The 906,573-nt window shown below is 71.6% G+C and carries 826 protein-coding genes, 6 tRNA genes, 6 pseudogenes and 2 riboswitches (1 of these 840 running past the window's edge); of the genes and pseudogenes, 478 read left to right on the top strand and 360 right to left on the bottom strand.

Annotated features, from left to right (window positions below; all coding sequences use genetic code 11):
• The first annotated feature begins 107 nt into the window (after positions 1-107).
• Complete coding sequence (locus tag ACQEVZ_RS21615) at positions 108-734, top strand: MBL fold metallo-hydrolase (protein ID WP_360568482.1); 627 nt, start codon at positions 108-110, stop codon at positions 732-734.
• A 12-nt stretch (positions 735-746) separates the two neighbouring features.
• On the opposite strand, the gene ACQEVZ_RS21610 is transcribed toward ACQEVZ_RS21615, so the two are convergent.
• On the bottom strand, positions 747-1,316 hold the full coding sequence (locus ACQEVZ_RS21610; RefSeq protein ID WP_433369245.1) for a 3'-5' exonuclease: 570 nt from the start codon (positions 1,314-1,316) through the stop codon (positions 747-749).
• Positions 1,317-1,338: 22 nt separating this feature from the next.
• Here ACQEVZ_RS21610 and ACQEVZ_RS21605 point away from each other — a divergent pair, with 22 nt between their 5' ends.
• The 3 genes from ACQEVZ_RS21605 to ACQEVZ_RS21595 all read left to right on the top strand — a co-directional run bounded on the left by ACQEVZ_RS21605 (position 1,339) and on the right by ACQEVZ_RS21595 (position 3,897).
• Positions 1,339-2,133 carry a TolC family protein gene (locus ACQEVZ_RS21605; protein ID WP_433369242.1) on the top strand — a complete coding sequence of 265 codons (795 nt, stop codon included), beginning with the start codon at positions 1,339-1,341 and terminating at the stop codon, positions 2,131-2,133.
• 70 nt (positions 2,134-2,203) lie between these two features.
• Positions 2,204-2,953, top strand: a complete 750-nt coding sequence (locus ACQEVZ_RS21600) for an SCO6745 family protein (protein ID WP_360568486.1) — start codon at positions 2,204-2,206, stop codon at positions 2,951-2,953.
• On the top strand, positions 2,950-3,897 hold the full coding sequence (locus tag ACQEVZ_RS21595; RefSeq protein ID WP_433369239.1) for a GNAT family N-acetyltransferase: 948 nt from the start codon (positions 2,950-2,952) through the stop codon (positions 3,895-3,897). The genes ACQEVZ_RS21600 and ACQEVZ_RS21595 overlap by 4 nt, the downstream gene beginning before the upstream one ends.
• Before the next feature lie 6 nt (positions 3,898-3,903).
• On the opposite strand, the gene ACQEVZ_RS21590 is transcribed toward ACQEVZ_RS21595, so the two are convergent.
• Complete coding sequence (locus ACQEVZ_RS21590; protein ID WP_344503816.1) at positions 3,904-4,359, bottom strand: gamma-glutamylcyclotransferase family protein; 456 nt, start codon at positions 4,357-4,359, stop codon at positions 3,904-3,906.
• A gap of 107 nt (positions 4,360-4,466) precedes the next feature.
• On the opposite strand from ACQEVZ_RS21590, the gene ACQEVZ_RS21585 reads away from it, so the two are divergent.
• Positions 4,467-5,927 (top strand): NAD(P)H-quinone dehydrogenase, encoded by a 1,461-nt coding sequence (locus ACQEVZ_RS21585; RefSeq protein ID WP_433369236.1) that lies wholly within the window; start codon positions 4,467-4,469, stop codon positions 5,925-5,927.
• A 70-nt stretch (positions 5,928-5,997) separates the two neighbouring features.
• On the opposite strand, the gene ACQEVZ_RS21580 is transcribed toward ACQEVZ_RS21585, so the two are convergent.
• Both ACQEVZ_RS21580 and ACQEVZ_RS21575 read right to left on the bottom strand, forming a co-directional pair.
• Positions 5,998-6,513 (bottom strand): 2'-5' RNA ligase family protein, encoded by a 516-nt coding sequence (locus ACQEVZ_RS21580; RefSeq protein WP_433369233.1) that lies wholly within the window; start codon positions 6,511-6,513, stop codon positions 5,998-6,000.
• Positions 6,513-7,328 (bottom strand): Fpg/Nei family DNA glycosylase, encoded by an 816-nt coding sequence (locus tag ACQEVZ_RS21575; RefSeq protein WP_433369231.1) that lies wholly within the window; start codon positions 7,326-7,328, stop codon positions 6,513-6,515. The genes ACQEVZ_RS21580 and ACQEVZ_RS21575 overlap by 1 nt, the downstream gene beginning before the upstream one ends.
• 198 nt (positions 7,329-7,526) lie before the next feature.
• On the opposite strand from ACQEVZ_RS21575, the gene thrS reads away from it, so the two are divergent.
• From thrS to ACQEVZ_RS21550, 5 genes are read left to right on the top strand one after another with little or no spacing between them, the layout of a single operon-like run.
• Positions 7,527-8,723 (top strand): threonine--tRNA ligase, encoded by a 1,197-nt coding sequence (gene thrS, locus ACQEVZ_RS21570; RefSeq protein WP_433369228.1) that lies wholly within the window; start codon positions 7,527-7,529, stop codon positions 8,721-8,723.
• Between the two features lie 47 nt (positions 8,724-8,770).
• Positions 8,771-9,553, top strand: a complete 783-nt coding sequence (locus tag ACQEVZ_RS21565; protein ID WP_433369225.1) for a DUF3152 domain-containing protein — start codon at positions 8,771-8,773, stop codon at positions 9,551-9,553.
• Positions 9,554-9,586: 33 nt separating this feature from the next.
• The gene (locus ACQEVZ_RS21560) at positions 9,587-10,096 is read left to right on the top strand and encodes a SigE family RNA polymerase sigma factor (protein WP_433369222.1); all 510 of its coding nucleotides are present in this window, start codon (positions 9,587-9,589) and stop codon (positions 10,094-10,096) included.
• On the top strand, positions 10,093-11,055 hold the full coding sequence (locus ACQEVZ_RS21555; protein WP_433369220.1) for a hypothetical protein: 963 nt from the start codon (positions 10,093-10,095) through the stop codon (positions 11,053-11,055). Before ACQEVZ_RS21560 ends, ACQEVZ_RS21555 begins: the two co-directional genes overlap by 4 nt.
• 57 nt (positions 11,056-11,112) lie before the next feature.
• On the top strand, positions 11,113-11,454 hold the full coding sequence (locus tag ACQEVZ_RS21550) for a heavy metal-binding domain-containing protein (RefSeq protein WP_344503807.1): 342 nt from the start codon (positions 11,113-11,115) through the stop codon (positions 11,452-11,454).
• Positions 11,455-12,327: 873 nt separating this feature from the next.
• Here the strand turns inward: ACQEVZ_RS21550 and ACQEVZ_RS21545 are convergent.
• Positions 12,328-14,079 (bottom strand): acetyl/propionyl/methylcrotonyl-CoA carboxylase subunit alpha, encoded by a 1,752-nt coding sequence (locus tag ACQEVZ_RS21545; protein WP_433369217.1) that lies wholly within the window; start codon positions 14,077-14,079, stop codon positions 12,328-12,330.
• Positions 14,080-14,203: 124 nt separating this feature from the next.
• Between ACQEVZ_RS21545 and ACQEVZ_RS21540 the strand changes: the two genes are divergently transcribed.
• From ACQEVZ_RS21540 to ACQEVZ_RS21525, 4 genes are all read left to right on the top strand, one after another.
• Positions 14,204-14,818: a PadR family transcriptional regulator gene (locus ACQEVZ_RS21540; protein ID WP_433369214.1), complete on the top strand. Its 615-nt coding sequence runs from the start codon at positions 14,204-14,206 to the stop codon at positions 14,816-14,818.
• Between the two features lie 84 nt (positions 14,819-14,902).
• Entirely contained in the window at positions 14,903-15,862 is a 960-nt protein-coding gene (locus tag ACQEVZ_RS21535) for an ATP-binding cassette domain-containing protein (protein WP_344503804.1), read from the top strand.
• Between the two features lie 6 nt (positions 15,863-15,868).
• Positions 15,869-16,624 carry an ABC transporter permease gene (locus tag ACQEVZ_RS21530; protein WP_344503803.1) on the top strand — a complete coding sequence of 252 codons (756 nt, stop codon included), beginning with the start codon at positions 15,869-15,871 and terminating at the stop codon, positions 16,622-16,624.
• Positions 16,625-16,702: 78 nt separating this feature from the next.
• Positions 16,703-17,905: an MFS transporter gene (locus ACQEVZ_RS21525; protein ID WP_433369209.1), complete on the top strand. Its 1,203-nt coding sequence runs from the start codon at positions 16,703-16,705 to the stop codon at positions 17,903-17,905.
• On the opposite strand, the gene ACQEVZ_RS21520 is transcribed toward ACQEVZ_RS21525, so the two are convergent.
• Positions 17,883-18,542 (bottom strand): O-methyltransferase, encoded by a 660-nt coding sequence (locus tag ACQEVZ_RS21520; RefSeq protein WP_344503801.1) that lies wholly within the window; start codon positions 18,540-18,542, stop codon positions 17,883-17,885. The genes ACQEVZ_RS21525 and ACQEVZ_RS21520 overlap by 23 nt on opposite strands.
• Positions 18,539-19,153, bottom strand: coding sequence for a Maf family protein (locus tag ACQEVZ_RS21515; RefSeq protein WP_433369205.1), 615 nt, complete (start codon positions 19,151-19,153; stop codon positions 18,539-18,541). Before ACQEVZ_RS21515 ends, ACQEVZ_RS21520 begins: the two co-directional genes overlap by 4 nt.
• A gap of 27 nt (positions 19,154-19,180) precedes the next feature.
• On the opposite strand from ACQEVZ_RS21515, the gene mscL (ACQEVZ_RS21510) reads away from it, so the two are divergent.
• Positions 19,181-19,987: a large conductance mechanosensitive channel protein MscL gene (mscL, locus tag ACQEVZ_RS21510; protein ID WP_433369202.1), complete on the top strand. Its 807-nt coding sequence runs from the start codon at positions 19,181-19,183 to the stop codon at positions 19,985-19,987.
• Here mscL (ACQEVZ_RS21510) and ACQEVZ_RS21505 read toward each other — a convergent pair.
• Entirely contained in the window at positions 19,896-20,111 is a 216-nt protein-coding gene (locus ACQEVZ_RS21505; RefSeq protein WP_344503798.1) for an acyl-CoA carboxylase subunit epsilon, read from the bottom strand. The genes mscL (ACQEVZ_RS21510) and ACQEVZ_RS21505 overlap by 92 nt on opposite strands.
• A 93-nt stretch (positions 20,112-20,204) precedes the next feature.
• On the opposite strand from ACQEVZ_RS21505, the gene ACQEVZ_RS21500 reads away from it, so the two are divergent.
• Positions 20,205-22,364: a prealbumin-like fold domain-containing protein gene (locus ACQEVZ_RS21500; protein ID WP_433369199.1), complete on the top strand. Its 2,160-nt coding sequence runs from the start codon at positions 20,205-20,207 to the stop codon at positions 22,362-22,364.
• A gap of 65 nt (positions 22,365-22,429) precedes the next feature.
• On the top strand, positions 22,430-24,304 hold the full coding sequence (locus ACQEVZ_RS21495; RefSeq protein WP_433369196.1) for a protein kinase domain-containing protein: 1,875 nt from the start codon (positions 22,430-22,432) through the stop codon (positions 24,302-24,304).
• Position 24,305: 1 nt separating this feature from the next.
• On the opposite strand, the gene ACQEVZ_RS21490 is transcribed toward ACQEVZ_RS21495, so the two are convergent.
• A complete protein-coding gene (locus tag ACQEVZ_RS21490; protein ID WP_425552262.1) occupies positions 24,306-25,901 on the bottom strand; it encodes an acyl-CoA carboxylase subunit beta in 1,596 nt (531 codons plus the stop codon).
• On the opposite strand from ACQEVZ_RS21490, the gene ACQEVZ_RS21485 reads away from it, so the two are divergent.
• Entirely contained in the window at positions 25,885-26,748 is an 864-nt protein-coding gene (locus ACQEVZ_RS21485; protein WP_433369192.1) for a biotin--[acetyl-CoA-carboxylase] ligase, read from the top strand. The two genes, ACQEVZ_RS21490 and ACQEVZ_RS21485, sit on opposite strands and share 17 nt — an antisense overlap.
• Before the next feature lie 66 nt (positions 26,749-26,814).
• A complete protein-coding gene (locus ACQEVZ_RS21480) occupies positions 26,815-27,363 on the top strand; it encodes a PH domain-containing protein (protein ID WP_344503794.1) in 549 nt (182 codons plus the stop codon).
• A gap of 19 nt (positions 27,364-27,382) precedes the next feature.
• On the opposite strand, the gene ACQEVZ_RS21475 is transcribed toward ACQEVZ_RS21480, so the two are convergent.
• Both ACQEVZ_RS21475 and ACQEVZ_RS21470 read right to left on the bottom strand, forming a co-directional pair.
• Positions 27,383-27,940 (bottom strand): GtrA family protein, encoded by a 558-nt coding sequence (locus ACQEVZ_RS21475; protein ID WP_433369188.1) that lies wholly within the window; start codon positions 27,938-27,940, stop codon positions 27,383-27,385.
• Positions 27,941-28,130: 190 nt separating this feature from the next.
• A complete protein-coding gene (locus ACQEVZ_RS21470) occupies positions 28,131-28,616 on the bottom strand; it encodes a GtrA family protein (protein ID WP_433369185.1) in 486 nt (161 codons plus the stop codon).
• Positions 28,617-28,903: 287 nt separating this feature from the next.
• Between ACQEVZ_RS21470 and ACQEVZ_RS21465 the strand changes: the two genes are divergently transcribed.
• Together ACQEVZ_RS21465 and ACQEVZ_RS21460 are read left to right on the top strand one after the other, a co-directional pair.
• Complete coding sequence (locus tag ACQEVZ_RS21465; protein ID WP_354899172.1) at positions 28,904-30,730, top strand: phosphoenolpyruvate carboxykinase (GTP); 1,827 nt, start codon at positions 28,904-28,906, stop codon at positions 30,728-30,730.
• Between the two features lie 118 nt (positions 30,731-30,848).
• The gene (locus ACQEVZ_RS21460; protein WP_344503790.1) at positions 30,849-31,619 is read left to right on the top strand and encodes an isoprenyl transferase; all 771 of its coding nucleotides are present in this window, start codon (positions 30,849-30,851) and stop codon (positions 31,617-31,619) included.
• Positions 31,620-32,520: 901 nt separating this feature from the next.
• Here the strand turns inward: ACQEVZ_RS21460 and otsB are convergent.
• A complete protein-coding gene (otsB, locus tag ACQEVZ_RS21455) occupies positions 32,521-33,321 on the bottom strand; it encodes a trehalose-phosphatase (RefSeq protein WP_344503788.1) in 801 nt (266 codons plus the stop codon).
• Between the two features lie 239 nt (positions 33,322-33,560).
• Between otsB and ACQEVZ_RS21450 the strand changes: the two genes are divergently transcribed.
• The 8 genes from ACQEVZ_RS21450 (at position 33,561) to ACQEVZ_RS21415 (ending at position 42,850) form a co-directional block, all read left to right on the top strand.
• Positions 33,561-35,021, top strand: a complete 1,461-nt coding sequence (locus tag ACQEVZ_RS21450; protein WP_433369181.1) for a PhoH family protein — start codon at positions 33,561-33,563, stop codon at positions 35,019-35,021.
• 229 nt (positions 35,022-35,250) lie between these two features.
• On the top strand, positions 35,251-35,901 hold the full coding sequence (locus tag ACQEVZ_RS21445; protein ID WP_433369178.1) for a lytic transglycosylase domain-containing protein: 651 nt from the start codon (positions 35,251-35,253) through the stop codon (positions 35,899-35,901).
• A 3-nt stretch (positions 35,902-35,904) separates the two neighbouring features.
• Positions 35,905-36,588: a lytic transglycosylase domain-containing protein gene (locus tag ACQEVZ_RS21440; RefSeq protein WP_344503786.1), complete on the top strand. Its 684-nt coding sequence runs from the start codon at positions 35,905-35,907 to the stop codon at positions 36,586-36,588.
• A 26-nt stretch (positions 36,589-36,614) separates the two neighbouring features.
• A complete protein-coding gene (locus tag ACQEVZ_RS21435) occupies positions 36,615-37,265 on the top strand; it encodes a rhomboid family intramembrane serine protease (protein WP_344503785.1) in 651 nt (216 codons plus the stop codon).
• Positions 37,266-37,362: 97 nt separating this feature from the next.
• Positions 37,363-38,331 (top strand): NAD(P)/FAD-dependent oxidoreductase, encoded by a 969-nt coding sequence (locus ACQEVZ_RS21430; RefSeq protein WP_433369173.1) that lies wholly within the window; start codon positions 37,363-37,365, stop codon positions 38,329-38,331.
• Between the two features lie 45 nt (positions 38,332-38,376).
• Positions 38,377-40,917, top strand: coding sequence for a PAS domain S-box protein (locus ACQEVZ_RS21425; RefSeq protein WP_433369170.1), 2,541 nt, complete (start codon positions 38,377-38,379; stop codon positions 40,915-40,917).
• Positions 40,914-41,342 (top strand): response regulator, encoded by a 429-nt coding sequence (locus tag ACQEVZ_RS21420; RefSeq protein ID WP_344503782.1) that lies wholly within the window; start codon positions 40,914-40,916, stop codon positions 41,340-41,342. The genes ACQEVZ_RS21425 and ACQEVZ_RS21420 overlap by 4 nt, the downstream gene beginning before the upstream one ends.
• Positions 41,339-42,850 (top strand): ATP-binding protein, encoded by a 1,512-nt coding sequence (locus tag ACQEVZ_RS21415; protein ID WP_433369167.1) that lies wholly within the window; start codon positions 41,339-41,341, stop codon positions 42,848-42,850. Before ACQEVZ_RS21420 ends, ACQEVZ_RS21415 begins: the two co-directional genes overlap by 4 nt.
• Before the next feature lie 23 nt (positions 42,851-42,873).
• Here ACQEVZ_RS21415 and ACQEVZ_RS21410 read toward each other — a convergent pair whose 3' ends face one another.
• Positions 42,874-43,560, bottom strand: a complete 687-nt coding sequence (locus tag ACQEVZ_RS21410; RefSeq protein ID WP_433369164.1) for a TetR/AcrR family transcriptional regulator — start codon at positions 43,558-43,560, stop codon at positions 42,874-42,876.
• Positions 43,561-43,671: 111 nt separating this feature from the next.
• Here ACQEVZ_RS21410 and ACQEVZ_RS21405 point away from each other — a divergent pair, with 111 nt between their 5' ends.
• Positions 43,672-44,577 carry an NAD-dependent epimerase gene (locus tag ACQEVZ_RS21405; protein ID WP_344503779.1) on the top strand — a complete coding sequence of 302 codons (906 nt, stop codon included), beginning with the start codon at positions 43,672-43,674 and terminating at the stop codon, positions 44,575-44,577.
• Here the strand turns inward: ACQEVZ_RS21405 and glpX are convergent.
• Positions 44,560-45,600, bottom strand: coding sequence for a class II fructose-bisphosphatase (gene glpX, locus ACQEVZ_RS21400; protein WP_344503778.1), 1,041 nt, complete (start codon positions 45,598-45,600; stop codon positions 44,560-44,562). The genes ACQEVZ_RS21405 and glpX overlap by 18 nt on opposite strands.
• Before the next feature lie 112 nt (positions 45,601-45,712).
• Here glpX and ACQEVZ_RS21395 point away from each other — a divergent pair, with 112 nt between their 5' ends.
• The gene (locus ACQEVZ_RS21395; protein ID WP_433369159.1) at positions 45,713-46,300 is read left to right on the top strand and encodes a DUF4245 family protein; all 588 of its coding nucleotides are present in this window, start codon (positions 45,713-45,715) and stop codon (positions 46,298-46,300) included.
• A 91-nt stretch (positions 46,301-46,391) separates the two neighbouring features.
• Positions 46,392-46,781 carry a hypothetical protein gene (locus tag ACQEVZ_RS21390; RefSeq protein ID WP_344503775.1) on the top strand — a complete coding sequence of 130 codons (390 nt, stop codon included), beginning with the start codon at positions 46,392-46,394 and terminating at the stop codon, positions 46,779-46,781.
• An 877-nt stretch (positions 46,782-47,658) separates the two neighbouring features.
• On the opposite strand, the gene ACQEVZ_RS21385 is transcribed toward ACQEVZ_RS21390, so the two are convergent.
• The 3 genes from ACQEVZ_RS21385 to ACQEVZ_RS21375 are packed head-to-tail and all read right to left on the bottom strand — an operon-like array spanning position 47,659 to position 51,688.
• Positions 47,659-48,651 (bottom strand): 4-hydroxy-3-methylbut-2-enyl diphosphate reductase, encoded by a 993-nt coding sequence (locus ACQEVZ_RS21385; RefSeq protein WP_433369156.1) that lies wholly within the window; start codon positions 48,649-48,651, stop codon positions 47,659-47,661.
• A complete protein-coding gene (locus ACQEVZ_RS21380; RefSeq protein WP_433369153.1) occupies positions 48,648-50,933 on the bottom strand; it encodes an FtsX-like permease family protein in 2,286 nt (761 codons plus the stop codon). Before ACQEVZ_RS21380 ends, ACQEVZ_RS21385 begins: the two co-directional genes overlap by 4 nt.
• 11 nt (positions 50,934-50,944) lie before the next feature.
• Positions 50,945-51,688, bottom strand: a complete 744-nt coding sequence (locus ACQEVZ_RS21375) for an ABC transporter ATP-binding protein (protein WP_344503772.1) — start codon at positions 51,686-51,688, stop codon at positions 50,945-50,947.
• 152 nt (positions 51,689-51,840) lie between these two features.
• Between ACQEVZ_RS21375 and ACQEVZ_RS21370 the strand changes: the two genes are divergently transcribed.
• From ACQEVZ_RS21370 to ACQEVZ_RS21350, 5 genes are read left to right on the top strand one after another with little or no spacing between them, the layout of a single operon-like run.
• Positions 51,841-53,034, top strand: coding sequence for a sensor histidine kinase (locus ACQEVZ_RS21370; protein WP_433369148.1), 1,194 nt, complete (start codon positions 51,841-51,843; stop codon positions 53,032-53,034).
• Positions 53,022-53,663: a response regulator transcription factor gene (locus ACQEVZ_RS21365; protein ID WP_344503770.1), complete on the top strand. Its 642-nt coding sequence runs from the start codon at positions 53,022-53,024 to the stop codon at positions 53,661-53,663. The genes ACQEVZ_RS21370 and ACQEVZ_RS21365 overlap by 13 nt, the downstream gene beginning before the upstream one ends.
• A 9-nt stretch (positions 53,664-53,672) precedes the next feature.
• Positions 53,673-54,914 (top strand): exodeoxyribonuclease VII large subunit, encoded by a 1,242-nt coding sequence (gene xseA / locus ACQEVZ_RS21360; RefSeq protein WP_433369145.1) that lies wholly within the window; start codon positions 53,673-53,675, stop codon positions 54,912-54,914.
• 1 nt (position 54,915) lies between these two features.
• A complete protein-coding gene (locus tag ACQEVZ_RS21355; protein ID WP_433369142.1) occupies positions 54,916-55,662 on the top strand; it encodes a GNAT family N-acetyltransferase in 747 nt (248 codons plus the stop codon).
• Positions 55,659-55,841, top strand: coding sequence for an exodeoxyribonuclease VII small subunit (locus ACQEVZ_RS21350; RefSeq protein ID WP_344503767.1), 183 nt, complete (start codon positions 55,659-55,661; stop codon positions 55,839-55,841). The genes ACQEVZ_RS21355 and ACQEVZ_RS21350 overlap by 4 nt, the downstream gene beginning before the upstream one ends.
• Before the next feature lie 1,952 nt (positions 55,842-57,793).
• Here ACQEVZ_RS21350 and ACQEVZ_RS21345 read toward each other — a convergent pair.
• A pseudogene (locus ACQEVZ_RS21345) lies at positions 57,794-58,930 on the bottom strand (DNA recombination protein RmuC); the annotation flags it as partial.
• Positions 58,931-58,969: 39 nt separating this feature from the next.
• On the opposite strand from ACQEVZ_RS21345, the gene ACQEVZ_RS21340 reads away from it, so the two are divergent.
• Positions 58,970-59,752, top strand: coding sequence for a hypothetical protein (locus tag ACQEVZ_RS21340; protein WP_433369139.1), 783 nt, complete (start codon positions 58,970-58,972; stop codon positions 59,750-59,752).
• 5 nt (positions 59,753-59,757) lie between these two features.
• Here the strand turns inward: ACQEVZ_RS21340 and ACQEVZ_RS21335 are convergent, their stop codons facing one another.
• From ACQEVZ_RS21335 to ACQEVZ_RS21325, 3 genes are all read right to left on the bottom strand, one after another.
• The gene (locus ACQEVZ_RS21335) at positions 59,758-61,674 is read right to left on the bottom strand and encodes a tetratricopeptide repeat protein (protein WP_354899209.1); all 1,917 of its coding nucleotides are present in this window, start codon (positions 61,672-61,674) and stop codon (positions 59,758-59,760) included.
• 143 nt (positions 61,675-61,817) lie between these two features.
• Positions 61,818-62,306, bottom strand: a complete 489-nt coding sequence (locus tag ACQEVZ_RS21330; RefSeq protein ID WP_433369136.1) for a methylated-DNA--[protein]-cysteine S-methyltransferase — start codon at positions 62,304-62,306, stop codon at positions 61,818-61,820.
• Complete coding sequence (locus ACQEVZ_RS21325) at positions 62,306-63,688, bottom strand: AlkA N-terminal domain-containing protein (protein WP_433369133.1); 1,383 nt, start codon at positions 63,686-63,688, stop codon at positions 62,306-62,308. The genes ACQEVZ_RS21330 and ACQEVZ_RS21325 overlap by 1 nt, the downstream gene beginning before the upstream one ends.
• 196 nt (positions 63,689-63,884) lie before the next feature.
• On the opposite strand from ACQEVZ_RS21325, the gene ACQEVZ_RS21320 reads away from it, so the two are divergent.
• Positions 63,885-64,436, top strand: coding sequence for a hypothetical protein (locus tag ACQEVZ_RS21320; protein WP_344503762.1), 552 nt, complete (start codon positions 63,885-63,887; stop codon positions 64,434-64,436).
• Positions 64,437-64,470: 34 nt separating this feature from the next.
• Here the strand turns inward: ACQEVZ_RS21320 and ACQEVZ_RS21315 are convergent, their stop codons facing one another.
• Entirely contained in the window at positions 64,471-65,286 is an 816-nt protein-coding gene (locus ACQEVZ_RS21315; protein ID WP_344503761.1) for an aminoglycoside N(3)-acetyltransferase, read from the bottom strand.
• 34 nt (positions 65,287-65,320) lie between these two features.
• On the opposite strand from ACQEVZ_RS21315, the gene ACQEVZ_RS21310 reads away from it, so the two are divergent.
• From ACQEVZ_RS21310 to ACQEVZ_RS21295, 4 genes are read left to right on the top strand one after another with little or no spacing between them, the layout of a single operon-like run.
• A complete protein-coding gene (locus tag ACQEVZ_RS21310; protein ID WP_433369128.1) occupies positions 65,321-66,151 on the top strand; it encodes a sugar phosphate isomerase/epimerase family protein in 831 nt (276 codons plus the stop codon).
• 50 nt (positions 66,152-66,201) lie between these two features.
• A complete protein-coding gene (locus tag ACQEVZ_RS21305) occupies positions 66,202-67,374 on the top strand; it encodes an endonuclease/exonuclease/phosphatase family protein (protein WP_433369125.1) in 1,173 nt (390 codons plus the stop codon).
• 9 nt (positions 67,375-67,383) lie between these two features.
• Positions 67,384-68,469: a redox-regulated ATPase YchF gene (gene ychF, locus ACQEVZ_RS21300; protein WP_360564628.1), complete on the top strand. Its 1,086-nt coding sequence runs from the start codon at positions 67,384-67,386 to the stop codon at positions 68,467-68,469.
• A gap of 9 nt (positions 68,470-68,478) precedes the next feature.
• Positions 68,479-68,946 (top strand): phage tail protein, encoded by a 468-nt coding sequence (locus ACQEVZ_RS21295; protein ID WP_433369122.1) that lies wholly within the window; start codon positions 68,479-68,481, stop codon positions 68,944-68,946.
• On the opposite strand, the gene ACQEVZ_RS21290 is transcribed toward ACQEVZ_RS21295, so the two are convergent.
• A complete protein-coding gene (locus tag ACQEVZ_RS21290; protein WP_433369120.1) occupies positions 68,943-69,443 on the bottom strand; it encodes a Uma2 family endonuclease in 501 nt (166 codons plus the stop codon). The two genes, ACQEVZ_RS21295 and ACQEVZ_RS21290, sit on opposite strands and share 4 nt — an antisense overlap.
• 24 nt (positions 69,444-69,467) lie before the next feature.
• The gene (locus ACQEVZ_RS21285) at positions 69,468-69,779 is read right to left on the bottom strand and encodes a 4a-hydroxytetrahydrobiopterin dehydratase (protein WP_344503756.1); all 312 of its coding nucleotides are present in this window, start codon (positions 69,777-69,779) and stop codon (positions 69,468-69,470) included.
• A 206-nt stretch (positions 69,780-69,985) separates the two neighbouring features.
• Here ACQEVZ_RS21285 and ACQEVZ_RS21280 point away from each other — a divergent pair, with 206 nt between their 5' ends.
• Together ACQEVZ_RS21280 and ACQEVZ_RS21275 are read left to right on the top strand one after the other, a co-directional pair.
• A complete protein-coding gene (locus ACQEVZ_RS21280; protein WP_344503755.1) occupies positions 69,986-70,384 on the top strand; it encodes a (deoxy)nucleoside triphosphate pyrophosphohydrolase in 399 nt (132 codons plus the stop codon).
• Positions 70,381-70,881, top strand: a complete 501-nt coding sequence (locus tag ACQEVZ_RS21275) for a DUF1990 family protein (RefSeq protein WP_344503754.1) — start codon at positions 70,381-70,383, stop codon at positions 70,879-70,881. Before ACQEVZ_RS21280 ends, ACQEVZ_RS21275 begins: the two co-directional genes overlap by 4 nt.
• A 27-nt stretch (positions 70,882-70,908) precedes the next feature.
• On the opposite strand, the gene ACQEVZ_RS21270 is transcribed toward ACQEVZ_RS21275, so the two are convergent.
• The 6 genes from ACQEVZ_RS21270 to ACQEVZ_RS21245 form a co-directional block, all read right to left on the bottom strand.
• Positions 70,909-71,925, bottom strand: a complete 1,017-nt coding sequence (locus ACQEVZ_RS21270) for a succinate dehydrogenase/fumarate reductase iron-sulfur subunit (RefSeq protein WP_344503752.1) — start codon at positions 71,923-71,925, stop codon at positions 70,909-70,911.
• On the bottom strand, positions 71,925-73,790 hold the full coding sequence (locus ACQEVZ_RS21265; RefSeq protein WP_344503751.1) for a fumarate reductase/succinate dehydrogenase flavoprotein subunit: 1,866 nt from the start codon (positions 73,788-73,790) through the stop codon (positions 71,925-71,927). The genes ACQEVZ_RS21270 and ACQEVZ_RS21265 overlap by 1 nt, the downstream gene beginning before the upstream one ends.
• An 11-nt stretch (positions 73,791-73,801) precedes the next feature.
• Positions 73,802-74,626, bottom strand: coding sequence for a hypothetical protein (locus ACQEVZ_RS21260; protein ID WP_433369113.1), 825 nt, complete (start codon positions 74,624-74,626; stop codon positions 73,802-73,804).
• A gap of 1,585 nt (positions 74,627-76,211) precedes the next feature.
• A complete protein-coding gene (locus tag ACQEVZ_RS21255) occupies positions 76,212-77,582 on the bottom strand; it encodes a TldD/PmbA family protein (protein ID WP_433369110.1) in 1,371 nt (456 codons plus the stop codon).
• 82 nt (positions 77,583-77,664) lie between these two features.
• Complete coding sequence (locus ACQEVZ_RS21250; protein ID WP_433369107.1) at positions 77,665-79,101, bottom strand: TldD/PmbA family protein; 1,437 nt, start codon at positions 79,099-79,101, stop codon at positions 77,665-77,667.
• A gap of 53 nt (positions 79,102-79,154) precedes the next feature.
• Positions 79,155-79,439, bottom strand: a complete 285-nt coding sequence (locus ACQEVZ_RS21245; protein WP_344503747.1) for a 4a-hydroxytetrahydrobiopterin dehydratase — start codon at positions 79,437-79,439, stop codon at positions 79,155-79,157.
• Positions 79,440-79,473: 34 nt separating this feature from the next.
• Between ACQEVZ_RS21245 and ACQEVZ_RS21240 the strand changes: the two genes are divergently transcribed.
• Positions 79,474-80,313 carry a hypothetical protein gene (locus ACQEVZ_RS21240; RefSeq protein ID WP_344503746.1) on the top strand — a complete coding sequence of 280 codons (840 nt, stop codon included), beginning with the start codon at positions 79,474-79,476 and terminating at the stop codon, positions 80,311-80,313.
• On the opposite strand, the gene ACQEVZ_RS21235 is transcribed toward ACQEVZ_RS21240, so the two are convergent.
• Positions 80,291-82,387 carry a prolyl oligopeptidase family serine peptidase gene (locus ACQEVZ_RS21235; RefSeq protein ID WP_433369103.1) on the bottom strand — a complete coding sequence of 699 codons (2,097 nt, stop codon included), beginning with the start codon at positions 82,385-82,387 and terminating at the stop codon, positions 80,291-80,293. The two genes, ACQEVZ_RS21240 and ACQEVZ_RS21235, sit on opposite strands and share 23 nt — an antisense overlap.
• A 144-nt stretch (positions 82,388-82,531) precedes the next feature.
• On the opposite strand from ACQEVZ_RS21235, the gene mshB reads away from it, so the two are divergent.
• Genes mshB through ACQEVZ_RS21220 form a run of 3 tightly spaced genes read left to right on the top strand, consistent with a single transcriptional unit; the run spans position 82,532 to position 84,889 of the window.
• Positions 82,532-83,380: an N-acetyl-1-D-myo-inositol-2-amino-2-deoxy-alpha-D-glucopyranoside deacetylase gene (mshB, locus tag ACQEVZ_RS21230; protein ID WP_433376907.1), complete on the top strand. Its 849-nt coding sequence runs from the start codon at positions 82,532-82,534 to the stop codon at positions 83,378-83,380.
• The gene (locus tag ACQEVZ_RS21225; protein WP_433369100.1) at positions 83,377-84,381 is read left to right on the top strand and encodes a hypothetical protein; all 1,005 of its coding nucleotides are present in this window, start codon (positions 83,377-83,379) and stop codon (positions 84,379-84,381) included. The genes mshB and ACQEVZ_RS21225 overlap by 4 nt, the downstream gene beginning before the upstream one ends.
• 43 nt (positions 84,382-84,424) lie before the next feature.
• Positions 84,425-84,889, top strand: coding sequence for a hypothetical protein (locus ACQEVZ_RS21220; RefSeq protein WP_344503742.1), 465 nt, complete (start codon positions 84,425-84,427; stop codon positions 84,887-84,889).
• A 209-nt stretch (positions 84,890-85,098) separates the two neighbouring features.
• Here the strand turns inward: ACQEVZ_RS21220 and ACQEVZ_RS21215 are convergent, their stop codons facing one another.
• On the bottom strand, positions 85,099-86,046 hold the full coding sequence (locus ACQEVZ_RS21215; protein ID WP_433369096.1) for a GNAT family N-acetyltransferase: 948 nt from the start codon (positions 86,044-86,046) through the stop codon (positions 85,099-85,101).
• A gap of 106 nt (positions 86,047-86,152) precedes the next feature.
• On the opposite strand from ACQEVZ_RS21215, the gene fdxA reads away from it, so the two are divergent.
• Positions 86,153-86,479 (top strand): ferredoxin, encoded by a 327-nt coding sequence (gene fdxA / locus ACQEVZ_RS21210; protein WP_344503740.1) that lies wholly within the window; start codon positions 86,153-86,155, stop codon positions 86,477-86,479.
• Positions 86,476-87,600: a succinyldiaminopimelate transaminase gene (gene dapC, locus ACQEVZ_RS21205; protein ID WP_433376904.1), complete on the top strand. Its 1,125-nt coding sequence runs from the start codon at positions 86,476-86,478 to the stop codon at positions 87,598-87,600. The genes fdxA and dapC overlap by 4 nt, the downstream gene beginning before the upstream one ends.
• 76 nt (positions 87,601-87,676) lie before the next feature.
• Here the strand turns inward: dapC and dapD are convergent, their stop codons facing one another.
• Positions 87,677-88,615, bottom strand: coding sequence for a 2,3,4,5-tetrahydropyridine-2,6-dicarboxylate N-succinyltransferase (dapD, locus tag ACQEVZ_RS21200; RefSeq protein ID WP_344503739.1), 939 nt, complete (start codon positions 88,613-88,615; stop codon positions 87,677-87,679).
• 33 nt (positions 88,616-88,648) lie between these two features.
• Here dapD and dapE point away from each other — a divergent pair, with 33 nt between their 5' ends.
• Entirely contained in the window at positions 88,649-89,716 is a 1,068-nt protein-coding gene (gene dapE, locus ACQEVZ_RS21195) for a succinyl-diaminopimelate desuccinylase (RefSeq protein WP_433369092.1), read from the top strand.
• Positions 89,717-89,742: 26 nt separating this feature from the next.
• Here the strand turns inward: dapE and ACQEVZ_RS21190 are convergent, their stop codons facing one another.
• Entirely contained in the window at positions 89,743-89,877 is a 135-nt protein-coding gene (locus ACQEVZ_RS21190) for a hypothetical protein (protein WP_344503737.1), read from the bottom strand.
• 111 nt (positions 89,878-89,988) lie between these two features.
• Complete coding sequence (locus ACQEVZ_RS21185; RefSeq protein ID WP_433369089.1) at positions 89,989-90,573, bottom strand: DUF3152 domain-containing protein; 585 nt, start codon at positions 90,571-90,573, stop codon at positions 89,989-89,991.
• Here ACQEVZ_RS21185 and ACQEVZ_RS21180 point away from each other — a divergent pair.
• The 11 genes from ACQEVZ_RS21180 (at position 90,566) to nudC (ending at position 105,301) form a co-directional block, all read left to right on the top strand.
• On the top strand, positions 90,566-90,832 hold the full coding sequence (locus ACQEVZ_RS21180; protein ID WP_433369086.1) for a hypothetical protein: 267 nt from the start codon (positions 90,566-90,568) through the stop codon (positions 90,830-90,832). The genes ACQEVZ_RS21185 and ACQEVZ_RS21180 overlap by 8 nt on opposite strands.
• On the top strand, positions 90,829-91,623 hold the full coding sequence (locus ACQEVZ_RS21175) for a TIGR00730 family Rossman fold protein (RefSeq protein WP_344503735.1): 795 nt from the start codon (positions 90,829-90,831) through the stop codon (positions 91,621-91,623). The genes ACQEVZ_RS21180 and ACQEVZ_RS21175 overlap by 4 nt, the downstream gene beginning before the upstream one ends.
• Positions 91,623-92,189: a TIGR00730 family Rossman fold protein gene (locus tag ACQEVZ_RS21170; protein ID WP_433369082.1), complete on the top strand. Its 567-nt coding sequence runs from the start codon at positions 91,623-91,625 to the stop codon at positions 92,187-92,189. The genes ACQEVZ_RS21175 and ACQEVZ_RS21170 overlap by 1 nt, the downstream gene beginning before the upstream one ends.
• Before the next feature lie 48 nt (positions 92,190-92,237).
• Entirely contained in the window at positions 92,238-95,375 is a 3,138-nt protein-coding gene (locus ACQEVZ_RS21165) for an ATP-dependent helicase (protein WP_433376901.1), read from the top strand.
• Positions 95,372-99,085, top strand: coding sequence for a UvrD-helicase domain-containing protein (locus ACQEVZ_RS21160; RefSeq protein WP_433369079.1), 3,714 nt, complete (start codon positions 95,372-95,374; stop codon positions 99,083-99,085). The genes ACQEVZ_RS21165 and ACQEVZ_RS21160 overlap by 4 nt, the downstream gene beginning before the upstream one ends.
• Positions 99,086-99,189: 104 nt before the next feature.
• Complete coding sequence (locus ACQEVZ_RS21155) at positions 99,190-99,351, top strand: hypothetical protein (protein WP_344503732.1); 162 nt, start codon at positions 99,190-99,192, stop codon at positions 99,349-99,351.
• Positions 99,352-99,396: 45 nt separating this feature from the next.
• Positions 99,397-100,368: a hypothetical protein gene (locus ACQEVZ_RS21150; protein WP_433369076.1), complete on the top strand. Its 972-nt coding sequence runs from the start codon at positions 99,397-99,399 to the stop codon at positions 100,366-100,368.
• A gap of 50 nt (positions 100,369-100,418) precedes the next feature.
• The gene (locus ACQEVZ_RS21145; RefSeq protein WP_433369073.1) at positions 100,419-101,606 is read left to right on the top strand and encodes a S8 family serine peptidase; all 1,188 of its coding nucleotides are present in this window, start codon (positions 100,419-100,421) and stop codon (positions 101,604-101,606) included.
• A gap of 89 nt (positions 101,607-101,695) precedes the next feature.
• A complete protein-coding gene (locus ACQEVZ_RS21140; RefSeq protein WP_344504017.1) occupies positions 101,696-102,991 on the top strand; it encodes a M16 family metallopeptidase in 1,296 nt (431 codons plus the stop codon).
• Positions 102,988-104,319: a M16 family metallopeptidase gene (locus ACQEVZ_RS21135; RefSeq protein ID WP_433369070.1), complete on the top strand. Its 1,332-nt coding sequence runs from the start codon at positions 102,988-102,990 to the stop codon at positions 104,317-104,319. The genes ACQEVZ_RS21140 and ACQEVZ_RS21135 overlap by 4 nt, the downstream gene beginning before the upstream one ends.
• A 46-nt stretch (positions 104,320-104,365) precedes the next feature.
• Complete coding sequence (nudC, locus tag ACQEVZ_RS21130) at positions 104,366-105,301, top strand: NAD(+) diphosphatase (protein WP_433369067.1); 936 nt, start codon at positions 104,366-104,368, stop codon at positions 105,299-105,301.
• Here the strand turns inward: nudC and ACQEVZ_RS21125 are convergent.
• A complete protein-coding gene (locus tag ACQEVZ_RS21125) occupies positions 105,276-105,875 on the bottom strand; it encodes a hypothetical protein (RefSeq protein WP_433369064.1) in 600 nt (199 codons plus the stop codon). The genes nudC and ACQEVZ_RS21125 overlap by 26 nt on opposite strands.
• A 58-nt stretch (positions 105,876-105,933) precedes the next feature.
• Positions 105,934-106,179 (bottom strand): mycoredoxin, encoded by a 246-nt coding sequence (locus tag ACQEVZ_RS21120; RefSeq protein WP_344503726.1) that lies wholly within the window; start codon positions 106,177-106,179, stop codon positions 105,934-105,936.
• Between the two features lie 85 nt (positions 106,180-106,264).
• Here ACQEVZ_RS21120 and ACQEVZ_RS21115 point away from each other — a divergent pair, with 85 nt between their 5' ends.
• The 3 genes from ACQEVZ_RS21115 to ACQEVZ_RS21105 all read left to right on the top strand — a co-directional run bounded on the left by ACQEVZ_RS21115 (position 106,265) and on the right by ACQEVZ_RS21105 (position 109,539).
• Entirely contained in the window at positions 106,265-108,385 is a 2,121-nt protein-coding gene (locus ACQEVZ_RS21115; protein ID WP_433369061.1) for an ATP-dependent DNA helicase UvrD2, read from the top strand.
• A gap of 130 nt (positions 108,386-108,515) precedes the next feature.
• The gene (locus tag ACQEVZ_RS21110; RefSeq protein WP_433369058.1) at positions 108,516-109,040 is read left to right on the top strand and encodes a hypothetical protein; all 525 of its coding nucleotides are present in this window, start codon (positions 108,516-108,518) and stop codon (positions 109,038-109,040) included.
• 118 nt (positions 109,041-109,158) lie between these two features.
• A complete protein-coding gene (locus tag ACQEVZ_RS21105; RefSeq protein ID WP_344504016.1) occupies positions 109,159-109,539 on the top strand; it encodes a WhiB family transcriptional regulator in 381 nt (126 codons plus the stop codon).
• Between the two features lie 714 nt (positions 109,540-110,253).
• Here ACQEVZ_RS21105 and ACQEVZ_RS21100 read toward each other — a convergent pair.
• The 3 genes from ACQEVZ_RS21100 to ACQEVZ_RS21090 all read right to left on the bottom strand — a co-directional run bounded on the left by ACQEVZ_RS21100 (position 110,254) and on the right by ACQEVZ_RS21090 (position 113,139).
• Positions 110,254-111,597: an ABC1 kinase family protein gene (locus ACQEVZ_RS21100; protein ID WP_360564677.1), complete on the bottom strand. Its 1,344-nt coding sequence runs from the start codon at positions 111,595-111,597 to the stop codon at positions 110,254-110,256.
• Positions 111,598-111,606: 9 nt separating this feature from the next.
• Complete coding sequence (locus ACQEVZ_RS21095; protein WP_433369054.1) at positions 111,607-112,740, bottom strand: TOMM precursor leader peptide-binding protein; 1,134 nt, start codon at positions 112,738-112,740, stop codon at positions 111,607-111,609.
• Positions 112,741-112,983: 243 nt separating this feature from the next.
• Positions 112,984-113,139 (bottom strand): DUF5679 domain-containing protein, encoded by a 156-nt coding sequence (locus tag ACQEVZ_RS21090; RefSeq protein WP_425516560.1) that lies wholly within the window; start codon positions 113,137-113,139, stop codon positions 112,984-112,986.
• A gap of 368 nt (positions 113,140-113,507) precedes the next feature.
• Between ACQEVZ_RS21090 and ACQEVZ_RS21085 the strand changes: the two genes are divergently transcribed.
• Both ACQEVZ_RS21085 and ACQEVZ_RS21080 read left to right on the top strand, forming a co-directional pair.
• Positions 113,508-114,032, top strand: a complete 525-nt coding sequence (locus tag ACQEVZ_RS21085; RefSeq protein ID WP_344503721.1) for a M48 metallopeptidase family protein — start codon at positions 113,508-113,510, stop codon at positions 114,030-114,032.
• Positions 114,029-114,652: a hypothetical protein gene (locus tag ACQEVZ_RS21080; protein ID WP_433369051.1), complete on the top strand. Its 624-nt coding sequence runs from the start codon at positions 114,029-114,031 to the stop codon at positions 114,650-114,652. Before ACQEVZ_RS21085 ends, ACQEVZ_RS21080 begins: the two co-directional genes overlap by 4 nt.
• Positions 114,653-116,295: 1,643 nt before the next feature.
• Here ACQEVZ_RS21080 and ACQEVZ_RS21075 read toward each other — a convergent pair.
• Entirely contained in the window at positions 116,296-117,669 is a 1,374-nt protein-coding gene (locus ACQEVZ_RS21075; RefSeq protein ID WP_433376897.1) for a zinc-dependent metalloprotease, read from the bottom strand.
• A 128-nt stretch (positions 117,670-117,797) separates the two neighbouring features.
• Here ACQEVZ_RS21075 and ACQEVZ_RS21070 point away from each other — a divergent pair, with 128 nt between their 5' ends.
• From ACQEVZ_RS21070 to ACQEVZ_RS21045, 6 genes are all read left to right on the top strand, one after another.
• Complete coding sequence (locus ACQEVZ_RS21070; protein WP_433369048.1) at positions 117,798-118,823, top strand: YlbL family protein; 1,026 nt, start codon at positions 117,798-117,800, stop codon at positions 118,821-118,823.
• Between the two features lie 61 nt (positions 118,824-118,884).
• Complete coding sequence (locus ACQEVZ_RS21065; protein WP_433369045.1) at positions 118,885-121,854, top strand: UPF0182 family membrane protein; 2,970 nt, start codon at positions 118,885-118,887, stop codon at positions 121,852-121,854.
• A gap of 121 nt (positions 121,855-121,975) precedes the next feature.
• Positions 121,976-122,049: transfer RNA gene (locus tag ACQEVZ_RS21060), tRNA-Met, on the top strand.
• Between the two features lie 286 nt (positions 122,050-122,335).
• Entirely contained in the window at positions 122,336-122,572 is a 237-nt protein-coding gene (locus ACQEVZ_RS21055) for a hypothetical protein (RefSeq protein ID WP_433369042.1), read from the top strand.
• Positions 122,573-122,643: 71 nt separating this feature from the next.
• Entirely contained in the window at positions 122,644-122,883 is a 240-nt protein-coding gene (locus ACQEVZ_RS21050) for a hypothetical protein (protein WP_433369039.1), read from the top strand.
• A gap of 148 nt (positions 122,884-123,031) precedes the next feature.
• Positions 123,032-123,682, top strand: a complete 651-nt coding sequence (locus tag ACQEVZ_RS21045; RefSeq protein WP_433369036.1) for a sporulation protein — start codon at positions 123,032-123,034, stop codon at positions 123,680-123,682.
• A 65-nt stretch (positions 123,683-123,747) separates the two neighbouring features.
• On the opposite strand, the gene ACQEVZ_RS21040 is transcribed toward ACQEVZ_RS21045, so the two are convergent.
• Positions 123,748-127,011, bottom strand: a complete 3,264-nt coding sequence (locus ACQEVZ_RS21040; protein WP_433369033.1) for a GH92 family glycosyl hydrolase — start codon at positions 127,009-127,011, stop codon at positions 123,748-123,750.
• A gap of 239 nt (positions 127,012-127,250) precedes the next feature.
• Positions 127,251-129,896 carry a ricin-type beta-trefoil lectin domain protein gene (locus ACQEVZ_RS21035; protein ID WP_433369030.1) on the bottom strand — a complete coding sequence of 882 codons (2,646 nt, stop codon included), beginning with the start codon at positions 129,894-129,896 and terminating at the stop codon, positions 127,251-127,253.
• A 187-nt stretch (positions 129,897-130,083) separates the two neighbouring features.
• On the opposite strand from ACQEVZ_RS21035, the gene ACQEVZ_RS21030 reads away from it, so the two are divergent.
• Positions 130,084-130,698, top strand: a complete 615-nt coding sequence (locus tag ACQEVZ_RS21030; protein WP_433369027.1) for a DUF1349 domain-containing protein — start codon at positions 130,084-130,086, stop codon at positions 130,696-130,698.
• A 19-nt stretch (positions 130,699-130,717) separates the two neighbouring features.
• Here ACQEVZ_RS21030 and ACQEVZ_RS21025 read toward each other — a convergent pair whose 3' ends face one another.
• Together ACQEVZ_RS21025 and ACQEVZ_RS21020 are read right to left on the bottom strand one after the other, a co-directional pair.
• Complete coding sequence (locus ACQEVZ_RS21025) at positions 130,718-133,273, bottom strand: Hsp70 family protein (protein ID WP_433369024.1); 2,556 nt, start codon at positions 133,271-133,273, stop codon at positions 130,718-130,720.
• 22 nt (positions 133,274-133,295) lie between these two features.
• Complete coding sequence (locus tag ACQEVZ_RS21020) at positions 133,296-133,940, bottom strand: Dps family protein (RefSeq protein ID WP_433369021.1); 645 nt, start codon at positions 133,938-133,940, stop codon at positions 133,296-133,298.
• An 81-nt stretch (positions 133,941-134,021) separates the two neighbouring features.
• Between ACQEVZ_RS21020 and ACQEVZ_RS21015 the strand changes: the two genes are divergently transcribed.
• Positions 134,022-134,888: a hypothetical protein gene (locus ACQEVZ_RS21015; RefSeq protein ID WP_433369018.1), complete on the top strand. Its 867-nt coding sequence runs from the start codon at positions 134,022-134,024 to the stop codon at positions 134,886-134,888.
• A gap of 8 nt (positions 134,889-134,896) precedes the next feature.
• On the opposite strand, the gene ACQEVZ_RS21010 is transcribed toward ACQEVZ_RS21015, so the two are convergent.
• Entirely contained in the window at positions 134,897-137,281 is a 2,385-nt protein-coding gene (locus tag ACQEVZ_RS21010) for a tetratricopeptide repeat protein (protein ID WP_433369015.1), read from the bottom strand.
• Between the two features lie 62 nt (positions 137,282-137,343).
• Between ACQEVZ_RS21010 and ACQEVZ_RS21005 the strand changes: the two genes are divergently transcribed.
• On the top strand, positions 137,344-138,624 hold the full coding sequence (locus tag ACQEVZ_RS21005) for an adenosylmethionine--8-amino-7-oxononanoate transaminase (protein ID WP_433369012.1): 1,281 nt from the start codon (positions 137,344-137,346) through the stop codon (positions 138,622-138,624).
• Here the strand turns inward: ACQEVZ_RS21005 and ACQEVZ_RS21000 are convergent.
• The 8 genes from ACQEVZ_RS21000 to ACQEVZ_RS20965 all read right to left on the bottom strand — a co-directional run bounded on the left by ACQEVZ_RS21000 (position 138,621) and on the right by ACQEVZ_RS20965 (position 148,746).
• Positions 138,621-139,994, bottom strand: a complete 1,374-nt coding sequence (locus ACQEVZ_RS21000; protein ID WP_344503704.1) for a carbohydrate-binding protein — start codon at positions 139,992-139,994, stop codon at positions 138,621-138,623. The genes ACQEVZ_RS21005 and ACQEVZ_RS21000 overlap by 4 nt on opposite strands.
• 132 nt (positions 139,995-140,126) lie before the next feature.
• Positions 140,127-140,858 carry a 3-oxoacyl-ACP reductase FabG gene (fabG, locus tag ACQEVZ_RS20995; protein WP_433369008.1) on the bottom strand — a complete coding sequence of 244 codons (732 nt, stop codon included), beginning with the start codon at positions 140,856-140,858 and terminating at the stop codon, positions 140,127-140,129.
• A gap of 1 nt (position 140,859) precedes the next feature.
• The gene (locus ACQEVZ_RS20990) at positions 140,860-142,020 is read right to left on the bottom strand and encodes a thiolase family protein (protein WP_433369005.1); all 1,161 of its coding nucleotides are present in this window, start codon (positions 142,018-142,020) and stop codon (positions 140,860-140,862) included.
• A 29-nt stretch (positions 142,021-142,049) separates the two neighbouring features.
• Positions 142,050-142,433: a YybH family protein gene (locus ACQEVZ_RS20985; RefSeq protein WP_433369002.1), complete on the bottom strand. Its 384-nt coding sequence runs from the start codon at positions 142,431-142,433 to the stop codon at positions 142,050-142,052.
• On the bottom strand, positions 142,430-143,692 hold the full coding sequence (locus ACQEVZ_RS20980) for an MFS transporter (protein WP_344503700.1): 1,263 nt from the start codon (positions 143,690-143,692) through the stop codon (positions 142,430-142,432). Before ACQEVZ_RS20980 ends, ACQEVZ_RS20985 begins: the two co-directional genes overlap by 4 nt.
• Positions 143,692-144,936: an aminotransferase class I/II-fold pyridoxal phosphate-dependent enzyme gene (locus ACQEVZ_RS20975; RefSeq protein WP_433368998.1), complete on the bottom strand. Its 1,245-nt coding sequence runs from the start codon at positions 144,934-144,936 to the stop codon at positions 143,692-143,694. Before ACQEVZ_RS20975 ends, ACQEVZ_RS20980 begins: the two co-directional genes overlap by 1 nt.
• Positions 144,937-145,090: 154 nt before the next feature.
• Positions 145,091-148,084, bottom strand: a complete 2,994-nt coding sequence (locus ACQEVZ_RS20970) for a putative bifunctional diguanylate cyclase/phosphodiesterase (RefSeq protein WP_433368995.1) — start codon at positions 148,082-148,084, stop codon at positions 145,091-145,093.
• Positions 148,085-148,164: 80 nt separating this feature from the next.
• Entirely contained in the window at positions 148,165-148,746 is a 582-nt protein-coding gene (locus ACQEVZ_RS20965; protein ID WP_433368992.1) for a signal peptidase I, read from the bottom strand.
• 9 nt (positions 148,747-148,755) lie between these two features.
• Here ACQEVZ_RS20965 and ACQEVZ_RS20960 point away from each other — a divergent pair, with 9 nt between their 5' ends.
• Positions 148,756-148,920, top strand: coding sequence for a hypothetical protein (locus tag ACQEVZ_RS20960; RefSeq protein WP_433368989.1), 165 nt, complete (start codon positions 148,756-148,758; stop codon positions 148,918-148,920).
• Between the two features lie 48 nt (positions 148,921-148,968).
• Here the strand turns inward: ACQEVZ_RS20960 and ACQEVZ_RS20955 are convergent, their stop codons facing one another.
• Positions 148,969-149,145 carry a hypothetical protein gene (locus ACQEVZ_RS20955; RefSeq protein ID WP_433368986.1) on the bottom strand — a complete coding sequence of 59 codons (177 nt, stop codon included), beginning with the start codon at positions 149,143-149,145 and terminating at the stop codon, positions 148,969-148,971.
• Between the two features lie 179 nt (positions 149,146-149,324).
• On the opposite strand from ACQEVZ_RS20955, the gene ACQEVZ_RS20950 reads away from it, so the two are divergent.
• Positions 149,325-149,582 carry a hypothetical protein gene (locus ACQEVZ_RS20950; protein WP_433368983.1) on the top strand — a complete coding sequence of 86 codons (258 nt, stop codon included), beginning with the start codon at positions 149,325-149,327 and terminating at the stop codon, positions 149,580-149,582.
• Here the strand turns inward: ACQEVZ_RS20950 and ACQEVZ_RS20945 are convergent.
• Together ACQEVZ_RS20945 and hisN are read right to left on the bottom strand one after the other, a co-directional pair.
• Positions 149,547-150,455, bottom strand: coding sequence for a hypothetical protein (locus tag ACQEVZ_RS20945; RefSeq protein WP_433376895.1), 909 nt, complete (start codon positions 150,453-150,455; stop codon positions 149,547-149,549). The genes ACQEVZ_RS20950 and ACQEVZ_RS20945 overlap by 36 nt on opposite strands.
• An 82-nt stretch (positions 150,456-150,537) precedes the next feature.
• A complete protein-coding gene (gene hisN / locus ACQEVZ_RS20940) occupies positions 150,538-151,356 on the bottom strand; it encodes a histidinol-phosphatase (protein WP_344503695.1) in 819 nt (272 codons plus the stop codon).
• 52 nt (positions 151,357-151,408) lie between these two features.
• Between hisN and ACQEVZ_RS20935 the strand changes: the two genes are divergently transcribed.
• The gene (locus ACQEVZ_RS20935) at positions 151,409-151,951 is read left to right on the top strand and encodes a DUF2087 domain-containing protein (protein WP_433368980.1); all 543 of its coding nucleotides are present in this window, start codon (positions 151,409-151,411) and stop codon (positions 151,949-151,951) included.
• Between the two features lie 13 nt (positions 151,952-151,964).
• Here the strand turns inward: ACQEVZ_RS20935 and rsgA are convergent, their stop codons facing one another.
• Together rsgA and aroA are read right to left on the bottom strand one after the other, a co-directional pair.
• Positions 151,965-153,059: a ribosome small subunit-dependent GTPase A gene (rsgA, locus tag ACQEVZ_RS20930; protein ID WP_433368977.1), complete on the bottom strand. Its 1,095-nt coding sequence runs from the start codon at positions 153,057-153,059 to the stop codon at positions 151,965-151,967.
• Positions 153,011-154,321 (bottom strand): 3-phosphoshikimate 1-carboxyvinyltransferase, encoded by a 1,311-nt coding sequence (gene aroA / locus ACQEVZ_RS20925; RefSeq protein ID WP_433368974.1) that lies wholly within the window; start codon positions 154,319-154,321, stop codon positions 153,011-153,013. Before aroA ends, rsgA begins: the two co-directional genes overlap by 49 nt.
• Positions 154,322-154,397: 76 nt before the next feature.
• Here aroA and ACQEVZ_RS20920 point away from each other — a divergent pair, with 76 nt between their 5' ends.
• The 5 genes and pseudogenes from ACQEVZ_RS20920 to rsrA all read left to right on the top strand — a co-directional run bounded on the left by ACQEVZ_RS20920 (position 154,398) and on the right by rsrA (position 157,774).
• Positions 154,398-155,117 carry an SOS response-associated peptidase gene (locus ACQEVZ_RS20920; RefSeq protein WP_433376892.1) on the top strand — a complete coding sequence of 240 codons (720 nt, stop codon included), beginning with the start codon at positions 154,398-154,400 and terminating at the stop codon, positions 155,115-155,117.
• Positions 155,118-155,284: 167 nt separating this feature from the next.
• Positions 155,285-155,671: pseudogene (locus ACQEVZ_RS20915) on the top strand (WhiB family transcriptional regulator); the annotation flags it as partial.
• A gap of 143 nt (positions 155,672-155,814) precedes the next feature.
• Entirely contained in the window at positions 155,815-156,468 is a 654-nt protein-coding gene (locus tag ACQEVZ_RS20910; protein WP_344503690.1) for an alpha/beta hydrolase family protein, read from the top strand.
• Between the two features lie 191 nt (positions 156,469-156,659).
• Complete coding sequence (locus ACQEVZ_RS20905; RefSeq protein WP_344504013.1) at positions 156,660-157,484, top strand: sigma-70 family RNA polymerase sigma factor; 825 nt, start codon at positions 156,660-156,662, stop codon at positions 157,482-157,484.
• A 5-nt stretch (positions 157,485-157,489) separates the two neighbouring features.
• Positions 157,490-157,774 (top strand): mycothiol system anti-sigma-R factor, encoded by a 285-nt coding sequence (gene rsrA, locus ACQEVZ_RS20900; protein WP_344503689.1) that lies wholly within the window; start codon positions 157,490-157,492, stop codon positions 157,772-157,774.
• Between the two features lie 258 nt (positions 157,775-158,032).
• Here rsrA and ACQEVZ_RS20895 read toward each other — a convergent pair whose 3' ends face one another.
• The 3 genes from ACQEVZ_RS20895 to ACQEVZ_RS20885 all read right to left on the bottom strand — a co-directional run bounded on the left by ACQEVZ_RS20895 (position 158,033) and on the right by ACQEVZ_RS20885 (position 161,502).
• On the bottom strand, positions 158,033-158,203 hold the full coding sequence (locus ACQEVZ_RS20895; RefSeq protein WP_433368969.1) for a hypothetical protein: 171 nt from the start codon (positions 158,201-158,203) through the stop codon (positions 158,033-158,035).
• 396 nt (positions 158,204-158,599) lie between these two features.
• Positions 158,600-160,462, bottom strand: coding sequence for a vWA domain-containing protein (locus tag ACQEVZ_RS20890; RefSeq protein ID WP_433368966.1), 1,863 nt, complete (start codon positions 160,460-160,462; stop codon positions 158,600-158,602).
• Positions 160,459-161,502 carry an AAA family ATPase gene (locus tag ACQEVZ_RS20885; RefSeq protein ID WP_433376888.1) on the bottom strand — a complete coding sequence of 348 codons (1,044 nt, stop codon included), beginning with the start codon at positions 161,500-161,502 and terminating at the stop codon, positions 160,459-160,461. The genes ACQEVZ_RS20890 and ACQEVZ_RS20885 overlap by 4 nt, the downstream gene beginning before the upstream one ends.
• A gap of 109 nt (positions 161,503-161,611) precedes the next feature.
• Between ACQEVZ_RS20885 and ACQEVZ_RS20880 the strand changes: the two genes are divergently transcribed.
• Both ACQEVZ_RS20880 and ACQEVZ_RS20875 read left to right on the top strand, forming a co-directional pair.
• Positions 161,612-161,827, top strand: a complete 216-nt coding sequence (locus ACQEVZ_RS20880; protein WP_344503688.1) for a biotin/lipoyl-binding carrier protein — start codon at positions 161,612-161,614, stop codon at positions 161,825-161,827.
• Positions 161,824-162,336, top strand: coding sequence for a GNAT family N-acetyltransferase (locus ACQEVZ_RS20875; protein WP_344503687.1), 513 nt, complete (start codon positions 161,824-161,826; stop codon positions 162,334-162,336). The genes ACQEVZ_RS20880 and ACQEVZ_RS20875 overlap by 4 nt, the downstream gene beginning before the upstream one ends.
• A gap of 90 nt (positions 162,337-162,426) precedes the next feature.
• Here the strand turns inward: ACQEVZ_RS20875 and ACQEVZ_RS20870 are convergent, their stop codons facing one another.
• Positions 162,427-163,059, bottom strand: a complete 633-nt coding sequence (locus ACQEVZ_RS20870; RefSeq protein ID WP_344503686.1) for a TetR/AcrR family transcriptional regulator — start codon at positions 163,057-163,059, stop codon at positions 162,427-162,429.
• Between the two features lie 99 nt (positions 163,060-163,158).
• On the opposite strand from ACQEVZ_RS20870, the gene ACQEVZ_RS20865 reads away from it, so the two are divergent.
• Together ACQEVZ_RS20865 and ACQEVZ_RS20860 are read left to right on the top strand one after the other, a co-directional pair.
• A complete protein-coding gene (locus ACQEVZ_RS20865) occupies positions 163,159-164,700 on the top strand; it encodes an MDR family MFS transporter (RefSeq protein ID WP_433368961.1) in 1,542 nt (513 codons plus the stop codon).
• Between the two features lie 134 nt (positions 164,701-164,834).
• Entirely contained in the window at positions 164,835-165,863 is a 1,029-nt protein-coding gene (locus ACQEVZ_RS20860; RefSeq protein WP_360560307.1) for an SIS domain-containing protein, read from the top strand.
• Here ACQEVZ_RS20860 and ACQEVZ_RS20855 read toward each other — a convergent pair.
• The gene (locus tag ACQEVZ_RS20855; RefSeq protein ID WP_344503684.1) at positions 165,838-166,278 is read right to left on the bottom strand and encodes a hypothetical protein; all 441 of its coding nucleotides are present in this window, start codon (positions 166,276-166,278) and stop codon (positions 165,838-165,840) included. The two genes, ACQEVZ_RS20860 and ACQEVZ_RS20855, sit on opposite strands and share 26 nt — an antisense overlap.
• A gap of 22 nt (positions 166,279-166,300) precedes the next feature.
• Here ACQEVZ_RS20855 and ACQEVZ_RS20850 point away from each other — a divergent pair, with 22 nt between their 5' ends.
• The 6 genes from ACQEVZ_RS20850 to ACQEVZ_RS20825 all read left to right on the top strand — a co-directional run bounded on the left by ACQEVZ_RS20850 (position 166,301) and on the right by ACQEVZ_RS20825 (position 172,490).
• Positions 166,301-167,800 carry a sensor histidine kinase gene (locus tag ACQEVZ_RS20850; RefSeq protein WP_344503683.1) on the top strand — a complete coding sequence of 500 codons (1,500 nt, stop codon included), beginning with the start codon at positions 166,301-166,303 and terminating at the stop codon, positions 167,798-167,800.
• A gap of 389 nt (positions 167,801-168,189) precedes the next feature.
• Entirely contained in the window at positions 168,190-169,923 is a 1,734-nt protein-coding gene (locus ACQEVZ_RS20845) for a nitrite/sulfite reductase (protein ID WP_433368956.1), read from the top strand.
• Between the two features lie 154 nt (positions 169,924-170,077).
• Complete coding sequence (locus ACQEVZ_RS20840; RefSeq protein ID WP_344503681.1) at positions 170,078-170,788, top strand: phosphoadenylyl-sulfate reductase; 711 nt, start codon at positions 170,078-170,080, stop codon at positions 170,786-170,788.
• 95 nt (positions 170,789-170,883) lie between these two features.
• Entirely contained in the window at positions 170,884-171,606 is a 723-nt protein-coding gene (locus tag ACQEVZ_RS20835) for a sirohydrochlorin chelatase (RefSeq protein WP_433368952.1), read from the top strand.
• Positions 171,607-171,641: 35 nt separating this feature from the next.
• Complete coding sequence (locus ACQEVZ_RS20830) at positions 171,642-172,094, top strand: zf-TFIIB domain-containing protein (protein WP_363405089.1); 453 nt, start codon at positions 171,642-171,644, stop codon at positions 172,092-172,094.
• Between the two features lie 69 nt (positions 172,095-172,163).
• Entirely contained in the window at positions 172,164-172,490 is a 327-nt protein-coding gene (locus ACQEVZ_RS20825) for a zf-TFIIB domain-containing protein (RefSeq protein ID WP_344503678.1), read from the top strand.
• A 148-nt stretch (positions 172,491-172,638) separates the two neighbouring features.
• On the opposite strand, the gene ACQEVZ_RS20820 is transcribed toward ACQEVZ_RS20825, so the two are convergent.
• A complete protein-coding gene (locus ACQEVZ_RS20820) occupies positions 172,639-172,896 on the bottom strand; it encodes a WhiB family transcriptional regulator (RefSeq protein ID WP_033358446.1) in 258 nt (85 codons plus the stop codon).
• Positions 172,897-173,277: 381 nt separating this feature from the next.
• Complete coding sequence (locus tag ACQEVZ_RS20815; RefSeq protein ID WP_344503677.1) at positions 173,278-174,213, bottom strand: diacylglycerol/lipid kinase family protein; 936 nt, start codon at positions 174,211-174,213, stop codon at positions 173,278-173,280.
• 164 nt (positions 174,214-174,377) lie between these two features.
• Here ACQEVZ_RS20815 and ACQEVZ_RS20810 point away from each other — a divergent pair, with 164 nt between their 5' ends.
• Together ACQEVZ_RS20810 and ACQEVZ_RS20805 are read left to right on the top strand one after the other, a co-directional pair.
• Positions 174,378-174,761, top strand: coding sequence for a hypothetical protein (locus ACQEVZ_RS20810; protein WP_344503676.1), 384 nt, complete (start codon positions 174,378-174,380; stop codon positions 174,759-174,761).
• Positions 174,762-174,822: 61 nt separating this feature from the next.
• Positions 174,823-175,563: a FadR/GntR family transcriptional regulator gene (locus ACQEVZ_RS20805; RefSeq protein ID WP_344503675.1), complete on the top strand. Its 741-nt coding sequence runs from the start codon at positions 174,823-174,825 to the stop codon at positions 175,561-175,563.
• A 52-nt stretch (positions 175,564-175,615) separates the two neighbouring features.
• On the opposite strand, the gene ACQEVZ_RS20800 is transcribed toward ACQEVZ_RS20805, so the two are convergent.
• The 3 genes from ACQEVZ_RS20800 to sodN form a co-directional block, all read right to left on the bottom strand.
• Positions 175,616-176,044, bottom strand: a complete 429-nt coding sequence (locus ACQEVZ_RS20800; RefSeq protein ID WP_344503674.1) for an ATP-binding protein — start codon at positions 176,042-176,044, stop codon at positions 175,616-175,618.
• Between the two features lie 25 nt (positions 176,045-176,069).
• Entirely contained in the window at positions 176,070-176,555 is a 486-nt protein-coding gene (locus ACQEVZ_RS20795) for a GNAT family N-acetyltransferase (RefSeq protein ID WP_354900344.1), read from the bottom strand.
• Positions 176,556-176,622: 67 nt separating this feature from the next.
• Positions 176,623-177,027 (bottom strand): superoxide dismutase, Ni, encoded by a 405-nt coding sequence (sodN, locus tag ACQEVZ_RS20790; protein WP_344503672.1) that lies wholly within the window; start codon positions 177,025-177,027, stop codon positions 176,623-176,625.
• A gap of 70 nt (positions 177,028-177,097) precedes the next feature.
• On the opposite strand from sodN, the gene ACQEVZ_RS20785 reads away from it, so the two are divergent.
• The 3 genes from ACQEVZ_RS20785 (at position 177,098) to ACQEVZ_RS20775 (ending at position 179,655) form a co-directional block, all read left to right on the top strand.
• Positions 177,098-177,412: a S24/S26 family peptidase gene (locus ACQEVZ_RS20785; protein WP_344504009.1), complete on the top strand. Its 315-nt coding sequence runs from the start codon at positions 177,098-177,100 to the stop codon at positions 177,410-177,412.
• A gap of 174 nt (positions 177,413-177,586) precedes the next feature.
• Positions 177,587-178,705: an NAD(P)-dependent malic enzyme gene (locus tag ACQEVZ_RS20780; RefSeq protein ID WP_344504008.1), complete on the top strand. Its 1,119-nt coding sequence runs from the start codon at positions 177,587-177,589 to the stop codon at positions 178,703-178,705.
• Positions 178,702-179,655, top strand: a complete 954-nt coding sequence (locus tag ACQEVZ_RS20775) for a zinc-binding dehydrogenase (RefSeq protein ID WP_433376883.1) — start codon at positions 178,702-178,704, stop codon at positions 179,653-179,655. The genes ACQEVZ_RS20780 and ACQEVZ_RS20775 overlap by 4 nt, the downstream gene beginning before the upstream one ends.
• A 428-nt stretch (positions 179,656-180,083) precedes the next feature.
• Here ACQEVZ_RS20775 and ACQEVZ_RS20770 read toward each other — a convergent pair.
• The 3 genes and pseudogenes from ACQEVZ_RS20770 to ACQEVZ_RS20760 form a co-directional block, all read right to left on the bottom strand.
• A pseudogene (locus ACQEVZ_RS20770) lies at positions 180,084-180,939 on the bottom strand (IS5 family transposase).
• A gap of 133 nt (positions 180,940-181,072) precedes the next feature.
• Positions 181,073-181,927: an IS5 family transposase gene (locus ACQEVZ_RS20765; RefSeq protein WP_433368943.1), complete on the bottom strand. Its 855-nt coding sequence runs from the start codon at positions 181,925-181,927 to the stop codon at positions 181,073-181,075.
• A gap of 1,373 nt (positions 181,928-183,300) precedes the next feature.
• Positions 183,301-184,212, bottom strand: a complete 912-nt coding sequence (locus ACQEVZ_RS20760; protein ID WP_433368940.1) for an alpha/beta hydrolase family protein — start codon at positions 184,210-184,212, stop codon at positions 183,301-183,303.
• A 73-nt stretch (positions 184,213-184,285) separates the two neighbouring features.
• Here ACQEVZ_RS20760 and ACQEVZ_RS20755 point away from each other — a divergent pair, with 73 nt between their 5' ends.
• On the top strand, positions 184,286-184,903 hold the full coding sequence (locus tag ACQEVZ_RS20755; RefSeq protein WP_433368937.1) for a Pr6Pr family membrane protein: 618 nt from the start codon (positions 184,286-184,288) through the stop codon (positions 184,901-184,903).
• Here the strand turns inward: ACQEVZ_RS20755 and ACQEVZ_RS20750 are convergent.
• From ACQEVZ_RS20750 to ACQEVZ_RS20725, 6 genes are all read right to left on the bottom strand, one after another.
• The gene (locus ACQEVZ_RS20750) at positions 184,856-186,856 is read right to left on the bottom strand and encodes an FAD-linked oxidase C-terminal domain-containing protein (RefSeq protein ID WP_433368934.1); all 2,001 of its coding nucleotides are present in this window, start codon (positions 186,854-186,856) and stop codon (positions 184,856-184,858) included. The genes ACQEVZ_RS20755 and ACQEVZ_RS20750 overlap by 48 nt on opposite strands.
• A gap of 151 nt (positions 186,857-187,007) precedes the next feature.
• Positions 187,008-188,009 (bottom strand): alpha/beta hydrolase family protein, encoded by a 1,002-nt coding sequence (locus ACQEVZ_RS20745; RefSeq protein ID WP_433368931.1) that lies wholly within the window; start codon positions 188,007-188,009, stop codon positions 187,008-187,010.
• A gap of 285 nt (positions 188,010-188,294) precedes the next feature.
• Complete coding sequence (locus ACQEVZ_RS20740; protein ID WP_344503667.1) at positions 188,295-188,471, bottom strand: DUF6104 family protein; 177 nt, start codon at positions 188,469-188,471, stop codon at positions 188,295-188,297.
• Positions 188,472-188,566: 95 nt separating this feature from the next.
• On the bottom strand, positions 188,567-192,322 hold the full coding sequence (locus ACQEVZ_RS20735) for a multifunctional oxoglutarate decarboxylase/oxoglutarate dehydrogenase thiamine pyrophosphate-binding subunit/dihydrolipoyllysine-residue succinyltransferase subunit (RefSeq protein ID WP_433368927.1): 3,756 nt from the start codon (positions 192,320-192,322) through the stop codon (positions 188,567-188,569).
• Positions 192,323-192,527: 205 nt separating this feature from the next.
• Positions 192,528-193,454, bottom strand: a complete 927-nt coding sequence (locus ACQEVZ_RS20730; protein WP_433368924.1) for an ABC transporter permease subunit — start codon at positions 193,452-193,454, stop codon at positions 192,528-192,530.
• The gene (locus ACQEVZ_RS20725; RefSeq protein WP_344513653.1) at positions 193,451-194,362 is read right to left on the bottom strand and encodes an ABC transporter ATP-binding protein; all 912 of its coding nucleotides are present in this window, start codon (positions 194,360-194,362) and stop codon (positions 193,451-193,453) included. The genes ACQEVZ_RS20730 and ACQEVZ_RS20725 overlap by 4 nt, the downstream gene beginning before the upstream one ends.
• A 132-nt stretch (positions 194,363-194,494) precedes the next feature.
• Between ACQEVZ_RS20725 and ACQEVZ_RS20720 the strand changes: the two genes are divergently transcribed.
• Complete coding sequence (locus tag ACQEVZ_RS20720) at positions 194,495-198,571, top strand: beta strand repeat-containing protein (protein ID WP_433368920.1); 4,077 nt, start codon at positions 194,495-194,497, stop codon at positions 198,569-198,571.
• A 12-nt stretch (positions 198,572-198,583) separates the two neighbouring features.
• Here ACQEVZ_RS20720 and ACQEVZ_RS20715 read toward each other — a convergent pair whose 3' ends face one another.
• The gene (locus ACQEVZ_RS20715; protein WP_360560220.1) at positions 198,584-198,988 is read right to left on the bottom strand and encodes a DUF3052 domain-containing protein; all 405 of its coding nucleotides are present in this window, start codon (positions 198,986-198,988) and stop codon (positions 198,584-198,586) included.
• A 92-nt stretch (positions 198,989-199,080) separates the two neighbouring features.
• Here ACQEVZ_RS20715 and ACQEVZ_RS20710 point away from each other — a divergent pair, with 92 nt between their 5' ends.
• The 7 genes from ACQEVZ_RS20710 to ACQEVZ_RS20680 all read left to right on the top strand — a co-directional run bounded on the left by ACQEVZ_RS20710 (position 199,081) and on the right by ACQEVZ_RS20680 (position 206,217).
• Positions 199,081-199,830: a GNAT family N-acetyltransferase gene (locus ACQEVZ_RS20710; RefSeq protein WP_433368917.1), complete on the top strand. Its 750-nt coding sequence runs from the start codon at positions 199,081-199,083 to the stop codon at positions 199,828-199,830.
• A gap of 5 nt (positions 199,831-199,835) precedes the next feature.
• On the top strand, positions 199,836-200,630 hold the full coding sequence (locus tag ACQEVZ_RS20705) for a lysophospholipid acyltransferase family protein (protein ID WP_354900331.1): 795 nt from the start codon (positions 199,836-199,838) through the stop codon (positions 200,628-200,630).
• A gap of 56 nt (positions 200,631-200,686) precedes the next feature.
• Positions 200,687-201,499 (top strand): DUF4097 family beta strand repeat-containing protein, encoded by an 813-nt coding sequence (locus ACQEVZ_RS20700; protein WP_360560217.1) that lies wholly within the window; start codon positions 200,687-200,689, stop codon positions 201,497-201,499.
• On the top strand, positions 201,499-202,149 hold the full coding sequence (locus ACQEVZ_RS20695; RefSeq protein WP_344513663.1) for a PadR family transcriptional regulator: 651 nt from the start codon (positions 201,499-201,501) through the stop codon (positions 202,147-202,149). The genes ACQEVZ_RS20700 and ACQEVZ_RS20695 overlap by 1 nt, the downstream gene beginning before the upstream one ends.
• An 82-nt stretch (positions 202,150-202,231) precedes the next feature.
• Positions 202,232-202,972 (top strand): response regulator transcription factor, encoded by a 741-nt coding sequence (locus tag ACQEVZ_RS20690; RefSeq protein WP_344513665.1) that lies wholly within the window; start codon positions 202,232-202,234, stop codon positions 202,970-202,972.
• A 9-nt stretch (positions 202,973-202,981) separates the two neighbouring features.
• Positions 202,982-204,445 (top strand): ATP-binding protein, encoded by a 1,464-nt coding sequence (locus ACQEVZ_RS20685; RefSeq protein ID WP_433368912.1) that lies wholly within the window; start codon positions 202,982-202,984, stop codon positions 204,443-204,445.
• Positions 204,442-206,217 carry a trypsin-like peptidase domain-containing protein gene (locus tag ACQEVZ_RS20680; protein ID WP_433368909.1) on the top strand — a complete coding sequence of 592 codons (1,776 nt, stop codon included), beginning with the start codon at positions 204,442-204,444 and terminating at the stop codon, positions 206,215-206,217. The genes ACQEVZ_RS20685 and ACQEVZ_RS20680 overlap by 4 nt, the downstream gene beginning before the upstream one ends.
• 76 nt (positions 206,218-206,293) lie before the next feature.
• Here ACQEVZ_RS20680 and glpK read toward each other — a convergent pair whose 3' ends face one another.
• The gene (gene glpK, locus ACQEVZ_RS20675; protein WP_344513671.1) at positions 206,294-207,766 is read right to left on the bottom strand and encodes a glycerol kinase GlpK; all 1,473 of its coding nucleotides are present in this window, start codon (positions 207,764-207,766) and stop codon (positions 206,294-206,296) included.
• Positions 207,767-207,874: 108 nt separating this feature from the next.
• Here glpK and ACQEVZ_RS20670 point away from each other — a divergent pair, with 108 nt between their 5' ends.
• From ACQEVZ_RS20670 to ACQEVZ_RS20650, 5 genes are all read left to right on the top strand, one after another.
• The gene (locus ACQEVZ_RS20670) at positions 207,875-211,261 is read left to right on the top strand and encodes a cyclic nucleotide-binding protein (RefSeq protein ID WP_433368905.1); all 3,387 of its coding nucleotides are present in this window, start codon (positions 207,875-207,877) and stop codon (positions 211,259-211,261) included.
• A gap of 12 nt (positions 211,262-211,273) precedes the next feature.
• Positions 211,274-211,489, top strand: a complete 216-nt coding sequence (locus tag ACQEVZ_RS20665) for a hypothetical protein (RefSeq protein WP_033358663.1) — start codon at positions 211,274-211,276, stop codon at positions 211,487-211,489.
• 38 nt (positions 211,490-211,527) lie between these two features.
• Positions 211,528-212,838 carry an Os1348 family NHLP clan protein gene (locus ACQEVZ_RS20660; protein ID WP_433368902.1) on the top strand — a complete coding sequence of 437 codons (1,311 nt, stop codon included), beginning with the start codon at positions 211,528-211,530 and terminating at the stop codon, positions 212,836-212,838.
• A gap of 64 nt (positions 212,839-212,902) precedes the next feature.
• Positions 212,903-214,189 carry a CehA/McbA family metallohydrolase gene (locus ACQEVZ_RS20655; RefSeq protein WP_433368899.1) on the top strand — a complete coding sequence of 429 codons (1,287 nt, stop codon included), beginning with the start codon at positions 212,903-212,905 and terminating at the stop codon, positions 214,187-214,189.
• 82 nt (positions 214,190-214,271) lie between these two features.
• A complete protein-coding gene (locus tag ACQEVZ_RS20650; RefSeq protein WP_433368896.1) occupies positions 214,272-214,649 on the top strand; it encodes a hypothetical protein in 378 nt (125 codons plus the stop codon).
• On the opposite strand, the gene ACQEVZ_RS20645 is transcribed toward ACQEVZ_RS20650, so the two are convergent.
• The 3 genes from ACQEVZ_RS20645 to ACQEVZ_RS20635 all read right to left on the bottom strand — a co-directional run bounded on the left by ACQEVZ_RS20645 (position 214,646) and on the right by ACQEVZ_RS20635 (position 219,541).
• Entirely contained in the window at positions 214,646-216,757 is a 2,112-nt protein-coding gene (locus ACQEVZ_RS20645; RefSeq protein ID WP_433368893.1) for a putative bifunctional diguanylate cyclase/phosphodiesterase, read from the bottom strand. The genes ACQEVZ_RS20650 and ACQEVZ_RS20645 overlap by 4 nt on opposite strands.
• A gap of 14 nt (positions 216,758-216,771) precedes the next feature.
• Entirely contained in the window at positions 216,772-217,566 is a 795-nt protein-coding gene (locus ACQEVZ_RS20640) for an SAM-dependent methyltransferase (protein ID WP_433368890.1), read from the bottom strand.
• 124 nt (positions 217,567-217,690) lie between these two features.
• Positions 217,691-219,541 (bottom strand): bifunctional metallophosphatase/5'-nucleotidase, encoded by a 1,851-nt coding sequence (locus ACQEVZ_RS20635; protein WP_433368887.1) that lies wholly within the window; start codon positions 219,539-219,541, stop codon positions 217,691-217,693.
• A 209-nt stretch (positions 219,542-219,750) separates the two neighbouring features.
• Here ACQEVZ_RS20635 and ACQEVZ_RS20630 point away from each other — a divergent pair, with 209 nt between their 5' ends.
• The 3 genes from ACQEVZ_RS20630 to ACQEVZ_RS20620 all read left to right on the top strand — a co-directional run bounded on the left by ACQEVZ_RS20630 (position 219,751) and on the right by ACQEVZ_RS20620 (position 223,108).
• Positions 219,751-220,659: a glycoside hydrolase family 16 protein gene (locus tag ACQEVZ_RS20630; protein WP_344513683.1), complete on the top strand. Its 909-nt coding sequence runs from the start codon at positions 219,751-219,753 to the stop codon at positions 220,657-220,659.
• 125 nt (positions 220,660-220,784) lie between these two features.
• On the top strand, positions 220,785-221,768 hold the full coding sequence (locus ACQEVZ_RS20625; protein WP_433368883.1) for an NAD-dependent epimerase/dehydratase family protein: 984 nt from the start codon (positions 220,785-220,787) through the stop codon (positions 221,766-221,768).
• 416 nt (positions 221,769-222,184) lie between these two features.
• Positions 222,185-223,108: a sigma-70 family RNA polymerase sigma factor gene (locus ACQEVZ_RS20620; protein WP_344513770.1), complete on the top strand. Its 924-nt coding sequence runs from the start codon at positions 222,185-222,187 to the stop codon at positions 223,106-223,108.
• Positions 223,109-223,745: 637 nt separating this feature from the next.
• Here the strand turns inward: ACQEVZ_RS20620 and ACQEVZ_RS20615 are convergent.
• Both ACQEVZ_RS20615 and ACQEVZ_RS20610 read right to left on the bottom strand, forming a co-directional pair.
• A complete protein-coding gene (locus ACQEVZ_RS20615) occupies positions 223,746-224,492 on the bottom strand; it encodes a methyltransferase domain-containing protein (protein ID WP_354900315.1) in 747 nt (248 codons plus the stop codon).
• Between the two features lie 45 nt (positions 224,493-224,537).
• Complete coding sequence (locus ACQEVZ_RS20610; RefSeq protein WP_354900313.1) at positions 224,538-225,521, bottom strand: NlpC/P60 family protein; 984 nt, start codon at positions 225,519-225,521, stop codon at positions 224,538-224,540.
• A gap of 7 nt (positions 225,522-225,528) precedes the next feature.
• A riboswitch (cyclic di-AMP (ydaO/yuaA leader) is annotated at positions 225,529-225,674 on the bottom strand.
• A gap of 291 nt (positions 225,675-225,965) precedes the next feature.
• Here ACQEVZ_RS20610 and ACQEVZ_RS20605 point away from each other — a divergent pair.
• The 7 genes from ACQEVZ_RS20605 to ACQEVZ_RS20575 all read left to right on the top strand — a co-directional run bounded on the left by ACQEVZ_RS20605 (position 225,966) and on the right by ACQEVZ_RS20575 (position 236,537).
• A complete protein-coding gene (locus ACQEVZ_RS20605; protein ID WP_344513691.1) occupies positions 225,966-226,739 on the top strand; it encodes an ABC transporter ATP-binding protein in 774 nt (257 codons plus the stop codon).
• Between the two features lie 16 nt (positions 226,740-226,755).
• A complete protein-coding gene (locus ACQEVZ_RS20600) occupies positions 226,756-227,520 on the top strand; it encodes an ABC transporter ATP-binding protein (protein ID WP_433368878.1) in 765 nt (254 codons plus the stop codon).
• Positions 227,517-229,328 (top strand): AMP-dependent synthetase/ligase, encoded by a 1,812-nt coding sequence (locus ACQEVZ_RS20595; RefSeq protein WP_433368875.1) that lies wholly within the window; start codon positions 227,517-227,519, stop codon positions 229,326-229,328. The genes ACQEVZ_RS20600 and ACQEVZ_RS20595 overlap by 4 nt, the downstream gene beginning before the upstream one ends.
• Positions 229,325-230,212: a branched-chain amino acid ABC transporter permease gene (locus tag ACQEVZ_RS20590; RefSeq protein ID WP_344513697.1), complete on the top strand. Its 888-nt coding sequence runs from the start codon at positions 229,325-229,327 to the stop codon at positions 230,210-230,212. The genes ACQEVZ_RS20595 and ACQEVZ_RS20590 overlap by 4 nt, the downstream gene beginning before the upstream one ends.
• Positions 230,209-231,309, top strand: a complete 1,101-nt coding sequence (locus ACQEVZ_RS20585) for a branched-chain amino acid ABC transporter permease (protein WP_344513699.1) — start codon at positions 230,209-230,211, stop codon at positions 231,307-231,309. Before ACQEVZ_RS20590 ends, ACQEVZ_RS20585 begins: the two co-directional genes overlap by 4 nt.
• Positions 231,310-231,331: 22 nt before the next feature.
• The gene (locus tag ACQEVZ_RS20580) at positions 231,332-232,639 is read left to right on the top strand and encodes an ABC transporter substrate-binding protein (RefSeq protein WP_344513701.1); all 1,308 of its coding nucleotides are present in this window, start codon (positions 231,332-231,334) and stop codon (positions 232,637-232,639) included.
• 211 nt (positions 232,640-232,850) lie between these two features.
• On the top strand, positions 232,851-236,537 hold the full coding sequence (locus tag ACQEVZ_RS20575) for a PQQ-dependent sugar dehydrogenase (RefSeq protein ID WP_433368870.1): 3,687 nt from the start codon (positions 232,851-232,853) through the stop codon (positions 236,535-236,537).
• Here the strand turns inward: ACQEVZ_RS20575 and ACQEVZ_RS20570 are convergent, their stop codons facing one another.
• Together ACQEVZ_RS20570 and ACQEVZ_RS20565 are read right to left on the bottom strand one after the other, a co-directional pair.
• The gene (locus tag ACQEVZ_RS20570; protein ID WP_360560180.1) at positions 236,538-237,374 is read right to left on the bottom strand and encodes a DUF5753 domain-containing protein; all 837 of its coding nucleotides are present in this window, start codon (positions 237,372-237,374) and stop codon (positions 236,538-236,540) included.
• Between the two features lie 76 nt (positions 237,375-237,450).
• Complete coding sequence (locus ACQEVZ_RS20565; RefSeq protein ID WP_433368866.1) at positions 237,451-238,212, bottom strand: hypothetical protein; 762 nt, start codon at positions 238,210-238,212, stop codon at positions 237,451-237,453.
• Positions 238,213-238,476: 264 nt separating this feature from the next.
• Here ACQEVZ_RS20565 and ACQEVZ_RS20560 point away from each other — a divergent pair, with 264 nt between their 5' ends.
• A complete protein-coding gene (locus tag ACQEVZ_RS20560; RefSeq protein WP_433368863.1) occupies positions 238,477-241,149 on the top strand; it encodes a putative bifunctional diguanylate cyclase/phosphodiesterase in 2,673 nt (890 codons plus the stop codon).
• Between the two features lie 863 nt (positions 241,150-242,012).
• On the opposite strand, the gene ACQEVZ_RS20555 is transcribed toward ACQEVZ_RS20560, so the two are convergent.
• Positions 242,013-242,660 carry a hypothetical protein gene (locus tag ACQEVZ_RS20555; protein WP_360560175.1) on the bottom strand — a complete coding sequence of 216 codons (648 nt, stop codon included), beginning with the start codon at positions 242,658-242,660 and terminating at the stop codon, positions 242,013-242,015.
• A 149-nt stretch (positions 242,661-242,809) separates the two neighbouring features.
• Between ACQEVZ_RS20555 and ACQEVZ_RS20550 the strand changes: the two genes are divergently transcribed.
• On the top strand, positions 242,810-243,871 hold the full coding sequence (locus ACQEVZ_RS20550) for an LLM class flavin-dependent oxidoreductase (protein WP_433368859.1): 1,062 nt from the start codon (positions 242,810-242,812) through the stop codon (positions 243,869-243,871).
• Between the two features lie 836 nt (positions 243,872-244,707).
• On the opposite strand, the gene ACQEVZ_RS20545 is transcribed toward ACQEVZ_RS20550, so the two are convergent.
• A complete protein-coding gene (locus ACQEVZ_RS20545) occupies positions 244,708-245,427 on the bottom strand; it encodes a M50 family metallopeptidase (protein ID WP_344513716.1) in 720 nt (239 codons plus the stop codon).
• Between the two features lie 30 nt (positions 245,428-245,457).
• Here ACQEVZ_RS20545 and ACQEVZ_RS20540 point away from each other — a divergent pair, with 30 nt between their 5' ends.
• The 3 genes from ACQEVZ_RS20540 (at position 245,458) to ACQEVZ_RS20530 (ending at position 248,060) form a co-directional block, all read left to right on the top strand.
• Entirely contained in the window at positions 245,458-245,964 is a 507-nt protein-coding gene (locus ACQEVZ_RS20540; RefSeq protein ID WP_433368856.1) for an N-acetyltransferase family protein, read from the top strand.
• 90 nt (positions 245,965-246,054) lie between these two features.
• Complete coding sequence (locus ACQEVZ_RS20535) at positions 246,055-247,644, top strand: serine/threonine-protein kinase (protein WP_433368853.1); 1,590 nt, start codon at positions 246,055-246,057, stop codon at positions 247,642-247,644.
• Between the two features lie 44 nt (positions 247,645-247,688).
• Positions 247,689-248,060 (top strand): DUF1801 domain-containing protein, encoded by a 372-nt coding sequence (locus tag ACQEVZ_RS20530; RefSeq protein ID WP_433368850.1) that lies wholly within the window; start codon positions 247,689-247,691, stop codon positions 248,058-248,060.
• An 892-nt stretch (positions 248,061-248,952) separates the two neighbouring features.
• Here ACQEVZ_RS20530 and ACQEVZ_RS20525 read toward each other — a convergent pair.
• The 3 genes from ACQEVZ_RS20525 to ACQEVZ_RS20515 are packed head-to-tail and all read right to left on the bottom strand — an operon-like array spanning position 248,953 to position 251,709.
• On the bottom strand, positions 248,953-249,705 hold the full coding sequence (locus ACQEVZ_RS20525) for an FAD:protein FMN transferase (RefSeq protein WP_433368847.1): 753 nt from the start codon (positions 249,703-249,705) through the stop codon (positions 248,953-248,955).
• A 3-nt stretch (positions 249,706-249,708) separates the two neighbouring features.
• The gene (locus ACQEVZ_RS20520) at positions 249,709-250,302 is read right to left on the bottom strand and encodes an FMN-binding protein (protein ID WP_433368844.1); all 594 of its coding nucleotides are present in this window, start codon (positions 250,300-250,302) and stop codon (positions 249,709-249,711) included.
• Between the two features lie 24 nt (positions 250,303-250,326).
• The gene (locus ACQEVZ_RS20515) at positions 250,327-251,709 is read right to left on the bottom strand and encodes a ferredoxin reductase family protein (protein ID WP_433368841.1); all 1,383 of its coding nucleotides are present in this window, start codon (positions 251,707-251,709) and stop codon (positions 250,327-250,329) included.
• 144 nt (positions 251,710-251,853) lie between these two features.
• On the opposite strand from ACQEVZ_RS20515, the gene ACQEVZ_RS20510 reads away from it, so the two are divergent.
• Positions 251,854-252,378, top strand: a complete 525-nt coding sequence (locus ACQEVZ_RS20510; RefSeq protein ID WP_344513728.1) for a hypothetical protein — start codon at positions 251,854-251,856, stop codon at positions 252,376-252,378.
• 124 nt (positions 252,379-252,502) lie between these two features.
• On the opposite strand, the gene ACQEVZ_RS20505 is transcribed toward ACQEVZ_RS20510, so the two are convergent.
• The 7 genes from ACQEVZ_RS20505 to ACQEVZ_RS20475 all read right to left on the bottom strand — a co-directional run bounded on the left by ACQEVZ_RS20505 (position 252,503) and on the right by ACQEVZ_RS20475 (position 259,205).
• Positions 252,503-252,979 (bottom strand): GNAT family N-acetyltransferase, encoded by a 477-nt coding sequence (locus ACQEVZ_RS20505; protein ID WP_433368838.1) that lies wholly within the window; start codon positions 252,977-252,979, stop codon positions 252,503-252,505.
• 144 nt (positions 252,980-253,123) lie between these two features.
• Complete coding sequence (locus ACQEVZ_RS20500) at positions 253,124-253,741, bottom strand: DsbA family oxidoreductase (RefSeq protein ID WP_344513732.1); 618 nt, start codon at positions 253,739-253,741, stop codon at positions 253,124-253,126.
• A gap of 55 nt (positions 253,742-253,796) precedes the next feature.
• Positions 253,797-255,005 carry a hypothetical protein gene (locus ACQEVZ_RS20495; RefSeq protein ID WP_433368835.1) on the bottom strand — a complete coding sequence of 403 codons (1,209 nt, stop codon included), beginning with the start codon at positions 255,003-255,005 and terminating at the stop codon, positions 253,797-253,799.
• 14 nt (positions 255,006-255,019) lie between these two features.
• On the bottom strand, positions 255,020-256,546 hold the full coding sequence (locus ACQEVZ_RS20490) for an alkaline phosphatase D family protein (RefSeq protein ID WP_433368832.1): 1,527 nt from the start codon (positions 256,544-256,546) through the stop codon (positions 255,020-255,022).
• 91 nt (positions 256,547-256,637) lie between these two features.
• Positions 256,638-257,567, bottom strand: coding sequence for a helix-turn-helix domain-containing protein (locus ACQEVZ_RS20485; protein WP_433368829.1), 930 nt, complete (start codon positions 257,565-257,567; stop codon positions 256,638-256,640).
• Positions 257,568-257,652: 85 nt separating this feature from the next.
• Positions 257,653-258,096, bottom strand: a complete 444-nt coding sequence (locus ACQEVZ_RS20480; protein WP_433368826.1) for a hypothetical protein — start codon at positions 258,094-258,096, stop codon at positions 257,653-257,655.
• 65 nt (positions 258,097-258,161) lie between these two features.
• Positions 258,162-259,205 carry an NAD(P)H-dependent flavin oxidoreductase gene (locus ACQEVZ_RS20475; protein WP_433368823.1) on the bottom strand — a complete coding sequence of 348 codons (1,044 nt, stop codon included), beginning with the start codon at positions 259,203-259,205 and terminating at the stop codon, positions 258,162-258,164.
• Between the two features lie 152 nt (positions 259,206-259,357).
• On the opposite strand from ACQEVZ_RS20475, the gene ACQEVZ_RS20470 reads away from it, so the two are divergent.
• Positions 259,358-259,558: a hypothetical protein gene (locus ACQEVZ_RS20470; protein ID WP_433368820.1), complete on the top strand. Its 201-nt coding sequence runs from the start codon at positions 259,358-259,360 to the stop codon at positions 259,556-259,558.
• 377 nt (positions 259,559-259,935) lie between these two features.
• Here ACQEVZ_RS20470 and ACQEVZ_RS20465 read toward each other — a convergent pair whose 3' ends face one another.
• Positions 259,936-260,487 carry a hypothetical protein gene (locus ACQEVZ_RS20465; RefSeq protein ID WP_433368817.1) on the bottom strand — a complete coding sequence of 184 codons (552 nt, stop codon included), beginning with the start codon at positions 260,485-260,487 and terminating at the stop codon, positions 259,936-259,938.
• Positions 260,488-260,986: 499 nt separating this feature from the next.
• On the opposite strand from ACQEVZ_RS20465, the gene ACQEVZ_RS20460 reads away from it, so the two are divergent.
• From ACQEVZ_RS20460 to ACQEVZ_RS20445, 4 genes are all read left to right on the top strand, one after another.
• Positions 260,987-261,637 (top strand): hypothetical protein, encoded by a 651-nt coding sequence (locus ACQEVZ_RS20460; protein WP_433368814.1) that lies wholly within the window; start codon positions 260,987-260,989, stop codon positions 261,635-261,637.
• Positions 261,638-262,000: 363 nt separating this feature from the next.
• Positions 262,001-263,125: an ABC-three component system protein gene (locus ACQEVZ_RS20455; protein ID WP_433368811.1), complete on the top strand. Its 1,125-nt coding sequence runs from the start codon at positions 262,001-262,003 to the stop codon at positions 263,123-263,125.
• Positions 263,109-263,591 carry a three component ABC system middle component gene (locus tag ACQEVZ_RS20450; RefSeq protein WP_433368808.1) on the top strand — a complete coding sequence of 161 codons (483 nt, stop codon included), beginning with the start codon at positions 263,109-263,111 and terminating at the stop codon, positions 263,589-263,591. Before ACQEVZ_RS20455 ends, ACQEVZ_RS20450 begins: the two co-directional genes overlap by 17 nt.
• Positions 263,591-265,513: a DUF3732 domain-containing protein gene (locus tag ACQEVZ_RS20445; protein ID WP_433368805.1), complete on the top strand. Its 1,923-nt coding sequence runs from the start codon at positions 263,591-263,593 to the stop codon at positions 265,511-265,513. Before ACQEVZ_RS20450 ends, ACQEVZ_RS20445 begins: the two co-directional genes overlap by 1 nt.
• Positions 265,514-265,607: 94 nt before the next feature.
• Here ACQEVZ_RS20445 and ACQEVZ_RS20440 read toward each other — a convergent pair whose 3' ends face one another.
• From ACQEVZ_RS20440 to ACQEVZ_RS20430, 3 genes are read right to left on the bottom strand one after another with little or no spacing between them, the layout of a single operon-like run.
• A complete protein-coding gene (locus tag ACQEVZ_RS20440) occupies positions 265,608-266,435 on the bottom strand; it encodes a phosphotransferase (protein WP_433368802.1) in 828 nt (275 codons plus the stop codon).
• A complete protein-coding gene (locus ACQEVZ_RS20435; RefSeq protein WP_433368799.1) occupies positions 266,432-267,121 on the bottom strand; it encodes an HAD family hydrolase in 690 nt (229 codons plus the stop codon). The genes ACQEVZ_RS20440 and ACQEVZ_RS20435 overlap by 4 nt, the downstream gene beginning before the upstream one ends.
• Positions 267,118-267,984, bottom strand: coding sequence for a GntR family transcriptional regulator (locus ACQEVZ_RS20430; protein WP_433368796.1), 867 nt, complete (start codon positions 267,982-267,984; stop codon positions 267,118-267,120). Before ACQEVZ_RS20430 ends, ACQEVZ_RS20435 begins: the two co-directional genes overlap by 4 nt.
• 282 nt (positions 267,985-268,266) lie before the next feature.
• On the opposite strand from ACQEVZ_RS20430, the gene ACQEVZ_RS20425 reads away from it, so the two are divergent.
• The 10 genes from ACQEVZ_RS20425 to ACQEVZ_RS20380 all read left to right on the top strand — a co-directional run bounded on the left by ACQEVZ_RS20425 (position 268,267) and on the right by ACQEVZ_RS20380 (position 275,722).
• On the top strand, positions 268,267-268,554 hold the full coding sequence (locus ACQEVZ_RS20425) for a hypothetical protein (RefSeq protein ID WP_433368793.1): 288 nt from the start codon (positions 268,267-268,269) through the stop codon (positions 268,552-268,554).
• A gap of 14 nt (positions 268,555-268,568) precedes the next feature.
• Entirely contained in the window at positions 268,569-269,291 is a 723-nt protein-coding gene (locus ACQEVZ_RS20420) for a GntR family transcriptional regulator (RefSeq protein WP_433368790.1), read from the top strand.
• A gap of 103 nt (positions 269,292-269,394) precedes the next feature.
• Positions 269,395-269,844, top strand: a complete 450-nt coding sequence (locus tag ACQEVZ_RS20415) for a hypothetical protein (RefSeq protein ID WP_433368787.1) — start codon at positions 269,395-269,397, stop codon at positions 269,842-269,844.
• Between the two features lie 88 nt (positions 269,845-269,932).
• Positions 269,933-270,349 (top strand): hypothetical protein, encoded by a 417-nt coding sequence (locus ACQEVZ_RS20410; protein WP_433368784.1) that lies wholly within the window; start codon positions 269,933-269,935, stop codon positions 270,347-270,349.
• Between the two features lie 5 nt (positions 270,350-270,354).
• On the top strand, positions 270,355-271,779 hold the full coding sequence (locus ACQEVZ_RS20405; protein WP_433368781.1) for an FtsK/SpoIIIE domain-containing protein: 1,425 nt from the start codon (positions 270,355-270,357) through the stop codon (positions 271,777-271,779).
• Positions 271,776-272,177: a hypothetical protein gene (locus tag ACQEVZ_RS20400; protein ID WP_433368778.1), complete on the top strand. Its 402-nt coding sequence runs from the start codon at positions 271,776-271,778 to the stop codon at positions 272,175-272,177. The genes ACQEVZ_RS20405 and ACQEVZ_RS20400 overlap by 4 nt, the downstream gene beginning before the upstream one ends.
• A complete protein-coding gene (locus tag ACQEVZ_RS20395; RefSeq protein ID WP_433368775.1) occupies positions 272,174-272,716 on the top strand; it encodes a DUF2637 domain-containing protein in 543 nt (180 codons plus the stop codon). Before ACQEVZ_RS20400 ends, ACQEVZ_RS20395 begins: the two co-directional genes overlap by 4 nt.
• A 44-nt stretch (positions 272,717-272,760) precedes the next feature.
• Positions 272,761-274,407 (top strand): replication initiator, encoded by a 1,647-nt coding sequence (locus tag ACQEVZ_RS20390; protein WP_433376879.1) that lies wholly within the window; start codon positions 272,761-272,763, stop codon positions 274,405-274,407.
• Positions 274,407-274,586 carry a helix-turn-helix domain-containing protein gene (locus tag ACQEVZ_RS20385; RefSeq protein ID WP_433368772.1) on the top strand — a complete coding sequence of 60 codons (180 nt, stop codon included), beginning with the start codon at positions 274,407-274,409 and terminating at the stop codon, positions 274,584-274,586. Before ACQEVZ_RS20390 ends, ACQEVZ_RS20385 begins: the two co-directional genes overlap by 1 nt.
• On the top strand, positions 274,583-275,722 hold the full coding sequence (locus tag ACQEVZ_RS20380; protein ID WP_433368769.1) for a tyrosine-type recombinase/integrase: 1,140 nt from the start codon (positions 274,583-274,585) through the stop codon (positions 275,720-275,722). Before ACQEVZ_RS20385 ends, ACQEVZ_RS20380 begins: the two co-directional genes overlap by 4 nt.
• 42 nt (positions 275,723-275,764) lie before the next feature.
• Here the strand turns inward: ACQEVZ_RS20380 and ACQEVZ_RS20375 are convergent.
• The 5 genes from ACQEVZ_RS20375 to ACQEVZ_RS20355 form a co-directional block, all read right to left on the bottom strand.
• Positions 275,765-275,840 (bottom strand) — tRNA-Arg (locus tag ACQEVZ_RS20375).
• Positions 275,841-276,582: 742 nt separating this feature from the next.
• Positions 276,583-277,365, bottom strand: a complete 783-nt coding sequence (locus ACQEVZ_RS20370; RefSeq protein WP_433376876.1) for a single-stranded DNA-binding protein — start codon at positions 277,363-277,365, stop codon at positions 276,583-276,585.
• Between the two features lie 9 nt (positions 277,366-277,374).
• Complete coding sequence (locus tag ACQEVZ_RS20365) at positions 277,375-277,698, bottom strand: hypothetical protein (protein ID WP_433368766.1); 324 nt, start codon at positions 277,696-277,698, stop codon at positions 277,375-277,377.
• 300 nt (positions 277,699-277,998) lie between these two features.
• Positions 277,999-278,406: a GntR family transcriptional regulator gene (locus tag ACQEVZ_RS20360; protein WP_433368763.1), complete on the bottom strand. Its 408-nt coding sequence runs from the start codon at positions 278,404-278,406 to the stop codon at positions 277,999-278,001.
• 70 nt (positions 278,407-278,476) lie between these two features.
• Positions 278,477-278,710 carry a winged helix-turn-helix domain-containing protein gene (locus tag ACQEVZ_RS20355; RefSeq protein ID WP_433368760.1) on the bottom strand — a complete coding sequence of 78 codons (234 nt, stop codon included), beginning with the start codon at positions 278,708-278,710 and terminating at the stop codon, positions 278,477-278,479.
• 307 nt (positions 278,711-279,017) lie between these two features.
• Between ACQEVZ_RS20355 and ACQEVZ_RS20350 the strand changes: the two genes are divergently transcribed.
• Complete coding sequence (locus ACQEVZ_RS20350; protein ID WP_433368757.1) at positions 279,018-279,314, top strand: hypothetical protein; 297 nt, start codon at positions 279,018-279,020, stop codon at positions 279,312-279,314.
• 49 nt (positions 279,315-279,363) lie between these two features.
• Entirely contained in the window at positions 279,364-279,579 is a 216-nt protein-coding gene (locus tag ACQEVZ_RS20345) for a DUF397 domain-containing protein (RefSeq protein ID WP_433368754.1), read from the top strand.
• 72 nt (positions 279,580-279,651) lie between these two features.
• Here ACQEVZ_RS20345 and ACQEVZ_RS20340 read toward each other — a convergent pair whose 3' ends face one another.
• From ACQEVZ_RS20340 to ACQEVZ_RS20310, 7 genes are all read right to left on the bottom strand, one after another.
• Positions 279,652-280,044 carry a hypothetical protein gene (locus tag ACQEVZ_RS20340; RefSeq protein ID WP_433368751.1) on the bottom strand — a complete coding sequence of 131 codons (393 nt, stop codon included), beginning with the start codon at positions 280,042-280,044 and terminating at the stop codon, positions 279,652-279,654.
• 216 nt (positions 280,045-280,260) lie between these two features.
• Positions 280,261-280,722: a hypothetical protein gene (locus tag ACQEVZ_RS20335; protein WP_433368748.1), complete on the bottom strand. Its 462-nt coding sequence runs from the start codon at positions 280,720-280,722 to the stop codon at positions 280,261-280,263.
• Positions 280,723-280,724: 2 nt separating this feature from the next.
• Positions 280,725-281,660, bottom strand: coding sequence for a hypothetical protein (locus ACQEVZ_RS20330; RefSeq protein WP_433368745.1), 936 nt, complete (start codon positions 281,658-281,660; stop codon positions 280,725-280,727).
• Between the two features lie 10 nt (positions 281,661-281,670).
• Positions 281,671-282,180, bottom strand: a complete 510-nt coding sequence (locus tag ACQEVZ_RS20325; protein WP_433368742.1) for a hypothetical protein — start codon at positions 282,178-282,180, stop codon at positions 281,671-281,673.
• Entirely contained in the window at positions 282,177-285,125 is a 2,949-nt protein-coding gene (locus ACQEVZ_RS20320) for a hypothetical protein (RefSeq protein ID WP_433368739.1), read from the bottom strand. The genes ACQEVZ_RS20325 and ACQEVZ_RS20320 overlap by 4 nt, the downstream gene beginning before the upstream one ends.
• Positions 285,122-286,018 carry a hypothetical protein gene (locus ACQEVZ_RS20315; RefSeq protein ID WP_433368736.1) on the bottom strand — a complete coding sequence of 299 codons (897 nt, stop codon included), beginning with the start codon at positions 286,016-286,018 and terminating at the stop codon, positions 285,122-285,124. Before ACQEVZ_RS20315 ends, ACQEVZ_RS20320 begins: the two co-directional genes overlap by 4 nt.
• A 10-nt stretch (positions 286,019-286,028) precedes the next feature.
• Positions 286,029-288,206 carry a phage tail tape measure protein gene (locus tag ACQEVZ_RS20310; protein ID WP_433368733.1) on the bottom strand — a complete coding sequence of 726 codons (2,178 nt, stop codon included), beginning with the start codon at positions 288,204-288,206 and terminating at the stop codon, positions 286,029-286,031.
• 89 nt (positions 288,207-288,295) lie between these two features.
• Here ACQEVZ_RS20310 and ACQEVZ_RS20305 point away from each other — a divergent pair, with 89 nt between their 5' ends.
• The gene (locus tag ACQEVZ_RS20305) at positions 288,296-288,769 is read left to right on the top strand and encodes a hypothetical protein (RefSeq protein ID WP_433368730.1); all 474 of its coding nucleotides are present in this window, start codon (positions 288,296-288,298) and stop codon (positions 288,767-288,769) included.
• Here ACQEVZ_RS20305 and ACQEVZ_RS20300 read toward each other — a convergent pair.
• The 34 genes from ACQEVZ_RS20300 to ACQEVZ_RS20135 all read right to left on the bottom strand — a co-directional run bounded on the left by ACQEVZ_RS20300 (position 288,763) and on the right by ACQEVZ_RS20135 (position 311,591).
• Entirely contained in the window at positions 288,763-288,930 is a 168-nt protein-coding gene (locus ACQEVZ_RS20300; RefSeq protein ID WP_433368727.1) for a hypothetical protein, read from the bottom strand. The two genes, ACQEVZ_RS20305 and ACQEVZ_RS20300, sit on opposite strands and share 7 nt — an antisense overlap.
• A complete protein-coding gene (locus ACQEVZ_RS20295) occupies positions 288,927-289,526 on the bottom strand; it encodes a DUF7426 family protein (protein WP_433368724.1) in 600 nt (199 codons plus the stop codon). Before ACQEVZ_RS20295 ends, ACQEVZ_RS20300 begins: the two co-directional genes overlap by 4 nt.
• Positions 289,526-290,290: a phage tail tube protein gene (locus ACQEVZ_RS20290; protein ID WP_433368721.1), complete on the bottom strand. Its 765-nt coding sequence runs from the start codon at positions 290,288-290,290 to the stop codon at positions 289,526-289,528. The genes ACQEVZ_RS20295 and ACQEVZ_RS20290 overlap by 1 nt, the downstream gene beginning before the upstream one ends.
• A gap of 13 nt (positions 290,291-290,303) precedes the next feature.
• A complete protein-coding gene (locus tag ACQEVZ_RS20285) occupies positions 290,304-290,744 on the bottom strand; it encodes a minor capsid protein (protein WP_433368718.1) in 441 nt (146 codons plus the stop codon).
• On the bottom strand, positions 290,741-291,082 hold the full coding sequence (locus tag ACQEVZ_RS20280) for a hypothetical protein (RefSeq protein WP_433368715.1): 342 nt from the start codon (positions 291,080-291,082) through the stop codon (positions 290,741-290,743). The genes ACQEVZ_RS20285 and ACQEVZ_RS20280 overlap by 4 nt, the downstream gene beginning before the upstream one ends.
• 3 nt (positions 291,083-291,085) lie before the next feature.
• Positions 291,086-291,430: a hypothetical protein gene (locus ACQEVZ_RS20275; RefSeq protein ID WP_433368712.1), complete on the bottom strand. Its 345-nt coding sequence runs from the start codon at positions 291,428-291,430 to the stop codon at positions 291,086-291,088.
• The gene (locus ACQEVZ_RS20270) at positions 291,427-291,831 is read right to left on the bottom strand and encodes a hypothetical protein (protein WP_433368709.1); all 405 of its coding nucleotides are present in this window, start codon (positions 291,829-291,831) and stop codon (positions 291,427-291,429) included. The genes ACQEVZ_RS20275 and ACQEVZ_RS20270 overlap by 4 nt, the downstream gene beginning before the upstream one ends.
• A 3-nt stretch (positions 291,832-291,834) precedes the next feature.
• Positions 291,835-292,053 carry a hypothetical protein gene (locus ACQEVZ_RS20265; RefSeq protein ID WP_433368706.1) on the bottom strand — a complete coding sequence of 73 codons (219 nt, stop codon included), beginning with the start codon at positions 292,051-292,053 and terminating at the stop codon, positions 291,835-291,837.
• Positions 292,054-292,142: 89 nt separating this feature from the next.
• Positions 292,143-293,081, bottom strand: coding sequence for a major capsid protein (locus ACQEVZ_RS20260; RefSeq protein WP_433368703.1), 939 nt, complete (start codon positions 293,079-293,081; stop codon positions 292,143-292,145).
• A gap of 59 nt (positions 293,082-293,140) precedes the next feature.
• A complete protein-coding gene (locus tag ACQEVZ_RS20255) occupies positions 293,141-293,953 on the bottom strand; it encodes a hypothetical protein (protein WP_433368700.1) in 813 nt (270 codons plus the stop codon).
• Between the two features lie 273 nt (positions 293,954-294,226).
• Positions 294,227-295,438, bottom strand: a complete 1,212-nt coding sequence (locus ACQEVZ_RS20250; RefSeq protein ID WP_433368697.1) for a phage minor capsid protein — start codon at positions 295,436-295,438, stop codon at positions 294,227-294,229.
• Positions 295,439-295,442: 4 nt separating this feature from the next.
• A complete protein-coding gene (locus ACQEVZ_RS20245) occupies positions 295,443-296,993 on the bottom strand; it encodes a phage portal protein (RefSeq protein ID WP_433368694.1) in 1,551 nt (516 codons plus the stop codon).
• A 17-nt stretch (positions 296,994-297,010) separates the two neighbouring features.
• Complete coding sequence (locus ACQEVZ_RS20240) at positions 297,011-298,297, bottom strand: PBSX family phage terminase large subunit (RefSeq protein WP_433368690.1); 1,287 nt, start codon at positions 298,295-298,297, stop codon at positions 297,011-297,013.
• A complete protein-coding gene (locus ACQEVZ_RS20235) occupies positions 298,290-298,835 on the bottom strand; it encodes a helix-turn-helix domain-containing protein (RefSeq protein ID WP_433368687.1) in 546 nt (181 codons plus the stop codon). Before ACQEVZ_RS20235 ends, ACQEVZ_RS20240 begins: the two co-directional genes overlap by 8 nt.
• A gap of 310 nt (positions 298,836-299,145) precedes the next feature.
• Entirely contained in the window at positions 299,146-299,862 is a 717-nt protein-coding gene (locus ACQEVZ_RS20230) for a hypothetical protein (protein WP_433368684.1), read from the bottom strand.
• Positions 299,859-300,029, bottom strand: a complete 171-nt coding sequence (locus ACQEVZ_RS20225) for a hypothetical protein (protein ID WP_433368681.1) — start codon at positions 300,027-300,029, stop codon at positions 299,859-299,861. The genes ACQEVZ_RS20230 and ACQEVZ_RS20225 overlap by 4 nt, the downstream gene beginning before the upstream one ends.
• Positions 300,026-300,313 (bottom strand): hypothetical protein, encoded by a 288-nt coding sequence (locus tag ACQEVZ_RS20220; RefSeq protein WP_433368678.1) that lies wholly within the window; start codon positions 300,311-300,313, stop codon positions 300,026-300,028. Before ACQEVZ_RS20220 ends, ACQEVZ_RS20225 begins: the two co-directional genes overlap by 4 nt.
• Positions 300,310-300,624 carry a hypothetical protein gene (locus ACQEVZ_RS20215; RefSeq protein WP_433368675.1) on the bottom strand — a complete coding sequence of 105 codons (315 nt, stop codon included), beginning with the start codon at positions 300,622-300,624 and terminating at the stop codon, positions 300,310-300,312. Before ACQEVZ_RS20215 ends, ACQEVZ_RS20220 begins: the two co-directional genes overlap by 4 nt.
• Complete coding sequence (locus ACQEVZ_RS20210; protein WP_433368672.1) at positions 300,621-301,973, bottom strand: hypothetical protein; 1,353 nt, start codon at positions 301,971-301,973, stop codon at positions 300,621-300,623. The genes ACQEVZ_RS20215 and ACQEVZ_RS20210 overlap by 4 nt, the downstream gene beginning before the upstream one ends.
• The gene (locus tag ACQEVZ_RS20205; RefSeq protein ID WP_433368669.1) at positions 301,963-302,481 is read right to left on the bottom strand and encodes a hypothetical protein; all 519 of its coding nucleotides are present in this window, start codon (positions 302,479-302,481) and stop codon (positions 301,963-301,965) included. The genes ACQEVZ_RS20210 and ACQEVZ_RS20205 overlap by 11 nt, the downstream gene beginning before the upstream one ends.
• Positions 302,481-302,804: a hypothetical protein gene (locus ACQEVZ_RS20200; protein WP_433368666.1), complete on the bottom strand. Its 324-nt coding sequence runs from the start codon at positions 302,802-302,804 to the stop codon at positions 302,481-302,483. Before ACQEVZ_RS20200 ends, ACQEVZ_RS20205 begins: the two co-directional genes overlap by 1 nt.
• A gap of 292 nt (positions 302,805-303,096) precedes the next feature.
• Complete coding sequence (locus ACQEVZ_RS20195; RefSeq protein ID WP_433368663.1) at positions 303,097-305,232, bottom strand: AAA family ATPase; 2,136 nt, start codon at positions 305,230-305,232, stop codon at positions 303,097-303,099.
• Positions 305,233-305,342: 110 nt separating this feature from the next.
• Positions 305,343-306,053 (bottom strand): hypothetical protein, encoded by a 711-nt coding sequence (locus ACQEVZ_RS20190; protein WP_433368660.1) that lies wholly within the window; start codon positions 306,051-306,053, stop codon positions 305,343-305,345.
• Between the two features lie 53 nt (positions 306,054-306,106).
• Positions 306,107-307,060 (bottom strand): hypothetical protein, encoded by a 954-nt coding sequence (locus ACQEVZ_RS20185; protein WP_433368657.1) that lies wholly within the window; start codon positions 307,058-307,060, stop codon positions 306,107-306,109.
• The gene (locus ACQEVZ_RS20180) at positions 307,057-307,332 is read right to left on the bottom strand and encodes a hypothetical protein (RefSeq protein ID WP_433368654.1); all 276 of its coding nucleotides are present in this window, start codon (positions 307,330-307,332) and stop codon (positions 307,057-307,059) included. The genes ACQEVZ_RS20185 and ACQEVZ_RS20180 overlap by 4 nt, the downstream gene beginning before the upstream one ends.
• 4 nt (positions 307,333-307,336) lie before the next feature.
• A complete protein-coding gene (locus ACQEVZ_RS20175) occupies positions 307,337-307,693 on the bottom strand; it encodes a hypothetical protein (protein WP_433368651.1) in 357 nt (118 codons plus the stop codon).
• Positions 307,694-307,696: 3 nt separating this feature from the next.
• Positions 307,697-309,268, bottom strand: coding sequence for a UvrD-helicase domain-containing protein (locus tag ACQEVZ_RS20170; RefSeq protein ID WP_433368648.1), 1,572 nt, complete (start codon positions 309,266-309,268; stop codon positions 307,697-307,699).
• A complete protein-coding gene (locus tag ACQEVZ_RS20165) occupies positions 309,265-309,870 on the bottom strand; it encodes an Lsr2 family DNA-binding protein (protein WP_433368645.1) in 606 nt (201 codons plus the stop codon). The genes ACQEVZ_RS20170 and ACQEVZ_RS20165 overlap by 4 nt, the downstream gene beginning before the upstream one ends.
• On the bottom strand, positions 309,867-310,010 hold the full coding sequence (locus ACQEVZ_RS20160; RefSeq protein ID WP_433368642.1) for a hypothetical protein: 144 nt from the start codon (positions 310,008-310,010) through the stop codon (positions 309,867-309,869). The genes ACQEVZ_RS20165 and ACQEVZ_RS20160 overlap by 4 nt, the downstream gene beginning before the upstream one ends.
• Entirely contained in the window at positions 310,007-310,396 is a 390-nt protein-coding gene (locus ACQEVZ_RS20155) for a hypothetical protein (protein WP_433368639.1), read from the bottom strand. The genes ACQEVZ_RS20160 and ACQEVZ_RS20155 overlap by 4 nt, the downstream gene beginning before the upstream one ends.
• Positions 310,396-310,875 (bottom strand): hypothetical protein, encoded by a 480-nt coding sequence (locus ACQEVZ_RS20150; protein WP_433368637.1) that lies wholly within the window; start codon positions 310,873-310,875, stop codon positions 310,396-310,398. Before ACQEVZ_RS20150 ends, ACQEVZ_RS20155 begins: the two co-directional genes overlap by 1 nt.
• An 85-nt stretch (positions 310,876-310,960) precedes the next feature.
• Positions 310,961-311,134, bottom strand: coding sequence for a hypothetical protein (locus ACQEVZ_RS20145; RefSeq protein ID WP_433368634.1), 174 nt, complete (start codon positions 311,132-311,134; stop codon positions 310,961-310,963).
• Positions 311,131-311,295 carry a hypothetical protein gene (locus ACQEVZ_RS20140; protein WP_433368631.1) on the bottom strand — a complete coding sequence of 55 codons (165 nt, stop codon included), beginning with the start codon at positions 311,293-311,295 and terminating at the stop codon, positions 311,131-311,133. Before ACQEVZ_RS20140 ends, ACQEVZ_RS20145 begins: the two co-directional genes overlap by 4 nt.
• Positions 311,292-311,591: a hypothetical protein gene (locus ACQEVZ_RS20135; protein ID WP_433368628.1), complete on the bottom strand. Its 300-nt coding sequence runs from the start codon at positions 311,589-311,591 to the stop codon at positions 311,292-311,294. The genes ACQEVZ_RS20140 and ACQEVZ_RS20135 overlap by 4 nt, the downstream gene beginning before the upstream one ends.
• 148 nt (positions 311,592-311,739) lie before the next feature.
• On the opposite strand from ACQEVZ_RS20135, the gene ACQEVZ_RS20130 reads away from it, so the two are divergent.
• Together ACQEVZ_RS20130 and ACQEVZ_RS20125 are read left to right on the top strand one after the other, a co-directional pair.
• Positions 311,740-312,168: a hypothetical protein gene (locus tag ACQEVZ_RS20130; protein WP_433368625.1), complete on the top strand. Its 429-nt coding sequence runs from the start codon at positions 311,740-311,742 to the stop codon at positions 312,166-312,168.
• Positions 312,168-313,619, top strand: a complete 1,452-nt coding sequence (locus ACQEVZ_RS20125) for a recombinase family protein (RefSeq protein ID WP_433368622.1) — start codon at positions 312,168-312,170, stop codon at positions 313,617-313,619. The genes ACQEVZ_RS20130 and ACQEVZ_RS20125 overlap by 1 nt, the downstream gene beginning before the upstream one ends.
• Before the next feature lie 237 nt (positions 313,620-313,856).
• Here the strand turns inward: ACQEVZ_RS20125 and ACQEVZ_RS20120 are convergent, their stop codons facing one another.
• Positions 313,857-314,234, bottom strand: a complete 378-nt coding sequence (locus ACQEVZ_RS20120; RefSeq protein ID WP_433368619.1) for a hypothetical protein — start codon at positions 314,232-314,234, stop codon at positions 313,857-313,859.
• A 281-nt stretch (positions 314,235-314,515) separates the two neighbouring features.
• Here ACQEVZ_RS20120 and ACQEVZ_RS20115 point away from each other — a divergent pair, with 281 nt between their 5' ends.
• The 5 genes and pseudogenes from ACQEVZ_RS20115 (at position 314,516) to ACQEVZ_RS20095 (ending at position 320,783) form a co-directional block, all read left to right on the top strand.
• On the top strand, positions 314,516-315,511 hold the full coding sequence (locus ACQEVZ_RS20115) for a cobalamin biosynthesis protein (RefSeq protein ID WP_433368616.1): 996 nt from the start codon (positions 314,516-314,518) through the stop codon (positions 315,509-315,511).
• Positions 315,512-315,891: 380 nt separating this feature from the next.
• Positions 315,892-317,541: pseudogene (locus tag ACQEVZ_RS20110) on the top strand (cobyric acid synthase); the annotation flags it as partial.
• A 110-nt stretch (positions 317,542-317,651) separates the two neighbouring features.
• Positions 317,652-318,272: a uridine kinase family protein gene (locus ACQEVZ_RS20105; protein WP_433368613.1), complete on the top strand. Its 621-nt coding sequence runs from the start codon at positions 317,652-317,654 to the stop codon at positions 318,270-318,272.
• Positions 318,273-318,347: 75 nt separating this feature from the next.
• Positions 318,348-319,412, top strand: coding sequence for a M48 family metallopeptidase (locus tag ACQEVZ_RS20100; RefSeq protein WP_344513754.1), 1,065 nt, complete (start codon positions 318,348-318,350; stop codon positions 319,410-319,412).
• A 9-nt stretch (positions 319,413-319,421) separates the two neighbouring features.
• A complete protein-coding gene (locus ACQEVZ_RS20095) occupies positions 319,422-320,783 on the top strand; it encodes a dipeptidase (protein ID WP_433368609.1) in 1,362 nt (453 codons plus the stop codon).
• A gap of 453 nt (positions 320,784-321,236) precedes the next feature.
• Here the strand turns inward: ACQEVZ_RS20095 and ACQEVZ_RS20090 are convergent, their stop codons facing one another.
• The 3 genes from ACQEVZ_RS20090 to ACQEVZ_RS20080 are packed head-to-tail and all read right to left on the bottom strand — an operon-like array spanning position 321,237 to position 324,513.
• Complete coding sequence (locus tag ACQEVZ_RS20090) at positions 321,237-321,689, bottom strand: response regulator (RefSeq protein ID WP_203847877.1); 453 nt, start codon at positions 321,687-321,689, stop codon at positions 321,237-321,239.
• The gene (locus tag ACQEVZ_RS20085; RefSeq protein ID WP_433368605.1) at positions 321,686-323,302 is read right to left on the bottom strand and encodes a sensor histidine kinase; all 1,617 of its coding nucleotides are present in this window, start codon (positions 323,300-323,302) and stop codon (positions 321,686-321,688) included. Before ACQEVZ_RS20085 ends, ACQEVZ_RS20090 begins: the two co-directional genes overlap by 4 nt.
• Positions 323,299-324,513, bottom strand: a complete 1,215-nt coding sequence (locus ACQEVZ_RS20080; protein ID WP_344513762.1) for a PP2C family protein-serine/threonine phosphatase — start codon at positions 324,511-324,513, stop codon at positions 323,299-323,301. Before ACQEVZ_RS20080 ends, ACQEVZ_RS20085 begins: the two co-directional genes overlap by 4 nt.
• A 161-nt stretch (positions 324,514-324,674) precedes the next feature.
• On the opposite strand from ACQEVZ_RS20080, the gene ACQEVZ_RS20075 reads away from it, so the two are divergent.
• The 3 genes from ACQEVZ_RS20075 (at position 324,675) to ACQEVZ_RS20065 (ending at position 327,633) form a co-directional block, all read left to right on the top strand.
• Entirely contained in the window at positions 324,675-326,243 is a 1,569-nt protein-coding gene (locus ACQEVZ_RS20075; RefSeq protein ID WP_360560137.1) for a Na+/H+ antiporter, read from the top strand.
• Entirely contained in the window at positions 326,240-326,497 is a 258-nt protein-coding gene (locus tag ACQEVZ_RS20070; RefSeq protein WP_433368602.1) for a UBP-type zinc finger domain-containing protein, read from the top strand. Before ACQEVZ_RS20075 ends, ACQEVZ_RS20070 begins: the two co-directional genes overlap by 4 nt.
• 170 nt (positions 326,498-326,667) lie before the next feature.
• Positions 326,668-327,633, top strand: coding sequence for a DedA family protein (locus ACQEVZ_RS20065; RefSeq protein WP_433368599.1), 966 nt, complete (start codon positions 326,668-326,670; stop codon positions 327,631-327,633).
• An 820-nt stretch (positions 327,634-328,453) separates the two neighbouring features.
• On the opposite strand, the gene ACQEVZ_RS20060 is transcribed toward ACQEVZ_RS20065, so the two are convergent.
• The 7 genes from ACQEVZ_RS20060 to ACQEVZ_RS20030 form a co-directional block, all read right to left on the bottom strand.
• Positions 328,454-329,545, bottom strand: coding sequence for a hypothetical protein (locus ACQEVZ_RS20060; RefSeq protein ID WP_344510448.1), 1,092 nt, complete (start codon positions 329,543-329,545; stop codon positions 328,454-328,456).
• Between the two features lie 577 nt (positions 329,546-330,122).
• Entirely contained in the window at positions 330,123-330,404 is a 282-nt protein-coding gene (locus ACQEVZ_RS20055) for a YiaA/YiaB family inner membrane protein (protein WP_344510446.1), read from the bottom strand.
• A gap of 44 nt (positions 330,405-330,448) precedes the next feature.
• Positions 330,449-331,384, bottom strand: coding sequence for an AAA family ATPase (locus ACQEVZ_RS20050; protein ID WP_344510445.1), 936 nt, complete (start codon positions 331,382-331,384; stop codon positions 330,449-330,451).
• A gap of 111 nt (positions 331,385-331,495) precedes the next feature.
• Positions 331,496-332,365: a HEAT repeat domain-containing protein gene (locus ACQEVZ_RS20045; protein WP_433368594.1), complete on the bottom strand. Its 870-nt coding sequence runs from the start codon at positions 332,363-332,365 to the stop codon at positions 331,496-331,498.
• 43 nt (positions 332,366-332,408) lie between these two features.
• Entirely contained in the window at positions 332,409-332,864 is a 456-nt protein-coding gene (gene yidD, locus ACQEVZ_RS20040; RefSeq protein WP_354900168.1) for a membrane protein insertion efficiency factor YidD, read from the bottom strand.
• Between the two features lie 258 nt (positions 332,865-333,122).
• Entirely contained in the window at positions 333,123-333,524 is a 402-nt protein-coding gene (locus tag ACQEVZ_RS20035) for a hypothetical protein (protein WP_433368591.1), read from the bottom strand.
• 101 nt (positions 333,525-333,625) lie between these two features.
• Positions 333,626-334,402, bottom strand: a complete 777-nt coding sequence (locus ACQEVZ_RS20030; protein WP_433368588.1) for a helix-turn-helix domain-containing protein — start codon at positions 334,400-334,402, stop codon at positions 333,626-333,628.
• A gap of 87 nt (positions 334,403-334,489) precedes the next feature.
• Between ACQEVZ_RS20030 and ACQEVZ_RS20025 the strand changes: the two genes are divergently transcribed.
• Positions 334,490-334,858 (top strand): nuclear transport factor 2 family protein, encoded by a 369-nt coding sequence (locus ACQEVZ_RS20025; RefSeq protein ID WP_363394514.1) that lies wholly within the window; start codon positions 334,490-334,492, stop codon positions 334,856-334,858.
• Here the strand turns inward: ACQEVZ_RS20025 and ACQEVZ_RS20020 are convergent.
• On the bottom strand, positions 334,823-335,521 hold the full coding sequence (locus ACQEVZ_RS20020; RefSeq protein ID WP_433368585.1) for a permease prefix domain 1-containing protein: 699 nt from the start codon (positions 335,519-335,521) through the stop codon (positions 334,823-334,825). The two genes, ACQEVZ_RS20025 and ACQEVZ_RS20020, sit on opposite strands and share 36 nt — an antisense overlap.
• Before the next feature lie 137 nt (positions 335,522-335,658).
• Here ACQEVZ_RS20020 and ACQEVZ_RS20015 point away from each other — a divergent pair, with 137 nt between their 5' ends.
• A complete protein-coding gene (locus tag ACQEVZ_RS20015) occupies positions 335,659-337,122 on the top strand; it encodes a multicopper oxidase family protein (RefSeq protein ID WP_433368582.1) in 1,464 nt (487 codons plus the stop codon).
• A gap of 231 nt (positions 337,123-337,353) precedes the next feature.
• Here ACQEVZ_RS20015 and ACQEVZ_RS20010 read toward each other — a convergent pair whose 3' ends face one another.
• Positions 337,354-338,706 (bottom strand): FAD-dependent monooxygenase, encoded by a 1,353-nt coding sequence (locus ACQEVZ_RS20010; RefSeq protein WP_344510430.1) that lies wholly within the window; start codon positions 338,704-338,706, stop codon positions 337,354-337,356.
• A gap of 604 nt (positions 338,707-339,310) precedes the next feature.
• The gene (locus ACQEVZ_RS20005) at positions 339,311-339,502 is read right to left on the bottom strand and encodes a hypothetical protein (protein WP_433368579.1); all 192 of its coding nucleotides are present in this window, start codon (positions 339,500-339,502) and stop codon (positions 339,311-339,313) included.
• Between ACQEVZ_RS20005 and ACQEVZ_RS20000 the strand changes: the two genes are divergently transcribed.
• From ACQEVZ_RS20000 to ACQEVZ_RS19975, 6 genes are all read left to right on the top strand, one after another.
• Entirely contained in the window at positions 339,477-340,811 is a 1,335-nt protein-coding gene (locus ACQEVZ_RS20000; protein ID WP_433368576.1) for an AbfB domain-containing protein, read from the top strand. The genes ACQEVZ_RS20005 and ACQEVZ_RS20000 overlap by 26 nt on opposite strands.
• 33 nt (positions 340,812-340,844) lie before the next feature.
• Positions 340,845-342,218: an MFS transporter gene (locus ACQEVZ_RS19995; RefSeq protein ID WP_433368573.1), complete on the top strand. Its 1,374-nt coding sequence runs from the start codon at positions 340,845-340,847 to the stop codon at positions 342,216-342,218.
• Positions 342,219-342,255: 37 nt separating this feature from the next.
• Positions 342,256-344,772 carry an aminopeptidase N gene (gene pepN, locus ACQEVZ_RS19990; protein WP_433368570.1) on the top strand — a complete coding sequence of 839 codons (2,517 nt, stop codon included), beginning with the start codon at positions 342,256-342,258 and terminating at the stop codon, positions 344,770-344,772.
• Between the two features lie 32 nt (positions 344,773-344,804).
• On the top strand, positions 344,805-345,161 hold the full coding sequence (locus ACQEVZ_RS19985) for a YciI family protein (protein ID WP_344510467.1): 357 nt from the start codon (positions 344,805-344,807) through the stop codon (positions 345,159-345,161).
• A gap of 15 nt (positions 345,162-345,176) precedes the next feature.
• Positions 345,177-346,403: an RNA polymerase sigma factor gene (locus tag ACQEVZ_RS19980; RefSeq protein WP_433368566.1), complete on the top strand. Its 1,227-nt coding sequence runs from the start codon at positions 345,177-345,179 to the stop codon at positions 346,401-346,403.
• Positions 346,404-346,538: 135 nt separating this feature from the next.
• Positions 346,539-348,134: an IS1634 family transposase gene (locus tag ACQEVZ_RS19975; RefSeq protein ID WP_433368563.1), complete on the top strand. Its 1,596-nt coding sequence runs from the start codon at positions 346,539-346,541 to the stop codon at positions 348,132-348,134.
• 111 nt (positions 348,135-348,245) lie between these two features.
• Here ACQEVZ_RS19975 and ACQEVZ_RS19970 read toward each other — a convergent pair whose 3' ends face one another.
• Genes ACQEVZ_RS19970 through ACQEVZ_RS19945 form a run of 6 tightly spaced genes read right to left on the bottom strand, consistent with a single transcriptional unit; the run spans position 348,246 to position 354,358 of the window.
• The gene (locus ACQEVZ_RS19970) at positions 348,246-349,472 is read right to left on the bottom strand and encodes a glycosyl hydrolase (RefSeq protein ID WP_344510424.1); all 1,227 of its coding nucleotides are present in this window, start codon (positions 349,470-349,472) and stop codon (positions 348,246-348,248) included.
• Between the two features lie 40 nt (positions 349,473-349,512).
• The gene (locus tag ACQEVZ_RS19965) at positions 349,513-350,301 is read right to left on the bottom strand and encodes a carbohydrate ABC transporter permease (RefSeq protein ID WP_433376873.1); all 789 of its coding nucleotides are present in this window, start codon (positions 350,299-350,301) and stop codon (positions 349,513-349,515) included.
• Between the two features lie 23 nt (positions 350,302-350,324).
• Positions 350,325-351,233: a carbohydrate ABC transporter permease gene (locus tag ACQEVZ_RS19960; protein WP_344510422.1), complete on the bottom strand. Its 909-nt coding sequence runs from the start codon at positions 351,231-351,233 to the stop codon at positions 350,325-350,327.
• Positions 351,233-352,663 (bottom strand): N-acetylglucosamine/diacetylchitobiose ABC transporter substrate-binding protein, encoded by a 1,431-nt coding sequence (gene ngcE / locus ACQEVZ_RS19955; protein WP_433368559.1) that lies wholly within the window; start codon positions 352,661-352,663, stop codon positions 351,233-351,235. Before ngcE ends, ACQEVZ_RS19960 begins: the two co-directional genes overlap by 1 nt.
• 16 nt (positions 352,664-352,679) lie before the next feature.
• Positions 352,680-353,402: a sugar isomerase domain-containing protein gene (locus ACQEVZ_RS19950; protein ID WP_425552391.1), complete on the bottom strand. Its 723-nt coding sequence runs from the start codon at positions 353,400-353,402 to the stop codon at positions 352,680-352,682.
• Between the two features lie 29 nt (positions 353,403-353,431).
• The gene (locus ACQEVZ_RS19945) at positions 353,432-354,358 is read right to left on the bottom strand and encodes a MurR/RpiR family transcriptional regulator (protein ID WP_425552388.1); all 927 of its coding nucleotides are present in this window, start codon (positions 354,356-354,358) and stop codon (positions 353,432-353,434) included.
• Between the two features lie 86 nt (positions 354,359-354,444).
• On the opposite strand from ACQEVZ_RS19945, the gene ACQEVZ_RS19940 reads away from it, so the two are divergent.
• Positions 354,445-355,341 carry an N-acetylglucosamine kinase gene (locus tag ACQEVZ_RS19940; RefSeq protein WP_360570555.1) on the top strand — a complete coding sequence of 299 codons (897 nt, stop codon included), beginning with the start codon at positions 354,445-354,447 and terminating at the stop codon, positions 355,339-355,341.
• On the opposite strand, the gene ACQEVZ_RS19935 is transcribed toward ACQEVZ_RS19940, so the two are convergent.
• Genes ACQEVZ_RS19935 through ACQEVZ_RS19920 form a run of 4 tightly spaced genes read right to left on the bottom strand, consistent with a single transcriptional unit; the run spans position 355,305 to position 358,976 of the window.
• Complete coding sequence (locus ACQEVZ_RS19935) at positions 355,305-356,390, bottom strand: winged helix DNA-binding domain-containing protein (RefSeq protein WP_433368555.1); 1,086 nt, start codon at positions 356,388-356,390, stop codon at positions 355,305-355,307. The genes ACQEVZ_RS19940 and ACQEVZ_RS19935 overlap by 37 nt on opposite strands.
• An 11-nt stretch (positions 356,391-356,401) precedes the next feature.
• Positions 356,402-358,414, bottom strand: a complete 2,013-nt coding sequence (locus tag ACQEVZ_RS19930) for a helicase-associated domain-containing protein (RefSeq protein WP_433368552.1) — start codon at positions 358,412-358,414, stop codon at positions 356,402-356,404.
• 11 nt (positions 358,415-358,425) lie between these two features.
• Positions 358,426-358,710, bottom strand: coding sequence for a hypothetical protein (locus ACQEVZ_RS19925; protein ID WP_433368549.1), 285 nt, complete (start codon positions 358,708-358,710; stop codon positions 358,426-358,428).
• Positions 358,707-358,976, bottom strand: coding sequence for a hypothetical protein (locus ACQEVZ_RS19920; protein WP_433368546.1), 270 nt, complete (start codon positions 358,974-358,976; stop codon positions 358,707-358,709). The genes ACQEVZ_RS19925 and ACQEVZ_RS19920 overlap by 4 nt, the downstream gene beginning before the upstream one ends.
• 204 nt (positions 358,977-359,180) lie before the next feature.
• Here ACQEVZ_RS19920 and ACQEVZ_RS19915 point away from each other — a divergent pair, with 204 nt between their 5' ends.
• A complete protein-coding gene (locus ACQEVZ_RS19915; protein WP_433368543.1) occupies positions 359,181-359,825 on the top strand; it encodes an LPXTG cell wall anchor domain-containing protein in 645 nt (214 codons plus the stop codon).
• Positions 359,826-359,883: 58 nt separating this feature from the next.
• Here ACQEVZ_RS19915 and ACQEVZ_RS19910 read toward each other — a convergent pair whose 3' ends face one another.
• From ACQEVZ_RS19910 to ACQEVZ_RS19895, 4 genes are read right to left on the bottom strand one after another with little or no spacing between them, the layout of a single operon-like run.
• Positions 359,884-360,258: a nuclear transport factor 2 family protein gene (locus ACQEVZ_RS19910; protein ID WP_433368541.1), complete on the bottom strand. Its 375-nt coding sequence runs from the start codon at positions 360,256-360,258 to the stop codon at positions 359,884-359,886.
• Between the two features lie 37 nt (positions 360,259-360,295).
• Positions 360,296-362,647, bottom strand: coding sequence for a heavy metal translocating P-type ATPase (locus ACQEVZ_RS19905; protein WP_433368538.1), 2,352 nt, complete (start codon positions 362,645-362,647; stop codon positions 360,296-360,298).
• The gene (locus ACQEVZ_RS19900) at positions 362,634-363,506 is read right to left on the bottom strand and encodes a hypothetical protein (protein ID WP_433368535.1); all 873 of its coding nucleotides are present in this window, start codon (positions 363,504-363,506) and stop codon (positions 362,634-362,636) included. The genes ACQEVZ_RS19905 and ACQEVZ_RS19900 overlap by 14 nt, the downstream gene beginning before the upstream one ends.
• On the bottom strand, positions 363,503-363,718 hold the full coding sequence (locus tag ACQEVZ_RS19895) for a heavy-metal-associated domain-containing protein (protein ID WP_433368532.1): 216 nt from the start codon (positions 363,716-363,718) through the stop codon (positions 363,503-363,505). The genes ACQEVZ_RS19900 and ACQEVZ_RS19895 overlap by 4 nt, the downstream gene beginning before the upstream one ends.
• Positions 363,719-363,809: 91 nt before the next feature.
• Between ACQEVZ_RS19895 and ACQEVZ_RS19890 the strand changes: the two genes are divergently transcribed.
• The 3 genes from ACQEVZ_RS19890 (at position 363,810) to ACQEVZ_RS19880 (ending at position 368,210) form a co-directional block, all read left to right on the top strand.
• Positions 363,810-364,103, top strand: a complete 294-nt coding sequence (locus tag ACQEVZ_RS19890) for a metal-sensitive transcriptional regulator (RefSeq protein ID WP_344510398.1) — start codon at positions 363,810-363,812, stop codon at positions 364,101-364,103.
• 191 nt (positions 364,104-364,294) lie between these two features.
• A complete protein-coding gene (locus ACQEVZ_RS19885; RefSeq protein ID WP_433368528.1) occupies positions 364,295-366,223 on the top strand; it encodes a discoidin domain-containing protein in 1,929 nt (642 codons plus the stop codon).
• 70 nt (positions 366,224-366,293) lie between these two features.
• Positions 366,294-368,210 carry an RICIN domain-containing protein gene (locus tag ACQEVZ_RS19880; protein ID WP_433368525.1) on the top strand — a complete coding sequence of 639 codons (1,917 nt, stop codon included), beginning with the start codon at positions 366,294-366,296 and terminating at the stop codon, positions 368,208-368,210.
• A gap of 53 nt (positions 368,211-368,263) precedes the next feature.
• On the opposite strand, the gene ACQEVZ_RS19875 is transcribed toward ACQEVZ_RS19880, so the two are convergent.
• Both ACQEVZ_RS19875 and ACQEVZ_RS19870 read right to left on the bottom strand, forming a co-directional pair.
• On the bottom strand, positions 368,264-368,908 hold the full coding sequence (locus ACQEVZ_RS19875) for a response regulator transcription factor (protein WP_344510392.1): 645 nt from the start codon (positions 368,906-368,908) through the stop codon (positions 368,264-368,266).
• A 62-nt stretch (positions 368,909-368,970) separates the two neighbouring features.
• Positions 368,971-369,888 carry a sensor histidine kinase gene (locus ACQEVZ_RS19870; RefSeq protein WP_433376870.1) on the bottom strand — a complete coding sequence of 306 codons (918 nt, stop codon included), beginning with the start codon at positions 369,886-369,888 and terminating at the stop codon, positions 368,971-368,973.
• A 198-nt stretch (positions 369,889-370,086) separates the two neighbouring features.
• Between ACQEVZ_RS19870 and ACQEVZ_RS19865 the strand changes: the two genes are divergently transcribed.
• Together ACQEVZ_RS19865 and ACQEVZ_RS19860 are read left to right on the top strand one after the other, a co-directional pair.
• Positions 370,087-370,809 (top strand): ABC transporter ATP-binding protein, encoded by a 723-nt coding sequence (locus ACQEVZ_RS19865; RefSeq protein ID WP_344510390.1) that lies wholly within the window; start codon positions 370,087-370,089, stop codon positions 370,807-370,809.
• A gap of 235 nt (positions 370,810-371,044) precedes the next feature.
• Positions 371,045-373,369 (top strand): ABC transporter permease, encoded by a 2,325-nt coding sequence (locus tag ACQEVZ_RS19860; protein ID WP_433368521.1) that lies wholly within the window; start codon positions 371,045-371,047, stop codon positions 373,367-373,369.
• Between the two features lie 76 nt (positions 373,370-373,445).
• Here the strand turns inward: ACQEVZ_RS19860 and ACQEVZ_RS19855 are convergent, their stop codons facing one another.
• From ACQEVZ_RS19855 to ACQEVZ_RS19845, 3 genes are all read right to left on the bottom strand, one after another.
• Positions 373,446-374,585 (bottom strand): NAD(P)/FAD-dependent oxidoreductase, encoded by a 1,140-nt coding sequence (locus tag ACQEVZ_RS19855; protein WP_433368518.1) that lies wholly within the window; start codon positions 374,583-374,585, stop codon positions 373,446-373,448.
• A gap of 1,034 nt (positions 374,586-375,619) precedes the next feature.
• Positions 375,620-376,492, bottom strand: a complete 873-nt coding sequence (gene sigJ / locus ACQEVZ_RS19850; protein ID WP_344510385.1) for an RNA polymerase sigma factor SigJ — start codon at positions 376,490-376,492, stop codon at positions 375,620-375,622.
• Positions 376,493-376,496: 4 nt separating this feature from the next.
• A complete protein-coding gene (locus tag ACQEVZ_RS19845) occupies positions 376,497-376,859 on the bottom strand; it encodes a VOC family protein (RefSeq protein ID WP_344510384.1) in 363 nt (120 codons plus the stop codon).
• A 113-nt stretch (positions 376,860-376,972) separates the two neighbouring features.
• Here ACQEVZ_RS19845 and ACQEVZ_RS19840 point away from each other — a divergent pair, with 113 nt between their 5' ends.
• Positions 376,973-380,212, top strand: coding sequence for a DUF4132 domain-containing protein (locus ACQEVZ_RS19840; protein ID WP_433368514.1), 3,240 nt, complete (start codon positions 376,973-376,975; stop codon positions 380,210-380,212).
• Between the two features lie 460 nt (positions 380,213-380,672).
• On the top strand, positions 380,673-381,155 hold the full coding sequence (locus tag ACQEVZ_RS19835; protein WP_344510380.1) for an SRPBCC family protein: 483 nt from the start codon (positions 380,673-380,675) through the stop codon (positions 381,153-381,155).
• Here ACQEVZ_RS19835 and ACQEVZ_RS19830 read toward each other — a convergent pair.
• Positions 381,123-383,174 carry a GTP-binding protein gene (locus ACQEVZ_RS19830; protein ID WP_433368510.1) on the bottom strand — a complete coding sequence of 684 codons (2,052 nt, stop codon included), beginning with the start codon at positions 383,172-383,174 and terminating at the stop codon, positions 381,123-381,125. The genes ACQEVZ_RS19835 and ACQEVZ_RS19830 overlap by 33 nt on opposite strands.
• Positions 383,175-383,399: 225 nt before the next feature.
• On the opposite strand from ACQEVZ_RS19830, the gene ACQEVZ_RS19825 reads away from it, so the two are divergent.
• The 4 genes from ACQEVZ_RS19825 to ACQEVZ_RS19810 all read left to right on the top strand — a co-directional run bounded on the left by ACQEVZ_RS19825 (position 383,400) and on the right by ACQEVZ_RS19810 (position 388,001).
• Positions 383,400-384,218 (top strand): MerR family transcriptional regulator, encoded by an 819-nt coding sequence (locus ACQEVZ_RS19825; RefSeq protein ID WP_433368508.1) that lies wholly within the window; start codon positions 383,400-383,402, stop codon positions 384,216-384,218.
• A gap of 18 nt (positions 384,219-384,236) precedes the next feature.
• Complete coding sequence (locus ACQEVZ_RS19820) at positions 384,237-386,294, top strand: TerD family protein (RefSeq protein WP_433368505.1); 2,058 nt, start codon at positions 384,237-384,239, stop codon at positions 386,292-386,294.
• Positions 386,295-386,422: 128 nt separating this feature from the next.
• Positions 386,423-387,556 carry a hypothetical protein gene (locus tag ACQEVZ_RS19815; protein ID WP_433368502.1) on the top strand — a complete coding sequence of 378 codons (1,134 nt, stop codon included), beginning with the start codon at positions 386,423-386,425 and terminating at the stop codon, positions 387,554-387,556.
• A 10-nt stretch (positions 387,557-387,566) separates the two neighbouring features.
• A complete protein-coding gene (locus tag ACQEVZ_RS19810; protein WP_360570511.1) occupies positions 387,567-388,001 on the top strand; it encodes a hypothetical protein in 435 nt (144 codons plus the stop codon).
• Here the strand turns inward: ACQEVZ_RS19810 and ACQEVZ_RS19805 are convergent.
• A complete protein-coding gene (locus tag ACQEVZ_RS19805; RefSeq protein ID WP_433368499.1) occupies positions 387,998-388,582 on the bottom strand; it encodes a hypothetical protein in 585 nt (194 codons plus the stop codon). The genes ACQEVZ_RS19810 and ACQEVZ_RS19805 overlap by 4 nt on opposite strands.
• A gap of 564 nt (positions 388,583-389,146) precedes the next feature.
• Here ACQEVZ_RS19805 and ACQEVZ_RS19800 point away from each other — a divergent pair.
• A complete protein-coding gene (locus ACQEVZ_RS19800; protein WP_433368496.1) occupies positions 389,147-391,450 on the top strand; it encodes a S8 family serine peptidase in 2,304 nt (767 codons plus the stop codon).
• Positions 391,451-391,517: 67 nt separating this feature from the next.
• Here ACQEVZ_RS19800 and ACQEVZ_RS19795 read toward each other — a convergent pair whose 3' ends face one another.
• Positions 391,518-392,291: a hypothetical protein gene (locus ACQEVZ_RS19795; protein WP_344510364.1), complete on the bottom strand. Its 774-nt coding sequence runs from the start codon at positions 392,289-392,291 to the stop codon at positions 391,518-391,520.
• 116 nt (positions 392,292-392,407) lie between these two features.
• Here ACQEVZ_RS19795 and ACQEVZ_RS19790 point away from each other — a divergent pair, with 116 nt between their 5' ends.
• Positions 392,408-392,956, top strand: a complete 549-nt coding sequence (locus tag ACQEVZ_RS19790) for a dihydrofolate reductase family protein (protein ID WP_433368493.1) — start codon at positions 392,408-392,410, stop codon at positions 392,954-392,956.
• Positions 392,957-393,041: 85 nt separating this feature from the next.
• Here ACQEVZ_RS19790 and ACQEVZ_RS19785 read toward each other — a convergent pair whose 3' ends face one another.
• A complete protein-coding gene (locus ACQEVZ_RS19785) occupies positions 393,042-394,049 on the bottom strand; it encodes an RNA polymerase subunit sigma-70 (protein ID WP_433368490.1) in 1,008 nt (335 codons plus the stop codon).
• Between the two features lie 657 nt (positions 394,050-394,706).
• Here ACQEVZ_RS19785 and ACQEVZ_RS19780 point away from each other — a divergent pair.
• Entirely contained in the window at positions 394,707-394,949 is a 243-nt protein-coding gene (locus ACQEVZ_RS19780) for an effector-associated constant component EACC1 (RefSeq protein ID WP_433368487.1), read from the top strand.
• A 55-nt stretch (positions 394,950-395,004) separates the two neighbouring features.
• Here the strand turns inward: ACQEVZ_RS19780 and qcrB are convergent, their stop codons facing one another.
• The 5 genes from qcrB to ACQEVZ_RS19755 form a co-directional block, all read right to left on the bottom strand.
• Positions 395,005-396,630 carry a cytochrome bc1 complex cytochrome b subunit gene (qcrB, locus tag ACQEVZ_RS19775; protein ID WP_433368484.1) on the bottom strand — a complete coding sequence of 542 codons (1,626 nt, stop codon included), beginning with the start codon at positions 396,628-396,630 and terminating at the stop codon, positions 395,005-395,007.
• A gap of 460 nt (positions 396,631-397,090) precedes the next feature.
• Entirely contained in the window at positions 397,091-398,029 is a 939-nt protein-coding gene (locus ACQEVZ_RS19770; RefSeq protein WP_433368481.1) for a hypothetical protein, read from the bottom strand.
• Positions 398,030-398,102: 73 nt separating this feature from the next.
• Positions 398,103-398,174: transfer RNA gene (locus ACQEVZ_RS19765), tRNA-Arg, on the bottom strand.
• 44 nt (positions 398,175-398,218) lie between these two features.
• On the bottom strand, positions 398,219-398,812 hold the full coding sequence (locus ACQEVZ_RS19760; RefSeq protein ID WP_433368478.1) for a DUF305 domain-containing protein: 594 nt from the start codon (positions 398,810-398,812) through the stop codon (positions 398,219-398,221).
• Positions 398,813-398,849: 37 nt separating this feature from the next.
• Positions 398,850-399,791 carry a DUF3105 domain-containing protein gene (locus ACQEVZ_RS19755; RefSeq protein WP_433368475.1) on the bottom strand — a complete coding sequence of 314 codons (942 nt, stop codon included), beginning with the start codon at positions 399,789-399,791 and terminating at the stop codon, positions 398,850-398,852.
• 176 nt (positions 399,792-399,967) lie between these two features.
• Between ACQEVZ_RS19755 and argS the strand changes: the two genes are divergently transcribed.
• The 4 genes from argS to thrC are packed head-to-tail and all read left to right on the top strand — an operon-like array spanning position 399,968 to position 405,350.
• Positions 399,968-401,626, top strand: a complete 1,659-nt coding sequence (gene argS / locus ACQEVZ_RS19750) for an arginine--tRNA ligase (protein ID WP_433368472.1) — start codon at positions 399,968-399,970, stop codon at positions 401,624-401,626.
• A gap of 4 nt (positions 401,627-401,630) precedes the next feature.
• On the top strand, positions 401,631-403,016 hold the full coding sequence (gene lysA, locus ACQEVZ_RS19745; protein ID WP_433368469.1) for a diaminopimelate decarboxylase: 1,386 nt from the start codon (positions 401,631-401,633) through the stop codon (positions 403,014-403,016).
• Positions 403,017-403,024: 8 nt separating this feature from the next.
• Entirely contained in the window at positions 403,025-404,296 is a 1,272-nt protein-coding gene (locus ACQEVZ_RS19740; RefSeq protein WP_344510461.1) for a homoserine dehydrogenase, read from the top strand.
• A gap of 4 nt (positions 404,297-404,300) precedes the next feature.
• The gene (gene thrC, locus ACQEVZ_RS19735; RefSeq protein WP_360560330.1) at positions 404,301-405,350 is read left to right on the top strand and encodes a threonine synthase; all 1,050 of its coding nucleotides are present in this window, start codon (positions 404,301-404,303) and stop codon (positions 405,348-405,350) included.
• A 142-nt stretch (positions 405,351-405,492) separates the two neighbouring features.
• Here thrC and ACQEVZ_RS19730 read toward each other — a convergent pair whose 3' ends face one another.
• From ACQEVZ_RS19730 to ACQEVZ_RS19720, 3 genes are read right to left on the bottom strand one after another with little or no spacing between them, the layout of a single operon-like run.
• The gene (locus tag ACQEVZ_RS19730) at positions 405,493-405,705 is read right to left on the bottom strand and encodes a hypothetical protein (protein ID WP_344510348.1); all 213 of its coding nucleotides are present in this window, start codon (positions 405,703-405,705) and stop codon (positions 405,493-405,495) included.
• 11 nt (positions 405,706-405,716) lie between these two features.
• A complete protein-coding gene (locus ACQEVZ_RS19725; protein WP_363394396.1) occupies positions 405,717-406,550 on the bottom strand; it encodes an SPFH domain-containing protein in 834 nt (277 codons plus the stop codon).
• Positions 406,551-406,580: 30 nt separating this feature from the next.
• Positions 406,581-407,765 carry an MFS transporter gene (locus tag ACQEVZ_RS19720; protein WP_433368464.1) on the bottom strand — a complete coding sequence of 395 codons (1,185 nt, stop codon included), beginning with the start codon at positions 407,763-407,765 and terminating at the stop codon, positions 406,581-406,583.
• 53 nt (positions 407,766-407,818) lie between these two features.
• On the opposite strand from ACQEVZ_RS19720, the gene thrB reads away from it, so the two are divergent.
• From thrB to ACQEVZ_RS19705, 3 genes are all read left to right on the top strand, one after another.
• A complete protein-coding gene (gene thrB / locus ACQEVZ_RS19715) occupies positions 407,819-408,766 on the top strand; it encodes a homoserine kinase (protein ID WP_425552390.1) in 948 nt (315 codons plus the stop codon).
• 291 nt (positions 408,767-409,057) lie between these two features.
• Entirely contained in the window at positions 409,058-411,229 is a 2,172-nt protein-coding gene (rho, locus tag ACQEVZ_RS19710) for a transcription termination factor Rho (protein WP_433368461.1), read from the top strand.
• Positions 411,230-411,290: 61 nt separating this feature from the next.
• A complete protein-coding gene (locus ACQEVZ_RS19705) occupies positions 411,291-411,482 on the top strand; it encodes a DUF2945 domain-containing protein (protein ID WP_433368458.1) in 192 nt (63 codons plus the stop codon).
• Here ACQEVZ_RS19705 and ACQEVZ_RS19700 read toward each other — a convergent pair.
• Both ACQEVZ_RS19700 and ACQEVZ_RS19695 read right to left on the bottom strand, forming a co-directional pair.
• Entirely contained in the window at positions 411,479-412,381 is a 903-nt protein-coding gene (locus ACQEVZ_RS19700) for an AAA family ATPase (RefSeq protein WP_433368455.1), read from the bottom strand. The two genes, ACQEVZ_RS19705 and ACQEVZ_RS19700, sit on opposite strands and share 4 nt — an antisense overlap.
• On the bottom strand, positions 412,381-413,439 hold the full coding sequence (locus ACQEVZ_RS19695) for an RNA ligase (RefSeq protein WP_433368452.1): 1,059 nt from the start codon (positions 413,437-413,439) through the stop codon (positions 412,381-412,383). The genes ACQEVZ_RS19700 and ACQEVZ_RS19695 overlap by 1 nt, the downstream gene beginning before the upstream one ends.
• 231 nt (positions 413,440-413,670) lie before the next feature.
• Here ACQEVZ_RS19695 and rpmE point away from each other — a divergent pair, with 231 nt between their 5' ends.
• The 3 genes from rpmE to ACQEVZ_RS19680 all read left to right on the top strand — a co-directional run bounded on the left by rpmE (position 413,671) and on the right by ACQEVZ_RS19680 (position 415,446).
• The gene (gene rpmE / locus ACQEVZ_RS19690) at positions 413,671-413,892 is read left to right on the top strand and encodes a 50S ribosomal protein L31 (RefSeq protein ID WP_344510332.1); all 222 of its coding nucleotides are present in this window, start codon (positions 413,671-413,673) and stop codon (positions 413,890-413,892) included.
• 112 nt (positions 413,893-414,004) lie between these two features.
• On the top strand, positions 414,005-415,111 hold the full coding sequence (prfA, locus tag ACQEVZ_RS19685) for a peptide chain release factor 1 (RefSeq protein WP_344510460.1): 1,107 nt from the start codon (positions 414,005-414,007) through the stop codon (positions 415,109-415,111).
• Positions 415,112-415,239: 128 nt separating this feature from the next.
• Positions 415,240-415,446: a hypothetical protein gene (locus ACQEVZ_RS19680; RefSeq protein WP_363394384.1), complete on the top strand. Its 207-nt coding sequence runs from the start codon at positions 415,240-415,242 to the stop codon at positions 415,444-415,446.
• Positions 415,447-415,711: 265 nt separating this feature from the next.
• Here the strand turns inward: ACQEVZ_RS19680 and ACQEVZ_RS19675 are convergent, their stop codons facing one another.
• Entirely contained in the window at positions 415,712-417,250 is a 1,539-nt protein-coding gene (locus ACQEVZ_RS19675) for a diguanylate cyclase domain-containing protein (protein ID WP_433368448.1), read from the bottom strand.
• Between the two features lie 55 nt (positions 417,251-417,305).
• On the opposite strand from ACQEVZ_RS19675, the gene prmC reads away from it, so the two are divergent.
• The 3 genes from prmC to ACQEVZ_RS19660 are packed head-to-tail and all read left to right on the top strand — an operon-like array spanning position 417,306 to position 419,397.
• Positions 417,306-418,175 (top strand): peptide chain release factor N(5)-glutamine methyltransferase, encoded by an 870-nt coding sequence (gene prmC, locus ACQEVZ_RS19670; protein WP_433376866.1) that lies wholly within the window; start codon positions 417,306-417,308, stop codon positions 418,173-418,175.
• Between the two features lie 7 nt (positions 418,176-418,182).
• Positions 418,183-418,821, top strand: a complete 639-nt coding sequence (locus tag ACQEVZ_RS19665) for an L-threonylcarbamoyladenylate synthase (protein ID WP_344510456.1) — start codon at positions 418,183-418,185, stop codon at positions 418,819-418,821.
• Between the two features lie 6 nt (positions 418,822-418,827).
• The gene (locus ACQEVZ_RS19660) at positions 418,828-419,397 is read left to right on the top strand and encodes a phosphotyrosine protein phosphatase (protein WP_433368445.1); all 570 of its coding nucleotides are present in this window, start codon (positions 418,828-418,830) and stop codon (positions 419,395-419,397) included.
• Positions 419,398-419,500: 103 nt separating this feature from the next.
• Here ACQEVZ_RS19660 and ACQEVZ_RS19655 read toward each other — a convergent pair whose 3' ends face one another.
• The gene (locus tag ACQEVZ_RS19655) at positions 419,501-420,994 is read right to left on the bottom strand and encodes an SDR family oxidoreductase (protein ID WP_433368442.1); all 1,494 of its coding nucleotides are present in this window, start codon (positions 420,992-420,994) and stop codon (positions 419,501-419,503) included.
• 44 nt (positions 420,995-421,038) lie between these two features.
• Here ACQEVZ_RS19655 and glyA (ACQEVZ_RS19650) point away from each other — a divergent pair, with 44 nt between their 5' ends.
• A complete protein-coding gene (gene glyA, locus ACQEVZ_RS19650; RefSeq protein ID WP_433368439.1) occupies positions 421,039-422,289 on the top strand; it encodes a serine hydroxymethyltransferase in 1,251 nt (416 codons plus the stop codon).
• On the top strand, positions 422,286-422,684 hold the full coding sequence (locus tag ACQEVZ_RS19645) for a hypothetical protein (protein ID WP_344510320.1): 399 nt from the start codon (positions 422,286-422,288) through the stop codon (positions 422,682-422,684). The genes glyA (ACQEVZ_RS19650) and ACQEVZ_RS19645 overlap by 4 nt, the downstream gene beginning before the upstream one ends.
• 8 nt (positions 422,685-422,692) lie before the next feature.
• On the opposite strand, the gene ACQEVZ_RS19640 is transcribed toward ACQEVZ_RS19645, so the two are convergent.
• On the bottom strand, positions 422,693-423,145 hold the full coding sequence (locus tag ACQEVZ_RS19640; protein ID WP_433368436.1) for a hypothetical protein: 453 nt from the start codon (positions 423,143-423,145) through the stop codon (positions 422,693-422,695).
• A 229-nt stretch (positions 423,146-423,374) separates the two neighbouring features.
• Between ACQEVZ_RS19640 and ACQEVZ_RS19635 the strand changes: the two genes are divergently transcribed.
• From ACQEVZ_RS19635 to ACQEVZ_RS19585, 11 genes are all read left to right on the top strand, one after another.
• Positions 423,375-423,590, top strand: coding sequence for an AtpZ/AtpI family protein (locus tag ACQEVZ_RS19635; protein ID WP_344510316.1), 216 nt, complete (start codon positions 423,375-423,377; stop codon positions 423,588-423,590).
• Positions 423,591-423,623: 33 nt separating this feature from the next.
• Positions 423,624-424,397, top strand: coding sequence for a F0F1 ATP synthase subunit A (gene atpB / locus ACQEVZ_RS19630; RefSeq protein WP_344510454.1), 774 nt, complete (start codon positions 423,624-423,626; stop codon positions 424,395-424,397).
• Between the two features lie 91 nt (positions 424,398-424,488).
• Positions 424,489-424,713 (top strand): ATP synthase F0 subunit C, encoded by a 225-nt coding sequence (gene atpE / locus ACQEVZ_RS19625; RefSeq protein WP_344510314.1) that lies wholly within the window; start codon positions 424,489-424,491, stop codon positions 424,711-424,713.
• Between the two features lie 40 nt (positions 424,714-424,753).
• Complete coding sequence (locus tag ACQEVZ_RS19620) at positions 424,754-425,305, top strand: F0F1 ATP synthase subunit B (protein WP_425552387.1); 552 nt, start codon at positions 424,754-424,756, stop codon at positions 425,303-425,305.
• The gene (locus tag ACQEVZ_RS19615; protein WP_433368431.1) at positions 425,305-426,123 is read left to right on the top strand and encodes a F0F1 ATP synthase subunit delta; all 819 of its coding nucleotides are present in this window, start codon (positions 425,305-425,307) and stop codon (positions 426,121-426,123) included. The genes ACQEVZ_RS19620 and ACQEVZ_RS19615 overlap by 1 nt, the downstream gene beginning before the upstream one ends.
• Before the next feature lie 40 nt (positions 426,124-426,163).
• On the top strand, positions 426,164-427,801 hold the full coding sequence (atpA, locus tag ACQEVZ_RS19610; RefSeq protein WP_433368428.1) for a F0F1 ATP synthase subunit alpha: 1,638 nt from the start codon (positions 426,164-426,166) through the stop codon (positions 427,799-427,801).
• A 3-nt stretch (positions 427,802-427,804) separates the two neighbouring features.
• Positions 427,805-428,731: a F0F1 ATP synthase subunit gamma gene (locus ACQEVZ_RS19605; protein WP_344510308.1), complete on the top strand. Its 927-nt coding sequence runs from the start codon at positions 427,805-427,807 to the stop codon at positions 428,729-428,731.
• Complete coding sequence (gene atpD, locus ACQEVZ_RS19600; protein ID WP_433368424.1) at positions 428,731-430,158, top strand: F0F1 ATP synthase subunit beta; 1,428 nt, start codon at positions 428,731-428,733, stop codon at positions 430,156-430,158. Before ACQEVZ_RS19605 ends, atpD begins: the two co-directional genes overlap by 1 nt.
• 255 nt (positions 430,159-430,413) lie before the next feature.
• Positions 430,414-430,698: a F0F1 ATP synthase subunit epsilon gene (locus ACQEVZ_RS19595; protein WP_344510305.1), complete on the top strand. Its 285-nt coding sequence runs from the start codon at positions 430,414-430,416 to the stop codon at positions 430,696-430,698.
• Between the two features lie 16 nt (positions 430,699-430,714).
• Positions 430,715-431,170 (top strand): DUF2550 domain-containing protein, encoded by a 456-nt coding sequence (locus ACQEVZ_RS19590; RefSeq protein WP_344510303.1) that lies wholly within the window; start codon positions 430,715-430,717, stop codon positions 431,168-431,170.
• Positions 431,171-431,260: 90 nt separating this feature from the next.
• On the top strand, positions 431,261-432,817 hold the full coding sequence (locus ACQEVZ_RS19585) for a PQQ-binding-like beta-propeller repeat protein (RefSeq protein WP_433368421.1): 1,557 nt from the start codon (positions 431,261-431,263) through the stop codon (positions 432,815-432,817).
• A gap of 41 nt (positions 432,818-432,858) precedes the next feature.
• Here ACQEVZ_RS19585 and ACQEVZ_RS19580 read toward each other — a convergent pair whose 3' ends face one another.
• Positions 432,859-433,440 carry a cob(I)yrinic acid a,c-diamide adenosyltransferase gene (locus ACQEVZ_RS19580; protein ID WP_433368418.1) on the bottom strand — a complete coding sequence of 194 codons (582 nt, stop codon included), beginning with the start codon at positions 433,438-433,440 and terminating at the stop codon, positions 432,859-432,861.
• Between ACQEVZ_RS19580 and murA the strand changes: the two genes are divergently transcribed.
• The gene (gene murA / locus ACQEVZ_RS19575; RefSeq protein ID WP_425552386.1) at positions 433,439-434,752 is read left to right on the top strand and encodes a UDP-N-acetylglucosamine 1-carboxyvinyltransferase; all 1,314 of its coding nucleotides are present in this window, start codon (positions 433,439-433,441) and stop codon (positions 434,750-434,752) included. The two genes, ACQEVZ_RS19580 and murA, sit on opposite strands and share 2 nt — an antisense overlap.
• A 99-nt stretch (positions 434,753-434,851) precedes the next feature.
• Here the strand turns inward: murA and ACQEVZ_RS19570 are convergent, their stop codons facing one another.
• Positions 434,852-435,163 (bottom strand): hypothetical protein, encoded by a 312-nt coding sequence (locus ACQEVZ_RS19570; protein ID WP_344510296.1) that lies wholly within the window; start codon positions 435,161-435,163, stop codon positions 434,852-434,854.
• Between the two features lie 89 nt (positions 435,164-435,252).
• Here ACQEVZ_RS19570 and ACQEVZ_RS19565 point away from each other — a divergent pair, with 89 nt between their 5' ends.
• A complete protein-coding gene (locus tag ACQEVZ_RS19565; RefSeq protein WP_344510294.1) occupies positions 435,253-436,104 on the top strand; it encodes a 3-hydroxyacyl-CoA dehydrogenase family protein in 852 nt (283 codons plus the stop codon).
• Here the strand turns inward: ACQEVZ_RS19565 and ACQEVZ_RS19560 are convergent.
• Genes ACQEVZ_RS19560 through ACQEVZ_RS19550 form a run of 3 tightly spaced genes read right to left on the bottom strand, consistent with a single transcriptional unit; the run spans position 436,089 to position 440,015 of the window.
• The gene (locus ACQEVZ_RS19560; protein ID WP_433376862.1) at positions 436,089-438,347 is read right to left on the bottom strand and encodes an ATP-binding protein; all 2,259 of its coding nucleotides are present in this window, start codon (positions 438,345-438,347) and stop codon (positions 436,089-436,091) included. The genes ACQEVZ_RS19565 and ACQEVZ_RS19560 overlap by 16 nt on opposite strands.
• 43 nt (positions 438,348-438,390) lie before the next feature.
• Positions 438,391-439,176 carry an ABC transporter permease gene (locus ACQEVZ_RS19555; protein WP_344510292.1) on the bottom strand — a complete coding sequence of 262 codons (786 nt, stop codon included), beginning with the start codon at positions 439,174-439,176 and terminating at the stop codon, positions 438,391-438,393.
• Positions 439,173-440,015: an ABC transporter ATP-binding protein gene (locus tag ACQEVZ_RS19550; RefSeq protein ID WP_344510290.1), complete on the bottom strand. Its 843-nt coding sequence runs from the start codon at positions 440,013-440,015 to the stop codon at positions 439,173-439,175. The genes ACQEVZ_RS19555 and ACQEVZ_RS19550 overlap by 4 nt, the downstream gene beginning before the upstream one ends.
• A 78-nt stretch (positions 440,016-440,093) precedes the next feature.
• On the opposite strand from ACQEVZ_RS19550, the gene ACQEVZ_RS19545 reads away from it, so the two are divergent.
• The gene (locus tag ACQEVZ_RS19545) at positions 440,094-442,109 is read left to right on the top strand and encodes a protein meaA (protein WP_433368412.1); all 2,016 of its coding nucleotides are present in this window, start codon (positions 440,094-440,096) and stop codon (positions 442,107-442,109) included.
• Positions 442,110-442,121: 12 nt separating this feature from the next.
• On the opposite strand, the gene ACQEVZ_RS19540 is transcribed toward ACQEVZ_RS19545, so the two are convergent.
• Positions 442,122-442,751 (bottom strand): DUF4126 domain-containing protein, encoded by a 630-nt coding sequence (locus ACQEVZ_RS19540; RefSeq protein ID WP_344510286.1) that lies wholly within the window; start codon positions 442,749-442,751, stop codon positions 442,122-442,124.
• Positions 442,752-442,816: 65 nt separating this feature from the next.
• Here ACQEVZ_RS19540 and nucS point away from each other — a divergent pair, with 65 nt between their 5' ends.
• Positions 442,817-443,476: an endonuclease NucS gene (gene nucS / locus ACQEVZ_RS19535; RefSeq protein ID WP_344510284.1), complete on the top strand. Its 660-nt coding sequence runs from the start codon at positions 442,817-442,819 to the stop codon at positions 443,474-443,476.
• Between the two features lie 92 nt (positions 443,477-443,568).
• Here the strand turns inward: nucS and ACQEVZ_RS19530 are convergent, their stop codons facing one another.
• Positions 443,569-445,074, bottom strand: coding sequence for an aldehyde dehydrogenase family protein (locus ACQEVZ_RS19530; RefSeq protein ID WP_433368407.1), 1,506 nt, complete (start codon positions 445,072-445,074; stop codon positions 443,569-443,571).
• Between the two features lie 104 nt (positions 445,075-445,178).
• Here ACQEVZ_RS19530 and ACQEVZ_RS19525 point away from each other — a divergent pair, with 104 nt between their 5' ends.
• Positions 445,179-445,982 (top strand): alpha/beta fold hydrolase, encoded by an 804-nt coding sequence (locus ACQEVZ_RS19525; protein WP_433368404.1) that lies wholly within the window; start codon positions 445,179-445,181, stop codon positions 445,980-445,982.
• Between the two features lie 511 nt (positions 445,983-446,493).
• Here the strand turns inward: ACQEVZ_RS19525 and ACQEVZ_RS19520 are convergent.
• The 3 genes from ACQEVZ_RS19520 to ACQEVZ_RS19510 all read right to left on the bottom strand — a co-directional run bounded on the left by ACQEVZ_RS19520 (position 446,494) and on the right by ACQEVZ_RS19510 (position 448,288).
• Positions 446,494-447,195, bottom strand: a complete 702-nt coding sequence (locus ACQEVZ_RS19520) for an SDR family NAD(P)-dependent oxidoreductase (RefSeq protein WP_344510278.1) — start codon at positions 447,193-447,195, stop codon at positions 446,494-446,496.
• 155 nt (positions 447,196-447,350) lie between these two features.
• Positions 447,351-447,851 carry a MarR family winged helix-turn-helix transcriptional regulator gene (locus ACQEVZ_RS19515; RefSeq protein WP_433368400.1) on the bottom strand — a complete coding sequence of 167 codons (501 nt, stop codon included), beginning with the start codon at positions 447,849-447,851 and terminating at the stop codon, positions 447,351-447,353.
• An 80-nt stretch (positions 447,852-447,931) separates the two neighbouring features.
• Entirely contained in the window at positions 447,932-448,288 is a 357-nt protein-coding gene (locus tag ACQEVZ_RS19510) for a DoxX family protein (RefSeq protein ID WP_344510274.1), read from the bottom strand.
• Between the two features lie 133 nt (positions 448,289-448,421).
• Here ACQEVZ_RS19510 and ACQEVZ_RS19505 point away from each other — a divergent pair, with 133 nt between their 5' ends.
• The 7 genes from ACQEVZ_RS19505 to ACQEVZ_RS19475 all read left to right on the top strand — a co-directional run bounded on the left by ACQEVZ_RS19505 (position 448,422) and on the right by ACQEVZ_RS19475 (position 454,283).
• Complete coding sequence (locus ACQEVZ_RS19505) at positions 448,422-448,838, top strand: DUF7144 family membrane protein (RefSeq protein ID WP_354900268.1); 417 nt, start codon at positions 448,422-448,424, stop codon at positions 448,836-448,838.
• Positions 448,839-448,868: 30 nt separating this feature from the next.
• A complete protein-coding gene (locus ACQEVZ_RS19500; RefSeq protein WP_354900270.1) occupies positions 448,869-449,852 on the top strand; it encodes an alpha/beta fold hydrolase in 984 nt (327 codons plus the stop codon).
• A 10-nt stretch (positions 449,853-449,862) separates the two neighbouring features.
• A complete protein-coding gene (locus tag ACQEVZ_RS19495) occupies positions 449,863-450,363 on the top strand; it encodes a DUF456 domain-containing protein (RefSeq protein ID WP_344510268.1) in 501 nt (166 codons plus the stop codon).
• 58 nt (positions 450,364-450,421) lie between these two features.
• Positions 450,422-451,177: a maleylpyruvate isomerase family mycothiol-dependent enzyme gene (locus tag ACQEVZ_RS19490; protein ID WP_433368394.1), complete on the top strand. Its 756-nt coding sequence runs from the start codon at positions 450,422-450,424 to the stop codon at positions 451,175-451,177.
• A 227-nt stretch (positions 451,178-451,404) separates the two neighbouring features.
• Complete coding sequence (locus ACQEVZ_RS19485; RefSeq protein WP_344510264.1) at positions 451,405-453,189, top strand: 3-hydroxyacyl-CoA dehydrogenase family protein; 1,785 nt, start codon at positions 451,405-451,407, stop codon at positions 453,187-453,189.
• A 381-nt stretch (positions 453,190-453,570) separates the two neighbouring features.
• Entirely contained in the window at positions 453,571-453,957 is a 387-nt protein-coding gene (locus ACQEVZ_RS19480; RefSeq protein WP_433368391.1) for a hypothetical protein, read from the top strand.
• Positions 453,951-454,283 (top strand): hypothetical protein, encoded by a 333-nt coding sequence (locus ACQEVZ_RS19475; RefSeq protein WP_344510260.1) that lies wholly within the window; start codon positions 453,951-453,953, stop codon positions 454,281-454,283. Before ACQEVZ_RS19480 ends, ACQEVZ_RS19475 begins: the two co-directional genes overlap by 7 nt.
• Here the strand turns inward: ACQEVZ_RS19475 and ACQEVZ_RS19470 are convergent.
• The 14 genes from ACQEVZ_RS19470 to ACQEVZ_RS19405 form a co-directional block, all read right to left on the bottom strand.
• Positions 454,274-455,263 carry a glycosyltransferase family 2 protein gene (locus tag ACQEVZ_RS19470; protein ID WP_433368388.1) on the bottom strand — a complete coding sequence of 330 codons (990 nt, stop codon included), beginning with the start codon at positions 455,261-455,263 and terminating at the stop codon, positions 454,274-454,276. The two genes, ACQEVZ_RS19475 and ACQEVZ_RS19470, sit on opposite strands and share 10 nt — an antisense overlap.
• Positions 455,260-456,081, bottom strand: coding sequence for a glycosyltransferase (locus ACQEVZ_RS19465; protein ID WP_433368385.1), 822 nt, complete (start codon positions 456,079-456,081; stop codon positions 455,260-455,262). The genes ACQEVZ_RS19470 and ACQEVZ_RS19465 overlap by 4 nt, the downstream gene beginning before the upstream one ends.
• A 15-nt stretch (positions 456,082-456,096) precedes the next feature.
• Entirely contained in the window at positions 456,097-457,581 is a 1,485-nt protein-coding gene (locus ACQEVZ_RS19460) for an O-antigen ligase family protein (RefSeq protein WP_344510254.1), read from the bottom strand.
• Entirely contained in the window at positions 457,578-458,573 is a 996-nt protein-coding gene (locus tag ACQEVZ_RS19455) for a hypothetical protein (RefSeq protein ID WP_433368381.1), read from the bottom strand. Before ACQEVZ_RS19455 ends, ACQEVZ_RS19460 begins: the two co-directional genes overlap by 4 nt.
• A gap of 54 nt (positions 458,574-458,627) precedes the next feature.
• Positions 458,628-459,899 carry a glycosyltransferase family 4 protein gene (locus tag ACQEVZ_RS19450; RefSeq protein ID WP_433368378.1) on the bottom strand — a complete coding sequence of 424 codons (1,272 nt, stop codon included), beginning with the start codon at positions 459,897-459,899 and terminating at the stop codon, positions 458,628-458,630.
• Positions 459,900-459,951: 52 nt separating this feature from the next.
• Positions 459,952-460,818 (bottom strand): sugar transferase, encoded by an 867-nt coding sequence (locus ACQEVZ_RS19445; protein ID WP_344510248.1) that lies wholly within the window; start codon positions 460,816-460,818, stop codon positions 459,952-459,954.
• A 57-nt stretch (positions 460,819-460,875) separates the two neighbouring features.
• Positions 460,876-462,009: a DegT/DnrJ/EryC1/StrS family aminotransferase gene (locus ACQEVZ_RS19440; protein WP_433368374.1), complete on the bottom strand. Its 1,134-nt coding sequence runs from the start codon at positions 462,007-462,009 to the stop codon at positions 460,876-460,878.
• A gap of 22 nt (positions 462,010-462,031) precedes the next feature.
• The gene (locus tag ACQEVZ_RS19435; RefSeq protein ID WP_363394312.1) at positions 462,032-463,039 is read right to left on the bottom strand and encodes a Gfo/Idh/MocA family protein; all 1,008 of its coding nucleotides are present in this window, start codon (positions 463,037-463,039) and stop codon (positions 462,032-462,034) included.
• A 419-nt stretch (positions 463,040-463,458) separates the two neighbouring features.
• Positions 463,459-464,715: a hypothetical protein gene (locus ACQEVZ_RS19430; RefSeq protein ID WP_433368370.1), complete on the bottom strand. Its 1,257-nt coding sequence runs from the start codon at positions 464,713-464,715 to the stop codon at positions 463,459-463,461.
• A 10-nt stretch (positions 464,716-464,725) separates the two neighbouring features.
• Positions 464,726-466,036 carry a glutamate-1-semialdehyde 2,1-aminomutase gene (locus tag ACQEVZ_RS19425; protein ID WP_344510240.1) on the bottom strand — a complete coding sequence of 437 codons (1,311 nt, stop codon included), beginning with the start codon at positions 466,034-466,036 and terminating at the stop codon, positions 464,726-464,728.
• 10 nt (positions 466,037-466,046) lie between these two features.
• Positions 466,047-467,657: a lipopolysaccharide biosynthesis protein gene (locus tag ACQEVZ_RS19420; RefSeq protein ID WP_433368367.1), complete on the bottom strand. Its 1,611-nt coding sequence runs from the start codon at positions 467,655-467,657 to the stop codon at positions 466,047-466,049.
• Positions 467,658-467,665: 8 nt separating this feature from the next.
• Positions 467,666-468,628 (bottom strand): glycosyltransferase family 2 protein, encoded by a 963-nt coding sequence (locus ACQEVZ_RS19415; protein WP_433368364.1) that lies wholly within the window; start codon positions 468,626-468,628, stop codon positions 467,666-467,668.
• Positions 468,629-469,813, bottom strand: a complete 1,185-nt coding sequence (locus ACQEVZ_RS19410) for a class I SAM-dependent methyltransferase (RefSeq protein WP_344510233.1) — start codon at positions 469,811-469,813, stop codon at positions 468,629-468,631. It abuts the gene before it with no gap.
• Between the two features lie 82 nt (positions 469,814-469,895).
• The gene (locus ACQEVZ_RS19405) at positions 469,896-470,924 is read right to left on the bottom strand and encodes an NAD-dependent epimerase/dehydratase family protein (RefSeq protein ID WP_344510231.1); all 1,029 of its coding nucleotides are present in this window, start codon (positions 470,922-470,924) and stop codon (positions 469,896-469,898) included.
• 216 nt (positions 470,925-471,140) lie between these two features.
• Between ACQEVZ_RS19405 and ACQEVZ_RS19400 the strand changes: the two genes are divergently transcribed.
• Genes ACQEVZ_RS19400 through ACQEVZ_RS19390 form a run of 3 tightly spaced genes read left to right on the top strand, consistent with a single transcriptional unit; the run spans position 471,141 to position 473,800 of the window.
• The gene (locus tag ACQEVZ_RS19400; protein ID WP_344510229.1) at positions 471,141-472,373 is read left to right on the top strand and encodes a class I SAM-dependent methyltransferase; all 1,233 of its coding nucleotides are present in this window, start codon (positions 471,141-471,143) and stop codon (positions 472,371-472,373) included.
• 6 nt (positions 472,374-472,379) lie between these two features.
• Positions 472,380-473,174, top strand: coding sequence for a glucose-1-phosphate cytidylyltransferase (locus ACQEVZ_RS19395; RefSeq protein WP_344510227.1), 795 nt, complete (start codon positions 472,380-472,382; stop codon positions 473,172-473,174).
• The gene (locus tag ACQEVZ_RS19390) at positions 473,144-473,800 is read left to right on the top strand and encodes a PIG-L deacetylase family protein (RefSeq protein ID WP_433368358.1); all 657 of its coding nucleotides are present in this window, start codon (positions 473,144-473,146) and stop codon (positions 473,798-473,800) included. Before ACQEVZ_RS19395 ends, ACQEVZ_RS19390 begins: the two co-directional genes overlap by 31 nt.
• A gap of 50 nt (positions 473,801-473,850) precedes the next feature.
• Here the strand turns inward: ACQEVZ_RS19390 and ACQEVZ_RS19385 are convergent, their stop codons facing one another.
• The 5 genes from ACQEVZ_RS19385 to mce form a co-directional block, all read right to left on the bottom strand.
• Positions 473,851-475,137: a hypothetical protein gene (locus ACQEVZ_RS19385; RefSeq protein WP_433368355.1), complete on the bottom strand. Its 1,287-nt coding sequence runs from the start codon at positions 475,135-475,137 to the stop codon at positions 473,851-473,853.
• A 186-nt stretch (positions 475,138-475,323) separates the two neighbouring features.
• Positions 475,324-477,723, bottom strand: a complete 2,400-nt coding sequence (locus ACQEVZ_RS19380) for a hypothetical protein (protein ID WP_433368352.1) — start codon at positions 477,721-477,723, stop codon at positions 475,324-475,326.
• Positions 477,724-477,844: 121 nt separating this feature from the next.
• A complete protein-coding gene (locus ACQEVZ_RS19375) occupies positions 477,845-479,089 on the bottom strand; it encodes a cell division protein DivIVA (RefSeq protein ID WP_344510219.1) in 1,245 nt (414 codons plus the stop codon).
• Between the two features lie 617 nt (positions 479,090-479,706).
• Positions 479,707-481,056 carry a crotonyl-CoA carboxylase/reductase gene (gene ccrA, locus ACQEVZ_RS19370; RefSeq protein WP_344510217.1) on the bottom strand — a complete coding sequence of 450 codons (1,350 nt, stop codon included), beginning with the start codon at positions 481,054-481,056 and terminating at the stop codon, positions 479,707-479,709.
• Positions 481,057-481,214: 158 nt separating this feature from the next.
• On the bottom strand, positions 481,215-481,691 hold the full coding sequence (gene mce, locus ACQEVZ_RS19365) for a methylmalonyl-CoA epimerase (protein ID WP_344510215.1): 477 nt from the start codon (positions 481,689-481,691) through the stop codon (positions 481,215-481,217).
• Between the two features lie 73 nt (positions 481,692-481,764).
• Between mce and ACQEVZ_RS19360 the strand changes: the two genes are divergently transcribed.
• The 12 genes and pseudogenes from ACQEVZ_RS19360 (at position 481,765) to ACQEVZ_RS19305 (ending at position 500,494) form a co-directional block, all read left to right on the top strand.
• Complete coding sequence (locus ACQEVZ_RS19360; protein WP_363394289.1) at positions 481,765-482,952, top strand: acetyl-CoA C-acetyltransferase; 1,188 nt, start codon at positions 481,765-481,767, stop codon at positions 482,950-482,952.
• Between the two features lie 208 nt (positions 482,953-483,160).
• The gene (meaB, locus tag ACQEVZ_RS19355) at positions 483,161-484,138 is read left to right on the top strand and encodes a methylmalonyl Co-A mutase-associated GTPase MeaB (protein ID WP_344510211.1); all 978 of its coding nucleotides are present in this window, start codon (positions 483,161-483,163) and stop codon (positions 484,136-484,138) included.
• A 45-nt stretch (positions 484,139-484,183) separates the two neighbouring features.
• Positions 484,184-487,207 carry an FtsX-like permease family protein gene (locus tag ACQEVZ_RS19350; RefSeq protein WP_433368346.1) on the top strand — a complete coding sequence of 1,008 codons (3,024 nt, stop codon included), beginning with the start codon at positions 484,184-484,186 and terminating at the stop codon, positions 487,205-487,207.
• Positions 487,208-487,292: 85 nt separating this feature from the next.
• The gene (locus ACQEVZ_RS19345; protein WP_433368343.1) at positions 487,293-488,180 is read left to right on the top strand and encodes an ABC transporter ATP-binding protein; all 888 of its coding nucleotides are present in this window, start codon (positions 487,293-487,295) and stop codon (positions 488,178-488,180) included.
• Positions 488,177-488,827, top strand: coding sequence for an ABC transporter ATP-binding protein (locus ACQEVZ_RS19340; RefSeq protein WP_360560435.1), 651 nt, complete (start codon positions 488,177-488,179; stop codon positions 488,825-488,827). Before ACQEVZ_RS19345 ends, ACQEVZ_RS19340 begins: the two co-directional genes overlap by 4 nt.
• 69 nt (positions 488,828-488,896) lie before the next feature.
• The gene (locus tag ACQEVZ_RS19335) at positions 488,897-489,583 is read left to right on the top strand and encodes an Asp23/Gls24 family envelope stress response protein (RefSeq protein ID WP_344510203.1); all 687 of its coding nucleotides are present in this window, start codon (positions 488,897-488,899) and stop codon (positions 489,581-489,583) included.
• Between the two features lie 124 nt (positions 489,584-489,707).
• Positions 489,708-491,381: an acyl-CoA mutase large subunit family protein gene (locus tag ACQEVZ_RS19330; protein ID WP_433368338.1), complete on the top strand. Its 1,674-nt coding sequence runs from the start codon at positions 489,708-489,710 to the stop codon at positions 491,379-491,381.
• 85 nt (positions 491,382-491,466) lie between these two features.
• Positions 491,467-494,433, top strand: coding sequence for an FtsX-like permease family protein (locus ACQEVZ_RS19325; protein ID WP_433368335.1), 2,967 nt, complete (start codon positions 491,467-491,469; stop codon positions 494,431-494,433).
• Between the two features lie 174 nt (positions 494,434-494,607).
• Positions 494,608-497,622 (top strand): FtsX-like permease family protein, encoded by a 3,015-nt coding sequence (locus ACQEVZ_RS19320; RefSeq protein WP_433368332.1) that lies wholly within the window; start codon positions 494,608-494,610, stop codon positions 497,620-497,622.
• An 11-nt stretch (positions 497,623-497,633) separates the two neighbouring features.
• On the top strand, positions 497,634-498,506 hold the full coding sequence (locus tag ACQEVZ_RS19315) for an ABC transporter ATP-binding protein (protein WP_052387520.1): 873 nt from the start codon (positions 497,634-497,636) through the stop codon (positions 498,504-498,506).
• Between the two features lie 4 nt (positions 498,507-498,510).
• The gene (locus ACQEVZ_RS19310; protein ID WP_354888928.1) at positions 498,511-499,392 is read left to right on the top strand and encodes a tetratricopeptide repeat protein; all 882 of its coding nucleotides are present in this window, start codon (positions 498,511-498,513) and stop codon (positions 499,390-499,392) included.
• Between the two features lie 11 nt (positions 499,393-499,403).
• Positions 499,404-500,494, top strand: a pseudogene (locus ACQEVZ_RS19305) (arginase family protein).
• Positions 500,495-501,488: 994 nt separating this feature from the next.
• Here the strand turns inward: ACQEVZ_RS19305 and ACQEVZ_RS19300 are convergent.
• Positions 501,489-503,357 (bottom strand): penicillin-binding transpeptidase domain-containing protein, encoded by a 1,869-nt coding sequence (locus ACQEVZ_RS19300; RefSeq protein WP_433368327.1) that lies wholly within the window; start codon positions 503,355-503,357, stop codon positions 501,489-501,491.
• Positions 503,358-503,561: 204 nt separating this feature from the next.
• Between ACQEVZ_RS19300 and ACQEVZ_RS19295 the strand changes: the two genes are divergently transcribed.
• Together ACQEVZ_RS19295 and ACQEVZ_RS19290 are read left to right on the top strand one after the other, a co-directional pair.
• Complete coding sequence (locus ACQEVZ_RS19295) at positions 503,562-508,421, top strand: NAD-glutamate dehydrogenase (protein WP_433368324.1); 4,860 nt, start codon at positions 503,562-503,564, stop codon at positions 508,419-508,421.
• 128 nt (positions 508,422-508,549) lie between these two features.
• Positions 508,550-509,509 (top strand): type IV toxin-antitoxin system AbiEi family antitoxin domain-containing protein, encoded by a 960-nt coding sequence (locus tag ACQEVZ_RS19290; RefSeq protein WP_433368321.1) that lies wholly within the window; start codon positions 508,550-508,552, stop codon positions 509,507-509,509.
• Positions 509,510-509,565: 56 nt separating this feature from the next.
• On the opposite strand, the gene ACQEVZ_RS19285 is transcribed toward ACQEVZ_RS19290, so the two are convergent.
• Positions 509,566-511,017, bottom strand: a complete 1,452-nt coding sequence (locus ACQEVZ_RS19285; protein ID WP_344510187.1) for a glycoside hydrolase family 3 protein — start codon at positions 511,015-511,017, stop codon at positions 509,566-509,568.
• Positions 511,018-511,193: 176 nt separating this feature from the next.
• Here ACQEVZ_RS19285 and ACQEVZ_RS19280 point away from each other — a divergent pair, with 176 nt between their 5' ends.
• Positions 511,194-512,366: an ROK family transcriptional regulator gene (locus ACQEVZ_RS19280; protein WP_344510185.1), complete on the top strand. Its 1,173-nt coding sequence runs from the start codon at positions 511,194-511,196 to the stop codon at positions 512,364-512,366.
• Between the two features lie 96 nt (positions 512,367-512,462).
• Here the strand turns inward: ACQEVZ_RS19280 and ACQEVZ_RS19275 are convergent, their stop codons facing one another.
• Positions 512,463-513,464 (bottom strand): ABC transporter permease subunit, encoded by a 1,002-nt coding sequence (locus ACQEVZ_RS19275; RefSeq protein WP_344510183.1) that lies wholly within the window; start codon positions 513,462-513,464, stop codon positions 512,463-512,465.
• A complete protein-coding gene (locus ACQEVZ_RS19270) occupies positions 513,461-514,483 on the bottom strand; it encodes an ATP-binding cassette domain-containing protein (RefSeq protein WP_433368314.1) in 1,023 nt (340 codons plus the stop codon). The genes ACQEVZ_RS19275 and ACQEVZ_RS19270 overlap by 4 nt, the downstream gene beginning before the upstream one ends.
• 31 nt (positions 514,484-514,514) lie before the next feature.
• On the opposite strand from ACQEVZ_RS19270, the gene ACQEVZ_RS19265 reads away from it, so the two are divergent.
• From ACQEVZ_RS19265 to ACQEVZ_RS19255, 3 genes are all read left to right on the top strand, one after another.
• The gene (locus ACQEVZ_RS19265; RefSeq protein ID WP_433368311.1) at positions 514,515-515,345 is read left to right on the top strand and encodes an ABC transporter ATP-binding protein; all 831 of its coding nucleotides are present in this window, start codon (positions 514,515-514,517) and stop codon (positions 515,343-515,345) included.
• Positions 515,346-515,460: 115 nt separating this feature from the next.
• A complete protein-coding gene (locus ACQEVZ_RS19260; RefSeq protein ID WP_360568180.1) occupies positions 515,461-516,396 on the top strand; it encodes a transporter substrate-binding domain-containing protein in 936 nt (311 codons plus the stop codon).
• On the top strand, positions 516,378-517,340 hold the full coding sequence (locus tag ACQEVZ_RS19255) for a hypothetical protein (RefSeq protein WP_433368306.1): 963 nt from the start codon (positions 516,378-516,380) through the stop codon (positions 517,338-517,340). The genes ACQEVZ_RS19260 and ACQEVZ_RS19255 overlap by 19 nt, the downstream gene beginning before the upstream one ends.
• 486 nt (positions 517,341-517,826) lie before the next feature.
• On the opposite strand, the gene ACQEVZ_RS19250 is transcribed toward ACQEVZ_RS19255, so the two are convergent.
• Positions 517,827-518,600 (bottom strand): enoyl-CoA hydratase/isomerase family protein, encoded by a 774-nt coding sequence (locus ACQEVZ_RS19250; RefSeq protein WP_433368303.1) that lies wholly within the window; start codon positions 518,598-518,600, stop codon positions 517,827-517,829.
• 62 nt (positions 518,601-518,662) lie between these two features.
• On the opposite strand from ACQEVZ_RS19250, the gene ACQEVZ_RS19245 reads away from it, so the two are divergent.
• From ACQEVZ_RS19245 to ACQEVZ_RS19230, 4 genes are all read left to right on the top strand, one after another.
• The gene (locus ACQEVZ_RS19245; protein WP_344510171.1) at positions 518,663-519,133 is read left to right on the top strand and encodes a DUF6232 family protein; all 471 of its coding nucleotides are present in this window, start codon (positions 518,663-518,665) and stop codon (positions 519,131-519,133) included.
• A 17-nt stretch (positions 519,134-519,150) separates the two neighbouring features.
• Positions 519,151-521,178 (top strand): Hsp70 family protein, encoded by a 2,028-nt coding sequence (locus ACQEVZ_RS19240; RefSeq protein WP_433368299.1) that lies wholly within the window; start codon positions 519,151-519,153, stop codon positions 521,176-521,178.
• A gap of 33 nt (positions 521,179-521,211) precedes the next feature.
• Positions 521,212-523,566 carry an Hsp70 family protein gene (locus tag ACQEVZ_RS19235; protein ID WP_433368296.1) on the top strand — a complete coding sequence of 785 codons (2,355 nt, stop codon included), beginning with the start codon at positions 521,212-521,214 and terminating at the stop codon, positions 523,564-523,566.
• A gap of 64 nt (positions 523,567-523,630) precedes the next feature.
• Positions 523,631-525,253: an acetolactate synthase gene (locus tag ACQEVZ_RS19230; RefSeq protein ID WP_433368293.1), complete on the top strand. Its 1,623-nt coding sequence runs from the start codon at positions 523,631-523,633 to the stop codon at positions 525,251-525,253.
• A 327-nt stretch (positions 525,254-525,580) separates the two neighbouring features.
• Here ACQEVZ_RS19230 and ACQEVZ_RS19225 read toward each other — a convergent pair whose 3' ends face one another.
• Genes ACQEVZ_RS19225 through ACQEVZ_RS19215 form a run of 3 tightly spaced genes read right to left on the bottom strand, consistent with a single transcriptional unit; the run spans position 525,581 to position 529,326 of the window.
• Positions 525,581-526,261: a phosphonatase-like hydrolase gene (locus ACQEVZ_RS19225; RefSeq protein ID WP_344510163.1), complete on the bottom strand. Its 681-nt coding sequence runs from the start codon at positions 526,259-526,261 to the stop codon at positions 525,581-525,583.
• A 51-nt stretch (positions 526,262-526,312) separates the two neighbouring features.
• The gene (locus ACQEVZ_RS19220) at positions 526,313-527,824 is read right to left on the bottom strand and encodes a phospholipase D family protein (RefSeq protein WP_433368290.1); all 1,512 of its coding nucleotides are present in this window, start codon (positions 527,822-527,824) and stop codon (positions 526,313-526,315) included.
• Positions 527,821-529,326, bottom strand: a complete 1,506-nt coding sequence (locus ACQEVZ_RS19215) for a phosphatase PAP2 family protein (RefSeq protein ID WP_433368287.1) — start codon at positions 529,324-529,326, stop codon at positions 527,821-527,823. Before ACQEVZ_RS19215 ends, ACQEVZ_RS19220 begins: the two co-directional genes overlap by 4 nt.
• 36 nt (positions 529,327-529,362) lie before the next feature.
• On the opposite strand from ACQEVZ_RS19215, the gene ACQEVZ_RS19210 reads away from it, so the two are divergent.
• Together ACQEVZ_RS19210 and ACQEVZ_RS19205 are read left to right on the top strand one after the other, a co-directional pair.
• Positions 529,363-530,178 carry a DUF1206 domain-containing protein gene (locus ACQEVZ_RS19210; RefSeq protein ID WP_433368284.1) on the top strand — a complete coding sequence of 272 codons (816 nt, stop codon included), beginning with the start codon at positions 529,363-529,365 and terminating at the stop codon, positions 530,176-530,178.
• An 82-nt stretch (positions 530,179-530,260) separates the two neighbouring features.
• Positions 530,261-531,238 carry a diacylglycerol/lipid kinase family protein gene (locus tag ACQEVZ_RS19205; protein ID WP_433368281.1) on the top strand — a complete coding sequence of 326 codons (978 nt, stop codon included), beginning with the start codon at positions 530,261-530,263 and terminating at the stop codon, positions 531,236-531,238.
• Here ACQEVZ_RS19205 and ACQEVZ_RS19200 read toward each other — a convergent pair.
• Genes ACQEVZ_RS19200 through ACQEVZ_RS19190 form a run of 3 tightly spaced genes read right to left on the bottom strand, consistent with a single transcriptional unit; the run spans position 531,216 to position 532,324 of the window.
• Complete coding sequence (locus ACQEVZ_RS19200) at positions 531,216-531,572, bottom strand: PLD nuclease N-terminal domain-containing protein (RefSeq protein ID WP_344510154.1); 357 nt, start codon at positions 531,570-531,572, stop codon at positions 531,216-531,218. The genes ACQEVZ_RS19205 and ACQEVZ_RS19200 overlap by 23 nt on opposite strands.
• A 27-nt stretch (positions 531,573-531,599) precedes the next feature.
• Positions 531,600-531,902, bottom strand: coding sequence for a DUF202 domain-containing protein (locus ACQEVZ_RS19195; RefSeq protein WP_344510151.1), 303 nt, complete (start codon positions 531,900-531,902; stop codon positions 531,600-531,602).
• 56 nt (positions 531,903-531,958) lie between these two features.
• Positions 531,959-532,324, bottom strand: a complete 366-nt coding sequence (locus ACQEVZ_RS19190; RefSeq protein ID WP_433368277.1) for a YidH family protein — start codon at positions 532,322-532,324, stop codon at positions 531,959-531,961.
• Between the two features lie 50 nt (positions 532,325-532,374).
• Here ACQEVZ_RS19190 and ACQEVZ_RS19185 point away from each other — a divergent pair, with 50 nt between their 5' ends.
• From ACQEVZ_RS19185 to ACQEVZ_RS19175, 3 genes are all read left to right on the top strand, one after another.
• Positions 532,375-534,900 carry an ABC transporter permease gene (locus tag ACQEVZ_RS19185; protein WP_433368274.1) on the top strand — a complete coding sequence of 842 codons (2,526 nt, stop codon included), beginning with the start codon at positions 532,375-532,377 and terminating at the stop codon, positions 534,898-534,900.
• Between the two features lie 415 nt (positions 534,901-535,315).
• Complete coding sequence (locus ACQEVZ_RS19180) at positions 535,316-536,095, top strand: electron transfer flavoprotein subunit beta/FixA family protein (protein ID WP_433368271.1); 780 nt, start codon at positions 535,316-535,318, stop codon at positions 536,093-536,095.
• Positions 536,096-536,109: 14 nt separating this feature from the next.
• Positions 536,110-537,060: an electron transfer flavoprotein subunit alpha/FixB family protein gene (locus tag ACQEVZ_RS19175; protein WP_433368268.1), complete on the top strand. Its 951-nt coding sequence runs from the start codon at positions 536,110-536,112 to the stop codon at positions 537,058-537,060.
• 69 nt (positions 537,061-537,129) lie between these two features.
• Here the strand turns inward: ACQEVZ_RS19175 and ACQEVZ_RS19170 are convergent, their stop codons facing one another.
• Positions 537,130-537,951 carry an anti-sigma factor gene (locus ACQEVZ_RS19170; protein ID WP_433368265.1) on the bottom strand — a complete coding sequence of 274 codons (822 nt, stop codon included), beginning with the start codon at positions 537,949-537,951 and terminating at the stop codon, positions 537,130-537,132.
• Positions 537,905-538,501, bottom strand: a complete 597-nt coding sequence (locus tag ACQEVZ_RS19165; protein WP_344508156.1) for an RNA polymerase sigma factor — start codon at positions 538,499-538,501, stop codon at positions 537,905-537,907. The genes ACQEVZ_RS19170 and ACQEVZ_RS19165 overlap by 47 nt, the downstream gene beginning before the upstream one ends.
• Before the next feature lie 370 nt (positions 538,502-538,871).
• On the opposite strand from ACQEVZ_RS19165, the gene ACQEVZ_RS19160 reads away from it, so the two are divergent.
• The 7 genes from ACQEVZ_RS19160 (at position 538,872) to gatA (ending at position 548,478) form a co-directional block, all read left to right on the top strand.
• Complete coding sequence (locus ACQEVZ_RS19160) at positions 538,872-540,041, top strand: cysteine desulfurase family protein (protein ID WP_433368262.1); 1,170 nt, start codon at positions 538,872-538,874, stop codon at positions 540,039-540,041.
• Positions 540,042-540,054: 13 nt separating this feature from the next.
• Positions 540,055-541,125 (top strand): tRNA 2-thiouridine(34) synthase MnmA, encoded by a 1,071-nt coding sequence (gene mnmA, locus ACQEVZ_RS19155; RefSeq protein ID WP_433368259.1) that lies wholly within the window; start codon positions 540,055-540,057, stop codon positions 541,123-541,125.
• Positions 541,122-542,072 (top strand): methionine synthase, encoded by a 951-nt coding sequence (locus ACQEVZ_RS19150; protein WP_433368256.1) that lies wholly within the window; start codon positions 541,122-541,124, stop codon positions 542,070-542,072. Before mnmA ends, ACQEVZ_RS19150 begins: the two co-directional genes overlap by 4 nt.
• Positions 542,073-542,108: 36 nt before the next feature.
• Positions 542,109-544,220, top strand: a complete 2,112-nt coding sequence (gene ligA / locus ACQEVZ_RS19145) for an NAD-dependent DNA ligase LigA (RefSeq protein WP_433368253.1) — start codon at positions 542,109-542,111, stop codon at positions 544,218-544,220.
• A 219-nt stretch (positions 544,221-544,439) separates the two neighbouring features.
• The gene (locus ACQEVZ_RS19140; protein ID WP_433368250.1) at positions 544,440-546,449 is read left to right on the top strand and encodes a putative bifunctional diguanylate cyclase/phosphodiesterase; all 2,010 of its coding nucleotides are present in this window, start codon (positions 544,440-544,442) and stop codon (positions 546,447-546,449) included.
• 250 nt (positions 546,450-546,699) lie between these two features.
• Positions 546,700-546,999, top strand: a complete 300-nt coding sequence (gatC, locus tag ACQEVZ_RS19135) for an Asp-tRNA(Asn)/Glu-tRNA(Gln) amidotransferase subunit GatC (RefSeq protein WP_344508144.1) — start codon at positions 546,700-546,702, stop codon at positions 546,997-546,999.
• Between the two features lie 3 nt (positions 547,000-547,002).
• Entirely contained in the window at positions 547,003-548,478 is a 1,476-nt protein-coding gene (gatA, locus tag ACQEVZ_RS19130; protein WP_360568222.1) for an Asp-tRNA(Asn)/Glu-tRNA(Gln) amidotransferase subunit GatA, read from the top strand.
• Positions 548,479-548,522: 44 nt separating this feature from the next.
• On the opposite strand, the gene ACQEVZ_RS19125 is transcribed toward gatA, so the two are convergent.
• Positions 548,523-548,699, bottom strand: coding sequence for a DUF4236 domain-containing protein (locus ACQEVZ_RS19125; protein WP_344508140.1), 177 nt, complete (start codon positions 548,697-548,699; stop codon positions 548,523-548,525).
• Between the two features lie 77 nt (positions 548,700-548,776).
• Here ACQEVZ_RS19125 and gatB point away from each other — a divergent pair, with 77 nt between their 5' ends.
• Positions 548,777-550,270 (top strand): Asp-tRNA(Asn)/Glu-tRNA(Gln) amidotransferase subunit GatB, encoded by a 1,494-nt coding sequence (gatB, locus tag ACQEVZ_RS19120; RefSeq protein WP_433368245.1) that lies wholly within the window; start codon positions 548,777-548,779, stop codon positions 550,268-550,270.
• A gap of 248 nt (positions 550,271-550,518) precedes the next feature.
• On the opposite strand, the gene ACQEVZ_RS19115 is transcribed toward gatB, so the two are convergent.
• Together ACQEVZ_RS19115 and ACQEVZ_RS19110 are read right to left on the bottom strand one after the other, a co-directional pair.
• Positions 550,519-552,171, bottom strand: a complete 1,653-nt coding sequence (locus ACQEVZ_RS19115; protein ID WP_344508136.1) for a metallophosphoesterase family protein — start codon at positions 552,169-552,171, stop codon at positions 550,519-550,521.
• On the bottom strand, positions 552,168-553,358 hold the full coding sequence (locus ACQEVZ_RS19110) for a PQQ-dependent sugar dehydrogenase (RefSeq protein WP_425552355.1): 1,191 nt from the start codon (positions 553,356-553,358) through the stop codon (positions 552,168-552,170). The genes ACQEVZ_RS19115 and ACQEVZ_RS19110 overlap by 4 nt, the downstream gene beginning before the upstream one ends.
• 79 nt (positions 553,359-553,437) lie before the next feature.
• Between ACQEVZ_RS19110 and ACQEVZ_RS19105 the strand changes: the two genes are divergently transcribed.
• From ACQEVZ_RS19105 to ACQEVZ_RS19095, 3 genes are read left to right on the top strand one after another with little or no spacing between them, the layout of a single operon-like run.
• Complete coding sequence (locus ACQEVZ_RS19105; protein ID WP_433368240.1) at positions 553,438-553,929, top strand: SigE family RNA polymerase sigma factor; 492 nt, start codon at positions 553,438-553,440, stop codon at positions 553,927-553,929.
• Positions 553,926-555,152 (top strand): hypothetical protein, encoded by a 1,227-nt coding sequence (locus tag ACQEVZ_RS19100; protein ID WP_433368237.1) that lies wholly within the window; start codon positions 553,926-553,928, stop codon positions 555,150-555,152. The genes ACQEVZ_RS19105 and ACQEVZ_RS19100 overlap by 4 nt, the downstream gene beginning before the upstream one ends.
• 16 nt (positions 555,153-555,168) lie before the next feature.
• The gene (locus ACQEVZ_RS19095; RefSeq protein ID WP_433368234.1) at positions 555,169-556,053 is read left to right on the top strand and encodes a 2-hydroxyacid dehydrogenase; all 885 of its coding nucleotides are present in this window, start codon (positions 555,169-555,171) and stop codon (positions 556,051-556,053) included.
• On the opposite strand, the gene ACQEVZ_RS19090 is transcribed toward ACQEVZ_RS19095, so the two are convergent.
• Positions 556,047-556,406, bottom strand: a complete 360-nt coding sequence (locus tag ACQEVZ_RS19090) for a PH domain-containing protein (RefSeq protein ID WP_344508130.1) — start codon at positions 556,404-556,406, stop codon at positions 556,047-556,049. The genes ACQEVZ_RS19095 and ACQEVZ_RS19090 overlap by 7 nt on opposite strands.
• Before the next feature lie 192 nt (positions 556,407-556,598).
• Between ACQEVZ_RS19090 and ACQEVZ_RS19085 the strand changes: the two genes are divergently transcribed.
• Positions 556,599-561,104 (top strand): hypothetical protein, encoded by a 4,506-nt coding sequence (locus tag ACQEVZ_RS19085; protein ID WP_433368230.1) that lies wholly within the window; start codon positions 556,599-556,601, stop codon positions 561,102-561,104.
• 87 nt (positions 561,105-561,191) lie between these two features.
• Here ACQEVZ_RS19085 and glyA (ACQEVZ_RS19080) read toward each other — a convergent pair whose 3' ends face one another.
• Together glyA (ACQEVZ_RS19080) and ilvD are read right to left on the bottom strand one after the other, a co-directional pair.
• Positions 561,192-562,454, bottom strand: a complete 1,263-nt coding sequence (glyA, locus tag ACQEVZ_RS19080) for a serine hydroxymethyltransferase (protein ID WP_344508126.1) — start codon at positions 562,452-562,454, stop codon at positions 561,192-561,194.
• Between the two features lie 23 nt (positions 562,455-562,477).
• A riboswitch (ZMP/ZTP riboswitch) is annotated at positions 562,478-562,566 on the bottom strand.
• Between the two features lie 66 nt (positions 562,567-562,632).
• Entirely contained in the window at positions 562,633-564,477 is a 1,845-nt protein-coding gene (gene ilvD / locus ACQEVZ_RS19075) for a dihydroxy-acid dehydratase (RefSeq protein ID WP_433368226.1), read from the bottom strand.
• Positions 564,478-564,704: 227 nt separating this feature from the next.
• Between ilvD and ACQEVZ_RS19070 the strand changes: the two genes are divergently transcribed.
• The 3 genes from ACQEVZ_RS19070 to ilvC are packed head-to-tail and all read left to right on the top strand — an operon-like array spanning position 564,705 to position 568,140.
• Positions 564,705-566,585, top strand: coding sequence for an acetolactate synthase large subunit (locus tag ACQEVZ_RS19070; RefSeq protein WP_344508122.1), 1,881 nt, complete (start codon positions 564,705-564,707; stop codon positions 566,583-566,585).
• A gap of 1 nt (position 566,586) precedes the next feature.
• Positions 566,587-567,105, top strand: a complete 519-nt coding sequence (ilvN, locus tag ACQEVZ_RS19065) for an acetolactate synthase small subunit (RefSeq protein WP_344508120.1) — start codon at positions 566,587-566,589, stop codon at positions 567,103-567,105.
• Positions 567,106-567,126: 21 nt separating this feature from the next.
• Entirely contained in the window at positions 567,127-568,140 is a 1,014-nt protein-coding gene (gene ilvC, locus ACQEVZ_RS19060) for a ketol-acid reductoisomerase (protein ID WP_344508119.1), read from the top strand.
• Positions 568,141-568,175: 35 nt separating this feature from the next.
• On the opposite strand, the gene ACQEVZ_RS19055 is transcribed toward ilvC, so the two are convergent.
• Positions 568,176-568,553, bottom strand: a complete 378-nt coding sequence (locus ACQEVZ_RS19055) for a TipAS antibiotic-recognition domain-containing protein (protein WP_344508117.1) — start codon at positions 568,551-568,553, stop codon at positions 568,176-568,178.
• A gap of 301 nt (positions 568,554-568,854) precedes the next feature.
• Here ACQEVZ_RS19055 and serA point away from each other — a divergent pair, with 301 nt between their 5' ends.
• From serA to ACQEVZ_RS19040, 3 genes are all read left to right on the top strand, one after another.
• The gene (gene serA / locus ACQEVZ_RS19050; protein ID WP_433368220.1) at positions 568,855-570,465 is read left to right on the top strand and encodes a phosphoglycerate dehydrogenase; all 1,611 of its coding nucleotides are present in this window, start codon (positions 568,855-568,857) and stop codon (positions 570,463-570,465) included.
• Between the two features lie 142 nt (positions 570,466-570,607).
• Positions 570,608-571,636: a 3-isopropylmalate dehydrogenase gene (locus ACQEVZ_RS19045; protein ID WP_344508113.1), complete on the top strand. Its 1,029-nt coding sequence runs from the start codon at positions 570,608-570,610 to the stop codon at positions 571,634-571,636.
• Positions 571,637-571,702: 66 nt separating this feature from the next.
• Entirely contained in the window at positions 571,703-572,800 is a 1,098-nt protein-coding gene (locus tag ACQEVZ_RS19040) for a branched-chain amino acid aminotransferase (RefSeq protein WP_344508111.1), read from the top strand.
• Between the two features lie 72 nt (positions 572,801-572,872).
• On the opposite strand, the gene ACQEVZ_RS19035 is transcribed toward ACQEVZ_RS19040, so the two are convergent.
• Complete coding sequence (locus ACQEVZ_RS19035) at positions 572,873-573,073, bottom strand: hypothetical protein (protein ID WP_344508109.1); 201 nt, start codon at positions 573,071-573,073, stop codon at positions 572,873-572,875.
• A 903-nt stretch (positions 573,074-573,976) separates the two neighbouring features.
• On the bottom strand, positions 573,977-574,507 hold the full coding sequence (locus ACQEVZ_RS19030) for a carboxymuconolactone decarboxylase family protein (RefSeq protein WP_433368215.1): 531 nt from the start codon (positions 574,505-574,507) through the stop codon (positions 573,977-573,979).
• Between the two features lie 371 nt (positions 574,508-574,878).
• Here ACQEVZ_RS19030 and cimA point away from each other — a divergent pair, with 371 nt between their 5' ends.
• Positions 574,879-576,480, top strand: coding sequence for a citramalate synthase (gene cimA / locus ACQEVZ_RS19025; RefSeq protein ID WP_344508105.1), 1,602 nt, complete (start codon positions 574,879-574,881; stop codon positions 576,478-576,480).
• Between the two features lie 37 nt (positions 576,481-576,517).
• Here cimA and ACQEVZ_RS19020 read toward each other — a convergent pair whose 3' ends face one another.
• Complete coding sequence (locus ACQEVZ_RS19020; RefSeq protein WP_344508103.1) at positions 576,518-577,009, bottom strand: hypothetical protein; 492 nt, start codon at positions 577,007-577,009, stop codon at positions 576,518-576,520.
• 135 nt (positions 577,010-577,144) lie between these two features.
• Entirely contained in the window at positions 577,145-578,155 is a 1,011-nt protein-coding gene (locus ACQEVZ_RS19015; RefSeq protein WP_433368211.1) for an endonuclease/exonuclease/phosphatase family protein, read from the bottom strand.
• An 88-nt stretch (positions 578,156-578,243) separates the two neighbouring features.
• Between ACQEVZ_RS19015 and ACQEVZ_RS19010 the strand changes: the two genes are divergently transcribed.
• From ACQEVZ_RS19010 to ACQEVZ_RS18990, 5 genes are all read left to right on the top strand, one after another.
• The gene (locus ACQEVZ_RS19010) at positions 578,244-579,011 is read left to right on the top strand and encodes a prolipoprotein diacylglyceryl transferase (RefSeq protein WP_433368208.1); all 768 of its coding nucleotides are present in this window, start codon (positions 578,244-578,246) and stop codon (positions 579,009-579,011) included.
• An 82-nt stretch (positions 579,012-579,093) separates the two neighbouring features.
• Positions 579,094-579,468 (top strand): hypothetical protein, encoded by a 375-nt coding sequence (locus ACQEVZ_RS19005; protein WP_433368205.1) that lies wholly within the window; start codon positions 579,094-579,096, stop codon positions 579,466-579,468.
• A gap of 85 nt (positions 579,469-579,553) precedes the next feature.
• Positions 579,554-581,110, top strand: a complete 1,557-nt coding sequence (locus ACQEVZ_RS19000; protein WP_433368202.1) for a radical SAM protein — start codon at positions 579,554-579,556, stop codon at positions 581,108-581,110.
• Complete coding sequence (locus tag ACQEVZ_RS18995; RefSeq protein WP_360568255.1) at positions 581,107-581,373, top strand: hypothetical protein; 267 nt, start codon at positions 581,107-581,109, stop codon at positions 581,371-581,373. Before ACQEVZ_RS19000 ends, ACQEVZ_RS18995 begins: the two co-directional genes overlap by 4 nt.
• Before the next feature lie 821 nt (positions 581,374-582,194).
• Entirely contained in the window at positions 582,195-582,536 is a 342-nt protein-coding gene (locus tag ACQEVZ_RS18990; RefSeq protein WP_433368199.1) for a hypothetical protein, read from the top strand.
• Between the two features lie 1,303 nt (positions 582,537-583,839).
• Here ACQEVZ_RS18990 and ACQEVZ_RS18985 read toward each other — a convergent pair.
• Complete coding sequence (locus tag ACQEVZ_RS18985; protein ID WP_433368196.1) at positions 583,840-584,376, bottom strand: class IV adenylate cyclase; 537 nt, start codon at positions 584,374-584,376, stop codon at positions 583,840-583,842.
• A gap of 161 nt (positions 584,377-584,537) precedes the next feature.
• Positions 584,538-585,308, bottom strand: a complete 771-nt coding sequence (locus ACQEVZ_RS18980; RefSeq protein ID WP_433368193.1) for a 3-methyladenine DNA glycosylase — start codon at positions 585,306-585,308, stop codon at positions 584,538-584,540.
• Between the two features lie 30 nt (positions 585,309-585,338).
• Between ACQEVZ_RS18980 and ACQEVZ_RS18975 the strand changes: the two genes are divergently transcribed.
• Positions 585,339-586,691 (top strand): PQQ-dependent sugar dehydrogenase, encoded by a 1,353-nt coding sequence (locus ACQEVZ_RS18975; RefSeq protein ID WP_433368190.1) that lies wholly within the window; start codon positions 585,339-585,341, stop codon positions 586,689-586,691.
• Here ACQEVZ_RS18975 and ACQEVZ_RS18970 read toward each other — a convergent pair.
• A complete protein-coding gene (locus ACQEVZ_RS18970; protein WP_433368187.1) occupies positions 586,675-588,741 on the bottom strand; it encodes a glycogen debranching N-terminal domain-containing protein in 2,067 nt (688 codons plus the stop codon). The genes ACQEVZ_RS18975 and ACQEVZ_RS18970 overlap by 17 nt on opposite strands.
• Before the next feature lie 23 nt (positions 588,742-588,764).
• On the opposite strand from ACQEVZ_RS18970, the gene ACQEVZ_RS18965 reads away from it, so the two are divergent.
• The 3 genes from ACQEVZ_RS18965 to ACQEVZ_RS18955 all read left to right on the top strand — a co-directional run bounded on the left by ACQEVZ_RS18965 (position 588,765) and on the right by ACQEVZ_RS18955 (position 591,261).
• The gene (locus tag ACQEVZ_RS18965) at positions 588,765-589,433 is read left to right on the top strand and encodes a hypothetical protein (RefSeq protein ID WP_354888841.1); all 669 of its coding nucleotides are present in this window, start codon (positions 588,765-588,767) and stop codon (positions 589,431-589,433) included.
• 119 nt (positions 589,434-589,552) lie between these two features.
• On the top strand, positions 589,553-590,458 hold the full coding sequence (locus ACQEVZ_RS18960) for an ATP-binding cassette domain-containing protein (RefSeq protein ID WP_344508071.1): 906 nt from the start codon (positions 589,553-589,555) through the stop codon (positions 590,456-590,458).
• Positions 590,455-591,261, top strand: coding sequence for an ABC transporter permease (locus tag ACQEVZ_RS18955; protein ID WP_433368183.1), 807 nt, complete (start codon positions 590,455-590,457; stop codon positions 591,259-591,261). The genes ACQEVZ_RS18960 and ACQEVZ_RS18955 overlap by 4 nt, the downstream gene beginning before the upstream one ends.
• Before the next feature lie 1,456 nt (positions 591,262-592,717).
• Here the strand turns inward: ACQEVZ_RS18955 and ACQEVZ_RS18950 are convergent.
• The 4 genes from ACQEVZ_RS18950 to ACQEVZ_RS18935 form a co-directional block, all read right to left on the bottom strand.
• Positions 592,718-592,790, bottom strand: a tRNA-Glu gene (locus tag ACQEVZ_RS18950).
• 67 nt (positions 592,791-592,857) lie between these two features.
• A tRNA-Gln gene (locus ACQEVZ_RS18945) sits at positions 592,858-592,929 on the bottom strand.
• Between the two features lie 74 nt (positions 592,930-593,003).
• Positions 593,004-593,792, bottom strand: coding sequence for a fumarylacetoacetate hydrolase family protein (locus tag ACQEVZ_RS18940; RefSeq protein WP_344508050.1), 789 nt, complete (start codon positions 593,790-593,792; stop codon positions 593,004-593,006).
• A gap of 10 nt (positions 593,793-593,802) precedes the next feature.
• Positions 593,803-595,026 (bottom strand): FAD-binding protein, encoded by a 1,224-nt coding sequence (locus ACQEVZ_RS18935; RefSeq protein ID WP_433368179.1) that lies wholly within the window; start codon positions 595,024-595,026, stop codon positions 593,803-593,805.
• A gap of 114 nt (positions 595,027-595,140) precedes the next feature.
• On the opposite strand from ACQEVZ_RS18935, the gene ACQEVZ_RS18930 reads away from it, so the two are divergent.
• Complete coding sequence (locus tag ACQEVZ_RS18930) at positions 595,141-595,692, top strand: hypothetical protein (protein WP_433368176.1); 552 nt, start codon at positions 595,141-595,143, stop codon at positions 595,690-595,692.
• A gap of 12 nt (positions 595,693-595,704) precedes the next feature.
• Here ACQEVZ_RS18930 and ACQEVZ_RS18925 read toward each other — a convergent pair whose 3' ends face one another.
• The 4 genes from ACQEVZ_RS18925 to ACQEVZ_RS18910 form a co-directional block, all read right to left on the bottom strand.
• Positions 595,705-596,082 carry a hypothetical protein gene (locus ACQEVZ_RS18925; protein WP_354888830.1) on the bottom strand — a complete coding sequence of 126 codons (378 nt, stop codon included), beginning with the start codon at positions 596,080-596,082 and terminating at the stop codon, positions 595,705-595,707.
• A gap of 77 nt (positions 596,083-596,159) precedes the next feature.
• On the bottom strand, positions 596,160-596,735 hold the full coding sequence (locus ACQEVZ_RS18920) for a DUF305 domain-containing protein (protein WP_360574088.1): 576 nt from the start codon (positions 596,733-596,735) through the stop codon (positions 596,160-596,162).
• Positions 596,736-596,794: 59 nt separating this feature from the next.
• A complete protein-coding gene (locus ACQEVZ_RS18915) occupies positions 596,795-597,538 on the bottom strand; it encodes a lytic polysaccharide monooxygenase (protein WP_344508040.1) in 744 nt (247 codons plus the stop codon).
• 124 nt (positions 597,539-597,662) lie between these two features.
• Positions 597,663-598,535: a LysR family transcriptional regulator gene (locus tag ACQEVZ_RS18910; protein ID WP_433368171.1), complete on the bottom strand. Its 873-nt coding sequence runs from the start codon at positions 598,533-598,535 to the stop codon at positions 597,663-597,665.
• 70 nt (positions 598,536-598,605) lie between these two features.
• On the opposite strand from ACQEVZ_RS18910, the gene ACQEVZ_RS18905 reads away from it, so the two are divergent.
• Both ACQEVZ_RS18905 and ACQEVZ_RS18900 read left to right on the top strand, forming a co-directional pair.
• Positions 598,606-599,553: an FAD-dependent oxidoreductase gene (locus ACQEVZ_RS18905; protein WP_433368168.1), complete on the top strand. Its 948-nt coding sequence runs from the start codon at positions 598,606-598,608 to the stop codon at positions 599,551-599,553.
• 7 nt (positions 599,554-599,560) lie between these two features.
• Positions 599,561-599,938 (top strand): YccF domain-containing protein, encoded by a 378-nt coding sequence (locus tag ACQEVZ_RS18900; RefSeq protein WP_344508034.1) that lies wholly within the window; start codon positions 599,561-599,563, stop codon positions 599,936-599,938.
• Here the strand turns inward: ACQEVZ_RS18900 and ACQEVZ_RS18895 are convergent.
• From ACQEVZ_RS18895 to ACQEVZ_RS18885, 3 genes are all read right to left on the bottom strand, one after another.
• The gene (locus ACQEVZ_RS18895) at positions 599,935-601,824 is read right to left on the bottom strand and encodes a hypothetical protein (RefSeq protein ID WP_433368165.1); all 1,890 of its coding nucleotides are present in this window, start codon (positions 601,822-601,824) and stop codon (positions 599,935-599,937) included. The genes ACQEVZ_RS18900 and ACQEVZ_RS18895 overlap by 4 nt on opposite strands.
• A 74-nt stretch (positions 601,825-601,898) precedes the next feature.
• Positions 601,899-602,204, bottom strand: a complete 306-nt coding sequence (locus ACQEVZ_RS18890; RefSeq protein WP_344508032.1) for a hypothetical protein — start codon at positions 602,202-602,204, stop codon at positions 601,899-601,901.
• A 64-nt stretch (positions 602,205-602,268) separates the two neighbouring features.
• Positions 602,269-602,955 (bottom strand): IclR family transcriptional regulator, encoded by a 687-nt coding sequence (locus tag ACQEVZ_RS18885; protein WP_033357786.1) that lies wholly within the window; start codon positions 602,953-602,955, stop codon positions 602,269-602,271.
• Between the two features lie 49 nt (positions 602,956-603,004).
• On the opposite strand from ACQEVZ_RS18885, the gene leuC reads away from it, so the two are divergent.
• The 3 genes from leuC (at position 603,005) to ACQEVZ_RS18870 (ending at position 605,797) form a co-directional block, all read left to right on the top strand.
• Positions 603,005-604,417, top strand: coding sequence for a 3-isopropylmalate dehydratase large subunit (leuC, locus tag ACQEVZ_RS18880; protein WP_344508030.1), 1,413 nt, complete (start codon positions 603,005-603,007; stop codon positions 604,415-604,417).
• A 25-nt stretch (positions 604,418-604,442) separates the two neighbouring features.
• A complete protein-coding gene (gene leuD, locus ACQEVZ_RS18875; RefSeq protein ID WP_354888817.1) occupies positions 604,443-605,030 on the top strand; it encodes a 3-isopropylmalate dehydratase small subunit in 588 nt (195 codons plus the stop codon).
• 140 nt (positions 605,031-605,170) lie between these two features.
• The gene (locus ACQEVZ_RS18870) at positions 605,171-605,797 is read left to right on the top strand and encodes an HU family DNA-binding protein (RefSeq protein WP_433368160.1); all 627 of its coding nucleotides are present in this window, start codon (positions 605,171-605,173) and stop codon (positions 605,795-605,797) included.
• A gap of 64 nt (positions 605,798-605,861) precedes the next feature.
• On the opposite strand, the gene ACQEVZ_RS18865 is transcribed toward ACQEVZ_RS18870, so the two are convergent.
• From ACQEVZ_RS18865 to cofC, 5 genes are all read right to left on the bottom strand, one after another.
• Positions 605,862-606,731: an NUDIX hydrolase gene (locus ACQEVZ_RS18865; RefSeq protein WP_344508024.1), complete on the bottom strand. Its 870-nt coding sequence runs from the start codon at positions 606,729-606,731 to the stop codon at positions 605,862-605,864.
• Positions 606,719-608,068, bottom strand: coding sequence for a CHAD domain-containing protein (locus ACQEVZ_RS18860; protein ID WP_354888811.1), 1,350 nt, complete (start codon positions 608,066-608,068; stop codon positions 606,719-606,721). The genes ACQEVZ_RS18865 and ACQEVZ_RS18860 overlap by 13 nt, the downstream gene beginning before the upstream one ends.
• Positions 608,065-610,446 carry an RNA degradosome polyphosphate kinase gene (locus tag ACQEVZ_RS18855; RefSeq protein ID WP_433368156.1) on the bottom strand — a complete coding sequence of 794 codons (2,382 nt, stop codon included), beginning with the start codon at positions 610,444-610,446 and terminating at the stop codon, positions 608,065-608,067. Before ACQEVZ_RS18855 ends, ACQEVZ_RS18860 begins: the two co-directional genes overlap by 4 nt.
• Positions 610,447-610,503: 57 nt before the next feature.
• On the bottom strand, positions 610,504-610,701 hold the full coding sequence (locus tag ACQEVZ_RS18850; RefSeq protein WP_344508022.1) for a cold-shock protein: 198 nt from the start codon (positions 610,699-610,701) through the stop codon (positions 610,504-610,506).
• A gap of 171 nt (positions 610,702-610,872) precedes the next feature.
• Positions 610,873-611,493 (bottom strand): 2-phospho-L-lactate guanylyltransferase, encoded by a 621-nt coding sequence (gene cofC, locus ACQEVZ_RS18845; protein ID WP_433368152.1) that lies wholly within the window; start codon positions 611,491-611,493, stop codon positions 610,873-610,875.
• Between the two features lie 73 nt (positions 611,494-611,566).
• Between cofC and ACQEVZ_RS18840 the strand changes: the two genes are divergently transcribed.
• The 4 genes from ACQEVZ_RS18840 to ACQEVZ_RS18825 all read left to right on the top strand — a co-directional run bounded on the left by ACQEVZ_RS18840 (position 611,567) and on the right by ACQEVZ_RS18825 (position 615,648).
• Positions 611,567-612,274: a lysophospholipid acyltransferase family protein gene (locus ACQEVZ_RS18840; protein WP_433368149.1), complete on the top strand. Its 708-nt coding sequence runs from the start codon at positions 611,567-611,569 to the stop codon at positions 612,272-612,274.
• A gap of 75 nt (positions 612,275-612,349) precedes the next feature.
• The gene (locus ACQEVZ_RS18835) at positions 612,350-613,387 is read left to right on the top strand and encodes an NAD(P)H-dependent glycerol-3-phosphate dehydrogenase (protein WP_360559598.1); all 1,038 of its coding nucleotides are present in this window, start codon (positions 612,350-612,352) and stop codon (positions 613,385-613,387) included.
• A 100-nt stretch (positions 613,388-613,487) separates the two neighbouring features.
• Complete coding sequence (locus ACQEVZ_RS18830; RefSeq protein WP_433376859.1) at positions 613,488-614,597, top strand: cystathionine gamma-lyase; 1,110 nt, start codon at positions 613,488-613,490, stop codon at positions 614,595-614,597.
• Between the two features lie 61 nt (positions 614,598-614,658).
• Entirely contained in the window at positions 614,659-615,648 is a 990-nt protein-coding gene (locus ACQEVZ_RS18825; RefSeq protein ID WP_433368145.1) for a D-alanine--D-alanine ligase, read from the top strand.
• Between the two features lie 26 nt (positions 615,649-615,674).
• Here the strand turns inward: ACQEVZ_RS18825 and ACQEVZ_RS18820 are convergent, their stop codons facing one another.
• On the bottom strand, positions 615,675-616,187 hold the full coding sequence (locus ACQEVZ_RS18820) for a DUF3515 domain-containing protein (RefSeq protein ID WP_433368142.1): 513 nt from the start codon (positions 616,185-616,187) through the stop codon (positions 615,675-615,677).
• Positions 616,188-616,421, bottom strand: coding sequence for an Lrp/AsnC ligand binding domain-containing protein (locus ACQEVZ_RS18815; RefSeq protein ID WP_203846267.1), 234 nt, complete (start codon positions 616,419-616,421; stop codon positions 616,188-616,190).
• 163 nt (positions 616,422-616,584) lie between these two features.
• On the opposite strand from ACQEVZ_RS18815, the gene ACQEVZ_RS18810 reads away from it, so the two are divergent.
• Both ACQEVZ_RS18810 and ACQEVZ_RS18805 read left to right on the top strand, forming a co-directional pair.
• Positions 616,585-617,547, top strand: a complete 963-nt coding sequence (locus ACQEVZ_RS18810; RefSeq protein ID WP_433368138.1) for a thiamine-phosphate kinase — start codon at positions 616,585-616,587, stop codon at positions 617,545-617,547.
• A gap of 28 nt (positions 617,548-617,575) precedes the next feature.
• On the top strand, positions 617,576-618,043 hold the full coding sequence (locus ACQEVZ_RS18805) for a GNAT family N-acetyltransferase (RefSeq protein WP_344508005.1): 468 nt from the start codon (positions 617,576-617,578) through the stop codon (positions 618,041-618,043).
• A gap of 83 nt (positions 618,044-618,126) precedes the next feature.
• On the opposite strand, the gene rpmB is transcribed toward ACQEVZ_RS18805, so the two are convergent.
• A complete protein-coding gene (gene rpmB / locus ACQEVZ_RS18800) occupies positions 618,127-618,318 on the bottom strand; it encodes a 50S ribosomal protein L28 (protein WP_033357799.1) in 192 nt (63 codons plus the stop codon).
• Positions 618,319-618,535: 217 nt separating this feature from the next.
• Here rpmB and ACQEVZ_RS18795 point away from each other — a divergent pair, with 217 nt between their 5' ends.
• Positions 618,536-620,653, top strand: a complete 2,118-nt coding sequence (locus ACQEVZ_RS18795; RefSeq protein WP_433368134.1) for a DAK2 domain-containing protein — start codon at positions 618,536-618,538, stop codon at positions 620,651-620,653.
• A gap of 5 nt (positions 620,654-620,658) precedes the next feature.
• Positions 620,659-622,857, top strand: a complete 2,199-nt coding sequence (gene recG, locus ACQEVZ_RS18790) for an ATP-dependent DNA helicase RecG (protein WP_433368131.1) — start codon at positions 620,659-620,661, stop codon at positions 622,855-622,857.
• 1,125 nt (positions 622,858-623,982) lie between these two features.
• Here the strand turns inward: recG and ACQEVZ_RS18785 are convergent.
• Positions 623,983-624,336, bottom strand: coding sequence for a hypothetical protein (locus tag ACQEVZ_RS18785; RefSeq protein ID WP_433368128.1), 354 nt, complete (start codon positions 624,334-624,336; stop codon positions 623,983-623,985).
• Positions 624,337-624,536: 200 nt separating this feature from the next.
• On the opposite strand from ACQEVZ_RS18785, the gene ACQEVZ_RS18780 reads away from it, so the two are divergent.
• The 10 genes from ACQEVZ_RS18780 (at position 624,537) to mutM (ending at position 631,793) form a co-directional block, all read left to right on the top strand.
• Positions 624,537-624,689 carry a hypothetical protein gene (locus tag ACQEVZ_RS18780; RefSeq protein ID WP_433368125.1) on the top strand — a complete coding sequence of 51 codons (153 nt, stop codon included), beginning with the start codon at positions 624,537-624,539 and terminating at the stop codon, positions 624,687-624,689.
• A gap of 711 nt (positions 624,690-625,400) precedes the next feature.
• Complete coding sequence (gene rsmD, locus ACQEVZ_RS18775; protein WP_344507996.1) at positions 625,401-625,967, top strand: 16S rRNA (guanine(966)-N(2))-methyltransferase RsmD; 567 nt, start codon at positions 625,401-625,403, stop codon at positions 625,965-625,967.
• Positions 625,968-626,024: 57 nt separating this feature from the next.
• Positions 626,025-626,510 carry a pantetheine-phosphate adenylyltransferase gene (coaD, locus tag ACQEVZ_RS18770; RefSeq protein ID WP_344507994.1) on the top strand — a complete coding sequence of 162 codons (486 nt, stop codon included), beginning with the start codon at positions 626,025-626,027 and terminating at the stop codon, positions 626,508-626,510.
• Between the two features lie 88 nt (positions 626,511-626,598).
• The gene (locus tag ACQEVZ_RS18765; protein ID WP_344507992.1) at positions 626,599-627,099 is read left to right on the top strand and encodes a hypothetical protein; all 501 of its coding nucleotides are present in this window, start codon (positions 626,599-626,601) and stop codon (positions 627,097-627,099) included.
• A gap of 82 nt (positions 627,100-627,181) precedes the next feature.
• Positions 627,182-627,745 (top strand): YceD family protein, encoded by a 564-nt coding sequence (locus ACQEVZ_RS18760; RefSeq protein ID WP_360559607.1) that lies wholly within the window; start codon positions 627,182-627,184, stop codon positions 627,743-627,745.
• A 5-nt stretch (positions 627,746-627,750) separates the two neighbouring features.
• Entirely contained in the window at positions 627,751-627,924 is a 174-nt protein-coding gene (rpmF, locus tag ACQEVZ_RS18755; protein ID WP_033357807.1) for a 50S ribosomal protein L32, read from the top strand.
• 13 nt (positions 627,925-627,937) lie between these two features.
• Positions 627,938-628,999 (top strand): phosphate acyltransferase PlsX, encoded by a 1,062-nt coding sequence (locus tag ACQEVZ_RS18750; protein ID WP_433368119.1) that lies wholly within the window; start codon positions 627,938-627,940, stop codon positions 628,997-628,999.
• A gap of 50 nt (positions 629,000-629,049) precedes the next feature.
• Positions 629,050-629,733, top strand: a complete 684-nt coding sequence (rnc, locus tag ACQEVZ_RS18745) for a ribonuclease III (protein ID WP_363394640.1) — start codon at positions 629,050-629,052, stop codon at positions 629,731-629,733.
• The gene (locus ACQEVZ_RS18740; protein WP_433368116.1) at positions 629,717-630,883 is read left to right on the top strand and encodes a mannosyltransferase family protein; all 1,167 of its coding nucleotides are present in this window, start codon (positions 629,717-629,719) and stop codon (positions 630,881-630,883) included. Before rnc ends, ACQEVZ_RS18740 begins: the two co-directional genes overlap by 17 nt.
• A 43-nt stretch (positions 630,884-630,926) precedes the next feature.
• Positions 630,927-631,793: a bifunctional DNA-formamidopyrimidine glycosylase/DNA-(apurinic or apyrimidinic site) lyase gene (gene mutM, locus ACQEVZ_RS18735; protein WP_433376855.1), complete on the top strand. Its 867-nt coding sequence runs from the start codon at positions 630,927-630,929 to the stop codon at positions 631,791-631,793.
• 479 nt (positions 631,794-632,272) lie between these two features.
• Here the strand turns inward: mutM and ACQEVZ_RS18730 are convergent, their stop codons facing one another.
• Both ACQEVZ_RS18730 and ACQEVZ_RS18725 read right to left on the bottom strand, forming a co-directional pair.
• Positions 632,273-633,031 carry a spherulation-specific family 4 protein gene (locus ACQEVZ_RS18730; protein ID WP_433368113.1) on the bottom strand — a complete coding sequence of 253 codons (759 nt, stop codon included), beginning with the start codon at positions 633,029-633,031 and terminating at the stop codon, positions 632,273-632,275.
• Positions 633,032-633,057: 26 nt separating this feature from the next.
• Positions 633,058-633,714 (bottom strand): CAP domain-containing protein, encoded by a 657-nt coding sequence (locus ACQEVZ_RS18725; RefSeq protein WP_433368110.1) that lies wholly within the window; start codon positions 633,712-633,714, stop codon positions 633,058-633,060.
• Between the two features lie 362 nt (positions 633,715-634,076).
• Here ACQEVZ_RS18725 and ACQEVZ_RS18720 point away from each other — a divergent pair, with 362 nt between their 5' ends.
• From ACQEVZ_RS18720 to ACQEVZ_RS18710, 3 genes are all read left to right on the top strand, one after another.
• Positions 634,077-634,271 (top strand): hypothetical protein, encoded by a 195-nt coding sequence (locus ACQEVZ_RS18720; protein ID WP_033357811.1) that lies wholly within the window; start codon positions 634,077-634,079, stop codon positions 634,269-634,271.
• Positions 634,272-634,673: 402 nt separating this feature from the next.
• Positions 634,674-638,246 (top strand): chromosome segregation protein SMC, encoded by a 3,573-nt coding sequence (smc, locus tag ACQEVZ_RS18715; protein ID WP_433368106.1) that lies wholly within the window; start codon positions 634,674-634,676, stop codon positions 638,244-638,246.
• Positions 638,243-638,839, top strand: a complete 597-nt coding sequence (locus tag ACQEVZ_RS18710; RefSeq protein ID WP_433368103.1) for an HAD-IA family hydrolase — start codon at positions 638,243-638,245, stop codon at positions 638,837-638,839. The genes smc and ACQEVZ_RS18710 overlap by 4 nt, the downstream gene beginning before the upstream one ends.
• Here the strand turns inward: ACQEVZ_RS18710 and ACQEVZ_RS18705 are convergent.
• Positions 638,836-639,318 carry a glutathione peroxidase gene (locus ACQEVZ_RS18705; protein WP_354888765.1) on the bottom strand — a complete coding sequence of 161 codons (483 nt, stop codon included), beginning with the start codon at positions 639,316-639,318 and terminating at the stop codon, positions 638,836-638,838. The two genes, ACQEVZ_RS18710 and ACQEVZ_RS18705, sit on opposite strands and share 4 nt — an antisense overlap.
• A gap of 196 nt (positions 639,319-639,514) precedes the next feature.
• On the opposite strand from ACQEVZ_RS18705, the gene ACQEVZ_RS18700 reads away from it, so the two are divergent.
• Genes ACQEVZ_RS18700 through ACQEVZ_RS18680 form a run of 5 tightly spaced genes read left to right on the top strand, consistent with a single transcriptional unit; the run spans position 639,515 to position 646,043 of the window.
• Positions 639,515-640,906: an aldehyde dehydrogenase family protein gene (locus tag ACQEVZ_RS18700; RefSeq protein WP_433368100.1), complete on the top strand. Its 1,392-nt coding sequence runs from the start codon at positions 639,515-639,517 to the stop codon at positions 640,904-640,906.
• Positions 640,903-642,369: a sugar ABC transporter ATP-binding protein gene (locus ACQEVZ_RS18695; protein WP_433368097.1), complete on the top strand. Its 1,467-nt coding sequence runs from the start codon at positions 640,903-640,905 to the stop codon at positions 642,367-642,369. Before ACQEVZ_RS18700 ends, ACQEVZ_RS18695 begins: the two co-directional genes overlap by 4 nt.
• Complete coding sequence (locus ACQEVZ_RS18690; RefSeq protein ID WP_433368094.1) at positions 642,366-643,331, top strand: ABC transporter permease; 966 nt, start codon at positions 642,366-642,368, stop codon at positions 643,329-643,331. The genes ACQEVZ_RS18695 and ACQEVZ_RS18690 overlap by 4 nt, the downstream gene beginning before the upstream one ends.
• Positions 643,328-644,251, top strand: coding sequence for a substrate-binding domain-containing protein (locus ACQEVZ_RS18685; protein WP_344507965.1), 924 nt, complete (start codon positions 643,328-643,330; stop codon positions 644,249-644,251). Before ACQEVZ_RS18690 ends, ACQEVZ_RS18685 begins: the two co-directional genes overlap by 4 nt.
• Before the next feature lie 10 nt (positions 644,252-644,261).
• Complete coding sequence (locus tag ACQEVZ_RS18680; RefSeq protein WP_433368090.1) at positions 644,262-646,043, top strand: discoidin domain-containing protein; 1,782 nt, start codon at positions 644,262-644,264, stop codon at positions 646,041-646,043.
• Positions 646,044-646,074: 31 nt separating this feature from the next.
• On the opposite strand, the gene ACQEVZ_RS18675 is transcribed toward ACQEVZ_RS18680, so the two are convergent.
• On the bottom strand, positions 646,075-647,739 hold the full coding sequence (locus ACQEVZ_RS18675) for an alkaline phosphatase D family protein (protein ID WP_433368087.1): 1,665 nt from the start codon (positions 647,737-647,739) through the stop codon (positions 646,075-646,077).
• A gap of 163 nt (positions 647,740-647,902) precedes the next feature.
• On the opposite strand from ACQEVZ_RS18675, the gene ftsY reads away from it, so the two are divergent.
• The 20 genes from ftsY to ACQEVZ_RS18575 all read left to right on the top strand — a co-directional run bounded on the left by ftsY (position 647,903) and on the right by ACQEVZ_RS18575 (position 665,231).
• A complete protein-coding gene (ftsY, locus tag ACQEVZ_RS18670; RefSeq protein ID WP_433368084.1) occupies positions 647,903-649,132 on the top strand; it encodes a signal recognition particle-docking protein FtsY in 1,230 nt (409 codons plus the stop codon).
• Positions 649,089-649,988, top strand: a complete 900-nt coding sequence (locus tag ACQEVZ_RS18665) for a phosphotransferase enzyme family protein (protein WP_433368081.1) — start codon at positions 649,089-649,091, stop codon at positions 649,986-649,988. Before ftsY ends, ACQEVZ_RS18665 begins: the two co-directional genes overlap by 44 nt.
• Positions 649,989-650,164: 176 nt before the next feature.
• Positions 650,165-651,559 carry an ammonium transporter gene (locus ACQEVZ_RS18660; RefSeq protein ID WP_433368078.1) on the top strand — a complete coding sequence of 465 codons (1,395 nt, stop codon included), beginning with the start codon at positions 650,165-650,167 and terminating at the stop codon, positions 651,557-651,559.
• Between the two features lie 27 nt (positions 651,560-651,586).
• Complete coding sequence (locus ACQEVZ_RS18655; protein WP_033358035.1) at positions 651,587-651,925, top strand: P-II family nitrogen regulator; 339 nt, start codon at positions 651,587-651,589, stop codon at positions 651,923-651,925.
• A gap of 9 nt (positions 651,926-651,934) precedes the next feature.
• Positions 651,935-654,193, top strand: coding sequence for a [protein-PII] uridylyltransferase (locus ACQEVZ_RS18650; protein WP_354888746.1), 2,259 nt, complete (start codon positions 651,935-651,937; stop codon positions 654,191-654,193).
• 47 nt (positions 654,194-654,240) lie between these two features.
• Positions 654,241-655,773 (top strand): signal recognition particle protein, encoded by a 1,533-nt coding sequence (ffh, locus tag ACQEVZ_RS18645; RefSeq protein WP_360559625.1) that lies wholly within the window; start codon positions 654,241-654,243, stop codon positions 655,771-655,773.
• The gene (locus tag ACQEVZ_RS18640; protein ID WP_433368073.1) at positions 655,757-656,851 is read left to right on the top strand and encodes an amidohydrolase family protein; all 1,095 of its coding nucleotides are present in this window, start codon (positions 655,757-655,759) and stop codon (positions 656,849-656,851) included. The genes ffh and ACQEVZ_RS18640 overlap by 17 nt, the downstream gene beginning before the upstream one ends.
• A complete protein-coding gene (locus ACQEVZ_RS18635) occupies positions 656,848-657,498 on the top strand; it encodes a DUF402 domain-containing protein (RefSeq protein ID WP_433368070.1) in 651 nt (216 codons plus the stop codon). Before ACQEVZ_RS18640 ends, ACQEVZ_RS18635 begins: the two co-directional genes overlap by 4 nt.
• Entirely contained in the window at positions 657,495-658,190 is a 696-nt protein-coding gene (locus ACQEVZ_RS18630) for a DUF402 domain-containing protein (protein ID WP_433368067.1), read from the top strand. Before ACQEVZ_RS18635 ends, ACQEVZ_RS18630 begins: the two co-directional genes overlap by 4 nt.
• Before the next feature lie 154 nt (positions 658,191-658,344).
• Positions 658,345-658,815: a 30S ribosomal protein S16 gene (gene rpsP, locus ACQEVZ_RS18625; protein ID WP_360559628.1), complete on the top strand. Its 471-nt coding sequence runs from the start codon at positions 658,345-658,347 to the stop codon at positions 658,813-658,815.
• Positions 658,790-659,047, top strand: coding sequence for an RNA-binding protein (locus ACQEVZ_RS18620; protein WP_033357826.1), 258 nt, complete (start codon positions 658,790-658,792; stop codon positions 659,045-659,047). Before rpsP ends, ACQEVZ_RS18620 begins: the two co-directional genes overlap by 26 nt.
• Before the next feature lie 3 nt (positions 659,048-659,050).
• Complete coding sequence (gene rimM / locus ACQEVZ_RS18615; protein WP_360559629.1) at positions 659,051-659,602, top strand: ribosome maturation factor RimM; 552 nt, start codon at positions 659,051-659,053, stop codon at positions 659,600-659,602.
• Positions 659,599-660,315: a tRNA (guanosine(37)-N1)-methyltransferase TrmD gene (trmD, locus tag ACQEVZ_RS18610; protein ID WP_433368062.1), complete on the top strand. Its 717-nt coding sequence runs from the start codon at positions 659,599-659,601 to the stop codon at positions 660,313-660,315. Before rimM ends, trmD begins: the two co-directional genes overlap by 4 nt.
• A 98-nt stretch (positions 660,316-660,413) precedes the next feature.
• Positions 660,414-660,770 (top strand): 50S ribosomal protein L19, encoded by a 357-nt coding sequence (gene rplS, locus ACQEVZ_RS18605; RefSeq protein ID WP_344507941.1) that lies wholly within the window; start codon positions 660,414-660,416, stop codon positions 660,768-660,770.
• 828 nt (positions 660,771-661,598) lie between these two features.
• Positions 661,599-662,411 carry a signal peptidase I gene (lepB, locus tag ACQEVZ_RS18600; RefSeq protein ID WP_344508182.1) on the top strand — a complete coding sequence of 271 codons (813 nt, stop codon included), beginning with the start codon at positions 661,599-661,601 and terminating at the stop codon, positions 662,409-662,411.
• 21 nt (positions 662,412-662,432) lie between these two features.
• Positions 662,433-663,074, top strand: coding sequence for a signal peptidase I (gene lepB, locus ACQEVZ_RS18595; protein ID WP_344507940.1), 642 nt, complete (start codon positions 662,433-662,435; stop codon positions 663,072-663,074).
• A gap of 19 nt (positions 663,075-663,093) precedes the next feature.
• Entirely contained in the window at positions 663,094-663,555 is a 462-nt protein-coding gene (locus tag ACQEVZ_RS18590; protein WP_433368057.1) for an NUDIX hydrolase, read from the top strand.
• Positions 663,555-664,301 (top strand): ribonuclease HII, encoded by a 747-nt coding sequence (locus ACQEVZ_RS18585; RefSeq protein WP_433368054.1) that lies wholly within the window; start codon positions 663,555-663,557, stop codon positions 664,299-664,301. Before ACQEVZ_RS18590 ends, ACQEVZ_RS18585 begins: the two co-directional genes overlap by 1 nt.
• A complete protein-coding gene (locus tag ACQEVZ_RS18580) occupies positions 664,298-664,618 on the top strand; it encodes a DUF2469 domain-containing protein (protein ID WP_033357832.1) in 321 nt (106 codons plus the stop codon). The genes ACQEVZ_RS18585 and ACQEVZ_RS18580 overlap by 4 nt, the downstream gene beginning before the upstream one ends.
• A 94-nt stretch (positions 664,619-664,712) precedes the next feature.
• A complete protein-coding gene (locus tag ACQEVZ_RS18575) occupies positions 664,713-665,231 on the top strand; it encodes a murein hydrolase activator EnvC family protein (RefSeq protein WP_344507935.1) in 519 nt (172 codons plus the stop codon).
• Here ACQEVZ_RS18575 and ACQEVZ_RS18570 read toward each other — a convergent pair.
• Genes ACQEVZ_RS18570 through ACQEVZ_RS18560 form a run of 3 tightly spaced genes read right to left on the bottom strand, consistent with a single transcriptional unit; the run spans position 665,228 to position 667,800 of the window.
• Positions 665,228-666,418, bottom strand: coding sequence for an aminotransferase class V-fold PLP-dependent enzyme (locus tag ACQEVZ_RS18570; RefSeq protein ID WP_433368049.1), 1,191 nt, complete (start codon positions 666,416-666,418; stop codon positions 665,228-665,230). The two genes, ACQEVZ_RS18575 and ACQEVZ_RS18570, sit on opposite strands and share 4 nt — an antisense overlap.
• 50 nt (positions 666,419-666,468) lie before the next feature.
• Positions 666,469-667,425 (bottom strand): tyrosine recombinase XerC, encoded by a 957-nt coding sequence (locus ACQEVZ_RS18565; RefSeq protein WP_433368046.1) that lies wholly within the window; start codon positions 667,423-667,425, stop codon positions 666,469-666,471.
• Positions 667,426-667,461: 36 nt separating this feature from the next.
• Positions 667,462-667,800 carry a hypothetical protein gene (locus ACQEVZ_RS18560; RefSeq protein WP_344507929.1) on the bottom strand — a complete coding sequence of 113 codons (339 nt, stop codon included), beginning with the start codon at positions 667,798-667,800 and terminating at the stop codon, positions 667,462-667,464.
• 86 nt (positions 667,801-667,886) lie between these two features.
• On the opposite strand from ACQEVZ_RS18560, the gene ACQEVZ_RS18555 reads away from it, so the two are divergent.
• The 4 genes from ACQEVZ_RS18555 to dprA all read left to right on the top strand — a co-directional run bounded on the left by ACQEVZ_RS18555 (position 667,887) and on the right by dprA (position 671,955).
• Positions 667,887-668,792, top strand: coding sequence for a bifunctional helix-turn-helix transcriptional regulator/GNAT family N-acetyltransferase (locus ACQEVZ_RS18555; RefSeq protein ID WP_433368042.1), 906 nt, complete (start codon positions 667,887-667,889; stop codon positions 668,790-668,792).
• An 87-nt stretch (positions 668,793-668,879) separates the two neighbouring features.
• Complete coding sequence (locus ACQEVZ_RS18550; RefSeq protein WP_433368039.1) at positions 668,880-669,239, top strand: YraN family protein; 360 nt, start codon at positions 668,880-668,882, stop codon at positions 669,237-669,239.
• Positions 669,239-670,753: a YifB family Mg chelatase-like AAA ATPase gene (locus tag ACQEVZ_RS18545; RefSeq protein WP_354888715.1), complete on the top strand. Its 1,515-nt coding sequence runs from the start codon at positions 669,239-669,241 to the stop codon at positions 670,751-670,753. The genes ACQEVZ_RS18550 and ACQEVZ_RS18545 overlap by 1 nt, the downstream gene beginning before the upstream one ends.
• A complete protein-coding gene (gene dprA / locus ACQEVZ_RS18540) occupies positions 670,750-671,955 on the top strand; it encodes a DNA-processing protein DprA (RefSeq protein ID WP_433368035.1) in 1,206 nt (401 codons plus the stop codon). Before ACQEVZ_RS18545 ends, dprA begins: the two co-directional genes overlap by 4 nt.
• A gap of 631 nt (positions 671,956-672,586) precedes the next feature.
• Here dprA and ACQEVZ_RS18535 read toward each other — a convergent pair.
• Positions 672,587-673,765 carry a pyridoxal phosphate-dependent aminotransferase gene (locus ACQEVZ_RS18535; protein WP_433368032.1) on the bottom strand — a complete coding sequence of 393 codons (1,179 nt, stop codon included), beginning with the start codon at positions 673,763-673,765 and terminating at the stop codon, positions 672,587-672,589.
• A 114-nt stretch (positions 673,766-673,879) separates the two neighbouring features.
• Between ACQEVZ_RS18535 and ACQEVZ_RS18530 the strand changes: the two genes are divergently transcribed.
• The 8 genes from ACQEVZ_RS18530 to ACQEVZ_RS18495 all read left to right on the top strand — a co-directional run bounded on the left by ACQEVZ_RS18530 (position 673,880) and on the right by ACQEVZ_RS18495 (position 681,708).
• Positions 673,880-674,782, top strand: coding sequence for a hypothetical protein (locus tag ACQEVZ_RS18530; protein WP_433368029.1), 903 nt, complete (start codon positions 673,880-673,882; stop codon positions 674,780-674,782).
• A gap of 574 nt (positions 674,783-675,356) precedes the next feature.
• Entirely contained in the window at positions 675,357-676,181 is an 825-nt protein-coding gene (gene rpsB / locus ACQEVZ_RS18525) for a 30S ribosomal protein S2 (RefSeq protein WP_344507918.1), read from the top strand.
• 37 nt (positions 676,182-676,218) lie between these two features.
• Positions 676,219-677,046: a translation elongation factor Ts gene (tsf, locus tag ACQEVZ_RS18520; RefSeq protein WP_433368024.1), complete on the top strand. Its 828-nt coding sequence runs from the start codon at positions 676,219-676,221 to the stop codon at positions 677,044-677,046.
• Positions 677,047-677,146: 100 nt separating this feature from the next.
• On the top strand, positions 677,147-677,938 hold the full coding sequence (gene pyrH / locus ACQEVZ_RS18515; protein ID WP_344507914.1) for a UMP kinase: 792 nt from the start codon (positions 677,147-677,149) through the stop codon (positions 677,936-677,938).
• Positions 677,935-678,492 carry a ribosome recycling factor gene (frr, locus tag ACQEVZ_RS18510; protein ID WP_344507912.1) on the top strand — a complete coding sequence of 186 codons (558 nt, stop codon included), beginning with the start codon at positions 677,935-677,937 and terminating at the stop codon, positions 678,490-678,492. Before pyrH ends, frr begins: the two co-directional genes overlap by 4 nt.
• A gap of 62 nt (positions 678,493-678,554) precedes the next feature.
• The gene (locus ACQEVZ_RS18505) at positions 678,555-679,418 is read left to right on the top strand and encodes a phosphatidate cytidylyltransferase (RefSeq protein WP_425552351.1); all 864 of its coding nucleotides are present in this window, start codon (positions 678,555-678,557) and stop codon (positions 679,416-679,418) included.
• Positions 679,419-679,477: 59 nt separating this feature from the next.
• Entirely contained in the window at positions 679,478-680,668 is a 1,191-nt protein-coding gene (gene rlmN / locus ACQEVZ_RS18500; RefSeq protein ID WP_344508179.1) for a 23S rRNA (adenine(2503)-C(2))-methyltransferase RlmN, read from the top strand.
• Entirely contained in the window at positions 680,665-681,708 is a 1,044-nt protein-coding gene (locus ACQEVZ_RS18495; protein WP_433368019.1) for a DivIVA domain-containing protein, read from the top strand. Before rlmN ends, ACQEVZ_RS18495 begins: the two co-directional genes overlap by 4 nt.
• Positions 681,709-681,771: 63 nt before the next feature.
• Here ACQEVZ_RS18495 and ACQEVZ_RS18490 read toward each other — a convergent pair whose 3' ends face one another.
• The gene (locus ACQEVZ_RS18490) at positions 681,772-681,990 is read right to left on the bottom strand and encodes a DUF2631 domain-containing protein (RefSeq protein ID WP_433368016.1); all 219 of its coding nucleotides are present in this window, start codon (positions 681,988-681,990) and stop codon (positions 681,772-681,774) included.
• A 132-nt stretch (positions 681,991-682,122) separates the two neighbouring features.
• Here ACQEVZ_RS18490 and ACQEVZ_RS18485 point away from each other — a divergent pair, with 132 nt between their 5' ends.
• Entirely contained in the window at positions 682,123-683,700 is a 1,578-nt protein-coding gene (locus tag ACQEVZ_RS18485; RefSeq protein ID WP_433376850.1) for a Rieske 2Fe-2S domain-containing protein, read from the top strand.
• 20 nt (positions 683,701-683,720) lie between these two features.
• Positions 683,721-684,428 carry a DUF2786 domain-containing protein gene (locus ACQEVZ_RS18480; RefSeq protein ID WP_344507906.1) on the top strand — a complete coding sequence of 236 codons (708 nt, stop codon included), beginning with the start codon at positions 683,721-683,723 and terminating at the stop codon, positions 684,426-684,428.
• Between the two features lie 911 nt (positions 684,429-685,339).
• Here ACQEVZ_RS18480 and ACQEVZ_RS18475 read toward each other — a convergent pair.
• Complete coding sequence (locus tag ACQEVZ_RS18475) at positions 685,340-686,374, bottom strand: YihY/virulence factor BrkB family protein (RefSeq protein WP_433368013.1); 1,035 nt, start codon at positions 686,372-686,374, stop codon at positions 685,340-685,342.
• 217 nt (positions 686,375-686,591) lie between these two features.
• Here ACQEVZ_RS18475 and aspS point away from each other — a divergent pair, with 217 nt between their 5' ends.
• The 6 genes from aspS to ACQEVZ_RS18445 all read left to right on the top strand — a co-directional run bounded on the left by aspS (position 686,592) and on the right by ACQEVZ_RS18445 (position 693,214).
• The gene (gene aspS, locus ACQEVZ_RS18470) at positions 686,592-687,824 is read left to right on the top strand and encodes an aspartate--tRNA(Asn) ligase (protein WP_433368010.1); all 1,233 of its coding nucleotides are present in this window, start codon (positions 686,592-686,594) and stop codon (positions 687,822-687,824) included.
• A 189-nt stretch (positions 687,825-688,013) separates the two neighbouring features.
• Positions 688,014-689,201: a 1-deoxy-D-xylulose-5-phosphate reductoisomerase gene (dxr, locus tag ACQEVZ_RS18465; protein ID WP_433376847.1), complete on the top strand. Its 1,188-nt coding sequence runs from the start codon at positions 688,014-688,016 to the stop codon at positions 689,199-689,201.
• Positions 689,201-690,505, top strand: a complete 1,305-nt coding sequence (locus ACQEVZ_RS18460; RefSeq protein ID WP_433368007.1) for a M50 family metallopeptidase — start codon at positions 689,201-689,203, stop codon at positions 690,503-690,505. The genes dxr and ACQEVZ_RS18460 overlap by 1 nt, the downstream gene beginning before the upstream one ends.
• Before the next feature lie 34 nt (positions 690,506-690,539).
• Positions 690,540-691,706 carry a flavodoxin-dependent (E)-4-hydroxy-3-methylbut-2-enyl-diphosphate synthase gene (gene ispG, locus ACQEVZ_RS18455; protein ID WP_344507898.1) on the top strand — a complete coding sequence of 389 codons (1,167 nt, stop codon included), beginning with the start codon at positions 690,540-690,542 and terminating at the stop codon, positions 691,704-691,706.
• Between the two features lie 70 nt (positions 691,707-691,776).
• On the top strand, positions 691,777-692,616 hold the full coding sequence (locus ACQEVZ_RS18450; RefSeq protein WP_433368003.1) for a GNAT family N-acetyltransferase: 840 nt from the start codon (positions 691,777-691,779) through the stop codon (positions 692,614-692,616).
• 76 nt (positions 692,617-692,692) lie between these two features.
• Positions 692,693-693,214, top strand: a complete 522-nt coding sequence (locus tag ACQEVZ_RS18445; protein WP_344507895.1) for a hypothetical protein — start codon at positions 692,693-692,695, stop codon at positions 693,212-693,214.
• 7 nt (positions 693,215-693,221) lie between these two features.
• Here the strand turns inward: ACQEVZ_RS18445 and ACQEVZ_RS18440 are convergent, their stop codons facing one another.
• Complete coding sequence (locus ACQEVZ_RS18440) at positions 693,222-694,046, bottom strand: helix-turn-helix transcriptional regulator (protein ID WP_433367999.1); 825 nt, start codon at positions 694,044-694,046, stop codon at positions 693,222-693,224.
• Between the two features lie 114 nt (positions 694,047-694,160).
• On the opposite strand from ACQEVZ_RS18440, the gene ACQEVZ_RS18435 reads away from it, so the two are divergent.
• Complete coding sequence (locus ACQEVZ_RS18435) at positions 694,161-694,868, top strand: SDR family oxidoreductase (protein ID WP_344507891.1); 708 nt, start codon at positions 694,161-694,163, stop codon at positions 694,866-694,868.
• Between the two features lie 38 nt (positions 694,869-694,906).
• On the opposite strand, the gene ACQEVZ_RS18430 is transcribed toward ACQEVZ_RS18435, so the two are convergent.
• Positions 694,907-695,365, bottom strand: a complete 459-nt coding sequence (locus ACQEVZ_RS18430) for a LysR substrate-binding domain-containing protein (RefSeq protein WP_433367995.1) — start codon at positions 695,363-695,365, stop codon at positions 694,907-694,909.
• An 8-nt stretch (positions 695,366-695,373) separates the two neighbouring features.
• On the opposite strand from ACQEVZ_RS18430, the gene ACQEVZ_RS18425 reads away from it, so the two are divergent.
• Positions 695,374-695,691 carry a YybH family protein gene (locus ACQEVZ_RS18425; protein ID WP_433376844.1) on the top strand — a complete coding sequence of 106 codons (318 nt, stop codon included), beginning with the start codon at positions 695,374-695,376 and terminating at the stop codon, positions 695,689-695,691.
• A 25-nt stretch (positions 695,692-695,716) separates the two neighbouring features.
• Here ACQEVZ_RS18425 and ACQEVZ_RS18420 read toward each other — a convergent pair whose 3' ends face one another.
• On the bottom strand, positions 695,717-698,140 hold the full coding sequence (locus tag ACQEVZ_RS18420) for a GcvT family protein (protein WP_433367992.1): 2,424 nt from the start codon (positions 698,138-698,140) through the stop codon (positions 695,717-695,719).
• Between the two features lie 199 nt (positions 698,141-698,339).
• Between ACQEVZ_RS18420 and ACQEVZ_RS18415 the strand changes: the two genes are divergently transcribed.
• The 9 genes from ACQEVZ_RS18415 to ACQEVZ_RS18375 all read left to right on the top strand — a co-directional run bounded on the left by ACQEVZ_RS18415 (position 698,340) and on the right by ACQEVZ_RS18375 (position 707,433).
• Positions 698,340-699,263 (top strand): phosphotransferase, encoded by a 924-nt coding sequence (locus tag ACQEVZ_RS18415; RefSeq protein ID WP_344507883.1) that lies wholly within the window; start codon positions 698,340-698,342, stop codon positions 699,261-699,263.
• A gap of 17 nt (positions 699,264-699,280) precedes the next feature.
• Positions 699,281-700,822, top strand: a complete 1,542-nt coding sequence (locus tag ACQEVZ_RS18410; protein ID WP_433367989.1) for an amino acid permease — start codon at positions 699,281-699,283, stop codon at positions 700,820-700,822.
• Between the two features lie 98 nt (positions 700,823-700,920).
• Entirely contained in the window at positions 700,921-701,628 is a 708-nt protein-coding gene (locus tag ACQEVZ_RS18405) for a FadR/GntR family transcriptional regulator (protein WP_433367986.1), read from the top strand.
• Between the two features lie 37 nt (positions 701,629-701,665).
• Positions 701,666-702,997 carry a glutamine synthetase family protein gene (locus ACQEVZ_RS18400; protein WP_433367983.1) on the top strand — a complete coding sequence of 444 codons (1,332 nt, stop codon included), beginning with the start codon at positions 701,666-701,668 and terminating at the stop codon, positions 702,995-702,997.
• A gap of 6 nt (positions 702,998-703,003) precedes the next feature.
• A complete protein-coding gene (locus tag ACQEVZ_RS18395) occupies positions 703,004-704,353 on the top strand; it encodes an aldehyde dehydrogenase family protein (RefSeq protein ID WP_433367980.1) in 1,350 nt (449 codons plus the stop codon).
• Positions 704,354-705,121, top strand: a complete 768-nt coding sequence (locus ACQEVZ_RS18390; protein ID WP_344507873.1) for a 3-oxoacyl-ACP reductase — start codon at positions 704,354-704,356, stop codon at positions 705,119-705,121. It abuts the gene before it with no gap.
• Positions 705,118-705,804 (top strand): gamma-glutamyl-gamma-aminobutyrate hydrolase family protein, encoded by a 687-nt coding sequence (locus tag ACQEVZ_RS18385; protein WP_344507871.1) that lies wholly within the window; start codon positions 705,118-705,120, stop codon positions 705,802-705,804. The genes ACQEVZ_RS18390 and ACQEVZ_RS18385 overlap by 4 nt, the downstream gene beginning before the upstream one ends.
• Before the next feature lie 10 nt (positions 705,805-705,814).
• Positions 705,815-706,708, top strand: a complete 894-nt coding sequence (locus tag ACQEVZ_RS18380) for an LLM class flavin-dependent oxidoreductase (RefSeq protein WP_433367975.1) — start codon at positions 705,815-705,817, stop codon at positions 706,706-706,708.
• A 5-nt stretch (positions 706,709-706,713) separates the two neighbouring features.
• Positions 706,714-707,433: a gamma-glutamyl-gamma-aminobutyrate hydrolase family protein gene (locus ACQEVZ_RS18375; protein ID WP_344507866.1), complete on the top strand. Its 720-nt coding sequence runs from the start codon at positions 706,714-706,716 to the stop codon at positions 707,431-707,433.
• A gap of 10 nt (positions 707,434-707,443) precedes the next feature.
• On the opposite strand, the gene ACQEVZ_RS18370 is transcribed toward ACQEVZ_RS18375, so the two are convergent.
• The gene (locus ACQEVZ_RS18370) at positions 707,444-707,659 is read right to left on the bottom strand and encodes a hypothetical protein (RefSeq protein ID WP_433367971.1); all 216 of its coding nucleotides are present in this window, start codon (positions 707,657-707,659) and stop codon (positions 707,444-707,446) included.
• A gap of 53 nt (positions 707,660-707,712) precedes the next feature.
• Here ACQEVZ_RS18370 and map point away from each other — a divergent pair, with 53 nt between their 5' ends.
• Together map and ACQEVZ_RS18360 are read left to right on the top strand one after the other, a co-directional pair.
• The gene (gene map, locus ACQEVZ_RS18365) at positions 707,713-708,570 is read left to right on the top strand and encodes a type I methionyl aminopeptidase (protein WP_344507862.1); all 858 of its coding nucleotides are present in this window, start codon (positions 707,713-707,715) and stop codon (positions 708,568-708,570) included.
• Positions 708,571-708,649: 79 nt separating this feature from the next.
• A complete protein-coding gene (locus ACQEVZ_RS18360) occupies positions 708,650-709,372 on the top strand; it encodes a VIT1/CCC1 transporter family protein (RefSeq protein ID WP_433367967.1) in 723 nt (240 codons plus the stop codon).
• 270 nt (positions 709,373-709,642) lie between these two features.
• On the opposite strand, the gene ACQEVZ_RS18355 is transcribed toward ACQEVZ_RS18360, so the two are convergent.
• Entirely contained in the window at positions 709,643-710,074 is a 432-nt protein-coding gene (locus ACQEVZ_RS18355) for a ferritin-like domain-containing protein (RefSeq protein WP_344507858.1), read from the bottom strand.
• Complete coding sequence (locus tag ACQEVZ_RS18350; protein ID WP_360559666.1) at positions 710,071-710,535, bottom strand: hypothetical protein; 465 nt, start codon at positions 710,533-710,535, stop codon at positions 710,071-710,073. Before ACQEVZ_RS18350 ends, ACQEVZ_RS18355 begins: the two co-directional genes overlap by 4 nt.
• A 325-nt stretch (positions 710,536-710,860) precedes the next feature.
• Between ACQEVZ_RS18350 and rimP the strand changes: the two genes are divergently transcribed.
• From rimP to dapB, 18 genes are all read left to right on the top strand, one after another.
• Positions 710,861-711,463: a ribosome maturation factor RimP gene (rimP, locus tag ACQEVZ_RS18345; protein WP_433367962.1), complete on the top strand. Its 603-nt coding sequence runs from the start codon at positions 710,861-710,863 to the stop codon at positions 711,461-711,463.
• Positions 711,460-712,518 carry a transcription termination factor NusA gene (gene nusA, locus ACQEVZ_RS18340; RefSeq protein ID WP_344507852.1) on the top strand — a complete coding sequence of 353 codons (1,059 nt, stop codon included), beginning with the start codon at positions 711,460-711,462 and terminating at the stop codon, positions 712,516-712,518. Before rimP ends, nusA begins: the two co-directional genes overlap by 4 nt.
• Before the next feature lie 5 nt (positions 712,519-712,523).
• Positions 712,524-712,820 (top strand): YlxR family protein, encoded by a 297-nt coding sequence (locus ACQEVZ_RS18335; protein ID WP_344507850.1) that lies wholly within the window; start codon positions 712,524-712,526, stop codon positions 712,818-712,820.
• Positions 712,821-712,979: 159 nt separating this feature from the next.
• Complete coding sequence (gene infB / locus ACQEVZ_RS18330) at positions 712,980-716,036, top strand: translation initiation factor IF-2 (RefSeq protein WP_433367957.1); 3,057 nt, start codon at positions 712,980-712,982, stop codon at positions 716,034-716,036.
• An 82-nt stretch (positions 716,037-716,118) separates the two neighbouring features.
• Positions 716,119-716,493 (top strand): hypothetical protein, encoded by a 375-nt coding sequence (locus ACQEVZ_RS18325; protein ID WP_344507846.1) that lies wholly within the window; start codon positions 716,119-716,121, stop codon positions 716,491-716,493.
• 20 nt (positions 716,494-716,513) lie between these two features.
• Positions 716,514-716,810, top strand: a complete 297-nt coding sequence (locus tag ACQEVZ_RS18320) for a DUF503 domain-containing protein (RefSeq protein ID WP_344507844.1) — start codon at positions 716,514-716,516, stop codon at positions 716,808-716,810.
• A 99-nt stretch (positions 716,811-716,909) separates the two neighbouring features.
• Positions 716,910-717,383: a 30S ribosome-binding factor RbfA gene (rbfA, locus tag ACQEVZ_RS18315; RefSeq protein ID WP_433367953.1), complete on the top strand. Its 474-nt coding sequence runs from the start codon at positions 716,910-716,912 to the stop codon at positions 717,381-717,383.
• Positions 717,380-718,414 carry a DHH family phosphoesterase gene (locus tag ACQEVZ_RS18310; RefSeq protein ID WP_433367950.1) on the top strand — a complete coding sequence of 345 codons (1,035 nt, stop codon included), beginning with the start codon at positions 717,380-717,382 and terminating at the stop codon, positions 718,412-718,414. The genes rbfA and ACQEVZ_RS18310 overlap by 4 nt, the downstream gene beginning before the upstream one ends.
• 53 nt (positions 718,415-718,467) lie before the next feature.
• Positions 718,468-718,869, top strand: coding sequence for a hypothetical protein (locus tag ACQEVZ_RS18305; RefSeq protein ID WP_433367947.1), 402 nt, complete (start codon positions 718,468-718,470; stop codon positions 718,867-718,869).
• 43 nt (positions 718,870-718,912) lie between these two features.
• Positions 718,913-719,131: a DUF6186 family protein gene (locus ACQEVZ_RS18300; protein ID WP_433367944.1), complete on the top strand. Its 219-nt coding sequence runs from the start codon at positions 718,913-718,915 to the stop codon at positions 719,129-719,131.
• Positions 719,132-719,680: 549 nt separating this feature from the next.
• Complete coding sequence (locus ACQEVZ_RS18295; RefSeq protein WP_344508173.1) at positions 719,681-720,967, top strand: MATE family efflux transporter; 1,287 nt, start codon at positions 719,681-719,683, stop codon at positions 720,965-720,967.
• A 13-nt stretch (positions 720,968-720,980) separates the two neighbouring features.
• Positions 720,981-721,847: a DUF3626 domain-containing protein gene (locus ACQEVZ_RS18290; RefSeq protein ID WP_433367941.1), complete on the top strand. Its 867-nt coding sequence runs from the start codon at positions 720,981-720,983 to the stop codon at positions 721,845-721,847.
• Between the two features lie 11 nt (positions 721,848-721,858).
• Positions 721,859-722,749 carry a tRNA pseudouridine(55) synthase TruB gene (truB, locus tag ACQEVZ_RS18285; RefSeq protein ID WP_344507833.1) on the top strand — a complete coding sequence of 297 codons (891 nt, stop codon included), beginning with the start codon at positions 721,859-721,861 and terminating at the stop codon, positions 722,747-722,749.
• Between the two features lie 133 nt (positions 722,750-722,882).
• Positions 722,883-723,824 carry a bifunctional riboflavin kinase/FAD synthetase gene (locus ACQEVZ_RS18280; RefSeq protein WP_433367938.1) on the top strand — a complete coding sequence of 314 codons (942 nt, stop codon included), beginning with the start codon at positions 722,883-722,885 and terminating at the stop codon, positions 723,822-723,824.
• A gap of 92 nt (positions 723,825-723,916) precedes the next feature.
• A complete protein-coding gene (gene rpsO / locus ACQEVZ_RS18275; protein WP_344507829.1) occupies positions 723,917-724,186 on the top strand; it encodes a 30S ribosomal protein S15 in 270 nt (89 codons plus the stop codon).
• A 206-nt stretch (positions 724,187-724,392) separates the two neighbouring features.
• A complete protein-coding gene (locus ACQEVZ_RS18270; protein ID WP_433367935.1) occupies positions 724,393-726,831 on the top strand; it encodes a polyribonucleotide nucleotidyltransferase in 2,439 nt (812 codons plus the stop codon).
• 3 nt (positions 726,832-726,834) lie between these two features.
• Positions 726,835-728,148: a M16 family metallopeptidase gene (locus ACQEVZ_RS18265; RefSeq protein ID WP_433367932.1), complete on the top strand. Its 1,314-nt coding sequence runs from the start codon at positions 726,835-726,837 to the stop codon at positions 728,146-728,148.
• 10 nt (positions 728,149-728,158) lie between these two features.
• Positions 728,159-728,896 carry a 4-hydroxy-tetrahydrodipicolinate reductase gene (gene dapB, locus ACQEVZ_RS18260; protein ID WP_433367929.1) on the top strand — a complete coding sequence of 246 codons (738 nt, stop codon included), beginning with the start codon at positions 728,159-728,161 and terminating at the stop codon, positions 728,894-728,896.
• Positions 728,897-728,979: 83 nt separating this feature from the next.
• Here the strand turns inward: dapB and ACQEVZ_RS18255 are convergent, their stop codons facing one another.
• Positions 728,980-729,588, bottom strand: coding sequence for an N-acetyltransferase family protein (locus ACQEVZ_RS18255; protein WP_433367926.1), 609 nt, complete (start codon positions 729,586-729,588; stop codon positions 728,980-728,982).
• Positions 729,589-729,774: 186 nt separating this feature from the next.
• Between ACQEVZ_RS18255 and ACQEVZ_RS18250 the strand changes: the two genes are divergently transcribed.
• From ACQEVZ_RS18250 to ACQEVZ_RS18220, 7 genes are all read left to right on the top strand, one after another.
• The gene (locus tag ACQEVZ_RS18250; RefSeq protein ID WP_360559682.1) at positions 729,775-731,112 is read left to right on the top strand and encodes a glycosyltransferase 87 family protein; all 1,338 of its coding nucleotides are present in this window, start codon (positions 729,775-729,777) and stop codon (positions 731,110-731,112) included.
• A 68-nt stretch (positions 731,113-731,180) separates the two neighbouring features.
• Complete coding sequence (locus tag ACQEVZ_RS18245; RefSeq protein ID WP_360559683.1) at positions 731,181-732,395, top strand: winged helix-turn-helix domain-containing protein; 1,215 nt, start codon at positions 731,181-731,183, stop codon at positions 732,393-732,395.
• Between the two features lie 90 nt (positions 732,396-732,485).
• Positions 732,486-733,073 (top strand): DUF2752 domain-containing protein, encoded by a 588-nt coding sequence (locus ACQEVZ_RS18240; protein ID WP_425552350.1) that lies wholly within the window; start codon positions 732,486-732,488, stop codon positions 733,071-733,073.
• 12 nt (positions 733,074-733,085) lie between these two features.
• A complete protein-coding gene (gene thyX, locus ACQEVZ_RS18235) occupies positions 733,086-733,823 on the top strand; it encodes an FAD-dependent thymidylate synthase (protein ID WP_344507818.1) in 738 nt (245 codons plus the stop codon).
• 36 nt (positions 733,824-733,859) lie between these two features.
• The gene (gene dapA / locus ACQEVZ_RS18230; protein WP_344507815.1) at positions 733,860-734,813 is read left to right on the top strand and encodes a 4-hydroxy-tetrahydrodipicolinate synthase; all 954 of its coding nucleotides are present in this window, start codon (positions 733,860-733,862) and stop codon (positions 734,811-734,813) included.
• The gene (locus tag ACQEVZ_RS18225; RefSeq protein WP_344507813.1) at positions 734,810-736,498 is read left to right on the top strand and encodes a ribonuclease J; all 1,689 of its coding nucleotides are present in this window, start codon (positions 734,810-734,812) and stop codon (positions 736,496-736,498) included. Before dapA ends, ACQEVZ_RS18225 begins: the two co-directional genes overlap by 4 nt.
• A gap of 4 nt (positions 736,499-736,502) precedes the next feature.
• Positions 736,503-736,904, top strand: a complete 402-nt coding sequence (locus tag ACQEVZ_RS18220) for a DUF2784 domain-containing protein (protein ID WP_344507811.1) — start codon at positions 736,503-736,505, stop codon at positions 736,902-736,904.
• Positions 736,905-736,923: 19 nt separating this feature from the next.
• On the opposite strand, the gene ACQEVZ_RS18215 is transcribed toward ACQEVZ_RS18220, so the two are convergent.
• A complete protein-coding gene (locus ACQEVZ_RS18215) occupies positions 736,924-737,157 on the bottom strand; it encodes a hypothetical protein (RefSeq protein ID WP_433367917.1) in 234 nt (77 codons plus the stop codon).
• Positions 737,158-737,170: 13 nt separating this feature from the next.
• Here ACQEVZ_RS18215 and ACQEVZ_RS18210 point away from each other — a divergent pair, with 13 nt between their 5' ends.
• The 11 genes and pseudogenes from ACQEVZ_RS18210 (at position 737,171) to pspM (ending at position 749,214) form a co-directional block, all read left to right on the top strand.
• Positions 737,171-739,558, top strand: a complete 2,388-nt coding sequence (locus ACQEVZ_RS18210) for a DNA translocase FtsK 4TM domain-containing protein (RefSeq protein WP_433367914.1) — start codon at positions 737,171-737,173, stop codon at positions 739,556-739,558.
• Positions 739,559-740,875: 1,317 nt separating this feature from the next.
• Positions 740,876-741,805 (top strand): AEC family transporter, encoded by a 930-nt coding sequence (locus ACQEVZ_RS18205; RefSeq protein ID WP_433367911.1) that lies wholly within the window; start codon positions 740,876-740,878, stop codon positions 741,803-741,805.
• Positions 741,806-741,813: 8 nt separating this feature from the next.
• Entirely contained in the window at positions 741,814-742,425 is a 612-nt protein-coding gene (locus ACQEVZ_RS18200) for a helix-turn-helix transcriptional regulator (RefSeq protein ID WP_433367908.1), read from the top strand.
• A gap of 25 nt (positions 742,426-742,450) precedes the next feature.
• Positions 742,451-742,894 carry a DUF3291 domain-containing protein gene (locus ACQEVZ_RS18195; RefSeq protein WP_433367905.1) on the top strand — a complete coding sequence of 148 codons (444 nt, stop codon included), beginning with the start codon at positions 742,451-742,453 and terminating at the stop codon, positions 742,892-742,894.
• Between the two features lie 28 nt (positions 742,895-742,922).
• Positions 742,923-744,353: a 30S ribosomal protein S12 methylthiotransferase RimO gene (gene rimO / locus ACQEVZ_RS18190; protein WP_344507801.1), complete on the top strand. Its 1,431-nt coding sequence runs from the start codon at positions 742,923-742,925 to the stop codon at positions 744,351-744,353.
• Positions 744,350-744,904 (top strand): annotated as a pseudogene (gene pgsA / locus ACQEVZ_RS18185) (CDP-diacylglycerol--glycerol-3-phosphate 3-phosphatidyltransferase); the annotation flags it as partial. The gene rimO and the pseudogene pgsA, both read left to right, overlap by 4 nt.
• Positions 744,905-745,150: 246 nt before the next feature.
• Positions 745,151-745,636, top strand: coding sequence for a CinA family protein (locus ACQEVZ_RS18180; RefSeq protein WP_433367902.1), 486 nt, complete (start codon positions 745,151-745,153; stop codon positions 745,634-745,636).
• A gap of 100 nt (positions 745,637-745,736) precedes the next feature.
• Complete coding sequence (locus ACQEVZ_RS18175) at positions 745,737-746,213, top strand: helix-turn-helix domain-containing protein (RefSeq protein WP_344507797.1); 477 nt, start codon at positions 745,737-745,739, stop codon at positions 746,211-746,213.
• Positions 746,214-746,619: 406 nt separating this feature from the next.
• Entirely contained in the window at positions 746,620-747,408 is a 789-nt protein-coding gene (locus ACQEVZ_RS18170) for a hypothetical protein (protein WP_433367898.1), read from the top strand.
• A 156-nt stretch (positions 747,409-747,564) separates the two neighbouring features.
• Positions 747,565-748,428 carry a PspA/IM30 family protein gene (locus tag ACQEVZ_RS18165; protein ID WP_344507793.1) on the top strand — a complete coding sequence of 288 codons (864 nt, stop codon included), beginning with the start codon at positions 747,565-747,567 and terminating at the stop codon, positions 748,426-748,428.
• Between the two features lie 33 nt (positions 748,429-748,461).
• Complete coding sequence (gene pspM, locus ACQEVZ_RS18160; protein ID WP_344507791.1) at positions 748,462-749,214, top strand: phage shock envelope stress response protein PspM; 753 nt, start codon at positions 748,462-748,464, stop codon at positions 749,212-749,214.
• Between the two features lie 45 nt (positions 749,215-749,259).
• Here the strand turns inward: pspM and ACQEVZ_RS18155 are convergent, their stop codons facing one another.
• The 4 genes from ACQEVZ_RS18155 to ACQEVZ_RS18140 all read right to left on the bottom strand — a co-directional run bounded on the left by ACQEVZ_RS18155 (position 749,260) and on the right by ACQEVZ_RS18140 (position 752,423).
• Positions 749,260-750,048 (bottom strand): hypothetical protein, encoded by a 789-nt coding sequence (locus ACQEVZ_RS18155; protein ID WP_433367893.1) that lies wholly within the window; start codon positions 750,046-750,048, stop codon positions 749,260-749,262.
• A 76-nt stretch (positions 750,049-750,124) separates the two neighbouring features.
• Positions 750,125-750,610: a carbohydrate-binding protein gene (locus tag ACQEVZ_RS18150; protein ID WP_433367890.1), complete on the bottom strand. Its 486-nt coding sequence runs from the start codon at positions 750,608-750,610 to the stop codon at positions 750,125-750,127.
• A gap of 55 nt (positions 750,611-750,665) precedes the next feature.
• A complete protein-coding gene (locus ACQEVZ_RS18145; protein WP_433367887.1) occupies positions 750,666-751,478 on the bottom strand; it encodes a DNA-formamidopyrimidine glycosylase family protein in 813 nt (270 codons plus the stop codon).
• Between the two features lie 9 nt (positions 751,479-751,487).
• Positions 751,488-752,423 carry an LLM class F420-dependent oxidoreductase gene (locus ACQEVZ_RS18140; RefSeq protein WP_433367884.1) on the bottom strand — a complete coding sequence of 312 codons (936 nt, stop codon included), beginning with the start codon at positions 752,421-752,423 and terminating at the stop codon, positions 751,488-751,490.
• A gap of 18 nt (positions 752,424-752,441) precedes the next feature.
• On the opposite strand from ACQEVZ_RS18140, the gene ACQEVZ_RS18135 reads away from it, so the two are divergent.
• From ACQEVZ_RS18135 to ACQEVZ_RS18120, 4 genes are all read left to right on the top strand, one after another.
• Complete coding sequence (locus ACQEVZ_RS18135) at positions 752,442-753,212, top strand: SAM hydrolase/SAM-dependent halogenase family protein (RefSeq protein ID WP_433367881.1); 771 nt, start codon at positions 752,442-752,444, stop codon at positions 753,210-753,212.
• A 108-nt stretch (positions 753,213-753,320) separates the two neighbouring features.
• Positions 753,321-754,163, top strand: coding sequence for an SAM-dependent methyltransferase (locus tag ACQEVZ_RS18130; RefSeq protein ID WP_433367878.1), 843 nt, complete (start codon positions 753,321-753,323; stop codon positions 754,161-754,163).
• Between the two features lie 70 nt (positions 754,164-754,233).
• Positions 754,234-755,439, top strand: coding sequence for a glycoside hydrolase family 5 protein (locus ACQEVZ_RS18125; RefSeq protein ID WP_433367875.1), 1,206 nt, complete (start codon positions 754,234-754,236; stop codon positions 755,437-755,439).
• Positions 755,440-755,636: 197 nt separating this feature from the next.
• A complete protein-coding gene (locus ACQEVZ_RS18120; protein ID WP_433376841.1) occupies positions 755,637-756,263 on the top strand; it encodes a GNAT family N-acetyltransferase in 627 nt (208 codons plus the stop codon).
• Positions 756,264-756,282: 19 nt separating this feature from the next.
• Here ACQEVZ_RS18120 and ACQEVZ_RS18115 read toward each other — a convergent pair whose 3' ends face one another.
• Together ACQEVZ_RS18115 and ACQEVZ_RS18110 are read right to left on the bottom strand one after the other, a co-directional pair.
• Positions 756,283-756,753, bottom strand: coding sequence for an oxidoreductase (locus ACQEVZ_RS18115; protein WP_344507778.1), 471 nt, complete (start codon positions 756,751-756,753; stop codon positions 756,283-756,285).
• Positions 756,754-756,987: 234 nt separating this feature from the next.
• Positions 756,988-762,108 carry an Lhr family helicase gene (locus ACQEVZ_RS18110; protein WP_433367871.1) on the bottom strand — a complete coding sequence of 1,707 codons (5,121 nt, stop codon included), beginning with the start codon at positions 762,106-762,108 and terminating at the stop codon, positions 756,988-756,990.
• Between the two features lie 130 nt (positions 762,109-762,238).
• Here ACQEVZ_RS18110 and ACQEVZ_RS18105 point away from each other — a divergent pair, with 130 nt between their 5' ends.
• Entirely contained in the window at positions 762,239-762,634 is a 396-nt protein-coding gene (locus tag ACQEVZ_RS18105; protein WP_344507776.1) for a hypothetical protein, read from the top strand.
• A gap of 81 nt (positions 762,635-762,715) precedes the next feature.
• Here ACQEVZ_RS18105 and leuE read toward each other — a convergent pair whose 3' ends face one another.
• Positions 762,716-763,354 (bottom strand): leucine efflux protein LeuE, encoded by a 639-nt coding sequence (leuE, locus tag ACQEVZ_RS18100; protein ID WP_344507775.1) that lies wholly within the window; start codon positions 763,352-763,354, stop codon positions 762,716-762,718.
• Positions 763,354-764,544 (bottom strand): bifunctional pyridoxamine 5'-phosphate oxidase family protein/GNAT family N-acetyltransferase, encoded by a 1,191-nt coding sequence (locus ACQEVZ_RS18095; protein WP_433367867.1) that lies wholly within the window; start codon positions 764,542-764,544, stop codon positions 763,354-763,356. Before ACQEVZ_RS18095 ends, leuE begins: the two co-directional genes overlap by 1 nt.
• 77 nt (positions 764,545-764,621) lie before the next feature.
• On the opposite strand from ACQEVZ_RS18095, the gene ACQEVZ_RS18090 reads away from it, so the two are divergent.
• From ACQEVZ_RS18090 to ACQEVZ_RS18075, 4 genes are all read left to right on the top strand, one after another.
• Positions 764,622-765,944: an aminotransferase class I/II-fold pyridoxal phosphate-dependent enzyme gene (locus ACQEVZ_RS18090; protein ID WP_433367864.1), complete on the top strand. Its 1,323-nt coding sequence runs from the start codon at positions 764,622-764,624 to the stop codon at positions 765,942-765,944.
• A 144-nt stretch (positions 765,945-766,088) separates the two neighbouring features.
• Positions 766,089-766,880 carry a hypothetical protein gene (locus ACQEVZ_RS18085; RefSeq protein WP_433367861.1) on the top strand — a complete coding sequence of 264 codons (792 nt, stop codon included), beginning with the start codon at positions 766,089-766,091 and terminating at the stop codon, positions 766,878-766,880.
• A gap of 233 nt (positions 766,881-767,113) precedes the next feature.
• Positions 767,114-767,845: a hypothetical protein gene (locus ACQEVZ_RS18080; protein WP_433367858.1), complete on the top strand. Its 732-nt coding sequence runs from the start codon at positions 767,114-767,116 to the stop codon at positions 767,843-767,845.
• A 68-nt stretch (positions 767,846-767,913) separates the two neighbouring features.
• On the top strand, positions 767,914-769,056 hold the full coding sequence (locus tag ACQEVZ_RS18075) for an acyl-CoA dehydrogenase family protein (RefSeq protein ID WP_433367855.1): 1,143 nt from the start codon (positions 767,914-767,916) through the stop codon (positions 769,054-769,056).
• Here ACQEVZ_RS18075 and dhaL read toward each other — a convergent pair.
• Together dhaL and dhaK are read right to left on the bottom strand one after the other, a co-directional pair.
• Complete coding sequence (dhaL, locus tag ACQEVZ_RS18070) at positions 769,053-769,868, bottom strand: dihydroxyacetone kinase subunit DhaL (protein WP_433367852.1); 816 nt, start codon at positions 769,866-769,868, stop codon at positions 769,053-769,055. The two genes, ACQEVZ_RS18075 and dhaL, sit on opposite strands and share 4 nt — an antisense overlap.
• A 1-nt stretch (position 769,869) precedes the next feature.
• Entirely contained in the window at positions 769,870-770,859 is a 990-nt protein-coding gene (dhaK, locus tag ACQEVZ_RS18065; protein WP_433367849.1) for a dihydroxyacetone kinase subunit DhaK, read from the bottom strand.
• 64 nt (positions 770,860-770,923) lie between these two features.
• On the opposite strand from dhaK, the gene dhaM reads away from it, so the two are divergent.
• From dhaM to rny, 7 genes are all read left to right on the top strand, one after another.
• The gene (gene dhaM / locus ACQEVZ_RS18060) at positions 770,924-771,295 is read left to right on the top strand and encodes a dihydroxyacetone kinase phosphoryl donor subunit DhaM (RefSeq protein WP_344507760.1); all 372 of its coding nucleotides are present in this window, start codon (positions 770,924-770,926) and stop codon (positions 771,293-771,295) included.
• Complete coding sequence (locus tag ACQEVZ_RS18055) at positions 771,279-771,539, top strand: HPr family phosphocarrier protein (RefSeq protein WP_344507758.1); 261 nt, start codon at positions 771,279-771,281, stop codon at positions 771,537-771,539. The genes dhaM and ACQEVZ_RS18055 overlap by 17 nt, the downstream gene beginning before the upstream one ends.
• 59 nt (positions 771,540-771,598) lie before the next feature.
• On the top strand, positions 771,599-772,822 hold the full coding sequence (locus ACQEVZ_RS18050; RefSeq protein WP_433367844.1) for an MFS transporter: 1,224 nt from the start codon (positions 771,599-771,601) through the stop codon (positions 772,820-772,822).
• Positions 772,823-772,832: 10 nt separating this feature from the next.
• Positions 772,833-773,033: a DUF3046 domain-containing protein gene (locus tag ACQEVZ_RS18045; protein WP_360559711.1), complete on the top strand. Its 201-nt coding sequence runs from the start codon at positions 772,833-772,835 to the stop codon at positions 773,031-773,033.
• A gap of 147 nt (positions 773,034-773,180) precedes the next feature.
• Entirely contained in the window at positions 773,181-774,230 is a 1,050-nt protein-coding gene (gene recA / locus ACQEVZ_RS18040) for a recombinase RecA (RefSeq protein ID WP_344507752.1), read from the top strand.
• Positions 774,231-775,117: 887 nt separating this feature from the next.
• Positions 775,118-775,819 (top strand): regulatory protein RecX, encoded by a 702-nt coding sequence (locus ACQEVZ_RS18035; RefSeq protein ID WP_433376838.1) that lies wholly within the window; start codon positions 775,118-775,120, stop codon positions 775,817-775,819.
• Positions 775,820-776,920: 1,101 nt separating this feature from the next.
• Positions 776,921-778,618, top strand: coding sequence for a ribonuclease Y (rny, locus tag ACQEVZ_RS18030; RefSeq protein ID WP_433376835.1), 1,698 nt, complete (start codon positions 776,921-776,923; stop codon positions 778,616-778,618).
• 152 nt (positions 778,619-778,770) lie between these two features.
• Here rny and ACQEVZ_RS18025 read toward each other — a convergent pair whose 3' ends face one another.
• The 5 genes from ACQEVZ_RS18025 to ACQEVZ_RS18005 form a co-directional block, all read right to left on the bottom strand.
• Positions 778,771-781,863, bottom strand: coding sequence for an ABC transporter substrate-binding protein (locus tag ACQEVZ_RS18025; protein ID WP_433367839.1), 3,093 nt, complete (start codon positions 781,861-781,863; stop codon positions 778,771-778,773).
• A gap of 52 nt (positions 781,864-781,915) precedes the next feature.
• Positions 781,916-782,779, bottom strand: coding sequence for an amino acid ABC transporter permease (locus tag ACQEVZ_RS18020; protein WP_344507747.1), 864 nt, complete (start codon positions 782,777-782,779; stop codon positions 781,916-781,918).
• On the bottom strand, positions 782,776-783,432 hold the full coding sequence (locus tag ACQEVZ_RS18015; RefSeq protein WP_344507745.1) for an amino acid ABC transporter permease: 657 nt from the start codon (positions 783,430-783,432) through the stop codon (positions 782,776-782,778). Before ACQEVZ_RS18015 ends, ACQEVZ_RS18020 begins: the two co-directional genes overlap by 4 nt.
• Before the next feature lie 147 nt (positions 783,433-783,579).
• Positions 783,580-784,539 (bottom strand): glutamate ABC transporter substrate-binding protein, encoded by a 960-nt coding sequence (locus tag ACQEVZ_RS18010; RefSeq protein ID WP_360558440.1) that lies wholly within the window; start codon positions 784,537-784,539, stop codon positions 783,580-783,582.
• 28 nt (positions 784,540-784,567) lie between these two features.
• A complete protein-coding gene (locus ACQEVZ_RS18005) occupies positions 784,568-785,314 on the bottom strand; it encodes an amino acid ABC transporter ATP-binding protein (RefSeq protein ID WP_433367834.1) in 747 nt (248 codons plus the stop codon).
• A gap of 119 nt (positions 785,315-785,433) precedes the next feature.
• Here ACQEVZ_RS18005 and surE point away from each other — a divergent pair, with 119 nt between their 5' ends.
• Positions 785,434-786,216, top strand: coding sequence for a 5'/3'-nucleotidase SurE (gene surE / locus ACQEVZ_RS18000; RefSeq protein WP_433367831.1), 783 nt, complete (start codon positions 785,434-785,436; stop codon positions 786,214-786,216).
• 13 nt (positions 786,217-786,229) lie between these two features.
• Entirely contained in the window at positions 786,230-787,702 is a 1,473-nt protein-coding gene (gene miaB / locus ACQEVZ_RS17995) for a tRNA (N6-isopentenyl adenosine(37)-C2)-methylthiotransferase MiaB (protein WP_344507740.1), read from the top strand.
• 104 nt (positions 787,703-787,806) lie between these two features.
• Here the strand turns inward: miaB and ACQEVZ_RS17990 are convergent, their stop codons facing one another.
• Both ACQEVZ_RS17990 and hflX read right to left on the bottom strand, forming a co-directional pair.
• Positions 787,807-789,363, bottom strand: coding sequence for a hypothetical protein (locus ACQEVZ_RS17990; protein ID WP_433367828.1), 1,557 nt, complete (start codon positions 789,361-789,363; stop codon positions 787,807-787,809).
• A 119-nt stretch (positions 789,364-789,482) separates the two neighbouring features.
• Complete coding sequence (gene hflX / locus ACQEVZ_RS17985) at positions 789,483-790,883, bottom strand: GTPase HflX (protein WP_433367825.1); 1,401 nt, start codon at positions 790,881-790,883, stop codon at positions 789,483-789,485.
• Between the two features lie 122 nt (positions 790,884-791,005).
• Between hflX and ACQEVZ_RS17980 the strand changes: the two genes are divergently transcribed.
• The gene (locus tag ACQEVZ_RS17980; RefSeq protein ID WP_433367822.1) at positions 791,006-792,466 is read left to right on the top strand and encodes an NAD-dependent malic enzyme; all 1,461 of its coding nucleotides are present in this window, start codon (positions 791,006-791,008) and stop codon (positions 792,464-792,466) included.
• Positions 792,467-792,538: 72 nt separating this feature from the next.
• Here the strand turns inward: ACQEVZ_RS17980 and dapF are convergent, their stop codons facing one another.
• From dapF to ACQEVZ_RS17965, 3 genes are read right to left on the bottom strand one after another with little or no spacing between them, the layout of a single operon-like run.
• On the bottom strand, positions 792,539-793,390 hold the full coding sequence (gene dapF, locus ACQEVZ_RS17975) for a diaminopimelate epimerase (RefSeq protein WP_433367819.1): 852 nt from the start codon (positions 793,388-793,390) through the stop codon (positions 792,539-792,541).
• A 4-nt stretch (positions 793,391-793,394) separates the two neighbouring features.
• Positions 793,395-794,306 (bottom strand): tRNA (adenosine(37)-N6)-dimethylallyltransferase MiaA, encoded by a 912-nt coding sequence (gene miaA, locus ACQEVZ_RS17970; protein WP_425552356.1) that lies wholly within the window; start codon positions 794,304-794,306, stop codon positions 793,395-793,397.
• On the bottom strand, positions 794,297-794,929 hold the full coding sequence (locus ACQEVZ_RS17965; RefSeq protein ID WP_344508163.1) for a class III extradiol dioxygenase subunit B-like domain-containing protein: 633 nt from the start codon (positions 794,927-794,929) through the stop codon (positions 794,297-794,299). The genes miaA and ACQEVZ_RS17965 overlap by 10 nt, the downstream gene beginning before the upstream one ends.
• A 233-nt stretch (positions 794,930-795,162) precedes the next feature.
• Here ACQEVZ_RS17965 and ACQEVZ_RS17960 point away from each other — a divergent pair, with 233 nt between their 5' ends.
• Entirely contained in the window at positions 795,163-796,371 is a 1,209-nt protein-coding gene (locus tag ACQEVZ_RS17960) for a DUF349 domain-containing protein (protein WP_344507731.1), read from the top strand.
• Between the two features lie 551 nt (positions 796,372-796,922).
• Here the strand turns inward: ACQEVZ_RS17960 and lexA are convergent.
• Positions 796,923-797,603: a transcriptional repressor LexA gene (lexA, locus tag ACQEVZ_RS17955; RefSeq protein ID WP_344503255.1), complete on the bottom strand. Its 681-nt coding sequence runs from the start codon at positions 797,601-797,603 to the stop codon at positions 796,923-796,925.
• 411 nt (positions 797,604-798,014) lie between these two features.
• Here lexA and ACQEVZ_RS17950 point away from each other — a divergent pair, with 411 nt between their 5' ends.
• The 3 genes from ACQEVZ_RS17950 to ACQEVZ_RS17940 all read left to right on the top strand — a co-directional run bounded on the left by ACQEVZ_RS17950 (position 798,015) and on the right by ACQEVZ_RS17940 (position 802,053).
• A complete protein-coding gene (locus ACQEVZ_RS17950; RefSeq protein ID WP_344503235.1) occupies positions 798,015-798,323 on the top strand; it encodes a LysM peptidoglycan-binding domain-containing protein in 309 nt (102 codons plus the stop codon).
• Positions 798,324-798,589: 266 nt separating this feature from the next.
• Positions 798,590-799,138, top strand: a complete 549-nt coding sequence (gene nrdR, locus ACQEVZ_RS17945; RefSeq protein ID WP_433367814.1) for a transcriptional regulator NrdR — start codon at positions 798,590-798,592, stop codon at positions 799,136-799,138.
• Between the two features lie 65 nt (positions 799,139-799,203).
• Positions 799,204-802,053 carry a vitamin B12-dependent ribonucleotide reductase gene (locus tag ACQEVZ_RS17940; RefSeq protein ID WP_433367811.1) on the top strand — a complete coding sequence of 950 codons (2,850 nt, stop codon included), beginning with the start codon at positions 799,204-799,206 and terminating at the stop codon, positions 802,051-802,053.
• A 54-nt stretch (positions 802,054-802,107) separates the two neighbouring features.
• Here ACQEVZ_RS17940 and ACQEVZ_RS17935 read toward each other — a convergent pair whose 3' ends face one another.
• Complete coding sequence (locus ACQEVZ_RS17935) at positions 802,108-802,998, bottom strand: LysR family transcriptional regulator (RefSeq protein WP_433367808.1); 891 nt, start codon at positions 802,996-802,998, stop codon at positions 802,108-802,110.
• A gap of 82 nt (positions 802,999-803,080) precedes the next feature.
• Between ACQEVZ_RS17935 and ACQEVZ_RS17930 the strand changes: the two genes are divergently transcribed.
• The 4 genes from ACQEVZ_RS17930 to ACQEVZ_RS17915 are packed head-to-tail and all read left to right on the top strand — an operon-like array spanning position 803,081 to position 805,176.
• Positions 803,081-803,863 carry an NAD(P)-dependent oxidoreductase gene (locus ACQEVZ_RS17930; RefSeq protein WP_433367805.1) on the top strand — a complete coding sequence of 261 codons (783 nt, stop codon included), beginning with the start codon at positions 803,081-803,083 and terminating at the stop codon, positions 803,861-803,863.
• Entirely contained in the window at positions 803,863-804,255 is a 393-nt protein-coding gene (locus tag ACQEVZ_RS17925) for a RidA family protein (RefSeq protein ID WP_344503227.1), read from the top strand. Before ACQEVZ_RS17930 ends, ACQEVZ_RS17925 begins: the two co-directional genes overlap by 1 nt.
• Positions 804,256-804,313: 58 nt before the next feature.
• Positions 804,314-804,568, top strand: coding sequence for a hypothetical protein (locus tag ACQEVZ_RS17920; RefSeq protein WP_433367796.1), 255 nt, complete (start codon positions 804,314-804,316; stop codon positions 804,566-804,568).
• 11 nt (positions 804,569-804,579) lie between these two features.
• Positions 804,580-805,176 (top strand): hypothetical protein, encoded by a 597-nt coding sequence (locus ACQEVZ_RS17915; protein ID WP_354888543.1) that lies wholly within the window; start codon positions 804,580-804,582, stop codon positions 805,174-805,176.
• A gap of 41 nt (positions 805,177-805,217) precedes the next feature.
• Here the strand turns inward: ACQEVZ_RS17915 and ACQEVZ_RS17910 are convergent, their stop codons facing one another.
• Positions 805,218-807,101: a hypothetical protein gene (locus tag ACQEVZ_RS17910; protein WP_433367793.1), complete on the bottom strand. Its 1,884-nt coding sequence runs from the start codon at positions 807,099-807,101 to the stop codon at positions 805,218-805,220.
• Positions 807,102-807,146: 45 nt separating this feature from the next.
• Here ACQEVZ_RS17910 and ACQEVZ_RS17905 point away from each other — a divergent pair, with 45 nt between their 5' ends.
• Positions 807,147-808,298 carry an acyltransferase family protein gene (locus ACQEVZ_RS17905; RefSeq protein WP_433367790.1) on the top strand — a complete coding sequence of 384 codons (1,152 nt, stop codon included), beginning with the start codon at positions 807,147-807,149 and terminating at the stop codon, positions 808,296-808,298.
• Between the two features lie 9 nt (positions 808,299-808,307).
• Here the strand turns inward: ACQEVZ_RS17905 and ACQEVZ_RS17900 are convergent, their stop codons facing one another.
• Positions 808,308-809,264: a carbohydrate kinase family protein gene (locus ACQEVZ_RS17900; protein WP_433367787.1), complete on the bottom strand. Its 957-nt coding sequence runs from the start codon at positions 809,262-809,264 to the stop codon at positions 808,308-808,310.
• 349 nt (positions 809,265-809,613) lie between these two features.
• Here ACQEVZ_RS17900 and ACQEVZ_RS17895 point away from each other — a divergent pair, with 349 nt between their 5' ends.
• Positions 809,614-810,666 carry a helix-turn-helix domain-containing protein gene (locus ACQEVZ_RS17895; protein ID WP_433367784.1) on the top strand — a complete coding sequence of 351 codons (1,053 nt, stop codon included), beginning with the start codon at positions 809,614-809,616 and terminating at the stop codon, positions 810,664-810,666.
• A gap of 11 nt (positions 810,667-810,677) precedes the next feature.
• Here the strand turns inward: ACQEVZ_RS17895 and ACQEVZ_RS17890 are convergent, their stop codons facing one another.
• Both ACQEVZ_RS17890 and lhgO read right to left on the bottom strand, forming a co-directional pair.
• On the bottom strand, positions 810,678-811,211 hold the full coding sequence (locus ACQEVZ_RS17890) for a hypothetical protein (RefSeq protein WP_344503222.1): 534 nt from the start codon (positions 811,209-811,211) through the stop codon (positions 810,678-810,680).
• A 17-nt stretch (positions 811,212-811,228) separates the two neighbouring features.
• Positions 811,229-812,410 carry an L-2-hydroxyglutarate oxidase gene (gene lhgO / locus ACQEVZ_RS17885; RefSeq protein WP_433367781.1) on the bottom strand — a complete coding sequence of 394 codons (1,182 nt, stop codon included), beginning with the start codon at positions 812,408-812,410 and terminating at the stop codon, positions 811,229-811,231.
• Between the two features lie 67 nt (positions 812,411-812,477).
• Between lhgO and ACQEVZ_RS17880 the strand changes: the two genes are divergently transcribed.
• Entirely contained in the window at positions 812,478-813,524 is a 1,047-nt protein-coding gene (locus ACQEVZ_RS17880) for a lysylphosphatidylglycerol synthase transmembrane domain-containing protein (protein WP_354888532.1), read from the top strand.
• A 22-nt stretch (positions 813,525-813,546) separates the two neighbouring features.
• Here the strand turns inward: ACQEVZ_RS17880 and ACQEVZ_RS17875 are convergent, their stop codons facing one another.
• Positions 813,547-814,275 (bottom strand): SDR family oxidoreductase, encoded by a 729-nt coding sequence (locus ACQEVZ_RS17875; RefSeq protein WP_433367776.1) that lies wholly within the window; start codon positions 814,273-814,275, stop codon positions 813,547-813,549.
• A gap of 51 nt (positions 814,276-814,326) precedes the next feature.
• Entirely contained in the window at positions 814,327-814,872 is a 546-nt protein-coding gene (locus tag ACQEVZ_RS17870) for a Uma2 family endonuclease (protein WP_433367773.1), read from the bottom strand.
• Positions 814,873-814,997: 125 nt separating this feature from the next.
• Here ACQEVZ_RS17870 and ACQEVZ_RS17865 point away from each other — a divergent pair, with 125 nt between their 5' ends.
• Complete coding sequence (locus ACQEVZ_RS17865; protein WP_354888526.1) at positions 814,998-815,441, top strand: hypothetical protein; 444 nt, start codon at positions 814,998-815,000, stop codon at positions 815,439-815,441.
• On the top strand, positions 815,438-815,863 hold the full coding sequence (locus tag ACQEVZ_RS17860) for a hypothetical protein (protein WP_433367770.1): 426 nt from the start codon (positions 815,438-815,440) through the stop codon (positions 815,861-815,863). Before ACQEVZ_RS17865 ends, ACQEVZ_RS17860 begins: the two co-directional genes overlap by 4 nt.
• Here ACQEVZ_RS17860 and ACQEVZ_RS17855 read toward each other — a convergent pair.
• A complete protein-coding gene (locus tag ACQEVZ_RS17855) occupies positions 815,860-816,207 on the bottom strand; it encodes a winged helix-turn-helix transcriptional regulator (RefSeq protein WP_344503215.1) in 348 nt (115 codons plus the stop codon). The genes ACQEVZ_RS17860 and ACQEVZ_RS17855 overlap by 4 nt on opposite strands.
• On the bottom strand, positions 816,207-816,887 hold the full coding sequence (locus ACQEVZ_RS17850) for a metal-dependent transcriptional regulator (protein ID WP_344503254.1): 681 nt from the start codon (positions 816,885-816,887) through the stop codon (positions 816,207-816,209). Before ACQEVZ_RS17850 ends, ACQEVZ_RS17855 begins: the two co-directional genes overlap by 1 nt.
• Before the next feature lie 203 nt (positions 816,888-817,090).
• Between ACQEVZ_RS17850 and ACQEVZ_RS17845 the strand changes: the two genes are divergently transcribed.
• Positions 817,091-818,251, top strand: a complete 1,161-nt coding sequence (locus ACQEVZ_RS17845) for an acetoin utilization protein AcuC (RefSeq protein WP_433376830.1) — start codon at positions 817,091-817,093, stop codon at positions 818,249-818,251.
• A 166-nt stretch (positions 818,252-818,417) separates the two neighbouring features.
• Here the strand turns inward: ACQEVZ_RS17845 and ACQEVZ_RS17840 are convergent, their stop codons facing one another.
• The gene (locus ACQEVZ_RS17840) at positions 818,418-818,687 is read right to left on the bottom strand and encodes a DivIVA domain-containing protein (RefSeq protein ID WP_344503213.1); all 270 of its coding nucleotides are present in this window, start codon (positions 818,685-818,687) and stop codon (positions 818,418-818,420) included.
• 40 nt (positions 818,688-818,727) lie between these two features.
• Here ACQEVZ_RS17840 and ACQEVZ_RS17835 point away from each other — a divergent pair, with 40 nt between their 5' ends.
• Positions 818,728-821,289 (top strand): GNAT family N-acetyltransferase, encoded by a 2,562-nt coding sequence (locus ACQEVZ_RS17835; RefSeq protein WP_433367765.1) that lies wholly within the window; start codon positions 818,728-818,730, stop codon positions 821,287-821,289.
• A 378-nt stretch (positions 821,290-821,667) separates the two neighbouring features.
• Here the strand turns inward: ACQEVZ_RS17835 and sigB are convergent, their stop codons facing one another.
• The 6 genes from sigB to ACQEVZ_RS17805 form a co-directional block, all read right to left on the bottom strand.
• A complete protein-coding gene (sigB, locus tag ACQEVZ_RS17830; protein ID WP_344503211.1) occupies positions 821,668-822,666 on the bottom strand; it encodes an RNA polymerase sigma factor SigB in 999 nt (332 codons plus the stop codon).
• Positions 822,667-822,777: 111 nt separating this feature from the next.
• Positions 822,778-823,200 carry a D-aminoacyl-tRNA deacylase gene (gene dtd, locus ACQEVZ_RS17825; RefSeq protein ID WP_344503210.1) on the bottom strand — a complete coding sequence of 141 codons (423 nt, stop codon included), beginning with the start codon at positions 823,198-823,200 and terminating at the stop codon, positions 822,778-822,780.
• Positions 823,197-824,660: a DUF7059 domain-containing protein gene (locus ACQEVZ_RS17820; RefSeq protein WP_344503209.1), complete on the bottom strand. Its 1,464-nt coding sequence runs from the start codon at positions 824,658-824,660 to the stop codon at positions 823,197-823,199. Before ACQEVZ_RS17820 ends, dtd begins: the two co-directional genes overlap by 4 nt.
• A gap of 17 nt (positions 824,661-824,677) precedes the next feature.
• Entirely contained in the window at positions 824,678-825,019 is a 342-nt protein-coding gene (locus tag ACQEVZ_RS17815) for a hypothetical protein (RefSeq protein WP_344503208.1), read from the bottom strand.
• 56 nt (positions 825,020-825,075) lie between these two features.
• Positions 825,076-825,522, bottom strand: a complete 447-nt coding sequence (locus tag ACQEVZ_RS17810; RefSeq protein ID WP_344503207.1) for a hypothetical protein — start codon at positions 825,520-825,522, stop codon at positions 825,076-825,078.
• A gap of 43 nt (positions 825,523-825,565) precedes the next feature.
• Positions 825,566-826,027 carry a heme-degrading domain-containing protein gene (locus ACQEVZ_RS17805; RefSeq protein WP_344503206.1) on the bottom strand — a complete coding sequence of 154 codons (462 nt, stop codon included), beginning with the start codon at positions 826,025-826,027 and terminating at the stop codon, positions 825,566-825,568.
• Positions 826,028-826,166: 139 nt separating this feature from the next.
• Between ACQEVZ_RS17805 and ACQEVZ_RS17800 the strand changes: the two genes are divergently transcribed.
• Positions 826,167-826,598: an SRPBCC domain-containing protein gene (locus ACQEVZ_RS17800; RefSeq protein WP_433367758.1), complete on the top strand. Its 432-nt coding sequence runs from the start codon at positions 826,167-826,169 to the stop codon at positions 826,596-826,598.
• Here the strand turns inward: ACQEVZ_RS17800 and ACQEVZ_RS17795 are convergent.
• The 4 genes from ACQEVZ_RS17795 to ACQEVZ_RS17780 all read right to left on the bottom strand — a co-directional run bounded on the left by ACQEVZ_RS17795 (position 826,582) and on the right by ACQEVZ_RS17780 (position 829,837).
• Positions 826,582-828,246, bottom strand: a complete 1,665-nt coding sequence (locus tag ACQEVZ_RS17795) for a glycosyltransferase 87 family protein (protein ID WP_433367755.1) — start codon at positions 828,244-828,246, stop codon at positions 826,582-826,584. The two genes, ACQEVZ_RS17800 and ACQEVZ_RS17795, sit on opposite strands and share 17 nt — an antisense overlap.
• A gap of 165 nt (positions 828,247-828,411) precedes the next feature.
• Positions 828,412-828,759, bottom strand: coding sequence for a type II toxin-antitoxin system PemK/MazF family toxin (locus tag ACQEVZ_RS17790; protein ID WP_433367752.1), 348 nt, complete (start codon positions 828,757-828,759; stop codon positions 828,412-828,414).
• Complete coding sequence (locus tag ACQEVZ_RS17785) at positions 828,756-829,034, bottom strand: hypothetical protein (RefSeq protein ID WP_363402361.1); 279 nt, start codon at positions 829,032-829,034, stop codon at positions 828,756-828,758. Before ACQEVZ_RS17785 ends, ACQEVZ_RS17790 begins: the two co-directional genes overlap by 4 nt.
• Before the next feature lie 143 nt (positions 829,035-829,177).
• On the bottom strand, positions 829,178-829,837 hold the full coding sequence (locus tag ACQEVZ_RS17780; RefSeq protein WP_433367749.1) for a DUF998 domain-containing protein: 660 nt from the start codon (positions 829,835-829,837) through the stop codon (positions 829,178-829,180).
• 106 nt (positions 829,838-829,943) lie between these two features.
• Here ACQEVZ_RS17780 and ACQEVZ_RS17775 point away from each other — a divergent pair, with 106 nt between their 5' ends.
• Genes ACQEVZ_RS17775 through ACQEVZ_RS17760 form a run of 4 tightly spaced genes read left to right on the top strand, consistent with a single transcriptional unit; the run spans position 829,944 to position 831,601 of the window.
• Positions 829,944-830,117, top strand: a complete 174-nt coding sequence (locus tag ACQEVZ_RS17775) for a hypothetical protein (protein ID WP_433367746.1) — start codon at positions 829,944-829,946, stop codon at positions 830,115-830,117.
• Between the two features lie 27 nt (positions 830,118-830,144).
• On the top strand, positions 830,145-830,738 hold the full coding sequence (locus tag ACQEVZ_RS17770; protein ID WP_433367743.1) for an HhH-GPD-type base excision DNA repair protein: 594 nt from the start codon (positions 830,145-830,147) through the stop codon (positions 830,736-830,738).
• Positions 830,739-830,748: 10 nt separating this feature from the next.
• Positions 830,749-831,198, top strand: a complete 450-nt coding sequence (gene mscL / locus ACQEVZ_RS17765) for a large conductance mechanosensitive channel protein MscL (RefSeq protein ID WP_433376828.1) — start codon at positions 830,749-830,751, stop codon at positions 831,196-831,198.
• Between the two features lie 28 nt (positions 831,199-831,226).
• Positions 831,227-831,601 (top strand): DUF3099 domain-containing protein, encoded by a 375-nt coding sequence (locus ACQEVZ_RS17760; protein WP_433367740.1) that lies wholly within the window; start codon positions 831,227-831,229, stop codon positions 831,599-831,601.
• A gap of 80 nt (positions 831,602-831,681) precedes the next feature.
• Here ACQEVZ_RS17760 and ACQEVZ_RS17755 read toward each other — a convergent pair whose 3' ends face one another.
• Positions 831,682-832,575: a carbohydrate kinase family protein gene (locus ACQEVZ_RS17755; protein WP_354888495.1), complete on the bottom strand. Its 894-nt coding sequence runs from the start codon at positions 832,573-832,575 to the stop codon at positions 831,682-831,684.
• Positions 832,572-833,480, bottom strand: coding sequence for a pseudouridine-5'-phosphate glycosidase (locus ACQEVZ_RS17750; RefSeq protein ID WP_425552231.1), 909 nt, complete (start codon positions 833,478-833,480; stop codon positions 832,572-832,574). The genes ACQEVZ_RS17755 and ACQEVZ_RS17750 overlap by 4 nt, the downstream gene beginning before the upstream one ends.
• A 62-nt stretch (positions 833,481-833,542) precedes the next feature.
• On the opposite strand from ACQEVZ_RS17750, the gene ACQEVZ_RS17745 reads away from it, so the two are divergent.
• Positions 833,543-833,821: a DUF3039 domain-containing protein gene (locus ACQEVZ_RS17745; protein ID WP_433367735.1), complete on the top strand. Its 279-nt coding sequence runs from the start codon at positions 833,543-833,545 to the stop codon at positions 833,819-833,821.
• Positions 833,822-833,963: 142 nt separating this feature from the next.
• Positions 833,964-835,676 carry a DEAD/DEAH box helicase gene (locus ACQEVZ_RS17740; RefSeq protein WP_433367732.1) on the top strand — a complete coding sequence of 571 codons (1,713 nt, stop codon included), beginning with the start codon at positions 833,964-833,966 and terminating at the stop codon, positions 835,674-835,676.
• Positions 835,677-836,899: 1,223 nt separating this feature from the next.
• Here ACQEVZ_RS17740 and ACQEVZ_RS17735 read toward each other — a convergent pair.
• Together ACQEVZ_RS17735 and ACQEVZ_RS17730 are read right to left on the bottom strand one after the other, a co-directional pair.
• On the bottom strand, positions 836,900-837,133 hold the full coding sequence (locus ACQEVZ_RS17735; protein ID WP_344503192.1) for a DUF7455 domain-containing protein: 234 nt from the start codon (positions 837,131-837,133) through the stop codon (positions 836,900-836,902).
• A 295-nt stretch (positions 837,134-837,428) separates the two neighbouring features.
• Positions 837,429-839,078 carry an RNA polymerase sigma factor gene (locus ACQEVZ_RS17730; protein ID WP_433367728.1) on the bottom strand — a complete coding sequence of 550 codons (1,650 nt, stop codon included), beginning with the start codon at positions 839,076-839,078 and terminating at the stop codon, positions 837,429-837,431.
• A gap of 251 nt (positions 839,079-839,329) precedes the next feature.
• On the opposite strand from ACQEVZ_RS17730, the gene ACQEVZ_RS17725 reads away from it, so the two are divergent.
• Complete coding sequence (locus ACQEVZ_RS17725; RefSeq protein ID WP_354888490.1) at positions 839,330-840,127, top strand: inositol monophosphatase family protein; 798 nt, start codon at positions 839,330-839,332, stop codon at positions 840,125-840,127.
• A 38-nt stretch (positions 840,128-840,165) separates the two neighbouring features.
• On the opposite strand, the gene ACQEVZ_RS17720 is transcribed toward ACQEVZ_RS17725, so the two are convergent.
• Positions 840,166-840,702 carry a LytR C-terminal domain-containing protein gene (locus ACQEVZ_RS17720; RefSeq protein ID WP_344503189.1) on the bottom strand — a complete coding sequence of 179 codons (537 nt, stop codon included), beginning with the start codon at positions 840,700-840,702 and terminating at the stop codon, positions 840,166-840,168.
• A gap of 357 nt (positions 840,703-841,059) precedes the next feature.
• Here ACQEVZ_RS17720 and ACQEVZ_RS17715 point away from each other — a divergent pair, with 357 nt between their 5' ends.
• Positions 841,060-841,356, top strand: a complete 297-nt coding sequence (locus ACQEVZ_RS17715; protein WP_344503188.1) for a DUF4193 domain-containing protein — start codon at positions 841,060-841,062, stop codon at positions 841,354-841,356.
• Positions 841,357-841,435: 79 nt separating this feature from the next.
• Positions 841,436-842,233, top strand: a complete 798-nt coding sequence (locus ACQEVZ_RS17710; protein ID WP_433367723.1) for a hypothetical protein — start codon at positions 841,436-841,438, stop codon at positions 842,231-842,233.
• On the opposite strand, the gene ACQEVZ_RS17705 is transcribed toward ACQEVZ_RS17710, so the two are convergent.
• Positions 842,220-842,660: a DUF3093 domain-containing protein gene (locus ACQEVZ_RS17705; RefSeq protein WP_344503186.1), complete on the bottom strand. Its 441-nt coding sequence runs from the start codon at positions 842,658-842,660 to the stop codon at positions 842,220-842,222. The two genes, ACQEVZ_RS17710 and ACQEVZ_RS17705, sit on opposite strands and share 14 nt — an antisense overlap.
• Positions 842,661-842,711: 51 nt before the next feature.
• Here ACQEVZ_RS17705 and dut point away from each other — a divergent pair, with 51 nt between their 5' ends.
• The 4 genes from dut to ACQEVZ_RS17685 all read left to right on the top strand — a co-directional run bounded on the left by dut (position 842,712) and on the right by ACQEVZ_RS17685 (position 845,134).
• Positions 842,712-843,173 (top strand): dUTP diphosphatase, encoded by a 462-nt coding sequence (gene dut, locus ACQEVZ_RS17700; protein ID WP_344503185.1) that lies wholly within the window; start codon positions 842,712-842,714, stop codon positions 843,171-843,173.
• Positions 843,170-843,937 carry a DUF3710 domain-containing protein gene (locus tag ACQEVZ_RS17695; RefSeq protein WP_433367718.1) on the top strand — a complete coding sequence of 256 codons (768 nt, stop codon included), beginning with the start codon at positions 843,170-843,172 and terminating at the stop codon, positions 843,935-843,937. Before dut ends, ACQEVZ_RS17695 begins: the two co-directional genes overlap by 4 nt.
• A gap of 63 nt (positions 843,938-844,000) precedes the next feature.
• A complete protein-coding gene (locus ACQEVZ_RS17690) occupies positions 844,001-844,408 on the top strand; it encodes an OB-fold nucleic acid binding domain-containing protein (RefSeq protein WP_344503184.1) in 408 nt (135 codons plus the stop codon).
• A gap of 6 nt (positions 844,409-844,414) precedes the next feature.
• On the top strand, positions 844,415-845,134 hold the full coding sequence (locus ACQEVZ_RS17685) for a DUF3159 domain-containing protein (RefSeq protein WP_354888481.1): 720 nt from the start codon (positions 844,415-844,417) through the stop codon (positions 845,132-845,134).
• Between the two features lie 109 nt (positions 845,135-845,243).
• Here the strand turns inward: ACQEVZ_RS17685 and ACQEVZ_RS17680 are convergent, their stop codons facing one another.
• A complete protein-coding gene (locus ACQEVZ_RS17680; protein ID WP_344503251.1) occupies positions 845,244-845,954 on the bottom strand; it encodes a potassium channel family protein in 711 nt (236 codons plus the stop codon).
• A complete protein-coding gene (locus tag ACQEVZ_RS17675) occupies positions 845,951-846,616 on the bottom strand; it encodes a potassium channel family protein (RefSeq protein ID WP_360558354.1) in 666 nt (221 codons plus the stop codon). The genes ACQEVZ_RS17680 and ACQEVZ_RS17675 overlap by 4 nt, the downstream gene beginning before the upstream one ends.
• A gap of 97 nt (positions 846,617-846,713) precedes the next feature.
• On the opposite strand from ACQEVZ_RS17675, the gene ACQEVZ_RS17670 reads away from it, so the two are divergent.
• Positions 846,714-848,723 carry an APC family permease gene (locus ACQEVZ_RS17670; protein WP_433367713.1) on the top strand — a complete coding sequence of 670 codons (2,010 nt, stop codon included), beginning with the start codon at positions 846,714-846,716 and terminating at the stop codon, positions 848,721-848,723.
• Between the two features lie 8 nt (positions 848,724-848,731).
• Positions 848,732-849,895, top strand: coding sequence for a class I SAM-dependent RNA methyltransferase (locus ACQEVZ_RS17665; RefSeq protein WP_433367710.1), 1,164 nt, complete (start codon positions 848,732-848,734; stop codon positions 849,893-849,895).
• Between the two features lie 7 nt (positions 849,896-849,902).
• Here the strand turns inward: ACQEVZ_RS17665 and ACQEVZ_RS17660 are convergent, their stop codons facing one another.
• Both ACQEVZ_RS17660 and ACQEVZ_RS17655 read right to left on the bottom strand, forming a co-directional pair.
• Positions 849,903-851,444: a TROVE domain-containing protein gene (locus ACQEVZ_RS17660; protein WP_433367707.1), complete on the bottom strand. Its 1,542-nt coding sequence runs from the start codon at positions 851,442-851,444 to the stop codon at positions 849,903-849,905.
• 112 nt (positions 851,445-851,556) lie between these two features.
• Positions 851,557-851,624: transfer RNA gene (locus tag ACQEVZ_RS17655), tRNA-Ser, on the bottom strand.
• Positions 851,625-851,712: 88 nt separating this feature from the next.
• Between ACQEVZ_RS17655 and ACQEVZ_RS17650 the strand changes: the two genes are divergently transcribed.
• The 9 genes from ACQEVZ_RS17650 (at position 851,713) to ACQEVZ_RS17610 (ending at position 863,637) form a co-directional block, all read left to right on the top strand.
• The gene (locus ACQEVZ_RS17650; protein ID WP_433367704.1) at positions 851,713-852,495 is read left to right on the top strand and encodes an RNA ligase family protein; all 783 of its coding nucleotides are present in this window, start codon (positions 851,713-851,715) and stop codon (positions 852,493-852,495) included.
• A gap of 47 nt (positions 852,496-852,542) precedes the next feature.
• A complete protein-coding gene (gene aroD / locus ACQEVZ_RS17645; protein ID WP_433367701.1) occupies positions 852,543-853,268 on the top strand; it encodes a type I 3-dehydroquinate dehydratase in 726 nt (241 codons plus the stop codon).
• Between the two features lie 227 nt (positions 853,269-853,495).
• Positions 853,496-853,765: a hypothetical protein gene (locus tag ACQEVZ_RS17640; protein ID WP_354888463.1), complete on the top strand. Its 270-nt coding sequence runs from the start codon at positions 853,496-853,498 to the stop codon at positions 853,763-853,765.
• 480 nt (positions 853,766-854,245) lie between these two features.
• The gene (locus ACQEVZ_RS17635; RefSeq protein WP_433367697.1) at positions 854,246-855,904 is read left to right on the top strand and encodes a hypothetical protein; all 1,659 of its coding nucleotides are present in this window, start codon (positions 854,246-854,248) and stop codon (positions 855,902-855,904) included.
• 31 nt (positions 855,905-855,935) lie between these two features.
• Positions 855,936-857,186: an ABC transporter substrate-binding protein gene (locus ACQEVZ_RS17630; protein ID WP_433367695.1), complete on the top strand. Its 1,251-nt coding sequence runs from the start codon at positions 855,936-855,938 to the stop codon at positions 857,184-857,186.
• A 105-nt stretch (positions 857,187-857,291) separates the two neighbouring features.
• Positions 857,292-859,244, top strand: a complete 1,953-nt coding sequence (dxs, locus tag ACQEVZ_RS17625) for a 1-deoxy-D-xylulose-5-phosphate synthase (protein WP_433367692.1) — start codon at positions 857,292-857,294, stop codon at positions 859,242-859,244.
• A gap of 185 nt (positions 859,245-859,429) precedes the next feature.
• The gene (locus tag ACQEVZ_RS17620) at positions 859,430-860,842 is read left to right on the top strand and encodes a PQQ-binding-like beta-propeller repeat protein (protein WP_433367689.1); all 1,413 of its coding nucleotides are present in this window, start codon (positions 859,430-859,432) and stop codon (positions 860,840-860,842) included.
• A 31-nt stretch (positions 860,843-860,873) separates the two neighbouring features.
• Positions 860,874-862,247: a PQQ-binding-like beta-propeller repeat protein gene (locus ACQEVZ_RS17615; RefSeq protein WP_433367686.1), complete on the top strand. Its 1,374-nt coding sequence runs from the start codon at positions 860,874-860,876 to the stop codon at positions 862,245-862,247.
• A 133-nt stretch (positions 862,248-862,380) separates the two neighbouring features.
• The gene (locus ACQEVZ_RS17610) at positions 862,381-863,637 is read left to right on the top strand and encodes a hypothetical protein (protein ID WP_433367683.1); all 1,257 of its coding nucleotides are present in this window, start codon (positions 862,381-862,383) and stop codon (positions 863,635-863,637) included.
• A 112-nt stretch (positions 863,638-863,749) separates the two neighbouring features.
• On the opposite strand, the gene ACQEVZ_RS17605 is transcribed toward ACQEVZ_RS17610, so the two are convergent.
• Entirely contained in the window at positions 863,750-865,117 is a 1,368-nt protein-coding gene (locus ACQEVZ_RS17605; RefSeq protein ID WP_433367680.1) for a PQQ-binding-like beta-propeller repeat protein, read from the bottom strand.
• Between the two features lie 182 nt (positions 865,118-865,299).
• Here ACQEVZ_RS17605 and ACQEVZ_RS17600 point away from each other — a divergent pair, with 182 nt between their 5' ends.
• The 3 genes from ACQEVZ_RS17600 (at position 865,300) to ACQEVZ_RS17590 (ending at position 869,004) form a co-directional block, all read left to right on the top strand.
• Positions 865,300-865,965, top strand: a complete 666-nt coding sequence (locus ACQEVZ_RS17600) for a response regulator transcription factor (RefSeq protein WP_344503167.1) — start codon at positions 865,300-865,302, stop codon at positions 865,963-865,965.
• The gene (locus ACQEVZ_RS17595) at positions 865,962-867,164 is read left to right on the top strand and encodes a sensor histidine kinase (protein ID WP_344503166.1); all 1,203 of its coding nucleotides are present in this window, start codon (positions 865,962-865,964) and stop codon (positions 867,162-867,164) included. Before ACQEVZ_RS17600 ends, ACQEVZ_RS17595 begins: the two co-directional genes overlap by 4 nt.
• 82 nt (positions 867,165-867,246) lie before the next feature.
• Positions 867,247-869,004, top strand: coding sequence for a diguanylate cyclase domain-containing protein (locus tag ACQEVZ_RS17590; RefSeq protein WP_433367676.1), 1,758 nt, complete (start codon positions 867,247-867,249; stop codon positions 869,002-869,004).
• A gap of 388 nt (positions 869,005-869,392) precedes the next feature.
• Here ACQEVZ_RS17590 and ACQEVZ_RS17585 read toward each other — a convergent pair whose 3' ends face one another.
• From ACQEVZ_RS17585 to ACQEVZ_RS17570, 4 genes are all read right to left on the bottom strand, one after another.
• Positions 869,393-870,487 (bottom strand): peptidoglycan DD-metalloendopeptidase family protein, encoded by a 1,095-nt coding sequence (locus ACQEVZ_RS17585; RefSeq protein ID WP_433367673.1) that lies wholly within the window; start codon positions 870,485-870,487, stop codon positions 869,393-869,395.
• 123 nt (positions 870,488-870,610) lie between these two features.
• Positions 870,611-872,680 (bottom strand): 3-hydroxyacyl-CoA dehydrogenase NAD-binding domain-containing protein, encoded by a 2,070-nt coding sequence (locus ACQEVZ_RS17580; protein WP_433367670.1) that lies wholly within the window; start codon positions 872,678-872,680, stop codon positions 870,611-870,613.
• Positions 872,677-873,870 carry a thiolase family protein gene (locus ACQEVZ_RS17575; protein ID WP_354888437.1) on the bottom strand — a complete coding sequence of 398 codons (1,194 nt, stop codon included), beginning with the start codon at positions 873,868-873,870 and terminating at the stop codon, positions 872,677-872,679. The genes ACQEVZ_RS17580 and ACQEVZ_RS17575 overlap by 4 nt, the downstream gene beginning before the upstream one ends.
• A gap of 101 nt (positions 873,871-873,971) precedes the next feature.
• Positions 873,972-875,246 (bottom strand): HRDC domain-containing protein, encoded by a 1,275-nt coding sequence (locus tag ACQEVZ_RS17570; protein WP_433367666.1) that lies wholly within the window; start codon positions 875,244-875,246, stop codon positions 873,972-873,974.
• A gap of 472 nt (positions 875,247-875,718) precedes the next feature.
• On the opposite strand from ACQEVZ_RS17570, the gene ACQEVZ_RS17565 reads away from it, so the two are divergent.
• Together ACQEVZ_RS17565 and ACQEVZ_RS17560 are read left to right on the top strand one after the other, a co-directional pair.
• Complete coding sequence (locus ACQEVZ_RS17565) at positions 875,719-876,660, top strand: S1C family serine protease (protein WP_344503158.1); 942 nt, start codon at positions 875,719-875,721, stop codon at positions 876,658-876,660.
• 93 nt (positions 876,661-876,753) lie between these two features.
• A complete protein-coding gene (locus ACQEVZ_RS17560; protein ID WP_354888429.1) occupies positions 876,754-877,572 on the top strand; it encodes a hypothetical protein in 819 nt (272 codons plus the stop codon).
• 42 nt (positions 877,573-877,614) lie between these two features.
• Here the strand turns inward: ACQEVZ_RS17560 and ACQEVZ_RS17555 are convergent, their stop codons facing one another.
• Positions 877,615-878,163 (bottom strand): DUF3000 domain-containing protein, encoded by a 549-nt coding sequence (locus ACQEVZ_RS17555; RefSeq protein WP_344503155.1) that lies wholly within the window; start codon positions 878,161-878,163, stop codon positions 877,615-877,617.
• Positions 878,164-878,244: 81 nt separating this feature from the next.
• Here ACQEVZ_RS17555 and hemE point away from each other — a divergent pair, with 81 nt between their 5' ends.
• Positions 878,245-879,252 (top strand): uroporphyrinogen decarboxylase, encoded by a 1,008-nt coding sequence (gene hemE, locus ACQEVZ_RS17550; RefSeq protein WP_354888426.1) that lies wholly within the window; start codon positions 878,245-878,247, stop codon positions 879,250-879,252.
• Positions 879,253-879,272: 20 nt separating this feature from the next.
• Here the strand turns inward: hemE and ACQEVZ_RS17545 are convergent, their stop codons facing one another.
• Positions 879,273-880,424: a HEAT repeat domain-containing protein gene (locus ACQEVZ_RS17545; RefSeq protein WP_354888423.1), complete on the bottom strand. Its 1,152-nt coding sequence runs from the start codon at positions 880,422-880,424 to the stop codon at positions 879,273-879,275.
• A 126-nt stretch (positions 880,425-880,550) separates the two neighbouring features.
• Complete coding sequence (locus ACQEVZ_RS17540; protein WP_354888420.1) at positions 880,551-881,306, bottom strand: SDR family NAD(P)-dependent oxidoreductase; 756 nt, start codon at positions 881,304-881,306, stop codon at positions 880,551-880,553.
• 58 nt (positions 881,307-881,364) lie between these two features.
• Between ACQEVZ_RS17540 and hemG the strand changes: the two genes are divergently transcribed.
• From hemG to ACQEVZ_RS17520, 4 genes are all read left to right on the top strand, one after another.
• Entirely contained in the window at positions 881,365-882,738 is a 1,374-nt protein-coding gene (gene hemG, locus ACQEVZ_RS17535; protein ID WP_433367659.1) for a protoporphyrinogen oxidase, read from the top strand.
• 4 nt (positions 882,739-882,742) lie between these two features.
• Positions 882,743-883,441 (top strand): hydrogen peroxide-dependent heme synthase, encoded by a 699-nt coding sequence (gene hemQ, locus ACQEVZ_RS17530; RefSeq protein WP_433367656.1) that lies wholly within the window; start codon positions 882,743-882,745, stop codon positions 883,439-883,441.
• 765 nt (positions 883,442-884,206) lie between these two features.
• Positions 884,207-885,310: an ATP-dependent DNA ligase gene (locus ACQEVZ_RS17525; RefSeq protein WP_433376824.1), complete on the top strand. Its 1,104-nt coding sequence runs from the start codon at positions 884,207-884,209 to the stop codon at positions 885,308-885,310.
• Positions 885,307-886,857: an alpha/beta hydrolase gene (locus ACQEVZ_RS17520; RefSeq protein ID WP_433367653.1), complete on the top strand. Its 1,551-nt coding sequence runs from the start codon at positions 885,307-885,309 to the stop codon at positions 886,855-886,857. The genes ACQEVZ_RS17525 and ACQEVZ_RS17520 overlap by 4 nt, the downstream gene beginning before the upstream one ends.
• Here ACQEVZ_RS17520 and ligD read toward each other — a convergent pair whose 3' ends face one another.
• Together ligD and ACQEVZ_RS17510 are read right to left on the bottom strand one after the other, a co-directional pair.
• Positions 886,858-887,874 (bottom strand): non-homologous end-joining DNA ligase, encoded by a 1,017-nt coding sequence (ligD, locus tag ACQEVZ_RS17515; protein ID WP_354888408.1) that lies wholly within the window; start codon positions 887,872-887,874, stop codon positions 886,858-886,860.
• 48 nt (positions 887,875-887,922) lie between these two features.
• A complete protein-coding gene (locus ACQEVZ_RS17510; protein WP_433367649.1) occupies positions 887,923-889,359 on the bottom strand; it encodes a hypothetical protein in 1,437 nt (478 codons plus the stop codon).
• Positions 889,360-889,514: 155 nt separating this feature from the next.
• On the opposite strand from ACQEVZ_RS17510, the gene msrB reads away from it, so the two are divergent.
• Together msrB and ACQEVZ_RS17500 are read left to right on the top strand one after the other, a co-directional pair.
• Positions 889,515-889,925, top strand: coding sequence for a peptide-methionine (R)-S-oxide reductase MsrB (gene msrB, locus ACQEVZ_RS17505; protein WP_344503145.1), 411 nt, complete (start codon positions 889,515-889,517; stop codon positions 889,923-889,925).
• A 28-nt stretch (positions 889,926-889,953) separates the two neighbouring features.
• On the top strand, positions 889,954-890,394 hold the full coding sequence (locus tag ACQEVZ_RS17500; protein WP_433367646.1) for a hypothetical protein: 441 nt from the start codon (positions 889,954-889,956) through the stop codon (positions 890,392-890,394).
• Here ACQEVZ_RS17500 and ACQEVZ_RS17495 read toward each other — a convergent pair.
• On the bottom strand, positions 890,391-891,158 hold the full coding sequence (locus ACQEVZ_RS17495) for an ABC transporter permease (RefSeq protein WP_433367643.1): 768 nt from the start codon (positions 891,156-891,158) through the stop codon (positions 890,391-890,393). The two genes, ACQEVZ_RS17500 and ACQEVZ_RS17495, sit on opposite strands and share 4 nt — an antisense overlap.
• Positions 891,151-892,104, bottom strand: a complete 954-nt coding sequence (locus tag ACQEVZ_RS17490; RefSeq protein ID WP_433367640.1) for an ATP-binding cassette domain-containing protein — start codon at positions 892,102-892,104, stop codon at positions 891,151-891,153. The genes ACQEVZ_RS17495 and ACQEVZ_RS17490 overlap by 8 nt, the downstream gene beginning before the upstream one ends.
• Positions 892,105-892,184: 80 nt before the next feature.
• Between ACQEVZ_RS17490 and ACQEVZ_RS17485 the strand changes: the two genes are divergently transcribed.
• The 8 genes from ACQEVZ_RS17485 to ACQEVZ_RS17450 all read left to right on the top strand — a co-directional run bounded on the left by ACQEVZ_RS17485 (position 892,185) and on the right by ACQEVZ_RS17450 (position 901,252).
• Positions 892,185-892,937, top strand: coding sequence for a TetR/AcrR family transcriptional regulator (locus ACQEVZ_RS17485; RefSeq protein ID WP_433367637.1), 753 nt, complete (start codon positions 892,185-892,187; stop codon positions 892,935-892,937).
• Between the two features lie 154 nt (positions 892,938-893,091).
• Complete coding sequence (locus ACQEVZ_RS17480) at positions 893,092-895,386, top strand: hypothetical protein (protein ID WP_433367634.1); 2,295 nt, start codon at positions 893,092-893,094, stop codon at positions 895,384-895,386.
• An 18-nt stretch (positions 895,387-895,404) separates the two neighbouring features.
• On the top strand, positions 895,405-896,307 hold the full coding sequence (locus tag ACQEVZ_RS17475) for a methyltransferase domain-containing protein (protein ID WP_344503139.1): 903 nt from the start codon (positions 895,405-895,407) through the stop codon (positions 896,305-896,307).
• Positions 896,304-897,833 (top strand): deoxyguanosinetriphosphate triphosphohydrolase family protein, encoded by a 1,530-nt coding sequence (locus tag ACQEVZ_RS17470; RefSeq protein WP_433367631.1) that lies wholly within the window; start codon positions 896,304-896,306, stop codon positions 897,831-897,833. The genes ACQEVZ_RS17475 and ACQEVZ_RS17470 overlap by 4 nt, the downstream gene beginning before the upstream one ends.
• A gap of 5 nt (positions 897,834-897,838) precedes the next feature.
• On the top strand, positions 897,839-898,303 hold the full coding sequence (locus ACQEVZ_RS17465) for an N-acetyltransferase family protein (protein ID WP_433367628.1): 465 nt from the start codon (positions 897,839-897,841) through the stop codon (positions 898,301-898,303).
• Between the two features lie 53 nt (positions 898,304-898,356).
• The gene (locus ACQEVZ_RS17460; RefSeq protein ID WP_433367625.1) at positions 898,357-899,442 is read left to right on the top strand and encodes a hypothetical protein; all 1,086 of its coding nucleotides are present in this window, start codon (positions 898,357-898,359) and stop codon (positions 899,440-899,442) included.
• Positions 899,443-899,450: 8 nt separating this feature from the next.
• Entirely contained in the window at positions 899,451-900,824 is a 1,374-nt protein-coding gene (locus ACQEVZ_RS17455; RefSeq protein ID WP_433367622.1) for an FAD-dependent oxidoreductase, read from the top strand.
• A 2-nt stretch (positions 900,825-900,826) separates the two neighbouring features.
• Positions 900,827-901,252, top strand: a complete 426-nt coding sequence (locus ACQEVZ_RS17450) for a GNAT family N-acetyltransferase (protein WP_433376821.1) — start codon at positions 900,827-900,829, stop codon at positions 901,250-901,252.
• A gap of 552 nt (positions 901,253-901,804) precedes the next feature.
• On the opposite strand, the gene ACQEVZ_RS17445 is transcribed toward ACQEVZ_RS17450, so the two are convergent.
• The 4 genes in view from ACQEVZ_RS17445 to ACQEVZ_RS17430 are tightly spaced (at most 1 nt apart) and all read right to left on the bottom strand, a layout consistent with a single transcriptional unit that may run on beyond the window.
• On the bottom strand, positions 901,805-902,812 hold the full coding sequence (locus ACQEVZ_RS17445) for a DNA-3-methyladenine glycosylase family protein (RefSeq protein WP_433367619.1): 1,008 nt from the start codon (positions 902,810-902,812) through the stop codon (positions 901,805-901,807).
• The gene (locus ACQEVZ_RS17440) at positions 902,809-903,750 is read right to left on the bottom strand and encodes a hypothetical protein (protein ID WP_363402485.1); all 942 of its coding nucleotides are present in this window, start codon (positions 903,748-903,750) and stop codon (positions 902,809-902,811) included. The genes ACQEVZ_RS17445 and ACQEVZ_RS17440 overlap by 4 nt, the downstream gene beginning before the upstream one ends.
• Positions 903,747-906,224 carry an AAA family ATPase gene (locus tag ACQEVZ_RS17435; RefSeq protein WP_433367614.1) on the bottom strand — a complete coding sequence of 826 codons (2,478 nt, stop codon included), beginning with the start codon at positions 906,222-906,224 and terminating at the stop codon, positions 903,747-903,749. Before ACQEVZ_RS17435 ends, ACQEVZ_RS17440 begins: the two co-directional genes overlap by 4 nt.
• Before the next feature lies 1 nt (position 906,225).
• Positions 906,226-906,573 carry the final stretch of a metallophosphoesterase family protein gene (locus ACQEVZ_RS17430; RefSeq protein ID WP_433367611.1) on the bottom strand. Its footprint extends 804 nt past the window's final position, so only the last 348 of its 1,152 coding nucleotides appear in the window; its start codon lies beyond the right edge, outside the window — the gene reads right to left on this strand; it ends in the stop codon at positions 906,226-906,228.

Below are 906,573 nucleotides of genomic sequence, written 5' to 3'. Positions count from 1 at the left end.
TGCACCCTGGGACGCAGCCGGGCGCCGCTCCGGTTCCCGGGCGGACAGTCACGGTTGTGACACAGCGAAGCAACGACAAAGCACGGAGACCGACGGGAGACGGACCGATGCTCATCACCAAGTTCACCCATGCCTGCCTGCGGATCGAGCACGACGGCGGGGTGCTGGTGATCGACCCGGGCGTCTTCACCGAGGCGGAGGCCCTCGACGGCGCCGACGCCGTGCTCATCACCCACGAGCACATGGACCACGTCGACATCGACGCGCTACGGGCCCTGAAGCGGCCCGAGCTGACCGTGCACACCCACGCCGACGTCGAGGCGCAGCTGAGCGACCTCGACGCCGACATCTACGCGGTCGAGCCGGGTGACACGTTCGTCGCGGCCGGGATGACGGTCCGCGCGCACGGCGGGCGGCACGCCGTCATCCACCCCGACATCCCCCGGATCGCCAACATCGGCTTCGTGATCGACACGCCCGACGGCCCGCTGTACCACCCGGGCGACGCGTTCCACGTGCCCGACGAGCGGATCGCGACGCTCTTCGTGCCGGTGTCGGCGCCGTGGCTGAAGCTCGCCGAGGCGATCGACTTCACCCGGGCGGTCGCGCCGGAGCGGGCCTACGCGCTGCACGACAGCCTGCTCGTGGACGCCGGCCAGCAGATGGTCACCGGGCACATGACGAGGCTGTCCGGCACCCGGTACACCAGACTCGAACCCGGCACGTCGATCTAGGGCTTCAGCGCTTCAGGGCTTCCAGACCATGAGGTTGGCGAAGAGCTCCGCCTGCTCGATCGCGTCGTCGAGCGCGTGGTGGGTGTGCCGGCGCTTCGACAGCAGGTGGGCCGGCATGCGGCTCTTCACGGCCGCGCCGATCGGGACGCCCGCGCGGACCGCGTAGAGCGTCTTGATGTCCAGGCAGCCGGAGTGGCCGAAGACGCTGCTGCCGGTGAAGCGCAGCAGGTACCAGTAGAGGAACATCCAGTCGAACACGGCCGGATAGGCCACGATCACCGGCCGCCCCTTGCCTGCCGTGCGGGTCACCCAGTCGCTGAGCTCGCCCATCGCCGCGGCCGGGTCGGCGCCGTCGCGCAGCAGCGCCGCCCGGTCGAGGCCGGACACGGCGAGCGCCTCGGGGACGAAGTCGTCGCTGATCGGGCGCAGCTCCCGGTAGAAGGTCTCGGCGGCCGGGTCCGCGGCCCTGAACTCTCCGTCGGACCGCCCGGCGACGGCCAGGCCGACGCTCACCATCGAGTACGGACCCGGGATCGGGCCGTCGGCCTCGACATCGAGGGAGAAATAGACGTCCGCGCGCATCCGCTGATCCTACGATCGGATGGTGGACGATGCGCTCGCCGCCGCGGTGGCCAGGCTGTACTCGGCGCCGCCGGAGGATTTCGTCGCGATCCGGTCCGAGGAGGTCGCGAAGGCCCGCAAGGCGCGCGACACCCGCCTGGCGAAGGAGATCGGGGCGCTGCGCAAGCCGACCGTCGCCGCGTGGCTGGTCAACCTGCTCGCCCACGAGCGGCCCGACCTGGTCGAGGAGCTGCTGGAGCTGGGCGGGCAGCTCCGCGAGGCCCAGCGTGACCTGCGCGGCGCCGAGCTGCGCGAGCTGTCCACCCGCCGCCGGGCGACCGTCAGCGCCCTCGCCAAGCAGGCCGCGCAGCTCGCCGGCCGCGGCGAAGCGGCCCTGGCCGAGGTGGAGGGCACCCTCGCGGCAGCGCTCGCCGATGCGGCCGCCGCTGCGTCGGTACAGGAGGGACGGCTGACGAAGTCGCTCGAATACACGGGATTCGGGGAGACCCCGCGACCGCAGCTGCGACTGGTCCAGGGCGGCGACGAGCAGCCCGGCCTGAGCACCGTCACCGCGAAACGGTCCACGCCGACGCAGGACGACCGGGAGCAGCGCGCCGAGGCGCGGCGGCGGGAGGAGGAGCGGCGCCGCGCCGAGGAGGAGCACGCCCGGGTCGTCAAGCAGGCCCGCCGCGAGCTGATGACGGCGCTGCAGCAGCTGACCGACGCGGAGACCGCGAAGTCGGAGGCGGAGCGCGCGGTCGCCGCAGCGGAGAAAGCCATCAAATCAGCCGAGAAGCGGGTGAAACTCGCACAGGACGCCCTCGCGGGCCTGTCCTGAACGCGACCCGACGCATCGCCACGAACGAGTGGCTACTCTGTGATCCACCCGAGCGGGCAGAATGAGCCGGGTGACTCCCGAGCAGGCGGCAGCGGCGGCGAAGCAGGCCGTCCTGATGCTGGGCGGCGCCTTCAGCGACGACCCCAAGACCATGCGCCGGGCTCGGCAGATCGGGCTCACCGGCTGGGCGTTCTACGTCGCCGGACGCGGCGGCGCCCTCGGCGACGTGCGGGCCGACACGGTCGCCGCGGCGCTCGGCTTCATCGCGCCCGACGCGGTGCAGGACGGCTGGGACGCGGCCCGCAAGGTCGCCCCGCCCGAGCAGATCGCCGCGGACAACCTCGACGAGTGCTGCCGGTGGGGCCGCGAGCACCTGGAGAGCTTCTACGCGCTGCCGAAGCTGGTCGAGCTCGCCGAGCGGGTCGTCGTCAGCGCCGAGACGGCGGGCATGCCGCTGTTCGCGGCGTGGCGGGCGATGCCGCTGCCCGACGACTCGCCCGGCGCCCGCGCCGCCGTCCTGGCGCACCTGCTGCGCGAGCACCGCGGCGCGGCGCACCTCCTCGCGATCCGCGCCAGCGGGCTGAGCCCCCTGGAGGCGATCATCGCCGGGCCGGAGGGCGAGTCGGGCGCGACGGCGTTCGGCTGGCAGCCGCCGTTCCCGCCGTTCGAGCCGCTGGTGCGCCGCCGCAGCTGGGCCGAGGCCCTCACCGACCGGATCGCCGGCGAGGCGTTCCGCGCGCTCGCACCCACGGAGCGCATCGAACTGGTCAACCTGCTCGACGCGGCGGTGACCACCGTCCGGGAGGCGACACCCGTATGACCGCACTGCCAGGACTCGACGGCTGGACCGTGCGCGGCTGCACGCTGCGCGACGTGCCGGCGATCCTCGCGATCACCCGCGCCGGCGACATCGCCGCGCTCGGCGAGCCGGACTGGTCCGAGGACGAGATCGTGGAGACGCTCACGGCCCCCGCGGAGGACCCCGCGGTCGACACGTGGCTCGCCGCCGGGCCCGACGGCGAGCCGGTCGCCTGGGCCTATGTCGACAACCCGCAGCGCGGCCCGCGCGACAACGTGGAGCTCTACGGCTGGCCCGGCCGCGGTGAGCCCGCCTACGGCCCGCTGCTGGAGCTCGCCCTGGTCCGGGCCGCCGAACGCGCTAGCCGCAACGGCTTCGAGCGGGGTGTGCTGCGCGCCGGGACGCTCGCCTCGGAGACGGCGCTGGTGGCGGTACTGGAGGCGCACGGCTTCTCGTTCGTCAAACGCCACGCGCGCATGACCCGCCCGCTCAGCGGCGACGAGCGGGCTCCCGAAGGGTTCGACATCCGGCCGGTGCACCCCGACGAGCTGCCGCGCTTCCACGAGGTGCTCGAGTCCGCGTTCGCCGACACGCCCGACTTCCAGCCGACGGCCTACGCGGACTGGCGGACGGCGCTCGACAGCCTGCCGTCGATCAGCTGGGACGAGTGGTTCGTGGCCCTCGCCGGCGGCGAGATCGTGGGCGTGCTCCAGTCCGCCGACCAGGCCCTCGAGCGCGGCGAGGGCTGGGTCAAGAACCTGGCCGTGCTGCGCGGGCACCGCAAGACCGGCATCGGCGGCGCGCTGCTGCGCACCGCCTTCGCGGCCTACGCGGCGAAGGGGCGGGCCACCGCCGGGCTCGGCGTCGACCTGACCAACCCGACAGGCGCCTACCACCTCTACACCGGGGTCGGCATGAGGGTGGTCTTCGCCGCGGACGTCTACGAGCGGGCGCTCCTCCTGTAAGCCGGTCTAGGGCATCGCGGTCTTGGTGGGGCGGGCCCGCAGCGCTTCGAGGTAGTCCGCGGGCGCGCCGGCCTTCGCGGCCGCGTTGGCGATCTCCGCGAGATACCACGCGGTCGGCAGGCCGCCCTCGTACCCGTTGAAGACGTACACCCACGCGGTCGCGTCGCCGTCGAGCGTGGCGACCCGCAGGTGCAGCTTCTGGTACGTGCCGGCGAGCTGCCCCTCGACCTCGTCGAGCTGCTTCTCGTCGTTGGGGTGGACGTCGTAGAGCGCGACGAAGACCCGGTCGCCGGGCGACTCGACGATCGTGGTGACCGAGCCCTCCCAGCCGAGGACATCCTCACCGGCGAACGTCAGCCGCCAGCCTTCCAGCCAGCCGGTGCCGATCATCGGCGAATACGGACAGTAGGCCCGCATGCGGGCTGGGTCCAGGTTCGAGCCATACGCGGCGTAATGACGCACGGCGATGACGATAAACCCGCTGGGGTGCGGGAGAGAATACTGCAGAGCGTGTCGGATTCGGATCCACTCGTCGGCGCGTTGCGGCCGTTCGGCTGGGTCGCTGCTCAGTGGCGTATGCCGCCGGGCGACAATGTGCGGCAGGAGTCGGGGAAGGGGTGGCGTTCGTGGGCCGGATCGTGATCATCGGAGGGGGCCCGGCGGGCTACGAGGCGGCCCTGGTCGCCGCGCAGCTCGGCGCCGAGGTCACCGTGATCGAGGCCGAAGGTGCTGGTGGCGCGTGCGTGCTGCACGACTGCGTGCCGTCCAAGACGTTCATCGCCAGCTCCAGCGTGGTCACCGCGCACCTGGACACCGAGGAGTTCGGGGTCATGGGGCCGCCCGGCGACGACGTGCGCGTGGACGGCCCGGCGGTGCACCGGCGGGTCAAGCGGCTGGCCGCGGCGCAGTCCAGCGACATCCACTCGAAGCTCGTCAAGGCCGGTGTCGAGTTCGTCACGGGCACTGCCCGCCTCGGTGAGGACACGCTGGGTCACACCCATGCGGTGCAGATCACACCCACGGGCAGTGACGCTCCGTATGTGATCGCGGCCTCAACGGTACTGCTGGCGTCCGGCGCGACCCCGCGGGTGCTGCCGACCGCGACGCCGGACGGCGAGCGCATCCTCGACTGGCGCCAGGTCTACGACCTGCCCCAGCTGCCCGAGCACCTGATCGTCGTCGGCTCGGGCGTGACCGGCGCGGAGTTCGCGTCGGCGTATCTGGCGATGGGCATCGACGTGACCCTCGTCTCCAGCCGCGACCGGGTCATGCCGCACGAGGACCCCGACGCCGCGATGGCGATCGAGCGGGTGTTCCGCGCCCGGGGCATGACGATCCTCAACAACTCCCGCGCCGCGGCCGCCCGCCGGGTCGACGGCGGCGTCGTGGTCGAGCTCGCCGACGGCCGTTCGGTCGAGGGTTCGCACGTCCTGATGGCGGTCGGCTCGGTGCCGCAGACGGCCGCGCTCGGTCTGACGGAGTACGGCGTCGAGGTCGCTCCCGGCGGCTATGTCACCGTCGACCGGGTCTCCCGCACCAACGTGCCGGGCATCTACGCGGCCGGCGACTGCACCGGGCTGCTGCCCCTGGCCAGCGTCGCCGCCATGCAGGGCCGGATCGCGATGTGGCACGCCCTCGGCGAGGCGGTCGCCCCGCTGAAGCTGCGCACCGTCGCCGCCAACGTGTTCACCGACCCGGAGCTCGCCTCCGTCGGCATCACCCAGTCCGACATCGACAGCGGCCGGGTCCCGGCCCGCTCGGTCATGCTGCCCCTGGCCGGCAACGCCCGGGCCAAGATGGACGGCCTCGACGACGGGTTCGTGAAGATCTTCTGCCGCCCCGCGTCGGGCCTCGTCGTCGGCGGCGTCGTCGTCGCCCCCAAGGCCAGCGAGCTGATCATGCCGATCGCCATGGCGGTGGAGAACCATCTGAGCGTCGACCAGCTCGCCCACACCATCACGATCTACCCGTCGATCTCCGGCTCCGTCGCCGAGGCCGCCCGCCAGCTCATGCTCCACGCCTCGGACTGACCCCGTCTCCCCATGATCCGGAAGACAAATCGTCGCCCTGACGACAACAACTCTTCCGGATCACTCTGGGTCAGGGCAGTTCCCGATAGATGTCGCGGGCGTAGTCGACCACCGCGGCCTTCTTGACGGTGGCCTCGATCGGGAGGACCTCCAGGCAGCGGCGCAGCGCGTCGGTGAGGATCGGGCGGGGCACCCGCATGGAGACGGTGCAGTGCGGGACCCACTCGCCGGGGTCGTACAGGGGCAGCCCCTCGATCCCGGCGCCGGTGAGGTGGCGCCAGACCTCGGCCTGGTGCCGCATCAGGTCCGGGGTCGGCGCCAGGCCCAGGAACACGACCCGCCCGACGAACACCCCGGCGAACTGGAAGTTCAGGCGCAGCGGCGCCGCGACGCGCACCGGCTTGAGCGCCTCGACGACCGCGTCGGGGTCGAGCGCCCGGGCGCTGATCAGCGAAACGTGCGGCCGGTGCTTGCCGTCGTGCGGCGTCCGCAGCGTCTGTACGCCGAGATCCTCCAGCAGGTCCCACAGGACGCGGATGCGGCGGGTCGCGCGCTCGTCGAGGTGCAGCTCCAGGGCGGCGACCATCAGCGGGTCCTCTGGCAGACCCGGCACCAGTACGCGTTGCGGGCGTTGACCTCCGCCGTCTGCACGGGCGTGCCGCAGACGAGGCAGGGCTGGTTCGTCCGGCGGTACACGTAGACCTCGCCGCCGTGCCGGTCGACGCGCGGGGCACGGCCCATCGCCTCGGGCAGGTGGATGCTGTGGACGGTGTCGATGCGGCCGTCCTCGACGCCGGTGCGCATCAGGGTCCGCAGGTCCTGCCAGATCGCGTCCCACCGCGGGCGGGTCAGCCGCCGGCCGGCGACCGTCGGGCGCAGGCCGGCCCGGAAGAGGGCCTCGGTCACGTAGATCAGCCCGGCGCCGGCCACGATCGACTGGTCCATGAGCAGCGCCATGAGCGGCCGGTCCGACTTCTTGATGGCCTTGAACGCCTTGACGCCGCCGTCGTCCTCCTCGGCGAGCGGGTCGGGGCCGAGACGGGCGTGCAGGGCGTCGACCTGGAGGGGGTCGAGCAGCTCGCAGGCCGTCGGGCCGCGCAGGTCGAGCCAGTGCTCGCCGTTCGCCATCCGCAGCCGCACCTCACCGACCGCGGGCGGGGGGTCGCCGTCACCGTCGGTGAACTTGCCGTACAGGCCCAGGTGGACGTGCAGCGTGATGTCGCCCTCGTACTGGTGGAGCAGGTGCTTGCCGTGCGCCGCCGTGTCGAGCAGCACCCGCCCGTCGACCTGGGCGGCGCCGGCGGCGAACCGGCCCTGCGGGCTGCTGACGGCGACGGGCCGGCCCGCGAACAGCTTGCGGTGCCGCTCGGCGAGACGGTGGATGGTGTGACCTTCAGGCACCGCACGTTTATACCCGTCGCGCCCTCCGAACGGCGCGCTATTCTTCCGGGCATGAGTCACAGCGCACTGTTCACGACGACGCCGGGCCTTCCCCGGCGGCGCTGACACTCACCTGTTCTCAGCAAAGCTCCGGGGCGCCCGCGCTCCGGAGCTTTTTCGTGCGCGGCGCCCCCTTGTCGCATCAAGGGAGTCAAGACCATGCAGGACCATCGCAAGCTCGGCCGCGACCTCGAGCTCTTCCACTCCGACCCGCTCGTCGGCGCGGGGCTGCCGCTGTGGCTGCCCGCCGGCGCCGCCGCCCGCCGCGCCGTCGAGGACTACCTCCACGCCCTGGAACGCCGCAACGGCTACCAGCACGTCTACTCGCCGCCCCTGGCCAAGCAGGAGATGTACCTCAGATCGGGGCACCTGCCGCACTTCGCCGACGACATGTTCCCGCCGATGGCGCTCAGCGAGCACGACGCGTTCGTGCTGCGGCCGAGCCTCTGCCCGCACCACGCGGCGGTGTTCGGGGCGCGCGGCCGCTCCTACCGGGAGCTGCCGCTGCGCATCGGTGAGATCGGCGGGCAGTACCGCGCGGAACGCTCCGGCGTCCTCGGCGGGCTGTCGCGCGTGCGGGCGATCTCCCTCAACGACGGGCACGTCTTCTGCGCCGAGGAGCAGGTGCGCGACGAGGTCGTCGAGGCGCTGCGGCTCATGCGGGTGGCGCACGCCGCGCTCGGCTTCGAGCCGTCGTCGTTCCGGCTGTCGCTGCGCGGCGAGGGCGGGAAGTATGTCGATGACCCCGAGATGTGGGCGGCGGCGTCGTCGGTACTGCGGGAAGCGCTGGACATCGCAGGCGTCTCCTACGTGGAGGCACCCGGCGAGGCGGCCTTCTACGGGCCGAAGATCGACGTCCAGCTGGTGGACCACGCCGGGCGGGAGAGCACCCTCGCGACCGTGCAGGTCGACTACTTCCAGCCGGCCCGCTTCGACCTGTCCTACGTGGACGCCGGCGGTGAGCGGCGGCGCCCCGTGATGGTGCACCGCAGCGTGGCGGGCAGCATGGAGCGGCTCTTCGCGCACCTGATCGAGGTGCACGACGGGGCGTTCCCCGCCTGGTTCGCACCGCTGCAGGTCGCCGTCCTCCCCGTCGCCGACGCGCAGGCCGGCGGCGACTTCGTGCGCGCCTGCCGGGCCGCCGACCTGCGGGTCGAGGAGTGGCACGCGGGCAGCCTGGGCGCGCGGATCCGGCAGGCGGCGGCGCGGAAGGTGCCGTTCGTCGCGGTCGTGGGGGAGCGGGAGGCGGCCGGCGGCTCGGTCTCGCTGCGCCCGCGGGACTCCGGGCCGCTGTCGGGGGTGCTGCCGATCGCCGCGGCCGTCGCGAGCCTGTCGGAGGTGTGTGCCGCGCCATAGGCGGGGGTTCATAAACAGTCGGACGGGGGCGGTGCGTCAGTCCCGGTGTGCGGATCTTCCCGACCATCGTGACGCTCGCCCTCGTGGCCGGCTGCTCGTCCACGCCGTCCTTCTCGGCGTCGGCCGCCTCGCCCGCCCCGTCGATCGTGTCCTCGCCACCGTCCCCGCCACCGTCGTCGCCGTCGGCGGCACCGTCGTCGCGGGGACCGGCCACGACCGACGTGCCGGTGATCCGGTTCCCTGTCGACGGCGGCGGCACGTTCGGCTTCGCCACCGCCGGCGGGCGCGCCATCGGGACGAAGGGCAGGCTGCTGACCTACCGGATCGGGGTGGAGCACGGCATCACCGGCGTCGACGCGGCCACGTTCGGCGATGCCGTCGAGCTGATCTTCACCGACCCGCGCAGCTGGCCCGGCACCGGCAACTGGCGGCTGCGCCGGGCCGGGCAGGGCGAGGCGTTCGACTTCACCATCTACCTCGCCACCCCCGCGACCCGCGACGTGCTGTGCGGTGGCGGCTACGACCGGTACACCTCCTGCAGGAACGGCAACACCGTCGTCGTCAACGTGGCCCGCTGGGCCCGCGGCATCCCCGGCTACGGCGCCGACCTCACCGCCTACCGGGCCTACGTCGTCAACCACGAGACCGGCCACCGCCTCGGCCGCGGCCACGAGCTGTGCCCCGGCCCGGCCCGGCCCGCCCCCGTCATGCAGCAGCAGACCCTCGGCCTGCACGGCTGCGTAGCCAACCCGTGGCCGATCGTCGACGGCCGGCCCTACGCCGGGCGCTCCGGGCAGTACGACGACCCAACTCCGTCGGAACAGCCATAAACGCCCGACCCCACCGGCAACGTCAAGGAAGACGTGCAGGACTTCGACGAATTCGTGACGGTGCGCAGCGCGGCGCTGCTCCGGTTCGCGTACCTGCTGACCGGCGACCGGCACCTGGCCGAGGACCTGACCCAGGAGGCGCTCGTCCGGGCGCACCGCCGCTGGCACGCGATCACCGGCGACGAAGGCCCCGAGCCCTACGTCCGCCGGGCGGTCCTGCGGCAGTACCTGTCGTGGCGGCGCCGCCGCGCGAGCACCGAACGGCCGGTCGCCGACCCGCCCGACGGCGCGCCGCCCGGCTCCTCGCCCGACGCGCTCGCCGACCAGGTCGTCGACGCGGACGAGATGTGGACGGCGTTGAACGCGCTGCCCCGCTCCCAGCGCGCCGTCGTCGTCCTGCGGTACTACGAGGATCTCCCCGACGCCGAGATCGCCAGGCTGCTGGGCTGCGCCCAGGCGACCGTCCGCGTCCACGCGTTCCACGCGCTGCACAAGCTCCGGTCAGCACTGACCCCCGTCCCACTCCGCAGAGGCGAGCCATGAACGACCTTTCCCCGCAGCGCGGTGCGGTGAGCGACGTCGAGCAGCGCGTCCGTGACCTGATGCACCGGCACGCCGCCGAGGCCCCGGCCGGGGCGGCGCTGCTCACGGTCGTCCGCGCGGAGAGCCGCCGGCGCGCGCGGCGGACCCGCGTCGTGGTCGGCGCGGTCGTCGCCGTGCTGGCCACCGTCGGGGTCACCGTGCCGCTGCGGCTCGCGGCCGCCCCGGTGGCGGTGGCCGCGCCGTCGGTGCTGGCCTCGTCGTCCGGCCCGCTGACGGTCACGTTCCCGCTCAGCCCGCCACCGTCGGGCACCGATCCCGAGGTACGCCTCGCCGCCGGACTCCCGACGCTCAGCCAGCCCCTGCCGGACGACGCCGCCACCGCCACGCTGACGGTCAGCCCGACCCGCCCACTCGCGACCGGGACCGAGCCGATCATGGTCCGCGGTGTCGTCGGGTACACCGCGGAGTCCGCCGACACGGGGACCTCCCTGATCTGGCAGGAGGCGCCCGGGCAGTGGTTCGAGCTGCGCGCGTCCCCCGCCGTGCCGGTCGACCGGCTCGCCGGGTTCGCCAAGGGCCTCCTGCCGCAGCCGGTGAGCGTGCCGGCGCCGTTCACGTTCGCGCTGGTCCCCGACGGGTACACGGTCGACAACATCAGCCCGGCCGCCGTCACCTTCTGCCCGCCGGACGTCACCGCCGACGAGACCTTCGTCGGCAAGCTCACCGTGATGCTGGGCGTGACCGGCGAGCTGTCCACGGGCCGCGCGGTCGACGTCGCGGGCCGCCCCGGCATCCTGACCGACCCGGTCGAGGGCTTCTTCTCGCTGCAGGTCGACCTCGGCGACGGCCGGCTGCTCGTGATCCAGTCCGCGACGCCCGTACCGCTGCCGGAGCCCGACCTGATCCGCTTCGCGGCGGGTATCACCGTCAACCCCAACGCCACTCCCGGGCAGGGCTGAGGGGGTGGTTCCCAGTAGATCCACCCTAAACCGTACATATGTGCATACGATTCATATGTGCTGGTTGTAACGACTGAGGGTTTACCGGGGTACGAGATCACGACCGTGCTCGGCGAGGTGCTCGGGGTGTGCGCGACGTCGCGGAACCCGTTCGCCGCGGGGCTACGCTCGACCGAGGGCGGCCCGGGCCTCGACATGTCCCAGTTCCTCGTGCAGACCCGTGCGCGCGCCGTCGGCCAGATGGTCCACGTCGCCGAGCAGCGCGGCGCCAACGCCGTCGTCGGCATGCGCTTCGACCACCGCGACTTCACCAACACCTGGGCCGAACTCTGCGCCTACGGCACCGCCGTCGTCGCCGTCCCCCTCCACGCCAGCACAGGCGCCCACGCCGCACCGTAATTCCCCACTGTGCTTCCGCCCAACCGCTGCCGCGGCAGGTCCCGGCGGGGATTCCCACCCGCAGCCCCAATGCGCCGCTCCGCGCCGCACTGCCCGCGCCGAGACGCGAGCCAGGCCAAGCGACGCATCCGCGCCGCATCCGGTGGCCACCCCCAGGCCTACGTCCAGCAGCGCGGCGCCCGTCCCGTGATCCAAGGACGGTCCCGGTCGTGCGGGTGGCCACATCCGTCCGTCGATCATGCCGGTAGTTGATCCGCCGTGTCGGGTCGGTGGCGATGGAGGTTTGGTCCCGGGGCTTGCCGGATTCGCCGGCGCCTCCCGTCGTGATCCAAGGATGGTTCTGGTCGTGCGGGTGGCCGGATCCGTCCTTGGATCATCCGTCGGGGAGGTGCGTCCGTGCGGGGAGTGGTGGTCGGGGCTGCTTGAGTGGACGACCGCGGTGTGCCGCCGCGTCCAGCGGTGCGGTGTTCGCGGTCATGGCCCAGAGGGAGTTGCGGTGTGCCCGATAGTGCGGGAATTCCGGTGATTGATCCGCTTCGTCCGGTCGGCGGTGACGGAGGTTCGCCCTGGGGCTGCCAGGGTTGCCGGCGCCTTCCCCTGATCCAAGGACGGTTCCGGTCGTGCGGGTGACTGGATCCGTCCGTCGATCATGCTGGTGGTGGCCCCAGCGAACAGGGGCTCACCAGGCCAGATCCGCCTTAGAGCTTCCGCCCCGGGGAGATTGGTCATGGGGGCCGCCGAACGGGGCCCGCAGGGCCGGAGGTGGTTGCGGCATTGTCGCGCCGGTGGGGACGCGAGCGCGCCGCCGGAACCGCGGGGCTTGTGTGGCGGTGCCGGGGGTGGAGTGGAGCGGCCGCGTGGTGGTGGAGGCGGCTACTTCAGGGTGGCGATGACGGCGCCGGCGGAGACGACCTCGCCGACGGTGGCTGCGAGGTCGGTGACGACGCCCGACTTGTGGGCGTTGAGGGGTTGCTCCATCTTCATCGCCTCCAGGACGACGATCAGGTCACCCTCGGCGACCGTGTCGCCCTCGGCCACGGCGATCTTCACGATCGTGCCCTGCATGGGGCTGGTGAGGGCGTCGCCGCTCGCGGCGCCCGACTGCTTCTTCGTGCCCGAGCGGCGGCGCGGGGCCGGCGAGCCGGCGGTGGCGACGGCGGGGCCGGTGCCGAAGCCCGCGGGCAGCGACACCTCCAGCCGCTTCCCACCGACCTCCACGACCACCGTCGAGCGCTCCTCGGCGGCGGGCAGGTCGCCGGAGGGGGCGGTGAACGGCGGCACCGTGTTGACCCACTCGGTCTCGATCCAGCGGGTGTGCACCCGGAAGGGAGACTCGGTGAAGGCCTCGTCACGCAGGACGGCGCGGTGGAAGGGCAGGGCGGTGGCCATGCCTTCGACGACCATCTCGTCCAGGGCGCGGCGGGCGCGCTCCAGGGCCTGCTCGCGGGTCTCGCCGGTGATGATGACCTTGGCGAGGAGGGAGTCGAAGTTGCCGCCGATGACGCTGCCGGACTCGATGCCGGTGTCGACGCGGACGCCGGGGCCGGTGGGCAGGCGCAGGGTGGTGACGGTGCCGGGGGCGGGCAGGAAGCCGCGGCCCGGGTCCTCGCCGTTGATGCGGAACTCGATGGAGTGGCCGCGCGGGGCGGGGTCCTCGTCGAAGCGGAGCTTCTCGCCGTCGGCGACCCGGAACTGCTCGCGGACCAGGTCGATGCCGGCGGTCTCCTCGCTGACCGGGTGCTCGACCTGGAGGCGGGTGTTGACCTCGAGGAAGGAGATGGTGCCGTCGTTGCCGACGAGATACTCGACGGTGCCGGCGCCGTGGTAGCCCGCCTCGCGGCAGATCGCCTTCGCCGACTCGTGGATCTGGGCGCGCTGGGCGTCGGTGAGGAACGGCGCGGGCGCCTCCTCGACGAGCTTCTGGTGGCGGCGCTGCAGGGAGCAGTCGCGGGTGCCGACGACGATCACGTTGCCGTGCTGGTCGGCGAGGACCTGGGCCTCGACGTGGCGGGGCTGGTCCAGATAGCGCTCGACGAAGCACTCGCCCCGCCCGAAGGCGGCGACCGCCTCGCGGGTCGCGGACTCGAAGAGCGCCGGGATCTCCTCCAGCGTGCGGGCGACCTTCAGGCCGCGGCCGCCGCCGCCGAAGGCGGCCTTGATGGCGACGGGCAGGCCGTGCTCGCGGGCGAACGCGACGATCTCGTCGGCGTCGCGGGCGGGCTCGGCGGTGCCGGGGACGAGGGGCGCGCCGGCGCGCTGGGCGATGTGCCGGGCGGTGACCTTGTCGCCGAGGTCGCGGATCGCCTGCGGGGTCGGGCCGATCCAGGTCAGCCCGGCGTCGATGACGGCCTGGGCGAAGTCCGCGTTCTCGGACAGGAACCCGTAGCCGGGGTGGACGGCGTCGGCGCCTGCGGTGAGGGCGACCTCGACGACCTTCTCGATGCGCAGGTAGGACGCGCCCGGGGTGTCGCCGCCGAGGGCATAGGCCTCGTCGGCGAGGCGGGTGTGCAGCGCGTCGCGGTCGGAGTCCGCATAGATCGCGACACTGGCCAGACCAGCGTCGCGGCAGGCGCGGATGACGCGGACGGCGATCTCGCCCCGGTTGGCAATCAGAACCTTGCGCACGCTGAACGCTCCCTTGGGTAACCCTCAGCCGCAGTCTAAGCGACCTGTACGACAAGTCCCGCTGCCAACAATGTCATAGTCAAACCGACCCTATTAAGATTATGTCGTGTCTACTACGCGTTTGATGATCATGGGACTGATCTCCTACCTGCAGCCCGTCCACGGTTACGACATCCGCAAGGAGCTGACCAGCTGGAACGTGGAGAGCTGGGCCAATGTCCAGCCGGGATCGATCTATCACGCGTTGCGCAAGCTGGCCGAGGAAGGCCTGCTCGAGCCGGTCGACACCGAGCAGGTGGACGGGCGTCCGGCCCGCACGAGGTACCAGCTGACCAAGGCCGGCGAGGTCGAGTATCAGGCCATGCTGCGCCGGTACTGGTGGGAGTACTCGGAGCCGGTCGACCCCTTCCAGGCCGCCTTCGCCTTCCTGCCGTCGCTGCCGCGCCCCGAGGCGGTCGGCGCGCTGCGGGCCCGGGCACGGCTCCTCAACGACTGGGTTGCAACCTATCGCGACAGCATCGACGAGTGGATCGCCGACAAGCCGCCGCACGTGGGCTGGCAGCTGGAGCTCACGGCGGTGCGCGCCGAGGCGGAGGCCCGCTGGTGCCAGGACGTGGCCGCGCGGGTCGAGGCCGGCGAGGGTGGGCACTTCAACGAGGGTGGGCAGAGCCCCGACGCCTGGCGCGCGGCGATCCGTGAGCAGTTCGGAGACCCGCAGGACGACGAGGACGAGGTTTAAAACGCGATATATAACGCGCTTGACTAGTAGTTTATATCGCGTTAGGTTGACCCGCGTAGCACACAGACGACAGGGGAGACCGTCATGATCGAGACGAAGGGTCTGCGGAAGTCGTACCGCTCACGGGCCGGTCGGGAGACCAAGGTCGTCGAGGCGGTCCGGGGGGTCGACCTCTCCGTCCGGGAGGGGGAGATCTACGGGTTCCTCGGCCCCAACGGCGCGGGCAAGACCACGACGCTGCGGATGCTGGCCACGCTCATCACGCCCGACGGCGGCGAGGCGGTCATCGCCGGCGCCGACCTGCTCAAGCACCCGGGCGAGGTGCGCCGCCGGATCGGTTACGTCGCCCAGGGCGGCAGCACCTGGGACGAGAGCACCGCGCGCGAGGAGCTGGTCCTGCAGGCCCGCTTCTACGGCATCCACAAGGCCGAGGCGCTCGAGCGGGCCGACAAGGCCCTCGCGGCGTTCCAGCTCACCGAGTACGCCGACCGCAAGACCAAGACCTACTCCGGCGGCCAGCGCCGGCGGGTCGACATCGCGCTCGGCATCATCCACGGGCCGAAGGTCGTCTTCCTCGACGAGCCGACCACCGGCCTCGACCCGCAGAGCCGTGCCCACATGTGGGACGAGGTGCGCCGCCTGCGCGCCGAGGGCATGACGGTCTTCATCACCACCCACTACCTCGACGAGGCCGACGCGCTCTGCGACCGGATCGCGATCATGGACCACGGCGAGATCGTCACCGAGGGCACGGTCGACGCGCTCAAGCGCGAGGTCGCCGGCGACGTCGTGACCGTCGGCACCGCCGGAGCATCCGCTGAAACGGCGATCGCGCTGCTCAGGAACCAGGACTACGTCCGCAAGCTCGAAGAACACGCCAAGAACGAGCTCCGGCTGTACGTGGACGAGGGCGCCGTCGCGATCCCGCACATCCTCCGCGTGCTCGACCACGCCGGCGTGCAGCTCACCCAGATGGAGCTGCACCGACCCAGCCTCGACGACGTCTTCCTCACCAAGACCGGCCGTTCACTTCGGGAAAGCTGAGTAGCGATGAAATTCCTCCGCGACACCTGGCTCGTCTTCGCCCGCCAGATGCAGCTCATGCTCCGCCAGCCGGTGTGGCTGATCGTCGGGGTCATCCAGCCGCTCTTCTACCTCCTGCTCTTCGCGCCGCTGCTGAAGCCGGCGCTCGGCGTGAAGACCAACGCCGAGGCGTACGAGCTGTTCGTGCCGGGCCTGCTGGTGCTGCTGGCCATGTTCGGCTCGCTGTTCACCGGCTTCGGGCTGATCGCCGAGCTGCGCGCCGGCGTCATCGAGCGGAGCCGGGTCACCCCGGTCAGCCGCCTGGCGCTGCTGGTCGGCCGCTCGCTGCGCGACGTCGTGTCGCTGCTGTTCCAGGCGGCGCTCATCGTCATCGTCGCGGTCGGGTTCGGCCTGAGCGTCGGCGTCCTGGACGTGCTCGCCGCGTTCGCGCTGATGGCGGTCATCTCGCTGATGCTGTCGGCGTTCTCCTACGCGATCTCGCTGAAGCTGCGCAGCGAGGACGCCCTCGCGCCGCTGCTGAACACGATCTCGCAGCCGCTGCTGCTGACCGCCGGCATCCTGCTGCCGCTCACGTTCGCCCCGGCGTGGCTCAAGCGCGTCGCCGACTGGAACCCGTTCTCGTGGGCCACCGACGGCGTCCGGGCACTCTTCGCCGGCAACCCCGGCGCCGACTCGGTCTGGCAGGCGGGCGTCGTCATCGGCGGCCTGACCCTGATCACCGTGGTCTGGGCCTCCCGCGCCTTCGCCAGGGGCGTCCGTTAGGCCAGTCAACTTTACCGGTAACGACAATCACCGTCACGGCCCCTTCCACCACGGGAGGGGCCGTGACACCGTCAGGCGGTGCCCAATCTCGTCCGCGACCGCCTCACCTGGGTGATCTACGTCCAGCTGTCCCTGTGGTGCTACTTCCTCTACGGGTTCGGGCCGGTCGCCCCGCTGCTGCGCGACGAGCTGCACATCAGCAGGACCCTCGCGAGCCTGCACGGGACCGGGTTCGCCGTCGGCGGCATCGTCGGCGGCGCCGTCATTCCGGCGTTGACCCGCCGGTACGGGCGACACCGCCTCATCTGGGCCGGCCTGACGCTGATCAGCGGCGCCGCCGCGGGCATGTTCGCCGCGCACCACCTGGCGCTGACCCTGACGTTCGCCACCCTCGCGAGCTTCGGCGGGTCGTTGCTGGTCAACGGCATCGTCGCGGCGCTCACCGAGCACCACGGGACCGCCGGGCCGGCCGCGATCAGCGAGGCCAACGCCGCCGCGGCCGCCGTCGGCCTGGTCGCACCGCTGGTCGTCGGGTTCGCCTACGGCACCGGTCTCGGGTGGCGGGCCGGGCTTGTCCTCGTGGTGGTCCCCACCGTCCTGTTGGCGGTGTTCGCCGGTGTACGGGCACCCGAGCCGCTCCAGCACGGCACCGCCGACGGCCGGCGCGCCCGCAGGCTCCCCGCCACCTACTGGCTGGCCGCGACCAGCCTGTTCGCGACCGGTTCGGTGGAGGTCTGCCTGACGCTGTGGGGCAGCGACGTGCTCCGCGACCACGCCCACGTGTCCGCCGGGGTGGCGACGGCGGCCGTGTCGACCATGATCGCCGGGATGGTGACCGGGAGGATCGTCGGCGGGCGGCTGCTGCTGCGGTACCGCCCGACCCGCATGCTCCTGGCAGCGCTCGCCGTGTCCGCCGCCGGGTTCGCGCTGTTCTGGTCGGCGACCGTGCCCTGGCTGGCGATGGCGGGCCTGTTCGGCTGCGGGCTCGGCTGCGGCCTGCACTACCCGCTCGGGATCGGCCTCGCCCTCGCCCACTCCGACGGGCAGCCGGACCTGGCCGCGGCCCGGGCCTCGTTCGCCGTCGGGATCTCCTTCGCGGTGGCGCCGTTCGCGCTGGGCTCGCTCGCCGACCGGGTCGGGCCGCACACCGCGTTCCTGCTCGTGCCGGCGTTCCTGCTGCTGAGCGCCGCGGTGGTGACGCGCCTGGAGAGGCTCACCGGGCGCGCCACCCTCGACACCACGCAGACCGCGGCGCCGGTCAGAGCCGCCGAGCCAGTGTGAGCCCGTCAGCGATCGGGATGAGCACCGACTCGACCCGCTCGTCGGCGAGGACCCGCCGGTTGAACTCGACGATCGCGAGGGTGCCGTGGTCGCCCGGGTCCGGGTCGAGCACGTGCCCGTGGCGCAGCACATTGTCCACCAGGATCAGGCCGCCGGGCCGCGTCCGGGGCACGACCGCCTCCCAGTAACCCAGGTAGCCGGTCTTGTCCGCGTCGATGAAGGTCAGGTCGAGGTGCGGCTCGGCCGGCAGCGCGCCGAGCGTCTCCGCGGCGGGCCCGATCCGCAGCTCGATGCGGTCGTCGAGGCCGCCGCGCCGCCAGTACCGCCGGGCGATCGACGTGAACTCCTCCGACACGTCCAGGCAGGTCAGCCGGCCGCCCTCGGCGAGGCCGCGGGCGATCGCGATCGACGACAGCCCGGTGAACGTGCCGATCTCCAGGGCCTGCCGGGCGCCGCTGATCCGGGTCAGCATCGTCAGCAGCGCCGCCTGCTCCGGCGCGACCTGCATGCCCGCGTCGCGCGGCAGCGCCGCCGCGGTCTCCTCGATCAGGTCGCGGACCAGGTCGTCGGGCTCGCTGCCGTTGGCGACGACATACGCGTGCAGCGCGTCGGTGAGGGCAAGTGTCTGTCTCGTCATGATTCGATCCTGCCCCGCCAGAAGTCGGTGATGCGGACCCCGAGGATCGACATCAGCACCCGCAGCGTCGGCAGCGACAGGCCCACGACGTTGCCGTGGTCGCCCTCGATCCGGTCGACGAACACGCCGCCGAGCCCGTCGATGGTGAACGCGCCGGCCACGTGCAGCGGCTCGCCCGTCGCCACGTACGCGGCGATCTCCTCGTCGTCGGGCTCCGCGAAGTGCACGACGGTGCCGACGGTCTTCGACGTGTTGCTGCCGGACCCGGCGTCGACCAGGCAGTGGCCGGTGTACAGCACGCCGGAGCGGCCGCGCATCGCCTTCCAGCGGGCGACCGCCTCGTCGGCGTCGGCCGGCTTGCCGAGCACGTCGCCGTCGAGCTCGAGCACCGAGTCGCACCCCAGCACCAGGGCGTCGGTGCCCGCCACCCCGGCGGCCTCGGCGACGGCGAGGGCCTTGAGCTCGGCGAGCGTGCCGGCGAGGGCGGCGCCGCCGGGCGCCTCGATCGCGGACTCGTCGACGCCGCTCACGATGACCCGCGGCTCGATTCCGGCGGCCTGCAGCAGCCGGCGGCGGGCGGGGCTGGCAGAGGCGAGGATGAACGTCTTCACGGGACGGACGTTAGTACCATCGCGGCCATGCGGAAGCTCTGGGCTGAGTTCAAGGCGATCGCGATCGGCGGCTCGGTCCTGGACCTGGCGCTCGGCTTCATCATCGGATCGGCCTTCGCCACGCTCGTCCAGTCCTTCGTCACCAACCTGTTCCTGCAGGCGGTCGCCGCCGTGGTCGGCGAGCCCGACTTCCAGCAGCTGAAGATCACGCTGCACCGCACGCCGATCAAGTACGGCGTGTTCCTCAACGACCTGCTGCAGTTCCTGCTGCTGGCGGTCGCCCTGTTCGTGATCATCAAGTTCATGACCTGGATCGGCGTGGAGCGGGGCAGGTCGCTGGACCAGCGGCAGTGCCCGTTCTGCTACGACCGGGTGCCGGCCGCGGCGCTGATCTGCCGCTCGTGCGGCCAGCAGCTGGTCGAGGACCTGCCGACGCTCGCCCAGGCGGAGTTCCTGCAGGACGAGCGCGAGGCCCGCCGCTGGCCGACGCTGCCGGCCCTGCCGCCGATCGTCATCCCGCGCCGGCGCCCGCCGACCGGCCGGCCACCGGCGAGCGAGCCCCCGGTGGACGAGCCCCCGGTGGACGAGCCCCCGGTGGACGAGCCCCCGGTGGACGAGCCCCCGGTGGACGAGCCCCCGGTGGACGAGCCCCCGGTGGACGAGCCCCCGGTGGACGAGCCTCCTGTGAACGAGCCTCCTGTGAACGATCCCACTGCCGGCGGGCCCCCGGCGGGTGGTGGCGCTAGCGCCAGCGGGGACGAGACGCCGGCCGGGCGCTCTGGCGCCAGCGCGACACCGGCGCAGCAGCCACCGCCGCGGCGGCGGGACGGCTGAAGAGCACCCCGACGATCGCCGCGACCTCCTCGGCCGTCGGCGTGCCGCGGACGACCTTGAACAGCGGTTCCTCGGCCACAGGACCTCCCGGAAAGTACGCGAAACGTTGCCGTCCTGCGAGCATACGCATGCATCGGCGGCGCATACTCAAGCGGAACGGGAGTCGATGGCGAGTTTGGGGGGCGCATTGACAAACGTCCCATTCCGGGTCGCATCGATGCTCATCGTCGGCGTGCTCCTCGCGGCACTGCTGCCCGGGGCGCCCGCCCAGGCGCGTGAGGGCGAGCAGCCGGCGTCGGTGTCCGCGTCGCTGCGGTATCAGATCACGTTCGCGGCGCGCTCCTGCGGCTCGTACGACGACGTCATGGCCAACCGGGTCCGCGACGACCGCATCGAGGCGGCGTCCGCCCCCGGCCGCGCCAGCGCGTACAAGGACGGCCAGGCGGTCGATCCGGCCGTCGAGGCGGCCAACGGGGCCGGCTGCACCGCCCTGCCCGGCTGGCATTTCTCGCTGGGGCCCGGGCAGGAGAAGAAGGGCGCGCTGTCGACGGTGACCATGCCGGCGGTCGACTCCGGCGCGACCGCCGCCCAGGTGCCGCTGCTGGACGCGGCCGGCCACAAGACCGACAAGCTCATCGACGGTGCGGTCACCCTGCAGCTGACCCCGGAGCAGGCGAGCGCGTCCTCGCACCGGCAGCTGTGGGTGCAGGGCGGCACGCCGGGCGACCCGCTGCTCGCCGCGGCGCTGCCCGGGTACGGGTTCGGCGTCCTGCGCTGCGGCGCCGACGGCCACGCCGGCGGCAACGTCCAGTGGCTCGGCTTCCCCGCCGGGGCGCGGCACGTGCTCTGCTTCGCGTACTACGTGAAGTCCGCGCAGGCCCCGGCCACGCTCGTGGTGAAGGCCCGCACGACGGCCCCGGCCGGCTACCAGCAGCGGTTCGCGTTCGACGCCTCCGCCGGCTACGCCGCCGACAAGCGGATCTACGCCGACGTGAAGACCGACGCGACCCTGGTGCGCAGCTCCGGCGGCCAGCCCGGCACGGTCGTGTCGCGGACCCCGGCGGGCTGGACGCTCACCGACCTGAGCTGCGGCAAGAGCGGCGCCGGGCGCAGCCTCACCGCCACCGACCTGCCGACGGGCACCGCCACCGTCACGCTCGCCCCCGGTGAGGTCGTCACCTGCACGTTCACCTACACCCCGCCGGCCGCGCCGCCGGGGCTGACGCTGCGGCTGTTCGGCGACGCGCCCGGCGGCGGGTTCAACCTGTCCGTCGCCTCGGGCGGCGGGGCCGACCCGCCGCGCCTGCTGCAGGCCGCGCCGGCCGGTGACGGCTCCGCCACCGTCGCGACCGGCGCCGACCTGAGCACGCTGCTGCCGGGGGCATACCCGGTGACGCTCACCGCCCCGGCCGGCGAGACCGACGCATGGTCGCTGACCGGGGTCGGCTGCGGGGCGACCGAGCTCAAGCCGGAGGGCATGTCCGTCACCGTCATGGTCGCCGCCGGCGCCCCGACCGACTGCGCGCTGCGGGTGACCCGCAAGGGCGGCAGCATCCAGCTGCGGTCGGTGACGGTCGGCGGGATCGGCGCGGCGTCGTTCGTGATCGCGCCGCGCGGCGAGGGCTCGCCCGGCTGGTCCGGGGTGGCGACCACGACCGCGTTCGGCGAGGCCGCGATCGCCCAGGGCCTCCCGGCGGCGCTGCCGCTCGGCGACTACGTGGTGACCCCGCTGCCGCCCCTGGCGACGGTCGAGGGCAGCTGGCGGCTGAGCTCGTTCGCCTGCGACCCGGGCGAGTCGCAGGACGTGCCCAACGTCGGTGCCGACGTCGTGCCGCTCACCGCCGCCGTGCCCGCCGCGAAGTGCACCGCGTCCTACCTGTTCGTCGAGGCGCACCAGCTGCAGGTCACCGTCCGCTTCGCGGGCAGCACCAGCGGCCGCGACGGCCCGATCGTGCTGGACGTGGACTGCACCGACGGCTCGACCGGCCGGGTCGTGCTGCCCGGGGACGACAACAGCGAGGCGTCGCTGCCCACGCCGCTGGGCTTCCTGGACCCGGCGAAGTGCACGGTGCAGCGCCCGGCGACACCCACCGCGGCCGGCGCCGCGGTGGCCGTCGGCGCGACGGTCGATCCCGCGCCGGGCAACGCGCCGCTGCCGATCCCCGGCACCGTCGTCATCGGCGAGGAGACCGGCGCCGACGTCGACCTGTACACGGTGACGGTCACGGTGACCTTCACCGCCGACGACAGGGCACCGACCCAGCAGAAGGTCCTCGACACGTTCCGGGTCCTGCCGGTGGCCCTGATCGGCGCCGGTCTGGTCGGTATCGGCCTCGTCATCCTATTGATCATGGTCTTGCGGTCCCGCACCGACTGAGACGGGTGATCTCGCCCAGGTCCGGGCTGTCTGGAACGTGCGCTCGTTCGGTAGCGTCTGTGGTGATGACGCAGTCCACGTCCCTGATCGCTGAGCGCTATCGATTGATCGAGTCGCTCGGCGCCGGTGGCATGGGCCGGGTGTGGCTCGCCCGCGACGAGATGCTGCGCCGCGACGTCGCGATCAAGGAGGTCATCCCGCCCGAGGGGCTGACCGCCGAGGAGCGCGAGGAGCTGCGGCTGCGCACCCTCCGGGAGGCCCGCGCCGCGGCCCGCCTCAACGACGCGAACGTCGTGCGGATCTACGACGTCGTGCAGACCGAGCAGGCACCGTGGATCGTGATGGAGTACGTGCCGTCGCGGTCACTCCATCAGGTGATCACCGACGACGGGCCGCTGCAGCCGGAGCGGGTGGCGCAGGTCGGGCTCGCCGTGCTCAACGCGCTGAAGGCCGCGCACGCCGCCGGGGTGCTGCACCGTGACGTGAAGCCCGGCAACGTGCTGCTCGCCGACACGGGCCGGGTGGTGCTCACCGACTTCGGCCTCGCGGTCTTCGAGGGCGGCGACGGCGCCGTCACCCGCCCCGGCCTGATCCTCGGGTCCCCGCAGTACATCTCCCCGGAGCGCGCGAGAGAGGGCACCTCCGGACCGGAGTCCGACCTGTGGTCGCTCGGCGCCACGCTCTACGCGGCCGTCGAGGGCCGCTCGCCGTACGCGCGCTCCACGACGTACGCGACGCTGACGGCCCTCGCCACCGAGGACCCCGACCCGCCGACCCGCGCGGGCGTGCTGAAGCCGGTCCTCAACGCGCTGCTGCGCAAGGACCCGAAGGCGCGCGCGGGCGTCGCCGAGACCGAGCGGCTGCTGCAGCGGGCCGCGTCGGGGGAGGGCCGCGCCTGGTCCTGGACCTTGCCCACGCTGCCCCGGCCGCGCCGCTCGCGGGAAGGCCAACCTTCGGGCCTGCGCAGCTCCTCCAGCGGCTCGTCGAGAGGCTCGTCGCACCCGCTCGGCGGGGGGTCGGCGCGGCCGGAGGCGCCGATCAGCTCGCCGCCCGCGGGCCTGGATCAGGACAGCCCGGCGCAGGTCGCGGACGCCACCCCGGCCCGGACCGACTTCCCCGGCAAGGCCCGCGGCAGCGCGCCCGTCGGCGCCGGCCTCTACTCCCGCGGCGGGGTTCCCGCCCCCGAGGTGGTGCCGGTCAGCGACGACGTCGAGACGGTGCCGCCCGGCCGGCACCGCGGCCGCTGGATCGCCGCGGTCCTCGTCGCGCTGGCCCTGCTCGTCGGGGCCGCGATTCTGATCGCCGACTCCGGCGACGACCCGCCGCAGACGCTGCCGACCGGCGCGCAGGCCACCGGGCTGGGGGCAGGGCCCGCCACGTCCGGCGCCGCGGGCCCGGCGTCGGGCAGTCCCACCGCGAGCGCGTCGCCAGACGTCCGCGGCACCTTCGGCGGCACCGTGATGGACCTGCCGGCCGGCTTCCACTGGGAGACCGACGCCAAGTACGGCTGGGCGGTCGCGGTGCCGGACGGCTGGGTGCGCACGGTGAAGAAGCCCAGCTACCCGTCGATGATCTCCTTCGTCGACCCGCTCGACGGCCGGTGGGAGGTGGCGATCGACACGTCCTTCAACCCGCCGAAGGGCGACCCGGTCGCCGACTGGCGCGAGCAGGAGGCGGCGCGGCTCAAGGACGGGCTGTACCCGGGCTACGAGCAGGTCGGGATCGACACGGTCAACTTCCGGGACGGCTGGGCCTGCGCGGACTGGCAGTGGCGGTACACGGCCCCCAGCGGCCGCCTGCACATCTCCAACATGGGCTGCCGGGTCAACCCGGGCCGGGGCCACGCCATCTACTGGCAGACCCCGGACGCGCTGTGGGAAGACTCCGCCACCGTCAACAAGTTCAACATCATCAAGGTGTCGTTCAGGGTGACGGCCTGACCTACAGCGGGATGTTGCCGTGCTTCTTCGGCGGCAGGGTCTCCCGCTTGGTGCGCAGCAGCCGCAGCGCCCGCACGATCTCCACCCGCGTCGCCGACGGCGCGATGACCCCGTCGACGTAGCCGCGCTCCGCCGCCACGTACGGGTTGGCGAGGGTGTCCTCGTACTCCTGGATCAGCTCGGCGCGCAGGCCGGCCGGGTCCTTCGCGTCGCGCAGCTCCTGGCGGTACAGGATGTTGACCGCGCCCTGCGCGCCCATGACCGCGATCTGCGCGGTCGGCCAGGCGAAGTTGAGGTCGGCGCCGAGGTGCTTGGAGCCCATGACGTCGTAGGCGCCGCCGTACGCCTTCCGGGTGATGACCGTGACCTTCGGGACGGTGGCCTCGGCGTAGGCGTAGATGAGCTTCGCGCCGCGCCGGATGATGCCGTCCCACTCCTGGCTGGCGCCCGGCAGGAAGCCCGGCACGTCGACGAACGTGAGGATCGGGATGTTGAACGCGTCGCAGGTCCGCACGAAGCGGGCCGCCTTCTCCGACGCGTCGATGTCCAGGCAGCCGGCGAAGTGCATCGGCTGGTTGGCCACGACGCCGACCGGGTGGCCCTCGACCCGGCCGAAGCCGATCAGGATGTTCTGCGCGAACAGCGGCTGCACCTCGAGGAAGTCCTCGACGACCGACTCGATGACCGTGTGCATGTCGTACGGCTGGTTCGCCGAGTCGGGGATGACGGTGTCCAGCGCCAGGTCGTCCTCGGACACCTCCAGCGACGCCGGCAGCGGCACGACCGGCACGTCGTCCATGTTGTTGGACGGCAGGTAGGACAGCAGGGCCTTCACGTACTCGATCGCGTCGTCCTCGTCGGTGGCGAGGTAGTGCGCGTTGCCGGACTTGGTGTTGTGCGTCCGGGCCCCGCCCAGCTCCTCGAACTCGACGTCCTCGCCGGTCACCGTCTTGATCACGTCGGGGCCGGTGATGAACATGTGCGAGGTCTGGTCGACCATCACGGTGAAGTCGGTGACGGCGGGGGAGTACACCGCGCCGCCCGCGCACGGCCCCATGATCAGTGAGATCTGCGGGATGACACCCGACGCCCGGACGTTGCGGAAGAAGATCTCGCCGTAGAGCCCGAGCGAGACGACACCCTCCTGGATGCGGGCGCCGCCGGAGTCGTTGATCCCGACCACCGGGCAGCCGATCTTCATCGCCAGGTCCATGACCTTCACGATCTTCTCGCCGAAGACCTCGCCGAGGCTGCCGCCGAAGATCGTGAAGTCCTGCGCGAAGACGCAGATCTGCCGCCCGTCGACGGTGCCGTACCCGGTGACGACGCCGTCGCCGTACGGGCGCGACTGCTCCATCCCGAAGTTGGTCGACCGGTGCCTGGCCAGCTCGTCGAGCTCGACGAACGAGCCGGGGTCCAGCAGCAGCTCGATCCGCTCGCGTGCGGTCTTCTTGCCCCTGGCGTGCTGCTTCTCCACGGCCCGGGCCGACCCCGCGTGCACGGCCTCGTCGGTCCGCCGGCCCAGATCGGCGAGCTTCCCCGCGGTCGTGTGGATGTCAGCGCCGACACCAGCCTGCTCAATGGTCACGTTCGGCATCGTAATCGGGCGGCGATACGGTCGACCTGTGAACATTTACACCGACCTGGAGCGCCCCCCGCTGCATGCGGCCGCGCTCCGCCGCGCGTTGGTCGTCCCCGGCGGGCTCTGGACCGACCTGCGCGTGGTCGAGGAGACCGGCTCGACCAACGCCGACGCCGGCGACGCCGCGCGGGCCGGCGCCGCCGAGGGCCTGGTGATCGTCGCCGAGCGGCAGACCGCGGGCCGGGGCCGGCTGGGCCGGCAGTGGCAGTCGCCGCCGCGGGCCGGCCTGGCGCTGAGCATCCTGCTGCGCCCGGTGGTGCCGGTGTCGCGCTGGGGCTGGCTGCCGCTCCTGGCCGGGGTCGCGCTGGCCGAGTCGGTGCGCCGGGTCGCCCGCCTCGACGCCTACCTGAAGTGGCCCAACGACCTGCTGCTGCAGGGCGACCGCAAGACCGCCGGCATCCTCGCCGAGGGGGTCGGCGACGGCGCGGTGGTGGTCGGCATCGGGCTCAACACCACGCTGCGCGAGCACGAGCTGCCCCGCCCCGACGCGACGTCCCTTGCCCTCGCCGGTGCCGTCAGCGCCGACCGCGACCCGCTGCTGCGCGCCCTGTTGCGCGGGTTCGAGGAGGTGTACCGCCAGTGGCAGGCCGGCGACGACTCCGGCATTCGCGAGGCGTACCTCTTCCACTGCGGCACCATCGGCCGGCGGGTCCGGGTCGACCTTCCCGGCGGCGCCACGCTCGACGGCACGGCCACCGGCGTCGACGTCGACGGCCGGCTGCAGGTCACGGACGTGTTCGGGAATGAGCACGCGGTCGCCGCCGGCGACGTGGTGCACGTCCGCGCAGAGACGACCGGGTAGGCCAATATCGCACCGGGTCGGGACGGTCTAGCCTCCACCTCGACATTCATGAACGAGGAGGTTGGCGTGGGGTTCCCGGAAAGCGTCCTGACCAAGGACGAGCAGGTGGTGCTGCACCTGCACCCCCACTGGAAGGCACTGTTCCTGCCGGTGCTCTGGTTCGTCCTCACCGCCGCCGCGGTCGTGGCCATTTCCCTGTTCACGGGGGTGGGCATGATCGGCACGCTGATCGCGGCCGGGGTCGGCCTGGTGATCGTGCTCGTCGTCACCGTGTGGCCGTGGATCAAGTGGAAGACCACGCACTACGTCTTCACCAACGAGCGGGTGATCATGCGCAGCGGCGTGTTCTCGCGCAGCGGCCGGGACATCCCGCTGGGCCGGGTCAACGACGTGTCGTTCTCGCACTCGCTCTTCGAGCGGATGCTCGGCTGCGGCACGCTGACCATCGAGTCGGCCGGTGAGCGGGGTCAGGTGCAGCTCACCGACATCCCGCAGGTGGAGAAGACCCAGAGCATGCTCTACGAGCTGGTCGACGCGGACCGGCAGAAGCACACCTTCGGCGACGACGACCGGCAGGCCCTCGTCGACGAGATCAAGAACGACGCCGCGTCCTGATTGCTGTCCTGATTTCTGGTCAACGGTGGCCGGCGGGCTCATTGAGGGTCAGCTCGCCGGCGCCGTCCTCCTCGGGGTGGCGCGGCACCGGCGCGACGGCCACGTCGGTCAGCGCCACCTCCAGGGCCTCGACCTCGGCCTCCAGTTCGGCGTCCGCGATCACCTGCGGGTCGTCGGAGACCACCGGCGTCTGGAAGACGAACGTCCGGTACGCCCAGAAGCGGAACACCATCGCGATGCCGATGCCGAGCGCGCTGGCGATGTTGAAGGCCAGCCGGTCGGCGCTGTTGGTCTCGCTGAAGCCCAGCCCGTACTTCGCCACCGCGAGGACCGCGCTCTGGATCAGCAGGCCGACGCCGTTGAGCGCGAAGAACAGCGTGTACTCCCGCCGCATGCTCGTGCGGTCGCTGTGACGGTAGGTCCACTGCCGGTTGAGGAAGTAGGACGCCGTCGTGGCGACGACGGCCGCGACGATCTTCGCCTTCAGCGGGCCGATCGACAGCAGCAGGTTGAGCACCGCGAAGTCGATGATCGTGTTGATCCCGCCGACCGCCAGGAACTTGAACAGCTCGGTCACGAGCGAGCGATGCCGCTCGGGGACATACCGGTCGCGAAGGTTGCTGGCAAGGCGCACCGTGCAACCTTACGGCAGGTCGCCAAGCATCGCCCTGGGTACGGCGCAGACTGCGGGGCAGCTCACCCGCATCTTGACCCCTGCGCAACCAGGCTGTTACCTGCCGCCGCGTTCGAACCTCAGTTTATGCCGGTCAGGCCGTCTTTCGGAACACGATCTGCCGATAGCTCCAGAAACGGAACAGCGTCCCGAACGCCATGCCGACCACGTTGGCCGCGATGTTGTCGGCGAGCTTGCCCTCGAACCAGGGCCACACCGAGCCGAGCCCGTAGTGGCTCGCCCACAGGCAGAGCAGGCCGATCAGCAGGCCGACCAGGTTGAACAGGAAGTACAGCGTGTATTCGCGGCGCAGGTTGGTGCGCTCGCGGTCCCGCCAGGTCCAGAACCGGTTGCCGATGAAGGCGACGGTCGCCGCCACCACCGTGGAGATCGTCTTCGCCAGAAGGGTCGGCGTGCCGCCGAAGAGCAGCACGTTGAAGATGGCGACGTCCACCATGAACGCCACGATCCCGACCGTCCCGAACTTGCCCAGCTCGTGGACGAGGTGCTCGAAGCGTGCGAACAGGCCGCGCAGGCCGCCCGGCCGTGGCTCGGACGCCACCGACTGCAGTTCCGTCACGTGGCAGAGGGTACGGCACCGCCGACCTCAGCGGGCGCACCTGCCACAGACCGCACAGTTTGCGCATTGATGCGCGGTTGACGAAAAGTTCACGCGCGATTCTGCGAACGGTCGCGAGATTCTCCGGTCCTTGTGCAAGGTTTCACAAGCTCTCACGCTGCCCGGCCCGGTTGACCGGTTTAGGCTGAGGGAAATCAGTAGAACGCATTCACGGCCGCTCGCAGCATCGCGCGCCGTGCTTTGGCATTTGCGCCTACAGGTCAACGCCGACCACAGGGAGATTCTCGATGTCAGCACCGGTCACGGTCCCGGGTCTCGACCAGGCACCCACCGCCCATTCCAAGCTCCTCGCCTGGGTCCGCGAAGTCGCCGAGCTCACCACCCCTGACCGGGTGGTCTGGTGTGACGGCTCCGAGGGTGAGTGGCGCCGCATCACCGACGAGCTCGTGGACAAGCAGGTCCTGGTGCGGCTGCGGCAGAAGCCCAACTCGTTCTGGGCCCGCACCGACCCGTCGGACGTCGCCCGGGTCGAGGAGCGCACGTTCATCTGCTCCGCGGACGAGGCCGACGCCGGCCCCACGAACAACTGGATGGCGCCCGCGGAGATGAAGCGGGTGATGACGGAGCTGTACGACGGCTCGATGCGCGGCCGCACGATGTACGTGGTGCCGTTCTGCATGGGCCCGCTGACCGCCGAGCGGCCGATGTTCGGCGTCGAGCTGACCGATTCCCCGTACGTCGTCGCCTCCATGCGGATCATGACCCGGATGGGTGCCGACGTGCTCGACCGGATGGGCGCCGACGCGCCATTCGTGCCCTGCCTGCACTCCGTCGGCGCGCCCCTCGCACCCGGCGAGCAGGACGTCGCGTGGCCGTGCAGCGACACCAAGTACATCTCCCACTTCCCGGAGAGCCGGGAGATCTGGAGCTACGGGTCGGGGTACGGCGGCAACTCGCTGCTGGGCAAGAAGTGCTTCTCGCTGCGCATCGCCAGCGTCATGGGCCGCGACGAGGGCTGGCTCGCCGAGCACATGCTCATCCTCAAGCTGACCGGACCGTCCGGCCAGGTGAAGTACGTGGCCGCCGCGTTCCCCAGCGCCTGTGGCAAGACCAACCTGGCGATGCTGGAGCCGACCATCCCCGGATGGAAGGTCGAGACGCTCGGCGACGACATCGCGTGGATGCGCTTCGGTGCAGATGGGCGGCTGTACGCCGTCAATCCCGAGTTCGGCCTGTTCGGTGTCGCTCCCGGCACCGACTGGAAGACCAACCCCAACGCGATGCGGACCCTCGCGAAGGGCAACTCGGTCTTCACCAACGTCGCACTGACCGACGACGGCGACATCTGGTGGGAAGGCATGGGCGAGCCGCCCGCGCACCTCACCGACTGGAAGGGCCGCGACTGGACGCCCGACTCGGACGAGCCGTCGTCGCACCCGAACTCGCGCTTCTGCACGCCGATCGAGCAGTGCCCGATCCTCGCCGACGAGTACGCCGACCCGCGCGGCGTGCCGATCGACGCGATCCTCTTCGGCGGCCGGCGCAAGACCACGATCCCGCTGGTCACCGAGGCCCGCGACTGGGTGCACGGCGTCTACCTCGGCGCGACCCTGTCCAGCGAGACCACCGCGGCGGCCACCGGCAAGGTCGGCGTGGTCCGCCGCGACCCGATGGCCATGCTGCCCTTCATCGGCTACAACGCCGGCGACTACTTCGCCCACTGGATCGAGATGGGCAAGGGCGCCTCCTCCGGCACCGCGCAGTTGCCCAGGATCTTCTACGTCAACTGGTTCCGCCGCGGCGACGACGGCCGCTTCCTGTGGCCCGGCTTCGGCGAGAACGCCCGCGTCCTGAAGTGGGTCGTCGAGCGCATCGAGGGCACCGCTGACGCCGTCGAGACCCCCATCGGCCGGGTGCCGGCGCCCGGCGCGCTCGACGTGGACGGCCTCGACCTCACGGCCGAGGACCTCGCTGCGGCCCTGCGGGTCGACGCCGACGAATGGCGGGCGGAGATCCCTCAGGTGACCGAGTGGTTCGAGCGCTTCGGCGACAAACTCCCCGGGGTGCTCTGGGCCGAGCTCGACGCGCTGAAGGCCCGGCTCGACGCCGCATAGTGGCTGGTCGGCGGCCGGTCAGTCAGCAGATCGGCCGCCCACCCACCCGCCGTTCAGCACTGTCCGGTGCACGGCTGACGGTGTCGCTTTGCCCGGTAGGTCGCTACTCTTCTCGACCGTGGGCCTGCGTGACGTGGTGTATTCGTTGTACGAGAAGCGTCTCGCCCGACGGCTGCACGGCAAACCTCAGCCGCGACACGTCGGGGTGATCGTCGACGGCAACCGGCGCTGGGCGCGCGAGATGGGCTACGTCGATCCCAACGACGGCCATCGCGTCGGCGCCGAGCGGATCAAGGAGCTCCTGCGCTGGTGCGACGGCGCGACCGTCGCGCACGTCACCCTGTGGCTGTTGTCCACCGACAACCTGTCCCGCCCCGCCGCCGAGCTCGACCCGCTGCTGCAGATCATCGAGAACCTGGCCGCCGAGCTCGCCGACGAGGGCAACCCCTGGCAGCTGCGCATGGTCGGCGCGCTGGACCTGCTGCCCACCGCCAGCGCCCAGTCCCTCAAGGCGGCCGAGGAGCGCACCGTCAGCCGCACCGGCGGCGCCCAGGTCAGCCTCGCCGTCGGCTACGGCGGCCGCCGCGAGATCGCCGACGCCGTGCGCTCCCTCCTCCACGAGCACGCCAAGGCGGGCACGTCGATCGAGGAGCTCGCCGAGATCCTCGACGTCGACCACATCTCCGACCACCTCTACACCCGCGGCCTGCCCGACCCCGACCTGGTGATCAGGACCAGCGGCGAGCAGCGCCTGTCAGGCTTCCTGCTCTGGCAGAGCGCCCACTCCGAGTTCTACTTCTGCGACGTCCACTGGCCCAGCTTCCGCCGCGTCGACTTCCTGCGTGCCCTGCGCTCCTACGCCAACCGCCAACGCCGCTACGGCGTCTGAGCCGGCTGTAATTCCCCCCACCGCTGCCGCGGCGGGGCCCGGCAGGGATTCTCACCCGCACCCCGATGCGCCGCTCCGCGACGCACTGCCCGCGCCGAGACGCGAGGCAGGCCAAGCGGCGCATACGCGCCGCATCCGGCGGCCGGCCCCGGCCGATCCATGATCCGGTAAAACTCGTGCACCCAGAGCAACGCAACTTCGTCCAGACCCCGCCAACCACCCGCCCGCCATGACCCCGTGCGATCACGGCCCCCGCCCCGCACTCTTCGGCCTGAACTTCTCGCCCCATGCTCTCTGACCTGCACTTTCTCGGCCTGCGCTCCCTGGCCCGCACTCCCTGACCTGCGCTTCTCGCCCCACGTGCTCTGGCCTGCGCTTCTCGGCCTTGCGCTTCCGGCCCGCGTCTCTTCTTCTCAGTGACGCCCGCTGCCACTTCGACGCTCGGGTCCACCTCTGGACCTATCCCTGCTCGGGCCCACCTCGCCCGGACAGACGTTGGTCAATGCCCCGAAACGCCCCTTTTCGGGATAGACGTTGCGCGATCCACCCGCAATTTGATCTCTGAAATCGAGGCTTATCGCGCAGTGTCGATGGGACAAAGGCCGCAAACCCGGGCATTGATCAACGTCGGTGCCGAGGCGTCTCGTCAGTGTCGAGGCTGCTCGTCGGTGTCGTGTGGCGAAGTGTGCGGCGGTCGGGGCCGACATGATCAGCACGGAAATCATGGGCGAATCTGGCCACGGCTGGCCACCGGATGCGGCGCGTATGCGCCGCTTGCTCTGCCTCGCGTCTCGGCGCGGGCAGTGCGCCGCGGAGCGGCGCACTGGGGTGCGGGTGAGAATCCCCGCCGGGACCCGCCGCGACAACGGTGGGGCGGAAGCACAGCGGGGAATTACAGCATTTACAGCTGGGAGAGCAGGGTGCGGAGGAGGGCGGGGACGTCCTCGGGGGCGTCGACGTGGATGTCGGCGGCTTCGATCAGGGCGTGGCCGCTCTCGGCGTTGGCGACCGCGACCCGCACGCCGACGAAGTCGGGGTCCGCTGCTTCGCGGGCGGTGAGGGCGTCGAAGGCGCGCAGGTCGGCCACGTCGTCGCCGAAGTACCAGGCGCAGCTGTGGCCCTCGGTCTCCTCGCGCAGGACGCTGCCCTTGTCGCGCTGGCCGGGGGGCTTCAGCTCGACGACCATGCGGCCCGCCTGGAGGCGCAGGCCGAGCTCGCCCGCGCGCTCCTTGGCCCACTGCTCGACCTCCGGGGCCAGGTGGGGCGCGTTACGGTAGTGCACGGCCACGGAGAGGCGCTTGTACTCGACCCGGGTGCCCGCTGGCAGCTCCGCCCGGGCGCGGTCGGCCAGGTCGCTCATGACCTGGACGAAAGGGGCCGCTGACGGGTCGGTCTCGACCAGGCCGCCGGGGCGTTGGACCTCCAGCCCGTACAGGCCGAAGACCGCGACATCGGGCAGGTCGGCGAAGCGCTCGCGGAGGAAGCCGGCCGGGCGGGCCGAGACGATGACGACCTTGCCCAGGCGACGGCTGAGCTCGCCGAGGGCCTCGACGATGCCGTCGGCCGGGTGGACCGTCTCGGGATCTTCCTGGATGGGCGCGAGAGTCCCGTCGAAGTCGAAGAAGAAGGCGCAGTGGCCTGCGCGCTCCGCGGTCAGCTGGAGGATGGCCTCGCGCGAGCGTGCAGTGTCAGGGGCCGCCATGTGCCAAGCGTACTGAAGAATTCACGCAGCGGCGTACCTCACAAGGCGGGCAATCAAGGACTCGATCTAGTGGATTTTGCTTGCAGCGGTTAGCGTCTGTGCTGTGGCTTGGGGTTTTCCCGGCCATCCGAGGCCCGGACCGAGCGATCACTGTGAAGCCACGGGGCCAAGCACCCGACCCCGTGCGGGCGTCGGAGGACGCGAGTGCGGGCGGCGAGGTGCCCGTCCCCGGAGATCCCGTGACCGTTCGCCGTAGTCCCTCGGAGTCCACCCCTCCCGCTCCACGCGGCCGCGCCACCAAGGCGCAGCCCGCGGAAGCGCCGCAGGAGGTCGTCAAGCCGGTCCGTCGCACCAGGAAGACGGCCCAGGAAAAAGCCCAGGAGAAAGCCCGGGAGCAGACACCGGACAAGCGCACCTTCGTGCTGGACACGTCCGTGCTGCTGGCCGACCCGGGCGCGTTCCTGCGCTTCGGAGAGCACGACGTGGTCCTGCCCCTGGTCGTCATCTCCGAATTGGAGGGCAAGCGGCACCATCCCGAGCTCGGGTACTTCGCGCGGCGTTCGCTGCGGTTCCTGGACGACCTGCGGGCCAAGCACGGCCGGCTGGACGTCCCGCTGCCGCTGACGGACTCCGGCGGCACCCTGCGGGTCGAGCTGAACCACGCCAACCAGAACGTGCTGCCGGCCGGCTTCCGGGCCGACACGGACGACGCCCGGATTCTCGCGGTCGCGCTCGCGCTCGCCGCCGAGGGCAAGGACGTCCTGCTGGTCACCAAGGACATGCCGCTGCGGGTCAAGGCCGGCTCGGTGGGCCTGGCCGCGGACGAGTACCAGCCGGGTCCGGCGACCAACCAGAGCTGGACGGGCATGGTCGAGCTCGGCATCGCCGAGGACGAGGTGAAGCGGCTCTACGCGGGTGAGGCGATCGACCTCGACGGCGCCGGCGACCTGCCGGTGCACACGGGTCTGGTGCTCACCTCGCAGAACGGCTCGGCGCTCGGGCGGGTCTGTGCCGACAAGTCGGTGCGGCTCGTGCGGGGCGACCGGGAGGCGTTCGGCGTGCGGGGGCGCTCGGCGGAGCAGCGCATCGCGCTGGACCTGCTGCTGGACGAGTCGATCGGCATCGTGTCCATGGGTGGGCGGGCCGGCACCGGCAAGTCCGCGCTCGCGCTCTGCGCGGGCCTGGAGCAGGTCATGGAGCGGCGCAAGCACAAGAAGGTGATCGTCTTCCGGCCGCTGTACGCGGTCGGCGGGCAGGAGCTGGGCTATCTCCCCGGCGACGCCGCCGAGAAGATGTCGCCCTGGGCGCAGGCGGTCTTCGACACGCTCGGCTCGCTGGTGCACGACAACGTGATGGAGGAGGTGGCGGCCCGGGGGATGCTCGAGGTCCTGCCGTTGACCCACATCCGCGGTCGCAGCCTGCACGACGCGTTCGTGATCGTCGACGAGGCCCAGTCGCTCGAACGCGGCGTCCTGCTCACCGTGCTGTCCCGCATCGGCAGCAACTCGCGGGTCGTGCTGACGCACGACGTCGCTCAGCGTGACAACCTGCGGGTCGGCAGGCACGACGGCATCGCCGCGGTGATCGAGGCGCTGAAGGGCCACCCGATCTTCGCGCACGTGACCCTGACCCGTTCGGAGCGGTCGCCGATCGCCGAGGTCGTCACGGACCTGCTGGAGGACCTCCCGTTCGAAAGGTGAGTTGAGCAAAAGAGTCCTAATTGTCACGTGATTAGGATCACATAACATACTGTTTGGGTTCTCACCTGCGAATGCACTAGGCGATGGTGGGGAACGAGCGCATGACGCCAGGCGAACCGGCATCAGGCGCTCACGGTGCGTCATCGGCCCGGAGGGCAGGTCCGCTGCAACGCGTGGACCGCCGTCCGGGCCGTGCGCCGCGTCCTGTCCCCGACGAATGGATACGTTCGTGATCCAGCTGTGGCAGCGGATCGGAAAGATCCGTGCCCTGGCGGCCCTCGCGCTCGTCGCGGCCCTCGCGGGCGGCGTCGTGATCGCCAACTGGGACAGCGGCGAGAAGGCTGAGCCGGTCAACACCGCCGCCAACGCCGCCCTTCCGAAGCCGTCGGAGACGAGCGCCAGCGCCGCGCAGTCGCAGGACCCGCAGAGCAAGGCGCAGGACGCCGCCTCCGCGGCCGCCGCGCAGGCCAAGGCCGCCGAGGACGCCGCGCGCAAGAAGAAGGAAGAAGAGGCGAGCCGGTCCAACACCCGCTCCGCCGGCCCGCCGTCCTACCCGGCCCCCGCCTCGTGCGGCGTCTACTCCGGTCACAGGAACACCGGCTGCACGCTGATGGTCGCCGCCGGCTACGGCCTCGACCAGATGCCGTGCCTGGACAAGCTGTGGACCAAGGAGAGCGGCTGGAACCCCAGCGCGCACAACAACAGCAGCAACGCCCACGGCATCCCGCAGGCCGTCCCCGGCGACAAGATGGCCGCCTACGGCACGAACTGGAAGACCGACGCCGGCATCCAGATCAAGTGGGGGCTGAACTACATCAAGGGCCGGTACAAGACGCCGTGCGGCGCATGGGGTCACAGCCAGAGCACGGGGTGGTACTAGGCCATGGACGTCCTGACGCTGCTGTGGCAGCGGGTCGGCAAGATCCGTGTCCTGGCCACCCTCGCACTGGTCGCGGCCCTCGCGGCGGGTGTCGTGATCGCCAACTGGGACAGCGGTAAGAAGGCCGAGCCGGTCAGTGCCGCCGCCGACGCCACCCTTCCGAAGCCTTCCGACACGAGTGCGAGCGCCAGCGCCGCGCCGACGTCCCAGGAGGCCCAGAGCAAGGCGCAGGACGCCGCCTCCGCGGCCGCCGCGCAGGCCAAGGCCGCCGAGGACGCCGCGCGCAAGAAGAAGGAAGAGGAGGAGACGAGCCGGTCCACCACGCGGACCCTGGGCCCGCCGACCTACTCGATCCCGGCCGCTTGCGACGTGTACAAGGGCAAGAGCGACAACAAGTGGCGCGGCTGCGGGCTCGTGTTCCAGGCCGGCTTCGGGTTCGACCAGATGTCGCCGTGCCTGGAGAAGCTCTGGGACAAGGAAAGCCACTGGACGACGACGGCGCGGAACAAGAGCTCCGGCGCCTATGGCATCGCCCAGGCGCTTCCGCCGTCGAAGATGGGCTCGATCGCGAGCGACTGGTCCTGGAATCCTGAGACCCAGATCAAGTGGGGCCTGGGCTACATCAAGGGCCGCTACAAGACGCCGTGCGCCGCCTGGTCCCACAGTCAGTCCAGCGGCTGGTATTAGCGAGCGAAACCTGTTACCAACGTGGCGTGACCGTCGATGCCACGAGTCCGTCCGACCCCACGCGATTCGGCACGGAGGCGTTCTACGCCTCCGTCGGCCGAGCCTTCGTCGCCATGTGCGCGTTCGTGCCGGTGCTGTTCGCGATCGAGTTCCTCGACCGGCTCACCGGTGAGCGGCTCGACCAGGACGGCGGCATCAAGCCGCACCATCTCGACGGCCTGGACGGCATCATCTTCTCGCCGTTCCTGCACGCCGGCTTCGCCCACGTCCTGGCCAACAGCATCCCGCTGATCCTGCTCGGCACGTTCGTCCTCGCCGCCGGCACCACCCGCTTCCTGCTCACAACCGCCTTCATCGCGATCGTGGCCGGGGTCGGGGTGTGGTTCATCGGTGATCCGGACACCGTCGTGGTCGGGGCCAGCGGCGTCATCTTCGGCTATCTCGGCGTGATCCTGATGCGGGGCGCGGTCGAGCGCAGCTGGTGGCACATCGCCGTCGGTGTCCTCATCGGGCTCCTGTACGGCTGGCAGCTCTTCGGCGTCCTCCCCGGCGAGGAGGGGGTGTCCTGGCAGGGGCACCTGTGCGGGTTCATCGGCGGCCTCGTCGCCGCGGTGATCTTCCGGCGCCGCAAGCCACGCCGCTCCGACGACCCCCTGGCCATCGGCACCGACGCCTGATAGCAAGCCGCGGCGCCGCCTGGCCGTCGAAGCCGGCGCCGCGGCAGGCTGCGGTGTCCTCTGGTCATCGGCACCGGCGCCGCATAGCGTTCCCCGTATGCGGGATGTCGACCTGGCCATCGTCGGCGCGGGACCGGCCGGACTCTTCGGTGCCTATTACGCCGGCTTCCGGGGCCTCAGCGCCGCCCTGATCGACGCGCTGCCGGAGCCCGGCGGCCAGGTCACGGCGATGTACCCCGAAAAGATGATCTTCGACGTCGCGGGGTTCCCCGGCATCCGCGGCCGCGACCTGGTCGCCAACCTCGTCGAGCAGGCCGGGCAGTTCCACCCCCATTACCTGCTCGGCGTGCGGGCCGAGGGCCTCACGTACGACGACGGCCGCCCCGTGCTGACGATGTCCGACGGCACCGTCCTGCGCTGCGGCGCCGTGCTCATCACCGGCGGGCTCGGCAGCTTCACGGCCCGCCCGCTGCCCGCCGCCGACGGGTTCACCGGCGACGGCCTGCTCTTCTTCGTGCCGCACCTGGCCGACCTGGCCGGGCACGACGTCGTCATCGTCGGCGGTGGCGACTCCGCCTTCGACTGGGCCCTCGCGCTGGAGCCGGTCGCCAGGTCGGTGACGCTCGTGCACCGCCGCGAGAAGTTCCGGGCGCACGCCTCGACCGTCGCCCGCGTGCAGGCCCTGCCGATCGAGATCATCGTCAACGCCGAGGTCACCCGGATTCTCGGAGATGCCAGGTGCACGGGCGTCGACGTCGCCGTCCGCGGCGCGGCACCGCGCACCCTCCCCGCCGACTCCGTCGTCGCCGCGCTGGGCTTCACCGCCGACCTCGGCCCCCTCGCCGACTGGGGCCTCGAGCTGGACAAGCGCCACATCAAGGTCGACTCGACCACCGCCACCAACCTGCCGCGGGTGTTCGCCGCCGGCGACATCAGCGAATACCCGGGCAAGGTCCGGCTCATCGCGGTCGGCTTCGGGGAGGCCGCCACCGCCGTCAACAACGCCGCCGTGATCATCGACCCGGCCGCCCACCTCTTCCCGGGGCACTCGTCCGACAACGGGTGAGCAACTTCTCAGTAACCGCAGCGCACCGCCGATCTGCAGAGCGTGGTGGGCGTCCGTCTCCAGGTCCTCGGGGTGGTGCTGCTCGGCCTGCTGGTCTCCGGCGGGGCGGGCCTGCTGATGCACCGCGTCGAGCTGGACAACGCCGGCCAGACCCTCGACCGGCGGGTCGCCGCCGCGCAGGAGGCGGTGGCGTCCACCGCCCAGCGGTACGTCGACGCGGTGCAGCTCGTCGCCGGCGGCCTGGAGGCGCTGCCGAAGATCGACGCCACCTCGTTCACCTCCGCCACCGCCCCGCTCGGCCGGCTCTGGCTGCCCGGCGCCGCGTCCGCCGACTTCGTCGTCGCCGTGCAGCGCTCCGACGTCCAGGCCGCCCAGGACGACTGGCGGGCCCGCGGCGCGGTCGGGCTGACGCTGCGCCCGGCCACCGACGCCGGCCGGCACTACTTCACGGTCCTGCAGCGCAACCTGGCGCAGGACACGAGCGACGGCGTCGGCCAGGACCTCACCACGGCGCCGGAGGCGGCCCGGGCCCTGGAGCGGGCGCTGCGGATCGGGCTGCCGGCGCTCTCCGGCCCGTACCTGCTGCCGCGCGACGCCGACCTGCCGGAGCAGGAGCGGCAGCACTCCGTGGTGCTGCTGCAGCGGGTCGTGGACCAGGTCACCGGCGAGCTGCGCGGGTTCGTCGAGCTGACCGTGCGGATGCAGGCCTTCTTCACCGACACGATGCTCCAGCCGTCCCGCGAGCTGGTGGACGTGACGCTGTCCGCGATCGAGGACAACGCGTGGGTGCCGATGGCCCGCATCTCGCGGCAGCACGTCGGCGGGCCCGACCTGCGCCGCAGCGTCATCGTGCAGGTCGCCGACCAGCAGTGGCGGCTGATGGTCGTCACCGACAGCGAGGCCCTGATGGGCGCCGAGAGCCACCTCGACGCGGGCATGGTGTTCAGCGGGCTCGCGCTCACCGTCGTCACCGCCGTGCTCGTCTACACCCTCGCGACCTCGCGCCGCCGGGCCGAGGACTGGGTCGCCCAGGCCACCGCGGACCTGCGGCACCAGGCGACGCTGCTGTCCGCGGTGATGAACACGATCGGCGACGGCGTGGTGCTCATCGGCCCCGACGGTGCCGCGATGTGGCTCAACCCGAGCGCCCGCGAGCTGCTCGGCGACGACGTCGAGCGGCAACCGCCGGCCGAGTGGGCGCGGCTGCTCGACGCGTACGAGAGCGACGGCGTCACCCCGTTCCGGTTCGAGGACCTGGTGCAGCGCCCCCTCGAGGCGCAGGCCGAGATCATCGTGCGGGGCCGCCGGCTGGACGTGCGGCTCCGGCGGCTGGTCCACCAGGACGGCGACGGCGGCGCGGTCGCCGTGCTGCGCGACGTCACCGACCTGCACGACGCCGACGAGAAGGTGCGCGCCTCCGAGGAGCTGTTGCAGCTGCTGCTGGACGGCGCCCGCGACTACGCGATCTACATGCTGGACCCCGACGGGGCCGTGATGAGCTGGTCCGCCAACGCCGAACGGCTCAAGGGGTACCGCGAGGACGAGGTCATCGGCCGCTCCTACGCGATGTTCTTCACGCCGGAGGAGGCCGCCGAGGGGGTGCCGCAGCACATCCTCGCGCAGGCGGCGGAGTACGGCCGGGTCGAGATCGACGGCCCGCGGGTGCGGCACAACGGCAGCCGCTTCTGGGTGCACGGCACGCTCACGGCGGTGCGCGGCCCCGACGGCTCGATCCGCGGCTTCGTCAAGGTCGGCCAGGACGTCACCGAGCGCAAGACGGCCGAGCGGGCGGTCGAGCGGCTCAACGCGGAGCTGGAGCTGCGCGTCGCGGAGCGCACCGCCGACCTGCGCGAGGCCAACGCGGAGCTGGAGTCCTTCTCGTACAGCGTCTCCCACGACCTCCGGGCGCCGCTGCGGGCCGTGGACGGCTTCGCCAAGATGCTCGCCCTTGATCACGGCGACGCGCTCGACGAGCAGGGCCGCCGGTACCTGTCCCGCATCCGCGCCGGCGCGCAGCAGATGGGCGAGCTGATCGACGGGCTGCTCGCGTTCTCCCGGCTGCAACGGCAGGAGATGGCGAGCCTGCGCGTCCACCTCGACCAGCTCGTCGCCGACGTCTGGGACGAGCTGAGCGTCGAGCGCGGCGACCGCGACATCGTCCTGACCGTGGGGGACCTGCCGGACGCCCAGGGCGACCCGCGGCTGATCCGGCACGTGGTGGCCAACCTGGTCGGCAACGCGGTCAAGTACACCCGCGCCGTCTCCCCGGCCCGGATCGAGGTCGGCCACAAGGTCACCACGGAGGCGGACGCTGCAATGCCGGGCGTCGGGGGCGACGCCGTGTATTACGTGAGGGACAACGGCGCCGGCTTCGACATGCGGTACGCCGACAAGCTGTTCAAGGTCTTCCAGCGGCTGCACCGCGCCGAGGACTACGAGGGCACCGGCATCGGGCTCGCGCTCACCCACCGCATCGTGGTGCGGCACGGCGGCCAGATCTGGGCCGACGCGGCGCCCGGCGAGGGGGCCACCTTCTACTTCACCCTTCCGGCATACGCAGACACGCTGTTGGAGGTGGGCGGATGAAACCGCTGTCGAACAGGGTCCTGCTCGTCGAGGATAATCCCGACGACCTGGAGCTCGCCCGCCTGGCCTTCGAGCGGGGCAGGTTCGCCCGCAACGTCGACGTCGCCCGCGACGGCGCCGAGGCCCTCGACTACCTGTTCGGGCGGGCCGCCGCCGACCCGCCGCAGGTCGTGCTGCTGGACATCAAGCTCCCGCTGGTCGACGGCATCGACGTGCTGCGCCGGGTCAAGGCCGACGCGCGCACCCGCCACATCCCGGTCGTCATGCTCACCTCGTCGGCGCAGGACCGCGACCTGCACGCCTGCTACGAGCTGGGCGCCAACAGCTACATCGTCAAGCCCGTCGACATGGAGCAGTTCCTGTCCGCCGTCAACAGCATCGGCCTGTACTGGCTGGGGCTCAACCTGACCGACCAGCACTCATGAGGATCCTGCTCCTCGAGGACAACCCCGACGACGCCGAGATGCTCGTGTTCGAGCTGCGGCGGGCCGGCTTCGCGCCCACGTGGCGGCGGGTCGAGTCCCGGGCGGAGTTCCAGGCCGCGCTCGACGACCCCGAAGGCCTGCCGCAGGTGATCCTCGCCGACTACTCGCTGCCGCAGTTCAACGCCCTGGAGGCGCTGCACATGCTGCGCGCCGGCGGCTACGACATCCCGGCGATCGTGGTCAGCGGCGCGATGAGCGAGGAGTCGTGCGTGGACGCGCTGCGCCACGGCGCCGTCGACTACCTGCTCAAGGACCGGCTCAGCCGGCTCGGCTCGGCCGTGCAGCACGCCCTGTCGCAGCAGCGGCTCGCCGCCGACCAGCGCCGCGCGGAGGAGACGTTCCGCGCCGCGTTCGACCACGCCCCGGTCGGCATGGCCGTCACCGACCTCGACGGGCACGTGCTGGAGGTCAACCAGGAGCTGGCCCGCATGACCGGGCTGCAGCCCTCGCAGCTGCTGCTGGACATGGTCGCCGAGGAGGACCGGCCGATCGTCGCGGAGAAGATGAAGCGCCTCGTCGCCGGCGAGGCCGAGAAGGTCAGCAAGGAGCTGCGGCTGTGCCGCTCCGACGGCGCGCCCCTGTGGGGGCAGTACTCGGCGTCGCTCATCGGCTCGGGCGGCAGCGCCCGCGGCCGGGGCCATCACGGGGCGCACCACGTGGTGCACCAGATCGCCGACGTCACCGACCGCCGGCGCGCCGAGGAGGCCCTGCAGCGCCAGGCGGCGAAGCTCGCCCGCACCAACAGCGACCTGCAGGAGCTCGACCGGCTCAAGAGCGAGTTCGTCGCGACCGTCTCCCACGAGCTGCGCACGCCGCTGACCAGCATCCGCGGCTACACCGAGATCCTCGCCGACGCGCACGCCAGCTCCCTCGGCGCGACCGAACGCAAGATCGTCGGCATCATCGACCGCAACGGGCGCCGCCTGCTCGACCTCATCGAGGACCTGCTGACCTTCTCCCGCATCGAGTCCGGCACGCTCACGCTCAGCGTCGGGCCGGTGCAGATGCGGCAGATCATCGACGCCGCGTACGAGGCGATCCGGCCCTCCGTCGAGGCGGCCGGCCTCAGCATCACCCTCGACGTCGACGAGCACATCCCGGTCGTGCAGGGCGACGGCGAGCAGATCGAACGCGTCGCGCTCAACCTGCTGACCAACGCGGTCAAGTTCTCCGACGCGGGCGGAGCGATCACGGTGACCGGCCGCGAGCGCGACGGCGAGGTCGTCGTCTGGATCCGTGACACCGGGGTCGGCATCCCCGAGCACGAGCAGAGCATGTTGTTCACCCGCTTCTTCCGTACCGCCGACGCGCAGAAACGGGCGATCAAGGGCAGCGGCCTGGGCCTGGCGATCAGCAAGGCGATCGTCGAGGCGCACGGCGGATGGATCGCGCTGGAGTCCATCGAGGGCAGCGGGACCACCGTCGGCTTCGGCATCCCGACCCCCTAGACCCCCTGGACCCCTGACCTGGATCAGATCCCCACGAACCCGGCCTGCGCCCGCATCTGGTGCTCGAAGAACTCGTCGCGGTGCTCGACGACGTTGTTGAGCTGGCCGAACACCTCGAAGCTGACCAGGCCGAAGAGCGTGACCCAGGCGGACAGGGCGCGGGCCGTCACGGCGTCGGGCACGTCCGGGGCGATCACGGCGCCGGCCCGCCGTACATCCTCCGCGACCGCGTCAGGGACGGGCTCCGGCGGCCCGGGCGGCAGGCGGCGCGCCACCGCGGCGTCCTGGATGATCGTGCCCAGCACGGTGACCGCCCTGGTCGCCGCGGCGACGGTGTCCGTGGGCGCCTGGTATCCGGGCACGGGGCTGCCGTAGATCAGCGCGTACTCGTGCGGGCGCTCCAGCGCCCACCCGCGCACCGCGTCGCAGACCGCCATCCAGCGGCCGGTGAGGTCGTCGCGGCCGACCGTGCGCTCCCGGTCCTCGACGGTCTGCCCGAGGGAGTTGTACGCGTCGAGGATCAGCGCCGTCAGCAGGTCGTCCCGGCTGGCGAAGTACCGGTAGATCGCCGAGGAGACGACGCCGAGGTCGCGGGCCACGGCGCGCAGCGACAGGTTGGCCCCGTCGGTGGCCAGGTGCCGCCGGGCGATCGCCTTGATCTCCTCGGTCATCTCCGCACGGACCCGCGCCCTGATACCTGTCGCCTTCATGCCGTACATAGTCTCATGCTCTTTTGAGAGAGCACTGCTCTTGTTTCGCCCGACGACACGTGCTCTACTGAGAGAGCAGTGCTCTTGAAATCGTCGTCAGGGGAGGCAGTCATGCAGGTCATCGTCGGTGCCGGCGCCGTCGGCTCGATCATCGCGGCGCGGCTCGCGGAGTTCGGTGAGCCCGTCAAGATCGTCAGCCGCTCCGGCGGCGGGCCCGCCCACCCGCTGATCGAGCGGGTCGCCGCGGACGCCGCCGACGCGGCCGCCCTGCGCCGGATCGCCGCCGGCGCCACCGTCATCTACAACTGCGTCAACCCGCTGTACCACGCCTGGACGACCGACTGGCCGCCGATCAACGACGCGCTGATCCGGGCCGCGGCCGCCAACGACGCCGTCCTCGCGATCACCGGCAACCTGTACGGCTACGGGCCCGTCACCGGCCCGATGACCGAGGACACGCCGCTCGCGGCGACGGGTCGCAAGGGTCGCGTCCGGGTGGCGATGTGGCGCGACGCGCTGGGCGCCGGCATCCGTACGTTCGAGGCCCGCGCATCGGACTACATCAGCCCCACCTCGTCGATCATCGAGATGGCGCTGCCGGCGATGCGGGCCGGGACGACCGCGTGGCTGCCCGGCGCCCTGGACGTGCCGCACAGCTACACGTACATCGGCGATGTCGCCGACACGCTCATCTCGCTCGCGACCGACGAGCGGGCATGGGGCAGGGCGTGGCACGTGCCCTCGCCGCCGCCGATGACGGGCCGGTCGCTGCTGGACACCGTGGCCCGCGTCGCCGGCCTGCCCGCCCCGCGCCTGCGCTCCTACCCGGCGGCCGCGGTATGGGCCGCCGGGCTGACCGACAAGTTCGCCAAGGAGTTCCGCGAGGTGCGCCACCAGCACGTCAGGCCGTTCGTCATGGACTCGTCCCGGGTCACCGCGACGTTCGGCCTGACGCACACGCCGGTCGACGAGGCCGTCCGGTCGGTGCTCAGCCTCTCGTCAGCCAGTGCTGGGTAGCGCACCCTCGGGCTCGATCGCCAGCGGCGGCAGGATCCCGTCGAAGTCGACCAGCGAGTAGGCCCGCAGCTTCTCCAGGCGGTGGAACGAGTCGACCACCCGGATCGTGCCCGACCGGGACCGCATCACGATCGACTGCGTCTCCGCCCCACCCCTCCGGTAGCGGACGCCCTTGAGCAGGTCGCCGCTGGTCACCCCGGTCGCGCAGAAGAACATGTTGTCGCCGCTGACCAGGTCGTCGGTGTGCAGCACGCGACCGAGATCGTGGCCGGCGGCGACGGCCTTCTCCCGCTCGGCGTCGTCCTGGGGCCACAGCTTGGCCTGGATCGCGCCACCCATGCACTTCAGGGCCACCGCGGCGACGATGCCCTCGGGCGTGCCGCCGATGCCCATCAGCACGTCGGTCTCCGAACCCTCGCGGGCGGCGCTGATCGCCCCCGCGATGTCCCCGTCGGAGATGAACCGGATCCGGGCCCCGGTCCGCCGCACATCCTGGATCAGCTGCTTGTGCCGGGGCCGGTCCAGGATGCAGACCGTGACCTCGTCCACCCCGGCCCGCTTCACCCGCGCGATGCGCCGCAGGTTCTCCTCGACGCCGGCGTCGATGTTGATCACGTCCGCATAGTCCGGCCCGACCGCCAGCTTCTCCATGTAGAACACGGCGCTCGGGTCGAACATCGCCCCGCGCTCCGCGACGGCCAGCACCGCCACCGCGTTGGGCATCCCCTTGCTCATCAGCGTCGTCCCGTCGACCGGGTCGACCGCCACGTCCACCTCGGGGCCTGTCCCGTCCCCGACCCGCTCGCCGTTGTACAGCATCGGCGCGTTGTCCTTCTCGCCCTCGCCGATCACCACGACGCCCTGCATCGGCACCGAGTTGATCAGCAGGCGCATCGCGTCGACGGCCGCACCGTCGCCGCCGTTCTTGTCCCCCCGTCCGACCCACCGTCCGGCGGCCATGGCCGCGGCCTCCGTGACTCGTACCAGGTCGAGGGCCAGATTCCGATCCATCTCACGACTCATGTGTGTGCTCTCCTCGCGCGGCGTTGCGTGGGCGGGCGGGCCATCCTCAATCGTGTCAGGCCGACGTGTTCCGCGTCGCTAGTGGCCGGGCGGTTGTGGCAACTTCCATCCGATGGTTCACGATGGGGGTGTGGAAACCGCTGCTCCCGCACCCGCTGGCTCCTCGTCGTCGGCTTCTGCCTCGTCGGCCTCTGCTTCTTCGGAGCGCGCCGGTCGCCGTCCGCGCGACATGGCGCTGTCGATGCTGGTCTTGCTGGTGCCGGTCTTCCTGCTGGTCGGCTTCTACCGCTACCTCGGCCACGAGGACCCGCCGGCCGTCGACACCACCGAGGTGTACGGCTCGGTCGAGCGCGCCCGCCAGTTCACCCCGCTGCGCCCCACCGATCTGCCACCGGGCTGGCGGATCGCCTCGGCCACCTACACCGACGGCATCCTGCGCCTGGGCGTGACCGCCCCCTCCGACGGCGCCATGCAGCTCGCCCAGAGCGCCCAGCCAGCCGCCACCCTCATCCCGTCGATCATCGGCCCCGCCGGTTCCGCCGGCGCCCGGGTCTCGATCAACGGCACCGACTGGCAGCGCCACGACGACGCCCGCCCGGGCGAACGCGCCCTCATCCAGTCCACCCCCACCCGCACCGTCATCATCTTCGGCCGCGCCACCGACTCCCAGCTCCAGCGCCTGGCCTCCTCCCTCCGCTGACCGCCGTCCTCCGCTGACGGTCGGCCGTCCGATACCGCAGTGTCGGGCACATGATCGCGGCGGCGCGGGCCCGGGGGATACCGTCCCCGGCATGTTCGGATTCGGCCGGAAACCCGGCGCCAAGGCAGTCAGCGCACGTGGCGAGATCGCTCACGTGGACTTCGGCCTGCAGAGCGTCGACCAGCAGGGCCATACCCGGTCGGCGAGCTACACCGTCCGCGTCCAGGTCTTCCCCGACGGCGCGGCCCCGTTCCTGGCCTCGATCAAGGTCAAGCTCCGCGGCACCGCGGGCCCGATGATCGGCGAGGAGACCTGGGTCCGCTACCAGCCGAACGACAAAGAGCGCATCGACTTCGACCGCGACCAGATCAAGCTCCGCGCCTACGACCGCGTCCGAGCCAACCCCGCCCTCCAACTCGTCGTCGACACCCTCTACACCCACGGCGACCCACCCGTCAGCGTCATCGCCACCGCCCGCTGACCCACCCCCGCGTGATCCGGAAGATCTTGTGTACCCAGGGGTGCGCAAAGTCTTCCGGATCATGAGAACCGAGTGCCAGGCGTCCTCGCGCGGTGGGCGGTCGGCGCTCAGGCGATCACCGGCCCCCTGGTCAGCACGATCTGCCTTGGTCGGCGTTGCGCCAGCTGGGTGGACGTTGTGCGGTGGTCAGCATCCTGGTGATCCGGAAGACCTGTGTACCCAGGACCGCACAAAGTCTTCCGGATCATGAGAACGGAACGGCAAGTCTCCCCGCGCGGTGGGGTAGCCATGGCTCAGGCGATCGCCGACCCCTGCGGTCAGCGTGATCGGCACCCGCTCGGTTCTGCGCCGGCGTCCCCGTGATCCGGAAGAGTTTGTGTACCCAGGGGTGCGCAAGGTCTTCCGGATCACGAAAGCCGAGGGCCGGGCGTCCTCGCGCGGTGGGGCAGGCCTGGCTCAGGCGATCACCGACCCCTGGCCAGCGCGATCTCCCCACTCGGCGTTGTGCCGTCTGGGTGGACGTTGTGCGGTGGTCAGCATCCTGGTGATCCGGAAGATCTTGTGTACCCAGGACCGCGCAAAGTCTTCCGGATCATGAGAAATGCGGACCGCCAGGAGTTGCTGCACGGGTGGAGCGGCCACCGTGCGGAGCGCAGTGCCTACGGGGCGGACGACGTGTTGTGCTGGTCCGGGTTGGGATGCGTCTCGGTCGTGCGGGCTGCCTGGGGTCGCGGTCGACCGTCCGGCCTCGCCGCTGTGCAGCGGCCTCACCTACCTCGACCACGCCCACATGGAGCTGGGTGGTGGTGGCGGGGCGGCGGGGCATCAGCAGCGACGGCGGCAAGCGCCGCGGACGGCGCCGGGTCGGGGGCGGTCGTTACGACAGGGTCTTGGCAACCTCGGCGGCGCGGGCGGTGGCGTTGGCCTTCATGTCGCGCTTGAGCTCCTGGGGCAGGGAGAACACGAGCTTCTCCTGGGCCGTGGTGATCTCGGCGACGTCGGTGAAGTCGCGGGCGGCCAGGAAGTCGAGGACCTCCATGACCAGCTCGTCGGGGACCGAGGCGCCGGAGGTGACGCCGACGGTGGTGGCGCCGGTGAGCCAGTCGTCCTGGATCTCGTGGGCGTAGTCGATGAGGTAGCCCGCGCTGGCGCCCGCGTCGACGGCGACCTCGCGGAGGCGCTGCGAGTTGGACGAGTTCTGGGAGCCGACGACCAGCACCACGTCGCAGTTGGGCGCCATGGCCTTCACGGCGTCCTGCCGGTTGGACGTGGCATAGCAGATGTCGTCGCTGGGCGGGGACATCAGCAGGGGGAGCTTGGTCTTGAGGCGGGCGACCGTCTCCAGGGTCTCGTCGACCGAGAGCGTGGTCTGCGAGAGCCACACCACCTTCGACGGGTCGCGGACGGTGACCTTGTCGACGCCGTCGGGGCCGTCGACGAGCTGGATGTGGGCGGGGGCCTCGCCGGCCGTGCCGATGACCTCTTCGTGCCCCTCGTGACCGATGAGCAGGATGTCGTAGTCCTCGGCGGCGAACCGGCGGGCCTCCTGGTGGACCTTGGTGACCAGCGGGCAGGTCGCGTCGATGGCCTTCAGCGAGCGGGCGGCGGCCTGCTCGTGGACCTCGGGGGCGACGCCGTGGGCGGAGAAGACGACGATGGCGCCCTCGGGCACCTCCTCGTTCTCCTCCACGAAGATCGCGCCCTTCGCCTGCAGCGTGCCGACGACGTGCTTGTTGTGCACGATCTCCTTGCGGACATAGATCGGCGCGCCGTAGAGCTTCAGCGCCTCCTCGACCGTCTGGACCGCACGGTCGACGCCGGCACAGTAGCCGCGGGGCTTGGCGAGCAGAACGCGCTTCGAACCAGTCACCCCGCCATGGTACGTGCCCCCACCGACAACATCCTCCGTCGGAGAAACGGTACAAGCGAGGCAAACGTCGCAAGCAGCGCGCACGCACCCGCCACGGCGGCCAGCGTGGCCCACGGCATGACCAGGGTCACAGGCGCGCCGACCTCCTCCTGCAGCCCGGCCCGCGCCTCGAAGAGGGCCGGCACGGCGACCGCCAGTCCCAGCAGGACGCCGAGCGTGACCGCGAGCAGTGACTCGACGACCACGAAGCGCGCCGTCTGGTCCGTCGTCGCTCCGGTACGGCGCAGCGTCGCCAGCTCCTGCCGCCGCCCGTACGTCGCCATGAGCACGGTGTTGGCCACCGCGAGCCCCGTGTAGCCGACGGAGATGCCGAGCAGCACCGCCAGGAACAGGTTCACCAGGTCGTTCTCGCTCGCGGCCTCCCGCTCGACGTAGGCCCGGGCCGTCATGGCGACGGCGCCCGGCGACGGCACGAACGCGCCCGACAGGTGCACCACCTGCGCCATCGCGGTCGGGTCGTGCCGCCGTACCAGGTCCCGCGGCAGCAGCACCGAGTCGGACAGGCCGGACACGCGCAGCGGCACCACGACCCCATCGGCGAACCGCAGCGCCACCTCCGAACCCACCGGAAACCCCAAAACCGAAGGAACCGAAAAACCCGAAAAATCGGGTACACCAGAAACGGGGATGGACTCACCCGACGGCAGGTAGGCGACGGACGGCAGCTCGGAGCGCCCAGTCTGCGCGGAGACCGCGGCCTCCGACAGGCCCGGAGCGCCGGCGACGCTTGCCGCCACCGATGCGGCCGGGATGGCCCGGGCGTCCTCGATGTCCACCGCCTCCGAGGCGGTCTGGAACGTGCCGACCAGCAGCACCGCGAACCCCACCGCCGCGAGCACCGGCGCCGCCACCGAGGCCAGCCGCCGCGCCGATACGGCCGCCGCGCCCCGGACCAGCACGCCCGTCGCGCCCCGGCCGGCCGGCGTCAGCCGTACCAGCGGAACAACGACGACAGGGGCCAGCAGCGCCGCCGCGACCAGCAGGAACATCGCCGACGCCAGGACGATGGTCGGCTTGTCCTGCGCGGTCGACCCCGGCAGGAGCAGCGCCAGGCCACCGCCGGCCAGGACGCAGAGGCTCCCCAGGGCCCAGCGGGTCTTCGTCATCGGCCGCCGCTCCGCCGCCGCCTCGCGCAGCGCGTCCAGCGGCGACACCCGCCCGGCCCGGCGCGCGGAGAGCCACACCCCGGCCGTGGCCACGACGAGCCCGGCCAGGACGGACACGCCCAGCGCCCACCACGACACGCCGACGGTGAACCCGGCCGGCTCCAGGCCGACGGCCACGAACGGCCCGGCCAGCAGCGGTGCGGCAAGAGCGCCGAGCAGCGCGCCGGGCACCCCGGCGGCGAGCGCGACGAGGACGGTCTCGGTGAGCAGCAGCCGCCGCACCTGCCCGGGGGTGGCGCCGACGGCGCGCAGCAGCCCGAGCTCCCGCCGCCGCGACGTCACGGCGAATGCGCAGGTCGACGACACCACGAACACCGCGACGAACCCGCCGACGAACACGGTGGCGATGATCAGCTGCGCGCCGATCCACCGCGTCCGCGTGTCCTGCTCCGGCTCGACCGCGGACCGCGCGTCGCCGGTGAGCACCGTCCCGGCCGCCCCCGCGTCGAGCCGCACCGAGGCGCCCGGCTCGAAGCGGACGCCGATCACCCGTACACCACCCGCAAGCTCCGACGCGGTGGCCTCGTCGACGTAGAAGCCCTCGCCGTCGAAGACCCCCGTCACCGTCCAGCTCGCGGGTCCGGCGGCGGTCAGGACCGGCAGCGTCGAGCCGACGGGGACACCCGCCGAGGCCGGCACCGCCACCTCGCCGCGATCGGCCGGCGGTTTGCCGTCGCGGATGGTGTACCCGCCGAGCCCCGCCGACGACCAGGCGCGTCCACTGTGGACCGAGTCGCGGGGGTTCCCGGCCGGCTGCCCGCCGACGAGGCGCTGCACGTAGAACGTCCGGAACGGCACCGCCGCCAGCACCCCGGGTGTCGCGCCGAGGTCGGCGACCAGCGAGGACACCTCGTCCGGCGACCACGGGCGGTACACCGGAAAACCGCCCTCGACGGGATCGAACGACGGCGAGGCGACCACCGCGTCCGTGGCCGCGAGCGCGTCGGGGACCCGCGGCTGGGCGGCCGCCCACAGGGCGAGGCTGCCGGAGATGACGGCGACGCCGAGCAGCAGCGCCGCGAACGTGCCGAGGAACCCGGCCCACCTGTGCCGCACGGAGGCCAGCGTCATGACAGCGCCGCCATGCGGGTCGCGATGTGCTCGGCGCCGCGCGGCTCGTGCAGGTCCTCGACGATCACGCCGTCGGCGAGGAAGAGGACCCGGTCGGCGTACGCGGCGGCGAGTGGGTCGTGGGTCACCATGACCACCGTCTGGGCGTGCCGGTCGACGGCGGCCCGCAGCAGCCGCAGCACCTCCCGGGACGCGGTCGCGTCGAGGGCCCCGGTCGGCTCGTCGGCGAACACCACGACCGGCCTGGTGACGAGGGCCCGGGCGATCGCGACCCGCTGCTGCTGCCCGCCGGACAGCTCACCCGGCCGGTGGGTGGCCCGGTCGGCGAGCCCGACCTCGGCGAGCATCGCGTCGACCTGCCCCGGCTCGGCCCGGCGGCCGGCGAGGCGCAGCGGCAGCTCCACGTTCTGCGCCGCGGTCAGCGACGCGACCAGGTTGAACGCCTGGAACACGAAGCCGATCCGGTCGCGCCGCAGCCGCGTGCGGGCCTTCTCCCGCAGCGGCCCGAGCTCCACCCCGTCGACGAGGACGCGGCCGTCGGTGACCTGGTCGAGGCCGGCCGCGCAGTGCAGCAGCGTGGACTTGCCGGAGCCCGAGGGGCCCATCACGGCGGTGAAGCTGGCCGGGGCGAACCCGACGGAGACCCGGTCGAGGGCGGTCACGGCCTGCTCGCCGGCGCCGTACCGGCGGGTGACCGCGTGCAGCTCGACGGCCTGGCGCAGTTGCAATGTCGTCGTCACGCTGTCGAGCCAACCGTTTCGCCGGCCCCGGCACAGTCGCGCTGCGGCGACAGTCGAAGGTAACGCCAGCCATACCGTGCCCGGGCGGCACGGTCGGTAGCGTCACCTGGGTGCCGGTCCGATCCGCGTTGGAGTCGCTGACGCTGCCACCCATGAAGTTCCTGACGTCCTCGTGGCCGTGGCGGTCGCTGCTGTACCTCGGCAGCGGCGGTCTCTTCGGGGTGGTCCTGGGGGCGGCGCTGTTCGGCCTGCTCGCGTTCGGGGTGATCCTCACGCTGTTCGTGGTCGGCATCGCCGGGTTCCTCGCGTTCGCGCTGTCCGGCGTCTTCGTCGCCAAGGTCGAGCGGTGGCGGCTGCGGCTCGTCGACGCCGTCGACCTGCCCGACCTGCACCGTCCCGTCGAGGAGCCGGGGCTGCGCGCGTGGGTGACGACCCGGCTGCGAGAAGGGGTCACCTGGCGCGAGCTGGGGTACACGATCGTGATCTGCGCGATCCTGGGCTGGCTCGACTCGCTCGTCGTCGCGTTCGTGGTGTGGGCGGTCACGGCGCTGCTCTGCGGCCCGCTCTACATCGACGACACCCCGCTGGGGTGGACGCTCATGGGCAGCGTCGCCGGCCTCGCGCTCGCGGTGATCGCGTTGTACCCGGTGACGGCCTGGGCGGGCGCGCGCGCCGCGATCACCCGGTCGATCCTGGGGCCCCGCGCCGAGGACGACCCCCGGCTGGTGGAGCTGACCAGGTCCAGGGCGCGGCTGGTCGACGCGTTCGAGGTCGAGCGCCGCCGCATCGAGCGTGACCTGCACGACGGCGCGCAGCAGCGGCTCGTGGCGCTGAGCATGCAGCTCGGCCTGGCCCGCCTGGAGCTGCCCGACGGTTCGCCCGCCGCGGATCCGGTACGGCGCGCGCACGACCTCGCGAAAGAGGCGCTCGCCGAGCTGCGGGAGCTGATCCGCGGCGTACACCCGAAGATCCTGACCGACCGTGGACTCGCCGCGGCGGTCCGCGAGGTCGCCGACCGCGCCCCGCTGTCCGTCGACGTCGACATCGCCCTGCCCGCCCGGCTGCCGGAGCCGGTCGAGGTGACCGCATACTTCGTCGTCGTCGAGGCCCTCGCCAACGTCGCCAAGCACAGCGGCGCGCGGCGGGCCAGGGTCGTCGCGTCGGTCGTGTTCGACCGCCTCACCGTGCAGATCCGCGACGACGGCCGGGGCGGCGCCGACCCGGCGCGCGGCACCGGACTCGCCGGGCTCGTCGACCGGGTCGCGGCCGTCGGCGGGACCGTCGCGCTCGCCAGCCCGCACGGAGGGCCTACGGTGGTGCACGTGGAGCTTCCGTGCGGGTCGTGATCGCCGAGGACGGGATTCTCATCCGGGAGGGGATCGCCGGCCTGTTGCGGCGGTTCGGCCATGAGGTCGTCGCCGCCGTCGGCACCGCCGACGAGCTGGTCGCCGCGGTCCATGCCGCACCACCCGACCTGGTGGTCACCGACGTGCGGATGCCGCCGGGGTTCACCGACGAGGGGCTGCAGGCGGCGATCGCGCTGCGGGCCACCTTCGCGAACCTGCCGGTGCTGGTGCTCAGCCAGTACGTGGAGCAGACGTACGCGGCCGAGCTGCTGGACTCCGGGCGGAACGGGTACGTCGGGTACCTGCTGAAGGACCGCATCGGGGACGTGGCCGAGTTCGTCGACGCGGTGGACCGGGTCGCGGCCGGGCACACCGTGGTCGACCCGGAGGTGGTGATGCAACTGCTGGGCCGCCGCCGCGACCCGCTGCAGCGGCTCACCCCGCGCGAGCGCGACGTCCTGGCGCTGATGGCCGAGGGGCGGTCCAACGCGGCGGTCGCCCGCACGCTCGTGGTGTCGGAGGCGGCCGTCTCGAAGCACATCAACAGCCTGCTTGCCAAGCTGGACCTGCCCCCCGACGAGGACGACCACCGCCGGGTGCGGGCGGTTCTCGCGTACCTGCGCGGCTAGGGTGTCTCAGTGACTACTGACGCTCCGTCGTCGACCTCCGACTCGCCCTGGCCGGTCCGGGTCGTCTCGCAGAAGATCGGCGCGTGGATCGGCAAGCTCGGCTGGATCTGGGTCGACGGCCAGGTCGCGCAGATCACCAGGCGCCCGGGCACCAACACCGTCTTCCTCACGCTGCGCGACCCGTCGGCGGACCTGAGCCTCACCGTCACCACCAACCGTGACGTCGTCGACCTCGGCGCGCCCGGCCTCAGCGACGGCGCCCGGATCGTCGTGCACGCCAGGCCCGAGTTCTACGCGGCCCGCGGCTCGCTCAGCCTCCGCGCCGACGAGATCCGCCAGGTCGGCCTCGGCGAGCTGCTCGCCCGGCTCGAGCAGCTCAAGAAGCTCCTCGCCGCCGAAGGCCTGTTCGACCGGGCGCGCAAGCGCCGGCTGCCCTTCCTGCCGTCGAAGGTCGGCCTGATCACCGGCCGGGCCAGCGCCGCCGAACGCGACGTCCTCACCAACGCCCGCCGCCGCTGGCCGACCGTCGACTTCCGGGTCATCAACGTCGCCGTGCAGGGGACTTCCGCGGTACCGCAGATCATCGACGCCCTCGCCGTCCTCGACCGGGACGAGACCGTCGAGGTCATCGTCCTCGCCCGCGGCGGCGGCTCCACCGAGGACCTGCTGCCGTTCTCCGACGAGGCGCTGTGCCGGGCCGTGTTCGCGTGCCGGACCCCGGTCGTCTCCGCCGTCGGCCACGAGACCGACGTGCCGCTGGTCGACTTCGTCGCCGACGTGCGCGCCTCCACCCCCACCGACGCGGCCAAGCGCGTCGTGCCCGACCTCGCCGACGAGTTCCGCCTGATCGGCCAGGCCAAGCAGCGCCTGGACCGCGCGATGTCCGGCCTGCTCGACCGCGAGCAGCACCGCCTCGACGCGATCCGCTCCCGCCCCGTCTTCGCCCGCCCGCTCACGATGGTGGAGCACCGCGCGTCGGACGTGACCCAGCTGCGCGGCCGGGCCACCCGCAACCTGAACCACCGCCTCGACCGGGCGTCGACCGAGCTCGAACACACCCTCGCCCGCCTGCGGACCCTCTCCCCGCTGGCGACCCTGGAGCGCGGCTACGCCATCGTCCAGCGCCCGGACGGCGCCGTGGTCCGCGCCGCCGCCGACGTCACCCCAGGCGACGAGGTCCGCGTCCGCGTCGCGTCGTCTTCCTTCACCGCCACCGTCTCCGGAACCGTCTCCGGAGACTCTGAGGGCTGACATGTCGCAACGGATCCAGGACTACCTGCTCGCCAGCGCTTCCGTGGGCCGCGAGGTCGTGCCCGCCGGCCCGTTCACGGTGACCATCAGCCCGCACGACCCCCTCGTGTACATCAACTACGCGATCCCGTCCGCCGGCGCCGACCCGACGCCCGCGGACATCGCCGCGCTGGAGGAGGCCTTCGTCTCCCGGTCGCGGACGCCCCGCCTGGAGTACCTGCCGGGCCTGGCCCCGCTGGTCGAGCCCGCCCTGGTCGCCGCCGGCTTCACCGTCACCGACCGCCTCCCCCTGATGGAGTGCCCGCCCGGCGCCGTCGCCGACCTGCCCCTCCCGCCGGACATCGAGCTCGTCACCCCCGTCACGGACGGCGAGCTGCGCGACCTGCTCACCGCCCAGCACGAGGCCTTCGGCGAACCTCCGCCGAGCGCCGCCCATCTTGAGAAGGCCCGCACCTCCGGCGGCGTCCGCGTGCTGGCCCGCACCCTGTCGGGCGAGCCCGTCGGTGGCGGCGCGGCGGTCGCGGTGAAGGACGGCATCAGCGAGGTGGCCGGCATCGCCGTCCGCCCCGCGTTCGAACGCCGCGGCATCGGCGCCGCCGTCACCGCCCACCTCACCCGCGCCGCCCACGCGGCAGGCGCCACCCTCGTCTTCCTCACCCCCGGCGGCGACGCCCAGGAACGTGTCAACAGCCGCGTCGGCTACCGCCGCACCGACTCGGTGCTCTTCCTGACCAAGGAGTCCAAGTGACCGACCTGTCGTACGAGCAGGCCAGAGCCGAACTCGCCACCGTCGTCGAAAAGCTCGAGTCCGGCGGCACCACCCTCGAGGAATCCCTGGCCCTCTGGGAACGCGGCGAACAACTCGCCACCATCTGCCAACGCTGGCTCGACAACGCCCGCGCCCGCCTCACCACGGACCGCAGCTGAGCTGTAGTCCCCGCTGTAATTCCCGCTGTAATTCCCCCCACCGCTGCCGCGGCGGGGCCCGGCGGGGATTCTCACCCGCACCCCGATGCGCCGCTCCGCGACGCACTGCCCACGCCGAGACGCGAGGCAGGCCAAGCGGCGCTCGCGCGCCGTATCTGGGTGGTCGCCCACCGCGGTGGTCCGGGTGAGCCTCCACCCGCCCGTTGATCGAATGGCAGTTCTGGCCGTGATGGCGACCAGAACTGCAATTCGATCAACGCGGAAGACCGAGATCAGCGTCCGACCAATCGAGCCCACGAGAACTGCACGGGGATCATGAGGCCCTGGTGTCGGTTGGATAGCACCTCGGGTCCGCGATGACCCCGGCGGCAGCCGTAGCCGACGGCGAGGCTGACCTGAGGGCCGCCGGTGTGGCTCTCCGGCCGCTTTGAGGGGTCGGCGCTGGCAGTGGGCATCAGGTCCAGCGCGCCGACAATGCGCAGCCACCAGGGGTCGCTCTCGTCGGCGAGTTCAGCATCGTGGCACGACGGGCCGGCGGCGGGCGTAGGGCGTCGTGCGAGACAGCACTCCGTCGCGCTGGTGCTCCCCAGATGGGTCGGCGGGGACTGCCGCGTCCCATGTGGGTGTTGGTGCCCTCTGGCTGGCGGCCCGGGCGGCAGGTGCGTAGGTCCGGGACGGTCGGTGGCCGGAGTGCCGTGTGGCCTGCGGAAGTCGTGTTGGCTGACAGGTCGCCCGGTCGGTCCAGGTGGAAGGTGTGGTGGGGGCGGATCGTCGGTGGACAGCGGCTGCAGGTGTGTTGGGCGTGATCGTTGCTTTCGGCCACTCCTGCTGACGGCGGCTTGGAGGACGCTCTGTCGCACCGGTGCTGCGCAGGCGGGTGGCAGGGACGGCTGGGCTCATGGGTGGTTGTTGGGTGGCGCGTGTTGTGTGTGCTGCCCGGCAGATCCAGGCGGATCCGGACGGAGGGTGTGGCGGCGCGGGTTGGCGGTGAACAGCAGCTGTGGGGCGTTGGGTGTGCTCGTTGCTCGCGGCAGCTCATGCCGACGACTCGGAGGAACTGTTCGGTCGCATTGGTGTTGGGGAGTGGGCTCAGCGGGGAGTCGCGTCCGTGAATGGGTGGGTTGCGGGTGTTGTCTTTGCTGGCTGGCCGGTGGGTGGGTCCGGGCGGAGGGGGTGTGGTGAGGCGGGCCAGCGGCGACGGCTGGGGCTGATGGGCTGGCGTGGTGGGTTGGTGTCGTGCTGTTGGCTGGCGGGCACGTCGGCTGGCGGGTCCGGGGCGGGAGCGTGGTGGGCCGGGACGGCTGGCCGGAGGCAGTGGCGGTTGGCGGTTGGCGGTTCGAGTTGGAGCAACGCTCTGTCGCAGCGGTGCTGTGCGGGCGGGCCAGCGACGACGGCGGCCGGGCTCATGGGGTGACGTGGTGGGTTGGTGTCGTGCTGTTGGCCAGAGGGCACGTCGGCCGGCGGGTCCGGGGTCGAAACACGGTGGTCCAACGCGGTGGGCCGGGACAGCTGGCCGGTGGCGGTTGGCGGTTCGGGAGGCGATCGGTGGTGGCCGCGGGTGTCCTGGCCTGCTACTGGGGTGGGTCTTCGCGGAGGGCGGCGAGCAGGATCTCGTACTCCGACTCGGGGGGTTGCTGGGGGGCGTGCGGTCGTTCAGGTCTGGCGGGCGTTGCGTGGTTGCTGTGCTGCGGGACGAAGGGCTCCCGGGAGCCGTGGAACGAGCTCGGGTCGGTGGGGCGGGGACCGGCAGAGGCCTGCGAGGGGTGCGGCACCTGCGAGGAGTCCCGCAAGTGTGAGGGGTCCCGCAGCGGCGAGGTGTGCGGCAGCTGCGAAGAGCCCGGCAGTTGTGAGGGGGTAGGCAGGTGCGAGGGGTCTGGCAGCTGTGAGGGCGGCGAGGTGTCCGACGGGTGCGAAGGGGTGGGCTGGTCGGAGGAGCCCGAGAAACCCGAGGAGTCGGAGGAGTCCTGGGGTTGGAGGTGGCGGGGGGTGAGCTCGACCTGGGACGGGGTGGGGAGGGGGTCGGCGCTGATGCCGAGCTCGGCCAGGCGGCGGGCGCTGACCAGGACGCGGGCCTCCAGGGAGCCGACGGCCTTGTTGTAGGAGGAGACGGCGGTGCCGAGGGCGGTGCCGACCTTGGCGAAGTGGTCGCCCATGGTGGTGAGGCGGGCATAGAGCTCGCGGCCGGTGCGGTGGACGGCCAGGGCGTTGTGGGCGAGGGACTCCTGGCGCCACGCATAGGCGATGGTGCGCAGCAGGGCGACGAGGGTGGCCGGGGTGGCGAGGACGACGTTACGGGTGAACGCGTGCTCCAGCAGGGTCGGGTCGTGCTGGAGGGCGGCGTCGAGGAACGTGTCGGCGGGCATGAAGAGGACGACGAACTCGGGGGCGGGCTCGAAGGCGGCCCAGTAGGACTTGGCGGCGAGGGCGTCGACGTGGCCGCGGAGGTGCTTCGCGTGCTGCCGCAGGTGGGCGGTGCGGCCGGCCTCGTCGCGGGCCTCCATGGCGCTGAGATAACCCTCGAACGGGGCCTTGGCGTCGACGACCACCTGGCGGCCGCCGTGCAGGCGGACCACGAGGTCGGGGCGGACGACGCCGCCGTCGGTGGGGGCGGTGACCTGCTCGTCGAAGTCGCAGTGCTCCAGCATGCCGGCGGCCTCGACGATGCGGCGCAGCTGGTGCTCGCCCCAGCGGCCGCGGATCTGCGGCGCGCGCAGGGCGGAGACGAGCTGGCGGGTCTCGGTGCGCAGCTCGCCGGAGACGTCGTGCATGGCGCGGACCTGCTCGCGCAGCGACTCATAGGCGCCGACGCGGTCGCGCTCCAGGTCGGCGACGCGCCGCTCATAGCGCAGCAGGGCGTCGTGCAGCGGGGCGACGGCGTCGGCGACCGCGTCCTGCGTCTGGGCGCGGGCCTCATAGGTGAGGGAGCGCAGCGACGACTCGAGCCGGGCCTCGCCGTCGCGGGTCGCCTGCAGGGTGGCCTCCAGCTTCGCCACATCGACCGCGGCGCGTGACCGCGCGGCGAACCAGCCGAGCGCGGCGCCGGCGGCGAGCCCGATGACGATCAGCACGAGTTCCACGGCTACCAGCATGCACGAGGGGTACGACAGAAAATGGGTACCGTCGAAGTCATGGGAACGTGGATCGTCCTCGCCGTCCTGCTGGTGGCCGCGGTCGCCGCGGTCGCCGCGTTCGTCGCCGCGGGCAACCGGAAGAAGGCGGACGCCCGTGAGGACGCCCTCCGCTGGTATGAGCGGCTCGGCGGCCAGGTCATGAACCTCTCCGGCGACACCCCCGCGGTGCGGCAGGCGCTCGTCGACGCGGGCGAGCGCTACACCGCCGCCGGCGCGCAGCTGGAGCGTTCGACGTCGGTCCGCCAGTACGAGCTGGCCCGCGAAACCGCCCTCGAAGGCCTTGCGTACGTGCGGGCGGCCCGGGTCGCGCTCGGCATCGACCCCGGACCGGACCTGCCGCCGCTCGCGGGCGCCCGCGCGGGGCAGCTCACCAAGGACCGCGAGGTCGACGTGCAGGGGCACCGGTTCCGGGCCGGTCCGCACCCGGGCGACGCCACCCCTTACTACTACCCGGGCGGGCAGGTGGCGGGCCGCGGCGTGCCGGCCGGCTGGTATTCCGAGCCGTGGTGGAAGACGGCCCTGGTCGCGGGCGCGTGGGGCGTCGGGTCGCTGCTGGTGTTCGACGCGCTGTTCAGCCCGGCGTGGGGCGACTCAGGCTATGGCGCGGGCTTCGACGCCGGCTTCGACCAGGGCTACGACGCCGGCGCAGACCAGGGCTACGACAGCGGCGCAGACCAGGGCTACGACGGCGGGGACCAAGGCTACGACGGCGGGGACGCGAGCGACTTCGGAGGCGGGGACGACTTCGGAGGCGGAGATGACCTCGGCGGGGACTTCTGAAAGGCTCAGTACCGGCTTCCCTGAGTGCCCCTGGCCGCCCGCTCCGCGAGCGCCAGATCCGACGCCGCCGCCCGCGCGAACGGGCTGCTCGCCCCCAGCAGCTGCGCATACACCGACTGCGCCGCCCGGTACTCGGTCACGGCCTCGTCCAGCCGCCCCAGGTCGTGCAGCACGCTGGCGAGCCGGTGCCGCGAGACGGCGGTGTCGAGGTGGACCGGCCCGAGCAGGTGCAGCCGGCTGCCGAGCACGGCCCGGTGCTCCTGCTCCGCCTCCTGCAGCCGCCCCGCGTGGTGCAGCGCGGAGGCGAGCAGGCTGCGCGACATGAGCGTGTCGCGGTGCTCCGGCCCGAGCAGCCGCGCCCGCGCCCGCATGACGGTGCTGTGCTCGTCGATCGCCCGGTCGAGCTCGCCCATGTCCTGGTACACCTTGGCGAGGTTGCTCCGGGAGATCAGCGTCTCCTGGTGGTTGCTGCCCAGGACGCGGGTGCGCGCCTCCAGGACCCGCTGGTGCTCGCCCTCGGAGCGGGTCAGGTCGCCGAGCTGGTGGTAGATCGTCGCGAGGTGGCTGCGGCTGGTCAGCGTGTCGGGGTGGTCCTCGCCGAGGATGCGCATCCGCGCGGTGAGCACCTCGTCGCACTCGACGAGCGCCTCGGCCAGGCGGTCCAGGTCGCGCAGCACGGTCGCGTGCTGGTCCCGGGCGGTGAGCGTGTCGGGGTGGTCCCAGCCGAGGGCGTGCGCGCGGGCGTCGACGATCTCCCCGTACGCCTCCTTCGCCTCCTGCAGCTGGCCCCGCCAGTGCAGGTCGGTCGCCCGCTGCCAGGTCGCGGAGTCGTCGTAGACGCGCGGCGCGGGGGAGGGCCGGCGCCGCGGCTCCGGGCTGGGCCATTCAGCGGGGTCCGGCTCAGGCGAGGCCGCCGCATGCGACGGCGTGGCCGCATGGGACGAGGTCGGGGAGTGCTGCGCCGGGATCGACGGCCCGAACACCGGCGCAGCCGTGCCGAACGTGGGCGCCGGCGGCTGCATGACCGGCGGCCGCGGGGGAGCGGGCGGGGGAGCCGGCGCCCGGGTGGGGATCCGCACCGCCTGCTGCGGCTCGAAGATCTCGTCGTCCACGTACGGATCGGGCTCGGGCTCGAACGAGTCGGGCGAGAACCGCTCGGGCACGAACCTGTCCGCGGGGTGCGAGGCCGGCGCGGCCTGCTGCTGCACCACCTCGGGCACCTCGATCGGCGACTCGAGGCCGCGCCGGCGCAGCTCCCGCTTGAGCGAGACGATCGCGTCGGAGATGCCGTCGCTGTGGTCGCCGAGGCGCCACGCGACCGCCATGACGGGCCGGTCCAGCGCGATGCTCAGCTGCCGGACCGAGCTTAGGATCGAGTCGTCGGGCGAGGCGTTGACGATGACGAGCGCCGCCCGGAACGCGGCCGTCTGGCCGACCAGCAGCGCCTGATACGTGCTCTGCATGCGGGCGATGGAGAACCCGGTGCCGGCCCGGATGTCGACGATGATGTGCGACTCGGACATGGCGATCGGCCCGAGGAAGTAGCCGAAGACGGGCTGCAGCTTCTGCCCCTCGCGCCCGGCCGCCTCGTACAGCGCCGCGTTGGCGCCCTCGTGGTAGGCGATCGCCTGCGGGGCGTGACCGCGGATGAGCTGGACGAAGCGGTCGTACGCCCCCTCGGCGTCGCCTTCGAGCTGGGCCTTGCCGGCGGAGGCGACCCGCTCCTCACGGTCCGCGGAGCGGACCACGATCGTGCCGCCGGACAGTCCCGCGAGCCCGACCAGGACGCCGGCCGCCACGAGGGCGGCGGCGCCGGCGGTGCTGCGGAACTGCATCGTGGTGAGCACGCCCAGTGCGACCAGGGCGAGCCCGACGAGCACGACGGTGAATCGGGTCTGGCTACTCCATCGTCCGCCAGTCATCGGCCCTCTTCTAAGCGATCTACGCCCGCAGCAATGGAAAAGATCCGCAGCGTGACGAGAATCTTCCCACGAACGAACCAGTCCACGGTAGATCGCCTACGTGAACCCCGCCATTCACGCAGTTGAGAAGACAAAACTGTCAATTAAGCGACAGAAGCCTCATGATCGAGCAGCCACCGCTTGACCGGCAGGCCCCAGCGGAACCCGCCGAGGGTCCCGTCGGTGCGCAGCACCCGGTGGCACGGCACGAAGAGGGCGGCCGCGTTGCGGGCGCAGGCCTGCGCGGCGGCCCGGATCGCCGGCGGCCGGCCGGAGAGCGCCGCGAACTCGCTGTAGGTCACGGGTGCGCCCGCCGGCACCGTCCGTAGGACGTCCCAGGCGTGGGTGAGGAACTCGCCGCCGGGACGCTGGCGCACCACGACCTCGTCGATCGCATGCACGTCACCGTCCAGGTAGGACCGCGCGGCCTTCTGCGCGTCGCCGACGTCGCCGACCTGCCGCGACGCACCCACCTCGACGAACAGCGACAGCTCCTCGAGCGAAGCGGTGAAGCCGCTGGCCAGCACCGCGCCGTCGCCGTCCACCACGATCGTGAGCGGACCGGCGGGAGTGGCTGAAACGGAGTACAACATCAGAGAATCCTCCAGAGTCGGATGGCGGCGTAGGAACGCCACGGTCGCCAGCGCTCGGCGTGTGCGGCCAGGGACCGGGGGTCGTCGGGCAGGCCGAGGGCCCGCGCGCCGCGCAGCACCCCCAGGTCGGTGGGCAGGAACGCGTCGGGGTCGCCGAGGGCGCGCATCGCCACATAGGAGGCTGTCCAGTCGCCGATGCCGGGGATCTCTTTCAGGCGGGCCACGGTTTCCAGGCGGTCGCCGTCGCCGTCGAGGCTCAGCCCGTCCAGCACCGCGGACGCCAGCGCGCGCAGCGTGCGCCGTCTGGCGGCCGGCATCGGGAAGGCGGTGTCCGGCAGCTCCAGCAGCGCCGCAGGGGTCGCGAACGCCAGCCGGCGCAGCACGGTCCGGGCCGCCGCGACCGAGATCTGCTGCCCGACGATCGCGCGGACGGCGATCTCGAACCCGTCGACGGCGCGGGGCACCCGTACACCCGCCTCCTTCAACACCAGAGGCGCCAGGAGCGGGTCGTCGCCCAGCACGGCGTCCACGGCCGCGGGGTCGGCGTCGAGGTCGAAGAGGCGGCGGCAGCGGGCCACCGCCGGGGCCAGGTCGCGCAGGTCCGTGAGGCGCAGCGTGGCCGCGACGTGCCCTTCCTCGGGGCGCAGCTCCGCGGTGCCGGTGCCGTGCGGCAGGCGGAGGTTTCGCCGGTACGAGTCGCCGACCCGCTCGTCGATGCCCTCGATGGCCCGGTCGCCGAGGAACGACAGCAGCGCCTCGGCGTGCAGCGGCGCCCGGAACGGCAGCCGTACGGACACCACACCCGGATCGAGCGACGGCTGCGTCCGCCGCACGCGCAGGTCCGACGGCGTGCGGCCGTAGATCTCGCGGACGGTGTCGTTGAACTGCCGCACGCTGCCGAACCCGGCCGCGAACGCGATCTCCGCCAGCCCGAGCCGGGTCGTCTCGATCAGCACCCGGGCCGTCTGTGCCCGCTGCGCCCTGGCGAGGGCGAGGGGGCCGGCCCCGACCTCCGCGGTCAGCATCCTGTGCAGGTGCCGTTCGGTGTACCCGAGGCGCCCCGCCAGGCCGGGAACCCCGTCCCGGTCGACGACGCCGTCGGCGATCAGGCGCATCGCCCGGCCGACCACGTCGCCGCGCACGTCCCACTCCGGCGAGCCGGGCGCCGCGTCCGGCCGGCAGCGCAGGCACGCCCGGAAGCCCTCCCGCTGCGCCGCCGCGGCCGTCGGCAGGAAGCGCACGTTCTCCGCCTTCGGCGTGATCGCCGGGCAGGACGGCCGGCAATAGATCTTCGTCGACTTGACCGCGGTCACGAAGACCCCGTCGAACCGCGCGTCGCGGCTGATCGCCGCCCTGCGGCAGGTGTCGAAGTCCAGTTCCATGCCACCTATCCTCCCCCGCAGGTCCGCCGAGCGGCTGGCGGAAATCGGACCTCGGTGTCCGGCCCGGTCGAAGGCGTGTCAGGTTCCGGACCGGCCACTGGCACGTTTGCGGGATTCACCTGCCCCGCGGGTTGTCTAAGTTGATCCCACCACCGAGAAAAACCGACGGCCCCCCAGCCGAGATGGAGATAGCACCATGAGCGACTACGAGACCGACCCGGCCACCGGCGAGCTCGGCGAGGCCGGCGACGCGGGCGCCGCCTACGGCGAGCCGGAGATCATCACGCTCGAGGGCCAGGACGGCGCCACGATCTACGCCGTCGACGTGGACCACGACGGCGACGCCGAGGCCGCCGGGTACGACAAGGACAACGACGGCCAGCTCGAGCAGATCGCGCTCGACACCGACGGCGACGGCACGCTCGAGACCAGGATGGTCGACCTCGACGGCGACGGCTCGTTCGACGCGGTGCTCACCGACACCGACGGCGACGGCCGCATCGACGTCGCGGCGCTGGACGCCAACGGCGACGGCCTCGTCGACCGCGTGGTCGCGGACACCGACGGCGACGGCGTCATCGACACCGACGTCAAGGACGAGAACTTCGACGGCGTCGCCGACTCCGTCTCGCAGGACGCCGACGGCGACGGCGACAGCGACGTGACGGTCACCGACACCGACGGCGACGGCACGTTCGAGACCGTCCGCTACGACGACCCCAGCACCAACCCCCTGGCCCAGGCCTGACGCGTGTCACGCAGGGGTCCGGCCCGCGGTGATCTCAGCCGGACCCCCTGCGTGACAGCCACATCGCGCCGAAGTCGACCAGCGCCCGCTGCCGCATCAGCCGCGCCGTCCCCGACCCGACCGGCCCCACCCGCTCCCCGCCGGTGATCGCGGCGAAGTCCTTGCCGAGCGGCTCGAACAGCGACGTGTCGTCGGCCAGCTCCCGGTACTCGACCCAGCGCCGCTCGCCGTCCACCAGGATCGGCGAACCCTGCCGGAGCCACCGCGACGAGGCGGACGCCGCGCGGTACTCCGAAAGATGCAGCGACGTGTTGTTGTCGTGCCCGACGCCCAGCAGCAGCACCCACGCGTCCGCCTCGTAGAGCCGCGCGAGCGGCGAGCCCTCGCCGAGGCCGTCGTCGAGCGTGTGCCCCTCGGTGATCCGTCCGGCGTCCGGGCCGAGCGCGGCGAACGACACCGTCGGGTGGTCGCTGCGCCGTACACCTGGAAAATGCCGGAAACACTCGGGCACGGCCCCCATGAAGTTGGTCGGGGTGACGCGCGGGTCGAAGGCCGGCGTCTCCGCCCGGATCACCGCCCACCAGGACTGCGGCACCGGTGGGTTGCCCCAGTCGGCCGGCTCGGTCAGCTGCCGCGAGTGCGTCGGCATGACCAGCGTGCCGTCCGGCCCGATCGCCGCCAGCAGCGCCGTCACGACCGCCTGCGCGCCGCCCGCGACCCAGCCGAGCCGCGACAGCGACGTGTGGACGATGACGGTCGCGCCCGCCGGCAGCCCGAGGGTGGCCAGCTGCCCGACCATGCCCCGCACGGTCCCCGGCACGGCCGCCCTGGCGATGGCGTCCTTCTCCACGTCGAACAATCCTAGTGAGTGAATACTGTTCGGCATGGTCGAGTGGGTACTGTCCGGGTTCGGTGACGAGATCGACGACGATCCACGCGTGCAGCTGGCGGTGCTGCGGGCGCTCGGCGCGTCGCACATCGAGGTCCGCAGCGCCTGGGGCGTCAACGTGGCCGACTTCGACGACGAGCTGACCACGCGCCTCGCCGCCGCGCTGGCGGCCGCCGGGGTGGCGGTGTCGGCGGTCGCGTCGCCCATCGGCAAGACCGACGTCTTCGGTGACCCGGACGCCGAGCTGGCGCGGCTGCGGGCCGTCATCACGCTCACCCGGCGCCTGCGGAGCCGGTACGTGCGGCTCTTCTCCTTCTACCGGCCGCCGGGGGTCGCGGTGGAGGCGACCCGCGACACCGTGCTGCGCCGCCTGCGGGCCTTCGCCGACCTCGCCGAGCGCGAGCAGGTCGTGCTCCTGCACGAGAACGAGAAGGACGTCTACGGCGACGTGCCGGCCCGCGTGCTGGACCTGATCGAGTCGGTCGGTTCGCCCGCACTGCGGGTGGCCTGGGACAACGCCAACTTCGTGCAGGTCGGCGTCCGCCCGTTCAGCGACGGCTACGCGATGTTGCGGCCGCATCTGGAGTACCTGCAGGTCAAGGACGCCCGGTCCGCCGACGGCGCGGTGGTGCCCGCCGGCGAGGGCGACGGCGAGCTGCTCCAGACGGTGACGGCGCTGCGCGACGACGGCTGGACCGGCTTCGCGTCGCTCGAGCCGCACCTCGCCGACGGCCCCGACGCGGCGAAGACCGGCCCCGCGGGGTTCGGCCGGGCGGCGCGCGCCTTCGCCGCCCTCACCGCCGCCGCGGGCGTCACGTTGCGCTAGGACAAGTTGGCGACACCGGCACAGCGAGGGCGTTGCTACGGTCCGTGGTCATGCGCTTGGCGACGTACAACGTGGAGAACCTCTTCGCCCGGGCCCGGGCGCTCGACCCGGCCGACCCGGCGAAGGGCCAGCCGGCGCTGTCGGCGTACGAGACGTTCAACCGGATCGCCGCCCACCCCGTCTACTCCGACGAGGACAAGGCCGCGATGCTCGACGCCCTGGAGACGCTGCGGGTCTTCGTGCGCACCCGGGCCGGCCGGCGGGCCAACCCCGACCTGTTCGGCGACGCGTTCGCGGTGCTGCGGGAGAACCGCGGGGACTTCCTCGCCGCGCCCGCCGACGCCGAGCCGCACGTCGTCGCCACCGGCCGGTCGTCCTGGAACGGCTGGGTCGACCTCATCGTCGACCCGGTCGACGAGGTCGCCACCCGGATGACCGCCCGGGTCGTCGCCGACGTGGCCGCCGACGTGCTCTGCGTCGTGGAGGCCGAGAGCCGCCCTTCGCTGGTGAAGTTCAACGACGAGCTGCTCGGCGGCCGGTACGGCCACGCCATGCTCGTCGACGGCAACGACCCCCGCGGCATCGACGTCGGCCTGTTCTGCGTCGACGGCGTCGAGATCGACTGGGTCCGCAGCCACGTCGATGTCCCCGATCCGGGTTCCGACCGGCGCTTGTTCAGCCGTGATTGTCCGGTGTACCGGTTGCTGCTGCCGAGCGGCGAGGTGTTGTACCTGCTGCTCAACCACCTGAAGAGCCAGTCCTTCACCAGCGGCGACCCGGACCCGCTGCGCACGCGCCAGGCGACCGAGGTCCGGGCCATCTACGACCGCCTCCGGGCCGGGGGTGCTTCGTTCGTCGCGGTCGTCGGCGACTTCAACAAGCGCCCCGACCACCCCTCGCTGCGCCCGCTGCTCGGCCCGGAGTCCCCGCTCGTCGACGCCTACTCGCTGCCGGCCTTCTCGCAGCTGTACGACCCGCTGGACCGCGACCACGAGCGGCCCGGCAGCTTCCAGTCGTGCACGATCGGCAACCGCCTGGACTACATCCTGCTGTCGCCCGAGCTCGCGGCGCGGGTCACCGGCGGCGGGGTCTTCCGGCGCGGCCTGTGGGGCACGCCGTCCAACGTGAAACGGCCGCGGCTGTGGGACGCGTACCCCGAGATCACCAGCGCCCGGCACGCCGCGTCCGACCACGGTGCGGTCTGGGTCGAGGTTGACCTGTAGCTTTTACGCGTGGCACTCAGCATCGGGATCGTCGGCCTGCCCAACGTCGGCAAGAGCACCCTGTTCAACGCGCTCACGAAGGGCGACGCGCTCGCCGCGAACTATCCGTTCGCGACCATCGAGCCCAACGTCGGCGTCGTCGGCCTCCCCGACGCCCGGCTCGGCAAGCTCGCCGAGTTGCACGACTCGCAGAAGATCATCCCGGCGCCGGTCTCGTTCGTCGACATCGCCGGCCTCGTGCGCGGCGCCTCGAAGGGCCAGGGCCGCGGCAACGCGTTCCTCGCCAACATCCGCGACGCCTCCGCGATCTGCCAGGTGGTGCGCGCCTTCGCCGACCCCAACGTGGTCCACGTCGACGGCAAGGTCTCCCCGTCCGACGACATCGAGACGATCAACACCGAGCTGATCCTCGCCGACCTCCAGACGATCGAGAAGGCCCTGCCGCGCCTGGAGAAGGAGGCGAAGGTCCAGAAGCAGCGCGCCGGCGCCGCCGCCGCCGCGAAGGCCGCCGCCGAGCTGCTCAACGGCGGCACCACCCTCTACGCGGGCGCCGCGAAGGCCGGCATCGACGTCGCGGAGCTGCAGGAGCTGCACCTGCTCACCGCCAAGCCGTTCCTGTACGTCTTCAACGTCGACGAGACCGGCCTCGCCGACCCCGCCTTCCTGGACGAGCTGCGCGCCCTGGTCGCCCCCGCCGAGGCGATCTTCCTCGACGCGAAGATCGAGTCGGAGCTCACCGACCTGGACGAGGAGGAGGCCCTGGAGCTCCTGGCGTCGATCGGCCAGCCCGAGCCCGGCCTGCACCAGCTCATCCGGGTCGGCTTCCGCACCCTCGGCCTGCAGACCTACCTCACCGCCGGCCCCAAGGAGACCCGCGCCTGGACGGTCCCGATCGGCGCCACCGCCCCCGAGGCCGCCGGAGTCATCCACTCCGACTTCCAGCGCGGCTTCATCAAGGCCGAGGTGGTCAGCTTCGACGACCTGATGACCGCCGGCTCCCAGAACGCCGCCAAGGCCGCCGGCAAGGTCCGCATCGAAGGCAAGGACTACGTCATGCAGGACGGCGACGTCGTCGAGTTCCGCTTCAACGTCTAGGGGCCGTAGGTGTCGTACGTCGTCGATTTCGAGACCGTCTCCACCACCGGCCTGGAGTCCTCACCGGTCGCCGATACCCTCGCCGGCCTGCGCGCCAACGAGGCCCGCTACTTCCGGAACAAGTACGACCACGTGTTCACGGTCGAGCCGGCGTCGGCGGCGCAGGACGCGGTGGCCTACGTGCACCGCATCCTGCGGGAGGAGCGGGACCTCGTCATCGGCTCCCGCCCGCTGGAGGTGTCGGCCTTCGAGGTCGAGGGCGTCCGCTGGACCTACGTCTTCTACGAGTCGGGCCTGTCGGTCAACGTGCTCTACACCCTCGCCGAGGGCGGGAAACGGGCCGTCGGCTTCAAGCTCTCCGACGGCATGGAGGTCCCGTCCGAGCTGGCCGACCGCTTCAAGTTCGCCCGCCAGCGCTCCAAGCTCGCCGGCACCATCCGCGGCTCGTTCTTCGTCATCAAGGGCGACCACGCCTAGGAGAGCATCGTGTACTTCCCGGTGGGTGCGTCGAGTTCGTAAGCATGCACGGCCGGCGCGCAGTGCTCCTCCTCGACCAGCCAATACCGCGCGATGCCGGCCTCGGCATACTTGCGCGGCTTGACCACCCGATTCCAATGTGCGGACTCCGGCGAGACCATCTCGGCGATCAGCAGCACCTCGTCGGGCGTGAAGCACGTGCGGTTCGGGTCGTGGGCCGCCGTCGTGACGAGAAGATCTGGCTCGAAGCGGTTGCGTTGGTCGAGCCGGATGCTTGCCCCGCGCACGACCCTGGCGCCGGGAGGTGTCTGCTCCGTCAGCGCCGACGCTACGGCGGTGACATGCAGTTCGTGCCTGACCGGCTGCGGGAAGCGCCTGAAGACGAAATTGCCGTGCAGCATCTCGGTGTGTGGCGGTAGCTCCGGGATGTTGTCGAGATCGTCCGCATACCAGCCTTCGATACGAGGCGCATGCATCCAGTTGGGAAGGCCGTCCACCTCATCACCATAAGGTGACGATCGTCAGGCGGCGCCGGCGATGATGGTGCGGTAGAGGTCCTCGATGCGGGCCGCGAGGGTCACTTCGCCGGGGGACAGGTCCGTCATGCCTGGGACGCGCAGGCGGATCTGGGTGCGGCCGTCGAGGCGGCGCACGTCGGGGCGCACCTGGAGCGCGTCGGCGACGATCTTCATGCGCTCGGTCAGTGCCGCATGCTGGGAATCGTCCAAATGCAGTGTCCGGCGAATCTCTTCGCCGTCGTGCGTCCAGCCTTGCAATAACCCCAGCGCGTCGCTGAGATAGTCACGGTGCTGTTCGCTTCGCCTTGCCCGCATAACGACCTACCCTCCCGCGGCATCGTTGCCGGCTTGTGGCCGTTTCGAAGCCTGCCCGTCATCAACGGTGTCTGCAAGTCTGCTGGGCGACTGGTGGATCTGTCCACGGCCACATTTCCCTCGTCTGGTGAACAACAGGGCAGAGCCCGCAACCGGAACTTCATTTCGATCTGGCACCCTGGTCACCCGTGCAGACCGAACGGTTGATGCCAAGGATCATCGTCGGCGCCGCGATCATCTCCGATGGTCGCGTCCTGGCCTGTGAGCGCGCCCTGCCGCCCGAAATGGCCGGAAAGTGGGAGTTCCCCGGAGGGAAGGTGGATCCGGGGGAGACCGAGGAGCAGGCGCTCGTCCGGGAATGCCAGGAGGAGCTCGGGGTCGACGTCGAGGTCGGCGCGCGGGTCGGCGCCGACATCACGATGCTCGGCGGCGCCGCGATCCTCAAGGTCTACCTCGCCCGGCTGGTGAACGGGGCGACACCCGTACCACTGGAACACAGCGACCTGCGCTGGCTCTCCGGCGACGAGCTCGACACGGTCCCGTGGCTGCCCGCCGACGCGCCGATCGTGGTGGCGCTGGCGCCGTTGCTACCTTCGACGGCGTGAACGTCACCTACCCCGAGGTCGGCGCGACCCGCGAAGGCCCCCTGCCGCCCGGCTACCACCACGTGCACCGCCGGGTGAGGGTGGGACAAGGCCATGAGGCCTTCGCCGCCGCAGCGGCCGCCCTGGCCCGCTGGCAGCCCCAGCGCGGCGCCGGTCTCCGGCTGCGCAGCGACGAGGACCGGGTCACGCTCGGCGGCCGGTTCTCCACCGGGATCGGGGTCGGGGCGCTGCGGCTCTGGGTGCCGTGCCTGATCGTGTGGATCGTCGACGAGCCGGAGCGGTACGGGTTCGGCTTCGGCACGCTGCCCGGGCACGTCGAGACCGGCGAGGAGTCGTTCCTGCTGAGCGTCGGGCCCGGCGGCGAGGTGTGGTTCGAGATCAAGGCGTTCAGCCGCCCGGCGAAGTGGTGGGTCCGCCTCGGCAACCCCGTGGCGAAGCTGGTCCAGTCGCGGGTCACGGACCGCTACGCGAAGGCCATGCAAAAGGCGCCCCTCTGAGCGAGGGGCGCCTTCAGACAAGCGGATCTAGTGGCCGTCGCCGGAGGGCGGCGACGGGTGCTGGTAGCGCAGCTGCTCCGGCGGCAGCGGGAACACCTGGTCGTCGCCGAACGGCGAGCCGGCCGCCGCCCGGTCCAGGGTGAGCTCCGCGACCACGAGCTTGCCGTCGGCGCCGACCGGCGCCTCCTGCGCCACGGGACCCTCCTGGTGCCAGTTGCTGCTGGTATCGGACACCGGCAGGTCCCCCTTCGCGGTGGTCGTCGTGGCGCGCGCCGGCACGGGCTCGTCCAGCTGGTCACGACGGAAGATCTTGCGTCCGAGCCAGGTCACCGGGTCGTACCTCCGATCGACAACACGTTCCTTCATCGGGATGATCGCATTGTCAGTGATTTTGATGTGCTCGGGGCAGACTTCGGTGCAGCACTTGGTGATGTTGCAGTAGCCCAGACCCTGCTCGGCCTGCGCCATCTCCTTGCGGTCGTCGCGGGCGTCGAGCGGGTGCATGTCCAGCTCGGCGGCCCGGATGAAGAAGCGCGGCCCGGAGAACGCGGGCTTGTTCTCCTCGTGGTCACGGATGACGTGACACACGTTCTGGCACAGGAAGCACTCGATGCACTTGCGGAACTCCTGCGAGCGCTCCACGTCGACCTGCTGCATCCGGTACTCGCCGGGCTCGACGCCGGCCGGCGGGGCGAACGCGGGCAGCTCGCGGGCCTTCTGGTAGTTGAAGTTGACGTTGGTGACGAGGTCGCGGATCACCGGGAACGTCCGCAGCGGCGTCACCGTGACCGTCTCGGTGTCGTCGAACGTCGACATCCGCGTCATGCAGCCCAGCCGCGGCTTGCCGTTGATCTCCATCGAGCAGGAGCCGCACTTGCCGGCCTTGCAGTTCCACCGCACGGCCAGGTCGGGCGTCTGGGTGGCCTGCAGCCGGTGGATGACGTCGAGCACGACCTCACCCTCGTTGACCTCGACCTGGAAGTCCTCCAGCGAGCCGCCGGTGTCGTCGCCGCGCCAGACGCGGAAGTGGCGTTTGGTGCCCATCACAGCTCCTCGTCGGTCATGTACTTGGCGAGCTCGCTCCGGTCGAACAGGCCCTGCAGCTCAGGGCGCATGACCGGCAGCGGCTTGTGCTCCAGCCGGACGTCCTCGCCGTCGAGCGAGCAGACCAGGTTCACCTGGCGCCACTTCGGGTCCATCTTCGGGAAGTCCTCGCGGGTGTGCCCGCCGCGCGACTCGGTGCGCTCCAGCGCCGCCTTCGCGGTGCACTCCGACACGATGAGCATGTTGCGGAGGTCCAGCGCCAGGTGCCAGCCTGGGTTGTACCGGCGGCCGCCGCTCACCCCGACCTTCTTGACGCGCTCCTTGAGCTCCGCCAACCGGGTGATCGACTCCCGCAGCTCGCCGTCGCGCCGGATGATGCCGACGAGGACGCCCATGATCTCCTGCAGGTCGTGGTGCAGCGTGTACGGGTTCTCCCCGGCGTCTGCCCGCGCGAGCGGCGCCAGGGCCGTCTCGACGGCCGCGTCAACCGCGGCGGCGGATGGCTTGCGCCGGCCGATCCGCTCGGCGTGCGCGGCCGCGTGCTCACCGGCCCGCTTGCCGAACACCAGCAGGTCCGACAGCGAGTTGCCGCCGAGCCGGTTGGAGCCGTGCATGCCGCCGGACACCTCGCCGGCGGCGAACAGCCCGGCCACCGCGGCGGCGGTCGTGTCCGCGTCGACCTCGATGCCACCCATCACGTAGTGGCAGGTCGGGCCGACCTCCATCGGCTGCTTCGTGATGTCGACGTCCGCCAGCTCCTTGAACTGGTGGTACATCGACGGCAGCCGCTTACGGACCTGCTCGGCCGGCAGCCGGCTGGCGATGTCGAGCAGCACGCCGCCCGCCTTCGTGCCGCGGCCCGCCTTGACCTCGCTGTTGATCGCCCGGGCGACCTCGTCACGGGGCAGCAGCTCCGGGGGGCGCCGGTTGTTGTCCGGGTCGGAGTACCAGCGGTCGGCCTCCTCCTCGGTGTCCGCGTACTGCTTGCGGAACACGTCCGGCACGTACTCGAACATGAACCGCTTGCCCTCGGTGTTGCGCAGCACGCCACCGTCGCCACGCACCGACTCGGTCACCAGGATGCCCTTGACCGACGGCGGCCAGACCATGCCGGTCGGATGGAACTGCAGGAACTCCATGTTGATCAGCGTCGCGCCGGTACGCAGCGCCAGCGCGTGCCCGTCGCCGGTGTACTCCCAGGAGTTGGAGGTCACCTTGTACGACTTGCCGACGCCACCCGTCGCGAGCACGATCGCCGAGCTCTCGAACAGCACGAACTCGCCCGACTCGCGGTAGTAGCCGAACGCGCCGGACACCGCGCCGTCCTCGACGAACAGCTCCGTGATCGTGCACTCCTGGAAGACCCGGATCCGGGCCTCGTAGTCGCCGTGCTCGGCGAAGTCCTCCTGCTGCAGCGACACGATCTTCTGCTGCAGCGTGCGGATCAGCTCCAGGCCCGTCCGGTCACCGACGTGCGCCAGCCGCGGGTACTCGTGGCCGCCGAAGTTCCGCTGGCTGATCTTGCCGTCCTTGGTGCGGTCGAACAGCGCGCCGTAGGTCTCCAGCTCCCAGATCCGGTCCGGGGCCTCCTTGGCGTGCAGCTCCGCCATCCGGAAGTTGTTGAGGAACTTCCCGCCGCGCATCGTGTCGCGGAAGTGGACCTGCCAGTTGTCCCGCGAGTTGACGTTGCCCATCGCCGCGGCCGCGCCGCCCTCGGCCATGACGGTGTGCGCCTTGCCGAACAGCGACTTGGAGATGATGGCGGTCTTCTTGCCGGCGAGCCGAGCCTCGATCGCCGCCCGCAGCCCGGCGCCGCCGGCGCCGATGACCACGACGTCGTACGTGTGTCGCTCGATGTTCGTCATGGGTTGTGTCCTCAGTTGAAGAACCGGAAGTCGGTGATCCAGCCGGCCGAGACCGCCATCACGTACGCGTCGGCGATGATCACCGAGAACAGCGATGCCCACGCGTACTGCTGGTGCTTGGCGTTCAGCTTCGAGACGAGCCCCCAGGCGCGGTACCGCACCGGGTGCTTCGAGAAGTGCTTGAGCCGCCCGCCGATGATGTTCCGGCACGAGTGGCAGCCCAGCGTGTACGCCCAGATCAGCACCGCGTTGACCGCCAGGATCAGCGTGCCGAGCCCCATGCCGACGCCGCCGTCCTTGCCGTGCCAGGCGATGACCGCGTCGTACGTCAGGACCGAGCCGACCAGGATCGCGGCGTAGAAGAAGTACCGGTGGATGTTCTGGAAGATCAGCGGGAAGCGGGTCTCACCGGAGTAGGTCTTGTGACCGTCCGGGACCGCGCACGCCGGCGGCGACAGCCAGAACGAGCGGTAGTACGCCTTGCGGTAGTAGTAGCAGGTCAGCCGGAACCCGCCGGGCAGCACCAGAATGATCATCGCCGGCGACATCCACGACGGCAGCTGCGGGATCGGCTGGCCGAGGAAGTGGCTCGACCCTTCCACGCAGCTCTGCGTCAGGCAGGGCGAATAGAACGGCGCGAGGTAGTGCTCGGCACCCGCCCAGTAGTAGTCGTTCATGATGGCGCGGACCAGGCCGTAGACCACGAAGGCCCCGAGACCGAGGAACACCAGCAGCGGCTGCAGCCACCACCTGTCCGTCCGCAACGTTTTCTCGCTGATCGCTGCGCGGGGCCCCGCGCCCGAGGCTGACCGAAGCCTGGCCGGCGTGGTCGTCATGGTGGTTGCTCCCTGGACGGGCCGATGTACCGATCTGTGGTCGGTGCACACGTTACGCCGGAACGCATCCGGCCTTGTGATCGCCCTCACCCGCAGGCCTAACCACCGATTTTCCAGCCCGCACCCCGCCACTTACGTGTCCCCGCCCGCCACCTTTCACCCGCCCTTCACCCCTGCGCACCCCAACCCGCTGCAGCAACGCCCCGCCCACCCGGCCCCACCCCTCTGCAACCACATCGTCCCAGCTCAAGGCCCAATCAAGTGGCCGCCCTCACTGAACCTGCCCATGCGCCGCCGCCCCGCCCACCGCCGCCGCGTTCCTGACCGCCCTCATCCAGACACCCACCGAACCGCCCCCTGTCTTCCACCCCTTCCGAGCCGCCGGCACCGCCCACCCGCACCCCGCCGCCAGCAGTGGCATTTTCCACACCGGGCCCACCCGCCCACCAAGATCACCCCGCCGCGCCACCCACCAGCAACGCGCCGCCCCGAGTCACGGCACCGACCGGACCCGTCCTCTCCGTTCTCACTGTTACGTCAGACAGGCCGCGTCCACATCGGAGCCGCACGGGCCGTTCACCTGCGGACGTGGTCGTCGGTCCTGACTCCGCGGCTCGTCTGCAGGCTGCCGGGAGGGTCGGGCGGTTCATGCCGGACCTGCACTGGCGTTCACTGTGGACGTGCCTGCCAGCGGTTCGTCGCTGGGCTCGGCGGCGCGCGGCCCGTCCTGACGCTGCGACCCGCCCGCTGGCCACCGGCACGTCAGACAGGCCGCGTCCACGTCGGAGCCGCACGGGGCGTTCATCCCGGACGCGGTTGCCGGCAGTCCCACGTTGGGCTCGGTGGCGCGAGGATCTTCCCGACTCCGCACGGGTCCGATCGAGTCTGGCCTGCCGAGGCGTCGCGGCGCGTCGAGGGCCATGCAGCGCCCGCCTGGCCGCCGCTTCGAGACATGCCGTTCCCGGGATGAGCTCTGCGGACGTGGTTGCGGGCGGTTCCGCGCTGAGGCTCGGCGGCGTGAGGATCTTCCCGACTCCGAATGGGTCCGATCGAGGCTGGCCTGCCGAGGCGTCGCGGCGCGTCGAGGGCGTGCAGCGCCCGCCTGGCCGCCGCCGCTTCGAGACACGCCGTTCCCCGGGATGCGCCCTGCGGACGTGGTTGCCGGCGGTTCCGCGCTGAGGCTCGGTGGCGTGAGGAACTTCCCGGCTCCGCACGGGACCGATCGACGCCGGTCTGCCTGGCGCTGCGGCGCGTCGAGGGCGTGCAGCGCCCGCCCGGCGCCGCTTCGAGACACGCCGTTCCCCGGGATGCGCCCTGCGGACGTGGTTGCCGGCAGTTCCGCGTTAAGGCTTGGTGGCGCGAGGAACTTCCCGACTCCGCACGGGACCGATCGACGCCGGTCTGCCGGGCGCTGCGGCGCGTCGAGGGCGCGCAGCGCCCCTACGGCCGCCGCCGCTTCGAGGGCATGCCGCGTCCCCAGCCATACGCCCAGCGGCGTTGCGTCCGGGCGGCGTTGCGTCTGACGGCGGCGCGTCCGGGCGGCGGTGCGGAGTCGGGGGTGCGAGGGGTGCGAGGTCTGAGGGCGTCAGCCAGAGGCGCCGCCGGTGTAGTTCCACGAAGCGAGGCGCAGCGCCGGGGCGGACGCGCCCGACTCCGACCAGGCGCCCGGCAGCTCGACGGCGCGTGGGCCGACGCCCAGCACGGCGCCGGGGGCCAGGGCCTGCGGGTAGGACTGGGTGAAGCGGAAGTTGCGCACCGGGGTGGTCACCACGCCGTCCTCGATGAGCCAGACGCCGTTGCGCGTCAGGCCGGTGACGACCAGGGTGCGCGGGTCCAGGACGCGGGTGTAGTGGTTGTCGGTCACCAGGAGGCCGCGCTCCACGCCGGCGACCAGGCCCGCCACGCCCGAGTCGGCGGCCGGGCCGTCGACCTCGACCGGTGCGGGCCCGTCGTGTGCGAGCAGCCGCAGGCTCGAAGGCACCGCGCCGAAGCTGGCGCCGCCCGGGATCGCGTGGCCCGTCGAGGTCGCGCCCGCCTTCGCGGCCGTGCGCCGGTCGTGCACGAGGGCGGTCGACACGCCCGCGTCGACCAGGACGACCCGCTGCCGCGGGGTGCCCTCCACGTCGAACGGCAGCACCGTCGAGTCGGCCGCCGTCGCGTCCTCGACCAGCGTCACCGCGGGGTCGAACTGGGCCGCGCCCAGCTCCAGGAACGACTGGCGGTCCTGCACCATCTTGGCGTTGAAGCCATACATCGCGAGGAACTGCAGCACGTCGGCGACGGCCGTCGGCTCCAGCACCACCTCATACCGCCCCGGCGGCAGCTCCACGGGGTCGACGCCGGCCCTGGCCTTCGCCGCCGCCCTGGCCCCCAGGACCGCGCCGTCGAGGTCGGCGAGGCGCACCGACGCGAGCCGGGCCAGGCCGTCCGACGTCGCGGTCCGCGCGATGCCGTCCATCGCCGCGCCCGTCCTGCCGCCTGTGACGTGCTGGCCGGCGGAGTTGGCGTAGACGACCCGGGTCGACGACGTGCGGCAATACCCCGCCGCCTCCAGCCCGGCCGCCTCGTCGACGAACGCCCGCACCCTCGCCGCCCGGTCGTCCGGCGACGCCGCCGCGGTCGCCTCGTCGACGTTGCCACCGAAGGCGACGGGTGCCGGCGGGGCCAGGCCCGGCCAGGTCGGGTCGGCCGGCGCGAGCCGCATCCCGGCCACCGTGCGCTGGACGAAGTCCTCGATGCCCTCGATGCCCATGACGACCGTGCTGGTCGCCGTCGCGGTCCGCCCGTCGGCGTGCAGCCTGAGCCGCACCTCCGTGGTCTCGTCGGCGACGTTCTGGTGGATGTACGAATTGGCGAACCTGGTCAGCGCCACCGCCGACCGGCCCACCAGCACCTCGGCGTCGATGCCGTCGCCGACCAGCTTCAGGATCCGCTCGGCGAGATCGGTCTCGCTCATGCCGCCACCTCCGCTGCGCTCCGGCGTCGGCCTGAGCCAACCTGCCATGCTGATTCGCGGCCCGAGCCGCTCCGCTGGCCGCTCATCCCCTGACCCCCACCCGCACGTTTTGGAACCGGGCCGCCGAGGCCGGATGGCCCGTGTGCCCGATCTGGCCCGGCTGGCCCTTGCCACAGTTGGGCGTGCCCCACGCCGTCGTCTCCGAGCCCAGCATGTCCATCGAGCCCCAGAACTTCGGCCCGATGCCGGTGTAGGTCGGGTTGCGCAGCATCCGCCCGAGCTTGCCGTCCTTGATCTCCCAGCCGACCTCGCAGCCGAACTGGAAGTTGAGCCGCTTGTCGTCGATCGACCAGGACCGGTTGAGGTCCATCAGCACGCCGTCGGCGGTCTCGGCGATCATCTCCTCGAGGGTGTGCGGCCCGGGGGTCAGCCCGACATTCGTCATGCGCACCATCGGCAGCCGTGCCCAGCCGTCGGCCCGCACGCTGCCCGCATAGTCCAGGCCCGCGACCGCCGCCGACTCCCGGCCGGCCAGGGTGCCCACCCAGATCCCGTCGCGGACCGCGTGCCGCGGCTGCGCCGGCGTCCCCTCGTCGTCATAGCCGAACGAGCCGAGCGCACCCGGGATCGTCGGGTCGATCGTGATGTTCATGAGCTCGGAGCCGTAGCGCAGCCGGCCGAGCTGCGCCAGGTCGAGCCAGCTCGTCCCCGCGAACGCCGCCTCCCACCCCAGGATCCGGTCCAGCTCGATCGCGTGCCCCACCGACTCGTGGATCTGCAACGCCATCTGCTCGCTGCCCAGGACCAGGGTCGTCTCGCCGGCCGGGCACTGCGGCGCCGACAGCAGCGCCCGCGCCTCGTCGGCGATCCGGGCGGCGTGCGCCGTCAGGTCGAGCTCGTCGACCAGCTCCCAGCCCCTCGTCCCATACTGCCCGCGATACGACGGATAGGACCTGCGCTGCGTCTCCCCGTCGCCGATCACCGTCGCGGAGATGCCCGCCCCCGCTTCGCGGATGTGCTGGTCGATGCGGTGCCCCTGCGACGACACGAACCACTTGCGCGTGTCCCAGATCTGATACAGCCCCTCGGCGATGTCGGCGCCGCCCTTGTGCGCCTCCGCCGTCGCGCCCGTCAGCAGGTCGCCCTTCGTCGACAGCGCCACGCCCAGCGGGTCGACCTCACACGCGCTCGCCCACGAGTCGGTGCGGGCCTCGATCTCCACCAGGTCCACGGGCGGCCCGGGCACCGAGGCCGACGCCCGCGCGATCGCCGTGGCCCGCTCACCCGCCCGCCGCGCGGCGTCGCGCCCCAGGTCGGGTAGGGCGAAGAACCCCCAGCTCGACCCGACCAGCGCCCGCACGCCGACGCCGGCGTCCTCGGACTGGCTCAGGTCCTCGATCGCGCCGTTGCGCGCGCTCATCGACTCGGACCGCCGGTGCATCACCCGCGCGTCGGCATACCGAGCCCCGGCCGCGAGGGCCGCTTCAACCGCCGCACTTGCCACGTCGAAGTGGGTCATGGTTGGACACTACCGACCCGCTACGACATTTTTCGGGCCCGGAACGAAAGCGCCTATCCGATCAGGTCGTTGATCTGGCCGGCGAGGGCGATGTCCCTACTGGTCACGCCGCCTTCGCTGTGGGTGACCAGGCGGAAGGTCACCGTCCGCCAACGGATGTCGATGTCGGGGTGGTGGTCGGCCTGCTCGGCCACGTGGGCCACCTCGGCCACCAGCCGGATGCCGTCGAGGAACGTCCCAGCCTTCACCGAGCGTTCGATGCCGGATGTGTCGCCGGCCCAGCCGTTGAGGTGGGCGAGGGCGGTGGTCACCTCGTCGCTGTCGAGAAGCGCGGTCATGCCGGAAACGCTACGCCTGCCGTAGAAAGAGAGCATGTCGATCGCCGGTGTCACCCGCGAATTGCTCGTGCGCTACCTCGACCTCTGGGTGCCGGGGGCGGTGCACTCGCCGCACGGGGCGACGTTCCTGCACGGCTCCGCGACGGAGCTGGACGGTGACATCGCGGAGGCGGCCCTGAGGGCGTGCGCCGAGTTCGGAGACCGGTTGTCCAGAAAGCGGCTGACACTGCTGTACGTCACGGCGGCGAAGGGACTGGAGCAGCGGCTCAGCGCCGTACAACGTGAGCTGCGGACACCGGCTGAGCTGTCGGTGCACGTCATGTCCGGCGACGTGGCGGTGCTGCTGAAGGCGCTCGGCGCGAGGTCCGGCCCGCTGCTGTCCATGATCGAGGGGATCGACCCGGCGGTCGTCGCCGACGCCAGGCCGGCCGAGGTGATCACCGTCGATGTGCCGCGGGACCGGTTGCGGGACTTCGAGCTCACCACCGCGGTGACGCTGGTCGGACCGCAGGCGGAGCGGACGATCGGCTTCGGCACGCGGTCGGCGAAGAGCCTTGAGGCGTTCAAGAACGAGATGTGGGCCCTCGACGAGTACGCCGGCGTCCGGTACCGCGACCCCAATGACCCCGAGGGTCACCTCATGGACATCACCCTCGACCCGAACCCGGGCGCGCTGCGGCGCGAGCTCCTGACCTACCTGCGCGGGGGCGACAGGTCCGTCACCGAGCTGAAGCGGTTCGCCCTCACTGAGACGGTGTACCGCGCCGCCGACGCCGTCAAGGTGGTCACCGCGCTGCTGCAGAGCGGCGCGGTGACCAGGGAACCGAAGGAGGGCCGCCTCGGCGGCGACGTCAGGATACGGATCGCCGGATGAAGTCCAGCTCGATGCGCAGCAGCTTCTCCGCCAGCCCGCCCGCGGCCATGTGCGTCGCGCCGGTCAGCGGGATCATCGAGTGCGGCCGGCCCGCGGCGAGCAGCGCCGCCGACAGGCGCAGCGTGTGCGCGGCGACCACGTTGTCGTCGACGAGGCCGTGCACGAGCAGCATCGGCCGGGCGTCCTCCGGGCGCACGGGCGGCTCGGCGGCCAGCTCGATCAGCGAGTTGTGGCTGTACACCTCCGGCGCGTCCGCGGGCAGCCCCAGGTAACGCTCCGTGTATGCGGTGTCGTACAGCGCCCAGTCGGTGACCGGTGCGCCGACGACCGCGCAGTGGTAGACGTCCGGGCGGCGCAGCACCGCCAGCGCCGACAGCCAGCCGCCGAACGACCAGCCGCGGATCGCGACCCGGTCCAGGTCCAGGTCGGGGTGCTTCTCCGAGAGCGCCTGCAGGGCGTCGGCCTGGTCGGTGAGGATGACGTCGGAGAAGCGCCGGTGGATCGACTTCTCGAACGTCGGCGACACCCCGGGGGTGCCCCGGTTGTCGATCGTGACGACGGCGAACCCGGCGTCGGCCCACCACTGCTTCTCCAGCCAGCGGGCCCGCGCCGCGACGACCTCCTGGTGGCCCGGCCCGCCGTAGATCGCCACGAGGACCGGCAGCTTCCGCCCGGCGACGTGCCCGCGCGGGTAGAGCACGGCGGTGGGCAGCCTCCGGTCGGTGACCCGCTCCAGCACCGGCCTCGGGGCGAAGGGCGGTGTCGCGGCGAGCGACGCGATGGTGCCGATCTCTGCGTCGTCGTGGCGGATGGTGTACTGCCAGCCGGCGTGCTCCAGCGTCTGCGACCCGATCACCACCGTGCGGGCGGCCGCGTGCGCGACGTGCCAGCCCGGCTCGGAGGTGAGCCGCTGCGCCTGCGCGCCGGCGTGCGAGACGGGGACGCGGAACACGTGCTGCTCGCTCGGCTCGCCCTCGCTGGCCTCGACGATGAGGTCGCCGGCGAGACGGCCGGCGACGCGCCGCACGTACAGGTCGGGCGGCGTCAGCAGGCTGCCGTCGGCGAACAGGCAGCGCGCGTCGTAGCCGTCGTGCGCGAGCTCGCCGCCGACGAGGACCCGGCCGTCGGCCAGGTGCTGCGGGGTGCCGGGGACCGGCTCGACCCAGCGCGGGTCGGCGAGCTCGGCGTGCACCTGCGTCTCACCGGTCCGCGGGTCGACCGCGATCACCAGGCCGTGCTGCTGCAGGCGGCGCAGCACCGTGAGCAGCGGGCCGCCCTGCTCGGTCCACGAGGCCTCCACCAGGTACGGGTACGTCTCCCGGTCCCAGTGCACGTCCACCCAGCCGCCGTCCAGGTCCAGCACGTGCAGGGTGACCTTCGCGTTGGTCGCGCCGGCGTGCGGGTACGCCACCGTCGTCGGCGGCTGGTCCGGCTGCGACGGGTCATGCAGGTGCCAGCGCGGCACCCGCGACTCGTCGACCCGGGCGGTCAGGATGCTGCGGCCGTCCGGCGACCACCAGTAGCCCCGGAAGCGGTGGAACTCCTCCGCGCCGATGAACTCCGCGAGGCCCCAGGTCACGCCCTCCTCGCCGGCCAGCACCGCGTCGGTCCCGTCGGGCTCGATCACACGGAGTGCGCCGCCCGTCACGTACGCCACCCGCTGCCCTGCCGGATCCGGTCGCGGATCGACGGCGGGCCCGGCCGTGCGCAGCTCCGTGAGGTCACCGGTCAGCAGGTCCACCCGGAAGAGGCGCCCCCCGAGCGGGAAGACGGCCATCACGCCGGCGCTGTCCATGGCGTACGAGCCGATGCCGCCCGCCGACAGCCGCAGCCGCTCGCGCAGGGCCCGCTCCGCGGGCGGAAGGTCGGCTTCGACGCTCAGGAGGACGGCGGGGTCGGCGAGGAGCCGCTCCGCCCTGTCAGCCACGTCGAACACCCACAGGGCGTCGCGGCTGTCCTCGGGGCCTGACGAGCGCAGGAACACCACCCGCGCCCCGTCCGAGGTCACCGTCACGGCGCGCGGAGCGCCATAGGAGAAGCGTCGGGTGCGCGCGGCCAACTCCGGATAGTCCACCCCGGAATGTTTACCCGAAGCGGCCCGATTGTCATGCTCCACCGGCGCCGCGCCGCGGGGGAAGTGTCATACGCACGTCGTAGAGTTGGCGCTGTGAGTGCTCGGAGCATCCTTTTCGTCCATGCGCACCCCGACGACGAGTCGATGGGGACCGGCGCGACGATGGCCCACTATGCGGCCGCCGGCGCGCACGTCACCCTGATCACCTGCACGCTCGGTGAGGAGGGCGAGATCCACCGGCCCGAGCTCGCCGGGCTCGCCGCGGGTGCGGCCGACCAGCTCGGCGGCTATCGCATCGCGGAGCTGGAGGAGGCGTGCCGCCGGCTCGGGGTCACCGACCACCGGTTCCTCGGCGGCGCCGGGCGCTATCGCGACTCCGGGATGATGGGCACCCCGCAGAACGATCACCCCCGCGCGTTCTGGGGCGCCGACCTCGACGCGGCCGCGACCGAGCTGCTGGAGGTGATCCGCGAGATCCGCCCGCAGGTCGCGGTCACCTATGACCCCAATGGCTTCTATGGCCACCCCGACCACATCCAGGCGCACCGGGTGCTGATGCGGGCCGTCGAGCTGGCCGACGCCGAGGGCATCGCGCCCGCGAAGGTCTACTGGACCGCGGTCCCGCGCAGCGTCCTGGAGGCCGGCATGCGGGAGTTCCGCGACTCGTCGGACAACCCGTTCGCCGACGTGGAGAAGCCCGAGGACCTGCCCTTCGGCACCGCCGACCACGAGATCGCGGCCCGCCTCGACGGGCACGAGTTCGCCGAGGAGAAGACCGCCGCGCTGCGCGCCCACGCGACGCAGATCCCGCCGACGTCGTGGCTGTTCGCGATCGCCGGCAATTTCGGCGCCGAGTTCATGGGCGTGGAGTATTACCAGCTCGCCCGTGGCGTGAAGGGTCCCGGCGTGGGGCCGCACGGCTGGGAAGAGGACCTGTTCGCGGGCCTGGACATCGAGGCGCCCGCCCCGCAGCTGGAGACCGCGGCGTCGTGACGAAGCGGAAGGCGGTGACCGCACCGCGCGCAGGCCAGTCCGGCGCCGCGCGGGCAGACCTGTCCAAGCCGGCGGGCGCCGACGCCACCGCGGCGGGCGCCGACGCCACCGCGGCGGGCGCCAGCGCTGCCGCGGCCGGGAGCGGCCCGGCGGGCGACGGTGCTCCGGCGAAGGGGAGCGGCCCGGCGAGCGACAGCGCTGCTGCGGCGGCGGCCGGGAGCGGCCCGGCGGGGGACGGTCCGGTGGTCGGGGACGGTCCGGCGGTCGGTGGCGGACCCGTGCTCGGCAGGAGTCCGGCAGCGGGTGATGTCAGTGCCGCCGAGGGCGGTCCGGCCGGCGCCACCGCGGGCGAAACGGCGGTTGGTGGTCGACCCGTGCTCCACAAGGGTCCGGCGGCGGGCGATGTCAGTGCTCCCGAGGTCGGTGGGGACGGTCCGGGCGGCGGGGTGGAGCCCTATGCGCCCGGCAGCGGGTTCGCCGTGCCCGGTGGCGAAGAGGCGCCGAAGCCCGAGGTGGCCGGCGGGCCGCTCGACATCGTGATCACGATCGGCGGGCTGGTCGTCGCGGTGCTGCTGGCGGTGGCGCTGGCGGTGTTCGAGGCGTTCCTGGCGCCGTTGCGGGTGTCCGACCTCGGGCTGTCCGGCACCGGGACGAGCAACATGCGGATCCCGCTCGCGCTGGTGCTGGCGCTGGTGACGAATCCGATGCTCGGGTGGTTCGCGTTCACGACGACGGGCCGGCGGTTCGCGGCGTTGCTGCCGGCGGGTGCCTGGTGCGTCGTCTGGATCTTGGCGGCGGGTCGCACCACCGAGGGCGACCTGCTCATCACCAACGACAACTGGGTGGGGCTGCTGACGCTGTTCGCGGGGCCGCTGGCGTTCGCGATCGGCATCTACGTCACGGCGCTGCGGCAGCGGGTCGCGGGCTCAGCGAACTCGAAGGCAACGCCTCTTGCGCCACAGAGCGTGGGAAAGGTAGACACGTTCCCGCACCGTCCGTGACCCTCGGCGGCGCACGGGGAGCGAACATCAGCGGAGGCTTGTGATGAAGGAGCGTTGGCTGCCCGTCGGCCTCATCGCCGGGGGGCTCTTCCTCGTCAACGTCGTCGCGCGGCTGGTCGTGCGGTTCGCCGCCGGCAACGACGACGATAAGCAGGTCACGATCGGCCTGTGGGCGCTGTTCGCGGTCGGTGCCGTGATGATCCCCGTCGCGTTCTGGTACGGGCGCCGCCACCCCATGCTCCGCCTCGTGGCCGACCTGGGCATCGCCGTGGTGTCCGCGTGCGTGCTCGCGGTGCTGGTCGGGCCGTTCGTGTCGGGCGCCACCCCGTTCGGCGACGGCGTCGGGCTCGTCTTCCGTCAGTTCTTCTACTTCGTCGGCCTCTCCGCCATCGGCGCGGTTCTGGGCGTGCTCGCGCTGATGACGCTCGGCTGGGACTACCGGTCGCAGTCGTGGAAGCGGTACATCGACCGCGCCGGCACCAAGCCCCGCCGCATCGTCCGTCGCTAGCCGACCCGCCCTCGCCCTGCCCGTCGATGTGGCCGGCGGCCCGCAAGCCGGCGGCTCTGGTGCCCGTCGCCGGCCGGCTGTGAGGCAGTCGTGGGGAAGGCGCGGCGGCGTGCCCGGCAACTCGCGCAACTTCGCCCGCCCGCCGTCCGGCTCCGCTGCCTGGATCAAGATCGAAGGACGACGGCTTCGATCTGGGACGCCGTGACCAGTCAGCCGGTGGGCAGGACCCGTGTCTGGTAGACGTGGTGCGTGGTGAAGCCGAGCTTCTCGTACAGGGCGACCGCCCCCGTGTTGCGCTGCTCCACCTGCAGGTAGGCGTCGGTGGCGCCGGCTTCCATGGCCCACGCGGTCAGGGTGCCGAGGACGCGCCGGGCGAGGCCCTGGCGCCGGGCGTGTTCGTCGGTGCCGATCAGGGACAGGCCCAGCCAGCGGCCGTCGGGGTCGGCGACGCAGCCCCGGCCGGTGGCCAGCAGGGTGCCGGCGGGGTCGCGCAGCGAGGCGAACCGGACGGCCGCCACGCCGGTGAGGACGCCGCGGGCGGAGGGGGGCAGCGGGCCCTTCCGGCCGGCGACGGCGGTCAGCCACTCGTCCGACGGCGAGGCGTCGAGCGTCACCTGCGGATCGGCGGCGGCCGGCAGGTCGGCGAGGCGGGCGGTCATGAGCAGCGTCAGCGGCATCGGGGTCCAGCCCCGGCGGTCGAGCTCATCGTCGATGCGCTGGAAGAGCGGCAGCGGGACGCTCATCGCCGGCGGGAGGGCGCGCTGCTCGTACCAGCGCGAAACCGCGTCGACGGCATCGGGCAGCGGCAGGTCGGGGTCGCCGACCGGGAGGGCCGAGTTGCCGCGCATGGTCCAGCCGTCGGTGGCGCGCAGGAGCCAGTCGCCGAGCTGGTCGCGCTCGCCCGCGGGCCAGCCGGCCGCGGCGGCGACCTCCAGGGACTCGGTGGGCGTGAGGCGGCGCCGGTCGGGCACGGGCTTGGCCCTGTGGATCTCAGCGATTGGAACGCGGACGGCGCCGGTCCGCCCACGCACTGTGAGATGCGTCTCGGTGATCTCGACGAGTCGGCCCAGAATGTCCGAGTAGAGGGGTCGATCGCCGCGCTGTCCCACGATGCGGCGCACGACGACCCGACTTCCCACATGCTGTGGACCGAGCACGCTGCACCTCCAGAACGGCGGGATACTAGGCTCGTACCGCCGCGGTAGGGATGCGGCGGGGTTCGCCAACCACGTTGGCAGCCTCAGGTGCGAAAGAGGGCGACCCGTGACATACATCATCGCCGAACCTTGCGTGGACCTGCTCGACAAGGCGTGCATCGAGGAGTGCCCTGTCGACTGCATCTACGAGGGCAACCGCATGCTCTACATCCACCCGGATGAGTGCGTCGACTGTGGTGCCTGCGAGCCGGTGTGCCCGGTCGAGGCGATCTTCTACGAGGACGACGTCCCGGAGAAGTGGAAGGACTTCGTCGGCGCGAACTACTCGTTCTTCGACGAGCTGGGCTCGCCCGGTGGCGCGTCGAAGGTCGGGAAGGTCGAGAAGGACGCGACGTTCGTCGCCGGCCTGCCGCCGCAGGAGCACGACCACTGACCGGCATCGTCTCGCACACGGGAAGTCCCGCCGCCCGGCGCTCGCTCGCCGCCGGGCTTCCGGACTTCCCGTGGGACCGCCTGGAGCCGGCGAAGGCCAGAGCCGCAGAGCACCCCGACGGGCTGATCGACCTGTCGATCGGCACGCCCGTCGATCCGGTGCCCGCGGCGATCCGTGCTGCCCTGGCGGCGGCGTCGGACTCGCCCGGCTATCCGCTGACCGCCGGCACCCCGCAGCTGCGGGCCGCGATCCGCGCCTGGGTGACCCAGTGGTGTGCGCCGGCCGGCGACGGCTTCGGCGTGCTGCCGACGATCGGCTCGAAGGAGCTCGTCGCGTGGCTGCCGACACTGCTCGGGCTCGGCCCCGGCGACACCGTGGTCATCCCGCCGGTCTGCTACCCGACGTATGAGGCCGGCGTGCAGCTCACCGGCGCGACCGTGGTGCGGTCCGACTCGCTGATGGCGCTCGGCCCGGCGCGGGTCCGCCTCGTGTGGGTCAACTCGCCGTCCAACCCGACCGGTCGCGTGCTGCCAGCCGCCCACCTGCGCAAGGTCGTCGACTGGGCCCGCGAGCGCGGCGCCGTCGTGGCCAGCGACGAGTGCTACCTGCCGCTGCCGTGGGAGGCCGAGCCGGTCTCGATCCTGTCGGTCTGCGACGGTCGCTTCGACAACGTCCTCGCGGTGCACTCGCTGTCGAAGCGCTCCAACCTGGCCGGGTATCGCGCGGGCTTCGTCGCCGGCGACCCCGCCCTGGTCGACGAGCTGCTCGCCGTCCGCAAGCACGCCGGCATGATCGTCCCCGCCCCGGTCCAGGCGGCGATGGTGGCGGCCCTCGGCGACGAGGCGCACGTCCAGGAGCAGCGCGACCGCTATGCCGGCCGCCGGGCGGCCCTGCGCGAGGCGTTCACCGCGGCGGGGTTCACCGTCGAGCACTCCGAGGCCGGCCTGTACCTGTGGCTGACCCGCGACGAGGACTCCTGGGACACGGTGGCCTGGCTGGCGGAGCGCGGCATCCTGACCGCGCCCGGCGCGTTCTACGGCCCGGAGGGCAGCCGGCACGTCCGGGCCGCCCTGACCGCGACCGACGAGCGCGTCGCCGAAGCGGTGAAGCGCCTGCAGTAAGGCCGAATCCCATGATCCGGTAGAGATGTTGTCGCCAGAGCGGCGATTTCTCTACCGGATCATGGGGAAGCCGGCGTCAGTTGGCGTGCAGTGCGGCGTTCAGCTCGATGCCGCGGCCCGCCCGCTCGCGGACCTCGAGACGGCCCGAGACCGAGTTGCGGATGAACAGCAGGTTGGACATGCCGGACAGCTCGCGCGCCTTCACGACCCGGTCGTCGGGCAGGGTGAGCTTCGAGCCGGCGGTGATGTAGCAGCCCGCCTCGACGACGCAGTCGTCGCCGAGCGAGATGCCGATGCCCGCGTTGGCGCCCAGCAGGCAGCGCTCGCCCAGCCGGATCACCTCTTTGCCGCCACCGGAGAGCGTGCCCATGATCGAGGAGCCGCCGCCGACGTCGGTGCCGTCGCCGACCACGACGCCCGCGGAGATGCGGCCCTCCACCATCGAGGTGCCCAGGGTGCCGGCGTTGAAGTTGACGAAGCCCTCGTGCATGACGGTCGTGCCGGGGGCCAGGTGGGCGCCCAGGCGCACCCGGTCCGCGTCGGCGATGCGGACACCGGACGGTGTGACGTAGTCGACCATGCGCGGGAACTTGTCGATGCCGAAGACGTTGAGCCGGCGCCCCGCGAGACGCTCGGCCAGCCGCAGCTCGTCGACCTGGTCGGGCAGGCACGGGCCGGCGGAGGTCCACGCGACGTTGGCGAGCAGCCCGAACTGCCCGTCGAGGTTGGCCTGGTGCGGCTGGATGAGCCGGTGCGAGAGCAGGTGCAGCCGCAGGTAGGCGTCGGCCGTGGAGGCCGGTGCGTCGCCCAGGGAGCCGATCTCGACCCGGACCACCTCGACGGACAGCGACGGCAGCGGCGCCGCGCCGGTCGGGGCGAGCGCCGGCACCTCGGCCGGAAGCGCGCCGAGGCCGAGGTGACCGGTGGGGAACCAGGCGTCCAGGACCTGACCCGAGGAGGCCACGGTGGCCAGGCCAAGTCCCCAGGCGGGGGAGTCGATGTAGGCGGTCGTCACGTGACCGAACGCTACCGCATCTAGGGTATGGGCATGCTGACGCGTGACGTGCTCGAAGACCCGGTGGCCCTGACCCGAGCCCTCGTCGACATCGAGTCGGTGTCCGGCGACGAGGCGGAGATCGCCGACCAGGTCCAGCACGCACTCGCCGGCACGGGGCTGAAGGTGGAGCGCTTCGGGCACACGATCGTCGCGCGCACCGAGCTGGGCCGGCCGGAGCGCGTCGTGCTCGCCGGGCACCTCGACACGGTCCCGCTCAACGACAACTGGCCGTCGCGCACCGAGGGCGGCCTCATGCACGGCTGCGGCACGTCGGACATGAAGTCGGGCACGGCGATCGCGCTGCACCTCGCGGTCACCGAGCAGGCGCCCCGCCACGACGTCACCTACGTCTTCTACGAGTGCGAGGAGGTCGACTCGGCGCGCAACGGGCTGAAGATCCTCGCCGACAAGCGGCCGGAGCTGCTGACCGACGCGTCGTTCGCGCTGCTGCTGGAGCCGACGCACGGCCTCGTCGAGGCGGGCTGCCAGGGCACGCTGCGGGTCCTCGCCCGCACCACCGGCCGGCGCGCGCACTCGGCCCGGTCCTGGCTCGGCGACAACGCGATCCACAAGGCCGCGCCGATTCTGCGGAGCCTTCAGGTGTACGGGCCGCGCACGGTCGTCATCGACGGCTGTGAGTTCCGCGAGGGGCTGAACGCGGTCCGGATCGGCGGCGGCGTCGCGGGCAACGTGATCCCCGACGAGTGCGTGGTCGAGGTCAACTTCCGGTTCGCGCCCGACCGCTCCGAGGAGCAGGCCGCCGCTCATGTACGGGAGGTGCTCGCCGGCTTCGAGCTGGAGATCGTCGACTCGGCGCCGGGTGCGCTGCCGGGCCTGGACGCGCCGGCGGCCCGGGAGTTCCTCGCCGCGATCGGGCAGCCGCCGCGGGCGAAGCTCGGCTGGACCGACGTGGCCAGGTTCGCGACCCTCGGCGTCCCGGCGCTCAACTACGGCCCCGGCGACCCGAACCTCGCCCACAAGCAGGACGAGCACGTCGAGCTCGACAAGATCGTCGAGGGCGCCGACGTGGTGCGGCGCTGGCTGACGGCAGGCGCATAAGGCCGCGCGGGACGCCGTAACCGGCCTCAGCGCTCGTGCGTTGAGGGATCCGGGGGTTCGACCTGCGGGCCCAGGGCGGCCAGCAGGCGGCGCACCGCGAGCACCTCGCGGATCCGCCGGTTCATCTGCCGCCTGCGACGGTCGTGCTCCGCACGAGTCATGCCGGTCACCCCCTACACCTTGCCGTCCGGTATATCGGGAATGACGCGATGAAACCGGCGAACGTTGCCCTCTGCACCTGATTTCTCACCGATGGCCGACGAACGACCTGATCACCGCGGTGCGGGCGGTCCCGTCACAAACGTCCTGCCGTCCGGGTACGGCCACGGGTTCCGCTCGCATCCCTCGAGACCGAACGTCTGCCGCGCCATCACCGGCGCCGGCGCGCCCTTGCGCGGGCAGACCGCGTGGCCGTTGCCGAGGAAGTGACCGACCTCGTGGTTGACGACCATGTCCCGGTAGTCGCCGAGCACCGGATACCAGGGGACGCCGAGCTGCCACCGCTTCAGGTTGATGATCACGTCGCGCCCGCCGCGGCAGGAGACCTCGCCGCGGGTGCGCACGCCCCGCCTCGCGCACATCGAGTCGGTCGTGGCGGGGGTCGCCAGGTGCACGGTCAGCTCGCTCGGCTGCCCGCCGGGCACCCGCTGGAAGGAGACCCGGCCACCGGCGATCCAGCTTCTCGGATCTCCCAGCGTCGCGTGTACCGCCACCGCGAACTCCTCCGGATCGACCCCTGACCCCTGTTCGGTGGCGACCGTGTACCGCACCAGCCGTCCGGCCCCGCCGGTCGGCTCGCCCGCGACGGCGCTGTAGTCGAACTTCCCGGTGCCGCTCGCCGGGACCGCGGTGACCACCGGCGAGGGCGTCGGCGACGGCTCCGGCGATGGCGATGGCGATGGCGATGGCGATGGCGAACGGGACGGCGAAGGGGACGGTGAGTCCGGGGGAGACGGCTGGGCCGCGATCGTGCCGTCCGGCACCGCCGCCGTGCCCAACCCGTACCAGACCGCGCCGACACCGGCGGTGACCGCGACCGCCAGTGCGACGACCAGTCCCCGCCGCCGCCCCATGGCTGCATTGCATCACGACATCCACGTACGGTGGGGACCATGACCGAGGGTAGGACCAGTCAGCCGCGCGAGCGGCACCGCGGACCGGTGACGCTGCGCCGCGACTCGATTCCGCCGAGCACCGCCGACCAGCGGCTGCTCGACTCGCACCTGCGCGGCGAGTGGAAGACGAAGGACGCGTGGCGGGCGCTGCGGATCCTCAGCGAGTTCGTCGAGGGCTTCGACACCCTCGCCGACCTGCCACCGTCCGTGAGCGTCTTCGGCTCGGCCCGCAGCAAGCCCGACAGCCCCGAATACCGGCTCGGCGAGGAGCTCGGCGCGGCGCTCGCCCGGGCGAACTACGCGGTCATCACCGGCGGCGGCCCCGGCGTCATGGAGGCGGCCAACAAGGGTGCCGCGGACGCCGGCGGGCTGTCGGTGGGCCTGGGCATCGAGCTGCCGTTCGAGCAGGGCCTCAACGAGTGGGTCGACCTCGGCATCGACTTCCGCTACTTCTTCGCCCGCAAGACCATGTTCGTCAAGTACGCGCAGGCGTTCGTCGTGCTGCCCGGCGGCTTCGGCACCCTCGACGAGCTGTTCGAGGCGGTGACGCTCGTGCAGACGAAGAAGGTCACCCGCTTCCCGGTGGTGCTGATGGGCACCAGCTACTGGCAGGGCCTGGTCGACTGGCTCCGCGACACCATGCAGGCCGACGGCAAGATCGGCCCCGAGGACCTGGGCCTGCTGTACCTGACCGACGACGTCGACGAGGCTGTGCAGTACATCGTGGACGCCGGATCCGAGGAGATCGAGGTGGCGTCCGCCCGCCGGACCGCGCGGGAGGCGAGCGGCTGATGGCGGCGATCGGTGTGTTCTGCGCCTCGTCGCAGCGGCTCGACCAGCGCTGGCTCGACCTCGCCCACCAGCTCGGCGTCGAGATCGGGCGGCGCGGCCACGAGCTGGTCTCCGGCGGTGGCTGCGTCGGCATGATGGGTGCCGTCGCCGACGGCACCCGCGACGGCGGCGGCCGCACCTACGGTGTCATCCCCCAGTCCCTCGTGGACCTGGAGGTCGCCGACACGAAGTCCGACGAGCTCGTCGTCACCGACGGCATGGCGTCGCGCAAGACGCTGATGATCGAGAAGGCGGACGCGTTCGTGGTCCTGCCCGGCGGCCTCGGCACCCTCGACGAGCTGTTCGAGGTGTGGACGACCGCCATGCTCGACCTGCACCGCAAGCCGGTGCTGCTGTTCGACGCCGACGGCTTCTACGCCGGCCTGCTCGAGTGGCTGCGCGGCCTCACCACCCAGGAGTTCGTCCGCCCGTCGGCGATGACGATGCTGCTGATCTCCCGGGACGTGCCGGAGTCACTCGACCTGCTGGAGGCGAGCCTCCTCGGAGGAATTGTCGGACGGTCGTGATTGCATAGCGGCGTGACCGCGACCGCTGCCCCCCGCCGTGCCTTCCGTCTGGTGCGGCGCCCCGCTCCGGCGGCGGTCGCGATCGAGGCCGACCCGTGGCAGCGGCTCGTCGTGGAGCACACGGCCGGGCCGCTGCTCGTCGTCGGCGGCCCCGGCACCGGCAAGACGACCACGCTCGTCGAGGCCGTCGCCGCGAGGGTCGCCGAAGGGGTCGAGCCCGACAGGATCCTGGTGCTGACGTTCGGCCGGCGCGGCGCGGTGCGGCTGCGGGACACGATCGAGGCGCGGCTGGGCCGCGCGGCGGGCCTGCGGACCACCGCCGAGCCGATGGTCCGCACGTTCCACGGCTATGCGTTCGGGCTGCTGCGCCGCGCCGCCGTCGAGCGCGGCGAGCCGTCGCCGCGGCTGCTCACCGGCCCCGAGCAGGACCTCGTCATCCGCGAGCTGCTGCAGGACTCGCGGGCGCCGTGGCCCGAGGCGCTGCGCGGCGCGCTCGGCACCCGCGCGTTCGCGACCGAGCTGCGCGACCTGCTGCTGCGCGCCGTCGAGCGCGGCGTCGGCCCGCAGGGGCTGGCCCGGCTCGCGGTCGTGCACCAGCGCCCCGACTGGGCCGCCGCGGCCGCGTTCTTCGAGGAGTATCTGCAGGTCCTCGCCCTGCGTGACGCGGCCGGCCGGGGCGCCGTCGCCTATGACTACGCGGAGCTGGTGCGGGCCGCGGCGGGGCTGCTGGCCGACCAGCCCGACCTCCTCGCCGCCGAGCGGCGCAGGATCGAGTGCGTCTACCTCGACGAGCTGCCCGACACCGACCCCGCCCAGATCGAGCTGCTCGACCTGATCGCCGGCTCGGGCGCGCACCTCGTCGCGTTCGCCGACCCCGACTCCTCGACGTTCGCGTTCCGCGGCGCCGACCCGGGGATCGTCGCCGACTTCCCCGACCGGTTCCGCACCGCCGGCGGGCGGCCCGCGCCGCAGGTGATCCTGCCCGGCTCGCGCCGGCTCGGCGACGGGCTGCTCGCGCCGACCCGGCGGGTCGCGTCGCGGCTGCGCGGTCCGTCCCGGCACCGGCTGCTGGAGGCGTCCCGCCCCGGCGGCACGGTGGAGACCGCGACGTTCGGCTCGGAGACGACGGAGGCGGCGTTCCTGGCGCACCGGCTCCGCGAGGCGCACCTGCTGCGCGGCGTGCCGTGGTCGCGGATGGCGGTCGTGGTGCGCTCCACCGCCCGGCAGCTCGCGCCGCTGCAGCGGGCCCTGCACTCGGCGGGCGTGCCGACCGTCACCGAGGCCGAGGACCTGCCGCTGCACCTGCAGCCGGCGATCGCGCCGCTGCTGCTGCTCCTGCGCTGCGCCCTGGACGCCGACCGGCTCGACGAGGACGCCGCGATCGCGCTGCTGCACTCGCCGCTCGGCGGCGCCGACCCGCTCGCCGAGCGGCGCCTCAGGCAGGGCCTGCGCGCCCTCGCGCTCGCCGCCGGCGACCGCCGCCCGTCCGGGGTCCTGCTCCTGCGGGCGCTGCGCGACCCGGGCGAGCTCGCCGAGGTCGAGCGGCGGTGGGCGGCACCGGCCCGCACCATCGGGCAGCTGCTGCGGGCCGTCCGCGACGCCGCGGCCCGGCCCGGCGCCACCGCCGAGGAGGTGCTGTGGACCGCCTGGCAGGGCAGCGGCCTCGCCGACCGGTGGACGGCGCTGAGCTCCCGCGGCGGCCACCGCGGCGCCGCCGCCGACCGTGACCTCGACGCCGTCGTGTCGCTCTTCGACGCCGCGGCCCGCTTCACCGACCGGCTCCCCGGCGCCGGCATCGCCGTCTTCCTCGACCACGTCGAGGGGCAGGACCTGCCCGCCGACTCGCTCGCCCCGTCCGCCGACCGCGGCGACGCCGTCCGCATCCTGACCGCGCACGCCGCGAAGGGCCTCGAGTGGGACGTCGTCGCCGTCGCCGGCGTGCAGGAGGGCGTCTGGCCCGACCTGCGGCTGCGCGGCAGCGTGCTCGGCTCGGAGCTGCTCGTCGAGGTCCTCGCCGGCCGCACCATGGAGACGATCGGCCGGCTGTCGGCGCTGCTCGACGAGGAGCGCCGCCTCTTCTACGTCGCCGTCAGCAGGGCCCGCGAGCAGGTCCTCGTCACCGCGGTCGCCTCCGGCGACGGCGAGGAGCAGCCGAGCCGCTTCCTGCTGGAGCTGGCCGGTCTCGACCCGGACGCCGACGCCGGCGGCGGCGCCGTGTTCGAGCCGCCCCGCGCGCTGACCCTGCCGACGCTCGTCGCCGAGCTGCGGGTGGCCCTGATCGACCCCGACGCCTCCGCCGGCCGCCGCGCCGCGGCCGCCGCGATCCTCGCCCGGCTCGCCGCCGAAGGGGTGCCCGGCGCCGACCCTGACAGCTGGTGGGGCCTGCCGCCGCTGTCCGACGACCGCCCCCTCGTCGACGCCGGCGAGCCGGTGACCGTCACCCCGTCGACCGTGGAGAGCGTCGACCGGTGCAGCCTGCGCTGGCTCCTGGAGCGGCACGGCGGGAAGCTGGCCCCGTCGCCCGAGCAGTCGATCGGCAACCTCGTGCACGCCGCCGCGATGCTCGCCTCCGACGCCACCGCCGACAGGGCCCAGCTCGTCGCCTATGTCGCCGACCGGTTCGACGCGATCGAGCTCTCCGCGCGCTGGCTCGCCGGCCGCGAGCGCGACCGCGCCGAGACCATGCTCGACAAGCTCATCGGCTGGCTCGCCGGCAACCCGCGCCGCCTCGTCGCGATCGAGCAGGACTTCCTCGTCGAGCTCGCCGACCCCGACGGCCCAGTCGAGATCAAGGGCCGCGTCGACCGGCTCGAGCTCGACGAGCAGGGCCGTCTCGTCGTCGTCGACCTCAAGACCGGCAAGTCCATCCCCGCCAACGCCAACCTCGCCGAGCACCCGCAGCTCGCGGCCTACCAGGCGGCGATCGAGCTGGGCGCCTTCGAGGAGTCCACCGTCTCCGGCGGCGCCTCCCTGGTCCAGCTCGGCGGCGAGACCAATGCCGCCCGCGAGCAGGTCCAGGCCCCGCTCGGCGAGTCCGGCGACCCCAACTGGGCGCAGGCGCTGGTCCGCAAGACCGCCCAGACCATGGCGGCCTCCACCTTCAACGCGGTCGTCAACAACAAGTGCCGCGTCTGCCCGGTCAAGACCTCCTGCCCCGTCTCGGGCAAAGGCCGGCACGTCACATGACCCAGACCGAGCACCAGAGCGCCGGCGGCGGGAAACTCGACCGGCGGGTGAGCTTCCCGCCGGTCGAGCTGGCGAAGCTGCTCCGGCAGCCGGCGCCGACCGCCCAGCAGGCGGCGGTGATCGCGGCGCCGGTGGAGCCGTTGCTCGTCGTGGCGGGCGCCGGGTCGGGCAAGACGGAGACGATGGCGGCGCGGGTGGTGTGGCTCGTCGCCAATGGGCACGTGCGCCCCGAGCAGATCCTGGGGCTCACGTTCACCAGGAAGGCGGCCGGCGAGCTGTCGCACCGGATCCGGCAGCGGCTCGGGCAGCTGGTGCGGCGGCTCGGGCGCGACGACCTGATCGCGGGGGAGCCGACCGTCGCCACCTACCACTCATATGCGGCGCGGGTGGTCCGCGAGCACGGTGTCCGGGCCGGCTTCGAGCCGAGCACGCGGCTGCTCACCGAGGCCGCGTGCTGGCAGCTCGCCGACGCGGTCGTCCGCGGGTATGACGGCGACATGACGGCGGTCGCGTCGGCGCCGTCGACCGTGGTGGACGCGGTGCTGCACCTGGCCGGGGACCTCGCCGAGCACCTGCGGGAGCCGGAGGACGTCGCCGCGTGGACCGGGCGGTTCTTCGCCGAGGTGAGCGGCAAGACCGGCAAGATGGCCAAGCCGGTCCGTGACGTGCTGTCCCGGCAGCAGGCCCGGCTGCAGCTGTTGCCGCTGATCCGGCAGTACCAGGAGAAGAAGGCGCTGCTGGAGGCGATGGACTTCGGCGACCAGCTGTCCAGGGCGGCCCGCGTCGCGCTCGCGCATCCCGAGGTCGGCGCCGTCGAGCGGGACCGTTTCCGGGTGGTGCTGCTCGACGAATACCAGGACACCAGCCACGCGCAGGTGGTGCTGCTGCGGTCGCTGTTCGGCGGCGGCCACCCGGTGACCGCCGTCGGCGACCCCTGCCAGTCGATCTACGGCTGGCGCGGCGCGTCCGCGGGCACCCTGGAGCGGTTCCCGACCGAGTTCCCGACCGTGGCCGGCGACCCCGCCGGCGAGCTGACGCTGACCACCAGCTGGCGCAACCGGCCCGAGATCCTCGACGTCGCCAACACGATCTCCGCGCCGCTGCGGGCGCACGGGGCCCGGGTCGCCGAGCTCGCCCCGGCCGACGTGCTCGCCGAGCCGGCGTCGACCGCGACCGTCCACTGCGCGCTGCTCGACACGTATGCCGGCGAGGCCGCCTGGATCGCCGACCGGGTCGTCGCGTCGTGGCGGCTCGCGGCGAAGGTCGCGCCCGACACGTTCCCGCTCGACATCCCCGTCGACGACCGGCCGACGACGGCGGTGCTGGTCCGCACCCGCGCGCAGATCCCCGCGCTGGAAAACGCGCTGCGCTCCCGCGGCCTGCCGGTCGAGGTCGTCGGGCTCGGCGGCCTGCTCGACACGCCCGAGGTCCGTGACGTCGTCAGCGTCCTGCGGGTCCTCGCCGACCCGGCCGAGGGAGCGGCGCTGCTGCGCATCCTGACCGGCCCGCGGTGGCGGATCGGGCCGCGTGACCTCGTCGCACTGTACCGCCGGGCCCGCGCCATCGCCGCCGCCCGCCGGGCAGGGCCGGAGGACGAGGAGCCGGCCCTCGCCGACCGGCTCGACGAGGCGGTCCTGGTGGAGGCCCTCGACGACCTCGGCGACGCGGCCGCGTATTCGGAGCCCGGGTTTGCCCGCTTCGCGGCGCTCGGCACGGAGCTGCGCCGCCTGCGCCGGCGCCTCGACCAGCCGCTGCCGGACCTCGTCGCCGACATCGAGCGCGCCACCGGCCTCGACGTCGAGGTCGCCGCCCGGCCCGGCGACGCCGGCCTGGCCCGCGGGCACCTCGACGCGTTCAGCAACATCGCGGCCCGCTTCGCCGGCGAGTCGGAGGGCGCGACCCTCGGCGCGTTCCTGGCGTTCCTCGCCGCCGCGGAGAACGAGGAGCGCGGCCTCGCGCCCGGCGAGGTCGAGGTCGTCTCCGGCGCGGTGCAGATCCTGACCGCGCACGCCGCCAAGGGCCTCGAGTGGGACGTGGTGTCGGTCGCCGGTCTCTGCGCCGACGTGTTCCCCGGTCCGAGCAACGCCGGCGACCACTGGCTGCGCGGCCTGGGCGTGCTGCCCTTCCCGCTGCGCGGCGACAGCGGGGGGCTGCCGGTCCTGGACCTGTCAGCGGCCGCCGACATCAAGGGTGTCGTGCGGCGGCTGGAGGCGTTCACCGAGGACTGGCGCCACCACGACGTGCGCGAGGAGCGGCGCCTGGCCTATGTGGCGGTCACCCGCCCCCGCCGGCTGCTGCTGGCCAGCGGCTACTGGTGGGGCGACGGCGTCAAGCGGGCCCGTGGGCCGTCGGTCTTCCTCGACGAGATCCGGGAGCGGTGCGCGTCTGGCGCCGGCATGGTCGACGTCTGGGCCGACGCCCCGGCCCCCGACGCGCAGAACCCGACGGCCGAGCAGGTGCCGAGCGCCAGTTGGCCCGCCGACCCCCTCGGCGCCCGCCGGCCTCTTCTCGAAGCGGCGGCGGCGATGGTACGGGCAGCGACCGCCGCTCTCACCGCGCCACCGTCGCCACCAGCGGAGACGGCCACTGCGGAGGCAGGGGCGTCCTCCGCGGCGGTCGTGACGCTCGCCGCGGAGGACGAGTTGGCTCCCGCGGCGGTCGGGACGGTCGCCGCTGAGGACGAGGTGGCTCCCGCGCCGGTGTCGGTGGCACCGTCCTTCGCGTCGGACGTGGACGACCCGCACCCGGTCGGGACGACCGCTGCGGACGAAGGGGACGTTTCCGCGGCGGTCGGGACGGACGTTGCGGACGGAGGGGACGTTTCCGCGCCGGTCGGGACGGACGTTGCGGATGGAGGGGGCGTTTCCGCGCCGGGCGCGTCGGTCGCGCGGGGTGTCGCGTCGGGTGCGGACGATTTGAGCCCGGCCGTGGCCGGTAAGGGCGTCGGGGAGGCGCCAGTCGTACATACGCCGCAAACGCCAAGAGTGGACTGGCCGGACGAGGTCCTGGCGGACGGGTCGGGGCAGCGCTGGGCGGCGGAGGCGGACCTGTTGCTGGCGGAGCGGGCCCGGATCACGCCGCAGCTCAACGCGCCGGTCGAGGTCGTGCTGCCCGGGCACCTGTCGGTGTCGCAGCTGGTGGCGCTGCGCCGTGACCCGCAGCGGCTGGCCCGGACGCTGCGCAGGCCGCTGCCGTCGCGCCCGGATCCGTACGCGCGCCGGGGCACCGCGTTCCACCACTGGCTGGAGCAGCGGTTCAAGGCGGAGCGGCTGCTCGACCTCGACGAGCTGCCCGGCGCCGCCGACGAGGGCGCCGCGCCCGACGAGGCCCTCGCCGAGCTGCAGGCCAGGTTCCTGGCGGGGGAGTGGGCCGACCGGGTGCCGCTGGACGTGGAGGTGCCGTTCGCCTCCGTCGTCGCCGGCGTGGTGGTCCGCGGGCGGATGGACGCGGTCTACGCGTATCCCGACGGCCGCTTCGACGTCGTGGACTGGAAGACGGGCGCCCAGCCCACCGGCGCCGACGCGACCGCCGCGGCGGTGCAGCTCGCCGCGTACCGGCTGGCCTGGTCGGAGCTGCGCGGCGTGCCGCTGGAGCAGGTCGGCGCCGCGTTCTTCTACGTCCGCGACGGGGTGACGGTCCGCCCGGCCGACCTGCTCGACACCGACGGCCTGCTGGCCTTGATCGCGGCCCTGCCCGCGTCCGGTCTCTAACGAACTGCCGTCAAGCTTCCGACACCTCGCTGTCCACGGAACCTCGGCGTCCTCGAAGCTGTCCAAGGGGCATGCGGACGGGCATGCGAGGGGAAGTGCGCACGATGCAGGCATCGCACACGCGCGAGGTGGCACTGGTGGTCGGGGTGGCGACCGCTGGGGTGCTGACCGCCGCCCTGATCGTCCTCGGTCCGGTCGCCGCCGCCGACACGCCCAGATACCCGCAGGTCACCGACGTGCGCACGCCGGCGCAGCCGCAGCCATAGCCGCTTTTGGCAGACTGGCACCGGGCTGCGACACTTGCTGGTGAGATGACCGAGCAGCATTCACCGTGGGCTCAGCCGGACACGCAGGTCGTGCTGGCGCCCGTCGGGCCGGCGCCGACGATTCAGCGCACGGCCGAGCCGCCGCGCGCGGCGCCGGGTTATCAGTCCGGCCGGGTCTCGGGTCTCGGCGTGCCGCCGATCGTCCCACCCCCGTCGTGGGGCACCGGCGGTGGCGGCGGCGACGACGATGACGACCCGGTCAAGCGCAACAAGCGCATCCTGAAGCTGCTCACCGGCGGCGCGGTCGCGGTCGTCGCGATCGGCCTGGTCGTCGTCCTGGTCTCGCTGATGACCGGCAACGCGACGACCCCCGGCGGCCTCTTCGACCGCCGCGCCGAAGGCCCCAGCGACACCCGCCCCGAGCTGGCCCGCCGCTGCCCGCCGCCGACCATCCCACCCGAGCTCCCACCCGGTGGTGATCCGGCGCCCGCCGGCCCGCGGACCGTCGACGAGGAGTCGGGGATCTCCTACAAGGAGTACGGCGCCCCGTGGGAGCCGTGGGACAACGTCTGGGCCGACCAGGGCGAGCTGAAGGTCACCTACCGGACCGGCCAGCACTTCGTCACCGAGCCCGACTACAACGGCGGCAGCGACTACCACGCCACGATCCTCTCCGGCCACGTCCCGGCCGCGGTCAACGACGGCATGGTCCTGGACCTCAGGTGCGTGGGCGACCAGATCGCCGCCGACGTGCGGATCAGCTTCTACCCCAAGGGCAACCAGCTGGAGCAGATCTCCGCGAAGGACCTCACCCTCGGCGGGCGGCCCGGCCGGCTGATCAAGTTCCGCCTGCACTTCTCCCAGCCGGGCCTGCGCGCGAAGAGTGAGCTGGTCTCGATCGCCCTCGTCGATCTGGGCAAACCCGAGGCCGCCATCCTGTACGTGTCGATTCCCGACACCCACCGCCAGTTCGACTACATCGCCGACGAAGCACCCGAGTCGGTCCGGCCCGTCTAGCGCCGGACGGCCGACTGGCGCCGGTTGCGTCTATAGGTCACGCTGGCGCCGTGAAAAAGGCGGCAGTGGTTGCAGGGGTCGTGCTCGCGCTCGTTCCGGTGAGCCCGGCGCGCGCCGACGGCATCCGTGACGATCAGTGGCACCTGCAGTGGCTGCGGGTGAGCGAAGCCAGCGAGAAGACCCGCGGCGAGGGCGTCACGGTCGCGATCGTGGACAACGGCGTCGACCGCAACCACATCGACCTGACCGCCAGCGTGCTGCCGGCGATCTACACCAACGGCTCGCCCACCCCGCCCGGTGACCCCGACGGGCACGGCACGGCGCTCGCCGGGCTGATCGCGGGGCAGGGGCACGGCGCCAACCGGCAGAACGGGGTGCTCGGCATCGCGCCCGGCGCCGACATCCTGCCGGTGGTCCTCGGCAACCCGGCCACCCCCGACCCGGCCGGCGCCCGCACCGTCACCCCGGACCAGCTGGCCGAGGGGATCGAGCTGGCCACCGTCCGCGGCGCGAAGGTCATCGTCGTCGGCTACTCCGTCGGTGGGAGCGAGCGCCTGCAGCAGGCGGTCCGCGAGGCGCAGGCCGCCGACGCGATCGTCGTCGCCGCCGACGGCAACCGGGCCGGCGAGGCGTTCGAGCCCTACCCGGCCGCGTACGACGGGGTCCTCGCCGCGGTGCCGCTGTCGCGCGCCGGCGACGTGCTCGTCGCGTCGGACAGCGGCCGGAAGCTCGGGTTCGGCGTGCCCGGCGAGGAGATCATGACCACGAACACCGGCGGCGGCTACCGCGTCGACGCCGGGAACATGGCGGCCGGCGAGCTGGCCGCGGTGGTGGCGCTGGTCCGGGCGGCGTACCCGAAGCTGCCCGCCGACGAGATCGTGCACCGCCTGACGGTCACCGCCGTCGACGCCGGCGACAAGGGCGTCGACCCGCAGTTCGGCGTCGGCCGGGTCGACCTGGTGCCCGCGCTGACCAGGACGATCCCGCTCGCGAAGCCGCCGGCGCCGTCGGTCGCGCCGTCCCCGTCGGCCACCGCGTCGGCGCCCTCCGCCGGGCAGCCGGTCGCGGAGCCGCTCCCCGCCCGGTCCCGGGGGCCGCTGGGGTGGCTGCTCAGCCTGCCGCTGGTCGCCTTCATCGGGGTGCTGCTCTGGTACGCGCTGCGGGCCGAGCTCCGCCTCCGGCGCGCCGCCGCCACGGGTGAGCCGGCACCCGCCCGCGACGACGAGGCGATGGTGTGAACGCGACGGAACGGGACGAGTCGGCGGTCGGCGACGGCGGATCGCGCGGGAGGGGATAGATTCGACGGGTGCCTCGTCGTAGTCCCGCTGTGCGGATTCCCGCGTCCAAGTATCCGGTCGAGCGCCTCACCCTCCCCAACGGCCTGCGGGTGGTGCTCACGCCCGACCGGGCCGCGCCCGTCGTCGGCGTAGCGGTCGTCTACGACGTCGGCATCCGGTCGGAGCCGCAGGGTCGCACCGGCTTCGCGCACCTGTTCGAGCACCTGATGTTCCAGGGCTCCGAGAGCCTGGAGAAGCTGGCCCACTTCCGCTACGTGCAGGGCTCGGGCGGCACCTTCAACGGGTCGACCCACTTCGACTACACCGACTACTTCGAGACGCTGCCGTCCAACGCGTTGGAGCGGGCGCTGTTCCTCGAAGCGGACCGGATGCGCTCGCCCCGCCTGACCGAGGAGAACCTGCGCAACCAGGTCGACGTGGTCAAGGAGGAGATCCGGGTCAACGTGCTGAACCGGCCGTATGGCGGTTTCCCGTGGCTGCGGCTGCCCCCGGTCATGTTCGACACGTTCGCCAACGCGCACGACGGCTACGGGTCGTTCGACGACCTGGAGTCCGCGACCGTCGCCGACGCCGCCGACTTCTTCGACCGCTACTACGCGTGCGGCAACGCGGTGCTCGCGGTGTCCGGCGACTTCGACGTGGCGACCGCGACCGCGCTGATCGAGCGGCACTTCGGTGACGTGCCGGCGCGCCCGGCCCCGGCCCGCCCCGACTTCGCCGAGCCCGACCTGACGAGCGAGCGCCGCGACTCGTACGAGGACCGGCTGGCCCCGCTGCCGGCGGTCGCCGCGGCGTGGCGGGTGCCGGACCCGATCAACGATCTCGAGGGGTACCTGCCGTACGTGGTCCTCGCGGAGGTGCTCACCGACGGTGACGCGTCCCGGCTGGTGGAGCGCCTCGTGCTGCGCGACCGGACGGTGACCAGTGTCGGCGGGTATGTCGGCTTCATGGGCGAGCCGTTCGCGGTGCGCGACCCCACCGCGCTCGTCCTGCAGGCGCACCTGCCCCCGGGCGGCGACGTCGACAAGGTGCTGCGCACGGTCGAGGAGGAGTGCCAGCGCATCGCGACCGACGGCCTCGCGCCCGACGAGCTCAGCCGCACCCAGGCCCGCATGGCCACGCACCTGCTGCGCGACACCGACGCGGTGCTCGGCCGGGCGCTGCAGATGGCGGTGCTGGAGCAGCAGCGCGGCGAGCCCGAGCTGCTCAACCAGCTCCACACGCTGATCGGTGGCGTCACCGAGGAGCAGATCATCGCCGCGGCGGCCGAGCTGGTCCCGTCGCGGCGCGCCGCGGTCGAGGTCATTGCCGGAGGAGCCAAGTGACTGCCGAAACCCTGTTCCGCACCGTGCCGGTGCTCGGGCCCAACCGCCCGCTGAAGCTGCCGAAGACCGTCGAGCGGACCCTCGACAACGGGCTGACCGTGATCGCGCTGCGCCGCCCGTCGGTGCCGCTGGTCGAGGTGCGGCTGCGGGTGCCGTTCGCGAAGGCGCACCTGGCCCGCGCCGCGCTGCTGACGCAGACGGTGCTGTCGGGCACGACCGCGATGTCGACCGTCGACATCGCCGCGGAGCTGCAGAAGGTCGGCGGCGGGCTGTCCGCCGGCGCCGACCCCGACCGGCTGCTGATCTCCGGCAACGCCCTCGTCAGCGGGCTGGACCGGCTGCTCGACCTGCTCGCCGAGGTGCTCACCGACGCCAACTACCCGGCGGAGGAGGTCAGCACCGAGCGGGCCCGCCTGGTCGACCGGATCCGGGTCGCGCAGAGCCAGCCGAGCCACCTCGCGCGGGCCGCGCTGCTGAAGCGGATGTATGGCAAGCACCCCTATGCGGTGCAGACCCCGGCGCCGGAGCACGTCGAGGCGGTCACCCCCGGCACGCTGCGCACGCTGCACGCCGAGCGGCTGCACCCGGCCGGCGCGACCCTCGTCATCGTCGGCGACATCGCGCCCGACAAGGCGATCGCCGCCGCCGAGCGGATGCTGGCGAAGTGGGACGGCGCGGGCTCGACCGTGGAACTGCCGCCGACCCCGGAGCTGAAGCCGGGGCCGCTGACGCTCGTCGACCGGCCCGGGTCCGTGCAGTCGTCGCTGCGCCTGGCGCTGCCCGCGGTGACCCGCCGGCACCCCGACCACGCGGCGCTCCAGCTGGCGAACCTCGTCTTCGGCGGCTACTTCTCCTCCCGCTGGGTGGAGAACATCCGCGAGGACAAGGGGTACACGTACGGCCCGCACTCCCTCGTCGAGCACGCCGTCGCCGGGTCGGCGCTGGTCGTCGCCGCCGAGGTCGCGACCGAGGTGACCGGCCCCGCGCTGCTGGAGACGCTGTACGAGCTGGGCCGGCTGGCCAGCATCCCGCCGAAGGAGGACGAGCTGGAGCAGGCCCGCCAGTACGCGCTCGGCACCCTCCAGCTGGGCATGTCGACGCAGGCGGGGCTGGCCGGGCTGGTCTCCACGTATGCCGGCTTCGGGCTGCGGCTGGACTACCTGGCCGAGCACGCCGCCCGGCTCGCCCGCGTCAGCCGCGAGGACGTGGCGGCCGCGGCCGCGCAGTACCTGGCGCCGTCGCGGATCGCGGCGGTCGTCCTCGGCGACGCGGAGAAGATCGAGCAGCCCCTGGCCGCGCTGACGGCGGTCACCCGAGCCGCATCATGAGCTCGCTGCCACGTGCCGCCGGCCCGGGCATGACGGAGGCGGGGGCATGACGGAGCTGGCGGCGCCGGCGTCCGTCGCCGCCCGGCCTGGGCCGCCGCTCGCGAGGGGCGTGCTCGACCGGGCGGCGCATCGCCGTACTGACCCGGAATGGCTGAAGGAGGCCTGGTCGCGGGCCCGTGTGGTGGTCGTCGACGACGGGCACATGCTGGTCCGCGGCGACGACCCGCCCGAGCTCGTGTTCGTGGAGCCGGCCGACGCGCCGCCGGGCGAGCGGTTCTTCCTGGGCGAGGACACCGACGGCACCGTGTATTTCGCGGTCGCCGCCGACGTGACGGCGCTGCCCGGCACCCGGCGGGTGTCGCTGCGTCAGGTGGGCCACGCGCTGCCGGACCTGCCGGCCGGGCTGTTCATCACCGCCGTCGGGCTGGCCAACTGGCACTCACGGCACCCGTACAGCCCCCTCAGCGGCAAGCTGACGGTCCCGGCGCAGGGTGGATGGGTCCGCACCACCGAGGACGGCGGGGAGACGCTGTGGCCGCGGACCGACCCCGCGGTCATCATGCTGGTCCACGACGGGGTCGACGGGCCTGACGGGCGGTGCCTGCTGGGCTGCAACGCGCAGTGGGCGCAGGCCGGCGGGGTCCGGCGCTACTCGACGCTCGCCGGGTTCGTCGAGCCGGGGGAGTCCGCCGAGATGGCGGTCGCCCGCGAGGTGCTCGAGGAGGTCGGCGTCGTCGTCGGCGGCGTCACCTACGTGGCGAGCCAGCCGTGGCCCTTCCCGGGGTCGCTGATGCTGGGCTTCCACGCCACCGCACCCGTCGGGGCACCTGTCGTCGTCGACGAGGAGGAGATCCTCGAGGGGCGATGGTTCACCCGTTCCGAGATCGCCGCGGTGCTGGACGGCAGCTCGCGAGCCTTCGGCCTGCCCTTCCCCGCGTCGATCGCGCACTACCTGATCACGGAGTGGCTCGGCTTCTCCTGAGCGCGTCGCGGTGCCACTGCGCGCACCAGCGGTCGAGGACCCCGGCGGCGTGCGCCGGGGTCACCTCGCGGATGTCGTAGTCGATCCTGTGTGAGCCGAACGCCTGCGTCGGGTGCCAGGCCAGGTCGCGCCACAGCGCCTCCTCCGCCACCTGCCCGGCGGGGTCGACGACCCGGCGCAGCAGCGACAGCGGCGCCTCGGGCGTCGTCTCGCCGTCGAGCCGGACGAAGTACGTGATCAGCGGCCGCGGGGCCACCGGCGGCCCGGCCCGCCACGCCCGCAGCGCGTCGTCGGTCAACCGCGGGCCCGGCTCCGGCTCGGGCGCGCGGTAGTCCTGCCGCACCATGTGCCGCAGCAGGTCCGGCTCGGGGGCGAGCCCGTCGTCGAGGACCTCGGCGACGAACCGCTCCGGCCAGACCCACACGCCGTCGGTGTGCAGCACGCCCTGCCCGCGGCCGATCGTGGCGCCGCCGGACAGGTAACCGGCGATGCGCCGCCGGAGCCCCGGGTCGGCCACCCTCGGCCGCTCGGGCGCCATGACGGCACCCAGTGCGTAGTCGCGAGCCACCCGCATGCCGGCCACCGTAGTGAGCCGGCTGCGCGCTGTGAAGGCCTTGGTGCGGTTTTGTCCGTCAGCCGCTGATCGCGTTGGCCAGCTGTGCCTTCACCTGGACGATGGTCGGGTTGGTCAACGCCGTGCCGTCGTCGAACTTCAGGGTCGGCACGGTCTGGTTGCCGCCGTTGACGCTCTCGACGAACTTCGCCGCCGCCGGGTCCCGCTCGATGTCGACGACCTGGTACTGGATGCCCTCGCGATCCATCTGCGACTTCAAGCGGTGGCAGTAGCCACACCACGTGGTCGAGTACATGGTCAGCATCCGGTTGTCTCCTCGTCGGGATCGCTGTCGGTTCCGGTAGGTACTTTGGCGGAAACGTCATACCCGGCTGGAATGATGCCTACCTGTGGCGGACTCCTCAAACCCACTCGCAGGTCTTGACCCGGAGCAGGCTGCCGTGGTCACTGCCCCGGCCGGCCCGCTGTGCGTCCTCGCGGGCGCCGGCACGGGCAAGACCAGGGCGATCACCCACCGCATCGCCCACCGGGTCCGCTCCGGGCACGTCCGTGCCCAGCACGTCCTCGCCGTCACGTTCACCGCCCGGGCCGCCGCCGAGATGCGCGCCCGCCTCGGCCAGCTCGGCGCCGGCGGCGTCCAGGCCCGCACGTTCCACGCCGCCGCGCTGCGCCAGGTCCGCTATTTCGCCCCGCGGCTCTTCTCCGGCCGCGAGATGCCCGAGCTGCTGGACAGCAAGGCCCGCCTGGTCGGCCTCGCCGCCACCCGCGCGGGCGTCAAGATCGACGGCACCGGCGCCCGCGACCTCGCCAGCGAGATCGAGTGGGCCAAGTCGTCGCTGATCGAGCCCGCCGACTATGCGGTCGCCGCGGGCAAGGCGCTGCGCGAGCCGCCGTTCGACGCGGCCAAGGTCGGCGAGGTCTATGCCGCCTATGAGCGGGTCAAGCGCGCCCACGGCGTGATCGACTTCGAGGACATGATCCGGGCCGCGATCTGGGCCATGGAGGAGCACGAGGACGTCGCGGAGCAGATCCGCTCGCAATACCGGCACTTCGTCGTCGACGAATACCAGGACGTCAACCCGATGCAGCAGCGGCTGCTGGAGTCGTGGCTCGGCGACCGCGAGGACCTCACCGTCGTCGGCGACGCCAGCCAGACGATCTACTCGTTCACCGGCGCCAGCGCGTCCTATCTCGTCGACTTCAAGCGCCGCCACCCCGACGCCACCGTCATCCGGCTCGTCCGTGACTACCGGTCCACCCCGCAGGTCGTCGCCCTGGCCAACTCGGTCATCGGCCAGGCCCGCGGCGAGCTCGCCCGGCTGCGCCTGGAGCTGATCGGGCAGCGCCCGCCGGGCGCCGAGCCGGTCCTGCGCTCGTTCACCGACGAGCCGCAGGAGGCCGCCGCCGTCGCCGCCCGCTGCGGCGAGATCATCGCCTCCGGCACGCCGGCCGAGGAGGTCGCCGTGCTGTTCCGGGTCAACGCGCAGTCCGAGGTCTACCAGGAGGCCCTCGCCGAGGCCGGGGTGCCCTATGTGGTGCACGGCGCCGAGCGGTTCTTCGAGCGCGCCGAGGTCCGCCAGGCGATGATCGCGCTGCGCGCCGCGACCCGGTCGCTCGACCCCGACGCGCCCCTGACCGAGTCGGTCACCAGGGCCCTGGAGGGCGTCGGCTGGCGCGCCGACCAGATCCCTGCCGGCGGGGCCTCCCGCGAGCGGTGGGAGGCGGTGTCGGCGCTCGTCACGCTCGCCGAGAGCATGCCGGCGCTCGGCCTCGAGGCGTTCAACGAGGAGCTCGCCCGCCGCGCAGCCCTGCAGCACGTGCCGACGGTCGCCGGGGTCACGCTGTCGTCGCTGCACTCGGCGAAGGGCCTGGAGTGGGATGCCGTGTTCCTCGTCGGCCTCGCCGAGGGCACGATGCCCGTCATCCACGCCCGCACCCCCGACGCGGTCGAGGAGGAGCGCCGGCTGCTCTATGTCGGCGTCACCCGCGCGCGCCACACCCTCTGGCTGTCCTACGCGGGCGCCCGCACGCCCGGCGGCCGCCCCCGGCGCGCCACCCGCTTCCTGCCGGCGCTGGAGCCGGGGCGCGCGTCCGGTGGCGGCTCCGGCTCCGGTTCGTTCGCGAGGAGCGCGCCGGGGATCGGCAAGAGCGAGGTGGCCGCCCGGGTGAAGCGCGCCGTCGCCGTCTCGTGCCGGGTCTGCGGCGCCGGGCTGCTCAGCGGGCCGGAGCGCAAGCTGGGCCGCTGCGCCGGCTGCCCGTCCGACCGCGACGAGGAGCTGCTGGCCAGGCTGCTCGACTGGCGGGCCCGGCTCGCCGCCGTGCAGAAGGTCCCGGCCTTCGTTGTATTCACGGATGTCACTCTCGCCGCGATCGCTGAGCGCCGTCCGGGCCGCCGCGAGGAGCTCGCCGTCATCGCCGGCATCGGCCCCCGGAAGCTCGGTCTGTACGGCGACGACGTGCTCGCGCTGGTGTCCGGCCGCACCGTCGAGGACCTCGTCGGGAGCGACTGATGTCGATGGGCGGAAAACTGACAAGAAGTTTTCCCGGAAATTCGATTGCCCTACCCTGAAGAGGCGACATAGCCTGCGAACACGAACGCCGGAGCCCCGGCGGCCGAGCCATGACGAGTGTGGAGAGAAGGTGCGACCCGTGAAGCTCTATATCTCAGCCGAGCTGCAGCCGGTGTTGCATGCCCTCTGCGCCCCGTCCCTGGCGTCGGCCTCCGCCCTGTGGCAGGAGTCCGCCGTCAGAGGCTCCTCCGCTTCGGCCTTCCCGGTCCCGACCGTTGCCTTCGCTCCGGCCGCTGCCCCGATCGCGTCCTTCGCGGTCACGGGTGGCGTCGCGGCCCTGGGCGGCGTCTTGGTCCCGGGCGGCGTCGAAGTCCAGGGCAGCAGGGTCTCCGCGACCGGTCTGGGCGGCGTCAAAGTCCAGGGCGTTTCGGTTCTGGGCCGCGAGGCCGGCCGAGGCACCACCGGCACCACCAGCACCATCGAGCGCGACCGCACCGTTGAGCAGATGCCCGCCGTTGGCGTCCAGCTGCTCGACCGGCGGGGAGTCCAGGTTCAGGGGACCAGTGGGCTCACCGCGAACGACAAGCACGACCTGACGGCTCCGAAGCCCAACGGCGGAGTCCGCGGCACACCACCTCGAGGCAGGCCGGCCTAACAGACCGACTTACCGGCTCACCTCGAGGCCGCGGAACCCGACACCGGGATCCGCGGCCTCAGTCATTTGCACCGACGATCACCACCAAACGATCGAGAAACAGAAAGGGGTGACCGGGATGAGCCTGGCCTTGGCATCGCGCGATGTGCGCGTTGAGAGCGCCGACGAGCGTCTCCTTGTCGCTGCTCGGGGCGTGAAGTCCGACCTGCCGTGCCGCACCTTCGACCCGGACCTGTGGTTCGCCGACTCGCCGGCGGAGCTCGAGCTGGCCAAGTCGCTCTGCGTGGAGTGCCCTCTGCGTGTCGAGTGCCTGGCCGGCGCCATCGAGCGCGCCGAGCCCTGGGGTGTCTGGGGTGGCGAGATCTTCGAGCGCGGTGCGGTCGTCCCGCGGAAGCGTCCGCGTGGCCGTCCGCGCAAGGAGGACGTTGCTCGCGACGCCGTCCTGCGGGTCGAGGTCGCAGCTCGCACCGCGGCCGTGGCCGCGAGCGTGGCGGCCTGACATGAGTGCACATCCGTTGCCAGCCAGCCGAGGCCTGCGCGCCGCGCAGCCGACCCGGCTTCAACTCACCGACGTTCGCACCATCTCCCTGAGGAGCTTGACCGTGTCTTTGCAACTACTCCACGAAGCACTCTCCCGAGCCCGAATGCGTCAGCCTCAGGCTGTCCGTCACTCTGAGGCTTCTTCGTCCGCCCGTCAGATCGCGATGCGCGCCCGCCGTGAGCAGGAGCGTCAGCTGAGCCGACACTGATCCGACCGCAACACACAGAGCGGGCCTCCCGGTGCCACCGTGGGGCCCGCTCTGCCTTGCTCTGACCGACCGCCGGCGCCGCCACTCACCGTCGTGGTCGTGGGCGTCGTGATCGATGTCGTCTGGTGGCTGTCCGGGCGGCCAGGGGCGTCCTTCGATCATGGTGGTGGCCGGGTTTCGGTTGAGGATCCGCCTGCGGGTCGGCTGACGTCGCGTTGCTGTCCGCGTGTCGTCGTTGGTTTCGCGACCCAGTGCGCGCCACATCGACCTTCGACCCAGCCCGCGTCGACGCTGGCTTTCGCAACCAGCGCAACGCGGCGGACGTCGTACACCCTCGGCCGTTGATGCGCGATCAGCGCGGCTTGCCTCGGCTGCCCCGGTGCCGGCGTTGCTTTCGGGGCGCCGATCTTCGCCCCGTCGCCGTGATCAAGTGACGGTTCTGGTCGTTCCCGCGGTCACTTGTGCTACTCCGACTTGCGGCGGCGGGTGGTCTTCTTCGGTTCGGCGAAGCCGGGCAGCCAGCGTTCGATGATCTCGCGGTACGGGGCCTCGGCCTCCAGCTGGCACAGCACGCCGATCGAGCCGAGCGTCACCCGGTGCGTGAGCATGTACGAGGGCGGGAGGTTGAGCTGACGGCTCATCGCGTACGCGGGGCTCTTCGGGTTGGCGAGCCGGCCCGCCTCGGCGCGCAGCCACGCGCGGCTGAAGCGGAACCTCGGCTCCGCGACCGGGTCCAGCATCGGCCTGATGTAGCTCAGCACCGCCGCCGCGTCGATCTTCGCGTCGCGCTTCACGAAGCCCTCGTCCTGCAGGCCGGACAGGACCGCCTCGGCGTCGCCGGCGAGGGCGAGGCGGGTCAGGCGGCCGATCACCTCGGGGTGGCCGCCGGGCAGACGGGCCACCGCGCCGAAGTCGAGGACCCCGAGGCGGCCGTCGGGCAGCATGCGGAAGTTGCCGGGGTGCGGGTCGGCGTGCAGCAGCTCAGCCCTGGCGGGGGCGGAGAAGTGCAGCAGTGCCATCCGGGTGCCCGCCGCGTCGCGCTCCTCGACGGTGCCGGACGCGATGATCGTCGACAGTGGCACGCCCTCGATCCACTCGGTGACGAGGACCCGGGGGGACGACGCGAGGACCTGCGGCACGCAGATGTCGGGATCGCCGTCGAACGCCGCCGCGAACGCGCGCTGCGACGCCGCCTCCAGCTCGTAGTCCAGCTCCTCGGTGACCCGGTCGCGGATCTCCTGCACGAGCGGCTTCACGTCGAGCCCCGGCTGGATCGCCTTGAACAGCCCGGCGAACCTGGCCAACTGGTTCAGGTCCGCCCGCAGTGCCTCGCCGGCGCCCGGGTACTGCACCTTCACGGCCACGTCGCGGCCGTCGGCCCACACAGCCTTGTGGACCTGCCCGATGCTGGCCGCGGCGGCCGGCTTGTCGTCGAAGTCCTTGAACAGCTCCCGCCAGTCCTCGCCCAGCGACTCGCGCAGCACGGCGTGGACGCTGGCGGCCGGCAGCGGCGGAGCGGCCTCCTGCAGCTTCGTCAGCGCCGCCCGGTACGGCCCGGCGAGGTCCTCCGGCAGCGCCGCCTCGAACACGGACAGCGCCTGCCCCATCTTCATCGCACCGCCCTTGAGCTGCCCGAGGACGCTGAACAGGTGCTCGGCGGTGCGTCGCTGGACGTCGGCGGACACCACGTCGGCGGCCATACCGGTCACTCGCTTGCCCAGGCCGAGCGCGGCCCGCCCGGCCAGCCCGAGAGGAAGCGACGCCAGTCGTGCGGTGCGGGCGACTGCGCCCCTAGGGATCTCGGTCACACGTCATTCTTACCCGTTCTGCGCTGCACGACGACGGCGACGGCAGTCACAGCGCGGATGGGCCACCCATTCCCGGCGTCTCAGCTCACCGGCGCGGGGGATCTCGACGATCGCCGCCTCGGTCCGCGACGCCGCCCCGTCGAGGAACGCGAGCACCTCGTCGGCGGCGAACGCCACCCCCGCGAGCGCCGTCGCCGACGTGCACGGCTCCCCGTCGCCGGACGGCGCCGTGGCGAGCTGCGCGGCGAGGACCGGCCAGATCGGGTCGCGATCCCGCCGGTGCAGGTCCAGGCAGGCACGGCAGGGGGAGGCGGCAGGTCGTACCAGAGGACCGACGAGCACGGTGCCGAGCCGGACGGTCAGCTCCAGCCGCGCGAGGCTCGCCAGCCGCAGCCCCCGGTCGGCGAGCGCGGGAGGATGGCGGTCACCGACCCGCACCACGAGGTCGACGTGGTCCGTCCGGGCCGCGGCCAGGTCCACCCCTGGCGCGTACCTGGCGACGGCGCCGCCTGTCGCGACCGCCCGTGAAACTCCCACCTCGTCGGCGAGCAGGCCGCCGACCAGGACGTCGCCGATCCCGGTGACGCCGTCGACGACGGGGTCGACGTGCCCGACCCCGCTGGCCGCGAGCAGCGCCGCGAGCGGTGCCAGCAGCGGGCCGTCCCCTGCGATGACGACGCGGGAGGCGTACCGGCGGCGGAGCACCTCGGCGGGCGCGGTCCGTTCGGGTTTTCGCCGCGTGCCCTCTTTGTGCCTCGGTGTCCCGGTCGCGTCGCTGGGTGTCGCGTGGGGCGGCGGGGCCTGCCGGCGCAGGCGCAGGGCGATCGCGGCGGCCTCGACGCTCAGCCGGCGGTGCACCGGCGCCGGCAGGCCGGCCGGGACGAGTGCGTGCGCGGCGACGACCAGGCCCTCGTCGCGCAGCGTCTGTACCAGGCTGAGCACCTCCGCCGAGGTCAGGCCGAGCGCCTCCCCGGCCGCGACGACCGCGGCCTCGGTGTGCGCGCCGTCGAGCAGGTCCAGCACCCGGGCCAGCTCGGGCCGGCGCAGGTGCAGCACGACGGCGCCGGCGGGGTCGGTGCCGAGTTGGACGGTCTGCTTGTCACGCCACAGGCGGCGGAGGTTCGGCAGGAGTGTCGGTCGCATGACCGGGAGACTGCCACCGGCGCAGGCTCCGGCCGGGGTGGTTGTCCACAGGGATATCCACCGCCGGCCGGACTTGTCCACAGCCAGCCGCCGAGTTGTCCACAGGGAAAGGCGCAAACGCTGTAAAGCGCGCGGGCCAACCTTGCTGCTCTAGCGCGACGATCTCGGGGCTCACGCGCCGGGCGGGGGCGGCGAGGAGCCGATGTGTACGGCCCGCCGACGGCGGCCGTGTTTGTTTGCGTCTCAGGCCTTACCGAGGATCCGGTTGACCGTGGTGCCGCAGACCGGGCAGGCACCCTTGGCCATCTTCATGCCCGTCTTCGAGATCGCGATCTCGCCCTCGAAGTCCCGCTTCTCCTTGCACTTGACGCAGTAGCCGTTGTACGTCTCGGCCACGATGCCCTCCTCATCTCGGTCCGGTGCACGCACCGGTGTTGACCAGCTAGGTCGACGTGGTGAGTGTGCCTTGTCGGACACTCGGGGAAAGTGCGGTAAGACGGGACACGCCGAGCGTAATCGGAAGATCTTCCTCTAACCGCACGCTACACACTATGCACAGGCTGGGGATAACTGTGTGGGCAACGGTGTGGGTTGCTGTGGATGAATTGCCGCCAAGTGGCCTCACCAGGCCGACGACCGGTGGAATCTTTCCGGCGAGCCGCCACGAATGGGTGACATACGGGCGCCCTCCACAAGATTGGCCCTTGCGGAGGGATGGCCGTTTCCGGCTAGCGTTCCTCCGTGAGCGGTACCCTGAGGGGGCCGGCATGACACGTAAGCCGGTCATCGAGGTGCGGCGCAGCAAGCGCCGCCGACGTACGGTGTCTGCCTACCGTGATGGTGAGCGGGTCGTCGTGCTGATCCCCGCGCAGTTCTCCCGGGCGGAGGAGCGCGAGTGGGTCGATCGAATGCTGGAGCGCCTGGCCGTCCGCGAGCAGCGGGCCCGGCGCACCGACACTGAGCTGACGGCGCGCGCGCAGCGGCTCGCCACCCGCTACCTGCCTGACCACCCCAACGCCGCCCGCCCGACCAGCGTGCGCTGGGTGCAGAACCAGAACGGGCGCTGGGGCTCGTGCACGCCGGCAGACGGTACCATCCGGATCTCGCACCGAGTTCAGGAGATGCCCGACTGGGTGATCGACTACGTGCTGCTGCACGAGCTGTCACACCTGGTCATCGCCAACCACAGTGCCGCCTTCTGGGCGCTGGTCGGCCGCTACCCGAAGTCCGAACGGGCGCGGGGGTATCTTGAGGGGGTGTCAGCGGCAGCGGGTCTCGGGATCACTGAATGACCGGCCCGCTCTCCTCTCCGGCGGTCCCGGGAGTCTCGGCTGCCGTCATCGTCCTCCTCGTGCCCACCCCGTGGTCGCCACCCGGCGTGGACCCGTCCTCGTGGCGCGCCGCCCTGGCCGAGGACGTCGTCGACCTGATCGCCCCGCTGCCGCTCGTCCAGCCGGCGATCGCCGCGCTGCCCGCCGACCTGCCCCTGGCCTCGAAGATCGCGTGGCCGAGCATGCCGCAGTACGAGCTGCCGACCCTCTCGATCCGCGCCGCCCTCTCCGCCGCCGCAGCCGACGGCCACGAGCGCGCCGTCGTGCTCATGGCCGACGCCCCCGACCTGCCGGCCATGCTGATCGGCAAGATGATCCGTCCCCTGTCGACCCGGACGGTCGCGGTCGCCCCCGCCGCGGGCGGCGGCCTGCTGGGCCTGGCGTGCCGCCTGCCGGTCCCCTCCTGGCTGCCTGACCTGGACCCCGAGACCGCGGACGTCGCGACCGCCCGCCGCCCCGCCCCCGAACCGACGATGGTCGCCGCCGCCCCCGGCTGGCACCGCCTCCGCAACCCCGACGACCTCCGCCACCTGGACCTGGCCCTGGACGGCTGGGACGCCACCCGTTCCCTGCTCTCCTGAACCCCACGCCGACCCCTGACGGCCGATGCGTGAGGTTCGGACTGCGGAGAGTGAGACCGCCCAGATCAATTAGGTGACCTGAGGTACGGTGTGATTGACCGGTCAGCGCCGTTCGAACCTGGTCGCGTAACTCTCTTTGACGAGCGCCGCGGGCACATTCAACGCTTGGCCGCTCCCTTGGGGAAGTCGCTGTCCTCCGGCCCGTCACTGCGGTCGCCCGCCCGATAGGGTCGCCTGCGCGTTGGGGTCGCCCGTCCGCGTTGGGTCGCCCGTCGCCGCGGTCGCGTCGCTGCGGTCGCCGGCGTTCGAGTTGTGCTCCGGTCGCTCGGGTCGTGCTGTTCGCCCCTTCCCGCCGGCCGGCCGCAGGGGCAGACGTCGGTTGCGGGTCTGCCCGCCGCGAGGGACCGGGCGGCATGGTGCGGAAGCTGTTCGGCGCAGCGAGGATCGTCGGCGGCGATGATCCGCGGCTGCGCGACGGATCGGCGGCAGCGAGGACCGCTGCTTGGCCAGCTCGTCGCCCCTCTTTGCCAGCTCGTCGCCCTCGTCGCCCTCGTCGCCCGCCGGCAGCAAGAGGTGGTCGTCTCGGCGCTCCGCCCGCCGGGCAGCAGCAAGGGGTGGTCACCTCGGCGCTCCGCCCGTCGGCAGCGAGAGGTCGCCTCAACGCCCTTGCAGCTGCGGCCGGCAGTAGCCGGCAACAGGAGGCCAGCTGGCCGTGCTTGCCGCTCTCGCCGCGCTGTCGGCAGCAGGGGGATCCGCTGGTCGTCAGGGCCGCCGCGGTGGCATCGCGGTCACGACACCGGCCTGGCGGGTGCCCGGTGGCTACAAGGCAGCGGCCCCGCTCAGACTGACTGCGCTGCGTCCCCCGACGGCTGCGAGGGTCGGGTGACTGCGCTGCGTCCCCCGACGGCTGCGAGGGTCGGGTGACTGCGCTGCGGCCCCGGCGGCTGCGAGGGGGCGCCGGTCGCGAGAGAGCGCTCGGGCCGGGCTGCAGGTCGCGCGCGGAGCGGCGCACCACCCGTCGGGCGGCGAGGGTCGGCCGCCGGCGGCGAGGAACCGTGGGACCCGTCGGGCGGCGAGGGTCGGCCGCCGGCGGCGAGGAACCGTGGGACCCGTCGGGCGGCGAGGGTCGGCCGCCGGTGGCGAGGAACCGTAGGGTCGCGTGGAGCGGCGCGCGGCCCGTCGGGCGTGAGGGTTGGGCGGTGGTGAGGGACCGTGAAGGACGCTCGGGTCGTGCCGGAGGGTGGGAGATCGGCACGCGGGCCTGGCAGCGGCGAAGGATCGGTGGCTGCAAGGGGCGCTCGGGCAAGGGCGCGGGGTGTGGATCGGCACACGGGCCGCCGGCCACGCCACGAAGGCACGCCCTGGCCACGAAGGGCCGCCAGTCATGAAAGCCTGCTGGCCTGGGAAGGGGCGCCGACCTGCGGATGTCCCATGGTTGCGAGGGGTCGCCAGGCAGGAAGGCCCGTCGGGCTGCGAAGGCCAGCTGTCGCGAGAGGCCGCCAGTCATGAAGGCTCGCCGGGTTGTGAGGGGCCGGTAGTTGCGCGGGCCTGGGGTGTGTTCGAGCCGTGGGCGGGGTCGGGAGCGGGAGATCCAGGGACTGTTGCCCGTCTTGGTGGATCTCCCGCGGTCGCCTCGCCTGTGATCAGGGCTTGGGCTCGTCGCCCGGCTCGCTGGGGCCGGGGTCGTTGTCCGGTGGGGTGTTGCCGGCCGCGGGGTCCGAGGTGTCCTTCGACGGCTTCTCGTCGGTGAGGCCGAGGCTGCTGAGGTCGTCGGCGAAGCCGAGGTCGCTCAGGTCCAGCTGGGTCCGGGCGAACAGGTCCGGGTCCGCGAACGCCTCCTCGTCGGGCAGCAGGTCGGGGTGGTCCCAGAGCGCGTCGCGGCCCGCGACGCCGCGGTGCTCGGCCAGGGCTGCCCACAGGGCCGTGGCCTCGCGGAGGCGGCGGGGGCGCAGCTCCAGGCCGACCAGGGCGGCGAACGTCTGCTCGGCCGGGCCGCCGGCGGCGCGGCGGCGGCGGAAGGCCTCGGAGAGGCGGACCACGTCGGGGAGGCGGTCGCCGGCGGCGCGGTCCACGACGTGGCAGACCCAGCCCTCGATGAGGGCGAGCGCGGTCTCCAGCCGGGCGAGCGCGGCGCGCTGCTGCGGCGTGTCCTCGGGGGTGAAGATGCCCTCCAGGACGAGCTCCTGCGGGTCGCTGCCGAGGGTCGAGGGGTCGATGCGGCTCATCGCCTCCTCGATCGCCTCGCGGTCGACGTGGATGCCTGCCGCGTACGCCTCGACGGCTGCGAACACGTGGCCGCGCAGCCACGGGACGTGGCCGAAGAGTCGCTGGTGGGCGGCCTCGCGGAGGGCGACGTACAGGCGCACCTGGTCGTCGGGGATCTCCAGGCCACGCCCGTATTCGGCGATGTTGGCCGGGACGAGCGCGGCCGAGCCGGCGGGTCCGAGGGGCAGGCCGATGTCGCCGGCGGAGAGGACCTCGGCGGCGAGGGAGCCCAGCGCGGTGCCCAACTGGCCGCCCAGCAGGGCGCTGCCGAGCGACGCGACCATCGAGGTCATGGGGCCCATCTGGGCGCGCATCTCCTCGGGGACCAGCTCGGTCATCGCCGACACCATCCTGGCGGCGACGGGGTCGCAGAGCTTGCGCCAGACGGGCAGCGTCGTGTTGAGCCACTCGCCCCGGCTCCACGCGGCGGTGGCGCGCACGCCGGACGGCAGGGCGGACTCGGGGTCGATCCACAGGTCGGCCAGGCGCAGCGCCTCGATGACCGCGGCGCGCTCCGCCGGCGTCACGGAAGGGTCACCGACCGGCTTCGCGGCGTCAGGATCGGCCGTGTTCGCTGGTGGCGTAACCGCGGTGCCGGGCATGGCGAAGCCGACGGGAAACTGGGCGAGGCCGCCGGCGGGTCCGCCGCCGGTGAGGTGGGCCTGCGCCAGCTGGCGTGCCAGATCCCAGTTGACCGGGCCGCCGCCGGGCGTGGCGAACAGTTGCTGCAGCTGGCTGAGGAATTGCTGCATCTGGCGCGGATCGTTGGGATCCGGCACCTCGCCGCCGGGCGGACCGAAGCCGAACGGGATGTCTGCGGGCATGTTCCAAAGGTACTCGCTTCCGATGTCAGAAATCGGAGAGCGCTAGGCTCGCCGCCATGAGACGTCGTGGCGTGACCGTGTTGGTCGGCGCGTTGCTGCTGCTGTTGCTGTCCTGGCAGACGACCGTGTTGAAGGTTCCTTACGTCGAGATGGGCCCCGGACCGACGTACAACACGCTCGGCGCCGGCGACGACGGCAAGCCGATCATCAATGTCAGTGGGGCGACGGTCACGAAGTCGGCCGGGCAGCTGCGGATGACGACGGTGTCGGTGCAGCCGCAGATGACGTTGCTCGAGGCCATGATCGGCTGGTGGCAGAAGGACCGCGCGGTCGTGCCGCGTGAGCTGATCTACCCGCCGAACCGCACGGAGCAGCAGGTCAACGAGGACAACAAGAAGGACTTCCAGGCGTCGCAGTCCTCGGCGGAGACGGTCGCGCTGCGCGAGCTCGGCTATCCGGTCCTGGTCGCCGTCGACGAGGTGTCGGAGGGCTATCCGGCGGTGGGCCAGCTGCAGAAGGGCGACGTGATCACCGCCATCGACGGCACCCCGGTGACGTCCCTGGCGAAGCTCACGGAGCTCATCCGGGCGAAGCCGGCCGGCACGACGCGGCAGGTGGAGTACACCCGCGGCGGCAGCAAGGCGACCGCGAGCATCGCGACGAAGGCCGGCGACGACGGCAACCCGCGACTCGGGGTCGTGGCCAAGACGTCCCAGCCGCACCCGTTCGAGCTGTCGATCCAGCTGGACCGCATCGGCGGGCCGTCGGCCGGGCTGATGTTCACGCTCGGCATCATCGACACGATCAAGGAAGAGGACCTGACCGGCGGGATCGTCATCGCCGGCACGGGCACCATCGACGACGAGGGCAACGTCGGGCCGATCGGCGGCATCCCGCAGAAGCTGGTCGCGGCGAAGGCGGCGAAGGCCAAGGTCTTCCTCACCCCGGCGGCCAACTGCGAGGAGGCCGTCGCCAATGCCCAGCCGGGCCTGCCATTGATCAAGGTCGGCACCGCCGACGAGGCGCTCGCCGCACTTGAGCAGTTGCGGGCCGGTCGTACACCAGCGTTGTGTGGTCCATGACTACGCTGAACGAGTTTCCATACGCGAACGGGCGGAGCCGACCGTGGTAATGCGTAATCCGATGACCAGGGTGAGCCGACGCGGTCGGGTCACGATCGTCGTGCTGGCGATCGTCTTCCTGCTCTTCACCCTCTTCGACCGGATCGTCGGTGCCTGGACCGACTATCTGTGGTTCTCCGAGGTCAAATACACGGGCGTCTTCTCGACCGTACTGACGACCCGCCTGTGGATGTTCGTGATCTTCGGCGTGTCGGTCGGGCTGGTCATCGCCGGCAACCTCTACCTGGCGTACCGGACCCGCCCGCTGCTGCGGCCGCACTCCGCCGAGCAGCACGCGCTGGACCGCTACCGCCTCTTCCTGCTGCCGCACATGACGATCTGGGTCGTCGCGGTCGCCGGGCTGATCGGCCTGTTCTCGGGCCTGTCGGCGCAGGGGCACTGGCAGGACTGGCTGCTGTTCAGCAACAGCACGCCGTTCGGGCAGACCGACAAGCAGTTCGGCGTGGACCTGAGCTTCTACGTCTTCGAATACCCGTTCTGGCGGTACGTGCTGGGCGTCGCCTTCACCGCGGTGGTCTTCTCGCTGCTGGGCGCGCTCGCGCTGCACTACCTGTTCGGCGGGGTGCGGCTGCAGGGCGCCGGCGAGCGCATGACGACCGCGGCACGCGCCCACCTGACCGCGCTGGTCGCCGCGTTCGTGCTGCTCAAGGCCGCCGCGTACTACCTGGACCGGCGCGGCCTGCTGCTGGACAAGTTCCCGACCCAGGACCTGTACGGCGCCGGCTACACCAACATCAACGCGCTGCTGCCGGCGAAGGAGATCCTCGCCTGGATCTCGATCGTCGTGGCGATCGCGATCCTGGTGTTCTCCAACGCGTTCATGCGCAACCTCGTGTGGCCCGGCCTGGCGCTGGGCCTGCTGGCGCTGTCGGCGGTCGCGGTCGGCGGGATCTACCCGGCCGCGGTGCAGTCGTTCACGGTGAAGCCGAGCCAGCTGCAGAAGGAGGCGCAGTACTTCCAGCGCAGCATCGACGCCACGAGGCTGGCGTACGGGCTGAACACGGTCGACGTCAAACCGTACGCGTCGCGGAACCAGGAGCCGCCGACGAACCTACCGTCGTACGACGAGACGGTCGGCAACATCCGCCTGCTCGACCCGACGGTCGTCGGCGAGACGTACACGCAGCAGCAGCAGGTCCGCGGCTTCTACGAGTTCAACCCGAAGCTGGACATCGACCGGTACACGATCAACGGCAAGACCCAGGACTACGTGGTCGGCGTCCGTGAGATCAACTACAACCAGCTGCAGCAGAACAACTGGCAGAACCGGCACTCGGTGTACACGCACGGCTACGGGTTCGTCGCCGCGCCGGCCAACCAGGTCGTCTGCAACGGTCTGCCGTTCTACGTGTCGGGCTTCCTCGGCGAGCAGACCAAGCCGGTCGGCGACCAGGGCCAGCAGTGCGCGTCGCAGCAGGACCTGATCCCGGTGAAGGAGCCGCGGATCTACTACGGCGAGCAGATGGGCGAGGTCTACGCGATCACCGGCCGGGCGCCCGGCACCACCGCCGGCGCCGAGTTCGACCGGCCGACCGCCAACGCCGGCGACCAGTACTCCACCTACGACGGCGCCGGTGGCGTCTCGGTCGGCTCGTACTGGCGGCGGCTGCTCTACGCGGCGGAGTTCCGCGAGACGAACTTCCTGCTCTCGGGCGTGTTCAACGCGAACTCGAAGGTGCTCTACGTGCGTGACCCGGAGGACCGGGTCCGCAAGATCGCGCCGTTCCTGACGCTGGACAGCGACCCGTACCCGGCGGTCGTCGACGGCAGGATCCAGTGGATCGTCGACGGGTACACCACCTCGGCGACGTACCCGTACTCGCAGCGCATCGACTGGAACACCGCGATCCAGGACTCGTCGACCGGCAGCCGGATGTTCCCCGAGCCGCGCCAGGACGTCTCGTACCTGCGCAACTCGGTGAAGGCGACCGTCGACGCGTACAGCGGTGAGGTCACCCTGTATGCGTTCGACGAGAGCGACCCGATCCTGAAGGCGTGGAACAAGGCCTTCGGCAACAAGCTGGTCAAGCCGCGTTCGGCGATCTCGCAGTCGCTGCAGGACCACCTGCGCTACCCGGAGGACCAGTTCAAGGTCCAGCGTGACCTGCTCAGCCGCTTCCACGTCACCACGCCGAACGGGTTCTTCTCCGGCCAGGACTTCTGGGAGGTGCCGAAGAACCCGGCGAACCCGACCGCGGACCAGCCGCCGTACTACATCGTGGCCAAGCTGCCGAACCAGGACAAATCCCGGTTCCAGCTCACGACGGCGCTCGCCCCGCGCAGCCGCGGCAACCTGGCCGCGCTGATGTCGGCGTCGTACGTCGACGGCAAACCGGTGTTCGAGATCCTGGAGCTGCCGCCGGACACGAACATCCAGGGTCCGGCGCAGATGCACAGCACGATGACCGGTATCGGCGACGCCAGACGGGAGCTGACCCAGTTCAGCTCCCAGAACTCCGAGGTCATGTACGGCAACCTGCTCACCCTGCCGGTCGCCGAGGGCATGCTGTACGTCGAGCCGATCTACACGCGGACGAAGAGCGACAAGACGTACCCGACGCTCCAGCGGGTCCTGGTCGCGTACGGCCCGAACTACAAGGCCTACGCCAACAACCTGGCCGACGGCCTAGCCGAGCTGGTGAAACAGGCGACCGGTCAGGCGCCCGTCCCCGGCAGCGGCGACAACGGCGAGCCGACCGTGCCGACGACGGGCAACCAGAGCGGGTCTCCGCAGGTACAGACGGCGATCAACGACATGAACAAGGCGATCGCCGACCTCAAGGCGGCCCAGGTCGCCGGCGACTTCGAGGGGTACGGCCGGGCGCTCAAGGCGCTGCAGGACGCGATCGGCCGCTACGAGGCCGCGGTGAAGGCCGCGACCCCGTCGGCGACCCCGTCGGTGGGGGCGTCACCGAGCGTCTCGGCCGGCGCGAGCCCGTCGGGTTCGGTCTCGCCGGCGCCGTCAGGCTGAGCGACGTCGAGCATCGAGGGGCCGTCGCATTCCGGTGCGGCGGCCCCTCGTGACGCCGGACACGGTCACCCGTAAGCGATTTGGAAGACGCGACAGCCGTGCGCTAACCTGGACAAGCCGACGCGGGGTGGAGCAGCTCGGTAGCTCGCTGGGCTCATAACCCAGAGGTCGCAGGTTCAAATCCTGTCCCCGCTACAACCGCGACGCCCCCTGCTCACGCCGGGGGCGTTTCGCATTGGCGGTCTCCGCATTCCCCGCGCGAGCGGAGCTCGCTCCCCACAGGGGGAGCTTCGCTCCACCCTCGCCCCCTCAAAACCGGCGCGTGAGCGACGGGTTTGCCAGCCTTGGGGTCCGTCGGGGGGATTGCTTGTTCTGCGAACTTCGCCGAATGTCGGTTCCCGACTGATTGCTTACGCCCCCTGCGCCAGCAGAGGGGCGTTTCGTGTGAACGCAGCGACCACCCCCGTCACCCCCGTGCGGGTTGAGGCGGCTGGTGGCTGTGGTTCATGGCCGTCGATCGGACTCCGGCAAGGCGGTGGTCACCTTCCATGCCTACAACCAGACCGACGTGAAGTCGATGACGCGCAACCCGATTGAGGAGAAGAAGAGCGGTGGCGGCGGCACCGGCCCGGCGACGGGACCGTGGTCGGCGAAGACCCAGGACTTCTACTGGACCGAGGTGATCACCTTTCCGGTGGCGCCGAAGACAGAGAAGTAGCCGATCCGTGAAAGGGAGTCGATGAACATCCGGCCATGGGTGGCACCATTGGTGCTCGTGGTGCTGGCCGCGTGCGGCATGGGGCCGTCGGCCAGTACGACCAGCCGATCACGCCGACGCTCAACGGCAGCTGGGGCTGGAAGGTGAAGGACAAGTCCTACGTGACGCTCACGTTCGCGCCGGTGCCTCCCTTCACCAACTCCAGGGTCGAGCGGCTCAGGGTCGCCAACGACGGCGAGAAGATCAGGCTCCTGGCCTACTTCGGTGACTTCGACTCCGGCTACGACTACTCGTTCGAGCGCTGCGCCTGATCTGGGCCTGACCCAGGAGGCGTGTCACGTATGGCCGCCGTCCCGTTCCCGCGGGGCGGCGGCCATGTCGCGTGTGCTGCGAAAACGGGAAACCGTACAGCGGCACGTGTTAGTGTCGACTCCTGCTGTGACGGCGAGGAGCGTCGGAATGTTCGGATCGGCGACGCTCGACGAGCGCGGGGTGCGGCCGGGGACGATGGCCGCCGGGCAGGTGCATCTCGGCGGTGCCCGGGAGGACCTCGCCGTGGACGGGGTGACCGTGACGCTGATGACGGTGGTCAGCGGCGTGGAGGTCGACGTCCTGCGGTGCGACGTGTCGGCGGGGTTCACGCTGGCCGCGGGCCGGAGCCGGGCGATCCCGTTCGGGCAGCCGCTGCCGTGGGAGACGCCGTTCACGCACTTCGCGGGCGAGCACCTGCCGGCCGTGTCGGTGCGGCTGCGGACCACGGTCACCGTCGCGGGGAAGCCTGTCGACGTCGGCGTGACGCCCGTGACGGTGCACCCGACGGGCGGGCAGTGGCTGGTGCTCGACACGCTGCGGCGGCGGGGGTGGACGTTTCCGCGCTGTGAGGTGCGGCAGGGGACGGTGCCCGGGGTCAGGCAGACCGACCCGTTCCTGCAGTGGTTCGAGTGCGAGGGCCCGGACGCGGGCGGCCCGCTGCGGCTGACGTTCGTCGCCAACCCGGTCGGCGTCGACGTCCTGATCGCCGGCGGGGACCATGACGAGCGGTTCGCGGTGCGGCACGACGCCGAGGTGCTCGAAGCGCTCGAGGCTCGCGCCACGGTCCTGAGCGCGTAGCAAAGGCGTACACGCGAAAGGGCGGCCACCGGAGCACCGGTGGCCGCCCGTGTTTCCGGCGTCGCTCAGCCGAGCAGTTCGAGCTCCGCCAACTGGGTCTCCGCGGCCCCGTGGTTGGCCGTGATCTGCAGCCGGTAGCGCGAGAACGACGTGCCGTTGGAGATCACGAACGCTCTGGTCTGCCTGCGGTCGACGAAGTCGATGTTGGTGCGGGTGTCGACCGTCGTCCAGGTGACGCCGTCGTTCGAGCCCTGCAGGACCCAGTTCTTCGGGTCGCGGCCGGGCACGTCGTCGGCGGAGGTCAGCGTGTACTGCTTGACCGTCGCCGACGCGGTGAGCTGGCAGGTGATCGTGGCGGTGGTCGCGAAGGCCAGCCACTTGGTCATCGACGTGTCGTCGACCAGCATCGCGCGGCCCTCGGCGGTGCCGTTCTCCGCGGTCGCGGTGACGGTGCTGCCGGTCGCCTTGTCCTTGAGCTGGACGGGGGCGGCCGTGCCGGTGGTGAGCGAGCCGGGGATGTCCGAGGCGCCGGTGCCCCACGACGACGGGTTCGGGCCCATCACGAAGTTCAGCGTGCCGCCGGCGGTGAGGTCCGCGTGCGTCAGGTAGTTCTTCGTGTAGTTGACGCCGTTGAGGGTGGCGCTCTGGATGTAGCGGTTGGTGTCGCTGACGCCGGGCGCGTTGACCGTGAACGTCCGGCCGTTCTCCAGCGTCATCGTCGTCTTCGGGTGCAGCGGCGCGCCGATCGTGTAGTCGGTCGAGCCCATCCGCGCCGGGTAGAAGCCCATCGCGGAGAACACGTACCACGCCGACATCTCACCGTTGTCCTCGTCGCCGAGGTACCCGTTGCCGGTGCCCGCACCGGAGTTGTAGAGGGTGGTGAGCACCCGCCGGACCTGGTTCTGCGTCTTCGCCGGGGTGCCGGCGTAGTTGTACATGTAGAGCATGTGGTGGATGGGCTCGTTGGAGTGCGCGTACTGGCCCATGTTCGTGTCGTACGCCTCGGACATCTCGTGGATCGTCCCGCCGTAGCAGCCGGGCAGGAAGTCCCGGGACGCGGCGAGCACGGCGTCGATCTTCGCCGACAGCTGGGCCTTGCCGCCGTAGAGGTTGGCCATGCCGTTCGGGTCCTGCGGTGCCGCGGTCGCGTAGTGCCACGGCGCGCCCTCGGTGAACTCGCAGCCCCACTCGTTGGGCTTGAAGTTCGCGTCGGTGGTGCGCCACGCGCCGTTGCTCTGCTTGCCGCGGAAGAACCCGACGGACTGCGAGAACAGGTTGGTGTAGTCGAGGGCCTGGTTGCGGAAGTAGGCGGCGTCCTCGGTGTAGCCGAGCGCCTGCCCCATCTGCGCGATGCCGAAGTTGTTGGTCGCGTCCTCCAGGGTCCACGCCGCCGACTCGCCGAGGACGTCGGTCGCCACGTACCCCTTGAACACCGACGTCTGGATCGCCTTGCGGCCCTTGTTGCCGGCGCCGGAGTAGGTGCTCGCGTTCTTCACCATCGACGCGTACGCCGCCTGGTAGTCGAAGTTGCGGACGCCCTTCATGTAGGCGTCGGCGAACGCCAGGTCCTGGTTGGTGCCGACCATGATGTCGATCGAGCCGGGCCCGGTCCAGCGCGGCGTCCAGCCGAAGTTCTTGTACGCGTTGACGATGCCGTCGAGCATCTCGCCCGTCCGGGTCGGCGTGAGCAGCGCGTACAACGGCCAGACCGCGCGGGACGTGTCCCAGAAGCCGTTGTTCACGTACATCTGGCCGTCGTGGATCGTGTTGTCGTAGGGGCTGTGGTACTTGCGGACCCCGCCGACCATCTCGGAGCGGTTGTTCGGGTACATGAACGAGCGGTACATGTTCGAGTAGAACGTGACCTGGTTGTCGCTGGTCGCGCCCTCGATCCGGACCTTGCCGAGCGTGTTGTCCCAGACCGTCGCGGCCTCTTCGCGGACCGTGTCGAAGCTCTTGCTGCCGACCTCCTGGTTGAGGTTGGCGGTGGCCTGCGCGACGCTCATGAACGAGGTGCCGATCTTCAGGGTCACCTGCTCGTTGGCGGCGGTGGCGAAGCGGACCCAGCTGGTCGCGCCCTGGCCGGTGATGGTGCCCGAGGCGGCGATCGCCTTGTCCGTGGTCGCCGAGATGTACAGCGTCTGGCCGCGGTGGTTGATCGAGCCCTGGATGGTCCGGTTGGCGTTGTTGACGGTGAGCGAGCCGCTGGCGCTGTCGACGGTGTCGAACAGGATCACCGACTCCGCCGCCGACGGGAACGTGAAGCGCATGACGCCGGCATGGTCGGTCGGCGCGATCTCTGCGGTGATCCCGTACGTGTCGAGCCGCGTCTTGTAGTAGTGCGCCTTCGCGACCTCGTTGGCGTGGGTGAATGTCGACTTGCGCGAGTCCGGCGTCGACTTCACCGCGCCGGTCATCGGCATGACCTGCAGCTGCGCGTAGTCACCGATCCACGGGCTCGGCTCGTGGCTGATCGCGAAGCCCTGCACGGTCGTGGCCTTGTACTCGTACAGCCAGCTGTCGTTGTTGCCGTTGGTCACCGGGGTCCAGAAGTTGAAGCCGTTCGGGACCGTCGTGCCGGGGAACGTGTTGCCGCGCGAGTAGCTGAAGCTGGAGTTGGAGCCGCGCCGGGTGTCGACGTAGTCCGACAGCCGGGCCGCGGTGCCACCGTCGGCGCTGATCTGGATGTCGTCGAACCAGCCGCGGAACAGCCCGGTGTTGAGCGGCTGGTCGTAGGCGACCATGATCCGGTCGATCGTCTTGCCGGCCCGGACCGCGCCGATGTTCGACGTGACGTAGTTCCAGGTGTCGAAGGACAGGACCGAGCCGTTGCCCTGGAACGTCGGGTGGACCCGCACACCGTGCTGGTCCACCGCGCCGGAGTCGCGCAGGTTGGTGCCGTCGGTGAACATCAGGTCGACCGCGACGTCGAGGTGCCCGCCGGACTGGGGGTACACCCAGTAGGACAGCGTGCTGGCGGCACCGACCGGGATGTCGACGTCGAAGACCCGGTTGTACGAGAAGGACGTCGTCGCGCTCAGGTCGTTGCCGGAGTACAGCAGCGCGGTCGTCCCGGTGTGGGCCGTTCCGGTGCCCGGGATGCTCTCCATGCCGGTCAGCGCGCAGCAGTAGCCGCCGACGCCGTTGCTGTTCTCGACGCTGTTGGTCCAGGTCGGCTGCGGTTCGCCGGCCTCGAAGCTGGTCGACCAGTCGCCGGCGGCGGCGGCCGCGGGCTCGGTGAACGCGGTGGCGCTGATCAGGCTCGCGGCGAGGGCGGCCGCCGCGAACCAGGCACGTCTGCGGGTGGTGCGGGGGCGGGGGAGTGTCATGCGGCAACCTGCCGTTTCGGTGAGGGTTGTCTCGCCGCTTCCGACATCGTTGTCAGCGCGCGTGCCAGCACCAGCCGTCGACGCTGGGGATGGCGTGCGCACGCCTGGCGGGGCGGCGCTTCTCAAGGGGGCGGGACGTTCACTACGGAGATTCGCGCCGATATCGAGTTTTGTCAACTCTTGACAAATCGCGATGGCGGGGGGCGGCGAACCGCCACCCCCCGCCATATCCACGGTCGTTACTGCTTCAGGAACACCTGCGCGGCGCTGCCGTTGCAGTCCCAGAGCTGGAGCCGGGCGCCGTTGCCGGTGGAGCCGTTCGGCGAGTCCAGGCAGCGGCCCGACTGCGGGTTGCGCAGCGAGCCGTTGGGCTGCGGCACCCACTGCTGGGCCCCGCCGCCGTTGCAGTCCCACAGCTGGATCAGGGTGCCGTTGGCGGTGCCGTTACCGGTCGCGTCCATGCACCGGTTGAGCGTGCGCAGCGCGGTGCCGTCCCACGCCCAGTGCTGGTCCACGGCGTAGGGCTGGCAGCCCCACAGCTGCACGGCGGCGCCGTTGCCACCCGTGTCGTCGGCGGCCACGTCGACGCACTGGCCGCCCGGGCCGTTGACGAACGTGGCGCCGGGGGAGCCGCCGCCCATGCGGAACACCTGCGCGCCGCTGCCGTTGCAGTCCCACAGTTGCAGCCGCGCGCCGTTGGCCGTGGAGCCGCTGGGGGAGTCCAGGCAGCGGCCGGACTGCGGGTTGCGCAGGGAGCCGTTGGTCTGGGGCACCCACTGCTGGGCCCCGCCGCCGTTGCAGTCCCACAGCTGGATCAGGGTGCCGTTGGCGGTGCCGTTGCCCGTCGCGTCCAGGCAGCGGCCCAGCGTCTGCAGCGCGTTTCCGCTCCAGGACCAGTGCTGGTCGATCGCGCTGAGCTGGCAGTCCCACAGCTGCGCCGCGGAGCCATTGCCGCCGGTGTCGTCGGCCGCGACGTCGACGCACTTGCCGCCGGGACCGGTGACCGGCGCCCCGGGCGGCGGGCCGGCGGTGTTGAGCCGCTTCGAGGCCGCGATCATCTGCTGGTTCGCGGCGCGGATGCGGGCCCCGTCGTATTTGAGCACCTGCCGGTCGTAGGTCCAGAAGCCGTTGAACTCGCCCTCGACGTCGAACGGCTGGGTGTAGACCATCCCGGCCAGCCCACGCGAGTAGACCAGGTTGAGCGCCTGGGCCTGGACGGCGACGAACCGGTCGGTGGCCGACGTCCCGTTCGGGTGCGTCTCGTAGGCGAAGTACCCGCCGTTCGGGCTGTACTCGTGCCCGGGGGAGCGCACGCCGAGGCCGCCGTACTCGCCGAGGACCGCCGTGCGGGTGCTGGTCGGCGTCGGGGAGTTGGGCCCGACGTACCAGTGCCAGTCCTGGATGTCGCCGTTGCCGGGGTCGCCCTTCGAGTTGCAGCAGTTGTAGCCGCTGTGCGCGTTGACGAGCCGGGTCGGGTCCTGGTTCTTGACGTTGTTCACCACGCGGGTCGTGTCGGCGAGGTTCCACTCGCCCCAGCCCTCGTTGAACGGCACGTACACGATCACCGCCGGCGACGACCGGTGCTCGTCGACGATCTGCCCGACCTCGGTCTCCCACTGCGCGTGCTGCGCCGCGGTGCCGGGCGCCTCGCCCATGCTCGGCATGTCCTGCCACACCAGCAGCCCGAGCCGGTCCGCGTGGTAGAACCAGCGCTGCGGCTCCACCTTGATGTGCTTGCGGACCATGTTGAAGCCGAGGTCCTTGATCTTCTGCAGGTCGCCGGCGAGCGCCGCGTCGGTCGGGGCCGTGTAGAGCCCGTCGGGCCAGAAGCCCTGGTCGAGCACGCCGGTCTGGAGCACGAACTGCCCGTTCAGCGTGGGCACGAGCTTGCCGTTGACCACGGCCTTGCCGACCTCACGCATGCCGAAGTAGTGCATGGTCTGGTCCACGGTCGCGCCGGCGCCGTTGCGCAGCGAGATCCGGAGGTTGTACAGGAAGGGGTCGTCCGGCGACCACCGCCGCGCGTTGGGCACCGGGACGGTGAAGTCCGTGAAGCCGCCGGTCGCGGTGCCGACCACGGTCGTGCCGTCCATCGCCTCGGCGAGCACCGAGTGCCCGCTGACGTCGCCCCTGGTGAAGACCCGGATCCGCAACGTGTTGTTGGAGATGTTGGGGTACAGGTCGGCACTGAAGATCGACGCCGTCGGCGTCGGCTCCATCCACACCGTCTGCCAGATGCCCGACGACGGCGTGTACATGATGCCGCCCGGGTTGCGCACCTGCTTGCCGCGGGCGATGTTGAGCCCGGGCGTGTCCGACGGGTCGTAGACCCGCACGATCAGCTCGTTGGTGCCCCCGTTGAGCTGCGGCGTGATGTCGAACTCGAAGCGGTCGTAGCCGCCGGTGTGCCCGCCGACCTGCACGCCGTTGACCCACACCGTGGTCTGCCAGTCGACCGCGCCGAAGTGCAGCTGGACGCGCCGCCCGGCCCACCCGGCCGGCACCGTGAACGTGCGGCGGTAGAACAGGTACAGCCGGTTGTCGTTCGCGGGCCGCTTGATCCCGGAGAGCGCCGACTCCACGGGGAACGGGACGTTGACCCGCTCCGGCAGCGTCTGGCCGAAGACGGGGTTGTCGTTGGTGGTCGACTGGCGCAGCTGCCACTCACCGTTGAGGTTGAGCCAGTCCGGACGGGTCATCTGCGGCCGCGGGTACTCCGGCAGCGGCTGGCCGGCGAGCGCCTGGCTCGTCCACGGGGTGGTGAGGGGCGACGGCTGGGCCGGCGCGGCCCCCGCGGGCGGCGCGGCGGACACCGCCGTCCCGAGGCCGAGCACCGCGGCGAGGACTGTGGTGAGCAGCCTCCGCCGGTGACGTGATGCGGACATGAGCGTTCTCCTTGGCGGACGGAGTCCGACACCGCTGGCGGCAGGTATCGGTGGATGCTGAATTCGCATGTTAACGATGTCACACAGAAATCAACAGAACCGCTCAGGAAATAGACTCGATCCAACCCTTTGATCGGAGCCCGAACTAAGGTCCGCGAGGTCGCGGGTCTCGCGTAGCGTGGCGGGGGTGGACGACCTCGCGTTCGACGGTGTGCCGCTGCGCTTCCATGCCTCCGGGCCCCGCACCGCGCCGGCGCCCGTGCCCGTGGCCGGTGGGCTGCGGGTCTCGGGCGGGCCCGGTGCCGACCTGTTCCTGGACCCGGCCGGCGGGTCGAGCCGGCCCGACGCCGAGCGGTTCACCGCCCGCGTCGACGGCGACTTCCAGCTCAGCGCGCACGTCGAGCCGGTCCTGCGGGACACGTTCGACTCCGCGGTGCTGCTCGCCTGGATCGACGACGAGAACTGGTGCAAGATCTGCGCCGAGCTCGACCCCGAGGGCATCCCGCGCGTCGTCACCGTCGTGACCCGCGCCGGCGCCTCCGACGACGCCAACGGCTGGCCCTATGAAGGGTCCGGCATCCACCTGCGGATCAGCCGGATGGGTTCGGTCTTCGCGCTGCACGCCTCCGGCGACGGCGTCACCTGGCAGCTGGCCCGCGTGTTCGCGATGCCACTCGCGCCCGGCGCGCCGGTCGAGGCCGGGCTGCTGGTGCAGTCGCCCCGCGGGCCCGGCACGACGGCCGACTTCTCCGCCGTCAGGTTCGCCCGGACCCGCCTCGCCGACCTGCGCGACGGGTCCTGACCTCCGCGGGCGGACCCGCCTACTTGACGGTCACGTCCAGCTCGGCAACGTCGGTCGGCTTCCGAGCGTCACCCGCGATGTCGACCACGCGCAGCTTGTACGTGCCGGGCACGTACTTGAACTGGAAGCCGAGGTTACGGGCGGGCGCCAGGTTCTCCGAGCCGGACGACATCGCCTCGTTCGGCGCGCTCTTCGGGGCGACCTCGGTGCCGTCGGGCAGGCCGAGCCGGAAGTGCTCCGCGCCCACGTACAGGCTGCTCTTGCCGTTGTAGCGGATGTCGAGCTTGCAGGTGAAGACCCGGTTGTCCTTCAGCGCCTGGCCGTTGTAGTCCAGGAAGCCGCCGCGCACGTCGCAGGTGGTGAACGTGACCTGCAGGTCGTGGATCGTGACCGACTTGTTCTGCAGCACGTTGACCGGCTCGTAGGCGACGACCTCGCCGCCGCCGAGCGGGATCTTGGCCTGGGCCTCCTTGCCGTCGCCGATGAGCAGCGTGCCGGTGCCGATGCTGGCCTTCAGCGGGTCGTACACGGCGAAGGACACGTGGAAGTTGCTCTTCTGGCCGCCGGAGACCTGCGACGTCTCCTTGAACCTGCCCGAGTACTCCTGGCCGTCGATCTGGAACGCCATCCGCACGCCGTAGGACTGCACGGTGTCGTCGCCGAGGTTCTCCATCTGGACCTCGGCGACCAGCGGGTCGTCGTCGGCGTCGGCCTCGTAGGTCATCTTGCCGAAGGTGAGCTTGACCTGGCCGTACCAGACGGCCTTGTTGATGTCGACGGTCTGCTGCTTCGCGCCCGGCTTGGCGTCCTTGGTGCTGGCCGGGCCGGCCCCGGTGGCGCCGCCGCCGGTGCCGCGGTTGCCGTTGCCGGTGCTGACGGTGGGGTTGTCGACGGGCTTGTCGTTGCTCACGGCCCGGTACGTGACGACGCCGCCGATGCCGAGCAGCAGCACGAGCGCGACCGCGATGCCGATGACGAGCCCTGGCCGGGCGCCGCTCGCCGGGCGCGGCGGGGGCGGGCCGAAGGGCGTCGCCCCGGGCGGGCCGCCGGGCGTCGCCGGGCTGCCACCGTGACCGAACTGGGCGGTCGCCGGCGCCTGGCTGCCGAACGCGGCTCCGGCCATGGCACCACCACCGGGCGCGACGAAGCCCTGCTGGCCACCGGGAGGCGCGAAGCCCGGGTGGCCGCCGGGGGCGTTCAGGGGCGGGGCGCTCGCGGGCGGGCCGCTGGACGGCGGGCCGCTCTGCGGGAAGGCGTTCGGCGGGGCCGAGACCGGGGCGCCGGACGCCGGCGGGAGGCCACCGATCCAGGTGGGCGGCGACGAGGGCGACGCGGCCGGCGACATCGGGCCCGTCACGGGCGCGGACACCGGCACGGCGGGTCCGCCGCCCGCGGGCCCGGAGGCGGGCACGGCACCCATCGGCGCACCCATGCCCGGCAGGCGCGGCCCGGTCTGCGGGCCCGAGACGGGCCCCGCGACCGGCCCGGGGCGGCTCGGCATCGCGGCGATCGCGCTGCCCAGGGCCACCACCAGCTCCGGCTGCTCGATGATCGTGGGGGCGACGCCGAGCCGCTGGTGCAGCAGCGTGCTGACCATCGGGATGCGGCTCGACCCGCCGACCAGGAACAGCCCGGCGATCTGGTCGGTGCGCACGCCGGCGCGCTGGAGCGTGTTGGCGGTCAGGTCGACGGTGCGCTGCAGGTAGGGCCGCGACACCTGCTCGAACTCGGCCCGCGTGACGTGCAGGTCGACCTCGAACAGCGGCACGTGCACGCCCGCCGACGAGGTGCGCGACAGCTGCTCCTTGGCGGTGCGCACGTCCTCGCGGAGCAGGAAGCTGCGCCGCCGGGAGATGTCGTCGGTGGGGTCGGTGAGCTGCCGCCACTGCTCGGCGTTGCCCATCGCGAGGCTCTGCCCGACGTCGGCGAGCAGGGCCGCGTCGAGGTCGACGCCGCCGACGTCGGGCAGGCCGTCGCTGGCGAGGACGTCCCAGCCGCCGTCGGGCCGCCGGCGCAGGACGGAGGTGTCGAACGTGCCGCCGCCGAAGTCGTACACCACCAGGACGCCGCCGGGAGCGATCTGCCGCCCCATGACGGTGGTGAAGTAGGCGGCGGCCGCGATCGGCTCGGGCACGAGGATCGGGGCGGGCATGCCGGCGCGCGCGGCGGCGTCGGCCAGGACGGACCGGCGGTGGGTCGCCCAGTTGGCCGGATAGGTGAGCACGGTGCGCACAGGCATGATGCCGAGCACCCGCGACGCCTCGTCGGCGGTGCGCCGCAGGACGGCCGCGAGCAGGTCCGACACCGGATAGTCACGGGGGCCGAGCAGCACCGTGCCGTCGTCGATGCGGCGCTTCGGGTTGGGCTCGAAGCGGCTCGGGTCCAGGCGGGCGCTGCGCTCGGCGTCCTTGCCGGTGAGCAGGTGCCCGTCGACCTCCGCGAACACCGACGACGGCAGCAGGAAGCTCGCGTCGAAGAGCAGGGGCTGGCTGCGACCGTCGGCAGAGGTCAGCGCCGCAACCGTGTGGGTGGTCCCCAGGTCGACGCCCAACTGCGAGTCGGATTGCCTCGTCACGCCGACACGGTATCTCCTTCCATCAACGCCTGGTCCTGGTGGCTTCCTCCGTCCGGACGAGCGGGGTGTCGACGAGGTGCTCGGCCAGGAACCACGCCTGCAGCTCGCCGGTGCGGATCACCTCGGAGACCAGCATGTCGTTGGTGCCGTCGTCGCCCATCGCGCCCGTCTTCGCCGCCGCGTCGTGCGCCTCGGTCAGGATCATCTCGTGCGCCTCGAGCAGGCGCGACAGCATCGCCGGCACCTCCTCGGCCCCGTCCGGCGGCCGCGGCACCCGGGTGAGCTCCGCGACGTGCCGCGGGTCGCCGACCGCGATGCCGCCCAGGGTCTGCACCCGCTCGGCGACCGCGTCGACGAGCTCCAGCTGCTCCCCGGCGTGCTTGTCGAGCAGCAGGTGCAGCTGGTAGAAGGTCGGGCCGCGCATCAGCCAGTGGTGCTTCTTGTAGAGCGCGAACAGGATCTGGGTGTCGGCGAGGATCTGGTTGAGCCGCTCGCAGGAGTACATCCGGGTCTCCGCGGACAGCGCGACCGGGAACTGCCGTACGGTGCCGAACCGCTGGATCTCGGTGCTCTGCTGGTGCAGCCAGGGCTGGCTGCCTTTCTTCTTCGAAGCTGCCTGCGTGCTGGTTTTCGCCGTGGCTGGCGTGGTGGTTTTCGCTGGTGGCATGGTGGCGCTCTGCCCACCGCCGCCGGGGGCAACCTCACCCGAGGGCGGAACCGGAGGGTGGCCCGGTGCGTCAGAGCCGGTATGACACAGCTGCGCGTGCTCGCCGCCACCCTGGCGCTCCCCCTGTTCATGGCCGCCGCCGGCTGCGGCGCCGAACCGGCCGGCGGCGGCACCTCGGCGGGATCGTACGGCGCCGACGACCTCGTCCTGCGCGTCGACGTCTCCGGCGGGCTGGTCCCGGTCGCGATGACCGTCACGGAGGTGCCGACGCTGAGCGTGTATGGCGACGGCCGGGTCGTCACCAACGGGCCCGTGATCGAGATCTATCCGGGCCCCGCCCTGCCGAATGTGCAGCTGCAGCGGATCAGCACCGCCGACGTGGCGAAGCTGGTCGACCGGGCGGTCGACGCGGGCGTGGGCAAGCAGGCCGACTTCGGCATGCCCAACGTCGCCGACGCGCCCACCACGCACATCATGGTCCGCACCGCCGCCGGCGAGCAGGTCAGTGACGTCCCGGCGCTCGGCATCGGCGAGGACGAGCTGTCCGGCTCGCAGCGCGCCGCCCGGGACCGGCTCAAGCGCCTCGTGGAGGCGCTCACCGACCTGCCGTCGACGCTGGGCAAGGGTGCGGTGTCGGAGTCGGCGGCGTATCCGGCGGCGGGCGTCGCGGCCGTCGCCGTCCAGTGGACCGAGGCGGGCGGCGACGAGGGCCTGCAGCCGCAGGCGCCGGTGGCGTGGCCGGGTCCGGCGCTGCCCGGCGAGCCGGTCGCGGACCGGCCGGGGGTGCACTGCGTGAGCGCCACCGACGGGCAGAGCGCCCAGATCCTGGCCGCCGCCGGGAAGGCCAACTCCCGGACCCCGTGGTCGTCGGCCGGCTCGAACTGGCAGGTGACGTTCCGCCCGCTGCTGCCGGGCGAGTCCAGCTGCGCCGACCTGATCCACCGCTGAGCCGGGCGCTAGGCCACCCGGGCGCGGACCTGGTCGGCGTCGGGGTGGCCGAGGTCCTCAAGGATGGTGAGGGCGGCGAGCCAGCAGGCGCGGGCCTCCGCGTCGGCGCCCGCAGCCCGGTGCAGGTCGCCCAGGTGGGTCTGGGTCTCCGACTCGCCGTAGCGGTCGCCGATCTCCCGCCACAGCTGCAGGGCCTGCCGGTAGCACTCGACGGCCGGCTCGTGCTCGCCGAGCTGGTGGTGGATGAAGCCGACGCTGTCCCAGCTGTAGGCCTCGCCGGTCCGGTCCCCGATCCGCTGCTGCAGCTCGAGGGCCTGATGGCAGTGGTCGAGGGCCTCCCGGTGCTCGCCTGACGCGGCGTACAACCAGCCGAGGTTCGCCAGCGCCGAGCCCTGCCCCGCCTGGTCGCCGGTGGCGCGCAGGAGGTCGAGGGAGCGCAGCAGGTGCCCGATCGCGTCGCGGGGGCGGGCCTGCCGGTCGGCGATGAAGCCGAGGTTGCCGTGGACGCGGGCCCGGCCGGCGTCGTCGCCGACCTGCCCGTACCGGTCGAGGGCCAGCTCCAGGTGGGTGGTGGCGGCGTCGTAGTCGCCCATCCGGATGCAGGCCCGCCCGAGCTGGTGGGCGCTGACCGCCTCGCCCGCGGCGTCGCCGGCCCGCCGCGCGGACGCCAAGGCGACCCGCTGCGCGGCGAGCAGGTCCGGCCAGTGACCGCGCCGGTCGAGGTGGTCCACGAGCGTCCACGCGAGCCGCCACGCGTGGCCGTCGTGGCCGGTGGCGGCGGCCTCCCGGACGGCGGCGAGGAGCGTGTGGTGCTCGACGGCGAACCAGGCGAGTGCCTGCGCCTCCGTGCCGGGTGTGGCGGCGGCGGGCAGGCCCGGCAGCGGCGTGCGGTGCGGGTCGAGCAGCAGCGCCGCGGTGTGCGCGGTGTGCAGGGAGTGCTCCAGGAGCCGCACCGTGGCGGCGTCCCGGTCGGCCGGGTCGTCGAGGGTGCCGGACAGCTCGGCGGCGTACGCGCGGAGCAGGTCGTGCGCGACGAACCGGCCGGGCGCGTGCTCGGTGAGCAGGCTCGCGTGGGTGAGCTCGGCGAGGGCCCGCCACGCACCGGCCGGCTCCCCGTGGACCTCGCCGAGCAGTGCGGCCGCGGCGTCCCGGCCCACGTCGGGGCCGGGGGCGAGGGAGAGCCGCCGGAAGAGCGTGGCGGCGGGGGCGCTCAGCCGCTGGTAGGACCAGTCGAACACCGGCCGCACGCCGGCGTCGTGCAGCACCCGCTCGGTCCGCAGCTCGTGCGCGAGGACGCCGAGCGGCAGGTCCGGGTGCGCGGCGGCGCGGGCGGCCACGATCACCAGCGCGAGGGGCAGCCGGGCGCAGGTGGCGGCGATCGCGTCGACGGCGGCGGGCTCGGCCTCGACGCGGGCGGCACCGATCCGGGTGGCGAACAGCCGCCGGGTCTCCCCGGCGGTGAGCAGGTCGAGGGTGACGGGCACGGCGCTGTCGGTGGCGACCAGCCCGGCGAGCTGGTTGCGGCTGGTGACCAGGGCGAGGCTGCCGGAGCCGCCGGGCAGCAGCGGCCGGACCTGCTCCGCGTGGGCGGCGTTGTCGAGCACGACGAGGACCCGGCGGCCGGTCAGGAGGCTGCGGAAGAGCCCGATCCTCGCGTCCAGCTCCGCCGGGACCTGGTCGGGCGCGACGCCGAGGGCGGTGAGGAACGCCCGGAGCGCCTCGTCCGCGGTCACCTCCGCGCCCGCGCCGAACCCCCGCAGGTTCACGTACAGCTGGCCGTCCGGGAACCGCTCGATGACCCGGTGCGCCCAGTGCACCGCGAGCGCGGTCTTGCCGACCCCCGCGGTGCCGATGACGACGACGGTGCCGCCCCCTGGGCCGGCACCAGGAGCCCCGTTGACGGCCGCGTCGAGCCGCGCGATCGCCGCGGCCCGGCCGGTGAAGGCGTCCAGCGCGGCCGGCAGCTGGTGCGGCACGGACGGGTCGGCGGCCTGCGCCGCCGGGCCCGGCTCGTCGGCGCGGGCGTGCTCCTCGACGCGGTCCCGGGCGTCGGTGCGGGTGTGATCCTCGACGCGGTCGCGGGCGTCGGCCCGGGCGTGCTCCTCGACGCGGTCGCGGGCGTCGGCGAGCGCGCCGAGCTCCTCCGGCGCCACGTCGAGCAGCTGGACGAGCTCGTCGAAGCGGTCCGCCGGTGGGACGATCTTGCCGGTCAGGTAGCCGCCGATGCTGCCGTGGGACCAGCCGGTGCGGCCCGCGAGCTCGCGGTAGGTCAGCGGTGGCTCGCCCCGCCGCCGGGCCTGCCGCCGGCGCAGGTGCCGTAAGAGCTCGGCGAGCTCGTCGACGCTCTCGACCCTCGACGCGGTCGCCAGGACCGCCGCGCTGTCGCTGTCCATGATGGAGCGGCAGGATACCAACCCGGCACCAGTCCTCCAGCCGGCGTCGATAGGGTCGCTGCATGCGTGTCGAGGAGCTGCTGGCGTTGGACCGGGCGCACGTCTGGCACCCGTACGGGCCGATGCCCGGGCGGAGCACCCCGCTCGTCGCGGCCTCGGCGGAGGGGGTGCGGATCCGCCTGGCGGAGCCGTTCGAGGGCCACGACGAGCTGGTCGACGGGATGGCGTCGTGGTGGTCGGCGATCCACGGGTACCGGCACCCGGTCCTCGACGCGGCCGCGCTGGGGCAGCTCGGCCGGATGAGCCACGTGATGTTCGGCGGGTTCACGCACGAGCCGGCGGTCTCGCTCGCGGCGCGCCTCGTCGAGCTGACGCCGGAGCCGCTGCGGCACGTGTTCTTCAGCGACTCGGGGTCGGTGTCGGTCGAGGTCGCGGTGAAGATGTGCCTGCAGTACCAGCGTTCGCTGGGCCGCCCCGCGAAGCGCCGGCTGCTGACCTGGCGCGGCGGCTACCACGGCGACACCTTCCACCCGATGTCGGTCTGCGACCCCGACGGCGGGATGCACAGCCTGTGGACGGGGGTGCTGCCGGCGCAGGTGTTCGCGCCGGAGCCGCCGGCGGCGTTCGACCCGGCCTACGCGGCGGCGCTGACCGCGCTCATCCACGAGCACGCGCACGAGCTCGCGGCGGTGATCGTCGAGCCGGTCGTGCAGGGCGCCGGCGGGATGCGCTTCCACGCGCCGGAGTACCTGCGGGTGCTGCGGGACGCGACCCGCGACGCGGACGTCCTGCTGATCTTCGACGAGATCGCGACCGGGTTCGGCCGCACCGGCGCGCTGTTCGCCGCCGACCACGCCGGGGTCTCGCCCGACGTGATGTGCCTGGGCAAGGCGCTCACCGGTGGGTACCTGTCGCTCGCCGCGACCCTGTGCACCGCCGAGGTCGCCGACGGCATCTCGCAGGGGAGCGTGCCGGTCCTGGCGCACGGCCCCACGTTCATGGCCAACCCGCTGGCCTGCGCGGTCGCCGGGGCGTCGGTGGACCTGCTCCTCGGCGGCGACTGGCAGGGCGACGTGAAGCGGATCGAGACGGTGCTCTCCTCCGGTCTGGAGGAGGCCCGCGAGGTGCCGGGTGTCGCCGATGTACGGGTCCTCGGCGGGATCGGTGTCGTCCAGCTCGACCACGAGGTGGACATGGTGGCGGCGACGCGGGCGGCCGCAGCGCACGGGGTGTGGCTGCGGCCGTTCCGCGATCTGATCTACACGATGCCGCCGTACGTGACGACCGCTGCCGATCTGTCGCTCATCGCGGCGGGCGTCGTGGCGGCGGCTGCCGCCGGTTAGCGGCCCTGCAGCGACTTCACGTTGTCGCCGAAGGACCAGCCCTTCGAGCCGTCCCAGTTGATCGACCAGGTCATCAGGCCCTTGAGCTGGGTGTTGTACGCCTGCGACACCAGCGACGGGCTCATGTAGCCGCCACCCGCACCGGTCTGGGCGGGCAGGCCGGGGACCTGCTTGTCGTAGGGCACCCGGATCGTGACGCCCTGGATGGTGAGGCCGCTGTTGAGGCAGTTCGTCTGCACCTGGAAGCCCTGCACGGTGCCGGCCGAGTAGGAGTCACCGGCGCAGCCGTACATGCTGCCGTTGTAGTACTGCATGTTCAGCCACCACAGCCGGCCGTTGTCGACGTACTTCTTGATGATCGGCAGGTACGAGCCCCAGATCGAGCCGTAGGTGACGCTGCCGCCGGTCACGTACGCCGTCTCCGGCGCCATCGTCAGGCCGAAGTTCGACGGCATCTGCGCGAGCACGCCGTCGATGATCCGGATCAGGTTCGCCTGCGACGTCGACAGCGTGTTGATGTTGCCGCTGCCGGTGAGCCCGGTCTCGATGTCGATGTCGATGCCGTCGAAGTTGTAGGTCTTGAGGATCGGCACGATCGTCGCGACGAACCGGTCGGCGACGGTGCTGGAGCTCAGGTCGATGCCGGCCGCCGCACCACCGATCGACATGAGGATCGTCGCGCCGGCGGCCTTCGCCGCGCACATCTCGGCGGGCGTGGACACCTTGACGCCGGCGTCCATGCCGTCCTCCCACAGCACGGTGCCGTCGGACCGGATCACGGGGAACGCGGCGTTGATGACGTTGTACCCGTGCTGCTTGATCCGCGCGTCGGTGATCGGGACCCAGCCCATGCCCGGGTGCACGCCGTTCGAGGCGCCGTCCCAGTTCTCCCAGTAGCCCTGCAGGACCTTCCCGGCGGGCCGCGACTTCACCGCGCAGGTGCTGCCGCCCGGCGACGTCGACGTGGACGGGCTGCTGCTCGGGCTCTTGCTCGCGCTCGGGCTGGTGCTGGGGCTCCGGCTGGCGCTCGGGCTGGTGCTCGGGCTCCTGCTCGCGCTCGGGCTGGTGCTGGGCGTGCCGCCGGTGCACGCGCCGAGGTCCTTCCACAGCGACGGGGTCGACGCCGGGTTCCAGCCCGCACCCACGTACGCGGTGTGCGTGACCAGCGCCTGGTACAGCTTCCCGCCGTAGGTGACCTGCGTGCCGGCCGTGTAGGTGTTGCCCTCCGCCCACGCGGGCGCCGAGCACGCGACGGCGGCGGCGGCGTTGCTGGCGGCCTCCGCCTGGGTGACGGTGGCCATGACCATGCCCGCCACTAGCGTCACCGCCGCGCCGGCAATCAGGGCAAATGTTCGACGTTGCGCTCTCATAGCGAGCCCTCCACATCGATGGGATCGATGGGCAGGGACTGTATCAGTTAAGTTTCTTTCACAAAAGAAGTACCTCTATGTGCGCAGGTCGTAGCGTTGCGCGCTTTAAGGTTCTGTTACGTTACGGGCCGGCTAGCGGGCGCCACCGTTGACGTAGAGGGTCTGGCCGGAGACGTAGGAGGCCTCGTCGCTGGCGAGGAACGCGATCACGGCGGCGACCTCCTCCGGCTGGCCGACCCGGCGCAGCGGGGTGCGGGCGGCGACCTCCTTCTGGTGGTCCTCCGGGGTGCTGCCGACGCGGGAGGCGGTGGCGGCGGTCATCGGCGTGGCGATGTAGCCGGGCGCGACGGCGTTGACGGTGATGTTGTACGGGCCGAGCTCGATCGCCAGGGTCGCGGTGAGGCCCTGGACGCCGGCCTTGGCCGCGGCGTAGTTGACCTGGCCGCGGTTGCCGAGCGCGGAGCGGCTGCTGAGGTTGACGATGCGGCCGGAGCGGGCCGGCACCATGTGCCGCTGTGCGGCGTGGCAGCACAGGAACATGCTGGTCAGGTTGGTGGTGAGGACCGCTTCCCACTCCTCGAACGGCATCTTGAAGAGCAGGTTGTCGCGGGTGATGCCGGCGTTGTTGACGAGGATGTCGAGCGAGCCGAGGTCCTCGACGACGCGGTCGAACGTGCGGTCGACCGCGCCCTGGTCGGTGACGTCGCAGGAGTACGCGGTGCCGACGCCGTCGGGGATGCGGGACGCGTCCAGGTCGAGCAGCGCGACGCGGGCGCCCTGGGCGGCGAGCAGGCGGGCCGTCGCCAGGCCGATGCCCTGCGCGGCCCCGGTCACCAGAGCGATCTTTCCGTTGAATCGCGACATGTCAGTTCTCCACGAGGACGGCGGAACCCTGCCCGACGCCGACGCACATGGCGGCGAGGCCGCGGGTGGCGCCGGTGCGGCGCATGCGGTGCAGCAGGGTGGTCAGGATGCGGGCGCCGGAGCAGCCCAGCGGGTGGCCGAGGGCGATCGCGCCGCCGGACGGGTTGACCAGGTCGGGATCGAGCCCCAGCTGGTCGGTGACGGCGAGCGCCTGCGCGGCGAAGGCTTCGTTGAGCTCGGCGGACTGCACGTCGCCGAGCTTCCAGCCGCTGCGGGCGAGGACCCGGGCGGTGGCGGGGACGGGGCCGATGCCCATCACGTCGGGGTGCACGCCGGCGGAGGCGCCGGCGACGTAGCGGCCGAGCGGCTCCAGGCCGAGCTCGCCCAGCGCCTCCTCGCTGACCAGGAGCAGGCCGGCGGCGCCGTCGTTGAGCGGGGAGGAGTTGCCGGCGGTGACCGTGCCGCCCGCCTTGAAGACCGGCTTCAGGTTGCCGAGCTTGGCGAGGCTGGTGTCGGCCCGGATGCCCTCGTCGGCGGCGACTCCCTCGACGGGGATGATCTCGTCGGCGAAGTGGCCGGCGTCCCGGGCGGCGGCGGCGAGCTGGTGGCTGCGCAGCGCGAACGCGTCCTGCCGGTCGCGGGACACGTCGTAGCGGGCGGCGACCTCCTCGGCCGTCTCGCCCATGCTCAGGACGCCGTGCAGGTCCTTCATGAGCGGGTTGGTGAGGCGCCAGCCGAGGCGGGTGTCGGCGAGGGTCATCGCGTGCGGCAGCGCGTCGTCGGGCCGGGGGAGCACGAACGGCGCCCTGCTCATCGACTCGGACCCGCCGGCGACGACCACGTCGGCCTCCCCGGCGGCGACGGTGCGGGCGGCGACGGTCACCGCCTCCATGCCGGACGCGCACAGCCGGTTGACGGTCGCGCCGGGCACCGACTCGGGCAGCCCGGCGAGCAGCACGGCCATGCGGGCGACGTTGCGGTTGTCCTCGCCGGCCTGGTTGGCCGCACCCCAGTAGACCTCGTCGACGCGGGCGGGGTCGATGCCCTCGACCAGCGTCCGGATCACGGTGGCGGCGAGGTCGTCGGGGCGGACATGGCTGAGGCCGCCGCGCAGCTTCCCGATGGGGGTCCGCCGCGCGGCGGCGAAGTAGACGGCACGCATGCCCATTAAACTAACACTGTTAGTCTGCGTCAGGTAGGTTCGGCACCCTGTACGGCGCGCCACAGCCAGACCCCCGACGCACGCCGGGACAGCAGGCCCGTCACCCGGTAGGGGAACGGGGTGACCGACCCGTCCGGGCGGTGCTCGCTGCCGTCGGCCTCGGCGAGGACGAACGCGCCGCTGGGCACCGAGTGCACCGTCGCCGCGGTGGCCTGCCAGCTGTATGACTCCGGCCGGGCGAAGAGTGTCTCGAGGAGCTTCTCGACCGAGATGCGACCGGTCGCGGACTCGCCGGCCTCGCTGCCCACGTACGTGATGTCGTCGTCGGGGACGAAGCACGCCAGTACCGCGGCGACATCCTGTGAGAGGAACGCCATCCCCAGCCGGTCCACCATCTCGATCGGGTCGCTCATGACGGGCTCACCACCAGTTGTCTGGGCGAGCGCATGCCCGGCAGGAAGAGGAACGCGAAGGTGACGATCGCGCCGAGGACGCCCGCGCCCACGAGGGTGTTCTGCACGCCGATCGCCGAGGCCACGGGGGCGGCCATCGCGTAGGACAGCGGCACGAGGGCGATCGAGATGAACCAGTCGACGCTGGACACCCGGCCGAGCAGCTCCTCCGGCACGAGCTTCTGCTTCGCCGTCGCCCAGGCGATGGTGCCGGCCGCTTCCAGGCCGTTGACCAGGGCGCACGCGATGGCGAGGTGCCAGGAGGCGGTTGCCATGCCGTAGCCCGCGACGGCGAGGGTGGCGAGCGTCCAGGTGATGTAGATGAAGGGCATGTAGCTGCGCGGTACACCACGCTGGCCGACGATCAGGGCCGCCGCGATCGCCCCGATGCCGCCGCTGGCGAGCACCAGGCCGAGGTCGCCGGCGGTGCCGTGCAGCTCGTTCTTCACCACGAACGGCAGCAGGACCTCGGTCGGGCCGATGAAGAGCAGGTAGGCGAAGGTCGCGGCGAGGAAGGTGCCCCATAGCCACACGTTGCCGCGGACGTAGTTCATACCCTCCTTGAACTCCTCCCAGACCGAGCCCGCGGCTTCGTCACCCTGTTCGTTGCGCACCGGCCGCATCAGCCACAGGCAGGTCGCGGAGATCGCGAACGTGACCGCGTCCAACGCGAACGCCAACCCGCTACCCCCGATCGCGATCAGGATGCCGCCGATCGAGGGGCCGGCCATCTGCAGCGCCGCCGGCCGGACGAACTGGTCGAGGGCGTTCGCCTGGACCAGGTCGTCCTCCGGCACCAGCTGCGGCACGATCGAGTCGAAGGCCGGGCCGAAGAAGCCCGAGGCGGCCCCGTAGACCGCCACGAGCCCCACGATGTGCCACACCTGGACCACGCCGGTCAGGCTGAGCACGGTCAGGACGGTGAGCACCGCGCCCCGCACCAGGTCGGTGCACAGCATGATCTTCCGCCGGTCGAACCGGTCGCTGATCACCCCGCCGAACAGCAGCGTGGCGACCTGGGGCAGCGAGAGGGCGAACCCGACGACGGACATCGCCGCGGGCGCGCCGGACAGCGCGTACACCTGCCAGGCCAGGGCGACGAGCAGGATGCCGTCGCCGATCAGCGAGGTGCTCATCCCCGTCCACAGCAGGCGGAACTCCCGCTGCCGGAGGGGGACGAGCAGACCCGGGAGCTGTCGCGGGGCGCGGTGCTTCGCCATCAGGCCGCGTCGCGCAGCTGCTGGCGGTCGGCGAGCTCGGAGAGCACCACGTTGAGCTGGTCCAGCTCCTCGTACGTGTTCGCCGCCGTCACCTGCACGCGGAAGCCGACCTGGTCGCGGGGGACCAGCGGGTAGGCGGCCAGGGTGACGTAGATGCCCCGGTCCCAGAGGAACTGCCCGATCTCCTGGATGTCCTGGCCTTCCGCCAGGGGCAGCTCGATGATGGGCGTGGTGCCGGTGTTCGGCGTGTACAGGCCGAGGGCCCGGACGTGGTCGAGCACATGCATCGTCTTGCGGTAGAGGTCGGCGCGGATCTCGTCGCCGCGCTTCTCGTTGACGTCCAGGCCGGCCATGACGGTGGCGAGCGACGCCGTCGGCGACGGGCCCGAGTACAGGTACGGCGGGGCGGCGACCTTGAGGTGGTTCTTCAGCCACGTCGGCAGCGCCAGGAACGCCATCAGCGACGAGTACGACTTGGAGAAGCCGCCGACCAGCACGATGTTGTCGTAGGTCTCGCCGGCGTACTTGACGATCGCGTTGCCGCGGGAGCCGTAGGGTGAGGTCTCGTCCGGGGTGCGCTCGCCGATGACGCCGAAGCCGTGTGCCTCGTCGACGTAGAGCAGCGCGTCGTTCTCGCGGCAGACCTGCGCGAAGCGGGCCAGGTCGGGGGCGAGGCCGGTCATCGAGTTGACGCCGTCCATCGCGACCAGGCGGGTGACGCCGGCCGGCGCCGCCTTCAGCAGCTCCTCGAGGTGCTCCGGGTCGTTGGCGCGGAAGCGGGTGACGGTCGCGCCGAGGCCCTTGGCGTACATGCAGCCGTCGTAGATCGTCTTGTGCGACTGCGAGTCCAGGAAGATCATGCCCTGGCCGGCGAGGATCGGGATCACCGACATGTGGATGTGGGTGATCGTCGGCAGCAGCAGCGTGTCGGGGGCGCCGAGCAGCTCGGTGAGGCGCTCCTCGATCTCGATGTACGGCTTCGGGTTGCCCAGCAGCCGCGACCAGCTGGGGTGGGTGCCCCAGGTGCGGATGTACGGGTCGACCGCGTCCATGATCTCCGGCTCCAGGTCGAAGCCGAGGTAGTTGCAGGAGGCGAAGTCCGACAGCCAGTGCTGGCCGACCCGGATGCGGCGGCCGCTGATCTCCTCGATCGTGGCGTCGTACATCGGGCTGCTCGTGCGCAGGCGCTCGAGGTCGGCCCACCGCCCGTCACGGCGGATGTAGCTGGCCTTGGTGCTGTGCATCGGGCTGACGGTCATTCGTCCTGCCTTTCGGTTGAAGGGGTGTCGCAATCCATTGCAACGGGCAATTGGTGCGTCATCCGGTCCGGCGCGGTTGCTGTCCGGTTGGGTGACCTGTTGCACTGCGGCGGGGTCGCCGCGCTGGTGAAACGGTGTTTCAGGCCATCGCGGCGAAAGGTGCCGCTTTGGGGATCATGGCGAAGGCGTCCCGCTCGGAGAGCGGCTTCGCGAAGAGGTAGCCCTGGCCGTACGGGCACCCCATGTCGCGCAGGGCGAGCGCCTGCGCGGACTCCTCGACGCCCTCGGCCACGACCGCGAGGTCGAGCGTCTGGGCGAGGGTGACGATGGCGGTGACGACCGCCCGCTGCTGTTTGGACTCCAGCATGTCGTCGATGAACGACTTGTCGATCTTGAGCACGTCGATCGGCATGTGTTGCAGGTACGACAGCGACGAATAGCCGGTGCCGAAGTCGTCGATCGCGAGCCGGACGCCCATCGCCCGCAGCGCGTCGAAGTCGGCCTTGACCTGTTCGTCGTTGCGTAGCAGCAGGCTCTCGGTGATCTCCAGCAGCAGCGTGCCGGGCTCCACGCCCGAGGCCCGCAGCAGCTGCCGGACCTCCTCGACGAAGCCGGGGGTGCGGAACTGCCGGACGGAGACGTTGACGCTGATGTACCGCAATGCGCCCGGCGCCGAGGAGCGCTGCCACCGGCCGACGGTGTTGAGCGCCTGCTGGAGCACCATCCGCCCCATCGGCACGATCAGGCCGCTCTCCTCGGCCACCTCGATGAAGTGGCCGGGCGCGATCATTCCCCTCGTCGGGTGGTTCCACCGGACGAGTGCCTCGAAGCCCAGCGGCGAGCCGGTCTCCAGGTCCACGATCGGCTGGTACTGGAGCACGAACTGCTGCTCCTTGACCGCCTGGTCGAGCGCGGCGCGCAGCTCCAGCCGCTCGAGCACCGCCGTGTGCAGGTCCGACTGGTAGCGCCGCCACTGGCCCTTGCCGGCGCCCTTCGCCACGTACAGGGCGAGGTCGGCCTGGCGCATGAGCTCCTCGGCGGAGCTCGCGTCGACGGTGGTGGACAGCCCGACGCTGGAGATGCCGTTGACGTCCTGGCCGGCGATCTCGAACGGCTCGGCGAGCGCGAGCACGATCCGCTCGGCCGCGAGCTCCAGGTCGGCCATCGAGTCGGTCTCGATCAGCGCGGCGAACTCGTCGCCGCCGAGCCGGGCGACCGTGTCGGTGTCGCGCAGCGCCCCGGTGATCCGCTCGCCGACCGCGATCAGCAGCGCGTCGCCGACGGCGTGCCCCAGCGTGTCGTTGACGATCTTGAAGTCGTCCAGGTCGATGAACAGGACGCCGACCAGGCTCTCGTCGCGCTTGGACCGGGCCACGGACTGCTCCACCCGGTCCTGGAAGAGCACCCGGTTGGCCAGGCCCGTCAGCGAGTCGTGGAACGCCTGGCGGATCAGCTGCTCCTCCAGCTGCCGGCGCTCGGTCACGTCCCGCACCGTGAGCACCAGGCCGCCGACGGTCTGGTCGTCGCGCAGGTCGCGGCAGTCGACCTCGACCATGAGGCCGGCGCCGTCGACGCGCTCCGCGCGCAGGTCCATCTGGTTGTGCGCGTGCATCCCGCCACGGACCTGGGCGAGCAGCTCGGCGAGGCGGGCCCGCTCGTCGGCGGCGACGAACTCCCACAGCTCGTAGCCGGCGAGCCGCTCGTCGCCGAACACGGTGCCGGCGGACGGGCTGCAGTACTGGATCAGGTCGTGCTCGTCGACGATGAGGATCACGTCGGACGTGTTGTGGATCAGGGTCCGGAAGTACGCCTCGCTGCTGCGCCGGTTGACCTCGGCGGTCAGCGTCATGCGCTCCAGGGCCATCGCCGCCTGCGAGGCGAGCACCTCGAACGTGCTCTGCAGCGACTGCAGCGCCTCCGTCGGCGCGCCCACGTACAGCATGCCTTCGATGCCCATCGGGTGGCGCAGCGCCGAGCTGTAGCCGCGCAGCAGCTCCCGGACGTCCGGGTCCAGGCCCGACACGCGGACCAGCCCCGGCTCGTCGACCCGCTCGGCGCGCACCAGCGCGACCGCGTGGGCCACCCCTTCCGGCAGCAGCCGGTCCACGGTGTGCCGCACGGCGGCGAGGGTCTCCGCGGTGTCGGCGGCCGACACCAGCGTGGTCGTCGCCTCGCGGAGCTCCCGCTCGCGGGCCATCGACTGGCGGTGGTTGCCCATGACACCGGCGAGGCGGGTGAGCACCAGCACGAACATGAGGCCGGACATGACGGCGATGACGGCCGCGTCGCGGACCGTGCCGAGGCTCGCCTCGACCAGCAGCACCCCGGGCGCGATCAGCGACGCGGCGCCGAGCAGCGCGATCCGGCGCACGCCGACCTCGCCCGGCCGGGACCGGGCCGGCTCGGTGAGCTCCACCATCGACGGGTGCAGCGCGGCCGCGGCCCACGCCGAGTAGCAGAGCACCCAGCCGAGGTCCGTGGGGCCGCCGACGTGCCAGTCGCCGTTGAGCTGGATCAGGCCGTACACGACGTCGGCGACGAGCAGCCCGGCGGTGCCGGTGCCGAGGATGACGATCGACGGGCTGCGCCGCCCGCCGCCGGTGATCAGGCGGGCGAACACCGCGAGGGTGAGCACGTCGCCGAGGGGGTACGCGATGGAGACCAGCTTCTGCACCAGCGTCAGCTCGGTGCTGCGCACGTACGGGTCGATCAGGAAGATCCACGCCAGCAGGGCGATGCCGATGGTGAGCGTGGCCGCGTCGAGCAGGCTGTCGCGGTCGTTGCGGCCGGTCCTGGACCGGATGAAGCCGAGCAGGCCGCCCGCGACGAGGGGGTACATCGCCAGGTACAGCACGTCGTTGACCGAAGGGAACGGGTTGGTCATCCCGAACACGTCGGTGAGCAGGTTGTAGACGAAGTCGCCGGAGCCGAACGTGAAGAGCGCGGCGGCGAGCAGGTACCACGGCCAGCGGCGCCGGGGGCGGTGCACGGCCACGCCGACGACGACGCCGATGGTGCTGGACAGGCCGATCGCGCCCCACCAGAGCATGTGCTGGCCGGGCCACAGGTAGAACGCCACGGTGAGCAGCGCCATCCAGGCCGCGAACCAGTTGCTGAGCGTGCGTGTCAGCAAGTCCGCCTCCATTCCGCTCGCCGTCGTCAGGAAATTCCCCGCGATTGACCAGATCGGTCGCGCGGGGAAGGTCTGAACAATTACCGGGGTGCGGGTCGGGTCCTCTGAGTTGCCACCCGGGTCGCCCGAACGCCTGACGTCCGGTGCCCTCCGCCCCGCTCCGCCGCGTGCCGGGGGCGTGTGCCGGTCGTCCGGGCCAGCCGGCCGAGGGCGATCAGCGCCGCGAAAGCGCCGAGCACCGGCAGCGTCCGCCCCTCGCGCAGCCACAGTGCCGGCAGGCCCATCTTCGGCACCCGGAGCCGGGCGAGGCCGCGTACGCCGGTCGCCGACACCGCCGGGAGGTCCTCCGTCGAGTTGGCGTCGCCCTTCGTGGTGAGGGTGCCGTCGGCGTTGCGCCGCACGACCCGGTGCACCAGCAGCGTGCCGGGCCGGGCCGGGTCCTCGACCACGACGACCTGCCCCGGCCGGACCCGCTCGGGGGCCACCGGCGCCGACACCACCAGGTCGCCGGGCGCGATCCTGGGTCGCATCGAGCCGGTCAGCACGACCTGGCTGTCCCACCCGAACGCCACCGGCACGAGCGTGGCGAGCAGCATCGCGCCGACGCAGGCCAGCGTTGCGGCGGCGACGCCCCGCACGACGATTCTGAGCAGCTCGAACACAACGTCGTGATGACCCGGCTGGTGCTGCTGCTCGCGCTGCTGGCGCTGGTCGTCCCGGCCGGCGCCGGCGCCGCGTTCACCGCGAGCACGGCCAACACCGGCAACTCCGCCACCGCCGCGGCGACCTTCCCGACCCACCCGGCGGCGGTGACGGGTGACACGCCGTGGGCGTGACACCACGACCGTGGCCGCCGACGCGTCCGGCTCGGCGCACCCCGGCACCTACCAGGCGCCGGTCCAGGGTGCCTCGACCTGGTGGCCGGCCGACGAGAGCGCCGGCACCATGGTCGAGGGCCGCTCCGGCGCCGCGAACCGGGCCGGCCTCGGCGCCGCCGCCGGCTGGGCGACCGGCCGGGACGGGGTCCACTCGGCGATGTCGTTCACCGGCAATGCGGCCACCAGCTATGCCGCCGGTAGCCTGCCGGCCGTGCGCACCGACCAGAGCTTCACGGTGAGGTCCAGCTCGACGGCACCGCGAACGGCGTCGTGGCCGGCACCGCGCCGGGCGTGCGCACCGACACCGCGGTCAGCTTCTCCGTCTGGGCGAACCCGTCGGCCGTCACCCCGAACAGCGCGCCGTGGTCAGCATCAACGGCACCAACGCCGCCGGCGCGCTGCAGGCCGGGCGGCTGTGCACCACGGCGGCCGGCTACGGCGGGGCGTTCAGCGGCGCGGTCGACGACGTGCGGCTCCACGCCCGGGCGCTCAACGCCTCCGACGTGGCGAACCTGTTCGCGAACACCGCCGTCGAGCCGGGCCCGGGAGTCGTGCGAACCCGATCACCGCCGGGCTGCCCGGGGTCATCGACGAGCCGGCGGTGTTTGCGGCACAACTGAGCGACCAGCAGGTCGCCTGGCAGGTTCACGCGAACCACTGAGCACGAGGGTCTTCGCCTCGAGGGTGATCGGGTGGTGGTGCTGCGGCTCGGCGTAGAAGCTGAGCCCGATCACGCTGCCGAGGGTGAGCACGAAGCCGGCCGCCACCAGCCACTCCTTGCCCGGCCACACGCCGTCGCCGAGGAAGAACAGGCCGACCAGGGCGGCGGGCACCGCGCCGGCGGCGTCCATGGCGGCGACCGCGGCGGTGGTCGAGCCGCGCTGCATCGCCAGGCCGAGCAGCAGCTGGCCGACGAGCGAGTGGGCGATCAGCAGGTAGGACAGCGGGTCGGTGAAGAACTGGCCCAGGTTGTCGGCGGAGGCGAGCGGGCGGGACGCGACGGCCGCGGCCCCGAACGCCACCCCGGACAGGGCGCCGAGCGCCACCGAGCCGGGCGCGCCGTGCAGCCGGCCGGCGAAGAAGCCGATGACCGCGATCACCCCGAGCGCGGCGACGAGCCCGGCCACGCCCGCCGTGCCGAGCTGCCGCGACGGGGCGGGCTTCGCGGCCAGCACCAGGGCGGCGAGACCGAACGCGAGCAGCACCAGCAGGGCGAGCTCGGTCCTCGGCAGCCGCCACTTGAGGATGAGGACGCCGAGCAGCGCGGTCACCCCGAGCCCGGCCGCCATCGCCGACTGCACCAGGAACAGCGGCAGGTCCCGGCGGGCGAAGAACGCGAGCGCGAAACCGCCGAACTGGCACGCGACGCCGACGAGGTACGACTTGTGCCGGCCCAGCCGCAGCAGCAGCATCGGGTGGAACCCGTGATGCAGGTCAGTGCGTGCGGCGGCTACGGATTGCAGCAGGTTGGCCACTCCATAGGCAGCGATCATCGCGCCGAGGAAGAGCCAACTCCAAGATGCCACCCGGAGAGGATAGACCCGGTTCGGGGGAGTGGCATGCGGACTATTCGGTTTAGCCCGACAAACCAGACAATCTGGGGTTTCCCAAACGGGTGAGAACGTCCTCGTGAAGGTGACCGTTCGTAGCGATCGCGCTCCCGCCGCCCGGGCCCGGCTCGCCCTGCAGGTCGGTGAACGTGCCGCCGGCCTCGGTCACGATCGGCACCAGCGCCGCGAGGTCCCACAGCGACAGCTCCGGCTCGACCATGATGTCCACGGCGCCCTCGGCCAGCAGCATGTAGCCGTAGAAGTCGCCGTACGCCCGCTGGCGCCACGTCCGGCGGGTCAGGTCGAGGATGGCGTTGAGCCGCCCGGCCTCCTCCCAGCCGCCCAGCGACGAGTAGCAGAAGCTCGCGTCGGCGAGCCGGTCGACACCGCTCACCCGGATCGGCGTCGCCGCGGCCGTGTGTCGTCCGGCATACGCTCCGTGACCGAGCGCGCCCCACCAGCGCCGCCCGAGCGCCGGCGCGGACACCAGCCCGACCACCGGCTGGGCGCCCTCCATCAACGCGATCAGGGTCGCCCAGATCGGTACCCCGCGGACATAGTTCTTCGTGCCGTCGATCGGGTCGATCACCCACTGGCGCGTCCCCGGACCGGCGGCGGCCTCGGTCGCCCCGTACTCCTCGCCGAGGACCCCGTCGCGCGGCCGGGCCCGCTGCAGCGTCGCCCGCAGCGCCTTCTCGACCGCCGTGTCGGCCTCCGTCACGGGCGTCAGATCGGGCTTCGTCGACACGTGCAGATCCTGGGCCCGGAACCGGGGAACGGCGATCGCGTCCGCGGTGTCGGCAAGCAGGTGAGCGAGGGCCAGGTCGTCCGCGTAGCGCGCCATGCGCGGAAACTTAGCCGACGATCGCCACCTTCTGGCAGTACTGTCGCCGTTTGTGACCACCTCGCCGGCCGCCCTGTGTGGCCTCCTTGCCGAAGAGGACCGGCTCCGGGTCTATGCCGCCGTGGTGCTCGGAGCGCCGGGGCTCGCCGCGATCGGGGCGGCGACCGGCCTGCCGGCCCGCGCCGTCGCGGCCGCCGTCGGAAGGCTGCAGCAGGGCGGGCTGCTGACCGGCGGCGATGGTGCCCTGCGCGCCGACGTCGAGGTCTTCAAGGAGTCCGTCCGCGCCCACGCCGCGACCCCGGCCGCGGCGGAGCCCATGGACCCCGACCGCCAGCGCGACCAGATCCTGCGCACGTTCGTCGTCGACGGCCGGCTGACCCAGATGCCCGCCGCCCACGGCAAGCGCCTGGTGGTGCTGGAGCACATCGCGTCGTCGTTCGAGCTGGGCGTGCGCTATCCGGAGCGGGAGGTCAACGCGGTGCTGCGGGCCTGGTTCGACGACCACGCGGCGCTGCGGCGCTACCTCGTCGACAACCAGCTGCTCTCCCGCGCCGACGGCGTCTACTGGCGTACGGGCGGGCCGGTGGCCGTCTAGGCCTCGTCCTTGGCTAGGCCTCGTAGGCCTCGTCCGTCGGCTCGGCGGGTTCCGCGGTGCCTTCCTTGGATGCGAGGAGGCGGCGGAACGAGGCGAGCCGCCTCGGGTCGGCGCCGCCCTCGGCGACCAGCATGTCCAGGCCGCACTCGCCGCCGGCGCCGGTGTGGTCGCAGTTGGGCGCGCACCTGGTCGACGCCTCGACCAGGTCGGGGAACCCGTGCAGCAGACTGTCCGCCGACACGTGCGCCAGGCCGAACGACCGTACGCCCGGCGTGTCGATGATCCAGCCGCCGCTCCTCTTGCTTTCCGGCAGGCGCAGCGCCACGGCGCTGGTGGACGTGTGCCGGCCCTTGCCGACGGCGCTGACCACGCCGACCGCCCGGTCGGTGCCCGGCACGAGCCGGTTGACCAGCGTCGACTTGCCGACGCCCGAGTGGCCGATCATCACCGACACCTTGCCGCTCAGCGCCGCGACGAGGTCGTCGATGGGCTCGCCCGGCCGGCACAGCACATACGGCAGGTCCAGCTCGGAGTAGTAGTCCAGCACCGCCTCCGGGCCCGCCAGGTCCCCCTTGGTGAGGCACAGCAGCGGCTCGATCTCGGCGTCGTACGCGGCGACCAGGCACCGGTCGATGAAGCCCGTCCGCGGCGGCGGGTCGTGCAGCGAGTTGACGATCACGAGCTGCTCGGCGTTGGCGACCACGACGCGCTCGAAGCGCCCCTCGGTCGAGCCCTCCTCGTCGTCGGCGGTGCGCATCAGCACCGACCGGCGGTCGTCGATGCGCACGATCCTCGCGAGGGTGTCGGGCCGCCCGGTCACGTCCCCCACGATCTGGACGTTGTCGCCGACGACCACGCCACGGCGGCCCAGCTCGCGGGCGCGCATGGCGGTCACGACCGCGTCGGTCCCGGCGATGTGGCAGGTGTACCGCCCGCGGTCGACCGCCACGACGAATCCCTCGACCGCGTCGCTGTGCTTCGGCCGGGTGCGCGTGCGGGGTCGCGAGGACCGGCTCGGGCGGACCCGGACGTCATCCTCGTCGTACTCGCGCTTGCGCGTCAGTCTTGTCCTCCAACCGAGCCCGGACCGTGCACCATCGTTGACCATAGCCGGGGGAAGTCCGGCAGTGTCTTCGCGGTGCATGTCACGTCGTCCAGCCGCACCCCGCCGACGGCGAGCCCGACGACGGCGGCGGCCTGCGCGAGGCGGTGGTCGTCCCGCGTGGGGAACGTGCCGCCGCGCAGCGGGCGGGGCCGGATACGCAGGCCGTCGTGGTCCTGGGCGATGTCCGCGCCGAGCCCCGTCAGGCCCTCGACGAGCGCGGCGAGCCGGTCGGTCTCGTGGGCGCCCAGGTGCGCCAGGCCGTGCAGGTGCGACGGGGAGTCCGCGACGGCGGCGAGCGCGGCGAGCACCGGGGCCAGCTCCGCGACGTCGGCCAGGTCGGCGGTGAGACCGCGGACCGTGCCGGTGCCGCGCACGACCAGCCCCTGCCGGGTGACCGCGGGTGAGCCGCCCATCTGGCGCAGCAGGTCCAGCAGCCGGTGGCCGGCCTGGATGCCGGAGCGCGGCCAGCCGGCGACGGTCACGGTGCCGCCGGTGACCAGCGCCGCGGCGAGGAACGGCGCGGCGCCCAGCAGGTCCGGCTCGATGTCCCAGGCGCGGCCGTTGAGCCGGCCGGGCTCGACCACCCACATGTCCGGCCGGCTGTCGTCGATGCCGGCCCCGGCGGCGCGCAGCATCTGCACCGTCATGCGCAGGTGGGGCGCGCGGGGCAGCGGCGGGCCGGCGTGGCGCACGGTGAGACCGCGGTCGAACTCGGGCGCGGCCAGCAGCAGCCCCGACAGCATCTGGCTGGAGGCCGACGCGTCGATCGTCGCCGCGCCGCCGGTGACCCGGCCGATGCCGTGCACCGTCAGCGGCAGCCCGGCGCCGTAGTCGACCCGCGCACCGAGCGTGCGCAGCGCGCCGATCAGGGGCGCCACCGGCCGCGTGCGGCTGCGCTCGTCGCCGTCGAAGGTGACGGCACCGTCGGCGAGCCCGGCGACCGGTGGGAGGAAACGCAGGACCGTGCCTGCGGTGCCGACGTCGATCCGGGCGGGGCCGCGCAACGGGCGGGGGCGCAGCACCCACAGGTTCTCGTCGGAGGTGGACACGTGGCAGCCCATGGCGCGCAGGCCCGCCGCCATCAGCTCGGTGTCGCGGGCCCGCAGGGGACCACGCAGGGTGGTGGCGCCCAGGGACAGCGCGCCGAGGACCAGCGCCCGGGCCGTCATCGACTTCGAGCCGGGGAGCCGGACCGTGGCGGTGACCGGCGCCGAGGCGGTCGGCGCGATCCACGGCAGGGACACGGGGGCGGTCAGGTGAGGCACGCGTACAGTGTGCGGCCCGTGCCGCTGGGTAGCGACTGCTGACAATGCCTCATTCGTCACGGGTACCGTGATGGGCATGTGTGGTCGGTATGCGACATCCCGCAGCAACGTTGACCTGAGCGCGCTGTTCGAGGCCACCGACGAGACGGACGGGCTCGAGCCGGACTACAACGTCGCCCCGACGGACCAGGTCCCGGTGGTGCGCGTCTCCCAGTCCGCCGACGGCCGCGTCCTGAGCAGCGCCCGCTGGGGTCTGGTGCCCCCGTGGGCCGCCGACCTCAAGGTGGGCGCCCGGATGATCAACGCGCGGTCCGAGACGGTCGCGGAGTCGAAGGCGTTCGCGCAGTCGTTCGCGAAGCGGCGCTGCCTCGTGCCCGCCGACGGCTGGTTCGAATGGAAACGCGGGGACGGCAAGGACAAGCAGGCGTATTTCATGACGCTCGGTGACGACGAGCCGTGCGTGTTCGCCGGCATCTGGACGGTGTGGGGGAAAGGTGACGACCGGGTGCTCACCTGCAGCATCATCACCGCGCCCGCCGTGGACGATCTGGCGCTCATTCACGACCGCATGCCGCTGATGCTGCCGCCGTCGCGGTGGGACGAGTGGCTGGCGGCCCCCGTCGATGAGCGGCTGCTGGCCCCGACGCCGTCCGAGCACGTCGCGCGGCTGGAGCTCCGCCCGGTCGGCGCGCGTGTGGGTGACGTACGTAACGATGGCCGTGATTTGCTCGACCGCGTGCCGGCGCCGGCCCTGCGATCGAGTGACGTCGAGCCGATCGATCTGACCATATTTTAGGCTGTACGTCCATTTCCTCCCCGGCAGGTTTTGCCTATCCGCGTGAAAACTCTTGTATTTGCAGGTGTTTGTGCGATAGAACACAGCGCCGGTAGGTCAATGTCGGATGGGGGCATCCCGACGTTTCCCTGCCTTGTGTTCGTTTGACCCACGGGGGAGGTGGGTGTATGACCCGGGCGAGGATGCCACGCCCGCATGAGGTCGCTGCCGCCAAGCGTGATCCGCGTCTGTTGCGCGCGGTGCGCGAGCAACAGGGCGATGATGCCTGGCGGACCCGCGGCGCATGCCAGACAGTTGATCCGGAGACGTTCTTTCCGGCCCCGAGCGAGCCCGCCGACGCTGCCGTCGCGTTGTGCCGCACCTGCGACGTCCAGGGCGCATGCCTGGCCTGGGCGCTGGAGGTCGGCGACTGCCACGGTGTGTGGGGAGCGACCACACCGCGTGAGCGGCGTGCGATGCTCGTCGCATGGCGCAGCGACGCTCCACAACCCGCGTTGACGGGCCAGCCACAGGCAGCCGAGCACCGGATGGGCCCGATGGCATGCCTGCCGTTGGTGCCGATCCAGCGCGTGGGCCGGACCGCGACCGACCGGCGCGATCCGGTCGGCGCCGCCAGCGGCTGACCGACGGGCCGGCCGGCGCCCTTCCAGGCTCCCCGGCCGGCCCTTCTGCTCGCTTACTGGTGGGCTCTTCCGGTGTGCCGGTCGGTCGGCGGAGCAGGTCGCGGGCCAAGCGGTCGCTCGTCGGGCAGGAGGTCGAGACCCCGCACGGGGTCGCGCGCTTCTCGCTCGACGTCCCGGCGGGGTACACGGGGACGCTGCTCGTCCTGGGCCACGGCGCCGGCGGTGACGTCGACGCCGTCGACCTCGTGGCGGTCCGTGCCGCCGTGCTCGATGCCGGGGCGGCCGTCGCCATGGTGACGCAGCCCTACCGGGTCGCCGGCGCCCGCCGCCCACCGGCACCCGCCAGGCAGCTCGACGCCGCCTGGCTCGCCGTCGTCGCGGAGCTGCGCCGCAGGGTGGCGATCGACACCCTCGTCGTCGGCGGCCGGTCCAGCGGCGCCAGGGTCGCCTGCCGCACCGCGGCCGAGGCCGGCGCCGACCGCATCCTGGCGCTCGCCTTCCCGCTGCACCCGCCCGGCAAGCCGGACGTCACCCGCGCGGACGAGCTGCGCACGGGCGTGCCGACCCTCGTGCTCAACGGCGACCGGGACGCCTTCGGCGTGCCTTCGCCGGGCCCGGCGGTCCACGTCGAGGTGCTGCCCGGCGAGACCCACGCGCTGTCGAAGGCCCCCGACCGGCTCGCCGCCATCGCCGTGGCGTTCGTCACCACCGCCGACCCCGCTCGTTGAACAGCGTGTGACCGGTGCAAACCGGACACGCTCTCCACACCGCGGACCGATGTCGTTCCGCAAACTCCCAGGCCCTTCCTGTTCCCGGTGGCCGGCCGGTCCCAATCCAAAAGGCCGGCCGCCGGGGCAGGCGGGTAGGAATTGCGGGGGTGGCGCGGTTGTTACACGGAGCGTGCGACGCTGCCGAGGCGTTGCCTGTGGAGGGAAGTCAACTCGTGGCAACACTTGAGCGCGAGGATCAACGCATCCGCGAGCTGCTGTTCAGCCCGTCGTGGCCGGCGGCGACGGACGCGGAGCCCGATCCGTCCTGGCAACCGATCGCCCGCGAGCGGTTGACGGGCGCCACAAACTCTGAAGTCACTCAGCAACTCGGCGTATCCTCGGCAGGACGGTCGAGGGTTGGAGTCGCACGAGTGGTCAGCAGCGAGAGCGCGGTGCAGCAGCGCATCCGGTTCGAGCACGACGCGTTGCCCTTCATTGATCAGCTGTATGCGGCGGCCCTGCGCATGACGCGCAACCCGGCCGACGCGGAGGACCTCGTCCAGGAGACGTTCCTCAAGGCGTATGCGGCGTTCCACCAGTTCGAGACGGGCACCAACCTCAAGGCCTGGCTCTACCGCATCCTGACCAACACCTACATCAACTCCTACCGTCGCCGTCAGCGCCAGCCCGTCCAGGCGCCCACGGAGGAGATCACCGACTGGCAGCTCGCCGAAGCCGAGTCGCACACGTCCAGCGGGCTGCGCTCCGCCGAGACCGAGGCCCTCGACCGGCTGCCCGACTCCGACGTCAAGGAGGCGCTGCAGTCGCTGCCGGAGGAGTTCCGGCTCGCTGTCTACCTCGCCGACGTCGAGGGCTTCTCCTACAAGGAGATCGCCGACATCATGAACACGCCCATCGGCACTGTGATGTCCCGTCTGCACCGCGGCCGGCGCAACCTCCGCCGTTCGCTCGAGACTTATGCTGCCGACCGGGGTTTCACCCGCACCCCGTCCGCTGAGCCGAGCGAGGTCTGAGTCCGATGAGCTGTGGAGACCCGCACGAGACAGACTGCGGCGCCGTCCTCGCCGAGGTGTATCTCTACCTCGACCTCGAGTGCACCGACGACCGCCGTTCGCTCATCCGCGACCACCTCGACGAGTGCTCGCCCTGCCTGCGCGAGTTCGGCATCGAGCAGGAGGTGAAGGCGCTCGTGGCCCGCTGCTGCGGCTCCGAGCTGGCCCCCGCCGACCTCAAGGACCGCCTCCGCTCCAAGCTTTCCGAACTGGTCGTCAACGCCGAAGCCCGCGAGCTCCGCACCGACTGACCCTCGTCCTCCACAACCCCGTGCGGTTCTGGCAGCCCCGGCCCCCGGAACCGCACGGCTCCCGCCCGCGCCCTTGGTAACCCGCGGGTCAATCACGGTCGTGGCCCTCGTGATCGAAGTCGCGTAGTGGCTGTCCAGGCAGCCAGGGTCGTCCTTCGACCATGGTGGCTGTGGTGCTCGGCCGAGGGGTTCGGCATCCGGGTTGGGCTGTCCTGGTTGCTGTTCGCATGCGGGTCCGCTGATCCGTCCGGCCGCAGGTCAGGCCAGCGCGGAGGGCAGGTTCTTCCTGTCCAACTGGAGGCCGAACGCCAGGTCGCATGGCTGCGGTCCGTGCCGTGGTTCGGTGATGTTCCCCGGCCGCCGTCCGCGCATGATCCAGCGCCGTTCGAGGGCGTAATTCGGTGCTTCGACCCCGTCGTTGGCGTTCACAACCAGTCCACATCGCACCGATCGCCGGCGTCGCGCTCGCCGTCATGGTTCACAACCAGTGCTGTCCCACTCTGATCGCTGAACTCGCGCGTGCGGTCTCGGTAGCCCGCGGGTCGATCGTGGCCGTGGTCGCCGTGATCGAAGTCGCGTGGTGGCTGTCCGGGCGGCCAGGGTCGTCCTTCGATCACGGTGGCTGGGTGCTTGGCCGAGGGGTTCGGCATGCAGGCTGGCTGTCCTGGTTGCTGTCCGCGTGCGGGACTTGGCCTCCGCCGTCGCGGTCTTCTCCGCGGGGCGGTCGGGGTCGTGGTTGGCGTGATCGAAGGCGTGTGGTGGCTGTGCGGGCGGCCAGGGTGTTCTTGGATCACGGCGGGTGCGGGTGGTCGTCGAGTCTGGGGGTCAGCGGAGGCGGAAGACGGGGCCTCGGGGGGTGAAGAGGAGGCGGGTGGTTTCTGGGATGAGGAAGGCGTGCTCGCGGCGTACGCGGACGGGGTCGCAGTAGCCGTCGGTGATGATCAGGATCGGGGCGTCGGCGGGGAAGTCCGGGGCGCGTTCCAGGAGCTTGATGGCGGGCTGCAGGATGGTGCCGCCGCGGCCCTTCACCTTGACCCGGCCGGCGATGTCGGCGACGGGGAGGTAGCCGGCGTCGTACGCGGCCGCGTCGCAGAACACGACGCGGGCGGCCGGCACGTCGCGGGCGGTGGCGTAGGAGGCGATCGCGCCGAGGGCCTTGCCGAGCAGGGTGCGGTCCATCGAGCCGGAGGTGTCGAGCACGACGCCGAACGTGGCGTGGAAGGACTCCTCCTCGGGCCAGAGCCAGCCGGGCCGGGGGATGTGCGGCGTGGAGCTCTGCCGGCGGGAGGCGCGGGCGTAGGAGCGGCGCGGGGCGGGGGAGCGGACGTGCTCGGCGAACCAGTTGGCGAGCTGCGCGTCCCACGGCAGCGGCGGGTGGTCCAGGGCGCGGATCTCCTCGACCAGGCCGGACGGCAGGAGGCCGCGGCCGTTGGACTCGTGGAAGGCCAGGCCGGTCGCGAGGGCGCGGCGGTAGTACTCGTCGAGCTCGGTGCCGCGGTGGGTACGGCGGGCGTCGCTGAGGATGTCGCCCATGCCGCGGCCCCGCAGCGTGCCGAGGCGGCGCAGGCGGCGCAGGTCGGTGGCGATGAGGTCGTACACCTCCTCGGCGCCGGCGTCCTTGAAGCGCGGGTCGTACAGGACGCCTTCGGGCAGGTCGCCGACGGCCATCTCGACGAGCCAGCCGTTGATGACGTAGTCGGTGGCGACGTTCCACAGGTACGGGTCGCGGTGCGCGATCCGGTCGCCGTGGCGCAGGGCGGCGTGCAGCATCTCGTGCGCGATGACGAAGCGGCGCTCCTCCGTGGTGAGCGGCGCGAGGGGGTTGACGTAGATCTCGGCGGCGGACGGGTCGACGGCGGCGACGGTGATCGACAGGTCGCGGGCCACGGCGACGTCGCTGACGATGGTGAAGCCCGCGGCCAGGCCGGCCAGCAGCGGGTACGACGAAACGAACCAGCGCCGGGCGACCTCCCACGCCTCGTCGGTCTTGCGACCCGCGACCGGCCGCAGTGCCCCGGCCTCGTCGACGGCCTCGGCCGCGGCCTGGCCGAGGCCCAGGGCGAAGCGGTCCGGCCACGAGAGCGTGACGGCCGGAAGAGACGCAGCGGAAGAAGTCGGGAGCGATGCGGGCGGCACGAGGTCGGGGCCGGCGCCGCCCGCGGAACAGCCGGACAGGCCGGAAGGAATGCCGGAGATCCGCCAGCGCTCGGCGAGCTGCTCCTCGAAAGCGGTCGGCAGCGGCGGCAGCAGCACCGGAGGGCGGCCGAGCCGCAGCTCCGCCTGGAACCGGGCCACGACAACGCAGCGCGCGACGGCAAGCTCGGTGTCGGGCGGTGAAGCGGCATCCGCCGGCCCGAGGCAGAGGTGGCCGAAGCCGAGGTGCAGCGCGCAGTGCGCGAACACCCAGACCCACTCGTCGGGCTCCAGCGGCGAGTGCTTGTTGGCGATCACCGTGCCGTCGGCGTAGACCCGGGCGTGGCCGCGGTCGCGGATCAGCTGCGTGTCCTCCGCCCACTGCATCCGCAGCGCCCGCGGGTCGTTGCCGGTCGGGTCGCTGGCGAGGGCGCGGAACATGGGGTTGCCGGACACGGCGGACCAGGCGTGCTGGGCCGCCTCCAGCCGCCGGTCGACCTTCCTGGCGCCACGAGCGGCGGCACCACGAGCGGCGGCGCCGCCGGCGGCGCTCATGCCCGGGCGGCGACGAGGCGCGGCAGGTCGCGGGTCACCTCGACCAGGAACCACGCGGGCAGCGCGGGCATCCCGGACTCGTCGGCGGCGATGACGAGCTGCGCGCACTCCAGCGAGATCTCGGCCAGCTCGACCAGCAGGCCCTTGGCCCGCACCGAGAAGCGGCGCACGGACGGCGAGGCGTGCTCGCGGCTGGCCGGCAGGTCCTTCACGAGCCGGGCCCGGAAGGCCTCGGCGAAGAAGTACAGCAGGTCGCGGTCGGTCGGGTCGCGGGGCCAGGACGCGTCGCCGCGGACGATGGCGTCCAGGCTGTAGCGGTGGCGGACGGTCTTGACGTACGCGCAGAACGCCGACGCGTGCGAGGGCGTCAGCGTGCCGGCGGTGAGCACCCGGAGAAGGTCCTCGTCGATGTCCTGGCCGAAGGAGAGCAGCGCGTCGGAGAGCATGTGCCAGGAGCGCGGGGTCGAGAACGGCTCCTCGGTCTTCGGCGGCTTGGACCAGAGGTGGTCGGGCCGCTGGGTGAGGTAGTCGGTCACCCACTCGTGCAGGCCGGCGCCGGCCGCCCACAGCAGCCAGTCGTCGGCGCTCGCCCGCAGGTGTACGTGGATGAGCCGGTTGAGCAGCGCGGACGCCATCGGCCGGGCGAGCGCGTTGTCGGAGGCCCGGTTGCCGGCGCCGATCACGATCGATCCGGCGGGCAGCTCGTAAGAGCCGATCCGCCGGTCGAGGATGAGGGAGTAGAACGCCTTCTGCACCTCGGGCGAGGCGGAGTTGAGCTCGTCGAGGAAGAGGCAGTAGGGCTCGTCGCGGGCGATCGACTCCGGTGGCGCGAAGCGGCTGCGGCCGTCGCGCAGCTCGGGCACCCCGATGAGGTCCTCGGGCGCCAGCTGCGTGCCGATGAGGGTGACGCAGTCCAGCCCGAGGGCCGCCGCGAACTCCTTCACCAGCGAGCTCTTGCCGATGCCGGGCTGACCCCACACGAAGACGGGCCGCACCACCGCGACATGCAGCAGCACGCCGGGCAGTCCCGCCGGGGTCACCGTGATGGTCGATTCCACGGGGCCATGATGCGTTCGCCGTACAGTCGAGCGCGACCGGGTTTCGCGCGGATATGCTGCGGTTCGCAATCCGACGTCAAAGGAGACCGGGATGTCCGACGAGATCCGTGCCGAGATGGTGGCCAACGTCTGGAAGATCACGACTGAGGTCGGTGCCGAGGTCAGCGAGGGCGACACCCTCGTGATCCTGGAGTCGATGAAGATGGAGATCCCCGTCGTCGCCGAGTCGGAGGGCACGGTCAGCCAGATCGCCGTCAACGAGGGCGACGTGGTGCAGGAGGGCGATCTCATCGCCGTGATCGGGTGACGCGGCAGCCGCCGCTGGTCCGGCGGGCGGACCCGGAGGACCACGCCGGCGTCGCGCGGCTGACGGTGGCGGCGTATCGCGCCGACGGCCAGCTCGACGACGAGCACGGCTATGCCGACGTGCTGGCCGACGTGACGACCCGGGCGGCGCACTGCGAGATTCTGGTCGCCGCCGATGGTGATGTACTGCTGGGCGCGGTCGCGTTCGTGCTGCCCGGCACCCGGTATGCGGAGCTGTCGCGCCCGGGCGAGGCCGAGTTCAGGATGCTGGCCGTCGATCCGGCGGCGCAGCGGCGGGGGGTGGCGCGGGCGCTGGTCCGCGCCTGCATCGACCGCGCGACCGTCCTCGGCTGCGGGTCGATGGTGATCTGTACGCGGGACCGCAACAGCGCCGCGCTGGCGCTCTACGACACCTTCGGCTTCGTCCGCGAGCCGGCGCTGGACTGGACGCCGGTCGAGGGCGTCACACTGCTCGGCCTGCGCCTGAAGCTGCCGACCACCGCGACCTGAGCCCCGCGGCGCGGGCCGGCCGCCGCGCAATCACCGCGACCCGGGTCCGGCGGCGCGGGTCGGCGGCTGCCGACCACCGCGACCCGGACGTCACTCGCCGGCGGCCGCCAGGCGCATCAGGTCCTCGGCGACCACCAGGGTCGCCTCGCGGCGGTCCTGGGGGCTGAGGTCGTCGTGCCCGCGGAGCACGAAGTGGCCCGCGTGGATCGTAAAGATGGCCATGGCCCGGCGCAGCTGCTGGACCGTGGACTCCGCCGGGTCCATCAGGAAGCCGAAGACGCGCTCCATCTGACCCTTCATGAGCTTGCCCGCGGGCAGGGTGTTGATGAGCGTCTGGTTGCGCTCGAAGAAGCGGATCACGTGCTCGTGCTTGGCGACGTCGTGCAGCACGAAGTACCGCTGAAGGAACTCGATCCGCGTCGCCTCCGTGCGCGGCTGCGCCTCCGCCCACTCCATCAGCGCGTCGACGGCCGCGATGCGGTGCTCGATGAGGCTGTTGACGATGTCGTCCTTGGTCGGGAAGTGGTAGTAGAGCGCGGCCTTGGTGACGCCGAGCTTCTCCGCGATCTCCCGCAGCGAGGTCTTGTCGTAGCCGTCCTCGATGAACATCTCCAGGGCGACCCGCTGGATGTGCGCGCGCACGTCCTCGGTCTCGGCGTCGTCGGTCCGGATCCGGTTCCGCCCCCGCACGACCCGCGCTGCTGCCTGCTGGTTCTGCTCCATCGGGACCATCCTACGTGAACTGACTTGACGAGCGGCTAGTACGAACTTACCGTACGGCTAGTAAGTCAACTAGCCGGCCGACAAGTAAGGTGTGCCACGATGTCTGACAAGCGCCTCAGGGTCGTCCTGCCAGGACTGCTCATGGCGATGCTCCTGGCGATGCTCGACAACGTGATCGTCGGCACCGCGATGCCCCGCATCGTCGGTGACCTGGGCGGCGTCGACCACCTGTCGTGGGTCGTCACCGCGTATGTCCTCGGCTCGACGGTGTCCACGCCGATCTGGGGCAAGCTCGGCGACCTGTACGGGCGGAAGACGGTCTTCCTGACCTCGATCGTGCTGTTCCTGCTCGGCTCGGTGCTGTGCGGCTTCGCCCAGGACATGCCGCAGCTGATCGGCTTCCGCGCGTTCCAGGGCCTCGGCGCCGGTGGTCTCATGGTCGGCGCGATGGCCGTCCTCGGCGAGCTCGTGTCGCCGCGCGAGCGCGGCAAGTACCAGGGCCAGTTCGCCGCGGTCATGGCGGTCGCGATGGTCGGCGGCCCGCTCGTCGGCGGCTTCATCACCGACCACGCCGACTGGCGCTGGGCGTTCTTCGTCAACCTGCCGCTCGGCGGCGCGGCGCTGGCGCTGCTCGCGTTGAAGCTCGACATGCCGAAGAAGCGCACCGAGCACCGGATCGACTGGCTCGGCGCGGCCCTGCTCTCGGCCGGCGTCACCGCGCTGGTCCTGATCACCACGTGGGGCGGCAACCAGTACGCGTGGGGCTCCGCGCAGATCGCCGGCCTGGCCGCCCTGGCCGTGGTGTCGCTGGCCGCGTTCATGGTCGTCGAGCGGCGCCACCCGGAGCCGATCCTGCCCCTGGCCATCTTCCGCAACCGCAACTTCAGCCTGGTCGCGGGCATCGGCTTCCTGGTCGGGTTCGCCATGTTCGGCGCGATCACGTTCCTGCCGCTGTACCAGCAGATCGTGCAGGGCGCCTCGGCGACCAACTCCGGTCTGCTCCTGCTGCCGATGATGGGCGGCCTGCTGGTGACCTCGCTGGTGGCCGGCCAGATGATCACCAAGACCGGCAAGTACCGGATCTTCCCGGTGATCGGCGGGTTCGTCATGATCGTGGCGATGGTCCTGCTGTCGCGGCTGGACTCGGACACCTCGAAGACCGAGTCGGCGATCTACATGGCCGTCCTCGGCCTGGGTATGGGCTTCCTGATGCAGACCTCGATGCTCATCGCGCAGAACAGCGTGGAGCTCAAGGATCTGGGTGTGGCGAGCAGCACCTCGACGTTCGCCCGCTCGATCGGCGGCGCGTTCGGCGTGGCGGCGTTCGGCGCGATCTTCAACCACCGGCTGCACGACCTGCTCGCGGAGAAGGTCGGCGACCAGGCGGCGGACCAGCTCGCCGGCGGCGGTGGCGGTGGCGCCTCGATCGGCCCGGCGACGCTCGGCCAGCTGCCCGCCGGGGTGCGCACCGCGGTGATCGACGCGATCGCCGGCGCGACGTCCAGCGTCTTCCTCTGGGCGATCGCGGCGACGGTGCTGGTGCCGCTGCTCGCGATCTTCATCCGCGAGGTCGCGCTGCGCGGCGGCCCCGAGGCGCCCACCGAGCAGGCGGAGAGCACGCTGGTTGCGCAGGAAGGCTAGTTTCGCGCACGCTGTGCGCGAAGTTGCTCCGAAAACTGGCGTCTGGTGCGCGAAGCTGCCAAACTTTGAGCAGTAACGCGCATCAGACGCCAGCACATAGAGGAGTAGCCGTGACCGAGCAGCCCGGTGCCGGGATGCAGGCGGACATCGCCGAGCAGCCGGCCGTGTTCGCGAGGCTCGTCGACGAGCAGGCGGGCGCCATCGCCGCCGTCGCCGAGCGGATCGCGCAGTGGCAGCCCCGCAACGTGATCTTCACGGCGCGCGGCACGTCGGACCACGCCGCGCTGTACGCGGCGTACCTCACCGAGATCCGCCTCGGCATCCCCGTCGGCCTCGCCTCGCCGTCGGCGATGACGCTCTACGGCGCCCGCCCCGATCTGCGCGACACGCTCGTCGTCGGCGTCAGCCAGAGCGGCGGCTCGCCCGACCTGCGCGAGGTGCTGCGGGTCGCCGGCGAGCAGGGCGCGCACACCCTGGCCGTCACCAACAACGCCGAGTCGCCCCTGGCCCAGGTCGCCGAGCTGCACGTCGACGTCGTCGCCGGGCACGAGATCGCGGTCGCCGCGACCAAGACCTACACCGCGGAGCTGCTCGCGCTGCTCATGCTGGTCGAGAGCATCAAGGGCGGCGGCACGCTGCCCGCCGAGGAGCTCGCCGCGCTGCGGGAGCTGCCCGGCCACGCGGAGCGCGTCCTCGCCGACGACACCGCCGCCGACCTCGCCGCCCGCTACCGGTTCGCGGACCGGATCGTGACCACGGGCCGCGGCTACGCGTACCCGACGGCGCGCGAGACCGCGCTCAAGCTGATGGAGACGTCCTACGTGGCCGGTCTCGCGTTCTCCGGCGCCGACCTGCTGCACGGCCCCCTCGCGATGGCCGACCCCGACGTGCCGGTCCTCGCCGTCGTCGGCGGCGGCCCCGCCGGCGCGTCGATGCGCGACGTCGTCGGCCGGCTCGGCGAGCGCCGCGCCGACGTGGTCGTCTTCGGCCCGTCGAAGGTCGACGGCGCGGCCGGCTGGGTGCCGACCCCCGAGGTCGACGAGCGCTACGCGCCGCTGCTGGACATCCTGCCGCTGCAGCGCCTCGCCCTGTCCCTCGCCCTGCACCGGGGCGAGAACCCTGACGCGCCGCGCGGCCTCAAGAAGGTGACGGCGACGCTGTAACGGCGACATCGACGACGGCGGGGCGGCCTTCGCGCAGCGCCCGCGTCTCGAACGCCACCGGGGGCCGGTCACCGACCAGGATCTGGTAGGTCGGCCGGCTCCCGGACAGGTTCAGCAGCTCGAACGAGAAATTGCAGCGGTACGCCCCGCCCGTCGCCGCCAGTACGCCGGCCGCCAACGTCGTCACGGCGACCACCTTGCCGTCCTGATCAGCCACCTTCACCGTCGCCCCGGAGGCGACGTCCGGCACCGGGGCGAGGCACGGGGTGCCCGGGACGCCGGTCGCCGCGCCCGCCACGCTCACGTAGCCGTGCAGCTGGAACCCGTCAGGCTTGCTGGTCTCGTCGGCGCGGCCCACCCACCCGCAGCCGCCGAGGGTGAGCACGAGGACAAGGGCAGGTAACAGGCGACGCACGGGCCCACCATAGTCTGTAACGGTGTCGACCCTGCGTGACCTCGTCGAGGAGCACACCTCCCTCGCGCCCGAGGACATCGAGCACCTGCACCGCCTCGCCGGCGACTGGCAGATCGTGTCCGACCTGTCCTTCGCAGACCTGCTCATGTGGGTGCCGATCGCGGACCGCGGTGAGTTCCTGTGCGTCGCGCAGGTGCGGCCGACGACCGCCCCGACCGCCTATCAGGACGACCAGGTCGGCCGGGTCGCCGGCGGACCCGAGGTGGCGCACCTCGCGATCGTCCGGGCGCAGGGCAGGATCTGGCGGGAGGGGGATCCCGTCTGGTACGGCGACATGCCCGCCCGCCACGAGGCGATCCCGGTCCGCCGCCGGGGCGAGACGCAGGTCATCGCCGTCGTCGGCCGGGACACCAACCTCAGCACCGCCCGGACCCCGGCGCAGCTGGAGCTCAACTACCTGACCACCGCCGACGACCTGGCGCAGATGATCGCCGACGGCACGTTCCCGCCGCCGCGGCACCCGGGCGAGACCACCAGCGCCCCGCGCATCGGGGACGGCCTGGTCCGGCTCGACGCGTCCGGCAAGGTCACCTACGCCAGCCCCAACGCGCAGTCGGCGTACCGGCGGCTCGGGCTCGCCGCGCACCTCGTGGGCGAGAGCCTCGCCGAGATCACCGGGCGGCTCTGCGACGACCCTCTCGAGGGCAAGGACGCCACGGACCGGGTCCACTCGGCGCTGCGCGGCGACGCGCCCGCCCGCAAGGAGCTGGAGGCGCGCGGCGCGACCGTGCTCATGCGGGCGCTGCCGCTGATGCCGGCGGGCGTGCCGATCGGGGCGCTCGTCCTGGTCCGCGACATCACCGAGGTCCGCCGCCGCGACCGGCAGCTCATGACGAAGGACGCGACGATCCGGGAGATCCACCACCGGGTCAAGAACAACCTGCAGACCGTCGCCGCGCTGCTGCGGCTGCAGGCCCGCCGGGTCGGGGTCCCGGCCGCCCGGCACGCGCTGGAGGAGTCGGTGCGGAGAGTCGCCTCCATCGCCCTGGTGCACGAGACCCTCTCGATGTCGGCGTCGGACACCGCGGACGAGGCGGTCGAGTTCGACGGGATCGTGGACCGGGTCGCGGCCGCGGCCGTCGAGGTGGCCGCCTCCGACTTCACCGTGGCGCTGCGCCGGGACGGCGACTTCGGCGTGCTGCCCGCGGAGATCGCCACGCCGCTCGTCATGGTCCTCAACGAGCTGCTGCAGAACGCCGTGGAGCACGCGTTCGAGCCGCGTGGTGAGCACGACCCGGAGGTCGTCGTCTCCGTGCACCGCTTCCGCAAGCAGCTGCACGTCACCGTCGCCGACAACGGCCGGGGCCTGCCCGACGGGTTCGACCTGGACAGCAGCGAGCGGCTCGGGCTGCAGATCGTGCGGACGCTCGCGACGGGGGAGCTGCGCGGCACGATCGAGCTGCGCACCCGGGCCGGCGGCGGCACGGAGGCTGTGATGGTCGTCCCGCTGGCGAAACGCTGAAACCTACCGCACTGTGGGACCGTCGGCCATTGCCGGTCGGCGGCCTGCCCATTCCGGTCTATATTTCCTATCGGCTGAGTCTTCTTTGGGTTACGTCCCGGTGACGCGGGTTTGAGACAACCCTCACGCCGACGTGGCGTAAGGACCGGTCGACGTGGAAGACTGCACCCTATGCACGCTGCTTCTCTGCGGCTCGTCAGCCGCCGACACGTCGACTACGGTCGCGTGCGCAGCGCCATGTGTCCGGCTTGCTGAACGCCGCCCGTTAATTCTTTCTTCGGGCGCGCGACTCGCGCCGGATTCTTCATGACATTGACGTCATCCATCGCGCATCTTCCGCGATAGGCCGGCGCAGGCTCGCGTGCTCTCAACCCTGAGAGGACGCCGACATGACGGTGAACACCGTCCCGGCAGACAACGCCGCACCCGCTCCCCGTCCCGCCGCCCGCGGCGCTCGGGCCGGAGCCGGTGGGCGCCCTCGCGGCGAGGGGCAGTGGGCGCTCGGCCACCGGGAGCCGCTCAACCCCAACGAGCGCAGCAAGAAGGACGACAACCCGCTCAACGTCCGGGCCCGCATCGAGTCGATCTACGCGCACCGCGGCTTCGACTCGATCGACCCCGCTGACCTGCGCGGACGGTTCCGCTGGTTCGGGCTGTACACGCAGCGCAAGCCCGGCATCGACGGCGGCCGGACCGCGATCCTCGAGCCCGAGGAGCTCGACGACAAGTACTTCATGCTGCGCATCCGCAGCGACGGCGGCCAGCTGAGCCTCGCCCAGCTGCGCACGATCGCGTCGATCGCCACCCGCTTCGCCCGCGACACCGCCGACATCACCGACCGGCAGAACATCCAGCTGCACTGGATCCGCGTCGAGGACGTCCCGCAGATCTGGCGGGAGCTCGAGGCAGTCGGCCTGTCCACGACCGAGGCCTGCGGCGACACCCCGCGGGTCGTGCTCGGCAGCCCGATCGCCGGCGTCGCGGAGAGCGAGGTGCTCGACCCGACCGAGGCGATCAACGAGATCACCGAGAAGTACGTCGGCGACCCGACGCTGTCCAACCTGCCGCGCAAGTTCAAGACCTCGATCTCGTGGCTGCCGGACACCCCGTACGAGGCGAACGACGTCTCCTTCGTCGGCGTGATCCACCCGGAGCACGGCCCCGGCTTCGACCTCTGGGTCGGCGGCGGCCTGTCGACGAACCCGATGCTGGCGGTGCGCCTCGGCGTGTGGGTGCCGCTGCACGAGGTCGTCGACGCGTGGCACGGCGTCATCCAGATCTTCCGCGACTACGGGTACCGCCGCCTGCGCAGCCGCGCCCGGCTGAAGTTCCTCGTCGCCGACTGGGGCGCGGCGAAGTTCCGCGAGGTGCTGGAGACCGAGTACCTCAAGCGCCCGCTGATCGACGGCCCGTCGCCGGAGCTGCCGGAGAAGCCGATCGACCACATCGGCGTGCACAAGCAGTGGGACGGCAAGTACTTCGTCGGCGCCGCGCCCATCGCGGGCCGCAGCTCCGGCGCCCAGCTCGCCAAGGTCGCCGACCTCGCCGAGCGGTTCGGCAGCGACCGGGTGCGGCTCACCCCGTACCAGAAACTCATCGTCCTCGACATCGCCGAGGCCGACACCGAGGCGGTCGTGCTGGGCCTGCGCGAGGCCGGGCTGGAGGCCCGCCCGTCCACCTGGCGGCGCAGCACGATGGCCTGCACGGGCATCGAGTTCTGCAAGCTGGCGATCGTGGAGACCAAGGCCCGCGCCGCGGAGCTCATCGAGCACCTCGAGGCCAAGGTCGCCGAGCTCGACGCCGACATCTCCATCCACCTCAACGGCTGCCCCAACGCCTGCGCCCGCACGCAGGTGGCCGACATCGGCCTCAAGGGCATGCTCGTGCGCGACGACGCCACCGGCGACATGGTTGAGGGCTTCCAGATCCACCTGGGCGGCGGCCTGGGCATGGCGGCGGGGCAGAACGCCGGCTTCGGGCGCAAGCTCCGCGGCCTGAAGACCACCGCCGCCGACCTGCCCTCGTACGTCGAGCGGGTCGCCAACCACTACCTCGCCGGTCGCGAGTCCGGCGAGTCGTTCGCCCACTGGGTCATGCGGGCTCCGGAGGAGGAACTCCGATGAGCGAGCGAATGGCTCCCTTGTACTGCCCGTACTGCGGGGACGAGGACCTACGGCCACACGAGGACACGCACGGCGCATGGGAGTGCCGCAGCTGCGCGCGGGTCTTCTCACTGAAATTCCTGGGGCTTGCGGCACGAATGTTGGAGGCGAAGCGATGAGCACAGCCGTTGCACGTACCCGAGAAGAGTCCATCGCCCTGGCCAAGGAGGCGTCGGCCCAGCTGGAGGGCAAGACCGCCGACAAGATCGTGGAGTGGGCCGCCGCTGAGTTCGGCGACCGGTTCTGTGTGACCAGCTCGTTCGCCGACGCCGTGCTCGCCCACGTCGTGTCGAAGGTCGTGCCCGGCGTGCCGGTCATCTTCCTCGACACCGGCCTGCACTTCGCCGAGACGCTCCGCGTGCGTGAGGTCGTCCAGCGGACCCTCCCGGTGACGGTCCGCTCGATCCGCCCGCGGCAGACCGTCGCCGAGCAGGACGCCGAGTTCGGGCCGCGGCTCTACGCCCGCGACCCCGACGAGTGCTGCTTCCTGCGCAAGATCGAGCCGCTGGAGCGGGCCCTCGAGGACTACGACGCGTGGGCCGCCGGCCTGCGCCGCGACGAGTCGCCGAGCCGCGCCAACACGCCGATCGTGAGCTTCGAGCAGGCCCGCAGCAAGTTCAAGGTCTCGCCGCTGGCGCAGTGGACGCAGGCCGACGTCGACGCGTACATCTCCCGCTACAACGTCCCGGTGAACGCCCTCATGCGGCAGGGGTACGCCTCCGTCGGCTGCTGGCCGTGCACCCGGCGGACCCCTCCCGGCGGCGACCCGCGCGGCGGGCGCTGGCCGATGTTCGACAAGACCGAGTGCGGTCTCCACACCGGGTGAAGGTTCGTAGTGCGAAGCATGGGGGGTGTGGGGTGGCGCAGCCCCCCTCGGAACCGCCGGCGAAGCCGGGGGAGCTAGTAACAGCTGTCTTACTGGTGGCGCACGGGTCCTCCGACCCGCGGGCGGCGGCTTCGACGAGAGCCCTCGCCCGCGCGGTCGCGGCCCAGCGCCCGGGGCTGGACGTCCGGACGTCGTTCCTCGACCATGCCGGCCCCCGTCCGGACGCTGTACTGCTCGACATGCAGCGGCTCGGTCATCGTTCGGCGGTTGTCGTACCGCTGCTGCTGACCTCGGCGTTTCACGGCCGGATCGACCTGCCGGCGGTCATCGACCGGGCGGTCTCCAGCGGTCTGTCCATGCGGGTGTACGTCACGGACGTGCTCGGACCGGTCGGCGGCGTCGTGCCGCCGCTCCTCGTCGCCGCGCTGCGCCGGCAGCTTCCCGCGGTCGAGGCGGACGGGGTCGTCATGATCGCCGCCGGTACCCGCGACGACCTGGCCAGGCACACCGTCGACCTGACAGCGGCCGAGCTCGGGCGGTCGCTCGGGCTGCCGTGCCGTGCGGCGTTCGCCTCCGGGTCGCCGGTCACCGGCGCGGTCGCGGTGTCGGCGCTGCGTGCCGGCGGCTGCGCGCGGGTGGCGGTCTCCTCGTACTTCCTGGCCCCGGGCAAGCTGCACGAGGCCGCCGTCGCCTCCGCCGTGTCCGCGGGCGCCCTCGAACCGGCCGCGCCGCCCCTCGGTCGCGCGCTCGACCTGGCCCGCCTGGTGGTGGCCAGGATCGGCCGGGTGTCCCCGGAGACCGTGGATCTCGCCGCCTGAAGGTGGCCTTGGAACCCGGCGGCTACCGTGGACGTATGCAGATGACATGCCCGAAGTGCCGCGGCGAGATGCGGCAGTACGAGCGCAGCGGTGTCACCATCGACCAATGCCTGGAGTGCCGGGGGATCTTCCTCGACCGCGGTGAGCTGGAGAAGATCACTGACGCGGAGAACGCCTGGCGTGGGCGTCAGCAGCAGCCGGGCGCCCCCGGTGTCCCGCCCGGCACCCCCGGATTCCCGCCGCCCGGCTCGCCGCAGGCATACCCGCAGCAGCCCGCCTATGGCCAGCAGCCGTACGGTCAGCCGGTGCACGGTCAGCCGGTGCACGGCCAGCCTGGATACGGGCAGCCGGCCTATGGTCAGCCCGCATACGGCCAGCCGCACTACCCGCAGCAGCACGGCCAGCACGGCCACTATGGTCACTATGGGCATCACAAGAAGCGCAAGAAGCACCACCGCGAGAGCTTCTTCGAGGAGCTGTTCGACTAGCCACACCGTCCGGGTCGCCTGCGGAAACGGCTGATCTCGCGCTTGGTGGCCGAGGGCTACCTTGGGGGTATGCAGATGACATGCCCGAAGTGCCGCGGCACGATGCAGCAGTACGAGCGCAGCGGCGTCACCATCGAACAGTGCCTGGAGTGCCGGGGAACGTTCCTGGACCGCGGCGAGCTGGAGCGGCTGATCGACGTCGAGTCCGCCGCCATGCGCAACCAGGGATACCCGCCCGGCTACCCGCCGCCCGGATACGGCCAGCCGCCCTACGGCGCCCCCGGCTACGGCGGTTACGGGCAGCCCGGCTACCCGCCGCCCGGATACGGGCAGCCCTACTACGACGGCCCGAACTTCCCGCCGCCCGGCCCCAACGACCCCCATTATCGTGGGTAGGCAGATTGGTCGTGGCCCGCACGTGAAACGCCCCGGCGCATCGGCCGGGGCGTTTTCGTCTTCGCTGCTGCTCGGGTGTTCGATGCGCTTTAGGCTTGGGTGCGCTTCGGTGCCGGGCTGCGTTTTTATGGTGCTGTTATGGCTCAGGCTATGCGGAGTGAGCGCGGACCCGCAGGCCGCCGCGACGCTTCATCAAACGACGCTCGTCTTCGCTCATTCCGCCCCAGACGCCTGCGTCCTGACCGGAGTCGAGTGCCCACTGCAGGCAGTCGCTGGTCACGGAGCAGCGCTGGCAGACCGCCTTCGCCTGCTCGACCTGCAGCAACGCCGGGCCCGAAGTTCCGATGGGGAAGAACAGCTCCGGGTCCTCGTCGCGGCAGAGGGCATGGTGGCGCCAGTCCGACATGGCGGCAACACTCCTTGTTGTTTTCGCGGATCGTTGTTAGTGATTCCCTATGTGCATCTCGCGTAACGTCTCGGCTAGGCGGAGCCTGAAGATCCGTAACGCGTGTGCGGGCAACGCTCAGTGTTCGTATCGCTTGTGAATGCTTTCACGAACTACCGCGATGTCAAGGGGTCCAAACCAAGAAAATCCAAGTCGGTGAGCAAGCTCACGCACTGTTTGTCCGATTTTATTGCGTTTAGGGACCCTGAATCGCAACAGTCAGTTACCAAGGTAGTACGGTTCGGTCAACGATCGGAGGGGTTTCGGAGATGCGGTCGCGGTGTCTCTGTCGCGACTCTCTGCAACTTTCTCCCCCTTCGGTGGACGACCGCCGGGAGTGACTCAACACACTACGCGTAACGCTCCCGGCACGGACGCGAAATCCAACTTGTCGCACTCTCCGAGGTACTCCCCGTCGACCTGGAAAGCGATCGGTTTGGCGGCGGTGAGCGTGAACCCGGCAAGATCGTGCATCCGCAGCACCTGCTTGCCCTTCAAGTCGGCGCCGCGAACCAGCTGCGCCATCGTCCGGGCCGTGCTCCCGGCCTGCATCTGCAGCAGGCCCAGCACGTCGAGCCCCGTGTCGAACGAGGCACGCGGATTCGGATCCACCGGCCGCTCGCCGATGTATGTCCATGGTGCAGTGTTCTGCACCAACATCCACGTTAGCCCGGACTTGGCAGGTTCGCCCGGGAGCTCGAGCGTGAGCAGCGGCACCCGGCGGTTCGTCGTCACGTATTGCTGCGCGATCGACCGGAAATACAGCCACGGCGTCGACGTCGAACCGCGGTGCCGGGCCTGGTCCACGCGCCGTACAACCTCCGCATCAAGGCCCATACCGGCGCAGAACGTGAAATACCGGTCGTCGGCGCGGCCGAGGCCGACGATCCGCTCCCGCCGGTCCCGCAGCGCCTCAAGAATCGCGCCGGTGCCCTCGGCCCAGTCGCTCGGCAGCCCGAGCGCCCGCGCGAACACGTTCGTGGAGCCACCCGGCACGACCGCGAGCGCCGGGCGCTCCTGCGCGCGCCCCTCGGCCGGGCCGGCGTCGAAGGTCATCAAACCGTTGACCGCCTCGTTGACCGTACCGTCGCCGCCGAGCGTCACGACGAGGTCGAAGCGCTCCCGGGCGGCGTCGCGCGCCAGCTCCACGCCGTGGCCTTTGCGCTGCGTGTATGCCACCTCCAGGTCGACCTGGCTGCGCAGCGCACGCACCAGGATGTCCCGTCCGCGCTCGGTGGTGGTCGTCGCGTTCGGGTTGACGACCAGGAGGGCTCGCATGGGCGGCACTGTACCCGCTCTCCCGCGCGCTAAGGTGAGGTGCACGGGACAGGGCCGACTGAAGGGAATGCCAGGTGAGCGGCCAGCGGAGCGGCTCGGGTCGCGAGCCACGCAATGCAGGGTCGGCTCGGGCTGACGCCGGAGGCGGCGACGCGAGCGGCGCGGTGACGTCGGAGCGGGAGCCGGCGACCCTGCGGTGGGCGGTGCGGCTGCTGTTCGCGGAGGGCGTCGGGCTGGCCCTGCTCACGCTGGTGATCGTCTATCTGGATGTCACCAGCAAGTCGACGTTCCTCGCCACGGCGCTGTCCTTCACCGGCTACCTGGCGCTCATGACCCTGCTGTTCCTGGGGATCGCCGTCGCGCTGCACCGCCGTCAGCGATGGGCCCGCGGCCCGGGGATCGTCACGCAGATGCTGCAGATGCCGATCGGCTGGACGATGCTCACCCACGGCCAGCCCTACATCGGGGCGCCGCTCTTCGCGCTGGGGCTCGCCGGGGCGATCCTGCTGTTCGCCCCGTCGACGCGGATCGCGCTCGGCATCCGCTGAACGTACGACCTGTGGCGTTGCTGGTCCCGCCGATGGCAGGCGTGACTTACGCTCGGTGGTCGTGACGGTCGCACCCGCCTATCAGGTCCTCGCCGACCGGCTCCGCGTGGAGATCATGTCCGGTCAGCTCCTACCCGGTGCCCGGCTGCCGACGGAGCCGCAGCTCTGTGAGCAGTCCGGGCTGAGCCGGTCCACCGTCCGCGAGGCGCTCCGCCTGCTGAGCAGCCAGCACCTGATCGTCACCACCCGCGGCGTCAACGGCGGCAGCTTCGTGGCCGAGCCCGACGCCCGCACGCTCGGCGAGTCCCTCACCGACGGCATCGGGCTGCTGCTGGCCAGCGGCGCGGTCAAGGGCGACGACTTCCTCGAGGTCCGCCGGATGCTCGAGGTCCCCGCCGCCGGCCTCGCCGCCGCCCGCCGCGAGCCGTGCCATCTGCGCGACCTCGAGGCCGCGATGTTCGACCCCGAGACCGCGACCCTCGACGAGCGCATCGCCGCACACTCGGCGTTTCACCTGGCTGTCGCCGCCGCGTCGGGCAACACGCTGCTCTGCCTGATGGTGCGTCCGCTGTACACCGTGAGCGACCGCAAAGCCGCCGCCCACAACGCCCCGTTGCCGATGTGGAGGATCATCGACCGGGATCACCGTGCGCTGCTGGCGGCCATCGGGGATCAGGACATCGAGCTCGCGATGGAGATCGCCCGCGGGCACATCGACCACGTCAGGCCGGCGGAGCTCCCGCCGGAGCACGCCCGCACCCCGGTCCCCGGAGTCGCCGCACTGAAGGAGCGCCCTCTGTAGGCGCCGGTTCCGGTGGCCCGGTCCTACTTCAGGCGGCCCCTTTGGTCCGGGCCTACTTCGGGCGGCGCTTGGTCAGGCGGATCCGCGCCTGGAGGCCGTCGACCGACGCCGACACCTCGTCGGCGAGCGCGCTGAGCACCTGCCACGCGAAGGACTCGCCCCCGGGCAGCCGCTCCGTCGGCGACCCGAGCGGCACCGACGTCTCGACCGTCAGCGCGTCCGCGGTGACCGTGAACCGGCAGGCCAGCTCGACCGTGTCGCCGAGCTGCGGCGTCTCGCTCGCCACCGCGAGCAGCATCGCGCACGCCTCGTCGACGGCGATGCGCAGGTCTTCGATCTCGTCGAGCGTGAACTGCAGGCGTGCCGCGAGACCCGCGGTCGCGGTGCGCAGCACCCCCAGGTAGGCGGGCGACGCCGGCACGGCCAGCAGCACGACGTCGTCGGCGTCGGATCCGGACCTCTTCGAAACGACCTGAGTCACGCGATGAACCCCCTTGCCCGCGACTCTACGACGTCGCCGCACGCGCCGTGGCGGCGAGTGCGTCCCCGGTGAGCCGGTAGGGCAGCCAGTCCGACTTGTGCCGCGCGCCGAGCGCGTCGTAGAAGCCGCGGGCCGGGTTCCAGTCGAGCACCGCCCACTCCAGCCGCGGGTAGCCGGACTCCACACAGATCTGCGCCAGCTTCGCCACCAGGGCCTTCCCGGCTCCGGTGCCGCGGGCGGCCGGCCGCACGTACAGATCCTCCAGATAGATGCCGTGCACGCCCTCCCACGTGGAGTACGTCCGGAACCACAGCGCCATCCCCACCGTCTCGCCGCCGGTGCAGGCGACGTGGCAGAACACCGCCGGCGCCGGGGCGAAGAGCACCGCCCGCAGCTGCTCCTCCGTCAGATGGCACTCCTCGAGGGCCTTCTCGAACTCCGCGAGCTCATACACCATCCCGACGATCGCCGGCACGTCCTCGTCCGTCGCCGCACGAACTTCCACGCTCATCTATGCACCTCGTCCATGAAAAAGCCCTCCACCCCGCCGTGACGGGGTGGAGGGCACCTCTGGCAGGTCAGGCCTGCTTCGTCTCCCAGAAGATCTTCGCGATCTCATCGATCTTCGCCAGCAGCTGCTCGGCGACGGCCGGGTCGGCCGAGCCCTTCGCGCCGGACGCGCCCGCGAGCTTCGTCGCCTCGTTGAAGAGGCCGTGCAGCTGCGGGTACTTCTCGAAGTGCGGCGGCTTGAAGTAGTCGGTCCACAGCACCCACAGGTGGTGCTTGACCAGCTCGGAACGCTGCTCCTTGATCACCAGTGCCCGAGTGCGAAACTCGGGGTCACTGTTGGCCTGGTACTTCTCGCTGATTGCTTTGACGGACTCGGCCTCAATACGGGCCTGCGCCGGGTCGTAGACACCACACGGCAGGTCGCAGTGGGCGCTCACCACGGTGCGCGGGGTGAATAGCCGCGACAGTCGCATCGAACCCTCCAGGGTGATTTGCGATGATCCTCAGTTGCTGACCCTACTCCTGTCCAAACTCGGGGATTTCATGCGGCTACCGTGGTTCACGGCACTGGTGCACGGCCCGTCGATGGCACCGACGTTGCGCCATGGTGATCGGATTTTCGTTCGCCGCGTCGGGACAGCGCGGCCCGGCGACGTCGTCGTCGGGTGTTTCCGCAGCCGGCCAGGCCTCTTGGTGGTGAAGCGCGTGGCCCGGGCGGAGGCCGGCGGATGGTGGCTGACCGGCGACAACCCCTTCGGATCCGATGGTTCCGAGGTGTACGGGCCGGCCGACGTCATCGGACGTGTGACATTTCGCTGGTGGCCACAACCGGTGCGGCTGCGGCGCGGCGCAGCGTAAGGTGATGCGGATACCGGGTCACCCCCGCTGAATCGCATCATGAGCGCTTTCACCACCCATGCGCTTGGCGGAAACACCAGCATTGTCAGACGTGGCAAAGGAGCCCCCGTGTCTGCACCCGTGACCAATCACGCCCTTGAAGGGCCAGTTTTCGACCTCCATCAGGGCGGCAAGATGTCCGTCCAGTCCAGCGTCCCGCTCGCGACCCGTGAAGATCTCGCCCTGGCGTACACGCCGGGCGTCGCCCAGGTCTGCGAGGCCATCGCCGCCGACGAGGCGCTCGTCCACGAGCTGACCTGGGTCGGCCGGGCCGTCGCCGTGGTCACCGACGGCTCTGCGGTGCTCGGACTGGGCAACATCGGCCCGCGCGCCGCGATGCCGGTCATGGAGGGCAAGGCCGTCCTCTTCAAGCAGTTCGGCGGGGTGGACGCGGTGCCGATCTGCCTGGACACCCAGGACCCCGACGAGATCGTCGCGATCGTCACCGCCCTCGCACCGTCGTTCGGCGGCATCAACCTCGAAGACATCTCCGCGCCGCGGTGCTTCGAGATCGAGCGCCGCCTGGAAGCGACCCTGCCGATCCCCGTCTTCCACGACGACCAGCACGGCACCGCGATCGTCGTGCTCGCCGCGCTGCGCAACGCCGCCCGGGTCCTTGGCCGCGAGCTTCACGACCTGCGCATCGTCGTCAGCGGCGCCGGCGCGGCGGGCGTCGCCGTCACCAAGATGCTCATCAGCGGCGGCGCCGACGCCGGCGAGATCGTCGTGCTCGACTCCCGGGGCTGCCTGCACACCGGCCGCACCGACCTGAACCCGGAGAAGTCAGCGCTCGCGGCCCGTACCAACGCCGGCGGCATCACTGGTGACATCGTCAACGCGCTCCGTGGTGCCGACGTCCTCATCGGCGTCTCCGGCGGCACCATCGGCGAGGCGGCGCTGGCCGGCATGTCACCCGGCGGGGCGATCTTCGCCCTCGCGAACCCGACGCCCGAGGTGCACCCGTCGATCGCCGCGCGCTACGCGTCGGTCGTCGCCACCGGCCGCAGCGACTTCCCCAACCAGATCAACAACGTGCTCGCGTTCCCCGGCATCTTCCGCGGCGCCCTGGAAGCCGGCGCGACCCGGATCACCGACGGCATGAAGGTCGCCGCCGCGTCGGCCATCGCCTCGGTGCTGGCCGCGGACGAGCTCTCGCTGGGCACGATCGTGCCCAGCGCCCTGGACCCGCGCGTCGCCCCGGCCGTGGCCGCCGCGGTCGCCGCCGCCGCCCGCGTCGACGGTGTGTTGAGATAACCGTCATGCGTGCAGCTTTCGCGTCCAGTTTCAACGACGCCGACCCCCTCGCCGGCCTCACGGTCGGCGAGGCTCCGGCGCCTGTCCCGGGTGACGGCTGGGCCGTGGTGGACGTGCGCGCCAGCGCGCTCAACCACCACGACCTGTGGTCGCTGCGCGGCGTCGGCCTCCGCCCCGAGCAGCTGCCGATGATCCTCGGCTGCGACGCCGCGGGCATCGGCCCCGACGGTGCCGAGGTCGTCGTGTATCCGGTGGTCTTCACCCCGTCGGGCGAGGTCTCGATCCTCTCGGAGTTCTACCAGGGCACCGTCGCCGAGCAGGTCACCGTCCCCGCGTACAACCTCGTGCCGAAGCCGGCGGAGCTCACCTTCGCGGAGGTGGCCTGCCTGCCCACGGCGTGGCTCACCGCCTACCGGATGCTCACCACCAAGGGCCGCGTGGAGCCAGACCAGGCCGTCCTGGTCCAGGGCGCCGGCGGCGGCGTCGCGACCGCCGCGATCCTGCTGGCCCAGGCCCTGGGCGCCCGCGTCTACGCCACCTCCCGCGACGCCTCGAAACGCGAGCGCGTCGCCGCCCTCGGCGCCACGGCCCTGGACTCCGGCGCCCGCCTCCCCGAACGCGTCGACGTCATCATCGAAACCGTCGGCGAGGCCACCTTCGACCACTCGATGAAGTGCGCCAAACACGGCGCCCGCATCGTCGTCTCCGGCGCCACCAGCGGCCACCTCCCGAAGGTCAACCTCCGCCGCATGTTCGCCCTGCAGCTGGAGATCCTGGGCACCAGCATGGGCACCCCAGAAGAGCTGTCCGCCCTGATGGCCCTCCTCGCCAACACCGGCGTCCGCCCCGTGATCGACTCGATCATTCCCTTCTCCGAAGCCCGCACCGCCTTCGAAAAACTCCACTCCGGCGACGTCTTCGGCAAGATCGTCCTAGACCACACCACCTGACCCTCCCACCCACGCCGCAGCCGTGGGCGTGCCCGGCCCACCCCAGGCACGCCCACCAGCGCCCGCCCGGCCCCCCACCCAGCCCACACCAACCTGGCTGGAGCCCGCCCCTGACCAGCGCCAGACCTGCCCTCGCTGGCCTTTGACCCGGCCGGATCTCGCTGGTCCCAGACCTGGCTGGTGTCAGACCTGACCAGCACTGGACTTGACCCGCTGGACTTGAACTCGCTGGCCTTGACCAGGCCGGATCTCGCGGGGTCTCGGCCCTGGCTGGTGTCAGACCTGACCGGCGCTGGACTTGACCCCGCTGGACTTGATCGGCGCTGGGCTTGACCTCGCTGGATCGACCCGGCCGGATCTCACTGGTCTCGGCCCTGACCGGTGCCAGACCTGACTCGCGTCAGACTTAGAGCGACCGGCAGTAGGTGTCACTTGAGCCTGCGGGTGGTGGGTCGGGCGTCCCAGCGGTAGAGGGTGCGGGCTCGGGTGATGAGTTGACGGATTGTGACGATCGCGGCGGCCAGGTACAGGTAGAAGTCGATGATCCGGGCGTCCCGGTCGGTGCAGCGGCGGATCTTGCCGAACCCGTTCATCCAGGGGTTCGTCCTCTCTACCGCCCAGCGTTTGCCGACCTGGATCGGGGCGGGCACGCCTTTACGGGCGATCTGCGCGTTGAAGCCGAGTTCTTCGAGCAGGTCACGGCTGCGGTTGTTGTCGTAGCCGCGGTCCAGGTGCGCGGTGACCTGTTCGGGCCAGTGGTGCCGGAGTTGGGCGCTGCACGCTTCGAAGGTGTCCCGTAGCAGCGGCGAGTCGTGCCGGTTGGCGGTGGCTGCGGTGACCCCGAGCGGGATGCCGTAGCCGTCGACGCCGGTCGAGCGTTTCATCCCGCCCTTGCCGCGGTCGGCCGGGGACCGGCCGGCCCGGTCCCCGCCGCACGGTGCCTTGGTGATCGCGCCGTCGGCGCTGACATCGGCCAGGTCCAGGCCGATCATGCGGTCGTAGGCGTCCAGGGCCAGTTCATGAAGCTGCTCGCCCAGGCCGGCCTCGGCCCACAGTTGCAGGCGTCGGCGGATCGTACGGTCTGAGCAGTGTTCGGTGGCCACGCGCTCGTAGCCCGAGCCGTGCACCAGCGCGGCGATGACATGCTCGAACACGACCCGGTTCGCCGATCAGGCGCCGGTGACAACCGAGGGGATGCGTTGGGTCGAACCCGGGTTGCTCGGGACACAGCGCGGTGAACTGGACCCAGATCGGTTCGAACAGCGATGATGGCAGGGCAGGCACGGGACTCCGTCGGTCACTGAGCGTAGAGAACTCCGATGATCGATGTCTCGTGCCTGTCTGCTACTTCGGGTGCCTACCTGTCCGAATCTTGGTCCCTACTGCCGGTCGCTCTTAGAGCGACCGGCGATAGGTGTCATTTGAGTCGGCGGGTGGTTGGTCGGGTGTCCCAGCGGTAGAGCGTGCGGGCTCGTTGGATGAGTTGACGGATGGTGACGATCGCGGCGGCCAGGTACAGGTAGAAGTCGACGATCGTGGCGTCGCGGTCGGTGCAGCGGCGGATCTTGCCGAAGCTGTTCATCCATGAGTTCGTGCGCTCGACGACCCAGCGTTTGCCGATCTGGATCGGGGCGGGTATGCCCTTGCGGGCGATCTGCGCGTCGAAGCCGAGTTCGTCGAGCAGGTCACGGCAGCGGTTGTTGTCGTAGCCGCGATCCAGGTGTGCGGTGACCTGCTCAGGCCAGCGGTGGCGCAGTTGGGTGCTGCACGCTTCGAAGGTGTCACGCAGCAACGGCGAGTCGTGCCGGTTGGCGCCGGCGCCGGTCATCCCGAGTGGGATGCCGTAGCCGTCCACGCCGGTCGAGCGTTTCATACCGCCTTTGCCGCGGTCGACCGGGGACCGGCCAGCCCGGTCCCCGCCGCACGGCGCTTTCGTGATGGCGCCGTCGGCGCTGACATCGGTCAGGTCCAGCCCGATCATCCGGTCGTAGGCGTCCAGGGCAAGCTCGTGGACCTGTTCACCGAGACCGGCATCGGCCCACAACCGCAGACGCCGGCGGATCGTCCGGTCCGAGCAGGCATCCGACGCGACACGTTCATAGCCGGACCCGTGCACCAGCGCAGCGATGACGTGCTCGAACACCACCCGGTCCGGGATCCGGCGGCGGTGGCAGCCCAGAGGATGCGACGGGTCGAACTCGGGTTGCTCAGGCCACAGCGCGGCGAACTGGACCCAGACAGGCTCGAACAACGAAGATGGCAGCGCAGGCACGGGACTCCATCGGTCACGAAGCGTAGAGAACTCCGATGATCGATGAACCCGTGCCTGTCCTGCATCCCGGGCCTCAACCCGCCCGAATCCTGACACCTATCGCCGGTCGCTCTTAATCCGCACCGGTCCTGAATCCGCACCGGTCCTGACTCCGCACCGGCCCTGACCCCGCGCTGGACGTGGCCCCGTGACCCGCGCCGGACCTGGCCAGCCGGCCCTGGCCCGCGCTGAACCCAGCCTGCGGCGCAAGCGGTGGCGTCGCGGCGATGGGCGTACGACGGCGTCCCGGCTGGCGTCCCGTGGAACAGGCTGTTGCCGCCGGTGGGTGATCGTGGGCGGGTCGTCTTGGTGGCGCTCGATTGCGGACTCGAGCCAGAGCAGGTGTGCGGTTGCCCGTCTTGGTGCCCGCGGTGAGGCTGCCGGTCGGCGACGTGAGGCTGTGACTTGCGAAGCGACGAGTCGGCCGGCGGATCAGCCCCAGGCAGGCCGCACGGCCGTTGTGCGTTGGTGACGGCGGTGCGGGTGGCCGGCCCGGTCGCGGTGGTGCGGCCGGACGTGCTGCTGATCGGACGGCCCGCGATGGCGATAGCGGTGCGAACGCTTGGTGCGCTGGAATGGTTTGCGATCCTGGCCGGGTCGTCGGGCCACTGGGCACTGACACCACCTCGGGCGGTGGCGGCGTTGCTGCCCTGCCGACGGACCGTGGCCGTGGCGGCGTTGCTCCCCTCTGGGTGAGTTGTGGTGGCGGCGTCGCGCCCGCTTGGACGGGCGGTGGCGGTGTCGTTGCTTCCCTGCGGGTGGGTCGCGGCGGAGGCGTTGCGCCCCCGTGGACGGACTGTGCTGGAGGCGGCGTTGCTGCCCTGCGGACTGACTGTGCTGGCGGCGGTGCGGCAGGCCGCGGGTGAGGTGGGGTATCCGGGCGCGGCGCCGTGCTCATGCTTCTGGGCAGTGCGGTCTCCGGCGCGGGACGGGTTGCCGGGGCGGGAGTCTGAACGGTGGGCCGTGCTGGTGGCGGTGCGGCGCAGCCCGGCGACGGCGACCCAATAGCGGCGGCGCCCGGTGGGGTGGGGTGGGGGCCGGCCAGGACGCGGGCGTTGCGCAGGCGGGTCAGCTTGGTCGCATGGCGGGTGGCCAGGCCGTGCCTGCGGGCCTCGGCGAACTCCGCCTTGGCCCGCTGCCGCTCCTCGCGACGGCGGGTGTGCTCGGCGGCCTGGGCTGCCAGGCGGGCGCGCGAGTCGATCTGGCCGGTGATGCAGCGGCTGGCGTCAGGGGCTTCCAGCGAAAAATATGGTCGTGGCACGGCTTGCCTCCCCCCGAGAGCCGAACTCACCGCCTCGATTCCTATGCTAGCATATGACCATAGCGTCTCAGGATCACAGGCGATCGTCGAAGGAGGGGCCTTGCGGGAGTTGTCGGCGGGCCGTGGGGTCTCCGTAGAGCTCGAGGAGCAGGAACGCCAAGGTCACCGAGCGGACCTCGGCGTAAGAGGTGACGTCCGGGCGGAGATAGGGGTCGTTGTGGTTGCCGCCGGGGACGGTCAGCATCGCCTTCGACCAGGGGACCAACTCGTAAGTGGCCTTGCCGGAGGCGTAGGAGACCAAGGGGTCGGCGTCGCCGTGGACGAAGAGGAGCGAGGCCGGGGTGCCGGTGAAGGCGGTGCCCACGCCCAGGCCGCTGCCGGCCAGGACGACGCCGGCGTGGAGGCGGGCGTCGCGGCTCGCGGTGAAGAGGCCGACGGTGGTGATGGCGCCGGCGGAGTGGCCGGCGGCTGCGAGGCGGGTGTTGTCGATGCGTTTGCCGAGTGGGCCGGCGAGCACCTGGCTCAGCACGAAGCTGGCGTCGGCGGGCTGGTTGAGCACGTCGTAGACGTCCAGGCGGGGGGCGCTGCGGGTCGTGTTGGGATACGCGGGGGCGATCACCGCGAAGCCGGCCGACGCCCATGCGGTGAGCAGCGGTGCGAAGGCCTCGGGGGTGCCGTTGAGGCCGTGGCTGAAGATGACCGCCGGCACGCGGGTGGTGGACGAGGGCATCCAGATGACGGTGCGCAGGACGCGGCCTTCACGGCTGTAGGTCACCTCCTGGCGCGACACGTCGAGCGCGGCCTGCGGCACGGGGAGAGGGGGTAGCGGCGTGACGTGGGCGAGTTGTGGGGCGACGGTCGCGGCCGGGGAAGGCGACGGCGTGACCCACTTGGCCGGTGCCGGCTGGCCTGTGCAGCCAGCGAGACCCGGGGTAGCGAGGCCGGCGAGGCCAGCGGTCAGCAGGGCCACGACGAGACGGCGCATGGCATCCAAGGTACGAGGCGGACACCACGAACAAGGCTGGCCCGGCGGGCGATTTACGGCTAGGTTGCGGCGCATGTCCGTCGTCTTCCGGGTGCTCACCGCGGTGAGTGCGCTGACCGGGATCGTCCTGCTGCTCGACTTCACAAACGGCGACGGGGGAGTGTTCGTCTACTTCACCGTGCAGAGCAGTGTGATCATCGCGGTGGTGTCGGCCGTGGCGGCGCTGCGGCCGGTGCCGGGGTGGGTGCGTGGGGCGGCGACGCTGTACAGCTGCATCACCGGCACGGTGTATCAATCGTTGCTGGCGAATCCGTCCAGCCCGTTCCACGTGGTGGATTCGGGGGCGCACGCACCGCACAACCTGCTGCTGCACACGGTGACGCCGATCCTCGCCGCGGTCACCTGGCTGTTCGTCGACAGGGAGCCGGTCCGCTGGTGGTATGCGGCCGTATGGCTCGGCTACCCCTTGGCGTATCTGGCCTTTGCGCTGGTACGAGGTGCGATCGTCGACAAGTATCCGTATCCGTTCGTCGACGCGAACGAGCTCGGCTACGGCGGTGTGACGATCTCGGCGCTCGGCTTCACCGTGGCGTTCTTCCTGCTCGGGCTGCTGCTCATCGGGCTGGGCGAGGGAATCCGGCGATTAACTGGGCAACAGCGCGCCAGGGTTGAGGATCCCGCGGGGATCTAGCGTGCGCTTCGCGGCCCGCAGCACGTCGGTGAAGAGGGGGTCCCGCTCGAGCCACGGCAGGTGGTCCCGGCCGACCGCGTGATGGTGGGTGATGGTGCCGCCGGCGCTGGTGATGGCCGTGCTGACGGCGGCCTTGATCTCGTCCCAGATCATGACCTCGGCGCCGCGCCGGGCCGGCGTGATGATGGTGAAGTAGGGCGCCGGGCCGTCCGGGTACGCGTGAGTGATCCGGCAGGTGACCACGGCGACGCGGGCCGGGGCGGCGGCCTGCGCGGCGGCGATCACGGCCGCGTGCAGTGCCTCGAAGCGGCTCCACGTGCACGCGGTCTCGACGGTTTCGACGATGAGGCCGAGCCTGATGAGGGCATCGCGGGTGTACGGCGCCCGCAGAAACGACGATCGCCAGTTGCCGACATCGCCGCTCCGCCCCGAGCTGCCGCCGGCGACGCCTCTACCTGAACGGCCGGAGCCGGCAAAGCCACCGCTGGACCGGCTGGAGGCACCGGAGCCGCCGCTGGAGAGGCCGCGGCCGGAGCTACCCGGACCGAGGTCGTCGCCGGAGCCGGCAGCGCCGCCGGAGCGTTGATCAGCGCTGTCGGAGTTGGGGGTGGAGCCGCTGGCGTTGTGGGCGGGGCGGTTGGAGTCACCCGGGTCGGGGATGTAGTCGGTGTCGGGGGCGCTGTCGGGGTGTTGAGCGCTGCCGTAGGGGCGGTGAGCGGCGCTGGGGGAGTTGGGCGTGGAGCCGCCGGTGTTGGGGGCGGGGCGGCTGGAGTCACCCGGGTCGAGGGTGTCGTCGGCGCCGGTGGGGCGGTGAGCAGTGCTGGCGGGGTTGGGAGTGGAGGCGCCGGTGTTGTGGGCGGGGCGGCCGGGGGCGGTGGGGTGGGGAGTGTGGCCGGGGGTGCCGCCGTGGTCGGCGCAGAGGGTGAGGGCGTCGTCCAGGAGGGGCACAGTCGGGCCTTCGAAGCCGAGCAGCAGCCGGGCCTGGCCGTCGGTGGCGCCGGCGTTCAGCATCGCCTCCACGGGGTCGAGGAGGCGGCAGTTGCTGGGGCGGAGGCCTGCCTGCAGGAGGGCGCGCATGGCGGCGATGCCCTGGTCGTACGCCGGGAAGGCCACCGACGTCGAGGCCTTGGCCGTTGGGCGAGGCGTGACGCGCAGCCACGCCTCCACGATCACCCCCAGCGTCCCCTCCGAGCCCGCGAACAGGCGGTCCGTCGACGGGCCGGCGCCGCTGGACGGCACCCGTAGCGACTCCACCGGGCCCTGCGGCGTGATCACCCGCAGGGCTGAGACGGCGTCGTCGATGCGGGTCGGGCCGGTCGCGTAGTGGCCGGCGGCGCGGGTCGCGATCCATCCCCCGACGGTGGAGAACTCGAAGCTCTGCGGGTAGTGGCGCAGCGTCAGGTCGTGCGGGCGGAGAGCCTGTTCGAGGGCCGGGCCGGAGACGCCGGCCTGCACCCGGACGGCGTGGTTGACGTCGTCGATCTCGAGGACCCGGCCGAGGCGGGACAGGTCCAGCGAAACCCAGGGGGCGTCCCCGCGGTATTCGACGCCGCCCACGACGGAGGTGCCGCCGCCGTACGGGACGACGGCCGCCCCCACCGCCTCGGCCCAGTCGAGCGCGGCGACGACGTCGTGCCCGGTCCGCGGGAAACAGACCAGGTCAGGAGGGTTGTCGAGCCGGCCGCGCAGCGCTCGGATCACGTCGCGGAAGGCCTTGCCGTACGTGTGCGACGCCCGCGTCATCGAGTCGGCGGCGAACGCCTCCTGCATGATCGACGGAGGAATCAGGCGCGGCGGGGGCAGGACCGGGTCGTACGGCACCGGCAGCACCGACCCGTCGATGGGCATCCACGGCCGCAGCGACGTCTCGGCGAGGCGCCGGCAGGCGTCGTCGTCGAGGGCCTCGTCGGCCCAGCCCCAGCCCCACCACGACCGTTCCCGCCACGCGGTCATTGACGGAGAGTGCCACAATCCGACACGTTCGGCCACTGTCCGAGGGGCAGGTCATCGGTATTCTGTCGGCCATGCCCGATGAGCGCATTGACCCAAGCCAGAACACTCAGGCATTTCAGGCGTGGGTGGACAACAGCAACAACGAGACGGCTCAGCCAGCCGCGACCGGCTCCAAGGTCGGCCTCATCGTGGCCGGCGCCGTCGTCGCGGTCGTGGTGATCGTCGTCGTGGTGTTCGCGCTGCTGTAGATCCCCACCGATTCGAAGCGGGTCACCCCGTCGAGCCGGGCGTCGTCGTCCAGCCTGGCCTGGGCGATCTCGTCGCCGTCGAGCGCCCAGGCCAGGAAGTTCAGCAGCGTCGCCATCGCCTGGTGGTGCCCGCGCTCCGGGTCGTTGGTGGCGGCGCCGTGCTCGCCACCGATGATCGTCAGGAACGCCTTCGGCCACGGGTCCGCGGCGTACGACGTGCGCCCCTGCTCATACGCCACGACCGGGTCCTTGTCGCCGTGCACGAACAGCAGCGGCACCGGGCTGCCCTGGTACTTCCCGGCCGGCCGGCCCGCGAAGATGACCCCGGCCTTGAGGCGCGGGTCGCGGTGCACCGTGAACAGCCCGTCGGTGGTGGTCCCGCCGCCGGAGTGCCCGATCGCCGCCATCCGCTCGGAGTCGATGCTGTCGGCCAGCGGATTCCCGGGCTGCAGCATCTGCGTGATGACGAACGACGCGTCCAGCGACTGGTTGGGCACGTCGAACTTGTTGAACTTCGGCGTGTCCTTCTTCGTGAACGGGTACGCCGGCGCGACGACCACGTACCCGGCCTCGGCCAGGAACTTGGTCATGCCCTCCTGCATCTGCGGGTTGCTGTAGAAGCCGTGGCTCCACAGGATCAGCGGCAGCTTCCCCGGCAGCACCTCGGCGCTGACCTGCACCTGCCCCTTGCTCCGCCGGGAGGAGCCGCGCGTCGGGTACCACACGGTGGTGGGTAGCGGCCGGTCCTTGCCCCGGGCAAAGTCGAAGTGCCGCACGCCGATGGCATGGCCGCTGACCCGGGTCGCCTCGGCGCCGGCTGCGGCGGCCAGGGGCTGCTCCTCCGCTGCCCCTGAGGCCGAAAAAGCGCCGCCCAGAAGGAGCAGGGCGGCGGCCAGGAGCGACACGGTTGCGGATCGGTTGCGACTTCGGGGCACGTACAGAATGTAGGTGCCCCATGCGCTACGCCGGGATCACCCGACTGGGGACAATCGATTGTCTTGCCGGACTACACCAAGTTGTTCCCGAACGACCCAATTGGCGGATGCGCCCCGCAGCCACATTGATTTGCAGCGCCCGATTGCACTGATAAATCGGATATGTCCGTCATTCTGGCGACCGCCAAAGCCGACCGTTGTGGTCGCTGCGGCAGGTGTACGACCAGTGCCCGCGCGGGCGTGGACGGACATCGGTCAGTCCTCGTCGTCGTCCAGGCGGGCCAGGTAGACGGCGAGGCGTTCGATCGGCGTCTCGAACTCGGGGTTCTGGTCGACGAAGTCGCGGAGGCGCTCGGCCAGCCACTCCAGCGTGACCTCCTCCTCGCCCCGGCGCTGGGCGAGCTCCTCGATGCCGCGATCGGTGAAGTACATGGGCACCTCCAAAGGAACCGGGGAGGGCGCGAGCCCTCCCCGGAACGGAACGAACGAACGAACCAAACAAATGGAACCAGCGAAACGACAGAGGGTCAGCGCTTCGGCAGCGCGGCCTCGATGAGCGCCTGCTGCTCGGCGTCGTGGAGCTTGGTGGAGCCGACCGCGGGAGCGGCGGCGGCGGGGCGGGAGATGCGGCGCAGGCCGACGCCCTGGAGGTGCTCCAGGAGGTTGAGCGCGATGAACGACCACGCGCCCTGGTTGGCCGGCTCCTCCTGGACCCAGGCGAAGTCCTCCGCGTTGGGGAACTGTGCCAGCGCCGCGCGCAGCTCCTCCACCGGCATCGGGTAGAGCTGCTCGACCCGGATGATGGCGGTGTCGGTGATGTCCCGCTCGGTGCGCGCCTGCAGCAGGTCGTAGAAGACCTTGCCGGAGCAGAGCAGGACCCGCTTCACCGCGGCGTTGTCCAGGCCGGCGCCCTTGATGCCCGGGTCGCCGAGGACGGTGGCGAAGGTGCCGCTGGTGAAGTCCTCGACGGGGGAGACGCAGAGCCGGTGGCGCAGCAGGGACTTGGGCGTGAAGACGACGAGCGGCTTCTTCTTCGGCGACAGCGCCTGGCGGCGCAGCAGGTGGAAGTGGTTCGCCGGGGTCGTCGGCACGGCCACCCGCATGTTGTCCTCGGCGCACAGCTGCAGGTACCGCTCGAGCCGCCCCGACGTGTGGTCGGGGCCCTGGCCCTCGTGCGAGTGCGGCAGGAGCAGCGTCACGGCGGTGCGCTGGCCCCACTTGACCTCGCCGGAGGAGATGAACTCGTCCACGATGGACTGGGCGCCGTTGACGAAGTCGCCGAACTGCGCCTCCCACATGACGAGTGCGTCGGGGTTCTCGACGGAGTAGCCGTACTCGAAGCCCATCGCGGCGAACTCCGACAGCAGGGAGTCGTAGATGAAGAGCTTCGCGTTGTCCTTGATGAGGGCGGACATCGGCATGTAGTCGCTGCCGGTCTCGGCGTCGACGATGCCGGCGTGCCGCTGCACGAACGTGCCACGGCGGGAGTCCTGGCCGGAGAGCCGGACCGTGACGCCCTGGTTGACCAGCGCGCCGAACGCGATGACCTCGCCGAAGCCCCAGTCGATGTCGCCGGCGGCGGCCATCTTCGCGCGGCGGTCCAGCAGCTGCTGGACGCGCTTGTGCGGGGTGAAGCCGTCGGGGAGCTTGACGTGCGCCTCGCCGATCGCGTGCAGGACCGAGGCGTCGATCGCGGTCTCGACCACCGGCTCCGGCTCGGGCTCGCGCAGGCGGGTGAGGCGCGACGCCGGGTTGGAGGACGCGTCGCGGGTCGCCTTGAACACCGTCTCCAGCTGCTCGTGGTAGTCCTTGAGCAGGGCCTCGGCCTCGGTGATCGGGATGTCGCCGCGGCCGATGAGCTCCTCGGTGTAGATCTTCCGCACCGAGCGCTTCTGGTCGATGATCGCGTACATCAGCGGGTTGGTCATCGACGGGTCGTCGCCCTCGTTGTGCCCGCGGCGCCGGTAGCAGACCAGGTCGATGATGACGTCCTTGTTGAACGCCTGGCGGTACTCGAAGGCGAGCCGCGCGACGCGGACCACGGCCTCCGGGTCGTCGCCGTTCACGTGGAAGATCGGCGCCTGGATCATGCGGGCGACGTCGGTGGAGTACAGCGAGGAGCGCGAGTACTCCGGCGCGGTGGTGAAACCGACCTGGTTGTTGACGACGACGTGGACGGTGCCGCCGGTGCGGTAGCCGCGCAGCTGCGACAGGTTGAGCGTCTCGGCGACCACGCCCTGGCCGGCGAAAGCGGCGTCGCCGTGGATCAGCAGCGGCAGGACCGTGTAGCCCTCGAGCTTGAGGTCGATCGAGTCCTGCTTGGCCCGCACGATGCCTTCGAGGACCGGGTTGACGGCCTCCAGGTGCGACGGGTTCGCCACCACGGAGACGGTCGTGGCGTGCTCGCCGTCGGGGTGGGTGAACTTGCCGGTCATGCCCAGGTGGTACTTGACGTCGCCGGAGCCGTGCGCGGACTTCAGGTCCAGGTGGCCCTCGAACTCGGAGAAGATCTTCTCGTAGGGCTTGCCGACGATGTTGGCCAGCACGTTGAGGCGGCCGCGGTGCGCCATGCCGATGACGACCTCGTCGAGGCCGCCCTCGGCCGAGTTCTGCAGGATCTCGTCGAGCAGCGGGATCAGCGACTCGCCACCCTCGAGAGAGAAGCGGCGCTGGCCGACGTACTTCGTCTGCAGGAACGTCTCGAACGCCTCGGCGGCGTTGAGGCGGTTGAGGATGTGCTTCTGCTCGGCGGTGTCGGGCTTCTCGTACGGCTTCTCGACCCGCTCGGCGACCCAGCGGCGCTCCTCCGGGTCCATGATGTGCATGTACTCGACGCCGACGCGGCGGCAGTAGGAGTCGCGCAGGACGCCGAGGACGGCCCGCAGCTTCATCTTCTGCTTGCCGGCGAACCCGCCGACGGGGAAGACCCGGTCGAGGTCCCACAGCGTCAGCCCGTGCTCGAGGACGTCGAGGTCCGGGTGGCGGCGGATGCGGAACTCCAGCGGGTCGGTGTCGGCCATCAGGTGGCCGCGGACCCGGTAGGCGTGGATGAGCTCGACGACCCGGGCCGCCTTGTCGATCTGGCCCTCGCTGGTGCGGGCGACGTCACGCACCCAGCGGACCGGCTCGTACGGGATCCGCAGCGCCGTGAAGATCTGGTCGTAGAACCCGTGCTCGCCGAGCAGCAGCTCGTGCATGACCTTCAGGAACTCGCCGGACTGCGCGCCCTGGATGATCCTGTGGTCATAGGTGCTGGTCAGCGTCAGGATCTTGCTGATGCCGAGGTCGGCGAGGGTCTCGTCGGACATGCCGGCGTAGGGCGCCGGGTACTCCATCGCGCCGACGCCGATGATGGTGCCCTGCCCGGTCATGAGCCGCGGCATGGAGTGCACGGTGCCGATGCCGCCGGGGTTGGTCAGCGAGACCGTGGTGCCGGCGTAGTCGTCCATGGTCAACTCGTTGCGGCGGGCCCGGCGGACGATCTCCTCGTACGCCGACCAGAACTGGCGGAAGTCCATGGTGTCGGCGGCCTTGATGCTCGGCACGACCAGGGACCGCGAGCCGTCGGGCTTGGCGAGGTCGATCGCGATGCCGAGGTTCACGTGCTCCGGCTGGACCAGGTTGGGCTTGCCGGCGATCTCGGCGAAGGCGTTGTTCATCTCCGGGTGCGCGGCGAGCGCCCGGACCATCGCGAACCCGATCAGGTGGGTGAAGCTGACCTTGCCACCCCGGCCGCGGGCCAGGTGGTTGTTGATCACGACGCGGTTGTCGGACAGCAGCTTCGCTGGCACGGCGCGCACGCTCGTGGCGGTCGGCACCTCCAGCGAGGCGTCCATGTTCTGCACGATGCGGGCGGCGACGCCGCGCAGCGGGACGTGCTTCGCGCCACCACTCGGCGGAGCGGCCTCGGCCTTCGCGGGTGCGGCCTTCGGAGCTGCAGGAGCGGCCTTCGGGGCGGCCTTCGGAGCCGCAGGGGCCGCGGGTGCCGCAGGGGCCGCCTTCGCGGGCGCGGGTGCCGCCTTCGCAGGTGCGGGCGCGGCCGGAGCGGTGGGGGCCGGCGCGGTCGTGGTCACGGCCGCCGGCTCAGCCACCTCGGCGGTCGCCGTCGAGGTGCCCTCGGCGCCATCCCCGCTCGGCTTGTAGTCGGCGAAGAAGTCGTGCCACGCGGGGTCCACGCTGGCCGGGTCGGCGAGGTACCTCTGATACATGTCCTCGACGATCCACTCGTTCGGGCCGAAACCCGCCAAGGGGTTCTCCTGCGAGTTGGTCGCTTGGGTCGACACGGCTGCTGATCGCCTCTTCCAAACGGAGTAGCTGGGGTCACGGATCCGCGTCAAGGCTACGCGCTGCCTAACGCTCGTTCGTCGCCGACGCCGCCGGAGTGACCATGTCGACGACGGCATGGGTCCATCCCATACAACTGTGGCCGCCATTCGGCGGCCACAACTGTCGTAGATCTGCCTGACAGGACGGATCAGGGGATCGGCGTCACGCGATGTCGCGTTTCCGGGTGATCAGCGTGCCGATGGTGCCGAGGACGACCGCCCACACGATGAGCACGACCGCGCCGGCCCAGCGTGGCGGCAGGTCCACCTCGCCGAGCTGGGTGGCCAGTCCGCCGACGACGTGCGACGACGCCAGCGGCGGGATGTAGACCGCGCTCTCCAGGACCCAGTCCTTCTTGATCACCAGCTCGTGGATCAGGGTGAGGACGATGATCGCGGCCCAGGTGCCGACGGTGTAGAGGCAGGCGGCGGTGATCGTCGCGCCGATCTGGCTGCGGATCAGCACCCCGATGCCGATGCCGAAGACCGCCCACAGCACGTACACCAGCAGGTTCAGGAGTACTGCCTGCTGCGCCGTCCAGTTTCCGAGGCTGTTGGTGAGGCCCTCGGCGCCGAAGTAGAGCACCCCGCCGACGACCGAGATCGCGGTGGTGATGATCCAGAACAGCACACCCGCCAGACCCGCGGTGATGAGCTTCGCGGTGATGACCTTGGTCCGCTTGGGAGTCGCGAGGAACGTCGCGGTCGCCGTCTGGTGGTAGAACTCGTTCGTGATGATCAGGATCGCCACGAGCATCACCAGCAGCAGGCCGAAGAACTGGCCCGAGGTGTAGATGTTCGCGGCGAACTTGGCGAGCTGGCCGGCCGCGTGCGCCTTGGCGACCCGGGCCGCCTCCTGCTCCTGGTACTGCCGCTGGTCCGCCTCGAACTGGGCCCGCTGCTCCTCGGTGAGGTTCGACGGCGGGTCACCCTGCGGGTAGGCGGTGAAGTTGTCGGTCAGCTCCGACTTGGTCTGCTCGATGTTGATCCAGAGCGCCAGGCCGGTGAAGACCAGCGAGATCAGCAGGAAGATCCACCACATGTTCGTGGTGCGCACCTTCAGCAGCTCACTACGAATAAGCCGGATCATCGGATGGCCGCCTTTCCCTGGGTCAGTTCGAGGAACACGTGCTCCAGGTCGGGTCGCTCGTTGACCAGCTCGTGCAGCTCGATCCCCGCCTGCAGGGCCAGCCGGCCGACGGCCGGGGCGTCCAGGCCGGTGACCACGTGGCTGTCGTTGCCGTTGGGCTGGATCGAGGCGCCCGCGGCCCGCACCGCATTGACCAGCTCCGGCAGGTTGGGCGTCCGCACCCGGGTGCGCGGCGCGCTGGAGTTGCCGCCGACGATCTGCTCGACCGGGCCCTGGGTGACGAGGCGGCCGGCGGCGATGATGACGACGTCGTCGGCGAGGATCTCCATCTCCGACAGCAGGTGGCTGGAGACCAGCACGGTGCGGCCCTGCTGGGCCAGGCCCTTCAGCAGCCCGCGCATCCAGCGGATGCCCTCCGGGTCGAGGCCGTTGGCGGGCTCGTCGAGGATCAGCACCTGCGGGTCGCCGAGCATCGCCTGGGCGATGCCGAGCCGCTGCTTCATGCCCAGCGAGTAGCCGCGGAACTTGCGCTTCGCGGCGGGGGTGAGCCCGACCAGCTCCAGCATCTTGTCGACCTGGGTGTCCGGAAGGCCGGCGGCGGCCGCGACGATGCGCAGGTGGTTGCGGGCGGTGCGGCCCTTGTGCGCGGCCGAGGCCTCCAGGATCGCGCCGGCCAGCCGGAGCGGCTCGGCCACGTCGGAGTAGCGCTGGCCGCCGATGGTCGCGGTGCCCGACGTCGGGGTCACCAGGTTGAGGATCATGCGTAGCGTCGTGGTCTTGCCGGCGCCGTTGGGGCCGAGGAACCCGGTGACGCGGCCCGGCTCGACCACGAACGACAGGTGGTCGACGGCCGTGACGTTCTTGTACCGCTTCGTCAGGTCGGAGACCACGATCTGTCCGTTGGACAACGTGCCGCTCCCTCCAAGAGAGTGAAGTCGTCAATATGGCACGGCACGCCCACCCGCCGCCGCCCGCCCCAGCAGGGGATCAACACGAGGAAAACTCGCTCATTACGGGCAGTGTCCACGTATACACGATAGGTGGCAATTCGGATCGCGATCGTGGCGCTGCTGCTCCTCCCGGCGATCGTCGCGGGGGCGGCGAAAGACGCCGCGGCCGACATCGTCGACGCGTTCCGCCCCGTGTACTCGGTCAACGACAGCGGGTCGATCGTGCTGCGCGGCAACGCCAACCTGACCTGCGTCGACAGCAACCCGGCCTGCGCGGCGGCGCGGAACGGCACCGGCACCGGCGGCCAGCTCAACAACAACGGCTACAAGATGCGCCACGTGGACGTCGACCAGGACGGGGACGGAGCGGCGACGTTCAACTCCAGCACCGCCGACCTCGCGATCCCGGGCGGCGCGACCGTGCTCTACGCCGGTCTCTTCTGGGGAGGGGACACGGCACCGGGCACGGGCACGCCGGCACCCGACGAGAGCCGCAGGAGCACGGTCCGGTTCAAGGTGCCCGGCGGCGCGTACCGGACGATCACCGCGAACCGGCTCACCGACGTCACCACGTTCCCCGGGCACCGGCCGTACCAGGGCTACGCCGACGTGTCGTCGCTGGTCGCGGGCGCCGGCGGCGGCACCTACGCGGTCGCCGACATCCAGGCCGCCACCGGCGTCAACGACCGCTACGCCGCCTGGTCCCTCGCCGTCGTCCTGCACGACCCGGCGCAGCCGGTGCGCAACCTCGTCGTCTACGACGGCTTCGGCTCGGTACGCGGCATCACCCCCGCCGACGCGACGGTCCGCATCCCGGTCACCGGCTTCCAGACCCCGCCGACCGGGGCCGTCACCACCAGCCTCGGCGCCGTCGCCTACGAGGGCGACGCCGGCAGCGGCGGCGACAGCATCCGCCTCGACGGCACGCCGCTGACCGACGCGCGCAACCCGGCGACGAACTTCTTCAACAGCACCGTCAGCGACCGCGGCGCGGCCGTCACCGCCCGTAACCCCGCCGACACGAACCTCCTCGGCTTCGACATCGACCAGGTCGACGCGAGCGGCCTGCTGGCCAACGGCACGACCAGCGCGACGATCACCCTCGAGACCACCGCGGTCACCGGCGAGACGTTCTACCCGGGCGTGATCACGTTCGCGACCGACCTCTACGCGCCGCGGCTCACCGCGGTCAAGACCGCCACCGACGTCGACGGCGGCGACCTGGAGCGCGGCGACGAGATCCGGTACACGATCGAGGTCGGCAACGACGGGCTCGCCCCCGCCGAGGACGCCCAGCTCGCCGACGCCCTGCCACCCGGGACCACGTTCGTGCCGGGCAGCCTGACGATCGACGGCGCGACCCAGAGCGACCCGGTCGACACCGACCGCGCCGAGTTCAGCGCCGACGTCGTCGTCTTCAGAGTCGGTACGGGCAGCGACGCCACCCACGGAGGCCGCCTGGCGGTCGGCGACAAGGCCGTGGTCGCCTATCGCGTTACGGCGGGCGCCCCCGGCGCCCCCGGCGCCCCCGGCGCCCCCGGCGCCCCCGGCGCCCCCGGCGCGGCGAGCATCCGCAACGTCGCCCACGCGGCCGCCACCGGCACGGACACCGGGGTGAAGCTGCGCGCCCCGTCCAACCCGACCACGCAGGACCTGCCCGCGGCGGGCCCGGCCGCCGACCTGGCGGTCACCGCCGCCGGCCCCCAAGTCGCGCAGGGCACCGGCCAGGTCCGGATCCCGGTGACGCTCACCAACACCGGCCCCGCCACCGCCACCGGCGTCACCCTGACCGCGGTCCTGCCGGCGGGCGTGACCGGCGACCCCGCGGGCGCCGGCCCCTGCGCCTGGGCCGGGCAGCCGCCGGCCGGGCAGACGCTCACCTGCCCCGTGGGGACGCTCACCGCCGGTGCCACGTTCACCGTCGACGTCGTGGCGACCGTCACCGCGGCCGCCGGGCACCACACCGAGGTCACCGCGGCCGTCACGTCCTCGACCCCCGACCCGGTGGCCGCGAACGACACCGCGACCGCCGCCGTCGTGCGCAACTCGGCTCCCGCGGCCGTCCCGGACGCGGCGACCGTCGCCGCCGGCGGCACCGTGACGATCCCCGCCGCGGCCAACGACACCGACCCCGACGGTGACACCGTGCGCGCCGGCGGCATCGCCACACCGCCCACCGCCGGCCACGCCGTCGTCGACGCCACCGGCGCGATCCGCTACACGGCCGGCACCGGCGCGGGCACCGACACCTTCACCTACGTCGCCGCCGACGCCAACGGGGGCACCGCGACCGGGACGGTGACCGTGACCGTCACCGCGGGCGGCCCGCCCGGCCCCGGCACCGCCCCTGTCGCGGCGGACGACGCGGTGACCGTGCCGGCCGGCGCCACGTCCGCGACGTTCGACCCGCTCACCAACGACACCGACGCCGACGGCGACCCGCTCACCGTCATCGGGATCGGCACCGGCGGCGGTGCCGGTGGCGGCGGCTCCGGCACGCCCACCGGGGGGACCGTCACGCTCACCGCGGCGGGGCTGCTCGTCTACACGCCGAGGGACGGCTTCCGGGGCGCCGACGGCTTCACGTACACCGTGGGCGACGGCAAGGGAGGGCACTCCACGGCCACCGTGACGGTCGCCGTGGCCGACCGCGCCCCGGTCGCCGGCGCCGACGAGCGCAGCACCCCGGCCGGCACCCCGATCGACGTGGACGTGCTCGCCAACGACACCGACCCGAACGGCGACCCGCTGACGGTCGGCGCCTGGGACGCCACCACCGCCCGCGGCGGCACCGTCACGCGGAGCGGCGGCCTGCTGCGGTACGCGCCGGCGGCGGGGTTCTCGGGCGACGACACCTTCACGTACACCGTGAGTGACGGGATCGTCACCTCGACCGGCACGGTCACCGTCCACGTCGGCACGGCCGGAGCGCCGGCGCCACGCGCTGACGCCGCGAGCACCCCGACCGGCACCCCGGTGACCGTCGACGTCCTGGCGAACGACGCGGATCCGGCCGCCACCGTCACGGCCGTCACGCCCGGCGCGCACGGCACGACCGCGATCGGCGCCGGCGGGTCCGTCACCTACACGCCGCGGGGCGGCTTCTCCGGCGTCGACACGTTCGGCTACGCGGTCAGCGATGGCCGCGGCGGGCTCGGCACCGGGACCGTCACCGTCACCGTCTTCAACCAGGCGCCGGTGGGCGTGGACGACACGCTGCGCGCGCCGGCCGGGACCGCGGTGGTCGTGCCGGTCCTCGCCAACGACACCGACGCCAATGCCGACACGCTGCGGGCCGTCGCGGCGACCGGGGCCGCGCACGGCACGCTGGCGATCGTCGGCGGCGCCGTGCGGTACACCCCGGCGGCGGGCTACCGGGGAGCCGACGGCTTCACGTACACCCTGAGCGACGGCAACGGGGGCACCAGCACCGCCACGGTGACCCTCGACGTCGCGGGTGGCGCACCGGTCGCCGGCGCCGACGCCGTGGCCGCCGCCGCCCCAGGCGTCGCCGTGACCGTGACCGTGATCGCCAACGACAGCGACCCCGACGGCGACCCGCTCACGGTGACCGCGGCCGGCCCGGCGGGGCACGGCGGCACGGTGCTCAACGGCGACGGGACCGTCACCTACACCGCCGCGGACGGGTTCGAGGGGGTCGACACCTTCACCTACACGCTGCGCGACGCCACCGGGCTGCAGAGCACCGGGACGGTGACGGTGACGGCCGGGCTGCAGAGCACCGGGCCGGTGGTGGTGACCACGCCGACGGTGACCACGCCGGCCGGGAGCGGCGCGCGGACGATCGCCCCGCTGGACAACGTCAAGGACCCCGACGGCGACCCGCTGAAGGTCGTCGGCGTGACCCAGCCGGCGAACGGCACCGCCGTGCTCAACGCTGACGGGACCGTCACGTACACGCCGGACAAGGGCTTCGCCGGCGCGGACGCCTTCACCTACACCGTCACCGACGGGACCGCCACGGTCGCCGGCACCGTCGAGGTGATGGTCGGCCCGGTCGACCTGCCGGTCACCGGCGGCGCGGTGGCGTCGCACGCGATCGCGGGCCTGCTCATGCTGCTCGCCGGCTGGCTCCTGCGGTTCCTGCCGGCGCTGTCCTTCAGCGGCCCGCGACGCGCGGCCCGCGCCCACCGGCGCGGTGCCTGACGGCGCTGTGCCTCAGGTCCGGTCGGCGACCCGGATCACGTGCTTGAGCCCCGACCAGGTGTCGTCGATGGCGCAGACCTTGACGTCCACCCGGCCGTGCGCCAGGGCGAAGTCGCGGACCCCGTTCTCGTCGAGGTCGGTCGCGATGCCGGAGGAGCGCTTCGGCCAGGCGACCCACAGCGCGCCGCCAGGTGGCGTCTGCCGGTGCAGCACCGGCCAGCGCCGCCGCAACCTGGCCTGATCAGGGCAGAAGCAGACGATCACGTCGTAGAGGCCGGGCGCGCCGCGGCGGTGCAGCACCACGTCGGAGGGCAGGTCGCGCAGCTCGAACCCGGCCGGCGCCCCGTCGAGCAGCACGCGGTGCCCGGCGCTGACGCCGAGCTTCTTGGGCAGTGGAGTCCCTGAATATCCCGCCATGCCTGACCACGGTAGTCATCGTTCACCCGCCAGCCATGCGGGTAACCAGTCACCGTCAGCCAGCCGCAGGGGTCGACCCTTACACCGAAAGCATGACGATTCTCGCCGTCGCCGCCGACCCGGTCGGTGTCGACGAAACCGATCGCTACACCCTGCTGGTGGCCACGGACGGTGACCAGGTCCGGGCCGCACAACGGCTCCGCCACGACGTCTTCGCCGGCGAACTCGGCGCCAAGCTGCAGTCCGGCACGCCGGGCCTCGACGTGGACGCGTTCGACGAGCACTGCGACCACCTCATCATCCGTGACGAGCGCACCGGCGACGTCGTCGGCACGTACCGGATGCTGCCGCCGGACCGCGCGGTGGCCGCCGGCGGGCTCTACGCCGACACCGAGTTCGACCTCGCGGGCCTGCACCAGCTGCGTGGGGGACTGGTCGAGACCGGCCGCTCCTGCGTGCACCCCGACCACCGCAGCGGCGCCGTGATCAACCTCATGTGGGCCGGCATCGCGCGGTACATGCACCTGCACGGCCACCGCTGGCTCGCCGGGTGCGCGTCGGTGCCGGTCGCCGACGCCGCCGGGATCTGGGACCTCGCCCAGCGCAAGCACCTCGTGCCGTCCGCCTGGCGGGTCCGGCCGCGCAACCCCCTCGTGATGGACGGGCCGGTGCCGGCCAAGATCGAGGTGCCGCCGCTGCTCAAGGGGTACCTGCGGCTCGGCGCCTGGATCGGTGGCGAGCCCGCGTACGACCCCGACTTCGACTGCGCCGACTTCTACGTGCTGCTGTCGCTGGACCGGGTCAACCCGCGGTACATGCGGCACTTCCTCGGTCAGGAGTGAGCGCGATGACCGTCGTCGACTCGCTCTGGCTGCCGCGCTCGACCTGCGACGTGAGCTGCCTGCCGGCCCGCTCGGACGAGCACGTCCCGGTCGCGACGATGGTGAAGCGGATCGTCGTGACCGGGTCGGTCGTGCTGCTCGGGGTGCTCGCGGTGCCGCTCCTGGCCCTCCTGCCGCAGCGGCACCTGATCGCCGTGCAGCGCCGGCTCGCCCGCGCGGTGCTCGCCGGGCTCGGGATCTCGCACCGGGCCGTCGGCCGGGTCCCGCAGTCCGGCGCGCTGCTGGTCGCCAACCACGTCTCGTGGCTCGACGTGGTCGTGATCCTGGCGCACGCGCCGGCCAAGCTCCTCGCCAAGCGCGAGGTGCGCCAGTGGCCGCTGATCGGCCGGCTCGCCGCCACCCTCGGCACCGTCTTCGTCGACCGGTCCCGGCCCAAGACCCTGCCGGCCACCGTCGGGCGGATCAGCACCGAGCTCGCCGCCGGTGGCGTGGTCGCCGTCTTCCCGGAGGGCACCACCTGGTGCGGCCGGATGGGCGGCACCTTCCGCCCGGCGATGTTCCAGGCCGCGGTCGACGCGGCCGCCCCGGTCGTGCCGGTGCGGCTCACGTTCGCCCAGAACGGCACGCCGACGACGGTCGCCGCGTTCATCGGCGACGAGACCCTCGCCACCTCGCTGCGCCGGGTCGTCGCCGCCCGCGGGCTGTCGATCGAGCTGAAGGCACACGCCAAGCTGTACCCGGAGCCGACCTCCTCCCGCCGCGTCCTCGCCCGCGCCGCGACCTCGGTGGTGGCCGCCTAGAACATCCGAGACACGACAGTCGCGATGTATCGCGTTTGTCTGCTACCTTCGGTGGCATGACGACGTGGAACATCGCCGAGCCCACGCGGCTCGAGCTCAAGGGGGAGGTCAAGGACCTCCAGGTCACCCTGGTCGGCGGACGGGTCAACGTCGTCGGCGCCGACGGGCCCGCCCGGGTCGAGGTCACCGCGATCGGTGAGCGCCCGGTCACGGTCGCCCTCGACGACGACGGCGTGCTGCGCGTCTCCCACGGGCATCTCCCCAAGTGGCCCGGCTTCCTCTGGTGGCTCTTCCACAGCCGGTTCAAGGTCGACGTCTCCGTCATGGTCCCCGACCGGACCCCGGCCACGCTCCGCGTCGTCTCCGGCTCCGTCATCCTCTCCTCGCTGCGGGCCGGCGCCAAGGTGGACGCGACCAGCGCCCGGGTCACCCTGCTCGGCCTGGACGGCCCCGTCGCCGCCAACGTGATCTCCGGCTCCATCGAGGCGCTCACCCTCGACGGCGAGGTCGACCTGGAGACCGTCTCCGGCGAGATCGTCGTCGCCGACTCCACCGCGCGGAAGGTGCACGCCCGGGCGATCTCCGGCTCGATCACGTGCGACCTCGACAACCCGCCCGTCGACACGGACGTGCGCCTGGAGACCGTCTCCGGCGAGATCACCGCCCGGGTCCGCGAGGACAGTGACCTGCAGGTCCACCTCAGCGCGATCTCCGGACGGGTGGTCAGCGCGTTCCCCGGCCTCGACCAGGTCGGCCGCAGCGCCGTCACCGGACGGCTCGGCGCCGGCACCGGCCGCCTGACCGCCAACGCGACGTCTGGCACGATCACCTTGTTGTGCCGGCCGGTCGATCTGGACGAGGATTCCTGATGAGTGCGGTGTTCAGTCACGGACGGTTGCGGCTGTACCTGCTGAAGCTGCTCAACGAGGGACCCCGCCACGGGTATGACCTCATCCGGCTCCTGGAGAACCGCTTCCACGGCCTGTATGCGCCCTCCGCCGGCACGATCTACCCGCGCCTGCAGCGGATGGAGGCCGACGGGCTGATCAGCCACACCGCGTCCGGCGGCCGGAAGGTGTACGACATCACCGACGCCGGACGGGCCGAGCTGGTGCAGCGCGCCGCCGAGCTGGAGCGCCTCGAGACCGACATCAACGCCTCCCTCGCCGACCTGTCGACCCTGGCCGACGAGGTCGAGCAGGGCGTCCACGGCTCGGTGCGCGACCTCAAGCGCGAGCTGAAGGAGGCCGGCAAGCAGGCCCGCACCGCGCCCGCGTGGGGCTGGGGCTACCCGCCGCGGCCCGGGGCGACCGGCGCCGCGAGGCCGGGCGGCGCCGGTGCCACCAGGCCGTCGCCCGCGCCCGGCGACGCCGCCGCCGAGCTGGAGGAGAAGGCCGCCCAGCTGCTCGCGGAGGTGCGCCGGCTGGCCCGCGCCAGCCGCGCCAGCCAGGAGACGATGCGTGCCACGCTGGTCGTCCTCGACGGCGCGATCGACCAGGTGCGCCGACTTCTGCGCTAGTTTTGGGTGACGGGGCGGGGTGTCCAGGAATTTCCCAGGCAACCATCAGCCCTGCTCCAGCGGGAGGCGGAAGACTATGCGCATGGGGGTACGAGGCGGCGTTGCACAATCCGGGGGTGCCCCGTCGCCAGGCGTTGCGCAGGCTGAGGCGAGACTGCTCGTGGTCGAGGACGATCCGAACATTCGCGAGCTCCTCTCGGCCAGCCTGCGTTTCGCCGGATTTGCGGTTGACGCGGTGACCACCGGTGCCGAGGCGGTCACCGCGGCCCGCGACGCGAAGCCCGACCTGGTCGTCCTCGACGTGATGCTGCCCGACCTCGACGGTTTCGAGGTCATCCGGCGGCTCCGCGAGGGTGGCGTCCGGCTTCCCGTCGTGTTCCTCACGGCCCGGGACGGCACCGAGGACAAGGTCCGCGGCCTGACGCTCGGCGGCGACGACTATGTCACCAAGCCGTTCAGCCTGGAGGAGCTCACCGCGCGGATCCGCGCCGTGCTGCGCCGCACCGCCGGTGACCCGGGGCCCAACCGGCTGGTCTTCCACGACCTGGAGCTCGACGAGGAGACCCATGAGGTGTCCCGCGCCGGGCAGACGATCGCCCTGTCGCCGACCGAGTTCAAGCTGCTGCGCTACCTGATGCTCAACGCGGGCCGCGTGCTGTCCAAGGCGCAGATCCTCGACTTCGTGTGGAATTACGACTTCCGCGGCGACGACAGCATCGTGGAGTCGTACATCTCCTACCTGCGACGCAAGGTGGACATCGCCGAGCCGCGGCTGATCCACACCCTGCGCGGCGTGGGCTACGTGCTCCGCCTTCCCGTCTGAGGCCCGCCGATGGTGCGGTTCATCGCCGACGTGCCGCTGCGGGTCAAGCTGATCGCCGCGGTCCTCACACTCGTCACCATGGCGCTGCTGGTCATCGGCGTCGCCAGCGCCCTGGTCATGAAGAGCAGCATGTTCGACAAGGTCGACCAGCAGCTGCGGACGATGGCCGAGACCGTCGACCTGAGCCGGCTGGCGCTGACCGACACCAGCCAGGACACGATCCTGCAGAGCAACTACTACATCGCCTGGGTCACGCAGCTGCGCACCGGCAAGCTCGAGACCGGCGTCGTCGGCACCCGCCAGGACGCCGACGCGCCACCCATCCCCGGCACGTGGGAGGACCTCGAGAAGCACCTGGGCGTGCCGTACACGGCGACCACCGCGAAGACGCATGAGCGCTGGCGCATCCTGATCATCCAGCGCCAGGACACGCTGCTGCTCGTCGCGGAGAGCCTCTCGATGGTCGACAGCGCCGTCGACGAGCTCGTCGCCGCGGAGCTGTTCGTCGGCGCCGGCGTCCTCGTCGTGCTCGCCGCGGTCGGCGTCGCCATGGTCCGCGCCAGCCTCCAGCCGCTGCGCGAGATCGAGCGCACCGCCGCCGCGATCGCCGCCGGCGACCTCACCCGCCGGGTGCCCGAGAGCCCGCCGGAGACGGAGATGGGGCACCTCGCCGCCGCGCTCAACGCCATGCTCGCCCAGATCGAGGGCGCATTCAGGCTGCGCGAGGCGTCCGAGGAGCGCATGCGGCAGTTCATCGCCGACGCCTCCCACGAGCTGCGCACGCCGCTGACCACGATCCGGGGCTTCGCCGAGCTGTACCGGGTGGGCGCAGTCAGCGAGCCGGGGGACACGCTGCGGCGCATCGAGGACGAGGCCTCCCGCATGGGCCTGCTGGTCGAGGACCTGCTCATGCTGGCCCGCCTCGACCAGGAGCGCCCCCTGGCACTGGCCGACATGGACCTGCGCGTCATCGCCAGCGACGCCGTGGCCGCCGCCCGGGCCGTCGCCCCCGACCGCACCGTCGACCTGGAGATCGAGCGGGACGAGCCGATCGAGGTCAACGGCGACGAGTCCCGCCTGCGCCAGGTCGTCAGCAACCTCATGACCAACGCCCTCACCCACACGCCCGCCGGCACGCCCGTCGCCCTGCGCCTGCGCCGCGACGGCACCGACGCCCTCATCGAGGTCGCCGACCACGGCCCGGGTCTCACCGAGGAGCACGCCGCCCGGGTGTTCGAGCGCTTCTACCGGGTAGACAAGGCACGCACCCGCAGCAAGGCCAGCGGCTCGCACAGCGGCAGCGGCCTGGGCCTGGCGATCGTGGCCGCCCTCGTCTCCGTGCACCACGGCACCGTCTCCGTCTTCAACACCCCCGGCGGCGGCGCCACCTTCCAGGTCCGGCTTCCTCTCACAGGCGGTTCCCAGGCCGCGATCAGTGGTTTGCAAGCTGCCGTCGCCAAGCTCAAATCATGAGCGAACAGCAGGGATGGGCGCCGGACCCGGCCGACCAGCAGGGTCGGGCGTCGAGCCCGGCCGCACAGCCGGCCACCGAGCCGGCCAGCACCACCACCGGGCCTTCGAGCCCCACGCCGCCCGGCGGCTCGCCGGCTGACGGCACCCCGGCGGACGCCGCCTCGTTCGGCACCACGCAGGACCACCTGATGCGGTCCGAGACGCCCCCCACCTGGCCGACGAACCCGGCCGCCACGGCCGCCGGCGCCGCCGACGTCCAGGACCCGGCCCGGACCTGGCCCACCACCCCGCAGGCCCCGCGGGCCATACCGGCCGCGCCGGTCACGCCGGCCGCGCCCACCTCCCGGACCGCCGCCCTCGGCCCGCTGCCCGCCGTCCCTGGCTCGCAGCCCGCTGTCCCTGGCTCGCTGCCCGCTGTCCCTGGCTCGCTGCCCGCTGTCCCTGGCTCGCTGCCCGCCGTCCCTGGCTCGCTGCCCGCCGGTCACGACGCCCAGACCGCCGCCCTCGGCTCGCAGCCCGCCGCGCCCGCCGTCCCCGGCCCGCTGCCCGCCGTCCCCGGCTCGCAGACCGCCGTTCCCGGCTCGCAGCCCGCGGTGCCCGCCGGTTACGGCTCGCAGCCCGCCGCGCATGGCGCGCCCGGCGCGCGGCCCGGCGCCGACGGACCCATCCAGACCTGGCCGGCGTCGCAGCCCGCGGCTCCGCAGGCCGGCAACCTCCGCTCCGTCGCGCAGAGCGGCCCCATCGCGGCCGGGCAGAACGGGCCGTACCCCTTCTCCGGACAGCAGCCCGCCGCCCAGCACCACGCCGGGCAGCACCCCGGCGGACAGCAGCCCGTCGCCCAGCACCACGCCGGGCAGTACCCCGGCGGACAGCACAACGGCGGGCAGCAGCAGCCGCACCTGCCGACGGCGCAGCTGCCCCCGCACGTGCCGCACATGCAGCGGCCGTTCCAGTGGCAGCAGCCGCAGCCCGGGTCGGTGTTCGTGCCGCCCCCCGTGCGCAGGCGCAGCCGGGTCGGGCTCGCCGTGGCGGGGATCGTCGCGGCGATCGGGCTGTCGGCGGTGTCGGCGTTCGGCGGCGGGCTCGCGGCCCTCGAGCTGCGGCCCGCGGCCTCACCCGCGGTCGTCGGCGCCACCAACTCGTCCGGCTCGGCCGGCTCCTCCACCACCCTGTCCGACGTCGCGGCGCAGGTGCTGCCCAGCGTGGTGTCGATCAGCACGGGCAACGCGGTCGGCTCCGGCGTGGTCATCACCGACGACGGGGCGATCCTCACCAACAACCACGTGGTCGCCACGGCCCGGGGCACGTCGGTGCAGGTGACGTTCTCCGGCGGGCGGACCGCCCAGGCGAAGATCATCGGCACCGAGCCCGCCACCGACCTGGCCGTGGTCAAGATAGTGGGGGGCGGCACGTACACGCCGCTCGTGTTCGGCGACAGCTCGACCGTCAAGGTCGGCGACACGGTGCTCGCCGTCGGCAGTCCGCTCGGCCTCGACGGGTCCGTCACCGCCGGCATCGTGAGCGCCGTCAACCGCACGATCGACGAGGGCAACGACGGCCAGTCCGCCGCCGCGAAGATCAGTGGGGCCATCCAGACCGACGCCGCGATCAACCCCGGCAACTCCGGCGGCGCGCTGGTCAACACCGCCGGTCAGCTCGTCGGCATCAACACCGCGATCGCGACCTCGGGCGACACCGCCGGCAACATCGGCGTCGGCTTCGCCATCAGCAGCAACACCGCCAAGGCCGTCGCTCAGCGCCTGCTGAGCTAGAAGCTGGTTTCCCTCCAGAAAGAGAGATCCGGTGGTGCGCCTGGCGGGGCGCCCACCGGATCTCTCTGTGCGGGCCTCAGGCCCAGCCGAACGAGCGCTCCACCGCCTTCAGCCAGGACGCGTGCCCCTTGTCCCGGGTCTCCGCGGACATGGACGGCGACCACTGCCGGTCCACCCGCCACTTCTCCCGCAGCGTCTCCGTGTCGGGCCAGAACCCGACGGCGAGACCCGCCGCGTATGCGGCACCCAGCGCCGTCGTCTCGGACACCGTCGGGCGGACCACCGGCACATCCAGTACATCGGCCTGGAACCCCATCAAGAGGTCGCTGGCGGTCATCCCTCCGTCGACCTTCAGGGTCTCCAGCGGCACGGCGGACTCGGCCATCATGGCGTCCACGACGTCCTTGACCTGCCAGGCGGTCGCCTCCAGGGCGGCCCGGGCGAGGTGCCCCTTGGTGACGTAACCGGTCAGGCCGGTGATGACGCCGCGCGCGTCGGGGCGCCAGTGCGGGGCGAACAGGCCGGAGAACGCGGGCACGATGTAGCAGCCGCCGTTGTCGGCGACGGTGGCGGCCAGGTCGTTGATCTCCGGCGCCGAGCTGATGAGGCCCAGGTTGTCGCGCAGCCACTGCACGAGGGAGCCGGTGATCGCGATGGAGCCTTCCAGGGCGTACACGGCCGGGGCGTCGCCGATGCGGTAACCGACGGTGCTCAGCAGGCCACGCGTGCTCGCCACCGGCTGGTGACCGGTGTTGAGCAGCAGGAACGAGCCGGTCCCGTAGGTGCACTTCGCCTCGCCGGGCGCGAAGCATGCCTGGCCGAAGAGCGCCGCCTGCTGGTCGCCGAGGGCGCTGGCCACCGGCACGCCGTGCAGCAGCGTCTTCGCCTCGCCGTACACGTGCGAGGAGGGGCCGATCTCCGGCAGCATCACGCGCGGGATGCCGAACGCCGACAGCAGCTCGTCGTCCCAGTCGAGCGTGGTGAGGTTCATCAGCATCGTCCGGCTGGCGTTGGTGACGTCGGTGACGTGCCGGCCGGTGAGCTTCTCGATGAGCCAGGTGTCGACGGTACCGAAGTGGATCTCACCCGCCTCGGCACGGGCGCGCAGGCCGGGCACGTTGTCCAGCAGCCAGACCGCCTTCGGCCCGGCGAAGTACGTCGCGAGCGGCAGCCCGCACCGCTCACGGAAGCGGTCGGGGCCGGCGTCGCCGGCGAGGGAGCGGATGAGGGCGTCGGTGCGGGTGTCCTGCCAGACGATCGCCGGGTGCACCGGCTCGCCGGTCTCGGCGTCCCACAGGATCGTGGTCTCGCGCTGGTTGGTGATGCCGATGGCGGCGACATCGGCGCGGGACAGGCCCGCCTGGTCGAGGGCGCGGGTCGACACGGCCTGGACCTGGTGCCAGATCTCGACCGGGTCGTGTTCGACCCAGCCCGGTCTCGGGAAGCTCTGGCGGTGTTCGCGCTGGTCAAGCGCCACGATGGCGCCGTCGGCGTCGAACACGATCGCACGGGAGGAGGTCGTGCCCTGGTCGATGGCGAGGATGTACACGCTGCCATCTTCGCCGAAGAGTTGTCACGTTCGGGACGGAACCTTCCCGTGGTCGCGTTCGCCGCCTACGCTGCCTGCCGGGAAACAGTGGCCCTATCAGGAGCGATCGTGGCCGTCATCGAGACGCGCATCAGTGTCTGGGAGGCCCTCGCCGGGCGCGCCCCAGGAGTTCCGCTGGGCCCTGCCGACCAGGGTCTTTGGCAGGCGGTCACCGACCGGCTCAACCCTGCCCGGGCCCGGCCTGTCCTGCGTAAGGCGGTCGAGGCGGTCACGCTCACGTCCGCCCGCGGCGTCGACTACGTGATGGTGCGCTCGCCCGACCGCGGTGAGGCCTGCTACCTGCGGCTCACGCCGGACGAGTGGAGCCTGGCGCAGCTCATGGACGGCACCCGGACCGTCGCGCGGCTCGTCGCCGACTTCGCCCGCATCGCCGGCCGGCTCGCCCCCGACCAGGTCACCCGGGTCGTCGCCGACCTCGCCGGCAACCGCATGCTCGACGAGCTGCCGGTCGACGCGTTCCACCGGCTGCACCGCGTACACCGGCGGCCATGGCCGATCCGGCTCGGCAAGGCGATCGTCGCGACCGCCCAGGGCCGCCGGGTGGTCATCGCCCGGGTCGACCCGATCGTCACGTTCCTGTACAAGGCCGGCGGCCGGCTGTTCTTCACCCGGGTCGTCGCGGTGCTCGCCGGGCTGGTCGCACTCGCCGGCCTCGGCGTCTTCGTCTTCAACTGGTTCCGCGCCGACCAGTCGGTGTTCCTGACCGACGACTCCTACTTCACCGGCGCCCTGGTGCTGCTGGGCCTCAACGTCGTCGCGCTCGCCTGCCACGAGCTGGGGCACGCGCTGGGGGCGAAGCACGCCGGCAGGAAGGTCCCGGTCGCCGGTTTCCTGGTGTACTTCGGGATCCCGTCCGTCTTCGTGGACACCACCGACGTCTGGATGGCCGGCCGGCGCGCGCGGCTCGTCACCACGATCGCGGGCCCGGCGACCGGCCTGGTGCTCGCCGGCGCCTGCCAGCTCGTCGGGCTGTTCTACCCGGAGCTGGAGCCGTGGACGTTCAAGCTGGCGTTCGCGTGGTACCTCAACGCGCTGTTCAACCTCAACCCGTTCATGGCGCTCGACGGCTACTACCTGCTCATGGACTGGCTGGAGGTGCCCAACCTGCGGGCCCGCGGCCTGGCCTGGGTCATCGCCCGCCTGCGCCGGCGCCCGCCCCGCTTCGGTGAGCTCGACCGGGAGGGCCGCCTCGTCGCCCTGTACGGCATGCTCGCCGTCGTCTGGCTCGCCATCGCCGTCAACCTGATGTACCGGATCTACACCGACCGGGTCGCGGGCGTCGTCACCGGCCTGTGGAACGCCGGCTGGGCCGCCCGCGCGCTGCTCGCCGTCATCGTCGCCGGGCTGCTCGCCCCGCTGGTCTACCTGCTGTTCTCCTGGCTGCGCCGGCGGACCCGGCGGGTGCGGGACCGGATGGGGGAGCGCAAGCTGTCCCGCGACGAGCCGCGCCGGCTCGCCGCCCTGCGCGCGTCCAAGCTCGCCGACCTGCCGCCGGCCGCGCTCGCGAAGCTCGCCGAGCAGGCCCGCTGGGTGCACCCGCGGACCGGCGAGCAGCTGGTCTTCGCCGGCGCCGCGCAACAGTCGGTCTACGTCGTCGTCGACGGCGCCCTGGAGGCCCGCCGCCCCGGCGACCCGACCGGCACCGTCCGGGAGCGGGTCGGCCGCGGCGGCGTCGTCGGCCTCGCCAACGCGATCACCGGCGCGCCCGCCGCGCTCGGCTGGCTGACCGCCGGCACGACCCTGCTCGCGATCCCGCCGTCCACGGTCGCCGCGGCCGTCGGCCCGCTGTCCGGCCCGCCGCCGGTGGAGTGGGCCGAGCTGGAGGCGCTGCTGGCGGAGGCGCCGGCGCTCGCCGACCTCGGCGCGGAGGACCGCCTCGGGCTCATGAGCCGCGCGCACCCGGCGCAGCTGATGCCCGGGCAGCCGGTGCACCTGGAGACCGGCACCGACGCGATCGTCGTCGCGTCCGGGTCGCTGCTGCGGCCCGATGGCGTGCAGGTCGGCCGTGGCGCGATGATCGGCCCGTACGGTGAAGGCCCGCCCGGCCAGGTCGCCACCGCCCGCTCCGCCGCCCGCGTCTGGGTGCTGCCCGCCGTCGCCGGCCTGCCGCTGCTCATCGGCGCATCCACGGCCGGCACTGTGGCTGGCTCTGTGGCCGGCTCTGTGGCCGGCTCTGCCGCCGGCGGTCGCGCGCCGTTGTCGGGCGCCCACCCGCCGTCGGCGTACCCGCCGCTCGCGGCGCCGCCCGGTGTCCACGGCCCGTCCGACGACTCGGTCGACAAGCGCTTCGAGCGCAAGCTGTGGTGGCTGCTGGTGCTGCTGCTGATCTTCGCGCTGTTCCTGACCGGCAGCAATCTCTTCTCCGCGCCCGTGTGGGCCGAGATGCCGACCGACCGGGCACTCATCACGGCCACGCGGGGGCAGACGACGGTCACGATCCACGGCGAGGAGCACACCCTGCGCCGCGACGGCAAGATGTACGTCGAGCTCGGCGACGCCGTCTCCGTCGCGGACCGCTCCACGGCCACGATGACGTTCCGCGGCGGCAGCGTCACGGTCCTGTGCGCCGGCACCCGGGTCGACGTCGGCGAACTGGTCAGCTCGGTCGACCGCCGCCCGATCCAGCCGACCGGCGCGTACACGCTGCGCTCCGGCCGCACCCTGGTCGACACGACGAGCACCACGACGGCCTTCGAGCCGCTGAAGCTCACCGTCACCGGCGCCGGCGACCTGGTCGCCAACGACGGGCGGGCCAGGTTCGCCCTGACCGCCGGCAGCGCGTCACCGGAGGTCGGCTCGGGCGTCGTCACCCAGGGCGGCTCGGCCGTCACGGTGGACCCGTCGGCCGACCTGACCTGCGGCGACGGCATCGCCCTGCCGAAGCCGGGCGGCACGCCGACCGTGTCAGTGGGGCCGTCCCCGTCGGACACGCCGTCGGAGTCCCCGTCACCGTCCGAGTCCCCGTCCGCCTCGGAGAGCGCGTCGGCGACCCCGACGCCCGGCACCACCCCGACGAAGACGAAGGCCCCGACCCCGACGCGCGGCACCACGACGACCGCCGGCCCCCCGCCGACCACGTCGCCGCCGCCACCGCCGGACACCACGGCACCGACCGTGCGGCTGACCTTCGCGACCCAGCAGAACTACGTCTACCCACCTGGTTGCCGCTATGGTGGCCCGTCGACCGTGCCGCTCACCGTCACCGCTGTGGACAAGGTCGACGCCACGTCGACGTTGAAGGTGACGATCAGCGCCAGGGTCGGCAGCGGCTCGGCGAAGTACTCCAGTGGGAACCAGTTCGCCGCCACGTTCGGCGGGGTGACGCTGACCGCCGACGCCAAGATCGTCGTGACCGCGCGTGCGGTGGACCCCGCGGGCAATGCCGGCTCCGCAACGATCACCGTCACCTACTACTCGCAATGCATCGTCGGCTGAGGGAGTTCGAACGTGCTCTGTTGGTTCTGCGCCAAGGCGGCGCGGGGGTCGTGCCGGTTCTGCGCGCGCGGGCTGTGCGAGGACCATGCGAAGTTCGGCCCGTATCTGCTGGAGGTGCACCGGTCGCAGAGCCGCGGCCGGGCCGAGGGGCTCGTCGTGGAGGACGCGGTGCAGTGCGGCACCTGCCGTCCCCGCCCGCAGCCCGTGCCCATGCCTGAACTCGACTGATTTTCACGACCTGTGCCATAACTGGGGGGACTGTTCCGATGAGCGACTTCGACGACGTACTCGAGCGGCTGCTGACCGATCCGGGCTTCCAGGCGCGCCTGGCGGCCGACCCGGCCGGCGCGCTCGCGGGGTACCAGCTGAGCGCCGACGAGCTGGAGCTGCTCCAGGCGCAGGTCGGCGGCGCTGACGCGGGGCAGTCACGGGTCGAGCAGCGCACGAGCAAGGCCAGCATGTTCGGCCTGTTCTCCTCGATCGGCTCGGGTATCGGTGACGTCGTCCACGGCCACGGCGGCGGTCCCTCGTTCGATCATGGCGCCGGGCACAACCTGGGTGACGGCGGTCAGGGCTCCGGCGCGGCGCACAGCGCGGCCCGCGGGCTGGGCGCGCTGGAGCAGTCCGGCGGCCGGCACGCCGCTCCCGAGCCGGAGCAGCACGGCGGGCTGGCCGCGCACCTGCGGGACGCCATCGACCACGGCGCGCACGCGTCGGCCGGCGGTGCCGAGGCGCACGCGGGCCCCGGTGGCGCGTACGCGTCCGCGGGCGGCGTCGAGGCGCAGGCCGGCTACGGCGGCGCCGGGCTCGCGGAGGCGCCGGACCCCCAGGGCGGCGGCTACGACGGTCTCTCCGAGGCGTCCGACGACCCGCGCTCGTACGCGTCGGCGGGCCATGGCGGCGGTCAGGACAGTGGTTACGGCGGCCTGTCCGAGGCGCCCGACCCGCAGGGCAGCGAGGGGCTCGCCGAAGCGTCCCCGTACGGCGTCAGCGAGGTCCACTCCAGCGGCCAGGGCACCGTGTACCGCAGCGCGAGCGCCGGCATCGGCGAGGCCGTCGGCCAGGGCGCGCACGCCGGCACCGGCCACGCGGAAGCCGGCTTCGGAGGAGCCCACGCGGAGGCCGGCCTCGGAGGGGCCCACGCGGAGGCCGGATTCGGAGAGGCGCAGGCCGACGGCGGCGGGCGGCACGGAATCGCCGGCGGGCTCGACGGCATCGTCGGCGGGCAGCAGCCGGGCCACGGGAGCGGGACGGGTGTCGCGGGTGGCATCGCCGGCGCGCTCCGGGACGGTGTGCCCGGCGGGGTGGGTCAGGCGCCCACCGACGGCTACCACACCCGGGTCGACTGGGACGGCGACGGCCGGTGGGACCAGCACACCTACGTGAACCGGGCCGACGGCGGCGTCGACATCGTCGTGGACACCGACGGTGACGGGCGGGCCGAGTTCGTCGGCCACGACACCGACCGCGACGGCCTCATCAACTCCTCCGAGATCGACACCAACCGCGACGGCGTCATGGATCAGCGATACGAGGACCTCAACGGCGACGGCTGGCTGGACCGCCGCACCCGCTGAGTGTAAATCTGCCAGACATCAACAGGTATCGAACTGTTGGGTCGGGTGGCGTGTGCTGTGGGGCATGACTGGAGACCACTCCCATCACCATCACGAAGGCCGTCACGAAGGCCGTCACGAAGGCCGTCATGAAGGCATCGACCGCCGGGGGCTGCTCGCCGCGGGCGCCGGCGGGCTGCTCGTCCTCGCCACCCCGGGTGTCGCGTCCGCCGGTGCAGGCCGGACCGCCCGCGCCGAGACCGGCACGGCCGCGACCGTCGGCGCCGGCCCGGCCGCGCTGACCGGGGCCGCCCGGGCGTCCGCCATCACCGCCGGCACCGGCCTGGTCCACGCCGACCTGCACAACCACACCGTGATGTCCGACGGCGACGGTGACCCCGCCCTCGCCTTCGCCTCGATGCGCTCGGCCGGCCTGGACGTCGCCGCGCTCACCGACCACACCACCCTCTTCGGCATCAGCGGCCTGTCGAAGTCGGAGTGGGACCGCACCGGCGCCCTCGCCAACGCCGCCGACGACCCCGGCAACTACACCGCCATCCGCGGCTTCGAGTGGTCGCACCCGCTGCTCGGCCACGTCAACGTCTGGTTCACCAACGGGTTCACCGATCTCGGCGGATCGAGCAACATGGGCGGCCTGTACAACTGGATCACCGGTAACGGGGGCATCGCCAGCTTCAACCATCCGGGCCGCGAGGTCGGCCGCTTCGGCAACTTCTCCTACTCGGCGGCCGCCCGCGACGCCATGGTCAGCCTGGAGATGTTCAACCGCGGCGACGACTACCTCTTCGACGGCTGGTCAGAAGGCCGCACCTGCGCCCTCAACGCCTGCCTCAACGCCGGGTGGCGGACCGGGCTCAGCGGGGTCTCGGACGAGCACGGCACCGACTGGGGCTTCCCCGAGGGCAAGGGCCGCACCGGGCTGTGGGTGACGCAGAACACCCGCGCCGGGGTCCTGGAGGCGATGCGGGCCCGCCGCTTCTTCGCCACGCGGGTCTCCGGCCTGCGCGTCGACGCCACCGCCAACGACGTCCGGATGGGCGGGGTGCTGCCGCTCGCCCGCGGCGACGTGCGCTTCGCGCTGGACCTCGACCGCGGCCCGGACTGGCAGGGCAAGCCGGTCCGGATCCAGGTCCTGCGGCCCGGTGTCGCCGCCCCGACGGTCGCGGACGTGATCGACACGGTCGCCAATCAGGTGGTGCGCTTCACCGTGCCGCTGGACGTGGCGATGGGCAACTGGGTCGTGCTGCGCGTCTCGGACCCCACCCGACCCAACCCGAGCCCCGGCCCCAACGGTCACCCCTGCAACGACTTCGGCCTCGCCTACACCAGCCCCTGGTGGTTGCAGCCCTGAGTGAGTGGCACGTTTCGGGGATCAGCTGATCGGAGGATCCGCCTACCGTTTTCCAGGTAACCAGACGAGCCGGGAGCGGGCCATGAGCGACTACGACATCGACTGGGAGATGGAGGACGGCCTCCACGTCGACCCCGACGGTGGCGCTGACCTGCTCTCCTCCGACCAGCAGTTCGACGAGCACCACGACGACTTCGGCGTCGACACCGAGGGTCACGACGGCGCGCACGTCGTCGACGGGGACGCGTCGGGCGACTACCACGACGAGCAGCCGAGCTTCGGCGACGTGAGCGACGAGGCGCAGTACATCGACGAGACCGACCTGCCCGAGTTCCACTTCGATCCGGGCTTCACCGACGGGTCCTACGACCTGGTCGGCGCCGACCGGCACGAGGCGGACCTGTGGTCGCAGCTGATGGTCGACATGAACGAGGACGTCAACCCGTACGCGCTCGGTTAGAGCCTGATCGCGGACGGGGGTCCGGCGCTCGCGTAGTACCAACCCTGTGCGGTGTCACAACCGAGGGCCAGCAGCCGGTCGGCCTGCTCCGCCGTCTCGACGCCCTCGGCTGTGACGCTCAGGTTCAGGGCGTGGGCGAGGCCGATCACCGCCGCGATGATCTTCTGGTCGACCGGGTCGGCGCCCTCCGGCGGGCGCAGCCCGGCGACGAACGAGCCGGCCAGCTTCAGGCTGTGCACGGGCAGGTGCCGCAGGTAGGCGAAGTTGCTGTACCCGGTGCCGAAGTCGTCGATCGCGATGCGCGGGCCGAGCGCGGCGAGGGCGTTGAGCGCCTCGGTCGGCTCGCCGCCGCTGCCCATGACGGCGCTCTCCGTCAGCTCCAGCTGGAGCCGGTCGGGGGCGAGGCCGGTCTGCTCCAGGATCGCCTTCACGTCCCTGACGATCGTGCGGTCGCGCATCTGCCGGACCGCCAGGTTGACGCTCATCACCGGCGCCCGGTCGCCGTGCTCGCGGTGCCAGCGGGCGGCCTGCTTGCACGCCTCGTGCAGCACCCACCGGCCGAGCGGCACGATCAGCCCGGTCTCCTCGGCCATCCCGATGAACGCGTCCGGCCCCAGCACCCCGAATCGCGGATGCCGCCACCGTACGAGCGCCTCGACGCCGATCGTCACGCCGTCGCCGAGGCGGACCAGCGGCTGGTACTCGACGAAGAACTCGCGCCGCTCCAGCGCGGCCGGCATGCTCGCCGACAGCTCGTAGCGGGTCACCTCGCGGGCGTGCCGCTCGGCGTCGAAGAGCGCGAGCCGGTTGCGGCCGTCGGCCTTCGCCCAGTACAGCGTCGTGTCGGCGGCCTTCATCAGCTCGCCGGTGCTGGTGCCGCGCAGCGGCTGCTCGACCACGCCGATGCTGGCCGAGATGCTGATCTCGTGCCCGCCCACGTGCACCGGCGCGCGGACGGTGTCCAGCGCCCGCTCGGCGACCGCGACGACCTCGTCGGTGCCGCCGGCCCGCTCGATGAGCACCACGAACTCGTCGCCGCCCATCCGGGCGACCAGCTGGCCGTCGCCGGAGATCGAGCGGGCCAGGCGCCGGGCGACGGTCTGCAGCAGCTGGTCGCCGACGTCGTGCCCGAGCGTGTCGTTGATGACCTTGAACCCGTCGACGTCGAGGTAGCACACGCCGACGCGCGACTCGGGCTCCTCCTCGGCGCCGGCGAGCAGCTCGGCGAGCCGGTCGAAGAACATCGTCCGGTTGGGCAGCTGCGTCAGCGGGTCGTGCAGGGCCTGGTGCCGCAGGCGCAGCTGGAGCAGGTAGCGCTCGGTGATGTCCTCAACCATCGCGACCAGCCACTTCGGCTCGCCGTCCTCGTCGCGGATGATCGACGCGACGAGATCGGTCCACACCTGGTGGCCGTCCTTGTGGATGTACGGCTTCTCGATCCGGAACTGGTCGCGCCCGCCGGACAGCAGCTCCTCGAACATCCCGGCCGCGACCGGCGGGTCCTGCGGGTGCACGAAGTCCTCGAAGGTCATCGCCCGCAGCTCGTCCTCGGTGTAGCCGAGCATGTCGCACAGCGCCTGGTTGACCTCGATGACCACGCCGTCGACGGTGCTCACGCTCATCCCGATCGCGGCGCCGGCGAAGATCGCGCGGAAGCGGGCCTCGCTGACCCGCCGGCTCTCCTCGGCGCGGGCCCGGGCCCACAGCGCCGCGGTGCGGATCTCCTCCTGCTCGTCGAGGATCCGGTCGCGCAGCGCCTGCGCGTAGCCGGCGGCGAGCGCGCCCTGGATCTCCGCGACCCGCCTGGTCGGCGCCTTCGCGAACTGCTCGCTGAGCACCGCGACCGTGCGCTCCAGGGTCGTCGGCTCGGTGAAGTGCGCGGCGACGAGCGTGGAGCCGACCTCGCGCACGTCGCCGAGGTCGAGGGTCTCGGCCGTGAGCGCGTGGATGAGCCGGGTCGACAGGGCGGTGAGGAAGTCCTGCACCTCCAGGCCGCTCATCGACACGTAGCTGGTGCCGGCGATGGCCAGCGACCAGCTGCGGGCGAGCCGCTCGGCGGCTCGGTGCGGGCGGTCCCACGACGTCGGCGTGGGGCTGAGGGCGGTCATGATCGGTGGGTGCACTAGTCCTTGCGGGCGACGGCGGCGCAGCCGATCGCGTTGCCGTCGGGTGGGGTCTCGTCGTCCGGGTCCGGCCGCCAGTCGTAGGTCGCGACCACGCCCGGATCCACGATCGTGAGATCGCCCAGCAGCTTCCTGACCTCGTCGCTGCCGCGCAGGATCAGCGGCGTCGGCGACTTGCGGTAGACCTCCCACGCCGCGTCCTCGGCGGGGGTGAGCGGCCGGTCGAGGCCGGCGTGGGACAGCACGACGTGGCTGCCCGGCACGCCCGCGGCGGCGTACCCGCTGACGATGTCGGCGGGGCGCTCCTCGTCGGGCACGAAGTGCAGCACCGCGGCCAGCACGAACGCGACCGGCTGGGTGAAGTCGATCAGCCGCTGGACCTCGGGGGCGGCCAGCACGTCCGCGGGGGCGCGCAGGTCGGCGGCGACGACGGCGGTGTCCGGCACCTCGGCGAGGATGGCCCGGCTGTGCGCGACCGCCACCGGGTCGTTGTCGACGTAGACGACCTTGCCGCCCGGGACGAGCTCGTGGATGTTGCCCACGGTCGGGATACCCGAGCCGAGGTCGATGAACTGCCGGACACCCTGCGCGCTCAGCATGGACACGGCGCGGCGCAGGAAGGCCCGGTTGCTGCGGGTCAGCGCGGCCACGGCCGGCATGAACTTGAGGACCTGCTCGGCGAACGCCCGGTCGGCGGCGAAGTTGTGCGAGCCGCCCAGGTAGTAGTCATAGACGCGGGCCACGCTCGGCTGATCGAGGTCGATGTCCGCGGGTGCCCAGCTCGGTCGCTCCACCGATCAACGCCTTTCGACCTCGGTCGTGCAGTCCGCACGTGCGTGCTGCGGTTCATCGGGCGCCTGCGAGCATACGTGCGGGCGGGCGGGAGCAAAACCCACCGCCCGCCCACACGGACATCGATCAGGCGATCTTCGTGATTCGGGTACCCGGGCCCGGAGCGATCGGACCGGTCGCGAGGTGCGCGGTGAGGGCGTCGACGTCGAAGCCCGGCGCGTACACGCGGGTGGCGCTCGGCTGGTTCAGGTTGCTGAAGCCGTCGCCGCCGTTGGCCAGGAAGTCGTTCGTGGTCAGCTGGTACGTCGCCGCGGGGTCGATCGGCGTGCCGTTCAGCGCGAGGTCGCTGACCTTCGAGCCGAGCGGGGCCGAGGCGCTGTAGGTGTAGGTGAACCCGGCGGACACCTGCAGGATCTTCTGCGTGGTCTGCCCCTCGAAGCCGGTGAACTGCTGCTCGAGGACCTTCTTCAGCTGGGCGCCGGTGATGGGCTGGGTGACGACCAGGTTGTTGAACGGCTGGACCGTGAAGGCCTCGCCGTACGTGACCTGGCCGGGCGCCTCGCCGCCGGGCGAGTTCGCGTAGATCAGCGACGCCCGGATGCCGCCCGGGTTCATCAGCGCGATCTGCGAGCCCGCGGCGGCGGTGTACTTGAGCTGCGCGTCGGCGATCACGTCACCGAGCGTCGACTCGCCGCTGGCCAGCGCGATGTTGGTGATGTCGGCGGTGATGCCGCCGACGACCTTGTTCGCCAGCGGGGCGACGGCCGTGCGGTACTTGTCGGCGATGACCTTGACCTTCGGGTCGACCAGTGCCGCGTTGCGCACGAAGTTGCCCGCCGCGTCCTTCTGCCACGTGCCGTCGGCGTTCTTCACGCCGTTCTCGACGATGACGTTGGTCGCGGACGCGTCGACGAACTTGCGCGACTTCTTGTCCAGCGTCACGCGGATGTCGGTGACCAGGGTGCCGGCCGTGCCCGCGCTCGTCACCAGCGAGCTGGCGCCCGAGGAGTTCGGCAGCTGGCAGGTGTAGAAGCGGTGCGTGTGGCCTGACACGACGACGCCGTAGGCCGGGTTGAGGCCCTTGACGATGTCGGTGATCGGGCCGGCGAAGTTGGCGCAGCCGGACGGGTCCAGCGGCGCGGGCGGGCTGCTCTGCAGACCACCCTCGTGGATCAGGAGGACCATCGACTTGATGCCGAGCCAGCCCAGCAGCGTCGCGTACTGGTTGGCCGTCTCCACCTCGTCGCGGAAGTCGACGCTCTTGATGCCGGCCGGGTTGACGATGCCGGGCGTGCCCTCGAGCGTCATGCCGACGTACGCGACCGGGACGCCCTCGTAGAGCCTGATGGTGAACGGCAGCAGGATCGGCAGCTTGTTGGACTTGTTGGTGACGTTCGCCGCGAGGTAGGGGAACTTCGCGCCGGCGAAGCCGTCGCCGTCCTGGCAGCCGTCGACGGGGTGGCAGCCGCCGAACTGGATGCGCTTGAGCTCGTCGATGCCCTCGTCGAACTCGTGGTTGCCGACGGAGGAGATGTCGACGCCCATCGCGTTGAGGGCCTCGATCGCCGGCTCGTCGTGGAACGCGGCGCTGACCAGCGGCGTGGCGCCGATGCTGTCACCGGCCACGACCGTGTCGCTGTTGCGCACGCCGTCGGCCTTCGCCGCGGCGCGCAGCTTCGTCAGCCAGGTGCTCAGGTACTCCGCACCGCCGGCGGGAGTGCCGTTGATGAGCCCGCCGCTGCCGGTCGGCGGGTCGATGTTGCCGTGGAAGTCGTTGAACCCGAGCAGCTGCGCGGAGGCCGTTGGACCCGTCTTCTGGGCGAACGACACGTTGGCCGGCGTGAGCGGCGTCCACTGGTCGGACTGCTCGGGCGCGCCGGACTTGGCTAAGGGCAGCAAGGCGACAACCGCGACGGCGAGCGCCGGCACCGCGAGGTGCTGGGCGATCCGCCGCGCGCGGGCGCGGGGCTGGGCCATGATCTCTCCTTTTGGAAGACATGCGTCGACGGACATCCTTCCGCAGGCGTCGATCCGGCACGAGCGTCGGCGGGATACGGCTGGATTGCATGCGGGTGAATGCGAGGGTCCGTATCCGATCGGGCCGCCAAGTACACACGATCGTCGACGCTCCGCAGTGCTGTGCGGACGCAAGGTATCCGGTAGGTTTTTCGAAAGGAGGCAGACACATGTTGAGGCGAGCCGCGACCGTCATGGTCGTCGTCACGTCCGCGATCTGGGTGGCTCCCGCGCCGGTCCTCGCCGTCGACCAGGCCGACTGGCAGCCGGTCTTCTCCGACTCCTTCGACGATCCGGGCACGCTGCCGTCCGGCTGCGCCGCCTACGACGGCTCGTCGGAGGGCGCCCAGCCGACCTACTTCCGCCCCGAGGCGGTCACCGTCTCCGGCGGTCGCCTGCACCTCGCCCTGCACCGGCGCACCTACGGGGGCAAGCCGTTCGTCACCGGCGAGCTGCGCTGCCTCGGCGCCGCCCAGCAGTACGGGCGCTACGAGTTCCGGGCGCGCGTGCCCGTCGGCGCGGGCATCTCCTCGATCGCGATGCTGCGCCCCGTCGACCAGCAGGCGCCCCAGGACGAGTCGCAGCTGGAGATCACCGCCCGGCCCGGCGCCGAGACCGCCCTGGTGCGCAACGGGTCGGGCACCGGCACCTCGGTGCGCACGCTGCCCGGGCCCTTCAGCGACTGGCACTCCTACGCGATCGAGTGGTCCCCGGCCGGCTTCAAGGTCTTCGTCGACGGCAAGGAGCGCTCCACCGACCCCGGCGCGTCGCCGGCGCAGCGCTGGTTCGGCTTCGCGGTGACGACCAGTGAATCGGGCGCCCCGGGCACATCGACGACGCTGCCAGCGGAGTTCCAGGTCGATTATCTGCGGGTGTACGCGTTCGCTCCGGTCTCCTCGCTGCCGGCGGTGGCGGCGCAGCCGTCGACCGCGCAGAACGGGATGTCGGGCTCGCCGGGCGGCCACCGGTGGTCGCTGTGGCTGGCGGTCGCGGCCACGGTGATGGCGGCGGTGGCTCTCTTCGCCCTGGTGGTGCACAAGACCCGCCCGCACCGGCCGCCCCCGTCGCACCGCGCGTAGCGCGCCGCGACGGCTCCCGTTCGCGTCCGGCTTCTGCCCGCGCCCGGTGCCCGCGCTTCGCCCCGTGCTCACGCTCGTGGCGAACAGGGCTGCCGGATCGGCCCGCGGCGGCGAAGGATCGCCGGATGAGAATCCTCGTACTCGGCGGCACCGTGTTCCTCGGCCGGGCGGTCGCCCGGCAGGCCCTCGCCGCGGGCCACGACGTCATCTGCGCCGCCCGCGGCACGTCCGGCGACCCGGTGGACGGCGCGACGTTCGTCACCGTCGACCGGGAGGAGGCCGGTGGCCTGGGCGCGGTCGAGGGCACGTTCGACGCGGTCGTGGACGTCGCCCGCAAGCCCAGCCACGTCCGGCACATGGTCGCCGAGCTGGCCGGCCGGGCCGGTCACGTGACGTTCGTGTCCAGTTGCTCCGCGTACGCCGACGCCGTGACGCCCGACCAGACGGTCGACACCGCGCCGCTGCTCCCGCCCGCCGACCCCGCGAACGAGGACCCCGCCGCCGGCGCCGAGGAGTACGGCCGGTGCAAGGTCACCTGCGAGGAGCTGGTCCGCGAGGGCTTCGGCGAGGTCCTCGTCAACCGGGCCGGGCTGATCGTCGGGCCCGAGGACCCCACCGGCCGGTTCGACTACTGGGTGGCCCGGCACGCCCGCGGCGGCGAGATCCTCGCCCCGGGCGACCCCGACGAGCGGGTGCAGTACGTGGACGTCCGCGACCTCGCCGACTGGATCCTGCGCTGCGCCGAGGAGGGCCGCACCGGCACCTACGACGGGATGGGCGCCCCGATGACCCGCCGCGAGTTCCACGCCGGGCTGCAGGCCGGGACCGGGGGCACCGGGACCCTCACCTGGGTGCCGCAGGACTTCCTGACCGACCACGCGGTCGTGCCCTGGTCAGGCGCGCGGTCCCTGCCGCTGTGGCTGCCGCTGCCCGAATACGGCGGGTTCCTCACCCGGGACATCACCCGGTCGCTCGCCGCCGGCCTGCAACCCCGCCCCCTTCCCGAAACGGCGGCCGCCACACTCGCGGCATTCAGTGACACTCGCCACATTACTGGTCTCACCGAAGAGGAAGAAGTCGAGCTGTTGCGGGAATGGCACGCACGGTAGGGGGTGGTGTGACGAGCCAGTCAGCATTTCGACAGACCGCTGCCCGCGTCGATTCCTGCGGATACATGTGCATTTGCCTGTCATGCGGGCGACTCTTGCCGATGAACAGCGGTGACCCCGGTCCCATCGAACGTCGTTCCCAGGGAACTCACAGCGAGTTTAGGCGTCTGACGGGCAGGAATACCACGTATCACTTGTTGCAACCGAAGCGAACCGGAGCTGCTCCCGAGTCGTCTAGGTAAGTGGTGCAACTCTCACGGGTCGTCACCGGAATCGCCCGCGAGGGTGGAATTCCGCAGGCCACGTGACCGTTGTGTAGGGGGCATACCCGGGGGGCACCCGTTTTAGCAGGGTGAAACGGGGAAGGCGAAGGATGGACGGGGAGGGGCCCGAAGGTGGAGAACGTGAAAGTGGAGATGCGACCCGATACAGGTGCAGAAGAGCGTGACCTGGTTGGTGTGTACCTGCATGAGATCTCCCGCACGCCGCTGCTCGACGCCGCTTCTGAGGTCGAGCTTTCCAAGGCGGTCGAGGCTGGTCTCTATGCGGAGCACCTGCTGGACGAGGGCCGGCTGCCCGACGGTGTGAGCGCCGCCGAGCTGCAGCGCCTCGTCGACGAGGGCGAGCGGGCCAAGGACCGGTTCATCCGGGCCAACCTGCGGCTCGTCGTGTCGATCGCGCGGCGCTATGTGCGGTCCGGCATGCCGATGCTCGACCTCATCCAGGAGGGCAACACCGGCCTGGTCCGCGCCGTCGAGAAGTTCGACTACGTGCGCGGCTACAAGTTCTCGACATACGCGACATGGTGGATCCGCCAGGCGATCAGCCGGGCGATCGCGCAGCAGGAGCGCACGGTCCGGCTGCCCGTCCACCTCGTCGAAGACGTCAACCGGATGCGCAACGTCGCGCGTCAGCTGACCCGCGAGCTCGGCAACGACCCCGAGCCCGAGCAGCTCGCCACCGCCCTCGGCGTCCCCGTCGAGCGCGTCCACGAGCTGAAGCGCTGGTCCCAGGACACCGTCTCGCTCGACACGCCGGTCGGTGACGACGGTGACACCAGCCTCGGCGACCTGGTCTCCGACTCCGACGCGCCGTCGCCGGAGGACGTGGTCCTCGCCGCCCTGGAGCGCCAGCGCATCGAGGGTCTGCTCAATCACCTCGACGACCGGTCCGCGGGCATCATGCGCGCCCGCTACGGTCTGGAGGACGGCCGCGAGCACTCGCTGACCGAGGTCGCGAGCCGGTTCTCCCTCTCCCGTGAGCGCATCCGCCAGCTGGAGATCCAGGCCCTCGGCCGTCTCCGCGAGCTGGCCCGTGCCGAAGGCCTCCAGGCCGCCTAGCCCGCAGACGACCCGCAGCCCCTGACCGTCCCGGTCGGGGGCTGCTTCCACATGCTGGGACGCTTAGGTCTCGTTTAGGTCACCGACCATCGATCAACGCCCACGTCCCGTAGCGGTGCCGGCTCGCCCTCAACATTGCGGCACGACGCCCCGGGACCGGCCGCCGGCGCCCCGGCCCGTAACGCAGCGTCAGGAGCGGCGCGGGGCGGGTGCCCGGCTGGCGGCGCTGTGCCGGGAATCGCCCGCCGGGTCCCTTCGATGACGCGTCGCCCGGCTCGCCCGCCGACGTGCCTGCCGGCGGCCCGTCCTCCGGCCCGACCGGCGACGCCCCGGCCCGGGTGACAGAGGCGTCCCGTCCGTGCCGAGTCCTGGCCGTGCCGCGGTTCGGGTGGGCGGGGCGTTCCGGCTGGTCGGCGGCGTCCGGGCCGGCTGGGCGGCGCTCCTGCCCTGCCCTGTCCGTGCCCTGCCCTGTCCGTGCCCTGCCCTGTCCGTGCCCTGCCCTGTTCGTGCCGTGCCGCGTCCTGGCCGTGCCGTGCCGTGTCCTAGCGGTGCCTGCCGCGGTCCGGGTGGCGGCCCGGCTGGTCGCAGTGCCAGGCCCCGGGGTGGTGGACCGGCGGTCGGTGGGCGAGGGTCAGGGTCAGGGGCGCCGGGCCACGACGAAGAGGCGCGGGAAGGGCAGGATCGTGCCGAACGGCTCGCGGGGGTAGCGCTCGCGCAGCGCGGCGGCCACCCTGGCCCGGAAGTCGTCGAGCTCCGCACCGGACAGGGCGTCGAAGTAGGGGCGCAGGCCGGTCCCGCTGAACCACTCCAGCACCGGGTCCTCGCCGGGCAGGACGTGGAAGTACGTCGTCTCCCACGCGTCCACGGCCAGGCCGAGCCCGGCGAGGGTGCGCACGTACCAGGCCGGCTCCCGCACCGGCGTCGCGCCGCGCGGCCCCAGGACGGTCGGGTCCAGGATGTCCGCGTCGAGGATCGGCCCGCCCGTCGGGACCTGGAACGCGAGCGTGCCGCCGTCGTCGAGCGCCGCGGCGAGCGTCGGCATCAGCGCGGCGTGGTCGTCGACCCACTGCAGGGAGGCGTTGGCGACGATGACGTCCACGGAGCCGCGCTGCGGCCGCCACCCGGCGATGTCGCCGAGCTGGAACGACAGCTGCGGGGTGCCGAGCGCTGCCGCCTTCGCGAGCATCTCGGGGGAGGAGTCGATGCCGAGCACCGCCGCGTCCGGGTAGCGCGTCGCGAGGGTCGCGGTCAGCGTGCCCGGGCCGCACCCGAGGTCCACGACCGCGACCGGCGCGGTGGTCTGGATGCGCGCCACCAGCTCGTGGAAGGGCCGCGCCCGCTCCTCGGCGAAGCGGCTGTACTGCTCAGGATCCCAAGAGGCCATGCCCCGATCTTGCCGGGCATGGCCTCTTGGACGTGCTGTCGGGGCTTACTTGTGCGGTCTGCCGTAGCCGTACGTGTCGCTGCGGCCGTCGATCGACTGGACCTCGACGTTTCGGCCCGTCGTCGGGGCGTGGATCATCTTGCCGTTACCGATGTAGATGCCCACGTGCCCCAGGCCACGGAAGAACGCCAGGTCGCCGGGGGAGAGCGCGGACCGTGAGATGTGCGTGGTCTTGCTCCACTGCTGCGCCGCGTTGTGCGGCAGGATGACGCCGGCCGCCTTCCAGGCGCCCATGGTCAGGCCGGAGCAGTCCCAACTGCTGGGTCCGGCGGCGCCCCACTTGTAGGGCTCGCCGAGCTGGGCGCAGGCGAAGGCCACCGCCGCGTTCGCCGGTGACGTGCACTCGGCACCGAGCGCGACCTTGACACCCGTGGAGCCGGTGCCGCCGGTGGTGGAGCGGCGGCGGAGCGCCTCGAGCTTCTTGACGTCGCCCTCGATCTTCTTCTTCTTGGTCTCGAGCTCGGTCTTCTGCGCGGTCTCCGCGGCGAGCGTCTCGTCGATCTTCTTCTTCTCTTCGTCCAGCTTCGACTTGGCCGACGTGAAGTCGGCGATCTCGTGCTGCTGGTGCTTGCCGATCTGCTGCAGCGTGGTCAGCTGGTCCATGAGTGTGTCGGACGACCGCGCGTTGAGCACGATGCTGAGGTTCTGCAGGCTGCCCGCGCCCTTGAACGCCGCGACGGCGATGACGTCCACGTTGGCGTTGGCGTTGGCCATGTTGTCGACGTAGGGCTGGAGCTTCTTCTGCAGCTCGGCGGCGGCCGCCTGGGTGGCGGCCAGATCGCCATTGATCTTGTTGTAGGCCTCGACCAGGTCTTCGAGCTCGTCGCCCGCCTTCTGGATCTGGGCGTCGATCTCGGCCGCTGTCGGATCGGCCTTGGCGACACTCGCGGGCGCCACGATCGCCAGCGACACGACCCCGATGAAGAGCGTGCGCAGCAGGGACCGTTTGGTGCGGTGTCCAGCGGACAAGGGATGACCCTTCTTCACCGACCGCCTACCGGGTTAGCTGACGGGTTCGGGCGGGAAGAGTGCGCCCTACCGCGCTGTGCGGATTCACCCCAAGGACCCTGGGTCCCCGGCTCGACAGCGCCAGAGCGGCGCTCGACTCGGCGGCGCTTGCCCGGCGCCGCCCGGGGTGGGCGACGGACTGCCGTGCAGGCCAGGACATAACTTAACGTGATCACCAACGAAGCGAAACCCGCGAGCGTTGTTGAATATCGATTACCCCAAAAGTCCGAATCACGGCGGGTTGTCGCTCCACATCGGACAGTGACGCACCACAGAAGATGGTGTTGACGGACACACAATTGGGGCTTGATTCTGCTCTGAGACCCGGTTAAATACACGTAACTTTATTCACCGTCGATGCACATAGTTCGCCCACTCCGAACACCCCCGGAGGAGCGTCACCGGATGTTGCGTGTCCAGAACCTCGAGGTCGTCTACGACGACGTGATGCTGGTGCTGCGAGGCGTCAGCCTGCAGGTCCCACCAGGACGCATCGTCGCGCTGCTCGGCGCGAACGGTGCCGGCAAGACCACGCTGCTGCGGGCCCTGTCGGGCCTGCTCGGCGTCCACGACGGCGCCATCACCAAGGGCGCCATCACGCTCGACGAGAAGCCCATCCACCGGCTCAAACCGGCCGCCGTGGTCCGCCGCGGCGTCTCGCAGGTGATGGAGGGGCGCAGGACCTTCGCCGAACTGACCGTCGAGGAGAACCTGCGGCTCGGCGCCCACACCCGCCCGAAGGGCCGGGCGGAGGCGATGGACCGCATGTACACCCTGTTCCCCGTGCTCGCGCAGCGCCGCGGCAGCATCGCCGGCTACCTCTCCGGCGGCGAGCAGCAGATGCTGGCGATGGGGCGGGCGCTCATGTCGGACCCGGCGTACCTGCTGCTCGACGAGCCCAGCCTCGGGCTCGCGCCGCGCCTGGTCGAGCAGGTCCGCGACCTGATCGTGCAGATCAACCAGGCCGGCACCGGCGTGCTGCTGGTCGAGCAGAACGCGACCATGGCGCTGTCGATCGCCGAGCACGGATACGTGCTGGAGACGGGCAAGGTCGTGCTCGACAAGCCCGCCGCCGAACTGCTCGCCGACGACGACATCCGCGAGTTCTACCTGGGACGGGCCGAGCGGTCCTTCCGCGACGTGAAGCACTACAAGCGTCGCAAGCGCTGGCTGTCATAGAAAATCAGGAGTCGCCGTGCTGCGTTTCGAAGACGTCCGGCTCAGCTTCGCCGGCGTCAAAGCCATCGACGGGGTTTCGTTCACCGTCGCCAAGGACGAGCTCTTCGCCGTCATCGGGCCCAACGGGGCCGGAAAGACGTCGATCTTCAATGTGATCTCCGGGGTGTACCGGCCGCAGCAGGGCAAGGTGTCCCTCGACGGCGTCGACCTCACCGGACTGCGCCCGGACAAGGTCGCCAAGCTGGGCGTGGCGCGCACCTTCCAGAACGTCGAGCTGTTCCAGCACCTGACCGTGCTGGAGAACCTCATGCTCGGCCGGCACCACCACATCCGCTACGGCACGCTCGCCGCGATCGCGTGGCTCGGCCGGGCCCGGCGCGAGGAGATCGCCAACCGGGCCGTGGTCGAGGACATCGTCGACTTCCTCGAACTGGCGCAGTGGCGCCGGCTGCCGGTGGGGTTGCTGCCGTACGGCGTGCAGAAGCGCGTCGAGCTCGGCCGGGCCCTCGCGATGGAGCCGAAGCTGCTGCTGCTGGACGAGCCGGTCGCCGGGATGAACCTGGAGGAGACCGAGGACATGGCCCGCTTCATCCTCGACGTCCGCGAGGAGCTCGGCGTCCCGATGATCCTCGTCGAGCACGACATGGGGCTCGTCATGGACCTCGCCGACCGGGTGATGGTCGTCGACTTCGGCGTCCCCGTCGCCACCGGCACGCCCGCCGAGGTGCAGAGCAACCCCGACGTCCTGCGCGCCTACCTGGGGGAGGTGGAGCGAGCATGACGATCGCCGAACTGGTCAGGCGGCACGCGGAGCGCACGCCCGGCGCCGTCGCCATACGGGAGAAGCACCGCGGCATCTGGCGCGAGATCACCTGGCGTGACTACTGGAAGACCGCGGAGACCGTCGCCCGGGCGCTCAGGTCGCTCGGCGTCCAGCCCGGCGACCGGGTCGCGATCCAGTCGGAGAACCGCTCCGAGTGGCTCTTCGTCGACGTCGCGACCGTCGCGGTGCGGGCGGCGACCGTCGGGCTGTACCCGACGAACCCGCCGGACGAGGTGCGCCACATGCTCGCCGACTCCGGCGCCCGGATCCTCTTCGCCGAGGACCAGGAGCAGGTGGACAAGGCCCTGGCAGTCCTGGACGACTGCCCCGGGCTGGAGTGGATCGTCTACCTGGAGCCCAGAGGCATCCGCGGCCGGTACAAGCACCCGAAGCTCATCGCGTGGAGCGACCTCCTGGCGTCGCACGCGGACGCGGAGCCGATCGAGCTGGCCTCGGACCCCGGCGACGTGGCCACGCTGATCTACACGTCCGGCACGACCGGGCGGCCCAAGGGCGCGATGCTCACCGTCGCCAACGTGGACTTCGCGATCCGGGTCCTGGTCGAGGGCGGCGGGTTCACCGACCCGCCACCGGGGCCGCACGACCTGACCCTGTCCTACCTGCCGCTGTGCCACGTCGCGGAGCGGGTCTTCACGGTCTGGTTCAACGCCGCCGCCGGCGTCACCGTCCACTTCGGCGAGTCGATCGCGACCGTGCAGGCCGACCTGCGCGAGGTGCAGCCGACGATCCTGTTCGGGGTGCCCCGCATCTGGGAGAAGATGATGGCCGGCATCACCGTCCGGCTCGGCGGGGCGTCGCCGCTCAAGCGGGCCAACGCGCGGCTGTGGCTGCGGGTCGCGGACCGCATCGGCGCCACCCTGGAGGCCAACGGCGGGCGGCACACCACCGGCAGCCGGCTGCGGTACGCGATCGGCTGGCTGCTGTGCTACCGGGCGCTGAAGGACCGCATCGGCGTCCGCCGGGTCCGCTACGCCGCCAGCGGCGCCGCCCCGATCGCCCCCGACGTGCTGCGGTTCTTCATGGGCATCGGGGTGCCGATGCACGAGGTGTACGGCATGACCGAGAACACCGCGATCGGCACCGCCAACCGCCCGGGCCGGATCAGGCTCGGCACGGTCGGCGAGGCGCACAGCGGCGTCGAGATCCGCATCGCCGACGACGGGGAGATCCAGACCCGGCACCCCGGCACGTTCGCCGGCTACTTCCGCAACCAGGCGGCGACCGACGAGGCGATGACGGCGGACGGCTGGCTGCGCACCGGCGACGTCGGCGAGCTGCTCGACGGTACACACCTGAAGATCACCGACCGGTCGAAGGACATCATCATCACGGCCGGTGGCAAGAACGTGGCGCCGAGCGAGATCGAGAACGCGCTGAAGGCGTCGCCCTTCGTCAAGGAGGCGGTCGTCATCGGCGACCGGCGGGCGTTCCTCACCGCCCTCATCGGCATCGAGCTCGACACCGTGGGGGAGTGGGCGCAGCGCCGCGGCATCGGCTACACCACCTACCGCGACCTGGCCGGCAAGCCCGAGGTCATCGCGCTGATCCAGGGCGTGGTCGACGCGGTCAACGCCGGCCACAACCCGGTCGAGCAGGTCAAGACGTTCCGGATGCTGCCCAAGGAGCTCGACCACGAGGACGGCGAGCTCACCGCGACGCAGAAGGTCCGCCGCGGCGCCGTCGCCACGACCTTCGCCGCGCTGGTCGACGACATGTACGGGAGCCTGAACAGGAGCACAGTGTGAAGGACTTCCTCGAGAGCGTCCTGCGCGGCATCGGCACGGGCAGCGTCTACGCGCTGCTCGGCCTCGGGTTCGTGATCATCTACAAGGCGACCCGGGTCATCTCCTTCGCCCAGCCCGCGTTCATGCTGGCCGGCGCGGTCCTGGTGACCTACCTCGCCGGTCCGCTCGGCTTCTTCCTCGCCCTGGCCGCGTCCGCCGTGCTCACCGGCGGCATCGCGCTCGGCGTGGAGCGGCTCGCGGTCCGCCCGATGATCGGCCGGCCGGTGTTCACCGTCGCGATCATCACGCTCGGCATCGACATCGCCGTCCGGGTCGTCGTCAACGGCGCCATCGGCCTGGACGTGCGGCAGGTCGGCGACCCGTGGGGCCTGAAGGTGTGGAAGCTGCCCGGCGGTGTCCAGGTCGAGCAGCGGCACGTCGCGATGGTCCTCACCACCGCCGTGCTCATCGCCCTGCTGTTCGTGTTCTTCCGGTACACCCGGACCGGCCTGGCGATGCGGGCCGCCTCCTACGACCAGGAGGCGGCGCTCGCCCAGGGCGTCAGCGTCGGGTCGGTGTTCGCGCTGTCGTGGGCGCTCGCCGGCGCGCTCGCCGCGGTCGCCGGCACGTACGCCGCCGTCGGCGGAAGCGTCAGCGAGTCGCTGTGGCTGATCGCGCTGACGGCCCTGCCGGTGATCATCCTCGGCGGCCTCGACTCGCTGCCCGGCGCCGTCATCGGCGGCCTCGTCGTCGGCACCGTGCAGGAGCTCACCGCCACCTATCAGGGCTCGGTGCCGTGGCTCGGCGGCAACATCTCGGTCGTCACGCCCTACGTGGTGATGTTCCTGGTCCTGCTCGTGCGCCCCTACGGCCTGTTCGGCACCCGGGAGGTCGAAAGGGTATGAGAAACCGTCCGCTGCTGCGCACCTCGTACAACCAGGAGCTGGCGCTGCTGGACACCACCTCGAAGAAGGTGGCGGTCGGCATCCTCCTCGCGGTCGGGGCGGCGCTGCCCTGGCTGGTCGAGGACCAGCTGCTCCAGCTGATCGGGCTCGCCTGCGTGACCGCGATCGGCGCGATTGGGCTCAACATCGTCACCGGCTACGCCGGGCAGGTGTCGCTCGGGCACGCGTTCTTCCTCGCCATCGGCGCCTACACCGCGGCCGCCATCGCCGGCGACCCGGACGCGCGGACCATCGGGTTCGGGGTCCAGGAGATCCTGATCTGGCTGCCCGCCGCCGGTCTCGTCGCCGCGGTCGCCGGTGTACTGGTGGCGCCGCTCGCCACCCGCCTCCGCGGCCTGTACCTGGCGATCGTGACGCTCGGTCTGGTCTTCATCGGCGGCCACGTCATCAACGAGTGGTCGGAGCTGACCGGCGGGCCCGGCATCGGCCGGCAGCCCCCGGCGCCGAAGCTGCTCGGCTACGACCTGAACGCCTCCGACGCGTTCCTCACGAGAGATCAGAAGCTGTACCTGCTGATGCTCGTGCTGCTCGTCCTCGCGGCTCTCGCGGCGCGCAACCTGGCGCGCTCGCGGGTGGGCCGGGCGTTCACGGCCATCCGGGACCGCGACATCGCGGCCGGCGTGATGGGCGTGAACCTGGCCAGGTACAAGACGATCGCCTTCGGGGTGTCGTCGTTCTACGCCGGCTGTGCCGGTGCGCTGCTCTACGTGGGGGTCGGCTACTTCGACCCGACGACCTTCAACCTGCTGCTGTCGGTGCAGTACATCGCCATGGTCCTCATCGGCGGTGCCGGCACGGTCAGCGGCGCGATCCTGGGTGCCTTCCTCATCACGCTGCTGCCGCGGCTGATCCGTGAGGTGCCGTCATTCCTGCCGTTCATCAGCAACTCTCCCGCGGAGTCCCCCAACGCCTACCAGCTCGAAACCGTCCTCTACGGCGTGTTGATCATCGTGTTCCTGATCTTCGAGCCGCGCGGGCTGTTCGGCATCTGGATCCGGCTCCGCACGTACTGGAAAGCCTGGCCGTTCTCGTACTGACCTCGTCGTAAGGAGCTCCTCAATGAAGAGGTTGGGCATGATTGCCCTCGCCGCGGTGCTGACCGTCGGCTCACTCGCCGGATGTCGCGGCAGTGATAACAGCGACAACACGGACAACAAAGGTTCGTCGGGCCCGAAGTCGGACGTCGGGATCACCAAGGAGCCCTGTCCCAAGTCGGAGCACAAGGACCGGGGCTGCATCTACCTCGGCATCATCTCCGACCTGACGGTCGGGCCGTTCCACGTCCTCGCCGTGCCGATCACCGACGCGCAGAAGGCGTTCTGGAAGCGGGTCAACGCGCAGGGCGGCATCGGCGGCTACGACATCGACGCCGAGACCTACGTGCGGGACAACAAGTACAACCCGCAGACGCACAACGAGGCGTACCAGGAGATGAAGGGCAAGGTTCTCGCCCTCGCGCAGAGCCTCGGCTCGCCGACCACCGCGGCGATCCTGCCCGACATGAAGCAGAACAACGTCATCGCCGCCCCCGCGGCGTGGACGTCGGCGTACGCGTTCGAGGACAACATCCTCGAGTCCGGCGCCAACTACTGCATCGAGTCGATGAACGCCGTCGACTACGCCAACGAGACGTTCAAGCCCAAGACGGTCATGGCGGTGCACCTCGCCGGCGACTACGGCGACGACGCCGCGGCCGGGGCGAAGATCGCCGCGGAGAAGCTCGGCATGACGTTCATCAACGTGAAGACCGACTCCGGCACCGACAAGCAGGCCGGCGCGGTCACCGCGATCGTCACGCAGAAGCCCGACCTGGTCATCCTCACCACCGGGCCGGCGGACGCGGCCGCGATCGTCGGCGGCGCCGCCCAGCGCGGCTTCAAGGGCCGGTTCATCGGCACCAGCCCGTCGTGGAACCAGGGCCTGCTGGCGACCGCCGCGGCGCCCGCGCTGAAGGCGCTCTACGTGCAGTCCTCGCCGTGGAAGTCCTGGGCCTCCGACACCCCGGGGCACAAGGCGATGCGCGAGGCGCTGCCGGGCGTCACGCCGAACGACGGCTACACGTCGGGCTGGGTCTGGTCGTACCCGCTGCTCGCCGCGCTCAAGAAGGCCCAGGCCGACGGTGACCTGACGCGGGCCGGCCTGCTCAAGGCCGCCAAGTCGCTCACCAAGGTCGACTACGAGGGCATGCTGCCCGACGGTGCCGGCAACTACGCCGCTGGCGCGGACGGCATCTTCCGCCAGTCGCTCATCTACAACCCGACCGTCGGCGCGGGCGGTCCCAACGACATCAAGCTGGAGAAGGACTACTTCACCGGCTCGGTCGCGAAGGACTACAAGCTCGACAAGCCCTGCTACGAGAAGCTGTAGACACCCCTGCGATGACGACGACCCGTTCGGCCGGCTGGCCGAACGGGTCGTTTTTTCCGCCGCCGGTGTCCGGAGTGGTCGGATTCGAGGCGAAGTCGCACGTCGCGGGTCGGCAACGCGACATTTCCTCGCCATCTGGCGATCGGTAGGCTGGCGCAATTTCCGGACTCCCGTCTCTCTGTAACCCCCATCGAGAGGACGGTTCATGTCGATGCGTCGACGTACCGTGCGCGCCTTGCTCGCCGCCCTGCTCACCGCCGGCACGCTCGTGCCGATCGCCGGCTCGCCGCCGGCCGCCGCGTCGACGCTCCCGACCGGCTTCCAGGAGCAGGTCGTCTTCAGCGGCCTGACCAACCCGACCAACATCGAGTTCTCGCCTGACGGGCGCGTGTTCGTCGCGGAGAAGCGGGGTCTGATCAAGGTCTACGACAGCCTGTCGGACCCGACCCCCGACGTCTTCGCCGACCTGCGCACCAACGTCCACGACCAGTGGGACCGCGGCATGGTGGGCCTCGCGCTCGCGCCCGGCTTCCCGACGAACCCGTGGGTCTACGTCCTGTACTCCTACGACGCGCTGCCCGGCGGCACCGCGCCGAAGTGGAACGACGTCTGCCCCGACCCCAACAACGGCAACTGCGTCATCACCGGCCGGCTGTCGAGGCTGCAGGCCAGCGGCAACCAGATGGTCGGCACCGAGCAGGTGTTGATCACCGACTGGTGCCAGCAGTTCCCCAGCCACTCCGTCGGCGACCTGCGCTTCGGCGCCGACGGCGCGCTCTACGCCTCCTCAGGTGACGGCGCCAGCTTCAGCGCCACCGACTACGGCCAGTTCGGCAGCCCCGCCAACCCGTGCGCCGACCCGCCGTCGCCGGCCGGCACGGCGCTGAGCACGCCCACCGCCGAGGGCGGCGCGCTGCGCTCCCAGGACGTCCGCACCCTCGCCGACGCGACCCAGCTCAACGGCACGATCATCCGGATCGACCCGGTCACCGGCGCGGCACTGCCGACGAACCCCAACTCCGCCCTGGGTGACGCCAACGCCCGGCGGATCGTCGCGTACGGCATGCGCAACCCCTTCCGGTTCACGTTCAAGCCCGGCACCAACGAGCTGTGGAGCGGCGAGGTCGGCTGGAACACGTACGAGGAGATCAACCGGATCGCCAACCCGGTCGCCAGCACGATCGGCAACTACGGCTGGCCGTGCATCGAGGGGCCGAGCCCGCAGAGCGGCTACGACGGCGCGAACCTCAACATGTGCGAGTCGATGTACGGCGCGAACCCGGCCGTGCCGAACGTCCAGCCGTACTACTCCTGGAACCACAACGCGAAGGTCGTCGCCGGCGAGAGCTGCCCGAGCGGCGGCTCGTCGTCCTCCGGCGTGGCGTTCTACCCGGACAGCGGCCCCTACCCGGCCGCCTACCGCGGCGCGCTGTTCTTCTCCGACTACAGCCGCGACTGCATCTGGGCCATGATGCCCGGGACCGCCGGTGGCCTGCCGTCGACGTCGAACATCATCACGTTCGCCGCCGGCGCCGCCAACCCGGTCGACCTCGCCGTCGGCCCCGGCAACGAGCTGTACTACGTGGACCTCGGCGGCACCGTGCGCCGGATCCGCTACTACAACGGCAACCAGCCGCCGGTCGCGTCGATCACCGCCAACCGCACCTCCGGCGGCACGCCGCTGGCCGTGACCTTCGACGGCTCGACGTCCTCCGACGCCGACCCCGCCGACCAGGGCCTGCTCACCTACCAGTGGGACTTCACCAACGACGGGACCGTCGACGCCACCGGGGTGACCGCGAACTTCACGTACACCACCCCGGGCACCTACACGGCGAGGCTGCGCGTCACCGACACCCTCGGCGCCACCAACGACAAGACGATCACCATCACGGCCGGTAACGACGCGCCGACCGCGGTCATCGACACGCCGGCCTCCTCGTACACCTGGGCCGTCGGCGACGCGATCAGCTTCACCGGTCACGCGAGCGACCCGCAGCAGGGCACGCTGCCCGCGTCCGCACTCAGCTGGACGACCGTGCTGCACCACTGCTCGTCGCCGGGGGTGTGCCACGAGCACCCGCTGCAGACGCTCAACGGCGTCGCCAGCGGGACGCTCACCGCGCCCGACCACGAGTACCCGTCATACCTGGAGCTCAGGATGACGGCGACCGACGCAGGCGGGCTGACCAGCACCACCACCGTCAACGTGCAGCCCAAGACGGTCGACCTGACGTTCGTCAGCAACCCGGCCGGGCTCAACCTGACGGTCGGCGCGACGAGCCAGACCGCACCCTTCACCCGCACCGTCATCCAGGGGTCGACCAACACGGTCAGCGCGCCGACGCCGCAGCTGTACAACAACGTGCCGCAGGCCTTCGGCAGCTGGTCCGACGGCGGGGCGCAGACCCACGTGATCACCGCCCCGGCGACCGCGCGCACGTACACCGCGACCTACGCGTCCTCGTGCAAGGACACCTTCGGCTACGTCTGCTCGGCGTCGCCGCGGGCGTTCGTGCCGGCCGACGGCACCGTGCTGCCGCTGACCGGTGACGACAACATGAGCCAGGTGACGCTGCCGTTCGGCTTCAAGTTCTACGGCACGACCTACACCTCGGCCTGGATCGACACCAACGGCCGGCTGAGCTTCGCCAACCAGGGCTCCTCCACCACCGAGCACGGCGCGATCCCGTCCACGGCGACGCCGAACTCGTCGGTGTACGCCTACTGGACCGACCTCGTCGTCGACGGCTCGGCCAGCGTCCGCACCGCGGTGACCGGCTCGGCGCCCAACCGGCAGTTCATCGTCGAGTGGCGCAACGCCTACCAGTACGGGTTCACGTCCCGGCGGATCAACGCCGAGGCGATCCTGTACGAGAACGGCGACGTCGTCACCAACTACTCCGGCATCGACAACACCGCCGAGGCCGGCGCGTCGTCGACGGTCGGCATCGAGAACGCCACCGGCACCGTCGGCATCCAGTACTCCAACAACACCTCGGCGCTGCAGAACGGCATGGGCGTGCTGTTCAAGGCGCCGGGCGGCGGGGAGGACCCACCGCCCGTCACCGGCACCGTGACCGGCACGGTGACCAACCAGGGCAGCGGCACGCCGGTCGCCGGCGCGACGGTGACGCTCACCCCCGGCGGGTCGACGAAGACCACCGCCGCCAACGGCACCTACACGTTCACCGGCGTGCCGGCCGGGTCCTACACGGTGACCGCCTCCGTCGGGTCCGGCGGGCAGTGCGGCGGGGGCGGCGCCTCGGCCCCGGTGACCGTCGCGGCCGGCACCTCGACCGTCAACCTGGCCCTGACGCAGGGCGCCGACGCGTTCGGCTACACCTGCGCCGACGGGCCGCGCGCGTTCATCGACGCCGACACGCCGCTCACCCTCACCGGTGACGACGCGATCGTCCAGCTGACCACGCCGTTCCCGGTCAAGCTGTACGGCACGTCGTACACCTCCGTCTGGGTCGACACGAACGGCAAGGCGAGCTTCGTGAACCCCGGCGCGGCGAACGCCGACCACACGACCCTGCCGACCACGGCGGCGCCGAACGCGACGGTCTACCCGTTCTGGTCGGACCTCGTCGTGGACGGCCAGTCCAGCGTCCGCACCGGGACAACGGGTGCGGCGCCGAACCGGGCGTACGTCATCGAGTGGCGCAACGTGTACCTCTACGGCAACACGTCGCGGCGCCTCACCTTCGAGGCGGTCTTCTACGAGAACGGCGACATCGCGTTCGCGTACAAGGAGCTCGACAACGCGTTCGAGCAGGGCAGCACGGCGACGGTCGGGATCGAGAACGCGGCCGGGACCGTCGCCTACCAGTACGCCAACAACCAGCCGGTGCTGGTCAGCGGCAACGGGGTGCTCTTCCACCCGCCGGCCTGATCATCCCCTCTTGAGTTCCGCGGCGACCTGCCGCATGAGGTCGATCGAGGCCTCATGCGGCAGGGCCTTCGCCGCCAGCCGGCGCAGCCCCTCGGCGTGCTGGGCGATCTGCTCCGGCTCCTCGATCAGCTGCCCGCCCTTGTGCAGCATGCCGTCGTCGGCGCCGAACTCGAGCACGGTGAACGCGCCGTCCCACCCGACGTGGTAGCCGGCGTTGAACGGCACGATCCGCACGTCGGTGTACTCCCGATGCGCGAACTCCACAGCGTGCTCGATCTGGTCGACGAGGACGGCCTCGTCGTCGTGCAGCGGCAGCCGGCGCAGCACCGACTCGTCGATCAGCGCCTGGAACTTGGACGGCTGGTCACGCTCGAACAGCTCGCTCTGCCGCCGCAGCCGGAACTCGACGCGCTGCTCGTGATCGCCGGCCCTCTGCTCGGCGGTCGTCGCGGTCGCGTAGCGCCGGGTCTGCATCAGCTCGGGGAACTGCATCGGCTCGAACGTGCCGACGAACACCGCCTCCGCCTCGAACCCCACATAGGTGAGCAGGGGACCGGGCAGGGTCGCGCGGTACTCGTCCCACCACATCCGCCGTTTCGCCGCCCGAGCCAGCTCCAGCAGGTCGTCGACCAGCTGGGTGTCGTGCAGCCGGTAGTACGCCAGCAGGCTGCGCAGGTCGCTGACCGAGATGGCGACGGTGCCGTTCTCGATCCGGATCAGCTTCGACAGTGACCACTCCATTTCGGCGGCCACCAGGTCCTGGGTCAGTTCACGTTCTCTCCGGAGCCGGCGCAACTCGGCTCGAAGGCGACGCTTGCCCACGATCGGTCCACTCATGGACTGTTCCCCCAAATCGCGTCCAGATGGCAACGCGGCGTCTCTACCCGATTCGCGGCGAATGCACCTGGTGATTTCAGCCCACGTCTGCTTGTGAGGGGGCGTGCGCCGCCAGGAAGATCTCGGCCATCGCGCTGGCGGGAGCACCGGCGGCGCCGCTGGGTGAGCCGCGGCGGGCGAGGTTCAGGCCGACCAGGACGCCGGCGGCGACCGCGAGCGCGACGACCACCACGCCGACCGCGATCCACCATGCCGTGGTGCTGCTCATCCGGCCCGGTGGCGGCGCGACCTGGGTTGCCTGGGTTGCCTGGGCGGCTTGAGCGGTCTGGGTGGTCTGCGGAGCGGGTGCTCGTTCGAGCGGCTGCTGCTCCTTGGCCGGGCGCTGCATCGGTACAGCTGCCGCCGTTGCTTTTGTGGCTTTTTGTGCTTTTTCCTGGTTCTTCCTGCTTGGTCGCACCGGCGGAGGTGGGGGCATGACCCCCGCCGGTGCGTACGTGTCCTCGTCCAGGAGCTCGTCGCCCTCGGTCGTCGCCCAGGGGGAGGGGCGGACGGTCCAGTTGGACGCCCGGGCGTAGTAGACCGGTGCCTCCGGCGGGTGCGTGTCGCCGGCCTGCCGCCTGGGTGGTGGCTGGCGGGCGGGCGGTGGCGTCCCGGGTGGAGGGGCCGGCGGGATCTCCGGCGCCTGGCGGTCCGGTGTGGTCGGTGCCCAGGGGGAGGGGGCGACCGGCCGGACCTGTGGCGCCGTCCGGGAGCGAGGCACCTCACGCGGCGGCGGGAAGTAGATCCCGTCCTCCGCATGGTCGTCGTCGCGACGTCTGTGGTGCCGGCCCTCGGTCATCGAGTTCCTTTCTCGTCGGCGAGGCCGCTACGCAGCGCAAGGATGAGGAAGCACGCTGCGGTCAACCTAGCACTGGGAACCGTCGATGTGTGACCGCTCGGCTACTCCTTGATCAAAGGTCCTTAGCGGTATCTGAGGATCGCACAATTGGGACATTTTTCTGGAACCTCTCAGATCTGGCGCTGTACGGCCGAATGTCCTGCACGTTCGGGCGGGCGTTCGGTATTGGTGGTGGCTCTGTCGATGTCGGTCGATGTGCGGTCGGTGCGGTCGCATCGTGCGCTGCGCGCCGCCGTGATCCTCGCCGTGCTCAGCACCGGCTGGCTCGCCGCGCAGTGGCCGCACGCGCTCATCCACCCGGCGATCGGCTGGATCCCCGTGCCGCTCAGCGCGGGCCTCGGCGCCGCCGTGTGCTTCCGCACCGCCCGCCTCGCCGGAGAGGCCGGACGCTTCTGGCGCCACCTCGGCATCATCATGCTCATCCTGCTCGCCGGCGTCATCAGCAGCGCCGTGGACAGCCTGGCCGGCCCGGACGCCCCGACCCAGCGCTCCGGCGGCTTCACGATGGTGCTGTACCTCGGCGCCGTCCTGGTCCTCGTCTGGGCCCTGCTGCGCCTCCCCGTCCGGCGTCGCATGATCACCTTCGGCCTCGACCTCGCCGTGGTGGTCTGCGCCACCACGCTCGTCGCGTGGTTCTTCGCCGTGCAGCAGTCGCTGGAGGTCGCCCGGGTCACCGGCACCGTCTGGACCATCTTCGGCATCCTGCTCATGCTGTTCGCCGGCCTGCTCGCGGTCGCGAAGGTCGCCCTCGCCGGCACCGGCGGCCTCGACCGTGCCGCCCTGTGGGTCCTCGGCGGCACCGTCCTCATGGGCGCCGGCCTCGGCGCGATCGCGCCGCTGCTGGAGTCCCGGCCGTACCTCAACGACTGCCAGCTGTCGATCCCGGTCTGCGCCGCCGGCATCGTCCTCGCGGCCCTCGTCCAGCGGCACGCGACCCCGGCCTCCCTCGCCGCCCCGCGCAAGCCGTCGCGGCCGTTCAGCCTGCTGCCGTACCTGGCGGTCATCGTCGCCGACGGCTTCGTCCTGGCCGGCGTCGGACCCGACCAGACCCAGACCCGGATCCTCGTCGGCGGGTCAGTCCTGCTCACCCTGCTCGTCGTCGCCCGCCAGCTGGTCGCCTTCTACGAGAACAGCAGCCTGCTCGCCCGCGTCGACGCCAGCATGCTGGAGCTGCGGCGGCACGAGCGCCGGTTCCGCTCCCTCGTGCAGAACTCCAGCGACATCTTCGCCATCACGGACGCGGCCGGCCGCGTCACGTACGCCAGCCCGAGCCTCATCCGCTTCCACGGCATCCCCGCCGACCGCTTCCTCGGCAGCATCGCCAGCGAGCGGGTCCACCCCGACGACCTGGCGCCGCTGCGCCGGCAACCGGCCGTGCCCGGCACCGCCCGCACCGCGCAGATGCGCCTGCGGCACGCCGACGGCACCTGGCGCTGGTTCGAGGTCGTCACCACCAACCTCCTGCACGATCCCAGCGTCCGCGGCATCGTCAGCAACGCCCGCGACATCACCGAGAGCCGCCGGTATCAGGACCAGCTCGCGTACCAGGCGTCCCACGACGCCCTCACCGGCCTCGCCAACCGCGCCCTCTTCAACGCCGGCACCGTCCAGGCCGTCCGCGACGCCCAGTCCTCCTCCAGCGGGCTCGCCCTCGCCCTCGTCGACCTCGACGACTTCAAGGCCATCAACGACCGCCTCGGCCACGCCGTCGGCGACGCCCTCCTCGTCGAGGTCAGCGAGCGCCTCCGCACCAGCGTCCGCCCCGGCGACACGGTCGCCCGCCTCGGCGGCGACGAGTTCGCGGTTCTGCTGCCCGACGCCACCGCCGCCGAGAGCGCCCGCATCGCGGAGGCCTTCATCGACGCGCTCGCCGTTCCCGTCCGCGCCGCCGGCTACGAGCTGCTCATCCAGGCCAGCATCGGCGTCGCCCGCCACACCGCGGACTGCGACGCCTCCGACCTCCTGCGCCGCGCCGACATGGCCATGTACGCCGCGAAGGAGCTCGGCAAGAGCCGCTGGGTCGAGTACGGCCCCGAGCTCGACGCCCACGCCGTCGAACACGCCCAGGTCGCCGCCGAGCTGAGCCAGGCCCTCGACCGCGACGAGCTCTTCGTCCTCTACCAGCCCATCGTCGGCCTTCCCCACGGCGAGGTCCGCGGCGTCGAGGCCCTCGTCCGCTGGCGCCACCCCACCCGCGGCCTGGTCTCACCGGTCACGTTCATCCCCGTCGCCGAACGCACCGGCCTCATCGTCCCCATCGGCGCCTGGATCCTGCGCTCGGCATGCGCCCAGGGCGCCCGCTGGGCTCGCGAACTGGGCCCCCTGGCCCCCTGGAAGATCAGCGTCAACGCCTCCGCCCGCCAGCTGCTCGAACCCTCCTTCGTCGCCACCGTCGCCTCCACCCTCGCCGACACCGGCCTGGACCCCGCCCGCCTCACCATCGAGATCACGGAGACAGCGGTCTTCGGCGGCGGCCGCGCCCTGGACACCGTCCGCGCCCTGCACGCCCTCGGCGTGAAGATCGCCCTCGACGACTTCGGCACCGGCCACTCCTCCCTCGGCCTGCTGCGCACCTGCCCCGTGGACGTCCTCAAGGTCGACAAGTCCTTCGTCGACGGCGTCACCGGCACCGTCGAACAGGAGGCCATCGCCACCTCCATCAGCGAGATCGCCCAGGCCCTCCGCCTGGAAGCCGTAGCCGAGGGCGTCGAGACCGCCGCCCAGGCCGACCGCCTGCTGGAGCTCGGCTACCACCTGGCCCAGGGCTTCCACTTCGCCCGCCCCCTCCCAGCCGACGAGATCGCCCCCCTCTGCACCCACCCCGCCGTCACAACCACCCTTTCGGGATCACGAGTCTCCGCGGCGCGAAGACCGTAGTGCGCGGATACGCAGCAGTGGGTGAGCTGATCGGGCCGGGGTTCGCACGGCTGCCTCGGGCGGTTCGGGGTCGCCGGGATCTCGCTCCGGTCGTCGCCGGGGTCCCGCGCGGCGGTTTCGGGCTCGACCCGGCGCCCGCGACATGCATGCCATGGCGGGTGGATATCGCGCCGCGGTCGGTCACAGCAGATGTTCGACCGACTGAGGCCGGGGACGCGGAGCGGTCTCGGGCGCAACGGCACGGAACCATGTGCAAGCGGCCAGCACCCATGATCCGGAAGACTTTGTGCAGCCAGGGACCTGCGAGCGAACCCCGCCAACGCCAGGACGCCGCGCCACGGGACGCCACGCCCCCGGGGAGTTCATTTGCGCAGGCACGCAGGGACGGCGCGGGGGCGGGACGGTGCAGGCACGGCGCGGCGCAGGCACGGCGCGGGGCGGGACGGTGCAGAGACAGGACGGCGGAGGCACGCGTGGGGGTGGGACGGCGCAGGGGCGGGGATGTCATTGCGCGGGCACGCAGGGACGGTCGTCGACGCGATTGCCACCGTCACCGCGCGGGCTGCGGCGGCGCTGACTGCGGCCGCCGCCTGCACTCTTGCGTCCCTGGCCGTGCGCCCCCGCGACACCGTGACGGCGTGACGGCGGGGCAGGTGCTGACGGGGACGGCGCAGAGACGGCGCGGCGACGGGACAGCGCAGTCGTGGCGTGGGGAGTGGGACGGCGCAGGGACGGGGATGTCATTGAGCGGGCACCCAGAGACAGCGCGGCGACGGGGCCGGGGCGACGAAAAGCGCGGCAGCGGACCAGGGCGCGCCTGAGGGGAGGCGCGCTCCGGTCCGCTGCCGCTGGTGAAGGAAGCGTCAGGCGGTCGTGCCCCACATCGAGGCGAACGCGGCAGCCTCGCCGGCGAGCCACCGCTCCACCTCGGCCGGCTTGACCGCCGGGTCGGGGCGCAGGACGTCACCGCGGCGCAGGTCGACGAGGACGGCCGTGGCGTTGGGCAGGACCAGGTCCATGTGGCGGGTCATGAGGTGCAGGGTGGCGACCGCGGCCTCGTCCTGCGGCGGGTCCTCGTCGAAGTGCAGGCGGACCGCCTCGCCGTGACCGTCCGCATACCGCAGGCCGAAGTGCGGGTTGATCTTCACGGGGAGGCTGCCCAGCATGCCGAGGGCGTCGCGCGTCGGGGTGACCTCCACCTGCGACAGGTCGCCGATCGACTCGATGTAGCGCAGCGCGCCGGGGACGACCGACTCGTACAGTGGCCGCCACCGCGAATTGACCTGCTCGACGACCGCGTTGAGGTAGGTGCCGCCGGTGCGGAACCGGATGTCGGCCTTCAGCGCCTTGACCAACTGGCCGTGTGGGTTGAAGCCGGAGCCCGACTCTCGCTGACGGCGCAGCCCGCCCACGAAGCTCGCCTTGCGAGGGCCGGTGCGGCCGACATAGCGCGTGAAACTCAACAGCGTCGCATACGGAACGGACCCCGGGGTGACGGTGGACACGGTCACTTGCGCTCTCCTCCCAGCCAACGAAACCGGCTCAAGAACCCCAGCTCAAGAGCGACTTTCGTACACACATTCTAATCGATCGGCGCCACATTTCCCAGTCTCGGGAGACTGTCGGTGAAACACACCGGTTAAGTAGGTAAGGTGACTGCATGACGACGTTCCACTGGTTCCTGCCGACGACCGGCGACGGTGATCAGGTCGGCGCCGCGACCGTCTCCGTCGGAGCCGCCGCACACGTCCGGACACCCACCGTCGCGTATCTGTCGGAGGTCGCCCGCGCCGCCGAGGAGGCCGGGTTCGCGTCGGTGCTGACACCCGTCGGCGCCGGCTGCCTCGACCCTCTCGTCATGTGTACCGCGATCGCCCAGCACACGACCACGCTGCGGATGCTCGTCGCGTTCCGGGCCGGCTTCACCCTGCCGACCCTCCTCGCCCAGCAGGCCGAGGCATTCCAGTGGATCTCCGGCGGCCGCCTCGCCCTCAACGTCGTCACGGGCGGTGACCAGCAGGAGCAGCGAGCGTACGGCGACTTCGTCGAACACGACGCCCGCTATGCCCGCACCGCCGAGTACCTCCAGGTGCTGCGCAACACGTGGAAGGGCGAGCGGTTCGACTTCCACGGCGACTACTACCACGTCGAGTGCGGCGGCCTCGGTACGCCACTCGCCGACGTCCCACCCATCTACTTCGGCGGTGCGTCGCCTGCCGCCGAGGACGTGGCCGCACGCCACGCGGACGTCTACCTCATGTGGGGCGAGCCGCCGGCCGCGATCGCCGAGCGCGTCGAGCGCATGCGGGCCAAGGCCGCGGCGTACAGCCGGACCCTGCGCTTCGGCCTGCGGATCCACGTCATCGTCCGCGACGACGCCGACCAGGCGTGGGCCGAGGCCGACCGGCTGCTGCGCGGCATGGACCCAGCGAGGATCGCGGCGGCGCAGGCCCGGTTCGCCAGGATGGACTCCGTCGGCCAGGCCAGGATGACCGCGCTCAACGCCGGCACCACCGACGGCCTGGTCATCGCCCCCAACCTGTGGGCCGGCATCGGCCTCGTCCGCGAGGGCGCCGGCACCGCCCTGGTCGGCAGCCCCGAGGAGATCCGCCTGCGCCTCGCCGAGTACGAAGGCGTCGACGAGTTCATCCTCTCCGGCTGGCCCCACCTCGAGGAGGCTCACCGGGTCGCCGCAGCGGTGCTGACCCCGGTCCCGGCCTGACCCACACGTCCGACGACGAAGACCGGCGCTGCGTGTGCGGCGTCTCCCTTTGTACGGCGATCGACGGCTCCCGCTCCGGAGACTGCGCCGGCGCAGAGACACGGGACGCAATCCGCGCGACCGCCGCCCAGGGCCCGCCGTATCGACCAGCCGGCGGCATCCGGACGCGGAATACCGGCTGGCCGGGTCAAGGCGGACCCGAGATCCCGAGCCTCACCCACCACGCAGCGGACACGACCGGGGCGATCGATGCAGCGGGCGGGCGGTGTCCCGTTCCGCACGGCTCACCACGCTGCTTCTGGAGTCCGCAGTGAGCGCCGCGCTGCCCGAGGAGTCCGCAGTGAGCGCCGCGCTGCTTCTGGGCGTCTGCGGTGAGCGCCGCGCTGCCCGAGGGGTCCGCGGTGGGCGCCGCGCTCGCCGGGCGTGACGCTGCCCATCGGCCGTCGCCGTCCGCGATCGACCGGTGTGATGCCTCACCTCAGCGCCGTGGAGCATCGCGTCGATCGCCGGCGGTGCCCGGCTGCGACGGCGCCTTTCCGCCGTCTGATGCCATGGTGCTCGCCGCGAACCGACCGCCATCGCGGTGGGGCGTCGAAGCTAGGTCGATCCGGCCGGCTGCATTCGTGGCGGGGTCGTGGGGGTTGGGTTGAGCAGGTCGGCTGCTGTCGCGGCGCTGGGCCTGGTCCAGGGGCACTCAGCCCCAGACGCGGATCTGGCGCAGCGCCGTCGCCGGAGCGGGTGGGTCGACTGGTCGGTTGCTGTCGTGACGGGGTCGTCGGGATGGGTGGGTCGAGCCGGGCCGGCCTGGAGCAGGTCAGTGACGGGTGGTGGAGGTGTCAGCCCGAGATGAGGTCCGCCACGGGGCCGAGCATGAGCCGGGTGCCGAACGCGAGCGACGCCAGCGACACGATCACGAAGAACGCGACGTAGACGATCGCGGGCACTCGGGTCAGCCGGCCGATCTGGTCGGCGTCGGAGTTGGGTGCCTGGCGGCGGAAGCGTGACTGCTGCAGCTCGAACACGGCCCGCACGCCGCCGAGCAGCATGAACCAGGAGAAGGCGTACGCGAACGCGCCCTGCACCTCCGGCGAGCCGAACCACGAGACCGCGAAGATGATCGCGCCGGCGACCACGACGGAGACCATGCCATAGACGTTGCGGATCATGATGAGCATGGCGACGAGCAGGAGCAGCAGGAGCCAGAGCAGCACTGTGATCCGGCCCACGCCGAGGATAGCGGCCGCGCCGAGGCCCAGCAGCGACGGCGTGATGTACCCGGCGAGCCCGGTGACCACCATGCCGAGCCCGTTGGGCCGGCCCCTCGACAGCGTCAGGCCCGACGTGTCGGAGTGCAGCCGGATCCCGGAGAGCCGCCGGCCGCTCAGCACCGCCGCCAGGGCGTGGCCGCCCTCGTGCGCGATGGTGATGAAGTTGCGCATGACCCGCCAGGCGGGCCGCAACAGGACCGCCAGCAGCGCCACGACTGCGGTGGCGATGACGACCTCACGCGGGGGCGCGGGCAACCGGCTGAATGCGTCGCTCAACACATCGAACACGAATGCAGAGCCTGCCACCTGACGTGTTGAATGAACAGCGTGGAGATCAGGCGCTTTGTCGACGACGACTGGCAAGGCCAGCACTCGGGCCTCTGGGACGTGTGGCACGAGGTCGTGTCCGCCGGCGAGAGCTATGACAACGACCCAAACTCCACCGAGCAGGACGCCAGGTCGCACTGGCTGCTGCCGCCCCCCTTCGAGGTCTGGGTGGCGGTCGAGGACGGCGACGTGCTCGGCACCTACAAGGTCGGTCCCAACAAGGGTCGCCTCGGCGACCACGTGGCGAACGCCAGCTTCATGGTGTCGACCCGCGCCCGGGGGCGAGGCCTGGGCCGTACCCTCGGCGAGCACTGCCTTGACCGGGCCCGCGAGCGCGGCTTCACGGCGATGCAGTTCAATGCGGTCGTGTCCACCAACACCGTCGCCGTGCGGCTGTGGCGCTCGCTCGGCTTCATCATCGTCGGCACGATTCCGGACGGCTTCCGCAGCACGAAGTACGGGTTGGTCGACTTCCATATCATGTATCGGCGCCTGTGAAGGTCCACGCCGCTCAAGGGGTCCCCCACATGGGGAGTACTGCCTGGTAACGGTTGTGACCTTCATCTTGCATTCTGTACGAATAGCCCGATGCGTACTCCCCCCGAAGCGCGCGACGACACCGACGACGGTCTCCGGTCGCTCAGCGAGGACCTCACCGGTTACCGCATCGGTGACGCCTACCAGCTGATCGAGCCGATCGGCGGCGGTGGCACCGGGACCGTGTGGCGTGCCCGCGCGCTCCAGGGTGACGACGAGGTCGCCGTCAAGCTGCTGCGCGAAGACCTCATGGCGGAGCCGAAGGCGGTCAACCGCTTCGTCCAGGAACGCGCGATCCTCCTCATGCTCCGCCACCCGCACATCGTGCGGGTCCGTGACCTGGTCACCGTCGGCACGTCGCTCGGCCTCGTCATGGACCTCGTCGACGGCGGCAGTCTCCGCGACCACCTGCACCAGCGCGGCACGCTGCCGCCGGCCGAGGCCGCGACACTGCTCGCCCAGGTCGCCGACGCTCTCTCGGCGGCGCACCGGCGCGGCATAGTCCATCGCGACCTGAAGCCCGACAACATCCTGCTCGACCGCGACGGCGGCCAGCCGCACACCCGCCTCACCGACTTCGGCATCGCGCGGGTGCTCGACACGCCGAGCATGACGACGCCGGGCGCGCTCGTCGGCACCGCCAACTACATCGCGCCGGAGACCGTCTACGGCGGCCGCCCCGCGCCGGCGGCGGACGTCTACGCCCTCGGCGTGGTGCTCTTCGAGCTCGTCGCCGGGCGGCCGCCCTATGCCGGGGGCCCGGCCTGGGCGATCCTGCGGCGGCACGTGGACGAGTCGCCGCAGCGTGTGGAGGGGATGCCGGAGACCGTCTGGCGGGTCGTGGGGGCTTGCATGGACAAGCGTCCAGGCCGCCGCCCGACGGCGAAGGAACTCGCGCACACGCTGCGCGTGGTGGCGAAGCGCACCGCCGACGATCCCGCTCTGCCGCCCCAGCCAGTGATCCATGAGCTGCTGCCCTCCTTCGAGCCGCCGGTGCCGAAGCCCCGACCACCGACATCATCGCGCTCACGTATGACAGTTTTGGCCGTCGTACTGGCGGCGCTGGCGGTCGTCGCGGTCCCCGCCTGGCGGGTCGTGCACCAGCCCAGCGCGCAGACAGCGGTCCAGCGTCCGGACGCGCTGCCGCCGAGCGTCGCCGGTCAGCCCGCGCTGCCGCAGATCGGTGTCACGCCGTCGGTGGGCGGTGGTCGTACATCTGGCGGCGAGAAGATCAGAGGTGGTGTGCCCACCCGCTCGGCCGGTCCTGTCGAGGCGATCGTGTGGGGTGCGTGGCAGTGCGCCGAGGAGTACACATGGGACATCGGGCATCCGGTCCTCGCGAAGCCGTGCCATCAGACCAGCTCCGCCGCGGTCCGCATGGTGGGGCACGTCTCGGCGCTCCCGGCGATCCAGGCCGACATCTCCATGTCGCTCGTCGACGCTGAGACCAGGAACGTCGTCGACGGCCCGCGCGTGTGCCGTGAGCTGATGTTCACCGACTTCGCACCCAGCCACGACTGCGGTCCGTTCGACGTCACCCCGCCGCGCGGCCGTCAGTACTACGTGGTGGAGAAGTGGGTCTACATAGACCGGGCGATCCTGCTCGGCGGGTCGGTCCAGGGGCCCACGTTCGACTGGTAGGAAAAGCCGCTGGAATTGTCGTACCCATGTGGTGAGGTGTCGGCATGATAGCCATCGAGCCTCCCGGCCTCGACCAACTTCTCGCCGATAGCTGCCCAGACATCGCCGTGCTCGCCCGCCACCTGCGGGACGTCATCGTGGAAGCCCGGCCCGAGTTGACCGAGCGCGTCTATCGAGGCTGGCACGGCTTAGGGTTCCACCATCCTGAGCGGGGCTATGTCGCGGCCATCTTCCCCGGCACCGACTCGGTGTCGGTCGGCTTCGAGCACGGCGCCGACCTGCCCGATCCGCACGGGCTGCTGCAGGGGACGGGCAAGCGGCTGCGCTACCTGCACTTCACACCCGACATGTCCGCGCCGACCCATGAGCACCTGCTCGAGTATCTGGACCTGGCCGTCCCGAAGCCGGCCTCGTAGACGGGCTGCAGCCAGGCGCAGGAAGCGGGTCGCGGAGGCAGGAGCGGGCGCGGGAAGCGGGTCGCGGGCCGGAGTCGGGCACGAGGCGGGTCCTGTGGGCGGGTCGGAGCTGGACGCGAACCGAGCCGCAGGCTGGTGCCGGGCTGGAGCTCGGCGGGTAGCGCTTCGTGGGCCGGAGCCGGGGCGGTGAACTGGTCGCGGCCGGAGCAGTGCCGAGGTCAGGCGCGAGGCAGGACACCGGCAGGATTCGGTGCGTGGAGCGGATCTCGTTGACAGGTGGTGGTCAGTCGGTCGTGGGCAGAGTTGGGTGTGAGGCAGCCACGGGCCGGAGTTTGGCGGAACGGGTCTCGCGGGTGATCCGGAGCCGGGGCGGGGACGCGAACCCGGTCCCGGGGTGGAGTCGGGCGGGGAGCCAGCCCCATGGGCGGGTCGAAGCGTGCCGCGGGCCGGGAGCGGGCGCGAAGCCGGTTGCGGGTGTTTCGTGCTGGGCCGGGCGGCGGGGGTCGCGGTTTGTGGGCCTGTCGGGCGCGAAGCCGGGCGGGCATCCGGTCCCCTCGCGAAGCTGCGCCATCAGACCAGGTCGGCCGCAGTCCGCATGGTCGGGCACGTGCCGGTCGCAGGCTGGAGCCGGGCGGGCAACAGGCAGAGCGTCGGGCTGGGGCCGGGGCGGGTAGCAGGCAATGAGTCGGGCGGGCAGCGGGTCTCGTAGACGGACCGGAGCCAGGCGTGGGATGCGGGCGGCAGCGGGTCTCGTAGACGGGCCGGAGTCAGGCGTGGGAAGTGGGCGGGCGGCGGGTCTCGTAGACGGGCTGCAGCCTGGCGCGGGAAAGCGGGTGGGAGCGGGTGCCGTCGAGGACCTGAGGGCGGTCTGCGATCGTCTCGCCGGGGATGGTCAGGTGCTGGGGGCCACCGGCAGCCCGTCGGAGCGCATCGCGCGGCCGTCTTCGGTGACGACCGCGCACTCGTGGTTGGGGAGCTGGGCCAGCCAGTCGATGCCTGCCTCGCCCATGGCCAGGGCCGCCGTGGCGTAGGCGTCCGCCGTGCCGAGGTCCGGGCCGACCACGGTGACCGAGCGCAGGGCGGCGGCCGGCTCGCCGGTGAAGGGGTCGACGACGTGCAGGCCGCGCTCGTACGTGCCAGAGGTCGCCACCGCCATGTCGGTGACCTCCAGGACCCACGCGAGGGACATCGCCTCCCAGGGGTGGCGGATGCCGACCCGCCACGCCGGACGGCCAGGGGCGGCGCCACGGACGAAGACGTCGCCGCCGGCGTTCAGGCAGTGGTGGGAGGAGCCGAGCAGCAGCAGGCGGTCGCACGCGCGCTGGACCGCCCAGCCCTTGACGTAGCCGGAGGGGTCGAGGCGGCCGCCGGCCATGATGTCGAAGTAGCCCCGGGTCTCGTCCCAGAGCTCGGCGCACCGGTCGAGAACCTCGCCGACCAGCGGCGAGCAGTCGGAGCGGCGCAGCTCGCCGCGGCCGAGGCGGCTGATCTCACTGTCGGCCTGGTAGGTGCTGAAGGTGGTGTCGACCAGGCGCAGCCAGGCGAAGACCTCGTCGGCCAGCCGCTCCAGCTCGGGCACCGGCAGCGGGTCGGCCAGGTCGAGGCTGACCGCCATCCCCATCACGTGCTCGACCCGCACGAGCACAGGTCACGCCTGGAACGCGCGGTCGATCGCCGACTGCAGCGACAGCTTGTAGCCCGAGCTGGTGTAGGTGGCGCCGGAGACGGTGTCGATGTCCGCGCTCTGCTTCGAGAGGGCCTGGGACTTGAGCTTCGGGAGGGCGTTGTTGTTGATCTGCACGGAGCGCGAGTGGTTGCTCGGCGAGTCCAGGACCTTGATGTCGGTGATCTTGCCGCCGGAGACGACGATCGAGAGCTCGACCGAGCCGTATTCGACGTAGACGCTGTTGCCGCCGAAGGTGCCGTCTTTCATCGTGGTGCGGGGTGGCTTCGGCGCCGCCGTCGTGGGCTTCGGCGTGCTGGTCGTCTTCGTGCCGCCGCCACCGGCCGGGGGTGCCGCGGCCGTCGTCGTGGCCGTCGTCGTGGTGGGCGCGGCGCCGTTGCCGGGCGGCATCGTGACCGCCGAGGGCGGGCCCCCGGACGCCGACGGCACGGGGCCGGTCGCGCCGACGGCCTGCGGGTCCAGGGGGCGGTCGGTGGGGCTGCTGAAACCGGCCTTGGCACCCACCAGCAGGACGGTGCCCGCCGCGGTGCCCATCAGGGCGATCATCGCGCGTCTCACGAGGGACCAACTCTCAACAAGAAGCTAGAACTCGAAGGGGTCGAGGTGGATCTGCCGGCGCGGGACCCGCAGCCGCCGCAGCACCTGCAGCGACTGCGTGACCAGCCCGTCTGGGCCGCACAGGTAGATGTCGCGTTCGGTGATGTCGGGCACCAGCTCCCGCATCCCGGCGGGCGTGAACAGGCGCCGGGGGCCGGGGTCGCGCCGGTCGCCGACCACGAACCACAGCGTGGCGTGCCGCAGGTCGGCCAGGTGCTCCAGCTCGTCGCGCAGGTGCAGGTCGTGCACGGCGGACGCCCGGTAGATGACCACCGCGCCGGGCGGCAGCTCCTCCAGCAGCGCGCGGATCGGCCCGATGCCGCTGCCCGCCGCGATGAGCACGGTCCGCGACTTGACCCGGCGGCTCGCGGTGAAGTCGCCCCACGGGCCCTCGACGAAGATCCGCACGCCGGGGCGCAGGTCGCGCATCGCCATCGTGTGGCTGCCGACGGTCTTGACGGTGAGCCGCAGCCAGCGGCCGTTCGGCGCGGCGGAGAGCGAGAATGGGTGCGCCTGCCACCACAGCCCGCGCGACAGGAAGCGCCACCGGAAGAACTGGCCGGCCTGCGCGTCCATGTCGTGCAGGCGGTTGCCGGTGATGTAGATCGACACCATGTCGGGGCCCTCGGCGACCACGTCGGCCACCTGGAGCCGGTGCCGGAGGTTGAACGTCAGCGGCGCCACGATGCGCCCCCAGACGACCGCGGTGACCATGACGACGTAGAAGGCGATCCACAGCGTCCGGCCGAGGCCCGGCTTGAAGAGCTCCTGCCCGTTGGAGAACTGGTGGGCGAAGCCGAGCAGCAGCGCCAGGTAGGCGGTCAGATGCAGGAAGTACCACAGCTCGTAGGGCAGGGCCCGGCGCAGCCCGCGGATGCTCAGCAGGCCGATGCACACCAGCATGCCGGCCGCGAGGAAGGCGGTGACCATGTCCTCGTACTCGGTCAGGATCGTGCCGAGCTCGCTGACGAAACCGACCCGGTCGGCGTACGCGTAACCGACGGTGATCAGCGCCGCGTGGGCCAGGATCATGATCAGGACGGAGCCGCCGAGCTCGCGGTGCCACAGGCCCAGGTGGCGGGCGCCGATCCAGCGCTCCAGGACGGCCAGCCGGCTCATCAGGATCACCTGCACCAGCAGCAGGTAGCCGGCGATCAGGCCGGTGACCCGGCCGGCCGACTGGAAGATCTCCGCGCCGGTGTCGATCGAGCCGGCCTTCGTGCCGAGCCACCAGGGCAGCAGCGCCAGCGCGAGACCGCCCCAGAACAGGGTGCGCAGCAGGAGCCGTCCGGCGCTGTTGTGCTCGACGGGTCGTGCCGCCGGGGCGGCGAGGCTGCTCGCCGGGCGTTGTTGCCGGGGGACGGTCATGGTTGATCGTGTCTCATGTGGTTCCACTGCCATTGGTGGTATCAGAACCCGCTGGTCGAGGACCATGGGCTTAAGCCGGACTTCAACCTGCGCACAAGATGCTCGCACGAGTGGCCGTCGGGCAGGCGCCCCTAGAATGACGCGATGCAGCGCTTCTGGCGAATCGCCCTGATCGTCCTCGCGGTGGTCGCCGCGTTCGCTGCGACGGGCCTCGGCGTGGCATACACGCTCGGTGTCTTCACCGAAGCGGGGCGTTTCAGCGCCGCACCTGACTGCGCGGTGCTCGACGCTTCAGCGGTGGCGGCGGTGGTACCGGCGGCGAAGGTCGAGGCCGACGGCGCCAACTGCACGGCGGGGGACGGCCAGACGCAGCTCAACGTCGGCTTCACGGTCGTGCCCAAGAAGGGCACGGTCGGCGGCCCGGAGCTCGCCTCCCGCTACCTCGAAGTGACCAGCGGCACCGAGAGCGAGCCCCTCGACGGCGTCGGCGACCAGGCGGTCCGCCAGCGGGTCCGCGCCATCGGCCAGCCTCAGATCATCACGATGCGGGTCAGCAACCTGATCGTGGTGCTGTCCGTCGCCAACCTCGGCGGCGGCGAGCTCCCCGCCGCCGCGGACACGGGCCTGGTCGAGGTGGCCAAGACCCTGGCCGCCAAGCTCAACGCCTGACCCGAGGCAAGCGCCTCCGACAAAGCCGCGCCCAAGGAAAGCGGCGACGCTGTGGACAACGGCGCGGCAGCGGAAGCGAATCTCGCCCGCCCTGCACAAAATCACAAAGAGGGCGAAAAGGACATCAGGGGAGTTGTCGCAGGAAGCGCCCCGCCGCGTCGGAGCGGTCCGAATACCCGAGCGCCTTGTAGAACGCGTGCGCGCCCTCGCGGGTCCGCAGGCTGGTCACCTCGACGCTGTGGCAGCCGCGCATGAGGCCGAAGGTCTCCGCCGCCGCGACCAGGCTGGTGCCGATCCCGCGCCCGCGCGCCGAGTCGGCGACGGCGAGCGCGACGATCCGCAGCCACGACCCGTCCTTCTCGAACGACGGGATGATGTGCGCAGCGATGACGCCCAGCAGGCGGCCCCGCTCGTCCCAGACGAACGCGCCCCCCGCGGGGTGGTCGACCCAGGAACGCAGGCGCCCGGCGGTGTCGGTCCCTTCCTGGGGATAGCCCAGCTGCTCCAGCAGCGTCGCCACCTGCTCGGTATCGTCGGTGGACAACCGGCGAACACCGCGGGCGACCTGCATACGGTAGGCGTGCAGCACGTCAGCGCTCATGCAAGCAGCGTAGAACCGGTGACGCGGTTTGTGTCCGCCTGAACGCAGTCATTCACGTCCGCGGTGCACGTGCATCACAAACCTGCCACTTGACTGTGCGCCTGTTGCCTCTACCATTCGCACCCGCAAGTGCACGTGAAGCGATCAGGACCGCAGCGCCTTCTCGAACACCTCGACGGGCTGCGCGCCGGACACGCCGATCCTCTGGTCGAAGACGAAGAACGGCACGCCGCTGATGCCGTACGCGCGGGCCTGCGCGAAGTCCTGACGGACGTCGGCCTCGAATGAGCCGTCGGCGAGAGCCTGCTTGGCCGCCACCTCGTCCAGCCCGACCGTGGCGGCGAGCCCCGCGAGCACCACCTGGTCGCCGACGTCGGCACCCTCGGTGAAGTACGCGTGCAGGAGCCGTTCCTTCAGCTCCGCCTGCAGGCCGTGGGCCTTGGCGAAGTGCAGCAGCCGGTGCGCGTCGAAGGTGTTGGCGGTGCGGGCCCGGGCGAAGTCGTACGCCAGACCCTCGGCCGCCGCGAGCTGCGTGACGTGCTCGAACATGCCGTCGATCTGAGCCTGGGGCAGCCCCAGCTTCGCGCCCAGCGACTCGCCGACCGGCCGCGGGTCGCCCACCGGCGTCGACGGGTCGAGCTGGAAGCTGCGCCACTGCACCGAAACCGCCCCGTCGAACGTCGACAGGGCGGTTTCGAGGCGTCGTTTGCCGATGTAGCACCACGGGCAGACGATGTCGGACCAGACCTCGATCGTGATCATGCGCGCTCCTGTTCGTTGACGGTTCAACAATAGCGCGCACATCAGGCCGGAGGTGTCACCAGTCGGAGTTGCTGCCTCCCGTGCCGAGGATGACCTGGTCAAACGTGTTGCCGTCGTTGTCGTCGGTGTACGCGACGCTGACCTCGCCCCACGGCGACACCGCGACGACCTGCTGCTCCTGCCGGCCCGTCGCCGTCTGGCTGAGGACCTGCGAGGCGAGGCGGCCCGTGCCGGTGCCGTCGGGGTTGAACCCGCGGACCCACACGTCGAGCCCGCCCACAGTCCAGCCGGCGACCGTGTTCGCCTGGTCGTCGATGCCGATCGAGGGGGCGGCGCCACCGTTCGCCGACAGGACCTCCACGTGCCGCGGCGTGCCGTCGGCGAGGAACGAGCGGGTCCACACGCCGGCGGTGCCGGTGTGGTCCGACTCGTACGCGACCGCGAAGGCACCCGAGAACGACGCCGCGATCGCCGCCCGCCGCTGCTGGCCGTCGCCGAGGCTGTTGGCGGTACGGCGGGAGAGGTTGACCGCGCCGTTGGCCTTCGCCAGGCGTACGAGACCGATGTTGTAGAACCCGTTGGCGTCGGCGTCCTCGTCCCAGACGACCAGGGCGTCGCCGGACGCCGAGACCGCGACGTCGGGCTGGTGGTGCGCGCCGGTGGTCTGCGACGCGAAGACCTCGTAGGCCTTCGTCGTCGGGCCCGTGTACCCGGCGGCCTTGACCCTGTACGTGGTGCCCTGCACGTCCTCCCACACGACGCTGAACGCGACCGCCCCGGTGCTGGGCGCGCCGTCCGGGTCGACGGCAACCTTCGGCAGGATCTGGTCGCTGGCGGCGTCCGCGTTGGCCCGGCCGGACGCGGTGACCGTGCCGGTGGGGGAGACGACCCGGTAGACGATGTTGAACGCGCCGTTGCCGTCCGGGTCCTCGGCCCAGACCACGACGGCGTTGCCCTTGTCGTCGAGGCCGACGTCGGGGCTGATGTGCTTCCAGTTCGTGCCGGACGTGCCGCCGGCCGACAGCTTGAGCTCGTACTTCGCGACGCCGTCGGTGAACAGCCGCAGCCAGACGTCGGAGTGGGAGTTGTTCTCGGGCGCGGTGCTGTCCCGGTCGTCCTCCCAGACCACGGCGACCTGGCCGTTGCGGTTGGCGGCGATGGCCGGCGTGTCCTGGTCGCCGGTGGCGACGCTGTTGGCCGTCGTCCACGTCATCGACGTGGCGGCGAGGGTCGCGGCGAGCGCGACCGAGGTGATGGCTGCCATTGAAAAGGTTTCTCCTACAGGGCCCGAAGGCCGGGCTGGCCGTCGAGGATCGCGAACGACTTGAGGGTGGTGGCGGCCGCGCCGTGCTCGGTGACCGAGCTGACCGCGCGGAAGTCGGCCCGCACCTGAGCGGGGCTGATCGTGGTCCGGACGTAACCGCGCAGGTTGGAGTAGAACTTCAGGTGCGGGTTCGTGCCGGAGTTGGGGATCGTGGTGGTCGTCGAGCCGTTGCCGCCGGACGTGATCGACGTGCAGACCAGCTCGGTGCCGATGGTCGCGGAGGAGCTGCTGGCGTAGTCGGCCTTCAGGTCGTTGCCCCACGCCGCGTGGACGTCGCCGGTGAGCACGAGCGGGTTACGCACCGACCGGTCGATCCAGCCCTGCTGGATGCGGGACCGGGACGCGCGGTAGCCGTCCCAGGCGTCCATGTTGGCGGCGCCGCTGGCGTCGTACTGCCGGGCGAAGAACACCTGCTGGCCGAGGATGTCCCAGGTGCCGTAGTGCTGGGCGAGGCCGTCGAGCAGCCACGCCTCCTGCGCCGCGCCCGTCAGCGACCGCGATGCGGTGTCTGCGGCGGCGCACACCTTCCAGCCGTCGCCGCAGGCCTGGTCGTCGCGGAACTGCCGGGTGTCGAGCATGTGGAACGTGGCGAGCGTGCCCCAGCCGACCCGGCGGTACAGGGGGATGCTGTTGCCCGTCGGCGCCTGGCTCGGCCGCAGCGGCATGTTCTCGTAGTACGCGCGGTAGGCGGCGGTGCGCCGGGCGGTCCACTGCGCCGCCGTCAGCACCGGGCTGCTGTCGTTGCGCACCATGTTGGCGTAGTTGTTCTCGACCTCGTGGTCGTCGGGCACGACCAGCCACGGCGCGATCGCGTGCGCCGCCTGCAGGTCCGGGTCCGACTTGTACTGCGCGTAGCGGCGGCGGTAGTCGGCGAGCGAGACGATCTCGGCGCCGGCGTGCTGGCGGACGCCGCTGGAGCCCGTGCCGCCCTCGTAGATGTAGTCGCCCAGGTGCAGGATCAGGTCCGGGCGGTCCTCGGCCATGCGGCGGTAGGCCGTGAAGTAGCCCGACTCGTAGTGCGAGCACGACGCGAACGCCATCACCAGGTTGCGGCCCACGGTGCCGGGCGCGGGCGCGGTGCGGGTCCGGCCAACGGGGGACAGGTGGCCCTGCGCACGGAAGCGGTAGTAGTACTCGGCGTCGGGCGCGAGCCCGCCCGCGACCACGTGCACGGAGTGCGCGTCCGCGTAACGTGCGGTGACCGACCCCGACGCGACGAGCGAGCTGAACGTGTCGGTCGTGGACACCTGCCAGTCGACGGTGACGTCGGCGTTGGCCATGCCGCCCTGACCGTCGGCGTTCAGCGGCGACGGGGCGAGCCGGGTCCACAGCACGACGCTGTCTGAGGCCGGCTCGCCCGAGGCGACGCCGAGCTTGAACGGGAACGGGACGGCGGCCTGAGCGCTGGTCAACGGCAGTGCGACGGCCCCGGCGGTGGCCAGTCCACTGAGGACGAACGTGCGGCGGCTGAGCCTCTTCATGCCGCACACTTTTATCAGAGTCGATGAACGCCCGGTGTCCTTCAGCTAGCCGCGACCTGCATTCGATGTATGGCCGGGCGCGTTCTTGCATTCACTCACGGGCTTCTTTTGGCGTCCGGCCGAACTGTTTGCGGAACGCCCGATGGAAGCTGGCCACGTTGCCGAAGCCCGCCTCCGTGGCGACGTCGATGACCCGCAGGTGCCGCATCGCCGGGTCGGCCAGGTGCCGCGCCGCGCGCTCCAGCCGCAGTCGCCGCACCGTGGCCGCGTAGGACTCCCCCTGCCCCGCTCCTGCTCCCGAAAAGAGTGCGTGCACCGTCCTGACGGAGATGCCGAGGCGCCGTGCGGTCGCCGCCGGTGACAGGTCCTCGTCGGTCAGATGTCCTTCGATGTCGTCGATGCATGTCCGGTACGTCTTGGGCGACCGCACCGGTGTCAGGATCGACGGTTCGAGCGCGATCGACAGCATGCCCGCCGCGTGCGCGGCCAGCCGGTTCGCCGCCGACTCCCGCATCGGCCCCCTGGCGAGGGTCTCCATCGAGTGCCGCACTGCCGCCCCGACCCCGGTGACGGTGTCGATCGCCGTCGCCGTCCGCACCGGGCCGTTGGCTCGCAGTGTCTTCGCCGGTACGAACAGCGACAGCTGCCGGAAATCACCGCCGAACTCGAACCGGAACGGCTCGTCGGCGTCGACCACGGCCAGGCCGCCCGGGCGGAGCGTGGCCACCCGCCCGTGCTGCACCATCAGACTCGTGCCGCTGACCTGCAGATTCGCGTAGTAGCCGCCGATCGGGTCGCTGGCGACGGCGGCTTCCGTCCGGTACACCACCTGCCGCTGCGACTCGATCCTCGCCATGCTGTGCTCGCCCAGCCGCCACTGCGTCACCGACCCGGCGAACCCGTCCCTCAGATCCGACTCCGGCGTCAGCGCCAGAAACGCCTCGCAGATCAGCTCCCGCCAATGCGTGAACTGCTCGGCCGGTGCGAGTGCCGACGTCGTCCAGTAGCTGCGGTTGTCCACTGCACGTCTCCTATGCCGCTCCCAGCAGCCATGCAACGCCCGCTCCCACCACCGCCGACATGGTTGCGACGCCCTTCCGACAGCGTCACCGGTGCTTTCTGAAGTATTGGTTCGCCGACCCGGTGAACATCAGCGGCACGGCCGCCCAGACCGCGGCCACGTGCAACGTCCTGGCCGCCGCGATCGCCCACCAGGTCAGGTCCGCGTCGGCGGTCGCCGCGCTCAGCGAGTTGCCGTCGGCCAGCCACGAGATCGGCTCGATGACCAGCGACAACGTGCCGACGATGCCCAGCACGACGGCGAGGGCGATCCGGGCCCACCGCCGCCCCGCCCGCATCCGCAGCGCGGTCAGCACCGCCGCCGCGTACACCACGCACCGGAACAGCACCCCGAACAGGGGATTCTCGCCGGCCTGGCCGGCCCCCACGACGATCACCGTCTCCACCGCGCCGAGCCCGACGGCGCCGATCCACAACCCGGTCGCCGCGCGCACCGCGACGGGTGGCCGGCCGGAGTCCAGAAGAATCATGCCCTTCACTGTCCGCCGCTGCGCCCCGCCTCACACACCCCCTGACCACCGTCTTCGTGCTGCGGCTAACCCCCGTGTCCGCCTTCGTGTCCGCCTTCGTGGCGGCCTCCGTACCGCCCGAGCATCGCCACCGCGTCGGCCGTCATCGCCTCGATGATCTCCGCCGCCGGCCGCAGCTCGGTGACCAGCCCGACACCCTGCCCGGCGAGCAGCGGCATCTCCTCGAGATCACCGGTGGTCAGCCCGCGCATCGGCACCAGGTTGGAGAACCGGTGCATCGTCACCGTCTCCCCACCCAGCACCGTCTCCCCGATCACCGGCAGCGGCGCGTCGTCCGCCTCCGCCGGCGGCGCGTCCAGCCACTCGCGCACGACCCGGTTCCGCAGCACCCGCATCGGGTTGAAGTCCGGCATGTCCGGCCCGAACATCGACGTGCTCACCGTCTCCGTGGCGTCCGAGCTCAGCAACCGGCTCTTGTACCCGTCGTGCGCCCCCGACTCGCCGCTGGCCACGAACCGCGTGCCGACCCACGCCCCGTCCGCCCCCAGCATCAGCGCCGCCGCCACGCCCCGCCCGTCCGCGATCCCACCCGACGCCAGCACCAACGCCGGCGCCACCGCGTCCACGACCAGCGGCACCAGCGCGAACACCGGCAACGTCGCCGCGTTGTGCCCGCCCGCCTCCTGCCCCTGCGCGACGACCACATCCACCCCGTCGTCAACCGCCCGCTTCGCCGCGTCAACCGAGCTGAGCTGCTCGAACACCCGCACACCCGCCCCGTGCAGCTGCTCGATCCACCTCCGCGGCGGATGCCCCCAGTGAAACGACACCACCGCCACCCCGGCCTCACACACCGCGTCGATCTGCGCCTGCTCCGTGAACACCGTGATGAAGTTGACGTTGAACGGCCGATCCGTCTTCGCCTGTATCGCCGCCACCGTCTGCGCCAACGCCGCCGCCGGCATCAACCCCACCCCGAGCGACCCGAGCGCCCCCGCGTTGCTGACCGCCACCGGCAACTCCGGCGTCATCCCCACGAACGCCATCCCCGCCTGCGCGATCGGCGTCGTGAGCCCGAACGCCTCCGTGAACCTGGTCCTGAGTCCCATACCCCGAACCGTGCCCCACCCGCACCCCGCCGGTGTTGCCTCCCGCGCAGCCCACATCGCATTCCGTGCAGACGTCACCCACCCGACACCCGACCTCGACACGCTGGGCGCCGCCCCCGTACCGCACGGGCCCAGGAGCGAAACTTCACCCCATGACGATCGACGCGTACCGGGCCCACTGGGAATCACACGACGACCGCTATGTCCTGCTGCGAGTGCCCAGCGGCCACGCCATCTTCGACGTACAAGCCCGCGGGACAGTGATCATCGAGGACGACGCCCTCTACCGCGAGGTGAAGCAGCGGATGCTGGACAACGGCGCCGCCGTCGTCGACCGCCCCCCAACCCCTTAGCCGGCACCTAACTCTGGCTGGCTGTCTGGAAGGCGCACCCGCAGGCGCCTCTTCGGTGTACAGCGACCGAACAGGCGCCTGACCAGCGCCGAAGTGGTGCGCCCGGTAGGGATCGAACCTACGACCTTGGGATTAGAAGAAGCTCACCGACACCTGGCCTGCGGCCTCCCGCCCAGGTCAGCGTGTCGGAGAACGTCGGCTGACGTAGGCGGCAACCGGTGGCCTTGGCTGTACGGCTGGCTGTACAGCCAAGGCCACCGACCACAGCAACCACGGGGGATCGGTGGCAAGCCGGCGAAGCCGGCGCGGCAGCCGATCGCCCCAAGCCCCGACGGTGCTCAGCCTCGACGGCGATCGTCCCGCCGCAAGAGGCCCGGCTACCCGGCGATGCCCATGGACCAGTACGTCATCTGTGGCGACCAGATATTGACTGTGATCACGAGGCGGACATGTTCGTGGTCCCCCGGCTCCAACCAACGTGCGGTGTCAACATCAACGCGAGTGACCAGGCGGTCATCGTCGAGCAGGCAGAAGAGCGGCCGTTCGTCCTCGTTCGGCTGCCAACCACTGGGTATCTCCTGCGGATGCTGAGGTCGTTGTAGTCCGTCTAGGAGAGTCTTCAGCCGGTTGTCGATGTCGCCACCGTGGATGATGCCGCCCCCTGGGGCGTCACGGCGCAGCATGAGGATTTGAAGCTTTGCACGCAGGTGGTGGTGGTCGTGGACGAGAGGGGCGAAGCCATGTCCGGCGACGTCAGCCAACAGTTCCCCGGTGGCGCCCGGGTCGATCGAGTCTTTCCGGCTCACTAACGGTTCGGACCTCCATAGAGCCTTCAGCTGGGGGTGCAGTGCTTGGCGGATGTGATGCTTGGCGGAGGCACTTCGATGCGAGCCGCTAAGCGGCCCGTCGTACGTCAACGTGAAGATCATTCTGGGCGTCCCTTGAGCTTCTGGTTTGGTGGGCTTCGCGCACTGGGTCGGCCTGCTGAGAGCCGCCGCGCCGGCCGATGCCGGCGCTTGCGCCGCCAGCAGGCCGAGCGCGAGCGGCGGTCCTGTTGCTGCGTCCGCACCCTGTCGGGCTGGTCGCTAAGCGGAGTCTGCCCGTATGCCGTCGTCCACATTCCAGGGAGCGGGGCGGTGCCGGTGGGCCAGGCTCGCCGTAGGCGAACGAGGAGCGGCTTGGCCTGGCGCGGCCCGGTGCCGGTCTGCTCGGCTCGTCCTGGACGACGGTGCGGGGAGCGGAGCGACCTCCCCGGAGCTAGAGTCCCCGCCGGAGGCGAGAGCGCAACTACCCGCGGAATTGGCAGGGAGCGTAGCGACCGGTGTCGACGGGAGTAGCGGTTCGCACCACGACGGACCTACGAAGGCTTCTTTGAACAGTCTCTGACAGTCCGGCTCGGGCCAAGCGAACGTGGTGTAGGTATACATCGTGTCGACCATTCACGAATTTGTCGCGGAGAGTGTTCTTGCTGACCTGAGGAAGTCGGGCGAAGCTGATGAAGCGCTTGCTTACGCTCGTGACTTCATTCGTTTGCCACAATGGTCATTTCTACTGCATGCAATGGGGCAGCCGGGCCGTGGTTGGTCTGAGATCCAACTCGCAGCATTGTGGGAACTGCTTCTGCTCCATGCTGCAGGCGACCTCGGCGTCGTCCGCATAGCACTGCCGTGCGGGCACGGTCCTCATCGCGACGTGAAGAGAGCTGAAAACCAAGAGCTCTTGGACGGTCTGCCGAGTTCGTTCCGGGCGACCGTTAATCTTACGCAGCGCAATTCAGACGACGACGGCGAGTTCAGATGGTCGGTTCCACTTCTCGCGACAACCGAAGATCGGCCGCAATTGCGTCGACGACTTGTGCCGCCCGGAGTAGCACCGCTCGAAATTGGACAGACACTCGCTAGCCGCACTCTCCAACATCTTGCGTTCGAGCGTGCCGTTGCCCGGTGGGCCTACGACCGCGCAGAGGTGGTACTGCTGTACTCCTTTGCCTGGGAGCGGGTTTGGGGCACACAGAGCGCGGGAGGACGTCCCAAAGAGTCCTCCTCGGAAAGCGCGGCCCCGGAAGGGGGCGCGCCTTGATTCCGTAGAGTGCAATTCGGCAGTCATTGAGACTCTCCGACTGTGCGGCGTCTTGCTTCCTAGGGCGACCCGGTGGTAGAGACCTCTAGCCTTCGGGTACTCGAAGTAACGGTCGAACGTCTGTGCTGGCTTGCGGCGTCCTCTAGATGCTCTCCGGTGGCGCCGTAACGTCTCCCCGTCGTCGACCTGTGGCCGATCGGCTATTTTATGCGCCTCGATATTGCTAAACGTCGACGTTGCCACTACCCTCCGGAAGGTATGGGACACACGTCACACTCGGCAGCGGGGAGTGCTCTCGGGTACATCTACCAATGCCAGTGGGCGTTAGTAGAGCTGATTCAGCGGGGTTTCGATGACCCGAGCGTGCAATTGAGGCTGGAGACGCTTGACGACATTGAGTTTCTGCACGGCGGTCAGCCGAGTGAATTGCTTCAAACCAAGCATCATTCAGTGCCCGCTTCCGATCTAACTGTGAACAATGTCGACTTGTGGCGGACAATTAATTCCTGGATCGACGCCTTAGGTAGTCTTTCAGGTCAAACGTTACCCGTACTGCGGCTGCTGACCACGTCTACCATTCCCGACGGCGGGGTTCTCGCGAAGCTGCGGCCGTTCGATCGTGACGTCGACGCCGTGCTCGCCGATCTAGAGTCCGCAGCCCGCGACAGTAAGTCCGAAACAACCGTAAATTGGCGTAAGAAGTTCATGAACATGAGCGGCAGTGACAGACGTGACCTGGTGGATGCAATAGTTATCTACGATGGAGCACCCGCCGCGCAGGATATTGATGGGCAACTGAAACGGGCGCTTGGGTATGGCCTCCCGCGGGATCATGTAACGCTGTTTTTGGAATACCTCAAGGGCTGGTGGAGCGGAATTTCGGTGCGACTACTCGATCGATCCTTGCCTGCCATCACGGCGGAAGACGTTCGGGTTTACGTCGAAGATAGACTTGATCAATTCAAGCCAGGCAACCTTCCGGTAGCGCCGGTAATTTACGACCCATTTTCGGCCGAAGACGCCGAGTTCTACAGGGAGCGACGTTTTGTTGCCCAACTGCTTTGGATCGCGCTAGACGAGACTCGTCTCCTAAAGGCGATTCGCGACTATCACCGTGCATTTACTCAGCGGTCAGAGTGGCTTCGACGCCATCTGGTTGGTGAGGTCGAGATAGACCGATTCGCTTTTGCCCTGCACGATGAATGGGAGCAGGTGTTCGACGCGGCGGCGGCACGCGTACGGCGCGAGGACAGCGAAGAAGATCTCGCAAGAACGGGCATGGAAATTTTCGAGGAGCTCTGCAAGTCGTCAAAGGCAAGAGTGCGCGAGCGGTTCGACCAGCCTTGGCTGAACAGGGGAACATTCCATCAACTTGCTGACGGGTATGGGCCGTTTCAGATTGGCTGGCATCCCGAATTTGGGAAGCGTCTAGAGTCGCTGTTGGTGGATGTCGTAACAGGAACAGATGTAGATGACAGCGATCACTAGACGCTCGCCAGAGGCTGCAGCGTTATTCAATCCTGCGTTTACCGGCATCTTGCTAATTCATGCGGTCAGGGAGTATGAGAGCGAAGTGTCTGGACCGATGCCGTTGCCCTTTGCCTTCTTGGTGCTGCCTGCCGTCCTTCACGAGGAAACGAGACAGGCGCTGCCTAGGTCTTCACGTAAGAAGCTCGTTGCCTGGATGAATGAACATCCTGTACTTCGGGCTGGGTTCCCCCAGCGTGCGGCAGCGCTTACACAAATTACGCGAGAGGCGTTGAGGTTCGCTTTAAGGTCGGGAGCGCTAGCCATTGAGTCGGGCGGATTGAGCACGGCCAGTAGGTCTCGGAAGTTCTCCAAGTCGCAGGGAGCCGAGGTCGTTGATTGCGGTCGAGCTGCTTCTCTTCTGGGGCGATGGTTTGCATCCGTCGACGTAGTTACGGCGTACGTGCTATTCGGAGTGAGGCCTTGATGCAGCTGTTGGGAATCGCCCTCTATAGTCACGGTGGGCTACGTCGTGACGTCCGCTTCAAACCTAATGCTCTGAATGTTCTTACGGGGCGTTCGGGAACGGGAAAGTCTGCCGTACTCGATATTGTCGAGTTCTGTCTGGGACGATCGACGGTAGCGCTTCCTATCGGCCGAATTACTCAATCAACAGCATGGTTCGCGGCTCTGCTTCAATTTGGTGAGGATCGGCTGGTTCTGGCGCGACCCAATCCCGAGGGTAAGTCCACCTCCGCTGCGATGATAATGGCGGGATCTTCTGACCTAGACTTTCCAAGGTTTGAGGACCTTCGCGAAAATGCGGATCGGGAAGCAATTCGCGAAGAACTTGATGCCAGACTTGGTATAGAAAGTTTTAGAGTGGAGCCTGACGCCAATTCGCTCCGCTATGGATTTGAAGTGTCGGTTGCGCAGGCTCTTCTTCTCTGCTTGCAGAAGCAGGGTGAAGTGGCGAATCAAAATCAGCTCTTTCATCGCCAGACCGAAGGCAGAATCGCTCAAGCTATAAAGGACACATTGCCGTACTTTATCGGCGCTTCGGGTCCTAGGCAGGTGGCGCTAGCGCAGAACCTTCTTTCTGCCCAGCGTGCGTTACGTCGCGCGGAACGAGATCTTTCGGCGGTCGAGAACGAGGCGGAGTCGCAAGACTCGTCGCTTGCAGCGTTGGGCGTATTGGCCGTGAACGAGGGTATAGTTGATCGCGTTGTGCTCGAACTGCCAAATGAGCAGCTCGCGGCTACATTGTTACAGGCAGCCTTCTCGGTAGACGAGCCCACCTACGTCGACGGGCAACCCAGCGAGGAACGCGAGCGGCTAGTTGAGGAGCGAGATGCTCTCCGCAGCGATCTTTCAGACCTTGAAAGCCAGTTGTCTCTGGTTAGGAAGATCGACAGAGAAGAAGAGAGCTTGGCCGGCGAGCTCTCGGCGCATCGAGGTCGCCTGATTTCTCTTCAGTTGCTTCCTCAAATTGAGGCGTCCGAGTCAACGTGCCCGCTATGCCAATCCGCGCTGGAGGAACCTGATGCGAGCGTTTCGGAGATTGCTGCTCTTTTAGAGCGCATCGATTCGGAGCTTTCAAGGACGCAAGGAGTTCGGCCGAGGCACCGGCGGGGTCTGGAAGAGATCCAAGAACGAATTGTACAGATAAAAGATCAGATGCGCCAGAACCTGGCCTCCTTGAATGCCGTCGCCGAGTCGGATCGCGCACTGCAGAGCGAACGAGATCGTGCTGTACGTGCGGCATACGTGCGTGGCAGGCTAGTCCAAGCGTTGGACGGGAGATCCGCAATTTCGTCCGGGGCGGTTGAACAGGCGCGAGCGGCGGTCGCTCGGCATCTAGGTCGCGTGAGTGAGTTGGAAGATCTGATCGCGGCTGAGGATCCAATTGAAGAGATGCGTAGTCGGTTAAATCTAATCGCAAGGGACATGACGGACCTAGCTCGCGCTTTGGGTCTTGAGCATTCTGAACATAATGTTCGACTTGACGTAAAAAATCTGACTGTTGTAGCCGATACTCCTGAGGGGCCGCGCCCGCTTAGTCGGATTGGAAGTGCAGAGAATCACGTCGGCTATCATCTGGTGACCCATCTCGCATTGCATCGATGGTTCGTTGAGCAGCACCGACCTGTGCCGCGGTTTTTGATGCTTGACCAGCCAACCCAGGCGTTCTTCCCTGAAGAGGTGTCGGACGCCTCTGAGGTAGAAGATGCAGATTGGGAAGCCGTGCGGCGAATGTTCCAATTGCTGTTGAATTTCGTATCTGCGACAGAAGGAAGGATGCAGATAATCGTCTGTGACCATGCGAATTTGGCCGACGATTGGTTCCAGGACGCGTTGGTTGACAACTGGCGCGGAGGCCGCGCACTGATACCATCGGACTGGCCTTAGGTTTAATGTGCGAGGCAGGAATGCACGGTGAGGTCACGTTCGGTTGGGTTGTCGGTTGAAGACAATTTGATTTGAACAAAGTTGCTCTGATTCGTCACACTCTGGCGGCGTCGGCTATGAACATCCAGTCTGCGACGCGGGACGGTGACGTACCGACTAGCTTCGACAGACGACTTGCTGCCTCTTCGGGAGGCAGCGCGCTTCTCAGCTTGAGTGCTGCAACTGCCACGTCATAGGCGACTTCTCCGGAAACTCCTCGTGGATCGATGAGCTTCCAGTGGTGTCGGCCGCTGGTGAGAAGATTCCACGTGGACGCGTCGCCGTGACACAGCGACGGTTCGGCGGTCCGGGCTAGTTCATCAAGGGCGGCAAGCGCTGCTACGCGTTCGATGGTCGGTGCTGGCTCACGCCATGCAGGCAGTTCTGTGAGGTTGTCGTCTTCGAGGCGATGTCGTAGCCAGTCGAAGACGGATGGCATGCCTGGCCGGGGTGCTGGCCGGTTGTTCATCTGGGCGAACGGTTCGGCAAGCGCACCGAGGTCGACTGTATTCCGATCCATAAGCGCCAACGGAACCCCGGGCTGCACCTCATCCATAACGGTCCAGAAGCCAGCTTCTGAGCCAATCGTTTCGTACACCACGGGAGCCACCCCGAGGTCGGCGAGTGCGATGGCGACGTCAGCTTGCGTCGACGCGTCTGGGTCGGGGCTGGAACGGAGGACGAGGCAGCCCTGTGGAGTGGTGACAGCCACGACGAACCCGTAGCGAGCAGGCAGAACCCCGCGGGGGGTTGCGTCGTACCTGCTGCATAATTCGCGGAGTTCGGCTTCGACGTGTTTGGCCCAGACGTATGCCCGCTCTGGCCAGCGTTTGGCGATGCTTTCGGCAGTTCCATCTGGGAGAGTCGGCCAGCCGACCATCATGACCTGCTTGCGGCTGCTGCATGCATTGATTCTGCGAGGTCGGTCATTCTGGTGATGACGTAGTCGGGGCCGGCGGTGGTCAGCCGCTCGTGTTTGCCGGGCTTGTTGGCGTAGCCGATGGTTCGCACGCTGGCTGCACGGCCTGCTTCGATGTCGGTAACTGAGTCGCCAACGAACGCAGCGGTGTTGGCTGAGGCGTCCAACCGCGTGAGGGCGAGCTGTACCAGGTGGGGGTCCGGCTTGAGTAGTTGCGCAGGCATGCCGAAGTAGCGGCCCACGACCAGGTCGACGTGCTCGGTGAGGGAGTGGCGCGCGAGGCAGGCGGCTATCGCCTCGTCTGAGTTGTTGCTGACGATCGCGACTCGGCGTCGGCTGGCCTTTGCCGCTTCCAACACCGCCTGAATACCCGGCGTCTGCGTCGCTCCGAGTGCCGCTTCGATCTCGGCTTCCTGTGCTGCGTTACCGACTGCTCGGCTCAGTGTGGGATCACCCGCCCGGTCGACCTCGCGGAGAAGTGCGAGAGGCTCCTTCGCGGTCGCGGTAAGGCCGTGCGATGCGGCAACACTGCGAAGTCTGTCGGCAACGGCGGACGCTGAAAAGGTCGCGAACAGGGCGCACACCGGGCCGTCGAAATCAAGTAGCAGGACCTCAATTCGACTCATGAAGGTGGCGAGCGAGGTCGTCATGCGGTCTGCTTGCGGGCGATGGTGTTCCAGACGCTGTCGAACCAGGCGCGGGCCTGCTGGACGTACTGGGTGGGCATGTCGTCTTCGTCGTCGCCGGCGGCGAACTGGAAGAGCGGGACGTCCTTGCCCATGACGTCGTAGATCGGGACCGATTCGTGGTTGATGGTCACGCTGTGGCGGACGACCGGGTAGAAGCCGAAGAACGCCTCGGCGTTGTTCAGGATGTAGACCTTGAACAGGACCGCGGTGCCGTGTTGGCGGACTTCGCAGCTGGCGGAGCGGACGAGGCCGAGGTCGCCGAGCTCGCGGACCGAGTCGATGATTGCCTCGCTGTGCCGCCTGCTGATCCGCGTCGCGCGGTCGCGTACTGCCTTGTCGGCTTCCGGGCCTTCGGCGGCTGATGGGACCGCAGCAGGCTTGGAGTGGTCGGGGACCAGGATGCGGATCGCGATCGACTCAGGCGTCAGTCGGCCTGCCCGGATCTTGTCGAGCGGTTCGGACAGCGCGCCGTGGAGGGTTTCGCTGGAGAAGCCGGCGAAGTCGATCGACACGTGCTGGCGCTCGAAGGCGGCCTCGATGTGCGGGCGCAGGCCGACGGGGCGTTCTGTCTGGGCGCGAACGAAAGCGCCGCTGCCCTGGCGGGTGACGATGAGGCGTTCTTCGCGCAGGGTGCGGAGAGCGGACTTCACCGTTTCGCGTGCGACGCCGTAGCGGTCGGCAAGCTCGTTCTGCGATGGAAGGCGTTCGCCCGGTTGGAAACGGCGCGTCAGGATCGCGGCGCGCAGCACATTGGCGATCTGCTGAGACGCGGGACGTGGGTCGTCCGGGTCCAGGCCGTCGAGGTCGTCCGCTTCGGCGTTCACGCGATCAGCCTATGACCTGACTAGTCAGGTGAGAAATATCTGGGGAGCGTCCTCTTGTCCGGATCGGCCTGCGGCAATACCGTGAAGCTGACTAGCCAAGCTAGTCAAATCTGCGAACCGGTCTGAACGGGGGACCGGGTCGTGCACGCCAGTGCCGGGGCGGCCGTTGGTGTAGGGCCGACGCTGAACACTCGCTCCCAGGTCCGCAGACCTGGCCGTTCCGGTGCTGCTGCACGTTGTCGCGCTTGTCGCAGCCAAGTCCAGCAGCAGAGGGGAAGTCCCGTGAGCGGAAGCGAAGTCGTTCACCCGCACTGGTGCGAGCGGTCGGAATGCCACGTCGGCGAACCCGGCGTGCTCTACGCGACGCACAGGTCTCAGCCGGTCGTCGGTTGCGCCGACCCGGACACCGGGAGCCTGATCGACGTCACCCTGTGGACCATCAATGGCGGTAAGCCCAACATCCTCCTGGAGTTCCCCGACGGGGTCGAAGAGGGCACCGAGCTGACCGAGGACCAGGCCGCGGACCTCGTCGCCGCGGTGTCCCGAATGCTCGCCGTCGCGCGCGGCTGAGTCGGGTCGTCACAGTGCCGATCGAGTCGGGTGCGCCGAAGTATGTCGAGATCATCAACGCCTTGCAGGCGCGGATTGACCGGCGGACCTACTCGGTCGGCACGCTGCTGCCCAGTGAAGCCCAGCTCGTCCGCGAGTTCGGCGCCTCACGTTCCACTGTCGTCCGTGCCCTGGAATACCTCCGGCTGCACGGCTGGGTCGAGGGCGTCCAAGGCAAGGGTCGGATCGTCCTCGACCGTCCGGCGCCCGGCCTCACGTCGCTGCCTCGTCGGGTCCGCCTGCTGCTCGATCTCGACCAGGGTGCGACCTTGACCGGGGTTGCCCGTGTTGGCGCGACGGGCCGAATCGCCGCGGTGCTCGGATGCGCCGCAGGCGCACCGCTGATCGCTCGAAGGCATGTCCTCGCGGTCGGCGGCGTGCCGTATGGGCTGAGCACCGTCCTCGTGGGTGAGGGCATCGCCGACGGAACGGAACTCGCTGCGACTGCTCCGCTGTCGGAAAGTCTGTTGTCGCACATGGCGCGCCGTCGCGACCTCGCGATCGACCATGTTGTCGAGCGGCTCGGCGCGCGGATGTCGACGGCGTCCGAGGCTGCTTCGCTTCAGCTCGACCGGCGTCGCTGTGTTGCCGTTGCCCTGCTCGCGGTGGTTGATACGAGCGGCCGGCCGCTCCTTGCCGTCGACGCTGTGCTGTCGCGTGACGTGCCGGAGCTGGCTTCCGTCCTCCCGCTGACATAAACGACCTTCGCTCAAAGCTTGACTAGTCATGTTGGCCAAGGCGATACTTGGCTCACTTGGTTAGTCAAGTAGCCAGGGTTCTGGCAACAGCGAAGGGGCAACCGTGGTACCCAACTCGATCAAGATTCCGGTGCCGTTCGAGTACGTGTTCCCGAACGGGGCGCTGTTCCTGAGCGTCGACAAGCTGGTCGACTTCGACCGGCTCCGGCAGGACGACAACCAGGCCCGCGATGAGCAGGGCAACCGCCTGTGGGTCGTCAAGGTCATGGACCAGGACCCGGAGGCCGGGAAGTTCGGCCGGTCCACCGAGGTCAAGGTGAAGATCGCCGCGCCGCATCAGCCCGTACCGCCGGAGGGCATCAACCTCGGGGGCGGGTTCACCGTCACGCCGGTGGCGTTCACCGATCTCACGGTGACGCCGTACAACGACTCGACAGGCTGCAAGGGCGAGCGTCAGCCGCACAAGTGCCGCGCCCGGCTCGCCTGGTCCATCCGCGCCGGTGCCATGGTCGCGCCCGGCGAGATTGCGCGGACGGTCAACGCCGCCGCCTGAAGTTCTGACGCCTGGGGGCGGGCCATCTCCGGCAAGAGTCTCCCGCCCCCGGCGTCCAACCCCACCCCTTGCAGAGGAGAAGGCTGTCATGGCCAAGGTAGTTGACGCTGCCCGGATCACGGCACCGGACGGTGCGGTCTGGCGGAATTGCCCCGCCTGCGGGCGCCTCGCGGCCCTCGCACCCGACGCGGTGCAGTGCGGCGGGTGCACCACCAAGACCCGGGCGGACTCGGCGCGGTTGCTGCCCGCCGACGCGTTCACCGACGTCGACCGGGACGACATCTACGAGGCGGGCTGCACGTTCGCGGCGGCCCTGCGGGACATCACGCATCACGAGATCGGCGACCCTGGCTGCTGGGACCTGTGGGGGACCTGCCCGGAAGAACTGGGTCGGCTCCACGCGGCGCTGGACCAGATGGTCTCGGCCGTCAAGACGAGCAGGGCGCTGCTCACCGCGGTTGAGCGTCGCGTACGCCGTACTGCCGGCAAGACGTCCGGGCGGTGACCGCGATGCCCCTCATCAACGTCATCCGCGGCGAGCGGATCGAGCCTGCCCCGTTCAACGTCCGCACGCCATACCTCAAGCTGCCGCTCTGGCTGGTCCTGCTCGCCTGGCTGGGCAAGGGTCTGCTGAGCCTGGCGGTCCTCCTCGTGCGGTACTGGGTCGTCACGCTGCCCGGCCTCGCGCTCGCCGCGCTCTACCTCAAGTACGGCTGGCACGTCCCCGTCGTCCTGGTCCTCGTGCTCGGCGCGGTCGGCGCCTGCTGGTGGGGATTCGACCGCACAACCTTCGGCCGCTTCGTCGGCTACCCGGTGCTGGGCCGGTGGCGGCGGTGGATCTACCGGCGCCAGTGGTTTCCGGCGATGGTGACCGCCGGCCTCGGCGTGACCTTTGACGGCCGGACCGTGATCCCGGTCGTGAAGCGGGTCCGCTGTACCGCCATGGCCGACGCCATCACAGTGCGGATGGTCACCGGGCAGATCCCGGACGACTTTGCCAAGGTCTCGGAACGGCTGGCGCACACCTTCGGTGCCCGCGCGTGCCGGGTGTCCGCCGGCTCGAAGCCCGACCTCGTCGTCATCACGCTCCTGCGCGGTGACCCGCTGCTCGCCACGGTCCCGCCGTTTCTGGTGCCGGACGAGCCGGACTTCCGGTCGCTGGAGCTGGCACGGCGTGAGGACGGCGACGTGTACGCGCTGCGGCTGTTCGGCACACAGGTCCTCGTGGTCGGCGCCACCGATGCAGGCAAGGGCTCGGTGATCTGGTCCTTGCTGCGGGCGCTGGCCTCGGGCATTCGGTCCGGGCTGGTGCAGGTCTGGGCGTTCGACCCGAAGGGCGGGATGGAACTCGCCGCGGGGATGCCGTTGTTCGCTCGGTTCGCCTGCGAGGACTTCAGGGCGATGGCGGACATGCTCGAAGAGGCCGTCGCCACCATGCGCGAACGCACCGCCCGGCTGAGGGGCAAGACCCGTCAGCACGTCCCGTCGGTTGGTGACCCGCTGATCGTGATCGTCATCGACGAGCTTGCGGCGCTGACGGCGTACCTCACTGATCGGCAGCTGAAGGACCGGATCAAGGCGGCGCTCGGGGTGCTGCTCACGCAGGGCCGCGCGGTGGGCGTGCATGTCGTCGCGTGCCTGCAGGACCCGCGCAAAGAGGTGCTGCCGTTCCGTGACCTGTTCCCGACCCGGATCGGCCTGCGGCTCACCGAAGAGGCGCACGTCGACCTGACCCTCGGCGAAGGCGCCCGCGACCGGGGCGCGCTCTGCGACCGCATTCCGCGTAGCAGTCCCGGTGTCGCGTACGTCGTCCTCGACGGCGATCCGACGCCGATGCGGGTCCGGTTCTCGTACCTCACCGATGACGACATCACCGACCTTGCCCATGACTTCGCCCGGCTCCGGCCGGTCGCCCGCGGAGGTGCAGCAGCATGAACGCCAACGTCTGGAACGCCGCCCGCAACCTCGCCACCGCGCTGCGCATCGGCCACCGCGAGTCCGCGACCGGCCGGACCTGGTTTCGCCGGCACCGGGAGTGCCCGGACTGGTGCGCCGCCGGCCACCGCTGCACCGCCCGTCTCGGGTACCCGTCGGGAGAGCACCGGTCGGCGCCGATGTCGGTGCGGGCGCCGTACGGCAGCCTCGTCGCAACTCGGATCGAGACCATCAGCGGCGTCGGCCACATCGAACTGCGGCTCTCCGCACGCCTCGACCGTGACGAGGTCACCGCGTCGCGGCAGGCGCATCTCCTCGCCGCAGGTGTCGACCTGACTGCCCGCGCGGTCCTGGAGGGCGCTCGGCGGGCGCTGCCGGCGGGGCAGGTGGCGGCATGACCGCGCGGATCGAAGGCGGCGCGCAGGTGCTGATCCTGCTCGCCGTCGCGGGGATGGCCGGTGCCGCGTCGTTCACCCACGTCCACGACTGGACCATGCACAACTCGCCGCATGGCACCGGCGACTGGTTCGGCTGGGCCAACGCCGCCGTGACCGAACTGATCCCGCTCGCCGCCGGCCTGGAAGCGCGCCGGCGGCGCAGCCGGGGCATCCCGGTCGGCCGGTACCCGATCGCGATGATCGTCGGCGCAGTGACGCTCTCCTTGGCCGGTCAGTTCGCCGAAGCCAAACCCGGACTCTCCGGCTGGATCATCTCCGCCATCCCGGCCCTGGGGTTCCTCGCCCTGATCAAGCTCGTCCTGTCGACCCCACCCGCTGCCTCTGAGGCACCGTCAACGGTCACGCTGCCGACGTCCGTCGACGTGCCAGCCGCTCCGTCGATCGAGCTGCCCGCCGACGTGCCGACGGATGCGCCGACGCCGCGGCTGCAGGTGTCGCCGGACGCGTTCGTGCGGGTGAACGGAGCTGCCCACCGGTGACTCAGACAACCGAACGCCCCGGCTCCCGCGCTGCCCGCTTCGCGATGCCCCGCTCCGTCGACGCCCTGCGGCAGCTCGCCCACGAGTACGGCGTCTGCACCCGCCCGGTCATGCTCCGCCGCACCGACCTCACCACCGGCGTCAGCGAGGTCATCGACCTGCCGTGCGGCGCCACCCGCGAGGACAAATGCCCACCCTGCGCGAAGCGGGCGCGCAGGCTTCGGCAGCAGCAGTGCCGGGAAGGCTGGCACCGCACCGACGAGCCGCTCCCCGAACCCGACGAGCCAACGGAAGGCCAACGCTCCCTGATCGTGCTGCGGGCGCACTTCGTGTTCGAACGCAACCGGGCGGAGCAGGCGGCGGAGTGGGACCAGGTCCGCGAGCTCGAAGCCGCCATCGCCGAACTCGACCAGGCGATCACCGAATCCGGCATGCGCGGCCACCTGACCCCGGTCGGCAAGCCGGAAGGCGACGACCAGGCCGACGCGCCCAAACCGGTCCGCCGGGTCCGCTCGACCAAGCGCCGCCAGGACGCACCCGACCTCCCGCGGCTCAAGGTCGCCCCGACGACGGTGGGTCGCACGTACGAAGGCCGCGACGGGCACGTGTTCCAGCCCTCCACGTTCCTGACCCTCACCCTCGACACCTACGGCCGTGTCCGCAACGACGGCACCCCGGTCAACCCAGCCACCTACGACTACCGCCGCGCGGCGTGGGACGCCGTGCACTTCCCGGCCCTGCTCGACCGGTTCTGGCAGAACGCCCGCCGCGCCGCCGGCTGGTCCATCCAATACTTCGGCGCCGTCGAACCCCAACGCCGCCTCGCCCCACACGCCCACTTCGCGATGCGCGGCACCATGTCCCGCGACCTGCTCCGCAGGATCACCGCAGCCACCTACCACCAGGTCTGGTGGCCACCCGTCGACGCCGTCCACTACCCCGACCATCACGCACCCATCTGGGACCCGGACCAGAAGGCATACGTCGACCCGGACACCCGGGAACCGCTTCCAACCTGGGAAGACGCCCTCGACGACATCGGTGACGAACCCGTCCACGTGGCGCGGTTCGGCCCGCAGGTCCACGCAGAGGGCGTCCTCGGCGGTACCGCTAAGGCCGACAAGCTGATCGGCTACCTGACCAAGTACCTCACCAAGTCCGTCGACACGTGCCACGCCATCGACACCGACCGGCAGCGCACCCACCTCGAACGGTTCTGGCACGAACTCCGGTACACCCCCTGCTCGCCGCGCTGCGCCAACTGGCTCCGGTACGGCGTCCAGCCCAAGAACGCCCGCCCGAACCAGTCGGCCGGGCGCTGCAAGGCCAAGGTCCACCAGCGAACCACCCTCGGCATGGGCGGCCGACGCGTCCTCGTCTCCCGCCAGTGGTCCGGCAAGACCCTCGCCGACCACAAGCACGACACCCGCGCCTGGGTCAAAGCGCTCCTCGGTGTCAGCGACCCCCACGACCAGGTCCCGGCCACCGACGCCGAACCCGGCACGCCCGCGCCCGTCGCTTGGGAGATGGCGCGGCGCGATGACCCGGACATCCCACCGATCCAACACCGGCTGCTGCGGTCCATCTCGGTGCGCATCCAGCAGCGAGCGCAGCTGAACGAAGCGAGGGAGCGACAACGCCAGATCAAGCCAGACCACGACGACGCAACCACGGGGAAGGTAGCGGCTTGATGATCCGCAAGAGTGTGCGGCCCGCCGAAGCGGCACGACTGCTCGGCGTCTCGCGAGACACGGTCTACGTCCTGATGCGCAGCGGCCGTCTGCGCTCGGTGAAGCTCGATCGCGCCCGGCTGATCCCGCTCGCCGCGATCGAGGAACTGCTTTCGGCAACTGAGGAGGAGGCTGCGTGACAGAGAAGCGAAGGCGATCGCAGGGGGAAGGATCGGTCTTCCCGTACAAGGACGGGTACGCCGCGATCCTCGATCTCGGCTGGATCGACGGCAAGCGGACCCGGAGATGGGTCTACGGCAAGACGGAACGCGATGTGCTGGACAAGCTCGCGGACCTCCGCCGCCGGCAGGAGCGCGGGCAGAACCTCGCCGCTGGCTCGCGGACGTTCGGCAAGTGGCTGGACGAGTGGATCGAGCTGAAGCGAACCGACGGCACGCGGCCGACCACCCTTCAGGGTTACCGGAAGATCGTGGAGAACCACGTCCGGCCGGCGCTCGGCAAGGTCAAGCTCGACAAGCTGACGGCGGCAACGATCCGCAAGCTGCTGGCGGCGAAGCTGGAGTCCGGTCTTTCGGCAAGTTCGGTGCGGCACATCCACGGCCTGATCCGCAACGCTCTCGGCGACGCAGAACGGGAGGAACTGGTACACCGGAACGTCGCGAAGATCGTCCGCCCGCCCTCCATGCAGCAGGTGGAGCGGCGCGCGCTGACCGTCGAGGAGGCCAAGAGGCTGCTCGGCGTCATGAAGGGCCACCGGCTGGAGGCGCTGTTCGTCACCGCGCTGACCGTCGGCCTGCGGCGCGGGGAGCTGCTGGGGCTGCGCTGGGCGGACATCGACTTCGGTGGCGGCACGCTGACCGTTCGGCAGACGCTGATGCGGACCAACGGCCGGCTGGAGTTCTCGGCGCCCAAGACCGACCGGTCCCGCCGGACAGTGCCGGTGGCAGTGCAGACGCAGAAGCTGCTCAAGAAGCACCGCAAGGCACAGAAGGCGGCCCGGAAGTCGGCCGGCGACAGCTGGACCGATCACGACCTGGTCTTTCCCGCCCGGCTAGGCACCCCGATGGAGCCGGACAACCTCGACCGCTCCTGGCACCAGCTGCGGGCCGCCGCCGGTCTCGACTGGCTCCGGCTCCACGACCTGCGCCACGCCTGCGCGACGTTCCTGCTCGTCTCCGGCGCCTCGGCCCGCACCGTCATGAAGGTCCTCGGGCACAGCCAGATCGGCCTGACCATGAACACGTACGCCCACGTCCTGCCCGAGATCGAGCGGGCAGCCGTCGACGACGCCGCTCAGCGCCTCTTCGGTGCCTAGGCTGTACAAGTGGCTGTATGAGCGCCTGAGCAGCGCTGAAAGTGGTGCGCCCGGTAGGGATCGAACCTACGACCTTGGGATTAGAAGTCCCCTGCTCTATCCGCTGAGCTACGAGCGCATGTCGTCGGACAGGCTACCGCCTACGGCGGAGGATTCGCTTGTGGGGAGCCAAATCGACGTTCTCAGGACAACATTCCTCGCCTCCCGGCACAAGCGGGTTCCCTTGTCGCGCCACTCGTTTCGCTACGGGTGGCGACAAAGTCACGCTTCGGGTCGTTCGGACCCCTCCCGAACGGTCCACCCCACAGCCCCATTACCCGCAACCACTCCAGCCAACGCATTCGCGCGCACCAACCCCGCACCCCACCGTAGGCGGGCCAGCGCCGCACGGTGCTCAGGACGCTCCTTTCACCGTGTCCAGGTCGGGTCTCGCCTGAGCCGTGCCTGGTCTCGCCCGTGCTTGGCCTGGTCTCGCCCGAGCCGTGCCTGGTCTTGCTTCCTGCGCTCAGCATCGTGCTCAGGCTGGTCAAGGCGGTGCGCGCGACCAGTCCCGTGTCAGGTCTGCCCACCCGCAGGTCCCGCCAGCCGGTGGCTCACCCGGGCGACGGTCCCCACCGTCGGTCCCTTGCCGCGTCGGCCCACGGCAGCGCGCACCGGCCAGTCGCTCGCCGGGTCGACCCGCGCGGCAGCGCGCACCGGCCAGTCCCTGACCGCGTCGGCCCATGGCGGTGCGCACCGGCCAGGTCGCTTGCCGCGTCCGCCTACGCAGCGCGCTCCTGACCGGTCCGCGTGGCTGTTCACGGCAGTGCCGGCGGTGGGTCGTGACGCCGGATGCCTCGGTGCCGCGACCCACTGACCCGTCAGGCGGGAACCGGCACCTTGCCCCGGTTGCGCCGGCGCCGGCCGCCGCTCGACTCCTCGGGCGCGTCCGTCGAACTCTCGTCGTCGCCGGTGGGGGACCCCTCGTCCTCCGAGTCGGAGACCGCCGGGACCTCCGCGGTGTCGGCGTCGGTCGTGAGCTCCGCCGCGTCGTCCGGCGCGGTGAAGCCCTCCATCGCGGCGAACGCCGCGCCGTCGAACGCGGCGTTGATCGCGTTGTCGAGCTCGGTCAGGACGTCCTCCGCGAACGGGTCCCGGTCGGCGTCCGCCGGCTCCACCATGGTCGTGACGAAGCCGCCGAGCTCGGCGTCGTAGTCGCGCTGCCGCGGCAGCGCGTTGATCGCCACCACCGGTGTGCTCGGCTGGCCCGCGATGTGGGCGTCCGACAACTCGTCGTCGATGGAGCTGGTCGCCGTGTTGGCCTTGACCCGGGCGAACTTCGCCCGGCCACGGGCCAGGTCGTGGCCGATGGAGGTGGCCTCCAGCTCGTACGCCACCCGCTTGGCGTGGTCCTCGGTCTCCCAGTTGCGGCTCGACAGCTTGCCGGTGATGATCACCGGGTCGCCGACGTGGACGCTGCGGATCACGTTCTCCGCGAGGTTGCGCCAGCAGGTGACGCGCAGCCGGAGCTGGTTGCCGTCGACCCACTGCCCCTCGCTGCGGTCGTAGCGCCGTGACGTGGCGGCGACCTTGAAGGACGCGACCAGCGCCTTGCTCTCTTCCAGCCGACGGCAGTCAGGCTCGTTGAGCACGTTGCCGACGATCGTCGCAGATCACGAACGCCAATCATGTTGGTTTTGCCGGGCCAGGCGGTGGCTGATCCGCCTGGCCGCAGCGATCACCTGCGGATCGAGCCCGTGCCCTGCGTGCGTGGCGTCAACGCGCCGGCGTCGCTGGGCGATAAGCGCCTGGGCCAGCCACGCGCCGAGCAGGCTGACCGCGGCGCCGGCGGTGATGTGGGGATGCTCCAGGTCGGCGATGACGACGCCCGTGGCGAGCGTGGCAACGGTGCAGGCGCCGACAGCACGAGCCACCTCACGGCGCGGGACAGGCGGGAGGCGGTGGCGGGGATGGCTGGCGGGCTTCGCATCGAGCATGTGGGTCTCCTCCGTGATCAGACCCCCTGACCACAGGCACGATTCCGCTGGCGGTACCGCAGCACTACCAGCCGACTACCTGATCTCAGAATGCCCGCATGGTGTCTGGTATCCGACACGCAGAGCTGATACGTGATCCACCTGCAGTGATGCGGTTTGGGCACACATCGGGGCAATTGCTGCCCCATCGCAACAACCTGTAGTCCTATGTGGACGTCAGACGTGCGCATGTGTCGATGAAGTCAAGGCTACGCGGGGGTGAAATTACAGACTGCGTACAAACAGGCACCCTGCGCGAATCTAGCCAATCGCCCGAAGCGTCGAAGACGAGCCAGCATGCAATTCCACCCGGCCGCCAGCACGCCGCACGACAAAGACCGGCTCACCAATCGGGATCCCCAGCTGGTGCCGCTCCGCCTCCGTCGGCATCCGCGTCTCCACGTCGTCGCCAGCCGCCAGCAGCACCACCCGGCGCTCCCGCTGCTCACGCACCCGCGTCCTCTGCCCCCTCGACTTGGTCAACAACCCCTCGTTGACGAGCAGGTCGATCGCACGCCGAACCGCGGTCCGGCTCATGTCGTGCGTCTGCCCGAGGTACGTCTCGGACGGTAGGTATGCGCCCGGCCGCAGCTGGCCGGCGGTGATCTGGTCGCGGAGCAGGTCGGCGAGCTGCCGGTGCAGCGCCCGACCCTCGTTCCGATCGACCATGCGCGCACGCTAAAGATCGGTAGGACTACAGGTTTACAGGCCCTTGTAGTCCTACCGACCCGCCTCGGCGTCAGGACGGCGGCCGCTCGGCTACGAACACCCCCTTGCCCTGATGGATCTCGATCCACCCGTCGCGCTCCAGGTCCTCCTGAGCGCGGATCACGGGCTCCACCGAGCACCCGTATTCGGCGGCGAGCTGGGGGCGAGACGGCAGGATCGCGCCTGGCGCGTACTCCCCGGTGCGGATCTTCGCCTTGATCTCCTCGGCGATTCGCTGCCTGAACGGCATGCGAACAGCGGACATGGTGGTACCTCCCGGTCGACCCGACCAAGATCCCACGTCACACACTCCCTGCTCAACATGCTCAGCATGCGTACCACTCTTGCACTCATCATGCTCAGCATGTTGAATCACCTCAAGCCCCTCCCGGCCGACACCTCGGAGGCGGCCCCCGCCGGGCGGCACACCGTCGCCCGGCGGACTCCCGACCTGCGGAGGTACGCATGGTCATCGACGGCATCAGGCACCGGCGCCGCTGGTGGCGCCGGGAACACCACTGCGCCGGCTGCGGCTGGGCCTGGCCCTGCAACATCGTCCTGCTCCGGCGCACATGCCCGCCCTGGCGGACCAGCTCATGACCCGCCCCGAGATCGAGACAATCGTCGCTCCTGAGATCGATGCGATCACCACCCTGACCGCCCGGCACGTCGTCGGCAAGACCGTCGAAGACGATGGTGAGCTGCTGTTCTGGATCGAGGACGGCGGCGGAACCGCAGTGCAGATCGATCAAGGCATCGGCGACCCGGAGGCCTCCGCCGCGGCGCTGGACCGGCTTGCGGACGACCTGCGCAAGCACGCTGAGCGGGTCCGCTACCAGAGCCGGATGCACACCGCCGGGTGGACCTGACCGGGCACAGCTTCGGCGGGCGAGGGTCCCGTCGACGAGAGAGGCAACGATGAGCAAGGACGCACTCCGCGCCCAGCTCGGCAACAACACGGTGTGGCGCAAGAGCACCCGCAGCGGTCCGTACTCGGACAACTGCGTCGAGGTCGCCGACCTCGCCGGCGGCCGGGCCGTTCGCGACTCGAAGGACGCCGCCGGCCCGGTGCTCGTCTTCGACGTCGACGAGTGGGCCGCGTTCCGTGAGGGTGTGCTCGCCGGCGAGTTCTGACCCAGGACGCACAAAAGCGGCCCGGCCACCCCAAGGGGCAGCCGGGCCGCGGTCGTGTCTGGGGCGTGCCGGTCAGTACTTGCCGTACCCGCCGCGGCTCATCGCGGCCGCGGACCGCGGCACCAGGTCGTCACCGACGGACTGCGCCGGCGACTTGAGCACGCCCAGGACGCCCAGCGCGGCGATCGCCAGGTTGACCCAGTCGGCGCTCGACATGCCGTCGACGATCGTCGCCGCGGCGACCTGCAACACGGCCAGCACCATCGCCACGCCCGTCTTCGCGCCGGCCGAGGACGGCAGCTGCGGCACCAGCCACACCGACACCGCGGTGGTCACGGCGATCGCGATGCTGATCCCCTCGCCAGCGTCGACGTGGTTGTCCGTGACGGCCGAGGCGAGCACCATCAGCCCGGCCGCGATCGCCGCAGCGATCGCCTTGCCGTACTTCTTGACGAAGTTCTTCATTCGCCCTCCAGGGCATTCGGGGGAGGAACGCCGAACGCCCTGGTCAGGCGTTCGAACGTGTGTACGATGCGGGCATGGAGATCACCTGCGCCGCCACGAAGTTGACGCCCACCGCCACCGGCGACATCCCGGTCCAGTGCGCCAAACACCCGGACCACGTCGCCGGCGGCGACCCCGTCCACGAGGCGCGCGTCGGTGTGTTCCCGGTCCGCTGGGTCAGTGCGGAGGCTGCGCCAGCGACGCCTGCAGAGTGAGCGTCGTAACCTGGGCGCGCAGCTCGACAATCGTCGCGTTCCGCGCCGCCAGGTCAGCGCGGAGCTGATCACGTTCGCGCTGCACTCGCTGCAACTCCTCCGACGCCCGCGCCTCATCGCGGGTCAGCTGCGCGACCCTGGACTCCAGATCGAGGACCCGCTGCCGCAGCTGCTCCGCCTCGGCGGACGTCGTACGCAGCGACGACTGCACCCGCTCCAGATCGGCATGAAGGTCGCGGGTCAGCCGCTGACGGATCTCCTCCGTCTGCGCTTCCAACTGCTCGGTCCGCGCCGCCGACTCATCCGCCTGGGCGTCGCGTTGGCGACGCGACAGGATGTGGATCACGACCGGCGCGGCGACCCCTCCGCCGGCGACCAGGCCGCCGCCAGCGGCGATCAGCGCGGTGACGATCGCCGGGTCCACGCTCAGGCCGCCGGCGGTGCGAGGGCTGCGGCGAGTCGCTGCTGCAGCGCGAGCCGCTGTGCCTCCGACTCGGCCAGCGCCTGCTGCAGCTGGACCACCTCGGCGTGCGTGGCCTCCCGCACCGCGCGGATCTCGGCCAGGATCGGCACCGTGTCGACGGTCCCGCCGCCGGCCTGGATCACCTTGGTCAGCGCCTGGATGGCGGCGATCGCCGCCTGGTCCCGCTGCGCGTCCGCCACGGACGCGGCCCGGGCCTCGTCACGGGCCTGCTGGGCGAGGTGCATGGCGATGTACGCCCGGCGGTGGGCGCCACCGAGGATCGTCGCCACGTCGAGCGTCTCGGGCCCGGTCGGCAGCGGAACGCCGTCGGGCGCCTCGTACAGCGGGATCGTGATCCGGTCGCCGAGGTTCATGTCGTCGTCAGCTCCTGTCATGCGTGCGAAGGGGTCGTACCCGTCGGCGCGGGCGTCGTTGTCGGCGTCGGACCGCCCCGACACGTGCACGTGCCCGCTGTCGGTCGAAGACCTCGTCGTCCGCCGCAGCGGCGCACCGACCGTGGTCCAGCGCTCCTGCCGACAGGCGCCGTCCTCGTCGGTCCAGTTGATGTACTTGATCCACATCGCGCCCGGCACGCCAGCGTCACGATCGCGGATCAACTGCCGGGCGATGTCCGCGTTCTCCTTGCGGTGCGCCCAGGAGTCCGACCGCGGCATGATGTCCAGGCCACGCGCCATCCACCGCGCGTTCTGGCCCGGGAAACCCGTCGCCGAGTAGGGCGTGTGGTCCTCCGGCGGCTCTGCCTTCTGGTGGCCCTCGTCCGGGAAGTCCCAGACGGTGATGCCGTGACGGAGCAGCGCCGCCTGGACCGCTCGCGCCGGACGGATCAGCGTGTACGGCCGGCCAGCCCTGACCCAGTCGCGGTACCCCTGCGAAGCCATGCCGGTCCTCCTAGGCGATCTCGTACGTGAGGTTCACGCGGATGATGTCCGTCGTCGCCCACGCGGTGCCCGGGCCGCCGTTGCCGATCGGCGCGCCCTGGTCGTCGCGCACCACCTGGGCGTGGGTGGTGTCGAACAAGAACACCCGGCAGTTGCGGTAGGCGGAGCCCTGGTCGTTGACCATGGCGATCCCCAAATCCATCGCCAAGCCGTTGACGGACGCGGCGAACGGCAACAGGAAGTTGTAGATCCCGGAACCGGCCGAGAACGTGCTGCCGATGTCGTAGCGGATTCGCACCTGCACTTGCTTCGGCGCCACGAACCGGTACTGCGCCGTCCAGGTCGAGTTGCCCTTGGTCGGGGACGTGGGCGTGGCGGTGATGATGGTGGTGTCCGTGCCGTACGCCGTCCAGGCGCTGGCCGCAGACGCAGACAGCTCCTCAACCTCGTCGAGGCCTTCCTGCCACATCTCAGCCGGGTACACCCCGCCATTGATCAGGATCGGCGCGGTGTAGTTCACGGCGTCCCTCCGAGGATGGTCGAGCCGAGGGCCGTGCCGACGCCGGGCCCGCCAAGCAGCCACTGGTTCCGGGACGGCCGGGCGATGAGGCCGGAGTTGTAGCGGCCGCCGCTGATCGAGTCGGACCGCTGCAGCAGGGTGATAGGGGTGTCGAGCATCAGCCCGTGCCGGTCTTGCACCCGCAGCCGGTCGAGCGGATCCAGCCGGGGGTCGCCAGGGATCTCGATGTCGACGTAGACGATCTGCTCTTCGCGTAGGAGGCCGAGGAGGCCCCAGACGGTGCCGAGCGCCCATCCCTTCGTCTGCGCCCACGGGTTTGCCGGCACATCGAGCGGGCTGTCACCGTAGGCGGCGATCGAGGCCTGGTCTCGAACCTCGACCGGCGGGCCGTCGACCTTGACGACCGAGCTCCCGGTCAGACTGAGGCTCGGTTCGCCGTCGAACGTCGACAGGAAGACGGTCACACCCGCGAGGTTCGTCACTGTGATCGTTGCGCTGGTCGGACTGGTCACCGTCACCCGCCCACGAACCGGAGAGATGTCGGAGACACCCCACTGGCTGCCACCGCCGCCGGTGGCCGAGGTGCTGCCGGTACCCACCAGCGTGGGCGCGCTGACGATCGGCGCAGTCAGCTGGACACTCACGGTCCAGGTCTGGCCAGGGTCGAGCCGCACCAGGCTGCCCAGCTTCCACAGCTCCGTGGACGCCGTGAGTGCCACCGTCGTGTACCCGCACCTGATGATGTTGCGGATCATGGACCGGTCGTCGCGATACCCGAGCGACAGCAGGTCCCGCGACGAGGTCACCGTCCTGACCACGTTCAACGCGTCCGGCATGTTCAGCCGGGCGGCAGTCCACAGCTGCAGCACGCCGTCAACGCTGACCCAGACCAGGCCACGCTCAGCGCCGTAGACGGCCTGGAACAGCGCCCATGCCTGCTGCGGTCCCTCCGGGTAGATGCCGGCCAGCCGCCTGTTCTGCGGCCTGTCGACGACCACGCCAGGAGTCCAGGTCAGCGGCTGCCACGCCGTCCCCGCTGTGAGGCCGGTCGTCACCTGCAGCTCGGCGGCCGGCACGCGAATGTCCGCGAGGTAGCGGACCGCGAGCGACACCGGCAGGTCCGGCGAAGACACGGGCGTGTAGGCCACGACGTCCGAGGTCGAGTCCCGCCGGAACGTGGCCGACCCGGCGACGTCGTCCCAGTGCACGCCGAACAGGTGCCAGGCGCCGTCGTGGGTGTAGGTCGGGCCGGTGATCGTCCGCAGGATGCTCCCGCCGGCGGTGAGCCGGAGCCGTGACGTGCCATCCCGCAGCACCCGGAACTCGATGTTCGGGTCGCTGTTGCCGCCGGTGCCGGCGCCCTCCGCCCACAGGTCCATGTAGAAGGCGATCGTCGCGGTACTCGGCGCCGCGGGGATCTTGCACCACACCTCGATCCGACCCGACGACCGGCCAGCCGAGTCCCACATCGCCGACCCCGTGTCGGCCAGGAACCCCTCCATCAGGGTCTGCGGCGCCGGGGTCGGGTAGTTGGCGGAGTGCGTGAGCGCCATGAAGAACGGTGCGTCCCCACTGAACCGGACCCGCTTGGGGTTGTTCGGGGCGCTGGTGTCCGGCCTGGTGTACGCGTACGTGGGGGCGACGTACTGCCGGCTGATGAACGGCGTGGCGGACCCGTGCATCGGGGCCCACAGGCGGCACCCAGCGCGCGGCGGAGGCGACAACGGGAGCTGGCACTTCCACAGCGCGTACGAGATCGGCCATGCGGCCTCAAGGCCGGGTTTCAGCGGCAGGGTCGATCCGTTGTACGGCCCGTCGGCAACGACGGCCGGCAGGTCGATCGGGGTGCGGAAGCGGTCGCGAGCGTCAAGCAGTTGCAGCTGCGCGCGGCGATCCTTGACGCTGACGGGCAGTGACCTCAGCACGCCCTTGGTCAGCAGCGGCACCGACTGCCATCCAGCAGAGGTCAACAGCTCGATGGCGAGCTTCGCGTCGCGGTTGGCCCGGGGTTTGCCCCACAGCGGCGAGTCAGGGTTGAGCCGGCTCCAGAACTGCACCGCGGCCAGGCGCTCATCGCCGACGAGGCCCTTGACCAGGTTGCTGCTGGCGGTCGCGGCCGAGATGCCCTCGACCACGAGGACCTCATCGGGCAACTGGCCGGTCAGCGCGCGGGTGATGGTGAGGTCGCCGAGTTGGCCGCTGATGTCGTCGATGTTGCCGGTGACGACCCGCAGGTTGTCCCACGTAACCGGCACCGGCAGCGTGTTGCTGTTGCCGCTGTTGAGGCGGGACATGGGCCCGATCAGGGTGCCCGTGGTGAGGCTGCCGTCAACCGCGGTCACCTGCCAGGCCGGCTCCGGCTGGGAGCTGGGCAGCCAGGCCTTCGCCCGAAGCGCGGTGCCGGCGGTTTGGATCCCGATGCGCCACCAGTCGCCGGCGACATGGGCCGCGGCGAGCTGGACCGCGGCCGCGAGCGTGGTCTGCGCGCCGGCGACGAGCTTGTAGAGCGCGAGGGACACCGCGCCGGCGGTGTCGACGTCGAGGCGGGCGAAGTAGCAGTTGCTCGAGTCGGTGACCCGGGCGGCCGCCCACTGGGTGACGGGGGCGCCGGCGGCGCTGGTGATAGCGAGCTGAACGTCAACCGTGTACGAGACGTCAGCCGCTCCGGCGTCGAGCAGCGCGATGCGGCGCACGTTGACGCTGCCGTGGGACTGCACGGCCACACCGGCGCCCACGGAGTGGTCCGACGCCGACCCGCCGGACGTGGCCCAGGCACCGCCCCAGCCACTGACTACCGGCTCGCGGTCGAAGCTGTCCCGCAGCACGCGCGGCGGCGCGGTGCTGGTGTCGTGGCCGTCGCCGTCCCAGTCGACGCTCCCGGTCGCGCGCAGCGTGCGTTCGGTGGCGACGATCGCTGCGGCGAGCTCCGCGCTGACGACCCTCATGACACCTCCTCGAGGAGCAGACCGACCCGGTGCAGCTGCGTGTGCCACGGGGCGTCGTCCAGCTGGGGCAGGCTCACCCGCGGCACCCCGAGGCCCGGCCGCCAGACGGTGCCGTCATCGAACGCGTCGGGCATCGCCAGCTGCAGCCGGTCGACGTGGACGGTGCCACCGCCGACACCGACCGTGGCCGACGTGACGGCCAGCCGCGGCGCCAGGTAGACCGCGCCGGCTGGGCAGGTGGTTGCGCCGATGACGCAGTCGGCCCAGGCGCCGGCCGAGGTGGCTACGCCGGCGCCGGCGTCGAGCTGGACCTGGGCGCCGGCGGCGTCGAGCCACCGCAGCTGAGCGGCGACGGTGATGATCGGGTCGGTGCCGGCGCCACGTACCCGGCCCTGGAGCCGGTAGGTGCGGCCGGGCACGCAGGGGATGCCGGGCCAGTCCGTGTTGGGTGCGGTGAGGGTGAGCACGCCGCCGGCGGGTGCGGCGGGCAGCGACCAGGCGAGCGATCGTGGTCCGCGCTCGAACACGGTTGACGACGAGGTGAGCAGCTCGCCGGCGCCCGGCGCGCTGAACCCGTCCGTGCCGTTGGTGACGCTGGTCGCCCCGCTCTGGTTGGTGGTCAGCAGGTTGGTGCGGCCGGAGTCGAGGAGTACGAACGGTCCCGGACCGGACAGCCCCGCGTAGAGCGCCTCGACGAAGCCGAGCAGCGCCCGGTCGAGCGCCGACCAGGAGAGCGTCCAGGAGCCCAGCACGGTGGTCCCGATGTAGTCCCGGGTGCGGCCGCCACCGATCGTGGTGGCCGCACCGGAGACGCGCAGGCGGCTCGGTGCGACCTTGAGGCCGCGGCCTGGCACCGCCTGCAGCGCTCCGGGACGGCCCAGGTAGACGGTCACGTCAGTCCCCTTAGTTGGCGAAGTCGAGGCTCTTGTCGCCTTCGCGTGCGGCGAGAGCGACCTCTTCGGGGTTGCGTCTCACGGCCTTGATCGTCTCGGTCTGCACGATCTCGCCGTCGACGATGAAGTTGCAGATGATCGTCGGCTCGGCGTGCCCGTCGGCGCCGCGGTCAGCGAGGCTCCGGCCAGCAGCCACGGCCTGGGCAAGCCACTGGGCCATCTTGTCCTCGGGCGCAACGATCTCGCCCTGGCCGCCCTCGGCGACGGTGACGAGCCGGCCGCCTGGGGTGGCCGGGATGTAGCCGCCCTGCGCCAGCTTGGGGATCGTCGGGATGTGCGGGAAGTTCACGCCGGGCACCTTGTTGGCGGTATCGATGACCCTGGTGTTGATCCAGCCGAGTGCCGAGTTGAGCAGCCCGATCACGCCGTTCATGCCGGCCTTGGCATACCCGAGTGCCCGGCTGAAGGCGTCGGCGACGAAGCCGCCGATCGCGCCGAACACGGACTGGAAGACGCCGCCGACGACGCGCACGAGGCTCATGATCTTGCCGAAGACCGGTGCGAACACCTTGTCGTACAACCACGTCGCCGCGCCGGCGATCGCGTCCCATGTCGGCTTGAGGACGGTCTCCCAGAGCCAGACGGCCACGGCTGCAACCGGCTTGAACGCCTGGTTGATCAGCCACAGCGACAGGTTGATCATCGACGTGACGATCTGCGCATACACCTCAGAGGCGGTCATGAACGCGTGCGATACCCACGCCCAGGCGATTGCGATCCCGTCCGCGGCCGGCTTGATCGCGTTGTTCCACAGCCACATCGCAGCGTCGCCGATCGCCTTGCCGGCGGCGAGGAAGAAGTTGCGGAACCCTTCGACCTTGAACCACAGCAGGACGAAGATGGCGATCAGGGCAATGATGGCGAGCACGATCCAGGTCACGGGGAACGCCCACAGTGCAAGGTTCGCGAAGGTCTGCGCGATCGCGTACACCTTCATTGCACCGGCCACGACGGCGATGACGACGGCCAGCGCGGTGAGTCCGGCAACCACTGGCCGGACGACCGCCTCGTGACGCTCCAGGAACCCGACGACCTTCTCGATGGTCGGGATGGCCTGAGCCAGTTGCTCTGTGAACGCCTGCTGCGCCTTGCGTTTGAAGCTCTCCAGCTTGACGCTGGCGTTGCCCTGCAGGGTTTCGCTCATCCTGTTCGCGGCGCCTTCGACGTCGCCGAGGCCGCCCTTCACGCCCTGCAGAGAGGTCAGGAACGCGGGGATCTCGGCCACGCTGAGGTCCTCCAGCGGCGTGCCGAATAGCGCGAGCGCCGCCTGCGACTGCGCCACCGGGTCCTTGATCTTGAGGAGTCCGGCAACGATCTGGTCGAACGCTGCGGCTCCCTCCGTACCGCCCTTGAGCAGTGCGCGGGAGAACTTCTCCTGGCTGAGGCCGAGCGCGTCGTAGCCGGCCTTCGACGCGGTCGACATGTCGGTCGCCCGGATCGTGAACTCCTTGAGGGCGTCGCCCGTCTTGTCGATGCCGAACGCGCCCTTCTCAGCGCTGGCGACCAGCAGCGAGAAGGCCTCCTCGCCCTTGATGCCGATCGCGGACAAGAAAGGCCCGTATTCGTCGATCGCGTCCAACAAATCCTCGCGCACGTTCGCAGGCAGCTGCTGCATCGAGATCGACAGCAAATCGAACGCCTGCTTGGCGTCGCGGACCAGCCCGGACTTGACGGCCTGTCCGGCGACCTGGGCGGAGCGCGACACGTCGACCTCGAACACCTCCGCGAGGGCCGAGGCGTCGGTCGTGATGTCCTCCAGCACGTCGGCCGACGCGGTACGCATCCCATCGATCGAGCTGACGACCGCCCCGACAGCCGCGTTGACGTCCTCCATGCCCTCGCCGAACCCGTCGGCGAACACATTGCCCGCGGTCTTGCCGATGCGGCCAGACTCCTCCGCGGTGAGGCCGAGCTGGGCAGCCAGCTTGTCCTTGCCGGCGTCGATGTTCAGGCTGCTGACAATCCCCGCAGCGAGAGCAGCACCGGCGGCCGCGCCAGCGACGTCGAGGATCTGCCGTGCCTTGTCGCCGAACCGCTGCAGCCTGGTCCTGGCGTCGTTGAGCCCCTCCTCCAGCGGCCGGTCGTCGGCGCGGATGATCGCCGCCAGGTCGCCCAGTACCAGCCCCACGCCGTCCCCTCCTGTCGGATCGATGGATGTCCGCTGTTGCGGCAGGTCGGTACCGTGCCGGGGTCACTGGCCACACAGAGAGGGCAGTCATGTACCCACAGCGACCCGTCCAGCAGGCAGCAGCACGCCGGCGGAAGCCGCCGAACAAGGCGCTGCTGATGGTGCTCGTCTCGGTCCTCGGGGTTTTGGCCCTGTGCGTGGTCGGCGTCGTCGTGTACGGCGTGACCAGCGGCGACAAGACGGATGCCGACAGCAGCGCGACCACGGCGGCCGCCGTCGCCAACGGCATCCCGCCCACGCCGGGCCCAGACGCCTGGAAGGCCTACATCTCAGCGCTCCGGGACATCGACCCGGACATCGTCGCTGGCAAAGAAGAGAGCTTGATCGTCAACCGCGGCCGCGACCAGTGCGGCTCGGTCAAGCAGACGCCGAACGATCAGCCGAAGCTCGTCGAGCTGACGAACAAGCGCTTCACGAGCCCCAACCACCCCGAGGGCTTCGGGGCCGAGAAGTCGACGCGCATCCTGGCCGCGGTGCGGCAGTACATCTGCCCGACCTACTGAGGCACCTCAGGCGCCGGCGCAAGCGCCCGCTGCAGCCGGGTGTCCGCAGCGAGCAGACCCTGGATCCGGACCTGCAGCCACCGCCACGACCGGGCGCGCATCAGCGCCCGGTCCTCGACGTCGACCCCGTACACCTCGTGCAGGTCGGCCTCGACGATCACCCAGTACTCGAGGACCTTCGTCCACGAGGTGCCTTCGCCGCTGTGTTGGCGCTCGACGTCTTCCGGGATCTCGTACCACTCCCAGAGGCCGCTGTGAGGGTCTCGGGTACCGCGGCCGTACTGGTCCGCCCACTGCTGCGTGCTGCCGCCCGGCGCTCCTCCCTGTTCGCCGGGCTGGGAGCTTCCGGGCGGCCGCCGGCGCGGTAGTACGCCTCGACCGTCGGATCGTCGCTGGTGATGATCCACACCATCGCCAACCGAAACGCGAACTCGCAGTAGTGATGCGGCACGCCGGCGTCGACGAGCGCGGCGAGGGTCTCCCCGAGCACCCGCTCCTGCATCGTCAGGCCCTGGTCGCCGGGCGGCGGCGGGAGCTTCTCCACCTCGTCGAGCAGCTCGTCGAGCTCCGCTGGCGACATCTTGGACGGGTCCTTGCGGCCCTTGCGCTGGAGCTGGGCGGCGCGGACGCACCACAGGCCCAGGTCTGCCGCGGGGAGCGGCACCGTGTACTGGCGGCTGACGTCGTCTCGGCCGGTCGCGTAGAACGACAGGCCGGGATCGAAGTACTGGTCGAGCTCGCCGAGCTGCAGGCCCATCAGACGTACAGGTAGTCGTCGGCGGCGGTGTCGACGCTCGGGCCGGCCGGGTTGGTGACGAGCACCTGCACCGCACCGGCCGCGTGTGCCGGCGCGACCGCCGTGATCAAGCTGTCGTTGTTGACGACGTAGCTCGTCGCGTTCGTCCCGCCGAGCTTGACGCCAGCCGCCCCAGTCACCGTTGTGAAGTTTCGGCCGAAGATTTGCACCATGTTGCCGCCGGCGATGCCACCCGTGGTCGGCGTGACGCCCGAGACGGCGGGCAGCAGCGACCCAGCGGGGTTGGTGATCTCGGCCAGCGGGCCCTGACCCTGGATGACGACGGAGATCACGTCCTGGGCGCCGGGGCCGCCGCCCTCCGGAGGCCATGCCTTGACGTAGGCGCGGCCCTCGAAGCTGTCGCCGGCGAGCCCGTTGCGGTCGTACCAGCGGACTCCGAACTCGGCCGCGGCCACGTTGGAGGCCTTCGCCAGGTTGAACATGGTCCGGAGGTAGGCGTGCACGACGTCCTTCGAGGTGCCGGCCACGTTGGTGGAGTGCAGCAGCTTGATTTCCAGCCGCCAGCTGTAGCCGGTGACGGCCTCGCGCATCGCGCCGCCGTCCTCGTGTGACTCGTCGTCGAGCGTCCGCAGCTCCTCGATCAGCTTCACTTCCTGCCGACCGATGAGCTGCTGGTACAGGCTGGCTGGGTAGGTGGCGGTGTCGATGTCGACCCGCATCCGCCGGGCGAGGGCGGTGACGCGGGTGGTGGGGGTCGTCGCCATGACGTCCTCGCTCTCACTCGGATCTGTTGACAGTCGGCCTCATGGCCTCGAAGTAGTAGTTGGAGCTCGACTCCCAGCGGCCGTTGCCGTCCTTGCCGAGAGGCGTGTGCGACTGGCGGTAGACCTGCACAACGGAGACGCCGCCCAGGGTGAGACGGCTGGCGGAGTCCAAGAGATCGAACACCTGGTCGCTGAGGTCCTCGCACACCCTGGGGTCGGTGGTGCCGCGGCAACGGATCTGCACGCCCTGAATGAAGTCAGCCAGGCCAATTGGGCTGGCAACGATGGACGGGGCCAGGGTGATGACCCGGTCGGGCTGCGGCGGCACGTCTCGCATGAGAATGCCGACCTCGTTCGCGGTGTACGAGGGTCCGTTCGGTCGCCACTCGCCGACGCCAGCGGCGGCGAGCAGCTCGGCGGTGCCAGTGATGAGGTTCGTGGTCCACTCGCTCACCGCAGTGCCCGCCGTGCTTCCGCAGCGATCAACTCCAGCATCGTGTCCCGCTCCGCGATGTACGGGTCCTCGAGATATTTGGCCTTGCGTCCGCCGTCGTGCCGGAGGGTCATGTCCTCGTGCTGGCGGGTGGCATAGACGGTGTCGTAGGCAACCGCGGCCGATCGGTCCTCGGCGTCGACGGTGGCCGTACCGGACCGCTCCAGCGTGCCCTCCTCGATCGGCACCTGGGTACGGGACACCTGCAGTAGGTGCTCGGCTGCAGCGGTGAGGCCCCGAACGCTGGCGTCGTGCAGCTCGGCGAGGATCTCGTCACCGTGCCAGGTGATGTCGGCCATCGCTCACTCCAGGTTCAGCTCGACGTATTCCGGCAGGTCGTGGCCGGCGGCGGTGATGTCGGAGACGGCGAGGACCTGGGCGACGCGGCCGGACGGCAGCGTGACCCGCGATTTGGGCGGCGCCACCGTGCCCAGCGGTGCGTAGACGGTCGTCGACGACACCTGCTCGGCGCCGGCGGCGTCCTGCGTCTGCACGCGGACCAGGCGGCGGGTGTCCTCGACCACGCACGGGGTCACCGCGGCCGCGGCGGCGTAGAGGTCGCCGCGGCCGCCGCTGCCCTCGTAGGCCTCGACGGCGATCGTCGCCGGGGCCGGGATGTACAGCGCGCAGAACTCAGCCCAGGTCACGGCCACGTCCGCGTGGGAGCGTTCGGCTGGCGGGGACCTTGGCCGGTGAGTTTGGCCTGCTGCAGCACGGCCCACGCCTGCTCCCACAGCCTGCCGACCTTGCGCGGTGCGCCGGTCGCTGCGCTCGATGCGGCCTGGACGGAGAGCCGGCCGAGAGTGAATCCGCCGCCTCGTTGGACGCCGGTGCCGGTCCGGTCGCCGGCGTCGAGGCCAGCCTGCACCTGCTCCAGCGTCGCCAGCTTGAGCGCGGCTACGTTCGCCGGCAGCGCCGGGTCGTAGACGGCGGTGAGCAGCGCCTGGTCGACGTCGCGGGACGCGCGGTCCAGCAGCTGCTGCGCGTTCGCCGGCGGCGCCTTCGGCAGCATGGCGTTAGTCAGCTCCTGGACCGTCGCGTACGCCACGACCTACGCCTTTTCCTTGGCCTCGTGGGCCCCGCAGTCCTGGCAGCGGGTCACCGTGAACGTGGTGAGGCTGTGGTCGCGGTTGTGCCGGTCGGTGTCGTACTGCTCGACGCGTTCCGGCTTGGCCGGGCAGCCGTCGAGGTGCTTGACCTTCAGCGCCGGCGGCTTGCGCGCGGGCGGCTTCGGGTCGGATGGCGGGTTCTGCGGGTCGTTCTCGGCCACGGCCGTGGCTCCTCTCCGAGAGAGTCGGTCACTGGGGACGGGGTGCTGCGCCAGTCCGGCCCCTCCGCGGGCTGGCGCAGCGGTGTGGGTCAGAGGTTGCGGACGCCAGCCAGACGGGCCGCGCCCTTGCCGAACACGGCGATGGACGCGTACAGCTCGACGCGGGTGCGGAAGACCGGCATGCTCTGGAGCTGGCCGAGGTCGTCGACCATGACGCCGCCGTTCCACAGGCCAGCAACACCGGTGTCGTCCTCGCCGGCCGACCAGCGCACGGCGTAGATGCTGGAGCAGTCGCTGGACGATCCCTGCGTTTCGGTCTGCGGGAGGATCAGGGTGCCGGCGGCGTTGGTACCGATGTCCTCCAGGCGGACGCCGTTGTAGGTCTCGATCGGGCGGCCGAAACCGTCGATCTGCATCTGCCAGCCGCCGATGCGCCGGGCTGCGCTGCGGAACTTGCCCTTGATCAGGTTGTTCATGTACAGCACGTTCGCGCCGCCGGGCACGAGCGAGATCAGCTCGTCGATCTTGTCGAAGAACGCGTGCCGGGTGGTGTCGTCGGTCTGGATCGCCGCACCGTTCGTGCCGGTGTTGATGACCTGGCCGCCGGTCAGCCGCTTCTTCAGTCCGTCCCAGGCCAGGGTGTTCACGGCGTTGTCGCCGTTGATGAAGTTGTCCTGGAACGAGAAGTTCAGGCTCTTGATCTTGAGCGCGGTCTGGGTGGCGCGCTGGTCGTTGAGGTTGCCGCGGGTCTGCTGGATGAACCGGTCGACGTCGGCGTCGCCACCGAACATCCGCAGCTGCTCCGTCTTCGGGTTGACCGTGCCCGTCGACTCGGTGTAGGCGGTGTTGACGTCGCGGAACGCGACGCCGGGGAGGGTCAGCTCCTCGTTGTACGCGTACGCGTTGCCCTGCACGTCGATGAAGTTGAGCTGGTCGAGGACCACGCTCTCCTGCATGAAGATTTCGATGACGCCGCGGCGCAGCTGGTTGAGGCTCAGCTTGGCGCTTTCGGCGAGGGTGACAGCCATCTGGCTTCTCTCCTATGTGGACGGTGTGGTGACTGGCGCCCGCGCCGTGTGACCCGGTGTCAGCTGCCGTAGGCGTTGCGGAGGCGTCCCATGCCCGCGGCAGGCTCGGCCGGTGTGCCTCCGGGCGCGCCGGTGAACTCGCCGCCGGAGCGAGCCGGTGCGGGTGGTGCGGTGGGCGCCCCGGGGATCGGCGGGACGGGCGCTGGCGGTGCCCCCGGGACCCCGGGAGCGGGCGGCTGCAGTTGCGGCTGTGCGCCCGGCATCGCGGCCATCCAGGGGTTGGCCTGCGCGATGGCCTGGATGGTCCAGGCGAGGCGCTGCTGGTAGTCCGGCGCAGCCGGGTCCAGACCGGCGGCGGCCTGCTGCCACGCGGTACTGCCCGTGAGGGCCTGCGGGTTGACGCCGAGCTGCGGAGCGACCAGGTACGCCTGCTGCGAGATCGCGGCGGTGCGCATCTGGACGACGTGCTGCTGCGCCTGCCCGCGCAGCCGCTCGATCTCCTCCCGGGCCGCCCGCGGTAGGCGGGCGAGATCGTAGCCCTGGCCGTCGTCGCCCTCGGCGGGCGGCATCGGCGGGTAGGCGGGCAACGCCGGGACCTGGTACGGCTGGGCCGGGTACTGCTGGGGTGCGGGCTGGGCCTGCTGGGCGGGCGGCTGACCCTGCGCCGGCGGCTGCGGCCATCCCTGCTGCGGGGCGGCTGGCTGCTGCTGGGGCTGGGCCTGCGGCACGTAGGCGGGCCAGGCCTGCGGCTGGGTGTACTGCGGGGCCGGCTGAGCGGGCAGCTGGCTGGGCGGCTGCTGGGCGGGCTGCCCCTGCGGGGCGGCTGGCGCAGCTTGCGGCGCAGCCTGCGACGGCTGGGCGGGCTGGGTCATGCTGAGCCTCCGGGCTCGGTTGGTGGTTCTGCCGCCGCGGAATTGCGGCGGACGTCAAGGGTCGGATTCGCGACCAGGCTGATCAGACGCGGCGAATAGGATCGGCGGACCAGCGGAAGGGGCCGACATGAACAGCTGCAACGACTGTGGAGCGTTGGTTGACAACACGCTTTTGCATCACGTGTGGCACATGAAGCTTGAACAGAGGATCAAAGAAGCAAAGGACGCGGCTGACCGCGCTCGTGAACAGGCCGGTGGCAAGTAGGCCGGGCACTACCGGGCGACGCCGATCTGCTCGCGGCCTGGCTGCCGGATGAGTCCGGTCGCCTTGACGTGGTCGCGGATCTGCGCCTGCGCCGCCCGCACCTTCGCCTCGTGGGCTTTGCGGGCGGCGGGGTCGAGGGCGGCGGCTGCCTTGAGCTTCTCGGCGCGGACCTTCCGCTCGAGCGCGCGGAGCCGCTGCCGGGCCTTGTCGCCTTCGGGGTCCTGGGTGTTCGTCGGCGCCTTCGTGACGCCGGGCAGGTAGGCGCTGAAGCTGTGTCTGCAGTTGGGGTGCATCAGCCCGGCCCGGACGGCCTCCCGGACGGAGCCGGCAACGCGGACGTCGATCTGCCGGCCGTCGATGGTGGCGTGCTCAGCGCGGACGGTGCGCCGGCCGCCGGGGCCGTCGCCGCGGGTCAGGATCTTGGCCTCCCACGGGCGGCACCGCTCGCACTCCTGCGGTGCGTCGGACACGATCACCAGGTCCAGGCCGGCCGCGCCGAGCCGGTCAAGGTGGCCCTCAACGGCGGCCTGCGCAGTGCCGGTCCGAGTCGCCATCTCGACGTAGCTGGACAGCTCCCAGCCGCGGCCGGACCGGTCCACGAAACCAGTGACACCGCGGGTGAGCAGCTCCTCCCAGGCGACCTGCGCTGCACGGCGCCGTGTGGCGAGGCCGAGCAGAACGTCGGGGGTGCCGACCCGGGCGATGACCTCGCGGTAGACGTCGGTGTTCCAGCGCAGAATCCGCAGGTGCGTACCGCGCAGTTGCGACACCAGCGAGAACGTCAGCCGCTGCAGGGCGCCGATGCCCGGCAGTGCCAGGCGGGCCTCCGCCAGCTGGGCGGCGGCGCCGGCGGCCCGGCCCTCGATCATCGCGAGCAGCTGGGCGCTGACGTTGCCGGACTCGGCGGCGAGCCGGGCGTCGAACCTGCGGCTGTTGGCGCGGGCGAGGTCGTCGATCGCTGCGGTGCCACCGCGGACGAAGGCCAGGATCGTGGCCTGGGCGACCTCGTCGGCCATCCTGCTGTCCAGGTCCTGCAGCAGGTTCGCGGCGAAGCGCCGCAGGTTGTTCAGGCCTTCGAGCTTCCGCTCCGCCCAGTCGGGTAGGTCCCAGCCGGAGTCGAGGCGGCGGGCGACGTCGACGGCCAGCCGGGTCTGCGCGTCGGTGTACAGGTCGACGAGGGCCTGGGCGAGGTCCTGGCCGACGGTGCGGTCGACCGGCATGCTGTCACGCTGCCGGCGGCTGGGTGGGGTCGCCGACCTGGCCGGGCAGCTCGGTCGAGGGTGGGCCGCCGCCGGTGAAGGTGCCGGGGTCCTCCACGCTCTTGCCGGTCTCCTTGAGGATCCGGTCGACCTCTTTGCCGATCTGGGTGTCGTCCCAGTCCGGGCGCCGCGTCTTGACCTTCTCCCAGGTGGAGATGGCCTCGGCGGCGGCATACGCCTGCAGTGTGCGGGACTGCGACTCGGGGTCCTGGCTGACGCTGTCACCGAACTCGACGTCGGGCAGCTCGGGCGTGATGCCGCTGTTGAAGATCTTGACGTCGATCATCTGCAGCGTTTCGAGGAGCTCGGCGAGCGGCGACCGCTGGTGCAGCACCTTGGCGTCTCGACCGATGAAGCTCTCCCGCTCGCGGGCGGTGACCTCGGTAGCGGTGGCGTTGCCGCCGCCGTCCATGCCGAAGCTCTGCGCGCTGTAGCCGGCGGACTCGACGATCGTGCGGGTCTGCGCCTCCACCATCCGCAGGTGCTGCTCGACACGGATCTCCGGCTGGATCAGCTCCAGGTTGAGGCCCTTCTCGTCGTCGGCCATCGTCTTGACCGGCGTCATCAGCTCACGCGCGACGTCGAACGTCGCACCCTTGCCCGCGCCGAGCGACGTCAGGTACTCCTCCGGCACCATGAGCCGGGCCACGGCCAGGCGCAGATCACGCATCAGGCTCGACCAGGTTTCGTCGAGCGCGTCCAGCAGCGGCTCGGCGCCGTCGTAGTCGGACCGGCCCAGCGCACCGGCGCCGGGCACGTTCTCCCAGCAGGGCGCCGGTGTCACGTTCGGCACGTACACCGCGGTCAGCCGGTCGATGCTGGTCGTGATGGTGCCGACGTTGTCGGTGACCGTGACGCCGCCTGCGCTGACGAGCCACGCCGTGTCGGGGTAGGCGGCGAGGTCGATGCGCCGGCCGATCCGGTCGTCGGTGCCCTCGTAGACAGCGTGCTGGATGGTCCCCGGCTCGTGACGCTCCAGGTAGCGGATAACGCGCGTGTTGTCGCGGTGCAGCTCACGCCACACGGTGAGCGCGGACAGCCGGTCCCATCGCCACTCGGGCACGGCGGCGGCCGGGTCGACGCGAGCGATCCACGGCCGGCCGAGCAGCGTCTTGTCCCAGACGATGCGCAGGTAGCTGCCGCCCTTGCCGGCGGTGACCTCGGCCGCGGCGAGGAGGGTGGCGTGGACGCCGTCGTCGACGAGCTGGTCGAGTCGCTTCTGCGCCTGGGTGTTGGTGACGGTCAGCATCGGCGGCTCGCTGTACAGCAGCCGGGACGAGGTGGTGGCGATGTCGCGGGCGAGCGGCACGTGCAACTTAGACGGCTGCTCGCCGTCCGGAACACCCTGCCCCCAGAACGTGCGGGGGTGCTTGATCTGGTCGCCCCGCAGCTCGTACCGCTTGGCCAGCTTGACCGGGTCGCCGCGGTACCACGCTGTCCACTCGCCGATCTTGTCGAGAACAGGTGCGAGCCAGGTCGGGGGCCAGGCGCTGTCGGCGTTGTCAGGGAGCGGCACGTGGTCTCCTTCCTGGGTCAGGCAGCGAGGGAAAAGTCTGAGCGGCGCAGCAGCGACCACCAGATCGAGCGGGTGGAGTAGATCGCGTACCGGGCCGCGTCGATGGAGTCGTCGCCAGCCTTGATCGGCTCGTCGCGGCCTTCCAGGGCGGCCTTGGCGTTCCAGCTGTATCCGGGGATCTCCGACAGCAGCCCGACGCAGGACGAGTGGATGCGCAGCCGGTCAGTCGCGATCAGCGACATCATGGTGCGTAGCCCTTCGACGACGTCCTTCTTCGCTGGCTTGTTCGGCAAGCCGTCCTTCGCCATCTGGACGCGGAAGTCGGCGGCGGCCGAGTCGACGAGGACGTATTCGGGGGCGATGGGCTCGCCGGCGTCGAGGGTTTCGAGCCAGTTCCGCACGGCGTGGCTGTACTCGACCGGCGAGAGCCTGCGGCGGGCCTTGACGCTGTCGTGGCGCCACTCGTTGGTCAGGTAGAGCCGGCCGTCCGCGCCGAGGGCCAGCATGACGGCAGCGAACGGGTGGGCGGTGCCGTAGTCGATGCCCAGCGACAGCCAGCGGCGAATTGCCGGCAGCTTCGTGACCACGTGCTTGCGGTCGTCGAACGCATCGAAGATCGCGCCTTCGGCGACGACCCACAGGCCCTCGATGAACCGCTTGTACCAGAGGCCGACGTACTCGCGTTTGATCGACGCGACGTATTCCGGGTCGAGGCCGGGGTTGTCGTCGAGCGTGAAATGCCAGTGGCGGAGCCGGAGGTGGGCGGCGCGGAGGAGGAACCGCTGTCGGAGCCAGTGGTTCGGGTTGTCGGGGTTGCTGGTGCCGAAGAAGCGGGCGCCGGGCACGGACATGCGGCCGAGCAGCTGGTCGAAGAAGACCTCGGGCAGCAGGGTCAGCTCGTCGCCGTAGGCGCCGGCGCAGGTCATGCCGCGTAGCCGGGCTTCGGCGCTGACGTCGTTGGCGGTGATGACTTCGATCTGTCGCCCGAGGATCGTTGCTGTGCCGGCGCCGCGTGTGTACTTGATCAGCGATGCTGCGGGGCCGGTGACTGCTGGGTTCATGAGCGGGGCGAACACGTTGCGGGCGACGGTGTCGAACGTCTTGCCGGTGACGACCAGGTCTCCGCCGCGGGGTGCGTTGGCGACGTAGATGAGCCAGCAGAGCAGGCTTGACACGGTCTTGCCGCTCCGGATCGACCCGGTCCACAGGTTGATGCGGGCGGTGGCGTGCGCGATCGACCGCTCTTGCTTCTCGCTGAGCCGGACGTCGCGCTGCGCCGGCGGTGCGGTGAGCAGGTCAACCATCGATGTCGCCTGGCTCGTCGTCGTCGATGGGGTGTTCGTCGTCGCCGGTGCCGTACTTGCCGGTGAGGCCGCGGCCGATTGTCTCCAGGAGGGAGACGACCTGGCCGAGGTTGGCGCCGGAGTCGTATTCGTCGAGCTTGACGCTGCGGTCGATGGCGGTGCTGACGGCCTGCATGAGGTCGCGCTTGTCGCGGAACGAGGGCTCCTCGATGAGGGCCTGCTCGAAGGTGTTGTCCCGGCCGCCGAAGCTGTACACCGTGCACGGTGCGAACAGCTGCTTGCGGAGGCGTTCGGCGTCGTCGAGCAGGGCGAGGGCGAGGGCGGCGCGGCGGGCCTTGGCGTCGACCTTGCGGGCTTCGGTGGCGGCGGCGACCTCGGGTCCGCGCTCGAAGGTGAGGCCGGCCGCCTTGGCGATGTTGCTGACGGTCTTGCCGGAGCGGCCGATTTGTCGGGCGATCTCGTTGCGGGAGAGGCCTTGGGCGTGGAGCGCGCGGACCTGGTCTCGGTCGTGGTCGGTGACGGGGCGCCGGTCGGTCATGGCTCACCTCGCCGGCGGAAGGGGGTGGGGGTGCGCGGGCCACCGTTCAGGCCGGTGCGTGGTGGCAGCCCCGCGACCGATACCCGCCCGCGAGGGGTCGGGGTGGTCGCTCCCAGCCGCGCACCCCCGATCATCAAAATGGGAGCGGTGAGAGTGCGCCCAGGGGCCGGAGTCCAACCGGTCATGACCTTGGAGGCCCGGGGCGCCCTCAGCTTGAGACGCTCGCAGCCCAGGAGCGACGGGGGACGCTCGACTGGGCTGTGGGCACAGGCCACCTGTAGCAGCCAGTGTGTGATTGCAGCGTACATGATCAGGCGGCCCGGTCGTCAACACGTGCGCTGACCTGCGGTTTCCGGCCACGCCGACGCTCACCAGGCCGCGCAGTCACCTCCAGGACGTGCCGTGCATCGCTCACGCGGTACCAGGCGTCGCCGGTCCGCGCACCCGGCACACGCACCGGCGGCAGCAGCCCGTACAGGCGGTCTCCAGCGGCACGGGCACGGCGCGCCCAGTCCCGGATCCGCTCCGCTGTGATCGTCCGCTCCGGCGTGGTGAGGCGGGCTGCGATCTGCTCGGCGGTGCCGTACTCGTCGAGCAGGTCGCCGAGGTGCACGCGGATGCGGCACTCCAGCTCGGCGAGCCACTGGACCAGCTCGGCGCAGCTTGCCTCGGTGAGGGTGGGTAGGGCGGCTTCGATGCGGTCGAGCGGGTCGCCGGCGCCGGCCGCGCCCAGCTGGCGGGCGAGCCAGTTCAGGGTGTCGGTGACCTGGTCGGCGTACCGTGCGGCGCGGACGGCGGTGAGTTGGGCGCGGGTGACGCCGTCGATGAGGATGCCGGCGGTGGGGTCGCCGTGTCCGCCGCTGCCGGTGCGGGTGCCGTAGCGGGGGGAGCGGAGGCCGTCGCTGGCTGGTGGGGGCACGTTGCGGGCCCACGTCATGGCCTGGGCGGGGCGTCGGGCGAGCGCGGCCCGGGCCGTCCTGAGGGAGTCAAGGGCGGCCTGGGCGCGGTCGTGGTGCGGCTGGGTCACTGGGTGCGGCTCCCGGGGTTGGTGGTGCGGGTGCGGTGCTCGTCGACGAGCTGCTGCGCGGCCGCGGGCGTGAGCCAGCAGCTGCAGGGGTAGGCGGCGACGACGCCGTAGGAGCGCTGCAGCCGGTCGACGGTGGCGCTGCAGGCCGGGCAAGCGGGGCGGGTCATGCGGTTCCTCGGGTGCGTCGGAGGTGGGCTGCTCGGGCGCGCTTGTCGCGGAGGTGGGCGGTGCCCGTGCCTGGGAGGTGGGCGTCGCGGTGGTAGATGGCGCGTGGGTCGCCGCGTTTGCGGGCGCGGGCTACGAGGCGGTCGAGGGCGCGGCGGTCGATGCCGATGCGGCGTGCGATGTCGTCGACGGGCAGGTTGGTGCGGGCGAGGCGGGCCCAGGCGTCGAGGCGGGATTCGGTGGTGGGCCAGGCCTGGTAGGCGCTGCCGGGTTTGCCGCTGGTCACGGGACGGCTCGCCGGCTGCCGCGCCAGCCGAGGTCGGTTTCGAGGGCGCGCCAGGTGGTGTCGAGCCGGTCGAGGAGTGGCTGGATGCGGTCGGTGAGGGCGTCGAGCTCGGCCAGGCGCTCACGACGGGCGGAGACGAACAGCGCCCGGAACCGCTGCTCGGCGGCGTCCCGCTCGGCGCGCTGCTGCTCGACGAGGGCCTCGATGTCGGGGCGTGGGCAGCGGCAGGTGTGGCCGTGGGCGGCGCAGGGGTCGGCTGGCCCCTGCGCGCACTCCTGGGTCTCGTTGACGTAGGCGAAGGAGAGCTTCATGCCGACGCCTGGTCTCCGTTGCAGTCGGCGGCCTGCTGGTCCCGCTCGGCTTCGTCGCGGGCGGTGCAGTCGTCGCAGGTGCAGGCGCTGCCGTGCGGGTGGGCGCGCAGGGAGCGCATCTTGGCGGCTGGAGAGTCGGGGCTCTCGGCCTGCACGCCGGCGCGGCCGACGAAGCCAGGGCACAGGAGCGGGGTGCCCTCGGCGTACCAGCGGTGCCCGGCGTGCGGCTCCTCGATGAAGCACTGGCGCTCAGCGGGCGGCTGCTGCGCCGGCGGCTGCGGGGTGAGGGCGTCCTGCAACGCGGTGTACTCGTGGTGGCGTAGCCGGAGCTCGCCGCAGAGGGCGAGGTGGTCGCGGTCGGGGCCGGCGTACAGGCGGCATTCGGTGTGCGCGCGGGTGGCGTACGGGACGAGCTTGAAGACGACGGCCGGGCCGGCCGTCGTCGCGACGGGCTGCGGCTCGGGCAGCGCTGGCACGGGGCGGCCGCCGTGGTAGATCCGCCGGTGCCCGTAGACGGCGATGATGCACGTGACGCCGTCGGGGCCGGCCTCGCACAGGCCGGAGACGGTGCGGACCTGGGCGTCGGTGAGCGGGGCGTTGTCGGCGGGCTGCGCCGCGGCCTGCTCGACCTCGGGCACGCCGTCCGCGCTGCGGTCCTGCGGAACGCGGCCAAGACCGGTCGGCTTCTGCTGGGAGAGCCGATCAGCGAGGACGGCGTCGACGCGATCGACGAAGCCGCCCAGGTCGAAGTCGCAGCCGCCCTCGGTGCAGGACTGGTCGCAGCTGTGGGCTCGCGCGTCTCGGATCTGGTTGAGGGCTGCGGCGAGCAGGTCGAGTTCGGCGGTCCGGTAGCGCACCACGGGCAGCAGCTCCGACCGCGGCCACGACGCGTCGATGCTCAACGCGTCGGCCAGCTCCGGATCGAGGTCGCCGACCTCAGCCGCGGCAGCATGCAGCGCCGAGGCCCGGTCCACGCCGACCCGGATGCCACGCGAGTACGCGTCACAGATCGCGCTGGCACCGTCGTCGCCGCCGGCGCGGCCGCGGTCCAGGAGCGCCAGCCACTCAGGGTCCGGAGCGCCGGTCACCTCCACCGGCCCGTCTTGCGCGCGACGCGGCAGCGCGGTCGGCGGCTCCAGGTTGCGACCGGCAACCACCACCAGCACGCGCCGACCGGACGGCTGCTCGAACGAGAACACGTCACCCGGCTCAGCACCGGACAGGTCAGCGGTCACGTCTTGCGCGCGACGCGAGGAACCGGTGACGGCGGGCTCCGACGGCGGGGTTCCGGGGCGTAGGCCGAAGTTGAGGTCGATGGGGCGCTGGACGGTGGGCTGGTCAGGCTGCATGGCTCGGCTCCTGGTCGAGGGTGCGGATGGTGGACGCGTTGAGGGAGGCGGGGTCGTGGCGCTGGATGAGCGCTCGAAGATCCGCCAGAAGCGCGCCGGAAACCGGGCCCAGGCCGTCGCTGGCCGCCGTTTCGGGCTTGGTGAGGGCGGCGGGCAGCATCCCGCCCGCCGGGGCGATGTAGCCGGCCGCGCGGAGCAGTTCGACGAGGGCGGCGCCGGTGAGGATGGCGTAGCCGTCGCCGGGCGATGTCTTGCCGGGGCGTTTGGCCCAGACGATGCCGAAGTCGGCGCCGTCGTTGCGGCGTTCGGTCTCGGCTTCGGCGATCCAGGCGGCGAGGTGGAGGGCACCGCTTTTGGCTTCGAAGACGATGCCGGGGACGCCGGCGATGTCGCCGCGGTCGAGGTTGCCTGCGAGTGCGCGCCGTTCGGCGTGCGGGACGCCGACGCTTCGGAGGAAGGTGACGATTGCGGTTTCCCAGCTGGTGCCTTTTTTGCGGGCGGCGCTCATCAGTACGGGATTCCTTCCGTGTCGTTTTCGACGGCGTTTTCTTCTGGTGTGGGTTCGAATGTGCCGGGCGGCCACTGGTCGCCGCATTTGTGTTGGACGAGGGTGGGGCCTTGGATGTTGCGGCTGTTGATTCGGTCGGAGGTGATTTCGACGAGTCCGGTTCGGGTGAGTCGGTAGACGGTTTTTGCGGCGAGGATCGCGGTGATGTGGCCGGCTTTGGTGATTGGGTTGGGGTTGCATCGGGCGCGTACGCCTTCTGCGGTGCCGGTGATGAGTGGCTGGCCGCAGCGGCAGATGGCGGCCCCGGCTGGGGTGGTGATCATGTGGGTGGTGGTGCTTGGAGTGGCCTTCATGGGAGGGCTTCAAGATCTGTTTTTGGTGTCTGCCGCCGGCGACCGTTGCGCGGCCAAGCCCCCCTACTACGTAGGGGCTTGGCACGCAACAAAACGGTGCGTGCTGGTGTTGTGCGCAACGCGACGCAACATGATCTAGTTTTTGTGCTGGTCAGCGCGTTGCGTGTGATCGTTTTGACGCAACGGATGCGCAACGCTGACGCAAGATCATGTTGCGTGGTTTGTTGCGTGGTTATCCACAGGTTATCCACAGACAAGACGGTCATTTCCGGCCTCCGGGTGCGGTGAACGGGCCGGCCTGCCGGGCGTGCTGCGACAGCCCGTACGTCTTACGGCCGTCGCTGCCCTGGGCGGTGGCGAGGCCCTGGGCGACGAGCTTCTCGACCGCCCGCAGGGCCGTCGACCGGTGCTTGATCTCCAGCTCGGTGACGAGCTGCGGCACTGAGAACCGCGCGTTCGGCGTCCTCTGCAGCAGGTCGTAAATGCGGTCGCTGACCGGCTCGTCAGCGTCTTTCGCGTTCGCCGCTTCGATAATGACCGAGTCGAATGCTTCCTTTCGGCGCAGCCATTGCGTTTCTCCGGCGGCGCCTTCCTTGACCTTTTTGCGGGTCATTTCAAGGAGGTCGGAGTCTTTTTCGCCGGACAGGACGATGACTTCGTCGACGTTGGCCTCGAGCTGGTATCCGCCGCGTGTTCTTCCGCTGTCTCCCCAGCCCGGGTGGTGAATCAGTAGGGCGGTGCCGTCAATCCCGGCCTGGAGGTCGGAGAGGCGGCGGGTGATGGTGGCGGCGTCCTTGGTCTCGTCGGCGTCGGGCGCGAGAGAGGAGAACGTGTCGAGGATGACGAAGCGGCAGCCAAGGTCGAGGGCCTGCTCGCGCATGTCCTGCCAGGTGTGCGGGTTGGAGAGGCTGTCGGGTTTGACGGAGAAGACCAGGTCGTCGTCGTCGACGCGGGCGCCGCAGTTTTCTTCCCAGGCGGTGACGCGGGCGTCGAGGCCTGATGCACCCTCGCCGACGACGTAGAGGGTTTTGAGCTGCTCGACGGGGTTGCCGAGCCAGGGTGTGCCGGTGGCGATGGAGCAGGCCCAGGAGAGGGCGACGAAGGTTTTGCCGAGGCCGGTGGCGCCGACGAGGACGGCGGAGACGCGGAGGCTGAGAGCGCTGTGGATGAGGGGGGCGACGCGGGGCAGGTGACGGAGTTGGCTGCGGCGGATGAGGGTGGTCTTGAAGCCGGTCGGGGTGGCTGGGTCGGCGGTGGTGGGTGTGGTGAGGCCGGGTGGCGGGGTGAGGGCGCCGGGTGCGGCGAACGGGCCGGTGGCGAAGGTGGACGCGGCCGCGGCTGGCGGGGTGCCGTAGCCGAGGCGCTGCAGTTGCTGCGCGGCGGCCTTGTGGTCGCCGTCGTGGTGCAGCTGCGCGTACGCCCCGAACTTCGTGTAGGGCGTCTCCGTCTCGAACGGGGTGCTCGAGCTGAAGACGTAGAGCCGGTCGCGGGCCGGGTCGGTGCCGGTGGTGGCGGAGATGCCGAGGTTTTTGCCGGGCCGCCGCCAGGTGGAGTAGCTGCCGGGCTGCCCGGCGACGCGGTGCCAGCCGGCGCCGCCGAGAAGCAGTTGGTCGCCCCAGTCGACGGCCTCGAGCGCGTCGCCGGGCGACAGGTGCCCATCCGGGCCGGTCGGGCGGGCCGGCGCCGCGAACGGGCCCGGCACCGTGGCCGCGACCGGATCGGGTGGAGTCGGGTGCTCGTCGAGAAGCCGCACGAGCCGGAACAGCTGCTCCCGCTCGTCGCCGCTGATGGTCGGCACGGTGCCGGGCTGGCCGGCGACGATGGTCCACGCTTCGCCGGACGGGTGGACGGGGCCGTGTGAGGGCGCGACGACGACGTACCCGCCCTCGCCCCGGGTCTCCGCGAGGACGCGCCAGAAGACGACGTCGGGCCGGTCGGCGCGGACCGACTGTTCGTCGGTGGTCAACTCGTCGTCGGCGGCCGGCCGGCGGGCGAGCTTCTGGTTGCCGGGCACGGGCGCGTCGGCGAGGCGGTACAGCAGGTGCATGCCGCCGGATGGGGTCCACTCGACGTAGCCGGTGCGGGTGAGCCGGGTCCAGACCTCGTCAAGGCCGGCGGCGGTGACCATCTCGATGAGCCGGTCGAGCTGGCCGCCGGCCACCGCCCGGCCCTCGAGCTCGAGCATCTCCAGGCCGCCGGAAACCTGTCCGCAGACGAGACCGAGTCCGGGGTGCCCTTGGCCGAACCAGGCGGCTACGTCCTGCTCCGTGGGCAGGTCGGTGATGTACTTCTTCCAGGTGCCCATGGGGGCTTTTGAGCCGTCGAGACGGGTGGGGACGACGGAGACGCCGGCGGCGCGCCATGCGGTGGCTGCGTCTGCGACGGCGGTTTCGGGCATGGTCTGGGTCACGCTGCCGCCGGCGCGAAGCTGGTGGTCGTCATCGCTGCTCCCCGCTGGGTTGGGCCGCCCCTGCCCGAACGTGGACAGGGGCGGCAGGGTTGGTTCGGTTAGGCGACGGACTGCTGCGCGGCGAAAGCCTGCAGCTGGGCGATGGCCTCGGGGCCGAGGTTCTTCAGCACGTCCGGGTGCAGCCCGCCCGGCTGAGGAACTGCCGCCGGCGCCGCGGTGGGAATGGCGGCGGGGACCTGGGCGACCGGGATGGTTGCTGTCGGGATCGCGGCCGGGGCCGCCGGCAACGGCGCCGGGGTCGGCATGGCAGCGGGGATCGCGGCGGGAACCGTCGGGGTCGGCACCGGGGCCGGGGTGGGGACAGCGGCCGGGGCCGGTGCGGGCTGCGCCGCGGGGGCCTTCAGCGCGGTCTGGAACTCGGGGTGCGCGGCGAGCCACTTGCCGGCGAAGTCGACGGCCTGCGGGTCCTCGACCGCCGACTCGAGCACGAACGGCGGGTTCTGGCCGGGCTTGCCGGTGCCGACCGCCATCCGGCCCAGCACGAGGTCGCCGAGCTGGTTCTTCAGGGAGCCGATGAGCCGGCCGGAGAACCAGAGGACGCCCTCGGCGACGACGCCGTAGGAGCTGTCGAGGTTCTGCTGGGTGAGGACGCAGACGTTGACCTTGATGGCCTCCTTGTCGCCGTAATTGGCGGTCTTGACCATCTCGACGGACAGCGGCCGGACGATGAGGAGGTGCCCGACGAGGTCACGCGGGGGGAGGGTCTCGCCGCCGGTGGACGGGGCGGCGAACGGGTTGGGTGCGGTCATGGTGGTGACTCCTTGGGTTGGGTGGTGCTGCGGTTTGGGTTTGTTGTGGCTGGTCAGGATGGTTTGAGGGGGCCGGGGCAGCCGGTGGCGTCTGCTGGTCCGCCGGGGCGGTAGAAGTCGCACCATGCGCACCCGGCCGGGTCGGGTTGGGCGGGGATGAGGTTGGGTGGGAGGGCTGCGGCGAGTTGGCGGATGGAGTCGAGCCGGTTGAGGGCGTCGAGGGCGATCTGCCGGTCGTATGGCTCGGCCCAGACGTGCAGGTTGTCGAGGTAGTTGGACCGCGGGTAGAACGCGATCGCCACTTCACGGACCTCGTAGCCGGCGTTCTCCCAGCCGAGGCCGTAGATGTGGACCTGCTTGCGGTAGACGGTCGATGGGCCTTGCTCCCGGTACTTCCGGAGCGCCGTCTCGCCGACGATCTTGTGGTCGACGACGCGGAACAGGTCGCGGTCGAAGAGGTCGCAGGACCCGTTGATCCCGTTCTCGTCGAGGGTCACCTGCACCCGGTTCTCGATCAGGTAGCGCAGGTTCTCGCCGGTGCGGCTCAGCACGAGGCGCTGGTACTGGTCGATGGCGTAGGCCAGGCCGTCATGCACGGACGAGCCGACGAACGCGAACCAGGGGTCGGCGGTGTCGTTCGCCGGTTGGGTGCCGAGCAGCTTGTAGGCGATGCGGCGCATGCAGTCGACGCCGATCTCCGACGGGCCGATCTGCCGCTGCAGCGACCGGGGGCTGTTGGACTCGAACCAGCGCACCATCGAGATCAGCTCACCCTTGAGAGGGTGCGCAGGTGGCGGCCCGGCCGGGGCGACGAACGGCGACGCCGGCGCCGCGATGGTGGCAGGCAGCGGGACGGGTTCGTCGCAGCCGATGTGCAGGCCGGTGCCGTCCGGCCGGTCGACGAGCTGCCCGTCGACCGGCAGCGGACAGGCCCGGCAGCGCCCGGCCGGTGCGCCGATTGCACCGAAGGGTGCGGTCAGCTTGGCGGCGAGGTCGGCGGCGGTCACGCGGCATCCGCCAACAGGCCCAGGTCGACCTCTGTGGTGTCGACGGCGGGCGCCGACACGGCCAGCTGCAGCCGCAGGTACTGGCGGCGGCGAGGCTTGTCGAGCCCGGCGAGGTCGTGACGCTGGTACGGGTCGGGCTGGCCGTGGTCGTCGACGGGCTGCATGACGTGCCCGACCACGACGAGGGCAGTCACGGCCAGGTCCAGCTCGGCGTCGGTGCCGATGAGCCACACCTCGAGGCCGTTGACCTTCCCCGGCTTAGCGGACGGCATCGGGTCAGCCCTTCCGCTCGAAGCGGCGGGCCCGGTATGCGGTGTACAGGTCCGGCTGCTCCTTGGCGAGGGTGTCGGTGTCGAGGACCTCGCGGGTCACCGTGTACTTGACGGCCAGGTCCGGGTGGTCGGCGGTGAACCGCTTGGCGCTGAACTGGCCGGACGGCTTGTACGTGACGACGGTGATGCCGCCGATGGTGGCCTCGCGAGCTTCCCCGACGGCGGTCTGCAGGGTCTTCTTCATCTGGTCGGCGAGGGCCTGCCACTTGTCGGCCTCGGCCTGCAGCCGCTTCCATTCGGCGTGGACGGCGGCGAGGTGGTCGAGGGTGACGCTGCTGCCGGCGGGAATCTGGCTGGTCATGGGTCAGTCCTCCTGGGTGCGCGTCGGGTTGTCGTACGACCACCAGGTGCCATCTGCGGCGAGGCGGCCGGTGGTGGGCCAGTTGAGGGAGCCGCGGTCGAGCTGCTCCTGGGCGCGGGTCACCGCGACGTAGGCGAGCATCAGCTCCGCTCGCTCCGGCTTGCTGCCGTCCGCCGGCGGGGCGAAGTCCCCGCCGATGCGCACGCTGGGCCATTCGAGGCCCTTGGCCTTGTGCGCGGTGGAGACGACGACGTCGCATCGCTGCTGCGGCGACAGCCGGTCGACGGTGTCGATGAGGGTGGAAGGCCCGTACCGGTGGCAGAGGTCGACCATGACCTTCAGGTCGCGGCCGGCGGACTCCTCACCGACGTAGGCGAGCAGCTCCCGCCAGGTACGGAATGCCATCAGCTCGGGGTGGTCGCAGCCCTGCCCCTTCATCAGGCTGATCGCGGCGAACGCGAACCGCTTCACGTCCTTGCCGTCGCCGACGAGCGCCACCCGGCGGCCGGCGTCGAGCTGATCCATGACCTGGGCGAACGCGCCGCCGTTGGTGCGGCACAGGATCGCCCGCGGCTGCTCGACGTAGCCCAGCGTCGAGGCCATGGGGTCGTGGCCGGTCAGGCGCAGGTCGGCGTCGAGCATGTCGAGCCACTGGTTGGCTTCGGCGGCGACCGCGGGCCCGAACCTGAACGACTTCGTCAGCTGCAGGCGGAGCCCGTTGAGGTCGGCCATGGCGTCGACGGCGCCGCGCCAGGCGTAGATGGACTGGGCGCGGTCGCCGACGTAGATGAGCTGCGCGTCCTGCTGGGCGGCGACGATCGCGGCGATGACCGGGTTGGCGTCCTGCGCCTCGTCCAACATGACGTAGTCGCCGTGCAGCCGAGGCCCGGTCAGGTGCCAGATCTTCAGGTAGTGGTCGTGGGTGAAGTACAGGCTGCCGCGCGGGTTGACGATGTCCGACCACAGCTTCACTGCGGCTGGGACCACCGCCGTGGCCAGGTCACCGGCCTGCTCCTCCAGGCCAGGCGTGACCGGCACGTGGTCGCTGGTGATCTCGTAGTCGGCGCTGTTGCAGAACCGCTCGACCGTCTCTCCAGCCATGCGGGCGAGGGCGGCCGCGGTGACGTACCGCTCGCCGAGCCGCTCACCATGCAGCCCCAGGACCTTGGCGACTTCGGCGGCGGGGAGCCGGCGGCCGCCCTCGCCGCCGCGGCCACGCGAAGGGAGCCGGTGGGCGTAGGCCTGGCCGACCTGCCGGTAGGCGAAGGAGTGGGCGGTGCGGCAGTCGACGGTGCCAGGGAACTTGCCGGCGGCCTCGTCGGCGATGCCCTTGTTGTAGGCGACGTAGACGCCGCGGCGGGTGGGCCGGGACTGGGCGACCATGCGCAGCGTCGACGTCTTCCCGGATCCGGCGCCGGCTTCGACGACGAGGTGCTGGCCGGTGAAGTAGGCGTCGACGATCGCGGTCTGCTCGCCGGTCGGTGCGGGGCCGCCGCGGGTGATGGTCGCGCCGGGCGCGGCGAACGTGGCGGTGGTCGGCGCCGAGGTCCGGCCGGGTGCGGAGAAGAGGCTCACGCTGCCACCTGCTCGGCCTGCTGCGCGGCGAGGTACTGCTCGACCACGGGACGCGGCACCTTGCCCGCCGGCGCGACCGTGATGCCGTTGCGGGCAGCCCAGGTCCGGACGTCCTTCGGGTTCGGCCCATCTTCGACCGCCGTTGCGACCGCCGCGGCGGCCTTCTGGGCGGCCGGCCGGGCCAGGCTTCGCAGTTCCTCGGTCGCAGCATTCAGCTGGGTTCGCAGCTGCTCAACCTTCCGCTCGGCCTCGACGATGCGTGACACGGCTTCCAGGTCACGGCGCAGGTCGTCGATGAGCGTCCGGATACGGATCGCTCGGGTCTTCAGCCGGGGGATGGCTTCGGCGCGGAGCAGTTGCTGCTCGATGGTGTCCGGCTGCGGCTCGACATGCACGGTGGTCTCCTTGCCGGGCTTGTGCTGGACGAGGGCCGCCTCACGCTGCCGCAGCAGTTCGGCGGCGCGGCCGCGCTGGAATCCGACCGCCTGCGCGACCTCACCGACCCGCTCCTGCGGCACGCCGCACTCCTTGGCGATGGTCGGCAGGTCGCCGCCCGCCGCGTACTTGCGCAGGATCTGCATTTCCTGCTGCGCCGGCGTCACCGGGCACCAGCCAGGGTGTGACGGGCGACGTAGGCGTGCCGGCCGGCGTCGCGGCGCGGGTCGCAGGCGTGCCGCTGCACCGCGTGGATCACGGCGACCAGGACGATGCTGGCGGCCAGCTCGATCAGGACGAGGGTCATGATGACGGCGCCTCCGGCCACACGTTGCGTTCGACGATCTTGGTGAATTCCTCCGTCAGCGCGTCGTCGACGTCGGGCGGCATCGGCATCGACTGCGGCCGCGGATAGCGGTAGCCGGCGCGCTGCGCGTCGAGGAGCTCGCGGACACTGTCGCGGGCGAGGTCACGCTCACCGCGGGTATGGGCCAGTTCGCGTCGCAGATGGCGTTTCATCTGGTGGTAGGCGGTGCGGGACTCGTCGAGCTCGGCCCGATGCATGCGGGTCTGCTGGGCGTGCTCGTCGCGGAGCTGGCGGTTGTCCCGGTCGGACAGCAGCAGCGCGATGAGTGCCGCGGCCAGCAGCAGGCTGACGGCGCCGAGCAGGATCCCGAGCGTGGCGGTGGACATCAGGCACCGTCCTGGCGGAGCGCTGGATCGGGGATCGGCGTGAGACCCAGCGGGCGCGGCAGCGGGCGGTCGTCGCCGGCTTCCGGGCGCCAGTCGCGCGGAAGCCACGGCTGCGGCGATGCCACAGGTGGGGTCGGCGCCTCGAGCCCGGCCTGGTAGACGCTGGACATGCCCTGCGGCAGCAGGCCGAGGGCGACGGCCACGTCGACGGCCTCCTGCACCGAGTCGACGTCGACGTCGGCGGCGATCCGCTGGGTGGAGCCGAGGGCGGTGAGGAGCTTGATCCGCAGGATGCGGCCGGTCTTGCCGTCGACGCTCCACGGGTAGGTCCAGTCGGCGGCGATGCGGGCGCCGCGGTGTTCGGCCTCGTCGCCGTAGACGGTCCAGCCGTCGGCGCGGAGGTGTCGGCGTACGGCGGTGAACAGGTCACGCTCGGCGCGGGTCAGGTGCGGTCGGGTGTCGGGTAGGGTGCGGGACACGAGAGCCTTCCTCTCGTCAGGGCCCCGTTACGCCGGCCAATGGCGTGCGGGGCTGATCTGTGTGCGGGTCGGCGCGAGCGCCGGGTCAGGTGCGCCGCCGGCGGGAGCCGACGACCAGGGAGCCGGCCGCCCAGGCGACCAGCAGTGCGAGCAGGAGCACGGCGGCGCGCTCGTCCGGCGTCGACCGGATGTCGGTGGCCGCCAGCAGGGCCGCGGCCAGGGCGGCGAGGACGAAGGCGATCTGCAGCGCGCGGGTCATGCCGCAGCCCGCTGCGTAGCGGTCGCCCGGCTGGCACGCTCGCGCCGTTCGACGGCGACGAGGATTTCGGCCAGGGCCTGCGACAGGGAGTCGGCGGCGGCGCGCCCGGCGGGGGTGTTCGGGTCCAGCGGGGTAACCCGGCGGCCGGGTGTGGTGCTCATGCCGTCACCGGCTTGCCGCGCACCTCGAAGACGTCTTCGAAGCTGGTGCCGATGTCGACCGCAGCCAAGGCTGCCTCGTTCTGGCGCATGACGTCGAGCAACCGGGCGATGAACTCCTCGCCGATGACGCCTCGACGTGCGCGGTAGATGGTCTTGGGGTCCATGTCGAGCAGCCGCGACCGCGCCACGTCGCTGCCGCAATTGAGGACCCGTGTGATCAGGTCAAAGCGGTCTAGCCGGAGGAAAACCCCGGCCCGCGTGCCCGGCATGTTTCGGGCTTGCGTGTCCAGGCTCATGCGCCCAGGTTAGCGGGGCATGCATGCCGGAACAAGGGCATGCATGCCCGGATTTGCAACTTGCTCTCTGCAATTACGCGAGCTACATTCGCCTTCCCGGGCGTCCGTGCCCCTACTCTCGGGCACACGTGCCCGGTACGCTCACTCTGTGACCGACCGTAGGATCGATCGCGACGCATGGGCAGAGCTCATGACCGCACTGATCGACAGCGAAACACGCGGCAAAAAGGCCGCGTTCAGCCGACTCATCGGCGTGAACACGCGCACGCTGGACCGTTGGCTGGCCCGGGAGGTCGACGTCTCCGAGGAATCAGTCAGATCAGTCGCCAGAGGCACGAACCGCTCGCCGATGGAGCTACTGATCAAGGTCGGCTACTACCGGCAGGACGAGGTCGAACTCGGCGGGCCAAACACCGAGCCGATCGACCCCGACGTGTTGATCATCCTGCGCGCCCTCGCCGACCCGAACACCCCTGAACCGCAACGGGCGACGATCCGGGAGATGCTGAGCTACCTCGCAGACCTCGCCGGCGGCAAGCGCGGCGAGCGCGGCGAGCGAGGCAAGGACGCCAGCTGATGCCACGCCGCATCGTCGCCGCTGTCCCCGACCGGCCCAGCCGCGTCGTCGCCTACGTACGCGTCTCCTCGCTCATGGGTCGAGGAGGCGACGACTTTCACAGCCCCGAGGTGCAGCTCTCCGCAATGCGTCGGGCGACAGCCGGCATGCAGGAGGTCGATGTCGTTGACGACATCGACGAGAGTGGCACGGACTTCAACCGCGAGGGTATCGACAAGATTCGCGCCATGGCCCAGGCACGGCAGATCGACGCGATCGCCGTCTACGACGTCAGTCGTTTCGGCCGCAACGTGCTCGAATCACTCCTGGTGCTCCAGGAGCTCGCCGGGTTCGGGGTCACGATCATCTCCGCCTCCGAGCACATCGACACCTCCACGCCGGCCGGCGAGATGATGCTCATCAACATGCTCAACCTCGCCCAGTACCGGGCGAAGGAGATCGGACGGGGCTGGTCCAACACCATCAACCAGCGGGCACAGAAGGGGCTGCACCACGGTCGGCCGCTCGGCTACACCCGCGTCAACAAGCGCATGGTCCCGGACCCGGTCGTCGGCCCGGCCATGAGCGAGGCGTTCCGCCGCTACGCGCGCGGCGAGGAGATCAGCGCGATCGCCGGGTACCTCGCTGCCGTTCGCGGTCGGCCGGTGCACACCAGCAACCTCAAGAAGGCCTTCCGGAGTCTCGTCTACCGAGGTCATGTCATCGAAGCCGGCCTCGTGCTGCCCGGTCTACACGAGCCGCTCGTCGACGAGGACACGTGGCAGTCGGTCCAGGACCGGCTGGCCGTCGAGACAGGCGCCCCGCCACGACACCTCGCACCCACCTGGTCCCTCGTCGGGCTCTGCGAGTGCCCGAAGGAACACAAGCTGCAACGGCAGCCAGCCAAAGGCCGCGATGGGATCTACGTCGACAGACTCGTCTGCGGCATGGCCCGCAGCGGCGTCAAGGGCAGCACCTGCGCCGGCGTCGGCCGGCCGCTCCTGGACCTGGTCGAGGAGGAGGTGCTGAGCCAGGTCGCGAGCTATGCGGCCAGGCTGCGCAGCGACCACCATGCCCGCGCCGCACGACTGGCCCGGCTCGCCGCCGCCTCAGCTGACCGCGACAGCCTCAGCCGCAGCCTGAAGACGCTACGCACGGGCATGGCGAAGCTGGCCACGGAATGGGCCCTGAGCCAGATTCCCGAGCAGACGTACCGCGACGCCCTCAGCGAGATGCAGACCGCCGAGGGCACGGTCCTCGCCGAGCTCGCCCGTCTCGGGCCGGCCAAGCCCGACCAGGACCCTGCCGTGACCGCCAAGGCCGCAGAGGCACTTCTCGCGCTGTGGCCGCGGATGACGTACGCGGAGCGCGGCAAGGCACTCCGGTCGGTCGTCGACCGGATCGTGGTCCGCGCCGCGGAGCGGTGGCGTGAGCCCGAGGAGGATCGGGTCGAGGTCCTCTTCCGCTGGTAGCGCGCAGCGCGAATCGGCGTCTTTGTGCTGGTCAGGATGATCGGCGTTTGCAGTTGCCGACGATGGTCATCGTCGTCTCGTTCATGTCCGTCTCCCTCCCGTGTTAAGGACTCGGGAGGAGCATCGGTCAGATCGGTCCTGCCCCGCTCGCGGCCGACGCCGGATCTGTGGATAACCGACCGCTTGTGGACAGGCTCGCGTCAGCGCTGATGATCTGCTACGCGCTGGTCGTACACCTCAGAAAGCCGCATGGGCGAGGTTCGAGGTGAACACTTCCCAGACCCCGCGGCGGCGCACCAGCAACTTGCGCGACAGCAGGTGCGGGTCGCCGGCGAAGAAGACCCTGTCGATCGCGCGCCGGACCTTCGCGAGGCCGGGCGGGGACTGGGATCCGGTCACGATCACGACGTCGCGCGCCGGCACGCCGACCACGAGCTCACCGGGCACGGCACGCTCCAGGCCTGCCCAGAACGGCTCGGCGAGCAGCAGCGTCGAGGCGACCCCGTCGAACTGGAGCATCAGCGCGGGCGGCTGGCCGTGGACCTGGGCAGCGCCGAGCCGTTGGTCGAGGTTGTGCGCGGCCTGGCGGCGCAGCATCCGGCGGGGCATCTCCATGCGCTGCAGGTCGGCCCAATTGACGAGGCGTTGCCCGAACGGCGGACCGTAGCTGTAACCGACCCGAGGCCACCCATGAACTCGTCGACCACGGGCGCGAACACATCTTCGCGACGGATGTCGCGAAGCGGCGCGAGAACGGGGAGGAGCATGGGCTGCACGCATGCAAAGTAGGACGCTGACGGATGTGAGACAAGCTCTTGTTTTCGCACCATTTGCTTGCTAGTGCCCCGACGGGCCGCCATGAAAAATTGTCGGTGGGGGTCGGTAGTGTCCCGAGCATGGCGATTCGAAGACTCCACGCCGACGCGATCGGGATGTTGCTGGGCGGTGTGCTGGATTCTGTGTTCGGCGATCCGCGCAGGTGGCACCCTGTCGCGGGGTTCGGGCGGTTCGCAGGGGCGGTCGAGCGGCGCACCTATGCCGACGACCGGGCCGCGGGAGCGCGATTCACTCTGGTCGCCGTGGGTGCGCCTGTACTGGTGGCCGCGGCGACGGCCTGGTTGACCAGGCGAAGGCCGATCGCCCGCACTCTGGTTGTGGCCGGTGCGACCTGGGCCGCGCTGGGCGGCACGAGCCTCGCGCGGGAGGGACGGGTGATGGCCGACCGGCTCGACGGCGGCGACCTGGATTCCGCGCGGGCGCAGCTGCCGAATCTCTGCGGGAGGGATCCGTCCGCGCTCGGTGCGCCAGAGCTGGCCCGGGCGACGGTGGAGTCCGTCGCGGAGAACACGTCGGACGCCGTCGTCGGCCCGCTGTTCTGGGGCGCGGTCGCGGGGCTGCCGGGCATCGTCGGGTATCGGGCGGTCAACACGTTGGATGCGATGGTCGGTCACCGCTCGGCTCGGTATGCGAGGTTCGGCACCGCCTCGGCGCGCCTCGACGACCTCGCCAACCTGGTGCCGTCGAGGGTGACGGCGGCGCTGACGGTCGCCGCCGCGCCGGCCGTCGGAGGGCAGCCCGGCGAGGCGCTGCGGGTGTGGCTGCGCGACGGAGGTCGGCATCCGAGCCCGAATTCGGGGCAGTGCGAGGCGGCCGCCGCCGGCGCGCTGGGGATTCGGCTCGGAGGCCGCAACGTGTACGGGTCCCGGGTCGAGCACAGGCCGCACCTCGGCGACGGCGGGCCACCCGCCCCGCATGACGTCCGCCGGGCCGCGACCTTGTCCGTCGTCATCGGCGCGGCCGCTTTAGGCCTCGCGTGCGCGCTCCGGGCGGGCGCCGCTCGCCGCCGCGCCAAGCCGGCCGGTGTCGGGCTGCGGGGCGAGGGCGCGGCGTGAACGGTCGGGAGCGGAAGCTGCTGTGCTCGGCTCGCGGTGGCGGCGGAGCGTGGCGGGAGACGCCGGCGTGAGTGGCTCGGGGCGGAGTGGAGGGCGGCGAGCGGTGAGTGCAGCGCTTGGTTCACGGTGGCGGCGGAGCGTGGCGGGAGACGCCGGCGTGAGCGGTTCGGGGCGGAGTGGAGGGCTGCGAGCGGTGAGTGCAGCGCTTGGTTCACGGTGGCGGCGGAGCGTGGCGGAGGTGGCGGCGTGAGCGGTCCGGGGCGGAGTGGAGGGCGGCGAGCCGGGGGTGCAGTGCCTGGCCCGCGGCGACGGCTCGGAGCGGAGGTGATGGCGTGAGCGGGCTGCTGGTTGCCGGCACGACGTCCGACGCGGGCAAGAGCATGCTCACCGCGGGGATCTGCCGCTGGTTGCGCAGGCGGGGCGTGGACGTCGCTCCGTTCAAGGCGCAGAACATGTCGAACAACTCGGCGATCGCGGTGGACGGCGGTGAGATCGGCCGGGCGCAGGCGCTGCAGGCGTATGCGTGCGGGTTGGAGCCCAGCGTCAGGTTCAACCCGGTGCTGCTCAAGCCGGGCTCCGACCGGCAGAGCCAGGTCGTCGTGCTCGGGCAGGCGACGGGGTACATCGGCGCCCGTAACTACCACGAGATCAAGGACCGGCTGCGCGGCACGGTGCTGGAGACGCTGCGCGAGCTGCGGGCCAAGCACGAGGTGGTGATCTGCGAGGGCGCCGGGAGTCCCGCCGAGATCAACCTGAGGGCCGGCGACCTGGCCAACATGGGCCTCGCCAGGGCGGCGGACCTGCCCGTCATCGTGGTCGGCGACATCGACAGGGGAGGGGTGTTCGCCGCGCTGTACGGCACGCTCGCTCTCCTCGACGCCGAGGACCAGGCGCTGATCTCGGGCTTCGTGATCAACAAGTTCCGCGGGGACTCGGGGCTGCTCCGGCCGGGCGTCGACTCGCTCACGGAGCTGACCGGCCGGCCGACGCTCGGGGTGGTGCCCTGGTCCACGGAGCTGTGGCTCGACGGCGAGGACTCGCTGGCGTACGACGGGCGGGTCCTCGGCCGGCCCGCGGCGCCGCGTGGCGGACAGTGGCTGCGGGTCGCCGTGGTCCGCCTGCCGAGGGTGTCCAACGCCACCGATGCCGAGGCGTTCGCCGCGGAGCCGGGGGTGCAGGTGCGGCTCACGGTCGAGCCCGCCGACCTCGCCGACGTGGACCTGGTCGTGCTGCCGGGCACCAAGTCCACTGTGGACGACCTGCACTGGCTGCGGGAGCGGGGGCTGGCGGACGCGGTGCTTGCCCACGCGGCGTCCGGCCGGCCGGTTCTCGGGATCTGCGGCGGGTTCCAGATGCTGTCCGAGCGGATCTTCGACGACGTGGAGAGCCGCCGCGGCGCGGTGCCGGGGCTGGGGCTGCTGCCGGTGGAGGTCACGTTCGCGGACCGCAAGACCCTCGGACGCGTGACCGGCACCGGGCTCGGGTCGCAGCCGGTGCGGGGGTACGAGATCCACCACGGCGTGTTGAGCCGGGCGGCGGAAGGCCTTACGCCGTTGATCCGCCTGGCCGACGGCACGGGTGAGGGCGCCGTGTCCGGCAACGTGTTCGGCACGCACTGGCACGGGGCGTTCGAGACCGACGAGTTCCGGCGGGCGTTCCTGACCGAGGCCGCGCGCCTGGCCGGCCGGCACGGATTCCAGGTCGCGCCGGACACGTCGTTCGCGGCGCTGCGGGAGCGGACCGTCGACGTGCTGGGCGACCTGGTCGAGGAGCACCTCGACACGACGGCGCTGTGGCGGCTGATCGAGGGTGGCGCACCCAGCGGCCTGCCGACCGTCGTCCCAGCGCTGAGAGCATCCGCCCCGAGCGCTCCTGGCGCCGAGCCCACATCGGCGCCAGCGGTGCCTGCCGGCGTCGCCGGGACACCGGGCGGTGCGGCGGGACCTGCTCCAAGTGCGCCTCGTGCGGAGTCCGGGGCGGTGCTGTCCGGCAGCGTTCCGGGATCGCCGGACGATGGGGCGGAAAGCGTCCTGAGCGCGCCTCACGACGAGCCTGTGCCGGCGCCGGTGGTGGCCGGCGATCTTCCGGGGTCGCCAGGTGATGCGGGCGGCGGGAGGGTCACGGTGGATCGGGGGGTGTCATGAGCGCGACGGGCGGGGGCATCGGGACGTACGGCGCGCTGGCGAAGGAGGTCCTCGGCCGGGAGGCGCGCCTCGGGGACGTGCGGCTGGTGGCGGTCGACGGGCGGGCGGGGTCGGGGAAGACCACGTTCGCGGGACGGCTGGCGCGGGCGTTGCGGCACGCCGGTGTGGACGTCGCCGAGTTGCACACCGACGACTTCCTGGACGGGTGGGCGGAGCTGGAGGCGTGGCGGCCGAGGCTGGAGCGGTGGGTGTTCGCGCCGTTCAAGGCGGGTGAGGACGCGCGGTACCGGCGGTATGACTGGGTGCGGGAGCGGCTGCGCGACGAATGGGAGCCGTTGCGGCGGCCAGACGTGCTGGTCGTCGAGGGGGTCGGCAGCGCGGGGGTGCAGGACCTGACGTTCGCCGTGTGCGTCCACGCGCCGCGGGCGCTGCGGCTGGAGCGGGGGCTGATCCGCGACGGCGAGGCGTTACGGCCGCAGTGGGAGCGGTGGATGGCCGAAGAGGACCGGTTCTTCGGTGAGGGCGCGGCGCCGCGGACGGTCGACGTGCACGTCGACGGGGCGCCGGGCGAGGAGCACGACCCGCAGAATGAGTACTTCATCCTCGCGGGCGGGTAGACGGGTGTTGCGCAGGTGCGGGACGATCCGGGAGGCGGCCGGACACGATCCGGATGCGACGGGGAGGCGGAGCGAATGACCACGAACGACGTGCAACGCCGGCGGGTGGTGCTGACCGGGATCAGTTCCCGGGCGTGGGAGCACCCGGCGGACAGGGGTGCCCTGGTGGCGCTGCGGGAGTTGCGCGGGTTCGACGACGCGCTGAAGTCGCTGCACGCCCTGTGGAACGAGCGGGCGTGGCGGCTGGAGTTCCTCGGCAACGCGATCCGCGTCGACCACCGGCAGTTCCCGCGGGTGCACCGGCTGATGGCGGAGGCCGCCGCGTCGCTCGACGTCGCGGACCTGCCCGAGCTGTACGTGCACAGCGACCGCTCGATCAACGGCATGTGCATCGGCATGTCGAAGCCGTTCATCGTGATCAACCGGGGCTGTCTGGAGCTGCTCGACGACGAGGAGCTGCGCTGCCTGCTCGGACACGAGCTGGGGCACCTGGTGAGCGGGCACGCGGTGTACCGCACGATGGTGCTGATCCTGACGGACTGGGCGGTGCGGCTCGCGTGGCTGCCGGTCGGGTCGATGGTGCTGCGGGCGATCGTGGCCGCGCTCATGGAGTGGTGGCGCAAGGCCGAGCTGTCCGCGGACCGGGCCGGGCTGCTCGCGTGCCAGGACCCGGCGGCGTCGCTGCGGCTGTCGATGAAGCTGGCCGGCGGCGGTGACCTGTCCGAGGTCGACACGACCGCGTTCCTGGAGCAGGCCGCTGAGTTCGAGCGGGCCGGTGACCTGCGGGACAGCCTGATCAAGATCCGGATGGTGACGGCGCGGTCGCACCCGATGCCGGTGGCGCGGGCCGCCGAGGTGCGGGCGTGGATCGACCGCGGGGAGTACCAGCGCATCCTCGGCGGCGAGTATCCGCGTCGCGCCGACGACGGGGACGCTTCGGTCAGCGAGGAGATCAAGGCGGCGGCCGCGTCGTACCGGGAGGCGTTCTCACGGTCGCAGGATCCGCTGGTGTCGCTGCTGCGCAAGCTCGGCGACGGGGCGTCGGAGGTCGGCGACTGGGTCGGCGCCGGCGCGGGCAAGATGCGCGGCTGGATGCGCGGAAACGGGTCCAACGGCACAGACGACCAGTCGGCGAAGTAAGTTCCGGGTATGACAGTGCTCACCGAAGAAGAGCTCCGCGCCGCGATCCGGCGGGAGATGCCCGGGGTCCGCGCCGATCTGGAGCGGCTCGTGCGCATCCCAGGCATCGCGTTCACGGGGTTTGACCACAGCCACGTCGAGCGTTCCGCCGAAGCGGTGGCGGAGCTGCTGCGCGGCGCCGGGATTCCGGATGTGCGGCTGGTCCGGAAGGGTGGGCAGCCGGCGGTGCTGGGTCGCAGGCCCGCGCCACCCGGAGCGCCGACGGTGCTGCTGTATGCGCACCACGACGTCCAACCGGTCGGCGACCGCTCGCAGTGGCTGAGCGACCCGTTCGAGCCCGAGGAGCGCGACGGCCGCCTGTACGGGCGCGGCACCGCCGACGACAAGGCCGGCGTCATGGCGCACATCGCGGCGCTGCGCGCGTTCGGAGACGACCTGCCGGTCGGCGTGGTGCTGTTCATCGAGGGCGAGGAGGAGTTCGGCTCCGAGTCGCTGGAGGACCTGCTGCGCGAGCACCGCGACGAGATCGCCTCGGACGTGATCGTGATCGCGGACTCGGGCAACTGGGACGTCGGCCAGCCGGCGCTGACGACCGGGCTGCGGGGCATCGTCAACGGGTTCTTCGAGGTGCGGGTCCTCGAGCAGGCCGTGCACAGCGGCATGTTCGGCGGTGCCGTGCCCGACGCGTTGATCACCCTGTCCCGGTTGATCTCGACGCTGCACGACGAGGCGGGTGACGTCGCGGTGGAAGGCCTGGTCAGCACGCAGTCGGCGCCGCTGGACTACCCCGAGGACCGGTTCCGCGAGGAGGCCGGCATGATCGACGGGGTTCAGTTCATCGGCAGCGGGCGGCTGGTCGAGCGCCTGTGGACGCGGCCGTCGATCTCGATCCTCGGCATCGACGCGCCGGCCACCGAAGGCGCACCCAACGCGTTGATCCCGGTCGCGAAGGCCAAGTTCAGCGTGCGGATCGCACCCGGTGACTCGGCGCAGCGGGTGTACGACACGATGGTCGCCCACCTGGAGCGGCACGTTCCCTGGGGCGCGAAGGTCACGGTGACGCTCGAGCAGCTCGGTGAGCCGTGCGTGATCGACGCGACCGGGCCGGTGTACGAGGCGGCCCGCCAGGCGTTCACCGAGGCGTGGGACGGCGTGAGCCCGGTCGACATGGGCGTGGGCGGGTCGATCCCGTTCATCGCGACGTTCCAGGAGATGTTCCCCAAGGCAGCGATCCTGGTCACGGGCGTCGAGGACCCGAGCACCAAGGCGCACGGGCCCAACGAGAGCCTGCACCTGGGCGAGTTCGAGCGGGTCTGCGTCGCCGAGGCCCTGCTGCTGGCGAAGGTGGCCAAGGTCGCCGACACCGCCTGACGCAAACCCCGGAGCGTTCCGGCCCGGCCACTGAGCCGGGCCGGAACATCAGCCCGCCCGCCCAGCGAGGACGAACCACCAGGCCACGAAGGGCAGGCCGCGCCGAGGTGGGACGGGTCGGGTCGGGCCGCGACGGGCCGCGACGGGCCGCGACGGGCCGCGACGGGCCGCGACGGGCCGCGACGGGCCGCGACGGGCCGCGACGGGCCGCGACGGGTCAGGCCGCGACGGGTCAGGCTGGGCCGCGACGGGTCGGTTCGGGACACGACGCGGGCAGGACGCGACGATCCGGGAGCGGTCAGGCTGTGACTCGAGTTGAAGCCGGCGTCGAATCCGGGCCGCCACGCTGACGGGACGGCCACGCCGTACCACCGCGCCTGGACGGCAGACGACAAGGCCGCGGTGCTGAGGGGTCAGCGGCCCGCGGCCGGATCTGTCAGAAGGCGGGGAAGGTCAGCCGCGCGGGGGCAGCTTCACGACGCTGACGAAGAACTCGTCGATCTGGCGGACGACGGCGATGAAGCTGTCGAAGTCGACCGGCTTCGTCACGTAGGCGTTCGCGTGCAGGGAGTAACTGCGCAGGATGTCCTCGTCGGCCTGGGAGGTGGTCAGGACGACGACGGGGATGCGGCGCAGGTCCGGGTCCTCCTTGATGGCCTGCAGGACCTGGCGGCCGTCGACGCGGGGCAGGTTGAGGTCCAGCAGGATGAGGTCGGGCCGGGGGGCGTCCGCGTGCGGGCCTTCGCGCCGCAGGTAGGCTAGGGCCTCCTCGCCGTCCTGGACGACGTTGAGCTTGTTGCGGACCTTGTGCTCCTCGAACGCCTCCTGCGTCATCAGCACGTCGCCCGGGTCGTCCTCAACCAGGAGCACCTCGATCGGCAGGGACGACTCCCTGGGTGCGGTCATTGAACGGACTCCTCAAGCGAAGACGATGACGCAGACGCAACCGAAGACGAAGACGAAAGCGCAGCGGCGGGATCAGATACAGGTACAGGCAGCGTGAACCGGAACAGCGTACCTACGGTCTGCGACGGGTCGATCCAGATCCTGCCGCCGTGGTATTCGACGATTTTCTTCGCGATCGCCAGGCCGATGCCGGTCCCGGGGTAGGCGTCCTTCGCGTGCAGGCGCTGGAAGATGACGAAGACCTTGTCGGCGAACTCGGGCTCGATGCCGATGCCGTTGTCCTCGACGCTGAACTCGTACTCCTCGCCGACCTGCTGGCAGTCGATGAGGATGTGCGGGGTGCGGTCGGGGTGGCGGAACTTCAGCGCGTTGCCGATGAGGTTGCTGAAGAGGGCTCCGAGCAGCGGTTCCTCCCCTCGTACGACGGGCAGGTCGACGAAGGTGATCTCCGCGCTGGTCGACTCGCGCTGCGACTCGAACTGCTCGGCGGAGTCGACGACGACCTTGTTGAGGTCGATGTCGGCGAAGCCACTGGTGAGCCGGCCGATGCGGGAGAAGGCGAGCAGGTCGTTGATCAGCCGTTGCATGCGCTGGGCGCCGTCGACGGCGAAGGCGATGTACTGGTCCGCCCGTTCGTCCAGCTGCCTCGCGTACCGACGCTGCAAAAGCTGACAGAAGGAGGCGACCTTCCGGAGGGGCTCCTGCAGGTCGTGGGAGGCGACGTAGGCGAACTGCTCGAGGTCGCGGTTGGACCTGGTCAGCTCGGCGGCCTGCTGCTCGAGCATCCGGTTGGCCTCCTCGACCAGCCGGCGCGCCTCGACGACGTCCTGCAGCTCGGTGTTGATCCGCCGGCGCATCGTGTCGACGTCGGCGGCGAGCGCGGCCAGCTCCGGGGGGCCGCCGCCGGTGATCGCGTGGTCGTAGTTGCCGCCCGCGACGATGCGCACCTCGGCGGCGAGCTCGGTCACGGGCCGGGTCACCAGCCGCCGCAGGAGCAGCGCCAGCGCGACGCCCGCGAAGATGATCACGACTCCGGCGAAGACGAGCAGCACGATCAGCACGTTGCTGGAGGACCGGACCTCGGCGGCGACGGTGTCGCGCCGGGTGCTCAGTCCGCTGCGCAACGCGTCGATCTGGCTGGAGGCCGCGGTGTAGACGGCCCGTGAGGCGGCGGTCGGCGTCGCGCGTTCGGCGCTGGGGCCCTCCGTGCGGGTCTGCGCGATCAGCGGCTCGGTGATTTCGTGTCGGAACCGTGAGGTCGCCGCCGCGACGTCGTGGACGGTGCTGAGCAGGGCTGGCTCGTCGGAGAGGAGTCGCTCGGTATCGGCGAGGATCTCCGTCTCGGACTGCTGCGCGGCCTTGTACGTGTCGAGGTCACTCTCCCTGCCGGTCAGCAGGAACGTGCGGGCGCTCGTCTGCTGGCGCAGCAGCTGCGAGTTCAGCTGCTCGGTGTTGACGAGCGCGGGCGTGAGCCGGTCCATCACCTTCGTCGTGTCCGCCCGGTTGGCGGCCGCGGTGACGGTGGCGCTGACGGCGATGAGCCCGAGCAGGCCCGCGACGACCGCGCAGAGCGCGATGATCCGGCGCCAGAGCGACCATCTGGTCGGGTTCAACGCGAACTCCTCGGGTCCAGCAGCAGGACGGCGATGTCGTCGGACAGCGGCCCGCCGTTGTGGCCCTCGGCCTGCGCCGCGAGCCAGGCCGGCAGGTCGCGGGGGAGCGCGCGGCCGGGGTCCTTCAGCACGTCGACGATCCCCTCGATGCCGAGGCGTTCGCCGCCGGACGCGTCCGGGCCGGCGCTGCCTTCGATGAGGCCGTCGGTGTACAGCAGGAGCTGCCAGCCGGGTTCGCCCAGGCGCACCTCGGTGGCCGGGCGGGGGACGCCGGGCATCACGCCCAGCACGAGCCCCGGCCGAACGGCACACGGCTCGACCCGGTCGCCGGCGATCAGGATCGGGGGCGGGTGGCCGGCGAGCCGGATCCGGGCGGTGCCCTCGGCGAGGTTGACGGTGGCGACCGCGACCGTGGCGAACAGCTCGTCGGTGCGCCGCTCGCTCACCAGCACCTGCTCCAGCGAGTCCAGGATGTGGTCCTCCGGCACGCCGGCGAGGACCAGCGCCCGCCAGGCGACGCGCAGCGCCACCCCGAGCGGCGCCTCGTCGACGCCGTGCCCGCAGACGTCGCCGATGAGCAGGTGCAGGTGGGTGCCGTCGACGCCGATCGCGTCGAAGAAGTCGCCGCCGAGCAGGCCCCGGTCGCGGCCGGGCCGGTAGATGGACCACAGGTCCGCCTGTACACCCGCCATGATCGGTTTGGGCAGCAGGCCGCGCTCGAGCCGGGCCGACTCCGCCTGCCGCAGCTCCGATTCGCGCAGCAGCCGGGCCTGCTCGTCGGCCCGCTTGCGTTCGACGGCGTAACGGACGGCCCGCGACAGACCGGTACCGTCGACGGCGCCCTTGACGAGATAGTCCTGTGCGCCTTCGGCGACCGCCGCAGTGCCCAGGTGCTCGTCCTCCAGGCCGGTGAGCACGCACACCGCGACCCGGCCGGCGTCGTGCAGCACCTGCCGCAGCCCGTCCAGGCCGCTCGCGTCGGGCAGCCCGAGGTCGAGCAGCACGCAGTGCACCTCGCGCAGCAGCGGCCGGGCCTCCCGCATCGTCTGCGCGACCCTGACGTCGAACGGCGCGTCGGCCTCCGCGAGCAGTTCCTGGACCAGGAACGCGTCGCCGGGATCGTCCTCGACGAGCAGCACCCGGATGCGTTCGCCCGTGTGCAGGCCGAGGCGCCGGTTGCGCAGGTCGGCCGTCGTGCCGACGTCAGGCATGCGCACACCCTCCCGGTGGGTGCGGTAGTTGTCGCGCGGCACACATGGGGACGATCCTTCCCTACCTGACGACTTCGTGCATGTGCGGGTGCAGTGTCTCAGCCGGAGTGGCCGCCGTCACCACACATCCATTGCGTCCTACCGGTGGATAGGCTTCCCGCGTGCACGGGCTCGAGAACATCGTCGGACTGATCGCCGTCGTCGTCGCCACCTCCGTGGTGGCCCGGCGGATCGGTGTGCTGTCACCCATCCTGCTGGTGCTGGTCGGGATCGGAATCTCCTTCATTCCCGGCGTGCTGGAGATCGAGCTGGACCCGGAGATGGTGCTGCTCGGGATCCTGCCGCCCATCTTGTACGTCGCGGCGCTGGAGACCTCGGTTCCCGCGTTCCGCTTCAATCTCCGGCCGATCCTGCTGCTCGCCGTCGGACTGGTCCTGTTCACCGCCGCGGCCGTCGGCTTCACGCTCCACGCGCTCCTGCCGCAGGTGCCCCTGGCCATGTGTTTCGCGCTCGGTGCGGTCGTCGCGCCGCCCGACGCGGTCGCGGCCACCGCCGTCGCCCGCCGCATCGGCCTGCCGCGGCGGATCGTCACCGTGCTGGAGGGCGAGAGCCTCATCAACGACGCGACCGCCCTCGTCACGCTGCGGGTGGCGGTCGCCGCCGCGGTCGGCGAGGCCGTCGACACCTGGTCGATCACCCAGACGGCGTCGCTCGCCGTGCTCGGGGGTGTCGGCATCGGCATCGTCGGCGGCATCGTCCTCGGGTACGTGCACAAGAAGGTCGAGAACCCGCTCATCGACAACGCGATCTCGCTGCTCACGCCGTGGGTGGTGTTCCTGCCGGCGGAGAGCATCCACGCCTCCGGCGTCGTCGCGGTCGTCGTCACCGGCCTCGCCCTCGGGCACAGGATGCCGACGCTCATGTCCGCCGCCTCCCGGCTGCAGATGGACGCTTTCTGGCGGATGGTGAAGTTCCTCCTCGAAGGGGCGGTATTCCTCCTCGTCGGCCTGCAGCTGCGCGCGCTCATCGAGCAGGTCGAGCGGTCGTTCTGGTTCACGCTCGGCTGCCTCGCCGCCGTCGTCGGGGTCGTGGTCGTCGCCCGGATCGTGTGGCTGTTCCCGACCGTGTACCTCGCCCGGCTGATCCCACGGGTCCGCCGCCGCGACCCCTCGCCGACGTTCGCGGCGCCCGCCGTCATCTCCTGGGCCGGCATGCGGGGCGCGGTGACCCTCGCCGCGGCGCTCTCGCTGCCGTCACCGCAGCAGGCCGGCGCCTATCCGCGCGGACTCTTCGTGATCCTGGCCTTCGGGGTGATCGTGGCGACGCTGGTGCTGCAGGGCGCGACCCTGCCGACCGTGGCCCGCTGGCTGAAGGTCCCGGGCGACGACGAGAAGGAGGACGCGCTCGCCGAGGCGTCGGTGCAGCACGAGGCGAGCCGGGCCGGCAAGGCCCGCCTGGAGGAGGTCGCCGACGACGCGCCCGACGGGGTCGTCGAACGGCTGCGGCAGGTCGCGCTCAGCCGCTCCAACCTGGCCTGGGAGCGTCTCGGCCGATCCGACCGGGAAACGCCGTCGGCCGCGTACGCTCGCCTGCGGCGCGAGATGCTGAACGCCGAACGCGAGGTCTTCCGGCGCGCCCGCGACACCGGCAAGATCCCCGAGGAGACGCTGCGCCAGGCGCAGCGCGACATGGACCTGGAAGAGTCACTGCTGGAGCGAGGAGATCTGTGACCTGCCCGCACATTGAAGCCGCGGAGAAGCTGGACATCCCGGAGGTCGAGGGATGTCCGGAATGTATCGAGATGGGCTTCACCGACTGGGTCCACCTGCGCCAGTGCCTCACCTGCGGGCACGTCGCGTGCTGCGACTCCTCCCCGCGCCGGCACGCCACGCAGCACTTCCTCACCACCCATCACCCCGTCATGCGCTCGATCGAGCCCGGCGAGTACTGGCGCTGGTGTTACCTGGACGAGACCATCGGCTAGCTTTTCCCGCCCTTCCTACCTGCGGGTATGCGTTTCTCAGCGGTTTCTAAGGAGACGCCGGACACAATCATCACCAGTTGGGCATGGAACGGGGTGCATTCGTGTTGCCATGGTCAACGGGGAATGGTCGACTGACGACGGGGTAGGGGGCGGACCATGGTGAGCGGGACATGGTAGACGCGGTCATGGACCTGGTGGCAGCTCCCGGTGTCCTGTACGCAACGATTCTCGTCCTCCTCACCGTCGACGCGTTCGTCCCGGTCGTCCCGGCTCAGGCCCTGATGATCGGCGGCGGCATCCTGTCCACCACCGGCCACGTCCAGCTGCTGCTGCTCGTCGCCGCGGGTGCCGTCGGCGCGATCTCCGGCGACCTCCTGGCGTTCCTGCTCGGCCGCCGCCTGGCCCGCCGCGACGCCGGCACCCCGGACCGCCTGACCCGGCGCAAGCCCAGGGCGATCACCCTTCGCCTCAACGAAGCCATGCGCAAGCACATCTTCCTGGCCGTCCTCCTGTGCCGCTTCGTCCCCGCCGGCCGCATGATCACCGCCATCTACGCGGGCCGCAACGGCGTGTCGACCCGCCGTTTCGCCTCGTACGACGTTCTGGCCGCCACCCTCTGGGCCACCTACGGCGCGCTCCTCGGCCACTTCGGCGGCGAGGCGATCGCGGACTCGTCCTGGCTCCCGCTGGTCCTGGTGGCCGCCGCCGCCCTGCTCTTCCTCGCCGGCGCCCCGCTGCTCAGCTTCGTCGGCCGCCTCCGCCGCCGCTCCACGCCGGCCCCGGCGCTCGCGCTCGCTTCCTCCGGTTTCGCGGTGGCGGGGGCTCCTGCCGCCATTCCGGCCGACGCGGACCCGCAGCCCTTGGCCACGGGCGTCATCAGGCCTCGCCGCTTCTTCCGGGGCGCGGGCCTGGCCGCGAAGGTCGGCTTCGTCGGACGCGCCGTCCGCGCCGCCGGCGGCATGCCTGTCGTCGCTGCCGCCCCTCAGCCTGTACGCCGCCGCTGCCGCCGCTCGGCCGTCGAGACCCTCGCCGCCGCCGAGCCCTTGGCCGCCATCGAGGTCCTGGTCGCCGCCGAGGCCGTCGCCGCCGCCGAGTCGGTCGTCGTCCAGGTCAACGGTTTACAGAACGCCAGCTGACCACCCCGAGCGGATGGCTCGGCCGCGGTGAGGCGCGCGCCACCCTGCTCGTGAACCAACGACGACGAGCGCGCCGCCGGCGGTCGGTGTGATGTGGATGGGTTGTGAGCGCCAACGACGGCGCTGGACCATGTGAGGACGGCGGCCGGGGAACATCACCGCGACCACTGCACGGACGGGTGCCCACGCCACCTGGCGCCCGGCCCACAACCGGACGGAAGAACCCACCTCCGCGCTGGCCTGTCCTGTGACCAGACGGATCGGTGAACCCGCACGCGGACAGCAACGCAACGTCAGCCGACCCGCAGGCGGATCCTTCAGCCGAAACCAGCCATCACCATGATCAAAGGACAATCCCGGTCACCCGGACGACCACCACACGAGTTCGATCGAGAGGGGCGGCGTCAGCGGTCGACGCGATCCGCACTGGTCGTGCAACCAACGGCGCAGGACCACGCGAGACCCGCGGCCGCCACCTGACTGCTGGGGCGCGTGTGCGAGTTCGCCGGCTTTTGCGGGTCGATCGTGGCCATGCCGGCGTGATCGAAGTCGCGTGGTGGCTGTGCGGGCGGCCGGGGTTGTCCTTCGATCATGGTGGTGGGTCGGTGCTTGTGGGTGCCGTCTGTGCTGTGGTTGCGGTGATGTTCCCTGGTCGCGTTCTCGCATGGTCCGGCGCCGTCGGGGGCAATCGTTCGGTGGTTTCACGCCGTCGTTGGCTTTCACGACCAGTCCGCAAAGCTGATGGTGCGCTTGCAGGGAAAAGGCAGGGGCGCGGTGCCAGTGGATGGCGCCGCGCCCCTGCCTGATGGTCCTGCCTGAACTACATGCCGATCTGCTGGCCGCTGTCGTTCCAGGTGTTGTTGCTCCACTGGGGGAGCTGGGACGCCTGGAAGGCCTGGGTGCCGTAGTAGCCGCCCTTGGGCCAGAAGCCGCCGCCGGACTGGCGCATGAACTTGTTGTTCGTGATCTTGCCGTTGGTGATCTTGTAGTTGGCGTCGTACCAGTAGAAGGAGTAGCCGCCGCCGTTCATCAGGTTGCTGTCGACCACGACGTCGTTGATGGAGCCGATGTCGGCCTTGAGCAGGATGCACGACGTCTGGGTGTGCTGGTTCTCCAGGCGGTTGTGCAGGATGCGGATGTAGATGGCGTTCGTCGACTGGATGACGTCGTTGTGCTGGGCGGAGCCGGTGCCGCCCGGGTCGTGCAGCCAGGAGTCCTGGACCGTGCCGCGGCCGTCGATGCGCAGGATGTCGCCGGAGCCGTGGGCGTTGACCCGCAGGAGGGTGTAGCCGGTGCGGCCGATGAGGGCGATACCACCGGTCGACGCGTCCTTGAGCTGGCCGTCGATCTCGGTGTCCTCGATGCGCAGGTTGGCGTTGTCGTCGGTGGAGGTCACGGCCTGCACGTTGGCCACGCGGATCCGGCTGTTGCGGATCGTCACGTTCTTGGCCTTGATCTCGATGTGGCCGTTGATGTCCTTGCCGTCGATGACCGTGCCCGCGACCGTGATCGTCATCGGGCCGGTGTACGGCGTCAGCGTCACCTTCTTGCGGGTGTCGCCCGGCAGGCCCTGCGGGTAGCCGGTGTTGTGCGCGGCCGGGTACCCGGCGACCGTGTAGGTCGCCGGCACGCCACCGCCGCCACCGGGCGCTGGCGGCTTGGCGCTGGTCGAGCTGCCGGCGCTCTTCGACGGCGACGCCACGGGAGACGCGGATGTCGACGGCGCGGTGCCCGTGCCGGCCGAACCGGAGGGCTGTGCGCCGCTCGCCGAGGGGCGGGGCGCCGAGCCGGTCGCCGGCAGGTCCTTGCAGGCGCTCAGCGCGCCGGTGGCGAAGAGCGCCGCGGCGACGAAGCCCACGCTCGTGCGTCGTAACGGGCGGCGGTTGGTGGAAGCGTTGTCGTGCGTGCTCATGTGCTGGGAATCCTCCCGGATCAGTCGACATCCGTCAGTCGACGCGGCACGTTGGCCTGTCGGAGCTTTTCGGCGTGAATGCTCGGTTGGTGATTCCGCTCCTTACTTTCGACTGCATATGTCTGGCGAGAAACCGGGCGCGATTCATTCTCGGCAATGCCGTCAAGATCGGCGTTCGGTACGTCGCTCGCAACCTTGCGTAACCGTTTTCCGGGTCGAAGCATCCCACGCTTCGCCAGGGGAGTGAAACCCTACGGAGTGCCGTTGTGGCAACCTTTAGGATTCTTAAGTCACGCCTAAGAAATAGCACGACTGGAAAGCCGCACGATAGCCCCGGATCGGGCATATCGGCGCGCGCCGAGAGTGGTCCAGATCACTCAATCGTGCGCGGTCAGTATGGCGCTCTTCAAGGTCGCCACGTTGCGCTGAACCATACAGCTAGTACGCCGTCTGGCCTAGTCATGACGGGTGTGATCTAGCCGATCACCTCATGCGGCAGCGCCCGGGCGGCCACCCGAGCGCTGACAGAACCGAAATGTCCGAAAAAACGGAGAAACTAGGACGAGAATCGGAGAAGCTAGGAGCGGAACGGGTCGTGGTCGGTCAGCAGCTTGTCCAGGCGCGCCTGATCGACCCGCTGGACGACGCCCGCGGACTCCTGGTGGTCACGGACGCACTTGGCAAGGGTGAACGCCGACGTGACGGTGTAGAGCAACCCGATGGCGAGAAACGCACGCATCCACTGGTTGACCGGCAGGTAGGCGATGCCGATACCGAGGCCGACCACCGCGACCCCGAACGAGACCGCGGACTGCAGGAAGAATGCCGTGGTGGTCTTCGTGGGCACTGGTGTTGTCATGCGGACGAGTCTCGTCCGCCACGTGGCGAAAGGCCTGAGTAGGACTACTCAACCAGGGCAGGTACCGGAAGCTCGATCTTGTGAGCCCGCTGCCACGCCGAGACCACCTCGTCGGTGACGTGCACCCGGAAGTAGTCGTTGGCGCTCAGCCGCGCGGTCACCGGCTCCTCACCCTCGGCCAGCAGGCTGGCGGGCACGAGACGGAACTCGTTCTGCACGGCGGCGCTGAGCCTGCGGTGGCCGTCGATGACGTAGTAGTCCGGCCCGGAGTGCCCGATCGTCAGCGGCTCCAGCGCCTCCGGCCCGGCGTCGCCGATCGAGGCGACGAAGGCGCCGTCCACCGAGTCCAGGGAGTCCAGCGAACGGGTCGGGTAGATCCGCATCGGGTCCAGCAGCAGCAGCGGCGGCCGCTCGCGGAGGATGTCGCCGCCGAGGCGGCCCTCGAAGGCGTCCACGATCATCGCGACGATGTCGTCCGGCCGCGCCCGCGTGCTGTCGCAGACCAGGTCGTAGTTGCGCAGGCGCAGCTTGTCGGCGCCATACCGGGTCAGGAACCGCACCCGCTCGCTCTCGCTGCGGCCGTGCAGGCGCTCCTTGGCCTCCTCCAGCGTCGCGTAACGCTCCACCTCGCTGTGCGGGCGGGCGAGGACGCGGCGGGCCGCCTCGTTGGGCTCGGTGATGAGGTGCACCTTGAACGCGTCGTGGAAGAAGAACCACGCGAGCCGGCTGTCGACGATGAGCTGCTCGCCGGACTTGGCGATGTTGCTCTGCAGCTCGTCCACCGCGCTGTCGATCGCGTCGTCGAGCTCGGCGTGGAGGTTGAGCTGGAGCGCGGTCATGCCGCGTTCCTCGGCCATCTGCCGGTACATGTCGCCGACGCTGATGCGCCGCAGTCCGAGCCGGCCGGCGAGCTCCACCGAAACGGTGCTCTTGCCACTGCCGAGGTCGCCGTTGATGACGACGGACCGGTGATTGCTCATGCGCAACTCTCTAGGTAGACCCGCGGGGCAGTCCAGGTCAGGAGCCTAACACGCCCACGTTGCGCGCTTTTCAAGGCGTCAAGAGCCGAATTCCGAATTGCATTCTGATAGTCAATGGAATCGGCCGTATCGTTCGAGCGCCCGGAGCAGCTCCGGTTCCGGGGGTTCGCCGGTGTACGACGAAAGCTCCGCCTCCAGATATGGCAGCAGCCGCGGATCGCCCGTCGCGGCGGCGAGTTCGCACATCGCCTCGAAGATGACGAGCAGGTCGGCGTCGGGATCCGGGTCCGCCAGGAACGACAGCAGCCGCGGCATGGCCCGCTCGTCCCCGCGGACCGCCAGGCCGTGCACCGCCTCGGCGCGGGTGTCGGTGTCGTCGTCGAGCCGGGCGGCCAGCGCCTCGCGCAGCGCGGGGAAGTCGGCGTCGCTCTGCCGGGCGAGGCCGAACGTGGCCCAGTCGCGCACGCGGGGCTCGTCGTCGGCGGACAGCTCGATCAGCGCGTCGAGGGCGGCCCGGGTCTCGCGGCCCAGCAGCCCGAACACGACGCCGCCGCGCACGTCCGCGTCCGGGTGGGCGCGCAGCCGCACCAGCGGCGCGACGCTGCCCACGCCGGCCATGTGCCCGAGCGCCACGGCGAGGCTGTACAGGACCGCCGGGTCGTCCTCACGCGCGATCATCGCCAGCAGCTGCGCCGTGGCCTCGTCCCGGAACGGCCCGTCGGCGGCACTGCGGCCAGGCGTGGCCCGATGACCAGGAGCGGCCCCGGAATCGGGACCGGGCGTGCCGAGCACGGTGCCGAGCTGGCCGAGGACATCGGCGGCGAGCTCGCGGCGGGACGGCTCGGCGGCCCGCCCGAGCCGGGCGGCGATCCCGAGCGCTTCCCGGCCGCCGTGGACGTGCAGGTGCGTGACGAGCTCCCACCGGCGGTCCTCGCCGGCCCGCAGCGCCTCCTCGAAGACCCGCGCCACGTCCGGTTGCATGACCGCCATCGTGGCCGCCGGGGTCGCGGGCGGGCAACGCGGTTTACGGCACGGGGTCCTTGGTGCCGTGCGGGGTCGACGGGTTGCAGCGCCGGATGCGGGCCGCGGTCAGCCGGGAGCCCTCGACGAGCCCGTACCGCCGGACGGCCTGCAACCCGTAGTCGCTGCAGGTCGGGAAGTGCCGGCAGTGCGTCGGCAGGTGCGGCGACAGCCAGCGCTGGTAGCCGCGGATCGCGGCGACGCCCGCGCGGCCGGGGGCGGTCGTGGTGCGGCGCGGTGCCCGCCGGGGCGCGGCGATCGCCATCAGGCCGAGCAGCGAGCCGAGCATGAACGGGTTGCAGTCACAGGCGTCGCAGTCGCACCCGTCGCCGCTGTCGCGGTTGCGGCGGCGCTGCTGCTGGTTGTGCTGCTGGTTGTTGTGTTGCTGCTGTTGCCGGCGGCGGCGGTCGCGGCGGTGCCGCCAGATCGCCACGGCGTCACCGATTCCGATTCGCGCCATGGGCGGCATTGTGTGGCCGATCGTCCGTGTGATCAAGGACCGGTCGCGTTTCTTACTGAATGAACACCAAAACGCACCCGGATGGCCGACTTCGTTCGGGCGGCCGGGAATGTCCGGACAGTCCCGGACACCCGAACGAAGTCGAACAACCGAGTGCGTAGGTGATCTGAACAGCTCTGGTGGGTCGCCGGCCCCAGGGGCTGAATCCAGGGGCCGGCGCGGTCAACCACACCGTCAGGAGCTTCGGTCGTGCGGAGCTCAGCTGCCCGCGATGGCCGGGCCACCGTTGGTGTGCAGCTCGGTCGCCGAGCCGAACGCGCTGTCCAGGCGGGCCTGCAGGGCCTCGAGCTCGTGGAACTCGCTCGAGGACGCCGACTCGGAGCCCTCCGCGGCGAACACGTGGTCCGTCTCGGCGGCGGAGTGGTCGTAGGAGGTGAAGTCCGACTCCTCGTACTGCGCGCCGCTCGGGTCCGTGATGGACACGTGGTGGCCCTGGTCGAAGCTGGTGTTCTCGGCCGACGCGTGGTCCTGCTCGTAGACGTTGAACTGCGAGTCGTAGTTGTTCTGGCTGGCGTCGACCTGGTGCAGCTGGTCCAGCGCCTCGTGGTTCTCGCCGGTCTCGACGTGACCGTAGTCGGTGCCGCCGTCGTACTCGCTCATTTGGTGCTCCTTCTGGTGTGGGAAGTTCTTCGGTGTGGCCTTGCGATGCATATGACGTTACGGCCGGCCGCACTTCCTCGAATCCCAGAAACGTGCCACCGTCAGGCGGCGCCGAGCGCCGTGCCGAGCGCCGCTGCGGTGGCCGCGTCGGCGGGGAAGAACGACTCGATGGCGAGCTCCGCGACGGTGACGTCCAGCGGCGAGCCGAACACCGCGGTGATGCTGAAGAACCGCAGCTCGACGCCGTCCTGGCGGATCCGCAGCGGCACCACGACGTCATGCGGGGCGGGCGCCGGGCCGTCGCCGCCCGGGTACGCCGACAGCTCCGCGAGCAGGTCGGACAGCGCCGGGTCGCCGGTGGTGCGGGCCTGGCGGTCCAGCCGGCCCAGCAGGTGCGCCCGCCACTCGCCGAGGTTGACGATCCGCGGCGCGAGCCCGTCCGGGTGCAGCGACAGGCGCAGCACGTTGACCGGCGGCTCCAGCAGCGCCGGCGCCACCCCCGCGACCAGCCGGTGGACGGGCGCGTTGGCGTCGAGCATCGTCCACAGCCGGTCCACCACCACGGCCGGGAACGGCTCGTGCCCGGTCAGCACCTGCCGCAGCGACGCCCGCACCGCCCGCAGCTGCGGCGCGTCGAGCCCGCCCTCCGGGTACGCGGGCGCAAAGCCGCCGGCGAGCAGCAGCGCGTTGCGGTCCCGCAGCGGGACCTCCAGGTGCTCGGTGAGGCGCAGGATCATCGCGCTGGTCGGCTTGGAGCGGCCCGTCTCGACGAAGCTCAGGTGCCGGGTCGAGATCTCCGCCTGGATCGACAGCTCGAGCTGGCTCAGCCTGCGCCGCTCCCGCCACTCCCGGAGCAACACCCCCACAGGTTGCGTCATGCGGCGATGGTACGAACCCGGACGGAAGCGTGGCCATTACCTCGCGGGGAATCGACCGGGGGCGCGGGCGCCGGCAGGCTGAACGGCATGAGCGACTACGAGAGCATCGTCAAGCGGTACATCGAGGTGTGGAACGAGACGGACCCGCAGGCCCGCAGGGTGGCGATCGACGCGCTGTTCACCGAGGACGTGACGTTCGCCGACCCGATGGCGGCGGCCCGCGGCCAGTCGGAGATCGACTGGATGATCGGCGGCGTGCAGGCCCAGTTCCCGGGCTTCGTCATCACCCCGCTCGGCGCCGTCGACGGCCACCACGACCAGGCGCGGTTCGGCTGGGAGATGGGGCTGCCGGGGCAGGAGGCGCCGGTCGCGGGCTTCGACGTGGTCACCGTCGCCGCGGATGGCCGGATCAACCAGGTCCTAGGCTTCCTGGACCGGGTGCCGGCCCAGGGCTGACCGCGTCGGGGCGGCGGCCCGCAGGCAGCGCAGCCCCGAATACACCATCCACACCGGCGTCGCGGTGGTGATGACCGCCGCGGCGAGCGCCGTCGGGGACAGGCTGGCGGACGTCGTGGCGTGCCAGGTGGGGCTCAGCGCCGACAGGGCCGCCCCGCCGAGGACGAAGAACGCGCAGACGCCGATCGCCGCCATCCCCGTCGCGCGGGCGAAGCCGCCGCCGACGCTGACGAAGCGGCTGCCGGCCCCGCAGGCGACGGCGGCGAGCAGGCCGAGGAGCACGACGGAGTAGCCGGCGTAGTCGACGGTGCGGGCGAGGACCATGTATCCCCAGCTCGGCTGCCACGACCAGCCGGTGGCCGCGGACCGCCACGCCACCTCGGAGATCACCTGCTGGGCGGCGACGGCGCCGGCGACGAGGAGGGCGGTCCGGCGGGCCTGCAGCAGCGCCAGCTCGCGCTGGTAATCCGCGGCGAGCTCGCGGACCGTGCCGAACTCGTCGACGGCCAGCCGCGCCGCGGCCGGGGCCGGCAGGCCGGCCGACTCGTGGTGCGCGGCGGCGTCGTGCAGGCTGTCGCGCACCTCGGTCAGCAGCTCCCGCTTCGCCGCGCGCGGGCCACGCAGCGCGGCGCCGAGCGAGGTCACGTACGCGTCGATAACCACCCGCCAAGTATCGCGGAGCCCGGGACGGTGCGATTGGGGGTTGTCCCTGAGGTTTTCCCCGATGCGGGGATCGCCGTGAGCAGCGAAGCTACATGTAGCAGAGCTACCTATGACGGCGAACGGTGAAGGGGACGACGGTGCGCAAGTGGCTTCTCGGTGGGCTGGGCCTGCTGCTCCTGCTCTGCGGGGGCGGCGTCGCGGCCGTCGTCTGGCTGGTGTCCGGCACGGCCGTGGACACCGTGGGCAAGGTCGCGTTCGACCGGCCGCTCAAGATCCCGCCGCTCGCGCCGTCGACCGTCGGCGCGGACGGCACCCGGGTCTTCGACCTGACCGCGCAGCCCGGCGCCAGCGACCTCGGCCACGGCGCGAACACCCGCACCTGGGGGTACAACGGCAGCTACCTCGGCCCGACCCTGCGGGCCGCGCGCGGCGAGCGGGTCGCGGTCAACGTGCACAACCGGCTCAACGAGCCGACGACCGTGCACTGGCACGGGATGCACCTGCCGGCGAAGGTCGACGGCGGGCCGCACCACCCGATCCCGCCCGGCAGTGACTACCAGGCCGCGTGGACGGTCGACCAGCCGGCGGCGACGCTCTGGTACCACCCGCACCCCAGTGACCGCACCGAGCGGCAGGTCTACCGCGGCCTCGCCGGCCTGTTCATCCTGGACGACGACCAGCAGCCGGCCGGGCTGCCGCACGAGTACGGCGTCGACGACGTCCCGGTCGTCGTGCAGGACAAGGGTTTCGACGGTGACCAGCTGAGCATGAGCGACCGGTTCGGCAGCGACGTGGGCATCCTCGGCGACGAGCTCCTCGTCAACGGCACCCGGGGCCCGTTCCTGGACGTGCGGACCGCACTGGTGCGGCTGCGGCTGCTCAACGCGTCGACGGCGCGGGTGTACGACTTCACGATGTCCGACGGCCGCCCGCTCACGATGATCGGCACGGACGGCGGGCTGCTCGCCGCGCCGTACAGCACCGATCACGTGCGGCTGTCGGTGGGGGAGCGGGCCGAGGTCGTCGTCGCGATGCGGCCGGGGGAGCGGGTCGAGCTGCGCAGCCGGGCGACGGGCCTCGGCAGGTTCCACGGCGGCCGAGACTCGTTCGACGTGCTGCAGCTGCGGGCGGCCGGCGACCTGAAGGCCGGGACGCTGCCGGAGAGGCTCGCCGACATCCAGCGGCTGGACCCGAAGCAGGCGGCGCAGCGGCGGACCTTCACGTTCCAGGGCCGCGACATCAACGACGACGGGATGGACATGGACCGGGTGGACGCCGTCGTCGTCAAGGACACCACCGAGGTCTGGAACGTCGCCAACGGGCACGACACCCCGCACAGCTTCCACATCCACGACGTGCAGTTCCAGGTGCTGTCGGTCGACGGCGCCGCGCCCCCGCCGGAGCTCGGCGGCTGGAAGGACACCCTGTTCCTGCAGCCCGGCCGGCGCTACTCGGTGATCGCCGCGTTCGCCAACTACGCCGACCCGACGACGGCGTACATGTTCCACTGCCACGTCCTGCGGCACGAGGACGAGGGGATGATGGGCCAGTTCGTGGTGGTCGAGCGCGAGGGCGACAAGCCGAGGCTGGGCCACAACTAGAACAAGCGAGGCTGGGCCACAACCAGGACAAGCGAGGTGCCGGGCCCCCCGTGGCGGCGCGGGGCCCGGCACGTCTCGCAGGCGCGTCCGTCGTCCCCGTGTGCGCCGCCGCCGGGCCCGCGGCGGCGGTCCGGCGTCGGCGGCAACCCAACGAGAGCCGCTCTGTGACGGGCATGACACATGGATCACCGCTCCCATGTCAAGAGCAACGTGGACGGGGGGTGTCGCGGATCACCGTGGCGGGCCGAGGTGGCGTCGCAGCGCGACCGGAAGCTCCCGCTCTGTGCCGGTCCAGGCGGTGTGGCCATCGGGCCGGACGAGGACAAAACGGTCGTTCAACGCGTGCGTCAGGCGGTCGTCGTAACCCACCGGCGCCGAGGGTGCGAGCAGGACGTGCCGTCCGGCCCGCAGCAGCTCGTACAGGCGCGAATCCGGAGGAAGAAGCACGTCGGGCTGCCGGGGCGCGTCGGGGTAGTCGATCCCGATGCCGGACACCGTGCCGGCGGCCTTGCGCATGATCGTCGGCACGTGCAGCAGCGCCCCGCCGAGCAGGTTGCGGCCGGCCCGCGCGGCGCGGGAGTGCAGCATCGCGAGGCGGATCAGCCCGCCGCTGCTGCGCAGCACCAGCTCGCCGACCGGGTGCCGCTCGCTCTGGTACGTGTCGAGGAGCCCGTCGGGGGCCCAACCCTGCGCGACCGCGGCCAGCTTCCAGCTCAGGTTCGCCGCGTCCTGCAGGCCGGTGTTCATGCCCAGCCCGCCCGCCGGGGAGTGCACGTGGGCGGCGTCGCCGGCGAGGAAGACGTTGCCCTGCCGGTACTGCGGCACCTGCCGCTCGTCGCTGTGGAAGCGCGACAGCCAGCGCGCCTCCCGCATGCCGAAGTCGGTGCCGAGCGCCCGGCGGGTCACGTCGCGGACCTCATCGAGCTCCAGCGGTGCGCTGTCGGGCCGCTGCGCGAGCCGGTCCCAGCAGAAGACGCGGAACCACCCGTCGCCGAACGGCGCGACGAACGCGAACGCGTCGCCGACGGCGTTGACCGCGAGCACGTCCCGCGGCGCGTCGGTGAGCCGCACGTCGGCGAGCATGATCGAGCGCAGCACCGCCTTGCCGGGGAACGGCATGCCGATCGCCTCGCGCACGGCACTGTGCACGCCGTCGGCGCCCACGACGTAGTCGGCGGGGTGGGCCCCGTCCTCGGTCAGGACCGCGTCCCCGCGCAGCCCGGTGACCGTCGCGCCGCGCACGATGCGGGCGCCCAGGTCCAGCGCCCGCCGCTCCAGCAGCCGCTCCACGTGGTACTGCGGGGTGATCAGCAGGAACGGGAAGCGGGTCGGCAGCACGCCGAGGTCGACCCGCACGCGGTTGAACAGCCGCAGCCTCGACACCGGCGTCCCGGTCGCGATGAGCTCGTCGGCGAGCCCGCGGGCGTCGAGGTGCTCCAGGGTCCGCGCGTGCACGCCGAACGCCCTGGTCAGGTTGGACTCGTTGGTGCGCCGCTCCAGGACGGTCACGTCGGTGCCCGCGGCGGCGAGGTCCCCCGCGAGCAGCAGCCCGGTCGGCCCGGCGCCGACGACGACGGTCTTCATGGCATCCTCCTCGTCGATGTCAACAACTGTTGGCCAACACATGTTGACCCTGATTCCCGGCACATGTCAACGGGCGATGAAATGTGTTCCGGGACGTGAGCGTTAACATTCAGGGTCTTGACTGAATGTGGGACCGCCTCCAGGCTGACCGCATTGCCCGCCAGCAATCCAGGAGCTCTTCACATGGTCAAGATCCGTCTGCCGCTGCTGTTAGCGGTAACATTGACGGCCGTGGTGTCGGTCGTCACGCCCGCCTTCGCCGCCACCGCCACGCTCACCGTCGACGCCGGCCACACCACCACGGCCGTCGGGCCCTACCAGTTCGGCCACATCATCGAGGACATCAACCACTCGATGGAGGGCGGACTGCTCGCCAACGTGGTCCGCAACGGCACCATGAAGGAGGCACCGCCAACCCGCCCTCGTCGTGGTCGCTGGTCACCGCCGGTGGCGGCACCGGCAGCATCGCCGCCGACACCGCCGGGCCGCTCAACGCGGCCAACCAGCGCGCCCTGCGCCTCACCGTCACCGGCAACGGCCCCGGGCAGCGCGTCGGCGCCGCCAACGGCGGCTTCTACGGCATCGGCGTCCGGCCCTCGACCACCTACCAGGTCGCCTTCTGGGCGCGGGCCACCGCCGGCTTCACCGGTCCGCTCACGGTCACCATCGAGAGCACCGGCGGTGCTGTCCACGCTACGTCGAGCGTCTCCGGCCTCGGCACCGGCTGGCAGAAGTTCACCACCACGCTCACCACCGGTCCGGGCGCGCCGGTGTCGACCGCCAACCGGTTCGTCATCGCCGCGAACGGCGCCGGCGCCGGCCAGTCGGTCTGGCTCGACGTCGTGCAGGCGATCGGCCCGACGTTCCAGGCGACCGGCAGCCTGCGCCGCGACCTGGAGCAGCTGATGGCCGACACCAGGCCCGGCTTCTTCCGCGTGCCCGGCGGCAACTACCTCGAAGGCGCCGTCATCGCCAACCGCTTCGCCTGGAAGAACACCATCGGCCCGGTCGAGCAGCGGCCCGGCCACCAGAACGACGCCTGGGGGTACTGGTCCACCGACCAGTTCGGCCTGCTCAACTACCTGCAGATGGCCGAGCAGGCCGGCGCGGAGCCGATGCTCGGGGTCTTCGCCGGCTACACGCTCAACGGCAGCGTCACCCCGCAGGGCGAGATGCAGCAGTACGTGCAGGAGGCGCTCGACGAGATCGAGTACGTCACCGGCGGCACGAACACCACGTGGGGCGCCCGGCGCGCCGCGGTCACCAGCGTCATCGCCGCGGGCAGCTCCGCCGCCGACAAGCTCGACGCGTCGTTCGTGCTGCGGCCCGGGCTGGCCGGCGCCGCCTGCTACTCCCTGGAGGCGCGCAACTTCCCCGGCCAGTACCTGCGGCACCAGGCGTTCCGGGTGAAGCTCGCGGCCAACGACGGCTCCGCGCTCTTCGCCGCCGACGCCACGTTCTGCGCCGCCGACGGCAACGGGGGACCGGGCGTCTCACTGCGGTCGTACAACTTCCCGACCCGGTTCCTGCGGCACTACAACTCGGAGGTGTGGATCGCGGCCAACGGCGGCACGGCGGCCTACGACAGCGCGACGAACTGGGCCGCCGACACGACCTGGCGGATCGGCACCCCCTGGTTCCGCAGCGACGTGAGCGTCGCCGGCGGCTTCCACTCGCTGCGGGCCACCACGCCCGGCTTCACCGACCGGTACGTGCGGCACCAGTCCAGCCTCGGGGTGCTGAGCCAGATCAGCGCCTCCTCGCCGGTGCTGGACCGGGAGGACGCCACGTTCGACGTGGTGCCGGGCCTGGCCGACAACACCTGCTACTCCTTCGAGTCGCGCAACTTCCCCGGCCGGTACCTGCGCCACAACGACTACCGGGTCAAGCTTGCGGCGAGCGACGGCTCCGCGGTCTTCAACGCCGACGCGACCTTCTGCGCCAAGGCCGGGGTGCGGTTCCAGTCGTACAACTTCCCGGACATGTACCTGCGGCACTACAACAGCGACCTGTGGATCGCGTCCAACGGCGGCGCCCGGCCGTCGGACAACCCGGCCAACTACGTGGCCGACACCACGTGGGTGGTGACGGCGCCGCTGGGTTGACCTCAACCGCTGTTGAAGTTGCACCGTGACGAGGTGCAGAAACGCAACGCGCTCACGGTCGGCATGGTCACGCTGGTCACGTTCGTCGCCTTCGAGGCGGTGGCCGTGACGGCGGCCATGCCGACCGTCGCCCAGGCCCTCGACGGCCTCGCCCTCTACGGATTCGCGTTCGGTGGGCCGTTCGCGACCGGGATCGTCGCCACCGTCGCCGCCGGCACCTGGTGCGACCGGCGCGGCCCGGCCCGCCCGATCCTCGCCGGCGTCGTGCTGTTCTGCCTCGGGCTGCTCGGCGCCGGCCTCGCCACCGGCATCTGGACGCTCATCGCCGGCCGCCTCGTCCAGGGGTTCGGCGGCGGGCTCATCACCGTGGCGCTCTACGTGGTCGTCGGGCGGGCGTACCCCGCGTCGGCGCACCCGCGCGTCTTCTCCGCGCTGTCCGCCGCGTGGGTCCTGCCCGCCGTGGTCGGCCCGGCCATCGCCGGGCTCATCGTCGAGCACCTCGGCTGGCGCTGGGTCTTCCTGCTGATCGCGATCGCGACCCTGCCCGTCGCCGCGGTGATCGGCCCGCACGTGCGCCCGATCGGCGGCACCGCCGGCACCCCGGGCACCCCCGGTGCCCGGGCCGGCGCCCGCATACCGTGGGCGGCCGGCGTCGCGGCGGGCGTGCTGCTGCTGCACTGGGGTGGCCAGCACGGCGGGCTCGCCCTCGTGGCCGGCGGGCTGCTGCTGGTCGCCGTCTGCGGGCCGCGGCTGGTGCCGTCCGGCACGTTCGGCGCCCGCCGCGGCCTGCCGAGCGTCATCCTCGTCCGTGGGCTCGCCGGCGCCGCGTTCATGCAGGCCGACGTGTTCATCCCGCTGCTGCTCACCCGCGAGCGCGGCCTCACCCCGTCGCTGGCCGGGCTCACCCTCACCGCCGGGGCGCTGCTGTGGTCCGCCGGCTCGTGGATCCAGGCCCGCCAGGGCCAGCGCTTCAGCCCCGCCGCGCGGCTGCGGACCGGCCTGTCGGCGATCGCGCTCGGCGTGCTGTCGGCGGTCGCGCTGGTCGCGCCGGCCGTCCCCGTCGCGGCGGTCGTGGCCGGCTGGTGCGTCGCCGGGTTCGGCATGGGGCTGGCGTCGCCGACGGCGTCCACGCTGGTCCTGCAGCTGTCCAGGGCCGACGAGCAGGGCGTCAACAGCTCCGCGCTGTCGGTCGCCGACTCGCTGCTGACGACGGTGGTGCTCGCGGTCGGCGGGGCGGTGTTCGCCGCGCTCGTCGCCGCCGGGCCGGTCGCCTACGTCGCCGCGTTCCTGATCGCGCTGCTGCCGGCGGTCGCCGGCGCGCTGCTCGCCGGCCGGGTGGCCCCCGGGTCGACCGCCACCGCCGTCGGCCCGGACCCGCGCGAACTGTCGTTGTCGCGGGCCGAGTAGGCGCATTGCGCCGCCGCGGTCCGGGTAGCGTCGGGGAATGATCAGCCCGAGCCGCGCCCTGACCCGGGTCGAGGCGCAGACCCGAGCCGCACTCGTCCGCGTCGGGGGATACGCGGTCTCCCTCGACGTCACCGACTCCGCCACGTACGTCTCCCGCACCGTCGTCGACTTCGCCTGCACCTCACCCGGCGCCGCCACCTTCGTGGAGATGAAAGACGTCCGGCCGGAGCGGATCGTCCTCAACGGGCGGACCCTGGACCCGGCCACGCTGGACGGCAACCGGCTGCCGCTGTCCGGGCTGCGCGCCGCCAACCGGCTCGAGGTGACGTTCTCGGCGGCCTACTCGCGGACCGGCGAAGGGCTGCACCGCAGCGTCGACCCCGAGGACGGCGAGGTCTACCTGTACGGGCAGGCGCCGCTCGACGAGGCGCAGCGCGTCTTCGCCTGCTTCGACCAGCCCGACCTGAAGGCGCCCGTCACGCTGACCGTCACCGCACCTCCACAGTGGACGGTGCACGGCAACGCGCCGCTGCGCCAGGCCCGCGACGGCGTGTGGGCCTTCGAGCCGACCCCACCGATCGCGCCGTACCTCTTCACCGTGCTCGCCGGGCCGTGGCACGTCCGTACCGCGGAACACGACGGCATCCCGCTCGGCCTGCTCTGCCGCCGGTCCCTCGCGCCGCACCTGGACGCCGACGCCGGCGAGCTGTTCGCCGCCACGGCCGCGAACCTCGACCGCTACCACGAGATCTTCGGCGTGCGGTACGCGTTCGGCAAGTACGACCAGGCGTTCATCCCCGACTTCCCGGGCGGCGCGGTCGAGAACCCGGGCCTGGTCACGTTCAAGGAGGAGTTCCTCTTCCGGACCGTGGCCACCGACTACGACCGGCTGCGCCGCTTCGTGGTCATGGCGCACGAGCTGGCGCACATGTGGTTCGGCGACCTCGTCACCCTGCGGTGGTGGGACGACATCTGGCTCAACGAGGCGTTCGCCGAGCTGATGGGGTGGCGGGTCGCCGCCGAGACCGGCCGCCACCCCGGCGCCGCCGCGGACTTCGCGGCGTGGCGCGAGCGCTGGGGCATGCTCGCCGACCGGCGGCCCTCCACGCACCCCGTCGCGCCCGACGACGTCGCCGACACCGCCGCCGCGTTCCTCAACTTCGACGGCATCTCCTACGCCAAGGGCGCCGCGGCGCTGCGGCAGCTGTCGGCGCTCCTCGGCGACGACGTGTTCCTCGCCGGGCTCCGCGCCTACTTCGAGCGGTTCCGCTTCGGCAACGCCGGCCTCGCCGACTTCCTCGCCGTGCTGGGCTCGGTGGCGGGCACCGACCTCGACGGCTGGGCCGACCTGTGGCTGCGCAGCACCGGGTTCAACACGTTGCGCCCGTTGCCCGGGCCGTCGGGCCTGACCGTCGAGCAGACCGGTGCGCCGCTGCGGCCGCACCGGTTCCGGATCACGGTGTACGACAGTCACGGCGCACGCGTCCGGGACGCCCCGGTCACCCTCGACGGCGGGTCCGTCGCGGTGGACGGGCGGTCCGGCCTGCCGCCGGGCGGTGTGCTGCTCGTCGACGACACCTACGCGAAGGTGCTCCTCGACCCCGCCAGCCTGGCGGCGCTGCCGTCCGTCCTGCCCACGATCGCCGACTCCCACGCGCGGGCGCTGCTGTGGACCGCGGCGATGGACGCCGCCGGCGAGGGCGAGCTGTCCCCCGAGGCGTTCCTCACCCTGCTGGAGGCCGCGCTGGCCGGCGAGCCGGAGACGAGCGTGCTGGTCGAGGTCCTCGCGTATGCCCGGGACGACCTCGCCCGGCGCGGGCTCGTCGACTTCGGCCCGCTCGCCGCGATCTGCGCCGCGGCCCTGTCGGCGGCGCCGCCGGGCAGCGGGCGGCAGGTCGCGCTCGCGACCGCGCTGACGACGGTCGCCGGGCCGCCGCATGTCCCGACGCTCGCCGACTGGCTCGCCCCCACACCGGTCTCGGTGCTCACCGGCGTGGCGGCGCCCGCGTCCTCGCCGCTGCTGCCCGCGCCCACCGGCGCCACGGGCCTCGTCGTCAGCCAGGACCTGCGCTGGGACGCGCTCGCCCGGCTCGCCGCGCTCGGCGCCGCGTCCGCGGCCGACGTCACCGCGGAGTCCCGGCGCGACCCCGGCACCCGCGGCGCCGAGAAGGCCGCCAGGTGCCGCGCCGCCCTGCCCGACGCGGACGCGAAGGCGGAGGCGTGGGAGCTGATCGTGCGCGACGAGCGGGCCGGGATCGCGATGGCCGCCGCGGCCGGCTTCTGGCAGCACGGCCAGGAGGAGCTCACCGACCCCTATGTGGAGCGCTTCTTCGCCGACGCGCCCGCGATGGTGTCCGGCCGCTACCAGCTGTTCGCGAAGCTCATCGTGCGGCAGGCGTTCCCCCGGTACGCCGGCCGGTCGCGACGGCTCGCCTCTGTCATGCTCGCCGAGCGCTCCCTCGACCCGATCCTGCGCCGCGAGGTCGGCGACGCGGCGGCGGAACTCTCGTTCGGCGCCGGTGTCGAAAACCGCGGCCGCCGTTCGACGCGTTGACAGTTGCTGGACCACGACAAGGGAGATCCACGATGCGCTACATGCTGATGCACAAGGTCAACGACGCCGACCCGGCCGCCTGGTCGCCGACGCCCGAGTTCCTGGCCCGGATGGGCGGGTTCATGACCGAGGTGAACAAGGCGGGCGTCCTGCTCGCGGCCGAGGGACTGCGGCCGAGCTCGGAGGGCGCCGCGGTGATCCGCGCCAAGAACGGCACGCAGACCGTGGTCGACGGGCCGTTCGCCGAGGCGAAGGAGGTCATCGCCGGGTTCGCGATCCTGCAGGTCCGCGACCACGCCGAGGCCGTGGAGTGGGCGCAGCGCTTCACCGCGCTGTTCGACGAGATCGAGATCGAGGTCGAGGTCCGCAAGGTGGCCGACTTCGGCTGACGCTACGTTGGTGCCGTGACGCGAGCGGACACCCACCAGGCGATCGAGGCGGTCTGGCGGATCGAGGCGGCCAGGGTCATCGCCGGGGTCGCACGCATGGTCGGTGAAGTCGGCCTCGCCGAGGAGCTCGCCCAGGACGCCCTCCTGGCGGCGCTGGAGCAGTGGCCGGCCGAGGGCGTGCCGCGCAACCCCGGCGCCTGGCTGATGACGACCGCGAAACGGCGGGCGATCGACCAGATCAGGCGCCGGGAGCGGTTCGAGGCCCGGATGCCCGACCTGCTGCACCCCGAGACCGCCGAGGACGAGTTCGAGGCCATCGGCGAGGACACCATCGAGGACGACCTCCTCCGGTTGATCTTCACCGCCTGCCACCCGGCGCTCACCGCCGAGTCCCGGGTGGCGCTGACCCTGCGCGTGCTCGGCGGCCTGTCCACCGACGAGATCGCCCGCGCCTTCCTCGTCCCGGGCGCGACCGCCGGCCAGCGCATCAGCCGGGCCAAGAAGACCCTCGCCGACGCGCGGGTGCCCTTCGAGCTGCCCACCGGCGCCGACCGCGCGGCGCGGCTCGGCTCCGTCCTGGAGGTCATCTACCTCATCTTCAACGAGGGCTACTCCGCCACGGCCGGCGACGACTGGATGCGCCCGGCGCTGTGCGAGGAGGCGATGCGTCTCGGCCGCGTCCTGGCCGGCCTGATGCCGGCCGAGCCCGAGGTCCACGGCCTGCTCGCGCTCATGGAGATCCAGGCCTCCCGTTCCGCGGCCCGCACCGGCCCGTCCGGCGAGCCGATCGTGCTGCTGGAGCAGGACCGCTCGCGCTGGGACCGGCTCCTCATCAGCCGTGGCCTGACCGCCCTGTCGACCGCGGAGAGCCTCGGCGGCGGCACGTACACCCTCCAGGCCGCGATCGCCGCCTGCCACGCCCGCGCCGCCACGGCCGCCGACACCGACTGGCACCGCATCGCCGCCCTGTACGCCGAGCTGCCCCCGTCCCCGGTCGTCGAGCTGAACCGTGCCGTCGCCGTCTCCATGGCCGACGGCCCTGCGGCCGGCCTGGCCGTCCTCGACCCGCTGCTGGAGGAGCCGTCGCTGCGTGGCTATCACCTCCTGCCCACCGTCCGCGCCGACTTCCTGCTCAAGCTCGGCCGCCGGGACGAGGCGAGGGCCGAGCTGGAGCGAGCCGCGTCGATGACCCGCAACGAGCGCGAACGCGCCCTCCTGCTGGACCGGGCGAGCGGCGTCTAGCCCCGTCTTTCGCACATCGTTGTGAGTGGCGGTGTGGGTGTTGGCGGGTTGGGGTGTTTAGGTCGGTGGGTGGGTGTTGGTTGTGGGTCTCGGGGTCGTCGGGTGGTGTCCGGGCGGCGGGCTGAGGTTGTCGCGGTGCCGGTGCTGGAGAAGCGGTTGGGGTCGTTGCCGGTGATCGCGGAGTTCTCCCGTCGTCTGGACATCGCCGGGGTCATCGACCGGGCGTGCCCGATCCGGGATCTGGCCGACGCGACGCATGGTCAGGTGATCGAGGTCCTGATCGCGAACCGGCTGACGAACCCCACGGCGATGGTGGGGATCGCCGGGTGGGCGCAGGCGTGGGCGGTTCAGGAGGTGTATGGGATGCCGGCAGCGGTCCTCGGTGATGACCGTCTCGCCCGGGCTCTGGACGCGATCGCCCCGCACCTGGATCAGATCATCGGGTCGGTCGGCGCGGCAGCGATCACGGCGTTCGGCATCGACGTGGCCCGGCTGCACTGGGACATGACCAGCGTCTCGCTGCACGGCGCCTACGACACTGTCGATGACGGGTTCCCGGCACCCGGATGGGGACACCCGAAGGACCGCCGCACCGATCTGAAACAGATCCAGGCCGGGATCGCGGTCGCTTCCGATGGCGGTGTCCCGATCTTCCACCAGGCCTACGACGGCGGCGCCGGGGAGATCTCCCAGGTCGTCGAAGCGATGCAACGCCTGCAGGCTCTGGCCGGACCCCGCCGGTTCCTGCTGGTCGGGGACTCGAAACTGCTGTCCTACGGCAACATCACCGCCATGGCCGATGCCGGGGTCGGGTTCATCGCACCCCTGGCCGCTGCCCGGGTCCCTGCCGGGCTGTTCGCCGGACTCGACCCGGCCGCAGCCGTGCCGGTGGACTACACCGCCCTACGCGACGCCGCCAAGCCCGCCGACCGGCGCGGCGGCTACCGGGTCATCGAGGACGTCATGGACATCCCCGGCCCCCGCAAACGCGACCCGATCCATCACCTGCGCCGAGTCCTGGTCCACTCCACCGCCAACGCCGCCGCCGCGGTCAAGGCCAGGACGCTGAAACTCGGCAGAGCCGCCACCGAGCTGGACACCCTCACCCGGACCGCCGGCACCCGCTACCACCCCGACACCGCAGCGGTCACCGCCAAAGCTGAGCAGATCAGCCGGCACCGCCGCATCAGCAGCTACCTGCGCACCCGGATCACCGAGCACCCCGACACCGGCAAACCAATCTTCGCCTGGCACTACGACCAGGCCGCAATCGACGCCGAAGCCGCTACCGACGGCTGGTACGCCCTGCTGTCCAACCTGCCACCCGACGAATCCGACGCCGCGGAGATCCTGCGCCGCTACAAGAACCAACCCGCCGTGGAACAGCGCTACGCCACGATCAAAGGCCCCCTCGCGGTCGCTCCCATGTTCCTGCGGCACAACCGGCGCATCGCCGCACTCATCACCGTCATCTGCCTCGCCCTGCTCATCTTCAGCCTCATCGAACGCGAGGTCCGCACCAACCTCGCCCCCGACACCGAAATGATCGGGTTCTACGCCTACGACAACCGCGCGATAAGACCCACCGGCCGGCTCATCCTGCAAGCCCTCCACGACCTACGACTCATCCCCGCACACGACCGCCAGCCACCCAGGATCCCCCAACCCGGATGGCTGCAAGCCCAACTCCTCGCCCTACTCAACACCGACCCAACCCAACCCCGCTGGTGAACCACAAGCCACCGCTCACAACCATGTGCGAAAGACGGGTCTAGCGGGCGCCAGCCGGCACGGCAGGGCGGACACCGGAGCTCGGTGCCCGCCCTGTCGCGTACCTCTAACTCAGCAGTGGCCGAGGTCTTCCCAGTTGGCGGTCCAGCCGGGTTCGGAGCCCTGCGTCCACCACTTGGCGCGCCACAGGTGCTTGCCCTGCCCCGAGGCGGGGCCGTTCGGGTCGCCGTACTTGCTCTTCTCGTGCTTCACGGTCTGGCCCGTGTTGTAGACGGCGCCGATCGACCACTCCGGGGCGGCGTTGCAGCTGGTGGCCGGAGGGGTGGAGACCGACGGCGACGCCGACGGGGACTTGGACGGTGACGCGGAGGTGGTGGGCGTGGCCGAGCCGGTCGGCGTCACGCACGGACCGGCCGAGTCGACCGTGTCGGTGAAGGCGTTGCCGGCCGAGCGGTACGCGCCCGCCTGGCTGGTCACCTGCGCCGGCGTGAGCACCTGGTTCTTGGCGAACAGGACCCAGTCGACCTGCTGGATGTAGGTCGACATCCCACCGGTGTGTGCCGCCGTGTCGATGAACCAGAGGTTCCAGTTGATGGTCATCGTCTGGCGGGGGTAGAACTTGCCGGAGTGGTCGCCCATCTGGACGCCGTCGATGTAGTAGATGACGTGCCCGTTCGCGACGGTGACCACCAGGTCGTGCCACCCGTCGAAGCTGCGCCGCTGCTCCGAGTGGACGTTGTCGGCGAACCAGGGTTCGTTGCGGTAGGTGTACCAGGTCGTCTGGTAGTTGATCGGACCCTGCTCGCCCCAGCCGCCGTTCGGCAGGTACTCCGAGATGTCCAGCTCGCTGTAGGTGGGGTCGAGGTCACCGTTGAGCGGGCTGATGGTGAAGAACGTCTCGTTGATGTGGTCGCCGTCGTTGCCGCTGACGGGCGTGTCGGTGAAGCGGACCCGGCTCGCGTAGGTGCCTTCGAGGTAGCGCTTCTGCGAGGAGTACAGCTCGGCCTGGTTGGTGCCGCCGCCGGTGCCGTCGGTGGAGGCCTGCAGCTGGAGCACCTTCTGACCGCCGTTGGTCGGGAAGGTGATGCTGTTGGCCGACCAGGTCGCGCCGGGCACGCCGGGACCGCCGGCGTAGGTGCGCGGCACCCACCCGTGACTGGTCAGCGTGGGGTCCGACGACGAGCTGTAGTTGAAGTCGTCGAACAGGTAGCCACAGTTGTTCGCCGCGGCCGCGGCGGTGCCGACGGTGGCCGCGGTGACGGCCACGGCACCTCCCGCACCGAGCAGCGCGACGCCGGCCGCGACGGTGGCCAGAGATCGACGTTTGCCAATGGACATGGGCACAGTCCTCCTTGAGGGGAAAGGAGTTTGACGGACCTTACTTGACCGCGCCGGCGGTCATACCGGCTCGGATGTGCCGTTGGAACGCGACGTAGGCGATGAGCACCGGCAGCATTGCGATGGTGAGACCGGCGAACAGACCGCTCCAGTCGCTGCGATACCCCTGACTGACCGACAGGGCGGCCAAACCCTGCGCCAGGACATACCGATCTGGGTCGGGGTTGAGGACCAGCGGAAGCAGGTACTGGTTCCAGAGCCCGAGGAAGTTGAAGATGCCGACGGCGACGAGACCGGGACGGGCCATGGGCAGCATGACGCGGAAGAACACCGCGCCGTGCGAGCAGCCGTCCAGGAACGCCGCCTCCGCCACCTCCGTGGGGAGCGTCTTGAAGAACGCGTGCAGGAAGAAGACCGTGAAGGGCACCGCGTACGCGGCGTAGACCAGGATCAGCCCCTGGTAGGTGCCGAGCAGGCCGAGCTGCTGCACGACGAAGAACAGCGGCACCAGGGCCAGGAACACGGGGAAGAACATGGCCGCGACGAACACGTAGTAGATGAACCGGTTGCCGCGGAACTCGTAGCGCGCCAGGGCGTAGGCGACCAACGAGCCGAGCAGCATCGTGAGCAGCACACCCCCGCCCACCACGATCAGGCTGTTGAAGAAGTACCTGCCGATGTTCGCCTGGCTCCACGCCCTGGCCCAGTTGCCCCACTGCGGATCCGTGGGCAGTGACCAGGGGCTGTTGAGGATGTCGTTGTCCTTCTTGAAGGAGCTGACGATCGCCCACAGCAGCGGCAGCGCGGTGACGACGCCCCACGCCAGCATCGCCAGGTGTACCGGAAAGCGCTTCACGACAGTTCCAACCGTTCTTTACGTCCCGAGCGCAGCGCGAGCACGGCGAGGGTCAGGGTGGCGAAGAACAGGGTGACCCCCATCGCGGAGGCGTAGCCGAACTTGCCGTAGGTGAAGGCGTTGCGGTAGAGCGAGAGCCCGATGACCTCGGTCGCGCCGTCGGGGCCGCCCGGCCCCGCGGTCATGACCTGCACGACCGCGAACCCGTCCAGCGCCCCGATGCTCAGGTAGACGAACGCGACCTGCACGGTGTCGCGGACCAGCGGCAGCGTCACCTTGCGGAAGGTCGCCCATCGGCCGGCACCGTCGAGCAGCGCCGCCTCGAAGAGCTCCTTCGGGATGCTGTCGATCGCCGCGCTGAACAGCACCATGTAGAAGCCCACCGACGACCAGATCAGCACCGCCATCACCGCCGGCAGTGCCAGCTGCGGATCGCCCAGCCAGCTGCGGGCCAGCCCGTCCAGGCCGACCGCCCGCAGCCCCCCGTTGAGCAGGCCGTTGGTCGGGTTGTAGACGAACCCCCACAGCACCGCGACGACCACGAGGGACAGCAGCTGCGGGAAGAAGTAGACGATCTGATAGACGCCCGCCCCGCGGATGGACGACCGGCCGCTGCTCCCGCCGAGGTGCAGCATGCTGGCCAGGAACAGACCCAGCGCGATGGTCACCAGGGGCACGCAGATCAGCATCACCGCGTTGTTGCGCACGGCGTCCAGGAAGAGGGAGTCGCCGCCGAGGCGGGCGTAGTTGCCCGCCCCGACGAAGTGCGCCTCGCCGGCCACGCCGGTCCAGTCGGTGAGCGAGAGGTAGAACGCCTGCCCATACGGTGACAGCACGAAGATGACGTGCAGCACCAGCGCCGGCGCCAGCGCACCGATGAGGAACCGGAGCCGACCGTGTTTCATCAGCGGGTGTACTTCTTGACGGAGCTGTCCTTGGCGATGGCGTCGGCGGCCTTCTGGATGCGGTCGGCCCACTCGGCCGGCGTGGCCCGCTTGTTGATCAGCTCGCCGGTCGCGTCGTCGACGGCCTTGGCCAGTGGCGCGTACCAGGTGCGGAAGCGGAACGTGAAGGCCTCCTTGCCGGCGGCCTTGACCGCGGCGCTGGTGGAGTCCAGACCGCTGGACAGGGTGAGCCCGTCGGTGGCGCCGACGACCGCGGGCAGCGTGCCGGCGCTCTCGGCGAAGCTCTTCGCCGACTGCTTCGAGAACAGGATCCGCAGGTATTCCATGCCGCCGGCGACGTTCTTGGCCTTGGCCGGCACGATGAAGGCCTCGCTGCTGGCGGCCTGGATCGCCGCGCCGCCCATCTTGTCCGAGGCGGTGCGGGCCGGCACGGCGCCCATCACCATGTCGAAGCCCTTGGGCGCGACGTCCTTCTGCTCGGCCTCGAGCCAGGAGCCGCAGGGGATGAACGCGGCCTTGCCCTGGCACCACGCGGCCTGCGACTCGGTGTGCGACAGCGCCTCCGAGCCCGCCATGATGTAGCCCTTCGCGGCGAGCTCGGCGAACGCCTCGGCGGCGGCCTTGAACGCGTCGGACTTCCAGGCGTTCGGCTGCAGGTTGTCCACGGCCTTGAGCAGGTCGGTGCCGCCGGTCTTCGCCGCCATGGTCAGCAGCGGGTCGTTCATGTACTCGGGGTACTTGCCCTGGTAGGTCCAGGGGGCGATGCCCGCGGCCTTGATCGTGGCGCAGAGCGCCATCATCTCGTCCCAGGTCTTCGGGTATGTCCAGCCCTTGCTGGCGAAGAGCGGCTTGCTGTACCAGAGACCCCACGCGGTGTAGGTGAAGTTGAGCACCAGCGTGCTGCCGTCGAAGGTGCCGTCCTCGATGACGCCGGGCAGCAGCGTGTCCTTGACCTTGACCGCCGGGTCGTCGAACGACGGCGCCTCCAGCAGGTCCTTGAGGTCCGACAGCTGCTTCGCGCCGACGAGCGTGGCGAGGTCGAGGCGGCCGGCGCCGGTGTTGTCCACGACGTCCGGCGGAGTGTTGGCGACGAAGCGCGGCTGCAGCGCCTCGCCGACCTTCTGGATGCCCTTGTGGTCGATCGTGGCCTTCGGGTACTTAGACGTGTACAGGCCCTCGGCCTTCTTCGCGTAGTCGTCGCCGTAGCCGCCCTTGAAGATGACGACCTCCAGCGGCGCGTCCTCCTTCACGCCGAGCGGGTTGGTGGAGCTCTTGGCGCCGGTCTCGGCCTTGGCGTCGCTGTCCTTGCCGCTGGTCACACACGCGCTGAGCAGCGGGAGCGTGGCTCCGGCCAGTCCAGCTCCAAGGACCGCCGCACGGAGGACGGTCCGTCTTGTCGGGTACGGTTGGGCGAAGGGTGATGGGTTCATGACTGGGCCTTCTCTCCTAAGCGGTACGCCGGATGCGCCCGGCGTACCGCGCTTCGAGTGCTGCGTTGTGCTCCCGCCCGCCTGGAACGTTGTCGGACAGGTAGACCGGCGGCGTGACGCCGAGTGCCAGCAGCCGCGCCACCACTTCGGTGACGATCTGCTGGGCCAGCAGGGCCGCGGTGATCGAGGAGACGGCGCCGACCGCGCCGCCGCCCGGCAGGGGCAGCGACGCGTCGCCGTAGGGTGCCCCGTTGTCGAGGACCACGTCGGCGAAGTCGCTGAGCTTCATGCCGCTCTCGTGCCGCGAGTCGACGCGCGAGGAGTGCTCGAGCGACGTGATCGCGATGAGGGCGTGCCCGCGCTGCTTGACGAGCTGCGCCATCTCCACCACGGCGCCGTTGACGCCGGAGTTGGAGGCGATGACGAAGGTGTCGTCGGGCTTGACGGGGGCGAGGTCGTAGAGCCGGTGCGCGACGCTCGGCGTGCGCTCCAGCTGCGGGTCGGCGAGGACGGTCGACGGGTCGCCGCCGTAGAGGACGATGTCGCGCAGGGCGATCCTGTTGGTCGGCACGAGCCCTCCGGCGCGGCCGGCGATCTCCATCGCCAGGGCCTCGGAGTGCCCGCAGCCGAACGCCTGGATCACCCCGCCGGCCTGCAGCGTGGCGGTCATCAGGTCGGCGGCGTGCGCCACCTTCTCGCCCTGCGTGCTGGTGACCCGGTCGATGGCGGCGCGGATCACCTCGACGTAGTCCCCACTTCTGATGCTGGTCACAGCGGCTTTTCCCTCCGTGGTCGCTTGCGGTTGCTGTTCGTGTCGGGCACCCGGTGCGCGTCCACAGCGCGCACCGTGAGCTCCAGGGCCTCGGCGGTCCGTTCATAGGTGCGCTGCGCGACCGCCACGTAGATGAGGTCCAGGACCAGCAGTTGCGAGTGCAGTGCGGAGAGGGCCGCGACGCGGAAGGTGGTCTCGTGGACCGACGTCGTGAGCACCACGTCGGCGACCTCGGCGAGCGGCGAGCGGCCGAACGACGTCACCGCCACCGTCAGCGCGCCGTGGTCGGCGGCCTCGGCGAGGGTCTCGATCGCTTCGCGGGTGCGGCCGGAGTGCGACAGGCCGATCGCGACGTCGCCGGGGCCGAGCAGCGCGGCGTTGGTCAGCGCGGTGTGACTGTCCGACCGGTACCAGACCGGGACGCGGATGCGCTCCAGCCGGAAGGCCATCTCCCGGCCGGCGGTGCCGCTGCTGCCCAGCCCGAAGATCTCGACCCGCCCGGCGCCGGCGATCGCCGCGGCGACCCGCTCGACCTGCGCGACGTCGAGGCCGGCGGCGGTCGCCTGGATCGCCCTGGTGTCCGCGGCGGTGATCACGTCGAGCACCCCGTCGAGGGGGTCGTCGGGCGCGATGTCGCCGCTGATGTCGGTCTCCCAGCGGGCCTGCTCGGCGCGGCCGGTCTCGGTCGCGATGGCGACCCGCAGGTTGGCGTAGCCTTTGAAGCCGAGCGTGCGGCTGAACCGGGTCACGGTCGCCGTGGAGGTGCCCGACCGCTCGGCGAGGTCGACGATGCTGGCGTGCGCCGCGGTCTCGGGGTCGTTGAGGATGGTCTCCGCGATCTTCCCGAGGGCATCCGGCATGGTCGGCCCCTCGATGCGCAGCCGCCCCAGCAGCCCGCCGCTCTCACCGGTCACTACGGTCATCCTTTTCATCGTCCCGTCTTGGCGATGAAAATTACGACCACTTCAACTTCTAGTCAATAAGCATTTTCTATGTTTCCATCATCGCCATGGTGCTCATCCTCGGGGTCGATGCCGGCGGTACGGCCTCCAAAGCGGTCGTCACCTCGGCCGACGGGACGGTCCTGGGGCGCGGGGCGGCAGGTGCCGGCAACCCGTCCGCTGTCGGGTCGGCGGCCGCGGTTGCGATCGGCACGGCGGTCCGCGAGGCACTCGGCCCGCACGATCCGGGTGGGGTCGTCGCGGGCGTGGTGGGAGTCGCCGGGGTCAGCATCCTCGCTGATCCCGGCGTCGCCGCCGGCTTCGCCGACCAGTGGGCGGCGATCGGGCTGACCTGCCCGGTCCCCGTGGTCGCCGACGCGGTGACCGCCTACGCCGCGGGGTCCACCGCGGACCGGGGCGCCGTGCTGATCGCCGGCACCGGGGCGGTCGCGGCGCTGATCGACGGCACGGAGGTCGTGCGCGCCGCCGACGGCCTCGGCTGGCTGCTCGGCGACGAGGGCTCCGGCCTCTGGCTGGGCCTGCAGGCGGTCCGGCACGCGGCGCGGCACTGGTCGTCGTCGGGGCTCGCCGTCCGGGTGGCGCTGCACGCCGGCGTCACGTCCGCCGACGACCTCGTGCACTGGGCGCAGCGGCTGCCGCTCGGGTCGTTCGCCGCGCTCGCCCCGGTCGTGTGCGAGTTCGCCGCCGACGGTGACCCGGCCGCCGCCGCGATCGTGGCCGAGGGCGTGGACCGGCTGCTCCGCACGCTCGACGCCCTCGATGCCCCTGATGCGGCGGTGGTACTGGCGGGAGGGCTGCTCACCGGGCCGACGCCCGTCCGGGCGGGGGTGCTGGACGCCCTGCACGACCGTGGCGTCGAGGTCGGCACCGCCCATGACCCCGCCCTGGGCGCCGCCAGGCTGGCCGGTCAGCTCTGGTCGAGGCGCACCGTGACGTCGACCTGAAGGAACGTCCGCAGTCGGCCGGCCTCGGCCAGTACCGACGCCGCATCGTCATCGGTCAGCCGGCGGAACGGCGAGACGGTCAGGGCCTCGGCCGTCACCGACCAGATGCCCGCGACGAACCCGTCGACCAGGAAGGTGGGGTGGACCATCGAATAGCCCGGGCAGACCTTCGCGCGGTCCTCGTCGGCGATGATCCGGGTGCGGTCCTCGTGACTGAGCACCAGGTTGTCGAACTCCGGCAGGAAGCGCACCAGCGGCTCCTCGTCGCCGCCGCACACCGGCAGGTCCGGCAGGTCGAACAGCTCCTGCCCGCGCTCGTCGCGGTGGACCCGCAGCCGGTGCCGGTGCGCCTCGACGTCGTCGCGGAGCCGCTTCATCCCCGACCAGTTCTGCAGGTCGGCGACGCTCGCCGGGCCGCACGAGGCGAGGTACCGCCGCAGCAGCGTCCACACGTCCGGCCGCTGCTCCATCGGCCCGCCCAGCCAGTCCTCGGCGAGCGCGCAGGTCACGTGCCCGCGGCGGCGCCAGACCCCGGACGGCGGCGGGTGCACCAGGTTCTCCTGGAACTGCACGACCCAGGCCAGGGCGATCCCCTTGCGGCCGGGGAACCGCTCGCCGAGCGCCTTCGCCAGCTTGGGCCGGGTCATGGCCTGGCCGCGCAGGATGTCGCGCCCGGCCGCGCCGATGTCGGCGATGTCCAGCCCGGCGAACTCCTTGGCGAACGGCGACAGCCCGCCGGCCCCCAGCCGCTGCTTGAGCATCGGCCGCAGCCAGCGGTAGTCGGCGCCGGTGGTCAGGTGCTGGGTGCGCCGCAGCAGCCCGGCGCGCACGACCCGGCGGTCGGTGAGCGCCTCGACGAGGTCCTCGTGCCGCGCCCGGCGGGTCCTGGTCCACAGGCCGACGTAGGGCGCGTCGACCTCCTGCGCCTGCACCGCGACGAGGTGCGCCACGATCTCATCGACCGGGCGTGGATCGGGTTCGCCGTCGGGTGTCGTCAGCAGCTGGCGCTGCAGGTAGGTGCGGTTGAGCTGCCGCTTCGTGAGGATCACACCGGGTCACGCTAGTCGGCGTTGCGGTCAGGACCTGTCCTGAATCTGGTGATCTTGTCGAAGGCGATCGTGCCGTCGGCGTGCTCGCCCGCAGGGGCGTAGCCGGCCGCCCGCAGCGCCGCCAGGGTCTCCGCCACCGGCAGGACGCTGGCGTAGACGGTCGGGGCGAGCTCGGTCAGGCCCAGCCTGGCGAGGCTCTTCACCCGCGGCAGCTCCGCGAGCAGCGTCGGGTCGTCGCTGCGCAGCACGCACGCGACCGGGCGGACCCGCAGTGCCCCGTGCCGGCGGGCGAGGTCGGTGACCAGGTACTGCAGCGGCTGCGGGACCCGCCCGCCGGCCGCCGTCTCGCGCAGCGACGCGAGGAGCTCGTCGGCCGTCGCGCCGGTGTCGAACGCGCGGCGCACCGACGCCTCCGAGAAGCGCCAGGTGTGCCCGCCGCCGCGGGACTCCCGGTCGGCGGCGAGGTCGAGGAACGCGGCGAGCTGCGGCGCCGGCGCCCCGGTCGCGACGGCGGTCAGGTCGCTCTGCAGCAGCACCGTGCGCTGCGCGGCCGGGATGAGCCGCTCCAGCTCGGCTTGCAGCACGGGCCGCTGCGGGGTGCCGTCCAGGCCGGCCTCGGCGGCGAGGGCCCGGCACAGGGCGGTCGGCGCGTGCAGGGCGCCCAGCCCCATCAGCTCCAGCTCCCGCCACAGCATGGCCGTCGTCGGGTACGCCTCCTCGGCGTCCGCCCCGGTGAGCAGCGGCCGCATGTACATCTGCAGCGCGTTGACCCCGTCCAGCGACGGCAGCGCGTAGCCGCCCGGCAGGCCGTTGAGCAACGAGACGAGGCTGCGCCGCAGGATGCTCACGGCCTCGTCGCGCTCGGTCCGCAGCAGCACCGGCACCTGCGGGTCCAGCGGGATCGCGTCCATGACCAGCCAGGCGGTGAGCAGCTCGCCGTACTGCGCGGGCGGGTCGAGCTTCAACCAGTCGTCGTAGTACGCCGACGGCGCGATCCGGTTGTCCGTCACGCCGATCAGTCCGGTGACGGCGGCGAGCGTGAGCCACAGCCGCATGCCGGTCTCGTCGCCGCCGAGCGCCTTGCCGAGCCGGCGCAGCTCCCGCAGGCCGATCCCGCCGTCCTTCAGCATCGGCACCGGCGCCCGGCCGCACGCCTCCAGCAGGGCGGTGACGTGCGCGAGCGCGCCCCGGACTGCGGCGGCGCCGTCGCGCTCGACCATCTCGACGCTGACCTCGACCGGCACCTGCAGCGGCGGCGCCGGGTCGAAGTCGGCGCGGAAGCCCTCCCGCAGCACGACGCCGACCTCGCTCGGCAGCACCGCGGCCATGCCGACGGGGTTCCACATCAGCAGCCCGTGGTCGACCGCCCACCGCAGCGGCGTGGACCGGTTGGTGCGCAGCGCGCCCATCTGCCGCGGGTCGAAGAAGTACGGGTCGTCCTCGGCCAGCGACAGCAGCAGGTCCTTGGTGGCCTCCGGCGCCTGGGCGAACTTCGCGCGGACGGTCGCCGCGTCGGCGAGGGCGGCGCAGACCGCGCCGAGCAGCGACGTGCGGTCCCGGCCGACGGGCGCGTCGAGGTTGTACGCCATGCGCTGGAGCCGGTCCAGCGGCAGCTGCACGAGCTCCAGGCGGGCCGACGGGCCGAACCCGTAGCCGCCGACGATCACCTCGTGGATCGGCGCGGTGCGGATCCAGTCGCCGTCGGGCCAGGCCAGCGCGTGCCACTCCAGCCGTCCCAGCACCATGCCGAGGTCGGCGTCGTGCCCGGCCACGCCCAGCAGCCCGGCGAGGTCGGCGCGGCGGGTGCCGGCGGCACGCAGCGACAGCGCCTCGGCGACCTGCAGCTCCGGCAGGCTGAGCGCGGCGACCGTCGCCGTCACCGTGGCGGGCTCCAGCAGCAGCGCCGCGAACTCCTTGACGGCCTTCGCCCCGCGCGGCGCCGGCCCGTCGGGCAGGTGGACGGCGGCGAGCTCGGCCAGCCGCGGCTCGGGCAGGCCGGACAGGAAGTCGAGCATCGTCCTCATGGCGACCATCATCAGCGTCGCGGGTGCGCCACGAAAAATCTCCACAGCGTGTCGGTCGCCCCGATCTGCCCCGGCGCCTTGAGCTCGCCCACGGTCGCGCCGAACCACGCGTGTGCACCGCCGTCGATGACGTAGGCCTGCACGTCGCTGCCGTCCCCGCATCGCGTCGTCGTCCCGTGTACGCCCGGTGCCGGGCTCGTCTCTTTTGGTGCCTCGCAGCCGAGGCGCTTGCGCCAGGTGTCGACGCCGGTCGTGAAGGTGGCGGCCTGCGGGTCTGCGGCGCCGATGAGGGTCACCACCGACACCGGGGCCGCCGGCCGGTAGTCCGCCGCCTCGGTCCGGGTCTGTGGTGCAGCGCGACGACCGCGGGCATGGCGCGCGCCGGGTCGTACCCCGGCGGCACGTGGAGCTGGAACGTGCGCTCCTTGTCACCGACGGTGACGGTCAGGGTGTGGTCGCCCTTGCCTTGTGCCGCCGTCGCGGCCGGCGTCGCCGGCGGTGCGTCCTTTGTGGAGCAGGCGGTGAGCATGATCAGCGCGAGCGGTGCGTAACCCCGTCTCATGCCTCGTCAGCGTAAGGGTGGTAGCGCATCTCCACCTGCCCGATCGCCCTCTGTCACGGCGAATTTCATCGATTAAAAGTATTTTCCCGGATGAATCGCCCAAACCCGGACCAGTTCCAAATTTCCTGCCCCACAACGGCTGTCGCTCCCGCCCGCCTTGGTCTTATGTTGTCGGACGTCAAGTTTCGTAAGGTTGGAGTCGTCGTGGAAAACACGCTGTTCAGGAGGGTCGCGATCGGCACCGCCGCCGCGACCGCGGCCGTTGGGCTATCGACCATGTTCGCTTCGCCCGCCAGCGCGCACGCATCGGGGGCGTCCGGCTCCGCCGAGTGCGTTTCCGTCGGCGGCAAGTACGAGGTCACCTGGAAGCTGACCAACGACTACAACGCGATCGTCACGCTCAGTGATCTCAAGCTGGTGCTCGACCAGAACGCCACGACCGTCCTGTCGACCACCCAGGTCCCCACGACGATCGCCGCCAGCACCGGCAACCCGCTCACCCAGGTCTCGTTCACCTCGGTCGTCGAGCGCCCCGCCACCAAGGTCAAGATCACGTACAAGGCCAAGTGGGCCGACGGCTTCGGCGCCGACGTCGCGAGCGGCTGGGTGTCGCTGACCGGCCCGTGCCCGTCGCCCTCCCCGTCGCCGTCGAAGTCCGCCACCCCGTCGCCGACCCCGTCCGCCTCGAAGCCGGCGACGCCGTCCGCGTCCCCCAGCCCGAGCCTGCCGGTGACCGGATCCAGCAGCACGCTGCCCCTGGTCGGCACGGGCGCCGCCCTCGTGGTTGGTGGCGCCGCCCTGGTCGCCACCCTGCGCCGCCGTCGGCGGGTCACCTTCACCGCCGAGTAGCCCATGACGTGGGAAGGGGAGCCTCCGGGCTCCCCCTTCCCGTTCGTCGCGGCGTCTTTCAGAGCGTGAAGTAGTCGCGCAGGTGGGCGATCCGGCCGTCGCGGACGCGGAAGATCTGGACCAGGGACATGCCGCCCGCGCCGGTGAACGCGGTGTCGATCTCGGCGATGAAGACGTCCGGGTCGGCGGTGGCGTGCAGGACGTAGCGCGACCGTGCGACGTCGACGGCGGGGGTTGGGGCGGCCGGTCTTGCGTACCAGGCGGCCATGCCGGCGCGGATCGCGTCGCGGCCCTCGAGACGGTGTGGGTACGGGCCGGCGGGCGGCACGAGCGGCGCCTCGAGGATGCCGTCGGGGGTGAAGAGGGCGGCCAGGGCGTCCGGGTCCCGGGAGAGCGCGCCGGCGTGGATGTAGCGCTGGAAGAGTTGCTCCATTCTCAATCGTAACCGGGCACACGGGGCGTGTGCCCGGTCAGCTCGCCGAGGAGGGTGTCCCGGCGGGCCGGGCCGGGGCGAAGCGGCGCAGGCGCAGGCTGTTCGCGACGACGAAGGCCGAGCTCAGCGCCATGGCGCCGCCGGCGATCATCGGGTTGAGCAGGCCCGCGGCGGCGAGGGGGACCGCGGCGATGTTGTAGGCGAACGCCCAGAACAGGTTGCCCTTGATCGTGGCCAGGGTGCGCCGGGCGAGGCGGATCGCGTCGGGGACGGCGGTCAGGTCGCCGCGGACCAGGGTGAGGTCGCCGGCCTCGATCGCGGCGTCGGTGCCGGTGCCCATCGACAGGCCCAGGTCGGCCTGGGCGAGGGCGGCGGCGTCGTTGACCCCGTCGCCGACCATCGCCACGACGCGGCCCTCGGCCTGGAGGCGGCGGACGACGTCGAGCTTGCCGGCGGGTAGGACCTCCGCGATGACCTCGTCGATGCCGACCTCCGCGGCCACCGCGTGCGCCACTGGGGCGGCGTCGCCGGTGAGGAGGACGGGGCGGAGCCCGAGGTCGCGGATCCGGCGTACGGCGGCGGCCGACGACGGCTTGACGGTGTCACCGACCTCGATCAACCCCCGCACGGCCCCGTCCCAGCCGACGCCGACGACCGTCCCGGCCGAAGGCGCCCGGTCCGCCACTCTGGATGGCGCAGTGTCCGTCGCAGTGTCCGTCGCGGGGGAGGCCATGACGGCCGTCGCGGTGGCGGGTACGGCGGCCGTTGCAGTGGAAGGGGTGGCGGCCGTCCTGGTGGGAGGCGCGGTGGGAGGCGCGGTGGGAGGCGCGGCATCGGAGAACGGCGTCAGGCCTTGTGCGGCCAGGAACGACGGGCGGCCGACCCAGACGGTCCGGTCCTCGACGATGCCGCTGACCCCGTGGCCGGCGTGGCTGGAGAACGACGCGACGGCCGGCCGGGCCGAGGCCGGCACCGCGGCCGCGACGGCGCGCGCGATCGGGTGCTCGGAGGCGTGCTCGACCGCGGCGGCGAGCCGCAGCGAGGACGGGTCGCCGTGGACCGACAGGACGGACATGCGGCCGGTGGTGACGGTGCCGGTCTTGTCGAGCAGGACGGTGTCGACGCGACGGGTCGACTCGAGGACCTCCGGGCCGCGGATCAGGATGCCCAGCTGGGCGCCGCGCCCGGTGCCGACGAGCAGGGCCGTCGGCGTCGCCAGGCCGAGCGCGCAGGGGCAGGCGATGATCAGCACCGCGACCGCCGCGGTGAACGCCGAGGCCGCCGAGCCGCCGGTGCCGAGCCAGAAGCCGAGCGTGCCCACGGCGAGGGCGATCACGATCGGCACGAACACGCCGGCGACCCGGTCGGCGAGGCGCTGCACGTCGGCCTTGCCGCTCTGCGCCTCCTCGACGAGCCGCGCCATCTGGGACAGCTGCGTGTCGGCGCCGGTCCGGCTCACCCGCACGACCAGGCGCCCGGACGTGTTGACGCAGCCGCCGACGACCGGGTCGCCCGGGCCGAGGTCGACGGGCAGCGGCTCGCCGGTGAGCATGCTGACGTCGACCGCGGACGTGCCGTCGAGCACGACGCCGTCGGCGGCGACCTTCTCGCCGGGCCGGACGAGGATCGTGTCGCCGACGGCCAGCCGGTCGACGGGCGCGCGGTGCTCGGTGCCGTCGGCCGCCAGTACCGCGGCATCCTTGGCACCGAGGGAGAGCAGCGCGCGCAGTGCGGCCCCGGCCCGGCGCTTGGCGCGCGCCTCGAAGTAGCGGCCGGCCAGGATGAACACCGTCACCCCGGCGGCGACCTCCAGGTAGATCGCGTCGGCACCGGCCGAGCGGGAGACCGTGAGCTCGAACGGGTGCCGCATGCCGGGCCGGCCCGCGTCGCCGAGGAACAGCGCGTAGAGCGACCAGAGGAACGCCGCCGCGGTGCCGACCGACACGAGCGTGTCCATCGTCGCCGCGCCGTGCCGCAGGTTGCGCAGCGCCGCCCGGTGAAACGGCCAGGCGCCCCACACGACGACCGGCGCCGCGAGCGTCAGCGACGCCCACTGCCACGACTCGAACTGCCACGCCGGCACCATCGCCAGCAGGATCACCGGCACCGCGAGCGCCGCGCTGACCAGCAGCCGCTGCCGCGCCTCGGCGAGCGGGTCGGTTTCTTGTGAGGGCGCCGGCGCCGCAGGAACAGCGGCCGTGTAGCCGGTCTGCTCGACCGTGGCGATCAGGTCCGCCACCACCAGCGTCGGCGGGAAGACGACCCGTGCCTTCTCGGTGGCGTAGTTGACGGTCGCCGACACGCCGTCGAGCCGGTTCAGCTTCTTCTCGATCCGCGCCGCGCACGCCGCGCACGTCATGCCGCCGATGGTGAGCTCAGTTGTGGGCATGCCCGCCCCCGATCGCGGTCACGGTGAACTCCGCGGTGTGCACCGCGCCGCCGTGCTGGAACTGGAAGTACAGCCGGTGGGTCCCCGAAGCGGCGCCCTCGACCGCGAACCTGACCTCCGGTCCGCCGCCCGCGGGGCCGGTGGGGTGGACGTGCAGGTAGGCGAGGTCCCGTTCGGCTATCGCCACGAGGTGCCCGGCCGCCCCGAGATACGGCTGCAGGTCGGTGACCGGCCGCCCGTCCCGCTCGACCCGCAGGGCGACGCCGTCGTGGGTGTCGATGCGGACCGTGTACCCGTCGACGGCCGCGCTCGCGGAAGGCGGCGGCAGCGGCTCCGAGTGCGGCGCGCCGGGCACGGCGAGATCCGCCGTCAGGACGGTCGCCGCCGCGCCGGTCTCGGTGAAGTCGAAGTACGCCCGCCACGGCCCGCCGTCAGGCAGCGCCAGCGCCGCCCGCCAGGTCCCGTCCGCGTCCATGACCGGGTGCACGTGCTGGAACCCGGAGAGGTCCCGGCGCACCACGATCAGATGCAGCGGCTTCTCGTGCACCGTCGCGAACCCGGTGACCGTCCGACCCCCGGCTCCAGCGATCTTGAAGCTGATGCCGCCGCTGTGCGGGTCGACCGCCACCGAATAGCCATGAGCGGCGGGGCCGGACTGACCGGTGCCGGTCGGCGTTGCGGCCGGTCCGCCGTGGCCACCGTGCCCGGCGCCCGGATCGCCGCCGGCCTCCGGATGCGCCATGTCACCGGCCGGCTCGGCGACGGCGTCGGGCCCGGCCAGCCGGCCCACCCCGAACGCCGCCCCGAACACCACCGCCAGGACCGCGCCGAACGTGGCGAGCCGGGCAGGCGTGTTCATGCCCTGAGCCCGACCACTTCGTAGCCGGCCTCGTCGACGGCGACGGCGACGGCCTGCTCGTCGGCGGGTCCGTCGCTGGTCACCGTCACGGCACCGGCCTCCAGGTCGACCCGGACGTCCGTGACCCCGGGCACCTTCCCGACCTCGGTGCTGACCGCCTGCACGCAGTGCCCGCAGGTCATCCCCTTGACGGCGTAGGTCGTGGTGCTCATGTCGGCTCCTCCTGGTACGGATCGGGATACCCCCCACGGGTACCTGGCAAACGTAGCATACCCCCAGGGGGTGTGCGCTAGGATGGGTGACATGACCACCGCCACGCCTCGCGGGTACACCGCCACGAAGGACCAGCTCCAGGGCCGGCTGCGCCGCATCGAGGGTCAGGTCCGCGGCGTGGGGAAGATGGTCGACGAGGACCGCTACTGCATCGACGTGCTGACGCAGATCAGCGCCATCCAGGCGGCCCTCGACAAGGTCGCCCTCGGCCTGCTCGACGACCACGCCCGGCACTGCATGCAGCACGGCGCCGAGGAGGGCAAGGGCGAGGAGATGGCCACCGAGATGATGGCCGCCGTCGGCCGCCTCCTCCGCCGCGGTTGAGCGCTCCCGCGCCGCTTCTGTTTCATCCATGCGTTACATCGGGTAGCCAACCTGTCGATCTCACGGCCCGGGCCGAACGCGTCAAGCGCTTGAACTGCTCTTGACAATCGGTGCGGGCCGATGCTGTGCTGTCCTCCGCTTAGTTACATTGATGTTTCATTTGTTACATCGGTAGCTCCGGGAGAGACGCGATGCCACGACAGGTGTTACGGCTGGTGGCGGCCGGTGCCGCCGTCGCCGTCGGATTGACAGGATTCACGCAGGCGCAGGCCGGTGAGGCCGCTCCGTCGGCGCGGGTGTGGGTGACGACCGTCGACCAGACGGAGCTCATGCACGAGCGGGCCCCGATCGCCTTCACGAAGGCGGCAGCCGGCAACCCGAACGTCACGATCACCGTGGACCCCAGCCGCGAGTACCAGACCATGGACGGCTTCGGGGCGTCGATCACCGACTCCTCGGCCGCCGTGCTGTACCGGCTGAGCGCCACCGAACGCGACAAGGCCATGCGCGCCCTGTTCGACCCGGCCAAGGGCGACGGCGTGAGCTTCCTGCGCCAGCCGATCGGCTCGTCGGACTTCACCGCCGCGAGCAGCCACTACTCGCTCGACGACGTGCCGGCCGGGCAGAAGGACTGGACGCTGTCGAAGTTCAGCATCGCCCGCGACCAGGCGCAGATCCTGCCGCTGCTGCGCCGGGCGAAGCAGCTCAACCCCCAGCTGAAGATCATGGCGACGCCGTGGAGCCCGCCGGCCTGGATGAAGGCCAACGACTCGCTTGTCGGCGGTTCGCTCATCGACGACCCGAAGATCTACGCCGTGTACGCCGCGTATCTGACCCGCTTCGTCCTCGCGTACACCGCCGCCGGGGTGCCGATCGACTACATCACGGTGCAGAACGAGCCGCAGAACGGCGGCGTCAACGGCTACCCGACGACCGCCATGCGGGTCGCCCAGGAGGCCAAGGTCATCGAGATCCTCGGCCCGCTGCTGCGGCTCTTCAGCCCGCGGACGAAGATCATCGGGTACGACCACAACTGGGCCACCCACCCCAACGACGTCGTCAACGTCCCGCCGGGGCAGGACCCTGAGACGGACTACCCGTACCAGCTGCTGCGCAGCCCCGCCGCGAAGTGGCTCGCCGGCACCGCGTACCACTGCTACTACGGCGAACCGGCCGCGCAGACCGCACTGCACGACGCGTTCCCGACCAAGGGCATCTGGTTCACCGAGTGCTCCGGCTCGCACGGCGCGAACGACACGCCGGCGCAGTTCTTCCGCGACACGCTCAAGTGGCACGCCCGGACGATCGCCATCGGCACCACCCGCAACTGGGCGAAGTCCGCGGTCAACTGGAACATCGCGCTCGACTCGACGAACGGCCCGCACCTCGGCGGCTGTGACACGTGCACCGGCCTGATCACCGTCCAGCCGGACGGCACGTTCACCACCAACGCCGAGTACTACACGATCGGGCACCTGTCCCGCTTCGTGAAGCCCGGCGCCGTGCGGATCGCCAGCACCTCGTTCGGCACCACCGGCTGGAACGGCCAGATCATGGACGTCGCGTTCCGCAACCCCGACGGCTCCACGGCGCTGGTCGTGCACAACGAGAACGACGACCCCCGCACGTTCACCGTCGCGGCGGGCGACCGCACCTTCGACTACACGCTGCCCGGCGGCTCGCTCGCCACGTTCACCTGGCCCCGCAACCGGGTGTTCGACGACGGCCTCAAGCTGCTGTCGCTGAAGGGCGCCACCGCCACGTCGCTGCCAGCCTCGGCCTCGGCTGACGCGAAGCTGGCCGTGGACGAGGACGCCTCGACCCGTTGGTCCGCCGGCCAGGCGCAGGAGCCGGGCCAGTACCTGCAGGTCGACCTCGGCAACCGGACCAGCTTCCGCCGGGTCGCCATCGACAGCGGCGGCAGTGTCGGCGACTACGCCCGCTCGTGGGAGCTCTCCGTCAGTGACGACGGCACCTCCTGGCGCGTCGTCGCCTCCGGTACGGGCACCGGCCAGCTCACCAACGTGGACGTGCAGGCCCGCGCCCGCTACGTGCGGGTGACGAACACGGGCAGCAGCGGCAGCTGGTGGAGTCTCGCCGACATCCGCCTGTACGCGTAGATGCCGGACCGGGGTGGGGCCCCGCCCGCCCCACCCCGGTCCTTTCCCCAACCCCCAGAAGGGACCCGCCATGTCCTCTCGGAAACGGCTCCTGGCGACGTGCGCCGCCGGCGCGCTGCTCGCCACCGGCGCCGCGCTCGTGGTCACCCAGGCGTCGCCCGCCCTCGCCGCCACCGACGCGAGCGTCTGGCTCACCACGCCGGACCGCGCCAACCAGCTCACGAAGAAGGCCGACGTCGCGTTCGGCACCGCGGGCAGCGGCTCGACGATCACCGTCAACGCCGGCACCACGTACCAGTCGATGGTCGGCTTCGGCGCGTCGTTCACCGACTCGTCCGCCAACCTGATCTACAACTCGTCGGCCCGCAACAGCATCATGAACGCGCTGTTCAACCCGTCGAGCGGGATCGGCCTGAGCTTCCTGCGCCAGCCGCTGGGCGCGTCGGACTTCTCGCTGAACTTCTACACGTACGACGACGGCAGCGCCGACCCGAGCCTGTCGCGGTTCTCGATCGCGCACGACCAGGCGTACATCCTCCCGCTGCTCACCCAGGCCCGTTCGCTGAACCCGCAGCTGTCCACGATGGTCGTGCCGTGGAGCGCGCCGGCCTGGATGAAGACCAACAACAACCTGGTCGGCGGGTCGCTGAGCACCAACTACGAGGGCACCTTCGCCGACTACCTGGTGAAGTCCGTCCAGGCGTACCAGGCGGCGGGCGTGCCGGTGCAGTACCTCAGCGTGCAGAACGAGCCGCAGTTCTCCCCGCCCGGCTACCCCGGCATGCTGATGTCGGCGTCGCAGCAGGCCGCGATCATCAACAACCTCGCGCCGAAGCTGTCCTCGGCCGGCCTCGGCACGAAGATCCTCGCCTGGGACCACAACTGGGACAACACGTCCTTCCCGCAGCAGGTCCTCGCCGCGACCGGCAACAACACCGCCGGCACCGCCTGGCACTGCTACGGCGGCAACCCCAGCGGGCAGAGCACCGTGCGCAACGCCTACCCGAACAAGGACATCTTCTTCACCGAGTGCTCCGGCACCGAGTCGGGCAACACGGCCAACACGTTCGCCGACTCGCTGCTGTGGCAGGGGCGCAACCTCGCCATCGGCGCCACCCGCAACTGGGCGAAGACCGTGACCATGTGGAACATGGCGCTCAACCCGTCGCACGGTCCCGTCATCGGCAGCTGCACCAACTGCATGGGCGTCGTCACCGTCAACGGCGGGAGCGTCACGTACAACGCCGAGTACTACGTGCTGGGGCACCTGGCGAAGTTCGTCAAGCCCGGCGCGGTCCGCGTCGACTCGACCAACTACGGCCAGGGTGGCATCGAGAACGTCGCCTTCCGCAACCCCGACGGCTCCATCGTGCTCGTCGCGGTGAACTCCGGCGGCGCCCAGAACTTCCAGGTCTCCTTCGGCGGCGCGTCCTTCGGCTACAACCTGCCCGCCGGCTCCATGGCGACGTTCACCTGGCCCGGCGGCCCGGTCACCCCGACCTCGCAGCCGCCGACCTCGCAGCCGCCGGCCACCTCGATCGACCCCACCAAGTGGTACCAGGTGATCAACACCAACAGCGGCAAGTGCCTCGACGACGCCGGCTGGGGCACCGCCAACGGCACCGCCCTGCAGCAGTGGGCGTGCGGCGCGGCCGGCGCGACCAACCAGCAGTGGCAGTTCCGGCCCACCAGCAACGGCTACTACCAGGTCGTCAACCGTTACGCGCCGAGCCTGGTCTGGGACGTCAGCGGCGGCACCGGCTCCACGGGCGACGGCACGCAGGTGCACCTGTGGTCCTACGGCGGCGCCACCAACCAGCAGTGGCTGCCGGCGTCGCTCGGCGGTGGGAACTTCCGCTTCACCGCCCGCAACAGCGGCAAGTGCCTCGACGTCCGTGACGTCTCCACCGCCGACGGCGCGCTGCTGCAGCAGTGGTCGTGCACCGGCGGCGCGGCGCAGTCGTTCCGCCTGGTCGCCCAGGCCTGACCCCGTCCGATCCGGGTGGTCGTCGCCGCTTCTCCAGGCGGCGACCATCCCGGCTAGGTGTCCGGGTCGCCGGGTGTGATCAGGCCGCTCTCGTACGCCACGACCACCGCCTGGGCACGGTCGCGCAGCGCCAGCTTGGTGAAGATCCTCGCCACGTGGGTCTTGACGGTCGCCTCGGCGAGGAACAGGGCCGCGGCCAGCTCGGCGTTGGACATGCCGCGCCCGATCAGCGTCAGGACCTCGCGCTCGCGCGGCGTCAGCCCGGTGATCGTGGCGTCGGTCTTCGGCGCGACGTCTTCCTGGTTGGCGAAGCGCTCCACCAGCCGCCGCGTGATGGACGGGGCGAGCAGCGCGTCACCGGTGCCGACGAGCCGGACCGCGTTGGCGAGATGGTCGGCGGTCACGTCCTTCAGCAGGAACCCGCTGGCACCGATCCGCAGGGCGGCGTACACGTACCGGTCGAGGTCGAACGTCGTCAGCATCAGCACGCGGCACTCCGGCCGGCGCTCCAGGATCCGCCGGGTCGCCTCCAGCCCGTCCATACCGGGCATGCGGATGTCCATCAGCACGACATCCGGCTCCAGCGCCGCGGCGACCTGCACCGCCTCCGCCCCGTCGGCGGCCTCCCCGACGACGTCGATGCCCCGGGCGGTCAGGATGAGGCGGAACCCGGTGCGGATCAGCTCCTGGTCATCCACCACGAGCACCCGCGGGTGTCCTGCGCTCTTGGAAGGCCCTGCGTTCACGGGGGGTTCTGCGTTCACGGGGGGTCCAACGGGATACGGGCCCGGACGCGGTAGCCGCCGCCGAGCCGCCTGCGGGCGTCGAGGTCGCCGCCGTACACCGCCACCCTGGCCCGCAGCCCGGTCAGGCCACGCCCGGTGGTCTTGGCGGGTTTCTCGGCAGGACCCGCCTTCAGCACGCTCGGGCCGGTGTTGAGGACCTCCACCCGCAGCGAACGGTCCGCATACCGCACCGTCACCTCCGCCTTGCCGCCGTCGCCGTACTTCAGCGCGTTCGTCAGGCCCTCCTGCACGATCCGGTACGCGGTCAGGTCCACTCCTGCCGGCAGTGGCCGCGGCTCGCCCGAGATGCGGACCTCGACCGGCAGCCCGGCGAACGCGACCCGGTCCACCAGCGCCGACAGCCGGCTCAGGCTCGGCTGCGGCTCCAGGTCGTGGCCTCTGGTGCCGTACTGGTCCATGACGCCGTTCTGGCTCTTGGCACTGCCCTGGCTCGCGGCGCTGTTCTGGCTTTTTGCGTTGTTCTGGCTCGTGGCGCCCTTCTGGCTCGTGGTGCTGTTCTGGCTCGTGGCACCGTGCTGGTCGTGGGCGCTCGCCTGGCTCGTGGCGCCGTCCTGGCCGTCGGCGTCGGGTGCGAGCAGGCCCAACAGGTGGCGCAGCTCGGTCAGGGCGCCGCGGCCGGCGTCCTGCACGGCCCGCAGCGCGGTCGCCGCCTCATCGGGCATCGTGTCGAGCACCTCCCTGGCCGCGGACGCCTGCACGACCATGACGCTGACCGTGTGGCTGACGATGTCGTGCAGCTCCCTGGCTATCCTGGCCCGCTCGGCGCCGACCGCGGCCCGCGCGGCCGCCTCCCGCTCCCGCTCCAGCAGCCAGCCCCGCTCGCCGAGCGCCGCCGCGAGCCGTTTCCTGGTCCTCAGCAGCGCCGTCAGCAGGACCGCGGCGGCGGCGCACGCGCACACCAGCGCGATGCCGAGCCAGGTCGCCGCTGAGGTCCACACCCGCCCACCTTGGCAGACGCGGCGCTCGTGCCGCATCGGCCAGGTGACCTACGCCCACGGTATGACCGCCCGCGCGGTGGGTGGACCCGTGGAAGGACGCGCCACGGCCGTGCCCGCTCTACGTTGCTTGGCATGAGTGGTGATGGGGACCGGGTCGTGGTGCGGCTCGACGGCGTGCGCAAGGAGTATGGCGACACGACCGCGCTCGACGGGGTGACGCTGGAGATCCGGGCGGGCGAGGCCGTCGCAGTCATGGGCCCGTCCGGCTGCGGCAAGTCCACGCTGCTCAACATGATCGCCGGGCTGGACCGCCCGACGGCCGGCGGCGTCACCGTCCACGACGAGGACCTGGGCCGGCTCACCGAGACCGGGCTCGCGCTCTTCCGCCGCAAGCGCATCGGCATGGTCTTCCAGTTCTTCAACCTGCTCGACGACCTGCCCGCGCTGGAGAATGTGGCCCTCGCCGCCCAGCTCACCGGGGTGTCCGCGAGGCAGGCCCGGCGGCGCGCGCTGGAGCTGTTCGACGAGCTCGGCATCGCCGACCGCCGCAATGCCTACCCTGCCGTGCTCAGCGGCGGCGAGCGGCAGCGGGTGGCGGTGGCCCGCGCCTTGATGAACCGGCCGGCCCTCCTGCTCGCCGACGAGCCCACGGGCGCCCTCGACAGCCACGCCGGCGAGCAGGTGATGGACCTGCTGCTCGACCTCAACCAGATCGGCCAGACCCTCCTGCTCGTCACCCACGACGAGCGCATGGCTGAACGCTGCGCCAGCCGGGTCGTCTCCCTCGCCGACGGCCGCGTCGTCGGCGAGCGCAGCCTGTCCCTCGACGGCCGCGGACTGGAGCGCACCCCGTGACCGCCCCGAAGCGCAGCGGAGAGGCACGAGCCGGAATCGCAGCCGCCGACTCGGCCCGGCGCCCGATCGTGTTTGCCGGCTCGCCTCGGCGCCGGATCGTAGTCGCCGGTTCGGGCCAGCACCGGATCGCAGTTGCCGGCTCGCGTCGGCGCCCGACCGGAGTTGCCGGCTCGGGCCGGCGCCGGATCGTGGTTGCGGGCTCGCGTCGGCGACGGATCGCGGCGGAGGTGACGGCATGAGCGCCGTCTGGCGGGCCGCGCGGGCCGCCGTGCGCCGGCGCCGGCTGCAGACGTTCGTCATCGGCATCGTCGTGCTGTTCTCCGCCGCTACCCTCGTGGTCGCGCTGCGACTGCTGGACGCGTCGACGGCACCGTTCGAGCGGGTCTTCGCCGACCAGGCCGGTGCCCACGTCGTCGCCGTCTACGAGCCCGGCTCCGCCGGCGCCACGCCCACCGCACCGCCGGCCGGCACCACGGCGGCCGCCGGGCCGTTCGAGCAGGCGGTGCTGGCCGCGCCGACCGACGGCGCCCCGTTACACCTGCCCGACTCGATCACCGTCGTCGGCCGGGCCGACCCCGCCGGGCCGGTCGACCGGGTCGAGCTGTGGGACGGCCGCTGGGCGACCGCACCCGGCGAGATCGTGGTGGCGGACCTCCCGCCGGCGGCCGGTTACCACCCGCCGTCGCTGGTCGGGTCCGTGATCCAGCTGCGGGGCGCGCCGCCGCTCACGGTCGTCGGTTTCGGTTACAGCGTCAGCCGGACCGCCGACGCATGGGTCGCCCCCGCGCAGATGGCGCAGCTGCACCCGACCGCCGTCCAGATGCTGTACCGGCTGCCCGGCGAGCCGACCGAGCCGGCCGTCGACGCGTTCACCGCCGCGCTGCCGTCCGACGGCCTGCTCGCCACCAGCTCCTACCTGGTGATCAAGGAAGCGGTGAAGGCAGGTCCGGGTGCCTACGTGCCGTTCCTGATCGTCTTCGGGCTCCTCGGGCTGTTCGTCGCCGTCCTGGTCGTCGCCAACGTCGTCAGCGGGGCGGTCGTTTCCGGATACCGGCACATCGGAGTCCTCAAGGCCATCGGCTTCACCCCGGCGCAGGTCGTCGGCGTGTATCTGACGATGGTGTCCGTGCCGGCGGTGGTCGGCGGCGGGCTCGGCATCATCGGGGGCGAGTTCGCCGCACGGCCACTGCTGACGAACGCCTTCCAGGGCCTCGGCTTCCACGGCGACGTGGGCAACGGGCTGCGCGTGCAGATCGCCGCGCTCGCCGGGATCCTCCTCGTGGTGCTGCTCGCCGCGCTGCTGCCGGCGTTGCGGGCCCGGCGGCTCCCGGCCGCCGAGGCGATCAGCGCCGGCAGCGCTCCCCGCACCGGCCGGGGGCTGCGGGTGCAGCGGTGGTTGAGCGGGGTCCGGCTGCCGCGCTCGGTGAGCCTCGGGCTGGGCCTGCCCTTCGCCCGGCCGGCCCGCACCGCCCTGACCGTCGCCGCGGTCGTGCTCGGCGTGACGACCGTGACGTTCGCGAGTGGTCTCGCCAGCACCGTCTCGAGGTATTCGAGCATCGCCGACCGCAACGAGACGGCCCCGATCGCGGTCCGGCCAGGCAACCCGCGGTTTCAGCAGGCGACGACCACCCGCTCCGACGAGGACATCGAGCGGCTGCTGCGGTCGCTGCCCGGCACCCGACACGTGACCGCCATGCTCGGGATCGACGTCACCGTCGCCGGGCAGACCCAGGCGGTCCCGGTGGACTTCCTGCGCGGCGACCACGACGAGGTGGGGTTGAAGGAGGCCATCGTCGCCGGACGGTGGCTGCGCGCCCTCGGCGAGATCGTCGTGCCCTCGGCGCTGCTGCACGAGCGCGGCATCCACCTCGGCGACCGGCTCACGATCGAGCTCGACGGCCACCGCACCGAGGTGACCGTCGTCGGCGAGACCATGAGCGCCGCCGTCGGCGGCCCCGCCCTGATCACGACCTGGGAGACCCTGCAGCGGCTCGGCCCGCAGCAGCCGATCCCCAACCACGAGGTCATGTACGAGATCTCGCTCCTGCCGGGCACCGACATCCCCGCGTACCTCGCCTCCGTCCGCGCCGCCGACCCCGGCCTCGCCGCGTGGAGCAACGTGGGCGTCAACTCGTTCACGGTCTCGATGATCAGCCTGTCGACCGCGCTGTCGCTGATGCTCGGCGTCGTGGCCGCCTTGAGTGTTCTCAACACCGTCCTGCTCAACGTCCGCGAACGCCGCCGCGACCTCGGCATGCTCAAGTCCATCGGCATGACCCCCCGCCAGGTGGTCGTGATGACGGTGACGTCCATGGCCGGCCTCGGCCTCCTCGGCGGGCTCGTCGGCGTCCCCACCGGCGTCCTCGCCCACCGTCTCGTCGTCCCCATGGCAACCCGCGCCGCGAAGGTGGACATCCCACTGGCCCTGCTCAACGTCTGGCAGCCGGCCACCCTGCTGCTCCTGGCCCTCGCCGGCGCCGCGATCGCCGTCCTCGGCGCCCTCGTCCCGGCCCGCGCCGCCGCCCGTCTCACCATCGCCGAGGTCCTCCACACTGAATAACACCCGCCCACCCCGCTTCCACCTCCGCTCGTTCTCCCCGCCACGTTGCCCGCCTCCGCGGCTGTCGGTGTCTGTCTCAGCCGCGGGAGGAGAGGGCGGCGGCGGGGACGGTGAGGTGCTTCGACAGCCGGTACGACGGCAACGGGCTCCTCGTCACCAACTCCTTGTAGACGACCGCGGCGCGACCCTTGAGGAACCAGCGCCGCGGGGTGTCGTCGGGCCGGGTGAACTGGATGACGGCGTCCCTGCGGCCGAGGGACACCGGCTGGTGGATGTACCCGAACCGGAACGGCTTGGCCGGCTTCCCGGCGAGCACCCGCGCGATGCTGTCCGCCGCGTGCGCTCCGCTGGGAATGCCGCTCTGGCAGGTGCCGTGGATCGTGCCCCACCGCTGCGTGATCGCCGCGGCGTCACCGATCGCGACGATGTCCGGGTGCGACACCGACCGCAACGTCGCGTCCACCACGATCCGCCCGCGCCCGTCCACGGCGATCCCCGCCTCCGCGGCGAGCGGCGACGCCGTGAACCCGGTCGTCCAGAGCGTCGCGTCGGCACCGACGACCTCACCGCCGGCGAGCTCGACCCCGTCCGGCAGGACCTTCGTGACCTCGACCCCGGTCCGCACGCCGACACCGAGCCGCCGAAGCGCCCGGTCGAGATGCGCCCGCGCCCGCGCCGACATCATCGAGCCGGGCACGTCACGGCTGAGCAGCAGCACGCGGGCCGCCGGGTGCCGCTCGGCGATCTCCGTGGCAGCCTCGACGCCGGTGAGCCCACCGCCCACCACCGCGACCGTCGCGCCCGTCCGCGCGGCGAGCAGGTCCGCCAGCCGCGCCGCCGATTCGACGGAGTTCAGCGTGTACGCGTGAGCCTCCGCCCCAGGCACCGTCCCGGTCTGCGCCACACTGCCGATCGCGTAGACGAGCGTGTCGTAGCCCACGACCCGCTCACCGACGCTCACCTCCCGCCGCCCGGGATCGACCCGCTCCGCCCACCCCTGCACGAACTCGATGCCAGTGCCCCGCAACAGCTCCGGAATCCCCACCTCCCGAACGACCTGCCCACTGGCGACCTGATGCATCCGCAACCGCTCGGCGAACCGCTCCGACGGATTCACCACCGTGACGACGACCCCGAGCCGCCGCGCCCTGCGCGCCACACGAATAGCGGCGATCATCCCGGTGTACCCGCCGCCGAGGACAACGATCCGGTGCATGCCCGGCTCCCTTCTGGTTCTCGCGCGCCCGCCGTGCCGGCCGCGCATCACCCCCAGGACGAGCCACTCCACCGATCCGTGAGCCGCCCCGACAGTGACGCCGCTCACCCACCCCACCCACCACCGGACCGGACTGTCCAAGGCCCGCCTCACCGGCATCCGCGCCCGGCACCCGGCTCAACACAGCGGAGCGTCCCCATGCCACTCGCGAACCGACACCGGGCCGGCCATCACCGGCACCGGCAGCCCACCCAACGCACGCCGCACCACCCCCCGCCGCGCCGCCATCAGGCGCGGTCGCAACCACCTCACCACCGCTGCCGGGCCACCGCTGCCGGGCCACCGCCAGGTGCGGTCGTCACGCCGCGCCGCCATCGGGCGCGGTCGCCGCTGCGGCACTGCCCCTGCCACGCCGCCACCAGGTGCGGTCGTCACCGCCGCGCCGTCATTAGGCGCGGTCGCCGCTGCCGCACCGACCCTGCCAAGCCGTCATCGGGCGCGGTCGCCGCTGCGGCACTGACCTGCGGCACTGACCTGCGGCACTGACCCTGCGGCGCCGCCACCAGGTGCGGTCGTCACCGCCGCGCTGTCATTAGGCGCGGTCGCCGCTGCCGCACCGACCCTGCCAAGCCGTCATCGGGCGCGGTCGCCGCTGCGGCACTGACCTGCGGCACTGACCCTGCGGCGCCACCACCAGGTGCGGTCGTCACGCCGCGCCGTCATCGGGCGCGGTCGCCCCTGCCGCACCGCCCCTGCCGCACCGCCGCACCGCCACCACGCGCGTCACCTCCACCGCACCAACCCGATCGCGCCGTCATCAGGCGCGGTCGCCTCCGCCGCGCCACCCAGCGCGACGACACCCACTCACCGCTCTCCGTCTCGCCTGCGCCACTGCCGAAGCACTGCACGACCCGGTCCTCTGTGCGATGCGTCACACGGCACCGGTGTCACCTCGCAACGTCCGTCGTTCGTCGGGCGCGCAGGATCGCCTCCGAACGTGCCGGGGCCTTCCCGCAACGGCGCGGACTGCCTCCTCATGTCGCTGACGGCAGTGGTGGGATGCCGGAGAGCTTCTCGGGGTTGCTGACCAGGTGGATCGAGTGGACCAGGCCGTCGACCAGGTGCAGGAACACGGCCACGGCCGGCGTCCCGGCGGAATACACGACGATGGCGGGGCCGCCGTTGAGCTCCTCGACGGCGATGCTCGGCGCCTCGGGCAGGCGGCCGGCGAACGTCAGCAGCGCCCCCGCCACCAGCTCCAGCCCCGCGATCACCTTGCGCGGCGCAGGTGCCAGGCCGCCGCCGTCGCTGACCAGCTCGACGCCGGGGGCGAGCACCTCGACCAGCCTGCGCAGGTCGCCGCCGGCGCAGGCGGCCAGGAACCGCTGCGTGACCTCGGTCCTCGTCGCCAGATCGGTGTCATACCTGACGCGATGCTCCTCGACGTGGGCGCGGGCCCGCGCCGCGGTCTGGCGGACGGAGACCTCGCTCCGCCCGACGAACGAGGCGATCTCCGCGTGCGAATAGCCGAACGCCTCGCGCAGCACGAACACCGCCCGCTCCAACGGCGACAGCGACTCCAGCACCAGCAGCATCGCCGTGGACACCGAGTCGGCCAGGGCGACCCGCTCCGCGACGTCGGGGCTGGTCAGCATCGGCTCGGGCAGCCACGGCCCGACATACTGCTCCCGGCGCGCCTGGGCGCTGCGCAACCGGTCGATCGCCAGCCGGGTCGTCACCCGGACCAGATACGCCTCGGGGTCGTCGACCGTCGCCGGGTCGACGGTGCTCCACCGCAGCCACGCGTCCTGCACGACGTCCTCGACGTCGCCGACCCGGCCGAGCACCCGGTAGGCGACGGCCTTGAGCCGGCCGCGGTGCTCGTCGAAGACGTCTGCCGGGATCATGGCGTCACTGCTGCAGCACGGACAGGATGTTGCCGGCCGGGTCGCGGAACCACGCGATCAGCGGGCCGCCGGCACGATGGATGCCCTTGGCGTCGGTGGTCTCATACTGCTCGAACGTCACGCCCCGCCGGATCAGCTCGTCGACTGCGGCCTCGATGTCCTCGACAGGGAAGTTGAGCACGGTGAACGTCGCCGGCTGATGATCGGGCTTCGGATAGATCAGCACGTCCTTGTCCCCGGCGAGGCGCAGGTGCAGCATGCCGTGCTCCTCGTCGACCGTGAGGCCGAGGGTCTCGCTGTAGAACCGCTTGGCGGCCGGGACGTCGCCCGTCGAGAACCCGCTGAACGCCTTCGAATCCGTGAGCATCGTTGCCCCTTCCGTCTCGATGCCTTGTTCCTACCACGCGGGTACGACGGTTTCCGTCCAACGTTGATCAGCGGGCGGGCAGTTTTGTCGGTGGTCGTGGTTAGTGTGACGCCGTGACCAGATGGACCACGCCCCAGGCGTCCTCAGCCCCGCTGGAGTGGACCCCGCCGCAGCCGCCGCCGCTCGTGTGGCGCGACGGGATCGCGGTCAGTCCCTGGCTGCGGTCGGTCCTGCATCCGCGCCGCGGCGGCATCGCGACGGACATCAGACCGCTCGCCACCGTGAAGGAGGCATGGGCGGGGCTGCGCCGCGGCGTGTGGTCGGAGGACGCCGCGATCCGCGAGCGCGGCAATCCGTCCAGGGTCTGGGAGCTCGTCACCTCCTCGGAGGCGCAGGAGCGCGCGACAGGGCACCGGCTGCTGGACCACGAGCACCGGGTCGGCACCGCCGCCGAGGACCGCGCGCTCGTGGAGGCGTGCCGGGCCAGGTTCGAGTATCTGTCCGGCCCGGTTCACGACTGGCTCGCCGACTTCCTCGTCGCGGCGCACGGCCTGGTCGAGGGCTGCCGTCGGATCCTCGGTGGGCTGCACGTCGAGCTGCCCTATGTCGGTGTCGGGGTCTTCGGGCGGCTGCGTGAGCTGCTGGTCCTCGCCGACGAGCCGACCTATGCGCAGGCCCGTGACGCGCTGCTGGAGGTCCGCGACAAGAAGGCCGCCGAGCACACCGGCAGCATCCGCGCCGACCTGTTCTGGGCCACCTCGTTCCTGCTGCCGCTGGGCCCCCTAGCCGGCGAGGAGGAGCGCGGCGCGCATCGCGACGCTTTGCGGTATAGCGGCAGATTCGGCAACGTGGACGTCCATGCGTCCGGGCTCGCCGCCGGCGACCTCGGCACGCTGAAGAAGCTCCTCGCCGCCAACGACAAGGCTCGGTGGGAGTTCTTCAGCACGGGCGGCGGCCGGGCCTATCTCGCGAGCGTCCTCGACATCGCCGGCGCCGCCGCGGGTCCCGTCATGGCCACGATGAAGCCGGCGTATCCGTTCGAGGACCACGCCCATCACAACGGTATGTGGTGCAGCCTGCTGGCCCACATCGACGACGACGCGGCGCGCGAGGCGCTGCGGCGGGAGCGGGAGGCCGGGCACCCGTGGGCGACGCTCGGCCCGCTCACCGACCCCGGCGCGTTCGAGCCCGGCCGCGATCCGGCGACCGAGATGGTGGTGCCCGACGGCGTCCCCTGCGACTACCGGCCGCCCGCCGCGGCGCATCCGGTCTGGTTGGAGCCCGCGGTGCCGGTCGAGCCCGAGCTGCGCTGGCGTGACGAGGAGCGGGAGGCGGCCGAGGGGCTGGGCGGCGACGACGGCTCGGTGCGGTGGGACGGCGTGTCGATCAGCCGGTGCGACACGGCCCAGGTGACGGCGTGGCTGGAGCATCGGGAGCACTGGGCGCTGCCGACGACGCTGCCCATGCTCACGCTCGCTCCACTGTGGACACATGAGCGGCTGATGGCGCTCGGCTTCGCGCAGCACTACTACCACGTGCGGTTCACGCTGCCGCTGCTGCTGGCCCGGCACGGCGTCAGCCACGTCGCCCCGCTGCTCGCCGCGTTCTCCGACCGGGCCAGTGTGGAGCACGCATTGGAGGCCGCGCAGCCAGTCGGGCACGTCGCGTTGATCGCGCCGGTCGTGCAGGCGTTCGCCGGCAAGAAGCTGCGCCGCCCCGCCCGGTCCTGGCTGCTGCGCCATCCCCGGCACGCCGCGGCAGGCGCAGTCGCGCTGTGGTCGGCGACGCCGGCGGACACCGCCGTCGGGCGGGTCCTGCGGTATCTCGACGCGCAGGGCCACCGTCCGCTGCTGCTCGCGCAGGCGGGGGAGCGGGCCGGCGACCTCGTCGCGCTGCTCGACAAGGACCCGGTCACGTCGGTGAAGCTGCCGCAGTACGTGACAGCCACGCCGCTGCCGTCCCTGATCGCCACTCTCGACGGCGCCGTCGCCGACCCTGACACGGTCGAGCATCTGCTGGCCAGGCTCTCCGTCTGCAACGCCGACGAGGTGCATCCCGCGGTCCTCGCCGCCCGTGACGCGTGGACGGCGGGGTCGCGGGCGGCGTTCGCGCAGGAGCTGTTCGAGCGGTGGCTCACCGCGGGTGCGCCCGCTCCCGACGGCTGGTGCATGCAGGCTGTCGGGCTCATCGGCGACGACGCGGGCGCGCGCCGCATCGCCGCGCTCGCCAAGCACTGGCCGGGGCAGGGCGCGAGCGCCCGCGCGCAGGCCGCCCTCGACGCGCTGCGGCACCGCGGCACCGACGCGGCGCTCATCGAGCTCAACCTGCTCGCCGAGAAGTCCAGGTTCCCCGTGTTCAAGAGCGTCGCCCGCCAGCACATCGAGGCGATCGCCGACCTGCGCGGGCTCACCTCCGACGAGCTCGCCGACCGGCTCGTGCCCACCCTCGGCCTCGACGACGACGGCGACACGGTCGAGACCGACGCCGGCACGTTCCGGATCGTCTTCGACCACCAGTTGCTGCCCGTCGTCCGTGACTCGACCGGCCGGGTCCACGCCGAGCTGCCCAAGCCGGCCCGCGGTGAGGACAAGCAGCGACACAAGAAGGCCAAGGACCGCATCACCGCGCTGCGCAAGGAGGCCCGCGCGTCGGCGTCGCTGCACGTGTCGCGGCTGGAGCGCGCCATGTGCACCGGCCGCCGCATCCCGGCCGCCATCTTCCTCGACCGCTTCGCCACCCACCCGTGGATGAGCCACCTCGCCCGGCGGCTGGTCTGGGGAGTGTTCGAGGACCCGATGCCGACCGCGCCGGCGGGGGAGGAGCGCGGTGGGCTTGTCACGACCGTCCGGGTCGCCGAGGACGGCACCCTTGCCGGCGTCGACGACGAGCCCGTGCTCCTGCCGGCCGGTGCCGCGCTCGGTGTGCTGCATCCGCTGCAGTTCCCCGAGGGCGGGTTGGCGGCGTGGGGTGAGGTGTTCGCCGATTACGAGCTGCTGCAGCCGTTCGAGCAGTTGGGGCGGCCGGCGCACCGCGTGACGGACGAGGAGCGGGGCGCGCGGGCGATCGATCGCTTCGAGGGGCGGAAGGTGACGGTCGCGGTGCTGCGTGGTCTTGAGCGGCACGGCTGGACCCGCTGGTATGACGCCGTCGTGCAGATGGCCAAGCCGATCGGCGGGGGCGTCTACGCGGTGCTCGACACCGAGCCCGGCTGGCACGCCTCCGACACGGTCGACTCCGCACCGCCGCAGACGGTCGCCGACCTGGTCTTAGTTCGCGCCGACGGCAGGACGTTCGGGGACCTGCCGCCGGTCGTCTTCTCGGAGCTGATCCACGACCTGCGGTTGGTGACCTGACCGGTCGGTGGCTGGCGGCGACGGGTTGACGGCACGACCCTGCGGGTGGTGACCTGGCCGGTCGGTGGTCGGTGGTCGGTGGTCGGTGGTCGGTGGTCGGTGGTCGGTGGTCGGCGGTGGCGACTCGAGCAAGACGGCCTGCGGGTGGCGACCTGGTCGTTGGTGGCCGGTGGCGATGGGTTGAGCGGCACGAAGTCCGGGTGGTGACCTGTCTGGTGAGCGGCCGGTGGCGACTTGAGCAACATGGCCTGCGGGTGGTGATCTGGCCGGTTGGTGGTCGGTGGCGACGGGTTGAGCGATAGGACCCTGCGGTGGTGACCTGACCGGTCGGTGGCCGCCGGGCGGCGACTTGAGCGACACGACCTGTGGTGAGTGGCCGGCGGTGGCGACTTGAGTGATCGGCCGCGCGGGGCGGACTACCTTGACCGGGCCCGGTTCGAAGAACGGATGGGGAGCTGAGATGGCTGACGAGGTCGTCGAGAGGATCACCGTCGGCGTGGCGCCGGAGGTGGTGTTCCGGGCGGTGGCGGATGTGCGGCGGATGGCGAGGCACAGTCCCGAGTGCTTCGGCACCTGGGTGCTGACGCGGTCGCCGGGGCGGGTGCCGCGGCGGTTCGTCGGGTTCAACCGGCGCGGGGCGTATGTCTGGTTCACCACGTGCAAGGTGGTGGCGGCGGAGCCGGGGGTGGAGTTCGCGTTCGACGTGACGACGTTCGGGATGCCGGTCGCCCGGTGGGGGTTCCGGCTCGCGGGGGTCGAGGGCGGGACCGAGGTCACCCAGTATTGGATCGACCAGCGGGTTCGCGGGGCGATGGTCCTCGGCAGGATCTTCACCGGGAAGGCCGCGAAGACGAGACCCGAGGACAACCGGGAGGGCATGCGGATCACCCTGGCCCGGTTGCGGCAGGAGTTAACCGACGGGGCCGGTGGCGACGCGGCGTGAGACCCACAGCAGGTACTTCTTGCGGTTCAGGGGGTTGTGGTCGGAGCGGGGCCTGACGGGCGGCGTTCCGTGGACGGGACGGTGGTGGTCGAAGGCGTACTCCAGGACTCCGAGGCCGTGGCTGATGCCGGGCAGGCGGCGTTCCAGATCGCGGATGCGCGCCGCCGGGATGGTGCCGGTCACCTCGCACCAGTCGCGGCGCTGGTCCTGCGACGACGGCACGGCGCCGAGCTTCGACAGCAGGCCGAGCACCACGCCCGTGGTGGAGGCCGGGATCTCGAGATGGAAGCGGTGGACCGGCTCGCAGACCCGCGTGCCGGCCTGGCGCAGCGCGCGCATGAGCACCAAGGGGGTCAGCTTGCGGTAGTCGGCGGCGGAGCTGCCGGGCGCCTGGTAGCCGGACGTGGTCATCGTGACCCTGGCGCCGGTGACGTTCCAGCCGTGCAGGCCCTGGCGGAGGGTGTCGCGCACGTACGAGGACATCGCGGCCTCGAAGTCGGCGGTCCTGTTGTAGACGTACATCGGCATGGACTCGACGGGCACGTCCAGGTGGAACTCGACACCGCCGTCGGAGGGTTCGACGCGCAGGCCGACCGTGGCGAGGAACGGGTTGTCCGGCGCGCCGAGCAGGTCCACGGCGGAGCCGGTGCCGGCGACCTGCTCGACGTAGACGATCGTCGACTCGCGGAAGTCGACCAGCACGCCGTACTCCGCGGCGAGCGTCGCCTCGATGACCTCCTTCTGGACCTCGCCGTACAACGAGACGGCCAGCGAGACGCCCGGCGAACCCGCCGGCGAACCCGCCGCCGAACCCGACGGCGAACCGGCCCCCGAACCCGACGCCGAGCCCGACGCCGAGCCGGACGGTGCGTCGGACGGTGCGTCGGGCGGTGTGTCGGACAGGCGCAGGTCGATCAGGGGGTCCTGCTCCGCGAGCTGGGCGAGCGCCGCGTGCAGGCGGGCGCGGTCGCGCGGGTTCCGGGGCACGACGACGGTCTCCAGCGTGGGAGGCGCGAAGAGCTGGGCCGCGCCCGCGCGCGGCGGGTCCGCGCCGATGGTGTCGCCGATCCGGACGGTTCTGAGGCCCCACAGCTTGCCGATCTGGCCCGCGGCGACCGACCCCACGGGCACCGCGGTGCCGCCCGAGGGGATGCCGATCGCGGTGACCTTGCCGGCCGGGAGCTGGTCGCGGACGTGGATCGTGCCGGCGAAGAGGCGGACGTACGCGATCTTCTCGCCGGCCGGGCCGCGCTCGACCTTGAACACCGTCGCGGACAGCGGGGCGCCGGGGTCGCCGGTCGCCGCGGGCAGGATCGTAGCGAGACCGGAGACCAGCGCGTCGACCCCCGCGCCGGTCGTCGCCGAGCCGAAGTACACCGGGTGGACCAGCCCCGCCGCGGTCTGCCGGGCGAGCTCGGGCTCCAGCCGTACATCGGCCGCATCGTGCACAAAAGCGGCCATGGCCTGCTCGTCGTGCTCGGCCAGGGCCTCCGCCAGGCGGGCGGTGCCGGGCTCGAAGGCGGCGCCGGGTGTGCCCAGGCCGGTGGGGCGGCCCATCGGGGCGAGCGCGGGCGTCAGCATGGCCGCGAGGTCGGCGAGGAGGTCCTCGTGCCGGGCGCCGCGCCGATCGATCTTGTTGACGAAGATCAGCGTCGGTACGCGCAGCCGCCGCAGTGTCCGCATCAGGATCCGGGTCTGCGCCTGGACGCCCTCGACGGCGGAGACGACGAGGACGGCACCGTCCAGGACGCGGAGCGCGCGCTCCACCTCGGCGATGAAGTCGGGGTGCCCGGGCGTGTCGATCAGGTTGACCGTGACGCCGCCGACGGGGAACGACGCCACCGCGGACTTGATGGTGATGCCCCGCTGCCGTTCGAGGGCGAGCGAGTCGGTCTGCGTGCTGCCGTCGTCGACGCTGCCGATCCGGTCGATGACACCGGCGCGGAACAGCAGCCGCTCGGTCAGGCTGGTCTTACCGGCGTCGACATGCGCGACGATGCCGAGGTTGAGGACGGTCATGCAGGGTCAGGCCTCCAGCGTCGATGACTCCCTTCCGGATGGACGTGATCCCTGCGCGCATGTCCGCTCCTCGAGTCCTCGACGTGGTCCTCGCCCCATACTGGCTCAACCGGCCGGCGCACGCACCGGCATTTCCGCCGCCGGCGGCGCGGCTTGACCTTGCCCCTTGGGCAGGGCCGACCCTGAATCGCGCCGGGCGGTCCGCCCGGCCCGGAAGGAGCGCAGGTGGACGAGGGGCTGCTCACCATCGGGGTGTTCGCACGGCGGTCGTGGCTCTCCCCGAAGGCGTTGCGGCTGTACGAACGGCAGGGCCTGCTCCTGCCCGCCGCCGTCGACGAGAACAACGGCTACCGCTGGTATCGCGAGGAGCAGCTGGAGACGGCCAGGCTGATCGCCCGGCTCCGCCGCCTCGACATGCCCCTCGCGACCGTCGCCGCGATCGTCGCCGCCCCCGACCCGCGGACGCGGGCCGGCCTCCTCGGTGACTACTGGGCCGCCCAGGAGCACGCGACGGCCGTCCGCCGTGAGCTCGTCACCCACCTGCGCAGCCGGCTGCTCGACGACCGGGAGAGTCTCACCATGTACGAAGTCCAGGTCCGCGACGTGCCCCGACAGACGGTGCTGACCGAACAGCGGCACGTGAACGCCCAGGAGCTGCAGGCCTGGATCGACGAGGCCATCGGCCGCCTGCTCAAGGCCGCCACCGGCCACGGCGACGGCATGACCGGCCCCTGCTTCATCGTGTACCACGGCGAGGTCAACGAGGACAGCGACGGCCCCGTCGAGATCTGCCTGCCGGTCGACCCGTCCGGCCCCCTGGACAGCGCCGTCCGCGTCGAGCCCGCACACCGCGAGGCGTTCACCCGCATCATCAAGGCCCAGGTCGCGTACCCGCAGATCCTGTCCGCCTTCGACGCGGTCGCGCAGTGGGTCGCCGCCCAGGGCCTGCCGGTCAGCTCCTCACCCCGCGAGGTCTACTTCGCCGACTTCGGCGCCGCTGCCCCGTCGGACGAGGTCTGCGACGTCGCCTTCCCCCTCGTTTGATCCGCCTGTACGGATGAGGTGCCCACTACGGGCGGTGGTGGGCACCTGTCGGACGCTGATTTCGTCTTCTACAACCAGCCGACCTCGGCGGACGGGTCGGTGCGGCACCTCGGTGCGAGTGTCACCGAGGGCGGTGTGGAGGAGCGGATCGCGGTCGACCTCGAGTCGGTGCCCGGGGATGTCGACACCATTGCGATTGCCGCGAGTCTCGACCGGGGCTCGTTCGGTGAATTGAGCGGAATGCATCTCGTGGCGCTGGACGACGGGGGAGCGCCGATCGTCCGGTACGACATCACCGACGCCACGGTCGAGACGGCATTCGTGTTCGGTGAGGTGTACCGGCGCAACGGTGCCTGGAAGTTGCGTGCGGTCGGTCAGGGCTGGGACACCGGCCTCGCCGGCCTCGCGACCGACTTCGGCGTCAGCGTCGACGACGAGCCGGCGCCGGACGCCGCGGACCTGCCGGCCCCGATCCTGGACGAGACGACGTCCGTGCTCGAGGAGGCCGGGGCGGAGCTGCTGGACGCGCCCGGCGCGGACGACATGGACGCGGAGCTGCTGGACGAGACGACGTCCGTGCTGGAAGAAGTCGTGGACGTCGGGGACTTCGTGGACGACGCGGGCGCGGACGCGGCCATGCCTGGCGAGCCCGAGCCGCCGCTCGAAGAACCGGTGCCCGTGGCGCCCGTCGGCGCCGCTCCGGCGGTCAGCCGGGCGAAGACGGTGCGCACCAGACAACCCCGGACCACCAGGATCATGCCGCCGGTGCCCGCCCTGGCCGGCGGCACGAACTGGCCGGCGGCCCGGCTCTTCTCGGTCGCCGGTGTCGGCGCGGCCGAGGAGCAGGAGAAGCGGGCCACGTCGGCGCTGCTGGCGACGATGTACGCCGTCCGCCCGTTCGCCCGCGGCATCGTCGCCCGGCTCGGCGCCCCCGCCGGCACCGTGGAGACGTTCGCCGAGGTGCAGTTCGAGCTCGCCGACCGCAAGGTCATCCCGGACGGCGTGATCAGGGTCGCCCGCGGCAGCCGCCTGTGGACGTGCCTGCTCGAGGTCAAGACCGGCACCTCCCAGCTGCGCCGCGACCAGGTCGAGAAGTACCTCGACGTCGCCCGGATCCGCGGCTACGACGTGGTCGTCACGCTGTCCAACGAGATCGCGCCCGGCGCCGGCGAGCACCCCGTCGACGTGGACAAGCGCAAGATCCGCAAGGTCGGGCTGCTGCACCTGTCGTGGGCCGAGGTCCTGCAGGAGGCCAGGATGGTGCTCACGCACCGCGGCGTCGAGACGCCGGTCCAGGCGTGGATCCTGGCCGAGTTCATCAAGTACCTGGAGCACCCCCGCTCGGGCGCGTCCGGGTTCGACGACATGGGCGCCGCGTGGGCGACCGTCCGGGACGCGGCGGTCGCCGGCACGCTGCGGGCCGCCGACCGTAAGGTGCCCGCGGTCGCCGACGCGTGGCTGCGGCTGGTGCGGTTCCTCTGCCTCCATCTCACCGCCGAGCTCGGGGTCACCGTCACCAGCCCGTTGCCCCGCCGGCTCGCCGTGGACCCGGCCGCCCGGCAGGCCGCGGTCGTCTCGAAGCTCGCCGTCGACGGCGTCCTCGACGCGACCTTGAAGATCCCGGGCGCGGCCGGGCTGGTCACCCTCGCCGCCGATGTCGGGCGCGGGCAGGTCAAGGTGTCGGTCCAGGTCGCCGCACCGAAGGAAGGCAGCTCGCAGCGGCGGGTGTCCTGGCTGCTCAGGCAGCTCGACAAGGCCCCCAACGACGTCGTGGTCGAGGTCGGCTTCACCGGCCGCACCGAGACCACCTGCGAGCGGCTCGGCGACGCCCGGGCCAGACCGGCGGTCCTGATCGTCGACCGGGCGCTGGACATCACCACCTTCAAGCTCAGCCGGAGCACCCCGATGGGCGCCAGGCGGTCCGGCGTCAGAGGGGCCTTCGTGCACAGCGTCATCACGGCGCTCGACGCCTTCTACGGCACCGTCGTGCAGGGCCTCAAGCCGTGGCCGTCGCCGGCGCCGCAGCTGCCGGAGGAGACCGTGTCGGAGGCGGCGGCGCTCGACGACCTCACGTGAGGCGCCGCGACCGCGTGGCTGAGTGTGACGCGGTCGCGACAGCGCGAATTGTCGGGCCCGCGCGGACCGTACCGGCGACACAATGGTCTATGGCAGGCTGATGCCGACCGTGTGGGGGAGGAGCGCGCATGGCCGTCGCTGACGGGCTGCTCAACGGCACCGGGGCGCTGCTCTTCATCGCCGCCGCGATCGGGTTCGGCCTGGTGTGCGTCATCGCGTGGGAGTCGCGGGCGCTGTTCCTCACGCCGCTGGGCTGGGTGCTGCTGCCGATCGTGGTGGCCGCCTGGTTCGGCGGCGCCGCCGTCATCGGCCTGCCCGCCGACGTGCTGCTCGGCCACAGCGACGCCGGCGCGATCTGGCCTGGGCTGGTCGCGTCGCCGGTCGTGGCCCTCGTGCTCGGCCGCCGCTTCCGCACGCCCGGCGGAAACAGCGCGGGCCAGATCTTCGTCCGCGCCGGCATCCTGCTCGCGGGCTGCGTCGCCGCCAAGTGCGTCGCCTACGCGCTCGGCTTCCGGGTCTTCGACTTCTGGACCGGCGGCGCCGTGACCCTGGGCGCGCTGGTGGTGTGCATCGCCGTCTGGCAGTTCGCGGACATCGACGGCGTCGTGCACCTGTTCGTGCGGGCCGGGGTGGTGCTCGCGGCCGTCGGCCTGGTCGGGGCGTGGGCCGCCGTCAACCACGTGCCCGTCGCCGGCAACCCCCGCACCGCCTCCACCACCACGGTGGCGATCATGCTGCTGACCCTGCCGCTGCTCGCCCTCGCCGCCGCCGTCCTGACCATCGCGGTGCTGCGCCGCTTCCGTCCTGACGTGGCCCCGCGGCCGGCCCGCGACCCGGCCGTCCGCGTGCCCAAGACGCACGAGGTGTGGAACGCGTTCGTGACCTTCGAGGAGGACGACGAAGGCAAGGACCGCCCGGTGCTGGTGCTGAGCGCCGACACCGGCGGCGCCGACGTGCTCAAGATCACCAGCCAGGACAAGTCGCGCTTCGACGACTACTTACCCCTGCCACTGGAGCGGTGCCGCGGCGTGCTGAGCAAGGAGAGCTGGCTGGAGCTGCGGCCGACCCGGGTGCCGCTGGAGGAGTTCCGCAGCTACCGGGGGCTGTGCCCGCCGTGGATCTGGGCCGAGCTGCGCACCCGCGGCCTGATCACCGCGCCCTCGTCCACCGTCAAACGGCCGGCCGCCGTCAAACGGCCCGCGGCCGTCGTGGGTCAGCGGCCGGCGCCCCGCTCGTTCCTCGCCCGTCTGCGCAACCGGTGAAAGGCCGTCCATGGTGACCGACGCCGATCTGGAGGACTGGGCCGCCGGCTCGCGGAAGAACTTCGCCGCGGTCGCCGAGCTCGTCGGTGCCCCCGCCGACGAAGCCGAGCGCGACCCGGTCTCCGTCGTGCCGTTGCTGCAGGTGTACGTGAACCGGCTGCCTCTGACGGAGTTCCAGACCGACGACTGGGTCACCCTGCACGCCGACCTCGTGTCGTTCGTCGCGCGCGTCATGGCGGCCCGCCTCGGCGCGGCCTGGGAGGTCCGGCCCGCACCGAACGCGCCGCGCGGCTACCGGTACGTGCTGAGCGCCACCGACGCGCAGGGCGCCGTCCACGTCGTCGACCCGTTCCAGGTCGTGGCGATGGAGTTCCGGCAGCCGCGGATCGAGATCGCCCGCATGCTCGCCACCGCCGAGCTGAACCTCGGCGTGCCGGACCGTTAGCCGAAGGTCACCAAGCCCGACAGCATCTCCTTCACGTACCCGCCCGCGGCGTCCGGCTCGCCGCCGGTGAAGACGAACCCGACCGTCAGCTGATCCGCGAACCAGAGGCAGGCCGACGAACCGGCGCCGCTGCCCGTGATGGCCACGCAGTACGCCTGACCGCCGATCAGCCCCGGGTCGACCGGCGACGTCGTCCCGGGCGTGCCCGGGGTGATCGTCAGGGCGCCCTTGACGAACGCCGTGAACAGCTCCTGCGCCGAGTCGAACCGGATGTCCTTGCCGGTCCCGCCCCAGATCGCCGCGGTGATGCCGCCGTTGTCGTACTGGGCCGCGAACGGCTCGTCGATGAGGCTGACGGTGCCGGCGGCGCTCAGCTTGTCGGCGAGCTCCTGACTGCTCGCCTTCTTCCACGACCCGACGGTCGCCGGCGCCGTCAGGCGCAGCCGCTTCTCGCCGCCGCCACCACCGGCCGTGCTCGCCGCGGAGGCGGTCGCGGCCGGCTCGTCGTCGCGGGTGAGCTTGTACGCGACCGTCACCGCCGCCGCGAACAGCAGGACGACGACGACTGCGACGATGCTCACAATCAGCGCCGTACGGTTCTTGGCGGGCGGCGGTGTCCACTGTGGCTGGTGGAATTGCGCCGGTCCGTATTGCGGTTGTGGCTGACCGTACTGGGCCTGCTGCGGTTGACCGTATTGCGGTTGCCCGTAAGGCGTTTGCCCGGATTGCGGCGGCTGTGGCTGCCCGAATTGCGGTTGCTCGTACACCTGCTGCGGCGGCAACGGAGAAGGCGCGGCCGGCGGGTAGGGAGGCTGCTGGGGCAGGGACTGGGATGGATCGGACATGGTGCGCTCCTAGGCCGGACGTCGGGCGAAGCATACGGTCAGGATCAAACCGCCGGGGACCCTCGCCGCCTGGCTAACACACGACTAGTCCCTTCGTCCGATCTTCACGACATGAACACCCGAACGGGGTGGCCGAGAACGGGGTCGTCCACTTAGTCTCTCCATAATTCCGATCACCCTTCTGGCGTGAACCGTCGATGTCCGCCGGGTGATCCTCATGGGGAGGGAATAACCATCAACACAAAGGGCAAGGAAAGGGCTGCGTATGGACGGCTCGTAAGCCGGCCGCGGCGCTGGGCGATGGTGGGCGTCTCGACGCTCGCCGCCGCGGGCGTGGTGCTCGTCTCGGGCACGCCGGCCTCGGCGGAGGTGGTCAACCCGCCGGTGGGCAAGGTTTTCGGTGACACGAACCAGGCTCTGCCGGGTAGCTACATCGTTCAGCTGAAGGGCACCGCCTACAGTGGTCTGAGCACGGCTCAGGCCAAGACCAATGTCTCCAGTTCGGCGAAGGCGCTGACGGCTCGTCACGGCGGCAAGGTCACCAGCGAGTACAGCGTCACGCTGAAGGGCTTCGCGGTCAGCGGTCTCTCTGAGGCGCAGGCCGCGCGTCTGGCGGCAGACCCGTCGGTGGCGTCCGTCTCGCGCGACATGCTGGTGCGCGAGTCGGACACGCAGTACAACCCGGGCTGGAACCTGGACCGGATCGACAGCCGCACCAAGACGCCGAACTACCAGTACACCTACCCGAACACGGCGTCGTCGGTGACGGCGTACGTGATCGACACGGGTCTGTACAAGGAGCACAGCGAGTTCGGCGGCCGGGCTTCGTGGGGCAGGAACTTCGTCGACCGGGCGGTTCGCAAGACCCCCGACCCGTACGGTCGGAACACGCCCGAGCACAACCTGCCGGAGAACGTCTCCGACTGCCGCGGGCACGGCACGCACGTGGCCGGCACGCTCGGTGGCACCACGTACGGTGTGGCCAAGCAGGTGAAGATCGTCGGGGTCCGCGTCCTGGACTGCAACGGCGAGGGCTACACCTCTGAGGTCGTCGCCGGCGTCGAATGGGTCACGGCGAACGCGGCCAAGCCGGCCGTGGTCAACATGAGCCTCGGCTCCACCGAGATCGAACCGCTGCAGGACGAGGCGGTCCGCAAGTCAATCGCGTCCGGGCTGACCTACACGCTCTCCGCTGGTAACGGCGACGGCAATCCAACCAACCCGATGCCGCTCAACGCCTGCGACCATTCACCGGGTCGGGTCACCGACGCGCTGACGGTCGGTGCTTCCTTCATCTGGGAAGGCGACGGGGTTGAGTACCCGGCCGTGTGGTCGAACTACGGGCCGTGCGTGGACATCTTCGCGCCCGGCGTCGACGTCAAGTCGGCATGGATCCCCGACCCGACCGATCCGGAGGTCCCGCCGGGGCCGAACCCCGCGATCATGGCCAACGGCACGTCGATGGCGTCTCCGCACGTCGCCGGCGCGGCAGCGCTGATCCTGCAGGCACACCCGACCTACAGCCCGTCGCAGGTGCGTCAGGCGATCATCCAGAGCGCCACGAACGGTGTCCTGGACATGGTGAACAACTACCCGCCTTACGCTCGCAACACTGCGAACCGGTTGCTGTACATCCGTCAGAACGACCCGCCGAGGATCGCGTCGAAGCCCGTTGGGATCAACAACCAGCGTTTCGGCACGACCGAGGTGTACGGCCGCACGACCGACAACAAGATTGTGTACGCGTACCGGGCCGGCAGTGAATGGTCGGACTGGTCTGACCTGGGTGGCGACACGCAGGGTGACCCGGCTGTGCTGTACAACCCGACGTACGGCACCACTGAGGTGTACGCGCGTCTGGCGAACAACCACCTCGCCTACCGTTACTACTCCAACGGCTGGTCCGGGTGGAACGACCTCGGGGGCGAGCTGGCGGGTAACCCGTCCATCTTGTACAACCCGAAGTACGGCACGACGGAGATCTATGCCCGGTTCGCTGACGGGACGCTGAAGTACAAGTACTACGCCAACGGCTGGTCCGGGTGGTCCGACCTCGGCGGCTCGGTCGCCAGTGACCCGGCGTTGCTGTACAACCCGAAGTACGGCACGACTGAGGTGTACGTCCGTACCACGGACAACAAGGTGAAGTACAAGTACTACAACAACGGCTGGTCCGGCTGGGTCAGCCTCGAAGGGAACGTCTCCGGGAACCCGGGCGTCATCTACAACCCGACCTACGGCACCACCGAGGTCTACACCCGCACGTCGACCAACACGCTCGCCTACCGGTACTACTACAACGGCTGGGCGGACTGGATCGACCTCAAGGGCAGCCTCGCCAGCGACCCGGGCGTGATCTACAACCCGCGCTACGGCACGACCGAGGCGTACGCCGCGACCGCTGGCGGCCAGACCCAGTACGTGTACTACTACAAGGGCTGGTCCGGCTGGAACAACATCGGCGGCGCAGCGGTCTCCGCGCCTTCGGTGCTGTTCAACGTGTCGAACCGTTCGACACAGGTCTACACCCGCTCCGCGGACAACCACGCGAACTTCGCGGAGTACAACAACAGCTGGGCCTCGTTCATCGACATCTCGGCCTAGCCCACACAGCACCAACACCGCCCGGCACCCCCGGTGGAAGGGGGGCCGGGCGGTTCCTTTTCACCGGTCACTCCTGCATCGTCGCCCACCGGCAGCCGCGCGACTCCGCCTGCGCCGTCGTGGCGTACTCGACGTTGAACCGCCGGGTCGGGGGCGCCGCGTCGCCGGGCCCGTCGCGGAACAGCACCACCAGCCCTCGCAGCGAACCGTCACCGCTGACCCGGATGCAGCGCTCGGTGTCCTTCAGGAACTCCAGCGACAGCCACCGCGAGATCGCCGAGATCCTCACGCAGCAGACCGGCGGCACGGGAGTCGGAATCGGCATGGTGGCGTAGTCCGCGACCAGGAACACCCCACCCGGCGTGTCGGCCGAGATGATGAGGTCCTGCCCGATCTGCGTCTGCAGGTCGTAGATCGTGCCGAGCATCGCGTACCCCTTGGCATTCGTGCTCGCCGCGACGAACCGCGCCGGCGAATTGAACGGATGCGGCGTGATGGTCCCCGCCGACTGCCGGAAAATGATCTGGTACGCCGGACTGCCGCTGTAGGTCGTCGTGTTGGCGGTGTACGCACCCAGCGGCAGGTAATGGTTGTTGAGCGCGATGAAGTCCATCCGGGCGCCGGCCTGCTCACTGACCTGCGTCGACCCCGTCTGCGCCAGCCGCACCCCGGCCCGCGTGATGCTCAGGTCCTCGTCACCCCCTTGGTACGGATGCACAAAGACCACATTCCACCGCGGCACCGTCACGTTGAAGCTCCACGTCCACGGGCTGAAGGTGTTGTTGGGAACATCTGGAGTCAGCGCCAGCGCGGCCTGCGCGGCCGAGGGCACAGCCCCCACGACAAGCAAGGAACACAACCCAGCAAGCACCACCCGCCCCAGCCACCGAACGCTGACCGTCATCGATCCTCCTCGAAGTCCATCGAACCTCAAGCGGACCACGCACTCCCCTCGGCGTGACAGGTCACTCGCCGATACAAAAACCGGTCATCCCCGAGGGCGGTGAGGGACCGGACTCGTCGCCGAGCGACGAGCTGTTCCAGTGGTGGTCCGACCGGGTGGGGGCGACGGGCCTGGCGCTGTATGGGCGCAAGCTGTGGGAGGCGATGAGTTCCCACTGGCCGACCGCCGACCAGCGGCCCGGCGCCACACAGGCGGAAATCGAGTACGCTCGCCGCTGGCGGGACATGCCGAAGGTGGTGTTCTCCTCGACGACCAGCACGGTCGACTGGAACACCCGCCTGGTCACCGGCGACGCGGTCACCGAGATCACCCGGCTCAAGACAGAGGACGCCGGCCCGATGGACATCGGCGGCGCGACGCTCGCCGGGGCGGCCATGCGGGCCGGGCTGATCGACGAGTACATGCTGGTCACCGTGCCGGTCCTGGTGGGCGGCGGCACGCCGTTCTTCACCGCGCTGGACAGCTGGGCGAACCTGAACCTCGTGGAGACGCGGACATTTCCCGGCGGCGTCCTGCTGACCCGATACGAGACGAGGCGATGAGCACGGGCCAGCGGCTCGGCTCGTGAGGCCGGGTTCGTCGGGCATCGAGATGCCCCGCCGGCAACGCCGGCGGGGACTTGTCTGATCACAGTGTCGGGGGCAGGTCCAGCCATGGTTTGTCGGTGGCGTCGAATCCGGTGAGCTCGGCGATCTTCCCGTCGACGACGTGCAGGACCGCGATGGCGAACAGCCGGTACTCCGGGTCGTCAGGGGTGCGGAGGTACAGCGCGGCGGCGGGCATGCGGTTGACCGTCGTGGCGATGCAGCGCCAGTCGTCGTGGCCGGGCTGGAAGAGCCCACCGGAGACCCAGCCGTCCACCGCGTCCTTGGCCGTGATGACCGAGGTGCCCGCCTCGGGCAGCATCACGAAGCGCAGGTCGTCGCGCAGCAGGGACATCAGCCCGTCGAGATCGTTGCGCTCATGGGCGTCGATGTACGACTTCACCACGCCGCGCTCGTCATTCGACAGCTCGTGGGCGGCGGGGCTCCGCCAGTCGAGGCGGCGGTCGGGCAGCTGCTCGCGCATCGTCACGCGCGCCCGCTGCAGCGCGCTGGTCACCGATGCGATGGTCAGATCGAGGGCGTCGGCGGCCTTCGACGCCGGCCAGCCGACGACGTCGCGCAGAATGAACACCGCCCGCTGCCGCGGCGGCAGGTGCTGGACGGCGACGATGAACGCCAGCTCGATCGTCTCCCGCGCCACCACCGATTCCTGCGGGTCCTCGGGGAGCATCCGGTCGGGGTACGGCTGCAGGTACAGCACCTCGGAGCCGACGTCCGCCAGCCCGGACGGCACGGGCGTGCGATCGTTGCGCTTCTCCAGGAAGTCAAGGCAGACGTTCGTCGCGATCCGGTACAGCCAGGTCCGCAGCGCAGCGTGGCCCTTGAACGACTCCCGCTTGTTCCACGCTCGCAGGAACGTCTCCTGCGTCATGTCCTGGGCGTCCTCGTAGTTCGCAAGCATCCGGTAGCAGTGCACCTGCAGCTCACGCCGGTGGCGCTCCGTGATGAGCGCGAACCGCGCCGTATCGCCTGAGCGAGCCACCGCGATGAACGAGGCCTCGTCAGCGCCCAGCGGTCTAGCGTCGGTCATGGTCACCAATCCTTCCACCGGTGCGAGGGGGCTACCAGAACCGACGACGTGGCGGAGGAATTCTGATCGGTGAAGCCGCCGACACCGGGCCGTTCGTCAGGGCGGATGGGTCGGGTCGATCCAGGGTAGGTGCTCCAGGTCAGACACAGGCCGCCGTAGTACCCGATGACCAGTGGATTCGCCTGCCTCCGGCGTAGGTCCCTACCCCTGGCCCTTGGGGGCGTATTTGGGCGGACCGTCGATCATGGCGGGAATTAGCCGGTGACAGCCGGACATATGAGCGAAGCCCTTGACCGTAAAACTGCTGGTCAAGGGCTTCGTTTTGGCTGGTCACAGATGCGATAGCAAATGTGCCCCCGGCTAGAGACAAACCTGCACGGCTCGATCGCGGCTTCGTCTATGTTGAGCTGGGCACATAATCGGCCTGACCTGGGATTCGCCTCGCTGATGCAGTTGCAGGTTGGTGCTTCCGGACCCGGCTCCGTTCCCTCGCGATCGGGACGTTGAGGCTCGCGGGTATGGCTCTCGTTGTGCCGGCAACGACTGACCGCACTCATCAGGAGTCGATGAGCGTGCACCTGATCTTGGTTGACGTCCTCGATCTCCGCGCTAGGTATGTGGTCGATATTGATCGATCAAATTCAATGTGGAGGTGTGGTGTTGGCCGCTCAGGTTGGTTGCTCGGGGCGCTACGACGGCTTGGTGGCGGTGCTGGGACCGGCCGGCATCGGTGCGTTTGCCACCGCGCTGGTGCAGCGGTTGCGTACCCGTCGTGCCGACGTCGAGGTGAGCAGACCGGACGGCACCTCGATGAAGGTTTCGGCGAAGCACGTCCAAGCGCTCACGGGCGTCGCGGTGAGTCCGCTCCGCCTTGCAGACAGGATGACAATAGCTGGGTAACGGGAAACTGCTACGCCCCAGATCTGTGAGAGCCGAGCGGTGAGACCCCTCCCGACTACTCGACCTTGTGGCCCGTGATGATCTCCTCGCGCTCTTCGAGTTCGCGCCGGGCCGACTTCGGCGGGGCGGCCTTCTCGATCGGGAACCAGAAGCCCCTCACCGGCGGGGCGAGCGCGCCGACGCGGTTCATCTTTTTCGGCACCACCCAGCCGGCGTACTCCGGGCCGTGCTCCTCCTCGGCGCCGCGGCCGTCGCCGGCCGTCGGGAGCGGCTGGTGGATCTCAACGAAGCGGCCGTCCGGCAGGCGCTGGATGATGCCGGTCTCGATGCCGTGGACCAGCAGCTCGCGGTCGTACTGCTGCAGACCCAGCGCGATCCGGTACGTCACGTAGTAGGCCAGCGGCGGCAGGATCAGGATGCCGATACGCCCCGCCCAGACGATCGCGTTGAGGCTGATGCTGAACTTGTCGGCCACCACGTCGTTGCCGCCGGAGGCCAGCAGGACCATGTAGAAGGCGATGGCCATTGCCCCGAGCGCGGTGCGGGACGGGTTGTCCCGCGGGCGCTGCAGCAGGTTGTGGACAGCCTTGTCCTTCGAGAACCGCTGCTCGATGAACGGATAGAATATCGACAACATCGCCAGGAGACCGGGCAGCACAACCGTGGGCCAGAAGATCGGCGGGAGGGTGTAGCCGTTACCGAACAAGTGGAACCGAATCTCCCACGCCGGGAAGAGACGGGCCGCGCCGTCGAGGAACATGACATACCAGTCGGGCTGGCTCGCCGCCGAGACCACCGCCGCCTTGTACGGGCCGAACAGCCAGATCGGGTTGATCTGGAACAGGCCGGCCAGCGCGGCCATCATGGCGAACACGATCATGAAGAAGCCGCCGGCCTTGGCCGCGAAGCCGGGGAACATGCGCACGCCGACCACGTTGTTGTTGGTCCGGCCGGGGCCGGGCCACTGCGTGTGCTTCTGCTTCACCAGCAGGCCCATGTGCACACTGATGAGCGCGAGCAGCAGGCCGGGGACCAGCAGCACATGCACGATGTAGAGCCGGTCGAGGATCACCTCACCCGGGAACTCACCCCCGAACAGCGAGGTGGTCACCCAGGTGCCGACGATCGGGATGGACAGCATGATCGCGCTGGCGATGCGCAGGCCGGTGCCGGACAGCGCGTCGTCGGGCAGCGAGTAACCGGCGAAGCCCTCCAGGAAGGCCATCCAGAACAGCAGCATGCCGACGATCCAGTTGGCCTCGCGCGGCTTGCGGAACGCGCCGGTGAAGAACACGCGGAACATGTGCACCACGATCGCGGCCACGAACAGCAGCGCGGCCCAGTGGTGCATCTGCCGCATGAACAGGCCGCCGCGCACGTCGAACGAGATCTGCAGCGTGCTGTTGTACGCCTGCGACATCTCCACGCCGCGCAGGGGCGCGTAGCTGCCGTCGTAGACGACCTCGCGCATCGACGGGTCGAAGAACAGCCCAAGAAAGGTACCGCTGAGCAGCAGCACGACGAACGAGTAGAGCGCGATCTCACCCAGCAGGAACGACCAGTGGTCGGGGAAGACCTTGTTCATCAGCCGCCGCAGCGGGGTGGCCGCCTGGAACCGCTCGTCGAGCGCCCCGGCGGACTTGGCCGGCAGGGCCCGGACGTCGGTCTTGCGCCGTTTCATGACCACTCCCCGAGGGCTGGTCTGACCGCAACTTTTGTAGTCCCTTTCGGGGCTTGCGTACGCTCCAGCGGACTGGGACGTAAGCCTCGCCTGAGCATGGCCACAGGCGCTGACGCCAGCATCAAACCCCGACGACGCCGGACTGCTCAAGCAGCCACAATGCCGCAATCGCCATGACAAACCACACCAGTAGCCGCCACCCGGCGGTGTTCAGTATCCCCGCTTGCCAGGCTGCGATCGCTCCTGCGTCGGGTCTTGGGGTTCGTTTTGGGGCTGCTGCGGGTCTACCACGACACACCTCCCGTGATCGGAATGCGACCCCGGCTACATACATTCTACGAGGTCGGCCCCACCTGAAGCTCCTCGCGGACGTGGTTGAGTACTGCCCCACCGCGGCCGTCAACGGTCCATCGCACCCTACAAGATCAAGCGTCCTGTATTGCCGAAGTGAGGATGCGGTTCAGGTCGACCGGTCCACGCGAGGTATGACCGGATCGATGGGTTGAGCTGGGCTGTTCTCGGCCTCGTGCCAGTCGGCGACGTTGAAGACGCTGTGGCAGCTACTGCAGGTTGCGTCGCCGAACAGGTACGTCAACCCGTCCGCGAGGATCGGATCGCCACAGGCGACGGCGGTGTCGTGCATCCATCGCCGGAAACCGTGAAGGGTCTCCGGTTCCATCGGATGTAACGGGGTACGCAGGATGTCGCCCTCGTCGTGATCGCGGATCGCCGCATAGTGGCCGTAGTCGCCGATCACGATCATCAGTGGCGTCGCGCAGTGCGGGCAGTGGGTCCGGTAGTGCTCGTCGGTGAAGTCGAGGCTGATCGTTGCCCAGAACGTGTAGCCGGCGAGCGCACACGCGGCCTGGAACGACCGCAGCAGTTGCCCACCGGACATGCTCGGCAGCCGGGACGCGGCCAGCCGGTGCAGGGTGGCGAGGGCGGCCGGGTTCGCCCGTACGAGATCGTCGTCTCGGTGATGCCGATGAAGCGTCATCGCGATCATTGCGGCGAGGTCGATCGCATGTGCACGGTGTTCCGCGGCGCCGGAGTACGCCAAGGCGCTCAACCGCGGCAGTGCGGCGAAGCCGGCCGAGTACCAGCACTCCGCCTCGACGATGAGCAGCTTGTCGAGTCGCTCCCACACCTCGGTGCTCGGCTCCCGCTCCGCCCGATCCAGCAGCGCGGCGACCTCGACACCCGGGTCTTGCAGCTGCAACCAATCGACCACGGCTACGAGTAAACACGACACAGGACAACCGGCGCGCCGCCACGTATGACCTTGTGTAAGGACAACGCGCACGCGTCCGCTCGTGCCGCGATCCGGGCGCGTTCGGCACCCTACATCGGGGTCAACGCGAGGATGCCCCGGCCGAATGGCCGGGGCATCCTCGATCATCTATTCAAGCGCGAAACCAGCTTCCACGATCAGTAATCGGCCGGTAGCGGTGTGCTTTTGCAGTTCTGTGACGTGCCCCCGGCAGGATTCGAACCTGCGCCCCCGCCTCCGGAGGGCGGTGCTCTATCCCCTGAGCTACGGGGGCCTTGCGGCCTCGCAAAGGATAACAGACCGCCTGTGGCTCCTGAGTCAGGAGGGGAGGGGTTGCGCTCCCAGGTCTTGGAGTTTTTCGGTGAGGGCGGTGATGTCGTACTGCTGAGAGACGCGGATCTTCTCGGCGGCGTCGCGGACCTCGGTGGTGGAGGCCTTCTTGGCGGCGGTTTCCGACATGTGGATGCCGCCCAGGTGGTGGCGGAGCATGAGCTGGCACCAGAGGGTGTCGAAGTCCTTGCCGGTGGAGGACTTGAGCTTCTTGAGCTCGTCGTCGGAGGCCATGCCGGGCATGCGGCCGTCCGGCTGGAGGGCGTTCTTGCCGTCGGGCATCCAGGCCATGGGGGCCTTGTCGCTGTTGGTGGACAGGTGCCACTCGTTGAGCCAGGTCTGCATCTGGCCGATCTGCCACTGCTGGCTGAGGGCCATGTCGTAGCCGAGGGTGCGGATGTCGTCGGTGGAGCCGAGGCGGTACGCGAACATCGCCATCTCGACGGCCTGGGTGTGGTGGAGGCTCATGTCGCGGGCGAAGCCGGCGTCCACGGAGTCGTCGCCCGGGGCGCGCAGCGTCGGGATGAGGAACCCGACGCTGACGCCCACGACGAGGAGGAGGACGGCGCCGAGCACGCCCATGGTCAGGCGTGCTCGGGCCGTGAGTTGTGCGAACAGGTCAGCCGCCCGAGGTCATTCCGGTGCCGCCGCCGTCCTTGCCCAGGTCGCGCGGGGTCGTGCCGGTTTCGGTGATGATGTCGCCCTGGGAGCACGGGGTGCCGGGCTCGAGGCTGGCGTTCTGCCGCAGGGCCTTGATGAACTCGTCGATGCGGCCGTCGCTGGCCTTGTCGACCTGGAGCTGGAAGCCCCACGCCTGCAGGGAGATCGGCTTGGCCTGGCCCTCGTAGGGGCTCATGAGCAGGTAGTCCTTGCCCTTGACCTTCTTGGCCAGGGCCTCGACCTGGTCGGCCGGCAGGTTCGGCTGGTACGTGATCCAGACGGCGCCGTGCTCCAGGGCGTGCAGGGCGTGCTCGGTGGCGATCGGCGCCGCGTAGACGTCGCCGAGGCAGCGCTGCCAGTTCTGGTTGTGGTTGCCGGAGACCGGGGGGTTCGCGATCGACAGGTCGTACTTCTGCGGGCCCCACACGTGGTTCCGCTGCTCGGTGTACTCTTTGTTGATCTTGAAGTAGTCCTTGATGCCGTCGATCCGGTCGGCGCGCTCGCGGACGGTCAGCCCGTTCTCATTGACCTGGTAGACGGCGAAGCCCACGATGCCGAGGGCCAGCAGGCCGACCACGGAGAAGAGGATGATCGGGCCCCAGGCGGCACCCTGCTTCACCTTCACCGGGGCGACCTTCTTGGCCGCCGGGCGCTTGCCGGCGGGGGCGGTCTTGCGCGGCGGGGCGGACTTGCGTGGGCTCGCCTTCTGCTTGCCGGAAGCCGACGTCGTGGTCGACTCCTTGCCGAGCGAGACCGGCGCGTCCTCCTCCGAAGCGGCGGCGGCCGCCTCGTCGAGGTCGTCCTCGATGGCCTCGTCGCCGCCCTGCTTCGGCTTGGCGCCGGCAACGGGCTTGGTCGACGGCTTGCGGTTGCCGCCGCCGTGCTGGGTGCTCATGCTCATGTCGTCGCCTCGCAACGCTCAGCGTGGTGCTCGCTCATCGGGCCTCGTCTGGTCAACGGTCGGGGGTCGGGCGGGACGCGCGGTCGGTCAACACCGCCGGAGCGGCCGTCCCGCATTGTGACCAGCAGAACGGGCCTCCGCCAAGTACCGGAGTCTACCCCCGATAGCATTTGTCGGTGACTCCCGCTGAACTCGCCGTAGCAGTCCTCGAAGCCGCCCGGGCGGCGCTTACCGAGCGTGACCTTGACGCGTCCGTTCTTCCTGCGACGACCAGCGTGGAGCGACCGCGAAACCCGGAGCATGGTGACTATGCGTCGAATATCGCCCTGCAGTTGGGCAAGAAGGTCGGGCTGAGCCCGCGCGACCTGGCCGCCGCCGTCGCGAAAAACTTGCAGGAAACTCCCGGGATCGATGCCGTGGAGATCGCCGGACCGGGTTTTCTCAATATCCGGTTGTCGGCGGCCGCCGCCGGTGAGCTGGCGCGGATCGTGGTGGAGGCGGGCCGCTCGTACGGGCGCGGCGAGACCCTCACGAAGGAGAAGATCAATCTCGAGTTCGTGTCGGCGAACCCCACGGGGCCGGTCCACCTGGGCCACACCCGCTGGGCCGCGGTCGGCGACGCGCTCGGCAGGATCCTGTCCGCGGCCGGCGCGGACGTGACCCGCGAGCACTACATCAACGACGCGGGCGTGCAGATGGCCAGGTTCGGCGAGTCGGTGCAGGCCGCGGCCAACGGCCAGCCGACGCCGCCCGACGGCTACCCCGGCGAGTACATTCAGGACATCGCACGGCAAATCGTCCGGGAAAATCCGGACATCCTCGACAAGGACCAGGCGGAGCAGGCCGCAGCCTTCCAGCAGGAGGGCTACACGGCGATGCTCAAGGAGATGCAGGACAGCCTGGAGCGCTTCGGCGTGCACTTCGACGTCTGGTTCTCCGAGAAGACCCTGCACGACGGCGGCGCGGTCGAGCACGCCCTCGACGAGCTGCGCAAGCAGGGGCACATCTTCGAGGCCGACGGCGCGATCTGGCTGCGCACCACGGACTTCGGCGACGACAAGGACCGGGTGCTCATCCGGTCCAACGGCGAGAAGACCTACTTCGCCGCCGACGCCGCGTACTACATCAACAAGCGCGAGCGGGGCTTCGACCGCTGCATCTACATGCTGGGCGCGGACCACCACGGGTACATCGGGCGGCTCAAGGCGATCGCGGCGTGCGCCGGCGACGACCCGGAGCGCAACATCGAGGTGCTGATCGGCCAGCTGGTCAGCCTGCTGCGCGGCGGTGAGCCGGTGCGCCTGAGCAAGCGCGCCGGGACGCTGATCACGCTCGACGAGCTGATCGAGGTCGTGGGCGTCGACGCCGCGCGGTACTCCCTCGCGCGCTCCTCGACCGACTCGCCGCTGACCCTGGACATCGAGGTCATCACGCGGCAGAAAAACGACAACCCGGTCTTCTACGTCCAGTACGTCGGCGCCCGCACCGCCTCCGTCGCCCGGAACGCCGCCGACCTCGGGCTGCACCGGACCGACACGTACGACCCGGCGCTGCTCGTGCACGAGAAGGAGCTCGACCTGCTCAAGGCGCTCGGCGACTTCCCGGCCGTGGTCGCGACCGCGGCCGAGCTGCGGGAGCCGCACCGCGTGGCACGCTATTTGGAGGAGCTCGCGGGCGCCTACCACCGCTTCTACGACAACTGCCGGGTGCTGCCGCAGGGCGACGAGCCGATCTCCGAGACCAACCGGGCCCGGTTGTGGCTCAACGACGCGACGCGTCAGGTCATCGTCAACGGGCTCGACCTGCTCGGCGTCTCTGCACCGGAACGGATGTAAGCCAATGCGCGCACATGAAGCCGGAGCGCTGCACGGGGAACTGGGCTTCAGCGGCCCGTCCTGGCTGCGCACCCCCGACGACGTCAACGCCCTCGTCCCGCAGTTGTGGCCGAAAACGGTCAAGCGCACGCAGGACGGCGCGATCGAGGTCGGATCGGTAGATATCCGAAAGATCGCCGACGAGCACGGCACCCCCGCGTACATCTTCGACGAGGCCGACTTCCGCGAACGCTGCCGGAAGTTCAAGGAGGCCTTCGGCGGCGCCGAGGTCTTCTATGCCGGCAAGGCGTTCATCGCCACCCACATCGTCCGGATCCTTGTCGAGGAGGGCCTCTCGCTCGACGTCTGCACCGGCGGCGAGCTCGCGGTGGCGCTCAGGGGCGGCATGCCGCCGGAGCGCATCGGCCTGCACGGCAACAACAAGTCCGTCGCCGAGCTGACCAGGGCCGTCGAGGCCGGGGTGGGCCGGATCATCGTCGACTCGTTCGACGAGATCGAGCGTCTGAGCGCCATCGCCAAGCGCACGGGCACCCGGCCGAAGGTCATGGTCCGGGTCACCGTCGGCGTCGAGGCCCACACCCACGAGTACATCGCCACGGCGCACGAGGACCAGAAGTTCGGCTTCTCGCTGTCCGGCGGCGCCGCCGCCAGTGCCGTCGACAAGATCCTTGCCGAGGACAGCCTCGACCTGCGCGGCCTGCACTCGCACATCGGCTCGCAGATCTTCGACACGTCGGGGTTCGAGGTCGCCGCCCGGCGGCTGCTGTCGCTGCAGGCGCAGATCAACGAGCAGCACGGCGTCGAGCTGCCCGAGCTGGACCTCGGCGGTGGGTTCGGCATCGCGTACACCACCCAGGACACGCCGGCGGAGCCCGCCGACCTCGCGGCGAACCTGATGCGCATCGTCAAGCAGGAGTGCGCGGCGCTGCACCTCAGCGTGCCCCACCTGTCGATCGAGCCGGGCCGGGCGATCGTCGGACCGGCGATGTTCACCCTCTACGAGGTCGGCACGGTCAAGGACGTCGACGGGATCCGCGCGTACGTGAGCGTCGACGGCGGCATGAGCGACAACATCCGCACGGCGCTCTACGACGCGGCATACTCCGCGACCGTGGCGGGCCGGTCCTCCGCCGAACCGCCGATTCTCGCCCGCGTGGTGGGAAAACATTGCGAGGCCGGGGACATCATCGTGAAGGATGAGTTCCTGCCGGCAGACGTTCAGGCCGGAGATCTTCTTGCGGTGCCGGGCACAGGGGCCTACTGCCGCAGCATGGCGAGCAACTACAACCACGTCCCCCGTCCACCGGTCGTGGCGGTGGTTGACGGGGAATCGCGGGTGATCGTCCGCCGGGAGACCGAGGACGACCTGCTCAACTTGGACGTGGGGTGACCATGAGTGTGAAGGTGGCGCTGCTTGGCTGCGGGACGGTCGGCGCGGAGGTCGTCCGGCTCCTCCACGAGCACGAGCGGGACCTGACGGCCCGCATCGGCGCGCCGCTGGAGCTCGTCGGGGTCGCCGTGCGGCGCGCCGGCCGGGCCCGCGACCTGCCGATCGACCCGTCGCTGTTCACCACCGACGCGCTCGGCCTGGTGAAGCGCGACGACGTCGACGTGGTCGTCGAGGTCGTCGGCGGCATCGAGCCGGCCCGCACCTGGCTGCTGGAGGCGCTGCACGGCGGCAAGAGCGTCGTGACGGCCAACAAGGCGCTGCTCGGCGAGGACGGCGCGACCCTGCACAAGGCGGCCGCCGAGGCCGGCACCGACCTGTACTACGAGGCGTCCGTCGCCGGCGCGATCCCGCTGCTGCGCCCGCTGCGCGACTCGCTGCACGGCGACCGCATCACCCGCGTCACCGGCATCGTCAACGGCACCACCAACTTCATCCTGTCCTCCATGGACAGCACCGGTGCCGGCTTCGCCGAGGCCCTCGAGGAGGCGACCGCGCTCGGGTACGCCGAGGCCGACCCGACCGCCGACGTCGAAGGCTTCGACGCCGCCGCGAAGGCCGCGATCCTCGCGTCGATGGCGTTCCACACCCGGGTCACCGCCGCCGACGTGCACCGCGAGGGCATCACCGAGGTCACCGCCGCCGACATGGCCAGCGCGAAGGCGATGGGCTGCACGATCAAGCTGCTGTGCATCGCCACCAAGCTCGACGACGCCGTCTCCGTGCGCGTCCACCCGGCGATGATCCCGCGGACCCACCCCCTCGCCGGCGTCGGCGACGCGTTCAACGCCGTCTTCGTCGAGGCCGAGGCCGCCGGCCAGCTCATGTTCTACGGCCGCGGCGCCGGCGGCGCGCCCACCGCGAGCGCCGTCCTCGGCGACCTGGTGGCCGTGTCGCGCAACCGGCTCGCCGGCACCCACGCCGCCTCCGAAAGCGCGTATGCCGACCTTCCGGTCCGTCCGATCGGCGACGCGCTCACCAGGTATCACATCTCGCTGGACGTCGCGGACAAGGCAGGCGTCCTCGCCGCCGTCGCGGGCGTCTTCGCCAAACACGGGGTCAGCATCGCGACCGTCAACCAGTCGGGCCGCGGCAACCAGGCCGTGCTGGTCATCGTCACGCACGCCGCCGCGGACCGCGCCCTCGCGGCCACCGTCGCCGAGCTGCGGGCCCTGGACATCGTTCGCGCCGTGGCGAGCGTCCTGCGTGTCGAAGGGGAGTAGCGCCATGTGGCGTGGATTGATCGAAGAGTTCCGCGACCGGTTACCGGTCGGACCACAGACTCCGGTGGTGACCCTGCACGAGGGCAACACGCCCCTGCTGCCGGCGCCGGAGCTGTCCGCCCGCACCGGGTGCGACGTGTACCTGAAGGTCGAGGGCGCCAACCCGACCGGCTCCTTCAAGGACCGCGGCATGACCGTCGCCGTCTCGAAGGCCGTCGAGGAGGGCGCGAAGGCGATCATCTGCGCCTCCACCGGCAACACGTCGGCCTCCGCCGCCGCGTACGCCGCCCGCGCCGGCATCACCTGCGCCGTCCTCGTCCCGACCGGCAAGATCGCCCTCGGCAAGCTGGCCCAGGCCCTCGTGCACGGCGCCCGCCTCCTGCAGGTCTCCGGCAACTTCGACGACTGCCTGGCGCTCGCCTCGAAGCTCTCCCTCGACTTCCCGGTCTCCCTGGTCAACTCGGTCAACCCGGACCGCCTCCAGGGCCAGAAGACCGCGGCCTTCGAGATCGTCGCCGGCCTGGGCGACGCCCCGCACATCCACTGCCTGCCCGTCGGCAACGCCGGCAACATCAGCGCGTACTGGATGGGCTACCAGGAGGACTTCGCGGCCGGTAACGCCACCCGCCGCCCGCGCATGTTCGGCTTCCAGGCCTCCGGCGCCGCCCCGATCGTCAACGGCGCCGTCGTCCGCGAGCCGTCGACGATCGCCACCGCGATCCGCATCGGCAACCCCGCCTCCTGGACCAAGGCCGTCGACGCCCGCGACGAGTCCAACGGCGTCATCCAGGCCGTCACCGACCGCGACATCCTGCAGGCCTACCGCCTGCTGGCCCGCTCGGTCGGCGTCTTCGTCGAGCTCGGCAGCGCCGCCTCCGTGGCGGGCCTGCTCCAGGCCAGCGCCCAGGGCCTGATCGAGCAGGGCCAGACGATCGTCTGCACCGTCACCGGCCACGGCCTGAAGGACCCCGAGTGGGCCATCTCGACCGCCCCGGCCCCCACGACGATCCCCGCCGACGCCCTCGCCGCCGCGAAGGCACTCGACCTCGCCTGATCCTTCTTCATGGCCAAGGTCCGCGGTGGTGCGGACCGCGGCTCCCGCGGTCTCCGGGCCGGGGCCCAGCTTGCGCCGGGCCCTGGCCCTCTCCGTCCGCGTCCACTTCCCCCATGATCCGGAAGACCTTGTGCACCCCTGGCTACACGGACTCTTCCGGATCATGGGAAACGGCGTCGGTGTCGTCGCCGGGAGCGGGGGAGGAGCGGGGCGGCCGGCCGGCCTGGCGCAGGGCCAGGCGCAGGGCGAACTCGATCTGCGCGTTGACGCTGCGCAGATCGTCCGACGCCCAGCGGGCCACGGCGTCGTAGACCTGCGGGTCGAGGCGCAGGAGCAGCTTCTTGCGTTCGGCCACGAGCGGGGACCTCAGCTGTACAGCGAGCCGGTGTTCACGACCGGCTGGACGTTGCGGTCGCCGCAGAGGACGACGAGCAGGTTGGCCACCATCTGGGCCTTGCGCTCCTCGTCCAGCTCGACGACCTCCAGCTCGCGCAGGCGGTCCAGGGCGCTCTGCACCATGCCGACCGCGCCCTCGACGATTTTGAAGCGGGCGCCGACGATGGCGCTGGCCTGCTGGCGGGCGAGCATGGCCTGGGCGATCTCCGGGGCGTACGCCAGGTGGGTGATGCGCGACTCGAGCACCTCGACGCCGGCGAGGGCGGCCCGCTCGCTCAGCTCGACCGTGAGCTCCTCGCTGACCGCGGTGCCCTCGCGGAGGCTGGTGCGGCCGTCGTCGTGCGTCTCGTACGGGTAGCTCGTCGCCAGATGCCGGACGGCGGCCTCGGCCTGGACGGCGACGTACGAGATGTGGTCGTCGACGCCGAAGGACGCCTTGAACGTGTCGACGACGCGCCAGACGACGACGGCGGCGATCTCGACGGGGTTGCCGTCGGCGTCGGAGACCTTCAGGCGGGCGGTCTCGAAGTTGCGCACCCGGAGCGAGACGCTGCGCTTCGAGCTCAGCGGGACGGTCCAGTGGAAGCCGGCGGTGTGGATCGTGCCGACGTAGCGGCCGAAGAACTGCACGACCCGCGACTGGTTCGGGTTGACGACGGTGAAGCCCGTCATGAGCAGCACGGCGGCCGTGGCCGCGACGGCGACCAGCACGCCGGTGTGGTCGACCGCGGCCGCGGCGCCGACCGCGGCGACCAGCACGAGCAGGATCAGGAACCCGGACACGCGGAACGCACGTCGCTCCATGACAGCCTCCCAGCTATCGAAGTGATATCACTACGATACCGCAAAGCGGAGCCGCCTGGTGACCACCGTCCAGCCGGCCGCGTAGATGAGCGTCACGGCGCCGCAGATGGCGGCGAGCAGGCGAGGATCGGCCCGGTCGATGAACGCGCCGACGATCAGCTGCGACGCAGCGACCGACAGCAGCGCGAGCATGACGTCGGTGGCGAAGATGCGGCCCCGCAGCGCGTCGGGGATCTCGGCCTGCAGCGCGAAGTTGGACATCGTCCAGTTGCCGCCGCCGGCCAGGTGCGCGAGGGTGACGCAGGCGAGGACCAGCGCGAACCAGGGTGCGGCGCCGACGGCGAGGTACATCAGCCCGAAGAGCGACATCGACACCGCCATGCCCGGCAGCAGCCACGAGGGGTGGCTGAGCACCCGCCGCAGCACGAACGGGCCGACGAGCGCGCCGAGGCCGCGCGCCGCGAAGAGCAGCCCCACGCCCGTCGAGCCGAACCCGTGCGCCGCGGCGAGCAGCGGGAAGGTGGTCAGCACGCCGTTGCCGAGGCCGGCCGCCGCCTTGACCGTCACCAGCGAGGCCACCCGCGGGCGTTTGCGGATGTACCGCAGCGCCTCCCCGATCTCCGGCTTCGCCGTCGCGACGGTGACCTGCAGCGGCCGGTGGACGCGGACGATCTGGACGGCCGACAGGAAGCACATGGCGCTGGAGAGGGCGAAGCACCAGTACGGGCCGACGACGGCCGACGCGATGCCGCCCAGCGACGCGCCGACGACGAGCGTGGTGCCCCAGGCGGCGCCGGACAGCGCGTTGGCGGTGGGCAGGTCGTCGGCGTCGACGACGTTGGGCAGGGCGGCCGAGGCGGCCGGGACGAAGAACGCCTTCGCCACCGCGATGACGCCGATGAACAGCACCGCCAGCCACGCCGCCGCCGCGGTGCGCACCAGCAGCAGCGCGAGCGTGGCGACGGCCATCGCGATCTCCGCGGCGATGAGGATCCTGCGGCGGTCGAACCGGTCGGCGATGACCCCCGCGTACGGCTGCAGCAGCGCGATCACGCCGACGTCGGCGGCCAGCACGAGCGCGCCCCACAACCCGGAGCCGGTCAGCTGCAGCAGCAGGGTGAGCAGCGGGATCTGCACGAACCAGTCGGCGCCGAGGCCGATCAGGTCCGCCGTGAACAGGCGGCGGAAGTCGCGGTTGCGGACCAGGATCGACAATGTGGGCGGCGCCGGCCCACCCTAGGGGGTGCCGCGACGGGCGTGATCTCATTATTGGTATGGCCCTGCTGTCCACTCCGGTCACCGTCCGCGTGCCCGCGACGAGCGCGAACCTGGGACCCGGCTTCGACGCGCTCGGGTTGGCCCTGTCGCTGCACGACGAGGTCGAGGCGCGGGTGACCGGCCACGGGGTGACCGTCGAGGTGATCGGCGAGGGCGCCGGTGAGCTGCCCGGCGACGAGACGCACCTGGTCGTGCGGGCCATGCGGCGGGTGTTCGACGAGCTGGGGGAGCGGCCGGCCGGGCTGGCGCTGCGCTGCAACAACCGCATCCCGCAGGCCCGCGGCATGGGCTCGTCGTCGGCCGCGATCGTGGCCGGGGTGGTCCTCGCCCGGGCGCTGGTCAGCGACGGCGCGGAGCGGCTCGACGAGCAGGGCCTGCTGCGCATCGCCGCCGAGCTCGAAGGGCACCCGGACAACGTGGCGCCGTGCCTGCTCGGCGGGGTGACGATCGCCTGGACCGAGGATGCCGGTGCCGCCGCCGTACGGGTGGATCCCGCCGCGCCGGTCAGGCCGTTCGTCTTCGTGCCGGAGTCGCGCGGGCTGACCGAGGTGGCCCGGGCCGCGCTGCCGGCGACCGTGCCGCACGCCGACGCCGCGCTCAACGCCGGACGGGCCGCGCTGCTCGTTCATGCGATCACCGTCGATCCGTCGCACCTGTTCGCGGCCACGGAGGACCGGCTGCACCAGGGATATCGGGCGCCGTCCATGCCCGGCAGTGCGGACCTGGTCGCGTCGCTGCGCGCCGAGGGCGTCGCGGCCGTCATCTCGGGTGCGGGGCCGAGCGTCCTGGCGCTGACCGGCGACAACTGGACGCCCTCCGCGGTGCCCGGCTGGCGGGTGCTGCCGCTCGATGTCGATCTGGTGGGTGCCCTCGTCGGTGTTGACCTGGTATGGGGTACGCTGGAACACGCCGATCGGGACCCTGTTGCCGCTGGCTAGCCGAGTTGTTTACTCTCTAGTCCTACAGCAGCCGCTCCGTGCGGCGATCTCATGCGGGGCGGCGTGCTCCGATTTCCGTGGCACCCCTTTGCGCACGCCCGGCCGCCAACCCGCGTTTCCAGTGATCGCGCGCGCACGGCTGGGTCAGGCCGCAGATGGTGGCGCCCGGCTCACCGCACAGCGCTGCAACACCTCCCGCACCGCTGCCAGGCAGCGAGGTGGGAGCCCCCGGGCCGCCCGGCCACCGTGTCTCGTCTCCGGGCATCCCGGCCTAACGAGGGAAGGAATCCATTGAGCGACACCACCGACGTCACGTCGGATGTCTCGAGCGACCGCGCCGCGGTCGAGACCGACGGCGCCGAGACCGGGGCGACGCGTCGGCGCCGCTCTGGCACCGGGTTGTCCGGCATGCTGCTGCCTGAGCTGCAGAGCCTGGCCGCCTCGTTGGGCATCTCCGGCACCGCACGAATGCGCAAGGGTGAGCTGGTGACGGCCATCCAGGAGCGTCAGTCCGGCGAGTCCCGCCCGGCGCCCGCCGCCGCGGCTGCCGAGCAGGCCGCTCCCGCCGTCACCGGTCGGGTCCGTGCCGGGGCGCGTGCCGAGGCGCGCGCCGCCGAGCCGTCGGAGCAGGACTGGCCGTCCGCCACCCAGGGCGCGGCCGAGGCACCCGTCACGCGTTCCCCTCGCCGGGCCACCCGGGCCGCCGGCCCGCCGGAGCCGCGCGCGACCGCCGCCGCCGAGGCCCCCGCGACCGCCGCCGAGCAGGCTCCGGCCGCGGTGGAGAAGGCCGCCGAGCCGGCTGCCGAGACCACCGAGCGCCCGGCCCGCACACGTTCGCGCGCCGCCGCCTCTGCCACGGCCGCCGAGCGCACGGAGCGCACGGAGCGGGCCGACCGCACCGAGCGGGCCGAGCGCGGTGACCGGACCGAGCGCGCCGAGCGCACGGACCGCGCCGAGCGGGCCGAGCGGACGGAGCGGACGGAGCGGAGCGAGCGCACCGACCGCGCCGAGCGCACCGACCGGACGGAGCGGGGTGAGCGGACCGAGCGCGGCGAGCGCACCGAGCGCAACGACCGCGGCGACCGCACCGAGCGCGCTGACCGCAACAGCGGCGCCGACCGCAGCGGTGGCGAGCGCGGCGACCGCGCCGGCGGCGACCGCAACCAGCGCGGCAGCTTCAACGACGAGGACGGCGACGACGACGGCACCGGCCGCCGCGGCCGCCGCAGCCGCTTCCGGGACCGCCGCCGCGGCCGTGACCGCGACGGCGAGGTGCAGCCGACCGGCGCCGCGGGCGCCCGCGGTGGCAACGAGCCGCAGGTCAGCGACGACGACGTGCTCGTGCCGGTCGCCGGCATCCTCGACGTGCTCGACAACTACGCGTTCGTGCGGACCACCGGCTACCTGTCCGGCTCCAACGACGTGTATGTCGCGATGTCGCAGGTCAAGCGCTACGGGCTGCGCCGCGGCGACGCCGTGACCGGTGCCGTGCGCCAGCCCCGCGACGGCGAGCAGCGGCGCGACAAGTACAACCCGCTCGTGCGCCTCGACACGGTCAACGGGATGGACCCGGAGGAGGCCAAGCGCCGCCCCGAGTTCTACAAGCTGACCCCGCTCTACCCGCAGGACCGCCTGCGGCTGGAGACCGAGCCGCACATCCTCACCACCCGCGTCATCGACCTCGTCATGCCGATCGGCAAGGGTCAGCGGGCGCTCATCGTGTCGCCGCCGAAGGCCGGCAAGACGATGGTGCTGCAGTCGATCGCCAACGCGATCACCCGCAACAACCCGGAGTGCCACCTGATGGTGGTCCTGGTCGACGAGCGGCCCGAAGAGGTCACCGACATGCAGCGGTCGGTGAAGGGCGAGGTCATCGCCTCGACGTTCGACCGGCCGCCGACGGACCACGCCACGGTCGCCGAGCTGTCGATCGAGCGGGCGAAGCGCCTCGTCGAGCTGGGCCACGACGTCGTCGTGCTGCTCGACTCGATCACCCGGCTCGGCCGCGCGTACAACAACGCGTCGCCGGCGAGCGGCCGCATCCTGTCCGGTGGTATCGACTCGACGGCGCTCTACCCGCCGAAGCGGTTCCTCGGCGCGGCCCGCAACATCGAGAACGGCGGCTCGCTGACGATCATCGCCACCGCGCTGGTGGAGACCGGCTCGACCGGTGACACGGTCATCTTCGAGGAGTTCAAGGGCACGGGCAACGCCGAGCTCAAGCTCGACCGGAAGATCGCCGACCGGCGCATCTTCCCGGCGATCGACATCGACCCGTCCGGCACCCGCAAGGAAGAGATCCTGCTGGCGCCCGACGAGCTCGCGATCGTCATCAAGCTGCGCAAGGTGCTGCACGCGCTCGACTCGCAGGAGGCGCTCAACCTGCTGCTGGACCGGCTGAAGAAGACCCGGACCAACGTCGAGTTCCTCATGCAGATCGCCCAGACCACACCGGGCGAGTAAGGCGACCATTCGAAAGCCCCCGTGGACGTGATCCACGGGGGCTTTCGGGTACCTGTACATCATGAAACGAGGCGACAAGGTGCGCTGGCGGTCGCACGGCAAGACCGTCAACGGCACCGTCATCCGCAGGATCACCGGCCGCACGCAGGTCGCCGGCCGGGCCGTCGCCGCTTCCGAGCGCGAGCCGCAGTTCGTGGTGCGGAGCGACGAGACCGGGCGCGAGGCCGTACACAAGCCGGAAGCGCTGAACTAGAAGTTGCCCTCCGCGACCTGGAAGACGGTCAGGCCCAGGGCCCGCCACATCCGGACCACCTGCTGACGGTCGTCGAAGACGCCGACCACGTGATACCGGCTGCGGATCTCCTTGTCGAAGATCTCCTGCTTCACGATGCTGTCGCGCCGCTGGTCGCCGGTGACACGCATGAACAGGCCCGCGTACGGGACGCCGACGTGCTCGTCCAGCCACGCCGCCGTGTCGTCGCGGCAGTCGTCGGTGCGGCCGCTGCAGTACACGATCTCGTGCCCCGCCGCGTGCATCGCCCGGACCGCCGCGATCACGGGCGCGTTGGGCAGGTCGGTGCGGACCAGGCTGACGTCGTACGGGCTGCGGTCGGCGATCAGCGCGACCGTGCCGTCGATGTCGACCAGCACCACCTGCGGCGCGTCCGGCGGCGGCTCGTACGTCACACCGGGGTCGGTGTCGAGCACCGGCAGCGACAAGGGCAGGGCGCGGCCCGCCAGGTACCGCTGATGCATGGACCGGATCGCCTCCTCACCGACGTGACCGGGGCTCTCGCGCAGGGCGTCGCGCCGGACGCACTCGTCGACGGGCACGTCGGTGAAGTCGCGCACGGTGAAGGCCGCGCCGTGCTTCGCCGCCAGCTCCGCCAGCTCGCGCACGACCCGGGACCGCAGGTTGGTGTCGTCGCACACGACGTCGGCGCCGCCGAGCAGCAGCGCGTCGATCGCGGCGTGGTGCGCCTGCGTGACCTCCTTCTCGGCCCGGCCGCGCAGCGTGTCGTCGGCGACCCGGCCGCCGTGCATCATCGCGCGGAGGTCGTCGCGGTTCACGCGGACCAGCCCCGCCTGCTCACGCGCCCAGGTGGTCTTGCCCGAGGCGGGCAGCCCCCGGGTGATGGTCAGCGACGCCATCAGCTCTCCTCCGTCACCATGGGCCGGACCCGCTGCCAGAGCAGGCCCCGGTAGTCCTTGTCGTCGAGGCGCAGGAACAGGCAGCCGCGCGCCGGGTGCTTCGCGACCGCGAGCGCGAACTCCTTGCGCCCCCAGCCGTCGGGCAGCGTAGCGACGGTCGCCTCGTACGCCGACTCGACCTCGGCCGCGAGCGCCGCAGCCTCCTCGCGCAGCCCGTCGGCGATCCTCGTGGCCCACACGTGGAACTCGTCGGGCAGCGGCTCCAGCAGCGCGTCGAGCGTGCCGGCGCCGGCGGCCTCCCACACGACCCGCGCGTTGAGCCCGGTCACGATGCGGTGCAGCCGCACGTACTCCGAATACTTGATCTTCAGTCTGGTGTCGGTGCCGGTGAAATGCACGACGAGGCCCTCGCGGTTGTCGCGCGGCGGCGCGGCGAGCGCGTCGGCGAGCGTCGCGTGGTCGAACGTGTCGACGACCGGACCCGGCCAGCCGGGCACCGCCTCCGGGCCGTGACTGCGGCCCGTGGCGATCTCGACCGCGCCGAGGAGCACGAGGTCGTCGAGGCCGTCGTAGTCGAGCACGATCCGGTTCGACGGGTAGATGATCTCCACCAGCACCGTGAGGCCCTCCGGCGGCGTGAAGCGGCCGGCGTACCGCTGGCGGAACAGCGCCGTCGCGTGCCGCGCCTGCTCCGAGTCGAACGAGCCGCGGGTCGCGAACGCCCAGCCGTCCGGCGTCGGGTACATGATGCCCAGCGAGCCGTCGGCCTTGTCGGTGACGCGCACCGGACCGTCGAAGTCCATCTCGGGCACGCCCGGCTGGCCGTGGTTGAAGAACTTCGTGAACGGCCGCGCCAGGACCATGCCGGTCTCGGCGTGCGCGACGAGGCCCCGGCACGCGAGCGTGGCCGCGTTCCAGACGTTCTCGTACTGCGCCTTCTCGGTGTAGTTGTGGATCAGCAGGGGCAGCGAGGGGTGGCGCTGCGTGCGCACGAAGCCGCCGCCGGCCATCTCGGCCAGCAGCGCCGGGTCACACAGTGCGTCGATGTGAAGGCTCATAGCACGGGTCAGGGTAGGTGAGCCGTGCTCGCCTTATTCGCGTGTACTTGGGTGCAGCGCGGTTACCATGCTTCGCTCGCTTCGGCGGCGGGAATGCCGGCGGGGGGAGTGGCGTTACAGACACCGGTTGAGGTGCCGTGACCCGGTCATGGCAGACTTGACCGACGGCCAGACCAGGTTCCGGTTCACGCCACACGGCGACCCGGCGACCACGACGAAAGGACGGCGGCCATGAAGCCGGACATCCACCCGCAGTATGCGACCACCGAGGTCACCTGTTCCTGCGGCAACGCTTTCACCACCCGCAGCACCGCCAAGGGCGGCACGATCCACGTGGAGACGTGCTCCGTCTGCCACCCGTTCTACACGGGCAAGCAGCGTGTGCTCGACACGGCCGGCCGGGTCGCGAAGTTCCAGCAGAAGTACGCGAAGGTCCAGGCCAAGAAGGCCTAGCTGCGCCTCCGGCGCCCGCACCACCTCTGTCTGGCACGGGGGGTCGGTGCGGGCGCCGACTTCGTCTTTGGCCGTTTTCCCCTCGTGGGATTCTCTTGTGGGGCGCGAGACAATGAGCACCGACACCTCTTCAGGGCAGCGACTGCAGGCGCTTCTCGCCGAATACCAGGAGCTCGAGCAGAAGCTCGCCGACCCGAGCATCCACGCCGACCAGGGCCTGGCCCGCAAGACCGGCCGGCGCTTCGCCGAGCTGTCGCCGATCGCGAAGACCTCCGGCGAGCTCGACGCGGCCCGCGAGGACCTCGCGGCGGCCCGCGAGCTGGCCGCCGAGGACCCGGCGTTCGGCGGCGAGGCCGACGAGCTGGAGGCGCGCATCCCGCACATCGAGGAGCGCCTGGCCGAGCTGCTCGCCCCGCGCGACCCCAACGACGCCAAGGACATCATCCTGGAGGTCAAGGCGGGCGAGGGCGGCGAGGAGTCCGCCCTGTTCGCCGGCGACCTGCTGCGGATGTACATGCGCTACGCCGAGCGCCACGGCTGGCAGACCGAGGTCCTCGACTCGCAGGAGTCCGACCTGGGCGGCTTCAAGGACGTCGCCGTGTCCATCAAGACCCGTGGCATCCCCGAGGCCGGCAACGGCGTCTGGTCCAGGCTCAAGTGGGAGGGCGGCGTCCACCGCGTCCAGCGCGTGCCGGCCACCGAGTCGCAGGGCCGCATCCACACCAGCGCCGCCGGTGTCCTCGTCACCCCCGAGATCGAGGAGGCGGGCGAGATCGAGGTCGACGCCAACGACCTGCGCATCGACGTCTTCCGCTCCTCGGGCCCCGGCGGCCAGAGCGTCAACACCACCGACTCAGCCGTCCGCATCACGCACCTGCCGACCGGCATCGTCGTCTCCTGCCAGAACGAGCGCTCCCAGCTGCAGAACAAGGACCGCGCGATGCGCATGCTCAAGGTCAAGCTGGCCGCCCTCGCCGAGGAGCAGGCCGCCGCCGCGGCAGGCGACGCCCGCCGCTCCCAGGTGCGCACCGTCGACCGCTCCGAGCGCATCCGCACCTACAACTACCCGCAGAACCGTATCTCCGACCACCGCATCGGTTACACGGCGTACAACCTGGACCTGGCCATGGCCGGTGACCTCGACGGAGTCCTGGACGCTCTGGCCGACGCCGACCGCAAGGCCCGCCTCGCGGGTGACGACCAGCTCAGCCGAGGGTGATGCGGGTCTAACGCAGACGTCACATAGCGGAAACGGTGCACGGGCAGCCTGGAGTCAGGTAGCGTTTCGAGCCGGATGACCTTACCGATCGTGATTACGCTGCCGAGCCGAGCCTCCGGAGGGACGCCATGCCATCGTCGCCCGTCGACCTGTCCGCAGCCCCACGCGTAGTGGTCGGCACCGCTGCCGACCTGATCTACAAGGTGGGTCTGTCGATGCTCGGCGCCGACCGCATGCCCACCGCCAAGGCCAACGCCTGGGCCGCCGTCTGCGCCGACCAGGAGCGCGCCCGCATCCGCGAGGAAAACGCCCGCATCCTGCACGCCGTCCGCTGACCCGCTCCTAGCTCCTTTCCTCACGCTGCCGCCCCCTCCCAATTCCGAAATATCCGGCACGCAGGGGGAGCTGTCGGCACCCCGACACCTCGCCAGCATCCCACCTGGCCTCTCGCGCAGCGCATCTTCCGGATCATGTGGAACCGCTCCGGTACCGCCCGGAGTTTCCGTGATCCGGTAGAGATCGTGTAGTCAGGGGTGCACAAGGTCTTCCGGATCATGGGGGAGGGCAGACCCGGCCACCGCGGTGGGGCGGAAGCACGGCTCAGCTGGCGGCGCGGGGGCGGGGGGTTTTGGCGCGCAGCATGGCGTGGTCGGCGGCTTCGAAGGCTTCGGCGACCGACTCGAAGTCCTCGCCCGACAGGCCCGCCCAGCCGATGGTGACGCCGACGGGGGTGCCCGGGACGAGGGCGTGCCAGTCCTCGGCGGCGACGGCGGCGACGATGCGGCGCTGGATCTCGCGGGCCTCGGCGGCCGAGGTGGTGGGCAGGACGACGACGAACTCGTCGCCGCCGTAGCGGGCCACGAAGTCGCCCTTGCGCATGACGCGGTTGAGCACGCCGGCGACGCGTTGCAGGACGAGGTCGCCGGAGAGGTGGCCGTGGCGGGTGTTCACCTGCTTGAAGCCGTCCAGGTCGCAGACGCCCAGGACGGCGTGGCCGCCGGTGGCGACGAGCTTGGTGACGTGCTCCTCGAGGTAGCGGCGGTTGGGCAGGCCGGTGAGGGGGTCGGTCTGGGCCTCGCCGCGGTGGAAGTCGACGCGGCGGACCAGGTCCTCGTGGTCCAGGAGCGCGGCGATGCCTTCCACGAAGAGGTCGCGGAGCCGGTCGGGCTGCACGTTGGCGACGTGGAAGGCGTGGCGGTCGGCGTGGTACGCCGAGCGGTAGTCGCCGGTGCCCAGATGGGCCAGGGCGCGGAGGCGGTGCTGCTCGGCGGCGCCCAGGGACTCGTCGCTGACGTGGGCGGTCTCCAGGCGGGCGACGGCCTCGATCGGGCGGCGCTCGGCGATGGCCTTGCAGACGGCGCCGAGGGTGCGCAGGTCGCGGGCGCGGGTGGACATGCCGGCGGACTCCAGCAGCGGCCACGGGTCGACGTCGGTGACGAGGCCCTGGATGCCGAGGGTGCCCAGGCGCAGGACCGCGTAGCCGAGCGCGCCGCGGGCGATGGGGCGCAGCTTGTCGAGGTCGTTGTCCTTGTGCTTGCGCTCGAGGTCGCTCACGACGTCGCGCAGTATGCGCTGGCAGCCCTCGCTGTCGCCGCGGTGGTCCAGCTCGACGGCGTGCAGGAGGCGGATCTGCGGGGTGGCGAAGTCGGTGTTGGCGGTGGCGACCCCGACCTCGGCGGCGACCTCGCGGGCCTTCTCCATGGCGGCGTTCGCGTGCTCGTGGAAGCCGGTGTAGGAGTAGGCCATCGCCAGGTTGTGCCAGCCCCACGCGGTGGTCTCGTCGGTGAGCTCGACGGCGCCGAGGGCCCGCGAGCCGTGCACCAGCGCGCGGACGCAGCGGTCCAGCGAGCCCGCCCGCAGGGCGACGATCGCGGCGAGGGCCTGCAGCTCACCGTACTGCGCCGGGTCCTGCACCTGGCGGGCGGCGGCGAGGCCGGCGTCGAGGGCGGCCGGGTAGTCCTCGGCGCGGCCCATGTTGATCAGGGCGATGAGCCGCAGGGTGAGCGCCTCGACGCGGTCGTGCGGGGGCTGGTCGCCGGTCAGGATGCGGTCGATGACCGTCATCGCCTCGCCGAGGTGGTCGTCGAAGATCAGGCGCCGGGCGCGGGTCAGCTCCGACGTGCGGTCTGCCACCGCCATCGGGCCCTCCTTTCGCGCGCCCCATGATTATGGGGTGCACAGCACCGAAGATGACATGCCGGACGGCGAAACCGCCACGCTTTCCGTGGTGATCGCGGCCGCCACCCGCGCGCTGGACCTCGCGGGGGTGGCGTCGCCGCGGGTCGACGCGGAGCTGATCGCCGCCCACGTGCTGGGAATCTCCAGGTCGCGGCTGCTGACCGCACCCGTGCCGGACGCGGGACAACGGGCGCGGATCAGCGACCTCGTCGGCCGGAGAAGCGCGCGGGTTCCGTTGCAGCACCTGACCGGCACGGCGCCGTTCTACGGGCACGAGCTCGCGGTCGGCGAGGGCGTCTTCATCCCACGGTTCGAGACGGAGCTGCTGGTGGAGTGGGCGCAGAAGGCGCGGCGGCAGCTCGTACAGACGCCGAAAACGACAATCGTGGACCTCTGTGGCGGGTCGGGAGCCATCGCCATCGCGATGCGGGACGCGGGCACCGACGTGTGGTGCGTGGAGCGGAGCCCCGCCGCGCTGCGGTGGCTGCGGCGCAACGTGGCGAGCCTGGCGCCGGACGTCCACGTGGTCGAGGGCGACGTGACCGACCCGGCCACCCTGCGCGAGCTCGACGGCACGGTCGACCTGGTGCTGAGCAACCCGCCCTACGTCCCGGAAGGCGCGCCGGTCGACGTGGAGGTTTCGGTGTACGACCCGCACGACGCCGTGTTCGCGGGCGGCGACGGCCTGGCGCTCATGCCGGGGCTCGTCGACCGGGCGGCCGGGCTGCTGCGGCCCGGCGGACGGCTGGGGATCGAGCACGACGACAGCCACGGCGAGACGCTGCCGGCGCTGATCCGCGCGACCGGGCGCTTCGACGAGGTGACGGACCACCGCGATCTCGCCGGACGCCCGCGCTTCGTCACCGCCCGGCGGGTGGCAGACTAGCCGCGTGATGCTCTACGACTGCAGCCAGCTTGCCGAGCGCGACCGTGGGATCGCCGCCGCGATCGAGGCGGTGGGCCGCGGCGACCTGGTCGTCATGCCGACCGACACGGTTTACGGCATCGGCGCCGACGCGTTCAAGTCCTGGTCGGTCACCGCGCTCAACAACGCCAAGGGCAGCTCCGCGCCGGTGCCGGTGCTCGTCGGCTCCCGGCACACCCTCGACGGGCTCGTCTTCGGGCTGCCGCAGGCGGCGCGCGACCTCGTCGACGCGTTCTGGCCGGGCGCGCTCACGATCGTCGTGGAGCACGCGCCGAGCCTGCAGTGGGACCTCGGCGGCGGCGACGGCACGGTCGCGGTGCGCATGCCGCTGCACCCGATCGCGCTGGAGGTGCTGCGCGAGACCGGACCGATGGCGGTCTCGTCGGCCAACAAGCAGGGCCAGCCGGCGGCGGAGACCGCGGCGGAGGCCCGCGACCAGCTGGGCTATTCGGTGAGCGTCTACCTGGAGGGCGGCCCGTGCCCCGAGCCGGTCGCCAGCACGATCATCTCGGTGACCAACAGCGAGCACCGGGTGCTGCGGGCCGGCGCGATCCCGATCGAGAAGCTGCGCGAGGTCGTGCCGACCCTGATCGGCCTGGAGGACTGAGGCCGCATGGCGCCGTTCAGCGTCCTGTGCGTGTGCATGGGCAACATCTGCCGGTCGCCGATGGCCGAGCGGCTGCTCGTCGCCGACCTCGCCGCCCTCGGCGCGCCGCCTGACCTGGTCTATGTCCACGGCGCGGGCACCGGCGGATGGCACGCGGGGGAGCCGATGGACCCGCAGGCGGCCCGGCAGGTGCTCGCCCGGGGCGGCGACACCGCGGGCTTCCGCGCCCGCAAGCTGCTGGCCGAGCACGTCGACGCCTCGGATCTGGTACTGACCGCGACGGCCGAACAGGTCGACTTCGTGGTGTCCCTGCGGCCGGACGCGGCGAGCCGGACGTTCGTGTGGGGGCAGTTCGCGCGCCTGCTGCCGGCGGTGGTGGCGGACCTGCCCGCGACCGCCGACGTGTACGACCGTGGCGTGGCGCTCGTCGACCTGGTGGACAAGGCCCGCGACGAGGCGCGTGACGAGGACGACCTGGCCGATCCGTGGGGCCGCCCCGACGACTTCTTCGGCATCGTCGCCGACCAGGTCCAGGCGCTGACCCGGCCCCTCGCGGCGGCGCTGCTCAACCGCTGACCGCGTGCCGGCGAACGGCGGCGCTGCTCAACCGCTGACCGCGTGCCGGCGAACGGCGGCGCTGCTCAACCGCTGACCGCGTGCCGGCGCACGGGGAAGCTGGTCAGCCGCTGACGTCCGCGGTCTCGGTCAAGGGCAGGCGCTCGGCCGAGCGGGCGATGTTGCGTGCCATGCCGCCGAAGACGACCGCGTGGAAGGGCGCGACGGCGAGCCAGTACAGGTGGCCGGACAGTCCGCGTGGCAGGAAGACGGCGCGCTGCTCGTACACCAGCCGCCCCCGCTGATCGAGCGCCACGCGCATCTCGAGCCAGGCCTGACCCGGAAGCTTCATCTCCGCGCGCAGCCGCAGCAGCTCGCCCGGCACGATCTCTTCGACGCGCCAGAAGTCCAGCGCCTCGCCGACGTAGAGGCGGTGCGGGTCGCGGCGGCCGCGGCGCAGCCCGACCCCGCCCACGAGCCGGTCCAGCCAGCCGCGGACCGACCAGGCGAGCGGGAAGGAGTGCCAGCCGTTCTGCCCGCCGATCGCCTCGATGACGCGCCACAGCTGGTCCGGCGCGGCCTCGACGGTCCGGCTGCGTTCGTCGCGGTACACCGTGCCGCCGGACCACGCGGGATCCGACGGCAGCGGGTCGCTCGGCGCGCCCGGGATCGCCGCGTTGGCCCAGCGGGTCTCCACGTCCGCGTCGCGGATCCTGCGCAGCGCGAGCCGGACGGCGAGGTCGAAGCCGGTGAGCCCGTCGTGCGGGTCGGGCACGAACGCGGCGATGTCGTGCTCGCGGCAGACCGCCTCGTGGATGAGGCTGCCGACGAGCGGCCGGGCGATCCGGTTGGGCACCGGCGTGACCAGGCCGACCCAGTGCGACGACAGCCAGGGAGTGAGCGCCCGGACCGGCAGCACGGTCCGCGGCGGGAGGCCCGCGACGACGGCGTACCGCCGCATCATCTCGGCGTAGGTGAGCACGTCGGGACCGCCGATGTCGAACGCCCGGTTGAGCGGCACGGGGAAGACGGTGGCGGCGGCGACGAGGTAGCGCAGGACGTCGCGGATCGCGATCGGCTGGATCCGGTTGTGCACCCAGCGAGGAGTGATCATGACGGGCAGCCGCTCGGTGAGGTACCGCAACATCTCGAACGACGCCGAGCCGGAGCCGATGATGACGGCGGCGCGCAGCACGACGGTCGGCACGCCGCTGCGCAGGAAGATGTCGGCGACCTCGCCGCGCGAGCGCAGATGCGGCGAGGCGGTCTTCTCGCTCGGCGCCGGCCCGCCCAGGTAGACGATCCGCTGCACGCCGGCGTCGACCGCGGCGACGGCGAGGTTGAGCGCGCTGAGCCGGTCGACGTCCTCGAACGCCGCCTGCCCGAGCGCGTGGACCAGGTAGTAGACGACGTCGACGTCGCGCATGGCGTCGGTGAGGCGCTCGTCCTGTTCCTCCACGAGGTCGCCCTGCACGATCTCGACGCGGCCGGCCCACGGCACGTCCCGCAGCCGCCGCGGGTCGCGGGTCAGGCAGCGGACCTCGTGGCCCGCGGCGAGGAGACGGGGGACCAGCCGGCCGCCGACATACCCGGTCGCGCCGGTCACGAGGCATCGCATGACTTCATGCTTACCCTGCGCTCATGCCCCCTAGACTCGTTTTCATGGGCGACACCTACTGGGGGCCGGACTTCGACGCGCTCCGCGAGACGGACCCGCAGATCGCCGACGTCGTCCTCGACGAGCTGCACCGCCTGCGCGGCGGCCTGCAGCTCATCGCGAGCGAAAACTTCACCTCGCCCGCGGTCCTGGCCGCGCTGGGTTCGACGCTGACCAACAAGTACGCGGAGGGCTACCCGGGCCGCCGCTACTACGGCGGTTGCGCGGCCGTCGACCGGGCCGAGGAGCTCGCGATCGAGCGGGCCAAGGCGCTGTTCGGCGCCGAGCACGCCAACGTCCAGCCGCACAGCGGCGCGAGCGCCAACCTCGCGGCGTACGCGGCGCTGCTGATGCCCGGCGACACCGTCCTGGCGATGGAGCTGCCGCACGGCGGGCACCTCACCCACGGCAGCAAGGTCAACTTCTCCGGCAAGTGGTTCACCACGGTCGGGTACCCGGTTCGCCGCGAGGACGAGCTGATCGACTACGACGAGGTGCGCGACCTCGCCCTCAGCCACCGTCCCGCGATGATCATCTGCGGGGCCACCGCCTATCCGCGGCTGATCGACTTCGCCCGCTTCCGTGCGATCGCCGACGAGGTCGGCGCCTACCTGATGGTCGACGCGGCGCACTTCATCGGCCTCGTCGCCGGCAAGGCGATCCCGTCGCCGGTCGAGCACGCCGACGTGGTCAGCTGCACGACGCACAAGGTGCTGCGCGGCCCGCGCGGCGGCATGCTGCTGTGCCGGGAGTCCCTCGCGCAGCGCATCGACAAGGCGGTCTTCCCGTTCACGCAGGGCGGGCCGCTCATGCACGCGGTCGCGGCGAAGGCGGTCGCGCTGCACGAGGCGGCGCAGCCGGCGTTCGTGGACTACGCGGCCCAGGTCGTGCGCAACGCGCGGGCGCTCGCCGCCGGGCTCGAGGCGCAGGGGATGCGGCCGGTGTCCGGCGGCACCGACACCCACCTGGCCCTCATCGACCTGCGCGGGCTCGGGATCACCGGGCGCGACGCCGAGGAGCGCTGCGACGCCGCGGGGATCACCCTGAACAAGAACGCCATCCCGTACGACCCGGAGAAGCCGATGACCGCCTCCGGGGTGCGGGTCGGCACGCCGTCGGTGACGACGCAGGGGATGGGCGAGGCGGAGATGGCCGAGATCGCCGAGCTGATCGGCGGCGCGATCCGCGGCGAGCAGGTCGGCGACCGGGTGACCGAGCTGGTCGGGCGGTTCCCGGCGTATCCTGCTCCACTGTGAGGAAGCGACTGCAGCACCTGCCGACCGCGTTGATCGCGATGGGCGGCCTGCTCGTGGCCGCCGCGCCGCTCGCCTGGTGGCGTGACGGCGGCACCGGCGCGCTCGGCGCCCTCGCCGGTGTGGCGCTCGTCATGCTGAGCTACACCGTGTCGAGCCTGATCATCGCGGTGACCGACCTGCGGGCCCGGCACCTGCTGATGCCGGTGGCGCTCGGCACGTACATCCTGAAGTTCGCGATCATCGGCGTCGTCATGTGGATCGTGGCGGAGACCGGCTGGGGCGGCCTGCCGTGGCTGGGCGCGCTGGTGATCGCCGGGACGCTGATCTGGGTCGCCGCCCAGGCGGTCTGGGTGTGGCGGGCGAAGATCCCCTATGTGGAGATCGAGCCGTCCTAGCGGCGCCGTCAGCAGGGGTTGCGGCGCTCGCCGCTGGCTTTCGACAGACCGGAGTTGCGCCGGTTGTCGTACACGTTGGCCTCCACGTGGGTGCGGAAGGTGCCGGCCGCGCAGGCGGTGCCGACCTGCCGGGTCCTGGACGCCGCGGAGTGCTCGCGGGTCGTGTAGGCCGCGTTGGTGACGAACGTGTCCTGGGCCACCGTGACCCAGGTGCCGCCGTCGTTGCGCTGCAGGCGGACGGTGACGGTCAGCCCGTCGGGACCGGGGGGGTCGCAGCGGAACTGCGCGGCGGCGACGATCCTGCCGCCCTTCTCCGCGGGTCGCTGCGGTGAAACCGAACACACGACCCGCTGGCCGCCGCCGCTCGACGCCGCCGGCGACCTGTCGCCGGGGTCGGTCTTGGTGATCACGATGGCGGTCAGAATGACGAAAAACGCGATGACGGCGTTGCGCAAGGTCATCACCCCCATACGCATTGTTATCCTTGACCTTCAGCTAACCCCCTGGGAGTGACCGTGCGCAACATTCACTCACGCATCAGTCGTGTAGTTGACGTTCGCCTGGCGTTAGGCGTAGTAACGTTGACGGCCGTCGGTTGATGGCACCCGACCCCTAGAGCAACCCCCGCGCGACGAGCACGCGGGGGTCGATGCACGGGTGCTCCCGGCAGGCTGATATGGTCACCGCGTCATGGCCGGTAACCAGACACCCAAGCAGTCCGGATCGAGTGGTGCCAACGAAGGTTGGGCCGCCGTCGGATACCTCATCTCGGGCATCGCCGTGTGGGGCTTCGTCGGCTGGCTGATCGATGAGTGGCTCAACGCCGGAGGCATCATCACGGCGATCGGGTGCGTGCTCGGCGCCGCTGGTGGCATCTACCTGGTCGTCAAGCGCCTCGGCGCCTGACGCATCGGTTGAATCGATAACGAGAGGGACGTGGTGAGCGGTCTGGTTTTGGCGGAGACGCCTTTCCCGCCCAGCGTGGAAGACATCTTCCCCCCCCACCTGTTCGGGGTGGAGTGGCTGACCAAGTTCAGCCTGTTCCTGTGGCTGGCCGTGGCCCTGGTGCTCATCTACTTCCTGGTCTCCTACCGCGACCCCAAGATCGTCCCGACCAAGAAGCAGTGGCTCGCCGAGTCGATCTACGGCTTCGTGCGGGAAGGTGTCGCGAAGGACGTCATCGGCCACGAGGGGCTGCGGTTCGCGCCATACCTCGCGTCGTTGTTCGTCTTCATCCTGGTCGGCAACATCTTCTCGATCATCCCGTTCATCCAGGTCTCGCCGATGGCGCACATCGCATTCCCGGCCGGCCTGGCGATCTGCACCTATGTGCTGTACCTGTACCAGGGCATCAAGAAGCACGGCTTCGCCGGCTACATCAAGCACGCCGTCTACCTGCCCGCCCCGTGGTACATGCAGTTCCTGCTGATCCCGATCGAGTTCCTGCAGGCCTTCATCCTCCAGCCGGTCACGCTCGCCCTGCGTCTGTTCGCCAACATGTTCGCCGGGCACATGCTGCTGCTGGTCTTCACGCTCGGCGGCTTCGCGCTGCTCAACGCGGAGAGCTTCTTCCTCAAGCCCATCTCGCTCGTGTCGTGGGCGATGACCATCGGGCTCACGTTCTTCGAGCTGCTGATCGCGGCGCTGCAGGCCTATGTCTTCACGCTGCTGACCGCCAACTACCTGGCCGGCGTTCTCGCCGACGAGCACTGAGCGCATCCCACGCTTCGAATTCGAAAGCGAAACGCACCACTTTTCAGTTGTCCCGCGTGACCGTCACGCGAGATCTCAGGAGGAATTCCAAATGGACCACCTGGCAGCAGTCAACGGCAGCCTCAGCGCCATCGGCTACGGCCTCGCCGCCATCGGCCCCGGCATCGGCGTCGGCATCATCTTCGCGTCGTACATCCAGTCGACGGCTCGCCAGCCGGAGTCGGCCGGTCTGACCCGCACCTACATGTTCCTCGGCTTCGCCGTGGTCGAGGCGCTCGCCCTCCTCGGCATCGCCTTCGGCTTCGTCTTCAAGTAAGCCACCCGCCTCCACCAACATTTAGAGCGGGAGGTTTCCCATGCTGCCTTTCCTCGCTGAAGGGGAAGCTGCACACAACCCGATCATCCCGATCTGGCAGGAGATCGTCGTCGGCCTGATCGCCTTCGGCATCCTGTGCTTCGTGCTGATGAAGTTCGTCTTCCCGCGCATGGAGGAGACCTTCCGCGCACGGGTCGACGCGATCGAGGGTGGCATCAAGCGCGCCGAGGAGGCGCAGGCCGAGGCCAACCGGCTGCTGGAGCAGTACAAGCAGCAGCTCGCCGAGGCCCGCACCGAGGCGGCCAGCATCCGTGACGAGGCGCGCGCCGACGCCACGGGCATCCGTGAGGACATCCTCGCGAAGGCCCGTGAGGAGAGCGACCGCATCATCGCGGCCGGCCGCGAGGCCCTGCAGACCGAGCGGCAGACCATCGTCCGTCAGCTGCGCGCCGAGATCGGCTCGCTCGCGGTCGACCTCGCCGGCCGGATCGTCGGGGAGTCGCTGGAGGAGGAGGCCCGCCGCCGTGGCACGGTCGAGCGGTTCCTCGACGAGATCGGTGACAGTCCTGCCGGCACCGCAGGGCGGCGTTGATGGACACCATCAACCGGGAGTCCTACGGAGCCGCCGCCGACAAGCTCGCCGCATTCGCGGCGAGCGCTGACGTTCAGCGGATCGGTGCCGTCGGCGAGGAGATCCTCGCCGTGGCCGGTCTGCTCGGGCGTGAGCGGCCGCTGCGCCGGGCCCTGGCCGACCCGGGTCGCGCCGGTGAGGACCACGCCGCGCTCCTGCGCTCCGTCCTGGAGGGCAAGGTCAGCGACGAGGCACTCGACATCCTCGCGACCCTGGTCACGGGCCGTTGGTCCGGCCCCGGTGCGCTCCTGGACGGCGTCGAGCTGCTCGGGGTCACCACGCTGCTGTCCGGCGTCGACCGCGCCGGTGAGCTCGGCGACGTCGAGGACGAGCTGTTCCGGTTCGGGCAGGTCGTCTCCGGCGACTCCCGTCTCGCCGCGGCACTCGCCGACGCCTCGTCGCCGCTGGAGGCGCGGGTCCAGCTGGTCAAGGACCTGCTCGGCGGCAAGGCCAAGCCGGCGACGGCGCGGCTGGCGGAGCTGGCGGTCACCGGGTTCGGTGGCCGGGGCTTCGAGAGCTCGCTGACCCGCCTCGTCGAGCTGGCCGCGAAGCAGCGCGACCACTCGGTGGCCTACGTCACGACCGCGGCCCCCCTGACCGAGGCTGACGAGCAGCGCCTGGCCGGTCGTCTTGCTGAGCTGTACGGTCGAGAGGTCTCCCTCAAGATCGACGTTGATCCACGCATCATCGGTGGCATGCGGGTCAAGGTCGGTTCGGACCTGTACGACGGCACGGTGTCGCGGCGTCTCGCCGAGGCCAAGACGGCACTCGCCAACTAATCCCCGAAGCTTGATTCACTTCCAGATAGAAGGTTGAGGAATGGCCGAGCTGACCATCTCCTCGGACGACATTCGGGGCGCACTCGAGCGCTACGTGTCGTCCGTTGATTCACGGATCTCCCGCGAGGAGGTCGGCGTCGTCTCGTACGCCGGCGACGGTATCGCCCAGGTCGAGGGTCTGCCCTCGACGATGGCCAACGAGCTGCTCGAGTTCGAGGACGGCACGCTCGGCGTCTCGCTCAACCTTGACGTGCGCGAGATCGGTGTCGTCGTCCTCGGCAACTTCGAGCGTATCGAAGAGGGTCAGCAGGTCAAGCGGACCGGCCGGGTGCTCTCGGTCCCGGTCGGCGACGCCTTCCTGGGCCGCGTGGTCAACCCGCTCGGCGAGCCGATCGACGACCGCGGCGAGATCGCCAACGAGGGCCTCCGCGAGCTGGAGCTCCAGGCGCCCAACGTCATGGCCCGCCAGCCTGTCAAGGAGCCCCTGCAGACCGGCATCAAGGCGATCGACGCCATGACCGCCATCGGCCGGGGCCAGCGCCAGCTGATCATCGGTGACCGTAAGACGGGCAAGACCACGGTCGCGCTCGACACGATCATCAACCAGCGCGACAACTGGAAGTCCGGCGACCCGAAGAAGCAGGTCCGCTGCATCTACGTCGCCATCGGCCAGAAGGCCTCGACGATCGCCGCCACCCGCGGTGTCCTCGAGGAGCAGGGCGCGATGGAGTACACGACCATCGTCGCCTCCCCGGCGGACGACCCGGCCGGCTTCAAGTACCTCGCCCCCTACACCGGCTCGGCCATCGGCCAGCACTGGATGTACGGCGGCAAGCACGTCCTGATCGTCTTCGACGACCTGACGAAGCAGGCCGAGGCCTACCGCGCCGTGTCGCTGCTGCTGCGCCGCCCGCCGGGCCGTGAGGCCTACCCGGGTGACGTCTTCTACTTGCACTCCCGGCTGCTGGAGCGCTGCGCGAAGCTGTCCGACGAGCTCGGTGGCGGCTCGATGACCGGTCTGCCGATCATCGAGACCAAGGCCAACGACATCTCGGCCTACATCCCGACCAACGTCATCTCGATCACCGACGGTCAGGTCTTCCTCGAGTCCGACCTGTTCAACCAGGGTGTGCGTCCCGCCATCAACGTCGGCACCTCGGTGTCCCGCGTCGGCGGCTCCGCCCAGGTCAAGGGCATGAAGGACGTCGCCGGCCGCCTGCGGCTGGACCTCGCGCAGTACCGCGAGTTGGAGGCCTTCTCGGCGTTCGCGTCCGACCTGGACAAGGCGTCGCGGGCCCAGCTGGACAAGGGCGCCCGCCTGGTCGAGCTGCTCAAGCAGCCGCAGTTCTCCCCGTTCGCGGTCGAGGACCAGATCGTCTCGGTGTGGGCCGGCACCACCGGCAAGCTCGACGACGTGCCGGTCGGCGAGATCCGCCGCTTCGAGGGCGAGTTCCTGCAGTACCTCCGCAGCAACCGCAAGGAGCTCATCGCCGCCATCGCGGAGTCGAAGAAGCTGCCGCAGGAGACGATCGACGGCCTGACCGACGCGATCGCCCACTTCAAGAAGACGTTCACGGCCAAGGGTTCCGAGGCGCCGATCAACGAGGCCCCGGCCAAGGCGCTGCAGGGTGAGCAGGATCGCGAGACCGTCACCCGCCAGGTCCGGAAGTCGGGCTGAGCCATGGCCGGTCAGGTACAGGCACTGCGCCGGAGGATCCGCACGGTCAAGTCGACCAAGAAGATCACCAAGGCGCAGGAGCTCGTCGCCACGAGCCGCATCGGTAAGGCGCAGGAGCGGGTCGCCGCGTCGCTGCCCTACGCCGAGGCGATCACGGGCGTGCTGACGGCACTGGCGACCAACACCAACGTCGACCACCCGCTGCTGGTGCCGCGCAGCCCGGTCCGCCGGGCCGGGGTGCTGCTGGTCACCAGCGACCGGGGGCTCTGCGGCGGCTACAACGCCAACGCGATCCGTCAGGCCGAGCAGCTCATCGCGCGGCTGCGCGCGGACGGCAAGCAGGTCGCGCTCTACGTCTCCGGGCGCAAGGGCGTGGCGTACTACCGGTTCCGCGGTCGCGAGATCGCGGGCAGCTGGACGGGCTTCTCCGAACTGCCGCGCTTCGAGAACGCGCGGGAGATCGGCGAGACCCTCATCCAGGCCTTCGTCAACGGCGCGGACGACACTGCGGACGGCCCCGGCCCGGACGGCATCTACGGTGTCGACGAGCTGTACATGGTCCACACCCAGTTCCGCTCGCTCATGACGCAGACCCCCGTGGCGCGCATCGTCGCTCCGATGGAGGTCGAGGAGCAGCAGGTCGCCGGCCCGCTGCCGGCGTACGAGTTCGAGCCGGAGGCCGAGGAGCTGCTCGAGGCGCTCCTGCCGAAGTACATCAACACGCGGATCTTCGCGGCGTTGCTGGACTCGGCGGCGAGTGAGTCGGCGGCCCGCCGGCGGGCCATGAAGAGCGCCTCAGACAACGCCGACGACCTGCTGAAGCGGTACACGCGGGAGATGAACTCCGCGCGGCAGGCGGCGATCACCCAGGAGATCAGTGAGATCGTCGGCGGCGCCAACGCGCTGGCGGCGGCGGGAAGTGATGTGTGATGACTGCACCAGCCAAGACCGCGGTCGGCCGCGTCGTCCGGGTCATCGGCCCGGTCGTCGACGCCGAGTTCCCGCGCGACGCCATGCCCGCGATCTACAACGCGCTGCACGTCGAGGTGACCCTCTCCGAGGGCGCCAAGAAGCTGACGCTCGAGGTTGCCCAGCATCTGGGTGACAACCAGGTCCGCGCCATCTCCATGCAGCCGACGGACGGTCTCGTCCGTGGCGCCGAGGTGCACGACACCGGCTCCGGCATCTCGGTGCCGGTCGGCGACATCACCAAGGGCCACGTGTTCAACGCCCTCGGCGAGGTGCTCAACGCCGACGAGTCGAAGCTCGAGATCAACGAGCGCTGGGAGATCCACCGCAAGGCTCCCGCGTTCGCCGAGCTCGAGCCGAAGACGGAGATGCTGGAGACCGGCATCAAGGTCCTCGACCTGCTCGCGCCGTACGTGCGTGGTGGCAAGATCGGCCTGTTCGGCGGTGCCGGCGTCGGCAAGACGGTGCTGATCCAGGAGATGATCATCCGGGTCGCCCGGAACTTCGGTGGCACCTCGGTGTTCGCCGGTGTCGGCGAGCGCACCCGTGAGGGCAACGACCTCATCCTGGAGATGGACGAGGGTGGCGTGCTCGACAAGACCGCCCTGGTCTTCGGTCAGATGGACGAGCCGCCCGGCACGCGTCTGCGGGTCGCCCTGTCCGCGCTGACCATGGCGGAGTACTTCCGTGACGTGCAGAACCAGGAGGTGCTGCTCTTCATCGACAACATCTTCCGGTTCACGCAGGCCGGCTCGGAGGTCTCGACGCTGCTCGGCCGTATGCCGAGCGCCGTCGGCTACCAGCCGACCCTGGCCGACGAGATGGGTCTGCTGCAGGAGCGCATCACCTCCGTGCGGGGCAAGGCCATCACCTCGCTCCAGGCGATCTACGTGCCCGCCGACGACTACACCGACCCGGCGCCGGCCACCACGTTCGCCCACCTGGACGCGACGACCAACCTCGAGCGGTCGATCTCGGACAAGGGCATCTACCCGGCCGTCGACCCGCTGGCGTCCTCCTCGCGCATTCTCGCGCCGGAGTACGTCGGCATCGAGCACTACACGGTCGCCCGCGAGGTGCAGCGGATCCTGCAGAAGTACAAGGACCTGCAGGACATCATCGCCATCCTCGGTATGGACGAGCTGTCCGAAGAGGACAAGGTCACGGTCGGCCGTGCCCGGCGCATCGAGCGGTTCCTGTCGCAGAACACCTACGCGGCGGAGCAGTTCACCAACGTCCCCGGTTCGACCGTCCCGCTCAAGGAGACGATCGAGTCGTTCAAGAAGATCTCCGAGGGTGAGTACGATCACTTCCCCGAGCAGGCCTTCTTCATGTGTGGCGGTCTCGAGGACCTCGAGCGCAACGCGCACGAGCTCATGAAGGACTGACATAGCCGTACGGCAAAAGGGCGTCTCCCGCTTCGGGGGGCGCCCTTTCTGCTTGGTTTTCAGGAAAACGCCACCATGACGGCGTGACATACGTCACGCTCTGAAGTGTTGAGTGGCCATCTGCAGCGCGATTGCGGATCGCCGCTCCACCGGCATTTCAGGAGTTGTGCCAACGTGGCGAGGCCCACTGCTCGCCGCGTCGGATCATTGACTACACTCGGCAAAACCGAATCGCGCACACGAGGAGTAACTAGCGTGGCGAGGCAGCTGCACGTCGAGCTCGTAGCCGTCGAGGAAAAAGTCTGGTCCGGTGACGCCGACATGGTCATGGCGCGCACGACGGAGGGCGAGCTCGGTGTGCTTCCCGGTCACGCGCCGCTCCTCGGTCAGCTGGCCGAGGAGGGCCAGGTGCGCATCAAGCACTCCGGTGGGCAGGAGATCGCCTTCGACGTCTCGGGCGGGTTCCTCTCCGTCACGGCGACCGGGGTGACGGTGCTGGCCGAGAGCTGCACCCCCGCCTCCGCGCAAGCCGCGCACTGACCGGCGGGCGGCGTTGGTGAGGATCGTCGAGGGAATTGGCATCGGGGTCCTCATCCTGCTCGCCGCTCTGGCGCTGCTCTTCCTGCGCCGCGTGGTCATCGCCCGGCAGGGCGGCACGATCGAGCTGGGTGTCCGGCTGAGCACCATGCTGCCCGGCCGGGGCTGGTCCGCGGGCCTGGCCCGCTTCGCCGGCGACGAGCTGAAGTGGTATCGCATCTTCAGTTTCTGGCCCGGCCCACGCCGGGTGCTTTCCCGGCGTGGGCTCTCCGTCGACCGCCGTCGCACCCCTGACCCGGCCGAGCTGCTGGTGCTTCCGCCGGACTGGGTGATCGTGCGGTGCGTCAGCCGGCAGTCGCCGGTCGAGATCGCGATGGCGGAGCGGGCGCTGACCGGGTTCCTGTCCTGGGTAGAGGCGGCGCCTCCGGGTGAGTCGACCCCGGAGACCCGGCCGTACAGGTATCGCACAAACTAGGCAGAAATTGACGTTCCTCTTTCTCCTGGTGGAGACTGACGCCGTCTGAGAGCGCTCTCCCAGTGGCCGTCACCCCTAGGAGAACCACGTATGTCCAGATTGCTCGCTGCCGTGGTGATTTCCGCGGCAGTGCTGTTCGTGGTGCCCGCGCCCGCCGCCGCGATTGCCGCGACCTGCGGCACCACCAACATCGCGCTCAACCGGCCCGCCACCGCATCGTCGTCGGAGAACGGCAGCCTGCTGCCGGCGAAGGCGTTCGACGGCAATTCCGCCACCCGCTGGTCGAGCGCCTTCAGCGACCCGCAGCGGCTTCAGGTCGACCTCGGCGGCGCCCAGCAGCTGTGCCGGGTCGTGCTGCGATGGGAGGCCGCCTACGCCCGCACGTTCACGCTGCAGGGCTCGCCGGACGGCGCGTCGTGGTTCGACCTCGTGCCGGCGGCCACCAGTACCGGCGGGACGCAGACGCTGTCCATCGCCGCCATGGCGGCCGCCCGGTACGTCCGCCTGACCGGCCTCACCCGCGCCACCCGCTACGGCTACTCGTTGTTCGAGGTCGAGGTGTACCCGGCGGTGGTGCCCCCGGCCGCTTCGGCGGCGTGGCCCACGTGGGGCGGCGGCGCCGGGCACGCGGGCGTCAACGTGGGGGAGCGGACACTCGGCGCCGCCAACGTGGGGACCCTGCACCGGCTGCGGCTGACCGGCGCCGACATCGAGGCGCCGGTCGTCGCCAGCGGCATCGCCTACGGTCAGGCGAACACCTTGCAGTTCGCCGCCACCGACCTGGCGTCCGGCGCGGTGCGCTGGACCACGCCGCCGGCCACCGAGCCCGCGCTGCGCTACACCACCGGCGGGACCGTCGGCAACGGCCTCGTCTACGCCGGGACGCAGATCGGCTTCATCCACGCGTTCGACGCCATGACCGGGGTCGAGCGGTGGAACTTCCGCATCGACGGCAACCAGCTCTTCAACGCGCCGATCCTGGTCGGCGACACCCTCTACGCCAAGGGTGACGCGCCGGGCGACAACACGCTCGTGTACGCCTTCGACGCCGCGACCGGCGCGGTGCGCTGGACCCGTGAGCTCACCGGCTACACGACGGCGACGGTGGCGTACGACAGCAACCGGCTCTACGTCGCCGGCGGCAACGTCCAGACGCTGACCGCCGTCGACGCGACCACGGGCGCGGTGCTGTGGTCGGTGCCCGCCAGCCAGTCGATGCTGACGCCGGTGGCCGCCTGGGGCCGGGTCTACCTCGGCTTCAACGGGCTGGTCGCCTACGACGGAGCCACCGGACGGACGCTGTGGACCCGCCCGGGCACCTTCGGCTTCCCCGCCGTGCAGGACACGACCCTCTACAGCGTCGACCTGGCCACCCCGCCGGTCCTGCACGCGATCGACCCGGCGACCGGCGCGGACCGCTGGACCTTCACGCAGGCCGGGCCGGCCCAGGTCGACTCGGTCGCCTCATCGTTCCCCGTCGTGGCCAACGGCGTCCTGTACGTCAACCTCGGCCAGGTCCTGGCGCTGAACCTCGCCAGCAGGGCCGTGCTGTGGACCGGCCCCTCTGGCGCCACCGCGGGGCCGATCGTGGCCGACGGCCGCGTGCTGATCCACACCAGCGAAGGGCTGGGGGTCTACGGCACCTGACGGGGGCTGGGGGTCTACGGCACCTGACGGGGGCTGGGGGTCTACGGCACCTGGCGGTTGGCCCCCGGCACCCACTTCACGTCGCCGTCCGGGTTCGCGATGCGGCCGAGGATGAACAGCAGGTCCGACAGCCGGTTCAGGTACTTCACCGCCAGCTCGTTCGTGTGCTCCGGGTCGAGCTCCATCAGCACCCACGCGCTGCGCTCGGCCCGGCGCGTCACCGTCCTCGCCACGTTGAGCAGCGCCGCGCCGGGCGTGCCGCCGGGGAGGATGAACGAGTCGAGCTTCGGCAGGCGCTCGTTGAACTCGTCGCACCACGTCTCCAGCCGGGTCAGGTACTCCTCGGTGACCCGCAGCGGCGGATACTCGGGCTCCGCCGTGATCGGGTTGCACAGGTCGGCGCCCACGTCGAAGAGATCGTTCTGCACGACGGTCAGCACCGCCCGCAGCTCCTCGGTCAGCTCACCCATCGCGACCGCGACCCCGAGCGCGGCGTTGGCCTCGTCGACGTCGGCATACGCGCCGATGCGTGGATGGGTCTTCGGCACGCGGGAGAAGTCGCCCAATCCGGTCGTGCCGGTGTCACCGGTCTTCGTGTAGATGCGGGTGAGATGAATGGCCATGGGCTTCACCGTACGGAATGCACCTACGATGGCGGTCGTGGACGTGATCCGTGTGAAGGGCGGCGCCAGGCTCGCCGGTGACGTGTCGGTGGTCGGCGCCAAGAACTCCGCCTTGAAGCTCATGGCCGCCGCGCTGCTGGCGACCGGGCGTTCTGTGCTCACCAACGTGCCCCGTATCACCGACATCGCCATCATGGCGGAGGTGCTGCGCCGCCTCGGCTGCGAGGTCGAGCAGGACGAGGACCGCGTCATCATCGACGTGCCCGAGCGGCTCGGCACCGAGGCCGACTACGACCTCGTGCGCCGGCTGCGCGCCTCGATCTGCGTCCTCGGCCCGCTGCTGGCGCGCTGCGGGCACGTCCGCGTGGCGCACCCCGGCGGCGACGCGATCGGCTCGCGCGGCCTCGACATGCACGTCGAGGGCCTGCGCCGGATGGGCGCGGACATCTCCGGCGAGCACGGCTTCGTTATCGCCACCGCCCCCAAGCTGCACGGCGCCACCATCTGGCTCGACTTCCCGAGCGTCGGCGCCACCGAGAACCTGCTCATGGCCGCGGTACTGGCGAACGGCCGCACCGAGATCGACAACGCGGCCCGCGAGCCGGAGATCGTCGACATCTGCCGCATGCTCACCGACATGGGCGCCGACATCTCCGGCGCCGGCTCCTCCCGCCTCGTCATCGAGGGCGTCCCCGAGCTGCGCCCCGTCTCGCACCGCACCGTCGGCGACCGCATCGTCGCCGGCACCTGGGCCTTCGCCGCCGCCATGACCCGCGGCGACGTGACCGTGCACGGCATCGATCCGAGCTTCCTGGAGATCGCGCTGGACAAGGTCGCCACCGCGGGCGGCCAGGTCGACACCACCCCGGACTCCTTCCGCGTCCGCATGGCCGACCGCCCCCGCGCCGTCGACGTGGTCACCCTGCCGTTCCCCGGCTTCGCCACCGACCTGCTGCCCATGGCGGTCGGCCTGTCCTCCGTCAGCGAGGGCTCGTCCCTCATCACGGAGAACATCTTCGACGGCCGCTTCATGTTCATCAACGAGATGTCCCGCCTCGGCGCCGACATCCGCACCGACGGCCACCACGCGGTGGTCCGCGGCGTCGAACGCCTCTCCGGTGCCCCGGTCACCGCCACCGACATCCGCGCCGGCGCCGGTCTGGCCATCGCCGGCCTCTGCGCCGACGGCGTCACCGAGATCCGCCACGTGCACCACATCGACCGCGGCTACCCGAGCTTCGAGTCGGACCTGCGCGGCCTGGGCGTCGAGGTCGAACGCGCCGTCGCACCCCCCGACCAGTTCGACTTCTGAGCTGTAGTTCCCCCACCGCCGCCGCGCCGGTTTCCGTGATCCGGAAGAGTTTGTGCTGCTATGACGACACAAAGTCTTCCGGATCATGAGGAGCGGAGATCACTGCGCCAGGAGTAGGCGGGCGCGGTCGTACTCGTCGGCGAAGACGAGGACGCGGACCATGCCGTCGGGGCCGGTGGCGAGGGTGGCGCGCAGGCCGTTGCGGCGGAGGCGGTCGCGGACGTCGCGGGCGAAGGCCAGGTCGCCGATGAGCGAGACCGAGCGGAGCAGGCCGTAGTCGGGGGCGCTGCCGGGCTCTGGCAGGCGGACGCCGGACTGGCTCGGGCGCCGTTCGCCGAGGCGGAGCAGGCGGATGATCAGGATCAGGGTGGCGAGTGCGCCGGCGGACGCCGCCCATCCTGCGAGGTACATGAGGGGCACACTGACAGTCTGCCACTAGATGATCACCCTTCGGAGCCGGATAAGGTCAGCAGGTCAACGACGATGCGAGAGGGAGTCACATGGCGGGTCGACTGGCGGTCATCGGGGCGGGGCTGATGGGGTCTGGCATCGCCCAGGTCGCAGCGCAGGCCGGGTGGGAGGTGACGCTGCGGGACCTGACCGATGAGGCGACACGACGCGGTGTGGACGGCATCGAGAAGTCGCTGACGAAGTTCGCGAGCAAGGGCGTGATCGCCGAGGACGACGTGCAGCAGGCCCTCGCCAGGATCACCACCACCACGGACCTGGACGCGGCGGCGGAGGCGGACATCGTCGTGGAGGCGGTGTTCGAGCGGCTGGACGTGAAGCAGGAGCTGTTCGGCACGCTGGACAAGATCTGCCGGGCGGACGCGGTGCTGGCGACGAACACGTCCGCGATCCCGGTGACGCAGATCGCGACCGCGACGCAGCGGCCCGAGCAGGTCGTCGGGACGCACTTCTTCAGCCCGGTGCCGGTCATGAAGCTGTGCGAGCTGGTGCGCGGCTACAAGACCAGCGACGAGACGCTGGCGACGGCGCGGGCGTTCGCCGAGGAGATCGGCAAGACGTGCATCGTGGTCAACCGGGACGTCGCCGGTTTCGTCACCACGCGGCTGATCGCCGCGCTGGTGGTCGAGGCGGTGCAGCTGGTCGAGAGCGGCGTGGTGAGCGCCGAGGACCTCGACCTGGCGTGCAAGCTCGGCTTCGGCCACGCGATGGGGCCGCTGGCGACGACCGACCTGACCGGCGTCGACGTGCTGTACCACGCGGCGAAGAACATCCACACCGACACCGCCGACCCGAAGTTCTTCCCGCCGGAGCTGCTGGCGCGGATGGTCGTCGCCGGGGACCTGGGGCGCAAGACCGGGCAGGGCTTCTACAAGTACGCCTGAGCGAGCTCCGCCGGGGCTTCCAGCGCGACGGGAGCCCCCGGCAGGGTGAAGCTGAAGCGGCTGCCGCCGCCGGGGTTGTCCACCACGGTGATCGAGCCGCCGTGCCGGTCGATCACGCGGCGGCAGATGGCCAGTCCGAGGCCGGTGCCGCCGTACGACTGGCCGGTGTGCGCCCGGTGGAAGGACTCGAAGACGTAGGGCTTGTCGGCGTCGGGCACGCCGATGCCCCGGTCCGCGACCTCGACCCTCACCCAGCCCGGTCCGGCCGGTGACGCGCTGACGTCGACCTTCGGGATGCGGCCGGGTTGGACGTACTTGAGGGCGTTGCCGATCAGGTTGTCCAGCACCTGCCGCAGCATCGCCGGGTCGGCCTCGACCCACGGCAGCGGTCCGACGTAGATGTCCGGGCGGACCGCGAGGTGGTTGACCCGTTCGGCGACGACCTCGGCGACGAGCCCGCCCAGGTCGAGCGGCCGCGGTTTCAGGGCCGCGTCGCGAGCCGTGGTGTAGGCGAGCAGGTCGTCGATCAGCCGCCGCATCCGCACCACCCCGGCGCTGACCCGTTCGACGCTCGCGCCAGCGTCGCGAAGACCCGCGACGATCGCGTCCCGCGCGCCGGCGTCGCGGGAACCCGCGACCAGCGCGTCCCGGGCGCCGTCGCCGAGCAGGGCCGAGGACGAGGACAGCAGCGCGTCGTGCGCCATCTCGGCGTGGGCGGCGATGACGGTCAGCGGGTTCTTCAGGTCGTGGGCGACGATGCCCGCGAAGGCGGTCAGGTCGCCCTCGCGCTCCCGTACCTCCGTGATGTCGTGGAAGACGGCGATGGCGCCGCGCCGCCCGTCCACGTCGAGGGGCCGCCCGCTGACGGACAGCAGCGTCCCCTCCGGCCGGCCGGCGTTGCGGATGACCATCTCGACGCCGTCGGTCGACTCGCCGTCGAGGGCGCGCACCAGCGGCAGGTCCGCGGTCGGGAACTCGGTCCGGCCGTCGGGCCGGAAGATGCCGTAGTGCGACTGCCAGGAATCCATCCCGGCGGCGTTCGCGTCCATGCCGAGGATCGCCTTGGCGGCCGGGTTGTGGACCAGGAAGGTGCCGTGCTCGTCGACCACGCCGACGCCGTCGCTGATCCGGTCGAGAATGCCGTTGAGCAGCGCGACCTGCCGGCGGGCGGTGCGTTCGGCCTCGCGCAGCCCGGCGGTGGCGGACACGACCCGGGCCTCGGCACGGGCCCGGCCGCCGGCGAGGGCCCACAGCATGACCACGACCAGCAGGGTCAGCATCGTGCCGCCGGCGCCGATCGCGAGCGGGGCGGTGTCGGCCGGGCCGGACAGCCCGGCGAGCCGGCCGGAGTCGGCGGCCAGGACGAGCCGCCAGTGCCGGTTCCCGACCGGGATCGCCACCTCGCGGCGCAGGTCGGTGCCGGGGATGCGGTGCAGGAACGCGACCCGGGTGTCCTGGCCGACGCCGTTGGCGGCCCACAGGTCCGCGTCGACCTTGCCCTGCGTGGCGGCGTCCAGCACGCCGCCGACGAAGTCCTGCCCGCGCAGGCCGAAGACGACCCAGCCCTTGAACGTCTTCGTGCCGGCGGGCGTCGGGTTGCCGTACACGGGCGCGGCGATCGCGAACGAGCGCTGCTGCTGCGCGACGGGCAGGGAGCGGTCGCGCAGCAGGATGTACGTGTCGGACACGGCGGGCGCGCCCGCGCGGCGGGACTCGTTGAGGGCGGCGGTCGGCTCGGCGGACTGCGACAGGTCGGTGCCGGGGAGGGTCGCGGGCGCCCCGTCCAGCGGCCGGGAGAAGATGACGAACAGGTGCTCCCGCCCGCTGCCCTTGGCGGTCAGGTCGAGTCCCATGACGCCGCGGTCCCGCCAGTACGCCTGGACCTGCTCCAACTGGGAGTCCTCGGCGGCCACGACGAAGACCAGCGAGGTGGCCCCGGGCAGTCCGGCGTCGCGCAGCGGGGCGGTGGTCGTGGCGAAGTCGTCGAAGGTCAGCGTCTCGTGCGATCCGACGGCTGCGGCGACGGTGCGCAGCGTGTCGAGGTACCGGTGGACCTCGGTGCGCACGGCCGCCTCGGCGAGCGACGTGTCGCGGTCCATGACGGCGTTGGCCCGGGCCTGCTGGTTGCTCCGCAGGGAGGCGGCCGCGTTCCAGGACGCCGCCAGCCCGAGGGCGAGGACGAGCAGGATCGCCAGGATGCCGACAGCGCCGGCATGCCGGACCGCCGTGCCCAGCCGACCCATCACCCCGCACTGATCGGCAACCTGGTTGCAACCCTGAGCGAAACTATCCCCGGTCGGTCCAGCGGAACGTGAAGATGCACAGCGCCAGCCCGATCACGACCCAGGCGCCGAGCGCCACGGCCACGTGCCCGAGCGCCCAGGACCCGCCGACCTCCCGCGCCGCGAACGAGTCCGGCAGGAAGACCGAGCGCATGCCCTGGGTCATCCACTTCAGCGGGAACAGCGACGCGATGGAGCGCATCCAGTCGGGGAGGCTCGTGTACTGGAAGAACACGCCGGAGATGAACTGCAGGACCAACGCGACCGGGGTCACGATCGCCGGCGCGCCGCGTCCGGAGCGGGCGAGCGAGGAGAACGCGATCCCGCACAGCGTGCACGCGCTGATGCCGAGCACCGCGACCCAGGCGAACGTCGCCCACTTCGCCGCCGTCGCGGGCAGCGGCAGGTCGTAGAAGGCCGCCGCGGTCACGAGCAGCACCACGGTCTCCGCCGCACCGATCGCCAGGACCATGACGACCTTGCCGATGAAGTACGCGGTCCGCGGCATCGGCGTGCCCCGCAGCCGCTTGAGGATCCCCTTCTCGCGCTCCATCGGGATCTGGATGGCGAGGGACTGGAACCCGGTGGTCAGCAGCCCGGCGGCGATCATGCCGGCGGCGAAGTACTGCGTGAACGACACGCCCGGGGCGATCTCGGCGTCGAAGACCGAGCCGAAGATGACGAGGAGCAGCAGCGGGAAGAAGAGCGTGAAGATCACCGACTCCCGGCTGCGCAGGAACTGCTTGATCTCCAGCCCGCCGCGGGCCAGTCCGAGCCGCAACGTGGTCATTCGCCGGCGCCGATCATCCGCAGGTACACGTCCTCGAGGCTGGGTCTGGTCACGGTCAGGCCGGGGACCTCGCCGCCGAACCGCGCGGCGAGCCGGGTCACGACCGCGGTCGGGGTGTCGGTCTGCTCCTGGCGCGGGCCGTCCGGCTCGTCCCAGGTGACGGTCGTGGCGGAGTTGCCGCGGTTGCCGAGCCGGGCGGGGGTGTCGACGGCGATGAGCTTGCCGCCGACGAGCACGCCGACCCGGTCGGCGAGGTTCTCGGCCTCGTCCAGGTAGTGGGTGGTGAGCAGGATCGTGGTGCCGGCCGCGGCGAGCGCCCGGATCAGCCCCCAGAACTCGCGCCGCGCCTCGGGGTCGAAGCCGGTGGTCGGCTCGTCGAGGAACAGCAGCTCGGGCCGGCCGATGATGCCGAGCGCCACGTCGAGGCGGCGCTTCTGCCCGCCGGACAGGATCCGCGTCCGGGCGCCGCGCTTGTCGGCGAGCCCGACCCGCTCGATGACGGCGTCAGGGTCGTCGGCGTTGCGGTAGTACAGCGCGAAGTGGTGCACGACCTCGCGCACGGTCAGGTCGTCGAACTCGCCGGTGCTCTGCAGCACGATGCCCACCCGCTGCCGCCACGCCGCGTCGCCGTCGTGCGGGTCCACGCCCAGCACGGTCGCCTCGCCACTCGTACGCCGGCGGAACCCCTCGAGAATCTCGACCGTCGTCGTCTTGCCCGCGCCGTTGGGGCCCAGCAGCGCGAAGACCTCACCGCGGTGCACGTCGAGGTCGACGCCGTCGACGGCGACATGTCCCCGGTACCGCTTGTGTAGCCCACGCACGGTGATCGCATCCGTCACGGCGTTCACTATAGGCACGAGGGCTCCGGTGAGGATTTTCACCAGCCTCACCAAATTACCGTTCAGTAAGGTGCTTGTATGGCGAAGCTCCCCGAGCGCGACCGCCCGTGGGTCATGCGCACCTATGCCGGCCACTCGTCAGCGGCCGCTTCCAACGCGCTGTTCCGGCGCAACCTCGGCAAGGGTCAGACGGGCCTGTCGGTCGCGTTCGACCTGCCCACACAGACCGGCTACGACCCCGACGCCGAGCTGGCGCGCGGCGAGGTCGGCCGGGTCGGCGTGCCGGTCGCGCACCTCGGCGACATACGCACGCTCTTCGACGGCATCGACCTCGGTCTCGCGAACACCTCGATGACCATCAACGCCACCGCGATGTGGCTGCTCAGCCTGTACGTGACGGTGGCGCGCGAGCAGGGGGCGCCGCTCGCCTCGCTCGCGGGCACGACCCAGAACGACATCGTCAAGGAGTACCTGTCCCGCGGCACGCACATCTTCCCGCCGGGGCCGTCGCTGCGCCTGACCACCGACACCATCGCGTGGACCGTGGCGAACTGCCCGAAGTGGAACCCGGTCAACATCTGCTCGTACCACCTGCAGGAGGCCGGCGCGACGCCCGTGCAGGAGGTCGCGTTCGCCCTGGCCACCGCGATCGCCGTGCTCGACGCGGTCCGCGACTCGGGCCAGGTGGCCGACTTCGCCGCCGTCGCGGCCCGGATTTCCTTCTTCGTCAACGCCTCCGTCCGCTTCGTCGAGGAGACCGCGAAGATGCGGGCCTTCGGCCTGCTGTGGGACCGGATCCTGACCGACAGGTATGAAATTTCCGACAAGTCGGCGAAGCGGTTCCGGTACGGCGTGCAGGTCAACAGCCTGGGCCTCACCGAGTCGCAGCCCGAGAACAACGTGCAGCGCATCGTGCTGGAGATGCTCGGCGTGACGCTGTCGCGCGACGCCCGGGCCCGCGCCGTGCAGCTGCCGGCGTGGAACGAGGCCCTCGGCCTGCCCCGCCCGTGGGACCAGCAGTGGTCGCTGCGCATGCAGCAGGTCCTCGCGTTCGAGTCCGACCTGCTGGAGTACCCGGACCTGTTCGAGGGCTCGCACGTCATGACCGCCCTCGTCGACGACCTGGTCGCCGGCGCGACCGCCGAGCTGGACCGGGTCCTGGAGATGGGCGGGGTCGTCGCCGCCGTGGAGTCCGGCTACCTCAAGAGCGCCCTCGTCGCGTCGCTCGCCGAGCGGCGCGGCCGGATGGAGCGCGGCGAGGACGTCGTGGTCGGCGTCAACCGCTTCCCCGAGACCGAGCCGTCGCCGCTGGTCGCCGCCGGTGCCGCCGCGATCGAGCAGATCGACCCCGCGGTGGAGAGCGCCGCAGTGGAGTCGCTGCTGGCCTGGCGCGCCGCTCGTACACCCGCCGACGTCGACAACGCGCTCGAGCGGCTGCGGCAGGTCGCGGGCGGCACCGGGAACCTCATGGAGGCCACCCTGGACTGCGTCCGCGCCGGCGTCACCACGGGCGAGTGGGCGTCGGTGCTGCGGGACGTGTTCGGTGAGTACCGCGCCCCCACCGGGCTGACCGGCGCCGTCTCCGCAGGGGCTTCGACGGTGCCCGGCTCCGCGCTGGTGGCGGTCCGCGAGCGGGTCCGGCGCACCGCGGAGGAGCTCGGCGCGGGCCGGCTGCGGATGCTGGTCGGCAAGCCGGGCCTCGACGGGCACTCCAACGGGGCCGAGCAGATCGCCGTCCGCGCCCGCGACGCCGGCTTCGAGGTGGTCTACCAGGGCATCCGCCTCACGTCGGCGCAGATCGTCGCGGCGGCCGTCGAGGAGGACGTCGACCTCGTCGGCCTCTCGGTCCTGTCAGGTTCACATCTGGCGGCGGTCGCGTCGGTACTGGAGGGCCTGCGCGCCGAAGGCCTCGATGACCTCCCGGTCGTGGTCGGCGGCATCATCCCGCCGTCCGACGCCGCCACGTTGCTCGCCTCCGGGGTGGCCAGGGTCTTCACCCCGAAGGACTTCGCGATCACCGACGTGGTCGACGAGCTGGTCACCGTCGTCCGGGAGGCGCACAAGCTCCCCATCCTGGTGATCCAGGCGCAGTGACGCGGCTCGTGGTCAGGTCGGCCGGTACCCCTGGGACTGGGCCCACCTGGCCGCGGCCTTCTCCTCCTTGCGCCGCTTGCGGCGTCGCATCAGCCACCAGAACGCCACGAACAGCAGCACGATGAACAGCAGCACCAGCACCGGCAGGATGATCGCGACGAGCGACATCGCCACGCTCGCGATGTCCTCGATCGTGCTCACCACCGGCGCGCCGAAGCCCGCCGTGCTGGCGTTGATCACCGGTCTGGACGCGGCCTTCATGCCGTGCACGCCGAGCGAGATCGCCCCGCCAACCACCAGCGGCACCCATTGATGGCTGCTGAAGAACGAGCCGGGATCGGTCACCGTCACCGTCTCGGAGCTCGACGCCGCGCCGAACGCGAGCCCGCCGGCGGTCGGCCGCACGAACGTCTGCAGCACGTCGTTGACATGGTCCACCACCGGCACCTTGTCGGCGACGAACTCGATCGCCAGCAGCGCCGCGACGATCGTGAGCGTCCAGCCGTTCTCCATCCACGCCCAGTTGTCGGGCAGCGTGATGAGATCGGTGTATCTCGCGAGCACGCCGATGGCGAGCAACGGGATGTAGGCGTTGAGCCCGGCCGACGTGGCCAGGCCGAGCCCCGTCAATGACTCAAGCACGCCACTAGCATGACATCGACCCGCCACTTCGGCGCTGCTGTCCGGGCCCGGCTAGGCTGTCGCGCGTGCGTCTCGTCATCGCCAAGTGCTCGGTCGACTACATCGGCCGGCTCACGGCCCACCTGCCGCCCGCCATCCGCCTCATCATGGTCAAGTCCGACGGCTCGGTCCTGGTGCACTCCGACACCGGTGGCTACAAGCCACTGATGTGGATGACCCCGCCCTGCCGCCTTTCGCAGACCGACGGTCTGTGGAGCGTGGTGAACAAGGGCGGCGAGGAGCTGCAGATCACCGTCGAGGAGATCCTGCACGACACCGACCACACTCTCGGCATCGATCCCGGCCTGGTCAAGGACGGCGTCGAGGCGCACCTGCAGGTGCTGCTCGCGGCCGCCCCGCACACCCTCGGCGAGGGCTACACGCTGGTGCGCCGCGAGTACATGACCGCGATCGGCCCCGTCGACCTGCTGTGCAAGGACGCCGAGGGCGCCTCCGTCGCCGTCGAGATCAAGCGCCGCGGCGAGATCGACGGGGTGGAGCAGCTGACCCGCTACCTGGAGCTCCTCGGCCGCGACCCGCTGCTGGCCCCCGTCCGCGGCATCTTCGCCGCCCAGGAGATCAAGCCCCAGGCCCGGGTCCTCGCCGAGGACCGCGGCATCCGCTGCGTCGTCCTCGACTACAACGCCCTCCGCGGCGTGGTGAAGGACGAGCTGACGCTGTTCTGACCCGCGCGCGTTCAGGCCTACCGTGATCGAATGACGGATCTGGTCGTCATCACAGCCAGATCCGTCATTCGATCTTCACGCCGACCGGCCGGCTACTTGGTGCGGCCGTGGATGAGCTTGACGAGCTTCAGGGCCTGCAGCATCGACTTCTGGGTGCGGTCGAACGTCGTCAGGGGCAGCAGGGTCGGGCCGCGGCGCTTCACGATCGCCTTCGGCCGGGTGAACTCGCGCAGGCCGTCCTCGCCGTGGATGCGGCCGAAGCCCGAGCCGCCCACGCCGCCGAAGGGCAGCGACGGCATACCGGCGAAGGTCAGGGCCGAGTTGACCGACGTCATGCCGGAGCGGATGCCGCGGGCCAGCTCCAGGCCGCGGGACTTGGAGAAGATCGCGCCACCCAGGCCGTACCCGGTGCCGTTGGCGCGCTCGACGGCCTCCTCGGCGTTCGCGACGCGGGCGATCGTGAGCGTCGGGCCGAAGGTCTCCTCCTGCACGGCGGCCGCGTCCTCCGGCACGTCGACCAGGATCGTCGGGCTGACGAACGGCGGCCGGACCGCCTCGGCGCCGCCCAGGACCGCCCGGCCGCCGCGGGTCAGCGCGTCCTCGATGTGCCGGCGGATGATGTCGATCTGCGAGGGCATCGTGATCGGGCCGATGTCGGCCGTGCCCTCCTCGCCGACCGTGAGCTTCGCCGCGCGGGCCACCACGCGGCCGAGGAACTCGTCGTAGACGCGGTCCGCCACGTACACCCGCTCGATGCCGACGCAGGTCTGACCCGCGTTGGTGAGGCCGCCCCAGACGCAGGCCTCGGCGGCGGCGTCCAGGTCGGCGTCGGCGGCGACGATCATGGCGTCCTTGCCGCCGCACTCCAGCAGCACGGGGGTCAGCGACTCGGCGGCGGCCGCCATGACCTTCTTGCCCGTCGCGGTCGAGCCGGTGAACGCGATCTTGTCCACCCCGGAGCGGCACAGCGCGCCGCCGACGTCGCCCATGCCGTGCACGATCTGCAGCACCGGCTGCTCGGGCACCACCTCGGCGAACCGGTCGACCACCCACTGGCCCACCGCCGGCGTGTACTCGCTGGGCTTGAACACCACGGCGTTGCCGGCGGCCAGCGCGTACGCGATGGAGCCCATCGGCGTGAGCACCGGGTAGTTCCACGGTCCGATGACCCCGATGACGCCGAACGGCAGATACTCCAGGTAGGAGCTGTGCTCCGTGAGCAGGATGGAGGAGCCGACCCGGCGCCGCCCGAGCACCTTGCGGGCATGGTTCGCGGCCCAGGCGATGTGGTCGACCGCGGCGATCGCCTCGACGAGCGCGTCCGCGGTGGGCTTGCCGCCCTCGCGGTGCATCAGCTCGGCGAGCTCCTCCAGGCGGTTGGCGATCAGGCTGCGGAACGTCAGCAGCCGCTTGCGGCGGCCGGCGAAGCCGAGTCCGGCCCACCAACCCGCCGCGTCCCGGGCCCGCCGGACCGACTCGGTGACATGATCGGAGGAGGCCACGGGGAAGCGGCCGACCTCTTCGCCGCTGGCCGGGCTGGTCGAGATCAGCGAGCCCTCGTCGATGGCGGGGACGCCGGGAGTTCGCGTGGCGGTCATGGCGCCGAGTGTAAACCCGGAAATTACTCACGAGTAGCCCCGAAAACCGTGTCGAGCGCGCCACGCCCGCAACGACCGACGGTCGAAACCACCGAGGAGGAGTCATGAAGGTCGAAACGCTCGAGGTGCCCGGGGCGACGCTGCGCTACGAGATCCGTGGCAGCGGGCCCGTCCTGCTGCTGATCTGCGGCGGCGTGTACGACGCGGAGGGCTTCGACGGCCTCGCCGAGGCGCTCGCCGACGAGCGGACCGTCGTCACCTACGACCGCCGGGGCAACTCGCGCAGCCCGCTGGACGGCCCGCCGGCCGTGCAGTCGATCGAAGAGCACGGCGACGACGCGTACCGGCTGCTCGGCGCGGTCGGCGTGACCGAGGACGAGCCGGCGGACGTGTTCGGCAACAGCTCGGGCGCGGAGATCGCCCTGGAGCTCGCCGCCCGGCACCCGGAGCTGGTCCGCACGGTGGTGGCGCACGAGCCGCCCGCGTTCGAGCTGCTCAGCGACGCCACGCACTGGCGCGACCTGATGCGCGAGGTCGAGGCGACCTTCCACCGCGACGGCTGGGGCGCGGCGATGCACGTCTTCGGCGCGGGCCTGGAGATGGCCGACGAGAAGGGCGCCGAGGCGTCACCGGACTTCATGGCGCGGATGCAGGGCAACCTGCCGTTCTTCATCGGCTACGAGGTGCCCGCCTTCGGCGTCTGGGTGCCGGACCTCGACTCGCTGCGCGCGGGGACCGCCCGGATCGTGCCGGCGGTCGGCGCGGCGAGCGCGGGGGAGGCGCCGCACCGGGTGGGAGTGGAGCTCGCGGACCGCCTGGGCGTCGACGTCGTCGAGTTCCCCGGCGGCCACGGCGGCCACGGCGATCCGGCCGCTTTCGCCCCGCGCCTGCGCGAAGTGCTGCTCTGACGCGTCGTGGTCATGCCGGTCGTGATCGGAGTCGTGTGGCGGTCGCCCGGACGGCCACGGTTGTCCTTCGATCATGGCCGATCGCGCCGCACTTATCCGACATTTCGTAATTGTCCGGCAGTTGCTCCGAAGGGCGCCCTGTCAGATCACCCGCGCTGCCGGCCTCGCCCACGCGACGGGATCGCGCTCCAGCCCTCTTTGCCGGACGAACCTGCCAGTCCCGTGGCGGCGCCGAGCTTCAGCCCTTCCACCGGACAAGATCGCCCAGGTCGGTCCCATGGCGGCGGCGCCGAGCGCCAGCCATGTCCGTTCGGGCAAGTCGAGCTTCAACCCGGCCCCGTCGGGCAAGCCGAACTCCACCCTCCCCGTCGGGCAAACCGAGTTCCGACCCCCTCGGGGGAGCTGAGTTCCGACCCTCCTCTTCGGACAAATGCGAAATGTCGGATAAGTCTGGCGCTTGCGCCGGACTTATCCGGGGGTGGGTCGGAGTGGTGGACCGTCCGGTGCCGGGTTAGGGGGCGTGCTCCTTGATGATGCGCTCGGCGACGGTGAGGGGGTCGGCGAGGCGACCCTCGGCGTGGGCGTCGAGCCACCGCTGCTGGCCGGGGAAGTAGGTGCCGGAGGCGGCCGCGCGGCGGATGGCGTCCTGCATGCCGGTGTCCATCTGGCCGGGGTCGACGCTGGCGACCGTGACCCGCTCGTCGTCGGCGACCTGCGACGCGACCGCCTCGAAGAACGTCTCGCCGCCGGCCTTCGTGGTGCAGTACAGCGACCAGCCGTCGATGATCCGGTGTGCGGCGCCCGAGGAGATGAACAGCACCCGCAGCCGGGCCTCGCGGGGCGCCGCGCGCAGGAAGCTGTTGGTGAGCACCACGGGCGCGGTCAGGTTGACCGCGATCGCGCGCGTGATCGCCTCGGTGCTGAGCTTGCCGACGGCGCCGATCGGCTCGACGACGGCGGCGTTGTGCAGCAGCACGGCCTCGTCCGCGTCGCGCAGGAACGGTCGCAGCGTGTCGTGGTCGGGCAGCCAGTGCGCGTCGGCGACGTCGGTCGAGAAGAGCGTGATGTCGCCGGGCCGGTCGTCGCGGCTCTGGTGCTGTTCGGGGGTGAAGTGCCGGCCGACCGCGAGGATCCGGTCACCGCGCGCGTTGCACACGTCGAAGAGGGCGGCGCCCAGGCCGCGGGACACTCCGGTGATCACGACCGCACGCATGCGGTCACTCTATTCCTGTCGGACCACGCGCCGACAGGCTCTGTGGTCCCGATGCGGTGACGGCTTTCCGGCTGTCCCTCACAGGCCCTCGATGTCGCGTCTGCGGCAGGTGTACGGCGAGGGCCACGTACCGGCGAAGAGCAGCGGAACGGGAGTCAGGCGCGGGCCTTCGGCACGGGTGGACCCTTGGGCGCGCCGGGGCAGCTGGAGCCGAGGCGGTCGGCGACGGCACCGAGCGCGTCGGCGAGGGCCGCGGTCTGGGCGACGTCGAGGTGGTCGAAGATGAGCCGCCGGACGTCGGCGACGTGGGCAGGGGAGACCTGCTCGGCGAAGCGCCGCCCGGCCTCGGTGACCTTGGCGATGCTGACCCGTCCGTCGCACGCGTCGCCGGACACCTCCACGTAGCCGAGGTCGACCAGCTTGCGCATGCGGTGGCTGAGGCGGCTCTGCGACATGTTCATCTGCGCCGCGAGCTCCGACAGGCGCAGCCCTTCGTCCTCGCCGCTGAGGGCCGCGAGGAGCCCGTACTCCACATGCACCAGACCGTACGGGCGGAACGTGCGCTCCAGCTCCGGGAAGCCGACGAGCACGACGGCCAGCAGCGACAGCCAAGCGCGTCGCTCGGTGTCGTCCAGCCATCGTGTCTCGTCGTTCATGTCATCCATGGTGCCTCGTCCGGTGCTGCTTGCGGTGTCCACCTGCCGTCCGCCGCGGCCGGTGCGACGTCCGATTCGCGTCAGAACCGGCCGATCGCGATCACCAGCGCGAGCGCGCCGAGCACCAGGTTGACCGGGATGACGGAGTACTCCTTGGCGCGGACGTGGTCGACGACCGCGAGCAGCATGATGACGAGCAGGCCCACGGCGGCGAGCGGGGTCAGCACGGGCGCGATGTCGGTCGCCCACGGCAGGATCAGGCCGAGGCCGCCGAGCAGCTCCATCACGCCGATGAATTTGATGGTCCCGGCGCTGCGCCGCTGGGTCCACGTCATGGCGGCGGGCAGCTTCTCCTTCGGCTGGGTCGCCTTCATCAGGCCGGCACCGATGAAGGCGGCGCCGAGCAGGCCCTGCAGGACCCAGAGAACGACGTTCATGGCGATGTCTCCCTAATTGGTTCAAGCTTCAAGTAGATGGTGCGGCACGTGTACTTGAAGCGTCAAGTTCTCATCGCCGTGCATCCGGGAAGGGTGAGCCTGGTTCACCTCTGGGCGGCCCACGGTGGGCCGCATGAGTACGACATCGACAACGGACCGCCAATCCGGCTGGGTCACCGGCTTCGCCGTCTTCGGCGGCAGCATGATGGTCGTCATCGGCATCTTCCAGATCGTGGTCGGCCTGACGGCGATCTTCGAAGACACCTTCTACGTGCTCACCGACAACTATCTGTTCGGCTTCGACGTGGAGACCTGGGGCTGGATCCACCTGGCGCTCGGCGTGGTGGTCGCCGCGGGCGGCGTGGGGGTGCTCGCCGGCCAGGTCTGGGCGCGCGTGCTCGGCATCATCCTGGCCGCGATCAGCGCGATCGCCAACTTCCTGTTCCTGCCGTACTACCCGCTGTGGTCGATGCTCATCATCGCGGCCGACGTCGCAGTCATCTGGGCCCTCACGAAAAACGACCGGAACATGTGGGCCGGCACCATGTGAGGCGGTCGGCCGGGGTGTCACGATGCGGTGATGCACGTCACCACTCGCGGTCCGGTCGACGGCCCTCCGGTCCTGCTCATCCACGGAAACTGCTCGTCATCCGGATATTGGGAGCCCCTGCTGCGCCACCTGCCGCAGGACTGGCGCATCGTCGCGCCAGACCTGCGCGGGTACGGCGCCAGCCCCGCCCTCCCCGTCGACGCCACCCGGGGGGTGCGCGACTTCGCCGACGATCTCGTCCCGCTGCTGAAGGGGTTCGACCGGCCGCCGGTGGTCGTCGGGCACTCGCTCGGCGGTGGTGTCGCGCTGCAGCTGCTGCTCGACCACCCTGATGCCATCGCGGCGCTGGTGCTGGAGGCGCCCGTCTCGCCGTACGGGTTCGGCGGCACCCGGGACCTGTCCGGCACCCCGACCACGCCCGACTTCGCCGGCACCGGCGGCGGATCGGCCAACCCCGACTTCGTGCGGCTCCTCGGTGCCGCGGACCGTGGCACCGAGGAGCAGGCCTCGCCGCGCAACGTCATGCGCGCCTTCTACGTCGCGTCGCCGGACTCGTTCGGCGACGACGAGGAGCTGCTGCTGGACACCATGCTCAGCACGTTCGTCGGCGACGACAACTACCCCGGCACCGGATCGGCCAGCGACAACTGGCCCGGCGTCGGCCCCGGCGACCGCGGGGTGCTCAACACGCTGTCGCCGCGCTGGCTCAACCTCTCGGGCATCGTCGACCTGCCGGTCAAGCCCCCGATCACGTGGATCCGCGGCGACCAGGACGCGATCGTGTCCGACGCTTCGTTCTTCGACCTCGCGCAGCTCGGCAAGCTCGGCCTCGTCCCCGGCTGGCCCGGCGATGAGGAGTGCCCGCCCCAGCCGATGATCGGGCAGACCCGGGCGGTGCTGACCGCGTACGGCCCGTACACCGAGATCGTCTACGAAGGGTGCGGCCACTCCCCGCACGTGGAGCGCGCCGCGGACTTCGCCGCCGCACTGGCGGGTGTCGTCGCCTCCGCTTAGCCTGATCGGCGTGGATGTGACCGACAGCTCCGGCCTCGTGGCCTTCATCTCGGGTGCCGCGGTGCTGATCGGGACCATCGGCGTCGTCATTCCCATGCTCCCCGGCCTGGTCCTGTGCTGGGCCGGGGTCATGGTGTGGGCGGTCTTCGGCGGTCACGGCGCCGTCGGCTGGACCGTCGCGGTCGCGGCCACGATCGTGCTCGGCCTCGGGTTCGCCGCCAAGTACCTCGTCCCCGGCCGCAACCTCAAGCGCGCCGGCGTGCCCAACCTGACCCTCTTCCTCGGCGGCCTGCTGGGCATCGTCGGCTTCTTCCTCATCCCGGTCGTCGGCCTCGTCATCGGCTTCGTCCTGGGCGTCTTCATCGTCGAGCGCATCCGCCAGAAGGACACCAGCCTCGCCTGGCAGTCCACCAAGCACGCCCTCAAGGCCGCCGGCGTGTCGATGCTCATCGAGCTCGCCACCGCCCTGATCATCGCCGGCATCTGGGTGGGCGGCCTGCTGGCCGCCTGAGCCTCGGTGTGACTTTCCGCCGGCGTTTTTTGTCGGGGGGTCGGCTTAGCATGACGGCATGGAAATCGGGCAGCACATCGATGCGTTGGAGCGTGCCGGGCTCGACTTCGTCGACGCCGCCGAGAAGGCGGGCCTCGACGCCCCCGTGCCGACCTGCCCCGACTGGACGGTCCGCGACCTTGTCCAGCACGTGGGCTATGTGCACCGCTGGGCGACGGCCTATGTCCGCGACGCCCGCGCCGCCGTCCTCACCGATGACGAGGAGGAGCAGGCGGTCGGCCCCATGCCGGCCGACGCCGACCTCGTCCCGTGGTTCCAGGCCGGCCACCTCGCCCTCGTCGACCGGCTCCGCGCCGCCCCCGGCGACCTGACCTGCTGGCACTTCCTCCCCGCCGACTCGCCCCTCGCCTTCTGGGCGCGCCGCCAGGCCCACGAGACGATCATCCATCGCGCCGACCTCCACGCCGCCGTCGGCCAGTCCGACGGCGTCGCCCGCGACCTCGGTGTCGACGGCATCGACGAGCTGCTCATGACCTTCTATGCCGCCCGTGGCCGCCGTCTGCGCTGCGACGCCCCCGCCACGCTCGCCGTCGAGGCCTCCGACGCCCCCAACTCCTGGACCGTCCGCATGGGTCCCACCGGCGCCGACATCACCCGCGGCACCGACACCGCCGCCGACTGCACCCTCCGCGGTCCCGCCAGCGATCTGTACTTAGCCCTGTGGAACCGTCGGACCACCGCCGACCTCCACGTCAACGGTGACCCCGCCGTCCTGTCGCTCTGGCGCTCCAGCGCCACCATCCGCTGGACCTGACCGCCCGCTGCAGTGGCGATCCGCGCCGGGGGGAGTGACCAATTCCGCAATTCGATCGGACGGCGGTGCGGTCGGCCTGGAGGGAAGCTGCCGCGCATCGGCGCTGGCAGTGCCGCCGCTGGCGGTGGGGCGGGAGTGCGGCGCAGCAAGATATCCCACAGGGCGCGGGAGCCGGGTGGCGTGGGAGACTCGCCAGTAACCTGATCGGTCGTTAGGGAGGTCGTGCGATGGCGCGCGAGTTTGGTTCCGTGGGCGTGGTCGGGCTGGGCACCATGGGCGCCGGCATCGTGGAGGTGTTCGCGCGGAGCGGGCTCTCGGTGACCGCGGTCGAGATCAGCGACGCGGCGCTGCACCGGGGTGAGTCGACGATGCGCGGGTCGCTGGACCGGGCGGTCGCCAAGGGCAAGCTGTCCGCGGAGGGCCGCGACGCGCTGCTGGAGCGGGTGACGTTCGCGGTCGGGCTGGACGCGCTGGGCGACGTGGACCTGGTCATCGAGGCCGTGCCCGAGCACCTGGACCTCAAGCAGCGGATCTTCGCCGAGCTCGACAAGGTGTGCAAGCCCGAGGCCATCCTCGCCACCAACACGTCCAGCCTGTCGGTCACCGAGATCTCGGTGGCGACCGGCCGGCCGAACCAGGTCATCGGCATGCACTTCTTCAACCCCGCGCCGATCATGAAGCTGGTCGAGGTGGTGCGGACGGTCGTCACGTCGCAGGACGTGGTCACGGACATCGAGGCGCTGTGCGAGCGGCTCGGCAAGGTGGACGTGACGATCACGGACCGGGCCGGCTTCATCGCCAACGCGCTGCTGTTCGGGTATCTCAACCAGGCCGTGTCCATGGTCGAGGCGAAGTACGCGACCCGCGAGGACATCGACGCGGCGATGAAGCTCGGGTGCGGGCTGCCGATGGGGCCGCTGGCGCTGATGGACCTGATCGGGCTCGACACCGCGTACGAGATCCTCGACACGATGTACCGCCGGGGCGGTCGCGACCGGCGGCACGCGCCGGTGCCGCTGATCAAGCAGATGGTGACGGCGGGGCTGCTCGGGCGGAAGTCCGGGCGGGGGTTCTACACGTACGAGAAGCCCGGGTCGCCGGTCGTCGTCGCCGACGAGCTGACGCCGTCCAGCACCGCCGAGCACGGCAGGCCGACGAACATCGCGAAGGTGGGCGTCGTCGGGTCGGGGACGATGGCGACGGGCATCATCGAGGTGTTCGCGAAGGCCGGGTTCGAGGTCGTGTCGGTGACGCGCGGCGCCGAGAAGTCGGCCAAGGTCTGCGAGCGGCTGAAGACGTCGCTCAACAAGGGGGTCGTGCGCGGCAAGCTGACGGAGCAGGACCGCGACGCCGCGATCGGGCGGGTCACGTGGTCGGCGAGCCTCGACCACCTGTCCGACGTCGACCTGGTGGTCGAGGCGGTGGTCGAGGAGCTGTCGGTGAAGAAGGCGCTGTTCGCGTCGCTCGACGAGATCTGCAAGCCGGGGGTCGTGCTCGCCACGACGACGTCGAGCCTGCCGGTCATCGAGTGCGCGGTGGCGACCGAGCGGCCCGCCGACGTGGTCGGCCTGCACTTCTTCAACCCGGCGCCGGTCATGGGGCTGGTCGAGGTGGTCAGGACGATCCGCACCTCCGACGCGACGGTCCAGACCGCCGCCGCCGTGTGCCGGGCGCTGGCCAAGCACGCGGTGGTGTGCGCCGACCGGTCCGGCTTCGTGGTCAACGCGCTGCTGTTCCCGTACCTCAACGACGCGGTCAAGATGGTCGAGGCCTCGTATTCGACGGCGGACGACATCGACTACGCGATGAAGCTCGGCTGCGGCTACCCGATGGGCCCGTTCGAGCTGCTCGACGTCGTCGGCCTGGACGTGTCCCTGGCGATCCAGCGGGAGCTGTACCTGGAGCTGCGCGAGCCCGGCTTCGCCCCCGCCCCGCTGCTGGAGCACCTGGTGACCGCCGGCTACCTGGGCCGCAAGGTCAGCCGCGGCTTCCGCGACTACTCGAAGCGTTGACCACCCGAGCACCAACCCACCACCACTGACCACAACACAACCGCCGCCCCGCCGCGTCACTGCCCGCCGCACGACAGCCCTTCGCGGCGCGGCGGTGCTCGCCGTGTGGCGGTGCTCGCGGCGCGGGCGGCGGTCACTACCGGGCGGTGCTTGCGGCGCGGCGGTGATCGTGTGGTGGGGCGGTGGTCGTGCGGCGGGGGAGTGATCGCAGCACGCGCGGCGGTCGCTACCGGGCGGTGCTTGCGGCGCGGCGGTGATCGTGCGGCGCGGCGGTGATCGTGTGGTGGGGCGGTGGTCGTGCGGCGGGGGAGTGATCGCAGCACGCGCGGCGGTCGCTACCGGGCGGTGCTTGCGGCGCGGCGGTGATCGTGTGGTGGGGCGGTGGTCGTGCGGCGGGGTAGTGATCGCAGCACGCGCGGCGGTCACTACAAGGCGGTGACTGCGGCCGGGCGGCGATTGTGGCGCGGCGATCCGCACTGCAAGAAGGTGGTGCTGCCCGGCGCTGATCGCGGTGGTGTGGTCGCAGTGTGGCGATGGTGCACGGTGGACGGTTGCGGCACAACTGCGATCACGGCACGGCGACAATCACGGCTAGCGGTGGTCGCGGCGCGACTGTGGCTACGGCGGGACGACAGTCACGGCAAGGCGGCGGTCATGGCTGGCGACGGCGTGACGGGTGTGGCGCGACCGGGATCGCGGGGTGGCGGCTGGGTGTGGTGGGGCCGTGATCATTGGTGGGTGGTGGGCGTCGGTACGCTGGAATGGTGAGTCCCCGTCGCAACCATGCCCGGCGCGACGCTGTGCCTGAGCCGATCGATCTGGAGCGGGTCAAGCGTGGCGTTGAAGGGGTGCAGGCGTGGAGTGATGGGGAGTGGCAGGTGCGCAACATTCCGTCGAGTGCGGCGGTGAAGGCGTACCGGTGCCCGGGGTGTGACCAGGAGATCGCGCCGGGGGTGCCGCATCTCGTGGCGTGGCCGGCGGACGGGCGCGGGGATCTCGCGGACCGGCGGCACTGGCACACGGGCTGCTGGCGGGCCCGTGAGCGGCGGACGCCCAACATCCAGCGGTCCAGGAGCGCGCCCCGCTACGGGTGAGGTCGCGCCGCGGCGGGGTCCGGTGACGGCACGGCCGAGATCGGGGCGGGCAGCGGCTGGGTGGGGACGGCCGCGGGGGCGGTCGGAGCGGGCCAGCCGGACAGCCACGTCGCTCGCTGGCGCCAGACGTCGCGCCAGCCTGCGCCGGCGGCGGAGCGCACCAGTACACCGGCGGACATGAGGAGACGGGCAACCTTGGCGCGCCCGGGGGACCAGCGCAGGCGGACGAACGTGGTCTTGCCGCGCAGGACCATGATCCGCTTGTTGACGGTGCTCGAGGCGGCGCCGCCGACGTGCAGGAGCTGGGCCTCCGGGACGAGGACGGGGCGGGCGCCCAGGTCGCGGGCGCGGGCGGAGAGGTCGATGTCCTCGCTGTACATGAAGTAGTCGGGGGTGAAGCCGCCGAGCTGCTCCCACAGCGGCCGGTCGATCAGCAGCAGGCAGCCGGACACGGCCGGCACCTCGCCGCCGATGACGCGGTCGAGGCCGGGCAGCTCGTCGGGGTTGAACAGCTGCGAGCGCCGGCGCAGTGATGACAGGCCGGTCGCGAAGCAGACGTACCCCCAGAGGCTCGGCAGCGCGTGCACCGAGTGGCCGTCGTCGGTGTGGTCGGCGCGGAGCGTGCGACCGGTGTAGATGCGGTACTCGGGGTGGCTGCCCGCGTACTCGACGAGGGTGCGGATCACGTCGCCGACCGGCTCGGTGTCGGGGTTGATGAGCAGGATCCAGCGGCCCTTGGCGTGCGCGGCGCCGAGGTTGACGGCGTTGCCGAAGCCGAGGTTCACGGGCTGGTGCAGCACGCGGACCTCGGGGTAGGCGTGACCGATCGCGGCCGCCGAGTTGTCGGTCGAGGCGTTGTCGACCACGATGATCTCGATCGGCACGGCGGTGCCCGCCTGCAGCCCCGCGAGGTTCTTGAGCGTCAGCTCACGGGTGTTGTACGAGACGAGGACGACGCTGACGAGTGGATCAAGGCTCACTGCTGCGCTCCGACTGCTCCGCGGGTGGACGTGTCGTGGCCCCATCCGACGTCGCGACGGCGGGCGGCGCGCGACGCGGCGACGGTCAGCGCAACGTAGCCCACCGCGGCCGGCAGAAGCCAGGGCCTGGGGAGCACGACGTCGCGCAACCACGAGGAGCGCGCCGCTGGACGGGCGGCACCCGCGGCGCGCAGAGCGGCGTTACCCGCTCGGACCCTGGCCAAACGCTTCACAAGGTCCGAAGTGCGGCGGGGCGTCTCGACGACGGCGACGACCGCGGGCGTCTCGGCCTTCTCGCCGGGGCCGAAGAGGCCGTCGAGGAACAGGTCGTCGGCGACGACCTCGGGGAACGTGTCGAACCGGGCCCGGCCCTCGGCCGACAGCACGATGACGCCGCGGCCGTAGAGGGCGTCGCGGTACGCGGGGAGCCGGCCGTTGATCGCGCTGTGCGCCTTCACCAGCAGCGGCCGGCGGCGGGTGTCGAGGGTCCGGTGCGCGGTCGCGGCGAGCAGCCCGGGCGTCGCCGCCAGGAACGCCGCGAGGGACCGCACGTCCGCGGCGGTCAGCGGGATGTCAGCGTCGAGGTAGACGCGGGGGAAGCCGACCGCGACAGCGTCGCCGGCGTTCAGCGCGCCCGACTTGCCAGGCGTTGGGCGGTCGATGACCCGCACGCCCGGGCGCGAAGCGGCGACCGCGGCGGTGTCGTCGCTGCAGCCGTTGGCGACCACCGTGATGTCGATGTCGGGGGCGATGAGGCCGTCCAGGCAGCGACCGATGACCGCCGCCTCGTTGTGGGCGGCGATGACGACAGAGATCACCGGAACTCCAGGAATTCAGCGTTGGAGGGCGCCGACGGCGGCGCTGCGGGTGGTGCGGGCCGGGTGCGTGAAGCGCCACATCGCGCCGGCGGCACCGAGCTGCAGGGCGAGCACGACCACGAAGGTGCTGAACGAGAACGAGTCGAACGTCAGGCCGGTGAGCGCCGCGATGAGCGGCACCGCCGAGATCGCCGCGCACAGGTGGCGGTCGACCTCGTTCTCCGCCCGGCGGAACGCGATGATCGCGAGGAACACGCCGGAGAAGTGCAGCACCACCATCCCGGCGATGCCGAGGTAGCCGTTGTTCATGAGCGTCATCAGCCACTGGTTGTCCAGGTAGCGGTAGAGCTCGGGGATGAACGTGCCGGTGCCCCGGCCCAGCCAGGGGCGCTCGGAGGCGTACTGGAAGACGATGGCGTAGTCGTCGGTGCGGCCCTTGATGCTGGGGTCGTCCTCGGCGTTGCTGAACAGCGAGCGCAGCGTGCCGAGCAGGCCGGGCCGGACCACGGAGAGCAGGGCGAGCAGGCCGACGCTGATGACCAGGACGTTGAAGCGGAAGCGCCAGTTCCACGCGGGCCACATGCACAGCAGCGCGATGCCGACGGCGAGGATGCCGGTGCGCGACAGCGCCAGCGGGATGGAGCCCGCGATGACCAGCGTCGCGACGAGGAAGATCCGGCGCTCGAGCTTGGTCCGCGCGTAGCGGGCGTAGTGGATGCCGAGCGGCACCGCGAACGCCATGACCACGCTGAACTCGATGAAGTGCCCGGTGGTGCCGGCGACCCGGATGAGGCCGCCGCCGCCGCGGTCGGCGAGGCCGACCAGCTCGCCCTGCAGGGTCAGGCCGGGGATGACGATGCTCTGGGTCAGGTCCTTCTTGGTGATGAACTGCATGATGCCGAGCAGCGCGTTGATGGCGGTGCAGTACACCAGGACGCGTTGCACGTCGTCGAGGCGGTCACGGGTCGGCACGCCGTCGGCGGTCATGAACACGATGCCCATGAACGCGAGCGCACCGAGCAGGGCGCGGTCGGCGGAGTTGGCCTCCAGCACGGGCATGCCGCGGAACTGGCCGGCGGCGTAGGACAGCAGGAGGGTCAGCGCGTAGACCACGAACGCCCAGCGCATCGGCTGCGGACCCGTCATCGCCAGGCGTGGGTGCAGCTTCGACAGCAGCCACCAGAGGGCGAGCAGGAGGCCGATCAGCAGGCCTGGCCGGCCGACCGAGGTGAGGTCCGGGACGACGAGGCGCGACGGGAGCAGCTGGATCAGCACCACGACCAGCACGAGCAGCGACGCGGCGTCGATGTGGCTGCGCCGGCGGCGGGACGCGTAGGTCCGCTCGTCGACGAGGACCGGCAGCAGGTCGGGCGACGGCCGGTAGCCCTGGGGCCGCTTCCGCTTCGGTTTCCCCTTGAAGATCCGCAGGTCGTCGGGCGCCACCGCATCGGGTGGCGCCTGACGTGTGCGGCTCTCGCCGGCGACGGTGCTGGAGGTCAACGGCCGCGCGCCTCAGCGTCCTTGTCGCGCCCCTCCCGGCCGGCCCACGGCGTGTTGCCCAGGGGCAGGATGATCGTCGCGTCGTCGGTCTCGACCCCGCGGCGGTCGTCGTCGGGGGCGTTCTCGGCCTGCCGGTACGCGACGGTGAGGCCCGGACCGGCGGCGTTGCCGCTGTTGCCGCTGCCGCCACCGTTGTTGCCGGACGCGACGGTGCTCTTGATCCTGCCGAGGTTGATCACGGCCGTCTCGTCCTGTTTCGCGACGGCATCCCCGCCGCCGGCGCCGTTGGCCCGGCCGGACGGCTGTTGCCGGTCGCCGTCGGAGATGACGTCGGTGTCGTTGCCGGGCTCGAGGTCGTCACCCTGCTGGCGGCGCCGCTGGTTGCGGGCACGGCGGCGCAGGATGTTGTCGCCGACGATGGTCACCGCGGCGGTGAGCAGCAGACCGACGCCGACGATGACGACCGCGGCGCGCTTGACCTTCGAGGAGACGACCTCGATGGTGTCGCCGGCGTCGAGGACCTGGGTGCTGATCGCGCGGCCCGCCTTGGGCTTGTAGCGCGCCTGCATCTCCTCGACCTCGCGGGTGATCTGCTTCTCCAGCCGCTGCACGGTCGCCTGCGCCGCCTCGGGCGTCGTGGCGGTCGCGGTCACGGTGAGGATGCTGGAGCGGTCCTCGGCGGCCACCTCGAACGCGTCCGAGAAGCCCTCGCCGGCGATCTCCTTGTGGGTCGCGGTGGTGTTCAGCGAGATCGACAGGGCCTTCGCCATGATGTCCTCACCGACCTCGACCCAGGTGTTGGTCGACTGGAGCTCGGCCGGTGTGAGCGGCGTGCGGTCGGCCGGCGGGATCAGCATGATCTGGCCGGTCGAGGTGTAGTCGGGTTTGATCGTCAGCAGCGCCCAGCTGGTCGCGGCGAGGGTCAAGATGATCATCGGCGCCATCAGGTACCAGCGGCGACCCATCAGCTTGGCGAGATCCCAGAGGTCCACGTCATCCCCTCACACAAGCGCGGTCGCCGGGCGGGCGGTATGTAATTGCGCTTATCACTGTCGTTGTTCTGCCTGACTGACGTCCGCTGGTGCGGCTTGCCGAACGATCGCCGATCCCGCTTTGTACCTCTCCCGGCGGGTGGACAGCAACTCATCCCATAGCCGGACATACGCCGCCGCCTGGTGTTCCCAGGCCAAGGTATTACGGAACCGTGCGAGCGCGACATTGCGCATCGACGCGCGTGCAACCGGGTCGTCGAGCAGGCGGTGCAGGGCGACGGCGAACTCCTCAGGGGTGCCGTTCGGGACGTAGACACCGGCGTCGCCGGCGCTGCGCCGGGTCTCCCGCATGTCCACGCCGACGACGGGCAGCCCCCGGGCGAGGTATTCGACAGTCTTGGCCATTGTCGACACCTCGGCGTGCGCGCTGCGAGGATCTGGCTGCAATCCGACGGAAGCGGTGCGCAGCAGCCGGTCGATCTCCTCGACGCCGAGCCATCCGGTGAACTCCACGACGTCCTCGAGCTTGCGCTCGACCGTCAGCGCCTTGAGGCTCTCCAGGCACTCGCCGTCGCCGGCGACGACGAGGCGCCAGCCGAGCCGGCCGCGCAGGTCGACCAGGCGTTCGGCGGCGAGGATCGCGTTGTCGACGCCGTCCTGCGCGCCGAGCACGCCGAGGTAGACGATCGTGTGGTCGTCGACGTCGAGCTGTGCCGCCGCGACCGGCTTGACCTCGGCGGCCGACGGGCCGTTGCGGACCACGACGACCCGCGACGGGTCGCAGCCACCGCGGCTGATCGCGAGCTCCCGGTAGGACTCGTTGGTGGACACGACCGCCGAGGCGGCGCGCTGCGACCACTTCTCGAAGCGCAGCAGGATGCGGTCCAGCAGCGAGCCGGGCCGGCCGCCGCGGGCCTGGTACACCTCGGGGGAGAGGTCGTGGTGGTCGAACACCCACGGGCGGCCCAGCATCCGCATGAGCAGCGCGAGGGGGAAGAACACGTCCGGCGGGTTGCACACCTGCGCGGCGGCGGCCCGGTCGCGGAGCACGGCGGCCATCAGATGCCAGCCGATGCACACGAAGGACCAGGCGAACTCGATCGCGAAGGACACCGCGCCGCCGGACGACTCGTACATCTTGTACGAGCGGACCTTGGCGTCGACGGTACCGGGGACGTGGCTGATCTTGGAGACGCCACGGGGGCAGATCACCGTCACCCGGTATCCGGCCGCTTCGAGGGCCTTCACCTCACGGATGACCCGCCGGTCGCGCTCGACCGGCAGATTCGCCACCGCAATCACGACGTGGAGTCGCGGATCCTTCACCGAGCCACCCTGCCCTCGCGGCGAGCGAATGCCCCGCTACGCTCCGGAATTCTCACCGTGCCACCGATCGGTTGAAGACCACTCCGACGGTCCGCCAGAGGATCGTGATGTCGTACCAGACCGACTTCTTCTCGACGTAGACGACGTCGAGCTCGAGGGCGGCCTTGAAGTCCAGGGTGCTGCGGCCGGACACCTGCCACAGGCCGGTCATGCCGGGCCGGGCCGCGAAGCGCCGCTCCGCCTCCGGCGGGAACAGGTCCGCCTCCCACGCCAGGACGGGGCGCGGGCCGACGAGCGACATCTCGCCGCGCACGACGTTCCACAGCTGGGGCAGCTCGTCGATGCTGGTGCGCCGCAGGAAGCCGCCGATGGGCGTGATCCGCGGGTCGTTGACCAGCTTGTAGACGCCCTGCTCGCCACCGTCGACGTCGTCGTCGGAGGTGAGCATCTTCTTGACGAACTCGCGGTGCTGCGCGTCGCTGTTCTTGTTGCTCATCGTGCGAAACTTGATGATCTTGAACGTGCTGCGGTGCAGGCCGAGCCGCTCCTGCCGGAACAGCATCGGGCCCTCGCTGGTCCACTTCACCGCGAGCGCGACGACGAGCAGGATCGGCGACAGGGCGGCCAGGATGCCCAGCGCCACGAGCCCCTCCACGAGCTGCCGCAGGGACCGCTTCGGGATCAGCGACCGGCCTTCGCGGTGCCCCTGGATCAGGCCCCAGCCGCTGCCGACCTTGCGCAGCACGCGCTGCGGCATCGGGATCTCGACCGTGGCGTCGTCGGACACGGACGGCTCGGCGGGGGCGGTGGGCTGGGGCAGGGACGAGATGACGACGGTGGCGTCGTCGGTCTCGTCCTCCTGGGCGGAAACGGGCGGCGTGGTGTTCAGTGCGGCGTCGACGGCCTGTGGCGCGGTCAACGGCGACACCTCCTCACTGTGCGTTGGTGCGACAACGAACGAGCGAGCTGACGGAAATCAGAGCGCGGCGATCGCCTTGGCGAGGTGGTCCGCGACATAGGCGACCTCTTCGTCCCGCAGGTGGGGGAAGAAGGGAAGGGAGACGATCTCGGTGGCGGCCTGCTCGGCCGCCGGGAGGCTGACGGTCTGGTCGGTAGCGTAGGCGTGCTGGCGGTGACACGGAACCGGGTAATGGACCCCGGTGCCGATCCCGGCCTCGTCGAGCAGGCGGCGCACCTGCTCCCGGCCCGGGACCCGGGCGACGAGCAGGTGCCACGCGCTGTCCACGCCGGGCAGCGGTGCCACCATCGGGATTCCGTGGGCGGCGAGTGCCTCCGCGTAGACCGACGCGACGCGACGGCGCTGAGCGGTGGCCGCGTCCAGGTCGGCTAGCTTGCGGCGCAGGACTGTCGCCTGCAACGCGTCGAGCCGGCTGTTGCGCCCGATGTAGCGGTGTTCGTAGTGGTCGGTGCCCTCGGACCGGCCGTGGTTGGCCAGCGACCGGATCCGCGAGGCGAGCTGGGCGTCGTCGGTCACGACCGCGCCACCGTCTCCCCAGGCACCAAGGTTCTTGCCTGGGTAAAAACTAAAGGTTCCGGCGACACCGTAGGACCCGGCCCGCACCTTCTCACCCAGGCCGTCATGCTGCGTCGGAGCGTTCGCGCCGTGCGCCTGCGCGGAGTCCTCGAGCACTGCCAGGCCGTGCTTCGCCGCGAACGGCAGCACGTCCGCCGGCGGCACCATGTGCCCGTACAGGTGCACCGGGATCACCGCGGCGGTCCGCTCGGTCTTGCCGGCCTCCAGGGTGGCGGGCGTGACGAGCAGGCTCACCGGGTCGACGTCGACGAAGACGGGGGTGGCGCCGGTCGCCGCGACGGCCGAGGCGGTCGCGATGAACGTGTTGGCCGGCACCAGGACCTCGTCGCCGCCACCGATGCCGAGCGCCCGCAGGGTCAGCTCGATCGCGTCGGTGCCGTTGGCGACGCCCACGGCGTGCGTGGTGCGGCAGTAGGCCGCGAAGTCCTGCTCGAAGGCCTCGACGGCCGGCCCGCCGATGAAGCGGGAGTTGCCGGCCAGCGCCCGCACCTCCGCGACGACGTCCTCAACGATCGACGCGTGCGGCGTCGCGAGGTCATTGAACGGGATGCGCACGGGACGTGGTGTTCCTCTCGAGTCAGACGGTTGCGGGCTGGGAGATGTTGACGGTGCGGCCGGTGGCCATCGACTCGGCGGCGGCCTCCAGGACCTCCACCACGGCGAGCCCGCGCCGGCCGTCGACGGCAGGAGTCCGCCCGGTGATCGCCGACTGCACGAAGTCCTTGTCGACCTCGCCGAGCGGCTCGGTCATCGGGATGTGCGGCGAGCTGATGCCGCCGTAGCGGTACGACATCGGCACGGTGCCGTCCAGCGGGGCGCCCTGGACGCCCTTGTCGTAGATGCGCAGCCGGCCCTCGTCGAGCATGTCGTCGTAGACCGCCATGCGCTGGCTGCCGACGACCGTCACGCGTCGCACCTTCGACGGGTCGAGCCAGCTGACGTGGATGTTGGCGGTCGCGCCGATCGCGCCGTACTCCAGGCGCAGGTAGGCGACGTCCTCGAAGGGCGTGCCGGCGTGGCTGGTGCCCCACGCGCTGACCGCGGTCGGCGTGCTGCCCAGCACCATGTTGATGATCGAGATGTCGTGCGGCGCGAGGTCCCAGACGACGTTGACGTCGGGCTGGTAGAGCCCGAGGTTCAGCCGCGCGGTGTCGATGTAGTAGATCTTGCCGAGCTCCTCGGCGGCGACCATGTCGCGCAGGTGCTTGACCACCGCGTTGTGCTCGAACGTGTGCCCGGTGGCGAGGGTGAGGCCGGCCTCGTCGGCCATCGCGACGAGCTCGCGGGCCTCCGCGGTCGAGGCGGTCATCGGCTTCTCGACCATGACGTGCTTGCCGGCGGCGAGCAGCCGCTTCGCCAGCGGCGCGTGCGAGCGCGGCGGCGTGGCGATGATCGCGGCGTCGATGAGGTCGATCACCTCGTCCAGGCTGGTGACGCACAGCGCGCTCGGGTACATCCGGCGCAGTGGATCGATCCGCTCCGTCTGTGCGTCGATCGCGACGACCAGTGACACCTCGGGGAGTGATGACAGCACGCGCACGTGCTTCGCCCCCCAGTAACCACAGCCGATGACGCCAACCTTCATGACCGACCCTGCTCCCCAAGAAAAATAGGTCGCGGCGCCCCCCACGGGCAGTCGCCTAGCGACACTGGCGGATAACGCGTCAGCGGGGCAAGTGGGCACTGGCAAACTCGCCGTGTCGCATTCTTTACATGCCGCTTTTAACGAAACATGAAATGCCGCTTGACTTGTCAAATTGAACAAAAAACCTAATTTGCGCATTCTGTACGAATGCGGCTAAACGGACAAGATTGATCTTCTGTTTCGCAGCTCAGCGTACATGTGGGCCGCAGAAGGTGAATCTCGTTCCGGGGTGTAGAGGGCTCCGTCGTTCCGCCAGGCAACCCTGCCCGAACGGTCGAGGAAATTCATGCTTTAACTCTGGAGTGGATCATAGTTCGCCTGATAATTGCTTGTCCGACGATGGCCCCAATGCCAGAGGGTTATTTTTTGTCGACATAGTCACACGGCAGTGCGACATGCCACCCAGGTGCCGCCAGCGGAGTCACCTCAATACTCACCGTGGCCGCCGGATCGGCGGCGCAGGCCGTCTCCGCGCCCCGCAACCCCGTGTGCCAGGCCGGCCCGTCCGCCCGGGCGTTGTCCACCCGGAAGTTGACCGCGCAGACCACCAGCACCAGCGCCGCGAGGATCCGGACCCCGGTCACGTCGTTGAGCAGGGCGACGAGCGTGACGAGCACCAGCAGGGCCGGCGCCACGTTGTACCGCGGGGTGGCGATGCCGCTGAGCGCGACCGGCGCGAGGTAGACCAGCGCGCTGTGCACGCCCGCCGCGATCACCAGCGTCCACCGTGGACGGACGACCTTGCGCAGCCCCAGGACCAGCACGGCGCCGAGGATCAGCCACGCGAGCGCGGCGAAGATCAGGCTGCGGGCGTTGACCGTCTGGCCGACCCACCGCTCGCCGAACAGCGCCGTCGGCACCGCGCGGAGCACGAAGCCGGTCGCCGCCCGGACCGGGTCCGGCGCCAGGCCCTCCCGCTCGCTCGCCCCGGTGAGCAGGCCGAGCACCTGCACGGCGAAGGGCACCACGAACGCCACGACCTTCGCCACCGCGTACCGGTCCCGGTGGAACCACAGCACGAACGCGACGAGCGGCAGGTAGACGCCGGTCAGGATGTCGCTGCCGACGACGAGCACGATGCCCGCGCACGCCAGCACCTTCCCCGCGACCGAGGCGGGCCGGCACAGCAGGAACCAGAACAGGACGTAGAGACCGGTCCAGTGCAGGTTCGCCGGGGAGTTCAGCACGTCGCCCTGCGCCATCGGCAGCACCGCGACCGGCACCGACACCACCAGCCGGGCCACGGTCGAGGACAGGTACTCCCCGCTCAGGGCATACGCGGCGATCGCGAAGACCGTCGTGACCAGCGCCGCGCCGATCGCGAGCGCCGCGGCGGCCTGGGACGCCGGCAGCAGCGCCGCGACGCCGGCGACGAGCCGGGCGACGAGGTGGTAGTAGCCGGCGTAGGACGTGGTGAACGCCCCGGCGCCGTCACGCGCCGCCTGGGTCAGGAAGATCTCGCCGTCCTCGGCCCAGATCGTGTCCAGCGCCCCGGGCCCGGGCTGCCGCAGGATCGAGGCCGCCGTCCCGGCCACGAGGGCGCCGACGACCAGGGCGGCCTTCACCGGTGTACGGGTGCCGCGCCGGACCTGTTCCCGCTCGAGGACTGCGACCACGGTGGCTCCCCTAGACGTAAGGGCGGAAGACGGGCTTCACGGCGCGACCGACCAGGTAGGCGTCGACGCCGTCGCTCAAGGCCTTCGCGTAGACCGCGAGGGCGCCGTCGACCGCCTCGATCGTGCGGTCGATGTCCGCGTCGGTGTGGGAGTAGCTGACGACGAACGACGGGGCGATCACGCCGCGGCGGACCAGCTCCTGCAGGAACAGCGTCCGGAACGCCTGCGAGCGCTCGCCGTCGCTGTCCTTGGTCATGTAGATGAGGTTGCTGTCGCGGCCGGCCACGCCCACGAAGTCCTGGACGCCGTGCGCCGCCGCGGCCGCCGTCACGCCCTCCGCCAGCCGCCGGCCCTGGCGGTGCAGGTGCTCGATGACCGGTTCGCGCTCGTACACGTCGAGGACGGCCATCGTCGCGGCGAGGGTGTGCGTGTCGGCACCGTAGGTGGTGGACAGCAGGAACACCCGCTCCCGGTCGGTGCGCAGCCCGCCGAGTTCCATGATGTCGGGCCGGCCGACGAGCGCGGCCACCGCGAAGCCGTTGCCGAGTGCCTTGCCGTAGCTGGTCAGGTCGGCCCGCACGCCGTGCACGTGCGACGCGCCGCGCACGTGCCAGCGGAACCCGGTGATGATCTCGTCGAAGATCAGCACGATGCCGTGCCGGTCACACAGCGCCCGCAGGCCCTCGAGGAAGCCCGGCGCGGGCGGCTCGGTCGTCTCGACCTCCTGCACCAGGCAGGAGATCTTCCCGGGGTGCTCGGCGATCAGCGCCTCGACGCCGGCCAGGTCGTTGTAGCGGTACCGGACGGTCAGGTCACGGACCGCGCCGGGGATGCCGCCCGGCATGCCGGTCGTGCCGATGAACCAGTCGTCGGTGGAGAAGAACGGGTGGTCGGCGCAGATCGCGACGAGGTCCCGGCCGGTGAACGCGCGGGCGAGCTTCACCGCGGCGCTCGTCACGTCGGAGCCGTTCTTCGCGAACTTCACCATCCGGTCGGGCACGCCGAGCGCGCCGCGCAGCCGCTCCGCGGCGGTCAGCTCGATCGTCGCCGGGCGGCTGAAGTTGAGCCCGTCCGCCATCTGCCGGGCCGCGGCCTCGACCACCGGCGCGTATCCGTGGCCGAGCGTGACCGAGCGCAGGCCCATGCCGTACTCGACGAACTCGTTGCCGTCGGCGTCCCAGACGTGACAGCCGCTGCCCCGGACGATGAAGCCCGGCGCCTCCTCGGGGAACTGGTCGTCCCCCTTCGCATACGTGTGCGCGCCACCGGGGATCACCGCGTGGGCCAGGGGCCGCAGGCGGTTGGACTCGTCGAACAGCAAAGACCCGCTCCTACTTCTTTCCGAGCTTCTTTCCGAGCAATGGTTGAACCTTGCGCATGACCATCCCGCGGGTACGGGTGTCCAGCGCGAGCAGCAGGCCGCCGGCGATGCCGGTGGCGAGCACGCCGTAGACCAGGAGCTTCAGCACCCATGGCCCGCTGACCAGGCCGAACCGGTCGACGAGGAACGGCACGAGGAAGCCCGCCGAGCCCGCGATGAACGCCGGCACCGTCGGGCCGAGGATCTGCCAGGTGCTGACCTTCAACACCCGCACGAAAGTGATGTACATCATCAGGATCGTGATCGACAGCTCGACCGCCGACATGCCCAGCGCGATCGCGGCGACCTGCGCGCGGTCGTCGGTGGAGCCGTTGAGCCACTGCCCGATGAGGTAGAAGGTGCCGACCCCGACCGCGAGCTGGAACCAGGACAGCGCCGTGTTGATGCCCGGCCGGCCGACGGCCTGCAGGGCGGGGCCGAGCAGCACCCCGTACACGTTGACGATGCCGACGATGCACAGCAGCTGCATGCCGGTGCCGGCCGGCGACCACTCGGGACCGAGCAGAGCGACGAGCGGCTTCGCGACGGCCGCGAGGATGCCCAGCGCGGGCAGTCCGGCGACCGCGGACACGTGCAGCATCTTGGCGAGCCGGTCACCGAGCTCGGCCGGCTTGCGCTGCAGGCGGGCCAGCTCCGGCAGCGACACCTGCTGCAGCGACCGGCTGGTCACCTCGGTCAGCATGTCGGGCAGGCGCTGCGCGATGCGGTACAGACCGACCGCCACCGGGCCGAAGAACTTGGCCAGGACCAGCAGGTCGATGCGGATGGCCAGGAAGACGCCGATGCCGCCGAGCGCGGACTGGGCGGAGAACCCCCACAGGTCCTTGATCGCCTGCCGGGGCAGCCGCCAGCGGGGGCGCCAGTCGGTGACGGTCCACAGCACGACGGCGCCGACGCCGCCCACCACCAGCTGCTGCCCCACCAGCGCCCAGGCCTGGTAGCCGGCGAGCGCCATGGCGATGCCGACCACGCCGCCGATGACGTTCGCGATCAGCGTCCGGATGGCCAGCGGCCGGAACGTCATCTTCCGCCGCATGATCGCCTCGGGGACCACGGTCAGCCCCTGCAGCAGGATCATGGGGGTCAGCGCCACGCAGATCATGGTGACCTCGGGCTGGTTGTTGAACGCCGCCCACAGCGGTGCCGCGGCGGCGGCCACCGCGGTCAGCACCAGGCTGCCGATGATGACGAGCCAGAACCCGGCGTCCAGGTGGTCGCCTTCGAGCTTCTCGCGCTGGATGATCGTGGTGAGAAGCGTCTGCTGGAGCAGCATCTGCGTGATCATCACGAACAGCAGCGCGGTGCCCACGACGCCGAACGCGTGCGGTCCCAGCATGCCCGCCAGCACGAACGTGACGACGGTCGTGGTGCCCAGGCGGCCGGCGGTCAGCGCGTACGACCAGAAGATCGCGGACTTGAGGCGCTTGCGCGGCGCCTCCTCCTCCTGTGCGTCCAGCGTCGTCGTTGTCGCCGGTGGTGTCAGAGCGCTGATCTCGGCGGTACGGTCAAGATCGACGGTGCGGTCGAGCGGGTCGACGCTGCTGTCGACGCTCTGACTCATGCGGACTCCTAGGCCTGCGACTGCTGGTCAGACGACTGCTGATTGGGCTGCTCCCAGACCGGCGGCGCGATCGGCGTGCGGGTGATCGAGCGGCGGATCCGGCCCAGCTTGGCCCGGCCGCGGCGGGTGCCCCACGAGGTCAGGAACGCCCCGGTGGCGACCGCCCGCTCCGTCACCGGCAGCTCGTTGCTCATGAGCGCCTTCGTGATCTCCCAGGTCATCCTGGTGTGGTGGCTCTGGTCCGAGGCTGGCTTGCGCTTGCGGTTCTTGCCCTTCGCCGCGCCCGGCTCCAGCCACTCGAGCACCTCGTCGGTGTCGCGCTGCGCGCCGAACGTGTTGGTCGCGTGCATCCTGCGGTAGAACAGCCGCTGCGGCACCTGGATGAACTCGCCGCGCAGCGCCAGCTCGTGCAGCATCCGCACGTCGCTGGACAGGAACGGCCCGAGCAGCCGCGTCTTGCGCAGCACGTCGGTGCGGACCACGCCGAAGACCTCGTTGCAGAGGTTCCACTTCCGCGCGTACCAGCTGACCCGCCCCCGCGAGCGCAGGGTCTGGGTGTCCATGGCGTCGTCCCACGGGCCGATCTCGTTGCCGTCGCTGTCGATCAGCATCGTCTGCGGGAAGGCCAGGATCGCCTCGGGGTGCGCGTCGAGCGCCTCCACGCACCGGCTGATCAGCGTCGGCGCGGCGAGGTCGTCGTGCGCGGCGAGCCGGAACAGCTCGCCGCGGGCCAGCTGCACGACCCGCCGGAAGTTGCCGGCCTCGCCGAGGTTCTCCGGGTTGCGGTACACCCGGACCCGCTCGTCCTTGGCGGCGTAGCGCTCCAGGATCTCCCAGGTGCTGTCGGTGGACAGGTTGTCGCACACGACGATCTCGAAGTCCGGGTAGTCCTGCGCCAGCATCGACTCGATCGCCAGCGGCAGGTACTTCTCGACGTTGTACGTCGTCATCCCGATCGAAACTCTGGGCATCTAGGCCACCAGGATCTCTGCGGTGACGCCGAGGTCGGCGAGGGACTTGGCGATCTCGTCCTTGTACGCCGGGTTGGTGATCACGACAGCCTTCGGCTGCAGGGTCGTGAGGGTCGACGGCGGGTCGACCCGGTGCCCGGTGACCGGCAGGAAGCGGCCCCACTTGCGCGGGTTGAGGTCCACGACGCCGTGCAGGCCCAGCTCGCGGTCGGCGAGGGTCAGGAACTGCACGCCGCGGGAGCCCGCGCCCCACAGCACCGGCCGCGCGCCGTCGGCGTTGAGCTTCGCGATCGTGCTCCGCCAGCGCTCCCGCTCGGCGTGGTGCCGCTCGGCGAAGCCGGCGATCGCCGCGAGCTGCTTGTCGCGGGCCCGCATCGACGGCAGCTCGCCGGTGTGCGCGACGTGACCGCCGGCGCGGGGGCGGTTGGCCGACACCTCGATGTAGCGGAACATGCCCGAGAACAGCGTGCCCGTCGACTCGACCGTCCAGCCGGCCCGGCCGAAGATGCTCGCCAGGGAGTAGGCGTCGAAGTACGACACGTGCGGGTAGATGACCTCCCAGCCGGCGGTGGCGAGGTCGTACACCGCGTCGGGGACCTCGACGTAGCCGAAGACCTCGCGGCCCTTCGCCTGCTCCCGCAGGTCGACCAGGAACTCGAACGGGTCGTCGAGGTGCTCGAACCAGTGCCGCGAGGTGAAGAAGTCGTACTTCGGCAGGCCGGACCCGCGCGGGGCGAGCCCGCTGTGGAACGTGGTCAGGCCGTTGGTGCCGACCTCGCCCGCGTACATCGCGTCGTAGCCCACGCCGCTGGCGCCGCTGACGTGGGTGAGCTCCTTGAGGAACTCGCCCTGGCCGCAGCCGACGTCGAGCACGAGCTTGCCGCTGAGGTCGTACCGCTCGCTGAGGCTCTGCACCAGGTCCGCGGAGAACCGCTGGAACGCGGGGGAGAAGTGCAGGTTGGTGTCCATCGTCGTGTCGTAGACGAGCTTGTCCTGCTCGAACGCGACGTTGCGCACGTAGGCGCAGCGCGGGCAGTGCGCCAGCTCCATCCGGCCGACGGGGGACGCGACCGCGTCGCCGTGCGCCTCCCAGTGCACCCCGCACAGAACCGGGATGTCACCGAGGTCGGCGAACGGGACCAGCCGCTCCTCGCCGCAGGCGTCACAGATCCGGTCGCTCGTCATGCCACCACCTCCGCTGCGCTCCGGCGTCGTCCTGACTGAACCTGCGCCGATGATGACCGGCCCGAGTCGCTGCGCTGGCCGGTCATGCCGTCCACCGCAGGTCGTTGTCGAGCTTGCCGGCCTCCATCAGCGCCTTGATCCGCTTGATGCGCTGGTGGGTCTGGCTGCCGAACTGCTCGATCGTCAGGCCGTGCCGCTGGTACTGCTCGATCAGCTGCTCGACGCCCAGCTTGACCGTCCACCTCGGCTGGAACTCGGGGACCTCGGCGGCGATCAGGTCGCAGGTGACCCGGTAGTTGCGCAGGTCGGTGCCGGCGCCCTCGGCGAACGTCACCTCGCTGCCCGGCACCACCTCGGCGACGAGGTTGGCCACGTCGCGGATCAGGTAGTTCTCGCTGCTCTTGCCGATGTTGTACGCCTTGGCGTGCACGCGCCCGCGGTCGACCTCCAGCAGCGCCAGGAAGGCGGCGGAGATGTCCTCGATGTGGACCAGCGGCCGCCACGCCTTGCCGTCCGACAGCAGCCGGACCTGCCCGGTGAGCAGCGCGTGCGCGGCGAGGTCGTTGACGACCAGGTCGCCGCGCAGGCGGGGGGAGAAGCCGTAGGCCGTGGAGTTGCGCAGGAACACCGGCGAGAAGTCGTCGTCGGCGAGCTCCAGCAGGCCCTGCTCCGAGAGGATCTTCGACTCGCCGTAGGGCGTCACGGGCTGGAAGCCGGCCGTCTCGTCCAGCGGGGTGTCGTCGGCGCCCTTGCCGTACAGCGAGCAGGACGACGAGAACAGGAACCGCTGGACCCCGGCGGCCTTGGCGGCCTTCGCCAGGCGGATCGTCGAGCGGTGGTTGACGTCATACGTCAGGTCGGGGTTGAGGTTGCCCAGCGGGTCGTTGCACAGCGCGGCCAGGTGCATGACCGCGTCGAACCCGGTGACGTGCGACGGCTCGACGTCGCGGAGGTCGACGCGCAGCGTCTTGACCTCCTCCGGCGCCGGCCCGAGGACGCAGTCCGCGAACAGCCCGGTGTCGAGACCGACGACCTCGTGCCCGGCCTGCCGGAGTATCGGCACCAGCACACTGCCGATGTATCCGTCGTGACCGGTGACGAGTACGCGCATGGCAAAGCTCCCGAACGCTCGGCGGGTGGAAGGCGAGTCTAAGAGGGACCGAAAGTGCCCTCGGTGGTGTGTCGGACTTCTTACTCTGACGTTGAACAGCAGTGTTCCGCGACCGCTAGCTTCTTGGCTTGGATTCTGCCTTAGGCTGACGCGTCCACATCATGCTCCAGCCGTATAGGTGGGAGCCTAGCGCCAACGATTATTTTGGGGGGACGCATGCCCGTTGTCTCGTGCCGGCTCTGTGGTGCCGAGCTCACCGAGACCTTCGTCGACCTCGGCATGTCGCCACTGTGTGAGAGCTACGTGCCCGCAGAGAAGGTCGACGCACCGGAGACGTTCTACCCGCTGCACGTGCGCACCTGCTCTGAGTGCCTGTTGGTGCAGCTCCCGGCCTACGTGGCGGGTGAGGAGATCTTCTCCGACTACCTCTACTTCTCCTCCTATTCATCATCCTGGGTGGAGCATGCGCGGCAGTACTCCGTCGCTATGATCGAGAAGCTCAACCTAACGGCCGACAGCCTGGTCGCCGAAGTGGCCAGTAATGACGGGTACCTTCTGCAGCACTTTGTGGCCGCGGGTATTCCCGTGATCGGCGTTGAGCCAGCCGGAAATGTCGCCGCGGTCGCCCGCGAAAAGGGGATCCGGACAGAGGTGTGCTTTCTCGGGCCGGAAACCGGCGAATCGGTCGCGGCGCAGTACGGCCGTGCGGATCTGGTTGCCGCAAATAACGTCTATGCACATATTCCGGACATTATTGGATTCAGTCAGGGACTCGCCAATTTGGTCAAATCGGACGGATTGGTCACGCTGGAGTTCCCGCACCTGCTGCGCCTGATCGAGCGCCGGCAGTTCGACACGATCTACCACGAGCACTACCAGTACCTGTCCCTGCTCACCGCGTCGCGGGCGCTCGCCAAGGGCGGCCTCACCGTCGTCGACGTGGAGGAGCTGTCGACCCACGGCGGGTCGCTGCGCGTGCACGCACAGCGAAGTGAAACAGCGGGTGAACCTTCGGTGGCCGTCAAGGCCGTCCTCGACGCCGAGGCCGCGGCCGGTCTGCACACCTTCGAGGGGCACAAGGGCTTCGCCGGCGAGGTCTTCACCATCAAGCGCGACCTGCTCGACTTCCTCATGAAGGCGCGCGCCGAGGGCAAGCGGGTCGTCGGCTACGGCGCCCCGGGCAAGGGCAACACGCTGCTCAACCACTGCGGCATCCGCGAGGACCTGCTCGAGTACACGGTCGACCGGTCGCCGCACAAGCAGGGCATGTTCCTGCCGGGCACGCACATCCCGATCCACGCGCCGGAGCGCATCGCCGCGGACCGGCCCGACTACGTCCTGGTCCTGCCGTGGAACCTGCGCACCGAGATCAGCGCGCAGCTGTCGTACGTGCGCGACTGGGGCGGCAAGCTGGTCTACCCGATCCCGGCTCTCGACGTCGAGGAGTAGTTTGTCGTGAAGGTCGTCCTGTTCTGCGGTGGTCTCGGCATGCGGATGCGCGAGGGCACGAGCAACGTCCCGAAGCCGATGGCGATGATCGGCGACCGGCCGCTGCTGTGGCACGTCATGCGCTACTACGCCCACTTCGGGCACACCGACTTCGTGCTCGCCCTCGGCTACGGCGCCGCCGTGGTCAAGGACTACTTCCTGCACTACGACGAGACGCTGTCCAACGACTTCACCCTCGTCGGCGGCAACGGTGACGTGCAGCTCTTCTCGACCGACATCACCGACTGGAACATCACGTTCATCGACACGGGCCTCAAGGCCACGATCGGCGAGCGGCTCATGCGCGTGCGCAAGTACGTCGAGGACGAGCCGATGTTCCTGGCCAACTACGCCGACACGCTGACCGACGCGCCGCTGCCGGAGATGGTGGAGCGTTTCCGGGCGTCCACGGCGGCGGTCAGCATGCTCGCTGTGCCGCCGGTCTCCACGCACCACATCCTGGAGATGTCAGACGACGGGTCGGTGTCGCGGGTCCGGGACTTCCGCGACCTGATGACCTGGGAGAACGGCGGCTACTTCATCATGCGGCCGGAGATCTTCGACGTCCTGCGCGACGGCGAGGACATGGTGCCGCACGCCTTCGACCGGCTCATCCCGGACCGGAAGCTGCTGGCTCAGCAGTACGACGGGTTCTGGCGCGCGGTCGACACGTTCAAGGACCGGGCGGAGATGGAAGAGGCCTACAACCACGGCAACTGCCCGTGGATGCTGTGGGACGCGTCCCGCCGCCCGTCCGCATGATCGGCTTCTCCCTCGCCGGCGTGCGGTCCGTGGTCGCCCTGGGTGCACACCCGGACGACATCGAGATCGCCGCCGGCGGGCTGCTGCTCTCCCTGCCCGCCGGGGTTTCGGTCCACTACGTCCTCGCGACGGGTGTGCCCGCCCGGCAGTCGGAGGCCCGGGCGGCCGCGACGGCGTTCCTGTCCCAGGGCACGGTGCGGTTCTCGCTGGGTGATCTGCCCGACGGCCGGCTCCCGGCGCACTGGGACGCGACGAAGGAGATCGTCGAGGCCGCGGCCCGGCTCGGCACCCCGGACCTGGTCCTGGCGCCGTCGACCGACGACGCGCACCAGGACCACCGGCTGCTCGGCTCGCTCGCCTCGACCGCCTTCCGGAACTCGCTCGTCATGCACTACGAGATCCCGAAGTGGGACGGCGATCTGTCCCGGCGCAACGTGTACGTGCCGCTCACCGTCGAGCAGGGCCGGCGCAAGGTCGCGCTGCTGCACGAGCACTTCCCGTCGCAGAAGGCCCGCGACTGGTGGGACGACGAGGTGTTCCTCGGCCTCGCCCGCCTCCGTGGGATGGAGTGCCGGTCGCACTACGCCGAGGCGTACACCGTCACGAAGGCGGTCGTGACCTTCTAGGGTCCGTGCGTGACGGGCCTGCTCTTGGGCCCGTGCGAGTCGGGCCTGCGCTACGGCCCGTGCGTGACGGGCTTGCCTCCGTCGAGGAAGACGTTGGTGGCCTCCCAGGTGACGCCTGGGAGGTCCTCGTTGGAGGCGGCGCCGTAGCGGCTGTTCTGCACGAACACGTTGTTGCGGAACACGACCTTCTCGGTCTTCGTGTCCGGCCGCAGGTTCACCGTGTAGTTCCCACCGCTGAACAGGTTGTTCTCCACCAGCAGGTCGCTCAGCTTCGGGGCGGTCTCCGAGCCGAGCTGGAAGCCCGCGTTGAACGGGTCGTTGGTGGCCGGGTTGAACGCCTCGAGCGTGTTGTGCCGCACGATCATGCCGGTGCCGCCGGTCGTCTGCAGGATGTCCTGGTGGTCCTTCTCGTCGGTGAAGACCAGGCCGTGGATCCAGCTGTCCTCGATCACCGCGCCGTCGGAGACCCGGGGGCCCTCGTTGAGGTTGTGCATGTTGACGCGGCGCAGCGTGTAGTGGCCGAAGCCGACCCCGAGCCCCTCGCCGTCACCGGTGATCTCGGTGTCCTCGACGAGCAGGCTCGCGTCGGGCACGAGCTCGTCGAACACCCGGATGATCATGCCGCCCTTGTTCTTGCAGTTGATCTTCGACCGCTTGATCGTGACGTTCTTCGCCTTGATCTCGACGCAGTCGGTGAGGATCTTCCCGTCGATGACGGTGTTCTCCTGCGTGATCGCGTACGGGCCGGTGTACGGGGTGAGCGTCGTCCCCGCCGGCACGCCCGTGTTGTCGGGGCCGGGCCAGGGCTTCGCGGCCGGGACCGGCCCGGCGACGAGTCCCGTGCCGGTGGTCGGGTGCTTCTTGCCCTGCTCGGTGAAGGCGTAGCCGGCCTTGTACGGCTTGTCGTCGACCGTCGAGTCGGTGACCGTGGCCGGGGCGCCGGCGTAGTGCTGGAAGCCGACCGCGCAGCCGTGCACCTTGACCTTCGTGGCCGTGTAGCCGCCGTTGCCGACGCCGACCATGTCCTTGCCGTCGCAGAACACCTCGGTGTTCTCCACGACGGTGCCGTGCACGCCCGGGAAGATCCGGATCGCCGCCGTGCCCCGGTGCCGCACGGTCGTGTTGACCACTTTGACGTTGTTGGCCTTGATGTGCAGCGCCGTGGTGAGCTGCTTGCCGTCGACGACGGCGCCGTCGGTGCTGATGACGGTGGCCTTCTCGTCGGTGCTGCTCGACTGGCTCTCGGAGCCGCCGCTCGTGTACGCCGCGGCCGCGATCCCACCCGCGGCGACCACCACGACGATGGCGACGCCGATCGCCACGGTGCGCGCGGACACGCGTGGCTTCTGGGGTGGAACGGAGTGGCGTCCGGGGCGCTCGACCTGCTCCGTACTGCTCACGCTCTTTCCCCCTGAGTGACTAGGCGCGCAGACTCGCGGACGATACGTGATTCGTCATCACGTCCTCAACTTGAGTGTCGGCTTTCCGCACCTGATGCACGGGGTGTTTCGCCAGTTCGGCCCTTACTCGGCCGCGACCTTCACCTTGCCGTTGCCGTTCGTTGCCGCTGGGGTCGCCGTTTCGATGCGGGCGGCCTCGCGGATCGCCTCGGCGGACTGCTCGGCCTCGGCCAGGGTCTGGGCGGCGCGCTCGGCGGCCTCGGTGCCGGCGGCAGTGGCGAGCTGGTCGATCTCCTCGGCCCGCCGCTGCGCGGCCTCGACCCGCTCCTCGGCGAGTTTCGCCTGCTCCTCGGCCTGCTTGGCCTTCTCGACGGCCTGCTTCGCCTGCTGCTGGGCCTGCTTCGCCTTCTCGGCGGCCGCCTTCGCCTGTGCCTCGGCCTGCTTGGCCTTGTCGTCGGCCTGCTTCGCCTTGTCGGTCGCCTGCTGCGCCTGCTCGCTCAGCTTCTCGGCGTCGGCGGTCTGCTGCCGCAGCTCGGCCAGGCTCGCCTCGGCGGCCGCGACCTGGGTGGTCAGCTCGGTCTCCTGCGCCCGCAGGCCGGCCAACTCGCCGCTGAGCGCCGTCTCGGCCTGGGCGACCTTGCTGGTGAGCGCCGTTTCCTGCTCGCGCAGGTCGGCGAGGCGGGCCTCGGCGCCGGCGATCTCATCGAGTCGCTCGCGGGCGGCGGCCTCCTGCGCCCGGGCCTCGGCCAGCCGGCCCTCCGCCGCGGTGAGCTCCGCAGTGACGGCCTCGAGCTCGGCCTTCGCGGTGGCCGCCTGCTTCGCGGTGGCCTCCGCCTCGGCCTTCGCCGTGGCCTGGGCCTTGGCGAAGGCCTCGGCGCCGGCCTTCGCGGCGGCGTCGGCCTTGGCGATCGCCTCCGTCTCCGCCTTCGTGGCGGCCTCGGCCTTGGTCGCGGCCTCCGCCCGGGCGGCGGTCACGGCGGCCGCGGCCTCGGTGCGCAGCGTCTCGGCCTCGGTCTGCGCTGTGCTCCGCAGCGTCTCGGCCTCGGTGCTGGCGGCGGTGCGGAGCTGGTCCGCCTCCGCTGACGCGGCGGTGGTGAGGGTCTCGGCCTCGGTCCTCGCGGCGGCCCGCAGCTCGTCCACCTCGGTCCGCACCGTGGTCCGCAGCGTCTCGGCCTCCGACTCGGCGGTGGCGCGGAGCTGGTCGGTCTCGGCCTTGGCCGCGGCGCGGGCCTCGGCGAGCTCGCGGTCGGCGGTCGTGCGCAGCTCGGCGACCTCGGCGTCGTGGGTGGCGCGCAGGTCGCGCAGCTCCTGGTCGAGCGTGGCGCGGGCCGCGTCGGCCCGCTGCACGGCCTCGGCGTCGGCCTTCCGGGTCGCCTCGTCGGTGCTCTTGCGGTGGGCCTCGGTCGCGACGGCGTGCGCCTCGGCGGCCGCGGCCTCGGCCTTCGCCACGGCGCTGTCGGCGATGGCCTTCGCCTGCGCGGCGGCCTGCTCGGTGACGGCATTCGCGGCCTGCTCGGCCTGCGCGGCGACGGCGGCGGCCGTCTCCTGCGCCTGGGCGGTGACGGTCGCGGCGTGCTCCTCGGCCTGCGCGGCCACGGCGGCCGCGGCCTCCTGCGCCTTCGCCGCGACGGTCGCGGCGGTCTCCTGGGCCTGGGTGGTCAGCGCGGTCGCCTGCGCCTGTGCCTCGGCCGTGACCGCGGACGCCTTCTGCTGTGCCTCGGTGGTGACCGCGGCGGCCTGCTGCTGCGCCTGGGCGACGATCGCGGCGGCCTGCTGCTCGGCCTCGCTCGTCACGGTCGCCGCGTGCTGCTGGGCGGCGGTGGCGTGCTGGTCGGCCTGGGCGCGGACCTGCGCCGAGTGCTGCTCGGCCGACGCGCGCAGCGCCTGCAGCTCCCGCTCCGCCTGGAAGCGGGCCTGCTCGAGCTGGGCGGTGACCTCGGCGGTGATGCGCTGCGCCTCGGCGTGCGCGTGCGCGACGATCCGGTCGGCCTCGGCCCGCGAAGCGGCGGCCCGCTCCTCGATCGCCCGCGCCTCGGCATCGAGCACGGCGCGACGCTCCGTGACCGCCCGCTCCTCCTCCGCACGGCGGGCGGCGAGGGCGAGCTCGAAGTCCTCGTTGGCCTTGGCGGCCCGGCCGCGGGCGTCGGCGAGGAGCCGCTCGGCCTCGCCGCGCAGGCCCGCGATGTCCTGCACGGCATTGGCGCGGATCGACTCGGCCTGGTCCTCGGCGAGCCCCAGGATCTGCTCGACGCGGGCGCCCAGATGACGGAACGAGACCTCGCCCACAGGACCGCGCCGGCGCAGGTCAGCGAGCTCCATCTGCAGCTCCTGGACCTGGGAGGCGAGCGCCTGGACCTGGCTCCAGACCTCTTCGTTCTCCAGCTTCAGGGCATGGATCTCGTTCTCCGACTGCGTCCAGTACTTGTCGACCTGGCTGCGGTTGTACCCACGCAGTGCGGTCTCGAAGTCGGGCTCTGAAGAGACGCCGCCCGGGCCCGTGTCGAAGAGGTCGCGGTCTGACATGACACCCATCCTCACACGCAACGTCCCGCCACGCGCAATTACACACCGCGCATGACGGGACGTGCGATCGAACTCCCCGTGAATGATCGAGAAGCGGCCGGATCACCGCGCCCCGCGAACGTCAGGCGGAGACCTTCTTGCCGTCTCCGGACTCCTTCTTGGCGTCGGCCGGGCCGGCCTGCTGCGGCGGCTGGACCGTCGGCATGATCCCGGCGAGGCCGGAGAGCATCTGACCCAGCTGCGACGTGACCGCGTCCTTCTGGCGGGTGAGGTCCTCGACCTCGCGCCGGGCCCGCTGCGTGGTCTCCTCGGCCTCGGCACGCGCCTCGCTGAGCTGGCGGTGCGCCTCGGCGCGAGCCTCGTTGACCGTCTTGTCGGCCAGGTTCTTGGCCTTCTCGACCGTCTCGGCGGCGCTGCGCTCGGACTCGACCCGGCGCGCCTCGGCCCGCTGCTCGATCTCCTTCGCACGGTCCTCGGCGGCCCGGGCGCGGCTCTCGGCCTCGTTGACGAGCTTCTGGGTCGCGGCGACCGCGGACTGGTGACGGGCCGACTCGTCGCGCTCCGCCTTCTCCTGCCGCTCGGCGATCTCCAGCGCGAGGGACTGCAGGTCCTTGTCGCGCTTGTCCCGCGCGTCGGTCAGCAGCTTCGTCGCCTCGGCGCGCTTCTCCTCCGCCTCGCGGGCGGCCTTGGCGCGCAGCTGGGTGATCTCCCGCTCGGCGGTGGCCCGCAGCGTCGCCACCTCGCGCTCGACCGTGGCCTTCAGCTCGGCGACCTCGTGTGCCGTGGCCGTGCGCAGCTGCTTGGTCTCGCGCTCCGCGTCGGCGCGCAGCGTGTCGGCCTCGCGTCGGGCCTGCACCCGGACCTCGGCGGCCTCCCGCTCGGCGGCGGTGCGCAGGTTGCCCGCCTCGCGCTCAGCGGTCGCCTTCATGGCGGCGGACTCGGCCCGCGCCTTGTCGGTGATCTCGCGAGCCTCGAGCCGCGCGGCGGAGATGATGCCCTCGGACTCCCGCTTGGCCTCGCCCCGGTGGTCGTTGGCCTGCTCCTCGGCGAGCCGCAGGATCTGCTCGACCCGCGTGCCCAGCCCCGACAGCGTCGGCCGGTTGTTCTCCTCCAGCTGCTTGTTGGTGTCGCTCAGCTTCTGCTCCATCGTGCCGAGCCGCTGCTCGGTCTGACGGATGCGCCGCTGGGACTCGGCGAGCCGGCTCTCGGCCTCTTCGCGAGCCTGGTTGGCCTGCTGGAGCTGCGCGTTGATCCGCTGCAGCTTGGCGTCGACCTGGGCACGGTCGTAACCGCGCAGGACCACACTCAGCTCTTCGTGATCCGAGCCGTTCTGAAAGAAGTCAACCGAGGACTGCTGCTGGGGCATTGGCACATACTTGCAGACCACCGGGGGGCTTTCGCAAGGGTGCAACGGCACTCTTCCGAGATGGTCGCAAGGTCAACTTCACCGGACCAGGACACGCCACGTTTTTGTCATGCTTTGTCGGCGTGTCGAGTGACCGTACGGCCAGGTCGCAATCACCGAAAAGTGCACCCACCGAGACAACGTCCATACCGCCCCTCACCTCGGATGACACACCCCGCCGCCACCTGCCCCGCCGCCCCGCCACCCCGGCGGGTCTTCTTGCTCACTGAACTCAACCACACCCGCCCCCACCCCATTGACGACGTTGATCAATGCCCCGGTTCGCGGCTTTCGTTCCATAGACCCCGCGCGATCCGCCCACAAGATGATCTCTGATTCGGGTCCACATCGCGCACCCTCTATCCGCCGTCCATCCGGAACGGGACGTCTCGGGGCATTGACCAACGTCTGTGGCCCGAGGGGTGATGGCGGCGGCTCGGCGAGCGGGGTGGGGCCGTGGCCGGAGTGGTGGGCCGCGGCGGGAGCCACGACGCTGTGGCGTCCCGTCGCGGGGTCTGGTGCGTACCCGGCTTGAGGGGTGGTAACCGCCGCGGCTGGGTGCGGCGGATGTCGGCCGGCTACTGGTTGCGGAAGCGGTTGATCGCGGTCTCGTGCTTCGCGCGCAGCTCGGGGTCGCGGACGCCGAGGCCCTCGGTGGGGGCCAGGCAGAGCACGCCGACCTTGCCCTGGTGCGCGTTGCGGTGCACGTCGTGTGCGGCCTGGCCGGTCTGGTCCAGGGAGTAGGTGCGCGACAGCGTCGGGTGGATCTTGCCGAGGGCGATGAGCCGGTTGGCCTCCCACGCCTCGCGGTAGTTGGCGAAGTGGCTGCCGATGATGCGTTTGAGGTTCATCCAGAGGTACCGGTTGTCGTACTGGTGCATGAAGCCCGACGTCGACGCGCAGGTGACGATGGTGCCGCCGCGCTTGGCGACGTAGACGCTGACGCCGAAGGTCTCGCGGCCCGGGTGCTCGAACACGATGTCCGGGTCGTCGCCGCCGGTCAGGGCGCGGATCTCCGCCCCGAAGCGGCGCCACTCGGCGGTGTCCTGCGTGTGCTCGTCCTTCCAGAAGGTGAACGACGAGCGGTCGATCACCAGCTCGGCGCCCATGGCCCGGCACAGGTCGGCCTTCTGCGGGCTGGACACGACGCAGACGGGGGTAGCCCCGCCGTTGAGGGCGAACTGCGTCGCGTAGGAGCCGAGGCCGCCGGACGCGCCCCAGATGAGGACGGTGTCGCCCTGCTTCATCTGCGCGCCGTGGTGGGAGACGAGCTGCCGGTAGGCGGTGGAGTTGACCAGCCCGGGGCAGGCCGCCTCCTCCCACGACAGGTGGGTGGGCTTCGGCATGAGCTGGTTGGCCTTGACCAGGGCCAGCTCGGCGAGGCCGCCGAAGTTGGTCTCGAAGCCCCAGATCCGCTGCTGCGGGTCGAGCATCGTGTCGTCGTGCCCGGTGGCGTCCTCCAGCTCGACGCTGAGGCAGTGCGCGACCACCTCGTCGCCGGGCTTCCACTTGCTCACCCCCGGGCCGACCTTCAGGACCACGCCGGCCGCGTCCGAGCCGACCACGTGATAGGGCAGGTCGTGGCGCTTCGAGAGGTCGTTGAGGCGGCCGTACCGCTGAAGGAAGCCGAACGTCGAGACCGGCTCGAAGATCGACGTCCAGACGGTGTTGTAGTTGACGGCGCTGCCCATCACGGCGATCAGGGCCTCGCCCGGACCGACCTCGGGCGTGGGGACCTCCTGCACGTGCAGGGACTTGCGGGGGTCCTTGTCGCGGGTGGCGAGGCCGTCGAACATGTCGGTCTCGTCTGCGCGGACGACCACGCCACGGTACGACGAGGGCACCGGCAGGCCCGCCACGGCGCGGAGCTCGGCCGCGGGGTCCGCCGCCCGCTCCGCCTGCATGATCGCGTCGAGGATCTGCTGCACCGCTGGGCTCCTAACGTCCGGGATGAAGGCATAAAGCGTGGGACCCCGGAAAGCGGGGTGCCTATGGGGATCGGCAACACATCTCGATGCCCTGAAGCGGACGTTACTGAACGGTAGCTAAATCGGGAACCGGCCTGTGAAGAAGTCCACTGACCTCCTCAGGAGTGGTTGCTCGAAGCTGCTCGGAACGGCTCCACCAGCTCCACAAGTACGCCTCCGGCGTCTTTCGGATGCACGAAGTTGATGCGCGAATCGGACGTGCCGCGGCGGGGCGTCTCGTACAGCAGCCGGACGCCACGGGACCGCAGCTCGGCGCAGGTCGCATCGATGTCGCTCACCGTGTAGGCGAGCTGCTGCATGCCCGGACCGCTGCGGTCCAGGAACTTCGCGATCGTCGAGGCCGGGCTCAGCGGCGCGAGCAGCTGCAGGCAACCCCCCTCGGGGGTGGGCCCGACCGACAGCATCGCCTCGCGCACCCCCTGCTCCTCATTCGTCTCCTCGTGCACGCAACGCATGCCGAACACGCGCCCGTAGAACGCGATCGCCTCGTCGAGATCCGCGACGGCGATACCGACGTGATCGATGCGGAGAATGCCGACGGGTGAGATATCCAACTTCGGGTCCGAGGTCGTCATGGCGATAGTCTGAACCCTAGTAATCGTTCAGTCGCGACGGTGCGATGTGAACCATCTCTCGAAAGGCCTCACGATGACTCAAGCGGTGATCGTCAGCGGCGCCCGCACGCCGATGGGGCGGCTGCTCGGCGCCCTCAAAGACTTTCCCGCCACCAGGCTCGGGAGTGTCGCCATCAAGGCGGCGCTCGAGCGTTCGGGCGTGGCGCCCGAGCAGGTGCAGTACGTGATCATGGGCCAGGTGCTGACCGCCGGCGCCGGCCAGATGCCCGCCCGGCAGGCCGCGGTCGAGGCCGGCATCCCGATGTCGGTGCCCGCCCTGACGATCAACAAGGTCTGCCTCTCCGGCCTCGACGCGATCGCCCTGGCCGACCAGCTGATCCGGGCCGGCGAGTTCGAGATCGTGGTCGCCGGCGGCATGGAGTCGATGACCAACGCCCCGCACCTGCTCGCCGGGCAGCGTCAGGGCTACAAGTACGGCGACGTCGTCATCCGCGACCACATGGCCCTCGACGGCCTCACCGACGCCTGGGACCAGGTGTCGATGGGCGAGTCGACCGAGCGGCACGTGTCCCGGCTCGGCATCACCCGCGAGGCGCAGGACGCGTTCGGCGCGGCGAGCCACCAGCGGGCCGCCGCCGCGCAGAAGGAGGGGCGCCTCGCCGAGGAGATCGTGCCGGTGGAGATCCCGCAGAGGAAGGGCGACCCGCTGCTGGTCACCGACGACGAGCAGATCCGGCCCGAGACCACGGTCGAGACCCTGGCGAAGCTGCGGCCCGCGTTCAGCAAGGACGGCACCATCACCGCCGCGACGTCCTCGCCGATCTCCGACGGGGCCTGCGCGGTCGTCGTCATGAGCAAGGCGAAGGCGGAGGAGCTCGGGCTGACCTGGCTCGCCGAGATCGGCGCGCACGGCAACGTCGCGGGCCCCGACAACTCGCTGACCAGCCAGCCGTCCAACGCGATCAAGCACGCGCTCGGCAAGGCCGGCCTGACCGCCGCCGACCTCGACCTCGTGGAGATCAACGAGGCGTTCGCGGCCGTCGGCGTGCAGTCGACCGCCGACCTGGGCATCGACCCGGCGATCGTCAACGTCAACGGGGGAGCGATCGCGCTCGGCCACCCGATCGGCATGTCCGGCGCCAGGCTCGCCCTGACCCTCGCGCTGGAGCTGCGCCGCCGCGGTGGCGGGCTCGGTGCCGCTGCCCTGTGCGGCGGCGGCGGCCAGGGCGACGCACTCCTGCTCCGCGTCCCCAAGCAGTGACCCTGCGGCGACTCGCGCCAGCGGTCCCGGCGGCCGGTCGAACGCCCGGAACGGCGATCGCCGGCCGCCGCCCCGCACATCGAGCGGTGCTCGGGGTGGACGGTCGGCTCGGTCGAGGGGGAGGAACGGGGCTCACCCCCGGGCGCGGAGCGCCTGGAGCGGCGATCATGCCGTACATGAGCGAAAACGGCGACAAGGAACCGCAGCGGTGAGCGTCCGGCGATCGCGGGACGTGCCGGACCTGGTGGCGAAGGCGCGAGAAGGTGATCCCCGCGCCGTCGCCCGCCTGGTGTCGCTGGTGGAGGACGGTGACGAGCTGCTACCGCAGGTGGCCGCCGCCCTCGCGCCGCACGCCGGCGACGCCCACGTCGTGGGGCTGACCGGCTCGCCCGGCGTCGGCAAGTCCACCACCACCAACGAGCTGGTCCGCGCGTTCCGCAAGCAGGACAGGCGGGTGGGTGTGCTCGCCGTCGACCCGTCCAGCCCGTTCACCGGCGGGGCGATCCTCGGCGACCGCGTCCGGATGCAGGACCACGCGACCGACCCAGGCGTCTACATCCGCTCGATGTCCAGCCGCGGGCACCTCGGCGGGCTGTCGGCGGCGACCCCGCAGGCCGTGCGGGTGCTCGACGGCGCCGGCTGCGACCCCGTCGTCGTGGAGACCGTCGGCGTCGGCCAGGCCGAGGTCGAGATCGCGGGGCTCGCCGACACGACGCTGGTCCTGCTCGCCCCGGGCATGGGCGACTCGATCCAGGCGGCGAAGGCGGGCGTGCTGGAGATCGCCGACATCTTCGTGGTCAACAAGGCGGACCGGGACGGCGCCGACGCCACGTACCGCGACATCCAGGGCATGATCGGGCTCGGCGAGCGCGCGCCCGGCCAGTGGCGGCCCAAGGTGCTGCGGGCCGTCGCGGCGCGGGGCGAGGGCATCGACGAGATCGTTGCGACGATCACCGAGCACCGCGAGCACCTGCACGACACCGGCGAGCTGCGCCGGCGTCGCGAGCGGCGGGCCGCGGCCGAGATCGAGGCGATCGCGCTGGGCACGCTGCGTGGCCGGATGGAAGCCCTGCGGGACGGCGCCGTGCTCGCCGGCCTGGCGAGGCAGGTGGCGGACGGTGACCTGGATCCACACACCGCCGCGAGCGAGCTGGTGACCATGACCGAGCGGCGGAACGACCGCTAAGGTCTGCGGGTCAACCTTCAGCTCGACCAGCACAGGGGGCACATCTTGACGGCCTGGACCGTCATGCTGCGTGGCATCAGGTACCGGGCCGGCCGGTCGTTCGTGGTCTTCCTCCTCGCCGTGACGGCGACCACGGCGGCCGTGCTCGCACCCGCGTACAGCCGTGCCGCGCAGCAGTCCGTGCTCACAGACGGCCTGTCCGCCGCGTCCACCGACGCGACCGGGCTGACCGCCGGGGCAAAGGGCACCGCAGACAGCGCCGCGTTCAAGGACCTCGCCGAGATCCGGCTGGCCATGAACACCGCGCTCGCCAAGGACCAACTGCTCGCCGACCGGCTGGACCTGCCGGTCGCGACCATCGACACCGAGATCTCGTTCGGCGACACCAACGCCAAGCTCGCGTACCGCGACAACGCCTGCTACCACCTGACGATCGACGGCACCTGCCCGGACGACCCGGGCCAGATCGTGGTCAGCAAGCGCACCGCCGCCGCCCGGGACCTGAAGACCGGGGACCACCTCACCGTCCACCTCGGGCCGGCGACCGGCGGGCACGACAAGACGTTCACGATCAGCGGCCTCTACACCCCGACCGACGCCGACGCCGCGTACTGGGGCCGCACCTCCTACTTCAGCGCCAGCGACAGCACGGCCGACGCCCTGTTCTCGATGACCGAGGACGACCTGCGGCTGGAGCGCACCGCGACGCTCGCGACCCGCCTGGAGTACCCGCTGCGCGCGGACCGGGTCAGGCTCGACGACGTCGCCGGGCTCCGCGACGGCATCCAGACCCTGGGTGACCGGCTGCGCGGCGAGGAGCTGGAGCTGACCACCACCCTCCCGGCGGTCCTGCGCGATATCGACGCCGACCAGGCCAGCATCGGACGGACGGCGCCGGTCATCGCGGTGCCGCTGCTGCTGCTGTGCTGGTTCGTGCTGTTCCTGCTCGTCGCCTCGCTGACCGAGGAGCGCGCGCCGGAGATCGCCCTGGCGAAGCTGCGCGGCTACCCGTCCGGACGGGCCACCAGGTTCGGCCTCGGCGAGGTGCTGCTGCTGATCGTCGCCGCGGTCCCCGCCGGGATCGCGGCCGGGCTGCTGCTCGTGCAGGTCGCCGCCGGGGCGCTGCTGGCCGAGGGGGTCGGGGTCGAGGTGCGCTGGCCGGTGTTCGCCGGCGCCGCTCTCGCCCTGGCCGCCGGGATCGCCGCCGCGGTGCTCGCCGGCCGGCAGACCCTCGCCCGGCCGATCCTCGGCCTGCTGCGGCGCGTGCCGGAGCGGGGCGGCCGGCGGGCCGGCGTCGCGGACGGCGTCGTCGTCGCGCTCGCCGCGGCCAGCCTCGCCGCCGCCGCCAACGACCGCGGCTCGCCCCTGGCGCTGCTCGCGCCGCCGCTGCTCGCGGTCGTCGTCGGCGTCGCCGCGGCCCGGCTGCTCGGCCTGTGGTCGCAGGCGCGGCTGCGGATCGCCCGCCGCCGCGGCCGGATCGTGCCGCTGCTGTCGGCCGCGCAGCTGTCCCGCCGCCCCGGCGGCCGGCGACTAGTGGTCGTGGTGACGGTCGCGGTGGCGCTGCTGACCTTCGCCGCGACCGCGTGGGACGCGGCCGGGCGGGCCCGCCGCGACACCGCCGACGACACCGTCGGCGCGCAGCGGGTCCTCACCGTCGCCGCCGACCACCCGTCGGCCCTGGAGGCCGCGGTCGACAAGGCCGACCCGGGCGGGCACTCGATGGCCGTCGTGCGGGCCAGCCAGCGCTTCGACAACGCCCCCGTCGAGCTGCTCGGGGTGCAGTCCGGCCGGCTGGCGGAGGTCGCGGTGTGGCGCGGGCACTCCCGGGCCGACGTCAGCGACATCGCCGCGCGGCTGCACCCGGACGTCGCCGCGCCGCTGCGGCTCGGCAAGGACGTCGCCGCGGAGATCTCCGTCGACACGCTGCCGGCCAAACCGGCGCTGCGGGTCGCCGCGGTCGTCGCCGCGCCCGGCCAGCCGCCCCGCACGGTCGGGCTCGGCGGGCTGACGAAGGGGACCCGTTCGTACCATGCGAGCCTCCCCGGCTGCGGGAGCGGCTGCCGGCTCGTCGGCCTCGCGATCGGCCGCGCGGCCGGCGGCAGCGAGCCCTTCGCGGTCACCGTCGCCGTCCGCGGCCTGAGCAGCGACGGCGCCCCCCTCGCGTCCAGCTTCGACCTCCCCGGGCGCTGGCGGGCCCGGCCGGGCGCCGCACAGGTCGTCGTCCGGACGGGCGCGGCGCTCGGCGTCGACGTCTCCGGCAGCGACCCCTCCGACGCCGTCGTCGAGCACTTCGACACCCCGGAGGCGCTGCCCGCCGTCCTCGCCGGTGGCGCGCCCACCGACGACGCGGCCGCGGCGACGTTCAAGCTGCCCGGCTTCTCCGACCAGCCGCAGCCGTTCACGGTCGCGGCGCACGCCGGCAGCCTGCCCAGGGCCGGCCGGCGCGGGGTGCTGTTCGACCTCGACTACGCGACGCGGATGGCCGAGCGCGGTGCGAGCCTCGCCGACAACGCGACCCTGCGCTACGAGGTGTGGGCCTCCTCGGCCGCGCCCGCGGACCTCGACCGGCGGCTCGCGTCCGCCGGGGTGCAGGTGCTGCGGACGGAGACGATCGACGGGCAGCTGGAGCAGCTCGCCCGCCGCGCACCGGCGCTCGGGCTGTGGCTCTACCTGCTGGCCGGCGGGGTCGCGATCCTCCTCGCGATCGGCGTGGTGCTGCTGACCGCCTACGTCGGGGTCCGCGCCCGCCTCTACGAGCTCGCCGCGCTGCGGGTCGCCGGGGTGCGGTCGGGGCAGCTGCGCAGGGCGGTGTTCCGGGAGTACCGGGCGCTGCTCGGCGTCCCGCTCGTCGTCGGTCTCGGCGCCGGACTGCTCGGCGCGATGGTGATGCTGCCGGGGATCCCGCTCGTGACCGTCGGGGTCGCGTCGCCGATCACGTGGGAGCTCGGCATGGGCGCCCTGCCCGTTGCCGTCGCCGCCATCGTGTCGGCGTTGGCGGCCGCTGTACTGATGGCGCTGCGGCTGATGGGTCGCGCCACGCCCGAACGCCTCCGGGACGGTGAGGCGTGAGCGGGCCGGAGCGGAGCGGAGGGCTGCGAACCATGGGTGCAGTGCTTGCGTCAGGCCGGCGCCGGAGCGCAGCGGAGGCGACGGCATGACCGGGCTTTCGGTGACCTGCCGTGGGCTGGTCTACATCTACCGCCTCGAGGGCTACGACGTCGTGGCGTTGTCGGGGGTCGACCTCGACATCTCCGCCGGGGAGTCGGTCGCGTTGCTCGGGCCGTCCGGGTCGGGCAAGTCGACCCTGCTGTCGCTGCTCGCGGGGCTCCTGCCACCGTCGGCGGGCCGGGTCAGCGTCGGCGAGCACGACCTCGCCCGCGCCACGCCCGCCGAGCTGCAGCGGCTGCGGGCCACCGACGTCGGCGTCGTGCTGCAGGGCGCGTCGCGCAACCTGCTGCCGTACCTGACCGCGGAGCAGAACGTGCGCTTCGCCCAGCGCGGCGTCCCCGGTGACCGGCGCCGGGTGTCACGCCCTTCCGGCAGCTCCCGGCAGCTGGCCGATCCCCGCGAGGTGCTCGCGATGGTCGGCCTCAGCGGGCGGGGACGCAACCGGCAGCTGCCGCAGCGACTCTCTCCTGGTGAGCGTCAACGGTTGGCGCTCGCCGTCGGGCTGGCCGCCCGGCCGGGACTGCTGCTCGCCGACGAGCCGACCAGCCAGCTCGACACCCACGCCCGCGACGAGGTGCTCCTCGCCCTGGACGCGGTCCGCCGGGCCGGCACGACCGTCGTCGTCGTGACGCACGACCCGGACGTCGGCCTGCGGATGGGCCGCACCGTCACGATCCGCGACGGGCGGGTCGGCGCCGAGGGACGTCGCGGAGAGGACTACGCGGTGGTCGGTCGCGACGGTACGGTGCACCTGCCGCAGGAGGTGCTGCGCATGCTGCCGCCCGGCACCCTGGTCGGGGTGGAGCCGCAGCCCGACGGCACGGTGCTGCTGGTGCCCGCCCGGTCTCACACGTTGTTGGAGGACATGCAGTGAAGACGTTGACGGTCGACGGTGTCACGGTCGCGTACGAGCGCGACCACCCCGTGCTGCGCGACGTGTCCGTGGTCGTCTCACCGGGGCAGATCCTCGCCGTGACCGGGCCGTCCGGGGCCGGCAAGACGACGCTGCTGTGGGCGATGGCCGGGCTGCTGAAGCCGGCGGCCGGGACGGTGGCCGTCGACAGCACGCCGCTGCGCGACCGCGACCACGCCGTGTCCGAGAAGGTCGTGCTGATCCCGCAGGACAACGGCCTCGCCGCGATCCTCACCGCGCAGGAGAACATCCAGGTGGCGATGATCGCCGGCGGTGCGGCACCGGCCGACGCCCGGCGGGCGACCGTGGCCTCGCTGGAGCGCCTGGGCCTCGGCAGCCAGGCCGATCAGCTGGTCGAGGAGCTCTCCGGCGGCCAGCAGCAGCGCACCGCGATCGCCCGGGGCCTGGCCCTGCACGGCGCCGTGGTGCTCGCCGACGAGGTGACCAGCGAGCTGGACTCCACCAACCGGCAGAAGGTCATGGAGCTCCTGCAGGAGGAGGCCCGCCGCGGCGCGGCGGTCGTCTTCGCCACCCACGACCCGGAGGCCGCGGCCGCCTGCGACCGCGAGCTCCACCTGTCCGACGGAGTTGCCCAACTGGTCCGTTAAGCCTCTGCCCGCGTTCGCCGGGCGCGAGTACGCTCGCGCTCGGCCGACGGACCCAGGGGAGGAGCAGCAATGACCGAGGTGACCGCGGGCATCCCCGCGCAGCGCAATGACGTGGACGATCCCGACATGACCGGCGACGCGCTCTCCATCGAGCCGGCGGCTCCGGGCTCTGTCGCGGGCACCGCCGCCTCCACCGGCGAGCGGGTCAGCGCCTTCGCGTCCGACGCCGCCGAGCGGGTCGGCGAGTTCGCCACCACCACCGCCGACCGGGTCGGTGAGCTCGCCACGACGACCGCCGCCGCGTCGGGGCGGATCGCCTCGCAGGTCGTCGACCGGCTGCGCAACTCCGCCGAGCTCGCCGCCGAGCGGGGCACCACGACCATCGCCGACGAGGTGGTCGAGAAGATCGCCGGCATCGCCACCCGTGAGGTCCCCGGCGTGTACGACCTCGGCGGCGACGTCGCCCGGGTCTTCGCCTCGGTCCGCGACCGCATCGGCCTCGGCGACGGCGAGGAGCGGGAGAACGGCAACCGTGGCGTGCACGTCCGCCTGGAGGGCCGCAGCGCCGCCGTGCGGGTCACGCTCGTGATCGAGTACGGCTTCGTGCTCTACTCCGTCGCCGAGAAGGTCCGCGCCAACGTCATCGGCGCGATCGAGAACCTGCTCGGACTCGAGGTCACCTCCGTCGACATCGTCGTGGACGACGTCCACGTGAGCGACACGCTTCCGGAGTCTGAGGCCGCCTCCGCCGCGTAACGTCGTCGTGAACGGAGGGTGGGACTTGTCCCACCCTCCTTAGCGATCGTTCAGGGAGCGCATACCATCGACGGTGAGACGGACAACCCGATCACGCCGAGTTCTCGAGGAGCGCCGACACCCCATGGACGCCCACGACATCGCCGAGGGCCGCGCCCGCTGGCAGCGCCGTTACGACGAGGCCCGCAAGCGCGACGCCGACTTCACCACCCTGTCCGGGACCCGGGTCGACCCGGTCTACGGGCCGCCGGAGGGTGCCGACGTGCCCGGCTTCGAGCGCATCGGCTGGCCTGGTGAGTATCCGTACACGCGAGGGCTGCACCCCACGGGGTATCGCGGCCGCACGTGGACCATCCGGCAGTTCTCCGGCTTCGGCAACGCGCAGCAGACCAACGCCCGCTACAAGATGCTGCTCGGCGCGGGCGGCGGCGGGCTCTCCGTCGCCTTCGACATGCCGACGCTGATGGGCCGCGACTCCGACGACCCGCAGTCGCTCGGCGAGGTCGGCCACTGCGGGGTCGCGATCGACTCCGCCGCCGACATGGACGTGCTCTTCGACGGCATCCCCCTCGCCGACGTCACCACCAGCATGACCATCTCCGGGCCGGCGGTGCCCGTCTTCTGCATGTACCTGGTGGCGGCCGAGCGGCAGGGTGTCGACCTCGGCGTCCTCGACGGCACCCTGCAGACCGACATCTTCAAGGAGTACATCGCGCAGAAGGAGTGGCTCTTCCCGCCCGAGCCGCACCTGCGCCTCATCGGCGACCTGATGGAGTTCTGCGGCAAGGAGATCCCCCGCTACAAGCCGCTGTCCGTCTCCGGCTACCACATCCGTGAGGCCGGCTCGACGGCCGCGCAGGAGCTGGCATACACCCTCGCCGACGGCTTCGGGTACGTGGAGCTCGGCCAGTCCCGGGGCCTGGACGTCAACAGGTTCGCGCCCGGGCTGAGCTTCTTCTTCGACGCGCACATCGACTTCTTCGAGGAGATCGCGAAGTTCCGCGCGGCCAGGCGGATCTGGGCCCGCTGGCTGCGCGACGTGTATGGCGCCACCAGCGAGAAGGCCCTGTGGCTCAAGTTCCACACGCAGACGGCCGGCGTCTCGCTGACCGCCCAGCAGCCGTACAACAACGTCGTGCGCACGGCGGTCGAGGCGCTCAGCGCGGTCCTCGGCGGCACCCAGTCGCTGCACACCAACGCGCTGGACGAGACCCTGGCGCTGCCCACCGACGAGGCCGCCGAGATCGCCCTGCGCACCCAGCAGGTGCTGATGGAGGAGACCGGCGTCACCAACGTCGCCGACCCGCTCGGCGGCTCCTGGTATGTCGAGGCGCTGACCGACCGCATCGAGGCCGAGGCGGAGGCGATCTTCCAGCGCATCCGCGATATGGGCGGCGACGGCACCATCACCGCCGGCATCCTGCGCGGCATCGAGGACGGCTGGTTCATGTCGGAGATCGCCGACAGCGCCTTCGTCTACCAGCAGGCCCTCGAGAAGGGCGACAAGCGGGTCGTCGGCGTCAACGTGCACACCGGCTCGCTGACCCGGGACCTGGACATCCTGCGGGTCTCGCACGAGGTCGAGACCGAGCAGAACAAGCTCCTCGGCGCCCGCCGGGCCGAGCGGGACAACGCCCTCGTGGAGCGGCGGATCCAGGAGATGGTGGCGGCGGCTCGCACCGGCGGGAACATGATCCCGGCGATGCTGGACGCGTGCCGTGCCGAGGCGACCCTCGGCGAGATCTGCGGGGCGCTCAAGGACGAATGGGGCATCTACCGCGAGCCCGCGCGGTTCTGAGCTGGCAGTTACCTAATCGCAATGCAACCGGCCCCTCTCCCGGTTGGTCTTCTTACGAACGACCTTGACCGACGGGGGAGGGGCCTTGCTGGCACTCGTGCTCGCAGCGTTGCGGGCCAGGCGGACACAGGCGCTGACGCTGCTCCTGCTGAGCACGCTCGCCGCGGCCGCCGCGGCGGCCGCACCCTGGTATGTCCTCGCGTCCACGGAGCGCATCGCGACCCGTCACGTCGAGTCGGCGCCGATCACCGAGCGGTCCCTCGAAACCGTCGGTGAGGGGAAGATCGAGGGCGGCTCCGTCGCGGCGCACCTGGAGGCCAACGCGCAGCTGACGCAGTCGGTCGTGGAGCTGGGCGGGTTCACCACCTACACCGGCGCCTACCTGACGGGCTCGCTGATCTCCGCCGCGGCCCAGGACGGCGGCAGCGCCCTCGGCGTGAAGCGCGAGACCGACTCGCCGCTCATGCTGCGCACCGGCGCGTGCGACCAGGCCACCATCGAGGGCCGGTGCGCCACCGGCGCGGGCGAGGTGATGCTCAGCTACCGCACCGCCCACTGGCTGGGCGTCAAGCCCGGCGACCAGGTCAGCTACGAGGCGACCAGCGTCCTCGGCGCGCAGCAGTTCACCGTCACCGGGATCTACCGGCCGGTCGACCCGGCCGACCCGTTCTGGAGCAGCAACGCCCAGCTGATCGCGGTCGACCTGCCCGCCGGCGCGCCGCCGGAGATCACGGAGCCGGTCGACGACGCGGTGCTCGCCGGCCCGGCCGTGTTCGACAAGCTGCAGCCGGACAAGGTGCGGTTCATCGTCGACATGGTCGCCGAGCCGAAGCTCTTCGTCGAGAACACCCCGTCGGAGGTCCGCGCGTTCCTCGCCGCGGCGACGGTCAAGGCGGCCAACAACCGGCTCAGCATGTACACCAGCCTCACCGTCACGGCCGACCGGGTCGAGCGGGACCGGCAGCTGCTCAGCCTCGGCGTCCCCGTCGGCGCGTTCCAGCTGCTCCTGCTCTGCTGGTTCGCCCTGTACCTGGCGGTCAAGTACACCGGCGAGGAGCGCCGCCCCGACGTCGGCCTGGTCAAGCTGCGCGGCGCCACCCGCGGCCGCACCTGGGCCCTCGTCGGCGGGCAGAGCGCGGTGCCGATGATCGCCGGGGCTCTGATCGGGCTGCCGCTGGGGTATCTGGTGGCCACCGCCGTCACCGGCGCGATCCAGGAGCCCGCGGTCGTCTCGCAGGCCGCTTCGCTGTCCGTCGGCGCAGTGGTCGTCGCGGTCCTCGGCGCGCTGCTGGCCGCGCTGCTCGCGGAGCGCCGTGCGCTCGGCTCGACCGTCGCCGAGCTGCTGCGCCAGGCCCCGGGCCGGGCCCGCGCCTGGCGGGACCTGTTCGACCTGGTGCTGGTCATCGTCGCCGGGATCGCCGTGTACCAGGTGAAGCACCGCGCCTCCGGGGACGCCGCGGGGCTCGCGTTGCTGGCGCCCGGCCTCGCCGCCCTCGCCTGCGCCCTGGTCGCGTCCCGCGCGATCACGGCGATCGCCGGCCGGATGGTCGAGGGCGCGCTGCGGCACGGCCGCCCGGCCCGCGCGCTCACCGCCATCTACCTGGCGCGCCGGCCCGGCGTCCACCGGCTGGCCGCGCTCATGATCGTCACGGTCGCGCTGCTCGGCACCTCGTACATCACCTGGAGCGCGGGCGTCGATGCCGGGCGCGACCGGGCCGAGCTGGAGGTCGGCGCCGACCGCGTGCTCATCGTCCGCGCCGAGAACCGGCTCGCCCTGCTCCGCGCGGTCCGCGCCGCCGACCCGTCGGGCAAGCAGGCGATGGCGGTCGTGCAGTCGCTGCGCTCCGCCCAGGACCGGGTCCTGCTCGTGGACAGCCCGCGGCTGCCAGCCGTGGCGGCCTGGCGCCCCGAATACGGGATGACTGCCGAGCAGGCCGCGGCCACCCTGCACCCGCAGGCGCCCGACCCCGTCATGGTCACCGGCGGGGAGCTGACGTTCGACCTGGACGTGGCCATGACCGCGCCCGAGCGGGGCCGGACGCTCTTCTTCGAGGCCGTGCTCGCCGACCCGGCCGGTGCCCGGCTGGTCGCCAGGGTCGGCCCGCTCGTGGCGGGCCCCGCGACGCTGAAGGCCCAGGTGCCCGCCTGCGCCAAGGCGCCGGGCTGCCGGCTGAGCTCGCTGGCGATCACCCAGAGCACCCTCGACCAGAAGGTGTTCTTCGCCGCGCGCCCCGGCATCGAGGTCACCGTCCGCGGCCTGTCGGCCGGGTCGCCCGTGCTCGGCAAGGAGACCCTGACCGACCGGACCCGATGGCGCCTGTCCGTCTCGCCGGCGCCGCCCAACCTGATCGTCGCGCCGGCCACCGCCGGCCTGCTGCTGCGGGTGGCGCCGATCAGGCCCGGTCCGGCGACCGACCCCGGCGTCTACCCGATCGACACGCCGGCGCCGATCGCCTCCATCCGGGCCAAGCGGCTCCAGCAGCGCATCGCCGGCGACCAGCGGGTCACGTACGGCTCGGCATCCATCTCCGAGCGGATCGCCGGCTCCGCGACCCGGCTGCCGCGCATCGGCGACCAGGGCGTGCTCGTCGACCTCGAATTCGCCGACCGGCTCGGCGCCGACTTCGGCGCCGGCGAGTCGATGCAGGTCTGGCTCGCCCCCGACGCGCCGCGCGACGTCGTGGGGCGGCTCGAGGCGCAGGGGCTGATCGTGCAGGGCGAGGAGACGATCGACGGCACCGCCGCCCGCTACGCGTCCTTCGGCCCGCCGCTGACCCTGCAGTTCATGCTGCTGTCGGCGATCGTCGGGGTCGCGCTGGCGATCGGCTCGGCCACCGTCGTCGCCGCGGTCGAGCGCCGGCCGCGGTCCGCGGAACTCAGCGCGCTGCGCAACCAGGGCGCACCGGCCCGGCTCGTGCAGCGCGTTGCCGTCGAGGGCTACCTGATCCTCGTCGGCGCCTCCCTCCTCACCGGGTTGCTGCTCGTCGTGCTCATCCGCACCTACATCGGTGACGTCCTGCCCTACTTCGCCGACGGATGGAGCACTCCGTGAGCGAGCCGGAGCGCAGCGGAGGGTCGCGAACCATGGGTGCAGTGCTTGAGTCAGGCCGGCGCCGCAGCGAAGCGGAGGCGGCGGCATGACCGAGCCGGAGCGCAGCGGAGGGTCGCGAACCATGGGCGCAGTGTCTGGATCAGGCCGACGCCGGAGCGAAGCGGAGGTGGCGGCGTGATCGGGCTTGTGCTGTCGATGATCAGGGCGCGGCCCGGGCAGGCCGTGACCGCGTTCGTGATGGCCATGTTCGCCATGGCGGCCGCGGTGAGCGCGCCGGTCTACATCACCACCGCCGACCGGGCGGTGGTGGCGAGCGAGGTCGCCGCCGCGCCCGTCAACGAGCTGGTCGTGCAGGCCCGCCGGGAGACGAAGGCCGGTGACCGCGCCTTCGAGGACCTGGCGCCCAAGGTCTTCGTCTTCCCCGGGTTCTCGACCGTGTTCAGCGCCGAGACCAACACGTACGTGACCGGCCCGGTGCCCGGCGTCGAGCCGGTCGCGCCCCGGTTCGTGTACCGCGACGGCACCTGCGAGCACGTGCGGATCGTCGAGGGTCGCTGCTTCATCAGCCCGAGCGAGATCATCCTCAGCAAGCCGACGCTCGACCTGCTCAAGGTCGGCATCGGGACGGTGCTGGACGTCGACTGGTCCACGTTCGACGCCGAGGGCCAGGAGTGGGTGCCGTCCGGCAAGCCCACGGCCATGTCGGTCGTCGGCGCGTACGAGCCGATCGACGTGACCGAGCAGTACTGGGCCGACTTCGGCTACTTCGACAGCCGGGAGTCCGCCCGGCGCGTCACCGCACCGATCTTCGCCAGCCGGCTCTCGCTGGAGTCGATCGAGCGCCTGACCGAGCGTCAGGCCCTCGACGTCGTCATCGACCACGACGCGATCACCGGCGAGAGCCTCGCCGCGGTCAACGGCGCCGTCGAGAGCGGCCGGTCCCAGCTGCAGGGCCTGTCCGGGTCGCCGACGGTCAAGGCGGACCTGCCGCACCTGCTGACCAGGATCGAGCGCGACCGCGGCCTGGTCGCCCAGGTCGTGCCGGTCGCCGCGGTGCCGCTCGTGCTGCTGTGCTGGTTCGTGCTCTTCGTCGCCGTCGCGTCCGCGACCGCCGAACGCCGGCTCGAGCTCGGCCTGATGGCCCTGCGCGGGGTCACCTTCCCGCGCCGCTGGTGGCTCGCCGCCGGCGAGAGCATCGTGCCGATCCTGTTCGGCGCCGCCGCCGGTTTCATCGCCGGCAACTACCTCGTCCGGCTCGCCGCCTGGCTGCTGCTGGGCGCCAGCGGCGACGTGCCGCTGTCCGAGGGAGCCAGCGCGTGGGCGCTCGTCGCCCTCGTCGGCGCCCTGTTCGCGGCGGTGCTCGCCCAGCGGGCGGAGCTGGCCAAGAAGACCATCGACCTGCTGCGCAACGTGCCGAGCCGGCTGTCGCGCTGGGGCGCCCCGGTCTTCGAGGTCGCGGTGGTGGTGCTCGCCGTCGTCGCCGTGCTGCAGCTGCGCGAGGGCGACAACGGCCTGACCGGCTTCGCGACGTTCGGCCCCTCGCTGGTCGTCATCGCGGCGGGCCTGCTCGCCGCCCGCGGCGTGCTGCCCCTCGCCGAGCGCAGCGGCCGGCGCGCCCTGCGCCGCGGCAGGATCGGCCCGACCCTCGCCGCGTACGCGATGGCCCGCCGCCCCGGCAGCCAGCGCATCCTCGCCCTGTTCGTGGTCGCGATCGCCCTGGCCTGCTTCGCGGCGACCGCGGCGACCGCCTCCGACGACAACCGTGACCTGCGGATCAGGGTCGAGCAGGGCGCCGACCGGGTGCTCACCGTCGAGCCCGTCAGCCGCACCGAGCTGCTCACGAAGGTCCGGGCGCTGGACCCGGCCGGCGACTTCGCGATGGCGGCGGCGATGCTGCCGAAATCGGAGGACTCGGCGGTCCCGCCGGTGCTCGCCGTCGACTCCACCCGCCTCGCCAAGGTCGCGCTGTGGAACGACGCCCATCTCACCGCCGCCGAGGCCGCCGCCGTGCTGCGCCCCGACGTCCCGCGGGAGAGCATCATCCTGGACAACAAGGACGTGAGCCTCGACATCACCGTCGACAAGCTCGCCGACGCGTTCCGGGTCAGGTTCATCCTGGCCGTGGTGCCTCTGGACGGGGGCGCCGCCGGCGCCGTCGACTTCGGTGCGCCGCAGCTGGGGCGCCACACGTACGTCAAGAACCTCCCGATGTGCGTCAACAAGTGCCGCCTCGCCGCGCTGCGCATCGACCAGCCGGAGGACCGCGGCTTCGACGCCACGATCACCCTGCACTCCATGGCCCAGCGCGGCCAGACCGTCACCGACTTCAGCCAGGCCGACGAGTGGCGGGTCCCGGAGACCCCCGGCCCCAAGCTGCTCGTGCCGCAGGTGTCCCTCGCCGACGGCGGGCTGCGCCTGGAGGTGGCCAACTACAAGGGCGCTGACGTCGCCTACCGGCTCATGCCGGCGGACGTGCCGTCGCCGATGCCGGTCGTCATGGCCCGCACCGCGGGCATGGGCGACCACATGGCGACCTTCGACGGGTCCCAGACCGCCGTGCAGGTCGCCGGCGAGGTCGTCCAGGTGCCCCGCCTCGGCTCGCGCGGCGGCATCGTCGACCTCGACTACGCCGAGCGGCTCTCCACCGAGCCCGTCGACACCATCACCCCGCAGGTCTGGCTCAACGCCAACGCCCCGGCCGACGTCCTCGACCGGGTGCAGGCGCAGGGTCTGAAGGTGATGAAGGACCAGCGCATCGGCCCGCTGCGGGACGCCCTCGACGAGCAGGGGCCGGCCGTGGCGCTGCGCTTCCACGAGCTCGCCGCCGGCCTCGCCGTCGTCCTGGCCGGCGGTGCGCTCTGGCTCGTCACCGCCCTGGACCGGCAGCGCCGCCGCGGCGAGCTGCGGGCGCTGCGGGCGCAGGGCGTCGCCCGCCGCGACGCGTCCGCCAACGGCTACCTGACGCTGGTCGGCACCGCGGCGGTCATCGGGCCGTTCGCCGCTCTGGCAAGCTGGCTGCTGGTGCGCGAACATCTTCCGGTGTTCACCGACGACCCCGGCACCTTCCCGGTGCCGATCTGGCCGTCACCACTTCCGGTCGCCGTCGCCTGGGCGGCGGCCGTGCTCATCCTCGCCGGCGTGGCGCTCCTCGCCGGTGCCCGGCTCCGTGCCGCGACCAGACAGCGATAAGGGGACTGCTCATGAACGGGTTGGCGGTGGCCTGCCGGCGGGTGGTGCACATCTACCGGGCCGAGGCGGGTGACGTCGTGGCCCTCGCCGGCGTCGACCTGTCGATCGGGCCGGGGGAGACCCTCGCCCTCGTCGGGCCGTCCGGCTCCGGCAAGTCGACGCTGATCGCGCTGCTCGCCGGGCTCATGCGGCCCTCCGCCGGCAGGGTCAACATCGGCACGTACGACATGGGCAAGCTCTCCGACGGCGAGATCGCCCGCCTCCGCGGCACCGAGATCGGCGTGGTGCTGCAGGGCGCCGCCCGCAACCTGCTGCCCTACGCGACGCTGCACCGCAACATCTGGCTCGCCCAGCGCCGCGCGGCCCGCACCGAGGGCATCAAACTCGACGACCCGGACCGCATCCTGGACCTCGTCGGCCTGCCCGGCCTCGGCCGCGCCCGCATCGACGAGCTCGCGCCCGGCGCCCGCCAGCGCGCGGCGCTCGCCGTCGGCATCGCCGCCGGGCCCGGCCTCCTGCTCGTCGACGAGCCCACCAGCCAGCTCGACACCGCCGGCCGCGACGAGGTCCTCGAGGCTCTGGAGACCGTCAACCAGGAGCGCAACACGACCATCGTCGTCGTCACCCACGACGGTGACGTGGGCACCCGCCTCGGCCGCGCCGTCACCATCCGCGACGGCCGCGTCGGCGCCGAAGGCCGCGACGGGCAGGACTTCGCCGTCGTCGCCGGGGACGGCACCGTCCAGCTGCCGCCGGAGGTCCTCGGCGACTTCCCGCCCGGCACCCTCTTCACCGTGGAGCACATCGACGGCGCCGTCACACTGGTGGCAGGGGGATCCGACCGGTCACTTGCGGCGGACCACTTGGGGCACGTGCAAAACTAGCTCCATGAGCGACCCAAGGCAGACCCAGTCGATCTTCACCCGCGGGGCGGTGGACCTCGGAGCCCTGGCCCGGAGCAATCAGGCCGCGGCGCAGCGATCTGCCCAACCCTCCGCCGCGCCGAGCTCGGCGTTCGTGTTCGACGTCACCGAGGCCAATTTCCAGGACGCCGCCCTGCAGCGTTCGGTCACGACCCCGGTCGTCCTGGACTTCTACGTCGCCGGCAGCCAGCCGCACCAGCAGTTCTCCCCGCTGCTGGAGAAGCTCGCCGCCGAAGGTGATGGCACCTGGCTGCTCGGCCGCGTCGACATCGAGGCCAACCCGCGGCTCGCCCAGATGTTCCGCATCCAGGGCATCCCGTTCGTCGTCGCGATCGTCGGCGGGCAGCCCGTCGACGCGTTCAACCAGATGCTGCCCGAGACCCACCTCCGCCAGTGGATCGACGCGGTGCTCAAGGCCGCCGGCATCGAGGTCCAGCGCGGCGACGACCCGCGCCTGCTCGCCGCCGACGACGCCCTCATGGACGGCGACCTCGACGGTGCCGAGGGGGCCTACCGCGCCATCCTCGCCGACACCCCGGCCGACCCGATCGCCGAGTCCGGCCTGGCCCAGGTCGCCCTGCTGCGCCGCACCTCCGGGCTCGACCCGGCGGCGGTCCTGGCGGCGGCGGGTGAGGACATCCCCTCCCAGCTGCTCGCCGCCGACATCGAGGTGCTCACCGGCCAGGCCGACCTGGCCTACAAGCGCCTCATCGACCTTGTCCGCCGCACCCCCGGCGACGACCGCGAGACGGTGCGCAAGCACCTCGTCTCGCTGTTCACCGTCGCGGGGCCCGACGACCCCGCGGTCGCCAAAGCCCGCCGGGCGCTGGCGAGCGCGCTGTTCTGAGCCGGGGCGGGATGCGCCGGATCGCCGTCGTCGACGCACCGAGCAACCTGGGGTTGCGGCCACCGACCGCAACCTCGGTCCCCGGCTGCGCGAAAGCTCCCGGCGCGCTGCGCGACAGCGGCCTGCTGGCCCGGCTGGGCGCCCGCGACGCGGGGTGCATCACCCCCTCGCGGTATGACCCGGCCGGCTGGCAGCCCGGCGACGGCGTCGCGCAGGCCGACGAGATCGCCGTCTTCGTCCGCCGGCTGGCCGACCGGATCGGCGCCATCCTCGCCTCCGGCGACTTCCCGGTCGTCGTCGGCGGCGACTGCTCGATCCTGCTCGGCGCGGGGCTGGCGATGCGGCGATACTCGGCCGACCTCGCCGGCCGGATCGGCCTGGTCTACGTCGACGGCCACTCCGACTTCCGCCACGAGGGCAACGCCTCCTACGTCGGCGCCGCCGCGGGTGAGGCGCTCGCCCTGGCGACCGGCCGCGGGCAGAGCAACCTCGCCTCGATCGAGCAGCGCCGGCCGTACTTCCGCGACGTCGACGTCGTCCTGCTGGGCATCCGCACCCACGACGAGTACCGCCTGGATCTGCAGGCCGCGGGGATCGTCGCCCGGGCGGTGCCGGAGCTGCGCTCGCACGGCGCGGCCCGCTCCGCCCAGTGGGCCCGCGACCAGCTGCGCGACTGCGCGGGCTTCTGGGTGCACGTCGACGTCGACGTCCTGGACCCGGCGGTGATGCCGGCCGTCGACGCGCCCGACGTGGGCGGGATCGCCTACCGGGAGCTGGAGATCCTGCTCAGCGGCCTGGTCTCCGACCCACGCTGCGTGGGCGTGCAGGTCACCGTCTTCGACCCGGACTACGACCCCGACGGCCAGTACGCCCGCGAGGTCACCGACGTCCTCGTCGCCGGCCTGGAGCCCCTCGTCACGTCGTCGGCCCTGGCCGCCACCGACCTCACCCCGGTGGTGTCGGCCCCGCCGCTGCACACGGACCTGCTCACCCCGCCGCTCCCCACCCCACCGCCGCCCGCCGCCCCGGAACCAGACCAGGAGCTGGACCAGGAGCTGGACCAGGAGCCGGACCTGGAGCCAGCGCTGGACCCGGACCTTGACCTTGACCTGGGCCTGGATGTGGACCAGGAGCCGGACCTGGACCAGGAGCCGGACCTGGATGTCGAGCCGGTCGGCGCCGCGCTGCCCCACGACGTCGCCGAGGACGGGGCGGAGCCGGAGTTCGAGTCCGACGCAGAGCCCGAGCCAGCCAGCGAGCCGGAGCCGGACGTGGAGTTCGGGCCGGAGCTGCAGTTCGAGCCGGAGCCGGACCTGGAGCTCGGGCCGGAAGCCGGGCTCCTCCCCCCGATCAAGTTCGTCCACTTGGATGAGAACGGCGAGCCGTCGGATGCCGCAGGGTTGGAGCCGGCCTCCCCGGAGCCCGGCGACACCGCGACGGTCGGGGTCGAGCTGCCGCCCCTCGGCTGGGTGGACGTGCGGACCGGGGCGGTGGTCGACCTGGCCGCGGGCCGGAGGGCCGGGCGCACGGAGGAGGGGAAGGCCGACACGCCGTTGCTTCCGGCGTACAGTCGCGGCGCCGTGATCGGGATCACCACCCGCAAGCCGATCGACGTGGATGCCGAGGCGGTGCCCGGCGAGGTGGACGACGACTGGGTGGCTGTCGGCGGTGCGGCCGAGGCGGCGGAGGTCGTCGAGGTCACCGAGGTCACAGAGGTTGTGGAGGTCGCGGGCGAGCCCGTCGAGCAGCCCGCCGAGGAGCCGGTCGAGCAGGGCGGTGCGCTGCCGTTCGGGCGTCCGGGGCGCAAGGGGCGCCGGGCTCCCCGGCTGGCCCTGACCCTCGCGCCGATCTCCGCGCCGCCCGCGTCGGGGCGGCTCGCCCGGCGCGCCGACCAGCCCGAGGACGCCGCCGCGCCCGCCGGCCATGGCGCCGTCGTGCCGTTCGTGCCGGCGCAGTCCAGGACGCCCGTCGAGGGGCCCGAAGGGCCGCTGACCGATGTGGTGCCTGCCGCTCGTACACCCGAGGAAGAACCGACACCGAAGCAGCATTGACACGACGCGGCCCCACCCGCGGTGGCGAGTGGGGCCGGTCGGTTGTCAGCCGATGGTCTGGAAGAACTTCCCGGCGATCGGGACGGCCGCCGCGGTGCTCGCGCCACCGTTCTCCACGAAGACGCAGAAGGCGATGTCGCCGCGGTACCCCATGAACCACGAGTGCGTGTGGGCGGGGTCGTTGTCGTACTCCGCGGTGCCGGTCTTGCCCCGCAGGTCGCCGGGCAGGTTCTTGAGCTGGTCGGCGGTGCCGACGGTGACGACCTCGCGCATCATCTGCCGCAGCGGGTCCAGCGCGGCCTGGCTGAGCTGCGGGCCGTCCTGTGCGGGGTTCTTCGGCGCGGGGTCGAGCACGAGCTGCGGCTGCTTCCACTGGCCGCGGGCGATCGCGGCGGCCGCGCCGGCCAGCGCGACCGGCGAGGACAGCGTGGTGCCCTGCCCGAACGCGGCCGCGGCCTGCTCGGACTTGGAGCCGTTGGCGGAGACCTTGCCGGTGAAGACGTCGACGCCGAGGTCCCACGGGATGCCGATGCCGACGCTCTGCGCGGTCTGCGCGAGGCCGTCGGGGGCGAGCTGCGGGGCGAGGGACGCGAACGCGGTGTTGCACGACTTCGCGAAGTCGGTCCGCAGCGGCACGTTGCCGAGCTCCATGTCGTGGGAGTTCTTGAACGTGCGGCCGTCGACGGTGAGGGTCTTCGGGCACGGGACCACCGTCTCGCCGGTCGTGCCCTTGTTCAGCACGCCGAGCGCGGTGATCGTCTTGAACGTCGAGCCGGGCGGGGTCTGCCCGACGAGCGCGAAGTTGTTGCCGGCCGCGCCGGGTCCGTTGGCGACCGCGACGATCGAGTTGTCGCTGATGCGGATCGCGACGAGGGCGGACCGGCGGGTGTCGAGGGCGAGGGCCGCCTCGGCCGCGTTCTGCATGTTGACGTCGAGGGTGAGCTTGATCGCGGCCCCGGGCGCCGCTTCGGTGGTGAAGAGCTTCTTGTCCGGGGTGCCGGTCGGCATCGGGACGATGACGGAGACGCCGGGCTTGCCCTGCAGCGCCGTGTCGTACCTCTGTTGGATCCCGGACAGTCCGACGACGTCGCCGACTTTGTACTTGCCCGGGTTCTTGTCCATGATCTCCTTGGTCACCTCGCCGGACGTGCCGATCAGCGCGCGGGCGAACTGCGCCGAGGGCCCCAGGGTCTGCGTCGAGTTGCGGGTGACGATGCCCGGCGTCGAGTTGAGCTTGTTGGAGATCGTGTCGTAGACCTCCTTGCGCAGCGTCACGATCTCGACGAACGCGTCGGGCTTGGCGTTCTTCACCTTGTTGGGCAGGGTCGACAGGTCGACCTGCACCTTGGCCGCGGCGAACGCGTCGGTGAGGTTCTTCGTCACGATGTTGATGTCGGTGACGGAGCGTGGCTGGACGCCGATGATGACCACGGGCTTGCTGCTCACGATCGGCTGGCCGGAGCCGTCGAGGATGCTGCCGCGCGGACCGGCCGACTTCTTCACGGTGAGCTTGTCGGTGGGCTCCAGCTCCGGGTTGATGGTCTTGGCGCCCCAGACCACGGTCCACTGCTTGTCGACGCGCTTGGCCTGGACGGTGGTGTCGTACTCCCACGTCGACTCGGCGACCGGCCACTTCACCGTCACGACGGCGCTGGCCTCGTCCTTCTTGACCGCGGGCGCACCCTTGATCGTCAGCTTGGGCGGGGTGGCGGCGAGGTCGCCGGCGACGGTGGTCCACAGCTTCTGCGCCGCGTCACCGCTGAGCGCTTTGCCGTCCGTGCCCACGAACTTCATCCCGGCGATGTTGCCCTTCTCCCACGCCGCGAGGAACGTCTTCAGCGCGTCGTCCGGCGGCTTGCTGGAGCAGGCGGGCAGGGCGCCGAGCATCGCCAGCCCGGCGAGGAGGGCGATCATGCGACGAAATGAAACGGCCATGGGGGCGATTCTGCGTCATGAAAGCCACGATCCGCACGCCCCAAGATCGGAAAAGTTGGACAATTGGTATGGGGCGTACTGGTCGATCGGCTAACCGACGCTGGGCCGATCAGAATTGTCGGGGGTACGTCTTACGCTGTTCGGGACAACCCACAGCGTCGTGGGTGAGGGGAGAACAGACCGATGAACCGGCCCACGGCAACGGTGCGCACTGCGGTCGCCGAGCCAACGATCGAGGACGACGAGTTAGAGCAGCCAGTGCCCAACGCTGAGCACCTCGTCGCCGAGGCGGTAGTCCTCGCAGCAGCGCAGGACACCGATCCCACACTCGTCGCGCACTACTGGCGACTCGTCCCCGACGAGGAGCTGGCCAGCTGCCAGGTGGCGAAGATGGTGGCGGCCACCCGGTCGCACCTCGAGCTCGCCCAGCAGCGGGTGCCCGGCGAGCTGAAGCTCCGCATTGGGCTCAGTGTGACCGGCGGCACATCGCTGGAGATCGTGACCGACGACATGCCGTTCCTGGTCGACTCCGTCACCAGCGCGCTGTCGGCCCGCAATCTCGACGTCAACCTGCTCGTCCACCCGCTCGTCGTGGTGCGCCGCCAGCCGCTGGGCGCACTGGAGGAGATCCGGGGCGGGGTGGAGCCCGAGGACGCCGCCCCCGGCGACATCGTCGAGAGCTGGATCCGCATCGAGATCGACCGCATCCGCGACGAGCAAGACCTCGAGATCGTGCGCACAGACCTGGCCCGCGTGCTCAACGACGTGCGCGAAGCGGTCGAGGACTGGCCGAAGATGCGCACCCAGGCGCTCACGCTCGCCGACGAGCTCGGCAGCGCGCAGCTGCCGGTGCCCGACAAGGACATCACCGACTCGGTGGAGCTGCTGCGCTGGCTCGCCGACGACCACTTCACGTTCCTGGGCTTCCGGCAGTACAAGCTGGTGAAGGGCGAGCACGGGGAGGACCTGCTGCAGGCCGTCCTCGGCTCCGGCCTGGGCATCCTGCGCGCCGACCAGCCGCACCCGCGGGTGCTGAGCTCCATGACCGCCGAGGCCTACGCCAAGGCTCTGGAGAAGCGCCTGCTGATCATCACCAAGGCCAACTCCAGGGCGACTGTGCACCGCTCGGCGTATCTGGACTACGTCGGCTTCAAGATCTTCGACGCCGACGGCAACGTGACCGGCGAGAAGCGCTTCCTGGGGCTGTTCTCCTCCGCGGCGTACCGCACCAGCGTGCAGGACCTGCCGGTGGTCAAGCGCAAGGTCGCCGAGGTGGTGGAGCGTTCAGGCCTCTCGCCGCGCTCCCACTCCGGCAAGGACCTCATGGAGACGCTGGAGACCTACCCGCGCGACGAGCTCTTCCAGATCACCACCGACGAGCTCTACCGCTCCGCGATGAGCGTGCTGCGCCTCGCCGGCCGGCGGCAGCTGCGGCTGTTCCTGCGCCGCGACGCCTACGGCCGGTTCATCTCCTGCCTGGTCTACCTGCCCCGGGACCGGTTCACCACCGCCAACCGGCTGCGCATCCAGCAGATCCTGCTCGCCGAGCTCAACGGCATCGGCGTCGACTACGCCACCCGGGTCGGCGAGTCGAAGTTCGCGCGGGTCCACTTCATCGTGCGCACCGAGCCCGGCAACCCGCCCGGCGACATCGACGTCGACGACCTGACCGAGCGGCTGTCGGAGGCGACCCGCCTGTGGGACGACGACTTCCGGCTCGTGCTGGAGCGCAAGCTCGACGACGAGCACCAGGCGAAGGATCTCTACCAGCGCTACGGCACGGCGATCTCGGAGACCTACAAGGACGAGCACACGCCGTTTGAGGCGGTGAAGGACGTCGCGAAGCTGGAGCTGCTCGACGAGCCGGGCCAGCTCGTCATGCACGTCTACCGGCGCCGCCAGGACGAGAGCGACATCCGGTTCAAGGTGTATCGCTACGGCGAGCCCATGATCCTGTCCGCCGTCCTGCCGGTGCTGCACTCCCTCGGCGTGCGGGTCACCGACGAGCGGCCCTACGAGGTCGTCCGCTCCGACGGCACCATCTACCTCTACGACTTCGGCCTGCAGCTGCCCGCCGACTCGCGGGCGATCGCCGAGGTGCGGCCCCACCTGGAGAACGCGTTCTCCGCCACCTGGCGCGGCGAGGCCGAGGTCGACAACTTCAACACCCTCGTCATCAAGGCCGGCCTCACCTGGCGCGAGGTCGTCGTCCTCCGCGCCTACGCCAAGTACCTGCGCCAGGCCGGCACGGTCTTCTCGCAGGACTACATGGAGACCACGCTGCTGCAGTACCCGGCGATCGCCTCCAAGCTGGTGGCGCTGTTCGCGGCCCGCTTCGACCCGCGGCTGCAGCTGTCGGAGGAGAGCCGCGCCGTGCAGTCCAAGGAGCTGGTCTCGGCGATCCACGCCGACCTCGACGAGGTGACCAGCCTCGACCAGGACCGCATCCTGCGCTCGCTCCTGACCCTGATCCAGGCGACGCTGCGCACGTCGTTCTTCCAGCGCGGCGAGGCGGGCCGGCCGAAGTCCTACACGGCGTTCAAGCTCGACCCGCAGTCGATCCCCGACCTGCCGGCGCCCCGGCCGAAGTTCGAGATCTTCGTCTACTCGCCTCGGTTCGAGGGCGTGCACCTGCGCTTCGGCTCGGTCGCCCGCGGTGGCCTGCGCTGGTCCGACCGGCGCGAGGACTTCCGCACCGAGATCCTCGGCCTGGTCAAGGCCCAGATGGTGAAGAACGCGGTCATCGTGCCGACCGGCGCCAAGGGCGGCTTCGTCCTGAAGCAGAACCCGGGCGACCGCGACGAGGCCGTCGCCTGCTACCAGCTGTTCATCTCCGCCCTGCTCGACGTCACCGACAACCTCGACGGCGGCAAGGTCGTGGCACCGGCCGACGTGGTCCGCCACGACCCCGACGACCCGTATCTCGTGGTCGCCGCGGACAAGGGCACCGCCACGTTCTCCGACATCGCCAACGAGATCTCGGTGAAGTACGGGTTCTGGCTGGGCGACGCGTTTGCCTCGGGCGGCTCCGCCGGCTATGACCACAAGAAGATGGGCATCACCGCCAGGGGCGCCTGGGAGTCGGTCAAGCGGCACTTCCGCGAGCTCGGCGTCGACACCCAGACCACCGACTTCACGGTCGTCGGCGTCGGCGACATGTCCGGCGACGTCTTCGGCAACGGGATGCTGCTGTCCCGGCACATCCGGCTCGTGGCCGCGTTCGACCACCGGCACATCTTCATCGACCCCACGCCCGACGCCGCGACGTCGTTCGCGGAGCGGCAGCGGCTGTTCGAACTGCCCCGCTCGTCCTGGGGCGACTACGACAAGTCGATCATCTCCGCCGGCGGCGGGGTCTACCCGCGCACCGCGAAGTCGATCCAGCTCACCGCGGAGGCGAAGGAGGCGCTGGGCATCCCGCCGTCGCTGACCTCCATGACGCCCAACGAGCTGATGCACGCCATCCTCGCCGCCCCCGTCGACCTGTTCTGGAACGGTGGGATCGGCACCTACGTCAAGGCCACCGGCGAGTCGCACGCCGACGTCGGTGACAAGGCCAACGACTACCTACGGGTCAACGGCCGGGAGCTGCGGGTCAAGGTCGTCGGCGAGGGCGGCAACCTCGGCCTGACCCAGCGGGGCAGGATCGAGTTCGCGCTCGGCGGCGGCAGCATCGCCACCGACTTCATCGACAACTCCGCCGGCGTCGACTGCTCCGACCACGAGGTCAACATCAAGATCCTGCTCGACCGCGCGGTTGCCGCCGGCGAGCTCGACCAGGCCGAGCGCAACCCGCTGCTGGCCCAGATGACCGACGAGGTCGGCGAGCTGGTCCTGCGCGACAACTACGACCAGGCCACCGCGCTGGGCAACGCCCGCGCCCAGTCCCGCTCGCTGCTGCCGGTCCACAAGCGGCTCATCGCCGACCTGGAGCGCCGCGGCCAGCTCGACCGGGCCCTCGAAGGGCTGCCGACCGACGAGGAGCTCGACTCCAGGGCGGCGCTCGGCGTCGGCCTGACCTCACCCGAGTTCGCCGTCATGCTCTCGTACGTGAAGATCGTGCTCGAGCACGAGATCCTCGACTCCGGGCTGCCCGACGAGGAGTGGACCAACGAGGTGCTCGTCGGCTACTTCCCGACCGCGCTCCGCGAGCGCTTCGTCGAGTCGATGGCGGAGCACCCGCTGCGCCGCGAGATCGTCACCACCGCCGTCGTCAACGAGGCGGTCAACCGCGGCGGGACGTCCTTCTTCCACCGCGCCTCGGAGGAGACCGGCGCCGGCTCGGCCGACGTGCTGCGGGCCTCCGTCGTGATCCGCGAGGTGTACGGGCTGAACGCCCTGCGCGCCGCCGTCGAGGACCTCGACAACCAGATCCCGACCGAGTCGCAGACCGAGGTCTATCTGGAGATCCGCCGGCTGCTCGACCGCGCCGTGCGCTGGCTGGTCTCCAACCGGCGCCTGCCGATCGACGTGCCCGGCGAGATCGCCCGGCTGCGGCCCGGCATCTCGCGCCTGCTCGGCGAGCTCGACACCCTCTTCCGGGGGCGCGAGCGCGACGTCCTGACGGCCAACACGGCCCGGCTGCGCGACCTCGGCGTGCCCGAGGAGCTGGCCGAGCAGACCACCCGCATCATGTACGGGTTCGGCCTGCTCGACATCGTGGAGGTCGCCTCGCAGACCGGCCGCGAGGTCAACGAGGTCGCGACGGTCTACTACGTGCTCTCCGAGCGCTTCCGCATCGACAACCTGCTGTCGAAGATCTCCAACCTGCCGCGCGAGGACCGCTGGCAGACCCTGGCCCGCATGGCGCTGCGCTACGACCTGTACGCGGCGCTGGCGGCCCTGACCGCGGAGGTCCTCAACGGCACCGCCCCCTCCGACGACGCGGAGGCCCGGGTCGACGAGTGGGAGCAGAGCAACGCGACGTCGATCGCCCGCACCCGCAACGCCATCGGCGAGTTCGCCGAGTCCCCTGGCGACCTCGCCGCCCTCTCCGTCCTCCTCCGCCAGATCCGCACCCTGGTCCGCGCCTCCGCCGCCTGACCCGCCTCATGATCCGGAAGACTTTTTGTCGCTCTAGCAGCAAGAAGTCTTCCGGATCATCGGGGGAGTTATCCACAGGCGCCAGCTGAGGCTTCCCGCGGCGGTGGGGTGGTCGCAGGCTGGGGTAGGTGTGGGATGAGCTGGTCGAGGCGCAGGCCGGGGTCGTGACCCGCAGCCAGGCGCTGGCGGCGGGCTGGACCCCGTCCGCGATCCGCGCCCACCTCGACGCGGGACGCTGGTTGCCGGTCCACCACGGGGTCTACCGGACCTTCACCGGCGAGATGCCCCGCCGCGCCTTGCTCTGGGCGGCGGTGCTCGGTGCCGGCCCGGGCGCCGCGCTGAGCCACCGATCGGCCGCCGAGCTGCACGGACTCGTGGACGGCCAGTCCGACCCGATCCACGTCACCATTCCGGGCAACCGTCGGATCCGGCCGCTGCCGGGCGTGGTCGTGCATCACCGGGCCCGGCTCGTCGGCACGGTCCACCCTGGTCCGGCCCTCCGGCGCACCCGGGTCGAGGACACGGTGCTCGACCTGGCCGAGCAGGAGCGGCGCCTCGCATCGGCGATCGGATGGCTCACCGCGGCGTGCAGCCGCGGCCTGACCACGCCTGATCGGCTGGCGGCCGCGCTGCGCCGTCGCAAGAAGATGCGCTGGCGGCGGCTGCTGGAGGCGACGGTCGACGACGCCGCCGTGGGCGCCCGTTCCGTGCTGGAGCTGCGCTACCTGAAGGACGTGGAGCGGGGGCACCGCCTGCCCACCGGCCGGCGGCAGGTCCGTCGACGGCAGGCGGGCACGACGCAGTACCGGGACGTCGAGTACAGAGCATTCGCCACTGTCGTCGAACTCGACGGCCGCGCCTATCACCCCGACGAGCACCGCCGGCGCGACCAGCGGCGTGACAACACGACGGCCTCCGACGGGCAGCGAACGCTCCGCTACGGCTGGGCGGACGTGGTGGCGCCCTGTGTGACCGCGATCCAGGTCGCGCGGGCGCTCCGCGCCGGCGGCTGGCGGGGCAGGCTCCAGCCGTGCCGCCGCCCCGACTGCCCGGTGCGCCGCACCACTCGCCGCCGACCCTTGTCATGATCCGGAAGACTTTTTGTCGCCAGGGCGACCACAAGTCTTCCGGATCATGGGGGAGGTTAGGCGGCGAGGCCCAGGGTTTCGGCGGCGGCGCGGCCGTTGGCGTGGCTGGCGCCCCAGGTGGTGATGAAGGCGCGGGCGTGCGCTGGGCGCCAGGAGGACGGCCAGCCCATCTCGACGACGGTGACGGGGTGGGCGGCGGCCAGGGTGTCGACCAGGGTGCGGGCACCCGGCAGGCGGTGGACGTTGCGGCCCACGACGACGATCGGGCGGGCGCCGGCCCTGGCGCGCAGCTCCTCGGGGGCGGTCTGCTCGGCCACGACGCGGATCTGCTCGGTGCCGTTGACGTGCGGGCCGAGGCCCCACGGGACGCGGCCGGCGGCGATCGACGACTCCGACTCCAGCTGGACGATCAGCGGGGCGTCGGAGCGGTCCACGGAGCCCTCGATGCGGACGGCGCTGAGCGCCGCCGGGTACCCGAGGCCGGGCTCCTCCCGGTCGGTCCGGTCGCCCTGGCGGGTCCAGTCGGACAGGGCCTGGACGCGGGCGACGGCCTCCTCCAGGCGGGCCAGGGGCAGGCGGCCGTCCTGGACGGCGGTGACGATCTCGTCGACGCAGGCGAGGGTCAGCTTCTCGTCGACCTCGGCGCCGATGCAGAGCAGGTCGGCGCCGGCGGCGAGGGCGAGGACGGCGCCCGCCTGGGTGCTGCCGGCAAACCGGGCGGCGCCGAGCATCTCCAGGGCGTCGGTGACGACGACGCCGGTGAAGCCGAGCTCGGTGCGCAGCAGGTCGACGAGGACGGCGCGGCTGAAGGTGGCCGGGGCGTCGCCGGTGAGGGCGGGCACGCGGATGTGCGCGCTCATGATCGACTTGGCGCCGGCCTCGACGGCGGCGACGAACGGGGGCAGCTCGCGGCCGCGCAGCTCGTCGAGGGTGATGTCGACGGTCGGCAGCTCGAGGTGCGAGTCGGCGAGGGTGGCGCCGTGGCCCGGGAAGTGCTTGGCGCAGGCGGCGACGCGGGCGCTCTGCAGGCCCAGCACGGCGGCGGCGGTGTGCGCCGCGACCAGGTGCGGGTCGGCGCCGAAGCTGCGGGTGCCGATGATCGGGTTGTCGTCGGCGGTGTTGACGTCGACGGTGGGCGCCAGGTTCAGGTTGAGGCCCAGCTGGTCGAGCTCGGCGCCGATGGTGCGGTACACGCGGCGGGTGATCGCCGGGTCGCCCAGCGCGCCGAGTGCGGCGTTGCCCGGGTACGGGCTGCCGAGCCGGTGCGCCAAGCGGGTGACGTCGCCGCCCTCCTCGTCGATCGCGATGAGCACGCCGTCGCGGGCCGCGTGCAGCTGGGCGGTCAGCGCGGCGACCTGGTCGCGGTCGACGATGTTGTAACCGAACAGCAGGTGACCGGCCATGCCCTCGCCGAGCAGGTCGACGGCCCAGGCCGGGGCCTGCGCGCCCGGGAACGCGCCGAGCAGCGTGCCCAGCGCCAGCCTGCGGAGTCCTGGATCGTTCGCCACGGTGTTCCCCCCTCAGCGCGAACCAGTGCGAAACTGATGCGCTATCCACGATCGTAGGAGCATCTTGACCAGATGTGCGTAGGCCGTGTGGGTGGTGTGACCGTACGCTTTCCGGTATAGGTTGCCCGAGGCAATCTAATAGGAAAGTTTCTTAAATACTAGGGGTGTTCGTCACCATGAGTTCTGCTCGCCTTCCAGGCACCCCGAGGTTGCTGCGCGCGCTCAACGACCGCGCCGCCCTCGAGCTGCTGCTGAGCAAGGGACCACTGACCCGCGCGCAGCTCGGGGAGCTGACCGGGCTGTCCAAGGTCACCGCATCGCAGCTGGTGGAGCGGCTGGAGGAGCGCGGCCTGGTGGCGCGCGTCGGCGAGCAGGCGGGCGGCCGCGGGCCGAACGCCCAGATGTACGCCGTGGTGCCCTCGACCGCGTATGTCGTCGGCGTCGAGGCCGGCCCGCAGCACGTGGTCGCCGGCGTGGCGGACATCACGGGCAAAATCGTCGGGCGGACCGACGTCTCCATCGGCGAGGGGGACGACCCGGTCAAGGTCGTCCACGCCGCCGTGGTCGAGGCGGCCGCCGAGGCCGGTGCGCCGATCGAGCGCATCCGCCGCATCGTGCTCGGCACGCCCGGCCTGGTCGACCCGAAGAGCGGCGAGATCACGTTCGCGTGGGACCTGCCGCGCTGGCACCGGGGGCTGCTCACGGCCCTGCGGGAGGACCTCGGCCGGCCCGTCGCGTTCGAGAACGACGTGAACCTCGCCGCCATCGCCGAGCAGCACAGCGGCGCCGCGATCGGGGCGAAGGACTTCGTGCTGGTCTGGCTGGACCGCGGCGTCGGCACCGCCGTCGTGCTCGGCGGGCGGCTGCACCGCGGCAGCGTCGGCGCGGCCGGCGAGATCGGCTACCTGCCCGTGTCGGGCACGCAGGTCAGCCGCGACGCGACCCGCCGGGCGAAGAGCGGCTTCCGCATGCTCACCGACGCGGCGGCGGTCAAGACGGTCGCCAAGTCCCACGGGTTCAAGGCCGCCGGTGCGGGCGACGCCATCAGAGCCGCGATCGCCGCCGGTACCGACGGCAGCCCCTTCCTCGACGAGCTGGCCCGCCGGATCTCCCTCGGGGTGGCCTCGGTGGGGCTGGTGCTCGACCCTGAGCTGGTCGTCCTCGCCGGCGAGATCGGCCAGGCGGGCGGCGCGGACCTCGCGCAGCGGGTGCAGCACGAGGTCGCCGCGATCGCCGTGGTGTCGCCGCGGGTGGTCGCCACCGAGGTGTCCAGCGAGCCGGTCCTCAACGGCGCCATCCTGACCGGCCTCGACGCGGTCCGCGAAGAGGTCTTCGGCGACACGGCCTGACCGCCCTCGACGCGGTCTTCGGCGACGCCGCCTGATCGCCGGCCGGCGCCTCAGTCGGCGTCGCGCCGGCGCCTCAGTTGGTGTCGCGCCGGCGCCTCAGTTGGTGTCGCGCCGGCGCATCGAGGCGAAGGCGCCGGCCAGCACGACCGCCACGACCGCGCCGATCACCAGGCCGCCCTGCTGCCAGCTGCCCCAGAAGGTGTCCTGCGGCACCACGCAGCCGGACTCGGTGCAGTACCCCGACGTGCCCTGGAACGTGTAGGACTTGTTCAGCCAGGCGGAGACGTAGCTGGAGAGGCGGTACTTCTCGGAGTGGTCGGTGCCGCCGATCAACCCGAAGATGATGATCGCTCCGAGCTCGTAGATCAGCAGGTACGCGATGCCGACGCCGAGCGCCGCGGACGTGTGCCGCCCGATGGAGGCGATCGCGAAGCCGAGCGCCGTGCCGGCCATCGTCAGCAGGATCACCCGCAGGGCCGTGATCAGCAGCGACGACCAGTCCGCCAGGCCCATGGTGCTGACGGTGTCGTTCGTGGCGGCCACGGCGACGAACGCGCCCGTCCAGACCGCGAGGTACACCACCGCCACCAGCGCCATGCCGGCACAGGCCGCGATCAGCTTGCTGCCCAGGACGGCGCCGCGGCGGGGGGCCCAGAGCAGCAGGTTGAGCATGCCGCCGGAGCTCCACTCGACGCCCACGAACGACGCGCCGAGCACGAAGCCGGCAACCGTCAGCACGATCGCCGCGGTCGTGAACAGCTCCGGCCACTGGCGGGCGAACGAGAAGCCGTAGTCGAGCATCGAGTCGGCGGTGGGGCGGGGGCCGTAGTCGCAGTTGCGCGGGAACTTCATGCCGGCCGGGCCGGTGCGCACGCCGCTCTGCACGTCCTCGCACAGCGCGACGTTCTCGTCGTAGATCGCCGCGGCGGACGCGGCGCGCTCGGTGGCGGTGCGGTACTCCTCGCTGGACGGGTTGCTGCGGGTCAGTGAGAACCCGAACGTCAGGAAGGCGAGCAGGCCGGCGATGAGCACGAGGGTCACCAGCGTGACCCGGCGGCTGAACAGTCGGGTCCACTCGGCCCGCAGCAGCTGGTTCATGCGGGCCGTCCGTTCTCGATGATCTGACCGTTGTCGTTTTGCGGGTGTTGTACGGGTATGTCCTGCTCAGGCCAGTCGGAGTTGTCGACGGGGCGGAACTGCCCGCGCTGGGGCCCGCCCCCGGTGAGCTGCAGGAACGCGTCCTCCAGCTGCTGGACCGGGGCGAGCTCGCGGACCCACAGGTCGTTGACGCCCAGGGCCCGCGAGACCCAGGCCGGGTCGGCGAGGTCGTGCACGATGATCTGGTCGCCGGACAGGGTGACCTGCGCGCCGGCGTCGGCCAGCACCTGCGCGGCCCGCTCGGTGTCGTCGACGCGGACCCGGTACGTGCCGCGGTCGTTGGCGGCGAGCACCTCCGACACCGGCCCGGCCGCGACCCGCCGGCCGCGGGAGATGATCGTGACCGAGTCGCAGATCTGCTGGATCTCGGCGAGGATGTGGCTGGAGATCACCACGGTCGTGCCGCGGTCCGCCTGCTCGCGGAGCAGGTCGCGCATCTCCCGGATGCCGGCCGGGTCGAGGCCGTTGTTCGGCTCGTCGAGGATCAGCAGCTCGGGGTCCTTCAGCAGGGCGGAGGCCACCGCGAGGCGCTGCCGCATGCCGAGGGAGTAGGACTTGACCTGGTCCTCGGCACGGTTGGCGAGACCGACCTGGTCCAGCACCACGTCGACGCGCTGCTTCGGTACACCACCCGCCTTCGCCAACACGCTCAGCGTCTTGTGGCCGGTGAAGTTGCCGAAGAAGGCCGGCGCCTCGACGATCGCGCCGACCCGCGACACGACCTGCGGCAGTGCCCTCGGCACCGGCTGGCCGAGGATGCGCATGTGACCGGACTCGGCGCGCAGCAGCCCGAGCAGCGTCTTGAGCGTGGTGCTCTTGCCGGATCCGTTGGGTCCGAGGAACCCGTGGATCTGGCCCTGGTGGACCTCCATGTCGAGGTGGTCCAGTGCGACGCGCGGCTTGCCGAACAGTGTCTGGTAGGTCTTCACCAGACCGGCGATTTCCAGTACGGCACTCATCCCCGCGCACGATACGGCTTTTGCCCTGAGCGTGGGGGGCCGGACCTTCCGCGCTTCGGGCACGTGGTTGGATTGGGCCGTGTCAGATGACCTTGTCATCGCGGTGGACAAAGCGACGGTGACCCGCAACCGGTCCGATCTCATCCGATCGGTGAGCTGGCAGGTGGAGCTCGACGAGCGCTGGGTGGTGCTCGGCCCCAACGGCGCGGGCAAGACCACGCTGCTGAATCTCGCCGGGGCGCGGCTGTACCCGACCCGTGGCACGGTGACCGTGCTCGGCGAGCGGCTCGGTCGCACCAACATCAACGAGCTCAAGACCCGCCTCGGGTTCTCCTCGGCCGGGCTGCAGCTGCCACCCGACGAGACGGTGCGTGACGTGGTCGTGACCGCGTCGTGGGCGGTCGTCGGGCGCTTCACCGAGCGGTACGACCGCATGGACGAGGCTCGGGCGCAGGCGCTGCTGGAGCAGTTCGGCGTCGGCGCGCTGGCCGACCGGCTCTACGGCACCCTGTCGGAGGGCGAGCGCAAGAGGGTGCAGATCGCCCGGTCGCTGATGGTCGACCCGGAGCTGCTGCTGCTCGACGAGCCGACCGCCGGCCTGGACCTCGGCGCCCGCGAGGACCTCGTGCGGCGCCTGTCGGCGCTGGCCGCCGACCCCGACTCGCCGGCGATCGTGCTGGTCACGCACCACGTCGAGGAGATCCCGCCGGAGTTCACGCACGCGCTGCTGATGCGCGACGGCGGCGTCGTGGCGCAGGGCCTGCTGCACGAGACGGTGACCGCCGAGAACCTCTCCGCGGCGTTCGGCCTGCCGCTGCGACTGTCGATCGTGGACGGTCGCTACCACGCTCAGGCGGCCTAGAAAACTGTCGTACCCCAGCGGTACCGTTCGATGTAACTGAACGGGGGGTTCGACGGTGGCTGATCCAGTTGTTGATCCACCCGATGATCCTGGCCCTGGTCCGGACCCTGTGCCGGTGCGCCGGACCCGGGTCGCGCGGCTGGTCGCGTGGGTCGTGGTGCTCGTGGCGGTCATCGTCGTCGCGGTCGTCGTGGTCGTCGACGTCGGGCCGCCGTCGGAGGCCGACCTGCGCCAGCGTGCCATCGGCGGGCGCGGCGAGCTGCTGATCGGGGTCAAGGACGACACCCCGGGCGTGAGCCTGCGCGACAGGACCACCGGCGAGTATGCCGGTTTCGACATCGACATCGCCTATCTCGTCGCGGGCGATCTCGGGTTCCGCCCCGACCAGGTCAAGTTCCTGTCGATCGAGACCGAGGACCGGGCCAGGATGCAGGCCCGGTCGGGCGACGGCAAGTTCGTCACCGTCGACCTGGTCGTGGCCAGCTTCAGCATCACCAAGGAGCGGTCCGAGCAGCCGGGGGTGCGCTTCGCCGGGCCGTATCTGAGCACCCAGCAGTCGGTGGTGACGCTCAAGGCGCACAAGCCGGTCAGCAGCCTCGAGGACCTGCGCGGCGAGCGGGTCTGCACCCTGGCCACCTCCACCTCCAGCGAGGTCGCCAGGTCCGCCGGCGTGACCCTCTCGGGCAAGAACGAGATCAGCGCCTGCGTCGCCGGGCTCAAGGCGGGTGAGTTCGACGCGGTCACGACCGACGCGGCGATCCTCGCCGGCTTCGTCGCGGAGGACGGCGGGCAGACCCTCGTGCACCACGACGTCGGGCTCACCGGCGACGAGCGGTGGGGGATCAACTGCGGTGACAACGAGGCCTTACAAACCCTGGTGAACCTGTACCTGTACCGCTCGGCGCACGACGCCACCGACCGGCGGTGGGAGCAGGCGTATGACAAGTACCTGCGCAGCGAGCAGCGGTTCAGCCCGAATCAGCAGGTGGCGATCGACCACCAGCCCGAGGTGCCGAAGGTGGACGTCCGTCAGTGGCCGTGGGAGAGGTAGGCGACCGGCAGTGGCTGCTGCCGTTGCTGCCCACGTTCCCGATCGTCCTGCTGGTGCTGCGGCTGTGGTATCTCAGCCGGCAGAACGTGCAGACCATGCTGCTCTTCGTGCAGTACGTGAGCCCGCTGGGCCTGCTGAGCACGCTGGTGATCGCGCTGCTGTGGGTGTTTCCGGCGATGCTGCTGCTGACCCGGGTGCTGGGCGCGCTGCTGGAGCTCAGCGACCCGGCCGCCGCGGCGACGTCCCGGCTGGCCGCGGCCGCCCGGCGGATCCCCGACTGGGTGGTCGTCGTGGCGCTGGTGATCGGCGGGCTGACCTGGCAGCTGCGGTTCCTGCCGCTGCTGGTCATGGTCGCGCTGTCGATCCTCGGCCTGGTCGTGCGGCAGCGGGCGGCCGGCGTGGGCGCGGCGGCGGCCGCCACGGGCGTGGTGCTGCCGTTCGTCGCGGCCGTGCTGGAGTACGCGTTCCTCGGCCCGGCTATCGTCGCGGCGCTGCGGGAGGGTGAGCCGGTCACGTTCGTGCTGCTGGCGCTGCCGCCGCTGGTGACGCCGCTGCTGACCGGGCCGGTGCCGGCGTGGGCGGCGCGGGCCGTGACGCACTGGCCGGCCGTGGTGGCCGCGTTCGCGGCGCCGTTCCTGGTCGGGGTCGTGTTCCTGCGCGCCCCGATCCTGCCGACGGTCGCCGTCGACACCGACGACGGGCTGCTCGTCGGCTCGGTGATCACCGTCGACGACCGGATGATGACGCTGCTCGACACGAGCGGCACCGTCCACTTCGTCCTCAACGACAGCGTCCAGGCGAAGGTCCTCTGCGACGCGGGCGACCGGCCGCCGGCCAGCACCGTCGACGCGCACGGCTGGTCGGTGGAGCAGACGGCGCTGAGCTGGATCGCCCCGGCCCGCCGGCCCACCCCGCCCGACCCCCGCTGCGAGGGCCGCCGCTGACCTGCCCTCCGTACCGGTCGCGCCTTCCCGCTGGGTTGACGGTCTTGGTGGTCGCTGTCCACGTGCGGGGATCCGTCGAGGGCGTCGTTCGGCGCTTCCACACCGTCGTTGTCTTTCACAACCAGTCCACATCCCACCGACCGCCGCCGCAGCACCTGCCGTCGTTGGTTTCACGACCCGTGCACGTCGCACCGACCGCCGATGTCGCACTCGCGCCCTGGGCTTCACGACCAGCGCAACGCACCCTGACCGCGGACTTGGCCGCCGCTGCGGTCTTTCTCTGTGAGGCGGTCGTGGCCGTGTCGACCGTGATCGAAGTCACGGGGTGGCTGTGCGGGCGGCCAGGGCTGGCCTTCGATCATGGTGGCGGGCGGCGCTCGTGGGTGCCGTGCGTGCCGTGATCGCGGTTCGCCTCGTGATCCCGTGCGGTTCTGGTGGTCCTGGCGGTCCTGGCTACCAGAACCGCACGGGATCATGAAGTGAGGGTCAGGCGAAGTTGGGCTTGCGCTTCTCGATGAAGGCGGTCATGCCCTCGTTCTTGTCGTCGGTGCTGAACAGGGCGGCGAACAGCTGGCTCTCCCAGGCCAGGCCGGAGGCGAGGTCCATGTCCAGGCCGTTGTCGACGGCGAGCTTCGCGGCGCGCAGGGCGAGGGCCGGGCCGTGGACGAACGGCTCGACCATGGCCTTCGCCGTCGCGTACACCTCGGCGGCGGGGACGACCTTGTCGACCAGGCCGATCGTCAGCGCCTCGGGGGCCTTCACGAAGCGTCCGGTCATGATGAGGTCCTTGGCGCGGGCAGGGCCGATGAGGCGGGCCAGGCGTTGCGTGCCGCCCGCGCCGGGAATGACGCCGAGAGTGATCTCCGGCTGGCCCAGGGTCGCGTCCTCGGCGGCGACGCGCCAGTCCGCGGTCAGGGCGAGCTCGCAGCCGCCGCCCAGGGCGTACCCGTTGACGGCCGCGACGACGGGCTTCGGGATGCGCGCGACGGCGTCGAAGGCCCCGGTGAGCGCGGTGGCCCTGGCGGCCATCTCGGAGTAGCCCATTCCGGCCATCTCCTTGATGTCGACGCCGGCCGCGAAGACCTTGTCTCCCCCGTACAGGATGACCGCCCGCACCGAAGGATCCGTGGTCGCGGCCGCGGCGGCCTCGCGCAGCTCCTCCTGGATCTGGAGGTTCAGCGCGTTGACCGGCGGCCTGGAGAGGCGGATGGTGCCGATACCGTCTTCGATCTCCAGCTGGACCAGCCTGGTGTCGCCCACTGTGTCTCCTCAACGTCGTTGTCGTTGCCCGCAGCGTATTCCGGCGTACCGTCAGATGTGCCATGGCGACGACGTTCTACCGCGATCACGAGGTGCACATCAGCTCCGCCGGTGTGCAGGTCGACGCCGCCTGGTATCCGCTGGAGACGCTGACGTACATCTGGCACCGGCGATCCGGGCGGTTGGTGCAGGGCGCGTACATGCTCGCGACCCGCGGCGGGGCGGTGTTGCTGATCATCGGGCTGCTCATCGCCGCCGGCACGGCCGCGCGCCGGATCGACTTCAACGGGCCGGACTCCACGATGTACATCGCGGGCGGCATCCTCGGGATCATCGTCATCGGCGGGATCGTGGCCTTCAGCGTGGAGGGGCTGCTGGACCTGCTCGACCGGGCGCACGACCACGGCAAGGGCGTGCACGAGATCTGGGTGCGCACCCGGCAGGGCGAGTCGATGATCTACTCGACCACGGACTCGCCGAAGTTCGGGCAGATCTACCGCGCCTTGCAGCGGGCAGTGGAGCAGTCCGCGTAACCCTTAGGATTCCGGGCATGGTGGCCCTGGGCGTGGACTTCGGCACGTCGCACACCGTCGCCGTGGCCCGCTGGCCCGACGGCCGGGCCCGGCCGCTGCTCTTCGACGGCACCCCGTTGCTGCCGTCGGCGACGTTCTGGGAGGACGGCGAGCTCGTCGTCGGCCGCGACGCACTGCACAGCGCCCGGCGCGCCCCGGCCAGCTTCGAGCCCAACCCGAAGCGCCGCATCGACGACGGTCACGTCTTCCTGGGCGAGCAGGAGGTGCCGGTCCACGACCTGCTGGTCGCCGTCTTCCGGCGGGTGCGCGCCGAGTTCGCCCGCACGGCCGGTGGTCCGCCCGAGGCGGTCACCGTGACGCACCCCGCCAACTTGGCGTCCACCCGTCGCAAGGCGTTGGCGGCCGCGGTGCGGGCGGCGGACCTCCCGGCCGCGACCCTGGTCCCCGAGCCGGTCGCCGCCGCCACCTACTTCGTGCGGGTGCTGCGCCACATGGTGCCCGTCGGCTCCGCCGTCGTGGTCTACGACCTGGGCGCCGGCACGTTCGACGGCAGCGTCGTCGCGCGCACCGCGGACGGCTTCGAGGTGCTCGCCGTCGACGGCCGCGACGACCTCGGCGGGCTCGACTTCGACGAGGTCGTCCTCGCGATGATCGGCCGGACCCTGCCGCCGGAGCGCTGGCAGCGGCTGGTCGCGCCGTCGACGATCGAGGAGGCGCGGGCCGCCCGGCTGCTGCGCGACGAGGTCCGGGAGGCGAAGGAGCGACTGTCGCGCGCCTCCTCCGTCACGGTCCTGGTCCCGCTGCTGGACGTCGACGTGCAGCTCACCCGCGACGAGTTCGAGGCGGCGGCGCGGCCGCTGGTGGAGCGCTCGGTGCGGGTGCTGACCGAGACCGTCCGGCTGTCGCGGGTCACGGCCGGGCAGGTCGCGGGCATCTTCCTGGTCGGCGGGGCGAGCCAGATCCCGCTGGTCGCCACCGAGCTGCACCGCGCGTTCGGCAAGCCGCCGGTGACGATCGAGCAGCCGGAGATGGTGGTCGCCGAGGGCAGCGTCCTGGTCGGCGCGCGGATCGACAAGCCGTCCGCCGCCGTGGTCCCGGCCGCCCGCCCCAGGGGTTCGGCGTCCGTCGCGTCGCCGTCGCAGCCTCCTGTCGCGGTTGTTTCGCCGGTACGGCCGGCGCCGTCGCCCGCCGTCGTGGTCCCGCCCCCGGGGTCGCCGGTGACCCCGTCCGTGCCACCCGTGCCGCGTGGGCCGCTGCCGCCGGTCGGGTCGCCGGTGCCGCCGCCTTCTGGGTTGCTCCCGCCGGTCGGGTCGCCGGCCGTGACGCCGGCCGTGACGCCTCCGGGCGTGCTGCCGCCGGCTGGGTCGCCGGTCGTGATGCCGGTGTCGCCGGCCGGTGCCGGGCCGGGCGTCGCGCCGGTCTCGGGTGCGAGTGGGCCGGTCTCGCCGGGTGCCGTGCCGTTCAGCCCCGCACCGCCGGTACACCGGATGCCGCCGCAACAGGTGTATCCGCCGCGGCCCGTGTTCTACCAGCCGCCTCCGCCGCAGGTCGTCTACGTGCCGCAGTACGTCATGCCGCCCGTGCCGCCACCGCCGCGCCGGATCGCGCCCGGTGCGATCCGCTGGCCCGCGGGCTTCCTGACCCTGTACGGCGTGCTCATGTACATCTCGACCGGCCTGGTCGCCCTCGTGCTGGTCGTCTACAAGGTGAGCGACACGGAGGAGCTGACGGCCGCGGGCTGGCAGGCAGGCCTGTACGCCGGGCTGGGCTCGCTCGCGTTCGCGATCCTGTACACGCACGGCGCGCGGCGGCTGCGCCGCGGCAGCAACGGGCACCTGTGGTATCCGATCGCGCTGTGCGTGCTGCTCGCGTTCGGTGGCGCGTACACCGCCTCGGGGGCGCACCAGCCCGCCTGGCTGGCGGTCACTGGTGTGTACCTGGGATCGGCGCTGCTGCTCCTGCTGCCGAGCGCCCGTGCCTGGGTCCGTCCGCTGCGTCCACCAGCGCCTTCAGTCGGCAACGCGACGGCAGACGCCGAGGAGTGAGAACCGTCGTACCCGGCGCCTAGACTTCGGGGCATGCCAACGCCAGGGATTCGGCTCGGTGTCGACTTCGGCACCTCCAACACCGTCGCCGTGGTGCGGTGGCCAGACGGCCGGTCCCGTGCGCTGCTCTTCGACGGCTCTCCGCTGCTGCCCTCCGCTGTCTATGCCGAGCCTGGCGGCACCGTCATCGTCGGTCGCGACGCGGTGCACAGCGCCCGCCTGGAGCCGGCCCGGTTCGAGCCCAACCCGAAGCGTCGCATCGACGAGGGCACGGTCCTGCTCGGCGACCGGGAGATCCCCGTCAACGAGCTCGTCGCCACCGTCCTGCGGCGGGTCCGCGACGAGTGGACCCGCACGGTCGGCGACGTCGCGTCCGAGGTGACCGTGACCTTCCCGGCGTCGTGGGGCGCCACCCGCCGGCTCGCCGTCTCCGACGCCGCCCAGGCCGCGGGGCTGGGCCGGGTGCGGCTGGTGCCCGAGCCGGTCGCGGCCGCGGCCTACTTCACCCAGGTGCTCGGCAAGGACGTGCCCGTCGGCTCGGTCGTCGTCGTGCACGACTTCGGCGCCGGCACGTTCGACGCCAGCGTCGTCGCCCGCACCCAGGGTGGCTTCGAGGTGCTCGCCGTCGACGGCCGCGACGACATCGGCGGCATCGACGTCGACAACGCGATCGTGGCGCACATCGCCTCCATCTGCGAGCCGCAGGCGCCGCAGGAGTGGCAGCGGCTGATGAGCCCGCAGACGGTCGAGGACCGCCGGGCCCGGCGGCTGCTCTTCGACGACGCGCGGGTGGCGAAGGAGCGGCTGTCCCGCCAGCCCGCCTCGGACCTGACGGTGCCGCTGCTCAACATCGACGTCCACCTCACCCGCGACGAGCTGGAGCGCCTCGCGCAGCCGCTGCTCGAGCAGACGGTCCGCGTCACGCAGGGCGTCATGCGCTGGGCCCAGCTGAGCGAGGGCAGCATCGCGGGCGTGTTCCTGGTCGGCGGGTCCAGCAGGATGCCCCTGGTCGGCACGCTGCTGCACCGCGCGCTGGGCACGGCCCCCGTGGTGATCGAGCAGCCCGAGCTGGTGGTCGCCGAGGGCAGCATGCTGACCGGCTCGACGGAGATCCAGGTGACGGCGGCGCCCGCGCCCGGCCCGGCGACCGGGAGGATCTCGCAGGTGCAGGGCCTCGACTGGCAGCCTCCGGCGCCGACGTCCGGCGGCCCGCAGGCGGGTGCGCAGTTCGGCGCGGCGGGCGGGCCGTCGGGTGCGGGCCAGTTCGGCGCGGCGGGCCTGTCGGGTGCGGCCGGGGCGGGGCAGTTCGGTGCGGGGCAGCCTGCCGGCGGGGGGCCTGGTGACGGGCAGTTCGGCGCGGGTCAGGGCGGTGCCAGCCAGTTCGGTGCGGGCCAGGGCGGTCCGGGCCAGGGCGGTCCGGGTCAAGGCGGTGGGGTTCAGCCTGGTGCCGGCAGCGGTCAGGGCGGCGGGGCCGGCGGTGGGCAGGGCGGTGCCGGGCAGGGCGGCGGTGGGTTGCAGGGGGCGGATACGCCGTTGTGGCCCGAGGTGGGGACGTTCGCCACGGAGCCGGCCGGGAGCAACGCGCCGATGTCTGGCGTGCCGATGTCGGCGCCGCCTGTTTCGGCGCCGCCCGGGGCCGGCGGTGGTGGGTATCCGGCGTATCCGGCGTCGGCCCCGCCGGGCAACTACGCGGGTGGGCAGGCCACGGGCACGCAGGGCGGCTATGGCGTGCCGGCCTCGGGGCCCCAGGTCAACTACGGGCCGCCGGTGTCCGCGCCCCCGGCCGGCTACGGTCAGCCCGCGTCGGCTCCGCCGGCCAACACCAACCAGCCGATGTCTGGGCCGCCCGCGACGTATGGGCGCAACCAGCCGTCCTCCGCGCCGCCGGCGACCTATGGGCAGCCGGCGGGCGGCCAGCAGGCCTTCAACCAGCCGATGTCTGGGCCGCCCGCGACGTACGGGCGCAACCAGCCGTCCTCAGCGCCGCCGGCCAACTACAACCAGCCGATGTCCGGGCCGCCGGCCAACTACGGCGGGCCGCCGGTGTCGGCGCCCCCGAACAGGGCCGGTGGCCAGATCTTCGTGTCCGGGGGCGCGTCGGCCGAGCCCGCGACGCGCTATGACGAGTACGGCGGCCCGATCCGCCAGGCTTCCGGCGGCCAGCGCCCGGTGCAGGAGCGGCAGGCGCAGTCACGCCCCACGCCGCGCGACGATCGGCGGCCGCGCCGGCGTGAGCGGCGGGGTCCGCTCGCGCGTGCGATGCTCACCCTGCTGGTGCTCGTGCTGCTGATCGTGACCCCGGTCGTCGCCGGGTATGTCTCCTACTACCTGACCACCGACCACTGGCCGCCGCCGGTCGCCGGGTGGCTCGACCCGAGTGTGCGGTGAAGCCCCCGCCGGCGGGCGAAAGTGAGTAACATTCGCGTCGGTCGGAGCTGATCGAGGAGGGTGCATGACGCAGATCGACGGGCACGGCGGGGACCTGGCTCTCGCGGCACTGCGGGGGTTCGGGGTCGAGGAGCTGTTCACGCTCTCCGGTGCGCACGTGTTCCCGCTGTACGACGCCGCCCACAAGACCGGCGTGCGCATCGTCGACGTCCGGCACGAGCAGTCCGCCGTGTTCGCCGCGGAGGCCGTCGCCAAGCTCCAGCGCCGTCCGGGCCTTGCCGTCCTGACCGCCGGCCCCGGCGTCACCAACGGCGTGTCCGGGCTGACCAGCGCGTCGTTCAACGGTGCTCCGGTCGTCGTGATCGGCGGCAGGGCGCCGCAGTTCCGCTGGGGCTCGGGCAGCCTGCAGGAGATGGACCACCTGCCGATCGTCCGCGCGGTCACGAAGCACGCGGAGACCATCTTCGCCACCGACGAGGTCTACGCCCGCATGCAGGCGGCGGCGCTCGCCGCGCTGACCCCGCACCGCGGCCCGGTCTTCGTGGACCTGCCGCTGGAGGTGGTGTTCTCGCAGGCGGACGGCGTCGAGTTGGCGCCCGCGCCGGCGGTACCGGCTGAAGAACCGGATCCGGACGAGGTCGCGCGGGCGGTCCAGCTGCTCGCCGCCGCGCAGCGGCCCGTGATCATCGCAGGCTCTGACGTGTGGGCCGGGCACGCGACCGCCGCGCTGCGGGAGGCGGCCGAGGCGCTGCGGATCCCCGTGTTCGCCAACGGTATGGGCCGGGGCACGCTGCCGCCGTCGCACGCGCTGGCGTTCTCGCGGGCACGCAAGGCGGCGTTCGGCGGCGCGGACGTGATCGCCGTCGTCGGCACCCCGCTCGACTTCCGGCTCGGGTTCGGCGACTTCGGCGGCGCGCAGGTCGTGCACGTCACCGACGCGCCGTCGCAGCGGGCCGGGCACGTCACCCCGGCGGCCGCTCCGTCGGGCGACCTGCGCGCGATTCTGGGGGCGTTCGCGGCGCACGGTGGACCGGTCGCCGACCACGAGGAGTGGATCGAGGCGCTGCGGGCAGCGGAGGACGCCGGCCGGGTCAAGGAGCAGACGGCCCTGGAGGCGGACACCGATCCGATCAAGCCGAGCCGGGTCTACGGCGAGCTCCGCAAGGTCCTTGCCGACGACGCCGTCACGATCGGCGACGGCGGCGACTTCGTCTCCTACGCGGGCAAGTACCTCGAGCCGTCACAGCCGGGCACGTGGCTGGACCCGGGGCCGTATGGCTGCCTCGGCACCGGCATGGGCTACGCCATGGGCGCCCGGGTGACGTACCCGGACCGCCAGATCTGCGTCCTGATGGGCGACGGCGCCGCGGGCTTCTCGCTGATGGACGTCGAGTCGCTGGTCCGCCAGCAGCTGCCCGTCGTGATCGTGGTCGGCAACAACGGCATCTGGGGCCTGGAGAAGCACCCGATGCGCAACATCTATGGCTACGACGTCGCCGCCGACCTGCAGCCCGGCCTCCGCTACGACGACGTGGTCAAGGCCCTCGGCGGCGCCGGCGAGACCGTCGAGAAGCCGGCCGACCTCGCGGGCGCCTTCGAGCGGGCGTTCGCCTCAGGAGTGCCGTACCTGGTCAACGTCCTCACCGACCCGGAGGACGCCTACCCCCGCTCGTCCAACCTCGCCTAGCGCCCGCCATGATCCCGAAGACTTCGTGCAGTCTCATGATCCGGAAGAGATTTTGTCGCTCTAGCGTCGATAAGTCTTCCGGATCACGGGTTTGAGGGCGTCGATCAGCGCCGCGGGAGTGCGGTCACGGCCGAGCTGCGGGTTGCGGTGCGGGTGTCGCTGTTGGCCGTTCTCGTGATCCGGAAGACCTTGTGCGGTCATAGGTGCACGAGGTCTTCCGGATCATGTGAGGCGGGTGTCGATCGGCGCTGTTCCCGTGATCCGGAAGAGATTTGTCGCTCTGGCGTCGAAAGTCTTCACAGATCATGGGGGAGGCGAGGGGTGGGGCTACTCCAGGCCTAGGAGGCGGGGGAGGGAGCCGATCGAGCCGATCACCTCGTCCGCGCCGGAGGACTGGAGGGCCTGGCGGTCGCCGGCGCCGGTGAGGACGCCCACGAGGAGGCCGGCGCCGGCGCGGCGGCCGGCGATGAGGTCGAGCGGGGTGTCGCCGACGACGAGCATGCGGCGGACGTCCTCGACGCCGAGCTTCAGGGCGGCGACCAGCATGAAGTCGGGGAAGGGGCGGCCGCGGCCGGCGTCGGCGGGGGAGAGGACCAGGTCGACCTGGCCCCACCAGCCCAGGGCGTCCATGATGGCTTCCTGGGTGGCGCGGGCGAAGCCGGTGGTCAGGGCGACCTTGATCCCCGCCGTGCGGAGCGTCTTGATGGCCTCCAGCGCGCCGGGGATGGGCAGCACGGCGCCTTCGTCGACGAGCAGGCCGTAGGCCTCCTCGAAGGTCTCGTTGGCGGCCTGGGCGCGCTTCTCGTCACCGTCGAGGAGCAGGCGGAAGACCTCGATGCGGCTCTGGCCCATCGTCTTGCGGACGACGGCGAGCATCCGCTCGTGCTGCGGGGTGCCGGGGGCCACGCCCTCGCCCGCGAAGGCGACCGTGAAGGCCTGCTCGACCAGGCCGTCGTCCCGCACCGTCGTCCCCGCCATGTCGATGCAGGCGAGCTGCCACGCTGTCATCGCGCAATATGAGCATGCCGACAAGACGGCTTGGTGAACGGCGCAAAACGCTCAGAAGGCACCCTCCCGGCGCAGCCGCCGTGGCCTGCCATCCGGGTCGTGGATGGTGTTGTACACCACACGCGCCCAGGTGACGGTACGGCGCGGAACCGTGGGCGGGCGGTACGGCAGCAGCCGCCCGGGTGGGCGGGGACCGATCCGGCCGCTGTCGTGCCACGCCTGCAGCGCCTTCGCGGAGGCGTCGAAGACCTCCTCGATCGGGCCCTCGGGCAGGTCGTCGAGCTCCAGGTGCTCCCGGCACAGCCGTTCGCGCAGGTCCCGGGCGTAGCTGCCGGCGGGGTCGAGGACCGCGCAGGTCAGCTCCGAGTCGTGGGTCCAGGAGCGCAGCGACACGTTGTCGGAGCCGGTGGTGGCCCAGGTGTCGTCCACGACGCAGACCTTGGCGTGCACGTAGATGGGGGTGCCGGCGGCGTTCTCCGGGCTGAAGACGTGCAGCCGGTCGCCGCCCGCCTCGCGGAGCATGGCGAGGGCGCGCTCCCGGCCGTACAGCTGCGGCATGCTGCCGAGTTTGTCGGGCCGGTCCGGATGGCGCGGGACGACGGCGATCAGGTGCAGCTCCGGGTGCTCCCGCAACGCGTCGGCGAAGCAGCTGGCGACCTTCGGCGACCAGAGGTACTGGTCCTCCAGGTAGATCAGCCGCCGCGCGCGCCGGACCGCCTTGCCGTAGCCGCGCGCGACGCTGAACTCGCCCTCGGGGGCGAACGGGTAGCCGCCGCGCCGGTAGGGGTATGTCCGGAGCAGCTGCACGCTCAGTGAGCCGGCCGGCGGCGGGTCGGGAAGCTGCGGCGGCAGCCGGTCCGGGTCCAGGTTCTCGTCCTCGACCTTGCCCTGGAACCAGTGCAGCGGGTTGCGCGACAGCGCCGACGGGTCCTCCCAGCGTTCCCGGAACGTGGCCTCGACCTGGCCGACCACCGGGCCGCGCAGCTCCAGCTGCACGTCGTGCCACGGTGGGCGCTTGCCGTACTTCGGGGTGATCTCGACCGCCTGCGGGTCGCCCTCGTGGGACTGGGTGTCGCGGCGGCCATGGCAGAGGTCGATGCCGCCGACGTACGCGCGGTCCAGCTCCGGCCGGCCGGGGTGGCGCAGGACGACCAGCTTCTGGTGGTGCGAGCCGCCGACGAGGACCCGCATGTCGCGCAGGCACTCGCCGCCGGCCGCCTCGATCTTCCGGGCGAAGCGCCGGTTCTCCGCCGCGCTGAACTGCAGCGCGTTCCAGTGCGAGCGCCAGATGAGCCCCTTGACGCGCACGCCGCGGCGGGCGGCGTCGCACAGCACGTCGCCGATCGACGGGCCGTTCCTGGTGACCCTCTGGCTGACGTCGCCGCGCCAGTCGGTGAACAGCAGCAGGTCGCCGCGCTCCATCCGTTCGATCGCGGTGTACAGCTCGGCGAAGTACGCCTTGCCGTCGATCAGCGGCCGGACGGCGTTGCCGTCGGTCCACGCTGTGATCCTGGTGTGCGGGTTGCCCCGCTCCTCCTCCGTGAGGAACCAGTCCGACTTCATCGTGACGCACCCGCCGCCTTGGAGACGGAGGCGCCGGAAGCGGGTGGACCGGGTGGGCCGGATCGGGCTGGTGGAGCGTCCTGTAAGTCGCTGGCCGGCTCCGCCAGGTCCTCCTCGCACGGCTGCTCGGCGAGGTCGCAGTTGGGCGTGACCAGCCAGTACATCGCCGAAAGCCACAGCGCTGCCAGCAGGACGCTGCCGACGATGTCGGTCGGGTGGTGCATTCCGCGGTACATGCGAGAAACCGCGACCCACAGCGGCATGGCGACCGCGAGCACCGGCAGCACCCACCGCCACCAGGCGCGGGTCCGCGGGAAGACCAGCAGGGCCGCGGTCGCCCAGATCATGATCGTGGCGGCGACGTGCCCGGACGGGAAGCTCGACGTCGGCATCGGCCCGTCCATGTTCTCCACGTCGGGCCGGGCCCGGCCGACGATCGCGGCGCTGGCCAGGAACAGGCTCAGCTCGCCGAACATGACCGCCACCAGGAAGATCACCGGCCGCCAGCGGCGGATCGCGGCGAGGGACACGGCGCCGATGACGAGGCCGATCGCGAGGATCGCGTGGGTGTTGCCGACCTCGCTGCCGACGATCGACACGTGGCCGAGGACGTCGCTGCGGTGCGCGGCGAACCAGTGCGGGATCGTCGAGTCCCACAGGACGTTGCCGTTGCCGTCGCGGTACCGCGCGAGGGGCAGACCGAGCGCGACGAGCGTGCCGAACGTGAAGACCCAGGCGACGGCGCCCAGGGCGAGGGTCCGCGCGGTGCCCGGCCGGTGCACGTGCGGCTCCGTGGGGCGCAGGTCGTCGGCGGCCTCCGGCTCCAGGCCCTCCTCGAGCGGCTCGGTGACCCGCAGGCCCTCGTGGTGCCGGATCAGCTCGAACGCGGTGGCGCACAGCCCGAGCCAGGCGATGCCCAGCGACCAGCCGCCGATCACGTCGGACAGGAAGTGCACGCCGAGCGCCAGCCGGCTGAACCCGACGAGCGCGACGACGAAGCCCACCGCGATGACCGCCGGCCTGCGCCAGCGGGGCCGCAGCGCCGGCAGGAACACCAGCAGCAGCGCCGTGTAGCAGATCAGCGAGTTGAGCGAGTGGCCGCTGGGGAAGCTGTTGCCGCCGCCGTGCGCGACGGGCTGCTCGACGACCGGCCGCAGCCGGCCGACGGCCAGCTTCAGCGTCGGGTCGAGGATGAGCCCGCCGACGGTGGTCGCCACCAGGAACGCGGCGAGCTTGTACTGCTTGCGGACCAGCACGAGCGTCGTGCCGATCGCGACGAGCCAGGCCATCACGCCGAAGCTGCCGATCCTGCTGATACCGCCCATGAGCGTCACCAGGAAGTCACTCGGGGCGACGGCCTCGTTGAGGCTCTCGGCGACGCCGCGGTCGACCGACTCCAGCGGCACCCAGCGCACGCGCACGGCGATGATCAGGAGGCTGAACAGCAGCGCGGCGGCACCGAAGCCGGCCATGCGCCAAAGAGCGGATCTCTGCGTCCTCACGTTTGCCAACATGCCCAGTCGGGGGAGAACGAGAACATGACCCCCGCCGATACAGCACACCGCGCCACGCAGAGTGACCTGTTCAAGAATTTGACCAAGGTCGGGTTCGTCGGGTACGGCCTGCTGCACCTCGCGCTCGCCTGGGTGGCGGCACAGATCGCGTTCGGCGAGGCCGGGCAGGAGGGCGACCAGTCCGGCGCCTTCCAGAAGCTCGCGGAGCAGCCGTTCGGCAAGCTGCTGCTGTGGTTCGTGCTCATCTGCCTGGTCGCGCTCGCCATCTGGCAGGTCGCCCTCGCGATCTGGGGTCACCGCGACGTGCAGGGCAAGGAGCGGATCTGGGAGCGGGTCGCCTCGGCCGGGCGGGTCGTGATCTACGCCGCACTCGCGTGGACCGCCGGCAAGGTCATCACCGGCGCGCCGTCCTCCAGCGCCAACCAGCAGCAGCAGTTCACCGCCGGGATCATGGCGAAGCCCGCCGGGGTCTGGCTGGTGGGGCTGATCGGGCTGGGTGTGCTGGCCTTCGGTGCCGGGATGCTCTGGTACGGGTGGAAGCGCAAGTTCGAGCGGAAGCTGAACTTCGGCGCGGCGAACCCGAAGACCCGCAAGGCGGCGACCAGGGCGGGCCAGATCGGCTACATCGCCAAGGGGGTCGCATTCGGCATCGTGGGTGTTCTGCTGCTTCAGGCCGCGATCACCAACGACCCCGCCAAGTCCCGCGGGCTCGACGCGGCGCTGCACACCCTCGTCGCCCAGCCGTTCGGCAAGTTCCTCCTGCTCGCCGTCGCTGTCGGCGTCGCGGCGTTCGGGGTGTACTGCTTCTTCCAGGCACGCTTCCGCAAGGTGGGTACGTGAGCGGCCAGCGGAGCGGCTCGGGCCGCTCACCGGTATTGCAGGTCGGGTCGGGCCGACGCCGGGGCGCAGCGGAGGCGGCGGCGTGACCAGCAGCGCGGTCATCGTCAACCCGTCGAAGGTCATCGACCTGGACGAGCGGCGCAGGGAGATCTGCGACCTGCTCGGCGCGGCGGGCTGGCCGGAGCCGCTGTGGCTCACCACCACCCCCGAGGACCCCGGCTGCGGGATGGCGGTCCAGGCGGTGGAGGCCGGCGTCGACGTGGCGTTCGTCTGCGGCGGCGACGGCACCGTGATGGCGGTCGCGTCGGTGCTCGCCGGCACGGACGTCGCCCTGGCGCTCGTCCCGTCCGGCACCGGCAACCTGCTCGCCACCAACCTGGGCATCACCCGCGACGTGCGGGCCGCGGTCGAGGTCGCGATCCACGGCGACCGGCGCCGCATCGACGTCGGCATCGTGGACGGCGCCGACACCAGCACCGGGCACCCCGGCACGTTCACCGTCATGGCGGGCATGGGCTTCGACGCGGAGATGCTCGACGCCACCCCCGACACCGCGAAGCGCCGCTTCGGCTGGCTGGCGTACGTCGCGGCGGGCGCCCGGAGGCTGAGCCGCAAGCGGGTCCTGATGCGGATCCGGCTGGACGGCGGCCGCTGGATCCGCCGCCGGGCCCGCAGCGTCCTCGTCGCCAACGTGGGCCGCCTGCAGGGCGGGATCCCGCTGCTGCCGGACGCGCGGCCGGACGACGGCTGGCTCGACGTGGCGGTCCTGACCCCGCGCGACCTCACCGACTGGATCATGCTCGGCTGGGGCGTGGTCATGCGCCGGGGCGGGACCCGGCAGCTGGAGACCTTCCGGGCGCGGAAGGTCGAGGTGCACACCGGCCAGGACCAGGCCCGCGAGCTGGACGGCGACGTGGTCGCGCCGGCCCGCATGCTCGTGGCCCGGATCGCGCCCGCCGCGCTGACACTGTGTGTACCGAGGACGCCCGCGCCGCTGGAGCCGCCGGAGTCGCCGGCAGCACCGGAGGCGGCGCGGGTTACTCGTCCTCGCGGCGCTTGAGGTCTTCCTCCCAGCGGCGCAGGAGCTCGGCGTCGTTGCGGGCCCGGGTGGTGTCGATGTTGCGCAGGAAGTCGGGGTCGTCGTCGGGGGCGACGGGCCTCGACGGCCGGCGACGGGTCCCGCCCGCGGCGGCGACGCCGGCGTGCTGTTCGGTCGTGAAGGGCCGGCCCGCGAAGAACCAGGCGATCACGCCCACGACGGGCAGCAGCAGGATGACGAGACACCAGACGGTCTTGGGCAGTCCCCGGACGTCGTCGCGGTCCGTGGACAGGCAGTCGATCAACGCGACCAGCGTCGCGACGAGAACGATGAGAAAGGGCAGCGCACGTCCCATTTCGCCATCATGACGCAGTGGGGCGCCCTATGACACCAGCAAGAGGGTGCCCGTCAGGCTGTACAGGAGGATGAGCGTGACGACGAGGGGCAGTGTGCGGCGCACAGGGCGGGTGAGCCCGGCGATTCTCATCCTGATCAGGTGAATCGCGACGGCCCAGGTGAGGCCGACGGCGGCGACCGCGGCGAGGGCGACCGGCCGGGGTGCCTCGATCACGGCGAACCTCGCCAGGAGCAGCGCCACGGCGGTGAAGGACACGGTCGTGCGGCGCCACGAGAGCATGGTGCGCTCCAGCTGAGCGCCCGGCGGCCCGTCGTCCGAGGGCTGCACCGTGTGTGGGCCGTCGTCGGAAGGTTCGGGCGGTCTCGCGGGCGGGCCGGAGGGCGTCACAGGAACGTCGCCACCAGCAGCGCGACCGCCCCCACCGCGACGATCAGCGCCAGGATGCCGGGGAAGCGCGACGGTGGCAGCGCCTCACCCAGCCGCATCGCCCGTTCGCTGCGGGCCCAGTGGTCGACCGCGCGGATCGCGACCAGCCCGCCGAGCGCGAAGAGTGACACCGCGATGATGATCCGCAGCCGGTGCCCGGGCAGGAACTGCGCGACCGCCAGCCCGCCGCCGACCAGCGCGAGCGCCGTGCGCAGCCAGGCCAGGAACGTGCGCTCGTTGGCCAGGGAGAACCGGTAGTCGGGCGTGGTGCCGACGGAGCGCACCTCGTCGGGGTCGAACCAGCGCCGGATGAGTGCCCACATCGACACCATTGTCAGACTCCCCTCAGCTGCTCTGGGTACAGTCGCGGCCGATGCTGCGTACAACTCTCGCCGGGCTCCGGGCGCACAAGCTCCGGCTGCTGCTGACCGCTACGGCCATCATGATCGGTGTCGGCTTCCTCGCCGGCACCCTGGTCTATGGCGATACGGCCAAGGCCGCCTTCTACGACGATCTCGCGCGCGCCGCGAAGCACGTCGACGCGTCCGTGGGCTCGTCCGGGTTCAGCGAGTCGGGGCAGCGCTTCGAGACCGGCATCGTCGAGGAGGTCAAGGCCGTGCCCGGCGTCGCGCACGCCGACGGCAGGATGGCCGAGCGGCTGCCCATGCTCGACCGGAACGGCCGGCTGATCTCCTACCTGGGCCGGATCGGCTGGGCGCTGTCGACCCCCGGCGACGAGCACCTGTCGATGTACGACATCGGCACCGGCCGGCAGCCGCAGCGGCCCGGCGAGATCGCGGTCGACGACACCACCGCGGAGATCTACGGCTTCAAGGTCGGCGAGCAGGTGTCGGTGGTCGGCCTCGACCAGAAGCCGGTCGCGCTGACCCTCGTCGGCATCATGGATCTCGGCGCCAACAAGCGCTTCGCGGGCTTCACCGTCGCCGCGCTCACCCCGGCGGACATGCGCACGCTGACCGGCGCCGACGGCTACGCGCAGGTCGTGGTGTCCGCGCAGCCGGGCGTGTCGCAGGACGAGCTCGCCGGCCGCCTGGAGTCGGCCCTCGGCGGCCGGGCCTGGGTGACGACGGGTGCGCAGATGCGCGCCGAGTACGCCGTGGCCGCCGCCAAGTACGTCGACGGCTTCCTGATCGTGATCTTCGGCTTCGGACTGATCGCGCTCGCCGTCTCCGTGTTCGTCATCTACAACACGTTCGCGATCCTGGTCGCGCAGCGGATCCGGGAGCTGGCGCTGCTGCGCTGCGTCGGCGCGTCCAGGCGGCAGCTGTTCGGCTCGGTGATCCTGGAGGCGGTGGTCGTCGGCGTCGTCGCCTCCCTCGGCGGCCTGCTGGTGAGCACCGTCGTCGGCGAGGGGCTGCTCATCGGGCGCAACACCGTCGGCAGCGGGGTCCGCGTCGACCGGCTGATCGTCACGCCCACGACCGTGCTGGTCGGGGTCTTCGCCGGCACGCTCTTCACGGTGATCGCGTCGCTGCTGCCGGCCGCGACCGCGAGCCGCATCCCGCCGATCGCGGCGCTGCGCACCACCGCCCTGGCCGAGGTCGCGCCCGGCCGGCGGCTGCTGCGGATCGTCCTGGCCGGGGTGCCCGCGGCCGGCGGTGCGCTGCTGATGCTCGCCGGCACGAGGGTGCCGGGGTTCAGCGGCGTGCCCATCGTGTTCCTGGGCGCCATCTTCGTGTTCACCGGCATCGTGATCGCGGCGCCGCTGATCGTGTCGCGGCTGACGGCGTGGGCGGGCTGGGCGCCGGCGAAGGTGTTCGGCGCCGCCGGCCGGCTCGCGGTCACCAACGCCCTGCGCAACCCGAAGCGGGTCGCGGCCACCACGAGCGCCCTCATGGTCGGCCTGGCGCTGATGAGCGTCTTCAGCGTGCTGCTGGCGACCGCGCGGGCGCAGGCCGAGCAGGAGCTCGATGAGAACTTCGCGGTCGACTACATCATCAGCGGCGTCTACACGCCCAACGGGCAGAGCCGGAAGGTGCCCCTGGCCGTGACGACGACCCTGCGCTCGCACGGCGAGCTGGCCGCGGTCGCCGCGTCCCGCAGCCGCGAGGGCGACGTCGGCGGCCGGTTCACCCAGATCTGGACGATGGAGCCCGGCGCCCTCGACACCGTCCTGCGCCCCGAGATCACCGCGGGCTCGGCCGGCGCGCTCAAGCCCGGCACGGTCGCGCTCAACCGGTTCTTCGCCGACGAGATCGGGGCCCGCGTCGGCTCCTCCGTGCAGGTCCGCACCCTCACGTTGACCGTCGCCGCACTGTACGACGACGCGCCGACCGACGGGCAGGCGCTGCTGGACTGGAGCGACTACGCGACCGTGTTCGGCGCCGGCGACCCCGACCAGGTGCTGGTCAAGGCCGCCGAGGGGGTCGCGCCGGTCGACTCGCGGGCGGCGGTCGACGCGGCGCTGAAGGAGGCGCCGCTCACCCAGGTCAGCAGCCAGGCCGAGTGGCGGGCCCGGATCACCGGCACGCTCGACGAGCAGCTCGGCGTGTTCTCCGCGCTGCTGGGCATGTCGATCGTGATCGGCCTGACGGGCATCGCCAACACCCTCGCCCTGTCGGTGCTGGAGCGCACCCGGGAGTCGGCCCTGCTGCGGGCGCTCGGGCTGTCCCGCGGCCAGCTGCGCGGGATGCTGGTGCTCGAGGCGATGCTCATGGCCTTCGTCGGCGCGGTGGTCGGCGTCGGGTTCGGCGTGCTGGTCGGCGTGGCCGCGTCGGTGGGGCTGATCCGGCAGTTCGGCCATGGGTACCCCGTCGTGCCGTACGGCCAGCTGCTGCTCTACGTCGTCATCGCCGCGGCCGCCGGTGCGGTGGCCGCGCTGCTGCCCGCCCGGCGGGCGGCGCGCACCGAGGTCGCCGCGGTCATGGTCGACGACTGAGCCGCGGTCATGGTCGACGCCTAAGCTGCGGGAAGGCGGCGGCCGAAGGGCTAGACCGGCATGTGCCAGAGCGCGCGGATGGTCTCGGTCACGCAGCGTTCGCGGGGGTGACCGCACGTGCACCGGTGCTCATCCGGTGGCTCGCAGCGACGGTGTGTGACCTTTTCCGCAGCGTGTTTGGCGACCGCCGCGGAGAGCTCACGCGCCGGCTCGACAAGTGCGGTGTTCTGTGACATTTCACCCACCCCCTGATTCAGGGTGAGCGCTCCGGTGACACTTTTCACGACACTTTCGAACCTACTCTTGAGTAACGTACGAGAGGCGAACCTGTTCGCGACCAGGATGAGCCGTAACGTGGGGCGCAAGTCGGCCGCGATGGCGCGGTGACTGTCAAGCAGGAGGACCTCGGACCACGATGAAGATCGTCGTACTCGTCAAGCAGGTGCCGGACTCCGGCGCGGACCGCAACCTGCGCAGTGACGACAACACCGTCGACCGCGCGTCGGCCAGCAACGTGATCAACGAGATGGACGAATACGCCATCGAGGAGGCGCTGAGCCTCCAGGAGGCGCACGGCGGCGAGGTGGTCGTCCTGACCGTCGGCCCCGACCGTGCCACGGAGTCGATCCGCAAGGCCCTGTCGATGGGCCCGGACTCCGCCGTCCACGTCGTCGACGACGCGCTGCACGGCTCGTGTGCCGTCGCCACCTCGAAGGTGCTCGCCGCCGCCATCGCGCAGCAGCAGGCCGACCTGGTCATCTGCGGCGCCGAGTCGACCGACGGCCGCGTGCAGGTCATGCCGCACATGATCGCCGAGCGGCTCGGGATCGCGGCCTTGACCGGTGCCCGCAAGCTCACCGTCGAGAAGTCCTCGGTCACCATCGAGCGGCAGACCGACGAGGGCTACGAGGTCGTCACCGCTTCCACCCCTGCCCTGGTCAGCGTGTGGGACACGATCAACGACCCGCGCTACCCGTCGTTCAAGGGCATCATGGCGGCCAAGAAGAAGCCGCTGCAGACCCTGTCGCTGGGCGACCTGGGCATCGCCGCGAGCGAGGTCGGCTTCGAGGGCGCGACCAGCGCCGTCGTCGAGCACAGCAAGCGCCCGCCCCGCCAGGCCGGCAACAAGATCGACGCGGGTGACGACGGCGGCAGCAAGCTCGTCGAGTACCTGGCCTCCGAGAAGTTCGTCTAAGGGAGTTCGGAACCATGGCTGAAGTACTGGTCGTCGTCGAGGCCTCCCAGGGCGCCGTCAAGAAGGTCACCCTCGAGATGCTGACCCTGGCCCGGACCCTCGGCGACGTGTCCGCCGTCGTCCTCGGCGGCTCCGCCTCGGCGGTCGCCGACAAGCTCGGCGAGTTCGGCGCCTCGAAGATCTACGCCGCCGAGAGCGAGGACCTCGACGGTTACCTCGTGGCCGGCAAGGCCACCGTCCTCGCGTCGCTGATCCAGCGCGTGTCGCCCGCCGCGGTGCTCGTCGCCTCCAGCCAGGAGGGCAAGGAGATCGCCGGACGGGTCGCCGTCAAGCTCGACAACGGGCTGCTCACCGACGTCGTCGCCCTCGACGCCGAGGGTGTCGCCACGCAGGTCGTCTTCGCCGGCTCGACGATCGTGAAGTCGAAGGTCAGCAAGGGCCTGCCGATCGTCACGGTCCGGCCCAACTCGCTCACCCCCACCCCCTCGCCGGCCACCCCGTCGGTCGAGCAGGTCGAGGTCGCGCTGACCGACAAGGACAAGCTGGCGCAGGTCGTCGAGCGCAAGGTCGAGGCGAAGGGCGCCCGCCCGGAGCTCGCCGAGGCCTCGATCGTCGTCTCCGGCGGCCGCGGCGTCGGCAGCGCCGACAACTTCAAGCTCGTCGAGGAGCTGGCCGATCTGCTCGGCGCCGCCGTGGGCGCGTCCCGGGCGGCGGTCGACTCGGGTTTCTACCCGCACCAGTTCCAGGTCGGCCAGACCGGCAAGACGGTGTCGCCGCAGCTGTACGTGGCGCTCGGCATCTCCGGCGCGATCCAGCACCGGGCCGGCATGCAGACGTCGAAGACGATCGTCGCGGTCAACAAGGACCCCGAGGCGCCGATCTTCGAGCTGGCCGACTTCGGCGTGGTCGGCGACCTGTTCAAGGTCGTCCCGCAGGCCGCCGAGGAGATCCGCAAGCGCAAGTAATCCCGCCCTGACGAGAGCGCCGCCCGCCGTCTCCGGCGGGCGGCGCTCTCGTGCTCCGGAGTACTGGAGCTACGGGAGCGTGCCGCGGAGCAGGCTCTTGCCGGAGTGGGTGGCGTCGCCGTCGTGCGGCTCGGCGGAGATGTCGACGATGTTGAACTTGCGCAGGTCGAGCGTGCCGGGCACGGTCAGCTGCTGGTCGGGCTTCGCGCCCATCACGCCGAGCGCCTGCATGCGCAGCACGGGGGCGTCCAGGCTGGTCGAGTCGAGCAGCCAGGCCTCGTAGTCGCCGTCCGGCTGGTCCGGCATCCCCTCGGCGTGCACGAACAGCTTCCGTTCCCCGTCGACGCTGACCAGGCAGGCGTAGCCGCCCGCCCCGGCCGGCGCGCCCGGCAGCGCCTCCAGCGACACCCGGGGCGAGCCGGCCGGACAGGAGGCGACGGCCGGGTCCGCGGGCCCGTCCCGCAGCACCAGCGCGGTCCCGGCCGCGGCGGCGATCGCGGCCACGACGGCCGCCGCCGCCGCGACAGCGGCGGTGACCCGCCAGCCGTGCCGACGACGGACGGTGACGTCGGCGGGCAGTACCGCAGCCGCTGAAGCGACACGAGGACGTGTGGCGGTCGGGGGTGGGTCGGTGTGCAGCGTCACGGCGGGTGGGGGTGTGGCCCGGTCGGTCGCCGCCAGCTCCGCCCGGATCCGCTGCCAGACGTGCTCCGGCGGGGGCGGCAGGTCGCGCAGCCGCTGCGTCTGACGGCCGAGGCCGGCGACGTCGCGCAGCTCGTCCACCTCGGTGCGGCACCGCCCGCAGGTGTCGAGGTGGCCGGTCTCGTGCTGGTCGAGGGTCTCCTCACCGAGCGCCAGAAGCACCAGCCGCTCGGGCTCCAAATGTGACACCGTCCACCTCCCATCGACTGCGAAGTCTCGCCATCCCGCGCCGCAGGTGGCTCTTCACCGTGCCCAGCGGCAGGCCCGTCACCGCCGCGATCTGCGGGTGGGTCAGGTCGTCGTAGAACGCCAGCTCCAGCACCCGCCGCTGCTCGCCGGGCAGCTGGGCCATCTCGTCGGCGACGACCAGCCGGTCGACGACCCGGTCCGGCGGCGCCTCGACCTCGACGGCGGGCGCGAGCCGGCGGACCGAGTCGGCGATCCGGTCGTCGCGGGCCGCCGCCCGGATCTGGTCGACGACCTTGCGCCGGGCGATCCCGAGCAGCCAGCCGAGCATCGACCCGCGGGCGGGGTCGAAGCTCTCCCGGCCCAGCCACGCCGCCACGAACGTGGCCTGCGTGACGTCCTCGGCGTCCGTCGTGCTCGCCAGCCCACGGGCGGCGAGGTGGAACACGGCCGGCCCGAACCGCTCGTACGCCTGCCGCAGCGCGCGCTCGTCACCGGCGCGGAACAGCTCGGCGAAGCCGTCCTCGCCGTCCGCCGGGTGCCCGGCACTCACCGGGCTCGCCGTGGTTGTCGCCGTCGCACAGGCACGTCCTGAAGCTATCGCATCTCACAGGGGACTTCCGTCTACGTGTTCGGCGCGGGAGGGGGTGTTGGATGCAGTGCAGGGGCAAGAGCGCGTTTTTTCATACTGCGCGAATCGGCTCCGCGCGACCCGCTGATCGTCACCGGCAGTGACGGGACGCGACGGGTGCATGCCGTCGAGACCGCCGTCCCGCTGGAGCGATGCCCCGCGCGGGGCGGCGGCCCCTGATCACGTGCGGTGGCCCGGTCCGACGCGAAGACCGCCACCGCCGGGACCCCGTGGTGATCACCGCGCAACCGGCGGCGCGGTAAGGAGCGGACGGCCGTTAGGCTTGGGTCCGATGTCGTACCTCGACCATGCCGCCACTACGCCGATGCTCCCGGAGGCGCTCGACGCCTTCGTCGTCGCGGCGCGTGCAGTCGGCAACGCCTCGTCGCTGCACGCTTCCGGCCGCCAGGCCCGCCGCCGGGTGGAGGAGTCGCGCGAGCAGATCGCCGCCGCGCTCGCCGCCAGGCCGTCCGAGGTGATCTTCACCGGGGGCGGCACCGAGAGCGACAACCTCGCCACCAAGGGCATCTTCTGGGCCCGGCGGGCCGCGGACCCGCGGCGCAACCGGATCGTGGCCAGCTCCGTCGAGCACCACGCGGTGCTCGACGCGGTCACCTGGCTGGAGGGGCACGAGGGCGCGGCGGTCACGTGGCTGCCGGTCTCCTCGTCGGGCCGGGTCTCGGTCGACGACTTCGCGCAGGCCGTGTCCGGCGACGACGTGGCGGTCGCCACCGTGATGTGGGCCAACAACGAGGTCGGCACGATCCAGCCGGTCGCCGAGCTGGCGGCCCTCGCGGCCTCCGTGGGGGTGCCGTTCCACACCGACGCGGTGCAGGCCGTCGGGCAGGTCCCCGTCGACTTCGCCGCCAGCGGCGCCGCCGCGCTCACGGTCAGCGGGCACAAGCTCGGCGGCCCGATCGGCGTCGGTGCGCTCCTGCTCGGCCGCGAGGTCGCCTGCACGCCGCTGCTGCACGGCGGCGGCCAGGAGCGCGACGTGCGCTCCGGCACCCTGGACGTGCCCGGGATCGTCGCGCTCGCCGTCGCGGTCGAGCTGTCGGTCAAGACCCAGCGCGAGACCGCGGAGCGGATCGGGCGCCTGCGCGACGACCTCGTCGCCCGGGTCCGCGACGCCGTGCCCGGCGCGATCCTCAACGGCGACCCCGCGGACCGGCTGCCGGGCAACGCGCACTTCTCGTTCCCGGGCTGCGAGGGCGACGCGCTGCTGCTCCTGCTCGACGCGCAGGGCATCGCGTGCTCGACCGGCTCGGCCTGCTCCGCCGGTGTGGCGCAGCCGTCGCATGTACTGATCGCGATGGGCGCCGGTGACGCCGAGGCCCGTTCGTCGCTGCGGTTCACCCTCGGGCACACGTCGACCGAGGCCGACGTCGACGCGCTCGTCGCCGCGCTGCCCGCCGTCGTGGAGCGGGCGCGCCGGGCCGGCGCGGTCAAGTCGCGCCTCTAGGTAGGCTTTCGTTGTGAGAGTGCTCGCGGCGATGTCAGGTGGGGTCGACTCGGCGGTCGCGGCCGCGCGGGCGGCCGAGGCCGGTCACGACGTGACCGGGGTCCACCTCGCCCTGGCGCGCAACCCGCAGACGTATCGCAGCGGCGCCCGCGGCTGCTGCACCCTGGAGGACGCCCGCGACGCGCGGCGCGCCGCCGACGTGATCGGGATCCCGTTCTACGTGTGGGACATGGCCGAGCAGTTCCACGACTCGGTCGTGGACGACTTCGTCGCCGAGTACGCGGCCGGGCGGACGCCGAACCCGTGCCTGCGGTGCAACGAGAAGATCAAGTTTGAGGCGGTGCTGGACCGGGCCGTGGCGCTGGGGTTCGACGCGGTCGTCACCGGTCACCACGCGCGGCTCGGCGCCGACGGGCTGCTGCGGCGCAGCGTCGACTACGCGAAGGACCAGTCCTACGTGCTGGCGGTGCTGACGGCCGCGCAGCTGTCCCGGGCGATGTTCCCGCTGGGCGACTCCACGAAGGCCGTCGTCCGCGAGGAGGCCGCCGCGCGCGGCCTGGCCGTGGCGGACAAGCCGGACAGCCACGACATCTGCTTCATCGCCGACGGTGACACGCGGAAGTTCCTCGCCGACCGGCTGGGGTCGCAGCCCGGCGACATCGTGGAGGCCACCACCGGGGCGGTCGTCGGGCGGCACGAGGGGGCGTTCGCCTACACGGTGGGCCAGCGCCGCGGGCTCGACCTGCGGGTCTCGGCGCCCGACCGCAACCCTCGCTACGTGCTCTCGATCACGCCCGCCACCAACACGGTGACGGTGGGGCCGGCGTCCGCGCTCGAGGTGTCCACCGTGGTGGGTGCGCGGCCGGTGTGGCACGGATCGGCGTCGGCCCTGGACTGCTCCGTACAGCTCCGGGCGCACGGGTCCGTGTTCCCCGCCTCGGTGGTGTTCGACGGTTCGTCCCTGACGGCCGCACTGCATTCGCCCGCCCGTGGCGTCGCCGCCGGGCAGGCGATCGTCTGCTACCAGCCATCTGACGAAGGCGACATCGTGCTCGGTTCGGCGACTATTTCGGAAACTTCATGACATTTCCCTGGCCGGTGGGGTCCGCCACCGGGATCGGCTCCATGCCGGGCACCGACATCGCCGAGGCGCAGAGGATCGTGCTCGGCGAGCTGCCGGACCTGCCCCACCTGCCGGAGCTGCCCGGCCGCGGCCCCGGCGCCGACATGATCGGCAGGGGCGGGGCGCTGCTGACGGAGCTGCCGATCGAGCTGTACGCGGGGCGCTGGCGCGTGGCCTCCCGGCCCGGCCACGACCTGCGGGTGGCCCTGGACTTCCTCGAGCGCGATCTCGACACGATGACCGAGCAGGCGTCCTCGTTCGCCGGCACGTTCAAGGTCCAGGTGCCCGGCCCGTGGACGCTCGCGGCGTCGCTGCAACTGCCGATCGGCGGGGCGGTCCTGCGCGACCACGGTGCCGCGCGCGACCTCGCCGGGTCCCTCGCGGACGGCGTGGCCGCGCATGTCGCGTCGGTGCGGGCCCGGCTGCCGCACGCCACGATCCTGCTGCAGATCGACGAGCCGTCCCTGCCCGCGGTGCTGGCCGGCCGGGTGCCCTCGGAGAGCGGGTACGGCACGCTGCGCGCCGTGGACGTCTCCGTCGCGCGGTCCGCGCTGTCGTCGGTGGTCTCGGCGGCCGGCGTGCCGGTGGTCGTGCACTGCTGCGCCCCCGGCGTCCCCTTCGCGCTCCTGCGCGAGGCCGGGGCGGTGGCGGTCGCCGTGGACCTGTCGCTGGTCGCTGACCTGGACGCGCTCGGCGAGCTCCTCGATGGCGGCGCGGGGCTCTTCGCCGGCGTGTCCGGGCCGTCGCCCGCTTCGACCGTGACGGATCTGTGGCGCAAGCTGGGCTTCCCGCTCAGCTCGCTGCCGGCGCAGGTCGTCGTCACGCCACCGTGCGGGATCTCGGCGCCGCCGGTGAAGGTGCTGCGGGCGCTGCGCGACGCCGGCCGGCGGCTCACGGATCATCTGTAGCCATTTTTTGTCGTACCCGGGCGGTAAGTTCGTGGCATGAACGACGCAGGGACCGAGCCCACCCTCGAAGCGCGCGAGCGGCACACCGAGCTGTCCCGCGAGCTGGACGAGCATCAGTATCGGTATTACATCCTGCAGTCGCCGGCCGTCGACGACTCGGTCTATGACACGCTGATGCGGGAGCTGGAGGCGATCGAGGCCGAGTTCCCGGCGCTCGTCACGCCCGACTCGCCCAGCCAGCGGGTCGGCGGCACCTTCTCCACCGACTTCGCGTCCGTGCAGCACGCCGAGCGCATGCTCAGCCTCGACAACGCGCTCAACGACGAGGCGCTCGCCGCCTGGGTCCAGCGCATCGAGCGCGACGCCGGCAGCGCTCCCCGCTACCTGTGCGAGCTGAAGATCGACGGCCTCGCCGTCAACCTCACGTATGAGCGCGGGCGCCTGGTGCGCGCCGCCACCCGCGGCGACGGCCGCACCGGCGAGGACATCACGCTCAACGTGCGGACCATCGCGGGCATCCCGGAGCACCTCACCGGCACCGACCTGCCCGACCTGCTGGAGGTCCGCGGCGAGGTGTTCTTCACCCTGGCCGGCTTCGAGGAGGTCAATGCCGCCCAGGTCGCCGCCGGTGAGCCGCCGTTCGCCAACCCGCGCAACGCGGCCAGCGGCAGCCTCCGCCAGAAGGATCCACGGATCACCGCGTCCCGCCCGATGCAGATGCTGGTCCACGGCTTCGGCGCCCGCGAGGGGTTCAATCCGGCCACCCAGTCCGAGGCCTATGAGCTGATGCACGCCTGGGGGCTGCCGACCTCACCCCGGTGGAAGGTCCTCGACGACCTCGACGGCGTCCGCGCCTACATCGCCGACTACGGCAAGCGCCGCCACACCATCGAGCACGAGATCGACGGCGTGGTCGTCAAGGTCGACCAGATGTCCATCCAGCGCCGCCTCGGCTCCACCAGCAAGGCGCCCCGCTGGGCGATCGCCTTCAAGTATCCGCCCGAGGAGGCGATGACCAAGCTGCTCGGCATCGAGGTCAACGTCGGGCGCACGGGCCGCGTCACCCCGTTCGCCGTGATGGAGCCCGTCGCCGTGGGCGGCGTCAAGGTCGCGCAGGCGACGTTGCACAACGCGCAGGAGGTCGTCCGCAAGGGCATCCTCATCGGCGACACCGTCGTCATCCGCCGCGCCGGCGACGTCATCCCCGAGGTCCTCGGCCCGGTCGCCGACCGCCGCGACGGATCCGAGGTCGCCTTCGTCATGCCGACGCACTGCCCGTCGTGCGGCACGGCCCTCGCTCCCGAGAAGGAGAGCGACAAGGACATCCGCTGCCCCAACTCGCGGGTCTGCCCGGGCCAGCTCCGCGAGCGCCTCTTCGCCCTCGCCAGCCGCAACGCCCTGGACATCGAGGCCCTCGGCTGGAAATCCGCCGCCGCCCTCCTCGAGTCCGTCCTCACCAACGAGGCCGAGCTCTTCGACATCGACGCCGACATGCTCGCCAAGTCCCCGTTCTTCGTCAACAAGGACGGCTCGCTCAGCAGCACCGCCCAGCTGCTGCTGGTCAACCTCCAGGAGGTCAAGGAGCGCCCTCTCTGGCGCATCCTGGTCGCCCTGTCCATCCGCCACGTCGGCCCCACCGCCGCGCAGGCCCTGGCCAACTCCATCGGCTCCATGGAGACCATCGCCACCGCCACCCCGGAGGAGCTCGCCGCGGTCGAGGGCGTCGGCCCCACCATCGCCCGCGCCGTCCACGACTGGTTCACCGTCGACTGGCACCGCGAGATCGTCGACCGCTGGGCCGCCGCCGGCGTCCGCATGGTCGAGGAGCAGGTGGCCTCGGGCCCCCGCCCCCTCGACGGCATCACGGTCGTCGTCACCGGCTCCCTCGACCGCTACTCCCGCGACCAGGCCGCCGAGGCCATCGCTTCCCGCGGCGGCAAGGTCTCCGGCTCCGTCTCCAAGAAGACGCACTTCGTCGTCGTCGGCGAGTCGCCGGGCTCCAAGGCCGAGAAGGCCGCGACCCTGAAGGTCCCGATCCTCGACGAGGCCGCCTTCGAGGTCCTGCTCACCGAAGGCCCCGACGCCGCCCGCGCCCTGGCCCAGCTCGCAGACCCCGTTGCCGAGGACGCGGCTCCCGCGGTCGGCTGATCGGGGACGGCCCCGGTCGTCCCTCGCCTGAGTGGCTTACGGAACGTTCGGGTATCGCTACGCAGTAGTGATATTCGATGGGACGTGATCGCCCGGTCGGTGGAATGGCGGGGGTTTTGTGCATCGATTCAGCATCCTTTCCGGTTTGGGTGGCGGTTGAGGTGCACGCTCGCAGGGCGTCTCGACGGAGTGGTCGATGGCACCCGAGCGGGGGAGTGGATGGAGCAGAGCGCGCTGCGTAACGTCGCGCCGCCCAGGCATGCTCATCGGTTCTTCGCCTATGTCGCGGTGGTGGTGGGGGCCGGCGCGATGCTGCTGGTGGGCAGCCTGCCCGGCGGGTTCCCGGCGAGTCTTCCGGCGGCGTTCTGGGTGCTGGCGGGGTGTGCGGTCGTCGCTGACACCAAGCCGTTCGTGCAGGTGGGCCGCGACGACGCGATGATGGCCTTCCCGTCGGTGTGCTTCACGTTCGCGATCATGCTGGCGTTCGGGTTCGCGCCGGCGGCGCTGGTGCAGCTGGCGGCGGTGGCGATCACGGCGGGGTGGTTGCGGCACACGGTGTGGCGGGCGGCGTTCAACGCGGCCCAGTACTTCGTGTCGTTCGCGGTGGCGGATCTGATCCTGCGCGGGTCGCATCACGTCGGGTGGATCGTGGTGGCGGCGGTCGCGTGGTTCGTGGTCAACAACCTGCTGGTCTCGACGGCGGTGTGGTTGCGGTTCGGGCAGGGGTGGCGGGCGCGGTTCGCGCGGGCGGTCAGGACCGACGCGCTGGCGACCGGGGCCCTGCTGCTGTCGGCGCCGGGGCTGGTGGCCGCCGCCGGGGTGGACGTGCTGCTGATCCCGTTGGCGCTGGTCACGCTGTATGCGGTGCGCCGGATGACCTCCCTGTCGGCGCAGCGGGCGCTCGAGGCGCGGCGCGATCCGCTGACCGGGCTGGCGAACCGGAAGGGCCTGGAGCGGGCGGTCGAGCAGCGGCTGGAGGAGCACGCGGAGCGGGCCGCGAACCGGCAGGCGGCGCGGCGGCTGGCGCTGCTGCTGCTGGATCTGGACGGGTTCAAGCAGGTCAACGACTCACTGGGGCACCGGGTGGGCGACCGGCTGCTGATCGAGGTGTCGCGCCGGCTGAACGAGCGGGCCGACGCGGAGGTGGCGCGGCTCGGCGGCGACGAGTTCGCGATCGTGGTGCCGCACCTGAGCGACGTCGCCGAGGCCAGGGTCCACGCGGAGAAGATCATGGACGCGTTGCGGGAGCCGGTGCTGCTGGACGGGTTACCGATCGACGTGGGCGGGTCGGTGGGGGTGGCGGTGTACCCGGAGCACGGCACGGGCTTCGAGGAGCTGATGCAGCACGCGGACGTGGCGATGTACGACGCGAAGGGGCGCGGCGACAACCTCGCGGTCTACGCGCCGGAGGCCGACCACAACTCGCCGGAGCGGCTGAGCCTGCTCGCCGATCTGCGCAAAGCGCTGGAGACCCCCGGTGACAGGGGGATCGCGCTGTACTACCAGCCGCAGGTCGAGCTGGCGACCGGCGACGTGGTGGGGCTTGAGGCGTTGCTGCGGTGGCACCACCCGCAGCGGGGGCTCGTCGACCCGGAGGAGCTCATCAAGGTCGCGGAGCACAGTTCGGTGATGCGGCTGCTGACGTTCCGGCTGATCGACGCCGCGATCGACCAGCTCGCGGCATGGGGCGACCGGGCCGGGCGGGTGCGGGTGGCGGTGAACGTGAGCGTCCGGGACCTGCACACCGGCGAGATCGCGGACCGGATCGAGGCGAAGCTGCGGCAGACGGGGATCGAGCCGGAGCGGCTGGAGCTGGAGATCACGGAGAGCGCGCTGATGGCCGATCCGCGGCGGGTGCTGGCGACGCTCGCCCGACTGGAGCGGCTCGGGATCGCGATCGCGCTGGACGACTTCGGCACCGGGTACTCCTCGATGCTGCACCTGCGCCGGCTGCCGCTCAAGGAGGTGAAGATCGACCGGTCGTTCGTGCTCGGGGTGGCGACGGACCCCGACGACGCGGCGATCGTGCGGTCGATGATCGACCTGGCGCGGGCGCTCGGGCTGCGGATCGTGGCGGAGGGCGTCGAGGACGAACGGACCTGGCGGATGCTCGTCGAGGCGGGCTGCGACCTGGCACAGGGCTGGTACTTCGCCCGGCCGATGCCGCCGGACGGCCTGCTCGACTGGCTGACCCGCCACCGCCGTTCCGCGGTCGCCCACAGCAGCTGAACGAAACTGTCACACCCCCCGAGTAGGTTCAGTGGCAGATCGAAGCGCGACGGCAGTGGCAGTTCGAAGATCGCGCGGGAAAGACTGTGGGGGGACACGGTGAAGGAATGCCGTCCGGGTGAGAGCGCCGCGGCGTTGGGTACACCCGCCGGAAACGCCATTGGACAACGGCGAGCGGACCGTCGCGCACGGCGACCGCGGGGGACGAAATAGACTGCGTCGAGCCGACTGTTGAAGGAGCATCGCACCCATGGCCACCATTTCCCGCGAAGAGGTGGCGCATCTCGCCCGCCTCGCGCGGCTTGCAGTCACCGATGACGAGCTCGACACATTCGCCGGGCAGCTCGACGTGATCCTGCAGGCCGTCGCCCAGGTGGGCGAGGTCGCCGCGGTTGACGTGCCGCCGACGTCGCACTCCGTGCCGCTGACCAACGTGTTCCGCGACGACGTCGTCGTGCCGGGGCTGACGCGCGAGGAGGCGCTGTCGGGCGCGCCCGACGCCGAGGAGAACCGCTTCCGCGTCCCGCGGATCCTGGACGAGGAGGCCTGAGCGATGTCTGACGTCACCAAGCTGACCGCGGCCGAGCTCGGCCGCAAGCTCGCCGCGAAGGAGCTGTCCGCGGTCGAGGTCGCCACCGCCCACCTGGAGCGGATCGAGGCGGTCGAGGGCAAGGTCCACGCGTTCCTGCACGTCGACCGCGACGGCGCGCTCGCGGAGGCGAAGAAGATCGACGACGCCCGCGCCAAGGGCGACGAGGTCCGCCCGCTCGCCGGCGTGCCGGTCGCCGTCAAGGACGTGATCACGACCAAGGGCGTGCCGACCACCGCGGGATCGAAGATTCTCGAGGGCTGGCGGCCGCCGTATGACGCGACGATCATGACGCGGATGCGCGAGGCCGGGCTCGTCATGCTCGGCAAGACCAACATGGACGAGTTCGCGATGGGCAGCTCGACCGAGTATTCGGCGTATGGGCCCACGTACAACCCCTGGGACACCGGCCGGATCCCCGGCGGCTCCGGCGGTGGCTCGGCCGCGGCGGTCGCGGCGTATGAGGCGCCCCTGGCCATCGGCACCGACACCGGCGGCTCGATCCGCCAGCCGGCCGCGGTCACCGGCACTGTCGGCGCGAAGCCGACCTATGGCGGCACGTCGCGCTACGGTCTCGTCGCCTTCTCCAGCTCGCTGGACACCCCGGGCCCGTGCGCGCGGACCGTCGAGGACGCGGCGCTGCTGCACGCGATCATCGGCGGCCATGACCCGCGCGACTCGACGTCGATCCCGCAGCCGATGCCCGACGTGGTCGGCGCGGCCCGGCTCGGCGCGACCGGTGACCTCAGCGGGGTCCGGCTCGGCCTGGTCAAGGAGTTCGCCGGGGAAGGCGCCGAGCCCGGCGTCGCCGCCGCGTATCGCGAGTCGGTCGACGCGCTGGTGAAGCTGGGCGCGGAGATCGTCGAGGTCTCGTGCCCCAACTTCAAGTTCGCGCTGCCGGCCTACTACCTGATCGCGCCGAGCGAGTGCTCGTCCAACCTGGCCAGGTTCGACGGCGTGCGGTTCGGGCTGCGCAGCGGCGACGACGGCAAGCGGTCGCTCGAAGAGGTCATGCAGCTGACCCGGGAGGAAGGCTTCGGCCCCGAGGTCAAGCGCCGGATCATCCTGGGCACCTATGCGCTGTCCGCCGGCTACTACGACGCCTACTACGGGCAGGCGCAGAAGGTGCGGACCCTGATCTCCAGGGACTTCGAGCAGGCCTTCGGCAAGGCGGACGTGCTGGTCGCGCCGACCACGCCGTTCGTGGCGTTCCCGCTCGGGTCACGCACGTCGGACCCCTACCAGATGTATCTGGCGGACCTCTACACGATCCCGTCGAACCTGTATGGCGGGCCCGCGATCTCCGTGCCGGCCGGTCTGTCCGAAGGGCTGCCGGTGGGGCTGCAGATCATGGCGCCGACGATGGCCGACGACCGGATGTACCGGGTCGCCGCGGCCCTCGAGTCGGCGCTGCCGCCGCTGACCCCGCCCGCGCTGTAACCGTCGAAGGGCGGCCCTGTGAAGAGCCGCCCTTTCACCGGGGTTCAGCCGCGGCTGCCCTGGCGCCACGAGAAGGGGCCGGGGAGGTCGACGCGGTTCTTCTTGGTCCGCGAGTTCCACGACCAGGGGCCCAGCTTGAAGCTCCAGGAAGAGAACCCTTCCTGGGTGAAGTGGAAAATGAACGGGCCGAACTTCTTGCTCTTCCGAAACTGCACCGGCATGGCGTTCTCCTCTCCAGGTGAGCAGTTGGTACCCAATGCCGGGCATGGATACACCAGAGGCTGAAAGTAGGCGTTAGATGAGCACCGCGACCCAGCTGTCGTACGACGAGGCGGTGGCGCGCTTCGAGCCGGTCATCGGCCTGGAGACGCACGTCGAGCTCGGCACCAACACGAAGATGTTCTGCGGCTGCCCGACCGAGTTCGGCGCGGAGCCCAACACGCAGGTCTGCCCGGTCTGCCTCGGCCTGCCCGGCTCCCTGCCGGTCGCCAACCGTGCCGCGATCGAGGCGACGATCCGCATCGGGCTCGCGCTCAACTGCTCGATCGCGCCGTGGGGCCGCTTCGCCCGCAAGAACTACTTCTACCCGGACATGCCGAAGAACTTCCAGATCAGCCAGTACGACGAGCCGCTGTGCGTCGACGGCTTCCTTGAGGTCGAGATCGACGGTGAGCTGGTCCGCATCGGCATCGAGCGGGTCCACCTGGAGGAGGACACGGGCAAGTCGCTGCACGTCGGCGGCTCGACCGGGCGTATCCACGGCGCCACCGAGTCCCTCGTGGACTACAACCGCGCCGGCATCCCCCTCGTCGAGATCGTGACCAAGCCCGTGCCGGGCACCGGGGCCCGGGCGCCGCAGATCGCGAAGGCCTATGTCACGGAGCTGCGCGACGTCATCCGTTCGCTGGGTGTCTCCGATGTGCGGATGGAGCAGGGCTCGATGCGCTGCGACGTGAACACGTCGCTGAACCGGCCCGGCGAGGAGTGGGGCACCCGCACCGAGACGAAGAACGTCAACTCGCTGCGCAGCGTCGAGCGGGCCGTCCGGTCCGAGATCATCCGGCAGTCCGGGGTCCTCACCGACGGCGGGACGATCATCCAGGAGACCCGGCACTTCCACGAGAACACCGGCGAGACCACGTCCGGCCGCAGCAAGGAGACGGCGACCGACTACCGGTACTTCCCGGAGCCGGACCTCGTGCCGCTCGCGCCGTCCGCGGAGTGGGTCGCGGAGCTCAAGGCCGCGCTGCCGGAGCTGCCGCGGGTCAGCCGCCAGCGCCAGCAGGCCGAGTGGGGCTTCTCCGACCTCGACATGCAGTCGGTGCTCAACGCCGGCGCTTGGGAGTTGATCGAGGCGACCGTCGCCGCCGGCACCAACGCGGCCGCCGCCCGCAAGTGGTGGCTGGGGGAGCTGGCCCGGCACGCCAACGAGACCGACAAGGAGCTCGACGCGCTCGGCGTCAGCCCGGAGGCGGTCGCGCAGCTGCAGGGCCTGGTCGACGCTGGCAAGATCAACGACAAGCTCGCCCGGGTGGTGCTGGAAGGCGTCATCGCCGGTGAGGGCACGCCCGCCGAGGTCGTCGCGGCCCGCGGGCTGGAGGTCGTCTCCGACGAGGGCGCGCTGACGAAGGCCGTCGACGAGGCGATCGCCGCCAACCCCGACATCGCCGCGAAGGTCCGCGACGGCAAGGTCGCCGCCGCTGGTGCGCTCGTCGGCGCGGTCATGAAGGCCACCGGCGGCAAGGCGGACGCGAAGACGGTCCGCGAGCTGGTCATCGCCCGCTTGTCGTAGACGGCGGGGGCACGGACGAGGGCGGCGCCGGCATCCCGGAGGGTGCCGGCGCCGCTTTGTCGCTGCTCACGAAGTCGAGCTGGTCACCGCGTTCGGCGTCGGCACCGCTTGTCGGCGGTCACGAAGTCGATCTGGTCGTCGCGCTTGCCGTCGACGCCGGGTCACGGACGGCGTCGGCGCCGCTTTGTCGGCGACCGCGATGTCGAGCTGGTCGTCGCGCGCTTGGCGTCGGCGCCGCTTGTCGGTGGTCACGATGTCGAGCTGGTCGTCACCCCGATTGCCGTTGGCGACGGGGTCACGGACGCGGATGGCGTCGGCGATGGGGACGGTGGTGGCGCCGCCTTGTCGGGGGCCACGATGTGCCGCTGGAGCGACACCTCCGTCAGGCCTGTCCCGCCGACCTGGATGTCGTCGTACGCCGTCAGGTGGCGGTCTTTGTCGAAGTACAGGATGGACAGCGCGAGCGGCAGCGGCTTGGCGCTCTCCAGGCCGCGCAGCCCGGCGCCGCCGGTGGAGCCCTCGACCATCAGCAGGGTGCGCTCCGGCTGCGTGACCGCGGGCGACGCGCCGTCGGACGGCAGCACGACCGGAATGGTCGGGTCGAGCCGCGTGATCGAGCGGGCGTGCCGGTGCCCGGCCAGGACCAGCGGGCAGATCCCCGCGAGGGGCTGCGCGGCCACCGGGTCGTGGACCAGGGCGACGTCGACGGGCTTGGGGTTGGCCAGGATCTTGTCCGCGAGCAGCTGCCCGGAGGAGACGACCGCCGCGTGCTGCTCCTCGTTGGTCGCGTCGGTCGACTTGTCCGGGGTGAACCGGGGGTCGCCGATCCCGGCGAACGTCAGGCCCTTGACCGTGGTGATCGAGTTGTCGAGCACGGTCGCGTTGGGCTGCTTCGCGACCGCGGCGGCGGTGACCGCCGAGTCGTGGTTGCCGCGGATGTACAGGTACGGCACCCGCAGCTTGCTGATCTCCCCGACGTAGGAGGCCTCCGGCTCGCTGCCCCAGTCGTTGATGTCGCCGGTGTCGACGACGACGTCGACGCTGAACTGGTCGGCGACGGTGCGGACCACGCCCCACGCCGCCGGGTTGAGGTGCATGTCGGAGATGTGCAGGACCTTGGTCGCGCTGGTGTCGGGCTCGTACACGGGCAGCGCGGAGATCGTGCCGTACAGCTTGGAGACGTTGAGGACCAGCTTCTGCAGCTGCGCGCGGTACTCCTCGTAGCGGTCGGTGATCCGGCGGGCGTCACCGATGATCGCCGGCGCGTTCACCAGCAGGCCGCGGTAGGTCGGCTCCTGGATCGCGGCGGGCTTGAACGTCAGCGCGGTCGCGCCGCCGACCGAGGCGAGCACCGCCACGACCACCAAGCCGCCGATCGCCGTCTCGCGCCGGGCCCGGAACACCAGCCCGACGAGGATCAGCGCGCCGAGCAGCCCGGAGCCGGCGGTCTGCAGCGCCAGCCGGCGCACGCCCAGGTTGAGCTGGTCGACGGCGTCGTGGCTGACCTGCTCCAGGTTGCCGCCGCCGGCGACGACCGCCCTGGTCCGCGCCTCGTCGAGCGACTCCAGGCGGATCTCCAGGTGGGCCGGGCCGTCGTGGCTGTCCAGCTCCAGCGACCCCAGCGGCGGGATCTCCACCGACGTGTCGCCGTGCCACGACGGCGTCAGTGACAGCTGCGCCTGGAACGGCCCGATGTCCTGGGTCGTGTGCCCGCCGAGCTCGACGCCGATGAGCATGCCGACGATCGCGACGACCCCGAGCAGCGCGCCGTGCAGGATCCGCCGCCATACCGTCTGGCTGGTGCGGAACGTGCGGCGTTGCCGCCGGGCGGCCGCCATGATCGTCCGGCGCTGGATCCGGCGGGCGGCCAGCGCGGCCCGTCGGTGGAACGGTGAGGTCAACTCTTTCCGGCCCCGCCCACGTTGCTGATCACGATCCGCAGCAGCTTGTCATCGTCGGCCTTCGGCGTGCCGCGGCCGTCCTTGTTCGACGTCGAGACCCAGATGCTGTTGTCCGGCGCGGCGACCGCGGCGCGCAGCCGCCCGTGCGTGTCCTTGAGCAGCGCGCTCGGCTCGCCGAGGAGGCCGCCCTTGTCGGTGAGCTGCATCACGTACAGCCGCTCGCCCTTCAGGCACGAGGTGACGAGGAACCCCTCCATGGCCGCGAGCCCGGAGCACGACGCCTCGGACGTCTTCCACACCTGGATCGGGTCGACGAACTTCGGGTCGTTGCCCTTGCCCTCGTACGTCGGCCAGCCGTAGTTCTTGCCCGCCTCGATCACGTTGATCTCGTCCCATTCGCCGGCGCCGAACTCCACGGCATACAGCCGGTTGTTCTTGTCCCAGGCGAACCCTTGCACGTTGCGATGTCCGAAGCTGTACACGGCGGTTCCGAACGGGTTACCGGGGGCCGGCTTCCCGTCGGGCTGGATCCGCAGGATCTTGCCGCCGAGGCTGTTGAGGTTCGGCGCGTTCTCCGGCTTCGACGCGTCGCCGGTCGACACGTACAGGAACCCGTCGGGTCCGAAGTGGATCTGGCCGCCGTTGTGGATCCCCGCCTTCGGGATGCCGGTCAGGATCGGGGTCGGCGGCTCGCCGAGCGTGAGCTTGGCGACCCGGTTGTCGTCCTTGGCGGTGTAGTAGACGAACACCGTCTTGTCCGTGTCGTACTGCGGCGACACCGCGATGCCCATCAGGCCGCCCTCGCCGCCCGGCACGACTTCGTCGATGGTCTGCACGGTCGTCACGGTGAGCCCGTCGGACGTGGACTCCTTGCCGACCTTCAGGAGCTTCTTGCTGTCACGCTCGGTGACCAGCGCGGAACCGTCCGGAAGGAACGCGATGCCCCACGGCACCGCCAGGCCCTTGGCCAGCACGGTCGTCGCGACCTGCGTCTGGCCGCCCTCCTCCTCGCCGCCGGACGTCGACGCGCTCGGATACGGCGACAGCTTCGGCGGGGAGCCCAGCTCATCAGGGGGCGGCGGGCCGAACGAGCAGCCGGCGAGGGCCAGCATGACCGTGGCGCTCGCCGCCAGGCACTTCGCGTACGTCCGGGCTTTCACCCGCCCAAGACTAGCGTTGCGATACATCTTCTTCCTTTCAACCTTTGTCCGCGGGTCGGCGTCTGCTGGTGTGACGGTGCGTTGCGACCTTGTGCAGAGGAGCCATATGGCGGCCGAGGAGTTCCAGGACTTCGTCGAGGTTCGATACGGCGACCTGCTGCGCACGGCGTTTCTGCTGACCGGCAGCCGGCACGCCGCCGAGGACCTGCTGCAGAGCAGCCTGCTGAAGGTCATGCGGCACTGGGACCGGGTCGACGAGCCGTTCGCCTACGTGCGGCGGGTCATGGTCAACCAGCGCACCAGCATCTGGCGGCGGCTGCGCAACGCCGAGGTCCTGACCGGCGATCCACCGGACCGGCCGGGGGTGGATCCGTCCGATCAGGTCCTCGCCCGGCGGATGCTGCTGGAGGCGCTGGACGGGCTGCCGGCGCGGATGCGTGCCGTGCTGGTGCTGCGGTACTGGGAGGACCTGACCGAGACGGAGACCGCTTCGCTGCTGGGCATCTCGGTCGGATCGGTGAAGAGCCAGGCGTCGCGCGGGCTGGTCCGGCTGCGCGGCGTGCTCGGTGTGGATCTGCTGGCCGGGAGGGCGTCATGAGCACCGAGCTGGAACAGGCGCTCCGCGACGCCTTCCGCGACGCGGCCGGGACCGTCGTGCCCCGGCCGGAGCCGATGCGCCGGCTCCTGCGCCGCCGCCGGCGCCGGTGGGCCGGACTGCTGTCGCTGCTGGCCACGGTCGCCGTCGCGATCGTCGCGGGGGTGGTCCCCGCCGTACAGCCGGCGACGTCCGAGAAGCAGCGGCCCTATCCGCCGCTGTCGACGTGGACGCGGGCGCTGCTCGACTCGCCGACCCGCGGCTCGCTCGCCGGCGACGCGGACCTGCTGCGCGCCGTCGAGTCCTCCTTCTCCGACGGCGTCAAGGTGCTGTTCCTCGGCGACGTGTCGGGGCGCCGGTTCCTCGTGTACGTGCGCTACGGCGAGCGCTCGGCGACGCTGTACCACAGCGACATCCCCATCCAGGGCGCCGTGGAGGACCTCGTCGGCGGCGCTGTCGCGGGGCCGCTCGGGCCGCTGGTCACCGTCACCAGCACCGCCGTGCCGGTCACCATCGGGCTCGCCCCGGCGGCCTGCGCGATCGAACGGTCGATCGGCGCCTCCGCCAGCCCGGAGAACACCGTCGAGCACAAGTGGGCGGGCGCGCCGGACGGCAGCTGGACGGCCTGGGCGGCGCCCGACCCGCAGGAGCGCTGGCGGGTCGGCTGCGACGGCAAGATCCGCTCGGAGGCACCGGCCGTGCTCGACACCTCCTCCTACGAGCACCTGATCTCCTCCGCCGGCATCCAGCACGAGCCGCTGCGGCAGCGCTGGAGCGGTCCGATCGAGGGATCCGCCGGGACGTGGACGCTGTCGACCGCCCGCCTGCCCTCCGGCGCCGTCGCGGTGGTGCTCGCCGACGCCCCCGCCGCGGCGACCGTCGCGACCACGTTCACGGCGGCGCCCGGTCGCGGAGGCTCCGGAGTGGTGTCCACCTCCATCAGCGCCGACCCGGACGTGATCGTCATCCGGGTGCCGTCCCCTTCGGGCCAGCTCGGCGACCGGGTGCTGATCTTCACGGCGCAGCCGGGCGCGACCCAGGCCTACGTCCGGGCGGAGATCGGCGGCCTCGGCGCGGCGCTGACCGGCGGCGTCGCCGTGACGAACGCCCGGCCCGGGCCCGTCGCCGTCCGGGACGCCACCGGGGCGGAGCTCGGCTCGACGTGGCTGCTGGAAGAGGTGCCGCAGCTGTTCGGGGAGAGGCTCGTCTCGGACTGGGGGTCCTGATCGCTACTGTTCGCCGGTGAAGGTTTGCATCCCGCACGAGGACGGGCTGGCGCTGCTCGGCCCGCTGCCTGCCGCGGTCTCGGTCACCGTCTCCGTCACGCCCGACGACGTCGAGTTCTGGGTGCCGCCGTTCCTCGCCTCGCCGGACGTGGTCGAGCTGGCGGCGTCGCTGCCGCGGCTCGCGGTCGTGCAGCTCATGAGCGCCGGCGCCGACCGGTGGGCGGGCCGGCTGCGCCCCGGCGTGCAGCTGTGCGACGCCCGCGGGGTGCACGACTCGTCCACGTCGGAGTGGGTGGTGGCGGCGATCCTGGCCTATCTACGCGATTTCCCGCATTTCGTGCGGACGGGACGGGAGTGGTCGTATCGGCAGACCGACGAGTTCGCGGGCAAGCGGGTGCTCATCGTCGGTGCCGGCTCGATCGGCGCCGCGGTCGAGGCCCGGCTGGCGCCGTTCGAGGTGTCGGTGACCTCGGTCGCCCGGCGCGCGCGGGACGGCGTCCACGGCGTGGAGGAGCTGCCGTCGCTGCTGCCGTCCGCGGACGTGGTGGTGCTGCTGGTGCCGCTGACGCCCGAGACGACCGGACTGGTCTCGGCCTCGTTCCTGGCGGCGATGCCGGACGGGGCGCTGCTGGTCAACGCGGCCCGGGGACCCGTGGTCGACACCGCCGCGATCCTCGCCGAGACGGCGTCGGGGCGGCTCGGCTATGCGACGGACGTCACCGACCCGGAGCCGTTGCCGGCGTCACATCCGCTCTGGGACCTGCCGAACGTGCTGATCACTCCGCACGTCGCGGGTTCTGTACGAGGTCTGCTCCGCCGTGCCTATGCGCTGGCAGGAGACCAGGTGCGACGGTTCGCCGCCGGGCAGCCGCTCATCAACGTGGTGGTCGACGGCTACTGAGTCATCGCCGTGATGCGCTCGACGTCCTGCGGGCGGACCGCGTCGAGCTTCACGAAATGTCCGTTGGCGAGGCGGGCCTGGACGACCCCCTCCTGACTGACCAGGCCGTCGACCGCGGCCCACGGCACGCGGCGGCTGCCCAGCAGCGCCCGCACCGTGAAGCCGTCGTCGTCCACGTCGGTGCCGGCCCGCCACGCCCACACGGCGATCGCGATCGGCACCAGCAGGACGGGCAGGAACCAGAGGCTCTCGGCCAGCAGCGGGATGGCGCCGATGGTGGCGATGCCGGCCGCCACGGCGAGCGATGCGCTGCGCCGGAACCTGACCTTGGGACGCGTGGTTCGGGTGGTCACAAGGACAAGTCTCGCACCTTTCGTGGAACTGCTTCTTGTCGGTGGGTCGGGGCATACTGGCGCGGTGGGGGAGCAGGATCGGGACGGGCGGCTCTCGCCCGGCACAGCGCTCAGGGTTACGCTCGGTGCCGTGTTCGTCGAGATCGCGACAAGTCGGCGTGCCGGTGGTCGCGGCTGCTTGGAGGCCCGGATTTGACCGGCAACACGTGGCACTCCGGCGTCAAGAGCAGCCGCCGGGTCGGCGTGCGCCCCACCGGCGTGCTCGCGGGTGCGTTGATCGTCGCGGCGGCCCTGCTCGCCCTCGCCGTCGCCGGCTGGGGCGTCATGGAGCTCAGCATCATCTGGAGCGTCGCCGCGATCCTGGCGCTCATCGGTGTGCTCGTCCTCACGCTGCGTGGCTTCCCCATGTTCGCGATCCTCGCCGCGGTCACCGGCGCCGTCGCCTGGGGCGCGGCCACCCGCACCTGGCTGCCCGGCGGCTGGACCGACTTTCTCGGCATCATCAAGTTCATCGGCGTCAACCTCGGCTTCGACGTGCCGCTCATCGGTGCCTTCCTCGCCGCGCTGATGCTCGACGCGCGCCGGCTGTCCCGCGCCGCCATCGACGAGGCGGTCAGCGGCCGCCGCTGGTGGGGCAAGCCCGACGACCACCTGCCGCGGCTCAAGGAGCTCGAGGTGCTGCCGTCGGCCCGGTTCTTCGCCCTCGGCGAGGGCGGCTGCACCCATCTCGTCGTCGCCGGGCGGCGGGTCGCCCTGTTCCTGCCGACCGTCTGGCCACACGGCGAGTTCTCCATGGACGCCTCCGGCCAGGTCCTGCGCGGCGGCCGCCTCTTCGTCCCCGGCTCCGAGGACGTCGACGGCCTCGCCGCCGAGGTGCACACCTGGCGCGAGCAGCTCGGCAAGGTCGGCGGCGCCGTCCGCGGCTACCTCGTCGTCGCCCCCTCACGCGGCGACGTCAGCGAGGATCTCGTCATCTCCGTCGCCCCCGGCGAGCACCTCCACCTCGTGCACGCCCACGAGATGGTCGAGGCCGCGGGGCGCTGGCTCGCCGCCGAGCCCTACCGGGTCGAGCTCTCCGTCATGGAGCGCCTCCTGGTGATCGCCGCCGGCAACAAGCTGCCCGAGCCGTCGCCCCTGGCCCGCTCCTTCGCCCGTATGACCACCGGCTCGCACCCCACCGTCCCGGCGTCGCCCACCGTCGCGGACGCCGCCTTCGCTGCGGCCGCCGGCACGTCCACCGACGCGGAGCCCGCCTCCCTCCGCGACCGGCTCACCCGGGGCCGCTTCGGCCGCTCCGCCAGTTCGGCCAACCCCACTTCCCCGCCGGCTTCCCGCCGCGGCGACCATGACGAGGACGGCTCGGTGCGCGACCGCTTATCCGACGGCGACGGGTTCTCCTCCCGCCGCGGCGACTACGAGGAGGACGGCTCGGTCCGCAGCCGCTTCGGCCGCTCGTCGGACCTGTCTTCCTCTTCCTCCTCCGATCCTGAGTCGGCCGACCCGGCCAGCGACTCGTGGGAGTCCCGCACCACCCGGGAGCTGGTCGGCTCGTGGGACAGCGAGTCGGCCAACAAGCTGGCCGCGTGGGCGGCGGCGGGCTCCGACCCCCGTGCCGACGAGGACTCTGACGACCACGTGCCGCGTGAGGACTTCGGCAGCCAGCCGGCCGCTGACCGCCGCTGGTCCTCCTCTTCCCCGTCGTTGTCCGACAGCGACGGGGAAGACCGGTTCTCGTGGTCGTCGGACCGGGCCGAGCCGGCCTTGGCGGAGTCGGATGCGCCCAGGGGCGTCGGCCGCCGCCGCGCTCCTGAGGAAGAGCCCTTCCCATCCCGGCCGTCGTCCCCGCCGCCCTCGACCTGGCCCGCCGCGTCGGCCCAGCCGCCGTCCCCCGCCGCGTCGACGCTGCCGCCCGCACCCGAGTTCCGGCCCGCTCCTCCGGCGCCGGAGCCGTCGGCCGACCGGTTCGCGTCGCTGATGTCCGAGTTCGACCAGATCGCCAGCGACCCTGACCGGTTCGGGTTCGCCCTGGACACCCCCGCAGGCCCGGACACCCCGCCCTCGACGTCGCCCAGCAGCTCCACAGACCGTGCCTGGTCCTCGTCCCGTGGTTCGTCGCCGGACCTGACCGATGGCTCATCGGACCGTGCCTGGTCCTCGTCCCGTGAGCCGTCGTCGTCTCGTGGGCCGGCGGCGGAGATCGGTGATTCGTCGGACCGTGGCTGGTCGTCGTCTCGTGGGTCGTCGGACCTGGCCAGTGGCTCGTCGGATCGCAGCTGGTCCTCGTCCCTTGAGTCGGCGGCGGAGCCGGTTGGCTGGTCCTCGTCGCGTGAGTCGGCGGCGGATTCGATCGGTGATTCGTCGGATCGTGGTTGGTCGTCGTCCCGTGGGTCGTCGTCGGATCTGGCTGGTGGCTCGTCGGATCGCGGCTGGTCTTCGTCCCGTGAGCCGTCGTCGGACCTGGCCGGTGGCTCGTCGGACCGTGGTTGGTCGTCGTCTCGTGAGTCGGCGGCGGAGTCGGCTGGCAGGGCTTCGGACCGTGGTTGGTCGTCCGAGCCTGGGCCGGCGTCCGATCTCGGCGGCCGGACGTCGGATCGCGGTGGCTTCTCCGACCTGGACAGTCCGGGCCGGACTCCGGCAGACCCGGCGCGTTTCGGCACGCCGGCGAGTGACCGCCCGGCCCGGCGCCCCGTCGAGCGGCCGGCCGAGCGGCCGGCCGAGCGGCCAGCATGGACCGGCAGTCTGTTCGAGGGCGAGAAGCCCGAGCTCGTCGCCGAGCCCCTTGAGCTCAGCCGCTCCTGGCAGGCCGACGCCGAGGCCCGCTCCCTCCGCCGGCGCGAGCGCCAGCAGCCCTCCGCCACCCACAACTCCGCCGACGACCCCGTGTCCAGCGCTCCGACATCGGGCGTTCCCACCTCCGGCGTCCCGACGTCGGGCGGACCCACCTCCCGCATCCCCACGTCAGGTGCTCCGGCCTTCGGCGGCCCCACGTCGGGTGCTCCGGCCTACGGTCGACCCACGTCAGGCGCTCCGGTCTCCGGTTTCCCGGGGTCGGGCGGCTCGCGGTTCGACGGCTCCGCGTTCGGGAGCTCGTCGGACGGTCCCTCCGGTGCCTGGCCGGTGTCCTCGCCTGCCTCTGCCGGCCCGGCCCCCTCCGCCAGCCCTGTCGAGCGGCCTTCCGTCCCGCCGTCGACGCCGTCCCGGGCGGACGCGTTGCCGGAACCTTCGTGGGGACGTGACTCTTGGTCGCAGGGTTCGTCCGCGGGGCCGGCACTGACGGAGCGATCGTCTTCGGGCTCCTCATGGTCGGACTCCGCGCGGCCGGCGCAGGGCCGTTCCGAGGACTCGTGGTCGGGCTCGTCCTGGTCTGACTCCTCGCAAACGGATCATCTCCGCTCTGATCGGAACTGGTCAGACGCTCCGAGCTCGGATCGTGCTGCTTCGGATGCGGCTGGTTCGGATCGCGCCTGGTCGGAGCCTTCGCGTCTGGAGTCTTCGCGTCCAGAGTCTTCGCGCGCTGATTCTTGGCGGTCGGAGTCTGCGCGGTCGGAGCAGGACCGGTCGGATCGGGCGGGGTCGGACGAGGGGCAGGTGGGGGTTCCGAGGGCTGGGGCTTCGGCAGCCACGTGGTCGGAGCAGGGGCAGACCGGCGTATCGCGAGCGGGTGGACGAGACGACGACCGGGCCGGCGCGCAGCCGGGCACGAGGGCGGCGGGTGCCGCTGAGGACGGCGCTGACTGGTGGGACGCCGAGGCGGCGGCTGGCTCCCGGGCCGGTGTCGACGAGGCGCCGGTGGAGCAGCCTGCCAAGCGGTCGCGGTGGGGGTTCTCGAAGGCGGGGAAGGGCAAGAAAGGCCAAGCTGCTGCGGGCGATGCCCCGGCCAGGCGTCCCGGGTCCGGAGCGCCTGCGGCCGGGAGTGACTGGGCCGCAGGGACGGACGCCGGGCAACGGGCCGGGGCGACCGATCCCTCGACGCCCGCTGGACGGCCTTCCTGGGCGACCGACCCGACGACCGGCTGGGAGAGCGACCCGAGTGGGGAGTTCACGTCCGAGCGACGTGCCGGCTCCGCGTCGCGCACCACCGGCACCGCCCGTCCCGACCACACCGGCGACTGGGCCGCCGGCTTGGACCGCGGAGACAACGGCCGAGGCGGCGACGACTGGGCCAGTGGTTCGGGGCGCGGTGCTGACAACGGCCGGGGCGGCGACGACTGGGCCAGTGGTTCGGGGCGCGGTGCTGACAACGGTCGGGGTGGCGGTGACTGGGCCAGTTCGGACCGCGGCGGTTCGGATCGCGGTGGGGACTGGGCAAGTGGGGCGGACCGCGGCGGGCTGAGTGGGCGCGGTGAGGACCGGGGCGGGCTCGGTGGCCGCAGTGACGACCGGGGTGGGCTCGGTGGGCGCGGTGAAGACCGCGGCGGGCTGAGCGGGCGCGGTGAAGACCGGGGCGGGCGCGGCGAGGACTGGGGCGGGCGCGGCGAGGACCGGGGCGGGCTCGGCGGGCGCGGCGAGGACGTCGAGCGGGCCGGGGACCGTGGCCGGGGGGAGCGGGGTGGGTTTGGCGGGGGTGTGCCGGGGCAGCGGCAGCGCGCGCGGGACATGGTGTTCGACGACGATGTGGCGCCGTTGGAGCTCAACCTCGACGAGGAGCCCAAGAATCCCGACCAGAAGTCACGGCGGTTCCTGCGCCGCGGCAAGTAGCAACGAACGCCGCAAGTAGCGACGAACAACCACACGAGGGGCGGATCCGGGCACCCGAACCGGAGCCGCCCCTCGCGTGTTGTGGGGTCAATGCCAGCCGGGCATCGGGTACGCGGACAGCAGCTCGCGGACCTCGGCGGCGATCGTGTCCAAGGCGTCGTCGTCGGACTTGATGGCGGCGTCGACGGCGCGGGAGATCCAGTCGGCGACCTGGGGCATCTGGGTCTCGGTGAGGCCGCGGGTGGTGAGGGCGGGCGTGCCGATGCGCAGGCCGGAGGGGTCGAAGGGCTTGCGGGTGTCGTACGGGACGGTGTTGTAGTTCGTCTCGATGCCGGCGCGGTCGAGGGCGCGGGCGGCGGGCTTGCCGCCGATGTTCTTGCCGGTGAGGTCGATCAGGATGAGGTGGTTGTCGGTGCCGCCGGAGACCAGGTCGAAGCCGCGCTCCAGCAGGGCGGCGGCGAGGGCGCGGGCGTTGGCGACGATCTGGTGGGCGTAGGTGCGGAACGACGGCTGGGCCGCCTCGCGGAGCGCGACGGCGATGCCCGCGGTCGTGTGGTTGTGCGGGCCGCCCTGCAGGCCGGGGAAGACGGCCTTGTCGATCGCCTTGGCGTACTCCGCGGTGGAGAGCAGCATCGCGCCGCGCGGGCCGCGGAGGGTCTTGTGGGTGGTGGTCGTGATGACGGAGGCGTGGCCGACGGGGGAGGGGTGCGCGCCGCCGGCGATGAGGCCCGCGATGTGCGCGACGTCGGCGACGAGGACCGCGCCGACCTCGCGGGCGATCTCGGCGAAGCGCGGGAAGTCGATGGTGCGGGGGATGGCCGTGCCGCCGGAGAAGATCAGCTTCGGGCGTTCCCGCAGGGCGATGTCGCGGACCTCGTCGAAGTCGATGAGGCCGTCGGACCGGCGGACCGTGTACTGCACGGGGCGGAACCACGCGCCGGTCGCCGAGACGGACCAGCCGTGGGTGAGGTGGCCACCCATCGGCAGGGCCATGCCCATGACGGTGTCGCCGGGGGCGGCCAGGGCCATGTAGACGGCGAGGTTCGCGGGGGAGCCGGAGTAGGGCTGCACGTTGGCGTGCTCGACGCCGAAGACCGACTTGGCGCGGGCGATCGCCAGCTCCTCGATCGGGTCGATGAAGCGCTGGCCCTCGTAGTACCGCTTGCCGGGGTAGCCCTCGGAGTACTTGTTGGTGAGGACGGTGCCGGTCGCTTCGAGGACGGCCTGGGAGACGTAGTTCTCAGAGGCGATCATCCGCAGCGTGTCGTGCTGCCGGGCGGCCTCGCGCTGGATCAGGTCCGCGAGGTCGGGGTCGGCCGAGGTGATCGACGGCAGGGCGGGAACATGCATGGGGCTTCCTCCCATACGGGTGACCGTGGCACCCAGGCGCGCGGTGCCAGCGATGCAGGAAGCTCCCCGGTGGTCGGTTCCACCTTGATGTGCGCCAGTCGCAGTACCACCGATGCTAGTGCACGACCGGGCAGAAACCCCGGGCCGATCCGATCGAACTGGCCCGGGGTGACGACCGTTACGGCACCTTGCGGTAGGCGCCGTCGCTGGCCGCGGTGGCCATCGACGCGTACGCGCGCAGCGCCGCCGAGACGGGTCGCTGCCGGTCCAGCGGCGTGTACGGCCGCTCGCGCTTCTCCTGCGCGACGCGGCGCGCGGTCAGCACGTCCTCGTCGACGATGAGGCTGATCGAGCGGTGCGGGATGTCGATCTCGATCCGGTCGCCGTCCTCGACGAGGGCGATGAGCCCGCCGCCGGCCGCCTCGGGCGAGATGTGACCGATGGAGAGGCCGGAGGTGCCGCCGGAGAAGCGGCCGTCGGTGATGAGCGCGCAGGCGCGCCCCAGGCCCCGCCCCTTCAGGAACGACGTCGGGTAGAGCATCTCCTGCATGCCCGGCCCGCCCTTCGGGCCCTCGTACCGGATGACCACCACGTCACCGGGGACGACCTCCTTGGCGAGGATGCCGTCCACCGCGGACTCCTGCGACTCGAAGACCCGTGCCGTGCCGTGGAAGACGAGGTTCTCCTCGGGCACGCCGGCGGTCTTGACGACGCAGCCGTCGGGGGCGATGTTGCCGAACAGGATCGCGAGGCCGCCGTCGGCGCTGTAGGCGTGCTCCTTGGAGCGGATGCATCCCTCGGCGGCGTCGGTGTCGAGCGTCGCCCAGCGGTTGGACGTGGAGAACGGCTCAACGGTGCGGACCCCGCCGGGCGCGGCGTGGAAGAGCTCGAGCGCGGTTTCGGAAGCGTTCCCGGAACGGATGTCCCATTCGGCCAGCCAGCTGGACAGGTCGGGCGAGTGGACGCTGCGGACCCCATCCCGAAGCAGGCCCGCGCGGTTGAGCTCGCCGAGGATGGCGGGGATGCCGCCGGCGCGGTGGACGTCCTCCATGTGGTACTTGGGGCTGTTGGGCGCGACCTTCGACAGGCACGGCACCCGGCGGGAGATGCCGTCGATGTCGGCGACGCTGAAGTCGACCTCGGCCTCGCGGGCGGCCGCGAGCAGGTGCAGGACGGTGTTGGTGGACCCGCCCATGGCGACATCGAGGGCGACCGCGTTCTCGAACGCCTCGCGGGTGGCGATCGCGCGCGGCAGTACCGACGCGTCATCACCCTCGTAGTACTGCTTGCACAGCTCGACGACGAGCGAGCCGGCCCGCTCGAAGAGGGCCTTGCGGGCGCTGTGGGTGGCGAGGGTGGAGCCGTTGCCGGGCAGGGCGAGGCCGATCGCCTCGGTGAGGCAGTTCATCGAGTTGGCGGTGAACATGCCGGAGCAGGAGCCGCAGGTCGGGCAGGCGGAGCGCTCGATCTGGCCCAGCTGCTCGTCGGTGACCGCCTCGTTGGCGGAGGCGATCATCGCGTCGATGAGGTCGAGCTTGGCGTGCACGACGCCCTCGATCGCGACGGTCTTTCCGGCTTCCATGGGGCCGCCGGAGACGAAGACGGTGGGGATGTTGAGGCGGAGCGCGGCGAGCAGCATGCCGGGCGTGATCTTGTCGCAGTTGGAGATGCACACGAGCGCGTCGGCGCAGTGCGCCTGCACCATGTACTCGACGGCGTCGGCGATGAGCTCGCGGCTGGGCAGCGAGTAGAGCATCCCGCCGTGGCCCATGGCGATGCCGTCGTCGACGGCGATGGTGTTGAACTCCTTGGCGACCCCACCGGCCTCGGCGACCGCGTCCGCGACGATGATCCCGAGGTTGCGCAGGTGGACATGGCCCGGCACGAACTGCGTGAAGCTGTTGGCGATGGCGACGATGGGCTTACCGAAATCTGCGTCGGTCATGCCGGTGGCGCGCCAGAGGGCGCGTGCGCCGGCCATGTTGCGACCAGAAGTGGAGGTTTTGGATCGCAGCTCGGGCATACTTGTGAGTCTGACACGTTCCAGATCGTGGGACCGGTTGACTCGGGCGGTGAGATGCGCAAGAGTGGGGGAATGTCGTCGAGGTCGCTGCGAGTACTTATCATCTAGCGCGCCGACGCCTGCCGTCAGCGCGCTAGCCCCTCGTGCATCGCACGGAGGGGTTTTTTCATGTCCAAGCCAGTCCTAGCCGCGACCAAGACACCATTCGAGCGAAAGTGCGAAATGCGATGACGAGACCCACGCCTGAAGTCCTCGCCCACCGAGCGCACCCGGCCGCACCCGCCGCTCCGGCGACGCCGCCGGGCTCCACCGCGCCGGCCGCCGCCGACCGGTCGGACAAGACGGCCGTAGAGAAGAAGCCGGAGCTTCTGACCGGCGCTCAGGTGCTGGTGCGGTCGCTCGAGGCGCTCGGCGCGGACGTCGTCTTCGGCATTCCCGGCGGCGCGATCCTCCCCGCGTACGACCCGCTGTTCGACTCCGAGTCCGTCCGGCACATCCTGGTCCGCCACGAGCAGGGCGCCGGGCACGCCGCGACCGGCTACGCGCAGGCCACCGGCAAGGTCGGCGTCTGCATGGCGACGTCCGGCCCGGGCGCGACCAACCTGGTCACGCCGATCGCCGACGCATACATGGACTCCGTCGCGATGGTCGCGATCACCGGCCAGGTCGCCTCGGCCTCCATCGGCACCGACGCGTTCCAGGAAGCCGACATCGCCGGGATCACGCTGCCGATCACCAAGCACAACTACCTGGTCAAGACCGGGGAGGAGCTGCCGCGGATCCTGGCCGAGGCGTTCCACCTGGCCTCGACCGGCCGCCCCGGCCCGGTCCTCGTCGACATCCCCAAGGACGTGCTGGTCAAGCAGACGACGTTCAAGTGGCCGCCGACGCTGGACCTGCCCGGCTACCACCCGACGCTCCACCCGCACGGCAAGCAGATCCGCGAGGCGGCCCGGCTCATCGCCGCCGCGAAGCGGCCCGTGCTCTACGTCGGCGGCGGCGTCATCAAGGCGCACGCGTCGGAGGTGCTGCGCAAGCTCGCCGAGCTGACCGGCGCGCCGGTCGTCACGACGCTGATGGCCCGCGGCGCGTTCCCCGACTCGCACCCGCAGCACCTGGGCATGCCCGGCATGCACGGCAGCGTCGGCGCCGTCTACGCGCTGCAGAAGGCCGACCTGCTGATCACCCTCGGCGCCCGTTTCGACGACCGGGTCACCGGCGACCTGAGCACGTTCGCGCCGAACGCGCTGATCATCCACGCCGACATCGACCCCGCCGAGATCGGCAAGAACCGGGTGGCGGACGTGCCGATCGTCGGCGACGCCAAGCACGTCATCGAGGAGCTGATCGGCGCCGTCACCGCCGAGCACACCGCGGGGCACAAGGTCGCGCTCACCGACTGGTGGGCGACGCTGGACGACATCCGCGGCCGGTACCCCCTCGGATACGAGGAGCCGTCCGACGGCACCCTTGCCCCGCAGTACGTCATCGAACGCATCGGCGCGATCGTCGGTCCCGAGGCGATCTACACCGCCGGGGTCGGCCAGCACCAGATGTGGGCCGCGCAGTTCGTGAAGTACGAGCACCCGGCGACCTGGCTCAACTCCGGCGGTCTCGGCACGATGGGCTACGCGGTGCCCGCCGCGATGGGCGCCAAGGTCGGCCGGCCCGACAAGGTCGTCTGGGCGATCGACGGCGACGGCTGCTTCCAGATGACCAACCAGGAGCTCGCCACCTGCGCCCTGGAAGGCATCCCGATCAAGGTCGCCGTCATCAACAACGGCAACCTGGGCATGGTCCGGCAGTGGCAGACGCTCTTCTACGACCAGCGGTACTCCAACACCGAGCTGGGCACCCACAAGCACCGCATCCCCGACTTCGTGAAGCTCGCCGACGCGCTCGGCTGCGTCGGCCTGCGCTGCGAGAGCAAGCAGGACGTCGACGCCACGATCGAGGCGGCGATGAAGGTCACCGACCAGCCGGTCGTCATCGACTTCGTCGTCGGCAAGGACGCCATGGTGTGGCCGATGGTCGCCGCCGGCACCAGCAACGACGAGATCATGTTCGCCCGCGGGGTCGCGCCCAAGTTCGATAAGGACGACGTCTGAGATGACCACCCACACCCTGTCAGTCCTGGTGGAGAACAAGCCGGGCATCCTCGCGAGGGTCGCCGGCCTGTTCGCCCGCCGTGGCTTCAACATCGACTCCCTCGCGGTCGGTGAGACCGAGCACCCCGAGGTCTCCCGGATGACGATCGTCGTCAACGCCGAGGACAGCCCGCTCGAGCAGGTGACCAAGCAGCTCAACAAGCTGGTGCAGGTCCTGAAGATCGTCGAGCTCGACGGCAACGCCAGCGTCCAGCGCGAGCTGCTGCTGGTGAAGGTGCGCGCCGAGCGGCCGGTCCGCTCTCAGGTCCTGGAGACGGTGAACCTGTTCCGGGCCCGCGTGGTCGACGTCTCGCCGGACGCCCTCACGATCGAGGCCACCGGCACGTCGGAAAAACTGGACGCACTGCTCCGGGACCTGGAGCCGTTCGGTATCAAGGAAATGGTCCAGTCCGGCGTCGTGGCCATCGGCCGTGGCTCCCGCTCCATCACCACGGGCCCGGCGCTGCGCGCCGCGTCCTGACAAATGTTGAAAGGAAACACAATGTCCGCCGAGGTGTTCTACGACGACGACGCCGACCTGTCGTTGATCCAGGGCCGCAAGGTCGCGGTCCTCGGTTACGGCAGCCAGGGCCACGCCCACGCGCTGTCCCTGCGTGACTCCGGTGTCGACGTCCGCGTCGGCCTTCCGGAGGGTTCCAAGAGCCGGGCGAAGGCGGAGGAGCAGGGCCTGCGGGTCCTCTCGCCGGCCGAGGCCTCCGCCGAGGCGGACGTCATCATGATCCTGGCGCCCGACACCGCGCAGCGCTCCCTCTACACCGAGTCGGTCGAGCCGCACCTGACCGCCGGCAAGGCGCTGTTCTTCGGTCACGGTCTCAACATCCGGTACGGGTTCATCACGCCCCCCGCCGACGTCGATGTCGCGATGGTCGCCCCGAAGGGCCCGGGCCACCTGGTCCGTCGCCAGTTCGTGGACGGCAAGGGCGTGCCGTGCCTCGTCGCGGTCGAGCAGGACGCGACCGGCAACGCGTTCGCCCTCGCCCTCGCGTACGCGGCCGGCATCGGCGGCACCCGCGCCGGCGCCATCAAGACCACGTTCAAGGAGGAGACCGAGACCGACCTGTTCGGCGAGCAGGCGGTCCTCTGCGGCGGCGCCTCGGCGCTCGTCCAGACCGGTTTCGAGGTGCTCACCGAGGCGGGCTACGCCCCGGAGATCGCCTACTTCGAGTGCCTCCACGAGCTCAAGCTGATCGTGGACCTCATGTACGAGGGCGGCATCGCCCGGATGCGTTACAGCGTGTCCGACACCGCCGAGTACGGCGACTACTCCCGCGGCCCGCGCGTCGTCGACGCCCGGACCAAGGAGGAGATGAAGAAGATCCTCGCCGAGATCCAGTCGGGCGAGTTCGCCCGCGAGTGGATCGCCGAGGACGACGCCGGCCGCCCCAACTTCACCAAGCTCCGCGAGCAGGGTGCGGCGCACCCGATCGAGGAGACCGGCCAGAAGCTGCGCTCGATGATGAGCTGGGTCGACCGGCCCATCACCGAGACGGCCTGACATCTGAGAAGGGGGGCCTCGGCCCCCCTTCTTCGTTACGCGCGCGCCGCGTTCGCGTGGATCGCGTCCCGGATGAACTGCGCCAGGCCCGGGTGGTCCGTGTCGTAGTTCGCCGTGAAGCGCGGGTCCGCGACGTACATGTCGCCGAGGCCGCGGTGGAGCTCGCTGCCGCAGTCGTAGAACCAGCGGCTGATGTGCTGCCGGTGCGCCTCGGCCAGATCCATCGCCGGCTCCCCCTGCGCCGGCTCGCCGTCGACGAACGCCCTGGTGAACGCCGCCGTGTTCGCGGCCGCCTCGGCCTTGATGCGTTCCCAGTCCTGCGGCGTGTACTTCGCGGTCCGCTCCGCCGACTGCCGGTAGGCCTCGGTCTGGCCCCACCGCTGCTCGGCCTCTTCCGCGTAGGGATTCTCCATCTTCGTCTCCTTTGCTGCGTCGGTACGACCAGCGTCAGGTCTCCAGTGGCGGGAGAGTCAAGCGGGCCCTTCGGGTGCGTCAGGGGTTCAGAAGGGGCAGGTCGGGTCGCTGCCGGCCGGTCACCCGAACGGGCAGCTGTGATCGCGCTCACGTCCGCGCGGGGACGGGCGGTCGCGGCCCCGGGCCTACCATCGGCGGAAGAGGCCGCCCCGCCCGGTCCCGTCGCCGTTCCAAGTGCGTGGCGTGCAGTGCCGCGCGCCTCGCATCGACGCCAGCCGAAGCCCGAGAGTCGAGGTCCGTATGACCCTCCCTCCTGAACGCCCGGTGGTGCTGATCGCCGAGGAGCTCGCTCCTTCCGCCCTAGAGGTGCTCGCCGACGACTACGAGGTCCGTCACATCGACGGCACCGACCGTCCGGCGCTGCTCAAGTCACTCGCCGACGCCAGCGCGATCATCGTGCGCAGCGCCACCCAGGTCGACGCCGAGGCCGTCGCCGCCGCACCGAGGCTCAAGGTCGTCGCCCGTGCCGGCGTCGGCCTCGACAACGTCGACGTCCCCGCCGCCACCGCCCGCGGCGTCATGGTCGTCAACGCGCCGACGTCCAACATCGTCTCCGCCGCCGAGCAGGCCGTCGCGCTGCTGCTCGCCGTCGCCCGCAACACCGCCGCCGCCTCCGCCGCGCTGAAGGCGGGGGAGTGGAAGCGGTCCAAGTACACCGGCGTCGAGCTGTCCGGCAAGGTCGTCGGCGTCGTCGGCCTCGGCCGCATCGGCGTGCTGTTCGCCCAGCGGATGGCGGCGTTCGGGGTCCGGCTCGTCGCGTACGACCCCTACATCCAGCCGGCCCGTGCGGCCGCCCTCGGCGTGCGCCTGCTCGGCCTCGACGAGCTGCTGCGCGAGAGCGACTTCATCTCGATCCACCTGCCGAAGACCCCGGAGACCGTCGGCCTCATCGGCGTCCGTGAGCTGGGCATCGTCAAGCCGGGTGTGAGGATCATCAACGCGGCCCGCGGCGGCCTCGTCGACGAGCAGGCGCTCGCCGACGCGATCGCCGACGGCCGGGTCGCCGGCGCCGGCATCGACGTCTTCGCCAAGGAGCCATGCGTCGCTTCGCCACTGTTCGTGTTCGACAACGTGGTCGCCACCCCGCACCTGGGCGCGTCGACGGTCGAGGCGCAGGACAAGGCCGGGCTGGCCGTCGCCCGCAGCGTCAAGCTGGCGCTCGACGGCGAGTTCGTCCCCGACGCGGTCAACGTCCAGGTCGGCGGCGTCGTCGCCGAGGAGGTGCGGCCGCTGCTGCCGCTCGCGGAGAAGCTCGGCCGGGCCTTCACCGCGGTCGCCGGCGGGATCGCCTCGGCCGTCACCGTCGAGGTGCACGGCGAGGTGGCACATCACGACGTGTCGGTGCTGAAGCTCGCCGCGACGAAAGGCCTGTTCAGCAGCGTCGTCGCAGAGCAGGTCACCTATGTGAACGCACCGCATCTGGCGGCCGATCGGGGGGTCGAGGTGGCCCTCGCGGTGTTCACCGAGTCCGCCGATCAGACCAACCTGGTGACCGTGCGCGGTGTACTGCCCGACGGCAGGGTAGCCTCCGTGTCCGGCACGTATGTCGCGGGACCGCGAGAGGCCCTGAAGCTGACGGAGATCGACGGCTTCAGCCTCGAGCTCGCCGCGGAGGGCGTGCTGCTGTTCTTCCGATATGCCGACCGCCCCGGCGTCGTCGGATTGGTGGGGTCGATACTGGGGACTGCGGGGGTCAACATCGCGGCGATGCAGGTCGCCCGGCGCGAAGCCGGCGGCGAGGCGCTGATGACGCTGACCGTCGACCAGTCCGTGCACGCGGACCTGCTCAACGAGGCCCAGCAGGCCATCGGCGCCACGGCGGCGAGCACGGTCGACCTGTCGGGCGAGTAAGACGTTCCTCCTAGGGGGCGGGGAGAGTGGCGGCTCTCCCTGCCCCCGTCTTATTTTCATCCGCTGTCCATTGTTTGAGATGCGCGTCCACGCTCTAGGACAAGCGCGTACCGTGGGCAGGTCCGAGGAAAGGGGCACAGTGGTGGCGAAGATCGCGGTCGTGGCCGGGGACGGCATCGGGACCGAAGTGGTGGCGCAGGCGCTCAAGGTCCTGCGGGTCATCCTTCCGGACGTCGAGACGACCGACTATGACCTCGGCGCCGCCCGCTACCACCGCACCGGCGAGGTGCTGCCCGACAGCGTCCTGGAGGAGCTGCGCGGCCACGACGCCATCCTGCTCGGCGCCGTCGGCGACCCGACCGTCCCGCCGGGCGTGCTGGAGCGCGGCCTGCTGCTGAAGCTGCGGTTCGACTTCGACCAGTACGTGAACCTGCGCCCGTCGCGCCTGTGGCCCGGCACCACCAGCCCGCTCGCCGGCGTGAAGCCCGGCGAGATCGACCTCGTGGTCGTCCGCGAGGGCACCGAGGGCCTGTACGTCGGGGCCGGCGGCAACCTGCACCCGGGCACGCCCGCCGAGGTCGCCACCGAGGAGAGCCTCAACACCCGCCACGGCGTCGAGCGGGTCATCCGCGACGCGTTCGCCCGGGCCGCGAAGCGTGAGCGGCGCAAGGTGACCCTGGTGCACAAGACCAACGTGCTCACCCACGCCGGCGGCCTGTGGGCCCGCACGTTCAACGCGGTGAAGGCCGAGTTCCCGGACATCGAGACCGAGTACCAGCACGTCGACGCCGCCGCCATGTTCCTGGTGAGCAACCCGCAGCGCTACGACGTCGTCGTCACCGACAACCTCTTCGGCGACATCCTCACCGACATCGCGGCCGCCGTCACGGGCGGTATCGGCCTCGCGGCCAGCGGCTCGATCAACCCCGAGCGCGCCTTCCCGTCGATGTTCGAGCCGGTCCACGGCTCCGCGCCGGACATCGCCGGCAAGGGCATCGCCGACCCGTCCGCCGCCGTGCTGTCCACGGCGCTGCTGCTGGACCACCTCGGCCACCCCGACGCGGCCGCCAAGGTCACGTCCGCGGTCGGCGCCGAGGTCGCCGCCCGGACGCCCGGCTCGGCGCTGTCCACGGACGCGATCGGCGACCGGCTGGCCGCCGCGGTCGCCTGACCCTCCGTGCAGTTGAACGACCGTTCGGGGTAAGTTGCAGACACGACGCGCAACTGGAGGCACGCCATGAACGGCGGGGAAACGCTCGACTTCGAGATCCGTCCCAACCCGGCGCCGGTCAGCGCCGCGGAGCGGTCCGCGCTGCTCACCAACCCCGGCTTCGGGCGGATCTTCACCGACCACATGGTCACGGTGCGCTATGCCGAGGGCAAGGGCTGGTATGACGCCCGCGTCGAGGCCCGCGCGCCGATCCCCATGGACCCGGCGACTGCCGTCCTGCACTACGCGCAGGAGATCTTCGAGGGGCTGAAGGCCTACCGCGCGGCCGACGGCGGCGTCACGCTCTTCCGCCCCGACGCCAACGCCGACCGCTTCCAGCAGTCGGCGGCCCGCATGGCCATGGCGCCCGTGCCGCAGCAGCTGTTCCTGGACGCGCTCAGCGAGCTGATCCGGGTCGACCGCGACTGGGTCCCCTCCGACCCCGAGGGCAGCCTCTACCTGCGTCCGTTCCAGTACGCGAGCGAGGTCTTCCTCGGCGTCAAGCCCTCCTCCGAGTACCTGTTCCTGGTCATCGCCTCCCCGGTCGGCAGCTACTTCAAGGGCGGCGTCAAGCCCGTCAGCGTCTGGGTCTCCCGCGACTACACGCGCGCCGCCCCGGGCGGCACCGGCGCGGCCAAGTGCGGCGGCAACTACGCCGCCAGCCTCGTCGCCCAGGCGGAGGCCATCGAGCACGGCTGCGACCAGGTCGTCTTCCTCGACGCCGTCGAGCAGCACTACGTCGACGAGCTCGGCGGCATGAACGTCTTCTATGTCTTCGACGACGGCAGCCTGCTCACGCCGCCGCTGACCGGCACGATCCTGCCGGGCATCACCCGCGAGTCCGTGCTGCGGCTCGCCGCCGACCAGGGCATGACCGTCCGCGAGGAGCCGTACTCGTACGAGCAGTGGCAGGCCGACGCGCGCAGCGGCCGCCTGCGGGAGGCCTTCGCCTGCGGGACCGCCGCCGTCATCACCCCGATCGGCGTCGTGCGTGACCGCGACGGCGAGTTCACGATCGCCGACGGCACCGCGGGCAAGGTCACGATGGACCTGCGGGAGAGCCTGGTCGGCATCCAGCGCGGCACCGCCGCGGACCCGCACGGCTGGGTGCACCGCGTCCTGTAGCACCCGCGTGTTACGGGCGTTCGTACTGTCGGGCTTCTGTCAGGCGCTCTTGGGCTTGCCGGCCGAGCTTCGTCACGCTGACCAGCGGCCCAGGTTGGACGTCCGCCCGTAGCTGGGGCGGACTCCGCGTGGGGTCGGCCGCTCGTACGCCAGCAGCAACGCCTCCTCGGCGAGCTGCGCGTCCGGGCACGGCCAGAACGCCTTGCATTCGCAGAAGTTGTCGGTCCGCGGCTTGTGCGCGTCGTGCAGCGCCCGCGCGACGCGCCACAGCATCGGATCAGCGCAGCCGAACGGAGGCTCGAGCGGCGGCTCACCCCCCGCCTCGCCACCGGACCCCGGCGGAACACCCTCGTCGATCATTTTCTGTCGCCCCCAGGCTCCATGTCCCACCGCCGCCGGCCCGCGTTCCGGCGACTGCTGCCGAAACGGTAACCGCCGATCCCGCCCCGGCGCAGACACGCTGTGCGCAACTTGCACGACCGGGCGACACCGTCCCCTTGCGCTACCGGGTCCGACCAGGACAAACACCCCACGGCCCGACCAAAACCCCACCCGAACCGGCAGCCCACAACAACCCGAAAAGTGTCATACCTCGGCGATAGGTTCGATGCCATCGGGGGCGCTCTTACGGGAGGCGGTGGTTGCTGTCCGCGTGCGGGTTCGCCGAAGTGCCGTGGCTGGGGTGCTGTTCTCCGGTCGCCGTCCTCGGATGGTTCAGCGCCGTCGTGGTTCGCAACCAGCGCCGTCCCACTCTGATTGCCGACTCGCGCGTGCGGTCTTGGTAGCCCGCGGGGCGGCCGTGGTCGCCGTGGTCGAAGTCGCGTGGTGGTTGTCCGGGTGGCCAGGGTCGTCCTTCGATCATGGTGATGATCGGCTCTCGTAGTCACCGTCCGTGCCGTGGTCGCGGTGATGTTCCCCGGTCGCCGTCCTCACATGGTCCAGCGCCGTCGAGGGCGTCATTCGGTGCTTCCACACTGTCGCCGGCTTTCGCAACCCACCCACATCACACCGACCGCCGACGCCGCCGCGCCCGCCGCCGCCGGGCCCGCCGTCGTTGATGCGCGATCAGCGTGGTCGCCGGAGGTGTGTGGCTGGTTGCCTTGGGGCGAACCTGGGCGGAACGCAGAGTACGGGTGCCGGAGCCGCCACTCCGACACCCGTACAAGAGGAAAGCCCCTAGACGGAAGCTGCCTCTGCATCGAGGGTCACGGCCAACGCGTGAACTACCGCGGCGACGCGCAGACCCTCGTCGACCACTTCGCGGGACACCCCTGCACCGCGAAGTGATCTTTCGTGCGATTCCAGGCACACCCCGCACCCGGTGATCGCGGATACTGCTATGGACCACAGCTCGGTGTCGACCGTGCCGACGCCGGGCCAGGTGGTCACCTGGCGGCGCAACCGCGCCGGCAGGTGCTGGTACGCCTCGTCACCGATCAGGTGCTTGGCGCGGAAATATACGTTGTGGACGGCCATGCGCGCGGCGACCGCCTTGGCTGCTTCAACAGCCTCAGGCTTCAGATGATTCCCGGCCTCGGCGACGATCGAGCGGAACACGAAGGCGCTCCGTGTGGTCATCGCGCAGGAGAGCGCGGTGCCCCACAGCTGCTGCTTGGTGAGCAGCGTGCCGGCGAGGGCGGCGTCGAGGTTCAGCTCGACGTCCTTCGCATACGACGGCAGCGCGGCCTTCAGTGCCTCGATCGACATCAGACCGACGGCCTACCCGGACGGGCCTCACCAACGGTGAGCACGGGAACCTCCTTGGTGCGTTCGCTTGACTGGTTCCAACCTTGACCGACGCTCGTTACGGGGACATGACGAACAGGGTGAATCGTGAAGCAGATCACCTGGGTTCTCAGAATTCGGAATCACATGCCACGGATCGCGCGGTCGTGGCAAGCTACCCAACGTGACTCGGCTCATTATTGGCCCTTAGCGCGACCAGCATCCCCTCGCTGGCCGCGCAGACCTCTCGCATTCGCGAGGGGTCTTTTTGTTGGTCCACCCGCCGGTAGCCGCCAGGGCCGCCCAGGGCCGCCCAGAAGCCAGATCCCCAAGCCCAAAGCCAGGAGAAGACCATGCAGGTGTACGACACCACGCTGCGCGACGGGGCCCAGCGCGAGGCGATCAGCTACTCAGTCGTCGACAAGCTGGCGGTCGCCCGGCTGCTCGACGAGTTCGGCGTCGGGTTCATCGAGGGCGGCTGGCCGGGAGCGATGCCGAAGGACACGGAGTTCTTCCGGAGAGCCAGGACCGAGCTGGACCTCAAGCACGCGGTGTTCGTCGCGTTCGGGGCCACCCGCAAGGCCGGCGTCCGGGTGCAGGACGACCAGCAGGTGCGGGCGCTGCTCGACGCGGAGACGCCGGCCGTGACCCTGGTCGCCAAGTCCGACCTGCGGCACGTGGAGCGGGCCCTGCGCACCACGGCGGAAGAGAACCTGGCGATGGTCCACGACACCGTCGCGTACCTGGTGGCCGAGGGGCGGCGGGTGTTCCTGGACCTGGAGCACTTCTTCGACGGGTACACCTTCGACCCGGAGTACACCGCGAAGGTCGCCGCGACCGCGCTCGCCGCCGGCGCGGAGAAGGCGGTCATGTGCGACACGAACGGCGGGATGCTGCCGTCGCTGATCACCAGGGCGATCGGCGAGGTCAAGGGCAGGCTCTCGGTCGCGCTCGGGATCTCCGAGGCCGAGGCGGTCGACCGGCTCGGCATCCACTGCCAGAACGACACCTCGTGCGCGGTCGCCAACACGGTCGCCGCCGTCGAGGCGGGCGTCCCGCACTTCCAGTGCACCGCGAACGGCTACGGCGAGCGGCCCGGCAACGCCGACCTCTTCGCCGTCGTCGGCAACCTCCAGCTGAAGCTCGGCATGCCGGTCCTACCGGACGGGTGCGTCGAGCAGATGGTGCGCGTCTCGCACGCCATCGCAGAGATCGCAAACATCGCACCCGACACCCACCAGGCTTATGTCGGGTCGTCAGCGTTCGCTCACAAGGCGGGCCTGCACGCGAGCGCGATCAAAGTGGATCCCGTGCTCTACAACCACATCGACCCGGTCGTCGTGGGCAATGACATGCGGATCCTTGTCACCGAGATGGCCGGACGGGCCAGCATCGAGCTCAAGGCACGCGAGCTCGGCGTCGACCTGTCCGGTCATCCGGAGGCGCTGTCGCGGGTCACGACCCGCGTGAAGGACCTGGAGGCGCGGGGCTGGTCGTTCGAGGCCGCCGACGCGTCGTTCGAGCTGCTGGCCCGCGCCGAGCTCGCCGACGGTGCGGTGCCGAAGCCGTTCGCGCTGGAGTCGTACCGCGTCATCGTCGAGCACCGCGAGGACGGCGCCGTGGTGTCGGAGGCGACGGTGAAGGTCCGCGTCCGGGGTGAGCGGATCATCGCGACGGCGGAGGGCAACGGCCCGGTCAACGCCCTCGACGAGGCGCTGCGGGTGGCGCTGACCCGGCACTACCCCGAGCTGTCGCGCTTCGAGCTGGCCGACTACAAGGTCCGCATCCTCGAGGGCAGCCACGGCACGGGTGCCGTCACGCGGGTGCTGGTCGAGACGCGCTCGACGGGGGAGGACTGGACGACCGTCGGCGTCCACGAGAACGTCGTGGAGGCGAGCTGGACCGCGCTGGTCGACGCCCTGAGCTACGGCCTGTCCCGCCAGGTGCGGGTGTAGCTGACCCGAAGGGTGGGGCCGTCAGCGGCCCCACCCGTCACGGGCACTTGTTCTGCCGGAAGGCGGTCAGTGATGCTGCGTCCGGCTCGAACTTCCACTGGCCGTTCTGATACTTGATGGTGTTGGTGCCGCTCGCCGCGGCCCCGCTCGCCGGCGTCCGCGTCCACTTGACCGTGGCGGTGGACTCGTCGACCGGTGTCACGCCGGTGACCAGGTAGTCGCCCTGCAGCCCGGTGCAGGTCGAGACCAGGTCGACGTAGGCGTCCTTGTTGATGGCCGACTGCGCGGTGTCGGTCCAGAGCTCCCAGGCTCCGGCCCAGTCGCCGGATGACAGGTTTTCGAACACCTGCTCCGCCGTGACCTGCGCGGTCTGTTGGTCCTGCGGCTGTGCGGTCACCTCTACCGTCGGACGGTCGGCGGACGGTGACTCGCCCGAGTCATCCTTCTTGTCCGAGCAGCCCGCAAGGACGCTCGTCAGCACAACCGGCGCAATGACGGCGAGCGCGATGCCGCGGAAGGTTCGTGTCACCCATCTGCTCCAACGTGGTTCTGTCGGGGCGTTCCGCCCGATCCGTACGTGAAGGTACTCCCGGCCAACGAACCGCGTATAGCCGGAGGTACGCGCGAGTGATCTTTCGGGCGCCATTCGGCATGATCGGACAGGTCAGGCGTCGGCCTTTGGGAGCACCAACTCGGCGAAGACGGCCTTGTGGTCGGTCCCCGCGATCTTGTGGATCACGACCTTCCGCACCCCGACGCGCTCATCGGTCAGCACGTGGTCGAGCGTCACGCCCGGGATGAACCACCGATCGTCGTAGGGCCACGACGTGTCGAGCCCGGCGCCGACGACGTCCGCGGCGTCGTGGTAGCCCTTCTCGAGCACATCGCGGAACGCCTCGTGGTCGAGCGTCGCGTTGAAGTCGCCGATGAGCAGGTTGACCGGTCCCGTCGGTGTCGCGGCCGGCTGCGCGGCCAGATCCGACACCCAGCAGGAGTCCCGGGAGCCGTCCGACGGGGCGCACGGGTGCACCGACTCGACGTGCAGCTCGAGGGCGCCCGGGACCCGTACACCCGCCTGCGCCTGACCGAAGTCGGACGTGAACCGCCGGTATCCCTTGTCGGTGAGCGGGAAGCGGCTGTAGACGGCCGAGCCGCTCACGCCGGGGCGCGGGTAGGACACCGCGTTGGGCAGCAGCTGCTCCAGGCCGGCCCGGCGCAGCGCGGTGCGCGCCTCGTCGGTGTACTCCTGCACGGCGAGCAGGTCGACGGAGCCCGCGCGCACGAGGCCGACGATGCGGTCGGGGTCGGCGCGGCCGATGAGCATGTTGACGCTCATGACCCGCAGCGTCGGCCCCTCGGTCGTGCCCGCGTCGCCGTCGGAGATCCAGCGGGGCAGCACGCACGCCGCGAACGCGACGGTCACCACCGCCGCCGCGACCGCCGGCCAGATCCGCTTCGTCAGCAGGGCGATCGCCAGCGGTACCAGCGAAACAACCGCGACATAAGGGGTGAACGCGATCAGCTGGACCGTCGGGAAGCCACTTTCCAGGCCGAACACCCGTGCCGTCGCCCACGCCGCGAAGGGCGCGATGAGCAGCCACAGCAGCACGGTCAGCCACGGCCGCCGCCGCCGGGAGATCTCCGCGGCGGGCGCGAACTCCTCGGTGCCGACCATTCCGCCAGGGTAGGCGAGGCGCGCCAGCCGGCCCGGTCCCTGCTGAGAATCTTCACAGAACCCGCCGGCGGCCTACTACGCTGCGCAGGTGTATCCGGTCATCGTGCGGCTCGGCCCGGTCGCGATCCTGACCCACGACGTGTGCGTGGCGGCCGGCATCGCGGTCGCGGCGCTGGTCTTCCTGTGGGAGGTCCGCCGCCGCCGGGCGCAGGACGACCGGCTCTGGTACGTGCTGGCCGGCGCGCTCGTCGGCGGCGCGCTCTTCGCCCGGCTCGGCACGTGGGCGCAGCACCTCGACCCGCGGGACAACGCGTCGCTGCTGGAGCAGTGGGCGTACGGCAACCGCAGCATCCTGTCCGGCCTCGTCGGCGCGTACGTCGGCGCGATCGTGGCCAAGAAGGTGTCCGGCTACCCGTGGCGGACCGGCGACCTCTTCGCCCCCGCCGTCGCGGCCGGGATGGCGGTCGGCCGCGTCGGCTGCCTGCTCGCCGAGCCGCCCGGCACCCCGACCGGCCTGCCGTGGGGCATCACGCTCGACGCGGCGCAGGCCGAGGCGATGCACACGCCCGTCGGCGTGCCGCTGCACCCGTCCTTCGCGTACGAGATCCTCTTCCACGCCGTCGCGTTCGGCGCGCTGCTCGCGCTGCGCCGGAAGGTGACCGCGCCGGGCGCGCTGTTCAAAATCTATCTGGCCGCTTACGCCGCGTTCCGTTTCATGGTGGAGTTCGTGCGGGGCAACGAGGTGGTGTGGGCCGGCCTGACCCGGCCGCAGCTGTTCCTCCTGGCCTGCCTGCCGCTCATCGTGGCGGGCATCATCAAGGATCTGGTGCGACAGAAGGAAACGGTGGCGGCATGAGCGGCCAGCGAAGCGGCTCGGGCCGCTCATCATGTGGCAGGTTCGGTTCAGGCCGACGCCGGAGCGCAGCGGAGGTGGCGGCATGAATCCGAACTGGACGGTGCCGACGCCGCCACCGGACGGGGAACGCCCGATCCGCGGCAGGAAGGTCGCCGCGGGGCTCGGCATCGCCGCCGCCGCGCAGGTCCTCGTCATCATCATCGGCGTGGTCGTGACGATCGCCTTCGGCGCGTCGGACAACAGCGAGAACGCGCTGCTCGGCGTCTACCTGGAGATGCTGCTGCAGGTGGTGCTGTTCGTCGCGTGCCTGGTGGTCGGCATCGTCTGGATCGTGCGCCGCGACCGGGGCCTCGGCATCGGCATCCTCATCGGCTGGGCGGTCAGCGTCATCGTCTTCCCCATCGCGGGGATCGGCGTCTGCATCGCCATCGTCAACGCGAACACGGGGACCGCATGAGCGGGCCGGAGCGCAGCGGAGGGCTGCGAATCGGAGTTGCAGGTTGGAGCTCAGGCCGGCGCCGGAGCGCAGCGGAGGTGACGGCATGAGCAACGGAATGCAGCTTCGCGGGGACCGAATCCACCGGTACGTCAACGCCTTCTGCCCGCAGTGCCACGACGAGCGCCCCGACCGTCCACTGGAGACGGTGCAGCGGCTGTCGGGCTGGCTCGCCGAGCGCGACGGCCGGATCTGGCTGGAGCGCGGCTGCCCCTCGCACGGTCTCGTCCGCACGCTGTACGACGAGTCGCCGGAGATCCTCCGGTACCTGGAGCAGTGGACCGCCCCGACGAAGTCGCACGTGCCGGACCTCGCCGGGAACTTCGCGCCAGTGCCGTCGGCGTACCTCGCCGGCCTGCCGGAGATGCAGACCCAGCACACCTGCATCCTGCTCGCCGACCTCACCGACAGCTGCAACCTGCGCTGCCCCACCTGCTTCACCGACTCCTCCCCGGCGATCGAGGGCGTCGTGCCGCTCGCCGAGGTCCTGGCCAGCGTCGACACGAAGCTGTCCCGGGAAAACGGGCGCATCGACGTGCTCATGCTGTCCGGCGGCGAGCCCACGCTGTACCCGCAGCTGGCCGAGCTGCTGCGGGAGGTGTCCGCCCGCAACGTCGTGCGGATCCTCATCAACTCCAACGGCGTGAAGATCGCCCGCGACGACGCGCTGCTGGACCTGCTCACCGAGCACCGCGAGCGGGTCGAGGTCTATCTCCAGTACGACGGCGTCTCCGAGCGCGCCGCCCGCCACCACCGCGGCGCCGACCTGCGCCGTCTCAAGGACCAGGCGGTCGACCGGCTCTCCTCCCGCGGCATCTTCACCACCCTCACCATGACGTGCGCCCTCGGCGTCAACGACGACGAGATCGGCGCCGTCGTGAAGCGCGCGCTCGACACCCCGTACGTCGGCGGCGTCTCCCTGCAGCCGCAGTTCGGGTCCGGTCGTTCGGGTGCTATCGACCCCCTCGACCGTCTCACCCACACCGGCGTCCTGGCCCGCCTCGGCCCGCAGACCGGCGACCAGGTCACCTGGCGCGACCTGACCGCCCTGCCCTGCTCGCACCCGCACTGCTGCTCCGTGGGGTACCTGCTGCGCGACGACGCGGGGGAGTGGCAGTCGATGACCAAGCTCATCGGCCACGACCGCCTCCTGACGTTCCTGGACCTCTCCCCGGACCTCGTCGCCAACCGCATCGCCGACGTCCAGCTCCCGCTGGCGCTGCGGACCGCCGTCAAGGACTCGCTGCTGGGCCTGCTGTCCGAGCAGTCCTCGCTGTCCCACCCCGACGTCGGCTCGCTCTGGCGCGACATCTGCGAGAACTGCGACCTCGGCATCTCGACCCTCACCACGCTGGTCTCCTCGTCCCTGCCCGGCGGCCGCAACCGCCTGCGCAAGATGCTCGGCGAACGCGTCAAACGGATCACGGTCAAGCCCTTCATGGACATGCACACGATGATCGAGGAGCGCCTCCTGCAGTGCTGCGTGCACGTCGCCACCGTCGCCGCCGCCGCTGACGGCTCCCCGGCCCACCAGTGCGCCCCGTTCTGCGCCGTCCAGGCCTGGCCCGCCCTCTCCGCCCAACGCCTGCCCAGGGCGCTGTGACGACCCCGCCCGCGCAGCCCTACGATCCGCTGCGCCTCTGCGTGTACGCGACGATCGCCGCCCTCGCGTGGCTCCTGGGCCCGATCGCCCTGCTCGGCTTCGCCCTGCTCGGCTTCTTCGGCTACCTCCGCGCCCGCCGCCAGGGCCTGACCCGCTCCAAGTGCGTCCTGCGCGACACCCGCCTGGTCCTGACCTACCTGGCCGCCCTGACCCTGGCCGCCACCGCCGGCATCACCTGGAACGTCTACACCTGGCTCACCTGACCCCACCGCCGGGCCTCGTGAATGGCGTCGGCGATCTGGGTCGCCAGCAGCGTGGCTTGCTCGAGGGAGAGGCCGTGGGCCGGCTCGGCACCGGACCGGGTCCTGCCAGGTGCCATCGCCGGGACAAGGAGTTGTCACCGGTTCATGTCGTCCGGATGGGCGGATACTCGACGCATGGCCTTGAAGCACGGCGATGCTTCCGATCTCCCTGCTTGGGCCTGCCGGATCCGTGCGGAGCGGGCCGCGCGGGGATGGTCGCAGCGGCAGGCGGTCGAGGCGCTGCGCGCCCACGCCGGCGAGGACACGCACCTGGCCGAGACGGTCAGCCTTCTGCGCAACTGGAAGCGTTGGGAGGCCGGCAATACAGAGCCGGACGCCTTCTACAAGCCGCTGCTCGCCGAGACATTCGGGACGGTGACCGCCGCCGGGTCGAGGTCGCGTTGGACAATGGTCGCGCCGTTTTGGAGGCTCTGCCCTACCCAGAGAACCCCGGTAACCACTTCGTCATTGACCCGTCGAAGTGGGACCTCTACACCATGGACTGCTACCGCCACGTGGGCGAGGATCGCCTTGCGGCGACATATGCAGAAGAGGTCATCCGATCGGGCACCACTCCCGACGGCATTGTTCGCAGGCCAATGCGGGTGGCAGAAGCGCGCATCACTCGCGGAGTTGTCGCTGCGAGGCAAGGCGAGCCCGAGGCCGCAGTATCCGCGGGTCTCCGAATATCTCGCCGAACTAAGGTCGCTAGATTCCTGAGTGCCCCTGGTGTCAGAATGTCATGATGCCACTCGGTCTCACTAGCGTGACGGGTTGAAAGAATGAGCAGCCACTCGATTAGTCCCGAAGACCTTCGCCAAGAAGTCGTCGAACTCACCGAACTCCTGCGGGACGACGAGTCCTTTCGAGATGTTTACAACTTGGTCATCTCAAAAGGCCTGACCATCGGAGACGTGCTTCTGGCTGGCCTCGTTGAAAACGAGGACACCGGCGATCAGTACGGTCTTCTTGTTGTGGAGGACGGTCAATGTGTCGTCTTCGAGCTTGACCGCTACGGTTCGGTGAAGCACTGGGAGCGGATCGATGACGTTTCTGTCTTGGATGATGAGTTCTTCACCGTTGCCGTAGCGGTCGCCATGAAGAGAAGCGGGGACGTTCCTTAGGTCGAGTAATCGGCTAACGGCACGCTCGGACCTTGGATGGCATGATAAGTCTGGCAAGGCTGGAGGCTTGTGCAAGGCAGCCGCGACCTCCGGGACTCCCAGGCCTACAGGAAGGACGGGCTGTCTTGGCGGGGGGCTGTGAAGGTTCGACGGTGCAACCGCAGTCAGCGGATCGTCAGCAGAACGCCTGATACTGGTTGATAGCCGATGCCTGAATCAGCGGTGCGCTACCCCGTTCGCGGCTCGTCAACGACCGCTGCCTTGAGGTGCTAGCGCCGAGGCACCGCGCTCTCAAGGCGGTAGCGCCGGTTCGAATCCGGTCGGGGCTACAGTCCAATGGGTCCACCCTGTTCACGGGGTGGACCCGTTCGCGTTGGTGGACTTCCGCATCCCCCGCGCAGCGGCTCCGCCGCCGCTCCCCAGTGGGGGATTCTCACCCCACACCCCCAATGCTCCGCTTCGCGTCGCACCGCTCGCTGCGCGTCGCGGGGGCGGGGCTTGCTTCGCATCGCCCCGCTTTGGGCGCCCGACCCGCCGGAACACCCCCGCTGCCCGACCCGGTCCCACGCCACCGGCACCCGGCCCACGCCACACAGGCCAATGCCGCACGGGCCGGAACGCCGCACAGGCCGTGCTGCACCGTCACGGCCCATTCGCGACATGGACGTGACGCCGGACAGCCCGCCTGCACCAACACACACGTCATCGCGCCCCGACCTCGCCGCGCGGAGCGCTGCGCTGCGCTGCGCCGGATCGTCTGACACTCGACCACCACCGTGCCGGCGCGCGTCGCACGGGCCAGCACGCCGCACAGCCCACCCCGCACCATCACGCCGGCCGCCCCATCCCGCACGGGTCACCGGGCCGCTCGGTTGGCTTCCGGGGCGACGATCGCACCGCCGTATCAGCACCGCACGGGGGCGTCATGCCGCGTGGGGCAGCATCTGACCACCACGGCGTCGGCGCTCGCCACACGAACCATCGCGGCACAGAGCATCGCGGCGCGGGCCGGCACAGCGCAGATCAGCACAGCGCATAGCCGCGCAGAGCATCATGGGATCGTCCGCTCAATCCAGGTGGGCTGTCGTGCCGTCCCTGCGCCTGACGTGATCCATCCACGCCGGGCCCACTCCACACGGGTCACCGCGTCGCCTGGCCGGCTCTGTATGGGTCATCGCGCCTCTGAGCGGTTTCAGGCCGAACGGTCACGCCGCCGACCCGTCACCGCACGCCATGCCGCTGCCCGGAGCCGGCGGCGGCCGGGGAACCGATCAAGCGGACTGCCCAGAGGGGGGCTCCGAGGTCACGAGAAGCTCACGACCTCATGTTCGCCAAGCTCGATGCCGTACCGCTTGTAGACCTTCGTAGTGTTCTCGCTCGTGAGCTGCGACTCCTCGTACCCGAGAAGGGCGGCGACGCGGCGCACCTCCTCCGGCGAGGAGGCCTCGATCTCCAGGTACGGCGGGATCATCGGCCATTCGTCGATCTCCAGTTGAGCGCCGTCGAGGGTGAAGCTCGTTCTGCGGTTCTCCTGGTAGGACTTCGGGTGGAAACCGAGGAAGCCCAGGAGCTCGTTCGTCGCGTCCAGGTCGTCCACGGTGACCTCGACCTCGTAGGTGCCGTCGATACCGTCGTGGGAGATCTCCTTGACGGCGAGCGTGGTCTTCGTGCCGTTGTCGCGCAGCCGGATCCACTTGCTCTCGTCGCCCGCGACGATGTCGTACACGTAGCGGCGCTGGAGCGTCGGGGTGCTGACCTCACTGCCGTTCATGGAAAGAATCAGGTCCGCCATCGCGGCCGGGTCGATGTCGAGCACCTTCGCCTCAAACTCTGCGGGCACGTCGAGTCCTTTCACAACAAATCGGTCGTCGGGCAACTGGCGGCGCTTGGGTCCTGCCGTGCCGCTCAGCGCCGCTGAGGACGCCCTGCACGACCTGGGCAAGCCCAACACCGCGATTTGGGTTGCGCGCAGGCAGGGCGTGACCGCTGCCTCGGTGCGGACTACTGGTCCGCGGTGTGGGGCAGGGCGGTGTCGCAGTGGGTGATGAGGGCGGCGCGTAGGGGGGTGGCGCGGTCGGACAGGTCGCGTTGGCGGCGGGTGTACTCGGCGCGGCCCTCGGGGGTTTCGATCGGGACCGGGGGGTAGCCGAGGGCGGCCAGGTCGTACGGGCTGGCCTGCATGTCGAGGGTGCGGATGTCGGCGGCCAGCTCGAAGCAGTCGGCGATCAGTTCGCCGGGGGTCAGCGGGCTGAGCTTGTAGGACCACTTGTACAGGTCCATGTTGGCGTGCAGGCAGCCTGGCTGCTCGTTGGCGAGCTGGGTTTCGCGGGTCGGTTGCAGGAGGTTCAGCGACCGGGCGGGGGCGGTGTAGAAGCGGAAGGCGTCGAAGTGGCTGCAGCGGATGCGGCTCGCCTCGACGACGGCGTCGGTGCCGGTGGGGCCGAGGCGCAGCGGCCAGGCGTTGTGGCGGAGCTCGTCCTGCGTCTGGCGGTAGACCATCGCCCACTCGTGCAGGCCGAAGCAGCCCAGGTGCGGGGGTCTGGCCGCGGTCGCCACGAGCAGGTCCCGGACCCAGGCGACGGTCTCCGGCCGGCGGTGCGGGGCGCCGCCCGGACGCCACTGGCGCAGCTGCGCGGGCCGGAACGAGTAGTACGTGAACAGGAAGTCGAGCACCGGGTGCTTCTCGCCGCGGCGGCGGCGCTCCAGGTGCGGCACGATCCACTGGTCGACCCGTGCCTCGTGGGCGGCCCTGCGGGCGTCGTCTGAGAGCACGCGACAAGCTTAGGTTGTACCGTCACACGCATGCGCAAGCTCGGTGCACTGCTCGTCGCGACCACGGCCTGCACATTGCTGCTCGCGGGGTGTGGTGGCGAGCCGGAGGAGCGGAGCCAGCCGGCGGCGCCGACCTCGTCCACGGCGGGAGGCGCCTCCACGGGGGCGCCGGCGCTGGCGCTCGGGAAGCCGACGAGCGTCAAGGTCGCCGTGGGTGCGGGGGTGAACGGGGCGCCGTTCGACGTGGCGCGCAACGTGACGATGCCGGCGGGGTGGAGCGCGTCGGTCTACGCACGGGTCGAGAAGGCCAGGTTCCTGGCGGTCACGCCGAGCGGTGACCTGCTGGTGTCCCAGCCCGCGCAGGGCAAGGTCCGCGTGGTGCGGGGCGGGAAGGTCACCGAGTTCGCGTCCGGGCTCAACCGGCCGCACGACATGGTGTTCGCCGAGGTCGGCGGGGCGACGTGGCTGTTCGTGGCCGAGGCGGACAAGATCGTGCGCTACCCGTACCAGAGCGGGGACCTCAAGGCGCACGCCGGCCAGGTGGTCGTCGACGGGCTTCCCGACACCAGCACGCCGGAGCTGCGCGGCAACTACGCGCACGTGCTGAAGAACATCGCGGTGAAGGACGGCAAGCTGTACGTGTCGATCGCCTCCACCTGCAACGCGTGCGTCGAGGACACCGTCAGCGACCCGCAGCGCGCCGCGATCTACACGTTCGACGCCGCGGGGAAGAACGCGGGCAAGCACCTGCTGGCGCGCGGCATCCGCAACGCCGAGGGGCTGGCGTTCCGGCCCGGCACCGACGAGCTGTGGGCCGTGGTCAACAACCGCGACAACACGCTCGTCCCCGACGACCGCGACGTCGACGGCGACGGCAAGTCCGACAAGGGCAAACGGATGAGCCAGTTCGTCGACCAGTACCCGGTCGAGGAGCTCATCAAGGTCCGCGACGGCGGCTTCTACGGCTGGCCGTTCTGCAACCCCAACAGCGACAACGGCACCCACAACCTGCCGTTCCACCGCGACTACGAGCTCAACCGCGACGGCCAGAAGGCCGACTGCGCCAAGGCCGACCCGATCGACCTCGGCCTGCCCGCGCACACCGCGCCGCTCGGCCTGACCTTCGTGCCGGCCCTCGAGGGCGCCGTCGTGCCGCTGCACGGCTCGTGGAACAGCACGAAGCCCGTCGGCTACAAGGTCGTCTTCGTCCCGTGGACCACCGGCGGCCCCGGCGACCCGGTCGACCTCCTCAGCGGCCTCGTCGACACGAAGGCCGGCAAGCCCTGGCTCCGCCCCGTGGACGCCGCCCTCGACGCCGACGGCTCCATCCTCGTCAGCGACGATTTCGCCGGTACGATCCTGCGCCTCACCCCACCGAAGTAGACCCGATCCTCGCGGGGGTGCCGTCGGCGAGCAGGAACGCGACGCCGACGGGTCCATTGTGGACCGTGACGGCGCCGTCGGTGGAGACGGAGACGTCCAGCAGGCCGTCGGCGACCTTCAGCCCTCTGACGCGGAACGCGCCGACCGGCGACGGGGTGAGCGGGTCGAACGTGACGCGGCCGGCGGGGATGTCGACGTCCAGGCCCAGCAGCGCCACCAGCAGCGCGGGCCCCGCGGCGGCGGCCCAGGCCTGCGGGCGGCACGCCGCCGGGTACGGCGTCGCGGCGTCGTCACCGCCGTACAACTCGGGCAGCCGGGAATCGAAGCGCCCGGCGGCGTCGAGGAGGGCGCCCACCAGCGCCGCCGCCTCCTTGCGGTGGCCGTCGCGGGCCAGGCCGAGCAGCGCGATCGCGGTGTCGTGCGGCCAGACCGAGCCGGCGTGGTAGGAGCCGGGGTCGTAGCCGGCCGAGGACCGGGCGAGGGTCCGCAGCCCGAACGGGGAGCGCAGGCGGGTCAGCCAGCCGGCGACCGCGGCGCTCTCGGCGGGTGACAGCAGGCCGGTGCCGAGCAGGTGGCCCATGTTCGACGCCACCGCGTCGACCTGCTCGCCGGTGCCGGTGACGGCGAGCGCCGGATAACCGCCCGGGCACCAGAACGCGGCCCGGAACCGGTCCGCGAGGTCGGCCGCCGCCGAACGCCACCGCTCGGCGCCCGGGCGGCCGAAGGCGTCGAGCAGGCCGGCGCCTTCGCGGAACGCCTGGTACGCGTACGCCTGGACCTCGCACAACGCCAAGGTCCCGCTCGCGACGCGCCCGTCGGCGAACTGGATGCCGTCCGCGGAGTCCTTCCAGCCCTGGTGGGTGAGGCCGGCGCCGGTGGTGCGGTAGGTGACGAGACCACCGTGCCCGGCGAGCCACGCGAGGGCCGCCTCCGCGGCGGGCAGCAGGGCCTCCACGGCGTCGGGGCGCATGCCCCAGCGGTACGCGTCGGCGAGGGTGCAGACGAAGAGCGCGGTCGCGTCGACGGTGCCGTAATAGACCGGCGGCAGTCTGTGCGCGGCGTCCTCGCGCCGGATCTCGTGCGGGATCCGGCCGGGCTCTTCTTCGGTTTCGCCGGTGTACGAGGTGTCGTGGCGGCTCGACGAGCCTTGCTGCGCCGAGGTGTCCTGCCGGCCCGAGGTGCCTTGCTGCGCCGAGGTGTCCTGCCGGCCCGAGGTGCCTTGTTGCGCCGAATCGTCGTGGGGGGTCGCGGTGCCCTGGTGGGCGGCGAGGGTCCGTAGTGTGCCGGCGGCGACGTCGGTCCCCAGCGGCAGTGCGAGCCGCGCCGACCAGAGCGCGTCCCGGCCGAACAGCGTCAGGTACCACGGGCTGCCGGCGCTGTAGTACAGGTCGCCGCGGCGCAGTGCGTCGAGGTCCTGGACGCCGGTGCGCACCAGCGCGTCGAGCCGGGCGTCGCCGGCCGCGACCCGCAGCGTGCTGAACCGCTTGGCCCGCGGGATCGGCGGGACGTCGGTGCGGGTGAAGCGCAGCTCGACCGTCCACTGTGCCCCGGGCGCCAGCGTGACGGTCCATCGCAACGCGTCGCCGGCCTCATCGGGCGCCGGCGTGGCGTCAAGGCGGACCGACATGCCGTCCCCGGACCGCGCCTCGGCGAGCAGCGGCACGATGTCCACTGTGGAGCCGTCGCGGACCGCACCGGTGGTGGCGAAGTCCGTCGCGGCCGCCACCGCCAGCGTGACCACCCGCGGCTCGCCGGCCTTGTTGGCCAACGAGATGGTCTCGGTGCCACCCAGCGGCTCGGCCAGCCGGTTACGTGCGATGGCGAGGTTTCCCCGTACATCTGCGAAAACCGCTGAAGCAGCACCGGTGCGACGCACGTCCCGCGCCGCCACGGCCACGCCGTCGACCGTGACCTCCAGCCGGGCGAGCACCCGGCGGTCCTCGACGTAGAGCCCGTCGGCGCCGCCGGTGAGCTGACCGGACGGCCCCGACAACCACGTCGCCGGGGCGGCCACACAGGTCACGTGTGCGTGCAGGTCGTGATTCGCCACACGTCGCACGGTACGTTAGCCGCGTGAGCAGCGATGCGAGACCGGGTTGGCTGCGGCGCACCGAGGCCGAGCAGCGGTGGCCCGCCGCGCTCGCGATCGCCGTCGCGGTGGCCGTGCACCTGCTGCTACCGGCCGACCTGGCGCCCCGCCCGCGCTGGCTGCTGCCGGGCCTGGAGGCGGCCCTGCTGATCAGCGTCGTCGTGGTCAACCCGCTGCGGATCAACCGTGAGACCCGCATCCTGCGGCCGCTGAGCATCGGCCTGGCCGCGTTGCTCGGCGTCGCGACCGCGTGGTCGGCGGCGCTGCTCGTGCGGGCGCTGTTCGGGCAGGGGCACATCGCGCCGTCGCACCTGCTGCTGTGGGCCGCCGCGATCTGGCTGACGAACGTCATCGTGTTCGCCCTCTGGTTCTGGGAAGGCGACCGCGGCGGCCCGGCGGCGCGCGCCGAGGGGACCAACCCGCACCCCGACTTCCTCTTCGCCCAGATGACCGCCGGCGACCTCGTGCCCCGCGACTGGGAGCCGGGGTTCTTCGACTACTTCTACCTGTCGTTCACCAACGCCACCGCGTTCAGCCCGACCGACACCCTGCCGATGTCCACCTGGGCCAAGGCCGGCATGCTCGTCGAGTCCGCCGTCTCGCTCGCCACCGTCCTGCTCGTCGTGGCCCGCGCGGTGAACGTGATCGGCTGAGGCCCGTCTCAGGCCCGTCTCAGGTCTTCGTGGTCGGCTGAGGCCCGTCTCAGGTCCTCTCACCCTCGCCACAGCAACACTCGAATACCTTCCGCTGCAGCTACAACGGGAGGCACACCATGATCGAGGCTGTCGGCCTCACCAAACGCTACGGCGACCGCGTCGCCGTCGACCAGCTGTCGTTCACCGTGCGGCCGGGCCAGGTCACCGGGTTCCTCGGCCCGAACGGCGCAGGCAAGTCCACCACCATGCGGATGATCCTCGGGCTCGACGCCCCCACCAGCGGCCGGGTCACCATCGACGGCCGCCCGTTCGGCCGCCTCAACAACCCGATGCTCGAGGTCGGCGCGCTGCTGGACGCCAAGGCGATCCACGGTGGGCGCAGCGCGTACCACCACCTCCTCTGCCTCGCGCAGACCAACAACATCCCGCGCCGCCGCGTCGACGAGGTCCTGGAGATCGTCGGGCTCACCGCCGTCGCGCGGAAGCGGTCGAAGGGCTTCTCGCTCGGCATGGGCCAGCGGCTCGGCATCGCCACGGCCCTGCTCGGCGACCCGCGCATCCTCATGTTCGACGAGCCCGTGAACGGCCTGGACCCCGAGGGCATCCTCTGGATCCGCAACCTCATGAAGTCCCTCGCCGCCGAGGGCCGCACCGTCTTCGTCTCGTCGCACCTGATGAGCGAGATGTCGCTGACCGCCGACCACCTCCTCGTCATCGGCCGCGGCAGGCTGATCGCCGACTGCACGGTCCAGGAGTTCATCGAGCAGAACTCGGTCCTGGCCACCCGCGTGCGCACGCCCGACGTGTCGACGTTGGCGGCGTTGGTACGAGCGGCCGGCGCCACCGCCGTCGCCGAGCCCGACGGTTCGCTGCTCGTCACGGAGCTGCCGATGCGCGACATCGGCGACCTGGCTTTCGCGCACGGCCTGCGGCTGCACGAGCTGGCGCCCCTGCAGGCGTCGCTGGAGCAGGCGTTCATGGAGCTCACCAAGGACAGCGTCGAATACCGGGGGACCCGATGACGACTTTGACGGCCCGCCGCGCCGGCTTCGACGGCCTGCTGCGCTCCGAGTGGACGAAGCTGCGCACCGTCCGCTCCACCACCTGGTCCCTGGTGGCGATGGCCGCCATCTCCGTCGGCCTGATGTCGCTCATCGCCTGGCTCCTCATGCGCCAGTGGCCGCAGTTCTCGCCGCAGGACCAGGCCGCCCTGGCCGCCGAACCCCTCCAGATCATCATCGACCAGCCCGTCTTCATCTCCCAGCTCATCGTCGCCGTCCTGGGCGTCATGGTCGTCTCCGCCGAGTACACCACCGGCATGATCCGCTCCACCCTCCAGTCCCAGCCCCGCCGCCTGCTGGTCCTGTCCGCGAAGGTCCTGGTCTTCGCGCTCCTCATGTTCGCCGTCGGCGAGCTCCTGAGCTTCGCCGCCTTCTTCACCGGCCGCTGGATCATGTCCGACCACATCCCGGTCACCCTCTCCGACCCGGGCATCACCAGATCCGTCTTCGGCGCCGGCCTCTACCTGACGGTGCTGGGCCTCTTCGCCCTCGCCTTCGGCGCCATCATCCGCCACACCGCGGGCGCCATCACCGGCGTGCTCGGCCTGATCCTCGTCGTCTCCAACCTGACCGCCCTGCTCCCCAGCACGTGGGGCGCCCACATCCACGCCTGGATGCCCACCAACGCGGGCCAGCTCATCTACAAGCCGACCCTGCCCCCGGACCCGCTGCTGACCCAGTGGCAGGGCCTGGCCGTCTTCGCCGGCTGGACCGCCCTGCTCCTGCTCGTCGCCGCCTACCTGTTCAAGAAGCGCGACGCCTGACCCCACCCACCAACACCAGCCAGATGCCGCCCGCCCCCTCCGGTATCGGACCGGCCGGGGCGGGCCCTCGGTTGAGCGGACCAGTCGGGCTCTACGGTGTTGGCCCCAGCAGCGCGCAGCGGCCATACTGCCCAGGCGAGTGCGACGCCCCCGCCGGCGCGGTGCGGTGTGGTGCAGCGTTGGCTGGCGACGGCATGGTGGGGTTGATTCCCCCGGCCCACAGCGGCCTCAGCCAGGCCGTACGCCGTCACGGACGGCCTGGCTCATGTCACCGCCCTCAAACGCCGCCAGACGGCGCGCCAGGCGATCTGAGCGACTGCGCGCCACGCGACCCGGCACGCCGTGATCGTCGCTCCCGGACGCTCCAGGGCAACACAGTCGCCGGTCCTGGACCCGCTGAGCGGCGTGGCCGGCCATGCGGGACGGGATGGATCACGCCGGACGGAGCGCCGTCACAACGGCCCGTCTGGACTTGGGCAAGCGCTCCCACGCTCTGCGCTGCGCCGCCCTACACTGCGAGGCCCGCCGCCGTGCCACCCTGCGCGGCGACGCTCCGCGCCGTGATGGTTCGTGCGGCGTGGTGTTCAGGTTCTGCCCGGCGCGGCGTGCGGTGTTGGGTGCGGCGGCGTGCCAGTTCGGCCTGAAACCGCTCAGCGGCGCGATGACCCATGCAGAGCCGGCCAGGCGACGCGGTGACCCGTGTGGAGTGGGCCGCGGCGTGGATGGATCACATTGGACGCAGGACGGCACGACAGCCCACCTGGATTGAGCGGACGATCCCATGATGCTCTGCGCGGCGATGCGCTGTGCTGATCTGCGCTGTGCTGGCCCGCGCCGGGGTGGTTCGTGCGGTGAGGGCCGATTCCGTGGTAGTCCGATGTTGCCCACGCGGCATGACGCCCCCCGTGTGGTGCTGGTGCAGCGGTGCGATCGTCGCCCCTGAAGCCAGCAAAGCGGCCCGGTGACCCGTGCGGGATAGGTCAGCCGGCGTGCTGGCCCGTGTGGAGTGGGCGGGGTGGCGTGTCCGATACCGGGTGGCGAGCCGGCCGTGATGGTGCGGGGCGGTGGCCTGGCCGTGATGGTGCGGAGCGGCCTGTGCGGCGTGCTGCCCCCTGCGGTGTGGGCTGGGTGGCGTGTCCCATCCCGGGCGGGCCAGCCGCGACGGTGCCAGGCGGCCCGGCCAACGCGATGACCAAAGAACGCGGACAGGTTGGCGACGTGGGGAAGACCGGGCGGGAGGGGGCGTTCCGGCGGGGCGGGCGCCCAAAGCGGGGCGATGCGAAGCAAGCCCCGCCCCCGCGATGCGCAGCGAGCGGTGCGACGCGAAGCGGAGCATTGGGGGTGTGGGGTGAGAATCCCCCACTGGGGAGCGGCGGCGGAGCCGCTGCGCGGGGGATGCGGAAGTCCACCAACGCGAACGGGCCCACCCCGTGAACAGGGTGGACCCATTGGACTGTAGCCCCGACCGGATTCGAACCGGCGCTACCGCCTTGAGAGGGCGGCGTCCTGGGCCGCTAGACGACGGGGCCCCAGGTCTTGCTCTTTGTTGCTGTGTCGTGCGGTGGAACAATACAGCACCGCGATCTTGCTGCGGTGCTGGGGTACCAGGACTCGAACCTAGACTAACTGAACCAGAATCAGTTGGGCTGCCAATTACCCCATACCCCATCGGCGCTGTTGGCGCCGGTTGAGAACTTTACCGGAGCGAACGCACCAGGCCAAATCGGTTGTCGCAAAAACGCCTATTCCAAGGTCAGGACCTTGTTGGTGAGCGCGCCGACGCCCTCGATCGTGACGGTCACCTCGTCGCCGGCCACCATGCGGGAGACTCCGGCGGGGGTGCCGGTGAGGATCACGTCGCCGGGGAGGAGGGTCATGACGTGTGAGACATATGACACAAGGGTCGGCACGTCGAAGACCATGTCCTTGGTGCGGCCGAGCTGGCGGACCTCGTCGTTGACCTCGCAGCGGACCTCGACGTCGCTGACGTCCAGGCCGGTGACGATCCAGGGGCCGATGGGGCAGAACGAGTCGAAGCCCTTCCCGCGCGTGAACTGCACGTCCTTGCGCTGCAGATCGCGGGCGGTGACGTCGTTGGCGGCGGTGTAGCCGAAGATGGCCGCGGCGGCGCCGGCCCGGTCGACGCGGCGGGCGCCTGTGACACCGATCACGACGGCCAGCTCGGCCTCGTGCTCGACCTGCTGCGACTGCGGCGGGATCCGGATGGCGTCGTTGGGGCCGATGACCGACGTGGAGGGCTTCAGGAAGAGCAGCGGCTCCTTCGGCACGTCGTTGCCGAGCTCCGCGGCGTGGTCGGCGTAGTTGCGCCCGACGCACACCACCTTGCTGGGCAGGATCGGCGAGAGCAGCCGCACGTCGGCGACGGCCCAGCGCTGACCGGTGAACCGGAGCTCCCCGAACGGGTGACCCTCGATCTCCGCGACGGTGAGCCCGGCGAGCCCGGCCGAGGGCTCGCCCTCGACGACTCCGAACGACATGCCACTGCTGTGGGCGAAACGAGCGATACGCACGCCGTGAAATCTACTCCGCCGCCAGATGCCGCTCCACGAACGCATTGCTGAACTTGCGGTCCGGGTCGAGCCGGTCACGCAACGCGAGGAGGTCGGCGAGGCGCGACGGGCGCGCCGCGTGGTGGAACACCTTGCCCCAGTGCGGCCGGGGCGACAGCGGCGCCAGCGCCTCCTCCAGGGCCGCGACGACCGGCTCGACCCGCGCGGCGTCCTTGATCCAGGTGAAGTGCAGCGCCACGCTGTCCCGCCCGTACGTCGGGCTCAGCCACAGATCGTCGGCCGCCACGACCCTGATCTCGGAGATCTGCAGCACGGGCGTCACGAGGTGCCGCAGCCGCTCGACCGCGGCGAACGCCTCCACCGCGTCCTGCCGCGCCACGAAGAACTCGCTCTGCAGCTCCTCGCCGCTGCTCGGCGTGAACTCCAGCTTGAAGTGCGGCAGCCGCCGGTGCCACGGCCCGGGCACGCCGCCCTGCTCGGTGCAGCTGACCGCGGGCATCGCGGCGATCGGGTGCATCGGCCGCGTCGCCGGCACCGCGCCGAACCCGTCGGGCTCCTCCCCGTCGGCGAGCTTGAGCCACAGCTGATCGACCGTGTCGCCCGTCCAGGTGGTGAACAGGCTCACCGAATAGCCCGCGGTCGCGATCTCGTCCCAGCGGGCGTCGAGGACCTTCCGCGGCAGGTGCTCGAAGATGTGTTGGCGGATGGTGTACGACTGCCGCACCTCCAACGTCACACCCACCACCACGCCGAGGGCGCCCAGCGCCACGACGCTGCCCGCGAAGTCGGGGTCGCCCCGCTCCAGCCGCACCAGCTCCCCGCCGGCGGTGACCAGCTCGACCCCCGCCACGGCCGTCGCCAGGCTGCCCAGGGCCGCGCCGGACCCGTGCGTGCCGGTGGCGACCGCCCCCGCCACCGAGATGTGCGGCAGCGACCCGAGGTTGTGCAGGGCGAGACCCTCGGCGTCCAGGAACGTGGCCAGCTCGCCATACCGCACCCCGCCGGCCACGGTGACCGTCCCCGCCGCCGCGTCGATCCGCGGCTCGGCCGGCAGCCCCGCCACGCTCACGAGATCCGCCGGCGTGTCGGCGATGTCGTTGAACGAGTGCCCCGACCCGAGCACCCGCACCCGCTCCGCCCCCGCCACGATCTCCCGCACCGCGTCCACCGTGGACGGTCGATGCACCCGGGCGGCGCCGAACGTCAGATTCCCCGCCCAGTTGGTCATGCTCATGTGCCCGAGTCTATGCACGCCCCGCCGTTCGCGGCCGCGACCAGCCGTCGATCTCACCAGACGCGTCCGTTCGGCTACTGTCCGCCAGATGGTGCCGGCAGCAGACTTCGCGAGGTGACTCAACCGCCGATCAACCAGCGGGGCCAGCGCTCCGGCCGGGCCCCGACCATCGCGATGGTCGCCTTCGTGGTGTTCGTCGTCGGTATCTGCGGCATCGCCGCGATCGGCGCGGGCGCCGAGCGCCCGGAAGACACCCGCGACGTGGCCCGCACGGGCGCACTCGCGCTGCCGCAGACGTCCGCGGCCGAAACCACGCCCACCACGACGAGCGCCCCGGCGACGACGCCACCCGCGACGACCGCACCGCCGCCGACCACCAACCCGGCGACGAACCCCGCCACAAACCCCGCCACAAACCCCGCCACAAACCCGGCCACCAAAGCGCCGACCAAGGCGCCCACCAGGCCACCCACCACGAAGGCGACCACGAAGCCCGCCGGAAACTGCAACCCGAACTACACCCCGTGCGTGCCGAACGACCCGGTCGACGTCGACTGCAAGGGCGGCAGCGGCAACGGCCCGTCATACGTCCAGGGCCCCGTCCGCGTCATCGGCGACGACGTCTACGACCTCGACCGCGACGGCGACGGCATCGGCTGCGACTAAGGACGGGAGCGGTCAGCCGGTCCGGATCTGCGAGCCGGTGGCGCCGTCCACGACGGTGCGGCGGTCGAGCGGGGCCTTCAGGGGGACCGGGGTGGACGTCGTCGTGGTCGGGACGGTGCCGCAGGAGCCCGGGGCCCTGGAGCGCAGGTGGGCGGTGAGGGTGACGGTCCGGGCGTCCTCGGCGACGTCGATGTGGTCGAGCGCGTCGCAGCTGGAGTACGTGAGCGACACCTCCAGCTCAGGGCTGTTGCCGGAGGCGGTGGCGACGGACGCGATCGGCGTCGTGGTCGTGGCGGGGCCGCGGGTCAGCCACCGGACCCCGAGCCCGGCGGCCAGGCCGATCACCGCGACCGCCGTCGCGACCAGCCACACCTTGCTTCGTGTCAGCATTGCAGACCCCCGTCCGCCGAAGCCGTCGTCGACACCCAAGGTAATGGGCGTCGATACGCGGCGGGGTCCCGGGAGTGTTACGGGGATTCCAGATAGCGCAGCATCTGCTGGATCTCGGCGGTGCGGGAGTCGGTGATGCGCTTGGCCAGGTCGAGGGCGCCGGGGTTGACGCCGGAGCCGGTCTCCATGCGGGCGATCTCGACCGCGTTGTGCTGGTGGGCGACCAGCATGTTGAGGAAACGCTGCTCGAACGCGGTGCCGTCGAAGGTGGCGAGGGCGGCGATGTCGTCGGCGTTCGTGCCGTGGGCGCCGCCGTGGCCCGCGTGGGAGTCGGGGGCAGCGGTCGGGGGCTGGTTCCACGACTGGAGCCAGACCTGCATCGTCTTGGTCTCGTCGGCCTCGGTGACGTCGATCGCGGCGGCCAGGGTCCGCACGTCCTCCCGGACCGCCTTGGTGCGCGCCAGGCGCACCATCGCGAGCGCCTGCGCCTGATGGGCGACCATCATCTGGGCGAACATGACGTCGGTGTCGTTGAAGACCCGGGACGAGGCTGTGGCCCCGGCGGCACCGGCGGCGCCGGGAGGGGCCGGCTGCGCCGGGGCGGCGGCACAGCCGGCGAGGAGCAACGCCGAGACCAGCACTAGGAATCGCATCCGTTCCTCCTCCAGGAACCGGGGGTGCCCGGCGGACGGGCACCCCCGCGAGCATCGAGCTAGACGCGCTGCCAGAGCGCCGGGACGTTGGGCGGCTCCCAACCGGCGATGGCGGTGTGTGCCTGGCGGCACTGGTAGGTGGCGCCGCCGTACGTGACGCGGTCACCGGCCTTGTACGCGGTCCCGGCCGCCCAGGTGCCACCCGCGGGCGGCGTGGTCGGGGTCGGGGTGGGGTTCACGGTCGGCGTGGGGGAGGGCTGGGTGGGCGTCGGGGTGGGGTTCCCGCCACCGCCGCCGACCTGCAGGTCCACGCAGGAGTAGAAGGCGTTGGGGGTGTCGGCGATGTTCCACCGGGCCAGGACCATGATCCGGCCGGTGCGCCCGCCGAGGCTCACCGTGTGGGAGACGGTCGCGCCGGGCTGGCGGCCGCCGTCGTCGATGACCGCGATGCGCGTGCCGCCGACGAAGTACTCCCAGGTGCTGGTGGAGTGCCGGGCGGTGAGCACCCAGTTGAATGTGACCGAGTTGCCGACGGCGGTCGCCGGCCAGCCCTTGTTGGGGTCGTCGAGCTGGGAGAACCGGCTGTTGCCGCCGCTGCAGCTCATCAGGCCCTTCGGGCCCTCGACGCTCTGCGGCTCGTAGACGATCTCGCCGCAGTTGGCGACCCGGCCCTGGGCGCACATCGCCTGGCGGCTGGCAGGGGAAGAAACGTAACCGTGAGCGGCCGCCGGCTGAGCGGACGCGAGCAGTGACGTGGCGATGGCGCCGAGCGCCAGTGGAACCAGCGCGATCGTTCTTCGCATCGATCGCTCCCTTCGTGCAGTGGGGGTGATGCGGCCAATGTAAAGGAAGGATTGTTAACAGTAAATAACCTTTATGGAAATCGGTCGATAGAGCGCTCTCACTTAAGGTAGGGTCCAGCCGGACTTAAGGTGACAGGAGCGCGACCAGGGCGCGGACCGCCGGATTCTTGCTGGAAGCGGCCCACGCCAGGCCGATGTCGACGGTCGGTGGCGCCCCGGTGAACCGGCGCAGGACCACGCCGGGCACCCGCAGCGCCGTCGCGCGCCCCGAAGGCACCGCCGCGATCACACCGCCCGCCGCCACGGAGCGCAGCAGCTGCTCGTCGTCCGGCTCGTGCCGGGCGAGCACGAAGCCGCCACCGGGCCAGACCTGCGCGACGATCCGGTCGTACATGCCGGGGCCGTTGTCGCGCGGCCACATCACCGCCGGCTCGCCGCGCAGCAGCTCCCGCGGCACCCGGTGGCGCGCGGCCAGGGGGTGCCCGGTGGGCAGCGCGAGCAGCAGCTCCTCGGTGCCGATCGGCAGCCACCGGATGCCGGGGTCGTCGACCGGTGGCCGCACGAACGCCGCGTCGTAGCGCCCCGCGAGCAGGCCGGCGACGTTGGGCGCGGTCCAGCCGGTCTCCGGCACGACCTCCACGAGGGGGTGCGCGGCGCGGAACCGCTCGACGAGCTCGTCGACGCTGCCGCCGCGGGCCGATCGCGTGTACGCCAACCGCAGCCGCCCGCCCTGCCCGCGCACCGCCGCGGCGATCCGCTCCTCGGCGGCGGCGACCTCCGCCAGCAGCGTGACCGCCTCCGCCGCGACGACCGCGCCGACCGGGGTGAGCGCGCAGCCGCCGCGGCCCCGCTCGACCAGCCGGGCACCGATCTCCCGCTCCAGGACGCGGATCTGCTGGCTGAGCGCCGGCTGGGCGATGCGCAGCCGGGCCGCCGCCCGCGTGAAGTGCAGCTCCTCGGCGAGGACCATGAAGTACCGCAGCCGCCGCAGTTCCATAAGCCAGGCTTATCAGACCGCAGCGAACCGGTCTTGGACGGCGCGGCGGGGAGGAGCACACAGTGAAGGCATGAGCGACGTGACAGTTCTCGGCGCCGGGATCATCGGGCTCACCTGCGCCGTCCGCCTGCAGGAGCACGGGCACACCGTGACGGTCGTGACCGCCGACGAGCCGGGGAGCACCGTGTCGAGCCTGGCCGCCGCGGTCTGGTACCCCACCCGTACCGACGGCGACCCCCGCGTCCTGAGCTGGGCCGGCCGCACCTTCGACGAGCTGACCGCGCAGGCGGCGCGGGGCGTGCCCGGCGTCGTGCCCCGGCCCACCCGCATGATCCTGCGCCGCCCGCACGAGACGCCCTGGTGGGCCCCGGCCGTCCCGGACTTCGCGGAGGGGCCGGGCGAGTGGCGTTTCACCGTCCCTTCCGTGGAGATGCCGGTGTACCTGCGGAGCCTGCTGGACCGGTTCGGCACGGCCGGCGGGCGGCTCGTGCGGCACCGGGTCGAGCGCCTCGCCGACGTGCCGCGGCTCGTGGCCGGCGCGCGGGTCGTGGTCAACGCGACCGGGCTCGCCGCGCGCGACCTCGCGGGCGACCCCGCCGTGCACCCCGCCCGCGGCCAGATCGTCGGCGTCGCCAATCCGGGCCTCGTCACCTCGGTGCGTGACGAGGAACACCCGGCGGGCATGACGTACATCCATCCCCGTAGCCGGGACGTGGTCCTCGGCGGCACGTTCCAGCCCGGCGAGTGGGACACCGCCGTCGACCCGGCGACCACGGCGGCGATCCTGGCCCGCTGCGCCGAGCTGGTCCCCGAGCTGGCCGGGGCGCCGGTGCTGTGGCGGGCGGCGGGGCTGCGGCCCGCTCGGCACGGCGGCGCCAGGGTCGAGGCCGACCCGGTGGGGCTGCCCGGCGGCGTCCGCCTCGTGCACGCGTACGGCCACGGCGGCGCCGGCGTCACCCTCTCCTGGGGCTGCGCCGACGACGTCGTCACCCTCGCCGGTGGCGCGGCAGGCGCATGATCGAAGCATGATTCGCTTCGTGCTGAACGTGCTGTGGCTGATCTTCGGCGGCGGCTTCCTGTTGTTCGTGGGCTATGCCTTCGCCGCGGCGATCTGCTTCGTGCTCATCGTGACGATCCCGTTCGCGGTGGCGTCATGGCGGCTCGCCCTGTATTCGCTCTGGCCGTTCGGTCGGACGGTGCAGGCCAAGCCCGACGCCGGGGTGGCGACGGGCCTGGCCAACATCCTGTGGGTCGTGCTCGCCGGCTGGTGGCTGGCGCTCAGCCACGTGACGGCCGGGGTGGCGCTGTGCCTGTCGATCATCGGGATCCCGTTCGGGATCGCCCACTTCAAGCTCGTGCCGGTCGCCTTCTGGCCGCTCGGGCGCGAGGTGGTGGAGGTCTAGCCGATCAGGACCCGGGCCATGACGACGGTGTCGGTGCCGTCGTGGCCGACGGTCACGCCGATCCCCTTGGCCGGGGCGGTGCCGCCGCGCTCGCCGTCGACGTAGAACGCCGCGGTGGCGCCGGGGACCCCGCCCGCGGTCGCGGCGCGGAAGCGCTCGCTGTCGGCGAGTTTTCCGCCGGTACCGGCAGCGAACGTCTTCGTCCGCAGGACCACGTGCTCCTCGTGGACCTCGCACACCGTCCCGCCGGCCTTCAGCAGCGCGGCGAGGTCGGCCTGCAGCTGCTTGGCCGCGGCGGCGTCGGCGAGCCGCAGGTCGACCTGCAGCGGCTCGCCCAGCTCGTGCTCCTTGGGCTCCGGCCCGGCCACGGCGAACGTCACCGACGTCGCGGCGGCCATCGCCTTGTCCAGCGCCTGGATGGCCTTCTGGACCTCCTCCGAGCTGGGCTGGGTCGTCGTGAACGACCGCACCACGGTGCCGTCGCCCAGCTCCGGGTGCTCCCGGAAGTACTTCTCGATCGCCGCCGGGTCGGTGAGGTCGACGCCCGGCGGGAGCGTGATCACCTTATTGGGATCGACGCCCGGCGGCGGGGGGAGGTCGGCCAGGTCGATGTCGTCGGCGAGGCCGCCGAACCGGGCGAGCGGGAACAGGGTCGAGGACAGGATCACGCCGGCGCCGCCGAGGAGCGACAGGTCGCCGAGCGGGCCGCCGGCCGCGCCGGCCGCGGTCGCGTCCGCCGGCAGCGCGCCCAGGAGGGCGAGCGCGTCGGTGCCGGTGGAGGTGGCGGTGAGCGGCAGGCCCGAGCCGCCCGACACGCGGGCCCGCAGCTCCAGACCGTCGTCACCGGCCTGGACGCCGACGACGACCGTGCCCTTCAGCTCCGGCAGCGCGACCGGGGGGCCGGCGGCCTCGGCGTCGGTCTCTTCGCCTTCGACGTCGCCGTCGACGCCGAACGCGAGGAACTCCTGCGCCAGGTCGTCGGCGCGGGCCAGGTCGGCCCACGCGAGGCCGGGCTGGCCGGCGGGGAGCTTCGCCACGGCGGCGGTGAACGCGGGATCCTTCGACAGCGGGGCCTTCGCCGCCGCGGCGGCCGCCGCGGCCGCGGCCCGCTGGAGGTCCTTGCCGTCGAACGCGAGCAGCACGTGCCCGTCGCCGACGACGAAGCCGAGGTCGTCGGTGCCGGCCTTCTGCTGGGCGGCGGTGAGCGCCTTGCGGGCCTTGGCGTCGTCGCGGGAGGAGGCGACGACGAGGGTGACGGCCTTGGCGCCCGGCTCCGGGGCGGCCCACATGGCGACGCCGATCCGGTCGTCGAACCAGGAGGCCACGTCGTCGTAGCCGATGGGCGCCTCGAGGTCGGCGAAGATGTCGCGCTTCGTGTCGTCCAGGGTCTTCGGGCCGTTGCCGCCGGCCTTGCGCAGCAGCGTCTCGACCTTGACCCGCTGGCCGATGCCGGGGGAGAGGTCGATGCGGGCGAACGCGGCGACAGAGGCGGGCACGAGGTCCTCCGGCAGGGTGCCGGTCGGGCCGTTCCACATCCTGGCGAGCGCGAAGGCGCCGCCACCGAGCAGCACGGCGACCGCGACCGCCGCGGCGCTCAGGACCACGGCGAGCCGCCGCCGCGGCCGGACCGGCACCTCGGTGAGCTCGTCACCGGCCGCAAACGCCGGGGCGTCACCGTCGAGCGCGACGGTGTCAGGGTCCGCCTGGGAAGCGTCGACGGCGTCAGCGTGGGACGCGTCGACGGTCTCAGCGTCCGCCTGGGACGCGTCGACGGTCTCAGCGTCCGCCTGGGACGCGTCGACGGCGATGTCCGTCCCGGTGTCCGCCGCGGGCAAGGGGTCCTGGGGCAGCAGGGAATCGTCGGGCGATCGGGTGCTCTCGGACATGTGGCGTTCCTCCCCGTGGATGTCGTCGCGCATCGTAGCGGGAGGGCGGCGCCCGGGAGCACCCGATAAACCGGCTAGAACTGGGCGGCGATGCCCAGCAGCGCGGCGACCAGGACGATCAGGCCGAGCATGGCGGTCATGCAGCCGCCCCGCCCGCCGCTGCCGCCGCTCGGAGCCGGTGGCGCCGGCGCGGTCGGTGCGGTGGGGGTGTCGGGGCGCTGCGGGCCGTCCGGGGTCGGTGAGCCCGGCGCGTGCGACGGCCGGTCCGGGGCACCCGAGGGGGCCTGGCCGACGCCGGACCCCTCACCTTCCGGGGTGTCGGGTGCCTCGGAGAGGCCGTCGTCAATGGGCTCCGGGCTGGCGGGGGTGGACTCAGGCACGGGGGGCTCCTCAGTCAGACGGGCTCGATGTGCCGCACGCTACAGGCCCCCGATGTGCCGCACGTTACAGGCCGGAGAGGCGCTGCCCGGCCCGCACCACGGCCATCGCGTGGCGGTCGCCGGGGCGCCGGCCGAGCCGCTCGATCGGGCCCGACACGCTGATCGCGGCGATGACCCGGCCGGTCCGGTCGCGGATCGGCGCGGAGACGCTGGCGACACCGGCCTCGCGCTCGGCGACGCTCTGCGCCCAGCCGCGGCGGCGGACCTCGGCGAGGGTGCGGCCGGTGAACTTGCAGCGCGGCAGCAGCGGCATCACCGCCTCGGGCGGCTCCCACGCGAGGAGCACCTGGGCGGCGGAGCCGGCGGTCATCGGCAGCACCGAGCCGATCGGCACCGTGTCGCGCAGCCCGCTGGCGCGCTCGGCGGCGGCCACGCAGAGCCGCTCGTCGGCGCGGCGGAGGTAGAGCTGCGCGCTTTCGCCGGTCGCGTCGCGCAGTGCGGTGAGCATCGGCTCGGCCGCGGTCAGGAGAACGTCCGGTGCCGCGTTGGCGAGCTCGCCCAGACGCGGGCCCGGCCGCCAGCGTCCTTGCGCGTCACGAACAAGCAATCGGTGGATTTCCAGGGCCTGTGCGAGCCGGTGCGCCGTTGCCCGGGGAAGCTTGGTCCGGTCCACCAGTTCGGCAAGGCTGGCGCCGTCGACACAGGCGGCCAGAATGACCACCGCCTTGTCGAGCACGCCGACACCGCTCATACTGTGTCCCACAGACCGAAACATACCTCCCAAACTTTAGGATGTCCAGATGGTGGGAGAAGCACGACCGCGGACGCTCGCAGAGAAGGTGTGGGACGCACACGTCGTCCGTTCCGCCGCAGGCGAGCCGGATCTGCTGTACATCGACCTGCACCTGGTCCACGAGGTCACCAGCCCGCAGGCGTTCGACGGCCTGCGGATGGGCGGGCGGCAGGTGCGCCGACCCGACCTGACGATCGCGACCGAGGACCACAACACGCCGACCGACAACCTGCTGACGATCAGCGACCCGGTGTCGCGCACCCAGATCGAGACGCTGCGGCGCAACTGCGACGAGTTCGGCGTGCGCCGGCACTCGCTCGGTGACGCGCAGCAGGGCGTGGTCCACGTCATGGGACCGCAGCTGGGCCTGACCCAGCCGGGCATGACGATCGTGTGCGGGGACTCGCACACCTCCACCCACGGCGCGTTCGGCTCGATCGCGTTCGGCATCGGCACCAGCGAGGTCGAGCACGTCCTGGCGACCCAGACGCTGCCGCAGCCGCACCTCAAGACGATGGCGGTCAACGTCGTCGGCGAGCTCGCCCCCGGCGTCACGGCGAAGGACCTGGTGCTGGCGCTCATCACCCAGGTCGGCACCGGCGGCGGCCGCGGCCACGTGGTGGAGTACCGCGGGCCCGCGATCGAGAAGATGTCGATGGAGGGCCGGATGACGGTCTCCAACATGTCCATCGAGTGGGGCGCCAAGGCCGGCATGATCGCGCCGGACGAGACCACGTTCGCCTACGTCGAGGGCCGCGAGTACGCGCCGAAGGGCGAGGCGTGGGACCGCGCGAAGGCGTACTGGCAGACGCTGCGCACCGACGAGGGCGCGAAGTTCGACACCGAGGTGACGCTCGACATCACCCACCTCACCCCGTTCGTCACCTGGGGCACCAACCCGGGCCAGGGGGCGCCGCTGGGCGCGAGCGTGCCGGACCCGGCCGACTTCGCCGAGGACGCCGACCGCGTCGCGGCGCAGAAGGCGCTGGAGTACATGGACCTGACGCCGGGCACGCCGCTGCGCGACGTCGCGGTGGACGTGGTCTTCCTCGGCTCGTGCACCAACGGCCGGCTCGAGGACCTGCGTGCCGCCGCCGACGTGCTGCGCGGGCGCAAGGTCGCCGACAGCGTGCGCATGCTCGTCGTGCCGGGATCCGCGTCGGTCCGCGCCGCGGCCGAGGAGGAAGGGCTCAACGAGGTCTTCACCGCGGCCGGGGCCGAGTGGCGCTTCGCGGGCTGCTCGATGTGCCTGGGCATGAACCCGGACACGCTGAAGCCGGGCGAGCGCTCCGCCTCGACCTCCAACCGCAACTTCGAGGGCCGGCAGGGCCGTGGTGGGCGCACCCACCTGGTGTCGCCGCAGGTCGCCGCCGCAACCGCCGTCGTCGGCCGCCTGGCGGCCCCCGCGGACCTGAACTGACCGAGAAGACAGGCAGGAATCCGACATGGAGAAGTTCACCGTCCACACCGGCACGGCCGTCCCGCTGCGCCGGTCCAACGTGGACACCGACCAGATCATCCCCGCCGTCTACCTCAAGCGCGTCACCCGAACCGGGTTCGAAGACGGGTTGTTCAACGCGTGGCGCTCGGATCCCGCATTCGTGCTCAACAATCCCGCGTACACGGGCGCCTCGATCCTTGTCGCCGGGCCCGACTTCGGCACCGGATCGTCGCGCGAGCACGCCGTCTGGGCGCTGCAGAACTACGGCTTCAAGGCGGTCGTCGCGCCCCGTTTCGGCGACATCTTCCGGGGCAACGCGCTCAAGGCCGGTCTCCTGCCCGTCGAGCTGGACCTGAAACTCGTCGAGGAGCTGTGGGCCGCGATCGAAGCGGATCCGCAGTTGGCGGTAACGGTCGATCTGCAGGATCGGCAGTTGCGTGCGGGGGACCGTGAATGGGCCTTCCCGATCGACGATTTCAGCCGTTGGCGCCTGCTGGAAGGCCTGGACGACATCGGTCTGACGCTGCGCCACGAGGAGGCCATCACCGCCTTCGAACAAGGCCGTCCGGAGTGGACACCCGTCGTTCACTAGGCCCCGCCTGGGCGTCTCGATGAGCCACCGGCCGAATCCGTTGCTCCACAACGATTTCTTTTCCGTCTAATGTTTGTATTCTGTGAGCGTTGGGATACCTTGCCCACAGGGACTTCATTTCTGGTACGGGAGGAAACAACGTGAACAAGGCCGAGCTCATCGAGGCGCTCAGCGCTCGCCTGGGCGACAAGAAGTCGGCAAACGCGGCGCTGGACGCGGTGCTCGCCGAGATTCAGGCCGCCGTGACCAAGGGCGACAAGGTCGCCATCACCGGTTTCGGTGTCTTCGAGAAGCGCGTGCGTGGTGCGAGAACCGCGCGTAACCCGCGCACCGGTGAGGCCGTGAAGGTGAAGAAGACGTCGGTTCCCGCCTTCCGGGCCGGCGCCAGCTTCCGCGAGATGGTCGCCGCCGGCAAGGTGCCGAAGGCCGCGCCGGCCAAGAAGGCAGCCGCCGCCACGAAGACCGCCGCCGCGAAGGCGACGACCGCCAAGGCCACGACTGCCAAGGCCACCACCGCCAAGGCCACCACGGCGAAGGCCACCACGGCGAAGGCCGCCCCGGCCAAGGCCGCCACCAAGGCGACCGCGACCAAGGCGGCGGCGAAGGCCGCTCCGGCCAAGGCCGCCGCGACCAAGGCCGCCCCCGCCAAGAAGGCCGCCGCGAAGACCACGCGCGCCGCCGCGTCGACGACCGCGCGCAAGACGGCCACCGCCGCCACCACGACGGCCGCCAAGAAGGCGCCGGCCAAGAAGGCCGCCGCCAAGTGAGGTAAGGCAACGGAAAAGGGGCGGCGCCGCGAGTTCGCGGCGCCGCCCCTTCCGTTTTTGTGCGTCAGACCCGCAGCGGGCGCACCGGATCCCAGCCGAGGAGCCGGTCACCGCTGAAGGTGAGCATCCAGCCGGCGCCCTTGCGGGTGTGGAAGTCCACATTGGTGCGTCCGGTCAATGCGGTCAGCAGCGGCGGCATCAGCTTGCCCTGGCTGCACACGACGCTCGCCCCGCCCCGCGCCGCGAGGGCCCGCAGCGCGGCCGCGGCCGCCTCGGGGGACCGCCCCTCGTCGAACGCGCCGTCCAGGTCGAACGGCAGCCCCAGCGGCTCCACCGTCTGCCGGCACCGCAAGGGGGTGGCCGACACCACCCACTCGGGCCGCAGGAGCCGCAGGAGGGCGCTCAGCGCCGCCGCGTGGCCCACGCCGGCCGTGTCCAGCGGGCGCTCCGCGTCCGGGCCGGCCCATTCCTTGCGCTTGCCGGCGTGCGCGTGGCGGACCAGGGCGACCACCGCCGTCACGGGCGGCAGGTCCAGGAACGCCTTCACCACACCCCGGTCGTGCGCGTAGCTCAGCAGCGCGGGCGCCTGCGCGACCGGCACCCAGCGCGCCTCCTCGATCTCGTCGTCCGCCGGCCGGTCCTGCCACAGCAGCGCCCGCATCGACCAGTAGTCGACGACCTTCTCCACGCCCGGCTCGCTGGTCAGGTAGCGGATCGAGGGCAGCCGGGCCTGCGGCACGCCCCGCACCAGCGTCTCCTCGTGGACCTCCCGCACCGCGGCGGCCAGCTCGTGCTCGCCGGGGTCGACCTTGCCCTTGGGCAGGGACCAGTCGTCGTACCGCGGGCGGTGCACCAGCACGATCTCGACACCGTCCCGCGCCGGGCGCCACACCACGCCACCCGCCGCGCGGACGACCGTGTTCACTTCAGCCATGCTGTGGTGTTCTCCTCGCAGACCGCGGCCCACACCGCCGGGAACGCGGCGCGTGCCCGGGTGACCGCGGCCCGCTCCCGCTCGAACAGTCTGCCCGCCGTGACGGCGAGACGGTGGTCGCCACGGTCGAGGAACCGCGCCACGAAGAGCCACGTGTCGGCCGCGGTCGCCGCGTCCTGGTGCTCGCCGAGCACCTTCTGCGCCTTCGCGACCCGCTTGGCGAGCACCGCGGCCTCGGGGCCGGGCACCCAGGAGAACGCGTACCGGGCCCGCTTGGCCAGCTTGCGCACCTCGTGCCAGTCGTCGTCGGGCAGCTCGGGGGTCAGCGCGTCAGCGCCGGCCACCAGCTGCCGCCACGGCTTGCGGACCAGACCCGGCAGCACCCGCCCGGCGGGTGCCCCGTGCCGGCCGACGAGCCTGGGCGGGCGGGTCAGCGCGTCGAGGAGCTGGACGTAGCGCGGCGAGCGCAGCGCCTCGTCCAGCGCCGACAGCGCCGTCTCCTGCCGCCCGGCGAGCGCGGCGTCGATCCGGCCCACCGACTCGGCGTCCACCGCCACGAGCGGGTCGGCGGCGGCGGTCACGTGCAGCCGGGCCCGCATCACCTCGATGTCGCGGGCGCCGCCGAGCGCGCCGGCCAGGCGGCCCAGCTCCGCCCGCAGCGGCCGGCTCCAGGCCGGGTCGAGCAGCGCCTGGAACGTCTGCAGGTCGCTGCGCAGCCGCCGGGTGCCGACCCGCATCTGGTGCACGGGGGTGTCGCCGTTGGGCATCGTCTCGCGCAGCCGGGCGAACGCGTCGTGCCGCAGGATCCGCCCGACGCCGTCGCGCAGCGCCTCGGTGAGGACCGCGCCGGCGCTGTCGTCGGGCTCCGGCGGGGGCGCGGCGCCGTCCGGGTCGGGCACCGCGCCGGCCGCGGTCAGCGCGCCCGCGATGCGGGCCAGGTCCTCGGGCGTGCCGTCGACCGGCAGCACCTCGACCCGCCGGGGGCGGCGGCCCGTCCCGCGCTCGGACAGGAGGCGGACCTCAGCCAGTACACCACCCGCCGCCGAAGACACGTGCACGGCTGAGCGGACCGTCCTCACGGCGCCGAGGTCCGCGCCGCGGCGGAAGGCGGTCACCGCGTCGAGCAGGTCCGCCGGGACGACGCCGGCACCCGCGGCCTGGCTGTGCAGCTCCCGGCCCCGCCGCGGCAGCAGCAGCGTCCACGTGCCGTCGCGGTGCTGGCGCAGCGACACCCCGGCGCGGGCGAGGGCGCCGTCCGGGGTGTCGTGGAAGGTGGCGTCGACGTCGCGGCCGTCCAGGTCGGGCAGCGTGAACCCGTCCCCGACAATGAACTTCACGCCGCCGGCTCCACGCGGTCGACGATGCGGCGCAGCAGGGCCTCCTGCGGGTTCTTGCCCTGCCGGCGGTGCCAGGTGCCGTCCCCGGCCAGCTCGAACGCGCCGGTGTCGTCGCTCATCATCAGCTTCAGCACCCGGTCGAGCTCGCCGGCCGCGACCGGGTCGGTGACCTTGACCAGCGCCTCGACCCGGCGGTCGAGGTTGCGGTGCATGAGGTCCGCGGAGCCGATCCAGTACTCGGCGGAGGCGTCGCGGCCGAACCGGAACACCCGCGAGTGCTCCAGGAACCGGCCGAGCACCGACCGGACCCGGATGTTGTCCGACAGGCCCGGCACGCCCGGCCGTAGCGCGCAGATGCCGCGCACGATCAGGTCGACGCTCACCCCGGCCTGGCCGGCGCGGTAGAGCGAGTCGATGATCTCCTCGTCGACCAGCGAGTTGACCTTCAGCTGGATCAGGCCCTGCTCGCCGAGGGAGATCTCCCGGTCGATCCGGTCGATGATGCCGCGCCGGACGCCGTGCGGCGCGACCAGCAGGCGGCGGTAGGAGGTCTGGCGGCTGTACCCGGTGAGCACGTTGAACAGGTCGGTGAGGTCGGCGCCGACCTCCGGGTCCGCGGTGAGCAGCCCGTAGTCCTCGTAGAGCCGGGCCGTCTTCGGGTGGTAGTTGCCGGTGCCGACGTGGCAGTACCGCCGGATGTGGTTGCCCTCCTGGCGCACCACGAGGGCCGTCTTCGTGTGGGTCTTGAGCCCGACGAGGCCGTAGACGACGTGGCAGCCGGCCCGCTCCAGCGTCCTCGCCCAGCCGATGTTGGCCTTCTCGTCGAACCTGGCCTTCACCTCGACCAGCACCACGACCTGCTTGCCGGCCTCGGCCGCGTCCACGAGCGCGTCCACGATCGGGGAGTCGCCGCTGGTCCGGTACAGCGTCAGCTTGATCGCCAGCACGTTGGGGTCGGCGGCGGCCTGCTCGACGAAGCGCTGCACGCTGGTCGAGAACGAGTGGTACGGGTGGTGCACCAGGATGTCGTGGTCGCGCAGCCGGGCGAAGACGCTGCGCGGGGTCTCGCCCTCGGCGAAGTGCGGGTGGGTCGCCGGCACGAACGGCTGGTCCTTCAGCGACGGCCGGTCCACGCCGTTGTAGATCTCCCACAGCGCGGTCAGGTCGAGCAGGCCCGGCACCCGAAGCACGTCGTGGGAGTCCATGTCGAGCTCGCGGACCAGCAGCTCCAGCACGTGGTCGGAGATCGAGGCGGCGACCTCCAGGCGCACCGGCGGGCCGAAGCGGCGCCGCGCCAGCTCCCGCTCCAGGGCCTGCAGCAGGTCCTCGTCACGGTCCTCGTCCAGCTCGACCTCGGCGTTGCGGGTCACCCGGAACAGGTGGTGCTCGACCACCTGCATCCCCGAGAACAGCTGCCCGAGGTGCGCGGCGATCAGCTCCTCCACCGGCAGGAACCGCACCGTGCGCACGCCGTCGCGGGTGGTCCGGTCCAGCGCGTAGAAGCGCGGCACGTTGTTGGGCACCTTGATCCGGGCGAACAGCTCGGGGCCGCCGTCGTGCTCCCGCACCACGACCGCCAGGTTGAGCGACAGGCCGGAGATGTAGGGGAACGGGTGCGCCGGGTCGACGGCCAGCGGCGTCAGCACCGGGAAGATCTGCTCGCGGAACGACGTGCGCATCCGCTCCCGCTCGGCCGGGTCGAGGTCGCTCCACGGCACGATGTGGATGCGCTCCTCGGCCATCGCCGGGGCGATCTCCTCGGCGAAGACCCGCGACTGGCGCGCGACCAGCGCGGTGGTGCGCTCGGCGATCTGCTCCAGCTGCTCCGTCGGCGGCAGGAACCCGGGGCGGCGCACCGGGATGCCGGTCTGCAGCCGCCGCTTCAGGCCCGCGACCCGGACCATGTAGAACTCGTCGAGGTTGCTGGCGAAGATGGCGAGGAACTTCGCGCGCTCCAGCAGCGGGGTCGCGGGGTCCTCGGCCAGGGTCAGCACCCGGGCGTTGAAGTCCAGCCACGAGAGCTCCCGGTTGAGATACCGGTCCTCGGGCAGCGGTTTCTCGGATGGTACGACCAGCGCGTCGGACTCGGCGTGTGTCTCACCGGGGGACTTCTGGGTGGGGACCAGCGGGGGCTGCTCCGTCACCGTCTCGCTCATGGTGACCTCCTCGGGCTCGGCCTGATTCGCCTGCACGTCTTCACCGGGTGCTGGTGCCGCGGCCTTCGTCGCCCGCCGGACCCGTGGCGCGGTGCCGCCCGCCGGAGGGGCCGCCCGTCGCGGTGCCGCCTTGCGCGGGGCGGCCTTGGGAGGCGCGCTCTGCGGGTCGGAGCGTTGCGCTGCGTTACGGGGGCGGCTGCGACCGGTCGGCGTCTCGTCCACAGGATCATCATGGCCCGTTTGTGCCGATCTGAACATGAACTTCCCGCTGCTTGGCCACTACGGGAAGGTGGGCAGCGTGACCTTGACGACGGCCCCGGCGGCGTCCCGGTCGATGCGGACCCGCTGCCCCAGGCGGAGGTGGCGCAGGCCCGACGCGTCGAAGGCAGCAGCGGGGAATCGCAGCTCAGCGCCGTCGTCGAGCAGCACCGTGCCGGTGCGGGTGTCGTCGTCGAACGTCGCCACGGTCCCCTGCATCAGTCCACGCTACCGCGCATCGATTTCCGGCGCGTGTCTCGCGTCACCGCGGCGCCGTCGCTGCCACCCGCGGCCGGCCTGCTCGACGGCACCGGGGTGCTTTTCGTCACTCACCGGTGCCGGCCGTCCTGCGCGGGGCGGCGCAGGGGTGGTCGTCAGGCGGGCGTGTCGTCAGGCGGGCGTGCAGAGGATCTCGCCGGTGTGGGGGCCGAGGCCGAGGTCGGTGGCGGCGTCGAGGTCGGCGGCGGTGTCGACGTCGCGGCGCAGGCTGGGCCAGTCGCCGTCGAGCCGGACCGCGCCCGAGCGCAGGTGCGCCGCCGCCGAGCCGGGCCCGAAGTGCGGGTCCAGGGCCACTCCGGCGGGCGCGGCGAGCAGCACGGTGCCGCTGCCCTCCAGGTCCGGCACGAACGCGCGGCGGCCCAGCGCCGCCGCCGCGGCCAGGGCGACCGCCAGGTCGGCGGGGCGCATCGCCGGCAGATCGGCGGTCAGCGCGACCACGGGCGCGCCACCCGCGGCCCGCGCCCCGAAGGTCAGCGCCGCGTTGAGCCCGGCGGCCGGGGTGTCAGGCAGACAGGTGGCGCCGTCGGCGACGAGCTCCGCCCGCACCAGCGGGTCGTCGCAGACCGCGACGACCCCGGCCACCGACGGGCAGGCGAGCGCCGCCGCGACCGTGTCACGGGCCATGGCCAGCACCAGGCCGGGATGCGCGGGCCGCGGGACGGCGCCGCGCAGCCGTGTCTTCGCCGCACCGAGCGGCTTGACAGGCACGACCGCCACCCAGGTGCAGAGCATGACCCATCCTGACACGGCGCCACGGCGCCCGGCAGTGGCATGATTCGCAGCAGAACCGTGAGGGGAGGGTGAGATGAAGCGCCGGAGGCTCGGCTTCTGGCGGCGTTTCGCCGTCATGACCGTGAAGCCCACGATCCAGATGCTGACCCGCCGGACCTGGACGGGCATGGAGCACATCCCCGCCGATGGTGGGGTGATCATGGTCGTCAACCACATCTCCCATGCCGACCCGCTCGCAGTCGCGCACTACATCTACGACGCCGGCCGATGGCCGTCGTTCCTGGCCAAGGCCAGCCTGTTCAAGGTGCCGGTGCTGGGTTACCTGCTGCGGGCCAACCACCAGATCCCGGTCCACCGCGGCACCACCGACGCCGTGAAGGCCCTGGAGGCCGCCCGGGCGGGTGTCCGCGGCGGCGAGGCCGTGGTGATCTACCCCGAGGGCACCACGACCCGCGAGCCCGACCTGTGGCCGATGCGGGGCAAGACCGGCGCCGCCCGCCTCTGGCTGGACACCCACGCGCCGATGGTCCCGATCGTCATGTGGGGCCCCGAGCGGATCTACGACCCGCGCACCAGCAAGCTGAAGCTGCTGCCCCGCGCCGACGTGACGATCATCGCCGGCGCCCCGATCGACCTGTCCGCCTGGGACGAGGCGCAGCCGACCGCCCAGACGCTCAACGAGATCACCGACCACATCATGCTGCACCTCCGCGACATGCTCGTGGAGATCCGGGGCGGCACCCCGCCGCCGCTGTGGACACCGCGCAAGACGCTCGCATGAGCGCGCCGGAGCGCAGCGTCGGCATGAGCGGCCCGAGCGCAGCGCAGGACCGTACATGAGCATGACGGAGGGCATATGAGCATTCGACGGGCCGCGGTGCTCGGGGCCGGGTCGTGGGGCACGGTGTTCGCCAAGCTGCTCGCCGACGCCGGCACCCCGGACGTCACCGTCTGGGCCCGCCGGCCCGCCGTGGCCGAGGCGATCCGCGAGCGGCACATGAACCCGGACTACCTGCCCGGCACGTGGCTGCCCGGCGCGATCACCGCGACCGACGACGCCGCCGAGGCCGTCGACGGCGCCGACCTGGTCGTGCTCGCCGTGCCGTCGCAGACGCTGCGCCACAACCTGGGCTCCTGGGCGGGCACGATCCGCTCCGACGCCACGCTCGTCAGCCTGATGAAGGGCATCGAGCTGGGCACGCTCAAGCGGATGAGCGAGGTGATCGTCGACTCCGCGGGCGTCGAGCCCGACCGCATCGCCGTCGTCACCGGGCCCAACCTCGCCCCCGAGATCGCCGCCGAGCAGCCCGCGGCCACCGTGGTGGCGTGCACCGACATCCGGCGCGCCGAGCTCGTCCAGCGCGCGATCAGCACGCGCTACCTCCGGCCGTACACCAACGACGACGTCATCGGGTGCGAGCTCGGCGGCGCCGTCAAGAACGCGATCGCGCTCGCCTACGGCATGGCCTCCGCGCTCGGCTTCGGCGACAACACCCGGGCGACGCTGATCACCCGCGGGCTCGCCGAGACCACCCGCCTCGGCGGGGCGCTCGGCGCCAACCTGATGACGTTCGCCGGGCTCGCCGGCCTCGGCGACCTCGTGGCGACCTGCTCCTCGCCGCTGTCGCGCAACCGCACGTTCGGCGAGCACCTCGGCCGCGGCGAGACCCTGGAGCAGGCGCAGGCCGCCACCCGGCAGACCGCCGAGGGCGTCAAGAGCTGCCTGTCGATCCGCGATCTGGCGCACAGCGTCGGCGTGGAGATGCCGATCACCGAGCAGGTCGAGCTGGTCTGCCACGAGGGCGTCGACCCGCTCAGGGCGCTCGCCGCGCTGATGTCCCGCGAGACCAAGCCGGAGCGGCCCGGCGTCCCGTCGACGGCGGAGCATCAGTAGGGTTTTCCGCATGACCGGCCCGCAGCGCGGCGGGGAGGCCGGGCATCGGGTGCGCTGGTTCCGACTCAGGGCGGCGCCGGAGCGCAGCGGAGGCGACGCCATGACTGGTGACGGCACGCGGGTCGTGCACGCCGGGGTGCCCGAGGCCGTGCCCGGCCGGCCCTTCCTGCCCGGTCCGGCCTTCGGTGCGCCGTACCACCTCGAGCCGGTGCTGGGGCCGCAGCCGGGCGTCGACGGTTACGGGCGCACCGACAACCCGACCTGGCGCGCGCTGGAAGGCGCGATCGGCGAGCTCGAGGGCGGCGAGTGTGTGACCTTCGCCTCGGGCATGGCCGCCATCAGCGCCGTGCTGCTGAGCGTGCTGCGCCCCGGCGACACCGTCGTCGTGCCCGCCGACGGCTACTACAAGACCAGGGCGTTCGCGGCGTCGTACCTCGGCGAACGCGGCGTCACCGTCGTCGAGGCGCCGACCGCGGGCCCCTACCCGGCGCTGGAGACCGTCCGGCTGCTGCTGGTGGAGACCCCCGCCAACCCGGGCCTCGACGTGTGCGACATCGCCGAGCTGGCCGCGCGCGTGCACGCCGGCGGCGGGCTGGTCGCCGTCGACAACACCGCGGCCACCCCGCTCGGGCAGCGCCCCCTCGACCTGGGCGCCGACATCTCCGTCGCGTCCGGCACCAAGGCCCTGACCGGCCACTCCGACATCCTGCTCGGCTACGCGTGCACCCGCGACCCGCAGCTCGCCGGGGCCCTCACCGGCTGGCGCGGCGCCACGGGCGCGGTGCCCGGCCCGTTCGAGGCGTGGCTCGCGCACCGCTCGATCGGCACCCTCGACCTGCGCCTGGCCCGCCAGACCGCCAACGCGGCCGCCGTCGCCGAGGTGCTCGCCGCGCACCCGGCGGTCGTCTCGGTGCGCTGGCCCGGCCGGCCCGAGGACCCCGCCCACGAGGTCGCGTCCCGGCAGATGCGCCGCGTCCCGGGCGTGGTCACGTTCACGCTCGCCGGCAAGGCCGCCGCCGACCAGTTCCTGCAGGCCGCGACCCTGGTGTTCGCCGCCACCTCGTTCGGCGGGCTGCACACCTCCGCCGACCGGCGGGCGCAGTGGGGCGACGACACCCCCGAGGGCCTGATCCGCCTCTCGTGCGGCGTCGAGGACACCGATGACCTGGTCGCCGATGTACGGAAGGCACTCGACGCGATCGGCGCCTGACGCAGGGTGGGGTGCTGACCAGCCGACAGCGCGAGCTTGACCTTGCGGTTAGGGTCGGCGCGTGGAAACGCCAGAGAAGACCCGGGTCGCCGTCGTGTTCGGCGGCGGCAGCACCGAGCACGCCATGTCCAGCGTCGGCGCCGCCGACCTCCTCGACGCCCTCGACACCGACGAGTTCGAGATCGTGCCGATCGGGGTGACCCAGGAGGGTCGCTGGGTGCTCGGCGCCGCGGCAGCGGGCTCCTCGCCGGCGTCCACGGATCTGGTGCCGGCCGGCGCCGCCGTCACCGTGGTCGACGCCCGCGACGGGGTGGCCCGGCTCGGCGGCGTCGACGTGGTGTTCCCCGTCCTGCAGGGCGCCTTCGGCGAGGAGGGCACGATCCAGGGCCTCCTCGAGATGGCGGACCTGCCCTACGTCGGCTCCGGCGTGCTCGCCGCGTCGGTGGCGATGGACCACGACTTCCTGCGCAAGCTGGCCGTGGCGTCGGGGCTGCCCGTCGCGCCCTACGTGGTGCTCAGGGACTCCTCGGACGTCGCCGGTGCCGACCGGGAGCGGCTCGGGCTGCCCGTCGTCGTCCGGCCCGCCCGCGGCGCCGGTGGCATGACCGAGATCACCGACTGGGCCGAGCTGCCCGCCGCGGTCGCCGCGGCCCGCGCCGTCGACGCGAAGGTGGTCGTCGTCGCCGCCCCCGCCGGCCGCAGGGTCACCGTCGGCGTCCTCGACACCTCGGGGCAGCCCGAGTCCAGCGTGCCCGGCGAGATCGTCGACGGCCGGGTGACCGCGCCGGCCGACCTCGACCGTGCCGTCGAGCGCCGCGCCCGCGACCTCGCCGTGAAGGCGTTCGTCACCCTCGACTGCGCCGGGCTCGCCATGGTCGAGTGCACGGTCACCTCCGGCGGCGACGTCCTGTTCGACCGGATCGACACCATGCCCGGCTTCGACCCCGGAGCGGCGTTTCCCGTGGTGTGGCAGGCCAGCGGCGTCGCGTACACCACCCTGATCACGCAACTGGTCAAGGCGGCGGTGCGGCGGGGGACGGGCCTGCACTGACCTGCGTCAGGCGCTCCGCGTGGCGTTCAGCAGTGCGTCGTGCCCGGGTCCTCGTAGGGCACCGTCTCGGTGATCGGCGCCGACAGGTGCGACAGCCACGAGCCGTCGGCCTTCTTCGGCACCACGACCCGCAGCGGGACCTGGCGGTCGATCGTGGTCCAGACGGTCTCCTGCTTGTGCTCCTCCGGATACCAGCAGACGCCGGAGACGCCCAGCAGCTGGGCGTCGCGCGGGACCGCCCGCTTACCGACCGTGCCGCAGGACAGCACGATCGCCGGGTCGCCGAAGGCCGCGTGCTGCTCGGTGCCGGCGCTGACCGGACGCCGGTGCAGCCCGCCGAGGGTCTCCGGCATGCGTGCCACCAGTGCACGGCAGACCACCGTCGTGGCCTCGTCCATGGCCACGGCGTCGGTGCGGACGGTGCCGGTGGCCTCCGCCTTGGGGAAGCCGCCGAGCAGCCAGAACGCCAGGACGCCGACCAGCAGCGCGACGGGGATCGCGGCGACGGTGGCGACCCTGGCGGGGCTCTTCGCCGTCATCTATAAGTGCACCACCGAGCACGTCAGCGTGCGGGTGATGCCGGGCACCAGCTGCACGTTGCTGACGATCAGTTTGCCCAGCTCGTCGACGCTGCGCGCCTCCGTGAGCACCACCACGTCATACGGCCCCGTGACCGCGTCCACCCGGACGACCCCGGTCAGCTCCTGGATGGCGGTCGCCACATCGCGTGCCTTGCCGACCTCTGTTTGGATCAGGATGTATGCCTGTACCACGACACGACTCCTTCCTGCGCCGCGCGAGCGCTGATCAGCGCTGAACCTACCGCACCATGGGATACAGCGGACCAGCAGCCGTGCGTGATCGTGCCACAACACGCTGCGTTACCCGCAACATCGCGCATTCAATGTTCAGTTTTCTGTTTGCTTTGGAGGACGGGTGACCGTTGCAACCGCCGGGGAGTTCGGGCTCATCTCACGGGTGACGGCCCGGCTCGGGGCGCCCTCACCCGTGGTCCTGCTGGGGCCCGGCGACGACGCGGCCCTGGTCGCAGCGCCTGACGGCCGGGTCCTGGCCAGCACCGACGTGCTCGTGGACGGCCGGCACTTCCGCCGCGACTGGTCCTCCGCCCGCGACATCGGCCACCGCGCCGCCGCCGCCAACCTCGCCGACATCGCCGCCATGGGGGCCCGGCCGACGGCGCTGCTCGTCGCGCTCTGTACCCCTGCGAACCTCGAGATCACCTGGGCGGAGGAGCTCGCGGACGGTCTCGCCGCGGAGGCGGGCAAGGTCGGCGCGGTCGTCGTCGGCGGCGACATGTCCGCGAGCCCGACCCTGACCATCGCGGTGACGGCCCTGGGCCATCTGGAGGGCCGCGATCCCCTGGTGCGCACCGGCGCCCGCCCCGGCGACGTGGTCGCGGTGTGCGGCCGGATCGGCTACGCGGCAGCCGGGTACACCATCCTCTCCCGCGGCTTCCGCTCCCCGAAGCTGCTGGTGGAGGCGCACCGCCGGCCGCAGGTGCCCTACGCCGCCGGGCCGTCGGGCGCCCTCCTCGGCGCCACCTCCATGATCGACGTCTCCGACGGGCTGCTCGCCGACCTGGGCCACATCGCGACCGCCAGCGGCGTCGGGATCGACCTGCGCCGGTCCGCGTTCGTCGTGCCCGAGCAGATGCGTGACGCGGCGACGGCACTCGGCGTCGACCCGTACGGCTGGATCCTCGCCGGCGGGGACGACCACGCGCTCGCCGCCACCTTCCCGCCGTCCGTGGAGCTGCCCGACGACTGGCGCGTCATCGGCGAGGTCCTACCGGCCAGCCTGTTCACCGCCGGTGACGGCGTGACCGTCGACGGTAGGCGGTACACCGGTGGAGCCCCAGGCTGGGACCACTTCCGGTAACGAGTGATCGCTTCTATACCCTTTACGCGTGACTGAGCTCGACATTCGACTGACCCGCTACGGCTCGCGGGTCGCCACCGAACTCATCAGCGCCACGCTCGCCGACCTGAGCGTGCGCTACGGCGGATCGGGGGACACCACCCCTATCGAGCCCGGTGACTTCGACCCGCCGCTGGGCGGCTTCTTCGTCGCGTACATCGACCACGCGCCGGCGGGGTGCTGCGGCTGGCGGACCTTCGCCGAGGACGAGAGCACCGCGGAGCTCAAGCGGCTCTACGTGGACCCGGCGTTCCGCGGGCTCGGCCTGGCCCGGCGGCTGATCGCGGCGGTCGAGGACTCGGCCCGCGCGGCCGGGAGGAAGCGGGTCTGGCTGGAGACCGGGACGGCGCAGCCGGAGGCGATGGCCCTGTACGAGTCGGCCGGCTACGCGCTGATCCCCGACTTCGGGCACTACAAGGGCTATCCGAGCGTGCGGTCGTTCGGGCGGTCGCTGTAGCGCGTTGAAAAAGGCCCCGCCGACGGCGGGGCCTTTTCGCTGCTGGTGCTTTGCTTGTGGTGCTTTGCTGCTGGTGCAGGCGATCAGCCGCGAACGACCTTGCCGGCCTTGAGGCAGGAGGTGCATGCCTGCACCTTCCGCGTGGTGCCGCCACCGGCCGGGGTGCGCACCGTCTGAATGTTGGGGTTCCAACGGCGGTTGGTCCGCCGGTGCGAGTGGGACACGTTGTGGCCGAAGCCCGGTCCCTTGCCGCAGACGTCGCACACGCTAGCCACGGGGATCTCCTGGGATTGATTGCGTCTCGGGCTGGACCCCTCCACCGGCCGGGCCGGGGGCGGGCTCCAGGTGTCGCCGACCGGTCGACCGGCGGGCAACCCCGCAAGGTTACCTGATGAGCCCCGCTGACTCCCAATCGGGCCTTGCCGGGGTCGCTTTCCTGGGGCTCGGGTGGCGAGCGGGGAAATTGTCGGTGGTCGCCGATAGGCTCGGCGCGTGCCAGTGAATGTCGATGCTGCTGCTGTTCGCCGGTGGTGTGCCGCCGGCCTCGACGCGCTGCGCCGGCACCGGTCCGAGATCGACGCCCTCAACGTCTATCCCGTGCCTGACGGCGACACGGGGACCAACCTGGCGTTGACCATGTCCGCCGCCACGGCCGCCGTGGAGGCCGCGCCTGGCTCCTCCAGCGCCGGGGAGCTGCTCGCGGTCGCGGCGAGGGGCGCGCTGCTGGGCGCCCGGGGCAATTCGGGCATCATCCTGGCTCAGCTGCTCAAGGGCCTCGCCACGTCCCTGGCCTCGACGCGGGCGATCGGGCCGGCCGAGCTGGCGGCGGCGCTGGAGCGGGCCGCGGCGTCGGCGTATGCGGCGGTGGCGGCCCCCGTGGAGGGCACGGTCCTGTCGGTGGCGTCGGCCGCGGCCCGGGCGGCTGCCGGCGCGTCGTCGCGGGTCTCGGCCGGCGAACCGAGCGGCCCCGGCGGTGAGCCGTCTGCGGCGGGTGGGTCGTCACCTGGGGTCGGCGGCGGGTCGCCGGGGGCCGGGGGTGGGTCGCCGGGGGGCGGGGACGGGTCGCGGGGTTCCGGGGGGTCGTTGCGGGGTTCCGGGGGTGAGCTGGTGGGGTCCGGCGGGTTGTCGGCGCGGGGCGGTGGTGAGGCGGCGGGCTTCGGTGGGTCGTCGCGGGATTCCGGCGGTGAGCTGGTGGGGTCCGGCGGGTCGTCGGCGGGGTTTGGCGGTGAGTCGGGAAACTTTGGCGGGTTGTCGGCGGGCCCCGGTGGGTCGTTGCCGGGGGACGGTGGTGAGGCGGCGGGTTCCGGTGGGTCGTCGGCGGGATCCGTGGCCGGGGCGGCGTCGGTTGGTGCCGGCGGGGCGTTGTGGGAGCTCGGGGGCGGGGCGGGTTGGGGCGGAGTGGTGGAGGTGGCGCGGGCGGCGGCGGAAGGGGCCCGGGTGGCTCTCGCGCGCACGCCTGAGCAGCTGCCGGCGCTGGCCAGGGCGGGGGTGGTCGACGCCGGGGGGCGCGGGCTGGTGGTGTTGCTGGAGGCGTTCGTGACCTCGCTGACGGGGGAGACGCCGCCGGTGCCGGTCGACGTGCCGGCCCGGGTCGCCGATCCGGGTGGGGTGATGGAGCGTGAGGCGGGGTCGGTCGAGTTCGGCTATGAGGTGCAGTTCCTGCTGGACGCCCCGGCCGCCGCGATCGAGCCGCTGCGGGAGGCGCTGAGCGCCCTCGGCGACTCGCTGGTCGTCGTCGGGGACGAGCCGACCTGGCACGTGCACGTCCACGTCAACGACGTCGGGGCGGCGATCGAGGCAGGGATCGTGGCGGGGCGGCCCAGCAGGATCACCGTGACGCGGTTCGCCGAGCAGATCGCCGAGCGGCAGGCGGCCGACGCGGCAGCGCCGTCCGGTCCGGTGGGCGCGATCGGGTCGGAGGGCACTGTTCGTACGCCGGCCGCGACCGAAAACGAGAGTGCCAGCTCGGGGATCGTCGTCGTGTGCACTGGGCGGGGGCTCGCTGAGCTGCTCGCGGCCGAGGGGGCCACGGTCGTGACCGGGACGCCGTCGATGGCGGAGGTGCTCGCGGCGATCCGGTCGACGGGCGCGGGCAGGGTGGTCGTCCTGCCCAACGACGCCAACGTGCTCGCCGTCGCCACCGCGGCGGCGGCCGAGGCAAGGACGGCCGGGATCCGGGCGGGTGTCGTGCCGACCCGGTCGCCGGTGCAGGCGCTGGCGGCGATGGCGGTGCGGGACACCGGCCGCAGGTTCGAGGACGACGTGATCGCGATGGCGGAGGCCGCGGCCCGGTGCAGGTCGGCGGAGCTGACGGTCGCGGCCCGGGAGGCGCTCACCGTCGCCGGGCGGTGCCAGCTCGGTGACGTGCTCGCCATCGTCGACGGGGAGGTCAACCTCATCGGGCAGGACCTGGAGCGCACCGCGTGCCTGCTGCTCGACCGGATGCTGCTGGCCGGCGGGGAGCTCGTCACCCTCATCGCGGGGCAGGGGGCGCCGCCGGGGCTGGGGGAGACGCTGCGGCGGCATGTCGCGGGGGCGTGGCCGTTCGTCGAGGTGCAGTGCTATGAGGGAGACCAGCCGCACTATCCGCTGCTGGTCGGGGTGGAGTGAGACCGGTGACCGAGATCGACCTGACCACGCCGCTGCAGAAGGTGATCGGCAACGGCGCGAAGCTGCTCGCCGACAGCCTCAACCTGCACACCGTGGGTGACCTCGTGTATCACTTCCCGCGGCGGTACGAGGAACGCGGCGAGCACACCGACATCCGCTCCCTGGAGATGGACACCGAGGTCACGGTGTTCGGGCAGGTGAAGCGGGTGTCGTCGCGGACGTTCGTGCAGCAGCGGGGCAAGACCGCGGGCAAGCGCGGGTCGCTGCTGGAGGTGGTCGTCGGCGACGACAGCGGCGGCGAGCTGAGCGTGACGTTCTTCAACCAGCCGTGGCGGGAGTCGCAGCTGCGGCCCGGGCGGTGGGGGCTGTTCTCCGGCAAGGTCGGCCGGTTCCAGAGCAAGCTGCAGCTCAACCAGCCCGACTACATCCTGCTCGACGGCGCCGAGGGGGAGGAGAGCGTCGAGGAGTTCGCGGGCGCGATCATCCCGGTGTATCCGGCGACGGCGAAGGTGCCGACGTGGCGGATCGCGGCCGCCGTGCGCACCGTGCTGGACGTGCTGCCGCCCACGCCGGACCCCGTGCCGGCGACGGTGCGTGTCAAGCGGAAGCTCTCCTCCCTCGACAAGGCCCTCCGCGAGATCCACCGGCCGGAGTCCCGCGAGTCGCTGCACTTCGCCAGGCGGCGGCTGAAGTGGGACGAGGCGTTCGCGCTCCAGCTGACCCTGGTGCAGCGCAAGCACCGCGCCGCCGACTGGCCCGCCCGGGCCCGGCCGCTGCGCGAGGACGGGCTGCTGGCGACGTTCGACGGGCTGTTGCCGTATGAGCTGACCCGCGGCCAGCGTGACGTCGGCGACGAGATCGCGGCCGACCTGGCCCGCCCCCACCCGATGCACCGGCTCCTGCAGGGTGAGGTCGGCTCCGGCAAGACCGTCTGCGCCCTGCGGGCCATGCTGCAGGTCGTCGACGCCGGCGGGCAGGCCGCGATGCTCGCCCCGACCGAGGTCCTCGCCGCCCAGCACCACCGCAACGTGATCAACCTGCTCGGCGGCATGGCCCGCGCCGGCGAGCTCGACGCCGCCCCCGACGCGACCCGGGTCGCGCTGCTGACCGGCTCGCTCGGCGCCGCCGCCAAGCGCAAGGTCCTGGAGGAGATCGGCTCCGGCGCCGCGGGCATCATCGTCGGCACGCACGCGCTGCTGTACGAGGGGGTCGCGTTCAAGGACCTGGGCCTCATCGTCGTCGACGAGCAGCACCGCTTCGGCGTCGAGCAGCGCGACGCGTTGCGCGCCAAGGCCGACCAGCCGCCGCACGTGCTGGTCATGACGGCGACGCCGATCCCGCGCACCGTGGCGATGACGGTCTTCGGCGACCTGGAGACCTCGGTGCTCAGCCAGCTGCCCAACGGCCGCTCCCCGATCGCCTCGCACGTCGTGCCGGCCACGGACAAGCCCGCGTTCCTGGACCGGGCGTGGCGCCGCATCCGCGAGGAGGTGGCGGCCGGCCACCAGGCGTACATCGTCTGCCCCCGCATCGGCGACGCCAAGTCCGACGGCGAGGACCTGGCCCTCGCACCCGGCGACGACGACCGCCGGGCGCCGCTGGCCGTGCTCGACGTCGCGCCGCAGCTGGCGGAGGGCCCGCTGCACGGCCTGCGGATCGGCATCCTGCACGGCCGCCTGCCCGCCGACGAGAAGGACGCGGTCATGCGCTCGTTCGCCGCCGGCGACCTGGACGTGCTGGTCGCCACCACGGTCATCGAGGTCGGCGTCGACGTCCCCAACTCGACCGTCATGATGATCCTCGACGCGGACCGCTTCGGCGTCTCCCAGCTGCACCAGCTCCGCGGCCGGGTCGGCCGGGGCAGCGCCGCCGGCCTGTGCCTCCTCGTCACCGAGTCCGTCGAGGGCACCCCGGCCCGCACCCGCCTGGACGCGGTGGCCTCCACGACCGACGGCTTCAAGCTCGCCGAGCTCGACCTCGAGCAACGCCGCGAGGGCGACGTCCTGGGCGCCACCCAGTCCGGCCGCCGCTCCCACCTGAAGCTCCTGTCCCTGCTCCGCGACGCCGAACTGATCGGCGACGCCCGCGCCGAGGCGTTCGAGCTGCTGGAGGACGACCGCGAGCTGACCCGCCACCCCGGGCTCGCCGCTACCGTCACCCAACTCGTCGACGAGGAGCGCGCCGAGTACCTCGAGAAGGGCTGACCCGCCCCTCCTCTCCTCCCGCTCTCCTCCCGTCGGAGCAGGCGATCGGACAGGAGGCCGCGCCCCACCAGCCCACCACGCCGGCGCGGGCCTCCGGTGTCCGTGGTCGGCCCTGCGCTCGCGGTGTCGGTAGCGGGGGTGTGCGTCCGGGGCGGGCGTGCCGGGGCTGCACCCGCGATGGTCATGGCCGGCCTTGTGCTTGCCGTGTCGGTGGCGGGGTGTGCGTCCGGAGAGTGCGTGGTGGCGCGGTAACTGTGGTGGTTGTGCCGGGGCGCTTCGGGCGTGACGGGCTGTGGTTGTGGTCGGTCGCGTGCTTGCGTTGTCCGTGGTGGGTGTGGCGGGGCTGCGGCGGTGAAGGGGTTGTGGTCGGTCCCGTGCCTGCGTTGCCCGTGTCGGGTGTGCCCGGGAGTCGCGGGGGTGCGGCTGCCGTGCCCGAGCCGGCCATGCGTCTGCGGTGTCTGTGGCCGGCCTGCGCGTGCGGTGCTGGTGGCGGGGTGTGCGTCCGGGCAGGGGTGACGGGCTGCGCCTGTAGTGGTCGGGTCGGCGCCTGTGTTGCCCGCGGCGGGGTTCGCGCCTGGGGAGGCTGTGGCGGGGCCTGCGATTGCGTTGCCCGTAGCCGGGTGTGCCCCGGGGGACGTCGTAGGGCTGCGACTGCGATGCCCGGGCCGGTTCTGAGCTATGTGGTGTCGGCGAGGGCATCCGGGGTTGTGTCTGCGGTGCTCGTGGCTGGGCCGGCGCTTGCAGTAGCAGGGTGTCCGGGGACGGCGTGGCAAGGGGCGGGTCTGCCGGGGGTATGGATTTGCCTCCAGAATGGTCTGCCGAACGTGTGGGTGGGGCAGGTGGCCGGGACTGCGCCGGTGGCGGCGCGGTGTTGTTGCCTCATCAGCGGGCATCCACACAGTGGTCCGGTACTTGGGCTCAGGTAGCCGCCGTGGACCGGGCCGGCCGGATCGGCGTGGCCGGCGTGGCTGTAGACGTTGGTCAATGCCCGGATCTGTGGCTTTTGGGAAATTGACGTTGCGCGATCCACCCACACTTTGATCTTCAAAGTGTGGGTGGATCGCGCGGCGTCTATGGAGGGAATGGGGTATTTCGGGGTATTGATCGACGTTTTTGTGGGGCGGGTCAGGCGGCGTGGCGGCCGCGGTGGGGGCGGCGGCTGAGGAGGATCAGGCCGCCGCCGAACGCGATCATGAAGATGGCGGCGCCGCCGAGGACGGTGGCGTTGGAGCCGGTGACCGGGAGGCTGCTCGAGGTGTCGGGGGCGGTCGTGGTCGGGGTCACGGTGTTGCCGTTGCCGTTGCCGTTGGTGGGGGTGATCTCGGTGACGGTCTCGACCGGGTTGTTCGTCTGCGGGGTTGAGGCGGACGGGGATGCGGTCGGGGAGGTGGAGGTCGTCGCGGTGGGGGACGGCGTGGCCGGTGAGGTGGGCGGAGCGGTGGTGGTCTCGGACTCCGACGGTGAGGTGGGGGTCGACATCGACGCGGACGGTGTGGCGGTGGCCGGATCCGACGCGGTCGCCGACGGGGCGGCGGATGTCGACGGGGAAGTGGGGATGGAAGCGGACGTCGACGGGGAGACGGACTCTGAGGTGGAAGGCGAGGCGGTGGTCGACTCGGAGGTGGACGGAGAGGCCGCCGGGGAGGTCGAAGACGGCGTCCACGTTGGCGGTGGGGGAGTTGGCGAGGTGGGCGGTCAGGGTGCCGTCGCAGTCGCCGGTGAAGGTCGCGGCCGGCTGGGGGCAGGTCGTGGTGCCGCCGTTGTACCAGGCGCGCACGCCCGCCGAGCGGCTGCCGGGAGCGGCGGTGTCGCCGGGCTTGGTCGTGCCGTAGCGGGGGCCGCCGTCGACGATGGGGTTGATCACATTGGTGCCGAAGACGGTGTCGACCTGGGTGTAGCAGCCGGGGACGTCGACGCGGAGGGTGATCGACGGCGTGGTGGCGGTGATCGCGGCGGTGTCGGTGGCGTAGACGAACTGCGGGTTGCCGAAGGACTTCGACGGGGCGGTGTAGGAGACGAGCGTGAAGGCCTGCCGTTCGCCGGGGCACAGGGCAGCGGTCGAGGTGATCGTCGCGGTGCCGGCCGGGCCGTCGAACGTGTGCCGGTAGGTGGCCGAGGACGCCGGGGTGCAGAACGTGCCGGAGATGGCCGACGAGGCGAAGGCGGTGCCGGCGAAGGCGCCGCCGAACAGCAGCGTGCTACCGAAAACGAGCAGGGTCTTACGCAAGACGTGCCCCCAACATCGCAAGTCTGGGGGCGGTCTCACCACTGACTCCCCGGGCCGCAAAGCGGTGACCGATTGTGCTCGGCCCGAATCTACGTCTCCCCAATTCATGGGTAGTCGTGATGGTTTGTCGCGACTGCAAACAGCGTAAGAACAGCTACGCAACGCTGAAAAGCCCTGCTGGACGGCAAGCTACTCTCCGTAATCAAGCACGCAGAGTAGTCATGCCGGATTGAATCGCAGTACACAATGAAAAATCGGAAAAGTCTGAATTGGGAGTGGCGCGGGTCACGTCGACGGCGAGCCTAGGCTGGACGGCGTGACACGCATCGTGGCCGGCGCGCTCGGCGGCCGGCGCCTGACGGTCCCCGCGGGACAGGGGACCCGGCCGACCTCCGACCGGGTCCGGGAGGCCCTCTTCAGCAGCCTGGAGGCCATGGTCGACCTCGACGGGTCCCGGTTCGCCGACCTGTACGCGGGATCCGGTGCCGTCGGGTTCGAGGCGTGCTCGCGCGGCGCCGCCCACGTGCTGCTGGCCGAGAGTGACGCCAAGGCTGCCAGGATCGTGCGGGCCAACATCGCCACCCTCGGCGTCGGCGGCACCGTGAAGCTGGTCGCGGACAAGGTCGAGCGGCTGCTCCAGCAGGAGCCCGACGAGCGCTACGACGTGGTGTTCGTCGACCCGCCGTACGCCGTGACCGACGAGAAGGTGGGTGCGGTCCTGGACGCGCTGGTCGCGCGCTGGCTCGCCGCCGGCGCCGTCGTGGTGGTCGAGCGCAGCAGCCGCGGCGCCCCGATGCGCTGGCCCGAGGGCCTGCGGCAGCGCGCCGAGCGGCGCTACGGGGAGACGACGCTGTGGTATGCGGAACGCGAGCCGGGCACGTGAAGCGGGCGGCCGGGCGGCTTTGGTACGGTCCCCGCTCATGAGGCTTGGGCTGGTGCAATGAGGCGCGCGGTGTGTCCGGGTTCGTTCGATCCGGTGACCAACGGACATCTGGACATCGTCGGACGCGCGTCGAAGATGTTCGATGAGGTCGTCGTCGCCGTGCTGATCAATACGAGCAAGGCGGGGCTGTTCACGGTCGAGGAGCGGCAGGAGATGCTCGCGGAGGTGACGGCGCCGTACACGAACGTGCGGGTCGACGTCTTCCAGGGGCTGCTGGTCGACTTCTGCCGGGCCAACGACGTCAGCGCGATCGTCAAGGGTGTGCGGGTCGCCGGCGACTTCGACTACGAGCTGCAGATGGCCCAGATGAACTACGGGCTCGGCGCCATCGAGACGCTCTTCATGCCGACCAACCCGAAGTACTCATTCGTCTCGTCGAGCCTCATCAAAGAGGTCGCGAAATGGGGCGGCGACGTTTCGCCGCATGTGCCCGACCTTGTGGCAAACCGGCTGCGCGAGCGGCTCGCGAAACCCGGAAACTGAAAGCTTTCCGTGTGGCGATGGAGCGGCATCATGGTTTGGGCCGCATGATGGTGTCGTTGTTTGCCGTGGGGACAGGGAGTGACCGCAAGTGGATCCGCTCGAGAGCATCGACCAGATCATCGCGCTGGTCGAGGGTGCACGGTCGGCACCGATGTCGCGGAGCAACTTCGTGGCCGACCGCGCCGAGATGATCAACCTGCTCGACCAGCTGCGCGCCGACCTGCCGGGTGAGCTTCGGCGTGCCACCGCGCTGCTCGACGAGCGGGACAAGATCGTCGACGCGGGGCGCCGCGAGGCCGAGCGGATCATCACCGAGGCGGAGCAGGAGCACAACCGGCTCGTGTCGATCAACGAGATCGTCGTCTCCGCCGAGCACGAGGCGTCCCGCATGATCAACGAGGCGCGGGCCGAGACCCAGCGGCTCCGCGACGAGGTCGACGACTATGTCGACACGGCCCTCGCCAACTTCGAGCAGTTCCTCACCCGATCGCTCGCCTCGATCGAGCGTGGCCGCGACAAGATGCATGCGCTGCGCGAGATAGGCTCTTTCACACCGTCCGGCGACGACGACCGGCCGCTGCCTTTCTGACCCGACGGGCAGGGGCGATTCGACGGGAGATCTGCCGCTCGGGTAGCCTTGTCCGTCGGCCCTGCCTGGCCGGAGTCTGAAGATGCCACATCAACCGCACCCGCAACTGGATCCCCGGAAGCCGCTGGTCCTCGAGACGAGAGACCTGCCGCGACGACCGGGCGCTCTTCATGCGGTGTCGCGCCAAGTGCCGGCACCCGAGGACCTCGGTCTGGAGCTGATCGGCGTGCCTGCGGGCGCCGAGCTCGACCTCCAGCTGCGGATGGAGTCGGTGTCAGAAGGCGTTCTCGTCTCCGGCACCGTCACCGGCCCGCTGGTGGGCGAGTGCGGACGCTGCCTGCGCCCGATCAGCGACACGTTGGAAGTCCCGATCCAAGAGTTCTATGCCTATGAGCACAGCACCACGGACGAGACGACCGACGAGGACGAGGTCGGAAGGCTGCAGGGCGACCTGATCGACCTGGAGCCGGCACTGCGGGACGCGGTGGTGCTCTCCCTGACCGCCAATCCCGTGTGCCGTGAAGACTGCCCAGGGCTGTGCCCCGACTGCGGGGTGCCGCTGGATGAGTTGCCCGCCGGCCACGGCCACGAGCAGCTCGACCCGCGCTGGGCCGCCCTGACCCAGATCCAGCACTCAGAGGAGTAAGACCCGTGGCCGTTCCCAAGCGGAAGATGTCGCGCAGCAACACCCGGTCGCGCCGGAGCCAGTGGAAAGCCGTCGCGGTGCAGACGCAGCCGTGCCCGCAGTGCCGCTCTCCGAAGCTGCCCCACGCTGCGTGCTCGGTCTGCGGCACGTACAACGGCCGTCAGGTCATCGAGGTCTGATTTCCGGATCCGGGTGACGCGATCCGACAGGTCGCCGCACGGCGGGCAGCCCCCGTCCGGCACCGCGCGGATCGCCGTCGACCTCCTCGGCGGGGACAGTGCTCCCGCCGTCGTGGTTGACGGCGCTCTGCGCGCGTGCAGCGCCGATCCAGACCTGCATCTGCTCCTCGTAGGGCCGCGCGAGTCGGCCGACGAGGTCATCGGCGCGCTCGCGGTCCATGACCGCGAGCGCGTCAGCGTCAGCGTGGTCGACCGCACCGTCGGCATGGGCGACGCCCCGATGCGCCACGTCAGGCGGGAGTCCACCGTGCGCGCCGCGGCGGAGGCCGTCTACGCCGGCCGCGCCGACGCGATGGTCTCCGCCGGATCCAGCGGCGCCGCCGTCGCCGCGTCGGCCCACGTGCTGGGGCGGCTCCGCGGTGTACGACGCCCCGGCCTCGCCGCGCACGTGCCCACCCCGCACGGCCCAGTGCTGCTGCTCGACGTGGGCGTGACGATCGACGGCACGATGCTGGAGCTCGTCCAGCACGCGGTTCTCGGCGCCGCCTACGCCAAGGTGGCCCTCGGCGTGACCGACCCGCGCGTCGGGCTGCTGTCGATCGGCAGCGAGCCCGGCAAGGGCGACCGGCTCCGCCGGGCCGTCGCCGTCGCGCTGTCCGACACCGTCCTGCCCGCCGGCGGGCGCTACATCGGCCTCGTCGAGGGCCACGACGTGCCCCGCGGAGGCCCGGCCGACGTGATCGTCACCGACGGTTTCACCGGCAACATCCTGCTCAAGGGCATAGAAGGCGCGACGGCCGCCAGTACAGCCGCCGCACACCACACAGGAGCGGTCGAAGCGCCACATGTGGTGGCCGCTAGCAAAGGCGCCGCACTGCTCGGCGTCACCGGCGCCGTCGTGGTCTGCCACGGCTCCGCCGACGGTCCCGACATCGCCTCCGGCATCGCCCTCGCCGCGCGCCTGCACCGCGAGCGGATCATCCCCGCGGTCGCCGGGCTCGCCGACGAACTGCTGACCGAACTCTCCTCGGCCGGCGGCCTCACCATCCGTGACGCATTGGGAGAGCGCTCGTGAAAAACCCGACCCCACTCGAGTCCGCCTTCGAGGTGGATTTCGACCCCGACATGCTCCGCAGGGCGCTGACGCACCGCTCGTACGCCTACGAGAACGGCGGCCTGCCCACCAACGAGCGGCTCGAGTTCCTCGGCGACGCCGTGCTCGGCGTGGTGATCACCACCGCGCTGTTCAAGAACCACCCCGACCTCGCCGAGGGCCAGCTGGCGAAGCTGCGCGCGAGCGTGGTCAACATGCGCGCCCTCGCCGACGTCGCCCGCCGGCTCGGCCCCGAGGGCATCGGCCCGTTCCTGCTGCTCGGCAAGGGCGAGGAGGCGACCGGTGGGCGCAACAAGGCCAGCATCCTCGCCGACACGCTCGAGGCGCTCATCGGCGCGATCTACCTCCAGTACGGCCTGGACACCGCCGCCACGGTGATTCACAAGCTGTTCGACGAGCTGATGGCCGAGGCCGCGCTGCGCGGCGCCGGTCTCGACTGGAAGACCAGCCTCCAGGAGCTCACCGCCGGTCGCGGCCTCGGCGTCCCCGAGTACCGCATCGACGAGGAGGGCCCCGACCACGCCAAGCGGTTCACCGCCTGGGTGATCGTCGCCAAGCGCCGCTACGGCGGCGCGCAGGGCGGCAGCAAGAAGGAAGCTGAGCAGCGGGCCGCCGAGGCAGCCTGGCGGGAGCTGTCGGCGCGGCCCCCGGAGCCCCCCGGGGCGCTGAAGGGTGACGATGACCGCGGTGACTGAGGTGGCGCGGCGGCCGAGGACACAGTTCCTGTGGGCGCTGCCGCTGGCGGTGTACGCGCTGAGCCGTCTTGTCCAGCTGCTGCTGGTCTGGTGGATGGCCGACAACGGCGAGGTCCGCAGCCGGTTGCTCGCGTGGGACGGCGGGCACTTCGTCCGGCTCGCCGAGGAGGGGTACCCGACCGGGTACAGCTACACCGCCGATGGCCAGCTCACGGGCAACGGCCTGGCATTCTTCCCCGGCTACCCGATGCTGGTCCGCATCGTGCACCTGGCGACCGGCCTCGAGGTCGGCACCGCCGCGATCACGGTCGCGTGGATCGCCGGCGCGTTCGCCGCGATCCTCGTGTGCGCGCTGGGCACCCGCCTCTACGACGAGCGGGTCGGCGTGGCCCTGACCGCGCTCTTCTGCACCCAGCCGATGTCGATGGCGCTGTCCATGGCGTACTCGGAAGCGCTGTTCGTCGCGATGGTCGCCGGCATGTTCCTGTTCGCGCACCGCGGCGACTGGCTCTTCGCCGGCCTCTTCGGCCTCGGTGCGGCACTGTCCCGGCCGACCGGCGCCGCCGCCGCACTCGGCCTGGCGGTCGCCGCCGCGATGGCCGTGTACAGAATCCACAAGTCGGACAAATCGGATTCGTCGGATAGTCCGCCGATCTGGCATCCGATTCTCGCGGCTGCCGTCGCGCTCGCGGGGGTGCCCGGCTATCTGCTGTGGGTCGGCATGCGGGTCGGCGACCTCGGCGCGTGGTTCGACATCCAGACCGCCGGCTGGGGCACCACGTTCGACTACGGCACGTCCACGTTCAACTTCGTGCGCGACGCGTTGCGTACCGGCGAGGGCTGGATCCAGGTGAGCGTCGCCTGGATGGTCATCGGGGTCGTCGCGCTGGCCGCCATCGCGGTGGCGCAGAGGGTGTGGCCGCCGCTGCTCGTGTACGGCCTGATCGCGCTCGTCCTGGTCCTCGGTCAGGGCGGCTACTACCACTCGAAGCCGCGGCTGCTGGTCCCCGTGCTGGTGATCCTGGTCCCGCCGGCGATCGCACTCGGACGGGCGAAGCCGCGGACGGCGGCGCTAGTGTTGTCGGGCTGCGCGGCGTTCGGGCTGTGGTACGGGTCCTACCTGATCACCGTCTGGCACTACGCCATCTGATCCCTCTTGTCGCCCTTTTGGGTTTTCGTCGCATTGGAGCATGATGCCCGAGTTGCCCGAGGTTGAGACCGTCCGCCGCGGCCTCGACAAGTGGGTCTCCGGCCGGCGCATCGCCACCGTCGAGGTGCTGCACCCGCGCGCGATCCGCCGCCACCTGCCCGGCGCCGTCCACTTCGCCGACGTCCTCGCCGGCCGCCGCGTCGGCGCGGTCCAGCGCCGCGGCAAGTACCTCTGGCTGCCGCTCGACGACGAGGATGCGCTCGTCGGCCACCTCGGCATGTCGGGCCAGCTGCTCATGCAGCCAGTCGATGCGCCCGCCGAGGTGCACCTGAGGGTCCGGTTCACGTTCGACGACGACGGCCCCGAGCTGCGCTTCGTCGACCAGCGCACCTTCGGCGGCCTCGCGGTCTCCGCCGGCGGCGCGGTGCTGCCCGTGGAGCTCATTCACATCGCGCTCGACCCGGTCGACCCGTCCTTCTCCGACGAGGCGTTCGTGGAGAACCTGCGCCGCCGCCGTACCGACGTCAAGCGCGGACTGCTCGACCAGACCCTGATCTCCGGCGTCGGTAACATCTACGCCGACGAGGCACTCTGGCGCGCGAAGCTGCACGGCGCCCGCCCGACCGACCAGATCTCCCGCCCCGCCGTCCGCCGCCTGCTCGGCCACGTCCGCGACGTCCTCAACGAGGCGATCGTCCAGGGCGGCACCAGCTTCGACGCGCTCTACGTCAACGTCAACGGTGAGAGCGGCTACTTCGACCGCTCCCTCAACGCCTACGGCCGCGAGGGCCTGCCCTGCCCCCGCTGCGGCACCCCGATCCGCCGCGAGTCGTTCATGAACCGCTCGTCCTTCTCCTGCCCCCGCTGCCAGCCCCGGCCCCGTGCCGCCGCGCAGCGCTCGCCGCGCTGACCCCGCGTCCGCGTTCACCCCGCTGACTTCCCCCGCCCCCGTGCCGCCACGCAGCGCTCGCCGCGCTGACCCCGCGTCCGCGCTCACCCCGCTGACTTCTCCTGCCCCGCTGCCAGCCCCGCCTCCGTGCCGCCACGCAGCGCTCACCCCGCTGACCCCGCGTCAGCGTTCACTCCGCTGACCCCGTGTCAGATCTTGGTCCCTGCCTGGAACCGGCGGCCCGGGTTGCGGCGCTGGCCTGACCGCGTTCGTCGGTTCCCGTGCCGCGCCGGACGGCGACCAGCGGTTACCGCGCGCCGCGGCGGGTGGGCGGCGGTCGCGGGCGCGCGAAGGGCTTGATCAATTCCGTCGACGAGGCCGGGGAGGGGCCGGTCGCTGGTGGAGAGGCAGCGGGGGGAGGCCTGTGCCGTGCCTGGCAGTTCTCACTGCACCTTACATCGGGCGATCTAATTGACCATGGAACTATCGCTCTGCGTAGCCTAACCCGTGCGGCCTGTTCTGGCGGCCGCGGTGGTGGCAGCGGTGGCGGTGTTGGTGAGGCGGTGCGGGCGAGGGCGGCGGGGGAGAGGGGTCGGCGGGTTGAGGTCGGCGAGGCCGGGGACCTGGCCGCACCAGGCGGGCAGGTCGGAGTACGGGTCCGGGGAGCCCAGGTCGGTCACCATGCCGAAGCCGGCCCCGCGGGCGACCTGCAGGCGGGCGGCCTCGTCGAGCTCCCACGGCGGCACCGCGTGGACGAGGTGGCCGTCGCCGGGGAGGGCGCCGGCGCCGTTCCAGCGGCGGTAGTCGCGCCAGCTGCCGTCGAAGACGCAGATGGGCAGGCCGAGGTCGCGGTAGGTCTGGTCGGGCGGGCCGCCCGGGTTGAGGACCACGTCGGGCAGGTCGGCGCGCTGGGCGAACCGGGCGGCGATGGCGACAGGGCCGATCGAGTGCGGGCTGACCGGCACCCTGTCGAGGAAGACGCCGCGGACCGGGTAGCCGGCCCAGCGGTACACGTCGGCGCGGATCTGTTCGATCGGCCTGGTGGACAGGTCGACGTCGACGTAGCCGAGCAGCCGGACGCCGGCCGCGGCGAGCCTGCTCATGGCGGCCGTGTAGACGGGGTCGCGCCCGCTGCCGGGGCCGCCCGCCACGTCGACGACGACGGTGAACGCGGAACCGTGTCCCGCGACGATCTCCCATGCGTGTGGCCGGGCGAGGGGATGCGCCCGCAGTGGCAGGAGCGTCGGAACCCGGTCCACGACCGGACTAACGATGCTGGGCCCCCTCAAGCACGGCCGGTGTCCACGGTCCAGTAGGGCGTCTTGCCGCGCATGGCGGCGCCGACGCCGATCGACTTCGTGGCGCAGTCCAGCAGGATCTCGCGGTCGCTCTTGTCGCGCAGCCAGCCCTTGACGACGTCACCGGGGTCGCCGCCCTTGGCGACCAGCTCGCCGGCGAAGGCGTTGTAGCCGGCCTGGCGGGCGCGGTCGGCCGGGGAGCTGCCGTCGCTGCCCTGTGACCGGCTGAAGTCGTGGGTGAACATGTCGGCGCTGTGTGCCCTGGCCGCGGTACGCAGCTGCGGGTGCATCCGCAGCGCCTCACACCTGGCCTTGCGGCGCTCGCCGTTGACGAGTTGCACGACCCGGTCCTCGTAGCCGCTGTTGAAGCTGGCGTTGAGGGTCGGGGTGGCCTTCGCCGAGGTGGGGGCGGCGGAGGTCGGGGCGGCGCTGGTGGCCGCGTCCGCGGGTGAGGAGGTGTCCGCCGCGGGGGCGGGGGGCGCGGGCTGGGCGGCCGCGGCGGCGGCCGAGGGCTCGCTCCCGCCGTCGGTCAGCGCGGGCACGATCATCGCGCCGATGCCGAAGAGGATCAGGACGGCCGTGACGGCCGCGGCGATGCCGGTGGGTCCGAGCCGGGCCAGCAAGCCAGGCTGCGGCGCGGTCATCGGGGATCTCCTTCAGGTGGGGGGCCGAGCAGTGCGAAGCGCCGGACGCGGGTGAGGCGGAGCGGGTGATCTGAAACGGGTGAGACGGAATTTCTTCGACACGACGCTACTTTGCAGTGGCGCTTGCGGGCAACTGGTGGCACACTGCCACGATCGGCTTCAGGGGTGTGATCACGCACCCGGGTGAGTGAGAACACCCTGGCCAGGACGTTTGGCGTGCCGGTTGGCTTGACGAAGTCGCCGACCGGGGGCGAACATAGAGGTGTCGCCAGTCGCGCCCAATCATGCCCTAGTGCTTCGGTCGCGGGTGCTGGGCGCGCGTTTGCCGGAATCCGACCGGCTGCGCTTATCAAGGAGACGATATGGCTAAGGCCCTCTTCGGCCACGTGGGCGGCGCGCCCGATCGGCGCCTCGTAGACGAGGTCACCCAGCTGCGTGCCAAGGTTCGGGCGCTCGAGTTCGAGGTTGTCCGGCTGCGCGCCGAGAATGACCGGCTCGCAGCGGCGGCCGCAGAGACGGACCACCTGGTCCGGCTCGTCGAGCCGGCGATGGCCTGACCCAAGGCCTTCGCAACCACGTAAGGAACGCCGGAGAAATCCGGCGCTCTGCACTGGAACCTACGCAGAACTGAACAGTAAACCCGCGCGCCGATCATCCTCTGGGTATCGGCGCGCAGTCATGTCATTACGCACCGCAAAGCAGCGCCAAGAAAGCAGCAACATCAAGAAAGCGCCGTGCAGTCGTGTAACGACGCAGCGTCGACAATGGTTGCGAATGACTTCCGGGTGACATTTTCGCGGGTGCGCAGCAGCGCATTATGGTGTGCGGCACTGCCGGATTGGGTATCCTGCCGGGCGATAGTCTGCCCAGTACAAGGCCCAAGACAAGCCCGAGACAGGCCCGAGACAAGCCCGAGCGGCGAACCCCGAGCGACGCCCAACCCAAACCCGTGGAGATCCGTGCATCTCAAGAGCCTGACGGTCAAGGGCTTCAAGTCCTTCGCGTCCGCGACCACGCTGCGTCTCGAGCCGGGCATCACCTGCGTCGTCGGCCCCAACGGGTCGGGCAAGTCCAACGTGGTGGACGCGATCTCCTGGGTTCTGGGCGAGCAGGGCGCCAAGGCACTGCGCGGCGGCAAGATGGAAGACGTGATCTTCGCCGGGACGGCCGGCCGGGCGCCGCTGGGCCGGGCCGAGGTCACGCTCACGATCGACAACACCGACGGCGCGTTGCCGATCGACTACACCGAGGTCTCGATCACCCGCCGGATGTTCCGTTCCGGTGAGAGCGAGTACGAGATCAACGGCAACCAGTGCCGGCTGCTCGACATCCAGGAGCTGCTGTCGGACTCCGGCATCGGCCGCGAGATGCACGTGATCGTCGGCCAGGGCCGGCTCGACGGCGTGCTGCACGCCCGGCCGGAGGACCGCCGCTCGTTCATCGAGGAGGCCGCCGGCGTCCTGAAGCACCGCAAGCGCAAAGAGAAGGCGATCCGCAAGCTCGACGCGATGGCCGCCAACCTCAACCGCCTCGGTGACCTCACCACCGAGCTGCGCCGCCAGCTCAAGCCGCTCGGCCGGCAGGCCGAGGTCGCCCGCCGGGCCGCCGGCATCCAGGCCGACCTGCGCGACGCCCGGCTGCGCCTGCTCGCCGACGACCTCGCCACGCTGCGCACGACCCTCGACAAGGAGATCGCGGACGAGACCGCGCTGCGGGCCCGCCGCGAGGAGGTCGAGGCCGAGGTCGAGTCGATCAACGAGCGGCTGGCGACCCTGGAGGCCGAGCACGCCGCCGACGCGCCGGTGCTCGCCGAGGCGCAGGAGACCTGGTTCCAGCTGTCGACGCTGCAGGAGCGGTACCGCTCGCTGCACCAGCTGGCCTCGGAGCGGCACCGCAACCTGTCCGCCGCCCCCGTCGACGAGCGGCCCGGCCGCGACCCCGACCAGCTGACGGCCGAGGCGGAGAAGGTACGGGAGCAGGAGGACGAGCTGCGGGCGGCCCTGGAGGCCAGCCAGGAGCGGCTCGCCGAGGCCGTCGACCGGCGGCAGGACCTGGAGCGGCGGCTCGCGTTCGCGGAGAGGGCGATCGTCGCCGCGCACAAGGCCATCGCCGACCGCCGCGAGGGCCTGGCGAAGCTCGCCGGCCAGGTCGAGTCCGCGCGCAGCCGCGCGACCGCCGCCGCCGACGAGATCGAGCGGCTGTCGGTGCAGCTCGCCGAGGCCGAGACGCGCTCCGAGCACGCCCACGCGCTGTACGAGGAGGCGAGCGCCGGCGCGAGCGTCGCCGACCACGCCAACGCCGACCTGGAGATCCGTCACCAGGAGGCCACCCGCGAGCTCGATGCGATCAACAACGAGGTCAAGCAGCACAGCGACGCCGAGCGGGCGGCCGAGAAGGACGCCGCGCAGTGGAAGGCCCGCGAGGAGGCCCTGGCGACCGGCCTGCGCCGCAAGGACGGTGCCGGCACGCTGCTCGCCCGCGCCGACCGGATCCCGGGCATGCTCGGCAGCGTCGCCGCGCTGCTGTCGGTGCAGGCCGGGCACGAGGCGGCCCTCGCCGCCGCGCTCGGTGCGCTCGCCGACGCCGTCGCGGTCGCCAACATCGACGGCGCCACCGCGTCCGTGGAGATGCTCAAGCAGGACGACGCGGGCCGGGCCGCGCTGCTGATCGCGTCCGCGCCGACGCACAGCGCGCCGCCGGTCGAGCGGGTCCCGCTGCCGCCCGGCGCCGCCTGGGCCCTGGACCTGGTCCGCGCGCCCGACGAGCTGCGCCCCGCCCTCGAACGGGCGATCGGCGACGTGGTCTTCGCGCCGGACCTCACGGTCGCGAAGCGGATCGTGTCGTACGCGCCCAACCTGCGCGCCGTCACACCCGAGGGTGACGTCCTCGGCGCGTACGCGGCCGCCGGCGGGTCGGGCAAGCAGCACAGCTACATCGAGGTCCAGGCCGCCGTCGAGGAGGCCCGCCAGCAGAAGGTCGATGCGGAGCGTCGCGTCGCCGAGGCGCGCGAGCTGCTCGCCCTGGCCCGGCACGCCGCGACCGGCGCCAAGCAGCAGGTCGCGGAGGCCGCCGCGGCGAAGAAGGAGGCCGACAGCGCGCGGAACGCCGCCGCCCGCCGCCTCGCCGAGTTCGGCGCCGCCGCCAAGTCCGCGAAGGCCGAGGTCGAGCGGCACGCCGCCGCCCGCGCGAAGGCGGAGACGGCCCGCGAGTCCGGCGTGACCAGCCTCGCCGAGCTGGAGGAGCGGCTCGCCCTCGCCGAGGAGACGCCGATCGACGAGGACCCCTCGACGATGGAGCGCGACGACCTCGCCGCCGAGGTGCCCGTCGCCCGCCAGCAGGAGATGGAGGTCCGGCTCGCCGTCCGCACCGCCGAGGAGCGGGTCGGCGCTCTCGCCGGCCGGGCCGACGCGCTGCTGCGCCAGGCCGCCCAGGAGCGGGCCGCCCGCGAGCGGGCCGCCGCCCGCAAGGCCACCCGCGCCCGCGGCGCCAGGGTCGCCGAGACCGTGGTCGGCGCCGCCCAGCTGGCGCTGGACAATCTCGCCGAGTCGATCGCCGAGGCGCAGGAGACCCGCGACGCGCTCGCCGAGACCCGCGCCGAGCGCGAGTCGACGCTGACCGAGGTCCGGGGCCGCGCGAAGCAGTTCACCGCCGAGCTGGACCGGCTCACCAACGCCGTGCACCGCGACGAGGTCGCCCGGGCCGAGCAGCGGATGCGCATCGAGCAGCTGGAGGCGCGCTCCGCCGAGGAGTTCGGCCTCGACGCCGACACGCTCGTCGCCGAGTACGGCCCGCACCTGGAGGTGCCGCCCACCGCGCCCGAGGTCGCCGCCGCGGAGGCCGAGGGCAAGCCGGCGCCCTCGCCGGTGCCCTTCGACCGGGCCACGCAGGAGAAGCGCGCCGCGAAGGCCGAGCGCGAGCTCAACCTGCTGGGCAAGGTCAACCCCCTCGCCCTGGAGGAGTTCGCGGCGATGGAGGAGCGTTTCAAGTTCCTCTCCGACCAGCTCGAGGACCTCAAGGCGACCCGTCGTGACCTGCTCACCGTCGTGAAGGATGTCGACGACCGCATCCTCGAGGTCTTCACCAGCGCATACCACGACACGGCGCGCGAGTTCGAGCAGGTCTTCTCGGTGCTGTTCCCCGGCGGCGAGGGCCGCCTGGTGCTCACCGACCCCGAGGACATGCTCACCACCGGCATCGAGGTCGAGGCCCGCCCGCCGGGCAAGAAGATCAAGCGGCTGTCGCTGCTGTCGGGTGGCGAGCGGTCGCTGACCGCGGTCGCGCTGCTGTGCGCGATCTTCCGGGCCCGCCCCTCGCCGTTCTACATCATGGACGAGGTCGAGGCGGCCCTCGACGACGTCAACCTCGGCCGCCTGATCACGCTCTTCGAGCAGCTCCGCGAGAAGAGCCAGCTGATCATCATCACGCACCAGAAGCGCACGATGGAGGTCGCCGACGCCCTCTACGGCGTCACCATGCGCCAGGGTGTGACCGAAGTCATCTCTCAGCGCCTCCGCACGGAAGAAGCCGCATGACGACTCGCCCCACCGCTCTGTTGATCGATTTCGACGGTGTACTGCGCCGCCACGACCCGGCGATCGCCGAGCTGGTCGAGCTGCGGCACGGCCTGGAGCCCGGGGCCATCCTCGCCGCCGGGCTCGAATGGGACCGGCAGCTGCCGGCGATCACCGGGCAGATCAAGCGCGACGAGTGGCTCGAGAGCATCGCCGAGGCCCTGGGCGTCGACGGGTCCGTCGTGCAGGAGTGGGACGCGTACAAGGGCGAGATCGTGCCCGAGGTGCTGCGCTTCGTGAAGGACGTCAGGGCCGCGGGCATGAAGGTCGGCCTGGCGACCAACGCCATGGACGACCTCGGCGACATCCTCGCGCTGCACGGGCTCACCAAGCAGTTCGACGCGGTCGCCAACTCCTCGGAGATCAGCGTGCACAAGCCGGCGCCGGGCTTCTTCCGCGCCGCGTGCGCGCTGATCGGCGCGCACCCGAAGCAGTGCCTGTTCATCGACGACACCGACCGCGACATCCGCGCGGCGCGAGCGGCAGGCCTCTCGGCCTACCGCTACACGCCCGGCGACGACCTGAGCTACGCGAGGAAGGCTCTGGGGATCTAGAGCGAGGCCTCGATCGCCTTCACGACCTCATCGGACTTGGGCGTGTCCCGCGGCGAGAAGCGGGCCGCGACCGTGCCGTCGGGGGCGATCAGGAACTTCTCGAAGTTCCACCGGATGTCCCCGGTGTAGCCCTCGGCGTCCGGGACGTCGACCAGGTGCTGGTAGAGCGGGTGCCGGCCGTCGCCGTTCACCTCGACCTTCTCCGTCATCGGGAAGGTCACGCCGTAGGTCGTGCTGCAGAACTCGGCGATCTCCTCCGTGGTGCCCGGCTCCTGCCCGCCGAACTGGTTGCACGGCACGCCGAGCACGGTGAACCCGCGGTCGCCGTACTCCTTCTGCAGCGCCTCCAGCTCGGTGTACTGCGGCGTCAGTCCGCACTTCGAGGCGACATTGACGACCAGCACGGGGTGCCCGCGGAACTGGCCGAGGTCCAGCGGATCGCCCTGCAGCCCGGCGATCTCGACGTCGTAGATGCTCATGGGGTGATCGTATGCCGACCTTGACTTCGGGGGTTCGTTCGGTACATTAACAAAGACCGATCCCGGTGAGCCCACCCTCACTCACCGCGGTCTCGCCCGTGATCCTCGCCGGACGGCGCCGGTGGACCTGCCCTTGCGCGCATTGCGTGAGAGGCACGCCCGCGACCGCCGTACCCCCGAGGAGGGCCCAGCCATCATGGCCGTTGTCACCGTGCGCAATCCCGGCACCGGCGAAGTGCTGGGGGAGGTGCCCGAGACCGGCGCGGCGCAGGTCGCCGCGACCGTCGAGCGGGCCGGTAAAGCCCAGCGGGCGATGGCCGCCACCCCCGCGCACGAGCGCGCCGCGCTGCTGCGCCGCGTCGCCGACCTGATCGAGGCCGAGCTCGAAGGCCTCGCCCGGCTCCTCGCCGCCGAGAACGGCAAGCCGATCCAGCAGACCCGCGGCGAGGTCGAGGCCGCGATCCGCATCTTCCGCGCGACCGCGGGGGAGGCGACCAGGCTCTTCGGCCGGCAGATCCCGCTGGACGCCGTGCCGGGCCTGGAGCGGCACCTCGCGGTCACCATCCGCGAGCCGCTCGGCGTCGTCGCCGCGCTCGTGCCGTTCAACTATCCGGTCGAGCTGTACGCGCACAAGGCCGCCGCCGCCCTCGCCGCCGGCAACGCGGTCGTCGTGCAGCCCCCCGCCCGCTGCCCCCTGGCGGTGCTGCGGATCGCCGAGCTGGTGGAGCAGGCGGGAGCGCCCCGCGACGCGCACCAGGTCGTCATCGGCGGCGCCGAGGTCAGCCGGCAGCTCGCCGAGATGAGCGGGATCGCCGCCGTCACCCTGACGGGCAGCACCGCCGCCGGCCGCGAGATCGCCCGCCTGGCCGCGGGCACGCTCAAGCAGGTCCACCTGGAGCTCGGCGGCAACGACGCGCTGATCGTCTGCGCCGACGCCGACGTCGAGGAGGCCGCCCGCGCCGTCGTGCTGGGCCGGCTCGCCCGGGGCAACGGGCAGATCTGCTGTGCGGTCAAGCGGGTGTACGTCCAGACGGCGGTCCACGACGCGTTCGTCGACACCCTGGTCGCGCAGACCGCGAAGCTGACGGTCGGCGACCAGCTGCTGGAGTCCACGGACGTCGGCCCGCTCATCGCCGAGGAGGCCGCCGGGCGGGTGCTCGACGCCGTCCGGACGCTCGTCGGCGACGGCGCCCGGCTCGTCGCCGGCGGGGTCCGCACGCGGGCCTTCATGGACCCGACCGTGCTGGTCGACGTGCCCGCCGCCAGCCCGGCGTTCGCCGAGGAGATCTTCGGGCCGGTGGCGCCCGTGGCCCGCTTCGACGACCCGGCGGAGGCGGTCCGGCTCGCCAACGACTCCCCGTACGGCCTGCACGCCGCCGTCTTCACCCGGGACATCTCCCGCGCGCTGAGCATCGCCAGGCAGCTGGACGTCGGCGGCGTCGTCGTCAACGGCTCGACCGCGCTGCGGGCGGAGAACCTGCCGTTCGGCGGCACCAAGGACACCGGCGGCTACCGCGAGGGCGTCCACGACACGGTCCTCGACCTGACCCGGCAGAAGACGGTCGTCGTCATGGACGCCTTCCGATGACGCTGCGGCTGCGCGACGTCCACAAGTCCTACGACGGCGTCGAGGTCCTGCACGGGGTGACGCTGCACGGCGAGCCCGGCGAGGTCCTCGCGATCGTGGGCGCCAACGGCGCCGGCAAGTCCACCCTGATCAAGGTGCTCGCCGGAGTCGTACCGATGAGCTCCGGCACCCTCTCGTGGGACGACGCCGAGCTGACCCTGCGCACCCCGCACGACGCGCACGCCGCCGGCATCCGCACCGTGCACCAGGAGCTCTCCCTGGTGCCCGAGCTGTCGGTCACGGAGAACCTGCTGATGGGCGACTTCCCGCGCCGGTTCGGCCTGATCGACTGGCCGGCCGCGCACCGGCGGGCCGGTCGGCTGCTGGAGGAGATCGGCTTCGGCGGCATCGACCCGCGGCTGAAGGCGGCCACGCTGTCCGTGGCCCGGCAGCAGATGGTCGAGATCGCCAAGGCCCTCGTCAGCGAACCCCGCGTCCTCGTCCTCGACGAGCCGTCCGCGGTCCTCGCCGGCGCGGATCTCGACGCGTTGTTCGCGGTGATCCGGCGGCTGCAGGAGCGAGGGGTGCTGGTGGTGTACGTGTCGCACCGCCTCGCCGAGGTCCTGGAGCTGGCCACCCGCATCGTCGTGGTCAAGGACGGCCACGTCGTGGCGACCACCACCCCGGACGCCACCGACGAGGGGACCCTCATCCGGCTCATGGCGGGCCGGACCGTGGACCGGATCTACCCGGAGCGCCGGCCCGCCCTCGGAGCGCTGCCAGGGGAGCCGCTGCTGACCGTCGACGGGCTCGGCAGGACGGGGGAGTTCGACGGCGTGTCGTTCACGCTGCGGGCCGGCGAGATCGTGGGGCTCTTCGGCCTCGTCGGGTCGGGCCGCAGCGAACTGGCCGCGTGCCTGTTCGGAGCCGCCCGCCCGACCGCGGGCGCGGCGTTCCGCAGCCCGAAGGAGGCGATCCGGGCGGGCGTCGCGATGGTGACGGAGGACCGGGCCGGCAGCGGCCTGGTGCTCGGCATGACCGTCCGGGACAACATCGGCCTCACCACCTGGCGGTCGACCGCCCGCGGCCCGTTCATCGACCGCCCCCGGCAGCAGGCTTCCGTGCACGGCATGATCGAGCGGCTCGGCATCCGCCCCGACCGGTGCGCGGGCATGCCGGTCGTACACCTGAGCGGCGGCAACCAGCAGAAGGTCGTGCTCGCCAAGTGGCTGCTCACCGGCCCCCGCGTGCTGATCCTCGACGAGCCGACCCGCGGGGTCGACATGGCCACCCGGGTCGAGATCTACCGCACCGTGGACGGGCTCGCCCGCGAGGGAATGGGCGTGCTGCTCATCTCCTCCGACCTGACCGAGGTGCTCGGCGCCACCGACCGGGTCCTCGTCATGCGGCAGGGCCGGCTCGCCGGTGAGCTGCCGTCCGAAGGCACCACCGAGGAACAGGTCCTGGAGAGGGCGATCGCGTGACAACGTTGGCGCTTCGGATCCGAAACCGGGACGTGACCGTCGAGGCGGCCTTCACGCTGCTGATCGCGGCGCTGATCGTCGTCGCGGCCACCACGTCGGACAGCTTTCTCAGCGGCACCAACATCACCAACCTCCTCAAGCAGATGGTCACCACGGGGCTGCTCGCCTTCGGCATGCTCGTCGTGATCCTCACCGGCGGGATCGACCTGTCCGTCGGGTCGGTCGTGGCGTTCGCCGGGATCGTGACCGCGGGCCTGGCCGCCGACCTGCCGATCCCGTTGGCGATGGCGGCCGGCGTCCTGTGCGGGCTCGCGTTCGGCGCCGTCAACGGCGTCCTGGTGGCCCGGTTCGAGCTCGCGCCGTTCGTGGTCACCCTCGCGACGCTCACCACGGTCCGCGGGCTCGCGTTCGTCTACTCGGAGGTGCCGATCGCACCGGCCGACCCCGCGTTCCTCACGCTGGGCTCGGCCATGGTCGGCCCCGTCCCCCTGATCACGCTGATCATGCTGGCCGTCTTCGCGATCGGTGGCGTGTTCCTGGCCCGGACGCCACCCGGGCGCTCGATCATCGCCATCGGCGGCAACGCGGAGACGGTCCGCCTGGCGGGCATCGACGTGCGACGGCACATCGTGCTCGCCTACTGCGTCAGCGGCTTCTGTGCCGGACTCGCCGGGGTCATCCTGACCAGCCGGGTCGGCATCGCACAACCCAGCGTCGGGGTCGCCTTCGAGCTCGACGCGATCGCGGCCTGCGTCATCGGCGGCGCGAGCCTGTCCGGAGGCCGGGGTTCGGCGAAGGGTGCCTTCGGCGGGGTGCTCGTCCTGGTCCTGATCAACAACCTGCTGAACCTGTACGGCGTGCAGTCGTTCTGGCAGCAGGTGCTCAAGGGACTGATCATCATCGCGGTCATCCTCGTGCAGCGCTCGAGGCGGCCGCGCTCCGTCGCGAAGGGACGCGCATGAGAAGAGCCTTATCCCTGCTTCTGGTGGCGGCGCTGGGCCTCACCGCCTGCTCCGACGACCCTGCGGGGAAGGACGGGTACACCGTCGGCGTCGCGAACTTCCTGCTCAGCGGGCCGTACTTCAGCGGCATGGACGCCGCGATCGCCGCGCAGGCCAAGACCAAGGGCAACGTGAAGATCGTCAGCACCGACGCCGGGGGCGACGCCGCCAAGCTCGCCGCCAACGTCGAGGACCTGCTCAGCAAGAACGTCGACGCGATCATCATCTCGGGCGGCCCGCTCGAGTCGGCGCCGGCCGCCCTGAACGCGATCAAGGCGGCGGGCAAGCCCGTCGTGCTGGTCGACCGGAAGTTCGCCACCGGCGAGTACACCAGCTGGATCGGGCCAGACAACGAGGCCATCGGCAAGCAGGACGGCGAGTTCCTGGCGGGCCGCGTCAAGGGCAAGGTCGCGATCATCAAGGGTGGGCCGGCGGACAACTCGATCGGTCTGGCCCGCACCAACGGGTTGAAGTCGGTGCTCGGTACCAAGGCCGACATCACCCTCATCGAGGCCCCCGACTTCGGCAACTGGGGCTCCGACGGCGGGCTCACCGTCATGGAGGGGCTGCTCGCCAAGCACCCCGACCTCGTCGCCGTCTTCTGCGAGAACGACGCGATGTGCCTCGGCGCGCAGCGGGCGGTCGCCGCCGCAGGCAAGGCCGGGCAGATCGTGCTCGCCGGCGTCGACGGGCAGGCCGAGGCGCTCAAGGCGATCCTCGACGGCACCAACTACGTCGTCACCGGCCTCAACAGCCCGAAGGTGATCGGCTCGCTCGCCCTGGACCGCACGGTCGAGGTCCTCGGCGGCGCCAAGGTCGAGAAGGACACCGTCGTGCCCTCGCCGCAGATCACCAAGGACAACGCGTCCCAATACCTCTAGGAGCGTCCACATGAGACGACTGCTCGTAGGTGCCCTGGTCGCCGGTTCGCTGGTCGCGATCCCGGCCGCCCCCGCCGCGGCGGCACCGACCTGGCGGCTGCTCTACTCCGAGAACTTCGCCCAGCCCATCAACACGGGCAACGCGCCGTGGGTCCGCGAGACCTACGCCAACCCGTTCGACACCATCACCGACGACGCCGGGCAGTGGTACCGCAACGACTACGGGCCCGCCTGGACGACGCAGTTCAACTCGTTCGACACCTACCGCAAGGAGTTCACCGTCGGGCAGAACGGCTGGCTCACCGCCTCGCTGTCGGCCCGCGACTTCAACAAGGACGGCGTGCTGGAGGCGCCGCCGTCGATCACCACCGCCACGGTCGGCGGGTCCAGCGCCGCGGTCCTCAACGTGCCCGAGAGCACCGGTGGGGCGATCTTCCGCCCGACGCAGGCGCTGCCCGACCAGTACCGCATCGAGTACAAGCTCAAGACGATCGACTTCGGCGGCAAGCGCAACGGCACCATCAACTACAACGGCCGGGTCAACGGCTACTCGACCGCGGGCTGCAAGACCCAGCACCCGTGGGGCGAGGGCTCCAACAGCCCCGGCTGGAGCGGCGACGCGTCGGTGCCCTACTGCGAGTGGCAGGACGTGCGGGCCGGACCCTACGGGTACAACGGCTTCCACTTCCTGTCGATCGTCGACTTCGCCAACCCCGCGCCGCGCAACAACCACTTCTGGCACTACCACCGCAAGGTGCTGATGGACTCGTTCTCCCAGCACCCCGACCGGGTCGGGTCCGGCACCGGCGGCCGGGTCTGCAACGCCGCGAACAACACGTACTACAACTACCGCGACGGCAACTTCAACACCGTCAACATGTGGATCTCCGGCATGCCCAACTGGAACCCGGGTGCCGGCGGCCTGCCCGGCAACTCCCAGTGGTTCATGACCAGCTGCTCCGGCGGCGCCGCGGAGAACCAGCTGTCCAGCGCCGCGGAGCTTCAGCCGGAGCTCATGCCCAACGAGTACTACACGTTCGCGATCGAGCGCGACGCGACCGGCTACACGCTCGAGGCGAGCGGCAACTTCGCCCGCTCCGGGCAGCGGACGCTGCGCTTCCACCGCGACTTCGTCGTCAACAACGTGCCGATCTGGCACTACAACACCACGGCCGCCGGGTACAACGGCCAGTTCAACGGCAACCTGGTGCAGAACGACGACTTCGGCAGCACCACGTGGCCCAACCAGTGGCCGTCCGGCTCGGCCTACCCTGACTCGTTCGTGATCGGTGACCTCTACACCAACGTGTACGAGGGCTCCGCCAGCCTCACCGACATCAAGCTCTTCGTGCCCGACACCGCGCCCGCGCCCAACCTGGCCCTGAACAAGGCGGCCACGGCGTCGTCGCAGTGCGCGGCGGCCGAGGCGCCGGCGAAGGCGGTCAACGGCACCTGGACCGGCGGCCTGTCGGACAAGTGGTGCGCGCTGGGCGCGAACAAGTGGCTGCGCGTCGACCTGGGCTCCAACCAGCAGGTCGGCAAGATCGTCCTGCGACACTCGGGGGCGGGCGGCGAGAAGGCCAGCTGGAACACGAAGGACTTCGACCTGCAGACCAGCCTGGACGGCAACACCTGGACGACCGTCGCCCAGGTGCGGGGCAACACCGCGAACACCACCACGCACACGTTCACCCCGCGGACGGCACGACATCTCCGCCTGAACGTGATCACCCCGACGAACGACAGCGACACCGCCGCCCGGATCTTCGAGCTGGAGGCGTACGCGGCCTAGCCGGGAACCCGATCGAGGACCCTGGGCAGGGTCAGCTGAGCTGCAGCGACGCGACCTTGCCCAGGGTCTTGTCCGGGCGGGTGCCCTCGACCGTGACGTGCGCGGAGCGGCCGTCGAGCAGGAGCACGCCGACGGCGTTGCCGAAGTACGGGTCGGCGGTCTTGTCCCAGCGGACCGGCGGCGGGGGCAGACCCACGGAGCGGGCGAGGGCCCGCATCAGCTTCGCGGCGGGCGGGTTCCAGCCGAACTTCATCGCCGGGCGGATGTACCTCGGCATGTCGTTGTGGACCGGCGAGCAGGTCAGCTGGTGCACCGGGCTGACCACGGAGCTGTCGAGGTCCGCCCGGGCGGCGTAGGAGTGGTGAACGTCACCCGACAGCACGCTGATCGATGCCGGGGGCGGCGAGACGCCGCCCTGGCCCGCGCCGACCTTGCTCAGCAGCTCGGTGAGGCCGTCGAACGACCGCGAGAAGGCCGCCCAGTGCTCCAGGTCGACCGCCTGGCGGAGCTTCTCGCCGAACTTCGACACCCAGTCACGTGGCGACTCGGCGATCCGCTCGGTGGCGGCCTCCAGGTGGTGGATCGCCGGCGGCAGCAGCCACGGCAGCGAGGAGCCGATCAGCAGGTGGTCGTAGTCGCCGGGGATCCGCTCGGTGAGCCACTGCCACTCCGACTGCCGCAGCATCGCCCGGTGGCCGCGCTCCAGCACGCGGGCGGCGCGGTTGTCGACCACGATCAGCCGGGTGCGGTCGATGTCGATGGCGTAGCTCCACCGGTACGCGGCGGGCTCGTGGTCCGCGCGGGTGCCGAAGGCGTCCAGGACCCCGGTGGCGTCGCCGCCGGCCCGCATGACCGCGGCATAGACGAAGTCGTCGTCGAGGCCGCTGGGCGCGATGTTGCCCAGGTGCTGGTAGACCCAGTAGGAGGAGAGGCCGGCCTGGATGCGCTGCTCCCACCAGGACAGGTCGGCCATCTTGGCGCGCCACCGGTCGGAGGTGTTCCAGTCGTCGATGATCTCGTGGTCGTCGAAGATCATCACGCTCGGGACGGTGGACAGCAGCCAGCGGATCTCCGGGTCGCCCCACGAGTCGAGGTAGAGCTTCGTGTATTCGTGGTAGTCCACCACCTGCTTCTTCGGCGCGTCGGCGCGGCGCTTGCGGCGGCGGAGCCACTTCTGGATCTTCTCGGGGGTCTCGTCCGCGTACACCTGGTCGCCGAGCAGCACGAGCATGTCGGGCCACTCGGTGGGCGCGTCGGCGTTGATCGACTCGATGAGCCGCCCCGCGTAGGCGTCCAGCGCGTCGGGTGGGAACCGGGTCACGCTCAGTGGGCTCGACTCGCGGCAGGAGCCGAAGATCAGCCGGACCGGCGCGCCCGAGGGCCGCGTGCGGATCGCCGAGGGCGGTGCGTCGCTGTCCGGCGGCGGCCAGACCACCGTGCCGTCGATGCTCACCCTGTACGGCGTGACCGCGTCCTCCGGCAGCCCGGACACCACGACCAGGGCGTAGTGGTGCCCGTGGACGGTGAAGGTGCGGGCGGATCCGCCGGCGGGCGCGGCGTCGACCTCGACGGTCGCCGGGTGTGACGTCTCCACCCAGATCGTGGCGCGGTCGCCCTCGACGCGGCGGAGCACGGGTCCCAGCAGCAGCGGGCCGTGGTCCTGGTCGAGCGACTGGGAGGGGTCGTCGTCCGGCATGTCTGTTGACCTCCAGGACGCCGCTGGGGCGCTTCGGGGCAGGGGCGAACAGTACGGGGGGTGCTTCGGGTGGTGCTTCGGTGGTGCACTGAAGATGATCCTGCGTGGGCCGACCTGGCGCCACTGCAGGCCCCGGAGCGCGTCGTCTGGGAGGATTCCTGCCATGGAGTCGTACATCGTCTTCGGCCTGGTGCTGCTCGTCGTGGTGATCGGGGCGACCCTCGCGCTGGTAGCGCCCCGTTTCCGCAAGCCACCGACCCTCCCACCGGCGCAGAAGCCGACCGTCACACCTCCCACCAAGCAGGTGCCGCCCGCCCCGCCGAAGGCGCCGCCGGTGAAGACCGTGCCGCCGCCGGTGAAGGCTCCGCCGCCCGTCGTGCAGGCGCCGCCGCCGACCGTGGAGGCGCCGCCGCCGGTGGTCGAGGCCCCGCCGCCCGTCGAGGTCCCGCCGGTCGAGGTGCCCGAGCCGACCGCCGGGCGGCTGGTGCGGCTGCGGGCCAGGCTGTCGCGCTCGCAGAACGTGTTCGGCAAGGGGCTGCTCGCGCTGCTGTCGCGGGACAAGCTCGACGACGACACCTGGGACGAGGTCGAGGAGACCCTGATCGGCGCCGACGTCGGCGTCGCCGCGACCACGGAGATCGTCGGGAAGCTGCGCGAGCGGGCCCGGGTGCACGGCACCGCGACCGCCTCGGAGCTGCGCGGGATGCTCGCCGACGAGCTGGTCACCGCCCTGCAGCCGGACCTGGACCGCAGCCTCGCCGCCACCGCCCGCGACGGGCGCCCGGCGGTGCTGCTCGTCGTCGGCGTCAACGGCGCCGGCAAGACCACCACCTGCGGCAAGATCGCGCGGGTGCTGATCGCCGACGGTCACACGGTGCTGCTGGGCGCGGCCGACACGTTCCGCGCCGCCGCCACCGAGCAGCTCGCGACCTGGGGCAGCCGGGTGGGCGCCGAGGTGGTCCGCGGCCCGGAGGGTGCGGATCCGGCGTCGGTGGCGTTCGACGCGGTCAAACGGGGTATCGATACGAGTGTGGACACCGTGCTGATCGACACCGCCGGCCGGCTGCAGAACAAGGTCGGCCTGATGGACGAGCTGGGCAAGGTCAAGCGCGTCGTGGAGAAGCACGGGCCGGTCGACGAGACCCTGCTGATCCTCGACGCCACCACCGGGCAGAACGGGCTGGAGCAGGCGCGGGTGTTCACCGAGGTGGTCGATGTCACGGGTGTGGTGCTCACCAAGCTCGACGGCACCGCCAAGGGCGGGATCGTCATCGCCGTCCAGCGCAAACTGGGCATCCCGGTGAAGCTGGTCGGCCTCGGCGAGGGCCCCGACGATCTGGCGCCCTTCGATGCCCGGCAGTTCGTCGACGCACTCGTTGGCACGGACGCGTAACCTCGACGGAAGCACAGTCGGAAAAGCTCGGCAAGGCGAAGCTCGATCGGGACGCGAAGGACGACACGTGACGCAGCAGGAGATCCCCCTCCACGGCGGAAACACCTCCGTCGTGGTGCGCTCGGGAGACACCGTGCGCCGCAACGCCGGACCCTGGACGCCGGCGGTGCATGCGCTGCTGCGGCACCTGGAGTATGTCGGGTTCACCGGCGCGCCTCGGGCGTTCGGCATCGACGAGCGGGGCCGCGAGGTCCTGTCCTACCTGGAGGGCGAGCCGGGTAGCTATCCGCTCGCCCCGCACTGGGTGACCGACGAGGCGATGGTCACCGTGGCGACCATGCTGCGGATGTTCCACGACGCGCAGGCCGGGTTCCGCCCGGCGCCCAACGCGGTGTGGCGCTCCTTCGGCCCGCCGCCGCCGGACACCGAGGTCATCTGCCACCACGACGCGGCGCCGCACAACGTGATCTGGCGGCCCGACGGGACGCTGTCGCTGATCGACTTCGACCTCGCCTCGCCGGGCGCCAGGATCTACGACGTCGCCTATGCCGCGTGGACCTGGGTGCCGCTCTTCTCCGACCGCGACTCCTACACGCTCGGCTGGAAGCGGCCGAACCGGCCGCGGCGGCTGCGCATGTTCGCCGACGCGTATGGGCTGACCCCGCGTGACCGGCACCGCCTCGTGCGCGTCATCCGGAAACGGATCGTCGATCACATCGAGGGAATTCGACGCATGGCGGCCGCGGGAGACCCCGCTTTCGTGCGGATCGTGCACAAGGGACATCTCCGTCGTCCGGTCCGTGACCTGCGGCTCATCGACTATGAACGGCACACGCTCGAATACGCCCTTCGATAGGGCTATTTGTGTGTGTGAGCGTTTCTTCACACGCTGGAAACATGACGTGACGCCTTAGAAATCGCTCAGCGCCGGTGCGCGAAACGTGAGCCCTGGAAGCTCTCGCGCAACCGGCTGGAAGGGCGACGCTGCTTCTTCAGGTCGGGAGGGAGGATCTCGACTACTAGGAGGCCAGCGTGCCTGAAGCGACCATCGATACCGGCAACACCGCTTGGTTGCTGGTTTCGACAGCGCTTGTGCTGCTCATGACGCCGGGTCTGGCACTGTTCTATGGTGGCCTGAACCGTTCCAAGGGCGTCCTCAACATGATGATGATGAGCTTCTCGACCATCGGGCTCGTCAGCATTCTCTGGCTGTTCTACGGCTTCTCGGCCTCGTTCGGCACGGACAGCCTGGGTGGCTTCATCGGTAACCTCGGCGACTACATGGGCTCCAAGACCTACACGGACCTGTTCTGGGGCGCCACGGACGAGAACCCGTCCGGCATCGGCATCCCGACCTACGTCTTCATGGTCTTCCAGATGACGTTCGCCGTCATCACGGTCGCCCTGATCAGCGGCGCGATCGCCGACCGGGCCAAGTTCGCCGGCTGGCTGCTGTTCGCGTTCGGCTGGGCCACGCTCGTCTACTTCCCCGTCGCCCACAACGTGTGGGGCGGCGGCTGGATCTTCCAGAAGCTGCACCCGCTCGACTTCGCCGGTGGCACCGCCGTCCACATCAACGCCGGTGCGGCAGCGCTCGGCGTGGCGCTGGTCCTCGGCAAGCGCATCGGCTGGCCGCGGGAGAGCATGAAGCCGCACAACGTGCCGTTCGTCGCCCTCGGCGCCGGTCTGCTGTGGTTCGGCTGGTTCGGCTTCAACGCGGGCTCCGAGCTCACGGTCGACGGCGTGACCGGCCTCGCGTTCGTCAACACCCAGGTCGCGACCGCCGCAGCGGTGCTCGGCTGGGTCATCGTCGAGTGGATCCGTGACCGGAAGCCGACCCTGGTCGGTGCCTCGTCCGGCGCCATCGCCGGTCTGGTCGCGATCACCCCCGCCTGTGGCTTCATCGACTCGTGGGCCGCGGTCCTGCTCGGCCTGGCCGCCGGTATCGTCTGCGCCCTCGCGGTGAGCCTCAAGTACCGCTTCGGCTTCGACGACTCGCTCGACGTCGTGGGCGTCCACTTCGTCGGCGGCTGGCTCGGCTCCCTGGCGCTGGGCTTCTTCGCCAACTCGGACATCAACTCGGCGATCACCGACGTCGTCGGCGCCAAGGACGGCCTGTTCTTCGGCGGCGGCGCGGCCCAGCTCGGCGCGCAGGCCGGGGCGAGCGCCATCGTCACGGTCTACTCCTTCGCGATCGCCTTCGTCCTCGCCTTCATCATCGAGAAGACGATCGGGTTCCGGATCAGCGCCGAGGCCGAGGTCGAGGGCATCGACATCTCGGAGCACGCCGAGAGTGGCTACGATCTCAACAACCCGGGTGGTGGTGGCGGTTCGGCCGGTGCCTTCGCCCTGGCGGGGATCGGTGGTAGCGCAAGTGCACCGGCGGCACCGGCGGCGCCGGCCCCGGTGGAAAAAGTTGTCGGTTAGCGTCGAGGGATGACGGAGGGAATGGGCATGAAGCTGGTGACCGCGGTCATCAAGCCGTATCAGCTCGACGCGGTGAAAGAGGCCCTGCACGCGCTTGGCGTGGCCGGCCTGACCGTGAGCGAGGTTCAGGGATACGGGCGTCAGAAGGGCCACACCGAGGTCTACCGCGGTGCGGAGTACACGGTGGAGTTCGTCCCGAAGATCCGCGTCGAGATCGTCACCGACGAGCTGGACTTCGAGAAGGTCGTGGACGCCATCGTCACCGCCGCCCGCACCGGCAAGATCGGTGACGGCAAGGTCTGGGTCACCTCGGTCGACGAGGTCATCCGGGTCCGCACCGGCGAGCGCGGCCTCGACGCGCTGTAGCCGGCACACGTGACGCAACTTCCGGCGCCCGCCCCGGTTCTTTCCACCGGGGCGGGCGCCGCCGCGCGAGCCTCGCGCTCGGCGGCCCTCGACTCCTGGCTCGCGGATGTCTACACGTCGGCGGGCGGTGCCGCTGAAGGCGCCGCGCTGGTCGCCGTCGGCGGCCTCGGCCGCCGCGAATGCGCCCCGCGCAGCGACCTCGATCTCGTCCTGCTCCACTCCGCCGGGGCCGCCGGGGCCGCCGGGGCCGCGGACGAGGTCGGCACGCGGATGTGGTACCAGATCTGGGACGCCAAGTTCGCGCTCGACCACTCCACCCGGACCCCCGAGCAGGCCCTGGAGCTGGCCCAGAAAGACCTGAAGGTGGCGCTCGGGCTGCTCGACGCCCGGCTCGTCGCCGGCGACGGCCGCCTGCTGGACCGCCTGCACGCCGACGCCGTCGCGCAGTGGCGGCGCGAGGCCCGGCACCTGCTGCCCGCGCTGCGCGCGCTCACCCAGGCCCGCTGGGACGCCCACGGCGAGCTGGCCTTCCTGCTCGAAGGCGACGTCAAGGAGTCCCGGGGCGGCCTGCGCGACGTGGGCGTGCTGCGCGGCATCGGCTTCGCCGGCGTCGCCGACGGTCCCCGGCCGGCGGTTCGCGGCGCGTACCGCACCCTCCTCGACGTCCGCGACGCGCTGCACGCCGTGCGGGGGCGCCGCGTCGACCGGCTGCTCGCCCAGGACCGCGACGAGGTCGCCGAGCTGCTCGACCTCGGCGACCGTGACGAGGTGCTGCGGCGCATCGCGGAGGCGGCCCGCACCATCGCCTACGCCAGCGACGACGCCTGGCGCGCGGTCGAGCGCTGGTCCTCGCCGGCCACCCGCGGCCACGCCGGGCGCCGCCCCCTCGCCCGAGACGTCGTCGAGCAGCACGGCGAGGTCGTCCTCGCTCGGGCGGCCGTGACGCCGCGGCCCGACCCGTCGCTGCCGCTGCGCGTCGCCGCCGCCGCGGCCCGCGCCGACCTGCCGATCGCGCACGCGACGCTGGAGTGGCTCGGCCAGTTCGCCGCGCCGATGCCGCAGCCGTGGCCGGCGCCGGCCCGCGACGCCCTGCTCACGCTCCTGGGCAGCGGCCCGTCGATGATCTCGATCTGGGAGGCGTGCGACCGGTACGGGCTGGTCGTGAACTGGCTGCCCGAGTGGGCCCGGATCCGCAGCCTCCCCCAGCACAACCCGGTGCACCTGTTCACCGTCGACCGGCACCTGGTCGAGACCGCCCGGCACGCCGCGAAGCTGTCCCGCGACGTCGACCGCCCCGACCTGCTGGTGCTCTGCGGCCTGCTGCACGACATCGGCAAGGGCCTGCCCGGCGACCACAGCACCGTCGGCGCGCCGATCGCCGCCGACATCGCCGCCCGCCTCGGCCTGCCGCCCATCGACGTCGACCTGGTCGAGAGGGTCGTCCGGCTGCACCTGCTGCTGCCGGACACGGCGACCCGCCGCGACCTCAGCGACCCGCGGACGATCGCCGGGGTCGCCGGGGCCGTCGGCGACCACTCGACCCTGGCCGTGCTGCACTCGCTCGCCCGCGCCGACGCCGCCGCGACCGGGCCCGCCGCCTGGTCCGACTGGAAGGGCCGGCTCATCACCGAGCTGGTCCGGCACGTCGAGCGGGCCCTGGACACCGGGGTGGTCGCGGCGCCGCCGTCGCCGGCCGCCGCGCTGCCCGTCGCCGGGAAGCTGCCCGCGGTGCACGTCGACACCGACGTCGTGTCGGTGACCGCGCAGGACCGGCGCGGGCTGCTCGCCGCGGTGGCCGGCTGCCTGTCGCTGCACCGCCTCGACGTGGTGGCCGCCGACACGGTCAGCACGGGTGACCTGGCCAGGATGGTCTGCGCCGTCCAGCCGCGGTACGGCGGGGAGGTCGACCGGGAGGCGGTCGCCAGCGACCTGCGCCGCGCCGTGCTGGGCGAGCTGCCCGTCGCCGAGCGGCTCGCGGCCCGGGAGCGCTCCGCCAGGCAGCGCAACACCGTCCCGCCGCGCGTGGTGTGGCAGCCGGCGAGCGCCGCCACCGCCGCCACCGTCCTGGAGCTGCGCGCCTCCGACACCCCGGGACTGCTCTTCCGGGTCGCGCACGCCCTGGAGGACGTCGGCGCCGACGTGCGCTCGGCCCGCATCTCGACCCTCGGCGGCGAGGTCGTCGACGCCTTCTACCTGGCCGGGGAGCTGTCCGCGGACGACCGCGCCCGGGTGGCGGACGCGGTGCTGCAGGCGGCGACGCCCGGGTAGCGTCGGTTACCCTTTGCAGCAGCGCCTACCTCGAGGACGGATTCGTCGTGTTTGACACCCTGAGTGATCGGCTCTCCGGCATCTTCACGAAGCTGAAGGGCAAGGGTCGGCTCACCGAGGCGGATGTCGACGCCACCGCGCGGGAGATCCGCCTCGCGCTGCTCGAGGCCGACGTCGCGCTGCCGGTGGTGAAGGACTTCATCGCCCGGCTCAAGGAGCGCGCCCGCGGCGCCGAGGTGTCCAAGGCCCTCAACCCGGCCCAGCAGGTCATCAAGATCGTCCACGAGGAGCTGGTCGCGACGCTCGGCGGCGAGGCGCGCCGGCTGCAGTTCGCCAAGACCGCGCCGACCGTGATCATGCTCGCCGGCCTCCAGGGCTCCGGCAAGACCACCCTGGCGGGCAAGCTCGCCCGCTGGCTCAAGGCACAGGGCCACCAGCCGCTGCTCGTCGCCTGTGACCTCCAGCGCCCCAATGCCGTCAACCAGCTGCAGGTCCTCGGCGGCCGGGCCGGCGTCGAGGTCTACGCGCCGCAGCCGGGCAACGGCGTCGGCGACCCGGTCAGCGTCGCCCGCGAGTCGATCGAGCACGCCCGCCGCCAGATGCGCGACATCGTGATCGTCGACACCGCCGGCCGGCTCGGCATCGACGCCGAGATGATGCAGCAGGCCGCCGACATCCGCGACGCCGTCGACCCCGACGAGGTCATCTTCGTCATCGACGCGATGATCGGTCAGGACGCGGTCACCACCGCCCAGGCCTTCCGCGACGGCGTCGGCATCACCGGTGTCGTCCTGTCGAAGCTCGACGGCGACGCCCGCGGTGGTGCGGCGCTCTCCGTCCGCCACGTCACCGGCCAGCCGATCATGTTCGCGTCGACCGGTGAGAAGCTCGAGGACTTCGACGTCTTCCACCCCGACCGGATGGCCTCGCGCATCCTCGGCATGGGTGACGTGCTCACGCTCATCGAGCAGGCCGAGGCCGCCTTCGAGGACGACCAGAAGGAGCGGATGGCCGCCAAGCTCATGGGCGGCGAGACGTTCACCCTGGAGGACTTCCTCGAGCAGCTGCAGGCCGTGCGGCGGATGGGCCCGATCGCCAACGTGCTGGCCATGATGCCGGGCATGGGGCAGATGAAGGACCAGATCGCCGAGATCGACGACAAGCACTTCGACAAGGTCACGGCGATCATCCGCTCGATGACCCCCGGCGAGCGCACCAACCCCAAGATCCTCAACGCGTCGCGCCGGGTGCGCATCGCCAACGGCTCCGGCGTCACCGTCACCGACGTCAACCAGCTGCTCAACCGCTTCGCCGACGCGCAGAAGATGATGAAGCAGATGAGCGGCATGATGGGCATGCCCGGCATGCGCCGCAAGGCCACCAAGTCGCCGAAGAACAAGCGCAAGGGCGGCAAGAGCGGCGGTGGCGGCGCCCGCCAGCCCCGGCTCGGCGGCGTGCCGCAGCTGCCGCCCGGCTTCGACCCGGCGGCCATGGACCCGAATGCGGCGGGCCTGCCGGCCGGCTTCAAGCTGCCGAAGCTCGACTTCTCGAAGCTGCAGAAGCGTGACGGACAGTCCTGAGGCGCTGCACGTCCGGGGCGTTCTCCTCCCAGACGACACGCAGACCGACATCTGGCTCGTCGGCGACCGGGTGACGCTGTCACCCGTGCCGGGTGCCGTGACCGTCGCCGACGGCGGCTTCGTCCTGCCGGGGCTCGTCGACGCGCACTGCCACCTGGGCATCGCGCAGGGCGGGCACCCGTCCGCCGGCGTCGACGCCGCCCGGGAGCTGGCGCTGGTCGACCGTGCCGAGGGCGTGCTCGCGATCCGTGACGCGGGGTCGCCCATCCCGTACCCGATGCTCGACGACGACCCGGAGATGCCCCGGCTGGCCAGGGCGGGCCGGCACGTGGCGCCGCCGAAGCGCTACCTGCGCGACATCGGCGTCGAGGTCGGCGCCGCGTCGCTCGCCGAGGAGGTCACCCGGCAGGCCGGGCTCGGCAACGGCTGGGTGAAGCTCGTCGGTGACTGGATCGACCGGGGCGTCGGCGACCTCGCCCCGGCCTGGGACCTGGACGCGATGGCCGGCGCGGTCGCCGCCGCGCACGCCGCCGGTGCCCGCGTGGCCGTCCACACGTTCGCCGAGGAGTCCGTCGCGGCGCTGGTCCGCGCGGGCGTCGACTCCGTCGAGCACGGCACCGGCCTGTCGCTCGACGACATCGATCTCATGGCCCGGCAGCGGACCGCGCTCGTCCCGACGATGATCAACATCGCGACCTTCGGCGGGATCGCCGCGACCGCCTCCGCCAAGTTCCCGGCGTACGCCCAGCACATGCTCGACCTGAGGGACCGTTTCCCATCGGTGGTGCGGGCGGCGCACGAGGCGGGAGTGCCGATCTACGTCGGCAGTGACGCCGGTGGCGGCATCGCGCACGGGCTCGCCGCCCAGGAGATGCTGCTCCTGCACCGCGAGGCCGGCATGCCGGCGCTCGACGTGCTGCGGGCCGGCTCCTGGGGTGCCCGCGAGTGGCTGGGCTTCCCGGGCCTCGTCGAGGGCGGCCTCGCCGACCTGGTGGTCTACGACGGCGACCCCCGCGCGGACCTTACGGAGCTGCTCCGGCCCCGCCGGATCGTCCTCAAGGGCCGGGTCGTCAGGTGACGCTGAGCCCCGGACGGGCCGTGCTGCACCGGCATTTCGCCCGTGACACGCTCGTCTGGGCGCCGCTGGCCAGGGTCGTCGCCGACGACGAGCTCGGGCTGCGCCTGTGGATGGCGACCGGCAGCCCGCTCATCCGCGAGGTCACCACCGACGGCCGGGGGCCGCAGGACATGCCCTTCGCCGAGTGGGTGCTCGCGCCGAAGAAGATCATCCAGGATGTGTACCGGGGGCCGAGCACGCTCAAGTTCAACCCGCGTGGCGCCGCGTACTCGGTGTGGTGGCTGTTCGACCCCGCCGGTCGCTTCCGGGCCTGGTACGTCAACCTGGAGGAGCCGTCCGTCACGTGGGACGACGGCGCCGTGGCCGGCGTCGACCTGACCGACCAGGACCTGGACATCTGGGTCTGGCCCGACCGGCGCTGGGACTGGAAGGACGAGGACGAGCTCAACGAGCGCCTCGCCTTCCCCGAGCACTACTGGGTGGGCGACGCCGAGGCGGTCTGGGAGCAGGGACGGCAGGTCGTGCCGGCGATCGAGGCCGGCGCGTGGCCCTTCGACGGCACCTGGACCGACTTCCGGCCGCCCGCCGGCTGGAGCATCCCCCCGCCCGTCGCCGAGGGCTGGGACCGACCGAGGGAGCGTCGTTGAGCGTTCAGCGGGGGCCGACCGACGCAGCGCCGCCGAGCGTCAGGTTCACGCCCGGGCAGGTCATCGTGCACCGCAACGTGCGCCTGGGCCGGATCGGCTGGGTCCGGCCGGCCCGGGTCGTCTCCGACGACGAGCGCGGCCTGCTGCTGTGGGTCGCCCGGGGCACCCCGGTGGTCAACGAGGTCTCCGGCGACGGCTTCGGCATGCGCACGATGCCCTTCGCCGAGTTCGTGACCCGGGGCACGGCGCTGAAGCACGGCACCTGGGACGGGCCCGGCGTGCTCAAGCTGCACCGGCCCGGCGACCCGGCGCACTCGGTCTGGTGGTTCCACGACGAGCGGGACCGCTTCAAGAACTGGTACGTCAACCTGGAGCGCCCGGCGGTCCGCTGGAGCGACGAGGACGGCGCGTCCGGCGTCGACGTCACCGACTGGGACCTCGACATCGTGGCGGCCCCGGACCGGACCTGGCACTGGAAGGACGAGGAGGAGTTCCTGGAGCGCCTCGCGCTGCCGGAGCACTACTGGGTGCCTGACGAGGCCTTCGTACGGGCCGAGGGTGAGCGGGTCGTGAAGGAGATCGAGGCGGGCGACTTCCCGTTCGACGGCACGTGGACCGACTTCACCCCGCCGGCGAACTGGACGGTCCCGGACCTTCCGCGGGGTTGGGACCGCGGTTTTTGCGGTGGGTAGCGGGTCTGGCACAATGGACTGCTGGTATCAGGTTTCGCGTCGAGCCCTCTAACCCGGCGTCGGGTCCTTTCCATCAGAGCAGCCGAAGGCGCCAATCCCCACGGTGTCCGGACGTTCGCTCGGCTTCCACACAGATCCAGGAGCGAGCAACCAAGTGGCCGTCAAGATCCGGCTCCTGCGGATGGGCAAGATCCGCAACCCGCAGTACCGCATCGTCATCGCCGACTCGCGCACCAAGCGTGACGGTCGGGCGATCGAGTTCGTCGGGCTCTACCACCCGAAGGAGGAGCCCTCGCGCATCGAGGTCAACTCCGAGCGCGTCCAGCACTGGCTGTCGGTCGGCGCGCAGCCGAGCGAGGCCGTGCAGGCGATCCTCTCCAAGACCGGTGACTGGCAGAAGTTCAAGGGTCTGCCCGCGCCGGCCGAGCCGCTGAAGGTCAAGGCCGTCGCCGCCGACCGCCGCGCCACCTACGAGGCCGAGGCGCAGGCCGCCGCCGGTCTCGCCGAGGCGCCGAAGGCGAAGAAGGCCGAGCCCAAGAAGAAGACCGAGGCCGAGGCTCCGGCCGAGGCCCCGGCCGCGCAGGCTGAGGAGCAGACCGGTGCCGGCGCCGGCGCGGAGGCCTGACGTGTTGCGCCCCGCGCTGGAGCACCTGGTCAAGGGCATCGTCGACAACCCTGACGATGTCCGCGTCCGCATGGTCGACTCCCGTCGCGGTCAGCGCCTCGAGGTCCGGGTCAACCCGGAGGACCTCGGCACGGTGATCGGTCGCGGTGGCCGCACCGCGAAGGCGCTGCGCCAGGTGATCACGTCGATCGGTGGTCGCGGCGTCCGCGTCGAGATCGTCGACGCGTACTGATCCATGCTCCTCGTCGTCGGTCAGATATTCCGTGCGCACGGCATCCGCGGCGAGGTCGTCGTGGACATCCGCACGGATGATCCGGCAGATCGTTTCGCCGTCGGGTCGGTCCTGGTGACCGACTCGACGGCGGTCCGGCATCTGCAGAAGGTCCCGGCCGGTGCCTGGCGCCCGCCGGCGACCCTCACCGTCGAGTCGGTCCGCCCGCACCAGGGCCGGCTGCTCGTCGTGTTCGAGGGCATCTACGACCGCAACCTCGCCGAGGACATGCGCGGCGTGCTGCTCTGCGTCGACAGCGCCGACATCCCCGCCCCGACGGACCCCGACGAGTTCAACGACCACGACCTCGTCGGTCTCTCGATCGTCGACGCGGCGGGGGAGAAGGTCGGCGAGCTGCTGCGCATCGACCACGCCCCGGCGCACGACCTGCTCGTCGTGCGGCTGGTCGACGGGCGGACCGGCCTCGTGCCGTTCGTCCGCGAGATCGTGCCCGAGGTCGACGTGCCGGGTGGGCGGATCGTCATCACCCCGCCGGAAGGCCTCTTCGACCTATGAGGGTCGACGTCGTCACGATCTTCCCGGAGTATCTCGCCCCGCTCGACCTGTCGCTCATCGGCAAGGCCCGCCGCACCGGGATCCTCGAGCTCGCCGTGCACGACCTGCGGACCTGGACGCACGACGTGCACCGCACCGTCGACGACACGCCGTATGGCGGCGGTCCGGGCATGGTGATGCGGCCCGAGCCGTGGGGGCAGTGCTTCGACGACCTCGCGTCGCCTTCCACGCATCTCGTCGTTCCCACGCCCGCCGGTGCGCCGTTCACACAGGACCTCGCACGCGCGTTTTCTTCGGACCCGCACCTTCTGTTCGCTTGTGGGCGATATGAGGGGATCGACCAGCGGGTGATCGACCACGCGGCCACCCGGATGCGGGTGAGCGAGGTCTCGCTCGGCGACTACGTCCTGTTCGGCGGCGAGGTCGCCGTGCTGGTCGTCATGGAGGCGGTGACCCGGCTGCTGCCCGGTGTGCTCGGCAACGCCGACTCCCTGGTGGAGGAGTCGCACGCCGCCGGTGTACTGGAGGCGCCCATGTACACGAAGCCGCCGACCTGGCGGGGGCTGGACGTGCCCGAGGTGCTGCGCTCCGGCGACCACGGCAAGATCGCCCGCTGGCGGCGCGAGGAAGGCCTGCGGCGCACCGCTTCCCGACGGCCGGACCTGCTCGAGGGGACCGGATTTCAGGTTCCGGGTGTCGATGTGGCAAAGTAGTGGGGTTGCTGCGGGCTGATGCCTGCGCACCTCCTGATCATCTTTACGTTCGCGCGCCATGGATTCGGGCGTGCCTTGAGTGACGAGGAACTGCCGCGATGAACACGCTGGACGCGCTCGACGCAATGTCGCAGCGGACCGATCTCCCGAGCTTCCGCGCCGGTGACACCGTCAAGGTGCACGCGCGGGTCGTCGAGGGCAACCGGTCCCGGGTCCAGGTCTTCCAGGGCGTCGTGATCCGTCGCCAGGGCGACGGCCTGCGCGAGACCTTCTCGGTCCGGAAGGTGAGCTTCGGCGTCGGCGTCGAGCGCACCTACCCGGTCAACAGCCCCGCCGTCGACCGCATCGAGGTCGTCACCCGCGGTGACGTGCGTCGGGCCAAGCTCTACTACCTGCGCGACCTCCGTGGCAAGAAGGCCAAGATCAAGGAGAAGCGCGAGACCAAGGTCGGCTGAGCCGCACCCTGATCGACTTCCGGCGAGGAGGACCCGTGCACGGGCCCTCCTCGCCGTCGTTCGCCAGAAAGCTCGCTTTCCGGTCAACCGGCGCCGGGCTCCCCATTTTGGTCTTGTGCCTCTAGGCTGACGCCGATGGCAAGCGACTACGGCCGCGATGGTTACGACGATCGCGGCGATGACATACACCCACGCCGCCGCCCCCTGGATCAGGAGGGCGGGGAGCGTGGGCGTCCTGGTTTCGGCGGCAACACCTACCCGGAGCACGACTACTGGGGGCAGACGCAGGCGGGGCAGTCCCAGCAGGCGTTCGACGCCTGGGGGCGGCACCGTGGTGGTGACCCGGACCGGGACGATCAGCGCGGCGGTGACTGGAACCGGCCCGCCCGGTCCTGGGAGGACGACCCGCACGGCGACCGCAGTCGCGACTCCGGCCGGGGCCGGTGGGACCGTGACGAGCCGCCGGTCGTGCGCGACCGCGCGTTCGAGGACCGGGGCTACGCCGACCAGGGCTACGGCGACCGTGGGCGCGACGGCGGGGGCAATGACGACCGCGGCTACGACGACCGCGGCTATGACCAGCGGGGCCGCGACGACCGCGGCCATGACGCGCAGGGTTACGACACGCGCGGCTACAACCGCCGCGGCTACGACGACCGTGGCTATGACGACCGCGGGTACGACGACCGCGACGGCTACGACGACCGCCGCTCCGGCGAGCAGGGCTCGTACCGGGGCCGGGGCGCGTCCGCCGGCCGCCGCGGCGCCTACGACGACGACAGCTCCGCCGCCTCGTGGAGCAGCAAGGTCCGCAAGAAGCGCAAGAACATGCCGCTGTGGCAGGAGCTGCCGCTGCTGCTGATCGTCGCGTTCTGCCTGGCGGTGCTCATCCGCACGTTCCTCGTGCAGGCGTTCTTCATCCCGTCCGGCTCGATGGAGAACACCCTCCTCGTCGGCGACCGGGTGCTGGTCAACAAGGTGCTCTACGACGTCCGCGAGCCGCAGCGCGGCGAGGTCGTCGTGTTCGAGGGCCCGGCCAACTGGGCGCCGGAGAACCAGGTCGACAAGGATGCCGGCTTCTTCGCCGAGCTCGGCCGCACGGTCGGCGACCTGGTCGGCTTCAGCCAGCCCGGCGAGAAGGACTTCATCAAACGGGTCATCGGCCTGCCCGGCGACACCGTCTCCTGCTGCGACGTGCAGGGCCGCGTCTTCGTCAACGGCTACCCGCTGGACGAGTCCGCGTATGTCTACGAGGACTCGCCCCTGGACGCCACCCCCAACCCGAAGCAGTGCACGGCGCGCCGCTTCGGCCCGATCAAGGTCGAGCCGGGGCAGATGTTCGTGATGGGCGACCACCGCGGCGTCTCGCAGGACTCCCGCTGCCAGGGGCAGGTGCCGATCGACAACGTCATCGGCCGGGCCTTCGTCATCCTGTGGCCGAGCGGGCGGTGGGCCTGGCTGCCGGTGCCGGACACATTCAAGAACGTGCCGAAGAGCGCTTCGGCCTCGGTCGGCCCGCGGGTCACCAGAACGCCTGATTTACCTTTGGTGCCCGATATGGTGCTTGCACCACTCGCGGTAACTCTCACGGTTTCGACCCGTTCGGCGCGTCAGGAGCGGTTGAGACGTCGCCAATGGTGACGAGCACGTACCCTTCAGGGCGTGATTGACGAGCAGACCAAGCGCCCCAACACGTTTTGGCGCGAGTTGCCAGTGCTGCTGGGCGTGGCGATCATCGTCGCCGTCGTGGTGCGGGCATTCGTCCTTCAGACGTTCTACATCCCGTCCGAGTCGATGGAGAACACCCTCCTCATCCGCGACCGCGTGCTCGTCAACAAGCTCGTCTACGACTTCCGCTCCCCGCACCGGGGTGAGGTGATCGTCTTCGAGGCGCCCGCGTCGTGGCGCAACGACCCGTCCGAGGAGGACTTCATCAAGCGGGTCATCGCGACCGGCGGCGACCACGTCGTGTGCTGCGACGACAAGCAGCGCATCACCATCAACGGCAAGGCCCTCGACGAGACCTACATCTACGCCGACGAGAACGGGCTGCAGGATCTCCCCAGCGAGGAGCAGTTCGACGTCACGGTGCCGGCCGGGCGGCTGTGGGTGATGGGCGACCACCGGTCGAGATCGGGCGACTCGCGGTACAACTTCGTCCGGTACAAGGACCCCGTCCAGGCGACGATCCCCGAGGACAACGTCGTGGGCAGGGCGTTCGTGGTGTTCTGGCCCTTCTCGAGGGCGAAATGGCTCAGCGTGCCGGAGACCTTCGACAAGGTGCCGGCGCCGACTGCGAAGTGAGACGTCGTAATCTCGTCGTATGACCCACGGCGGGGGACGACACATCGACCGCCGGGCCGCGCGGGTGCTCCTGCTCGACCCGGACGGCCGCGTGCTCATGCTGCACGGGTGGGACCCCGCGCGCCCGTCTCACACGTACTGGTTCACCGTGGGCGGCGGCGTGGAGCCGGGCGAGACGCTGCTGGACGCCGCCGTGCGGGAGCTGTTCGAGGAGACCGGGCTGCTGTTCGCGGCGGCGGACCTGGTCGGCCCGGTGCGCAGCGACACGGTGTCGTTCCCGTTCGACGGTTCGTGGTTCTCGCAGGAGCAGTCGTTCTTCGTGGCCCGTGCTGTTTCCACGGCGGTCGACCTGTCCCGGCTCAACGAGGTGGAGCAGGGCTGCATCGACGAGGCCCGGTGGTGGTCCGTCGACGCGCTGTCCAGCTCGGGCGAGCGCTTCTACCCGCCGGACCTGCCGTCCCTGCTGCGGGAGGTGGCGTGATGCTGGCGCCTCCCCGCACCGTCGTGCACCGAGCCGCCGGGCTGTGGGCCCTGGAGCGGGCGCTGCAGCGGCGCGGCTTCGAGCGGGTCGCCGGCGCCGACGAGGCCGGCCGGGGCGCCTGCGCCGGGCCGCTCGTGGTGGCCGCGGTCATCCTCCCGCAGGGCCGCCGCGGCGAGATCGACGAGCTCAACGACTCGAAGCTGCTCACCGCCGCCGCCCGGGAGCGGATCTACGCCGAGGTCGTCGCCCGGGCCCTCGCCTGGTCCGTGGTGATCATCCCGCCGGGTGAGATCGACCGCCGGGGGCTGCACGTGTCCAACCTCGCCGGCATGCGGCGCGCCCTGGCCGGCCTCGCCGAGCGCCCCGACTACGCCCTCACCGACGGCTTCCGGGTCGACGGGCTCGGCACGCCCGGCCTCGCCGTGTGGAAGGGTGACCAGGTCGCCGCCTGTGTGGCGGCGGCGAGCGTGGTGGCGAAGGTCACCAGGGACCGGATCATGCGGGGGCTGCACGCCACGCACCCTGAATACGGCTTCGACGAGCACAAAGGGTATTGCACGCCGGTGCACCAGGCGGCGCTCGTTGCGCACGGGCCGTGCACCGAGCATCGTTTCTCCTACGCGAACGTGGCGGCGGTGGGGCAGCGGAGGCAAAGGCGCGGTAACGTCGGCGTGGCGCCCGGCGAGGCCGCGACGGTGCCGGCGCAAGTGGGCGACAATGTGGCTATGGAAGGCGGACCGCGATGAGCGCCGAGGATCTCGAGAAGTACGAAACCGAGATGGAGCTCCAGCTCTACCGGGAGTATCGCGACATCGTCCGCCAGTTCTCGTACGTGGTGGAGACCGAGCGCCGGTTCTACCTGGCCAACCAGGTCGATCTGCACGTGCGCAACTCCGACGGCGAGGTCTACTTCGAGGTCGAGATGCACGACGCGTGGGTCTGGGACATGTATCGTCCTGCCCGGTTCGTGAAGAACGTCCGGGTGATGACCTTCAAGGACGTCAACGTCGAGGAGCTGGAGAAGCCCGACATCTCGCTGCCCGACAACGGCTTCGGAGGCTGATGCTGCCCGCCCGCTTGTCCACAAGGCCTCTGTTGTCCACAGGTCGGTGGGCCGGCGGGTGAGGGGGCGGGTGGGATCGGCATAGCTTCGTCGCATGCCGTTCCGCTTCTTGGCGCTGGTACTGGTAGCGCTGTCGTTCGCTGTTCCCGCTGTCGCCCCTGGCGCTCCCGCGCGTGCCGCACCGGCGGTGCCCGACGGTGGCCCGGGGGCGTTTCGCTGGCCGCTGGGGCCGCCGGTGGCGGTGGTCCGCCGGTTCGAGCCGCCACCCGGACCGTATGGTGCCGGACATCGCGGCGTGGATCTGCGCGGCTCCCCGGACGCCGTGGTGCACAGCGCGGGCCCCGGGGTGGTCGCGTTCGCCGGGATGGTCGCCGGGCGGCCGGTGGTGAGCGTGTCGCACCCGGGCGGGCTGCGCACGACCTACGAGCCCGTGGACCCCTCCGTGAAGGCCGGCACCGTCGTCTCCGCCGGCACCCCGCTCGGCACGCTGCGGCCCGGCCACGCCGGCTGCCCGGCGGCCGCCTGCCTGCACTGGGGGCTGCGCTCCGGGGAGGTGTATCTCGACCCGCTGACGCTGCTGCGCCGCGGCCGGGTCCGGCTCCTGCCGCGCTAGCGGCGCAGCAGCTTGGGCAGGCCCTCCACGAGGCGCTGGAAGTCGTCCTCGCGGTTGTAGACCTGCGCCGACAGTCGCAGGTAGCCGCGGCCGCGCCAGGCGGCGAGCCCGACCTCGGTGGCGAGCTCGTCGGAGATCCTGCGGCGCAGGGCGGTGGCCGCCGCGGGCTCCGTCACCGCGCCCTGCGGCAGCGGCACGACGGTCATCGGCAGCCCGGTCCGCGGCGGCACGGCCTCGCCGAGGGCCTCGGCGAGCAGTGCCTGGCCGTGCTCGGCGAGCGCGGTGTTGTGCCGGTGCACCGCGTCGAGGCCGAGGGAGCGCAGCACGAAGAGGCCCGTCGGCGCGGCGAGCCACGGCGTGTAGTCGCGCGCGCCCAGCCACTCCAGGCTGTCGGGGAAGCCGGCGTCCTGGTTCCAGGACACGACCAGCGACTGGAGCCGCTCCCGCCAGCGCGGCGCCACCGACAGCAGTGCCGTGCCGCGGGGTGCGTAGGCCCACTTGTGCAGGTTGCCGACCCAGAAGTCGGCGTCGATGCCGGCGACCGGGTCGGGCAGGATGCCGGGCGCGTGCGCCGCGTCGACCAGGACCGCGGCCCGCTCGCCGGCGCGGCCGCGGACCGCCTCGACGATCCTGCGGACCGGCAGGACCCGCGCGGTCGCCGCGGTGATGTGGTCGACGACCACCAGCCGCGTCCTGCCGGTGACGGCGTCGAGGACCGCATCGACCGCGGCGTCGTCGTCGGGGGCGAGCGGCATGCGGGCCACCCTCCGGCTCGCGCCGGTCCGGCGGCAGAAGGCGTCCACGGCGAGGTCGACGGCGCCGTAGCCGTGGTCGGTGGTGACGATCTCGTCGCCGCTGCCGAGGCTCCCGCCATCGCCGCCATCGCCGCCGCCGCCGAGCGCGGCGAGGACCGTGGACGTGCCGGTCGTGGCGTTGTCGACGAGGGCCGTCAGGTCGGGGTCGGCGCCGACGAACGCGGCGAGGTGCCGGCGCACGTGCGCGATGCGCTCCTCCAGGCCGACGCTGAAGAACCGTGGCGGGTTGGCCTCGACCTCGTCGCGCAGCCGCTGCTGGGCCCGCTGCACCGGGATCGGCACCAGGCCGAAGGAGCCGTGGTTGAGCTGCGCGACCGCCGCGTCGTTGGAGAACAGCAGGCGTGCGCCGGGAATCGGCTCCGGAGCGGACATATCCACGATCTTAAGGTCCTGCGCCGCACTTCCGGGTCGCGTTGCCGGAGTCAGGCGCGGGGGTGGGCCTGCTCGTACGCGGACCGGAGCCGCTCGATCGACACGTGGGTGTAGATCTGGGTGCTGGCCAGCGAGGCGTGCCCCAGCAGCTCCTGCACCGAGCGCAGATCGGCGCCGCCCTCGAGCAGGTGGGTCGCGGCGGAGTGGCGCAGGTCGTGCGGGGAGGTGTGCGGCAGGCCGGTCGCCCTGGCGTGCCCGTCGACGAGGCGCCGGGCGGCCGCGGGCTGCAGGCGGCCGCCGCGCGCGCCGAGGAGCAGCGCCGCGCCGCTCGCGGGGCCGGCGAGGGCCGGGCGGCCGCTGCGCAGCCACTCGGTCAGCGCCTGCTCGGCGGGCAGCCCGTAGGGCACCGCGCGTTCCTTGTCACCCTTGCCGATGACCCGCACGACGCGGCGCATCCGGTCGACGTCGCCGACGTCCAGGCCGCACAGCTCGCTGACCCGGATGCCGGTGGCGTACAGCAGCTCCAGCACCAGCCGGTCGCGCAGCCCCACGGCGTCGTCGCGGCCCGCGGGGGCGGTCACGAGCGTCTCGGCCTGGTCGGCGCGCAGCACGGTCGGCAGGTCGCGGTGCGCCTTCGGGCTGGCGAGGCGCTGGCCCGGGTCGGTGGCGAGCAGGCCCTCGCGGTGGGCCCAGGCGGTGAACGTCCGCGCGGCGGCGGCGTGCCTGGCCAGGCTGGCACGGGCGGCGCCGGCCGCGCGCCGGCGGGCGAGCCAGCCGCGCAGCACCGCCAGCGTCAGCTCGCCCGGGGCGGTCGCGCCGGCGCGGGAGGCGTGGTCGAGCAGGGAGACGACGTCGCCGACGTACGCGCGGACGGTGTGCTCGGAGCGGTTGCGCTCAGCGGCGAGGTGGCGGGCGAAGTCGTCGACCGCGGTGCGCATGCCGTCCGGCAGCGCTTCGTGCTGTTCCGCGACGCCGGTCGTCTGCGGCGGTGCTGGCTTGCGGCTCATGTGCGGCTCTTACGGCTCATGTGCGGCTCTTACGGCTCACTTGCGGCGGAGCTGGTCTTCGAGGAACCGTTCGATCAGGCCCCGGACCACCGCCGCCATCGTGAAACCGTGCTCGGCGCACCAGGCGCGAAGCTCGGCATGCCGCTCGGTCGGCAGGCGAAACGTGACGAGCTGGCTCTCCTCGCCCGCCGGCAGGGCGCCGCCGAGGGCGTTGTTCAGCACGCCGGCGCGCATCTCGACGGCTGCGGCGAGCAGGTTGCCGCCGCCGACCTGGGCCGGCGTGCCACGGTCGAGGAGCCAGACGGTGATCTCCTGGCGGGTTGGGGCGGGGAGCGTCTCGAGCAGCTCCACGAGCTTGTCGGCAGGGGCAGTCATGCCACCAACGATAGTGCCCGCTATCGCTGTGCGATATCGCCTTGAGTTCTTTGACTCCGTCAGGAAAATTGTTGACTATGTCAACTATGACTGTCGCGGCCGTACGGGAGTTCAACCGCTACTACACGAACCTCATCGGGGTGCTGCGGGCCGGCCTGCACGACTCCGCATACTCGCTGGCCGAGGTGCGGGTGCTGTACGAGCTGGCCGTGGACAGCGCGCACGACACGGCCGAGCTGCGGCGGCTGCTCGACATCGACGCCGGGTACCTGAGCCGGATCCTCGGCAGGCTGGAGGCCGATGGGCTCGTCGCGCGGTCCCGGTCCGCATCGGACGCGCGCCGCCGCCGCATCGAGCTGACGCCGGCCGGGCGGGAGGCGTTCGCGGCGCTGGACGCGCGCTCCGAGGAGCAGATCGCCGGGCTGCTCGCCTCCGTCGGCGAGGTCGACCGGCGGCGGCTGGTCGGCGCGATGGACACGATCCGGTCGGTGTTCGAGGGCGTCCTGCCGCCGCGCGCCGTGGTCCTGCGGCCGCCGCTGCCCGGCGACCTGGGCTGGGTCGTGCAGCGCCACGGCGCGCTCTACGCCGCGGAGTACGGGCTGGACGCCACCTTCGAGGCGCTGGTGGCCCGCATCGTCGCCGACTACGCAGCCTCGCACGACCCGCGGACCGAGGCGGGGTGGATCGCCGAGGTCGACGGCGCTCCCGTCGGGTCGATCTTCTGCGTACGGGCGGACGAGGGCGTGGCGAAGCTCCGGCTCCTGTTCGTGGAGCCGGCGGCGCGGGGGATGGGCGTCGGCGGCACGCTGGTGGACGAGTGCGTGCGGTTCGCGCGCCGGGCCGGGTACCGGGAGATGGTGCTCTACACGCAGGACGTGCTGCTCGCCGCCCGGCGCATCTACCAGCGGGCCGGGTTCGTGCTGGAGAGCGCCACCCCGGCGTTCGTGTACGGCGTGGACGTCGCCGAGGAGCAGTGGCGCCTGTCGCTGTGACGTTCCCGTTTTCCACAAGCGGCCCGTTGTCCACAGGTTGCCCGCTCGCGTCGCGCCCCGTTTCGCGAAACGCGGCAGGCTCCCCACATGACCAACACCAACCAGATCGTGGGCCGCTTCGGCGAGCGCCTGGCCGTGCGGCACCTCATCGCCCGTGGCCTCGTCCCCCTCGACCGCAACTGGCGCTGCCCGTCCGGTGAGATCGACGTGGTCGCCCGCGACGGGCCGGTGCTGGTGTTCGTCGAGGTGAAGACCCGCCGGGGCGCCAAGTTCGGGGCGCCGGCGGAGGCGGTCAGCGCGGACAAGGCCCGCCGCGTGCGCCGGCTCGCCGCCCGCTGGCTGGCCACGCACGGCGCCGACGACCGGCGGCAGGTCCGCTTCGACGTGGTGGCCGTCCTGCTCGGCGCCGACACCGTCGGCGTGCGGCACCTCCGCGGGGTCTTCTGATGGGCTACGCGAAGATCCGCTCCGTCGCCCTGCAAGGGGTGGCCGGGCAGGTGATCGTGGTCGAGGCCGACGTCGCGCCCGGGCTGCCGAGCCTCGTCGTGTCGGGCCTGCCCGACGCCGCGCTCACCGAGGCCCGCGACCGCATCCGGGCCGCCGTGCACAACTCCGGGGCCACCTGGCCGCAGCAGCGCATCACGGTCAACCTGTTGCCCGCCCACGTGCGCAAGCACGGCTCCGGGTTCGACACCGCCATGGCGCTCGCCGTGCTCGCCGCCGGCGCCGACCTGCCGACGCGCCTGCTGGTCGACGCGGTCATCCTCGGCGAGCTCGGCCTCGACGGCACCCTCCGGCCCGTCCGTGGGGTGCTGCCCGCCGTGCTCGCCGCCAGCCGCGCCGGCGCCGGCCTCGTCGTCGTCCCACCCGGCAACGTCGACGAGGCGCGGCTCGTGCCCGACGTGCGGGTCCGCGCCGCCGACTGCCTCGGCCGCATCATCGGCTTCGTCCACGGCACCGAGACGCTGCTCGACCCGCCCACGCAGCCGCCACCGGCGCAGCGCCCGCCGGCCGACCTCGCCGACGTCCTCGGTCAGGAGCGCGGCCGCCGCGCCATCGAGCTGGCCGCCGCCGGCCGGCACCACCTGGCGATGTTCGGCCCGCCCGGCGCCGGCAAGACGCTGCTCGCCCAGCGGCTGCCCGGCATCCTGCCCGAGCTCACCGAGCGGGAGTCCATCGAGGTCACGGCGCTGCACTCGGTCGCCGGCGAGCTGCCTGCCGGCGCCGGCCTGATCCGCCGGGCGCCGCTGCAGGCGCCGCACCACACGTCCTCGATCGCGGCGCTCGTCGGCGGCGGCTCCGGCATCGCCAAGCCCGGCGCGATCAGCCTGGCCCACCACGGGGTGCTGTTCCTCGACGAGTGCGCCGAGTTCCAGGCCAGCGCCCTCAATGCCCTGCGCGAGCCGCTGGAGCACGGCGAGGTGCGGCTGCGCCGGGTCCACGGCGAGACGGTCTATCCCGCCAGGGCCCAGCTGGTCCTCGCCGCCAACCCGTGCCCGTGCGCGAGGCCCGGCGGCGACGCCATGTGCCAGTGCCCGCCGGGGGTGCGCGTCCGGTACCGGTCCAGGCTCTCCGGCCCGCTGCTGGACCGGGTCGACCTCCAGGTCGACGTGGTGGCGGTGCGCGCGGCGGCGCTCTTCGGCACCGAGCCGGCCGAGTCGTCCGCGACCGTCGCGGCGCGGGTCGTGCGTGCGCGGCAGGCGGCGGCGAGCCGGTGGGCGCCGCACGCCCGGTCCAACGGGGAGGTCCCCGCCGCCGTCCTGCGCGACCGGCGCTTCCGGCTGCCGCGCGCCGTGCTGCACCCGCTGGCCACCGCGATGGACCGCGGCCAGCTGTCGGCCCGGGGCATGGACCGCGCGACCCGCGTCGCGTGGACCGTCGCCGACCTCGACGGCCGCGACCGCCCCACCATCGGCGATGTCCACGAAGCCCTCGAGATGCGGTCAAGGAGAGGCCGATGAGCACCATCGACCGGGCGGCGCGGCTGGCGCTGGCCCATCTGGTGGAGCCCGGCAGCCGGGAGCTCGGGCTGCTGGTGCGGGCTGTCGGGGCGCCGGAGGCGCTGGTCATGGTGCTGCACGGGCACGGCGTCACCGAGGCGCTCGCCGGCGCGGTCCACGCCCGCCTCGACGCCACCCTGCTCGACGCGCGCACCGGCTCCGCCGACGCGTGGGCCGAGCGGGTCGCGCTCACCCTGGCCGGCGAGATGACCGAGCGGGCGGGCCGGCTCGGCGCTCGCATGGTCACCGCCGTCGACGAGGAGTGGCTCACCGCGCTCGACGACCTCACCCGGGTCAGCCGCGACGGCGCCGACGCGCTCCGCCGCGACACCGACCCGCCGCTGTGCCTGTGGCTGCGCGGGCCCGTCCGGCTGGAGGAGGCGCTGGAGCGGTCGGTGTCCGTGGTCGGTGCCCGGGCCATCACCCACTATGGCGAGTTCGTCGCGTCGGAGCTCGCCTTCGGCCTGGCGGAGCGCGGCTGGGCGGTGGTCTCCGGCGGCGCGCTCGGCGTCGACGTCACCGCCCACCGGGGCGCCCTCGCCGCCGGCGGGGTGACCTGCGCGGTGCTCGCCTGCGGCATCGACCAGGTCTACCCGGTCTCCAACGCGGCCGTGTTCGAGCGCATCACCGAGGAGGGGCTCCTGCTGACCGAGTGGCCACCGGGCACCCGGCCGCACAAGACCAGGTTCCTGACCCGCAACCGGGTCATCGCCGCCGCCACCCGCGGCACCGTGATGGTCGAGGCCGGCTCCCGCAGCGGCGCCCGCAACACGCTGTCCTATGCCCGCCGCCTGGAGCGCTCCGCCATGGTCGTCCCCGGCCCGATCACCTCGGCGATGTCGGTCGGCTGCCACGTCGAGCTCCGCACCCCCGGCACCGTCCTCGTCACCCGCGTCGACGAGATCGTCGAGGAGGTCGGCCGGCTCGGGGAGCTCGCCGACCCCATCCACGGCGAAGAGCGCCCCGAGGACGCCCTGGACGCCACCCAGGCCAGGGTCCTCGACGCGGTGGCCCCTCGCGCCGCCCGCTCGGCGGAGGAGATCGCCGCCATCGCGGGCGTCGCCACCCGCGCCGCCCGCCGGACCCTTCCCGTTCTGGAGCAGCACGGCTTCGTCGTCAGCACCGAAGCCGGCTACCGCCTCGCCCCGAAGGCCCGCTCGTGACAGCATCCCCGGGCGGCACGCCGTCAGCCGGCCGTCCTTGCCACCGCGCCCGCCGGCCGCGTCCGCACTGGTGCGCACCCCGAGCAGTGGCCAGACCGCCCCCGCGGAAGGAGCGCCGGGCCGCCCGGGATGCCCTGCCTGGGTTGCGGACGCCTGGGTTGCGGACGCCTGGCCCGCAGCCCTGGCCCGCAGCCCTGGCCCGCAGCCCTGGCCCGCAGCCCTGGCCCGCAGCCCTGGCCCGCAGCCCTGGCCCCCGGCCGTCGCCGATTCGCCCCGCGCCTCCGGGCGGCGTCACGTTCGGGCGGCGTTGCGGCTGGGCGGCGTTGCGGCTGGGCGGCGTTGCGGTTGGGCGGCGTCGCGTCCTGCGGGGTCGGGTCTGGGCGGAGGTCGTGCCCGGGGTTGTCGTGTCCGGGGTTGTCGTGTCAGGCGGGGTCGGGTCTGGGTCGGGTTGCGTCTGGGCGGCTCGTGTCCGGGGGGCGTCGTGTCTGGCGGCGTCGGCAGTCAGATGTGTTCTCTGATCAGTCGGGTCGGCCGGGTTCGTGGATGTTCAGCGCTCTGGGCGTGGTGCTGTGCCGCTTGTCGAACGGCTGCTGTGGCCGCCCACACCCACGATCATGCGATGACGGCGGGGTCAGAGGCGGCGGAGGCGGGTGATGGCTTCCTCGATGACCTCGTCGCGCTTGCAGAAGGCGAACCGGATGATGTGGCGGCCGGCGGTGGCGTCGTCGTAGAAGACCTGGGTGGGCACGGCGACGACGCCGCAGCGGTCGGGCAGGGCGAGGCAGAAGTCGACGCCGTCGGTGCCGCCGAGGGGGGTGATGTCGGCGGTGACGAAGTAGGTGCCCTCCGAGCGGAGGACGGCGAAGCCGGCGGCGGTCAGGCCCTCGCAGAGGCGGTCGCGCTTGCGCTGGAGGTCGTCGCGGAACTGCTCGTAGTAGGAGGGCGGGGAGTTCAGGGCCACGGCGATCGCGGGCTGGAGGGGGCCGGCGTTGACGAAGGTGAGGAACTGCTTGACGCGCAGGGCGGCGGAGACCAGGTCGCGGGGGCCGCAGATCCAGCCGATCTTCCAGCCGGTGCAGGAGAAGGTCTTGCCGGCGGAGGAGATCTGCAGCGTGCGGGCGCGCATGCCGGGCAGGGAGGCGATCGGCACGTGGGGGTTGTCGGCGTCGGTGAAGACCAGGTGCTCGTAGACCTCGTCGGTGACGGCGACCGCGTCGAACTCCTCGCAGAGGGCGGCGATCTGCGCCAGCTCGTCGGGGGTGAAGACCTTGCCGGTCGGGTTGTGGGGGGAGTTGAGCAGGACGAGCCGGGTGCGGGGGCCGAAGGCGGCGCGCAGCTCCGCCGGGTCGAAGGCGTAGCCGCCGTCGTGGGCGCGCAGGGTCACCGGGTGGCGGACCGCGCCGGCGAGGGCGATGGAGGCGGCGTAGGAGTCGTAGTAGGGCTCGAAGCAGACGACCTCGTCGCCGGGCTCGCAGAGGGCGAGGATGGTGGCGGCGATCGCCTCGGTCGCGCCGGCCGTGACGATGATCTCTCCGTCGGGGTCGTAGTCCAGGCCCCAGAACGCCTTCTGGTGGGCCGAGATCGCCGCGCGGAGCTCGGGGACGCCGGGGCCCGGCGGGTACTGGTTGCGGCCGGAGCGGAGGGCTTCGGCGGCGGCGTCGAGCATGGCGGTGGGGCCGTCGGTGTCGGGAAAGCCCTGGCCGAGGTTGACCGCGCCGGTGCGGACCGCGAGTGCCGACATCTCGGCGAAGATGGTCGTGCCGAAGGGGCGCATCCGGGCGACGAGTTGATCACGCGAGGCGTCAGTCACCCACCGAGTATGCGACGCCGGTCACTGCTGGAGTTGCCCAGGACCGTCACCGGCGGATATCCGGCAGTGCACCGGAGTGGCGGGGATCATCCGGACCGCCTACCGTGACGGACCGTGGATGGACGCCGGAACTACTCCCCGGACCCGGATGCGGAGCCCCGCTGGTACCCGGACGACCGTGGATACGACGAGCCTGGCCGCGGCGAGCGCCGCGACGACCGCCGGGAAGACCGGTCGCGCGACGACCGGGGCTACGGGGACGACCGCGGCTACACGCCGACGCGGTACGCCGACGAGCGCGAGTACGACGACGGCTACCGGGTCCCGGAGCCGCGCAGCGCGTCCCGCGGTTACGGCGGCGACCCCCTGCCGTACGGCGACAGCCCGAGCGGGCAGTTCAGCGCCCCGCTCCCGCCGGCTCCCGAGCACCCCGACGCCGCCGAGTCGGTCTCCAGGTCGCGGCGCTCCGAGGCGATCGACCGCAGCGCGCTGCAGCGGCCGGTGTCAGGCGGTGCGCCGAGCGCGCCCGTGAGCGCTCTGTCGTCGCCCGTGGTGACGGTGCCCACGGTGCCGGCGCCTCCGGCGGCGCCGCAGGGCGGGTACGGCCAGCAGGCTCAGCAGAGCCAGCAGGACGCGTTCGCGGCGCCGACGACCCTGACCGCGGCGATCCCGCCGCCGTCGGCAGCGCCCGCGGCCGCTGCCGCGGAGCCGGGCGGTGCGGTGTACCGGTCGAAGCGGCCGGGGCTGGCCGTCGTGCTGGTGCTGCTCACGATCGTCTTCGAGGTGCCGGTGCTGCGGTTGTTCCTGACCGCGATGACCGCCGACAAGATCGAGGCCACCGGCACGCTTGCGAGCATCTTCATGATCCTTGGGCTGCCGATGTTCGCCCTCGGCCTGTACGGGCTGATCGGTGGCGCCGCGGCCGCCGCCTCGGGGGCGCGGGCCTGGCTGCGCACGCCGCTGGCGTACCTGCCGATCGCGGTGCTGCTGTTCATCGCCGCGGCCCTGTCCACCTGACCGGCCGCGCCGTTCCCGCGTGACGAGCCGCGGCCGGTCCAAGTGACCAGCCGCGGCCTGTCCACCGGACGAGTCGCAGCCCTGTCCGCGTGACGAGCCGCGGCCGGTCCGCGTGACCAGCCGCGGCCTGTCCACCGGCCGCGCCGCGGCTTGCGCACGTGACCAGCCTCGGCTTGTCCGGCCCGACGGGCTGCGGCCCTGCCCACGTGACGAGCCGACGACCGGCTGACCGGCGAGCGCTGAACCGGCGACCGAGGCCCTCCGCCGCGGTGGGCGGACGAGGCCCTGCCGGGTGACGGATCGGCCTGGTCGGCGCGGCAGCCGGGGGCGGATTCGTGGGTCGGCGGCGACTGCGCGTACACTTCCGGACGGCGACCGTGCACGCACGGTCGACCTCGCGCGCCCTCCCGCAGCCCGCCGCTTTCTCGCGCCGGGCCAGAAACCAGGGCGGCGGCCGCCCTGGTCCCGATCCGCAGCCACGCGCTGGGTCGGGTGAGACGGCCGACGACCGGGCGCCAGGACGGCGGACCGACCGGACCGTCGTGGAAACCAGGATCGAAAGGATCCCACGAACATGGCTGTGACCATGCGTCAGCTGCTGGAAAGCGGCGTGCACTTCGGACACCAGACCCGCCGTTGGAACCCGAAGATGAAGCGCTTCATCTTCACGGAGCGCAACGGTATCTACATCATCGACCTGCGCCAGACGCTGGACTACATCGACAAGGCCTACGACTACATCCGCAACACCGTCGCCGAGGGTGGCTCGGTGCTGTTCGTGGGCACGAAGAAGCAGGCGCAGGAGGCGATCGCCGAGCAGGCGACGCGTGTCGGTCAGCCGTACGTCAACCACCGCTGGCTGGGTGGCATGCTGACCAACTTCCAGACCGTCTACAAGCGGCTGCAGCGGATGAAGGAGCTCGAGTCCCTCGACCTCACCGGCACCGCGCAGGGCTACACGAAGAAGGAGACCCTGCAGCTGTCGCGCGAGCAGACCAAGCTGAGCCGCACGCTCGGTGGTCTGCGCGACATGCAGAAGCTCCCGTCGGCGATCTGGGTCATCGACACCAAGAAGGAGCACATCGCGGTTGACGAGGCCCGCAAGCTGGGTATCCCGGTCATCGCCGTGCTCGACACCAACTGCGACCCCGACGAGGTCGACTTCCCGATCCCGGGCAACGACGACGCCATCCGCTCCGCCGCCCTGCTGACCCGCGTGGTCGCGGACGCGGTCGCGGACGGTCTCATCGCCCGGTCGGGCCGCGCCACCCGTGCCGACCAGAAGCCCGAGCCGGGCGTCGTGGCCGGCGACGAGCCGCTCGCTGAGTGGGAGCGTGAGCTGCTCGAGGGTGCCAAGCCCGACGACGCCGCTCCCGCCGCCGAACCCACCCAGGCCTGACACGAGCCGTCAAGGCGAACTCAAGCGAGAGAGAGTCATGTCCAACTTCACCGCCGCGGATGTCAAGCGACTCCGCGATCTGACCGGCTCCGGCATGATGGACTGCAAGAAGGCGCTCGAGGAGGCCGAGGGCGACTTCGACAAGGCCGTCGAACTGCTGCGTATCAAGGGTGCGAAGGACGTCGGCAAGCGCGCCGGCCGCACCACGGCCAACGGCCTGGTCGCCCACGTCGGCTCGGGTCTGGTCGAGATCAACTGTGAGACCGACTTCGTCGCCAAGAACGAGGCGTTCGTCGAGCTCGGCCAGAAGCTGGCCAAGCACATCGACGAGACCAAGCCGGCCGACGTCGAGGCCCTGCTGGGCTCGAAGCTCGGCGACAGCACGGTGGCCGAGCTGATCCAGACCGAGTCGGCGCGCATCGGCGAGAAGCTCGTCATCAACCGCCTCGCGGTCCTGGGCTCGCCGGTCGCGATCTACATGCACCGCAAGAGCCCGGACCTGCCCCCGCAGGTCGGCGTCGCGGTCGAGTTCACCGGCAAGGACGACGAGGCTGCCCTCGCCGACGCGCGTGGCATCGCGATGCAGATCGCGGCCATGCGGCCGAAGTACCTGACCCGCGAGGACGTCCCGGCCGACACGGTCGAGTCGGAGCGCCGCATCGCCGAGCAGACCGCTCGCGAGGAGGGCAAGCCGGAAGGCGCCCTGCCGAAGATCATCGAGGGCCGGGTCAACGGCTTCTTCAAGGACTTCGTCCTCATCGAGCAGGCGTCGGTCAGCGACAACAAGAAGACCGTCAAGCAGGTGCTGGCCGAAGCCGGCATCGAGGTGACACGGTTCGTCCACTTCGAGGTCGGCCAGGCCTGATAGCAGGGCGCGGAGGGGGTCACGGAATCCACACTGGATGCCGGGACCCCCTCGTCATATCCCCTTCCAGCGGCAGAACGGACACGGAGAGGTTGCCCAGATGACGCACACCGCTGTGGAAGCGGCAAGGCAGGCATTGACGCCGGCCCCGATCGGGGTGCGACGCGTCGTGCTGAAGCTCTCCGGCGAGGTGTTCGGCGGTGGCGCCGTCGGCGTCGACCCGAACGTGGTGCGGCACATGGCCCGCCAGATCGCGGCCGTGGTCCGCCGCGGTGTCCAGGTGGCCGTCGTCGTCGGTGGCGGCAACTTCTTCCGGGGCGCCGAGCTGTCCCGGGCCGGCATGGACCGGTCCCGCGCGGACTACATGGGCATGCTCGGCACCGTCATGAACTGCCTCGCGCTGCAGGACTTCCTGGAGAAGGAAGGCATCGACACGCGGGTGCAGAGCGCGATCAGCATGGCGCAGGTCGCGGAGCCGTACATCCCGCGCCGCGCGATCCGGCACATGGAGAAGGGGCGGGTCGTGATCTTCGGCGCCGGCGCCGGCATGCCGTACTTCTCGACCGACACCGTCGCCGTGCAGCGCGCCCTGGAGATCCACGCGCACACGGTCCTGATGAGCAAGAACGGCGTCGACGGTGTGTACACGGCCGACCCCCGTACCGACCCGACGGCCCGCAAACTCGACAGCCTGACGTTCGCCGATGCCCTGCTGCAGGGCCTGCGGGTCGTCGACCAGACCGCGTTCAGCCTCTGCCAGGAAAACGCGCTGCCGATGCTCGTGTTCGGCGCCGAGGGGGAGGACAGCGTGGCTCGCGCGTTGAGTGGTGAGAGGATCGGCACGCTCATCACCGCTGAGCCCATCCCGGACCGAGGAGGAAAGACCACGTGATCGAAGAAGCTCTCTTCGAGGCCGAAGAGAAGATGGAGCGCGCGATCGAGCACGCCAAGGAGGAGTTCGCGGTCATCAGGACCGGCCGAGCGACCCCGGCGATGTTCGGCAAGGTGATGGTCGACTACTACGGCACGCCCACCCCGCTGCCGCAGATGTCGTCGATCGCCATCCCGGAGCCTCGTATGGCGATCATCAAGCCGTACGACGCCTCGGTGATCGGTGCGATGGAGAAGGCGATCCGCGACTCGGACCTCGGGGTCAACCCCAACAACGAGGGCACGCAGATCCGGATCAACCTCCCGCAGATGACCGAGGAGCGGCGCCGCGAGATGATCAAGATCGCGCGGCACAAGGCCGAGGACGCCCGGGTCGCCGTGCGCAACGTGCGCCGTAAGGCGAAGGAAGAGCTCGACCGCATCGTCAAGGACGGCGAGGCGGGCGAGGACGACGGGCGCCGCGGCGAGAAGGAGCTCGACGACCTGACGCACAGGTTCGTCGCCCAGATCGACGAGCTGCTCAAGCACAAGGAATCAGAGCTCCTCGAGGTCTGATGACGCCCCCCGGTAACCCTTCGACCAGGGCGCGGCACGTTGATGCCGCGCCCGAGGCGTCTATGCCAAACGAACAAGTGCCGGCCGGCGAGAAACCCAAGCGCCGCGCCGGCCGCAACCTTCCCGCCGCGATCGGTGTTGGCGTGGGCCTGGGCGGTGCGGTCATCGCCTCGCTCTTCGTGTGGATCCCGGCGTTCCTCGGTCTGGTGGTGCTCGCCGTCCTGGTCGGCATCTGGGAGATGGTCCGGGCCGTCAGCGTCAACAAGGCGAGGCCGCCGCTCGCACCGCTGCTCGTCGGCGGGTCGGCCATGGTGGTGCTCGCCTGGTTCGGCGGCGCCGAGGTCCTGCCGGTCGGCCTGCTCCTGACGCTGCTGGCGGTGTTCGTGTGGCGGTTCGCCGGCGGTCCCCGCGACTACCAGCGGGACGTCACGGCCGGTGCCCTGATCGCGGTGTACGTGCCGTTCCTCGGCGCCTTCGCGGCGCTGCTCGCGCACCCCGGCAAGGACGTCTCCGACGGCGCGGTGCGGGTCCTGGTGACGATCGTCGCCGTGGTGCTGTCCGACACGGGCGGATATGTGACCGGTGTCTTCCTCGGCAAGCACCCGATGGCACCTTCCGTCAGCCCGGCGAAGTCGTGGGAGGGCTTCGCGGGGTCGGTCGTGTGGACCGGTGCCGGCAGCGCGGTGGCGATTCCGCTGCTCCTGTCCGACGCCGTCTGGTGGCACGGGGTCGTCTTCGGGGTCGCGGTCGCGGCCGCGTCGGTGCTCGGTGACCTCGGCGAGTCGCTGATCAAGCGCGACCTGGGCGTCAAGGACATGAGCAACCTGCTACCGGGTCACGGTGGGCTCATGGACCGGCTGGACTCGATCCTGCTCGCCCTGCCGACCGCGTACGCCGTTCTGGCGTTCCTGGTGCCCCCGTCCTAGTGCCCTTGGCCAGCGGTACTGAAGATCACGCGACTCGGCATGGGACACTTGAAGACGTCATGACACAGCTTCCCGTTCTGAACCTCGAATCCACCGCGACCGGCACGACGAGTGACGGCCGCCGGGCGACCATGCCACCGCGTCACCTGGCCGACCTCGATCTCGCCGGGCGCCGGGCCGCCGTCGCCGAGCTGGGGGAGCAGGCGTTCCGCGCGGGGCAGGTGTCGGCGCACTACTTCGGCCGGCTGGTCCGCGACCCCGCCGACATGACGGACCTTCCCGCCAGGAGCAGGGACGCGATCGCGGAAGCGCTGCTGCCGCGCCTGCTGCACCCCGTACATGAGAAAGCCACCGACGACGGGGCGACCCGCAAGACGTTGTGGCGGCTTCACGACGGCTCCCTCGTCGAGAGCGTCCTCATGGGATATCCAGACCGCGTGACGGTGTGCGTGTCGAGCCAGGCGGGCTGCGGGATGGCGTGCCCGTTCTGCGCCACCGGCCAGGCCGGGCTCACCCGCAACCTCTCCACCGCGGAGATCGTCGACCAGGTCGTCTGGTTCGCCGGGATGGCCGCCCGCGGGGTCCTGCCCGGCAGCCCGGACCGGCTGTCGCGGGTCGTGTTCATGGGCATGGGCGAGCCCCTCGCCAACTACAACCGGGTCGTCGCGGCGGTCCGCAGGCTCACCGACCCCGCCCCGGAAGGGCTCGGGCTCTCCCAGCGGCACATCACCGTGTCCACCGTCGGGCTGGTCCCGGCGATGCGCCGGTTGACGCAGGAGGGGCTGTCGGTGACGCTTGCGCTGTCGCTGCACGCACCCGATGATGATCTGCGCGACACGCTCGTGCCGGTCAACCAACGTTGGAAGGTCGCCGAAGTGCTTGATGCCGCGTGGGAGTATGCGGCTCGCACTGGTCGGCGCGTGTCCATTGAATACGCAATGATCCGGGATGTGAACGACCACCCGTGGCGGGCGGATTTGCTCGGCCGGCTCTTGTCCGGCCGTCTCGCGCATGTCAATCTCATCCCGCTCAATCCGACACCCGGGAGTAAGTGGGACGCTAGTCCCAAGCCGGTGGAGCGAGAGTTCGTCCGGCGCCTCCGGGCGGCAGGGGTCGCGACCACGGTGCGCGACACCCGCGGCCGGGAGATCGACGGGGCCTGCGGGCAGCTTGCCGCCTCAAACGGTGGCAAGGTGGGAGAGCGTGAAACAGGCTTGCTAGCACGGCGAGCGAACGAGGAGACACAGTGAGTCAGGGTCAACGGTTCCGGCGCCGTGCGCTGCGGCGGGGATACAAGGTCGACGAGGTCGACTCGTTCCTCGACCGGGTCGAGGCCACCCTCTCCGGTGACCCGATGGGCGCGCCGGTGAGCGCTCAGGAGGTCCACGATGTGGTCTTCCGGGTGCGCTTCGGCGGATATGACGAGTGGCAGGTGGACCTGCACCTCGACCGGGTCGAGCGCCAGCTGGCCGAGCTGGAGGAGCGCGGCGGCGGTGGCTTCGGCCGCGCCCTCGACTCCCGCGGCGGCGAGATGCGCAGCGGCGAGATGCGCATGGCCCCCGAGCGGATGCCCGAGCGCATGCAGCCCGAGCGCATGGGCCCGCCCCCGATGGAGCGGATGCAGCCCGAGCGCATGGGCCCCCCGCCCATGGAGCGCATGCAGCCGGAGCGGATGGGTCCGCCCCCGATGGAGCGGATGCAGCCCGAGCGGATGGGCCCCCCGCCGATGGCGCCGCCGCCGCCCCTGCCGCCGCGGCCGGCCCCCGCTCCCGCCGGCCCGCCCCGCGACCCGAACTACGGCCGTTACGACGAGCCCACGTACGGTGGCGCCTTCGACGACGACCGGGGCTACGAGGCGCCGCGCCAGCCGCGCGCGGACATGACCGCCGAGATCCGCATGGACCGCGACCGGCCCGAGCCGGCGGCCTACGGTGGCGCGCCCGACCGTGACCGCGACCCGTATGGCGGCGGCCCCGACCGCGACCCGTACGGCGAGCCCTACGGCGGCCCGCCCCAGGGCGCGCCGGTGCAGCACCAGTCGACCGAGGTGGCCCGCATCGACCAGCTGCGCCGCACGTTCCAGCTGCGCCGCTTCGGCAGCGGCTACGACCGCGCGCAGGTCGACCGGCTGTTCGAGGGCGTCATGGCGTCACTGTCCGGCCGTGGTGGTCCGCTCACCGACGGTGACCTCGACCCGTCGCACTTCAACCTGGTGCCCGGCGGCTACTTCGAGGCGGAGGTCGACGCCGCCCTCAAGGAGGTCCGTGACCTTGTGATGCGCCGCCGCTGAGCGCAGACGCGAAAAGGCGCACCGGTGCTTCCGGTGCGCCTTTGCCGCATGTACGACCGGCGACTACCGAAGGCCGTTCCGGCGCAGCACCCAGTCCCCGACGAGGGCGAGCACCAGTACACCGGCGGTCACGATCAACCAGATGTCCTCGACCCGGCCCTGGTGGTTGCCGACCAACATCCCCAGGATGAGCAGCGCGGTGACGGCGGCACCGAAGCGGGCGGCCCGCGGGTGTCCCGGCTTGTGCTGGTCGGGAGAGGTCACAGGCTCGTGCTCGGCCACGACGCGTCCTTTCGCTGCAGGTGTGCTTCGCGACAAAGTCTGGCATGCGGCACCCGGACCGACGGTTGCGGGTCGGTCGGGTAGCGTCGGAGCGGCATGCCAGTTGTAGTTCGAGGGAGGAACGCGGTGCGGATCACCGGGACGGGACACGCCAGCCTGCGCATCGACACCGATGCCGGCAGCATCCTCTGTGACCCGTGGGTCAACCCGGCGTACTTCGCGTCGTGGTTCCCGTTCCCCGACAACTCCCTGCTCGACTGGGAGACGCTCGGCGACTGCGACTACCTCTACGTGTCCCACCTGCACCGGGACCACTTCGACGCGGAGCACCTGAAGCGCTTCGTGTCGAAGAAGGCGACGGTGCTGCTGCCCGAGTTCCCCACGTCGGAGATGCGCGACGAGCTCGAGGCGCTCGGCTTCACCCGGTTCCTGGAGACCAGGAGCGACCACGTCCACGAGCTCGACGGCGGCCTGAAGATCATGATCCAGGCGCTCACCTCGCCGACCGACGGGCCGATCGGTGACTCCTCACTGTGGGTCGAGCACAACGGCGTCCGCATCCTCAACCAGAATGACGCCCGCCCGACCGACCTCACCACGTATGCCGAGCTCGGGCACGTGCACGCGCACCTGCTCCAGTTCTCCGGCGCCATCTGGTACCCGATGGTCTACGACCTGCCGCAGGCCGCGAAGACCGCGTTCGGCAAGCAGAAGCGCGACCGGCAGTTCGACCGGACCTTCCGGTACATCGACGATCTCAAGGCCTCGCACGTGGTGCCCATCGCGGGGCCGCCGTGCTTCCTCGACGACGAGCTCTGGCAGTTCAACGACATCTTCGGTGACGAGGGCAACATCTTCCCCGACCAGTGGGTGTTCCAGCAGGAGTACGCCAAGCACGGCGGCACCAACTCCACGGTGCTGCTGCCCGGGTCGGTGATGACGGTGACCCCCGACTCGGTCTCCACCGTGCACCCGGTCGACGTGGAGGAGTTCTTCGCGCACAAGCGGGAGCACCTGGAGGAGATGCGTGACCGGAAGCGGCCGATCATCGAGGCCGCGAAGGCGTCCTGGCGGCACCCCGAGGTCGACGTGCTCAAGGAGATGAAGCGGCGCATCGAGCCGCTGCTCGACGAGTCCGTCTACCTCGCGAAGGGCGTCGGCGGCCCGGTCCGCTTCGACCTGGTGGGGTATGACGGCACCTCCGTCGAGTCGATCGTCGTGGACTTCCCGGGCAAGCAGGTCCGCCAGTACGCCGACGAGAAGGTCCGCTACCGCTTCCGCACCGAGCGCGCCCTCATCGAGCACCTCCTCTTCATCGAGGAGGTCGACTGGGTCAACTCGCTCTTCCTGTCCTGCCGCTTCACCGCCACCCGCATCGGCCAGTACAACGAGTTCGTCTACTCGTTCTTCAAGTGCCTTTCGGAGGAGCGCCTGCAGTACGCGGAGGGCTGGTTCGCCGAGCAGAAGCCCGACGCCGAGGACATCAAGCTGGGCGACTGGATCGTGCAGCGCCGGTGCCCGCACCTGAAGGCCGACCTGACCCGCTTCGGCATCGTCGACGGCAACACGCTCACCTGTCAGCTGCACGGCTGGAAGTTCGACCTGCCCAGCGGGCGCTGCCTGACGAGCGTGGGGCACGAGCTGCGCTCCCGTGCTGCCGGTGCGCCGGCGTCGGCCTCCGTGGACGGCGCTGCGGCGGAATTGTCGTAGGTCGGCGGTAGCCTCTGTTCGTGTTGGAGAAGGTTCGGAAGCTGCTCGCCAAGGCCGAGGATCCCGCGTGCACGCGGGAGGAGGCCGAGGCGCTGACCGCCAAGGCCGCCGAGCTCATCGGCAAGTACGGCATCGATCAGGCACTGCTCGCCGCCACCGACGGCCTGCGCCCGCAGACCGTCGGCAACCGGCTGGTCGAGCTGCACCCGCCGTATCTGCGCGAGAAGGCCCATCTCCTGCACGTGGTCGCCACCTCCCTGCGCTGCCGCTCGGTCCGCCTGCAGCACCGCACCCGCGACGGCCTGCGCATCTCCATGCACCTGTTCGGCTTCGAGTCCGACGTCGCCGGCGTCGAGCTGCTGTTCGCGTCCCTGCTCGTCCAGGCGGCCCGCGGCGTCCTCACCGAGCCCGTCCCGCCCGGCGAGCAGGTCGCCGCCTGGCGCCGCTCCTGGCTCATCGGCTTCGGCTCGGCGGTCGCCCACCGCTTCGCCGAGGCCGACGAGCGCAGCCGCGCCGCCACCCCCGACCAGCCGGGCATGGCCCTCGTCCTGGCCGACCGGGGCCGCGCCGTCGACGTGGCGGTCGACGAGCAGTATCCGGACCTGCGCACCGCCCGCCCCCGCCGCTTGACGGGCGGCGGCTTCGACGCGGGCAGCGCCGCCGGCCACCGCGCCGACCTCGGCAACCCCCGCGTCCCCACCGCCGCCCGCCAGCCCTTACCAGGCTGACCTGCCCCACCCGGGACTCACCCGGGATCTCACCCCCACCGCCTGACCTGGCCGCGGCGTTCCCGCTCGGCGTGCTTGGGGTGCTCAGCGTGCTTGGGGTGCTGGCTGGGCGTGCTGGCTGGGCTCCTGGCCGCCAGCTGGGCGACTGGATCATGCAATGCCGGTGCCCGCACCTGAAGGCGGACTTGACCCGCTCCTGACCGCTCCCCGGCTGTCGCGGGGGTCGGCGGCGGCGTTCCCGTGTTCCGGTCGCTGTCTGTGGGTGTTCGCCTGACTTGCCCCGCGCCGGTCTGGGCTTGTCCACGGGTTGGCCGTCGCGGGTGGCAAGGAGGGGCCGTCTGCGCTGGGCCGTTGGCTGCGGTGGTGTGTTCGGCTGCCTGCGGGGTCGTCGGTGGAGACCTTCCCGTGTTCTGGCTGGTGTCCGTCGGTGTTGCCTGATTCGTCCCGCACCAGCCTGGGCCTGCCCACGGGGCTGAACGCCGCGGACGCCGAGGGGGGTTCGTCTGTGCGGCACCGTTGGCTGCGGTGTTGTCGTCGGCTGGTCGCGGAGCTGCCGGTGGCGGCAACCCCTGTGTCCCAGCTGGTGGCTGCCAGCCGCTCGCCTGGTTGGTCGCGTCAGCTTGGGCTTGTCCAGGGAGCGTCCGAGTTGGGGTATCCGTCGTGGCACGGCTGCTGGCTGCTCTCGGGTTCGCGGACTCCGGTTCGGGGCGCCGGAGGCGTCGTCGTTGGTTGGCTCGCGCTGATCCTGGCTGGGGTCCGAGGACGAAGGGGAAGCGGCGTTGCTGCGCTGGTCTTGGCCTGCTGCGGCAAACCAAGCCCTTGCCGGTCGGCTCGGGGTCCCGCTTCCACAGCTCATGATCCCGGATGGTTGTGGTGGTTCTGGCTGCCGGAATCGCTTGGGAGCAGGGGAGTCAGCGGGTGGGGGTGTTGAGCTGGTTGTGGGCGAAGGCCTGGGGGTCGGTGTCGGGGTCGCGGTCGAGTTGTTCGTCGACGGGGACCCACTGGTCCTCGACGACGGGTTCGGGGACGCCGACGCGCAGGGCCTCCAGCTGGGCGCCGAAGGCGATCCCCAGGAACAGGGCGATCCCCGTCAGGTTCGCCCACAGGAGGAGGGCCATGATGCCGGTGAGGGCGCCGTAGGTGGCGCCGAAGGCGTCGCTGCTGCTGACGTAGAACGCCAGGAGGGCGCTGATGAGCCACCAGAAGGCGGTGGAGAGGGCGGCGCCGAAGAGGAGCCAGGAGAAGGCGGGCTGGCGGCGGCGCGGGGCGAAGCGGAAGATGGCGGCGACCGCGGTGACGACGAGGGCGACGCTGAAGGGCCAGCGCAGGAACTGCCAGACGGCGTCGACGGGGGCGCCCCAGGAGGGGTAGTGGGCGCGGACGGAGCGGCCGAGGTCGCCGCCGGCCACCAGCATGAGGAAGCCGGCCAGGGCGGGGATGCCGGCGCCGGCGGCGAGCAGGACCGCACGGCCGTACTTGAGGTGGGCGGGGCGGTCGCGTTCGACGCCGTAGATGCGGTTGGCGCCGCGCTCGATCTGGGCCATGGCGGTGGTGAGGGCGGCCATCCCGGTGAGCAGACCGGCGGTGAGGGCGAACTCGCCGATGTCCTCGGCGCGCTCGGAGTCGGCGAGCAGGTCGTGGACGAGCTGGTCGCTGGCGCCTGGGGTGAGGGCGAGGACGGTGTCCGCGACGACCTCGCCGCCCTCGGCGACGCCGAGCTTGCTGACCAGACCGGTGAGGGCGATCAGGAACGGCACGATCGCGAGGCAGAGCTGCAGCCCGAGGGCGCGCGCGTGGCTGAAGCCGTCGCCGTACCGGAAGCGCAGGAAGGCGTCGCGCAGCAGGCACCAGCCGCCGTGTCGCCGCAGCGCGTGCCAGGCGTCGTCGGCGGAGAGGTCGTCGCGGGACATCAGGCGCGTTTCGGGGACCTGCCGGGTGCTGCTCACGCGGGTTGATTTCCCGTCGCGGCGGAACCGAAAACTTGCTTATGATCGATGGGTACGGCGATGAGGCGGACGCATCCGCGCCTGACGAACGCATGGTGGTGCTGCCGCTGAGCCGTTGCATCGAGGTCACGGCGGCATGCCGTGGCGAAGGTGTGGTGGCACCGCGACCGGCCCCATCGCCCACACCTCCGGGGAGCGGAGTCTCTCGGGAGGTGTCATGCATCGCATCCTGTCCAGCCAGCTTCCTCAGTACGTCGGCGAAACGGTGAACGTCGCAGGCTGGGTCCATCGGCGGCGGCTGCTCGCCAAGGTCGCGTTCGTGGTCCTGCGCGACCGCGAAGGCCTGCTGCAGATCGTGTGCAAGGAGTCGGCGGTGCCGGCGGAGGAGCAGGTCGTCGCGGTGACGGGGCGGGTCGTCGCCAACGAGGCGGCGCCCGGCGGGGTGGAGCTGGTCGAGCCGGTGTTCACCGTGTTGGGGGAGGCCGAGCCGCCGCCCGTGGAGCTGTTCCGGCCGGAGCTCAACGCGTCGCTGCCGATGCTGCTGGACCACGCCGCCGTGACGTTGCGGCACCCGCAGCGCAAGAAGGTGTTCGCGGCGTCGGCGAAGGCGGTCGGCGCGTTCCGCCGGGCGCTGGACGAGCGGGGCTTCACCGAGGTGTTCACGCCGAAGATCGTCGGCAGCGCCACGGAGAGCGGCGCCAACGTGTTCGAGATCGACTACTTCGGCGCGAAGGCGTACCTGGCGCAGTCGCCGCAGTTCTACAAGCAGACCATGGTCGGCGTCTTCGAGCGGGTGTACGAGGTCGGCCCCGTCTTCCGGGCCGAGCCGCACGACACGTCCCGCCACCTGGCGACGTACACGTCCCTCGACGCCGAGCTGGGGTTCATCGAGAACCACCGCGACGTCATGGCCGTGCTCACCGAGGTGATCCGGGCGATGGTCGGCGCCGTGCAGGAGTTCGGGTTCCAGGCGGCGGTGCCGGAGCGGATCCCGGTGCTGCACTTCCAGGAGGCGCTCAAGATCGCGGGGGCGCCGGAGGACGAGCCCGACCTCGCCCCGGAGCACGAGCGTGCGCTGGGGGAGTGGGCCGCGCGGGAGCACGGTTCGGACTTCCTGTACGTGGAGGGGTACCCGATGCGCAAACGGCCCTTCTACACCCACCCGCAGCCGGGTGAGCCGCGCTGGTCCAACTCCTTCGACCTGCTGTTCCGGGGGCTCGAACTGGTCACGGGCGGGCAGCGGCTGCACCGGTACGAGGACTACCTGGCCGCCTTGGAGGAAGGGACCGCGGGGACGCTGGAGACCTACCTGGAGGCGTTCCGGCACGGCATGCCGCCGCACGGCGGGTTCGCGATCGGGCTGGAGCGGTTCATGGCCCGTCTGACCGGTGCTTCGAACGTCCGCGAGACCACGCTCTTCCCGCGTGACCTGCACCGAGTGGCTCCGTAATTCGATTGCTCGGTGGCAAGTGATGATCTATAATTGGTACATGTGTACTAACGGGGATGGCATCTGGGATTCACCGCGATGACGGTCGGTCGCGGGGGCGCACCACTGTGTGCCCCCGCGGCATCGGCACCCGGTCGGCCACCTCGACACGTGCACGCCTGAGACAATGGACGGGTGACTCCCCGCGAGATCGTTCTGCTGGGCTCGACCGGCTCGATCGGCACCCAAGCGATCGACATCGTCCGTCGTAATCCCGACAAGTTCCGAGTGGTCGCGATCGGCGCCGGCGGTGGCAACGTCCGCCTGCTCGCCGAGCAGGCGCTGGAGCTCGGCGTCGACGCGGTCGGCGTGGCGAAGGCCACCGCCGCGCAGGACCTGCAGCTCGCGTTCTACAGCGAGGCCGCCCGCCGCGGCTGGGCGACCGGCGACTTCCGGCTGCCGAAGATCCTCGCCGGGCCCGACGCGATGACCGAGCTGGCGCACTGGCCGTGCGACATGGTCCTCAACGGGGTCGTCGGCTCGCTGGGCCTGGCCCCGACGCTCGCCGCCCTGCGTGCCGGCCGCATCCTGGCCCTGGCCAACAAGGAGTCCCTGGTCGCCGGTGGTCCGCTCGTACGAGCCGCCGCCCGGCCGGGCCAGATCGTCCCGGTCGACTCGGAGCACTCGGCCCTCGCGCAGGGGCTGCGGGGCGGCACGGCGAAGGAGGTCAGGCGCCTGATCCTGACCGCGTCGGGCGGCGCGTTCCGCGGCCGGACCCGCGAGCAGCTCGTCGGGGTCACCCCGCAGGAGGCGCTCGCCCACCCGACCTGGGACATGGGCCCGGTCGTCACGATCAACAGCGCCACGCTCGTCAACAAGGGCCTCGAGGTGATCGAGACGCACGAGCTGTTCGGGGTGCCGTACCGCGACATCCACGTCATGGTCCACCCGCAGTCGGTGATCCACTCGCTGGTCGAGTTCCACGACGGCTCGACGCTCGCCCAGTGCAGCCCGCCCGACATGCGCCTGCCGATCGCGCTCGCCCTCGGCTGGCCCGACCGGGTCGCCGACGCCGCGCCGGGCGTGGACTGGACCAAGGCCCACACGTGGGAGCTGCGCCCGCTCGACGAGGAGGCGTTCCCCGCGGTCGCGCTGGCGAAGGCGGCCGGGGAGGCGGGCCGGTGCCGGCCGGCGATCTACAACGCCGCCAACGAGGAATGTGTGGCCGCGTTCACAGCGGGTGAGCTTCCATTCCTCGGAATTGTGGAGACTTTGGAGCAGACCCTTACGGACGCACCGGACTTTGCCGAACCAGGTACCGTCGATGACGTGCTCGCCGCCGAATCCTGGGCGCGGGCCTATGCGCGCGAGCGGATCGCGGGCGGGAAAGGGGCCTGATGGCGTTCACGGTGGGGATCGTCCTCTTCGCGGTGGGGATCCTGTTCGCGGTGTGTCTGCACGAAGCGGGGCACATGCTGACCGCCAAATGGTTCGGCATGCGGGTGACCAAGTACTTCGCCGGGTTCGGCCCGACGATCTGGTCGTTCAAGCGCGGCGAGACCGAGTACGGCATCAAGGCGCTGCCGTTCGGCGGCTTCGTGAAGATCGTCGGGATGACCCCCCAGGAGGACGACGTCGACCCGGTGACCGGCGTCGCCGGCGCCGACGACCCGCGGGCCATGTGGCGCTTCCCGGTGTGGAAGCGGACGATCGTGATGAGCGCGGGCTCCATCACCCACTTCGCGATCACCCTCATCACGCTGTGGGTGCTCTTCTCGTTCGTCGGCATCCCCGACCCGGAGACCAAGCAGGACTCATGGCCGGTCCGCGTCGGCCCGGTCACCGAGTGCATCGCCACCAAGTGGGAGTACGACGCGAGCACCAAGCTGCCGAAGGCCTGCGACCCGGCCAAGGACCCGAAGAGCCCGGCGGCGCAGCTCGGCCTCAAGTCCGGCGACCTGATCACGTCGGTCGACGGGGTCGCCACACCCAGCTCGGCCGTGCTGCGCGAGGAGCTCAAGAAGGCGACCAACAAGACCGTCACGGTGACGTGGACCCGCGACGGCAAGGCGCTCAGCGGCACCGCCAGCATCCCCGAGGCGCAGCGGCTCAAGCCCGACGTGGACAAGTCCAAAACCTACGACAAGATCACCGCGGCCGACCTGGAGCAGGGCGGCCTGCTGGGCATCAGCATCGCCCCGCGGACCTCGGACATCCCGCACGTCTCGTACGGCCCGGTCGAGGGCGTCGACAAGACGTTCACCATCACCTGGTCGCTGATCGACCGCACGTTCGCCTCGTTCAAGGACATCCCGGAGAAGGTGCCCAACCTGTTCAAGGCGATCTTCGGCGAGAAGCGCGACCCGGAGACCCCGGTCAGCGTCGTCGGCGCCAGCCGGATCGGCGGCGAGCTGTTCGAGCTCGGCGACTGGGCCTCGCTGCTGCTGCTCTTCGCCAGCCTGAACCTGTTCTTCGGCATCTTCAACCTGTTCCCGCTGCTGCCGATGGACGGCGGTCACATCGCGATCGCCTGGTTCGAGCGCGTGCGGTCCTGGTTCGCGGCCAAGCTGGGCAAACCCGACCCAGGTCGGGTGGACTACTACAAGCTGGCGCCCATCACGCTGGGCGTGATAGGCATCCTCGGCGTCTTCGTCCTGCTGACGGTGACCGCCGACTTCGTGAACCCGATCAGCCTCAAGTAGACGATCACAAGACCTGAAACAGGTGGCGCATTCCATGACCGCTGTCAGCCTCGGCCTGCCGGCCGTCCCCCCGCCGGCGCTCGCACCGCGCCGCAAGTCACGCCAGATCATGGTCGGCTCCGTGCCGGTCGGTGGCGGCGCGCCGGTGTCCGTGCAGTCCATGGCGACCACGCTCACCGCCGACGTCAACAGCACGCTCCAGCAGATCGCCGAGCTCACCGCCTCGGGCTGCCAGATCGTGCGGGTCGCCGTGCCCAGCCAGGACGACGTCGAGGCGCTGCCGGCGATCGCGAAGAAGTCGCAGATCCCGGTCATCGCCGACATCCACTTCCAGCCGAAGTACGTGTTCGCGGCGATCGACGCCGGCTGTGCGGCCGTCCGGGTCAACCCGGGCAACATCCGCCAGTTCGACGACAAGGTCAAGGAGATCGCGAAGGCGGCCTCCGACGCGGGCATCCCGATCCGCATCGGCGTCAACGCCGGCTCCCTCGACAAGCGCCTGCTGGAGAAGTACGGCAAGGCGACGGCCGAGGCGCTGGTCGAGTCGGCGCTGTGGGAGTGCTCGCTGTTCGAGGAGCACGGCTTCCGCGACATCAAGATCTCGGTCAAGCACAACGACCCCGTCGTGATGATCCGCGCGTACCGGCAGCTCGCCGAGCAGTGCGACTACCCGCTGCACCTGGGCGTCACCGAGGCCGGCCCGGCGTTCCAGGGCACGATCAAGTCGTCCGTCGCGTTCGGCGCGCTGCTCGCCGAGGGCATCGGCGACACGATCCGCGTCTCCCTGTCGGCGCCGCCGGTCGAGGAGATCAAGGTCGGCAACGCGATCCTCGAGGCGCTCGGCCTGCGCGAGCGCGGCCTGGAGATCGTCTCGTGCCCGTCCTGCGGCCGCGCCCAGGTCGACGTCTACACCCTGGCCGAGCAGGTCACCGCCGCGCTCGACGGGTTCCCGGCACCGCTGCGGGTCGCGGTCATGGGCTGCGTCGTCAACGGTCCGGGTGAGGCGCGCGAGGCGGACCTCGGCGTCGCGTCCGGCAACGGCAAGGGGCAGATCTTCGTCCAGGGCAAGGTCATCAAGACGGTGCCCGAGTCGCAGATCGTGGAGACCCTGGTCGAGGAGGCGCTGCGCCTCGCCGAGGAGATGGGCGTCGATCTGCCCGAGGAGCTGCGCGGCCTCGGACCCTCGGTCACGGTCCACTAGTGCCTGACACGGGGACGGCGGCGGCGGGTATGTGCGGCTGTCCCCGGGTGGATCTGGCAGGCTTGTACGCATGCTAACGGTGGCGGCGAGGCTCCTCGGCGACGCCGAGCGCGGCGCGGTCGAGCGGCTGCTCGACGGCGACCCGTTCGGCGGCGCCCAGGTCGCCGAGCGGATCTCGATGGCCGGGCTCGCGTGGTGGCGACAGGACGCCCGGATCTTCGGTTACGGTTCGCGCCGCCACCTGGAGTCGCTGTGCTGGCTCGGCGCCAACCTGATCCCTGTCAACGCCTCGGCGCCGGCCGTCGCGGCGTTCGCGGACATGGTCGCGGGTGAGCCGCGCGGCTGTTCGTCGATCGTCGGGTCCGCCGACGCGGTCCTCGGCCTGTGGAGCCGGCTGGCACCCTCGTGGGGGCCGGCGCGTGACGTACGGCCGAACCAGCCGCTGATGGCGACCTCGTCGCCGGCGCCGGTGCCCGCCGACCCGGGGGTGCGCCTCGTCCGGCCCGACGAGATCGACCTGCTCTTCCCGGCGGCGGTCGCGATGTACACCGAGGAGGTCGGCGTCTCACCGACCGCCGACGGCGGCGAGCGCTCCTACCGGGAGCGGGTCGGCGAGCTCGTCCGGGCCCGCCGGGCCTACGCGCGGGTGATCAACGGCAAGGTCGTGTTCAAGGCCGAGCTGGCGGTGGTCACCAAGCACACCGCGCAGATCCAGGGCGTCTGGACCGCGCCGGAGTGGCGCGGCCGGGGGCTGGCCCGGGGCGGGATCGCCACGATCGTGCGCGACGCCCTGCGGCGGGTGGCGCCATCGGTCAGCCTGTATGTCAACGACTACAACACCCCTGCCCGCGCGGTGTACGAACGGTGCGGGTTCCAGCAGGTGGGCACCTTCGCGACCGTACTGTTCTAAACCGCCATTTCCCCGCAAACTGCCCCCGCGTGCAGGATGATCAAGAGGCCACCCGGCTGAACAAGGGAAGCTTCGCATGGGCCACATCATCCGGCAGCTGACGCCCAACACCACGCGTTACTACTGGTACCCGGGGGACAAGAAGGAGTGGCTGCGCGCCCTCGTCGCCTGCGGGGCCGGCGGGGCGGTGTTCGGGCTGACGGTCCTGCTGACCAGGAGCGTCGTCGCCGCGACGGTGCTCGGCGTCTCCACGAGCGTCGGGTGTGCCTGCTTCAACCTCGGCCGCCGCGACACCAGGGCGCTCGACGGCCTAGACACCGCCACGATCACCCGCCGCGAGGCGGTCGCCGCCTCGGGCCGGGGCGCCTGGCGCGGCATGGTCGAGGGGGTCGCGGTCGCGCTCGCCGTGCTGCTCGTCGCGTACCTGCCGGCCCGTGGCCTCCTGGCCGACTGGCTGCTGCCGCTGGTGCCGGCGCTCGCCGCGGGGATCGCCCGCCAGGGCGGCCTGCTCAGCGCCCGCCTCACCCACGAGTCGGCGAAGGCCTCGACCCTGGGCCCCGGCTTCCGCAACCAGATCGCCCAGGCCGCCCGCCACTGACGGCGGGTCAGCCCGCGTACGCGGGGCGCTGGCGCAGCGAGCACAGCACCCACGCGCTGTGCGAGCCCGCCTCGGCGGTGTAGAAGATCACCTTCTGGCCGGCGTCGGCGATGTCGAGCACCTCGCAGTCGAAGACCAGCTCGCCGTGGACGGGGTGGTCGAGGCGCTTCGTCGTGGTGCGGCGGACGCCGACCTGGTGCTCGTCCCAGCGGCGGGTGAACTCCGGGCCGGCCGAGCGCAGCCGCGCGATCAGCGACTGGATGCCGGGGTCGCCGGGGTACCGGACGGACGCCGCCCGCAGGTCCGCCACGCACTCGTCGGCGAACTGCGACGTCTCCGGCGCCGTCAGGTCGGCGGGGCCGGTGAACAGGTTCCAGATCATGTTGCGCGAGGCGGACATGACGGCGGCGGGGTCACCCATCAGGGCGACGGCCATCGGGTTCCAGGCGAGCAGCTCGTACTTCGCGTCGATCACGAACGCCGGGGTGTCGTCGAGCCGGTCCAGCAGGTGCAGGATGCCCGCCGACACGTGCGGCGACGGCCCCGCGGGGAGGGCGGGCTGCTCGCCGGCGACCTGGAAGAGGTAGGTGCGCTCGTCGTCGAGCAGGCGCAGCGCCCGGCCGAGCGCGCCGAGCACCTGCCGCGACGGGCGTGGCCCGCGGGCCTGCTCCAGGCGGGCGTAGTAGTCGACCGAGATGCCCGCGAGCCGGGCCACCTCCTCGCGGCGCAGGCCGGGGGTGCGCCGGCGGGCGCCGCCGTCGATGCCGACGTCGGCCGGGAGGACCTTCGCCCGGCGGCTGCGGAGAAACGCGGCGAGCTGTTCCCGGTCCATGCGCTCCATGCTGCCGGACCGCGCGGCGGCAGGCCAGGCGCCAACCAGGGACCGCCGATCCGATGTTCGGCACGGCTCTGCCGCGATCGCCGCCCGGCGGGCAGCGTGGCGGGCATGGACGAACCACGCGTCGCCCTCGTCACGGGCGCGAACAAAGGCATCGGATTCGAGATCGCGAAGCTGCTCGGCACCAGGCACGGCATGAAGGTCCTGGTCGGCGCGCGGGACGCGGTGCGCGGCAAGGAGGCGGCCGCGGCGCTCGGCCCGTTCGCGACGGCGATCACCCTGGACGTGACCGACGAGGACAGCGTCGGCCGGCTGGCGGCCCTGGAGCGGCTCGACGTGCTGGTCAACAACGCCGGCGTGCTGCTGGAACGGGGCGCGCCGCCCAGCGGGACCCCGGTCGACCTGCTGCGGAACACGTTCGCGACGAACGTGTTCGGCGTCGTCGCGGTCACCAACGCGGCGCTGCCCGCGCTGCGGCGCTCCGACGCGGGGCGGATCGTGAACCTCAGCAGCGGGCTGGGGTCCCTCGCGTTCACCACGGAGCCGTCGCACGTGTACGCGCAGAACCCGCTGCTGGCGTACAACGCGTCCAAGAGCGCGCTGAACGCGGTCACCGTCTCCTACGCCAACGAGCTGCGCGCGACGGCGATCAAGGTCAACGCCGCCGACCCCGGCTACTGCGCGACCGACATGAACGGCCACGCCGGCCCGCGGACCCCGGCGCAGGGTGCGATCGCGGCGGTCCGCCTGGCCACCCTCCCGGCGGACGGCCCGACCGGGGGCTTCTACGACGAGGACGGTCCGGTGCCCTGGTGATCAGGCACCGTGATCAGGCACCGTGATCAGGCGCGTGATCAGGCGCCGTGGGACGGGAAGCGGGCGAGGAACGCCGCGGCGGCGGCCGAGCGGGGGCCGGCGCGGCGCCACGCGAGGCCGAGCCGGCCGCTCAGCGCGGGGCGCGTGATCCGCAGCGCGTGCAGCCCGTCGAAGCCGCGGGCGATCGACGCCGGCAGGATCGCCACGCCCAGCCCGCGCGCGGCCAGCCGGGCCACCACCTGCGGCGTTCCCGCCTCGAACGCCACCCGCGGTGCGAACCCGGCGGCCGCGCACGCCGACTCGAGGATGCCGCGGATGCCGGTGCCGCCGGGGAGGCAGACGAGGGGCCGGTCCCGCAGGTCCGCGATCCGCACCGCCGACCGCCGGGCCCAGGCGTGACCGGTGGCGACCGCGGCGTCGATCGCCTCGTCGGTGAGCATGCGCACGTCGAGGTCGGGCGGCGGGGTGTCGTACGCGATGACCGCCGGCGAAGACACCCGAGGACCTGACCCGACTCTTCGTCGAGCGTGCCAACGCCGGCGACGCGGAGGGGCTCGCCGCGCTGTACGAGCCGGACGCCGTCCTGGCCTACCCGCCGGGCGGGACCACCGTCGGCCGCGACGCCATCCGGAAGGTCTGCGAGGCGATGATCGAGCACGTGCCGCACTTCGCGCTGGAGCCGCTCACGCCGACCGTCCTCAACGGCGACCTGGCACTGACCGGGACCCGGTCCGCCGATGGCAAGGGCGGCCGCGTCCAGGTCGTGCGCCGCCAGCCCGACGGCTCCTGGCTGCGCGTCATCGACAGGCCCGAGCAGCCCTGACCGCACCCGCGTCCGCGAAGCAGGATCAGGCGCGCACCCGGAGCATCTTCGGGTCGTAGAGGGGCTCGGCGCGCACGACGGCGGGGGACCAGCGGTCGAAGACGGAGATCTCGACGGGGGTGCCGATCGGCGTCGCTGCCGGCAGGTACGCGTAGGCGATCGACGCCCCGACCCGGTAGCCGAACCCGCCGGACGTGACCCGTCCGCACGGCACGCCGTCGACGCGGACCGGCTCGCCGCCGAGGCAGACGGTGGTGGGATCGTCCAGCACGAGGCAGCGCAGCACCCGGTCGGGGGCGTCGGGAAGGGCGTCCCGGCCGATGAAGTCCTTCGACCGCGCGACGAACGGGCCGAGGCCGGCGGAGATCGGGTCGGTGTCGGTGGTGAGGTCGGCGCCCCAGACGCGGTACCCCTTCTCCAGGCGCATCGAGTCGATCGCCCGGTAGCCGCCCGGCCGCAGCCCGAGCGGGGCGCCGGCCTCCATCAGCAGGTCCCACAGCGTCAGCGTGTACTCGGCCGGCGCGTACAGCTCCCAGCCGAGCTCGCCGACGAAGGTGACCCGCTGGGCGAGGACCGGCACCGGGCCGACCGTGAGCCGTGCGGCACGCATGAACGGGAAGTCCGCGTTGGCCAGCGACGCGTCGGTGAGCGGCTGGAGGATGTCGCGGGCCGCCGGCCCCCACAGGCACAGGCAGCCGTGTGCCGACGTGACGTCGTCCACCAGCACGTCCGGACCCGCGAACCGGCGGATCCAGGCCGCGTCCCGCACCCCGCTCGCGGTGCTGGTGACGATCCGGAAGTGTGCCTCGCCGAGTCGCGTCACGGTCAGGTCCGCCTCGACCCCTCCGCGGGCGTTGAGCATCGAGGTGTACGTGAGCCCGCCCGCCGGACGGTCGACGTCGTTGGCGCACAGCCGTTGCAGCAGCCGCAGCGCGCCCGGGCCGCGCACGTCGAGCTTCGCGAACGACGACTGGTCGAACAGCCCGGCGGCGGTGGCGGTCGCGGCGACCTCCGCGGCGATCGCCGGCGACCAGTGTCGCCCGGCCCATCCGCGCGGCGCGGTGACGCCGGGCACGGCGAGCGCCGCGTTGACGCCGAACCAGTTCGCCCGCTCCCACCCGGCCTTCTCGCCGAGCGCGGCGTCGAGCGGGGCCAGGCGCGGCCACACGGGGGAGCGCCGCAGCGGGCGGCCGGCGGTCCACTCCTGCCCGGGGTACACCACGTCGTAGTAGCGGGAGTAGCCGTCGAGCGCCTTCGCCGCCGCCCAGGTGCGGCTCGCCGCGTGGGCGCCGAAGCGGCGGACGTCCATCGTGGACACGTCCCACTCCGGGGCGCCGCCGACGATCCACTCGGAGATCACCTTGCCGACGCCGCCGGCCGCGGCGAGCCCGTGCACGCAGAAGCCGGCGGCGACCCAGAAGCCGGCGACCGAGGTCTCGCCGAGCAGGAACTCCCCGTCCGGGGTGAACGCCTCCGGCCCGTGCACGATCCGGTCCATGCCGACCGTGCGCAGCGCCGGGACGCGGTGCCGCGCGTTGCCCCACGACTCGGCGAACGTGTCCAGGTCGGGCTCGAACAGGGTCCGCGCCGCCGACAGCGGGTCGGGGTCGTCCCACAGCGCCGGCTGCCGCACGTAGCCGCCGACGAGCAGGCCGCCGACCGGCGCGGGGGCGCCGCGGAAGTACACGATCCGGTCGGGGTCCCGGACCGTCGGGATGTCCACTGTGGAGCCGGCGCCGTCCAGCGCGCCGGTGACGACGTACTGGTGCTTGATCGGCACGATCGGGATGTCGACGCCGGCGAGCCGCCCGACGTGCCCCGCGGCGGCGCCGGCGGCGTTGACGACGACCTCGGTGGCGATCCGGCCGGCGCTCGTCGTGACCGCGGCGACCCGGCCGGAGACCGTCTCGACGCCGGTGACGCGGACCCCGGTGACGATCCGGACGCCGAGCGCGGTCGCGCCCGCGGCGAGCGCGGCGGCCAGCTGCGCGGGCTCCAGCCAGCCGTCGCCGGGCAGCCAGCCGGCGGCGAGGACGTCGCCGACGTCGAGCAGCGGCAGCCGCTCCTTCGCCTGCGCGGCGGTCAGCAGGTCGAGCTCCAGGCCGTACGTGGTCGCCGAGCTGACCTGCCGGCGCAGCTCCTCGACGCGCGAAGGGGTGGTCGCCAGGCGCAGCCCGCCGACGCCCCGCCAGCCGGGGTCCAGCCCGGTGAGGGTGCGCAGCTCGGCGTACAGGCCGGACGAATACATGATCATCCGGGTCTGGCTGATCGTGGAGCGCAGCTGCCCCACGAAGCCGGCCGAGTGCCAGGTCGTGCCGTCGGTGAGCTCGTGCTGTTCGAGCAGCACGACGTCGGTCCAGCCGAGTCGCGCCAGGTGGTAGGCCACGCTGCAACCGGCGACGCCGCCGCCGACGACCACCGCGCGGGCGGCTGCTGGAAGGTCCGACATTGCATGATTGTGATCCCGCGTGCCGGGCTTGTAAAAGGTCTGAAGCGATACCGGTAAACGCGAAGATCCCTCTTGACGACCGGCCGTGGCAGGCGTTAACTGTGCCCCACTATGACGTCGGTCACTACAGTCCCCGGGGTGTAAAAGGTCTGTAACCGGCGTGGACCGCGCGGCGAAGGGGCCGGGTGCCATGACTGCGGTGCCGTCCATCGCGGACCTGCTGGAGCGGGTCCCGTCGTGGGTGGGCCGCGCGGTCGAATGGCAGCGGCTGCAGGGCGGGCTGTCCCATCACATCTACCGGGTCGACGTCGACCGGGTGCCCTACGTGCTGCGGGTGCTGGAGCCCGCGGTGTCCGCCGCCGGCCTCGGCGTCCCGCCGGAGCAGGAGATCGCCAACACCGTGCTCGCGGCGCGGACCGTCGGCGCGCAGGTCTACGAGGTCCTGCCGGACGTCCCGGCGGTCGTCATCGAGTACCTCCCGGGCCGGACCCTCGGCGCCGCCGACGTGCGCCGCCCCGAGATCGTCCCGTCCATCGCGACCGCCTGCCGCCGGCTGCACGCCGGCCCGGCGTTCGGCAACGAATTCGACATCTTCGCCAAGCGGGCCGAGCTGCTCGGCGTCTGTGCGCGGCACGACCTGCCGCTGCCGGACGGCTACCTGGACCGCTCGTCCACAGTGGATGCCCTGGAAAGGGCACTGGCGGCGCGGCCGCTGCCGCGCGTGCCGTGCCACAACGACCTGCTCGCCGAGAACTTCATCGCCACCGGCGACGGTGTGCGGATCATCGACTACCAGCTGTCCGGCAACAACGACCCCGCATTCGAGCTCGGCGACATCGCCGCGGAGGCCGACTACGACCCGGATCTGGTCGGCCTGCTGGCGGGGGAGTACTTCGCCGAAGCCGACGAGGCCCTCCGCGCGAGGGTCCGGCTGTATCAAGTCGCGTCCAACGTCACCTGGACGCTGTGGTTCACCGTCCACCATGGACTGTTCAAGTCCGCCGCGTTCGACTACGCGGCGGAGGCGGCCGAGAAGTGGGGCCAGGCCAAGGATGCCTTGGACGACGACCCCGGCCTCGGCAGGCTCCTGGCGGCGGCCAACGGAAGGAACCCCCACCCCTAAAAACCGAGGAGGTGCCCATGGCATCACCGACCGTCGACGCAGACGAACAGCGGCTCGCCGAGCTGGGCTACAAGCAGGAGCTGCGCCGCAAGTGGAGCGGCTTCTCCAACTTCGCCATCTCGTTCTCCATCATCTCGATCCTTGCGGGCTGCTTCACCACGTTCGGCCAGGCGTGGATGAACGGCGGCCCGGTCGCCATCTCCTGGGGCTGGCCGCTCATCTCGATCTTCATCCTGATCATCGGCTTCTGCATGTCGGAGCTGGTGTCGGCGTACCCGACGGCCGGCGGCATCTACTGGTGGGCCGCCAAGATGGGCAAGCCGATCCACGGCTGGTTCACCGGCTGGCTCAACCTGATCGGCCTGATCGCCGTGACCGCGTCGGTCGACTACGGCTGCGCGACGTTCCTGAGCCTGGTGCTCGACGCGTACACCTCGTGGGACAGCGGCAACCTGTACCTGACGTTCCTGCTGTTCGTGGTGATCCTCGTGCTGCACGCGGCGATCAACATCTTCGGGCACAACGTCATCGACGTGCTGCAGAACGTCTCGGTGTGGTGGCACGTGTTCGGTGCCGCCGCGGTCGTGCTGATCCTGGTGATCGTGCCGGAGAAGCACCAGAGCCTGCAGTTCGTCTTCACCGAGCGCTTCAACAACTCCGGCTACTCCGACGGGCTGTACTGGTTCCTGGTGCTGCCGTTCGGCTTCCTGCTCACCCAGTACACGATCACCGGCTTCGACGCGTGCGCGCACGTGTCGGAGGAGACGAAGGGCGCGTCCACGGCCGCCGCGAAGGGCCTGTGGCAGTCCATCTTCTACTCGGCGATCGGCGGCTGGATCCTGCTGCTGTCGTTCCTGTTCGCGGCGACCGACGTCGACGCGATCACCGAGGCCGCCGGCTTCTCCGGCGCGATCTTCGAGACGTCGCTGAGCTCCGGCTTCTTCAAGGCGGTCATCCTCATCTCCACCATCGGGCAGTTCTTCTGCGGCATGAGCTGCGTGACGAGCATGTCCCGGATGACCTACGCGTTCAGTCGTGACCGGGCCGTGCCGGGCTGGCAGCTGTGGTCCAAGGTGGACCGCAACGGCACCCCGGTGAACGCGATCCTGGGTGCTTCCGCGGCCGGGCTCGTGCTCACCCTGCCCGCGCTGTACAAGAGCCCGACGGGCGCGCCCACCGCCTTCTACGCGGTGGTCTCGGTCGCGGTCATCGGCCTGTACCTGGCCTTCCTGATCCCGATCTACCTGCGCCTGCGGATGGGCGACAGGTTCGTGCCCGGCCCGTGGACGCTCGGCTCGAAGTACAAGGTGCTGGGCTGGATCGCGGTCATCGAGATCGCCGTCATCTCGGTCTACTTCGTGCTGCCGCTGTCGCCGGCCGCGATCCCCGGCAACAAGGACTTCTCCTGGCTCAACGTCAACTACGCGCCGCTGGCGATCCTGCTGGTCATCGGCGGCGCAGCGCTGTGGTGGACGCTGTCGGCGAAGCACTGGTTCAAGGGCCCGATCCGCACGATCGACGAGGCGATCGCGGAGGACACCGCGGCGTCCGTCGACTAGGGAATGATGTGGTCCGGGCGGCGCGCGAACGCCGTCCGGACCCATCGAGGCGAGGAGGGCGGATGCCGGTGGCCACTGAGCCCCTGTCAGGTGTGCCGATGTGGCGTCCGGTCCGGGGCGGCAACGCCTTCGAGATCACCGTGGCACGCCTGGCCCAGGCGATCCGGCTGGGTCTCGTGCCGGTCGGCGAGCGGCTCCCGCCGGAGCGCGAGCTGGCGGAGCGCCTGCAGGTGAGCCGGGTGACGCTGCGCGAGGCGATCGCCGCCCTGCGGGAGGCCGGCTTCCTCGAGTCGCGGCGCGGGCGCTCCGGCGGCACGTTCGTGGTGCGCTCCACCGGCGACTCGCACCCCGACGCCGCCGAGCAGGACGCCGCCGCCCTCGCCCGCGAGATGGGCGACGCGCTGCACGACGCGCTGGACTTCCGGCGGGTCCTGGAGCCGGGCGCGGCCGCGCTCGCCGCGACGAGGTCGCTGTCCGCCGCGGACCGGGCGCACCTGGTCGCCTGCCTGGCCGCGGCCCGCACCCGCGACCCGCGGACCCGGCGGGTCAACGACTCCCGGCTGCACCTCGCGATCGCCTCGGCGAGCGGCTCCACGTCGGTGGCCGCCTCCATCGCCGACGTGCAGCTGCGCCTGGACCGGCTGCTCGCCGCGATCCCGGTGCTGCGCCGCAACCTCGACCACTCCGACGCCCAGCACGAGCGGGTCGTCGAGGCGATCCTCGGCGGTGACCCGGTCGTCGCCCGCACCGAGATGGAAGAGCACTGCGACGCGACCGCCGCCCTGTTGCGCGGTCTGCTCGGTTGAGTTTATGGTTTGTTTCTAGACCTTTAGGGGATGGGCGATGCTGACGATCGAGCAGCTGCGCGTTGCGGTGAGCGAGGGTGAGATCGACACGGTCGTCGTGGCGGTCACCGACATGCAGGGCCGGTTGCAGGGCAAGCGGTTCTACGCCCAGCACTTCCTCGACGAGGTCGTCGCCCACGGCACCGAGGGCTGCAACTACCTGCTCGCGGTCGACGTCGACATGAACACCGTCGAGGGCTATGCGATGTCGTCCTGGTCCTCCGGCTACGGCGACTTCGCGATGATCCCCGACTTCGCCACCCTGCGCCGCATCCCGTGGCAGCCCGGCACCGCCCTGGTCCTCGCCGACCTGCGCTGGCTGGACGGCGAGTCGCCGGTGGCCGCCTCGCCCCGGCAGATCCTGCGCGCGCGGCTCGCCGGGCTCGCCGACGCCGGCCTCACCGCCTACACCGGCACGGAGCTGGAGTTCATCGCCTACCGGGACAGCTACGAGGAGGCGTACGCCAAGGGGTACCGCGACCTCATCCCGGCCAACGTCTTCAACGCCGACTATTCGCTGCTGCAGACCGCCCGGATCGAGCCGCTGCTGCGCCGCATCCGCAACGACATGGCGGGCGCCGGCCTGGTCCCGGAGAGCGCCAAGGGCGAGTGCAACCTCGGCCAGCACGAGATCGCGTTCCGCTACGACGAGGCGCTGCGCAACGCCGACGGGCACGTGCTCTACAAGAACGGCGCCAAGGAGATCGCGGCCCAGGAGGGCGTGTCGATCACCTTCATGGCCAAGCCCAACGCGCGCGAGGGCAACTCCTGCCACATCCACTTCTCCCTTCGCCGTACCGGAGACGGGCAGCGGGTCGACGAGCCCACGTTCCACCACGCCATGGCCGGCCTGCTGGCGACCATGCGCGAGTTCACCCTCATGTACGCGCCGAACATCAACTCCTACAAGCGCTACCAGGCGGGCTCGTTCGCGCCGACCGCGGTGCGCTGGGGCAACGACAACCGCACCTGCGCGCTGCGCGTCGTCGGGCACGGCCCGTCGCTGCGGGTCGAGAACCGGGTGCCCGGCGCCGACGTCAACCCCTACCTGGCGATCGCCGCGATGGCCGCCGGCGCGCTGCACGGCATCCGCAACGAGCTGCCCCTCGAGGACATCTACACCGGCAACGCGTACCAGGACGACACCGCGCCCCGGGTGCCCGCGACGCTGCGCGAGGCGCTCACCCTGTGGGAGGGCAGCGACCTGGCCCGCGCGGCATTCGGTGAGGACGTCGTCGCCCATTACGCCAACAACGCCCGGGTCGAGCTGGCAGCGTTTGACGCGGCGGTCACCGACTGGGAACTCCAGCGCGGCTTCGAAAGGCTCTGAACACGCATGCATGACGTCATTTCGCCGGTGACCGAGGAAGTGGTCGCCACGGTGCCATCCCTGGGCGTCGAGGAGACCGACGCCGCGATCGAGAAGGCCCACCAGTCGTTCCAGGCATGGCGGGCCGTGGCGCCGGGCGACCGGGCCCGGCTGCTGCGCCGCTTCGCCGCGCTCGTCGACGAGCACAACGAGGAGCTCGCGCAGCTGGAGGTCCGCAACTCCGGGCACACCATCGGCAACGCCCGCTGGGAGGCCGGCAACGTCCGGGACGTGCTCAACTACTACGCCGGGGCGCCCGAGCGGCTGAGCGGGCGGCAGATCCCGGTCGCCGGCGGCATGGACGTCACGTTCTACGAGCCCCTGGGCGTCGTCGGGGTCATCGTGCCGTGGAACTTCCCGATGCCGATCGCCGGCTGGGGCTTCGCCCCCGCGCTCGCCGCCGGCAACACCGTCGTGCTCAAGCCCGCCGAGCTCACCCCGCTGACCGCCCTTCGCCTGGGCGAGCTGGCCCTGGCGGCCGGTCTGCCCGAGGGCGTGTTCACGGTGCTGCCGGGCAAGGGCTCGGTCGTCGGGGAGCGGTTCGTCACCCACCCGCTCGTGCGCAAGGTCTGCTTCACCGGCTCCACCGAGGTCGGCAAGCGCATCATGGCCGGCTGCGCGCAGCAGGTGAAGCGGGTGACCCTGGAGCTGGGCGGCAAGAGCGCCAACATCGTCTTCGCCGACGCGGACCTCGCGAAGGCGGCCGCCGGTGCGCCGGGCGCGGTCTTCGACAACGCTGGCCAGGACTGCTGCGCCCGGTCCCGCCTGCTCGTCCAGGCCAGCGTGTACGACGAGTTCATGGGCCTGCTGGAGCAGTCGGTGACGGCGTTCCGGTGCGAGGACCCCGCCCTGGAGACCGCGCAGATGGGGCCGCTGATCTCCGCGGGGCAGCTGGCATCGGTGCGGTCCTATGTGGACGACGCGCTGATCACGGGCACCGCGCCCGGCGGACCCGGCTACTGGATGGCGCCGACCGTGCTCGCCGCGGAGTCGACGCAGGACCGGCACTGGCGCGAGGAGATCTTCGGCCCGGTCCTGTCGGTGCTGCGCTTCGACGACGAGGCCGACGCGATCCGTCTCGCCAACGACACCGAGTATGGCCTGTCCGGCTCCATCTGGACCGGCGACCTGGGCCGCGGGATCCGCGTCGCCCGCGGCGTCGAGGCCGGCAACCTCAGCGTCAACTCCAACTCCTCGGTGCGGTACTGGACGCCGTTCGGCGGCGTGAAGCAGTCCGGCCTCGGCCGTGAGCTCGGCCCGGACGCGGTCGCCGCGTTCAGCGAAGTCAAGAACGTCTTCTTCAGCACGGAGGTCTAAGTGCAGGCTCGTCTCCAGGACCGGGTCGCGGTCATCACCGGCGCCGGCAGCGGCATCGGGCTCGCCACGGCGCGCCGGTTCGCGTCCGAGGGCGCCAAGGTCGTCGTCGTGGACCTCAACCCCGACGCCGGCAAGGCCGCCGCCGAGGAGGTGGGCGGCGAGTTCGTCGCCGCCGACGTCTCCGACGAGGAGCAGGTCAGGGCGCTTTTCGACGGCGTCGCCGAGCGGCACGGGCGGCTCGACATCGCCTTCAACAACGCCGGCATCTCCCCGCCGGACGACGACTCGATCCTCGACACCGGCCTCGAGGCGTGGGAGCGGGTGCTGAAGGTCAACACCACCAGCGTCTACTTCTGCTGCAAGTACGCCATCCCGCACATGCGCGCCCAGGGCAAGGGCTCGATCATCAACACCGCGAGCTTCGTCGCGCTGCTCGGCGCCGCCACCTCGCAGATCGCCTACACCGCGAGCAAGGGCGCGGTGCTGTCGATGACCCGCGAACTCGGCGTGCAGTTCGCCCGCGAAGGCATCCGGGTGAACGCGCTGTGCCCCGGGCCGATCGCCACCCCGCTGCTCATGGAGCTCTTCGCCAAGGACCCGGAGCGGGCCGCCCGGCGCCTCGTGCACGTGCCGATGGGCCGCTTCGGCGCCCCGGAGGAGATCGCCGGCGCGGTCGCGTTCCTCGCCAGCGACGACGCGTCGTTCATCACCGCCTCCACGTTCCTCGTCGACGGCGGCATCACCGGCGCGTACGTGACGCCGCTGTGACCGCACTGGTCGGGATCACCGCGTACGTCGAGCCGGCCCGCTGGGGCGTGTGGGACACGCGGGCGGTGCTCGTCCCCGAGGGGTACGTGCGGATGGTGCGGGCGGCCGGCGCCCGGCCGGTCATCCTGCCCCCGTCGGCGGACGACGCCGCCGACCTGGTCCGCCGCCTCGACGGCCTCGTCCTGGCCGGCGGTGCCGACATCGAGCCGGCGCACTACGGCGCGCCGGCCCACCCGTCGACGAAGACCCGCCCGGACCGCGACAGCGGCGAGCTGGCCGTGCTCGCCGCGGCGCTGGACGCCGACCTGCCGGTGCTGGGGGTCTGCCGCGGCATGGAGCTGCTCGCCGTCGCCTGTGGCGGCACGCTCACCCAGCACCTGCCCGACGTCCTGGGCAACGAGCGGCACCAGCCGAGCCCCGGCGTCTACGGGGCGCACCCGGCCCGCTTCGCGCCCGGCTCCCGGGCCGAGGCGATCTTCGGCGGGACGGCGGAGGTCAACTCCTACCACCACCAGGCCGTCGACGACGCGGGCGCGCTCACCGTCACCGGATGGGCCGACGACGACGTGATCGAGGCCGTGGAGCACCCGGAGCGCCGCTTCGTCCTCGGTGTCCAGTGGCACCCCGAGGAGGCCCTGGACGTCCGCCCGTTTGCCGCCCTCGTGCGGGCGATTCCTGGGTAGGTTGGGAGCCATGCGCATCGGGTGCGGACTGCCGGTGTCCGGGTCGTGGGCCACGCCGGAGATCCTCGCGGAGATCGCCACCGAGGCGGAGCGGCTCGGCTACGACTCGCTGTGGACCTTCCAGCGGCTGCTGTCGGCGGACGGTCCGATGTACCGCAGCGTCCTCGACCCGATCGTCGCGCTGACCTTCGCCGCCGCCCGGACCAGCCGGATCCGCCTCGGCGTGGCCGTGATCAACCTGCCGTTCGTGTCGCCGGTCGTGCTCGCCAAGCAGGTCGCCACCCTCGACGTGCTCAGCGGCGGCCGGGTCGATCTCGGGCTCGGCGCCGGCTGGTCGTCCGACGAGTTCACCGCGACCGGCGCCTCGATGGCGCGGCGGGCGGCGCGGACCCGCGAATACGTCGCGGTGCTGCGGGCGCTGTGGTCGGGCGCCGCCTCGTTCGACGGCGAGTTCTACACCGTGCCGGACGGCCGCATGGAGCCCCGTCCGGTGCAGCGCCCCGGCGTGCCGATCCTCCTCGGCGGCGCCGTCGAGGCCGCGATCCGCCGGGCGGGTGAGATCGGCGACGGCTGGGTCAGCCGCTCCGCCACCGACCTGTCCGACATCGCATCGGATGTCGCTCTTGTACGGGAGGGCGCCAGGTCCTCCGGTCGCGCTTCGCCGAGGATCGTCTGCCGCGGTGTGGTCAAGCTCACCGAGACCGAGTTGGACTCCGACGGCCGGCCGCCGCTGTCCGGCAGCTACGAGCAGGTCCGCGAGGGCGCCGCGTGGCTCGGCACGCAGGGCGTCACCGAGGTCTTCTACGACCTGAACTGGGACCCGCTCATCACCCTCGCCCCGGAGGACGCCCGCGACAGGGCACTCGAGATCCTCCACAACCTCGCCCCGGTGGGATTAAGTTGATGGGCATGTCGCGACCGGTGATCGGACTGACCACCTACGCCGAGGAGACCCGCTTCGGGCTCAACGACACCTTCTCGGCCGTGCTTCCACTGTCCTACGTGCACGCGGTGCACTCCTCCGGCGGCCGGGCGGTCCTCGTGACCCCCGACGACCCCGACATCGACGTCCTGGACGGCCTCGACGGGATCATGTTCACCGGCGGCTCCGACGTGAACCCGGACCTCTACGGCGAGCCGCCCCACGCCACCACGAAGGTCAAGCCCGAGCGCGACACCGCCGAGCTGCTGCTCATGCGCGCCGCGCTCGCCCTGGATCTGCCGCTGCTGGGCATCTGCCGCGGCATGCAGCTGATGTGCGTCGCGTATGGCGGCCGCCTCCACCAGCACCTGCCCGACGTCCTGGGCCACAACGACCACCGCCCCGTCAGCGGCCCCAAGTTCGGCGAGCACCCCGTCGTCCTGACCGGTGGCACTCTCGCCGCCAAGATCCTGGGCGACTCGGTGATGGTCAACTCGTTCCACCACCAGGGCTGCGCCGACCCCGGCACGCTGACCCCGACCGGCTGGTGCCCCGACGACAACCTCATCGAGGTCGTCGAGGACCCGTCGAAGCCCTTCGCCGTCGGCGTCCAGTGGCACCCCGAGGACACCACCGACTTCCGCGTCTTCGCCGCCTTCATCGAAGCCGCCCGCGCCTACCGCGCCTCGGCGTACGCGCGGCCGTGAGCCGGCGCGGCTACTCGCCGGCGGCGGCCTCGTCTCCGGTGGCGGCGGCCTCGTCCGAGGTGCGGTGGTCGATGCGCAGGTCGGGGGCGGTCTCGCGGTAGTGCTCGCGGTCCTCGGAGTCGGCGAGGAGGGCCTCGGCCTGGGCCTTCGGGTCGTCGCTGCCGGCGGCGAGCTCTTCGGGCAGGAGGTCCTCGGCGCGCTGGGAGACGCGGTCGTCGTCGATCATGCTCAGGGGGTTACCCAGACCATGTCGTGTTGATGCGCGTTAGGCTTTTCGGCATGACCGTCCGCGCACCGCTCGCCCCCGGCACGCAAACACCCTGGCGTCAGGTTCCGGCCTCGATCGCGCGCCCCGAGTATGTGGGGAAGCGCGGGCCGAGCAAGCAGCGCGGGTCGGATGTGCAGACCCCGGAGATCATCGAGCGGATGCGGGTGGCGAGCCGGCTCGCCGCGCAGGCGACGGTGCTGGCGGGGGAGCACGCCAAGCCGGGGGTGACGACCGACGAGATCGACCGGGTGGTGCACGAGTTCCTCTGCGACCACGGGGCGTATCCGTCGACGCTGGGCTACAAGGGGTTCCCGAAGTCGTGCTGCACCTCGCTCAACGAGGTGATCTGCCACGGCATCCCCGACTCGACGGTGATCGAGGACGGCGACATCCTCAACGTGGACGTGACGGCGTTCATCGGCGGGGTGCACGGCGACACCAACCAGACGTTCTGCGTCGGTGACGTCACCGAGGAGGCCCGGCTGCTGGTCGAGCGGACCCGCGAGGCGATGATGCGGGGCATCCGGGCCGTCGCGCCCGGCCGGCCGATCAACGCGATCGGGCGGGTCATCGAGGCGTATGCGAAGCGCTTCGGCTATGGCGTGGTGCGCGACTTCACCGGCCACGGCATCAACGAGGTGTTCCACACGGGCCTCTACGTGCCGCACTACGACAACCCGCGGCTCACCACGGTGATGGAGCCCGGGATGACGTTCACGATCGAGCCGATGATCACGCTCGGCACGCACGACTACAACATCTGGAAGGACGGCTGGACGGTCGTCACCAAGGACCGCAGGTGGACCGCCCAGTTCGAGCACACCATCGTGGTGACGGACGACGGCTTCGAGATCCTGACCCTGCCGTGACCGGCCCGGAGCGGAGCGGAGCGGCCGGGCACCATGGGCTCAGTCGTTGGTCGCGGCGCCGGAGCGGAGCGGAGGCGTCGTGACGAGCCCTGCGGGGCATCCCGCGGCGCATCCTGCAGCGTTGGACGCGCATCACCATGCCGACGTCTCGGGCGGGTGGTTGCGGGCCGCGGTGTTCGGGGCGATGGACGGGCTGGTCACCAACATCGCGCTGATCGCCGGGGTCGGCGGTGGCGGGATCGCGCCGCGGACGATCGTGCTGACCGGCGCGGCGGGCCTGGTCGCCGGGGCGATCTCGATGGGACTGGGGGAGTTCACCAGCGTCCGCGCGCAGAACGAGCAGGTCGCCGCGGAGGTCGCGAAGGAGCGGCGGGAGCTGACCCGCTTCCCCAAGGAGGAGGCCGAGGAGCTCGCCAGGATCTGGGAGCGCCGGGGGCTGCCGCCGGACCTGGCGCTGGAGGTCGCCTCGACGCTGGGGCGGGACATCGACGAGGCGGTCCGGGTCCACGCGCAGGAGGAGCTCGGGGTCGACCCGGACGATGCACCCAGCCCGTGGGTGGCCGCCGGGTCGTCGTTCGTGTGCTTCTCGATCGGCGCGCTGGTGCCGCTGCTGCCGTATCTGCTCGGCGCCACCAGCCTGTGGCCGGCGCTGGCCGCGGGCGGTGGCGGGCTGTTCGTCGCCGGGGCGTTGATCGCCCGGTACACCCGCCGGCGCTGGTGGGCGTCGGGTGTCCGGCAGCTGCTGCTCGGTGCGGCGGCGGCCGGTGCGACGTATCTGGTCGGGAGGGTCATCGGAGTGTGAGACCTGATCGTCCGGGAAGGCGCAGGTGGTGCTCTTCCCGGACGGCAGGGCTCACGAGACGGTGTGTTTAACGACGCGGCTGCATCGTCGGACCGGCCCAAGCGGTGCGGCGCATGTCGGTCTCCTCTCGTTCGGACGCTCGTGGCGTGATGCAACGATCGTCGCGGAGCGGACACGTCCGTGGGGTCCTGCGCCCTTGCGATGGCACGCTTTCGGGAGTACCGGAGGTTTCAGATCTCGCGAGGCCGGATCGCCCTGTTTGTCGGGTTTCTAAGCCTTGCCGGGGAACGCGCTGGTCAGCGGCGTCGTGCCGGCCGCCTGGCGCAGGGCGGCGCCCCGGGTGGCGCAGTCGACGAGCGCGTCGACGGCGAGCTTGCGCACCTCGCCGGAGGTCGGCGGCAGCGCCAGCCGCCACTGTGCGGCCGTGCGGTCCTCCACCATGGCGAGGAGCTTCAGTGCCGACGCGCGGTCGGTGACCGGGAACGGCAGCGCATACGCGGGCGCCGCGGGCGGTGGCGTGACCCCGGCGCCGGACAGCCGGACCACGAGGTCGTCGCGGCGGGCGCGGTGGGCCGACTCGGCGTTGCGGGCCAGGCCGACCGTCCCGCCGTCGAGCTTGGCGCCGGCGGTGCCGTAGGCGTAGATGGCGGCGTGCTCGGCCTGCAGCGCCGCCACGAGCCGCTCGTCGGCGGGCGTCGTCATGTCAGGATCTCCACGTGTGCGGCACGGCAGGCGGCGATGGAGCCGAGCAGGGCCGCCCGGTAGGACGGAGCGGCCAGGCAGGCGCCGGTCGCGTCGTCCTGGCCGGTCTTCTCCAGCCCGACGAGCTCCTTGATCGCGGCCGCCTGGTCCTGCACGACCGGCCCGGCGGACGCGCTCGCCGCCGGCATCGGGCCGTGCTCGTCGATGCCGATCTCGCGGGCCAACGCGACGACGTGCGCGGCGTGGTCGTCCTTGAGCGGGCCGAGCCGGTCCTGCAGGGCGGGGAACGCGGTCAGCACCTCGGCGTAGCGGTCCCGCAGCGCCACCGTGCGGGTGAGCAGCGGCAACAGCACATCGGGCGCCGGGTGCCAGGTCGCCGCGGACCGCTTCGGGACGTCGCAGGCGGCGAGGGTCGCCACCACCCCGGCTGCGGCGGCGAGGACGGCTCTGCGGGAGGACACGCGCACAGTGAACACCATTCAGCGCGATTTAGGGGAACAAGACCCGCGGTTGTGGCCCCTCCGGCGCGGTCGGGGTGGGGACACGGGTGAGACCTCGGGTGGAGACACCGTGGGGACACGGTGGGGACACGGTGGGGACACGGTGGGGACACGGTGGGACCCGGGTGGTGACACGGTGGGAGCGCCGCCGGAACGCCGGAGGTCACGTCGCGTTACGCTCTGCGGGGAGCCGCCCGTGGGTATCGACGCGGGCGGCGTGAGGCCGTGCCAGAGCTGCCGGATGGGCGTGACGCGCCCATGGCGGTGCAGAGAGAAGGTGTCGATCATGGCTCAGCAGCGGGATCGCCGCAGCGGCGGTTCGCGGGATGCTGGGGCCCGTGACGCCGGTGCGCACCGCGAGCGTCTGCGGAAGGTCGTCGAGCCGGTCGTCGTGGCGGCGGGCTTCGACCTGGAGGAGCTCGAGGTCAGCCGGGTCGGGCGGCGGCACCTGCTGAGGGTCGCGGTCGACAGCGACCGGGGTGTCGACCTGGACGCCGTCGCCGAGGTGTCGCGGGCCGTGTCGGCCGCGCTGGACGAGGCCGAGACGGGCGGCGACGAGCTGATCGCGGGGGAGTACGAGCTGGAGGTCGGCTCCCGCGGGGTCGACCGGCCGCTGACCGAGCCGCGGCACTGGCGGCGCAACCGGACCCGCCTGGTGCAGGTCGACGCGGCCGGAGTGCCCGTCACCGGCCGGGTGACGGCGGTGAGCGACACCGGGGTGACCCTGGACGTGGAGGGCGCCGCGCGGACGGTCGCCTTCGAGGACCTCGGCCCCGGCCGGGTGCAGGTAGAGATGAAGCGCCTGGCCGAGCTGCCAGAGGACGAAGACGACGACTTCGCGGATGACGAAGACGATGACGACGACGAGGAAGGGGAGGACGAGGCGTGAACATCGACCTGGCGGCGCTCCGCGCGCTGGAGCGTGAGCGGGAGATCCCGTTCGAGACCATCCTCGCGGCGATCGAGACCGCACTGCTGACCGCGTACCGGCACACCGAGGGGGCCAACCCGCACGCCCGCGTCGAGATCGACCGCAGGAGCGGCGCGGCGTCGGTGCTGGCGCAGGACCTCGACGAGGACGGCACGATCGTCCGCGAGTACGAGGACACCCCGCACGACTTCGGCCGGATCGCGGCGATGACCGCCAAGCAGGTCATCCTGCAGCGGCTGCGCGAGGCGACCGACGAGGTGCACTTCGGCGAGTACGTCGGCCGGGACGGCGACCTGGTCACCGGCGTGATCCAGGCGCACGACGCACGCGCCGAGAAGGGCATCGTCTCCATCGACCTCGGCAAGATCGAGGGGCTGCTGCCCGCGGCGGAGCAGGTGCCGGGCGAGCGGTATGAGCACGGCCAGCGCATCAAGTGCATCGTGGTCCACGTGGTGAAGGGCTTCCGCGGGCCGCAGGTGACGCTGTCGCGGTCCCACCCCAACCTGGTGAAGCGGCTCTTCGCCCTGGAGGTCCCGGAGATCGCCGACGGGACCGTCGAGATCGCCGCGATCGCACGTGAGGCAGGTCACCGTACGAAGATCGCGGTGCGCACCACGGTCGCCGGGGTCAACGCCAAGGGTGCCTGCATCGGCCCGATGGGTCAGCGGGTCCGGGCCGTCATGAGCGAGCTGCACGGCGAGAAGATCGACATCATCGACTGGTCGGACGACCCGGCCCAGTTCGTCGGCAACGCGCTGTCGCCGGCCAAGGCGCTCAACGTGGAGGTCGTCGACGCGGGTAACCGGGCCGCCCGGGTGACCGTCCCGGACTTCCAGCTTTCCCTGGCCATCGGCCGTGAGGGCCAGAACGCGCGGCTCGCCGCGAGGCTCACCGGCTGGCGCATCGACATCCGCCCGGACAATGCCACGGACGGCGCCGCCGACAACGGTTCGGCCGGCAACGTCGATCACGTCACGGGACCGGGCGCGGCACAAGCCGAAAGCGCAGGGTAGACTTCTTGACGGTTCGTCGCACGCCCCCGGTCCGCACCTGTGTTGGTTGCCGGTTGCGTGCGTCATCCTCCGAGTTACTGCGGTTTGTCGCGATCGAGTCCGGCCCTGACCAGTTCATGGCCGTCCCCGATCCGGCCCGCAGACGGCCGGGTCGGGGAGCGCACCTGCATCCTGATCCGGCTTGCCTGGCGCTAGCGGAGCGTCGGCGCGCCTTCGGGCGGGCCTTGCGTATCGCCGGAGTCCTCGACACCGGCCCGCTGGCCGAAGCCGTCACCCTGGCGGCAGCGGAGCAATCGCAGTGATCGGAACCGCCGATGGTGGGCGCGAGATGCCCCACCCGGACACGCAAGGTAGGACGACGGACATGAGCACACGATGAAGTCCCTGAGATGACCAGGCTTCAAGTGCACGAGTGAGGTCGGCGCGGACCCATGCCGCCCGGCCTCGAGGTGAGGAGTGTAGTGGCAGGCAAGGCCCGCGTACACGAGCTGGCAAAAGAGCTCGGGGTCGAGAGCAAGACCGTGCTCGCAAAGCTGCAGGAGCTTGGCGAGTACGTGAAGTCCGCATCCAGCACGGTCGAGGCGCCAGTGGCGCGCCGGCTGCGAGCGAGCTTCGAATCCGGAGGGGCCGCACCGGCACCCTCGGCTCCTCCTGCGCCGGCATCGTCGGCTCCCTCGGCCGCGCCAGTGCCCATGGCACCGCGTCCGGGCCCGGCAGTCCCGGCAGCCAAGCCCTTCGCGCCCCCGAAGCGGCCGCAGCCGCCCGCGGGTGGCGGACCCGGTGGCGGGCGTGGCCCGATCCCCGGCCCGCCGCGCCCCGCGGCTCCCGCGGTCAAGCCGACGAGCGCGCACGACATCGAGGTGGCGGCCGCCGAGCAGCGCGCCGCCGCGCTGAAGGCGGACCAGGACGCGGCCCTGAAGGCCGCGAAGGAGGCCCGCCAGCGGGAGACCACCAGGCGTGAGAGCACGCCGCCGCCCAGCGGTGGTGCGCCGACGCCCGGCCCGCGTCCCGGTCCGGCGACGCCGGCGCCCCAGCCGGGTGCCGCGCCGACCCCGGGTGCCCCACGTCCAGGCCAGGGGCCTCGTCCCGGCGGCGCCCGCCCGCCGGCGCGCTCCCCGGGCAACAACCCGTTCGGTGTCTCCGGCGGCGCTCCGGCGCGGCCCGCACCGGGTGGCGGCAACATCCCGCGGCCCAACCCGGCCGCGATGCCTCCGCGGCCCAACCCGGCCTCGATGGGCGGCCCCCGGCCCAACCCGTCGCAGATGCCGAGCCAGCGTCCGGGTCGCCCGGCCGGTGGGCCCGGTGACCGTCCCGGTCGTCCGGGTGGCGGTCCCGGCGGTGGCGGCGGTGGCTTCCGCTCCGGCGGCGGCGGCGGCGGTCGTCCCGGCGGTCCCGGTGGCGGCGGCGGTGGCGGTTTCCGTCCCGGTGGCGGCGGCGGTGCCGGTGGCGGTTTCCGTCCCGGTGGCGGCGGCGGTGCCGGAGCCGGTGGTGGCTACCGTCCCGGTGGCGGCGGCGGCGCGCCCGGCGCGGGCGTCGGCGGTGCCGGTCGTCCCGGTGGCGGCGGTGCCGGTGGCCGTGGTCGCGGCGGCGGTGCCGCGGGTGCCTTCGGGCGTCCCGGTGGCCGGCCCACCCGTGGCCGCAAGTCCAAGAAGCAGCGCAGACAAGAGTTCGACAACCTGTCCGCGCCGACGATGGGTTCGGGCGCTCCCCGGGGTCAGGGTCAGTCGATCCGGCTCCCGCAGGGTGCCTCCCTGTCCGACTTCGCGGACCGGATCAACGCCAACCCGGGCTCGCTCGTGCAGGAGATGTTCAACCTGGGTGAGATGGTGACGGCGACCCAGTCGTGCACCAACGAGACCCTGCTGCTGCTCGGTGAGCACCTGGGCTTCAACGTCGAGATCGTCAGCCCCGAGGACGAGGACCGCGAGCTGCTCGCGCGCTTCGACATCGACATCGATGCCGACGTCGACGAGGAGCGCCTGGTCATCCGGCCGCCGGTCGTGACCGTCATGGGTCACGTCGACCACGGTAAGACGAAGCTGCTCGACGCGATCCGCTCCACCAACGTCGTGGCCGGCGAGGCCGGTGGCATCACCCAGCACATCGGTGCCTACCAGGTGCACGTGCCGCACGGCGAGGACGGCGAGGACCGCGCGATCACCTTCATCGACACCCCGGGTCACGAGGCGTTCACCGCCATGCGTGCCCGTGGTGCGCAGGCCACGGACATCGTGGTCCTGGTGGTCGCGGCCGACGACGGCGTCATGCCCCAGACGATCGAGGCGTTGAACCACGCCCAGGCGGCCGAGGTGCCGATCGTGGTCGCGGTCAACAAGATCGACAAGGAGAACGCCAACCCGGCCAAGGTGCGTCAGGAGCTGACGCAGTACGGCCTGGTCGCCGAGGAGTACGGCGGCGAGACCATGTTCGTCGACATCTCCGCGAAGAGCCGCATCAACATCGAGGGTCTCCTCGAGGCCGTGCTGCTCACCGCCGACGCCGCGCTCGACCTGCGCGCGCCGATCGACGGTCCGGCGCAGGGCATCGCGATCGAGTCGCACCTCGACCGTGGCCGTGGTCCCGTCGCCACCGTGCTGGTGGAGAAGGGCACGCTCAACGTCGGTGACTCGATCGTCGCCGGCCGTGCCTACGGCCGCGTCCGGGCGATGCTCGACGAGAACGGCACGCCCGTGCCGTCCGCGGGGCCGGCCCGTCCGGTCCTGGTGCTCGGTCTGACCTCGGTGCCCGGCGCCGGTGACACGTTCCTCGCCACCGACGACGACCGCACCGCGCGCCAGATCGCCGAGCAGCGGCAGGCCCGCCGCCGTGCGGCCGAGATGGCCTCGCGCACCGGCCGGGTCACCCTGGAGAACCTGTTCGACCAGCTCAAGGAGGGCGAGAAGACCACGCTCAACCTCATCCTCAAGGGTGACGGTTCGGGTTCGGTCGAGGCGCTCGAGGACGCACTGGTCAAGATCGTCGTCGCCGACGAGGTCCAGCTCCGGATCATCCACCGGGGCGTGGGCGCCGTCACCCAGGACGACGTCAACCTGGCGAGCGCGTCCGACGCGATCGTCATCGGGTTCAACGTGCGGGCCGAGGGTCGCATCCGCGAGCTGGCCGACCGCGAGGGCGTGGAGATCCGGTACTACACGGTCATCTACCAGGCCATCGAGGAGATCGAGACCGCGCTCAAGGGCATGCTCAAGCCCATCTACGAGGAGGTCGAGCTCGGCACGGCGGAGATCCGCGAGGTCTTCCGCTCGTCGCGCTTCGGCAACATCGCGGGCTGCATCGTCCGCACCGGGCTCATCCGGCGCAACAGCAAGGCGCGCCTGCTCCGCGACGGGGCTGTCATCTCCGACAACCTCACCATCGCGGGCCTGCGCCGCTTCAAGGACGACGCCACCGAGGTCCGCGAGGGCTTCGAGTGCGGTATCACGCTCGGCAACTTCAACGACATCCAGCTCGGTGACGTCATCGAGACCTGGGAGCTGCGGGAGAAGCCGCGCGGCTGATGCCGTCCAGCTGAGAGGGGCCGCCGCGGGTTCGCGGCGGCCCTTTCTTTGATGTTGGTTTCGGGCGTACCGTCGATGCGTCATGAACCTCGTCTGGTGGTCGATCGAGGTCCGCGACGGGGCTACCCCGGCGCGGCAGTGGCGGGACGCCTGGTCGCGGTCGCTGCTCGAGGCCGCTGTGACGCACGGAGCGCATGACTTCATCTGGCAGGCCGAGCCGTTCGGGGTCGTGCTGGAGCTCGGCTTCGCCGAGACCGGCGACTGGGACCGCTTCCGGAGCCTTCCGGCCGTGACCGCCGCCGTCGACGCGGTCGACCCGACGTCGATCTACGTGTACCCGGGCCGCGGCGGCGGCGCCGGCGCCGGGCTGCCCCGGCGCAGCCCGCGCCCGATCGTCGAGGACGCCGCACCACTCCCGGTCTCACCTGCTTTTATCTTGGTGGCCAGACTTCCGTAGAGTCGTTAGGATCTTGGGCCGTGTATACCGGAACCGCGGTCTTCGACATGCTTCTGCCCGGTGACTCCCGTTCACTGAAGGCCAAGCGCGCCTACGTGCGGCCGCTGGTGGCCTACCTGCGCAAGTTCGAGGTGTCGGTCGCCGAGGTCGGCGCCCTCGACCTGCACGGACGCGCCGAGGTCGGCGTCGCGGTGGTCGCCGCGGAGGCCGGGCACGTGCGGGAGGTCCTGGACACCATCGAGCGGGCGGTCGCGGGCCGCCCCGAGATCGAGTTGCTCTCCGTGCGCCGCCGGCTGCACGGTGACGATGACGAGTAGACCCGCGCCTGGTCCGGGGCGCTGGACGCGGCCTCCAGGTCGCGGCGCGGGTAGTGTCAGAGCGTTGGTCAGATCGTTTTGGCTGCGGAGGTGTTCGAGATGACGGATCCGGCAAAGGTGCGCCGGCACGCCGAGCGGGTGAAAGAGCTCGTCGCATCGGTGGTGCGGACGCAGGTCAAGGATCCTCGGCTGGGGATGATCACGATCACCGACGCGCGGATCACCGCTGATCTGCGTGAGGCGACCGTGTTCTACACGGTGCTCGGTGACGCGACGGCACAGTCGGGCACCGCGGCGGCGCTGGAGAGCGCCAAGGGGCTGCTGCGTTCGACCGTCGGCAAGGCACTGGGGCTGCGCCACTCGCCGAGCCTCACCTTCGTGCACGACGACGTGACGGAGCACGTGAAGCACATCGACGACCTGCTGGCGACCGCGCGCAACGCCGACGCGGAGGTCCAGCGACAGGCCGCCGGGGCGCACTACGCGGGCGACGCCCAGCCCTACAAGGTCGACGACGAGGCGGGGGCCGAAGGCGCCGACGACGAGGTCGTCGTCGGCCAGGACCGTCGGTGACCGCACCGCAACCGTCGCCCGGGGAGTGGGCCGCAGCGGTCTCAGCGCTGCGCGGCCTGCCCCCGGGCGCTCGCGTGCTGCTCGCCTGCCACGTCAACCCCGACGGCGACGCCCTCGGCAGCATGCTCGGCTTCGCGCTGGGGCTGCGCCGCTTCGCCCCGTCACTGGTCGTCGAGGCGACCTTCCCCGGCCCGCTGACCGTGCCCGCGCCCTTCGACGAGCTGCCGGGCGTGTCCATGCTGGTCCCGGCGGCCACCGTCACGCCGCCCGCGCCCACGCCCGACGCGGTGCTGGTCTTCGACGCCGCCAGCGTCGAGCGGCTCGGCGACCTCGCCGGCGTCCTGGCCGCCGCCCCGGTCGGCATCGTGCTCGACCATCACGCGTCCAACCCGGGCTTCGGGGCGGTCAACCTCATCGACCCGTCCGCCGCCGCGACGTCGGTCGTCGCCGAGGGGCTGCTCGGCCGCCTCGGCGTGGTCCTGGACGCTGAGATCGCCGAGTGCCTGTACGTGGCGCTCGCCACCGACACGGGCTCGTTCAAGCACGGCTCGACCACGCCGGCGGTGCACGAGCTCGCGGCCCGGCTCGTCGCCACCGGCATCCCCGTCGGCGACATCTCCCGCCGCCTGTTCGACACCCGGCCCTACAGCGCGGTCCGGCTCTTCGGCGTCGCCCTGGCCCGCACCGCGTTCGAGCCCGCCGGTGGTCTCGGCCTCGCGTGGACCTACGTGACGCCCGCCGACCTCGCCGAGTTCGGCCAGCCCGCAGGCGCGGTGGAGGCGCTCATCGACTCCGTGCGCTGCGTCGCGGAGGCCGACGTCGCCTGCGTGGTGAAGCCCATCGGGCCGCACGAGTGGTCGGTCTCGCTGCGCAGCAAGGGCGCCGTCGACGTCAGCCGGGTCGCCGTCGGTCTCGGCGGCGGCGGGCACCGCTTCGCGGCCGGGTTCAGCGCGACCGGCACGGTCGACGAGGTGATCGCCGCGATCCGCACCGCGCTCACGGAATCGGACGTCCTGGCAGATCAGGGTTAAACGGGGGCTGACATCGCTGGCACACCGGGTGTCGCGCCGGTGACAATCGATGGATGGACCGACCTGAGCTGGTTGCGGAGGTCGACCGGGGCTGGGCCCGCCCGGTTGTGCTCGCCCCGGTCTTCGCCCTGATCGCCCTGGTGGGCGGGGCGCTGCCGTCGTTCTCCCTGCGGGCCAACCTGCTCGTCCTCGGCGCCGGGGGAGCGCTGCTGTGGCTCGGCATGTCCGCCACCGTGCCGAAGCGTCCCGCGCCGGCGCGACTGCCCCGGGCAGCGGCGTGGTGGCTGCTGCCGGTCGGGCTCTTCGCGGTCGTCGAGGGCGTCACGTTCCTGATCGGGTCGCGGGCCTATCCGACGCTGTCCCGCCTCGCCGACCCCTTGCTGGAGCACTACCTTGCCCGCGCCGCCGCCTACTTCGGCTGGCTGTGGGCCTTCTGGGCGATGGTGCGGCGATGATGGTCGCGCGGGCGGGGAAGGCAGCGATGGCGGGGGTGCGGCGATGACGGTCGCGCAGGTGAGCATCGCGGCGGCGTTCGCCGTGTCGCTGGGGCTCTTCGCGGTGGTCGAGATCGCCGCCCGGCGGGAGGGCTCGAAGGTGCCGACGCTCGGCGAGGTCTGCGGCGTCGTCATGCGCTACCGGGTCGGCCCGCTGCCGGTCGGCCGGATCGCGATGTTCGGCTTCTGGTGGTGGCTCGGCTGGCACTTCCTGGCGCGTTGACGAGCGCCCTGACGTACGCCCCGACGAACGCCCTGACGGACTTCCGACAGGTGAACCCGCCGGTAACTGCGTCCAGATCGCGGGATGACGTCGCACATCGTGGAACTGAACGATAGCTTAGGAATATGCGCATCGTACGAATTCTTCGCTGCCCGTCCCGGGGCTGACCGCTTCCAGCGGAACCCGGCGGCGGGCGTCTCACGGCCCAGGAAACACCACAGCCGCCAAGCGAGGAACAGATGCGCCAGACCCACCGATCCACGTTGCAGGCCGACACCACCCACAGTCGGTCTCCTCGTCGTGTGTTGGCGTGGCCGCCGGTGACCCCGGCGCCCCTGCGATCGGACCGTCGATACTCCAACCGCGTCACCGAGTCAGGAGACCGTCATGCCTGAGCAGCCGAAGTCCCAGCCCAAGCCGCAGGAGCCCACCACCGAGACGCGTGAGCGCGCCCGTGCCGCCCTGCAGATGTCGATGGACCGCCGGGGCTGATCACCCCTGTAAGTAGCGTGTAGGGAGGCTTCTCCTTACGCTGTCGCGGTGACCCCGATGCGTCGTGTCGCCGCCCTCGCCCTGCCTGCGCTCGTGGTGCTCGCCGCCGAGCCGCTCTACGTCCTCGTCGACACGGCGGTCGTCGGGCACCTCGGCCGCGAGGAGCTGGGTTCGCTCGCCATCGGCGGGCAGATCATGGCGCTCGCCGTCTGGCTGGGCAACGTGCTCGCCTACGGCACCACCGGCCGCGCCGCGCGCCGCTTCGGCGCCGGGCAGCGCGGTGCCGCGGTCGCCGAGGGCGTCCAGGCGTCCTGGCTGGCCTTCGCCGGCGGGGTCGTCATCATGGTGGTCCTCGAGGTGTTCGCCGGGCCGCTGACCCGTGCCGTCGCGGGGTCGCCCGGCCCGGTCGCCGACGGCGCCGCCGACTGGCTGCGCATCGCCGCCCTGGGCGCGCCCGGCCTGCTGCTCGGCACCGCGGGCAACGGGTGGATGCGCGGCGTGCAGGACACCCGCCGCCCGCTCTACTACGTGCTCGGCGCCAACGCGCTGTCGGCCGTGCTCTGCCCCCTGCTCGTGCACCCGCTGGGGTTCGGCCTGGCCGGCTCCGCGATCGCGAACGTCGTCGCGCAGACGGCGGCCGGCCTGCTGTTCGTCCGGGCGCTGCTGACCGAGCGGGTCCCGCTGCGGCCGCACCTGGACGTGATCCGCCACCAGCTGGTGCTCGGCCGCGACCTGCTGCTGCGCGGTGCGGCGTTCCAGGCGTGCTTCCTGTCCGCGTCGGCGGTCGCGGCCCGCTTCGGCACCGCCAGCCTCGCCGCGCACCTCATCGCGATCCAGCTGTTCTTCTTCACCGCGCTCGCCCTGGACGCCGTCGCGATCGCCGCGCAGTCCCTCGTCGGCGCCGCGCTCGGCGGCGAGCAGGTCGACGAGGCACGCCTGCTCGCCCGCCGCATCACCGCCGCCGGGCTGGTCTCCGGCGCCGTGTTCGCGGTCCTGGTCGCGGCCGCCCTCGCCACCGTCCGGCCCTGGTTCGGCGCCGATGATCAGGTGTACGCCCAGGCGAAGACCGCCTGGTGGTGGTTCGTCGCGATGATGCCGGCCGCCGGCGTGGTCTTCGCGCTCGACGGGGTCTTCCTCGGCGCCGGCGACGTGCGGTACCTGCGCAACCTCACGTTCGTCTCGGCGCTCGGCGGCTTCCTGCCCGGCATCTGGCTGGCGTACCTGCTCGACGCCGGCCTGCGCGGGGTGTGGGTCGCACTGTGCCTGTTCATCGCGCTGCGCCTGGGCGGCCTGCTGTGGCGCCTCACCGGCGACAAATGGGCGGTGGCCGGCGCGGTCCGCTGACATACTGCGCGCCGTGGACGCACAGCTCACGGCCGCGCAGCTGGAGGCGCTCGGGCACGTGCGGGCGGCGGCCGGCCCGCGCACCGACCCGGTCGACGCCGTCGTGACGATCAACTTCCATCCCGACCGCATCGACGCCGGCGGCCGCACCGTGATCGCGGGGCTGCTCGCCGACGGCCGGTTCCGCAGCCAGTTCGAGACCGGAATCTCCAACGGCGGCCTCACGGCGCACCCGGGCGGCGACCGCGACCGCTGGGAGGAGCGCATGTTCGGCGGCGCCTACCAGCGGCCCGGCGTCGTGCCCGCCGACCGGCCCAAGTACGGCGCCCTCGACCTGCGCCGCCACCCGGCCGGCGCCGCCCGCCGCTTCGGCTCCGCCCACCTGCGCCTGCGCCCAGAGGTCAACACGCGCGCCACGTTCACCCTGGGGGACAGCTTCCACGAGCCCCGGGAGGCGGGCGTGTTCGACGCGTTGGCGCCGGTACTGGCGGGCCTCGCCGACCACGTCGCCGCGGCCGGACCGCTCGACGACTACGTCGAGGCGCAGGTCCACGGCCCCGTCGACCTCGCCCGGGACGTGGCGGCGCTCGTCCTCGACGACAGCTTCGCCGGCCACCTGCCCGCCGCGGAGACGCTCGCGGACCGGCACGGCATCAAGCTCGAATGGCGGGCGGGGCCGCGCCTGAGCCCGGACGAGATCGACGACGAGTTCCGGGGTCCCGAGGTGCGCCCCCTGGCGGTGCTGCTGTGTGAGCGCTGGTCGCGGCCCTTCGTCGACGCCGAGCTGATCGGCCGCGCCGCCCGCGCCGCCCACGCCGATCCCGAGCGGCTACAGCTGTTGAAGTACCTGTGGCACACCCTCACTGTGCACGGCAGTTAGGCTGACCCGTCGTGGCGCAGAAGGCAGCAACGCAGGGCGGGCTCGTCGTCGTCGACAAGCCCGGCGGGATGACCTCGCACGACGTGGTGTCGCGGATGCGGCGGCTGGCGAAGACCCGCAGGGTCGGGCACGGCGGCACCCTCGACCCGATGGCGACCGGGGTGCTCATCATCGGCGTGGAGAAGGCGACCCGGCTGCTCACGTACGTCATCGGCAGCACCAAGGAGTACCGCGGCACGATCCGGCTCGGGCAGGCGACCGTCACCGACGACGCCGAGGGCGAGATCGTGTCCACTGTGGACGCGAGCGGGGTCACCGACGGCGACGTGCACGCCGGGCTCGCCCCGCTGCGCGGGGAGATCCTGCAGGTGCCCAGCGCCGTGTCGGCGATCAAGGTGAACGGGGTCCGCTCCTACCACCGGGTCCGCTCCGGCGAGGAGGTCGCGCTGCAGGCCCGGCCGGTCACCGTCGCCCGCCTCGAGGTGCTCGGCATCAACCGCTCGGACACGTGGGTCGACGTCGACGTCGACGTCGCGTGCTCGTCCGGGACGTACATCCGCGCGCTCGCCCGGGACCTCGGCGCGGCGCTCGGCGTCGGCGGGCACCTGACCGCGCTGCGCCGCACGGCCGTCGGCGCGTTCACCCTCGCCGAGGCGGCGACCCTGGACGAGCTGGCCGAGCGGGACGACCCGGTCACGATGCCGCTGCCGGCCGCCGCCGCACGGTCCTTCCCCCGCCGCGACGCCGACGAGGTCGAGGCGAAGACGCTCTCGCACGGCGGGTCGCTCGCCCCGATCGGGGTCGCCGAGCCGTACGCGGTCTTCGCGCCGGACGGCAGCGTGCTCGCCATCGTCCGGGAGAAGGACGGCCGGGCGCGGCCGGAGATCGTGCTCGTGCCCTGACACCACCGGTACACCTGCCGCAAACGTCACACGAGCGCCCGCCGCGACCCGTACACCTGCCGCAAATGTCACACGAGCGGCTGTCGCCACCCGTACACCTGCCGGAAACGCCACAAGAGTTAGGCTCGCAACCATGCAGCGGTGGCGGGGAACGCAGGCAGCGCCGGGTGGATGGGGGCGCGCGGTCACCACGATCGGCGTCTTCGACGGCGTGCACCGGGGGCACCAGCAGGTGATCGGGCACGTCGTGAAGCGGGCCGGCGAGCTGGGCGTGCAGTCGGTCGTGCTGACCTTCGACCCTCACCCGTCGGAGGTGGTCCGGCCCGGGTCGCACCCGGCGGTGCTGAGCGAGCCGTCCCGCAAGGCGGAGCTGATCGAGGCGCTCGGCGTCGACGTGCTGTGCGTCATCCCGTTCACTGTCGAGTATTCGCACCTGTCGCCGGAGGCGTTCGTCCACGACGCGCTGGTCGAGCACCTGCACACCGCGCTGGTCGTGGTGGGGGAGAACTTCCGGTTCGGCCACAAGGCCGCCGGTGACCTGCAGCTGCTGCACCGGCTCGGGCGCACGTTCGGCTTCGGGGTGGAGGGCGCGCCGCTGGTGGCCGACGAGGGCACCGTGTTCTCCTCGACCTACATCCGGGCCTGCGTCGACGCGGGTGACGTGGTCGCCGCCGCCCGCGCGCTGGGCCGCCCGCACCGCGTCGAGGGCGTCGTCGTGCGGGGCGACCAGCGCGGCCGTGAGCTGGGCTTCCCCACGGCCAACCTGCTGACCGCGCCGAACACCGCGGTCCCCGCCGACGGCATCTACGCCGCCTGGGTGACCCGCGACCGGGACGGCGAGCCGCACCGCGCGGCGGTCTCCATCGGCACCAACCCGACGTTCTCCGGCAAGGAGCGGCGGGTCGAGTCCTTCCTGCTCGACTTCGCCGGCGACCTCTACGGCGAGCGGATCGCCGTCGACTTCGTCGAACGCCTCCGTGAGCAGCGGGTGTACACCGGCGTCGAGCCGCTGGTCGAGCAGATCCACGACGACGTCGCACAGGCCAGACGAGTGCTGGACCGTCCCGTCTGTTAGCCTTGTGTCGACGCCGGGTGACCGGCGGGGGTCAGGCTGCCTGCACGACGCCGCGGGGCTGGCCCGTTCAGATCCAACCTTTAAGGGAGAACATGGCGCTCGACTCTGCGCAGAAGACCGAGATCATGGGCAAGTACGCGACCGGCGAAGGGGACACCGGCTCGCCGGAGGTCCAGGTCGCGATGCTGACCAAGCGGATCGCGGACCTCACCGAACACCTCAAGAAGCACAAGCACGACCACCACAGTCGGCGCGGCCTGCTGCTGCTGGTCGGCCGTCGCCGCCGCCTGCTCAACTACCTGCAGCGCAGCGACATCGCCCGCTACCGCTCGTTGATCGAGCGGCTCGGCCTGCGGCGATAACGACTCGCACGGTGGGGAGCGGCGTCCATGCGTCGCTCCCTTCGTGTAGTGACACACTGGTATGGAGCAGTCGCCCCGCCGAGCGTGTCGGCGCACCGGTCCTCGGTAGTGGCTTCCGGGCAGATCAGCCCCGTGAGCTTCGATCGAAGACCGGCCGCAGACAGCTCCGCCTGGGCGCACCACAACCCGAAGGAGCACCACAACACATGACCGAGCAGAGCAATCTCGGTACGCACTCCAGCACCGCGGTCATCGACAACGGCGCGTTCGGCACCCGGGAGATCACGTTCTCCACGGGCCGCCTCGCCCGTCAGGCCGCCGGTTCCGCGCTCGCCCAGCTGGGTGAGACGGTCGTGCTGTCGGCGACGACGGCCGGCAAGTCGCCGAAGGACCAGTTCGACTTCTTCCCGCTGACGGTCGACGTCGAGGAGCGGATGTACGCCGCGGGCCGGATCCCCGGCTCGTTCTTCCGCCGCGAGGGCCGTCCCAGCGAGGACGCGATCCTCACCTGCCGCCTGATCGACCGGCCGCTGCGCCCCAGCTTCGTCAAGGGCCTGCGCAACGAGGTCCAGGTGGTCGAGACGATCCTCGCCCTCGACCCGGCCCACCCCTACGACGTCGTGGCGATCAACGCCGCCTCGATGTCCACCAAGCTGTCCGGTCTGCCGTTCTCCGGCCCGATCGGCGCCACCCGCATGGCCCACGTCGACGGCCAGTGGATCGCGTTCCCGACGCTCGAGGAGCTCGGCCGCGCCACGTTCGACATGGTCGTCGCCGGCCGCACCCTGCCCGACGGCGACGTCGCGATCATGATGGTCGAGGCCGAGGCGACGGAGCACACCGTGGCCCTCGTCGCCGGCGGCGCGCCCGCGCCGACCGAGGAGGTCGTGGCCGGTGGCCTCGAGGCCGCCAAGCCCGCCATCCGCGAGCTGTGCCGGGCCCAGTCCGAGCTGGCGGCCGTCGCCGCGAAGCCGGTCCAGGAGTTCCCGACCTTCCTCGACTACCAGCCCGACGCCTACGAGGCCGTCGCCGGCGCGGTCAAGGACGAGGTCTCCGAGGCGCTGCGCATCTCCTCCAAGGCGGAGCGCGAGGAGGCCCTCGACCGGATCAAGGAGGCCGCCTTCCAGCGCCTCGCCGAGGGCTTCGAGGGTCGCGAGAAGGAGATCGGCGCCGCGCTGCGGTCGCTGACCAAGAACGAGGTCCGCGCCCGTGTCCTGCGCGAGCAGGTCCGCATCGACGGCCGCGGCCCGCGCGACATCCGTCCGCTGACCGCCGAGGTCCAGGTGCTCCCGCGGGTGCACGGCTCGGCCCTCTTCGAGCGCGGCGAGACCCAGATCCTGGGCGTCACCACGCTCAACATGCTGCGCATGGAGCAGACGCTGGACACCCTGGCGCCGGAGAAGTCCAAGCGCTACATGCACAACTACAACTTCCCGCCGTACTCGACCGGTGAGACCGGCCGGGTGGGCTCGCCGAAGCGGCGCGAGATCGGCCACGGCGCGCTCGCCGAGCGGGCCCTGATCCCGGTGCTGCCGGCCCGCGAGGAGTTCCCCTACGCGATCCGCCAGGTCTCCGAGGCGCTCGGCTCCAACGGCTCCACCTCGATGGGCTCCGTCTGCGCCTCGACGATGGCGCTGCTGTCCGCCGGTGTGCCGCTGAAGGCGCCGGTCGCGGGCATCGCGATGGGCCTCATCTCCGACGAGGTCGACGGCAAGACCGAGTACGTGACGCTCACCGACATCCTCGGTGCCGAGGACGCGTTCGGCGACATGGACTTCAAGGTCGCCGGCACCCGTGACTTCGTGACGGCCCTGCAGCTGGACACGAAGCTCGACGGCATCCCGTCGGACGTCCTCGCGGGCGCCCTGCAGCAGGCCCACGACGCGCGGCACGTCATCCTCGACGTGATGGCCGAGGCGATCGAGTCGCCGGCCGGCATGAGCCAGTACGCGCCCCGCGTGACCACGGTCAAGATCCCCGTCGACAAGATCGGCATGGTGATCGGGCCCAAGGGTCAGACCATCAACGCGATCCAGGACGAGACCGGCGCCGAGATCAGCATCGAGGACGACGGCACGATCTACGTCGGCGCGACCAACGGCCCGTCGGCCGAGGCCGCGGTCGAGCGGATCAACGCCATCGCCAACCCGACGATGCCGAAGGTCGGCGACAAGTTCCTCGGCACCGTGGTGAAGACGGCCGCGTTCGGCGCGTTCATCTCGCTGCTGCCGGGGCGCGACGGCCTGCTGCACATCTCGAAGGTGGGCAACGGCAAGCGCGTCGACCGGGTCGAGGACTTCCTCAACGTCGGCGACAAGGTCGAGGTGCAGATCGCGGACATCGACAACCGCGGCAAGATCTATCTGGACAAGGTGCTGTCCGAGGCGGAGGCCGCCGCGGCGGCCGAGGCCGCGGCCGCGGGTGGCGGTGCCCCCGCGGGCGGCGACCGGCCGGCCGGTCGGGACCGTGGTGACCGTGGCCCCCGCTCGCGTGAGCGCGGCGACCGTGGTGACCGCGGCGGCGACCGCGGCCCCCGTCAGTCGTCGGCGCCTTCCTCGTCGGAGGGCGGCTCGGACGAGGGCGGCCCCGCCGAGGGCGGCGAGGACGGTGGCGAGTTCCGTCGTCGGCGGAACCGGCACAGCTGAGACATGGTGAGTCGACCGCTGACCCAGACGTTGGCAGATGACCCGCTGGGTGGCACGGTGCGCCGCACCGTGCTGCCCAACGGGCTGCGCATCCTGACCGAGGCAATTCCGTCGATGCGAAGCGTGTCGTTCGGCGTCTGGGTCGGCATCGGCTCACGGGACGAGACCCCGGCACTGTCCGGGGTGTCCCACTTCCTGGAGCACCTGCTCTTCAAGGGCACCAAGCGGCGCAGCGCGCTGGAGATCTCCTCGCAGATCGAGGCGGTCGGCGGGGAGACCAACGCGTTCACCGCCAAGGAGTACACGTGCTACTACGCGCGCGTGCTCGACGCCGACCTGCCGCTCGCCATCGACGTGGTGTGTGACCTGGTCATCGACTCGGTGCTGACCGACGCGGACGTCGAGACCGAGCGTGGCGTGATCCTCGAGGAGATCGCCATGCACGACGACGAGCCCGGCGACGAGGTGCACGACGTCTTCACCGAGGCGATCTTCGGCAACCACCCGCTGGGCCGGCAGATCTCCGGCACCGTGTCGAGCATCTCGGCGCTGACCCGCAAGCAGATCGACGGCTTCTACCGCCGGCGGTACCAGCCGTCGCAGATGGTCGTGGCCGCCGCCGGCAACCTCGACCACGCGAAGGTCGTCAAGGCGGTCCGGGCGGCGTTCTCGGGCCTGTCGGACGCCATGGACCCGGCACCGCGGCGCTCCCGCACCACGAGGGTGCCGTCCCGGTCCGGGCAGATCGTGGTCCGCGCCAAGGACACCGAGCAGGCGCACGTGGTGCTCGGCTGCGTGGGGTACCCGCGCCAGCACGACAACCGCTTCGCCCTCGGCGCGCTCAACAACGTGCTCGGCGGCGGCATGTCGAGCCGGCTGTTCCAGCAGATCCGCGAGCAGCGCGGGCTGGCCTACTCGGTCTACTCCTTCACGTCGCAGTACAGCGACGCCGGGCTCTTCGGGGTCTACGCCGGCTGCGCGCCCGGCAAGGTCGAGGAGGTCCTCGCCATCACCCGGGACGAGCTGACCAGGGTCGCGGAGGAGGGCGTCACCGACGCGGAGGTCGAGCGCGGCAAGGGCATGCTCAAGGGCGCCGTCGTGCTGGGCCTGGAGGACACCGGGTCCCGGATGAGCCGTCTCGGCAAGGGTGAGCTGCTGTATGACGAGCTGCTCTCCGTCGACGAGGTGTTGCGCCGGGTCGACCTCGTCACGCCGGAGATGGTCCGTCAGGTGGCCGGTGAGCTGCTGTCGCGCCCGATGTCCCTCGCGGTGATCGGGGAGTTCGACGACAACGCCTTCGCGGGAGCTTTGGGATAAATTATCCCGCGTGACTTCGCAGATCAGGGTCGGCGTGCTGGGCGCGCGCGGCCGTATGGGCACTGAGGCCTGCCAGGCCGTCTCCGCCGCTTCGGATCTCTCGCTCGTGGCGTCGCTGGACGTCGGTGACGCCTTGGCGCCCGATTTCGACGTGCTCGTCGACTTCACCACGCCGGACGCGGTGATGGACACATTGCGGTGGTGCGTCTCGCATGGCGTGCACGCGGTGGTGGGCACCTCCGGCTTCACCACCGAGCGGCTGGACGAGGTGCGGTCCCTGCTGGCGTCCGCGCCGGGCGTCGGCATCGTCGTCGCGCCGAACTTCGCCGTCGGCGCCGTGCTGATGATGGAGTTCTCGGCGCGCGCCGCCCGCTACTTCGAGTCGGTCGAGGTGGTCGAGATGCACCACCCGCAGAAGATCGACGCGCCCAGCGGCACGGCGCTGCGCACCGCCCAGCTCATCGCTTCGGCGCGGGCCTCCGCGGGGCTCGGACCGGTGCCCGACGCCACCACCGAGGAGATGGCGGGGGCCCGCGGCACCGACGTCGAAGGCGTCCCGGTGCACTCGCTGCGGGCCCGCGGGCTCGTCGCGCACCAGGAGGTGCTCTTCGGCGCCGCGGGGGAGACGCTCACCATCCGGCACGACTCGTTCGACCGGAAGTCCTTCATGCCGGGGGTACTGCTCGCCGTCCGCGCCGTCGTCACCCGGCCGGGACTGACGGTCGGGCTCGGTCCGCTGCTCGACTAGCGTCACGTTGCGTAACCGATTCGCGTTTCGTCTGATGATTCCAGATACTGGGATCCGGAAGCCCCAATTCGGGCGCAACAGGGTCACATCGAGGTAACGACGGGGTCTTCCTGGGCCTCGAGTGACGTGTGCCAACGGACCTGCGGGACGAGCAGATCATCAACATCGAGTGACCGGCTGACCCCGTCCGGGGCCCAGCCGGAACTCTCCAGAAATCGACGCGTAACACGGTCTTCAGCGAATGTCCAGGCAAGCGCTGTCGTGAATCCGTCAGTACGCCACAAATCCACACTAGCCGCCAGCAATCGGCTGCCGTGGCCGCGCCGTCCCCACCTCGGTTCAACCAGGACATCGGTGATCGCGGCGGCCTTCGTCAGGACGGTGTGATCTTCCTCCGGAGCCAGTGCGGTGTCGTCTGCCGGACCTGACGCGGCAAAACCCACGACGTATGCTGAGGTCGGTCCGGCGCTGGGCGACTCCTGTTGCTCCACCGCGACCAGGACCCGGTGCTCGGGGGTCGGCGGCTCCGTGATTGCGTCCCGCCACCTGCGGGTAATCCAGTCCTCGTCCAGTTGGTCGAGGATGTGTTGGGGCAGGAGTCGCCGATAGGCGACCCGCCAGGTCGTGAGTTGGATTCGCGTGATCTCGACGACGTCGTCGAGTCGCGCCGGTCGGACGAACCCGAGCGTCATGACGCAGCAGCCTACGGATGTGTGTTCCGCGCCACGGAGTGGCTACGGAATTTGTGTGAAGAGCCACGTGGCTGGGTAGCGGCGGCTCGTCACAGTTGGACCCGAGCAACCGTTGAGTCAGGCAGCAGGTAGCCAGCAACGAGCGAGTGGAGGGCAGCACAAGTGGCGGAGCGAGGACGAGTCGCCGTGTTGACGGCCGTCCGGCCCAAGCTTCGGCCCCGGGTCAAGCAGGTGCTCATCGTGGTGGCCGTGTGGGCCGTCGTGTGGGCCTTCTTGTACGTGGCCGCGGCGAGAAACGGGTATTTCGACCTCAAGGTCTACTACGGCGCCATGGACTACTGGGTGAACAAGGGTGGCGACATCTACGACTACCTGGTGCCCGGCACGCCGTACGGTTTCACCTACCCACCGTTCGCCGCCGCGCTGATGTCGCCGATGGCGCTGATCGGGTGGCACACCGCGATCGCGATCAGCGTAACGATGAACGTCGTCGCCCTCGGCTGCATCATCACCTGGCTCATCGGCCCGGTCATCAAGCGTCAGGGCTGGCAGTTCTGGTTCTCCCTCGCCATCGCGATGGGCATCGTCGCCGCCTTCGAGCCGGTGCGCGAGACCGTCAACTTCGGCCAGGTCAACATCCTGCTGCTCTTCATGGTCGTCGGTGACCTGCTGCTGCTGGTCCGCGGGGGCTCGCGCCTCGGCGGCATCGGCGTCGGCCTGGCCACCGCGATCAAGCTCACGCCGGGTGTGTTCATCCTGTACCTCGTGGTGACCCGCCGCTGGCGCGCCGCCGCGGTCTCCACGGCCACCGCGGCCGCCGCGACCTGGGCCGCGGCGACCTTCGCGCCGGACGCCTCGCGGGTCTTCTGGACCGACGCGATGTGGAACACCGACCGCGTCGGCTCCGCGACGTTCGTGTCCAACCAGGCGCTCAGCGGCCTCGTCGCCCGCCTGTTCAACCCGGACCCGATGAAGCCGCTGTGGGCGCTGCTCGTGCTCGGTGCGCTCGCCGTCTGGGCGTGGCGGGTCCGCAAGGCGGTCAAGGCCGGCGACGAGCTCGCCGGGCTGGCGCTGACCGGTCTCGTCGGCTGCATGATCAGCCCGATCAGCTGGATCCACCACCTCGTGTGGGTCCTGCCCTCGATGGCGGTCCTGCTCGACCACGCGACCGACCGCAGCACCGAAGCCCGCCGCCGGCGCCACATCATGATCTTCGGGATCTTCTCGTACCTGCTGCTGTGCAGCCGCACGCCGTGGGCCTTCCACATGAAGTTCGACGGCCTCGGCCTCATCGGCGGCAACGCGTACATCCTGCTCATGATCGCCCTGCTGATCACCCTGCCGATCCGGGAGCCCGCCTCGGAGAGCTCCGGCCCGGCGCGCCGGGCCAACCCGGCCACCTCCACCGGCCCGGTCGTCGAGGACGTGCCCGACCCGGACCTCGTCGAGATCGACCGGCGGGTGAGCGCCGCCTTCGACGCGAAGGACGCCGGGGAGCCGTCCCGGCCGCTCGTCGGCGCATAGATCGTTCGTTCCAAGGGGCGGCCTTCGGGCCGCCCCTTTTTGTCATACCCCCGGGTTAGCCTCGCGGGGTGCTGACACTTACGCAGGCGCGGAGGATCGCTCTCGCCGCCCAGGGCTTCGCCGACAGGGTCCCCACCGGCGTCCCCGAGCGGCGCCACCTGAAGCGGGTCCTCGGCCGCACAGGTCTGCTGCAGATCGACTCGGTGAATGTCGTCCAGCGCGCGCACTACCTGCCCGCCTACAGCCGCCTGGGCCCCTACCCGACCGAGCTGCTCGACAGGATGGCCTACCGGCGCCCCCGCGAGCTGTTCGAATACTGGGCCCACGAGGCGTCGCTCGTCCCGGTCCACCTGCACCCGGCGCTGCGCTGGCGCATGCAGTCCGGCGCCGCGTGGGGACGGATGGTCCGCCTGGCCCGCGAGCAGCCCGACCTGATCCGCCGGGTCCTCGAAGAGATCCGTGCGAAGGGCCCCATGACCGCCAACGAGGTCGAGGGTGACCTGGCCAAGCCCCGCAGCAAGGACCACTGGGGGTGGAACTGGTCGGACACCAAGACCGCGATCGAGTGGCTCTTCTACACCGGCGAGGTCAGCGTCGCCAGCCGCAACTCGTCCTTCGCCCGCGTCTATGACGTCCCCGAGCGCATCTTCCCCGCCGCGGTCCTCGCCGCCCCCACCCCCGACCCGGCCGACGCCTACCGCGACCTGGTCCGCGTCGCGGCCCGCTCCCTCGGCATCGCCGCGGAGGCCGAGCTGCGCGACTACTTCCGCCTGCCCCTGGCCGGCGCCCGCACCGCGATCGCCGAGCTGGTCGAGTCCGGCGAGCTCATCCCCACCGAGGTGGAGGGCTGGCAGCCCCGCGCCTACCTGCACCACGAGGCCCCCACTCCCCGCCGCATCGGCGCCGCCACCCTCGTCAGCCCCTTCGACCCGCTGATGTGGGAGCGGGCCCGCGTGGCGCGGCTGTTCGGCTTCACCTACCGCATCGAGATCTACGTGCCGCCGCTCCAGCGCCTCTACGGCTACTACGTCCTGCCGTTCCTCCTGGGTGACCGCCTGGTGGCCCGCGTCGACCTCAAGGCCGACCGGCGCTCCTCGACCCTGCTGGTGCCGGCCGTGTGGGTGGAGCCCCTGACCGGGCGCGGCGCCCCTTCGCGCCCCGAGGTGGCCTCGGCGCTGTGGGCGGAGCTGCGGCGGTTCGCGGGGTGGTTGGGGCTGGAGCGGGTGGACTTACCGGTCGCGGGTGACTTCGCCGTGGACCTGGCCAAGGCGATGACCGCCTGACCGCCCGGCCTGACGACTGCGCTGCCGCCGCATGATCGTGGGCGTGCTCGGCGGCGGGGATGGTGGCTGGGACGGTGTAGCGTGAAGAGCGTGACGTCACCCCTTCAGGCCGTGCCCGCCAGTGACGGGATGGCCGCGCACCTTCTGCCCGGTGGGTCCGCCGCGGACGTGGTCCAGCCTGGCGCGGGTGGTCACGAGGTGCCGCCGTATGGCTACCAGTATGCCTACGTGACACCGCCGAAGGGGCGGCTCGCGAGGCTGGCGGAGCGGACGCCGAGGTGGGTGTCGCCGCTCGGCCTGACCGCGCTGGTGTCCGGCGGGGTGGCTTATACGCTGCTCATGCGGCCGACGCAGGCGGGTGCGACCGACGCGCCGACGTGCGTGATGAAGCTGTTCACCGGGTTCGACTGCCCGGGGTGCGGCGGCACGCGCGCGGCCTGGTATCTGCTGCACGGTGACATCCCGGCCGCGGCGCACCACCACGCGATGCTGGTGTTCGCCGCGCCGTTCCTCGCGTACATGTACGCGAGCTGGACCATCAACCGGCTGGCGAACCGTAAGGTGCTGCCGATGATGCAGCTGTCCAGCGGCACGCTGATCGGATTCCTCGTGGCGTGGCTCATATTCTCAGTGGTCAGGAACCTGCCGTGGGCGCCATTCGACTGGCTGTTCGTTTAGTAGGCTCCTGAAATGCTCGAAGCCAAAGCCATCGCCTGGACCCATTTCGAACCGCCCGCGGACGTGCCGTGGGACACGGACGCGGATGGCGGTCAGGCGCTGGCGGAGTTCGCGGGCCGGGCGTGCTACCAGTCGTGGAAGAAGCCCAACCCGGCGACCGCGACCAATGAGGGCTACCTGCGGCACATTCTCGAGGTCGGGCACCTGTCGGTGCTGGAGCACGGCACCGTCACGTTCTACCTGACCGGGGTGTCCCGGTCGTTCACGCACGAGCTGGTCCGGCACCGGCACTTCTCCTTCTCGCAGCTGTCGCAGCGGTATGTGCCGGGTCGCGAGGCCCAGATGGTCGAGCCGGACGTGATCGCCGAGGACCCGGCGCTGCACAAGGTGTTCGTCGAGGCCTCCGAGGCGGCGCTGCGCGCGTACAACGAGCTGCTGGAGGGCCTGGAGGCCAGGTTCAGCGAGGTCGAGAACGGCACCAGCCGGCGCAAGCAGGCCCGGCAGGCGGCGCGGTCGGTGCTGCCCAACGCGGCCGAGACGAAGATCGTCGTGACCGGCAACTACCGGGCGTGGCGGCACTTCGTGACGATGCGGGCGACGGAGGCGGCGGACGTCGAGATCCGTGAGGTGGCGATCGCGTGCCTCAAGGAGCTGCAGCGCGTGGCGCCGAACGTATTCGCGGATTTCACCATCAGTACGCTGGCTGACGGCACCGAGGTCGCCGCCGCTCAGTACAGCTGGGAATCTTGAGCTGAGCGACCGGAAGGCGTCCGCTAGGTTGTGCGTATGACACGCACCGGTTCCGACCCCGGCCGGCCGTTCGGCCGGCTGCTCAGCGCGATGGTCACGCCATTCCGCGCTGACGGTTCGCTCGACGTCGACGGTGCGGCGCGGCTGGCCGCTCACCTGGTCGACAACCAGGACCATGACGGCCTGGTGGTCAACGGGACCACCGGCGAGTCGGCGACGACCAGCGACGCCGAGAAGGACCAGGTGCTGCGGGCCGTCATCGAGGCCGTCGGCGATCGGGCCACGGTGATCGCCGGCGTCGGCACCAACGACACGCACCACACGATCGAGCTGGCCCGCGCCGCGGAGAAGGCGGGCGCCGACGGCCTGCTCGTCGTCACCCCGTACTACAACAAACCCCCGCAGGCGGGCATCCTCCAGCACTTCCGGTCGATCGGCGACGCCTCCGGGCTGCCGGTGATGGTGTATGACATCCCCGGCCGGACCGGTGTGGCGATCGAGACCGACACCATGTGCCGGATCGCCGAGCACGACCGGGTCGTCGCGGTGAAGGACGCCAAGGGCGACCTCGGCGAGAGCGCCTGGGTGATCAAGCGCACCGATCTGGCGTATTACTCGGGTGAAGACAAGCTGACCCTGCCGCTGCTGTCGGTCGGCGCCGTGGGCGTGGTCGGCGTGCCGACGCACGTGTTCGGGCCGGAGACGAAGCGGATGATCCTGGCGCACGAGGAGGGCGACGTCGCCCGCGCCCGTGCGCTCCACCTGCAGTTGCTCCCCGCGTTCTGCGGGTTCTTCCGCACGCAGGGAGTCATCCTCACCAAGGCCGCCCTGACGCTGCTGGGCCTGCCCGCCGGGCCGGTGCGCCCGCCGCTGGTGCCGGCGAACGCGGCGGAGCTCGGCCGGCTGCGGGAGGATTGCGCTGAGGCGGGCCGCACGATTGGCACCGCAGACCAGATGGCACATCACAACGACCTCGGAGTGGCCCTATGACGGTGGCACACATCGAGCTCGAACCACCGCCGCCCCTCACTCCAGGAGCCCTGCGGGTCACGCCGCTGGGCGGGCTGGGCGCCATCGGGCGCAACATGACGGTGTTCGAACTCGACGGCAAGCTGCTCATCATCGACTGCGGGGTGCTCTTCCCCGACGTGGAGCAGCCCGGTGTCGACCTGATCCTGCCCGACTTCTCGTCGATCCTCGACCGGCTCGACCAGGTGCAGGCGATCGTGCTCACCCACGGCCACGAGGACCACATCGGTGCCGTGCCGTATCTGCTCGCCCACAAGCCCGACATCCCGCTCGTCGGGTCGAAGTTCACCCTCGCGCTGGTCGAGGCGAAGCTCGCCGAGCGCCGCATCGAGCCGTACACGCTGACGGTCAAGGAAGGCCAGGTCGAGCGGCTCGGGCCGTTCGAGTGCGAGTTCTTCGCGGTCAACCACTCCATCCCGGACGCGCTCGCGGTGGCCGTGACGACGACGGCCGGCACCGTGCTGCACACCGGTGACTTCAAGATGGACCAGCTGCCGCTCGACGGCCGGATCACCGACCTGGCCGGGTTCGCCCGGATCGGCGCCAAGGGCGTCGACCTGCTGCTGTCCGACTCGACCAACGCGGAGATCCCCGGGTTCGTCACCCCGGAGCGGGAGATCGGCCCGGTCCTGGAGCGAACCTTCGGCCGGGCCAAGGGACGGATCATCGTCGCGTCGTTCGCGTCGCACGTGCACCGGGTCCAGCAGGTGTTCGACGCCGCGCACCTGCACGGCCGCAAGGTCGCGCTGATCGGCCGGTCCATGGTGCGCAACATGGGCATCGCCCGCGACCTGGGGCTGCTGCGGATCCCCGCGGGGCTGCTGGTGCCGATCGACGAGGCGATGGGGCTGCCCGAGGACCGGGTCGTGCTGATGTCGACCGGCTCGCAGGGTGAGCCGATGAGCGCCCTCGGCCGGATGGCCAACGGGGACCACCGGCACGTGCAGATCGGCGAGGGCGACACGATCGTGCTCGCGTCGTCGCTGGTGCCGGGCAACGAGACCGCGGTGTACCGCGTGATCAACCAGCTGTCCCGGGCCGGCGCGCTCGTCGTGCACAAGGACGTCGCCAAGGTCCACGTGTCCGGGCACGCACCCGCCGGTGAGCTGCTCTACCTGCTCAACGTGGTGCAGCCGCGCAACTTCATGCCGGTCCACGGCGAGTGGCGGCACCTGCGGGCGCACGCCCAGCTCGCCCGCGACGCCGGCGTCCCCGACGACCGGGTCGTGCTCTGCGAGGACGGCGACGTCGTCGACCTCGTCGACGGCAAGGCCTCCCTCGTCGGTCACATCCGGTCGCGGTACGTGTACGTCGACGGCCTCGCCATCGGCGACGTCGGCGAGTCGCTGCTCACCGAGCGCCGCATCCTCGGCGACGGCGGGTTCATCGCGGCGACCGTGGTCATCGACTCGGTGACCGGCAAGGTCGTCGCCGGCCCGACCGTGTCGGCGAAGGGCTTCTCCGACGACCCGGCGGTGTTCGCCGCGGTGCTGCCGCTGGTCACCGATGCGCTCAACAAGGCCGCGACCGAGGGCATCACCGATCCGCACCAGCTGCAGCAGATCGTGCGGCGCACCGTCGGACGCTGGGTCAACGAGGCGTACCGGCGCCGGCCGATGATCGTCCCGACGGTGGTGGAGGTCTAGCGAGATGTACGAGGTGCTGGCGTCCACCGTGCTCGTCGTGCACTTCGGCTATCTCGCGTACGTGGTGCTGGGCGGGTTCCTCGCCTGGCGCTGGCCCAGGGCGTTGTGGCCGCATCTCGCGGCCGCCGCCTGGGGCCTCGCCGTGGTGAGCATCCCGCTCACCTGCCCGTTGACGCTGGTCGAGCACTGGGCCCGCCGCAAGGCCGGCGAGACCGGCGTCGGGCGCGGCTTCATCGACCAGTACATCGAAGGCGTCCTCTATCCGGAGCGCTACACCCATCTGTTGCAGGTGTTGGTGGGTGTACTGGTGGCGGTGTCCTACGTCGGGATCTACGTGCGCTACAGAAAGCGCCGGAACACGACCCGCCGCTCCGAAGAAATGTCGGAGCCTACCGCTACGGTGTGACCATGGCGGGCCGCACCTCTCAGGCCGGCCGCGGTGGCACCCCCAGCGCCCGCGGCGGGTCGAGCACGCCGTCCAAACGGACGACTCCGGCGAAGCGGACGGCTGCGGCCTCGACTGGCCGCTCGACCTCGGCTTCGACCTCCCGGGCCGCCGCCAAGCGGGCTCCGGCGGCGCGCCGCACGGTGACGCCACGGGCGCGCCGGCGCGGCGGCGCCGTGGTCGCCACGCCGCTCGGACTGCTCGGGCGGGGCATGATCGCGGTCTGGATGGGTGTCGCACACGGCGTCGGCTGGGCCGCGCGGGCCGTGGGCCGCCAGGCGGCCAGCGCGCGCGGGCTCGACCCCGAGCACCGCCGCGACGGCGCCGGCCTGGGCCTCATCGGCCTCGCCGTGCTGCTCACCGCCGCGCTGTGGTTCCAGTCCGCCGGGCCCGTCGGGCACTGGCTCGCCGGCATCTGCCACACGTTCATCGGCGGCGCCGCGGCGATCCTGCCGGTGCTGCTGGTCGTCGGCGGCATCCGGGTCATGCGCTCCGACCCCGAGGAGGACCACCGCGGCCGCGGCCTCGTCGGCTGGAGCGCGCTCTTCCTCGGCGGCACCGGCCTCATGCACCTCGCGGCCGGCAGCCCCGAGGCCCCCCAGCTCATGGACAAGGCCGGCGGGCTGCTCGGCCGCGCCGCCGGCGGCCTGCTGGAGAAGGCCGTGACCTCCTGGGTCGCGGTCCCGCTGCTGCTCCTGCTCGCCGGGTTCGGCCTGCTGGTCGTCACCGCCACCCCGATCAGCCGCATCCCGCAGCGCTGGCGGCAGCTGCGCGACCTCGCGCTCGGCCGCGTCGAGGACCCGACCCTCGACGTCGACGAGGAGTTCGAGGAGCTCTACGAGGAGCCGGAGCCGCGCCCGGCGCGCCGCGCACCGGCCCGCCGCCGGCAGGCCGCGCTGCCGCACCCGCTCGACGACGAGGAGGGCCCGCTCGGCTACGACGCCTCGGCGCCCGACCTGGGCCCCGACCGAGGCCCCGGCGGGGGCTTCGGCGACGACGCGATCGTGCACGATACCGTCGTGCTGCCACGGCCCGCGGCCGCCTCGCGCAAGAAGGCCAAGGAGAAAGAGAAGGAGAAGGACCCGCCGGAGCACTCGCCGCTGCCGACCCGCGCCGAGCAGCTCGCGCTCACCGACACCGACTACAAGCTGCCGCCGCCGGACCTGCTCGGCACCGGCGACGCCCCGCGCGGCCGCACCCGGGCCAACGACGAGGTGACCGCGGCGCTGCAGAGCGTGTTCGAGCAGTTCGGCGTCGACGCGCTCGTCACCGGCTTCACCCGCGGCCCGACGGTCACGCGCTATGAGGTCGAGGTCGGCCACGGCGTCAAGGTCGAGCGGATCACCGCCCTGTCGCGCAACATCGCCTATGCGGTGAAGTCGCCCGACGTGCGCATCCAGAGCCCGATCCCCGGCAAGAGCGCCGTCGGCGTCGAGATCCCCAACCCCGACCGCGAGAATGTCGCGCTCGGCGACGTGCTGCGTTCGCGCGTCGCGGCCGGCGACCATCACCCGCTGATCGTGGCCCTCGGCAAGGACATCGAGGGTGGCTATGTGTTGGCCAACCTGGCGAAGATGCCGCACATCCTGATCGCCGGCGCGACCGGCGCGGGCAAGTCGAGCTGCCTCAACTCGCTGCTCGTGTCGCTGCTGACCCGGGCGACGCCCGACGAGGTGCGGCTGCTGCTGGTCGACCCGAAGCGGGTCGAGCTGACCAGCTATGAAGGCATCCCGCACCTGGTCACGCCGATCGTCACCAACCCGAAGCGGGCCGCCGACGCGCTCGACTGGGTCGTGCGCGAGATGGACATGCGCTATGACGACCTGGCCGCCGCCGGCGTCCGCCACATCGACGACTACAACCGCAAGGTCCGCGCCGGGCAGATCACGGCGCCGCCGGGCAGCGAGCGGGTGATCCGCCCTTACCCGTATCTGCTGGTCGTCGTCGACGAGCTCGCCGACCTCATGATGGTCGCGCCGCGCGACGTCGAGGACTCGGTGGTGCGCATCACGCAGCTGGCCCGCGCGGCCGGCATCCACCTGGTCCTCGCCACGCAGCGCCCCAGCGTCGACGTCGTCACCGGTCTCATCAAGGCGAATGTGCCGTCGCGGCTGGCGTTCGCGACGTCGTCGCTCGCCGACTCCCGCGTCATCCTCGACCAGCCGGGCGCCGAGAAGCTCATCGGCCGCGGCGACGGACTCTTCCTGCCGATGGGCGCCTCGAAGCCCATCCGCATCCAGGGCGCCTGGGTCAGCGAGACCGAGATCAACGACATCGTCAAGTTCTGCAAGGAGCAGCGCGAGCCCGAGTTCCGCGACGGCGTCACCACCAAGCCCGAGGACACCAAGAAGAAGGTCGACGAGGAGATCGGCGACGACCTCGACCTCCTGCTCCAGGCCATCGAGCTCGTCGTCACCAGCCAGTTCGGCTCCACCTCCATGCTGCAGCGCAAGCTGCGCGTCGGCTTCGCCAAGGCCGGCCGCCTCATGGACCTGATGGAGACCCGCGGCATCGTCGGCCCCTCCGAGGGCTCCAAGGCCCGCGACGTCCTCATCAAGCCTGATGAGCTTCCTGAGGTCCTCACCGCGCTGAAGGACTCAGAAGACGACGCCTGACCCCGCTTGCCGCGCAGAGGCTGCCACTCCCGCGGCGGTACCCTGCGAGCTGCGCGCCGGCCTCGTCAAGCCCGGCCGTCCACGTGGGCTTTGACGGAGACCCGCGGCGTTGTCGACCTTTTCCGGGGGCTCCAAGGCCCGCGATGTCCTCATCAAGCCTGATGAGCTTCCTGAGGTCCTCGCCGCTCTTCAGGAGTCAGAAGACGGCGCCTGACCCCGCTGCTACGCAAGCGGCTGCTGCTTCTGCGGCGGGGGCACGTGAGCTGCGTGTCGGCTTCGTCAAGGCCGGCCGGCCATGTGGGCTTGGTGAAGACCCGCGGCGTGGCCTTCCGGGGGCTCCGAGGTCCGCGACGTTCTCCCTGAGGTCCTCACCGATTGAAGGACTCCGAAGACGGCGCCTGACCCCGGTGCCGCGCAAGCGGCTGCCACCTCCGCCGCTGGGTCCTGCAAGCTCGGCGCCGGCCTCGTCAAGGCTGGCCGCTTTCGTGGGCTTCATGGAGATGTGCGGTGTCGCCGGCTCTTCCGAGGGCTGTCCGAGGGCCGTGACGTTCTTCTCAAGCCCTGACGAGCTTCCGAGGGGCGCACCGTTCAAGGCCGCCGAAGTCGACACCTGACCCCGCTGTCGCGCAAGCGGCTGCTGCTCTCGTGGCTGGGGACGCGCGAGGTGCGCGGCGGCCCCTCCCAGGCCGGCCAGCTGCCTCATGGAGTTCCTGGAGACCCGTGGCGTCGTCGGCTCTTGGAGGGTTGCAAGGCCTGCGACGTTCTTGTCAGGGCCTGATGAGTTCCTGAGGTCTCGCCGCTCTCCAGGACTCCGACGACGGCGCGTGACTCAGTTGCGCGTTGGCTCCACCAAGGCAGGACGCCTTATGGACCTCATGGCCGCGAGTCACGGTGCGCGGGGACGGGAGGTGTGGGGCGAGGCGTGATCGCGCGGTTCCTGCGGGAGGAGCTCGGTGGCTGCCGTGTTGCTCTTGCTGCGTCCGGGTGGCGCCAGTTGGTCGGGGGGCGGCGGTGCGGTGGGTGTCCCCAGGCTGTCGCCGGTTGGAGGCCGCTGATCTTCGTGGGCGTGGGCGTGATCGAAGGATGGGGGTGGTCGCCATCGTGGCCAGGTCTGTCCTTCGATCAACGGGCGGGCGGAGGCGGCGGTCAGGGGTCGTGGGTCGTGGGTCGTGTGCTCAAGGTGACGCTGCGGGCGGGGTGGTGTTGGGGGGTGAGGGGACGATGCGACAGTCCGAGGGAGGACCGGCGCGCGGGACGGGTGGGTGACATGGGTGAGCGGGTGAGGGTGGTCGTGCTGGGGGAGGGCGCCGTGGTGAGGTGGGGGTGTTAGCGGCGTTCGTGCCGATCTGGGCGCTTACCGCTGTCGGTTACGTCGCCGGGCGGACCGGGGTGCTGGGGCTCGGGGCGGTGGACGTGCTCGGGCGGTTCGTGTTCTACGTGGCGATGCCCGCGGCGCTGCTCGACACGTTGAGTCGGCGGCCGATCGCCGGGTTCGCGGGGGAGGGGGTCGCCGCGTTCGTGGGTGCCACGGTGGTGGTGGGCGCGGTCGGGTTCGGGGTGGCGCGGTGGGTGTTCCGGCGGTCGTTGGGGGAGCAGACCATCGCGGGCATGGCGGCCGGGTACGTCAACGCGGGGAACCTCGGCATACCGGTGGCGGTGCAGGTGCTCGGGGACGCGTCGTTCATCGCGGTGGTGCTGCTCATCCAGACGACCATCCTCACGCCGGTGATCCTGGGGACGCTGGACCTGGCTCGGATCGAAACAGCAGATGGGCGGGCGTGGCGGCGGCTGGTGACGGTGCCGCTGCGGAGTCCGGTGATGCTGGCCTGCGTCGCCGGGGTGGCGCTCGGGGCCGCGGGGCTGAAGCTGCCGCCGCTGCTGGCCGGGGTCGCGGCGCTGCTCGGCGACGCCGCGGTGCCGTCCGCCCTCGTGGCGCTGGGGTTGTCGCTGGTACGCGCGAACGACCCCGACCAGGCACCCGCCCGCCCGGTCGAGGTGGCGTTGTCGGTGGTGCTCAAGTCGTGCGTCCAGCCGCTCGTGTGCTTCCTGCTCGCCAGGTACGTCCTCGGGCTGCACGGCGCAGGGCTGTTCGCGGCGGTGCTGTGTGCCGCGCTGCCGACCGCGCAGAACACGTTCGTGTTCGCCCGTGCGTACGGCGTGGACGGGCGCTTCCCGCGGGACGCCGTCGTCGCGTCCACGGCGGTGTCGATGGTGACGCTGACGGTGGTGGCTGTCCTGCTGGGATGATTGGTCGGGTGGATGCCGATGCGATCGCAGCGCTGGCCGAGCCGCAGCGCCGGGCCGTGTACGAGTACGTCGCCCGCAGCGGGGAGGCGGTCAGCCGGAACGCGGTCTCGGACGGGCTGGGCATCGGGCGGACCCTGGCCGCGCACCATCTGGACCGGCTGGCCGAGGCGGGACTGGTCGAGGTGTCGTTCGCGCGGGTCAACGGGCGCAGCGGGCCCGGCGCGGGGCGGCCGTCGAAGCTGTACCGGCGAGCCGCGGCCGAACATGAGCTGAGCCTGCCGCCGCGGGACTACCGGACCCTGGCCACGGTGTTCGCCGACGCCGTCGAGGAGGCCGGGGTGGAGCCGGTCCTGTACGAGGCGGCCCGGCGGCAGGGCGAGCGCCTGAAGCGGGATGCGACCGGCGACGAGGAGCTGCTGCGGGGGCTGGGGTACGAGCCGTACGAGGACGGTGCGGTGTGGCGGCTGCGGAACTGCCCGTTCGACGGGGTGGCGAGGACGCACGCGGCGCTGGTCTGCGGGGCGAACCTGGCGCTGCTGGAAGGGGCGCTCGGGGAGCGGGTCCAGATCGACCCCCGGCCGGACGGGTGCTGTGTGACCGTTAGGCGGTACCAAAAATAACCACGGTTAGTTTTAGAATGACGCCATGACCTTCCACCTCGCGCAGCTGAACGTCGGCCGGACCGTCGGGCCGAAGGAAGACCCCCGCATGGCCGGCTTCTACGGGGACCTCGACCGGATCAACGCCATCGCCGACGGCTGGCCGGGGTTCGTCTGGCGGCTCGTCGACGACGGCGGGGCCGACGCGACCTCGCTGCGCCCGTTCGGCGGCGACCTGCTCGTCAACCTGTCCGTGTGGGAGAGCCTCGAGACGCTGCGGGACTTCACGTTCCGCAGCGGTCACCTCGACGTGCTGCGACGGCGGCGCGAGTGGTTCGTGCCACTCGGGGACGTGTACGCCGTCAACTGGTGGATCCCGGCGGGGCGCATCCCGACGGTCGAGGAGGCGGGAGAGCGGCTGGACCTGCTGCGACGCAAGGGCCCGTCATCCGATGCGTTCACGTTCCGCGACCCCTTCCCCGCAGCCTGAGCCCCGATCGGCCCGGTACCCTCGGAGCATGCCCGCCAATGCTGACCGTCGCGTCGCCCTGCTCACCCTCGGCTGCGCTCGTAACGAGGTGGACTCCGAGGAGCTGGCCGCCCGCCTCGCGGCCGGCGGCTGGGCGGTCACCACCGACGGCACCGACGCGGACGTGGTCGTCGTCAACACCTGCGGGTTCGTCGCCAAGGCCAAGCAGGACTCGATCGACACGCTGCTCGCCGCCGCCGACACGGGCGCCAAGGTCGTCGCGACCGGGTGCCTCGCCGAGCGGTATGGCGAACAGCTGGCCGGTGAGCTGCCCGAGGCGCACGCGGTGCTCGGCTTCGACCACTACCCGGACATGGCGGCGCGCCTCGACGCGATCATGGCCGGCGAGACCATCGCCTCGCACGCGCCGCGCGACCGGCGCACGCTGCTGCCGCTGACCCCGGTGGCGCGCCGCGAGGCGGTCGAGGTGGTCGTGCCGGGCCACCTGCCAGCGCACCTGCGCGGCGTGATGCGGCAGCGGCTCGAGAAGGGGCCGGTCGCGCCCCTCAAGCTGGCCAGCGGCTGTGACCGGCGCTGCTCGTTCTGCGCGATCCCGTCGTTCCGCGGCGCGTTCGTGTCCCGGACCCCGGACGAGGTGCTCGCCGAGGCGGAGTGGCTGGCGTCCACCGGCGTCCGCGAGCTGGTGCTCGTCAGCGAGAACTCCACCTCGTATGGCAAGGACCTCGGCGACCCGCGCCTGCTGGAGCGCCTGCTGCCGCAGCTGGCGGCGGTCAGCGGCATCGTGCGGGTGCGGGTGTCGTACCTGCAGCCGGCCGAGACCCGGCCGGGGCTGGTCGAGGCGATCGCGACCACGCCGGGCGTCGCGCCGTACTTCGACCTGTCGTTCCAGCACTCCAGCGAGCCGGTCCTGCGGCGGATGCGGCGCTTCGGGTCGACCGAGCGGTTCCTGGAGCTGCTCGAGTCGGTGCGCAAGCTCGACCCGGAGGCCGGCGCCCGCAGCAACGTGATCGTCGGCTTCCCGGGCGAGACCCGCGAGGACGTCGACGAGCTGGCCCGCTTCCTCACCGAGGCCCGCCTCGACGCGGTCGGCGTGTTCGACTACAGCGACGAGGACGGCACCGAGGCCGCCGACCTGCCCGACAAGGTGTCCGAGAGCGACATCAAGAAGCGGTACGACTGGATGAGCGCCCTCGCCGAGGAACTCTGCGCGCAGCGTGCCTCCGACCGGATCGGATCCCAGGTCGACGTCCTCGTCGACTATCTCCTCGACGACTCGGTCGAGGGGCGCGCCGGTCACCAGGCGCCCGAGGTCGACGGCTCCACGACCCTCGTCGCCGGCGACGGGCTCGACCCGTTCTCGCTGCGCCCCGGTGACCTCGTCCGGGCCAGGGTCGTCGACAGCGTCGGCGTCGACCTGGTCGCCGTCCCGATCGAGATGATCAGTCCGGCGGCCTCATGACCGTTCTCAAGCCCGTCCCGTTGCTCAACGCGGCCAACGTCCTGACCGTCGTGCGGATGGTGCTCGTCCCGGTCTTCGTCTTCTTCGTCGTGGCGGGCGGGCTGACCGACACCGGCTGGCAGCTCGCGGCGGGCATCACGTTCGTCGTCGCGTCGGCGACCGACTATGTCGACGGGTGGATCGCCCGCACGTACAACCTGGTCACCTCCTTCGGGAAGGTCGTCGACCCGATCGCCGACAAGGCGCTGACCGGCGCGGCGTTGGTGCTGCTGTCGCTGTACGACCGGCTGCCCTGGTGGGTGACCGTGCTCATCCTCGTGCGCGAGTGGGGGGTCACCGCCCTGCGCCTGTGGGTGATCAGGCACGGCGTCATCCCCGCGAGCCGGGGCGGCAAGGCGAAGACGGCCCTGCAGATCCTGGCGATCGGCTGGTACCTCACGCCGCTGCCGGACGGGCTCGCCGCCGTGGGACCGTGGCTGATGGCGGGCGCCCTCATCGTGACGGTCGTCACTGGATTGGATTACGTCGTGCGGGCGTACCGGGTGCGCCGCGACTCCCTGCGCCGCCGCCGCGCGAGCGCCGCGAGTGGCGGGCCGGACACGTTCGGCGAGGCCGACCGGCTGGCCGCCCAGGACCAGATGCTGAGCACGCCGATCGCCGCGCCGGCGGTCGCGCCCGTGGCGGACGAGCCGGTCGCATGAGCGGACCGTTCGCCCTGGACCCACACGGCCTCGCCCTCGGGGTACGCGGGCTCGCCTTCGGTGCGCGCGGCGCCGGGACGTGGCGGAGGTGACGGCGTGAGTGCGGCTGAGGTGCTGGCGACGCTGCAGGGGCGGGGCGAGACGCTCGCGGTCGCCGAGTCGCTGACCGGAGGGTTGCTGGCCGCCGAGTTCGTCGCCGTGCCCGGGGCGAGCGTGGTGTTCCGCGGCGGGATGGTCGCGTATGCGACGGATTTGAAGGCGGCGTTGCTGGATGTACCGCCGCCGCTGCTGAACTCGCATGGACCGGTGGATCCGTCCGTCGCGGCCGCCATGGCCGCCGGGGCGCGGGAGCGTTGCGACGCCGACTGGGCGGCCGCCACGACCGGCGTCGCGGGCCCGGATCCGCAGGGTGGCCAGCCTGTCGGCAGGGTGTACGTCGCCGTCGCCGGACCCCTGCCCGAGCACGCCGCCGTCCGGGAGCTCACCCTGCCGGGTGACCGCTCCGAGGTCCGCGCTGGCGCCGTCGAAGCGGCCGTCACGCTCCTCGCCGAGGTGCTGGCGACCACCATCACCTCGCGATAACGGCGGGGTAGGGTGTCGATCGGCGCCGCACCAGGTACCGTGGCGGGTACCAGTTTTCGCGGGGAACCCATTCGCGGACTGCCTCAGAGGGGGTGCCAAGGTGCTGCTTCGTCGAGTGATCGGTGACGCGCTGCGTGCGCGGCGGCAGGCCCAGCACCGGACCCTGCGCGAGGTGTCGACCGCCGCCAACGTCAGTCTCGGCTATTTGTCCGAGATCGAGCGCGGGCAGAAGGAGGCGTCCAGCGAGCTGCTGGCCGCCATCTGTGAGGCGCTCGGTGCCGCGCTGTCCGAGGTGCTGCGCGACGTGAGCGACACGCTCGCCACCGCGGAGGACCTGCCACGCGTGCTCGTCCCGGTCGGTGCGCCCGAGTCCACGCAGGACGCCGCGCCCGCATCCGACCCAGCCGCCGCGGGAGCAGGCCCGTCCGCGCCGGAAGCCCGGCTGTCCGGCCGCAGCGGCCCGAAGACCAAGGTCACCACCGACGCGAAGCTGTCGGTAGCGGTGCGCCACGACGGCCCGCTCCGCACGACACTGCGCGCGACCCGCAACCCGCGCGAAGTCGTCTACGCCGCCTGACGCCTTCGCCCGCCACCGGTCGTCACCGCGACCATCTGCCCCTCCATGCTGCCCATAGCCAGAGGGCCACTGGCCCGTCGGCCGTGCTGTAGGCCGCCGTTCGGGTCCTTGCCGTGCCTCCGTCGAGCCGCCGCCCGTGTCTCCGCTGTGCCGCCGCCGCTCGCCCATCGCCGTCGGGCCGCCGGCCGTGCGTTTCGGCCGTTGCTCGGGTGGCCCGTCCGGCTGCCCGCGGAGAGTGAGGGGCGGCGGGGCGTACCGGCGACGCCGCGGCGAAAACGGGAGGCGCGGCGGACTCGATCGGGCCTGCCACACTGGGGGCCGGGTGTGCTTGGTGGCTTCTGACAGTCGGATTGACTTCGGTCTTGTTCGGTGCTCGTCAGTGGAAGGCAGACTTGCAGTTGTGGGTGTGAAGGAGCAGCTGACCGAGCCCTGGGGGCTCGTCGCGGCCGGTGTGCTGGGTGGAGTGGGTGGGGCGGTCGGCGCCGCGCTCGCTCCGGCTGGGGTGCTTGCCGGGATTCCGGTGGGGCTTGCCGTTGCCGGCGTCGTGTACGGCGTCCGGATCGGCGTCGGTGCGCTGTTCGGGCGGAGGTCGGGTAGGCGGTCCGCGCGGCGTCTGCCGGCGCCGGCGCGTGGTGGGGACGCTGAGCGGTGGTTGCGGAGGGCCGAGTCGGCGGTACAGACGCTGCATCGGCAGGCGGAGACGCCCTCCGACGCCGTCCTGCGGGTGCAGGTGGCCGGGGTCGACGAGCGGGCGGCCGAGGCGCTGGGAGATCTGGTCAGGTTCGCCGGTCAGGTGACGCTGATCGAGCGGACGTCGGCGGGCATCGACGTCGCCCGGCTCGAGCACGACCGGGCGCAGCTGGCGCAGGGGATCGACGGGCTGCCGGCGGGGCCGTTGCGGGCGGAGCGGGAGCGGGCCCTGCGGGCGGTGACCGATCAGCTCGGTGTGGCACGGCGGCTGCACGACGCCCGCGAGATGCTGCTCGCGCGGATGCAGTCCGCTGTACTGGGTCTCGAAGGGCTGGTCGCGCGGATGGCCGAGCTGCTGGCCCTCCACTCGGCGTCCGACGTCGGCACGTCGCTCACGGCGGTGAAGGTGGCAGAGCTCGCCGCGGGACTGGAAGGCATGCGCGACGGTCTGGCGGAGGCGGAGCGGCTGTCACGCTCGGCGCTCACCGGGGAGCAGGTGCAGTAGTGCGCATCCCTGAGATCACCCTGAGTCGCACGTGTTTCACACCGCTTTGTCCGCATTATCCCACCGTTTGAGTTGACGCTGGGCGTGACGCTCTCGCGCTCGCCTGACACGATGGAAGCCGCACGTTTGTAGTGCCGGCGCAGAGAGGACCGCGAGATGGCGAATCCCGCCGTGAAGGGCTGGAAGTACCTGATGGCGCTCTTCGGCGCCAAGATCGACGAGCACGCCGATCCGAAGGTGCAGATCCAGCAGGCGATCGAGGAGGCGCAGCGCCAGCACCAGGCCCTGGTGCAGCAGGCCGCGGCCGTGATCGGCAACCAGCGGCAGCTCGAGATGCGGCTGTCCCGGCAGATGGGTGAGGTCGAGAAGCTGCAGGCCTCGGCCCGGCAGGCGCTCACCCTCGCCGACAAGGCCCGCGCCGAGGGCAACGAGACCAAGGCCGTGGAGTACGAGCAGACCGCGCAGATCTTCGCCACCCAGCTCGTCGCGGCCGAGCAGGGCATGGAAGACATGAAGACGCTGCACGACCAGTCGCTCAACGCGGCCGCCCAGGCCCGCCGCGCGGTCGAGAACAACGCGATGCTGCTGCAGCAGCGCCTCGCCGAGCGCACCAAGCTGCTCAGCCAGCTCGAGCAGGCCAAGATGCAGGAGACCGTCGCCAAGTCCCTCGAGTCGATGAGCGGCCTCGCCGCGCCGGGCAACACGCCGTCGCTCGACGAGGTGCGCGAGAAGATCGAGCGCCGCTACGCCAACGCGATGGGCCGCGCCGAGCTCGCCTCCAACTCCGTCGAGGGCCGCATGCTGGAGGTCCAGCGCACCACGCTCGACATGGCCGGCAGCTCCCGCCTCGACCAGATCCGCGCGAGCATGGCCGGCGACCAGCTCGCCGCCGCGCCCGCGACGCCCAGCACGCCCGCCGCGGCCTCCCCGGGCCCGCGGGACGCCGGCGTCGCCCGCCTCGACGAGATCCGGGCGAGCCTGAAGGACAAGCAAGCGGGGGACACCGCCAGCGCCGGCTGACGAGTTCAAGGTCTATTGGGGGGAGTGCCGGTCATGGCGTCGGAGCGGGCGAAGCATCTGAAGCGACTGCGGCGGCTGCACCGCTCCGCGCGTGGCTGGTCCGTGCGGGCCGGCCTGCTGACCGGCGCCACCGCGATTCTCGTGCCGTACAGCGGCCTCGGGCTGCCCGACGCCTTCTGGGCGGCCGGCGCCGGCGGCTCCATCGCGATCGCCATCTGGCGCTGGATGGACCTGCGGGCCTTCCGGGCCCTGCCGGTGCCGCCCGAGCCCGACCCGGCCCTCGTCGGCGCCCAGGCCCGGGAGAAGCTCGTCGGGATCGTCGCCAAGCTGCCCGCGGGGCGCACGGCGATCGCGGAGTTCGGCCGGCAGCGCGAGTCGTTCAAGCTCCGCGGCCTGACGGTCGCCGAGCCGTGGCGGCGCCTCGACCGTGCCTCGGCCATGCTCGCCGGGCTGGTCGGCCGGCTCGGCCCGCACGCGGAGGCCGCCGTGCTGGACGCGACCGTCGCCGAGCAGTCGCTGCGCGACCTGGCCCAGCGGACCGCGTCCGTCGAGCGTGCCATGAGCCTGGGCCCGGCCGGCGACTCGCTCCGGCCCGCCCACGCGTCCCTGGCGGCGCAGCTGGAGCAGGGCGTGTCGGCGTATGAGCAGTTCGTCACGGCGGCGGCCGGCTGTGTCGCCGAGGACAGCGCCACGATCGGCAACCTGGCGGATGCGACAGCGTTCCTGAAGGGCGTCGCCGAGGCGATGTCGGACCTGCGCTCGACCCCGCGGGCCAGCACCGCCTGAAGCGCGCCGCGTCCCGTGCGCCATGTCCCGTGCGCCGCGCGGCGGTTACTCGTTGGGGAGCAGGTAGCGCCAGCTGGCTCTGACCGTGTCGCCGGACGCCGACGTGTACGCGGGCCAGGCGCCGCGCTGGTCCAGGTCGCGGGTCAGGGTGCGGACCACGGCCCGCGCGTCCTCGCCGGACAGGTCCGCCTTGCGGAGGCCGCCGGCGTCGGGGGCGGGCAGCTTCACGTCTGCCGGCCACGGGTTCACGGTGGCGGGCTCGCCGTCGACCGGCATCGCGACCAGCCTCACCCGGTCCGCCAGGTACGGCTGGGCCGTCGCCGCCACCGACTTGTGCACGGCGGCGAGGCGGTCGCGGGCGTCGTACAGGACGTCGGCGTAGACGTGGTCGGTCTTCAGCTCGTCGAACCCCTCGGCGGTGAACGCGAGCGGCCCCGACGGCGACCACGTGCTCACCCTCGTCACGGGCGCGTTGAGGATCGTCGGCGCCGCGGACCGCGGCTTCTGCGCGTCGCTGGAGCCCAGGTCGGCGAGCAGGCCCGCGGCGAGGGTCTGCAGCGCGTCCGGGTCGAGGCGGGACCGGTACGCGGCGTCGGCGATCGCGTCGCCGTCACCGAAGACGACGAGGCGGGGCGCGCGCAGGGCGAGCATCGCCGTGCCGACCAGGCCGCCGGTCAGCTCCCAGACGGCCAGCGGCGTGCCGTCGGGCGGTCGCAGGGTCGGGGCCGGGGTCGCGGAGGCGAGCGGAGTGCCGTCGCAGGCGCCGAGCGCGGAAGCCACGAGCGCGGCGGCCGAGGCGGCGAACAGCCCCCGCCGGCTCAGCCGGTGATGCACCGGTACAACACCACACCCAGCGTCACGCCCAAGACCCTACCGCGTGCCCGCAACGATCAGTGCGCGGGCGTGAGCCTCACGACAACCGACTCCACAGCGCGGGAGCGGCGGGCGGTGACCAGTCCGACTGTGATCTGTGCGCCTGCCTGCACGCATAGACGCCGCCCTGGTACGTCACCTGCGCCCCGACCGTGTAGGCGACGCCCACGGCCCACGCCGGGACGGTCTTCTTCGCCGCCGGAGCCGCCGGAGACCGCGAGGCGGCGGTGCCCGTCGGCGGTTTCGAGGTTGGCGAAGGCGGGACGGCAGGCGAGCGGACCACCTCAGCAGGGGCGGTGGCTACGGGTGACGATGCAGGCGCTGACGGTACAGTGGCGTCCTCGAAACCGGTGGGAGCCGGCGGCAGGCAGGCGGCCCCGACGCCCGCGGAGTTGTAGCAGAGGTGGGTGTCGTCGGCGCCCACGACCGGTCCGCCGTTCGAGCGCGCGACCGTGACGGCACCCAGCGTGAACACGATCAGCGCCGCCGTGCCCCACAGCAGCGTCCGATCCGTCGGACCCAACCGGTGAACTCCGTGCACGCCCAGCACTCCCTCGCCTGACCAGCGAGTTCGCAGCCTACGGGCCAGGTGTCGCGGAGACAACCGGCTGGCAGCGCGGGCACCAGTACGTGATCCGGTCGTGGTCGCCGCCGGTCCAGCGCTCGATCCGGGTGCCGCATCGACGGCACTCCCTCCCGGCGCGCTCGAACACCCAGTTGGTCTCGCCGCGGCGCAGCGAACCGGTCGTCGTCTGCGTCCAGCGGCCCCGGTTGGAGTTCAGCAGCCGGTGCGCCAGGTCCACCATCGCGGGCAGGTCCGGCACCGCGCCGACCTCGGTCCACGGGTTGACACCCCTGAGGAACAGGACCTCCGCCTTGTACAGGTTGCCGATGCCGGCGAGATTGCGCTGGTCGAGCAGGGCGTCGGCGATGTGCCGGTCGGGCCTGGCGGCGAGCCGCGCGACCGCCTCCGCCGGGTCCCAGCCGTCGCCCATCAGGTCGGGCCCGAGGTGCCCGATCAACTGGCGCTCGTCCCTGGTCGGCACCAGCGCGAGCTCGTGCAGGTGGAAGCCGACGGCGACGGCCGTCGGGGTGTGCAGCGCGACCCGGATCAGGTGCGCGGGGCGGCCGGTCCAGCGCTCGCCCGGGCGGTACGTGCGCCACGCCCCGTCCATCCGCAGATGCGAGTGCAGCGTGTAGGCGCGGTCGGGGTCGCGGGTCAGACGGAGCAGCAGGTGCTTGCCGTAGCTGGCGGACTCGTGCACCCGCCAGCCGGCGAGGTCCGTGGTCGCGAGCTTCGGCACCCGGAAGTCGCTGCGGGTCAGCTCGTGACCGTCCAGGGCGTCGGCGAGCACGCGGGCGGTGTTCCAGACGGTGTCGCCTTCGGGCACCGGCCTAGCTTATGGGAGCAGCGGCGCCACTTCCGTGGCGAGCAGGTCGAGGTGCTCCAGGTCGTACAGGTCGAGCACCTGCAGGAACGCCCGCGACGCGCCCGCCTTCATGAAGTCGGCCAGCTGCTCCGCCACCCGCGCCGGCGTGCCGTAGAGCTGCCCGCCCGACACCGGCGGCCCCTTCGGGTCGAGCCCGGACGCCTCCGCCCGCCGCCGGACCTCCGCCTCGGTCGCGCCGCACACGATCGTCTGCGCGAACGAGAACACGATCGGCGCCCGCCCGTCGCGCCCCTCGGCCTCGATCGCGGCGACGACCCGGTCGTAGGACGCGGTGGTCTCCGCCAGGCTCGAGAACGGCACGTTGAACTCGTCGGCGAACCGCGCCGCCAGCAGCGGGGTCCGCTTGAGGCCCTTGCCGCCCACGATGATCGGCGGGCCGGGCCGCTGCGCGGGCTTCGGCAGCGCGGGCGAGTCGATGAGGTCGTAGTGGCGGCCCTGGTAGCTGAACGTGGCGCCGTCCGGCGTCGCCCACAGCCCGGTCATGATCTCCAGCTGCTCCTCCAGCCGGTCGAACCGTTCGCCGACCGGGGGGAACGGAACCCCGTACGCCAGGTGCTCCCGCTCGTACCATCCGGTGCCGAGCCCCAGCTCGACCCGGCCACCGCTCATCGCGTCGACCTGCGCCACCGCCACGGCGAGCGGCCCCGGAAGCCGGAACGTCGCCGAGGACACCAGCGTGCCGAGGCGGATCGTGGACGTCTCGCGGGCGAGCGCGCCGAGCGTCACCCACGAGTCGGTCGGGCCGGGCGCCCCGCCGCGGGTCGCCATGTAGTGGTCCGAGCGGAAGAAGCCCTCGAAGCCGAGCCGCTCGGCGTGCTGCGCGAAGGCGAGCTGGTCCTCGTACGTGGCGCCGAGCTGAGGTTCGATGAACACGCAGAGCCGCATGCGTCCGACACTATCCTGATGGACCCCTGGATCTCCTTCACCACCGACTACGGGCTCGAGGACGGGTTCGTCGCCGCCTGCCACGGGGTGATCGCCCGCCTGGCGCCCGCCGCGCGGGTCATCGACGTGACGCACCTGGTGCCGCCCGGCGACGTCGGCCGAGGGGCGCACGTGCTGGCACAGACCGTGCCGTCGCTGCCGCGTGGCGTACACCTCGCCGTCGTCGATCCCGGGGTCGGCACCGCCCGCCGGCCGATCGCGATCGAGGCCGCGGACGGCGGGTTCCTCGTCGGGCCGGACAACGGCCTGCTGATCCCGGCGGCGGAGGCCCTCGGCGGCATCCGTCGCGCCGTCCACCTCACCAACGCGGCGTGGTTCGCGCCGGACGTGTCGCGCACCTTCCACGGCCGCGACGTGTTCGCCCCGGTGGCCGCCCGCCTCGCCGCCGGCGCCGACCTGTCCCTGGCAGGAAGTGCCACCGCGGCTCTTGTACGACTACCGCCGCCGTTCCTCGACGTGACGCCGGCCGGTGTGGTGGCCTCGGTACTGACGGTCGACCGGTTCGGCAACCTGCAGCTGGCTTCGCCCGGTTCCTTCCCCGGGGGCGTGGTCACCGTCAACGGCGCGCCGGCCGTCTCGGGCGGCACCTTCGGCGACGCGCCCGCCGGCGGGCTCGTCGTGTTCACCGACTCCGCCGGGTACCTGGCCGTCGCGGTCAACGGTGGCAGCGCCGCCGAGCTGCTCGGCGTCCGGGCCGGCGACCGCGTGACCATCGTTCACGCCACGTAGTCGCATCGTTGCCGCATGTGGTCGAGAGTGACGGAGGGTGATGTCCCGGCATATGATCCAGCCGTCCGATCGATCACACATGGCATCACAACTGGCGGAGAGTGGGACATGTCAGGCGCCGACTGGATGAAGCCCAAGCCCGACGAGGCCCACGAGCCGGTCGACCTGCAGACGGACCGGCCACACCCGGCCCGGGTCTACGACTTTCTGTTGGGCGGCAAGGACAACTTCCCCGCCGACCGGGGCGCCGCCGAGGCCGGCCTGCGGGCCAACCCCAACAGTCGCATCCCCCCGCGCGAGAACCGGGCGTTCCTGCGCCGCGCGGTGGAGTACCTGGCCCGCGAGGCGGGCATCCGGCAGTTCCTCGACATCGGCACCGGCATCCCGACGTCACCCAACGTGCACGAGGTCGCCCAGGCGATCGCGCCCGACTCCCGGATCGTGTACGTCGACAACGACCCGATCGTCCTCGCCCACGCCCGCGCGCTGCTGACCAGCAAGCCCGAGGGCCGCACAGAGTACATCGACGCCGACCTGCGCGACACCCGGCGGATCCTGGACTCGCCGCAGCTGCGCGAGGTCATCGACTTCGACCAGCCGGTGGGCCTGCTGCTGATCGCGATCCTGCACTTCGTGGGCGACGCCGACGAGCCGTACCGGATCGTGCAGGAGCTCGTCGACGCCCTGCCGTCCGGCAGCTACCTCGCGCTGTCGCACCTCACCGGCGACTTCGACCCCGTCGCCTGGGAGCACGTCGCCGCCATCTACGCCCGCCAGGGCGTGACGATGCAGGTCCGCCCGCACGCCGACATCGCCCGGTTCTTCACCGGCCTGGAGCTCGTCGACCCCGGCCTGCCCCTCGTCACGAAGTGGCGCCCCGACGCCGAGGTCTCGCCCGACGTCACCGACACCCAGGTCTCCGTCTACGGGGGTGTGGCCAAGAAGGCCTAGGCCCTGCCCATGAGCTGCTTTTCGGGGTTCCCGAGGGTGTGACCCGGGGGCGGTCGGGCAGTGGCGTGCGGTGGCTCGCAAAGCTCCGGCGCTGGCGATGGTGCTGCTGCTGCTCGTGACGGCGCTGGTGGTGCCGGTGTCGTGGCCGCGCGCGCTGCAGACGGTGTGCACCACGGACATCGTCCAGGCCAGGGCCGTCGCCGGGCTGGCCAACTTCTCCGCCTGGCTGCGCCGCAACAACGCGACCGGGTTCATCGGGGAGATCGGCTGGCCCGCCGACCGCGACGCGGCGCAGTGGTCCGCGGTCGCCGAGGCCTGGTACACCGCCGCCGACGCCGTCGGGCTGCCCGTCACCGCCTGGGCGGCCGGCACCTGGCCGGCCAACTACCCGATGGCCGTCTACCGTCCGGTCGCGCACGGCATGGACGTCGACGTCGTCGGCCCGCAGGCCCACGTCGTCGAGCGCCACGGCACCTCCGCCGGCTACCTCCGCGGCGTCAACCTGGCCGCCGGCTCCTTCGCCACCTCCGAGGTCAACGGCGGCTTCGGCAGCGCCAACCCCGGCCGGTACGGCGACGACTACACGTACGAGACCCCCTCCAGCTACGAGTTCCTGGCCTCGCGCGGCATCCGCCTCGTCCGTTTCGCCGTCAACTGGGAACGCCTCCAGCCCGTCCCCTTCGGGCCCTTGTCCTCCGAGGAGGTCGCCCGGGTCCGCCTCGCGCTCGACCACGCCAGCGCCGCCGGCCTCCTCGTCGTGCTTGACCTGCACGGGTACGGAGACTTCGCCCTCGGCGGCGGCCGCCACCAGCAGACCCTCCTGCGCCTCGGCGCCCCCGGCCTGCCGACCACCGCGCTGGCGGACTTCTGGCGCCGCATGGCCCCCGCCGCCGACAACCCCGCCGTCATCGGCCTGGGCCTCCTCAACGAGCCCACCCGCCTCGCCGCCGACGGCCGCGCCGGCGCCCTGATCTGGGAACGCGCCGCCCAACAGACCGTCGACGCCCTCCGCGCCATCGGCGACCGCCGCGCCCTGCTCGTCAGCGGCTACATGCCGATGGGCCCGCCCTCGTGGGGCCTCATGCACCCGCGAGCCTGGATCCACGACCCGCTGCACCGCGTCGCGTACGAGTCCCACGCCTACTTCGACCACGACGGCAGCGGCCACTACTGGAGCTCCTACACAGACGAGCTCCGCGACGTCACCTGGCCCCATCCCACCCTCTGCCAGCGACTGACCCCACTGACCCGTCAGGTGCTTCAATCGTCCGAGTGATCGCCGTCCGCTCTGCGCACCCCGCCGACCTGCCCGCCGCAGCCGACGTCTGGCACGCGGCGAACGCCGCCCGCGGCCTCCCGCCAACCCCACAACGCCTCGCCCGCGTCCGCGAGAAACTGGCCGCCCCGGACGCCCAGGTCCTGATCGCCACCCTGCCCACGCCTGCGCCTGCCGGTCCGGTGGCTGCTCCAGCTATGTTCGGGTCGGCGCCCACCGAGCCCGCACCGCACCTCGCCGGTTCCGTGGCCGGATCTGCCCATTCCCCGACGGAATCTGTGGCTCCGGCGGACGTGCTCGCCGCGCCCGGACCTGCTGGACCGGTGGCTGTTCCAGCTCCGTCCGAGCCCGCACCGCCACTCGCCGGACCTGCCTGCTCCCCGACCGGACGCGCGGGTGCTGCGGACGGGTCGGCACCCGCTGGTTCGACGGCCGGACGGGGTGAGTCCGAGGTCGCTCCGGCGCGGGTCGCGGCGGCGACGAGCGGACCCGGGGCGATGCCTGCCGAGGCCGGGACGGTGGTCGGTATGGCCTTGGTCGAGCCGGGGCGCGCCGACGACGGCGAGGGTGCGTTGATTCCCGGGTACGGTCACGTGTCGATGGTGTTCGTCCACCCCTCTCACTGGTCGAACGGCTACGGACAGCACCTCCTCCGCGCGGTCCACGCCCTCGGCTACACCCGCACGACGCTGTGGACCCGCCGATCCAACGAACGCGCCCAGCGTCTCTACGCCGCCGCCGGCTACGTCCCGAACGGCCGCACCACCCACCTCCTCGACGGCGACGAGATCATCCAGCTGGAGCGCCGCGCCGAGCCGGTCTGACCCGTGCCGCCGGGCCGGCTCACCGCGGTCCGTCCCAGGTCCAGTGCGGCATCGTGACGTCGGCGGGCACCTGGGAGTCCGGCGGCGAGTACTGCATGACGTCCGCCGCCGCCCAGGTCATGTAGTCACGCAGGGCCGCCCGGAACTCCGGGTCCGCGGGCAGGCCGGCGTCGTCGCACGCGAGCACGAAGCAACGCACGAACCGCTCTCCGAGGTCGTCCTCGGCGCCCATCCGCGCGTGCAGGTCGAGCACGCCGAAGTGGGTGCCGCACGTCTGCGAGTACGCGGGCGGACCGCCGAACACCTCGGCCAGGTACGTCCCGAGCCGCTGCACATGCTCAGGATGCTGCCCCGGATGCCCGAACGGATGGTTGAGCACCGGATCCGCAAGGCACCGCTCATGCAACGCCGCCGCCAGCGCCTGGAACGCCGGAGCGCCACCGGCGTGCTCGAACAGCGAGACCCGCCGCTCGCCTGCGAGTTCACTCATCGCGCCGTCTCCTTCCGTGGTCACACGCGATGGTCGCGTGCCGGTCGCCAGCTCCGCAGCCGAAGCGTTCAGCTGGGTGCGGTTCAGCTCTGCGGGTGGAGCGCCTGATCTGGTGTGTGGCTCAGTTCCGTGGGTGGAGCGTTCGGTCGGGCGTGTGGCTCAGCTCCGCGGGGGAGCGTTCGGTCGGGTGTGTGTGGCTCAGCTCCGTGGGTGGAGCGCTTGATCGGGTGTGGATCAGTTCCGCAGGCGGAGTCCCTTCGGGGTGGTCCGGAACCCTGCCGCCGACAGCGCGTCGCCGAGCGCCGACGCGTGGATGGACTCCCCGTCGGCACGCTCGACCGACATCGCGCCGAGCGCACCGCCGTGGACGGCGTCGGCGAGGGCCTTCGCGGCGAGCGCGAGCAGCTCGGTGTCCTCGACGTACGACAGCAGCGTCCGCCCTCCGCGCTCCACATAGATGACGAGGTCACCGCCGACCGTGACGACGAGCGCGCCCGCCTTGCGCCCCGGCCGGTGCCCGGATCGCTCACCGTCACCGGCGTCGACGACCCGCTCGGGCCAGGGCAGCGCGGCCCCGTACGGATTGGCTGGATCGGTCGAGGCGAGCACCAAAGCGTCGCGGGTGTCGGTGCCGCCCCGCAACCGGTCGACGGCCCCCGGCAGCGCGAACTGTGCCGCGCCCAGACCTTCGACGAAGTAGCCCCGCCGGGCGGCGCCCCGCTCCTCCATCGCCGCGAGCACGGGATACACGCCGGCGAACGCCCCCGGCAGATCCTCGGCCATCACCGCCCCACGGGTGACGATCCCGTGCCGGTCCAGGAGCAGCTCGGCGTTGGCGGTCGCCCGGCGGGTCGGGTCGAGGTCCCGATCGGGCAGCCGGTGCCACCGCCCGGCCCCGGTCGGCGGCCCTGACCGCCCACCGGCGAGCGACGCCCGCGCCGCCGCGATGCCAGCGCGCCGGTACCGCGACCGCGGCGCCGCCGGCTTCGCCTTGTGCGCTCCACCACCACCGAGCTTCGCCCGCAGAGGACCGAGCGTGTCGTTGGACAGCTGCCCGGCCCACACCAGATCCCAGACCGCGTCGAGCACCTCCGCCTCGCTGACGAACCCCGGCGCACCCCAACCGTCCGAGTCCCCACCCGGACCGCCGGCGTCGCGTGAGCCAGCCGACCCGGCGTGGAGCGACGCTTCGACGCCGCGCAGGGTGTCGCTGATCGAGCCAGGTGCCGCCTTCGCCCTCCGCAGCCTGGCGACCGGAACCGGCGGCGGCACGACCGCATCAGGCTCCGCGCCACCGGCGGCACTGCCCACACTCCGACGCCCCCGCGCGGTGTCGACATCGTCCGCTCCGGGCAAGGTCACGGATCCATCGCCAGGCTCAGACAGAGGCTCTGACCCGCCGCGCCCCGATGAGACCACGGACCCGTCACCGGATGCCGGCACCACCCCGGACTTGCCGCCGGATGCCGGCATTGCCCCGGACCCGCCGCCGGGCGCCGACCAGGGCATCGACTCGCCACCGGATGCCGATGACCTGACACCCTTCCCGCCCAGACGCGCCCGGCCCTCGGTCGCGGAGGCCCCAGCCGCGGACGACGAGCTCGCGCCGCCACTGGACGACGACCCAGCCGCAGAGGGCGAACTCGCGCCTCCCCTGGACGACGACCCGGCCGCGGGCGGCAGCTCCCTGCCCACCGCGGAAGGCGGCGGAGCGGAGGCGAGGATCTCGTTGACCCGCTCCGCCAGCGTCCGCAGGAACAAGGCCTGCCCACCCGCGAGCGCGGTGAGGATCGCGGCGTGGACAGGGCCGCCGACGTCGGCGGGCGGCGGGAGGAGCAGCGACGCGGTGTCGGCGAACGCGAGACTGACCCACCCGTCGTGCTCGCCGATGGCGCCGCCCCCGGACCAGAGCAGGTCGCCGGACGCGCACAGCTCGTCGAGGTAGGCGGGCGTGTAGTCGGCGACGCGGGCGGGCAGGATCAGCCGCTCCAGGGCGGATGCCGGCATGGCGATGCCCTGGAGCTGCTCGACCGCGGCGGCGACGGCGTCGATGCCCCGGGCCCGGGACGAGCCGACCTGGTGCCACTGCGGCAGGAAGCGGGCCAGCGCGCGGGGCGGCACGGGCTCGATCTCGCGGCGCAGCGCGGCCAGGGACCGGCGGCGCAGCAACCGCAGGATCTCGGCGTCGCACCACTCGGTGCCGGCGCCGCCGGGCGTGAACTCGCCGGAGACCATCGCCGGCAGGCGGCGCAGCGCCTGCTCGACGACGAAGACGCCGAGCCCGAAGCGGGCCGCGCAGGTCGCCGAGGTGAACGGTGCGCGCGTGCGGCCATAGCGGGTGACGAGGTCGCCGAGCGGGTCCGCGACCGGCTCCAGGTAGGCGGTGGGGAGGCCGACGGGCAGCGCGACGCCGAGGGCGTCGCGGAAGCGGGCCGCGTCCTCGACCGCGATCCAGCGGGGCTCCCCGGCGACGCGGACCTGGATGGCGCGGCGCTGCGCGCCCAGCTCCGCAGCCCAAGCGGGGTCGGCGCCGCGGGCGGTGAGCTCGGCGTCGGACAGGTCGCCCAGGACGCGGAGCATCTCGGCGACGTCCTCGGCGTCGCGCGGGGTGCGTTGGTCGCCGAGCCACTGCAGGGTGCGCTCGGTCTCGGAGACGACCTCGGGGTCGAGGAGGTCGCGCAGCTCGACCCGGCCGAGGAGCTCGGCGAGCAGCGTCGGGTCGAGGGCGAGCGCGGCGGCCCGGCGCTCGGCGAGCGGTGAGTCGCCCTCATACAGGAAGGCGCCGACATAGCCGAAGAGCAGCGACCGGGCGAACGGTGACGGCCGCGGCGTCTCCACCTCGACGAGGCGCAGCTTGCGCCCGGCGATGTCGCGCATGACGCCGACGAGCCCGGCGACGTCGAACACGTCCTGCAGGCACTCCCGCGCGGCCTCGAGGGTGATCGGGAAGTCGGCGTAGTCGCGGGCGACGTCGAGCAGCTGGGCGGAGCGCTGCCGCTGCTGCCACAGCGGCTGGCGGCGGCGCGGGTCGCGGCGGGGCAGGAGCAGGGCGCGGGCGGCGCACTCGCGGAACCGGGCGGCGAACATGGCCGACGTGCCGACGGTCTCCTCGACGATGCCGGCGATCTCGTCGGGGTCGAACGCGACCAGGTCGGCGCCGGGCGGCTCGTCGGCGACGTCGGGCAGGCGGACGACGATGCCGTCGTCGCTGGGCATGACCTGCGCGTCGACGCCATAGCGCTCGTTGAGCCGGCGGGCGATCGCCAGGGCCCACGGCGCGTTGACCCGGGCGCCGAGGACACAGTGGACGGTCATCCGCCAGTCGCCGAGCTCGTCGCGGAACCGCTCGACCAGCACGGTGCGGTCGTCGGGCAGGTGACGCGTCGCTTCGCGCTGCTCGCGCAGGTAGGCCAGGAGGTTGTCGGCGGCCCACTCGTCGAGCCCGCCGCTGCGCAGCTGCTGGTGGGCGGCCTCGTCGCCGGCCTTGACGAAGCCGCGCAGGCGGGCGCCGATCGCGCGGCCGAGCTCGACGGGGCGGCCGGGGGAGTCACCCTTCCAGAACGGCATCTTCGCGGCGGCGCCCGGCGCGGGGGAGACCAGCACCCGGTCGGGGGTGATGTCCTCGATGCGCCACGAGGTCGAGCCGAGCAGGAACACGTCGCCGACGCGGGACTCGTAGACCATCTCCTCGTCGAGCTCGCCGACGCGGGCGGCCTTCTCCGCGCCGGCGAGGAACACGCCGAAGAGCCCGCGGTCGGGGATGGTGCCGCCGCTGGTGACGGCGAGGCGCTGGGCGCCGGGGCGGGCGGTGAGGACCCCGTCGGTGCGGTCCCACACGATGCGTGGGCGCAGCTCGGCGAACGCGGTCGACGGATAGCGCCCGGCGAGCATGTCGAGCACCGCGAACAGCGCCGACTCGGGCAGCTCGGCGAACACGGCGGTGCGGCGCACCAGGGCCGCCAGCTCGTCGACGTGCCACGGCTCCATGGCGACCATCGCGATGATCTGCTGGGCGAGCACGTCCAGCGGGTTGCGCGGATAGCGCAGCTCCTCGATGCCGCCCTCGACCATCCGCTCGGCGACCACGGCGCACGAGACGAGGTCGCCGCGGTGCTTCGGGAACACCACGCCGCGGGACACGGCGCCGACCTGGTGCCCGGCGCGCCCGACCCGCTGCAGTCCTGCGGCGACGCTCGGCGGCGCCTCGATCTGCACGACCAGATCGACGGATCCCATGTCGATGCCGAGCTCCAGGCTGGAGGTGGCGACGACCGCCGGCAGCTGGCCGGACTTGAGCGCCTCCTCGATGTGCTTGCGCTCCTCGCGGGAGACGCTGCCGTGGTGGGCGCGCGCCACGACGGGCGCGGCACCGTTGGCGGTGCCGGCCTGCGCCATCATCTCCGCCGGCGTCCGTGGCGGGGTGGGTGCGGGGACACCGGCACGGGCAGAGGACAGCTCGTTGATCCTGGCGCAGAGGCGCTCCGCGCCGCGTCGCGAATTGGTGAACACGATCGTGGAGCGGTGGCCCTCGATCAGGTCGAGGACCCGCTCCTCCACGGCGGGCCAGATCGACGCCTGCCTGGGCGCCCCGTCGTCGTCCTGCGAGGGGTCGGCCTCGCCGAGGGCGGTCATGTCCTCGACGGGCACCTGCACCTCGACCTGGATGGTCTTGGCGCTGGGCGGCTGCACGACCTCGACGGGCGCGGACCCGCCGAGGAACCTGGCGGTCTCCTCGATCGGGCGGACGGTCGCGGACAGGCCGATCCGCTGCGCGGGCCGCTCCAGCAGGGCGTCGAGCCGCTCCAGCGACAGCGCCAGGTGCGCGCCGCGCTTCGTCGCGCAGACCGCGTGGACCTCGTCGACGATCACCGTCTCGACGCTGCGCAGCGACTCCCTGGCCTGCGAGGTGAGCAGCAGGAAGAGCGACTCGGGCGTGGTGATCAGGATGTCGGGCGGGGTCTTGGTGAACGCGCGCCGCTCGTCGGCCGGGGTGTCACCGGTGCGCATGCCGACCCTGATGTCGGGCGGCTCCTGCCCGAGTCGCGCCGCCGCCTGCCTGATGCCGGCGAGGGGGGCCCGCAGGTTGCGCTCGACGTCGACCGCCAGCGCCTTCAGAGGGCTGACATACAGCACCCGGCAGCGCTTCGCCGCCTCGAGGTCTGGTCGGGCCGCCAACTGATCGAGGGACCACAGGAACGCGGCCAGGGTCTTGCCGGAGCCGGTCGGCGCGACCACGAGGGCGTGCCGGCCGGCGCTGATCGCCTGCCACGCGCCCGCCTGCGCGGCGGTGGGCGCCGCGAACGCCGCACCGAACCACTCCCGCGTCGCCGCACCGAACCGACCCAGCTCATCCATGCCTCCATCCTGCCCCCGGGGTACGACACTTTCCCCCGCCCGGCCGACGCCGCCGATCGGATTAGTCCGATTTGTACGAAAGGGGGAATTTGGCTAAGATGCACCAATCCCCAGAACACAGGAGCAGCCGGTGGCAGCACAGCGCACGATCGCCCAGCGGGCGATCCGCCAGGAGTCGGAAGTGCTGCTGCGCCAGCTGGACGCATACCTGGCCGCCCTGCGCACCGGATGCGGCACCACGGACGTCGGGCATGCCGAGCGGATGGCTGAGGCGCTGCGCCGCCTGATCGCCGACACCGCCAGGTCGAGCGCGGTCGACCGGGCCCGCGTCCGCGCCGCCGTGCACTACTTCGTCTACCGCGGCGCCGCCGGCGACGGCCCGGCCCGCACCGGCGGTGGCGCCAGGCTGGCGCTGCTGACCGGCGGCCGGGCCCCCGCCGACCGGCGCCGCCAGGGTGACGACGACCGCGTCGTCAACGACCTGCTCCGCGACCTCGGTCGCGCCGACCTGATAGTCGAGCACTGATGACTTGCCTGGCCGGGCAGCGAAGAGGGTCCCCCATAACCAGTGGGGGACCCTCCATGCGTTACGGGACCAGTCGCAGCGCTAGGAGATGCTGGCCGTCGCCAGCTTGATGCTGAACGCCAGGAACAGGCCGCCGACCGAGGTGCTCAACCCGGCGGCGAGCTTCCGCCGGGAGCGGAACTGCTCGGCCAGATACCGCCCGGCGAAGATGAGCACGGACAGATAGATCGCGCTCAGCACCTCGGCGACGATCCCGAGCAGCAGGAAGCTCACCGCCGGGTGGGCATAGCCGGGGTCGACGAACTGGATGAAGAACGACACGAAGAACAGGATCGCCTTCGGGTTGAGCAGGCTGATCACCAGCGCGCGCCGGAACGGGCGGTCGGCCGGCGCCTCGGGCTGCGGCGCCGAGGCGGGTGCCCGTAACCGCCGGACGGTGTCGACCACCAGGCGGATGCCGAGATAGGCCAGGTAGCCGGCACCCGCGTACTTCACCAGGAGAAACAGCCAGGGATAGGTGTGCAGCAGCGAGGCGACGCCACCGGCCGAAAGGACCATGAGCACCGCGTCGCCGAGCCAGACCCCGGCCGCGCCCCGATACCCGTCCCGCACGCCGCGACGGGCGGCGACGGACAGCACGTACAGCGAGTTGGGGCCGGGCAGGAGCACGATCGCGGCCGTGCCCAGCAGATACGTCCAGGGGTTGGTCACGCCGAGCATCAGCGCCCGCCCGCTTCCAGCGCCGCGGTCAGCCGGTCCCGCGCCGCGGGCCACTCGTCGGCGAGCATCGAGAAGCAGGCCGTGTCGCGCCAGCTGCCGTCGGGACGCTGCCGGTGCGCGCGCAGCAGACCCTCGCGCTGCGCGCCGAGCCGCGCGATCGCCTGCTGTGAGCGCTCGTTGCGGATGTCGGTGTGCCACTCGAGCCGGACCGCGCCCAACGTGTCGAACGCGTGCGCCATGAGCAGCAGCTTCGACTCGGTGTTGATCGCCGTGCGCCAGTGCGGGCGGCCGAGCATCGTGTGCCCGATCGCGATCGAGCGGCGCGCCTCGTCGATCGCGTAGAAGGAGGTGCTGCCGAGGATCTCTCCCGTCGACGGATTCCGCTGTACGAAGGGAGTCCGCGCCGGATCCTTGATCGCCGCGTCCACGATCGCGGCCATCCCGGCGGCCGAGGCGGGTCGGGCGACGGCGAGGTGCGTCCAGACCTCGGCGTCGTCGAGCGCCGCGAACAGGCCCTCCGTGTGCACGTGGTCGAGCCGCTCCAGCACGACGTGCCGTCCCCGCAGCGCCGGCGCGCCCCGCCAGCCGTCCTCGGCAGGGCGAAGATAGCCGGGCAGCGGCACGAGCACGCCGGGTGCGGGCTCTGGCTGCCCGGCGACGAGCTTCAGCGGTACAACACCCGCCCAATGCGGCAAGAGCAGGTCTTCCTCGTCGTCGCCGACGCCGCCGGTGCGGACCTTCGCCGAGACCTCCTGCAGCGTCAGGGCCAGCACCGCGGTCTTGGCCAGCTCCTTCGTGTCCGGCGGGCGGCTGTCGGCGGCGCGGCCGGGCATGATCTTGTCGACCAGCGCCGCGAACGCCCGGTCGCGCTCGCCGGGGTCGGTGACCAGCCGCGCGGCGCCGTGCGCGACCACGGAGCGGTAGTTGGCGCTGTGGTGGAACTGCGAGCGCGCGAGGACCAGCCCGTCGATCAACGTCACCGTCACGCAGATCGGCAGGCCGCCGGGGCGGGCCGCGAGCGCCGAACTGCTCCCGGTCGAGCCGTGCAGGTAGACCGTGTCGCCGATGCGCGCGTGCAGGTTCGGCAGGACCCGCGGCTCGCCGTCGACGACGAATCCGACGTGGCAGACATATCCCTCATCGAGGACCGAGTGCACCAGATCGGCGTCGTACGACGCGCGCTCGCTCATCCGTCTCGGCGTCGTTTTCGGCGTTCGCAGGTAGGTTTCCACCATGACCTCGTTTGTTCTAGTACAATCCCTGAACTGTGGCAGTACAGTACCAGCCGACGGGCGCGACGGCAGCCCAGATTTCGGCCAGCGTCGAGCGCGGCATCCGCACCGGCGAGCTCGATCCTGGCGCGGCGCTGCCGTCCGTCCGCGCGCTCGCGGCAGGCCTCGGTGTGAGCCCCGCCACCGTCGCGGCCGCCTATCGGTCGTTACGCGAGCGGGGCCTGGTCGAGACGGCGGGCCGCGGCGGCACGCGGGTCCGCCCGCGCCCCCCTGTGGCCAGGCGCGGCCAGCACGGGTTGGCGGTGCCCGCCGGCGGCCTCGACCTGGCCAGCGGAGCCCCCGATCGGGCGCTGCTGCCGATGTACGCGCCGCATCTGATCCGATTAGCCGAGACCATGCCCGCGGTCGGCTACTCCGGGGGAGGCCCGCTGCCTGAGCTGCTCGACCTGGCCGGTGAGCGGTTCGCCGCCGACGGCATCCCGTCCGGGCGCCTCACCGTCGCGGGCGGGGCCCTCGACGCGATCGAGCGCGCCCTCGTCGCGCACCTGCGCCCCGGCGACAAGGTCGCGGTCGAGGACCCGGGCTGGGCAAACCTCCTGGACCTGGTCGCGGCGCTCGGCTACACGCCCGTGTCCGTGCCCGTCGACGACGAGGGCCCCACCGAGGAAGGACTGCGGGCGGCGCTGAGCGCGGGGGTGGCCGGACTGGTCGTGACGTCCCGCGCCCAGAACCCCACCGGAGCGGTGATCTCCGGGCGGCGATCCGCTGCGTTGCGGCGTCAGCTCAGCATGTACCGGCAGCTGCTGGTCCTGGAGGACGACCACGCGGCGGAGCTCGCGCACGACCGGGCGCATCCGTTGGCCGGCTCGACCGGTGCATGGGCATACGTCCGGTCGCTGTCCAAGCCGTACGGGCCGGATCTCCGCGTCGCGGCGGTCGTCGGCGACGAGGTGACCATCGCAAGGATCGAAGGGCGAATGCGACTCGGCGCGGGCTGGGTCTCCACCGTCCTGCAGCGCCTGGTCGTCGAGCTGTGGAAGGACCCGGACGCCACCGCGACGGTCGACCGCGCCCGCGACGTCTACGCGACCCGCCGGGAGGCGATGCGCGCCGCGCTCGGCGATCTGCCGGCCCGCGGCGTCAGCGGCATCAATGTCTGGCTCCCCGTGCCGGACGAGACGTCGATGGTCGCAGGGCTGCGCGAGGACGGCATCGCCGTGGCGCCAGGATCCATGTATCGGCTGCTCACACCCCCTGGGATCCGTATCACGACGGCCTGCCTCGACCCCCGTGACGCCGGACGGGTGGCCGGCGCGGTGATGCGCCGCCTGGCCGGCACCTCCCGGCTGCAGGCGTGACCCGCGGGGCGGAATTGTCGGACCCGGCGGTTAGTCTCCGTGGGTGGCTGCGGGGTTCTGCGGCCATCGACGCACCCGAAGTCGTCTGCGCGCTGTTGGGCAGGGAGCAGCGTTCTCAGGGCGCGTCATCAAGGAGGGAATGGCATGCGCAGCAGCACGTTCAGGACGTTCGGCATCGCCGTCGCGACGGTCGCACTGGCACTGGTGACAGCCTGCGGGGGCGGCGACGACAACACGACCAGCAACGCCTCGAAGGGCTCCAGCGGCAGCGCGTCGCAGGCACCGTCCGCGAAGGACACGCTCGCCGCGGCCGTCAAGGACCTCAACGCGGGCGCCTACAGCTACACGATGAAGATCCCCGAAGGCACGTTCACGGGCTCGATCGACCCCGCCGGCAAGCAGCAGGTGAAGGTCGACGGGGTTGCCGCCGGCGGCGTCAAGTACACGATCGAGGGCATCACGCTCGGCACCGACTACTACTTCAAGACCAGCATCCCGACCACGGGCATCAACGCCAAGAAGTGGTACAAGCTGGATCGCTCGAAGGTCAAGAAGGACGCGATCATCGGGCTGATCGAGGCGAAGGACCCGACCGTCAGCCAGGGCCTCATGTCCCGCGTCGCCACCGCCACGCAGAGCGACCCGGCCACCATCACCGGCACCTATGACCTCAGCAGCGGCGGCGACCTCGGCATCGACGACGCCGCGGTGCTGCAGGCCCTCGGCGACAAGGCCAAGTCGGCCCCGTTCACCGCGACCCTCGACGGCAAGCACCTGGTCTCCTTGAAGATCACGGTCCCGGCCTACGGCACGGTCGCCGAGCAGGCCCTGACGGTCGACTACACCGGCCACGGACAGCCGGTCGCGGTCGCCGCGCCCAAGGCCGCCGACGTCGCCGCCGCCCCCGCCGCCGTCTACGGCCTGCTCAACGGCTGACCTCCATGTCACGACAACAGCCACTCCGGCCATCCGCCCCGGGCCAGTCGCCTGCACCGGCCCGCCTGTCCGCGCGGCTCGTTCGGGCGGCGGGCCTGCCGGGTGGCGGGCGGCTCGTTCGGGCTGCGGGCCTGCCAGGTGGTGGGTGGAGCGTTCGCACTGCGGGCCTGCCGGGCGGTGCGTGGAGCGTTCGGCCGGCGGGTTCGCGGTGTGGTGCGCGGCGCGGCAGGCTGGTGGGCGCGCTGGCGGTGGGGCTGGTCGCGGCGGTGGCGTTGGCAGGGTGCTCGTTCGGCAAGAGCGACCCGCCGAAGCCGACCGCCGGCCCGTCGGTCGCGCCCTCGCAGAGCGAGCTGGCGAAGAGCCTCGGCGCGCTGATCAACGGCGGCTACCGGTTCAAGGTGGTGGCCAAGGAGGGCAGCTACACCGGCGGCATCGACCCTGTCGCGGATCTGCTCGACGCCACGGTCAGCGTCACCTCCGACGGCGCCACCCTGAAGATCGACACCGTGGCGGTGCGCGGGACCGCGTACACCCGGCTCACCGGCCTGCCCCTGCCGGGCTTCGACGGCGCCACCTGGTTCCGCGTCGATCCCGCCCGCATCACGCGGCCCGGCTCGCTCGGTCTCAGCACCGTCAAGGACCCGACCGGCATCCAGGCGCTGATCGCCGCGACGCACGACGTACGCCGCGAGGACCGCTCCTACAACGGCACCGTCGACATGACCCGCGTGACCACCTGGGGGCCCGTCAACATCCCGCAGGTGATGCAGCTGGGGCAGGTCGCCACCAGGATCCCGTTCGAGGCGACGGTCGACGACCACGACCGTCTCGTCGCGATGAAGGTCGAGATCCCCGACAACCCCGTCACCGCCACCTACTCCGACTTCGGCACCAGCCTGACCACCACCGCGCCGGCCGGCGCCGAGCCGTTACCGGACCACCTGTACGGCATGCTCGGCCTCTGATTCCCGCCCGCCGGGCAGAGCACGATGGGGGTAGGCGAGACCGCGTCTCACGGAGAACACTGCACGTCATGGAACAGCACCTGTACGAAGCCGAGCACGAAGCCTTCCGGGAACTGTGCAAGGCGTTCCTGGCCCGCGAGGCGGTGCCGTACAACGACGAGTGGGACAAGGCCGGCATCGTCGACCGGGAGGTCTGGCGGAAGGCGGGCGCGGCCGGGCTGCTCGGGATGGACGTCGACGAGGAGCACGGGGGCGGCGGGCAGAAGGACTTCCGCTTCAACGCCGTGCTCGTCGAGGAGATCGTCGCTGCGGGGGCGTCCGGGCTCGGGTTCGGGCTGCACAACGACGTCGTGGCGCCGTACCTGACGGACCTGGCGACGGAGGAGCAGCGGAAGCGGTGGCTGCCCGGGTTCTGCTCCGGGGACATCGTGACCGCCATCGCGATGAGCGAGCCGGGCGCCGGGAGTGACCTCGCCGGGGTGCGGACCTCTGCGGTGCGGGACGGGGACCAGTGGGTCCTCAACGGGCAGAAGACGTTCATCACGAACGGTGAGCTGGCGGACCTCGTCGTCGTGGTGGCGAAGACCGATCCCGCGCTCGGGGCGCACGGCATCAGCCTGTTCGTGGTCGAGTCGGGGACGCCCGGGTTCACGCGGGGGCGCCGCCTGGAGAAGGTGGGCCTCAAGGCCAACGACACCGCCGAGCTGTTCTTCGACGACTGCCGCATCCCCGCCGACCACCTGCTCGGGCAGGAGAACTCGGGCTTCTACCACCTGATGGCGAACCTGCCGCGGGAGCGGCTCGGCATCGCCGTCGCCGCCGTGGCGTCGGCCGAGCAGGTGCTCGCGATCACGCTCGACTACGCGAAGACGCGGCAGGCGTTCGGCAAGCCGATCGGGTCGTTCCAGCACAACCGGTTCGTGCTCGCCGAGCTCGACACGGAGGTGACGATCGCCAGGACGTTCCTGAACCAGTGCATCGTCGAGCAGAACGCGGGGCGGCTCACGGTCGCCGACGCGGCCAAGGCGAAGTGGTGGACCACGGAGCTGCAGAACAAGGTGGCGGACCGCTGCGTCCAGCTGCACGGCGGGTACGGCTTCATGATGGAGTACCCGGTCGCGAAGGCCTGGCTGAACAGCCGCGTCCAGACGATCTACGGCGGCACGACCGAGATCATGAAGGAGATCATCGGGCGCAGCCTCGGAGTCTAGGTCACGTCGGCGAGAGCGGCGAAGATCAGCGCGGTGGACGTGGCGCCCGGGTCCTGGTGGCCGACGCTGCGTTCGCCGAGGTAGGACGCCCTGCCCTTGCGGGCCTGCAGCGGCGTCGTCGCGGCCGCCCCGTCCGCCGCCGCCGTGGCCGCCGCGGTGGCGGCGGCCACGAGACCGGACGAGGTCGCGGCCTCGAACGCGGCGACGGCCGGGGTGAGCGCGTCGACCATGGTCTTGTCGCCGGGCTCGGCCTTGCCGAGCCGCACGATCGCGTCCAGGCCCGCTCGCAGGCCGGCACCGAAGGTGGTGACGGACGAGTCGTCGGACAGGGTCTTGCCGAGGGCGCGGAAGAGGCTGCCGTACAGGGGGCCGGAGGCGCCGCCGACCTTCGACACCAGGGTCGTGCCGGTCTTCGTCAGGACCGCGCCGGCCGTGTCCGCCTCCAACGTGGCGAGGGCCGCGACCACCGCGTCGAACCCGCGGCGCAGGTTGACGCCGTGGTCGCCGTCGCCGATGGCGGCGTCGAGGTCGGTCAGCTCGGCGGCGTGCGCGGCGACGGAGGCGGCGACGGCCGCGACCCACGCACGAGCCAGCGCGGCGTCCACCCCGGGTGCCCCACCGGACGGCGGTGCCGCGTCAGAGCCGGACGGCGGGGCGACGTCAGAGCCGGACGGCGGGGCGACGTCAGAGCCGGACGGCGGGGCGACGTCAGAGCCGGACGGCGGGGCCGCGTCGGAGCCGGACGTCAGGCCGCCGGAGGCCGGGGTGGCGTCCCCGCCGGGCACGCCACCGGAGGTCGGGGTGGCATCCATGTCAGGCACCCCACCGCAGGCCGGGGGTGCGGACCGGGGCGTCCCAGAGGCGCAGGAGCCGCTCGTCGGCGCGGCACACCGTGAGCGAGATCCCGGCCATGTCCAGGCTGGTGACGTAGTTGCCGACGAGGCTGCGGGCCACCTGTACACCAGCATCGGCCAGCAGACGGCTGACCTCGTTGAACATGAGGTAGAGCTCCAGCAGCGGTGTCCCGCCCAGCCCGTTGACCAGCATGATCACCTCGCTGCCGGGCGCGAGCGGCTTGGCGGTGAGGATCGGCTCGACGATGCGGGCGGCGAGGTCGCGGGCGGGGCGCAGCTGCTCGCGGGCGCGGCCGGGCTCGCCGTGGATGCCGACGCCGACCTCGATCTCGTCCTCCGGCAGGTCGAACCCGGGCTTGCCGGCGGCCGGGGACGTGCCGGCGGTGAGGGCGATCGCGAACGAGGCCGACCGCTCGTTGACGTCACGCGCCACGGCGGCGACCTCGGCGAGTGCCGCGCCCTGCTCCGCGAGCGCCCCGGCGATCTTCTCGACCAGCAGGGTGGCGCCCGTACCGCGGCGGCCCGCGGTCCAGGTGGAGCCGTCGACCGCGACGTCGTCGTCGACGAGGACGCTCTCGATCGGGGTTTCGGCGTCCTCCGCGGCCATCTCGAAGTTCATGACGTCGCCGGTGTAGTTCTTGACGATGTGCAGGACCCCCGCGCCGCCGTCGACGGCCCTGGTGGCGGCCAGGATCTGGTCGGGGACGGGGGAGGTGAAGATCTCGCCGGGGCACGCGGCGTCGAGCATCCCGAGCCCGACGAACCCTCCGTGCAGCGGCTCGTGGCCGGAGCCACCACCCGAGACGAGGCCGACCTTGCCGGGGCGGGGCGCGTCGGCCCGGACGATGATCTGCTCGTCGAGGTCCACGCGCAGCTCAGGGTGCGCGGCGGCCATCCCGGCGAGCGCTTCCCGGACCACGTCGTCCGGATCGTTGATGAACTTCTTCATGCCTAGCATTTTGGCGGTACAGCGGCTGCATAGCATTGCTCACGTGGCACACATGGTGGGAATCGTGCTGGTTTCACACAGCGAACGGCTCGCGCACGGGTTGCGGGACATGCTCGTGCAGGTCGCGGGGGAGGAGGTGCCGATCGAGGCGGCGGGTGGCACGGACGACGGCGGGCTCGGCACGAGCTACGACCGGATCCTGGTCGCGATCGACCGGGCCGACCGGGGCGCCGGGGTGCTGGTCCTGACGGACCTGGGTAGCGCCGTCCTCACCGCGCAGACCGTGCTCGAGGACCGGGTCGCCAACACGGCCACCCTGGTGGACGCGCCGTTCGTCGAGGGAGCGGTGGCTTCGGCTGTACTGGCCGGCGCCGGTGCCGACCTCGCGGAATGCATCCGGGCGGCGACGGAGGCCCGCGATGTCCGCAAGCTCTGAGGCGACGGTGGTGTTGCCGGCGGACCTGCACGCACGCCCCGCCGGCGCGCTGGTGCGGGCAGCTGCGGGGTTCACCAGTACCGTCGAGATCACCGCAGGCGAGCGGCGGGTGAGTGCCCGCAGCGTGCTCGGCGTGATGGGGCTGAACGCCCGCGCGGGCTCCTCGGTGGTGGTGTCCGCCACAGGCGCCGACGCGGCCGACGCGGTATCCGCCCTGGCGGCGCTGTTGGCGGAGTACGAGTAGCCGTCCGCCTCCGCGGTAAGGAGTGGTGCGGGCTGCGGTGCCTACGCCAGGATGACGGCGTGATCGACGCACCCGCCGTCCTCCAGCGGCGCACCCTGGGCCTGCTCGTGTCCACGCAAGTGATCGGCGGGCTCGGCGTCGCCAGCGGGGTGTCGATCGGTGCGCTGCTCGCCGCCGACATGGCCGGCCCGAGCGCTGCGGGACTCTCCGGCAGCGCCGCGGTCATCGGGGCGGCGCTGATCGCGATCCCGGCGACGCGGCTGATGCGCACCGGCGGCCGGCGGCCGGGGCTGGTGTTCGCGTACGGCGTGGGCGTGCTCGGCTCGCTCCTGGTGGTGGCCGCGGTGTCGTGGCGGCTCGTGCCGCTGCTGTTCGTGGGCACGTTCCTGTTCGGCGGGGCTTCGGCGGCCAACCTGCAGTCGCGGTACGCGGCCGTCGACCTCGCCGACAACGACCGCCGGGCGCGGCACCTGTCGCTGGTCGTGTGGGCGACGACGCTGGGCGCGGTGGTCGGCCCGAACCTGGCACCGTTCGCGGACAGGGTGACGATGCCGTGGGGTGTGCCCGAGTACGCGGGGCCGTACCTGTTCAGCGCGCTGGCGTTCCTTGCCGGCGCCGTCACGCTGTTCGTGCTGCTGCGGCCCGATCCGCTGCTGACGGCACGATCGATGTCCTTGTCGGATTCATCGGACAAGTCGTCTTCCTGGTCGTCGGCCTTCGCGGCGATCCGGGCCAGTGTCGGGGCGCGGCTCGGCGTCTCCGCCGTCGCGGTCGGGCACGTGGTGATGGTCGGCGTCATGTCGATGACCCCGGTGCACATCGGTGAGTACGTGCACGCGCACGGTGACCTGCTGCGCATCGTCGGGCTGGTGATCAGCATCCACATCACCGGCATGTACGCGCTGTCGCCCGTCGTCGGCTGGGCCGCCGACCGGTTCGGCCGCCGCCCGGTGATCCTGGCGGGCGTCGTGCTCCTGGCGTCGGCGTGCGCCCTGAGCGGCACCGCCGGCGACGACACGGTCCGGCTGGCGGTCGGGATGGGCCTGCTCGGGGTGGGTTGGGGCTGCACGATGGTGGCCGGATCGACGCTGCTGTCGGAGTCCGTGCCCGTCGGCGAGCGCGCCGGCGTGCAGGGGCTGTCGGACGTCATCATGGGCGTGTCGGCGGCCACCGCGGGCGCGCTCGCGGGGGTCGTGGTCGACCTGTTCGGGTTCGCCACCTTGTCGGTGCTGGCGGGGATCGCCGTGGTGCCGCTGGCCGCGCTGGCGCTGCGGAGGTCTTAGTCTTGGCCGCGTGCGACTGACGGATTTCTGGCAGCGGTTGGAAGAGGCGTTCGGCGCGGCGTACGCCGGCAGCATCGCCAACGATCAGGTGCTGACCCAGCTCGGCGGCAGGACGATCAAGGAAGCCCTCGCAGGTGGCGAGGATGCGGCCGTGGTATGGCGCGCCGTAGTCGCCGCATACCCGGAGCGTGTTCCTAGCAGGTTAAGGTGACTTTTTGGCGTGTCGGCTCGTTGATCGTACAGATGTACGGGTAATCTCCTCAGGCGTCGGCGCCGATTTTTTGTCATACCCGGCGCTTACCTTGTCAGCGTGAATAAACGAACGCCGACGAAGACCGCGAACTCAGGGGTGACGGACATGGCAGTGCAACCTGACCGGGAGAAGGCGCTCGGGCTCGCCCTCTCGCAGATCGACAAGCAGTTCGGCAAGGGCTCGGTCATGCGGCTCGGTGAGCGGGTCATCGCGCCGATGTCCGTGATCCCGACCGGATCCATCGCTCTCGACGTGGCGCTCGGCATCGGCGGGCTGCCCCGCGGCCGGGTCATCGAGGTCTTCGGGCCTGAGTCCAGCGGTAAGACGACCGTCGCGCTCCACGCGATCGCGAACGCGCAGGCCCAGGGTGGCATCGCGGCGTTCATCGACGCCGAGCACGCCCTCGACCCCGACTACGCCAAGGCCCTCGGCGTCGACACCGACGCGCTGCTCGTCTCCCAGCCGGACACCGGTGAGCAGGCCCTCGAGATCGTCGACATGCTGGTCCGCTCCGGCGCGCTCGACATCATCGTCATCGACTCCGTCGCGGCCCTCGTGCCCCGCGCCGAGATCGAGGGCGAGATGGGCGACAGCCACGTCGGTCTGCAGGCCCGCCTCATGAGCCAGGCCCTGCGGAAGATCACCGGTGCCCTCAACAACTCCGGCACCACCGCGATCTTCATCAACCAGCTCCGCGAGAAGATCGGCGTCATGTTCGGCAGCCCGGAGACCACCACGGGTGGTCGCGCGCTGAAGTTCTACTCGTCGGTCCGCCTCGACGTGCGGCGCATCGAGAGCCTCAAGGACGGCACCGACGTCGTGGGCAACCGGACCCGCGTCAAGGTCGTGAAGAACAAGGTGGCCTCGCCGTTCAAGCAGGCCGAGTTCGACATCATGTACGGCAAGGGCATCTCCCGCGAGGGCTCCCTCATCGACGTGGGCGTCGAGCAGACGATCATCCGCAAGGCCGGCGCCTGGTACACCTACGACGGCGACCAGCTCGGCCAGGGCAAGGAGAACTCCCGCAAGTTCCTGCGGGAGAACCCCGACGTCGCCGCCGAGATCGAGAAGAAGATCAAGGAGAAGCTGGGCGTGGGTGTCGGCCAGGCCACGGACGCCGCCGGCGGCCCCGAGGTGGCTCCGGTCGACTTCTGACCGTTCCGGGCGCTGTTCCCCTGGCGCTGGGTCCCACGCGCTCGGGGGCCTTGCGTCCGGTTTAGCGCGGCTCACGCGGCGATCGGTGCCGGTTCGTGGGAGGTCTCCTGGTTTGGAGGTCCGTCCCACGGCCGGCCCGCCCGCGCTGTTCATGGTTTTTCGGAGGTGTGCTCGTGCCGGGCAGGCGGCGGTCCGACGATCCCAGCCAGCAGTCAACGGAACCCGAGGACGCTGAGCCCTCCTTCGCCGGTCCCGACCCGGCGGCGGGTGCGTCCGCTGGTCCTGATCCGGCGGCGAGTGGCGTGCCTTGGATCCTCGCCGACATGAGCGACGACAACCCGTGGCTGTCCGCCGAGGCTCAGCCGGGCGGCGCCGTGGCCGCGCCACCGGCGCCCATGGCAGGAACGACGCCACGAGACCCGTCCGGCGACGCCTCGACCTCAGCCGGGCCGGGTGTGAGCACTGACAGCGCTCCGCCGCCGTGGCCGACGACCGCCCGGGAGCTTCCGCCCGGCTGGCCGACCGCTCCGGGGCGCGGGGTTCCCGCCGGCGAGCTCCCGCCGGGCTGGCCGGCGGCTCCGGCCGGTGCTCCGCCTGGTCAGACCTTCGGCTCCGGCTCCGGCTCCGGCTCCGGCTCCGGCTTTGAGCGCGGCGCCCGGCGCGGCCGGGCATCCGCCGCGCCGCGTGGTGCCGCCGGGGAGCGGCCGTCCACGTCTCCGCTCGACGCCGCCGGGGATCCCTGGAGCGGCAGTCTTACCGAGGACCTGCCGTCCACCACCGCACCCGCTTCGGACCGCGACACCGGTGGCGGCTCCGGTCGCGGTCGCCGATCGGGTCAGAAGCGCGGGGCGCGCAGGCAGTCCCAGGACGGTCCCGGGCACGACTCGATCCCGGAGCGGAAGGGCGGGTCCGGGCCGTGGGGAGACCCTGCGGAGGCCGGGCCTCAGTCCGACCCTCAGCAGGACGGGTCCGGGCCGTGGGGCGACGGTTCGGAAGGCCGGTCGGGCCGGCGGGGCGGCTCCCGCCGTGGTGGGCAGCCGGCGGCGCCGCTCGATCCGAGGGAGGCGGCCCGCGAGATCTGCCTGCGGCAACTCGCCGTCCGGCCGAGGACCAGGCTCGAGCTCGCCACCGCCATGCGCAAACGTGGCGTCGAGGACGAGATCGCCGACGAGATCCTCGACCGGTATGACGAGGTCGGCATCATCGACGACGCCGCGTTCGCCCGGGCGTGGGTGGCCAGCAGGCACCACGGGAAGGGCCTGTCCCGCAGGGCGCTGGCGGGGGAGCTGCGCCGCAAGGGCGTCTCGTCCGACGAGGTCGGTGAGGCGCTCGACGAGCTCGACCCCGACGTCGAGGAGCAGACCGCGAGGGCTCTGGTCGCCAGGCGCCTCCGCGTCGAGTCCAACGCCCCACCCGAGGCGGTGTTCCGCCGGCTGGTCGGGATGCTGGCGAGGAAGGGGTACCCCCCGGGTATGGCCATCCGCCTGGTCAAGGAAGGCATGGCGGCCCGGGACGACGCCGCCGAGTTCGCCGACGGCATCGACGCCGACGCCCTGGCCGACGCCGCCCTCGACCCCGACCAACGCTGAGCCCGCACGGGAGGGGCGCCGCTGAGCCCGCGGACGGAGCTGACCCGGACGCCCCGCCGACGCTGCTCTCAACCCCGACCAAACGCTGAGCCCGCCGGAGAGGCGCCGGCATCAAAGCTGATGGCGCCTCAGCCCGCGCTGAAAGCTGAAACCCGGGAGCACCACCCACGAGGTCGGCTGGCCCGGGAGCGCCCCGCGCGGTCGGCTTGATCGAAGGACGGGTCTGGCCGCGATCACGGCCAGATCCCTCCGTTGATCACGCGCCCCGGCCCGGTCGCCACCCCGAGAGAAGCGTCACCGCGTAGAAACGGACGCCGGAGGGTACGAGCGGGGCACCCGGTGTGGTCCGGGAGTCGGCGAGGTGGGGGCAGCTGGCAGAACGCCACCTGGCGTCGGCGGCGCGGCGGAAGGGTGGAGTGCGACGAGCTTCGATGGTGTGGTTGGTGGGCGCACGGTCTGTGGTGGAATGATTGCAGCAGGGCCGATGCCGAGGTTGAGCAGCTTGCGAACAGACGACTACTGGCGGTCGACAATCTTGGGGTGAGTGCGACCGACATGCCGGAAAGGTCTGGTCAAATGTCACTGGTAGGGTGTTTCGCCTGGCGGGGGTCTTGACGGACTTAAGTCCCGTATGGTGCCCGATCATGAGTCCTTGACCGAAGCGCCCTTCACGACCTAGCCTCGGCGTTACCAGATGGAGACCGCCCAACCACCGCGGGTTTACCGCACAACATAGATCGCGTCACAGATCAGCAACGTTTATGCACGACATATAAGCGCCACGCCTTGCGGGAGGTGTGGTGTCGACCGGTCTTCGGGGCACCCTGTGTCCCGATATTGATACATCTTGATGGCAGGCTGTGGTCGGGCGTCTCCTCCACAACATCCCGCGTTGCGCCACCCTGCGCAGCGCCGAGCGGAGCGAGGTGACGTCGTGACGGAGTGCGCCCCTGCCATCCTCCGCGAACGACTCGCAGGTCGTCAGCACGCGACCAGTGCCGCCGAGGTGACCGCGTGACCGGCCTACAGGTCGTGCTCCTCGTCGTGGTCGTCGTCATCGGCCTCGGCGTCCTCGCCGCGCTGCTGGTCTCGCTGAAGATCATGCGCCGGCTGCACGCCACGGCCGCCGCGCCCGCTCAGTCTGTCGCCGAAGATCCCGCGTTCCTCGCCGAGAAGGACCGGCAGGAGCACTCGCTCGCATCCCTGCGCACCGCCGCCGAGGACGCCACCGCCGCCGTGGACGAGGCGAGGGCCGTGGCGGCCGCTGCGCGTACAGAAGCCGCCGCCGCGAAAGCAGAGGCCAGCTCCGCCAGGTCGGAGGCGCGACGCATCCTCGACGCGGCGCGGGCCGAGGCCGACTCGCTGCTGGAGCGGGCGCACCGGCAGGCCGAGGTCGACGCGGAGCAGGCCAGGGCGGCCGCGCGCCGGGCGGGGGAGCGGGAGGTCAGCCAGCTGACCACGGTCGCGAAGGAGCAGTCGCAGGACGCGGAGCGACGCCAGCGCCGGCTCGACGAACGGGAGCGGCTGCTCGCCGAGGAGGCCGAGCGGCTCGCCGAGCGTGACCGGCGCATCACCAGCACCGAGGCCGACCTGCTCGAACGCGAGGCGGCCTTCACCCGCCGCGAGGTCGAGATCGCCGCCGGCGAGGAGCGGCACCGCGAGGAGCTCGAACGGGTCGCGGGCCTGACGACCGACGCCGCCCGGGTCGAGGTCATCGAGACGATCGAGGCGCAGGCGAAGCGGGAGGCCGCCCTCCTCGTCCGCGACATCGAGAACGACGCCCGCAACACCGCCGACCAGCGGGCCCGGCACATCGTCGTCGACGCCATCCAGCGGGTCGCCAGCGAGCAGACCGCGGAGAGCGTCGTCAGCGTCCTGCACCTGCCCAGCGACGAGATGAAGGGCCGGATCATCGGCCGCGAGGGGCGCAACATCCGCGCGTTCGAGTCGACGACCGGGGTCAACCTGATCATCGACGACACGCCCGAGGCGGTCCTGCTGTCGTGCTTCGACCCGGTCCGGCGCGAGATCGGCCGGCTCACGCTGGAGAAGCTCGTCCTCGACGGCCGGATCCACCCGCACCGGATCGAGGAGGTGTTCGAGCAGGCGAAGCACGAGGTCGAGCGCCTCTGCCTGCGCGCCGCCGAGGACGCCCTGGTCGAGGTGGGGATCACCGACCTGCACCCGGAGCTGATGGCGCTGCTGGGGCGGCTGCGCTACCGCACCTCCTACGGCCAGAACGTCCTCAAGCACCTCGTCGAGACCGCCCACATCGCCGGCATCATGGCCAGCGAGCTGCGCCTCGACCCGAAGCTCATCAAGCGCAGCGCGTTCCTGCACGACATCGGCAAGGCGCTCACGCACGAGGTCGAGGGCAGCCACGCCCTGATCGGTGCCGACGTCGCCCGCAAGTACGGCGAGTCCGAGGACGTCGTGCACGCCATCGAGGCCCACCACAACGAGGTCCTCCCGCAGACGATCGAGGCCGTCCTCACCCAGGCCTCCGACGCCTGCTCCGGTGGCCGTCCCGGCGCCCGCCGCGAGAGCCTGGAGGCGTACGTCAAGCGCCTCGAACGCATCGAGGAGATCGCCGCCGGCAAGTCGGGCGTCGAGAAGGTCTTCGCGATGCAGGCCGGCCGCGAGATCCGGGTCATGGTCCGCCCCGACGACGTCGACGACATCGGCGCCGCCGTCCTCGCCCGCGACGTCGCGAAGCAGATCGAGGAGGAGCTGACCTACCCCGGCCAGATCCGCGTCACCGTCGTCCGCGAATCGCGCGTCACCGAGATCGCCCGCTAGGAAGAACCGAGAGCGGAGGGGCATGGCCCCGGCCCGCCGAAGGAACGGCCTGCCGAAAGCGCCCATGCATCCCCCGACACAGGCCGCCGGCTGTGTGGGGTGCCGGCGGCCGGACGTGGGCGGGGGACGCTGCGGACGCCCGCAGCGTGCCGTTACGGGGCGATCGAGCTCTCCGACGACGCGTAGCCGCCGCCGATCTTGTAGGACCAGATCAGGGGGTCGGGGACCGAGAGGTCGCCGTTCGAGGCGAACTTGTACGACCGGGCGATGCCCTTCGCGTCGTACTTGTTGACGAAGGCGAGCATGTCCTCGCGGGTGGCCTTGCCGGCCGTGAAGCCGGCCAGGATGATGCTCGCGCCGTCGTAGGCCTCGGGGCCGTAGTAGCCGGCGCTGGTCTTGTACGCGGCCTGGTAGCGCGACGCGTAGTCGTTGCCGGCGTGGTCGCTCGGGATGCAGGGGCAGGTGACGACGATGCCGTCGGCGGCCTTGCCGAGCGTGTCGACGAACAGCTGGGTGAAGAGCCGGTCGCTGACGACGACCGCGATGGCGGGCTTCGCGGCGCGCAGGGCCTTCAGGAACGCGGTGCCGTCGTCGGCCTCGCCCGCGTAGTACACGGCCTCGGGGGCGGCGTTCGTGACCTGGGTGACGGCGGCGGAGAAGTCGGTGGCGGTGCGGCGGATCGGGACGCTCGTGGTGACGCTGCTGCCGAGCGTGGCGCTGACCGCCTGCCGGGCGACGCCGCCGAAGTCGGAGTCGTCGTAGACCAGGACGACCTTCGAGGCGCGCAGCGTGTTCTTGATGTACCGGGCGCCGGCCGACGCCTGGTCCTTGTCGTTGGCGATGAGCCGGTGGAACGTGGACCAGCCCTTCGCGGCGAGGTCGACGTCGGGCGCGTACGTCGTGAAGAACGGGATGCCGGCCTTCTCCAGGACGGGCGCGGCGCCGAGGACCTCCGTGCGGTACGAGGGACCGACGACGCCGATCACCTCGCTGTCGGCGACCAGGCTCTCCGCGGCGGCCTTGCTGCCTTCCTCGGTGCCCTTCGTGTCGAACTCGACGAACCCGACGTTGCAGCCGGCGTGCTTGGCGTTGTAGTCGTCGACGGCCAGCTTGGTCGCGTTGCGCATGCCGTTGCTGTCCTTGGAGCCGGTCCCGGCCAGGATGCCGAGGAACCCGACCTTGTGCCCGCAGGCCGGCGAGACCGCGGGCCCCGCCTGGTTGGTCGGGCTGCTGCCGCCGCCGCCCGGCTCGACGTCGTCACCGTTGCGGTTGACGGCCCAGACGATGCCCGCGACGACCAGCAGCAGGGCGAGCACCCCGCCACCGACGGCGGCGACGAGCGTCTTGCCCCCCCGGCCGTTCGCCGAGGGCGGCGCGGACGACGGGTAGGCGGGCGGCCCGGACGCCGGCGGACCCGACGTGGGCGCCCAGCCCTGCACGGCGTTGACCGGAGGCCCGGCCGCGGGCGGCGCGCTCACCTGCGGCCGCTGTACAGGTGGCGCCTGCTGGAACTGCGCCGGCGGGACGACCGGCGGCCGCTGCTGCACCTGCGGCTGGACCGGCTGCTGGTACTGCGCGGGCGCCTGCTGCGGAACGACCGGCGGCACGGGCTGCTGAGGAACCGGCGGCACGGGCTGCTGCGGGACAACCGGCGGAACAGGCTGCATCGGCTGCTGGTACTGCGCGGGCTGCTGCGGCACGGGCTGACCAACGGGCGGCCGCTGGACCGGCGGCTGCTGCGGCACCGGCGGCCGCTGGACCGGCTGCTGCGGCACGGGCGGCTGCTGCGGAGGAACAGGCGGCTGCTGCGGCACGGGCGGTCGCTGCTGCGGTGGCTGCGGCTGCTGGTACACCTGCGGCGTCTGCTGACGGCTCGGCACCACCGGCATCGATCCGGTCTGCAGCAGCGGCGGCAACCCCGGGTTCATCGACGGCATGCTGAACCCCGGGGACACCGGCGTCGCCGACACGGGCTGCGCCGAGACGTCCCCGCTGACCTCATGCGAAGGCCCACCAGAAGTCGGCCCACCGGAGGACGGCGCACCGGACGAGGGAGCACCGGACGACGGCGCACCGGACGACGGCCCGCCAGAGGACGGGACCGGCACCGGGCCGAACGGCCCCGACGCGACCGGCGTCGGCGCGCCTCCGACGTGCGCCCGCCCCGTCGGCGGCGCGAGGTGCAGCGCACCCTCGGCCACCACCAGCTCGGGCTGCTCGATCGCCGTCGGTGCCAGCCCGAACGCCCGGTGCAGCAGCGTCGCGGCGAGCGGGATGCGCGACGAGCCGCCGACCAGGAACACCGCCGCCAGGGGCTGCCCGGCGACGCCCGCCGACGACACCGCGAGCTGCGTCGCCGTCACGGTCCGGTCGAGGATCGGCCGGGCGAGCTGCTCGAGCTGCTCGCGCCCGATCGGCACGCTCTCGTCGTACAGCGGCACATGCACATACGTGGTCGCGGCGCGGCTGAGCATCTCCTTGGCGAGCCTGGCGTCCTCCCACAGCTGCCAGGCGGCGCGCCGGTCGGACTCGCTCTCGGGGTTGGTGAGGCGGCGCCACTGGTCGCCCTCACGGCCGGTGAACGCGCGGCCCAGGTATGCCACGACCGCGGCGTCCACGTCCAGCCCGCCCGCGTCGGGAAGGCCCTCGCTGGCGAGGACGTCGAAGCCGCCGCCGGCGTTGCGGCGGACCACGCTTGCGTCGAAGGTGCCGGCGCCGAAGTCGTACACGACGGCGATGCCGCCGACAGGGACGTGGGTGCCGACGGTACCGACGAAATAGGACGCGGCGGCGACCGGCTCCGACGAGAGGAAGGGGCTCGGGAAGCCCGCGGCGACGGCCGCCTGCGACAGCGTCTGGCGGCGCTGCGGCGGCCAGGTCGCCGGGTGGGTCAGGTTGACCTCGTTGGGGTACGCGCCGGCGACCCGGTACGTCTCGGCGGCGACCCGGCGCAGGACGGTCGTGACGAGGTCGAGGACCGGGACGTCCTGCTCGCCGAGCCAGACGGTGCCTTCCTCGACGCGGCGCTTCGGGTACGGCTCGAAGCGGTGCGGCTGCAGGCGCGCCGAGTGCACTGCGTCACGGCCCGTGAGGATGGTGCCGTCGGCGTTGACGTACACGGCGGAGGGCAGCAGCGGCGAGCCGTCGAACAGCAGCGGCTTCGTGCGCCCGTCCGGCCAGCGGAGGACGGCGACGGTGTTCGAGGTGCCGAAGTCGATGCCCAAACGAAAGCCGGTGTCCGCCACCCGCGCAGCGTACGTACTACGCGCAACGTTGCCAATCAACCAACGGCCTAGCTCACACGGCCTGGTTGACGTCGGCCAGCTTGACGGGGCGCGCGGCCGTCTTCACCTGCTTGGGGCCGCCCATGAGCCGCTTCTGCAGCCAGAAGGCGAACCACGACAGCAGGCCGCAGGTGCCGATGTAGACGGCGGCGACGACGAGGTACCCGGGGACGTACGGGAAGCCGAAGAGCAGCCGGCCGCCGAACTGCTTGCCGTAGTACAGCAGCTCCGGCAGCTGGATGATGAACCCGAGCGCGGTGTCCTTCAGCAGCACGACCAGCTGGCTGACGATCGCCGGGAGCATGGCCCGGACCGCCTGCGGCAGCAGGATCGACGTCATGACCTGCGACTTGCGCATGCCCAGCGCGTACGCGGCCTCGGACTGCCCGCGGTGCACGGCGAGGATGCCGGCCCGGAAGATCTCGGACAGGACCGCGCCGTTGTACAGCGTGAGGCCGATCACGAGCGGCCAGAACGGGCCGACCTTGTAGCCGAGCTGGATCGGGCCGTAATACGCGAAGAAGATCAGGATCAGCAGCGGGATGGCGCGGAACAGCTCGACGAAGCCCGACGCCGGCGCGCGGAAGACCGCGTGGTCGCTCAGGCGCGCGGTCGCCAGCAGCGCGCCGAGGAGCAGCGCGAGCACGGCCGCGGCGCCGGCGGCGCGCAACGTGGTGAGGTAGCCGTCGAGGAGGTCCTGCTGGATCTTCGTGTACTGGAACTGCTCCCAGCGGAGCGCCTCGAACTGGCCCGTGTCGTAGAAGCGCCAGACGACGTACGCGAGCAGCGCGACGATGCCGAGTGCGCTGACGATGCCGATGATGCGGTACCGCACGCGGGCCTTAGGGCCGGGCAGGTCGTAGAGGACGTTGCTCATCGGGCGACCTTCCAGCGTCGTTCGAGCATCCGTTGCAGGGTCACCAGCGGCACCACGAGGATCAGGAACCCGATCGTGATCCACAGCAGGCCGTAGATCTGGTTCTCGCCGCGCTCCGAGAGGTAGAACGTGATCGCGCCGGCCTCGGCGACGGAGAAGCCGGCCGCGACGGTGGTGTTCTTCAGCATGGCGTTGAGCACGCTGACCAGCGGCGGCACGACGGTGCGGAACGCCTGCGGCAGCACCACGTTGGTGAGCACCTGCAGGAACGTCATGCCCAGCGCGCGGGCCGCCTCGGCCTGCCCGACGGGCACCGTGTTGATGCCGGAGCGCAGGGCCTCACACACGAACGCGCTCGTGTACGCGGTCAGCGCGACGCACGCGCCGGTGAAGAACTCGAAGTTGACGCCGAGCTTCGGCAGCGCGAAGACCTGCAGCGCGAAGATCAGGGTGAGTGGTGTGTTGCGCAGCAGCAGCACGTAGGAGCTGCCGAACGCGCGCAGCGCCGGGATGGGGGAGACCCGCATCGCCACCAGCAGCGTGCCGAGGACGATCGATCCGACGGCGGAGATCAGAAAGAGCTTCACCGTCTCCCAGAAGTGGGAGCCGATGACGTCCCAGTTGTCCGTCAGGACATGAAAAAAGTCGCTCACGCCGGGGTGACCTCCACTTCCGCCCTTTGTTGCTCGTCCACGGCACGCGCTTTGTTCGCGGGACGCGCTTTTAGTTCATGGGACGCGCTTGAGTTCATGGGACGGGGCGCCGCCGTTCGGATTGGCGGCGCCCCGTCTGTGGCTGGATCAGTACTTCTCGAGGGTGGGCGGGCTGCCCGCCGAGCCCGACTTGCCGAGCGTGCCGTCGTAGATCTTCTGCCAGGTGCCGTCGCTGAACGCGGCCTCCAGCGAGGCGTTCACGAAGTCGCGCAGGGCCTTGTCGTCGTGCCCGAGGCCGATGCCGTACTTCTCCGGGTATGCCTTGCCGGTGGCCGGGTCGAGGAACGGCTTGCCGACGACCTTCAGCTGCGACGGCGCCTGCGCCGCGAAGCCCTTCAGGATCGCGTCGTCGGTGGTGACCGCGTCGACCTTCTTGTCCAGCAGCTGCGACACGCACTCGGAGTAGGTCTTGAACTCCACGATCTTGTCGGTCAGCTTCTGGTCACGGACCCGCTGGATCGGCGTGGAGCCGGTCGCGGAGCAGACCGTCTTGCCCTTGATGCTGTCGGAGCCCGTGATCGACGAGTCGTCCTTGCGGACCAGCAGGTCCTGCGCGGCGACGAAGTACGGGCCGGCGAACGACACGTCCGCCTTGCGCTTGTCGGTGATCGAGTAGGTGCCGACGTAGTAGTCGACCTCGCCGCCCTTGATCGCCGTCTCGCGGTTGGCGGAGGCGATCTCCTTGTACTCGATCTTCGCCGGGTCGATGCCGAGCTTCGACGCGATCAGCTGGGCGATCTCGATGTCGAAGCCGCAGCGCTTGCCGGCGGCGTCCTTGTAGCCCAGGTTGGGCTGGTCGAACTTGACACCGATGACGACCTTGCCGGCCGCCTTGATGCGGTCGAACGTCGGGCTGCCCGTGATCGCCACGCCGGTGGCCGGTGTGAACGTGGTGCCGGACGAGGTGCAGGTGTCGCTGGCCGGTGCCGCCGCACCGGAGCTACCGCCCTCGGCCGACGGCGTGGGCGTGCCGTCCTTGCCGCAGGCGGCCAGGCCGAGCGCGAGCGTGACGGCGGCGGCTGCCGCTGCGATCCGCGTGATGCGCATGATGGTCGCTATCCCCTTTCGTGGGTTTCTAGTGCGTCAGGATCTTTGACAGGAAGTCTTTGGCGCGGTCGGTGCGCGGGTTGGCGAAGAACGTCTTCGGGTCCGCCTCCTCGACCAGCTGGCCGTCGGCCATGAACACGACCCGGTTGGCGGCGTGCCGCGCGAAGCCCATCTCGTGCGTGACGACGACCATCGTCATGCCCTCGCTCGCGAGGCCCGTCATGACCTCGAGCACCTCGCCGACCATCTCCGGGTCCAGCGCGCTCGTCGGCTCGTCGAAGAGCATCGCCTTGGGCTGCATGGCGAGGGCCCGGGCGATCGCGGCGCGCTGCTGCTGACCGCCGGACAACTGCGCCGGGTACTTCTCCGCCTGCGCGGCGATCCCAACCCGGTCGAGCAGCCCGAGCGCGCGCTCCCGCACGACCGCCGGCTTCTCCTTGCGGACCTTCACCGGGCCGAGCATCACGTTCTCGAGAATGGTCTTGTGCGCGAACAGGTTGAACGACTGGAACACCATGCCGACCTCGCTGCGCAGCCGCGCCAGCGGCCGGCCCTCCTGCGGCAGGCGGGTGCCGTCGAAGACGATGTCGCCGTTGTTGATCGGCTCCAGGCGGTTGATCGCCCGGCACAGCGTCGACTTGCCGGAGCCGGACGGGCCGATCACGACCACGACCTCGCCCCGGGCGATCGACAGGTTGACGTCCTTGAGGACGTGCAGCTCGCCGAACCATTTGTTGACGCCGCTGAGCACGATCAAAGGCTCGTTCGTCATCATCCGCCCCATCGCAGTGCTTGGCTCCGTCGGTGCGCTCGACGTTAGCGGTGCTCATACCCACGAACAGCCGCATAGCGGTCACGGACGGATAACGGCCGGTGGTTGTCACAATGATGACCATGCGCATCCTGGTGACCAACGACGACGGCATCGACAGCCCCGGCCTGCACGCGCTCGCCGCGATGGCCGTCCGCCAAGGCCACGACGTGGTGATCGCGGCGCCGGCCCGTGAGGCCAGCGGCGCGGGCAGCTCGCTCACCGGTGTGGAGGCCGACGGCCGCATCGCCACCGAGACACGTGCCGCGTTGTTCGCCGATGTACCGACGTACGCCGTCTCCGCGTCGCCCGCGTTCATCGCGCTGATGGCGACGCGCGGCGCGTACGGGCCGGAGCCGGACGTCGTGCTCTCCGGGATCAACCGCGGCCCCAACACCGGCGCCGCGGTCCTGCACTCCGGCACGGTCGGCGCCGCGTTCACCGCCGTCGCGAACGGCTGCCGCGCCATGGCGGTCTCCCTGGACGTGCCGTTCCGCGCGACCTCCGGCGAGCCCGAGGAACGCTGGGACACCGCCGCCGAGGTCGCCGGCGACCTGCTGCCGCTGCTGGCGCCGGGGTTCGTGCTCAACGTCAACGTGCCCAACCTGGACGCCGGCGACCTGCGCGGCATCCGCCGGGCGACCCTGGCCCAGTTCGGCACGGTGCAGATGGTCCTGATGGAGCAGGGCCACGGGTACGTGCGGATGTCCCTCGAACAGAGCGACCACGGCGCGGAGCCCGGCAGCGACGACGCGTGGCTGCTGGACGGCTATGTCGCGGTCACGCCGATCCGCCCGCCGCACGAGGCCCGCGACGTGCTCCTGCCGGGGCTGGTGGATACCGCCGGAGAGCACGTCGGCGGCTAGACTTCTCGCTGCTATGACTGAGACCCCTCGCAGCTTCAAGGTCATCACCTACGGCTGCCAGATGAACGCGCACGACTCCGAGCGCATCTCCGGCCTTCTCGAGGACGCCGGCTACGTCCCGGTGCCCGCCGACGCCGAACCCGACGTCGTCGTGTTCAACACGTGCGCCGTGCGCGAGAACGCCGACAACCGCCTCTACGGCAACCTCGGCCACCTGCGCCCGACGAAGCTCGCCCAGCCCGGCATGCAGATCGCCGTCGGCGGCTGCCTGGCGCAGAAGGACCGCGGCGACATCGTCAAGAAGGCCCCCTGGGTCGACGTCGTCTTCGGCACCCACAACATCGGCTCGCTGCCGGTGCTGCTGGAGCGCGCCCGCCACAACGCCGCCGCCGAGGTGGAGATCCTCGAGTCGCTGGAGGTCTTCCCCTCCACGCTGCCGACCCGGCGGGAGTCCACCTATGCCGGCTGGGTCTCCATCTCCGTCGGCTGCAACAACACCTGCACCTTCTGCATCGTCCCGGCCCTGCGCGGCAAGGAGAAGGACCGCCGCCCCGGCGACATCCTCGCCGAGGTCCGGGCCCTGGCTCTTGAAGGGGTCCTGGAGGTCACCCTCCTCGGGCAGAACGTGAACTCCTACGGCGTCGAGTTCGGCGACCGGCTCGCCTTCGGCAAGCTGCTGCGGGCCTGCGGCGACGTCGAGGGTCTGGAGCGGGTCCGCTTCACCAGCCCGCACCCGAAGGACTTCACCGACGACGTCATCGCCGCGATGGCCGAGACGCCCAACGTCTGCCACTCGCTGCACATGCCCCTGCAGTCCGGCTCCGACGCTGTTTTGAAGGCGATGCGCCGCTCGTACCGCGCGGACCGCTACCTGGGCATCATCTCCAAGGTGCGCGACGCCATGCCCGACGCCGCCATCACCACCGACATCATCGTCGGCTTCCCCGGCGAGACGGATGCCGACTTCGAGCGCACCCTCGACGTGGTCCGCGCCGCCCGCTACTCCAGCGCCTTCACCTTCCAGTACTCCAAGCGCCCCGGCACCCCCGCCGCCACCATGGACGAGCAGGTCCCGAAGGCGGTCGTGCAGGAGCGGTACGACCGGCTGATCGCCACCCTGGAAGAGATCAGCTGGGACGAGAACAAGAAGCTCGTCGGCACCCCGGTCGAGGTCCTGGTCGCCGTCGGCGAGGGCCGCAAGGACGGCGCCACCGGCCGCATGTCGGGCCGCGCGCGCGACGGGCGCCTCGTGCACTTCGCCACCGACCCGTCGGTGACGCTGCGCCCCGGCGACATCGTGCACACCACCGTCACGTATGCCGCCCCGCACCACCTCAACGCCGACGGCCCCCTGCTGTCCCACCGCCGCACCCGCGCCGGCGACGCCTGGGAGGCCGGCCGCGTCACCCGCACCCCCGGCGTCTCCCTCGGCATGCCCACCATCGGCACCCCACCCCCGTCCCCCTCCCCGGCCAGCTCCTGCTGATCCCGACGCCGCTCGCTCATGATCCGGAAGACTTCTTGTCGCCATAGCCACAACAACTCTTCCGGATCACGAGAACCGAGGGGGCAAAGGGCAGGGGCGCGGGGTCAGCGGTGGGGGGCGTAGCCGCGCTCGTAGCCGTCGTGGTCGCCTGGGTGGCCGGAGCCGTAGGCGCCGCGCTGGTCGTAGCCGGGCTGGGGGGCGCCGTACATGCCGCCGCCCTGCGGGGCCGGGGGCGGGAAGCCGCGGGGCTGGTCGTAGGACGGCGGGGCGAAGCCGGGCTGGTGGTTGAAGTCGCGCGGGTCGGACGGGTGCGAGCCGCCACCGAAGCCGCCGTTGCCCGCGTTGCCGCCGCCACCGAAGCCGCCGTCGTTGCCGCCGAAGGGGCCGGGGTCGTTGGAGAAGCCGGCGGGGCCGGACGCGCCGTAGACCGTGCCGCCGGGGGCGGATGCGCCGCGGGCGGCGGAGGCGCCGGGGCGGGCGCCGTAGACGGTGCCGGTGGTGTTGTCGTCGGACGGCGGGGCGTCGTCGTCGCCGGGGCGGGGAGCGGAGCCGCGGATCGGGCCGGAGGTCGCGGCCGCGAGGCGGCGGGCGGCGCGGGAGCGGCGGATGCCGATGATGCCGGCGACCACGAGGATCAGGCCGAGGATGCCGACCGCGGCCACCATGTACGTGATGTCCTGCAGCGTCAGGTCTTCCAGGAACGACCGGTCGTCGGGCTTCGGGGTCGGCAGGACCGCGCCGCCGGCCTTGCCGGGCGTGACGTTCTGCGGGGTGTACCGGAGGATCGGCGCCCTGACGTCGGCGGGGACGTCGGAGGCGGTGATGTACTGCTTGCCGTCGGTCGAGTAGGTGATCGCCTCACCGCGGGCCTCGTTGGGCAGCGGGGTGATGCGGGGCTTGCCGCTGGTGATCGCCTTGACGACGTCGCCGTCCTTGACGTCGAACTCGTAGGCGTCGGAGTAGGTGCGGATGACGACGCGGGTGCCGTCGGGGGAGGAGGCGGCGCCGGTGATCGCCTTATAGCCGAGGAAGGAGAGCGGGTTGGGCGTCTTCGTCTCCTGGGGCGTGAACGTGCCCACCTGCTTGAGCTTGACGCCCTTGGTGGTGTTGGGCTGCAGGGGGCCCTCGGGCACCCAGACCTCGCCGACGGGCTCCTTGGTGATGATGATCGGCGTGCCGTCGCCGTTGAGCAGCAGGGCCTCGGCGTCGCGCTTCTTGCCGTCGGGGTACGCGAGGCGGTTGATGACCGGGGCCTTCGCGCCCTTCGCCAAGGTCCAGACCGCGACCGTGGGGCGCGGCGCGGCGCTGCCGCCGGACGCTTCCGTGTTGTCACCGATGTCGGCGATCCACAGCGTCTCGTTCTTGTCGATCGCGAGGTCCTCGGGGTCGCGGGCGACCGGGTCGTAGTTGATCGGGGTGCCGACGACCTTGCAGCTCGCGTCGAGGGTGAAGATCCTGGCCTTGCCGCCGGCGGGGGCGCTGTCGTTGATCGCGTAGTAGCCGGTGGCGGTCGCGACGAGACCGGAGATCTCGTTGATCTTCGAGGAGTCTGGGGTGCAGATGGGCTGGCCCGCGCCCGCGGCCGCGGCCTGGCCGGTGGTGGCGGACGGGCTCGGAGCGGCCGCGGCGGGGGCTCCGAGCCCCAGGAGCTGACTCGTCACCACGCCACAAGCCGCACTCAAAGCCAGGCCCACCCGCTGTCGCATCGCACAAGTTTGGCAGAGCCGGACCAGATGTGGGTGCGCCCGGTCCGGCTCTCACTCGCAGTGATCGGATAAACCTACGACTTCACGGCAAATGGGGCCAACTCCGCTGCAAGGGCGTCGTTGATCCGCGCCCGGATCCGCGTGCCCTCCGCGAGGTGGGCGGTCTCCAGCACCTCACCGATGGTGTGGACCCTGGCGACCAGGTCGCCCCGCTCGTACGGCACGACGGCCGTCAGCTCGATCGCCGGCCACGGCAGCCGCTGCTCCAGCGCGGCCTTGACCGCGTCGATGCCCGAGCCGGTGCGCGCGGAGGCGAACACGGCGTCCGGCCAGAGTGACTTCAGCCGCAGCTGGGTCTCCTCGTCGGCGGCGTCGATCTTGTTGACGACGAGCAGCTCCGGCACGGTGTCGGCGCCCACCTCGGCGAGCACCTCGCGGACCGCGCGGACCTGCTCCTCGGGGTCGGCGTGCGAGCCGTCCACGACGTGCAGGAGCAGGTCGGCCTCGGCGACCTCCTCGAGCGTGGAGCGGAACGCCTCGATCAGCTGGTGCGGCAGGTGCCGGACGAACCCGACCGTGTCCGACAGGGTGTAGAGCCTGCCGTCGTCGGTGCGGGACCGCCTGGTCGTCGTGTCCAGGGTGGCGAACAGCGCGTCCTCCACCAGCACGCCGGCGCCGGTGAGCCGGTTGAGCAGGCTCGACTTGCCGGCGTTGGTGTACCCGGCGATCGCGACGCTGGGCACCCGGTTGCGGCGCCGGGTGGCGCGCTTGGTGTCGCGGATCGTCGCCATCGCGGCGATCTCGCGCTTGAGCCGGCTGATCTTCGTGCGGATCCGGCGCCGGTCGGTCTCGATCTTGGTCTCACCGGGGCCGCGGAGGCCCACGCCGCCGTTGCCGCTGGCGGAGCCACCGGCCTGCCGGCTCAGCGCCTCACCCCAGCCTCGCAGCCGCGGCAGGAAGTACTGCAGCTGCGCGAGCTCGACCTGGGCCTTGCCCTCCTTGCTCTTCGCGTGCTGGGCGAAGATGTCCAGGATCAGCGCGGTCCGGTCGATGACCTTGACGTTGACCTTCGCCTCCAGGGTCCGCAGCTGCGAGGGGGACAGCTCCCCGTCGCAGATGACGGTGTCGGCGCCGCTGCTCTGCACCACGGCCCGCAGCTCGTCGACCTTGCCGGAGCCGATGTAGGTGCTGGAGTCGGGCCGGCTGCGGCGCTGGATCAGCCCGTCGAGGACCTGCGACCCGGCGGTCTCGGCGAGCGCGGCGAGCTCCGCGAGGGAGTTCTCCGCGTCGGTGGCGGTGCCTTCGGTCCACACCCCGACGAGCACGACCCGCTCGAGGCGCAGTTGGCGGTATTCGACCTCGGTGACGTCGGCGAGCTCGGTCGACAGACCTGCGACACGGCGAAGCGCATGCCGCTCCTCGAGCTCCAGGCCGTCGCCGTCCTCGGCGAGATCCCAGGATTCTGCGGCAGTCACTCGCAACATGTTCTCCTAAAGTCGATCAGTACAACCCTCCAATCGTGACACTTCATCGGCCATACGGCACTTGATATGTCCCGGTGCGCCGCCGGGTGAACGTGCGAGTGAGAATGGGGTACGTGACGACTGCCACGCACCGATTGCCCAGCGCCGGGTTCTCAATCACGATCCGTGTCTCCGTCCGTGCCGACGCCTCGGCGATCGGGCGCCTCACCACCGCGGTCGGCGAGGCAGGGGGTGTCGTCACCGCGGTCGACGTCGTCGACTCCGACAGCACCGCCGTCGTGGTCGACCTGACCTGCGACACCGCCGACTCCGCGCACGCCGAGCAGGTCGTCTCCTGCCTCGAGAAGCTCGACGGCGTCGACGTGCGGAAGGTGTCCGACCGCACGTTCCTGCTGCACCTCGGCGGTAAGATCGAGGTCACCCCGAAGGTCGCCCTGCGCAACCGTGACGAGCTGTCACGGGCGTACACGCCGGGGGTGGCCAGGGTCTGCCTCGCGATCGCGGAGAACCCGGACGACGCCCGCCGCCTCACCATCAAGCGCAACACGGTGGCGGTCGTCACCGACGGCTCCGCCGTGCTCGGCCTCGGCAACATCGGCCCGGCCGCCGCGATGCCCGTCATGGAGGGCAAGGCGGCCCTGTTCAAGCGGTTCGGCGGCGTCGACGCGTGGCCGGTCGCCCTCGACACCCAGGACACCGACGAGATCATCGCGATCGTGCGGGCGATCGCCCCCGCGTACGGCGGCATCAACCTCGAGGACATCGCCGCGCCCCGCTGCTTCGAGATCGAGGAGCGGCTGCGGGCGATGCTGGACATCCCCGTGTTCCACGACGACCAGCACGGCACCGCGATCTGCGTCCTCGCCGCGCTCACCAACGCGCTGCGGGTGGTCGGCAAGTCCATCGGCGACATCAGGGTCGTCGTGAGCGGTGCCGGCGCGGCCGGCACGGCCATCATCAAGCTGCTCCTGCACCAGGGCGTCGGCGACGTGATCGCCACCGACCGGCCGGGCGCCCTGCACCGCGGCATGTCCGGCCTGTCGGGCGCGTGGCAGTGGCTCGTCGACAACACCAACAAGTCCGGCTACTCGGGCGACCTCAAGGGCGCGCTCCGGGGCGCGGACGTGTTCATCGGGGTCAGCGCCCCGAACCTGCTCACCGGCGACGACATCGCGACCATGGCGCCAGGCTCGATCGTGTTCGCCCTGGCCAACCCCGACCCGGAGGTCGACCCGCGGGAGGCCCGCGAGCACGCGGCGATCGTCGCGACCGGCCGCTCCGACCAGCCGAACCAGATCAACAACGTGCTCGCCTTCCCGGGCGTGTTCCGCGGGATGCTCGACGCGCAGGCGCGCGAGTTCACCGAGGCGATGGCGATCGCGGCGGCGCGGGCGATCGCGGACACCGTCGGCGAGGACAAGCTCAACCCGAGCGTCATCGTGCCCAGCGTCTTCGACGCGAGGGTCGCCCCGGCCGTCGCCGCCGCCGTCAGGGCCGCCGCCAAGGGCGTCCACCTGGACAGCACCGTCGACGGCGCGGCGGAGGCGGAGCCGACGCCCGTCGAGCAGCCGTAAGGCCGCCAGGGCCGGCCCGGGGCGAACCACCCCCTGGGCCGGCTCAACGGCCGCGGAGCCGGCGGAGCGGGGTCAGAAGGTCGGGGCCAGCTGCCGGATCGCCTGGGCGTCGACGTCACCGTGCGCGACGATCACGGCCGGCCCGGCGAGCAGGAACTCCGAGCCGGTCTGCGTGATCGTCAGCCGGCCGCCCGCCACGTCCACGACGACCACGCCGGTCTCCAGGCCGGCGTGCTCGAGGGCGACCGCCGCCACCGCGCACGCGCCGGAGCCGCACGACTGGGTCTCGCCGGAGCCGCGCTCGTAGACGCGCATCCGCCGGTACAGGTCGGCGCCGGCCGGAGGCGACCCGGCCGCGGCGAACTCGACGTTGACGCCGGCGGGGAAGATCAGCGGATCGATCCCGGGGGCGCGGCTCAGGTCGAGCCGCTCCAGGGTCGGCTCGTCGACCGGGCACACCAGGTGCGGGTTGCCGACGTCCACCGCCGTGCCCTCGAAGACGCGTCCCTCGCTGGTGGCCTCGCTCTGCACGTACACCCGCGGCATCGGCATCCCGGCGGCGATCTCCTCACCGATGGTGACCGGCACCACCCCCGCGCGGGTGACCAGGTTGAACGACCCCTCCGGCGCGACCAGGCCGGCCTCGGCGAGGTAGCGGGCGTAGACGCGCACACCGTTGCCGCACATCTCGGACTGGGAGCCGTCCGCGTTCCAGTAGTCCATGAACCACTCGGCCGTCCCCGCGGACGCCTCGGCGTCGGGGTGGGCGGCGCTGCGGACCACGCGCAGGACGCCGTCGGCGCCGATGCCCCGCCGGCGGTCGCAGAGCGCGGCGACGAACGTGGGCGTCAACGGCAGCACGCCGTCGGGGTCGGGCAGGATGACGAAGTCGTTGCCCGTTCCATGTCCCTTGGCGAAGCGCATGGCGTCAATCTTGCCGCACGAGCTCCAGCGCCGTCGCAGTGATGTCACCAGCACCACCATCGAGCCACACGATCCGGTCATCCCGGCGGAACCATGACCGCTGCCGCCGGACGAACCGCCTGGTGGCCCGGACCGTCTCGGCCTTGGCCTCCGGCTCATCCGACAAACCGGAAAAGTGGTCCAATACCTGTTTGTAGCCCAGCGCGGCGCCGGCGGTCCGGCCGTCGCGCAGGCCGACCTTCTCCAGGGCGCGCACCTCGTCGACCAGGCCCGCCGCCCACATCGTGTCCACCCGCGCCTCGATGCGCTCGTCGAGCACCGCCGTGTCGACGTCCACGCCGAGCTGCAGCGACTCGTACACGGGACGCGGTTGTGACGGCAGGCGCGCGGTGAACGTGGTGCCGGTCAGCGCGTTGACCTCCAGCGCGCGGACGATCCGGCGGCCGTTGCCGGGCAGGATGCGCTCCGCGGCCTCCGGGTCGGTGCTCCTGAGCCGGGCGTGCAGCGCCTCCGGGCCCACCTCGGCGAGCTCCTGCTCGAGCGCCGCCCGCAGCGCCGCGTCCGTGCCCGGGAAGTCGAAGTCCTCCAGCACGGCCCGCACGTAGAGGCCCGAGCCGCCGACCAGCAGCGGAACCCGTCCGCGGGCGGCGATGTCGTCGATCGCGGCGCGGGCGAGCCGCTGGTACACCGCGACGCTCGCCGGCTCCGTCACGTCCCAGATGTCCAGCACGTGGTGCGGCACCCCGTCACGCTCGGTGACGGAAAGTTTCGCGGTGCCGATGTCCATGCCGCGGTACAGCTGCATCGAGTCCGCGTTGACCACCTCGCCGCCGAGCTCGTGGGCGAGCCGGAGGCTGAGCGCCGACTTGCCGGCTGCGGTCGGGCCGACGACCGCGACGACCCGGGTCACCGCCAGCTCGCGACGAGGTAGCCGACGCCGTACGGGGCGGAGCGGTGCAGCAGCTCGGTCGTCTCAGGCCTGCCGGCCGCGCCCGCGAGGACCTGCCACGGCGCCCGGCCGACCGCGAGCAGCTCGGTGGCGAGGGCGGGGTCCAGGTCGAGCAGGGCCGCGGTGTCACCCTTGGCGAGGGCGTCGGCGACGGCCGCGTCGAAGCCTTCGGCCCGCGGGTCGTCGTAGCCGGGCGACTTCTCGCCGTGGCACGCGGATCCGTCTCCGAGGATCAAGAGCGCGGCGTCGGTACTGGTGAGCTGCTGCCCCAGTGCTGCGCACTCGCCGGGGGTCGCGTCGGCGGCGACGCTGTAGAACTGGATATTTCCGAAATGTACGTCCTGGAGCAGCCAGGCGCCGATGAGCAGGCTGAGCGGCAGGGGGCTACTGGTCTCCTCGCCGACGCGTTTGTCGATGCCCCACGGGGCCAGGGTCCCCCCGAACGGTGGCTCACGGCGTACCGTCGACGTGTCGGCACCGACCACGACCAGGGACTCGGCGCCGGACAGGTGCGCCACCGCCACGCGGCAGGCGGCCCGCAGCTCGTCGAGCTCCCCGGCGGCCCCCGCGGCCACCTCCGGCACGAGCATCGGCGGATGTGGGCAGACGGCGGCGGCGACGAGTGGCACGGTCTTAACGTTATCGGGGACGGTCTTTGTGGCATCCTGCGGCCCGTTCGGCACCGGAATGGTCACGGTTCGGCCGCAGGCCCTCGACCGCCCCCGGGGCGCACCTGTGAGAATGCCCTGGGGAACTTTGCTGTGCGATGGCGGCGTGACAGTGGGATACCCGATCCCACGGACGCCGGGAGCGAGGATGGCAGATGAGCGAGCCTACGACGTTTGGACGGATCGACGCTGACGGCAACGTCTTCGTGAAGACGGCAGCCGGAGAGCGGGCCATCGGATCGTGGCAGGCCGGCACGCCGGAGGAGGGCCTTGCCCACTTCGCCCGCCGGTTCGCCGACCTGATGACCGAGGTCGACCTGATCGAGGCCCGCCTCGGCAGCGGCGCCGCCGACGCCGGCCAGTCGCTGTCCACCATCAAGCGGCTGCGCAGCGGCCTCGACGAGGCCCACGTGGTCGGCGACATCGACGGGCTCGCCGCCCGCCTCGACAAGCTGACCTCGATCGCCGAGGAGAAGGCCGGCGCTGCCCGCGCGGCCCGCGACGCCGCCCGCGCCGAGGCGCTCACCCGCAAGACCACCCTGGTCGAGGAGGCCGAGCAGATCGCGGCCGACGCGACCGGCTGGAAGACCGCGGGCGACCGCCTCAAGGAGATCCTCGACGAGTGGAAGTCCATCCACGGCGTCGAGAAGAAGGCCGAGAGCGAGCTGTGGAAGCGGTACGCGGCAGCCCGCGACGCCTTCACCCGCCGCCGCGGCGCCCACTTCGCGACCCTCGACGCCAGCCGCAAGCAGGCCCAGGGTCGCAAGGAGGAGCTCGTCGTCGAGGCCGAGCAGATCGCCGAGTCCACCGAGTGGAACGCGACGGCCGCCCGCCTCAAGGAGCTCATGACCGAGTGGAAGACCGCGCCCCGCGCCGCGAAGGAGACCGAGCAGAAGCTCTGGGAGCGGTTCCGCGCCGCCCAGGACTCGTTCTTCAAGCGCCGCAGCGAGGTCTTCAGCGCCCGCGACGCCGAGTTCAAGGGCAACCTGGACGCCAAGCAGGCCCTCCTGGTCCAGGCGGAGGCGCTCGACGTCGACGCCGACCCGAAGGGTGCCCAGGCGAAGCTCCGCGACATCCAGGCGGCCTGGCACGAGGTCGGCCGCGTGCCCCGCGAGGCGCAGACCGGTCTGGACCGGCGCCTCCGGGTGGTCGAGGACAAGGTGAAGACCGCGATGGACGCCGCCTGGCGCCGCACCCCGCCGGAGGCGAGCCCCCTGCTCGCCCAGATGCGGGAGCAGGTGGCCCGCGCCGAGCAGCAGCTGGCCTCGGCCCAGGCCGCCGGCGACCAGCGCCGCATCAAGGAAGCCGAGAAGGCTCTGGAGAGCAAGCGCAAGTTCCTGGCGATGGCCGAGCACACCGGCTGACCCTCGAGACTTCTCCAGTGACGGGCCCCCGAGCCCGTCCGACATAGAAAGTTGACCACTACACGCCGCGGCGTGTAGTGGTCAACGTCGTTTATGCCCCCGCGATGATCCGGAAAACTTCTGGTCGCCGGAGCAGCAATAAGTCTTCCGGATCACGAGAAATGGCTCCGCGGGCTGCTTGCCTGCCGAGGTGCCGCTGGCGGCGGGGTGTCGGTGAATGCTGACCGGCAGGCGCTCTTTCCGTGATCCGGAAGAGTTGTGGTCGCTCAGACAACAACAAGTCTTCGGGATCATGAGGGTGGGCTGCTCGCATGTGGGGGTGGTGATGTCCCGCGATGGTCGGCGGGGTGGTGGGTGCTGGCTGGGTCGGGCGGGGTTTTTCCGTGATCCGGAAGGGTTTTGGTTGCTTGGGCGGCAACAAGTCTTCGGGATCATGAGAGAGGGCGGCTGTAGGTGGGGGAGCGGAGACGAAGGGGAGCAAGGCGAAGGCCCGCTCAGCCTGGTGGCTGGGCGGGCCCTGAGGCGGGGTGGTGCGGGAAGGGGGAGGGAGGTCAGATGCGGCGGACGACGGTGACGACGCGGCCGAGGATGGTGGCGTGGTCGCCCTCGATCGGGTCGAAGGCGGGGTTCTGCGGCATGAGCCAGACGTGGCCGTCGCGGTTGCGGTAGGTCTTCACGGTGGCTTCGCCGTCGATCATGGCGGCGACGATGTCGCCGTTGTTGGCCGTCGGCTGCTGGCGGACGACGACCCAGTCGCCGTCGCAGATGGCGGCCTCGATCATCGAGGAGCCCTTGACCTGGAGCATGAAGAGGGTGCCCTCGCCGACGAGCTCGCGGGGGAGAGGGAAGACGTCCTCGACGGCCTGCTCGGCCAGGATGGGGCCACCGGCGGCGATGCGGCCCAGGACCGGCACGTAGGCGGGGGCGGGGCGGGCGGCGCGCTCGGCCTCCTCGTCGACGGCGACGAGCTCGCTCGGGGGGCGGACGTCGACGGCGCGGGGGCGGTTGGGGTCGCGGCGCAGATAGCCCTTCCGCTCCAGCTCCTTCAGCTGGTAGGCGACGCTGGAGGGGGAGACCAGGCCGACGGCCTCGCCGATCTCGCGGACGCTCGGGGGATAGCCGTTGCGGTCGACGGCGCTGCGGATGAACTCCAGGATGCGCCGCTGGCGGACGGTCAGGTCGGCGGCGAACAGGTCGGGGAAGGCGCTGACCACCGCGGTGACCGCGCGCATCTCCGGCTCGCCTCCGCGGCGGCGGGTGCCGGCCCGGCGGCTGCTGCCGCTGCCGATCGCGGTGACCTCGGCGGATTCGGCGGATTCGTCGGTGCGGTCGTCGGCTGACACGTCGTCCTCCCTCTTGTTGGCACCCGCGGTGGGAAGGCCGCGGGTGCGGACGGGCCTTGAGGGGCCCGCCACCTGACCGCCACCGGGTGTGGACGGCGCCGGCTGTCGCAAATTTCGGGTATCCCGATCAATCGTCTCGATCGTGTGTGGATCACCGTATCGCCGAGGTGTGACAGTTTCAAACATCTGTACTACGTGGCGCGCCGATTTTTCGGCGTGTTGCTGGACTCGGGTCTTCCCGCTCTGGTAGACCATCGTACGTCCGTTCGATCGAACGGCTGTACGGAATCGAGGGCTGAGATGCGACAGCACCCGCGAAACCCACCCATCCGGCTCACCCGGCGCGGCCGTGTCGTGCTCTTCTGCCTGCTGCTGGTGGTCGCCGGCGGGCTGTTCACGCTCGTCGCGGTGCCCGGGCAGGCGGCCGACCAGCCGGGACCGGCGCCGGTGGTGATCGTGCAGCCGGGCGACACGCTGTGGGACATCGCGACCCGGCACGCGGGGGGTCGTGGGCGCGACGCGACCATGGAGGAGATCCGCCGTCTCAACAACTTGGACGGCTACAGTGTCGACGCCGGACAGCGGCTTACCCTGCCCCGGCAGCGCTGATCAGGACAAATGTGCTGCGGCCACTGAGAGCCGCGACACGCAGGGGGCGGAAATCGCCGTTCAACTTGCGTCCACGTAGCGGTCAGGCATAGCGTCTACCCCTAGATGTAGTAGTTACAGGGCTGTAAGTCGTCCACAGGTTGTGGATTCGACAATCACCCTTACTTACGGTGAAGAACCAGCGGAGGTCAGCATCCAAGGCCGACCGTTGGGCATTCGCGTGCGTTTTGTCAGGACATATCCGACGTAGACTGGAAGGCCATCGCATGCGCTGCCCGTACTGCCGCCACGCCGACTCCCGGGTGGTCGACTCCCGGGAGGCCGAGGACGGCCAGATCATTCGCCGCCGGAGGTCCTGTCCCGAGTGCAGCCGGCGGTTCACCACCGTCGAGGAGGCCGTCCTCGCGGTCGTCAAGCGCAGCGGAGTGACCGAGCCGTTCAGCCGAAGCAAGATCATCGCCGGGGTCCGGAAGGCCTGCCAGGGCCGGCCGGTCGACGAGGACGCGATCGCCGTCCTCGCGCAGAAGGTCGAGGAGACCGTGCGCGCCAGGGGTGCCGCCGAGCTGCCGAGCCACGAGGTCGGCCTCGCCATCCTGGCGCCGCTGCGGGAGCTCGACGAGGTGGCGTATCTCCGCTTCGCGAGCGTCTACCGATCGTTCGACTCGCTGCAGGACTTCGAGCGTGAGATCGCGTCGCTGCGCGCGGCCTCGAACCGCCCGGCCAGCGCGACACAGCACCAGAGCACCGCGCAGGGCGCCCCGCAGCACCAGGCGGCGCCGCCACAGGGGGAGCGCGCCGCAGAACCGGTCGGCTGAGCGGCGCCAGTACAAGCGACGAGACACGAACCAGAACACCACCGAAGACAATGAGGGGGCCGCGGATGGCGGGGGAGACGAAGACCAAGGCAGCGTCGCGCAAAGAGGCACAGGGCCTGCGCGTCGAGCGGGTGTGGACGACCGAGGGGGTCCACCCTTACGACGAGGTGACGTGGGAGCGTCGCGACATCGTCATGACCAACTGGCGCGACGGCTCGATCAACTTCGAGCAGCGCGGCGTCGAGTTCCCCGACTTCTGGTCCGTGAACGCGGCGAACATCGTCACCACCAAGTACTTCCGCGGCGCCGTCGGCACCGACGCCCGCGAGCGGTCGCTGAAGGAGCTGATCGACCGCGTCGTGACGGTGTACCGCAAGGCCGGCGAGGACCACGGGTACTTCGCGACGTCCGCCGACGCCGAGGTGTTCGCCCACGAGCTGACCTGGATGCTGCTGCACCAGGTGTTCAGCTTCAACTCGCCGGTGTGGTTCAACGTCGGCACCCAGTCGCCGCAGCAGGTGAGCGCCTGCTTCATCCTCGCCGTCGACGACTCGATGGACAGCATCCTCGACTGGTACAAGGAAGAGGGGCTGATCTTCAAGGGCGGGTCGGGCTCGGGCGTGAACCTGTCCCGGATCCGCTCCTCGAAGGAGCTGCTCAGCAGCGGCGGCACCGCCAGCGGCCCGGTCAGCTTCATGCGCGGCGCCGACGCGTCCGCCGGGACGATCAAGAGCGGCGGCGCGACCCGCCGCGCCGCGAAGATGGTCATCCTGGACGTCGACCACCCGGACGTCGAGGAGTTCATCGAGACCAAGGCGCGCGAAGAGGACAAGATCCGCGCCCTGCGCGACGCCGGCTTCGACATGGACCTCGGCGGCAAGGACATCGTCAGCGTCCAGTACCAGAACGCCAACAACTCCATCCGGGTCTCCGCGGAGTTCATGCAGTCGATCGAGGAAGACGCGGAGTTCGCGCTCCGCTCCCGCCTCGACGGCAGCGTCGTGTCGACGGTCAAGGGCCGTGAGCTCTTCCGCAAGCTCGCCCAGGCCGCGTGGGAGTGCGCCGACCCCGGCATCCAGTACGACGACACGATCAACGAGTGGCACACGTGCCCGGAGACCGGGCGGATCACCGCGTCCAACCCGTGCAGCGAGTACATGCACCTGGACAACTCCAGCTGCAACCTCGCCTCGCTCAACCTGATGAAGTACCTCAACGCCGACGGCTCGTTCGCGGTGGAGAAGTTCGTCAAGTCGGTCGAGTTCGTCATCACCGCGATGGACATCTCGATCTGCTTCGCCGACTTCCCGACCGAGAAGATCGGCGCGACCACCCGCGCGTACCGGCAGCTCGGCATCGGCTACGCCAACCTCGGCGCGCTGCTCATGGCCAGCGGCCTCGCGTACGACTCCGACGGTGGCCGCGCGGTCGCCGCGACGATCAGCAGCCTCATGTCGGGCACCGCGTACCGGCGCTCGGCCGAGCTGGCCGGGATCGTCGGCGCCTACGACGGCTACGCCCGCAACGCCCTGCCGCACCAGCGGGTCATGCAGCAGCACGCCACGGCCAACGACGCCATCACCACCGTCGGCGGGGTCGACGTGGCCATCAAGGTCGCCGCGACGGCGGAGTGGGCCCGGGGCAACGAGATCGGCGCCCGGCACGGCTGGCGCAACTCGCAGGCCAGCGTCCTCGCCCCGACCGGCACCATCGGCCTGATGATGGACTGCGACACCACGGGCGTCGAGCCGGACCTGGCGCTGGTCAAGTTCAAGAAGCTCGTCGGCGGCGGCTCGATGCAGATCGTCAACCAGACCGTCCCGCGCGCCCTGCGCAACCTGGGCTACCAGGAGGAGCAGGTCGAGGCGATCGTCGAGCACATCTCCGAGCACGGCCACGTCGTCGACGCCCCCGGCCTCCGCGCCGAGCACTACAGCGTCTTCGACTGCGCCATGGGTGAGCGGACCATCGCCCCCATGGGTCACGTACGGATGATGTCGGCGATCCAGCCGTTCATCTCCGGCGCCATCTCCAAGACGGTCAACATGCCGGAGGCGGCCACCGTCGAGGACGTCGAGGAGATCTACTTCCAGGGCTGGAAGCTCGGCCTCAAGGCCCTCGCGATCTACCGCGACAACTGCAAGGTCGGCCAGCCCCTGTCGGCCGTCAACAAGTCGAAGAAGGAAGAGCCGGTCGCGGAAGCGCCCGTCGTGCAGGAGGTCGTGAAGACCGAGAAGGTCATCGAGTACCGCCCGGTCCGCAAGCGGCTGCCGAAGAAGCGCCCCAGCTCGACCGTGTCGTTCTCCGTCGCCGGCGCCGAGGGGTACCTGACCGCGTCGTCGTACCCGGACGACGGCCTCGGCGAGGTCTTCCTGAAGATGTCGAAGCAGGGCTCGACCCTGGCCGGCGTCATGGACGCCTTCTCCGTGGCGATCTCCATCGGCCTGCAGTACGGCGTCCCGCTGGAGACCTACGTCAGCAAGTTCGTCAACATGCGGTTCGAGCCGGCGGGCATGACCGACGACCCGGACATCCGCCTGGCCTCGTCGGTGATGGACTACATCTTCCGGCGGCTGGCGCTGGACTTCCTGGACTTCGACACCCGCTCGGAGCTGGGCATCCTCACGAGCGCCGAGCGTGCCGCACAGCTGCGGGCCGAGGCGGGCGAGCCGGACGTCGACCTCACCGAGATGCGCAACTCCGCCCCGGTCGCGGCCGCCACGAAGCCGGTGGCGAAGCCGGTCGAGGTCGGGACGCCGGCGCCGCGCAAGGTGGGCTCGTCGACCGAGCTGCTCGAACTGGTCCAGGGCAAGGCCGCCGACGCGCCGCTGTGCTTCACCTGCGGCACGAAGATGCGCCCCGCCGGCAGCTGCTACGTGTGTGAGGGCTGCGGCTCCACCAGCGGCTGCAGCTGACCTTCCGCAACAAAAGGGGGGAGCCGGGTGTCCGGCTCCCCCCTTTCCATGCGCTCAGGTGGCGGCGAGGTCCCGGAGGACGGCCAGGAAACCGGTGACCGTCGCGGGCTTCGTCCGGCCGGCGAGGGTGGCGGCCAGGACGGTGCGGGGTGGGACCTCGGCGGGGTCGAGGGGGAGCAGGCGGACGTCGGCGGGGGCGGCGCGGGCGGCCAGGGCGGGCACGAGGGTCACGCCGAGGCCGGCGGTGACGAAGCCGAGCTTGGCGGTCCACTCGGCGGCGACGAAGTCGATCCTGGGGCGGAAACCGAGCCGCACGCTCGGGCCGAGCAGGGTCTCCTCCGGGGCGGCCGAGCCCGCGATCCACGCCTCGTCCGCCAGCGCGGCCAGCGGTACCGACGCCGCTGACGCCAACTCGTGGTGCTGGGGGACCGCGAGGAGGACGGGTTCATCCAGGATGTGGTGGGTCGTGAAGCGCGGGTCGTCGAACGGGCGGTCGGCGCTCGTCGTCACCAGCGCCACGTCGGCGTCGCCGGCGAGGAGCGCGGCCAGGAGACGGCCGGTGACGCCCTCGATGAGCGACAGGCGGACATCCGGGTGGCCGGCGCGGAAGCGGGCCAGGGCGCGCGGGACCAGCGCCGCGTCGGCGGTCGCGAACGCGCCCACCCGCAGGCGGCCGGCGGTGCCGGCGTGCACGGCGGTGACCTCGCGCCGGGCCAGGGCGAGCCGGTCGAGGACGGCGGTCGCGTGCTCCAGCAGGCAGCGGCCCTCCTCGGTGAGCGCGACCCCGCGCGGCAGCCGGTCGAACAGGCGCGCCCCGACCTCCAGCTCCAGCGCCGCGACCTGCCGGGACACCGCCGACTGCGTGTAGCGCAGGGTCGCCGCGGCGGCGGTGATCGAGCGCTGCCGGGCGACCTCCCGGAACACCTCCAGCATCTCCGTCTGCACGCTCCAGACATTCCCACACCGCATGGCGGCGATGCCAGACATTCGTTGGTCGCATCGGTCGTGCGCCAATACGGTCGGACGCATGCAGAAGATCGCTGTGCTCGGGCTCGGCAGCATGGGGGCGCCGATCGCCCGCCGGCTGGCCGCGCACGGGTTCCCCGTCACGGGGTGGAGCCGCACGCCGCGCCCCGTCGAGGGCGTCGCCGTCGCCGCGTCCGCGCGGGAGGCCGCCCGGGACGCCGACGTCGTCATCACGATGCTCACCGACGGCCCCGTCGTCATGTCCGTCGTCGGTGCCGCGGAGCTGCCGCCCGGGGCGACGCTCGTCGAGATGTCCACGATCGGCCCGGACGCCGTCCGTGAGCTCGCCGCCGCCCTGCCCGCCGGCGTGGACCTGGTCGACGCCCCCGTGGCCGGAAGCACCGGCGCCGCCGAGGGCGGGACGTTGAGGATTTTCGCCGGCGGCACGGACGCCGCCGTCGACCGGGTCGCACCGGTGCTCGCCACGCTCGGGGACGTCCGCCGGTGCGGCCCGTCGGGCGGCGGCGCGGCGATGAAGGTGGTGCTCAACACCGCGCTCGTGACCGCGCTGGCCGCGCTGGCCGAGGCGCTGCAGGTCGCCGACGACCTGGGGGTGCCCCGCGCCGACGCCCTGGACGCGCTGGCGTCGGGCCCGCTGGGCAACGCCGTCCAGCGCCTGTCCGGCAAGGCTCGCTTCCCGGTCCGGCTGGCGGCCAAGGACCTCGCCCTGAGCGTCGCGGGCCGGGACCTGCCGGTCGCGCTCGCCGCCGGCCGGCACCTCGCGGCCGCCGACCCCTCGGCGGACCTGTCCACGATCGCCGTCTCATCCCCGAAAGGAACCTGATGCTCGTCCTTGACAACCCGTCCGGCGTGGCGGCGCCCGTCGGTGCGTACTCGCACGTCGCCCGCATCGACGCCGGCACCGGCGCGCTGCTGTTCCTGTCCGGTCAGATCGCCCTCGACGACGACGGCGCGCTCGTCGGCCCGGGTGACATGGTCGCCCAGGCCACGCGCGTGTTCGAGCTGATCGGCGCGCTGCTGTCCGCACACGGCGCCACCTTCGCGGACGTCGTCAACGTCCGGACGTACCTGACCGACATGGCGATGCTGCCCCTGTATGGCCAGGTCCGCCGCGCCGTCTTCACCGGCCCGCCGCCGACCAGCACCACGGTCGAGGTGTCCCGGCTCTTCCGCGACGGGGCGCTGCTGGAGGTGGAGGTGGTCGCGGCGCTCTGACCTGATCCTTACGTTGTCCCGCGGGGTGCGCTTACCCGCGGGACGCACCATGTCCCCCATGAGACGAACCATCGCCGTCGCGCTCGCGGTCGTGCTGCTGTTCGCCGGCGGGTGCGGGCGCCAGCAGCGGCGCGGCCATCAGCCAGCCGCGGTCTCGACCCAGACGCCGGCCGTGCCGGCCGCCGCCACCACCTCGACCGGCACCGCCGGCACCGCCGGCACCAACGGCACCGCCGGGGATGTCGACCAGCTGCTCGACCAGGTGGAGCAGCAGCTGTCCGGCGACGCCCAGCCCGCCGACGACGAAGACTGAGAGGGACCTTGATGAAGCGCACCCTGATCGCCCTGACCCTTGTGCTCGCCGCCGTCTTCGTCCCGGGCGCCGCCTGGGCCGAGCCGTCCGCGCGCGCCGCGACGCTGGAGGGGGCCAAGACCGCAGTCGCCGGCCGCATCGACAAGCGGCTCGACGCGCTGAAGAAGTTCGAGACCAACCTGGCCGGCGCGAAGCAGGTCCAGTCCGGCCACCGCGACACCCTCACGAAGCTCATCGCCGACCAGCGCACCGGCCTGACCGCCCTGCGCACGAAGGTCCAGGGCGAGACGACCGCCGCCGCCGTCAAGGCCGACGCCCAGTCGATGGTCTTCGACTACCGCGTCTTCGTCCTCACCGGCCCGAAGGTGCGTCTCACCGCCGCCATCGACACCGAGCTCGCCGTCATCGCCGCGCTGCGCTCGCGCCCCGGCGCCGACACCGCGAAGCTGGACGCGGTCGAGGCCACCCTGAAGGGCAAGGTCGACGCCCTCCTGGCCCTGAAGCCGGGCTCCGACGGCGACGCCCTGCGCTCCCAGGTCCAGCCGGTCCGCGCCGCGGCCAAGTCCGCCCACGCGTCGCTGAAGGCGCTGCGCAAGCCCACGAAGTAGGCCGCACCCCGTTCCGCGGCGGTCACGCCGCGGAACGGGGTTCAGGGGCGGACGATGTCGATCGCGAAGGCCGGGTGGCGGTCGCGGAGTGCCTCGGCGCGGGTGTACGCGTCGTCGGTGAGGGCGAGCAGGCGCATCGGGCCCGGCATCCGCACCACGACGGCGTCGAGTCGGTCCGGGGAGTTGATCGGGCCGATGTGGTAGGTGGCGCCCGCCATCTCGCCGGAGGTGCGGTGCAGGGTGGAGATGAAGAGGGTCAGGCGGTAGGAGTCGTAGCCGGGGTCGTCGCCGATCACGACGGTCGGGTCGCCGGGGGCGAGGGCCAGGGCGGCCCTGGCGTAGGCGACCTGGTCAGCGGCCGCGCCGGCGAGCCAGGTCCGCTGGGTGTCGAGGTGGTCGCGCTGGTCGCCCGCCCGTTCGCCGCCGATGAGGGCGACGATCGCCATCAGCACCGACGCGGTCCGCAGATGCGGCGAGCCCAGCGGCCGCCGGGGGAGGTGCAGGGCCAGGGCGCCGAGGCCGGCCAGTAGCAGCACCAGGACCAGGAACAGGGCCTTGTTGGCGTAGTAGCCGCTGCCCGAGCCGAAGACGCGCTGCACCGCCAGCATCCCGGTGGCGAAGCCGGCCACGGGGACGAACGTCAGGGCGTACGAGCGCCAGATCCGGCTCCTGCGGCCGCGCCTGGTCAGCAGGCCCGACGCGACGACACACAGCAGGACGGCGAGGCCCTCGCGGCCGACCCGGAGGGAGCCGACGCTGAGCAGCGCACCCGCCTGGCCGGCGACGAGGACGCCGATGGCGAGGGGCACGGCGCTGGTGACGGCGATCGCGAGCGCGACGGCGGGGATGCGGCGCATGCGGTGGTTGCGGCGCTCCCGCATGAGCCACAGGATCGCGGCCAGGCCGACCGGGGGCAGGTACAGGTAGTACGTGAACCCGACCGCCGCCAGCAGCGCCGCGACGAGCAGCAGCTGCTGCCGCGCGCGGGGCACGGGCCGGACGAGGACGGTGAGGAGCATGAGCGCCTCCGCCAGGCCGAGGACCTGGCTCGGGTAGCCGAACCGGACGAGGTCCAGCGGCTCGCCGAACGCGCACAGCCCGGCGATCCCGGCCGCGAGCACGGCGGTGCGCGCCGGGGTCAGGCCGCCGGCGCCGATCCACTGCGCGGCCCAGACGATGGTCGCGACGAGCAGCAGGTAGCCGCCGGTGACGAAGGCCAGGTAGTGGTCGAACATGCCGGTGCCGGTGCCCATGCCGACGGCGGACGACCTGGCGAACCCGTCGAGCAGTGCGGCGGTCAGGTGCGAGCCCTGCGGGTAGGACACCATCCCCTCGTAGACGAGCGTCCTGCCCTGGCCGGGGTGCTGGAAGAGGTACCCGCCGGCGTGGCGGATCGCGTCGAAGAGCGCCGCGTGCCGGGCGAGGTCCTCGCCCTCCATGACCTGCGCGAGGCGGCCCGTCCGGCCGTCGCGCAGCAGCGGCCAGGCGACGATCGCGCCGACGGCGGCGACGGCGAGCGCGGCGATCGCGTCGGTGGGTCCGAGGCGCGGCAGCCGCGGGCGGCGGCCGGTCTTCGCGGCGGCGACGATCAGGGCGGTGGCGGCGGTGCCGCCGGCGGTCACCGGGTGCAGGCCCCACGGCCAGACGGCGAAGACCAGCGCGCCGAGGCAGGTGAGGCCGAGCAGCAGGCCCATGGCGAGCATGATCCGGTCGAGGACGGTCCGGCCGCCGCGCAGGAGCGCCGCGGTGGCGACGAGGAGCAGCGGCGGGACGACGTACGCGACTCCGGCGAGGTACAGCAGGGCGATGACCAGCCAGGCGGCCGCGACCAGCGCGGCGGTGACCAGTTGCTTGGGTGTGGCGTCCGGCTTCGGCGACGTGTGGGGGAGAAGGGTGTCCGTCTTCGGGGGTGAGGATACTGACACAACTCACTTAACGACGAAGTCGGGCATCTGGTCGTTTGTCAGGATGTGTTGGCTGATCGGTACTCGCCCCGCTCGAATGCGCTCGGCTTCCTGCGGCTGTGCCTGGCCCTCGCGGTCCTGGTAGGACACTCGTGGCCGCTCGGGCTGGGGCGGGCGACACCGGGGCTGGGGTTCACCGGCGGTCAGGCGGACCTCGGCGCCCTGGCGGTGGACGGGTTCTTCGTCCTGTCGGGCTTCCTCGTCACGGCGAGCGCCGGCCGCCTGGGCGCCGTCCGGTTCGCCTGGCACCGGTGCCTGCGGATCTTCCCCGGCCTGTGGGCGTGCCTGCTGGTCACCGCCGCCTGCGCCGGCTGCTTCGCGACGTTCCCCGCGGCGCTGGCGTTCGCCCGGCACAACGCCCTCGGGCAGCCGCACCAGTGGGGCATCGGCACGCTGTTCACCGACACGCCCTACGGCCGGCTCACCGGCGGTGTCTCCGTCGTGAACGGGTCGCTGTGGAGCCTGTCGTTCGAGCTGTTCTGGTACGGCGTGCTCACCGCCCTCACCGCCTGCGGCGTGGTCCGCCGTTCCCCGCGACTCGTCCTGCTGCTGACCGCCGGCACCTACTCGGTCCTGCTCAGCGACCTCCTCCACCAGCTGCCCGAGACACACACCGTCCCGCACCCCCGCGGGTCGTTCGGGCCGATCCCCTTTTTCGGGTCGCTCGACACCCAGCTGCTCATCTACCTGGGCTTCCTGTTTCTCCTGGGTGCGTCGGCGCAGCTGTACCAGGACCGCATCCCGGCGCACCCGGCGCTGGCGGCGGCCGCGGCGGCGCTGCTGCTGGCCACGCTCCGGTTCGGCGCCTTCCCCGTGCTCGGCTACCCGGCGCTCGCCTACCTGCTGCTGTGGGCCGCCTGCTCCCTGCCGTCGTGGACCCACCGGATCGGCCGGACCCACGACTACTCGTACGGCATCTACATCTACGCCTTCCCGACCCAGCAGACCCTCGCCGCCCTCGGCGTCCACCAGTGGGGCATGCCCGCGTACGTCATGGCGTCGGCCCTGGCCACGGCCCTGCTCGCGGCCGCCTCCTGGCACCTCGTCGAGCGCCCGGCCCTGCGCCTCAAGCACTGGACCCCGCCGCACCCCCGGCGCCCGGTGGCCGCCCCGCCGGTCCGCCAGGTCACCCGCGACGTGGTGACCGCCGACCGCTGAACCCGGTGGTCAGCGCACGTGCCGGACCGTCACCTCGGACAGCAGGCGCCCGAACGGGGCGGGCCGCAGCGGCGCGTAGGTCTGGCAGCCGAACTCGGTGGTCGCCAGCGAGCCGATCGCCGTCGCGGTTGCCAGGCACTCCGGCAACGGCCGCCGCTGGGCGTACAGGGCGCAGAACGCCCCGGCGAACGCGTCGCCCGCGCCCGTCGAGTCGGCGACCGTCACCGCGGGTGGAGTGGCGGTGCAGCGGGTGTCGCCGGCCGCACAGTACGTCACGCCGGGGCCGTCCGTCACGACCACAACGCCGGCGCCGAGGCGCTGGAGGGCCTCGGCCGCCGCCGCGGCGCCGGACAGCCCGGCGGCACGGACGGAGTCCATCTTCATGAAGACCACGCCGGCCGACCCCATCATCCGGACGAAGTCCGGCGTGTCCCAGGCGGACGCGACGAAGTACGGCTCGAGGTCGAACGCCACCAGCGCGCCGGCCTTCCGTGCGGCGGCGCCGATCTCGCCGCACCACGCGGCGTCCAGGGCGACCGGATAGACGACGTCCCAGTCGCCGCCGGCCGCCTCGGACACGCATGCCTCCACATCGGGCAGGGGCAGCCCGGGGTCGAGGATCACCATGGACTTCTCGGCGCGGTCGTCGATCGTCGTCACCGCCGTGAGGCTCCCGCAGCCGGCGGCCTCGGCGGAGCCCCGCAGGTCGATCCCCAGCGCCTCCAGCCGGCGGCGGATCGCCGCGGCCTCGGCGTCGTCGCCGAACGTGGTGACGAGACGGGTCCCGGAACAGAACTGCCTGGCGGCGACGGCGAAGTTGGCGGCCATTCCGCCCGCGAACCAGCCGAGCCGTGCCCCATGGACTTTCTCGTCCCGCTCCGGCAGTGACGCGACGCGCAGATAATGGTCGGCGGACACCATGCCGATCGCCAGAACGGTCGGTGAATCCGTGCGGTCCGCGGACATTCACGCCGCCTTTCGGTATCGACATCAGGCGTGATTACTGGACGTTTTCCCGACAGCGGAAGAATGCGGTGTGCGGGCGATCTCAGATGCCGCGAACTGCGGTGATGAGCGCGGCGAGGGCCGACAGGAGTGCCGCGAGCGTCAACCAGTTCACCTGGTAGCGCCGCACCCGCCGGGTCGCCTTCCGGTCTGCCATGCTTACCTCCTCGGAAGCGACGGATCATCGTGAAGACAATTCTTCCGTGCCGGCCGAGCGGGTGTCCGGAAATTGGTTGACCATTGGCGGGTATTGACCCTTCTTGACCGGCCGTGCTCAACTGGGGAACAGGTTGACCCGGGGGGAGATCAGATGCCGCTGCAGCCGCCGTCGAGCCGCGCGCTGCCGGACGGCCCGCTGCGGACCCTGGTGGTGGAGCTGCACCATCTGTACCGGCAGGCCGGCTATCCAGGGGTCAAGAAGATCAGCGGCGAGATCCGTGACCGCGACGACCTGCCCGACGCCGTCAGCCACGAGACCGTCAGCAAGATCCTCCAGGGGGAGGTGCTGCCCCGCTGGAGCAAGCTGGAGAGCCTCGTGCGGGTGCTCGCCGGGTGGTCGGTCGACCGGCCGGTGCCCGACGAGGAGGCCAAGCGTTTCCAGCGCCTGTGGCACGTGGCTGGTGGCTCGCCCGACGACGAGGCGGCGAGCCGGCTGCCCGCGCAGCGCACTGAGCCACGACCAGGGCCACGACCGGAGCCGCGCCCCGAGCGGGAGCCCGCGCCGGCACCCGGCGAGCACGACCTCGTGGTGGAGTGGGAGGACGCGCACCTGTCGTATGCGGACGGCGTGTACCACTGCAGCATCAGGCGGGCGCTGTACAACGGGATCGACGAGCCGATCACGCAGTTCCCGATCGAGATCTGCGCCGACCGGTACCCCGACGACCCGGAGCTGTCGAACCGGCACCACCACGCCAACCCCATGACGTGGGACGAGCTGCGGCTCAGCGCAGCCTGCGGCGACGAGCCCATGAACTGGCGGCCGTACACCGACCGGGAGGCGCTCAAGGAGGTGTGGCTGCTGTTCGAGAACGCGCGGGGACAGTTCCCGCTGTATCCGGGGCAGCGCACCGTCATCGCGTACTCGTGGAAGGTGAGCGACCGGCAGTGGGGGCCGTGGCTGCAGCGCAACATCCGGCTCCCGACGCGGCGCCTGAGCGTGGTCGTCGACTTCCCGGAGGACGTCGACCCGGTCGTGTGGGGCGTGCGCAGCTCCCTGTGGCACCGGGACGTCCCGCTGCGGACCGCCATCGTGCGGGAGACGCCCGGGGACGGGCGGGTGACCTTCTCCTGGTCGACGGACCGCACCGCGCTGCAGGACCGGTACCGGATCGAGTGGCGGTTCCGCGGCGAAGGGACCTGACCACCGGCCGGTCAGAGGCTGCTGAGGTCGATCAGCTTGGCGAGGTCCACGAGCTTCGGCAGGAGCTCCGCCGCCTTGTCGTCGCCGGTGCCGGCGGGGAGGTGGACCGTCAGCTGGATGATGCGCTTGTTGCCGGCCAGCCAGCCGACCTCGACGGCCGGGCCGGTGCCCTCCGCGGCGGGGGACTGCCGCTGGTACGCCGCGGCGCCGAGGCCCTGGACCGGGGCGGCGCCCTTCGGCTGGACGGCGGTGGCGTAGATGTCGGGGCCGATGGTGGTGGCGCTGACCGACAGGATCAGGTCGGGGAGCGGGGCCTTCTGCGGCTGGAGGACGCAGGTGAACGTGTTCTCCAGCGTCGCCGCGGCGGCCACGCCGTACTGCAGGCCGAGCTTCGCGTTGACGACCGGGAAGTCGAGCAGCTGGCAGGCGCCGCCGGAGGCCGCCGCCGGGGCGGTGGACGGGGTCGCGGCGGCCGGGCTCGCGCCGGCGTCGTCGCAGCCGGTGAGCACGAGCAGCGCCGTGAGCGCCGCGACAACCCTTCGCACGACGCGCACCCTACCGCCTACCTCGGCAGGCGGTAGACGATGTACTTCGCGATCTCCAGGGAGCTGGTCGCGGCCGGGGAGGGGGCGTTGAGGACGTGCACCTGCCTGCCCTCGGCGACGATGAGGAAGTCGTCGACGAGGGCGCCTTCGCGGGTGATGGCCTGTGCCCGTACACCTGCCGACGCCGGAACGAGATCGGCGGTCGTCACCGCGGGCACCAGGCGGGCCAGGCTCTCGGCGAACCGCTTCTTCGACAGGGAGCGGCGGACCTCGGTGAGCCCGTACCGCAGGTGCTTGCGGGCCAGCTGCCACATGCCGGGGTAGGCGATCGTGTCGGCGACGTCGCCGGGGCGGACGCGGGACCACGAGTAGCCCTCGCGGGCGGTGGCGAGGACCGCGTTGGGGCCGGCGTGGACGCTGCCGTCGACCATCTTCGTCAGGTGCACCCCGAGGAACGGGAACTGCGGGTCCGGCACCGGGTAGATCAGGCCGTTCACCAGGTGGCGGCGCTCGGGTCGCAGCTCGAAGTACTCGCCGCGGAACGGGATGATCCGGGCGGGCGGGGTGATGCCGGCCATCTTCGCGACCCGGTCGGCGTGCAGGCCGGCACAGTTGACGAGCACGTCGGCGAAGATGTCGCCGACCTCCGTGTGCACGACCGTCTCGCCGTGCAGGGTGGAGATGCCTCTCACCCGCGCGCCGAGGCGCAGCGTCGCGCCGGCCTTCTCCAGCAGGGTCGCGAGGGTCTCGCACACGGCGCCGAAGTCGGCGATGCCCGTCGAGGCGACGTGGATGCCCTGCACGCAGGCGACCTCGGGCTCGAGCTCCCGCGCCTCGGCGGCGTCGACCAGCCTCGCCGGCAGCCCGTTGGCCACGGCCCGCTCGTGCAGGCTGCGCAGCCGCGGCAGCTCGGACTCCTCCGCCGCCACGATCAGCTTGCCGGTCACCTTGTGCGGGATGCCGTGCTCCCGGCAGAAGTCCACCATCGACGCGCTGCCCGCCTTGCACAGCGTGGCCTTGAGGCTGCCGGGCTTGTAGTAGACGCCCGCGTGGATGACGCCGGAGTTGTGCCCGGTCTGGTGCGCGCCCCAGCGCTGCTCCTTCTCCACGACCGTGACCTCGGCGTCCGGGTGCTCCAGGGTGATCCGGTGCGCCGTGGCCAGGCCGACGATCCCACCACCGATGACCACGAACCGCACGCTGCCTCCTCAAGCCCCTGATTGGCGCTGGGTACCTCGCATCCTAGCCGTGCTAGCGTTCCCGACCGTGGGTCAGCCTGTCGTCGAAGTGGCACCAGCCAAGCCGTGGCGGGCCCGCCTGATCACCGCCGTGCGCATCCTCGCCGCCGCCGGCATCGTCTACTTCATCGTCGCCACCACGGTCCGGCAATGGTCCGATGTGGCGGCGACGTTCCGCGCCCTGTCGTGGCCGTCGCTGATCGCGTCGCTCCTCGCGGCCGTCGTCTCCCTGTGGACGACGATGATGGCGTGGCGGGCGATGGTCGGCAGCATCGACCACCCGCTGCGGGTCCGCGACGCCGCCCCCATCATGCTCGTCGGCTCCCTCGGGAAGTACCTGCCCGGCTCGGTGTGGGCATATGTCGTGCAGATGGAGCTCGGCCGCCGCGCCGGCGTCTCCCGCTCGAAGGTGTTCATCGGCTCGGTGCTGGTCAGCGGCCTCGGCGTCACGTCCGGGCTGATCCTGACCACCCCCGGCTTCGGCACCGCCCTCGACGGCGTCAAGGCCTCGGGACACGAGGTCTTCGGCTCCGTCGCCGTCTGGGCGTCGGTGATCCTGCTGCCGTTCGCGGTCGCCTGCTGCTACCCGCCGCTGCTGACGTGGATCGTCGGGCGGGCCATGCGGGTGCTGCGCCGCCCGCCGCTGGACCGGCCGATCACCTGGCGCCCGATCCTCTCCAGCGTCGCGTGGTGCGTGGCCGGCTACGTCACCGCCGGCCTGCACGTCTGGCTGCTGGTCCGCTCGCACCTGCCGGGCCTGTCCGGCCTCACCGGCAGCGTCTTCGCGATGGCCCTCGCGATGAGCATCAGCACGTTCGTCATCGTGGCCCCCTCGGGCCTGGGCGCCCGCGAGTTCCTGATGGCGATCGCCCTGGCCGGCCTGGGCGTGCCGTGGGCGACGGCGTGGGCCCTGACGCTCGTGTCGCGCCTGCTCTTCACCGTCGCCGACGTGGCCGCCGCCGGCGTCGCGGGCGCCGTGGGCCTGCGCCGCATCCGCCACGCGACGTCACCCTCGCCGGCGCCGGCACCCTCGCAGGCACCCGCGCCGCCGTCGCAGTCGCCGTCGCAGTCCTGAGCCTCGTGGGGCTGGGCCGCGGTCACAGCTTCCGGGCCAGGTACTCCTCCCACGTGCCGGTGCCGCCGCCGGGGCCCGTCCCCGCCCCGCCGCGCAGCGCCCGGAACGCCTTGCCCGGCAGCCTGACCGGGATCAGCAGCCGCCGCTTCCCGGCCCGCCCGAGGTACACCCGCCACAGGTCGCGGGCACTGCGCCGCTGGGGCCCGGACAGGTCGGCGGGCGTCGCCGGCAGCTCGCCCTCGACGATCTCCGCGAGCCGCACCGCCACGTCGTGCACCTCGACCGGCCTCAGGTCGAACGCCGGATAGAACCCGACGAGCGGCAGCCTCGTCATACCCTTCGCGATCGTCAGCACCAGGTCGTGGAACTGGCTCGCCCGGAAGCTCGTCCCGCCGTACTCCGCCACCATCTTCTCGATGGCCACCTTGGCGTTGTAGTAGCCGAACGGGATCCGGTCGACCCCGACGATCGACACGAACACCAGCTCCGGCTTTCCTGGAGCCCGCCGCATCGCCTCGATCAGCTTGCCCGCGGCGGCCACGTCCCGCCGCCCGTCGGTGGCCGCGTGCACGACCACGTCGACCCCTTGGAGGGCCTCGTCGATTCCCGCCCCGGTGAGCAGGTCGCCGTGCACGTAGCCCGGCTTCGACCGGCTGAGCCCCCGCACGTCATGTCCACGTTCCCGCAGGACGGCAACCACGTCCCGCCCGAGCGTCCCGGTCGCCCCGGTGACGAGCACTGTTCGCTTCATGGCCTACTTGACGCCCCAGCTCCGAGAACGTGACACGGTGTGGCAGGCGTCTCAGCCCAGCTCCGGCACCTCACCGGCGAGCAACTCGTCGAGCGGCTCCCGGCCGATCTCCTTGTACGCCCCGTCGACGAGCTGGAACCGCAGCACCATGTCGTCGGGCTCGACCCGCCAGAAGTGCTCGATCCCGACCTCGGCATACTCGACGGGCTTGAGCCACCGGTCGGTGCGCTCCGAGCCGGGCGACACGACCTCGACCGCAAGCAGCAGCGCCGCCGCCTCCAGCCACACCGCACCCCGCGGCGCGGGGTCCTTCGTCACCATGAGGTCGGGAATGCGACCGCTGCGGTTGTCATCAGCAGTTTGGATGCCGGAGTTCAGGTTGATCCGCCCGCGGAAACCGTGGGACAACAGCCATGCGAACAGGAGCCCGCCGATTTCGTTGTGTCTCCACGTGCCGGGTGGCATGACGATGAGATTCCCCTCGGCCAGCTCGAACCGGTGCTGATCGTCAGCGGCGGCGAGCGCTGTCACGTCGTCCAACGTGAGCGGCCCGAGCGGCAGATTCGGGGCGGCGGTCATGCCGTGCTCCTCACTCATCCAGTCCAGTCTAGGGCACATCACGCGCCGTCGAACCTACATGTCCCCATATGCGCATGCAAGTTGAAGCTGCGTTCATATAGCCATACGGCATGCACCTGCGCTAGCGTCCGTACGTCACGTACTTGACGTACTTCGCCGGAGGGTCGATCGTGAACTGCGTGCACTACACCAGCTATTCCGAGGCCAGAGCGCATTTCAAGGACCTCCTCGACGACGCCGGGCGGGGGCGGGTGGTGACGGTTCAGCGGGAGCACCGGAGCGCGGCGGTCGTCGACCAGGAGCGCCTGCGGGCACTCCTCGCCTCGTCGGTGCCGGCCAGGGCCGAGGTCGTCGCCGAGGCCGGCGGGTGGTCGATCTTCATCCCCGGACTCCCGCTCGCCGCCGACGGGGCGACGTTCGGGGTGGCGGTCGACGAGATGGTCGATGCGTTGCGTGAGTACGCCGAGGACTGGCAGGACCGGCTCCTGGACGCCCCGAACCACGCCGGCAACTGGGGGCTCGTCCAGCTCGTCGGCCTCAGCACCGACGAGCAGCTCCGGGACTGGCTGGTCGGACCGGGAAGATGAGGCATCCGGCGCCGACCCGGCAGGACCACGAGCGGTTCTGTCAGGTGGACGGATGGGTGCGCGTCCGCGACGCACACGGACGCACCGGGACCCATCACCTGATCTATGAACTGACACTCAAGGACGGGCGGACGCTGCGGACCAGGATCTCCCACCCGCCGGACCGCACCGGATACGGGCCCGCGCTGTGGGCGCACATCCTGCGCGATCAGCTGCAGGTGTCGGAGGCCGAGTTCTGGGCCTGCGTGCGCGACGGCGCCAGGCCGGACCGGGGGGAGCCGGTCCGCCGGCAGCCGTCGCTGCCGGCCGACCTCGTGCACCTGCTGATCACGCGGGTCGGCGTGGATGAGCGGGCAGTGGCGGCGATGACCAGGGACGAGGCGCTCGACCGGCTGCGACGGTTCTGGTCGGAGGGTGGCTAAGCGGTGGTCCGGGCGTCGTAGTGTTCGCGGGCCTGGGCGACGTCGGCGCGGTGGCGTTCCGCCCAGGTGGTGATGGCGAGCAGGGCGGCGTGGAGTTCGGCGGCCATGGGGGTGAGGGAGTACTCGACCCGTGGCGGGACCGTCGGGTAGACGGTCCGCACGAGCATCCCGTCACGCTCCAGGTTGCGCAGCGTGAGGGTCAGCATGCGGCGGCTGATGCCGGTGATGGCCCGCTCCAGCTCGGTGAACCGGATCGGGCCGTCGGCGGCGGCCACCATGATGCACACGCTCCACTTGCCGGCGACGCGGTCGACCAGCTCCTGGACCGTGCACCCGGGATGCATCAGTGGGCCGCGACGAACACCCGCGACGCGACCTCCCGGGGCAGCCGGATGCGCTCGCCGGCCCGGTCGATGCTGACGCCGTCGCGCTCCTGGGCCACGGTGACCGTGGCGCCGGGGTCGATGCCGGCGGTGTGGAGCTGGCGCAGGACGTCGGCGTCGGTCTGGACGCTCTCGCAGATGCGGCTCACCACGACGGCCCCGGCGAGGCCGGGGAAGGCGAGGTTGCGCTCGGGGTCGGACAGGTCGTGGGGCGTGGCGCTGCCCTCGAGGCTCTCCAGTCCCGGGATCGGGTTGCCGTACGGCGAGCGGGTCGGGCGCCCCAGCAGCTCATACACCCGCTGCTCGACGGCGTCGCTCATGACGTGCTCCCAGCGGCACGCCTCTTCGTGCGCCTCCTCGTAGGGCAGGCCGATCACGTTGACCAGCAGCAGCTCGGCGAGGCGGTGCTTGCGCATGACGGCGACCGCGTGCACGCGGCCCTCGTCGGTCAGCGCGAGGTGGCGGTCACCCTCGACGATCAGCAGGCCGTCACGCTCCATGCGGGCGACGGTCTGGCTGACGGTGGGTCCGCTCTGGTGGAGTCGCTCGGCGATGCGGGCGCGCTTGGGGACGACGCCCTCCTCCTCGAGCTCCAGGATCGTCTTCAAGTACATCTCGGTGGTATCGACCAGGTCGTTCACTGCCTTGCCCTCCCGGTACGCGATAGTACTCGTCGCGTACGTCAAGATTGGAACGTGACAGCCAACCAGGCGATCTTGGACGGTGCCGTCGTCGCCGAGCTGGTGTGGGAAGCGGGGGTCACCGCTTCACGCAATCCTACCGGCGCGCGCAGGGTACCCGCGCACAGTGGAATGGAGGGGCCGGTCACGTGAACACACTGGTCATGTGGGACGACGCGCTGCTGCGGTACGACATGGGCGAGCACCCCCTCGATCCGGTGCGGGTCGAGCTGACCATGGCGCTCGCCCGTGAGCTGGGCGTCCTCGACCGTGAAGGGGTCACGCTGCGGGCGCCGGAGCCGGCGAGCGACGACGTGCTCGGCACCGTCCACGACCCGGACTACATCGCCGTGGTCCGTGCCGCGTCGACCGGCCGGCGGCTGAGCATCATGGGGCTCGGCACGTCGGACAACCCGACGTTCCCCGGCATGCACGACGCCAGCGCCCTCATCGCGGGCGCCACCCGCGCCGCGGCGGAGGCGGTCTGGCTCGGCGAGGCGGACCGGGCCGTCAGCATCGCCGGCGGGCTGCACCACGCGATGCCCGCCCGCGCGGCCGGCTTCTGCGTCTACAACGACCCCGCGGTCGCGATCGCGCGCGTGCTGGAGCTCGGGGCCGAGCGGGTCGCGTACGTCGACATCGACGTACATCACGGCGACGGGGTCCAGGAGATCTTCTACGACGACCCCCGGGTCCTGACCGTCAGCCTCCACGAGTCGCCGCGGACGCTCTTCCCGGGGACCGGGTACCCCGACGAGACCGGCGGGCCGGGCGCGGAGGGCTCCGCGGTCAACGTCGCGCTGCCGCCCGGCACCGACGACGCCGCCTGGCTGCGCGCGTTCCACGCCGTCGTGCCCGGGGTGCTGCGCGCGTTCCGGCCGCAGCTGCTGTTCACGCAGTGCGGCGCCGACACGTACCGGCACGATCCCCTGGCCAACCTGTGGCTGACGGTGGACGGGCAGCGGGCCGCGTACCTGGCGCTGCGCGACCTCGCCACCGAGGTGGCCGGCGGCAAGTGGGTCGCCAGCGGCGGCGGCGGGTACGCGCTCGTCGAGTGCGTCCCGCGGGCCTGGACGCACCTGCTCGCGGTCGTCACCGGCGAGGCCCTCGACCCGCAGACGCCGATCCCGGCGTCGTGGCAGTCGCTCGCCGCGAGCAAGCGCTCCAACAACCCCGTGCCGACGTCGATGACCGACGGAGGGTCGGGGGAGTGGACGCCGTGGGTGCCGGGCCAGACCCCCGACGCCGTGGACCGGGCGATCATGGCGACCCGCGCGGCGGCGTTCCCGTTCTTCGGCCTCGACCCCCACGACCCGCGCGACTGACGCCGAACAGCAGGACCGTCACCGTCAGGCCGCCGCTGTACGCCGGACCGTCACGGTCAAGCCGACGCCGACGGCCGTGGCCGACGTCGTACGGCCGGACCTGCACGCCGACGCCACAGGCCGTGGCCCACGCCGTACACCGGGCGGCAAACGGCACAAGGTCGAGCTAATGCCGCACGACGGCCTCGAGCCTGGTCAGGCGCTGCTTGATCCGGTCGAGCTCGGCCAGCATCGCCGACTCGGCCGCCGTCGACGTGCCGAACGAGGTCTCCGGCGAGGGCGTGCCCCGCAGCGTGGACAGCTCGTCGTGCAGCGCGGTCAGCGCCTGCGCGACGACGTCCAGGAACGCGTCGACCTCGTCCTCGTCATAGCCGCGCTTGCCGAACGCCGCCTTCGTGAACCGGACGGCTTGCACGTCGGCCGGGGTGAGCATCATCCGAACACCGTACTAAACCCGGCAGTGCGAACATGAAGGCGTGACCGAATCACCGGAGCGGGCCGCGGACGTCCTGCTGTCGGACGGCACGACCGTCCACTTGCGACCGATCCGGCCCGACGACGCCGACCGGATCGTCGCGCTGCACTCGCGGTTCTCGGAGCGGACCAGGTATCTGCGGTACTTCTCCGCGTACCCGCGGATCCCGCAGCGGGACCTCGACCGGTTCGTCAACGTCGACCACCACGACCGGGAGGCGTTCGTCATCGAGCACGGCGGCGAGCTCATCGCCGTCGGCCGCTACGAGCGGCTCGGCGCCGGCTCGCACCAGGCGGAGGTCGCGTTCGTCGTCGAGGACGTGCACCAGGGTCGCGGCATCGGCTCGGTCCTCATCGAGCACCTCGTCGCCGCCGCGTCGCAGGAGGGCATCACCGAGTTCGAGGCCGACGTCCTGCCGGTCAACCAGGCGATGCTGCGCGTGTTCATGGCCGCCGGCTTCTCCATCGAGCGCGAGTTCGCCGACGGCGTCGTGCACCTGTGGTTCCCGATCGCGGCGACCCCCGACTCGATGCGCGTGCAGTGGGCCCGCGAGCAGCGCGCCGAGACCCGCTCGATCGGCCGGCTGCTCAACCCGCGGGGCGTCGCCGTCTACGGTGCCCGCGCCGACGGCTCCGGCATCGGCGCCGCCATCCTCGCCCACCTCAAGGCGGCCGGGTTCACCGGCCCGATCATCCCCGTGCACCCGTCGGCGCCGACCGTCGGCGGCCTGCCGGCGGTGCCCGTCCTCGCCGGCCATCCGGAGCCCGTGGATCTGGCGGTGGTGTCGGTACCGGCGGAGGCGGTGCCCTCCGTCGTCGCCGACTGCGCCGCGGCCGGGGTGCACGGGCTCGTCGTCGTGTCCGCCGGGTTCGCCGAGGCCGGACCCGCCGGTGCCGAGGCGCAGGCCGCCCTGCTGCGCGCCGTCCGCAGCCGCGGCATGCGCCTCGTCGGCCCCAACTGCCTCGGCATCGCCAACACCGACCCGGGCGTCCAGCTCAACGCGACCCTCGCGCCGCTCCTGCCGCGCCGCGGCCGGGTCGGCTTCTTCAGCCAGTCCGCCGCGCTCGGCACCGCGCTGCTCGCCGAGGCCGACCGCCGGGGGCTTGGCCTGTCGACCTTCGTGTCCGCCGGCAACCGCGCCGACGTGTCCGGCAACGACGCCCTCCAGTACTGGCGCGAAGACCCCCAGACGGACGCGGTGCTGCTCTACCTGGAGACGTTCGGCAACCCGCGCAAGTTCGCCCGCATCGCCCGCGAGCTGGCCCGGCGCAAACCGGTCGCCGCCGTCGCGAGCCCCGTGCGGCCGCCCGCCCTCGACGCCGTCGCCACCGGCCCGGACGCCCGCGGGGTCGCCGCCCTCTTCGCCAGCTCCGGCGTGATCCGCGTCGACACGGTCGCCGAGCTCTTCGACGTCGGCCTGCTCATCGCCGGCCAGCCCCTGCCGACCGGCGACCGCGTCGCCGTCGTCACCAACGCCGCCGCCCTCGGCGTCCTGACCGTCGCGAAGGCGCCGGCGGCCGGGCTGCGCGTCGCCTCCGTCCGCGACCTCGGGCCTTCCGTCGGCGACGCGGACTTCGTCCAGGCCGTGCGGGAAGCGCTCGCCGACGACTCGGCCGACGCGGTCATCGCCGCCTACGCGCCCGCTCTGGCCCTCCCGGGCGAGCTCGGCGTCGCGGAGCTGCTGCGCGCGCTGGAGCCCGGCCGTCCCCTCGCGGTCGTCCTGCCGGCCGACCCGTCCTTCGCCGTCGCGCCCGCCTACCGCTCCGGCGACCCGTTGGCGCTGCCGACGTATCCGGCGGTGGAGGAGGCGGTGCGTGCCCTGGGCCGCGTCGCCCGCTACGCCGCCTGGCGCCGCGAACCCGTCGGCACCGTGCCGTCGTTCCCGCCCGCCCCGGCTGCGTCCTCTGCGGACTCTGTGGACGAGCTGCTCGCGGCGTACGGCATCCCGGTGGTCCCGTCCTTGCGCGCTTCCGGCGCGTCGGTCCCGGCGGTCGCCGAGTCGCTGGGCCTGCCCGTCGCCCTGAAGGTCGCGACGAAGCCGTGGCGGCACCGCATCGACCTCGGCGCGGTCCGGCTCAACCTCACGTCGCCCGGCCTGGTCACGGAGGCCTACCAGGAGCTCGAACGCCTCTTCGGCGCCGGCGTGGAGGTCCTCGTCCAGCCGATGGTCGCCCCCGGCGTCGCGTGCGTCGTCGAGGTCGTGGACGACCCCGCCTTCGGCCCGGTCGTCGGCTTCGGCCTCGGCGGTGAGGCCGCGGACCTGCTCGGCGACCGCGCATGGCGCCCCGCCCCGCTCACCGACCGCGACGCGGCCGCCCTGGTCCGGGCCCCGCGCGCCGCGCCGCTGCTGACCGGGTACCGCGGCTCCGCACCCGTCGACCTGGACGCCCTCGCCGACCTGCTGCTGCGCATCGGCCGCCTGGCCGACGACCAGCCGACCGTGTCGTCGCTGTCCCTGAACCCGATCCTGGCCCGCCCCGAAGGCCTGGCGGTCCTTCACGCGACCGCCACGTTCACGTCCCCGCTGCCACGCCCCGACAGTGGCCCCCGCCGCCTGTACTGAGGCGCTGTACTTCCGCCCCACCGCTGCCGCGGAGAATCCCAGTGCGCCGCGCTGCGGCGCACTGCCCGCGCCGAGACGCGAGGCAGGGCCAGCGGCTGCGCCGCATCCGGTGGCCGCCCCCCCGCCTGCGTCCAGCAGCGGGGTGCCCCGGTCCCGTGATCCAAGGACGGTTCTGGTCGTGCGGGCGGCCGGATCCGTCCTTCGATCACCGCGAAGATCGATCTGGGCGCCTGGTGCCGGGGCGGCATCCGGCCGCATGCCGTCGCGTCGCTGCCGTGATCCGTAGAACGACGGCGCCTTGGTCGACAGGGACGTCTGGCTGTCGCCGCAGCCACAGGTTCCTGTCGATCAAGGCGCTGAGGTGCGCGGATGCGGAGCTCAGCTGGCGTAGGCCTCAAGGCGCTTGGCACGGGACGGGTGGCGGAGCTTCAGGAGGGTGACCTTCTCGATCTGGCGGATGCGCTCGCGGGACAGGCCGAACTCGCGGCCGACCTCGTCGAGGGTGCGCTGGCGGCCGTCGTCGAGGCCGAAGCGGAGCCTGATCACGGCCTGCTCGCGCTGGGAGAGGGTGGAGAGGACGATCTCGACCTCGGACTTCAGCATGCCCTGGGAGACGCTGTCGCCGGGCTCCTCGCGCGGGTCGATGCGGGCGACGAAGTCGCCGAGGGCGCTCTCGCCGTCCTCGCCGACGGCCTGGTCGAGGCTGACCGGCTCCCGGTCGTACGAGATCAGCTCGATGACCTGGTACTCCTCGATGCCCAGGGCGGCGGCGATCTCGGCGACGACCGGCTCGCGGCCGAGGGTGGCGGAGAGGTCGCGGCGGACCCGGACCATGCGGTTGACCTGCTCGACCATGTGCACCGGGATGCGGATGGTGCGGGCCTGGTCGGCCATGGCGCGGGTGATGGCCTGCCGGATCCACCAGGTGGCGTACGTGGAGAACTTGTAGCCCTTGGTGTAGTCGAACTTCTCCGCGGCGCGGATGAGGCCGAGGTTGCCCTCCTGGATGAGGTCCAGGAACGCCATGCCGCGGCCGGTGTACCGCTTGGCGATGCTGACCACCAGGCGCAGGTTGGCCTCGAGCAGGTGCGCCTTGGCGGCGCGGCCCTCGCGGACGACGACCTCGTAGGTGTTCATCCAGGCGGGGTGGACGTCGCCCGCGCTGAGCTTCTCCTCCGCGTAGAGCCCGGCCTCGATCCGCTTGGAGAGGTCGACCTCCTGCTCGGCGGTGAGCAGCTTGGTCCGTCCGATGGTGTTGAGGTATGCGCGAACGAGGTCCGCTGAGACGCCCGTGTTGTCGATCTGGGGCTCGTGCTGCTCGTCGGTCTCGACGTCGACTGCGTTGAACTCCGTGGTGTCACTCAGCGGCTGGGCCACTTCGCTCGCCTCCCGTGTGCAAGTGGCGCGATCATTCCTACGGGAGAAGCTTCGCCCAGCGGGCGTGAAGTGGCGGTGAGGCGGCCGAGCCGTGGCACGAATCCGTGAGTCCTAGATTTCGAGCATCACCGTGTGGGGTCCGACGTTCACGCTCTCGACCAGCATGTGGGTCCGGAAGCGCCCGGTTTCCACCACTGCGCCCCGGTCTCGCAGGTGCTGGCAGAACGCCTCGATGAGCGGCTCCGCCGCCTCCGGGCGGGCGGCGGCGATCCAGGTGGGGCGGCGGCCCTTGCGCGCGTCGCCGTACAGCGTGAACTGCGAGACGACCAGCAGCGGCGCGCCCAGGTCGGCGGCGGACTTCTCCTCGGGAAGGATGCGCAGCTCGTGCACCTTCCGGGCAAGGGTCGCAGCCGTCGTCAAGTCGTCGGTGTGCGTGACACCGACCAGGACGAGCAGGCCGGAGCCGATCGACCCCACGACCGCGTCGTCGACGGTGACCGATGCGCGGCTCACCGTCTGTACGAGCGCCCTCACGAGGCGGGCAGCAGGATGCCGCGCTCCACGAGGTGGGCGACCAGGGGGACCGCCACGTCGGCGAGGACGTCCGGCGGTACATCGTGCGCGGCCGCCAAGACGTCGACCTGGTCGCGCAAGGTGACGGAGCCGTTGCAGGCGCCGACGAGGGTGAGGGCCACCGGGTCGACCTCCTCGCGCCACCGCAGCCCGTCGGGCAGCGCGAGGACCTGGCGGCCGACCTCCCATCCGTCGGGCCCCTGGGTGGCCTCCTGCCGCAGGGTGAGGCCCGGCGCCGCGGCGAACCGCGTGCCCAGCAGGTCACCCGACCGCAGGAAGTCCTGGCGGGCGAACCAGTCGCCGATCAGCGGCCCGAGCGGCCCGTCGACGGTCTGCCGCAGGTCCTCGATCCGCACCGTCGGGTCGTCGTGGCCGCCGGCGCGCAGCGTGATGAGGCCGAACCCGACCGCGTCGACCTTCCGCGCGTCGAACCAGTCGAGCCAGGCCGCCGCGATGGCCGGCTGTTGCACGGGGTCGACGGAGGCGTCGGAGAGCCACAGGTTGACGTACGCGACCGGGTCGGACACCTCCCGCTGGATCACCCACGCGTCGAGGCCGGTGCCGGCGAGCCAGTCGGCGACCCGGTCCTCCCACGACTCGCCGCTGACGTGCAGCCAGTTGGCCAGGAACTGCATGTGACCGCCGTCGGTGAGCAGGCCCGGGGCGGCGGCGACGAGCTCGGCGCAGACCGCGTCCCCGGGGCGGCCGGAGTCACGGTACGTGTGGTCCGTCGTCCCCGGTCCGGCGACGAACGGCGGGTTGCTCACGACCAGGTCGAAGCGGCGCCCGGCGACCGGTGCGGTCATGTCCCCGTGCAGCAGCTCCCAGTCCAGGCCGTTGAGCGCGGCGGTCGTCGCGGCGAAGCGCAGCGCGCGGGGGAGCAGGTCGGTGGCGGTGACCTTCGCCGCGTGCGTCGACAGGTGCAGCGCCTGCACCCCGCAGCCGGTGCCCAGGTCGAGCGCCGTGGCCACCGGGTCGCGCAGGGCGGCGGCGGCGAGCGTGGTGGAGGCGCCGCCGATGCCGAGCACGTGGTCGCCGGGCAGCGGCCGCCCGGGTCGCATCCCGGCGGACAGGTCGGCCACGACCCACCAGTCGCCGTACGGCTCCAGCTCGACGGCCGCCCGTACGCCGTCCCCATCCGCTTCCAGCAGCGGCAGCGCGGCGGCGAGCGGCAGGGGATCGAGCGCCTCGGCGACGGCGGGCAAGGGCAAGGTCTGGCCGCACACGAAGAGCCGCACGAGGGTGGCGAGCCGGCCGGGCTGCTCCTCGGTGCGCTTGAGCGCGGCGCGGAAGTCGTTGCGGGCGAGGGCGGCCGTCGCGGCCTCACCCAGCAGGTCCTTGATGCCCTGGGAGGTGTACCGGGCGGAGGTCAGCGCCTCGCGGAGCCGGGCGAGACCGTCGGCGTCGAGCAGTGCGTCCACCCTGACATCCTGCTACGTCAACGTTGGTCGATTCCTAAACAGGCCACGACGCGCGTGGCGTCGGCGGTGAGGAAGAGCTGGAAGTGCGTCGGCGGGTCCTCGACCTTCGCCTCGCCGATGCGCAGCGGCCGGCCGCCGGCGATCTGCAGCCGGGCGATCGCGTCGTCGCCGCCGAGCATCGGGGTGCCGATCTTCGCCATGTGCTGGGCCCGCCGCGAGTAGCTGCGCGCGAGCTGATCGGCCGGCACGGTGTCGTCCCACACGACGTATTCCGCGCCGGCCCGGATCGCGTCCTTGCAGGCCACGAACGCTTCCCCCGGCACCTCGTCGAGGAGCCGGAGCAGTGCTTCACGCTCCATGACCTATGTGACCATAAAGCCGGACTTTTCGTTAGCCCCCCGCACGAACTCCGGTGTCAGCTGACGCAGTTCTTCAGCTTCTTGACCACCGCGGCCGGCACGTGCGACCGGCAGGCGCCGTCGGTGCCGCCGGCGATCGCCAGCCACTGCTTCTTCCCGGTGTCGTACTGGAACAGGACCGTCGCCTTGTCCATCGCCTCGGGCTGGGTCACCGCCGTCGCCCAGTCGTCGGCGCAGCTGATGTCGGTCAGCCCCTTGCCGATGTCGACCGCGTTGGAGACGTCGAGGTTCGCCACGAACGCCTTCTCCAGCGTCGCCGCGTCGACCGGGCACCCCGCCTGCGGGCTCGCGCCGGGCTTGGTCGGCGCCGGGCCGGTCTGCGGCGTCAGGGACTCTTGCACGCTGGGTGCCGCGACCGCGCCGTTGTTCGTCGGCGCGTCGTCGGAGCAGCCGGTCAGTGCGAGGGCCGCGGTGGCGGCGACGCACACGAGAAGTCGCTTCATCACACGCGGAATCCTCGGCCCGCCCGCGCGCTGAGACAACCCTCTATCTATCGAGGAACAGCCCTACTGCCTCGACGACGAGCGCGTGGTCCTCGGCCTGCGGCAGCCCCGACACGGTCACGACCCCGACGACGCCGACGTCCACGACCCGGATCGGGAACGCGCCGCCGTGCGTGGCGTAGTCGGCCGGGTCGACGCCGTACGCCGCGTCCATCGCCTTGCCCTGCGCGGCCATCCGCCGCCCCACCAGATACGAGGACGCGTTCAGCCGCTCCACGACCCTGATCTTGCGCTCGATCCAGCGGTCGTTGTCGGGCGCCGTGCCGGGCAGCGCCGCGTGGAACAACTGGTGACCGTGCCGGCGGATGTCGATCGTGATCGGCAGCCCGCGCTCCTTGCCCAGACGCACCAGCAGCGACCCCAGCGTCCAGGCGTCGTCGTTGTCGAACCGCGTGAACCGCAGCCGCTCCTCCTGCGCCTCGAGCTCGGCGATCAGGTCTTCCACGCAAGGCTCCTCGGTTCGTCGTCGCGGCCACTGTACCGGTGGGCCTGCTGCTGCTCGGGTTGACGTCGCGGCCACTGTACGGGCGGCGGGGCCAAGTCGGGCGCAAGCGCCTCCCAAGTCACCCCGGCACGATACGGGTATGAGGACTTCGACCTGCAGCCTGTACATCGCCGCCGACCCGGCCCGCGTCTGGCAAGCGATCACCGAGCCCGCCTTCACCCGGCGCTTCTACCTCGGCCTCGCGGTCGACTCGCAGTTCATCCCGGGCGCACCCATCGTCTACCGGGCCGCGGCCGGCCCGGTCCCCGACGTGCTGCACGGGCACATCGTGCACGTCGAGGAGGGGCGGCTGCTGGTGCACAACCTGTACACCGGCATCGGCGCGGAGCAGGAGGTGCACTGCTGGCTGACGTGGGAGATCACCGCCGCCGAGCCGGGACTCTGCCGGGCCTCGCTCACCTGCGACGACCTCGACCGCGAGCCCGACCCGGAGCGCGACGACGCCTGGTCGCGGATCCTGAGCCGCCTCAAGTCGGTGCTGGAGGCGGAGCGGTTCACGCCAGGTTCGTGAAGCTGGCCGCGACCTCTCCGCTCGCGTCCAGCACGTCGAGGCGGCCGTGGCTCAGGTTCGCGCTGCGGAACGAGAACGTGCGCACCCCCGCGTCCGCCTCCAGCAGCGGGATGCTGCGGGCCGCCCCGCCCGGCGCCGAGGTGTACCGCAGCCCCGCCACCTCGGTCCCGACCACGCCGTTGACCCGGACCTTCGTCTTCTCCCGCCGGATCATGTACGCGATCGGCTCACCCGCGGCCGGCGTGCCGGTGAAGTAGAAGTAGCGCGGGTTGGTGAGGTCGCCGGCCGAGTACGCCTTGAACGTCGGGTCGGCGCCGGCCGGCAGCGGCGTGAGCGCGAGCGCGGCGAGCCCCGCCACGGCCGCGACCGCGATCCGCCTCGTCGTGCGGAGCCGCGCGCTCCGGTCGAGCCGCAGCGCGGCGCCCCCGACCCCCGCGACACAGACGGCGACCAGCCCGAGCGAGCGGGCGTTCTCCAGCAGGAACTGCCAGCCCGGGTACAGCGCCACGCCGCGCAGCACGACTCCCAGCGACAGCGTCATCACGACCAGCAGCACGACCCCGGCCACCCGCCGCCACGCCCCCTCGGCCGCGACCAGCAGCATCGCCGCGAGCACCGTCCACACCTGGTGGTGCGTCCATGACACCGGCGACGCCGCCACGGTCGCGCAGCCCACCAGGACCGCCGCACGCACCGGCTCCCCGTGCAGGTGCAGCGCCCTGGCCCGCAGCAGCGCGGCCCCGCAGATCGCCGCGATCAGCACCGCCCACACGACCGGCAGCGTCGCGGGCGACAGCCCGATCCGCAGCAGCATCCCGTGCACCGACTGGTTGCCCAGCGAGGCGAGGTCGCCGATGCGCGACGTCTGGAAGATGGTGCCGCCCCAGTACCGCACGCTGGCCCCCGGCATGAGCACCGCCGCGACCCCCGCGCACGCCACGAACGCCGCCCCCGCCCGCGCCGCGTCCTTGTACCGCCGCGCCACCAGGAAGTACACGACGAACAGCAGCGGCGTGAGCTTGATCGCCGCCGCCACCCCGACCAGAATCCCCCGGAACCGCGCCGGCACCACCTGCCCCGCATCGACCAGCGCCAGCAGCACGATGAAGATGCTCACCTGCCCGAACCGCAGGTTGCTCTGCACCGGCGCCGACACCAGCAACGCCGTGGCCACCCCGGCCGCCATCAGCCCCCGCGTGAAGAACCGGCTCCCCACGCCTCCGCCGCTCTGCGCCGCGGTGCCTGTCACGGTCGAGGTGCCTGTCGCGGCGTCGGTCGGGGTCGCGGTGCGGGCTGCGGTGCCGGTCGAGGTGCCGGTCGAGGTGCCGGTCGCGGCGCTGGATCTGGTCACCGTGCGGGCGATGGCGATCACGGCCGCGCAGGTCATCGCCAGCCACAACACGCCGAGGGTCGCCTCGGGCAGCATGCTCAGCGGCCGGAAGAGCACCATCGCGAACGGCGGGTACGTGAACGGCCCCCCGTTCTCGGCCACGTAGTCGTAGAGCGGCCCGTCGAACTTCGCCGTCCCGTAGTAGATGTGCAGGTCCGACAGGCGCTGCGCATCAGGCCGCCGCCACACCAGCGCGGCCGACACCGCCGCGATCCCCCCGAACACGGCCCATGCCGCGACCACCCTGCGCTCGAACATCGCACCAGGCTATGGCGCCCGATCAACCCTGGCGGCCCCGCTCATCAGCGTTTCCCGAGGTAGCGGCCCTGTCCCGGCGCCCAGACGCCCTGTCCTTGTCCGGAACGCTACAACCACCCGGTGTCCGCGCTCACAGGACGAGCGCCGAAGGCTCGGGACCGGCGGTCAGAACGGAGGCTCCGATGTGAACTGCGAGACCCAGCGCTCGACCTCGTCAAGGGTTGCCGGCCGCGCCGCACCGAGCGCGCGACCGGTGAGGCGTTGTCGCGAGATCGCACGTACGTACTCCGGCATGACGAAACTCGTCTCGGTGCGCAGGCCGGCCTCACGCCCGAGAGGGATGTGGTGTCGGAGTCGACGGTCGCGCGAGGTGATCGGCGCGACGACCGCCATCTCGATGGGCCACGCGTGATAGCCCGCCGGGGACAGCACCAGCACCGGCCGCCGCCCGCCCTGCTCATGGCCGATGACGGGACTCAGGTCGGCGATGAGCACGTCGCCCCGACGGATCACGGGTTGAGCTCCGGGAACTCGGCCCGCGCGTCGCCGAGGCCGTCGCCCGAGGTCAGGTCCCACAGGCGACCCTCGGCGAGATACTCGGCGAAGCCGGCCGGGTCCTCCTTCTCCAGCCGCTCGTAGTCGAGCGTGGCCTGGCGCATCGCCTCTTCCCGCTCCAGCCTCCGCGCGGTCTCTTCGAGCAGGGCGAACATCGTCGTGTTGCGACTCGCGGCGACGGCCGCGAACACGTCCCTCGCCTCGGTCGACACGCTGACCGTCGTCTTCGCCATAGTCAACACTATAGCGTTCCCCATATGTATGGCCACATGGCCACTGATCCTGGACATTCAGCGTTTCTGCGGTCAACTTCGATCAGCCGTCGTCGAGCAGGGCGCCGTCGGCGACACCCTGCTCCCTGTTCCCGCCGGGCCCTTCAGCATCCGGGGAGGGCCCGGTACAGCTTGACGGAGACGGCCGCGAGCCAGGTCCAGATGACGATCACGGCCGCGACGAAGCCCAGGGTCAGGGTCGGCGCGCTGTTGCCGGAGGCGATGCCGGCGAAACCGGCGAGGAACAGCACGCCGGAGACCCGGCTGTACAGGGCCCAGCCCTTGCCGCCCTCGCGGCCGAAGCGGCGGGCGACGACGAAGCACGCCACGATCACGCAGAGGAAGCCGATGCCGCCCGCGGCGAGGTGCCCGATGCCGTGCCAGCTCACCGTTCCCGGTCCTTCAGGTGTACCGGCGGGGAAGCCCATCGCCGGGTCGGCCCGCAGTGCGCCGGCCGCCACGAGGCTCGCCCCGTAGACCGCCACGAGCCGCGCCGCCCACGGACTTCCCGGCAGCGCGCGGTGCAGCCCGACGGCGGCCGCGATCACCATCAGGCCGGTCAGGACGAAGTTGGTGATCTGGATCCAGCCGAGACCGCCGTTGGACAGCAGGCTCCAGGCGTGCCGGGTCAGATCGAACCCGTCACGGGTCAGCGCCTGCGCGAGGCTGACGCCGACGTAGAACGGCCCGGCGAGCACGCCGTAGCCGAGCAGCGACCGGGTGACCCGGTTGGCACGGATGTGGTCCGGAACGGTGGTGGTCATGGCGGGGGTCCTTCCTTCGTGGCGACCTGTCACCCGTCTCTCGAACGACCGCCCCGCGATCCGACACGACGCCGATGTGACGCCGGTCACATCGCATGCTGCGATCGTGACACCCGTCCAGCTCGGGAGGATGACGACATGCCGTTCTCATTTCTCGACGAGATGCGGGACCGTCAAGGACGCCGCGGCGGTCATCGACGCGCGGTGGCCCGTGGAGAAGCGGGCCAATACCTGGATGCGGGACAAAGACTCGTACAACCCGGAGCTGCCACCGTTCTGAGACGGGCCGGCAAGGCAAGATGTACGCATGCCGTTCTCGTTGCCGATTCCCGCTGAGGCGAATGCGCTGCTCGACCGGGACCCGCTGGCGTTGCTGGTCGGGATGACGCTCGATCAGCAGATTCCGCTGGAAAAGGCGTTCTCGTCGCCCTGGGTGCTTTCGCAGCGGTTGGGGCATGAGCCGACGGCGCAGGAGCTGGCGGAGTTCGACCCTGACGCGCTGGTGGAGATCTTCGCGACGCCGCCGGCGCTGCACCGGTTTCCGAAGGCGATGGCGGCCCGGGTGCAGGAGGTGTGCCGGGTGCTCGTCGACCGGTACGACGGGGACACCGCCGCGATGTGGACCGGTGTCGCCTCCGGGGGCGAGCTGCTGCGGCGGGTGCAGGCGCTGCCGGGCTTCGGCAAGCAGAAGGCGCAGATCTTCGTGGCGCTGCTCGGCAAGCAGTACAGCGTGCAGCCCGACGGCTGGCGCGAGGCGGCCGGCGGATACGGCGAGGTCGGCTCGCACCGCTCCGTCGCCGACATCGTCGACGGCGACTCCCTCGGAAAGGTCAGGGAGTTCAAGAAACAGATGAAGGCGGCGGCGAAAGCACCGGGTGCGCCGGGGCGGCCAGGGTCGTAGTGTGCCTACCGTGCTGAAGGGTTTCAAGGACTTTATCTCGCGCGGCAATGTCATCGAGCTTGCCGTCGCCGTCGTCATCGGGGCCGCGTTCAACGACGTGGTCAAGGCGTTCACGGACGGCTTCCTGCAACCACTGATCAAGCTGACCGGCGGCATCGGGGTCGGCGACAAGAACCAGGGGCTGAAGATCGGGTCGCAGTTCCTGGCGTGGCCGGCGTTCCTGAACTCGGTGATCGGGTTCCTGCTGACCGCGGCGACCGTCTACTTCCTCGTGGTGCTGCCGATGAACAAGCTGGCCGAGCGGCGCAAGCGGGGCATCGAGCCGGAGCCGTCCGCGCCCGCCGAAGACATCCGGCTGCTGACCGAGATCCGCGACCTGCTCGCGACCGGCAGCGTCAACCGGCCGACGGACCCCAGCGGCGGCGCGCATGCGGCGCCGGTGAAGCCGTCGGACACCTGATCCGCGAAACGTGGCAGACTCGGTGGTGATGATGGGACGCAGGCAGAAACCGCAGCTGATCACCACCGCCGAGCGTTCGCCCGAGCAGGAGCTTCGATCCCGCGAGCGGCGGTATGTGGCGATGATGCTGCTGCGCGGCCTCTGCGTGATCGTCGCGGCGGTGCTGGTCACGGCGAAGGTGCCGCTGCTGTGGCTGTGGCTGAGCCTGCTGGTGGCCGGGGCGCTGGTCCTGCCGTGGGCGGCGGTGCTGCTCGCCAACGACAGGGGGCCGCGGCCCGAGCACCTGCTCCGCAACAAGCTGCAGTCCCGGCGGCAGCCGCAGCAGTCACACCCCGATCCGGGCCACGCGCTCAGCGACCGTGACCACGCGGAGCCCAAGGAGCCCAAGGTCATCGACGGCTGAGGCGACGGCCCCTGGGCGGCCAGGGGCCGGTCGCGAGGCTACGGGCGGCCGCCGATCTTGGACACCGCCAGGTCGCGGAGCTACGGGCGGCCGCCGACCTTGGACACCGCCAGGGCGCCGAGCCGGGCGCCGCCGGCCAGCGCTTCCGCGGGCGACGCGCCGGTGAGCCACGCCGCTAGAAACCCCGCGGCGAACGCGTCGCCCGCGCCGGTCGGGTCGATCACCCGTGCGACCGGCGCCGCCGGTACATGGACGGGTGCGGCGGAAGGTCCGGCCCAGGTCGCCCCGGCGGCCCCCGACTTCACCACCACCGCGCCGGCCCGGTCCAGCAGCGCCGTCGCCAGCGAGGCCGCGGTGCCGTCCCCGGCGAGGACCTGCGCCTCGTCCAGGTTGGCGAAGAGCAGGTCGACGTCCGGTACCGACGCCCAGAACGACGACCCGAGGCGCTGCAGCGGCGCGGCCGACGCGGCGTCGAGGCTGGTCGTGAGGCCGCGGCGGCGCGCCTCGACCAGCGCGTGACGGCCGGCGGGCGCGCAGTCTGGGTCGAACAGGACATACGCGGACAGGTGCAGGTGCCTGGCGCCGGGTGTCGCGGCGAGCGCCAGATCGAGGGCGCGGTCGACGTCGGCGGGGGACAGGAGCTGGTTGGCGCCCCGGTCGGTGAACATCGTCCGCTCCGCGTCGGAGGCGAGCACGACCACCGTCCCGGTCGCGACCTCCGGCACGCGGCGGACGGTGGTCGTGACGCCCGCCGCGACCAGTTCGGCCAGGCGCGCGGAGCCGGGCTCGTCGTCGCCGGCGACCCCCGCGAACACCACCGGGTGCCCGACGGAGCCGAGCCAGGCGGCCGTGTTGGCCGCGGACCCGCCGCCCCGGATCGCGACCGAGGCGAGCGTGTCGGAGCCGATGGCGAGGGGCCCCTCGTGGACCGTGACGATGTCGGTGACCACGTCACCGACGACGACGACCGTCACAGCGCCGCGGCGATGCGGGCCGCCAGGTCGGCGTTGCGCAGGATGATCCTCACGTTCACGTCCAGCGAGCGGCCCTCGGTGGCGGCGTGGAAGTGCGACAGCAGGTGGGGGGTGACGTCCTTGCCCGTCACGTGGTCGCGCTCCAGCCCGGCGAGGCCCTCGGCCAGGACGCGGTCGTGCAGGTCGGGGTCGAGCTGCTCGTCGACCGGCAGTGGGTTGGCGATGATCGTCGCCCCCTGGTGTACTGCCTGAGCCCGGGCCGCCCGCACGATGGCCGCCGCGCCGGCCGGGTCGTCGACGGACCAGTCCAGATCGAACCCGCCGTCGGTGAGGTAGAAGCCGGGGAAGCGGCGGGTCCCGTACCCCACGACGCTCACGCCCAGCGTCTCCAGCCGCTCCAACGTGGCGCCGACGTCCAGGATCGACTTCACCCCGGCGCAGACCACGGTGATCGGCAGCCGGGACAGCGCCGTCAGGTCGGCCGACTCGTCGAACGTCGTGCCCGCGCCGCGGTGCACCCCGCCGAGCCCGCCCGTGGCGAAGACCGCGATGCCGGCCGCGATCGCGATCGCCGAGGTCGCCGCCACCGTCGTCGCGCCGTCGGCCCGCCCCGCCGCGGCGGGGGCCAGGTCGCGCACGGAGAGCTTCACGACGTCGTCGCTGCCGGCCAGGTGCACGATCTCCTCGTCGGACAGGCCGACCACGATCTCGCCGCCGAGCATGCCGATCGTCGCGGGGACGGCACCCGCGGCCCGCACGGTCGCCTCGATGTCCCTCGCGACGGTCAGGTTCGACGGCCGGGGCAGCCCGTGCGAGATGATGGTGCTCTCCAGCGCGACGACCGGCGCGCCGGCTTCCCTGGCGGCCGCGACCTCGGCTCCGTAACGGATGGCATGGTTGATCACCACGCAACGATAACCCCGCTCGCCGTGCGGCATCGTGGCCGTCGGCCTGGCAGACTGGGACCGTGACAACGACTCCCGAGACTCCAGGCGGTGGCGGCTCGACGCTCACGGACGAGCGCGTCGAGGAGCAGACCGACTATCGCTATGACGCCGGCGACCACGAGAAGTTCTCGCACTATGCGCCCAAGGAAAAGATCATGCAGGCCATGATCGAGGGCACGCCGGTGCGGGCGCTGTGCGGCAAGCTGTGGGTCCCGTCGCGCGACCCGAGCCGGTTCCCGGTTTGTCCGGTCTGCAAGGACATCTACGAAAACGTGGTGCAGAACGACGACCCGTCCTGACGGTCGTCCTCCTCTCACAGTGACGTTCGGCGCGGATCGGCACCTTGCCCGTCCGCGCCCGCTAGGCTGAGCAACGCCTTCGCGGTCCACCAAGACCCGGAGGCGTTTCCGTGTGGGTTCATGGTCCTCGAGGGGGTGCCGCATGCCGCCGCGTCCGGTGGTGCAGGCAGGACAGACGCTCCGGGTGTGGCAGCGCAAGGCCTTGATGGAGTACCTGCGCGGCAAGCGCGATGACTTCCTCGCCGTCGCCACGCCCGGCGCCGGCAAGACGACGTTCGCCCTGCGGATCGCCCTGGAGCTGTTCGCCGACGGCACCATCGACAACGTCACGGTCGTCACGCCGACCGAGCACCTGAAGAAGCAGTGGGCGGAGGCCGCCGCCCGCGTCGGGATCGACCTCGACCCGGGCTTCCGCAACGCCGACGTGCACACGTCCTCCGACTTCCACGGGACGGTTGTCACCTACGCGCAGGTCGGCATCGCTCCGGAGGTACACAAGCGGCGGACGATCACGAGAAAGACCCTTGTCGTCCTGGACGAGATCCACCATGCCGGCGACTCGAAGTCGTGGGGCGACGGCGTCAAGGCCGCGTTCGAGCCCGCCGTGCGGCGGCTGATGCTGACCGGCACCCCGTTCCGGTCCGACGAGAACCCGATCCCGTTCGTGCAGTACGAGCGGGGCAACGACGGCATCGCCCGCTCCCGCTCCGACACCACCTACGGCTACGCCGAGGCCCTCGCCGACGGCGTCGTGCGGCCCGTCATCTTCCTCGCCTACTCGGGTGAGACGCGCTGGCGCACCTCCGCCGGCGACGAACTGGCCGCCCGCCTCGGCGAACCCATGACCCAGGACCTCATCGCCCAGGCGTGGCGCACCGCCCTCGACCCGACCGGCGACTGGATGTCGCAGGTCCTGCGCGCCGCCGACGCCCGCCTGCAGGTGCTGCGCGGCGGCGGCATGCCCGACGCGGGCGGCCTCGTCATCGCCAGCGACCAGACCGCCGCCCGCGCCTACGCGAGGGTCCTCGGCGAGATCACCGGCGAGAAGGCCGTCGTGGTCCTCTCCGACGACCAGGGCTCCTCCGGCCGCATCGCCTCGTTCGCCGCGTCGCAGGAGCGCTGGATGGTCGCCGTCCGGATGGTCTCCGAAGGCGTCGACATCCCGCGTCTGGCCGTCGGCGTGTACGCCACCAGCGCCTCCACCCCGCTCTTCTTCGCCCAGGCGATCGGCCGCTTCGTGCGCGCCCGCGGCACCAACGAGACCGCGACCGTCTTCGTGCCGAGCGTGCCGCACCTGCTGGAGCTCGCCTCCGAGATGGAGGCGCAGCGCAACCACGTCCTCGGCGCCCCGAAGACGAAGGAAGGCTTCGAGGACGACCTGCTGGAGCGCGCCCAGCGCGAGGAGAAGGCCGGCGACGACCTGCTGAAGAGCTTCGAGGCCCTCTCCGCGACGGCCGAGCTCGACCAGGTCATCTTCGACGGGACCGCCTTCGGCGTGCCGGCGCAGACCGGCTCCGCCGAGGAGGAGGAGTACCTGGGGCTGCCCGGCCTCCTCACCGCCGACCAGGTGTCCACGCTGCTCAACAAGCGCCAGGCCGAGCAGCTCGCGGCCGAGAAGCGCCGCGCCCCGGCCGCCGCCGCCACCATGGCTCCCGAACCTCCGAAAACCGCCGGCGAGCGCCGCATCGTTCTGCGCCGCCAGCTGAACACCCTGGTCGCCGCCCATCATCACCGCACCAACCTGCCCCACGGCAAGATCCACGCCGAACTCCGCCGCCTCTGCGGCGGCCCCCCGAGCGCCCAGGCGACGATCGAGCAGCTCGAGGAGCGGATCGCCACCATCCAGACCATGTAACCCGCCCTCGCTCCAGCCCGCCGTTGATCAAATAGCGGATCCGGCCGCGATGACGACCGGATCCGCCATTCGATCAAGGCGGCCCCTCGGCCGCGGCGGTTCTCGTGCCGCTGAGCCCGGGTGAAGATCCGATTCGTCGCGTTTGAGCCGTCGGCCGCCGGTGAGAATGCGCGCTGGGGGACCGAACAGCGGCACGGCTGGGTTCTCGCCGTTGCTGGTGGTGATCGAAGGACGGGGCTGGTCGTCCGGGTGGCCACGACGATCCTTCGATCATGGTGGTGGCCGACGCTGTGGTGGTTCTTGTGCCGTCCGGTCCGGGTGGTGATGCGATTTGTCGCGTTTGGGACGATGCCGCCGCTGGGGTAGTGCGCGCCAGGGGAGTGAGTGGCGGTGCGGTGTTGGTTGTCGGCGCTGCTGGTGGTGATCGAAGGACGCGGCTGGTCGTCCGGGTGGCCACGGCGATCCTTCGATCATGGCGGCGGCGGGTGTCGTGGTGGTGCTTGCCGGGTGGTGAAGCGATTGGTCGCGTTTGGGGCGAATCTGCCGCTGGGGTCGCGCGAGTGAGTGGTGGCGCGGGTGGTCCGTGACGGTGAGTGCGGCAGTGGCGGTTGTCGAGGGGACCGAAGAAGGGCGCTGGGCGGGCCGATCTTTCCGTTCACGGGTGGTCGGACTGGTCGCCGATCATGGGGGTGGTGGGCGTGGGCCGGGGCTTCAGCGCGGCCCGTGATGGCGGGACGGCACGCGGCGGCACCAGCACGCGCGGCCGTGGGTGAGAGGGTGGCCAGCGCAAGAGCGCGTGGCCGCCGGGAAGGAGCCCGCTGCCGGCGGGAGGGCGCGCAGCGTCAGAAGAGGCGGCCAGCCCGAGCCGGGAAGGAGCACGGTCGCCGGGAAGAGCCTGCCGTCGGCGAGGGCGAGAGTGCGCAGCGTCAGAAGGAGCGGCCAGCCCGAGTCAGGTAGGGGGCGGCGCGACCGGCGGGAGAGTGCGCAGTTGTCAGAAGAAACGTCGCGGCCGGCGAGAGGTGTGCGTGGCTGTCGGGAGGAGGGGGAGAGCGCGCGTGGGTACCCAGAGGGGCGCGGTCGCCGGTACGAGCGTGGTCACCGGACGGAGCGCGTGGTCGGCGGGCGAGCGCGCGAGGGTCAGGTGAGCGCCGGGAACGGGGCCGGGCCTGGAGATGGCCGTAGGGCGCCCGGAATGCCGGGACGCCCTACGTGCGCGGTATTGGTCAGCTGGCCGTGATCTCGGTGCCGCGCCACGTGAAGTCCGGGGCGACGGCCACCTCCACCGCGATCTTGACCAGTTGGTCGGCGTACTTGTTTGCGTGATGTCCACAGAAGATCAGGTCGCCGCCTTCGGCGAGCCGAACTCGTAGTTTGCCTGCCGCGCTGCAGCGGTCGCACCGTTCCTCGGCGGCTGGGGGCGCTGCCGTCTCCGGCGGCGGCGTGAGGGTCGGGGTCATCGCCTTCCTCCTCTGATCGTCACCGACGAACGCTTCCTTGCGTCGTTCACAGATGGTTCAACACCGTGTTGCCCGACATCGTTCCCACCTCGCGTGCGGGACCGATGTCACATTTCTGTCGTGCCCGCGGGAGCCGGAACTGCAACACCCGCTACGTGCTTCCTATCGCGCCACGGCGGCGATCACAAGTGGGTTGAGGCGGCGGCGCCCCTCCCTCATGCCCTCGGTGACCGGAAACACACCCGGGCTGCCCCAAAAGGGACAGCCCGGGTTCGCGCACAGCGGAATGCGAGGATCAGTCGAGGTAGTCGCGCAGGACCTGCGAACGCGACGGGTGGCGCAGCTTCGACATGGTCTTCGACTCGATCTGGCGGATGCGCTCGCGGGTCACGCCGTAGACCTGGCCGATCTCGTCGAGGGTCCGCGGCTGGCCGTCGGTGAGGCCGAACCGCAGCCGCACCACGCCCGCCTCCCGCTCCGAGAGGGTCTGCAGCACCTGCTGGAGCTGGTCCTGCAGGAGCGAGAAGGACACTGCGTCGACCGCGACGACCGCCTCGGAGTCCTCGATGAAGTCGCCGAGCTGGCTGTCGCCCTCGTCGCCGATGGTCTGGTCGAGGGAGATGGGCTCACGCGCGTACTGCTGGATCTCCAGCACCTTCTCCGGCGTGATGTCCATCTCCTTGGCCAGCTCCTCCGGGGTGGGCTCGCGGCCCAGGTCCTGGAGCAGCTCGCGCTGGATGCGGCCGAGCTTGTTGATCACTTCGACCATGTGCACCGGGATGCGGATGGTGCGGGCCTGGTCGGCCATGGCGCGGGTGATGGCCTGCCGGATCCACCAGGTGGCGTACGTGGAGAACTTGTAGCCCTTGGTGTAGTCGAACTTCTCGACGGCGCGGATGAGGCCGAGGTTGCCCTCCTGGATGAGGTCCAGGAACGCCATGCCGCGGCCCGTGTACCGCTTCGCGAGCGAGACGACCAGACGCAGGTTGGCCTCGAGCAGGTGGTTCTTGGCGCGCTCGCCGTCGCGGGAGATCCACATGAAGTCGCGGCTGGCCGGCATGACCATCGGCTCGCCCGCGTCCTCGGCGGCCCGCAGCCGCTCGGCCGCGTAGAGGCCGGCCTCGATCCGCTTGGCCAGCTCGACCTCCTGCTCGGCGTTCAGCAGGGGGACCTTGCCGATCTGCTTCAGGTAGGCACGGACCGAGTCGGCCGACGCCGTCAGCTCCGCGTCGCGGCGGGCCTGCTTGAGCGCCTCGGACTCCTCGTCGTCCCACGCGAAGTCGTCGTCGGTCGCGGTGGCCTCGGCGTCGGCCTCGACGGCCTTCACGACCTCGACCGGCTCCTCGGCGACCACGTCCTCGATCTCCGCCGCGAGCGCGGCGTCGTCGATCTCCTCGAGCTCCGGCTCCTCGCCGGCGGCGCCCTTCGGGGCGGCCGGGTCGGCGTCGCCGGGGGCGGCCTTCTTGACGGGTCCGGCGGCCTTCTTCGCCGGCACCGCCTTCTTGGCCGGCGCGGCCTTCGCCGGAGCGGTCGCTGCCGCGACCGGGGCGGCCTTCTTGGCGGGAGCTGCTGGTGTCGGTGCCTTCTTCACGGGCGCCCTCTCCACCCCCGAATCCGGTGTGGACTCGACGGCTGTCAGCGGCTTGGCGACCGGCGCCTTGCGCGCGGGTGCGGCCTTGGCGGTGGCCGCCTTGGATGCAGGGGTCGCGGACCGTGCCGCCGCGACCCGGCGCCGCCCGTTGGCGGAGTCGTCGACGACGACGGTGACTCCCGCCTCGGCGAGACTCCTGAGCAGCTTCTTGGCGTGTGCGGGGGTCACATCTGCGGTGTCGACCGCCTGCGCGACCTCCGCCGACGTGAGGTGGCCGCCATTGGCGGCCGCACGCGCGATCAGCGAGTCGGCGAGCGAGCGTACGTCGACGCTGGGCTGGTGAGCTGCTGTCACGAACGACCTTCCGGTGCGATGAGCGAGCGACGGCCGGTGCGGCCGAGTTCGCGCACGGCGCGGCCGTGCTGAGTGGGCCTGGGTGCTTTTGGTGGCGCCCGTGTGCCGTGCGTCCGGGGCGGATTCACGAGCGACAGCGGGCAGCGCGTGAATTGTAACGCTCTCTCGCCCCAACATCCCGCCTAGCGGGCCTAGACGCCACGTTGTGACCGAACGGATGGGCGGATCAGGGCCCTGACAGGATGGGTCGTATGGATCGCGGACACGAACTGCTGGCCCTCGCGGTGCCGATCGCCCGGGAGGCTGCGGCCCTCGCCAAGGCCATGCGCGCCGCCGGCGTGGACCCCGTGGCGACCAAGTCCACGCTCACCGACGTGGTCACGGCCGCCGACCAGGCGGTCGAGCGGCAGGTCCGGGAGGCCATCCGGCACGCCCGGCCGGGCGACGCCGTGCTGGGCGAGGAGTACGGGGACTCTCAGCAGGCGAGCGCGGTGCGCTGGATCCTCGACCCGATCGACGGCACCGTGAACTACCTCTACGACCTGCCGCAGTACGCTGTCTCGCTCGCCGCGGAGGTCGACGGCGTCGTGGTGGCGGGGGTGGTCATCAACGCCGCGACCGGTCGCGAGTGGACCGCGGTGCTCGGCGGCGGCTCCCACGCCGACGGCCGGCGGCTGTCCGGCTCCCGGCAGACCGATCTCCGTCAGGCGCTCGTCGGCACCGGCTTCGGGTACGCCGCCGACCGCCGCCTCCACCAGGCGGCCGTGCTCGCCGGTCTGATCGGCGACATCCGCGACGTGCGTCGCCTCGGGGCCGCCGCGATCGACCTGTGCCTGGCCGCGGAGGGCAGCCTCGACGCGTACTACGAGAAGGGCCTCAACGCCTGGGACCACGCCGCCGGTGGCCTGGTCGCCGCGGAAGCGGGGCTGCTCGTGACGGGCCTGGCGGGCGCCGTGCCCGGCCCGGACATGGTGGTGGCCGCCCCGCCGGCGCTGCACAAGGCCCTCCACGACCGCCTGGTGGAGCTGGACGCGGATAAGGGCCCCTGAGAAGGCACTGAGGGGCACTGAGAGGCCCTGAGGAGCCGCTAGGCCTCGGCGCAGGTGCCCTCGGGCAGCTCGGGGTTGCCCAGCGCGCCGATCGACTGCTTGACCTCGGTCACCGTCGGCAGCTGCTGGAACTTCGCGCCCAGGATGACGTCGACCTTGTCGTCCTGCCGGTTCTTGTCGAACTCGTCCTCGGACTTGTCGAGGAAATACGCCCGGACGAGCCACGCGGCGCCGACGGCCTTCGGGCCGAAGCGGAGGACCGCGACCTTCGTCTCGGGCTTCTTCACCGCCGGGTTGGGCGCCGCGTTCTGCACCGTGGCCTTGAACCCTCGGCTGGCGAAGTCATTGGTGATCTCGCCGGCCAGGCCGGGCTTCGAGGTCGCGTTGAAGACGTTGAGGTTGACCTGCTTCTCCTCGGGCAACCTGTTGTTGACCATCACCGCGTCCTGCGCGCATTCGTTGGCCGATACCGGACCGGTCTGGCGGTCCTTGATCAACGCGATGGTCACGAACACCGCCGCGGTGACCACGAGCAGCCCAACCAGGGCCAGTGCCCTTACCCGCGCGAAACTCATGGCCGTGTTATCTCCCCGCCCCAGAGCGACTCCGTCACCAGATAGACGCTCTGGCTGCCGGGAAGGTTAGCGCCTGTCGGAGATCCATGTTGAAGTCCCCACCCGGCATACCGCAAAGTTCCTACTCGCCGTTGCGGGATGACTCCCCACGGAAACCGTCAGGTGGAGGTAAGGTCGCATCCGCTGAGCCCGGCGGGCAACTTGTCGGGACGACGTTGTGTCGCATGGGTCACATTGGGAACAAGTTTCCGCGAGTGGGCGTACAACAAACGCACGAGGGCGGTAAGGTACGCCGCCCGTTGGACGTTACACCGGGCGCGACACCTACGGGCGAATGAATTGGGAGTGTGAACACCGATGGCCACCGACTACGACGCGCCGCGTCGCGACGAGGTCGACCTGGGGGAGGACAGCCTCGAAGAGCTGAAGTCCCGCCGGACCGATGCGCAGTCGGCGATCGTCGACGTGGACGAGACCGACCTGGGAGAGACGTTCGAGCTTCCCGGCGCCGACCTCGCCGACGAGGACATGACGGTCAAGGTCCTGCCGATGCAGGCCGACGAGTTCCGCTGCTCGCGCTGTTTCCTGGTGCACCACCGCAGCCAGCTCGCCGCCGAGCGCAACGGGGAGCTGATCTGCCGGGAGTGCGCCTGACCGCAAGTTGATCACGCGGATCTGGCGAAGGCGTGCTTGAGTCGTAGGCGGCACCGTTTCACACCTGCGGAGGTAGACGATGGCCCAGCCCGACGAGCTCGCCGAGAACCAGCCCGTGGAGGGCACGCAGGGCGAGGCGGCAGACGAGGCCGAGCTGTCAGCCGCCGTGACGGCCCTGACCGACGAAGGCGTCGAGCAGAAGGAGCGCCGGCGCCTGCTCGGCCGGCTGGTGCGCCTCGAGATCCGCGAGCGGGGCGTCAAGGACCTGTTCCGGCCGAAGAAGGCGATCGCCTGGATCACGGACAGCGTGACGAGGGTCGCACCGCACATTCCCGTGCGCGACCTGGACACACTGGTCGCGCACCACGGCGGGCTGACCGGCGACGCGCTCGCCGAGCGGCTCATCCGCAACGCGTCCCGGGTCACCGCCGGCGTCGGCGCCGCGGGCGGCGGCGTGGCCGCCGTCGAGTGGGCCGTGACGCCCAGCCTGCTGTCCGCGCCGGTCCTGCTGGCCGCGGAGACGGTCGCGGTGGTCGCCGTGGAGATGAAGCTGATCGGCGAGCTGCACGCCGTCTACGGCCGCCCGGTGGAGGGCACCGGCGCCGAGCGCGCCGTGGTGCTGGTCCAGGCCTGGGCGGAGCGCCGGGGCGTCAACCCGCTGCGGGTCGGCGGCAGCGTCGCGGCCGCCATGGGCACCGCGCTGCGCAAGGAGCTGCGTGACCGGCTGCTCAAGCGCTTCGGGCGCAACCTGAGCACCCTGGGGCCGTTCCTGACCGGGGCAGCCGTCGGCGGGTTCCTCAACCGCCGCGCGACCATGTCCCTCGGCGCCGACATCAAGAAGGACCTGCAGCCGGGCCGGAAGGTCATCGAGGGCTGAGCGCCGCCGCGAGCTTCTCCGGGTGGCGGGTGCTGATCAGCCAGTACGGCGTGGGATCGGCGTCGTCCGCGACGTCGACGCGGACCGCACCGGCGACCCACGGCCGCTGGATCACGAACGCCTCCGGGTCCGCGTAGGGCCCCAGCAGGTCGCGCTTGTCCGCGGCCGACAGCGCCGTCACCTCACCGATGTATCGCAGCGGGATGTGCGCGTCGTCGACCCGCAGCTCGCCGTTGGACACCTCGACACGGATGCGGCCCAGCCGCCACAGCCCCACGGTGGCCAGCGGCAGCAGCACCACGTACGGGATCCAGGTCGCCAGGCCGGGCGCGCCGAGCTTGACCTCGGCCGCGAGGAGCGCTGCGACCGCCACCGCGGGCAGCCAGAGCCACCACGCGACGGTGAGACGCTCACGGTACGAAGTCACGTGTGCGAGGGTACGTGTCCGGAGCCCGGGGGCACCCGGCAGGATGGAGGCATGACGGTGGAGGTTCACGTCCGGCGGCTCGACCCCGAGCTGCCGCTGCCGGCGTACGCGCACCCCGGCGACGCCGGCGCCGACCTGGTCGCGGCATGTGACCTCGACCTCGCACCCGGGGAGCGGGCGCTGGTCCCCACGGGGATCGCCATCGCCCTGCCGGACGGTTACGTCGGGCTCGTCCACCCGAGGTCGGGTCTCGCGCACCGCCTCGGTGTGACGGTGCTCAACGCGCCGGGCACCATCGACGCGGGGTACCGCGGGGAGATCCTGGTGAACCTGGTCAATCACGATCGGGTGATCACGGCAAAAATCAGCCGGGGTGACCGGATTGCCCAGCTTGTGGTCCAGCGCGTGGAGCGGGCACACTTCCACGGCGTCGACCATCTTCCCGATACTGTGCGCGGAGCCGGCGGTCACGGATCAACCGGTGGTCATGCTGAACTGGAGGCAGAGCAGTGATCTTCTCGCGCAAGAGCGGGAGCGGGCGGCACGCGAAGGACGACACCCGCGCGGGCGGTGCCCGCAGGCTCGAGGAGGAGCTGGGCCTGGTCGACGACGACCCTGAGGAGCCCGTCGCGTCCAAGGCCGACCGGCCCGAAGGCCCGTACGACATCACCGAGGCGCCCGCCGGCATCCCCCAGCTCGACCTGGGTGCGCTCAAGGTGCCCGCGGTCGACGACGTGGAGGTCCGCGTACAGGCGGACAACGAGGGCAAGATCCAGCAGATCGTGCTCGTCAACAACGACAGCGCGCTGCAGCTCGGGGTCTTCGCCGCACCGCGCAGCGAGGGCATCTGGGACGAGGTCCGCGGCGAGATCCGCAAGCAGCTGTTCACCGACGGCGTCGCGGCCGAGGACGCCGACGGCGAGTGGGGCACCGAGCTGCGCGCCCGCGTCCGTACCCCCGACGGCCTGACGGACATCCGCTTCGTCGGCATCGACGGCCCCCGCTGGCTCGTGCGTGCGGTCTTCCAGGGCCCCGCCGCCGTCGACCCGGGTGTCGCGCCGCCGCTGGTGGCGTGCCTGCGCAACCTGGTGGTCGACCGGGGTCACGAGGCCATGCCGGTCCGCGAGCCGCTCCCGCTGCACCTGCCGAAGGAGGTCGCCGAGGCGACCGCCAACGACGGCTCGGCCGAGGTCGCGCTCACCGACGCGGCCAACGGTGCCGATGAGGCAAACGGGGCGGACCGCAGAAAGCCGTCACCGAGGCCCCGGCGCAAATAACACCCGTGAGCTGTACCGTCGTAGTGGGTGTCATGTCTGGCCGAGGAGGGTGGCACCGACGTCATGACCACGGACAGTGAGAAAGTCGTCGATCCGTCCGTCGAGCAGGCGCGCGGGCTGCGGAAGTTCTTCCGCCGCCTCACCGCCAGCGAGGCGGAGCTCGACGCCGAAGAGCTGCAACGCGACGCCAAGCAGTGCGGCAGCATGCCCGCGCTCGCCTGCGTCCGCGGTCAGGTCGTGAGCCTGAAGGGCCGGTTGCGCACGGTGGTCTACACCCCGCGCACCAACCTGCCCACCCTCGAGGCGGAGCTGTTCGACGGCAGCGACCTGGTGACCCTGGTCTTCCTGGGCCGCCGGCACATCGCGGGCATCGAGCCGGGTCGAGCGATCACGGCGAGGGGGCGCATCGCGGTCCGCGACGGCCGTAAGGTGCTCTACAACCCGTATTACGAGCTCGACACACCCAGATGAGGCCGGATGCAACCAGGTAAGACCGCGGAGACCGACCCTGACGAGGAAGCCCCGCTGCCCCCGTTCTCGGTGCAGATGTCCGAGCAGCTGGGCGGCGTGCGCGGCCTCATCGAGTCGAGCATCCCGATCACGCTCTTCATCGTGGTCAACTTCCTGGGCGACCACTTCGGCTGGTGGTCGCTGCGGACCTCCCTGATCGTCGCGGTCGCCGCCGCGCTCTCCATGGCCGTCTACCGGCTCAGCCGCCGCGAGTCGGTCCGCCACGCGGTCAACGGCGTCGTCGGCATCGCGATCGGCGCGTATCTGGCCTGGAAGAGCGGCGACGCCAAGGACATCTACCTGCCGGGCATGGCCCTCACCGCCGCGTACGCGGTCGGCATGCTGGCCTCCGTCGCCTTCCGCCGCCCGCTGGTCGGGTGGCTCTGGTCCGTCATGCTCGACAAGGGCGGCAACCGCTGGCGCGAGAACCCCCGCCTGCGCCGCGCCTTCGCCTGGCTCACCGTCCTCTGGGCCGTCGTCTACCTGGCGAAGCTCGGCGTGCAGATCCAGCTCTGGCGCGCCGGCGACGCGGACCTGCTCGGCGTCGCCCGCCTGGCGCTCGGCTGGCCGCCGTACGCCCTGCTGGCCGCTTTGACCGTCTGGCAGGCCCGCCGCATCATCCGCGCCTCCGAACCCGAGCCCGACCGGCCCGAGCCCGCCCGCCCGGAGGTCCGCCCCGCCGACTGACAGCGCCGGCAGCCAAAGCCGCTGAAGTTCGTGTTTTCCGTGATCCGGAAGAGTTTGTGTCGTCATAGCAGCACAAAGTCTTCCGGATCATGAAAAGGCGCGGGGCGGGTCAGAAGAACTGGGGGCCGCGCTTCTTGCGGGTGTTCTCGACCGAGTCGGCGCCGAGAATGACGGCGCGGACCGCGTCCTCCATCTCCGACGTGACGACGAACACCAGCTCGTCGCCGGCCTCCAGCGGGTCGTCGGGGGTCGGGACGAGGACGCGCTTGCCGCGCAGGATGGCGACCAGCGCGGAGTCGTGCGGCAGCGGCACCTCGCGCACCGGGTGGCCGACGTACGGCGCGGTCTCCGGCAGCGTGATCTCCACCAGGTTGGCCTCGGACTGGCGGAAGGTCATCAGCCTGACCAGGTCGCCGACGGAGACGGCCTCCTCGACGAGGGCGGCCATGAGGCGGGGCTTGCTGACGGAGACGTCGACGCCCCACTGCTCGTTGAAGAGCCACTCGTTCTCGGCGCGGTTGATGCGGGCGACCACCCGCGGCACCGCGAACTCGGTCTTGGCCAGCAGCGAGACGACCAGGTTGACCTTGTCGTCGCCGGTGGCGGCGACGACCACGTCGCAGGAGGAGAGGTCGGCCTCCTGCAGCGAGGACAGCTCGCACGCGTCGGCGAGGATCCACTCGGCGGCGGGGACCCGCTCGGGGCGGACCATGCGCGGCACCCGCTCGATGAGCATGACCTGGTGGCCGTTGTCGACCAGCTCGGTGGCGATGGAGCGGCCGACGTTGCCGGCACCGGCGATGGCGATCCGCATGATCAGTGTCCCCCTTCGGGTGCGGAGCCGGTGACCTTCGTCACGGACGCGATCATCTCGTCGGTCACGAGCATGAAGGCGAGGTCGCCGTCCTGGATCACGGTCGACGAGGTCGGGAGCATGGCGAGGCCGAAGCGCATCAGGTACGCGAGCCGGGTGCCGCTGCGGGCCTCCAGGTCGCCGACCGAGTGGCCGATCCAGTCGGGGTGCATCGGGATCTCCATGATGGAGACCGTGCTGGTCGGGTCGCGCCAGATCTCGACGTTGCCCTCGGGGACCAGGTGGCGCAGCATGCGATCCGCCGTCCACCGGACGGTGGCGACGGTCGGGATGCCGAGCCGCTCGTACACCTCGGCGCGCTTCGGGTCGTAGATGCGGGCGACGACCCGCTCGACGCCGAAGGTCTCGCGGGCGACCCGGGCGGAGATGATGTTGGAGTTGTCGCCGGAGGAGACGGCGGCGAAGGCGTCGGCGCGCTCGATGCCCGCGGACAGCAGCACGTCGCGGTCGAAGCCGATGCCGGTGACGGTCGCGCCGGTGAAGTCCCCGCCCAGGCGACGGAAGGCGTCGGCGTCGGAGTCGATCACCGCGACCGAGTGGCCGCGCTGCTCGAGGCTGATCGCGAGGGTCGAGCCCACGCGTCCGCACCCCATGATCACCACGTGCACGTAACGCCTCCGATGTGTGCGGCTCTCGTGTTGAGGATGCCATGCGCGGGTCGGACCGGTGTATCCGGCAGGCGCGCGACCCGTACGCTTAGCGGTCGTGGCCAGTCCCACCTCCCTGATGAAGCGGCTGCTCCTGGGCCGACCGTTCCGCTCGGACCGGCTGAAACACACGCTGCTGCCCAAGCGCATCGCTCTCCCGGTCTTCGCCTCCGACGCGCTGTCGTCGGTCGCGTACGCGCCGGACGAGATCCTGCTGACGCTGTCGATCGCGGGTGCGACCTCGCTGCTGGCGTCGCCGTGGATCGGTCTGGCCGTCGCTGTGGTGATGCTCACCGTCGTGGCGAGCTACCGGCAGAACGTGCACGCGTACCCGTCCGGTGGTGGCGACTACGAGGTGGCGTCGGTCAACCTCGGCCCGCGGTTCGGCGTCGCGGTCGCCAGCGCGCTGCTCGTCGACTACGTGCTGACCGTCGCCGTGTCGACCGCGTCCGGCGTGGCGAACCTCGGGTCGGTGCTGCCGTGGGTCGCCACCCACAAGGTCGCCATCGCGATCATCGCGATCGCCCTGCTGACCGCGCTCAACCTGCGCGGCATCCGCGAGTCGGGCAGCGCGTTCGCGATCCCGACCTACGGGTTCATGATCGTGATGATCGGCATGATCCTCACGGGCTTCTTCAAGATCTTCATCCTGGGTGACGAACTGCGGGCGCCGAGCGCCGGGCTGCAGATCGCGGCCGAGCAGGTGCACCTCAACCAGTGGGCGATGGCGTTCCTGCTGCTGCGGACCTTCTCGTCCGGCTGTGCCGCGCTCACCGGTGTCGAGGCGATCTCCAACGGCGTGCCCGCGTTCAAGGAGCCGAAGAGCAAGAACGCGGCGACCACGCTGCTGCTGCTCGGCAGCATCTCGATCACGATGCTGCTCGGCATCATCCTGCTGGCCCGCAAGACCGGCCTGCAGTTCGTCGAGGATCCCGCCCGCCAGATCATCGGCGGCCCGCACGACTACGTGCAGAAGACGGTCACCACCCAGCTCGGCGAGACGGTCTTCGGGTCCGGCTCGATCATGCTGTACGTCGTCGCCGTCATCACCGCGCTGATCCTGTTCCTCGCCGCCAACACCGCCTTCAACGGCTTCCCCGTGCTCGGCTCGATCCTCGCCCAGGACCGCTACCTGCCACGCCAGTTGCACACCCGCGGCGACCGGCTCGCCTTCTCCAACGGCATCATCCTGCTGGCGCTCGCCGCGATGGTGCTCATCATCGGGTTCCAGGGCGAGGTCACGCGGCTGATCCAGCTGTACATCGTGGGCGTGTTCGTGTCGTTCACGCTGTCGCAGGCCGGCATGATCCGGCACTGGAACCGGCTGCTGCGCACCGTCCGTGACAAGAGCACCAGGTCCCGCATGATCCGGTCCCGGACGATCAACATGATCGGCCTGAGCATGACCGGCGCGGTGCTCGTCGTCGTGCTCATCACGAAGTTCCTGCTCGGCGCGTACATCGCCATCATCGCGATGATCGTCATCTACTTCCTGATGGTCGGCATCAAGAAGCACTACGACACGGTCGCCCGCGAGCTGACCCCGTCGGAGGACCGTCCCGTCCTGCCGTCGCGCAACCACGCGGTCGTCCTCGTCAGCAAGGTGCACCGCCCGACGCTGCGGGCCGTCGCCTACGCGCAGGCCACCCGGCCCGACTCGCTCACCGCGCTGACCGTCAACGTCGACGATCACGACACCCGGGCGCTGCAGGCCGAGTGGGAGCGCCGCGGCATCCCGGCGCCGCTGACGGTCGTCGACAGCCCGTACCGCGAGATCACCCGCCCCATCCTGGACTTCGTGCGGTCGAAGCGGCGCGACTCGCCCCGCGACGTGGTCACCGTCTTCATCCCCGAGTACGTGGTCGGGCGCTGGTGGGAGCACCTGCTGCACAACCAGAGCGCGCTGCGGCTGAAGGGGCGCCTGCTCTTCGAGCCCGGCGTCATGGTGACCAGCGTGCCCTGGCAGTTGAGCTCCATCGACGACGTCGACATCGCCAAGCTCGACGCCGCGTTCACGCGCGGGCCGCAGCGAGGCCCACGCCGTACACAGGAAACACCCCCTGAATGAGCGACTGGATGACACTGCTGGAGCTCGAGGTCGGCTCGGTCGCCCACGGCGGGCACTGCGTGGCCAGGCACGACGGCCGGGTGATCTTCGTCCGGCACGCGCTGCCGGGAGAGCGGGTCCTCGCGCGGATCACCGACGAGCGCAAGGGCTTCCTGCGCGCCGACGCCGTCGAGATCCTGCTGCCGTCGCCGGACCGCGTCATCCCGCCGTGCCCGTTCTCCGGCCCCGGGGCCTGCGGCGGCTGCGACTGGCAGCACGCCGACCCCGCCGCGCAGCGTCGCCTGAAGTCCCAGGTCCTCGGTGAGCAGCTGGCGCGACTCGCCGGTGTTTCCGCGTCGGTACCGGTGGAGGCCCTCCCCGGTGGCGCGCTCGGCTGGCGCACCCGGGTCCAGTACGCCGTCGACGACGAGGGGCGGGCCGGGTTTCACCGGCACCGGTCGAGCGAGGTCATCCCCGTCGACCGCTGCCGGATCGCGCACCCGGCGATCCAGGCGCTGCCCGTCACCACCCGCCGCTGGCCGGCCGGCTCGACCGTCGAGGCCGTCGCCGCGTCCGGCGGCGAGACCGCGGTGCTGACCCGGGCCGGCCGCAGCGGCGCGCTCACCGGACCGCCCGTCCGCGTCCGCGAGGTCGCCGCCGGGCACGACTGGAGCGTCGACGCCGGCGGCTTCTGGCAGGTGCACCCGCACGCCGTCGCCGCCTTCACCGGCGCCGTGCTGGAGATGCTGCGGCCGGCGGAGGGGGAGCGGGCCTGGGACCTGTACGGCGGGGTCGGCCTCTTCGCCGCCACCCTCGCCCCGCACTGTGGCCCGGTCACCGTCGTCGAGGGCGACCGGCGGGCCGTCGCCGCGGGCCGCAAGGCGCTGCGCTCGGTGGCCAACGTCCGGTTCGTCAACGACGACGTGGCGGCGGCGATCGGCAACCCGCGCTGGCGCAGCGTCGACCTGGTCGTGCTGGACCCGCCCCGGGCGGGTGCGGGCCGCGAGGTGGTCACGGCCGTCGCGGCCAGGTCACCGCGCGCCATCGCCTATGTCGCGTGCGACCCGGCCGCGTTCGCCCGCGATGCCGGTCTGCTGCTGGGCCTCGGGTATCAGCTGCCGGAGATCCGTGCCTTCGACAGCTTCCCGATGACCCAGCACTTCGAGACGATCGGGCTCTTCACCCGGACCTAGTCGTTGTTCAGAACGGCCATGTCCCGCGCTCGCCGGCCTCCAGCAGGGGGATCATGCCGAAGCCCGCGTCGGTGAGGCCGCCGAACGTCCAGCGGTTGCGCTCCTGCGGGGTGTGACCCATGCGGTATCCGGCGAGGTTCCACGTGAACAGCGGCGTGCCCGCCGGCAGCGACGTCGACACGTCACCGTCGAACGACGCATGCTCGTCGGTCAGGATCACCACCCGGTCCTGCTTGCGGTAGTGCCCCCGCACCGCCGAGGCCGTGTTGGTACCGCCGTTGTGGAAGTGCCCCTTCGCCTTGAACCGGTCGATGCCGCGCAGCAGCGACTCGCCCGGTTCGACCGGGAACACCGTGGTCCGGGTCGAGAACGACACGACCTTCGCCCGCTCGCACCGCAGCGCCAGCGCCAACCCGAAGATCACCGCCGCGTCCCACCGCATGAGCGTGCCGTCCTTGGAGAACACCGAGTGCATCGACCCCGACGTGTCGATCAGGATCAGCGTGTCACCGGGCAGGAACGGGATGCTCGCCAGGCTCTGGTTCAACGCCCGCTCCAGCGCCCACGCCCACCGCAGCGACGGCGCCGCCCGGTACGCCGACAGGAACCGCATCGGCAGCTGCCGCGACCGCGCCACCTCGCCCGGATCCGCCAGCTTCGCCGCGACCTGCCCCGCGACCGCGTCCGACACCCCGACCTGGTCGAAGTTCCGCAGGTTCCGGAGCAGGGCCATGTACCCCATCGACGGGATGAGGGCTTCCCACAGGCGGTTCTTCGGCAGCCGGGAGCCGCCCAGTGACAGCGCGTCCTCCCAGGTCATGCCGGCGGCGCGCAGGCGCCCGGCGTCGAGCAGCACGGACGGGTCCCCGGCCGCGTCGGCCCGCAGGCGGGCGTTGGCGGCGATCATCGGGAGCGACTCGGCCACGCGTGGCTCGGGCCGGTTGTGCCGGCGGTCGAGCGCGAACGTGAACAGGTCGCCCTGCGCCGGTCCGGCCGGGGCCGGGTGGGTCAGGTCGAGCACGTCGGCGAAACGGAACGCGTGGCTGGCGGTGTCGTACTTGAGCAGGTTGCGCTCCGTGTACAGCCGCTTCGCCGCGTCGGCGACGCCACGCTTCACCGGCTTCGGCACCGACCGGCCGTAGCGCGACGCCCAGTACGCGAGGAGCTCACCCGGCTCGTCGGCGCGCTGCAGCACGTCGGCGACGACCTGCCGGTGCTCGCCGGTGCCGTTGACCAGGCCGGCGGCGAGACGGGCGCGGACGTACTCGGCGGCGCCGACCAGCGACGCGGAGCGCAGGTTCGCCCCGCCGCGCAGCCAGCGCAGGAACCGGGCGGTCCACTCCGGGTGGCGCACGGCGGCGGCGCCGACGAGCTCGCGGTAGCGCTGGTCGCGGTCGCCGGCCGACTCGTAGAACGTCTGCTCGCCGACCATGTTGGCGACGGCGAGCAGGAACAGCTCCGACCGCAGGTCGCGCGAGTAGCCCGGGCCTCCCTGGTAGGTGACCCCGTCGGGGCGCCGCTTCGTCTGCTGCGAGTTGAACTTGGCCATGAGGAATCACCGTCCCTTTGCGGAAAAAGACAGAGATGTCCCGTCGTGGTGACCCGAGATCCAGGCGGCGCCGGCACAAAGTGCTCTGTCCGCTGAGCTACACCCCGATGAGCCGGGGCGGCAGGATTCGAACCTGCGACCTCTCGATTAACAGTCGAAGTATCCGGTGCCTGCGCACCGGGTCACCACGGCGGGACATCTTGTGCCGGGAACCGTAGCAGCGGTTAATCGCGTGCCGCGCCGTATTTTCCTGCCCGATGATGTGGCGATGTTCGATGTCCGTGCCGTCGATCTGCGGCTGCTCAACTCGCTGACGAAGTACCCGTCGATTCCGACGTACCACACCCTGGATCCCCGCAACGGGGGTCTGACCTCCCCTGCCACGGTGTTTCCCGGCGACGTCATCGCGACGGAGAAGGTCGACGGGACCAACAGCCGGATCGTCCTGCTGCCCGACGGCTCATACCTCATCGGATCGCGCGAGGAGCTCCTGTACGCGAAGGGCGACCTCATCGGTAACCCTGCCCTCGGCATCGTGGAGCAGCTGAAGCCGGTCGCCGCGGGTCTGCCGGCCGGGGACGGGATCCGTGTCTACTTCCTGGAGCTCTACGGCGGCAAGGTCGGCGGGGCGGCCAGGCAGTACACGAGCGACTCCACGCTCTTCGGCTGGCGGCTCTTCGACGTGGTCGACCTGCCTGACTGGTCCACGCCGCTGTCGCTTTCCTCCGCCGCTGTGTCCGCGTGGCGAGAGGCCGGCGGGCAGCCGTTCGTGCCGGAGTCCACGCTGGCCGCGCTCGCTGCCGCCGCGGGGCTCTCGCTCACGCCGCGGCTGTGGCACAGGGCCGGCTCCTCGCTGCCGTCGGCGATCGCGGAGATGCAGGAGCTGCTGACCGACTCGCTGCCGGCGACGCTGGTGGGGCTCGACGGTGCGCCGGGCCGGGCCGAGGGGATCGTGCTGCGCGCGCCCGACCGGTCGGTGATCGCGAAGGCCCGCTTCCAGGACTACGAGCGGACCCTGCGCCGGCGGGGATCTGTCGTACCGCGCACGTAGACTCCCCCTGTCGCTTCGCTTGAGGCGGACGGTGGGGGGAGTGCTGCATGGCAACGCTGCGGGAGCGGCTCGCCGAAGAGGTGCCGCTGGTCGCGGTCAGCTTCGGCGACGAGGACGCCGGGCGGGACGCGGCGCAGGCCCGTGACCTGCGCGTCGACGTCGCCGAGCTGCGCGTCGACTGGTTTGCCTCGACCGACCCCGAGCACGTGCTGCGCCAGGTCCGGCCGTTCGCCGGCATGCCGACGCTCGCCACGATCCGCTCGAAGGACGAGGGTGGCTACTGGGCGGGCGACGAGCCCTCGCGCCTGCGGCTCTACGAGACCCTCATGCCCGAGGTCGACGCCGTCGACGTCGAGCTGGCCTCCACCGAGATCCGCGCCGGTGTCGTCGCCGCCGCCCGCTCCCACGGCACGGTGGTCGTGCTGTCGCACCACGACTTCACGGCCACCCCGGCCGCGGCGCGCCTGGACGAGCTCGCCGAGGAGGGCTTCGCCGCCGGCGCCGACCTGGTCAAGATCAGCACCATGGCTCAGGGCCCCGACGACCTGCGCACCCTCACCGACTTCACCCTCCGCCATCACCACCGCGGCGTGATCGCCATCGGCATGGGCCCCGAGGGCGCCGTTTCCCGGCTCATGCTGCCCGTCCTCGGCTCGCGGATCACCTATTCGTCCATCGGCGGCCGCCCCGCCCCCGGCCAGCTGCCCTTCGAGGAGACGGTGCGGCTGCTGGAGCTGTTCTCGCCCCGCTTCGCCGACCGGCGTGCCGCATGACCGAGCCGGCCGACCCTCAGCGCCCGTCCCAGCCTTCCTCGCCGGATCCTGCGGCATCGCCGGAGTCTCCACTGTCGGCCGGGTCGTCAGACGCGGCCGGGGCCGGGGAGTCTGGTGCTGCGGCGCCCGGGGGTTCGCCGCCCGGGGCCGCGGGAGCCGGGGCGGGTGGCGGCGAGGGCCGGCCGCGACGGGATCAGTGGCGGCCGGTGCGTCGGACGGTGGCACAGGTGACGATCGCGTTCACCGTGCTGTTCCTCGTGCCGCTGATCAGGCTGGTCCTGGGGCTCGACTCCGGTGGGCCGAAGGTCGAGCGGAGCCCTGCCGCCTGGACCGTCTGGATCGCGAGCCTGACGGTGATGGTCGTGGCCGCGCTCGTCGCGGTGAAGGCGCTGCGGACCGACGACAGGAGCACCGAGGTCAAGCTGTCGTGGTGGTGCGGCGGCTTATGGCTCGTCGGCTTCGTGCTGACGATCGTCTACTCAGGCATGCTCGGCTGACCGAGCCCGAGTTCGCCGGTCACGGTTGGTCCGCTGACAAGGCCAGCGAGTCGCCGGTCACGGTTGGCCAGGCGGCGGTTGTCGCTCGGGGTGGGTGGCTGGTCGAGCGGCGGGTTGGTTGGTTGGTCGATCGGGCGGTGGGGTTGTTGCCTGGGGTAGGTGCTGGTCGGGCAGTGGGTCGCCGGTCGGGGTTGGTCGGGCGGTGGGGTTCGCTCCGAGTGGGTGGCTGATTGGGCTGCGGGTTTGCTGGTCGGGGTTGGTCGGGCGGTGGATTGGCTCGGGGCGGGGTGACTGGTTGGGCGGCGGGTTTGTTTGGCGGGGGTTGGTCGGCTGGTCGGGCGGTGACTGGGCGGTGGGGTTCTCCGGGGACGGTCGGCTGGTCGGGCAGTCGGTTTGGCGCCTGGTGGGGCGGCGGGGTGTGCGGCGGGGCCCTATCTTCTGTGTCGTGCCGCATGGCGCAGTCCGCGATACGGAGGAACCATGACCCAGCCGCCTGGGCCCGACGAGTCCACGGGACCGGCCCAGCCGTCCGAGCCGGTGCCGCCGGTGGATTCCGGGCAGCCGCGCACCGTTCCGCTGCCGGGGGAGTCCGGCCCGGAGGCTGGGGGTGTCGCTCCTTCTGTGCCGGGTGCGGTTGCCGGGGAGACGGGCTCGGCCGGTGCCGCGTCGGCGGACGGCGGCGAGGCCGGCGCCGGAGATGGTGCGCGGATCAGGCCGCCCGTCCCCGCGGCGCAGGAGCACGGGGCGGGCGCGTACGGGCAGCCCGGCCATCCGGGTCAGCCGCAGCAGCCCGGGCAGCCCGGCCATCTAGGACAGTCGCCGTATCCGGGGCAGCCCGGGTATCAGGGGCAGCCGCCGTATCCCGGGCAGCCCGGGTATCAGGGGCAGCCGCCGTATCCGGGGCAGCCCGGCTACCAAGGGCAGCCGCCGTATCCGGGGCAGCCGTACTACCCGGGGCAGGCGCCGTATCCAGGGCAGGCGCCTTATCCGGGGCAGGGGCAGTTCGGTTACCCGGGGCAGCCTGGTGCGTATGGGGCGCCGCAGTATCCGGCTGGGGGGTATGACCAGTCGCAGGGATACGGGGGTGTGTACGACCCGGCGCAGGCGTACGCGATCTATCAGATGGTGCCCGTCGCGGGGGTGATCGGTGAGGGTGACCCGCTGGTCAGTCCCGACTTCGCGGGCTGGTGGCGGCGCAGCATGGCGATCCTGCGGCGGGGCTGGGACAAGCTCGCGTTGCTGCAGCTCATCGGGTTGGTGGTGATGCTGGCGTACAGCGTGGCGCTGTCGATGGTGAGCCTGGACGTGTCGGACGACCTGAGCCAGACGGACCCGGTCACGGGGGCGCCGGTCCCGTCGGATCCCGGGCAGTTGTTCGCGGCGTTGGGGCTGATCCTGCTCGGGTCGTTCGTCGGGGTGTTCGTCTCGTTCGTGGTGTCGATCGCGTCCAACCATGTGGCGGTGACGATCGCGGCGGGGTTGCGGCCGCGGCTCGGTGCGGCGCTGCTGCTCGCGGCGCGGCGGGTGTTTCCGCTGCTGGGGTGGCAGGTGCTGGCGGTGCTGATCATCTGCGTCGGGTTCTGTGCGTGCTTCCTGCCGGCGATCTACCTCGCCGCGGTGTTCACGCTGTTGCCGGCGGTGGTGACGTTCGAGCGGGGCGCGTCGGCGATCTCCCGCTGCTTCAAGCTGTTCCACCAGGATCTCGGGGCCTCGATCAGCCGGATTGCGACGGCGCTCGCGCTCGGGTTCGCCGCCGCGTTCGTCGGGGCCATCGTCGGCATCATCGTCCAGGGTGGGACCGGCGGGGCGTCGTCGCTCTCGCTGGAGCCGGTGAGGGTCACCGGGGCCGACGGGAAGATCGTGCTCGGGATGGTGCTCGCCTCCGTCGTGTCGGAGGTGATCGCCCGGGCGGGTGCGGTGGTGACGGCGCCGATGTCGCTGGCGACGTACGCGGACATGCGGGCCAGGGTCGAGGGGCTGAGCACGGCGACGCTGGCGAACGAGATCGGCCTGGCACCCGAGGCCGCCCAGTACAACGGCCAGCATCCGGGCCAGCACCAGGAGCAGCCGCCGGTGCCCGTACAGGAGCAGCGGCCGGGACAGGGGTCGGACCAGGACTGGATGCCGCCGAACCGCTGACGAGGGCGCAAACGGCGAAGATACTGAAAAAGTGGGATTTAGCCGGAGAACGCTGCTCGTCGCCGGCGGGCTGACCGTCCTCGGGCTGCCCGGCTGCGCGGTCAGCGGGGACGAGATCGGCGAGGACGGGTCGGGCAAGGTCGAGGTGTTCTCGTGGTGGGCGGGGCCCGGCGAGAAGGAAGGGCTGGAGGCGCTCGTCGCCGACTTCCGCCGGGTCAACCCCGGGGTCGAGTTCGACAACGCCGCCGTCGCGGGCGGGGCGGGCACGGTCGCCCGGACCGTGCTCGCGACCCGGCTGGAGAACGACGACCCGCCCGACTCCTACCAGGCGCACGCCGGTCTCGAGCTCGACAACGACGTCGCGGCCGGCTACCTCGAGGACGTCCGCTACCTGTACGACCAGCAGCGCTGGCGCGAGCGACTGCCGAAGGGCCTGGTCGAGGCGCTGACGTTCGACGGCAAGATCTACTCGGTGCCGGTGAACATCCACCGCGCCAACCTGCTCTGGCACAACCCGGCGGTGCTGAAGGCGCACGGCCTGACGCCGCCGATCAGCTGGTCGCAGTTCCTGAGCCAGGCGGCCGTGCTGCGGGGCAAGGGCGTCCTGCCGCTGTCGATCGGCCCCACCTGGACGCAGAAGCACCTGCTCGAGTGCGTGCTGCTCGGCGAGCTCGGCGCCGACGGGTACACCGGACTCTGGAGCGGCGCGACGGACTGGAAGAGCGCGCCGGTGCAGGAGGCGTTGACGCTGTTCGTGCGGGTCCTCGACCAGTCCGACGTCGCGACCGCCGCCGGGGACTGGCAGCCGGCGCTGGACAAGGTCGTCGCCGGCACCGCCGCCTACAACGTGATGGGGGACTGGGCCGACGCGTACCTGCGGACCAAGGGCCTCGCGTTCCAGCAGGGCTACTCGGTGGTGGCGAGCCCCGGCTCGGAGAAGGTGTACGACTTCCTGTCCGACTCGTTCACGCTGCCGCGCGGGGCGCCGCACCGGCGGGCCGCCGAGCGGTGGCTGATCGAGTGCGGCTCGGTCAGCGGGCAGGACGCGTTCAACCCGCAGAAGGGGTCCGTGCCGGCGCGGCTCGACGCCGACAAGGCGAAGCACACCGGCTATCTCGCGCAGGCGATCGCCGAGTGGACCGACAGCTCCACCCGGGTGGTGGGGTCGCTCACGCACGGTGTCGTCGCCGGGACGAAGCGCAGCGCGGCGATCGACGCGGCCCTGACGCTGTTCGTGCAGGACAGGGACACCGTGAGGTTCGCCGCGGCGGCAAGTGGTTGAAGCCGTGTGCGACAGCCGGTGACCAGGTAACGAGCATGTGTGGAAGCTGTCAAGATTCGTCCGGCCGACGTGCGCCGATGCGCGCCCCCGTTAGAGTTGAGCCCCATGAGCACTGAAGAGACCGAGGCCGCCACCCTGCTGAGCTCCATCCGCAGCCCGGGTGACCTCCGTGACCTCTCGACGGAGCAGCTGGAGGTGCTCGCGGCGGAGATCCGCGACTTCCTCGTCGCCAAGGTCTCCCGCACCGGCGGCCACCTGGGCCCCAACCTCGGTGTGGTGGAGCTGACCCTCGCCCTGCACCGCGTCTTCGACTCGCCGAAGGACCGCATCCTCTTCGACACCGGCCACCAGGCCTACGTCCACAAGATCGTGAGCGGCCGCCAGGACGGCTTCGACCTGCTCCGCCAGCGCGGGGGGCTCACCGGCTACCCGAGCCAGGCCGAGAGCGAGCACGACATCATCGAGAACTCGCACGCCTCGACCGCGCTGTCCTATGCGGACGGCCTGGCGAAGGCGTTCGCGCTGCGCGGCGAGCCGCGGCACGTCGTCGCGGTCGTCGGTGACGGCGCGCTCACCGGCGGTATGTGCTGGGAGGCGCTGAACAACATCGCCGGCGCGAAGAACCCGCTCGTCATCGTCGTCAACGACAACGGGCGCTCCTACTCCCCGACGATCGGCGGCCTCGCCGACCACCTGTCCAACCTGCGGCTCAACCCGAGCTACGAGAAGGTCCTCGACCTGGTCAAGGACTCCCTCGGCCGGACGCCGCTGGTCGGCCCGCCGCTGTACGAGGTGCTCCACGCGGTCAAGAAGGGCATCAAGGACGCGGTCGCGCCGCAGGCGATGTTCGAGGACCTCGGCATCAAGTACGTCGGACCCGTCGACGGCCACGACCAGGTGGCGGTCGAGTCGGCGCTGCGCAAGGCGAAGTCGTTCGGCGGCCCGGTGATCGTGCACGCCGTGACCCGCAAGGGCTTCGGCTACCGGCCCGCCGAGGAGGACGAGGCCGACTGCCTGCACGGCCCCGGCAGCGCCTTCGACATCGAGACCGGCAAGCTGCTCGCCCCGGCCGCGGTGAAGTGGACCGGCGTGTTCGCCGACGAGCTCGTCGCGATCGCCGACGAGCGCGCCGACATCGTCGGGATCACCGCCGCCATGGCGGAGCCGACCGGCATCGCGAAGCTGATGAAGAAGTACCCCGAGCGGGCGTACGACGTGGGCATCGCCGAGCAGCACGCGGCGACGTCGGCGGCCGGGCTCGCGATCGGCGGCCTGCACCCGGTGGTCGCGGTCTACGCGACGTTCCTCAACCGCGCGTTCGACCAGGTGCTGCTCGACGTGGCGATGCACAAGCTGCCCGTGACGTTCGTGCTCGACCGGGCCGGCATCACCGGCCCCGACGGCCCGTCGCACTACGGCATCTGGGACATGGCGGTCTTCGGCGTGGTCCCCGGCCTGCGGCTGGCCGCGCCCCGCGACGCGCAGACCGTCCGCGAGGAGCTGCGCGAGGCCGTCAGCATCGAAGACGGCCCGACGATCGTGCGCTTCCCGACCGGCGCGGTCCCCGCGGACCTGCCCGCGGTGCGGCGCGTCGGCGGGGTCGACGGCTTCGGCGGCGTCGACGTGCTCAGCGAGCACGAGCGCAAGGACGTGCTGCTGGTCAGCGTCGGCGCGTTCGCGCACCTGGCGGTCGACGCGGCCGCCCGCCTCGCCGAGCAGGGCTATGGCGTCACCGTCGTCGACCCGCGGTGGGTCCGGCCGGTGCCGGTCGAGCTCGTCGCCCTGGCCCGCGAGCACCGCCTGGTCGTCACGATCGAGGACGGCGTCCGCACCGGCGGCGTCGGCGACGCGATCGCCAAGTCGCTGCGCGACGCCGACGTGTGGGTCCCGCTGCGCGACCTCGGCGTCCCGCAGGCCTGGCACCCGCACGGCACGCGCGCCGAGATCCTCTCGGAGCTGGGCCTGACCGCGCAGGACGTGTCCCGCCAGGTCACCGAGTGGGTCAGCCGCCTCGACGAGACCGAGCAGCCCACGGTCCCCGCCCGCGCCCGCACCTGACCCCAGCGCCACCGGAACGGCGGATCCTTCTTCGGATCCGCCGTTCCGCCTGTGTACGACCTGAGCCCGCACCTCGCGAAGCGCAGGGCGACGGGAACGCCGGTCACGTGGTCCGCGCAGCGGTGGGGGCGGAGGCACAGCCCACGGGCACGCAACCGGGGCGGCGGCATGGGACTCTGACTCACATGGCTGAGACCGTGATCGAGCTCGACCTCAGCAGCCCGTGGGAGCCGCCGGAGGTTCCCGCGCCGCCACGGCGTCGGCTGAGGACCCGGTTGGTGGCGGTCTGTGCGGTGCTCGCCGCCGCGCTCGGCTCGCTCGGCGCGGCCGGTCCGGGGACGCGGCTCACCCCGCTCTACCGGATCGGGGACCAGGTGCGCGGCGTCACCGTCTTCGGTGACATGCTGTTCATCGACCGGTTTCAGCAGTCGGTCTCCGACCCGCGGATCGAGGGGCACCGCCGCTCGGACGGTGCGCGCCTGTGGGACTTCCCGACCACTCCGCAGCAGCAGCCGGCGAGCGCCAGCGACGGCGCGCTGATCCTGATGCGGTACTCCGACGAGGACGACGGGTTCAGCACCACGCTGACGGTGGTCGACTCGGCCACCGGCCGGCAGCTGTGGTCCCGGCAGAATGCGTCGTTCATCGGTACCCGCGACCACCTCGTCATCGTTGAGCAGCAGCCCGAACAGCGCAGGATCGTCGTGTCCACGCCGGAGGAGCAGCCCGACCCGAGGGTCAACCGAGCCTGGGACGGGGCGCCGCGGCACGTGCTCGTGCTCGACGAGCGCACCGGGGCCACGGTCTGGGAGCACGAGGCGCCGCCCCGTGCCGCGCTCAGCTACACCTGGGAAGGCCGGTACCCCACCGGCCGCGTCACCGGCGTCTACCAGGTCGACCAGTCGGGGCTGGTGACCCATCGGGACATCCGCACCGGGGCCGTGCTGTCGACCGTGCGGCTGGCCTGGTCGGGCGTGCCGGCCATGTTCGGCACCGGGGCCGGCTGGCAGTTCGCCCCCGACGCGGTCCCGCACCGTGCCCTGGTCTACCCGGACGGGGAGCGTGGCGCGATCGTGTTCGACCTCACCGACGGGCGGGCACTGTTCCGCACCGACGCGTCCCTCGACGAGGGTCTGTACCCGTGCGCGGCCGACCTGTTCTGCGCGGCCGACGAGCGCGGCATCGTCACGTACGACGGCACCACCGGCGCGCCCAGGTGGCGGCTCGGCCCGTACCGGGAGGTGATCGGCGGGGCGGGCGGCCGGCTCCTGGTCAGCACGTTGGAGCAGGCGACGGGCGATGCGCCCCCGCTGGCCGTCGTCGACGCGCGGACCGGGAAGATCGTCACGGACCTCGCCGGCTGGCGGCTGATCCGCGAGGTGAGCCCGCAGCGGCTCCTGCTGTGGCGCCCGCTCGACCAGCGCACCGCGGTGCTCGGCCAGCTCGACCCGGCGACCGGGCGCATCACCGTCTTCGGCCGGTCCGGGGACTGGTACGGGCCACCCAGTTGCAGCGCGGACGGCGACACCCTCGCGTGCGTCATGGTGGGTGAGCTGACCGTCTGGCGCCTGCCGCCCCGCCCGGACACTGACGGGTGACGCGACAGGGGGGTCATGGCACCCTGGGGCCGTGGCGGAGACCGTGATCGAGCTCGACCTCAGCGTCCCGTGGCAGCCGCCGGAGCCGCCCGAGCCCCGGCGCCGGCTGCAGGGGCGGTGGGTCGCCGTCGCCACGGTCCTCGCCGTGACCCTCGGCCTGCTCGTCTCGGCCGGCCCACGGTCCGGGGCGGGTCTGCTCTACACGATCGAACAGCAGGTCCTCCGGGCGCAGACCGCCGGCGGGAGGCTGTTCTTCGCCCGGTACCAGGGAACCGACCCCGGACCGATGATCGAGGCACACGACCTCATCGACGGCGAGCTGCTGTGGCACCGCTCGGCCGAGGCGCAGCAGCAGCTGGTGACCGCGGGCGACGACGTGGTCCTGCTGATGAGCGAGGACCGGACCGGCGCCGGCGACTCCAGCGCCCTCGTCGTGCTCGACGCGGCCACCGGCCAGGAGCTGTGGAAGCGCTCGCACGTCACGTTCACCGGCACGACCGGCGACGTGTTCGTCGTCGAGGACGTGCCCGACGAGCGGCGCGTCGAGGTCGTGTGGCCGGACTCCGAATCGGACGTCAACCGCGCCTTCGCGCAGCCGGAGCGGCGGTTCCTGGGCCTGTCCGCGCGGACCGGGGCGCAGGTCTGGGCAGTCACGGTCCCGCAGGGGTCCGACGTGAACGTCAGCTATTCCAACATGTACCAGTCGCGGCTCGACCGGCTCGACGTGCTCGGCCGGGACGGGCGGCTGACGCGGTGGGACAGCCGGACCGGCCAGGTGCGCGCGACCCATCAACTCGCCTGGTCGGGCGTCTCGGCCATGTTCGACGCCGGATGGCACGACGAGACGGGCCGCGCCGCCGACCGGGTCGTCGTCTACCCCGACGGTTCGCCGGGTTCGCAGGTGTACGAGCTGCCGACCGGCCGACTGCTGTTCCACTGGCCCGGCGCGCAGGGCAGTGGCCTCTTCCGCTGCGCGGCCGACCTCTTCTGCGCCGGCGACAGCGGCGGCATGGACGCCTATGACAGCACCACCGGCCAGCACCGCTGGCACCTCGACGAGCAGACCCACGTGCTCGGCATGGCCGGTCGGCGCCTGATCACCGGCTCGCGCTTCGACCCGTCGGATCCGGGGCCCGTCGCGCTCGTCGACAGCCGTACCGGCACCGTCTTCAAGCAGCTGGCCGGCTGGCACGTGCTCACCACCGGCCGGCGGCCGCTGCTGTGGCGGCTCGTGGACATGCGCACCGCCATGCTCGGCGAGCTCGACCCGGCGACCGGTGTGGTCGCCGTCTTCGCCCGCGCCGAGAACTGGTTCGGCAACCCGGAGTGCTCCGTCGACGGCGAGGCCCTCGCCTGCATCGTGGTCGGCGGCCTGTCCGTGTGGCGCCTCCCGTCCCGGCACTGACCGCCCACTTACCCGTACGCGGTCTCCGGACCGCCCCTCGTCCGGCGGCCGGTCCGAGTGGCGGTGCGGTCCACCGTTGTCCGTGTGGCGGCTGCCGGGCCGGTGATGATCGGCGCACAATGGAGCCGTGCCGGTGAGCACGGTCACCATCGATCTGGGCGTCATCGACGGCGGTTGGGACCACGTCGACGACGACACCGCCGGGCTGCCCCGCGGCTGGGGGCTGGCCGCCGTCCTGGCGATGCTGCTCTCCCTGGTGTCCGCCGCGCCGGCGCCGGGGCGCCCGCACGAGGTGACCCGCCAGCCACTGCGCAACGGCGACTACCACGTCGCCGGCGGGGCGCTCTTCGTGCTCGACAGTGACCGCACCCCGACGCCGGTGGAGGCCTACGACGCCACCGACGGCACGCTGCGGTGGATGTTCACCCCCGAGGGGCTGGCCCAGCTGTCGTACGTGGACATCCGCGGCGAACTGGCGGTCCTCTCGCCGGACCTGTGCCGCTCCGGCGTCACCGGCACCACCGTCGCGGTGACCAGAGCGACCGGGCGGGAGCAGTGGCGGGCCGTCGGCGTGCCCGTGCGCACCCCGCCCGGCGGCACCGGCACCGTCGTCATGCGCAGCCTCTGGTCCGACGGCTGCCGTGCCCTCGCCGACAACACGCCCACCGCGGGAGTGCTGCGCTGGCAGCTCATCGACACCGCGGGACTCGTCCAGTGGGACACCGCCGTCGACCCCGGCACCCGCGTGGCCGTCGACGCCGCCTCGACCGGTGCCACGTGGGCGGCGCTGCTGGACGGCGTCGGCGGGCTCAGCACCGTCGACCTCGTCACCGGCGCGCGCACCGCCCCGGTCCAGGGCATCGCGGGGCACGCCGACGACCTTGTCGCCGTCGTCGGCGACCTGCTGCTCGTCGCCCGGTCGGACGTGCCGACCGGCAGCACCCGGATCACGGCGTACAGTCGCGGCCTCGTCGAACGCTGGAAGGCCCAGGTGCCGACCGGCATCGGCAGCCCGCTCACGATCCTGCCGTGCGACGCGGCGCTGTGCGTCAGCGGCGAACGCACCGCGGCCGTCGACCCGTCCGACGGCGCGCTGCTGTGGATCGTGCCGAGGGCGCTGCCGGCCGTCGCACCCGGCGGCGCCCCGGCCATGGCCGCCGACACCGGCATCACCGTCCCGCCCGGCTGGCGCTTCCTCGCCGCCGCCGGCCCCCGCGTCCTGATCGGCCTGCAGACCGACCGCGACACGCTGCTCGCCTGGTCCGACCGCGGCCCGGCGCCGGCCCCGTCGGTCTCGGTCCCCGGCGCCCTCGTCTCGTGCGAGATCGACGCGGCCCTCGTCGCCTGCGCCACCGAAAGCGACGAGGTCGTCCTGCTCCGCCTGCCGTAGACCCGCGGGCCGTCGCTTTGTCCGGCTGCGCTCCTCGCGGCTCGCTCGCAGCTGCCGTCGCGGCTGACCGGCGCGCTCGCGGAGGCGGCCCGCGGCTTCGGCCGTGGACGGTTCACAGCCGCCACAGGCGGAGGCTGTCGCCGTCGGCCAGGCACGACAGGCGGTGGCCGCGCAGCGCGCACCGGGAGGGGATCGGGCTCACCTGGCCGAGGATCTCGACCTCCCCGGTGCGCAGGTTCACCCGCCCGATCCGTGAGCCGTTGCCGTCGGGCTTCTGGACCAGCGCCCACGTGGCGCCGGCGGTCGCGGCGGTCCCGGCGGCGTCGTCGCTGCCGTCCGTGGCCGTCGGGATCAGCCCCCAGCCGGTCAGCTCGCTGCGGTCGATGCCGGTCTCCCAGTCGACGATGCGGATCCGCATGAAGTCCTCGCGGTCCCGGGCGACCAGTACACCGGAGCCGACCGCATCCATCTGGATCTGCCGGCGCCAGCGCTGCACGCCGGTCCGCGGGTCGATGACGGCGATGTCGCGCCAGTTGGGCACGCACACCATCGGGCCGCACGCGACGACGACCGGACCGTAGGCCAGCTCGGCGATCGGCACCGGCTCCGCCGACTGGAAGAGCAGCCGCCACCGGAACTCCAGCGGCGTGTGCCCGTAGCTGGTGATCATCGCCCCGTCGAGGCCGACGGCGACGACGACGAGCATGTCGCCGACGATGCGGACGCTCTGCGGCGGGCCGTCGGCGAGCTCGGGCACCTCCGCGGCGCTGAGCACCGCGCCGGTCGCGGCGGCCCGGATCTCGGTGTGCCCTGTCGTATACCAGATCGCGAACCAGTCGCTGCCGGGCACGTCGGGGGAGACCAGCCGGCCGCCGGCCGGCATCTGGAACTGCCACCGCACGATCCCGGTCTCCGCGTCGATCGCCGCCAGGTGGACCGGCGTCTGCGGGGTGTTGCGCTGCGGCACCGCCGGGGGGCACGTGCCGGTGCGCTCGTCGACGAGCAGCAGCCCGGGCCGGTCGTCGATGCGCAGCACCGCGACCGGTGCGCCCGCCGCGTACCACTGCTGGCGGCCGTCGGCCGGGTCGAGCCGCTCCAGGCTCCAGCCGGTGGCATCGGTGCACGGGCGGTGGCGGATGTAGGCGCGGTCCGCGGCGAGGTAGACCTGGCCGGAGTTCGGCAGGATCCTGCGGCTCCAGCGCTCCTCGCCCGTGCCCCAGTCGTACGCGGTGACGGCCGGGTCCTCCCGCAGCGCGTACAGCATGCCGCGGTCGGCGACGAACCCGACGGTGTGCTCGGCCAGGACGCCGAGGTCCTCCACGGACGAGCCCGCGCCGGAGCCGCCGGTGAACGTCGCGAGCAGCGCCAGCACCATCACGAACGGCCACTGCCGCCGGCCAGGCACCGCCGGTGGCGGCCCGGCCTCCAGCCGATCGTCCTGGTCGTTGACGACGCCGAGATCGATCAGCCGCTCTTCCACATGTTCAGGGTGCCCGGCACGGGCCATGGTCGCCAACGGTCCGGTATACGTTGGCTGACGCCGCCGCTTCCGACGACGGCTGCCGCCGCCTTCCGGCGGCGGTGCGAGCCGCTCCGCGGCGGCTCACGCGGACTTCACAGCCGGTGCCTGACACTGGCCCGACCGGGTGGGGGTGATGTGGCGTGCGCGTGCTGGTGGTCGAGGACGAGCGGCACCTCGCCGACGCGATCGTGCGAGGGCTGCGACGACAGGGCATGGCGGTCGACGTCTCGTACGACGGCACCCAGGGCCACGAGATGGCCATGGTCACCCGCTATGACGTGGTCGTGCTGGACCGCGACCTGCCCGGCGTCCACGGCGACGACATCTGCGCCGACCTGGTCGCGTCCGGGGCGCTGACCCGGGTCCTGATGCTGACCGCGAGCGGCAGCGTCGCCGACCGGGTCGAAGGTTTACAGATCGGTGCCGACGACTACCTGACGAAGCCGTTCGCGTTCGACGAGCTGGTCGCGCGGGTCCAGGCGCTGGGCCGCCGGGCGACCCCCGCCGCCCCGCCCGTGCTGACCATCGCCGACCTCGTGCTCGACCAGGCCAAGCGGGTCGCGACCCGGGGCGGGCAGCCGCTCGACCTGACCCGCAAGGAGTTCGGGCTGCTGGAGGAGCTGCTGAAGGCCCGCGGCGCCGTCGTGTCCAGCGAGGAGCTGCTCGAGCGCGTGTGGGACGCCAACGCCGACCCGTTCACCACGACCGTGCGGGTCACGATGATGACCCTGCGCAAGAAGCTCGGCGACCCCGCGCTCATCGAGACCGTCGTCGGCGCCGGATACAGGACCAGGCCACCCGAATGACGATTTACGACGCCCGCCGCGCAGCCGTGTTCCGCCCGACGCTGCGGCTGCGGCTCACCCTGCTCAACGGCATCCTGCTCGTCGGCGCCGGGCTCGTGCTCGTGGTGCTGGCCTACATCCTCGTCGACAGCGCGATCCGGCCCGCCGACGAGCTGCAGCCCGGCACCCGGATCGTCCTGCAGGACGGCAGCGAGGTCGACGCCCGCCAGTGGCAGACGGAGCTCGCCGACGCCGCCGAATGGGAGCTCGTGACCCGCGGCAGCCTCGCGCTGCTGCTCATCGGCGCGGTCGGGGTCGCCGGCGCGTACGTCGTCGCCGGCCGGGCGCTGCGCCCACTGCAGAAGGTCACCACCACCGCGCAGCGGCTCACCGGCGAGACCCTCGACGCCCGGATCAACTACGACGGCGCCGACGACGAGGTGTCGGAGCTGGCGAAGACGTTCGACGCGATGCTCGACCGGATCAGTGAGGCGTTCGACACCCAGAAACGCTTCGTCGCCAACGCCTCGCACGAGCTGCGGACCCCCCTCGCCGTCATGCGGACCGAGGTCGACGTCACCCTCGACGACCCGGAGGCCGACGTCGAGGAGTTCCGCCGGATGTCCAACGTCGTGCGCGACGCGTCCATGCGGGCCAACGCGCTCGTCGAGTCGCTGCTGCTGCTGGCACGTACCGAGGCGCAGGCCGGCCGGCGGCTCGGGCGGAAGGTCCCCACCGACCTGGCCACCGGCGTCACCGTCGCCATGTCCGCGATGGGCAAGGAGATCACCCGGCTCACCCTGGACGTGACCACCGACCTGGCGCCGGCGCGGGTCGTCGGCGACCCCGGGCTGCTCGAACGGCTCGCCGGCAACCTCGTCGAGAACGCCGTCCGGTACAACCACCTCGGCGGGCGCATCTGGGTCCGCACCGGCACGGACGAGACCCTCGCCTGGCTCGTCGTGGGTAACACCGGCTTCGAGGTCGCCCCGGCCGACGTGCCCGTGCTCTTCGAGCCCTTCCGGCGCGGCGGGCGGGAGCGCACCGGTGCCCGCGGCTCGGGGCTGGGCCTGTCGATCGTCCGCGCGGTCTGCGAGGCGCACGGGGGAGGGGTCAGCGCCGTCGCCCTGGACGGCGGCGGCCTCGAGGTGACGGTCAGCCTCCCCGCGGCGGCGGTCACGCCGGTGCTGACGGGCACGGCGCCGGTCAAACCTCAGTGACGCTGTGATCGCGGGCACAGTTTCTCAGTTCCGCCCTCTTCGCCGCCGATGAGACCTCCACAGACACGTCGGAGGAACGCGGATGCGGCTGCGCAGTTGGCTGGTGGTGGGCATCAGCGCCGCCCTGCTGCTGGCGATCGGGGCGGTCGGCATCTCGGTCAACCGCTCGGCGCTGCGGGCCGCGGAGACCGTGCACCGCGCCGACACCCTCGCCCTCGCCACCAACAACGGCGGCCTGGTCGAGCAGCTGCTTTTCCTCTCGGCGAAGGAGCTCAACGACTTCGTCGCGAGCCACCCCCTGTCGCTGACCCCCGGTGACGCGGGCGACCGGGCCGCGCTCGTCGAGTACGCCAAGAAGTCGACGTTCTTCTCGTACGGCGTCGTCCTCACCGACCTCACCGGCAACCCGGTCAACGCCACGAAGGCCGCGAACCTGTTCCCCGACCAGGCGGCGGTCGGCTGGAAGCCGCTGATCTCCGGGCTGGCGCTGGGCAGGCCCGGCTTCTCCTCCCTGATGACGGTCAAGGACACCCTCGTCCAGGCGGTCGCCGTGCCCATCGTCGTCGGCAGCGATCCCGTCGCGCTCATCTATGGCTTCATCCCGGTCCTGAAGGGGCAGCTCCAGGTGTACCTGGAAAAGCTCAGCGACCCGTCGCACCTCTCCCTTGTCGTGGACGCCGGCGGCACCGTCGGCGCATCCAGCGACCCTTCGGCGGTCGGCACCATGGTCGACTCGGAGATCATCAAGAAGATCGGCTCCGAGGAGTCGGTGTTCGTCACGTACCGCTCCGGCGGCAGGTCCATGATCGCCGCCGTCCACGGTGGGCTGCCCGGCGGCTGGGCGTACGTGCGGACCCAGTCCACCGCCACCTTCGACGGCCCGGTCCGCAACCGCAGCCTCACCATCAACCTGGCGCTGCTCACCATGCTCCTCGTCGGCGTCGCCGGGCTCGCCGTCCTCGGGTACCGCTCGCAGCTCGTCCGACGCCGTGCCGAGGAGCGCTTCGCCGCCCTCGTCGAGCACGCCCCGGACGTCGTCACCGTCCTGGACGACGACGGGTCCGTCGTGTACTCCAGCCCCAGCGGCAAACGGATACTCGGCTTCGTCGCCGTCGGCACGTCCGTCTTCGACCTGCTGCACCCCGACGACCGCCAGCACGTCCGCGAACGCTTCGCCGCGCTGCTGAGCGAGAAGGGCGGCCTGGAGCGCATGCAGGTCCGGGTCTTGCAGGCCGACGGCAACCACCGCTGGTTCGACTTCACCGCCTCCAACCAGCTGCACAACGCCGCGCTCAACGGCGTCGTCATCAACGCCCGCGACATCACCGACAGCCGCGAGATGCAGGACCGCCTCGCCCACGACGCCCACCACGACCCGCTCACCGGCCTGCCCAACCGCCGCCGCCTGCAGGAGCGCCTCACCGCCTCCCTGCAGCACACCCCCGTCGGCGTGCTCTTCGTCGACCTCGACGGCTTCAAGCCCGTCAACGACGAGCTCGGTCACGAGGCGGGCGACGAGCTCCTGCGCCAGGTCGGCGGGCGCCTCTCCCTCTGCCTGCGCCCCACGGACGTGCTGGCCCGCGTCGGCGGCGACGAGTTCGTCCTGCTCCTGCCCGGCGTCGTCACCCCCGACGACGCCGCCGCCCTCGCGACCAGGCTGCGCGCGTCGCTGTCGGAACCCTTCGACGTCGTGGGCAACGAGGTCCGCATCGGCGCCAGCGTCGGCCTCCACCTCGCCGGCCCGGGCGAGGACCCGGACGAGGTCCTCCGCACCGCCGACCAGGCCATGTACGCCGCCAAACGCGGCCCCGACCGCCCCGGCCGCCACCGCGCCCTGTAGTGCCGCAATTCCCCCCACCGCTGCCTCGGCGGGGCCCGGCGGGGATTCTCACCCGCGGCCCCAATGCGCCGCTCCGCGCCGCACTGCCCGCGCCGAGGCGCGAGGCAGGCCAAGCGGCGCATGCGCGCCGCATCCGGTGCGCACTCCCGCGCCCCTGTCCGGGTCGCCGATCTTCGCTTGCTCCGCGGTGATCGAATTGCAGTTCTGGTCGTCATGACAGCCAGATTCGTCATTCGATCAACGTGCAGATGGGCCCGCGCACGGAACGCGGCCCGTACAGGCGTTGGTCAATGCCCGGATGTGCGGCTTTCGTCCAATGGGAGTTGCGCGATTCGCCCCACTTCAGGGGGACCGGCCGCTGGATGCGGCGCGGTGGGGAGTTGCAGCGTCAGCCGATGGGGGCGCCGTGGGTGCGCATGAAGGGGAGGGGGTCGATGGCGTTCTGGGGGCCGGTGGGCGGGGCGTTGATGTGGACCTCGAAGTGCAGGTGCGGGGCGGAGGAGTTGCCGGAGCTGCCGACGTAGCCGATGACCTGGCCGGCCTTGACCTGCTCGCCGGGCTGGACCAGGGCCTTGCGGACCATGTGGCAGTACAGGGTGGCGATGCCGCCGGGGTGCTGGATCTTCACGTACCAGCCGCAGCCGCCGACCGAGGCGCTGCCCGTCTGGTCGCAGCTGTGGCCGGCCTCGATGTTGCAGACGACCTCGGCGACGGTGCCGGCGGAGGCGGCGTGGATCGGGGTGCCGGTGAAGGACATGATGTCGACGCCGATGTGGCTGGGGTTGTTGGCGGTACGGAAGCCGGGGCGGGCCCGGAAGCCGGGCAGCGGGTTGGTCCACGCGCCGAAAGCCGGTGCGGCGGGGGCGGCGACGGGCTGGTTGGCCGCGGTGCACGGGGGCGGGGTCGCGGTGCGGCGCACGTAGGCGTCGGAGACGAACGTGCCTTCCGGCAGGCGGTTCCACATGGGGGTGACGCGCTGCGTGCCCACGATGTTCTCGCCGCGCTGCTGGCAGACGAGCGTCAGCGGGGTGCCGTCGGCCAGGGCGGCGATGAGCGGGGCGCCGTGCGCCGGGCCGGTGCGGGCCTTCAGCGGGATGGAGCCGGAGGCGACGGTGCCGGTGGTCGTGTTCGCGGCGGCCGGCACCGCGGCGGGGGCGACGGGGGCGACCGGGCCGCAGGCGGGGATGGCACCGCCGCGGCGGATCCACGCGTCGGAGACGTAGGAGCCGTCGGTGAGCCGGTCCCACAGGTCCGTGACCCGGACGCTGCCCTGGTTGATGAGCTGGCCCTTGACCTGGCAGTCGATGGCGACGGAACTGCCGTGCGGCAGGGTCCGTAGCGGTGCCGTCCACACGGCGCTGCCGGCCCGGACGTTCAGCGGGCGTTTCGGGGAGACCACGGTCGCCGTCGAGGCGGCCTGCGCATCGACCGGATACGCCAGCGTCAGCAGGAACAGCGCGGCGACGGACATGATTTTGCGCATGGTGCACCCCCGGGGACGAGTGAGCCGTGCAGCCGGGGGGACTGCGAGCGAACCCCGCCAACGCTAGGCGTCGACGGGGTCCAAATCCGATATTTACCGAAACATCTGCTCGATAGGGTGAACTTACGGCGCGTTGGCCACGCCCGGTGGGAGGAAGCGGGCGCCGGTCACCTTCTCGGAGATGCCTTCGCGGTCGAGGTACGGCGTGACCCCGCCGAGGTGCAGCGGCCAGCCTGCGCCGAGGATCATGCACAGGTCGATGTCGCGCGGGTCGGCGACGACCCCCTCGTCCAGCATCAGCCGGATCTCGCGGGCCAGGGCCGCCGTCGCCTCGTCGCGCAGCTCCTCGGCCGTCAACGGTGAGGAGCCGACCTCCAGCAGCGCGAGCACCTCCGGGTCGGGGTTGCCCTCGGCGTCGGTGAAGCCGCGCTTGCCGGCCGCGACGACCCGGCCCAGGTTGGCCGACACGCCGAACCGGTCCGGGAACGCCGCGTGCAGCGTCCCCGCCACGTGGTGCGCGACGGCCGGGCCGACCATGCCGAGCAGCGCCATCGGCCGCATCGGCAGGCCGAGCGGGTCGAGGGCGGAGTCGGCCACCTCGATCGGGGTGCCGTTGTCGACGGCGGCGGTGACGACCCCCAGGAAGCGGGTCAGCAGCCGGTTGACCACGAACGCCGGCCGGTCCGCCACGAGCACCGAGGACTTCTTCAGCGCCTTGCCGACGGCGAACGCGGTCGCGAGCGTCGCGTCGTCGGTCTGCTCGGCGCGGACGATCTCCAGCAGCGGCATCATCGCGACCGGGTTGAAGAAGTGCAGCCCGACGACCCGCTCGGGGTGGGCGAGCCCGGCGGCCTGCTCGCTGACGGACAGCGAGGAGGTGTTGGTCGCCAGGACGCAGTCGTCGCGGACGATCTTCTCGACCTCGGCCCAGACCTGCTTCTTGACGCCGAGGTCCTCGAAGACGGCCTCGAGCACCAGGTCGGCGTCGGCGAAGGCGGCCTTGTCGGCAGAGCCGCTGACGAGGCCCCGGTACTTGGCGGCCTTGCCCGGGTCGAGGCGCTTCTTCGACACGAGCTTGTCGATCTCGGCGAGCACGTAGCCGACACCCTTGTCGACGCGGGCCTGGTCGAGGTCGGTGAGCACGACCGGGACCTCGAGCCGGCGCACGAAGAGCAGCGCCAGCTGCGAGGCCATCAGGCCGGCGCCGACGATGCCGACCTTGTTGACGTCGCGGGCGAGGCCCTTGTCGGGCGCGCCGGCGGGCCGCTTCGCGCGGCGCTGCACGAGGTCGAACCCGTAGAGGCCGGCCCGGGACTGGTCGCCCATGAGGAGGTCGGCGAGCGCCTCGTCCTCGGCCGCCGTGCCCTCCTCAAACGTTGCACTGCGAGCCAGCGCCAGCAGTTCGAGGGCCTTGTTGGCGGAGTTGACGGCGCCGTGCAGCCGCTCGTCGAGCTGGTGCTTGGCGAAGAACAGCACGCCGTCCCACATGTCCCGGTCGATCTCCGGGCGCGTGACGGTGACCGTGCCGTCGACGACACCCTCCGCCCAGGCGAGGGACCGCTCCAGGTAGTCGGCCGGCTCGAAGATCTCGTCGGCGATGCCGAGCTCGCGGGCCTGAGCCGGCTTGAGGGTCTTCTGGGTGAGCGGGTTCTGGATGATGACCTGCGCGGCCGGGGCGATGCCGATGAGGTTCGGCAGCAGCTGGGTGCCGCCCCAGCCGGGCACGAGACCGATCGCGACCTCGGGCAGGGCGAGCGCCGCGGCGCCGGCGGAGACCGTCCGGTAGTGGCAGTGCAGCGCCACCTCCAGGCCGCCGCCCATCGCCGCGCCGTTGATGAAGGCGAACGTCGGTACCGTGGAATCCTTGAGCTTGCGGAACACCTTGTGGCCGTAGCGGCCGAGCTCCAGGGCCTGCTCGCGCTCGGTGAGCAGCGGCATGGCGGTGATGTCGGCGCCGACGCAGAAGATGTACGGCTTGCCGGTGACCGCGATGAACTTCGGCGCGGCCGCGACGGCCTCGTCGATCGCCGCCTCCAGGCTGGCCAGCCCGCCCGGGCCGAACGAGTTGGGCTTGGTGTGGTCGAAGCCGTTGTCGAGCGTGATGACCGCGGCGCGGTCCCGCGAGGGCAGCGTCACGAAGCGCAGCAGCGCCTTGGTCACGACCTCGTTCGGGTTGCTGATGGTCGTGCTCACTTGCCGCCCTCCCAGTTCGGGTTCTCCCAGATCACGGACGCGCCCATGCCGATGCCGACACACATGGCGGTGAGGCCGTAGCGGACCTCGGGGTGCTCGGCGAACTGCCGCGACAGCTGCGTCATGAGCCGCACGCCGGAGGACGCCAGCGGGTGCCCGACGGCGATCGCGCCGCCCCACGGGTTGACCCGCGGGTCGTCGTCGGCGATGCCGAAGTGGTCGAGGAACGCCAGGACCTGCACGGCGAAGGCCTCGTTGAGCTCGAACAGGCCGATGTCGTCGATGCTCAGGCCGGCCTGGCGCAGCGCCTTCTCGGTCGCCGGGACCGGGCCGAAGCCCATGACCTCGGGCTCGACGCCGACGAAGCCGTAGGAGACGAGGCGCATGCCGACCGGCAGGCCCAGCTCGCGGGCGACGTCCTCGGCAGCGATGATGGCGGCGGTGGCGCCGTCGTTGAGGCCCGCGGCGTTGCCGGCGGTGACCTTGCCGTGCGGGCGGAACGGGGTCTTGAGCGTGCCGAGCTTCTCGAGGCTGGTGTCGCGGGGCGCCTCGTCGACCGTGGCCAGGCCCCAGCCGGCCTCCGGGTCGCGGGTGGCGACGCTGACCAGGTCGGGCTGCAGCTTGCCGGCCTTGTAGGCGGCGGCGGTCTTGACCTGCGACGCGTAGCCGAACTTGTCGGCGCGCTCCTTGGTGATGCCGGGGAGCCGGTCGTGCAGGTTCTCCGCGGTGGCGCCCATGACGAGCGCCGAGGGGTCGACGAGCTTCTCGGCGATGATGCGCGGGTTGGGGTCGACGCCCTCGCCCATCGGGTGGCGGCCCATGTGCTCGACGCCGCCGGCGATCGCGACGTCGTAGGCGCCGAACGCGATGCCGCCGGCGACGGTGGTCACCGCCGTCAGGGCGCCGGCGCACATGCGGTCGATCGAGTAGCCGGGGACGGTCTTGGGCAGGCCCGACAGCAGGGCGGCGGTGCGGCCGATGGTCAGGCCCTGGTCGCCGATCTGCGTCGTGGCCGCGATCGCGACCTCGTCGACCCGCTCCGGCGGCAGCTGCGGGTTGCGGCGCAGCAGCTCCCGGATACAGCGGATGACGAGGTCGTCGGCGCGGGTGTTGGCATACATCCCACCGGCCTTGCCGAACGGGGTGCGCACGCCGTCGACGAAGACGACGTCGCGGACGGGACGGGGCACGGGTGTCCTCCTAGCGACGAATTACCGGCAATGTTACTCGCCAGTAAGTCCGCTGCGCCTGTGGATCCGCCCACACCCCGCCGCCCTGCTCGGAAGGCGCCCTACTCGGAAGGCGCCTCCAGCGCCGCGGTGAGGCCGGGCGTCACCAGCGCGACCTGCCACGGGCGCGCGCCGTAGCCGGACAGCACCGCGCCGACCGCCTCCTCGGTGAGCTCCTCCGGAGGGGACCAGGCGAGCCGCCGTACCGAATCCGGGGTGATCAGGTTCTCCGGCGGCACCCGGTTGGCGGTGGCGAGGCTGGTCACCAGCTCGCGGCAGCGCGCCAGCCGGCCCGCCGCGACCGGGTCCCGCTCGGCCCACCGGTGCGGCGGTGGGGGGCCGTCCGAGGGCGGGGTGGTGGGCAGCTCCCGGTCGGTCAGCGTCCTGGCGTCCGACAGCGCGGCCAGCCACGTCGGCGCGAGCCGGCGCACCGACCGCCCGCCGAACCCGGACAGGGCCAGCAGCGTCCGCTCGTCCTTCGGGTCGGCCTCGGCCGCCGCGATGATGGCCGCGTCGGCGAGGACCCGGCCGGGGCTCGCGTCGCGCCGGGCGGCGATCTCGTCGCGGGCGTGCCACAGCGCGCGGACCCGGGCGAGCGCGCGGGCGCCCCGGACCCGGTGGATGCCCGACGTGCGGCGCCACGGGTCGGCCCGCACCCGCGGCGGGTCGCCGGCGGAGGCGACCAGCGCGGCGAACTCCTGCGCCGCCCACTCCGTCTTGCCCTGCTCGTGCAGCTCCTCGGCGAGCGTGTCGCGCAGCTGCAGCAGCAGCTCGACGTCCAGCGCCGCGTATGTCAGCCAGGATGTCGGCAGCGGCCTCGTCGACCAGTCGGCCGCCGAGTGGTGCTTCTCCAGGGTGTACCCCAGCAGCGACTCCGTCAGGGCGGCCAGGCCGACCCGTTCGAAGCCGCACAGCCGCGCCGCGAGCTCCGTGTCGAAGAGCCGGGTGGGGCGTAGCCCGAGCTCCGTCAGGCACGGCAGATCCTGACTGGCGGCGTGCAGGATCCACTCGGTGGGCGAGATCACCTCGTCGAGCTCTGGCAGCTGTCCGAAGGGCAGGGGGTCGATCAGGACGGTGCCGGCACCGGCACGGCGCAGTTGCACGAGATAGGCCCGGTGCGTGTACCGGTAGCCGGAGGCGCGCTCGGCGTCCACGGCCACCGGGCCGCTGCCCTGAGCGAACCGCTCAACGGCACGCGCGAGCTCGGCCCGGTCGGTGATCGGCTCGGGCGTCCCGTCTCGGGGGGCGGTCAGCAGGACGGGCTCGGTCTTGTCGTCCGGTTTGTCCGGACTGTCTGGCTCCTCGTCCCGACGCCGCGCGGGGGGTTCGTCGGTCACCCGGACCACGGTACGTTGCGGCACCGGAACGCCGATGCAGCCGGGTCCGGCGCGTCGGTTTCCGTCCGCCCGCGGACCGCTCCGGCGACCGGTTCACGGATCGTTCCGGCGGCCGGTTCACGGGCCGTTCCGGTGGCCCGCGACACGTCATTTCGGGACGGACAAAGCCCGCCCGTGCCGGTACGGTCGCGAGCGCGGGCGGAAGTGGTACTTCCGGTTCTGTCCGTTGGTTGCCTCGGAGGTCGCGGGGCTTGTGTGAGCGGTTTAGGGTGGGGCCGACTGCGAGGCCGCACATCGACCGGGTCGCAGGACAAACGGGTGGAAAAGTGACAGGAAGGAAACGAGAAGCATGACGGCCGGGTATGACCCTTCCAACCCGGTGGCTTCCGGAACCTCCGATTCGTACGATCGTCCGCGGCACACGGACCGATTCGGCGAAGATTCGGAGCGGCTCGGTCCACTTCCTCCACGTATGACCCAGACCGGAGCGTTCCCGGCCGCCGGCGTGTCGCCCGCGGACGGGCCGGCCACCGGTGGCTTCCCGGCCCAGCCGACCAGCGCCTGGCCGGTCTCGGCACCCGCCGGGCCGGCGCCGCACAGTGGGCCGCCGCACCTCGTACAACACCCGCAGCAGCCGGCCGCGGGCCGTGGCCGCAGCGGAGTCCTCGCCCTGGTCATCGCCGTGGTCCTGCTCGTGGTCGTCGGCGTGCAGGCGGCGTTCATCATTCGTCTCGAGTCCCGCCTGGACAAGGCCGAGAAGGCTGCCACCGCCGCGAAGACCACGGACGAGACCCGCCTCAAGGCGCTCGAGGACCGCGCCGACAAGCTCGAGGCGAAGACCGGCGGCAACCTCGACGCCGCCGCGGTCGCCGAGAGCGTCCGCCCGAGCGTGTTCCGCGTCACCACCAAGTACGCGACCGGCACGTCGTTCGCGCTCGGCAAGGCCCCCTCGGGCGGCGGCACGAACCTCATCACGAACTACCACGTCGTGCAGGAGGCGTACGAGAAGGGCGAGCGCGACGTCAGCATCGAGCGGACCAACCAGCGCTTCCCGGCGAAGATCATCGAGGCGCACCCCGACAAGGACCTGGCGCTGCTGCACACCGACGAGGAGTTCGCCCGGCTCGTCCCGGCCGCGCAGGTGCCGAAGGTCGGCGAGCCCGTGCTCGTCGTCGGCGCGCCGCTCGGCCTGGAGGACACCGTCACCACCGGCGTCGTCAGCGCGTTCCGCTCGATGAGCGGTGAGGACCTCATGCAGTTCGACGCGGCGATCAACCCCGGCAACTCCGGCGGCCCCGTGTTCAACGCCAAGAAGGAAGTGGTCGGCGTCGCGACGCTGAAGGCGCGCGAGGCCGAAGGCATCGGCCTGGCCATCCCGATCTCGGTGGTCTGCCAAACGATCAGCATCTGCTGACAGCTGCACCACGCCGCCGCGTCCCGGTCGCGACGGCAGCTACACCCCTGGCCGGGGCGCTTGCCCGGAAGGATTCTCAGGAGGAAAACGACCATGACATACCCCGGCAACCCCCAGGGGAACCCGAACGAGGGCTACGCCTACCCCGACCCGAACGCGCCGCAGGGGGCCTACCCGCCGCCGGCCGCGCCGCAGAACCCGTACGGAGCCCCGGTGCCGCCGCAGCCCGCCCCGACCCACGACCAGGGTTACGGCCAGCCGCAGTTCAACCCGTACGACCAGGGCACGCAGCAGATGCCGGCCTACGGCGAGCCGCAGCCGGCCGCCTACAACCTCGAGCCGTCGGTCTCCGCGCCGCCGACCTCGCCGATGATGGCGAACCCGCCGATGTCGGCCCCGCCGATGTCCGGCCCGCCGATGTCGGCGCCGCCCACCGCGTACGGCCCCGTCTCCGGCCCGCCCGGGTACGCCCAGGGCGGCTACCAGACCCCCGGCCCGGCCCCGAAGAAGAGCGTGGCGGTGCCGATCCTCGCCAGCCTGCTCGCCCTCGCGGTCATCGCCGCCGGCGTGTTCGTCGGGCTGTACTTCGACAAGAGCGGCAAGCTCGACAAGTCGGAGAAGCTCGCGTCGCAGCGCCAGGACACCATCACCTCGACGCAGGGCGAGCTGGACAAGACCAAGGGCGACCTGAAGTCGAAGGCCGACGAGCTCGCCAAGGCGCAGCAGGAGCTGCGCGGCGTCACGGCCGACAGCACCGAGGCGAAGCGTCAGCGCGACGTCATCGGCAAGTGCCTGTCGCTGCTGATCGAGGCGCTGGACGCGTCCAACAAGGGCGACAAGACGACGCTGCAGAACAAGATCACCGAGATGAAGAAGCCGTGCGACGAGGCCGACACGCTGCTCGGACTCTGATCCCTGTCATGTGAAAGGGCGCGCCCCCTGGGCGCGCCCTTTTCATCGCAGTGCTGTCACGCCCGGCGGGGGCAGGCCGGCCGTCGAGGCGAGCAGCGCGCACCAGGCGCTCACGTGGGACTGCAGGTCGCCGTCGGTCGGCGTCCATGACGCCCGGATCTCCAGGTCGGCCGCGGTCGGCGGGCCGGCGAGGTCGCCGAAGCGGGTCGACAGCGTCTGCGTGACCGTCCCGCCGATCGCCGTGTAGGACGCGCCGTGGCTCTCCAGGGCGTCGGTCAGCCAGCTCCAGCCGACCTGCGGCAGCAGCGGGTCCGCGGCGAGCTCCGCCTCCATCTCGGCCGTCACGTACGTGACGAGCCGCATCGTGCCGTCCCACGCGTCGTGGCCGGCCGGGTCGTGCAGCAGGATCAGCCGCCCGGTCGCGACCTCGTCACCGTCGCGCAGCACGGTGCCGCTCATCGCGTGGGCGAACGGCGCGAGCCGCTGCGGCGCCGGCATCTCCTCGAGCTCGATCTCGGGCCGCGCCGTGAACGCGCGCAGCTCCTCCACCGCCCGGGTGAACGTTGGGGGAGTCGCGGTCGATGGCGCCATACCGGAAGAGTAAGGCCGCGGAGCCGCTCGGGGGGTGCCGCCGCGCCGCCGAAGTGCACGCAGTGAAACGATGACCTCGCTATGACTGACAATTTGCTGAGACTCGCCGCCCGCGGGCAGGCGGTGCCGCACCCGCCCGTCTGGTTCATGCGCCAGGCCGGCCGATCCCTGCCTGAATACCGCGCGGTGCGCGCCGGCATCGGCATGCTCGAGTCGTGCCGCCGCCCAGACCTGGTCTGCGAGATCACCCTCCAGCCGGTCCGCCGCCACAACGTCGACGCCGCGATCCTCTTCAGCGACATCGTCGTGCCGCTCCAGGCCGCCGGCGTCGACCTGGACATCGTCGCCGGCACCGGCCCCGTCGTCGCCTCACCCGTCGCCACGATGGCCGACGTCGACTCGCTGCCCGCGCTGGACCCTCAGGCGGTCGGGTTCGTCGCCGAGTCGATCCGGCTGCTGCTCGCCGAGCTGGGCGACACCGCGCTGATCGGTTTCGCCGGGGCGCCGTTCACGCTCGCCAGCTACCTTGTGGAGGGCGGGCCGTCACGACACCACGTGAAGACGAAGGCCCTCATGTACGGGGCGCCCGACGTCTGGCACGCCCTGTGCGCGCGGCTCGCCGACATCACCCTCACGTTCCTCCAGGTGCAGGCCGAGGCGGGCGTGCACGCGGTGCAGCTCTTCGACTCGTGGGCCGGGGCGCTGTCGGAGGCCGACTACCGGCGCTTCGTCCTGCCGCACTCCCGTCGCGTCCTTGACGGGATCGCCGGCATCCCGAAGATCCATTTCGGCGTCGGTACCGGTGAGCTCCTGCCCGCCATGGCGGAGGCCGGCGCCGACGTGGTCGGGGTGGACTGGCGCACGCCGCTGGACGTGGCCGCGGGCCGGGTGCCGGGCAAGGCCCTGCAGGGCAACCTCGACCCGTGCGTGCTGTTCGCGCCGTGGGAGGTCGTGGAGGCCGAGGTGCGCCGGGTGGTCGCCGAGGGCCGCAAGGCGCCGGGACACATCTTCAACCTCGGGCACGGCGTCATGCCCGAGACCGACCCGGACGTGCTGACCAGGGTCGTCTCACTCGTGCATTCCCTCTAGTACGTCCTAGCTGGTACGTCCTAGTACGTCGGGCTCCAGCGCCACCAGCCGTGGTCGCCGGCGAGCTGGGCCAGTCGCGAGCCGAGCATCAGCGACGTGGCGCGGGCCTCGCCGGCGAGCCGGGCGTGCACCTGCTCGGCGATCTCCGGCGCCCGGTACTCGGCGTGCTCCAGCAGCTGGAGCGTCACCGACCACCAGTAGCGGTCCTCGTCGCTGGCGTGCGGGGCGCCGCAGGTGAACCACTCGGCCAGCCCGTCGAGCAGGTCGTCGCCGACGCCGTCGGGGTCCGTCAGCCGCAGCGCCGCGCACACCCGCGCCACCACGTCGTCGTCCCAGCCCGACAGGTGCCCGCGGACCAGCGTGTGCAGCGACGGGTGCCCGAGCGCGCCGGCGGCGTCGATCTCCAGCGAGAACACGTTGTCGCGGGCGAGCCGCTCCTGCAGCACCGGCAGGATCCGCTCGTCGCGGCGCCGGGCCAGGCCCAGCAGCGCCTCGCACCTGGTGTCGTCGTGCGGGTCGTCGAGCCGCACGACCAGCGCGTCGCGCAGCACCGGGGCGTCGACCTCCGACAGCTGGGTGCCGAGCGCGAAACACGCCCAGTCGCGCACGTCGTCGTCCGGGTCGTTGCTCAGCACGAGCAGCGCCCGCACGGTGTCGTCGGGCGGTGCCTCACCCAGGACGCTCGGCAACGCCTGCGCGACCGCCCGCCGCACCCGTGCGTCCGCGTGGTGGATCAGCGGCAGCAGCAGGGGCAGCGCCTCGTCGTCGTAGCACCAGGCGACCGCGTCGGCGAGCTCGGCCGGCGTCGTCGTCGTGTCCGCCAGCAGCGCCGAGATCGTCCTCGCGGTCGGCTCCACGTCGTCGACCGGCACCGCCCGCGCGGCGGCCGCCGCTGCCGCCGCCGCGGCGGCCACGGCCGGGTCGGCCGGGTCGGTGGGGTCGGCCAGGTGGTCGGCCAGGTCGGCGATGACGTCGGCGAGCGGGTCCGAGCCGCCGTTGCCCGATTCGAGCTGGCCGGTGCCGATCTGCCACGGGTCGGTGGTCCAGGGCTCGGCGGTCCACGGTTCGGCGGACCACGGTTCGGCGGACCAGGGCGTGTGGCCACCGCCGGGGGCCGGCGCGCGGTCGCTCGGCTCGTCCGGGGACGGTCGGGAGGACGCGAGGTCGCTCATCCGAGAGAGTGTGCTCGCCTCCGGCGAGATCTTCCAGAGGGGTTCGTCCCACAGATGGACATCTCGCTGGTCAGAATCGCCCGACCCGACGACATATCGACGCACTTCGGGTGTACGTCCCAGGGCTCACCGTCCCCGGCTGTCCAGTCGCAGCGACTGCCACGAGCCGTCCACCGCCCACCCGCCGTCGACGGAGAGCGCGGCGCCGTTGACGAACCCGGACCGCTCCGGGTCCGCGAGGAACGCCACCGCCTTGGCGATGTCCCCGGGCTGCGCGAACCGTGCCATCGGCACGTGCTCGGTGATGTCGGTGTCCGCGTACGCCCCCGACGCCTGCGACTCGTCGTCCATCTCCGTCTTCACCCAGCCGGGGCAGACGGCGTTGACCCGGACGCCACGCCCGCCCCATTCCACCGCGAGCGTGCGCGTCATGCCGATCAGGCCGTGTTTGCTCGAGTTGTACGCCACCCGATCGGCCACACCCATCAGCCCGGCGACCGAGGCCACGTTGACGATCGACCCCGAGCCGCGCACGAGCATCCGCCGCCCGAACGCCTTGCACAGCAGGAACGGGCCGGTCAGGTTCACGTCCAGGACCCGCCGCCACTGCGCCGCGTCGGTCTCCTCGGCCGGCGCGATCGACGCGATGCCGGCGTTGTTCACGAGGACGTCGCAGCCCCCGTACACCGACTCGACCTCGGTCACGAACCGCGCCACGGTCGCCTCGTCCGACACGTCCCCTTCGAACATCAGTCCGTCGAGGTCCGCCGCCCTCGTGTCGATGACCGCCAGCTGGTACCCCTCCTCGGCCAGCAACTCAGCGGTCTTCCGCCCGATGCCCTGCGCCGCACCCGTGACGACTGCCACTCGCGTTTCTGTCATACGCCGACCATAGACTCGGGGACATGAGCGGGGCGGCACCTGATCGGGGGGCGAGGGCGTGACCGAGGGAGCGCGGCGGCGGGTCGTGGTGATCGGCGGCGGCATCGCCGGCCTGGCCGCGGCGCACCGGCTGCGCGAGCGGGCCCCGCACCTCGACGTGATCCTGGTCGACCAGAGCGACCGGCCGGGTGGCAAGCTGCGCACCGTCGATCTGGCCGGCGGCCCGGTCGAGCGCGGCGCCGAGTCGTTCCTGTCCGGCGACCCGGCCGGCGGCCCGAGCGCCGCCGTCCGCCTGGCCGAGCAGGTCGGCCTCGGCGACGCCATCGTGCACCCCGCCACCTCCAAGGCCGCGGTCGCCGCCGGCGGCACCCTCCACGACCTGCCGCCCGGCACCCTGATGGGCATCCCCGTCGACACCGACCCACCCGAGCGCCCCGCCGCCGCGCCCCTCCTGCGACCAGGCGAGGACGTCACCGTCGGCGCCCTGGTCCGCCCCCGCCGCGGCGACCTCGTCGTCGACAGGTTCGTCGAGCCCCTCCTCGGCGGCGTCTATGCCGGCCGCGCCGACCACCTGTCCCTGCGGATGGCGCTGCCCGCCCTGGCCGACGCCGCGGAGCGCTCCGACACCCTCACCGGGGCGGTCAGGGCCGCCCTGGCCGCCCGGCGGAGCACGCCCGGCGCGCCGGCGTTCAGCGCGATCCGCGGCGGCATGAGCCGGCTGGTCGACGCGGTCGCCGCCACCCTGCCCGACGTCCGGCTCGGCCTTCCCGTGCGGGACCTGCGCCGGGACGGCTCCCGGTGGCGGCTCACCATCGGCTCGACCCACTCGCCGTCCACGCTGGCGGCCGACGCCGTCGTCCTCGCCGTGCCCGCCACCCCAGCGGCGCGCCTGCTGTCCACCGCCGGCCTGCGTGGCGTGCCGCTGGACTATGCCAGCGTCGGGCTCGTCGCGCTGGCGCTGCCGGCCACGAAGCTGCCCGAGCTGTCGGGGCTGCTGGTGCCGGCGACGGAGGGGTTCGCGGTCAAGGCGGTGACGTTCTTCGACCAGAAATGGTCGCACCTGCGGCGGTCCGGGCTCACCATCGTCCGCGCCTCCGTCGGCCGGGCCGGCGACGAGGCGCAGCTCCAGCGCTCCGACGCCGATCTGCTCGACCTGGTCCGTGCCGAGGTGGCCCGGCTGATCGGCGCCGACCGGCTGCCCGACCCCGTGGACGCGGCGGTGTTCCGGTGGGGAGGGGCGCTTCCGCAGTACGCGCCGCATCATCGCGACCGGGTCGGGCAGCTGCGGGCGGAGCTGACGGCCCACAGCACCGCGCCCGGACATCCGCCGCTCACGGTCGCCGGCGCCGCCTATGACGGTGTCGGGATCCCGGCCTGCGTCACGTCGGGGCGGACTGCTGCCGACGCCCTGCTCGAGGCACTGGAAGGATAGGGACATGACCACCAACGCCACGCGCATCCGCGAGCTGAATGACTCGATCCGCTACACGATGTGGTCGGTGTTCCAGGCGAAGACCCCGCTCGACCCGTCGGCCCGCGCCGAGGTCGCCGCGGAGGCGGCCGGGTTCCTCGCCGACCTGGCCGCGAAGGACGTCGTGGTCCGCGGCACCTATGACGTGGCGGGGCTGCGGGCCGACGCCGACCTCATGATCTGGTGGCACGCCCCGAGCGCCGAGGCGCTGCAGGAGGCGTATGCCGCGCTGCGCCGCACGGCCCTCGGCGCCCACCTCGCGCCCGTCTGGTCGCAGATGGCGCTGCACCGGCCCGCGGAGTTCAACAAGAGCCACATCCCGGCGTTCCTCGCCGACGAGGAGGCCCGGGCCTGGGTCTGCGTGTATCCGTTCGTCCGGTCGTATGAGTGGTATCTCCTGCCCGACGAGGAGCGCCGCGCCATGCTCGCCGAGCACGGCAAGATGGCCCGCGGGTATGCCGACGTCCGCGCCAACACGGTGGCCAGCTTCGCGCTCGGCGACTACGAGTGGATGCTCGCCTTCGAGGCGGACGACCTGCACCGGATCGTCGACCTGATGCGGGAGCTGCGCGCCTCGACCGCCCGGCGACACGTCCGCGAGGAAGTCCCCTTCTACACCGGCCGCCGCCGGGACATCGCCGACCTGGTCGCCAACCTGCCGTAACCCACCCGGGGGGACGGCCGCCGCGCGACCCGGAAGCCCTGTGCCCGCCCGGGCCGCGGCGCGCCGCCGCGTGCGCGCCGCCGAGCGATGACCGCGCGACTCAGAGGACCTTGCGCTAGCGCGTCTGCGGTCCGCGGCTGGGGTGCGGCGTGGGGTGGTGGTCGCGTGATCCGGAAGACCCTGTGCTCTTGCGTCCGCGGTGCGCCGCCGGGTGCACAATGTCAGCAGTGGTCGCGTGATCCGGAAGACCCTGTGCTCTTTGTGTCCGCGGTGCGCCGTCGGGTGCGCAATGTCGGCGGTGGTCGCGTGATCCGGAAGACCCTGTGCTCTTTGTGTCCGCGGTGCGCCGTCGGGTGCGCAATGTCGGCGGTGGTCGCGTGATCCGGAAGACCCTGTGCTCTTTGTGTCCGCGGTGCGCCGTCGGGTGCGCAACGTCGGCGGTGGTCGCGTGATCCGGAAGACCTCGTGTTGTGCGTCTGCGGGGCGGGGCGTGGGGTGGTTGTCGCGTGATCCGGAAGACTTTGTGCGTCGGGATGCGGCGTTGGATGCGGGAGGTCGGCAGCTGGGGGAGTGTGGCTGGGGTGTGCCACGGCGTTGGCGGCGTCCGCACCGTTCCCACGTCCTTCGAGATGCCGTCGCGTGATCCGGAAGGGCTTGTGTGTCCCGGAGGCGGTGTGGGGGCGGGAGGCTGGCGGATCATGGGGGAGCGGCTGGGGCATGCCCGGGGCCAGAAACAGCTAGTGTGGCAGGGTGGATCTGCCGGTGATGCCTCCCGTCGAGCCGATGCTGGCCAAGAGTATTCCCAGCCTGCCGAGCGCGGAGGGGATGAGCTACGAGCCGAAGTGGGACGGGTTCCGCTGCATCGTGTTCCGCGACGGTGACGAGGTCGAGCTCGCCAGCCGTGGCGGCAAGACGCTGACACGTTACTTTCCCGAGGTCGTCAAGCAGGTCCTGGCGCAGCTGCCGGAGCGCTGTGTCGTCGACGGCGAGATCATCGTGATCCGGCGTGGCGAAGGCGAGCCGAAGCTCGACTTCGAGCTGCTCGGGCAGCGGATCCATCCGGCGGCGTCGCGGGTCAACCTGCTGGCGGAGCAGACGCCGGCGTCGTTCGTCGCGTTCGACCTGCTCGCGGTCGGGGACGAGGCGCTGGTCGAGGTGGGTTACGCGCAGCGACGCGCCAGGCTGGTCGAGGCGCTGTCGGGCGTCGTGGCGCCGGTGCACGTGACGCCGGTGACGACGGACATCGAGGTGGCGCGGGACTGGTTCGCGCGGTTCGAGGGCGCCGGGCTCGACGGAGTGATCGCGAAGCCGGCCGGGGGTGCCTACGAGCCAGGCAAGCGCAGCATGTTCAAGATCAAGCACGCGCGCACGGCTGACGCCGTCGTGGCTGGGTTCCGGTGGCACAAGGACGGGCCGATCGTCGGGTCGCTGCTGCTCGGGCTGTATGACGAGGAGGGCCGCCTGCACCACGTCGGGGTGGCCGCGTCGTTCACCCGGGAGCGCCGGGCCGAGCTGGTCGAGGAGCTCGAGGCGTACCGGGAGGGCGTCGTCGACCACCCGTGGAACTGGGCGGGTCAGATCCCCGGCGCCGCCGCCGCGAGCCTCGAGTCGGTGCCGGCCGGCGACGCCGCGACCAGGCTCCCGGGCGGTGTGAGCCGCTGGACCGGCAAGAAGGACCTGTCGTTCGTGCCGCTGCGGCCGGAGCTCGTCGTCGAGGTCGGCTACGACGCGATGGAGGGCGACCGCTTCCGGCACACCGCCCAGTTCAAGCGCTGGCGGCCCGACCGCGAGCCGCAATCGTGCACGTATGAGCAGCTCGACCGGCCCATCCGCTTCGACGTGGAGTCCGTGCTGGCAGGGCGGCCTTGAGCGCTCGCGTCGCACGGCGTTCACTCGCGGTCCTGCTGGTCACGGCGCTGCTCGGCGGGTGCGGCAGCCTTCCCACGGACCCGTCGCAGGAGGCGCGGCGGCTGGACCGGCCGGCGGCCGCGCCCACGACCTCGTCCGGCGTGAAGGTCGAGCCGGCACAGTGGAAGCCGTGCCCCGACGTCTACAAGGGGATCTTCTCCAGCCCGCCGCAGAACGTGAAGTACGACTGCGCCACGGTCAAGGTCCCGCAGGACTGGCACAACCCCGAGGGCTCCGGCACGTTCGACGTCGCGATGGTCCGCGGCCGGTCGACGACGCAGCGGGACCGGGTGGGGTCGCTGTTCATCAACCCGGGCGGGCCGGGGGCGTCGGGCGTCGAGTATGCCGTCTACCGGTCGGTGTACCTGCCGGCCGAGGTCGTCCGCCGCTTCGACGTGATCGGCTTCGACCCGCGCGGCATCGGCAGGTCGTCGCCGGTGAAGTGCTTCTCCGACGCCGACCTGGACGCCAACTTCGGCATCGACCCCGACCCGCAGACCGACGCGACGTTCGGTGAGTCGGTCGCGCTGACCCGCAAGCTCGCGCAGAGCTGCGGCGACAAGTACGGCGACAAGCTGCGCTACTACTCCACCGAGCAGACCGCCCGGGACATGGACGCGCTGCGGGCGGCGGTCGGCGAGCAGCAGATGACGTACCTCGGCTACAGCTACGGCACCCTGCTCGGCGCCGTCTACGCGCAGCTGTTCCCGAAGAACGTGCGCGCGTTCGTGCTCGACGGGGCGGTCGACCCGACGCTGTCGATGCAGGACTCCGCGGAGAAGCAGGCCGCCGGGTTCGAGCACGCCTTCGACAACTTCACCACCTGGTGCAAGGCCAACGTGACCGCCTGCCCGATCGGGCCCGACCCGCGGGCCGTGGTCACGAAGGCGATCGCGGACGCCCGGACCAGCCCCGTGCCGGGCAACGGGCGCAACGCGACCGCAGGCTGGGTCTTCACCGCGGTGGTGTCGTCGCTGTACAGCGAGTCCGGCTGGCGGGTCCTCGCGCAGGCGATGCAGGACCTGCGCAACGGCAAGCCGGAGAAGATGTTCCAGCTCGCCGACTCGTACGCGGAGCGCGACCCGGAGGGCAAGTACACCAACATGTTCGACGCCAACGCCGCCGTCGGGTGCGCGGACAGCGACGACACCCCGACGGTCGAGCAGGCCAGGGCGTTGCAGCCGCAGTGGCGGCAGAAGTACCCGCTGTTCGGCGGGGCGCTCGCACTCAACCTGATCTGCGCGCAGTGGCCCGGCAAGCGCGACCCGTACCCGACGGGCGCGGCGACCGGCTCGGCGCCGATCGTCGTCATCGGCACGCTCGGCGACCCGGCCACCCCGTACGAGCAGGCGCCGGCGCTGGCGAAGATGCTGGGCGTCGGCACGCTGATCACGTGGAAGGGCGAGGGGCACACCGCCTACCCGAAGACCGGCTGCGTGATCGACGCCGTCAACCGGTACCTGATCGACCTGCGCGTCCCGCCGGCCGAGCTCACCTGCGAGAAGTAGCTACTGCTCCACGTTGTTGCGGGCCCGGCTCGGCTGGACCCGCATCGGCTCGCCGGGCATCTTCGGGTACTCCGGCGGGTACGGCATGTCGCCCTCGCCGTTCGCCGCGTCACGCTCGGCCCACTCCAGCAGCGGGGTGATGTCGTGGGGCGACTCGTCGATGCCGGCGTGGGCGTCGCCGAGCTTCGCGATCCGCTCCGGCACCGTCCGCAGGTCGAAGTCGTCGGGCTCGACGTCCGGCAGTTCCTCCCAGCGCAGCGGCGTCGACGCGGTGGCCCGGGCGTTGGCGCGCAGCGAGTACGCGCACGCGATCGTCCGGTCGCGGGCCATCTGGTTGAAGTCGACGAACACCCGCGCGCCCCGCTCCTCCTTCCACCACTTGGTGGTCACGAGGTCGGGCCGGCGCCGCTCCACCTCCCTCGCCAGGGCGATCACCGCCCGGCGCGCCTCGACGAACGTCCATTTCGGCTCGATCCGCACGTACACGTGGACACCGCGCCCACCGCTGGTCTTCGGCCAGCCCTTCCAGCCGAGCTCGTCGAGGACGGCCTTGAGCTCGCCCGCCACGACGGCCGCGTCGGCGAAGTCGGTGCCCGGCTGCGGGTCCAGGTCGATGCGCAGCTCGTCGGGGTGGTCGACGTGCGCCTTGCGCACCGGCCACGGGTGGAACACGATCGTGCCCATCTGCGCCGCCCACGCCACGTGCGCGAGGTCGGCGGGGCACAGCTCGTCGGCCTTGCGCCCGCTGGGGAACGCGATCTGCGCCGTCTCCAGCCACGGCGGCACGCCCCGGGCGGGGACCCGCTTCTGGAAGAACATCTCGCCGCCGATCCCCTCGGGGAACCGCTGCAACGTCGTCGGCCGGTTGCCCAGCGCCCGCATGATCCCGTCGCCGACGGCCACGTAGTACTCGAACACGTCGCGCTTGGTGAAGCCGCGCTCCGGGAACATGACCCTGTCGGGACTGGTCAGCCGCACCGGCCGCCCAGCGACCTCGATCTCCAGCGCATCGGCCATGCCAAGCACCCTACGCGCCGCGGCTCTGTCGTGCGGGTAGCCTCGCGGTCACGGCCTGCGGGTCGTCTGAGGGCTGGGCCTGCGCCGCGGCATCGGCGCCGGTGCCCGGCCCGCGCGGCCGCGGTTCGCCGGCGTTCTGCGCGTCGGCTCCTGCTCCTGGGCGGTGTCCTCGCCCCGGTCGCCCAGCCTGGTGAAGTACAGGATGCCGGCCCCGCCGATGATGAACGCGAACCCGATCGTCGTCATCATCGACGACGTGCCGGTCACCGGCAGCGTGCCGGCGGACGTGCCCACACCCGAGCCCGCGGCGCTGCCGCTGCCCGATCCGGTGCCGCCGGGCGTGGTGCCACCGTTGGCGTTGCCACCCCCGCCGCCCGGGGTCGTGCCGCCGTTGGCGTTGCCCCCGCCACCACCGGGCGTCGCCCCGCCGGGGGTCGTCCCACCGCCGGGCGTGCCCCCGCCGCCGGGGGTGCCGCCACCGCCGGGCGTCGTTCCACCACCGCCGGGTGTACCGCCGCCACCGCCAGGCGTGTTGCCACCGTTGCCATTACCGTTGCCGTTGCCGTTGCCGTTGCCGTTGCCGTTGCCGTTGCCGCCGCCGCCGGGCGTGCTCGGCCCGCCCGATCCGGTCCCGTTGCCGCCGCCGTTGTGCGAGCCGCCGGGTCCGCCGCCGTACCCACCGCCGCCGTTGCCCTGGCCACCGTTGCCGGAACCATTGCCGCCGCCGCCGTGATGCCCGCCGCCGTGACCGGCATTGCCCCCGCCGTTGCCGTTGCCGCCACCGTGCCCGCCGTTGCCGTTGCCGCCACCGTGCCCGGCGTGGCCGTGGCCGCCACCGTTGGTCGAGCCGCCGTTGCCGTTGCCGTAACCGCCGCCGGAACTGTGCCCGCCGTTGCCGGAACCATGCCCGCCGGTGCCGTGGTGCCCGCCGCCCTGACTGTGGCCGCCGCTTCCGTAGCCACCGCCAGCCGAACCGCCGTAGCCGTCGCCGGAGCTGTGCCCGCCCTGACCGTGCCCGCCCTGACCGTGGCCGCCGTGTCCGTAGCCGCCGGCCGAGCCGCCGCCGCCGTTGCCGCCGCCGTTGCCGCCGCCGTGCCCGCCCTGGCCGTGGCTGCTGTTGCCGTAGCCGCCGCTGGCCGAGCCGGCCTGGCCGTGGCCGCCGTTGCCGTGGTCGCAGCCGCAGCCGGGGCCGGGGCCGTCGTCATCGCCGCCGGTGGAGTGGCCCGCGTAGAGGGGGCCGCCGGTGCCGGCGTGGGTGGGGGCGTCGTACCGCCAGTCGCGGGTGTCGCCCGGGCCGTAGCCGGCGGGGCCGCTGCCCGGGTGGGAGGTCTCGCCGCACAGCTCGAGGGTGCCGCTCCACGACGTGCCGCAGCCGTCGACGCGCATCTCGGTGGCCGAGGACGCGGCGTGCGCCGCGGTGGCCAGCGGCGTGATGCCCGCCGCGCCTGCCGCGCCGACCGCAACCGCCGTGTAGAGCAACCTCATCGTCGTGTCCCGTCCACTCGCCCGCTGTGTAACAAAAGTCCGAATCGTGGCTTTCGTCGGTCCAACGAGGTGAGGGCGGAGACGTCGCGGGCCAGGGGGCGTCACGTTCTCGGGCCGTAATGGTCGTCCGGCGTGGGGCCGCCTACCGTTGAGGCATGACCGAGCCACTTGTCGACCTGCCCACCACCGACGCCGAGTGGCGCGTGCGGCTGTCCCCGGAGGAGTTCCGGGTCCTGCGCCGCGCGGGCACCGAGGCACCCTGGACCGGCGAGTACGTCAACACCAAGACCGCCGGTGTCTACAACTGCCGGGCGTGCGGCGCCCAGCTCTTCGAGAGCTCGTCCAAGTTCGACTCGCACTGCGGCTGGCCGAGCTTCGACGACGCCATCCCGGGCACCGTGAAGGAGATCGAGGACGACAGCCTGGGCATGGTCCGCACCGAGATCCGCTGCGCCAGGTGCGACTCCCACCTGGGCCACGTCTTCCGCGGTGAGCGCATGACGGACAAGGACACCCGCCACTGCGTCAACAGCCTCTCGATCAGGCTGGATCCGGCTTCTAGCTAGACACTCACCGATCTGCCATGATCACCGCGTGCCCCGAAGATCGACGTGGGCCAGGGTGATCATGGCGATCCTGGCCTTGCCGCTGCTGCTCGGCTGCCTGAACTGCTGCGACGCCATCCCGTCCTCGGTCGACGACGTCCTGCCCGAGAAGGGCCGCCCGCAGTTCACCCAGGACCAGGTGGCCGGGGTGTGGACGAGCGAGTGCGGCGGCAAGGTCAGCATCCGCGACGACGGCACCTACCACGCGGAGGGTCTCGTCCTGGACGACGACGGGGACGTGCCGCCCTTGACCGGCGACGGCAGCTGGTCCATCGTCGCGAAGGACGAGCACAACGACCAGCGCATCTTCCTGAACTTCGGCGAGCACTCCGCCGTCCAGCTCAGGGCCGAGCGCGCCGACCGGTTCGAGCACCTGGAGATCCAGGTCGACGACGCCCAGGACGCCCACGACTGCCGGATGAACCTCTAGGCACGGGTCTTCGAGCGGAAGAGCAGGGCCGCCGCGACCATCGACACGGCCATGATGGCCACGCACCAGGCGGCCGCCTTCCACGGGGCGGAGCCGACCGGCTGGTCGAGCAGCAGGCCGCGCAGGCTCTCGGTGATCGGTGTGACGGGCTGGTTGCCGGCGAAGCCGCGCAGCCACGAGGGCATGGTGTCGATCGGGACGAAGGCGCTGCTGGCGTACGGGAGGAACGTGATCCCGAACGTGTAACCGCCGGCCGCCTCGGGGGAGGACGCGAGCAGGCCGAGCGCCGCCGCCAGCCATGACACGGCGGCGATGGTGAGCACGAGCACGCCAAGAGCGGCGAGCCACTGCGCGGCGGAGGCGTGCGGGCGGAACCCGATCGCGAACGCGACGCCGAAGACCAGCGCGCTGGAGAACACGTTGCGGGCGAGGCTGGCGGCGACGTGGCCGGCGAGGACGGCCGGGCCGCCGACGTCGAGGGAGCGGAGGCGGTCGATGATGCCGCCGGTCATGTCGCTGGCGACGGAGCCCGCAGTCATGGCGGAGCCGAACGTGACGCAGAGCAGCATGACGCCGGGCACGACGTAGGTGACGTAGGCGGTGCCGGTGTCGATGGCGCCGCCGAACAGGTAGACGAAGACGACCATCAGCATCACCGGCAGCACCAGCGACATGATGAGCGCCTCGACGTTGCGGCGGCCGAGACGCAGCGACCTGCCCCCCATGGTCAGCCACTGGACCGGGGCGGTGGCGAGGCTAGACATTGGCGGGCTCCTTCACTGACGCGGACGCAGAGGTGAGGGCGAGGAAGACGTCGTCGAGCGTGGCGCTGTGCAGCGAGAACCGGAGGACGTCGGCGCCGTGGGGGTCGATCTCGTCCAGGACGGCGCGGACGTGCGCGGCGCTGCCGTCGGTGGTGACGCCGACGGTGAGACGGCCGGCGTCGTGCTGCACCACCCGGGCGCCGAAGTGGGCCAGCGCCGTGTCCCAGGACGAGCGCGACGCCATCTCCAGGTCGAGGCGCTGGTCGCCGAAGCGCGCCTTCAGCTCGGCCGGGGTGCCTGAGGCGACGACCCGGCCGTGGTCGACGACGGCGATGCGGTCGGCGAGCTGGTCGGCCTCCTCCAGGTACTGCGTGGTGAGGAAGACGGTGACGCCGGTGCTGACCAGGCCGGCGATCACCTGCCACATCGCCTGCCGGCTGGTGAGGTCCAGGCCGGTGGTCGGCTCGTCGAGGAAGATCACCGACGGGGTGCCGACGAGGCCGGCGGCGAGGTCGAGCCGGCGCCGCATGCCGCCGGAGTAGGTGCCGGCGCGCCGGTCGGCGGCGGCGGTCAGGTCGAAGCGCTCGAGGAGCTCGCCGGTGCGCTTCCTGGCCGCGGCGGCGGTGAGGCCGCTGAGCCTGCCCATCATGCGGAGGTTCTCGGCGCCGGTCTGCAGCTCGTCGACCGCCGCGTACTGCCCGGTGAGGCTGACCGCTGCGCGGACCTGCCGGCGCTGGCGGACCACGTCGTAGCCGGCGACGCGGCACCGGCCGCCGTCGGGGCGCAGGAGCGTGGCGAGGATGCGCACCGTGGTGGTCTTGCCGGCGCCGTTGGGTCCGAGCAGGGAGAACACGGTGCCGGCCGGCACCGCCAGGTCGACGCCGGTGAGGACGTCGAGCCTGCCGTACGACTTCGTGAGGCCGGTCGCCTCGACGGCGAGGGTCATGAGGCACGCTCCAAGATTGTTTACTGCGTATGTCGTACGCACTACTGCGTAAGTTATACGCAGAAGTAGGATCTGGGTCAATGGAGAAGGAACTGCCCTCGAGCCTGGCCGTCGCCTGGGGCCTGCGCGCCCGGCCCGGCAAGGGGCCGCGACCCGGGCTGACGCTGGATCGGATCGTCGCCGCGGGCGTGCAGGTGGCCGCGGCGGAGGGCCTCGGCGCGGTGTCGATGAGCCGGGTGGCGGCCGAGCTCGGTGCGGCCACGATGTCGCTGTACCGCTACGTCGCCGCGAAGAACGAGCTGCTCGACCTGATGGTCGACGCCGCGGTCGGCCACCCGCCGCCGATGCCGCCGGGCGAGGGCTGGCGGGAGGGGATGCTGCGCTTCGCCCGCGCGCACCTGGAGATCCTGCGCCGCCAGCCGTGGATGGTGCGGGTGCCGATCACCTCGCCGCCGCTGACGCCCAACCACGTCGCCTGGATGGACCACGGCCTCGCGGTGCTGGCGGAAACGCCCCTCGAGGAGCACGAGAAGCTCTCCACGATCATGACGGTGAGCGGCATCACCCGGAGCTGGGCGCTGCTGACCGCCGACATCACCGCGGCGGCGCAGGCGTCGGGGAGGACCGCCGACGAGGCGATGCTGACCTATGGCCAGCTGCTCGGCAGGCTGGCCGACCCCCAGCGGTTCCCCGCGATCGGCAGGCTTCTTGCGACCGGCATACTCGACGTGCCCGACGAGACGCCGGACACCGACTTCGAGTTCGGCCTGGCGCGCGTCATGGACGGCATCCAGACCCTGATCGACCGAAGGTGCGCCGGGGACACCTGCTGACCGCAGGATGCCGCGAAACGGGTGCTCCCTGTAAGCGTTGATAATGTGCGACGGTCATCTCGGGAGAACGGCGGAGCATGTGGCGGTAACCGTGGAACAGCCGACGTCGGCGACACCTTCGCCAGCCCGCGCCCGGCGAAGGCCGCCCGCCTGGGTGCCGCCTGTCACGCTCGGTGTTCTGATCATCATCGGACTGCGGTTCTACGGGGTCCCGGTCTGGACGACGGCGATCTTCGCCGGCTACGTCGCCCTCGGGATCGCACTGCCGGGCATGCTGCTCTGGCGGGCGGTCCGCGGCCGGTCCGGCTGGCTCGTCGAAGACGTCGCGGCGGGTCTCGCCGTCGGCTACTCGTGCGAGGTGATGACCTACATCACCGCCAGGTGGATCGGCGTGCCCCTGCTGACGGCCGCATGGCCGGTCGCGACGATCGCGGTCTTCCTGCTCGTGCCGAAACTGCGGCGCTACTGGCGTGGCACCGACCGCGCCGATGAGAAGACGCCGTTCTGGTTCTCGGCGATCCTGTCGGGCGGCGGGCTGGTGCTCTTCTACTGGAGCATCATCCGGTTCTTCCGCACGCACGGTCTGGTCGAGCCCGGCTCGCTGAGCCCCGACATCGACTCCCCGTTCCACCTGGCGCTGCTCGGTGACGCCAAGCACCACATGCCGCTCGCCTCGCCATGGCTGCCGGAGCAGCCGGTGCTCTACCACTGGTTCGTCTACGCCGAGATGGCCTCCACCTCCTGGATCACCGGGATCGAGCCGGAGGTCCTGCTGCTGCGCCTGTCGCCGCTGCCGATGATCCTCGGGCTGCTGGTGTTGATGGCCGTCCTCGGCAAGCGGCTCACCGGCCAGTGGTGGTGCGGGGCGGCCGCCGTGGTCATCACCTTCTTCGTGCTCACCCCGACGCCGTACCAGTGGCCGCTGAACACATGGTTCTCCGCCTACGGCACCAACGTCTACGAGGACGGCTCGTCGCTGCGCGCCCAGCTGTGGACGAGCCCGACACAGACGTTCGGCGCGATTCTGTTCGCCGCGCTCGTGCTCGTGCTGGTGGACGTGCTCACGGAGAGCAACCGGAAGCGCTGGCTGCTGGTGGTCCTGCTGATGGCGGCGATCACCGGCGGCAAGGCGACGTTCCTGCCCATGCTGCTCGCCGGCGTGCTCCTGGTCGTCGCGGTGCGCCTGCTGGTCCGTCGCCAGGTCCGCCCGCCCGCGCTGATCGTCGCCGGCGTCGCGTTCCTCGCGCTGCTGTTCGCGCAGTTCGTCCTGTTCGGCGGGGCGGCGCAGGGCCTGGCGATCGACCCGCTGCACTTCGCCCAGATCTCCGGCGCGCCTTTCACGGCCAAGTTCGCGGTGCCTGGCCAGGCCGGGCTGCTGCGGCTGCTGCTGGTCGCGGCGATCACGGTCGCCTGCTGGGCCTGCATCTGGCCGGGCCTGGTCGGGCTGACGCGGTTCGTGTGGCGCCGCCGTCCCGACCTGCAGATTCCAGCCGAGCCGGTCGTCCTGGTGCTCGGGATCGGCCTGTCCGGCATCGGCGCGCTGTTCGTCTTCGGGCACGAGGGCGGCGCCGAGGGGTGGTTCATGGTCTCCGGCCGCCCATACCTGTCGCTCGCGGCGGTGGTCGGCCTGGCGATGATCACGCCGTCCGGCGTGCCCACCCGGCGGATGCTGACCTGGGTGTACGGCGCGATCGCCGTCGGCGCCGCGAGCCTGATCGTGATCCACCAGCTCGGTCAGACGTGGGTCCCCACGGCGGCCCGCGCCGGCAGCTCCGCCAAGAGCGCGTTCTACCTCGTCTGGCCATATGCGGCGGTGTTCGGGCTGCTCGGCATCGCCGTGCTGCTCGTGATCCGCTCGTCCTTCCCGGCCAAGGGCACCGTCGTCGTCAGCCTGCTGGCCGGCGTCTGCCTGGTCACGACGCCGCTGCACCTGCACGAGACGACCCGCCAGGCCGAGGACACCGGCTGGCGCGACATCAACCAGTACCAGCAGTTCATCCCGGCGGGCACGATGCAGGCCGGGCGGTGGCTGCGTGACCACTCCGGCCCCGACGACCTGGTCGCCACGAACGCGCACTGCTTCGTCCTCGCCGGCGAGAACCCCACCCAGTGCGACAACCGGCATTTCGCCTTCGCTGCGTACAGTGAGCGCCGCTTCCTCATCGAAGGCTGGGGATTCACGAGCCGTGCCCATGAGGTGGCCGCCGAGATCGGCGTGAACGACGTGGTCGTGCCGTACTGGAACCAGCAGCTGCTCTCCGACAACGACGCGGCGTTCATTTCGCCGTCGGCGGCGACGATCGACAAGCTGCGCGACCAGTATGGTGTGCGGTGGCTGTTCGTCCTCGAGGCCTCGGACCCCTCCGCAGTCTCAGCCTCGCCGTCGCTTGGTGAGTTCGCGCAGCTCAGGCACCGTGCAGGGAAGATCGCTGTCTACGAGATCCGCTGAGGGATGATGAACGACACTGTGACTGACGCCCCCGCGATGGAGCCGACCGCCGCGGGCCGCCAGGCCCGCCTGGCACAGGTGCTCGCCTGCCCCGCCTGTCACGCACCGTTACAGCTCGATGGCGGCGAGATCGTCGCCTGCGCGGCCTGCGGTCACACGGGCAAGCGCCTCTGGAAAAACGGAAGTGGTCAGCTGAAGTTCGGTGGGTTCGACTCCGAGGAGCTCACCGCCGACGCGCTGAACCGGATCAAGGAGCACGTCAAGAAGCGGTTCAACAAGGTGTACCCGACGGCGATCAAGGTGCTGTCGCCGGTCATGGACCGCAACCTGATCATGCCGTTCCTGCGCAGCTTCAACCTGGAGCACGACCTCGTCGCCGACTTCGGCTGCGGCACGCACCGCCGCGACCAGCGGGTCATCTGCATGGACGGCGGCACCTACCCCAACGTCGACATCGTCACCGACCTGCGGCGCCTGCCGCTGGCCGAGGGCAGCCTCGCCGGCGGGATCAGCATCGCCGTCCTGGAGCACGTGCCCGACCCGGCGGCGCACATCGCCGAGATGCACCGCGTGCTGCGCCCTGGCGGCCGGATGCTCGTGTTCGTGCCGTTCATGCAGCCGTTCCACGCCTCGCCGTACGACTTCCAGCGCTACACCGAGGTCGGGCTGCGCGAGCAGTTCCCGCAGTTCGAGGTCCTCAGCGTCAAGGTCGGCGCCGGCCCCACGTCCGGCATGCTGTGGACGCTGCAGGAGTGGCTGGCGATGCTGCTGTCGTTCGGCAGCATGCGGCTGTACCGGGCGATCCTGCCCCTCACCTGGATCCTGTCCCCACTGAAGCTCCTCGACCTGCTGCTGGCGCACCACCCGGCGGCCGCGGTGACCGCGAGCGGCTTCGTCATCGAGGTCCGCAAGCCGGCATGAGGGAGTCGCGACTTTTCGGCGGCCGGGGCCCCTCCTCCGGGGACCTGACCGGCAACCCGTTCCGTGCGGACCGGGACCGGATCGTCGCGTCCCCGTTCTTCGCCCGCCTCGGCGGCGTCACCCAGGTGATCAGCCCGGGCGGGTCGGGGCTGCTGGTGCACAACCGGCTCACCCACAGCCTCAAGGTCGCGAGCGTCGCCCGCGGCATCGTGGAGCGGCTGTGCTCGCCCCAGTGCGGGGCACAGCCGCTGCTGGACAAGCTCGGCGGCTGCGACGCCGACGTCGTGGAGGCGGCGGCGCTCGCGCACGACCTCGGGCACCCGCCGTTCGGGCATCTCGGCGAGCGGGTCCTGGACCGGCTCGCCCGGCAGCGGCTGGGGCTGCCGGACGGGTTCGAGGGCAACGCGCAGTCGTACCGCATCGTCACGAGCACCGAGATCAGCGGCTCGACCGTCGGGCTGGACCTCACCGCCGCGGTCCGGGCGGCGATGGCGAAGTACCCGTGGACCCGGCGGACGTACCCTTCGCCACACGTACACCTGATGCGTCCGACACCTCGTGGTGCCGGGGTGGACCCGGAGGACCCCTCGGCGGGGTCGCTGAAGTTCGGCGCCTACGTGACCGAGCTCGCCGACCTGCGCCAGGCCCGCGCGCCGTTCGACGGGCTGCTCGCGCAGTGGCAGCAGACCGCGGAGGCGTCCGTGATGGACACCGCCGACGACATCGCCTACGCCATCCACGACCTCGAGGACTTCCACCGGGTCGGGGTCCTGCAGCAGGGCGCCGTCGCCACCGAGCTGATGGCGTGGCAGCGCGACGCGACCGCGCTGCGCTCGTCCGACCTCAGCCTCGCCGAGCTCCGTGCCTCCGCCCGCCGGCCGGGGCACTCGGTGGAGCTGCTGCGCCGCGACCTGTTCCGCAAGGACGGCTGGATCAGCGACGACGACGCGTTCTGGGCGGCCGTCGAGCACGTGCGGCACGAGCTCGTCGACGGGCTGCTCGCGGCGCCGTTCGACGGCTCGATCGAGGCGGAGCAGGGCGTCGCGCGCTTCTCGGCCCGCTGGACGCGGCGGCTCATCGACGCCATCAACGTGCTCCCGGATCCGCCGATGCGCGCCGGGCACGTCGCGCTCGGGACCGCGCAGTGGCACGAGGTGCAGGTGCTGAAGTTCGTGCACCACCGGTTCGTCCTGGAGCGGCCCGACCTGGCGCTGCACCAGCGGGGGCAGGCCCGGCTGCTGAGCGCGCTCGTCGAGGCGCTGCACGCGTGGCTGGTCGACCCCGACGAGGCGGCGCGGCTGCCGCGGCGGCTGCACGACCTGGTCGACATGGCGTATGCGGAGGTCCGCGACCTGACCGCGGCCGACTACGGTCTCGCCTCGGGGGATCTGGACCGGATGGCGATGGCCCGCGGCCGGGCGATCGTCGACTTCGTGGCGGCGCTCACCGACGGGCAGGCGGTCGGGCTGCTCGACGCGCTGTCCGGGCGGTCGCGGCAGCTGTGGACGGACGCCTTCGTATTGTGAGCGTCATGCTCACGCTGCGCCCGCTCACCCCGTCCGAGTTCACGTCCTTCACCGCCGCGCTGAAGGCGGCCTATGCGCTCGACGAGGTGCGGGCGGGGCGCGGCTCCCCGGCCGAGGTCGAGGCGCGGATCGAGCGGCAGTTCGCGACGTGGCTGCCCGACGGCCTCGCCACCGAGGGGCACCTGCTCTACGCGGGCGTCGTGGACGGCGACGTGGTCGGGCACCTGTGGATCGGGCTGCCGACGCCCGACCGGGCGCAGGCGTGGATCTACGAGATCTCCGTCGAGGAGGCGCACCGCCGCCGCGGCCACGGCCGGGCGCTGATGCTCGCCGCCGAGGAGGAACTGCGCGCCCGCGGCGTGACCCGGGTCGGCCTCAACGTCTTCGGTCACAACCCGGGGGCGCTGCGCCTGTACGAATCGTTGGGGTTCGAGACGACTTCGCGGCAGATGTCGAAGACACTTCCGTAAACACACGCATCAATAGGTGGACAACGTCACTCTGGTACCACTAGAAAGGGTCAGTGACCACCGAGAGTGATCTTCCGGCGACTGGGCGACGCGTGGACTGGCGCCGCTTTCACTGGGGGCCGATCGGCGTCGCGGTCGCCGGCGTCGTGACGGTGACACTGACGGCGATCATGGTGTATCCGTTGACGCAGCCCGATCGCCGGGCATCCGTGGACGGCCTGACCCCCGAGGAGCGCCGCTCCGCGGAGCGGGCGGGGCTGCCCGGCTCCGGTGCCTCGCCGTCGCCCTCGGCGTCCCGGTCCCCGTCACCGTCGGTGTCGGCCGGCGCGTCGCCGTCCGCCGTGCCGAGGGTCGTGTCGCGGGGCGGTGGGAAGCCCGCCGCCGTCAACACCGGCGTGATCGCCGGCACGGCGCTGACCGTACTCACGGGCGACCAGACGCTGTCCGTCGACAACGCCGTGGTCTCGAACGCCGACATCCGCGGGTACGTCCGCATCACCGGGAAGAACGTGACGATCCGCAACTCGATCGTGCGGGGCGGGGCGGCGCGCTGCTCGGCCGCCGTGATCGAGGTCGTCGGCAGCGCGGTCATCGAGGACGTCGAGATCGCCCCGGCCAGCCCCAACGCGTGCCTCGACGGCGTGTGGGCTACCGCCACGACCCTGACCCGGGTCAACATCCACGGCACCGTCGACGGCGTGAAGGCCGGCAACGACGTCGTCATCCAGGACTCCTGGATCCACGACCTGACGTTCTTCAGCACCGGCGCCCCGGGCGCGACCGTCAACGACGCCGTCGACACCCGCGGCAAGCGCCGCATCACGTTGCGGCACAACGTGCTCTACCCGGGCGCCGAAGCCAACGCCGCCTTCCAGATCACGCAGGAGGGCGGCGCCAGCGGTGACGTGCGCGTCGAGAACAACTGGCTCGACGGCGGCTCCTGCGTGCTCAACTTCGCCCACCGCGGCGGCGGCCCCACCCCGATGACCGGCATCGCCGTGGTGAACAACCGCTTCGGCCGCAACACCAGATACGTCTGCCCCATTCTCATCAGTACGCAGACCACGCTGAGCGCCAATTCCGGAAACGTCTGGGACGACACCGGCGCGCCGATCCCCGCGCCGGACAAACACGATTAAATGATCTGGTGACCGCTTCACTGGAACGTCTGGTCGTCATCGGCGGCGACGCCGCAGGGATGAGCGCCGCCTCGCAGGCCCGCCGCCGCCGACCCGCCGCCGACCTGCGGATCGTGGCGTTCGAGAAGGGGCAGCACGTCTCCTATTCGGCGTGCGGCATCCCGTACCTGGTGGCCGGCGACGTCTCCACGCCGGACGACCTGGTCGCCCGTACGCCCGAGGAGTTCCGCAAGCTCGACATCGACCTGCGCCTCGGCTGCGAGGTCGTGGGGATCTCGCTGCCCTCCCGCTCCGTGACCGTCCGGTCCGGGGAGCGCACCTACGACGAACCCTTCGACCAGCTCGTCATCGCCACCGGCGGCGTGCCGGCCCGCCCCGACGTCCCGGGCGCCGACGCGGCCGGCATCCACGGCGTACAGACGCTGGAGGACGGCATCCGGCTGCTGTCGTTCCTGGAGGACCGTGCGCCGAAGCGCGCGGTGGTCGTCGGTGCCGGGTACATCGGCCTCGAGATGGCGGAGGCGATGATCCGCCGCGGTCTGGAGGTCACCCTCATCGACGCCGCCGACCAGCCCATGCGCACCCTCGACCCCGACATGGCCGGCCTCGTCGCGAACGCGCTGCGCGACCTCGGCGTCGACCTGCGGCTGTCATGCCGCCTCTCGGGCTTCTCGTCGGACGCCGGCCGGGTCACCGCGGTCCGCACCGACGCCGGGACGCTGCCGGCCGACGTCGTCATTCTCGGCCTCGGCACGAAACCCAACAGCGCCCTCGCGGCCGACGCGGGCATCGCGGTCGGCGCGTCCGGCGGCATCGTCGTCGACCGCCGCCAGCGCACGTCCGCGGAGGGCGTCTGGGCCGCCGGCGACTGCGTCGAGGTGCACCACCTGATCTCGCAGCGCCCCACCGCGATCGCCCTCGGCACCCACGCCAACAAGCAGGGCCGCGCCGCGGGCATCAACATCGGCGGCGGCTACGCCACCTTCCCCGGCGTCGTCGGCACCGCCGTGTCGAAGATCTGCTCGCACGAGGTCGCCCGCACCGGCCTCACCACCGCCGAGGCATTGGGTGCGGGCTTCGAGGTGTTCTCCGCCGTCACCGAGTCGACCACCCGCGCCGGCTACTTCCCCGGGGCCCTCCCCATCACCACGAAGCTGATCGCCGAACGCACCACCGGCCGCCTCCTGGGCGCCCAGATCGTCGGCCAGGAAGGCGCCGCGAAGCGCATCGACGCCCTCGCCGTCGCCCTCTGGCACGGCATGACCGTCGAGGAGATGACCGGCCTGGACCTCTCCTACGCCCCGCCCTTCGCCCCGGTCTGGGACCCCGTCCTCATCGCCGCCCGCAAGACCGCCGAGCAGCTGGCTAGGCTCAGGCCGTGATCATCCACAGCGCGCCCTTCGCCTCGTTGGACGTCTTCACCCTGTACGCCATCCTCCGCCTCCGCAGCGACGTCTTCGTCGTCGAGCAGGCGTGCCCCTACCCCGAGCTGGACGGCCGCGACACCGAACCCGCCACCGTCCACATCTGGCTCAGCGACCCCGCCGGCGCCGTCACGGCCTGCCTGCGCGTCCTCACCGACCCGGACGGCACCGCCCGCATCGGCCGCGTGGTCACCGCCGCCACCCACCGGGGCCAGGGCCTCGCCGCCCGCCTTCTCGCCGAGGCGGTCGCCCTGATCGGCCCCCGCCCCGCGGTCCTGGACGCCCAGACGACGGCCGTCCGCGTGTACGAACGGTTCGGCTTCGTCGCCACAGGCACCCCCTACCTCGAGGACGGCATCGAACACATCACCATGCGCCGAACCTGAGCTGCAATTCCCCCCACCGCTGCCGCGGCGGGGCCCGGCGGGGATTCTCACCCGCACCCCAATGCGCCGCTCCGCGCCGCACTGCCCGCGCTATGGCGCGAGGCAGACCAAGCGGCGCATGCGCGCCGCATCCGGCGCCTACTCCCCGCGACCCTGCCGGCCGCCGATCTTCGCGTGCTCCGCGGTGATCGAATTGCAGTTCTGGTCGTTATCACAGCCAGATCCGTCATTCGATCAAGCGGCGGCCAAGGGGAGATCGGGGGCCGGGCGCAGATCCCCATGATCCGGAAGACTTTGTGCTGCCATGAAGACATGAACTCTTCCGGATCACGCTGTGGGGCGGTGGACGAGCGTTCGGCTGAGGTCGTGCTGCGAGCTGGCCGGCATGCTACCGCGAGCCGAACGATTGTCGGCGGGCCACTCCGGGTGACCGAGTCGCAGCGACCGAGCAGCTGGAAGTCTGCCGCCGTTCCGGTTTCTCGTGATCCGGAAGACTTTGTGCTGCTCTGGCGACACAAAGTCTTCCGGATCATGGGAGGGCACACAGCTAGGTCAGAAGCGGGCGAAGCTGCGTAGGGGCATGCGGGGGCCGAACTTGGGGGCGGTGATGCCCGCGGCGGCCAGCAGGCCGCAGACGCGGCCGCGGTGGCCGGCGTACGGGGCGAGCAGCTCCAGCATGTGCTCGTCGGTGCCGCGGGCCGCGCCGGTCAGGGCGTAGGCCACGACGTTCTTGACGTGGTAGTCGCCGACGGAGACGGCGTCGGGGTCGCCGTAGGCGGCGCGGGTGACCTCGGCGGCGGTCCAGGGGCCGATGCCGCGGATGGTGAGCAGCCGCGCGACGGCGTCGGCGGCGGTGGTGCAGCGCTCCAGGCGGGATGCTTCGGCGGCGACGCGGCGCAGGGCGTCGGCGCGTTTCTGTTCGATGCCGAAGGGGTGGAACACCCAGTAGGGCGCGGCGGCGATCGCCTCGGGTGGAGGGGGCAGGCGGAGCCGGGGATGGGGGCCGGGGGCGGGGTCGGTGCTGAAGTGGCGCAGGAGGCGCACGTAGCCGTCGCGGGCCTCCTTGCCGGTGACCTTCTGGCCGAGGACGGCCGGGACCAGGTGGTGGAAGACCCGGCCGGTCGCGCCGATGCGCAGGCCCGAGTGCTCGCGGGCGAGGCGGTACAGGAGCGGGTGCTGACGGGCGAGGTCGAGGAAGCCGGTGAGGTCGTCCCGGAGCCCGGCCACGGCGTCGGCACGGTCGAGGAGCCAGTCGGCGCCCGGGCCGTAGGCGGTCGCGACCAGCGAGGAACCAGCGGCCGCCGAGGAACCAGCGGCCGCCGAGGAACCAGCGGCCGCCGAGGAACCAGCGGCCGCCGAGGAACCAGCGACCGGCGAGGAACCAGCGACCGGCGAGGCTCCCGTGAGCGTCAGCTGGAGTGTGCCCGGGCCGTCGGGTGTACGGGTGGCGAACCAGCCCTCCCGCGCGCCGACGGACAGCGTCGGGTCGCCGTTGATGAGGCACAGGCCGCGCAGCGTCCCCGCCAGGTCGTAGCGGGGCGGGCAGTCGAACGTCCTCACCGGGCGGCCTTGGCGAGGGCGCGGTGCAGGAGGCGGGCGTCGCCGAGCATGGCGCGCAGCTTACGCTCCAGGCCCGCGATCGGGATGAGGTTCTGCGGGGCCCGCGGGTCCTTGTAGGCGCTGGAGGCGAAGCGGGGGAGGGTGACCGCCGACAGGTGCGCGAGGGCGATCGCGTCGGCGGGGAGCAGGTCGGCGGAGCACTCGGCCCGCACGATGCCCGCCCACGGCGACCCTTCCGGTCCCGGCAGCCGCAGGTACCAGGCGAACCGGTGCCACGAGGTGCCGAGGAGGAACACGGGGGAGCGCTGGCCGCCGCGCAGCCCGGTGACGACGGCGGTCAGGTCCGCCGGCAGGTACTCGACGCGGTGGGTCTTGATGTAGCCCAGGGCGCGGGGCAGGTGCGCGCGCTCCTGCAGCGGGCCGTCGACGATGAGCAGGTCGCCGTCGTCGCGCTCCTCGCCGGACACGCCGACCTCCAGTGCCCGCATGTGCCGCTGTACGCCCAGCGCCAGGTCCTTCGGCTCGCCCCGGGAGACCCGGATCGCCGGGTAGCGGACGGCGCCGGCGACCAGGGGCGGGGCCAGCTCGAACGGGGTGAACAGGCCGCGCTCGATGCGGGTCGTGGCGATCGCGGCGGCGCCCCGGTCGAGGTCGCAGCGCACGACGCCGGCCGCGTAGGAGGCGGCGACGCCGGGGTATGTGACGCCGTCGTCGTCGGTGGCCCAGACCCGCGCGTCGATGCGCTGGACGCCGTCGACGACGAGGACGGTGCCGGGCGGCCGCAGCCCGGCGGGCGCGTCGACGCCCCGCCAGGCCTGGGCGGGCAACTCGACGTCGGGCTGGATCTGCGCGCTGCTCTGCGCCTGCGGACCGTCCGCGGCGGCGGCCTCGAACGCCACCCCGTAGGACGGGTCCCACGCGTCGACGTGAAACTTCACAGTCCGACCCGTTCCACCCGGGCGGTGCGCGCGTCCCTGCGCACCTCGAACCTGACGGGGATGCGCTCGGCGAGCGCGCCGACGTGCGTGACGACGCCGACCATCCGGTCGCCGCGCGCGGCGAGGGCCTCCAGGGTCGCCGCGACGGTGTCCAATGTGGACTGGTCGAGGGTGCCGAAGCCTTCGTCGAGGACGATCGACTCGAGGCTCGCCGACGCCGTCGACAGGCCGGCCAGCTGCTCCGACAGGGCGAGCGCGAGGGCGAGGGACGCCTGGAACGTCTCGCCGCCGGACAGCGTCCGCACCGCGCGCCGCAGGCCGGCGTCGTGGTGGTCGACGACGTAGAACTCGCCCTTCTCGTGGCCGAGGTCGTACTGCCCGCCGGACAGCTCCCGCAGCGTCCGCGACGCGCCGTCGACGAGCGTGTCGAGGGCCTCGGCGAGCAGCCACCGCTCGAAGCGGTCAGCCCGCAGGTGCTGGGCGAGGGCCTTCGCGACCTGCGCCTCCCGCGCGACCTCGTCGCGCTGCGCGGTCAGCCTGGCGGCCTCGGCGCGCCGCTCCTCGATCCGCCGGTGCGCCGCCTCGGCCCGCTCCACGGCGACGGCGGCCTCGCGGGCCGGGTCGGCGCCGGGCGCCGGCAGCCCCGCGTCGGCGAAGCGCGCCCGCAGCTCGTGGCGGACCGCGGTGACCCGCGCCTCGGCGTCCTGGACCGCCTCGGCGGCCGCGGGGCGGCGGGCCTGCCGCTCGCCGGCTGCGGTGCCGGCCCAGCCGGTCAGCGCCGCCCACGCGTCGGCGAGGTCGTCGCGGTCCGCGGGCGGCGGGCCGAACGCGGCGAGCGCGTCGCGGGCCGTGTCGAACGCCTTCCACGCCGCGCGCAGCTGGTCCTCGGCCCGGTCGGCGGCGCCGGCGGCCCTGCGGTGCGCCTCGCGCGCCTTGCGGACCTCGGCGCCGGCCTTCTCCAGTCCACTGTGGAGCTTCGCGATGGTGTCGAGGTCGCGGCGCAGGGCGTCGGGCGCCGGCGCGCCGTCCAGCGCCCTGTCCAGTGTGGACATCCGGGCGTCGACCTGCTCGGCGTGCGCCCGCGCCGCGGCGAGCCCCCGGTCGAGGTCGCGCACGATCTTGTCCTGGTCGGCGACGACCCGTTCGGCGGCGTCGCTGCGCTTGCGGGCCGCGTCGCCGGCCGCCTTGGCCGCCGCGACCGCCGGCTCGAGCGGCGTCTCCGGCAGCGTCCGCACGGTCTGGGTGCACACCGGGCACTCGTCGCCGACCCGCAGGTGCGGCCGCAGCGCGGTGGCCCGGTCGACGGCGACCGCGGTCTGGTAGGCCTCCCTGGCCGCCTCCAGCGCTCCCATCGCGTCGGCGGCCTTGGTACGAGCCACCCCCAGCGCGGCGGTGGCCTTCCCGTGCTCCTGCTCGGCCGCCGCGACGGTCGCATGGACGGTGGCGGCCTCGCCGGCGAGCCGGTCGCGCTCGGCGTGCGCGTCGAGGAGCCGCCGCAGCGCGGTCTGGTCGCCGGCGCCCTGCAGCTCGCCGCGCAGCTTCTCCTCCCGCTCCTCCACGGTGCGGACCGCGTCGGCGGCGGCCGTGACCGCGGCGCGGGCCTGCGCCGCGCCCGCCGCCAGGGTGCCCGCGTCGGCCGGCACCCGCAGCCGGGTCAGCCGGTCGATGTCGGCGTCCAGGTCGGTGAGCGTGGCCGCGGCGGCGACGGCGAGCTTCGCCGCGTCGGCCAGCTGCGGCCCGATCCGGTCGACGTCGCCGGCGAGCGCCCGGAGCGTCTCCGCCCTCGCGACCGCCGCGGCGAGGGCCGCGTCGTCCACGTCGGACATGCCGCTGAGCTGCTCCCCGAGGACCTTCAGCTTCGCGTCGGCGGCGCTGCCGCGCAGGTTCGCGCGCTCGCGGATCTGCCCGTACACGTCGAGACCCAGCAGGTTGACGAGGATCTTCTGCCGCTCGGCCGGCTTGGCGTGCAGGAACGCCGCGAACTCGCCCTGCGGCAGCACCACGCACTTGGTGAACTGCTCGTAGGGCAGGCCGATCACGCTCTGCACCGCCAGGTCGACCTCCATGGGCGTGCCGGCGAGCACGGTGCCCATGTCCTCGGCGCTGAGCCCGCTGTCGAAGCGCGACAGGTCGAAGCCGTGCGGGAGCGCCTCCAGGCCGGCGTGCTTGGTGCTGACCGCGCCCTTGCCGTCGCGGCGCACGACCCGGGCGAGGACGTAGCGCACGCCCGCGGACTCGAACACGAACCGCACCCTCGCCTCGGTCGCCGACGGGGCGAGCGCGTTGGCGATCGCGCGCCGGTCGCCCCAGCGGGGGACGGTGCCGTAGAGCGCGAACGTGATCGCGTCGAGGATCGTCGACTTGCCGGAGCCGGTCGGCCCGACGAGCGCGAAGAAGTCCGTGTCGGTGAAGTCGACCGTCGTCGGCCGCCGGAAGACGGTGAACCCGTCCAGGTCCAAGCGAATGGGCCGCATGTCAGTTCCTCGCCTCCTGGACTTCGTCGTGCAGCTGGTGGAACAGCTTGACCGTGGCGTCGTCCGCGTGGCCCTTCTGGCCGAGGTAGTCGGCGAACAGCTCGCCCGCGGACCGGCCGGCGCGCGCCGCGGCCCGCTCGGCGGCCTTCGGGTCGGGCAGCAGCTTCGGGTCGATGCGCACCTCCAGGGCCTTCGGCAGCAGCTCCTGGACCTCCTCGCGGAGGCCCGCCCGGGGCTGCTCCGACACGTACACCCGCAGCCACGCCTCACCGGTGTCCAGGGTGGCCAGCTGGGCGAGCGTGCCACGGACCGTCCGCAGCGGGGTCGCGACCGGCAGGGGCACCTCGCG

This window comes from Dactylosporangium sp. CA-152071, from assembly GCF_050936335.1.
Taxonomy (GTDB): domain Bacteria; phylum Actinomycetota; class Actinomycetes; order Mycobacteriales; family Micromonosporaceae; genus Dactylosporangium; species Dactylosporangium maewongense.
Note: the sequence above shows the minus strand (reverse complement) of the source record. Positions and strands in the feature narration are given on the sequence as shown.

Bases quoted from the DNA above. Each gene is read 5' to 3' on its own strand.
- ACQEVZ_RS21615 (WP_360568482.1), top strand. From the start codon at position 108: ATGCTCATCACCAAGTTCACCCATGCCTGCCTGCGGATCGAGCACGAC.
- ACQEVZ_RS21610 (WP_433369245.1), bottom strand. From the start codon at position 1,316: ATGCGCGCGGACGTCTATTTCTCCCTCGATGTCGAGGCCGACGGCCCG.
- ACQEVZ_RS21595 (WP_433369239.1), top strand. From the start codon at position 2,950: ATGACCGCACTGCCAGGACTCGACGGCTGGACCGTGCGCGGCTGCACG.
- ACQEVZ_RS21580 (WP_433369233.1), bottom strand. From the start codon at position 6,513: ATGGTCGCCGCCCTGGAGCTGCACCTCGACGAGCGCGCGACCCGCCGC.
- thrS (WP_433369228.1), top strand. From the start codon at position 7,527: ATGCAGGACCATCGCAAGCTCGGCCGCGACCTCGAGCTCTTCCACTCC.
- ACQEVZ_RS21555 (WP_433369220.1), top strand. From the start codon at position 10,093: ATGAACGACCTTTCCCCGCAGCGCGGTGCGGTGAGCGACGTCGAGCAG.
- ACQEVZ_RS21540 (WP_433369214.1), top strand. From the start codon at position 14,204: ATGATCATGGGACTGATCTCCTACCTGCAGCCCGTCCACGGTTACGAC.
- ACQEVZ_RS21535 (WP_344503804.1), top strand. From the start codon at position 14,903: ATGATCGAGACGAAGGGTCTGCGGAAGTCGTACCGCTCACGGGCCGGT.
- ACQEVZ_RS21530 (WP_344503803.1), top strand. From the start codon at position 15,869: ATGAAATTCCTCCGCGACACCTGGCTCGTCTTCGCCCGCCAGATGCAG.
- ACQEVZ_RS21520 (WP_344503801.1), bottom strand. From the start codon at position 18,542: ATGACGAGACAGACACTTGCCCTCACCGACGCGCTGCACGCGTATGTC.
- mscL (WP_433369202.1), top strand. From the start codon at position 19,181: ATGCGGAAGCTCTGGGCTGAGTTCAAGGCGATCGCGATCGGCGGCTCG.
- ACQEVZ_RS21505 (WP_344503798.1), bottom strand. From the start codon at position 20,111: ATGCTCGCAGGACGGCAACGTTTCGCGTACTTTCCGGGAGGTCCTGTG.
- ACQEVZ_RS21500 (WP_433369199.1), top strand. From the start codon at position 20,205: ATGCTCATCGTCGGCGTGCTCCTCGCGGCACTGCTGCCCGGGGCGCCC.
- ACQEVZ_RS21495 (WP_433369196.1), top strand. From the start codon at position 22,430: ATGACGCAGTCCACGTCCCTGATCGCTGAGCGCTATCGATTGATCGAG.
- ACQEVZ_RS21485 (WP_433369192.1), top strand. From the start codon at position 25,885: ATGGTCACGTTCGGCATCGTAATCGGGCGGCGATACGGTCGACCTGTG.
- ACQEVZ_RS21490 (WP_425552262.1), bottom strand. From the start codon at position 25,901: ATGCCGAACGTGACCATTGAGCAGGCTGGTGTCGGCGCTGACATCCAC.
- ACQEVZ_RS21465 (WP_354899172.1), top strand. From the start codon at position 28,904: ATGTCAGCACCGGTCACGGTCCCGGGTCTCGACCAGGCACCCACCGCC.
- otsB (WP_344503788.1), bottom strand. From the start codon at position 33,321: ATGGCGGCCCCTGACACTGCACGCTCGCGCGAGGCCATCCTCCAGCTG.
- ACQEVZ_RS21440 (WP_344503786.1), top strand. From the start codon at position 35,905: ATGGACGTCCTGACGCTGCTGTGGCAGCGGGTCGGCAAGATCCGTGTC.
- ACQEVZ_RS21430 (WP_433369173.1), top strand. From the start codon at position 37,363: ATGCGGGATGTCGACCTGGCCATCGTCGGCGCGGGACCGGCCGGACTC.
- ACQEVZ_RS21420 (WP_344503782.1), top strand. From the start codon at position 40,914: ATGAAACCGCTGTCGAACAGGGTCCTGCTCGTCGAGGATAATCCCGAC.
- ACQEVZ_RS21415 (WP_433369167.1), top strand. From the start codon at position 41,339: ATGAGGATCCTGCTCCTCGAGGACAACCCCGACGACGCCGAGATGCTC.
- ACQEVZ_RS21410 (WP_433369164.1), bottom strand. From the start codon at position 43,560: ATGAAGGCGACAGGTATCAGGGCGCGGGTCCGTGCGGAGATGACCGAG.
- ACQEVZ_RS21405 (WP_344503779.1), top strand. From the start codon at position 43,672: ATGCAGGTCATCGTCGGTGCCGGCGCCGTCGGCTCGATCATCGCGGCG.
- glpX (WP_344503778.1), bottom strand. From the start codon at position 45,600: ATGAGTCGTGAGATGGATCGGAATCTGGCCCTCGACCTGGTACGAGTC.
- ACQEVZ_RS21395 (WP_433369159.1), top strand. From the start codon at position 45,713: ATGGTTCACGATGGGGGTGTGGAAACCGCTGCTCCCGCACCCGCTGGC.
- ACQEVZ_RS21390 (WP_344503775.1), top strand. From the start codon at position 46,392: ATGTTCGGATTCGGCCGGAAACCCGGCGCCAAGGCAGTCAGCGCACGT.
- ACQEVZ_RS21370 (WP_433369148.1), top strand. From the start codon at position 51,841: ATGAAGTTCCTGACGTCCTCGTGGCCGTGGCGGTCGCTGCTGTACCTC.
- ACQEVZ_RS21355 (WP_433369142.1), top strand. From the start codon at position 54,916: ATGTCGCAACGGATCCAGGACTACCTGCTCGCCAGCGCTTCCGTGGGC.
- ACQEVZ_RS21340 (WP_433369139.1), top strand. From the start codon at position 58,970: ATGGGAACGTGGATCGTCCTCGCCGTCCTGCTGGTGGCCGCGGTCGCC.
- ACQEVZ_RS21335 (WP_354899209.1), bottom strand. From the start codon at position 61,674: ATGACTGGCGGACGATGGAGTAGCCAGACCCGATTCACCGTCGTGCTC.
- ACQEVZ_RS21330 (WP_433369136.1), bottom strand. From the start codon at position 62,306: ATGTTGTACTCCGTTTCAGCCACTCCCGCCGGTCCGCTCACGATCGTG.
- ACQEVZ_RS21325 (WP_433369133.1), bottom strand. From the start codon at position 63,688: ATGGAACTGGACTTCGACACCTGCCGCAGGGCGGCGATCAGCCGCGAC.
- ACQEVZ_RS21320 (WP_344503762.1), top strand. From the start codon at position 63,885: ATGAGCGACTACGAGACCGACCCGGCCACCGGCGAGCTCGGCGAGGCC.
- ACQEVZ_RS21310 (WP_433369128.1), top strand. From the start codon at position 65,321: ATGGTCGAGTGGGTACTGTCCGGGTTCGGTGACGAGATCGACGACGAT.
- ACQEVZ_RS21305 (WP_433369125.1), top strand. From the start codon at position 66,202: ATGCGCTTGGCGACGTACAACGTGGAGAACCTCTTCGCCCGGGCCCGG.
- ACQEVZ_RS21285 (WP_344503756.1), bottom strand. From the start codon at position 69,779: ATGCGGGCAAGGCGAAGCGAACAGCACCGTGACTATCTCAGCGACGCG.
- ACQEVZ_RS21280 (WP_344503755.1), top strand. From the start codon at position 69,986: ATGCCAAGGATCATCGTCGGCGCCGCGATCATCTCCGATGGTCGCGTC.
- ACQEVZ_RS21270 (WP_344503752.1), bottom strand. From the start codon at position 71,925: ATGGGCACCAAACGCCACTTCCGCGTCTGGCGCGGCGACGACACCGGC.
- ACQEVZ_RS21265 (WP_344503751.1), bottom strand. From the start codon at position 73,790: ATGACGAACATCGAGCGACACACGTACGACGTCGTGGTCATCGGCGCC.
- ACQEVZ_RS21260 (WP_433369113.1), bottom strand. From the start codon at position 74,626: ATGACGACCACGCCGGCCAGGCTTCGGTCAGCCTCGGGCGCGGGGCCC.
- ACQEVZ_RS21255 (WP_433369110.1), bottom strand. From the start codon at position 77,582: ATGAGCGAGACCGATCTCGCCGAGCGGATCCTGAAGCTGGTCGGCGAC.
- ACQEVZ_RS21250 (WP_433369107.1), bottom strand. From the start codon at position 79,101: ATGACCCACTTCGACGTGGCAAGTGCGGCGGTTGAAGCGGCCCTCGCG.
- ACQEVZ_RS21245 (WP_344503747.1), bottom strand. From the start codon at position 79,439: ATGACCGCGCTTCTCGACAGCGACGAGGTGACCACCGCCCTCGCCCAC.
- ACQEVZ_RS21240 (WP_344503746.1), top strand. From the start codon at position 79,474: ATGTCGATCGCCGGTGTCACCCGCGAATTGCTCGTGCGCTACCTCGAC.
- mshB (WP_433376907.1), top strand. From the start codon at position 82,532: ATGGGGACCGGCGCGACGATGGCCCACTATGCGGCCGCCGGCGCGCAC.
- ACQEVZ_RS21220 (WP_344503742.1), top strand. From the start codon at position 84,425: ATGAAGGAGCGTTGGCTGCCCGTCGGCCTCATCGCCGGGGGGCTCTTC.
- dapE (WP_433369092.1), top strand. From the start codon at position 88,649: ATGCTGACGCGTGACGTGCTCGAAGACCCGGTGGCCCTGACCCGAGCC.
- ACQEVZ_RS21190 (WP_344503737.1), bottom strand. From the start codon at position 89,877: ATGACTCGTGCGGAGCACGACCGTCGCAGGCGGCAGATGAACCGGCGG.
- ACQEVZ_RS21175 (WP_344503735.1), top strand. From the start codon at position 90,829: ATGACCGAGGGTAGGACCAGTCAGCCGCGCGAGCGGCACCGCGGACCG.
- ACQEVZ_RS21170 (WP_433369082.1), top strand. From the start codon at position 91,623: ATGGCGGCGATCGGTGTGTTCTGCGCCTCGTCGCAGCGGCTCGACCAG.
- ACQEVZ_RS21160 (WP_433369079.1), top strand. From the start codon at position 95,372: ATGACCCAGACCGAGCACCAGAGCGCCGGCGGCGGGAAACTCGACCGG.
- ACQEVZ_RS21155 (WP_344503732.1), top strand. From the start codon at position 99,190: ATGCAGGCATCGCACACGCGCGAGGTGGCACTGGTGGTCGGGGTGGCG.
- ACQEVZ_RS21150 (WP_433369076.1), top strand. From the start codon at position 99,397: ATGACCGAGCAGCATTCACCGTGGGCTCAGCCGGACACGCAGGTCGTG.
- nudC (WP_433369067.1), top strand. From the start codon at position 104,366: ATGACGGAGCTGGCGGCGCCGGCGTCCGTCGCCGCCCGGCCTGGGCCG.
- ACQEVZ_RS21125 (WP_433369064.1), bottom strand. From the start codon at position 105,875: ATGCGGGTGGCTCGCGACTACGCACTGGGTGCCGTCATGGCGCCCGAG.
- ACQEVZ_RS21120 (WP_344503726.1), bottom strand. From the start codon at position 106,179: ATGCTGACCATGTACTCGACCACGTGGTGTGGCTACTGCCACCGCTTG.
- ACQEVZ_RS21105 (WP_344504016.1), top strand. From the start codon at position 109,159: ATGAGCCTGGCCTTGGCATCGCGCGATGTGCGCGTTGAGAGCGCCGAC.
- ACQEVZ_RS21095 (WP_433369054.1), bottom strand. From the start codon at position 112,740: ATGCGACCGACACTCCTGCCGAACCTCCGCCGCCTGTGGCGTGACAAG.
- ACQEVZ_RS21085 (WP_344503721.1), top strand. From the start codon at position 113,508: ATGACACGTAAGCCGGTCATCGAGGTGCGGCGCAGCAAGCGCCGCCGA.
- ACQEVZ_RS21080 (WP_433369051.1), top strand. From the start codon at position 114,029: ATGACCGGCCCGCTCTCCTCTCCGGCGGTCCCGGGAGTCTCGGCTGCC.
- ACQEVZ_RS21075 (WP_433376897.1), bottom strand. From the start codon at position 117,669: ATGCAGCAATTCCTCAGCCAGCTGCAGCAACTGTTCGCCACGCCCGGC.
- ACQEVZ_RS21070 (WP_433369048.1), top strand. From the start codon at position 117,798: ATGAGACGTCGTGGCGTGACCGTGTTGGTCGGCGCGTTGCTGCTGCTG.
- ACQEVZ_RS21065 (WP_433369045.1), top strand. From the start codon at position 118,885: ATGACCAGGGTGAGCCGACGCGGTCGGGTCACGATCGTCGTGCTGGCG.
- ACQEVZ_RS21045 (WP_433369036.1), top strand. From the start codon at position 123,032: ATGTTCGGATCGGCGACGCTCGACGAGCGCGGGGTGCGGCCGGGGACG.
- ACQEVZ_RS21040 (WP_433369033.1), bottom strand. From the start codon at position 127,011: ATGACACTCCCCCGCCCCCGCACCACCCGCAGACGTGCCTGGTTCGCG.
- ACQEVZ_RS21035 (WP_433369030.1), bottom strand. From the start codon at position 129,896: ATGTCCGCATCACGTCACCGGCGGAGGCTGCTCACCACAGTCCTCGCC.
- ACQEVZ_RS21020 (WP_433369021.1), bottom strand. From the start codon at position 133,940: ATGCCACCAGCGAAAACCACCACGCCAGCCACGGCGAAAACCAGCACG.
- ACQEVZ_RS21015 (WP_433369018.1), top strand. From the start codon at position 134,022: ATGACACAGCTGCGCGTGCTCGCCGCCACCCTGGCGCTCCCCCTGTTC.
- ACQEVZ_RS21010 (WP_433369015.1), bottom strand. From the start codon at position 137,281: ATGGACAGCGACAGCGCGGCGGTCCTGGCGACCGCGTCGAGGGTCGAG.
- ACQEVZ_RS21005 (WP_433369012.1), top strand. From the start codon at position 137,344: ATGCGTGTCGAGGAGCTGCTGGCGTTGGACCGGGCGCACGTCTGGCAC.
- ACQEVZ_RS21000 (WP_344503704.1), bottom strand. From the start codon at position 139,994: ATGAGAGCGCAACGTCGAACATTTGCCCTGATTGCCGGCGCGGCGGTG.
- fabG (WP_433369008.1), bottom strand. From the start codon at position 140,858: ATGTCGCGATTCAACGGAAAGATCGCTCTGGTGACCGGGGCCGCGCAG.
- ACQEVZ_RS20990 (WP_433369005.1), bottom strand. From the start codon at position 142,020: ATGCGTGCCGTCTACTTCGCCGCCGCGCGGCGGACCCCCATCGGGAAG.
- ACQEVZ_RS20985 (WP_433369002.1), bottom strand. From the start codon at position 142,433: ATGAGCGACCCGATCGAGATGGTGGACCGGCTGGGGATGGCGTTCCTC.
- ACQEVZ_RS20980 (WP_344503700.1), bottom strand. From the start codon at position 143,692: ATGGCGAAGCACCGCGCCCCGCGACAGCTCCCGGGTCTGCTCGTCCCC.
- ACQEVZ_RS20975 (WP_433368998.1), bottom strand. From the start codon at position 144,936: ATGCACAGCACCAAGGCCAGCTACATCCGCCGTGACGGGCGGTGGGCC.
- ACQEVZ_RS20960 (WP_433368989.1), top strand. From the start codon at position 148,756: ATGACCCGGCTGGTGCTGCTGCTCGCGCTGCTGGCGCTGGTCGTCCCG.
- ACQEVZ_RS20945 (WP_433376895.1), bottom strand. From the start codon at position 150,455: ATGATCGCTGCCTATGGAGTGGCCAACCTGCTGCAATCCGTAGCCGCC.
- hisN (WP_344503695.1), bottom strand. From the start codon at position 151,356: ATGGCGCGCTACGCGGACGACCTGGCCCTCGCTCACCTGCTTGCCGAC.
- rsgA (WP_433368977.1), bottom strand. From the start codon at position 153,059: ATGGTCAACGATGGTGCACGGTCCGGGCTCGGTTGGAGGACAAGACTG.
- ACQEVZ_RS20920 (WP_433376892.1), top strand. From the start codon at position 154,398: ATGTGTGGTCGGTATGCGACATCCCGCAGCAACGTTGACCTGAGCGCG.
- rsrA (WP_344503689.1), top strand. From the start codon at position 157,490: ATGAGCTGTGGAGACCCGCACGAGACAGACTGCGGCGCCGTCCTCGCC.
- ACQEVZ_RS20890 (WP_433368966.1), bottom strand. From the start codon at position 160,462: ATGAGCGCCGCCGGCGGCGCCGCCGCTCGTGGTGCCGCCGCTCGTGGC.
- ACQEVZ_RS20880 (WP_344503688.1), top strand. From the start codon at position 161,612: ATGTCCGACGAGATCCGTGCCGAGATGGTGGCCAACGTCTGGAAGATC.
- ACQEVZ_RS20870 (WP_344503686.1), bottom strand. From the start codon at position 163,059: ATGGAGCAGAACCAGCAGGCAGCAGCGCGGGTCGTGCGGGGGCGGAAC.
- ACQEVZ_RS20865 (WP_433368961.1), top strand. From the start codon at position 163,159: ATGTCTGACAAGCGCCTCAGGGTCGTCCTGCCAGGACTGCTCATGGCG.
- ACQEVZ_RS20860 (WP_360560307.1), top strand. From the start codon at position 164,835: ATGCAGGCGGACATCGCCGAGCAGCCGGCCGTGTTCGCGAGGCTCGTC.
- ACQEVZ_RS20845 (WP_433368956.1), top strand. From the start codon at position 168,190: ATGACGGTGAACACCGTCCCGGCAGACAACGCCGCACCCGCTCCCCGT.
- ACQEVZ_RS20840 (WP_344503681.1), top strand. From the start codon at position 170,078: ATGAGCACAGCCGTTGCACGTACCCGAGAAGAGTCCATCGCCCTGGCC.
- ACQEVZ_RS20830 (WP_363405089.1), top strand. From the start codon at position 171,642: ATGCAGATGACATGCCCGAAGTGCCGCGGCGAGATGCGGCAGTACGAG.
- ACQEVZ_RS20825 (WP_344503678.1), top strand. From the start codon at position 172,164: ATGCAGATGACATGCCCGAAGTGCCGCGGCACGATGCAGCAGTACGAG.
- ACQEVZ_RS20820 (WP_033358446.1), bottom strand. From the start codon at position 172,896: ATGTCGGACTGGCGCCACCATGCCCTCTGCCGCGACGAGGACCCGGAG.
- ACQEVZ_RS20815 (WP_344503677.1), bottom strand. From the start codon at position 174,213: ATGCGAGCCCTCCTGGTCGTCAACCCGAACGCGACGACCACCACCGAG.
- ACQEVZ_RS20795 (WP_354900344.1), bottom strand. From the start codon at position 176,555: ATGAGCGTGGAAGTTCGTGCGGCGACGGACGAGGACGTGCCGGCGATC.
- sodN (WP_344503672.1), bottom strand. From the start codon at position 177,027: ATGCGACTGTCGCGGCTATTCACCCCGCGCACCGTGGTGAGCGCCCAC.
- ACQEVZ_RS20785 (WP_344504009.1), top strand. From the start codon at position 177,098: ATGCGGCTACCGTGGTTCACGGCACTGGTGCACGGCCCGTCGATGGCA.
- ACQEVZ_RS20780 (WP_344504008.1), top strand. From the start codon at position 177,587: ATGTCCGTCCAGTCCAGCGTCCCGCTCGCGACCCGTGAAGATCTCGCC.
- ACQEVZ_RS20760 (WP_433368940.1), bottom strand. From the start codon at position 184,212: ATGCGCCGTCTCGTCGTGGCCCTGCTGACCGCTGGCCTCGCCGGCCTC.
- ACQEVZ_RS20755 (WP_433368937.1), top strand. From the start codon at position 184,286: ATGTCCGTCGTCTTCCGGGTGCTCACCGCGGTGAGTGCGCTGACCGGG.
- ACQEVZ_RS20750 (WP_433368934.1), bottom strand. From the start codon at position 186,856: ATGACCGCGTGGCGGGAACGGTCGTGGTGGGGCTGGGGCTGGGCCGAC.
- ACQEVZ_RS20740 (WP_344503667.1), bottom strand. From the start codon at position 188,471: ATGTACTTCACCGATCGCGGCATCGAGGAGCTCGCCCAGCGCCGGGGC.
- ACQEVZ_RS20730 (WP_433368924.1), bottom strand. From the start codon at position 193,454: ATGATCCGGCTTATTCGTAGTGAGCTGCTGAAGGTGCGCACCACGAAC.
- ACQEVZ_RS20715 (WP_360560220.1), bottom strand. From the start codon at position 198,988: ATGGCGGGATATTCAGGGACTCCACTGCCCAAGAAGCTCGGCGTCAGC.
- ACQEVZ_RS20710 (WP_433368917.1), top strand. From the start codon at position 199,081: ATGACGATTCTCGCCGTCGCCGCCGACCCGGTCGGTGTCGACGAAACC.
- ACQEVZ_RS20705 (WP_354900331.1), top strand. From the start codon at position 199,836: ATGACCGTCGTCGACTCGCTCTGGCTGCCGCGCTCGACCTGCGACGTG.
- ACQEVZ_RS20700 (WP_360560217.1), top strand. From the start codon at position 200,687: ATGACGACGTGGAACATCGCCGAGCCCACGCGGCTCGAGCTCAAGGGG.
- ACQEVZ_RS20695 (WP_344513663.1), top strand. From the start codon at position 201,499: ATGAGTGCGGTGTTCAGTCACGGACGGTTGCGGCTGTACCTGCTGAAG.
- ACQEVZ_RS20690 (WP_344513665.1), top strand. From the start codon at position 202,232: ATGGGGGTACGAGGCGGCGTTGCACAATCCGGGGGTGCCCCGTCGCCA.
- ACQEVZ_RS20685 (WP_433368912.1), top strand. From the start codon at position 202,982: ATGGTGCGGTTCATCGCCGACGTGCCGCTGCGGGTCAAGCTGATCGCC.
- ACQEVZ_RS20680 (WP_433368909.1), top strand. From the start codon at position 204,442: ATGAGCGAACAGCAGGGATGGGCGCCGGACCCGGCCGACCAGCAGGGT.
- ACQEVZ_RS20660 (WP_433368902.1), top strand. From the start codon at position 211,528: ATGAGCGACTTCGACGACGTACTCGAGCGGCTGCTGACCGATCCGGGC.
- ACQEVZ_RS20655 (WP_433368899.1), top strand. From the start codon at position 212,903: ATGACTGGAGACCACTCCCATCACCATCACGAAGGCCGTCACGAAGGC.
- ACQEVZ_RS20650 (WP_433368896.1), top strand. From the start codon at position 214,272: ATGAGCGACTACGACATCGACTGGGAGATGGAGGACGGCCTCCACGTC.
- ACQEVZ_RS20645 (WP_433368893.1), bottom strand. From the start codon at position 216,757: ATGACCGCCCTCAGCCCCACGCCGACGTCGTGGGACCGCCCGCACCGA.
- ACQEVZ_RS20635 (WP_433368887.1), bottom strand. From the start codon at position 219,541: ATGGCCCAGCCCCGCGCCCGCGCGCGGCGGATCGCCCAGCACCTCGCG.
- ACQEVZ_RS20630 (WP_344513683.1), top strand. From the start codon at position 219,751: ATGTTGAGGCGAGCCGCGACCGTCATGGTCGTCGTCACGTCCGCGATC.
- ACQEVZ_RS20625 (WP_433368883.1), top strand. From the start codon at position 220,785: ATGAGAATCCTCGTACTCGGCGGCACCGTGTTCCTCGGCCGGGCGGTC.
- ACQEVZ_RS20620 (WP_344513770.1), top strand. From the start codon at position 222,185: ATGCGACCCGATACAGGTGCAGAAGAGCGTGACCTGGTTGGTGTGTAC.
- ACQEVZ_RS20615 (WP_354900315.1), bottom strand. From the start codon at position 224,492: ATGGCCTCTTGGGATCCTGAGCAGTACAGCCGCTTCGCCGAGGAGCGG.
- ACQEVZ_RS20605 (WP_344513691.1), top strand. From the start codon at position 225,966: ATGTTGCGTGTCCAGAACCTCGAGGTCGTCTACGACGACGTGATGCTG.
- ACQEVZ_RS20595 (WP_433368875.1), top strand. From the start codon at position 227,517: ATGACGATCGCCGAACTGGTCAGGCGGCACGCGGAGCGCACGCCCGGC.
- ACQEVZ_RS20585 (WP_344513699.1), top strand. From the start codon at position 230,209: ATGAGAAACCGTCCGCTGCTGCGCACCTCGTACAACCAGGAGCTGGCG.
- ACQEVZ_RS20580 (WP_344513701.1), top strand. From the start codon at position 231,332: ATGAAGAGGTTGGGCATGATTGCCCTCGCCGCGGTGCTGACCGTCGGC.
- ACQEVZ_RS20575 (WP_433368870.1), top strand. From the start codon at position 232,851: ATGCGTCGACGTACCGTGCGCGCCTTGCTCGCCGCCCTGCTCACCGCC.
- ACQEVZ_RS20570 (WP_360560180.1), bottom strand. From the start codon at position 237,374: ATGAGTGGACCGATCGTGGGCAAGCGTCGCCTTCGAGCCGAGTTGCGC.
- ACQEVZ_RS20565 (WP_433368866.1), bottom strand. From the start codon at position 238,212: ATGACCGAGGGCCGGCACCACAGACGTCGCGACGACGACCATGCGGAG.
- ACQEVZ_RS20550 (WP_433368859.1), top strand. From the start codon at position 242,810: ATGACGACGTTCCACTGGTTCCTGCCGACGACCGGCGACGGTGATCAG.
- ACQEVZ_RS20540 (WP_433368856.1), top strand. From the start codon at position 245,458: ATGAACAGCGTGGAGATCAGGCGCTTTGTCGACGACGACTGGCAAGGC.
- ACQEVZ_RS20535 (WP_433368853.1), top strand. From the start codon at position 246,055: ATGCGTACTCCCCCCGAAGCGCGCGACGACACCGACGACGGTCTCCGG.
- ACQEVZ_RS20530 (WP_433368850.1), top strand. From the start codon at position 247,689: ATGATAGCCATCGAGCCTCCCGGCCTCGACCAACTTCTCGCCGATAGC.
- ACQEVZ_RS20515 (WP_433368841.1), bottom strand. From the start codon at position 251,709: ATGACCGTCCCCCGGCAACAACGCCCGGCGAGCAGCCTCGCCGCCCCG.
- ACQEVZ_RS20510 (WP_344513728.1), top strand. From the start codon at position 251,854: ATGCAGCGCTTCTGGCGAATCGCCCTGATCGTCCTCGCGGTGGTCGCC.
- ACQEVZ_RS20505 (WP_433368838.1), bottom strand. From the start codon at position 252,979: ATGAGCGCTGACGTGCTGCACGCCTACCGTATGCAGGTCGCCCGCGGT.
- ACQEVZ_RS20500 (WP_344513732.1), bottom strand. From the start codon at position 253,741: ATGATCACGATCGAGGTCTGGTCCGACATCGTCTGCCCGTGGTGCTAC.
- ACQEVZ_RS20495 (WP_433368835.1), bottom strand. From the start codon at position 255,005: ATGGCAGCCATCACCTCGGTCGCGCTCGCCGCGACCCTCGCCGCCACG.
- ACQEVZ_RS20490 (WP_433368832.1), bottom strand. From the start codon at position 256,546: ATGAAGAGGCTCAGCCGCCGCACGTTCGTCCTCAGTGGACTGGCCACC.
- ACQEVZ_RS20480 (WP_433368826.1), bottom strand. From the start codon at position 258,096: ATGATTCTTCTGGACTCCGGCCGGCCACCCGTCGCGGTGCGCGCGGCG.
- ACQEVZ_RS20475 (WP_433368823.1), bottom strand. From the start codon at position 259,205: ATGGGACTCAGGACCAGGTTCACGGAGGCGTTCGGGCTCACGACGCCG.
- ACQEVZ_RS20470 (WP_433368820.1), top strand. From the start codon at position 259,358: ATGACGATCGACGCGTACCGGGCCCACTGGGAATCACACGACGACCGC.
- ACQEVZ_RS20465 (WP_433368817.1), bottom strand. From the start codon at position 260,487: ATGATCTTCACGTTGACGTACGACGGGCCGCTTAGCGGCTCGCATCGA.
- ACQEVZ_RS20450 (WP_433368808.1), top strand. From the start codon at position 263,109: ATGACAGCGATCACTAGACGCTCGCCAGAGGCTGCAGCGTTATTCAAT.
- ACQEVZ_RS20445 (WP_433368805.1), top strand. From the start codon at position 263,591: ATGCAGCTGTTGGGAATCGCCCTCTATAGTCACGGTGGGCTACGTCGT.
- ACQEVZ_RS20440 (WP_433368802.1), bottom strand. From the start codon at position 266,435: ATGATGGTCGGCTGGCCGACTCTCCCAGATGGAACTGCCGAAAGCATC.
- ACQEVZ_RS20435 (WP_433368799.1), bottom strand. From the start codon at position 267,121: ATGACGACCTCGCTCGCCACCTTCATGAGTCGAATTGAGGTCCTGCTA.
- ACQEVZ_RS20410 (WP_433368784.1), top strand. From the start codon at position 269,933: ATGGCCAAGGTAGTTGACGCTGCCCGGATCACGGCACCGGACGGTGCG.
- ACQEVZ_RS20405 (WP_433368781.1), top strand. From the start codon at position 270,355: ATGCCCCTCATCAACGTCATCCGCGGCGAGCGGATCGAGCCTGCCCCG.
- ACQEVZ_RS20400 (WP_433368778.1), top strand. From the start codon at position 271,776: ATGAACGCCAACGTCTGGAACGCCGCCCGCAACCTCGCCACCGCGCTG.
- ACQEVZ_RS20395 (WP_433368775.1), top strand. From the start codon at position 272,174: ATGACCGCGCGGATCGAAGGCGGCGCGCAGGTGCTGATCCTGCTCGCC.
- ACQEVZ_RS20390 (WP_433376879.1), top strand. From the start codon at position 272,761: ATGCCCCGCTCCGTCGACGCCCTGCGGCAGCTCGCCCACGAGTACGGC.
- ACQEVZ_RS20385 (WP_433368772.1), top strand. From the start codon at position 274,407: ATGATCCGCAAGAGTGTGCGGCCCGCCGAAGCGGCACGACTGCTCGGC.
- ACQEVZ_RS20365 (WP_433368766.1), bottom strand. From the start codon at position 277,698: ATGCTCGATGCGAAGCCCGCCAGCCATCCCCGCCACCGCCTCCCGCCT.
- ACQEVZ_RS20360 (WP_433368763.1), bottom strand. From the start codon at position 278,406: ATGGTCGATCGGAACGAGGGTCGGGCGCTGCACCGGCAGCTCGCCGAC.
- ACQEVZ_RS20355 (WP_433368760.1), bottom strand. From the start codon at position 278,710: ATGTCCGCTGTTCGCATGCCGTTCAGGCAGCGAATCGCCGAGGAGATC.
- ACQEVZ_RS20350 (WP_433368757.1), top strand. From the start codon at position 279,018: ATGCCCGCCCTGGCGGACCAGCTCATGACCCGCCCCGAGATCGAGACA.
- ACQEVZ_RS20345 (WP_433368754.1), top strand. From the start codon at position 279,364: ATGAGCAAGGACGCACTCCGCGCCCAGCTCGGCAACAACACGGTGTGG.
- ACQEVZ_RS20340 (WP_433368751.1), bottom strand. From the start codon at position 280,044: ATGAAGAACTTCGTCAAGAAGTACGGCAAGGCGATCGCTGCGGCGATC.
- ACQEVZ_RS20330 (WP_433368745.1), bottom strand. From the start codon at position 281,660: ATGGCTTCGCAGGGGTACCGCGACTGGGTCAGGGCTGGCCGGCCGTAC.
- ACQEVZ_RS20320 (WP_433368739.1), bottom strand. From the start codon at position 285,125: ATGAGGGTCGTCAGCGCGGAGCTCGCCGCAGCGATCGTCGCCACCGAA.
- ACQEVZ_RS20305 (WP_433368730.1), top strand. From the start codon at position 288,296: ATGTACCCACAGCGACCCGTCCAGCAGGCAGCAGCACGCCGGCGGAAG.
- ACQEVZ_RS20295 (WP_433368724.1), bottom strand. From the start codon at position 289,526: ATGGGCCTGCAGCTCGGCGAGCTCGACCAGTACTTCGATCCCGGCCTG.
- ACQEVZ_RS20290 (WP_433368721.1), bottom strand. From the start codon at position 290,290: ATGGCGACGACCCCCACCACCCGCGTCACCGCCCTCGCCCGGCGGATG.
- ACQEVZ_RS20280 (WP_433368715.1), bottom strand. From the start codon at position 291,082: ATGGCCGACATCACCTGGCACGGTGACGAGATCCTCGCCGAGCTGCAC.
- ACQEVZ_RS20260 (WP_433368703.1), bottom strand. From the start codon at position 293,081: ATGGCTGTCACCCTCGCCGAAAGCGCCAAGCTGAGCCTCAACCAGCTG.
- ACQEVZ_RS20255 (WP_433368700.1), bottom strand. From the start codon at position 293,953: ATGACCCAGCCCGCCCAGCCGTCGCAGGCTGCGCCGCAAGCTGCGCCA.
- ACQEVZ_RS20250 (WP_433368697.1), bottom strand. From the start codon at position 295,438: ATGCCGGTCGACCGCACCGTCGGCCAGGACCTCGCCCAGGCCCTCGTC.
- ACQEVZ_RS20240 (WP_433368690.1), bottom strand. From the start codon at position 298,297: ATGGTTGACCTGCTCACCGCACCGCCGGCGCAGCGCGACGTCCGGCTC.
- ACQEVZ_RS20235 (WP_433368687.1), bottom strand. From the start codon at position 298,835: ATGACCGACCGGCGCCCCGTCACCGACCACGACCGAGACCAGGTCCGC.
- ACQEVZ_RS20225 (WP_433368681.1), bottom strand. From the start codon at position 300,029: ATGACCCGCCCCGCTTGCCCGGCCTGCAGCGCCACCGTCGACCGGCTG.
- ACQEVZ_RS20215 (WP_433368675.1), bottom strand. From the start codon at position 300,624: ATGAAGCTCTCCTTCGCCTACGTCAACGAGACCCAGGAGTGCGCGCAG.
- ACQEVZ_RS20210 (WP_433368672.1), bottom strand. From the start codon at position 301,973: ATGCAGCCTGACCAGCCCACCGTCCAGCGCCCCATCGACCTCAACTTC.
- ACQEVZ_RS20205 (WP_433368669.1), bottom strand. From the start codon at position 302,481: ATGAGCGCCGCCCGCAAAAAAGGCACCAGCTGGGAAACCGCAATCGTC.
- ACQEVZ_RS20200 (WP_433368666.1), bottom strand. From the start codon at position 302,804: ATGATCACCACCCCAGCCGGGGCCGCCATCTGCCGCTGCGGCCAGCCA.
- ACQEVZ_RS20195 (WP_433368663.1), bottom strand. From the start codon at position 305,232: ATGCCCGAAACCGCCGTCGCAGACGCAGCCACCGCATGGCGCGCCGCC.
- ACQEVZ_RS20190 (WP_433368660.1), bottom strand. From the start codon at position 306,053: ATGACCGCACCCAACCCGTTCGCCGCCCCGTCCACCGGCGGCGAGACC.
- ACQEVZ_RS20180 (WP_433368654.1), bottom strand. From the start codon at position 307,332: ATGCCGTCCGCTAAGCCGGGGAAGGTCAACGGCCTCGAGGTGTGGCTC.
- ACQEVZ_RS20175 (WP_433368651.1), bottom strand. From the start codon at position 307,693: ATGACCAGCCAGATTCCCGCCGGCAGCAGCGTCACCCTCGACCACCTC.
- ACQEVZ_RS20160 (WP_433368642.1), bottom strand. From the start codon at position 310,010: ATGACCCTCGTCCTGATCGAGCTGGCCGCCAGCATCGTCCTGGTCGCC.
- ACQEVZ_RS20155 (WP_433368639.1), bottom strand. From the start codon at position 310,396: ATGTCCACCGCCACGCTCGGGATCCTGCTCGGCGCCGTCAGCCTGCTG.
- ACQEVZ_RS20145 (WP_433368634.1), bottom strand. From the start codon at position 311,134: ATGACCCGCGCGCTGCAGATCGCCTTCGTCCTCGCCGCCCTGGCCGCG.
- ACQEVZ_RS20140 (WP_433368631.1), bottom strand. From the start codon at position 311,295: ATGAGCACCACACCCGGCCGCCGGGTTACCCCGCTGGACCCGAACACC.
- ACQEVZ_RS20135 (WP_433368628.1), bottom strand. From the start codon at position 311,591: ATGAGCCTGGACACGCAAGCCCGAAACATGCCGGGCACGCGGGCCGGG.
- ACQEVZ_RS20125 (WP_433368622.1), top strand. From the start codon at position 312,168: ATGCCACGCCGCATCGTCGCCGCTGTCCCCGACCGGCCCAGCCGCGTC.
- ACQEVZ_RS20120 (WP_433368619.1), bottom strand. From the start codon at position 314,234: ATGGAGATGCCCCGCCGGATGCTGCGCCGCCAGGCCGCGCACAACCTC.
- ACQEVZ_RS20115 (WP_433368616.1), top strand. From the start codon at position 314,516: ATGGCGATTCGAAGACTCCACGCCGACGCGATCGGGATGTTGCTGGGC.
- ACQEVZ_RS20105 (WP_433368613.1), top strand. From the start codon at position 317,652: ATGAGCGCGACGGGCGGGGGCATCGGGACGTACGGCGCGCTGGCGAAG.
- ACQEVZ_RS20100 (WP_344513754.1), top strand. From the start codon at position 318,348: ATGACCACGAACGACGTGCAACGCCGGCGGGTGGTGCTGACCGGGATC.
- ACQEVZ_RS20095 (WP_433368609.1), top strand. From the start codon at position 319,422: ATGACAGTGCTCACCGAAGAAGAGCTCCGCGCCGCGATCCGGCGGGAG.
- ACQEVZ_RS20090 (WP_203847877.1), bottom strand. From the start codon at position 321,689: ATGACCGCACCCAGGGAGTCGTCCCTGCCGATCGAGGTGCTCCTGGTT.
- ACQEVZ_RS20080 (WP_344513762.1), bottom strand. From the start codon at position 324,513: ATGCCTGACGTCGGCACGACGGCCGACCTGCGCAACCGGCGCCTCGGC.
- ACQEVZ_RS20065 (WP_433368599.1), top strand. From the start codon at position 326,668: ATGGTAGACGCGGTCATGGACCTGGTGGCAGCTCCCGGTGTCCTGTAC.
- ACQEVZ_RS20060 (WP_344510448.1), bottom strand. From the start codon at position 329,545: ATGAGCACGCACGACAACGCTTCCACCAACCGCCGCCCGTTACGACGC.
- ACQEVZ_RS20055 (WP_344510446.1), bottom strand. From the start codon at position 330,404: ATGACAACACCAGTGCCCACGAAGACCACCACGGCATTCTTCCTGCAG.
- ACQEVZ_RS20050 (WP_344510445.1), bottom strand. From the start codon at position 331,384: ATGAGCAATCACCGGTCCGTCGTCATCAACGGCGACCTCGGCAGTGGC.
- ACQEVZ_RS20045 (WP_433368594.1), bottom strand. From the start codon at position 332,365: ATGCAACCGGACGTGGCGCGGGTCTTCGAGGAGGCGCTGCGGGCCGGC.
- yidD (WP_354900168.1), bottom strand. From the start codon at position 332,864: ATGGCGCGAATCGGAATCGGTGACGCCGTGGCGATCTGGCGGCACCGC.
- ACQEVZ_RS20035 (WP_433368591.1), bottom strand. From the start codon at position 333,524: ATGAGCGAGTACGACGGCGGCACCGACTACGGTCACGTCGAGACCGGC.
- ACQEVZ_RS20030 (WP_433368588.1), bottom strand. From the start codon at position 334,402: ATGACGCAACCTGTGGGGGTGTTGCTCCGGGAGTGGCGGGAGCGGCGC.
- ACQEVZ_RS20025 (WP_363394514.1), top strand. From the start codon at position 334,490: ATGAGCGACTACGAGAGCATCGTCAAGCGGTACATCGAGGTGTGGAAC.
- ACQEVZ_RS20010 (WP_344510430.1), bottom strand. From the start codon at position 338,706: ATGAAGACCGTCGTCGTCGGCGCCGGGCCGACCGGGCTGCTGCTCGCG.
- ACQEVZ_RS20005 (WP_433368579.1), bottom strand. From the start codon at position 339,502: ATGACGAACCGGTTGGCGGTCGACACCGGCGCGCCCGGACCGGTGGTG.
- pepN (WP_433368570.1), top strand. From the start codon at position 342,256: ATGATCAGCCCGAGCCGCGCCCTGACCCGGGTCGAGGCGCAGACCCGA.
- ACQEVZ_RS19985 (WP_344510467.1), top strand. From the start codon at position 344,805: ATGCGCTACATGCTGATGCACAAGGTCAACGACGCCGACCCGGCCGCC.
- ACQEVZ_RS19970 (WP_344510424.1), bottom strand. From the start codon at position 349,472: ATGTCCATTGGCAAACGTCGATCTCTGGCCACCGTCGCGGCCGGCGTC.
- ACQEVZ_RS19965 (WP_433376873.1), bottom strand. From the start codon at position 350,301: ATGCTGGCGTGGGGCGTCGTCACCGCGCTGCCGCTGCTGTGGGCGATC.
- ACQEVZ_RS19960 (WP_344510422.1), bottom strand. From the start codon at position 351,233: ATGAAACACGGTCGGCTCCGGTTCCTCATCGGTGCGCTGGCGCCGGCG.
- ngcE (WP_433368559.1), bottom strand. From the start codon at position 352,663: ATGAACCCATCACCCTTCGCCCAACCGTACCCGACAAGACGGACCGTC.
- ACQEVZ_RS19945 (WP_425552388.1), bottom strand. From the start codon at position 354,358: ATGACCGTAGTGACCGGTGAGAGCGGCGGGCTGCTGGGGCGGCTGCGC.
- ACQEVZ_RS19940 (WP_360570555.1), top strand. From the start codon at position 354,445: ATGGTGCTCATCCTCGGGGTCGATGCCGGCGGTACGGCCTCCAAAGCG.
- ACQEVZ_RS19930 (WP_433368552.1), bottom strand. From the start codon at position 358,414: ATGAGGACGATGCTCGACTTCCTGTCCGGCCTGCCCGAGCCGCGGCTG.
- ACQEVZ_RS19920 (WP_433368546.1), bottom strand. From the start codon at position 358,976: ATGAGACGGGGTTACGCACCGCTCGCGCTGATCATGCTCACCGCCTGC.
- ACQEVZ_RS19910 (WP_433368541.1), bottom strand. From the start codon at position 360,258: ATGGAGCAACTCTTCCAGCGCTACATCCACGCCGGCGCGCTCTCCCGG.
- ACQEVZ_RS19905 (WP_433368538.1), bottom strand. From the start codon at position 362,647: ATGCCCACAACTGAGCTCACCATCGGCGGCATGACGTGCGCGGCGTGC.
- ACQEVZ_RS19900 (WP_433368535.1), bottom strand. From the start codon at position 363,506: ATGAACACGCCTGCCCGGCTCGCCACGTTCGGCGCGGTCCTGGCGGTG.
- ACQEVZ_RS19895 (WP_433368532.1), bottom strand. From the start codon at position 363,718: ATGAGCACCACGACCTACGCCGTCAAGGGGATGACCTGCGGGCACTGC.
- ACQEVZ_RS19890 (WP_344510398.1), top strand. From the start codon at position 363,810: ATGACCACCGCCACGCCTCGCGGGTACACCGCCACGAAGGACCAGCTC.
- ACQEVZ_RS19885 (WP_433368528.1), top strand. From the start codon at position 364,295: ATGCCACGACAGGTGTTACGGCTGGTGGCGGCCGGTGCCGCCGTCGCC.
- ACQEVZ_RS19880 (WP_433368525.1), top strand. From the start codon at position 366,294: ATGTCCTCTCGGAAACGGCTCCTGGCGACGTGCGCCGCCGGCGCGCTG.
- ACQEVZ_RS19865 (WP_344510390.1), top strand. From the start codon at position 370,087: ATGAGTGGTGATGGGGACCGGGTCGTGGTGCGGCTCGACGGCGTGCGC.
- ACQEVZ_RS19860 (WP_433368521.1), top strand. From the start codon at position 371,045: ATGAGCGCCGTCTGGCGGGCCGCGCGGGCCGCCGTGCGCCGGCGCCGG.
- ACQEVZ_RS19855 (WP_433368518.1), bottom strand. From the start codon at position 374,585: ATGCACCGGATCGTTGTCCTCGGCGGCGGGTACACCGGGATGATCGCC.
- sigJ (WP_344510385.1), bottom strand. From the start codon at position 376,492: ATGATCCCGGCAGACGTCTTCGACGAGCACCGCGGCCGGCTCAAGGCC.
- ACQEVZ_RS19845 (WP_344510384.1), bottom strand. From the start codon at position 376,859: ATGCTCACGGATTCGAAGGCGTTCAGCGGGTTCTCGACGGGCGACGTC.
- ACQEVZ_RS19835 (WP_344510380.1), top strand. From the start codon at position 380,673: ATGGCTGACGAGGTCGTCGAGAGGATCACCGTCGGCGTGGCGCCGGAG.
- ACQEVZ_RS19830 (WP_433368510.1), bottom strand. From the start codon at position 383,174: ATGACCGTCCTCAACCTCGGCATCGTCGCGCATGTCGACGCCGGTAAG.
- ACQEVZ_RS19815 (WP_433368502.1), top strand. From the start codon at position 386,423: ATGGCCGTCGCTGACGGGCTGCTCAACGGCACCGGGGCGCTGCTCTTC.
- ACQEVZ_RS19810 (WP_360570511.1), top strand. From the start codon at position 387,567: ATGGTGACCGACGCCGATCTGGAGGACTGGGCCGCCGGCTCGCGGAAG.
- ACQEVZ_RS19800 (WP_433368496.1), top strand. From the start codon at position 389,147: ATGGTGGGCGTCTCGACGCTCGCCGCCGCGGGCGTGGTGCTCGTCTCG.
- ACQEVZ_RS19785 (WP_433368490.1), bottom strand. From the start codon at position 394,049: ATGACCGACGCTAGACCGCTGGGCGCTGACGAGGCCTCGTTCATCGCG.
- qcrB (WP_433368484.1), bottom strand. From the start codon at position 396,630: ATGAAACGGCGCAAGACCGACGTCCGGGCCCTGCCGGCCAAGTCCGCC.
- ACQEVZ_RS19770 (WP_433368481.1), bottom strand. From the start codon at position 398,029: ATGATCGAGGATGCCCCGGCCATTCGGCCGGGGCATCCTCGCGTTGAC.
- ACQEVZ_RS19760 (WP_433368478.1), bottom strand. From the start codon at position 398,812: ATGGGCGTGCTCGGCGCCGTCCTCCTCCTCGTCGTGGGCGTCAGCGTC.
- ACQEVZ_RS19755 (WP_433368475.1), bottom strand. From the start codon at position 399,791: ATGAGCATGAGCACCCAGCACGGCGGCGGCAACCGCAAGCCGTCGACC.
- lysA (WP_433368469.1), top strand. From the start codon at position 401,631: ATGCGCGCACATGAAGCCGGAGCGCTGCACGGGGAACTGGGCTTCAGC.
- thrC (WP_360560330.1), top strand. From the start codon at position 404,301: ATGTGGCGTGGATTGATCGAAGAGTTCCGCGACCGGTTACCGGTCGGA.
- ACQEVZ_RS19725 (WP_363394396.1), bottom strand. From the start codon at position 406,550: ATGGAGCGACGTGCGTTCCGCGTGTCCGGGTTCCTGATCCTGCTCGTG.
- ACQEVZ_RS19705 (WP_433368458.1), top strand. From the start codon at position 411,291: ATGAAACGAGGCGACAAGGTGCGCTGGCGGTCGCACGGCAAGACCGTC.
- ACQEVZ_RS19700 (WP_433368455.1), bottom strand. From the start codon at position 412,381: ATGGCGTCGCTGACCATCACCCGGGGGCTGCCCGCCTCGGGCAAGACC.
- ACQEVZ_RS19695 (WP_433368452.1), bottom strand. From the start codon at position 413,439: ATGAGCCTTCACATCGACGCACTGTGTGACCCGGCGCTGCTGGCCGAG.
- rpmE (WP_344510332.1), top strand. From the start codon at position 413,671: ATGAAGCCGGACATCCACCCGCAGTATGCGACCACCGAGGTCACCTGT.
- prfA (WP_344510460.1), top strand. From the start codon at position 414,005: ATGAGCACCGACACCTCTTCAGGGCAGCGACTGCAGGCGCTTCTCGCC.
- ACQEVZ_RS19680 (WP_363394384.1), top strand. From the start codon at position 415,240: ATGCCATCGTCGCCCGTCGACCTGTCCGCAGCCCCACGCGTAGTGGTC.
- ACQEVZ_RS19675 (WP_433368448.1), bottom strand. From the start codon at position 417,250: ATGGCGGTGGCAGACCGCACGTCGGAGCTGACCCGCGCCCGGCGCCTG.
- prmC (WP_433376866.1), top strand. From the start codon at position 417,306: ATGCCGGACGGCGAAACCGCCACGCTTTCCGTGGTGATCGCGGCCGCC.
- ACQEVZ_RS19665 (WP_344510456.1), top strand. From the start codon at position 418,183: ATGCTCTACGACTGCAGCCAGCTTGCCGAGCGCGACCGTGGGATCGCC.
- ACQEVZ_RS19660 (WP_433368445.1), top strand. From the start codon at position 418,828: ATGGCGCCGTTCAGCGTCCTGTGCGTGTGCATGGGCAACATCTGCCGG.
- ACQEVZ_RS19655 (WP_433368442.1), bottom strand. From the start codon at position 420,994: ATGCGATGCCTCGTGACCGGCGCGACCGGGTATGTCGGCGGCCGGCTG.
- glyA (WP_433368439.1), top strand. From the start codon at position 421,039: ATGGGCGACACCTACTGGGGGCCGGACTTCGACGCGCTCCGCGAGACG.
- ACQEVZ_RS19640 (WP_433368436.1), bottom strand. From the start codon at position 423,145: ATGACCTTGCGCAACGCCGTCATCGCGTTTTTCGTCATTCTGACCGCC.
- ACQEVZ_RS19635 (WP_344510316.1), top strand. From the start codon at position 423,375: ATGGCCGGTAACCAGACACCCAAGCAGTCCGGATCGAGTGGTGCCAAC.
- atpE (WP_344510314.1), top strand. From the start codon at position 424,489: ATGGACCACCTGGCAGCAGTCAACGGCAGCCTCAGCGCCATCGGCTAC.
- ACQEVZ_RS19620 (WP_425552387.1), top strand. From the start codon at position 424,754: ATGCTGCCTTTCCTCGCTGAAGGGGAAGCTGCACACAACCCGATCATC.
- ACQEVZ_RS19615 (WP_433368431.1), top strand. From the start codon at position 425,305: ATGGACACCATCAACCGGGAGTCCTACGGAGCCGCCGCCGACAAGCTC.
- atpA (WP_433368428.1), top strand. From the start codon at position 426,164: ATGGCCGAGCTGACCATCTCCTCGGACGACATTCGGGGCGCACTCGAG.
- ACQEVZ_RS19605 (WP_344510308.1), top strand. From the start codon at position 427,805: ATGGCCGGTCAGGTACAGGCACTGCGCCGGAGGATCCGCACGGTCAAG.
- atpD (WP_433368424.1), top strand. From the start codon at position 428,731: ATGACTGCACCAGCCAAGACCGCGGTCGGCCGCGTCGTCCGGGTCATC.
- ACQEVZ_RS19585 (WP_433368421.1), top strand. From the start codon at position 431,261: ATGTCCAGATTGCTCGCTGCCGTGGTGATTTCCGCGGCAGTGCTGTTC.
- murA (WP_425552386.1), top strand. From the start codon at position 433,439: ATGGGCTTCACCGTACGGAATGCACCTACGATGGCGGTCGTGGACGTG.
- ACQEVZ_RS19580 (WP_433368418.1), bottom strand. From the start codon at position 433,440: ATGGCCATTCATCTCACCCGCATCTACACGAAGACCGGTGACACCGGC.
- ACQEVZ_RS19570 (WP_344510296.1), bottom strand. From the start codon at position 435,163: ATGTACCTCGCAGGATGGGCGGCGTCCGCCGGCGCACTCGCCACCCTG.
- ACQEVZ_RS19565 (WP_344510294.1), top strand. From the start codon at position 435,253: ATGGCGGGTCGACTGGCGGTCATCGGGGCGGGGCTGATGGGGTCTGGC.
- ACQEVZ_RS19560 (WP_433376862.1), bottom strand. From the start codon at position 438,347: ATGGGTCGGCTGGGCACGGCGGTCCGGCATGCCGGCGCTGTCGGCATC.
- ACQEVZ_RS19555 (WP_344510292.1), bottom strand. From the start codon at position 439,176: ATGACCACGTTGCGGCTCGGACTGGCCCGCGGCGGGCTGGAGATCAAG.
- ACQEVZ_RS19545 (WP_433368412.1), top strand. From the start codon at position 440,094: ATGGCGAAGCTCCCCGAGCGCGACCGCCCGTGGGTCATGCGCACCTAT.
- ACQEVZ_RS19530 (WP_433368407.1), bottom strand. From the start codon at position 445,074: ATGACCGCCACGCGAACTCCCGGCGTCCCCGCCATCGACGAGGGCTCG.
- ACQEVZ_RS19525 (WP_433368404.1), top strand. From the start codon at position 445,179: ATGAAGGTCGAAACGCTCGAGGTGCCCGGGGCGACGCTGCGCTACGAG.
- ACQEVZ_RS19520 (WP_344510278.1), bottom strand. From the start codon at position 447,195: ATGCGTGCGGTCGTGATCACCGGAGTGTCCCGCGGCCTGGGCGCCGCC.
- ACQEVZ_RS19515 (WP_433368400.1), bottom strand. From the start codon at position 447,851: ATGAACGACGAGACACGATGGCTGGACGACACCGAGCGACGCGCTTGG.
- ACQEVZ_RS19510 (WP_344510274.1), bottom strand. From the start codon at position 448,288: ATGAACGTCGTTCTCTGGGTCCTGCAGGGCCTGCTCGGCGCCGCCTTC.
- ACQEVZ_RS19505 (WP_354900268.1), top strand. From the start codon at position 448,422: ATGAGTACGACATCGACAACGGACCGCCAATCCGGCTGGGTCACCGGC.
- ACQEVZ_RS19500 (WP_354900270.1), top strand. From the start codon at position 448,869: ATGCACGTCACCACTCGCGGTCCGGTCGACGGCCCTCCGGTCCTGCTC.
- ACQEVZ_RS19490 (WP_433368394.1), top strand. From the start codon at position 450,422: ATGGAAATCGGGCAGCACATCGATGCGTTGGAGCGTGCCGGGCTCGAC.
- ACQEVZ_RS19485 (WP_344510264.1), top strand. From the start codon at position 451,405: ATGGCGCGCGAGTTTGGTTCCGTGGGCGTGGTCGGGCTGGGCACCATG.
- ACQEVZ_RS19475 (WP_344510260.1), top strand. From the start codon at position 453,951: ATGGTGAGTCCCCGTCGCAACCATGCCCGGCGCGACGCTGTGCCTGAG.
- ACQEVZ_RS19435 (WP_363394312.1), bottom strand. From the start codon at position 463,039: ATGAAGGTTGGCGTCATCGGCTGTGGTTACTGGGGGGCGAAGCACGTG.
- ACQEVZ_RS19420 (WP_433368367.1), bottom strand. From the start codon at position 467,657: ATGAGTCAGAGCGTCGACAGCAGCGTCGACCCGCTCGACCGCACCGTC.
- ACQEVZ_RS19415 (WP_433368364.1), bottom strand. From the start codon at position 468,628: ATGCCCAGAGTTTCGATCGGGATGACGACGTACAACGTCGAGAAGTAC.
- ACQEVZ_RS19410 (WP_344510233.1), bottom strand. From the start codon at position 469,813: ATGACGAGCGACCGGATCTGTGACGCCTGCGGCGAGGAGCGGCTGGTC.
- ACQEVZ_RS19405 (WP_344510231.1), bottom strand. From the start codon at position 470,924: ATGCGCGTACTCGTCACCGGTCACGACGGATACATCGGCAGTGTGCTG.
- ACQEVZ_RS19400 (WP_344510229.1), top strand. From the start codon at position 471,141: ATGCCCGTTGTCTCGTGCCGGCTCTGTGGTGCCGAGCTCACCGAGACC.
- ACQEVZ_RS19380 (WP_433368352.1), bottom strand. From the start codon at position 477,723: ATGTCAGACCGCGACCTCTTCGACACGGGCCCGGGCGGCGTCTCTTCA.
- ACQEVZ_RS19375 (WP_344510219.1), bottom strand. From the start codon at position 479,089: ATGCCCCAGCAGCAGTCCTCGGTTGACTTCTTTCAGAACGGCTCGGAT.
- mce (WP_344510215.1), bottom strand. From the start codon at position 481,691: ATGACGACCTCGGACCCGAAGTTGGATATCTCACCCGTCGGCATTCTC.
- ACQEVZ_RS19360 (WP_363394289.1), top strand. From the start codon at position 481,765: ATGACTCAAGCGGTGATCGTCAGCGGCGCCCGCACGCCGATGGGGCGG.
- ACQEVZ_RS19345 (WP_433368343.1), top strand. From the start codon at position 487,293: ATGACCGGGCTTTCGGTGACCTGCCGTGGGCTGGTCTACATCTACCGC.
- ACQEVZ_RS19335 (WP_344510203.1), top strand. From the start codon at position 488,897: ATGACCGAGGTGACCGCGGGCATCCCCGCGCAGCGCAATGACGTGGAC.
- ACQEVZ_RS19330 (WP_433368338.1), top strand. From the start codon at position 489,708: ATGGACGCCCACGACATCGCCGAGGGCCGCGCCCGCTGGCAGCGCCGT.
- ACQEVZ_RS19315 (WP_052387520.1), top strand. From the start codon at position 497,634: ATGAACGGGTTGGCGGTGGCCTGCCGGCGGGTGGTGCACATCTACCGG.
- ACQEVZ_RS19310 (WP_354888928.1), top strand. From the start codon at position 498,511: ATGAGCGACCCAAGGCAGACCCAGTCGATCTTCACCCGCGGGGCGGTG.
- ACQEVZ_RS19300 (WP_433368327.1), bottom strand. From the start codon at position 503,357: ATGATCGCCCTCCTCGCCGGGCTGGCGATGCTCGGCGCCCTGCCCGCC.
- ACQEVZ_RS19295 (WP_433368324.1), top strand. From the start codon at position 503,562: ATGAACCGGCCCACGGCAACGGTGCGCACTGCGGTCGCCGAGCCAACG.
- ACQEVZ_RS19280 (WP_344510185.1), top strand. From the start codon at position 511,194: ATGAGTTCTGCTCGCCTTCCAGGCACCCCGAGGTTGCTGCGCGCGCTC.
- ACQEVZ_RS19275 (WP_344510183.1), bottom strand. From the start codon at position 513,464: ATGAACCAGCTGCTGCGGGCCGAGTGGACCCGACTGTTCAGCCGCCGG.
- ACQEVZ_RS19270 (WP_433368314.1), bottom strand. From the start codon at position 514,483: ATGAGTGCCGTACTGGAAATCGCCGGTCTGGTGAAGACCTACCAGACA.
- ACQEVZ_RS19245 (WP_344510171.1), top strand. From the start codon at position 518,663: ATGGCGACGACGTTCTACCGCGATCACGAGGTGCACATCAGCTCCGCC.
- ACQEVZ_RS19240 (WP_433368299.1), top strand. From the start codon at position 519,151: ATGGTGGCCCTGGGCGTGGACTTCGGCACGTCGCACACCGTCGCCGTG.
- ACQEVZ_RS19235 (WP_433368296.1), top strand. From the start codon at position 521,212: ATGCCAACGCCAGGGATTCGGCTCGGTGTCGACTTCGGCACCTCCAAC.
- ACQEVZ_RS19230 (WP_433368293.1), top strand. From the start codon at position 523,631: ATGACGCAGATCGACGGGCACGGCGGGGACCTGGCTCTCGCGGCACTG.
- ACQEVZ_RS19225 (WP_344510163.1), bottom strand. From the start codon at position 526,261: ATGACAGCGTGGCAGCTCGCCTGCATCGACATGGCGGGGACGACGGTG.
- ACQEVZ_RS19220 (WP_433368290.1), bottom strand. From the start codon at position 527,824: ATGAAGTCGGACTGGTTCCTCACGGAGGAGGAGCGGGGCAACCCGCAC.
- ACQEVZ_RS19210 (WP_433368284.1), top strand. From the start codon at position 529,363: ATGACCCCCGCCGATACAGCACACCGCGCCACGCAGAGTGACCTGTTC.
- ACQEVZ_RS19200 (WP_344510154.1), bottom strand. From the start codon at position 531,572: ATGGGACGTGCGCTGCCCTTTCTCATCGTTCTCGTCGCGACGCTGGTC.
- ACQEVZ_RS19190 (WP_433368277.1), bottom strand. From the start codon at position 532,324: ATGTGGGCACTCATCCGGCGCTGGTTCGACCCCGACGAGGTGCGCTCC.
- ACQEVZ_RS19185 (WP_433368274.1), top strand. From the start codon at position 532,375: ATGCTGCGTACAACTCTCGCCGGGCTCCGGGCGCACAAGCTCCGGCTG.
- ACQEVZ_RS19180 (WP_433368271.1), top strand. From the start codon at position 535,316: ATGAAGATCGTCGTACTCGTCAAGCAGGTGCCGGACTCCGGCGCGGAC.
- ACQEVZ_RS19175 (WP_433368268.1), top strand. From the start codon at position 536,110: ATGGCTGAAGTACTGGTCGTCGTCGAGGCCTCCCAGGGCGCCGTCAAG.
- ACQEVZ_RS19160 (WP_433368262.1), top strand. From the start codon at position 538,872: ATGTCGTACCTCGACCATGCCGCCACTACGCCGATGCTCCCGGAGGCG.
- ACQEVZ_RS19150 (WP_433368256.1), top strand. From the start codon at position 541,122: ATGACATTTCCCTGGCCGGTGGGGTCCGCCACCGGGATCGGCTCCATG.
- ligA (WP_433368253.1), top strand. From the start codon at position 542,109: ATGAACGACGCAGGGACCGAGCCCACCCTCGAAGCGCGCGAGCGGCAC.
- ACQEVZ_RS19140 (WP_433368250.1), top strand. From the start codon at position 544,440: ATGGAGCAGAGCGCGCTGCGTAACGTCGCGCCGCCCAGGCATGCTCAT.
- gatC (WP_344508144.1), top strand. From the start codon at position 546,700: ATGGCCACCATTTCCCGCGAAGAGGTGGCGCATCTCGCCCGCCTCGCG.
- gatA (WP_360568222.1), top strand. From the start codon at position 547,003: ATGTCTGACGTCACCAAGCTGACCGCGGCCGAGCTCGGCCGCAAGCTC.
- ACQEVZ_RS19125 (WP_344508140.1), bottom strand. From the start codon at position 548,699: ATGCCGGTGCAGTTTCGGAAGAGCAAGAAGTTCGGCCCGTTCATTTTC.
- gatB (WP_433368245.1), top strand. From the start codon at position 548,777: ATGAGCACCGCGACCCAGCTGTCGTACGACGAGGCGGTGGCGCGCTTC.
- ACQEVZ_RS19110 (WP_425552355.1), bottom strand. From the start codon at position 553,358: ATGTATCGCAACGCTAGTCTTGGGCGGGTGAAAGCCCGGACGTACGCG.
- ACQEVZ_RS19105 (WP_433368240.1), top strand. From the start codon at position 553,438: ATGGCGGCCGAGGAGTTCCAGGACTTCGTCGAGGTTCGATACGGCGAC.
- ACQEVZ_RS19100 (WP_433368237.1), top strand. From the start codon at position 553,926: ATGAGCACCGAGCTGGAACAGGCGCTCCGCGACGCCTTCCGCGACGCG.
- glyA (WP_344508126.1), bottom strand. From the start codon at position 562,454: ATGCATGTTCCCGCCCTGCCGTCGATCACCTCGGCCGACCCCGACCTC.
- ilvD (WP_433368226.1), bottom strand. From the start codon at position 564,477: ATGCCCGAGCTGCGATCCAAAACCTCCACTTCTGGTCGCAACATGGCC.
- ACQEVZ_RS19070 (WP_344508122.1), top strand. From the start codon at position 564,705: ATGACGAGACCCACGCCTGAAGTCCTCGCCCACCGAGCGCACCCGGCC.
- ilvN (WP_344508120.1), top strand. From the start codon at position 566,587: ATGACCACCCACACCCTGTCAGTCCTGGTGGAGAACAAGCCGGGCATC.
- ilvC (WP_344508119.1), top strand. From the start codon at position 567,127: ATGTCCGCCGAGGTGTTCTACGACGACGACGCCGACCTGTCGTTGATC.
- ACQEVZ_RS19055 (WP_344508117.1), bottom strand. From the start codon at position 568,553: ATGGAGAATCCCTACGCGGAAGAGGCCGAGCAGCGGTGGGGCCAGACC.
- serA (WP_433368220.1), top strand. From the start codon at position 568,855: ATGACCCTCCCTCCTGAACGCCCGGTGGTGCTGATCGCCGAGGAGCTC.
- ACQEVZ_RS19040 (WP_344508111.1), top strand. From the start codon at position 571,703: ATGAACGGCGGGGAAACGCTCGACTTCGAGATCCGTCCCAACCCGGCG.
- ACQEVZ_RS19035 (WP_344508109.1), bottom strand. From the start codon at position 573,073: ATGCTGTGGCGCGTCGCGCGGGCGCTGCACGACGCGCACAAGCCGCGG.
- ACQEVZ_RS19030 (WP_433368215.1), bottom strand. From the start codon at position 574,507: ATGTCGATCGAGGCACTGAAGGCCGCGCTGCCGTCGTATGCGAAGGAC.
- cimA (WP_344508105.1), top strand. From the start codon at position 574,879: ATGCAGGTGTACGACACCACGCTGCGCGACGGGGCCCAGCGCGAGGCG.
- ACQEVZ_RS19015 (WP_433368211.1), bottom strand. From the start codon at position 578,155: ATGGTCGGCACCGAGGAGTTCGCGCCCGCCGCGGAGATCTCCCGGCGG.
- ACQEVZ_RS19005 (WP_433368205.1), top strand. From the start codon at position 579,094: ATGAATCCGAACTGGACGGTGCCGACGCCGCCACCGGACGGGGAACGC.
- ACQEVZ_RS19000 (WP_433368202.1), top strand. From the start codon at position 579,554: ATGAGCAACGGAATGCAGCTTCGCGGGGACCGAATCCACCGGTACGTC.
- ACQEVZ_RS18990 (WP_433368199.1), top strand. From the start codon at position 582,195: ATGAGCAGCCACTCGATTAGTCCCGAAGACCTTCGCCAAGAAGTCGTC.
- ACQEVZ_RS18975 (WP_433368190.1), top strand. From the start codon at position 585,339: ATGCGCAAGCTCGGTGCACTGCTCGTCGCGACCACGGCCTGCACATTG.
- ACQEVZ_RS18960 (WP_344508071.1), top strand. From the start codon at position 589,553: ATGATCGAGGCTGTCGGCCTCACCAAACGCTACGGCGACCGCGTCGCC.
- ACQEVZ_RS18955 (WP_433368183.1), top strand. From the start codon at position 590,455: ATGACGACTTTGACGGCCCGCCGCGCCGGCTTCGACGGCCTGCTGCGC.
- ACQEVZ_RS18935 (WP_433368179.1), bottom strand. From the start codon at position 595,026: ATGAGCATGACCAACTGGGCGGGGAATCTGACGTTCGGCGCCGCCCGG.
- ACQEVZ_RS18925 (WP_354888830.1), bottom strand. From the start codon at position 596,082: ATGCTGACACGAAGCAAGGTGTGGCTGGTCGCGACGGCGGTCGCGGTG.
- ACQEVZ_RS18920 (WP_360574088.1), bottom strand. From the start codon at position 596,735: ATGCGATTCCTAGTGCTGGTCTCGGCGTTGCTCCTCGCCGGCTGTGCC.
- ACQEVZ_RS18915 (WP_344508040.1), bottom strand. From the start codon at position 597,538: ATGCGAAGAACGATCGCGCTGGTTCCACTGGCGCTCGGCGCCATCGCC.
- ACQEVZ_RS18910 (WP_433368171.1), bottom strand. From the start codon at position 598,535: ATGGAACTGCGGCGGCTGCGGTACTTCATGGTCCTCGCCGAGGAGCTG.
- ACQEVZ_RS18905 (WP_433368168.1), top strand. From the start codon at position 598,606: ATGAGCGACGTGACAGTTCTCGGCGCCGGGATCATCGGGCTCACCTGC.
- ACQEVZ_RS18900 (WP_344508034.1), top strand. From the start codon at position 599,561: ATGATTCGCTTCGTGCTGAACGTGCTGTGGCTGATCTTCGGCGGCGGC.
- ACQEVZ_RS18895 (WP_433368165.1), bottom strand. From the start codon at position 601,824: ATGTCCGAGAGCACCCGATCGCCCGACGATTCCCTGCTGCCCCAGGAC.
- ACQEVZ_RS18885 (WP_033357786.1), bottom strand. From the start codon at position 602,955: ATGAGCGGTGTCGGCGTGCTCGACAAGGCGGTGGTCATTCTGGCCGCC.
- leuC (WP_344508030.1), top strand. From the start codon at position 603,005: ATGGTGGGAGAAGCACGACCGCGGACGCTCGCAGAGAAGGTGTGGGAC.
- leuD (WP_354888817.1), top strand. From the start codon at position 604,443: ATGGAGAAGTTCACCGTCCACACCGGCACGGCCGTCCCGCTGCGCCGG.
- ACQEVZ_RS18865 (WP_344508024.1), bottom strand. From the start codon at position 606,731: ATGGCTGAAGTGAACACGGTCGTCCGCGCGGCGGGTGGCGTGGTGTGG.
- ACQEVZ_RS18850 (WP_344508022.1), bottom strand. From the start codon at position 610,701: ATGCAGGGGACCGTGGCGACGTTCGACGACGACACCCGCACCGGCACG.
- cofC (WP_433368152.1), bottom strand. From the start codon at position 611,493: ATGCTCTGCACCTGGGTGGCGGTCGTGCCTGTCAAGCCGCTCGGTGCG.
- ACQEVZ_RS18840 (WP_433368149.1), top strand. From the start codon at position 611,567: ATGAAGCGCCGGAGGCTCGGCTTCTGGCGGCGTTTCGCCGTCATGACC.
- ACQEVZ_RS18835 (WP_360559598.1), top strand. From the start codon at position 612,350: ATGAGCATTCGACGGGCCGCGGTGCTCGGGGCCGGGTCGTGGGGCACG.
- ACQEVZ_RS18830 (WP_433376859.1), top strand. From the start codon at position 613,488: ATGACTGGTGACGGCACGCGGGTCGTGCACGCCGGGGTGCCCGAGGCC.
- ACQEVZ_RS18820 (WP_433368142.1), bottom strand. From the start codon at position 616,187: ATGACGGCGAAGAGCCCCGCCAGGGTCGCCACCGTCGCCGCGATCCCC.
- ACQEVZ_RS18785 (WP_433368128.1), bottom strand. From the start codon at position 624,336: ATGTCGACCCCCACCTCACCGTCGGAGTCCGAGACCACCACCGCTCCG.
- coaD (WP_344507994.1), top strand. From the start codon at position 626,025: ATGAGGCGCGCGGTGTGTCCGGGTTCGTTCGATCCGGTGACCAACGGA.
- ACQEVZ_RS18760 (WP_360559607.1), top strand. From the start codon at position 627,182: ATGCCACATCAACCGCACCCGCAACTGGATCCCCGGAAGCCGCTGGTC.
- rnc (WP_363394640.1), top strand. From the start codon at position 629,050: ATGCTCCGCAGGGCGCTGACGCACCGCTCGTACGCCTACGAGAACGGC.
- ACQEVZ_RS18740 (WP_433368116.1), top strand. From the start codon at position 629,717: ATGACCGCGGTGACTGAGGTGGCGCGGCGGCCGAGGACACAGTTCCTG.
- mutM (WP_433376855.1), top strand. From the start codon at position 630,927: ATGCCCGAGTTGCCCGAGGTTGAGACCGTCCGCCGCGGCCTCGACAAG.
- ACQEVZ_RS18725 (WP_433368110.1), bottom strand. From the start codon at position 633,714: ATGACCGCGCCGCAGCCTGGCTTGCTGGCCCGGCTCGGACCCACCGGC.
- ACQEVZ_RS18720 (WP_033357811.1), top strand. From the start codon at position 634,077: ATGGCTAAGGCCCTCTTCGGCCACGTGGGCGGCGCGCCCGATCGGCGC.
- ACQEVZ_RS18710 (WP_433368103.1), top strand. From the start codon at position 638,243: ATGACGACTCGCCCCACCGCTCTGTTGATCGATTTCGACGGTGTACTG.
- ACQEVZ_RS18705 (WP_354888765.1), bottom strand. From the start codon at position 639,318: ATGAGCATCTACGACGTCGAGATCGCCGGGCTGCAGGGCGATCCGCTG.
- ACQEVZ_RS18700 (WP_433368100.1), top strand. From the start codon at position 639,515: ATGGCCGTTGTCACCGTGCGCAATCCCGGCACCGGCGAAGTGCTGGGG.
- ACQEVZ_RS18695 (WP_433368097.1), top strand. From the start codon at position 640,903: ATGACGCTGCGGCTGCGCGACGTCCACAAGTCCTACGACGGCGTCGAG.
- ACQEVZ_RS18685 (WP_344507965.1), top strand. From the start codon at position 643,328: ATGAGAAGAGCCTTATCCCTGCTTCTGGTGGCGGCGCTGGGCCTCACC.
- ACQEVZ_RS18680 (WP_433368090.1), top strand. From the start codon at position 644,262: ATGAGACGACTGCTCGTAGGTGCCCTGGTCGCCGGTTCGCTGGTCGCG.
- ACQEVZ_RS18675 (WP_433368087.1), bottom strand. From the start codon at position 647,739: ATGCCGGACGACGACCCCTCCCAGTCGCTCGACCAGGACCACGGCCCG.
- ftsY (WP_433368084.1), top strand. From the start codon at position 647,903: ATGGAGTCGTACATCGTCTTCGGCCTGGTGCTGCTCGTCGTGGTGATC.
- ACQEVZ_RS18665 (WP_433368081.1), top strand. From the start codon at position 649,089: ATGCCCGGCAGTTCGTCGACGCACTCGTTGGCACGGACGCGTAACCTC.
- ACQEVZ_RS18655 (WP_033358035.1), top strand. From the start codon at position 651,587: ATGAAGCTGGTGACCGCGGTCATCAAGCCGTATCAGCTCGACGCGGTG.
- rimM (WP_360559629.1), top strand. From the start codon at position 659,051: ATGCTCCTCGTCGTCGGTCAGATATTCCGTGCGCACGGCATCCGCGGC.
- trmD (WP_433368062.1), top strand. From the start codon at position 659,599: ATGAGGGTCGACGTCGTCACGATCTTCCCGGAGTATCTCGCCCCGCTC.
- rplS (WP_344507941.1), top strand. From the start codon at position 660,414: ATGAACACGCTGGACGCGCTCGACGCAATGTCGCAGCGGACCGATCTC.
- lepB (WP_344508182.1), top strand. From the start codon at position 661,599: ATGCCGCTGTGGCAGGAGCTGCCGCTGCTGCTGATCGTCGCGTTCTGC.
- ACQEVZ_RS18590 (WP_433368057.1), top strand. From the start codon at position 663,094: ATGACCCACGGCGGGGGACGACACATCGACCGCCGGGCCGCGCGGGTG.
- ACQEVZ_RS18585 (WP_433368054.1), top strand. From the start codon at position 663,555: ATGCTGGCGCCTCCCCGCACCGTCGTGCACCGAGCCGCCGGGCTGTGG.
- ACQEVZ_RS18580 (WP_033357832.1), top strand. From the start codon at position 664,298: ATGAGCGCCGAGGATCTCGAGAAGTACGAAACCGAGATGGAGCTCCAG.
- ACQEVZ_RS18575 (WP_344507935.1), top strand. From the start codon at position 664,713: ATGCCGTTCCGCTTCTTGGCGCTGGTACTGGTAGCGCTGTCGTTCGCT.
- ACQEVZ_RS18570 (WP_433368049.1), bottom strand. From the start codon at position 666,418: ATGTCCGCTCCGGAGCCGATTCCCGGCGCACGCCTGCTGTTCTCCAAC.
- ACQEVZ_RS18565 (WP_433368046.1), bottom strand. From the start codon at position 667,425: ATGAGCCGCAAGCCAGCACCGCCGCAGACGACCGGCGTCGCGGAACAG.
- ACQEVZ_RS18560 (WP_344507929.1), bottom strand. From the start codon at position 667,800: ATGACTGCCCCTGCCGACAAGCTCGTGGAGCTGCTCGAGACGCTCCCC.
- ACQEVZ_RS18555 (WP_433368042.1), top strand. From the start codon at position 667,887: ATGACTGTCGCGGCCGTACGGGAGTTCAACCGCTACTACACGAACCTC.
- ACQEVZ_RS18550 (WP_433368039.1), top strand. From the start codon at position 668,880: ATGACCAACACCAACCAGATCGTGGGCCGCTTCGGCGAGCGCCTGGCC.
- ACQEVZ_RS18545 (WP_354888715.1), top strand. From the start codon at position 669,239: ATGGGCTACGCGAAGATCCGCTCCGTCGCCCTGCAAGGGGTGGCCGGG.
- dprA (WP_433368035.1), top strand. From the start codon at position 670,750: ATGAGCACCATCGACCGGGCGGCGCGGCTGGCGCTGGCCCATCTGGTG.
- rpsB (WP_344507918.1), top strand. From the start codon at position 675,357: ATGGCTGTGACCATGCGTCAGCTGCTGGAAAGCGGCGTGCACTTCGGA.
- tsf (WP_433368024.1), top strand. From the start codon at position 676,219: ATGTCCAACTTCACCGCCGCGGATGTCAAGCGACTCCGCGATCTGACC.
- pyrH (WP_344507914.1), top strand. From the start codon at position 677,147: ATGACGCACACCGCTGTGGAAGCGGCAAGGCAGGCATTGACGCCGGCC.
- ACQEVZ_RS18505 (WP_425552351.1), top strand. From the start codon at position 678,555: ATGCCAAACGAACAAGTGCCGGCCGGCGAGAAACCCAAGCGCCGCGCC.
- rlmN (WP_344508179.1), top strand. From the start codon at position 679,478: ATGACACAGCTTCCCGTTCTGAACCTCGAATCCACCGCGACCGGCACG.
- aspS (WP_433368010.1), top strand. From the start codon at position 686,592: ATGCATCGCATCCTGTCCAGCCAGCTTCCTCAGTACGTCGGCGAAACG.
- ACQEVZ_RS18460 (WP_433368007.1), top strand. From the start codon at position 689,201: ATGGCGTTCACGGTGGGGATCGTCCTCTTCGCGGTGGGGATCCTGTTC.
- ispG (WP_344507898.1), top strand. From the start codon at position 690,540: ATGACCGCTGTCAGCCTCGGCCTGCCGGCCGTCCCCCCGCCGGCGCTC.
- ACQEVZ_RS18450 (WP_433368003.1), top strand. From the start codon at position 691,777: ATGCTAACGGTGGCGGCGAGGCTCCTCGGCGACGCCGAGCGCGGCGCG.
- ACQEVZ_RS18445 (WP_344507895.1), top strand. From the start codon at position 692,693: ATGGGCCACATCATCCGGCAGCTGACGCCCAACACCACGCGTTACTAC.
- ACQEVZ_RS18440 (WP_433367999.1), bottom strand. From the start codon at position 694,046: ATGGACCGGGAACAGCTCGCCGCGTTTCTCCGCAGCCGCCGGGCGAAG.
- ACQEVZ_RS18435 (WP_344507891.1), top strand. From the start codon at position 694,161: ATGGACGAACCACGCGTCGCCCTCGTCACGGGCGCGAACAAAGGCATC.
- ACQEVZ_RS18420 (WP_433367992.1), bottom strand. From the start codon at position 698,140: ATGTCGGACCTTCCAGCAGCCGCCCGCGCGGTGGTCGTCGGCGGCGGC.
- ACQEVZ_RS18410 (WP_433367989.1), top strand. From the start codon at position 699,281: ATGGCATCACCGACCGTCGACGCAGACGAACAGCGGCTCGCCGAGCTG.
- ACQEVZ_RS18405 (WP_433367986.1), top strand. From the start codon at position 700,921: ATGTGGCGTCCGGTCCGGGGCGGCAACGCCTTCGAGATCACCGTGGCA.
- ACQEVZ_RS18400 (WP_433367983.1), top strand. From the start codon at position 701,666: ATGCTGACGATCGAGCAGCTGCGCGTTGCGGTGAGCGAGGGTGAGATC.
- ACQEVZ_RS18395 (WP_433367980.1), top strand. From the start codon at position 703,004: ATGCATGACGTCATTTCGCCGGTGACCGAGGAAGTGGTCGCCACGGTG.
- ACQEVZ_RS18380 (WP_433367975.1), top strand. From the start codon at position 705,815: ATGCGCATCGGGTGCGGACTGCCGGTGTCCGGGTCGTGGGCCACGCCG.
- ACQEVZ_RS18375 (WP_344507866.1), top strand. From the start codon at position 706,714: ATGTCGCGACCGGTGATCGGACTGACCACCTACGCCGAGGAGACCCGC.
- ACQEVZ_RS18370 (WP_433367971.1), bottom strand. From the start codon at position 707,659: ATGATCGACGACGACCGCGTCTCCCAGCGCGCCGAGGACCTCCTGCCC.
- map (WP_344507862.1), top strand. From the start codon at position 707,713: ATGACCGTCCGCGCACCGCTCGCCCCCGGCACGCAAACACCCTGGCGT.
- ACQEVZ_RS18355 (WP_344507858.1), bottom strand. From the start codon at position 710,074: ATGACGACGCCCGCCGACGAGCGGCTCGTGGCGGCGCTGCAGGCCGAG.
- rimP (WP_433367962.1), top strand. From the start codon at position 710,861: ATGGCTCAGCAGCGGGATCGCCGCAGCGGCGGTTCGCGGGATGCTGGG.
- ACQEVZ_RS18325 (WP_344507846.1), top strand. From the start codon at position 716,119: ATGAACCTCGTCTGGTGGTCGATCGAGGTCCGCGACGGGGCTACCCCG.
- rbfA (WP_433367953.1), top strand. From the start codon at position 716,910: ATGACGGATCCGGCAAAGGTGCGCCGGCACGCCGAGCGGGTGAAAGAG.
- ACQEVZ_RS18305 (WP_433367947.1), top strand. From the start codon at position 718,468: ATGGACCGACCTGAGCTGGTTGCGGAGGTCGACCGGGGCTGGGCCCGC.
- ACQEVZ_RS18300 (WP_433367944.1), top strand. From the start codon at position 718,913: ATGACGGTCGCGCAGGTGAGCATCGCGGCGGCGTTCGCCGTGTCGCTG.
- ACQEVZ_RS18295 (WP_344508173.1), top strand. From the start codon at position 719,681: ATGCGTCGTGTCGCCGCCCTCGCCCTGCCTGCGCTCGTGGTGCTCGCC.
- ACQEVZ_RS18280 (WP_433367938.1), top strand. From the start codon at position 722,883: ATGCAGCGGTGGCGGGGAACGCAGGCAGCGCCGGGTGGATGGGGGCGC.
- rpsO (WP_344507829.1), top strand. From the start codon at position 723,917: ATGGCGCTCGACTCTGCGCAGAAGACCGAGATCATGGGCAAGTACGCG.
- ACQEVZ_RS18270 (WP_433367935.1), top strand. From the start codon at position 724,393: ATGACCGAGCAGAGCAATCTCGGTACGCACTCCAGCACCGCGGTCATC.
- ACQEVZ_RS18265 (WP_433367932.1), top strand. From the start codon at position 726,835: ATGGTGAGTCGACCGCTGACCCAGACGTTGGCAGATGACCCGCTGGGT.
- ACQEVZ_RS18255 (WP_433367926.1), bottom strand. From the start codon at position 729,588: ATGACGCTCGGGTTCGTCCGACCGGCGCGACTCGACGACGTCGTCGAG.
- thyX (WP_344507818.1), top strand. From the start codon at position 733,086: ATGCTCGAAGCCAAAGCCATCGCCTGGACCCATTTCGAACCGCCCGCG.
- dapA (WP_344507815.1), top strand. From the start codon at position 733,860: ATGACACGCACCGGTTCCGACCCCGGCCGGCCGTTCGGCCGGCTGCTC.
- ACQEVZ_RS18225 (WP_344507813.1), top strand. From the start codon at position 734,810: ATGACGGTGGCACACATCGAGCTCGAACCACCGCCGCCCCTCACTCCA.
- ACQEVZ_RS18220 (WP_344507811.1), top strand. From the start codon at position 736,503: ATGTACGAGGTGCTGGCGTCCACCGTGCTCGTCGTGCACTTCGGCTAT.
- ACQEVZ_RS18215 (WP_433367917.1), bottom strand. From the start codon at position 737,157: ATGCCCCGCCCGAGCAGTCCGAGCGGCGTGGCGACCACGGCGCCGCCG.
- ACQEVZ_RS18210 (WP_433367914.1), top strand. From the start codon at position 737,171: ATGGGTGTCGCACACGGCGTCGGCTGGGCCGCGCGGGCCGTGGGCCGC.
- ACQEVZ_RS18195 (WP_433367905.1), top strand. From the start codon at position 742,451: ATGACCTTCCACCTCGCGCAGCTGAACGTCGGCCGGACCGTCGGGCCG.
- rimO (WP_344507801.1), top strand. From the start codon at position 742,923: ATGCCCGCCAATGCTGACCGTCGCGTCGCCCTGCTCACCCTCGGCTGC.
- ACQEVZ_RS18165 (WP_344507793.1), top strand. From the start codon at position 747,565: ATGGCGAATCCCGCCGTGAAGGGCTGGAAGTACCTGATGGCGCTCTTC.
- pspM (WP_344507791.1), top strand. From the start codon at position 748,462: ATGGCGTCGGAGCGGGCGAAGCATCTGAAGCGACTGCGGCGGCTGCAC.
- ACQEVZ_RS18140 (WP_433367884.1), bottom strand. From the start codon at position 752,423: ATGCGGCTCTGCGTGTTCATCGAACCTCAGCTCGGCGCCACGTACGAG.
- ACQEVZ_RS18135 (WP_433367881.1), top strand. From the start codon at position 752,442: ATGGACCCCTGGATCTCCTTCACCACCGACTACGGGCTCGAGGACGGG.
- ACQEVZ_RS18130 (WP_433367878.1), top strand. From the start codon at position 753,321: ATGTCAGGCGCCGACTGGATGAAGCCCAAGCCCGACGAGGCCCACGAG.
- ACQEVZ_RS18120 (WP_433376841.1), top strand. From the start codon at position 755,637: ATGTTCGGGTCGGCGCCCACCGAGCCCGCACCGCACCTCGCCGGTTCC.
- ACQEVZ_RS18115 (WP_344507778.1), bottom strand. From the start codon at position 756,753: ATGAGTGAACTCGCAGGCGAGCGGCGGGTCTCGCTGTTCGAGCACGCC.
- ACQEVZ_RS18110 (WP_433367871.1), bottom strand. From the start codon at position 762,108: ATGGATGAGCTGGGTCGGTTCGGTGCGGCGACGCGGGAGTGGTTCGGT.
- leuE (WP_344507775.1), bottom strand. From the start codon at position 763,354: ATGCTCGGCGTGACCAACCCCTGGACGTATCTGCTGGGCACGGCCGCG.
- ACQEVZ_RS18095 (WP_433367867.1), bottom strand. From the start codon at position 764,544: ATGAGCGAGCGCGCGTCGTACGACGCCGATCTGGTGCACTCGGTCCTC.
- ACQEVZ_RS18085 (WP_433367861.1), top strand. From the start codon at position 766,089: ATGCGCAGCAGCACGTTCAGGACGTTCGGCATCGCCGTCGCGACGGTC.
- ACQEVZ_RS18075 (WP_433367855.1), top strand. From the start codon at position 767,914: ATGGAACAGCACCTGTACGAAGCCGAGCACGAAGCCTTCCGGGAACTG.
- dhaL (WP_433367852.1), bottom strand. From the start codon at position 769,868: ATGGATGCCACCCCGACCTCCGGTGGCGTGCCCGGCGGGGACGCCACC.
- dhaK (WP_433367849.1), bottom strand. From the start codon at position 770,859: ATGAAGAAGTTCATCAACGATCCGGACGACGTGGTCCGGGAAGCGCTC.
- ACQEVZ_RS18055 (WP_344507758.1), top strand. From the start codon at position 771,279: ATGTCCGCAAGCTCTGAGGCGACGGTGGTGTTGCCGGCGGACCTGCAC.
- recA (WP_344507752.1), top strand. From the start codon at position 773,181: ATGGCAGTGCAACCTGACCGGGAGAAGGCGCTCGGGCTCGCCCTCTCG.
- rny (WP_433376835.1), top strand. From the start codon at position 776,921: ATGCGCCGGCTGCACGCCACGGCCGCCGCGCCCGCTCAGTCTGTCGCC.
- ACQEVZ_RS18020 (WP_344507747.1), bottom strand. From the start codon at position 782,779: ATGAGCAACGTCCTCTACGACCTGCCCGGCCCTAAGGCCCGCGTGCGG.
- ACQEVZ_RS18010 (WP_360558440.1), bottom strand. From the start codon at position 784,539: ATGCGCATCACGCGGATCGCAGCGGCAGCCGCCGCCGTCACGCTCGCG.
- ACQEVZ_RS18005 (WP_433367834.1), bottom strand. From the start codon at position 785,314: ATGATGACGAACGAGCCTTTGATCGTGCTCAGCGGCGTCAACAAATGG.
- surE (WP_433367831.1), top strand. From the start codon at position 785,434: ATGCGCATCCTGGTGACCAACGACGACGGCATCGACAGCCCCGGCCTG.
- miaB (WP_344507740.1), top strand. From the start codon at position 786,230: ATGACTGAGACCCCTCGCAGCTTCAAGGTCATCACCTACGGCTGCCAG.
- dapF (WP_433367819.1), bottom strand. From the start codon at position 793,390: ATGCGCTTCGCCAAGGGACATGGAACGGGCAACGACTTCGTCATCCTG.
- ACQEVZ_RS17965 (WP_344508163.1), bottom strand. From the start codon at position 794,929: ATGCTCGTGCCGGAGGTGGCCGCGGGGGCCGCCGGGGAGCTCGACGAG.
- ACQEVZ_RS17960 (WP_344507731.1), top strand. From the start codon at position 795,163: ATGAGCGAGCCTACGACGTTTGGACGGATCGACGCTGACGGCAACGTC.
- lexA (WP_344503255.1), bottom strand. From the start codon at position 797,603: ATGCGCGCGGTCACCGCGGTGGTCAGCGCCTTCCCCGACCTGTTCGCC.
- ACQEVZ_RS17950 (WP_344503235.1), top strand. From the start codon at position 798,015: ATGCGACAGCACCCGCGAAACCCACCCATCCGGCTCACCCGGCGCGGC.
- nrdR (WP_433367814.1), top strand. From the start codon at position 798,590: ATGCGCTGCCCGTACTGCCGCCACGCCGACTCCCGGGTGGTCGACTCC.
- ACQEVZ_RS17940 (WP_433367811.1), top strand. From the start codon at position 799,204: ATGGCGGGGGAGACGAAGACCAAGGCAGCGTCGCGCAAAGAGGCACAG.
- ACQEVZ_RS17930 (WP_433367805.1), top strand. From the start codon at position 803,081: ATGCAGAAGATCGCTGTGCTCGGGCTCGGCAGCATGGGGGCGCCGATC.
- ACQEVZ_RS17925 (WP_344503227.1), top strand. From the start codon at position 803,863: ATGCTCGTCCTTGACAACCCGTCCGGCGTGGCGGCGCCCGTCGGTGCG.
- ACQEVZ_RS17920 (WP_433367796.1), top strand. From the start codon at position 804,314: ATGAGACGAACCATCGCCGTCGCGCTCGCGGTCGTGCTGCTGTTCGCC.
- ACQEVZ_RS17915 (WP_354888543.1), top strand. From the start codon at position 804,580: ATGAAGCGCACCCTGATCGCCCTGACCCTTGTGCTCGCCGCCGTCTTC.
- ACQEVZ_RS17900 (WP_433367787.1), bottom strand. From the start codon at position 809,264: ATGTCCGCGGACCGCACGGATTCACCGACCGTTCTGGCGATCGGCATG.
- ACQEVZ_RS17895 (WP_433367784.1), top strand. From the start codon at position 809,614: ATGCCGCTGCAGCCGCCGTCGAGCCGCGCGCTGCCGGACGGCCCGCTG.
- ACQEVZ_RS17875 (WP_433367776.1), bottom strand. From the start codon at position 814,275: ATGAAGCGAACAGTGCTCGTCACCGGGGCGACCGGGACGCTCGGGCGG.
- ACQEVZ_RS17870 (WP_433367773.1), bottom strand. From the start codon at position 814,872: ATGAGTGAGGAGCACGGCATGACCGCCGCCCCGAATCTGCCGCTCGGG.
- ACQEVZ_RS17860 (WP_433367770.1), top strand. From the start codon at position 815,438: ATGAGGCATCCGGCGCCGACCCGGCAGGACCACGAGCGGTTCTGTCAG.
- ACQEVZ_RS17855 (WP_344503215.1), bottom strand. From the start codon at position 816,207: ATGCATCCCGGGTGCACGGTCCAGGAGCTGGTCGACCGCGTCGCCGGC.
- ACQEVZ_RS17845 (WP_433376830.1), top strand. From the start codon at position 817,091: ATGTGGGACGACGCGCTGCTGCGGTACGACATGGGCGAGCACCCCCTC.
- ACQEVZ_RS17840 (WP_344503213.1), bottom strand. From the start codon at position 818,687: ATGATGCTCACCCCGGCCGACGTGCAAGCCGTCCGGTTCACGAAGGCG.
- ACQEVZ_RS17815 (WP_344503208.1), bottom strand. From the start codon at position 825,019: ATGGAGCGTGAAGCACTGCTCCGGCTCCTCGACGAGGTGCCGGGGGAA.
- ACQEVZ_RS17810 (WP_344503207.1), bottom strand. From the start codon at position 825,522: ATGAAGCGACTTCTCGTGTGCGTCGCCGCCACCGCGGCCCTCGCACTG.
- ACQEVZ_RS17800 (WP_433367758.1), top strand. From the start codon at position 826,167: ATGAGGACTTCGACCTGCAGCCTGTACATCGCCGCCGACCCGGCCCGC.
- ACQEVZ_RS17795 (WP_433367755.1), bottom strand. From the start codon at position 828,246: ATGTTCGAGCGCAGGGTGGTCGCGGCATGGGCCGTGTTCGGGGGGATC.
- ACQEVZ_RS17785 (WP_363402361.1), bottom strand. From the start codon at position 829,034: ATGGCGAAGACGACGGTCAGCGTGTCGACCGAGGCGAGGGACGTGTTC.
- ACQEVZ_RS17780 (WP_433367749.1), bottom strand. From the start codon at position 829,837: ATGACCACCACCGTTCCGGACCACATCCGTGCCAACCGGGTCACCCGG.
- ACQEVZ_RS17770 (WP_433367743.1), top strand. From the start codon at position 830,145: ATGCCGTTCTCGTTGCCGATTCCCGCTGAGGCGAATGCGCTGCTCGAC.
- ACQEVZ_RS17760 (WP_433367740.1), top strand. From the start codon at position 831,227: ATGATGGGACGCAGGCAGAAACCGCAGCTGATCACCACCGCCGAGCGT.
- ACQEVZ_RS17740 (WP_433367732.1), top strand. From the start codon at position 833,964: ATGCCGCCGCGTCCGGTGGTGCAGGCAGGACAGACGCTCCGGGTGTGG.
- ACQEVZ_RS17735 (WP_344503192.1), bottom strand. From the start codon at position 837,133: ATGACCCCGACCCTCACGCCGCCGCCGGAGACGGCAGCGCCCCCAGCC.
- ACQEVZ_RS17725 (WP_354888490.1), top strand. From the start codon at position 839,330: ATGGATCGCGGACACGAACTGCTGGCCCTCGCGGTGCCGATCGCCCGG.
- ACQEVZ_RS17720 (WP_344503189.1), bottom strand. From the start codon at position 840,702: ATGAGTTTCGCGCGGGTAAGGGCACTGGCCCTGGTTGGGCTGCTCGTG.
- ACQEVZ_RS17715 (WP_344503188.1), top strand. From the start codon at position 841,060: ATGGCCACCGACTACGACGCGCCGCGTCGCGACGAGGTCGACCTGGGG.
- ACQEVZ_RS17710 (WP_433367723.1), top strand. From the start codon at position 841,436: ATGGCCCAGCCCGACGAGCTCGCCGAGAACCAGCCCGTGGAGGGCACG.
- dut (WP_344503185.1), top strand. From the start codon at position 842,712: ATGACGGTGGAGGTTCACGTCCGGCGGCTCGACCCCGAGCTGCCGCTG.
- ACQEVZ_RS17690 (WP_344503184.1), top strand. From the start codon at position 844,001: ATGACCACGGACAGTGAGAAAGTCGTCGATCCGTCCGTCGAGCAGGCG.
- ACQEVZ_RS17685 (WP_354888481.1), top strand. From the start codon at position 844,415: ATGCAACCAGGTAAGACCGCGGAGACCGACCCTGACGAGGAAGCCCCG.
- ACQEVZ_RS17665 (WP_433367710.1), top strand. From the start codon at position 848,732: ATGACACTGCTGGAGCTCGAGGTCGGCTCGGTCGCCCACGGCGGGCAC.
- ACQEVZ_RS17660 (WP_433367707.1), bottom strand. From the start codon at position 851,444: ATGGCCAAGTTCAACTCGCAGCAGACGAAGCGGCGCCCCGACGGGGTC.
- ACQEVZ_RS17650 (WP_433367704.1), top strand. From the start codon at position 851,713: ATGTTCGATGTCCGTGCCGTCGATCTGCGGCTGCTCAACTCGCTGACG.
- aroD (WP_433367701.1), top strand. From the start codon at position 852,543: ATGGCAACGCTGCGGGAGCGGCTCGCCGAAGAGGTGCCGCTGGTCGCG.
- ACQEVZ_RS17635 (WP_433367697.1), top strand. From the start codon at position 854,246: ATGACCCAGCCGCCTGGGCCCGACGAGTCCACGGGACCGGCCCAGCCG.
- dxs (WP_433367692.1), top strand. From the start codon at position 857,292: ATGAGCACTGAAGAGACCGAGGCCGCCACCCTGCTGAGCTCCATCCGC.
- ACQEVZ_RS17620 (WP_433367689.1), top strand. From the start codon at position 859,430: ATGGCTGAGACCGTGATCGAGCTCGACCTCAGCAGCCCGTGGGAGCCG.
- ACQEVZ_RS17595 (WP_344503166.1), top strand. From the start codon at position 865,962: ATGACGATTTACGACGCCCGCCGCGCAGCCGTGTTCCGCCCGACGCTG.
- ACQEVZ_RS17590 (WP_433367676.1), top strand. From the start codon at position 867,247: ATGCGGCTGCGCAGTTGGCTGGTGGTGGGCATCAGCGCCGCCCTGCTG.
- ACQEVZ_RS17585 (WP_433367673.1), bottom strand. From the start codon at position 870,487: ATGCGCAAAATCATGTCCGTCGCCGCGCTGTTCCTGCTGACGCTGGCG.
- ACQEVZ_RS17565 (WP_344503158.1), top strand. From the start codon at position 875,719: ATGACCCAGACCGGAGCGTTCCCGGCCGCCGGCGTGTCGCCCGCGGAC.
- ACQEVZ_RS17560 (WP_354888429.1), top strand. From the start codon at position 876,754: ATGACATACCCCGGCAACCCCCAGGGGAACCCGAACGAGGGCTACGCC.
- ACQEVZ_RS17555 (WP_344503155.1), bottom strand. From the start codon at position 878,163: ATGGCGCCATCGACCGCGACTCCCCCAACGTTCACCCGGGCGGTGGAG.
- hemE (WP_354888426.1), top strand. From the start codon at position 878,245: ATGACTGACAATTTGCTGAGACTCGCCGCCCGCGGGCAGGCGGTGCCG.
- ACQEVZ_RS17545 (WP_354888423.1), bottom strand. From the start codon at position 880,424: ATGAGCGACCTCGCGTCCTCCCGACCGTCCCCGGACGAGCCGAGCGAC.
- ACQEVZ_RS17540 (WP_354888420.1), bottom strand. From the start codon at position 881,306: ATGACAGAAACGCGAGTGGCAGTCGTCACGGGTGCGGCGCAGGGCATC.
- hemQ (WP_433367656.1), top strand. From the start codon at position 882,743: ATGACCACCAACGCCACGCGCATCCGCGAGCTGAATGACTCGATCCGC.
- ACQEVZ_RS17525 (WP_433376824.1), top strand. From the start codon at position 884,207: ATGCCTCCCGTCGAGCCGATGCTGGCCAAGAGTATTCCCAGCCTGCCG.
- ligD (WP_354888408.1), bottom strand. From the start codon at position 887,874: ATGGCCGATGCGCTGGAGATCGAGGTCGCTGGGCGGCCGGTGCGGCTG.
- ACQEVZ_RS17510 (WP_433367649.1), bottom strand. From the start codon at position 889,359: ATGAGGTTGCTCTACACGGCGGTTGCGGTCGGCGCGGCAGGCGCGGCG.
- msrB (WP_344503145.1), top strand. From the start codon at position 889,515: ATGACCGAGCCACTTGTCGACCTGCCCACCACCGACGCCGAGTGGCGC.
- ACQEVZ_RS17495 (WP_433367643.1), bottom strand. From the start codon at position 891,158: ATGTCTAGCCTCGCCACCGCCCCGGTCCAGTGGCTGACCATGGGGGGC.
- ACQEVZ_RS17490 (WP_433367640.1), bottom strand. From the start codon at position 892,104: ATGACCCTCGCCGTCGAGGCGACCGGCCTCACGAAGTCGTACGGCAGG.
- ACQEVZ_RS17485 (WP_433367637.1), top strand. From the start codon at position 892,185: ATGGAGAAGGAACTGCCCTCGAGCCTGGCCGTCGCCTGGGGCCTGCGC.
- ACQEVZ_RS17470 (WP_433367631.1), top strand. From the start codon at position 896,304: ATGAGGGAGTCGCGACTTTTCGGCGGCCGGGGCCCCTCCTCCGGGGAC.
- ACQEVZ_RS17465 (WP_433367628.1), top strand. From the start codon at position 897,839: ATGCTCACGCTGCGCCCGCTCACCCCGTCCGAGTTCACGTCCTTCACC.
- ACQEVZ_RS17435 (WP_433367614.1), bottom strand. From the start codon at position 906,224: ATGCGGCCCATTCGCTTGGACCTGGACGGGTTCACCGTCTTCCGGCGG.